We start from the raw sequence: 922,746 nt of genomic DNA, 5'->3' as shown, positions 1-922,746 counted from the left end.
GCTCGGGCGACCCGCTCCCTTCCGATTGAGCGACCCGCTCCCCTCCCCGATTGAGCGACCCGCTCCCCTCCCCGATTGAGCGACCCGCTCGGGGGTACCCGAAGGTGGAGTCGCGCCCGGCGCCGCGCCGGTCGCTGCGCCCGCGCGCCCTTCGACGTGAGGAGAGCCATGACCCAGGATGTGGAGAAACGTTGGAACGACCCCCGCACGGCCCGTAAGGCCACGATGTACGCCGGGGGCGTGATCGTCGCTGCACTCGTGGTGATGGGCGTCGCCATCCTCTGGGGCACGAACTCCGGACAGGACTGCAGCGACGCCGCATTCGCGGTGTGCACCGATCCCGCCCGCCAGATCCTCGTCTTCGGCCCCACACTCGTGCTCCTGCTCGGCGGTCTCGGTGCACTGTGGACGGCGTACCGCACATGGAAGCGCGGCGGTCGCTGGCCGATCTGGCAGGGCGCAGGATGGGCACTGCTGGTGCTGATGGTCGCCTACGCCACCATCTCCGCCCGCGCCATCATCTGATCCGGCGCCCGGTCGTCCCGGCCCGGGACGGCCGGAGCCACCGACCCGCACGAACGAACAGGCGGGACAGCAGCGTATTTCGGTTCGTACCGACGCGCCGTGACCGGTTTATCCCCCACCACACACGGGAATACCGCTGTGGTGAAGATCGCGATGGTTGCCGGACAAGTGAATCCCCTGCTCGGTCACGGCGCGCACGCAGGTGCAGCGCCGCAAGGACTGCACGTCCACCTGGCCGAACTGTCCTCCGCCCTCGCCGGGGCCGGCCACGAGGTGGTGGTCTACACCCGCCGCGAGGACCGCGACGGCCCCGACCGGATCTCCGCCCCTGGTGGATACGAAGTGGTGCAGGTACCGGCAGGACCGCCGTCCCCGCTGCGCCCCGACGAAACCGCCTCGGCAATGGGCGAATTCGGGAGCTTCCTGGATCGGGAGTGGCGTCAGCGACCACCGGACATCACCCACGCCCACTACTGGCTGTCCGGACTGGCCACCCAGCTCGCCACCCGCTCACTGGGCATCCCCACGGTCCAGACCTTCCACTCCCTCGGCACGGTCGAGCACCGCATCCGGGAGAAGACGGCGATGGACGCATCCGCGCGCGACCGAATCCGCTTGGAGCGACTCATCGCCCGGGGTGCGACGCGCATGATCGCGACGAGTTCCGACGAGGTGTTCGAGCTGGCGCGCATGGGACTCCCCCGCACGCGGACCACAGTGGTGCCGAGTGGAGTGGACGCCGCGCACTACAGCACCGCCGCCGCTCCCGACACCACGAGGACCCGCAAGCATCGCCTGCTCGCAGCCGGTCCTCTCGAACCGGGCTCCGGATTCGACATCGCCATCGAAGCGCTGGCGGGCATTCCCGACACCGAACTCGTCATCGCCGCGCATCCCGCTCCGCCGTACCTGTCGCGCCGAGCAGACGAGCAGGAGAAGTCCCGTCTGGTGAAGCTCGCACGCGTACGCGGTGTGCAGGGACGCGTCCGGATCCGCCGCGACGTCGGGCGGGACGAGATGCCCGGTCTGCTCCTGTCCGCCGACGCCGTGGCCTCCACCCCCTGGCACGATCCATCGGGGATGCTCGCCCTGCAGGCGATGTCGTGTGGTCGCCCGGTCATCGCAACCGCCTCGGGTGGAATGCTCGACACCGTGCTCGACGACGCCACAGGCCTTCTCGTGCCCACCCGCTCCCCCGAGGCCGTCGCGGCCGCCGCACGCCGGCTTCTCTCCGATGCGACGACACGCGCCACCTTCGGTATCGCCGGACGCGACCGCGTGCTCGCCCGGTACACCTGGGATCGCGTGGCGGAGGACACTCTTCGCGCCTACGAACGGTGCGTGCCGGTCAGGCGTACTGCACACCGGACCGCACGGACCGGTGTGCAGTAGCGCCCATCGAACTCGGCACATGCACTGGAACGATCAGCGACGGAAGTCCTGATCGTTCCGGTGCGCACCCGCCCCACCGACCTCGCCGATCCGGCCCTCGCCGCCGGGCACCGAGTTCGAGGTCGGCGAACCTGCCGTTCCCGGAGCCGATTCCCCGCGGTAGTCACCGCGATCGGCGCCTCCCGCCGCACGGGGATCCAGCTCTTCCGCGCGGCGACGACGTTCGTCGAGTTCGGCTCGGGCCGCTTCGGCGGTACGGCGTTCGTCCTCCGAGCGGGCACGCAGCCGCTCCGCCTCGGCCGCCTTGGCTTCGGCTTCCGCCGCGGCGCGGCGGGCCTCCGCTTCGGTGCGTTCGGCCGACGCAGCCCGTTGTTCGACTCCGGGCCTGTTCTCCTCGACGCTGCGACGCAGACGTTCGGCTTCGGCACGCCGTCGCTCGGCGCGCCGGTTGCGGAGCGTCCACACCAGCACCGCCAGCACCACCAACGCGACGACCACCGCTATCACCAGCAGAATCCAGTCGTTCGTGCTCATCTCGACCTCCTCGGGTTCATCAGCGGGTTCCCCCGGGTCGAAGTGACGAAACGGGCAGGTCGGGCCGGTCGGTGGATCGGAGGCGTCCCGAAACAGAACCGTTGCCGCCCGGGTGTCCCGAACGGCAACGGTATGGAGGGGCGTGGCGCATCGCGTGCCACGCCGTGTGGTCGACTCTCCTCTTACATCACAGGAGCGACCGCAGCGAGCGCTGCTTCACGTGTCCTGCAGGCCTTGGCGGCGATGGCGGCATCGGCGACCCGGAGCAACCGTTCCACCGGTCGCCCACTCAGAAGAGCCCAGCGGACGTTCAGGGCACGCGCGCGCTCGTCGAGATCGTCGAAGACCGACAATCCCGCCGCACCGAAGAATTCGACTGCCCCGAGGTCGACGACCATACGGATCGATTCTTCGAGCTGCCGATGGGTGAACGCGTGGAGAGCGTGTGCGTTACGGATGTCGATCTCGCCGCGCACATCGATCCAGACGAGGTCCGGCTCGATCCTCTGAGCACTGAATTCCGCACCGACGACCCGCTCTGCGGGGATATCGGACCTGATCGGCCGAGCCGACCATGCGGATGGGACGGAATCTACCTGTGCGGCAATTCGCTGAGGAACTGTCATAGCACTTCCCAACATCGAAAATTGCAGGAAGCACGACCTACGAGACAGGCACAACCGGTGACCGATCGGAACCCTCCCGAAACGGGGGTGCTTCCGTGTTCTCGGCTGTGTGCTCAACCTTCTGCCCCAACAGTAGTCCACGAACCATCGGCGCTCAACACATCGAACGTGCATTTCGGGCATGTTGCGGACCCCTGCCCAGGTCACGGCGGATGGATTGAGTTCGCGATATCTGGGTAATCTCTCCGACGACCAGACAGACACGACCCGCTCGTACCCCCACTCCCCGTACTGGAGACATCAGGCTCATGGCAAAATCCGCGTCGATCGAATCGGCACGCGACCACAATCCCCCGGTAGTCGAACTTCGAGTAGAGGCCCATCCCGATCAGCTCGCAGTGCTCCGAGCGGTAGCCGCCGCGATCGCGCTGCAGCACGACTTCGACCTCGATACCGTGGCGGACGTGAAGCTCGCCGTCGACGAAGCGGCCACGCGGCTGATCATGGGCGCTCCCGAGGACGCCGTTCTGGCATGCTCCTTCCGGGCGGCCCTTCCTCTGCTGCACATCAGCCTCTCGGCACCGACGAACGATGCCTCCGCAATCGGGCAGCCGCGCTCCTTCGGATGGCACGTGCTCAACTCGCTGACCGAGTCCATCTCGGTGACGAGCGACGACTCGCGCGCCACGATCGACATGTCCATCGCCGAAGGCAGCGCCGATCGGTGACGCGCAACACGGGTAGGTCGAGCGACGAGTACGCCGACGTCACCGAAACGCTGAGAACACTCCTCGCACTCGAGGAGGGCGACCCCGGTCGCATCCGCATCCGCGACGAAGTGGTCGAGCGGTGCCTTCCGCTCGCCGAGCACATCGCCCGGCGCTTCGACGGCCGTGGTGAGGCCTTCGAGGACCTGCTGCAGGTCGCGCGTCTGGGCCTGGTCAACGCGGTCGACCGGTTCGACCCCGAACGCGGCTCGGATTTCGTCTCCTTCGCGGTCCCCACGATCATGGGCGAGGTGCGCCGGCACTTCCGGGACGCCGGCTGGGCCGTTCGTGTGCCGAGGCGCATGAAGGAACTGCACCTGTCCCTGAGCAAGGCCACCTCCGAGCTCTCCCAGCAGCTCGGACGTGCGCCCACCGCTTCCGAGCTCGCCGAGGAACTCGGCATCGATCAGGAGGAGGTGTTGCAGGGTCTCGTGGCCGGTAACGCCTACCAGACGGTGTCGGTGGACCGATCGTCCCCGTCGGGCGACGACGGGCTCACCCTCGCCGACACGCTCGGCGACTACGACGCCGCGCTGGACGAGGTCGAGAACCACGAGGCACTGCGTCCGCTGCTCGAGGCCCTTCCTGCCCGCGAACGCACGGTCGTGCTGCTGCGCTTCTTCGGCAACATGACGCAGACGCAGATCGCCGAGCGCGTGGGTGTCTCGCAGATGCACGTGTCGCGTCTGCTCACGAAGACCCTCGCGCAGCTCCGCGATCAGCTCGGCGACAACTTCTGACGGGGTCGACGTCCCGGGTTCTCGTTACCCGGGACGTCGACACGGTCAGAACGTCGAGGCGTCGATCACGAAGCGATAGCGCACATCACTGGCGACCACACGGTCGTATGCCTCGTTGATCCGGTCTGCGGAGATCAGTTCGATCTCCGCACCGATACCGTGCTCTGCGCAGAAATCGAGCATCGCCTGCGTGTCGGGGATGCCGCCGACATTCGATCCGGCCATCGCACGATCGTTCATCGCGAGCGAGAACGCCCGCACCGACAGCGGCTTCTCGGGCAGGCCGAGGCCGACGAGGGTGCCGTGCAGCCGCAGCAGCGACAGGTAGCGGTCGAGGTCGAGGTTGACCGAGACGGTGTTGAGGATCAGGTCGAACTTCCCGCGCAGCTCCTTGAACGTCGACTCGTCCTCGGTGGACCGGTAGTCGACCGCACCGAATCGCAGGCCGTCGTCCCGCTTCGACAGCGAGTGGCCGAGCACCGTCACCTCCGCCCCCATGGCTGCCGCAATCTTCACGCCGACGTGCCCGAGGCCGCCCATGCCGATGATCGCGACCTTGCTCCCCGGCCCGGCATTCCATCGCTTCAGCGGCGAGTACAGGGTGATTCCCGCGCACAGCAGAGGTGCCGCGGCGGCCGGGTCGAGTCCGTCGGGAATCCTCAGGACGAAGTGTTCGGTGACGACGATGTGCGTCGAGTAGCCGCCCTGGGTGACGGTGCCGTCGCGGTCGACGGAGTTGTAGGTCCCCGTCACCCGATTGGTGCAATGCTGTTCGAATCCCGTTCGGCAGGGATCACATTCGCCACAGGAGTTCACGAAGCAGCCCACGCCGACACGGTCGCCGACGGCATGTCTCGTGACCTCGGACCCGACGGCGGCGACGGTACCGACGATCTCGTGACCCGGCACGATCGGGTACTTGGTTCCACCCCACTCGTTCCGGGCGGTGTGGATGTCGGAATGGCAGATGCCGGCGAACTCGATCTCGATGAGCACGTCGAGCGGGCCGAGGGCACGTCGTTCGACGGTGGTCTTCGACAGGGGCGCATCGGGCGCGGTGGCGGCGTAGGCGGCGACGGTGGTCGTACCGGTTGTGGACGTCATTCCTCCACAACTACTCCGCCTCACGACGACGTGCACCCGCGGGGGACTCCCGCGGGTGCGCGTCGTCGAGACGGTTCGGCTATCCGGCCTGGTCGGCCTGTTGTGCCGCCCGGCGGCGCAGTCGTCGCGCCGCGGCGACGAGGTTGCGCAACGACGGCTCGAGCTGCCAGTGATGACGGGTCTTGAGGCCACCGTCCGGATTGGCCCACAACCGGTCGAGTTCCACCGATTCCGCCGCCTCGGTGAGCAACTCGTCGAGCTCGTCGATGTCCGGGATCCGGGCCGACCGCGACTCGTAGACACCGGGACCGACACCGTGGGACAGCGCGCGGTCCTTGATCGCCTCGAGCACCCAGCGGATCGAGCGCGTCGCCACGATCGCCGTGACGTCGGCGTCGAGCCGCTCGATCGCGTCGACCACCGACGCCTGACCCGAATAGGTCAGGTGCGTGTGGATCTGCGTCTCCGGCTTCGCACCACCGGTGGCGAGACGGAAGGCGTCGACGGCCCAGTCGAGGTACTCGGCGCGTCCGTCCTGCCGCAGCGGCAGCAACTCACGGATGGCCGGTTCGTCGACCTGGATGATCGCGATGCCCGCCCGCTCGAGATCGGTGATCTCGTCGCGGATGGCCAGCGCGAGCTGGTCGGCCGTCTCGTGGAGCGGTTGATCCTGACGCACGTAGGAACGCGCCAGCATCGTCACCGGACCGGTGAGCATGCCCTTGACCGGCTTGTCGGTCAGCGACTGTGCGAACGAGATCCACTCGACCGTCATCGGCTTCGGGCGCACGATGTCGCCGTAGAGGATCGGCGGACGCGTGCAGCGCGAACCGTAGGCCTGCACCCAGCCGAAGTGCGTGGTGGCGAAGCCCTCCATCAGCTCTGCGAAGTACTGCACCATGTCGTTGCGTTCGTGCTCGCCGTGGACGAGGACGTCGAGACCGATGTCCTCCTGCAGACGGATGGTGGACTCGATCTCCTCCTGGATGCGCTTGACGTACTCGTCGTACGACATCCGGCCACGACCGAGTTCTGCTCGTGCCCTGCGGATCTCCGCGGTCTGCGGGAACGAGCCCAGGGTCGTCGCCGGCACCGGCGGCAGATCCAGGCGCTTCTGCTGCGCGACGCGGCGTTCCTCGTACGGCGCACGCACCCGATGGGCGGGCGTGATCGCGTTCAGACGTGCACGGACGGTGTGCTTCTGCTTGAAGTGCACCGACACGGGCGGCTTGCGCCACCGCTCCTCGGCACCGGTCGTCAGTGCCTTGGCGAGGGAGACCACCTCCCCCACCTTCTGCTTCGCGAACGCGAGACGATCGGCGACGTCGCCGGGGATGTCGTACTCGACGAGCACGTCGTAGGGCACGTGCAGCAGCGAGGACGAGGTCGACACGACGAGATCCGGTGCGACCGCGACGATCGACTTCAGGTACTCGAGGGTGCGGTGGCGGTCGACCTTCCACACGTTGCGGCCGTCGACGACACCGGCGTAGATGCGCTTGCGCTTGAGTCCGGGCACGGCGGCCAGTTCGTCCGCGCTGATGCGGCCGTCGACCAGGTCCAGGCCGATCGCCTCGATCTTCGACGCGGCCAGGATCGGCAACGCCTCGCCGAGATGCCCGTACGGGCCGGTCACGAGCAGACGCGGACGCAGCGGAGCGTGCGAGAGCACGTCGTAGGCACGCGCGAGGGCTGCGAGCTCCTCCTCGCTGCGGTCCTCGGTGAACGACGGCTCGTCGAGCTGCACGCAGGTCGCGCCGGCGCGGGCGAGCTGCTCGAAGAGCTTCTCGTACTCGGGGAGCAGCGCGTCGAGCAGGTCGAGGGTGCGGAAGCCCTCCTTCGTCGACGTCGGCGCGACCTTCGACAGCAGCAGCAGCGAGACCGGGCCGAGCACCACCGGCCGCAGCTCGACGCCCTCGGCCTTCGCACGCTCGAACTCGTCGAGCACAGTCGCCGAGTTCAGCTCGAAGACGGTGTTCTCGTCGAGTTCGGGCTGGCGGTAGTGGTAGTTGCTACCGAACCACCGCACCAGCTCGAGCGGCGGGAAGTCCTCGCGTCCACGGCACAGCGTGAAGTACAGATCGAGCGGGTCGAGCTCGTCGGCCAGCGGACGGAACCGCTCGGGCAGCGCTCCGAACAACAGGGCGTTGTCCAGGACGTGGTCGTAGTAGGAGAACGTGTTGCCGGGTACCTGGGTCAGACCCGTGGCTGCGAGCTCGCGCCAGGTGTTCTCCTGGAGCTCGCGAGCGACCGCGACGAGTTCGTCGCGCGTGCCCTCACCGTGCCAGTAGGCCTCGAGGGCGAACTTGAGCTCGCGGCGGGGCCCGATGCGCGGGTACCCGAGGATGCTCGATCCGTATCCGTCGGCGAGAGTTGCCATGTCGGCGTCGACCTTTCCCTCATGCACATCGCGCCCGTGCACCGGTGACCAGTGTTCGGAACACTGTCGCCGGGCACGGGCGCCGTGTGCGGTGGTGCTACCTGGCTAGCCGGCCTTCTTGACCGTGCGACCGTTGTCGGCGTACTCGTAGAAGCCGGCGCCCGACTTCTTGCCGACGAGTCCCGCCTCGACCATGCGCTGCAGCAGCGGCGGGGCCGAGTACAGGGGCTCCTTGAACTCCTCGTACATGGAGTCGGCGATCGACTTGACGGTGTCCAGACCGACGAGGTCGGTCAGGGCCAGCGGACCCATCGGGTGGGCGCAACCCAGGACCATCGTCTTGTCGATGTCCTCCTTGGTGGCGAAACCGGACTCGACCATCCGGATCGCCGAGAGCAGGTACGGCACCAGCAGTGCGTTGGCGATGAAACCTGCACGGTCGGAGGACCGCACGACCTGCTTGCCCAGTACGTCGGCGGCGAACGCCTCGGCGCGCTTGGTGACGGTGGGGCTGGTCTTCAGGGTGGTGACGAGCTCGACGAGCGGGAGCACCGGCACAGGGTTGAAGAAGTGCATGCCGATGACACGCTCGGGGGCACCGGTCGCGATACCGAGCTTCATGATCGGGATCGACGAGGTGTTCGATGCGAGCACCGCGTGGGGATCGGTGACGATCTTGTCGAGTTCGGCGAAGATCTCGCTCTTGATCTTCTCGTCCTCGACGACGGCCTCCACGACGAGCTGCCGATCGGCGAAGTCACCGAGATCGGAGGTGAAACGCAGACGCCATGCGGCCTGCTCACGCTCCCGTTCGGTGATCTTCCCGCTGCTCACACCCCGGTCCAGCGACCGGAGGATGCGGGCGCGTCCGGCAGCCGCGAGTTCGCGGGTCTGCTCGAACACCAGTACGTCGACATGAGCGCGTGCGCACACCTCGGCGATACCTGCGCCCATGATGCCGGCGCCGATCACGCCGACGCGCTGAATCTTTTCGCTGGTCACGTCAGCTCCTTCTCGTTGTGGGGGTCGTGGCCGAGGCCGGAAGTACAGGTGCGGACCCATCGGGTGCGCGGGTGCAGAACTGCCCCTGATACGCACGCACCCCGCGGCAGGACATGGGGACCTGTGGATCCCGCCGCGGGGTGGTGGCCTCTTCGGTGGCGCTTGTTCCTAGTGGAACTGGCCTTCCTCGGTGGAGCCCTTCAGGGCAGCCGTGGAGGTGTTGGGATCGACGGTGGTGGCGATGGTGTCGAAGTAGCCGGCACCGACCTCACGCTGGTGCTTGATGGCGGTGAAGCCGCGCTCCTTGGCCGCCTTGAACTCGCGCTCCTGCAGGTCGACGAAGGCCGTCATGCCCTCGCGGGCGTAGCCGTGCGCCAGGTCGAACATGCCGTAGTTGAGCGAGTGGAAGCCGGCGAGGGTGATGAACTGGAACTTGAAGCCCATCGCGCCGAGCTCCTTCTGGAACTTCGCGATGGTCGCGTCGTCCAGGTGCGCCTTCCAGTTGAAGGACGGCGAGCAGTTGTAGGCCAGCAGCTGGTCCGGGAACTCGCTGCGGACGCCCTCGGCGAACTTCTTGGCGACCTCGAGATCCGGCACACCGGTCTCCATCCAGATGAGGTCGGAGTACGGAGCGTAGGCCTTCGCACGGGCGATGCAGGGCTCGATGCCGTTCTTGACGTGGTAGAAGCCCTCGGCGGTGCGCTCACCGGTGATGAACGGGCGGTCGCGCTCGTCGACATCGGAGGTGATGAGGGTCGCGGCCTCGGCGTCGGTGCGGGCGATGACCACGGTCGGGACGTCCGCGACGTCGGCCGCGAGGCGAGCCGAGGTCAGGGTGCGGATGTGCTGCTGCGTGGGGATGAGCACCTTGCCACCGAGGTGACCGCACTTCTTCTCCGACGCGAGCTGGTCCTCCCAGTGCGAACCGGCGACGCCGGCCGCGATCATGGCCTTCTGCAGCTCGTAGACGTTGAGGGCGCCACCGAAGCCGGCCTCACCGTCGGCGACGATCGGAGCGAGCCAGTTGTCGACGGAGGTGTCGCCCTCGACCTTGGCGATCTCGTCGGCGCGCAGCAGCGCGTTGTTGATGCGGCGGACGACCTGCGGAACCGAGTTCGCCGGGTACAGCGACTGGTCCGGGTAGGTGTGGCCGGACAGGTTGGCGTCGCCGGCGACCTGCCAACCGGAGAGGTAGATGGCCTTCAGGCCGGCGCGGACCTGCTGGACCGCCTGGTTGCCGGTGAGGGCGCCCAGCGAGTTGATGTAGTCCTCGTTGTTGACGAGGTCCCACAGGATCTCGGAACCGCGGCGAGCGAGGGTGGCCTCCTCGACGACGTTGCCCTGCAGCTTGGCGACCTGCTCGGCGGTGTAGTTGCGGGTGATCCCCTTCCAGCGCGGATTGGTGTCCCAATCCTTCTGGATCTCTTCTGCAGTCCTCGGGGTGCCGGTGGTCGACATCAAATCTCCACTCTCTAGATCTGCCCCGCTCGGGATGAAGCAGTACGCGTGTACGACTTCACATCCTTTGCGTGCCGTTCGGATGTACAAGAACGACAATGACACAGTCCAAAAAACCCGTCTACCTGTTGCTAATGCCAATCTCGGTTATTTTCGTTGCAGGCATTGCGAAGATTGCTAATCGATGGTCGGTCCAACTACCCGAATCGGGCACGCGTTTATTACCCGCGAGTAGCAACTACCTCGGCTTTTGCCGCTGTCGTCCGGCCCACGCCGTCGGAACGACCCGTCCCGACGAATCACCCACCGCGGGACGGACCGGACACCTGTCTGTGACTGCCTTCACAAGCGTTGATCGCCGTTTGTGATCCCCATTGACCCCTGGAATCCCATCCGTAACATGTCTCGGGCCGGATCGGGGCCGGTGCGTCGTAGCGCCTTCGTGTCTCAGGGCCCCGGCCGAACAGCCCCCGAACACGAGGAGTCGACATTCTCTCGAGTACGTCGCGGTCGATCGTCGAAGCGACCCTGCCGGTGGTCGGCGCCGAGATCGGCACGATCTCACGTGTCTTCTACAACCGGCTCTTCCGGGCCGTCCCGTCCCTGCGGGACACCTTCAACCGCACCAACCAGGCCAACGGGGCCCAGCAGCGGGCACTCGCCGACTCGGTCGCCGCCTTCGCATCACTGCTGGTCACCCATGCACCGACCGATATCGACCCCATCATGGAGCGGATCGCCGCCAAGCACGCGTCCCTCGGTGTGCAGGCAGCGCACTACGGGATCGTGCGGACGCACCTGTTCGCCGCGATCGCCGAGGTCCTCGGTGACGCCGTCACACCGCAGGTCGCCGTGGCCTGGCACGAGGTGTACACGCTGATGGCGAACTCGCTCGTCGAGCAGGAGACGGAGCTGTACCGGCGGGCCGGTGTGGCGCCCGGCGACATCTGGCGTCGCGTGGTCGTCACCGAGCACGAGTACGACGGCGCGCACGCGGCCACCCTCCACCTCCGTTCCGTCGACGGTGAACCGCTGCCGGCCTTCCTTCCCGGCCAGTACATCTCGGTGCGGGTCGCGCTGTCCGACGGCTCCGAGCAGATCCGCCAGTACACCGTGTTCCCCGGCAGGGTGAGCGGCGAGTTGGCCGTCACCGTCAAGCGCGTGCCGGACGGACTCGTCTCCCCCGTGCTCTGCGACGGCCTGCGCGTCGGCGATCACCTCCTCGTGTCGCCGCCCTTCGGCAGCGTCGTGGTCGATCGGGGCAGCGAACCGCTGCTGCTCGTCTCGGCAGGCGTGGGCGTGACGATGACCGTCGCGGCGCTGCGCGACATGCAGTCCCGAGGCGACGGCCGGAGCGTCGACGTCGTCCACATCGACCGCACCCCTTACGAGCAACCGCACCGGACCGAGATCGGCATCCTGGTCGACTCGTTGCCGGACGCCCGGCTGCACGTGCGCTACACCGAGTACGACGAGATCCGCAGCGACGGGCGAACTCCCCTGTCCGGGCTGACGATTCCGGGCGACGCCCGCACCTACGTGTGCGGTCCGATCCCGTTCATGCGTGCGATCCGCTCCGATCTCGTCGCGTCGGGCCTGTCCCCGGGGTCGATCCACTTCGAAGCGTTCGCGCCGGGCTCGTGGTTCGGTCTCGAGGCTCCACCGGTGCCCGTCGATTAACACGCTGCGAACGCCACCTTGCGAAGGCTGCGAGGCAGTTCTACCCTGGGCGAATGGCCAAGACCTATGTAGGCGCCCGGTTGCGGCAGCTACGCACCGAGCGAGGACTCAGCCAGGCTGCGCTCGCCAAGACCCTCGAGATCTCGGCAAGTTATCTCAACCAGATCGAGCACGACGTCCGGCCCCTGACCGTGCCCGTCCTGCTGCGCATCAGCGAGGTCTTCGGGGTGGACGCCACCTTCTTCTCCTCGCAGGACGACACCCGTCTGATCGCGGAGATGCGGGAGGTCGCGCTCGACCAGGAGATGGGCATCGAGGCCGACGCGCAAGAGATCGCCGAGATGGTCGCAGCCCATCCCACTCTGGCGCGCGCAATGGTCAATCTCCACCGGCGCTTCCGCAACACCACCGCGCAGCTCGCCGTCGCGACCGAGGAGAGGTACAGCGACGGCAGTGGCAGCGGTGCGATCACCATGCCCCACGAAGAGGTGCGCGACTACTTCTACCAGCGGCAGAACTACCTGCACGATCTCGACACCGCGGCCGAGGAACTGGCCAACCGCATCCGGTTCCATCGCGGCGACGTCGGCGGCGAGATCGCCCGCCGCATGACCACGGTCCACGACGTGCAGATCGTCAAGCGCATCGATCTGGGCGAGAACATCCTGCACCGCTACGACCCCGAGACCCGTGTCCTCGAAGTCGCGCCGCAGCTGTCCGGCGGGCAGCAGGTCTTCAAGCTGGCCATCGAACTCGCGTACCTGGAGTGCGGGGAGCTCATCGACCGCCTCGTCGCGGAGGGTTCGTTCACGAGCGACGCCTCGCGCGCGCTGGCCCGGCTCGGGCTCGCCAACTACTGGGCGGCCGCACTGATCCTGCCGTACACACAGTTCCACGAGATCGCCGAGGACTTCCGCTACGACGTCGAGCGTCTGTCGGCCTTCTACGGCGTCAGCTACGAGACGATTGCGCACCGTTTGTCGACCCTGCAACGTCCGAAGCTGCGGGGCGTCCCGTTCTCGTTCGTGCGCGTCGACCGCGCGGGGAACATGTCGAAGCGACAGTCCGCCACCGGTTTCCACTTCTCCACCAGTGGCGGCACGTGCCCGCTGTGGAACGTCTACGAGACCTTCGCCTATCCCGGCAAGATCATGACGCAGATCGCGCAGATGCCCGACGGTCGTCGCTATCTGTGGGTCGCGCGCACGGTCGAGCGTCGCGCCGCACGCTACGGCCAGCCGTCGAAGACCTTCGCGATCGGTCTCGGCTGCGAACTGCGGCACGCGCATCGCCTCGTCTACGCCGACGGTCTCGATCTCGACGAGTCCAACCCAGGCACGCCGATCGGCTCGGGTTGTCGCGTGTGCGAGCGGATGAACTGCCCGCAGCGTGCCTTCCCGCCCCTGGGCAAGGAGATCGACATCAACGAGCACCGTTCGTCGGTCTCGCCGTATCTGGTGCGCTGAGCGTCGGTAGGCTCGTCGCATGGCACGCACCCCCGACGCGATCGGCGCGAAGGCACTCGAGTTCCTGTCCGAGTACCACCTCGCGACGCTCACGACCCTCCGCAAGGACGGCTCGCCGCACGTCGTCGCCGTCGGGTTCACGTGGGACGGCGAGGCCTGCCTCGCCCGCGTCATCACCTTCGAGGGTTCCCAGAAGACCCTCAACGTCGAGCGCGGGGGTTACGCGGTGGTGAGCCAGGTCGACGGCGGTCGCTGGCTCACCCTCGAGGGCCCGGCCCGCGTGACCCGCGAGCCGGCCGACGTCCGCGAGGGCGAGCGTCGCTACGCCGCCCGCTACCGCGAACCCCGCCCCAACCCCCGCCGCGTCGTCATCGAGATCGCCGTCGAGCGCGTGATGGGCTCGGTCCTCGACCCCGCCTGACGCATCCGCTACGGGATTCGCCATCCGCAGCGGAAGCAGCTGCGGCAAATAGCTGGGACGGTAGCGGTTACCGCCGCGCACGGGCGACGGCACGGTCGAAGCGAGCGCGAACGACGTCGAACCGGGACAGTTCGGGCCACGTCCACCTGACCACTTCGAAGCCGAGGTCGCGCAGGGCGTCCTCCCGTCGCTTCTCGTTCCGTAGGGCCTCGACGCCTCCCTCGTCGTACTTGCCCATCCCGTCGAACTCACCGACGACTCCTTCGTCCTCCCAGAGGAAGTCGACCCGGGCGACGAACTGCCCGTCGGGTGTTCGTATCTCCTTCTGGAGCGTCGGTGCGGGCATGCCGGCCTGATGCATCCGGATGCGACTCAGCGATTCCCCCGGACTCTCGCTGCGACCGTCGAGAAAGGCAGCCACGCGTCGCGCCGCGGCGATACCCCTACGCGGCCCGGACTCGTCGAGACAACAGAGCAACGCGGAGCCGAACTCCGCATCGCGTGCCGCAGCGCAATCACCCGCGATCACGGCTTCGTCGAAGTCGAGTGTGCAGGCGAGATCCACGACGGTCCGGGCGAGCGAGGTGCAGGGAACGCCGTCCACCTCCGATCGCTCGTCTGCGGGAAGTGGTGCGACGTGCAGGTGGCGACTTGCGGTCCTGCGTCCCCCACCCGACCTGTCGCGGGTGACGTGGACCCGCGTGAGGTCCGGCTTCCACAGGGCGAGCCCGTGCAGGACGGCGGCGGACTCGTGGCTGATCACCGTACCCGGCGCGAGCACCGCCCCGACGGATCGCACGCGCACGCGATAGCGATCGAGTTCGTCGAGGGCGTCGTCGCGGTGGAGGTAGACGCCGGGTTCGAGTCGCTCGAGTTCACCGGCGCGTACCGCACGACGGATCTCGGAGTCGGTCATCCCGGAAGCGAGAGCGGTGGTCCGCAGGAAAGGCGTCGGTCGCATGCGGACCACCGTGCCCGATCGTCGTGGTACAGAAGCGGTGCGAACATCGGTATTCGCGTCGCCTGTGGATGATCCCGCCCCCTGTGGACAAACAGTTCGCTACACCGTCAGCCATCCGCCGCAGCGACTGCCGTAGCGGATCGCGAAGGTCGTAGCGGATGCTTGTGCGCACTTTGTAACACACGCGAAATCTGTGTCACGAGAACGTGACCGGAAGATATTCCCGCGCAACAACTCCCTTCTACTGTGTGGCCTCACGGATACAGCGCTGTATACGCCTCCCGGATACACCGGGGTCTTCTCCGGCCACACCTTCGAAGGAAGGGCTCTACATGTCTGTTGTCAGGTCCAGGCTCGCCACCCGCGCCATCGCGGCCCCCGCAGCACTCGTCGCAGTCGGACTCGTGCTGTCCGCCTGCGGAAGCCGCGCGGGTGACGAGGGCAGCACGGCCGCCTCCGGTGCTGCGTCGTGCGTCGACACCTCGGGCGACACCATCAAGGTCGGCTCGCTCAACTCCCTGTCGGGCACGATGGCCATCTCCGAGGTCACCGTCCGCGACTCGATCGCGCTGGCCGTCGAGGAGATCAACGCCGACGGCGGTGTGCTCGGCAAGCAGATCGAGATCGTCTCCGAGGACGGCGCATCCGAGCCGACGGTGTTCGCGGAGAAGGCCGGGAAGCTCATCGGATCCGACTGCGTTGCAGCGGTGTTCGGCGGTTGGACGTCGTCGAGCCGCAAGGCGATGCTGCCGGTCTTCGAGGACCGCAACGCGCTGCTGTACTACCCCGTCCAGTACGAGGGCCTCGAGTCGTCGTCGAACATCTTCTACACCGGCGCGACCACCAACCAGCAGATCGTGCCCGCATTGGACTACCTGAAGGAACAGGGCGTGAAGTCGCTCTACCTCGTCGGTAGCGACTACGTCTTCCCGCAGACCGCCAACCGCATCATCAAGGCGTACGCCGAGGCCAACGGCATCGAGATCAAGGGCGAGGACTACACCCCGCTCGGCTCCACCGACTTCTCCACCATCGTCAACAAGGTGCGCACCGCCGACGCCGACGCGGTGTTCAACACCCTCAACGGCGACTCCAACGTCGCGTTCTTCCGCGAGTACACCAACGCCGGCCTCAACGCGAAGGACATGCCGGTCGTGTCGGTGTCCATCGCCGAGGAGGAGGTGGGCGGCCTCGGTGCGCAGAACATCGAGGGCCAGCTCACCGCGTGGAACTACTACCAGACCGTCGACTCCCCCCAGAACGCGTCCTTCGTCGAGGCGTACAAGGCGAAGTACGGTGCCAACAAGCCGACCTCCGATCCCATGGAGGCCGCCTACACCTCGGTCTACCTGTGGAAGAACACCGTCGAGAAGGCCGAGTCCTTCGAGGTCGACGACGTCATCGAAGCCGCCGACGGCGTGACCTTCGACGCCCCCGAGGGCACCGTCACCATCGACGGCGACAACCACCACATCACCAAGACCGCCCGCATCGGTGAGATCCGCGGCGACGGCCTGATCTACACCGTCTGGGAGTCCGACGGCGCCATCGAGCCCGACCCGTACCTCGAGTCCTACGACTGGGCGTTGAGCCTGTCCGGTAACTGAGCACGGAAGCCGAAGGGGGAGACGACATGGATGTCCTCGTAGGACAGCTCTTCACAGGATTGAGTATCGGATCGATCCTGTTGCTGGCAGCGCTGGGGCTGTCGCTGACGTTCGGCCAGATGGGCGTGATCAACATGGCCCACGGCGAATTCATCATGGCCGGCAGCTACACGGCGTTCGTCGTGCAGCAGGTGATCTCGTCGGCCGGGGTGTCCCTGTTCGTCTCCCTCCTCGTCGGCTTCCTGGTGGGCGGTGTGATGGGCGTGATCCTCGAGGTCACCCTCATCCGCCGCATGTACCACCGCCCGCTCGACACCCTGCTGGTCACCTTCGGTGTGGGCCTGCTGCTGCAGCAGGCCGCCCGCGACATCTTCGGCGCCCCCGCCGTCAACGTCGTCGCACCGTCCTGGCTCTCCGGTGGTGTGGAGATCTTCGGGGCCGTCGTCCCGAAGACCCGACTGTTCATCCTCGCCCTCGCCGTGGTCTGCGTGGTCGCCCTGATCGCGTCGATGAAGTACACGCCGATGGGACGACGGATCCGGGCCGTGGTGCAGAACCGCGATCTCGCCGAGACGGTGGGCATCTCGTCGCGCCGCACCGACATCACGACCTTCTTCCTCGGCTCCGGTCTCGCCGGCCTCGCCGGTGTGGCCCTGACGCTCATCGGCTCGACCAGTCCGACGATCGGCCAGTCGTACCTCATCGACGCCTTCCTCGTGGTCGTCATCGGCGGTCTCGGTCGTATCGAGGGCGCGGTGCTCGCGGCCGTCGCACTGGGCCTGCTCAATTCGTTCATCGAGTACTCCACGACCGCGTCGATCGCGAAGGTCATCGTGTTCGTGCTCATCGTGATCTTCCTGCAGGTCCGCCCGCAGGGCCTGTTCGCCGTCAAGACGAGGAGCCTGGTCTGATGTCGTCGACATTCTCGGTCCGCAGCTTCACGAAACCCGGACCCGTCCGCACAGCAAGCGGATTCGCGATCGCCGCGATCGTCCTGTTCGGTCTCGCACCCGCAGTACTCTCCGATTTCCGTCTCGGCCTGCTCGGCAAGTTCCTGTGCTTCGCGATCGTCGCCGTCGGCATCGGTCTCGCCTGGGGTCGCGGCGGCATGCTCACCCTCGGCCAGGGTGTCTTCTTCGGCCTGGGCGCCTACATCATGGCGATGCACCTGAAGATCTCCGACGCCGAACTCCGCGGCGATGCGGTCCCCGACTTCATGCAGATCGCGGGCATCCGGGAACTCCCCGCCTACTGGGTGCCGTTCGCCTCCCCCGCCGTCACCCTGCTGGCGATCCTGATCGTGCCGGCGCTCATCGCCGCACTGCTCGGCTTCGGTGTGTTCGCCCGCCGCGTCAAGGGCGCCTACTTCGCCATCCTGTCCCAGGCGCTGGCCGCGGCCTTCGCGATCCTGCTCGTCGGGCAGCAGTCCACCGGAGGATCCAACGGCCTCAACCGTTTCCGCACCTTCTTCGGTTACGACCTGTCCGACCCGGTCAACAAGCGGATGCTGTTCTTCATCGTCGCCGCGATCCTGCTGCTCGTCGTCGCCGCGACCCGCCAGCTCATGCAGTCCCGCTACGGCGAACTGCTCGTCGCGGTGCGCGACCAGGAGGAGCGGGTCCGGTTCCTGGGCTACGACCCCGCCCTGATCAAGGTGGCCGCCTACACCGTCGCCGCCTTCTTCGCCGGCATCGCCGGTGCGATGTTCGTGCCCATCGTCGGCATCATCTCCCCCGCCGACGTCGGCATCGTCCCGTCCATCGCATTCCTCATCGGTGTCGCCATCGGCGGACGCACCACCCTGCTCGGCCCGGTCCTCGGCGCGGTGGGCGTGGCGTGGGCACAGACCACCCTGTCGGAGAACTTCCCCTCCGCCTGGACCTACGCGCAGGGCCTGCTGTTCATCGTCGTCGTCGGCTTCTTCCCCGCCGGCCTCGCCGGGGTGATCACCCTGCTCCGCCGGCGCCGCCGCACCACCCCGACGGAACCCACACCGCCGGCCGAACCCGAGACCGCCGACCTTCCCGAGATGGAGCCCGTGCGATGAGCAAACCCGTCTACGGCGGCAACGCCGGAATGAGCAGCGACTACCTCGAGATCCGCGACCTGCGTGTCACCTTCGACGGCTTCACCGCCGTCGACGGCGTCGACCTCACTCTCCTCCAGGGCGACCTGCGGTTCCTCATCGGCCCCAACGGCGCCGGCAAGACGACCCTCGTCGACGCCGTCACCGGTCTGGTCCCGGCGACCGGCTCGATCACCAAGTCGGGCGTCGAACTGCTCGGCAAGAAGACCCACAAGATCGCGCGCCTCGGCGTCGGCCGTACCTTCCAGACCGCCTCGGTCTTCGAAGAACTGTCGGTTCTGCAGAACCTCGACATCGCCGCCGGCGCGGGCCGCTCCCCGTGGCAGTTGCTGCGGCGCCGCAAGGACGTGCTGCCCGAGATCGAGGAAGCGATCGAGACGATCGGCCTGACCGCTCACCGCGACACTCCCGCGGGCATCCTCGCCCACGGGCAGAAGCAGTGGCTCGAGATCGGCATGCTGCTCGTGCAGAACGCCGACGTGCTGCTCCTCGACGAACCCGTCGCCGGCATGAGCCACGACGAACGCGAGGAGACCGGGCAGCTGCTGCGCCGCATCGGTGCGCAGCGCACGGTGGTCGTCGTCGAGCACGACATGGACTTCATGCGCGCCTTCGCCACCTCGGTCACCGTCCTCGCCCGCGGCAAGGTCATCGCCGACGGCACCGTCGACCAGGTCCAGAACGACCCGCAGGTCCAGGAGGTCTACCTCGGGACCGCCACCGCTCCCCAGGAGGCATGATGCTCGAACTCGTCGACGTCCACGCCGGTTACGGTCGCACCGAGATCCTGCACGGCATCTCCCTCACCGTCCCGACCGGGAAGACCGTCGCGGTCATGGGCCACAACGGCGCCGGCAAGACCACACTGCTGCGCGCCGCCGTCGGTCTGCTGCCCGTCACGAAGGGCAAGATCCTCTTCGACGGTGACGACATCACGTCGCTGCGACCGTCCGCGCGGGTCGCCCGCGGCCTGGCCTACGTCCCACAGGGGCAGCAGTCCTTCGGTCAGCTCACCTGTCGTGAGAATCTGCAGGTCGTCGCCGACACACGACGCAACGGCCGGCAGCTGGTCGCCGACATGCTCGACCTGTTCCCCGCCCTCGTCCCGCTGCTGGACCGGCGGGCCGGTCTGCTCTCCGGCGGTCAGCGGCAGCAACTCGCCATCGCCCGCGCACTGATCACCGAGCCGCGCATGCTCATCCTCGACGAGCCCACCGAGGGCATCCAACCGTCGGTGGTCGCCGAGATCGAGAACACCATCGTCGAACTCGGTCGCAGCGGCGACCTCGGGGTGCTGCTCGTCGAACAGCACATCGGTTTCGCCCTCGACAACGCCCTGCACTACTACGTCCTCGAATCCGGGCGCATCACCTCGACGGGTGACGGCGGTGTCGACGCCGCCTCCACCGTCCGTGCGGCGATGGCGATCTGATGGCCGCCGACACACGGCGTGAACGGGTCTACAAGGCCCTGCGCGCCCGTCTGATGTCCGGGACACCCTCCCCCGACGAACGACTCAGTGAAGAACGCCTCGCCGAGCAGTACGGGGTGTCGCGTACTCCGGTGCGCGAGGCCCTCGCCCGGTTGGTCTCCGACGGGCTCGTCGAACGTCGCGACCAGGGTCTGTATCCCTACCGTCCGCGCTTCGACGACCTCGCCGATCTGTACGAGCTGCGGACCACCCTGGAACTGCGCGGTATCCGCCGCGCGCTCGACGGCGAGTCGGTGCGGCACGATCCCGACGTCCTCGGCCCCGAGCTCGACCGCTGGTACGAGATCCGCGAGGATCCACCCGAACCCGACCCCGGCTTCGTCACGCTCGACGAGCGCTTCCACATGACGTTGCTCGCCGCCTCCGGCAACCGCGCACTGTGCGATGCACTCGCCTCGGTGAACGCCAAGGTGCGCCCGGTGCGGATGTTCGACTACCTGACCCCCGACCGCATCGTCGCCACCGTCGACGAACACATCGAGGTCGCCGAGCTGGTCCTCGCCGACAAGCTCGACGACGCCCACGACCTGCTGCTCGCCCACATCGACACCTCGCGTTCGGTGGTCGTGCGTCGGGCCGAGGAGGCACGCGCCTTCGCCCGGATGGCCCGCGCCGTCCGAGACTGACCCTCCGGTCGTGTCACGTGACCGGACGGGTTCGTTCGGGCACACTGGCGCTCATGACACCCCGCATCCCGCCCGGACGTTTCAAGGAGCTCGGCCCGATCAACTGGGTGACATGGAAGGCCCTGTCCGCTGCCGGCGGTACCTCGGACGCCCACCTGTTCAGCACCCTCGGCCGCACCGGACGGCTGTTCCGCGGGTGGTTGCACTATGCCGGCATGCTCATGCCGTTCGGCCGCCTCGGCCGGTTCGAATCGGAGATGGTCATCCTGCGCGTCGCGCATCTGCGTGAGTGCGGTTACGAATTCGACCACCACACCCGCCTGGGCCGCCGTGCCGGGATCACCGACGAGATGCGCGAGCGTATCGTCGCCGGACCCGACGCTCCCGGCTGGCAGGCGAGGCATCGTGCGCTTCTCGCCGCCGTCGACGAACTCGTGGCGACGAAGGATCTGTCCGACGAGACGTGGGCGTCGCTCGCGCAGTTCTACGACGATCGCAGACTCATCGAATTCTGCCTGCTGGTCACGCAGTACGACGCCCTCGCCACGACCATCGGTGTGCTGCGGATCGAACGCGACTTCTGATCCGCCCACACCGGCCGGCACCCGTTCGGCGGCGCGATCCCTAACAAGGCTGTTACACAACGTCACAGCGGCGTCATTGCTGGTCCATAGCGTATACAGCCATGTCCACAAAGACGTATACAGAAGCGTCGGTCCCCTCGACCTTCGCCTTCGACACCCTGCTGGTCGCCAACCGCGGCGAGATCGCGTGCCGCATCATGCGGTCCGCGCACAAGCTGGGTCTGAAGACTGTTGCGGTCTACTCGGACGCCGACGCAACGGCCGCACATGTCGAACTCGCCGACATCGCGGTCCGGCTCGGCCCGGCTCCCGCAGCCGAGTCCTACCTGCGGGCCGATCTCGTCGTCGAGGCGGCCCTAGCCACCGGTGCGGGAGCGATCCATCCCGGTTACGGGTTCCTCTCGGAGAACGCCGAATTCGCTGCTGCCTGCGAGGCGGCGGGAATCGCCTTCGTCGGGCCGACCCCCGACCAACTGCGCGTCTTCGGCGACAAGCACACCGCCCGTGAGGCCGCCCTCGCGGTGGGCGCGCCCCTCGTCCCCGGAAGCGGACTGCTCGAGTCGCTCGACGACGCGCTCGCCGCGGCCGAGGACATCGGATATCCAGTGATGCTCAAGGCCGTCGGCGGCGGTGGTGGTATCGGCATGCAGGCCTGCCACAGCGCCGACGACCTGCGTGAGGCGTACGAACGCGTCATCCGGCTCGCCACGGCGAACTTCTCGTCCTCCGGTGTCTTCCTCGAACGGTTCGTCCCCCGCGCCCGGCACGTGGAGGTGCAGGTCTTCGGCGACGGGCACGGCCGGACGATCAGCCTCGGCACCCGCGACTGTTCGTTGCAGCGCCGGAACCAGAAGGTCGTCGAGGAGGCGCCCGCGCCGAACCTCCCCGACCACATCGTCGAGCGGATGCTCTCGTGTTCACGCGCTCTCGCGTCGTCGGTGCGGTACCGGTCGGCGGGCACGGTCGAGTTCGTGTACGACGTCGATCGCGGCGAGGTGTCCTTCCTCGAGATGAACACCCGGCTGCAGGTCGAACATCCGGTCACCGAGGAGGTCACGGGCGTCGACCTCGTCGAGTGGATGCTGCGCCTCCCGCGCGGCGACGACAGCATGCTCGACGGACTGCCCGATTCCGGACCCGAGATCACCGGGCACGCGGTGGAAGCCCGGGTGTACGCGGAGGATCCGGGCCGCGACCACCGGCCGAGCGCGGGTCTGCTCACCCACGTCGAGTTCCCCGCCCACACCCGCGTCGAGACGTGGGTGGACACGGGCACCGAGGTCGGCACCTTCTACGACCCGATGCTCGCGAAGGTGATCGTGCGCGGCGAGTCGCGGCGTACGGCCTTCGCCGGGTTGGCGGAGGCGCTCGACGACACCCGGATCCACGGCGTACAGACGAACCTGTCGAAGTTGCGCAGGATCTGCTCCGAGGCAACGGTTCTCGACGCGGAGCATGTCACCACGACGCTGGCGGACATCCCCCCTGCCGGACGTCGCATCGACGTGCTGCGCGCCGGCACGATGACGACCGTCCAGGACTTCCCGGGGCGGATCGGACTGTGGGAGGTCGGGATTCCGCCGTCCGGCCCGATGGACGATCTCTCCTTCCGCGCCGCGAACGTCGCCGTCGGCAACCCCGAGGGCGCACCCGGTCTCGAATGTACCCTGCTCGGCCCGCGCCTCGAGTTCTCCGATCCGACGATCGTGTGTGTCACGGGCGCCCCCGCCGAGGTCACCGTCGACGGTGTGCCGGTGCCGATGTGGGAGCCCGTCGAGGTCCCGGCCGGCTCCGTTCTCGAAGTCGCCGCCCCCGTCGACGCCGGTCTGCGCACCTATGTCGCGGTCCGCGGCGGACTCGACGTGCCGCTCTATCACGGCAGCGCATCGACGTTCACGCTCGGCGGCTTCGGTGGGCCGACCGGCAGGGCGCTCGCGACCGGCGACGTGCTCGGTCTCGCGTCCGGCGAGACACTCGCCGATCCGGCGCCGGTCCCCACCGGGATCCGCCCTGCCTTCGGGCACACCTGGCATCTCGCGGTGACCGAGGGCCCGCAGCCGGCCCCGGCCTACTTCACCGCCGACGACCTGCAGCAGTTCTACGACGCGACGTGGACGGTGCAGACGCACGCCAACCGCACCGGCATCCGGCTCGACGGCCCGAAGCCCACCTGGTCGCGCACCGACGGCGGCGACGCCGGTCTGCACCCGTCGAACCTGCACGACAATCCGTACAGCGTGGGCGCGCTCAACGTCTCCGGCGACACCCCGATCCTGCTCGGCCCGGACGGTCCGAGTCTCGGTGGTTTCGCGTGCCCGCTCACCGTGGTCTCCGGCCACCGCTGGAAGCTCGGCCAGATCCGCCCCGGCGACTCGCTGCGGTTCGTGCCGGTCACCGACGAGGGGGCCGTCGAACTGCGCAACAGTGCGGCCCGCGGCGCCGACCTCCCGCCGGTCGCCCGGCAGAGCGCACCCGACGGTGGGCGCCTCGGTCGCATCGAGCCGTTCCTGGACCATCCCGAGGTCGTGTACCTGCGCGGCGGCGACGACAACATCCTCGTCGAATACGGCGAGATGGTGCTCGATCTCGGTCTGCGTATGCGGGTGCACGCACTGTCGGAGGCGCTGGCCGCCACGCGTCTGCCCGGCATCGTCGACGTCACACCCGGGGTGCGTTCGCTGCACATCCACTTCGATCCCGGCGTGCTGCCGCAGTACCGCCTGCTCGGGGTGCTGCAGGATCTCGAGACGGAACTGCCCGCGACGCGCGATCTGGTGGTGCCGAGCCGCACCGTCCGGCTGCCGCTGTCGTTCGACGACCCGTCCATCGCGGAGGCCATCTCGCGCTACCGCAGCGGGGTGCGTGACGAGGCGCCCTGGCTGCCGTCGAACACCGAGTTCATCCGGCGCATCAACGGTTTCGACTCGGTCGAGCAGGTCCGCGACACCGTCTTCGACGCCGAATATCTGGTCCTCGGTCTCGGCGACGTCTATCTCGGTGCGCCCCTGGCCGTTCCGCTCGACCCGCGGCACCGGCTGGTCACGACGAAGTACAACCCGGCCCGCACGTGGACGCCGTCCGATGCGGTGGGCATCGGCGGCAAGTACCTGTGCGTCTACGGCATGGAATCGCCCGGTGGATACCAGCTGGTCGGGCGGACGATCCCCATCTGGTCGGGCTACCGGCAGACGGGGCCGTTCGAGGAGGACAAGCCGTGGCTGTTCCGGTTCTTCGACCGCATCGTCTGGGAGGCGGTGACGCCCGAGCAGTTGCTCGAACACCGGGCCGCAGCGAAGGCGGGCCGGTTCGACGCAGACATCTCCGACGGCACCTTCGCTCTCGCCGACCACCTGCGTTTCCTCGAGGACAACGTCGACTCCATCGACGCCTTCCATGCCGCGCAGTCCCGCGCGTTCGACGCGGAGAAGCAGGCCTGGCTCGAGGCCGGAGAGTTCGACCGTGTCGACAGCGAGCCGATCGAGGTGTCCGCCGGCGGTGAGCCCCTCGACGGGATGCCGGCCGGCGCCGTCGTCGTCGAGGCGCCGATGGTCGGCAACGTGTGGCGCGTGGAGGTCGCCGAGGGCGACACCGTCGCCGCCGGGGACACCGCGGTGATCCTCGAGGCGATGAAGCTCGAGATGCCCGTGCCGTCGGGGACCACCGGCACGGTCCTGAAAGTTCTCGTGAGCCCGGGCACGAAGGTTGCACCCGGGACCCCCTTCTCGTGATCGGAGCAGTCTGATGAGCATCGGCAGTACCCTCGACAACCCGGGTGTCGGATTCGCGGCGCCCGCCCCCTCGGTGAGGGTGTCCGCCACCGATCGCGTTCGTGCCGCACTGGGCCGCATCGACGAGGTGGATCGACCCGAGGTGTGGATCACGCTGCGCAGCGCCGACGACCTCCTCGCCGACGCCGCCGCCGTGGACGCGCGGGTCGCCGCCGGTGAGTCGCTTCCGCTCGCCGGTCTGGTCGTGGCGGTCAAGGACAACGTGGACGTCGCGGGAATCCCCACCACCGCGGCATGTCCCGAGTTCGCATACGTCCCGGACGAGACTGCCTCGGGTGTCGAGCGTCTGGTCGCCGCCGGTGCCGTCGTCCTGGGCAAGACCAATCTCGACCAGTTCGCGACCGGTCTCGTCGGCACCCGCAGCCCGTACGGGGCGGTGCGGTGCGCATGGGATCCCGAAAGGGTCTCGGGTGGTTCCAGTTCCGGTTCGGCGGCCGCGGTGGCGCTCGGCATCGCCGACATCGGGTTGGGCACCGACACGGCCGGTTCGGGACGCGTCCCCGCCGCGCTGCACGGAATCGTCGGCATCAAGGCAACTCTCGGGGTGATCCCGGCGCACGGTGTGGTCCCGGCCTGTGTCGACTACGACTGCCTCACGGTCTTCGCGACATCGCTCGAGTCGGCGGCGACCGCGGTCCGGATCATGGCCGGACCCGAACCCCGCGACCCGCGCAGCAGGGCCTGGCCCGCGGACGTGCGACTCGCCGCGCCGAACACTCTGCGCGTCGCGGTGCCGCGCGCCGAGGACCTCGAAGCGTTGTGTGAGGAGTACCGCGACGCCTTCACCCGCACGGTGACCGCGGCACGCGAATCCGGCATCGAGATCGCGGAGGTGGACATCTCACCGCTGCTCGATGCTGCCCTGCTCCTCTACGACGGTGCCGTGGTGGCCCAGCGCTACGCGGCCGTCGGCGAGTTCCTGTCGACGGCACCGGAGGGCGCCGATCCCACGGTCGCCGCGATCGTCGCCGGCGCGAAGAAGCCTGCCGCGTACGAACTCGTCGAGGATCTCGACACCCTCGTCCACGTGAAGGCGTTCGCGCGTGAACTGCTCGCCGGGTTCGACGGGTTGCTGCTCCCGACGACTACGGAACACCCGACGATCGCCGCGGTGCAGGCCGATCCGATCGCCATCAATCGTCGGATGGGCACCTACACGAACTTCTGCAACCTGCTGGACATGGCGGCGGTGGCGGTGCCCGGTGCGCCCACGGCGGCCGGCGAGCCGTTCGGGGTCATGGTCGTGGTCCCGGCCTTCGGCGACCAGGTGGCCGTGGACGTCGCGGCCGCGTTGAACGGTGTGGATGCACCGCGGGTCGTCGAGTCCGGCGTGGAACTCGCGGTCTTCGGAGCGCATCTGCGCGGCCAGCCGCTGCACTTCCAGCTCGAGGAACTCGGGGCGCGCTTCGTCGAGGAGGTGCACACCTCCGACGCGTACCGTCTCGCCGCACTGAACACGACGCCGCCGAAGCCGGGCCTGGTGCGTCACGCACCGGGCGAGGGCGCCGCGATCGTGGGCGAACTGTTCCGGCTGTCGGAGGCCGGTCTGGGCCGGTTCCTCGCCGCGCTGCCCGCCCCGATGACGTTGACGAGCGTCGAACTGGCGGACGGACGGTGGGTCGTCGGTTTCGGGTGCACGCAGGACGCAGCCGCCGACGCGGTGGACATCACCGGGTTCGGCGGCTGGAAGGCCTATCGGGCGTCCTGACCCCGGGCTCCGGAGTGCAGTTCTCGTCGGCGATCTCGCGCATCGTCGACGAGAACTGCACGCCGGATGACGGTCAGCGGGGCGGCGGATCGACCTTCACGCCGCCACCGGCGTGTTCCGGTCCGGCGTCGGGATGATCGGCCGGCAGGCGGTCGCGGAACCGTGCGGCCTCGCTGGGGACGGGACCGCCGGTGGGATCCTGCGAACGACGATACGGTCCGGGCTTGGGCCGGGCCTTGCCGCCGGGGAAGGCGAGCCGGGCGATGGTGCGGTGCACCATGTACCACTGCTTGCCCAATCTGCCCGAGTTGTAGGGCAGTTCGTAGCGCTCGCAGATGTCCTTGACCTTCGGCGCGACTTCCGCGTAGCGGGTGCTCGGCATGTCAGGGAACAGGTGGTGCTCCACCTGGTAGCCGAGATTGCCGCTGAGGATGTGGAACAGCGGGGTGCCTTCGATGTTCGCGGCACCGACGAGCTGCCGCACGTACCATCCTCCGCGCGACTCGTTCTCGACCTCCTTCTTGGAGAAGGTGTAGGTCTGGTCGGGGAAGTGCCCGCAGAAGATGATCGCGTGCGCCCACACATTGCGGATGATGTTGGCCGTGATGTCGGCGAGAACCGTCGCGAGGAAGGTCTTCTCGACGCCGGGCAGATATCGATCGGCGAGATGGGCTGCGGTGCGGAACTTTCCGGACCGCCCCTTGCCCATCGGTCCCTTACTCATCGACCGCAGTCGCCGGCCCAGACGCGACGTCTTCGGCTGGGGCAACCGGCCCTGCAGCGCGACCTGCGCGAGACCGAACAGCGCGGCACTCACCAGCGGCCAACCGACATAGTCCTTGACGAACTGCGCGCGGGCCTTGCCGAAGATGCCCTTCAGCTCCTCGATCACCTGCCCGGTCGACTTCTCGCCGGCCCACAACGCCTCGAGGTCGAGGTCGTGCAGCGCCACACCCCATTCGAAGAGCACGGTCAGCAGCGCGTTGTAGAGCGGTTGCGCCAGGTAGACGGGGTGCCACTTCTGGTGCGGGTCGATCCGCATGATCTCGTAGCCGAGATCCTTGTCGAGGCCGCGGATGTTCGTGAACGTGTGGTGGATGTAGTTGTGCGAGTGCTTCCACGCCTCTGCGGTGGAGGCGGTGTCCCAGTCCCACACCGACGAGTGGATGTCCGGATCGTTCATCCAGTCCCACTGGCCGTGCATGACGTTGTGGCCGATCTCCATGTTTTCGAGGATCTTCGCCACTCCGAGACAGGCCGTCCCGGCCACCCATGCGGGCTTGTACGACGACGCGAAGAGCAGTACCCGCCCCGCCACGACCAGCTGCCGCTGTGCGGCGATGACGTTCTTGATGTACTGCCGGTCCTTGTCGCCGAGACTCGAGTACACCTCGTCGTGGATGGCGTCGAATTCCTTGGCGATCTGCTCGAGATCGTCGTCGCTCAGATGCGCGAGCGGACTCTGTGGTTCCCGCGTTCCGGTGCCGGTCCTGTCGATGCTTCTCGTCACGACGCCCCCTGCTTCGAAGCCGGTTGCTTCACAGTTCTATTTCGATGTCACCCTCCGCGGTGTGGATGCAGGTACGCACCGCAGCCCCGGTGGGCTCGCTCACCTCGTCGGTCCGCAGGTCCCGGAGTTGCCCGCATTTCAGCGTTCCGACGCACGTGTGGCAGATGCCGATACGGCAGCCGTACGGCAACTTCAGGCCGGCGTTCTCGCCTGCGACCAGGATGGGTGTTCCCCCGTCGCACTCCACCTCTTTCTCACTGTCGAGGAAGTGGATGGTGCCGCCCTCGCCGCTCCCGGCATTCCCACCGATGATCGGCTGGAAACGTTCGAGATGGAATCTTTCGGGATCGCCGTGTTCGTCCCAGTGTTCTTCGAGGGCGTCGAGCAGGTCGCGCGGGCCCGAGCAGAAGGCGTCGCGTTCGCGCCAGTCGGGGCACAGAGCGTCGAGGTCGTCGGGGGTGATGCGGCCGCGGTCGCCGCTGAGCCACAGTTCGAGGCGCAGTCCGGGATGACGTTCGTCGAGGTCGCGCAGGGTCGAACCGAAGATCACCTCGTCCTCGGTGTGGGCGGAATGCACGACGACGACGTCGTCGATGCGGTCGCGGTGATCGAGGCTGCGCAGCATGCTCATGATCGGCGTGATCCCGCTGCCCGCGCTGATGAACAGCATCTTCGCGGGCAGCGGGTCGGGCAGGGTGAACACGCCCTCGACCTCGCCGAGCCGGACGATGTCGCCGGGCTCGAGTTTGCGGACCAGGTACGGCGAGACCACCCCGTTCTCGACGAGTTTGGGCGTGACGCTGATGAGCCCGTCGACCGGATCGGGATCGGAGGTGAGCGAGTACGCGCGCCAGTGGTAGACCCCGTCGATGATCACCCCGAGCCGCACGTACTGGCCCGGCTCGTGCCCGCGCCACTCGTAGGCCGGGCGGATGAGCACCGACGCGGCGTCGCCACCCTCGGGGACAATCCGCTCCACACGGCCGCGCAGTTCGCGGGTCGTCCAGAGCGGGTTGATCATCTCGAGATAGTCGTCGGGCCGCAGAGGTGTGAACAGGTGCCGCACCGTGCGCAGCAACCATCTCCGAATCGGGTGCACGTGTGGGCGAGCGCCGCGTTCCGCCATGGCGCAACAGTACGCGGGCGCGCACAGCTCACGTGCGAATTCGTCGCCGATGTGGGATCGGTGACAGGTCAGCGCAGGATCGTCAGTTGCACCACCGAATCGGCGTTCGCGACGAGGCGGTGCACGATGCCGGCGTCGACGTGGACGGCGGTACCCGGCACGAGCGAGACGGTCTCGTCGGCGGTGCCGAACGAGATGTCGCCGGTGACGGTCTGCACGAGGATCGGAGCGCCGGCCTTGTGGTCGTCCATCGTCTGCCCGGCGATGAAGGACAGCCGCACCACGGTGGCGCCGGTGACCGCCGCGAGCTTCTCGATGCGCGGCCCGCTCCCCTCCCCCGGGTGGAGCTCCGCGAGCCCCTCGATACGGGTGAGCTTGCCCTCGACCTGCTGTGTACTCATCACGCTTCCTTCTTCGTGGCGACGATCTCGATCGCGACCAGGTGCTTCTTGTACTTCGTGAACGTCGACCGCATCTGCAACACCCGGTTGCGGGCGTCGGAGTCGCGAAGGACGTTGCGGACGAATTTCAGGGTGCCGGGCAGGCCCTCGTCGGCGAGGATGCGCTTGGGTTCGAGCAGCGCCATGGGGGCGAAGCCGACCTTCTCGACCTCGAATCCGTTCTCCTCGAACAGGCTCCGCCATTCTGCCGCGGTGAGCGGGCGGGCGTTGACCTTGATCGAGCGCGCGAGCGACTTGCGGATCTCGGTCTTGACATCGTCGTCGACCTCGTCGGGTTCGATCGCGAGTTCGTGGATGGCGTACCGGCCGCCGGCGCGGAGCACCCGGCGGGCCTCCTGCACGATCTCCGCCTTGTGCCTGTCGGTCTGCATGGTGAGCATCGCTTCGCCGACCACGACGTCGGCGACCTCGTCGTCGAGTCCGGTCTTCGACGCCTCGCCGCTGACCACCCTGCCGCCACCGGCGATGGCCTTGCGCGTCAGTTCGGCTGCCGTCTCGTCGGATTCGACGCCGGTGTAGCTGCCGGGCGAGTACGCGAGGATCTCCTGCGCCGTACGGCCGAGGCCGGGCGCGAACTCGACGACGTCCGCGCCGCGCAACCGCGCGTCGGCGAGCACGCGTGCCGTCAGTTCCTTGCCGCCGGGCCGGAGCACACGCTTGCCGAGGCGGGCGAGCAGCCAGTGTCCCGGCAGGTGGGCGGTGTCCCTACCGGCAAGGGGCAGAGCATCTTCCGATGCGCGCTCATTCGTCATGTTCTGCACTCTTTCTCGCGAGGCCAAGGGTAGCCACAGTTCCGAGGCCTTCCGGACCGGTCGTAACGTGGACGGTGAGCCGGTCGTCGCCTCCATGACGCCGACTATAGAGGATTTTCCTCCTTTTAATAAGGTGACCCTCACCTAAGAGTCACCGCGGGCGCGACGGGAGAGCGGACTTGGCACGGCGGGTGAAGCAACGCGAGCGGATTCTGGGACTGCTGCGGGAGTCCCCGGGGCCGGTCGACGCCCATCACCTCGCCGCCACGCTCGACCTGCACGTCACGACCGTCCGCTTCCACCTCACAGGCCTCGAGGAGGAAGGTCTCGTCCGCACCCGGCAACTTCCGGCCGAGCGGGTCGGGCGCCCGCGTCTCGGCTACGTCGCGGTGAAGGAACCGTCCTACACCGATCTCGTCGCGCTGCTCGCCGCGCGGATCGGGGGCACCCCCACCGAGCGCGAGGACAAGGCGTTCGAGGTGGGCTCGGACTGGGCGGGCATGCTCGCCCTGGCACCCGCACCGACCGTCGACGCCGGCACGCTCGTCATCGACGCCCTGCAGCAGTTGGGGTTCGAGACACAGACCGCGACGAACGCCTTCGGCACCCACAGCCTCACGTTGTGCACGTGCCCGCTCGCGGAGATCGCCCGCACGAATCCCGAAGTGGTGCGCGGCATCCAACGCGGATTGATCCAGCGCGTCCTCGACGACCACGCCGACCTGCTGCGCAGCCGCTACGCCGTCGATGTCCGGCCCGACCCGCAGGACGGCAACTGTCTCGTCCAACTGGTGCTGCGCCCGGAGAAGGGCGGAACGACGTCAGCCCGCGACGACGGTCGAGTCGTCACGGGCTGAGCCGGTACATCCGAGCGGGGATCCGCCCACACGGAAGAAGGGTGAACGCGGGGCCTCGGGTCGGCCCCGCATCCTCAGAAGTTGATCATGTGTCCTGCGAGACCGTGGATGGCCTCCTGCAGCGCCTCGCTCAGAGTCGGGTGCGTGTGGACGTTGCGCGCGAGCTCGTTGACCGTGAGGTCCCACTTCTGGGCCAGGGTCAGCTCGGGCAGCAGCTCCGAGACGTCGGGGCCGATGAGGTGGCCGCCGATGAGCTCACCGTGGGTCTTGTCGGCGATGAGCTTGACGAAGCCGTTGGGATCGCCCAGACCGTGCGCCTTGCCGTTGGCGGTGAACGGGAAGGTCGCGACCTTCACGTCGTAGCCCTCGGCCTTCGCCTGCTCCTCGGTGAGACCGAAGGAGGCGACCTGCGGCTGGCAGAAGGTCGCGCGCGGCATCATGCGGTAGTCGCCGAGCTCGAGGGTCTCGGCACCGCCGATGGTCTCGGCCGCGACCACGGCCTGCGCCTCCGCGACGTGCGCGAGCTGCAGCTTCGCGGTGACGTCGCCGATGGCGTAGATGCCCTTGACGTTGGTGCGCATGCGCTCGTCGATCGCGATGGCGCCGCGGTCGGTGAGCTCGACGCCGGTGTTCTCGAGGCCGTAGCCCTCGACGCGCGGCGCGAAGCCGACCGACTGCAGCACCTTGTCGACCGTGACGGTCTCGACGTTGCCGGACTTGTTGTCCTTGATCTCGACGGTCACCTTCGAGCCGTCGTCGGAGATCTTCTGCACGGCGGCACCGGTCTTGATGGTGATGCCGAGCTTCTTGTACGCCTTGGCGATCTCCTTGGAGACGTCGGCGTCCTCGTTGGGCAGTGCGCGGTCGAGGAACTCGACGATGGTGACGTCGACCCCGTAGTTCTTCAGGACGTAGCCGAACTCCATGCCGATGGCGCCGGCACCGACGATGACGATGGACTCGGGGAGGTCGCGGGTGAGGATCTGCTCCTCGTAGGTGACGACATTGTCGCTGAGCTCGGTGCCCGGCAGCAGCTTGGTGACGGAGCCGGTGGCGATGATGACGTTGTCGAAGGTCACCTGTTCGGTGCCGCCCTTGGTGAGGGCCACCTCGATGGTCTTGGCGTCGACGAACGAGCCCTTACCGTCGTATTCGGTGATCTTGTTCTTCTTCATGAGGAAGTGCACGCCCTTGGTGCGCCCGTCCGCGACCTTGCGGCTGCGGTCGTAGGCGGCACCGAAGTCGAAGGACACGTCTCCCGAGATGCCGAAGGTCTTGGCCTCTTTGTTGAAGAGATGTGCCAGCTCGGCGTTGCGGAGAAGTGCCTTCGAGGGGATGCAGCCGACGTTCAGGCAGACACCACCCCAGTACTTCTGCTCGATGATGGCGGTGCTCAGTCCCAGCTGTGCCGCGCGGATAGCAGCGACGTACCCACCGGGACCGGCTCCGAGGACAACGACGTCATAGTGTGAGGTCACGGATATACAGGGTAGTCCCGCCCGATTCCGGTGTCTGCCGATGGTCCGGTTACCGGCCGGTAGCTACCGGATCCGGCGATCGGCCGTGTATCGGCGCACCGCGAGCGGGACCGTCACGGCGAGCAGTACGACGCACCAGCCGAACGCCGACCACACCGGATGGTGCAGCGGCCACGCCGCATCGGCGGGTACCGGCGCGGACGCCGAGAGCAGCTCGCGCAGCGCACCCACGACGGCACTGACGGGATTCCACTCGGCGATCTGCCGGACCACCACCGGCATCGTGTCGGTGGGCACGAAGATGTTCGAGAACATGATCGTGCCGAAGATCATCGGTGCGCACTGCTGCAGGACCTGCTCGTCGCGGATCGAGACCCCGAGCCACACGCCCATCCACGAGAGCGCGAACCGGAACAGCAGCAGCACCAGTGCGGCGAGCGCGATCTCCACGGCGCCCGCTTCGATCCGCCAGCCGACGAGATACCCGATGCCGACCATCGGCGCCAGCGTGACCGCACACGTCAGCGTCTCCGCGAAGGCGAGCCCGGCAGGTGCGGCCACCGGCGAGGTGGGCAGGGTCCGGAATCGATCCGACAGTCCGCTGCGCATGTCGGCGTTCGCGGTGGCGGCGGTGGTCGCGAGGCCCATGGCCGCCACGAGGACGAGCACACCCGGCATCAGATACGCGCGGTAGGCGGCACCCTCGCCACCGGACAGGGCGCCGGCGAAGACGAACCCGAAGAGCAGCATCATGCCCAGCGGTGCGGCGAGGGTGACGAACAGCAGGGCCGGCGAGTGCCGGTAGGTCAGCAGGACGCGATGCAGCAACGTCCGGGTGCCGGTGAGGGCAGAACTGCCGTGACCGGACTCGTGGATGGTGGTCATGCGGACTCCTCGATTCGCTCGCGTCCGGTCAGGGTCAGGAATGCCTCGTCGAGACCGACGCGGCGACGGCCGATGTCGTCGACGGGGACGCCCGCGTCGTCGAGGGCGCGCAGCACCGGCAGTAGCGGCACCGAGTGGGCGTCGGTCGTGAAGGACAGCCGGACCGAGCCGTTCTCGCCCGGCACCTGGATGCCGGTGTGGCGCAGGCCGAATGCGCCGATGACGGCGACGGCCTCGTCGAGGTGGGCGGCACCGGGCAGGACGAGGTCGAGTCCGGAGCCGACCGCTTCCTTGATCTCGGCGGGAGTGCCGGTCGCGATCGTCCGGCCCGCGTCGAGGATGGTGATGTCGTCGGCGAGCCGATCGGCCTCGTCGAGATACTGCGTGGTGAGCAGGACCGCGGTGCCCTCGGCGACCAGTTCGCCGACCATCCCGTAGATCTCGTTGCGGCTGCTCGGGTCGAGACCGGTGGTCGGTTCGTCGAGGAAGAGCACATCGGGTCGCACGAGCATCCCGGCGAGCAGATCGAGCCGCCGGCGCATCCCGCCGGAGTAGGTGCTCGCCTGCCGGTTCGCAGCATCGGCGAGGCCGAAGCGGTCGAGCAGTTCGACCGCGCGGGCGTGGGCGGCGCGGCCGCCCAGACCGTGCAGGCGAGCGACGATCATCAGGTTCTCGACACCGGTCAGTCGCAGATCCACCGCGTGGTACTGGCCGACGAAGCCGATGCAGCGCTTCACGCGGGCCGCGTCGCGCACCACGTCGAAGCCGCGTACGCGGGCCCGACCGGCCGTGGGCCGCAGCAGGGTGGCGAGCATCCGCACGGTGGTGGTCTTCCCCGATCCGTTCGGACCGAGGAGCGCATGGACGCGCCCCCGTGGGACGCGCAGGTGGACGTCGTCGACGACGGTGCGATCGCCGAACGCCCGGGTGAGGCCTTCCGCCTCGAGTGCCATCTCGGTCACGATCCACCTCTCGACTGGGAACAACGTTCGCAGTTCGAGGGTACGCATCTGCGAACATCGTTCGCAACCCGTTCGAGGAGGCATGCTGTCCTGCATGACGGTCTCCGACTCGATCTGGCTGCGGTCCGGCACCGGGCGCCCCGGCCCGCGACCGGCCTACACGCTCGACCAGCTCGCGGACGCGTGCGTGCGGATCGCCGACGAGGACGGCATCCGCGCCCTGTCCATGCGCAGGCTCGCCGACGCCCTCGGCACCGCCCCCGCGTCGCTCTACCGCTACGTCTCGGGCAAGACGGATCTCGTGGACCTCATGGTCGACCGGGCCGGCGCCGAATACCGGTTCGCTCCGCTGACCGGCGACGTGCGCGCCGACGTACTCGACGTCGCCGAACAGTCCCGCGCCATCCACCGCCGACACCCCTGGCTGAGCCAGGTCACGGCCACGACGCTCGGCCCGAACTCGATGCGGTATCTCGACCACCTCGTCGGCGCCCTCGCCCCTGCCGGACTCGACCCGACCGCGACGATGACCGGGGTCGCCCTGCTGTCGGGGTGGATCACCAACTTCGCCGCGCAGGAGGCGGCCGGGATGTCGGCAGGGGCGGCCGGTGGCGGAGCCGCGCACATCGCCGCGATGCTCGAGCACGGCGACTACCCGCATCTCACCGCCCTGATGACCGGCGCGTCGGCCGGAGGGCCTGCGGGCGGCGGCAGCGGTGCGGACGACGGATCCGATGCGAACGACCGTGCGTTCCGCGCCGGCATCGACGCGCTCCTGTTCGGCATCGCGCCGACCCGCTGACATCGCCTGCCGACTCTCTGCGAGCGCCGGAGTGATGATCGTGGACCGAGCGTGTGGAGACATTCTTGGTGACCACTTGGTGCGCGACGATCTCGGCGTCCGCTCGGCACCAAGTGGGTTCCAAGTCCGGCCGCGCACGCTACCGGCATGACTTCCGCATCCCTCACCCCGCGCCTCACCACCGACGACGACCTGCTCGGAATGCGTCTCGCGCACCGCGTGATCCTCCGCGACGTCACCTGGCTCCGCGAACTGGCCGACCGGATGCTCACAGATCCGTCGAGCTTCGACAGGGCCCGCTACGCGGCGACCGCCGACTACGTCGGAATGTTCGTCGCGAGTCTCCACCACCATCACAACGTGGAGGACCTCGCGCTCTGGCCGCTGATCACCGCGTCGGCCGGCCCCCACGTCGACTTCACCGAACTCACCGACGACCACGACGAACTCGACCCGCTCCTCGACGAGCTCGGCGAGTTCACCCGTGCGCTCCCCGACCCCGCAGCGGTGGCCGGCTTCGCGCGCACACTCCGAACACTGAGCGAGCACCTCCACGAGCACATCGCGGACGAGGAACGGACGGTCTTCCCGCTCATCACCGGGCATGTCTCCGCCGACGCGTGGCAGCGGTTCGAGAAGGACGCCCAGCGCGGTGGCCGGGCCGACTTCGACCTCACCCGCTTCTTCGCCGTGATGACCGAGGACGAGACCGAGCGGGTCCGCCGCGAACTGCCCCTTCCGGTGCGGGTGATGGTCGCGGTCTTCTCCCGCCGGCAGCGACGCCGCGAGCGCGCGGTGTTCGGCCGGCCCGACCGTCCTCCGATCGGATGATGGCGTGTGTCATCCGGTTCGGGCATGATGTCGCCGTGCGTGTTCCCCGTCGAGATCAACCCGCGCGGCGCGAGGCCGCTCGGGTGTTCGACACGGGAGAACCCACATGGAATACAACGCAATGATCGAAATCGACGCCGACCTCGATCTCCTGACCGACGACGAGACCGTCGACCTCATCGAACCGATCGTCCCGCACCACGGGGCGGTGGGGCGCAGCGACAACGGCCGCGCCCAGCTCATCATCACCGTCGATGCCGTCGACGCGATCCACGCCCTGCGGTTCGTGCGCGACCTGATGCAGGACTCGTACCCGTCGTACCGCGTGAACGCGGTGGACGTGTTGCCCACCAGCGCGTTCGACGCGATCTACGGCTTCGGCGACTACTTCGCCTGAGGTGACGGGCCGGTGAGGGTCCGCCCTGCGCGGACCCTCACGTCACTTCCGCCGCCCGAATCTCCGCATGCCGAGCAGGTAGCGCGGGATCGACCGGAACGGGACCCGCACCGGCCAGTCGTCGGGACGGAAGTACGCCTCGGTCCCGCCGTCGACCACCACGACGCTGCCCGTCATGAAGTCCGCCGCCGGGGACAGCATGAATTCGACCCACTGCGCGATCTCGTCGGGCTTCCCGAAACCCCCGAGCGGAACGGGAAAGCTCTCCACCGCCTTCTTGAGGGGGCTCTCGAGTTGCGCGTCGAGCAGCGGGGTGGAGATCGCTCCGGGCGCGAGGATGTTGAGGCGGATGCCGGCACCCGCCCATTCGGGGGTGACTGCCGCGCGCCGTGCCCATCGGGTCACGGCGATCTTCGACGCCGCGTAGGTGAACGGCGGACCCGCCTGCGGGATGCGGGTGGTGCGCGCGACGCCCTTGTCCATGTCCCCGGCGAGGAAGGCCTTCACCGCCGAGTTCGGCACGCCGGGAGTCGTGGTCGTCGAATTGGACCCGAAGACCACCACCTTGCTGTTCGCGGACGCGGCCAGAGCCGGTCGCCAGCCGACGAGCAGGTCGATCACGCCCCGTACGTTGACCTGCGCGATGATCTTCTCCTTGCCCGGGGTGGGGCCCAGACCCGCGGCGAGCACGGCACCGTCGAGACGGCTGCCTGCCAGCTCGAGCGTCGCCCGGACGGCGTGGGATCGACCCTCCGGAGTGGACAGGTCCGCCGTGACCTCGGTGTCCTTCAGGTCGATGCCGATCACCGTGTGCCCGGCGGCCCGCAACCGCTCCGCGCTCGCCCGGCCCATTCCCGACGCGGCACCCGTCACCGCATATACCGCCATGTGCCCCTCCATCGTTGGATTCGGGGCACGTTACAGCGAGGCGACCGCCGCGTGCAGCAGGGCGACGTACCGAGCGAGACCTGCCGCGTCGAGGACGTCCGGGGAGGTCGTCACCGACAGGGTCACGGTGCCACCGATCCCGTGTACGCCGTGGGTGAGCGCCTGCACGGGCGACAGGCCGGGGAAGCCTGAAGTGAACCGCACCCGTCCACCGCCGAGTTCGAGGTCTGCCGGTCCCCGGTCGACGCTCGACACGACGGTGTTGCCGGTGACGGTGGGCGGGACGACCGACAGGTCGAGTCGGCCGGTGCCGAACCGCAGCAGCGGCGCGGGGACGTGGTCGTCGGTGCGGGCCCGGATCGCCATGGCGGGGTGCCGCGCGCGGATCCGCTGCAACGCCAGGTCGGCGGTGATCGCCGCGGCACGTTCGTGCGGGTCGCGGATCGCGCAGTGCAGGTCGACGCCGACATTGCGGTAGCTGTTGCGGGCCGTGCCCGGCGCCACCGCGACCGGCACCTCTGCGGACAGTTCGTCGACGCCGAGGAACTCCGACAGGGCAGCGCCGATCGCCGTGAGCGCGCCGATCGTGACCGTGCCGACGCGACGCAGGTCGGCTGCGTCGAACACGAGGGTGCGGACCGTCCGGCGCGGCCCGGGCGCGGTGTTCACGGCGACCAGAGGTCGGCCCGGAGCGGGCTGCGGCACCGACGGATCGGCGAGCTGCCGCTGCGCCTCCACCGCCCGTCGCCCGTCGGCGATGACCCGCGGGATCGAGAACGGCAGTCGCAGTGCGGCACGCGTGAGCATCCCGGCCGGCGAGGGGGCACGCGGTGGTGTCGTGGGTGTCGCGGTGCCCGCCAGCAGGTCGCGGGCGAGCGCGGAGGTGCGCACCCCGTCGGCGAAGGCGTGCGACATCTGCAGGACGACGACGAGCGCGGGACCGTCCCCGCGCGGAGCACCGGTGACCTGTGGGAAGACGTGCAGTCGCCACGGCGAGACGGTGACGTCGACGCGAGTCGCGACGAGCCCGGACAGTGTGTCGAGCAGGTCGTCGTAGCTATCGGATACGTGGACGACGAACGGATCCTCGGTAGGGGCGTGTGCCGACCAGTAGGGATAGTCGAGACCCGCGGGGACCTCGACCATCCGCACCTGCAACTCCCCCATCACCGCCGCCCGCGACCGCAGCTCGTCGAGCACATCGGCGACGGGAGCCACGGGGGCGTCGAAACAGTAGAGGGCGAACAGGTCGCCCGGGATGCGGTCGCCGAGCCATTCCCGGCGCGCGTCCGACGGATGCATCTGCACGAGGTCACAGTCTGCCTGCCGCCCCCGGCACGTGCGGGGCGGGTATGAATGGATCATGAGCGACGACACGACCGATCCGTACCTGTGGCTCGAGGACGTCACCGGCGAGGAACAACTCGGCTGGGTGCGTGCCCGGAACGACCGAACGGTCGAGGAGTACACCCGCACCGAGAGCTTCACCGACCTCGAGTCCCGCATCCGCGAGATCCTCGACACCGACGCCCGCATCCCCTATGCGCGTCGGCGCGGCGAGTACCTCTACAACTACTGGCGGGACGCCGAGCACGTACGCGGCCTGTGGCGTCGCACGACGATGGAGCAGTACCTGCGCGACGAACCCGAATGGGACGTCCTCGTCGACCTCGACGCCGTCGCCGAGGAGGAGGGCGAGAACTGGGTGTGGTCGGGTGCCCAGGTGTTGCGGCCCGATCAGACGCGCGCGCTCATCAGCCTGTCGCGCGGTGGTGCCGACGCGAGCGTGATCCGCGAGTTCGATCTCGTCGAGCGACGGTTCGTCTCGGGCCCGGACAGTTTCGAACTGCCCGAGGCGAAGACGGACATCGGGTGGATCGACGCCGACACCGTCTACGTGGGAAGCGATTTCGGCGACGGATCGCTCACCGACTCGGGTTATCCGCGACTCGCGAAGAAATGGCGGCGCGGCACCCCGATCGAGGAGGCCGAGACGGTCTTCGAAGGTGAGCGCACCGATGTCGCCGTCTCCGCCTGGTACGACAACACCCCCGGCTACGAACGCAGCTTCGTCGACCGCGCGATCGACTTCTACCGGGCGCAGCGTTTCGAACTCACCGCGGACGGCGAACTCGTCGAACTGGATGTTCCCGACGACGCACGGGTGAGCGTCTACCGCGACCATCTGCTCGTGCGCACCCGCTCCGAATGGCTCGGCCATCCCGCCGGCACCCTGCTGGCCGCGAACTATCCGGCCTTCCTCGCCGGGTCGCGCGAGGTGACGGTGCTGTTCGGCCCCGACGAGCACACCTCGCTCGAACAGTACGCGTGGACGCAGAACCACCTGCTCGTCGTCACGTTGCAGGACGTGCAGACACGCGTGCGGGTGCTCACGCCGGGTGAGGACGGCTGGTCGGACGAGGAGCTGCCCGGCGTCCCCGATGCCACGTCGACCTCGATCATCGACGTCGATCCGCTCAACGGCGACGACTTCTTCCTCAACTCGAGTGGTTTCACGATCCCCGCGACCCTGCTGTCGGGGACGGTCGGCGGTCCGGTTGAGGCGATCAAGCAGGCCCCGTCGTTCTTCGACGCCGAGGGCATCACCGTCGAGCAGTTCTTCGCGACCTCCGACGACGGCACGCAGGTGCCCTATTTCGTGGTCGGCCGCAACACCGAAACCCCTTCGCCCACACTGCTGTACGGATACGGCGGGTTCGAGAACTCGATGGTGCCCGCCTACAGCGGCGGAGTCGGGCGGGCGTGGCTCGAGAAGGGCTACACCTACGTCATCGCCAACATCCGCGGCGGCGGCGAGTACGGACCCACCTGGCACACGCAGGCGCTGAAGGAGAACCGGCACAAGGTCTTCGAGGACTTCGCCGCGGTCGCGAAGGATCTCGTCGCGCGCGGGATCACGACGGCCGAGCAGCTCGGCACCCAGGGCGGCAGCAACGGCGGTCTGCTCATGGGCGTGATGCTCACCCGCTATCCCGAACTGTTCGGGGCGATCGTGTGCCAGGTGCCGCTGCTCGACATGAAGCGCTACCACCTGCTGCTCGCCGGCGCGTCGTGGATGGCCGAGTACGGCGACCCCGACAACCCCGCGGAGTGGGAGTTCCTGTCGAAGTACTCGCCCTACCAGAACACCGACCCGGACGCCGACTACCCGCCGATCCTCGTCACCACGTCGACGCGCGACGACCGGGTGCATCCCGGCCATGCACGGAAGATGGTGGCGCGGCTCGAGGAGCAGGGTCACGAAGTCCGGTACTACGAGAACATCGAGGGCGGCCACGGCGGCGCGGCCGACAACGCCCAGGCGGCGTTCAAGTCGGCGCTGACGTTCACCTTCCTGGCCGACAAGCTCGCGAACCGGTGAACTTCGGGGAGGCTGTGTGCGTTCTCGTCGAGAAAGACGCACACAACCTCCCTCATCTCGCCGGTCCGGTGGACTCGCGGACGACGAGCTGCGTCGGGAGCACGAGTTCGTCGGCCACCGCGACCCGCTCGTAGGCCTGCCGGGCGAGCATCTCGATGGCGCGCGCCCCGGCGTCCTCGGTGCGTTCGGCGAGCGTCGTGAGCGAAGGCTGGCACAGGTCGGAGCCGAAGATGTTGTCGAATCCGACCACGCTCACGTGTTCCGGCACGGACACCCCGCGTTCCCGCATCCGGCGCAGCACCCCGATGGCGAGCATGTCGTTGTGGCACACCACCGCGGTGGCACCGGCGGCCACGGCGGCGTCGGCCGCGGCGGCACCGCCACCGAGTGTCGGCGAGTAGGGACCGAAGCGACGTACCGCGATGTCGTGGGCCTGCGCCGCGACCTGCAGACCGGCCCAGCGCCGCGCTCCCGACCACGACTCGGGCGGACCGCCGAGGAACAGCAAGGAGCGGTGTCCGAGCGACGCGAGGTGGTCGACGATCTGCCGCGTGCCCGTCTCGTAATCGGCTACGACGCAGGATATTCCGCGGATCGCGCGATTCACGAGGGTTACGGCGTCGAGTTCCGCGACGCGGCGGAGCTCGTCGTCGGGCATGCGCGCGGCCGCCAGGACGAAGCCGTCGACGGCCGGCCCCAACCGCCGGATGATGTGCGCTTCGGTGGCCGCGCTCTCCTGCGTGTCGGCGAGGACGAGGGTCCGCCCGGAGGCGACGGCGGCGCGCTCGGCTCCTTTGATCACGCCGGAGAAGAAGGGGTTCGTGATGTCGGGGACGAGCAGCGCCAGGGTGTTGGTGCGTCCCGATTCGAGGGCGCGGGCCGCGGGGTTGGGGGCGTAGCCGAGCCGGTCGGCGACCTCGAGGACGTGGTCGCGGGTGGCGGCGTTGACGCGGCCGGGGTTGGTGAAGGTGCGCGAGACCGTGGACGCCGCCACCCCTGCCTCGCGGGCCACATCGGTGATGGTGGCGCGTTTGCGTGAACGCGGAGAGGCCGACATGCGGACAGTATGGCAAAAAATGGCAAACGATTGCCGTGGGCTGCGCCACACCCATAACGTCCGTGTATCCGATACTGAAGACCCACCCCCGAGGCATCCGATGACTGAAAACACCACGGTGCAGCGCACGCCCCGCAAGGCGGCCCTCGCCGCGTGGAGCGGCAGCGCACTGGAGTACTACGACCTGGCGATCTACGGCACCGCCGCCGCGCTCGTCTTCCCGAAGATCTTCTTCCCCGAGGGCAACCAGGCGGTTGCGACCGTCGCGTCGCTCGCCACCTTCGGCGTCGCCTACGTCGCGCGCCCCTTCGGTTCCGTCCTGATGGGACACATCGGCGACCGTTTCGGCCGCAAGCTGATCCTCGTGGGCACGCTGCTGCTCATGGGTGTCTCGACCTTCCTCATCGGCTGCCTGCCGACCTACGGACAGGTCGGCATGCTCGCGCCGATCCTGCTGGTCACCTTGAGACTCCTCCAGGGCCTGTCGGCCGCGGGTGAACAGGCCGGCGCGAACTCGATGTCGTTCGAACACGCCCCCGACGACAAGCGCGGTTTCTTCACCAGCTGGACGCTGAGCGGCACACAGGGCGGGCAGGTGCTCGCACCGCTGATGTTCCTGCCGGTGATCGCCCTGCTCTCCGAGGAGCAGTTGCAGTCGTGGGGCTGGCGCGTGCCCTTCTGGATCAGCGCCGTGATCGTGCTGATCGGCTTCCTCATCCGCCGCAGCCTCGACGAGACCCCCGAGTTCCACGCCGAGAAGGCGCACGACGAAGCACCCAAGGCACCGCTGGCCGTGCTCTTCCGCCACCACTGGACCGGCGTCCTGCGCGTCTTCTTCGCGGCCTTCATCGCCATGGTCAACACCGCATTCCAGGTGTTCGCCCTCAACTTCGCCACCGCCGACGAGTACGGCATCGGCATCAGCGACACCACGATGCTGTGGCTGGCGATCGTCGCCAACGTCATCGCCGTAGGCACCATCCCCATGTGGGCCCTGCTGTCCGACCGCATCGGCCGCAAGCCGGTCTTCGTCACCGGCCTGATCGGCAGCGCCGTCATGGTGACGGCCTTCCTGTGGTCGATCTCCCGGGGCGACGTGCCGCTCGTGCTCGTCACCGGCATCCTGCTCGCCGGCGTGGTCTACAGCATGCCGAACGCGGTGTGGCCCGCCACCTATGCCGAGTACTTCCCCACCAGCGTCCGCCTGTCGGGCATGGCGATCGGCACCCAGTTCGGCTTCGCGCTCGCCGGTTTCACCCCGGCCATCGCCGGCTCGCTCATGGACGGCAACGCCGACAACTGGTACCGCGTGGCCCTGTTCTGCGTCGGCGCGGTCGCCATCTCGCTGATCGCGGTGGCCACCGGACCCTCCGGAACCCACAAGGTCCCCACCCGTGAGATCGGCCTGCGCCCCCACGACCGGAACACCGCGCCGGTCCCCGCCGGGGCCGCATCGTGACCGCCCGTCCGACGATCGCCGTCCTCAACGGGCCCAATCTCAACCTGCTCGGCACGCGCGAACCCCATCTCTACGGCACCACGACGCTGGCGGACATCGAGAAGTCGTGCCGTCGCACCGCCGACGACCTGGGCTTCGACATCGACTTCCGGCAGAGCAACCACGAGGGCGCACTCATCGACACCGTCCACGAACTCCGCGAATCGGCCGCCGGTTTCGTGGTCAACGCCGCGGCCTACACGCACACCTCGGTCGCACTGCACGACGCGCTGGTCACCGTCGCGGCACCGATCGTGGAAGTGCACCTGACCAACGTCCACGCCCGCGAGGAGTTCCGGCACCGCTCGTTCGTCGCTCCCGTCGCGACGGCCGTGATCGCCGGATGCGGCCCCGACGGATACGGCTTCGCCGTCCGTCACCTGGCCGCACTCGCACTCGACACCGAGAAGAAGGAAAGTTCCCGATGACCTCCGCAGCGCCCGCACGTACGTCCTTCCTGCTGGGCCTGTTCGGCGCCGGGATCGGCGGTTCGCTCACCCCGGCCATGCAGGAACGGGAGGGCTTCGCCTCGGGACTGAACCTGACCTACCGCCTCGTCGACGCCGAGCGCCTCGGCTACGGCGCCGAGAACCTGGCCGAGATGCTCGACTGGGCACAGCGTTTCGGTTTCGACGGGCTCAACATCACGCACCCCTTCAAGCAGGTCGTCATCCCCCTGCTCGACGAGTTGTCCGACGACGCCCACGATCTCGGCGCGGTCAATACGGTGGTGTTCCGGGACGGTCGTGCGATCGGCCGCAACACCGACTGGTCCGGCTGGGGACGCGCGTTCCGCCGCCGGCTGCCCGAGGCCGTCTCCGACCGCGCCGTGCTGGTCGGGGCCGGTGGTGCCGGTTCGGCCGTCGGGTACGCACTGCTCGAACAGGGCTCCGCGCACGTGTCCATCGTCGACGTCGATACCGAGAAGGCGCAGGCCTGCGCGACCCGCCTGGCCAAGCGGTTCGGCGACGACCGGGTCCGCGCGACCACCGATCTCGCCGGGGCGCTGGCCTCGGCGCAGGGTCTGGTCAACGCGACCCCCACGGGCATGACCGGCCACCCCGGGCTGCCCGTCCCCGCCGAACTCGTCCGCGAGGACCTGTGGGTCTCCGACGTCGTGTACTTCCCGCTCGAGACCGAGCTGATCCACCTCGCCCGCTCCCGCGGATGCCGCGTGGTGCCCGGTGGGGGCATGGCCGTCTTCCAGGCCGTGGGTGCCTTCGAGTACTTCACGGGCGTCGAACCCGACGCCGAACGAATGGTCCGACACTTCGAGGAGCTGACCAGCTGATGCGCCGCGGAATCGCCACCGTCTCGCTCTCCGGTGTTCTCGCCGACAAACTCGACGCGATCGCCGCTGCAGGATTCGACGGGATCGAGATCTTCGACAACGACCTGATCGCGTCGCCGCTCTCACCCGCCGAGGTGGCCCGGCGCTGCGCCGATCTCGGTCTGTCGATCGACCTGTTCCAGCCGATCCGCGACATCGAGGGCGTCGACCCACGGCGGTTCCCCGACGTCCTGCACCGCGTCCGCCGCAAGCTCGAGGTGATGAACGAGCTCGGCGCAACGACCTTTCTGGCGTGCTCGAACGCGCTGCCGACCGCGATCGACGACCCGGAGCTGTCCGCCGAACAGCTGCGCGCCGTCGGCGATCTCGCCGCCTCGCACGGGGTCACCTTCGCCTACGAGGCCCTCGCCTGGGGACGTCACGTCAACCGGGTCGGGCAGGCGTGGAATCTCGTCGAACGCGCCGACCACCCGGCCGTGACGCTGGCCGTGGACACCTTCCACATGCTCGCGCGCGGTGACGACGGACGCGCCCTGGCCGGCATCCCCGGCGAGCGCATCGGCTTCCTCCAGGTCGCCGACGCCCCGGTGCTCGACATGAACGTCCTCGAATGGAGCCGCCACTTCCGGTGCTTCCCGGGGCAGGGCATGCTCGACGTCTCCGGGGTGGTCGCGGCCGTGCTCGACGCCGGCTACGACGGTCCGCTCTCGCTCGAGGTCTTCAGCGACGTGGTGCGCGAAGCGGATCCGCATGTGACCGCGCGCGACGCGATGCGGTCGCTGCTGTTCCTCGAGGACCGGCTCGGTGCGCGGGTCACCGGCCCCGCACGCGAGAAGGTGACGGTCGCACCGCCGCTTCCGGCGCGGACCGACGCGGCGTTCGTCGAACTCGCCGACCCCGACCGCACCGACTACCCGGCGCTGCTCACCGGACTCGGATTCCACATCGCCGGCCGGCACCGCAGCAAGCCCGTCGTGTGGTGGCGCAACGGCGGTGCGAACGTCGTCCTCAACGAAGAGCCCGCGCCGGGCCCCGCCGCGACCGCGCTGGGTCTCGTCGCCCCCGACGTCGCCGCGGTGGCCGAACGTGCCGCGAGCCTGCTGTGGCCCGCGGTCGACCGCACGCGCGGGGAGGGCGAGGCGGGTCTGCCGGGCATCACCTCCCCCTCCGGTCTGCACGTCTTCGTCAGCGCCGAGGCGGGACAGACCGACGACTGGCACAACGACTTCGTCACCGACGACGCCCCGGGCACTTTCGTGTCCGACGACGCCGCAGCCACTTCCATGGCCGACGAGGGATGGCTCGGTCTCGACCACGTCGATGTGACGGTCGCGGCGGACGACCTGAACCAGGAATTGTCGTTCTTCCGCACCTTGTTCGGACTGCGGCCGGAGGACCCGGAGGAGTACATCCAGCCGCAGGGCCGCCTGCGTATTCGCGCACTGCGCGCGGAGAAGGGTGACCTGCGGGTCGCGCTGAACGTCTCCGACACCGGTGCTGCGCCCCAACCGCACGGCGTGACCCAGTTGGCCTTCGCCACGGCCGATGTCGTCGACTCGGTACGGCATGCGCGTGCGCGCGGTGTGGAGTTCCTCCGACCGCCCGCGAACTACTACGCCGATCTCGACGCGCGGTTCGTGCTCGACCCCGGCCTGCTCGCAGTCCTGCAGGACAACGGGCTGCTCTACGACCGCAACGACGACGGCGGCGAGTTCCTGCACGCCTACACGCTCCCGGTGCAGGGCGGCTTCCAGGTCGAACTCCTCGAACGGCGCGGCGGCTACACCGGATACGGCTCCCCCAACGCCCACGTCCGGCTCGCCGCGGCCGCCCGCGCGGGATCAGCGGTCGCGTAGCCAGGCCACGATCTTCGCGACGGTGTCGTCGTTGTCGCGGATCCATCCGTTGTGGCCCAGTGCCCGCGGGTTGTGCCACCGGGCGACGTCGGCGGCGGGCAGTTTCTCGAGCAGGTGCTGCGCCGACGCGACCGGGGTGAGGTCGTCGCCCTCGATCGTGATCGACAGGACGGGCAGCGTGAGACGACCGACCCGTTCCTCGTAGTCGATGTCCGCACCGGCCGGTTCGAACCGGCCGGTGCGGGCCAGTCGCGCCCAGTCGGAGATCAGCACGCGCGACTGCCGGCCGAAACCGGCGACGTCGATGCGGTCGCCGGGCCAGAAACCGGCCACCGCCGCGGTCAGCGACATCGCGGTCGACCCGAGCCACAGCCCCGGTCCGCGGATGCCGCCGTGGTGGCGGTAGTAGGGCGTGCCCGAGGCGACGAGGATCAGCCCGCCGAGGCGGCCGCGGATGCGCGCGGCGTAGAGCACGCCGAGTTGCCCACCCATGGAGTGGCCGAGCAGGTAGGGCGTCGAGTCGGGGAAGCGCTCCCGCACCACCTCGGCGACGGCGGGGAAATGCGTCGCGACGATCTCGTGATAGCCGTAGGTGCTGTCGGGTCCGGGCCTCGGACGGCTGTCGCCCTGGCCGGCCAGTTCACAGATCGCCGCGTCGAATCCGTGCTCGGTGATCGCCTGCGCGAACGGCTCGTAGTAACCGGCCGGGATACCGAGCCCCGGCACGATCACCACGACGGCGCGGGAAGCATCGCGGCGGGTCTCGTGTTCGTGGTCGGGTCCCGCGAAGAGGCGCACCGGGGTCGTGGTGCCCCCGGGAAGCTGGATCGGTACGGTCTCCACCGGCCCAGACTAGGCCGATCCGGACGCGGCGGGTGCCGGTTTGCCTGTGAGTCTCCCTGCCACCCCGAGCCCGGAATTCAGGGTCGGGATGGGGGTCGTGCCCGGATGTGCTCGGGCCCGGTCGCGGCGGACGATCGAAATGTCCGGTCCAGCATCCTTTCGGAGGAACCCATGCGTACCCTTGCCATCCGCTCCCGTCTCGCGACCGCCACCGTCCTGTCGCTCGGCACCGCCGCAGTACTTCTCGGAACAGGAACTGCCGCAGCACAACCCGCGCCCGGTGTCGTGGGCATGAGCGAGCAGGCCGCGGTCGGCGTGCTCACCGCGGAGGGTGTGCCGTTCTCGATCGTCAACCGGTCCGGTTCCGCCGGCGGCGACTGCACCGTGACCGCTCAGCGCGACCGGGGATACCGGACCGAGGTCGAGTACGAATACGACAGCGACGACAACGAGTTCGACCGTGTCGAACGCCAGGTGTGGCGCGGGGTCGGCCTGACGGTCGTGTGCCGCTGACGCGTCCCTGCGGTCAGTCCAGACCGAAACCGCGCTCCCGCAGAGCTTCTCGCATCTGTTCCCTGCTCCCGAGCGCACCGGGCGACGCGAAGCGCCCGAGTACACGTTCGACCCAGCTCTCCGCCAGACCCTGATCGCGGTAGAAGCCGGCGATCTCCTCCTCGTACGCGGCGAGGCCGGCATCCCGCTCCTCGGTCGAGTACTGCTCGCGATGCAGCACCACATCCTGACCCAACCGCGGCTTGACCTCCGACTCCACCTCGGGATCGGGACGGCCCACCACCAGCCCGACCACAGCGAAACTGTGGTCGGGCAGAGCCAGTTCTGCGGCCACGTCACGCGGATGGTTGCGGATGGCCCCGATGTAGACGGTGCCGAGGCCGAGCGATTCCGCGGCGAGCACCGCGTTCTGTGCGGCGAGGGCGGCATCGACCACCCCGAGCAGCGCCGACTCCACGTAGTCGACGTTGACAAGGTCCTTGTCGTGCTGCTCGGCGACTCGCGCCGCACGGGCGAGGTCGGCCACCCATACGAGCAGCAGCGGAGCGTCACACACCGCCGGCTGGTTGCCGGCGAGCGTCGCGATCCGGGCGAGCCGGTCGCGGTCGGTGACGGCCACGACGCTCCACAACTGCAGGTTGCTCGAGCTCGCGGCGGACGAGGCCGCGGCCACGATCGCGCGCAGATCGTCCTCGGAGACGGCTTCGGGAAGGAACTTCCGCACGGAGCGATGCGCCAGCTGGAGAGCGATGACGTCGTTCCACGCGCCGGAACCACCGTGTCCGGCCACCTGCTCGGCGGCCCGGGTGCCGTACCTGCGGCGCAATGCGGCGAGCTGTTCGTCGAGGACGACGTCGGTCATGACGGGAGATCTCCTTCTGATCGGCAGTACCGACGGTCGAGTCTGCCTCCTCGCACCCCGGTCGCCGAGCATTGTCCTCAGCATGATTCCAGCGGCGCCCGGGCCGGTTCACTCGACCGACCCCGAGACGAAGATCAGGGTGAAGATCCGGGCCGTTCCCCGATGTGCCGGGATCGTCTCGGCGACAGGATGAATGCATGAACTTCGAGAACCAGGCTCCCCGCCCCTTCACTCGCTCCTCGTCCCAGCGCATGCTCGGTGGTGTGTGCGCCGGACTGGCCGAGTACTTCAACGTCGACCTCAACCTCGTGCGTGCAGGCGCAGTCCTCACAGCCTTCGTCACGGGTGGCACCGCCGTGTTGCTCTACCTCGCACTGTGGATGATCATCCCCGAGCACTGATCGGCCCCCGGCTGCAGAGAACACGCAACCCTCGGTGGACATCCACCGAGGGTTGCGTGCTTCGCTGCGGGTGGCAGCGGCGATTGCGAACTACTGCTGGACGCTGCCCAGCAGAGCACTGCCGGTATCGAGCAGAGTCTTCAGGAGCTCCGTGCCGCCGAGCAGGTCGAGGGCCGAGCCGATGAGTTCGATGACGTCCATGTGTATCTCCTTCGTCCGATCACATACCGGACGGGTCTCGTCCGATTGCTGTTCGCCTACCCGGAATTCCGATCGGAATTCCGTCGGGCTCGCATCAATTTTCAACACATTCGACGCGCCCGCGCGAGCCGAGAATACGCAAATCGGATGTGATGACATTCACACTCGCGGCGAAGGTCGTACGAGCTCACAAATGCCCAGTTCACGGCGTCAAGGAAAGAAAACGGAACGTCCGTACCCATTTATTTTCGTTTGAATTCGATATTTCCGTTCGACCCGATTCATCCTGTTCGGTGACCGTTTACGGCGAATCGACCGATCCGGCGAAGAAATATCGACCGAAAGAAGATGCCCGATTCGACCGCAATCGAATCGGGCATTTCCGGTGGATCCGGGACCGCTACAGTCCGACCGCCTGCGACAGAAGCGGCCACGAGTTGCGCAGATCGTCCTCCCAATAGTCCCAGGAGTGCGTACCCGCCGGCCGCAGGTCGATCTGGGCGGGGATGTCCAGTTCCTCGAGCCGCTGGGCCATCCGCTGCGTGCAGTGGTGGACCGCCGCCTCGATGCTGCCGCCGACGACCACCTGACCGACGAGCCCGATCGGGTCGTTGTTCACCGACCGCGACCCGAGCCGCTCGTACTGCCCGGGCAGACCCGAACCCGACGAGATGTACAGGTCGATACCGCGGAGCTTCTCGGCCTGGAGATAGGGATCGTTCTCGATCCAGGCCGGATCACCGACCGGGCCCCACATGTTCTCGGGGTCGCCGCCCTTGACGCGTACGACGGCCTGCACATAGGACTGCCCCAGCGGCGTGCTCGTCTCGGCGCATCCGCTGTAGGCCCCCACCGCCTCGTACAGCTCGGGAGCCGCGGTGGCGAGGCCGAGCACCGATGTCCCCGACATCGACAGGCCCGCAATGGCGTTGCGCCCCGAGGTCCCGAACTCGGTGTCGATGACCGGCGGGAGTTCGTGCGTCAGGAAGGTCGTCCACATGTTGCGGCCGAGCGCGGGATCGTCGTTGCGCCAGTCGGTGTAGTAGCTGTAGCCGCCGAGGAGAGGCGTGACGACGTTGACGTTCTTGTCCGAGAAGAAGTTCTCGACGTCGGTCTGCTTCTCCCAGGTGGCGATTCCCTGCCCGCCTCCCGAACCGTTGAGCAGGTAGAGGGTGGGGCGCGGTTCGCTCGTGTCGGCGGGCGTCCGGACCCGGAGGGGGATCACCTTGTCCATCGACGGCGAGTAGACGTTCGCGATGACGGTGCGGTCGCTCTCGCGCTCGACGGAGGTCAGCTCCCCCACCGGTCGCTGGTCGTCCGCCTCTGTCGGCTGCGCGAGAGCGCCCCCGGGGGCTGCGAGGACCATCGACGTTCCCACCGCCACCGTGAGCAGTACCCGCCGTAACCAGGACGACCGCATATTCTCTTCCCCTCGTCGATCCGTCTGTCTGCGCACCTCGGACCGGTTGCGGATCGGTACGAACCTCCGGAACCGGATGAAGTGACACTTTCGTGACATTCATCGTCCGCGGAGCGCGTTTCGTAACGAATATGTGATCGTTCGGTACGGGAGGCCGGAACGATCGGGGAAGAGCACGAGGCCCGACCCCACCGGAGTGGGATCGGGCCTCGTGTGGCTCAGCGGCGGATCGGAAGTCCTCTCCGCCCGCAGGGGCGGATCAGAAGTCCTCTCCGCCCGCAGGGGCGGATCAGAAGTCCATGCCGCCCATGCCGCCGGTCGGGTCGCCCGCGGGAGCGGCGGCCTTCTCCGGCTTGTCGGCGACGACGGCCTCGGTCGTCAGGAACAGAGCCGCGATCGACGCAGCGTTCTGCAGCGCCGAGCGGGTGACCTTGACCGGGTCGTTGATGCCCGCTTCGAGCAGGTCCTCGTAGTCGCCGGTCGCAGCGTTGAGGCCGTGGCCGGCCTCGAGGTTGCGGACCTTCTCGGCGACGACGCCGGGCTCGAGGCCGGCGTTGAAGGCGATCTGCTTCAGCGGCGCCTCGAGAGCGACCTTGACGATGTTGGCACCCGTGGCCTCGTCGCCCTCGAGCTTGAGGTCGTCGAGAACCGGAGCGGCCTGCAGCAGGGCCACGCCACCACCGGCGACGATGCCCTCTTCGACGGCAGCCTTCGCGTTGCGGACGGCGTCCTCGATGCGGTGCTTGCGCTCCTTGAGCTCGACCTCGGTCGCGGCACCGGCCTTGATGACGGCGACGCCGCCGGCCAGCTTCGCGAGGCGCTCCTGCAGCTTCTCACGGTCGTAGTCCGAATCCGACGCCTCGATCTCGGCGCGGATCTGGTTGACGCGACCGGCGATGGCGTCGGGATCGCCCGCGCCCTCGACGATGGTGGTCTCGTCCTTGGTGACGACGACCTTGCGGGCCTGGCCGAGCAGCTCGATGCCGGCGGTCTCGAGGGAGAGGCCGACCTCTTCGCTGACGACCTCGCCACCGGTGAGGATGGCGATGTCGGCGAGCTGGGCCTTGCGGCGGTCGCCGAAGCCCGGAGCCTTGACGGCAACCGACTTGAAGGTGCCGCGGATCTTGTTGAGGACCAGGGTGGACAGAGCCTCACCCTCGACGTCCTCGGCGATGATCAGCAGCGGCTTGCCCGACTGGATGACCTTCTCGAGCAGCGGCAGCAGGTCCTTGACCGTGGAGATCTTGGAGCTGACGAGCAGGATGTAGGGATCCTCGAGCACGGCCTCCTGACGCTCTGCGTCGGTGGCGAAGTAGAGGGAGATGTAGCCCTTGTCGAAGCGCATGCCCTCGGTCAGCTCGAGCTGGAGGCCGAAGGTGTTGGACTCCTCGACGGTGATGACGCCTTCCTTGCCCACCTTGTCGATGGCCTCGGCGATGAGCTCACCGATCGCGGGGTCGCCGGCGGAGATGCCTGCGGTGGCGGCGATCTGCTCCTTGGTCTCGACCTCCTTGGCGGTGTCGAGCAGCTTGGCGGTGACGGCCTCGACGGCCTTCTCGATGCCGCGCTTCAGGCCGAGGGGGTTGGCGCCCGCAGCAACGTTGCGCAGACCCTCGCGGACGAGCGCCTGGGCGAGCACGGTAGCGGTGGTGGTGCCGTCACCCGCGACGTCGTCGGTCTTCTTGGCAACTTCCTTGACCAGCTCGGCGCCGATCTTCTCGTACGGATCCTCGAGCTCGATCTCCTTGGCGATGGACACACCATCGTTGGTGATCGTGGGGGCGCCCCACTTCTTCTCGAGAACGACGTTGCGACCCTTGGGGCCCAACGTCACCTTGACTGCGTCGGCGAGGCTGTTGAGGCCCCGCTCGAGGCCGCGACGGGCCTCTTCGTCGAACGCGATGATCTTGGCCATTGCGAAGTGATCCTCCGGGTATGGGGGTGACACCGGAGCGATCGCTCGTCGGATCGCTCCATGTACGCCTTCGGCCGGAAGCAGTGCCCGCGACGGACGACCAGGGGTGTCGAAAACCCGGTCTCACCCTACCGACCTGGCACTCACGTGTTGCGAGTGCTAAGTGCATTCTTAGCACTCGGGGGTGGCGAGTGCAAGATTACCGGCACCTGCCACCCCCGTCACGAAATCCGCGAAAGACCGACTACCCGGTCGTCCGGATCATCGGTGCGGCGCTCGCTCAGCGCGGCGTCGAACCGACCCCCACGGCGCACCACTGCCCCGTCGCGGTGTTGACCGCGAACGACTGGGCTCCGACGCACGTGACGCCGGTGGTGTCGGCCGTGGCGCCCGACCCGTAGCCGGCCACCGACAGGGTCGTCGCCGGACCCTGCGCCCACGAGTGGCTCAGTCCGCCGCCGAGCGCGTAGGCGAACGAACGGCCGCCGTCACGGGCTGCACTGAGCGCCGTGCCGAAGCCCGTCGCGTGGGCTTCGGCGGCACCGGCCGACTCGGCGACCGACACCGCGGTGCCGCTGTCGGCCGCATACGCGCGAGCGAAGGCGTCCTCGGCGGTGGCACCGCAGCTGGCGGTATCGGACACCAGGATGTCGTTGGCAGAAGGAGGCGACACACAGGTCACCGGCGCCGCTGCGGCGGTACCCCCACCGAACAGCGCAGCCGAGGCCACACCGACGGCGACGAGCACACCGGCCCGGAACGAACGGCGCGCGGTGAGAACGGACCGGAAGGAACGAATGGACAAGAACGGGCTCCTCTGCACTGGAGTGCCTCTTCGCGAAAGGCTGCGTCTGCGCGAACTGGGGAACGAGCGCCCCGCGCGAACGGGGGGCCGGCGCCCCGGCGGTAGGGTACCGATCACATGCGTCTCACGCGAGACCACGTGTCACAGACTGTCGAGGAGCCCGGGGAGATCGGCGACGGAGTCGATGACGTGGTCGGGACGATCGACCGCCAGGTCCAGGACGGATTGCCGAAACTTTCCGGTACGCACCAGGATTCCCGTCATACCGAGGCGTTGCCCCGGGACGACCTCGCCAGCGATGTCGTCGCCGACGACCACCATCCGATCCGGTTCGACACCCATCCGCTCCGACGCGACGAGGAAGCCGCGCAGCGACGGCTTGCCCACCGCCACCACCGACCGGCCGGTGAGCTCCTCGAGTCCCGCCAGGTAGACCCCGGTATCGATGCGCAACCCGTCGACGGCCTGCCAGGCGAGCGCCCGGTGCATCGCGACCACCGGGACGTCCTCGAGCATCAACTCGGCGACGCGGCTCATCGCCCGGTGCGTGAAGGCATCCCCCGCGCCGCCGAGGATCACCACTTCCGGGTCGTCCTCGTCCAGCACGAGACCGTCGAGATCCGCTGCGATGTCGCCCTCGTTGAGGACCCAGCAGCGCAGACCCGGATAGGTCTGCCGGACATGGTCGACGGTGAGGGACACCGCCGTGACGATCTCGTCCGGCGCCACTTCCATCCCCAGATCCGTGAGCCGCTGCGCGATCTCGGCACACGTACGCGAGGTGGTGTTGGTGAGGAAGGCGCGGCGGACGCCGTCGGCACGCAAGCGTGCCAGGACGTCCGCCGCGCCCGGGACGGGCTGCCACTCGGTGACGAGCACACCCTCGATATCGAACAACACCCCGTCCACATGCGTCATGCGTCGAGCCTATCCGCGCGGTGACTCGCGGAGAAACGCTCGGCCTACACGCTGCCGGCGAGACGCTCGGCGAGCAGGCGGGTGAAGCGTGCCGGGTCCTCGACCTCGCCACCCTCGGCGATCAGCGCCATGCCGTGGAGCAGTTCGGCGACGTCGGCGAGGGTGGTGTCGTCCGGGCGTTGCTCCCGGGCGGTGCGCAGACCCGACACGAGCGGGTGATCGGGGTTGAGTTCGAGGATCCTCTTGACCCGCGGCACCGGCTGACCCGACGCCTTGTACATCCGCTCGAGCGCCGGCGACATGCTGAAGGTATCGCCGACGATGCACGCCGGGGAGGACGTCAGGCGCGACGAGAGCCGCACGTCCTTGACCTGCTCGTCGAGGGTCTCCTTCATCCACGACAGCAGGTCGCCGAACTCCTTCTCCTTCTCCTCGCGTTCGGCTTCGGCGGCCTTCTTCTCGTCCTCGGTACCGAGGTCGACATCGCCCTTGGCGATCGACTGGAAGCGCTTGCCCTCGAACTCCGGAACGGAGGTCACCCACATCTCGTCGACGGGGTCGGTCAGGAGCAGCACCTCGATGCCCTTGTCGCGGAACGCCTCCATGTGCGGGGAGCTCTCGAGCAACTGGCGCGACTCGCCGGTCAGGTAGTAGATGGCGTCCTGGCCGTCCTTCATGCGCTCGACGTAACCGGCGAGCGTGGTCTGCTCCTCCTCGCTCGCCGTCGAGTCGAACGACGAGATCGCCAGCAGCGTGTCGCGGTTGTCGGTGTCGGAGATCAGGCCTTCCTTGACGACCCGGCCGAACTCGCGCCAGAACTTCGTGTACTTCTCGGGTTCCTTCGCGGCCATGTCCTTGACGGTCGCGAGGACCTTCTTCGTCAGGCGGCGCCGGATGGCCCGGATCTGCCGGTCCTGTTGCAGGATCTCACGAGAGACGTTGAGCGACAGGTCCTGTGCGTCGACCACACCCTTGACGAAACGCAGGTACTCGGGAACGAGATCCTCGCAGTCGTCCATGATGAACACGCGCTTGACGTACAGCTGCACGCCGGTGCGCCGTTCGCGGGCGAACAGGTCGAACGGCGCGTGCTCCGGGATGAACAGCAGCGCCTGGTATTCGAAGGTGCCCTCGGCCTTGAGCGGGATGATCTCGAGCGGCTCGTCCCAGGCATGCGCGATGTGCTTGTAGAAGTCCTTGTACTCCTCCTCGGAGACCTCGTCCTTCGAGCGCGCCCACAACGCCTTCTGCGAGTTGAGGGTCTTGGTCTCGAAGGTCACCTCGTCGGCGCCGTCCTCCGACTTCGTGGTGCGCGAGACCTCCATGCGGATCGGCCACGCGATGAAATCCGAGTACTTCTTGACGATCTCCTCGAGCTTCCACTGCGAGGTGTAGTCGAACAGGTGGTCCTCGGCGTCCTCGGGCTTGAGGTGCAGGATCACCGAGGTGCCCTGGGGCGCGTCGTCCACCTCGGCGATCGTGTAGGTGGATTCGCCGCTGGACTCCCAGCGCGTACCGGTCTTCTCCCCGGCCTTGCGGGTGACCAGGGTGACCTTGTCGGCGACCATGAACGACGAGTAGAAGCCGATGCCGAACTGGCCGATCAACTCCTCGGATGCGGCGGCATCCTTGGCCTCGCGCAGCTTCTGGCGGAGTTCGCCCGTACCGGACTTCGCGAGGGTGCCGATGAGGTCGACGACCTCGTCGCGGTTCATGCCGATGCCGTTGTCGCGCACGGTCAGGGTGCGCGCGTCCTTGTCCACCTCGAGCTCGATGTGCAGGTCGGAGGTGTCGACGTCGAGATCCTTGTTTCGGAACGACTCCAGCCGGAGTTTGTCCAGGGCGTCCGACGCGTTGGAGATCAACTCGCGCAGGAAGGTGTCCTTGTTCGAGTAGATCGAGTGGATCATCAGATCCAGCAACTGCCGCGTCTCGGCCTGGAATTCACGCTGTTCGACGTTCGTACTCATTCCGGGTTCCCTTTCCACAAGCAGAACTTCCCCGGAAATAGTAAGCCGCCCGCGAACCCGGCCCGTTCGCGCTTCCGGGTCCATGATGGAGGTGCAGGCTTCGTCGTTCACAGGAGGTTGCGATGACGGTTCGTCGGACGGTGGTCGTCGGTGCGGGCATCGTGGGTCTGTCCACCGCGTGGTTCCTGCAGGAACGCGGTATCGAGGTCACGGTGCTCGATCGGGTCGGCGTGGCGGGCGACGCGTCGTGGGGCAACGCCGGATGGCTCGCGCCGGCTCTGACCCTGCCGCTGCCCGAGCCGGGGGTGCTGCGTTACGGCGTGCGCTCGATGTTCCGGCCGTCCTCGCCGGTGTACGTGCCGCCCACGACGGATGTGCGGTTGCTGCGTTTCCTCGCCGACTTCGCCCGGCACTGCACGAGGCGGAAGTGGACGTCGTCGATGGAGGTCTTCGCGCGCGCCAACCGCGTCGCTCTCGACGCCTACGACGACCTCGCCCGCGGGTCGGGCGACACGACCGTCACCGAGCCGACGCGGGTCGCCGATCCGTTCCTCGCGGCCTTCACCTCGGACGACGACCGGCGACTGCTGGTCGAGGAGTTCGAGCACGCACGTGCCGCCGGCAGCGAGATCGACTTCGACCTGCTCGACACCGACACACTGCATTCGCTCGAACCGCTGCTCGGGGACTCGGTGCGAGTGGGGCTCCGGATCCGGGGGCAGCGGTTCATCGACCCGCCGCGGTTCGTCGCCTCGCTGGCGCACGCCGTGCGCGCCCGGGGGGCGGAGATCGTCACAGGCGTCGACGTCGAGGAGGTGCGCGACACCGGTCGCGGGGTGGACGTCGTCGTGGCCGGTGGGGACTCGCGTTCGGCGGATGCGGTGGTGCTTGCGAACGGAGCGTGGCTCGGATCGCTCGCCCGGCCGTTCGGGGTGCGCACGCAGGTCCAGGCCGGTCGCGGCTACAGCTTCAGCGTGCGGCCGCCGAGCCTGCCGAAGAACCCGGTCTACTTCCCCGCCCAGCGGGTGGCGTGCACACCCCTCCAGGACCGCTTCCGGGTCGCGGGAATGATGGAGTTCCGCAGCCCCGACGCCCCGCTCGACCCGCGGCGCATCGAAGCGATCGTCGACGCGACCCGTCCGCTGCTGCGCGATGTCGACTGGGACGGGCGCAGCGAGGAGTGGGTGGGCTCGCGGCCGTGCACGGCGGACGGGCTTCCGCTGATCGGCCGCACCCGTTCGGAGCGGGTGTACGTCGCCGGCGGGCACGGGATGTGGGGTGTGGCGCTCGGTCCCCTCACCGGACGGCTGCTCGCCGGGGCGATGACCGGCGAGCCGGATCCGTTGCTCAGGTCGTTCGATCCGCTGCGCTGACCGGCCCGGGTTCGAGCCGGTCGCGCACGCGGTCGAACCAGTCGAGGACCGCTCGCTCGTAGAGGATGCCGAAGTCGAGGGTCGCCGCGGCGTGCGGCGGGAGGATGTCGGCCGCCGCCTGCTGTTCGTAGGCGGCGAGCTGCTCCTCGTGTCTGCGGCGATGGTCGGCGAGCATCTCGGCGAGGCGCTCGGGCGGGAGGTGATCGCCGAAGGCGACGGTCAGCAGCAGTGGGTGACGGATGTTCTCGTCGCCCGGTTCGCGGTCGATCCATTCGGCGAAGGCGGTGCGTCCGGCCTCGGTCAGCAGGTAGGGCTTGCGATCGCGCGGGCCCTTCTCCCCTGCCTCGATCAGTCCCTGCCGTTCCATCGCGGCCAGTTCCCGGTACACCTGGCTCGTCGTCAGCGACCAGAACTTGCCGATGCGCGTCTGCGCGGTGGACACCAGGTCCCAGCCCGTCTTGGGGCCTTCGTGGAGGAATCCGAGCAGCGACGCGGCGGTGGCGTTGAGCGGTCGTCCGGTCATTGCCGGTTCCTTTCTCGATTCGGGTACGGAAAACACTTGACATTCCACTGTGGCATATTCACCCTGGACTCAGGTGACATTCCATTGTGGAAGATCCCGGAGGGCACCATGGAACACACGTCCACTACCGGCCCCGGTACTGCGACACCCCCGCTGCGCATCTCCGATGCCGAGCGCGAAACGATCGTCGACGAGCTGGGGCGGCATCTCACCGCCGGACGGTTGACGATCGCCGAGTTCGACGAGCGTGTCGCCCGGGTCTACCGCGCCGCGACGCAGGACGACGCCGGCGCCGTCCTCGCCGACCTGCCGTCGACACCCGATCCCACCCCGCCCTCGCCGGCCCAGAACCCGCTTTCCCGTCTGCGCCTGCCGCTCCACCAACGCATCGAGTGGGGAGCCTGGGCCGCCGTGGGCTCGATCAATCTCGCGGTGTGGGCACTGGTCTCGATCGGAACGGCCTCACTGATCTACTTCTGGCCGATCTGGGTCATCGTTCCCTGGGGTCTCGTCCTGGTGGGACGCACCGCACTCGGACTCGAGGGCGGTCCGGCCCGCCGCAGGGCCGACGACCACATCCGCAACGCCCGGCGACTGCACCGCGAGCACATGCGCCACGCCGCCGTCGTCCACCGGCGTGCCGTCATGCACCGGCGTGGACCGAATCCGCACTGCGGGCGATCGAGTCGTACCTGGTACTGATGTTCCCGAGATAGTGCGGGTGCGTGAGGATGTAGGGGGCGTCGATCGAGATGCCGCGGACGACGATCTCCCCCGCCGTCTCCGGTGCCATACCGGCGTTCCCGCCCTTGATGTGGTCCACGCGCCGGACCTCGCCGCCGAGCCGGGCGGTGCTGTCGTCGAGTCCCGAACGCACCAGCCCCGGGCACAGGACCGACACCCCGACACCGTGCGGGGCGAGTTCGGCGCGTAGCGCTTCGGACATCGCGACGACGGCGGCCTTCGCTGCGCTGTACACACCGCGGCCCGGCACACCCGCGGTCAGTCCCATGACCGAGGCGGTGTTGACGATGTGCCCACGCCCGCGTGTCCGCAGGTCACCCGCGAAGGTCGAGACGCCGTTGAACACCCCGGTGACGTCGATGTCGATGACCGTGTCGAAGACCTGAGGATCGAGGTCGGCGAAATCCGTTCCGTTGAAACCGATCCCGGCGTTGTTGACGAGGATGTCGACCGGGCCGAAGGCGTCCTCCGCCTCCTGCTTGACGCTGCGCCAGCCCTCCCGGTCGCGTACGTCGAGGACGGCTCCGCGGACGAGCCGGAAGACTCCCGTCCGGTCGGCGAGCGTGGATTCGATTGCCGCATCGTCGATGTCCGCGATCGTCACGGCCACTCCACGGCGGGCCAGGGCGTCGGCGATACCGCGGCCGATGCCGCTCGCACCTCCGGTGACGAGCGCGTGGCGCGCCGAGGCGATGTTCATGGAGAAGACTCCGTTCGTCGAGGTCGTCGGTTCGGTGAGATCAGTGGTTCGACGAGATCAGCGCGACCGGCGGATCTTCCCGAAGTCCCAGCTGCGCACGCTGCGCGGAGTGACCCGCAGCCACGCGTGACGGCCGTCCGTCGTGAACTCGTCGCGACCGGCGTACTTGCGGGCGAAGGACAGTTCGACGCCGCGCAGCAGTTCGTCCTCGACGGTGCGCGCCACGACCTCGGGACGGGAACCGCGCGGCACGTCACCGACGCTCACCGCGGTTCCGCGCACCTCGACGCCGCGCAGATCCGTGAACTGCTCCCCACCATCGACGACGACCGCGATGCGCGGATCCTTCTGCAGGTCGGTCCAGCGGCGGCTGCGGACGACGGAGTTGAGCCACAGGAAGGCGCCGTCCCAGACGAACCACAACGGAGCGACGTGCGGGCTTCCGTCACCGCCGATCGTGGCGACGCGGCACGTCCGCTCGGTGGAGAGGAAGAGATCGATCTCCTCCTTCGTCATCGAGATCCCGGCGCCGCGCGTGCGCAGCGTGCCGTTTCCAGTCATCAGGCCTCCTACCTGCACGAATCCTCGTCAAGAATTTTATTCTCTTTGATGAGAGAGATGTTCTCACCCGCCGAGTGCGAACACAACAGTCCGATGGGTCCGACCGGTCTGCGATAGTCGGGACCAGCCGTGCCCAGCCCGGGCATCCCACACGCCGGAGACGGAGCTGCCGATGTTTCTTCTCGACGACAGGCTGGTCTTCGGCGCCGGAGATCTCACCCGCGCCGCCTCGTGCGAGTTCGCACTGCTCCGCAACCTCGACTCGACGCTCGGTCGCCTCCCGCGCCCCGACACCGAACCCGATGCGATGCTCGACCGCGTCGCGGCGCTCGGCGGCCGTCACGAGCAGCGCGTCCTCGACCGGTTCCGCGCGCAGGTGGGTGCCGAGAGGGTCGTCGAGATCGCCCGGCCCGAGTACACCGCGCAGGCGCTCACCGAGGCGGCGCAGGCCACCCTCGACGCCGTCCGGGCCGGCGCGCCCGTCGTCTATCAGGGCGCTTTCTTCGACACCGGCTCCTCGGACGCCGCCCCCGATCCGCTCGGCATGATCGGCTTCTCCGATTTCCTCGTCCTCGAAGATGACGGCTACGCCGTCTACGACAGCAAACTCTCCCGGCACGCGAAGGTCGAGGCCCTGCTGCAGCTCGCCGCCTACGCGGACGCACTCGCGCGCACCGGGACGGCAGTCTCGTCGCACGCGCATCTCGTCCTCGGGGACGGCTCGATCGCCTCCTACCCACTGGCGGAGATCCTGCCGGTCTACCGGCACCGACGCGCCTGTCTCGAAACCCTTCTGGCGTCGCACCGCGCTGCCCCCGAGCCGGTGCGGTGGGGAGCGGGTGGGCACACCGCCTGCGGTCGCTGCGACGACTGCACCCCGGAACTGGAACGTCACCGCGACCTGCTGCTGGTCGCGGGGATGCGCAGTACCCAGCGGCTGCGGCTGATCGAGGCGGGTGTGTCGACCATCGACGACCTCGCCGCATGCGCGGCACCCGTCGACGGGATGGCCCGCCGCACCTTCGAGGCCCTGCGCGCGCAGGCACGAGCGCAGCTCGAGGAGGAGAGACGGGGCAGTCCCTACGCGGAGGTCTACGACGCCACCCCGCTCGGCATCCTGCCCGCGCCCGACGAGGGCGACATCTTCTTCGACTTCGAGGGCGACCCGCTGTGGTCCGAGGGCGGCAGTTCCGAGTGGGGACTCGAGTACCTGTTCGGCGTCGTGGAGGGACCGGCCGACGCACCGGTCTTCCGGCCCTTCTGGGCACACGACCGCGAACAGGAACGGCAGGCGCTGCTGGACTTCCTCGACTACGTCACCGACCGCCGTCGTCGCCACCCGAGGATGCACGTCTACCACTACGCCCCGTACGAGAAGACGGCGCTGCTGCGGTTGGCCGGCCGCTACGGCGTCGGCGAGGAGATCGTCGACGACCTGCTGCGCGAGGGTGTGCTCGTCGACCTGTATCCCGTGGTGCGCAACTCGATCCGGGTGGGCGCCCGGGCGTACGGGCTGAAGAAGCTCGAACCGCTCTACACCGACGTCGACGAGGCGCGCGACGGCGATGTCGTGGACGCGGGCGCCTCGATCGTCGCGTACGCCGACTACTGCGCACTGCGCGACGCCGGGCACCTCGAGGAGGCGGACCGCGAACTCGCGTCGATCGCCTCCTACAACGAGGCCGACTGCATCTCCACTCTGCGTCTGCGCGACTGGCTGCTCACCCACGCCCGCGATCACGGCATCTCCCCCACCGAGACGACCCACGACGAGGCCGCTCCCGACGCGGAGGCGCACCCCGTCGAGACGAAACTCCTCGACTACGTCGGCGGTGCGCTGGCGGGCGACCGCACCCCGGAACAGCAGGCGGCCGCACTCGTCGCCGCGGCCATGGGCTATCACCGGCGCGAGCGGAAACCATTCTGGTGGGGGCACTTCGACCGTCTGTCCACGCCGCCGGACGAGTGGGCGGACGCCCGCGACACGCTGGTCGCGGCGACGTGCACGCTCGAGACCGACTGGCACAAGGCCACGCCCCGCCAGCGACTGCTCCGGCGCCGGCTGCGCCTCGCGGGCGAGTTCGAGCCGGGCAATACGTTGCGCGACGGCCAGGACGTCTTCCTGTTGTACGACGCTCCGGGACCGGACGGACTGCCCGACGGCGGCACCGGGACGCGCGCGTGGTCGCGCGGCGTGGTCGTCGAACGCACCACGGGGACGGACCATCCCGACGTGCTCGTCGTGGACGAATCGCTGCGGACGGACGAGGAGTACTCCGTGCTGCCGATCGCCGTCACACCCGGCGCGCCGATCTCGTCGAAGAACATCGAAGCGGCCATCGCCTCCGCCGCCGAGGCGATGTGCGACGAGTTGCCGGCTCTGCCGTCGACCGCGGCCGTGGACGTGCTGCGCCGCGTCCCGCCCCGACTGCGCTCCGGTGCCGCGCTGCCGGCGCTCGGCGACGACGCGGCCGGCACGATCGTCACGGCCGTTCTCACCCTGGAGAATTCGTACCTGGCGGTGCAGGGACCACCCGGCACCGGCAAGACGTACACCGGGGCCCGGGTGGTGGCGGCGCTCGTGAACGAGCACGGTTGGCGGGTCGGCGTGGTCGCGCAGTCGCATTCGGTGGTCGAGAACATGTTGGCCGGCACCGTCGCCGCGGGAGTGTCGCCGGAACGGGTCGCCAAGGCGAAATGCCAGAGCCCCGAACCGACGTGGACCGCCTTCCCGGACACGAAGACCCTTGCGGCCCATATCGGTACCTCCACCACCGGTTACGTGGTGGGTGGAACGGCCTGGGACTTCACGAATCCGAACTGCATCGAGCCCGGCAGCCTCGACCTGCTGGTGGTCGACGAGGCCGGTCAGTTCTGCCTCGCCAACACCATCGCCGTGGCCACGGCGGCGTCGAATCTGCTGCTGCTCGGCGATCCCCGCCAACTGCCGCAGGTCTCGCAGGGCACCCACCCCGAGCCCGTGGACGAGTCCGCCCTCGGATGGCTCGCCGAAGGGCACGGGGCGTTGCCCGCCGATCGTGGCTACTTCCTTCCGGTGACCTGGCGGATGCACCCGGATCTGTGCGCGCGGGTGTCCGAGCTGTCCTACGAGGGACGCCTGCGGTCGAAGTCCGAGATCACTACGCGTCGCGCGCTCGACGGCGTCCCGCCCGGCGTCCGGCTCGTGGAGGTCGCGCACGAGGGCAACGCGACCTGCTCGCCCGAGGAGAGCGCCGAGATCGTGCGCGCCGTCGCGGCCGTGCTCGGCTCGGCGTGGACGGACGACGCCGGCTCCCCGTCGCGGCCCCTCGGCGAGGAGGACGTCCTGGTGGTCGCGCCGTACAACGCTCAGGTCACCCGCCTGCGGCAGGATCTCGCCGCCGCAGGTCTGCACCGTGTCCAGGTGGGCACCGTCGATAAGTTCCAGGGCCGCCAGGCGGCGATGGTGTTCGTGTCGATGACGGCCTCCGCCGTCGAGGACGTGCCGCGGGGCGTGTCGTTCCTGTTGTCCCGCAACCGGTCGAACGTGGCCCTCTCACGCGGCAAGTGGTCGGCGGTGATCGTCCGGTCCGGCGCCCTGACCGATCACCTCCCGTCGACCCCGGACGGCCTGATCGAACTCGGGGCGTTCATGCGGCTGACCGGAGCCGACCCGACCAGGACGTGACCGCACTCACAGCGTCCGTTAGGATCGACGACGATCCTGTTACCTCAGGTATCAGATACACGGGACCCGGCCCCCGAGAAGACCCGGTCCCCCGAGCACAGGAGTACACGTGTCGAAGACCCTCGAGGCCACGATCGAGATCACCGCCTCCCCCGAGCAGGTGTGGCGCGTGGTGTCCGATCTGAAGCGGATGGGCGAGTGGAGCCCGCAGTGCCGTCGGATGATCGTGCGCGGTGGGCCGGTGTCTGCCGGCACCACCACGATCAACATCAACAAGAAGGGCCTGCTGGTGTGGCCCACGACGTCGAAGGTGATCGACTTCGAACCCGGCCGTCGCCTGAGCTTCCGGATCAACGAGAACCGGTCCATCTGGTCGTTCACCCTCGAACCCACCGCCACCGGCACGCGGGTCACCCAGCGGCGCGAGGCGCCCACCGGGACGAGCAAGGTATCGCAGACCCTGGTCAAGTATGTTCTCGGCGGCACCGAGGCGTTCGACGACGAACTGACGATGGGGATGAACGCGACTCTCGCCCGTCTCAAGAACGAGATCGAGGCGGGCGCGCGGGTCTGACCTTCCCTCCTCCGCTCACGTACGCTGGAGTGCCTGTGGACCGACAGGACCCGCCCGCGCGACGGGCGGGTCCACTGCGGTCCCGGATCACCGATCGCCAGCGATAAGAGGAGCCCGTGGCACGTAAGCCGACGCCCGCCGGAACACCCCCCACCAGCGGGGTAGCCCACATGGTCGACCTGGTCAGGCATGTCGTACCGCCCATGCATCCGGGCGGCATCCCCTTCGTAGCAGCTCCGCTCGCCGTGGCCACCCTCGGCCGCCGCAAGCCCTGGCTGCGCCGCGCCGGTCTCGCATCGGCACTGGCGTGCGCCACCTTCTTCCGGCACCCGCACCGCGTGCCGCCGAACCGCGCCGGGGTGGTCGTCGCTCCCGCCGACGGTGAGATCGCTCTCGTCGACCACGCCGTGCCACCCGCCGAACTCGGGCTCGGCAGCGAGGAGCGCCCTCGGGTCAGCATCTTCCTGTCCGTCCTCGACGTGCACGTGCAGCGCAGCCCCGTCGGCGGCACCGTCCGCTCGGTGGTCCACACCCCGGGCAAGTTCCTCTCCGCCGATCTCGCCGACGCGAGCGAGGTCAACGAGCGCACCAGCATGCTGATCGAGACGCGCGACGGCGCCGAGGTCGCCGTCGTCCAGATCGCCGGGCTGCTGGCACGGCGCATCGTCAACGACGCGCAGATCGGCGACACCCTGCCGATCGGCGACACCTACGGCCTGATCCGCTTCGGATCCCGGGTCGACACCTACCTGCCGGTCGGGAGCACCCTGCTGGTCGAACGCGGTCAGCGCACTATCGGTGCCGAGACCGTCCTCGCTCAGCTGCCCACGGTGTCGTGAGTCCGCACACGCAGGGTTCGCGTGCGGTCGCGACCGGGCGGTCCCGCAATCGGCCCAACGTCGTCCGCCTGCTGCCGAGCGTCATCACGATCCTGGCGTTCTCCGCCGGACTGTCGGCGGTGAAGTTCGCGCTCGACGGACAACTCGGCACCGCGCTCGGCATGATCGGCGCCGCGGCCGTCCTCGACTCGCTCGACGGCCGCATCGCCCGCATGCTCGACGCGACCAGCAAGATCGGCGCCGAACTCGACTCGCTGTCGGACGCCGTCGCGTTCGGTGTCGCCCCCGCGCTCGTGCTGTACGTGACGTTGCTCGACGGCAGCCCCTTCGGCTGGATCGTCGCCCTGCTCTACGCGGTGAGCCTCGTGCTGCGACTCGCGCGCTTCAACACCCTGCTCGAGGACGACAGCGTTCCCGCCTACGCACGCGAGTACTTCGTCGGTGTGCCCGCGCCGGCGGCCGCCCTCGTCGCACTGTCACCCGTCGCCGCCTACATCCAGTGGGGCGACGGCTGGTGGACCTCCTACGGGCTGGTCGCACTGTGGATCCTCGGGACGGCCGGGCTCGCGGTCAGCCGCATCCCGACCTTCGCGATGAAGTCGGCGTCCGTGCCCGCGCGACTCGCGGTGGTGCTGCTCGTGCTGGTCGCGGTGGCGGCGGCCGCGCTGGTCACCTATCCGTTCATCCTCATGCTCGTGCTGGTCGCGGTCTACCTCGCGCACATCCCCTTCGCGGTGCGTTCGCGGCGTTGGGTCGCGGCCCGGCCGGAGACCTGGGACATCAAGCCCTCGGAGCGACGCGCGCTGCGTGCCCGCAACCGCGCGCAGCGTCCGCGTCGTGTCGCGGCCCGGCGTGTCGCCACGTCGGCGAGATCTCAGGCGCGACTCGGGCTGCGCCGTCCGCGAGGGCGATGACATGCACGACCCGCGAGGACGCTAGTCACGTTCTAGGCTCGGCGGGGTGACGACCCCACAACTCTCACTCACCGTCCGGCTCAACACCTCCGCCGCCGACTCGCGGCGCGGTGTCGTGCGTCTGCACCCCGAGGCGCTGGCCGCGCTGGGCCTGCGGGAATGGGACGCGATCGCACTGGTGGGAGCGCGCCGCACGGCGGTCGTGGCGGGTCTCGCCCCGGCCGGCACCCCGACCGGCACGATCCTGCTCGACGACGTGGTGCTCTCGAACACGGGCCTGAAGGAGGACGCGACGGTCGTCGTCGCACCGGTGACGGTCTACGGCGCGCGCACGGTGACGGTCACCGGCTCCACGCTCGCGCGGCAGTCGATCCCGGAGACCACCCTGCGTCAGGCGCTGCTCGGGAAGGTCCTCACCGTCGGCGACGCGGTGTCGCTGCTCCCGCGCGATCTCGGGCCGGGCACGAGCAACGCCGAGACGACGCGGGCACTGTCGCGGACGTTCGCGATCGCGTGGACCACCGAACTGCTCACCGTCTCGTCGGTCGATCCGGCCGGACCGGTGAGCGTGCAGCCGAACACCGCCGTCGTCTGGGGCGGTGGCCCGGGCGCCCTGCCGTCCTCCGTGCCGTCCGCGTCCGGATTCGTCTCGTCGGGGTTCGTCGCCTCCTCCCCCGCGACCGACCGTCCCGAATCGGCCCCCGCCACGCCTCCGGCACCGCCGGTCGAGGATCTCGTGGGTGTGCAGGCCCAGGTCGCAAAGCTCTCCGAATGGCTCACCCTCTCGCTCGACGAACCCGAACTGCTGCGCATCCTCGGCGCGTCGCCGCATCTCGGGGTGCTCGTCACCGGTCCCGCCGGGGTCGGCAAGGCGACCTTCGTGCGCTCGGTCGTCGCGGACCGGCGTCTGGTCGAGGTCGACGGGCCGGGCGTGGGTGCACTCGCCGCCGACGAGCGGCTGCGCCGGATCTCCGCGGCGGCCGAAGCGGTGCGCGGCGGTGGCGTCCTGCTGCTCACCGACGTCGACGCCGTGCTGCCCGCCGACACCGAACCCGTCGCGACGTTGATCCTCGACGAGCTGCGGCGGGTCGTCGACACCGAAGGCACGGTGCTGATCGCGACCACCGCGCATCCCGACGACGTCGACTCCCGGCTGCGCGCCCCGGAGATCTGCGACCGCGAACTGTCCCTGCCGCTGCCCGACGGCGCGACCCGCCGGGCCCTGCTCGACGTGCTGCTGCGCTCGGTGCCGTCCACCGGTCTCGACCTCGCCGCCGTCGCGGGTCGCACCCCCGGTTTCGTCGTCGCCGACCTCGCGGCGCTGTGTCGCGAGGCGGCACTGCGCGCGGCGTCGCGGGCGAACCGTGACGACGACGAACCCTCGCTCGTCCAGGACGACCTGCTCGGCGCGCTCGAGGTGATCCGTCCGCTGTCGCGGTCGGGCTCCGAGGAGCTGGCGATCGGCAGTGTGAGCCTCGACGACGTCGGCGACATGGTCGAGACGAAGCAGGCCCTGACCGAAGCCGTTCTGTGGCCGCTGCAGCATCCCGATTCGTTCGAGCGTCTCGGCGTCGACCCGCCACGCGGTGTGCTGCTGTACGGCCCGCCCGGTTGCGGCAAGACCTATCTCGTCCGCGCTCTCGCCGGCACGGGGCGCCTGAGCGTCCACGCCGTCAAGGGCGCCGAACTGATGGACAAGTGGGTCGGTGCGTCGGAGAAGGCGGTGCGCGAGTTGTTCGAGCGTGCCCGCAATTCGGCACCGGCGTTGGTGTTCCTCGACGAGATCGATGCGCTCGCACCGCGCCGCGGGCAGAGCTCCGATTCCGGGGTGTCCGACCGGGTGGTCGCGTCGCTGCTCACCGAACTCGACGGTGTCGAGCCGCTGCGCGACGTCGTGGTGGTGGGAGCGACCAACCGGCCCGACCTCATCGATCCGGCGCTGCTGCGTCCCGGCCGGCTCGAACGTCTCGTGTTCGTGCCGCCGCCGGACGCCGAGGCCCGGGCCGCGATCCTGAAGACCGCGGGCCGATCGGTACCGCTCGACGACGACGTCGACCTCGACGAGCTGGCCGCCGGACTCGACGGCTACTCGGCCGCGGACTGCTCGGCGCTGCTGCGCGAGGCCGCGCTCGCGGCGATGCGGCGCAACGTCGACGCCGCCGTGGTGACCGCGGAGGACGTCGCGGTGGCCCGGGAGAAGGTGCGGCCCTCGCTCGATCCCGCGCAGGTCGCTCATCTGCAGGCCTACGCGGAGGGCCGTTGAGATGGCCGTGACCACCGCGGTCCGCGTCGCCGGACCGGCAGCCGTCCTCGCGGCCTTCCTCGCCGCCGGGGTCGCGATCCTCGTCCCGGCCGCGGGCGAATCCGTCCTTCCTGAGGGTGCGCGCAGCGAATGGGCGCCTGTGGTCACCGCCGCGCTCGCCGTTCTCTCGGCGGCCGGACTGCAGCGGACCGGCTCCCGACGTACCGCCTGGATGCTGGCCGCCGCCTCTATCGTGGTCCTCGGTTCGATCCGCTATCTCGTTCCCGCCGGCATCTCGGCCGACAGCCTGACGGTCGTCGGATGGATGATCGCCGCGATCACCGGTGTGCTGCTCGGGGCGGCGACCGCGGGCTCGTGGGGTTCGGCGACCGGCCAGTGGGCCCTGATCGCCGGTGGCTGGGCGGCCTTCCTCACCGCCGCGGCCGTCGGTTCCGAGGTCCCCGTCGCGGCCGTGCGCTGGACGGTTCCCCAGTGGGTGCTGGCCTTCGCACTCGTGGCAACGGTCGCCGCCGCGCTGACGGTGCCCGCCGGGATGCGCGTGCAGCGGGCCGATCCGCGGTTGCTCGCGATCATGGTGACCGCCGCGGTGGTGCTCTCGGTGGGCTACCGACTGCTGGGCGAGTTCGTGGGTTCCCGCGCGAGCGACACGGGTGTGCTCCCGTGGCTGGTCGCCGGTGGGGCACTCGCGGTCGCGGTCGTCGGCGCCGAGATCGTCGCGCGCCTCGTCCCACCCGGCGACGACCGGTTCGTCCTCGCGGTCACCGGAGCCGTGGCCGCGGCGTACCCGGTCCTCGTCGAGTTGTGGTCGGGTATGCAGTCGGCGACCGTGCCGTGGTGGGTGCTGCTCGTCGCGGTGGCCGCCGTGGTCGCCGGGGTGCGGCTCTCTCCCTACATGCCGTACGCGCTTCCCGGGTTGGTGCTCGCCGCGTCGATCTCGGCGGCGACGGTGTGGTGGCCGGCGGAGATCGGCGAGGGCATCCCTCTCGCGGTGCGGGTCGCGCTCGTCGCACTGGGCACCGGTCTCGCGCTCGGGGCATCGTTGCCGGGCTCCGCGTCGGTCGCGGCTCTCGGCCTGGCGCTGCCGGTGCCGGCGACGGCCGTCGTCGGGGCGGTGTGGATGCTCCCGGCGGACGCGCAGTGGTCGGCACTCGCACTGTTCGCCGTCGCCGTGATCTGTGCGTGGCAGGTGCGCTAGCGCTCTCACCTCCCCGATTCGCAAGCGTGCGAAGACAACCGTTAGGATAGGCACAATCCGTTTTGCCCGATGACGGCGAGCGGCGTGCATGTCGGGGCGATCCCCGTTTCGGCGGTGTGCCGTCCGCTGTGACGACAGCGAGTCCCACGGCCCGCAGTCAGTTTCACCCCGCCGACAGGCCCGACCCCGACGGAGTGCCTTTTGATCGCCATACTCGTTGCCCATGCGGTCGCTGCTCTTCTGGCGCCGTTTCTGGTCAGAGTCATGGGGAGAAATGCATTCCTGCCGCTCGCGCTGGTGCCCCTCACAAGTCTCGGCTGGGTCGTCACCAACTGGGGAACCGATCAGAAACTACAGATCGCGTGGGCCTCGACGCTGTCGATGAATTTCGACCTGCGTTTCGACACGCTTGCGGCGATCATGTGCGTGCTCGTCCTGGGCATCGGCTCGTTGATCCTGCTCTACTGCTCGCGCTATTTCGAGGACGACGAGCCCCGCCTGGGCGTGTTCGCCGCCGAGATGGTCGCCTTCGCGGGCGCCATGTTCGGTCTGGTGGTCAGCGACAACATGTTGCTGCTCTACATCTTCTGGGAACTGACGACCGTCCTGTCGTTCCTGCTCGTCGGGCATTACGCCGAACGCGCCTCGAGTCGGCGTGCCGCCACCCAGGCCCTGCTCGTCACCACGGCCGGTGGTCTGGCGATGCTGGTCGGCATCATCATCCTCGGCGAGATGGTCGGCAGCTACAACCTGTCCGACGTCGTCGCGGCGGCACCCCACGGCTGGCTCGCCGGTGTCGCCGTGGTGCTCGTACTCGTCGGCGCACTGTCGAAGTCCGCCGTGGTCCCGCTGCACTTCTGGCTGCCCGGTGCGATGGCCGCCCCCACCCCGGTGTCCGGATATCTCCACGCCGCGGCGATGGTCAAGGCCGGCATCTACCTCGTGGCCCGGCTCGCCCCCGGCTTCGCGGACAGCGCCGCGTGGCGGCCGATCGTCATCGGTCTCGGTCTCGCGTCGATGATCCTCGCCGGCTGGCGAGCGTTCCGCGCCTTCGACCTCAAACTCATCCTGGCCTTCGGCACCGTCAGTCAGCTCGGTTTCCTCACAGCGCTGGTGGGCACGGGCAGCCGGGAAGCAGCCCTGGCGGGCCTGGCGATGGTGATCGCCCACGCCCTGTTCAAGGCATGCCTGTTCATGGTGGTCGGCATCATCGACCACTCCACGGGCACCCGCGACATTCGCAAGCTCGCGCACCTCGGCTCCGCCGCGCCCTATCTGATGGTGATCGCGATACTCGCGGCGGCGAGCATGGCCGGTCTGCCGCCGTTCATCGGGTTCGTCGCGAAGGAAGCAGCACTCGAGTCGTCGCTGGTGGCCGAGGTGCTGCCCGAGTGGGCGCGGATCGCCATGACCGCGGGCATCGTGGTGGGGTCGATCCTCACCCTCGCGTACAGCATCCGGTTCATCTGGGGTGCGTTCGGTCGCAAGCAGCTCAAACGTCCGAGCCCCGCGGTGCAGAACCTGCACGCGCCCGGCCCGCTGCTGCTCACCGCCCCGAGCGTTCTCGCGTTCGCCGGTCTCGCCGCGGGCTTCGCGAGCTCGTGGATCGATCACCTGATCGCCCCCTACGCCGACGAGCTGCCCACCGAACTCGACAAGCCCTACCACCTGGCGTTGTGGCACGGATTCACTCTGCCGCTCGCTCTGACCGGCGTGGTGATCGTGGGCGGCACGGCCCTGTTCCTCGCGCACCGCACCATCGCGCGCCTGCGCTTCGAGCACCCGCCGCTCGGCAACGCCGACCGGATGTACGACGCGACCCTCCAGGGCATGGACACCCTGTCCCTGCGCCTGACCGGTTTTCTGCAGCGCGGTTCGCTCCCCCTGACCCAGGCGACGATCCTCATCACCCTGGTGGCGCTCCCGACGGTGCTGATGTTCTTCTTCGGGCTGAGCACGATGCCGTCGACGCGCGCATGGGACTCGATCTGGCAGCTCGGGGTGGGGCTGATCATGATGGCCGCCGCGGTCACCGCGACGGTCCTGCGCAATCGCCTCGGCGGTGTGCTGGTCGTGGGCGTGACGGGTTACGGGCTCGGTGTGCTGTTCGCCCTCCAGGGAGCTCCCGACCTCGCGCTCACCCAGTTCCTCGTCGAGACCGTCACCCTCGTGATGTTCGTGCTGGTCCTGCGCAAGCTGCCCGCCGAGACCGACCCGGCCGCGGTGATGGGCAGCAAGTTCGCCCGCGCGATGCTCGGCATCGCCGTGGGCGCGGTGGTCGTCGGGATCGGCGCCTACGCCGTCGCGGCACGCACCACCGATCCGATCTCGCTGCTACTGCCCGACGCCGCCTACTACGGCGGTGACGGCAAGAACATCGTCAACGTCCTGCTCGTCGACATCCGCGCCTGGGACACGATGGGCGAGATCTCGGTACTGCTGGTCGCTGCGACCGGCGTGGCCAGCCTGGTGTTCCGCACCCGCCGCTTCGGCACCGCCCCGCGTGTGGCGGATGCTCCCGCAGCGCAGCTCGACGCGGTCTCCGCCAGCAACGAGACGACCTGGCTGCTCGGCGGCGATCTCATCGATCCGCGCTACCGCTCGCTGGTCCTCGAGGTCACCACCCGGCTGGTCTTCCCCACCCTGATGATCCTGTCGGTGTACTTCTTCTTCTCCGGGCACAACGCGCCCGGTGGCGGCTTCGCGGGCGGTCTCGTCGCCGGTCTCGCGCTGGTGTTGAGGTACCTGGCCGGCGGACGCTACGAGCTCGGAGAGGCGGTTCCCATCGACGCCGGCAAGATCCTCGGCCTCGGACTCACCTTCGCCGCGGGCACCGCACTGGTGTCGATGTTCCTCGGCGCCCCGGCCCTGTCGTCGGCGACCCTCGAGCTCACGCTGCCGCTGCTCGGCGACATCAAGCTCGTGACCGCACTGTTCTTCGACCTCGGTGTGTACCTCATCGTGGTCGGCCTGATCCTGGACGTGCTGCGCAGCCTCGGTGCTCGCCTCGACGCCGAGACCGTGGGTGAGGGCCGATGACCGCGAACATCACGCTCCTCGCCGTCGTCGGCGTGCTCGTCGCGGCCGGTGTGTACCTGTTGCTCGAACGCAGCATCATCAAGATGCTGCTGGGGCTGTTGCTGGCCGGCAACGGCATCAACCTGTTGCTGCTGACCCTCGGCGGTCCCGCAGGTCATGCACCCATCGTCGGTGTGGAGAGCGACGTCGAGCCGGACATGGCCGATCCCCTCGCGCAGGCGATGATCCTCACCGCGATCGTCATCACGATGGGTGTGGCGGCGTTCGTGCTGGCACTGACCTACCGCTCCTACACCTACCGCGCACGGGACGAGATCGAGAACGACCCCGAGGACACCCTCGTGTCGCAGCGGCGCAGTCTCGCCGACCTGCCGTCGCGAGACCGCTCCGACGACCCGCTCACCGGTATCCCGAGCAAGAGCGGCGATGCCTTCGACGCCGCGGGCAACCCGATCCCGCTCGACCAGCTCAAGAACATCGAGGACCTCGAGGCGTACGAGGATCTGCACGACGGCGACTTCGACGATCCGACCGATTCGGCCTACACGCAGAACCAGGGCGGGACGGACGAGCCCGGTAGCGCCGACGCTGCCGAGGACGCCGACGAAGCCGTCCGTGCCGGTGAGGTCGACGAGGCCGTCCGTGCGGACGATCCCGACCCCGAGGCCCCCGACCCTGCCGAGGGCGAGCGGACCGGAGACGACGAGAAGAACGGGAAGGAGGATCGCCGATGAACCTGAGCGTCGCGAACCTCGTTCCCCTCCCCGTCCTCATCCCGTTGCTCGCCGCAGCCGCGACCCTGATCGTCGGCCGCCGTCCGCGCGTTCAGCGGTGGATCACCGTCTTCGCGCTGGTCGCCTCGCTCGTCGTGTGTGTGGCGCTGCTGTACTACGCAGACGCCGACGGCATCGCGGTACTGCAGATCGGTGGGTGGGAGGCGCCGATCGGCATCTCGCTGGTCGTCGACCGATTGTCGGCGTTGATGCTGGTCGTCTCGGCGATCGTGCTCCTGTCGGTGATGCTGTACGCGGTCGGTCAGGGTATCCACGACGGCAACGAGCAGCAGCCCGTCTCGATCTTCCTGCCGACCTATCTCGCGCTCACCGCGGGCGTCAACATCGCCTTCCTCGCGGGCGACCTGTTCAACCTCTTCGTCGGCTTCGAGGTGCTCCTCGCCGCCTCGTTCGTCCTGCTGACCCTGGGCGCGAGCGCCGACCGCGTCCGCGCGGGCGTCTCGTACGTCATGGTCTCGATGGTGTCCTCGCTGGTCTTCCTCGTGGGCATCGCCTTCGCCTACGCCGCCACGGGCACCTTGAACCTCGCCCAGATGGCACTGCGGATGGACGAGATCTCACCGGGCACCCGGGCCGCGATCTTCGGTGTGCTGCTCGTGGCCTTCGGTATCAAGGCCGCGGTCTTCCCGCTGTCGTCGTGGCTTCCCGACTCCTACCCCACCGCGCCCGCGCCGGTCACGGCCGTCTTCGCCGGCCTGCTGACCAAGGTCGGTGTGTACGCGATCATCCGGGCGCACACTCTGCTGTTCCCGGGCGGCGAACTCGACGACGTCCTGCTCGTCGCAGGTCTGCTCACGATGATCATCGGCATCCTCGGCGCGATCGCGCAGAACGACATCAAGCGTCTGCTGTCGTTCACGCTCGTCAGCCACATCGGCTACATGATCTTCGGCGTCGCGTTGTCGTCGCAGACCGGTCTCGCGGGCGCCGTCTACTACGTCGGCCACCACATCCTCGTGCAGACCACCCTGTTCCTCGTGGTGGGTCTCATCGAACGCCAGGCCGGGTCGGCCTCGCTGCGACGCCTCGGCAGCCTCGCGCTCATGTCCCCGCTGCTGGCGGTCCTGTTCCTCATCCCGGCGCTCAACCTGGGCGGTATCCCGCCGTTCTCCGGGTTCATCGGCAAGGTCGCCCTGCTGCAGGCCGGCGCGGAGGACGGTTCGGTCCTCGCCTGGGTCCTCGTCGCCGGTGGTGTCCTGACCAGCCTCCTGACGCTGTACGTCGTGGCGCGTATCTGGACGAAGGCATTCTGGCGGGCACGCGCCGACGCCCCCGAAGGCGACCTCGCCGACATCGGTCCCTCGGCGCTGATCGACGAATCCGCCACCGACATCTCCTTCGAGGAACGCCCGGACGTCGGCCGGATGCCGGCGGCGATGCTCGTCCCCACGGTCTGGCTCGTGGCGATCGGTGTGTCGTTGACGGTCTTCGCCGGTCCCCTGCTCGACATCAGCAACCGTGCCGCGGAGAACCTGCGCGACCGCACCGTGTACATCGAGGCCGTGCTGGGTGGTGAGCAGCAATGATGAAACGCGCCAACGTCCTGCGCATGTTCGTCGTGGGATGGACGACGCTGGTCTGGGTCCTGCTGTGGGGCACCTTCAGCATCGCCAACATCCTCGGCGGCGTGGTCGTCTCGCTCGTCGTCATGTTCGTGCTGCCGCTGCCGCGTGTGCCCGTCGAAGGGCGCGTGCACGTGTGGTCCGCGATGCGACTCGGTGCGGTGATCTTCGGCGAGACCATCCGCTCGACGATCAACGTGGCGTGGCTCGCGATCCGGCCTTCCCCGCCGCCGGTCACCGGCGTGCTGCGCTGCCGGCTCACCATCAAGTCCGACCTGGTGCTGACACTGTGGACGGACATCATGAACAACATCCCGGGCACCATGGTGCTCGAGATCGACCAGGTGCGGCGGATCATGTACGTGCACGTCCTCGACGTGAGTACCGACAAGGCCGTGGCCGACTTCTACCGTTCCGCCCGCCTCATCGAGCGCCTCCTCATCCGGACGTTCGAACGCGAGTCGGAATGGCAGGCCAGCCCCTGGCGCAGCGGAACGGAGGAACTGACGTGACCGTGACACTGGCGATCGCGGGGGCACTGTTGTTCGTCTCCGCGGTCCTGATCACCTACCGCGTGATCGCGGGTCCCAACTCCCTCGACCGGCTCGTCGGCGTGGATGCCCTGCTCGCGCTCGGCATCTGCGGCATCGCGATCTGGGCGGTGTACACACGCGACACATCGGTGCTGCCCGCCACCGTGGCGCTGGCCCTGGTCGGCTTCATCGGATCGGTGTCCGTGGCTCGATTCCGGGTGCGTGACGAAGGATGACGACGATCATCGACACCTTCGCCCACATCCTGATCCTCATCGGGGCGGTCATCTCGCTGACCGCCGCGATCGGCGTGGTGCGTTTCCGCGACACCCTGTCGCGCATGCACCCTGCCACGAAGCCCCAGGTGGTGGGTCTGTTGTTCGTGCTGGGCGGTTCCATGATCATCCTGCGTAGTTCGGTCGACATCTGGATGATGGCCCTGGCGGGCATGTTCATGGTGCTCACCGCCCCCGTGATCGCCCACCGGGTCGGCCGCGTCGCCTACCGGGAGCAGCTCGGTCGCGACGGTCTGCTCGACGAGGACGCTCCCGGCAGTGCCTGACAACCGATGAGGGCCTGACGGCCGGGACGTCCTCGGCCGATCACTCCTTCAGTTCCTGCACGAGCGAGTCCACCACCGCGACGAGATCGCCGTCCGTTCGTTCCGCGAGCCGCCGCTGACGCTGATAGGACGCTCCCCGCACCGGGATGTCCGCGACCCGCGCGAGTTCGTCGGCGCAGCCGAGCCGCACCGCGGTGGGCATGATCTGCTCGAGCAGATCGTTCAGGTCGTCGGTGACCAGCCGCTCGGTGCACACAGGATCGAGAATGACCTCCGCGTCGAGTCCGTAACGCGCCGCACGCCACTTGTTCTCCTTGACGTGCCACGGCTGCAGCACGGGCAGTTCCTCGCCCCGTTCGAGACATTCGTCGAAGTAGACGACGAGCGAATGCACGAACGCGACGAGGGCGGCCAGTTCCGCGCGGTTGGTGATGCCGTCGAAGACCCGGACCTCGAGGGTGCCCCATTTCGGCGCCGGCCGGATGTCCCAGTGCATGCCCCCGGGGTGGCTGATGACTCCGGACTCGAGCTGGTCGGCGATGAACTCCGCGTACTGCGGCCAGTCGGCGAAGTGGTAGGGCAGACCGGCGGTCGGCAACTGCTGGAACATCAGCGCGCGGTTGCTCGCGTAGCCCGTGTCGTAGCCCGCCCAGATCGGCGACGAGGCCGACAACGCGAGCATGTGGGGATACTTCACGAGCATGGCGTTGAGGATCGGGATGACCTTCTCCGCCGAAGAGATCCCCACATGGACGTGCACTCCCCAGATGAGCATCTGCCGTCCCCACCAGCGGGTACGGTTGATCATCTCGTCGTAGTCCGGGGAAGGCGTGACGGTCTGGTCGGTCCACTGCGCGAACGGGTGGGTACCGGCGCACATCAGGTCCACGCCGTTCGGGTCGGCGGCACGTCGCAGCAGCGACAGCGACTCGGACAGGTCGTCGACCGCCTCGGCGACCGTGTCGTGGACGCCGGTGACGAGTTCGACGGTGTTGCGCAGGAACTCCTTGGTCAACCGCGGGGTCTCCCCCGCGATCTCCTTCACCCTGTCGAAGACGACCGCCGCGCTGTTCGAGAGATCGCGGGTGGTCTTGTCCACCAGAGCAATCTCCCATTCCACGCCGATCGTGGGACGGGGTGATCCCGGAAACGCGACTGCCACGTCTCGATCCAACCACAGGGCCCCGCCGACGGATGTCCGTCTGCGGGGCCCTGTGTCGGGAATTACCTGCGATCGAGTCTCAGGAGATGCGGACTCCGGTCACTCGATGACGCCGCACGCGAGGCGTGCGCCGAGGTTGTCCTGGTGCACGACCACCGAGGCGCCGTCCTCACCCTCGAGGTCCTCGAGGCCGAAGGCCGAGGTGGTGACGGTGGCGGTGGCGGTGCCGTCCTCACGGACGACGAGCGAGACCAGATCGCCGCTCTCCGGAACGGAGGTGTTGCCACCGGCCTGCAAGTGGGCGCCGGCGGACAGGAACGCGCCGGGCTCGCCACCGTCCGGAGCGGTGGACTCGGCCTCGCAACGGCCGAACTCGTGGATGTGGACACCGTGGTAGCCGGGCTCGAGACCCTCGACGTCGACGGTCACCTCGATGTTGCCGCCGTTCTCGGCGAACGACACGGTGCCGGCCGACTCGCCGTCGACCGTGGTGAGCTCGGCGGTGAGCGCAGCAGCGGTGGCGGAGCCACCGGCGTGCGACTCGCTGCCGCCCTCGGTGCCGTGGTCGTCGCCGTGGGCCTCGGAAGCGGGTGCGGCGGATCCCGTCCACACCGGCGGCGTCGTCCCCGGCTCGGTGCTCGCCTCCTCGCTGTTCGAGCACGCAGTCAGGCCCACCGCGGCGATCGCGACGATCGGGGCCAGAGCACGCCAGGACATGCGACGGGTGGAACTGGAGACCATCAAACCGCTCCTTCGAAGTGCCGAAAAGTCACCCGATCATAACCGGGCGTCTCCGGCGCCCACCCGGTGGCGGACCGACACGGTTCCGGCGCTAACGCGAAGTGACGATGACGATCACTCCGGGGGCGGCGTCGCGGATGCCCTCGAAGCGCGGTTGCGCGGTCACACCGAGCGACTCGGCGACGGCTGTCGCGGTCTGCTGCTCTCCGGGAGACGACCCGTAGAACACCGAGGTCTGCGGGAGCAGGCCCTCGCTGTAGTTGCCCGTTTCACTGATGGTGTATCCCTCGTCCTCGAGGTAGGCCGCGGTCTGCGCGGCGAGGCCCGCGACCTCCGAGTTGTTGAACACGCGTATCGGAGCCGTCGCGGCCGGAGACGTGCCGGCGGCGAGCGAGGTTCCACTCGCCGCGGGCAGGGAGGGAACCGAGGTCGCGGCCGCGGTGGTGGTGGTGGTCGCGCCTGTTCCGGAGGCAGACGTGCCACCGTTCGCGGCAGCAGGCGCGGGCGCGGAGGGCACCGCGGCCGAGCGCGTGGACGGTGCGGCCGGCGCCGCGGCGGTCGTCGTCGTGGGTGCCGCCGCGGGAGCCGGTTCGTCGTCGGAATCACCGAGCGAGGCGAAACCCAGACCGGCGAACAGGATGCCCAAGGAGATCAGGACCATCGCGAACGCACGCAGAGGCGGTCCCGAGGGTGCGGGCGCGCGGCTGGGGATCTCGGGGGTTCTGCTCACGACCTCGACCATAGTTGCCCGAGCACACGCAGCGCTGCCGACCGGCCGCGCGTGTCGACATCGCAGTATCCGGCCCGGAAGCCGCCCGTCTAGCGGGTGTCGAAACCGAGCCGGCGGGCCGCGCGGGCCTTCTGACGGCTCGAACGCAACCGCCGCAGCCGCTTGACCAGCATCGGATCGGCGGCGAGCGCCTCGGGACGATCCACCAGAGCATTGAGCACCTGGTAGTAGCGGGTGGCGGAGAGACCGAAGAGTTCCTTGATGGCGTCCTCCTTGGCACCGGCGTACTTCCACCACTGCCGTTCGAACGCCAGGATGTCGAGATCGCGACGGCTCAGGCCGTTCGCCTCGTCGCCGGTGGGTTCCTGCGCGGATGCGCCGTCGCCCTGCGGGGACACGAGATCGGACCGGTCGTTGCCGTGCGCTGCTGCGCCGTCCATTTCCCTCCTCGACTGACTGGATCACACCGTGACGAAGAGTCCTTGCGTCTCGGCGGAAGTCATTCAATCACGGGGTGGGGACACATACCGGTTCGAGAACGCCGCGAGTCGATCCCATTATCCTGTGTCACCATGGCCATTCTTCCCATCGTCATCGTCGGCGACCCCGTCCTGCACAACCCGACCCGGCCGGTGACCGAGTCACCCGCCGAACTCGCTCAGCTGATCGCCGACATGTTCGAGACGATGGACGCGGCCAACGGCGTCGGCCTCGCCGCCAACCAGGTCGGTGTCGACAAGCGACTGTTCGTCTACGACTGCCCCGACCGCGACGAGTCCGGCAAGGTCGCGCGCCGGCGTGGCGTCGTCGTCAACCCGATCCTCGAGACCTCCGAGATCCCGGAGACGATGCCCGACCCCGAGGACGATCTCGAGGGCTGCCTGTCCGTGCCCGGCGAGAACTTCCCCACCGGTCGCGCCGACTGGGCGAAGGTCACCGGTACCGACGAGAACGGTGAGCCCGTCGAGATCGAGGGCCACGGATTCTTCGCTCGCATGCTGCAGCACGAGGTCGGGCACCTCGACGGCTTCCTGTACGTCGACGTGCTGATCGGGCGCAACGCCCGCGCCGCGAAGAAGACCATCAAGCGCGCCGGCTGGGGTGTCCCGGGCCTGACCTGGCTCCCGGGTTCGGTGGAGGACCCGTTCGGCCACGACGACGAGGACGACTGACGAGGCGACCGGCGAACCGTCGATGACGACCGACCGTCCGGCCCCGTCCGTACCCCTCGGCACCCGGGTGGTGCTGCGGTACCGCCTGCCCGCCGGCTACAGCCACCCGATGACCGACGTCATCGGTGAACTCGTCTCCGTCGAACCGGTGGTCTCGGTGCGCACCGCCGACGGTCGTGTCGTCCAGGTGTCCCCCACCTCGGTCGTCGCGCTCAAGCCGATCGCGGCGCGGCCGATCCGCGTCTCGGAGATCCGCGCGCTCGAGCACGCCGCCGCCGCGGGGTGGCCCGGTCTCGAATCGGCCTGGGTGGACGGCTGGCTCGTGCGCGCCGGGCACGGTTTCACCCGGCGCGCCAATTCGGCGACGCCGCTGGGTGAACGCGGCACCGTGGCCGACCCCGCCGATCCGGCCGTCCGCGCCCGGCTCCGCGAATGGTTCGCGGCGCGCGGACTGCCGCTGCGACTGCTGGTACCCGATCGCCTCGCCCGGGTCCCCGAGGGGTGGCCGACCTCGGAGCCGGTACTCGTGATGGGCGCCGACCTCGCGAACGTCCCCTTGCCGCCGGAGCCCTCCCCCGTCACGATCACCGACCGGCCGGACGCCGACTGGATGTCGCTCCACCGCGCCGACGCCGACCCGCTGCTCGCGCAGGACGTGCTCGGCTCGGTGGCCGCGGGGATCCTCAGGTTCGGCCGCATCGGAGCACCCGGGCAGCCGCCCCTCGCGATCTGCCGCGCGGCGATCACCGACGCGCCGGACCGACGCCGCTGGGTGGGTCTGTCGACCGTCGAGGTCGCTCCCGAACACCGGCGTCGCGGACTCGGCACACTCGTGTGCGGCGCCCTGCTGCGCTGGGCACGCGAGCAAGGCGCGACCCACGCATATCTGCAGGTCGAGGAGTCGAACACCGCGGCGCGCGCCCTGTATCGCGAACTCGGCTTCGTCGACCACCACCGCTACCGGTACGCCTCCGAACCCGTCGGATAGGTCGCCTACAGTGGGCGTGTGCGCCTTGCTACCTGGAATGTGAACTCCGTCCGTGCCCGTACCGACCGCATCCTCGACTGGTTGCAGCGAACCGACACGGATGTGCTCGCGATGCAGGAAACCAAGTGCAAGGACGAGCAGTTCCCGTACGAACGCTTCGAGGAACTCGGCTACCGCGTCGCGCACGTCGGACTGAGCCAGTGGAACGGTGTGGCCATCGCGTCGCGCGTGGGCCTCGACGACGTGCAGATCGGCTTCGAGGACCAGCCCGGTTTCTCCAAGGACCCGGAGGTCGATCCGGCGCTCGAAGCGCGGGCGATCGGCGCGACGTGCGCGGGTGTGCGCGTGTGGAGCCTGTACGTCCCCAACGGCCGCGATCTGAACGACCCGCACTACACCTACAAGCTCGACTGGCTCGCCAAGTTGCGCGCCGACGCGCACGCCTGGGCCACCGCAGCGCCCGAGCAGCCCATCGCGCTGGTCGGCGACTGGAACGTCGCCCCCACCGACGACGACGTGTGGGATCCGGCCTTCTTCGAGGGCAAGACGCACACCTCGCAGCCCGAGCGCGACGCCTTCCACGCGTTCGCCGAGGTCGGCTACACCGACGTCGTCCGTCCGTACGCGCCCGGCCCCGGGGTGTACACCTACTGGGACTACACCCAGCTGCGCTTCCCCAAGAAGCAGGGCATGCGGATCGACTTCGTCCTCGGATCACCGGCCTTCGCGGCACGGGTGACGGGCGCCGAGATCGACCGCAACGAACGCAAGGGCAAGGGCGCGAGCGACCACGCACCGGTCATCGTCGACCTCGACCTCTGAGCGGATTCGATCGCTGAGCGGATTCCTGGCCGGGTGAACCGCCCGCGCAAGCATCAGGCCTTGTGGGCGGGCACCTTGCGCTGCGGTTGCCTGCGCCGATTCTCCTTGCGCTGGGGTTCCGTGCGCTGAGCTTCCGTGCGCGGCGGCTCGAGAGCCACGACGACGTCGCGGTAGTTCTCGTGCGACGACAGGAACCGCTGCACATAGGTGCACACCGGTCGCACCCGCCAACCTCGGCTGCGCGCGAGATCGAGCGAACCACCGACGAGGACGGCCGCGAGACCCCGATGGCCGAAATCCTCGACGATCACGGTGTGCATGAAGTCGACGACCGGCGGGTTCGGCGCCGGAGCGCGTTCGAAGTCGTAGTACCCCAGGATGCCGACGAGATCGCCGTTGAGGCGCAGTTCGAACCGGTTCTGGTCGGCGTTGTCCGACACGGCGAGGTCCGGCGAACTCGTGTTCATGAGCGCCTCCAATGGGGGTGTTGCGTGATCGAACTGTGACCTATGCCACTATAGAGCAACGAGGCGGCCACCGGCGGCAACGCTGTCGTGTTTCGCAAAGTGCACCCGCCTCAGCGCCGCCCGGCCGTGATCGAACACACCCTCGGTAGGGTGTCCGCGTGGACCTTCTGCCCCTGTCGCCTCGAGGCGAGACCCCGGTTCGAGCCCTCACCATCGCCGGCACCGACTCCGGAGGCGGAGCCGGCATCCAGGCCGACTCCCGCACGATGGCGATGTGCGGTGTGCACGCATGCGTCGCGGTGGCCGCCGTGACCGTCCAGAACTCCGTCGGCGTCCGCGGATTCCATGAGATCCCCGCCGAGACCGTGGCCGACCAGGTGCGGTGCGTGGTCGAGGACATCGGGGTGTCCGCAGCGAAGACGGGCATGCTCGCCTCCACGCAGATCATCGAGGCCGTCGCGCAGGTGTGCTCCGAGGTGGGCATCGGCCGCGACATGGAGGTGCCGCTCGTCGTCGACCCGGTCTGCGCCTCGATGCACGGCGACCCGCTGCTGCACTCCGACGCGCTCGACGCGATCCGCGGGGTGCTCATCCCCCTCGCCACCGTCGTCACCCCGAATCTCGACGAGGTACGGCTGATCACGAGCATCGACGTCGTCGACGACGCGTCGGCACGGCGCGCCGCCGAAGCGCTCCATGCGCTCGGCGCCCAGTGGGTGATCGTCAAGGGCGGTCACCTGCGCAGCTCGGAGAAGAGCACCGACCTGCTGTTCGACGGCGACCGTTTCCTCGAGTTCAGCACGCCGCGCATCGAGACCGGTAACGACCACGGCGGCGGCGACACGCTCGCGGCCGCGATCGCGTCGGCCCTCGCGCACGGCCGGTCGGTGCCCGAGGCCGTCGAGTTCGCGAAGGAATGGATCACGAAGTGTCTCGAGTGGTCCTACGACCTCGGTCACGGCCACGGCCCGGTCAACCCGTTGTGGCGCCTGCACGAGCGCTGACCGCGCCCGCTCTCACTCGGTGAACTCGGCGCGCACCTCGGCCCGCTGGTCACCGGTGGGCACCCCGTCGGGTCCGTCGATCGAATTCGCGTAGACGGCCGTGCCGTAGGCGACGGCGGCGGCCGCCGCGGCGAACGCGTCTCGGTCGATGCCGGCCAGGGTGTCCTCGGGGGTGTGGTAGTTGGGGTCGAAGGGCCGGTCGGCGGTGCCACCCCACAGGTCGGCCTGTTCGGGGGTCTTGACGTCGTCGGCGCCGGTGAACACTCCGCCCGCGGGGATGCCGAAGGCGACGAACGGACCGTAATCGGAGCGGCCGTCGAAATCCGTTCCGCCGACCTCGATTCCGCGTTCGTCGAAGAACTGCGCGAAGGTCCGTTCGATACCCGCCGAGCCCTCCGGCCCGGGTCCTTCACCGACCGCGTCGGAGTCGTCGCCGTCGAACACCAGATATCCGGCGTTGGGCGAGCCGAGCATGTCGAAGTTCAGATACAGGGCGATGTCGAGTCGTTCCTCGTCGGACAGCGACTCGACGTACCTCGTGGAGCCGACCAGTCCGACCTCCTCGGCGCCCCAGAACGCGAACCGCACGGCGTTGGTCACGCCCGGCTCGCTGCCGAGTTGCAGCGCGGTCTCGAGGACGGCGGCGACGCCGGTTCCGTTGTCGTTGATCCCCGGTCCTTCGGGGACGCTGTCGAGGTGCGCGCCGACGACGACCACGTCGTCGGTCGAACCGGTGCGCGTCTGCGCGATCACGTTGCGCGACTTCCGGTCCTCGGTGCGAGTCTGGAGTGTCACCGTCACGGTGGTCGCGGCGGACAGACGCTCGGCGTCGGCCCCGGCCACCCCACCGACCGGGATGCGGGGGTTCGATTCCGCCCCGAGACCGGCGGCCGCGAGCGGGCCGTCCTCGTTGTTGGCGACGAGCAGCGCGGCCGCTCCCCGTTCGGCGGCGACCTGCTCCTTGACGGCGAAGGTGCACACGCCGCGATCGACGATCACCACCGCGCCGGTCGCGTCGATGCCGTCGTAGTCGGTGGCCTCGCAACCGGGGGTGTCGTCGGGGGCGATGCGCACGACACGCGCGGTGAGCCCCTCCGGTCCCGTCGACGGCGACATGCCGAGTGCGCTCACGCCCATCGACTCCCCGTCGACGGTGAGCTGCTCGTTCTCGACGGTGAACAGGGTCGTGTCGAACTCCGGTGTCTGCACGTCGAATCCGGCGTCGCGCAGGGCTCCGGCGACGTAGTCGACGCTCGCGTCGTAGCCGGGGGTCCCGAGCGAACGGTTTCCGTCGTTCTCACCGGCGATCCGTTCGAGTTCCGTCAGGTGCGTCATGACGGCATCGAGCTGCACGGCGTCGGCGAGCGCCGTCGGGTCGACGGGCGGCGCCTCCACCTCCGCCTCCGAGCATCCCGCCGCCAGCAGTACACCGGCGGCGATCAGCGCCGCTCCCCGCATGCCGTATCTCGTCTGCGCCCGCGCCATCGACCGAGCGTACAAAAAAGCACTGCGCCGCACGGGGAAACCGTGCGGCACAGTGCGTCGAAGCAGTACCTCGGGCGTGCCGAGGCGGAACCTCAGGCGTCGCGGCGGTTGACCACCACGAGCGAGGCCGCGAACACCAGGAACGAGAAGGCCGCGAAGTACACGAGCGAACCCCATGGACCCCAATGGAATTCGATGCCCTGCCCGATGCCCAGGAAATTGTTCGCGTTCGCGAACGGCAGGAACGGCTGGATCTCGCGCCCCACCGAACCGAACAACGCGAACAACGACTCGAGGAGCAGCGGCCACAGCATCAGCAGCGCGATCGTGCCGGCCGACTGCCGCAGCAGCGTGCCCACACCGATCGCGAGGAAGACGCACAGGAACGCGTAGATCGCGGTGCCGTAGACCGCACGCCACGCCGTGTCGCCGCTGAGGACGAGTTCGCGACCTGCGTCGGGCCCGGCCAGCGCCTTCGCGAGGTAGAAGGCACCGAACGAGACCGCGAGTGTCAGCACCGCGCCCAGCACGCCGATGAGCAGCGCCTTCATCGTCAGGAGCAGGGTGCGGTTCGGGGTGGCCTGGAAGGTCGTGCGGATGACCCCGAAGCGGTACTCGCTGGTGACCGACAGGGCCGCGAGGATCATGAGCACCAGCACGCCGAAGCCGGTGACGCCGCTGACCGCGACGTCCACGGTCGGATAGAACCGTCCCAGTTCGTCGTCCATCCCGGCCGATGCGCGGGAGACCGACCCGAGGATCGCGGCCAGACCCAGGCCGAGGGCGACGATGACGACGGTGCACCACAGCGGTGACTGCACCGACGTGAGCTTGATCCGTTCGGCCCGCAGTGTGTCGAGCGCCGTACTCATCACAATCCACCCTTCATGACGTCGTCGACTCCGGATCCGTGGTATTCGACCTCGCCACCGGTGAGTTTCATGAACGCTTCCTCGAGCGACGCGTTGCGTCCCGCGAGTTCGTGCAGCACGATCGACCGGGTCGCGGCGAGTTCGCCGATCTCCGCGGCCGGAGCGCCCGAGACGTGCAGGGCACCGTCGTCCTCCCGCACAGTGTGTCCGCGCTCGGTGAGCGCGATGCGCAGCTCGTCGAGCTGCGGGCTGCGCACGACGACGAACGAGTCGGAGGCGCGGTCTACGAACGCCTTCACCGAGGTGTCGGCGATGAGCCGTCCACGGCCGATGACGATGAGATGTTCGGCGGTCTGCGCCATCTCCGAGAGCAGGTGGCTGGACACGAGTACCGTGCGGCCTTCCGCGGCGAGCGCCTGCATGAACCGCCGGATCCACACGATGCCCTCGGGGTCGAGACCGTTGACCGGTTCGTCGAACAGCAGCACGCGCGGGTTGCCGAGCAGTGCGGCGGCGAGACCGAGTCGCTGCGACATGCCGAGCGAGAAGCCGCCGGCACGCTTGCCCGCGACCTCCGTCAGACCCACCTGGCGCAGCACTTCGTCGACGCGCGAGGCGGGCAGACCGTTCGACGCGGCCAGCCAGGCGAGATGCGCCCGCGCCGACCGGTTGGGATGCACCCACTTCGCGTCGAGCAGCGCCCCGACGGTGGTGAGCGGCCGTGTCAGCTCGCTGTACGGCTTCCCTTCGATCAGTGCGGTTCCCGAGGTCGGCCGGTCCAACCCCAGGATCATGCGCATCGTGGTGGACTTCCCCGCCCCGTTGGGGCCGAGGAAGCCGGTGACGATGCCGGGACGGACCGTGAACGTCAGGTCGTCGACCGCGGTCGTGGACCCGAAGGTCTTGGTCAAGCCGGTCACTTCGATCATGCGCACCACCCTACGTGCGGCTCCGGCGAGCGCATCCCGGAGCCGCAGGCGGGTGCGTCAGGGGACGAAGACCTCGGTCGTGACCGGGATGCTCGGTCGCTCGGTACGCATCGTCAGGACGACGCGGCCCGGCCCGGGGAACACGTGCATGAACAACGGCCGGGTGCTCGTGTGGAAGGCCGGCACGAAGCGGGTCTCCGTACCGCGGGCACCGGTGTCGAGGTTGTGCCAGTCGAAAGCGACGGTGACGTCGCAGTTCAGGATGCTCGGCGTCCACTCGCCGAGAAGCGAGTAGCCCTGCGTGATCCGCAGTTCGATCCCGTGGGTGGCACCCGCCACCGAGTAGATCGCGTAGGACTCGTCGAGCGGGCCGTCGAAGGCGGTTCCACCCGCGCGCACGATGCCGGCGCAGATGCCGTCGCCCAGTGTCAGCACGGGAGGCGTGGCCAGCTGCGTCATCTCGCACGTCCTCGGTCCGGTGTTCGACCGGCTCAGCTGGCACGGCTCCTGGGCGCCTGCCACGCCCGGTGCCGTGACGGCGACGGCGACACCCATGAGCCCGGCAGCCGCGGCGGAAAGGATTCGGTGTGCAATTGTCATGCCCGGGGATCGTACCGACCGCACGGTATCCCGTCACGCGATAATCGGAAAACCCCTGAACACGAAGATTCTCAAGGGTTTTCCGTAACGGTCACGGCTCCATCGGCGAAGATGCCTGAGCCCAGAAGCGTTTCGGGATCCGACCGGCGTGCCGGGCACGGAATCCCGCCTCGACGGCGTGGCGCATCGCCGACGCCATCAGCGCCGGATCCTTCGCGCGGGTGACGGCGGTCGCGAGCAGCACGGCGTCGCAACCGAGTTCCATCGCGAGCGCCGCGTCGGAGGCGGTTCCGATTCCCGCGTCGAGGATCACCGGCACACCCGCCGCCTCGACGATCATCTCGATGTGGTGCGGATTCGAGATGCCGAGGCCGGTCCCGATCGGCGAGCCGAGCGGCATCACCGCGGCACAACCGACATCCTCGAGCCGTCGCGCGAGGACGGGATCGTCGGTCGTGTACGGCAGGACGACGAAGCCGTCGTCGACGAGTTGTTCGGCCGCGGAGACGAGTTCGATGGCGTCGGGCAGCAGCGTCCGTTCGTCGGCGATGACCTCGAGTTTCACCCAGTCGGTCTCCAGCGCCTCCCGCCCGAGCTGGGCGGTCAGCACGGCCTCCTTCGCGCCGCGGCACCCGGCGGTGTTCGGCAGCGGTTCGATGCCGAGACGGCGCAGCAGGTCGAGGACACCTGTTCCGGAGGCCGCGTCGACGCGGCGCATCGCGACGGTGGTCAGCTCGGTACCCGACGCGACGAGTGCCTCCTCGAGCACGGCCAGGTTCGCCGCGCCACCGGTTCCGGTGATCAGCCGCGACCCGAAGGTGCGGCCGGCGATGGTCAGCTGCGGCAGGTCGGCGCCGGGATCGTGTGTGTCAGCCACCTTGGACCGCCGTGAGGATCTCGATGCTCGCTCCGCGCGTGACCGGCTCCGACCAGCGGCCGCGCGGGCACACGACACCGTCGACGGCGACCGCGATTCCCTTCTCGGGCAGACCGAGCTCGTTCAACAGCTGCGACACGGTCGGGGCCGCGTCGTAGTACTTGTCCTCACCGTTGACGGTGATGCCCACGGACACGTTCGTCATCCCACACTCGCTTCCGTAATTCGTCCAGGACAGGCGTATTGCGCGTCGGCCAGCGACCGCCCACCGAGTTCGGCGAGCACCGCGTCGACGGTGAGCGGCGTGAGCAGCACACCGTTGCGGCCGTGGCCGGTCGCGGCGACGACACGATCGGAGAGCCGGCCGATCAGCGGCAGATTGTCGGGGGTCATCGGGCGCAGGCCCGCACTCGCCTCGAACAGTTCGTACTCGCCGAGCGCCGGGAAGATCCGCTCGGCGTCGGCGATCAGATCGCGCACCCCGGCCACCGTGACCTGCGTGTCGGACGCCTCGTACTGCGTCGCGCCCACGACGAGACCGTCGTGGCGGGGCACCAGATAGGCGGGGCGACCGTGGACACTCGCGCGCACGGTGCGCTGCGGCGGCGGGGTCGCGGCGGGCCGCACCCGCAGGCGCAGGATCTCGCCCTTGACCGGACGGACCGGAAGTCCCGGCCACAGTCGCGCCGACGCCGAGCCGGCGGCGAGCACCACCTGGTCGTCCGAGAGATCGGCGAGGTCGTGCACGGCGGAGTCGGAGAAACGCACCCCGGCCCCGGTGGCCGCGACGCGCAGGGCGTCGACGAGCGCGCGGTTGTCGACCGACGACTCGGTGGGTGCGAGCAGTCCGAGACGCACCTTCGGACCGAGCGACGGTTCGAACTCCCGGATCTCGGCACGGGAGAGCAGACGCATCTCGTGCCCCCGCTCCCCGACCCATTCGGCGACGGTCCGCAGGTCGGCCGCGTCCGCCGCATCGAGCGCGACGGTCAGCGACGCCTCGGCGGTGAACACGTCGACGCCGGTCTCCGCGCGCAGTGCCTCCGCGAATCCCGGCCAGCGGTCGAGCGAGGCCGCACCCAGGGACAGCACGTGGTCCTCGCCGGGCCAGCCCTCGGACAGCGGGGCCAGCATTCCCCCGGCCACCCACGAGGCGCCGCTACCGGGATTCGGGTCGTGCACGGTCACGATGTGCCCCGAGCGGGCCGCGCGCCATGCGATCGACAGCCCGATCACTCCGCCACCCACGACGGCCACAGTTGCCATTGGTCCACCTCACTCCCTGCGCCGGCATGATCCGGGTCAGGTCATAACGGTCGGGGCCGGCAGGCCCCCTCTCAGCCCCGCGAACCTCGGGACTCCCGTGTCGTCACTTTCTGCCTAGAGGCTACCGTCTTGGTCGTGACCACCTATCGCGGCAACCATCCCGACCCGCGCGGCCGCCTCGCGACCGCCCGGTTGTACCTGTGCACCGACGCTCGCCGGGACACCGGCGACCTCGCACGGTTCGTCGAGGAGGCCCTCGCCGGTGGGGTCGACATCGTCCAGTTGCGCGACAAGGACTCGGCCGGCGAGAAGAAGTTCGGACGCCTCGAGGCACGCGAGGAACTCGCCGCCCTCGAGATCATCGGCGAGGCGTGTGCACGCCACGGTGCGCTCCTCGCCGTGAACGACCGCGCCGACATCGCGCTCGCGGCGGGCGCCGACATCCTGCATCTCGGTCAGGGCGACCTGCCGGTGCGGCACGCACGGCAGATCCTCGGCGACGAGATCGTCATCGGCCGCTCGACGTCGAGTCGGGCGCAGGCCGCGCTCGCCGACATCGAGGAGGGCGTCGACTACTTCGCGTCCGGGCCGGTGTGGGACACCCCGACCAAGCCGGGACGCACCGCGGCGGGGCTGGAGGTGACGCGCGAGGTCGCGCAGTCGCAGCCGGCACGGCCGTGGTTCGCGATCGGCGGCATCGATCTCGAGCGGCTCCCCGAGGTGCTCGACGCCGGGGCCACGCGGGTCGCGGTGGTCCGGGCGATCACGAAGGCCTCCGATCCGCGGGCAGCCGCGGCAGCACTGAAGGCCGCACTGCCGGCCTGAAAGGCGGCGGAAGACCGCACGCCGGCCTGAAAGGCGGGTAAGACCGCACGCCGGCCTGAAAGGCGGGTAAGACCGCACTTGCGGCTGGAGGCGTTACAGCCAGCCCAGCACGGCCGAGGGCGACATCGCGATCGTGCCCTCGGGCAACCGCGCGCGCAGGCCGCGATCCGCGGTGACCACGACCGTCACCCCCGGATCCACCACGGCCGTCGCGGTGGAGGCGAGCCGGGCCAGTTCGTCGTCGCCGCTGCCGTCCGCGCTGTGCACCGGGATCCGGACGTCGTCGATCGTCGCGTCGCGGGCATGCCCTTCGAGGACTGCTTCGACGCGGGGGACCCAACCGAACGTCCCGTCGGGAAATTCGACCGTGCGGGGCAGGACCGCGGCGAGGTCGGCGAGCAGGGCGCTCGTCGCGCCGGGGCGGTCGCGCCACCATCCGGTGGGGCCGCTCGCACCGAGCACGTTTGCGGTGTCGAGCAGCATGCGTACCGGTGAGGTGCGCAGCGACGGCCACGCCTCGGCGAAGCCGCTGTGCAGCGGCATCGCCTCGACCTCCGGTTCGGGCACCCAGCGCAGTTCGGTGCTCTCCTGGTTGAGGCTGGTCACGAGCGTTTCGGTGGCGTCGGCGACGACGGTGGTGTAGGTCCATCCGCCCGCGAGACCGGAGGTGACGCGTTCGGCGCGCACCGTCACGGCCGCGACATCGATGCCGGCCTCCTCGTGGGCCTCCCGCACGGCGGCGTCGACGGTGCTCTCGTGCGAGTCGCGGGCTCCGCCGGGAAGTGCCCAGGTGCCACCCTGGTGCGACCATGCCGCCCGATGCTGCAGGAGAACCGCGGGGCGACCGTCCGCGAGCGGAGCGCGCAGCAGCAGACCTGCGGCACCGTGTCGTCCCCAGCGCTTCTCACCGTCCGGTCCGACCGCCCAGCCGTCACCGTCTCCACGCATTGCGTCCGCCTCTCCGACCCGCCCTCGTCCGGGCCTGTGCCCGGTACCGGATCCCCGCCGTCCGTGGACGGCAACAATACCGCCGGGCTGCTTATATGCTCCCCTCAGACCGCTCGACACGAGGAAGGGAGTGCCCGGTGGACGTACGGATCACCCCTCCCTTCGCTCCTGTCGAGAGCCACATCCGCGACGACGCCGATACGGACACTCCGGACGCCCGGTTCGACGACGCCCGTGCCCTGCTGCGATCCACGCCGGTCCGGTTGGTGGTCCTGGGGGTGGTGCTCACCGTGCTGCTCGTCGCCTCGGCAGCGGTCTCCGCAACGATGGTGTCCGGCAGGCAGGCCACCCACGATCGTCTCCTCGCGTCCATCGAGCCGCTGGCCAGCGCGGCCCAGAATCTCTACAGCGCGCTGTCGGTGGCCGACGCCGCCGCCGTGACGGGCTTCATCTCGGGCGGACTCGAACCGGAGGCGGTGCGCAGTCGCTACATCCAGGCGACCGACGAAGCCGCGGAATATCTCGTCATCGCGGCGACCGGACTGACCGACGCCGACCGCGAGACCGCACACAATCTGACGGAGATCGGGCGGCTGCTGCCCGTCTACACGGGCCTCATCGAGACGGCCCGCACCAACAATCGCACCGGGCATCCGGTGGGCGCCGCATATCTCGGCGAGGCGTCGCACCTGATGCAGACCGAACTGCTCCCCGCCGCGCAGGAACTGCACACGCGCGGCGTCGCCGCCGTCGAGGACACCCAGCGCGACGCGGTGCGACCACCCTGGCTCGCGATCGGGCTGCTCCTCGTCACGGTCGCTGCCCTGTGCGTGGCGCACGTCGTCGTGAGCCGCCGCTCTCGTCGCACCCTCAATCCCGGAATCCTCGTCGCGATCGGCGCGACCGGCGCGCTGCTGTGCTGGTTGCTCGTCGCCGGCCTGGCCTCGTCGAGTGCCACCGAACGCGCCATCGAGCGCGGTGCGGCACCGCTCGCCGATCTCACCGAGGGACGGATCCTCGCCCAGCAGTCGCGTACCGCCGAGACCCTGCTGATCGCCCGGCGCGACACGACCGGCGCGTACGACGACACCTTCGGGACCAACATGTCGCGACTCGGCGACATTCTCGACGAGTACGCTCGCGATTCCGCCCTCGAGGCCGGCGCCGAGGCGGTGGAGACCGCCCGGTCGGCGCACGAGGCCTGGATCAACTCGCATGCACGCATGGTCGACGCCCTCGTCCGCGGCGACTACGCGGCGGCCTCGGTCCTCGCGGTCGGCGCAGGTCCCGGCGAGTCCACCGCGCGGTTCGTCGCTCTCGATGCCGCTCTGACGGAAGGAATCGACGACACCCGCACCGAACTGCGCGACAACGAGTTCCGCGCCTCCCGCACCCTCGCCGGCCTCGCACCGATGTCGGTGGTGCTGCTGACGGTGGCGCTGGTCGGCGTGTGGGTCGGTCTCCGGCCCCGGTTGAAGGAGTACCAGTGAGAAAGCGCGTTCTCGTTGCGAGCCTGTGCGTCGTCGCCGCACTCGCCGGCGGGTGCGCGACCGATCCCCCACCGCGCGCCCCCGGCCTCCAGGGGACGACGACCTCCCTCCCGCTCCCCGAGAACGCGCGGATGCTCGAGTCGTCGGTGGCCACACCTCCCGCCCCCGACTGCGGCGATCCCACCGCCTCGCTTCCCCCGGACCCGAATGCCACCGGACCTGCGATCGATCGGATCCGCACGCGCGGACGGCTGATCGTCGGTCTCGACACCGGCAGCAACCTCATGAGCTACCGCGACACCGCGACCGGGCGCATCACCGGTTTCGACGTCGACATCGCGCGCGAGATCGCCCGCGACCTCCTGGGCGACCCCGCTCTCGTCGACTACCGCATCCTGTCGTCGGCCGAGCGCGAGAAGGCGCTGCAGGACTCCACCGTCGACATCGTCGCGAAGACCATGAGCATCACGTGCGCCCGTCGCGAGAAGGTCGACTTCTCCACCGAGTACTTCCGGGCCCAGCAGCGTGTGCTCGTCGTCCGGGGATCCGACATCCGCTCCGCCGCTGATCTCGCCGGCCGGCGCGTGTGCATCGTCGAGGGCACGACCTCGCTGCTCCGGATGCGGGAGGTACAGCCGTCGGCGTCGATCCTCACCGTGCCGTCGTGGGCCGACTGCCTCGTCGTCCTCCAGCAACAGCAGGTCGACGCCGTGAGCACCGACGACACGATCCTCGCCGGACTCGCCTCGCAGGACCCCTATCTCGAACTCGTCGGCCCATCCCTGGGATCGGAGCCGTACGGAATCGGAATCCGGCTGGGCAGCGACGAGCTCGTACGTTTCGTCAACGCCACCCTCGAAAGGATCCGTTCCGACGGGACGTGGACGGCGCTGTACGAGAAGTACCTTCGGGTGCTCGGTCCCACTCCGTCACCCCCGACACCGAACTACCGGGAGTGACGGCCATGTCCGACGAACCCGAACCGGCCGAGACCCCGTCGGTCGATTCCGGCCCCGCCACGGAACGGGCAGTGGACTCCGGGCCCGCCACGGAACGGGCAGTGGACTCCGGGCCCGCCACCAGGCGTGCGGCGGATTCCGGGCCCGCGACCGAGCCGTCGACGAGCGACTCGGGACCGGCCACCGCCCGGGCCACCGGGGATGCCGGACCTGCCACCGAACGCGGCCCCGTCCCCACCACGCGGCCCGAATCCACCCAGCGCTCGTCGATCTGGTCCGGCTCGTCCTCCCAGCGCTCGTCGAGCCGCCGCGTCCGGCCGCGCGGCACCCAGCGTCGCCGCATCGCCGGCCTCGTCGACGTGCCGGTCCCCACCACGAAGGATCCGGTCGACGCCGTCCTCCGCGATCCCCACGTCTCCGAGGGCAAGAGGTTCTGCTCGAAGTGCGGACAACCGGTGGGACGCAGCACTCCGTCGGGGCCGGGCCCCACCGAAGGCGATTGTCCCCAGTGCGGAACACATTTCCAGTTCACTCCGGCTCTGCACCGCGGGGATCTCGTCGCCGGGCAGTACGCGGTGCAGGGTTGTCTCGCACACGGCGGACTCGGGTGGATCTATCTCGCGATCGACCGCAATGTGAGCGACCGCTGGGTGGTGTTGAAGGGCCTGCTGCAGGGTGGCGACGCCGAGGCGCAGGCGGTCGCGGTGGCCGAACGCCAGTTCCTGGCCGAGGTCAGCCATCCGAGCATCGTGCAGATCTACAACTTCGTCGAGCACCCCTCACCCGACGGCACCCCGATGGGGTACATCGTCATGGAGTACCTGGGTGGTCACACCCTGCGTACCGTGCTCGACAACTATCCTCCACCGAACCGCATCCCGGTCGAGCAGGCCATCGGGTACATGCTCGAAGTGCTTCCGGCACTGCAGTATCTGCACGACATCGGACTGGTCTACAACGATCTCAAGCCCGAGAACATCATGGTCACCGACGAGCAGATCGAACTCATCGACCTCGGTGCCGTCTCCGCGATCGAGGGATACGGCTATCTGTACGGGACGCCGGGATATCAGGCACCCGAGATCGTCCGGACCGGGCCGACGGTCGCGAGCGACATCTACACGGTCGGACGCACCCTCGCGGTCCTCACCCTCGACATGCCGTCGGACAAGGGCCGGTACCGCGACGGTCTGCCCACCCCCGAGCAGGCTCCCCTGCTCGACGAGTTCGACTCCTTCCACCGCCTGCTCCTGCGGGCCACGAATCCCGATCCGCAGCAGCGCTTCTCGTCCGCCGACGAACTGCAGGGACAGCTCACCGGTGTGCTGCGCGAGATCCTGTCGAAGAAACTCGGCACCGAACATCCCGGACTGTCCCGGCTGTTCAGCCCGCCCCGCACGACCTTCGGCACCGACGAGGCGCTCGTCCCCACCGACGTGTACGCCGACGGGATCGAGCGCGACCCCAAATTGCGGGGGCAGGATGTTGCGACGGCTCTGCCCGTCCCGCTGCTCGACCCCAACGATCCGAGTGCCGCGCTCCTCGCCGCAGCGGTGCACAGCGAACCGCAGCAGACCCTCGACTCGCTCCGGCACGCGCGCGAGAACGGGGTCGGCCGGGTCGTCGGGGCATCCGATGTGTCGTTCTCCAAGGAGATCACCCTCGCCGAGGTCCGCGCCCATCTCGATCTCGGGCAGGTCGACAGCGCGGTGGAGATCCTCACCCGCCTCGAGCGCGAGTTCGGCGACGACTGGCGCATGGACTGGTACGCCGGCATCGCCGAACTGCTGCAGGACGACTACGAGGCAGCGTTCGCCCGATTCGACAAGGTGCTGCAGGCTCTTCCGGGCGAGATCGCCCCGAAGATCGCGCTCGGGGCCACCGCCGAACTGACGCTGCAGCACTGGGAGAGCGACGACCCCGACGCGTGGCGACGCTTCTGTGAGCAGTCCTACCGGGTCGTGTGGCGCACCGATCACGCCGTCGTCAGCGCGGCCTTCGGGTTGGCACGCCAGCTCACCGCCCGCGACGAGATCCGTGCCGCCGTCGACGTGCTCGACGAGGTCCCCACGACCTCCCGGCACCACAGTGCAGCGACCATGACCGCCGCCCTGGTCCTGCTACGAGGTGGTCGCGTCGAGGAGATCTCCGAGGCGGACCTTCGGGAGGCCGCGCACCGGATCGCGTCGCTGCCTCCCGACGAGGGTCGCGCCCTGCAGATGCGCGCACTGGTCCTCGGGACCGCGCTCGAATGGGTGCGCAGCGGCCGGGCGTCGAGTCGCGAGTACGACCGCATCCTCGACGTACCGTTCACCGAGAAGGGACTACGTCTGGGCACCGAGGCAGCGCTGCGGCAATTGGCGCGCAACGCCCCCTCCCGCACCCACCGTTACACCCTCGTCGACCTCGCGAACGCGATCCGGCCGCGCAGTTTGACCTGATCGAAGATCAGGCACGTGTAGCTTGACCTGACGGCTCAGCGCCGGGCGAACTGCACGGCCGCGCGGGCGATGGCGAGTTCCTCGTTCGTGGGGATCACGAGCACCTCCACCTGCGACGAGTCGGCCGAGATCCGGCGTTCCCCGTCGTCGTCGGCAGTGTTGCGCGCGTCGTCGACGACGATGCCGAGCCGGTCGAGGCCGGAGAGGCTGTCGCGCCGGACGTCGACGTTGTTCTCCCCCACCCCACCGGTGAACACGATCGCGTCGACGCCGCCGAGTTCGAAGGTGTAGGCGCCCACGTACTTCCGGATGCGATGCACGTAGACCTCGTACGCGAGTCGCGCGTCCTCGTCGCCCTCGCCGACGAGCTTCAGCAGGGCCCGGAAGTCGTTGACACCCGACAACCCCTTCAGGCCCGAATGCCGGTTGAGCAGGTCGTCGATGGCGTCGACCTTCAACCCGGCCGCCCGGCTGAGGTGCATGACGACACCCGGATCGATGTCGCCGCTGCGCGTGCCCATGACGAGACCCTCGAGCGGAGTCAGTCCCATCGAGGTGTCGATCGGGATCCCGCCTGCGACCGCCGACGCCGACGCACCGTTACCCAGATGGAGCACAATCAGATTCAGGTCAGCGATGTCGCGTCCGAGGAACTCCGCGGCACGCCCCGACACGTATTCGTGTGAAGTACCGTGGAATCCGTACCGCCGGATGTCGTGCTTGTGCGCGATGTCGCGGTCGATCGCATAGGTCGCCGCGTGCGGCGGAAGACCGTGGAAGAAGGCGGTGTCGAAGACACCCACGTGGGGGATGTCGGGAAGTTCCTCCCGCGCGACCTCCATTCCCACGACGTTCGCCGGATTGTGGAGGGGCGCAAGGATCGACAGTTCGTCGACAGCGCGGACCACATCGTCGTCGATCAGGGTGGGTTCGTAGAAGACCTTGCCGCCGTGCACGAGTCGGTGTCCGACGGCGACGATGCCCACCTCGTGCAGCGGACGGCCCAGTCCTTCGAGCATCTCGAGCACCGCACGCAGACCCGTCCGGTGGTCGGCGATGGCGTCGTTGCGTTCGTCCACACCCGTCGTGTGGTGGAAGACGATCCGGCCCTCCGGCTCCCCGATCCGCTCGATCAGTCCGTGCGCCAGCGACTTTCCACTCTCCGGCTCGATCAGCTGGAACTTGATCGACGACGATCCGGAGTTGAGGACCAGTACGGTGCCTGCGGTGGCCGGGTTCGGGCTGCTCACGCGTCTTCCTCCTGCGCCTGGATCGCGGTGATGGCGATGGTGTTGACGATGTCCTGGATCAGGGCGCCTCGCGAGAGGTCGTTGACCGGCTTGTTCAGGCCTTGCAGGACCGGTCCGACGGCGACGGCACCGGCGCTGCGCTGCACGGCCTTGTAGGTGTTGTTGCCAGTGTTCAGGTCCGGGAAGATGAACACCGTGGCGCGACCGGCGACGTCGGAGTCGGGGAGCTTCGCGCTCGCGACCGTCGGTTCGATCGCCGCGTCGTACTGGATCGGCCCCTCCACGAGCAGGTCGGATCGTCGCTCCCGCACGAACGTCGTGGCCGAGCGGACCTTGTCGACGTCGGCGCCCGAACCGGATTCGCCGGTGGAGTACGACAGCATCGCGACCCGGGGATCGATACCGAACCGGGCGGCGGTCGCGGCGGACGAGATCGCGATGTCGGCGAGCTGATCTGCGGTCGGGTCGGGGACGACGGCGCAGTCACCGTACGCGAGCACGCGGTCGGCGAGGCACATGAGGAAGATGCTCGACACCGTGGAGACACCCGGTTCGGTCTTGATGATCTCGAGTGCGGGACGGATCGTGTGGGCGGTGGTGTGTGCCGCGCCCGACACCATGCCGTCGGCCAGCCCCAGATGCACCATCATCGTGCCGAAATACGAGATGTCGCGCATGATCTCGCGTGCACGATCGACGGTCATGCCCTTGTGGGCACGCAGCCGCGCGTACTCCTCCGCGAAACGGTCGGCGTGCTCGGAGGTGCGCGGGTCGAGGATCTGCGCTTCCGACAGGTCCACCCCGAGTTCCGACGCCCGTTGACGGACGGCTGCCTCGTCGCCGAGGATCGTGAGCTTCGCGATGCCGCGCTGGAGCACACGCCCGGCAGCTCTGAGGACGCGATCGTCCTCACCCTCGGGCAGCACGATGTGGCGCTGCTGGGCCCGCGCCCGGTCGATGAGCTGGTATTCGAACATCTGCGGGGTGGTCACGGACGGTCGCGGCAGTCGCAGCCGGTCGAGCAGGGAGTGCGCATCGACGTGCCGTTCCATGAGCGCGAGTGCCGTGTCGATCTTGCGCTGCGCACCGAGGGCCATGCGGCCGCGGGTGCGGTCGGCGGCCGAGGCGGTATCGAAGGTGCCGAGGTCGGTGGTGAGGATCGGCAGCGACGGTTTCAGAGCCGCAACAAGCTCCGCGATCATCGGATGCGGCAGCAGACCGCCGTTCATGATGATGCCGGCGAGCGTCGGGAACCCTTCGGCGGCATTGGCGTTGACCAGTGCGAGGATGACGTCGGAGCGGTCGGCGGGAGCGATCACGACGATGCCGTCGGTGAGGCGCTCCAGAATCCGTTCGGCGGTCATGCCACCGACCATGATCCGCAGCGCTTCCCGCTGCAGCAGGTCGGGGTCGCCGCTGTAGAGCTCGCCTCCGATCGCGGTCTGCAGCTCGGCCATCGTCGGCGCGACCAGCGCGGGTACCTCCGGGAGGGTCCACACCGGTTCGGTGCGGTCGCCGAGTGCCTGTGCGATCTCGTCGAGTGCGTCGGGGTCGCAGCGGTTCACCACGACCGCACCGAGATGCGCGTGCTGACCCGCGAGCTCGTTCGCACACACCCCGGCGAGCTGGGCGATCTCGGCGGGCGTGCGGCGGGAACCGCGCAGGACGAGCAGCACCGGAGCGTCGAGGTTCGCTGCGATGCGGGCGTTGTACGACAGTTCGCTGGGGTTGGCGATCTCGGTGTAGTCGCTGCCGACGATGACGACGGCGTCGCAGCGGTCGGCCACCGCGTGGTACTTGCCGACGATGTCGCTGAGCGCGGCGTCCGGATCCTCGTGGACGTCGTCGTAGGTGACACCGATGCAGTCCTCGTAGGAGAGGTCGACGGTGGTGTGTTCGAGCAACAGTTCGAGGATGTAGTCGATGTCGCTGTCGGAGCGCGCGATGGGCCGGAAGACACCGACGCGGGCGGTGGACGCGCACAGCGTCTGCAGCACCCCCAGGGCGACGGTCGATTTCCCGGTGTCCCCTTCCGGAGCTGCGATGTAGATGCTCGAGACGGACCCTGCAGCAGCACTCATGGATTCCACCCTAACCGCAAACTTTGCTCCGTCCGGTGTACCCGCGCACATGCCCGGCCGGAGGTGTCCGGCCGGGCATGTGGAGTCGCGGGAACTCAGGACAGGGTCTGCAGCACGCGCGGGGCGTCGGGTTGCTCGGCGTCCGCCACGACCTCCACCGGTTCGGCGTCGGCCGACAGTCCGAGCAGGTCGGTCGGGGTCTTCGCCGTCTCACGCAGCCCGAGGACCGCGACACCGGCGATGCCGCACGCGACCGCACCGAAGATCGCGACCGAAAGCCAGCCCGTCGCGCCGGGGAGCAGGATCAGCGCGGCGACCATCGGCGAGAAACCGGCCAGCAGGTTGCCGAGCTGATTGCTCACGGCCATGCCCGTGAAGCGGACGGTCGCGGGGAACTGTTCGGCGAAGAAGGACGTCCACACGCCGTTGTAGCAGCTGAAGAACAGCGACATGTTCACGAACGCCGTGACGGAGATCAGCAGGATGTTCGTCGTCGAGATCGCCCACAGATATCCGGCGAGGCTCACCGCGCAGCCGACGGAGGCGATCAGCATGGTCGGCTTGCGGCCGATGATGTCGGAGAGGTAGCCGGCCGCGGGGATCGTGAACATCGACAGCGCGATGGAGACGGAGATGACGGTGAGCATCACGCTGTGTTCGACACCCACCGAGGTGGCGTACGACAGGCTGAACACGGCGAAGAGGGTCTGCACCGATGCCATCAGGGACGCGCCGGCCACCCGGATCACCGAGCGCCAGTGGAACTTGAACACGTCGCCGAGGGGGAGCTTGCGGACGACGCTCTCCTCCTTCACCTCGGTGAAGGTCGGCGTCTCGTCCAGGTGGTTGCGGACGTAGTAGGTCACGACGACGACAACTGCGCTGAGCCAGAACGGGATCCGCCAGCCCCAGCTGTAGAGCGCGTCATCGGGAAGGAGCGAGACGGGCACGAAGACGACGGTCGCGAGTGAGCAGCCCACGGCGTAGCCGACCATCACGAAACTGGTGAAGAAACCACGGCGGCCCACCGGCGAATGTTCGACGGTCAACGTCGACGCCCCGGCCGATTCGGCGCCCGCCGAGAAGCCCTGCAGGACACGCATCGCCACGAGCAGGATCGGTGCGAGGACGCCCACCTGCTCGTAGGTGGGAAGACATCCGATGACGAAGGACGCGACGCCCATCAGGACGACGGTGGCGAGCATGACGCGTTTGCGGCCGAGCCGGTCACCGAAGTGACCCATGACGACGGCGCCCACCGGCCGTGCCACGTAACCCACGGCGAAGGTGGCGAAGGATGCGATGAGGGCGACGGTGGGGTTGCCGCCCGGGAAGAACAACACGTTGAAGACGAGCGCAGCGGCAGCACCGTAGACGAAGAAGTCGTAGTACTCCAGTGCCCCTCCGAGGAGCGCGGCGATCGATGCGCGGCGGGGGTTCATCTCCGGTTTCGCTTCTGACTGCGGCATGGTCGATGCAGATTTGTCGGTGATCACGGTGCCTCGTTGGGGTCGATTCGGATCGGGGTCGGCGTGTGCCTCGTCCGAGCTGTGATGTCCGGCGGTGGCGGGCAGAGTGTGTGACGGTTGCCACCGCGTCGGAACAAACGTAGGAGGGCACCGAGCCCCGTGGCTGTTCCGTTGTGAAACAACATCGACATCGCTCGTCGACCAGAAAAGGTGCCGCTCCTCCGTCGCGGAGAAGCGGCACCTTGTATGTCGGATGTCAGGCGAGTGCGCGGAGCCTCGGCGCGAGGTCGCGCTCGAACAGTTCCAGGAACCGCTTCTGATCATGACCCGGCGCATGGAACACCAGATGATTCAACCCGGCATCGACATACGACTTCACCTTCTCGACCGCCTCGTCCGGATCCGACGCCACGATCCACCGCTTGGCGACCTGCTCGATCGGCAACGCATCGGCCGCTGCTTCCATCTCCATCGGATCATCGATGGAATGCTTCTGCTCCGGCGTCAACGACAACGGCGCCCAGAACCGGGTGTTCTCCAGCGCCCTGTCCGGGTCGGTGTCGTACGAGATCTTGATCTCGATCATCTTGTCGATCCCGGCGACATCCCGCTCCGCCTTCTCCGCACCCTCCGCCACCGCCGGCAGCAGCTTGTCGGTGTAGAGCTCCATGCCCTTACCCGAAGTGCAGATGAACCCGTCCCCCGCCCGACCCGCATACCGGGCCACCACCGGGCCACCGGCAGCGACATAGACCGGAATCCCGCCCTCGGGCACGTCGTAGATCGACGCGCCCTTGGTGGTGTAGTACTCGCCCTCGAAATCCACCCGGTCCCCGCGCCACAGCTCGCGCATCAACCGCACCGACTCGCGCAGCCGCGCGAAGCGTTCCTTGAACTCCGGCCACTGGCCGGCATAGCCGGTGGCGATCTCGTTGAGCGCCTCGCCGGTGCCGACACCGAGGAAGATCCGCCCCGGATACAGGCATCCCATCGTGGCGAAGGCCTGCGCGATCACCGCCGGGTTGTACCGGAAGGTCGGGGTCAACACCGAGGTCCCGAGCTGCAGCCGTTCGGTGCGCTCGCCGACGGCGGTCATCCACGCCAACGAGAACGGGGCGTGCCCACCGTTGTGCCGCCACGGCTGGAAATGATCCGACACCGTCGCCGAATCCATCCCGTGCGCCTCGGCGAGCACGCCCAACTCGACCAGCTCGCGCGGACCGAACTGCTCCGCCGACGCCTTGTACCCCAACTTCACACCCTGAGCCACAGATTCCTCCGACCGTTCACGTTTCCGATGTCCCCGAGTATGCCCACCGCCCATGCGATCGAAGGGGAGGTTGTGTGCGTCATTCGGGGTTTCGACGCACACAACCGCCCCTTCGATTGACCTCCGGAGCCCTCGGTCCTGTGGATAACCAGGCGTGCGGGGGCGTTCGAGGACGCGGGACGATGCACCCTGACATCGTGATCGACTTCGAGCAGCCGTTCGTCGGCACGCAGGCCGTCGCTGTGGGACTCGTGACCAGACACGCGCTGCGGCACAAGTTCGTCCGCCTCCACCGAGACGTCTACGTCGATCCGGCGGTACGTCCCACCGCTCTCCTGCGTGCGAAAGCGGCGTGGCTGTGGTCGGGTTCGCGCGGCGCACTCGTCGGGATGTCCGCGGCGGCCGTGCACGGCACGCGATGGTTGGACTCCTCTGCCCCAGCCGAACTCGCGCGCTCCGACCACGTCCGCTCGGTGCCCGGGATCGTCGTGCGGAAGGCGGCCGATCTCGAGACGTGCGTGGTCGACGGGATGGTGGTCACCACCCCGGCCCGGACGGGATTCGACCTCGCGCGACGCAACGATAGACGGGTCGAGGTCCTCGACGCCCTGTGCAATGCCACCGGCCTGAAGGTCGCCGAGATCGAAGCAGTCGCGGCTCGCAACAAGGGTGCACGAGGACTCGCGTCCGTCCCCCGTCTCCTCGAGCTCGTCGACGGTGGCGCCGCGTCGCCGCCGGAAACCCATACGCGGTTGCTGCTGCTCCGATCCGGGCTGCCGCGACCCGAGACCCAGGTCGAGGTGTTCGACGGACTCGACTTCGTGGCGCGGGCTGATATGGGCTGGAAGGAATGGCGTGTGCTGGTGGAGTACGACGGCGTCCACCACTGGGCCGACGCCGACCAGCGCACTCGCGACATCGATCGCTACACGATCCTGGCCGAGTTGGGCTGGACGGTCATCCGTGTCGGCGCCGACCTGCTCTATCGACGACCGGACGTCCTCGTCGAACGGGTTCGACGCGCTCTCCGTCGCGCGGGAGCCCCTGCCTGACGATCGAAGGGGAGGTTGTGTGCGTCTCCGGCCAGGAAAACGCACACCACCTCCCCCTCGATGGACGATCACGCGGCGCGGACCCGCGCCAATCCCCATTCGCGGGCCAGGAGTTCGTAGGAACGCAGGCGGTCCTCGTGGCCGTGGGTGACCGAGGTTACGACGAGTTCGTCGGCGTCCGTCACTCGGCGGAGGGTGTCGAGGCGCTCCGCCACCGTGCTCGGCGACCCCACGAACTGGGTGACGATGCGGTCGTCGACGAGGGCGCGCTCCTCATCGGTCAGCGGCGGGGTGGTGTCCGGGTTCGGGTACGGGATCGCGCCGTGACCCGAGCGGATGCTGTGCGTCCAGTGCCCGTAGGTCGACGCCAACTCGCGTGCGGTGGCGTCGTCGTCGGCGACCACCGCGTCGGCCGAGACCACCACGTACGGCTTCCTCAGGATCGACGACGGACGGAACGCCGCCCGGTACGCCTCGACCGCCTCGACCGTCGTGCCCGGACTGACGTGGTAGTTCGCACCGAACGGCAACCCCAGGCGACCCGCGAGTTCCGCCGACGGTCCGGCACTCGAACCGAACACCCACAGTTCGAAGTCGGCGCCCTCCCCCGGGCTGGCGTGCAGATCCGTTCCGTCCGGCGCCGTGTAGGTGCCGTCCAGGAAGGCGAGGATGTCCTCGACCTGCTGCGCGAAGTCGGGCGACTGCGCGCCGGGTTGCTGCAGGATCCCGAAGCTCGCCGCCAACCGGGACGACGACAACAGCTTCGCCGGCGAGAAGGGCGGCGGGATGATCAGTCCGTCGCGGATCTCCGTCGCCCGCGGTGCGGGTTCGGGAGCCGCACCCGCCAACGTCTCCGCTCGCCGCTGCCCCGACCTGCCGAGACCGAGATCGATGCGTCCCGGGTACAGGGCGTCGAGGGTGCCGAAGGATTCGACGACGCCGATCGCGGTGTTGTGTCCGAGCTGAACCGCGGCGGCACCGACGCGGATGGTGCGGGTCGCGGCGGCGATCGCGCCGATGAGCACGTCGGGTGCCGACGAGGCGACGGCGACGAAGTGGTGCTCGGCGACCCAGTACCTCTTGTACCCCCACGCTTCGACGTGGCGCGCCAGGTCGACGGTGTTGCGCAGCGCCTCCGGCACCGAGGACCCCTCGCTGACGGGCGAGAGGTCCAGCACGGACAGCGGGACCGGATTCACCGCGTTCACGACGACTCCCCGACACGCGGAGTACGTTCACCGGCTTCGACGGCGAACGGAAGACGGTTCTGCGGCGGCGCGATCGGGCACGTCGCCGCGTCGGTGAACGCGCACGGCAGGTTCGCGGCGCGGGTGAAGTCGAGCGTGACCGTCCCGTCCTCGGCCGGCGCCTCGACCTGCAGGATCCGCGCCGCCGGATAGGTCGTCACCCCCGAAGTCGCGTCGGTGAACAGGATCCGCAACGGACCGCCGGCTTCACCGAAGGCGACGAGTTCGTGGTCGCCACCGTCGTATCCGAACCGGACCACACCCGCCGCCGGGTGGTGGTGTTCGAGTCCGTCGACGACGGCACCGGTCGTCACGACCTGCTGTTCGTCGAATGCCTCGAACCGGCCGGTCAGTACCCAGGACGCGTCGGGTTCATAGGCCGGGACACCGGTGAACGACGCGAGCGCCGGTGCCGTGCGGTCGTGGATGCGGATCCCGAATCGTCCGGTGCGCCGGATGATCTCGACGAAGCCGCGGTCGAACTCCGCTTCGAGACCGGGCGCACCCTCGACCGGCTCGTAGGTGGTTGTCTCACCGTCGAGTTCGTGGACCACCGATCCGCCGTCGACGTGCCACCGTCCCGGCGCTTCGTCGAAGGAGGTGGGGGTCTCGTCGAGCCAGTGCAGGGCGGTCAGGCTCAGCCAGCCGAGCGGCTGCCGCAGGCCGTCGTTGCGCTCGGCATGCCACCGCTGCCATTCGTCGACGAACTGATCGAGTGTTGCGGTCATGACGCGCGGGCTCCTTCGGTGACGGTGTGCGGGTCGCGCAGGCCGAGGTGGCCGCGCAGGGTGGTGCTGTCGTATTCGGTGCGGAAACTGCCGCGTTCCTGCAGCAGCGGGACGACCCTGTCGACGAATTCGTCGAGGCCGCCGGGGGTGAGGTGTGGGACGAGGATGAACCCGTCGCTGGCGTCGGTCTGCACGTACAGGTCGATCTCGTCGGCGACCTGCTGGGGCGTTCCGATGAACTGCTGGCGTGCGGTGACCTCGATGATGAGTTCGCGGATGCTCAGGTTCTCGGCGTCCGCCTTCTCCTTCCACTGCCGGGCGACGGCGAGCGGATCCTTGGCGTGGCGCACGCGTCCGCGCGTGATGGTGACGTTGTCCTCGGGGTCGACGTCCGGCAGCGGGCCGTCCGGGTCGTACGACGACAGGTCCTTGCCCCACACCTGTTCGAGGAAGGCGATGGCCGTCCGCGGACCGACCTGTTGCAGACGGATGTGCCGGGCCCGCTCGTGCGCTTCGGCTTCGGTGTCGCCGAGGACGAAGGTCGCGGCGGGCAGGATCTTCAGCTCGCCCCAACTGCGTCCGTACTTCGCGAGGCGGTTCTTGACGTCGGTGTAGAACGCGCGGCCCTCCTCGAGGGTGCCGTGCCGGCTGAAGATGGCGTCGGCCTTGGCAGCACCGAACTCACGACCCTCCTCGGAGTCGCCGGCCTGCAGGAGGACGGGATGCCCCTGGGGACTGCGCGGCACCTCGAAGCGACCCGCGATGTCGAACTGGGTGGTGTGGATGTCGAACGACGCGATGTCGCCGTCGGGAGCGAAGATCCCGGCCTCACGGTCGATCACGGGACCGCGGGCGGACCAGCCGTCCCACAGTTCCCGCACCACGTCGACGACCTCGGCGGCACGGACGTACCGCTGCGAGTGCTCGAGGAAACCACCACGACGGAAGTTCTCGCCGGTGAACGCATCCGACGAGGTGACGAGGTTCCATGCGGCGCGACCGTCCGAGAGGTGGTCGAGGGTCGCGAACTGCTTGGCCAGTTCGTACGGCTCGTTGAAGGTCGTGTTGATGGTGCCGGCCAGGCCGAGGTGGGTGGTGGCACCGGCGAGGGCCTCGAGCACCGTGAGGGTGTCGGGGCGCCCCACGACGTCGAGGTCGTGGATGCGGCCGCGGTGCTCACGCAGCCGGAGTCCTTCGGCGAGGAAGAAGAAGTCGAACCTGCCGCGTTCGGCGGTGCGGGCGAGGTGCAGGAACGACGAGAAGTCGATCTGGCTCTTCGACTCGGGGTCGGCCCACACCGTGGTGTTGTTGACACCGGGGAAGTGCGCGGCGAGATGAATCTGCTTGCGAACAGTGTTGCGAGACACGATGATCGTTCCTTCAGTGAGCAGCCGCGAAGCGGTTGGCGGGACGGGGCAGACCGAGCCGGTCGCGAAGGGTTCCGGTGGTGGGTGCGACCTCGGGGCGGACGACGGGCAGCACGTTCTCGACGAGGCGGCGGAGGGTGGACGGCAGAGCGAGCGGCCGCAGGGTCACCCCGTCCACACCCGTTGCGTCGCCGAGCAGTTCGATCAGGTACTCGGATGTACCGACATGGACGAGCGTGTCGGAGCGGTACGGCTCCCCCGCCCACGCCTCGAGCTGCGCGAGATCCGCGGCGGCGTCGTCGCCGAGCAGGACGTCGATGTCGAGCAGCACGAAGATTCGCCGGTCGCCCGCTTCCGCCCGGATGCGGCCTGCACGTTCGGAGGCTGCAGACAGGTCCGTGGCACGAATACGCACGAGATCCGCTCGATGCGCGGCGAATTCGAGGGATTCGTCACCGGTCACCGTCACCGCGACCAGCGGTTGTCCTTGTGGGGATCGCGGCACGATCGACGAGCCCTTGACGGAGAAGTACTCGCCGACGAAGTCGATGTAGTGGACCTTGTCGCGATCGATGAAGCGACCGGTGGCGACGTCGCGGATCTCGGCGTCGTCCTCCCAGCTGTCCCACAACCGTGCCGCGACCTCGGCGGCCTCGTGCGCTTCGGCCCACAGCGACGCGGTGTCCTGCTCGTCCTTGCAGCCGAACAACTCCACGGCGCCCGGTGTCACCGCGACCTCCCACCCGGCGCGACCGAGCGTGGTGTGGTCGATCGTCTGGATCGCCTTGGCGACATGGAACGGCTCTGTGTAGGTGACGGTGGCCGTCGGGATCAGACCGATGCGGGAGGTGGCGGTGGTCAGGCGCGCCGCGAGGCCGACGGCTTCGAGACGGCCCCGCACCGTGGTCGCGTCCGAGACGACACCGAAGGTGTCGGGGAAGAACGCGAAGTCGACGCCGGCACGATCTGCGGCACCCACGAGGTCGGCCCAATGGCGGGGGGTGAACAGTTCCTCGGCGCGCGAATCGTCACGTCGCCAGGACGAGGGATGGATGCCGGTGCCGGCGAAGTCGACGGCCAGCAACAATTCTGAACTATCGGACATGATGGACCTTCCCGGGGATGGCCTCGAGCAACGTCTGCGTGTACTCGTGTTGGGGGTTGTCGAAAATTTCTGCGGTGGAGCCGTATTCGACGACCCGGCCGGCGCGCATCACGGCGACAGTGTCGCTGATCTGCCGGACGACGGCGAGGTCGTGCGAGATGAACAGGTAACCGATCCCGAGTTCGCTCTGCAGCGAGGTGAGCAGGTCGAGGATCTGCGCCTGGACCGACACGTCGAGCGCCGAGACGGGTTCGTCGAGGACGAGCAGCTCGGGGTTCAGGGCGATGGCCCGTGCGATGGCCACGCGTTGCCGCTGCCCACCGGACAGTTCGGCGGGTCTGCGGTCCAGATGTGCCGTCGACAACGCCACCTGATCGAGGAGGCGGGCGACGTGCTCGGCACGTTCGGCTCTCGTGCCGACACCGAACGCCTCGAGGGGTTCGGCGACGATGTCGCGGATCCTCAGTTTCGGGTCGAGCGAGGCGTAGGGATTCTGGTGCACGATCTGTACACGACGCCGCAGTGCCCGCAGCGCACGGCCACCGAGCGCGGTGATGTCGTCACCGTCGAACCGGACCGTCCCGGCAGTGGGGGTCTCGAGCCGGATCGCGATGCGCGAGACCGTGGACTTGCCGGAACCCGACTCCCCCACCAGCGAGAGAGTGCCGCCGCGGGGAACATCGAAGGACACATCGCGCACGGCGTGCAGCGAGGACTTCCGGTCGATGCGGAAAGTCTTCGACACCTTCGACACCGACAGGATCGGAGCGGCATCTCGCAGCGCAGGTCGCACGGCCGGTTCCGCGAGGCTCGGCGCTGCCGCGATGAGCGAGCGCGTGTACTCGTGTTGCGGGTCGGTGAGGACCTGCGCCGCCGGTCCGGTCTCGACGACCCGGCCGCTCTGCATGACGACGATGCGGTCGGCGCGATCCGCCGCGACGCCCAGGTCGTGGGTGATGAGCAGTACTGCGGTGCCGGTCTCGGCGATCCGCGCGTCGAGGTGGTCGAGGATGCGGCGCTGCACCGTCACGTCGAGTGCGCTCGTCGGTTCGTCGGCGATGACGAGGTCGGGCCGGCAGGCGAGGGCGATACCGATGAGCACCCGTTGCCGCTGACCGCCGGACAGTTCCTGCGGGTACTGCTTCGCGCGCAGCTGCGGGTCGTCGAGCCCGGCCTCCTCGAGGATGCGCAGCGCCTCGATCCGCGCGGTGCGCCGGTCGGCGAGACCGTGGATGCGCAGCACCTCGGCGATCTGGTCGCCGATGCGGATGACGGGGTTGAGGGAGGTCGTCGGGTCCTGCGGCACGAATCCGATGCGGGCGCCGCGGAGGCGTTCGAACGCGCGCTCGGACAGGTCGTTCAACGATGTGCCGTCGAAGGTCACCGATCCGGCCGTGACGCGTCCGGTACCTGCGAGCAATCCGATGATCGCGTGCGCGGTGGTGGACTTGCCCGATCCCGACTCGCCGACCACCGCGACGACCTCGCCGCGACCGACGGTGAGATCGACACCGTTCACCGCGACGACCGGTTCGCGCGGCGATCCGTACGCGACCTGCAGGTCGCGCACTTCGAGGAGGCTCATCGTGCGCTCCTGTCCTCGAGGGCGTGGCCGATGCGGTGGGCCGAGAGCACGACGGCGACGATGACGAGGCCCGGAAGGGTCGTCATCCACCAGGCCGCGGCGAGATAGTTGCGGCCTTCCGAGATCAGCGACCCCCATTCGGGTGTCGGTGGCACGGCACCGAATCCGAGGAAGCTCAGCGACGACACGGCCAGCACGGCCATACCGAATTCGACGGCGGCGAGGGCCGCGACGGGCGCGTACGAGTTGCGCAGCACGTGCCGGCGCAGCACGGTGTGCCACCGGACGCCGCACGCGAACGCTGCTTCGACGTAGAGTGCCTTGCGTACCCGCAGCACTTCGGAGCGCATGACGCGCGCGAAGTTCGCCACGAGGCTCACACCGACGGCGATCGCGACGTTCATCGTGCCGAAGCCGAGGGCCGTGACCAGGGCGAGGGACAGGAGCAGCGCGGGGATGGAGAGCAGGACGTCGACGAGGCGCATGAGTGTCGCGTCGAGGGCACCGCCGACCGCGCCGGACAGCAACCCGATCAGCGAGCCGACCACGAGGGCGATGCCGACCGCGACGAGCGTCGCGGTGAGCGACAGGCCGGCTCCGTGCACGACCCGCGTGTACACGTCGCGGCCGAGATTGTCGGTGCCGAACCAGTGTGCGGCGCTCGGTCCCTGCAGCTTCTCGGCGGGCACCCCCTGCAGCGGGTCGCCCGACGCGAAAAGCGACGGGAACAGCGCGAAGCCCACCGCGAGGAGCAGCACGATCGACGACACGACGAGCACGGCGTTGCGTCGCACCCCTGTCGCTACGGACGCGATCCGGTTTCTTCTGCGCGAGCGTGATTCCGGCAACGACGTCGCCGGCAGCGCTTCGCGGACGAGGGTGTCAGACACGTGCCTCGGCCTCCAGGAGAGTGTCGTCGTGGGTCGGGTCGTCCTCGATCGACGCGGCGGCACCACCCCGGTCGATGCCGTGGGTGATCCGCGGGTCGATGAGGGGATAGAGCAGGTCGACGGCGAGGTTGACGAGCACGAAGACGGTGGACGAGAACACGACGATGCCGAGCACCACCGGAATGTCCTGCGCCATCACCGACATCTGGGTCAGACGTCCGATACCGGCCCGGGAGAAGACCGTCTCGACCACCACGGATCCCGCGAGCAGATTGCCGACGATGACACCGGCGATCGTGAAGGCGGGGATGCTCGACAGCTTCAGCGCGTGACGCGTCTGGATGCGCAGGCGGGACGCGCCTTTCGCGCGTGCCGCTTCGATGAACGGCTGCCGCCAGGTCGTCTGCAGGCTGGTCGCGAGGACCTGGGCGATCACCGCACCGGTCGGCAGTGCCAGGGTGATCGCGGGCAGGATCACGTGTTCGATGCCCTGATCCCCGAAGGCCGGGAACCACCGCAGCCGGAACGAAAACAGCTGCAACAGGATCAGTCCCACCCAGAAGGTCGGCACGGCCACCCCCAGCGGGGGTAGCGAGAACAGCAGGCTGCGGAACCAGTGGACCCGCGTGTAGGTCGCGAGGACGGCGACCGCCGTGCCGAACACCAGGGCGAACACCAGTGCGGTGCCCGCCAGGACGAGGGTGCTCGGCAGGGCCGCGGCGATCGCGTCGGTCACCTGCTGCCCGGTCGAGATGGACATGCCGAAATCACCTCGGACCGCGTTGCTCAGCGCGTTCCAGTACTGCACCGCGACCGGCTGGTCGAGTCCGTACCGCGCCTGGAGCTGTTCGATCGCGGCGGCGTCGACCGGTGTTCCGGCGTCGGCGCCGGCGGCGATGGAGACCGGATCGGAAGGCAACAGGAACAGGACCGCGAACGACACCGTGAACGCCGCCCACAGCACCCCGACGGCCTGGAGCACACGGAAACCGAGATAGCGCAGCATGGTCTACTCGCTCAGCCAGGTGTCGAAGAACTGCAGTCGCGCCGACGCCTCGAACTTCAGGTCGGCGACGTTCGGTCCGGCGCCGATCGCCTGCGACAGTTCGACCGTGGGGATCCACAGGCCGTTGTCGAGGACGAGCTGCTGTGCGCGACCGATGAGCTCGGCGCGTGCGGCGGGGTCGGTCGTGGACAGCTGCCGGTTCAGCACCTCGTCCAATTCGGGGAGAGGACCGCGCTGGTTGATGTTGCGGCCGTCCAGACCGAAAGCGGTGCGCAGGATGTCACCGTCGGCGCGGGTGCTGTTGTAGTAGGACGCCTCGTAGTCGCCGGCGTTCTGGCGTGCGGTGTTCTCCGGGGTGGAGACGAGGTCGAGCTGCAGGTCGATGCCCACCGCGCGTAGCTGCTGCTGCACCAGTTCGAGGATGGCCTGGTTGCCGGCGAACACCGAGCTGAACAGCACCGGGAAGCTCAGGCGCTGCCCGTCCTTGACGCGGATGCCGTCGGGTCCGGGCACCCAGCCGGCCTCGTCGAGGATCTGCTCGGCCTTCGCCGGGTCGTAGGTGACGTCGGCGAGTTCGACGTAACCGGGGGTCGCGGACGCGAGGGTGCTGGTCGCGGGGCGGAAGTCCGGTCCGAGGACCGTGTCGACCAGTTCCTGCCGGTTGATCGCCGGGACGATCGCGCTGCGCACGGCCGGGTCGATGAGGACGCCGCGGCTCACGTTGGGTTGGAAGCCGAACGGGATACCCGGGTTCGGGGTGGTCAGGATGCGGCCCCCGGCCCCTTCGATCTGCGGGGCGTCCTGCGGCAACGCGTCGGAGATGGCGTCGAGCTGACCGGAGGCGAGCGATCCGGTGCGGACACCGGATTCGGGGACGATCGTGAACTCGATCCGGTCGAGGTAGGCCTCACCGTCGTGGTCGAAGGCCTCCGATCCCCACGAGTAACCCGCGCGTTTGACGAGGGTGGCGGACCTGTCCTGCTGGTAGTCCTCGTAGACGAACGGGCCGGTGCCCGACAGATCACCGGCGCAGCGCTCCTCCGCGCTCTTCTCCGTGTCGGCTTCCGAGAGCAGGCCGAGCTGATGACTTGCGGTGGCCTGCAGGAACGGCGCGTTCGGCACGGAGAAGTTCACCTGTGCAGTGCGGTCGTCGACGACCGTGGTACCGGCATATCCCGCGAGATATCCGACGGCCTGCGGCGCCTTCACCCCGCCGAGGGTGTTCACGATCGCGTCGAAGTTCTTCCTCACGGACTCGGCGGTCAGCGAGGTGCCGTCGCTGAAGGTCACACCCTCCTTCAACCGGAAGGTGAACTGCGTGCCGTCGGCGTTCGATTCCCAGCTCTCCGCGAGCCAGGGCACGATCTCGCCGGTGGCAGGGTCCTGGTCGGTGAGCGAGTCGACGACCTGCCGGGCGACGTAGATGGTCTGGTTGCTGGCGGCCTGCGCGGGATCGGCGCAGGTCGGTGGGACCGACAACCCGTACCGCAGGGTGCCGCCGGGCTGCGGGTCGCCGGTGGGCTCCGAGTTCGTCGCGGCACCGGTTCCGCAGGCGGTCAGCGCTGCGCCCAGTACGGCGGTGGCGGCGGCCGTGACGACGAACCGGGACGCGGAGGAGGACGAGATGGACAACGACGGGCTCCGTGATCTGGACAGGGCGCCGGCAGCATCACCGTGCGGATGCCGCCGGGCAGGCGGGGGGTGGAATGTCGTCCCTGATGGGACGGGATGTCAGCGCGAATCTCGGCAGCTCTGGATGGTTCGTTTCCCGAGGTTACGGAGCCTCGAGGATCGGGCACACCGTTTTTTTCACTGCGATCGAAACGGTTCCCGGGGCAGTGGTCTCAGACGGTGACTGCATCGCGGTGCGGGATCGCCGCGCGCAATTCAGGCGCGACCTCCGCCTGGAACAGTTCGAGACTCGCACGTTGCTCGGCCACGGAGAACCCGCCGCGGTCGGCGGTCACGTGCATGACCTCGTGGCCTAAACGCTCGCGGTAGCGGAGCACCTTGTCGATCACCTGCTGCGGGCTGCCGACGAGTGCGGAACTGCGCTCGACGAAGTCCTCGATGGTCTCGAAGACGACGGGAAGTCCGTTCTCGCGAGCGAATTCGAGCCGTTGCTCGAACTGGGGACGGTAGGCGTCGATCGCTTCCTGCGAGGTGCGGGCGACGTACAGTCCCGCCGCCCCCGCTCCCACCCGCGCCTCGGCGGGATCGTGACCGTAGGCGGCCCACCGTTCCCGGTAGTGGTCGATGAGCTCGGCGTACGGCTCGATCGGGTTGGTGACGTTGGCAGAGAAGATCGGATCACCGTATCGGGCTGCGAGATCGACGGATTCGCGGCTGGTGGCGCTGCCGTGCCAGATGGTCAGGCTCTGCTGCAGCGGCCGGGGCACGGTGACGGCATCGGTGAGCGACGGCCGGAATCGCCCCTCCCAGGTGACCGTCTCGTTCTCCCACAGAGCCCGGAACAGTTCGTACCCTTCCCGGTTGCGGTCCCACTGGTCTTCGGGGGTGACGTGGAACAGGTCGGCCTGAGCAGTGCCGTTGCCCTTGCCGATCATGAGCTGCAGGCGCCCACCCGACAGATTGTCGAGCGTGGAGTAGTCCTCGAACGCGCGGACGGGGTCGAGCAGGCTCAGCGTCGTGACACCGGTCCACAATTCGAGCGCGCTGGTCCGCGCCGCGATGTTGGCCAGGACGACCGGAGGTGACGACGCGAGGAACGGCTTCTCGTGCCGCTCCCCCACCGCGAATCCTTCGAATCCGAGTTGTTCGGCGAGCACGGCGGTGTCGACGACTTCCCGGATGCGTTCGGACGGCGAGAGCCATTCTCCCGTCACGGGATCGGGATGGTGGGTGATGAGACTGAGCAGCAGGAACTTCATGCGGAGACCGCCTTTCCGACCAGGAACTTCTCGAAGGGATGCGGACCGATCTCCTCGGCGGGTCGCCGGGAGTCGAACAGGGCGGTGTATCCGGCCGCGAGATACAGCGCGACGGCCTCGGGTTGCCGCCACCCCGTGGTCAGGTAGATGCGGGTGTATCCGCGACGCAGCGCCTCGGCTTCGAGTTCGGCGACCACGATGCGGCCGAGACCGCGACGTCGATGGTCCTTCGACGTCCAGATCCGTTTGAGTTCGGCGGTGTTCTCGTCGTAGCGCTGGAAGGCACCACCCGCGACGGGTACTCCGTCCTCGACGAGGACGAGCAGGGCACCGTCGGGCGGCGCGAACCGATCCTCCGGGTAGCCGAGGAGACTCTCGTACTGTTCCTCGAAGGAATGCTCGTAGCGGGTGCTGTACTCGACCGCGAGTTCCTCGAGCAGCGGTGCTGCGAGAGGATCGTCCTGACGCACCGCCCTGACCTCGAGCCTTCGGGTCCCGCTCACGAGACCACCGCCGGTTGTCGCGCGCCGAATCGGAACGGTTCCGGGCTCGTGGCGGTGCCGTCGGCGAGATCGGCGACGAGTTCCCCGATGGTGGGCGCGAATTTGAATCCGTGACCGGAGAATCCGGCGGCGACGGTGACGGCGCCTGCTCGGTCGACGACGAAGTTCGAGTCCGGCGTCGTCGTGTACAGGCAGGTGTCCACCCGTACGCTCCCGGCGTCGACGCCCGGCAGCCACGTGCGCGCGTAGCCGACGAGCCGGCGCACACCGTCCGGATCCGCCACGAAACTGCGACTGTCCGGTTCGACCTGCGGACCGGTGCCGTGTTCGCCGATCTTGATGCCGTCGACGGAACCGAGACCGTAGATGCCCTCCCCGTCGAGTTCGGCGCCGCGATGGTGGACGAAGCTCGGCCACTGTGCGTCGGTGAGCGGGACGAAGTGCGCCGGTTGCTCCTGTGTCGTGCGCAGGGCAGGGAGGTGGGGTGCCGTACCTCCGGTCAACCCGTCGAGGACGGTGCGCGTCCACGCTCCCGCCGCAACGACGACGTGCCTCGCGGTGATCACCTCGGTGTCGAGCACGATCTCGACGCCGCGATCGGTCTCGCGGACGGTGCGGGCCGGGGTGGTGTGCCGGACGTCCGCGCCGGCCTGCGCGGCGGCCTGCTGCAGCGCCGCCACCGAACGGTCGGCATGCAACCGACCGGCGTCGGGGTGGTGCAGCACCGTGGTGTCGAATCTGATGCCGGGCCAACGGCGCTGCGCCTCGGCCGGTGTGAGGACACTGTGCGCGATACCGAGCTGATACAGCGCCGTCGCCTTGGCGTGGACGGCCGCGGGCAGCCCGTGGTCGACGGCGCCGGTGAGCTCGAGGACCCGGCTGCCCGTGGTCTCCTCGAGCCGCCGCCAGAGCGGTAGGGCACGAGCGGCGAGCGCGGTGTAGAACTGCCCGTCGTAGGCCTGCCGGTAGATGCGGGAGCTGCCGTGGGAGGCACCGCGGTGGTGCCCCTGCTCGAACTGTTCGAGCAGGACCACCGTGCGGCCACGTGCGGCGAGTCGCCACGCCGCTGCGGAACCGATGACACCGCCACCGACCACCACGACGTCGACGAGTCTGCTGACGCGAGTCATGCTGTCTTCCTGTCGTTTCGGGCCTAGGAGGTCTTGGGCAGGCCGGGCGGGTTGATCCGCGAGACCTCGATCGCTTCGCTGCTGATGCCCCACCGATCGAGAACCTGTGCGTACGTGCCGTTCTCGATGACGTGGTTGATCGCCTCGTTGATCGCCTGGATCAGGCCGTTGTCCTTCTTCGTCAGTACCGCGATCTCACCCTGCAGGTCGAGACCGGCTCCCGAGAACGTGCCGGCCACCTCGGTCTCACCGGACTGCAGCGCGTGGAAGGCAGACGTCGGATTCGGGCCGACGTACGCGTCGATACGGCCGGAACCGAGCGCGAGGTAGTAGTCGACGGCGTTCTGGTAGTACAGGATCTCGGCAGGTTCGAGTCCGGCGGCGACGTTCTGTTCGTTCCACTCGACGAGCAGTGCCTCCTGGTTCGTTCCGGAGCCGACGCCGATCGTCAGGCCTGCGATGTCCTCGGGTCCGTCGAAGGTGATGCCGCTGTCCTTGCCGACCTCGACGGCGAGGCTGTCGAGGCGGTAGGTGGCGAAGTCGTACTTCTCCTTGCGTTCCTCGGTGACGGTGACGTTGGAGATGAACACGTCGGCCTCACCCGAGTCGACGCGGACGAAGTTCTGGGCCCAGTCCGCGGCGGTGAGTTCGATGTCGAGGTCGAGAACATCGCCGATGAGATGGGCGAAGTCGGTCTCGGATCCGATGATCGTGGTGTCGTCGTCGGCGTAGAAGCGCAACGGCGGCACCGTACCGGCGTTGCCGGTGACGACGAGCGTGCCGCGGTCGCGGATCTCCTGGGGAACCTTCGCGGCGATCTCCTCCACCGGGTCGGTGGTGATGCGGTTCTGGTCCGCGGTGAGGTTGTAGCCGGCCGCCGTGGCGTCGGTGTCGGTACCGGCCTCTGCGTCGGAACTGCAGGCCGCGGCGCCCAGGAGAGCGACGGCGGTCAGGGCCGAGGTCAGCAGGCGGACCCGGGGGGAGGAAGCGAACATCGTTACCTTCTCGAATGCTGTGGTGGGGAGGGGGAATCAGAGAACGCGAGACAGGAACGACGCGGTGCGTTCCTGCTGCGGGTTGTCGAGGACCACGTGGGGTGGTCCCTGTTCGACGATGACGCCGCCGTCCATGAAGACGACGGTGTCGGCGACCTCACGGGCGAAACCGATCTCGTGCGTGACGATCACGAGGGTCGCGCCGTCGCCGGCGAGGTCGCGGATGACGGCGAGAACCTCGCCGACGAGTTCGGGGTCGAGAGCCGAGGTGGGTTCGTCGAAGAGGATCACGGCGGGTCGCAGGGCCAGGGCCCGCGCGATCGCGACGCGCTGCTGTTGGCCGCCGGACAACTGTTTCGGATAGTCGTGCAGTTTGTCGCCCACACCGACACGGTCGAGCAGGGCGCGAGCCTCGGCCTCGACCTCCGCCCGGTCGCGCCCCTGCGCCGATACCGGCGCCTCGACGACGTTCTCGAGTGCGGTCAGGTGCGGGAACAGGTTGAAGTTCTGGAAGACGAAGCCGATGCGGGAGCGCTGGCGGAGGATGTCGCGGGCACGCAACTCGTGCAGCTTGTTTCCGCGCCGTTTGTAGCCGATGAGTTCACCGTCGATGCGGACGGTGCCGCGGTCGACCTTCTCGAGGTGGTTGAGGGTGCGCAGGAGGGTGGATTTCCCGGAGCCGGACGGTCCGAGGATCACGGTGACCGTGCCCTTGCGCAGCTGCAGGTCGATGCCTTTGAGAACTTCGAGTGCGCCGAGCGACTTGTGGACTCCGCGCACGTCGACGACGTGGTCGACGTCGTCCCGGGTGGCGGTCACTTCGTCGCTCCTTCGGGGTGCACCGATGCCGCTGTCGCGAATCTCGCGGTATTTCGCGACCACGCGCTGCCACGGGGTGAGCGGCAGTGCGCGTGCCGAACCGCGGGCGTAGTGCCGTTCGACGTAGTACTGCCCGATCGACAGGATCGTGGTGAGGATGATGTACCAGACGGTCGCGACCATGAGCATCGGAACGACGCGTCCGGTGCGACCGAAGATCACCTGTACCTGGTAGAAGAGTTCGGCGATGGCCATGGTGGAGACGATCGAGGTGCCCTTGAACAGGCTGATCACCTCGTTGGCGGCGTTCGGAAGGATCGCCCGCATGGCCTGCGGGAGAACGATCTTCATGAACTGCCGGTAACGCGGGATGCCGAGCGCGTTGGCGGCCTCGATCTGACCGTGGTCGACGGAGATGATGCCGGCGCGGATGATCTCGGCGGAGTAGGCCGCCTGGTGGAGCGCCAGACCGATGACGGCGGCTGTGAATCCCGAGATCACCCCGGCCACACCGAACTCGAAGAAGGCAGGCCCGAAGGGGATGCCGATCGACAGCGTCTTGTACAGGTACGCGATGTTGAACCAGAACAGTAGCTGGACGATGAGCGGGATCGATCGGAACGCCCAGATGTACGTCCACGAGACCACTTGCAGAACAGGATTGTTCGACAACCGGCCGACCGCGAGGAGCACACCGAGAGCGAAGCCGAGGACCGTGCCCCACAGTGTCAGTTCGATCGTCATCCACAGTGCGGACAGCACGGACGACGCGGTGAAGTACTGCGCGAAGGTCGCCCAGTCCCAGCCGGGGTTGGTGACCAGGCCGTGCACGAACTGGGCGACGAGGATCAGCACGGCAGCGCTGATCACCCAGCGCCACGGATGCCGTTTCCGGGCGACGGCCAGGTCCTCGTCGTCGGTGCGGTCGGCCGGGGCGTCGGGGATGCGGAGATCGGTGGACGTGCTCACGGCGACGTCCTGGGGGCGGGAGCCATCGGGATGGGCCTTTCGGGAATGCGGGGGTGCGGGGGTGCAGACGTGGGTCCCGGCCCGTCCCCCTGCGGACGGGCCGGGACCCACGCGGCGAAGGACGACGGGCGGTCTACGTCAGCGACGACACCGGTGCGAAGTACCGCGGCACAGGTCGATGTGCAGGCGGCACCACGAGGCGCGCTCGGTCCAGCGGGTCATGCTCGTTCCTCCATCGATCCCGGCGGTAGCACCCGCACCCGCGCACGGGGGGTTGCTGCGACGTCGTGGAGCCAGGTCTCTCGGTCGCTCTGGATGGTCGCTGCTCAACCTACGGAGTGCGGCGCGTCGTGGACAGGCTTTCTCTCACCGTGGCGGAAATACCGTCCCTCGTCGAGACCGATGTAGATGTCGACGTGGTGCCCCGACATCGACAACAAGGCCGGTTTCGGCACGCCGTAGACTCGCCTCGGTGACCCCGCTCGAACTTTTCCTCGTCGCATTGGCCGGGCTCGGCGCCGGAGCGATCAACTCCCTCGTCGGATCCGGCACCCTCATCACCTTCCCGACGCTCGTCGCGTTCGGTGTACCCCCGGTGACCGCGACGATGTCCAACGCGATCGGTCTGGTCGCCGGGGGCGTATCGGGCACCTGGGGCTATCGGCGCGAGCTGCGTGGGCAGTGGGAGCGGTTGCGATGGCAGATCCCGGCGTCGTTCTGCGGGGCACTGGTCGGAGCATGGCTTCTGCTCCACCTACCGGAGAGCGTCTTCGAGACGGTCGTGCCGATCCTGCTCGTCCTGGCACTCACGCTCGTCGTGCTGCAACCGAAGATCCAGTCCTGGGTGGCGCGCAGAACGGGTGGCGACGCCGACGCCCGTCTCGGACCGATACGGATGACGCTGCTCGTCGTCGGCACCTTCGCCGTCGGCATCTACGGCGGCTACTTCACAGCAGCGCAGGGCATTCTGCTGATGGGTCTGTTCGGCGCGTTGCTGCACGATCACATCCAGCGGCAGAACGCCGCGAAGAACCTGCTGTCGCTGGTCGTGAACGTCGTGGCCGCCTGTGCGTACATCCTGGTGGCGTTCGACCGGATCGATTGGACCGTGGCCGCACTGATCGCCGTGGGTTCCTTGATCGGCGGTCACCTCGGTTCCCACTACGGTCGGCGCCTGTCGCCGGTCGCGTTGCGGATCGTCATCGTCGTCGTCGGCCTGATCGGGCTGTACCGGCTGTTGTTCTGACCCGGTCATTTCTTCCCGACGGTAACGAAATCGTCTCCTATCGCCCCAGGGGCAACACCCGTCACAGAAATACCAGATGGTTGGTATGGAGTCGATCACAACGGGTACCTGACGAAGGTCGGGAGCACGACCTTCGAGGGGAGCAATCGTATGAAGAAACAGACCAAAGGGGCCATCGCCGCAGGGGCCGGAGCCATCCTGCTCCTGGGCGGGCTGGGCAGTCTCGCGTTCTGGAACGATCAGACCGACGGTGACGCCGGTACCATCACATCCGGTCAGCTGACGCTCGGGGAGTGCGCCGGCGGCGGCACGTGGACCGATGTCGGCAATGGTGGAGCGACGATCGGCGACATTTCATCGTTCCGAATCGTCCCGGGCGACACGGTGCGCTACACCTGCGCCTCCACACTCACCGCTCAGGGCGACAATCTGGAAGCCACACTCACCGCGAATCTGGATGGCGTCACGGGAAATACCGACTTGCGAAACGCCCTGATCACCACCATCGACGGCGAGTACGCCGGCCAGTCGTTCACCGGTGGAGCCGACGGTGTTCAGGTCGTGGCAAACGGCGGTGCGCCTCAGGATATTTCGGTCGACATCACCATCACGTTCGATCCGGCCACATCGGGGACGACCGGACAGAACGAGACCGTCGATCTCGGCAATCTGAGCCTGAATCTGCAGCAGAACACGAACCCCGCTCCCGCGTGAGGACATGAAGCGGAGATGGGCCTGGATCGCCGCAGTCGCGTCGGTTCTGCTCGTGACCCTCTGGTCCACACAGCAGACCGGCGCACTGTGGCGCGACAGCACACAACTCAGGGGCGGCACGATCATCTCGGGGAGCCTGACCATCATGGCCCAGGGCTCCCAGGACTACACATGGACGAACTTCGGCGGTACCAACCTGGCGCAGGGATCCGTGGTGCAACAGCCGTTGACGGTCAGCATTCGGGGTGACGCCCACGCACGTTACCGATTGCAAGCGGTACGTCAGAGCTCGACCCGGCTGCCGATCGCGGTGACAGCGTGGATCGTCGGTTCCACCGACGCATGCCCGACGTCATCCGGTGCAGCAGTGGCTACACCGACGTCGACGATCGGCGGTCCTTGGACGGCCTTTCCGGCTCCAGGGGAAGGGCGGTCGGCCGCTCCGGGCACCACGGAGGTGTGGTGTCTCCGGGCGACCGTCGGAGCCGCGGCAGAACAAGGCAGGTCGACCACCCTTGCGCTCGAATTTCGAGTGGAGCAACAGATATGACCGAATCCCGGGAAGAAGACGACCGGACAGGGCCGCTCTGGTGGATGGGCTCGATGCTCACCTGGGCCCTGCTGTTCGCCATGCTCACCCTGCTGGCAGTCACCATCCTGATCCCGGCCGTGGCCGGCGGCGAACGCTTCACCGTGCTCACCGGATCGATGGACCCCACCTACCCACCCGGCACCCTCATCGTCGTCGAACCCGTCGAACCCGACGAACTCGCGATCGGAATGCCCGTGACGTACCAGTTGCGTTCGGGGGATCCCACTGTGGTGACGCATCGGATCATCGCGTCCGCCCAATCCGCGAAGGGGCGACGCACGTACATCACCCAGGGCGACGCCAACACTGTGCCCGACGAGAAACCGGTTCTCTACGAACAGATTCGGGGACGCGTCTGGTATTCGATCCCCTACCTGGGCTACGTGAACAACTGGCTGACGGGGCAACAGCGTTCGTGGACCGTCGGGATCATCGCGATCGCACTGTTCGGCTACGCCACCGTGCTGTTCACCAGCGGTATCCGGGATGGCAGACGTGAGCGGGACGCAGCACGAACCGGCGGAGGCAACGATGCGCGGCGATGAAGTCCTCGATCACCTTCGCAAGTACCTACGAAAAGCGCCTTCATTCTTCACCGTCCGGGTGCGCGCACTACTGTCGCTCGGAACGGTCCTCGCGCTCGGCGCGGTGGGAACCTTCGCCGCGTGGGCGAATTCGGCGGTAGCGACGGGGACGTTCAGCACCGGCACGGTCGATCTGCGAGCGAACGACGTGAAGTCCTATACGTTCTCCGACCTGACCTCGTCCTCCATGATGCCGGGCGAGAGTCGAGCGGCGAGTCTGCAGGTGCAGAACACACGCTCGACGATGGACGTCACGTACACGGTGAATGTCGCGACACCCGCCGGAAGTCCGGCCCTCGCGAACAACCTGCAACTCCGGGTCTTCAGCAACGGAACCCCGTCGAACCTCACTGCCGGCGGTCTCCGCAAGGGAACATGCACGGGAACACAGATCGGACAGACGAACCTGATCGCGGGAGGCGCTGCGCCGATCGTCACTTCTGCTCGCCCCTTGGCGGCCACGACCGGTAGGGAGACACTGTGCATGGTCGTCACGTTGCCCACGTCGACGCCGCTCCCCACACAGAACCAGAGCGTGTCCGCCCTCGTGTTCACCTTCACGGCGCAGACGACGGTGTGAGGCGACAATGACCGAACACGCACACCAGGCACGGCCCCCACGCAGAGGGCGGGACACCCTCCTGACGATCGGTGCAGTACTCGGCAGCCTGTGCATTCTCGTCGCGGCGGTATCGGCCCTGTTCGGCCTGACGCCGTTGATCTTCCGCTCGGGTTCCATGGCACCCGCGATTCCTTCGGGCTCCCTCGCGATAGCGCACACCGTCCCCGCAGCCGACCTTCGGTCCGGTGACGTGGTGAGTGTGATCAACGATCAAGGCAGTCGCATCACCCATCGGATCGTGGAAGTCCAGTCGTTCGCCGGAAACACGGCCCTCCTCCGGCTGCAAGGAGATGCGAATCCGGAACCCGATCCCCGCAGTTACGGAGTGAGCTCGGCCGAACGGGTGCTCTTCCATGTCGACGGCCTCGGCTACCTTGCCGCCTGGCTCCGGACCGTTCCCGGCCTCGTCGTGCTGGCGATACTCGCCGCCGCCCTCATCCGGATCGCGGTGCGTCCCGACGGATCGCCCCTCCGGAACGCCCAGGCCCCCGTGACTCCTCTGGCAGTCCTCGTCGTCGTGTCTGCGGTCGGCCTCTCACACACGCCGGGGACCGATGCGGCCTTCGTCGACAACGCGACCGCGCGAAGCGGAGCGTTCGCCTCGAAGAGCGAGTACGTACCCCGAATTGCAGGAACGGTCGGCTGCAACAGCAAACTCATTCTCGACCAACCCGATCCTGTCACGTTGAACTGGACGCATCTGGGGTCGCCCTATCAATACCGGATCATTCTGCGAGATCTGGACGGTCGTGTCTGGCGGACCGTCGACATCACCGACATCACCGCCGCGACGGGCGGCACCATCTCGTACGACCTGTACGGCACAGGTCTTCCTCGCCGCAGCCTCATCTGGCAGTACAACGCGGAAATACACACGATGTTGCCGGGAGGCACGGTGTCGGCAGCATGGAGGGGCCGCCTCGTCTCCCAACCCGTGTCCTTGATCAGCCACAACCAGGACCTCAACTGCAGCCCGAGCGGGGAACGTGACGGGACCCCGGCGTATGTGGCACCCCCGGCTTCCGTCGCATGCTCCACGACCGGCACAGGAAGTGCCACCGCAGCGACATTGACGTGGCCCCACGTCGGCACGGGTGTGACTTACCAGGTCACCGTTCGCAATCCGTCGGACGGAAATTTCGCTTACGTCACCACGGTGACCACCACCCCGACAGCCGCGGGGCAACCGGTGACCGCCAGGATCGCCCGGACCAACCTCGACACCGCTCTCATCACCGCGAATACCGCTGACGCCGAGATCCGCTCGATCCACGGAGATTCGTATTCCACAGGTTTCGTCGCGTACAGGCTCGACACGACGTCGACGACGGGCGTCACCTGCTCGGCGGCACCAGCGACAGGAGCACGCTCACTGCCGCAATCCTCTGCTTCCACCACCACGACGTCGACGACGTCCTCCCCGACCGCAAGTCCGGGGACATCGACCTCCCTCGGTCCGACGACCACCGAGGGGAGTCCCAGCACGTCCGGGTCACCGTCTGCACCGACAGAAACGGAAATTGTCTCCGCGCTCCGCTCACCGTCCGGCCTGTACTCCGCTCGGCTCGTCCGATCCGAGGCCGGAACGTACGCCGTCATCACTGCTGCGACGGGCAGCGAGGAGTACCGCACCGGCGCCTCGGAGGGTGATGTACTGGCCTGGGCCGCCGAGACGGACGAGCTACGCATCACCGGAAGTTCGGGGGAATGGGTGATCAGTAGGGCTTCGGGTTCGTGGGTGAGGAGCGCGGTGGTCGATCCGCTCCCGGCTCCCCCGCCTGCTCCTGCTCCTGAACCTGCACCGACCGGCGAGCCTGCTCCTTCACCGGTCCCCGAGGAGACGCCGCCCGAACCTGCGCCGACCCCGAGCGACGATGCTCCTGTGGGCGAGCCGGCCGACGACGAATCGGAAGGCTGATGCTTCGAAATCAATTCCGCTTCAACGGAACAGGAATTCCTGCCACCACGAGAGTCGCTGCTTCACTGGCCTCCGCGACCCGCGCATTGAGCCGGCCCAGCATGTCGCGGAACAATCGGCCCGAAGAGGTCGCGGGCACCACTCCGCTACCGACCTCGTTGCTCACGGCGACCACCGGCACCGCACATTTCCGCCACGCCGCGATCAACTCGTCCACATCGGAGTGGACAGGGTCGAGGTCACCGCCCTCCCAGACACCGTGGATATCGAGCCGTGCCGTCAACCACGTTCCGAGACAATCGATCAGCAGCGGTTCCGTAGCGGTGCACAGCACCTCGGCGACATCGACCGTCTCCACCGTCGACCATGAACCGGGACGTCTTTCCCGGTGCAGTGCAACACGTTCCGCCCACTCCGCGTCACCCTCTCGTGTCCCGCCGGTGGCGACGTAGGTGACGGACGGGCAGGACGCGAGCAACTCCTCGGCGTGCCGCGACTTGCCCGACCGCACTCCCCCGAGAACCAGCGTCCGATGCGGCACGACCGGAGTCCCTTCACCCACGTGGACCACCTCACCATCACGACCGGGACGAGCATCCACCTGCTGCAGACGTTTCCGAAGTATGTCGGCGGGTGGATTGTGGTGGCCCAGATGCACTGCGACCACATCGGTGTCCGGAGTGACGGCACCGGCACCGCGCAGGCCGTCCACCAGGGTGCCGAATTCCGGAAGGCCGAGGTGACCCTCGGACAGTTCGGAGCGGTCGCCGAAGGTCTCCTCGAGGAAGACCGCGTCGAACCGGGCGTCGCGCACGGCCTCGAACCACTCGGCGGGCCACATCCCGGTGTCGCAGGCCCACAGCAACCGCGACCCGCCGGGGCCCGACAGGTCGTACAGCACCGCATCGCCGTCGCGGAACACCTTGTGCCGTGCGGGAAGAACGCGCACCGAGTAGTCGCCGACGGTGAGCGAGTCCCCCGCCTCGACCGGCACGAAGCGCACCGGGTCGTCGGGAGCCACCCAGGGCCTGCAGGTGTCGAGCGCGTCGGCGGGACCGATCACGTCGAGCTCGACACCGGCAGCGACCCACGATCGGAACAACAGCGCCTGCGGGCCCAGATGGTCGGCATGGGCGTGCGTCAGGAGAATGTGCCGCACCTTCGCCAGCGACCTGCCGTGCCGCACGGCCGCGTGGGGCGCCTCGGGACCGCAGTCGAGCATCAGTACGTCGTCGACGAGTGCCGCGGTCTGCCCGCGGACCTCACCACGACGCACGGCGTCTGCGCAGGATGCACACGTGCAGAACGGATTCGGCCACCCGTCCGCCGCGCCGGTTCCCAGGAGCACGACCTCCATCAGCAGTCCTTCGTGCTGTCGCGGAGCGGGAGGACGGCGCGACCCGCCGGGCGGTCGAGGATCTCGACGCGGGCGCCGTAGACCTGCGCGATGCGGTCGGCGGTGAGGACGTCGTCGGGCGCTCCGTCGGCGACGACGTGTCCGTGATCGAGGAGCACGAGTCGTTCCCCGTACTGCGCGGCGGAGGTCAGATCGTGCATCGCGGCGATGACGGTGAGGTCGCCTTCGGTCCGCATCGAGTCGACGAGCTCGAGTACCTGCTGCTGGTGCCCGATGTCGAGTGCGCTGGTGGGTTCGTCGAGGAGCAGCACCCGCGGTTGCTGGGCGAGAGCGCGCGCGAGCACGACGCGCTGCAGCTCACCGCCGGACAGTTCGGTCGCGAGGCGTGGGGCGAACGCTTCGAGTTCGAGTCGTTCGACGACGCGGTCCACCACCTCGCGGTCGTGCGCGGTCTCGGAGCCGAAGCGTGGAATGTGCGGGGTGCGGCCGAGGTGGATCAGTTCCCGGACGGTCACGCCTTCCGGCACCACCGGTCGCTGCGGCATCAGTGCGACCGCGCGTGCCATGTCCCGACGTCCGGCGCGCCCGGGCGCCACGTCGGCGACCTGCAGATGACCGGTGGCCGGCACGAGACCGGCGAGGACGTGGAGAAGAGTGGTCTTGCCCGAACCGTTGGGTCCGACCAGCGACACCCACGATCCCGCGGTGACGTTCAGGTCGACCCCGTGCAGCACCTCGACACCACCGCGTTCGGCACTGAGCTGCCGGCACGAGACCGTCATGGTCGGGGTGGTGAGAACATCGCTTTTCATCGGACACCTCGGCTCCGTCTGAGCACGACGAGGAAGAAGGGCGCCCCGATCGCCGCGGTGACGACACCGATCGGCAGTTCGGCGGGCGACATGACGGTGCGGGCCAGGACGTCCGCGAGGACCAGGAAGGACGCACCCACCAGCAGCGACAGCGGCAACAGGAGGCGGTGACCCGGTCCGACGAGCAGCCGGACCGCGTGGGGAACGACGATGCCGACGAACCCGATGAGTCCGCTGGCCGAGACCACCGCGGCCGTCCCGAGGGTCGCGACGCACACGAGCAGCAGCCGCACGCGCGCCGGGTTGATTCCGAGGCTCGCGGCTTCGACGTCGCCGACCGCCATGACATCGAGTGTGCGCCGATGCAGCGCGATGATCGCGACGGTGACGACGACGTACGGCAGGACCACGACGACGTCGGACCAGCCGTCGGTGGACAGGCGGCCGAGCATCCACGAGTACACCTGCCGCAGCGTGTCGTCGTGCAGCTGCATGAAGAAGGTCTGGATCGCGTTGGCGAAGGCCGCGACGGCGACACCGGCGAGGATGATGACGACTTCCGAGCGGCTGCCGCCGACGGTACGGCCGAGCGAGTACGTCGCGCCGACGGCGAGCAGTCCCCCGGCGAAAGCCGCAATCGGGACACCGGCGAACCCGGCGGCGCCGCCCACGACGATGGCGAGGGTGGCACCGAGACCGGCGCCGCTGGAGACCCCGAGCAGATAGGGGTCGGCGAGCGGATTGCGGAAGACCCCCTGGTAGGCGGCACCGGCGATGGCCAGCATCGCCCCCACCAGCACCCCGAGCACGACGCGCGGCATCCGGATGTTCCACAGGATCGCCTGCTGACGCGTGCTCAGCCCGGAGTCCACGTCGACGAACGGCAGGCGGTCGGCGATGTCGAGCAGCACCCCGCCCGGGGTGAGGCCGGCGGGCCCGACGAGGATCCCGACCAGCATCGCGGCGAACAGGACGAGCACCGCGCCGGTCAGTACGAGCACGTTGCGCGGCACCACCCGCGCACCACCGGGTGGCAGTGCGCGGGTGTTGCCTCGCGACAGGGAGATCAAGGCGTGGGCTGGACCGCGGGGATGGCACCGACGATCCGGGCGACCTCACGCATCAGGTCCACGACGCGCGGCCCCCAGCGACTGGCGATGTCCTCGTCGAGGACGTAGACACGGCCGTCCCGGACGGCGGTGAGCTCACCCCACCCGGCACGCTCCGCGACGACCTCGGGTGTGACGCCGCAGCACTGCCCGTCGGCCAGGAAGATCACGTCGGGGTTCTGTTCGAGGACGTACTCGGCGGACAGTTGCGGGTAGCCGTTGCCGCCGGTCGCGATCGAGGTCAGACCCAGCATCGAGAAGATCTCGCCGATGTAGGTGTCGTCGGTGACGGAGTAGAAGGTGTTGTCGAGCTCGTGGTAGTAGGTCAGCGGGGTCTCCCGTTCGGGGAGGCCGGCGAGGATCTCGTCGATGTCCGTCTTCATCTGCGCGACGAGCTCGGCAGCGTCGCCGACGTGTCCGGTGACGGCTCCCAGCTGCTCGATCTGGGCGTAGGTGTCGTCCAGGTTCTCGGCGGCGGGAAGGATCAGCGTTTCGACACCGGCCTGTTCGAGCCCCGCGACGAGATCGGCGGTGTCGGCGTTGGCGACGACGAGATCGGGTTCGTAACCGAGGATCGCCTCGACGTTGGGGGTGTACCCCGACAGGTCGGTGACGGGTGCGTCGGCCGGGTAGTCGGACCGGTCGTCGACCGCGACGACCTGATCCCCGGCACCGACGGCGTAGAGCATCTCCGTGCTGGTGGGGCTCAGCGACACGATGGCCTGCGGGACGTCCGCGGAGGTGGTGTCGGTGTCACCGGACGGTGACGAATCGTCGCTGCTCGAGCACCCTGCGGCGAGAAGCGCGAAGGCGGTCAGTCCGGCGGCGAGCAGCCGTAGGTGATTGTCGAGGGGCACAGCCATCCTCCGTTGTTCGGAGGACGAAAACAGTACGGCTGCAACGGTGCGGTTGCGGCACGTCACCGTCCTTCGTCCGAGGACCAGTACGTACGGACCCTCCGCGCCGGCTGACCTGGCTCACCCGGAAGTCGGGCTCACAGTTGCGGGACAGCGCCGGATTCTCACCGGCTTCACCGAAAACGCTGCGGGTGCCCTACCGGATCGGCAGGACACCCGCAGCGTAGCTCACGGCGTCCCAGGTCAGGACAGCGCCTGCTGGAGATCCTCGAGCAGGTCCTCGGGATCCTCGAGGCCCACGGACAGTCGCACCACACCGTCGGACAGACCGATCGCGGCCCGGCCCTCCGGTCCCATCGCCCGGTGGGTGGTGGTCGCCGGGTGGGTGATGAGCGACTTGGAGTCGCCGAGATTGTTCGAGATATCGACGATGCGCAGCTTGTTCAGCAGCTCGAAGGCACGCTTCTTGCCCTCGCCCTCGGGGGCGTCGAGCTCGAACGTGATGATCGTGCCGCCGCCGCTCATCTGCGACTTCGCGAGTTCGTACTGGGGGTGCGATTCGAGGTACGGGTACTTGACCCAGCGCACGGCATCCTGCGTTTCGAGGAACTGCGCGATGCGCAGCGCCGAATCGACGGAGGCGCGCAGCCGCACCGGCATGGTCTCGAGGCCCTTGAGCAGCGTCCACGCGTTGAACGGGCTCAGCGACGGCCCGGTGTGGCGGATGAGCTGCTGCACGGGCCCGTCGATGTAGTCCTTGGGACCGAGGATCGCTCCGCCGAGCACGCGGCCTTGGCCGTCGATGTGCTTGGTGCCCGAGTAGACGACGATGTCGGCACCGAGATCGATGCTGCGCTGCAGCAGCGGGGTGGCGAAGACGTTGTCCAGCACCACCTTCGCGCCTGCCGCGTGCGCCATCTCCGAGACGCGTCGCACGTCGACGAGGGTCTGCATCGGGTTCGACGGGGTCTCGAAGAAGACCGCCGTGGTGGGCACCGACAGCGCCTTCTCCCACTGGTCGAGGTCCTCACCGTCGACGAACACCGTCTCGACGCCCCAGCGGGGCAGGATCTCGTTGCACACGACGAAGCACGAACCGAAGAGGCTGCGTGCCGCGACGAGACGGTCGCCCTTGCCGAGCAGCGCCGCGAGCGCGGTGAACACCGCGGACATGCCGGACGCGGTGGCGTAGGCACCCTCGGCACCGTCGAGCAGGCGCAGGCGCTCCTCGAACATCTTCACCGTGGGGTTGCCGTAGCGGGAGTAGACGAAGTGGTCGACGTCGCCGGTGAAGGCGGCTTCGGCGGCCTCGGCCGACTCGTAGACGAACCCGGAGTTGAGGTAGAGCGCCTCGGAGGTCTCCTCGAAGCCGGATCGGAGCAGGCCGCCGCGCACGCCGAGCGTGGCGGGGCGAACGGTGTCGGGCAGCGCCTTGTCGAACGCGCCGCCCTGGGGGATGGAACTCACGACTGCCTCCACGGCAGGCCCGCGGCCCGCCAGCCCTCGGCACCGCGATGGCCTTCGCCGTCGAGAGCGCCTTCGAATCCTTCGAGAACGTTGTAGGCGGGGGTCAGGCCCGCAGCGGTGGCGGCCGTGGCCGCTCCGATGGAGCGCTGCCCCGAGCGACACAGGAAGATCACCGGTCCGCCGCCGATACCCGCTGCCCTCAGGTCCTCGACGAAGCTCGGGTTGGGGGCGCCGTCGGGGTAACGAACCCACTCGACGAACACGGTCCGGCGACCGAGCGACGAGGTCTCGGGGACCCCGACGTATTTCCACTCGGCTTCGGTACGCACATCGACGAGCACGGCATCCGGATCACCTTGCAGCAGGTCCCATGCCTGCTGCGGCGTTATATCACCTGCGTAGCTCACCCGGACATGTTTTCACAGGTCGGGCTGTGACGTACACGCGGGCACCGCGTCGTATACGCACGGCGACGCGTCAGAACCGGCAGATCCGCCACACGTCGTCGATGCGGACGACCTGCCACGTCTCGGTTTGCGTCTCCCCGTCGAGGCCGGTCCGGACGTCGACGGTGGCCCGATCGCCGTCCACGGCAATGTTCTGCGTGGCCTGCAGCTCCACCCGTCCCTCGACGTCCGCGAGCGGCGCTTCTTCGGCGGGCAGATCGCTGCAGCGCAGCCGGTCGAGGATCGGTCCGTCGTTCTCGTTGTGCGCGGAGACGTAGTCGGTGACGGCACGACGGACCATCTCGTCCTCGGTGAGGTCGTCGCCCGCCGGGGAGAAGAGCTGTGCACCGAAGACGACGAGGACGAGAACCACCAGGACGGCGAGGGCTCCGAGGAAAGGCCCTATGCTGCTACTGGTGGGACCGTCGGGATCCGGGCCGGGATCGGGTTCGGGTTCGGGGGCTCCGCGCTTGGCCATGCGCCCGATCCTAATGGGCGCGAGGTCGCGGCTCGTCACGGCCGCATTTGCCCTAAAAACCCTCTCGAGGTAGGAATTGTGGCATGGCCACCACGCAGCTCGTTCGACGCCTCGCCGTCGACCTGTGTCGTATGGGTGCCCACATGTGTTGTCGCTGAAGCGATTCGCTCGACGGCTCGATTCATCCTCCTTCGCCGTCATCCCCGCGCGACCTGCGCCGAGCCCACTGAGGGCAGCCTTAATTTAAGCTGGATATGTCCGTCCGCACACCGAAGAGGTAGTTGATCCCCTGATGACCGATCAGACTCGTCCCCTTCGCGTCGCGATCGTCGGTGCCGGCCCTGCCGGTATCTACGCCGCCGACGCACTCATGAAGTCCGACACTGCGCAGGATCCCGGGGTCAGCATCGACCTGTTCGAGCGCATGCCGGCGCCGTTCGGTCTGATCCGCTACGGTGTCGCGCCCGACCACCCGCGCATCAAGGGCATCATCACCGCCCTGCACAAGGTGCTCGACAAGCCGCAGATCCGCCTGCTCGGCAATCTCGACTACGGCAGCGACTTCACCCTCGACGACCTGCAGCGTTTCTACGATGCGGTGATCTTCTCGACCGGCGCGAACGCGGACCGCGCGCTGAACATCCCCGGCATCGACCTCGACGGCAGCTACGGCGCCGCCGACTTCGTGTCCTGGTACGACGGGCACCCCGACGTGCCGCGCACCTGGCCGCTCGAGGCGGAGAAGGTCGCCGTCCTCGGTGTCGGCAACGTCGCGCTCGACGTCGCCCGCGTGCTCGCCAAGACCGGCGACGAGCTGCTGCCGACGGAGATCCCGCCGAACGTCTACGAGGGCCTGAAGAACAACAAGGCCGTCGAGGTGCACGTCTTCGGGCGCCGCGGTCCGGCGCAGGCCAAGTTCACCCCGCTCGAGCTGCGCGAACTCGACCACTCCCCGACCATCGAGGTCATCGTCGACCCGGAGGACATCGACTACGACGAGGGCTCCGAGCAGGCGCGGCGTAACTCCAAGCAGGTCGACATGGTCGCCAACACCCTGCAGGACTGGGCGATCCGCGATGTGGGCAACCGCCCGCACAAGCTGTTCCTGCACTTCTTCGAGTCTCCGCACGAGATCCTCGGTGAGGACGGCAAGGTCGTCGGTCTGCGCACCGAGCGCACCGAGCTCGACGGCACCGGCAACGTGCGCGGCACCGGCAAGTTCCGTGACTGGGAGGTCCAGGCGGTCTACCGCGCGGTCGGTTACCTGTCGCAGAACATCGCGAAGCTGCCCTTCGACGAGCAGGCCGGCACCGTGCCGAACGAGGCCGGGCGGGTGCTCGCCGACGAGAGCGCCGAGGGTCACGACCGGTTCATGCCGCACACCTACGTCACCGGCTGGATCAAGCGCGGCCCCGTGGGCCTGATCGGTCACACCAAGGGCGATGCGAACGAGACCGTCGCGAACCTGCTCGAGGACCGGGCCGCCGGTCGTCTGAACACCCCCGAGGATCCGTCCGAGGACGCGATCGTGAAGTTCCTCGAGGACAAGCAGCTGCCGTACACCACCTGGCAGGGCTGGTACCGCCTCGATGCGCACGAGCGCAGCCTCGGTGAGGCCGAGGGCCGCGAGCGCGTGAAGGTCGTCGAGCGCGAGGACATGTTCCGCGCGAGCGAGCCGCACAAGGCGTGACAGCAGCCTGAACTGCACGAACGACGAGGGACCCATCCGCACGGATGGGTCCCTCTCGCTTTCCGGGTGCGCTCAGGTGAACAGGACGGCGCCCAGCCACACCGAGGCCGCGACGAGTCCGCCGAACAGTTCGACGAGGATCGACAACGCCACGGCCTTGGTCGCCGCGACCGTCGAGACCCACGCATCACGGTGGGTGCGGTGCCGTTGCACCTCCGACAGGTACATGCCGAGCAGGAAGCCCAGGAACAGACCGACGACGGGGATCACGAAGAACCCGACGATGCCGAGCAGACCGGCAAGGATCAGCGACCGGTTCGGCACCCCGGCCTGCTGAAGCCGCTTGCCGGGCCAGGTGTACTTCACGATGCCGGTGACCAGCAGCGCCACCGTCGCCACGCCCAGCACGACCCACGCGGTGGTGCCTCCCGTGAGGAACGCCCACACGGCGATCGCACCGAAGATCAGCAGGACGCCGGGCAGGATCGGCAGCACGATCCCGAGCAGGCCGACGAGGATCGCCAGCCCGACGAGCAGTTCGCCGCCGGCACTCACGGCGCCACCGGGCGGGCCGAGCGGGCGGAAGACAGCGGAGTACCGGGACGCGGTGGCAGCATGGTGGGACTATATGTGCCACCGGTCCACGCCCCCGGGAGGACGCGATGAGCAGTACCAGGCCTCACAGCAGCCCGAAGAGTGCATCGGACGCCGCTTCCGCCGCGGTGCGCGGCGACGTCCGGTACTTCACGACGCCCGGTGTCGATCCCGCCGAGGCGGTGGAGTGGCAGCGACGCGACGCGCGGATCGTCCATCACGGCACCGGACGTGTCGTCTTCGAGCAGACGGACGTGGAGTTCCCTGCCTTCTGGTCGCAGAACGCCACCGACATCGTCACGCAGAAGTACTTCCGCGGGCAGCTCGGGCATCCCGATCGTGAGCACTCGCTGCGCGACGTGATCGCCCGCATCGTCGACACGATCACGGCGTGGGGGCACACCGACGGCCATCTCGACGATCCGGAGGCGTTCGCCGCCGAGTTGACTTATCTGCTGATCCACCAGCGGGCCTCGTTCAACAGTCCCGTCTGGTTCAACATCGGGGTGCCGAACACTCCGCAGCAGGCCAGCGCGTGTTTCATCCTGTCGGTCGACGACAGCATCGACTCGATCCTCGAGTGGTACCGGCAGGAAGCGGTGATCTTCAAGGGCGGGTCGGGTGCCGGGGTGAACCTCTCCCGGATCCGCTCGTCGGCCGAACCGCTGACCGGTGGCGGAAGCGCATCGGGTCCGGTCAGCTTCATGCGCGGCGCCGACGCCTCGGCCGGCACCATCAAGTCCGGCGGCAAGACCCGGCGGGCCGCGAAGATGGTGATCCTCGACGTCGACCATCCCGACATCGAGGAGTTCGTCGACTGCAAGGCGATCGAGGAACGCAAGGCGCGGGTGCTCGCCGAGGCCGGTTTCGACATGGGTCTCGACGGCACCGACATCCATTCGGTGCAGTACCAGAACGCGAACAACTCGGTGCGCGTGACCGACGAGTTCATGCACGCGGTGGTGGCCGACGCCGAGTGGCCGCTGCGTACCGTGACGACCGGCGAGACGGTCCGGACGGTCCGCGCACGAGAGTTGTTGCAGCGCATCGCCGCCGCCACCTGGGAGTGCGCCGACCCGGGCATCCAGTACGACACGACGATCAATGCCTGGCACACCGCCTCGGCGACCGGCCGGATCAACGCGTCGAATCCCTGCTCGGAGTACATGCATCTCGACGATTCGGCGTGCAACCTCGCGAGCCTGAATCTGCTCACCTTCCTGCGCGAGGACGGCACCTTCGATGTCGACGGTTTCCGTCACGCCGTGGCGGTGATGCTCACCGCGCAGGAGATCCTCGTCGGCCGCGCCGACTACCCCACCGAGCGGATCGGTGAGACGTCGCGGCGGTTCCGGCAGCTCGGGATCGGTTACGCCAATCTCGGTGCGCTGCTCATGGCTTCGGGTCTGCCCTACGACAGCGAGGCCGGACGCGCGACGGCTGCGGCGATCACCGCCCTGATGACCGGGCACGCCTACGCCGTGTCGGCGGACATGGCACGGCGCCTCGGCCCCTTCGAAGGGTTCGACGAGAACCGCGCGCCGATGCTCGACGTGTTGGGCAAGCACCGTGGTGCGCTCGACGACATCGACTCCGACCTCGCGCCGGCCGACGTGCTCGATGCGGCGCGACAGGCATGGGATCGCGCAGTGGCCGACGGCACCGCCCACGGTGTGCGCAACAGCCAGGTCAGTGTGCTCGCACCGACCGGCACGATCGGGCTCGCGATGGACTGCGACACCACCGGGATCGAACCGGATCTGGCGTTGGTGAAGACCAAGAAGCTCGTCGGCGGCGGTAGCCTCACGATCGTCAATCGCAGTGTGCCGCGTGCACTGTCGCGTCTGGGTTACGGCCCGTCGGAGGTCGCCGACATCGTGGCGCACCTCGATCTGCACCACGACCTCGCCGGTGCGCCGCACGTGCGCGACGAACACGCGCCGGTGTTCGCGACCTCGATGGGCGACAACGTCATCTCGCCGCGTGGCCACGTCGCGATGATGGCGGCAGTGCAGCCCTTCCTGTCGGGTGCGATCTCCAAGACGGTGAACCTGCCCGAGTCCGCGACCGTTGACGACATCGCCGACATGTACGTCGACGCGTGGCGCCTGGGAGTGAAGGCGCTCGCGATCTACCGTGACAACTGCAAACTGGGACAACCGTTGTCGACGTCGTCGCGTCCTGCCGTCGCAGACGCGGCGACCCCCTCCGCGGCGCCTCGTCGTGAGCGACTCCCGCGCACCCGCAACTCGCGGACGTTCGAGTTCCGGGTGGCCGACTGCAAGGGCTTCTTCACGATCGGCGAGTACGACGACGGGCGTCCCGGCGAGATGTTCCTGCGCGTGTCCAAGCAGGGCTCGACATTGGCCGGCATCATGGATGCCTTCTCGATGTCGGTCAGTTACGGTCTGCAGTACGGGGTTCCGCTGCGCACCTTCGTCCGGGCCTTCACGAGTACGCGTTTCGAACCGGCCGGGATCACCGACGATCCGGATCTGCGGATCGCCACGTCGATCCTCGACTACATCTTCCGGCGACTGGCGGTCGACTATCTCGAACCCGACGAACGAGCGGAGCTGGGCGTCCTCACCGTCGCCGAGCGTTCGGTGCCCGACACCCCGACGCTCACGCCGTACACGAGCACGCCGCCGGTGCGCGAGCCCGATCCGCCGGCGACAACGCCTCACAGCACACTCGGCACGAGCAGCGCGAGCACGTCCTCCCCGGGTGGGCTCGCCGCGCCGTCACCGTCGAATCCGGACGCGCCGTACTGCATGCAGTGCGGGGTGAAGATGCAGCGGGCCGGGTCGTGCCACGCGTGTCCGTCCTGTGGGAACACCAGCGGCTGCAGCTGAGGTGATGCGTCCATACTGGCGCGATGGTCCTGGGAGTCGACACCGAACTGACACTGACGGCCGCGGGTGCGGTCTTCCTCCTCGCGCTCGGTCTCGGCGTGTGGAAGTACCGGCAGATGGCCACGTCCGACGACCATCTCGCGCACCCGTACGTCGACATCGCCCACCGGTCGGCGCTGATGTACTCCTTCGCGACGCTGCTGGTCGCGGTGTTCGTCGAGCTCAGCGCGTGGCCCACCGCCGTGAACCTCGCGGCGGCCGCGGTGATCGTGGTGTTCTTCGTCGGTGCGATCGCGAGCTATGTCGTGCACGGCGCGCTGCGCGACACCACGAACCAGTTCGCGCATCCGGTGCGCGGGACGGGTCCGGCGATGGCCGCGCTGATCGTCGGTGAGATGGGTGGCTTCGCGGTGCTGTTCGCCGGCTTCCTGTGGGGTGCCTTCGCGAGCTGAGGCCGCGTCAGGTGCGGTGTTCGAGCAACGACAGGACGTTGCCGTGCGGGTCGCGGAACCACGCGACCCGCATGCCGTCGGGCGCGGTCCACGCGTCGTGGTCGTCCTGGTCCATGCCGTTGTAGCGGATGAACTCCACGCCGTGCTCGCGCAGTCGTTCGACGGTGCCGTCCAGATCGGATACCCGCCAGCCCAGCACGGTGTAGCCGGTCTCCTCGCGCGACTGCACGAGGGTCACCCGGACCGGTGCTCCGTCGCCTCCGTCGAGGACGAGCGCGAACGGGTCGCGGGAGAGCTTCCGGAAGCGCAGGGTGTCGACGTAGAACATCTCCGAGACGTCGAGGTCGGTGCTCGGGATGAAGCTCACGAGTTGGCCGGTGATCGTCATACATCCACTGTGCGCCGGAGCGCCCGAGCGCGACAGTGGATTCGGCGGATTCACGCCCCCACCTCCGCGATCCGGCGACTAGGCTCTCGATCATGAGCACCTCGGAGATCGCCACGGTCCTGGCCTGGCACGACGCCGTGAACAGCAACGACATCGACACGCTCGTGCAGTTGTCGAGCGACGACATCGTGCTGCCCACCCCCGACGACGATCCCGACCAAGGACTCGACGAGCTGCGCGAGTGGGCGACGACGGCGGGCGTCACATTGCAGCCGGGCCGCCTGTTCGTCCACCGGGGCATCGTGGTGGTCGAGGAGACGGCGACCTGGGCGTCCGATCCGGGTCCTCGCGAGGAGGCGATCGCCTTCCGGGTGGTCGACGACCAGGTGGTCACCGTCGTGCGGCACACCGATCTCGCGGAGGCCTTCGAGGCGACCGGGCTGAGCGAGGCGGACCTGTACGAGGAGTGATCCGCTCCGCGTGACCGGAACCATATTCTGAACGCTCGCTAAGGTACTCTCCGTTGCGACAGTCCCTACGTATCGGAGTGAGGTTCGTCGAGTGTCCGCTGAAGCTGTTGCGAAGAAGGGTCCGCTCGCGGGTGTCCGCGTCGTCGAGTTCAAGGGTCTCGGTCCCGGCCCGCACGCCGCGACCCTGCTCGCCGATCTCGGCGCCGATGTCGTCATCGTGCAGCGCCCCGGCGAGATCCCGCAGGAGGGACAGCGCGATCCGATTCAGCGCAACCGTCGCATCGTCGAGGCAAACCTCAAGGATCCCGCCGACATCGAGAAGGTCCTGACCCTGCTCGAGCGCGCCGACGTCCTCATCGAGGGCTTCCGTCCCGGCGTCACCGAACGGCTCGGCCTCGGACCGGACGTGGTCCTCGAGCGCAACCCGCGCATCGTCTACGGCCGCATGACCGGTTGGGGCCAGGAGGGCCCGCTCGCCAACGCCGCCGGTCACGACATCAACTACATCTCCCTCACCGGCGTCCTGCACGCCATCGGCCGCCAGGGCGAGCGTCCGGTGCCGCCGCTGAACATGGTCGGCGACTTCGGTGGCGGTTCGATGTTCCTCGTGTTCGGCATCCTCTCCGCCCTCGTCGAGCGTCAGACCTCCGGCAAGGGCCAGGTCGTGGACGCGGCGATGGTCGACGGCGCCCTCGCGCTGTCGCACATGATGTGGGCGTTCCGCGGTCGCGGCGCGTGGTCGGACGAGCGCGGCGTCAACATGCTCGACACCGGCGCACCGTTCTACGAGGTCTACGAGACCAAGGACGGCAAGTACATGGCCGTCGGTTCCATCGAGCCGCAGTTCTACGCGCTGCTGCTGCAGGGACTCGAGCTCGATCCGGCCGACCTGCCGCACCAGCTCGACACCTCCCGCTGGGCGGAGATGAAGAAGATCTTCACCGACAAGTTCCTGTCGAAGACCCGCGACGAGTGGACCGAGATCTTCCTCGGCACCGACGCCTGCGTCTCCCCGGTCCTCACCTGGGCCGAGGCGGAGAAGAACGAGCATCTCGTCGCACGCGGGTCGCTGATCGAGATCGACGGGGTCGTGCAGCACGCACCGGCGCCGCGCTTCTCCCGCACCCCCGCCGGCGAGCCGGTCGGTCCGGCGGCCGAGGCCACCGACATCGACACCCTCTGGGTCTGATCGTCCCGTTCGGGCCCGGGATCGTAACGGTGTTCTACCGATACGGTTCCGGGCCCGTCCCATCCGCGGGAAAGGCACCGATCGCGCCGGGATCGGTGTGCTATCAACACCGTCATGAGTGATGGGGTGGGAGCCGCGATCCATCGATCGACGGCCACGGCACGAGCACGAGTACGCACCGCGGTCCCGGGCCACGTCCCGGAGGTGCTCGGCGTCCGCAGCAAGGACGGCACCCGCATCCACACCGAGGCCTACGGGCCCGCCGACGCCCCGACGATCGTCCTCGCGCACGGCATCCTGTGCGAACTCGGCTTCTGGCGCAACCAGATTCGCGATCTGAGCGACGACTACCGGGTGGTCGCCTTCGATCACCGCGGTCACGGACGCAGCCAGGCCGCCCCCGCCCGGGCGTACACGATGGACCATCTCGCCGACGATCTCCACGCCGTGCTGGGCACGGCCGCACCCGACGGCCGACCCGTCGTGGTCGCCGGGCACTCCATGGGCGGCATCGCCGTGATGGCCTGGGCCGAGCGGTATCCGCGCGACATCGACGCACGGGTCTCGGCCGTCGGTCTGGTCAACACCACACCGGGCGAGATCTTCGACAACGTACAGTTCCTACGCGGACCGCAGAGTCTGACGAAGGTGCGACGCCGTGTCGCGCAGACCGTCGTTCCGCTGGCACGGATGCCGCTCCCCCAGCGGATGCCCTTGCGCAAGCACCTGCTCTCCCGCGTCGCCGTCGGGACGGGAGCGGCCGCGACGATCACCGCCGACGTCGACCGCATGCTCGGCCGCACCTCGGCACGCGGTCGCGGTGGCTACGGCCGGCTGCTGGTGAACATGATCGACACCGTCGATCCCTCCGCGATCACCGCACCCACGCTGGTGATCGCGGGCAGCCACGACCGGATCTCACCGCCGGGCCGGTCCGAGTGGATCGCCGAGCGCCTGCCGAACCTGCTCGAACTGCGCACCTTCGACAGCGGGCACTGCGGTCCTCTGGAACGACCCCGCGAGGTATCGGCGGCGCTGCGCGAGCTGATCGAGATGCCCTGAGAGGCAGGGTCAGACGACGAGCCGCGCCTCGTCGGGCGTGCGCCCGGAGGCGACCTGATCGTAGGCGGCGGCCATCGCCTCGACGGCGTCGGCGAGGACCTCGACGTCCTGTGTGTACGGCAGGCGCACGAAGTGCTCGAACGCGCCCTGCACACCGAAACGCGGGCCGGCGGAGAGCAGCACACCGTGGGACGGCGCGGCCGCGGCCAGCGAGGTGGACACCGGCTCGGGCATGCGCGCCCACAGCGACATCCCGCCCTGACCCGGCGTGTACTCCCACTCGGGCAACCGCCGGTCCAGGGCGTCGCACAGCGCACCACGTCGTTCCCTCAACGCGGCGCGCCGCCGTTCGAGCAGTTCGTCGACGTCCGAGAGCAGATGCGCCGCCGCGAGCTGTTCCATGACGGGCGTGCCCAGGTCGACCGCGGTCCGTGCCCCGGCCAGCCGGACGATCGTGTCGCGGTCGGCGCGGATCCATCCCACCCGCAGGCCACCCCACAGCGACTTCGCCGTCGAGCCCACCGTCACCACCGACGCACCGGCGGGCACGGCTGCGACGGGAGGCGGCGGCGGTGCGTCGAGCCACAGATCGACCATCGACTCGTCGACGACGAGCGTCGTCCGCGTGTCGCGCATGATGCGGGCCAGTTCGATGCGGCCGTCCTCGTCGAGGCACAGGCCCGTGGGGTTGTGGAAGTCGGGGACGAGAAAGGCGGTGCGGGCTGCGGTCTGCCGGACGGCACTGGCGACACCGTCGAGATCCCAGCCGCCGTGCGGGCCGTTCTCCGGACGCACCGGAACCGGCACCGGGCGCGCGCCGTACCGGCGGATCGCTTCGAGCGCATTGGGATAGGTGGGGTGGTCGACGACCACCCGGTCGCCGGGATCGTCGAGCACACCGAGCAGCAGGCGCATCGCATGCTGCGCCCCGGAGGTCACCATGATCTGGTCCGGCGAGGTGGGCAGTCCACGCTCGCGGTAGCGACGGGCGATGACCTCGCGCAGCACCGACACCCCGATCGGTTCCATGCCGTGCGAGTCGAGATAGGTCGACATCGACCGCAGCGCCGCCGCATACGCCGCCTCGATCTCCGCGGCCGGCGCGGGCAGTGAGGCGTTGCTCAGATCGATCGCCGGGCCGATCGGCATCCGGGAGCCGGTGTTCTCGGAGCCCCGGCGAGCGGGCACGGCGACCGTGCTGCGGGCGCCCTGGCGGCTGCGCAGATAACCCTCTTCCCGCAGCGCTGCATAGGCGGACGCGACGGTGGTGCGGCTCACCGACAGCGCGGCGGCGAGTTCCCGCTCGCTGGGCAGGGCGACACCGAGCGGGACGCGACCGTCGTGCACGAGCAGACGGATGCTGTCCGCGAGCGCCCGGTAGGCAGATCTGGAACCACCCGAGTCCTGCCAGTTGCCGAGATCGCGGACGAGCGAGGACGCCCCTATCGCGCGTGTGATCACCGGTCCAGTATCACGCAACCGGCCCGGGCCCCGATCGGGCCGGTGGGATCAGCGGATGACGTCGCGGCGGACGATCGTCTCGTCGCGGCCCGGTCCGACACCGATGCAGGAGATGTAGGCGCCGGAGAGCTCCTCGAGACGCAGCACGTAGTTCTGCGCGTTCTTCGGCAGTTCCTCGAAGGTGCGGGCGTGGGTGATGTCCTCCCACCAGCCCGGCATCTCCTCGTAGATCGGCTTGGCGTGGTGCACGTCGGTCTGCGTCATCGGCATCTCGTCGATACGCACACCGTCGACCTCGTAGCCGACGCAGATCGGCACGGTGTCGAGACCCGACAGCACGTCGAGCTTGGTGAGGAAGTAGTCGGTGATGCCGTTGACGCGGGTCGCGTAGCGGGCGATGACGGCGTCGAACCATCCCGTGCGGCGGGCGCGACCGGTGGTGACACCGACCTCGCCACCCTGCTTTGCCAGGTAGGCGCCGTGGTCGTCGAACAGCTCGGTCGGGAACGGGCCGGAGCCGACGCGGGTGGTGTAGGCCTTGAGGATGCCCAGCACCGTCGAGATCTTCGCCGGGCCGATACCCGAACCGACAGCGGCGCCGCCGGCGGTGGGGTTGGACGACGTCACGTACGGATAGGTGCCGTGGTCGACGTCGAGCAGCGTGCCCTGCGATCCCTCGAGGAGGATCGTGTCGCCGCGCTCGAGCGCCTTGTTCAGTTCGAGGCGCGTGTCGGTGATGCGGTGCTTGAAACCCTCGGCCTGGGTGAGGACCTCGTCGACCACCTGCTGCGGGTCGAGCGCCTTGCGGTTGTAGATCTTGACGAGCACCTGGTTCTTGAATTCCAGTGCGGCCTCGACCTTCTGGGTGAGGATCTTCTCGTCGAGCACGTCGGCGACCCGCACGCCCACGCGGGCGATCTTGTCCTGGTAGCAGGGGCCGATACCGCGTCCGGTGGTGCCGATCTTCTTCTTGCCGAGGAAGCGCTCGGTGACCTTGTCGATGGCCACGTGGTACGGCATGATCAGGTGCGCATCGGCCGAGAGCAGCAGACGGGACGTGTCGACGTCGCGCTTCTCGAGGCCTTCGAGCTCGGTGAGCAGCACACCCGGATCCACCACGACACCGTTGCCGATGACGTTGTTGACGCCGGGCGTCAGGATGCCCGACGGGATCAGGTGCAGGGCGAACTTGTCGCCGTTGGGCAGCACGACCGTGTGACCGGCGTTGTTGCCGCCCTGGTAGCGCACGACCCACTGCAGACGTCCGCCGAGTAGATCGGTAGCTTTGCCCTTGCCCTCGTCGCCCCACTGGGCTCCGATCAGGACGATTGCCGGCATGTCGCGCTCTCCTCAGGCAGGTGTCTACGTGCGGGCGGTCTCGCCTGCAGGGTCCTGCCCAACCGGGCAGCAGCCGGGACCACAGTGTAGTCCACCCTCCGACGAGCGCGAATGACGGGACTGCAGAAGCGCCGGAGCTGCGCCGCGCGGCGGCGGGTCGCCACCGCCCTCCCCCACCGCCTTCCCATTAGAGTGGACGCAGCCGAGAGCCCGACGAACCCGACCCCTCGAGGAGACCCGTTGACCCCGGTAGTGCTCAGATGCGGTGACGTGCCATTGCCGTTGGCGCTGACCCCCGTGACCGCACTGTCTGCGCCTGCCCTCCCCGAGAAGGACGACTTCGAGGACGTCTTCGCCCACCTGGAGTCGGTGGAGGACCCTCGTCTGGTCGTCGTCGGCGACGACGCGGCCTTCGCCGCGACCGTCACCCGGCTGATGCGCACCGAACGTCTCGACCTGGAGATCGCGTACGTCCCGGAGAAGCGCACCCCAGCCACGGAGGCGTACGGGCTGCGGACGGGGTCGAAGGCCGCCACCGTCGCCCTGCAGGGGGTCGCGAAGCCGTTGCCGCTCATCCGCGACGACGCCGGTATCGCCCTCGTCGGCCGTGCGCTGCTGTGCGGGGAGAACGGCGACGCGCTCGTCGGGGAGGCCTACGTCGACGACACCCGCCTGTTCTCCGGCACGGTGCCCGGCATCCGCGTCGAACCCACACCGGCGATGCCGGGTCTACGGGCCGCGATCGACCGCCCGCGCTGGTTCGGCGGCTACAAGTGGCTGACGGGCCGGGCCATGCAGTTGGGTTCCCCCGCCGCGGTCGTCACCCGCGACGGGGTCGCGAACCCCCGGGCTCTCAAGCGGTCGACCTTCTACCGGCACGACAAGAAGTGGAAGCTCGTCCGCTGACCCTGTCTCACACCCGTCGGCTCAGCCGACGTTCACGCCGTAGTCCCGTGCGATGCCCGCCAGGCCCGAGGCGTAGCCCTGGCCGATGGCGCGGAACTTCCACTCGCCGCCGTGGCGGTACAGCTCACCGAAGACCATCGCGGTCTCGGTGGATGCATCCTCGGTGAGGTCGTAGCGGGCGAGTTCCCGGCCGTCGGCGCGGTCGACGACGCGGATGAACGCGTTGCGCACCTGGCCGAACGACTGGCCGCGCGCGTCGGCGTCGTGGATCGACACCGGAAAGACGATCGACTTGACCTCCGCGGGAACGGCGACGAGGTCGACGTTCACGCTCTCGTCGTCGCCCTCGCCCTCACCCGTGAGGTTGTCGCCGGTGTGCTCGACGGAGCCGTCCGGCGAGCGCAGGTTGTTGTAGAAGACGAAATGCTGGTCGGACAGGACCTTGCCGTTCTCGCCCGTCAGCAGTGCGCTGGCGTCGAGATCGAAGTCCGCGCCGGTCGTCGCGCGCACGTCCCAGCCGAGACCCACCGTCACCGCCGTCAGGTTCGGAGCCTCCTTCGACAGCGAAACGTTGCCGCCCTTGGCCAAGCTCACACCCATACCGAATCCTCTCGCTCGATGATCGTTACCTACCGCCACCCTAGTGAAGACCGGACGAGTCGGGCAGGGACGTGTGAAGGCCGTCCCGCAGGGGTAGTCGCAGTGCACCGGACGATGGCCGGGGACGGCGTTCCCGGCCATTCGGTATGTACGCCGGATGTCGCGTGAGTGAGAAGAGGGTCGGCTGTGGTGATTCGAGTCGCGTCGGTTCCTGCGTCGCACGTCTACGTGAGGCACCTCGCGTGCCCGGAGGGCGACGACGTGATCCGGTTGACGGATCCGGTTCCCGCCGACGGCCGCAAGGTGCCCGGCGGCTGGTGGCCACCGTTGATGCTCGAACCGGGCTGGGTGAGCGACCACCACGAGGAATTCGACGTCTTCCACATCCATTTCGGTTTCGACGCGATCGGTGCGGAGCAACTGCAGGACGTCGTCGCCGAACTCGCCGAGCACGACAAGCCTCTCGTGTACACGGTGCACGACCTGCGGAACCCGCACCATCCCACGCCCGGTGAACACCACAAGCAACTCGACGTGCTGATTCCGGCCGCGGACGAACTGATCACCCTCACGCCGGGCGCTGCCGAGCGGATCCGTCTGCGCTGGGGACGGGAGGCGACGGTCCTGCCGCACCCACACGTCGTCGAACAGCACTGGCTCGAACGACCGCGTCGCGACGAGAACCCGTTCGTCGTGGGTGTCCACGCGAAGAGCTTGCGAGCGAACATGGATCTGTTCCCGGTGCTCGACACGCTGGCCGAGACCGTGCAGTCCCTTCCGGAGGCGGTGTTGCAGATCGACGTGCACGACGAGATCTTCGATCCCGACAATGCGTACTGGTACAACCCGGACGCCGGTTCCCGCATCCTGCAGTACGGGGAGCACCCCCGGGTGGACGTGCGGGTGCATCCGTACTTCTCCGACGACGAACTGTGGCAGTACCTCTCGGATCTGTCGGTGTCGGTGCTGCCCTATCGTTTCGGAACCCATTCGGGTTGGCTGGAGGCGTGTTTCGACCTCGGCACCGCCGTGATCGCGCCGAGTTGCGGCTTCTACGGTGAGCAACGCCGGTGCGGTGTGTACACCTACGACGAGGACACCTTCGACGCCGACTCGATCGACCGGTGTGTGCGAGAACTCTACGAGAGCAGGGATCTTCCGCGAGCCGACTGGTCGCAACGTATGGACGAACGTCGCGCGCTGGCCCGCGCCCATCGCAACATCTACCTGCGTGCGATGAGCGGCCGGAGCGGATCATGACGCCGTTGCGCATCGCGCTCATCGCGTCGAACAGGTATCCGATCCGCCAGCCCTTCGCCGGCGGACTCGAAGCACACGTGTGGCATCTCGCCCACGCGCTCGGCAGGGACGGCCACGAGGTGACGCTCTTCGCCGCACCGGGATCCGATCCGGACCTTCCGGCCTCGTTCCTCGAGGTGCCGCCCTTCGAGGCCGGCGAACTCGCACGCAGCGATGTGTCGATGCCCCCTGCGAACGGCTTCCTCGGCGACCACCACGCCTACCTGTCGCTGATGCTCGATCTCGCCGGACCGTCCGCCGATGCCTTCGACGTCGTGCACAACCACAGCCTGCACTACCTGCCGATCGCGATGGCCCGCATGTTGCGCACCCCGTTGCTCTGCACGCTGCACACGCCGCCGACGCCGTGGCTCGAGTCGGCGATGGCGACTCCGGGTGGGTGTCCGGGCACGTTCGTCGCGGTCAGCCGGCACACCGCGACGGCCTGGGAACATGCCACGCCCGGCCCGGTGGCGGTCGTGCCCAACGGTGTGGACCTCGGAGCGTGGCCTGTCGGTTCGGGTGGTGAGGACCTGATCTGGTTCGGCCGCCTCGTACCGGAGAAGGGCGCGCATCTCGCGATCGAGGCCGCGCGCCGAGCCGGTTACCGGCTGCGGATCGCGGGCCCGATCAGCAACCGCAGGTACTTCGCGGAACACGTCGAACCGTTCCTCGGTCCCGACGTGATCTATCTCGGTCACCTCTCCCAGCCGGATCTCGCTGCCGCGGTGGGACGTTCGGCAGCAGCACTCATCACCCCGCAATGGGACGAACCGTACGGGCTCGTCGTCGCCGAGTCCCTCGCATGCGGGACACCCGTGGTGGCCTTCGCGCGCGGCGGCATCCCGGAGATCGTCGACGAGAGCAGCGGATGCCTGGTCGCGCCGGACGACATCGACGGCCTGGCCGCGGCGGTACCCCGCGCGGTCGGCCTGTCCCGTTCCTCCGCCCGGGCCCGCGCGGAGCAGCGCTGTTCGGAACGCACGATGGTCGATGCCTACGTCTCGCTGTATCGAGAACTCGCGGGAGCGGCATGATCGGCTACTACATCCATCACCACGGGCACGGACACCGCGCCCGTGCGAGCAGCATCTGCGCGCATCTGCGGACGCCGGTGACAGCATTGTCGTCGGTGCCGCTGGGCACCGCCGCCGACGCCTTCGACGACGTGGTGCTTCTCCCCCGCGACGACCTCGCCGTCGACACCGCGCAGGACCCGACGGCTCACGATGTCCTCCATTGGGTACCCACCCACGACGACGGTCTCCGCGAGCGCATGCACGCACTGGGATCGTGGATCGCCGCGACGCGCCCGAGCGTGCTGGTGGTGGACGTGTCGGTGGAGGTGACGCTCCTCGCCCGGTTGTACGGCATCCCTGTGGTGGTGCTCGCGATGCCGGGTGACCGCACCGACACCGCGCACACGTTGGCCTACAGCGTCGCCGACCATCTCGTCGCACCGTGGTCGCAGGAGGTCTACGACCCGCACTGGCTGCGCCGGTATCCAACCTCGTACGTCGGCGGCATCAGCCGTTTCGACGGTCGCCCGTCCCCCACCCCTGTGGCCGGCGAGAAGCCGAAGGTCCTCGTCATGAGCGGCAGCGGCGGGTCGTCGATCACCGTCGACGACCTGCACCGGTTCTCGTCGCGCTTTCCCCAATACGAATGGGAGGGTCTCGGTGTCGCGGGCGGCCCGTGGATCGACGATCCGTGGCCCGTCCTCACCGGCGCCGACGTCGTGATCGGGCACGCGGGCCAGAACACCGTCGCCGACATCGCGGCCGCCTCGCGACCGGCAGTCGTCATCGCCGAGCCCCGACCGTTCGACGAACAGCACTCCACCGCAACGGCTCTGGACAAGGCCGGACTCGCGGTGGGTCTCGACGGCTGGCCCGACCCGGACCGCTGGCCCGAACTGATCGAGCGAGCACGCGACCTCGACCCCGTCGAATGGAAACGCTGGCAGGTGGACGGTGCCGCGGGGCGCGCGGCGGCGATTGTGGACGAACTTGCGGAGAGGTCATGACGGTCTCGGTCGTCACCGTCGCCGCGGGTCGCGGCACGCATCTGCGACGGCAACTGGACGGCGTCGCACGCAGCACCCGGACACCCGACGAGCACATCGTCGTCGCAATGGGCGATCCGGAGGTCGCGGAGGTGGTCGCCGCTGCGGGATCGTCTGCGCGGGTGGTGGAGATGGACGTCGACTCCGCGAAACTGCCGGTCGGGGAGGCGCGGAATCTGGGTGCGCGGAGGGCGTCGTCGGATCTGCTCGTCTTCCTCGACGTCGACTGCATCCCCGCTCCCGACCTCATCGAACGGTATGCCGAGGCGGCCGGCCGGCACCCGGCTGCGCTGCTCAACGGTCCGGTCACCTATCTGTCCGAACCGGACACCGGCGGCTACGATCTCGACCGGTTGGTCGACTCGATCGATCCGCATCCGGCACGTCCCATCCCCTCCTCGGGTGAGATCGTGCTGGACGACAGGCACGAGTTGTTCTGGTCGCTGTCGTTCGCGGCCCGGTCGCTCGTGTGGGACCGCGTCGGCGGGTTCTGCACCGCCTACAGCGGATACGGCGGCGAGGACACCGATTTCGGGCAGAAGGCCGCCCGTGCCGGAGTCCCGATGGCCTGGGTCGGCGGCGCCCACGCCTTCCACCAGTACCACCCGGTGTCGAACCCGCCGGTCGAGCATCTCGACGATATCCTCACCAACGCCGCGCTGTTCCACCAACGTTGGGGCTGGTGGCCGATGCGGGGGTGGCTCGACGAGTTCGAGCGTCTCGGTCTCGCCGCTTTCGACACCCGGGAGCGGCGATGGGTACGCACTCGACCGTGAACTGGTATCACGGCGTGTGCTAATTTCGGCACCGTCATTACGACGACGCCAGAGGAAGCCGGTGCGATTCCGGCGCGGTCCCGCCACTGTGACCGGAGAGCGATCTCCGGGAGCCAGATACTCCCGTCGCCGTACCTCCTTGCCCGGGGCGGACTTCCCCGAGAGAGGGCGTAATCGCCATGCGTGTACGCGCAGCCTTCCCGAAGCTCCTGGTCGCGCTGACCTCGGCGAGTCTTCTGCTCGCCGGGTGTTCGACGACCGCATCCGATACCGAGAACGACGCCTCGGACGGGTGTATCACCGACTTCGACCCCTCGGTCGACTATTTCCCCGACAAGTCCGAGATCGTCGACGCCGAGAACTTCTCGATCACCTACGAGAAGAGCTACCAGGTTCTCACCGTGAACGAACCGTTCTCCGCGGCACCACCGGAGTCGTACGTGCTGGTCAAGTGCGGTGCACCTGCTCCGGAGCTGTCGGGCGAGCTGGCCGCGGCCCAGCAGATTCAGGTGCCGATCACGAGCTTGTATTCCGGTTCGACCACCCACCTGCCACTGGTGACCGAACTCGATGCGCTCGACGTTCTCAGCGGCGTCTCGAACGGCTCCTATGTCTCCGACCCCGCCGTGATCGAACGCATCGAATCGGGCGCCGTCGCCGAGTATGCCGCGGGCGGCAACATCGACACCGAAGCCGTGGTGCTCGCTGCACCCGACGTTCTCATGACCGGCGGCACCGACGATCCCGCCTACGCCCAGCTGCGGGAGGCCGGAATCGGCGTGGTCGCCAATGCCGAGTGGCTCGAGGCATCTCCGCTGGGACGCGCAGAGTGGATCAAGGTGATGGCCGCGCTGACCGGCAAGGAGAAAGAGGCGGCACAGGTCTACGGCGATATCCGGAACCGTTATCTCGATGTGGCGGCGAAAGCCTCCGACGTGGAACCGGCTCCCGTTCTGCTGGGTGGGATGGCACAGGGCACGTGGTACATGTCCTCCGGCGGCAGCTTCATGGGCCGGTTGTTCAGCGACGCCGGTGCGCAGTGGCCGTGGCAGGACGTGACCACCGCCGGCTCGCTTCCCCTCGACTTCGAGGCTGTGGTCGCCGAAGCATCCGATGCGCCGACCTGGCTCGTGGTGAACAACTGGACGTCGATCGGTGACGCACTCGCCGACGACGAACGGTACCGCTCGCTGGCCGCTGTCGGCACCGGCCGGGTATGGAACGCGAACAAGGCTCTCGGCCCCAACGGGGGCAACGACTTCTACGAGCGGGGCGTCTTGCGACCCGATCTGATCCTCTCGGACCTCGTGGCAATTCTGCATCCCGACCTGTTGCCCGACCACGAGTTCACGTTCTACCAGCAGCTACCGGCATGACCGCCGTGCTCGGGGCGTCCCCTGCCGCGACCGAGTCCGCGCCCGATTCGCCGCCGGGGACCGGACGGGTCTCGCTCGTGTTCACGGCGCTGATCGTGGGACTGGCGGCGGCAACGATTCTGTCGGTGACACTGGGTTCGGTGACGGTGCCGCTCGGCGAGACCCTCCGGGTCCTGTTCGGCCAGGAAGCATCGGATCCGCGCTGGAGCATGGTGGTTCGTGACCTGCGGCTACCGCGAACGATCACCGCGATCGCGGTCGGGGCGGCGCTGGGGATCGCGGGTCTGCAGATGCAGACGCTGTTCCGGAACGCTCTGGCGGACCCGTTCATCCTCGGTGCCAGTTCCGGCGCGAGTCTCGGCGTGGCGATCGTCGTGGTGATCGGCGGCGGCGGAGCGAGTGGCTTCACCGCAGGCCTGGCGGGTCTCGGGCGTGCGGGTGTGGTGCTCGCCGCGGCGCTGGGGGCGGCTGCGGTTCTCCTGCTGATCGTATTGCTGTCGCGGTGGGTGCGGTCGGCCGTGACCCTGTTGCTCATCGGAGTGATGCTCGGATCGGCGACCACAGCCGTCGTCTCGGTACTGCTGGTGTATTCGGACCCGCAGCGCAGCCAGCAGTTCCTGGTGTGGGGACTCGGGAGCTTCACGGCCACGACGTGGTCGGATCTGAAGTTGCTCGTCCCTGTCGTGCTCGGCGGGATCGCCGTCGCACTGCTCACCGTGCGCGCGCTCAATGCGCTGCTGCTCGGTGAGGGCTACGCCCGGTCCATGGGCATCGATATTCGCGTCGTCCGCCTCACCACCGTGGTGTCGGCCGCTCTCCTGGCCGGGGCCACCACCGCGTTCTGCGGCCCGATCGGATTTCTCGGATTGATCGTCCCGCATCTGGCCCGCATGGCCTTCGGCACCTCGGACCATCGCATACTGCTTCCCGGTGTCGCGTTGCTCGGAGCCGTACTCGCCCTCGTCTGCGGGATCGTGAGCCAGATGCCCGGTACCGACACGGTGTTCCCCCTCAACGCCGTCACCGCCATCGTCGGCGCTCCCGTCGTGATCGCCGTTCTCATCCGCAGCCGACGCGGAGCACTGGGAGCAGCACTGTGACCCCGAATAGCACTGTGACCCCGGGTGTGGAACTGCACGACCTCACGATCGGTTACACCCGGCGTCGGGCACTGCGACGCGGAACGGTCACCGAGGTGGCGTCCGGTCTCTCGGCAGTGGCCCGACGCGGCGAACTCACCGCCCTCGTCGGGCCGAACGGTGCAGGAAAGTCGACGTTGCTCCGGACGTTGTGCGGCCTGCAACCGGCGCTGCGCGGTCGGGTGCTCATCGACGGTGAGGACGTGGCGACGGTGAAGCCCGCCGACCTCGCCACCCGCATCTCGGTGGTGCTCACCGAGCGCATCGACCCCGGCCTGCTCACGGTGCGCGAACTGGTCGCGCTCGGCCGCACACCCCACCTGCCCGCCAGTGCACGGCTGTCCCCCGAAGATCTGGCCGCGGTGGACCAGGCGCTCGAGGCGGTCGGCGCGACCCGCCTCGCATCCCGGCAGTTCTCCGAACTGTCCGACGGTCAACGGCAACGTTCTCTCACCGCCCGTGCCCTGGCTCAGGATCCGTCGCTGCTCGTCCTGGACGAACCCACGTCCTTCCTCGACGTTCCGTCGCGGGTCGAACTGGTGGACGTCCTCGGTCGTCTCGCTCGTGAACAGAACCTGGCGGTGGTGATGTCCACGCACGAACTCGAACTCGCCTTGCGCGTAGCCGACAGGATGTGGCTGCTGGGCACCGACCGGACCTTGACGTGCGATACGCCGGCGGCGCTGGCCGAGTCCGGACGGATCGGGGCGGCATTCGATCGGGGGCGGATGCGGTTCGATTCGCGCACGATGGTGTTCGATCTGAAACCGGAGGACAGCAGTGTCTGACCCAGCAGTATCCGGCGCGCGCGGGGTGCTCGAGCGAATCACCGCGTGGAGCCCGTACTTCCGTGTCGGTACCGGACCGGTGGACGCGGGCTGGCGCCCGACCTCCGAACTACGAGATGCCGCGACTCGCGATGCGCTGGTCCGTGCGATGTCGGAACGCATGAACACCGCAGAGCCGCGGGTCGCGGCGTCGACATTGTTCTTCGGTTTCGTCGCGCGACTGTGGTCGGTCGCGGTCGGCACCGTAACCACCTCCGGTCGCTGCGTTCGGCTCGACCCCGACAAGTTGCTGTGGCGCGACGATTCCGGTCTGCAGTTGCACATCGTCACCCCCGAATTCGGAAGCGACCCTGCAACGGAAGTGCTCGACACCCAGATCGAACCGCTGATCGACGCGTGGCGTGATGTTGTGGCGCCGGGCGCTCTGTGGGGCAACACCGCCTCCGCACTGATCGGTGCCCGACGAGTCATCGGCGACGAAGCCCGGCCGCTCGTCGACGCACTGCTGCAGGATCCGCGACTCGTTCACACCATCGACCGATCCACCGGTCGCCGGCGCAGTTGCTGCTTGTACTACCGGACACCGTCCGGCGGTGTGTGCAGCGACTGCGTCTTCCCCGCGCCACCCCGACACATACCGAAGGAGATTCCGTGACCGTCGTGTTCGATCCCGAGATCATCACCACCGAGGACGGTGGGCGTGAACAGCGCTGGCCGTTGCCCACCGACGAGGACAGCCTGCTGCGGCTGGTGACGTTGCTGTTCGAAAACTATTGGGACGACATGTGGTTCGGCCTGCTCATCGAGGGCTCGGCACTGGAGGTCGCGGCTCCGAACTCGCCGAGGAAGATCGGGATGTACGACGGGTACGTCACCGTCGATTTCGGCCGGTGGCATTTCCATCTGTGCATCGGCGAACACACCGCGAGCGGTCCCGAACTGGGCCGGATCCGCCGCTGTGGCCGAGCAGAGCTGTATCGCAGGATCGGCAAGGACGACACCGTCACCTCCTGGGGTCTGCGCATGTTCAACGGGCGGGACGAGCAGATGCTCACGATCATGCTGCCCACCCCGTTCCTCACCAACACCCAGCAGCTGACCGATGAACCGGTCTGGGAACACCTCGAGGCGTGGGACCGCATCCGCGCGGAGTTTCTGGGGCTGGAACCGGATCCACGGGACCGCACCGGCAAGGGCTTCCGTCACTCGTGACCATTTCGCACGGCAATCCTGCTACGTGTAGGACGAGGCGCGAATCCGGTGGTAACGGATGACGGGTGTCTCCCCTTCGTAGGAGACCGCGGCACGCACACCGTAGACCTGTCGGATCATCTGTTCCGTCAGTGCTTCGGCCGGAGCTCCGTGAGCGACGACCCGCCCTTTCTCGAGAACGATCACGCGGTCGCAGAACATCGCCGCGAGATTGAGATCGTGCAGGGCAACGTAACTCGTCACCGGCAACGCTACGACCCGTTCGAGGATGTCGAGCTGGTGTTGGATGTCGAGGTGATTGGTCGGCTCGTCGAGCAGGAGTTCTTCCGGCTCTTGGGCCAGCGCCCGCGCGATCTGTGCGCGCTGACGTTCACCACCCGACATCGCTCGCCACAACCGGTCGGCGTGTTCGGTCATCCCGGTCACCTCGAGCGCATGTGCGATCGCTGCGTCCCCGCCGTCGTCACGGCCGAGAACGTCGGCGTGCGGAATTCTTCCCAGCCGCACGACATCCCGTACCCGGATATCCACCTCGGTGTGGGCGTGCTGCCCGACCATCGCGACGCGGCAAGCCAGTGTTCGACGGCCGAGGCTGTGGATATCGGTGCCATCGAGCGTCACCGCACCCGAGTCCGGACGATCGACTCCGGCCAGCAGGCGGAGCAACGACGACTTGCCCGAGCCGTTCGGTCCGAGAAGCCCGATCGTCTCTCCGGGTACAGGATCGATCGTCACGTCGTCGACGACGAGATGTCCGCCGCGGCTCCACCGCAGCGACTTTGCGGACAGTGTCACGGAGTACTCCTCGTACGGAAGAGGATCAGCGCGAAGGCCGGCACGCCGATCAGTGCGGTCACCACACCGACGGGAACCTCTTGCGGCGCGAAGACGGTGCGGGCGACCGCATCGACCCACACCATGAAGACCGCCCCGACGACGGCGGTGACCGGCACGAGACGACTGTGCCGCGGGCCTACCAGGAAACGGGCCGCATGGGGCAGCACCAGCCCGACGAACCCGATCGCCCCTGCTGCACTGATCAGGACGGCGGTGATCAACGCCGTCACCATGAGGAACAGCAGACGGGTACGTCCGACCGCGATCCCGAGGGTCGCGGCGGTCGACGAACCGAATGTGAAGGCGTCCAGCGACGACGCCTTCACCAGGCACACCACGATTCCGGCGGTGCAGACCGCTCCGCAGAGCACGACGTCGGTCCACGTTGCTCCGCTCAGGGAACCGAGTAGCCAGAACAACACTCCCCGAGTGCGTTCCGCGTCGGCGGAGGAGATGACGATGAACGATGTCAGCGCCGAGAACAGTTGTGTTCCTGCCACTCCGGCCAGCACCACACGGGAGGTCCCGCCCCCTGCCCCGGTCGCCAGCAGCAGCACGAGTGCGAAGGAGACGAGTGCCCCGAGAAAGGCTCCGCCCGACAACGACACGGCACCCCCGCCGATGCCCAGCACTGCGATCATCACCGCGCCGGTCGAGGCGCCCGAGGAGATGCCGAGCACGAAGGGATCCGCCAACGGATTACGTAACAACGACTGCATGATCGCGCCACACACCGCGAGTCCGGCACCGCACACCGCCGCGAGCAAGGTGCGCGGGAGACGCAGTTCCCACACGATCCCTTCCCGGATCGCGGTGACGGAACTGTCGGCCAGGCCGAGACGGTCGAAGATCACCGCGTACACGTCGACGACGGACAACTCCGCCGGGCCGATCGTGACGGTCACCGCGATCGACAGTGCGAGAACGATCAGCCCCGCGACCACCACGACACCGGCCACCGGAGCCCGGCGCCCCTCCGAGGGTCGCCGGGCAGTGGACGTCACCATCAGCTGTCGAGATTCCACTCGCGCAGGGCGTCGGCGACCTTCTCGATCCCGTCGACCGTGCGGATGGACGGATTCAGGTCGGCACCGTTGACCACGATGTACCGCCGGTTCTGCACCGCACTCAGGCGCTGGGTGACCGGATTCGATTCCAGGAACTCGATCTTGCTGTCCAGAGCGTCGCCGGTGATACTGCGACGACTCAGATCGGCCATGACGAGCGCAGTCGGGTTGCGGTCGAGAATCGATTCCCAACTCACCTGGGGCCACTCGTTGGTGGTGTCGTCGAAGACGTTCTTCGCTCCGACCGAATCGGTGATGATTCCCGACGACCCGCAGCAACCCGCCACATAGGGCGTCTCGATGTCGGCGAACCAGTAGGCGAGCGACACGCCGGCCGCGTTCACCTGCCCCGACACGTTCTCATACCGCTGTTCGAGTTCGGCGACGAACTCCTCACCGCGCTCACGCACGTCGAAGATCGCGGCGAGGTCGCGGATCTCCTTGTACACCGCGCCCATGGTCAGCGGTTCGGTGCGGTTGCCGTCGGCGTTGACGCTGTTGTCGTCCTTGCCGTCGCAATCGGTGGGCGAGAGGTAGGCAGGCACCCCGAGTTGTTCGAACTGTGAAGGTTCGGCAACCCCACCGGCGCCGAGTGTGCCGCCGAAGGACGCCGAGACGAAATCCGGTTCCGTGTCGAGCACGACCTCGAAGGACGGCTTGTTGTCGGCCAGACGCGGAACCTTCGCGTTCTCGTCGGCGAGGTTCTCCCGAACGGGATCGGTCCAGGTCGCGGTGCCGACCATGCGGTCGGCGAGACCGAGCGACAGCAGGATCTCGGTGGACCCCTGATTCAGGGACACCGCCCGCTGTGGTGGCGCGTCGACGGTGAGCGTCCTGCCGCAGTTCTCGATGGTGAGCGGGTACGCCGACGCGGCTGTGTCCGGCTCGGGCGGAGTCGATTGTTCGTCGTTCGACGAGCATCCCGACACGGTCAGCGCCGCCGCCATCAATGCGACGCCGACGCGCACCACCGAATACCGCCTCGTACGGGCGGTGAATATCGAATTGTTCATGTCCATCCTCGTGGGTCCTGCTTCGGCGACGCAGGTGTCCTGGCTCCCGGATCGACGCTCGCCCCCGGCCTTCCAACCCGTGTGGGCCGTGACCATGCTGTTGGGGGATCACTCCTCGGTGACAGTTGCGGGACAGCCACGGATTCGCACCGTTGTTCCCTACGTCGCTACGAACAGTACAAGACCCGGCGTCAGTCCCGGAACCGCACAACCGGGCGTCCGCCACCCATCGACACCGGATGAGGCACCATGTCCGAATGGCATCCGGCCGAAGAACCCTCGTCGTCGCATGCGCGCCGAGGGCTACCGTTTCGTGACGGTGTCGGAACTGCTCGACATGCAGTCCTCGTGAACTCCGGAGCGCGAAATGGTCATCGGTACGCGCTGTTACGCGCTCCGATGACCATTTCGCGCTCTGATCCTCAGGTGAACGGGACCCCGCCGGTGACGGCGATGGTCTCCCCGGTGATGTAGCTCGACTCCTGGGAGGCGAGGAAGACGTAGGCCGGGGCGAGTTCGGCGGGCTGGCCGGGGCGACCGAGCGGGGTGTCCTTGCCGAACTGCTCGTACGCGTCCTTCGGCATGGTCGCGGGAATGAGGGGTGTCCAGATCGGGCCGGGTGCAACCGCATTGACGCGGATGCCCTTGCCCGCCACGTCGGAGGCGAGGCCCTTGGTGAAGTCGACGATGCCGGCCTTCGTGGTTGCGTAGTCGAGCAGACCCGGCGACGGGCTCACCGCCTGGATCGAGGTGGTGTTGACGATCGTCGAACCCGGCGCCATCGCGGCGACCGCGAACTTCGACAGCCAGAACAGGGCGTAGAGGTTCGTCTTCATCACGCGGTCGAACTGCTCGGTGGAGATGTCGCCGATGCCGCCGGGCTCGAGGTGCTGATAGGCGGCGTTGTTGACGAGGATGTCGATGCCGCCGAGTTCGGACACCGTCGTGTCGATCAATCGCCGGCAGAACTCCTCCACTCGGAGGTCGCCGGGCATGCGCACCGCGCGGCGTCCCGCCTGTTCGACGAGTTCGGCGGTCCGCTTGCCGTCCTCGTCCTCCTCATCGAGATAGGCCAGGACGACGTCGGCGCCCTCCCGCGCGAAGGCGACCGCCACCGCCCGTCCGATACCGGAATCACCGCCGGTGATCAGGGCGCGACGACCTTCGAGTCGTCCGCTCCCCCGGTACGTCGCCTCACCGTGGTCCGGGGCGGAGAGCAGATCGGCGGTCGCGCCGGGGTAGGCGATCTCCGGTTGCTCCTCGAGCGGTGGAACCGGGTGCTGCTCCCCCGGGTGCTGCATGCGGTACTGGTCCTGGTCCGGCATTCTCGCCCTCCCTCGATCGGGTTCGTAAGGGGCGATACCCGGTGCACCACGGCACCACACCGGCACCCGCCCCGACGGGTGTGCCGGAGCATCATTGCAGGTGGACGACATGAGCGAGGTCACATCGGCCTCCGGCGCATAATGGCCACCCATGTGTCGGAACGGAGAGGTCGAGGCATGAGCGCGGACGGTACGAGCGCAGACCTGTCGGCCTATCGGAACGACTTCGCCCGGATCGAGAAGAAGGTCGCCGGGGAGTTCGACGCCGGTCGCCGCGGACGGGTCCTGGCGATCTGCGTCGTCGTCCTGACGGTGTGCATGTTGCTTCCACAGACGTCGTCGGCATGGTCGTGGACGGTCTTCGGCAGTTGGTTCGGCGACACCGCACCCGTAGCGGTGCCGCTGCGGATCTTCGCAGTCCTGGCCCTCGTGTTCGGGGTGGTGATCTCGACGCTGGCGTTGTGGCTGCGACGGTGGAAGCTGGCGTCGCTCGCGATGCTCGGCTCGGGGCTGTCGTCGTTCTTCGGGCTGTTGGCGTACTGGTCGCAGGCGGGGATGATCACGAACGCTCCGCATCACCCGACCGTGGCGTTGATCGCCGAATGGCTGGTGATGATCGTGATGACGTCGCAGTGGTTGCCGATCGTGCTGAGCCGGTCGCCCACGGACGTCCCGCCCCGGCCGCATCCGCTGCGGACCGGTCGACGGTAGGTCAGCGCTCGACGAGCGAGCCCATCTTCTTCGCCAGGAACTCGATGCTGCGACGCGGCACGAGCCGGGCGAGCAGGTCGAGCATCATCGCGTCCTTGCCGATGCACACCCGGAAGGTGCCCTTCTCGATCGCGTCGGCGATCCTGCGTGCGGCCTCGGCGGACGAGGTGATCCTGACGGAGGCATCGGTTTTGCGTCCCGGGATCGCGGCACCGGAGTTTTCGGCGATGCCGGTGCGGACGGCGCCGGGGAACACCAGCGTCACCGCGACCTTCGTCGTGCGCAGTTCGGCGTACAGGCCCTCGGTGAGCAGCTTGACCGCCGCCTTGCTCGCGCCGTAGACCGACTGACCCGGCACCGGCACGAAGGCACCCATGCTCGACACGTTGAGCAGGCTCGCCTCGGGACGGCTCAGCAGCTCGGGGAGGAACGCCTTGCACATATGGACGACGCCCCAGTAGTTGACGTCGAGCACCTTGTTCATCTCGTCGTACGGCAGGTCTGCGAACGGGACGAACTTCTGGATGATGCCGGCGACGTTGGCGACCCCGTCGACCCGCCCGTGTGCTGCGGTCACCTCGCCCACCAGGGCTTCGACGGCGGCGCGATCGGAAACGTCGACCGTGTGGGTGGTCAGACGGTCGTCGTACGCGACCACCAGGGCACGGGTGCCGTCGAGAGCCTCGGCGCGGAGGTCGACCGCCGCGACCCGCGCCCCACGCACGAGGAGTTCGAGGACGACGTCGCGTCCGATCCCGTTGCCTCCACCGGTGACGACGAAAACCCTGTCACGGATCTGCATGCTGCCTCCTCGTGTCGTTGGGTCCAGTCAATCCGGTCCGGCGACCCGACGCCACCCGAAGTGTGCGCGTGCACGTCTGCGGGTATCCGCCCGGACACGAGTCGGCCCAGCGTACGGAGGTAGAAGTGACGACGTCGAAGAAGAAGGACGACGAGGTGCGCAAGGACCCGCCGGGTCCGGTCGATCACGGTCGCAACGGCGGTATGGCGACCCGGGAGAACGCCCCCGAGCTGGTCGAGCGTTCGGACGACGACGAGAAGTGACCCGATCCGGACGATGTGAACGGCCACGAGGCCACCGATCGGGCCGATAGGTTGAGTACATGCAGTTCGCCGGACCGGCCGAACAGTACAACCGCTTCATGGGCCGCTACGCAGCGACGCTCGCGCCCGCCCTGGCGGACGCGGGTGGGGTGAGGGGCGGGCATCGGGTCTGCGACGTGGGATGCGGACCGGGTGGGCTCACCCGTGAACTGGTCGCCCGGGTCGGCGCAGCGAACGTCGCGGCGATCGACCCGGCTCCCCAGTTCGCGGCGGCGTGTCGGAAGATCGCGTCGGAGATCGACGTCCGCGTCGGGGTGGCCGAAAATCTGCCGTGGCCGGACGGAACGTTCGACGTCACCCTGGCATCGCTGGTCCTCGGGTTCATGAACGATCCCGAACTGGGTGTGCGCGAGATGGTGCGGGTGACCCGTCCGGGCGGCACCGTCGCCGCGTGCATGTGGGACACCACGGCCGGCGGGATGACGATGCTCCGCGTCTTCTGGACCGCAGTGGGAACGGTCGAGCCCGGCACTCCGGGTGAGAGGACACTGCCCGGTACCAGCGAAGGCGACATCGCCGACCGGTTTCGGCGGGCGGGTCTGCACGAGGTGGTCGGCGGCGCCCTGTCCGCGCGCGCCGATTACGCCGATTTCTCCGACTTCTGGGAACCCTTCACGTTCGGTGTGGGACCGGCCGGTCGGCACCTGGTCTCGATGTCCGAAAGGCACCGCGTCGCAGTGCGTGATGCCTGCCGGGCTGCTCTTCCGTCCGGACCGTTCTCGCTCGACGCCCGCGCCTGGTATGCGCGGGGAACGGTTCCGGACGAACGGAACTCACCCTCCCCGCAGTAGATAGGTGTCCATTACCCAGCCGCGGGCCTGCTTGGCCCGGACACGGGCCTCACGGATCGCGGGAAGCACCTCGGCAAGCTTGCCCGCGACGAGTTCTTCGTCGTCGGTTCCCAGATTCGCACCCCACCAGATGCTCCACGTCCCCTCGAGGTCGGCGCAGGCAAGGCCGCCGTCGAGCATCACCACGATGTTCGACGCACCCTCTGCGACGTCCCGAAGCAACCGACGACCGGTCGTCACGGTGATCGGCCCGCCGATGGTGTTGAGCACGAGACGATGTCGGGCCGCGAGCAGTTGCACGCTGCTGATACCGGGAAGGACGTCGTAGTCGAACCGCGCCCTCCCACGTTCGAGGATGCGTTCGACGACGCGGATCGTGCTGTCGTACAGGCTCGGATCCCCCCAGACCAGGAAGCCGACCGTCTCGTCCTCCCGAACCTGTTCGAGCAGAACGGTCTCGTACGCCTCCGCGCGGGCGGCGTGCCAGTCGCGCACCTCGTCTCCGTAGCGCTCCGGGTTCCGGTCGCGGGGCGGGTCGGGCACCACGATCATCCGGTGGGAGCCGGAGGTGTGACGGCGCAGGATCTCTTCGCGGACCGCCACGAGATCGTCCACGCCCCGCTTCTTGTCGGGCACGAGGAAGACGTCGATGCTCTCGAGGGCGCGCACCGCCGCCACCGTGAGATCGTCCGGTCCCCCGGGGCCGATCCCGATGAGCCGAACCCTCACCCCCGGTCCTCGAGATCGCCCTCGACGTCGAGATAGGCCTGCTGCAGTCTGTTCATCGTCTCGGGATCCGGTTCGCCCCACAGCCCGCGATCGGCGGCCTCGGTGAGCCGTTCGACGATCCCGCGCAGCGCCCACGGATTCGCTTCGCGGAGGAACTGCTGGTTCTCCGGGTCGAGCGCATAGCTCTGTGCGAGCGACTCGTACATCCAGTCCTCGACGACACCGGCGGTGGCGTCGTAGCCGAACAGGTAGTCGACGGTCGCGGCGAGTTCGAATGCGCCCTTGTAGCCGTGCCGGCGCATCGCACCGATCCACCGCGGGTTGACGACCCGAGCGCGGAAGACCCGTGCGGTCTCCTCCGCCAGTGAGCGGGTGCGCACCGCATCGGGGGTGGTGGAATCGCCGATGTACGCCTTCGGGTCGGTGCCCGTCAGCGCCCGCACCGTCGCGACCATGCCGCCGTGGTACTGGAAGTAGTCGTCGGAGTCGGCGATGTCGTGTTCGCGGGTGTCGGTGTTCTTCGCCGCCACGGCGATCCGTCGGTAGTTCGTGCGCATGTCGTCGGCAGCAGCAACTCCGTGCACACCGCGCCCGTAGGCGAATCCGCCCCACGCGGTGTAGACCTCGGCGAGATCGGCGTCGGTGCGCCAGTTGCCGGAGTCGATGAGTTGCAGGATGCCGGCTCCGTACGAGCCGGGCTTCGATCCGAAGATGCGCCGCACCGCACGGTCGGCGTCGCCGTGTTCGGCTTCGTCCCGCCGAGCGTGGGCTCGCACGTAGTTCTGCTCGTCGGGTTCGTCGAGGGCGGCGACCATGCGGATCGCGTCGTCGAGCATCCCGATGACGTGTGGGAACGCGTCCCGGAAGAAGCCGGAGATCCGGACGGTGACGTCGATGCGGGGCCGGCCGAGTTCCTCGAGCGGGATCACGGTCAGTTCGCGCACCCGACGCGACTCGGCGTCCCATTCCGGCCGCACACCGATGAGTGAGAGCACTTCGGCGATGTCGTCGCCGGCGGTGCGCATCGCCGAGGTCCCCCACACCGACAGGCCGACCGACTGCGGGTACTCCCCGGTATCGGCGAGATACCGTCCGATCAGATTGTCCGCCAACGCGACACCGGTGTCGTAGGCGAGCCGGCTCGGGACGGCCTTCGGGTCGACGGTGTAGAAGTTGCGCCCGGTCGGCAGCACGTTGACCAGGCCGCGCAAGGGTGAGCCGGACGGACCGGCCGGGACGTATCCACCATCGAGTGCGTGCAGCACCGCGTCGAGTTCGGCCCTCGTGCCCGCGAGGCGGGGAACCACTTCGTCGGCAGCGAAGGTGAGCACCCTCGCGACCTCGGAATCAGGATGGCCGAGCACGGTTTCGACGATGCGTGCAGATGACCCGGCGTTCCAGCCGTCGTCCTCCATGGCCTGCACGAGCGACCGCGCGACGCTCTCGACGGCGTCGACCTCCTTCGACGGAGCATCGGACTTCAGCCCGAGTGCGGTGCGCAGACCCGGGACGGCGTTGCTCCTGCCGCCCCACACCTGCGCGGCCCGCAGTATCGACAACACGAGATTCACTCGCGCCTCGCCGGTCGGCGCGTCGCCGAGGACATGCAGGCCGTCGCGGATCTGCGCGTCCTTGACCTCGCACAACCACCCGTCGACGTGCAACAGGAAGTCGTCGAATTCGGCGTCGTGCGGGCGGTCGTCGAGTCCGAGATCGTGGTCCAGCTTCGCCGCTTGGATGAGCGTCCAGATCTGCGCCCGGATCGCGGGCAGTTTCGCCGGATCCATCGCGGCGATATTCGAGTACTCGTCGAGCAGCTGTTCGAGACGAGCGATGTCGCCGTAGGATTCGGCGCGCGCCATGGGCGGGATGAGGTGGTCGACGATCGTCGCGTGCGCGCGACGTTTGGCCTGCGCCCCTTCGCCCGGATCGTTGACGAGGAACGGGTAGATCAGCGGCAGGTTCCCGATCGCGGCGTCGGTCGCGCAGGCGGCGGACAGACCCGCGTTCTTGCCCGGCAGCCACTCCATCGACCCGTGTTTGCCGAGATGCACCACGGCGTCGGCACCGAATCCGTGCTCGACCCACTTGTAGGCGGCGAGATAGTGGTGCGAGGGTGCCATGTCGGGATCGTGGTAGATCGCCACCGGATTCTCGCCGAATCCGCGGGGCGGCTGGATCATCAGCACCACGTTGCCGGCTTGCAGGGTCGCCAGCACGATGGCGTCACCGTCGACGAACAACCGTCCCGGTGCCGGTCCCCACGCTTCGATCATGGCGTCGGTGAGCTCGGCCGGTAGACCGTCGGTCCACCGAAGGTAGTCGGAGGTGGTCACCCGCACCGGATTTCCGGCGAGTTGCTCGGCGGTGAGCCATTCCTCGTCCTGTCCGCCGGCATCGATCAGGGCGTGGATGAGGGCGTTTCCGGCCTCGGTGTCGTCCTCGACGTCCATGCCGGGGAAGCCGTCTCCCAGGTCGTATCCGGCATCGCGCAGCGCGCGCAGCATCCGGATCGCCGACACCGGCGTGTCGAGGCCGACGGCATTGCCGACCCGGGAATGCTTGGTCGGATAGGCGGACAACATGACCGCGATCCGGCGCTGTGCCGGAGGTGTATGCCGTAATCGTGCGTGCGCCACCGCGATACCGGCGACGCGTCGACACCGTTCCGGGTCGGTGACGTAGCGGGGCAGACCGTCGGCATCGAGTTCCTTGAACGAGAACGGCACCGTGATGATGCGTCCGTCGAATTCGGGGACGGCGATCTGCGTGGCCGAATCGAGCGGTGACACACCGTCGTCCGATTCCGCCCAGTCGTCGCGGCTCCACGTCAGGCACAGGGCCTGCAGGATCGGGATGTCGAGCGCGGCGAGCGCTCCGACGTCCCATGCCTCGTCCTCGCCTCCCGCGCTCACGGTGGCAGGTCTGGTGCCCCCGGCAGCCAGCACCGTCACGACCAGCGCGTCGAGGGTGCCGAGTTCGGCGAGCAGGTCGTCGGGCGCACCGCGCAGTGACGCGCAGTGGATCACCACACCACAAGCCGTGCCGGTCGCGTCGATCGCGTCGGCGAGGTCGTGTGCGAACTGGACGTTTCCGCTGGTGTGGTGGGCTCGGTAGAACAACACGCCGACGCGCGGCAACCGCGCACCGCCGGACGGTTCGGGACGGTCGAGCACACCCCATTCGGGCAGCTCGGCGGGCGGTTCGAAACCGTCACCGCCGAGCAACACGGTGTCGTTCAGAAAGGCGTGGAGCTGCCCGAGATTCACCGGGCCGCCGTGTGCGAGATAGCGGTGCGCTTCGGCAGCGATGCCGATCGGCACCGTCGAATGCTCCATGAGCTCGGCGTCCGGAGCCTGTTCGCCGCCGAGGACGATCACCGGGACACCCGCGGCGAGCACGGTGTCGAGCCCCGATCGCCAGCTGCGGGCTGAACCCAGGATCCGCACCACGACCAGGGCGGATCCGTCGAGCAGAGCGGGCAGTTCGGTGGACACGTCGAGGCGCGACGGGTTGCCGAGCACCCAGTCGGCACCGCTCGACCGCGCCGACAGCAGGTCGGTGTCGGACGTCGACAACAAAGTCAGGCGCGTCACGACGCAACCCGAAAACACAGGCGTACAGCCATGTTCAGTCTCCAAAACCCTCGTGGACCTCACGTGCCGTGGCCGGTCTCCTGGCTGACGGGTCGTCGCTGCTCCACCGACCTTCCCGGATTCCTCCAGTGGCCTCCGAACCGGCGGACCGGTACGGACGAGGGCGAGCAACTATCCGCTCACAGTGGCGAGGGCCGCGCCGGTTTCCCACCGGCTTCCCGAGCACCACGGCAAACCGAGAGTAGCGCACCTGTCCGGAAAGGTGTGCAACCATGTGCGTCCGTGGATGCTCTGCCACCTTCTCGCCCTCCCGATCGGTGCCCCGGAATCCTTCGCCCGCATGTCGCGGCGGACGGCGCGCTGGTGCGGCTTCGCGTGCCCGGAGGGCAGGTACCCGACGGGGCGCTCCGAGCACTGTCGGACGCGGCCATCGCCTACGCCGATGGCGACGTGCACCTGACGTCACGGGGAAACCTGCAGCTCAGAGGCATCGGACTCGACGAGTGCGGTGCCGTCCCCGCCGGACTGGCCGAAGTCGTCACGGCGGCCGGACTGCTGCCGTCGGCGAGCCACGAACGGGTGCGGAACATCGTCGCCTCGCCGCTGTCGGGACTCGCCGGTGGACTCACCGACGTCCGGCCTCTCGTCCGCGAACTCGACGCCGGACTGTGCGCCGATCCGGTCCTCGCCGATCTGCCCGGCCGGTTCCTGTTCGGCCTCGACGACGGCCGTGGCGACGTCGCGGCGCTGCGGTGCGATCTCACCGCCGTCGCGCTCGACGACGGGACCGCGCGGATCGTGGTGGGTGGACTCGCCGGCCCTACGGTACGGCTCACGCAGGTCCCGGAGACGCTCCTGTGCCGGGCCCGCCGCTTCGTCGAGATTCGCGAGTCGGTATGGCACGTGCGTCAACTTCCGCGTGCGGGAGCGGAACTCGGCGGTACCGTTTCCGCTCCGCGGCCACCGGCCTTCACCATGCCGTACGGCACGATCGGCGACGCGGTGTCGGTGATGGTGCCGCTGGGGATTCTCACCCCCACCATGGTCGCTGCATTGCCCGATAGCGGTGTGGTCGTCACGCCCTGGCGCGGCCTGATACTTCCGTCCGGATCGAATCTCGTCGCGCTGCGCGAGACCGGCTTCGAGACGATCCCCGATTCACCGTGGCAGCGGGTGACCGCATGCACAGGAGCGCCCGGGTGTAGCCTCGCCGGAGGTGACACCCGAGCGCTGGCTCGCCGGATCGTCGCCGGAGATACCACCGATTCCCGAATTCACGTCGCCGGATGCGAACGCGCCTGCGGCGCACCGCACTCGCCTCACCGCCTCGTTCTCGCCAGGAGCACCCCGTGACCCTTCGACCTCCCCCGCGTCGGTACGACTACGTCACCGACGGCGCCGAGATCTACGTCCGGTCGTTCGCGACGATCCGCGCCGAGTCGGAGCTGTCCGCGATTCCTGCGAGTGCGGAGAAGGTCGCGGTCCGGATGATCCATGCAAGCGGGCAGACCGATCTGGCACGAGATCTCGTGATCCACTCCGATCTTGTTCCGTCCGCCCGCACTGCCCTGAACGCAGGTGCTCCGATCCTCACCGACGCGAACATGGTGGCCTCCGGGGTCACCCGTACGCGCCTGCCCGCGGGCAACGACGTGGTGTGCCTGCTCGCCGACCCACGTGTCCCCGAACTCGCCGAGCGGTGGGGCACGACCCGCTCCGCAGCGGCGGTGTCGTTGTGGGCCGACCGCCTCGAAGGCTCCGTCGTCGCGATCGGCAATGCCCCGACGGCCCTGTTCCACCTGCTCGAGATGCTCGACGACGGCGCCCCGCGACCGGCCGCGATCGTCGGTGTTCCCGTCGGGTTCATCGGCGCCGCGGAGTCGAAGGAGGCGCTGCTCGACCATCCGCTGCAGATCCCCCATCTGGTGGTGCGGGGGCGCCGCGGCGGGTCGGCGATGGCGTCGTCCGCGATCAATGCACTTGCCCAGGAGAAGGAATGAGCGACACGATGCCAGGCAGGTTCTACGGCGTGGGCCTCGGTCCCGGTGATCCCGAACTCATCACACGCAAGGCCGCGCGGCTGATCGCCGAGGCCGACGTGCTCGCCTACTATTCCGGCACGCACGGCCGCTCCATCGCCCGGTCGATCGCCGCCGACCTGATCCCGGACGGGGTGATCGAGGAACTGCTCGTGTACCCGGTGACGACGGGCACCACCGATCACCCGGGCGGCTACGACGGTGCGATCGCCGATTTCTACGACGAGTCCGCCGCCCGGCTGGCCGTCCACCTCGACGCGGGACGCACCGTCGTCGTGCTCTGCGAAGGCGACCCTCTGTTCTACGGCTCGTACATGTACCTGCACGACCGCCTCGCTCCGCGATACCCGACGGAAGTGGTGCCGGGGGTGACGTCGGTGTCCGCCGCATCTGCTGCGGCCGCCGAACCGATGGTGCGCCGCACCGATGTCCTCACCATCCTGCCCGGCACGTTGCCCGCCCCGGAACTCGCACGGCGACTCGCCGACACCGACGGCGCGGCGATCATGAAGCTGGGCAGGACGTTTCCCGCCGTCCGGGAAGCTCTCGCCCAGTCCGGTCGCCTCGACGACGCCGTCTATGTCGAACGCGCGTCGATGGATCGGCAACGCATCCTGCCGGTCACCGAGGTCGACGCCGACGCGGTGCCGTACTTCTCGGTGATCCTCACGGCCGGTGACCGCTCGCCGAGGAATCGCGCCGTCGCCGACCGATCACGGCCCTCCGTAGCGGCCGAGGTGACACATCCGGAGGCGAACGAACTGTTCGTCGTCGGGTTGGGTCCCGCGGACGAGAAGTGGCTGACCGCCGAGGCCGCCGACGCACTCGCGAAGGTCGATCACGTCGTCGGATACGGACCGTATGTCGACCGCGTCCCGGTACGTCCCGGCCTGCACCGTCATTCGAGTGGTAACACCGTCGAGGTCGACCGTGCGCGATTCGCTCTCGACCTCGCCTTGGCGGGTGAGAAGGTCGCGGTGGTCTCCGGTGGTGACGCCGGGGTGTTCGGCATGGCGTCGGCGGTGTTCGAGGCCGCGCAGGACGATGCCTACGCGTCGGTGCCGATCCGCGTCCTGCCGGGTGTCTCCGCGGTGCAGGCCGTCGCGGCGCGTGCCGGCGCCCCGATCGGCGGCGACTTCGCGGTGATGAGCCTGTCGGATCGACTCAAGCCGTGGGACGTGATCGAGAAGCGGTTGGCTGCGGTGTCGGAGGCCGATCTCGTCCTGGGCATCTACAACCCGGCGTCCCGGTCTCGGACCACGCAGGTCGCGGATGCGAGAACGGTACTGCTGAAGCATCGTCCGGCCGACACCGTCGTCGTGATCGGGCGCGATGTGGGACGGCCCGGTGAGTCGCTCGAGGTCACGACACTCGAGAAACTGGATCCGGCGAACATCGACATGAAGTGCCTGCTCATCGTCGGCGCTGCGGGCACCTCCGTGACACCGACCGGCGCGGTGTGGACGAAACGGTCGGTGGACGGTCAGAGTGCGGGATCGTCGACGACCGACTGGACGAGCCGGCCGTAGGTCTCGATCAGCGACTCGCTGGGCATCTCGTCGCGCGGCAGCAACTCGAACGTCCTCAGGCTGCCCGCCAGTCCCAGCAGGAGGGTGACGACGATCTGCGAGCGCACCAGCCCTGCCGATTCGTCCCCGATCAGTGCCGCGATGCGGGCGACGACCCGCTCGTTCGTCCGTGCGCGGGCCACAGCCGGATCCGCTGCCTCACGGATCAGGAAGGGTGCCATCGCCCAGAAGTCGTAGTCGTCCGTATCTCGTCGCTCGACGACCGCACGCACCATCCGGTACCCGACCGGCTCGTCGTGACGCGTGGCTTCGGCGAGTCCGGGCGAGTCCGGAGCTGCCGCCTGGAAGAGCTCGGCCTTGCTGCCGGTCAGTTTCATCACGAGAGCCGGTGAGACACCGGCTGCTTCGGCGACGTCCCTGATCGTGGTGCCGTTGAATCCGCGCTCGGCGAACAGCGGTCGTGCGGCGTCGAGGATGACGTCGCGGGTGGTTCGCTCGGTCACCTACGCCTTCGCCTCCACGGATGCGTCCGCAACGCTCGTCGTCGACGGTCGCTGCCTCGGAAGGAACATGGCTGCCAGGCCAGCGGAGAACGTCGCGACGCCGGCGATCCCGAACATCGCCACGAAGGCGCTGTGGGCCGGGAAGACCGTCCCGGCGACTTCCATGGTGAGCCCGGCGACCAGTGCCGCGACCACCGCGCTCATGCTCGACGATCCGATCGTCCTCAGCAGGCTGTTGAGTCCGTTGGCCGCTGCGGTCTCCGAGAGCGGGACGGCACCCATGATCAACGCCGGCATGGTCGCGAAGGCCATCGCGTTACCGATGCTGACGAGGACGCTCCCGATGACGATGAGTGCGACGGTGTCGTCGAAGACCATGCGGAATCCGTAGGCCACGGTCATGAGCAGTCCTGCGGCCAACAGAGTGGTGCGGCCGCCGAATCGTGCGGTCATGCGCGCCGACAGCGGAGAGACGACAAGCATGGTGAGTCCACCCGGAACCATGCACAGACCCGCGGTCGCCGCACTGAGACCGAATCCGAAACCGGTGATCTCCGGAAGTTGCAGTTGCTGCGTCGTGGAGAGGGTGTTCGCATACGCCGCGAAGCCGACGAAGAGCCCGGCGATGTTGGTGAGCAGAACAGGGCGACGGGACGAGACCCGCAGATCCACCATCGGGACGGGAACGCGCAGTTCGTACGGGACCCAGATCGCGAGAACGACGGCGGCCGCCCCGAGGCTCACGAGGGTCTGCGGACTCGACCAGCCCCAGACCGGTCCCTTCGAGATCCCGAGCAGCAGCGCCACCAGAGCGAGCGACAACAGCACTGCGCCGACGAGGTCGAAGCGGCCCCGGGTACCCGAGGCGCCCGCCGGGACCGTGACGAGGATGCCGACCAGCAGGAGCACACCGGCAGCCGCCGAGACGTAGAAGACCGAGGCCCACCCCAGGGTGTCGTAGAGAACGCCCGCTGCCGGTAGACCCAGTGCGCCACCGATGCCCATCGTGGCACTGGTCAGCGCCACCGCGCTCGCGACCTTCTCGCGGGGCAGCAGGTCGCGCAGCACGGCCATGGCGACCGGGATGAGTGCCGAGGAGAAGCCCTGCAGCGCGCGGCCGACGAGGACGGCGATGTAGCTCCCGCCGAGCGCGGCGATCAACGACCCCACGACCATCATCGCCAGCGACAGCACCATCATCCGGCGCTTGCCGAACATGTCGGCCGACCGGGAGACGATGGGGGTCGCCACCGCTCCGGTCAGCAACGTGATGGTGACCAGCCAGGTCGCGGCGCCGGCCGAGACGTCGAGGATCTCCGGGAAGTCCGGGAGCAGCGGAATGACCAGCGTGGTCTGCAGAGCCGCGACGAGACCCGCCAGGCTCAGCAGCGTCGTGACCGTCGTGCTCGACGCCGATGTCGTTCGTCCCATGTCCCCATCTCCGTTGCCCCCCCTGCGGGGTGAACACCGTTCACCCAATGATCGAGTGAACGGTGTTCACCCCCGGATTGTCAACAGGTTCGCGCGGTGAACCGGGGTTCGCCGCTGCTGCAACCTGGGCAAACCCCGGTTCGGCACGCAAGGAGGGAACTATCCGAGACCGAGGCGCTCGCGAGCGGGGTCGTAGAGGTGCGAGCAGGCGATATCCGGCCGTTCACGCACGCCGAGAGCCTGTCCGACGACGATGACCGCGGTGTGCTTCAGGCCGGCCGCCTCGACACCGTCCGCGATGTCGGCGAGGGTGCCGCGCAGCACGACCTGGTTCGGCCGCGACGCGAACGCGACCACCGCGACGGGGCAGTCGGCGCCGTACTCCTCGACGAGTTCTTCGGCGAGGACGCGGATGCGGGTGATCGCCAGGTGCAGGACGAGACTCGCCCGGATCCCCGCGACCCGCGCCAAGGCCTCGGTGTCGGGCATCGCCGTCGATCGGGCTTGGGTGCGGGTGAGCACGACCGTCTGTACGAGTTCGGGGACGGTCAACTCGGTACCGAGTGCCGCGGCCGCCGCGGCGTAGGCGGGCACACCGGGCGTGACATCCCACGGCACGCCTGCGGCGTCGAGTCGTCGCGTCTGCTCGGTGAGCGCCGAGTACAGCGACGGGTCGCCGGAGCACAATCGCACGGCGTCGAGCCCGCGCCGGTGCGCGTCGACGAGATGCGCGGTGATCCCGTCGAGGTCCAGGTGCTGCGTGTCGATCAGTTCGGCGTCGTCACGGCAGTGCGAGAGGGTCTCGGCATCGAGATAGGTACCGGCGTACAGCACGACCGGGACCTCGCGCAGCAGGTTCACCGCTCGCAGCGTGAGCAGGTCGGCCGCTCCGGGTCCGGATCCGACGAAATGGACGGTCATCGTTCGCCTTTCACTGCGCTCCACTGCACGACCGGTCGCTGCGCACGCCAGCCGGTGAATGTTCCTATGGGATCTGCGTGTTCGACGGACAGACGGGTGAGTTCACCGCCGTGCGTCTTCCACCACTGCACGAGGACGGCCTCGGTCTCCAGCGTCACCGCGTGCGCGACGAGCCGACCGCCGGGAGGCAATGCGTCCCAACACGTGTCGAGCACACCCTCACGACTTCCTCCCCCGCCGACGAAGATCGCGTCGGGCACCGGGAGTCCGTCGAGCGCGGCGGGAGCGGCACCACGGACGACGCGCACGGTCGACGGCACTCCCAGAGCGGCGGCATTGCGCTCGATCGCGCCGGCGCGCCTCTCGTCCTTCTCGATCGCGAGAGTACGACAGCGCGGATCGGTTCGCGCCCATTCGATTCCGACGGACCCGGCTCCCGCACCGACGTCCCACAGCAACTCTCCCGGTCGCGGCGCGAGTGCGCCCACCGCCGCGACACGCACGGTCCGCTTGCTGAGCTGTCCGTCGTGCTCGAACAGGGAGTCGTCGAGACCGGGCACAGTCGACAGTCCTGCCGGTCCGTCGACCTCGACGCACATCAGACTCAGAGACCGGACGCCCGTATCGGTCAGATGGGCCGCCTTCGCATCGATCCGGGACTCGTCCGCAGCACCGAGATGCGACAACACCGCAACCCGTGAGTTCCCGAAACCGGCGGCCACCAGGAGCGTCGCAACATCCGCGACACGTGCACCGTCGACGAGGACGACGAGTTTGCGTCCGCGCGTCAGAACTCTGCGCAGGGCATCGATCTCGCGACCCACGACGGTGACCGTCTCGCACTCCTCCGCGGACCAGCCCATGCGTGCGCGGGCCAGCGCCACCGACGAGACCGCCGGGATCACCTCCACGGCGTCGCCTCCGAGACGCCGGATCAGTGTGGTACCGATCCCGGAGACCAGCGGATCACCGGATGCGAGCGCGACGACGTCCTTGCCGGCGTGCCGGTCGAAGAGGTCGTCGAGTCCGGACAGGAGCGGCGACGGCCACTCTTCGCGCACCGCTGCGCAGGCGGGCACCAGGTCGAGGTGGCGCCGGCCGCCCAGCAGGACCTCGGCTGTGAGTATCCGTTCCCGGACGGCTGACGGCACGCCCGCCCATCCGTCCGCCCCGATTCCGACAACGGTGATGCCTGTCGTCTGTCGCATCGGTCCCATGGCGGTGAACCATAGCCCACGCGCCATGGCCTAGACTCGGCCGCGGCAAGGCAATCGAAGGTGCCCCTCACGGGGATAATCGGGAAGCCGGTGAGAATCCGGCACAGGCCCGCTGCGGTGACCCGGGAGTCGTCGATCATGCGCATCCGCGCAGCCACTGGACCGTCCGGTCCGGGAAGGCGATCGCACGGCGTCCGACCGGGAAGTCCGAATACCGGCCTTCGAACAGCTTGCCGCGAAGAACATCCCAGCGGGAGCCTGTGGAGGTCGAAGTGCATGTGTATCCGTTCGGCGCGGTGGTCGGTTCCGACGACCTCGCGCTGGCCCTGACCCTGTGTGCGGTGTCGCCGTCGATCGGCGGTGTGCTCGTGCGCGGCGAGAAGGGCACCGCGAAATCGACGACCGTGCGTGCCCACGCCGCGCTGTTGCCGCAGATCACCGTCGTGGACGAGTGCCGGTTCTCGTGCGATCCGGACACCCCCGATCCGTCCTGCCCGGACGGCCCCCATCCGGCCGCTACGGGCTCGCATGTCCGGCCGGTGCGACTGGTGGAACTGCCCGTCGGCGCGGCGGAGGATCGCGTCACCGGAGCGTTGCACCTCGGCAAGGCACTGGCCGACCGCACGGCCGAATACGAACCCGGTCTTCTGGCCCTGGCCCACCGCGGTGTGCTGTACGTCGACGAGGTCAATCTCCTGCACGACCACCTGGTCGACCTGCTGCTCGACGCCGCGGCGATGGGTCGCTCGACCGTCGAACGCGATGGGGTCTCCGTCGAGCACGCCTCCCGATTCGTCCTGGTCGGAACGATGAATCCCGAGGAGGGTGAGCTTCGCCCGCAGTTGCTCGACCGCTTCGGACTCGCCGTGGATGTGGCCGCGCCCCGAGACCCGCACATGCGCGCCGAGATCGTGCGGCGGCGGATGGCCTTCGACGCCGATCCGGCCGGTTTCACCGCGCGATGGGCGGATCGGGATGCCGAGTGGTCGCGCCGCGTCGTCTCCGCACGCGAACTCGTCCCGCAGGTCGTGCTGAGCGACGACGCACTGGTCTCGATCGCCGAGGTGTGTGCGGCGTTCGACGTGGACGGCATGCGCGCCGACCTGGTCACCGCCCGCACAGCGATCGCGCACGCCGCCTGGCACGGCCGCCTCGAGGTGACACGCGAGGACATCGCGGCAGCGGCCCGGCTCGCGCTTCCGCACCGTCGGCGGCGCAACCCGTTCGACGCCCCCACCAGCAGCGACGACCTGCTCGACGACCTGCTCGGCGGAGACGACCCCGATCCCGGCCCCGACGACGATCCCGGTGGCGGCGAGAGCGCACCCGACGACTCGGCAGCGGAGACGTCCTCCGGCTCGGGCGACAGGTTGTCCACCAGCCTGGCGTCGGCATCGGATCCGTTTCGTGCCAGGGTGTTCTCCGTCGATCGGGTCGGGCGCGGGGCGGCCGGCCGTCGGTCGCGGGCGGTCACCACGATCGGCCGCACAGTGGGCAGTCGCCGCGGCGATTCCGGTCCGGTTCACCTTCCCGCCACGATCCGCGCGACCGTCCTCACCGATCAGGGTCTGCAGCTGCGCCGCAAGATCATCGAAGGCCGCGAGACCAATCTCGTCCTGTTCTGTGTCGACGCCTCCGGGTCGATGGCCGCACGCAACCGGATGGTGCAGGTCAAGACCGCTGTTCTGTCGCTGCTGCTCGACGCCTACCGCCGTCGCGACATCGTCGGCCTCGTGACCTTCCGCGGCACGGGCGCGACCCTCGCACTCCCGCCGACGAATTCGGTGGACGTGGCTGCCGCACGACTACGAGAACTCCCCGCCGGTGGGCGGACCCCGCTGGCCGAAGGTCTGATCGAAGCGGCCGAGACCGTTCGACGCCATTCGCTCCGGGATCCACGTCGGCGTGCCCTGCTCGTCGTGGTCACCGACGGTCGTGCCACCGCCGGGCGGGACGCTGTGCAGCGTTCGCTCGACGCCGCAGACGTCATTGCTGCACAGGGAATCTCCTCGGTGGTGGTGGATTCCGAGACGGGACGGTTCCGGATGGGTCTCGCGGCCCGTCTCGCCGAACGCCTCGGCGCCGACTACGTGCCCGTCGGTGAGGTCGATGCCGACGCCCTCGCCGGTATCGTTCGGGAGAGGGCCGCCTGATGCCGAAGGGACAGCCCACCGTCGTACCCGACGACGGTCTCACGACCCGCCAGCGCCGCAACCGGCCGCTGCTGATGGTCAACACCGGTGACGGAAAAGGTAAGTCCACGGCCGCATTCGGTCTCGCGCTGCGGGGCTGGAACCAGGGCTGGTCGGTCGCCGTCTTCCAGTTCGTCAAGTCCGCCAAGTGGCGCCTCGGCGAGCAGACCGCCTTCGAGACCCTCGCCGACCTGCACGACGAGCGCGGCACCGGCGGACCCATCGAGTGGCACAAGATGGGATCCGGATGGTCGTGGTCGCGCAAGGAGGGCACCGAGGAGGACCACGCTGCCGACGCCCTCGCCGGATGGCGCGAGATCCAGCGACGCCTCGCCGCGGAGGAGCACGGCCTGTACGTGCTGGACGAGTTCACCTATCCGATCGCGTGGGGATGGGTCGACATCGACGAGGTCGTCGATACGCTGACCTCTCGGCCGGGACGCCAGCACGTCATGATCACGGGGCGGCGGGCGCACCCGAAGCTCGTCGAGGTCGCCGACCTGGTGACGGAGATGACGAAGGTCAAGCATCCGATGGATGCGGGTCAGAAGGGCCAGCGAGGGATCGAGTGGTGAGAGTTCCACGTGTAGTCGTCGCCGCACCGGCATCCGGGCACGGGAAGACCACCGTCGCCACGGGTCTCATGGCGGCACTGCGCCGCGCCGGGCACGTCGTGTCGGGCCACAAGATCGGTCCCGACTACATCGATCCCGGCTACCACTCGCTCGCCACCGGCCGACCCGGCCGCAACCTCGACCCGCATCTCGTCGGCGAGGACCTCGTCGCTCCCCTCTTCCTGCACGGCGCCGCCGGTGCGGACATCGCCGTGATCGAAGGTGTCATGGGGTTGTACGACGGGATGATCGGCACCGACGGGTACGCGTCCACCGCCCACACCGCGGCCCTGCTGTCCGCACCGGTGATCCTCGTCGTCGACGTCTCGCACGCCTCCCGGTCGATCGCGGCGATCGTGCACGGCATGGCGTCCTACGACCGCGGCACGCGGATCGCCGGCGTGATCCTGAACAAGGCCGGATCGCAGCGACATTCGGACGAGGTGATCCGCGCACTCGAACCGACCGGCATCCCGGTGATCGGCGTGCTCGGTCGCGACGACGGCATCACCGTTCCGTCGCGCCATCTCGGCCTGGTGCCCGCCGAGGAACGCGACGAGGCGACCGCGCAGGTGGATCGGCTTGCCGCGCAGATCGCCGAACGCATCGACCTCGCCGACATCCTCGGTATCGCCTCGGCAGCACCCGACCTGCCGGCGACGCCGTGGTCACCGGGCACGTCCACCGAGGACGGTCCGGTGATCGCTGTCGCCGGAGGCCGTGCCTTCACCTTCCGCTACACCGAGACCGAGGAACTCCTGCGCGCACACGGATGCCGACCGGTGACCTTCGATCCCCTGCGCGACGAACGACTACCCGCCGGCACCGCAGGTATCTACCTCGGCGGCGGGTTCCCCGAGGTGCACGCCGCCGACCTCGCCGCGAACCTCCCCCTGCGCACGCACCTGCGCGCCGCGATCGCGGCGGGAGTTCCAACCGTCGCCGAGTGCGCCGGTCTGCTCTATCTGGGGCGCGAGGTCGACGGACACGAGATGGTCGGCGCCCTCGACACGTCGGCACGGATGACCTCGCGCCTGACCCTCGGCTACCGCACCGCGATCGCACCGCAGGACACCCTGCTCGCTCCCGCCGGCACCCGCGTCACCGGTCACGAATTCCACCGCACCGCGATCGACCCCGGCGCCTCTCCCGCGTGGCTGCTCGACGGCCGGCCGGACGGCGTCGCCACCGCGACGGTGCATGCGTCGTACCTGCACACGCACTGGGCCGGACATCCCGATCTCGCACGACGGTTCGCGGACGCCGCGCGGGCGGCGGAACCCGCACCCGAACCCACCTCGGCACCGGCACGTCGTCGAACACACGAACCCGATCTGCATCATCACGGCGACCGTGACGCGACCGAAGGGCTGGTCGACCTCGCCGTCAACGTCTCTCGTCGACCGCGACCGGCATGGCTCGACGACGCCCTGCGTGCCTCGCTGGACGATCTCGCCCGGTATCCCGACCCGAGCGATGCACGCGCCACCCTCGCCGATCGTCACGGCCGCAGCAACGACGAGGTCCTCCCGACGTCCGGGGGCGCAGAAGCGTTCACGCTGGTCGCCAGGGCCCGAGCGTGGCGGAAGCCGGTGGTGGTGCATCCGCAGTTCACCGAACCCGAGGCGGCACTGCTGGCCGCCGGGCATCGCGTCACGCGGGTCGTGTTGCGCCGCGACGACGGGTTCGTCCTCGATCCGGGTACGGTCCCGGAGGATGCCGACCTGGTGATCGTCGGCAATCCGACGAATCCCACCTCGGTCCTGCACCCGGCCGACACGCTCCTGGCGCTGACCCGGCCGGGACGGGTGGTCGTGGTCGACGAGGCGTTCATGGACGCCGTTGCCGGCGAAACCGAATCGTTGACGGGACGATTCGTCCCGGGACTGGTGGTGCTGCGGTCGCTCACCAAGACGTGGGCGATCCCGGGCCTACGAGCCGGATACGTGGTCGGCGACGCCGCAGTGCTCGTGGATCTCGCCGCGCAGCAACCGCCCTGGTCGGTGTCCACTCCCGCAGCGGCCGCGATGATCGCGTGTGCATCCGGTCGCGCAGTATGCGAGACCGACGTGATCGCGCGGAAGATCGCCACCGACAGGGCGGTTCTCGTCGACGCCCTCACCGGACTCGGGATCCGCCTGGTCTCCCCCGCGACGGCCCCGTTCGTGCTGGCGTCCGTTCCCGAAGGAACGCGGGAGAGATTGCAGGAGAAGGGCTTCGCACTGCGTCGCGGCGACACCTTTCCCGGTCTCGGTGACGACTGGGTGCGGATCGCGGTGCGCGACGCGGCGACCACGGCGGCACTCGTCGAGGCGTGGAGAACGATCCTGTGAAGCACAGGGCACTCGGACTGGCGCTCGGCTACGCCGCCGACCAACTCGTCGGCGACCCGCAGCGGTGGCATCCCGTGAGCGGCTTCGGGAAGTTGGCGCGCGCCGCCGAGGGCCGGTTGTATGCCGACCACCGCGCCGCCGGGGTGGTGTTCACCTCACTGCTGGTCGGCTCTGCCGGAGCGCTGGGATACGTCGCCGACCGCGCGACCCGCCGTCGCCCGGTACTGTCCATCGCGGTCACGGCGCTGACCACATGGACCGTGCTCGGCGGCCGCTCCCTCGGATTCGAGGCCCGGACGATCGACGCCCAACTCCGCGACGGTGATCTCGCCGCGGCGCGGCGGCAGGTGACCCACCTGGTGGGCCGTGACCCGTCTCGGCTCGACGAGAACGGGATCGCCCGCGCCACGATCGAGTCGGTCGCCGAGAACACCTCCGACGCCGTCGTCGCGCCGCTGTGGTGGGGTGCGATCCTCGGCCCCGCCGGTCTGCTCGGCTACCGCGCCGCGAACACCCTCGACGCGCGCGTCGGGCACCGCACCCCGCGGCTCGAACGGTTCGGCTGGGCTTCGGCCCGGTTCGACGACCTGCTCAATCTCGTCCCCGCTCGCCTCACCGCCGTGCTGGCTGTCGCACTCGGTGAGGACGGCCGGGGCGCGGTCCGGGCGTGGCGCCGGGACGCCCGTCAGCATCCGAGTCCGAATGCCGGTCCGGTCGAAGCGGCGTTCGCCGGTGCTCTCGGGGTCCGGCTCGGCGGCACGAACGTCTATCACGGTGTGGTCGAGGATCGCGGCACGCTCGGCGACGGACCCGTGCCGGCCCCGGAAGATATCGGGCGGACCGCCCGACTCGCCTCGAAGATCGGAATCGGAGCCGTGGTGGCGGCGGTGGCTGTCGCGCTCGTACCTCGTCGATAATCTGCTCGGCATTTCCCCTCTCTTGTGGACAATTCCCGTCCGAGGGTGAAATTTCGGGGTGAATCCACGTTCGTTCGGCCGAAAAAGGTAACTCCGGTTACTGTTCGGACGATTCGTAAATCGAAAAAGGAAATACACAGCCGTTGAGCAGGGGGAAGCCGACGTGGAGGTGTCGAGATTTTTCCTTACTGTCGCGGTCGCCTGTTCTCGGAATTGTCCGATGCCCCACGTCTGGTGATCCTTCGCGGTCACCGCTTCTCGGGGAAGACGACACTTCTGCGGACATGGCTCATGACCGATCCCGAACCCCGTCGCGTCATTGCGTACGTCGGTCCGTCCACGGCGAATTCTGCCGCCGACCGTTATTGGACCCGGATATTCGATTCCGTACGCCGTTGCATCGACACCGAAGCCTCGCGCACGAGCCGGGGATTCGACGCCCTCCGCACCGCCCTGTCGACCGCGGACACAGCCGTCACCCTCGTCCTCGACGGCACGCGACTCGACGAGGACGTCGCCGAGGGCATCGGCACTCTGCTCGCCGACGAACCGACCCTGCGCATCGTCGTCGCGACCCGCACCGCGAGTTCCGTCGGTGCGGACATGCCCTCCGACACGAGGATCCTCACCTCCGACGACCTCGCCTTCACCGTCGACGAAACAGCTGCCTACCTGCGTGATGCCGGTGTTCCGCAGGAGCGGTGGGTCGTGGAGCGGATCGTTCACCGCACCGGAGGGCTACCGGCCGTGATCGGCCGTCTCCCCACAGCCCTGTCCTCCGCACCGATCCCCGGAGCGACGGAGCTCGAGCACCTCGACCGCATCGTGGACGCGGTGATCGACTCGGTGACAGCACGGACGATCAAGAACGAACCGCTCCTCGCACACCTGCTGCGACCGGTTCTGATGTCAGCGATGACCGACTCGCTGACCTGCGCGTCCCTCGCAGAGTCGGGTGTGGACGCCCCGACCTTCGTCACCACCCTCGAGTCCCTCGGCCTGGTCGAATCCGTGCCCGGGAGCCCGGCCCGGGCGTACCCGGACGCCGTCCGCCGGTCGTTGTTGCGACGGGCCGTGGCCGACCTGCCGGCCGAACCGACGAGGACCTACCTCGTGGTGCCGGGGGCCGTCGATCGCGGCTCGGACAGCGCTGCGCTGCTCGGGCAGGTCGTCGCCCTGCGGAAGGAGGGACGGTTCGCCGAGGCGGCGTCGATCTGCGACGACCTCGCGTCGAGAGCGGTGTCCTCGTCGGGGACGCCCGAGACGACGGTCGTCTCCGACGCCGCTTTCTGCTTCCAGGCCGGCCTGACCTACTTCTTCGCGGTGCGTCCGCACGAGGCGATGGGCATGCTGCGCCGAGCCCGTTCCGCCGGGGCCGGGACCCCCGTCGGCGAGGACGCCGCTGCCGTACTCGGACTCATACATGCCCTGCGCGGAGAAGGGCCGGAGGCACGCGCGGCGCTCTCCACCGATCGGTCGCCTCGGCGGCACCACCGCAACAACGCACGACTCGCGCACACAGCCGAGCAGATCGCGGCGGCACTGCTCGCGATCGACCGACTCGAATCCGACGTCGCGCTCGACATCCTCGTCGACATCGAAGCGTCCACGGCTCCGAACGAGCTGTGGGCACTCACCCTCTACGCACAGGGCTCGCTCGCGCTGCTCACCCATACTCCGATGGACGGGCTGCGGCGCATCAAGGCCGAGATCCGGAAGCACCCGGAACTCCACGCCGGGTACAACGCGGTACTCGTGAACGCGATACGCGCCGATCTCGAACTGGCGCTCGGCGATTTCGACCGGGCGCGGAATCTCGTCGCCGACTCCACCCACCTGTTCACCGCACCCGTCCATGCCCGCATGCGTCTGCTGACGGGCGATCCGGCCGGCAGCGAAGCGCTCGTGCACCACTACGGAACCGATCCGAACTGCACGCCCCGCCAGGCGATGGAACTGGCCGTGCTCGGCGCCGCTGCCGCGTGCGCGCTCGGACGTGACAGCGAGGCCCGTCCTCACCTCGACCGGGCGATCGCGCTGTCGCAGCAGACCGGACTGTTGCGACCGTTCACCATGGTCTCGCCGTTGATGGCGCGTCATCTCGGCTCGCTGGGAGTCGCCCTGCCGACCGCCTCGGAGCCGACGGCGCTCGACACCGCCACCTATCCGAAGTCGAAACCGGTGGTGCGACTGACGCCGCGCGAACGTGCGGTCCTCGACGGGTTGATCGCGGGTCGCTCGGCACGCACCATCGCGAAGGCCGAATTCGTCAGCGTGAACACGGTGAAGACGCAATTGCGGTCGCTGTACCGGAAGCTCGGTGTGAACTCCGGGAAGGACGCGGTGATCGCCGCCCGGCACCTCGTGCTCGACTGACGCGGTACCCGAGCGACGGGTGAGCCCGGTCGGTCCGGCCGCCTCAGGGAGTGTGCTCGACCGTGGTCATGTGGTGGTGGCCGATGCGCACCAGCTCCGACAGCACGTCGGTGTCCACGGCCGACAGCTTCGTGACGTACAGGCACGCGGCACCGCGCTTGTGCGGACCGAGGGTCGCGAGGAGCTCTTCGGCACCGGGCGCGATCGTCAACCCGTACAGCGCGAGGTTGGTCTTGCGCGGCGAGAAACCGACGGCGAGGGCGTCGCCTTCGCGTCCGCTGGCGTATCGGTAGTGGTACCGGCCGAAACCGACCATCGACGGTCCCCACATCACCGCCGGCTGCCCGGTGACGTCGTGCATCAGGTCGTGCAGTGCCCATCCGTCGGCGCGGCGTACCGGATGATCGACGGCGTCGAGGAACTCCGACACCGGACGATCGGTGGGCAGGGTCTTGTTCTCGGCCATGATCGGCACTCTTCCAGCGAGTGCCGACAGATACCTGTCACGGCATGTCCCGCAGGTCCTCGATGCGGTGGTCGAACTCGCCCTCGGTGTCGTCGACCGCGTCCTCGAGCCGACCGTTCTCGAGCGGCCGGTACACGAAGACGGTGTTCAGGCCGACCTTGCGTGCGGCCCGCAGATCGTAGGGATGCGACGCGACCATCGCGGCCCGGGACGGATCGACCCCGAGATAGCGGCAGGTGCGTTCGTACAGGAACCGCTCGGGCTTGAAGGCACCGAACAGTTCGGCCGTGAGGATGGCGTCGGCTTCGAGCTGTTGGTCGCGGAAGAGCGTGATCATCGTGGCCATGTCCGTGTTCGACAGCGTCGACACCACCGCCTGCGAACGGAGTTCCTTCAGCCCGGGCCGCACGTCCGGCCACGCCTCGAGGCGCTGCCAGGCCCGCGCCGTCTCGACGCGCACGTCCTCGGGAAGATCGATCCCGAACTGCTCGCACACGTCGCCGAGTCCGTCGACGTAGGAGTCCTGCACGCGATACCACTTCTCCACCGACTGATCGAGACGGAGGATGCGCTCGTAGTAGTCGCTCCTCCAGGCCCGCACCAGGTCGCCCACGGTCGCCGGATCGGCATAGGTACCCAGTGCCTCGGCGACCGCCCGGGTGACCGGGGTGTAGAAGTCCATCAGCGTGCCCTGCACGTCGAAGATGTACGCGTCGTATCGGCTCACGCCTGGAGCATGCCCGCTCGCGCCTTCCTGAAACGGAGTGCAGAATCCGCACGCCGATGTGACCCGCGTCGCATACTGGGACCGAAGCGTCGCCGCGCTCCGGGGGTGCACTATGGACGACCTGGCGGAATTCCGTCACGATCTCGATCGGATCGAACACCGCGTCGCCGGTGAGGTGATCGTCGGCCGCTCGCGGGTCCGGATCCTGGCCGGGTGCGTCGCGTTGCTGGTCGTGGGTCTGCTGCTTCCCCAGGCCACTTCGGTGACGTCCCTGACGACCCTTCTGCGCTGGGACTCCGAGGCCGCCACGCTCCCCCTCCGTGTCTTCGATGTCTTCGTGGTGGTGTTCGGCATCCTCGTACCGCTCGTCGCGTTGCTCCGCAGGCGCTGGGGTGCCGCGACGATCGCGATGCTCGGTTCGGGTGCGGCGTCGATGGTGGGACTGTTCGCCGTCTGGTCGCAGGCCGGGATGGTCGCCCACACCTCTCACGCACCGCACGTCGGCCTGTATCTGTGCTGGGCCGCGGTGATGGCGTCCACGGCGGTGTGGCTACCCGTCGTGCTCTCCACCGCTCCCCTGCGTAGCGCTCCTCCCGTCACCTCCGGGGTTCTGACTCCCCGGGACGGTCACTGATCGCACCGTTCACCGATCGACAGTGGCGCGCGTCACGCTTGCAGTGCAACACTGTAATCAGTGCAACACGCACGGTTGATCGGTGCGACACGCACCGGGTCGCGTCCCGAGGAGGACATCATGCGACATTCACACATTCACGGATTCGGACGACCGGGCGGCTGGCAACAGGCCGACGTCCCCGACGCGAGCGATGCCTCCGAGTGGTTCGCCGGCAGGCTCCCCGACGACTGGTTCACCGGCCCGCCCGACATCGAGATCGACAGAGAGGAGATCTTCGTCGTCGGCCCGCTCGGGGTACCCGACGGCACGAGCGATACCGAGATCGACGGACGTATCGCTCGATTCCGCGAGACCACCCGCGCCGATCGGATGCGCATCGCCGACGAGGCCGAGGCCCGCTACGGCCGGAAGGTGGCCTGGGGCGTGAAGGTCGGCGACCGGACCGACCTGTTCACCCACCTCGCCGTCCCGGTCATGACTCGACTGCGCCAACCCGAACGGAAGGTGCTCGACACCCTCGTCGACGCGGGTGTCGCGCGGTCCCGTTCGGACGCACTGAAGTGGACCGTCAGGCTCGTGGGGCAGCACTCGGAGCAATGGCTCCGGGAACTGCGCGAGGCGATGAAGAAGGTCGACGATCTGCGTTCCGAAGGTCCGCAGGTCTGACCTCCGCGACCCGGAGGACCCACTCCCGCGCTGCCGCCACGGACGCCACCGTGGCGACACCGCGGGGTGCGGGCGGGCGACGCACGACGATCACGCGCACGCCCAGTTCGTCGGCGGCATCGAGTTTGCCGCGGGTGAGCGAGCCACCCGAGTCCTTCGTGACGAGTGTGTCGATCCTGTTGTCGAGCAGCAGCTTCCGTTCGCCACTCACGGTGTAGGGGCCGCGTCCCAACAGCACCGACCAGTTCCGTGGCAGTTCGATCGCCGACGGGTCGACGACGCGGACGAGCACGTCGTGCGCGGCGAGTGGCCCGACAAAGCGGTCGAGGGTCTGCCGTCCGGTGCTGAGGAAGATCCTCCGGCCGGTCGCGGCAGCGCGCGCGGCGCTGTCGTGGTCGTCGACCCACGTCCACCGGCCGTGCTCGTCTTGCCAACCGGGTCGTTGCAGGCGCACGAGCAGCACGTTCGCGGCAGCGCATGCCGCGGCGGCGTTCGCGCTGATGCCCGCGGCGAACGGATGGGTCGCGTCGACGACGGCTCGGATACCGCGCTCGGTCAGGTACCGGGCGAGACCGTCCGCGCCGCCGAACCCTCCGATGCGCACCGGGCCGACGGGCAGGCGTGGATTGCGGACCCGGCCTGCCAGGGAGGATTCGAATGCGATATCCGTGTCGTCCAATGCCGCGGCGAGCGAACGGGCTTCCCCCGTCCCACCGAGGATCAGGATCGTCACCCCAGGGTTCCCCTCAGCACGGGCAGGGTTCGCCCGTCGGAGAGCATGGCGAGCAGAGCGTCCATGTCGAGATGTTCGTCGACGAGATCCGCGAGCGCCTCGATGCGGGCCTCGCGTGCGGCCGGGAAACTCACTTCCCCGGTGCGGATCCCGCGACCCACCGCCGCAGCGACCTCGCGCAGCCATGCCCGTCGCAGGGGGTCCCCTTCGAGAGCTCCGTGCCACATCGTGCCGAACACCGATCCCTTGCGGGTGCCGCCGAGGAAGTCGGTGCCGCCGTCGACGGTGACACGCCCGTGGTGGATCTCGTATCCGGAGGCAGCCGCATCCAACGCCGACCCCCTGGGTAGCCGGAGAACCTTCTCGTGTCCGAACTCGGTGCGAACCGGGAGCAATCCGAGACCGGGCGCGCTTGCGCCGGACACACCCTCGACGCCGTGCGGGTCGTCGATGCGCGTGCCGAGCATCTGGAAGCCGCCGCAGATACCGAGGACCGGTCCACCTCGGCGGGCGTGGTCGACGATCGCGGTGTCGAGTCCTCGCGAGCGCAGCCACGCGAGATCCGCGAGCGTCGCGCGTGTTCCGGGCACGATCACCACATCGGCGCCGGCGAGCGCCCGCGGGTCGTCGATGAAGCGGACCCGCACGTCCGGTTCGAGGCACAGTGCGTCGACGTCGGTGAAATTGCTGACGCGCGGCAGCATCACGACGGCGATGCTCAGTGCGCCGTCACCGTCGTGCACGGGGCGGGAGGTGAGGGCGAGCGAATCCTCGGAGTCGAGCCACAGGTCGCGTTGCCACGGCAGCACGCCGAGTACCGGGCGGCCGGTGAGTCGTTCGAGCGAGTCGAGTCCGGATTTCAGGAGCGAGACGTCGCCGCGGAACTTGTTGATCACGAAGCCGCGGATCAACTGCTGATCCGCCGCGTCGAGCAGGGCCAGCGTCCCGTACATCGAGGCGAAGACACCTCCGCGGTCGATGTCGCCGACGACGACGGTCGGCATCGAACCGTGTTGCGCCAGCCCCATGTTCACATAGTCGTGGTCGCGCAGATTGATCTCGGCCGCACTGCCGGCACCTTCGCACACCACCACGTCGAATCTGCGGCAGAGGTCGTCGAAGGCGCCGAACGCCGCGTCGGCGAGATGCTGTCTTCCACCGGCGAACTCACCTGCCTCGAGGGCTCCGGCGGGTTGCCCGAGAACCACGACGTGACTGCGCCGGTCGCTGCCCGGCTTGAGCAGCACCGGGTTCATCGCGGCCTCGGGGGTCGCGTGTGCGGCCACCGCCTGGATCCACTGGGCGCGCCCGATCTCCGCGCCCTCACTCGTCACCATCGAATTGTTCGACATGTTCTGCGCCTTGAACGGCGCGACCTTCAGGCCGCGCCGCGACAAGGATCGGCAGATCCCGGTGACGACCACGGATTTCCCTGCATCCGAGGTCGTTCCGGCGACGAGCAGACCCGAACCCATGTCGTCAGGCCGGGATCGTCACGCGACGGGACGCGCGTTCGGTGAGGTACGCGAAGACCACACCGAGCACCGCCCACAGGGTGAGCTGCACGGTGAACGACGCGACCCGGAACTCCCACAGCAACGACGCAGGGAAGCCCTCCCCGACCTCGTCGATGCTCGGCAAGGCGAGATATCCGAGGCCCACCACGACGAGGAATGCGACCGTCGGTCCGGCGATGCGGAGGGTGTGCAGATCCTGGGCCGCCAACGCCTTCGCCACCGCGACGGCCACGGCGATCGCGACGAGTCCGAGAACGACCGAGGCGAGCCACAGCAGGGTGCGTTGGTCGATCGTGTCGGGATCACCCACGGCCGGCGGATTGGCCGGGTACTTCACGAACGGGACGGCCTCGACGGCGAGCCACGCTCCGGCCGCTCCGAACAATCCGAGCTTCCACCCCGGCATGTCGGTGAGGCGACGCGCGAAGTGCAGCACCGACGCGTAGAGGGCGCCGAGCGCGAGACCCGCGAGGGTCGTCGCGAGGAACAGTCCGGCCTTCTGACCGGTTCGGCCGACGAGCGCATCGTCGCCGTGACTGTGACCGTGGGATTCCCCGGTGGTCGCAGTGTGGTCGTGCGAATGCGCTTCGCCGGCAGCTTCTTCGAGCGCGATCGCCGATTCGATGTGGGGTTCGCCGACGACGAAGGCGACACCGCCGGCGAGCAGACCCGCGACGAGTCCGGCGAGCAGGCCCCGCAGCAGCAGGTGGAGATAGGTTCCGGGCATCGTGGTCCCCGTTCTCAATGGCACGGAAGACCGAGGAGGTGCCGGCCGTCGTGCATCAACTCGTGCATGAACATGCCGGTGCGCGAGATCGCGCCCTGATCGAATCCGACCAGGTAGAGAACGAGAAACGCCGCGACGATCACTGCGGCGAGAGCGACTGCGAGTGCGGCGGAGCCGAGCGACTCGTCGGGGGTGTGGACAACAGCCATGACAATCCTCCTGGGATTTCGCGTCCCATTCGATTCCGTCATGTGCCGCGGGAGTTTTCTGGCTTCCGGAGATTTCGACATCTCCGGTTACAGTGGCGCGACCGCTCCGGTTTCCCACCGGATTGCCTACACCTCGACACATCTTTACCGACGCACCTTCGCACCGCGCGGTCTGCGATGTCAAGCGGAGAGGACGTACCTGCCGTGACCCGATTGTTCTTCGTCGCACATGCTTCCACGCACGCGACGGAACAGGCCCGGTTTCCGTGCGACGAACCGATCTCCGAACGAGGCCGGCGCGAACTCGGACGCGTCGCGGTGCCGGTCGTCGACCGGTGGGTGTGTGCACCGGAGCGACGCGCGGTCGACACGGTCCATGCCTTCGGCGTCCTCGCCGAGATCGACCCGGCGCTGCGCGAGCTCGACTACGGCAGATGGTGTGGGGTGGGGTTGGACGAGCTGCCCGAGAGCGACCTGACGATGTGGCTGACCGAGCCGGCGGCGGCACCGCACGGCGGCGAGTCCGTCGAGGACCTCATCGACCGGATCGGCACCTGGCTGGCGACGCAGGACGGCGGCTACGAACGGGTCGGGGTGGTGACGCACCCCGCGGTCGTGCGAGCGGCAACGGTGTGCGCTCTCGATGCTCCGGCGTCGTCGTTCCGGAGGGTCGACGTGGGACCGCTCGACGTCGTCCGGCTCTACGGCGGGCCGGGCCGGTGGACGTTGCGTCCGAACCGGTTGACGCGGTGAGCTACCAGGTGACGTCCTTCTCGCACTGCTTGCCGTCGACCGTCGACTCCACCTGGACGGTGGCGTGCTCGAGTCCGTGCGACGACAGCGCGGTGCGCGCCGAGTCGAGGATCCACTGCGGGTCGTGGTCGCTGACGAGATGCACGGTCGCGACGTCCATGCCGGTGGTCAGCGTCCACACGTGCAGGTCGTGCACGCCGCACACGCCGGGCAGCGCGAGCAGGTCGGTGCGCAGGAGGTCGACGTCGAGATGTGCGGGCGAGGTCTGCGTGAGGATGCGCAGCGACTCGGCGGCCAGTCGCAGGGCGCGCGGCACGACCCACAGGGAGATGAGCACACCGACGACGACGTCGGCCAGGCTCCAGCCGAAGATCATGACGAGTGCGCCCGCGATGAGGACGCCGACGGATCCGACGGCGTCGGCGAGCACCTCCATGTAGGCGCCGCGCACCGCGATGCTGTCCTTCGCGTCCGCCCGCAGCATGAGCATCACGACGATGTTGGCGGCCAGTCCCGCGAGGGCGGTGACGATCATGGGCAGGCCGGGGAGTTCGGGGGCGTCGCCGATGCGGTCGATCGCCTCGTAGAAGACCCAGCCGGCGACGCCGAGCAGCAGCACCGCGTTGACCATCGCGGTGAGGACCTCGGCGCGGTGCCAGCCGAAGGTGCGCGACGCCGCGCTGCTCCCGCGCCGGGCCAGGATGAGGGCGACCATGCCCATGGACACCCCGACGACGTCGGTGAGCATGTGGCCCGCGTCGGCGAGCAGGGCGAGGGAGCCGATCAGGAGACCGACGAGCGCCTCGAGTACGAAGAACGCTCCGAGGATGCCCAGTGCGAAGGCCATGCGCCGGATGACGGCGCGCGTGGGACCGGCGCCCTGACCGTGACCGTGGCCGACGCCGTGTGAGTGCCCGTGACCCGAACCCATCGAACTCCCTCTCCGAACTTCGGGCCATCGTATGCACGAATGCGCATATGTTTCAACGGCTACGTGCCCGGCGGGGGCGGAGGCGCTTATTCGTCCGGGTCGTAGGCCGGATGTTCGACGGTGGGGGGAAGGGTCGCGATCGCGGTGATCCGCTTGAGTCCGGCGGTCTGCAGCAGGTCGACGATCAGCGACCTCATCTGCGCGAACACCACCGTCGCCGAGACCCCTGCCCCGGCGATGAGGTCGGGATCCATCTTCTTGGCGATGCTGCGCAGCACACGCGCAGCCTCGGCCTGGTCGGGCTGCTCCCCCGGCTCGGCGAGAACCATCTCGCGGAGCACGTCCACCGCATCGGCCACCTCGACGAACCGCTGCACGAGCCGCGGATCGAGGATCTCGTCGTCGCGGACGAGGGTCAGCGACCGGCGCGCGAGCACCCGGATGTTGCGCATCGCGTGGTCGATGGGGTCGGCCGCGGAGGTCAGTACCGCCAGCCGGCCCCGGCTGTTCCAGTAGAGCGGCGAGATCCGGCTGATCTCCCGACCGCCCTTGAGGTGGGTGCGCATCGAGTCGATCGCGGGCTGGGTGGCCCGCGCCTGCTTGAGGGCGTCCTCGATCGGTTTCGGGTTGTTCTCGACGAGCCCGGTCTCGACCTTCCTCAGGACCTCACTCGCCGTCGCGAGGATCTCGGCGGCGTTGCGCCGGGCACGTCGCACCGGATGGGTGGGGATCATGGCGACGACCGCGATCCCCGTGAGACCACCGACCAGGGCGTCGACCATGCGGTCGGGCCCACCGGTGCCACCGGGTGGCAGCAGCGTCGCCACGAGCACCGCGGAGTTCCCGGCCTGCATCGCGAAGATCGGTCCGCTGTTCAACGCGACCGCCGTACTCATCGCGATCGTCACGACGAGGGCGATCTGCCACGGTCCGCTGCCGATCAGCGAGACGAGCAGGTCGCCCACGCCGATCCCGACGGTCACACCGCAGACGAGTTCGACGGAACGCCGCAACCGGGCGCCGAGGCCGAGCCCGAGGGAGACGACTGCCGCGATGGGTGCGAAGAAGGGCTGTTGGTGCCCGACCAGATCCTTCGCGACCCACCACGCCAGACCCGCCGCCAGCGCGCACTGCACGATCGGCAGCGCCGATGAGCGCAGCCGTTCGAACGAGTCGGTCAGGCGTTTACGAGCTCCCTGACGGGTGGGTCGACGCCGGGTCGCCGCGGACAGTCTGTTCGATACAGACATGTACGGCGGCGGCTATTCGACGCCGAGTTCTTCCGCTGCCCGCGGGTCGCAGTCCTCGAGCAGGTCCAGGCAGCGGGCGTGCTCGTCCGACTCACCGATGGTCCGGGCGGCCCGGGCGAGCACGGCGACGCAGCGCAGGAAGCCGCGGTTGGGTTCGTGGCTGTAGGGCACGGGACCGAAACCCTTCCAGCCGTTGCGGCGCAGCTGGTCGAGGCCGCGGTGGTATCCGGTGCGTGCGTAGGCGTAGGCCTGGATCGTCCCGCCACTGTCGAGTGCGGCCTCGGCGAGGTACGCCCATGCGATCGAGGCGGTGGGATGGTCGGCTGCGACCTTCGCCGGGTCCTCGTTGTTCAGCAGAGCCGACTCCGCGTCGTCGTCGCCGGGGAGAAGGGTGGGCTGCGGTCCGAGAAGATCACCGAAAGACGTCATGGGGTCATTCTGCCCTTCCGTCGTGAAGGCTCGATAGAGTCCCCGGGTAACCGCAGGCCGTCGAGCGAGGTGCAGCACGTTGTCGGACCCGAAGAACGAAGAGTCACCCGAGCAGACTTCGACGACCCCTCCTGTCGAAACACCGGCCGAGGGTACGGAGAACGAACCCGCCGTCGAGCCGGCGACGGCCGAGGAAGCAGCGTCCGAGAATGCGGCGCCCGAGGAAGCAGCGTCCGAGAAAGCCGAGGAGGCCGACGAGCCGGCGGAGCAGGTCTCCGAGGAACCGGAGAAGCCGACCACCGAGGCGGCGTCCGCTGATGCCGACGCGAGCAGCGACAAAGCAGAGCAGGCCGACGAGCCGAAGCAGGCTACGGACGAGAGCATCACCACGGACGAAACCGTGGCGCTTCCCGTCGTCGAACCGGAGACCACCGAGTCCCGTCCGGCCACCGAACCGGAACCCACGCCCACACCCGGGCCCGAGGCCACCTCCGCCGCCGACGCGCCCACCGTGCAGATCCCGGTCCGCAGCCACGTGCCCAAGGCCCCGCCGCAGCGCATCTCACCGCGCGGTGAGGAACCGCCGGTGCAGCCCGAACCCGCCCGCGTCGCTGTCCAGCCCACGCCCACGCGCATCCCGCCGGCCCGCGACAGGAGCCGCGGACGCTGGCTGATCGCCGCCGGAGCTGCGGCCGTACTGGTGGTCGTGGCGATCGTCGCGGCCGGGGTGTTCGTGTTCCTGAAGGACCGCGCCGACAACTCCCCCGAGAGCCGGATCCGCTCGAGCATCGACACCTTCGTCGGAGCACTCGAATCGGGCGACCTCTCGGTCCTGCAGGAGTCGACCTGCGGAGCGCTCTCCGACTTCTACGAGACCGTCGATCCGGAGAACTTCCGCGACATCCACCGGCTCGCCGTCGAACAGGGCGAGATCCCGGTGATCACGAGCGTCGACCGCATCCAGATCACCGACGGCACCGCCATCGCGCAGGTCACCGCACATACGGTGAACAATCCCGCCGATGTCACCGACCGCACCTTCGACCTCACGCTCGACGGTGAGCAGTGGAAGGTCTGCAGCGAATAACGGGACGACAGCAACCACGAGTGTGCAGAAATCGTCGTTCGCCTTCGCGACGATTTCTGCACACCGCAGGGACGACGAAGGGCGCCGACGAGAACGTCGGCGCCCTTCGGGTATCGGTAGGTATTACTTGGCCGAGACCGAGCGTCCCGCCGACTTGAGGTCGTTGCAGGCCTCGATGACACGCTGCGTCATGGACGCCTCGGCCTTCTTGAGGTAGCTGCGCGGGTCGTAGGTCTTCTTGTTGCCGACCTCGCCGTCGATCTTGAGCACACCGTCGTAGTTGCTGAACATATGTGCCGCGATCGGGCGGGTGAACGCGTACTGCGTGTCGGTGTCGACGTTCATCTTCACGACGCCGTAGCTCAGCGCCTCGTCGATCTCCGACTTCAGCGAGCCCGAGCCGCCGTGGAAGACGAGGTCGAACGGCTTCGACCCCTCGGGCAGACCCAGCTTCTTCGACGCGGCGGCCTGGCCCTCGGCGAGGACGGACGGCTTGAGCTTGACGTTGCCCGGCTTGTAGACGCCGTGGACGTTGCCGAAGGTCGCAGCGAGCAGGTACTGGCCCTTGTCGGCGCCGAGCGCGTCGACGGTCTTCTCGAAGTCCTCGACCGTGGTGTAGAGCTTGTCGTTGATGGCGTTCTCGACGCCGTCCTCTTCACCGCCGACGACGCCGATCTCGATCTCGAGGATGATCTTCGCGGCCTTGGCGGCAGCGAGGAGCTCCTGCGCGATCTCGAGGTTCTCGTCGATCGGGATGGCCGAGCCGTCCCACATGTGCGACTGGAACAGCGGGTTCTGTCCGTTGTTCACGCGCTCCTGCGAGATCGCGATGAGCGGACGGACGAAGCCGTCGAGCTTGTCCTTCGGGCAGTGGTCGGTGTGCAGGGCGATCGTCACGTCGTACTTCTCGGCGACGACGTGAGCGAACTCGGCGAGTGCCACGGCACCGGTGACCATGTCCTTCACACCCAGGCCCGAGCCGAACTCGGCGCCACCGGTCGAGAACTGGATGATGCCGTCGCTGCCGGCGTCCGCAAAGCCCTTGATGGCGGCGTTGATCGTTTCGGACGACGTGCAGTTGATGGCCGGGAACGCAAAGGAGTGCTCCTTCGCGCGGGCGATCATCTCGGCGTAGACCTCGGGAGTCGCGATAGGCACAGCGGCTGTCCTCCAGATGAGAGTCGATCGGCATCCCACCGGGATGTGGTGGGTGCCCGGGTTGTCCCTGCAGTATGTCAAGTGACACGCCTCCTCGATACTCGGGCCGTCCCGCGCCCGATGCCGGGATTCGGGGACAGGTGGACCCCGCCGGTACCCTGGACCGCGTGACTGTGTTCGAAGCCTCGGAGTCCGTGACCAATCTGGCCCTGATGCCGGGGTTTCTGGATCCGGTCAATCTGCTCAATTCGTTCGGAACCTGGATGCTCATCGGGCTGCTGCTCGTGGTGTTCATCGAGTCCGGATTGCTGTTCCCGCTGCTCCCGGGCGACTCGCTGCTGTTCACCGCGGGTCTGATCGCGGCGGCCAAGTCGGCGGAGGTCGAGCCGTTCGCCCCGCTGTGGGTGCTGATGGTGACGATCCCGATCGCGGCCGTCCTCGGCGACCAGGTCGGTTACCTCATCGGCGCGAAGGGCGGCACCAGGCTGTTCAAGCCCGATGCGAAGCTCTTCAAGCAGGCCTACATCGACGAGGCGCACCAGTTCTTCCTGCGTCACGGTCCCGCGATGATCTTCCTGGCACGCTTCGTGCCGATCGTGCGCACCTACGCTCCGCTCGTCGCGGGCGCCGCGAAGATGCCCTACCGCGTGTTCATCGTCTACAACGTCCTCGGCGGCATCGTGTGGGGCGCGGGTGTGACGCTGCTCGGCTACCTGCTGGGCCAGATCACGTTCATCGCCGACAACATCGACATCATCTTCCTGGGCATCGTGTTCGTCTCGGTGATCCCGATCATCACCGAGGTCGGCAAGCGCGTGCTCAGCTCGCGTCGTGCGGCCAAGAACGGTGAGGCGCCGGCCGCCGAGGCCGAGCCCGCGACGATGCCGATCAACCGCATCGAGAGCAAGTAGGAACGGTCCTCACACCGCAGAAGGTGGATTCCGCCCGTCGAACGAACGGGCCGGGATCCACCTTCTTCCGTTTCAGGACCGCGAGGCGGCTGCAGATTCAGGACCGCGAGGCGGCTGCAGATTCAGGACCGCGAGGCGGCTGCAGATTCAGGACCGCGAGGCGGCGACGGCGTAGGCAGCCTCCATGAGCATCCACCCGCCGAGCTGCACCGACATGTCGCGTTCGGCGACCGCCGACTCGCGGACGGTGCCGCCCGCGAACCGCGCGACCGACGTGCCCAGGCCCGGCAGCCGCGCCTGCCGCGACCAGTCGCGACCGAAGACCGGCAACTCCTCGACCTGCAGCCGGTTCTCCCAGGCGGCCTCCGCCGACGCCAGCACGATCCGTGCCGCGACGTTGCGGGCGCGGATGTCGTCGCCGTCGACGACGGGCAGTGTCGTGGCGACCATCGCGAGATAGCGGGCCAGGATCCCGTTGAACAGTCCCCCGTCGCCGCCTCCCCCGCCGGTGACGACGCTGCGTTCGGTGAGATGGTCGTCGACCGCGGCGACGAGTGCATGGACCCTGCGACGATGCCGCGGGTCGTCGAGCTGCAGGGCGAGTTCGGTCTCGAGGCCGAGCGTCACCCCCTGGCAGTAGCTGTAGATCGCGCGTTCGTGCACGCCCTCGCGGATGCCGTCCAGGACGAGACCCGTTTCGGGGTCGAGCAGCACCTCGTGGATCCAGTCCGCCATCTCCTCGGCGCGGTAGACCTTGCCGGTGCGGGCGAGCAGCAGCGCTGCCGGACCGTTGGCGGGGGCATTGAAGAAGTTGTCCCGCCGACGCCACGGGATGCCGCCGCCGTGCTCGGGTTGCCAGGCGTCGACGAGCTCGTCGACGAGGGTCGCGATCGCGCCGCGGTGGTCGACGTAGAGATGCCGTTCGGCCCGTTCGAGCGACAGGCCGAGCCACGCCATGTCGTCGTAGTAGTTGTTGGTCCAGCCGGTGAGGTTGCGGATGCGGTGGGTGCGTGCAAGCCGCACGACACGGCGCCGGCGGCGCGGGGTGGCGTCGCGCTCGGCGGCGTCGACGGCGGTGTCGATCAGGTGCGCCTGCCACCAGTAGTTCCAGGAGAGGAACAGTCGCTCGCGTCGGACGGCGGGCCATCCGACCACCCCGAGCGCGGTGCCGGGCAGGGCCCAGAGACGACGGATGTGCCGCGACACGATCGCACCCTCTGCGGCGTCGGCCCGCTGCGACCACCGGGCGGCTTCGACTCCGTCCGAACGCTGTCCTGCTGCGGTGTTCATCACCCTCCACACTGCCCGACCGACGGCCGTCCCGACGACGGTCCGCGCGACTTTCATCCCGGAATGCGGGGCAGGTGTTACCAGGCGTCCGAGAAATCGGCGTGCTGCCGGATCCACGCGTGCATCGCGATCCCCGCGGCGACACCCGCGTTGATGGACCTCGTGGAGCCGAACTGGGCGATGGAGACCGTCATCGACGCGACGTTGCGGGCCGCTTCGGTGACGCCGGGTCCCTCCTGCCCGAACAGCAGCAGGCAGCGGCGCGGCAGGGTCGCCGTCTCCAACCGGACCGAGCCGGGGGTGTTGTCCACCGCGACGATCTCGAGGTCCTGCTCGGCCGCCCATGCGACGAGCGCGTCGACGTCGGGGTGGTGGAGCAGATGCTGGTAGCGGTCGGTGACCATCGCTCCGCGCCGGTTCCATCGGCGTCGTCCCACGATGTGCACGGTGCCCACGGCGAACGCGTTGGCGGTGCGGACGACCGTTCCGATGTTCGCGTCGTGCGCGAAGTTCTCGATGGCGACGTGCAGCGGGTGCCGGCGACGGTCGATGTCCGCGACGATCGCCTCACGGGTCCAGTAGCGGTAGGCGTCGACGACGTTGCGCCGGTCGCCGTGGGCGAGCAGTTCGGGATCGTAGCGCGGATCGGTCGGCGGCTCGGTGCCGAACTCCTCGATCCACGGTCCGACGCCGTGCGGGTGTTCACCCCACTCGGTGGGGCCTGCCACGTCCTCGACGGCCGGTTCGGAATGCGTGTCGGTCACCGTCAGAACGTCTCGTTCGAACCTGCGGCGACGCGGAAACCGTGACCGGTGGCGTCGTTGGTGCAGGTCACGTCGGCTGCGGTGGTGGCGCAGGTGTAGCCGAGCTGCGACAGCGGCGATCCCGGCGGCAGTGCGGGGCTCGCCCCGTCGGGTGAGAGGTAGACCGGTCCGCCGGAGCACACGAACTCCCCTTCACCGGAGTCCTGCACGCGGATGCCGAGTCCCCAGTTGACCATGCAGTCCTCGGGGCGCGGCGGGATCGGATCGGTCGGTCCCTCGCAGCCCGCCTCGGTGCGGGTGGGCAGCCGGACGATGCCGCATTCGAAGGTGCCGTCGGGGCTGCTGAAGTAGTACGACTCGTTGCGCTGGTACTCGACCTGCGCGAGCGGAGCGGGTTCCTCCGTGGAGGTCTCCGGCTCGGGAGCCGGTTCGGTCGTCGAGGGGGTCGTCTCCTCGGTGGTGCTCGGAGCGACCGTCGTGGACGCGGTCGTCGGGGCAGCCGCCGAGGTCGTCGTCGACGTCGCTCCGGAGTCGGCCTCCGGCCCGTCCGCGGAGCCTCCGCATCCTGCGACGAACAGTGCCGCACCCGCAACGACTGCGACCGGCCACATCCGAATTCTCACGCAACACCCTTCCCGACGACGTGCGGGTGTCACTCTATCGAGCGGTGTCAGTGGCCGGTCAGGCGCCGGTTGACCAGGCGATTCATCCATCCGGGCGACACCTGGGCGAGTGTGGCGAGCACGGTCGCCTGCCGGCCCACGGGCCGATGCACGCGTCCCGAGCGCCGCGTGGGGCGGGTCGCGTCGAACACCGCGCGGGCGACGTCGTCGGCGCCGAGGTTCACGCCCAGGGAGCGTCGCGAGCCGATGTCCATCCCGTCGACCATGTTCGTGTCGACGAACAGCGGCCACAGCGCCTGGACCTTGATGTCGTGGCGTGCCCACTCGAGTTCGAGTGCTTCGGTCAGGCCGCGCACCGCGAACTTGGTGGCGCTGTAGGTGGCGAGCTCGGGCTGTCCGTAGAGCGCCGACGCCGAGCACATGTTCACGATGTGCGCGCCGGGGGTGTCGCGGAGATACGGGAAGGCCGCGTGGCAACCGAGGACGACACCGGTGACGTTGACGTCGACGAGCTGACGGTGCCGAGTCGCCGGGGTGTCCTCGAACGGCCCGGACGACAGCAGCCCGGCGTTGTTGACGAGGACGTCGAGCCGGCCGTCGGTGCAGAACTCCTCGAGTGCGCGGGTCCACGCGGAGATGTCGGTGACGTCGAGGGCACCGGTGACGATCCGTCCCGCGGTGATCGAGGCGGCCTCCTCGGCGAGACTCGCGAGCCCCGCGGTGTCGATGTCGAAGGCACCGACGCGGTAACCATGACGGGCGAAGAGCAGGGCTGTGGAGCGGCCGATACCGGCGGCGGCTCCGGTGATCACCACGCTGGGAACGGACATGGGATCACCCTAATCGCGGGCGGGAGCCGACGGCGCACAGCGGGGATAGGCTGGGATCGGAGGAGCTGTGAATCGTCGTATCGTCGCCACCGTCGCATTCGTCACCGTGGGATATGTCGTCGTTCTCGCGTTGTGGATGAACCTGTTCCTGCCGATCTCCGAACCCGGCACCGAGGGCTTCCAGGTGGTTTTCCTCGTCAGCCTGTACGGCACCGTGCTCGGCCTGTCGGTGGCGCTCGCAGGTCGTCGCTCGGAGGTCATGCGCCGCATCGAACGTGAGGGCTACGAGGGATGGGCGACCATCCGTTCCGCGACACCGCTCGACATGACCTCGACCGGTCAACTGACGCGGCTCGACCTCGAGCTCACGGTGCCCGGATCGGAACCCTATCGCGGCACCGTCGTCTACGAGGTCGACCGCCGCGACCTGCACCGCTACGTGGCCGGTGAGGTCGTGAGCATCTGGGTGGATCCGCTCGACCGCGACCGGATCGTCCTCTACCCCTAGAGGTCCCGGCTCGTGAGAGCGAGAAGCCCTTCCACGAGCAGCAGCTGGGCCACGACGTAGGTGGCCAGCACGAATCCTTCCGCCGCCGCGCGCGTCTTCTCGTCCTTCAGCAGGGTGCGGCGCACCACGATCGATCCGTCGGACAGCGTGAAGATCAGGCCGCCGAGACCGAGCCAACTGCGCCGGTCGGCACCCGGCACGGGCAGACCCGCGCGCACTCGCGCACCGGGCGCGAGTGCGGGGTCTCCGGCGAGGGTCGCGGTGGTGGCGAGCAGGGCGCCGTATCCGGTCAGCGGCGCGGCCACCGAGCGGTTGCGGGCGGCGAGCAGACCGGCCGCACCGGCCAGAGCCCCGGCACGCTGCACCGCGACCGGCTTCGACACCCGCGCACCACGCCGGACGAGGATGCTCGAGTAGGCGGTCTGCATGACGCCGAAACAGGCTGCACCGCTCAGGATCCGACGGTCCTCGTCGGAGCGGATCATGGCGATGTCGCCGAGGGTGGCGGCCGCGAGACCCGCGACCAGCAGGGCGGTGTCGGCGCGATCGGTGTCGCGGGAGCGGCGCAGCACCCGCACGGCGAGCGCCGGTGCGATGAGCGGTTTGGCGACCCGCTGCAGCGTCTCGTTCCCCGACACTCCCCCGACGACGGTGGCGGCCGACACCGCCGCGAACACCGCGTGCTCGATACCCCACCTCGTGCGACTGAACCAACCCATGCGCGCACAGTACCCGGGAGGGGTCAGCAGCGGCGCGCACCGCCGGACGCCGTGGCGCGCAGGAAGGTCGGCGCCGGAAGATCGCGACGTGCAGCGGCGTGGGCGACGGCCTGTCGCACCGGGTCGACGCGGTCGTCCTCGCACAGCGCGATCGCCGACCCGCCGAAACCGCCGCCCACCATCCGGGCGCCGAGTGCACCGGCAGCGACGGCCGCGTCGACGGCGGTGTCGAGTTCGAGGCAGCTGACCTCGAAGTCGTCGCGCAACGAACGGTGCGACGCATCGAGCAGGGGTCCGAGATCCCGGATCCGCCCTGCCCGCAACAACTCCGCGGCCTCCTGAACTCGGGCGATCTCGTCGATCACGTGCCGGGCGCGGCGACGCAGGACGGGATCGTCGATCGGGTCCGCCGACGAGGCGTCGCGCAGGCTCTCCACACCGAGCAGTCGGGTGGCGTCCTCGACCTCACGGCGGCGCTGCCCGTACTGTCCGTCGGCGAGCTCGTGTCCGGTGCCGGTGTCGACGACCAGCACGGTCAGCCCACGGGCTTCCGCGTCGAACGGGATGTGTTCGCTGCTGCCGTCGGCGAAGTCGAGGAGCAGCGCGTGGCCGAGGCGGGCGTGGAGGGCGATCCGCTGGTCGAGCCCACCCGTGGGAGCACCGGCGTAGTCGTTCTCCGCGCGCACGCACGCCGCGGCGAGCCGGTCACGACCGTCGTCGTCGAGGGGCAACCCGGACAGGTCGGCGAGTGCCACCGCGACCGACGTCTCGAGCGCCGCGGACGACGAGAGTCCCGCTCCCACGGGCACGTCCGATGCGACCGCGATGTCCGCGCCGGTGAATCCCGGCGGGTCGAGCGTCCAGATCACGCCGGCGACGTAGGCGGCCCAGCCGTCGACGTGCCGGTCGCGCAGATCGAAGTCGACGCCGTCGAAACCGGAACTGCGCACGCGCAGCAGATGATCGGAGCGGCGACGTACCGCGACGACGGTGACCTGCGGGATCGCCATCGGCAGGCACAGACCCCCGGCATAGTCGACGTGCTCACCGATGAGATTGACACGCCCGGGAGCGCACCAGCAGCCCTCGGGTTCGGTGCCGAACTCGGCCGCGAACAGTGCGCGGGCGGTCGCTGCGAGTGTCATGGCGCCACCTCACGCAGACGTTCGGCGATCCGTTCGGGGGTGGTGTCGCTGATCCACGCGCCCATCGCGGATTCGGATCCGGCGAGATATTTCAGCTTGTCCGGGGCCCGCCGCAACGAAAAGATCTGGCAGAACAGCCGCACGTCCCCGCGAGGTGCACCGACCGGTGCCTGGTGCCAGGCGGCGATGTAGGGGGCGCGGTCGACACCGGGGAAGAACCGGTCGACGCGGCCGAGCAGGTCGCGCTGGACGGCGGCGAGTTCGTCGCGTTCGTGCTCGTCGAGGGCGGCGAGATCCGGGACGTCGCGGTGCGGGACGAGGTGCACCTCGACGGGCCAGCGCGCCGCGGCGGGAACATAGGCCGACCACGCGTCGCCGGAGACCACGAGCCGGGTGCCCGCGCGTCGTTCGGCGTCGAGAATATCGCCCTGCAACGACCTGCCGGTCCGCCCGCGATGCTCGCGGGCGCGGTCGAGCAGGGCCTGTGAGCGCGCCGGGACGAACGGATAGGCGTAGATCTGTCCGTGCGGATGCTGCAGTGTCACACCGATTTCCACACCCCGGTTCTCGAAACAGAAGACCTGCTCGACATCCGGCAGCTGCGACAGCGCGGCGGTGCGGGCGGCGAGCGCATCGATGACGGTGCGCGCCCGGGATACGGAAAGATCGGCGAACCGGGCGTCGTGGTCGGGGGTGAACGCGACGACCTCGCAGCGGCCGGTCGCCGGTCGTCGCGGCCACAGACCCTCGTCGTCGACGAGATCCCCACCGGCCGAGGGCGCCCCGAGCGACGGGAAACGGTTCTCGAACACCACGACGTCGTAGTCGTCGGCCGGGATCTCGGTGCACGCATCGGCCCTGCTCGGACACAGCGGGCAGTCGACGGCCGACGGCAGGAAGGTGCGGTCCATGCGGTGCGCCGCGAAGGTGACCCACTCCCCCGTCAGCGGGTCGCGGCGCATCTCGGAGGTCGCCGCGACCGGCGGCAGGTCGCGGCGGTCGTGGAGGTCGCGGGTCGCGGCACCGGAGACGAACGGCTCGGTGTCGTCGAAGTAGATCAGTTCCCGGCCGTCCGCGAGATGCGTGACGGTCTGCCGGACCCGCGCCTCCACGCGGCTACTTGTCGTCCAGACCCAGGTCGGCGAGGCCGAGCAGGGAACGGTACTCGACGCCCTCGGCGGCGATGACCTCGTCGGCGCCGGTCGCGCGGTCGACGACGGTCGCGACACCCACGACAATGGCGCCGGCCTCGCGCAGCGCCTTGACGGCGGTGAGCGGCGAGTTGCCGGTGGTGGTGGTGTCCTCGACGACGAGCACACGCTTGCCGGTGACATCCGGTCCCTCGATCTGCCGCTGCATGCCGTGGGCCTTGGCGGCCTTGCGGACGACGAAGGCGTCGATGGGCCGGCCGGGGGCGTGCATCACGGCGAGAGCGACGGGGTCGGCACCCATGGTCAGGCCACCGACGGCGTCGAAGTCCCAGTCGGAGACGAGTTCGCGCAGGAGCTTGCCGATGAGCGGGCCGGCCTTGTGGTGCAGGGTCGCGCGGCGCAGGTCGACGTAGTAGTCGGCTTCCTTACCGGACGACAGGGTCACGCGGCCGTGTACCACCGCCAGCTCGCGTACCAGTGCTGCCAGTTCGTCGCGGTCACTCATTGCGTCCTCACCCGTCGTTCGGCGGCGCGACGCCGGTGCGGTCGCGCTCGTGTCGGGGAACGAGCCTAGTCGCTGCGGATCGCAGGTCAGGCAGCGACGGTGTCGGAGGTCGCCTCGGACTCCGGCCGGACGTCGCTCTCGACGATCTCCGCCTCGACGGTATCGGGCTTCCGCGCCGGTTCGGATGCGGCGACGGGCGCGGGCGCCTCGAACAGCACGACCGGTCCGACGGCCGCGAGCTTCGCGAACAGCGAGGTGGGGAATCGGCCGACCGCGGTGTTCAGGACGCCGCCGAGGTCGTTGTGCACGCGGACGGCGCCGGCGATGCGCTGCTCGCGGGTCTGCAGTTCCCGGGCAACCCGGATGAACGGCCAATGGTTGACCCCTTCGAGTCCACCGATCAGCTCGTGGAGCGTCGCGGACAGCGCGTTCTCGGCGCCGGCGCGTTCGGTGAGCCCGAGACGCTGGTCGCGCATGCCGATGGCCAGCGACCGGGCGCCGACGACGGGCCGGATGCGCTCACGTTCGACACCGGCACCGGCCGACGCCGCGATGAGCGCGGGCACGAGATCGTAGCGGTCGTCGAGTTCGTGGAGGAGCAGGCGCAGGCTCTCCCGGTGGCGTTGCTGCAACGTCCGAACACGGCGCACGCCTGTACGCAACCACAGCACCACCGCAACCACGACAGCAACACAGAGCACCACAGCCACAGACGTCACGCGCAGAAATGTACCGAGCGCACGAATCGCGTCGAAGACTGCACCCGGCGTGTCCTACACGGTGTATCCGTACCGTGATCTGGCAACACCCGCCGTCAGTTCGTCCGGCGACGATCAGGTGCGGCCGCGACCGTTGCCGAAGGTGTTGGTCAGCTTCCGCACGAGGTTCTGCGGCACCAGTCGTCCCGCCGTGGCGAGCACCTTGTACTGCAGCCCGGGGATGCTGCGGACCTTGCCCTTGTCGAGGTCGGCGAGCGAGGTGCGCACCACCTGGTCGACGTCGAGCCACATCAGGTTCGGGGTGGACGACATGTCGATCCCGGCGCGCTGATGGAACTCGGTGCGTACGAAGCCGGGGCACAGTGCCTGCACCCGTACGCCCGTGCCGGCGAGACCGCCCGCCAGTCCTTCCGTGAACGACACGACATAGGCCTTGCTGCCGGAGTAGGTGGAACCGCGCCCGGGCAGCAGACCGGCCACGCTCGCGACGTTGACGATGTCGCCCCGGCCCGCCTCGATCATCGACGGGAGCGCGGCACGGGTGAACGCGACGACCGAGGTGACGTTGACGTCGAGCTGCGCCTGCAGCAGCGCCGGATCGGCGGTCCAGAACTCGCCGGTCGTGCCGAAGCCGGCGTTGTTGACGAGCATGTCGACGCCGCGACCGAGTCGCTCGACGACGAGATCGCGACCGTCGGCGCTCGCCAGGTCGGCGACGATGATCTCCGATGCCGCCCCGAACTTCTGCTTCAGCTCGGCGGCGAGTTCGTCGAGGGCGGGACGGGTGCGGGCGACGAGCACGAGGTCGTAACCGCGACTCGCGAGGGTGCGGGCGAAACCCGCACCGATTCCCGAGGTGGGGCCGGTCACGAGCGCGACGGGGCGGGCGGAAGTCATGGCCGCCACACTAACGACACGCGACGCGCGCGACCACCTCTCGAGGATCTACCTCAGTGACAATTCTCGGCGTTCCGCCTCAGTGACGGGCGGAGGGCCGTCCCGGATCCTGCGACCCCCGGTCGAGTTCCTCGGGTTCGACGACGGGCGGCAGCACGTGGAGGATGCCCGACAAACGCGCGACGGTCTCGATGGCCGAGTCCCATTCGCGTCCGGAGCTGCCGACGGGGATCGAGCCGAGCGTCCACTCGCCTTCGCTCCACAGCATCTGCACGTGGTCGGGGATGGACTCGGTGAACGCGACCATCCGCTGGTCGCACACGCGTCGCGCGATCTCGAGGTCGGTGGCGAAGACGATGCGCGGGCCGATCGAACCGAGCAGGTTCATGTCGGGGTCCTTCGGCGGCGGCGTCGACTTGAGCCGCAGATCGATGTCGACGTCGGAGCCGACCTTGCGCCGGACCGCGACGATCGTCGCGGTCTCCTCGATGTCGAACAGGACGAACTCCTCGCCGCGGCGAACCCCACGGACGATGTCGATCGCGCCGAGATATTCCTGCTTGGCGAGCGCCGCGCGGTGCCAGGTGGACGGCAGGTGGTCCTCGGCGGAGGTGTACTTGTAGCCCTGCGCCTTGGCCCAGATCTCCCGGATACGACCCGACTGCTCTCGCCGCGTCCGGTCGACGTAGAGCAGCGCGACCGCACCCAGCAGTGCGACCGCGGCCAGAGAGAACCACATGACAGTCATCGTCGAGTCAGCCTAGCGGGTCAGCGGCCCGAACCACCGAAGGATGGGAGGGACGCGCTGACGACGGTCTCGGCGGTCATCCGTCCCTGCTCGACGGCACTGCCGGTCGCCACGGCGGTCGCTCCGACCTCGAGGCTGTCGGCGGTGTTGCCGGTCAGGGTGATGATCTCGGTGTCGGGGGTGAGGACGACGGTGACCGTCGAACCACCGATGACGCCGAGGGTGATGCTGCCGCCGTCGTTCGCGGTGATCGTGCCCACGACCGCGCCCGCGTCGCCCATGACCTCGCCGAGTCCGCCGGGGATCCGGTCGAGCGGCAGTCCCGGTGTGGTCGGTTCGGGTGCCGGCGGGAGAGTCGCCGTCGGCGGGGGCGCGACGGTGGCCGGGGCGCGATCCGACGCGACCCGCGAGGTGGAGTCGTCGGGCCGGCTGAGCAGGAACCCGATGGTGCCGCCGAGCGCGATGAGGACCACCGCGGCGAGCGCGATCAGTCCCCAGCGCGGGCCGCGCGGCTTCCCGGCATCCGCGCCGGGTACCGGACCCGTGGGTGGCTGCCCGGGGATTCCGTGCCCCGGCGTTCCCGGTCCCGGGTTCATCGCCGTCTGCGGGTTACCGGGGTCGTATCCGGGGAGCACCTGTGTGGGCTGATAGCCGTGCGGGGGCGGGTAGCCCGGCCGAGGCGGATACGGCTGTTGCAACGAAGGACCCTGGGGGGAGGGATAGGCCTGGGTGGGCTGGTACTCGCTCCCCTGCGCGCCCCACTGCTCGTAGCGGGTGTACGCCACCGTCGGGTTGGTGACCGGCCGCCCGTACGCCTCGGTCGGGTCGTCGGTGTGCAGCACGCGGGTCGCGTCGTCGTCCGTCCCGTTCGACGACTCGTCGAGTGCGTAGGCCCGTTCCTGCGGGGTGCGCGGATCCTGGGGATTCGTCATAACGCCTTCCAGAGTAGGCGCGCGCGGCCCCGGCGGCTCCTGCCACCGAGACCGCGCACGGGTGCCGTCAGGCGCTGATCACGAGGTGATCGCCGTCCTCGCTGACGCCCACGTGGACGGTGTCTCCGTCCTTGATCTCACCGGCGAGCAGCTTCTTGGCGAGCTGGTCGCCGACCGCCTGCTGGATCAGGCGGCGCAACGGACGTGCACCGTACTGCGGGTCGTAGCCGCGTACCGCCAGCCAGAACCGCGCGGTGTTCGAGACGTCCAACGTCAGTCGCCGTGCCGACATGCGGTCGGCGAACTGGTCGAGCTGGATGTCGACGATCTTCTCGAGCTGCTCCTCCGAGAGCGGGTCGAAGATCACGACGTCGTCGAGCCGGTTGATGAACTCCGGCTTGAACGCCGCCCGCACCGCCGCCATGATGTGCTCCCGATCGCCACCCGCACCGAGGTTCGACGTGAGGATCAGGATGGTGTTGCGGAAGTCGACCGTGCGCCCCTGGCCGTCGGTGAGACGACCGTCGTCGAGCACCTGCAGCAGCGTGTCGAAGACGTCCGGGTGGGCCTTCTCGACCTCGTCGAACAGCACCACCGTGTAGGGGCGGCGCCGCACGGCCTCGGTCAGCTGACCGCCGGCCTCGTAGCCGACGTAGCCCGGAGGCGCACCGACGAGGCGTGCCACCGAGTGCTTCTCGCTGTACTCGGACATGTCGATCCGCACCATGGCGCGTTCGTCGTCGAACAGGAAGTCGGCGAGCGCCTTCGCCAGCTCCGTCTTGCCGACACCGGTCGGGCCGAGGAACAGGAAGGACCCTGTCGGACGGTTCGGGTCGGCGACACCGGCACGTGCACGACGCACCGCGTCGGAGACGGCCTGCACCGCGACGTCCTGGCCGACGACCCGCTTGCGCAGTTCGTCCTCCATCCGCAGCAACTTGGCGGTCTCGCCCTCGAGCATGCGGCCGGCGGGGATGCCGGTCCATGCCGCGACGACGTCGGCGACGTCGTCCGGGCCGACCTCCTCCTTGAGCATCAGGTCGCCACCGGCGGTGGTACCCGACGCGGCGGCTGCCGCCTCGAGCTTCTTCTCCAGCTCGGGGATGCGGCCGTAGCGCAGCTCGGCGGCCTTGCCGAGGTCGCCGTCGCGTTCGGCGCGTTCCTCCTCACCGCGCAGGGATTCGAGCTGTTCCTTGATCTCCCGCACGGAGTCGATCGCGGTCTTCTCGTTCTGCCAGCGCGTGGTGAGCTGGTTGAGCTTCTCCCGCTCGTCGGCGAGTTCGGCGCGCAGCTTCTCGAGGCGTTCCTTCGAGGCCTCGTCGCTCTCCTTCTGCAACGCCATCTCCTCGATCTCGAGGCGACGGACGATGCGTTCGACGGTGTCGATCTCCTCGGGACGCGAGTCGATCTCCATCCGCAGGCGCGAGGCCGCCTCGTCGACGAGGTCGATGGCCTTGTCGGGCAGGAAGCGCGAGGTGATGTACCGGTCGGACAGCGTCGCCGCCGCGACGAGCGCGGAGTCGGTGATGCGCACGCCGTGGTGCACCTCGTAGCGCTCCTTGAGGCCGCGCAGGATGCCGACGGTGTCCTCGACACTCGGCTCCCCCACCAGAACCTGCTGGAAGCGGCGTTCGAGGGCCGCGTCCTTCTCGATGTACTTGCGGTACTCGTCGAGGGTTGTGGCACCGACCAGCCGCAGCTCACCGCGGGCGAGCATCGGCTTGATCATGTTGCCGGCGTCCATCGCCGACTCGCCGGTCGCGCCGGCACCGACGATGGTGTGGAGCTCGTCGATGAAGGTGATGATCTGCCCGGCCGATTCCTTGATCTCGTCGAGCACGGCCTTGAGGCGTTCCTCGAACTCGCCGCGGTACTTCGCGCCCGCGACCATCGAGCCGAGGTCGAGGGAGATGACGGTCTTGCCGCGCAGCGACTCGGGGACGTCCCCGGCGACGATGCGCTGAGCGAGGCCCTCGACGATGGCGGTCTTGCCGACACCCGGCTCACCGATGAGGACCGGGTTGTTCTTGGTCCTGCGGGAGAGCACCTGGACGACACGGCGGATCTCGTTGTCGCGACCGATGACCGGGTCGAGCTTGCCTTCGCGCGCCCGCGCCGTCAGATCGGTGGAGTACTTCTCCAGGGCCTGATAGCTGGCCTCGGGATCGGCGGAGGTCACGCGGCGGTTGCCGCGGACGGTCGTGAAGGCGTCGCGCAGGGCGGCCGGCGTCGCGCCGTGCCCGGCGAGGAGCTTCGCGACGTCGGAGTCGCCACCGGCGAGGCCGACGAGGACATGCTCGGTGGAGACGAATTCGTCGGTGAGTTCGGTGGCGAGTTTCTGCGCCGCGGTCATGGCCGCAATCGCCTCACGCCCGAGCTGTGGCGTGGTGGTCGCACCACTGGTCTGCGGAAGGCGACGGACGAGGTCCTCGGCTTCCCTGCGGACCGCGGCCGGGTCGACGCCCACCGCTTCGAGCAGCGGGCCGGCGATGCCGTCGGTCTGGTCGAGCAGTGCCACGAGCAGGTGTGCCGGACGGATCTCCGGGTTGCCCGCAGCGGACGCCGACTGAAGTGCGGCGGTGAGTGCGGCCTGGGTCTTGGTCGTCGGATTGAACGAGTCCACTGCGCGCCCCTTTCTTTCTCGGTGCACTCCACGCGCAGGCGAGTGCCCCATGTCGATTCTGCAGCCGATTCCCTGCATCGGGCAGGTCTCGGTGATGTCGAATTCTTCAACGGATCGTAAGTTGAGTTTGTTCCACTCAACTTTCCTGAGTGTAGTGACTCTGATCACAAACCGCTCGCAGGTTGTGACGGACCCGGCGGTCAGTGGCCGGGCGCCCTGCAACCGACTACAGTGGCGGCGTTCGCGCAGCACGGATACAGGGAGGATGGCGTGGAGGCTTTCGCCATCGCCCGGGTTCAGCTCAGCTTCGCGTCGATCATCGCCACCCCCACCGGAGCCGAACGGTTCGCGACGGCGTTCTACACCGCCATGTGGAGCGAGTCCACCGGCATCCGCTCACTGTTCCCCGCCGGCATGGAGTCGATGCGGCAGCGTTTCGCGACCGCGGTCGGCTGGGTCGTCGCCCGCCTCCACGAGCCGGGCACCGTCGACAGGTTCCTCGCCCAGCTCGCGCGCGACCACCGGAAGTACGGGGTCGAGCCGCTGCACTACCGCGTCGCGGGCAACGCACTGCTCGCCGCGGTCCGCGAATGCACTCCCCTGATCCTGTGGACGGCCGCGCTCGAACGCACATGGGCCGAGGTCGTCGACGGGGTCGTCGAGACGATGGCGACCGCCGCGGCCACCGACGACCTGCCCGCCTCGTGGGGCGCCACCGTCGTCGGCCACGAACGCGTGCTCCCCGATCTGGCGATCATCCGGCTCGAGGCCGACAGCCCGATCCCCTACTACGCGGGCCAGTACATGAGCGTGCAGATCCCGCAGCGCCCGCACATGTGGCGGTACCTGTCCGCTGCGATTCCCCCGAATCCGTACGGGCAGATCGAATTCCATGTCCGCCGGGTCTCCACCGGATGGGTGAGCCCCGCGCTCGTCGGCGAGACCGCCGTCGGTGACCGATGGACGATCGGCCCACCGCTCGGCGGCCTGCACGTCGACCGTGAGAGCGGCCAGGACGTGCTGATGATCGCGTCCGGCACCGGCCTCGCGCCGATGCGCGCCCAGATCATGGAGATGGCGATGCGCGGCGACAACCCGCGCGTCCACCTGTTCTACGGCGGCAAGTATCCGTGCGATCTGTACGACCTCGAGACGCTGTGGCAGATCGCCACGACCAACCCATGGCTGACCATCGTGCCGGTGCTCGAGGAGAAGGAGAACCCTTGGTGGCACCCGGTTCCCGTGAAGGAACCGCCCACCGGCCTCAACCGGCCGATGTACGGCAAGCTCGGTAAGGTCGCCGGGCAGTTCGGCCCGTGGGCCGACCGTCAGATCCAGATCGCCGGGTCGCCGTCGATGATCCGCACGACGCTGTACGCGCTGTCGGCAGCGGGAACGCCGCGTCAGAACATCAGCTTCGACCCGCTCTGATCTGCTTGCGCAGCTTCCGTGCTGCGAGAACGTTCCGCGTCAGCGAGATGGGGTTCGGTGGCACCCATCCGGCCTGCTTCGCCATTCCGAGATCGTCGCGTACGGCCCAGTGCTCGACCACCTTGCCGTCGGCCACCCGCAGCCAATGGGTCTGCCGCACCGAGAACCGCTTCCCCGTGGGCGCGAACACCTGATCGACGCGCCCGTACTCGTCGTAGGTCACGAACGGACCTTCGTGCCGGGCCGACATGACGGAGTCGACGACGACGAGACCGTCCTCCTCCACGACGTGCCTCACCTCGAACCTCAGGTCCGCGAAGGCCTCGCGCAACCACAGTGCAGTCGCGAAGAAACCCTCGGGCCCCGGCGCTCTCGCGGCCGGCGGTTCGTCCTTCGCCTCGTGGTTGACCGCATCGGCGGACACCACCTCCTCGAAGACGCTGCGGTCACCGTCGACCATGATCATCATGGACCGCACGGCGAGAGCCCTCTTCTCCTCCGAACCGAGTTCCGAGGTGGACGCCGGAGTGGAATGTTCGATCTTCACGGCACTCTCCTGCCTGTGAAACGAGACGATCGACCCCCGGTTCGAGTATGAACCGGCCGGTCGGGAAGTCAACGCCGCAGGAGAAGGGAAACGGTGGCTACATCCGCTGCGCCGCGACCGCCCGCGCGAACTCCGGATGCGCCTGCGAGATGACGAGTTCCGAACCGTCCTCGGCCACGGACATTCCCAGCGACGCCCGCTTCGGTTCGAGCACCCGCAGGGCGACGTAGATCGGGAGGAACGACAGACCGAAGACACTGAGCAGCGCGAGACCGTAGATCTTGGGAGCGCCCTGCACGAGCGCGAACACCAGCGCGAGGAAGATGACGCCGAGGACCGTGCAGGTCGCGGCGGCGGCGATCTGCCACCGCGTGCGGACGGCGACGCAGCGAGCGCACACAGGCCAGTCCACCGCGGCGACCTGCACCGTGTAGGCGGCCTCGAGCGCCGAACCGAACCGGTTCGATCCCTGGCGGGGCTCCGACGCGTCGGCCGCGACCGTCACCCGGACACGTCCGGTCTCGGGCTCTCCGTGGCGCGGGCAGATCGGGGGGATGGGATCGATCGGTCGCATCGAACCGTCTCCGAGCGTGCTCGTCGCTCCCGAGCCCGGATACTCGACTGCCAACCGCACCTCGACCCGCTGGGCGTCCCCGTTCACCATGCGAGGGAGTATGTCAGGCCGCACTCCCCGGTGAAAGCCGAGGATCTATCGGCCGCGTCGCCTCTCCGTCTCGGCCACGAAATTCGGGTGGGCGTACGCGACAACGAGGGCCGACCCGTCGATCGGAGCCTCGAAACCCCACCAGCCCTGACGCATCTGTCTGACGAAGATCGCCGGGGTCGGAACGAGAATGGCACCGAACACCAGCAGTGTCGCCACGCCGGGATGTTCACGCCCCAACCCGATGATCGCCATATTCACCACGGCGAGCAGACAGAACAACCCGGCAAACAGGAACAACTTGATCGCCCATCGCGCCACCCGATCCACCCGCACACAGTGCGCACACATCGGCACGTCGAACGAGATGTGGCGCGGTACGTGCTGTGCGCGGGCGCGCCAGGTGCTCGCCTGAGCTCCGGCCTCGGTGCCGAGGATCCGAATTTGACCACGGGTGTGCCGAACCTTCCGGCTCGTGGTGACCCATGTCCTCACTCGTTCGATCTCCGGCACACCGTGCACGGGACACAAGGGCGGAAGTGGATCCTTCACGGTCAGCAGGGGGTTCGATGCTCCATCCGGCGCCGACTTCACGTCGTCGCGGCACTTCAACTCGAAACGCACATGTGCACGGTCCGATTTCGTGATCCCCCCATGTTTCACGCCGAGCACTGTAGCGGGCCGTCTGGAGGCGCGTCGCCATGCCCTACACTCTCGTCCGATCACGACAGGGGGGATGTCTTGACACAACCGTATCTACACGTGGATCCCGACGATCTGCGCACAGCGGCACGCGATCTGCAGGATCTGGCCGATCAGGCCGACAGCGCGCGCCGCTACGTAGACCGATGGCTGACGGCACCCGAGATCGGGGGGTTCGTCTTCCTCGACGTCGCCGAGCGTGTGCATACCGTCCGCTCCCGGCTGACCTCGCTCTACGGGGAACTGGGCGTGGCCACCGACCGGGCTGCGACGGCGATGACCGAATCCGCACGGACGTACGAGGACACCGAAGTCGCCACTTCGACACAGTTCGAGCGCACGAACCCGGACGTCGGCTGGTGAGCGCCCGTCCCGATGAAGCGCTTGTCGAACCCACCGCCTCCGATCCCATACCGGACCTGCTCGAACGCACCCTCGGCTTGTACTACCTCTCCCCGAGCTTCTACGTCGCCGAACTGTGCAAGTTCGTGGTGGGTACCGATCCGTGGGCATGGGCTGCCCAGTACTACGCCGGGGATTGGGCGACAGTGCTGCGCGCGAGCGATGCTGTCGACAGACTCGCCACCTTCCACCGCGAGTACGCGACCGCCGTCGAGGAGGTCCACGGCACGGTCGCCCCCTGGAGTGGGTCGGCCGCACACGCCGCAGGGTTGTACCTCACCGATCTCGCGGCCGTTCTCGACGAGCAGGCGCAGGCCGTCCACGGCATCGGTAGGCAACTCGAACAGGTAGCCCTGGCCATGTACGAACTGAACCAGGCCTTCGCCGAAATTCTCTCCGTCATAACGGATGCCGCAATCATCGCCCTCGTCAAGTGGGCCGCGGCGGGTGTCGTCGGCGCGACCGGGGTCGGCGCCATCGCCTCCGTGGTGGTGGCGGGCACCTCACTGCGGGAACTCAAGCTCATCGCCGATTCGTGGAGCCGAGCGATGAGCATCCACACCGCCGTATGGACGACCGTCCAGGGATCCATGGGATTGCTCGTCGGTCACCTCACACAGATCGAGAACATCGAGATCCCCACCCTCCCCGCAGTCTAAGCACCACGGTGCCGCACAGGAATCGAGAAGACATGGACGAACCCGAGATCGTCGTCGACGTCGCGCGCGGCGATGCCACCCTGTCCCGCGAGATCGTCACGTCATTGCGGTCGATCGCCGACGCCACGGGCGACCCGGCCTTCGCGAAGCTCGTCGAGCAGGTGACGTCGGGTGAGCTGGGGGTGCGGGAACTCGCCGGTACAGAAGTGTTCTCGTCGATGCTCGACCGTCTGGTCGCCCCGGTCCTCGAGTCGCTGAAGGAGACGACCTTCGAGGATCTCGTCGAGGAGCGTCCCGACCCTCATATGTAACGCAGATCACACTTCTTGCGATGATCCATCATCAGCCACACACAGAGGAACGGACATGAGCAGGATTCACGTGTGGCTCGCGATGATCGTCGTCATCGCGGGGATCGGGCTGACGGGCCCGACCGCGTCGGCCGCAACGCCCTCTTGCGGCATCCACTGGGGTTCGCTGGACAAGGTGAACCCGACGATGGTCGCCTCACCGTTCACCGCCGTGCGAGCGGGACGGCACGAGTGCTTCGACCGGATCGTCGTCGATCTCGCCGGACCGGCCGCGGGGTACCGCGTCGGCTACGTCCCCGCCGTCCACGAGGACGGATCCGGGTTCGAGGTTCCGCTGCGCGGAGGCGCCTACCTCCAGGTGGTCGTCCTCGCGCCCGCCTACTACGTACCGGCGAACCGGCGCGAGGTCGTCGACGTGAGCGGATACCGCACCCTGCGACAGGTGGCGTGGGCCAACAGTTTCGAAGGCCAGACCACCCTCGGTGTCGGGGTACGGGCCCGGCTGCCGTTCCGGGTGTTCACCCTCGACGGTCCCGGTAGCGGTTCGCGGGTGGTGCTGGACGTCGCGCACCAGTGGTGAGGCAGGACAGCGGCATTCCGAATCCACGAGTCCTGGTGACAAACAGCCGGCCCCGGCAACCACGACCGGTTGCCGGGACCGACTGCCACGCGAACGGGGTCAGCGATAGGACGCCCGCAGCGTCTTCTTGTCGAGCTTGCCCAGCGGCGTCAGCGGCAGCGCGTCGAGGAAGTCGACCGACTTGGGCGCGTGCACCGAACCCTTTGCGGCACGCACCTTCTCGATCAGTTCCTCGGCCGGCACCGACTGACCGTCGCGCAGCACGACACACGCCTTGACGGCCTCGCCCCACTTGGTATCCGGCACACCGACGACGGCCACCGACGCGACCGCCGGGTGCGACGAGATGACGTCCTCGATCTCGCGGGGGAAGACGTTGAAGCCTCCGGTGACGATCATGTCCTTCTTGCGGTCGACGATCGTCATGAAGCCGTTCTTGTCGGCGCGCGCGACGTCACCCGTGTGCAGCCATCCGCCGCGCAGCGCCTCGGCGGTCTCCTCCGGCTTGTTCAGATAGCCCTTCATCACCAGCGGGCCGCGCACACAGATCTCGCCGAGTTCGCCCTGCGGCACCTCGTTCAGGTCGTCGTCGAGCAGACGGACGTCGAGCCACGGCACGGGGCGACCACACGACGCGAGGCGGCTCGGATCGTCGGGGAGGTGTTCTTCCTTGCGCAGCACCGAGATGGTCATGCCGCATTCGGACTGGCCGTAGAACTGGAAGAAGACCGGGCCGAGCCGCTCGATCCCTTCGCGCAGGCGGGACGGCGACATCGCCGACGCACCGTAGAACAGGGTCTCGAGGCTCGACAGGTCGCGGCTGTCGAAATCGGGATGGTCGAGCAGCATGTAGATCATCGTCGGCACGAGCATGGTCGCGTTGATGCGATGCTTCTCGATCGCTTCGAGCACGAGCGCAGGATCGAAGTGCGGCAGCACGTAGAGGCATCCGCCGCGCAGGAGCGTGGGGACGAAGAACGCCGCACCCGCGTGCGAGAGCGGGGTGCACACGAGGAAGCGCGGCTGCTCGGGCCACTGCCACTCGGCCATCTGGATCTGATTCAGGGCCGCGCCCGAACGGAACGAGCCCATCACGCCCTTCGGCTTCCCGGTGGTGCCGCCGGTGTAGACGATGGACGAGGTGTCCTCGATGTCGACAGGCGCGGACACGAGGCGCTGCTCGGTGAACTCCTCGGACAGGGCGAGGATGTCGGTGCCCACCGAGGACGGGCCGAGGGAGAACAGGTTCTTCAGGGTCGGCACCTGCTCGCGCAGCTCCGCGGCGCGTTCCTCGAAGTGGCGGGGATCGAAGATCAGGGTCTCGATCTCGGCGTCGGTCGAGATGTACTGGTGGTCGGAGAGCGAGCCCATGGGGTTCAGGGCCGTGTTGCGGCAGCCGGCGACCATCGTGGCGCCCATCGAGATGAGCACCTCGGGCCGGTTCTTGGACAGCATCGCCACCGCCGATCCCTGCCCGACCCCGACGGACGCGAGTGCCTGCTGGAACCGGCTGATGGCAGCGCGCATCTCGGCTCCGGTGAGGACGACGTCACCGAGGTGCAGGGCGGGCCGGTCGGCGCTGCGGTCGAGCGCGGTGATGAGGAGATCGGGCGTGAATGCGGGGCGGTAGAGGTCGGCGTACTCCTCGGGCATGGTCGTCCTTCCGGTGTGCTGTGACGGTCCGTTGTGTGACGTCACCGGTCGGCGTTCTCCGCTGTGGTGACCATCACCTGCCGTTCGTCACGATAACCTCTCGATGCCGAAAACTGAAACACGTTCCACTCTGCCTTTTCGCCGATTTCTCGCCTAGAGTCTTGGGCACGTCACAGCACACCACCGGGGGATCACGCATGCAGTCGGCCACGCCGTCACCGAGCGAGACCGAAACGGCAGTCACCGCAACCGTCGTCGAACATCATCGGCTCCGGCACGACCTCGTCGTCGTGCGTCTCGAATGCGACGACGCGATCGTCGATTTCCGCCCCGGGCAGTACGTCGACGTGGCCGTGCCGCAACGTCCCACGCTGCCGCGTCGCCTCTCCCCCGCGCTGCCACCGTCGCTGGACGGCAAGCTCGAGTTCCACGTGCGCACGGTCCCGGGTGGCTGGGTGAGCGGCGCGATCGTCGCCGACACCCAACCGGGCGACATGTGGCAGATCGGCGCCGCCCGCGGCGGCGACCTCCACATCGACGACACCGGCCGCATCGTCATCATGGTGGCCGGCGGCACGGGCCTCGCGCCGCTGCGGTCGTTGATCCTCGACACGGCGCGTCGCCCGGATCCGCCCCGCACCTTCCTGTTCACGGGCGCCCGCAACCCGCGCGACCTGTACGCCGCCGACATGCTCATGCTCCTGTCGGAGGCGCTGCCGTGGCTGACGGTGGTGCCGGTCGTGGAGACCCTCGAGATCCCCGACATCCCCGACCCCTGGTTCGATCGCATCGCCCCGCGCATCGACGAGTTCGGACCCGACCCCGACGAACTGCTCGAGGGCAGCGTCGACGAGGTCGTCACGTCCTACGGTGCGTTCGGCGACCACCAGGTGCTCGTGTGCGGCCCGGCGGCCATGGTGCGCACCACCGCTCAGCGGCTGATCGAGACCGGTACCCCGGTCGAGAACATCCGCTACGACCCGTACTGAGTGCCCCGGCGCACCGGCCGGCGCTCTACGAAGCGGCCGCGGTCACCCAGGCACGGGCGACGACCGACCCGGACGAGTCCGTGCCGACGAGCGCGACGTCCTCGACGTTCTCGTGATCGGTGCGGTAACGCTGCAACACGGTCACCGACCAGGTCGGTGATCCGGGACCCGCGGAGTGCTCGTAGAAGCGCATCCGGAGCCGCCGCACATCGGCGAGGTCGAACCGTTCGACAACCGAATGCAGCAGTTCGTCGGCGTACGGGGTGGGCACACCGTGCTCACCGCCCGGACGCGCCGATCCGGACACGAAGACCTCGGCGACGACCCGCCCGATCTCATCGACGTATCCGAGTGTCCGGTCGAGCCGGCCGGACGCCTCGTCACGGTTGTCGCGGGCCCGGCAGGTCAGCGCGTCGGTGGTGGGTGGCGCGAAGAACACGACGTCCACTTCGTCCACCGGGCCGTCTTCGGGACGGGGCCCGGCTCCCCAGAGGGACAGCACGGTAGGGAGGGAACGGACGTCCCCGTTCGTGATCGTCACATGCCCTCCCTACCTCTCGGATCGTCCGCTCAGGCGACCGGTGCGTCCGACGATGCTGCGTCGCGTGCCGCGATGTACCCGAAGACCAGGCCCTGCCCGATGGTGGCGCCGGCACCGGGATAGCGGTGGCCGAACGCGTTGGCCGCGGTGTTGCCGATGGCGTAGAGACCGGCGATGGGGCTGCCGTCCTCGCGGAGGACCCGCGCCCGTTCGTCGGCGCGCACGCCACCGCACGTGCCGAGATCGCTCAGCGTCATCTTCACCGCGTAGAGCGGGCCGTGCGTGAGGGGTCGCAGGTTCGGGTTCGGCTGGACGGTCGGGTCACCGTAGTAGCGGTCGTAGGCACTGCCGCCACGTCCGAACTCGGAATCCGTTCCCGCCGCCGCGTCCTCGTTGAACTTGCCGAACGTCGCGGCGAAGGTGTCCACCGGCACGCCCATCGACGCCGCGAGTTCCGCAGCGGTGGTGCCGCGGTGGGCGATGCCCGCCTTGTACCAGGCCTCCGGGAGCGGCTGGCGCGGGAACACCCCGGCCGCGAAGACGTAGCTGTTGCGGTACTTCTGGTCGAAGACGATCCACATCGACTCGATCGGATCGCCGGCACGCTCGCGTTCGAGCACCAACTGTCCGAACGACATGTAGTCGGACGACTCGTTGGTGAACCGGCGTCCCGTCTGGTCGACGATGAACGAGCCGGGCAGCGAACGCTCGGCGAGCATGACCATCGGCGGCTTGCCCGGGCGGGTCGGCGCGACGGCGGGGAACCACCAGGCCTGGTCCATGAGGGCGAGATCGGCACCGACCTCCTGGGCCGCCTTGATCGCATCGCCGGTGTTGGTCTCCGCCCCGAGGCTCTCGTGGTCGAGCAGACGCTCGGACTGGAACTTGCGGCGCATCTCCATGTCGTGGTCGAACCCGCCGGCGGCGAGCACCACCCCGCGACGCGCGGTCACCGTCACCTCACGTCCGTTCTGCGCTACGACGGCACCGGTGACACGGTCGCCGTCGGTGAGCAGACGCACCAGCGACGTCTCGGTCCACACCGGCACACCGGCCTTCAGCACACCCGCGAACAGTCCGGCGGCGATCGCCTGTCCACCGGCGACGTATTCACGCTTGACGGCGAGACCGGCGACACCCTGGGCGAGCCGCTTGAAGATGCGCGGAAAACCCTTGTGCGGCACGCGCAGCATGAGGTTCATCCACTTGTAGTCGGCACCGGTGGTGGGCATCGGCAGGCTCGCCTCCATGAGGCCGGGACGCAGTCGACCGCGCTCCTCACCGAGGACCGACAGGTCCAGGGGCAGGCACTCGCAGCTGCGGCCGACCGCCGAACCACCCGCCAGTTCGGGGTGATAGTCGGAGTAGCCCTCTGCCCAGAACAGCTTCATGGGGGTGGTGCGCTGGAGCATCTCGACGGTGGCGACACCGTTGTCGACGAAGGCCTCGCCCCGCTCGACCGGCGCCGTGCCGTCGACGACCGTCCGCACGTAGGTGTGGCCGCGCTCGATGGTGTCGCCGCTTCCCGCCGCGTCGAGTACCGGATTGGCCGGCACCCAGAACGCACCGCCGGAACGGGCGGTCGATCCGCCGACGTAGGCCGATTTCTCCACGATGAGGGCGGACAGGCCCGCCTCGTGCGCGGTGAGCGCGGCGGCCATGCCGGTACCGGACCCGATCACGAGCAGGTCCACGGTCGTGTCGCGGGCTGTGGTCACGGCCGGTACAGGGGTCTTGGCCATCGACTGTCTCCTTCACATCGTTGTCTTCCGGACGGTATGGCAGCTCCGGGAGTCGTAACATGCGTGATCCCGATCACCGGGAGAACGCGAGGACGGACGATCGGTCTCCGACGGTCCGATCATTCCGGCGAGGCGAAGACGCCGGAGAGGTAGGCGACGATCTCGTGGAACAACTCCTCCGCAGCAGGTAGCACGGCTGTCATGGTCGCGAAACCGTGCATCATCCCGTCGTACCGCCGTAGTTCGACCGGCACACCGGATTCCTGCATACGCCGCGCGTACTCCTCGGTGCCGTCGCGCGTGGGGTCCACTTCGGCGGTGGCGACGAAGGCGGGCGGCAGGCCGACCAGGTCGCCGGCGAGGCCCGGAGATGCCTGCACAGAACGCCGGTCGGCGGGATCCGGCACGTACATGTCCCGGAACCAGTGACAATCCTCCGGGGACAGCAGTGCCGTGGCGTACTCGGGATTGGTCACTTCCATCACCGCAGTCCCGTACAGGGAGATCTGCGCGAGAGGACATGGAAGACCGGTCTCGTGGAGTTGCTGGGCCAACGCGAAGGTCAGAGTGCCACCGGCACTCTCGCCTGCGATCACTGCTCGCGTCACGTCGACGGGCCGAAGTTCATCGGGCGCAGAGGTGATCCATTCCCAAACACTCCGACAATCGTCGAGCGCCGCCGGACAGGGGTGTTCCGGCGCCAGCCGGTAGTCCACGGAGACGATGACGGACCGGGATGCGATGCTCAACTTCCGCAGGTACTCCTCGTTCTGGTCGAGATTTCCGACGGCGAATCCTCCACTGTGCATCCACTGCACCACCGGCAACCCCGGGTCGTCGGACGGCCGGTAGACGCGCACGGGAACGCCACCACCGGCAGAGGGAACGACGCTGTCCTGTCGATGATGAATGGGTGTCGTTGCCGGAATCGCGTGTGCAGCGAGAGCGGCACGCAGATCCTCCACAGGCGTCTCGTGCATGGGCTTCGCCATGCGTGTTGCAGATGCATCGACCACCCGCTGGGCTTCCGGTGAGAGCGGCATATGTTCTCGTTTCGTCGACGTCTCGTACGGGCCGGGACGGTTCCGATCGCGGTGGCGGCCGTTCGGATCAGAGAACTCGCGCGGACACCTCTGCGAAGTGATCGGCGTATCTCACCGAGTCCTGGGTATCGAGGACGACGTGGACAGCACTGAAGACCGGTCCCGCTTCGGTGGCCCGGATGCTGCCGCGCACGATGCCACTCGATACGTTGAACGGCCTACCGTCGACGATCTTGGTGACGAAGATGTAGGACGAGAACTCGACCTCTCCGTCCGCGACGCCGGTGACGAACACATTGGTGCCGTTGTGGCGCAGCGGATAAGGGCTGTTGCGCCGGTGGTCGTCCTTCCACGCCATCACATTGGCGGCGCCACGCACGTCGACGCGGATGAAGTCCTCGTAGTCGGTCTCACCCGTGTCGCTCGCGCAACTGAAGGCGATGTCGTCGGCCATGAGCGCCCGAAGTTCGATGGGATTCCATTCGTCGTAATGGAACCACCAGGCCGCGACGAGGGCGCTGACGGTGCCCGGATCCACGGTCGACTCGTTCATGGAACTCTCCTGGAAGTCGGGGCGGATGGTCGGGGAATCCGGAAGCTCTGTCACCGGTCGCGTCCGGCGGTGATACCCATTCGTGTGAGCATCGCCTGTGGGTCGGCCGGCGGCGCGAGATCGAGGAGCTGGTGCGCACGCCGATGTACTGCGGCGATGCACAGGTCGTCATCCGAGTGGATCCAGAACTCGCCGCGCGCGATCTGCTCGACCATGTGCTCGGCGGCGACGAGCGGATCGAGCCCTTTCTCGACGTTGTCGCGTTGCATGGCCGCGAACACCGCGTTCGCCGTCGGGTTGTCCGTGGGTGCCTCACGCTGCGCCGACAGGAAGATCTCGCTCCGGATCGAATGCGGGATCACGGCACTCACCTGGATCGGTGCACCGACGATGGCCAGGTCCTGGTGCAGACACTCCGTCATCGCGAGCACCGCATGCTTGCTCACGATGTACGGGGATTGCACCGCAACGGCATTCAGTCCACCGACAGACGACAGATTGGCGATGCACGACGGAGTTCCCGCTGCGATCATCCGCGGGACGAACGATCGCAGGCAATAGAAGACACCGTCGACGTTGATCTGCATCAGCCGTTGCCACCGCTCGCGGTCGATCTCCCACAGCAGGCCGGCCGACTCGACGCCGGCATTGTTCACCAGGAGTTCGACGCTGCCGTGACGCTCGAAGACCTCGCTCGCCATCGCCTCGACGGCGTCGGGGTCGGCGACGTCGACGGCATACGGTTCCGCCTTGCCCCCTGCGGCGACGATCTCGTCGACGACCTTCGCCGCTCGTCCGCCGTCGATATCCGAGACGACGACCGTCATCCCCAGTGACGAGAGATGCCGTGCCAGACCTTCACCGATGCCGGCGGCGGCGCCGGTCACCACGGCCACGCCCCGGGAGAACCGTTCCCGCGCACTGCTCGTCTGCATGCTCACGCCCTCAGTCCGTCGTCGGCGATGTTGGGATTGCACCAGGCAGGCGGCTCGCGACGAGGAAGTTCGTCCTTGCCGTCGAGACTCTTCACCGGGATCCCCTGAGACCACGGGAAATGCAGACTGAAGCCCACCAGACCGGTACGTTCGGCGGCGGGCAAGGTGCACATCTCCAGGACGGTCTGCGCCAGGTATTCCGGTGGTTCCGTCTCGTACCCCTCGGGCAGCAGTGCGGCAGCGCCCGGGGTCATGATCGCCGTGGACGGCCCGACCGCATTGACGGCGATGTTGTCGTCGACGAGTTCCGCGGCGAGGCCTTGGGTGAACCGGTGCAGAGCAGCTTTCGCCGACGCATAGATCACGTCACCGGAGGTCTTGTTGTACTCGCGGAACGGGCGGATCGGGCTCATACCGGTGGACGAGCCGATGTTGACGATCCACCCCGCACCGGACTTGCGCATGTGAGGGATGGCGGCCTGCGAGAGGAGGAAGGGAACCTTCAGGTAGTGCTCCAGAGACCTGTCGAACGTTTCTTCGCTCATCTTCTCGATCGACGAGTAGTCGGCGAATCCCGCATTGTTGACCAGGATGTCGAGCCCTCCGACGGCGTCCGCTGCTGCGTCGATCAGTCCCGCGCGCTGGTCGCGGTCCTCGAGATCCGCCGCGATCGGCACTGCGCGACCACCTGCCTGTTCGATCAGCTGCACCGTCTCGTCCAGAGTGCCCTCGAGTACGTGCTCCTGCCCGTCCCGGAGCGATCGGGACGGGGACATGGAACGAGCCGTGACCACTACGGTGGCACCTTCGGATGCGAGACGTCGCGCGATCGCCCGGCCGATCCCCCGGCTGCTTCCGGTCACGAGAGCGGTACGTCCGGTCAGTCGTTGTGTCATGTCGGTTCCTGCTGCCTGTTCGTCTGTGTGCTCGGACTTCTCGTCGAACCACTCCGAAGCTATGCCGCAGCCCGTACGGGCGGACCGTTCCCTCCCGTTGTGCGGGAGGTCACTCCGACTACTTCCCCGATCTGCGGAACCGGAGCAGATAGGACGGAAGCCCGCGAATCGGAACCGACCGGGGCCAGTCGTCGGCACGGAAGTACGCGTCGGAACCACCATCGACGAACACCACGCTGCCGCACAGGAAATCCGCAGCGTCCGACAGCATGAAGACCGCCCATGCAGCAAGCTGCCCGGCATCACCGAAGCCACCGACCGGTACGGGGAACGAGCGGATCGCCTTCGCTTCGGAAGGAGTGGACAACTGCTTCTCCAGCAGCGGTGTCATGATCGCTCCCGGCGCCAGAGCGTTCAGCCGGATACCGGCACCCGCCCACTCCGGCTGCACGGCGGTGCGGCGAACCCATCTGCTGACGGCGATCTTCGACGCCGCGTAGATGATTGCAGGCGCGACCTTGCCGAACAGCCGGACCGATCGCACCGCCTTGTCCGCGTCCCCTCGCAGAAAAGCCTTGACCGTCCGACCCGGTACAGCGGGCGTGGTGGTCGTCGAATTGCTCGAGAACACAACCACCCTGGCGTTGCCCGCTGCTTCGAGGGCCGCACGCCAACCCATCAGGAGGTCGACGACCCCGAAGTAGTTGACCTCCGCGATGAGCCGGGGGCGTTCCGGGCCGGGCGCCGGCCCGAGTCCCGCAGCGAGCACGGCGCCGTCCAGCCGGCCCTCGGCGGCCTCGAGCACCTTCTCGACGGCGCCCTTCCTGCCCTGCGGTGTCGACAGGTCCGCGACAACCTCCGCCTCTCCGATATCGACACCGATGACGGTGTGCCCGGCGGCGCGAAGTTGTTCTGCGACGGCGCGCCCCATGCCCGATGCAGATCCTGTCACCACATAGACGCCCACGTCGTCTCCTTCGTTCTCACGCACCGTTTCTCGGTGAAAGATATTTGACAGAGTAGGACAAAAATGGTGTTCTCGGAATGTGCGTCAGGAATCCTCCGATCCGCCGAAAGCATCCACCGAATCGGCGGGTGGACGCAGGCGTGGCCGACCATCGGTCATCGATACCGAAGCGATCGCCGAGGCTGCTTTCCGTCTCTGGTCCCGACAGGGATATGCCGACACCAGCTGGAACGACCTCGCCGAAGCGACCGGGATCAGTGCCCGCACCCTCATCAGGCACTTCTCCGTCAAGTCCGCGATCGCCTGGATCGGTGTGGTCCCCGCGACCGAACGTCTGCGCGCATCTCTCTCCGTCGCACCCGAGACCGCTCCACTGACCGATGCCGTACGCACGGCGATCGTCGAATCGATCTCGCACCGTCCGCACATCCAGCGCGTCGGACGCGATTGGCTCCGTCTCATCGCGGGCACACCCGAACTCGCCGCGATGTCGTCGGAGGCGTACCGGCCGTGGATCACCGAACTGGCCGATTACATCGGCCGACGCGTCCCCGAAGTCCCGGCAGCGATCGCGCGCGCGTTGGCGACCGCATACCAGGCCGCGGCGTTCGCGGCGTTGACGGAGTGGGCGGAAGAGGGTGCCCACGGGGATCCTGCCGACGCCGTCGACGCGATGCTGCGCTGGATGGACATCGTCCCCCGCTCCTCTGCACGTCCCGCCTGAATCAGCACTCTCCGCCTGGAAGTCCTCTCACAGCCCGAGAATACGGAGATCACCATGACGACAGTCGACCCCGAATCTGCTACCGCGCCCACGGTCGATCCGCTGGCGCCTGCGCGCCTCGGACCGATCACACTGCGCAACAGAATCATCAAGTCCGCAACCTTCGAGGGCGCCAGCCCGAACGCCCTGGTCAGCGACCGTCTCGTCGACTTCCATGTCAGGGTCGGTGAAGGAGGCGTCGGGATGACCACCGTTGCCTACCTGGCGGTGGCACCCGAAGGACGCACCGAGAAGGATCAGATCTACTGGCGTCCGGAGGCCCTCGACGGTCTTCGACGGCTCACCGATGCCGTGCACGCCACCGGTGCGAAGGTGTCCGCCCAGATCGGCCATGCCGGCCCCGTGGCCAACTCGCGATCGAACGGTCTCCCCTCGCTGGCGCCCTCCGCGCGCCCGAATCCCCTGTCGATGAGCATCGACCGGAAGGCGAGCGAGGACGACATCCGACGGATCATCGCCGCGCACGGTGAAGCGACACGCTACGCCCGGGAAGTCGGATTCGACGCGGTCGAGGTCCACCTCGGACACAACTACCTCGCCAGTTCGTTCCTGAGCCCGAAGGTGAACCGCCGCAAGGACCGTTGGGGCGGCTCCCTGACGAACCGTGCCGAGTTCGCCCGCCGTATCGTCGCCGCCGTTGCGGAGGCGGCGGACGGTGAGATCGCCGTGCTGGCCAAGATGAACATGGCCGACGGGGTGCCCGGCGGACTCTGGCTCGACGAATCCCTGCCGTTCGCGAAGATGCTCGAATCCGACGGTCACCTCGACGCACTCGAACTCACCGGCGGTTCGTCGCTGCTCAACCCCATGTATCTGTTCCGCGGAGACGTACCGCTGCGGGAGATGGCCGAGACACAGATTCCGATCCTGCAAGTCGGGATGAAGATGTTCGGCAATTTCGTCTTCCAGCATTATCCGTACGAGCCGCTGTACTTCCTCGAGTACGCCCGTCAGTTCCGCGACGAACTCGACCTGCCGCTCGTGCTGCTCGGCGGCATCACCGATCTCGACGGAATGCAGGTCGCGATGCGCGAGGGTTTCGAGTTCGTCGCGATGGCCCGGGCACTGCTGCGCGAACCGGACCTGATCGCGCAGATCCAGCGGGACAGGGACACCCGGTCGCTGTGTATCCACTGCAATCGCTGCGCGGCCAGCATCTTCACGGGAACGCGGTGCCCGCTGGTCGTCGAATCCCTTTCCTGACAGCAGCAGACGGGCCCCGCAGCACGGTTCTGCTGCGGGGCCCGTCGTCGCTCTCAGTGCAATCGGGGCAGCTTCTGCCCGACAGGCAGTTCGATGTGCGATTCGGTCAGCACGCGCTGCGCGACCGCACGGTCGATGCTGTCGCGCAGCGCGCTGCACTCCCGGCCGTGGTCACCGGGAGCCGAACCGCTCCGCGAGATGAGCGGGCACTCCGAGGTATCGGATTCCCACTGGATCGAGGTGTGGGCAGGGCTGAACTTCTCGACGAGCACACCGACTCCGCACTTCTCGCACGACAGTGCCTGCATCGTCATGCCGAAGTTCCCTCTGCTCCCGTGAGCGCCGGGTCGATGAACTCGAAGTGGTCGGGATGCGGTTCGCGGAGCAGGGTCCAGTAGTCGACGAGCCGCCACGGGCACGGTACGACGGCGCGTCCTTCGCTGTTCCGGTAGTAGCCGTTGGTCTCGGCACCGGGATGCACCCACACGGTCTTGTCCAGCGCCTCGTCCACCCTGCGGTTGTACTCGTCGAGCACATCCTGCCGCACATCCATCGCGTCGTGCCCGTTCTCCACGAGGTACTGCAGACACTCGACGATGTAGTGGACGTGCTCCTCGCTGAGGATGTTGTGGCCGGCACCGTGGTTGGGCGCGGAGTTCGGACCCGCGGTGACGAAGAGGTTCGGGAAACCGGACACCTGGATGCCCAGATACGCCCGCGGGTCGTCACCGCCCTTCCACTGCTCGGCGAGGGTGCGTCCTCCTGTCCCCACGATGTCGATCGAAGTCGTGAACTCCAGCTTGAAACCCGTTGCGAGAACGATGACATCGGCGGGTACGAACTCGCCCTCGGTCGTGACCACGCCTTCCGGTGTCACCTCCCGGAACGACGCGCGGTGCAAGGTCACGTGATCACGGGTGAGCGCCGCGTAGAAGCCCGGATCCTTGACGATCCGCTTGCTGTAGGGACGGAAGTCGGGTGTCAGTTTCTCGACGAGATCCGGACGGTCGGGGAAGTTGGCGTGCAGGTGGTTCAGTGCCGTCTGCAGCACCATCTCGTTCGCCGGTGAGGCCGAGAAGTGCGTCTTCGCCCATTCGGGGTCGATGCGCGGCATCACGTAGAGGTTGTCCGATGCGAACCAGTACGAGCGCAATCGGAACCACTCGTGGTATCGAGGAAGATGCGCCAACGCCCACTTCTCGCCGTCCGGAACCTCGTTCACGACGGCCTTCTCCGGGACGATCCAGTGCGGCGACCTCACCACGACGTCGAGCGATTCGACTCGGTCGACGATGCTCGCGACCACCTGGACGGACGTGCATCCGGTGCCCAGAACGACGACGCGCTTGCCGGCGAGGTCGAGGTTCTCGTCCCACTCGGCGGTGTGCACGATCGTGCCGCCGAAGGTGTCCATACCGTCGACGTCCGGGATGTTCGGTGAGTTGAGCATCCCGAGCGCTGTCACGACGGCCTTGGCGCGGTGCACCTCGCGGGTTCCGTCGACGGATTCGACGGTCACCTCCCAGGCGTGCTGATCGTCGAGCCACCGCGCGGACTGCACCCGCGTACGGAAGGAGATGTTCTCCGCAATTCCGTAGGTGTCGACGACCCCCTTCAGGTACTTCTGGTATTCGGTACCCGTCGGGTAGTACTTGGACCACCCGGGGTTCAGCTCGAACGAATACGAGTAGTAGTGGCTGGGTGTATCGACAGCGGCACCGGGATAGGTGTTGCGCGACCAGGTTCCGCCGATCTCGTCACGGGCTTCGAACACACGATAGGTGAAGCCGGCCTCACCGAGCTTGATCGCGGCATTGATGCCGACGATGCCGGCACCGATCACGATCACGGAGAATTCCGGCGCCGGTTTCCGTGTGACCGGGACGCAGCGTTCGGAAAGGACGAAGCCCGCTTGTTCCCGGAGGATCGGAACGAACTCCTCGTCGACACGCTCCGAGGTCGCGACCGTCGCCATCCGGAGGAACAGCTCCGGCTCGGGTACACCCAGCCGGTCCTCGGCATCCGGCGTGAGCAGTTCGTGGGCACGCGCCCGGATATCTGCGACCACGTCGTCCGGGTACTGCCCCGGCGGCGTCGTCGGACGCGTCCCGGTGCGGTAGTGGTTTCCCGGCTCGCCGATCGTCAGGCGTGGCGCGAACTCGTCGAGCAGAGTGGTGTCGCCGGTGGCGTGGACCAGGGACATGAGAAGCGGTGCCGGGTCGCATACGTCGATGGCGGCATGCAGCCGGCCTTCGCGGTCCTCCACGTCCTCGGCACCCGAGCCGAGGGAGATCGTCTCGGTCATCATCAGCCCTTCTTCGACGCGAGTTCGGTGGGTGTCCCGATCGCCGCTCGCCGGACGATCTCGAATCCCTTGTAACCGGCTGCCGCGATCTCGGCACAGATGTTGCCGTAGTTCGCGAATCCGCCGATGTACGGCATGAACACCCGTGGTTTGCTGGGAATGTTGGCGCCCATGTACCAGGAGTTCGCCGAGGGGAACAGGGTGCCGGCGGCCTTCTCGTTGCACTCGGCGACCCATTCCTCGACGGCCCGTTCGGTCGGTTCGATCGAGGCGGCATCGTGCTCGTCGAGATGGTCGAGGCAGTCGGAGATCCAGTCCACCTGTTGCTCCGCCATGAGCACCATGTTCGCCAGCACACTCGGGCTGCCCGCACCCACCATGAAGAACATGTTGGGGAACCCGTGGGACGCGAGCCCCAGATAGGTTCGCGGTCCTGCGGACCACTCCTCACGGAGGGTGCGTCCGCCGCGGCCTCGGATGTCGATCCGGGCCAGCGCACCCGTCATCGCATCGAATCCGGTCGCGAAGACGATCATGTCCAGCGCATGGTGATCCTCGCTCGTGCGCACGCCGCTCTCGGTGATCTCGACGATCGGAGTGGTGCGCAGGTTCACCAGGGTCACGTTGTCGCGGTTGAACGTCTCGAAGTACCCGTCGTCGGTGACGATGCGCTTCGTGCCGATGGGGTGGTCGTTCGGGATCAACTGGTTCGCGATCTCCGGGTCCTCGACCATCTCCCGGATCTTCGCCTCGACGTATTCGCGGGCCGTGTCGTTCGCCCGGCGGTCCATCATCTGATCGGGGAACGCCTTCGCGAAGAGGTAACCTCCACGCTGCCACCACTCGTCGTACACCCTGCGACGCTCGGCCTCGTCGACCTCCATCGCGCCCTTCGGGTACGGCGTGAACGGTGTGCCTCCGCCGCTCATCCGTGCCAGTCGCCGACGCTCCGGATACGTCGCCTTGACTTCGGCGATCTGCTCGGCGGTCAGCGGCCGGTTGCCGGCCGGGATCGAGTAGTTGGGGGTCCGCTGGAATACGAAGACGTGGTCCGCTTCCTTCGCGATCACAGGAATCGACTGGATGCCCGACGATCCCGTTCCGATCACGCCGACGCGCTTACCGGTGAATTCGACGGGCTCGTGGGGCCATTCACCGGTGTGGTAGGACTCGCCCGCGAACGTGTCGCAACCGGGAATGTCGGGTCGGTTCGTCGCCGACAGCACCCCGGTGGCCATGATGCAGAATCGCGCCCTGACCGATCGACCGGTGTCGGTGGTGACGGTCCACAGCGCAGACTCCTCGTCGTACACGGTCGACACCACCCGGGTGAGGAACTCGAAGGCGCTTCGCAGGTCGTGCCGGTCCGCCACGTGTTCGAGATACGCCAGGATCTCCTCCTGCGTGGCGAACCGCTCGGTCCACGTCCATTCCTGCTGCAGTTCCTCGTCGAAGGAGTACGAGTAGTCGATACTCTCGACATCGCAGCGGGCACCCGGATAGCGGTTGTGGAACCAGGTTCCTCCCACTCCTGCAGCGGATTCGAAACCGTGGACGGTCATCCCGCGCTTCCGGAGCTTGTACACGGCGTACAGCCCGGATATGCCCGCGCCGATCACGACCGCGTCCACATCGCTCGAGGTGGTCACGGGAATCATTCGGTCGCCTCCTGCAACTGCTTGGCCCACAGCCATTCGTGACCCCAGTAGCTGTCGGCGGTGATCTCCTCGGCCGTGTAATAGGTCTCGTCGACGAGCATGCCCTCGGTGCCGTATTCGATGTCCCATCCGCCGGGGACCTGGACGTAGAAGGACACCATCTTGTCGTTGGTGTGGCGACCCAGCGTGGACGACACCGGGAAGTCCCGGGCGGTCACCTGATCGAGGGCACGGCCGACTGCATCGAGCGAATCGACCTCCACCATCACGTGGACGAGGCCCGGGTCCCGATCCTCGGGGCTGGGCATGAGGGCCAGACTGTGATGGCGCTGGTTGGCACCGAGGAACCGGATCCGCATCGGGTCCATACCGGGAGGAGTCGGCAACCGGAACGCCCCTCGCGGAAGGAATTCGAGCACGTCCACGTAGAAATGGAACGATTCGTCGAAGGCGGTGGTGGGCATGACGACGTGCCCGAGGCCCTGTGGTCCCGTCACGAACTTCTGTCCGTAGCGTGTGACGACGGGACTGTGGTCGAGAGCCGGCCCGAAGAAGAATTCGAGCGGGGTGCCACCCGGATCCTTCATGATCAGGCCACCTTCGACGCGCCGCCGCTCGCACATCTCGAAAGGCATGGCCTCGAATTCGTATCCCGCGGTGGTCAGTCGGTCCGCGAGGGCCCGGAGGGCGGTACCGTCCCTGACTTCCCAGCCGACCGCGGTCACGCGGTCGGTGTCGCCCGGTTCGACGGTGATCCGGGCCGGACGTTCGTCCATGCGGAAGTGCAGTGCGTCGTCCTCCGGACCGGTACCCGGCGCGAAGCCGAGCACATCGAACCCGAGTTCGCGCCAACGCGCCATGTCGGTGGCCTGGACGCGAACGTAGCCGAGGCTCTTGATCTCAGTCACAGAATTCCTTTCGAGTGCGCAAGGGGTGTCAGATCATCACGCGGAGAGGTCCGTCCGGAACGTCGATTCCGAGGGAGGCCATGGCCGACGCGTGATAGGTGGTGCTGGTGACGTGGATGGCGTGGTGCAGGCCGGCGTGCGCATCCCGCCAGAAGCGCTGCAAGGGGTTGTCGACGCGGAGGGCGTTTCCGCCGCACCGGTCGAAGACTTCGTCCGCGGCGCGGACGGCACGCCATGCCGAGCGCACCTGGTTGCGGCGCGACGTCGCCCGGGTCTCGAAGTCGACCTCCTTACCGGCATCGACGAGATCCCAGATCCGGTCGACGTTCGCCAGGAGTTGCTGCCGGGCCGCGTCGATCTCGGCAGCGGCCTCACCGAGGGCGTGCAGGACGTACGGATCGTCCTTGATGGCAGTCCCTGCCGCACCCACGCGCCCGCGCTGATAGTCGACACCCGCCGCGAGTACGCCCTCGCAGATCCCGATGGTGGCGGAGGTGATACCGAGCGGGAACATCGTCGACCACGGCATCCGGTAGAGAGTCTCGGTGACGCCGTACTCCTTGGCCGCGGTCCCGTCGATCACCGCTCCGCCGTTCATCACCCGGTACTCGGGAATGAACGCGTCCTTGACGACGATGTCCTTGCTGCCGGTACCCCGCAGACCGACGACATCCCAGGAATCGTCGATGATCTCGTAATCGGAACGCGGAAGGATCACGTGCAGGCCGACGGGGGGCATGACCGGTGCGCCGTCCTCACCACCCACCAACGCGCCGAGGAAGATCCACTCGCAGTGATCGGTTCCCGACGAGAACTGCCACCGCCCGTTCAACCTGTACCCGCCGTCGACGGGAACCGCGACGCCACCGGGCATGTACGGGGACGCCTGCCAGGTATCGGAATTCGTGCCCAGCACTTCGTCCTGCACCTTGGGGTCGGCGAATGCGAGCTGCCACGGATGGACGCCGACGATCCCGCCGACCCATCCCGCGGAACCGTAGATGCTCGCCGTCTTCATCACCGTCTCGGCGAACTCCCGAGGATGTGCTTCGTACCCGTTGTACTTCTTCCGCTGCAGCAACCGGATGATCCCGGACTGCCGGAGACCGGCGGCCATGTCGTCCGTCAGCCGACCGAGCCGGTCGGAGTCGTCGGCCCCCGCTCGGATCTCGTCGGCCATCGCGACGATGTTGTCGAGCACTTCGTAACTCATGGTTTCTCCAGGAGGTATGTGATGATGCGGAATTGCGGGGTCAGGATCCCGATTCGGCGGAGGCTGCCTCACGAGCCCGGGTGAGGTTCGGGGCGAAGGCACTACGTCCGGCAGCGACGTTCTCGTCGACTTCGGCCTGCCAGCTCGTCAGGGCGCGCGTGGTGTCGATCTCGTACTCGAACCGGTTGACCATCTCGGGTCGGATGTCCTCGACGTCGACGTAGAACTGTTCGTACCACCGCCGCAGTTGGTAGACGGGACCGTCCTCCTCGCACAGCAGGGGGTTGTCGATCCGCGACTTGTTCTTCCAGATCTCGACGTCCTGTTCGAATCCGATCGCGACGCCCTGGGCGACGGCCTGGGCGATCTGTTCTGCCTGCTCCGGGGGCACTCCCTCGGGCCTTTCCACCATCACGCCGTACTGCAGGCGGAAGGAGGTCGGAGAGATGGGGTAGTGGCAGTTGATCAGGTAGATGTTCGGCGGCGACTCGGGATCACGGCCGGCGCTCCACAGCTTGTCGATCATGTACGAAGGACCGTAATACGTTGCATCGGATCTGCTCTCGGCACTGTAATTGGTGGTCTGGCTGACGCCTACGGCATCCGCCCGGGGCAAGGACCACATGACCTGGGTGGCGGTATGACCTTCGAACACGTTTCGGAAGTAGGTCGGCATTCCGTAGTGGACGTAGAAGAAGTGCGCCATGTCGACGACGTTGTCCACGATCTCGCGACAGTGGGATCCGGTCACCTCGATCGAGTTCCACACCCAGTCGGTCCACCCGGGATCGCCGTAGGTGGGAACCTCCGGAACGGCGAGCTCCGCCGGCGGCTTGCTGCCCTGCGGGTCGTGCCACACGAAGAGCTGACCGCTCACCTCCGCCACCGGCCACGTCCGCGTGCGGGCGAGCGGTGGAACACGACGCGCATAGGGGATCTCGGCGCACTTCCCGTCACCGCGCCAGCGCCAGTCGTGGAACGGACAGGCGATGGTGTTGCCCTTCACGGATCCCTGCGCCAGATTTCCACCCATGTGCCTGCAGTAGGCGTCCAGAACGTTGAGCTTTCCGTCCTCACCGGCGAACACCACGAGCGAGGTCCCGAACGCGTCGACCTGATGGGGCTTGCCGTCCGCGAAATCGCGTACGAGCCCCAAGCAGTGCCATCCTCGCGCGTAGCGCTCCGGCGGCGTGCCTACATCGATGGTTCGGACCTGATCTTCGGTGTCTGTGGAACCCACGATGCCTCCTGATCGACTGATCGCGACGACTCGCCCGTCGCACCAGGGACCAGGATCGAGAACCCGGACGTCGATGTGATGTCCGTCTCCCGAAGAGCGGGAGGGCAGTTTCGGTCACAGGGATCTACCTGGCACGGTCGGTTCCATGGTTGCCGTACGTGGCGCTTCGCGGATATGGTGACGCCCATCACACCTGGGGGGTGTTCAGGAGGAGAATGTGAGTACGTCACGCACCGATGGTCTGCCCGTGTCCGTCGTGGACCGGATTTCCCTGGTCCTGGAGGCCTTGAGCACGGGCCCGATGACGCTGGCCAAGGTCACGGCCCGCACCGGGCTCCCCCGCTCGTCGGCGCACCGCCTTCTGGAACAACTCGCCAACGCGGGCTGGTTGGCGAGGTCACCCGAGCAGACGTACGAGTTCGGGGTGAAGGCGTACGAATTGGGTCAGGCGGCGCTCAATCAGAACCGGCTCCTGCATCATGCGCGTCCCCTGATGCATGCCTTCGCGCATCGCTCGGGGTTCACGGTGCAATTGGGGGTTGTGGACCGCGGCGACACCGTCTACCTGGCCAAGGTGAACGGACGCACATCGGGCTCGACCCCGACGGCCGTCGGCCAACGCGTGCCGGCCCACTCGACCGCCCTCGGCAAGGTCATCATGGCGTACTCGGCGGTCTCGTCGCAGCACCGTCCGGACCGTGACCGGATTGCCTCCGGGACAGCACCTTCCGCACGGAGCCGCTTCGAGGACGAGCTGGCCCAGGTGCGTGATCGTGGCGCCGCATTCGACCGCGCCGAGGCGTTCCCCGGCATAGCCTGTGTCGGGGTGTCGATCGGTCCGCCCGATCACATGTACGGGAATCTCGCCGGGCTGTCCGTGTGCGCCCCCGTCAGCGTGCTGGATCACCACAAGATGATCGGACCGCTACGCGTTCTGGCCGGCGACATCTGGCAGCGCTGTGTCGCGTCGGACCTTTCGACGCACTAGCCGACGGGCGGTGGGCGCGGAACACATGTGTTCCGCGCCCACCGCTGTGATGTCGAGAGTATGGCGAGGGCCGAGGGTACGGATCAGCCTCGCTGCACGAACTCCACGAGATAGCCGTCCGGGTCGCGAACCGTGCCGATCACCATCCCGTAGGCCTCGAGTTCCGTTGCCGGTGCCTCCTCGACGCCACCGTGCCTACATGCGTCGGCCATCCTCTCCCTGACGTCGTCGGTGTTCAGCACGATCTTGACGAACATGTTGCCGTGTTCGTGTGGGGCCTCCCCCTCGATGCCGGTCGGCACGACGAGTTCGAGGCCCGCGGCACCGGCCCGGACGATCGACGCGCGGAATGTAGGGGTGTCCAGATCCTTGTCGTGCGCGAATCCGCATCCCCGGGTGTAGAACTCGGCAGATCTTTCCAGGTCGGCGACTCTCAGCGCAGTGAGCGAGAGCAACGTCGGCGCACCCGACTCCTGCACGGTCATCGCGTCTGGGACCCACCGTTGAAGTCCAGTGTCTGACCGGTGATTCCGCCCGCCTCGTTCGAGGCCAGGTAGGCGCAGAATGCGCCGACCTCGATGGGATCGCCCAGGCGGCCGATCGGGATCGTCCGGAGGATCTGCTCGATCATCTCCGGACTCATCTTCTCCTCGAGGTTCTTCTGATGCCCCAGTGCCACGATGTTCGCCGTCACGCCGTACTGCCCGGTCTCGGCCGCCAGGTGCCGGATGAACCCTTCGATTCCGCTCTTACCCGTTGCGTACATCGATTGATTGATGTTCTGACCCGTGCGTGCAGAACCCGACGAGATCTGGACGACCCGTCCCCAGCCGGCCTCGCACATCCCGTCGAGGGCGACCTTGATGCAGTTCATCGCGCCGTAGATGTTGAGATCGATCGGAGCGCGCCATTCCTCGGGCGACAACTCGCGGAACGGTTTGATGACGCGTCCTTCCGCGATGCCCGCATTGTTGACGACGATGTCGACGTGTCCGCCGAGTGTCTCCTCCGCCGCCCGTACACATTCGAGCGTGGCGTCGTAGTCGGTGACGTCGAAGGCCGCTGCGACCGCCGTGTTCCCCTCCTCGACGATCGCCGCGGCGACCTTCTCGGCGCGGTCCGGGAACAGATCGTTGACGATGACCGAGGCCCCCTGCCGCGCAAGGACCTTCGCGATTCCCTCACCGACACTCTGACCGGCACCGCTGACGAGCGCGATGCGTCCGGCAAGACTGAACACAGGTACTCCTTCCCGTCGAACATGATTCGACGAATCGTGATGTGAGCCAGTGCACAACAGAGAACCATTTATTGTCAACAGATATTGGATCCAATAATCGCTACGCATCTGTTACGGTCTCCGCATGACCCAGATCTCATCCGATCCTGAGCTGGGCGGCGGCCCGACGGAGCCGATTCTCTGTTCCGTCGCAGACGGTCTCGCCCGCATCACCTTGAACAATCCTCGTCGCAAGAACGCGATCACCCTGGACATGGCAGCCGAGATCTCGGCGTTCTGCGACCGCGTCGAACGGGATAGGACCATCGGTGCCGTGGTCGTCGACGCGAACGGAAGCTATTTCTGCAGCGGCGCCGACACTCGCGACCTCGCATCCTCGTCCACCGATCCCGCTTCTCCCGAAGCGGTACAACGCACGTCGGCGGTCTACAACGCCTTCGTACGCATCGGGTCGCTCCCGGTACCGACCGTCGCCGTGGTGACCGGTGGCGCTGTCGGGGCAGGTCTGAACCTCGCCATGGCCGCCGACATCATGGTGGTGACGCCCGAGACCGTCCTCGACAGCGGCTTCTCCGCTCGGAACATCCATCCGGGTGGCGGCCACATCTCCCTGCTGGGACGTGCGATGGGTTGGTCCGGCGCGATCGCCCTCGCAGCGTGCGGACAGTCCCTGAGCGGATCCGACGCCGTGGCACGAGGACTCGCCTACATCGCCGTGGCCGCCGAGGACATACCGGCGACCGTCGAGCAGCTCACCCGCACGGCCGCCGCCGATCCCGAACTGACGCGACGCATCATGACGAGCGCGCGCCTCGAACTCGGCCCACCCGCCGTGAGCTGGGAATCGGCGCTGGAGATCGAACGCGGCGTGCAGATGTGGTCGATGGCCCGGAAGGGCCACGCATCGTGGTCGTCGCGAGGACCGGGCCGCTCGTGACCGCCACTGGAACCGAGCACCTCGAGGACATCGACTCCGGGCTCGGGCACCTCCGCGCCGAGGTACGGGCCTTCTTGTCCCAGGAGATCAGCACGGGCCGGTTCGTTCCCGACACGGACAGCTGGATGACCGGGTTCGACCCCGACTTCAGCGCTCGTGTGGCCGGACGAGGCTGGCTCGGCATGACGGTCCCCACGGAGTACGGCGGGCACGGACGCAGTCCGCTCGAACGTTTCGTCGTCAGCGAGGAGATGCTCGCGCACGGCGCCCCCGTCGCGGCACACTGGATCGCCGACCGCCAGATGGCACCGAGCATCCTCGCCAACGGATCGGAAGAGCAGAAGCAGCGGTACCTTCCGGAAATCGCCTCGGGCCGAGCCTTCTTCGCCATCGGTATGAGCGAACCCGACGCAGGCTCGGATCTGGCCTCGGTTCGTACCCGCGCCGTCGACAACGGCGGTTCGTGGACGATCACCGGCACCAAGGTCTGGACCACCGGAGCCCATGTCGCGCACGCGATGGTGCTGCTCGCCCGCACCGACGGACAACCGGGCGACCGCCACAGCGGCCTGTCCCAGTTCGTCGTCGACCTCCCCCACCCCGACATCGAGATCCGTCCCCTGCGGAGTATCGACGGACAGGCACATTTCAACGAGGTCGTCTTCCACGGCGCGCAGGTGCCGGCATCGGCCCTCCTCGGCAAGCGCGGAAACGGCTGGACCCAGGTCATGGGTGAACTCGCGTTCGAGCGATCCGGTCCCGAGCGCTATCTGAGCACGATGCCCCTGCTGCGCGCATGGGCGGCCCACCTCGCGGAAACCGGGGCGACTCCCGCACAGAGACAGACCCTGGGCACTCTCACGGCCAGGGCGTGGGCTCTGCGCCGGATGTCCTTGCGGGTCGCGGCCGAGCTCACGGCCGGCCGCAGGCCCGACATCCTCGCAGCGATGGTGAAGGATCTCGGGTCGACCTTCGAGGGCGATCTGGTCGAAGCCGTGCGGGCTTCGAGCAACCTCGTCGCCCGGCGCGACGGGGCCGATCCGCTGGCGCGCATGCTGGCCCACAGTGTTCTGCACACACCCGTGTTCACCCTCAGGGGTGGCACCAACGAGATTCTGCGCGGGATCCTCGCGCGCGGATCGGGGGTTCGATGAGCGAGTTCACCACCGAGCTGGCGGAGACCACCGCGGCGATCATCGAGCACGTGGGGGTCGATCCGGCCACGCCTGCGGACGGCATGTCCGGTGCGCTCTGGACGCAGCTCGTGGACGGCGGCTTCGTCACCGTCGGCGTACCGGAAGCCGCCGGTGGGGGTGGCGCGACACTCGGCGACGCACTCGCAGTCGTGACGACCGCAGCGCGGCACGGCGCAGTGGTGCCCCTCGTCGAGCACGGCATCCTCGCAGCCTGGCTCGCCGCCACAGCCGGACACGAGTTGACCGCGGAGATCGCGACCGCGGCACGAGGTGACGAGCGATGCTCGATTCACCGCCGGGGCGACACCCTCCTGTTCGGCGGCACGGTGACGGATGTCCCCTACGCGGCCGACGCGGACACCCTCGTCGTGATCCTCCCTCCCGAGAACGGCACGGACGGTTCCTCGGTCGCCGTCGTGTCGATGTCCGGGGGCGGCGCCGACGTCTCGGCAGAAACCGACCTGACCGGTGTTTCCTACGCCGACATCGTCTTCCGGGACGCACCGGTCGTCTTCCACGGAAGTTCACCGGTTCCCCTCACCGAGTTCCGGCACCGTGGCGCTCTCGCCTACGCGGCCGCGACGGCGGCTGCAGCCACGGCAGTACGGGACCACACCGTTCGCTATGCATCCGAGCGCCTCCAGTTCGGGCGCCCGATCGCGAAATTCCAGGCCGTCCAGCAACAGCTGGCACAGCTCGCCGCCCGGACCACAATGATGGAGATCGCCGTCGACTCCGCGATCGCCACGCACGACGACCCGGAGATCGGCCCGCTCACGACAGCAGCCGCGAAAGTGGTGACCGCGATGTCCGCGCACTCCGTCGCTGCCGCCGGCCATCAGATCCACGGTGCCATCGGCACGACCTCCGAACACCACCTCGGCCGCTTCACCACCGCGTTGTGGAGCGGGCGCGACCGATTCGGCTCCGAGCAACTCTGGGCGGAGGACCTCGCGAGCCGGATCCTCGACGACGGCATCGACGTCTGGGACGTCGTCACCGGAACACGAACAGAGCACGACAGCGCATCGACGGCGTACAGGAGCCCGGCATGAACGTCTCCACCTCCCCCGGTCACACGCCCACATCGACGGCCGATTCCGCGATCGACGGTCGTGCCGCGTGGCGGGCGGCCGATCGCAGCACCGGAGTCGGCGCGCTCGCCGGACTCCGGGTACTCGACCTCAGCAGGGTCCTCGCCGGGCCGTACACGGCCCAGACCCTCGCCGACCACGGCGCCGAGGTGATCAAGGTGGAGGCGCCGTCCGGCGACGAGACACGCGGATGGGGACCACCTTTCGACGATTCCGGCGAGAGCAGTGCGTACTACGCGGGTCTCAACCACAGCAAGGACAACATCTGTCTCGATCTCCGGACCGACGCGGGCCGCGAAGTACTGTCGCATCTGCTGCGTGGCGCCGACGTGGTGATCGAGAACTTCAAGGCCGGCACCATGACTCGTTGGGGATTCGACTACGAGACCGTGCTCGCCGAGGAGAATCCCCGGCTCGTCTACTGCAGGGTGACCGGGTTCGGTGTGGACGGGCCGATGGGCGGACTACCCGGATACGACGCGGTGCTGCAGTCCTTCGGTGGCCTGATGAGCGTCAACGGCTATCCCGACGGCAATCCCTTGCGTGTCGGAGTTCCGATCGTCGACATCGTCGCGTCCCACATGGCGGTCAGCGGCATCCTGCTCGCGCTGAGGGAGCGAGACAGCAGCGGCCGCGGTCAAATCGTGGACATCACCCTGCTCGACTCGGTGATCTCGCTCCTGCACCCCCACGCATCGAACTGGGTCTCGAGCGGGAAGGTGCCCCAACGCACCGGCGACTACCACCCGACGGTCGTGCCGTATCAGGTCTTCGCTGCCCTCGACGGTGACTTCTTCATCAGTGCCGCCAACGACCGGCAGTTCCGCTCCCTGGTGACCGTCCTGGGCAGGCCGGATCTCGCCGACGACCCGCGATTCGTCTCCAACGGCGTGCGGTCGCAGAATCGCGACGAACTCGCGACCCTGCTCGGCGGTCTCGTCGCCGGATGGCGACGCGACGATCTCGCGGTCGAACTCGAACGCGCCGGTGTCGCGGCCAGCCCGGTCAACACCGTCGACCAGGCCCTCACTGCGCCCCAGACCGTTCACCGCGGGCTCTTCCTCGACACCGTCGACTATCGTGGCCTGGGTGTGCCGATAAAGCTCGGGCGGACGGCCACACGGACACCCAGGACGGCGGTTCCGCTCGGAACCGACACCGAAGCGGTGCTGTGTTCGATGGGATACAGCGCAGACACTGTCGCCGCTCTGCGGGCCACCGGCGCGCTGGGCCGTTCACGAACGACGCATGCGGGGACGACCCGGGAGGACGACGCAGGAGAGGACCGAGGTGAGCCCACGAGCGATGCGGACCGGTGACGACGTCACCGAGCCCGGTCCCCCAGCAACCGTTCGCGGCGCCGACTGGGTCGCCACCGAGATCGAGCGGATGATCGTCACCGGTGATCTGCTCCCCGGCCAACCGATCCGTCAGGAGCAGATGGCAGAACGGCTGGGAGTCAGCCGGCTCCCGATCCGGGAAGGACTACTCCAGCTCGCCTCGCAGGGGCTCATCGAACATCGCCGCAACGCCGGGTACACCGTCGTCCGGCTCGAGCAGTCCGAGTTCGACCAGATCTACCTGATGCGCGATGCCCTCGAACGGGAGGTCCTGGCCTCCCTCCCCGCCTTCGACGCCGCCGCGCTCGCCGAGATCCGCAGGCTGGGCGAGCGCGTCGCCGAGGCGGCACAACGTGGAGACCTGCTGGAGATGCGCCTGGCGAACCAGGATTTCCACTTCGCCATGTTCGACCGCTCGCCGCTCGGTCTGGTCGTCTCGGAGATCCGCCGGTTGTGGCGACTCGCGATGCCGTATCACGCGGCGTATCTCTTCGATGCCGAAGTGCGCCGACGTGTGATCGCGGAACACGATGCGATGATCGACGCGCTCGCCGACCACGACAACGAGCGTCTGATCGGCCTGATGAACGAGCATCGCCGCGGCGGTGAAGCCGGCACGAGCATGCTTCTGCGGAACACCGCTCGCGGAGGTTCGTGACTCGGCACCCCACGGGTGACGGCCGGCCCGGGGCAATCACGCCGGGCCGGCCGATCGGGTCACCTCATGCCGTTCGAACAGCCCCCAACAGCTTCTTCAACGGAACCGTCTCGTCCGAGAGCAGTTCCCGGGACGGCCGGTGCCCACGTGCGAGCGCGGACCGCAGTGCGACGAAGTCGGCGGGCGCGTTGACGCATTCGGCGGCGAGCAGGCGGTCGTCCTCGAAATAGAGCGCGACGCGGCGCCGAGGCTTGCTCGGATCGGTACGGACCAGCATCTCCGTGTGCCCGCCGATCATTCCGACGATCTGCAGTTTCCACGGTCCCTGGTCGGACCAGAACCACGGCACGGGCTGTTCGACTGCCTCACTTCCGAGCAACGTCGCAGCTGCCACGTTCGCCTGCTCGGTGGCGTTGTCGACGGATTCGAGACGTACCCGGGTTCCCTCACCCCTCGTCTGCACCGTGCAATCACCGATGGCGAGGATTCTCCCGTCCGAGGTCACACAACGCTCGTCGACCAGGACGCCACGATCGCAGGCGAGGCCGAGTTGTTCTGCGAGTTCGGTGCGCGGTTCCGCACCGACCCCTACGAGGACCGTCGCTGCGGCGATCTCGCGACCGTCGTCGAGACGGACCGCACGTACCCGATCACCGTCGAGTGGGATCTCGACGGGTTTCGCATCGAGGACGACGTCCACGCCCATCTCCCGGTGCGCCGCGAGCAGGAACTCGGCCGTTCCTGCTCCGACAGCACGACCCATCAGCTGCCGGCCCGCTTCCACCACCGTGACAGCGACACCCAGTCCCCGGAGTGTGGCGGCGACCTCGAGTCCGACGAAACCACCGCCGATGACCACGACCGGTCCGGCAGTGACACGTTCCGCCAGTCGGTGTGCATGGTCGAGTCCACGCAACACCAGGACATCCCGGTGGTCGGAACCGGGAATCGCCAATCGTCGTGCCCGAGCGCCGGTGGCGAGCACGAGCCGATCGAAGGCGCGCGTCCCGACGGACCCGTCGGAGCGCTCCAGGTGCAGCGTGACGCCGTCGGCGTCACGTTCGACCCGGCGGACGGTTGTACCCAGCAACACTTCGATCTCGTTGTCCGAGTAGTGACCTTCCGCACGTAGCATCAGCCGGTCCGGCGTCGACTCCCCCTTCAGCCATGCCTTCGACAAGGGCGGCCTGTGGTAGGGCGGATGCGTCTCGTCGCCGATCAACGTCAGAGGTCCGGTGTACCCGCCGGACCTGAGCCGATCGGCCAGTTGCACCGCCGCGTGCGAGGCACCGACGACCACCACACTGCGTGGTGGTGCGCCGGTGCCGGCCCGGTCGCCGGTCATCTCACGCCTGTTCATCGGGGATCGTCACGTGCAGGTCGACCCCCTCGCGGAGAATCAACTGGCACGACAGTCGTGACGAGTCCTCGCGATCACTCGCGGTGCAGTCCAGCATGTCGTCCTCGTCCTCCGAAGGAGCATCGAAATGATGCCGGTCCTCTTCGGCGAGGTAGACATGACAGGTCGCGCACGACAGCGAACCGCCGCACTGTCCGACGATCCCGGACACACCGTTGCGGACGGCTGTCGACATCACGGAATCGCCGGGCACACCGTCGATCACGCGTTCCGTCCCGTCCGGTTGGACATAGAACACCTTGGGCATGTCGGGTCCCTACCAGGTGACGGGGAGATCGACGATGGGCTGTGTGAGGTTGTCGTTGTCCACCACTGCCTCACCAGCGAGCCTGAGGCCCGGGAGCCGCTTGAACAACTCGGTGATCGCGACCTGCATCTCCATCCGCGCCAGTGGTGCTCCGAGGCAGTGGTGCAGGCCGTAACTCAACGTCAGGTGCGGGTTGTCCTTTCGACGTACGTCGAAGGTACCGGGGTCCGAGACTGCGACCGCGTCGTGATTGACCGAAGCGGGATCCACCAGCACGGCCTCCCCCTCGGCAATGACCTGGCCGTCGATCTCCACGTCCTCGGTGGCGACGAACGGAACGAGCCCCCCGCCTCCTGCAACGGTGTCGTAGATGGACATACGGCCGTTGCGGAGGATCTCCTCGACAGCAGTGGGTGCCACGGCATCGACATCCTCGAGGAGGACCGCCAGCTGGTCCGGGTTCTTCAGGAGCGACAGGACACCGGAGCAGATGAAATTCGCCGTGTTGTCGAAGCCTGCCACGATGAGGATCATCGCGATGGGAAGGATCTCCCCGTCGGTGAGCGAATCGTCCTTGTCCGGCGCGTTGGCCAGATCGCTGAGGAGGTCCTCCCGGGGATTCTTGCGCCGATCCTCGATCAGAGCACTCAGGTACATGAAGAGTTCGGTCATGTTCTGCACGACCTCGTCCTCGGGCATGTTCGCCACCGCGAGCGTGGCAGCGCTCCACTTCTGGAACTTCGGACGATCCTCCGGCGGAACGCCCAGCAGGTTGGACAGCATCTGGATCGGCAACGCCACGGCGTAGTCGCTGACCAGATTCGCCGGCGCACCCTTGTCCACCATCTCGTCGATGAGCTCGTTCGCGAACTCGACCGCAGATTCCCGCATGGCGCGCACGCGCTTCGGGGAGATGGACTTCTGTACGAGTTTGCGAAGTTTGGTGTGGTGCGGCGGATCCTCGAACTGGATCGTCGACTTCAGGAAGTCCGGGAACTCCACGAAGTAGGGCACGGCCCGCTCACCGGTCCGGAAGGGCTTCCGAACGAAGCGGGGATCGCTGAGCATGTCGCGGGCTGCAGCGTTCCGGTGGATGACCCAGACGTCACCGCCGATCGGCATCGTCATCTTCGTCATGGGCCGCTCGGCCGAGATGGCGACGTACCGCTGGACGGCATCCTGCGGAGGGACGGCCGCGAACGGGTAGGAGGTGTCGACCACCCGGCCGGTGGGAGTCGTGGACGTTTCCGTTGAGCTCACTGTAATTCTCCTGGGGCTGAACCGATGTCGGGAGATTCCGCTCAGGACGAAGCGGGAACCTCGGCGGGGGCGACGACCTGCGGCGCAGCGTCGGCGGTGATCGCCATGATCTCCTCGAACCGCTCGGCCACCGTCTCGACCGTCAGATCGGGGTCGTGGATGCCCACCGTGTTGACCAGAGCGAGACGGTTGACGATGCCGCCGGCGACGTTGAACACCTCACCGGTGACGGTGCAGTCCGGGTGGACCAGGTATGCAGCGACCGGAGCGACATGCTCGGGGCGCAACTGGGTGCGCATGTACTCCATCACCTCGGGCGACAGGGTGTCCGCAGACGCCTCGGCCATCCGGGTGCCCGCGCCGGGAGCGATGGCGTTGACCTTCACCCCCGAGGCGAGACCTTCGACCGCCAGGTTCCGGGTGAGGCCGAACAGTGCGCCCTTCGATCCGCCGTAGTGCGACATGTCCGGATTGCCGAGCATCGCTTGGGAAATGGTGTTGACCACGCGACCGGCCGGCGACTTCAGCAGGTGCGGCCAGGCCGCACGGCACAGCCGGAGCGCACCGAAATAGTGGACGTCGAGATGACGCTGGTACTCCTCGTAGGGAACCTCGTCGAACGGTGCGGTACGCACGATGCCCGCGTTGTTGATGACAGCGTCGAGCCGGCCGAATTCCGCCAGGGCGATGTCGACGAGTGCGTTGGCGCCTTCCTCCGTCGAGACGTCGGCGGCACATGCCACGGCACGTCCACCCGCCGCGGTGATCGCCGCGGCGACCTCCGCTGCCGGGTCGTCGCCGTCGACGCCGGAGCCGTCGATGGTGGCACCCAGGTCACCGACGACCACTGCGGCACCACGCGCGGCCAGCAGTTCGGCGTGGGCGCGGCCGATTCCGCGACCTGCTCCGGTGATGACGACCACGCGGTCGTTGAAATCCAATGTCATGATGTGTCCTCGGATGGTGGGAAGTGTCGGAGTCAGGGACGGGTGTCGCCGCCGCTCACGGAAACGTCGGCGGCCCAGATGGTTCCCAGTGCTTCCCGGGCGGACTTCTCGAAGTCGAAGACCTCGACACCGACGGTCATGTAGAGCGTGGTGCGGTCGGGGCCACCGAGCATGCAGGCCGAGGCGACGCCGTTCTCGAGCGGGACCGGAACGGCGTCGGTCATGCCGTCCTCGGTGAAGCGGGCCACGTAACCGCTGCCGGGCATCGCCGCCCACACGCCGCCCTCGGTGTCGAGTCCGATTCCGTCGGGAAGGAACGGGCAGGCGGCGAACGGACGAGGATTGGACAGTGATCCATCGGCGGCGCGGTCGATGACCGTCAGTCTCTGCGCCGTCACCTCTGCGGTGTAGACCTTCGTTCCGTCCGCGCTGATGGTAATGCCGTTGGCGCACATGAGCGGTCCGACCTCATCGGCCGTGGACACGGTCCCGTCGGGCTCGACGACGATGATCGGGGACGCCACCGGCTCGGCACCGGCGAACAGGTCGAATCCGAGCTGGGTGACGTATGCGCGGCCCTCCGCGTCGACGACCATGTCGTTGATGGGGGCCGGCGCGAGTGCGGAGACATCGGCGAGTACCTCGAGGTCGTCGGGCCCCTTCCCGCCGTGGACGAGGACGAGCTTCTCACGCATGGAGGTGACGATCAGCCGGCCGTCCGGGAGCCATCCGAAACCGCCGAGGTGGATCGGAACGTCGGTCCCTGCACGACGGCCCGACGCGTCCACGACGACCGTCGCGTTGCCGTCGGCGTCGAGGGTTTTCAGTGTCGAGGTGTACATGTCGGTGAACCAGAGGGCGCCGTCGTGCCAGCGCGGGCACTCGGGCCACGAGAACCCGCTCGCGATCGTGCGGGGTTCGACGATGCGCGCCTTCGCCTCTGCGACAGCGGCGGCGGTGTCGGCAACTACGTTGGTCATGTCGTGCCTTCCAGTGAGAGGGACCGGGCGCAGATGTCCACGGTGGTTCTGCCAACGCGACGAGGACGACCCGGGAGAGGGCCGTGAACTACGTCACAACTACGTTCACGAGGGACATTAGGTCCCGGAAAATCCCGCATACGGGGTGCATCCCGCTGAGCGGTCAGCTTCCTTTCGCGGGCGTGCCGAGCACGCTCTTCATCTGCCCGGCGACGAGATTCGTCGTCCACCGGGGCACAAGACGGACGAGTCGATCGAGGACGTTCGCGTCCTGGCCGATGACCACGCGGAAGCTGCCCTTCTCCATTCCGGAGACGATCAGCTCCGCCGTCCGCTCGGGTGTCGTGGCACGCACCTTGCGACCACCCGCGTCGATCATCTTCACGCCCGAGTTGCCGCTGAGATTCGTACTGATGTTGCCGGGGAAAACCGTCGTGACCACCACGCCGGTGCCCGAGAGTTCCTGGTACAGACCCTCGCTGAACTGTTTGACCGCTCCCTTGGAGGCGCCGTAGACCGTCTGGCCGGCGAACGGGACGAGACCGGCCAGACTGGCGATGTTCACCAGCGAGGCCTCCGGTCGCTGCCGGAGCTCGGGCACGAATGCCAGGCACATGTTGACCACGCCCCAGAGATTGACCTGCAGAACGCGTTCGATCTCGCTCCGTTCGAGTTCGAGGACCGGGACGAACCGGTGGATGATGCCGGCAACGTTGACGAGACCGTCTATCCGTCCATGTTCGGCGAGGACGGCTGCGGGCAACGCATCCACCGCCACCCGATCCGTGACGTCCACGACGTGCAGCGAGACCTTCGCGTTCCGGTCACCGGTGAGTGCCTGCGTCTCGCGCAACCACTCCTCTTTCAGATCGACGAGCGCGACCCGGGCTCCCCGTTCGAGCAACGTCAACGCTGTCTGCCGTCCGATACCGTTTCCGGCTCCCGTGACGACGACGACCTTCCCGTCCAACCGCATGCGACACCTCTCCCTGTCCGGTGGCGCACCGCGCGACACCACCCGTCTCTTCGTCTACCGGGCAGACGTCCTCGGATGTTCGGAGCCGACCGCACAGCGGGAGACCGAATGTGGTTCCTCCTCGGATCACGTGTCCGCGGTGGCCCGGCTCTCCTTGCCGTTGTGCTGCACGGAGCCGTTGTGCTCCACGGATCCGTTGTGCTGCACGGACCCCAGATAGGCGTGTTCGATCCGGCTGGGATCGGCGGCGAGCGATGCCGCGTCCTCCGACAGCACCACCGACCCGTGCACCAGTACGGCGGCACGGTCGGCGACATCGAGCGCAAGGCGCACATGCTGTTCGACGAGGAGCACGGACATCTCCCGCTCCTCCACCAACCGCCGTAGCACCGAAAGGATCTCGTCGACGATCACGGGGGCCAGGCCCATACTCAGTTCGTCGATCAGCAGCACCTTGGGCCGCTGGAGGATCGCCCGGGCGATCGCCAGCATCTGCTGCTCGCCACCCGACAGGCGACCCGCGGCGACACGGAGCCGCTTCTCCAATGCGGGGAAGTATTCGAGCATCTCGTCGACGGCACCGGAACGTCGACGGCGATCGTGTACCGCGAGCCGGACATTGTCGGTAGTGCTCAGTTCCCGGAAGAGTGCCCGGTCGTCGGGGACGAGGACCATTCCCGAACGCACGGCATCACGCGGCCGGCCCGGAACCACATCGAGTCCGTCCACGACCACGTCGCCACCGAACCGGGGTAGCAACCCGGCGAGGGAGAGCAAGAGCGTGGTCTTGCCGGCTCCGTTCGGTCCGAGCAGGCAGGTGATCGTTCCCTTGTCCACACGTAGGTCGACGCCCCGGACGCAGGGACGCTGCGGTAGGTAGCCCGTCGAGAGATTCCGAATCGTCAGTCCGCTCACGAGAGCGCCTCCTGGGGATCGAGGGCCGGTGCGGCCGCAGATGCGGGAACCGTGTCGTGCCCGGTCTCCGCCGGACCGGGTGGCAGGCCCAGATACGCGCTGATCACAGCTTCGTCGGCCCGGACTTCCTCCGGCGTACCGCATGCGATCACCCGTCCCAGATCCAGGACGACGACGCGGTCGCAGATCGTGAGGACGAGTTCCATGTCGTGATCGACGAGCAGGATCGACGTACCGGCGTCGCGAGCGGCGCGGAGCCGGTCGCCGAGCCAGCGGCTCTCGGAGCTGTCGAGGCCTGCGGCCGGTTCGTCGAGCAGCGCCACTGTCGGCGACGAGACCAGCACACGGGCCACCGACACCAACTGACGCCTGCCTTGGGACAGGGTCGACACCTCGGCATCCGCGACATCCCCGAGACCCACCGTGTCGAGGACCCTGCGCACCCGCTCCGAAACCGCTACCGCGGAGGACTCGTGTCCCCTCGCCGCGCCGACGGTCACGTTCTCGACGACCGACAGGTCGTCGTACAGTTCGACGTCCTGGAAACTGCGGCCGAGCCCTCTCCTGCTGAGGCGGTAGGGCCGCAGATCGCTGACGTCCTCCCCGTCCAGGACGACGGCACCGGTCGCCGGAGCGAAGCCGGTGACGGCGTCGATGACGGTGGTCTTTCCCGCACCGTTCGGCCCGATGAGCCCGACGATCTCTCCGGCACGGACATTGAAGGAGACCCCGGACACCGCGTGCACCGCACCGTATTTCACATCGAGGTTCTGCACGGACAGGAGCGGGCCACCCGTCTTCGACGCCGGCACCTGCGCGGCCACCGGTTCGACCTCGCGGGCGTCCGCTGCTCCGTCGAGGGACGTCCTCCGCCTCGACGGCCAGGGGATCCGTGGCAGCTTCCCGGCGATACCGTCCGGATTGACCATGATCGTGACGATGAGCAGAATTCCGCTGATCACCGCGTAGTAGTCACCGACGTGCAGGAACCGGTCGACGAGCAGGAACAGCAGTCCGCCGGGCGCGATGATCCCGGCCAGCACTGCACCCGTGATCGACGTGATGCCGGCGATGTACATGATCGCGAACAGGGTGATTCCGAGGAACACCGTGAAGGGTTCCGGTGTCGCCAACGTCTGTTGATACGCCATGAGCGATCCGGCGAGTCCGGCAAGAAAGGCGCCGATGGCGAATGCCGCCAACTTCGTTCGGGGGACGTCGATTCCGGATGCCGCGGCAGACCGCTCGTTCGCCCGGACCGCGAGCATGTCGGTCCCCAGGCGGCTGCGCCGTAGCCATGCCACCCCGAGTGCCGCTGCGACGAGCACCGCCAGGCACATCAGGGCGAAGGCGAGTCGTGGATAGCCCTCCCCCGCACCGATCCCCAGATCGAATCCGAACAACCGAGGGCTGTCGACGGGAGCACCCGCGACACCGCCGTTGAGTTGCGGGTTGCGGAACCAGAACGCTTCCAGGAAGACCGCCAGCGCCAACGTGACCTCCGTGAGGGGCAGACCGCGCACCCGAAGGGCCGGCAGCCCGATCACGATACCGATCACCATCGCGAACAGCGCACCGATGAGCGGCGCGAACGGGAACGGGATCCCGAGATGCGTGTTGAGGACACTGATCGAGTAGGCACCCACTCCTGCGAGCGTGAGCTGCGCCAGCGACACCTGCCCGGTATAGCCGGTGACCACCACCTGGGACAGTGCGATCACGGCGAAGATGATGCTGCTGATGATCGCGGCGCGATAACTGCCCCCAGTGACGAGCAGCGCGACGACGGCGATCGCGACGGCCACGAGCGCGGGAGCGAGGATCCGCTCGGGACGAGGCGCGTGACCGAGCCTTTGGCGGACGACACTGCCGCGATCGGGCAGCGGTCGTCCTTTGAAGACGAGGAAGACGAGGATCAGCAACAGCGGGATGGCCTCCGCCGCACCTGCTCGCGGGAACCAGTCGAAGGTGGCCTGCAGGTTCGTGGTCTCCGCTTGCAGCGCCCCGATCACGATTCCTGCAACCACGGTCAGCCAGATCGACCGGAAGTTCCCGACGAGGGTCGCCGCGAGGGCGGGAACGATGAACATCGAGTACGCAACGGGATTCAGGGCCACGATCGGCGCTATGAGGATGCCACCGAGGCCGGCCACCACGGACGACAGTGCCCAGTTGCTGAACGCGATCCGATCCGGTGAAAGACCCGTCAGGTAAGCACCCTTCTCCGACTCGGCCGCCGCCTCCGTCGCGATTCCGAAGCGACTGAACCGGAACACCAGTGTGGCCACCAGAGCTATCGCGATGATCGTGGCAGCCAGCCAGATCCGGTCGGTCGGCGCCTGCCGGGCGCCGATAGCGATGCTGTCGAGAGCGAAGATCGGTTCCACAGCCACGATCTCGGTCCCCACACGCAGGGCGATCAATGCCTGCAGCACGATCATCAGACCGATGGACGCCACGGCCTTGGCGATCACCGGTGCGTCACGGAGCGGCCGGAAGATCAGAGCATAGAAGATCAGGCCGAGCAGCGCCGCGATCACGAGCGACAGGGCCATCGCCGGGGCGACCCCGAGCGGTCCACCGAGATCGACCGTTCGGGGCAGCCCCGGAATCGGGACCATCAGCTCACCCGTACGCAACAACGCATACGTGTAGGCGGTGTAGAGGGCCACGGCACCGGTGGCGAAGTTGACGACGCCGGAACTCTTGAACGTCATCACGAGTGCCAGCCCGATGGCTGCGTACACGGCTCCGTTGCCGAGACCCAGTACGAGATAGGCGAGATGGTCGGTCATGTCGTGTCCTTGTGGGATTCGGCCGGTCCGTCAGCCCGTGACCGTGAGGTCGACGGGAATACCCTGATCGTCGATCTCACCGATCAGCATCTGCGACGAGCAGATCGACGGCATCATCGGGAATGCGGTTCCGTTGCAGGTGAAGGTGATTCCTCCGCCGGCGGGCATCTCGACGTTCTCACTGGTCCGAAGTGCCTCACGGATGGATGCCGCGTCGACCTCCCCGGTGATGCCGTCCGTTGCGCCGGCAAGAGCCATCACGGTCTGGTAGCCGGTCGAGCCGTATCCCGTCGGGGACAGGTCAGGGGCGTACTCGGCGAGAATCGACCGGAACAGTACGGTGTCCGGCCGGTCCGACAGCGCATCCGTCGCGGTGATTCCGATGTTGCCCTTGACGTTGTCGATACCGATCGCCTTGACCACGTTCTCGTCCAGGCAGGTCGGGATCAGCACCTTCTTCACGGTCGGCGCTGTCGTCTGCACGGCCTTCAGCACCGAAGTGCAGGTGGCGGCGTCGCCGATGAAGCTGACCCCATCGGGGTTGTCCGCCAGCCCGGCTGTCACCACGGGGGTCGGATCCGGAATGCCCAGAGCGACCGGAACCACGTCCAGCCGAACTCCGAAGCCCTCGAAGATCGGCTTGCCCATCTGGTCGATCATCGCCGCGATTCCACCGCCGTCACTGGCGAACATCGTGAACGTCGACATCCCTTCCTGCTGCGCTGCCGTCGCGGCCGCGGTCAGTGTTCCGGGAAGGCCTGCGGACAACGATGCAACCTCGGGTGAGGTCAGTTCGATCGGTGCGACACCGTTGAGCGTGACGTACGGGATACCTGCCCCGATGACGATCGGAACGATCGCCGGGCCCATCGATGTACCGGGCGACAGCACGGCCGCCACCTGCTGTTCGACGAACTGGTTCGCGCAGGCCGTCGCCGACGTGGGCTCCTCCTGCTGCTTGCAGACGACGAGATCGACCGGCCGGCCCGCGAGTCCGCCACCGTTGTTGTTGAGGTACTCGACCGCGGCCTCGGCTCCCTCACGCATCTCCGGCAGCGATACAGCGGCACCCCCTTCGGTCGAGACGAAACCGATCTTCACCGGTTCGCCGGTCGCCGGGTCGCTCGGCAGGGCGGAGGTGGACGAGACCGCCGCCGCTGTGTCGTCCTGCGGTTCGTCGCTTGCACATGCTGCGAGGCCGAACATTCCGGCGAGCAGCAATGCGCTCGTTCCCGCAACCGTCCGGAACTGTCGATTCCGACCGCTCGAATTCATAACGCGGACTCCTTCAGAGGATGGTGATGTCCGACCGGACGAGATGCCGGACACATTTCTTCTCGCCCAGTGATCTGCATCACCCCCGACGTGGGCGCTGAATTATGTGCGCACGCTCGAGGCCGGTGGACGGCGGTCTCCCGTTCAACGGGAGGAGCATCCGGGCGGTCCGTTCAGCGGGAGATGCGAGTTCTGTTGCCGACGTCTGCCGTCATTCTCCACTCGGGAGTTCCTCGCCCCGCTCGTCGCGTGCAACTTCTGCTTCATCACCGGGACCGGTCCGACAAGGAGATCTATGAGCAAGCCCCCGCGTTTCGCTTTCACGAAGATATTCGTCGACGACATCGAGACCGAAGCCGCTTTCTATACAGCAGTTTTCGGCATGAGGGAGAAGAACCGACTCACCGTGGGGCAAGGGAAGGACGCCGTGGAGGAGATCATCCTCACCAGCGACCGGGGTGATGACTCCTCACTGATCGTGTGGCGGTACGTCGAGCGAGCCACTCCCCCGGCGGGAGAGGCCGTGCTCGGATTCGACGTGGCCGACGTCGCCGCCACCGTGCGTACGGTCGAGGAGGCCGGCGGGACCGTCGACACACCGATCGAGAAGATGTCCGACCTCGGGTTCGCCGTCGCCTTCGTCAAGGATCCCGAGGGACACCTCATCGAGATCACCCAGAAGCTGTAGACAGCCGACCATCCGAGCCAGGGTGCATCCACGCTGCCGGCACGGCGACTCGGCAACGAACCCATGCCTCGGCGCCACTCTCCCGTGTCCAGCGCGGGCAGGACACGGGAGAGCGAGCTCTCATCGCACTTCGAGAGGAGCTTCCGCCGGATAGCGGCCGGGTGCCATCTTGTAGAACTCGGTCAATGCCGCCACGAACGCCATGTCGTTCATCGGATCGCCCGGCTCGTCGACGGCATGACCCTTGGCACGCATGTCGTCGATCAGGATGCCGAAGACCTTGTCGGGGGTCAGGTCGTCGGTATGGTCCTGGTAGCGGCGGACGTCGTCGATGTCGTCGAACAGCAGAGCCGTGTAGTGGACGAGCAGCCGCATGTCGGCCTCGCCGAAACGGCGGATCTCCTCGTCTCCGTTGCGGACCGACCACTCCGCGTCCCCGACGGCGTGCAATCGGGTGGTCATGTCCAACTCGGGATAGTCACGCTGATCCCTTGCCCCGTTGGATTCTCTGCGGTGGTACATCCGGGAGTTGTCCGTGAGGAATGCGGTGTTCCAGAACGGGGCCGCGATCCGAGCAGGGTCCTCGTCCGGTCCGTCCGGCCAGTACGTGAAACCCCCGTCGATATCGGACCGGTTGAAATACGTGAGGACCTGGGCCGACTTGACCTCCCACGAGTCGAAGAGGCCGGATTTCGACATGATCGCCAACAGCCAGATCGGCGTGTTGAACAAGCCCATGCCGCGGAACACAGCAGTGTCGAAGTGTCCCGGATCGTAGCTGTGCGACGGCCCGCACAGGTTGAAGAGCAGGTCGTGCACCATGCCGTACTTCGCTCCGTGGAGCGACCGTGCGGTGTCGAGAAGCTTACGCCCGAAGTAGATGTCGTGTAGTTCGGGATAGAAGACCACGCCGTCGTTGCCGAGGAATCCCCGGAACACCGGTGCGACGAAGTCCGACAGTGTCGCGTCCGCTTTACGATCCTTCCCACCGGAGATCGCGAGATACTCCTCGGTCGACGAGAAATGATGAGCAAGGATGAGACGCCACGGGCCGTTCTTCCGGATCACGGAGAAGATCGTCTCGATCTCCTCCGGTGTGTAGAAGTTCTCGATCACGGACGGTGGCGCCACGGGAATCATCGGATGACGCTCGAGGGTGGTCATTGGGGCTCCTCTCTGCCGCGGCATCAGCCCCGGCGGAACGGTGATCCGCGTGACAGTAAGCACTTTCGATCGCATCGAATCTGACGGATTCCGAAGAGCGGGAGGGTTTCCCGTCGAGATCGCCTGCCTTCTACCCACGTGCAGCGGCGGCACCTGCCCGACGGCCGAAGAAGCTGCCGTCGCCGAGACTGGCACCGCTCACGTAACCGCCGGCACAGACGCCTGCGGTGCACCGCCCGGCCGCGAAGAGACCCGGTATCGGCTCTCCCGAGATGTGCAGCACGCGGGAGTCCGTGTCCGTCTTCAATCCGCCCAGGGGGAACCCGCTCGTCATACCTCTCAGGTCGAATGCGGCGATCGGCGTTCCGATCGGCCGCACCCATTTCTCGTTCTTGGAGAACAGCGGGTCGGATCCGTCCTCGGCGTGCATGTTGTAGACACTCAGTGTCGAGGTCAGCGTTCCGGCAGGGAGGCCCATCTCCGCCTCGAGTTCTGCGGCCGTTTCACATACCCACGTCGGTTGCGGACCGGCCGACACCCCTCCCAGCACCTCGTCGTACGCGCGTTGATCGAGGATCAGGAAGGCTTCGTTGTTCTGATGGAAGAGCATCGCCTGCCCGATCCGCCCCGGATAGGTGTCTTCCGTGATGAACCGCTGTCCGTGCGCGTTGACGATGATTCCGCGCACCATGAGCTGAGGTGACGTGTGGACGGCGACCTCGGCAGCATCCATGTGCGCCGTCGCAGCACCGAGCGCTTGTCCGATCCGGATCGCCCGACCGTCGTGAGCGTCGATCGCAGATCCGGGCCGCCCGAGGAGGGCCGGCACGTGATCGCGCACCATCTCCTCGTCGAATGCGAAGCTCCCCATTGCGAGCACGACACCGCGGTGGGCGCGGATGGTGATCGTCGTGCCGTACCTGCGCGCGACCACACCCACGACCCGGCCGTCGTCGTTCACGACCACCGTCCGGACCCGAATGTCGTACTCTGCTTTCACACCCAGTTTCTCGGCTGTCTCGGCGAGGGGCTTCATCAGCATGTACCCGCCCCCGCGCTCACCGGTCTTCTTGTTGTCCATCTTCGGTAGATGTCCACGCGGAGCCGGAGGAATCACGCCCGCGAACGGTGCTGCGTTCTCGCCTCCGGAGTACATCAGCCCTTCGTCGTGCGCCGGCTCCCAGCCGGGCTCGCCCCAGAACTCCTCCTTGAACGGAACCCCGGCTTCGACCAGCCAGTTGTAGTGGTCGACACTGCCCTCGCAGTACGCGTCGACCTTTGCTTCGTCCACGGCGGGGCCCAGCGCAGCCTTCATGAATGCCTTCATGTTCTCGACCGTGTCGTCGAAGCCGCACGCCTTCTGCAACGGTGTTCCGCCGCCGAGGTAGATGAATCCACCTGCCATCGATGCTGCGCCGCCCCAACCGCCGGACCGCTCGAGGACGAGGACGTCGGCGCCGACACGCGCAGCCTCGACAGCAGCACTGACACCGGCAATTCCGTAGCCGGCGACAACGACGTCTGCGGAGAGATCCCACGTCGAGATCTCGGATTCGGGTACGGGACGCACGGAATCGTCGGACATCGTGTTCTCCTCGAAGTAGCGGAAGGGCACTCGGCCGCACGGTCCCACTCTTCCGGCGCAAATGGGACGAAGTCTCCCGCTCAGCGGTCGATGGGCGCCGCATCCACGGCGGTGCCGCCGACACTCGTCCCGAATCGGTTCGATCGGCGTGAACCGACGAAGAACGAACGTTTCACCGCATCGGGCGGTGAAACCACCCTCGTCTCAGGAGGACAACGGATGTCCGATCCCTCGACCCCGCCCGCCGATGATCGCCGCGACAGCGCAGTGGTGACCAGGTCCACGACCTTCGTCATCGCTGCCCTGGTCCTGGCGGAATGCGTGAGTGCCTTCGAAGCCGGGATGATCTTCATCGCCCTGCCACGGTTCGGCGAGATCTTCGATGCACCGGCCTCGACGACCGGATGGGCGGTGACCGCCTACATGCTCGTCGCCGCGACGACAGCGCTCGTGGGTGGCCGCCTCGGCGACATGTACGGCCGCAAGAAGGTCCTGATCATCGCGATGATGGTGTCGACACTCGGCTCCGTCATCAGCGTCTTCGGCGATTCGATGGGCGCGATCATCCTCGGCCGAGGTGTGCAGGGCGCCGCCGGCGCGATCCTGCCGCTCTGCTACGGGCTTGCACGAGAAGCACTCCCGCCGAGCAAGGTGGCCCTCGCTGTGGGATACATCAGCGGCGCGGCCCTGCTGGCCGGATCGGGTGGCTATTTCGTCGCGGGAGTACTGCTCGATGTGGCCGACTGGCACATGATCTTCGTCTTCGCCGCCGCGCTCGCCGTCGTGGCGTCCGTGGTCGCAGCGTTCGCCCTACCCGGCACCCACACGCGCACGGACCTCCCCCGGTTCGACTATCTGGGTGCTGCACTGCTGACCCCGGGCCTGGTGGCCCTCCTCTACGGCATCACGCAGGGACCGACCTGGGGTTGGGCCGGTTTCGGCGTTCTCGCCCTCATCATCGGGGGGCTCGTCGTCCTGAGTGTGTGGACCGTGTGGGAGTTGCGCCTGGCAGAGCCCCTCGTGAATCTCCGGGCACTGGCAACCAAGCGGATGACTCTCAATCTGATCGCCGTCGCGGTTCTGGCGCTCGGCCCGGTCGGAGCCGTCCAGATCGTCACTCCCCTGATCCTGCAGGCTCCGACCTCCATGCCCGTCGGACTCGGCATGTCGGCAACCGTGGCAGGTCTCATCGGCGGCATCGGGGCCATCGTCGGATTCGCGGCGTCCCCGATAGCGGGGATGGTCGCAGGGCGCTGGGGTGGCCGGACCGCGTTCTTCATCGGAGCAGCTCTGTTCGCCGTGGCCAACCTCCTGATTCTCGTGGGTCACAAGTCGCTGCCCGTCATGATCGCCGTCTTCGTCGTTGCCGCTGTGGCAACAGCGTTCGCCTACACCGGCTACCCGAAGATCGTCATCGAATCCGTGCCGGAGGACGTCACCAGCGTCACGACCGGAGTGCTGGCCACAGCCCGACAGGCGTTCTCCGCCATCAGCGTTGCGATCGTGTCGGTCATGCTCTCGCTGTGGACCGTGCCGGACACCACCATGCCGACATCGGCGTCGCTCGACCTGGCGGTCGGCTGGTTCGTGTTGTGCTCGCTGATCGTGGCGGCGATCTGTTTGTTCATCGGCCGGCCGCAACAGGCGCAGGCCGTCGACTCGCCTGTGAGCGACGGCCGGGACGACGCCGACATGTCCGGCGCCGCAGTCTGAAAGCGCACCCGGCGTGGGCCCGTTCGTTCCTCCGGGAAAACCCTCCCGCGAAGCGGGATACGGTCGTCCTGGGACTCCCCGACGACCGTAGGTTCTCGATATGGCAGACGAGAATATCTTCGTGGTCGACCGTGTGGTCACGAAACCGGGATGTGCACGTACGTTCGTCGACAGATACATCGCCGAATACGTACCGGGGGGACGTGGACGAGGAATGACACTCGACCGGATCCTCGTCAGTCCTCCGGTCTGGTCCGACGACGAAACCAACGTGGTCACCATCATGTGGTCGGTCGACGGCGTGAAGTCGTGGTGGAACATGACCCGACAGGGACGACGAGACCCCGAACTCGGACTGTGGTGGTCGGATATGGATCAGTACATCACCGAGCGCTCGCGGACGATGGCCGCCCAGGCCGCCGACATCGAAGGACTTGCCGATGTTTAACGTGGTCAGAGTTGTGCACTTCGACGAGTCCGCCAGCACTGCGGACTGCGCCGAATACGTCGACACCGTTCGGATCGCCGCCAAGGAACTCGACACGCTCGGACACTTCGTGGCTCCCACCCTGCCCGGCGTGATCAACGGTGGCAATGTCCTTGTGCACCTCCGTTTTCCTTCCGCAGAGATCGCCGCTCGCCACATCGGCGATTTCGACGTCACCCTCCGTACACCCCCCGCGATGTATGTGGACGGAGTCGGTTATCCGGCCTCCTCGGCGCACAGACGTCCGGACGAGCCGCACACGGTCTACCGCGCGCTTCTGGTGCGGGTCGACCCCGACGCCTCGGTCGAGGCCGTCGAGGAGTTCGAAGGTGACCTGTTGAAGATGCCGGGGTACATCCCCTCGATCGTCGCCTGGCGCCTGAGCCGGGTAGCGGATTCGGTGGGCCGTACCGAATGGACGCACGTGTGGGAGCAGGAGTTCACCGATCACGACGCTCTCATGGGCCAGTACCTGAATCATCCGGTCCACTGGAGCATCGTCGACCGCTGGTTCGACCCGGAGTGTCCGGAAGTGATTGTCCGCGAACGGGTGTGCCACACCTTCTGCTCCGTCGACGACATCGCCATCGAGTGAGAACGACGACGTCCTCGGACCATCGGTGATGGTCCGAGGACTCGTCTTCAGCAGGGTGCGGTCACTCGAACAGTGAGCGCATCATCTTCCAGATCTCCTGCCGTGCAGGCTCCGTCAGCGACAGCGACGGGAACGTCAGGAATCCGTGGAAGAGACCGTCGAATCGTCGATGCCGTACTTCCACACCGGCGTCCGCGAGTCGTTGCGCGTAATCGTCACCGGACGAGCACGGTGGATCGAGTTCGGCGGTGATCACGACAGCCTGCGGCAGTCCTGCAAGCGAATCGGCCCGCGTCGGGACCACTCGGGGATCGTCCCTGCCGTCCGGGGCGTACTGCTCCCAGTACCACTTCATCGCCTTGGTGGTGTTGTAGTACCCCGACCCGTACTTCCGGTACGACTCCGTGTCGAAGTCGTCGTCGATGACCGGATAGAACAGCGCCTGGCCGAACACTGCAGGCCCCCCACCGTCGCGCGCTGCGAGGGCGACGGTGGCGGCGAGGTTCCCCCCGGCACTGTCACCTGCGAGCACGATGCGCGTGGGATCTCCCCCGTACGTCGTGATGTTGCCGGCCGCCCATTCGAGTGCCGCGTACATGTCCTCGTGCGCTGCCGGCGCACGATGTTCCGGTGCGAGTCGGTAGTCGACGGACACGACGACGACGCCGACCCCCTCCGCCATCGAACGGCAGAACTCGTCGTGACTGTCGAGATCGCAGAACACGAAGCCACCACCGTGGGCGAAGACCACCACCGGAATCGCGCCCTCGGAACTCTCGGGCCGATAGACACGGAGCGCGAGGTCTCCACCGGGCCCGTCGATGGTGATGTCGTGGACATCCCGCATGGCGGGCAGGTGCTGAAGAGGTGCACGACGACTGCGGATCAGGTCACGGAGTTCCGGGGGCGGAACCGTGGTGACATCCGGAAAGCCCGCATCCAGGGCTTTCAGCATGGACTCGACTTCAGGATGCAATGACATGTGGGTCTCCTCGATGTGGTGCGTCCGGTCACGCTAAGACCGGGGGCGACAGGTCCGGAACCCGATCTCCCGACCAGCGGTCGACCGAAATACGTCACTTCAGTGGGACGAAGCCTTCGCTCGGACGGACCCGGCCACGAGGATGAGGAGCAGTCCACACCCGACGGTCACCGATCGACGGTGACCGGAGACCCGGAGGAAGCGACATCATGACCACCGCGCACGGTGCCACGTCCGCACCCGACGACGTCTACGACCCCGACGTGAGGAAGCTGGTCGAGGCGATCCGCGCGCGAGGCGTCGGTTCCTTGCGGGACACCGGGGTCGAAGCAGCCCGCCACTCCCTCGAGTCGATCGTCCGGCCCGCCGGCCCCGACATGCGCTCCGTGCAGTCCAGGGAACTCGCCGGACCCCACGGCACCGTTCCCGTGCGCATCTACCGCCCTCGTTCGGCGCCGGATCGACACGCACCCGCACTGGTCTGGTTCCACGGCGGCGGCATGATCATGGGCACCCTCGATTCGTTCGACCGGCTCGCGCGCGAGGTCGCCGAATCGACGCGGGCCGTGGTGATCAACGTCGACTACCGACTCGCCCCCGAACACCGCTATCCCGTGGCCCACGACGAAGCCTGGGCGGCACTCCGATGGGCACACGACAACGCTCACGATCTGGGTCTGGATCCGGACCGTATCGGGGTGGGCGGAGACAGCGCCGGCGGCGGGCTGGCCGCGGCCACAGCTCTCCGGGCCCGCAACGAAGGCGGGCCCCGGATCGCTCAGCAGGTACTGGTGTACCCCGGCCTCGAGCGCCGATGTGATCGACCGTCCATGCGCCACTTCGGCGACAGTCCCTTTCTCAGGGCCGAGGACATCGACTGGATGAAATCGCTGTATCTGGGCGATGATCCGGCAGAGGACGACGAGTACGGAACCCCGGTGCTGGCGACCGATCTGAGTGGGCTCCCTCCTGCGGTGGTGATCTGCGGCTATGCCGATCCCCTCCGGGACGGTGTGGAGGACTACGGACGACGCCTGCAGGAAGCGGGGGTGCCGACGGCCGTCATCCGCTATCCGGGGGTCGGGCACGGATTCTTCATGCAGACCCACGCACTGGCACGGGCCAGGGCCGCGATGACGGAGGTCGGTGCCCTGGTCGCCGCACGGTTCGCTCCGATCGCCTGATCCCGGAAACCCTCCCGGTGAGCAGACCATGACCGTCCCGGAGCCGTGAAACTCCTCGTATTTTGTCCGCGAGCGCGCAACCCGGTTCGCTCGTAGATGCCGAGGGAGGCAGCAATGTCCCGAGAACCCGGATCCCAGGTGGAACACGACGAGATCGAACACGCGGACGTCGTGGTGGTCGGGATGGGTGCCGCCGGTTGTGCCGCCGCTCTGGCCGCCCACGACGCGGGTGCCCGAGTGGTCGTACTGGAGAAGACCGGTCCCGGCGAGGCCGGCGGGAACACACGGGTATCGGGTGGCGGCTGGTTCCATCACGACGATCCCGAACGCGCTGCTGTGTATCTGCGCGCGCTGTGCGGCGACGATCGGCCCCTACCCGAGCCCGTCGTCCGAGCGTGGTCCCACGGAACCCGAGAGGTGTCCGCATGGGTCGAATCGCTCGGTGTCGAGGTGGGGCCGCACGGTCACTTCAACGCGGCCGGAGCGGAGTATCCCGAGCTGCCCGGGAGCGACTGCTACGGAGGATTGCGTTGTGTCGAGGGGACACTCGGCCAGGGTCGACTCTTCGCGGTCCTGGAGAAGGCATTGCACGATCGCGGCATCGACGTGCGGTACGAGACGCCCGTTGCGCGCCTGACGACCGACGCGCTCACAGGTTCGGTGACCGGCGTCGTCACCGCCGGCGGTGAACGGATCGACGCCGGGCGCGGCGTCGTGCTCGCCACCGGTGGCTTCGAAGGCGACCCCGAACTGGTACGCACTCACCTCGGACTCGAGGACGTGCCGGTGTGGGGAAGCACGGCCGCGACCGGTGACGGCCTCCGTATGGCACAGGAGGTCGGGGCGGATCTGTGGCACATGGACAACATGATGGCGGTCAACGGCATCACCGACCCGGCCTCCCGCCACGGCTACTTCGCGATGTTCGTCCATTCGCGTGGGGTGATCTGGGTCGACGACACGGGCCGTCGATTCGTGGACGAGTTCGTCCCGTCGGGGCACGGACAGGCGCTGATCGACGGGCGGTACGTTCTGCATCCGCATCGCCCCATGTGGGTCGTGTTCGACGAGAAGACGAGGTCGGCCGGTCCGATCAGCGGCTCGGCCGACATCCTCCCGGTCGGATGGAACGTGTTGATGAACGGTTATCGGTGGAGCTCCGACAACATGACGGAGATCGAAGCCGGCTGGATACGACGCGGCGACACGCTGGAAGAGCTTGCCGCGGTGACAGGACTGCCCGCAGATGCTCTCGCAGAAAGCGTCTCGGAGTACAACGCTGCATGCGCTGCGGGGGTGGACGAGCGCTTCGGGCGTTCCGCCGCCACGCTGGTGCCACTTCTCGACCCCCCCCTTCTACGCCTACCGCAGCGGACCGATGCTGGCGTGGACCAACGGTGGGCCTCGTCGTGACGAACACGCCCGTGTCCTCGCCACGAACGGCACGGTCATCGAGGGACTCTATGCCGCAGGCACGGTGAGCTCGACATTCAGTTGGGCCAAGGACGGCGGTTTCCACATTGCCGATGCGTTCGTGTTCGGCCGCATCGCCGGCGAACACGCCGCTCGTCGTATCGGTTGAGTCCGGAGACCGGGACGGTTCGTGCGTCCTGCGCCCGCCGCGCGCAGACTGCCCGGAGACGACGTTGCGAAGGAGTGTCCTGTCATGGCCCCTGTGCCGAACCGAGATCCGAAGGTGCGGATCGGAATCACCAGTCCGATCGTCACGCGACTTCCGGGTGCGTGCAACGAATGGGAAGCAACCGCCGGGATCGACGAACTGGCACGGATCGCGGTGACCGCCGACCGTTTGGGATTTCATCACCTCACCTGCAGCGAACACGTGGCCGTGCCGGTGCCTGTGGCCGAAGTCCGTGGCGGGACGTACTGGGATCCGTCGGTGACACTCGGCTACCTGGCGGGACGGACCGAACGGATCCGGCTCGCCACGCAGGTACTGGTGCTCGGCTATCACCATCCGTTGGAGATCGCGAAGCGCTACGGCACTATCGATACCGTCAGCGCAGGTCGGCTGATATTGGGCCTCGGCGTCGGCACGCTACGAGAGGAGTTCGATCTGCTCGATGCCCCCTTCACCGATCGTGGTGCGCGGGCGGACGATTCCCTGGCTGCGCTGCGTGCCGCACTCTCCGAGCGCGTACCGTCCTATCGCGGAAAGTATTTCGAGTTCTCCGACATGGTCGTGGAGCCCAACGCGGTACAACCGCGGGTGCCGCTGTGGATCGGCGGGCGTACACCACGCTCCTTGCGACGGGCGTGCGAACTGGCAGACGGCTGGGTTCCTTTCGGTCTGTCGTTCGACGACGTGCAGGCGATGCTGGCCGAGCGACAGGTGCAGTCCGGATTCGAGGTCGTGTTGCCGGCTGCGGGTCTGGATCCGCTCGGCGACCCGGACCGGACGAGAAGGAGGCTCGATCGCGCCGTGTCGGCAGGTGCGACGATCATCGGCGCCGGCGTGACCGCCGAGACGGTCGACCACTACTGCGAGCAGCTCGAGGCTCTCACGGAGCTGTACGGGGAGGCGTTCGGGAACGCCGCGGATCTCCCGCTGCGCGGGAGCGCGACCCCATATCCACCACGACGCGAATAACGTCGACGAAGTCGCCCCTTGACCATCATCAGATCCGAGGAACAGCTATGACCGTGTCCGAAGCAGACGCCCGCACCCAGCGCATCCGCACCACCGTGCACGCCTATCTCGATGCCGTGGCCGCGGGCGTGGCCGCCGATATCGCCGCCCTCTACGCCGACGACGCCACCCTCGAGGATCCCGTCGGCAGCGAACCGCGCGTGGGCCGGGCCGCGATCGCCGAGTTCTACAAGGGTGTCGAGGCCACCGAGAACACCACCGAACTGCTCACGCTCCGGATCGGCGGGTCGACCGCGGCCTTCCACTTCCGTGTGGTCACGAAGGCGGGCGAGCAGACCTACGAGATCGAACCCATCGACATCATGACGTTCGACGACGAGGGGCGAATCACCAGCATGCGGGCGGTCTGGGCACCGAGCGACATGCGTGTTCGCTGACCGGTGGACGGGGCACGGTTCGCCAGCCCCCGCCACGGTGACGGACACTGGAACGAACGCCGATCGATTGGAGCTTCGATGACAGCGGAACACGCGGTACTGGATCCCCGACGGATCCGCGACGTGATGGGCAACTTCTGCACGGGTGTCACGGTGATCACCGCGCTCGACGGCGACGAACCGCTGGGATTCGCATGCCAGTCGTTCGTGTCGGTCTCGCTGGACCCGCCGCTCATCTCGTTCTGTCCCGCCCGCACGTCGACGACCTGGCCCAAGATCCGCGAGGTCGGCACCCTGGCAGTCAACGTCCTGTCCGAGAGCCAGCGCACCCTGTGCGGCGCGTTCGCGGTGAGCGGCGGTAACAAGTTCCGCGGGGTGCGGTGGGAGCCGGGCGACAACGGCGCTCCGGCGCTCGAGGGAGCCCTTGCGCGGGTCGAGGCGACCGTGGAGACCGAGTACGAGGCCGGCGACCACACGATCGTGCTGGCCAGGGTCACGGGGCTGACGTCGCTGCACTCCCGCGGTCCGCTCCTGTTCTTCCAGGGCACGTACGGCGGTTTCGAACGGCGGTGACACCGAACGTCGGCGATGCGGAACGACGGGTGAGGGAATAGACGGTCACCGGTCGAGGTTGCTCCGAAGGTGTGCCCGGCGGCCGATACCGGGCCCCGACGCGAAGGATTACCGGTGACCGTTCCCCTCTCCATCCTCGACCTCGCACACATCGGCAAGGGTGAGACCGCCCGTGAGAGCTTCGACGCCAGCGTGAAGATGGCCCAGCTCGCCGAGCAGTGGGGTTACCGGCGAATCTGGTACGCCGAACACCACAACATGCCGACGATCGCCTCGTCGGCGACGAGTGTGCTCATCGCGCACGTCGCCGCGCACACCTCGTCGATCCGTCTCGGCGCCGGCGGCATCATGCTGCCGAACCACTCGCCGCTGACCATCGCCGAACAGTTCGGCACCCTCGCCACCCTGCATCCCGGCCGCATCGACCTCGGTCTCGGGCGCGCCCCCGGCAGCGACCAGAAGACCATGCGGGCGCTGCGCCGCGACCCGACCTCCGCCGACACCTTCCCGCAGGACGTCCTCGAACTGCAGGCCTACCTGAAGGGCGAGTCGCGGATCCCGGGAGTCGACGCGATCCCCGGTAAGGGCACCGACGTTCCGCTGTACATCCTGGGCTCGTCGCTGTTCGGCGCGAAACTCGCTGCCCTGCTCGGTCTTCCGTACGCCTTCGCGTCGCACTTCGCGCCGCAGGCCCTCGAGGACGCGGTGCGGCTCTACCGCCGCGAGTTCCAACCCTCCCCCGATCACCCGGAGCCGCACGTCATCGCGGGTGTCGGTGTGATCGCCGCCGATACCGCCGAGGAGGCGCAGTCGCTGTTCGAGGCGACCAAGCGGGCGCGGGTCGTCCAGATGGTCGGACGCGGGCGCACGTTCACCGAGGAGGAGATCGACATGCTGCTCGACTCCCCCGCCGGCATGCAGGTGCTCGAGATGCTCCGGTACACCGCCGTGGGTACGCCGCAGGAGGTGCGCGACTACCTCGACCGGTTCACCGAGCGCGCGCAGGCCGACGAGCTGATCGTCGTGTCGTCGGCTCCCGGACGCGACGCGTGGCTGCGCTCGCTGGAGCTTGTTGCGCAGGTCAGCGACCTCGTCCCGGCCTGATCGCCGAAGACCGACGGATCGGGCTACCGACGGGTACACTTCAGCGGCCGGCCAGGCACGGCTGAGAACCACGAGTCGTCAACCGCCAGGAGCACGATGAAGTACCGCACCCGCGCTGTCGCAGCGGCAGTTCTGACCGCTGCGGCGGCGATCACCGCACCGGCCACTGCGGCCGCCGATTCCCTGCCCACCGACGGGCCCACGATCACGCTGACGATCCACAACGACACCGACGCGCCGATGGTGCTCACGTCGACCGAGAACCCCTACGGCAGGTGGGTGGACGAGCCGGCCACCGTGGTGCCGGCCCGCTCCACCGAGACGGTCTCAGCGAGCAGCGCCGACCGGCGCGGGTTCGGCATCCAGATCGACTACACGATGCCCGGCGACGCGACCGTGGCGCTCATGGCCAACAACTACGGCACGGGCGTCGCGAACGGCGACGGCACCCACATCGCAGGTGCCAACCGGCACGGCTTCGAGGTCGCGACCACGGTGGAGGACGGATATCCGTTCATGACAGCGGACTTCGCCGTCACCCGACCCTGAGACGACGAACCGGGCCCGGAAGGATACCTGCGTATCCCTCCGGGCCCGGTTCGTATGTGCGTCGGCGTCGCGCCTCTGTGTCAGCGTCCCGCCGCGTCCATCACGGACAGGTGCGCGAACAGCGCGCTCGCGCCGATCGGGTTGCCGCCGCCGGGGTAGACGGTGCCGCTCGGTGCGGCCATCGTGTTGCCCGCCGCGTACAGGCCGGGGATCGGAGCGCCCTCGCTGTCGAGCACGCGCCCGACGGTGTCGGTCCGCAGACCGCCCTTGGTGCCGAGGTCGGAGATGCCGAACTGCGCCGCGTGGAAGGGTCCCTGTTCGATGGGGACCAGTGCGGAACCACCGCCGGTGAAGGCGAGATCGTAGGGTTCGTCCCCGCGACCGAAGTCCTCGTCGACTCCCTTCGCGGCCAACTCGTTCCACCGCGCAACGGTCGCCTTCAGGGCTTCGGCGGGCACACCGATCTGCTCGGCGAGTTCCTCGAGGGTGTCGGCGGTCTTCCACAGTCCCGCGTCGACGTACTTCTCGGTCTCGACGAGAGGCACGTTCGTCGCCCCGACCGGGGGGACCTCACCGTTCCGGTCGTCGTAGATCATCCAGAACGGCACTGTCATCTCGCCGCGCTCCATGCGGGCGATGACGTCGCGGCCCAGTCGGTCGTAGGGCGCGTACTCGTTGGTGAACCGCGCACCGTCCTGGTCGACGAAGATACCTCCGGTGAAGCACAGCGCGAACGCCGAGCGTCCGTCCGGGTGGGTCAATCCCGGCGACCACCAGGCCTGATCCATCAGATCCACGTCGGCGCCGACGGCGATGCCCGCCTCGTGTGCCTTGCCGAGATTCGACCACGGGCCCATCGAGTCCCGCGCGGCGCCGGGCACCCCGTACTTGCCGCGCATCTCGTCGTTCTGATCGAAGCCACCGGCGGCGAGGACGACGCCCTTGCGCGCGCGGATCGCCCGTCGCTCGCCGTCGTGCTCGACGATCGCGCCCACCACGGTTCCGTCCTCGACGATCAGTTCCTCGAGCGGGGTGTTCCGGTACAGGTTCACGTTCGGGTACTTGCGCAGGGCGATGAGGAATCGTCCGACGAGCGCGCGACCGCCGATGAGCATGTCGGGCAGGGGTTCGCCGTTGCGTTCGCGGCCGAGCGGGCCGCGGATCGACTCGTTGAGCTCGGGATCGGCGGCGATGGGCAGCGGCGACGGGACGATGTGACGTCCCTGGGCACGGGCCTTGGGCGCCTTGCCGAAGTAGTCGGGCCACGGGTAGACCATGAATTCGAGGTCGTCGTCGGACTCGAGATAGTCGATCAGCGGGGCGCCGCCGCGGACGTAGGCCTCCTGCAGTTCGCGCGGGGTGCGGTCGCCGACGACCGCGTGGTAGTAGGTCAGCGCGTCCTCGAGGGTGTCATCGTCACCGGCGCGCTGCAGGACCGCGTTGGTGGGGAACCAGACGCCCCCGCCCCCGGAATACGCCGTGGTGCCGCCGAAGTACTCGGACGCCTCGACGAGGATCACCGAGAGTCCCTCGCGGGCGGCGGTATACGCACCGCAGGCACCTCCGGCTCCCGACCCGACCACGAGGACGTCGCATTCTTCCGCCCACTCCGCCATGACTGTTGCCTTCCGTCGACCGTTCGTGTGGAACACGCCACACTAGGCAGATTGCGAAGGGTCGTGACACGAATATCTCGCTGTACGGGAGGAATTGTCCGCTCGGGCGCGCTCGACCGCGGTGCGGTCAGTCCCGCTCGACCGCGGTGCGGTCAGGCACGCTCGACCGCGGTGCGGTCAGTCCCGCTCGACCGCGGTGCGGTCAGTCGCGTCTGTTGCGCGGCTTCCACACCACGAGGGCGTTGCTGCGCGGAATGGGCACCAGATCGCCGCGTGTCGAACGCAACTGGGCGACCTCGGCGTGGAGTTCGGCGACACGCTGCTGCAGCGCCTCGACCTGGTTGGTCAGCTCTATGATCCGTTTGACCCCGGCGAGGTTGACACCTTCGTCCTGGGAGAGGCGCTGCACTTCGCGCAGCAGTTCGACGTCGCGCGGCGAGTACCGGCGGCCGCCGCCGCTGGTGCGGTGCGGGGTGACGAGTCCGAGCCGGTCGTAGTTACGCAGCGTCTGCGCATGCATCCCGGCGAGTTCTGCCGCCACCGAGATGACGTAGACGCGCGCATCGGGGTCCGGTGACAGATCCCGCGGCATTCTCGTCTCGCTCATCACGCACCTGCCCATCCCTCTCGAGGATCGAAACCGCTTGCCTCTTCTGCACGAAGATAGTTGTGCAGCGCTTCCGTCGCCTTCTCGTCGAGATTCTGCGGGATCGCGACCTTCACCGTGACGAGAAGATCACCGGCGCCACCCCCGCGCTTGGGGACGCCTCGTCCGCGGACCCGCAGGACCCGGCCGTCGGCCGTTCCCGGCGGGATCTTCAGCCCGACGCGGCCGTCGAGGGTCGGCACCGAGACGGTGCCACCGAGGACGAGTTCGCCGTAGCTGACGGGCAGCACGAGGGTCAGATCGTCGCCCTCACGACCGAACACGCGGTCGGGGCGCACGTGCACCGTCACGAACAGGTCGCCGGACGGGGCGCCGCGCAGACCGGCCTCGCCCTGACCGGCGAGACGGATACGCGAACCGTCCTTGATGCCCGCGGGAACCCGCACGGTGATGGTGCGGGTGCGGTTCTGCACGCCGGTACCGCGGCAGTCGCTGCAGGGGTTGTCGATGATCGATCCACTGCCCCGGCAGTCGTCGCACGGTTCCGAGAATCCGAACGCGCCCTGGTTGCGGGAGACCACACCGCTTCCGTTGCAGTTCGGGCAGACCCGCGGGCTCGTTCCCGGCTGGGCACCGCTGCCGTGGCAGGTGGTGCACGGCGCCGGGCTGGTCATCCGCAGGGGAACCGTGACGCCCTGGACGGCGTCGCGGAAGTCGAGCGTCGTCTCGGTCTCGACATCGGATCCGCGGCGTGGACGCGAACGGCCGGCGGTGGAAGCAGTGCCGCCACCGGCGCGGTTGAACAGGCCACCGAAGAGGTCGCCGAGCCCACCGTCGCCGCCGCCGCCGAACAGGTCGCCGATGTCGAAGGTCGCTCCGGTGCCACCGGAGAATCCGCCGGCGCCGGGACGGAAGCCACCCGGCATGCCGCCGGAGGCGAACAGGCGCCGGGTCTCGTCGTATTCCTTGCGCTTGGCGGGATCCGACAGGACGGCGTTGGCCTCGCTGACGGCCTTGAAGCGTTCCTCGGCCTTGGTGTCACCGGGGTTGGCGTCGGGATGCAGGTCCCGCGCCAGTTTCCGGTAGGCCTTCTTGATCTCGTCCTGCGTTGCGTCGGGGGAGACGCCCAGGTCCTTGTAGAAGTCCTTCTCGATCCACTCCCGCTGGCTCACCGGGCGTCTCCTCCTCTCGCGTTTTCTTGTTCTTACTCTGTGCCCGGCTCGGCCGACGGCGCGTCACCCGGCGTGTCCGCCGGATCGCCGTCGGTGACCGTCACCATCGCGTGCCGCAGGATGCGGTCGCCGAAGCGGTAACCCTTGCGGAGCACCGTCCCGAGCACCGGGTGGTGACCGTCGCCTTCCATCTGGACGGCCTCGTGCAGCTCGGGATCGAAGACGTCGCCTTCCTCGCCGAACGCGACGAGTCCGACACTGTCGAACACACCGGTCAGCTTGCCGGACAGTGCCTTCAGCGGACCCGTCTCCAGGTCGCCGTGGGCGCGTGCCCGGTCGAGGTCGTCGAGGACGTCGAGGAACTTCGCCGCGACGGAGGCCTTGGCCTCCTCCGCGATCGCCGTGCGCTGCGCCTCGGCGCGGCGACGGTAGTTGGCGTACTCCGCGCTCACGCGCTGTAGGTCGGCGGTGCGCTCGGCGAGTTCCTTCGCCTCCTGCGACTGTCCTTCGGTCCGCTCGGCCTTCTCGGCGTCGCCCTCCGCAGGAACCGACTCGATCACCTCGCCCTCCTCGGCGCGCGGCTCCTCGGCGGGGTCGCGCACCTCGAAGGTCTCAGGGTCGATCCGCCGCTTGTCGGTGACGGTCACCGGTTCCTGCTCGGGCTTGTCGGCACTCACTTCTTCTCCGAATCGTTCGGCTCGTCGACGACCTCGGCGTCGACGACGTCGTCGGCACCTGCGGCCGCGCCGTCACCGGCAGCGGCACCCTCGGCGCCCTGCGCCTCGTAGATGGCCTGGCCGAGGGCCTGCGACTCGGTCGCGAGCTTCTCGACGGCGGCCTTGACCGCGTTGATGTCGGAGCCGGCGAGGGCGTCGTTGGCTTCCTTGATCGCAGCCTCGACCTTCTCCTTGACGTCGGCCGGGACCTTGTCCTCGTTCTCCTTGATGAACTTCTCGGTCTGGTGCACGAGCGACTCGGCCTGGTTGCGGACCTCGGCCTCCTCGCGACGCTTGCGGTCCTCCTCGGCGTGCGCCTCGGCGTCCTTGACCATCCGGTCGATCTCCTCCTGGGACAGGCCGGAGCCTTCCTGGATCTTGATCGTGTTCTCCTTGCCGGTGCCCTTGTCGCGGGCGGTGACGTGGACGATGCCGTTGGCGTCGATGTCGAAGGTCACCTCGATCTGCGGGACGCCACGCGGAGCCGGCGCGATGCCGCCGAGCTCGAACGAGCCGAGCAGCTTGTTGTGCGCCGCGATCTCACGCTCGCCCTGGAAGACCTGGATCTGCACCGACGGCTGGTTGTCGTCGGCGGTGGTGAAGGTCTCCGACCGCTTGGTGGGGATCGTGGTGTTGCGCTCGATGAGCTTGGTCATCACGCCGCCCTTGGTCTCGATACCCAGCGACAGCGGGGTGACGTCGAGCAGCAGCACGTCCTTGACCTCGCCCTTGAGGACGCCGGCCTGCAGGGCTGCACCCACGGCGACGACCTCGTCGGGGTTCACGCCCTTGTTGGGCTCGCGGCCACCGGTGAGCTCGCGCACCAGGTCGGTGACGGCGGGCATACGGGTCGAGCCGCCGACCAGCACGACGTGGTCGATGTCGCCGACGGAAATGCCGGCGTCCTTGACGACCTGCTGGAAGGGAGCGCGGGTGCGCTCGAGGAGGTCGCCGGTGATCTTCTGGAACTCCGAGCGGGTGAGCTGCTCGTCGAGGAACAGCGGGTTCTTGTCCGCGTCGACGGTGATGTACGGCAGGTTGATCGAGGTCGACTGCGAGGACGACAGCTCGATCTTGGCCTTCTCGGCAGCCTCACGCAGACGCTGCATGGCCATCTTGTCCTTGGTCAGGTCGACGCCGTGCTGTGCCTTGAACTTGTCGACGAGCCAGTTGACGATGCGCTCGTCCCAGTCGTCGCCACCGAGGTGGTTGTCGCCGGAGGTCGCGCGGACCTCGACGACACCGTCACCGATCTCGAGGAGGGAGACGTCGAAGGTGCCGCCACCGAGGTCGAAGACCAGGATGGTCTGCTCCTTCTCGCCCTTGTCGAGGCCGTAGGCGAGGGCAGCCGCGGTGGGCTCGTTGACGATGCGCAGGACGTTGAGGCCGGCGATGGTGCCGGCTTCCTTCGTGGCCTGACGCTGGGCGTCGTTGAAGTACGCCGGGACGGTGATGACCGCGTCGGTGATGTCCTCACCGAGGTAGGCCTCGGCGTCGCGCTTGAGCTTCATCAGCGTGCGGGCGCTGATCTCCTGCGGCGTGTACTTCTTGTCGTCGATGGCCACGGTCCAGTCCGTGCCGATGTGGCGCTTGACCGAACGGATGGTGCGGTCGACGTTGGTGACCGCCTGGTTCTTGGCGGGCTGGCCCACCAGAACCTCACCGTTCTTCGCGAATGCGACGACGGACGGGGTGGTGCGGGACCCCTCGGCGTTGGCGACCACAACGGGCTCGCCGCCTTCCAGAACGGAAACGACCGAGTTGGTGGTTCCGAGGTCGATGCCGACCGCACGAGCCATAATTTTCCTCCAATGTTCCTGCCGCGACGCGTGCGCGCCGCGAAAACGTTCCATGCCCGACCTGAGCCCGTTCGACTCAGGTGAGCGCGGTCGACTCAAGCCTGCACCCGAGCGGTCCACGCCGTCAAGTGAAGTTGAGTCTCATGCGCTCAAGTTGTCTGACTCGTCCAACGGCAGGTCGTGGACTTTTGTTCCGAGCGTGACACAGATCACGTAGACGTCGGGATCGCGCTGTTCCGCTCGCTCCACCGCGTCCGCGGAAACGACCCGCTGGGCGGGAGAGACCGGTGCCCCGCCCGTTCCCGCAGCCCTAGCGTGAGGCCACTTCATGAACCTCCGTGTCCGTTCCGGGACCGGACCGTTCGCGCTCGTGGAAGGACTCCAAGTTGAACGGACAGCATTTCCGATCCGTCGTCACCGCACCCGAGGCCACCTCGTACGACGTCGTCGTGGTCGGGGCCGGCATCGCCGGTCTCTACGCGATCCACCGATTCCGCAGCCAGGGCCTGACGGTCCGCGCGTTCGAGGCCGCGTCGGGGGTGGGCGGGGTCTGGTACTGGAACCGCTACCCCGGCGCGCGCTGCGACGTCGAGTCGATCGACTACTCCTATTCCTTCTCCCCCGAACTCGAGCAGGAGTGGAACTGGAGCGAGAAGTACGCCACCCAGCCCGAGATCCTCGCCTATCTCGAGCACGTCGCCGACCGCTTCGACCTGCGCCGCGACATCCGGTTCGACACCCGCGTCACCTCCGCGGTCCTCGACGAGGACACCCTGCGCTGGACCGTGCGCACCGATCGCGGTGACGAGGTCTCGGCCCGCTTCCTCGTCGTGGCCGCGGGGCCGCTGTCGAACGCGAACACCCCGGCATTCGACGGCCTCGACCGCTTCACCGGCGAGATCGTCCACACGGCCCGCTGGCCCCACGACGGCGTCGATCTCACCGGCAAGCGCGTCGGCGTGATCGGCACCGGATCGTCGGGCATCCAGTCGATCCCGATCATCGCCGAGCAGGCCGAGCGGCTGTTCGTCTTCCAGCGCTCGGCGAACTACAGCATCCCCGCCGGCAACGTGCCGCTCGACGACGCCACCCGCGCCGAACAGAAGGCGAACTACGCCGAACGGCGCCGGCTGTCACGGGAATCCGGCGGCGGCTCCCCGCACCGGCCGCACCCGAAGTCGGCACTCGAGGTCTCCGAGGACGAACGACGCGCCGTCTACGAGGAACGCTGGAAGCTCGGCGGCGTCCTCTATTCCAAGGCGTTCCCCGATCAGCTCACCGATCCCGCCGCCAACGACACCGCCCGTGCGTTCTGGGAGGAGAAGATCCGCGCGGTCGTCGACGATCCTGCGGTCGCCGAGCTGCTGATCCCCAAGGACCACGCGATCGGCGCCAAGCGCATCGTCACCGACAGCGGGTACTACGAGACGTACAACCGTGACAACGTCGAACTCGTCGACCTGCGCAGCACGCCGCTCGTGGGCATGGACGAGACCGGCATCGTCACCACCGGCGCGCACTACGACCTCGACGTGATCGTCCTCGCGACCGGCTTCGACGCCATGACCGGTTCGCTCGACAAGCTCGAGATCGTCGGCCGCGGTGGCCGCACCCTGAAGGAGAAGTGGGCGGCCGGCCCGCAGACCTATCTCGGACTCGGCATCGACGGCTTCCCCAACTTCTTCAACCTCACCGGTCCCGGCAGTCCGTCGGTCCTCGCGAACATGGTGTTGCACTCCGAACTCCACGTCGACTGGGTCGCCGACGCGATCGCCTATCTCGATGCGCGCGGCGCCGCCGGTATCGAGGGCACACCGGAGGCCGTCGCCGACTGGGTGGAGGAATGCCGCAACCGGGCCGAGGCGTCGCTGCTGAACTCCGCGAACTCCTGGTACCTCGGTGCGAACATCCCGGGGCGGCCCCGTGTGTTCATGCCCTTCCTCGGCGGCTTCGGCGTCTACCGCGAGATCATCACGGAGGTGGCCGAATCCGGTTACAAGGGGTTTGCGATCCTCGAGGGCTGACGCCCCGGACGGAGGGTTCGGGATCGATCAGTTGCGTCCGTCGAACAGTGCGTCCGGGCGCAACCGATCGGTCAGCACCCGGGCCCGCTTGGCGGCGAGCCGGTCGAAGGACTCCGGGTGGGTGAGGATCCAGAAGTCGTCGCGCCCGATGCCGTCGAACAGCAGTCGCGCGGCGTCGTCGGGGGTCATCCCCTCCCGGATCTGTTCACGCCAGAACCCGGCGTCGGCGGCGGACGCCTCGTGGTCGGGAAGGTCGTCGAAGATGCGCGTGGCGACCTGCCCTGGACTGAACACCGACACGCCGATCTGCGGATACGCCTCGGCACATTCGAGATACAGGCATTCGGTGAGCGCCTGGACACCGTGCTTCGACGCCGCGTAGGCCGTCATCCGCGGGGTGATCGCGATGCCGCCCACCGAGCACGTGTTCACGATGTGCGACCGTCGCGGGTCGGCGCCCATCCTCGGGACGAACGACCGGATGCCGTGGTAGACGCCCAGCAGGTTCACGTCGATCACGCGCCGCCACTCGCCGACGGGCACCTCCCAGGTATATCCGAGCGATTCGAGGCCGGCATTGTTGAGCAGCACTGTCACCGAACCGAATTCGGCATACGCGGCATCGGCCAGAGCGTCCACCGCAGCGGCATCGCGCACGTCGGTGGGCACCGTGAGCGCTGCGCATCCGTCGGCCCGCAGGTCCGCGGCGACCGCGTCGAGGCGCTCGGCGGAGATGTCGGCGAGCACGACGTTCATGCCGAGGGCTGCGGCCCGCCGGGCGGCGCTCTCCCCGATCCCGCTGCCCGCTCCGGTCACGACGGCGGTACCGTCCTTCAGGTCTTCCGGTCGCACGATGTCTCCTGTTCGACGCAGCGATTACTTGACGCAGTGCCCGGCGTCGACGGGCAGGGTGACACCGGTGATGTACCGGGATTCCTCGGATGCGAGGAACAGGCTCGCGTTCGCGATGTCCTCGGGTTCGATCAACGGCACGGGGAGCAGGTGCATCGACTGCAGGGCCGTCTCGAACTGCTCCCGCGTCGGGTTCTCGACACCCGGGCAGAAGGTGCGCATCGTGGCCGGGTTCTCCACCATCGTGGTCCGGGTGTTGGCGGGGTGGATCGTGTTGACCCGCACCCGATGCGGGGCGAGTTCGTTGGCGAGCGACTTCATCAGCCCCACCACACCGTGCTTGGCGGCGGTGTAGTGCCCGACGCTCACGAGCCCGCGCAGACCGGCGATCGAACTGACGAGCACGATCGAGCCTCCGCGACCACCGGTCACGATGTGCGGGATCGCGGCCTTGCACGTGCGCCACACGCCGGTGAGGTTGACGTCGAGCATGGTCTGCCAGCGTTCGGAGTCCATCTCCGTCGCCCGGCCCGACGAGCTGATGCCCGCCGTCGCGCACACCACGTCGAGCCGGCCGAGCGCGGCGACCCCCTGCGCCACCGCGTCGTCGAGCGACGGCTGATCGCGCACGTCCACCTCGAAGGCGCAGATCTTCCGGCCGAGCGATTCCACCAGTCGCACGGTCTCGGCGAGATCGGCGGGTGAGGCGCCGGGAGTGGTCGCGTGGTCCACCGGGGCGCACACGTCGACGGCGACGATGTCGGCACCTTCCTGCGCGAACCGCACCGCCTGGGCACGCCCCATCCCCCGCGCCGCGCCGGTGATCAGCGCGACCTTCCCGTCCAGACGCCCGCTCATCACGCCACCTTCTGGGTCAGGCCGCCGTCGACGACCATGTGCAGCCCGGTGACGTACCGGGATTCGTCGGACGCCAGGAACAGCACCGCGTTGCTCACGTCGACCGGTTCGACCCACGGCACGCGCAGCAGCGTCTTCGTCGACAGCACCTCCGCGGCGTCGTCGGCGGTGGGCGCCTCGAGGTCGGGGCGCAGCCGCGCGAAGGTCGCAGGGTTGAGCGTCATCGGTGTCGCCGCCGCACCCGGATGAACGGTGTTGACGCGGATCGCCTGCGGTCCGAGTTCGTTCGCCAGGGTCTTGGCCAGACCTGTGACCGCGTGCTTCGCCGCCGAGTAGTGCGACGCTCCCGGTACCGCCTTGATCGCGGCGGTGGAACTGACGATGATCACCGAGCCGCCGGCAGGATCGAGTTCGGCGACACCGGCTTTGACGGTGTGCCACGTTCCGGTGAGGTTGACGTCGATCGACCGGTTCCAGATCTCGTCGTCGATCTCCCAGGACGGGCCCGGATTGTCGCTGATACCGGCGTTCGCGACGACGACGTCGAGCGGTCCGAGCTCGGACACTCCGGCCTGCACCGCCGCGATCACGGCGTCGACGTCGCGGACGTCCGCTGTCCCGATGACGATCCGGCGGCCCGTCGCACGGACGAGGCGGGCGGTCTCGTCCAGTTCGGCCTCTGCGCGACCGCCCGGCAGATCCAGCGCAACGATGTCGGCACCTTCCTCGGCCAGCCGCGTCGCGCACGCGCGCCCGAGCCCACCTGCGGCACCCGTGATCAGCGCGACCTTCCCGGTCATCCGTGTCATGGAACGTTCCTTTCGCCGTGACGTGTCGCGACGCTAACGACCGGTGACGCCGATCCGGGAGGTCTTCTCCCGTGTGACGGGAGGCCTGTTCTGCCCGCCGGTTCGTCGCATTCCATCCAGCGGGAGACACGCTTCACACGGCGAGTGGCCGACGAGTTCCATGAGGCGCATCACAAGTCTCTCCACCACTGACGGCACGGAGGAATTCATGTCCATCGACACCGCACGGTCCGGTTCGGACGACGACGTCGAGATCCGCGAGATCCAGGCTGCGGCCGCTCCCACCCGCTTCGCACGGGGCTGGCACTGCCTCGGCCTGCTCCGAGACTTCCAGGACGGCAAGCCGCACTCCATCGAGGCCTTCGGAACCAAGCTGGTCGTGTTCGCCGACAGCAAGGGGCAGCTCAACGTCCTCGATGCCTACTGCCGGCACATGGGTGGCGACCTGAGCCGCGGCGAGGTCAAGGGCGACTCGATCGCGTGCCCGTTCCACGACTGGCGCTGGAACGGCAAGGGCAAGTGCACCGACATCCCCTACGCCCGGCGCGTCCCGCCGATCGCGAAGACCCGCGCCTGGACGACCCTCGAACGCAACGGCCAGCTGTACGTCTGGAACGACCCGCAGGGCAACCCGCCGCCGGAGGACGTCACCATCCCGGAGATCGCCGGTTATGGCACCGACGAGTGGACGGACTGGAGCTGGAAGAGCCTGCGAATCAAGGGCTCCCACTGCCGTGAGATCGTCGACAACGTCGTCGACATGGCGCACTTCTTCTACATCCACTACTCGTTCCCGCGCTACTTCAAGAACGTCTTCGAGGGCCACACCGCCACGCAGTACATGCACTCGACCGGTCGCGAGGACGTCGTCAGCGGCACCAACTACGACGACCCCAACGCCGAACTGCGTTCGGAAGCGACCTATTTCGGTCCGTCGTACATGATCGACTGGCTCGAATCCGATGCCAACGGCCAGACCATCGAGACCATCCTCATCAACTGCCACTACCCGGTGAGCAACAACGAGTTCGTGCTGCAGTACGGCGCGATCGTCAAGAAGCTCCCGGGTGTGTCGGACGAGATGGCCGCCGGGATGGCCGCGCAGTTCGCCGAGGGTGTGCAGCTCGGTTTCGAGCAGGACGTCGAGATCTGGAAGAACAAGGCACCCATCGATAATCCGCTGCTGTCCGAGGAGGACGGCCCGGTCTACCAGCTGCGTCGCTGGTACCAGCAGTTCTACGTCGATGTCGAGGACATCACCGAGGACATGACCAAGCGCTTCGAGTTCGAGATCGACACCACCCGGGCGGTCGCGAGCTGGCAGAAGGAGGTCGCGGAGAACCTCGCGAAGCAGACCGAAGGCACGACCGCGACCCCCTAGAGCCCCCTCCTCGCATCCCCCACCCCACCAGAAGGAACACGATCATGAGCTACGAAGTCCTGGCCGGCATCGAGGCCGCGGCCGACGACATCTTCCTCGAAGGTGTCGAGGCCGAACGAATCGGCAAGGTCGCCGACGCGACCGTCAAGCGCATGAAGGAGTCCGGCTCCATCCGTATGCTGCAGCCCAAGGAGCACGGCGGTTTCGAGTCGCATCCGCGCGAGTTCGCCGAGACGGTCATGCGGATGGCGTCGCTCAACCCCTCGGCCGGCTGGGTCCACGGCATCGTGGGCGTGCATCCCTGGCAGCTCGCGTTCGCCGATCCCAGGGTCCAGCAGGAGGTCTGGGGCGAGGACCAGGACACGTGGCTCGCGTCGCCGTACATGCCGGGCGGCATGTGCGTTCCGGTCGACGGCGGCTACAAGTTCTCCGGCAGGTGGTCGTTCTCCTCGGGTACCGACCACTGCGACTGGGCGTTCCTCGGTGCGATGGCGTGCAACCCGGACGGCAGCGTGCAGATGCCGCCGCGCATGCTGCACGTGATCATCCCGCGGTCCGACTACCGGATCATCGACGACTCGTGGGACGTCGTGGGTCTGCGCGGAACGGGGTCGAAGGACGTCGTCGTCGAGGACGCGTTCGTGCCGGACTACCGCGTCATGGATTGCGACGAGGTCATCGACGGCACCGCCGTCCGCAAGTACGGCCGCACCGAGTCGCTGTACCTGATGCCGTGGTCGAACATGTTCCCGCTCGGAATCACCTCGGCCACCATCGGCATCTGCGAGGGCCTGCTGCACCACGCCAACGAGTACCAACGCGAGCGCATCAACCCGCAGGGCACGGCCGTCAAGGACGATCCCTACACCCTGTTCGCGATCGGCGAGGCCACGGCGAAACTGCGGTCGGCGCGGGATTCGTTGCTCGCCAACGTCGATCGCATGTGGGACATCGTCGACTCCGGGAAGACGCCGACCTTCGAGCAGCGTGCTCTCGGCCGCGAGACCCAGGTGAACGCCGCCTGGCAGGCCGTCACGGCCGTCGACCAGGTCTACGCCCGGTGCGGCGGCAACGCCCTGCGGATGGACAAGCCGATGCAGCGTTTCTGGCGCGACGCACACGCCGGTCTGCACCACGCGATCCACGTCCCGGGCACGGTCTACCACGCGGCGACGCTGAGCGGCCTCGGTGTGGACCCGCAGGGTCCGCTGCGGGCGATGATCTGACCTTCCCCCACATCCGAACCGACAACGGAGACAACAGTATGAGCAAGTTCGACGCCGGAAGTTTCGGCACCGACATCCGCGGTCTGGGATACGTGAAGATCCAGACGAACGACATGGAGCGCTGGCGGAAGTTCGCGTTCGAGGTCCTCGGCTTCGCCCAGGGGTCCGGGCCGGAGGAGAACGCGCTGTACCTGCGCATGGACGAGCGCAGCGCGCGCATCGTGGTGGTGCCGGGCGAGGACGACCGGGTCGTCACGATCGGTTGGGAGGTCCGCGACCGCGCGGCTCTGGCACGTGTCCAGGCAGCCGTCGAGGCGGCCGGAGTGGCGGTCAAGCCGCTGTCGGTCGAAGAAGCCGACCTGCGCCGGGTGGAGGAGGTCATCACCTTCCAGGATCCGAGCGGCGCGACCCTCGAGGTCTTCCACGGCGCGGTGCTCGACCACAGCCCGGTGGTCACGCCGTTCGGCGCGAAGTTCGTGACGGGCGCGCAGGGACTCGGCCACGTCGTCCTGCCGGTCACCGACATCAACGGCACCTTCGACTTCTACACCGAGGTTCTCGGCTTCCTGCCGCGCGGCGCCTTCCGGTTGCCGGCACCGCCGGAGTTCGGGCCGATCCGCCTGCGCTTCCTGGGGGTCAACCAGCGCCACCACAGCCTCGCGCTGATTCCCGCCCCGCACGGCGGCGCTCCGGGCCTGATCCACCTCATGGTCGAGGTCGACACCCTGGACGCGGTCGGCCAGGCTCTCGACCGGGTCGTCAAGGACGGTTTCTCGGTGTCGTCGACGCTGGGCCGCCACACCAACGACAAGATGGTGTCGTTCTACGTCCGCGCCCCCGGTGGCTGGGACATCGAGTTCGGTACCGACGGGCAGCTCGTGGACGAGACGTTCTACACGTCCGAGGAGATCACCGCCGACAGCTACTGGGGCCACGACTGGTCCGGTAGCGAGCCGCTCGCCGCCATGTAGCACCACCCTCTGCGCACCACCGCACAACCGCAGATCGCTCCCCGAAGAGGGGGAACCCCGTCCACGAGGACAGCGGGTTCCCCCCTCTTCGGTGTGCAATCTCGGTGATCCACTTCACAAACGCGCGCGCGTGTGTCACTATTTCTAATAGAAAGACCTACGTCAGTTGGGTTTCGTGGCGATTCTCGCCCCTGATCGAGGGAGATATCGGTGACCGCACCCGCGACTGCAGACTCCACCCCCACCGCGATCCTCGAACGGATCTCGCTCGTCCTGGACGCCTTCGACGGCCCCGGACGGCTCACGCTCGCCCAGGTCGTCAGGCGAACCGGGCTGCCCCGCTCGTCCGCCCATCGGATGCTCGAACGACTCGTCGAGATGCGGTGGCTGCGCCGCGAGGGCCGCGACTACGAGCTCGGCACCCGCCTCATGGAGCTCGGCTCGATCGCTGTCCACCAGAACCGCCTGCACAGCGCCGCCGCTCCGATCCTGCACGACCTGCACCGCGCCACCGGCTACGTCGTGCACCTCGGCGTACTCGACGGGCCCGACGTGCTCTATCTCGACAAGGTCGGTGGCCGGCTCGCCACGGAGCTGCCCACCCGCGTCGGCAGCCGCTATCCCGCACGCAATTCCGCGATCGGCAAGGCCCTGCTCGCCTACACCCCGCCCAGCACCGACGACCTCACCGAGCTCACCCCCGAACTGCGCAAGGTCCGCGAGACGGGCGTGGCGTACGAGGTGGCGCGGATCTCCGGCGGGATCGGCATCATCGCCGTCCCGATCGGCCCCGTCGGTGATGTCGTCGCCGCCCTGTCCATCTGCGGACCGACCAGCCACGTCAAGTTCGACCATCGCCACGCCGCCCCGGTCCGTATGGCAGCGAACGCGATCCACCGATCTCTCTCAGGACGCCCCCGCGCTGCGCAGGTCGTGCCGCGAGCGCACCACCCGGGCCTGTCCGCAGCGACGGCACAGCCCCGCCTGCAGTACGCCTGAGGGCGCTCCGCTCTGCCCGGACGGTCCCCGCACCGGGCGGAGCGGCCGACTCAGCTGCGCTCGCGCCGTTCGAGACCCAGCACGAAGTCCTCCACGTCGCGCCAGGACCCGGCGACCTCCGGAACAGGATTGCCCAGTTCGTCACGGGCCCGGACGGACGAGAAGGTCTCGGCCGCCTCGTCGATGTCGGCCAGTACCTGTTTCGCCAGATCGATCTCGGCCTGGAAGTAGCGTTCGGCCCAGATCAGGCTCATCCGGGAGAACGCCCATGCGGGTTCGCGGTTGGCGTGATCGCCGTGCAGCTTCGCCTGCTCCCGCATGGTCTCCATGTTCTCGATGTGCGACCGGACGAGCTTCTTCAGCTCGTCGGGCTCGTTGAGATGTCCCATCCACAGACGCAGCATGAGACCGTGCTTGAGGACCGGTTGTTCGACGGGCGCAGCCCGCGACCAGTTCCGCACGGCACGGGTGCCACGTTCGGTGATGCGGTAGACCCGCCGGCCACGCTCCCCCGGCTCGGAGATCATCTCCGACTCGGCCAGCCCCGCCGCCTCGAGCTTCTTGAGTTCGGCGTAGATCTGGCTGACGGACGGACTCCAGTAGAAGAAGCCGATGCTCCAGTCCGCCCACTTCTTCAGGTCGTAACCGGTGAGTCCCTCACCGAAGGTGAGCATGCCCAGAACGGCCCAACTCGTGGCGGGCAACGACGGGTAGCTGTCGTCGGAAGCGTCGGCGACAGGCTCGATCTCGGGCATGATCGAAGCCTAACAGCCCAGGTAGATGAGGGTGCACCGCGCTGGATACCGCCCGCTGAGCGGAACACGGTCTCCCGTTCCGTGGGAGAACGGGAGACTCGGCCGGTCGCCGCAACTACCGTCGCTGTCACAGCCCCCAGGAGGTCCGATCATGGAAAGCGTCACCTGCAACCACTGCAGCAATCGCGTCCTCGTCGAGAAGTACAGCGAGGCACACACCAGCATCCAGTGGCTCGACGACGCCGACAGCGTCTGCCCCGAGTTCGCGCGGGCCCGCACCGCCCAGGAAGGCCGTGCCTGGATCCCCACCTGCCACAAACTGCAGCAGACGATCGACGACCTGATCGTCTCCGGCCAGATCGGCCTGTCGCTGCGCAGCTATCCGGTACCCGGCCGCCTCGAATGACGCGGAGCGCGGCCGGGATCCGCCGGATCACATCCCCCGCGCCTCGTTCGCCTTCGTGATGAACTCGATCTGTTCACGACTCGGCCCGCAGAACTCCTGCTCGATCTGCTGCGCGTTGTCCTCGTGCATGCGGTAGAGGCTGTCGCGTAGGCCCTCGTCGCCGCCGTGGAACTGCTCGAGCAGACCCATCCATTGCCGTGCCATCTCCTGGGCCTCGGGAGAAGCCGGATCCATCCCCGCACTCAGTGCAGCGTCGACACGTGGGATGAGCTCCTGCCACGACGCCTCCGCCGCCGTGATGACGTCGTCGCCCAGCCTTGCGCGTCGTTCCGCGAGGTCTGCGATCTGTCCCTTGTCGAAATACTTCTCGAAGACGTCGTCCACTTCGATCACTCCTCGGATCACCTGAAGGAAGTCGGCGACCGATGCATCCGGCGACGTTCGGACCGTGCGGGAGAGCATCTCGACCTGGGCGCGCAGCGTGCGGGTTGCCGCGAGCTGATCGTCCAGGTAGGCACGGTGCGCATCGAGGATCTCCGACAGCGAGGTGTCACCGTCGGTGACCGTGGCGATCGCGTCCAGCGACAGCCCGAGCTGACGCAGCACCAGCACCTGGTACAGCCTCTCGACGTCCGGCTCCTCGTACAACCGGTGACCCGACGCCGTCCGGCCCGACGGCCGCACGAGGCCTATGTCGTCGTAGTGATGCAGGGTCCGCACGGTCAGGCCCGTCTCCGCTGCGAGACGCCCCACCTTCCATTGCTGTCCGGAACGTGTCTGCTGCATCGTCCACCCACTTCCACCGGCACTCCGTGTACCGGCACGATCGACGCTATGACCTCACGTTACGTGAGGTGCAAGCCGATCGTCCGGCTACAACTCGTCTACCGGCCGGCTCCCGCGACCAGCCCCTCCGCACTGCGCGCCGCCACCGCTGCGGCCTTCGCGGTGAACGGATCGAGCAGCGGATGCTCTGCGCGGGATCGCCAGTGCCGCACCGCGTCGACGGCTGCCGCGCGGATCTCGGCGGGCGACGCGTCGTCGGTGAGTCCGAGGCGCCGGGTGGCGCCGATCCCGGATCCACCGACCACACGCTGCAGCGCCAGGACCTCCTCGTCGGGCAACGACACCGACGCCGACCGCAGTCTGCCCAGCAGGCGGAGTTCGGCGAAGCCGTGGTCGTCGGCCAGTTCGCGTCGCACGGCTCCCAGCAGGTCGTGATCGCCGCACGCGTGCAACACCCGTTCGAGCGCCAGCAGCGCCGAATGGGTCTTGAGCTGATCGGCGCGCTGACCGAACTGCACGTCGATGACCTGACGCAGCTCGTCGAGCCCGCTGCGCGCGACGAGTTCGGCGGCGAGCGAAGGTGAATCGCGCGCGCCGAGCTGCACGAGCAGAACTGCGGTGCGGATGCCGAACAGACCGAACCGGTCGACGAGACGTGCCCGCATCCCGGGGTCGACGGGCAGGTCGACGTCGGGCCGCGCGAAGCGGTCGGCCGACAACATCGCGACCTGCAGTTGGTCCGACGGCACCCGGGCGAGCGCCTCGAAGGCCGCGAACTCGTTCTGCCGCAACGTTCGCGCGGCGAGCGCGAGCAACCCGGCGACCGGCACGACCGCCTGGCACAGTCCGGTGCGTTCGAGTTCGTCGGTGAACCTCGCCGCGACCTGCTTCGCCGACATCATCGCGTCGGCGCGACCGGCACCGACCTCGTCGGCACGCGAGACCACGCCGACGATGCCGAGCGGCCCCGATCCCCCGCCGACATGGCGGCCGATCCGTTCGAGGAACTCGACGTCGGCGGCGCCGAGCGAACGCATCAGGTAGACGGCGGCGTCGGCACCCGAGGCCGATTCCTCCGGGGTGAGCAGCGCCAGGGTCCGCGCCGACACGTCCTGCGACAGCGACGACGTGCCCGGGGTGTCGATGATGGTGGTCTGCGCCAGCGCGCTGGCGGGCCATTCGACGTCGATGAAGTCGACGCGATCGGCGGTGAGTTCGCCGAGGTCGAAGGTCAGACGCCCGTCGGGACGGTGCACGGGCACCGGCATGCGGCGCTCCCCGTCGTACCAGGCGTTCACCGACGGCACGGGCCCATTGCGGTACCAGGTGACGACGCGCGTGCACTCCGTCGCATCGGTGGGCGCGATGTCCTGCCCCACAAGCGCATTGAGCAGAGTCGACTTGCCGGCCTTGAGCGATCCGGCGAGCGCGACCCGCAGCGGCTGATCGAGTCGCGCGGCGCAGTGGTCGAGCCGGTCCGCGACGGCCGGGTTCCCGCCGTACGACGCGCGTGCCCGGTCGAGCAGGTCGCGGGCGCGCGCGAGGGCCGGGGTCACGCCGACACTCCCGCGAGTTCCGCGGCGCGCTCGCGCAATCGGCTCAGTTCCGCGACCTGCGTGTCGAGTTCGCCGATCCGACGCCGGCGTTCCTGTTCCTGCACGGTCGCGGCCTGACGGGTCGCTTCGAGCGACTCGTCGAGCGAACGCAGTGTCTGTTCGGCGATCTCGGTGAAGTGATCGCGCAACTGCCGCTGGATGAGGCGGAGCCGGTCCTTGGATTCCTTCCCGACCTGGAAGCTCACGTCGTCGGTGAAGGCGCGGATCGCGTTCTTCGCGTCGGCGCGGCGTCTGGCGAGCCGGACCTGCTTGTCGTCGCGATACGCCTTGGTGCCCAATACGACTCCGGCTCCCACCGAGATCGGGTTCACGAGCGCCATCCCCATCAGGGTGGTGACGAGACCGAACATCAGCACGCCACCGTAGGAACCCTTCATGCCGACGAGCACCTTCTGACCGATGCCGATCCGGCCGGACTCGAGATCGGACAGGTTCTCGACGGGATCGAGCAGCGTCGACAGGTCGCCGAGATGCAGCGACGGCAGGGATGCGTCGTCGAGCGCGAAGTGCTCCGCCACCCTGCCGGCGAGGATCCCGGCGCGTTCGTGCGCCCACACGAAGTTGTCGCCGACCGATTCGGCGACCTGCTCGGCGAGCCACTGCCCCAGCCGGGGCCATTCCTTGCCCGGATCACACTCGTCCACGGACGCTTCGGCGTCGCGGGTCACCGTGCGCAACCGGTCGCGCAGGTCGTGGTCGATGTCGGCCGCGAGATCGGCGATGCCGTCCGACAACGTGATCTGCCACCGCGCCGCCCGCGTCCGCAACGCCTCGGTCGCGGCGCGCGCCCGGCGCAGGTCCTCGATCGCGGCGTTCCCGGATTCGGGGTCGCGCAGCGCGGCGAGTTCGCTCTCGCAACCGAGCGCGAGATGGTCGACGACGGTCTTCACGTCGTGTGCCACCGACAGGCGCGCCGAGTCGGCGTTGCGCGCGACCACCTGGTCGCGCAGGAAGTCGTAGATCGCGTCGAAGCCGGATTCCTGCTGCAGCGACGCATCGTCGGTGCGCAGGGCGTATTCGCGCAGCAGGGACGAGACGGGCAGCAACGGCAGGTCGAGCCCGGCGCGCTGCAGGTGTTCGCGGTCGGCGTCGACGATCGCGCGCCAGTGCGGATACATGTCGGTCTTGGTTACGAGCACCGCCGACGCCGGGCACAGTGTCTGCACCTGCCGCAGGAACGCCATCTCCGGAGCGGTGAACTCCTGGCTCGCATCCGAGACGACGAAGACCGCGTCCGCGGTGGCGAGGAGCGTCAATGTGGCTGCGGTGTGCGGATTTCCGTGCCCGCCCACACCCGGGGTGTCGACGAACACGAGCCCGTCGGCGAGCAGTGGACTCGGCACGCTCACCTCCAGCCGTTCGACGTCCCGGCCGGCGCTGCGTGGCGCGACCTGCTGCAGGTCGCCGAAAGGCACGGCGATCCGCGGCGCCGAACCGGTCGGGACGAGTTCGGCGGACGGCTCCTGCCCGTGCTGCACGAGCGTGGGGACCGCGGTGGTCTCGTCGTCGCCGACGGAACACACCTCGAGGCCGAGCAGTGCGTTCACGAACCGGCTCTTGCCCTGGTTCAGACCCCCGACGACGACCACCCGCAGTCGCGGGTCGGTGACCTTCGTGCGGGCGGCCGTCAGCCGGTCGGTGAGATCGTTGCGTCCGGCGCTGCGGGAGCGCGCGATCGCGGAGTCGATCAGGTCGAGGAGCGCTCGACGTCTCGAGGGATCGGATGGATGCTGCGTATCCGGTGAATGCTGCATGGGCTGCGTCGACTCGCCTTCCGTCGGTGCGGGCTCCGGCCATTATGTCCCGGAGCCCGCACCGCTGCGGTCAGGGCACCAGTCCGTCGAGGTCGGTGGAGTCGGTGGCACCGAGCGAAGAGTCGCCGCCGGCTCCGAGCGAAGAGTCGCCGCCTGCGCCTGCGAACAGGCCACCGTCGAGACCGGAGGTCGCGGTAAGGCCGCCTTCGCCGAACAGTCCCGCAGCTCCCGAGGCGGAGCCGAAGACGTCCTCGCCGACCGATGCCCAGCTCTCCGCACCACCCGACAGAGCTGTATCCACTCCGCCCGTCAGGGCCGTCCCCACCTGCGTGGACAGTTCGGCACCGAGGTCGGCTGCGCTCTCCAGTCCGCCGGAGACACCGAGGTCGGCGGCAGTACCCGGATCTGCTGCACCACCGAGATCGAGCGCGTTCTCGAAGTCGGCTGCCGTACCCAGGTCGACCGACGTTCCCAGTCCACCGGCCGCGCCGATCCCCGAATCGATCGCGGCGCCGAGGTCCGCGCCCACGTTCACTCCGGCCCCGAGTTCCGCCGCCGCGTCCAGCGCTCCGTCGAGGGCGTAGCCGAGCTGACCGGTGGCTTCGGCACCGGCGCCGAGGCTGCCGCCGATCGTTGTCGCGAGCTGCGAGCCGAGATCCGCACCCGCATCGACGGGCACCGACCCCGCGGCCGTCTCGAGTGCACTGCCGAGCTGCAGGCCGAGCTCGGCGCCTGCCGCACCACCGGTCGCGAAGGTCGAGCCGAGGACGGACGACAGGTCCGTTCCGAGGCTCGTCCCCGCCTGCACGGTCGAATCGACGGTCGCGCCGATATCGGTGGTCGAGCCGATGGCGACGTTCAGCGCGGACGACAGTTCGGTGGTCGCGGTGGTCTCGAGGCCCAGCGCGCCGCCGAGCACCCCACCGACCACCGTGCCGAGGTCGATGCCCGCACCGGTCTCCGCATCGATCTCACCACCACCGGAGAGGACCGCGTCGAGGTCGACGCCGCCGAGCAGGCCACCGTGCGCACCGCTCTCGATGACGGTCCCCAGCGCGGCACCGAGATCGGCCGCAGCGCCGCCGCCCGCTCCGAGCAGGGCCGAGAGGGACGCACCGAGACCGAGGGTCGCGCCCACGCCGGCGTCGAGACCGGCGGCGAGGTCGGTTCCCAGGCCGGCACCGAGATCGGCCACACCACCGAGGACACCGCCCAGGCTCGTGCCGAGCGCACCGGTCAGTTCCGTGCCCACGCCGAGCACGCCCCCGAGTGTCGTGCCGAGCGCGACACCGAGTTCGGCGCCGCCGTCGAGGGCCGCGGTGAGCTCGGTCGAGAACGCGCCCCCGGCGTCGACGGCGGATTCCAGCAGGCCACCGAGGGCGAGGCCGATATCGGCACCGAGCGTGCCCCCGATACCCAGTGCTCCTTCGAGGGTGGTCGCGAGGTCGGCGCCGAGACCGCCCGAGGCCTCGACAGCCGCGTCGATCGCGGCGGCGAGATCGGCGGCGGCACCGACGCCCAGGCCCAGTCCGCCTTCGAGCGCTCCGGCCAGTGCCCCACCGACGTCCAGGGCACCCCCGAGGTCGAGGGCTCCACCGAGTTCGAGGCCCGCGCCGAGTGCACCACCGAGTGCCGCTCCCAGGGAAGCACCGAGCTCGCCACCGGCTTCGAGCGCCGCTCCGAGCTGTGCACCGAGATCGGCGACGATCCCGGTGTGCGCGCCGACGGTCCCGCCGAGGTCCAGTCCGCCGCCGAGCCCCAGACCGCCACCGAGTCCTGCTCCGACACCGAGGCCCAGGCCGGCGGCGCCACCGAGGCCCACTGCTCCACCGAGACCTGCCGCTCCGCCGAGGCCGGCCGCAGCGGTGCCGGCGATCGACGCTCCGACGTTCGCCGCACCGTTCAGCGCTGCGGTCAGTTCGGCGGCGGTCCCGGCGAACAGACCGCTGTCCGCGACCAGCGGGGCGACGGCGACGATGTCGGCGTGGCACACGTCGTCCAGTCCGGCTTCGGTGAGGACGGCCTCGGGGTTGCTGCAGTACCGGGCGAGTTCCTTCTCGTCGCGGAACAGGCCGAGGATGAAGTCGAGTACGGCGTTGGTGGCCATCGCGTGTCTCCTGAGTCGTGGGGATCTGGGAACGACGCTACGAATCCGCGGGTCACGGGCACAGGGGGTGCGGCCCCCTGTCTGCCGTCGACCGTTAGGGGATCGGGGTGCGGGGGCATCGGGGTCGTTAGGGGATCGTCCCCACGATCGGGCCGGTGGGCGGTGTGGGAGCTAACAGGTCACGGGGTGGGAACGACAGGCTCATCGAGACCGAACGGTGGAACGAGATCGCGGACCTGTGTCCGCCAGAACCCGGGAGCATGCATGTATTCAGGACTCGGCGTCACGATCGGGGCGGCCAATTCGGTGGCCCTCACCGTGCTCGACCAGCCCCGATCCGGCGATCCCAGCGTTCTGTCGGTCCCCACCGAACTCCATCTCCCCGAGGACGGAGCCCCCGTCCTCGGCGCCCCGACCCCCGGTGCGCAGGCGTTCTCCGGCTATGCGGCCCGGGTCGGCGATCCGGTCGGCATCCTCGCCGAGGACGGCTCCACCTACCTCGGTGAGGATCTCGTCGCGTCGACCGTGGCCTGTCTGCAGTACCGCACCGGCACCTCCGATGTGCCGACGATGCTGGCGCATCCCGCCGCGTGGTCGGCGCACACCGTCGAGGCCCTGCAGGCGGCGCTCGTCCGCGCCGGCGTGACCGCAGGGACGATCCCCGAACCGATCGCGGCGGTGCGCTGGCTCGACGCCACCCACGGTCCGCTGGGGGACGACGTGACGGTGGTCTACGACCTCGGTGCGCGCAGCCTCGACGTCGCCGTCGTGCAGGGCGGGACGCATCCGACGCTGTTGGGCCGACCGCTGAGCAGCGACGACGTCTCCGGCGACCACCTCGACCATCTCGTCACCACCTATCTGCTGGGAACGCTCGGCGAGGACGCGGCCGACCTCGACCCGTTCGATCCCGCGACCGTCGCGGCCCTCGCCGATTTCCGTGCTCGGTGCCGCGCGGCGAAGGAGGCACTGTCCAGCGACACCGAGACGGTCGTGCCGGTCGCGCTGCCGGGCCTGCACCGCGACCTGCGTCTGGTGCGCAGCGAGTTCGAGGAGTTCGCCCGGGAGCCGCTGGAGACGTCGCTCGCCGTGGTGCAGGATGCGATCCGCGGGGCCGGGCTCGACCGGTCGGACATCGCACACGTGCTGTTGATCGGTGGTGGCTCGTCCACCCCGCTCGTCGCCGAACTGATCTCGTCGCAGCTGGGTCTGCCGATCGTCTCGTCGGCTCGACCGGCCTACACCGCAGCGCACGGGGCCGCGCTTGCAGCGGCCGCGGTCGGTGCCCCGACCGTTGCGGTTCCGGTGCCGCCTCCCGCACCTGTCGTCGACGACGAACCCGAGACCGTCGCGCTGCCCGTGGTGCCCGTCGCTGAGGCACCGCCGGTCGCCGCCGCACATCGGCCGGCGGTCGTCGACACCGCGACCGGAACACCCGCCCGCACTCGTGCCCGCTCGTTCGCGCTGGTGGGTGCCGCTGTCGCCGCGGTCGTCGTCCTCGCCGGGGGCGGGCTGGCGATCGGCACCCTGTCGTCGGAGGCCGAGACGCCCGGTTCGGAGGTACGTCCGTCGAGCGGGGCGGTGGCGGGGAACCCGACGACCGCCACGAGCGTCCCCGGTATGACCGTGCCCGGCACGACCGGTGCGCAGCCGTCCGAGGTGGGAACCGTCGTCCCGGTCCGGGTGCAGGGCCCGGACGGGACCGTGACCGTTGTCCCGGCCGCCGCGACGCCCGTTCCCGGTGCCGCATCCACCGGCGCTGTACCTGCGCCGGACCCGACCGCACCCGCGCCGGTAGCACCCGGTCAAAGCCCGCAGGCACCTCAGCCCGCGCCGCAACCCGCTCCTGCCCCGGCGCCCGCGCCCGCCCCTCAGCCCGCGCCGCAACCGACCCCGCCGAGCACGGGTGGCAGCGGCGTCGGCGACGCCCTGTCCGGCGCAGGTCAGGGTGCCGGTGCCGTCGTCGAGGGTGTCGGTAACGGCGTCGGCGGAGTACTCGACGGCACCGGCAACGTGGTCGGTGGTGTGCTCGACGGCACGGGGCAGGTCGTCGGCGGACTGCTCGGAACCGGACGCTGACCGATCCGATGACGTCCGCTTCCGCCCCTCCGCGACGCGCGGTCCCCCGGGAGGTCACGCGTGCCCTGACCGCGGCCGCTCCCCCGCGACTGCTGCTCGTCGGCGGCACCGGAACCGGGAAGTCAGCCGTACTCGCTTCGCTCCGAACCGATCTCGCCGATGCCCGCATCGTCGACGACGCACACCGCTTGACCGCCGCGGAAGTACAGCAGCTCGTCGACCACATCCGGGATGCGCCGACGGGGATCGTCGTGGCCACCGAAGCTCGACCGCACCGCGCCGAGATGCGTTCGCTGACAGCAGCGTTCGCGGGACACGGAACGGTGGTGGAACTGGGGTCGTGGACGCCTCGTGAAATCGCCGGTCGCGCGGCGTCGTTCGAGCTCCGGCTCGCACCGCCCCAGGTCCGTGCCCTGCACCGCCTCACGGGCGGCGTACCGCATCTCGTCGACACCGCCTTCGAGGCCGTGCGAACGGAGGGTGATGTCCGGCGGGTCGTCGAGGAGGCGATCCGCCGGCAGCTCCTCGCGGATCTCGATCTCACCGCGGCCCTGGCGCTCGTCGATCTCGGTGCCGCGCTCGATCCCGGCGAACTCGCCGCCGTACTCGACATCCCTGTCGAGCGTGCCCTCGACCTCGTCGATGCCGCTCGTGCGAGTGGCCTGCTCGGCACGGATGCCGCGAGCCTCACCACCGGGGCGAGCGGTGTGCCCGCCGGCGTCCTGGGGAGGCACAACCTGTTCGCCGTCGCACGTCGTCTCCTCGCGACCCGCATCGATGCCGGAACGCTGACGCCGCAGCTCGCCCGCGGTCTCGCGACGATCGGTCTCACCGACCCGCACCTCGCCGATCGGCTCGTCGCCTTCGCGGCCGACGCGCCACCGCGCGAAGCCGCCGAACTCCTCGACGCCGCCGTACCCGCGGGAGCCGATCCAGCGACCCTTGCGGTGCGACGAGCCGAAGTCGCCTTCGCAGCAGGGGATCTCGAACGAGCCGAACGGATCACCGACCGGTTGCTCGACCGCGCCGACACGGCGGACGTCGACGACCTGCGCGCCGCTACCCGGATCTCCGCGAGCATCGCCGCACATCGTGGCATGCTCGACCGCAGTGCCGACCTGTTCGAATGGCTCGGCCCCGACCGGGTCGGTACGGACGCTCCCCTCGCCGCCACCGTGCTGCTCGCCGCCGGTCGCCCCTCGGCCGCAGAACATCTCCGCGGTGCCGCCACATCGGGTGCGCCGACCTCGTCGGCCTCCGCCGCGCGACTGCTCGAGGAGGGCCTGCGCGAATCCGTCGGCGGCGACGGCCGGATCGCAATGAACCGCCTCGCCCGCGCCCTGACGAGCCTCGGCTCCGACGGGTCGCTGCGCGCCTGGCCCGACACGGTCGACGCCGTCGCCGCACTGCTGTGTCTGCACTCGGGTGAACTCGGGCACGCACGCGCGATCCTCGACCGTCCGGAGACCCCCACCGTGCGCAATCGCATCCTGGTGGCGTGGACCGAGATGCTCGGCGGTGATCTCGCAGCCGCCGCGGCCACCGCCGACGCCGTTGCTCCCGAGGTGACCGGGCAGCGCGACCTCCTCTTCTTCCACGCCCTGCAGGTCGGGTTGGCGCGACGGAACGCCGACCTCGGAGCGTTGACGGTGCGGTGGCAGGCCGCGCAGTCGGTGGTGGCGGAGTATTCCGTCGACCTGTTCGGGCTGCTGCCCCTGGGGGAACTGTGGCTGGCCGCCGTCCGACTCGGAGAGTCCGCGCGGGTCGCGCATCTCGTCGCCGCTGCCCGCGCACTGCTCACCACCCTCGGTGAGCCACCGCTGTGGGGTGCGGCGCTGCACTGGTACGGGGTGCAGGCCGCGATCGCCGCGGACCGTCCGGCCGACCTCGTCCCGCACGCCCGCGCCCTCGCTCTGGCCGCGGAGACCACCGCCTACGCCGCGGTGCTCGCGCGGGCCGGGCACGCATGGCTCTCGGTGCTGCGCGGTGAGGTCGACGCGGTGCGCATCCGCGAGGCGGCCGAGTCCCTCGCGTCCGTGGGTCTTCCGTGGGACGGCGCGAAGCTCGCGGGAGAAGCAGCGCTGCGGACGGACGACACCACCGTCGCCACCGGATTACTGCAGGTCGCGCGGACGATCCGGCAGGACGGTCCGGCCGGTCGCGCCCCGGTCGACATCGCCCCCGATGCTCCCCCGGGCGGTCCGGACGAATCCCCCCTCGGTGCACGGGAGAAGCCGGGTGCACTGTCGGAGCGCGAGGCGCAGGTGGCCGACCTGGTTGTTTCGGGCCTCACCTACCGAGAGGTAGGAAACCACCTGTACATTTCCGCGAAGACCGTGGAACATCATGTCGCCCGTATCCGGCGCCGACTCGGTGCCGGTTCCCGCTCGGAGCTCCTGTCACTGCTCCGGGCCATGGGGCACGGCGCAGATGTACCCCGTCACACACACTCCGACCGGAATGGAGGCAAGCCGGCATGTCCGTAGGCGTAGGCCTGAGGGTGGGGACCACCGTGTCGTCGGTTGCGGTCACCTCACCGACGCCGGGACGGCCGGACCCCGCACCGATCGAGCGGTTCACCGCCGTCCACCTGCACTCCGACGGCACCGCAACGCTCGGAGACCACGACGTCGTCGACGGCCACACCAGTTCCTTCACCGGCTTCGTCGACCGCCTCGGCCACTCCGGTGGTGTCCGCGCCAACGACGGTTCGCTCTCCCGCGCCGAAGACCTCGTCGCCACGGCCATGGAATGCCTCCTCGCCGACGCGGCCTCCCTCATCGGCGACACCCCGTACACCGCAGTGGCGACGCACCCCACCGACTGGCCGAGCTCGACGGTCGCGGTGCTGCGCAACGCCCTCGACTACGTCGGATTGCGTCACGTCTCGCTCGTCTCCGACGCCGAGGCCGCCGCGGCATGGTTCGAATCGCAGGTCGCGCACCAGACCGGACGACTCGTCGCGGTCTATCACATCGACCCGCAGGGCTCGACCGTCACGCTCGTGCGCTCGGGAGTCGCGGCGGGTAAGGCATTCCGGTACCCCGAAGGCGACGCCCCGTCGGTCGCTGCGCAGCTCTCGTCGGCGCTCGGCGCGTTCGGCTGGCTCGTGAGCAACCTCGACGCCATCGTCGTCACGGTCGACGAAGCGGTCGACCCGAGCGCCGCGCAGCTCGTCGCGCAGTCGGTGAAGACCGGTCTCGGCGTGCGGTGCGCCCTGGCGCCCGAGCCGCACCAGACGATGGTGCGGGGCGCCGCTCTCGCCGCGGCCGCCGGCTCGGTCGACCTCCTCGGTTCGACGCAGATCCTGCCCACCGCCAAGCTCGCCGAACCGCGACGCAGCGAACTCGACCCCGAGATCACCGCGGTGATCTCGAAGATCACGGCGACTCCCCCTCCGGATGCCACGCCCGCTGCCGCCGCGACGCCCGCGGCGAAAGCGACGGTCGCCGCCGTCGCGGCCGGAGAAGTCGCCGACGAGAAGCCCTCAGGTCGTTCGTCGAAGGTCACGGCCATCGCGGCAGCTGCGGCGATCGCGCTGCTCGTGGGCGTCGGCGCACTGGTGTTCGGGCTGCGGGACTCTCCGACGGCAACCGCGGGCACGCAGGTCGCCGAGACCCCGACCGCCCCCACGACCACGACGACCTCGAAGTCGAGCAAACCGCCGGCTCCCCGCAGCACCGAGGAGACCACCACCGAGGAGTCGACCGAGCCGGCCACCGCCGAGCAGACGGTCCCGGTGGCTCCGCCGGTCGTGCAGCAGACCTGGGTCGATCCCGTCACCGGCACGAGCGAGCAGTCCACTTCTTCGTCTCCGGGCTCGACCACTTCGGGCACGTCGAGCACATCCTCGACCACATCGAGCACCGGCTGGTCGCGGCGGAACCAGCCCAGCGATTCGTCGGGTGGCGGACGCGGCAGTGGTGGGAGCAATGGCAGCGGTGGCAGCACCACCACGACGACGAACCCGCCGACGACCGACCCGACCGATACCGAGACCTCCGAGGAACCGACACCGCCGGAGACTTCGGAGCCGACAGAGACTGAGACCCCCACCTAGACAGTGCGGGTATCCGGGTGGTGACCTACGGCACTATCGGCGGTCGCCGGGTCGTCCCGTAGGCTGTCCCGCGGGTCGGCTCGCCGAATCCACGAAGCACCTGTTCAAGAGCACATCGAGCACACATGAAAGGCCTCCATGCGTCTCTCGTCGGCGTCGCGCGCCGCAGTCCGTTCCACCACCCGCCGCGTCGCAGTCGCAGCGGCATCCGCGGTTCTGCTGGCAGTGCCCCTGAGCTCCACAGCGAGCGCGGCGCCCGCCGAACAGTTGCCTGCTCCCGAGCTTCCCGCCGAGCTCGTCGAAGCGATCCAGCGCGACCTGGGTCTGACGCCCGAGGAATACCTCGATCGCGCCGCGCGGGCGCAGGAACTCGGTGACTACGCCCGCGACTTCCGCTCCGAGCGTCCCTCCGAGTTCGCAGGCGCCTGGCTCGGCGAGGACGGCAAGCCCGTCATCGCCGTCACGAACCCCGAGGCCGCAGAGAAGGCAGCCCAGGACGGCTACCGGGCGACGGTCGCGCCGGTCTCGGCCGACGGACTCGAGCAGGCCCTCGCCGAGCTGAACCGCTGGGTGGCGGGGCTCCCGCGTGAGGTGTCGTCGCAGATCAACTCCGCGTCGATCGATGTGCTCAACAACCAGATCGTCCTCGACATCGTGAACTCGCCGATCGGGCGCGCACTGAACCTGCCGTCGCTGGTGGCGAACGTGCAGGTCCAGTTGTCGCCGGGCATGCCGCCGAACGATCCGGCCCCGATGGGTGGCGACACCTACATCACCGCCGACGGCGACGTCCGCGCCACACCCATCGAGCGCATCGGCATCTGCTCGTTCGGCTTCAACGGTGTCGACGCCGACGGTAACGCCGTCAACCTCACCGCCGGTCACTGCGACGCGGTCGCCCGTGCCGACGGTGGTTCGACGGTCTACCTGCCCAACCGCGCGAACATCGACGAGAGCGTGCGGATCGGCAAGTTCACCGAGTCCACGGTGGGCACCGACAGCACCCTCGACTACGGCATCGTCTCGCTCGACGAAGCCGGCGTCGAGGCCGGCCTCGACCGCCCCTCGGTCCGCGGTGGCAACGGCTCGACCCTCACGGTCACCGGCACGGCCGTTCCGGTCGTCGGAGCGCCCGTCTGCAAGTCGGGCCAATCCTCGTCGTTCACGTGCGGCCTCGTCGTCGCCGACCGCATCGAGACCCAGCTGACCTACGACTCGGGCTTCTCGAGCACCATCCGCGGCTTCGCGACCTCCGCCTGCACCCTCGCGGGTGACAGCGGTGGCGCCATCGTCACCGGCACCCTCGCCCTCGGGGTGATCAGCGGATCGAACAGCGCCGGCGCACCGAACTGCGTCGAGGCGAACCTGGTACTCGCGCCCAACGGTGGCACCTCCAGCCTCGGCATTCCGATCCAGGAGATCGAGAACGCCACCGGCACCCGAGTCCGTACTGCGGCGAACCCGGCATAACGGCCGGACCCGTCCGGTCCGATCGTCACAACAGTCACACGAGTCACATCCGTAACCGGGAAGTACCTATGTACTTCCTCGCTCACCCCTTAGGATCGGACGGACGCCGATCCGCGGGGGAACGGCGCCTTCACGCGTGCACGCGTGAAGGAACGAGAAAGGTATCCATGCGACGCACCTTCGCACGTCGGACGGCCGTCATCGGTTCGGCCGCACTGCTGCTCCTCGGTCCTGCCGTTGCCATCGCGCAGGCCGAACCCGAGACCGAACCCGCGCAGACATCGTCTCTGCCGGCCGAGCTCGTCGAGGCGTTGCAGCGCGACCTGAAGATCGATGCCGAGCGCTTCCTCGCCGATGCGCAGCGCAGCCAGGAGCTTGCGGCGTTCGCCGAGAAGGCACGGGAGCAGTTCGACGCCGTCTTCGCCGGTGTGTGGCTGGACGATCGGGGCACCGCCACGGTCGGCCTCACCGAAGGTGACGGCTTCGACGAGGCCCGCACGGCCGCCGAGGACGCCGGATTCACCGTTGCCGAGACGCAGCGCAGCGAGGACGCCCTCGAAGAGCAGCTCGGCGCACTGGGCGACTGGCTCGAGACCCAGCCGCCCGCCGTCGCCGATGTCATACGCGGCATCGCCGTCGACGTGGTCAACAACGACGTCGTCGTGCGCACCGACAACGTCTCCGGCGTCGAGCTCCCCGACTTTCTCGACGGCGTGCGCGTGCTGTTCGCTCCCGCCGAACTGACCCCGGAGGGCGCAACCGACCTGCAGCCCATCGCCGGTGGTCTCGGCGCGCCCGACGCGCTCTTCGGCGGCGACGCCTATGCCGCGCTCGGTGCCGGCGAAGGGCTCCGTTGCTCGCTCGGCTTCAACGCCGAGGACGGCAGCGGACGTCCTGTGAACATCACCGCCGGTCACTGCGACCCCAACCGCGCCCAGGCCGGTACGCGATGGGCGTCCCAGGTCCACCAGCTCGTCGGCGACAACCTCGGTCAGCACCTCGGCTCGTTCGAGAAGACCGTGCTCGACCGCAGCGACTACGCGCTGATCCGTCCCTCCGCCGAGGCCGCAGCCCGCTTCGAGAACAACGGTGTGCGCGTTCCGTTCGCCGCTCCGCTGACCATCACGGGCGTCGCGGATCCCGTCGTCGGCACCCCGGTCTGCAAGTCGGGCCTGCGCACCGGCTACAGCTGCGGCGTCGTGACGGCCGCCAATCAGAACGTCGAGATCGGCCACCGCGTGCTCGAGAACGGCTTCTCCACCAACCTGTGCGCCCTGCAGGGCGACAGCGGCGGCACCCTCGTCACCGGCACGCTCGCCCTCGGCATCTCCAGCGCCTCGAACGTCGGCCAGTACGGCATGTGCGAGATCGCCGGGTTCGTCAGCGGCCTGCTCGGTGAGACGCCCGAACTGTTCGCTACGCCGATCAAGACGGTCCTGGCGGAGAACCCGGGCCTGAAGGTCCGCACCTGGTAATCGACCAGAACGTCACGAAGGTCCGTTCCCTACGGGGAGCGGACCTTCGTCGTTCGTGGGGGCGTTCGGAGGGGCGTACGGCCGTGCCGGTCGGCGCGGGCTCGGGGGCTGCTTCCGGAAGCCCCGGAAATGGCCCTGAATCCTGATCGTAAAACGTCTCCGAGCTGCGATTCCTAGGAAGCTAACCACGTCCGGGATGTTGCACCCCAATGTCCGTTTAGCGTGGGTTACGATCCTCGCACCCCGGCCGGTAGCGCCATCCCTCGAAAGGACTTCACTTGAGCAGCGAGATCTTGATGACCAGCCTCGAACTCGGCTTCGACATCTTCGGCTATGTCTGGGACATCATCCGCCACGGCAGCCGACTCATCGGGTCCATCTAAAGACACCGATTCGCGCTGAAGGCCCTGTCCGCACTTCCGGACAGGGCCTTTTGGGTCGAGCTCCGACGCCCGGACAGAGAACGGCCGCTGTAAGGAGCTCGTCCTTACAGCGGCCGTTCGAGTTCGAATGCCTACCCGACTGGAATCACTTGGCGTAGACAGTGGTGCCTGGAGGAGCCGTCAGCGTCTGGACCAGACCGATACCCGCGACAACTAGGGTCGGGCCGCCGGCAACAATGGTGCCGATAACGCTACCGATGCCCGCACCCGCGACACAGCCGGCCAGGGTGCCGGCGCCCGGCACGATCGAGCCCGGGATAGCGCCGACGATGCAACCGATGATCGTGCCGGTCAGGCCGCCTGCAGCAGTAGCGATCCCCAGCTGCGACGCGAAGTTCTGCTGAGCCTTCAGATTCTCGTCCGGCGAAGCCACATCGGTCAGCTTCAGGGCAACCGGCGTGACGCTCGGACCGACCTTGTCCTCGGGGGCGACCGGGGTGGCCTTCGACAGGTCGGTGACCGGGGTCAGCGTGAGGGTCTTGCCGTCCTCGCTGATCTCACGCTCGAAGGGGAGCTGCAGATCGCCGAGCTGGATGGCCAGCGGCAGGCTGAGAACCGTGTTGCCGGCGTTGTCCTGAAGTTCGACGCTCTCGCCGTCACCCGAGACCTGGAACTCACCGGCGTCGATGACGGTCACAACCGAGTCGCCCTCGACCTTGGACTCGTAGTTGATCTCATCCTGCGCAGCGGGCGCCGCGTACGAGGTACCGGCGGTGATGCCCATGGCGGCGATCGTCATCGTCGCCACAGCGGCAAGCTTCTTCAGCTTCATCTTTTTCCGTTCTGTGACATGGCGCACGCCTGTTAAGACGCCCCCATTCTGCTGTATTGACCTGGAGTTCTACGTCCCCCGACGTGTACAGCCCACATGCGAACCCCATGTACCGGGCGAATCATAACCGACATCACATCCGGAGTGTTATACCCATTTGCCCGAATGGAAACAGCATCGTGGCCGGTACAGGGGTGCCGTGATCTCCGTGTGACACATGCCTCTTTTCAGGCGAGTTAGGGCATCCTGCGTGACGGCGGTATCACGTTTGACCTCTAGCGTGTCCGGGCACACGGTCTCCGATTCGACGCAGTCATAGCTACTGGCGGGTAACTCCAGATCAGACCAAGTTACCGGTGGGTAACTTAGCTTGCGTTACGATGCGGTGACTCATACCAGGCGGCACGACGCCGCCCCCGACACGAAAGGCCACGTATGAATGCCCTGACGATTACGTTGGGCACGATCGGCGTGCTGCTGAGCCTCGTGTGTTGGTTCGCGTTCATCAGCGGTGCGCTGAAGATGGTCAACACGATCCGGGTCGGCCAGCCGGCCCCGGACCGCTGGCGGCCGTTCTTCCCGCGCTTCAAGCAGATGGTCGTCGAATTCCTCGCGCACACGAAGATGGTCAAGTTCCGGACCGTCGGCTGGGCTCACTGGCTGGTGATGGTCGGCTTCATGCTCGGCGCGATCGTCTGGTTCGAGGCCTACGGCCAGACGTTCGACCCGAAGTTCCACTGGCCGCTCATCGGCAATACCGCCGTCTACCACTTCATCGACGAGATCCTCGGTCTCGGCACGGTGATCGGCATCCTGACGCTGATCTACATCCGCCAGCGCAACCATCCGCGTCAGCCCGGCCGGATGTCGCGCTTCAGCGGCTCGAACTTCAAGGCCGCCTACTTCGTCGAAGCGGTCGTGCTGCTCGAGGGCCTGGGCATGATCCTGGTGAAGGCCGGAAAGATCGCCACATACGGCGGCGGCCACCTTTCGACCGACTTCTTCACGATGCAGGTCGCCCGGATCCTTCCGGAGAGCCCCGAGCTCGTGTCGGTGTTCGCGTTCATCAAGCTCATGTCGGGCATGGTGTGGCTCTACATCGTCGGCCGCAACATCACCTGGGGTGTCGCATGGCACCGCTTCTCGGCCTTCTTCAACATCTACTTCAAGCGTGAGGACGACGGCGGTCCCGCCCTCGGTGCCGCACGTCAGATGATGTCCGGCGGCAAGCCCGTCGACATGGAAGACGCCGATCCGGACAAGGACACCTTCGGTGCCGGTCGCATCGAGGACTTCACGTGGAAGGGCTGGCTGGACTTCACGACCTGCACCGAGTGCGGTCGTTGCCAGTCGCAGTGCCCCGCCTGGAACACCGGCAAGCCGCTGTCGCCGAAGCTGCTCATCACGTCGCTGCGCGACCACGGTTACGCCAAGGCTCCCTACCTGCTCGCCGGTGGCCGCACCGATCTCGGCGGCGACGAGGTCGGCCTGGTCGACGCCGAGGGCAACCCGAACGAGGCCAAGCTGGCGAAGATCCCGGCGTCGGCTCGCGAGGAGTCCGGCCGCAAGCTCGTCGGCGAGACCGAGGGGCTGCTGGAAGCAGGCGAACTCGCTCCCGTCATCGACACCGAGACCCTGTGGTCGTGCACCAACTGTGGTGCGTGCGTCGAGCAGTGCCCGGTGGACATCGAGCACGTCGACCACATCATCGACATGCGTCGCTACCAGGTGCTCATCGAGTCGGACTTCCCGTCCGAGCTCGCGGGTCTGTTCAAGAACCTCGAGAACAAGGGCAACCCCTGGGGCCAGAACGCCAAGGACCGTCTCAACTGGATCAACGAGATGGAGTTCGACATCCCGGTCTTCGGCCAGGATGCCGACAGCTTCGACGGCTACGAGTACCTCTTCTGGGTCGGCTGCGCCGGCGCTTACGAGGACCGCGCCAAGAAGACCACGAAGGCCGTCGCCGAGCTCCTCGCGACCGCCGGCACCAAGTTCATGGTGCTCGGCGCCGACGAGACCTGCACCGGCGACTCCGCTCGCCGCGCGGGCAACGAGTTCCTGTTCCAGCAGCTGGCGCAGCAGAACATCGAGGTCCTCAACGGTGTGTTCGAGGGCGTCGAGCAGAGCAAGCGCAAGATCGTCGTGACCTGTGCGCACTGCTTCAACGCGCTGAACAACGAGTACCCGCAGGTGGGTGGCAGCTACGAGGTCGTCCACCACACGCAGCTGCTCAACCGTCTCGTGCGGGCGAAGAAGCTGGTCCAGGTCAAGGCCGTCGGCCAGGACGTGACCTACCACGACCCGTGCTTCCTCGGACGGCACAACAAGGTCTACAACGCTCCGCGTGAGCTGATGGCGGCGTCGGGCGCGAAGCTTGTCGAGATGCCGCGTCACGGCGAGCGGTCCATGTGCTGTGGTGCCGGTGGTGCCCGCATGTGGATGGAGGAGAAGATCGGTAAGCGCATCAACATCGACCGTGTCGACGAAGCGCTCACCACGAATCCCGCCAAGATCGCGACGGGCTGCCCGTTCTGCCGCGTCATGCTCACCGACGGTGTGACGGCGCGTCAGGAAGAGGGCAAGGGCGAGGGCGTCGAGGTCATCGACGTCGCGCAGCTCATGCTCGAGTCCATCTCTCGCGTCGAGGCCGCGAAGCTCAGCGACAACCTCAAGGTCGTCCAGCAGCCGAAGACTCCGGTCGAGGTCGAGGAGACCGCGGAAGAGGTCGAGAAGGAGCGCGTCGAGGAGGTCGAGGTGGCAGCGGCAGCGCCGGCTGCTCCGAAGACCACCGGTGCTCCGAAGGCCGGCGGACTGCAGATGAAGGGCGGCCTGAAGGGTCCGGGCGCGAAGAAGGCTGCGGCTCCGGCTGCACCTGCCGCGTCGTCCGAGGCTTCTGCTGCTCCTGCGGCCGAGGCACCGGCAGCGCCGAAGGCCAAGCCGGGCGGACTGCAGATGAAGGGTGGCCTCAAGGCTCCGGGCGCGAAGGCCCCGGGTGCTGCGAAGCCGGCCGCACCTGCTGCCCCGGCCGAGTCCTCGGCGTCGTCGGAAGCTCCCGCAGCCGAGGCACCCGCGGTGCCGAAGGCGAAGCCGGGTGGTCTCCAGCTCAAGAGCGGCCTGAAGGGCCCCGGCGCCAAGAAGGCGGCTCCGGCAGCGAACTCTGCTCCCGCGGCTCCTGCCGAGGAAGCACCTGCTGCAGAGGCTCCCGCGGCGGAGGCTCCCGTTGCGGAAGCGCCTGCGGAGCAGGCGAAGGAGTCGGCGATCCCGAAGGCGAAGCCGGGCGGACTGCAGCTCAAGAGCGGTCTGAAGGGACCGGGCCCGAAGAAGGCTGCGCCTGCCGCTCCGGCTGCACCGGCGAAGGCTGAGCCGACGCCCGAGCCGACGCCGGAACCCGAGCCGGTCGCCGAGGCTCCTGCGGAGCCCGAGGCGCCCGCGACACCGGCGAAGCCGGAGGTCGAGGCACCGAAGGCGAAGCCGGGCGCGCTCGGCTTCAAGCCCGGCGCGAAGGCACCTGGCCGCAAGTAGGTACGCAACGCGAGGTTGAGGCTCGCAACGCTGGCAGTGACTGCTGGTGTTGCGAGCCTCACTTCTTTGTTGCGTACCTTCCCGTCGGCCCGCTCCCCCGCGCCGCCCGTGCGAACGCCTCCCGCACCTTCGTTGCGACGGCGCCGCGGGTCCCGAGGTCCTGCCACGTCCACCGCACCACCGTCCATCCCGCGTGACGCAGTGCGTCCTCCCGCAGCTTCTCGCGGTAGACGACGTCCTCCGCATCCCTGGTGGCGACCCCGTCGCGGCGGTACTTGATCCGACCGTCGAACTCGCCGATCACACTGTGCTCCGGCCACAGGAAGTCGACGCGAGCGAGCCACCTGCCGTCGGCGCAGAAGACGTCCACCTGCGAGAGCGGCATCGGGATCTGCTCGCGGACGAACAGAATCCTGCTCCGCGACTCGCCGGCGCTGTCGCTGCACCCGCTCGACAGCTGCACGGCACGACGCGCGTGCGCGATGCGGGGATGACTTCCCATCCGCTCCACGGCACGGGTCAGATCGTCGGAGGCAACCAACCCTGCTCGCAGCGCACTGTCGGCAAGTACGACGGCCTGCTCCACCGGCACCGTTGCGGCCACATCCGTGATCGTCCGTGCGACCGACAGCACCCGCGCTCCCCTCCGATCCACGACGTCCGCCTCACGGAAGAGCGCAGCGTGCATGACGCGGCCGGGTGTCCTCCGCGCTCCACTCGGCGCGTTCCGGGTGAGGTGCACATCGTCGAGCGGGATCTGCCAGACGTCGAGCCCGTGCAGAATCGCGGCCGATACGTGGCTCAGCGCCGAGGTCGGCCCGGCATTCGCAATGAACGCCCGCGCCCGCAGAGCATGTCGAGTGTGATCGTCGGCCGCCGCATACTGATCGGACGGGACGAAGACTCCCGACGCGAGCCGAGTCCACGTTCCGTTCCGCACCAATCGTCGGATCTCCGCATCGGTGACGCCGCGCGCATATGCCTCGCGCCGCAGAATCAACTCCCCCATGGCGTCCAGCATCACCCGTCGCCCGGAGCCTGCAGGTGCCTACAAGGACGAATCGACCGGATCTGTGGATGAACCGACCACCTGTGGAGAACTCGTCAGGACGCGCCGATCGCGGGGCCGAGGACGGGCCACGAGTTGTGCAGGTCGTCCTGCCAGTAGCCCCAGTTGTGGGTGCCATCGTCGTGGATGTCGATGGTGGCGGGGATGCCCAGTTCGTCGAGACGCGTCGCCATGTGTCGGGTGCAGTCGGCCGCTGCGGCTTCGATGAGTCCGCCCTTGATGACCACGTCGGCGAGGTCTTCCTCGTCCTTGATCCACTCGGATTCGAGATTGTCGTAACGGCCGGGCAGGCCGGTGCGCGACGACAGGTACAGGGTGGTGCCGCGCAGCTTCTCGGCGTTGACATAGGGGTCGTTGGCGACCCAGGTGGGGTCGTCGAACGACCCCCACATGTTGAGCGGGTTGCCGAAGAAGTTGACGACGGTGGTGGTGACGAAGGCCTGGCCGAGCGGGTCGCTTGTGCGCGCGCACCCGCTGAAGCTGCCCACCGCGTCGTACAGATCCGGTGCGGCAATCGCGAGATTGAGCGACGACGTGCCCGACATCGAGAAGCCGATCAAACCGTTGGTGCCAGTGGTCGCGTAGGTGACGTCGATGACGGGCGGCAGTTCCTCGGTGAGGAAGGTGGCCCACTTGTAGCGGCCGAGGTTCGGGTCGTCGTGCTTCCAGTCGGTGTAGTAGCTCGACTCGCCGCCCTTCGGGATGACGACGTTGACGTGCTTGTCGGAGAAGAAGTCGACGATGTCGGACTGGTCCATCCAGCTGTTGTTGTACGACCCGCCGTCGACGCCGCTCAGCACGTACAGCGTGGGGCTGGGAGTGACGGTGTCGGTGGGGCGCAGGATCCGCAGCTCGATGTTCTCGTCCATGGACGGCGAGTAGACCTCGATGTCGAGCTGCTGGTCGTCGACGACCGTGGTGCTCACGAGCCGGGCCTCATCGGGTTCTGCGGACGCCGTCGACGCTCCGAGTCCCCAGGTCGACGCCACGACGGTCGTCACGACCGCCAACGCGGATATCCGCCGCATAGATATACTCCGATTCCGTTCCCCTGCGCAGCCCCCGGAACACCTTATAGGGCCGCAGTGCACTTGCCGATAATCGTCACTGTTCGAAGGATGACCCGTGTTTGGCCGATCGCTCCTGCTGACCGTTCTCGCCGCGGGTCTTCTCGGATCCGGCACGGCGGCCGCCTCGCCCGCCACGCTGCCCGTGCCGTACGAACTTCCCGACACTGTGGGGCTGGAGCTCGAGAATCCGGGTGGTTCGGCTCCCGGCTCGAACGACCCGAATTGTCGCCCGACCGCCGACAAGCCCAATCCTGTTGTGCTGGTCCACAACACCAGCGGCAACCGGCAGGTCGCGTGGCAGACGTTCTCGCCTCTGCTCGCCAACGCCGGCTACTGCGTCTTCGCTCCGACCTTCGGCACGTTCCCCGGTCCGTGGCCCGTCAGCGCTCTGGGTGGAATGGCGCCGCTCGAGCCCAGCACACATCAACTCTCCGCATTCGTCGACGAGGTGCTCGCGCAGACCGGCGCCGAGAAGGTCGACATCGTCGGCCATTCGCAGGGCACGCTGGTCGCGGCGAAGTGGATCGGTGACGGCGGCGCCGACAAGGTCGATCAGCTCGTGTCGCTCGCTCCCCTGTGGGACGGGACGACCATCGTCACCAGTGACGGTGTGATGCGCGACTTCGAGTACGCGACGTGCCCCGCCTGCGCCGACATGCTTCCCGGTTCGCAGTTCCTCGAGGATCTCGCCGCGACCGGCCGTTTCGTCGAGCCAGTGGAGTACACGAACATCCTCACCACCCACGACGACGTGGTGCAGCCGTACACGAGCGGCCTGGGCGAGGACCCGAACGTCACCGACATCGTGCTGCAGGACGTGTGTGCCTCCGCGAAGACCACGCACCTGCAGATGCTTGCCGACCGGCTCACCGCGGAGCTCGTGCTCTCCACCCTCGACGGGCCCGTTCCGGCGCCCACCGGCTGCGTCGACTGACGGCACCTCAGCTCTCCCGCGCGGAGAGCACCGCGTCGAGCACGGGCACGATGACGTCGAGCGCGTCGGGTGAGGTCATCTGCCAGTGCGTCGCCGGCACCTGATGGTTGTCGACGGCACCCGTCACAGCCGCGTCCCATCCGGACGCGCCTCGGGTTCCGGTCGGGTCGTCGGCTGCCGCGGTGAAGTAGACGATGTCGCCGTCGTACGTCCCCGGCCGATGCTCAGTCATCAACTCGGAGTTCCGCTGCGCCGCCGCGACCAGCCTGGTCACCACGCGTCTCGTGTCGTCCTCGGTGTTGCCGGTGAGTGAAGCGACGGACGTGACGAGGTCGTCGACGTCCTCGGCACCGGCTGCGGCCGCGTCGTCGATTCCGAATCCGGCGAGCAGCTCTCTCATCGACACATCGCTCGACTCGCCGGTCCGTGCACCGTTGCCGGCGAAGCTGTCGAGCATCACCAACGTGTCGACCTGCTGTCCCTCCGCTTGCAGACGCACAGCCATCGCGTGGGCGATCACGCCGCCGAGCGACCAGCCGAACAACCGGTACGGCCCCTCGGGCTGCACGGTCCGCAATTCGTCGACGTAACGCGCCGCGAGTTCATCGAGGGTGGCGGGTTCGAAGTCGTCCTCGGTGACGGCCGGGGTCTGCAGACCGTAGACGGGCGCGTCGTGATCGAGCTGACGTGCGAGAGCGGTGTAGCACCACGACAATCCGACGATCGGGTGGACGAAGAACAACGGTGTCCCCGCGCCCTGCGTCCGGATCGGCAGGACCGGAGCCACGGACTCTTCGACGTCACCGGCACTTTCACGATCGATGAGTGCCGCGAGTCCTTCGACACCGGGTTCCCGGAACAGCCACTGCAGAGGTACTCGCGTGGGGAGCTCCGCGTTCAACCGGGAGACGAGCTTGGTGGCCACCAGCGAATTGCCACCGAGTCCGAAGAAGTCGTCGTCCAGGCCCACCTGCTCGACACCGAGCACCTCGGCGAGCACCGACGCCACGATCTGCTCGACATCGGTGACCGGAGCCCGGAACTCACGAGCCACGACGGCCGGTTCCGGCAGTGCCCGACGATCCAGCTTGCCGTTCGACGTCAACGGCAATTCATCGAGAACCATCACGATGTCCGGAACCATATATGCCGTCAGGAAACTGCCGACAGTATCTCTGATCGCCATCGGATCGATGGTCGCACCGGCTTGTGGGACCACATACGCGACAAGTCGTTCATCTCCCCAGGTACCGGCACGCACAACTGCAACTGCGTGCGCAACACCGTCACAGGAGGTGAGGGCAGCCTCGACCTCGCCGAGTTCGATACGGAATCCACGGAGCTGGACCTGGAAGTCGGAACGGCCCGCGTACTCGAGCAGACCCGAACTGTTCCACTTGGCCAGGTCTCCGGTGCGGTACATCCGACCTTCGCCGAACGGATCCGCAACGAAGCGTGAGGCGCTGAGGGACGCCTGACCGAGGTATCCCTGCGAGAGTTGTTCTCCGGCAACGTAGATCTCACCTTGGACGCCTACCGGGACCGGATGCAGTCGCTCGTCGAGCACGTACGTGCGCAGTCCCGGCAAGGGACGACCGATGACACTCGAACGGGCCTGCCGGGACATCTCTTCGGTCAGCGCCAGGAACGACACATGCACCGTGGTTTCGGTGATGCCGTACATGTTGACCAACTGCGGCACATCATCCGCGTGCCGGTCGTACCACCCCGTGAGCTTCCCGAGGTCCAGCGCTTCGCCACCGAAAATCACGTACCGGAGTCGGAGGTCGTCTGCGGACGTCGCGGCACGATCCGCCTCATCGAACTGGTAGAAAGCCGACGGTGTCTGGTTGAGGACAGTTACGCCGTACCGCGCAACCAGCGCCCGGAATTCATCCGGTGACCGCGATGTCATGTAATCGACTACCACCAGCGTCCCGCCGAACAGCAAGGGACCCCACAACTCCCATACGGAGAAGTCGAATGCGTAGGAATGGAACATCGTCCATACGTCGGACTCGTCGAATCCGAACTTCGTCTGCGCATTGGAGATGAGTTCGACGACGTTGCGATGGGTGACCGCAACTCCCTTGGGTCGTCCGGTGGACCCGGACGTGTAGATCACGTACGCAAGGTTCGACGACCGCAAAGGCGCCAACCGGTCCGCATTGGTAACCGGCGCGGACGAGAACTCATCGAGTATCAACCGATCGACGTGGAGGATCTCCACGCCCTCGACTCGGGGAAGCTGTTCGGCTTCGTCCGACGACGTCAGAACGACGGTGGGGTCGCTGTCCGTGAGAATGTATGCGAGTCGGTCCTTCGGTGACGTGACATCGACGGGCAGATACGCAGCTCCCGCCGTGACAACCGCGAGAATCGCCACAACGAGTGATTCGTCCCGGGGAAGCGCGACCGCCACGAGTGAGCCCGGCCCCACGCCGGATGCGATCAGCCTGCGCGCCAACTTGTTCGACCGAGCAGACAACTCCGCGTAATCCAGCACCGCATCACCCGCGACGGTTGCCGTGTTGGACGGCCAGTTCCGGACAACCCGAGTGAACAGCGCAGGGAGCGTCGACGACGTATCGATTTCGACGCCGGGCACAGCCCATGCAGAGACGAGTTCTGTGCTCTCGTCCTCGGTCACGAACGGGATGTCGCCGAGCGGCTTCGACGGGTCCTCGACCGCACCGGACAGCACACGCTCGAATCGCTTCGCGAAGCCGACCACCGTCGCCTCGTCGAACAGATCGGTCGCATACGTCATCGCGACCGCCATCCCCGCAGCTTCACCGCGGTCGTCGAACTGCTCCGACACCGTCACCTGCAGATCGAACTTTGCCAACGACACATCCGCATCGATCGCAGACAGTGACAGGCCCGGCAACTCGAACTGCGTCGGTCCCATGTTCTGCATCGTCAACATCACCTGGAACAGCGGATTCCACGCGGTGGACCGAACCGGATCGAGCACCTCGACCAACCGCTCGAACGGAACCTCGGCATGACCGAACGCACCTAGATCCACTTCACGCACCCGACCGAGGAGATCGCCGAACGACTCGGAGGAATCGATCTGCGTGCGCAACACCAACGTGTTGACGAACATGCCGATGAGATCGTCCAGGGCACGCTCGCCGCGACCCGCCACGGGTGTGCCGATCGCGATGTCCTCGGTGCCCGACAGCCGAGCCAGCAGGACGGCCAGAGCAGCGTGGACAACCATGAAGCGGGTGACGCCGTGTTCTGCGGTCAATGCATCGATGCCGGCCAGGAACGCCGGGTCGAGAACGAACTCGTGTGTTGCACCCCGATTCGAAGTCACTGCCGGACGCGGTCGGTCCGTCGGCAGAGCGAGTACGTCAGGAAGATCCGCCAGCTGTTCCGTCCAGTACGACAGCTGCCGCGAGATCAACGACTCCGGATCCGTCTCGGATCCGAGTAACTGGCGCTGCCAGAGCGTGTAGTCCGCGTACTGCACGTCCAACGGCTGCCACGACGGCATCTCACCCGCAGCACGGGCCGCATACGCCACCATCACATCCCGAGACAACGGTCCCATCGAGAAACCGTCCGCCGCGATGTGGTGCACCACCACGACCAGCACATGCTCGGTCTCCGAGACCTGCAGCAACTCGATCCGCAGCGGCGGCGCCACCGTCACGTCGAACCCGGTGCTTACCGATGCGACGACCTGATCGAACACCTCTGCCTCGGAAACGCGCGCCATCTGTAGCGCGACTCCGTCGTCCTCGATACCGAGCACGATCTGGCGCCCCGCACCGTCGACCTCCGGATACACCGTCCGCAGAATCTCGTGCCGCTCCACCAGGTCCGCGACAGCCGCCCGCAACGCCTCGACGTCCAGGACTCCGGACAGGCGGATGACCACGGGGATGTTGTTCACCGCCGACTCGGGATCGAAGCGGTTGAGGAACCACATCCGCTGCTGCGCCAAGGACAACGGAATTCGTTCAGGCCGCGCCTGCGGAACGAGTGGAGCGATACGTCTCGATCCACGCTGATCCGACACGGCGATTGCGAGTGCCTCGACTGTGGAGGCTTCGAACAACATTCGGACCGGGACCCGGCTGTCGAGGGCTTCCCCCAGCCGAGCGACCACACGCGTCGCCATCAGGGAGTTGCCACCGAGGCCGAAGAAATCGTCGTCCAGGCCGACCCGCTCGACGCCGAGCACGTCCTCGAACACCGATGCCACGGCACGCTCGCTGTCTGTCACCGGCGCCCGGAACTCCCGCGCCGCGAGTTCGGGCTCCGGCAATGCCCTGCGATCGAGCTTCCCGGACGCATTGAGCGGTAGCGCATCCAGAACGACGAACTGCGCCGGGACCATGTACCGGGGAAGGGATGCTCCCAGTGCGTCACGAACGCTGTCGAGTTCGACGGTTGTGCCCGCAGCAGGAACAACATAGGCCACCAGCTGCGGACCGAGTTCACTTTCGTGCACCACGACGGTTGCCTGTCCGATCTCGGGCAGGCCCGCCAGAGCCGTCTCGATCTCCCCGAGTTCGATCCGCAGACCGCGCACCTTGACCTGGAAGTCGGTGCGGCCGAGGTACTCCAGCATGCCGTCGGCGTTCCACCGCACCCTGTCACCGGTGCGGTAGAGCCGGCCACCTCCCGTCGTGAACGGGTCCGCGACGAAGCGCTCGGCGGTCAGGTCGGCTCGTCCGATGTACCCGCGCGCCACCTGGACGCCCGACAGGTACAACTCGCCCTGCACTCCGACCGGGACCGGGTTCAGACGTCCGTCGAGCACGTAGGCACGGACACCGCGGAGCGGTACACCGATCGGAACCGACACGGATTCCGTGCCCACACATCGGAACGCCGTAGACGTCACAGTCACCTCGGTCGGGCCGTAGGTGTTGTCCAGTACCGCATCCGAACGCGACCCGACACGTGCAACGAGATCCGGCGAGAGCGCCTCACCGCCCACCGACAGATACCGCAGCGACGACGGAAGCTCGAGTCCTTCGTCCGCGACGAACAACGCCAGCATGGACGGGACGAACTCCATGATGCACACATCCCACCGACGTGCGACCTGCACCAGATACTCCGGGTCCCGGTGGCCGCCGGGCTCCGCGATCACGAGACGCGCACCCACCTGCAGCGGGTAGAACAGCTCCCACACGCTGGCGTCGAAGGTGATCGGTGTCTTGTGCAGCGCAGTGTCTCCCGGACCGAGCCCGTACCGTTCCGCCATCCACGCGATCTGGTTGACAACCGACCTGTGCGTGATGGTGACACCCTTCGGTCGTCCCGTCGATCCCGACGTGAAGATGACGTACGCCGTGTTGTCCGGGTGCGGCGCAATCGGGTGAACCGAGCTCACGTCGTGCGCATCGAGATCGATCGTCTCGACGTCCACCGCGACTGCAGACGCCGGAAGCGCATCTCCATCCGTCGCTGTGGTGAGAGTCAGCAACGGTGCTGCGGTCTCGAGGACGTACGCCGTCCGGTCGAGCGGGTGTTCCGGATCGATCGGCAGATATCCCCCACCTGCCCGGAGGATCGCATATATCGCGACCAGCATGTTCGGCGACCGGCTCATGCAGACGCCGACCAACACTTCGGGCCCGACCCCACGTCCGATGAGGTACCCGGCGAGCGCGTCGACCCGACGATCGAACTCGCCGTAGTCGAGGACATCGTCGCCGAACACAACTGCCGGTGCGTGCGGTGTGCGCTGCGCCTGAGTGGTGAACCCGTCGAGCAGCAGAGCATCGGTTACCGGTACCGCGGTGTCGTTCCACTCTGTCAGGATGCGGTGCCGCTCGGCATCCTCCATTACGTCCACATCGCCGATGAAGAGATCCGGATCGGCGGTCGTCGTCGAGAGAAGCCGGACCAGGCGCTCCGCCATCAGATCGACGGTGTCTGCATCGAAAATGTCTGTGGCGTAGTCGATCTGACCGAGGTACCCGTCACCCCCCGGCGTCTCGACAAGGGTGACGGACAAATCGAACTGCGCGGACTTGCGATCGAATTCCAACGCCGAGAGGGAAAGTCCGGGGAGTTCGACTGCAGACTGGGTGTAGTTCTGGAAGGCCAGCATCACCTGGAACAATGGAGAGAACGACTGGGACCGTACCGGATTGATCCGATCCACCAACTTCTCGAACGGTACATCCGCATGCGCAAACGCATCGAGATCCGCCCGGGTCGTGGCCGTCATCAACTCACGGAAAGACGAGCTCGGGTCGACCTCGGTCCGCAACACCAGAGTGTTGACGAACATCCCGACCAGGTCGTCCAGCGCGCGCTCACCACGACCGGCCACCGGAGTGCCGATCGCAATGTCGGTGGTACCCGACAATCGGGCCAGCAACACCGCCAAGGCCGTGTGCACCACCATGAACGGAGTAGCGTGCTGCGCGGCGGCGAGCTGCCTGACGCGGGCCACGACTTCCGGCGGGACCGTGAAATCGACGCGTGCGCCCCACCCGTCCCGAGTCGCCGGGCGTGGCCGATCGGTAGGAAGATCCAATGCGTCCGGCAGATCCGCAAGGAACCCGGTCCAGTAATCGAGTTGTCGGGAGATCAACGAATCCGGATCGGATTCGTCACCGAGCACGGCACGTTGCCACAGTGCGAAGTCCGCATACTGCACCTCGAGCGGTGGCCATGCGGGAGCTTGCCCTGCGATGCGAGCGGAGTAGGCAATGACGACGTCCCGCGCCAACAGTCCGATCGAAACCCCATCGGCAGCGATGTGGTGCACAACCAGCGCAAGGACGTGTTCGCCCTCGTCGATCCGCAGTAGTGCACCACGAATCGGCGGCGCGTTCGTGACGTCGAAACCACCGGTGAGAAGCTCGGTGACACGGAGCCGTAGCTCGTCCTCATCAGCCACCCGAACAGGTTCGAGGCCGGCCGGTATCCAACCTGCAGGAAGCACCGTCTGGGTGCCCACCCCGTCCACTTCCGGATACTCCGTGCGCAGCACCTCGTGCCGGGAGATCACATCCCGCATCGCTGTCTCGAGGGCCTTGATGTCGAGGTCGCCGCTCAGGCGAATTGCAAACGGAATGTTGTACGCCGCCGACTCCGGATCGAACCGGCTCAGGAACCACATCCGCTGCTGAGCGAGCGAGAGCGGAATCTGATCGGGACGTTCTTGCGCCACCAGCGGAACCACAGCACCCGCACCGGCCTGTCCTTCGAGGCCCGCAGCGAGAGTTTCGACGGTCGGCGCATCGAACAAAGAACGCAACGGGACCCGCGCGTCGAGGGCCGCTCCGAGACGGGACACGACCTGCGTTGCCACAAGGGAGTTGCCGCCGAGGGCGAAGAAGTCGTCGTCCAGGCCGACCTGCTCGACACCGAGTACGTCAGCGAACACCGATGCGACAGCACGTTGGGTTTCTGTGACCGGGGCACGGAACTCCCGATCCTCGAGCTCCGGAGCCGGCAGTGCCTTCCGATCCAGCTTTCCGGACGCATTGAGGGGCAACGAATCCAACACGACGAACTGTGTCGGAACCATGTACGACGGCAGCACTTCGCCGACAGCGCCGCGCAGCTGTGTCGCGTCGACGTCACCCGCCGGAACGATGTAACCGACCAGCTGATCCGACCGGACGTCGACCGCTGCTGCAGCGATCCGATCCATGCCGCGCAGCACCGCTTCGATCTCGCCGATCTCGATGCGCTGGCCACGCAGTTTGACCTGCGAGTCGTTGCGGCCGACGTATTCGAGTTCACCGCCACGGTTCCACCGGACGAGATCGCCGGTGCGGTAGAGCCTCTCGCCGGTACCACCGGCGGGGTCGGCCACGAAACGTTCGGCAGTCAGTCCCGCGCGTCCCTCGTATCCACGCGCGACCTGGATGCCCGAGAGATACAGTTCGCCCATCACGCCGACGGGCACGGGGCGCAGTCGCGCGTCCAGCACACGCGCGTGCGTGTTCCATACAGGTGTACCAATGGGAACCACGAGGCCGTCGTCGGCGTTCACCTCACGGTGCGTCGCCTGAATCGTCACCTCGGTTGGGCCGTACAGATTGTGCACGTCCGCGCCGAACTTCGAGCGGGCACGCTGGGCGGTCGCCGACGACAATGCTTCTCCGCCGGCGAACACCGCTCGCAATGCCGGGGTCGGCACCGTCGACTCGTCGAGCACGGCGTCGAGCACGGTCGGTACGAACTGTGCGATCGTGATGTCAAAGTCCACCAGCGCCCGAGCGAGATAGGCGGGGTCGCGGTGTCCGTCGTGTGATGCGATCACGAGCCGGGCACCGGAGATCAACGGCAGCATGAACTCCCACACTGAAGCGTCGAAGGTCGCGGGAGTCTTGAGCAACACCACATCGGAGGGTCCGACATCGAACTGCTCTTGCATCCAGGCAAGTTGGTTGACCACAGCGGCGTGCGTGACCGCGACGCCCTTCGGCCGCCCTGTCGAGCCCGACGTGAACAGTACGTAGGCGACGTTCTCCGGCCGCAACTCTCCGCGACGTTCATCGCCCGCCAACGGCTCGGAACCGAAGCCGGAAAGATCGACGGTGTCGACCACAACCACTTCACGATCGGTACGGAACTCTGTTCCAGAAGTCGTCAGAACGACGGCCGGATCGGTGATGTCGAGAACGTAGCCGATACGCTCCGACGGCTGTTCGGGATCCACGGGCACGTAGGCGCCGCCGGCCGCGAGGACCGCGTAGATGCTCACCACGAGATCGACAGACCGCCCGATTGCGACCGCGACGGTGGAGTCCGGAGAAACTCCGACCGAAATCAGATACCGAGCAAGAGAATTGACTCGTCCCGAGAACTCGCGATAGGTGAGAGTCGTGTTCTGATCGGAGACCGCGGCAGCGTCGGGGGTTGCCGCTACGCTTTCGCTGAACCATTCGGGGACAGTTATCGGCCCCACGAGTTCACGTGTCGCAGACTCACCGAGTGCGCGTACTTTCTCCGTCTCCGCAGGTAGCATCCACGGCAAGTCACCGACCGCCACTGCTGCGTCGGTGACGACGGCGTCGAGTATTCGCAGGAAACGCTGCGCGATCGCGCCGACCGTCGCATCGTCGAACAGGTCGGTGGCATACGTCCACGCCATCGCGATACCTGCGGGCTCGTTGGCATCCGATATCGTTTCGTGCACTGTGACCTGAAGGTCGGTCATCGCATGACCGAGCGGCACTTCGACCGGCGACATGCGGACTCCACCGAGACGGAAGTCGGTGCGCTGTGCATTCTGCAGGGTCAGCATGACCTGGAACAGCGGGTTCCGAGACTGCGATCGAGTGGGCGCGAGCACGTCGACCAGCGACTCGAACGGGATGTCCGCGTGGGAGAACGCCTTCAGGTCGATACTCTTGACCGAGTCGAGCAACTCGAGGAACGGCACACTCGGTTCGATTTCGGTTCGCAGTACGAGAGTGTTCACGAACATGCCGACGAGATCGTCGAGCTCGGCGTGGTCACGTCCGGCGACAGGTGTGCCGATGACGATGTCGGTGCTGCCACTCAGTGCTGCAAGCTCCACTGCCAACACGGAGTGAAGCACCATGAAGACAGTTGCATTGCGTTCTCGCGCCAAGCGTGTCAGCCCGGCGTGGACCGTCCGGTCGACCGTGATGGCGTGTGTCGCGCCGCGGTGGGATGCGATCGCCGGCCGAGGCCGGTCCCACGGCAACTCCAACTGCTCGGGGGCACCCGTGAGCGTCTCGATCCAGAAGCGAATCTGACCGGCCATGACACTGCTCGCGTCATCGGCCGAACCCAACATCTCGCGTTGCCACAATGCGTAATCTGCGTACTGCACGGCCAGGGGCGACCACGTGGGTACGGTCCCTTGGGCCCGGGATGCGTACGCCAGCATGATATCCCGCGTCAGCGGCCCGGCAGAGAAGCCGTCACCTGCGATGTGATGCACGACGAATACGAGAACGAACTCGTTTTCTGCAGGTTTGTACAGTCGCGCGGCCAGCGGCACTTCGGACGTCACATCGAAACCGGTGGATACGAATTCGGCTAGGCGACCGAGGATCTCGTTCTCACTCACCGGTATGGGAGAGAGGTCCACGTCGACGTCCGATGCCGGCAGGATTTTCTGCACGCCGATTCCGTCGATCTCCGGATACACGGTGCGCAGGATCTCGTGACGGTCGAGAAGGTCCTCGACGGCGTGCTGGAGTGCCGGCACGTTCAGGTCACCGGACAACCGGATCGCCAGCGGAATGTTGTAGGTCGCGGACGCCGGATCGAAGCGGTTGAGGAACCACATCCGCCGCTGCGCGAGGGACAGCGGCACATGTTCGGGTCTGGTCCTCGCTGTGAGTGCAGGCCGGTTGCCGGACCCACTTCGCCTTTCCGCAGCAGCTGCGAGGTCGGAGACCTTCGAGAATTCGAACAACAGGCGCACTGGAATCTGCGCCTCGAATGCGTTGCCGAGACGGGCAGCGACACGTGTGGCGATGAGCGAGTTGCCACCGAGATCGAAGAAGTCGTCGTCGGCACCGACTCGTTCCAGGCCGAGGACCTCCGCAAATACGCCGGCAACAATCTCTTCTGCGACCGTACTCGGAGTGCGGAATTCGCCGCTACCGAATACGGGATCGGGGAGCGCGCGGCGGTCGATCTTTCCGGATGTGTTCAGCGGCATCCTCGGCAGCGCGATGATGCTCGAGGGCACCATGTAGCGGGGAACCTTCGATGCAACTGCCACGGCGAGGTAGTCCGTATCGATATCCGCGCCGTCTTCCGGCACGACATAGGCAACGAGATGGTCTCCGAGTGTTTGGTGGGAGTGCACGATGACCACGCACTGACGGACCGTCGCATCACCGAGAAGCGCCGACTCGATCTCGCCCAGTTCGATGCGAAGGCCCCGCAACTTCACCTGGAAGTCCGAGCGTCCGATGTACTCGAGTTCCGATGCTCGATTCCATCGAACGAGGTCACCGGTACGGTACATCCGACCGCCCTCGCCACCGAACGGATCGGCGACGAATCGCTCGACGGTCAGATCCGGGCGTTCCACATAGCCGCGGGCAAGCTGAACTCCGGCGAGGTACAGCTCCCCTGTCACACCGACGGGCACCGGACGGAGATGCGCGTCCAATACGTACATCCCGACTGGACCCTGCGCCGTCCCGATCGGAATCACATCCAGGTCGGTGGCGGAGACCGCGTGGCGGCTGACGGATACCGCCGCTTCGGTCGGACCGTACTCGTTCGACAGCGCCGTCGCGGCGTTGACAGCGCGGAAGGCCCCGGCGAGCTTGGGGGTGAAGACTTCTCCACCACAGAACACGTGGCGGAGGGAGGCGAGTTCGCCGGGCTTGGCGGACGCAACCACCTCGGTGAGCATCGACGGGACAAAGTGCGCAGATGTCACCTGGTTCTCGACAATTGCCTCGATGAGACGTCGAGGATCGCGGTGCGCGTCAGGTGCGGCGACGACAAGTCGGGCGCCCGATGTGAGGGGCCACCAGAACTCGCGGACCGACGCATCGAAAGTGAACGGTGTTTTCTGCAAAACTGTGTCCTCGGCGCCCAAGCCGTAGGCATTCTGTCGCCACGACAATGAAGCAACGACCGCACTGTGGGGAACTGCAACACCCTTCGGCCGCCCGGTCGAACCGGACGTGAAAATCACGTAGGCGATGTTCTCGAAATGCAGCGGCGCGTTCCTGTCGGCGTCCGAAACGGTCTGTTCGGAGTAGTTCCTGAGCTCGACGGTGTCGATCAGAACGGTCTCGAGATCATGGTCCGTGACGAAATCGTCGTCGGACGTCGAGAGGACCAGGAGTGGGTCGGCGGTCTCGAGGACGTAGTCGTTGCGGTCCTGCGGCAGATCGGGATCAACAGGAACGTATGCGCCGCCCGCCTTGATCACTGCGTACATACCGATCAACAGGTTCGCCGATCGACGCAGCGCCAGGGCGACCAAGGTGTCGGGACCGACCCCTCGGGACACCAGGTACCGGGCCATCGCATTGACCCGCGTATCGAACTGCGCGTACGACAGGGTCACGCCGTCGGCAGACAACGCCGGCGCGTCGGGGGTCCGCGCCACCTGACGGTCGAACAGATCGACGAGAGTCTCGCTGCGCAGAGGTTTGACGCCACGGTCCCACTGGACGAGCGCCCATTCGGCGGGTTCCAAGATGTCGATGTCACCGACCGCTACCTCGGGCTCGGCAGTGACGGCACCGAGTATCCGACGGAACCGATCTCCGAGTGCATCGATCGTGGAGCCGTCGAACAGATCTGTCGCGTAGGTGAACTCCGCTGTCAGACCGGCTGATTGTCCTGCAGCGTCGTAGGACTCTCCCACGGTCAGCTGCAGGTCGAACCGAGCTTCGGCGAAGTCCGTGTCGAGCGCGGAGATGGTCAGCTCCTCGAGTTCGAACACCGACTGCTGCATGTTCTGGAACACGAGCATGACCTGGAACAGCGGTGTCCGCGACTGGGAGCGCGGCGGATCGAGCACCTCGACGAGTCGCTCGAACGGCACGTCCGCGTTGCCGAAGGCGCCCAGGTCGGTGTCGCGCACCTGCGCGAGCAGGTCGGTGAACGGCAAGGCCGGGTCGATGTCGTTGCGCAACACGAGGGTGTTGACGAACATGCCGATGAGGTCGTCGAGTTCGGCCTCCCCGCGACCCGCGACGGGCGTGCCGATGGTGACGTCGCGTGTGCCGGCGAGTTTCGCGAGCAGGACGGCGAGCGCGGCGTGCACGACCATGAAGGTCGTCGCGTTGTGTTCGCGTGCGAGGCGTTGCAGCGCACCGACGGTGGTGGCGTCGATCTCGAAGGTGTGGCGCGCACCGCGGTTGGTGGCGACCGGCGGACGCGGATGGTCGAGCGGCAGTTCGAGCGGCTCGGGCAGGTCACCGAGTCGTTCGGTCCAGTAGGCCAGTTCGCGTGCGACGAGACTGTCCGGATCGTCCTCGGATCCGAGCAGTTCGCGTTGCCACAGCGCGTAATCCGCGTACTGCACGGCGAGCGGCGACCACGACGGCGCCTCCCCGCGGCGACGCGCGTCGTAGGCGACCATCACGTCGCGGGTCAGCGGTCCCATCGAGAAACCGTCCGCGGCTACGTGGTGCACGACGAAGACGAGCACGTATTCGTCGTCGCCGACCCGGTAGAGGCGGGTACGGACCGGCACCTCGGACGTGACGTCGAACCCGGCGTTCACGAATTCGACGACGGTGGGCAGGATGTCGGCCTCGTCGATCGGCACGGGCGTGACGTCCGGGCGTACCCGAGTGACGGGCAGCACGACCTGGTGCCCGACACCGTCGGCCTCCGGGTAGACGGTGCGCAGGATCTCGTGGCGCGCGAACAGATCCGAGACGGCCTCCGCCAGGGCCGTCAGATCCAGCGATCCGGTGAGGCGGATGGCGACCGGGATGTTGTACGCGGCCGAGTCGGGATCGAGGCGGTTGAGGAACCACATCCGCTGCTGAGCGAGCGACAGCGGCACCGAGTCGGGTCGCGGCTGCGCCTGCAGTGCGGGGCGGCCACCGGATCCGGTGTGTTCCTCGGCCCGCACAGCCAGTGCTGCCACGGTGGGTGCCTCGAACAGCACACGCAGCGGGACGCGCGCGTCGAGCGCGGTGGCGAGTCGCGCGATCACCTGGGTGGCGATCAGCGAGTTGCCGCCGAGTTCGAAGAAGTCGTCGTCCGCGCCGACGCGGTCGACGCCGAGAAGGTCGCGGTAGATGCCGGCGACGATCTCCTCGATCGGGGTGGACGGCGCACGGTACGGGCGGGTCGCGACCTCGGGTGCGGGCAGCGCCTTGCGGTCGATCTTGCCGTTCGCGTTGAGCGGCAGCGCATCGAGGATCATCACGACCGACGGCACCATGTAGCTCGGAAGACTCTGCGCGAGTGCGTCCTTCACCGCGTCCGCGTGCAGGACCTCGTCGCCGGTGAGGTAGGCGACGATCCGGTCGCCGGTGTGCGGGTCGCTGTGCACGACCGTCACGGCCTGCGCCACACCCGGCTGCGCCCGCAGCGCGGTGTCGATCTCACCGAGTTCGATGCGGAAGCCGCGGAGTTTGACCTGGAAGTCGGCGCGGCCGCGGTAGTCGAGGGTGCCGTCCTCGTTCCAGGCGACGACGTCACCGGTGCGGTACAGACGCGAACCGGATCCGAAGGGATCGGCGACGAACCGGTCGGCGGTGAGGTCGGGGCGTCCGGCGTAACCACGTGCAAGTTGGGCGCCCGCGAGATAGAGCTCGCCCGTCACACCCACCGGCACGGGACGGAGACGACCGTCGAGGACGTGGACGCGCGTGTTCCACTCCGGGCGACCGATCGGCACCGAGTCGGTGTCGTCCTCGGTCACCGCGTGCGCGGTCACCGAGACGGCGGCCTCGGTCGGCCCGTACAGGTTGACCAGGTCGACGTCGGGGTGGAGCGACCGGAACCGCTGGGCGAGCGCGGGTGGCAGCGCCTCACCGATCGCGAGGACGCGCCGCAACGACGAGCTCAGCGCACCGCCCGCCGTGTCCAGCAGTGCCTCGAGCATCGACGGCACGACGTGCAGCGTCGTCACAGCCGTCTGCCGCATGACCGCGTCGAGATAGGCCGGGTCGCGATGACCGTCGGGTGCAGTGACGACGAGTCGCCCGCCGGAGACGAGTGCCGACCAGAACTCCCACACCGACAGGTCGAACGTCGCGGCCGTCTCGAGCAGCGCAGCGTCGTCGGAGGACAGACCGAAATGCTCCGTCTTCCACAGCAACTGGTTGACGATCGCCGCGTGCGGAACCGCGACGCCCTTGGGCCGCCCGGTGGAACCCGACGTGAAGATGACGTAGGCGGGGTGCTGCGGGTCGAGCGGAAGGCGACGTTCGGTGTCGCGCACCGGGCTGTCGTCGAGCGCGTCGAGTTCGGGTGCGTCGACGTGCACCACTGCGCGACCGCCGGCATCGAAGTCGTCGTCGCGACCGGTCAGCACGCAGACGGGGTCTGCGACCGACAGGATGTAGTCGATTCGCTCGCGGGGGTGATCGGGGTCGAGGGGAACGTACGCGCCGCCGGCCTTCGCGACGGCGTACATGCCGATGAGCAGCTCGACGGAGCGGCGCATCCCCAGCGCAACGGCCGTCTCGGGACCCACGCCGAGGCCGATCAGATGCCGGGCGAGACGGTTGACCCGTCCGTCGAACTCCCGATAGGTGAGGGTGCCGCCCTCGTGGTCGAGCGCGACGGCGTCCGGCCGGGCCGCGACCTGCGCATCGAACAGCGACACCAGCGTCCCAGCGGGAACGTCGCGCCGAGTGTCGTTCCACTCCTGCAGGATCCGCGTGCGCTCGGTTGTGTCGAGGATGTCGAGATCACCGACGGGACGGTCGGGTTCGGCGACGATCCTGTCGAGCAACCGGACGAACCGATCGACGAACACGCGGGCGGTCGACTCGTCGAACAGGGCCGACGCATAGGTGAGGTACCCGACGATGCCGGTGGGTGTACCCGACTCGTCGTAGCGGTCCTGGACGATCCAGTGCAGGTCGAACTGCGAGGTGTCGTGTTCGAGGTCGACGAGGGCGACGTCGAGTCCGGGCAGCGCAAGGGTGCCCTGCTCGAAGTTCTGGAACGAGAAACCGACCTGGAACAGCGGGTGCCGCGCGGTGGAGCGCTGCGGGTTGAGCACCTCGACGAGCCGCTCGAACGGCACGTCGGCGTGCGCGAAGGCCCGCAGGTCGGATTCGCGGACGGCGGCGAGCAGGTCGTCGAAAGTGACGGCGCCGGACACCCGGGTGCGCAGCACGAGGGTGTTGACGAACATGCCGATCAGGTCGTCGAGTTCGCGTTCGCCGCGACCCGCGATGGGTGTGCCGACGGCGATGTCGTCGCTGTCGGACAGTCTCGCGAGCAGCACCGACAGGGCCGCGTGCACGGCCATGAACAGCGTGGCGTGACGGCTCTGGGCGAGGTCGACGAGCCGGGCGTGGAGGTCGGCATCGATGCGGATCTCGACGCGTCCACCCTCGTAGGACTGCACCGCGGGTCGCCGGCGGTCGGTCGGCAGCGACAGCTGGTCGGGCAGCCCGGCGAGGGCACCGCGCCAGTAGTCGAGTTGCTGCGACACCAGCGAGTCGGGATCGTCCTCGGAGCCGAGCACACGACGCTGCCACAGCGCGTAGTCGGCGTACTGCACCGGCAGGGGCGTCCACTCGGGCTCGGAGCCGGTGAGAGCCGAGGTGTAGGCAACGAGAAGGTCGCGCACCATCGGGGCGATCGAGAAGCCGTCGCCGGAGATGTGGTGAACGACCATCGCGAGCACGTAGTCGTCGGCGCCGAGTTCGAAGAGCCCGATCCGCAGCGGCACCTCGGTGGTGACGTCGAAGCGACCGGTCGCGAACGGCGCGACCGCCGCGAGCAGGGCGTCGTCCCCGCCGGTGACGGTGTGGACCTCGATGTCCGGGGCGGCGTCGGCGGCGGGCAGCACGACCTGCACCGGCCCGTCCGGAGTGTCGGGGTAGACGGTCCGCAGCGATTCGTGCCGTTCGACGACGTGGGCGACCGCGATGCGCAGCAGGTCGACGTCGACCGAGCCCGACAGGCGGATGGCCATCGGCAGGTTGTAGGCCGCCGAGTCGGGATCGAAGCGGTTGAGGAACCACATGCGCTGCTGGGCCAGCGACAGCGGCACCCGTTCGGGCCGCTCCCCCGCGACGAGTGCAGGTCGCGCGGCCTGTCCACCGTGCTCGGCGACCGCCGCGGCGAGCGCCTCGACGGTGGGGTGTTCGAACAGCGTGCGCAGCGGGATGTCGGCGCCGAGGGCCGCACCGATGCGGGCGATGACGCGGGTCGCGATCAGCGAGTTGCCGCCGAGCGCGAAGAAGTCGTCGTCGAGACCGACCCGCTCCACCTCGAGCACCTCGGCGATCGCGGCCGCGACCGCCTGTTCCGTGGCGGTGACCGGAGGACGGAATTCGCGGACCGCCGCGACGGGTTCGGGCAGGGCGCGACGGTCGAGCTTGCCGGATGCGTTGAGCGGTAGCGCGTCGAGCACCATGAGTACGTCGGGCACCATGTAGCGCGGCAGCGACCTGCCGACCGCCGCACGCGCCGCCTCGACGTCGACGGTCGCGCCCGAGGACGGGACGACGTAGCCGACGAGTTGCTGGCCGTGGTCGCCGTCGTGCACGACCATCACGGCCTGCGCGATCTCCGGCAGCGCGGTCAGGGCACTCTCGATCTCGCCGAGCTCGATGCGCAGACCGCGCACCTTGACCTGGAAGTCGGTGCGGCCCAGGAAGTCCAGCTCGCCGCTCGGCAGGATTCGGACGAGATCGCCGGTGCGATAGAGACGTTCACCGCCGGGTGCGGCGACGAAGCGTTCGGCGGTGAGGTCGGGGCGAGCGTGGTAGCCGCGCGCGACCTGCACTCCTCCGAGGTAGAGCTCACCGGGCACCCCGATCGGCGCCGGCCGCAGTCGCGCGTCGAGCACCTGCACGGTGGTGTTGCGGATCGGACGGCCGATCGGGACGCTGCCCGCATAGTTACCCTCGACCCGCAGGACCGTTGCGGTGACGGTGGTTTCGGTGGGACCGTAGGTGTTGTCGAGCGCTGCCGTCGACCGTGCGGCGAAGTCGGCGGCGAGATCGGCCGGCAGGGCTTCACCACCGACCGACAGGTAGCGCAGCGACTCGGGAAGCCGCAGCGCCGGATCGGCGAGGAACACCGCGAGCATCGACGGGACGAATTCGAGGATGCTCACGCGCTCTTCACGCGACACGCGTGCGAGATAGGCGGGGTCGCGGTGCCCACCCGGCACGGCGACGACGAGGCGAGCGCCGACCTGCAAGGGGTAGAACAGCTCCCACACCGACGCGTCGAACGTGATGGGTGTCTTGTGGAGCGTGGCGTCGCCGGCACCGAGGTCGTACCGTTCGCGCATCCACGCGATCTGGTTCGCGGCCGAACGATGGCTCACTGCAACGCCCTTGGGACGTCCGGTCGAGCCGGACGTGAAGATGACGTAGGCGGTGTTGTCGGGTCGCAGCGGTGCGACGCGGTCGGCGTCGGTGAGCGGCGCGTCGGAGACGTTCGACGGCGCATCGATCTCCAGCACCGGTGCCGCGGCGGGCAACGATCCCCGATCGGCTGCGGTGGTGAGCACGACGACGGGCCGCGCGAGGTCGAGCACGTACTCGGTGCGGTCGGCGGGATGTTCGGGGTCGAGCGGAACGTACGCTCCCCCGGCCTGCAGGATCGCGTAGATCGCGACCATCATGTCGATGGACCGGCCGGTGTACACGCCGACGAGACTCTCCGGACCCACCCCGAGTCCGACGAGGTGCCGCGCGAGACGGTTCACCCGCGACGCGAACTGCGCGTACGTCAGGGTCGTGTCCTCGAAGATCAGCGCCGGTGCGTCCGGGGTGCGGGCGACCTGCTCGTCGAAGCGGACGAGCAGGGTCTCGTCGACGGACCCCGCATCGGTCGCATTGATGTCGGTCAGCAGACGGATCTCGTCGTCGCCGCGCAGGTCGATGTCACCGACCGCGACCTCCGGCGCACTCACCGCGGCGTCGACGAGCGCGACGAGGCGCTGCGCGGCCTGCGTGACGGTGTGTTCGGTGAACAGGTCGGTGGCGTAGGTGATCGAGCCGTCGATGCCGAGGCGTCGGCCGTCGGCGTCGAAGATCTCCCCCAGGTGGATCTCGAGGTCGAGCTTGGCGCCGGTCGCGCCGGGTTCGACGGTGCTCAGCCGCAGCCCGGGCAGGTCGATCTCCGAGCGCGTGAAGTTGTGCACCACGAGCAGGGTCTGGAACAGCGCCGAGTAGGCCGTGGAGCGGACCGGGTCGAGCAGTTCGACGAGGCGCTCGACCGGCACGTCCGGATGCGAGAAGGCCGCGAGGTCGACGTCGCGCACCTGGTCGAGGATCTCGTCGAAGGTGGCGCCGGCGTCGATGCGGGTGCGCAGCACGAGAGTGTTGCCGAACATGCCGACGAGGTCGTCGAGGGCTTCCTCGCCGCGACCGGCGATCTGGGTGCCGATCGGGATGTCGCTGCTCCCCGACCAGCGGGCCAGCAGCACCGCGACGGCGGCGTGGGCGAGCATGAACAGCGTGATGCCGCGTTCGCGGGTGAACTGTTCGACGCGGTCGGCGAGTTCGGCGTCGAAGCTGATCGGGACGGTCGCGCCCCGCGACGACTGGACGGGCGGACGCGGCCGGTCGGTGGGCAGTTCCACCAGGTCGGGCAGGTCGGTGAGGGTGTCGGTCCAGTACGCGAGCTGACGGGCGAGCAGCGACTGCGGGTCGTCCTCGCTGCCGAGGAGCTTCTGCTGCCACAGTGCGTAGTCGGCGTACTGGACGCGCAGCGGCGACCAGCCGGGCTCGGCGCCTTCGCGACGCGCGAGGTAGGCGGTGACGACGTCGCGCGACAGCGGTGCCTGCGACCCGCCGTCGCTGGCGATGTGGTGGGCGACGACGGCGAGGACGTGCTCGTCGTCGGCGATGCAGAACAGCCGGGCACGCACGGGCACGTCGACGGTGAGGTCGAAACCGCGCGTCGCGAACTCGGTGAGGACACCGGTGATCTCGTCGGCCCCGACGACCTGCGGTCCGAGATCGGAGGCGGCCTCGCCGGCGGGCACGATCACCTGCGACGGTCCGGCGTCGCTGTCGGGAAAGACGGTGCGCAGCGCTTCGTGACGGTCGAGCACGTCGAGCAGAGCGGCCTGCAGCGCCGACACGTCGAGGTCGCCGCTCAGGCGCAGCACCATCGGGATGTTGAACGCGGCCGAGCCGGGATCGAAACGGTTGAAGAACCACATGCGCTGCTGCTGGAGCGACAGCGGGATGCGGGCGGGACGGTCGACGCCGACGAGGTCGGGACGGCCGCCGGAGCCGGCGGTGCGTGCGACGGCTGCAGCCAGCGCGGCGACCGTCGGAGCGTCGAACACCGTGCGCACGGGCACGGTGGTGTGCAGGGCGGTGCCGAGTCGCGCGACCAGTTGCGTTGCGTTGAGCGAGTTGCCGCCGAGCGCGAAGAAGTCGTCGTCGAGGCCCACGCGGTCGACACCGAGCAGGTCGGCGTAGACGGACGCGACCGTCTGCTCCACGGGTGTCTCGGGGGCGCGGAAGGCGCGTGCCTCGAAACCGGGGACGGGCAGAGCCTTCCGGTCGAGCTTGCCGTTGGCGGTGATGGGCAGCGCGTCGAGGACGAGGATCTGCGCGGGCACCATGTACGACGGCAGTTCGTCGGCGAGCCGGTCGCGCAGTGCCTGCGGGTCGGCCGTGGCGCCGGTCGTCGGGACGACGTAGCCGATGAGACGTTCACCGGTGCGCGGGTCGGTGTGCAGGACGACGACGGCCTGGGCAACCTCGTCGGCGCGGCTCAGGGCCGCTTCGATCTCGCCGAGTTCGATGCGCAGGCCGCGTACCTGCACCTGTGCGTCGCTGCGACCGACGAAGTCGAGTTCGCCGGTTGCGGTGCGGCGCACGAGATCGCCCGTGCGGTACATGAGCCCACCGGTGAACGGGTTCGCGACGAACCGTGCGGCCGTGAGTCCCGGCTGCGCGTTGTAGCCACGCGCGAGCCCGGCACCCGCCAGGTACAGCTCACCGATGACGCCGTCGGGCACGGGATGCAGACGCGTGTCGAGGACGACGGCACCGGCACCCTCGATGGGCGCACCGATGGTGATGCGGTCGCCCGGGGTGAGCCGCGCGGTCTCGGTGATGATGATGGTGGTCTCGGTGGGACCGTAGCTGTTGACGAAACGGCAGACAGGGCCGAACTTCTCGACGAGTTCCGGCGGGCACACGTCGCCGCCGATCACTACGGATTCGAGGTCGGGCAGGTCGTCGGGGGTGACGGTGCCGAGCGCGGCGGGCGCGGTGATGATGTGCGTGATGCGTTCGCGGCGCAGCAGGTCGGTCAGTTCGGCACCGGCGACGATGTGCGGCGGCACGACCACCACGGTGGCACCGGCGGAGAACGCCGAGATCTGCTCGAAGACCGACGCGTCGAAGCTCGAGGACGAGAACCGCAGCATCCGCGAGTCGGTGTCGATACCGAGTTCGGAGCGGTGGTCGGCAGTGAACGCGCTGAGGCCGCGGTGGGTGACGACGACGCCCTTCGGCGTGCCGGTGGAACCGGACGTGTAGATCATGTACGCCGCCGACTCCGCGTTCACTGCGGGAGTCACCGGTGCAGCAGAGTAGTCGTCGGCGTCGACGCTCAGCCATGGAACATGCGACTGTCCGTCACCGAGTCCGAGGATGGCCCGGGAGTCGGTGAGCAGGTAGGCGATACGCGCTGCGGGCAGCGCGGGGTCGACGGGCACGAACGCCGCGCCGGTCTTGACCACGGCCCACAGGGCGACGACGGCGTCGAGGCTGCGCGGGAACGACAGTGCGACCACGGTTTCCGTTCCGGCGCCGTGGTCGATGAGCTTGTGCGCGAGCCGGTTGGAGGCGTGGTCGAGTTCGGTGTAGGTGAGCTGCCGGTCGCCGTCCAGCACCGCGATGCCGTCCGGGTTCGCGGCGACACCGGTGGCCAAGATCTCGGGGAAGGTCCTCTGCGGCAGCGGCGCCGGCACCGAGTACGACAGTGCGCGATCGGTTTCGGCGTCCGACAGGAGCACGATGTCGCCGATGGAAGCCGTCGGGTCGGCCGTGCTCGTGTCGAGCAGCTGCACCCACCGCGCGGCGAGGTCGGCGGCGGTCGCCTCGTCGAACAGGTCGGTCGCGTAGGTGAGTTCGGCGATCAGCCCGCCGATCTCGTCCTCACGCAGCGCGATGTCGACGTCGAACTTGGCGATGGCGAGATCCGCTGCGAGCGGTTCGACCCGCAGCCCGGGCAGTTCAAGCTCGCCGATGCCCTGGTTCTGCAGCGACAACGCGACCTGGAACAGCGGCGAGTGACTCTGCGAGCGCACCGGATCGACGGCTTCGACCACCTGGTCGAACGGCACATCGGCGTGCGAGAAGGCCGCGAGGTCGGTGGTGCGGACCTGCTCGAGGAACTCCGCGAACGACGTCGCGGGATCGATGCGGGTGCGCAGGACGAGGGTGTTGACGAACATGCCGACGAGGTCGTCGAGGGCACGATCACCGCGACCGGCGACCGGCGTGCCCACCGACACGTCCTCGGTGCTGCCGAGACGCGCGAGCAGCACGGCGAGGGCGGCGTGCAGGACCATGAAGCGGGTCGCGCCGTGGGCGTGGGCGAGGCGGTCGATGCGGGCGAGGATCTCGGGGGCGATCCGGAAGCCGGTGTTGGCGCCCCGGTAGGACGCTGCTGCGGGTCGCGGGCGGTCGGCGGGCAGTTCGAGCACGGCCGGGGTGTCGGCGAGCACCGAGGTCCAGTAGTCGAGCTGTTGCGCGATCGGTGCCTGCGGATCCTGCGGATCGCCGAGCACGGTGCGCTGCCACAGCGCGAAGTCGGCGTACTGCACCGGCAGCGGTTCCCAGGCCGGCTGCGTGTCATCGAGGCGCGCGGAGTAGGCGACGAGGACGTCACGGGCGAGCGGCACGGTCGACGCGCCGTCGGCGCTGATGTGGTGCACGACCACCACGAGCACGTGGGTGCGGTCGTTCTCGCGGAACAACGCGCCGCGGATGGGGACCTCACGCGTGACGTCGAAGCCGCGTCCCACGACCCCGGCGATCGCGGTGTGCAGTGCGTCGGTGTCGGGTGTGTCGATCGGGGTGAGATCGAGCGGCACGTCGCCGGTGGCGAGCACGTGCTGCGACGGCCCGTCCTCGTGTTCCGGGAAGACCGTGCGCAGCGCTTCGTGCCGGTCGAGCACGTCGCGGACGGCGGCGGTGAGGGCGTCGACGTCGAGGTCGCCGCGCAGGCGCACCGCGAGCGGGATGTTGTAGAGCGGGGACGACGGGTCGAAGCGGTTGAGGAACCACATGCGCTGCTGCGCGTACGACAGCGGCACCCGCGCGGGGCGTTCCTGGGGCACGAGCGGCAACCGCTCGCCCGTGCCGATGTGCGAGCCGGCGGTCTCGGCGAGGGCCTGCACGGTGGATCCCTCGAACACCGCGCGCACCGGCACCGTGGTGCCGAGCGCTTCCCCGATCCGGGCCACCAGTCGGGTCGCGATGAGCGAGTTGCCGCCGAGCGCGAAGAAGTCGTCGTCGAGGCCCACGCGTTCGACGCCGAGCAGTTCGGCGACGATCTCGGCCACCGTCTCCTCGACGGGGTTGGTGGGGGCACGGAACTCGCGAGTGACCGGGTCGGGCGCGGGCAGCGCCTTGCGGTCGAGCTTGCCGTTGACCGTGACGGGCACCGTCTCGATCGGCACGATCTGCGAGGGCACCATGTACGACGGCAGGACGTCGGCGACGGCGCTGCGCAGCGCGTCGGCGTCGACCTCGGCGCCGTCGCGGGGCACGACGTAGCCGACGAGCCGTTCGCCGGTGTGGGCGTCGCGGTAGACGTCCACGACGGCGTGCGCGACGCTGTCCTGACGGCTCAGCACCGCCTCGATCTCGCCGAGTTCGATGCGCAGACCACGCAGTTTGACCTGCGCGTCGCTGCGGCCGACGAAGTCGAGTTCGCCCGACGCGCGCCGGCGCACGAGGTCGCCTGTGCGGTACATGAGCCCACCAATGAACGGGTTGGCGACGAACCGCGCGGCCGTCATCCCGGGCCGGTCGTGGTAGCCGCGGGCCAGCGCCTGACCGGCCAGATACAGCTCACCCAGCACACCGTCGGGCACGGGCTGCAGACGCGTGTCGAGGACGACGGCACCGGCACCCTCGATGGGCGCACCGATGGTGATGCGGTCGCCCGGGGTGAGCGGCGCGGTCTCGGTGATGATGATGGTGGTCTCGGTGGGACCGTAGCTGTTGACGAAACGGCAGACAGGGCCGAACTTCTCGACGAGTTCGGGCGGGCACACGTCGCCGCCGACCACGACGGCCTCGAGATCCGGCAGCCTCGCCGGCTCGACGCCACCGAGCGCGGCTGGTGCGGTGAGCACGTGGGTGACGTGGTGGCGCAGCAGGAACGCTTCGAGGTCGGCGCCGGCGACGACCTCGGGCGGCGCGACCACCATGGTGGCTCCGGCACCGAAGGCGGCGAGCATCTCGAACACCGATGCGTCGAAGCTCGCCGACGAGAACCGCAGCACCCGCGACTGCGCGGTGAGTCCGAGTTCGGTGCGGTATTCGGCGGTGAAGGCGTTGAGGCCACGGTGGGTGACGACGACGCCCTTCGGGGTACCGGTCGAGCCGGACGTGTAGATCATGTACGCCGCGACGTCGGGTGCGACGTCGACGTCGAGTGCGTCGGTCGCCATCCCGGCACACCGGTCGGCAATGTGATCGGAATCCAGCGTGAGCCAGCGGAAGTCGACTGCCGGTGCGATCTCGCTCATGGTCAGGCCGAAGGCGGCACCCGAGTCCGAGAGCATGAAACCGATGCGGTCGACGGGCAGCTTCACGTCGATCGGCACGAACGCTGCCCCGGTCTTCGCGACCGCCCACACCGCGACCAGCGACTCGATGGTCCGCTCGAAGGCCAGGGCCACCACGGTTTCCGGACCCGCCCCCTCGGCGAGGAGGACGCGAGCCAGAGCGTTGGAGCGTTCGTCGAGGTCGCGGTAGGTGAGCTGTCGCGTCTCGTCCACGGCGGCAACACCGTTCGGCGACGCGACGACACCGGCCGCGAGGATCTCCGGCAGCGTCCGGATCCGGATCGCATCCGCTCGGGCCGCGTCGAGTGCCCGGGCGGTCTCATCGGCGTCGAGATACGGCAGGTCGCCGACGGGGCTGCGCGGGTCGTCGAGCAGCTGCGCCAGCATGCGGTTCCAGCGCTCGGCGGTGCGGGCGGCGGTGGATGCGTCGAACAGGTCGGTGGCGTAGGTCAGGGTGCCGGCCAGGGCACCATGGTCGTCGCGGAGCGTGAATTCGAGGTCGAACTTGGCGATGCCGAAGTCGGGCACGATCGGTTCGACCCGCAGCCCGGGCAGTTCGAGATCGCTGGGGTGCGCTTCCTCGACCGACAGTGCGACCTGGAACAGCGGTGCGCTGTTCTGCGACCGCACCGGGTCGACGGCCTCGACGACCTGCTCGAACGGCACCTGGACGTGAGCGAAGGCGTCGAGATCGACGTCGCGGACGGTGGCGACGATGTCGTCGAAGCCCGCGGCCGGGTCGACAGGGGTTCGCAGCACGAGGGTGTTGACGAACATGCCGATGAGGTTGTCGAGGCGACGGTCGCCGCGACCGGCGACCGGCGTGCCCACGGACACGTCGTCGGTCGCACCGAGTCGGGCGAGCAGCACGACGAGCGCGGCGTGCAGCACCATGAACCGGCTCACGCCGTGGGCTTGCGCGTAGGCGTCGAGTCGGCGGACGGTGTCGGGATCGACGGTGAACGGCACCGCCGCGCCCCGGAACGACGAGCTCGCGGGTCGCGGCCGGTCGGTGGGCAGTTCGAGCAGCGCGGGTGCGCCGGCGAGTGTCGTGGTCCAGTGGTCGAGTTCGCGCGCGGCGGTCTCGGTGGGTTCGCCCGGTGCGCCGAGCACCTCGCGCATCCACAGCGCGTAGTCGGCGTACTGCAGCGGCAGCGGCTCCCAGAGTGGTGCCCCGCCTGTGGCGCGCGCGGAGTAGGCGAGCACGAGGTCGGTGGCGAGGACCTGGGTGGACCAGCCGTCGATGGCGATGTGGTGCACGACCATCACGACGACGTGGCTGCCGTCGGCGCACTCGAGCAACGTCAGTTCCAACGGCGGTTCGACGGTGATGTCGAATCCGCGTGCGGTCAGCTTCCGGATACGTTCGGAGAGGTCGGTTTCCGCGATCGTCTCGGTGTCGGCGACGAGCACGGGACGATCCCGCAGCGCGTCGTCGACGGACAGGATGTTCTGGTACGGCCCGGCATCGGAGTCCGGGTAGATCGTCCGGAGCGTCTCGTGTCGTTCGAGGATGTCGACGACCGCCGCGCGCAGGGCGTCGAGGTCGAGATCGCCGCGCAGTCGCAGGGCGGCGCCGACGTTGTAGGCGCCGGAGCCGGGGTCGAACCGGTTGACGAACCACATGCGGGTCTGCGCCGGCGACAACGGAATCCGATCGGGGCGCGGCCCGGACGTGGGAACGGTCGCCGCGGCACCGGTGCCGCGGGAACGGTCGACGGCGGCTGCGAGGCCTCCGACGGTGGGATCGTCGAACAGCGCGCGGATCCCGATGCCGGCGTCGAACGTCTCGTTGACGCGGGCGATCAATCGGGTTGCGCCGAGCGAGTTCCCGCCGAGCTGGAAGAAGTTCGACGACGCACCCACCTGTTCGACCTCGAGCAGTTCGCCCATGATGCGGGCGACGGCGGCCTCGGTGTCGGTGCGCGGTGCGACGTAGGCGGCGGAGGCGTCGAAGTCCGGTTCCGGCAGGGCCGCCCGGTCGATCTTGCCGTGCGCGGTGACGGGCAGGTCGTCGAGCAGCACGAGCACCGACGGCACCATGTGCCGGGGCACGCGGTCGGCGACGGTCGCGAGCACCGCGTTCTCGTCCGGCCGTTCACCGGTGGTGACGGCGTAGGCGGCGAGATAGTCGCCGTGCCGGCCGGTGCGCAGCGTGACGACGGCCTGCGTGATGCCGGGATGCGCCAGCAGCGCGCTCTCGATCTCGCCGAGTTCGACGCGCTGACCGTTGAGTTTGACCTGGAAGTCGGTGCGGCCGAGGTATTCGAGTTCGCCGTCGCGGTTCCACCGGACGCGGTCGCCGGTGCGGTACATCCGATCGCCGGAGTTCCCGAAGGCGTTGGCGACGAAACGGTCGGCGGTGACGGCGGGACCGGCCTGGTAGCCCCGCGCGACCTGCGAGCCCACCACGTACAGCTCACCCGGCACCCCGACGGGCACCGGACGCAGCGCGGCGTCGAGGACGAGGAAACGGGTGTTCCACACGGGCCGACCGAGCGGTACCTGTTCGAGGTCGTCGCGACGAGCGGTGCGGTGCGCGACCTGCACCGTCGTCTCCGTCGGGCCGTAGAGGTTGTGGACCTCGGCGCCGAGCACTTCGCGCACGCGGTCAGCGGTTGTGGCCCGGAGTGCTTCACCACCGGAGAACACCGCGCGCAGCGACGAGGCGTCGATGCCGGCGTGCTGGGCCTCGGCGACGAACAGGTCGAGCACCGACGGCACGAACTGCGCCATGGTGACGCGTTCGCGGTGGACGACGGACGCGAGGTAGGCGGGGTCGGCGTGCCCGTCGCGGTCGGCGATCACCAGCCGCGACCCGCTCTGCAACGGCAGGAACAACTCCCACACCGACGCGTCGAAGGTGAAGGGCGTCTTGTAGAGCACCGTGTCGGCGGCGTCCGGCGCGAAGGCCGCGCGCATCCAGGCGAGCTGGTTGTGCAGGGCGCCGTGCGTCACCGCGACACCCTTGGGCCGTCCCGTGGAGCCGGACGTGAACAGCACGTAGGCGAGGTTGCCGGGGCGGAGCTCGGGTCGTTCGTCGTCGGTCAGCGGGTCGCCGGAGTACCCGTCGACGTCGGACACATCGAGCACGCGCAGGTCGGCGGGCAGGCTGTCGCGGGTCTCGTCGGTCGCGAGCACGAGCTGCGGCGCCGCGGTGGTGAGGACGTGGGCGGTGCGCTGGGCGGGCTGGTCGGGATCGACCGGCACGTACACTCCACCAGCGGCGAGCACGGCGTAGATCGCGACCAGCTGCTCGTAGGAACGTGGGACAGCCACGGCGACGCGCGTTTCCGCAGCGACATCCTCGGCCAGAAGCCGCCGCGCGAGCCGATGTACATCGGAGGCGAACTCGGCGTAGGTCGACACCGATCGGTCGACGACGACGGCCGGTGCATCGGGCGTCCGCGCGACCTGCTGCTCGAACAGCGCGACGACGTCCCCGGCGGGCACCGGATGCGCGGTGTGGTTCCAGGAGCCGAGGACCCGTTCGCGTTCGCCGGGCAGGAACACGTCGACGGCGCCGACGGCCTCGTCGGGACGCTCGGCGACGAACTTCAGGATCTGTGTGAAGCGGCGGGCGAGTTCGCCGACGGTCGTGGCGTCGAAGACGTCGGTGCGGTAGCGCAGGCTCAGTCGCAGGTGTGGTTCGAGCAGCGCCATGAGCGAGAGCGGGTAGTGCGTGGCGTCGCGGGCGTCGACGTCGATGACGTGCATACCGGCGATGTCGGTGTTCTCGTCGAATCCGGCGCGGTCGACGGGATACGACTCGAAGACGGTCAGCGTGTCGAAGAGGGTGCCGGCGCCGATGCGGTCCTGGATGGCACCGAGGCCGACGAACTGCTGGTCGAGCAGGGCGGTCTGCTCGCCCTGCAGGCGCAGCACGAGGTCGGCGACGGTTTCGGTGTCGTCGATCCGCACCCGCACGGGCAGGGTGTTGATGAACAGGCCGAGCATGTTCTCGACGTCGGGCAGGTCGGCGGGCCGGCCGGAGACGGTCGCGCCGAACACCGCGTCGCGGGCGCCCCAGTGCCGGGCGAGCAGCAGCCCCCAGGCGGTCTGGACGATGGTGTTGAGGGTCGCGCCGGTGCGGCGCGACAGTCGTGCGAGGGCGTCGATGTCGTCGGCGTCGAGGTCGATGTCGATCTGGACGGGCGCGTCGTCGACGGCGTCGGTGGCCCCGGGTGCGACCAGCGTGGGTTCGTCGAGGTCGGCGAACGCCTCGGCCCACGCGTCGAGGGCGCGGTCGGTGTCCTGCCGGTCGAGCCAGGCCAGGTAGTCGCGGTAGGACGCGGGAGTGGGCAGTGCGGCCTGTCCGCCGGCGGCGTAGCCGACGAGGAGTTCGCGCACGAGCAGCGGCATCGACCAGCCGTCGAGCACGATGTGGTGGTTGGTGAGCGCGAGGACGGCGCGCTGCTCGGGGAGCCGGACGAGGACGGCGCGCAGCAGTGGCGGGCTCGCGAGGTCGAAGCGGGTGAAGCGTTCGGTGTCGAGGAGCGCCTGCAGGTCGCTGTGCGGGTCGGACGATCCGGTGAGATCGACCTCGCGCCACGGCATCTCGACGTGATCCAGCACGAGCTGGACCGGGGTGCCGGTGTCGTCGTGCACGAAGGCGGTGCGCAGGGCGGCATGCCGTGCGAGCAGCGACGCGAAGGCCGCCTGCCAGCGACCGGCATCGACGTCGTCGGCGAGATCGAGACGCAGCTGTGCCGTGTAGACGTCGACCGCGTCGACGGACAATGCGGCGTGGAAGGCCAGACCGGTCTGCAACGGCGAGAGCGGCCAGATGTCGGCGAGGCGCCCGAAGCGGTTCTCCCACTGCTCGATCTGCTGCTGGTGGGTGCGCACGAGCGGCACGTCGGACGGGGTGAGGCCACCGGCGTCGGGTCGCTGCGTGTGCGCGGCGAGGCCGACGAGTGCGTCCTTCCACCGCTCGGCGAGCGCGCCGACCGTCTCGGCGGAGATCACCCGCGGCACATAGGTGAACGACGCGGTGAGGTGCGCACCGTCGGGGCCGTCGACGACCATCGCGTTGATGTCGACGGCGACCGACGCGGCCATCTGCGACGTGCGGTTGGGGTCGAGGTCGAGATCGAGCGGCACCCAGCCGATCTCGCGGATCTCGTCGGCGATGTGGCCGGAGGTGAGGCGGCCGAGGTAGTTGAACGACACCTGCGCGGTGGGCAGGGCGGCGAGGACCGGTGCCGTCTGCGCGTCGAGGTGTCGCAGGATGCCGTATCCGGCACCGTTGTTCGGGACGGCGGCGAGTCGTTCCTTGACCGTCTTGATCGCGGTGGCGCTCGCGCGTCCTCCGGAGGTGGCGTCGGTGAGGTCGAGGTCGTCGGCGAGGTCGAGGCGCACGGGATACGCGCTGGTGAACCAGCCGACGGTGCGGGCGAGGTCGACGGTGCCGGTGGCGTCGAGGTCGCGGCCGTGCCCTTCGAGGGTGAGCAGCAGCGAGCGCTGGCCGCCCTGGGCTGCGGCGAGTGCGAGAGCGGTGAGCAATCCGTCGGCGGTGCCGCTGCCGTACAGCTCGGGCAGGCGGGTGAGCACCGCGTCGGTCGCGCTCGGGTCGAGATCGATGCGGACGGTCGCGGTGGTCGCGAGGGTGTCGATCTCCGGGTCGAGCGGTGCGACTCCGGCGAGCGGTGCTGCACCGCCGAGGGTTTCGGTCCAGTGGTCGAGTTCGCCCGCGTGGTCGCGGGCGGTGTCGTGCAGGACGTGTGCCCAGCGGCGGTAGGAGGTGCCCACCTCGGGAAGCGACGGCGTCTGTCCTGCCGCGACCTGCATCCACGCCTGACCGAGGTCGGGCAGCAGCACCCGCCACGACACACCGTCGACCACCAGGTGGTGTGCGACGAGCAGCAGGCGGCCCTGCTCGCCCGGTTCGGCGACGTCGAACCACACGGCGCGCAGCACGAGACCCGATTCCGGATCGAGATCGTGGGCGGCAGCGTCGCATTCGTCGTCGACGTAGGCGTCCGCCGACGCGGTGTCGGCGACCGGGACGCGGGTGATCCATGCGTCGAGGTCCGGCAGTTCGGCGTGCGTCCGCCACTGCCCGTCGCGCAGCGTGGACCGCAGGATGTCGTGCCGGGCGACGACGGCAGAGAGCGCGGCCCGCAGGTCGTCGTAGGTCAGATCCGCGGGGGTGGAGACGAGGACGGCCTGCGCGAAGGTGGAATAGTCGCCGCGCCCGAGCATCTCGTGCACGATCGGCGTGATCGGGATGTCGCCCACGCCTCCGCCGGGCAGTTCGTCGAGGACGAGGGCGGTGGGGACGGCGGTCGCGACGCGCGCGAGCGCCGCGATGGTCTTGTGTTCGAAGATCTGCCGGGCGGTGATGTGCAGTCCGGCGGTCTTGGCGCGGGCGGCGAACTGCATCGCGACGATGCTGTCGGCGCCGAGGGCGAACAGCGAGTCGTCGACGCCGATGCGTTCGACGTCGAGCAGTCCGGTGGCGACCTCGGCGAGGAGCCGTTCGGATTCGGTTTCGGGGGCACGGAATTCGGCGGTGGCGAACTGCGGTGCCGGGAGGGCGGCGCGGTCGAGTTTGCCGGCGGGGGTCACCGGGATCTCGGTGAGTTCGACGACGGCGGCGGGCACCATGTGCGACGGGAGGACGCGGGCGACACCGTCGAGCAGTGCCTGCATGTCGAAGGCTGCGCCGGATTCCATACGTACGTACGACACGGGCACGACGGAGCTGCCGCTGTCGTGCACGACGGTCGTCGCGAAGTCGACGCCGTCCTGGTCGAGCAGGGCGTTGTTGATCTCGCCCAGTTCGATGCGGAAGCCGCGGATCTTCACCTGGAAGTCGGAGCGGCCCACGAAGTCGAGCTGGTGATCGGGTGTCCACCGCACCTCGTCGCCGGTGCGGTACAGGCGCGTGCCGGGTTCGAGGGGGTTGGCCACGAACCGATCCGCGGTCTGACCGGGACGGCGATGGTAGCCGCGCGCCAGTGCCGGTCCGCCGAGATACAGCTCGCCGACGAAGCCGACGGGCACCGGTCGCAGGCGACGGTCGAGCACGACGGCGACGACACCGTCGAGGGGACGGCCGATGGTGATCGGATCGCCGAGAGCAAGCGGGTCGCCGGCGGTGACGACGATGGTGGTCTCGGTGGGGCCGTAGCTGTTGGTGAATCGGCAGGTGGGGGCGAAACGTTCGACGAGGTCGGCGGTGCACACGTCACCACCGACGACGACGGCCTCGAGATCCGGCAGACCCGCGGGGTCGACGGTGTTGAGGACGGTGGGCGCCGAGACGATGTGGGTGACCCGGTGGGTGCGCAGGACGTCGACGAGTTCGTCGCCGCCGAGGACGTGCGGCGGTGCCACGACCATGGCGGCCCCGGCGCTGAAGGCCTGCAGCATCTCGAAGATCGACGCGTCGAAGCTCGCCGACGAGAACCGGAGCATCCGCGAGTCGGTGCCGAGCGCGAGTTCGGGGCGGGCGTCGGCGGCGAAGGTCGCGAGCCCGAGATGGCTGACGACCACGCCCTTCGGGGTGCCGGTGGAGCCCGAGGTGTAGATCATGTACGCCGGGTTCTCCGGCACGGCCCGCGAGCGCACGACCTCGACGTCGGCATCCGAGGGGAGCGGGTCGTCCACGGCGATCCAGCGGGGTCCGGTCGGCAGCTCCGCCATCCGACTTCGCACGGTGAGTCCGAGCTGCGCACCGGAATCACCGACCATGTAGGCGATCCGGTCGGCCGGGAGCGCCGGGTCGATCGGGACGAAGGCCGCACCGGTCTTCGCGACCGCCCATACCGCGATCAGTGCGTCGGCGCCGCGGTCCATGCTCAGCGCCACGAAGGTCTCGGGGGCGGCCCCGGCCTCGACGAGCTGTGCGGCGAGGCGGTTCGAGAGGTCGTCGAGTTCGCGGTAGATGACCTGCCGGTCGCCGTCGACGATCGCGACGCCGTCGGGATTGCGGCGCACACCGTCGGCGAGGAAGTCGGCGAACAGGCGCACGGGCTGTGCGGGCAGTCCGCGATACGGGACGAGGCTCTCGTATTCGTCGTCGTGCAGGACGGGCAGGGTGCCGATGGTGCGGTCGGAGTCGGCGAACTCGCCGAGGTACTCGACGAATCGCGTGTGGTGCGAGCGCAATTCGTCGACCGTGTACAGGTGGGGGTTGGCCTCGAGGTCGATGTGGGCGGGCTGGCCCGGTGCGCTCGGGTAGATGTTGAGCGAGAGGTCGTCGACCGGTCCGGTGCTCAGCACGTGCCGGCGGCCGACCGAATCGCCGTAGCGGATCTCGTGGTCGAACATCATGACGTTGACGGCGGGTCCGAAGAATCCGCGGTCGGCGCTGCCGTAGCCGGTGTCGCGGCGCATGTCCTCGTGCCGGTACCGCTGGTGACGCAGCGCGCCGGTGAATTCGAGCTGCATCCGGTCGATCAGATCGTCGCGGCTGCCGTCCGGTTCGACGGCGACGCGGATCGGGACGACGTTGGAGACCATGCCGCCGGAACGACGCAGGCGGACGGTGGTGCGCGCCGAGACCGGGAGGCTGAGCACCACGTCGGTCTCACCGGTGACGCGGGCGAGGAAGGCCGCAAAGGCGGCGGCGACGACGGTCGCGAAGGTCGTGATCTTCTCGCGCTCGGCGATCATCCGGTCGACCGCGGCCTCGACACGCTCGGGCAGGGGCGCGCTGAACCGGACGGGGTGCGGGCCGACGGGCGCGGCGCGACCGGCGAGGCTGATGGGGTGCGGCAGGTCGCGGATGCGGTCGGCCCAGTAGTCGCGGTCGCTGACGAACCGGGCCGAGTCGCGGTAACGCTGTTCGTCCTCGACGATCTCAGGCAGCGGGCTCACGTCGAAGCGGGCGGGCTCGCGGTGCTGCACCGCGGCGCTGTAGCGCTCGGCGGTGCGGGTGTCGAAGGTCGTCGCCCCGTAACCGTCGAGGGCGATGTGGTGGATCCGGGTGTAGACGAAATGGCGGTCGTCGGCGATGCGCAGGACCGCGCACACGATCAAACGGTCCTCGAGCATGTCGAGAGGCGTGCGGTACTCGGCTCGCATCCAGGCGAGGGCCGCCGCTTCGGGATCGTCCTCGTCGCGCAGGTCGAGGATGGTGGCGCGGTCCTCGAGGGTGTGGTCGATGACCTGATGAGGGTGGCCGTCGACCTCGAAGATGCGGAGCATGCCGGTGCCCAACTCGCGGGCGGTGGCGGCGCCGGCGTCGGCGAAGATCTCGGGATCGAAGTGGCCTCGGACGTCGACGTACTGGGCGATGGTCAGTGGAATGTCACCGAGCAGATGCTGGGCGAACCAGATTCCGCGCTGTGCCGACGAGAGCGGAAAACCGGCGCCGGCCTCCCCTACCTGCGACGATGCAGGCGCATACTGCTGTTCCACTTATCTCCCCGGGCGCGCATGATCCGCACGGGTGTGCGCATCACAGAAACGGCGCAGTCTCCCCGACACGACGCCTAATTCCGACCACCGTATCGTGCCTGAATCGCCGTTCGTTTCTCAGGCCGCATGTTGATTCGCGACAGATCGTGTCCGTAGTGCTCGAGCAGTCGCGGGTCCATTATCCGCCGCCACAGGGGTGGGAACAGAGCCAGGATGATCAATACCGCGTAGCCGGCGGGCAGCTGCGGCGCCTGCGGCATCGAGCGCAGGGTTTGGTAGCGGCGCAGCGGGTTGGCGTGGTGGTCGCTGTGTCGCTGCAGGTTGTAGAGGAACAGGTTGGAGCACACGTGGTTGCTGTTCCAGCTGTGCTGGGGCTGCACCCGTTCGTAGCTGCCGTCCGGGCGCTTCTCGCGCAGCAGCCCGTAGTGCTCGAGATAGTTGGCACCTTCGAGGAACATGATCGCCATGACGGCCTGGACGACGAGCCACGGGGCGATCGACCAGCCGAACACCGCGATGAGCACGGCATAGAGGACGACGCTCAGCGCCCACGCGTTGAGGATGTCGTTGTGCCGCACGTTCCAGAACGACATGCCGCGACGCTCGAGCCGGCCCTTCTCGTAGCGGATGGCGGAGCGGAGGCTGCCGAACACCGAGCGGGGCAGGAAACGCCAGTAGCTCTCGCCCATGCGGGCGGTGGCCGGGTCCTCCGGGGTCGCGACGCGCGCGTGGTGTCCACGATTGTGTTCGACGTAGAAGTGGCCGTAGAACGACTGGGCGAGGGCGATCTTCGCGAGACGCCGCTCGATGGTGGTGCGCTTGTGCCCGAGTTCGTGTGCCGCGTTGATGCCCACACCGCCGACGATGCCGAGCGTGGCGGCCATCGCGAATCGTTCGGCGCCGCCCATGGGTTGCGACACCCACATCCAGCATCCGAAGGCCAGGCCCGCATATTGCAGCGGGAGATAGAGATAGGTGCAGTAGCGGTAGTACCGATCGTTCTCGAGCGTCCGCATCATGCTCTCGGGTGGATTGCTCGTGTCCAGTCTCGCGAACGCGTCGACCAGCGGGCAGACGACGGCGATGACCAGTGCACCGGTGGCCCAGAAGACGCCGAGGTGCAGGTATTCGACGAGGAAATAGGCGATGAACGGGCTCAGGGGGATGACGAGTCCGTACAGCCAGAGGCGCTTCTTGGGGTCGGTCCATCGATCGTGCGTCGCGCTGCGAGGAGTCGCCGAATCCACAAACACCAATCCCCCAGGAAGGAAAAACCGTCCGGTACGAATCCCCCCGTACCGGAGAAAACAAACTGTTACCCCACGACTCGGACACACCTTACAAGCAGTACTTACCGACCGGTAGGACCTTGCGCACTGTTTGTGGTGGAGAGCACACGACGACGGTGCCGCACCCGAAGATGCGACGCCGTCGAACGCGGAATTCTCGAAAGGGTGCGACCTAGATGGTGCGCACGCCCTGAGCCTGCGGGCCCTTCTGCCCCTGGCCGATCTCGAACTCGACTCGTGCTCCCTCGTCCAGGGTCTTGAAGCCCGAACCCTGGATTTCGGAGTAATGGACGAAAACGTCTGCTCCCCCACCATCCTGCTCGATGAAGCCGAAGCCCTTTTCCGCGTTGAACCACTTGACAGTGCCCTGCGCCATACCACTTGCTCCTTGCATTCCCCCACGTCACCCCGACGTGAGGCCTAGATGGACCTCGATCATCGCACTGATCCGGACATTCGTCGCGTCTTGTTTCCCGAGTCGTTACCACGACCTACAAAACGCGGATGAAATCGTGTTGCAGCACGGTGGCACCATGTAACCCGTGACTACCGAGGAGCAAGGCCAACTTCACCATCACATCAGCCGTCGGCTCGAGCAGTCGTCGAAGCTCCGGAACGTGCTCTACGAGATCCGCGGGCCGGTGCATGCCCACGCCGCGCGGCTCGAGGCCGAGGGGCATCGCATCCTCAAGCTCAACATCGGCAACCCCGCGCCGTTCGGGTTCGAGGCGCCCGACACGATCGTGCAGGACATGATCGCGGCGCTGCCCCACGCGCAGGGCTACTCGGAGTCCAAGGGCATCGCCTCGGCCCGTCGCGCGATCGTCACGCGCTACGAGCTCGTACCGCGCTTCCCCAAGTTCGACATCAACGACGTCTACCTGGGCAACGGCGTCTCCGAGCTCATCACCATCACCATGCAGGCCCTGCTCGACGACGGCGACGAGGTGCTCATCCCGGCACCCGACTATCCGTTGTGGACGGCGATGACCTCGCTCGCCGGTGGCACCCCCGTGCACTACCTGTGCGACGAGACCAACGACTGGAACCCGGACCTCGACGACATCGAGTCCCGGATCACCGAGCGCACCAAGGCGATCGTGGTGATCAACCCGAACAACCCGACGGGCGCCGTGTACTCGCAGGAGGTGCTCGAGGGGATCGTGCGCCTCGCGCGCAAGCACCAGCTGCTGCTGCTCGCCGACGAGATCTACGACAAGATCCTCTACGACGACACCAAGCACGTCTCCCTGGCCTCACTGGCCCCGGATCTGCTCTGCCTGACCTACAACGGCCTGTCGAAGGCGTACCGGGTCGCCGGCTACCGGTCGGGCTGGATGGTCATCACCGGCCCGAAGGATCACGCGGCAGGCTTCCTCGAGGGCGTGGATCTGCTCGCCTCGACCCGGTTGTGCCCCAACGTGCCGGCCCAGCACGCCATCCAGGTGGCGCTCGGCGGCTACCAGAGCATCGAGGACCTCGTGCTGCCCGGCGGGCGCCTGCTCGAGCAGCGCGACGTCGCGTGGGAGCGGCTCAACGCCATCCCGGGCGTGAGCTGCGTGAAGCCGCGCGGAGCGCTCTACGCCTTCCCGCGTCTGGATCCGGAGGTCTACGACATCCACGACGACGAGAAGCTCGTGCAGGATCTGCTGCTGCAGGAGCGCATCCTCGTCACCCAGGGCACGGGCTTCAACTGGCCGAACCACGACCATCTGCGCATCGTCACGCTGCCGTGGGCACGCGATCTGGCGGTCGCGATCGAGCGGATCGGCAACTTCCTGTCCTCCTACAAGCAGTAGGACAGAGCCTCCGACCCCGGACCGGTAATTGTTGCCGAACAGTTATCTTGGGGCTTTCGGGACCAAAGTCCCTGGATATGAGCATGCTCTACCTACCCGATCGGACGGTTTGTCGGGTTCGTGACCATCGCCACATGTCAACCCCTCCCCAAGCCGGGGTCGGAACCAGTAATTTGTCTTATGGCACTAAGCACTACGCACTGTGCCGGGCTCCCTGATCGATCGCCATCCCCCCTGTGCGAGATCAGGTGACGGTGGCGGGGACACCCCCCCCTGCTCCCCGCCACCACCAGCCCAAACCTTCTCGCCTCTTGGCTAGCCTGTCCGGGTGAATCACGGACACGGCCATTTCAGCCACGGACACGGTCACGGCCACGGGCAGGCCGAAAGTCCCATCCCCCTCGGACCCATCGCCGCGAAGATCGTCGTCGGCCTACTGGCTGCGATCGGTCTCCTGGTGCTCTTCGGCACCGCACTGCTGTGGCCGAGCAGCCGTTCCGTGGACATCCCCGCCCCCTTCCAGACCACCGGCGGCGGCGCCGTCGTCACCGAGGCCGGGACGGTCGTCGAACAGAACACCGGACCGTGCGGCAGCCCGTCCTTCGGGCGCGTCTTCACCGGTGAGCCGTCCCCTCCCTCGAGCAACACCTTCGACTGCGAACGCAGCATCGTCGCCATCGAATCCGGTCCCGACGACGGTGCGCGGACCCTCCTCGAGGTGATCCCCGGCCCGGGTCAGCCCGAACTGCAGGCCGGCGACGAGATCCGTCTCGTCCGCCAGACCGATCCGGCGGGCGCCACCCAGTACTCCTTCTACGACTACGCCCGCGGCTTCCCGCTCGCGCTGGTGGTCGCGGTGTTCGCCGTCGTAGTGGTCGCGATCGCCCGCTGGCGCGGTCTGCGGGCCCTGATCGGCCTGGGCGTCGCGTTCGGCGTGCTGGTGGTGTTCATGCTCCCTGCGCTCCTGGACGGCAAACCCGCCGTGCCGGTCGCACTGGTCGGCGGTGCACTCATCCTCTACGCGGTGCTGTATCTGGCGCACGGCGTGAATCTGAGGACCAGTTCGGCGCTGCTCGGCACGCTCGCGTCGATGGTCGTCGCGGCCCTGTTGTCCTACGTCGCGATCCGCATGACGCACCTGACCGGTCTGTCGGAGGAACAGAACACCGACGTGCAGCTGTACATCGGGCACGTGTCGATCTCTGGCCTACTGTTGGCGGGATTCATCATCGGCTCGCTCGGTGTGCTCAACGACGTCACCATCACGCAGGCGTCGTCGGCCTTCGAACTCGCCGGCCTCGATCCCGAGTCGTCGCGCCGGGAGATCTTCTCGGCGGCGATGCGCGTGGGCCGCGACCACATCGCCAGCACCGTCTACACACTCGTCCTCGCCTACGCGGGTGGCGCGCTGCCCCTACTGCTGCTGTTCTCGGTGGCCGGGCGCTCGATCACCGATGTGATCACCAGTGACGCCGTGGCGATCGAGCTGGTCCGCGCATGCGTCGGCGGCATCGCGCTCACGTTGTCGGTACCGCTCACCACCGCGATCGCCGCCGTGCTCGCGCGTACCGACGCACCCGGACAGCAGACGGGTGGCCGGCACGCGCGACGCGCGTGACTCAGGGAAGTCGGATCTGCGGCAGCGGCGGCAACTCGATCGTCGGCAGCGGCGGCAGCGTCGGCACCGGCACTCCCAGCCCCGGGATGGTCGGAGCCGGAGCGGGCGGAGGCTCGGGGGCCGGCGGAACCGGGCGCGGCGAATAGGTCGTCGGAGCCGGCTCCGGCTCGACCGTGGTGGTGGTCGTGGTGACCTGCGTGGGCGCCACCGCCGGCGCGGGGTTCTGCCGCGGCGCACCGGTCGTCGGGGGGGTGTACGACTGGGTCGGGCTCGTCTCGTCGGTCGACGAACTCGCGAAGCCGGTGCTCAGCGCCACCCCGATGACCGCGACGACCGCGAGGGCCGTGCCCGCGATACCGGCGCCGGAGATCTGCTTGCCGCTGACCGACGGACCGCGACCGGCCAGCGTCGACCACCACGGCTTCTTCGCGTCGGCGGACTCCGGCCCGGATGCGGCGGCTGCGGTCGTCTGCGCGGGGGCCGCAGCGGCGACGACCGGGATTTGTTCGGTCTCGGCGCTGGTCGACGACGGGCGGCCCGGCACGATGCGGGTGAGGGTGCTCGCCGGCTGCGAGTTCGCAGGCTTCGCGGCGGCCATCGCCCCGCCCTTGGCGAGGACGAGTTCGGGCTCGTGCGGCACCACCAGCGGCAGTCCGAGCCACGAGCGCAGCACCTCCTGCACGAGCGGGATGTGCGCGCCGCCGCCGAGCAGGACCACGGCCTCGGGGTTGCGACCGGCACGGGAGATCACCTGGTGCACGAACTGCGCCGACGACTCGACGCACTGCGCGATGAGCGGATCGAAGGTCTCGCGTGACATGAGCACGACCCCTGCCGCGCCCGGCACGGCCACGGTCTCGCTCTGCGAGAGCTTCTCCTTGGCCTCGCGGCACTGGGCCGACAGTTCGTCGTCGGTGGCGGGGTCGTCGGGGCGCCACACACCGTTGGTGTCGAGTTGGTGGTCGCGGATCACGTTGTCGAAGACGCGGCCGCCGATGCTGTCAGTGCGTTCGGCGAGCACCTCGCGGGAGACGAGGTCGACGACGGTGACGGTGAGCCCGGCGTCGCCGAGGTCGTAGAAGACGGCGGTGTTGCTCCCGAGTTCGCCGGTGGCCTGCAGATAGGTGACGGCGGCCTCGGGTTCGGAGACGAGCAGGTAGCGGTCGATGTGTTCGACGGTCATCGCCGCACGCAGGCGCTCGGCCTGGGCCTGGTCGCGGTAGACCAGTCCGACCCGCTCGACCGGATCGCCCGCGACACCGGTCTGGAAGAGCACCCCGAGGGTGCCTGCCGCCAGCCGCGCCGGATCGTCCTTACCGGTTTCGACCACCTGGAACTGGAACCCCGCCGTCGGGGTCGTTCGATCCACCGGCCGCACCACCCGAACGGCGCTCTCCCCCACGGTCACACCGAGAATAGAACTCATCAGCCGCCTTCGACGTTGGATGCGCCAGCCGCGTCAGCTTCCCCCGGCGCCCGAAATCACCGACGATGGTACAGAACGTTACCGATCGGTCACGAGGGCCGTTCGGATGACGTACACCGGGACCGAGCACTCCACAGATGTCTCCTGAGCGTCCGGAAGGCGTCTCCCATAGGATCGCCGAATGCGGATTCTCTATGTGTGTACCGGAAACATCTGCCGATCACCCACCGCAGAAAGGCTGACCACCGCCTACGCGGCCGAGGCCGGTCGCGACGACCTCTCGGCGCACAGCGCCGGCACCCGGGCGATGGTCGGCTACGGCATGGAACCCACCGCGGCACTCGTGTTGCAGCAGCTCGGAGGCGATCCGGACGGATTCGCCGCGCGTCGGATCACCCCGCAGATCGCGGAGGACTCCGACATGATCATCACGATGAGCGAGCGGCACCGCGCCAAGGTCGTCCAGCTCGCACCGCGCAGGATGCGCGTGACGTTCACGCTGCGCGAGGCCGCCAGGCTGCAGAACGCCACCGGTGCGCGGACCATCGCAGAACTGACGACGGCCCGGGCGCAGATGTCTGCGCCCGGGCCGGAGGACATCGTCGACCCGATCGGCCGTGACGAGGAGACGTTCGTCACGGTCGGATCCGAGATCGCCGATCTGTTGCTACCTCTCCTCGCCGCTCTCCGAGCCTGAGTCGTTCACCGGGCGCCGCGGTGCGTGCACCACGGGTCGCGACAGCGGCTCGGCGGCGGAGTACGCCTGCGGCGCCTGGTAGGGCTCGTTGCCGTACCGCTCCGATGCCGGCTGCGGCGCCGGCGGGAACTGCTCCGCAGCGCGGTAGTGGTAGGCGTCGTTGCTCGGCGCCGGGTAGGCCTGCGTGGCCGGCGGCTCGACGTGACGGTGACCGTTCTGCGGCCGGGCCGGTCCCTCGACGGGTGCCTGCGCCTGCGGAGCCGGCTGAGCGGCCGGTGCAGTCGGGGCCGGTGCACCGACACGCTGCGTCGCCGGCGTGCTCGTCTGAGCGGCTGCCGGGGTGGCACCGTCCTTGTCGGAGCTGTAGTAATACCGGTACTCGTAGGCACTGCCACGCCCCTTGGTGGGGGTCATGGACAGGATCGTGCCCAGCACGGGCGCATTGACCGCACGCAGGTTGCCGACTGCCCGACCGAACTGCTCACGGGTGGTCTTGCCGTAGCGCGCGATGAGCAGCGCACCGTCGGCGATGTTCGTGAGGATCGCCGCGTCGGTGACGGGCAGCAGCGGCGGCGCGTCGATGATGACGTAGTCGAAGCGCGACCGCAGGTCCTCGATGACCTCCCGCGCATGCGCGGAGCCGAGCAGCTCGGACGGGTTGGGCGGCAGACCGCCCGCAGCGAGCACCCACATGCCGTCGAAGCGGGTCGGCTGGAGCACGTCCTCGAGCGAGGCCGTGTGCGCGAGCACGTTCGACAGGCCGGCGTCGCCGAGCGTGGCGAGGTACTTGCTCACGCGCGGGCGGCGCAGGTCGGCTTCGACGAGCACCACGGAGTGTCCGGCTTCGGCGAGCACCAGGGCCAGGTTGACGGCCGTGGTGGTCTTTCCCTCGCTGGGAAGCGAGCTGGTGACGACAATCGCGCGCGGCGGGTTGTCGACCTCGAGGAACTGCAGGTTGGTCCGCATCTCGCGGTAGGCCTCGGCGTCGCCGCTGTTGGCGTCCGCGAAGACGATCGCCGGCTCTTCCTGGCGGGCCTTGTCGAGCGGGATCACACCCACCACACCGGTGCCGGCGAGATCCTCGACGGCGTTGCGGTCCTTGATGGTGTTGTCGAGGCGGTCACGCAGCACCGCGAGGGCGATACCGAGCAGCAGACCGACGGCCAGACCCAGCGCGACGTTCCGCGTGGTCTTCGGCGTCACCGGCGACGACGGCGTGGCCGCGTACTGCTCGACCACCACGCGGGCGGTGGGCGGGCCGCCGTCCTCGGGGGTCTCCAATTCGCGTGCCATGACGACGAACTCGTCCGACAGGGCATTGGCTAGGTCGCGGGCACGCTCGGGCGACTCGTCGGTGACGGCGGTGTCGATGAGCACCGTGTCGGGAGTCGACGAAGCGGTCACCTTGCCGGCCAGATCGACGGCCGACATGTCGCCGAGACCGAGCTTCTCGAGGGTGCGCTGCGCGAGGGTGGTGCCCTCGAGCAGTTCGGTGTAGGAGGTGACTCGCTGCTGCGAGAACAGGTTGCCCTGGTAGATCTCCTGCACCGATGCGCCCGACGAGGTCGACACGAACAGACGTGTCTTGGCTTCGTACTGCGGCGTGGTCAGCAGGGAGGCGCCGAGAGCGGCAAGAACCGCCACCACCGTCGTGACGGCGACGATCTTCCACCTCGCCTGCAGAATTCGCAGGTAATCATGTACTTCCATCAGGGCGTCTCCCTCGTTGCGGTAACACTGCGTGCGCACCCGGTGGGCGCGGTGTGGGGGTCGTCGTGGCGCTCGAGCACGCTGTCGAGCACCGGGCCGATCGCACGCACCGCGTCCGGATCGGCCAGTTCCGAGTGCGTGAACGGCACCGGATGTTCGACGACGAGACCGCGCACATACCGCTGCCAGGTGGCGGCGATATCTGGGTGCCGGTCGAGATCGGGTGCGGCGACCACCAGGACGATGTCGCCGTCGTATTCGCCGAGAGTGTGCTTGCGCACCGCATCTTCGACGGCCTGCGCGGCGGCGTCGGTGCGGCGCCGGACCTCGGCGACGAGTTCTTCGGGCAGCCCGGCGATGTCGGGTACGTTCTCTGCCGCAGGGTGGGGCTCGGCAGGCACAGTCTCGGGCGTGAGCGTGTCGAGCAGCACTACCGCACCGACCTGCTCTCCGTGCTCGCGGAGCTGCACGGCCATCTCGTGTGCGATGGTGCCGCCCACCGACCAGCCCAGCAGGTGGTAGGGACCATCGGGTCTCACCTTACGGATTTTGGCCACATACCGCGCGGCGAGTTCGCCGATGCTGTCCGGAATGTCGTCGAAGCCCGTTGCCTGGAGACCGTAGAGGGTGCGGCCGTCGAGATGCTGTGCGAGCCCGGCGTACATCCATGCGAGTCCGCTGATGGGGTGCACGCAGAACAGCGGCGGCTTCTCGTCACCGCGACCGGCAATCTCGACGATGCTGCCGAGCGGGTCGCGTTCGTCGTCGCTGCGCGGGTCGCGCTCGTCATTACTGCGGCCATGTTCGATGCGGTCGGCGAGCGACGCGAGATCCGGGCTGGTGAACAGCCATTCGACGGGAACGTCGGCGCCGAGCGCGTCGCGCAGCTCGCCGGCGACGGTGACGGCCGCGATGGAACTGCCACCGAGATCGAAGAAGCTTCGGTCGGCGGAGATCTCGTCGATCGGCACGTCGAGGTGGCGGGCGAACACCGCGGCGACGGTCTGTGCGATGTGCCCCTGCGGCGCCACATACGGTTCGTCGACCGCGGCGTCGGGGGCGGGCAGCGCCGCGCGGTCGACCTTGCCGGACGCCATCAGCGGCAGTGCGTCGACGACGGTGATGCTCGCCGGCCGCAGGTGCCGCGGCAGGTCGGCGACGAGCGCGCGACGCAACGCCGCCATGTCGGGTGCGGTGCCGGTCTCGGGCTGGATGTAGGAGACGAGCACGGTGTCACCGTCACGTCCGGGATGCGGAACGGTCACGGCCGCCGCGACTCCCGGACGGTTCAGCAGCGCGGCGTCGACCTCGGCGGGTTCGACGCGGATGCCGTGGATCTTCACCTGGTCGTCGATGCGGGCCACGTAGTCCAGTACCCCGCTCGGCAGGATCCGAACCAGGTCGCCCGTGCGGTACAGCCGCCACCCGCCGTCGCCGAACGGGTTCGCAACGAATCGCGTTGCGGTGAGGCCGGATTCGTAGCGGTAGCCGCGGGCGGTGCTGTCACCGGCCACGTAGAGCTCGCCGACGGTGCCGCGCGGCACGGGGTGCAGACGCGAGTCGAGCACGTAGGCGGTGGCTCCCGCGACAGGCGTGCCGATGCTCGGCTTCTCGTCATCGGTGAGCGGCGCGGAATACGAGACGGCGACGGTGAATTCGGTGGGTCCGTAGCCGTTGACGATCCGGTGCCGCGACCAGCGGCCCACCAGCGCACCGGGCAGGGTCTCACCGGCGGCGACGATCGTCGTCGGCTCGAGTGCCTCGGGGTCGAGGGTGCCGAGCACGGTGGGCGTGAGGTTGAGGTGCGTGACGCGCTCGTCGACGATCAGCTCCTGCAAGGGTTCCCCGGCGAAGGTGTGGTCGGGGGCGACCACGAGGGCACCGCCGTGCGCGTGGGCGGAGAGCAGTTCGAAGACCGCGGCGTCGAAGGTGTGCGAGGCGACCTGCAGCACGCGCGATTCCGGCCCGAGGTCGAGCAGGCCGGTCTGCACGTCGAGCAGCGCCGCGAGTCCGCGGTGGGTGACATCGACGCCCTTCGGGGTGCCCGTGGTGCCGGACGTGTAGATCGTGTAGGCGAGGTCGTCGGATGTCACTGCGGGACGCGGCGGTTCGACGGCGTCGAAGTCGATGCTGCGGTCAGCGGTGAGGTCGAGCCACGTCACGTGGCCGAGTTCGCGATAGCCGACGGTCAGGCCGATGCGAGCACCGGAGTCGGCGAGGATCGCAGCGCTGCGCGCGTCGGGCTGGGTGAGGTCGACAGACACCCATGCCGCACCGAGTTTCGTGATCGCCCAGACGGCGAGCGGCCAGTACTCGCTGCGCGGCACGGCGATCGCGACGAGGTCGCCGCGCCGCACCCCGTGGGAGGCGAGCACGGAGGCGATCTCGTCGGCGCGGGCGTCGAGTCCGCCGTACGTCCACGCGACGGTGCCGGAGCGCACCGCGATGCGTCCACGATGCTGCTCGACGGAAGTCTCCAGGATCTCGAGCAGCGTGCGCGGCGCGACGACGGGAGCCGACAGCGGCGCAGGCACCGGCACGGCGAGATCACCGACGGCGCGGTCGGGTTCGGCGAGCGCCGCGGCGAGCATCGCGACGAGGTCGGTGAGCATCGCGTCGCCGGTGGTGGCGTCGAACAGATCCGTCGCATAGACGAGGCGCAGGTCGAGTCCGTCCTCACGCTCGACGAGTTCGACGACCACGTCGAACTGCGCGGCCGGTTCCCCGGCGTCGGTCTCGGCGATCTGCACGTCCGGCAGCTGCGGCAGCACCTCGCCGGCCTCGACGCGGTGCGTGAGCAGCACCTGGAAGAGCGGGCTGTACGACGGGTCGCGCCGCGGCGCGAGGCGGGCGACCACCTCGTCGAACGGCACGTCGGCATGCGCGAGCGCGCCGAGATCGGTGGCCCGCACGTCGCGCAGCAGGTCGGTGAACGGCCGCGACGGGTCGACGGCGGTGCGCAGCACGACGGTGCCGACGAACATGCCGACGAGCCGGTCGAGGCGCGCATCGGTGCGACCCGCGATCGCGGTGCCGACGGCGATGTCGGTGCGTCCGCTGCGACGCGCGAGCATCGCGGCGAGCACCGCGTGGACGAGCATGAACACGGTGACGTCGTGGCTGCGCGCGACATCCCGGAGGCGTCGGTGGGTCTCGGCGTCGAGCTTGGAGACGATCTGCGCGCCACGGTGGGTCGGCTGCGCGGGGCGCGGCCGGTCGGTGGGCAGCGGCAGCGGGCTGTCGGGCAGGCCCGCGAGTGTGGTTGCCCAGTAGTCGAGTTGGCGGGCGGCGAGCGAAGACGAGTCTGCGGCGTCGCCGAGCAGTTCGTGCTGCCAGCGCGCGTAGTCGCCGTAGGTGACGGGCAGCGACTCGAAGAGCGGTGCTTCTCCCCCGCGACGCGCGGCGTAGGCCACAGCGAGATCGGTGAGCAGCGGACCGACGGATGCGCCGTCGAACGCGATGTGGTGCACGGCGGCGGCGAGTACCCAGCGGCCGGGTTCGACGTGGAACAACCGGATCCGCATCGGTGCCTGCGTCGTGATGTCGAAGGGCGTGGTGATCGTAGCGGTCACGGCCGCGGCGACGTCCTCCGGCGCGGAGTGTTCGAGCACCGGCGGGTCGACGGGTACCTGCACGTCGTCGGTGAAGGCGGTGCGCAGCACGCGGTGACGGTCGACGACATCGCTCACCGCGGCGGTGAGGGCGTCGACGTCGAGGTCGCCGCTCAGCGTCAGCACGACCGGCACGAGATAGCCGGCGGTGCCGGTCTCGGCCCGCGCGACGATGCCGAGGCGGCGCTGCGCGGGTGCGATCGGTGCCGGGGTGTCATCGTCGTAGTGCCGCAGCGCGACGCGCTGGTCGTCGCCGGATTCGATGCGGGCAGCGAGCGCGGCGAGCGTGGGGGCGGCGAGCACCTCGCGCACCGGCACGTCGGTGCCGAACGTCTCGCTCAGTCGCGCGGCGAACACGACGGCCGACAGCGAATCGCCGCCGGCGGTGAAGAACCCCCGGTGCGCGGCCGGGCGAGCACCGAGCACGTCCTCGGCGACGGTGACGACGAGATCCTCGGCATCGGTGAGCGGCCGGTCGAGGGCCGCGTCGTCGTCGAGTGCGGCGGCGTCGTGCAGTTCGAGCGCGGCGACGTCGAGCTTGCCGTTGGACGTGAGGGGCAGCTGGTCGAGCGCGTGCACGCGGGTCGGCATGCGGTGCGGCGGCACGACGAGCGCGAGTCGCGCGGTGATGTCGTCGGCCGACAGATCCGGTCCGGCCGCGAACGCGACGAGCGTGCCGCTCACCGCGACCACCGCTGCCTGCCGGATACCGGGCTGGGCGAGCAGCGTGGCTTCGAGTTCGCCGGGTTCGATGCGCACGCCGCGCACCTTGAGCTGGCGGTCGGTGCGGCCGAGGTAGCCGAGGGTGTCGTCGACGCGGCGGTGGACGCGGTCGCCCGTGCGGTACATGCGGGCACCGCCGGGGGCGGCGACGAAGCGTTCGGCGGTGCGGGCCGGGTCGTCGAGATACCCGGCGGCGAGGCCCTCACCCGCGAGGTACAGCTCGCCGACGGCGCCGGCCGGCACGGGACGCAGCCGGGCGTCGAGCACGTGGGCGACGGTGCCGGGCACGGGCTTGCCGATGCTCGGGCGGGTGCCGGGTTCGATGTCGACGAGGGTCGCGACGATCGTGGCCTCGGTCGGCCCGTAGGCGTCGAGCATCACGCGGCCGTCGGCCCAGCGCGCCGCGAGCGACGGCGACAGGGATTCGCCACCGGACGCGACGACCTTCAAATCCGGCAGTCCCTCGGGGTCGAGGGTGCCGAGCGCCGTGGGGGTCGACAGGTAATGAGTGATGCGCTGCTCGGCGAGGTAGCGGTGCAGGTCCTGCCCGGCATAGACGTCCGGGGGTGCGACGACGAGCGTCGCGCCGGTGGTGTGGGCGAGCAGCAGTTCGAGCAGCGCCGCGTCGAACTCGGGTGAATAGCCGTGCAGCACGCGGTCTCCGGGCTCGACCCGGTAGCGCTCGGCCACTTCGGCCGCGAGCGGGGCGAGTCCACGGTGCGTCACCGCGACCCGCTTCGGGGTGCCGGTGGACCCGGAAGTGGACACGACGTAGGCGGTGCCGGGCAGGCACGTCTCCCCTGCCTGCCGCGAATGTGTGAAGGCCGCACCGGTCTTGGTGATGGCCCACAGGGTGCGGATGTAGTCGACGCTGCGCGGTGCGTCGATGCGCACGATCCGGCCGTCCCGCGCGCCGTCGGCCCGCAGTTCGTCAGCAAGTGCGTCGGACTGTTCGTCGAGTTCGCGGTAGGTGAGCGATTCACCGTCGCCGCGCAGGGCCTCCCGGTCGGGATGGGCGGCGGCGGTGGCGCGCAGCATCTCGGCGAGGGTGCGTGCCGGGGCCGGTTCGCCGCCGTCGAGGGCGGGAGCCGGAGCGTCGACGGCCACTTCACCGATGGTCCTGCCGGGTGCGCTCGCCAGGCTGCCGAGCAGCGCGACGAAACGGGAAACGAGCAGTTCGGCGGTGCGGCCGGCGAAGCGGGCGGCGTCGAACACGAGCGTGCCGGTGTAGCCGTCGGGACGCGGGGCAAGGGTGAACTGCAGGTCGAATTTCGGTGTGTCGTCGAGGACTTCGCGCGCCTCGACGGTGAGCTCTCCCAGGCTGATCGGGTCGATGCCGAAGTCCTGCAACGCCAACGCGACCTGCGGTGCGCCGCTCTGCCGCTCCGACAGCAGCTGCTCGTACGGCACGGCGACGTGATCGAAGGCGGCGACGTCGAAGTCGCGGACCTGGCCGAGCAGTCCGGCGAACGACATGTCGGGGGCCACGCGGGCACGCAACACGAGAGTGTCGAGGAACGGGCCGACGAGGTCTTCGAGCTGCGCCCAGCGGCGTCCACCCACCACGGCGGCGACGGCAATGTCGTCGCTGCCGCCGAGTCGCGCGAGCAGCACCGACAGCGCGGCGTGCAACACCATGAACTCGGTGGCGCCGTGCGCGCGGGCGAGGTCAGCGAGCGCGTCGCGCACCTCGGCGGGCACCGTGAAGTCGACGCTGCGCGCACCGGTGTCGGTTCCGGTGGCGTCGGCGGGCAGTTCGGTGACGGTGAGTCCGTCGAGAGCGCGTCGCCAGTGCTCGAGGTCGCGTTCGGGGATGCCGCGTTCGGCTTCCCACAGGGCGTAGTCGGCGTACTGCAGCGGCAGCGGTTCCCACTGCGGTGCCGCGCCGTTCACGCGGGCGAGATAGGCGATGGTGAGGTCGCGCAGCAGCGGCCGCAGCGACGTGCCGTCGGCGATCGAATGGTCGACGTCGAGGTGCAGCACGTGCTGGTCGGGGCCGGTGCGTTCGAGTCGCACGCGCCACCGGTCGCTGCGCGGCGCTTCGTGCACCTGCTGGTACACGCCGTCGCCGTCGACGATGTAGTCGGTCCGTAGGATCTCGTGGCGCAGCGCGACGTCGCCGAGCGCGGCCTGCAGGGCACCGAGGTCGAGCGGTCCGCTCAGGTTCACCTCGCTGCGCAGCCGGTAGGCATCGGGGGCAAGCGAACTCAGTCCCCACAGGCGACGCTGGGCGCGACTGAGCGGGATCCGTTCCGGTCGCGGCGACACCGCGACGGGTCCGGCGTCGGTGTCGAAACCACCGGCGTCGAGAGCGGCGGCGAGCGCGTCGACGGTGGGGTTCGCGAAGACGGTGCGCAACGGCACGTCGGTGCCGGTCTCGTCGCGCAGGCGTCCGACGAGGACGGTGGCGAGCAGCGAGTTGCCACCGACAGCGAAGAAATCGTCGGTGCGTCCCACGGCGGTGCCGTCGCCGAGGACATCGCCGATGATGCGGGCGACGAGCGTTTCGGTCTCCGTGCGCGGTTCGCTGCCTTCGCCGGCGACGGGTTCGGGCAAGGCGGCGACGTCGACCTTGCCGTGGGAGGTGAGCGGGATCGCGGCCAGCGGCACGATCGCGGTGGGCACGAGGTGCGCGGGCAGGACGGTGCGCAGCTGGGCTCGCAGGTCTGCGTCGTCCAAATTACTGCCGTCGAGGTTCTCGCCGGTGACGTAGGAGATGAGGCGGCCGCTGCGCACGAGCGTCACAGCGCGGTCGACGCCGTCGAGTGCGGTGAGGGCGGTGTCGATCTCGCCGGGTTCGATGCGCACGCCGCGCAGCTTGATCTGGTTGTCGCTGCGGCCGACGAATTCGAGGGCGCCGGCACGGGTCCAGCGCACGAGGTCGCCGGTGCGGTAGCGGCGGCCGTCGGGTCCGGCGACGAACCGTGCGGCGGTGCGAGCAGCGGCGTGACGGTAGCCCGACGCGAGTCGCGGTCCCGAGACGTACAGTTCGCCGACCACGCCGGCGGGCACGGGACGCAGCCGCTCGTCGAGAACCTCGACGGTGACGCCGCGGACGGGAGTGCCGATGACGATGTCGTCGCCCGGTCGCAGGGGCTGCGAGTTGGTGACGAACATCGTGGCCTCGGCCGGGCCGTAGCTGTTGACGAGAGTGCGCCCGTCTCCCCAACGATCGACGATCTCGCGGGTGAGCCGGTCGCCGCCGAGCACGAGCGTGCGCAGGGCCGGCAGGTCGCGCACCGGCACGGTCGCGAGCGTCGACGGCGTCATCACCGCGTGGGTGATCGCGGCACTGTCGAGCAGGTCGCCGAGGGCAGCGCCACCGTAGCTGTCGGCGTCGGCCACCACGAGCGTCGCGCCGGAGATGCCGGCGGTGAGCATTTCGAGCATTGCGGCGTCGAACGACGGTGCCGCGACGTGCAGGACGCGATCGCCCGGGAAGGCTGCGAGGTATTCGCCGATGTCCTCGGCGAACGCGCTCGCGGCGCGCTGGGTGACGGTGACGGCCTTGGGGTGTCCGGTGGTGCCGGAGGTGAAGACGAAGTACGCGGGAGCGTCGGGTGCGGGGTCGACGACGTCGGCGAGCGGTTCCTCGTCGTCGGAGGTCACCTCGAGCCACCGCACGGTCGCCGGAAGTGCCGGCGCTTCACCGACTCCCACGTGCACGTCGGCGAGCATCTCCGCCAGGCGCGCGGTGGGGGCGGTGGGGTCGACGAGCATCGGTGCGGCGCCGGCGCCGATGATGCCCCACACGGCGACCACCGATTCGAGCGAGCGCGGGTAGGCGCACGCGACCGGGTCGCCCGGGCGCACCCCGGCGAGCTGCAGGCGCGCGGCGAGAGCGTCGGAGTAGTACAGCAGTTCGGGATACGACAGTTCGCGGTCGCCGTCGACGATCGCGAGTTCCTCGCCACCGGCGGCCGCGCCCCGCGCGAGCCACTGCCGCAGCGACCGGAATGCACCCGGCACAGCGCCGACGGTGGGCAGATCGGCGTTGCCGTGCAGGTCGATCTCGCCGACCCGCACACCCGGATCCGCGACGGCAGCGCTCAGGATCGTACGCAGACGGTCGGCGTAGGCGGCGACGGTGTCGGCGTCGTACAGGTCTGTGCTGTAGAAGAATTCGAGGTCGATGCCGTCCTGCTGCTCGGTGACGGTGACCTGCACGTCGACGTTGACCGTTTCGGTGTCGACGGGCGCGGCGGTGACGTTCAGGCCGGGCAACGCGAAGGTCGACGCGACGGGGCGTGCCTGCGACAGCGCGACCTGGAACAGCGGGTGCCGTGCTTCGCTGCGCGCGGGCTGCAGCTTCTCGACGAGCGTCTCGAACGGTGCGTCCGGGTTGCCGTAGGCGGCGAGGTCGCGGTGGTGCACCTGCGCGAGCAGTTCGGTGAAGGTGGCGTCGGGGTCGACGTCGGTGCGCAGCACGAGAGTGCCGGCGAACATGCCGACGACGTCGTCGAGCTGCGGGTCGCCGCGACCGGAGACGGCCGTGCCGATGGGGATGTCGCGACCGGCACCGTGCCGCGCGAGCAGTGCCGCGAGCGCGGCGTGCAGCACCATGAACACCGTCGCGCGACCCTCACGGGCCAGCTCGTGCAGTCCGCGGACGAGGTCGGCGTCGAGCGAGACGGTGTGGGCGGCACCGTGTCCGGTGGGTTGTGCGGGGCGCGGCCGGTCGCCGGGCAGGGTCACCTCGTCGGGCAGGTCGGCGAGTTCGCCCAGCCAGTACGGGATCTGCTCGTCGGCGACGCTGCGCTGCCACCGCGCGTAGTCGGTGTACTGGACGGGGAGTTCCGGCAGCTCGGGGGTCGCGCCGCTGAGGCGGGCGTCGTAGGCGACGGCGATATCGCGCAGCAGCGGCGTGAGCGACCATCCGTCGGCGGCGATGTGATGCAGGACGACGAGCAGCACGTGCCGGTCGGGTGCCGTCCGGTACAGGCGCATGCGGGCCGGGGGTTCGACGGTGAGGTCGAAGCCGGTGGTGGCGTAGTCGCGGACGAACTCGTCGAGGGCGTCCTCCGGCACGGCCACCGGGTCGAGATCGGGGCGCGCGGCGGGCAGCACGGTGTATTCGTCGGCGGCCGGGTAGACGGTGCGCAGTGTGCGGTGCCGTTCGAGCACGTCGGCCACGGCAGCGGCGAGGGCGTCGACGTCGAGGTTCCCGTCGAGCCGCACCGCGAAGGGCAGGTTGTAGCTCGGGGACGCCGGGTCGAAGCGGTTGATGAACCACAGGCGTTGCTGCGCCGCCGACAACGGAGCCGGTGCGTCGGGGTCGGCGACGAGAGGCACACGGCGCGAACGGTTCTCACCGTTCTCGTCGACGAAGGCGGCGAGCGCTGCGACGGTGCGGTTCTCGAAGACGTCGCGGACGGTGACGTCGGTGTCGAGCACGTCCGACAGGCGACCGGCGAGGCGCGTGGCGAGCAGCGAGTTGCCGCCGAGGTGGAAGAAGTCGTCGTCGGCGCCGAGGGTGCCGGGGGCGATGCCGAGCAGTTCGGCGCACACGTCTGCGACGAGTTCCTCGACCGGTCCATGCGGTGCCGCTCCCCCACCGGCGGTGACGTCGGGGGTGGGCAGTGCGGCGCGGTCGAGTTTGCCGTTGGCGGTGAGCGGCAGCGCGTCGAGGACCACGGCGGCCGACGGCACGAGGTAGTCGGGCAGGCTGCGGCGCAGGTCGCGCAGCGCCGCGGTGGCGTCGCCGCCGACGAGATAGGCGACGAGACGGTCGTCGCGCAGCAGCACGACGGCCTGGCGCACGCCTTCGCTGCGCAGCAGGGCGGCTTCGATCTCGCCGGGTTCGATGCGGTAGCCGCGCAGTTCGATCTGCTGGTCGGCGCGACCGAGATAGTGCAACGACCCGGTGTTGTCGCGGCGGCCGAGGTCGCCGGTGCGGTAGCGGCGGGTGCCGCCGGGAGCGGCGACGAAGCGGGTCGCGGTCTGGCCGGGGCGTCCGCGGTAGCCGCGCGCGAGTTGATCTCCGCGCACGTACAGTTCGCCGATCGCGCCGGGCAGTGCGGGTCGCAGCGAGGAGTCGAGCACGTCCACGGCGAGACCGGGCAGCGGTGCACCGATGCCGGTCGCGGTGGCGTCGCCGAAGGTCACGTGCACGGTGGTCTCGGTGATGCCGAACATGTTGACCGCCCGCACATGCGGATGACGTTCGGCCCACGGGCGCACGCGCGCGGGGTCGAGGGCTTCGCCGCCGAAGATCAGCAGCCGCAGGTCCTCGAGCGGCGCGTGATCGGTGGCGGCGAGCTGGTAGAAGGCCGTGGGGGTCTGGTTGAGCACGGTCACCCGGTTGCTCGTGAGCACGTCCACGAAGGCCGCCGGGTCGCGCACGGTGAGGTGGTCGACCACGACGACGGACGCGCCGGTGCCGAGCGGTGCCCACATCTCCCAGACGGAGAAGTCGAAGGCCGGCGAGTGGAACAGCGTCCACACGTCGTCGGCACGCAGTCCGAATTCGTCGACGGTCGCGGCGAGCAGCGACAGCACGTTGCGGTGCGTCACCTGCACGCCCTTGGGGGTTCCGGTGGAGCCGGAGGTGTAGACGATGTAGGCGCCGAGATCCGCGACGAGCGGGAAGTCGAACAGGGCTCCGTCGTCGAGGCAGCCGGCGACCTCCGGGTCGTCGAGTCGCAGCGTCGGCACGCGGACGTCGGTGAAGTCGCTGTCGGTGACGACCAGCGAGGGCTGCGCGTCGTCGAACAGGGCCTGCAGGCGCGTCGCGGGATGCGTGACGTCGACGGGCAGGTAGATGCCACCGGCGCGGGAGACGGCGAGGATCGCGACGACGAGGTCGGGGGTGCGCGGCAGCGCGACGGCGACGACGTCCTCGGCGGTGACGCCGTGTTCGCGGAGGAGTTTGGCGAGCGCGCCCGAGCGCGACCACAGCGCGCCGTAGCTGAGGGAGTACCCGTCCCCCACCACGGCGACGGCCGCCGGATCGTCGGCCACGCGTTGCGCGACCAGCTCGGGCAGCGACTCTGCCGAAAGTTGTTGCGCGACGCCGACGGGGGTGAGGTCGGCGTCGCCCAACTCGATACCACCGACCGACACAGCCGGGTCGGCGGTAACGGCATCGAGGATACGCACGAACCACGACTGCCACTGCACAATCGTGTGCGAATCCACAAGTTCGTCCGCGTACGTAAGGATCGTCTCCAAACCGGCGGGCACACCGGTCTCGGAACGGCGTTCGCGGACGGTCAGTTCGAGGTCGACGCGGGCCGTGCCCACCGGGATCTCGCGGATCGTCCTGGAGCTGCCGGGCAACGTGAACTCGTCGAGCGAGAACGACTCGTACGCCAGGATGACCTGGAACAACGGGTGGTGCGCGTCGGTGCCGGCACCCACCGCGTCGACGATGCGATCGAACGGCACGTCAGCGTGGGCGAAGGCGTCGAGGTCGGCGCGACGGGTGTCGGCGAGCAGGTCGGCGAAGGTGCGGCGCGGATGCACCCGCAACCGCAGCGGCACGGTGCCGACGAACATGCCCACCACGTCGTCGACCGCGGCGTCGCTGCGTCCGGAGACCGGTGTGCCGATGGTGACGTCGTCGGTGGCGGCGAGCGCCGAGAGCAGCGTCGCGAAGGCGGCGTGCATCACCATGAACGGCGTGACGTCGTGGGCGCGGGCGAGCTTGTCGATCGCGGCGTGCAGTTCGGCGGGGATCGTGAAGCTCGCGCGACCCGCGGTACCGCTCGTCGCCGCAGTGCGGGGACGGTCGGTGGGCAGCGCGAGCAGCGGCGACGCGTCGTCGAGGGTCTGCTTCCAGAAGGCGAGCTGCCGGGCCGCGAGGCTGTCGGGATCGTTCTCGTCGCCGAGCACGGCCCGGTGCCAGCGTGCGTAGTCGCGGTAGGTCACCGCCGGTGCCGGCGGCTCCGGCGTCTCCCCGTCGCGGTGGGCGCGGTAGGCGGCGACGGCGTCGCGTCCGAGCGGCAGCAGCGACAGGCCGTCGGCGGCGATGTGGTCGATCACCACGGCGAGCACGTAGCCGGAGTCCGTCCGGTACAGCCGGGTGCGGATCGGCGGGTCGACGGTGAGATCGAAACGCGCGCGAGCGAATTCGGCCAACTCCGCATCGAGGTCGGTGCCCGCGTCGACGGGCTCGAGGTCGAGCGTCACCGACGGCAGCACGTGCTGGCGCGGGCCCGACGGGCTGTCGGGGAAGACCGTGCGCAGCGAGTCGTGGCGGGTCAGCACGGTGGCGGCGGCCGCGCGCACGGCGTCGAGGTCGGTGTCGGCGTCGAGGTCGAGCGCGAAGGCGATGTGGTCGCCGCCGTCGATACCGTCGGCCACGTCGAACCGGTTGAGCAGCCACATGCGCTGCTGCGCGGGTGCGAGCGGCGCGTCGCTGTCGTCGTCGATGTGCACGAGCGGCAGGTGCTCGCCGGCGGGTTCCTCGGCGAGCAGGTTCGCGAGTTCGGCAACGGTGGGGTGCTCGAAGATGTCGCGCACACCCACCCGTCGACCTGCGACTCCCCGCAGACGGGCGGCGAGCTGGGTCGCGAGCAGCGAGTTGCCGCCGACGGCGAAGAAGTCGTCCGATCCGGCGACGTTCGGCAGGTCGAGCAGGTCGGCGACGACACCGGCGACGAGTTCTTCGGTGGCGCTGCGATATCCGTCGGTGCGGGTCGCGATGACCACCGGTTCGGGCAGCGCGGCGCGGTCGATCTTGCCGGTGCTGGTGAGCGGGAACGCGTCGAGCACGGTGACGGTCGCGGGCACCATGTGCCGGGGCAGACGCTCGGTGGCCCACTCGCGGATCTCGTGCGGGTCGAGGCGGCCGTTGCGACTGTGCACGTAGGTGGCGAGGGTGTCGCCGCGCACCACGGTCACGGCGGTGCCGATACCCGGGTGGGTCTGCAGGGTCGCGTCGATCTCGCCGAGTTCGATGCGGAAACCGCGGATCTTGACCTGATGGTCGCTGCGGCCGACGAATTCGAGGGCACGGTCGTCGTCGTGTCCCGTCCAGCGCACGAGATCGCCTGTGCGGTAGAGGCGTCCGGTGCCGAACGGGTTGGCGACGAATCGGTCGGCGGTGAGTGCGGGTGCGTCGAGGTATCCGCGGGCGACGCCCTGTCCCCCGAGATACAGCTCGCCGGTCACGCCTTCGGGTACGGGCCGCAGGCGTTCGCTGAGCACCACCGCTGTGACGCCGACGAGGCCGGTGCCGATGGTGAGCCGGTCGCCGGGTGCGAAGGGTTCGCTCGACGTGGCGAGCACCGTCGTCTCGGTGGGGCCGTAGACGTTGAGCAGGGTGCGTCCGGGTGCCCAGCGTTCGGCGGTCTCGACGGGCCATGCCTCGCCGCCGATCGCGATGGTGCGCAGGGCATCGAGACCGGTGGGGTCGAGCTGCGTGGGCACGGAGGGCGTCGAGAACCAGTGGGTGATGCCTTCGGTGCGAAGCAGTTCCACGAGTTCGTCGCCGCCGAACAGGTCGGCGGGCGCGACCACCAGCGTGCCACCGGAGGTGAGCGCCAGGACGTATTCGAGCACCGCGCCGTCGAAGGCAGGGGTAGCGAAGTGCAGCACCCGCGCTTCGGTGGCGGTGTCGGAGACGGCGGGCAGGTCGAAACGTTCGACGAACGACTGGGCGAGCGGGCCGAGTCCCCGGTGCGAGACCACCACGCCCTTGGGCCGGCCGGTGGAGCCGGAGGTGTAGACGACGTAGGCGGTGTTGTCGACGTGCAGCGGCCGCACACGATCCGCGTCGGTGATCGGGCGGGTGTCGCCCTCGACGGTGAAGGCGATCGGCTCGACCCCGTCGGGCAGCGCGACGTCGCCGTCGACGATCGCGTACCGCGCACCCGAGGCGCCGAGCAACTGGGCGATGCGCGCGGCGGGCTGGTTGGGGTCGACGGGAACGAAGGCCGCGCCGCTCAGCGCGACGGCCGCGGCGGCGAGCACCGAGCGCGTCGACCGCGAGAGCACGACCGCCACACGGTCTTCCGTGCCGATGCCACGCTCGATCAGCGTCCACGCGAGCGGGCGCGCCGCCGTGCGGATCTCGACGGCCTCTCCGCCGGGTTCGGTGACGCAGGCCGGCGACCGGTCGATGATCTCGGCGAAGGTCGCTTCCGGGCCGGGTTCGGCCGGTTCGACGGAGAGGGTGCCGAGGTCGAGGTCGCCGACGGGCAGCGAGGGATGCTGCGCGACCTGCTCGAGCACTCCGCTCAGGCGGGTCACCCAACGGGCGATGGTGTCGTCGTCGAACAGCTTCGTGTCGTAGACGAGACGGCCGGTGAGCGATCCGTCGCGCACTTCGCGCAGCGAGATCTCGAGGTCGAATCGCGCCTGCGACGAGGCGATCTCCTGCGGCCGCACCGTGAGGCCGGGCAGTTCGAGGTCGGGCACGTCCACGTTGTCGTAGGCGAGCATCACGTGGAAGGGCGAGAAACCCAGGGCGTCGACGACGTAGTCGAACGGCACGGTGGCGTGCGCGAAGGCGTCGAGGTCGGTGTCGCGGGCCTGCGCGAGCAGCGCCGTGAACGGCTGCGCCGGGTCGACATTGGTCCGCAGGGTGACGGTGCCGACGAACATGCCGACGAGCGCGTCGAGGTCGGGGTGGTCGCGACCGGCCGTTCCGGTGCCGATGGCGATGTCGTGCCCGGAGGTCCAGGCGGCGAGCCACACGGCGACGGCGGCGTGCACGGCCATGAAAGTGGTGGCGTCGTGCGCGGCGGCGACGGACCTCAGTGCCGCGACCTGCTCGGCGGGCACCGTGAAGTCCACGGCCGCAGCGGGACCGAAGCCGCCGTTGCGGGGGCGGTCGGTGGGCAGCGGCGCCGCGTCGGTGAGACCGTCGAGTGTGCGTGTCCAGTAGTCGATCTCGCGACCGGCGCGGGTGTCGGGCGCTGCCGGATCTCCGAGGCGATCGAGATGCCACTGCGCGTAGTGCCGGTAGTGCAGCGGCAGCGGCGTCCACGCGGGCGCCTCCCCTGCCGTCCGGGCGAGGTAGGCGGTGGCGACGTCGGCGGTGAGCGGCACGAACGACGCACCGTCGAGCGCGATGTGGTGGGCGACGACGGCGAGCACGTGCTTGTCGTCGGCGAGTCGCAGCAAGCGGATGCGGAACGGGATCTGCGCGGTGAGGTCGAACGGTTCGGCCGCCCACTCGGTGATGAGCGATTCGACGTCGCCCTCGGCCGATTCGGGTTCGAGAGCGAGACCGGCGACGGCGCGCTCCAGCGGCAGCACGTCCTGCACCGGGCCGTCGAGTTCGAGGCGGAACAGGGTGCGGAGGGTTTCGTGCCGGTCGAGGACGTCCACCACCGCGGCCTGCAGCGCCGGCAGGTCGAGGGCGCCGTCGAGGTGCAGCGCGAACGGCAGGTGGTAGGCGGCCGGGTCGCCGTGTGCCCGGGCGAGCAGGAACAGTCGGCGCTGCGCGGGGGCGAGCGGCGACGGTCCGGTGTCGGGGGTGGCGACGGGGCGCGATTCCGATTCGGGTCGCTTCGCCGCAGCGGCCGCCAGTCGGGCGACGGTCGGGTGGGCGAACACGTCGCGCAACTGCACGTCGCGCCCCAGCGCGGCACCGAGCCGGGCGGCGAGCTGGGCGGCACCGAGCGAGTGACCGCCGAGTGCGAAGAAGTCGTCGTCGGCTCCGATGTCGTCGATGCCGGTGAGTTCGGCGAACAGCTCGGCGACGATCTTCTCGGTCGGGCCGTTGGGCGGTCGCGAGCCGACGGCCACGGCACGCTCGGGTGCGGGCAGCGCGCGCCGGTCGACCTTGCCGCCCGGAGTGAGGGGCAGCGCCTCGAGCACGGTGATCGACGACGGATGCAGATAGGTGGGCAGTTCGTCGGCGAGGCGGACGGTGAGATCGGCGGGGTCGACGTCGCCCACGACATAGGCGGCGATGTGCTCGCCGTGGACGGTGACGGTCGCGGCCTGCACCTCGGCGAAGGAGACGAGCGCGGCTTCGATCTCACCGAGTTCGATGCGGTAGCCGCGGATCTTCACCTGCTGGTCGGCACGGCCGAGGAATTCGAGGTGACCGTCGGTGGTCCAGCGGGCGCGGTCGCCCGTGCGGTACATGCGCCCACCGAACGGCGAGGCGACGAAGCGTTCGGCGGTGAGGGCCGGGGCGCCGAGGTAGCCGCGCGCGACGCCCGGTCCCCCGAGATACAACTCGCCGATCACGCCGGCAGGCACGGGATGCAGTCGAGCGTCGAGGACGACGGCGGTCATGCCATCGATCGGCCGGCCGATCGGAACGCCCGCGCCGGGCTGCAGCGGATCGCTGAGCGTCGCGAGAATCGTGGTCTCGGTGGGCCCGTAGGCGTTGAGCATCGTGCGGCCGGTGGACCAACGGTCGGCCACGGCCTGCGGCAGCGCTTCGCCACCGGCGTCGAGAACTTGCAGGTCGGGCAGGCCGTCGTCGGGGGTGACGGCGAGGATCGCCGGTGCGGTGATCGCGTGAGTGACTGATTCGCTGCGCAGCAGGGTCGCCAGCGCCGGTCCGCCGACGGCGTCGGGCGGGCAGATCACTAAAGTGGCGCCGGCGTCGAAGGCGAGGAGCAGTTCCTGCAGCGATGCGTCGAAGGACGGCGACGCGAGGTGCAGCACGCGCGACGTCGCGTCGGCGCGGTAGCGATCGCGCAGCGTCGACACGAGCGCCGACACACCGCGATGGCCGACCGCGACGGCCTTCGGGGTGCCGGTGGAACCGGACGTGTGGATGACCCACGCCGTGTTGTCGACGTGCAGCACGCGCAGGCGATGCTCGGCGGTGAAAGTCTCAGCGGAACCGTCGGCAAGCGGCGCGATGCGGGTGACGTGCTTGGGCAGCACCGGGTGGTCGTGGGCGACGGCGATCCGCACGTCGCGCAGCACCTGCTCGAGGCGGCGGACGGGAAGTTCGGGATCGAGCGGGGTGTAGGCGGCACCGGTCTTGGCGACGGCCCACAGTGCGACCACCGAATCGATCGAGCGGGGCAGCAGCACCGCGACGCGCTCTTCGGGTTCGGCACCGGCCGCGACCAGCGCATGAGCGAGCGCATCGGAGCGGGCGTCGAGTTCGCGGTAGGTGATGCGGTCGTTTCCGTCCACGACGGCGACGGTGTCGCTCGCGGCGTGGCGGGTGAGGACGTCGGGCAGCAGTTCCGGCTCGGGCGCGGTGCGTCCGCAGGCGGGAGCCAGACCCTCGAGTTCGGCCGGGTCGGCGAGGGCGAGATCGCCCACCGCGACGCCCGCGTTCTGCACGAACTCCTTCAGGAATCCGCGGAAACGGCTGTGCAGCGACGAGAGGTGCTCGTCGCTGTAGAGATTGGGGTTGGCCTCGAAGTCGACGCGCATCGTGCGGCCGGCGACGCCCGGGTAGACGTTGACGGCGAGATCGTCGATCGGGCCGCTGGACTGGTGGTGGTACTCCCCCGTCACGTCGCCGAACGCGATCTCGGGATGGAACATCATCAGGTTGACGGTGGGGCCGAACGGGCTCGCCGCCTCGTCGCGGGAGCGGCCGAGGCTGCGCAGATCCGCGAGCATGTCTTCGTACCGGTACCGCTGGTGGCGAAGGGTACTGCTCAGTTCCACCTGCACGTCGCGGATGAGTTCGACGGGTGTGGTTGCCGGATTCACGCACAGGCGCAACGGCACGACATTGGCGAGAACGCCTGCGGACCGACGCAGCGCGGCGGTGGTGCGCGCGGAGACGGGCAGGCTGAGTACGACGTCGACCACGCTCGTCGTACGGGCGAGGAACGCGCCGAACGCCGCGAGGACGATCGGCACGTCGGTGGAGTTCGCGTCGTGGGCGAGCGCCGAGACCGCAGCAGCTGTGTCGGCGTCGAGTTCGGAGTTCGCCCGGCGCGCCGGCACCCCGAGAGGTGCTTCGTGATCGACGAACGACACGGATTCGGGCAGGTCGGCGAGGCGCTCGAGCCAGTGCTGACGGTCGGTGTCCTGACGCTTCGAGCCCACATAGGCGGCCTCGACTTCGAGAATGTCGGCAATCGGCATCGCCTTGAGCGGCGGCGCGTCGGAGCCCGAGACCCACGCCGAATACAACTCGGCGGCGCGGTTGAGCATGTTGACCGCACCCTGCCCGTCGAGGGCGATGTGGTGGACGAAGCTCGACAGGAAATAGCGGTTGTCCGCGATGCGCAGCACCGTGGTGGCGATGAGCCGGTCGCTCAGCAGGTCGAGAGGCTTCGTGTACTGCTCTGTCATCCAGCGATGAGCTGCAGCTTCCGGGTCCTTCTCGGACCGCAGGTCCAGATAACGCGGCGCGTCCTCGATATCGGGGACGACCTTCTGGAACGGCTTACCGTCCTGTTCGACGAGCACGAGAGTGCCCGACTCAACCTCGCGCGCAGCCTGATTACAGGCGTCCCGAACCAGGTCCGCGTCGAGCTCGCCACGGAACTCCACATATTGCGCCGTGGTGAACGGTATGTCGGGATTCAGTTGCTGCGCGAACCACAGGCCCCGCTGACTCGGGGACAGCGGAAGTAGATGCACCACGCTCCCCTCGTCCTCCCGACACAATTGAAGACACGGGAAGTGCAGAAGCCTCCCCTGTCATGCGATCGTGGACGGAGCCTCCCAACTCCACGGTCACGATCACCGTGCAGAAGTTTACTTACAGTCACTGTTACCCACCACTTGAACGGTCGGCCAGATCGAAATCGGGTTATCGTCTCGAGCGGAAACCACGAAGGGGGCACAAGCGGCGTGAACGATGTTACCGGTGAGTCAGTTTCGCCCGAACCGCGTCGACGCAAGGTGCGCAGACGCCTGTCGGACGAGGAGATCGCAGCTCAGCGCAGGAAGCGCCGGCGCGTGCAGATCGGCTGCGGCGTAGGCGCACTCGTTGTCGTCGGATTCATCGGCTGGCTGGGTTACGAAGGCCTGCAGGCGAAGTCGAATCTGGAAAAGGCACAGGACTTCGCGACGCAGGCGAAAGACGCACTGCTCGCAGGCGATACCGACAAGGCCCGCGTCGTCGCGGGCGACGCCGATCGTTACGCCCAGGACGCCCAGAGTTCGGTCGACTCGGTGCCGTGGCGTATTGCCGGCGCCGTTCCATTCTTGGGGAGCCCGTTCGATTCCACCCGCCAGATGACCACCATTGTGAGTGGTCTCACAGAGCAGGTTCTCCTCCCCGCCGTCGACGCAGGTAGTGCCGTGTCTCCCGATCAGTTGATTTTGGACGGCGCACGAATCAATCTGGCCGCTCTCCGCGATGCCGCGCCAGTCCTCGAGACGACCTCCGCCGCAATCACCGATCTCGACGAGCAGGCCCAGAACGTCGACAGCACGTGGCTCGGGCTGATCGACGACGCTCGGGTCGATCTGCAGGACCAGGTGTCCGAGTTGTCCGGCCTGCTGAACAACACCTCGCTCGCGGCACAGATCGCGCCGGCCATGCTGGGCGCAGACGGTGCGCGCAGTTACTTCGTAGGTTTCCAGACGAACGCAGAGGCACGCGGCACTGGTGGGCTGCTCGGCGGTTTCGCTGTCATCCGCGCAAACGATGGGGCAGTCTCCGTCGACGACGTCACGAGCAATCGAGAATTCCGGTTCGACTACGACCCGATCGACCTCGGCCCCGATTTTCAGCGTTCCTACGGTCACAGCCGGCCCACACAGGACTTCCGCAACAGCAATGTGAGTCCGCACTTCCCGTATGCGGGCCAGATCTGGCAGTCGATGTGGCAGCAGGAGACGGGCCAGCGCGTGGACGGTGCAATCGCGACCGATCCGGTGGCGTTGAGCTATGTCCTCGACGTGGTCGGTGACGTCACGCTCCCGGATGGAGAGAAGATCACCGCGGAGAACGTGGTGGAGTTGACCGAGTCCACCGCTTACTCGCGTTTCGGCGACGACCAGGCGGCGCGTAAGGCATATCTGGAAACGGTTGCGCAGACCGTGGTGAAGAAGCTGACCGGCAGCATTTCCAAGCCTCGGGCATTGCTCGAGGCGTTGGGGCGCGCCGCGGGTGAGGGCCGACTTGCCGTATGGAGCTCCGTCCCTGAAGAGCAGGACGTTCTGGCCACGACACCGCTGGGCCATGTGGTTCCCGATGACCCCGCTCCGTATGCGCACGTGGTGATCAACAACCTCGGCGGGAACAAGCTCGACTACTACTTGGAACGCGAGATCGAGTACTCGGCGGGGTCCTGTGACGGAGACACCCGGGAATCGCAGGTAACTGTCCGTCTGTCGAATGAGCTCCCACCTGGTGACTACACCAACTATGTCGCCAGCATGGTTGACAACCCTGTTGGAGCACCGCGTGGAACCAATCTCACCGATGTCGGACTGCTCGCGACACAGGGTTCCACTTTGAAAAGAGTCACCGTGGACGGCAGACCCAACTTCGCATATACGAACGAGGAGCGGGGGCACCCCTTGTTCAACGTTCAGGCACCGATTCCTCAAGGGGAAACCATTGAGATCGTCTTCGAACTCGAGGAACCATCCACCGCTGGCAACCCCCTCATCCCAGTTCAGCCGCTTATCGACACCCCCACTGTGATTAATAGCGCGCCGGTGTGCGGATAGCTCAATCACGAGCCCCCACAATCGATACCGAGTACTTCCTCGCGTGCGGCCGGGCACTCACGGTGCCCGGCCAAACGCGAGGAACAACGAATGCACGCTAATCGTGCTCTCGCGTCATCACAGAACCGTGACCGCATCCAACTCAATCTCGCCCGCACCAAAGGCGATTCAAGAGGGACACTCGACCAGGACACTCACGTCGACACCACGAAGCGGCTCCTGCAGCGATCAACCGATATGAATCAAAGCCCATATGGGGGCGCTGCCTGAACGCACTTGCATGCAAGCCTATACAGATACCAAATGCTGTTCGTTCAGCGGATAGTCCGCTCTTGACATCGCTCACGTCCGGACGACGTCGCCTTCAACCTTTGTCAAAGGATGTCACCGCTCGAATGCCCGACGACGCATGTTGCATGTTCGAACTCAGCTACAACGGCGAAATCCGCCACCGCGAAACGAGCGAAACAAGGGTTCACCGTTAGAGACATGGCGTCAGCGAAGCCGCTAGCTGGACCAAAGGTCAATCGGAAACGCGTCGAGCAACGGGTCGGGCGACCAGTCGAGCGGATCGCCGCCACCAAGGTCTAGCGCCTCTTCGACGGATGAAGCCGCAACGTACCCGGCGCGACCGCTCCCCAGGAAGTAGTCCTCGTACTTGAAGGCCGGCTCGTGCTCCGATACCAACAGACGTGCAGGCACACCGAACGACTCAGCAAGGACGATCGCGTGCAGTGAACTGCCGATCACGAACTCGCTGGTCGCGATCCGCGCAATGGTGTCGTCGACAGGACTGCAAGGGTGCCAGAATCCCTCATACCGGCTGAATTGCGGCGCATCGTGCAGGTTGGGAATCACCGTGACGCTTTGCGGCTGCATGCGACCGGAGAAGGTCGCTCTCGGCCATAAATGACCAATCAGCAAGCCCGGGTCACCGAAGACTTCAGGCACGTCGATTCCCCTATCGAGAAGGAACCGACGCGTCAGGGGACCACGTACCGCTCGCACATCCAGGTGATCGAAGGTGTACGGGGCGTCCAGACTCTTACCGTTCACGCCCGTTCCCCAAACAACGTCGCCCTCACGCGCCATCCGCATGATTGATCCCACTGAGAGCAAACGGCGGTTCCAAGGCGTTTCTGCTTCGTTAGACGAGACACCTGCTCGACGAAGTATCTCGCGAACGATTATTGGCCCAAGCAGGTCACCGAAATTGTTGGTGGGAGGCTTCTTTGGCAGCAGGCGGCCGATCGGCCCCTTCACCCGACGCTTGCGCGGATTCCAATGAACAATTTCAACAGGCATTATTTGCGCTCTCTTCCGAAAAGTACGATCCGATACTCATCGGGTGACACCTACTATCGCGCCACTTTCTTCAAGACTCGCTCCGAGAGCTCCTGAGAGCGCTTCCGATGCCTCAACGGTGATGTGGTGTCGGTCACGGTACATCAATACGTTGCCAAGTATCGCGTGACAGGTACCACCAGGACACAGCCAGGGAAGCGGGTCGACGAATATAGCGGGGGTATGCCGTACTGACTCTTCGATCGCTGCTGTCCACTCAGACCGAACAGCACCGTCCACCGTGCGCGCGCACTCACCAGCCGTAGACAGCGCCCCCGACAAACAGATCGGCGGTGATACGTCGTGCATAGGCGTATCACCCAGCACCACCGCCCGGACGCCCTCGGGCAGGGAGGTCAGCAACTTCGACACCCCCTGGGAAAATTCTGCGTCCGGACCATTCTCCGAACTAATCGGTTTCTGCCCTTGAAAATTTCCGATTACTACAAGTTCGGGCTTGCGCTCAGCGATCTCTTCCAGAGCATGCCGTCTCCATTCCTCACACTCCGTATATCGCCGGTTGAGCGCGTCGTTCCACACCGCCACTTCGGACGCGGGGCAGGATGATTTTGTCATCGGAATCAATGTGTAGCCACGCTCGACGGAGAGCTTTTCGAGCGCTGGAAACCACTGAGCCGCATGAGAGTCACCAAGCAGGACGATGCTTCTGCCCGCTTCCGGGACACCGTACAAACACTCCTCTACTCGGGGGGATCTCGCCGCCACGCTCCCATGACATCCGTCCTCGTAGATCACGGGAACGCTTGCATCTGCACCCTCGAGCGGCGGGAGCAAATTACTTGGGACACTCGCCGCCGGAACCACTGAGACCGGTGCTTCTCCAGGCTTCCAGGGTTGTGCAACGGATTGCGTCGCCAGAGTCGGCATCGTAGAAACGCTCAGGCATGCAACCAAAGTAATCAGCACTGCGCCGGCGGCCGCTCCATACGTGTGCTTGTTCGACCGCTTCAACCAATTCAAGTTTCTTGCCGGAGTTTCAACGAATCGTTCAGTGACCTCTCCTAGGACAACCGCGAGGGCAACGAGTCCTATAGCTTGGAAAGCGGATAGCCCACTACTCGAATAAAGCACCGGAACCACCAGTACCGGCCAGTGCCAGAGATATAGCGAATACGACGTTCTACCAAAGAACTGCGATACTTTATTCTCAGTAAGGAACGCCGGTAGATAGCGGGATGGGCGGATCCCACCAAGTATAAACAATCCGGAACCAAGAACTGGAAGGACAGCCCAATACCCCGGGAATACGGTGTCATGATCCAGAAGCACCGCAGAAACGGCGATGATCGCCAACCCTAGCCACTGACAGACCGCCCCCATACGGCTATTCAAACGCGCCAGCAACGGAGAGGCAGCTGCAATCAGTACTCCCGCACCGAGTTCCCAAGCCCTCGTAGGCAGCAAGAAGAACGCATACGGCTGATTGAGTTCAGTGACGACAACGCAGGCAACGAAGGACACCACGCTGATCAAGCCGATAGCCCATACCAGCCAAGTGCGATTGCGCCTAACAGCCGCGAATATAACGAGAATGGCGACAGGGAAAATCAGGTAAAACTGTTCTTCCACGCCTAGCGACCAGTAGTGTTGAAAAACAGAAGGAGCATCATTTGCCAGATAGTCCGTGCCCGTTGCCGCGTACCATAAATTCGCTCCGGCAACCGCAGCGAATAAACCGTCAGTGGAGACGTCGGCCCATCCAAGGGGGGGCATGAAGATCCGTACCAGCATCAGCGTCGACAAGATCACCAGCAGTGATGCGGGCAATAGCCGACGCATCCGACGTCCGTAGAACTCGACCAGGCGAATACCACCGGTTCGATCGAGCTCGTCGAGTATATGACCGCCGATCAAAAAACCGGAGATTACAAAGAAGACATCAACTCCTATGTACCCTCCATGCAACCAGGGAAGACCGGCGTGATACAGCACGACCAGCAGGACCGCGACAGCGCGCAAACCTTGGATATCGGCACGGAATCTACGCGTCTGCGGTACGGATTGACGCGCGCTCCGGGAATACGTCGGAGAAGTTATCGGATTTATCACGACTGTGCCGCCTTGACGGACTCGAATTCGCCCCGAATTCCAGGGTCTCCAACGTAATTCTTATAAGTAGCTCCTGCCGCCACTACTACGCCGATGATAAACCACAGGCCAACCGGAAGACCGCGATTTGTAAATACCGGAACCGTAAATGAAGAAACAAGAGCACACGACAACAGTACGCCCACGGGAAGCTGCCAACGCGACTGCACCGAACTCCAAGCCGAGCGCCCGATCAGCAGTAACGCGACGATAAGAGTCACACCAAGAATCCCGGCTACAAGCATTCCTGACGTCATTGCAGTTCCGAGCCATTGTGACTCAGGCGAACCCCAGACCAACCTCCTCGGACGATCGGCGGTCGAATATATATTCGAACCCCATCCTGTCCAGAGGCGCTCTTGGAGAACGGGGACTGTCTGTTCCGTCCATATTTTCCAGCGATAGGCGATTGTATTTGGAACCCAATCGGGAACGTATTCCTTTCGATACGCAGTCTGCTGCGTTACCCGCTCCCCCAGCAGAGATCCGAATTGCATGTAAACAACCAATGCCACGCCGGCCAGGATGAGAAGACGGCTCGGTTTCAACCCAATGACGAACATCGTCACAAGCGCAATTGCCACTGCGGTCATGATCGCTGACAGAGTTAGCGAAGAGACCGCTCCCAATACAGCGGCGCCCAAGCACCAATAAATAGAACGGGGAGGGCGACCGCCAAGGTTTCGCGCCAGCAGCAACGCAGCGCAACCCGCAGCCAACACGGAGCAGAAGTAGAAGCCCAACCCTGTCCAGTGCCCGACAAATCCGGTCGCCCGGATCAGTCGTCCATCAATAATTCGGCTTTGAAGTCCGGGCCCAGGGGCAATTCTCAACACAAGTTGAGAGAACGATACTGAACCTAACTGAGCGACTGATACGAGACCTGCGAGGATTGCCGGGATGCAATACATACGAAGAGCCTCATACGCCGAACTCCTACCTGTTACCGCGATTCGAGCCGCAAAGTATCCGACAAGAAAAAACGCAGGATTGATCGCGCCGATAAAATCGAAGTATCCAACCTCTGAGGAGTTTATGAACTCCGCGAGAAGTGATCCGACTGCAAAGAGACCGAACGCAAGATCGAGTAGGCCGAGCCGAAGAGACCGAACCGTTCCGGCTGGCGTAGACAGGATGGCGATTACCAGTGCCAGACCTGCGAAAATATGCCATGGGCGAACGCCGAACATCGGCAGAAACGAGACGACGCCGGTAGTAGCCGCCGCCAAGCCAAGAAGAAGACCCACCCACCTCGCTACAGGCGGTGCGGTAACTCCACCACGTGACTCGACGCTGCCACGATGGATCGGTCCGTTTCGAGACATACTCAGCTCCGTTCCCATAGCATCACGCGAGCGCCTGATCTATGCCCGCTACCTCGAGCACCTGGCGCGCTCGACCACGCCACGAATGGTCGGACACCACAGATTCTCTTGACATCTGGATGTCGTAGCTCGTGCGAAGAGGCTTACTGATTAGATCAGATAATGTCGCAACAAACTCGGTATCGTTCTCGAACTGATGGACATCGGCGCCGGATTCTGAGAGGATCCGTGCGTCCAACGATTTTGTACAAACAATACTTAAACCGAGAGCCGCATATTCATATAGTTTCAGCGGACTGTGATACATCGTCTCGCTAGAGGACTTTTGATGCCCTGCGAGTCCGATATCCCACCGCGTCATCAGCTCGAAAGCTTCAGTCTGCGGCAGCTTGCCATGGAAGGTAACCAAATCTTCCAGTCCACGCTGCTGAACAAATCTGCGGAGTGCACTAAGTTCAGCGCCGTCACCAACAAGTTCGAATCGGACATTTTCGCGAGCACTCTCCGCGACGTCGGCAACCATAGCGATGATATTCTCAAGGTTCTGCCACTTGACAACCGATCCTACAAATCCGACTACGCGACCTTCGTGAGCTTGGCGCTCGTATGTGAGAAGCGACTCGGAAACGCCGTTCGGAACTACCAGAATCCGATCCGCGTCTACTCCTGCAAATCGGACAATCTCGGTTTTCAGGCGCTCGCTTACCGCGACGACAAGATCAGCCTTTCGTAGGACATGTCGTTCGACGGCCGCCGCAAGCTTCTCTGCCCGGAGCACTTTTCGGTCCTGTGCAGTCTCTCTAGATAGAATCCCGTTAGCTTCGACCACACGGAAAGCTCGGTGTTTCTTAGCATGGAAGCTCGTCAGCGACTGCAGGACTGCGGCCCGTTCGTATATCAATACCGGTGCCGGTGAAGTAACTGTTTTGGCAAATACATTCATGCCACACCACAGCGCCGCCAGGATTCGTACGATATCCGCTACTATTACCTTACTCGAACCGGCACTGGAATAGTCGGATTGGCGGATTCTCGAAAATCGCCCCATAAAGGGGAAACTGGATGCGAGAAAAAGGCGGGTTTGGAGCTTGTTCCGGTGCAGACCCTCTATAAAGTTCACAATATGAGTTCGCGGCCCGGGAGTGTTCGAATCCGGTCCCAATGCGATCCGAAAACCGCCAACCAGATAATCTACCTGTGAGTTCTGCGAGCGAGCAAGATTGGTTTGATCCGATCGCGCCGGAAATTCTGCGGAGTTCTGGTTTTTCATAGGCCTTTCACCATCGCATCCAGCTGGCGTATCCGCTCTTGCGTCTCTACTAATTGCTTGAACAAACCGTCACGCTGACCCAACACTTTCGAGCCCCTCTCCGCGATCTGCTCTGAGGCCCAGCTACGAACATCCCAGCTGATGCGGTCAATGCCGGCAGCATCGAAGTGCTTGTGCACCTTGTTGTCTACGTGCTCCATCAGGCCTAGCGGAACGGCACCCTCGGTCATTGCCATTACAAGTACGTGCAAGCGGTCGCTGATCACACCGGCACACGTCCGGTAGGCCTCCCGCAAGCGCGCTTCCTGCTCGCTATGGTTCGCGTCGGTCCAATCAAGTACTTCGCACCCAAGGCGTGCTGCCATTTCGTGAGATCGCTCGGAATCCCGCTGCACCTGCACAAGGACAACCGGCTCCAAGCCGGACATCTGTGCCAGAGTGCGCACCGCAGTCAGCCATGTCTCCGTTGCCGCGCTACCGTCAGATCTCAACGACACTCCGAGCATGCCTCTTGGGTCTTCGCCTGTCGCATCCGGCGAACTGAGTCCATGCTCGTCGAACGCCCAGTCAGGCGCGACGGTGCCACTATCGAATCGAGCGCGAGATTCCGCGTCCCGCCATACATTTACCCCAGCCAAACGAACAGTCGCTTTGACGAAGACCTCCCACCGGCTGGAGTACTCGTGAATTCCAACACCGATCCGAATGCAGCGACGGCCTCTCGTATTGGAAATAAGCATCATAGGTATGAGCGCGGCATGCATAAGGCTCTGCCGCCGATTGCACTTGATCTCACCAGGATTGAATGCGAACTTCCAGTCCTTACGGAGGCAGTTCAGCATCGCGATCAGAACAAACGCCAAAAAGTTCGAATACACGACATCTCTGTCCTGCAATCCCAGGGCTCGAATGAAGTTCGGGCTGGCCCTGCCTACATAGACACGACACTCGTCAGCGCTTTGGAGGGAACGGAGCATCCTTCGCCGGAGGATCACATCCCCTATGTTGTCTTCCTGCCCGGAGCACCAATAGAAGATCATCTTGTGTCGCCCTTCCTTGGATGGCAATACGCCTGTAAGAGGCAGCGGCTATTTCGCACTCGATGATCCCCGTTTCGCGAGAAGTTTACCCAGCTCGCCAATCGCGAGTAAGTCGCGTCTATATGGCGCATACACGCTTGCGACGAGAAGGCATACGGCGATCATTGCGGCAGCACCGACAGCCAGCTCACCAAACGATCCAATGTCCATCCACTGTGCCGTAAATCGAGCAGTTGCCGCAGCGAAGCTGTAAACCAGCAGTGTTCGGAGACCGTTCCTGAATAACTTTCCCACGGGCGCGTCGGACGCCCTCTTGATCCAGACCATGCCCAGCGGCCAGGAAAGAGCGATGCCCATTGCATATGCAACAGCAACGCCCTCTACCCCGAAGAAAGCTCCCACGACGAGGAGTGAGATCGACAATGTACGAGCGACGATCGAATACCGCAACATCGATCCGGTTATACCTTTTGACAGAAAAACCCAGTAAGTCGCATAACCAGCGCCTTGGAATGCGGCGCCGATAGCGATCCACATGAAGATTTCTGCCGCGTCCGTCCAGGTAGGCCCCAGCAGAACTTCAATTACAGCACTTGATTCGGCCGCAGCGAAAAGAAATCCACCTACTACGAGGGTCATCAAGGCTGTCTGTCCACGGACAATGAACCGGTCATATCTGTCAGCGTCATCTTGAAGTCGTGACAGGATCGGCAGAGCCACAGTGGTTGCCGGCACGTTGATCTGGTTCAATGGCCCATTGACCACTTGCGCCGCGCGGTTATAAAAGCCGAGCCACGTAGCGCCGAACTGATGACCTACAATTACTGAATCGATATTCTTGCTTGCATATTGCAGTAACTGCGTGCCCATCAGATTCCAGCCGAAGGACAACAAGCCCCGCATCTCTTCATTGCGACGTGGCAGAGCCGGCAGCCATCGCCCTAATGCCGCAGCGCTGACAAGTGTGACTACGCTCTGCACGATTTGCTGCGCGACCAACGACCAATACCCTGCCCCTTCTATTGCAAAGAATATTGCGCTGAGCAATCCCATACCTTGGGCAGCAATATCCACAATCGCCAGGCGGCCAAATTTCATTTGGCGCGATAGGTTCGCACGGAACTGCGTGATCGCGCCATTAACAAGGAACGTTACAGAAAGGGCCTGGGCAACTGAGACCAATCGAGGATCGCCGTACAAGGAAGCGATCAACGGTGCACAGAGGTATGCCAGGACCGACAGCGCAAATCCGATGGAAGTATTGATCCAGAACAGGTTGGTTCGCTGTCCGTCGGTCAAATTCTTTGCCTGGATCGCTGCGGCGGAGAGTCCAAAATCTCGAAGAACCTCAGCTATTCCGAGAATCGCGGCCACCATTGCGACCAAACCGAAATCCTCGGGAAACAGCAGTCGCGCTAAGAGTATGATCCCACCGAATTGGATCGCAAACTTTGCTAATTGACCCAAGACCGTCACTGCTGCGCCCCGCGCAGCGATGGAAGCGAGACCGTTCCCGGGCGCTGACATGCCCGTACTCACCTGGCCAGCGCGTCGGACTCATGCAGACGAACGGGCTTGTTGACGGCGTCTACATATACGCGGTAGTGCTGCTCGCCTACTACATCCCAATCTCGCCCGCTCATCTGCGGTTGCGCCGAGCGTTCATCCGAAGTGACCGAGGTGAGGACCGCGCCGAGGGTCGCCGCGCTCATGCCGCCGCTGAAGAGGTACACCCACCCAGGGCCGACTTCCTGCTGGAGTGCGCGATTGACGTCCGTGTCCGGAACCAGTACCGGTCGATTCATCGAGAGCGCCAAGAGCACCGACCCAGAGTTGTGCATCTCGCGGTACGGCAACACGACGAGCCCCGCACCAGCAATCTCTTCTCCAAGATCCCGATCTGGTACGAACTCAAGACGAGAAGTGATCGAATTGCTCCGTCGACAGGTGTCCAGAATATGCTCTTTGAGAGCCTGATCCTGAGGCTTTCCAACGATGCGGAGATTAATGCTTGGATTAGACGTCCGAATTTCAGAGAACGCAGCGATAAGGTCTTCAACACCTTTATAAGGACGAATCAAACCAAAATACAACAGCCGATTGAGGTCTGGCTCGGTGGTTGTTTGATACTCCGGCCGGTTTCGATAGTGGCCGTGCAGAATCGTTCGTGCGGGCTTATCTCCCGGTATGGGCGTAACACTGTTCAGGGCAATAAAATAATCTGTGCGCACGTCCGCAAGTTTGAGAAGCTGCCGCTCCACCATCCCCCCTTGTTCATGCGGGTCGATGTTGTGGAGTGTTCGTACGACCGGGCGTCGGAGCAACCAAAGGCGCACGACCAGGAGTACGAACAGGATGCGTTTCGCATACGTCGAAGCACGCGATCGGCCTCGGATCAGGTTTTCCGGCCAGTGCACATGAAGCACATCGTAGGCCCCGAACAACGCTCGTTTCCATGAAAAGGTCTGAACCGTAAGGTTATTCGGCGCAGACTCGATCATGTGATTTACATATCTAGTGGTACCGGCCTCCGGTTCGGCCAAGACATGAAGGACCGTGATGTGTGGTTCGGATTGAGGTGCACTCACTGGTACTCCGTTGGTTCGTTCCCCGAACAACTGTGAATTGTTACTGGCATAGTCCGCCCGGGACGACACTTCCGCGTCACCCTGCATTGCCGACCGCAAGTCCGGATGCCGAGGCCACGAATGCTTCTCGCGACGGCGCATCGAGATTTAATTCAAACGCGAGACCGCGAGATGTCATTGCGTCGGCTATCTGCTGCTGATGGTTGTCGACGTGCTCGTCATGCTCCTTGCGCCTAACCAGGATTACGGGCGTAATTCCCGCATCAAGCAGTTCGAGGATGCTTCCCACTCCTGCATGTGTGACTACAACGTCCGAGTTCAACGCGAGGTCCCGGAACTTCTCCGGCGACGTTTCCTTGTAGACCTCGCCCGGTAGGTCATCTCGAGTAGTTGATCCGAGCTGCCACACGACATTGTCCTCGGGCCGAAGCACGGAACGAACTGCGTCGACAGCACGGTCGAAGCGATAAGGCTTGATCGTACCGAGAGTGACGAACACGTTGCGCGGTTCTCGGGTCTCGAGCCTGCGCTCGGGACGCCAACTATCCAGGATCGACCCTTTCCAGGTCCAGTCCTTGTCCGCCCAGTCACGGTGTTGTGTATATGTATTCACTCGTGGCACATGACGAAGGATGCGTCCGGTGAGAGACGGCCCTTCCACTCTGGAAATACTCTCTACATAGACCGTCGGGATACCGGACATCGCGGCGACCGGCTGAACCGCCAAAGCCAAGCCCGCGCCCGTACTGATGCAGAGGTCGTACCGCTCCCGCTTCAGATGCGTTCGCGCCCATTGAGCAGCCTTAGCGACGTTTTTGAAATCGCGCGGAGCAATGTAGTCGACAAAGTGCGCACGTCTTCCCTCCAGTGCCCCGCGCGTTTGTGGGGTATCGAAGGTCACCCAGTCCGAGTCCGGTGACGCCTGGCTCGCCGCGGCAATCCTCATCAGTTGCGCGAAATGCCCACCTGACGATGCCACCCACAACACGCGGGCCCCTCTAGGCACCAGATCTGCTAACGGGTGACTTTGTCTCACTTCTCGTCTCCTACGAATACCCTCGATAACCAAAAACGTGCGTGGAGTCGCCGATCGCACGGCTGTAGCCGAATCGTTTGTTGTTACCGGCCCACGCCGCGGTACTCCCAGCCTGCCGCTTGCCAATCCTTGGGCACGAGGCAATTTCGGCCATCGATAATGCTCTTGTTCCTAACCACGCCACCTAGCTGCCGTGGATCCAACTTCTTGAACTCACCCCATTCGGTGAGAACCAGCACCGCATCCACCCCTGCGCACGCCTCTCGTACACTCGTCATGTAGTTGAGAGTCGGGAAGAGTGCGCGTGAATTTTCCGATGCCTTGGGGTCATAGACGTTGACGGACGCACCCTGCAACTGCATCTGACCTGCGATGTTCAATGCGGGAGAATCCCGCACATCGTCAGAGTTCGGCTTGAAGGCAGCACCAAGCACCGCGACCCGCGTACCAAGGAACGATCCGCCCACAGCCTCACGCGCAATTTCCACCATGCGAGTACGACGACGCATGTTGATGTTGTCGACCTCACGCAGGAACGTCAGGGCCTCATCCGCACCAATTTCACCAGCACGAGCCATGAACGCACGGATGTCCTTTGGCAAGCACCCGCCGCCAAAGCCGACACCAGCATTGAGGAATTTTCGGCCGATTCGATCGTCGTGCCCAATAGCGTCTGCGAGGACAGTCACATCGGCGCCGGCGGCCTCGCAAACCTCTGCCATTGCGTTAATGAACGAAATCTTTGTCGCAAGGAAAGCGTTCGCGGCCGTCTTCACGAGCTCAGCGGTCGGAAGATCGGTGACGAGGAATGGAATTCCCTCATCTAGAAGATTCGCGTAGACCTCTCGTGCTACTTCCTCTGCCCTACCGGGGCGGTCCCGATCGAGACCCAACACCATGCGGTCAGGGTGCAGCGTATCTTCTACCGCGAATCCTTCGCGCAAAAACTCAGGGTTCCAGGCGACCTCTACATCGTTGCCGGCGGGAGCGAGTCGGCGTGCCAGATCCCCCAGGCGCTTCGCGGTCCCGACGGGGACCGTTGACTTTCCGAAAATCACAGCGGGACGGTTGAGAAGAGGTGCAAGAGTTTCAACCACTGCATTGACATAGGTTAAGTCAGCGGCAAACTCGCCCTTTTTCTGTGGTGTTCCGACTCCGATAAAATGAATGTCAGCAAATTCTGCGGCCTCTTGATACGAGGAGGTGAATCGAAGTCGACCGATTTCGACGTTTCTCTTCAGCACTTCGTCGAGGCCGGGTTCATAGAAAGGTACGTCGCCGGCCTCCAGCTTCGCGAGTTTGCTCTCATCGATGTCCACGCCGACAACTTCGTGTCCAAGTTCCGCCATGCACGCGGCATGTGTTGCACCCAGGTATCCGGTGCCGAACACAGAAATACGACTCATTCCGAGACTCCAACTCTCATAGCTTGTGGCTGATAGATTCAGTACGCGCCGTCAGACGCAACAACAGCTTTGGCGGTCTTGCCGATGATCAGTACATCGGAGACCATCGACCAGTTCTCCACGTACGACAGGTCCAGTCGCACCGACTCGTCCCACGACAGATCCGACCGACCCGACACCTGCCAGAGCCCGGTGACACCGGGGCGCACCAGCAGGCGACGCTGGACCCGACCGTCGTAGGCCTCGACCTCACGCCGCAGCGGCGGACGCGGACCCACCACGCTCATCTCGCCGCGGATGACGTTGAGGAACTGCGGGAGTTCGTCGATGCTGAACCGGCGCATCACCTTGCCGATACGGGTGACCCGCGGGTCGTCCTTCATCTTGAACAGCGGGCCGGCACCCTCGTTCTGCGCCAGCAACGTGTCGACCATTTTGTCGGCGTTGGTCACCATCGACCGGAACTTGATCATCCCGAACGGGGTGCCGTCGATGCCGATGCGCTCGGCCTTGTAGAAGATCGGACCCCGATCCTCGAGCTTGATGAGCAGCGCGATGACCGCGAACACCGGCGCCAACGCCACCAGTGCCGCACCGGCGAAGACGAGATCGAAGATCCGCTTTCCCGATCGCTTCGCACCGTGATAGCTCGGCTTCTCGACGTGAATCAGCGGCAGACCCGCCACCGGGCGCATCTCGATGCGCGGGCCGGCCACATCGACCACACCCGTCGCCACGACCAGGTCGGTGTCGAGCGGCTCGAGCTGCCAGACCAGATCGTGCAAACCGTCGCTACCGAGCGTCTCGGTGGCGGTGACCACCACCGTGTCCGCCCCCGACAACTTGAGCGCTTCGACGACGGAGTGCTCGTCTCCGTAGATGGTGATCTCCCGGCCGTCGACATCGATCACATCACCGGGTGCACCCGAATAGCGCGGCACGCAGACACCGACGACGCGGTAACCTTCGCCGTCCTTGCGGGCGAAGGTGCGGGTCATGTGCCGCACCGCCCGCGCCCCACCGACCACCAGCACCGAGGTGCGGAACTCACCGCGAGCACGCTTGCGCGCGATCACCTTCCGCCACACCCACCGCGACACCAGTAAACCGGCAAGACCCACCGGCAGTGCGATTGCCAGATATCCACGTGCCAGTTCCAATCGGAACACGAGGGCGACGATCGCAATGAACCCGAACAATCGTGCGGTGCTCGAAACGACGCGCTGATATTCGCTATGACCTGCGCCGATGACACGCCGCGACCGAGTGCGGAAGAGGGCAAGGGTGATCAACCAGAGACTGACGAGACCAGCCGAGATCAGCGTGTAGTTGAGCTCGGATACCGGTTCCGTCGTCAGTAGGTCGGCCTGTCCGAAACGGATGCTGTGCGCCAAGGCTACGGCCAGCACAACGACAATCATGTCGGACCAGATCAAGCGGCCGATATAGGACTGCTGCCAGTTTCTCCGGTTTGCCGATGGCGACGGCTTGTGCTGTCCACGAACAAAATTGGCGTAGTCCCCCACGAGTGCTTCGGGTACGCCGCGACTCGCCTCCCCGACGGCAGTCATAACCCAACCACCCTCATTGTTGTCTCCTCCCCGAGACATGTACCGCTCACGAACAAGCAACGCCGGGCCCGATCCGCGTACCCTCCCCGGTCGCGTAATCTGCCCGTTGCGTGCCCAGTCGGGCGCAGTTCCTCCAGTTGTGCGCGCGCATCGCCTCCATGCGAAAACGCTCTTTGAGACTGTAACGTTACTTACGAGATATGGCAGCTTGAACGGTCGTCCAGATTCGGACCCCACTTCAATGCGCTGCGTCGTTGCACTATCGCATACGTTTGCGTGCCTTGACGGCACGCAGGAGGCAATCACCCCTGCTGTCTTGCACTTTCAGTGCATTCTTCGATTCGCGAACCGAGAGACCGGCCCCTAGACTGCGCTTACCGACCCCCGCGTCATGTGGGATTGATGGCCGGAATGTTGACGGTGAGATCTATCTCACCGTTGTTCAACGTTTGGACCGTGTAATAGCGGGTATTCCCGCCCGGTCATGCGCTCGACAGGGGAGGCGAGGGTAGAACCATGCAAGAAGTAGGAGTGCACAAAGCTTTCCGCACCGCAGTGGTACCGGCGGCAGGGATGGGCACCAGATTCCTGCCGGCGACGAAGACTGTGCCGAAGGAGCTATTGCCGGTGGTCGATACGCCGGGCATCGAACTCGTAGCGACGGAAGCTGCCCATTCGGGGGCTCAACGACTTCTCATTGTTACATCTCCCGGAAAGGACGGCGTTGTCGCGCATTTCGTCGACGACTTCGATCTCGAGGAGCACCTCGAAGCAAAAGGCAAGCTCAAGTTGCTTGAGAAAGTGCGGCGCGCACCTAATCTGCTCTCGGTCGAATCGGTTGTCCAGGAGAAGCCGCTCGGTCTGGGCCATGCTGTCGGCTGCGCGGAAGTGGCTCTAGAGCCGGACGAGGACGCGATTGCAGTTCTTCTCCCGGACGACCTTGTGCAACCAAGCGGAATCCTGGAAACGATGGCTCGTGTCCGAGCCAAGCGCGGGGGCACGGTCTTGTGCGCTATCGACGTTCCGAAGAGCCAGGTGAGTTCATACGGCGTATTCGAGGTCGAAGAAGTGCCCAACGTCGCAAATCCGGATGTTCTGCGAGTCCGCGGAATGGTGGAGAAACCGGCGCTTGCCGATGCTCCCTCCACGCTTGCCGCCGCGGGACGGTACCTCTTAGACCGTGAGATTTTCGACGCCCTACGTCAGATCAAGCCCGGTGCTGGTGGAGAACTCCAACTGACCGATGCCATCGCGCTGCTGATCGCAGAGGGCCACCCGGTCCACGTGGTTGTGCATCGCGGGACCCGCCACGATCTCGGCAACCCCGGTGGATACCTCCGGGCAGCTGTCGACGCCGCACTCGACAGCGAGGAATACGGCGACGGACTCCGGAAGTGGCTCCATGAGCGCTTGAAGCGGGATACGTCCGACGCTAGTGGCTCGTCACGGATTGTTGACCGGGTAATCCGCGGCTGACCGACACGTCCACGGCAGACTGTCTCCGAGTCGAGACAAGGAGGTGGTCGTGGCACGTCAACCGAGCGTGTTCGTCCGATCGTTGACCATGGAGGAAGGGCGACGGCTGCAGAAGATCAGCCGCACCGCCAAGGACCCGATCAAACTCCGCCGAGCCATCGTGGTGCTCATGTCCGCGCAAGGCCAGACCGTCAAAGACATCACCTCGTTGATGCAGTTCAGCGACGATTACGTCCGCGATGTCATCCACGCGTTCAACGAGCAGGGATTCGAGGCGTTGCACCCAAAATGGAACGGGGGACGGCCGAAGACGATCGATGAGCAGACTCGCGAGAAGATCTGCTTGATCGCCCGGACGTCCCCCGCCGATTGGAAGATCACCGCGTTCTCCACCTGGAGTCTGGCCAAGCTGACCGAGCACCTGATCGCGCAGAAGATCGTGCCGACCATCAGCCGTGAGACGCTGCGCCGCATCCTGCGCGACGGGAAGGTCACCTGGCAGTCCACCACGACGTGGAAGGCCTCGACCGACCCGGATTTTTGTCGAAGATGCACGCGATCCTCGAGCTGTATGACACCCCGCCGCCCGATGGGCGGGTCGTCTGCGTCGACGAATTCGGGCCGCTGAACCTGCAACCCCGCAAAGGGAAATCGTGGCGGCCGGCGACGTCGCCGCTTCGGTTGCGGGCGACGTATCACCGCTACGACGGGGTGATGCACATGCTCGCCGCACTCGACTTATCCAGCGGCAGAATGTATTACCGAATCAGGCCTCGTAAACGAGCTGGCGAGTTCCTCGACCTTCTGAAGGTGTTGCGGGCCAGGTGGCCCGGGGAGAAGTTGTACGTGGTGCTCGACAACTTCTCCCCGCACCGGCACCTGTCCGTCCGCCGGTGGGCGGCGGACAACGACGTCGAGTTGGTGTTCTTGCCGACCTACGGGTCGTGGCTGAACTGGATCGAATCCGAGTTCGCGGCGTTGCGGTACTTCGCCCTGAACGGCACCGATCATCGCAGTCACACCGAGCAGAACACTGCGATCGCGGCGTATATGCGGTGGCGCAATGCCCGTGCCGAACCGAAAACCCGATTCGCCCCGGACTCGCCGATCCGATCGTGGACCGAGTACCCGTATTATCCGGCCAAGGTTGCGTGACGAGCCACTAGCTGACCCGGATAGAGCTGGATCGCGTCGATAGGACTTAGGTCCCATGCGCGACGTGCCGGATGGCACTGATTCTGGTTAAATCCTCAAGTGTGTTGCCTCCCCGCAACATGCCCCTTCCCCTCCCCGGGGAATCGGTGGCAATTGAGCCCCGCTGGTTCCTCCCCTTTGCCAGCGGGGCTCGCTCGACTTCGGCTCACGTCCCCGTACTGCCAGAAGTGGCCTGAGACCGCACGGTATGTGAATACAACGTGACGCGACCCGGTTGGTCCCCAATCTCGCGGATCTCCCCACCGAAACGTTGACGCCTCCCAGACGCGATGCCAAGATGATCAACCACGCGCTCGAACGTGCGTGCGAACAACTCAAAACAGATGGCCCGCCGCGACTGGCATCGCGACGGGCCGGATGTCCGACTAGTTGGGAGTCGAACATGTGTCAGCATACCCATGGGCAGGTGACCTCGTGAGTATCGAAGCGATCACCTGGGCGCTCGAACGCGCCGAAATTCCGAACCCAACGCCACCCGGGATGCCGTCAGCGCCGGCTCTGACAGTGGTGCTGCTCGGCCTGGCCAATCATGCGTCCCGACATGGTGCGGATGCGTATCCATCTGTGCGGAAGCTCGCCGGGTACGCCCGCATCAGCGAACGCCAGGTGCAGCGTTGTCTGAAGGCACTCGCCGCTCTCGGCCTCATCGCCAAAGGCGATCAAGAGCGGATAGCGGCGACGATTCCTCGCGAAGACCGCCGCCCCGTTCTGTACAACCTGTCGATGAAGCGGAGTGACACGCCGTCACCCCGCAGCTCTGAACGAGGTGACAAGGCGAAGCGCCACGGGGTGACAGGAACGACCGAGCGGGGTGACACCCCGGTCACCCGAACCGTCCTTGAACCAACAAATGAACCTGCTGCACTCTCCCACTCGACGAATCGCACCCGCGATGCAACACGCGAGCAGCAACCATCTCCCATCGACCGATTGGCCACGGCGTGTCGGCGGGCCGGCCTGTCTGCACGGTTCGACACCCTGACGCAGGCGAAGTGCACCCTCGTCGAGCAATCGATCGACACTCACGGCGTAGACGCTCTTGTCCGCGCCGCGCTCGAACGTCATCGACCATGGGACCCAGCTCGCTCCGCAGCAGCATGGATCCCGATCTGGCAGTCGCTGCAACCACCCCGCCCAAAACTCCCGCCGCGATGCGGTCGATGCGACGAATATGGCTGGTTGCCCGACGACGAACTCGGACGTGCAGTGCGATGCCCATGCCGTCAAGTGACGTCGCACAGGATTCCCACTTCACCTCAGGAGGCGATGCTCTTGGCAGCATGAGCACACTTGCCGCTGGCGGTAGTGCGCTGGCGCCTTAGTTGCCCTCGTAGCAACGCATTCCGATCCCTTGAGTGGTGCTGCGAGTGATACGACGACGTCGCGAATCAGACATCGCCGATTCCTTCTCTCGGTACCATGGCCCGTATTTCGTGGAAACGAGCGGCGGCATGCCGCAGAGGACGTGAGGCAACTGGCACCCGAAGAAATCGAACATCGTCCGATAGCAGTGTGCGTTGTCGGGACCGGTGCAATCGGACAGACGGTGATCGACGCCCTGCGCGACGACGTGGTGCCGCATGTAAGCGTCGCAGCCGTGTTGGACTCACGAAGCAGCCCTGAGGAGGCCTCCGCTGCATTCGACGTCGCCGACATCGTGGTGGAAGCTGCCACGGTCGACGCCGCTCGGACTCTGCTCCCCGAGGTGGTGAAACGCGGTAAGGACATCATCGTCTGTTCGTGCGGCGTCTTCGCCGAGCGCGGTTTCGATGTGGAACCGTTCGGCTCCGGACCAGGACGTGTACTGCTCCCGACGGGCGCTATCGGCGGCTTCGATGTTCTGGCCGCAGCGACACGTGCAGGAAGCCGCGATGCACGCCTCACCCACACCACGATCAAGCGGCCCGGCGCGCTCGGCATCGAAGAATGTCTGGACGCAGAACGCACCGTTTTCCGAGGATCGGCGCGAGAAGCCGCCCTGGCCTTTCCGCGAACCTCGAACTCGTCGGTGGCTCTCGCCCTCGCGACGCTCGGGCTGGATCGGGTCGAGGTGGTGGTCATTGCCGACCCCGCCGCTGCGAGTACGCGCCACGTCGTCGAGTGGGAGTCGCCGCTCGGCCGGTACGAGCTGACGTTCGAGAACACGATCGACCCGGCATCGAGCGGGCGCACATCTGCGATCACTGCCTGGTCGGTGATCGAGGTTCTTGCTGCGCTATCGCTCGGGATCGGCCCCGGCGCGGTCGTGCTCGGGCCTCCCCGTAGGTAGTAGCCAGCCCCGAGAGGCTCCGTACGCTGCCTGAGGGAGATTGCCGCTTTCGCGTGTTTGGAGCAGAATTTCGGGACGAAAGTCCCGAATGCGCGGGCGGAATCGTAACCACTTCCGTCACATTCGTGTTTCCTGATGACCGGTCGGGTAGCGGAGCGTGAACGGGTGCTGTACACAGTGTGAAACAACACATTTCGCAGGTGAAGGTGTAACTCCCTACCGGGAGTGGCAATTCGGTTTCACCTGACCTACTCGCACCCTGGAGCAGCCTGTGACGACATCATCGCTTTCGGACCGACCGGCACGGGTACTTTTTCTCGGCACCCCCTCCAACGCGGCAGCACTCGACCGGTGGGAAGAACTGCAGAAGCGCCTCACTCTCGCAGGCATCGAAACCACTACCGCCTTCGAAGGTGAAGTGCACTACGCGATCCTGACCGAGGACATTCTGGACGGCTACTGCACCGCTGCCGAGGCACTCACATTGCAGAAGCTCCGGACGCAAGGGATCACGTGTGCAAGCACATGCGCCGGCCCCGAGCAGATTCTCGCCGCGCTGGCGGAAACCTCGGCCGACGTTGCTTCTGTCGTGCCGATCTCGGCAGCCCGGGGAAGCACTTACCGGCACGCTGTATCCAGCGCAGTCTGAAACTCCAGAACGAATTGTGCGCGCCAGTGGAGATTCACTGGCGCGCACTACTCGTTGATGACGGTTCGTTCTACGGCGACGGCATCCCACCGTTGACGTGGATCGTCGCTCCTACCACGTAGCTCGATTCCGGCGACGCCAGGAACACGTAGGCCGGCGCCAGTTCGGTCGGCTGCCCCGCACGTCCGAGCGGAGTGTTCTGCCCGAACTCGGGCAGCTCTTCCTTCGGCTGACCGTCCGAGGGCTGCAATGGTGTCCAGATCGGTCCCGGCGCAACCGCGTTCACACGGATGCCCTTCTCCGCCAGCTGGGTCGCCATGTTCTTCGTGAAGTTGTTGATCGCGGCCTTCGTCGACGAGTAGTCGATCAGGGCCGGCGACGGCTGGTACGCCACGATCGACGTGGTGTTGATGATCGTCGAACCCGGCTGCAGGTGCTTCAAGGCAGCACGCGTGGTGCGGAACATCGCGAGGATGTTCACCTGAAAGGTCTGCTCGAGCTGATCGTCGGGCAGGTCGTCCAATCCCTCGACCGCAATCTGCTTGCCGGCATTGTTGACCAGGATGTCCAGTCCGCCGAGCTGTTCGACCGCCTGGTTCACGACCTCGGAGCAGAACGAGGCATCCGTCAGATCGCCCGGGAGAGTGACTGCCTTGCGACCGCTTTCGGTGATGATGCGTGCGACGTTCTTCGCGTCGGGTTCTTCGTCCGGCAGATATGAGATCGCCACGTCGGCACCCTCCCGCGCGAACGCGATGGCCGTGGCGGCGCCGATGCCCGAATCTCCACCGGTGATCAGTGCCTTACGTCCTTCGAGCCTGCCCGTCCCTCGATAAGAGAACTCACCTATATCGGCCTTGGGCACCATGTCGGCGTCGAGACCCGGCTCGGGCTGGTCCTGCTTCGGAGGCGAGATGGACGGGTAGCGAGTAGTCGGATCCTGAAACTTCAGTTGATCGGTCTTAGTGGTGTGCACGTCTTGCTCAGCCATGAGTACCGTCCTGTGAATCGATGGTTTTCCGAGTTGCGTGAAAGCTCGTCGCAAATCGGCTTCCCGTCACGGACCCGTCGCAAACTCGGTCATCTGCGGGACGAGCGGCTATCCGACGTCACGGATATCGTCCTCACCGTCCTCGTCGAGTGGCGGCGGGAGCTCGCGTTCGTCGCGGGCACGAACGACCAGACCGAAGACCACAGCGACGGCGACGGACAGCACCAGCCACGAGACGAGCAGCACAAAAACCCAGTTCACATGTCGAACAACGGTTCGCCGAACCGAAATGTTACCGGCGAGTAAGAACTCACCCGTGAATTCACCCCGCATCGGCAATCGAGATGCGTCCCGCCCACTGGGAAAGTCCGGAGACGCAGAGACCCCGCCGGAAGGCCATGCGAGTAACCTTCCGGCGGGGTTCGATGTCACCGTGCAGGGGACGGCGACAGCCTGAGACACTACCGTGAAGTTGATCTTGGGGCGAGAATCGCCCGATCGAAGGTCAGTACGCGCCTTCGCTGGCGACGACCGCCTTCACGGTCTTCATGATGATCAGCACGTCGGAGACCATGGACCAGTTCTCCACGTACGACAGGTCCAGACGCACCGACTCGTCCCACGACAGGTCCGAGCGGCCACTGACCTGCCAGAGGCCCGTGACACCGGGACGCACCAGCAGACGACGCTTTACCCGGCCGTCGTAGCTCTCCACCTCGCGACGCAGCGGCGGACGCGGACCCACGACGCTCATCTCGCCGCGCACGACGTTGATGAACTGCGGCAACTCGTCGATGCTGAACCGGCGCAGGACCCGGCCGACACGAGTGACGCGCGGGTCTTCCTTCATCTTGAAGAGCAGGCCGGCGCCCTCGTTCTGGTCGAGCAACTTGTCGACCAGCTTGTCGGCGTTCTGCACCATCGACCGGAACTTGATCATTCCGAACGGGGTTCCGTCGAGTCCGATGCGCTCGGCCTTGTAGAAGACCGGACCGCCGTCCTCGAGCTTGATCAACAGTGCAACGACAGCGAAGACCGGCGCTAGGCACAGCAACGCGGCGAGCGAGAACGCGAGGTCGAACAGACGCTTCCCGCTGCGCTTCGCACCGTGATAGCTCGGCTTCTCCACATGGATCAGCGGCAACCCGGCCACCGGGCGCATCTCGATGCGCGGACCGGCGACGTCGACGACGCCGGTCGCCACCACCAGATCGGCGCGCTCGGGTTCGAGCTGCCACAGCAGGTCGCGAATGCCCTCGTGACCAAGAGTCTCGGTGGCGGTCACCGCGACGGTGTCGGCACCCGAGGCGCGCAACGCTTCGACGACGGTGTTCTCGTCGCCGTGGATCGGGATCTGCCGTCCGTCCACGTCGATGCTCTCGCCCGGCACACCGGAATAGCGCGGCACGCACACACCCACCACGCGATAACCCTCGCCGCTGCGGCGCTGGAACGTGCTGGCCATGTGACGAACTGCGCGAGCGCCACCCACCACCAGCACCGAGGTCGTGAATTCACCCTTCCTGCGACGGCGTGCGACGACCCGTCGCCAGACCCACCGGAAGAACAGCAGTCCCGCGAGACCGGCGGGCAGAGCGATGGCGAGATAGCCGCGCGCGAGCTCCATCCGGAAGATGAGCGCCACGATGGCAACGAGGCCGAAAAGGTTGAGCGTCGCCGAAACGACGCGCTGATATTCCTCGAAGCCGGCGCCGATCACCCGCCTGGAACGTGTACGGAACAGGGAAAGAAATGCGATCCACGCCGCGCCGAACGCGACAGAGATCAGCGTGTAACTCAGTGTTCCGACGCCGTCCATGGTGACGAGCGAATCCTGTCCGAACCGCACCACATGCGCGAGCACGATAGCCAGCACGACGACCGCACTGTCGGTCAGGAACAAAGTGTTGACGTAGGACTTCTGCCAGCTCCACCTGTTGGATGGTCCACTGACGACCGACTCGCCGACACTGCTGTCGGCACCGGAAATACCTTGCACAGCATCGTCGTCCGTGTGACGAACCGTGGTCATGACGGAAGAACCCTCATAGTGTGTCTCCTCCCCGAGACGCTTCGACGTTCGAGCACCTCCCTGCACTCGGACGTCGATAACCCCGTATATCGAAGCCACGTCCTCCGTAGCGGCTCCGATACGTTATGCGATTGAGATCGTCTCACAGAATTGTTGCGTGCGCGCGGCAACAAAAGAGAAGTTATCGAGAAACTCACCCGTTGGTAGCGTGCTCGGGGTCGAGATCGAGGCGCCGGAGCGTCTGGGCATTTAGTGCAACGACGATCGTCGACGCCGACATCAGCACCGCGGCGAGGGCCGGCGAGATCGCGACACCGGCAAAGGCCAGCACACCGGCCGCCAACGGAACGGCGACGACGTTGTATCCGGTTGCCCACAGCAGGTTCTGCCACATCTTGCGGTAACTCGCGTGCGAGAGCTCGACGATCGACAGCACCGCTCGCGGATCGTTCGCCGCGAGGACGACGCCGGCCGACTCGATCGCGACGTCCGTGCCGGCTCCGATCGCGATACCGACGTCGGCTCGCGCGAGGGCAGGCGCGTCGTTGACGCCGTCGCCGACCATCGCGACGGTGTGTCCGCGCTTCTGCAGTTCGGCGACCTTCGCGTCCTTGTGTTCCGGAAGCACTTCCGCAAACACTTCGTCGATGCCGAGATCGGCAGCTACGGCGTCGGCCACCTGCTGGGCATCGCCGGTGATCATCGCGACCGTCACGCCGCGCGCATGCAGAGCGTCGACGGCCTGCCGCGATTCGTCGCGCACGGTGTCCTCGAGCTCCACCGCGCCGAGCACCCGACCGTCGGAGGCGACGTGCAGCACCGACGCACCGCGTTGTACCCATCCGTCGGTGACCGCGGCGACGTCGTCGGGCACCGACAGTTGCAGGGAGCTCAGCATGGACGGTCCGCCGATCGTCACCTCTGCCCCGTCGACCAGTCCGCGAACACCGCGGCCGGGCAACGAGCGGAAGTCCGTCACCGCCATCCGTTTCGCCGAGGGCACGCGGGCACCAGCGGCAGCCACGATGGCGCGCGCGACCGGGTGCTCGCTGTCGGCTTCGACCGCTGCTGCCAGGGCGAGCAGATGCTCCTCGTCGGTCCCCGCCGTCGCGACGACACCGGTGACCTCGTGCCTGCCCTGCGTGAGGGTGCCGGTCTTGTCGAACAGCACCGCGTCGACGGTGCGCATGCGTTCGAGCGCCAGCCGATCCTTGACGAGCACACCCGCGCGAGCCGCGCGCTCGGTCGAGATCGCGATCACCAACGGAATCGCCAGACCCAGCGCGTGCGGGCAGGCGATGACCAGGACGGTCACGGTGCGCACCACGGCTTCGTCGAGATTGCCGAGCAACGTCCACACGAGAAAGGTGAGAGCACCGGCAATCGCGGCGAAGTAGAAGAGGAAGGCCGCGGCGCGATCCGCCAACGCCTGCGCGCGGGAGGAGGATGCCTGGGCATCGGCGACCATGCGTTGGATGCCGGCCAACGCGGTGTCCTCCCCCACCGCCGTGATCCGCACCCGCAGCGCGCTGTCGGTGGCGACGGTGCCCGCGACCACCGTGTCGCCGACGTCGCGGGGGACCGTCTTGGATTCACCGGTGACCATCGACTCGTCGACCTCGGCGGTGCCGTCGATGACCGTGCCATCGGCGGGCACACGTGCTCCCGCGCGCACGAGCACCACGTCATCGAGAGCCACGTCGTGCAGCGGCACCTCGATCACACCGTCGTCGGTGACCTTCTCGGCGGTGTCGGGCAACATTGCGGCCAATGCTTCGAGTGCGCCCGAGGCCGAACCCAGCGCCCGCATCTCGAGCCAGTGACCGAGCAGCATGATGACGATCAGCAGCGCCAATTCCCACCAGAAGTCCAGGTCGAAACCGCCGACCTCGAGAGTCGTGGCCCACGACGCGACGAAGGCCACCGTGATGGCCATGGCGATCAGCAGCATCATCCCCGGTTGGCGGGAACGCAGTTCGGCCCAGCCTCCGGTCAGGAACGGCACGCCGCCATAGAAGAAGATGACGGTGCCCAGCACCGGTGGGATCCACTCGGTACCCGGAACATCCGGGAGGTGGTAGCCGAAGAGCTCGGCGACCATGTGGCTGAAGACCACGACCGGCACCGACAGGATCAGACTGACCCAGAACCGTCGCCGGAACATCTCGCCGTGGGCGCCGTGTCCCGCGTGACGATCGTGACCGGCGTGCTCGTGAGTGTGTTCGTGCACCTGCTGGGACATCGACAGCTCCTGACTCGGCCGGCGGGACGAACCCGCGACGCGGATCGGCTACAGAGTGGTCAACAACTGACGCATCGTGTCGATTTCCTTCTGCTGCGTGTCGGCGATGGTGCGGGCCAGCTCGACGGTATCGGGGTACTGCCCGTCCTCGATCTCGTCCTGTGCCATCTCGATCGCTCCCTCGTGGTGGGCGATCATCTGCTCCAGGAACAGGCGGGCCGCGTCGACGCCCTGCGCGTCGGACAGTGCCTGCATGTCCTGCTCGCTCATCATCCCGTCCATGTGCGGCATGTCGTCCATACCCGGCATGCCCGAGACAGACGGCATGCCGGACATGTGGCCGTTCATTCCAGGAGCGTCGTCACCGCGCATGGGCATGCCCCATTCCGCGAGCCATGCCTCGAACTGCTCGATCTCGGGTTGTTGCTCTGCCTTGATCTGCTCGGCCAGCGCCCTCACCGGCTCCGGGATGCCGTCCTTTGCCAGCAGCATGTCGCTCATCTCGATGGCCTGCGCATGGTGCGGGATCATCATGCGCGAGAACATCACATCGTCCTGGTCGAACCGCGCGGAGTTCGCCTCGGCGGATGTCGGAGCCGAAGTGGCGGTCGCCGTGGTTGCTTCGTTGCCACCGGAATCACTGCACGCAGACGTCGTGAATGCCACTGCCAGCGCGATCGCACCGGCAGCCAGAGCCTTCTTGTTCATGGCATCCACCCTCGCGTGTGCGCTCCCGGGTTCCGGTGGAGATCTCATGAAGATTTGCTCAAGAAGTGCGGGCACATCGTCAGCACCACGGCGGGTGGTGATGATGGATGCCATGCCTTCCTCTGTTCGCCCAACGGGACCATCCGGCGGATCCGCACCCGCCCCGAGCTCGACCGGCCGGATGCGAGCCATGGTCGTCGAGGACGAGGAGTCGTTGGCGAAGCTCGTGGGTTCGTATCTCGAACGCGACGGCTTCGACGTGACGATCACCGGCGACGGATCCGAGGCCGTGCCCCTCGCGCGGCAGGTCGACCCCGACATCCTGGTGCTCGACCTCGGCCTACCCGGACTCGACGGTGTCGAGGTGTGCCGGCAGCTGCGAACCTTCTCCGACGCGTACGTCGTGATGCTCACCGCCCGCACCGAGGAAGTCGACACCTTGATCGGTCTGTCCGTCGGAGCCGACGACTACCTGACGAAACCGTTCAGCCCGCGCGAACTCATGGCCCGCATCCAAGCGATGCTGCGTCGTCCCCGGACCACTGCACGGATCTCAGCCTCTACGGGCCGGCAGGACCGCGTGTTCGGCGATCTGTCCATCGACGTCGACGGACGGGAGGTCGCCGTGCGCGGCACACCGGTCGCACTTACCCGTACCGAGTTCGACATCCTCGCTGCCCTGGCGCAGGACCCGGGAGTCGTGTTCACCCGGGCGCAGCTCATCGCGGCCGTGTGGGGACAGAACTGGGTGGGCGACGAACACCTCGTGGACGTGCACATCGGCCATCTGCGCCGCAAACTCGGCGACGATGCGAACCAGGGACGTTTCGTGCGCACCGTCCGCGGCGTCGGCTACCGGATGGGTACAGGACGATGACGTCCCGCTCCCCCACCGCGACGAGCTTCGGCACCCGCCTGTTCCTCGCGCTCGTCGCCGTCGTCGTCGGATGTGCCGTCAGCGCATGGCTGGTCGCGTCCGCTCTCGCTCCCGGGATCTTCCACGACCATCTCGGACAAGCGGGCATCGATCACGATTCGAGCCAGGCCGCCCACGTCGAAGAAGCCTTCACCTGGGCCATCGTCCTCGCGTGGGGCCTGGCGGTCGCGATCGCGGTGCTGTTGGCCTCGGCAGTCAGTTGGTACATCGCGCGACGGATCCAGCGTTCGCTCGACACGGTGACCACCTCTACCGCACAGATCGCCGGAGGTCGCTACGACACCCGCGTCCCCAGCCCCGAGCTCGGCCACGAATTCGACGAACTGGCAACCAGTTTCAACGAGCTGGCACGACGCCTCGAAGCCACCGAAATCACAAGGCGCAGAATGCTCGCCGACCTCGGGCACGAAATGCGCACACCCATCGCCACACTCGACTCCTATCTGGAAGCACTCGAGGACGGCGTCCGCACTCTCGACGACGACACCCGGCAGATTCTGCGAGCCGCCACCCACCGGCTGAGCCGCCTGGCACAGGACATCACAGCGGTCTCCCGGGCAGAAGAGCACCTCACCCGCATCCATCGGGTGCCCACGACGACCGGCACCCTCGTCGCCACGGCGGTCGACGCGGTGCGCGAGCAGTACGACGGCAAAGGTGTGACGTTGCAGGCCGAGGTCGTCGAATCTGCGCCGGTGACGGTCGATCCCGACCGGCTCGGACAGGTGCTGGCGAACCTGCTGGACAACGCCCTACGGCACACACCGGCAGGAGGAAACGTCACCGTCGCCACTCGCATCCTCGGCGGCGACCGAACGGAGATCACCGTGACCGACACGGGTGTCGGCATCGCGCCCGATCACCTCGACCACCTCTTCGACCGGTTCTACCGCGCGGACACCGCCCGCGACCGGAATCACGGCGGCAGCGGCATCGGCCTGACGATCGCGCGGGCACTCGTCGAAGCCCACGCCGGTCGCATCCACGCGCACAGTGACGGACCGGGCTGCGGAGCCCGGTTCACTCTGGAACTTCCGACGGCGAGTCAGGCGTAATTGGACAGGACGAACTCGGTCAGCCCCTTCCGGACCGCTTCGACCGCATGCTTCTGCCCGCGCTTCAGCACGAAGCCGGGAACCGGGACCTCCGGTTCGAGCGACATGGTGACGTGCACACGGGTGCCGCGCTCGGTCGGCTCGAGTGCGTACTCCCCGTCCTGGCTGCGCTGCATGGAACTCTCGACGAGAGTCCACGACGTCGACGTCTCCGTCCACGAATGCTCGATGATCTGGGTGTCGGAGAAGCCGAGCAGCGACAGCGTCATGCGGATCCGGATCGGCCGGCCGTCGTCGTCCCTGGTGAGGACCTCGACGCTCTTGTGGGCCGACGACCACTCGGGGATGCGCTCGACATCCTCGAGGGCGCGCATCACCTGCTCGGGTGTGGCGTCGATGTCGAATCGATCGGAGACGGTGGCCGCCATGTCGGGTCCTCCTCGTCGGAAACGGGGTACATCGACCAGATGACCCCGGATGCCCTATGACGAAACCCCACCGACGGTGCCGGCGGGGTTCGGTCCGTGCTGTCGATCAGTTGTCGACCTGCACCTCGTCGTCGGTGATGAGGAAGGTCATCAGGTCGGTGCCGACGGTCAGCGGGCCGTCGTAGTTCTCCCGGGTGCGTTCGACGAGCGTCTCCTCGGAGATCCCGGGGACGCGGCCGGGGATGCCGTTGACGATGTGGCTGTACACGGCCATCTTCGGCTGGGTCTGCTCGAAGATGTCGCCTGCCTGCTGCGGGTTCGTGTGGTGCGCGTACACGCTGGGCAGCGCAGTCGGATCCTCGAAGTCGGCGACCTCGTGCACCAGCACGTCGACGCCGTCACCGAACTTCAGGACGTTCTCGGTGGGCACGGTGTCGCCGCTGATGAGCACCGACTTGCCCGCGTAATCGACGCGATAGCCGACCGCCGGCTGGATGGCACCGACCGGATCGTGCTCGACGGTGAACATCGTGACGGTGACGCCGTCCTGGTCGAAGACGACGCCGTCCTCCGCGAACTCGTGCGATTCGATCGGCGTGGTCGCGGGATCCACTTCCTTGTCCGCGACGCGCACGTCGATGTCGTTGCGGTAGGTGCTCTGCATTCCGTCGCCGATGTTCCGGACGCCGACGGGCCCGTAGAGCTGGAAGGCGCCCTCGCGCCCACCGAGCGCCGGGACGTAGCTGCTCATCCAGAGGTCGGACAGGCCGTTGATGTGGTCGGAGTGGAAGTGGGTGAGGAAGACGGCGTCGACCTGACCGACCGGAACGCCGGCCTGCGTCAGGCGGACCGTGGCTCCGCGTCCCGCATCGAAGACGAGGTTCAAGCCGTTGGCCTGGACCAGCGTGGACATGCCGTAGCGCTCGGTGCTCGGCACCGGGCTGCCCGTGCCGAGCAGCGTCACGCGCATCTCCCCCTCGGCGGGAGCTTCGGAGGCCGGGTGAGCGGAGTCCGTGGGCGAACCATCCGACGCCGTCGTTTCCTGGGCTGCGGGTGTCTCCTGAGCTGCAGATTCACCGGAGCTGCAGCCCGTGAGTGCGAGCGCGAGAACACCCGACACCACTACTGCCGCCGTGCGGATCCGGCCGAATTCGAATGAGCGTCGTGACACCGAAGGTTCCTTCCAAGGGAACGAGAGATTCTGTACGCACTGCGTACGTAGTGAACGCTGTGCGTACATACTGTGCGGGTCATCACAGCGGAAAGTCAAATCACGATTGGGTGTCGGAGATCGAGAACGGCCCCGGAGTCGAAACCCCGAGGCCGTTCCGATCGAGCTGCGGTCAGTTCTGCATGAGGACCTGCTGGCTCTTCACCAGCGGATACGACGCCAGTTCGCTCCCGTCGAGATCCTCTTTGTGCATGTCCACACCGGTGATCTGACTGTTCTCGTAGGTGCGGTAGTAGTAGATGCCCCTGTGGGTGTTGCAGCACGACGAGTAGATGGTGATCTCGTACTTGTCCTCGAGCCGAACACATCCCCGCTGCTGTTCCACGGAACCGAGGATGTGGAAGAACTGGCTGATCGCCTCGGACTCCGAGCCGCCCGATACCGAATTCACCTTGGTGAAGGCGGCCTTGACGAAACGCGACATCGAGGACAGGTCTCCCGGCAACCCCACCGCACCGAGGCCGCGACTGTAGGTATCGAAGGGGATCTCCTTCGAGAAGCGCGGCTCGGGTGGATCGACCGACAGACTCATGTAGTTGTTGATGTTGAACAACTGGATGTCGAAGGTCGGATTGTTCGTGAGGACCTGGATCGGGTTGTCGTGGACCTTCAAGCCCTCGGCGACGGATTCGACGGTAATGGACTCGTCCCGGTCGGAAATGATCCAGTGCAGCGGGGACGGCGGGAACTCCTCACTGAACGCAATGTCGACGATGCGCACGTCCGCAAGCGCGTCCCGCACCTGCGCGACGGTCTCGAACTGTCCGAGCACCCAGGGGATGAACTCGAACGACGCGACGTTCGTCCCGTCCTCCGAAACGGGCTTGTAGTCGGCATTGTCGGGGAAGTTCAGCCCCGCCATGCTCAAGCCCTTCTCGTTGGTCGCGTCGTAGTAGAGCGGATAACCCTCGGCTACCGTCGCCATGCCGATCATGGCGTGATGCGTCTTCAGTGGCGGCACCTTACGGAACTCGAACGGGAAGTTCCGCGGCGTGACCGTCACCGCTTCCCGGTAGGAGTATTCGAGGTCGAGATTCCGGCCGAAATAGTGGTCCTTGGCGGTGTAGTTGGCGGCTGTGCACATGCGGCTACCTCCGGACTGTTTCGTCCCACGGTATCGGCATATGCGTGGACGCATGGCGGTTCGACGCGGCCTTCTTGTCGGCCACCGAATGCCGCCGTTTCAATTCCTGGGCGGCGTGCCGGTACGACGACGGGCGCGCGGGCAGAAGCCACTGCAGGAATCGGGTACCCGGACCGACGTTCAGGCCGATCTCGTCGAGAACCTCGTCCACATGCCGAAGAGAGAACGGGATGATGTTCGTGCCCCGGGCCTGCTTGCCCTCGGTGCGCTCGATCATCCAGTTCAGCCTCGTACGGACGAACTCGCGACGCTCCTCCACCGGCGGAATCTCTCCACCGAGCAGATGATTGACGGTCCACAGCGCCGCCGCCTCTGCACTGAGCGGGCTGAACAACGACGACCCATAACCGACGAAGTACAGGTTGGCCACGTCGTTGGGCAGGATCTGCCGGTAGAGCAGGAAATTGCCGTCATCGTCCAGCAGGCGCTCCTGCACCGCCGCCGACAGGAAGGGCACCCGCTGCACGAACCCGGTCGCACAGACGATCACATCCGCCGGCAGCACCGATCCGTCGTCGAGTTCGGCGACCGGCCGACCGTCCTTCTCTCGCAGAACGGCGATCGATCGTCCCCGCCGCACCGAGATGGTGCCGGCCTCGACCTTCTCGTAGAATCCCTCGGTCGCGAGGCTGACGGCATGTCGCACGATCCGTTCGAACGAGCCTTCCGGAACCAGCCCGGTCCGATCGAACCGCAGTTGGCGTCGGGCGATCTTCTCGATGGAACCGAGTAGACCGTTGCGGACGAACTTCCCCGGCCCGGTCAGGAACCGTCCGAATCCTCGCTGCTCGATGTGCTCGAACAACCCCTCACTGAGACGCGTGAGCAGGATGTACTTGTAGTTGAGCACGTTCGCCAGCTTGCGCGGCATCTTCCACGTGACTTCGCGGGCCACGACGGTGGTGGACGCCGCCACCTCACTCAGCGCCTCTGCGACATCGCAGGACGACTTGCCGTACCCGACCACCAGCACGTCGCGGCCCGCCGCATCGGCGAGGTCGTGGAAATCCGACGCCGCACAGAGCCGTCCGCCCGCACCCTCGTACTCCTCCTTACCTTCGTAGGGAGGAATGAACGGGTCGCAGAAGATACCGTTCGCCACGACCAGGTAGTCGTACTCCTCGACCGCAGTCTCGTCCGAATCGAGACTCCTACTGGTGACCGTCCACCGTTCCGACTCCGGGTCCTGTTCCGCAGAGACCACTTCGGTTCCCAGACGCAGCAGGCGCCGGAGCCCGAAATGCTCGACGTAGTCGTCGAGATACCGCTGGACCTGTTCACCTGTGGGCCATTCCGGGTACTCGTCCGGCATCGGGAAGTCCGAGAACGCATACGTGCCCTTGTTGTTCTGAGTGGTGACACCGGGATACCGGCGAGTCACACTCCACACCCCGCCGACGTCCGGGGTCCGATCGTAGACATGAACGTCGAATCCGAACTCCGACAGGATGTTCGCCGAACACAGGCCGGCTATACCCGCACCGACCACCGCAACGCTTCGTCCCCGGCCGGTCATCCCTCGTTCGCCCCCGCGGAATCCTCGGCGAAGAACGTGCTGACGAGATGCTGGAAACGTGCGGCGTGTTCGATCTGCGTCCAGTGACCGCACTTACCGAAGATGTGCAGTTGCGAGTTGGGAATCAGGTCGAACATCTTCTGCGAAGCCGCGACCGGTACCACTCGATCCTCGCGTCCGTGCAGGATGAGTACCTCGTGCTCGATGGCGGCCAGGTCCTCGTCGGGCACGATCTGCGCGTCCAGCCACCGTTGCCGGGGTTCGGGGAAGACCTGCTCGAAGGCTTCCTGCGCACCCGGCCGAATGGTCGCCCGGTACCGCAGTTCGGCCAGTTCGTCGGTGACCAGGGACCGGTCGTAGGCCATGATGTCCATGATCTTCTTCATGTTCTCGACCGACGGCGTGTATCCCCAGAGCGCATCGAGTTCGGGCGTGAAGTCGAACTGCACACCGCCGGCTCCCATCAGCACGATTCGGCCGAGCCGCTGCGGGTGCCGGACTGCGAGGTGCAATGCGAGTCCACCACCGAACGAGTTGCCGACCACGTGCACCTTCGGGATCTCGAGGCCGTCGAGGAGAGCGAGGATCTGATCGATCCAGGTATCGAAGATCTCGAACCGGACCGGATCGGGAAGGGTGGTGTATCCGAAGCCGACCAGATCGGGAGCGATCACTCGACGCTGTTCTGCGAGGACCGGGATCAAACCTCGCCAGTTGGCCCACGCCGAGACGCCGGCGCCGGAACCGTGGAGGAGCAGCACCGGAATGCCGTCTCCCTCCCCCACGTCGTGATAGTTGGTCTCGAACCCGGAAGTGCGGATGGTTTGTGCGACTTCGGGATTGGTATCGACCTGCATCAGGACTCCTTGGAAGGGAAGACGGAAGCCACCGCGGCGAGCAGGTCGTCCTGCGGCCGTTCGGGAGAGGGGTAGGCCTGCTTGCTGTGCGACAGGCCGGTCTGCACGAGCATCTCGCACATCTTGTAGGCGACGACACCGGGATTGAGCACCGGCACGTCGAGGACGGTGGACAGGTGGGCGTGACTCTGGTGCATCGTCGTCGAACCCAGGATGATGACGTCGGCGCCGTCCTCCGCGATCGCGGTCTTCGCCTCGCGCTCGAGTGCCGCGAAGACGAAATCCTCCTTGCCCGCGAGCAGTTCGGCGGTATCGGGGCGGACACCGATGTCGCGCACGGAAGCAAGCCGGGACATGATGCCGTTCTCGCGAGCAGCCTTGTGGTACAGCTCGTGCCACTGCGGCCACATGGTGATCACCGAGAACTTCTTGCCGAGCATGCACGCCAGCAGCATGGTGGCCTGACTCGGTGCGACGACCGGGATGGACAGTCGCGAGCGCAGGGCGGCGAGCGCCGAATCGCTCATCGAGTTCACGCAGACCCCGACGTAACCCTGTTCTTCCGCACGACAACCCGCGTCGAGCACGAATGCGTCCGCGAGGGTCGTCTCGTAGGCGCTGTCGAGGGTGCCGCCGCCGTTGCGTGCCGAGACGAAGACGTTCTCGAACGCCGGGTGTACGAAGTCGCCGGAGAGCTGAGTGGCGAAGGCGTCCAACGCTTCCGGTGGAACCGGAACGGGGACGATGTTCAGTACGCGCTTCACAGGTCGAGTTCCTCTCGGGTACGGGTCAAGGTGTCGACGACTGCGAACGCGATGGCACGGGTTGCCATCATCACGTCGGTCACCGAGGCGACGCCCATGCCGCCGAGACCCTCGTTGAGTTCGGCCGGGGCACTCGCCGGCGGCCAGGGGTAACCGATTCGGGCACAGGGAACTCCGAGCCGACGGATCAGGGTGCCGTCGGTCTGCCCACCCAGCAGCGGGGTGGACTCGTAGGGCTTGCCCTCGACTTCCTCCCAACCGCGTCGGCAGCTCCGGATGATCCAGTTGTCGGGGTCGGTCATGCCACCCGGCAAGGATCCGTACATCTCCCAATCCAGTTCGATGTCCGGGTGCTGCGCGCGCAGGGCACGGATCATCTCGGCGAACTGGTGGCGCACCTCGCCGGGTGTGGTCCGCGGATTGACCCGCACGTCGAGGTAGATCTCGGTCGCGGCAGAAGGGAAGGCCGGTTTGTCCGGGTTGCCGGACCGGACCGCCGAGATCCAGCCCTCCGGCAGCGTCGACCCGGAGGTGTTGCGTGCGGTGTACTCCGGCAGCCACGCCTCGATCGCCTGGATCACCGTGGCTGCGGGCACGATCGACGACCGGAAGCCCTCGGTACCACGACTGATACCGGCATATCCGAAGGTGCCGCGCACGGTCACCTTGAACCAGCACATCCCGGGTTCCTCCGGGTACACCGCCCACCACGGCTTCAGCACGATCGCGTGGTCGGGCATCATGCCGTGGGTGAGCAGGTGGAACACGCCGGAGCTCATGCCGACCTGGTCGCGGTTGCTCATGCTCACCGGCATCCCGCCACCTGCGAACCCGATGGCCAGATCACCCAGCAACGGCAGGTCGGCGTCGGCGACCGCGTGCAGCACCTCGGTCAACCCTGCCACCATGCACTTCGGATTCGAGGCACCGAGTCCGATCACCAGGTCGCCGTCGACCTTCGCTTCGGGAACCATGTCGGGTCGCAACGACTTCCCCACCCACGGCACGTCCGCCTCCGGGTCGATGTGGGTGTCGATGGGCGCGTACAGGAGCAGCCGGCTACCGCCACCGCTGCCCGGCAGTTCCCCGATCGCGTTGCCTGTGTGCTCGGAGATCGGTTGGTACCGGGCACCGATCCCGACCTTGTCCTGCAGGTACGACGCCATGTACTCGGACGCGGGTCGCTCCCGGCCGGTCGGACTGTGGATGTTCACCAGGTCGACGAGCAGTTCCCGGAATCGATCCGGATCGAGCTTCGCCAGAACCTTCTCGTACATCTCCCGCCGAGCGGGATCGAGTGTCGCAGTGTCGGTTGTCTCGAGAGTGTCGGTCACGGTCGGCCCCCTTCGTCGTGAACCTCGAAGCGATGCGCCAATCCGACGCGGTCGGTCAGGCACGTTGCGATGCGGACCAGCCCCTGGTCTGCGTGGTGTGGAGCGATGATCTGGATGCCGAGGGGCAGCCCTCCGAACCCGCGGCCCGCGGGAAGCCCGACCGCAGGGCATCCGGCGATGCTGGCGAGCTTGTTGAACACCGGATCCCCGGTGCCGGACTCGATCGGCGGGGCCTCGCCCGGTGCCGCGAGCGTGACCAGCACGTCGACGTCGGCGAAAACCTGCCCGACGAACGTCCGGACATCCCGGAGCACCTCGCGTGCCCGCTGGACCTCGCTCGGAGCGGCGGTCCGTCCCTCGTTGAGGAATCGATGCAACTGCTCGGAGACCCGCTCGACGTGTGGACGAGCGATCCGGTCGGTGAGCGATGCGGACGCCTCCACGGCCATGATCAGGGTGTGTGCCCGGTCCAGAGCGTCCAACTCGTCGGGTACCGGCACATCCCGCACATCGGCGACGACCCCTTGCAGGTTCTCCGCGAACTCGTCGAGCAACGCCGCTGCGGCCGGAGTGGCCCGATCGGCCCACGGCGGCCGGAGAATCCCCACCCGCAGGTTCCGCAGCGCGGGAAGAACAGTGGTCCGTGGGGTGGCGGCCCCGTCGGTCGAGAGCGACTCGTCCACCGCCCCCAGCCACGCCGGATGGCGGGCGAACACGCCGACGGTGTCGAAGGTCAGCGCGACGGGCAGGACACCGTCGAACGGCCAGCGCCCGTAGGTCGGCTTCAGCGTGAACACACCGCAGAACGAACCCGGTCGCAGGACCGAGCCCGCGGTCTGGGTGCCGAGTGCGAGCGGCACCTGACCGTCGGCAACCGCGGCAGCGGAGCCACTCGACGACCCTCCCGGAGTCCGGTCGAGGCCGTGCGGATTGCGGGTCGCAGTGGGTCGGTAGGTGGCGAACTCCGTGGTGGTCGTCTTACCCAGGATGACCGCGCCGTCCCGCCGGAGCCGGCGGACGACCTCTGCATCCTGGGCCGGCTGCCATCCGGCCCACAGGCTCGAGCCGTAACCGGTCGGCTGGTCGCCGGTCTCGATGATGTCCTTGATTCCCACCGGGATACCGTGCAGCGGCGAGCGTCGCTGCTCTCCGTCCCGTGCTCGCGCCTGCTCGATCGCAAGATCCCGGTCGAGGTATGCCCACGCCCCGACGACGTGGTCACGCTTCGCGATCCGGTCCAGGCAGTGCTCGACGGCGGAGACACTCGGATGCTCGTCGGCAAGGATGTCCGCGATCGGCGAGACGGTATCGGAGCCGGTCACGGCACTCATCCGACCTTCTGCGGTTCGTGGCCCCACCGCGACGGCGAACGGAAGGTCTTGACCTCCCAGTCGTCGGAGTCGATCGTGTCGCCTCCGTAGCCGATCTCGATTGCGAAGCCGGACGGTGTGCGCATGTAGAAGGAGGTGACGCCGTCGTTGGTGTGCCGGCCGAAGGTCATCTGCAGTGCGATGCCTGCGCCGGTGACGAGATCGTAGGCGCGGCCCACGTCGTCGAGCGATGCCACCTCGATCATCAGATGGTTGAAGTCGCCGCCGGTGAAGCTGAAGCACTCGTTCATCAAGGCCAGGCTGTGGTGCCGCGGATTGCAATGCAGGAAGGTCGCATCCGCACCGTCCCACACGATGTAGTCGGTGAGCCGGAACCCGAGAACCCGGGTGTAGAAATCGACTGCGGCAGGGTAGTCCTTGCACATCAGGACCACATGGCCGAGACCGAGTTCGCCGGTGACGAACCCGCTGATCACCCCTCCGCCGGCCAGCGGGGTGTGATCGATGGTGGGTCCGAAGACCACCTCGTTGGGGAAACCGTCGGCGTCGGTGAACCGGAACGCTGCGACGGCCAGTCGCTCCTCCGGCGAACCGGTATCGACCCATTCGACGTCGATACCTTCGGCTGCCACTCGGTCCGCGACGTCGCGGAGCTCGTCGAGGCCGTCGACCTCCCATGTAATGGCCCGGATCCGATCCTCGTCCGCGGGATACAGCGCGATGCGGTGGTGATGGTCGTCGATCCGGATCAGCAGCGGATCGGTGTCATTGTGCCGAGGTCGTGCCTGCAATCCGAGCAGATCGACCAGAACCTGACGCCAGGTGTCGAGATCGGAGACGTCGACACTCAGAGCGCCCAAGCGGGTGATGCTCATATCGTCCTCTGTTTCGAAAGGGGCGCCGCGGGCAGGCGGCTAACTGGGAAGGAATTGCTCGGCGTGGATGCGCTCGGCAGGCAGGCCGAGTTCGACCAGCCGGTCGTGCGCGGCGGCGAGCATCGCGGGCGGTCCGCACAGATAGGCGGACGTACGCGGGTGACGAACGTCGTCCTCGGTGAGGACGCTGACCGGGTTTCCGGTGAGGACCCCGTCGATGGAAGTCGACTCATCGGACACCACCCGCACATCGAGGGTGCGCATGAAGCTCCGGCGGGCTTCGAGTTCATCGAGATGGAACAGATCCGCCTCCCGGGCGCATCCGAACACGAGACGAATCGGGTGGTCCTCACGGGCGGTCTGCAGGTTCTCGAGCATGGACAACATCGGCGCGAGACCGGTGCCGCCTGCGATCATCAACGTGGGACCGGGCTCGTCGGAGAGTCCGAAACCTCCGCTGGGTCCTTCGATTTCGATCGTGTCACCGACGGCTGCGACGTTGCGGAGATAGTCCGACATCGCCCCGGACGGCAGGACCCGGATCGTGAACGCGAGTTTCTTGCGGTCGCGCTCCCCCGATGCCATCGAGTACGAACGCCACTCCTCGGTGCCCGGCACCTGCATCCGGACGTACTGGCCGGCGCGGAACGCGAACCGGACGGACTTCGGCAGTTTGAGCACGAGCTCCACCACCGACTCTCCGAGCCAGGTGATCGCCCCGACCTTGGCGGTGGCGGCAACGAGTGGATACTCGTCCAACATCGAGGCCGGATAATCGAGTTCGACCTCACTGTCCGCGCACGCCACCGACTGGCACAACAGTCGCTGGCCCTCGCGGATCTCGTCCTGACGCAGGGAGAACACACGGTCCTGCGGCATCGCGAGGTCACCACGAACGACCTTGCCGACGCACGTCCCACACGTCCCGACAGTGCACTGACTGACCAGCCGAACCCCGGCGGCCGTGGCCGCCTCGAGGACCGTCGAACCGGCCGGCACGGACACCGTCTTGGTGCCGTCGGCGAAGGTCAGATCTACCGTGTGGACGACTCCGGCCTCGGACGCCGCCACCGCTTCGGTCGGGGTGATCGTCATGGGTCAGTCCTCGTCCAGGTACGGCGATTCGAAGAAGCCACGCGGGTGCCGGGCCGCCATCTTGCGCCAGGCGATGATGGAATAGTCCATGTCGCACAACATCTCGTTGTTCCAGCCGTCGAAGCGGGTGTAGTGCTCCTCGGTGGCCTCACGAGCGAAGACGTCGCTGTTGTTGAAGCCCTCCAGCGCCAGCGGCAGCATGAAGTTGTCGTACTTGAAGTTGAACTCCGCGATCTCCTCGTCGGTGCGGGCGCGGGTGGCGATGATCTCCCAGTACTCGTGATGGTGGTCGTCGATCGGGACGTAGAACTCGTACTGGACGTGGTCGGTGATGGGCCAGTGCTCGACCATCAGGACACCGGGGACCCACAACGAGGTGCGGAAGTAGTGCGGGACCGTGCCGCGGGCCTTCATGTTGACCTTGGGGTTGTCCAGAACCGGCTGGTACAGGTCGGGGCGGTCGTAGCGGTTCATCACGCCCTTGGGACCGTCCTCGATGTCGATCTCCTCCGTCGCCGAGTCGGTGAGTGCATTGACACCGAGAGGCAGGGCGCGGTCGAGAGCGACCAGGATCTGGTTGTCCCAGTGCACCAGCAGATGTCCCGGATCGAGGCCGTTCTCAGCAGCGAGGCGCCAGTTGCCGACGAGCTTGCGGTGGATGCCGCGGATCACGATGCCCTCGTCGAGCAGGTGCGGCACCGGAGAATCATTGGGGTCATTGGTGACCGGCGCAGGAAGGTCGCTGGCCAGCGGAGGCGGAGTCCCGAAGTCCTCCTCACCCACGAAGACGTAGATGATCCCGTTGACCTCTTCCACCGGGTACGTCCGGATGCCGGCCTTCCCGATCAGCGAGTCGTCGGGATTGCCGACGATCGTGGTCAGGCTGCCGTCCTCGAGTCCGTAGGTGAAGCCGTGGTACCAGCACGTGATCGTGCCCTCGGACAGGCACATCGGCTTCGCCGAGAGCTTCACGCCCCGGTGGATGCAGCGGTCGGATACTGCGTAGGTCTTACCCGAACTGCGACGCAGGGCGATGTCGTGTCCACCGATGGTGACGCCCTTGGCGGTGCCGTCCTCGAGTTCGCTGGACAGCAGCGCGGGATACCAGTGGTTGGCGAAACCCCAGTCTGCCTGGACATACGGGGCGTACTGGCGGGTGACTCCCGCCGAGGATCCGCTGTGCGAGATAGCGGTCATGGAATGACTCCCTGGAGGTGAGTGAGGGGTGGGGTAGGTCGCTGGATGGGCTGAGGTGCGACCGAGGTACGGACCCGAGAACCGGGTCTTCGAGAAGTGGGTGACACTCGCTGTGTCTGAAGCCACAGTATCGAAGTTCCGTGGAACGTCAATAGAAAATCCATGAAATTTACATTGATGACATGTGCGCAATCTTGATACCGTTGACCCGCGCGGCGCACCCCGCCGCGGGGCGATGAGCCCGGGCCTATCGCGGAAGACAGTGATGACCAGCGCAGACTCCGAGCCGACCAGCGAGACCGCACCCCTGCCCACCGGCAGACGTTGGCATCTCGCCGAGAACGCCTACGAGGACGCCCTGACGTCCTTCGAGTTCGCGATCCTCCAAGCCGAGGGCGGCTTCCAACGCTTCGCTATCCAGGCGATCCGGGCAGCCACAGACCTCGACCTGGCCTTCAACGAGATCGTCGCGTTGCACGTCGTGCGGATGCAGGAGCGTTCGAAGGACACCGCGACGATCGCCCAGCTGACCAACCGGGAGGATCTGCCCAATCTGCAGTACAACCTCCGCAAGCTCGTCAGCCTCGGCCTACTCGAACGACGGAAGGCCGGCACCTCCTCCGTCTTCACCGTCACCGAGAAGGGTCGGGCCGTCACCGATCGCTACGCCCAGCTCCGCCGCGAGACCCTGGTGTCCAACCTCGAGGAACTGAGCGACATCACCACGAAGATGCGGCACGCGTCGCGATCGATGCAGGTGCTGACCGGCCTGTACGAGGCCGCGAGCCGCGAACTCGCCACCATCAATACCGCTGAACTGTTCGAGCCGTTGGATAACGGGAGTCGGCCTCGCCGCTCGACGAAGCGCAAAGCCGACTGAACGGCACCGCTGCTGTCTACCGCATATGAAAGAACGGCCCCGGAGTGGGAACTCCGAGGCCGTTCTTGTCGAGCTTGTGTCAGTAGGCGCCGTCGCTGGCCAGCACGGCTTTGACGGTCTTGCCGATGATCAGCACATCGGACACCATCGACCAGTTCTCCACGTACGACAGGTCCAGCCGCACCGACTCGTCCCACGACAGATCCGACCGACCCGACACCTGCCACAGGCCGGTCACGCCGGGGCGCACCAGCAGGCGGCGCTTGACCCGACCGTCGTAGGCCTCCACCTCACGCCGCAACGGCGGACGCGGACCCACCACGCTCATCTCGCCACGGACGACGTTGAGGAACTGCGGCAACTCGTCGATGCTGAACCGCCGCATCACCTTGCCCACGCGGGTCACGCGAGGATCGTCCTTCATCTTGAACAGCGGGCCGGCGCCCTCGTTCTGCGCCAGCAACGTGTCGACCATCTTGTCGGCGTTGGTCACCATCGACCGGAACTTGATCATCCCGAACGGCGTGCCGTCGATGCCGATGCGCTCGGCCTTGTAGAAGACCGGACCCCGATCCTCGAGCTTGATCAACAGCGCGATGACCGCGAACACCGGCGCCAACGCCACCAGCGCCGCGCTCGCGAAGACGAGATCGAAGATCCGCTTCCCCGACCGCTTCGCCCCGTGATAGCTCGGCTTCTCGACGTGAATCAGCGGCAGACCCGCCACCGGACGCATCTCGATCCGCGGACCGGCCACATCGACCACACCCGTCGCCACGACCAAGTCGGTGTCGAGCGGCTCGAGCTGCCACACCAGATCGCGCAGACCCTCGCTACCCAGGGTCTCGGTGGCGGTGACCACCACCGTGTCCGCCCCCGACAACTCGAGTGCTTCGACGACCGAGTGCTCGTCGCCGTAGATGGTGATCTCCCGGCCGTCGACATCGATCACATCACCGGGCGCTCCCGAATAGCGGGGCACGCACACACCGACGACGCGGTAACCCTCCCCATCCTTACGGGAGAAGGTACGCGCCATGTGCCGCACCGCCCGCGCACCACCGACCACCAGCACCGAGGTCTGAAACTCGCCGCGAGCACGCTTGCGCGCGATGACCTTCCGCCACACCCACCGCGACAACAGCAAACCGGCAAGACCCACCGGCAACGCAATAGCAAGGAAGCCACGCGCGATCTGCTGGTTGGTGATGAGCGCGATGATGGCGATCGTGCCGAACATGGCGAGCGTCGCCGAGATGACCCGCTGATACTCGTCGTAGCCGGCGCCGATCACGCGACGCGACCGTGAACGGAACAAACTCAGCGCGCCCAGCCAGGCCACGATGAGGACGGCAGATACCACCGTGTAATCGAGCTGGCCGCCACCTCCGGCGAGGAGCAGATCCTCGTAGCCGAAGCGGACGGTCTGCGCCAGGATCACGGAGAGGACCACGGTGATCGCGTCCGTGAGGTACAGCCTCTTCACGTACACGTTCTGCCACTTCCACCGGTTGACACCGGTGCCGGGCGACGCATCAGCGGGGGCACGCTTCGGTGCACCCCGCTGAGCGTCGGACGGGTCGAGCCCTCGATCATCGACCGTCGTCATCCCGCAGTCCTCCCCATAAATGTGTCTCCTCCCCGAGACAAAACTTTCCCGACGAGTCCAGGCGCCGGCACTGGAACCGGACTCGAGCGAGCGTTACCCGAACTATCTCTGAGAAATAGCTGAGCGTTACCTGTTAATCGAAGTCTTCTCGCAGATCACGCGGGAAATTCACCCTCGGAGTCCGGGGCAACGCTGCGACCGTGTCGTGTGTTCGGTTGAATCCCTTGGGCTTCGAGTTCACCTACCTGCATGTAACCCGAACAACGGAACACTCCGAGTGACGATAATCACGTTTATGCAACATTGTTTCCCGCTCAGAACCCGATGAGTTTCCCGAGGCCGTCGAGATCACCGCGAGAACCAAGTGACGAATACCGTTACCGCGAGTTTCTGAAACCTCAAGCGCCCTCTGTCAGTTGGCGCGCGCATAACGCGGCCGGCACAGCCTGACCGCCCATCCATCGAAGGCGGGGCGGGCTGACGCGCCGAACCGGGGCTCGCACGGCGTGTTGCAGGGGTGAGCCCCGGTTCAGCGCGCGGGGGCCGGTCGACACCCAAGAAACTGCCCCTAGACACCCGCCACACATTCGCGCCGATAGCCGGAGATGTGGTCGAGATAGGCTTCGGTATCCCTAGCAAGAGCCCCGAGGAGAACCGTTGAGCACCCTCCAGACCCTTGATCGCGGTCTACGTGCGCTGGACATCGTGTCCCAGCGACCGGGGGGAATTTCGATCGCGGAACTCTCGGCCGAGTTGGAGGTCGCTCGGGCCATCGGTTATCGAATCGTCGCGACCCTCGAAGCGCATTCGCTCGTGGCCCGAACACAGGACGGCAGGATCAGACTTGCCGTCGGAGCCGCTCTTCTCGGTTCACGCTTCCGCCCCCGCTTGCGCGAAGTGGCGCAACCGCTCCTGCGAGACCTGGCTCAGCAGACATCGGCCACCGCCTTTCTGTCGACTCTCGAAGGCGACGAGTGCGTCGTGATTGCGGTGGCCGAACCCGATACGGGCATCCTCCGAGTGGGCTACCGAGTCGGTACGAGGCATCCGGTATCCAAGGGCGCGGCCGGTCTCGCGATCCTCGCCGGCCGCGCTGCATCGGATACGGACACCGACGCCGTCCGACGTGCACGCGAGGACGGTTTCAGCATCACCGCCGGCGAGCTCGAGCACGGCGCTGTCGGCGTGGCAGCCAGCGTGCGCTCCCCCCTCGACCATGAGGGCGCGGGATTCGAGGCGAGCGTCGGCGTTGTCGCGATCGAAGGTCTCGATACCGATGTTGCGGCAGCCGCCGTTGTGGCGACCGCCGCACGGATCAACAGCCTGCTCGATACCTGACCAGTACAGCCACGCTCGAGGACGCCCGCTGAGGGCGTCCTTTTTTGTGCCCTCAGCACAGAGATCCGACCCCGACATTGACGCCGAGTGTGACCGCCGTTACCGTTCTACTGTGCGTTCAACGAACATATGTGTTCGTTAAAAGTAAACTTGCAGTTCGCAGATGGAGAGCATCATGACGAGTCAGTCGATCGGCACCGTCCTCGACACCCCGAAACCCGCCGCGGAGAGCCGCTGCCCCGTCGACCACACCGCCTTCACTTCCCCGACCGGCTGCCCCGTCTCCCCGCGCGCTGCATCGTTCGATCCCTTCACCGGCCCGTACCAGGTGGACCCGGCCGCGTCTCTGCGTTGGTCACGCGACGAAGAACCCGTCTTCTACAGCCCCGAACTCGACTACTGGGTGGTCACCCGCTACGAGGACGTGAAGGCCGTCTTCCGCGACAACCAGTTGTTTTCCCCCTCGATTGCCCTGGAGAAGATCACCCCGACTTCCGACGAAGCGAACGCCGTCCTCGCTCGCTACGGCTATGCCATGAATCGCACCCTCGTCAACGAGGACGAACCTGCGCACATGCCGCGACGCCGTGCGCTGATGGAGCCGTTCACTCCCGCTGCGCTCGCTCACCACGAGCCGATGGTGCGTCGACTGACCCGGGAGTACGTGGATCGCTTCATCGATACCGGACACGTCGACCTCGTCGACGAGATGCTCTGGGAGGTTCCGCTCACCGTCGCGCTGCACTTCCTCGGCGTGCCCGAGGAAGACATGGACACCCTGCGCGAGTACTCGATCGCGCACACCGTCAACACGTGGGGACGTCCGGCTCCCGAACAGCAGGTCGCCGTCGCCGATGCTGTCGGTAAGTTCTGGCAGTTCGCCGGCACCGTTCTCGACAAGATGCGCAAGAACCCCGACGGGCACGGCTGGATGCCGTTCGGTATCCGCGTTCAGCAGGAACAGCCGGACGTCGTCACCGATTCCTACCTGCACTCGATGATGATGGCCGGCATCGTCGCCGCGCACGAGACGACTGCCAACGCCTCCGCCAATGCTTTGCGGCTGCTGCTCGAACACCGCGACGTGTGGGAAGAGATCTGCGCCGACCCGAGCCTGATCCCCAACGCGGTCGAAGAATGCCTGCGTCACTCCGGATCGGTAGCAGCGTGGCGGCGCCTCGTCACCGCGGACACCACGATCAACGGTGTCGCAATCCCCGCCGGGGCAAAGCTGCTGATCGTGAACTCGTCCGCGAACCACGACGAACGTCACTTCGACCAGGCCGACGACTTCGACATCCGACGCGACAACGCCAGCGACCATCTCACCTTCGGGTATGGCAGCCACCAGTGCATGGGAAAGAATCTCGCGCGCATGGAGATCCAGATCTTCCTCGAAGAGCTGACCCGCCGCCTGCCCCACATGGAGCTGGTCCCGGACCAGGAATTCACCTACCTCCCCAACACCTCGTTCCGCGGACCCGATCATGTGTGGGTTCGCTGGGATCCGTCGCGCAACCCTGAAAGGACCGATCCCACGGTGCTGTCCCGACAGCAGCCGGTCAAGATCGGCGAACCGTCGAAGAACACGATCGCTCGCACGATGGCCGTCTCCGGGCTGGAACGCGTCGCCGACGACATCCTGTTGATCACCCTGCGCGATACCTCCGGGCGCCCGCTTCCGAAATGGTCCGCCGGGTCGCACATCGACATCGACTGCGGCACCGTCTCACGCCAGTACTCACTGTGCGGTGATCCGAACGACCGCAACACCTTCCAGGTAGCCGTCCTGCACGACACCCAGAGCCGGGGTGGATCCCGGTGGATCCACACCGAACTGTCCGTCGGCGACACGCTCCGTGTGCGGGGTCCCCGCAATCACTTCAAACTCGACCCCGACGCGAAGCGATATGTCTTCGTCGCCGGCGGTATCGGCATCACGCCGGTGATCGCGATGGCCGATCAGGTCAAGGCTGCCGGTGGCGACTACGAGATCCATTACGCCGGCCGCTCACGCACGTCCATGGCATTTCTCGACCGTCTCGCACGCGACCACGGAGATCGTGTCCGGATCTATCCCGGCGACGAAGGCACCCGCATGGACCTTCCCACCCTCTTCGCCACCCCGGAAGAGGACACACAGGTGTACTCGTGCGGACCTGAACGTCTGCTCTCCGCGCTCGGTGAGGCCACTGCGCATTGGTCCGACGACACGCTGCACGTCGAACACTTCTCCTCCACGCTCGAAGAACTCGATCCGTCCAAGGAGCACGGCTTCGAGGTGGTGTTGAAGGATTCCGGCATCACCGTTCCGGTCGCAGCCGATCAGACAGTGCTCCAAGCACTTCGAGCGGCCAACATCGACGCGCAGAGCGACTGCGAAGAAGGTATCTGCGGCGCCTGCGAGGTACCCGTTCTCGACGGCGAGGTCGACCACCGCGACCTGGTCCTCACCAAGGCCGAGCGCGCCGCCGGAAGAACGATGATGACCTGCTGCTCCCGCGCATGCGGCAACAAGCTGACCCTCCAGTTGTGACACACCGCCCTACTCGAACCCGTTCGGAAAGGCACAACATGACCACCATCGAGCAGTCGGGTACGCCGTCCGTCCCACCGGATTCCGGCACACCGACCACCAGAACTCCGTTCAAGCGGGTTCTGGCCGGCAGCATGGCCGGCGCCGTCCTCGAGTGGTACGACTTCGCGGTCTACGGCATCCTGGCCGCGACCGTCCTCGGCCCTCTCTTCTTCCCCAGCGGGAATGCCGTCGCCTCCTTGTTGATGGCACTTGCGACACAGGGACTCGGTTTCGTCGCCCGTCCTCTCGGCGGCATCGTCTTCGGTCACCTCGGTGACAAGTTCGGACGCAAGCCCATCCTGGTGGCAACGTTCCTCATGCTCGGAGGCGCGACGGCCGCGATCGGACTGTTGCCGACCTACGGCCAGATCGGCATCTGGGCGACCGTCGCCCTGGTGGTCCTGCGCATGATCCAGGGCTTCGCTCTCGGTGGCGAGTTCGGCGCCGCAGTAATCCTGGTCAGCGAATACGGCGAACCCAAGCGTCGTGGATTCTGGGCGGCGTGGCCGCAGTCCGGAGCTCCGGCCGGTACCGTCCTGGCCACCGTCACGGTCGGCATCCTGGCGGTCGTCTTCCCCGGGGACGCATTCGACAACTGGGGCTGGCGCGTCGCCTTCCTGCTCGCCGTGCCCCTGCTCATCATCGGCTTCTTGATCCGACGGGGTGTCGAGGAATCTCCGGTCTACCAGGCCGCGCAGGCGAAGGCCGAGTCCGCCGAGGACAAGGCTGCACGCAAGGAATCGTCCAGCATCGTCGAGGCTCTGCGTAAGCCGCGCCCGCTGCTCCACGGCCTCGGCATGCGTCTCGGCGAGAACATCGCGTTCTACGTCTACACGATCTTCGTCATCGCTTACGCCACCACCTATTTCGACTACACGCGCGGCGCCATCGTCACCACCGTCGCCTTCGCGTCGGTCTGCCAGTTCCTCGGAATGATCGGTGGCGGCTGGTGGTCCGACCGGGTCGGACGCAAGATCGCGATGCTCGTCCCCTCGATCTCGCTCGTCATCTGGGCGCCCATCTTCTTCGCTCTGGTGCACACCGAGAACATGACTGCACTCGGGGTGGGTGTCTGCGTCGGCGCTCTGCTGCACGGCATGCTCGCCGGCCCCGAAGCCGCGTGGATCACGGAACTCTTCCCCACCAAGTACCGCTTCGCCGGTTCGTCGCTGGTGTTCCAGGGCTCGTCGATCATCGCTGGGGCTCCTGCCCCGTTCATCGCGGTGTGGCTGGTCGACCGCTTCAGTGCCACCGCAGTCATCGTCTATCTGGTGATCACCATGTCGATCACCGTGATCGCCGTGGCCACCAGTCGCGAGACGAAGGGTGTCGATCTCGACAAGCTCGAAAAGCTCTACTGAGAACACCTTGATGCGAAGCCCCACCGACACCGTCCCCGGCGCCGGTGGGGTTCGGCTTTTGCGAAACAACTTCGCGCGGTGAAACGGGGTTCGCCCGGCGTGTTGCAGGGGTGAACCCCGTTTCACCGCGTCAGCCCGTGTGGTCAGACGCCCTCGGGGGCGAGCACGATGTCGAACCGCGCCTTGGCCCAGGAGCTGTCCCCGAGGTCGCGTCCGTCCGGCGTCGGGGTGCCGGGCGCCTGCTGCGCGAACTCCTTGACGAGTGAGTCCTTCACACCGAAGACGCTGTCGCCGATCTCGAGCTGCGGGTCGCCGTCGACGAAGATGTGGGTGACCAGGGTCCGCAGCTCGTCGGCACTCACCATGAAGTGCAGGTGTGCGGCACGCACGGGTGAGCGGCCGGTGGCGTCGAGCATCTTCCCCACCGGACCGTCGTGCGGGATCGGATACGGGACGGGTGTCAGTGCCCAGAAGCGGTAGGTGCCCTGGTCGTCGGTGAACATATGCGCGCGACCCGCGATACGCCCGTCGGTGTACTGGACGTCGTAGAAGCCGTCCTCGTCGCACTCCCACACCTCGATGCGGGCGTTCGGCACGGGGTTGCCGTCGGTGTCGGTGACGGTGCCCTCGATCCAGCACGGCTGACCGGACGCGCCGCCGGCCATATCGCCGCCGAGCGGGATCTCCGGTGCGTCCTCGACGAAGAACGGGCCGAAGACGGTCGCGTCGGTCGCACCCTTGTACGCCTGGTTGTTCACAGCGATGGTCTGCATCGACGCGCCGAGAACGTCGGAGAGCAGGACGAATTCCTGACGCTTGTCGTCGGTGATGTGCCCGACGGCAGTGAGGAACTCGATGGCCTTGTTCCACTCGGCTTCGGTCAGGCGCACGTCGCGGATGAAGGCGTGCAGGTGCGTCGTCAACGATTGCATGATCTGCTTCAGCCGCGGGTCGGGGGTGTTCTCGAAGGACGCCAGCACCCTGCCGATCAGTTCTTCTTCGAGGGCCTGTTGGGCGGGGGTGGTGCGGGTACCGGGTTCGACGGTCATGTCCGCTGTCCTTTCTACGACGGGACGTTGTCGCCGGCGTGCGCGCTGCGGAGCAGATCGCGCAGGTCGTCGGCGGAGACGGAGCGGGGATTCGACGGGGGTACGACGGGCAGGACCAGCTCGACCGCTTCGTCGATATTCGACTCGTCGAATCCGTAGTCCTTCAGCGCGCGCGGAGCATTCAGCTCGGCGCGCAACGCGTTCAGGCCGGCGACGGCGGTATCGGCACCGAAGGCCGCAGCCATCCGGCGTTCGGCGTCGAGTGCTGCCGGCGCGTTGAACGCCAGCACGTAGGGCAGCACCGTGGCGTGCGTCTGGGCGTGTGGCAGGTCGTAGGCGCCGCCGAGGACGTGACAGATCTTGTGATGCAAGCCCGAACCGGCGGAGGCGAACGCCACCGCCGAAAGGTAGGCGCCATAGAGGGCCTGCTCGCGCCCCTCGAGATTCGACGGGTCGGCCTGGATCGCCGGCAGTCCTTCGGTGAGCGCCCGGATGCCTTCGGCGCCGAGTGCCCGGTTGATCGGGTCGGCGCGCGGCGCCCACATCGAGTCGACGCAGTGCGCGAGCGCATTGAGACCCGACGCCACCGACAGTTCCGTCGGCAGCGACAGGGTGAGCTGTGCGTCGTAGACGACGCTGACGGGCAGCACCGCCGCATCTACACCGGTGGTCTTCTGCGAGGCCTCCGTCAGACCCCATACGTTTGTTGCCTCGGATCCGGCGTAGGTGGTGGGCACCGCGACGATCGGGATGCCGGACGTGAGTGCGACGGCCTTGGCGAGTCCGGTGGTGGAGCCGCCTCCGACGCTCACGATCAGGTCGATTGCATGCTCTGCGGCGGCCTTTCGTGCAGCCTCGGCGCGCTCGATCGGCACGTGCGGGGCGACACCGTCGTGGAAGACGGCGACGTCGATGTCGCGGCACACCTGCTGCGCCACAGTCTCTTCAGCGGGCGATGCCACGACCATCACGCGGGTCGCGCCGAGGCGGGACACTTCTGCCGCGACGTTCTCGGACGCTCGTCCCGCCCCGAACAGCACGCGTTGGCCGAGGGTGACGTGGTGGAAATCCATAGCCATGGTCGATTTTCCTTTCACGCGGCCGGGGAGGTCACGTCGACGGTCAGGTGGAGGCCGGCAAGTATCGCGTCGAGCGAGGCCTGCAGCCCGGCAGTGTCCGATGCGGTGGCCGCGACGTAGAAGTCGGGACGCAGGATCACGAACTCTGCTCCGATCTCGTCAAGCCATGCGCTGTACGTTCCGTCGACGTCCGTCACGTCGCACTCCGCTTCTCCGATACGCACGCAGCGACCGTCGAGATCGGCCCACCGCCGCGACTGTTCGTCGGTCAGCAGATCGGCCGGTGAATCTCCACGTCCCAGGATGATCCACCCGCGCCCGACCACCTCGTCGAACCGTCCGGTTCGGCTGTTCGCCTCCACGATGCCCTGCACCGACAGTTCGCCTGCGTGCGCGGAGCCTTGCTGCCAGATGCCCGGTCCGAGGGAGGCGATGTCGGTGTCGACCGGGGCGCCGTCGGACGAGGCTGCCTCTGCGATCATGCGACGATCTCGCTCCGCCGCCTCCTCGGGGTCGGCGATGCAGATGACCTGCCCGAGACGCATCGAGAAGTCGATGTAGTGACGCACGTGCCCCTTGCGTTCGGTGCCGTACGAGTCGAGAACGGCGTCGTCCGCCCGGCCCGACAGCACCAGGTCGAGGCGCCACGCCAGAGCGACGGAGTCGCGCAGGCCCGCACACATACCCTCGCCCGCGAAGGGCGGCATGAGGTGTGCGGCGTCTCCCGCGATCAGTCCCCGTCCGCGACGCCATGTCTCGGCCCAGCGCGCCTGGAAGCGGTACACCGCGGAGCGTTCGAGCTCCGCATTGCCGGGGTTCACGCCCCACGGCTCGAGCAGCCGCCATGCGGATTCCTCCGACGCGATGTCGGTGGGGTCCTCGCCGGGCAGCACCATGTACTCCCAGCGGCGACGGCCGGGACCGCCGGGAACGATGGTCGTCGGTCGCGCCGGGTCGCACAGCTGCCAGTGGGTGGGACCCAGGTCGGGCAGGTCGCCCTTCGGGATCATGTCGAGGATCAGCCAATCGAAGAAGAAACCGTGGTCGGTGAAGTCCAGGTCGAGGGCTTCGCGGACGAAGCTGTTGGCACCGTCTGCTCCCACGACGTACTGCGCGCGAATCTGTTCCTGCACGGAGGTACCGGCGATGTCGGTCACGGTGCCGCTGACGGTGATGCCGTTCTCGTCCTGCTCGAGACCCACCGCGGTCCAGCCGCGCCGGATGGTCACCGTGGGCAGTTCGGCCGCGACCTCGCGCAGACGCTTCTCGAGCTCGGGTTGGGAGAACCAGTAGCGCGTACGCCACCCCGAGGCAGCGACGGACTTCCAGTCCACCTCGAGCAGGGTCTCGCCGGCAGCGCTGCGCCAGTAGTAGAGGTCGTCGTGGAATTCGATGGCCGGATCGTCGTCCGAATCGATGCCGAGAACGGCGAGGATGCGGGCGATCTCGTGGTCGAACGTCACGGCACGCGGCTGCTCGTAGGGGGTGGGCCACTTGTCGACGACGGTGACGCGGTGCCCCTGCCGGCCGAGAAGGACAGCCAGGAGGGTGCCGACCGGCCCGCATCCGACGACGGCGACATCGGTCTCGAGCTGTCGGACGTCGTCCGCGGGAAGAGTGTGGAGGTTCGTCATGGCGGGTGGCCTTTCGGGTGATCTACGTCATACCGACTGACACCATAGTGACACAGCACTCAATATTGAGCAATCCCTCAGTTCTGATTGCATGCTCATATCTGAGTTCGCATGGCGTACGGTACGGACGTGCCCACCACGTCGAACGAAGCCGCAGCGCCTGCCACGTCGCGCCACCAGCGTCGACGCGAGAAGACCCGCGCGCGCCTCATCGAGGCCGCGCGCACACTGGTCGCCGAACGCGGCGTGGACGCGGTCGGGCCGGCCGACATCACCGAAGCCGCCGACCTCGGCGTCGGCACGTTCTACAACTACTTCGCGTCCCGCGACGAGATCGTCGAAGCCGTCGCCGAAGAATCCATCGAATCCCTCGGCGCCCGAATGGATTCGATGACGGAAGACATGCCCGATACGGCGGAGAGATTCGCGTCGTCGCTGCGGCATCTCGTGCGGCACGCGATGAGCGACCCGCTGTGGGGATGGTTCGTCGTCCGGCTCGGTATCGCCCACCCGAAACTCATCGGCATTCTCGGCCCGCGCGCCTCCCGCGACCTGCGCTACGGCGTCGACGCCGGCCGGTTCACCATCACGGATATCGACATCGCGACGGCTTGTGTGTTCGGCTCTCTGCTGTCGACGCTGCACCACGTGGTGTCGACCGAGGCTCCCGAGAACATCGACGAGATCTACGCACGGGCGATGCTGTGCATGGTGGGGATGGATCCCGCGGAAGCGGAAGAAGTCGCCACGCGCCCGCTGCCGGAACTGCCCTGACGGGCGTCGTTCAGAGACGTTTCAGGAAGCTGAAGAAACCGGGGGTGTGCACCTCACGCAGACGCGTGAGTTTGCGGTAGGAGATCAGCCAGACACCGTCGACCTTGCGGTACTCCTCGTGGTAGTGCCCCCACCCGTGCAGCGACTCCTCGACGCCGTCGTTGTCCCACCACAGCTGATCTTCCATCGCCCAGATCCCGCGGGCGGTGGAGTCGGATTCGAGGACGATCTCCGGGCAGTGGCCGTGATGAGCCGAGGTGACCGGCACCGGACCGTCGAGGAGGTTGCTGATGGCGCGGGTCAGCGCCTCGCGACCCACCACGCGGCCCGCCTCCTCACCGGTGCGGGGTTGCTTGTCGCTGGGCAGTCCACCCCACGTTTCGCTCACGACGTCCTCGGTGTGCAGGGTCGGGTACAGATCCCACTGCTTGGTGTCCATCACCCGCAGACGTGCCGAGAAGACCTGCTGGATCTCGTGGATGGCGAGAAGCTGTTCGGCCGCAGACAGGTCGCTGGTCGGGCGGTCCGTGGTCTCGGTCATGGCGATCCTTCCGGAGCAGGCGGTCACCGGCCTGTCTACCGGCCGTCGGACGCAATCTCCTGCAACGTCCCGCTGATCGGAACAACAGCCGGCCCGCCGAAGGGGGCGGACCCCGTCCGTGTTGCCCGGATGTCCCGTTCAACGGAAACATCGGTGCGCGATCACATCACGGGCTGGGACTGTTCGATACGCCACACCTGCACAGCGCAGGTCGCTCCGTTACGCGGAACACCCCCTCCCACACAGTCCCGGCTCACAGCAGCCGATCCCAGGAAGAGTCACCGTCATGGGTCAGGTATTGGACAGGATCATGCAGCACGCGGACGAGATCCGCGCCGAGGGTGTCGAGGGCGACAAGCTCATGCGCCTCACCGACACCACCGCGAAGCGCCTGCGTGACTCCGGCATCATCCGCACCTTCCAGCCGAAAGAGTACGGCGGCTTCGAAGGCCACCCGCGTGAGGCGGCCGAGACCATCATGGCGCTCGGTGCACTCGACGGCGCGACGGGCTGGGTCGCCGGCATCGTCGGCGTTCATCCGTGGGAGCTCGCCTTCTTCGACCCCAAGGCCCAGGAGGAGATCTGGGGCGAGGACAACGACATGTGGATGGCCTCGCCGTACGCACCGATGGGTGTCGCGGTGCCCGTCGACGGCGGATACATCCTCAACGGCCGCTGGTCGTTCTCGTCCGGCACCGACCACTGCGGCTGGATCATGATCGGTGCCGCCGTCGGCGACAAGGACGGCAACCGCACCGGCCAGGTGCTGCACGTCGTGCTCCCCCGCTCCGATTACGAGATCGACCAGGACAGCTGGAACGTCATCGGCCTGCGCGGCACGGGTTCGAAGGACCTGATCATCAAGGACGCCTTCATCCCCGAGCACCGCACGATCGACGCCGACATCGTGCTCAGCGGCAACGGCTGGCGCCACGCGGGTCGCGACGAGACGCTGTACAAGTTCCCGTTCTCGTACATCTTCCCGCTGGGCATCACCTCGTCGCTGATCGGCATGACCGAGGGCGCACTCGCCTGCTACATCGCAGCGCAGAAGGAGCGCGTCCAGGTCACCGGTGTCCCCATCAAGGAGGACCCGTACGTCCTGTACGCCATCAGCGAGGCCGCTTCCGAGATCTCTGCGTCGCGACTCGCGCTGCTCGAGACCGTCGACCGCTTCTGGGACAAGACGGACCGCGGTGAGGAGATCAGCTTCGAGGAGCGCGCCATCGGACGTCGCACCCAGATCTCGGCCGCGTGGCGCGCCGTGCGGGCGATGGACGAGATCTTCGCGCGTGCCGGCGGTGCAGCGGTGCACCTGAAGACTCCGATGCAGCGTTTCTGGCGCGACGCACACGTCGGCCTGACGCACGCCATCCACGTGCCCGGCATGATCTACCACTCCGCAGCCCTGACGCAGCTCGGTGGCGACCCGCAGGGTCCCTACCGCGCGATGATCTGATTCCCCCCTTCACTTTCGAGGACGATGACATGACTGAACTGAGAGGTCTCGGCTACCTCCGCATCCAGACGCAGGACGTGCCGCGTTGGCGCGCCCTGCTCCTCGACGGGCTCGGCATGGCCGAGGGAACCGGCCCCGAGGCCGACGGCTTCTACGCCCGCATCGACGAGCGCCGCTCCCGCATCCAGGTGCTGCCCGGCGATTCCGACAAGGCCCTGGCCGTGGGCTGGGAGGTGCGTGACGAGTTCGCGCTCCAGCGAGTGCGCGAGGCCGTCGAGAAGTCGGGACGCACCGTCGAGGTGCTCTCGCACAAGGAAGCGACCTACATCGACGCCGAGGGCGCCATCGCGTTCGAGGATCCGGCCGGAACCCGCCTCGAAGTGTTCTTCGGGCCGGTTCTCGACCACAGCCCGGTCGTGACGCGGTTCGGCGGACGCTGGGTGACCGGCGGCCTCGGCCTGGGTCACGTCGTGCTGCCGACGGCGAACTTCGCCGAGACGTACGAGTTCTACACGCAGGTTCTCGGTTTCCTGCCGCGCGGCTCGATCCGTCTCGACGAGGACGGCCTCGTGCGGGTCCGCTTCCTCGGTATCAACGAACGCCACCACAGCCTTGCGCTGTGCCCGGCTCCGCCGAACGAGGAGCCCGGCCTGGTGCACCTGATGACCGAGGTCGACACTCTCGACGCGGTCGGCCAGGCCCTCGATCGGGTGAACAAGCTCGACTTCTCGATCTCGTCGACGCTCGGCCGGCACACGAACGACAAGATGATCTCGTTCTACGTCCGCGCACCCGGCGGCTGGGATCTCGAGTTCGGTACCGAAGGCATGCTCGTCGACGAGCGTCACTACACGTCCGAGGAGATCACGGCGGATGCGTACTGGGGCCACGACCAGTCGGGATCCGAGCCGCTGAAGGCGTTCCTGCCTCCCACTGCCTGATATCCCACGGGCCTGTCCGACGAATGCACCGCGACTTCCGGTCGCGGTGCATTTTTCGTCGGTCTTGAAATTCGTTCTTCCGCAGAGCTCCGAGTGGCACTACAGTCGTAGATACTCATTGATCGGTCGATCAATCAACGACACGCCACGGAGAAGACCATGTCCGAAGTCCTCCCCACCCCCTCGTCCGTCATGGACCGCGTCGGCCTTCTGCTCGAACCGTTCCGCGACACGGACGGACTGACCCTCACCGAACTGTGCCGACGAACGGGCTTCCCCCGCTCGTCGGCCCATCGCATGCTTCTCCAGCTCGTGTGGGTCGGATGGATGCGTCGCAGCGGCACCACCTATCACCTCGGCCCGAAGATCGTCGAGCTCGGCGCCCTCGCGCAGGCACACGACCGGATCCACAGCGCCGCCCTCCGCTCGATGTACGACCTGCACCGAGAGACCGGTCTCGCCGTCCACCTGACCGTTCTCGACGACGACCAGGTCGTCTACCTGGAGAAGGTGAGCGGCGCGCAGTTCACCGACACCACCTGGGCGGGCCAGCGGCGTCCCGCCGAGGACACCGTCGCCGGCCTGGCGCTGCTCGCCCGACGCGACGGGCACCATCCTGCGCTGAGCGGCCCCGACGGATACACGCTCGCCGGTGGTGTCGTGTACGGCGGTGAATGCTTCCGGCACGCCGTCGCCGCTTTCGCCGCAGGGGACGGGGAGATCGCCGCACTCTCACTTGCCGGCCCCGTCGAGGCGCTCGGCGAAGACGCGACCCGGCGGCTGCGTCGGGCAGCCGACCGCCTGGAAGCGACCCTGACCGCGTGACACCACGCCCTGTCCACAGCCCCGTTGATCAATCGATCAACGGACGGTTCCGGCACATCGTGAGGATGCCATGACACACACCGACGACTTCTCCAACGCCTTCATCGCCCGCGTGGCCGGGCTCCTGGACGAGTTCCACACCGGCGATCGCCTCACCCTCTCCGAACTGTCGACGCGCACGGGCCTGCCCCGCTCGTCCACCCACCGGCTGCTCACCCAGCTCGCCGAGCACGGCTGGGTGAGCAAGCGCGGCAAGACCTACGCGCTCGGACGCACACCGCTCGAGTGGGGCGCGCTGGCGAGGAACCACGACCGCCTGCACCGAGCGGCCCACCCCGTCCTGCACGACCTGCATTCGGCGACAGGTCTCGTCGTACACCTGGCGGTTCTCGAAGGTGGCGATGTGCGCTACGTCGACAAGGTCGGCCGCGGACCTGTCGCACTCCCCTCGCGCATCGGCGGACGGCAGCCGGCGCATCGCACCGCACTCGGAAAGGCCCTTCTGGCCCACACCCGGATGCACGCCGCCTATCCTGCGACCGGATGCACGTACGCCACTGCTCCGAGGGCTGAGAATTTGCTCTCCCGCAACGAGATCGCACGTATCCGCGAACGCCACGTCGCGCACGAGTGCGGGGAATCGTTGCCGGGTATCGCATGCGTGGCGGCGCCGATCGGAAACGGGCAGATGTGCGTGGGAGCGCTGTCCGTGACCGGACCCGTCGACATCGTCGACACCGTCAGCCTGGCCACCCCGGTCCGGCTCGCGGCACGGGCCGTCTGGCGCTCCCTGTCCCCGGCCGATTCCCAGCCACACCTCGGCCGGCCGATGGCTCAGCGCACCAGCGCCTGACCTCCGTCCACCGGAAGCGAATGGCCCGTGATGTAGCGGGCCGCCTCGCTGCACAGGAAGACGACAGCGGGCCCGATATCGGTCTCGGGATCACCGAGTCGACCGAGTGGGATCGAACTCGCGTATGCGGCGGCTTCGTCCGGCTCGCGTTCCGCCCACTCCTGCATGGCCACCGAATCGGCGAGCGGAAGAATCGAATTGACGCGGATCCCGTCCGCCGCCCACTCACAGGCGGCGGTGCGGGTGAGAACCCGGATCGCTTCCTTCGCGGCGGCGTATCCACCCGTGCCCGAGGGGTTCCACCGGATACCGGCCGCCGATCCGAGATTGACGATCGAACCACCGCCGCGCAGGTGCGGGTGGCACGCCCGCATCATCCGCCAGGTGGCGGTCGGGCCGGACTCCATCCCGTCGCGGTACACGGCCTCGTCGAGTTCGAGCAGCGTTCCCGGAGCGGGTGATTGCGCGTTGTTCACCAGAATGTTCAGGCCACCGAACTCCCTCACCACGTCCGCGACGGTCGCCTCCACGGCCGCCGCGTCGGTCACGTCGCACACGTACGGCACCGCACGGCCGCCCCGAGCTTCGATCTCGACCGCGGTGGCACCGATCGTCTCCGCGGTGCGCCCCACGACGGCCACCGAGGCGCCGGCCGCGGCGAGCGCAAGTGCGATCCCTCGCCCGATGCCCTGGCCGGCGCCGGTCACGAGGGCGGTGCCACCCGCGAGGGGGGTGGTGGGAACGATCGGGTCCATGCGGGTCACGGCCATGCATACTCCTGAAGACGTCGGGACGGGACTCCATTGATCGGTTGATCAATGAATGTGGCAGAATACGGTCCGGAACAGGCCTCACCCAGGCCTTACGAGAGGACGACGGTGGACCCGCAGGAGCGTAAGAGACAGATACTCGACAGGTCGGCGGAGATCTTCGCCCGCAAGGGTGTCACCGCCACCACCATCCGCGAGATCGCCGATGCGGTCGGTGTCTACTCCGGAGCGCTCTACCACTACTTCCCGTCCAAGGAAGCGATCGTCACCGAGCTCATCCGCGAGTACATCACCGACCTCAACGAACGGTGCCGCGAGGTGCTCGCCCGGTCGCTACCGCCGGTCGAACGACTCGAGGCCTTCACACAGATCGCGCTGGAGACCTCCGAGGACTATCACGGCGCCACCTCCATCTGGCGACGCGAAGGCGAGTACATGCGCGAGCGCGTCGTCGAGGCCGACATGGTCTCCTCTGCCGACGCCATGGAAGTCGCATGGCGCGAGGCCATCCGGGACGGCATCGCGGAAGGGGTCTTCCGCACCGACATCGATCCCGAAGCGTTCCGGGAACTGATCTACGACGCGGTCTGGCATGCCTCCCGCTGGTACCGGCCCGGACCGAACCGCACCCTCGCCGATCTCTCGCGCACCATCGTGTCGTTGTTCGTCGACGGCTTCCGCCGACGCGACACATGATCCGCCCCGCCGCGTACGGCGGGACGGATCATCGGATCACTCCGCCGAACCGCTGAGGTTCTCCTCGACCTCCTTGTGCCACGACTCGAGCGCACGGGAGGTGTCCACCTCGAACTCGAAACGCTGCGTCATGTCCGGCGTGACGTCCTCGAGGTCGACGTAGAACTGGTTGTACCAGCGACGCAACTGGTAGACCGGGCCGTCCTCCTCCGTGAGGAGCGGATTCTCGATGCGGGACTTGTGCTTCCAGATCTCGATGTCCTGGGCGAACTGCTCCTCGAGACCGTCGGTGAACATCTTCGCCATCTCGGCGGCCTGCTCCTCGGACATGCCCTCGATCTTCTTGACGATCGTGCCGAACTGCAGCACGAACGAGTTGTTCGTGACCGGGTAGTGGCAGTTGATCAGCTTCGACTCGATGGTCGTGCCCTCGGAGACCGTGTAGATCGTATCGAGCATGAAGGACGGGCCGTAGTAGAAGGCGTCCGAGATCGTCTGCGCCTCCGGCAGATCCATCTGCACACCGGTCTTGATGTCGTCGCGCCCGTAGGAGCGCATGTGCTGGCCGGCGATGTGCCCGTCGAAGACGTTCTTGAAGTACTCGGGCATCTGGAAGTGCACGTAGAAGAAGTGCGCCATATCGACGACGTTGTCGACGATCTCACGGCAGTGCGATCCCTCGACGTGGATGGTCGTCCACGTCCAGTCGCTCCACTGCCCGTCCTCGTAGCCCTCGATCTCGGGGATCGCGAGCTCGGGAGTGGGCTCACTACCCTGCGGGCAGTGCCAGACGAACAGAACCCCGTTGCGCTCCATCGTCGTCCACGCCTTGGTACGGCCGAGCTTCGGCGTGCGGCGCGCGTACGGCACCGCTTCGCAACGGCCCTGGCCGTTCCAGCGCCAGTCGTGGAACGGGCACGCGATGGTGTCGCCCTTGATCTCGCCGCGCGCGAGGTTGCCGCCCATGTGCCGGCAGAAGGCGTCGAGCACGTGCAGCTTTCCTGCCGTGTCGGCGAAGACCACCAGGTCGGTGCCGAACACCTTGACCTGATGCGGCTTTCCGTCACGGAAGTTCTTGGCGAGGCCGATGCAGTGCCATCCGCGCGCGAAGCGGGTGGGGTTGGTACCGGGATCGATGTTGCGGATCTCGATCCGCTCCTGGGGGACGGTCATGGTTTCTCCTGGGCTGGCAAGGGGTGAAGGCGAACGGCGGTCACCGGGCTGAGGTGACTGCCTCCGTGGAAGCGAGAGGAGCGATGGCGGGGTCGACTCGGTGGCCGGTCCGGATCACCCCGTCGGACACCGCCTCGTCCACCGTGCGGTCGAGTGCCTCACAGCGCATCACGTAGGCACCAGGACCGCACGCGGCGGCGGCCGCGATCTCGCGGCATGCCTGCCTGGCCTCGTCGGACCACTGGATACTGGTATGAGCGGGGCTGTACTTCGCGACGAGCACGCGAGCGTCACAGGTGTGACAGGCGAGCGACTGCATTGTTTCCGGTTCCCTTCCTCGGATGAGTCGAGAGTAGGAACCGCGATGTGGGCGGCGACACAGCTTTTCAGCCCAGCGGGACAATCGCTCTTCGACCGATCTCCCGGCGACTGCGTCAACGTGGGAGTAGGCGGGGGATGCGGACACGGAACGTCGAGCCGAGGCCCTTCTCCGATTCCACTTCCACCTTCCCGCCGTGCGCTGCGACCAGCGCGGCGACGATCGACAGGCCCAGCCCGCTCCCCCCTGATGCGCGGGTGCGGGAGGCGTCGGCGCGGTAGAAGCGTTCGAAGACGCGCTCCCGGTCGTCGGGGTCGAGGCCCGGGCCGGTGTCGGCGACTTCCAAGACAGCATCGGTGTCCGCGGTGCCCACCCGCACCGTGACGTCGGCGTCGGGTGGGGTGTGGGTCAACGCGTTGGTGACGAGATTGCTCAACACCTGACGCAGACGGGCGTCGTCGCCGAGAACCTCAGGAGTTCCCGGGCCGTCGATGATGTCGAGGGTGATGGTTCGTTCGGGCGCGACGGCACGCGCGTTGTGCACCGCGTCGGCAGCGACCGCGAGCAGATCCACCGGGGAACGGTCGAGCGGTCGTTGTTCGTCGAGTCGCGCGAGCATCAGCAGGTCTTCGACGAGCAGGCCCATACGACGGGCTTCGCGTTCGATGCGTTCCATGAGCATGCCGGTGTCGGTGCTCGCCCCCTGTCGGTACAACTCGGCGAAGCCACGGATTGTGGTCAGTGGGGTGCGAAGTTCGTGGCTGGCGTCGGCGACGAAACGACGCATCTTCTCCTCCGAAAGACGGGCCGACTCCTCCGATGCTGCGGTGGCCGCGAAGGCGGACTCGATCCTGCCGAGCATCGCGTTGAAGGTCACCGATAAGCGGCCGATCTCCGTTCGGGGATCACCCTCGGGCACCCGCTCGCTGAGGTCGCCCTCGGCGATCGCGGCAGCGGTGCGCTCGACCTCGTCCAACGGACGCAGACTCATACGCACGACGACACCGCCGGCCACCGCCAGCGCGACCAGCACTACCGCACCGATCACCGTCTGCAGCACGACGAGCCTGTCCACCGTCTCCTCGGCCTCGGCCAGGCTCATGCCGACCGTGGTCACGACACCCGATGCATTCTCGGTGCTCATCACCCGCCAGTGCGGACCGTCGTCGCCCACGGATCCGACGGTGACGGGCCTGCCCGTCGGCTCCTCCGGCACATCCGGTGCGGTCGACTCGTCGTTGACGACGAACAACACCTGACCGTCGGCGTCGACGACCTGCACGTAGAAAGGGCTCGGTGGTCGCCGGGAGTTGGGGGCATCCAGCGGCGGCGTCGGTGGTGGCCTTTCGGGTCGCGCCCAGGTGCGTGCGGCCTCCTCGAGGTCGCGATCGACCCGCGACAGCAGGGAATTCTGCAGAGCCGAGGTGACCGCGACCCCGGACGCGAGCAGACCGATGCCGGCCAGGAGCACCAGGGCGGCCACCAGCGTCCAACGGAGTGGCAGCGCCCGCAGGCGGTTCATGTGCGGGGTTCCCGCATCACGTAACCCACCCCGCGAACGGTGTGGATGAGGGGGACGTCGCCGGTGTCGACCTTGCGTCGCAGATACGACACGTACGACTCGACCACCCCGACCTCACCGCCGAAGTCGTAGTTCCACACGTGCTCGAGGATGCGGGGCTTGCTGAGCACCGTGCCGGCGTTGAGCATGAGATACCGCAGCAGCGTGAACTCGGTCGGCGACAGCGACACGGGCTTGCCCGCCTTGAACACCTCGTGGGTGTCCTCGTCGAGTTCGAGGTCGGCGAAGGTGATGCGGGAACTGCGTTCGGCCTCGGACACCTTGCCGGCGCGGCGCAGGATCGTGCGCAACCGGGCGATGACCTCTTCGAGGCTGAACGGTTTGGTGACGTAGTCGTCGGCGCCGAGCGTCAGGCCCGCGACCTTGTCCTCCACCGCGTCCTTCGCGGTCAGGAACAGCACGGGCGCATCGATGCCGTCGGCGCGCAGGCGGCGCAGCATGCCCATGCCGTCCATGCCGGGCATCATCACGTCGAGGATCACCGCGTCGGGTCGGAAGCGACGCGCCTTGTCGAGTCCTTCGGCGCCGTTGCTCGCCGTCTCCACCTCGAAGCCCTGGAACTTCAGGCTCACGGACAGCAGTTCGACGATGCTCGGTTCGTCGTCGACGACGAGCACGCGCGCTTCGGGAATCCGGTCGGTCACGCATCGATTGTCGCGGGTGAGGCTGACGCTCCGCTCGAGGAAGCCTGGCAGTTTCCTGTGAGTCTCCCGATTGCCAGCAAACTGCCAGGAAACCTCCAAGGCTCCTCGAGGTGACGGGTGTGTGCTGTTCCGGTGAACAACGGCTTCCAACAGACCGCGAGCAAACTGCACGCGTTCAACCGGTACGAGATCAAGTACTTCGTCGACGAGATGAAGGTGCCCGACCTGCGGCGCGAGCTCGCCGCCCGGATGGACACCGATCCGTACTCACCGCACGGTGGATATCCGGTGACGTCGCTGTACTACGACACCGCGGATCTGCGGTTCTACTGGGAGAAGATCGAGGGCCTGAAGTTCCGCCGCAAGGTGCGCATGCGGCTGTACGGGGACCCGGCCGCGTGCACCGACGACACTCCCGTGCAGGTCGAGATCAAGCAGCGCGTCAACCGGGTGACGCAGAAGCGTCGCACCGCACTCCCCTACGGCGTCGCTCTGCGATGGCTGAACGGGCGCGAGGACATCGAGTGCGACGACTCGCAGCGACCGTTCGTCAACGAGGTCTCCGGCCTCGTGGGGAATCTGGATCTGCGACCGATCGTGACCACCGGCTATCTGCGCGAGGCATTCGTCGGACGCGATGCCGATCTCGGCCTGCGCGTGACGATCGACCACAAGGTGCACGGCCGCGACCGCGACTTCCACTTCGCGTCCGGCGCCGAGAACCGCTTCATCATCCCGCCGAAGCTGGCCATCGTGGAGCTCAAGGCCAACGAGCGGGTGCCCTACTGGGCGACGGATCTGACGGCGCGGCTGGACATGTCGGTGATCCGGGTGTCGAAGTACTGCCAGTCGGTCGAGGCGTTCGGGCTCGCACCCCGGTCCCGTTTCGGCGCACCGGAACTGGTGCTGCCGGACGGCTTCGACGCGCGGGTGCCCGCCGACTTCCTTTCCACCGAGCCGATTCCGGTTCGCTGAATTTCCCTTTTCCGAAACAAGGACGGATATGAATTTCGATTTCCAGGATCTCAGCGGCACGTTCACGACCTTCGACATCGTGGTGTCGCTGGCGTTGTCGTTCGTACTGTCGAGCGTGATCGCGTGGGTCTACCGCTACACGCACAAGAACGTCTCCTACAGCCAGTCCTACGTGCAGACGCTGGTGCTGGTCGGCATGGTCATCGCGCTCATCATGCTGGTGGTCGGATCGAACATCGCCCGGGCGTTCGCTCTCGTCGGCGCGTTGTCAGTGGTGCGATTCCGCAACGCCATCAAGGAAACCCGTGATGTCGGGTTCATCTTCCTGGTGATGGCCATCGGCATGACCACCGGTACCCGCTTCTACGTGCTCGCCATCGCGGCGACCGTCGCGATCTGCCTCGTGCTGCTCATCATGAACAAGTTCAACTGGTTCAAGCTCGACGTGCAGCGTCAGGTGGTCAAGGTGCAGGTGCCGCCGGAGCCCGCCTACACCGCCACCGTCGAGGACGTTCTCATCAAGCACTGCAGTGAATACGAGTTGGTGTCCACCGAATCCGTCCGCGCCGGCGCCCTGGTGGAGCTGTACTACACGGCTCAGCTGAAGAAAGGCACGAGCTCGAACGACCTGATCGCCGCTCTGAGCGCCGTCAACGCCGGCCAGCGGGTGAGCGTCCTGACCGGCTACGACCAGACCGACCTGTGATGACGGCACCGACCCCGCGGCGCCGTCTGCGGCACCGGATACCGACCTCGCTGCGTCGGCACTGGAAACTGCCGGTGGCGTTCATCGCGTTCGTCGCGATCGTGGCCACGGCCTTCGGAGCGGCACGCGTGCGGCCCTACATCACGGGTGACCCGACGATCATCTCCTCGGAGATCACCGAGAATGTCGCCGGCACAGTCGACCTGTTCGACACCTCCGTCACACACGAGTTGTCGCTCGAGATCGGCGACTCCGAGTACGACGACATGATCTCCGCATACGAGAAGGACGGCGACAAGGAGTGGGTGGTCGCCGATGTGGTCATCGACGGCACCCGCATCGACGACGTGGGTGTGCGCCTGAAGGGCAACTCGACGCTGCGCGGCCTGCAGGGCGAGGGTTTCGATCAGGCGCAGGGCCCGCCCGGGATGGAAGGCATGACGCAGGTGGACCCGGAGGATCCGACCTCACTGCCCTTGCTGATCCGTTTCGACAAGTACGTCGACGGTCGCGCGTATCAGGGCATGACCGAACTGTCGGTGCGGCCGGGCTCGCCGGTGATCAACGAGGCGATGGCGTTGTCGCTCACCGCCGAGACCGATCAGCCGACCCAGCGGTACGCGTACACGGTGTACTCGGTCAACGACAGCGCCACCGCGACGCGACTGGTGCTCGAGCATCCCGACGAGCAGTACGCCAACTCGCTGTTCGACTCCCCTGGCTATCTCTACAAGGCCGATGCGTCGTCGCGGTTCGAGTACGTCGGAGACGACCAGTCGGACTACGCCGACCAGTTCAAGGAGATCAATGCCGCCGATTCCGGGACGTTGCAACCGATCATCAGCTTCCTGAAGTGGATGGACTCGGCCGACAATGCCGAGTTCGACGCGCACCTGGCCGACTGGGTCGACGTCGAGTCCTTCGCCCGGTACGTCGCCACCCAGAACCTGCTCGTCAACTTCGATGACATGGCCGGACCGGGTCAGAACTACTACCTCTGGTACGACCTCGACACGAAGAAGCTGTCGGTGGTCTCGTGGGATCTGAACATGGCCATGCAGGGCGATACGTCCGCCGGCCCGGACGACTCCATCTCGATCATGGGCGGCATGGGACCGGGCGGCTCCGGAGGAAACACGGAGGGCGCACCCGAGCCACCGGCGATGCAGCAGGGCGACGCACCGTCCATGCGGCTCGGGCGCGGTGGTCCTCCGCAGGGCATGCCGGGCGACGCGCCACCGGAGGGGATGCCCCAGGGCATGCCACCGGGAATGCCGGGAGGTGACGGGGAAGGTCGGGGCCCGATGGGTGGCAACACACTGAAGACCCGTTTCCTCGACTCCGACGCCTTCACGGAGATCTACCACCAGGCGTACCAGGAGTTGTCCGAGCAGATCTACGGCAGCGGTCTGGCGCTCGAGGTCCTCGACGAGGTGGCGGCGTCGGTGCCGACCTCCGATGGACTCACGGCCGAGGCGCTGCAGGAGAGCGTCGACTCGATGCGCTCGTGGATCGAAGAACGTGCGCAGGCACAGCTTCAGTGGATTCAGCCCCGCTGAGCGGGGTCGGATCCACCGAAGTTACGGATACTGTCTGGCCATGACTTCCGAAGAGATCCTGCTCGTCGAGCAGCGCGATTCCGTCCGCATCCTCACCTTCAACCGCCCGGAGGCGCGGAATGCGCTGAGCTCGGCGCTCATCGATGCCCTGCGCACCGAGATCGCCGCCGCAGAGGTGGACGACGAGACGCACGTCGTGGTCCTCACCGGTACCGACCCGGCCTTCTGCGCCGGACTCGACCTGCAGGAACTCGGGGAGAGCGGAGGCAACCTGTCGCTGGTGTCGGGCGGCGACCTCCCCATCGGTCATCCGTGGAAGCCCATCTCCAAGCCGATCATCGGTGCGGTGAACGGTGCCGCCATCACCGGTGGCCTCGAGATGGCGCTCGCCTGCGACTTCCTCATCGCGTCCGAGCGCGCCCGCTTCGCCGACACCCACGCGCGAGTCGGCGTCCTGCCGGGTTGGGGACTCACCCAGCGCCTGCCCGCGGCGGTGGGTCCGGGCTTCGCGCGTCGCATGAGCCTGTCCGGCAACTTCGTAGGTGCCGAGGAGGCGCTGCGTGCGGGTCTGGTGACGCAGGTCGTCGCGCATGACGAACTGCTCGGCACGGCCGTGGAGGTCGCGCGGACGATCGCCGGCAACGACCAATCCGGTATGCGGGCGTTGCTCGCGTCGTACCGCCGGGCCGAGGAGCATGTCGTCGAACCGGCCCTACGGGTGGAGCAGCAGACCTCGGAAGAGTGGATGCGGGAGTTCTCGCCGTCGCGGGTCGCCGAGCGACGGGCTGCGGTGATCGAACGCGGAAAGTCCCAGAACGCCGTGAATCCCAAGTCCTGAAACGCCCATGATCAAAGAGCATTTCGGTCTAATCGGACACTTTTATCACAGATATATAACAACTAGTGACGGCAGGTAACAGGCTTTGAGGCCTTCGCGAAGTATGGGACGGAAGTGAATCGATCTTGCGGATCCATTCACTTCCCGCGCCCGTTCGCGGGCGTGCCCATCCACAACAACATGGAGGTATTCCTATGCTGCTCGGATCTCTCGCACTGACCCTCGGTGGACTGCTCGCCGCCCTCGGCATCATTCTCTGACAGCCGGACCGATCGACTCCGCGCCCGCACCACCCCCTGCGTGCGGGCGCGGTTCGGTCCATTCGGACGGATCCACTTCCGGAGTCCGGAAAACTGTTTCCTCGTCACACTTTTCGGACATCTTCTTCTCGAGTTCGTCCTTCTCGCGCTGCGCCATCTCGGGGTCGACGTCCTCACCCGGGACGGGTCCGGGATCTGTAGCCGGCGCGCGCTGACCGGGATCGGCCGCGTCGATCTCGTTGGAGCCGGTGTGCTTGATCGGGAGAAACGGTTCCATGCTTGCCATGGATACGGATTCCCGACACCGATGCGCGCAAACAACTACGCCGGCAACGGAATGTTCTGTAGCCGCAGTTGACCACGAGCGAGGACCTTGCCGGTCTCGGTGTCAGTGATGATCACCAGCCACAGCTGCTGAGTCCTCCCCTGCTGCAACGGTTCTGCCGTGACCGACGCGCGGCATCCCGTCGTCGAACGCAGGAAGTGGCTTCCTCGACGACGAAGCCGCTCGCCTCGACGAATCGGCTCGGCGGCTTCTGCCCGTAGTCCTCGATCGTCGGACGAGCCTCGGTAGTTCCGGTCATCGCCCTGCTCCAGTGGGGGGGACAATTACTGTGCAGATCCCGACGGCCCGTCACTGCTCATCGAACACCGCGACTGTGGCGCTTCGGTCGAAGCGGTCGTGCAGTGCGCCCACGGCCACGGTCCGCTGAGGCCGAGCGAATCGCAGACCCGACCCGGCCCGACCGCGCGAAAACTCCCCGAGGGCACGAAGACATAACGAAATGAATTTTCGATCCTCGGCGGTGTTTGGCGCCGAGGCCACGGGTACTCCTGGCTCAGCGTCCCGGTGCGGACGCAGTCCGGATAACCGAACGACAGGAGGAACACATATGCACTTTGGATCTCTTGCGCTCCTCGGCGGACTGCCCGCGAAACCGGGCATCGCCCACTGAGCCAGCGCACGCCGCGTCCGCATCCATCAAGGGTGCGGACGCGGTCGTATGTGCGATGAATTTTGCGGGCACCGCGAGTCGGTATGGTCACCGACCCCGAAGGAGCCGACATGCCCGAACCCGTCACCCGCACGATCGACGTCCCCGGCGCGACTCTCGTCTACGACGTCCGCACCGCCCCCGGCGACACCACTCCTCTTCTGCTCGCCGGATCCCCGATGGACGCGAGCGGCTTCACCAGCCTCGTCTCCTACCTCGACGACCGGACGGTGATCACCTACGACCCGCGCGGCACGGGTCGCGGCACGCGCACCGACACGTCGATGCAGTCCACCCCGGCCCTGCACGCCGACGACCTGCACCGGATCCTCGCCGAGCTCGATCTCGGTCCCGTCGACGTCTTCGCCAGCAGCGGCGGCGCGGTCAACGCGCTCGAACTCGTCTCGCGGCATCCCGAGCAGGTGCGCACGCTGGTCGCGCACGAACCGCCGATCGTCGAGTTGTTGCCTGATCGCATCGGGGCCGAAGCGGTGCGCGACGACATCCGCGACACCTATCAGCGCAGCGGCCTCGGGCCGGCCATGGCGAAGTTCATCGCACTGGTCAGCTATGAAGGTGAGCTGACCTCCGACTATCTCGACCGGCCTGCTCCGAACCCGTCCGACTTCGGCCTGCCCACCGAGGACGACGGGACCCGCGACGACGTGCTGCTGGGCCAGAACTGGATGTCGTGCACGGGCTACCACCCCGATCTCGACGCTCTGGCGAACGCGTCCACGCACATCGTCGTCGCAGGTGGTCGCGAATCGGTACGCCAGCTGTGCGGCCGCGCCTCGGCAGCGCTCGCCGAGCGACTCGGCACCACTCCGACGCTGTTCCCCGGCGATCACGGTGGCTTCATGGGAGCCGCCGAGGGCATGCCCGGCGATCCGGAAGCGTTCGCCGCCGTGCTCCGCGACGTGCTCCAACCGAGCCGCGTGTAATCCGTCCGATCCGCTCCCGCGCGCGTCGCGGTTCCCGCTTTCCGGAGGTCACCATGACCGAACCGCATTCCAGCCGTCCACCCGTGGTCGACCTCGCGGCCTGGCAGGCCGCGCGCGACGAACTCCTCGTTCGGGAGAAGGCCCACACGAAGGAGGGCGATGCCATCGCCGCGGCCCGCCGACGACTCCCGATGGTGGAGTTCGACGGAACGGTCGAGGTGGTCGGGCCCGACGGCCCGGTCCCCTTCCTCGACCTCTTCCAGGGCCGCAACGAACTCGTCGTCTACAAGCACATGTGGTACGACGGCGCGCCTCCGCAGGGACAGTGCGAGGGGTGCACGACCACGGCCTGGCACGTCCGCGATGCCGTCTACCTCAATGCTCGCGGAGTGTCGCTCGCGTTCGTCACCACTGGTCCGTGGGAGGAGGTGGCGGCGTTCGTCGAGTTCATGGGATACACCCAGCCCTGGTATTCGGTGCGCGACGTCGCCGAACCCGTGGGCGGAGCGATGGGTTATCTCACCTCCTATCTCCGCGACGGTGACCGGACCTTCCTCACCTACTCCATGACGGGTCGCGGCACCGAAAGGGCCAACAGCTCGGCCGGCCTGCTCGACATGACCCCGTACGGACGCGGCGAGAGGTGGGAGGACAAACCCGAGGGGTGGCCGGAGGGAGACGACCCGTGCTGGTTCTGGCGCGCCGATGCCGACGGCAACGCGACATGGGATGAGACGAGCCGCCCGGTGCCGCAGTGGACCCGGCCCGGTGCGACTCCCGTCGAGACCCTCGGAAGGAAGAGCGACTGGCACTGATCACACCGACGGCGCCGCGCGCCTACCGTGGAACGAGGTGTTCCCGACGAAGGAGTGTGCGTGGCGGAATCGTCCGGGTCGAATCGTCCCGAGTCCGAATGGAACGGCCGGGATTGGTACGTGAACTTCGGTGAGCGCAGCCCGTCACGGAACTGGGACGACGGCCGCCGCTACGGTTTCCTCGCCGCCGGTGGCGGCCGCTGGTATTCGGATTCCTTGCAGGAGTTGCCTGTCGGTGGCCGCGTCTTCGTCTACATCCCGAAGAACGGGTACGTCGGCATCGGCGTCGTGACCGGGCCGGCGGCACCGGCCGACGAGGCGACGCTCGTCGTCGACGGCCGGCCGGTCCCGTTCCGCAGCCTCGAGCTGAAGGCGCCGTATGTCCACGAGAGCGAGGGCACGGACCCGCACGAGGACCACCGCGAGTGGATCGTGCCGGTGCAGTGGACGCACACCGTCGCGCGCGAGGATGCCTTCCGCATCCCGGGGCTGTTCGCGAACCAGAACTCTGCGTGCCGTCTGCGTCATCGCTTCACCGTCGACACCGTGACGTCGTTCTTCGAGAACAATCCGGATGAGTGACGGCAGAATCTCTTTCGCACGATCACTCCGTGTCGCGCAGCGCGCTCCTGCGTTCGACGCGGCGCCGATCGGCCAGGTGGGCGTCGCGCAGCACTTCGAGCAGACGCGGCGTGGCCCGCTCGCCGGGTTCGACGACCGCGACCCACCCCAGTGAACCGTAGAGCGGGTGTGGCATGAACACGTCGGCCTCGGCGAAGTCGATCGTCGAGGGGTCGACGGACCGGGGCGGGTAGCCGAGCAGTTCGATGAACAGCTGCGACCCCGCATGCACGTTCACTCGCCATCGGCCCGGTTCGTCGAGGCGTGAATCCTCGTCGTCCGGATAGTTCTTCGTCACGATCGTCGCGTAGGGCTGCCGGTTGTGCGGGACCTCTCCGTCCGAGGTGTAGTAGAAGAAGTGATCGCCCCACGAGATCTCGGGATGCCCACTCCCCTCCTGTGGTGCGAGCTCGAGGACACCGTCGAAACTCCTGATCTCTGCGAGGATCTGTTCCATCGTCATACTTCGAGTGTCGCCTTGAAGTGCGTATGGAGGGTTCGGCTGTGGAGCACACGATGACGACGGGGCGCCTGGCCGCAGCCGTCGGATACTCCGTGCAGCAGGTGCGCGACCTCGAACGTCTCGGGGTGATCCCTCCTGCCGTACGAATGCCCAACGGCTATCGCAGATTCGGACCCGAACACGTCGCGGCTCTGCGTGCGTACCGCGCACTGGCTGTCGCGGTCGGGCCCGTGGAGGCGCGCAGTGTCATGCACGATGTGCAGACACTCCCCTACGACGAGGCGCTCGCTCGTGTCGTCGAACTCCACAGTGGGCTCGCGCGTGCACGCGACGAGAGTCTCGCCGCGCTCCGCGCACTCGACACCATCGTCGACGAGGCCGCCCACGACGCGCCTCCGCTGCCCCGCGACGCCATGAGCATCACCGAGCTGGCGACGGCGATCGGGGTGCGGTCGTCCACGCTGAGGTTCTGGGAGAAGGAGGGATTGGTCGCGCCCGAACGGACCGACCGCAACAGTATTCGGAGCTACTCACCCGCCGCGGCGCGGGATGCGCGGATCGTCGCCGCACTACGCGCGGGTGGCTACCGGATCCCGGCGGTCCGGGCGGTGATGGCAGCGATCGGAACCGACGACGACACCGACACCGCTCGGGATGCACTCCACGAGCGACTACGCACCATCGCCGTGCAATCCGAAGTGTTGCTGCGGGCCGGTGCAGACATCGCGAACCTGATCGGGAACGGGACTCCGCGCTCGCCTAACTCGAGTCCGACGAGTGCAACCGCCACGGCACACTCGTCACCATCACCCCGGGCTGGAACAGCAGACGACTCTTGAGCCGCAGCGCGCTCTGATTGTGGAGCAGATTCTCCCACCAGTGCCCCACGACGTACTCGGGGATGAAGACGGTGACCACGTCGCGCGGTGAGTTGCCCCGCACCCGCCTGACGTAATCGAGCACCGGTCGCGTGATCTCCCGATACGGCGACTCCAGCACCTTCAACGGAATCGTGATGTCACTGGCCTCCCATTCGTGCACGAGAGCACGGGTGTCCTCCTCGTCGACGTCGACGGTGATCGCCTCGAGGGTGTCGGGATGGGTGGCCGAGGCGTACGCGAGCGCCCGGCGTGTCGGATGGTGCAGCTTGGCCACGAGCACGATCGAATACGTGCGGCTGGGCAGCAGACCGTCCCATTTGCCGATGTCGAGTTCGGACGCCACGCGTCGGTAGTGATGGTTGACGGCCCGCATCGTCACGAAGACGGTCATCATGGCGAGGATCGCTATCCATGCGCCGGCTACGAATTTCGTGATGAGCACGATGATCAGGACTGTCCCCGTCATCGCCAGGCCGACACCGTTGACGACGCGCGAGCGTTGCATCCTCCGCCGGTGACGGGTGTCCGTCTCGGTCGCCAACAGTCGGGTCCAGTGGCGCACCATGCCGGTCTGACTCAACGTGAAGGAGACGAACACCCCGACGATGTAGAGCTGGATGAGATGGGTGACCTCGGCATCGAACAGCCAGACGAACACGATGGCTGCGAGGGCCAGGAAGACGATGCCGTTGCTGAACGCGAGCCGGTCACCTCGGGTGCGCAGCTGCGTCGGCAGGTGTTTGTCCTGCGCGAGCACCGAGGCGAGAACCGGGAAACCGTTGAACGCGGTGTTGGCGGCAAGGACGAGGATCAACGCGGTCACAGCAGTCACCAGGTAGAAGCCGAGCGGGAAGCCGGCGAAGACCGTCTCGGCAACCTGTGCGACCAGCGTCTTCTGGTGGTATCCCTCCGGCGCCCCGAGCAGTTGCGTCGCGGGGTCTGCGGCGACGACGACGCCCAGTCGCTCGGCGAGCACGATGATGCCCATGAGCAGCGTGATCGCGATGGCGCCCAGCATGAGCAGGGTGGTGGCGGCGTTGTGCGATTTCGGTTTCCGGAAGGCCGGCACCCCGTTGCTGATGGCCTCTACTCCTGTCAGTGCCGCACACCCCGACGAGAACGCGCGGGCAAGAAGGAATGCGAAAGCCAGTCCGGTCAGGTGGGATTGTTCGGCGACGAGTTCGTAGTGCGACGACTCGGCGCGCAGAGGGGCGTCGAACACGACGAGACGTACGAAACCCCAGACCAGCATCACCCCGATGCAGAACATGAAGGCGTAGGTGGGGATGGCGAAAGCCGTGCCCGCTTCGCGGAGTCCCCGCAGGTTCACTGCGGTGAGAAGGGTGATCGCGGCGATCGCGAACAGCACCTTGTGGTGTTCGACGAAGGGGATCGCCGACCCGATGTTCTGGGCGGCCGACGAGATCGACACGGCGACCGTCAGCACGTAGTCGACGATCAACGCGCTGCCCACTGTCAGGCCGGCCATCGCACCGAGGTTCTTCGTCGCCACTTCGTAGTCGCCGCCCCCGGAGGGGTAGGCATGCACGTTCTGCCGGTAGCTCGCGACCACCACGACCAGGACGACGGCGACGGCGAGACCGATCCAGCCGGAGAACGCGTAGGCGGACAGGCCCGCCACCGACAGCACGAGGAAGATCTCCTCCGGCGCATAGGCGACGGACGACAGGGCGTCGGACGCGAACACCGGCAGGGCCACGCGTTTCGGCAACAGGGTGTGGCCGAGAGTGTCGCTGCGCAGCGGTCTTCCCAGCAGCACTCGTTTGGTGACGTTGTCACGGCCCTTGTGGATGGTTACGGCCACGACCATCGACTCCTGTCCGGCGCATACCCGCGCACGCAGAAGCGAACGGTACGCTTGAATTACGACGCTCGCCATAGGTGCAGATCGGGCAAATTCACCCCGTCGATCACCCCTCGATGAAGTTGGCAGGTGAAAGAATCGCGGGTAGCGTGGAGTCGTTGTTGCTCCTCGCAACAAAGCGTGCCGTGTCTCCTCCCCTTTGACATGGCACGGACGGACCCCGTCGGCCCCTCCCCTCGTTAAGCCGACGGGGTTCTCTCATTGGTTCCCGCCCGTGCCGGGGTTCACACGTTTTCGTACAGAACGGTCCGTTTTACGGATTTTGCGGCGATCCCGTACAGCGGCAGCAGAACTTGACTCGTTCACCATGCGCGCGGTCGACTATTTTCCTTCACCACGCTCACGATCCGGAGAACCCTGATGACCGATTCCATCCTCGAGCTCTACGTCAACGACGGATTGTCCGACGAGGAAATCGATCAGCAGAGGGCCGCCTACGGGCCGCTCACCGAGGACGTGCGCGAACTGATCCGGCTCGCACTGCAGACCCGCGTGGATGCCGACGACGTCGCGCGGGCGCGGGAACATCTCGCAGCTGCGCGCGAGATCCTCGAACGCGACCGGGAGGACGGTCCGTACGGCACCCGGTTCAACGATTCGGGCCGATTCCGCAATTGGGGCAATGCCGCAATAGGCCTGCGCAACGCCATCGCGCCGATCGGTGACATCCACGAGGACGACGACGGTCGCGTGTGGACGGACATCCACCTCGGTCCCGTCTACGAGGGGCCGGCCGGGCACGTGCACGGCGGAGTCTCCGCGCTGCTGCTCGACCAGATCCTCGGCGACGCCGCGCGCATCTCGGGATATCCAGGGATGACGGGCACGCTCACCATCCGCTACCGCAAGCGCACGCCCCTCGGCGCTCTGCGCGTGGAGGCGAAACTCGACCGTGTCGAAGGACGTAAGGCGTTCGTCGTCGGGCACATCGCCGACCCGGAGGGGATCTGCGTGGAAGCGGAAGGCATCTTCATCGCCCCGGTGTGGATGGTGCAGCAGCGCGACTCGTTCGCGGAGACACCGAGGCCCGAATAGGCTCACAACCGAGAAGTGAGGCTCACAACGCCCATGGTCGACCATCAGGGTTGCGAGCCTCACCTGTGCGTTGTGAACCTCCGAACGACGTAACCCTTCCGTCGTCGACCACAGAATGGCAATATCACTCTCATGAGCGAGAATGGCATTTCCGCAAGTCAGCGGCCGTCGGTGACGATGAGCCGGTACACCTTCACCGCCGACTTCGGCCTGACGTCGCTCCAGCTGAGCAAGGAACGCGCGGTCATGCGCGCCGACCTGCACGACAAGCTGCGCAACGACGCCAGCGCCGCAGCACTCGGGGTGCTCACCACCGTGGTGGACATCGTCACGTCCACCCCACCACTCGCCGTGTGCAGCCCGGACTGGGTCGCGACCCAGGACCTCTCCATCCACACGGCCGAACCACTCACCGAGGGGCCGGTCGTCGTCGACACCCGCCTGGTGCGCGTCGGCAAGAAGACCGTGCACGTCGCCGCGGAGATCTTCGACGGGTGCGGCATCACCGACATGGGCGAGCTCGTCGCCGCCCTCGACGACGACAGGCTACGACCGGCGGGGCGCGGTCTCGTCACCTTCGTGCGACTTCCTCGCACCGCTGCAGCCGGTTCGGACTACTACAACCCCGGCGAGTGGGTGGGCACCATCCGCGAATATCCCAGCGAGCACGTCGAGGGATCGATCTACTCCCGATTGGGGATGCGCACCCTCGACGCACACACCGGGGCACTCGAACTCGATCTCACTCCGTTCGTGGCCAACATGATCGGCACCATCCAGGGTGGCGCCCAGGCGCTGCTCGCCGAGCACGCGGCGCACACCGTCCTCCCGGGTTTCGTGGCCACCGATATCCAGGCCCACTACCTGTCGCAGGTGAAGGTGGGGCCGGCGCGGTCGCACGTCACGGTGGTCCGTGAGACGAAGGACCATGCGGTCGTCGACGTCCGCCTCGTGGACGCCGGAGCCGACGATCAGGTGCTCGCCCTGACGACGGTCACCCTGCAACGCCTGAGCTGATACCCATGTTGCGAGAGTCACGACTTGCGACTCGGTGGGCCCGACTCCTCCGCCAGTACAGTTGATCGATATCCGGCAGGAGCGAGAGGAGTCGACCGTGCAGAATGCCGTGTTCTACTCGCTCGTCGCGATGTGCTCGTTGTTCGCCGCGTCGACGTGGTGCCTCTCTCGCCCTCATCTGCTGTCGAGCGCGGCAGCGCTCGTGGCCTCCGGACTCTGGGTGCTGATGAACGGGCCTCTCGAGGGGCGCGTGCTGTACTCGGTGACGCCGAACCACGGATTGACCGAGGCCGACCTGCTCTCGGGAGTCGGCGTGTGCATCGCAGCCTGGGGTTTCTGGACGACGCGGAATCGTCGGCGCCGTCGGCGTTCGCAGCGGCAGACGTCGTACCGCAGGCATCCCGACGGGTCCCGAGCCATGCCGACCCCCGTCTTTCCGGCGGGAAGCGACGTCGAAGCGGGCCCCATCCGCCGCAAAGCAGGATGAACGTCCCGGTTCGACGCCGAGAAGATTTCTCAGGTCTCGTTTCAGTATCGGCTCTGGACGAGTGCCCAACTCTCACCTAAGCTCCAAAGCGGCCACGGCGTAGGTGGCCGTGTCTCCCTAGAGTCCTCCCCGACACAGGAGATACAGCGCGAGGCCCCGCCGGCTCCTCCCCTCGAATCGCCGGCGGGGCCCTTCCCTGTCGGCCTCCCCGACGTCAGGGGCAGATCGAATGGTAATCGGGTCCCGATGTCCGGTTCGTCCTGCGTTCGGACAAAACACTGGGTAACCCTTGTGACCTTCGTCTCTGCTGCGCTGTTCAGAGCATAGAGCAATTTGCTCACCCGCGTGCATAGATCTTTTTCGAGTTCACCCGAAAGATCAACTCGCAGAGTCCTTTTTGTCGCTTTCGCGCGGTCCGCATTCTTCCGTCAGGCACGGTCCGTCAGCTCGGTGTGCCCGGCCTGACGAGCACAGTGCGCGCAGCAGTAGACGGCATCCGTCGACTCCACGCCGTGCCCGAGGATGCAGCAGTGGCAGTGGGCGCACTGCGGTGCCATCGCGGTGATCGCGCACTCGAAACTGTCGAAGGTGACCGAGACATCCCCACGCGTGAGGGTGAAGGCCTTGTCGTAGTCGTTGCCGCACGTGTCGCAGGTGGCCATGACTCTCCTCCTCGGCGTCGCGACCGGACGGTGTCCGGTCTCCTTCCGGTCGGGTACCCGCAACCGCCGGAACACACGAGCCCGCCCGCACCGATTCGGTGCGGGCGGGCTCGTGGACGAGGGATCTATACCGGTTCGGGTTCCTTCGCTTCGTGCTTCGCAGCTTCCTGCTGCGCGGCCTCGAGCTTCAGGCGCTGTCCGAGCACCGACTTGCGGCGGCCGTAGACGAAGTAGATCGCCACGCCCAGGACCATCCAGACCGCGAATCGGATCCACGTCTCGACCGAGAGGTTGAGCATGAGCCAACCGCAGGCGAGCACCGCGAGGATCGGGACCAGCGGCACGAACGGCACTCGGAATCCGCGGGGCAGGTCGGGGCGGGTACGACGGAGCACCATCACGCCGACGCAGACCAGGACGAAGGCGAACAGGGTGCCGATGTTGACCATCTCCTCGAGCACACCCATCGGGAACACCGCGGCGAGGACGGCCACGACACCACCGACCATCAGGGTGATGCGCACGGGCACACCCTTGTGGTTCGTGACGGCGAGCTTGCGGGTGACGAGTCCGTCGCGGGACATCGCGAACAGCACGCGGGTCTGGCCGAGCATCATCACCATCACGACGGTGGTGAGGCCGGCGAGACCGCCGATGTTGATGGCCATCTGCGCCCAGGTGACGCCGTGCGCCTCGAACGCCGTGGCCAGCGTGGCGCTGCCGTCGCCGACCAGTTCGCTGCCGGTGCGCAGGTCGGTGTACCTCACCATGCCGGTGAGCACGAGGGTGACGCCGACGTAGAGGACGGTGACGATCGCCAGCGAACCGAAGATGCCGCGGGGCAGTGCCTTCTGCGGGTTCTTGGTCTCCTCGGCGGTGGTGGCGACGACGTCGAAGCCGATGAAGGCGAAGAAGACCAGGCTCGCCGCGGCGAGGAGGCCGTACCAGCCGTAGGTGCTACCACCCGCGCCGGTGAGGGCCGAGAACAGCGACTGGTGCATGCCGGCTGCGGCGCTCTGCGTCTCCTCGGCCGGCGGGACGTACGGGGAGTAGTTGGACTTGTCGATGTAGAAGATGCCGACGACGATGACGAGCAGGACCACCGCGACCTTGATGGCGGTGACGACGGCGGAAACCCGCGACGAGACCTTGGTGCCGATCGCGAGGATGATCGTGATGGCGCCGACGATGAGCAGCGACCCCCAGTCGACCGTGATCGGTCCGAGGTCGATCGACGCGTCCCCGCCGAACATGCCCCCGAGATACATCGACCATCCCTTGGCGACGACCGCGGAGGCGAGGGCGAACTCGAGGATCAGATCCCATCCGATGATCCAGGCGACGAATTCACCGAAGGTGGCATAGGAGAAGGTGTAGGCGCTGCCGGCGACCGGTACCGCGGAGGCGAACTCCGCGTAACACAGTGCGGCGAGACCGCACGCGATCGCGGCGAGGACGAACGCCAGCGAGATGGACGGTCCGGCGAGATTACCGGCGGTGCGGGCGGTGAGGGTGAAGATTCCGGCTCCGACCACGACGGCGACGCCGAACACGGTCAGATCCTTGGCGGTCAGTTCTCGTCGTAGCCGCGAACCGGGTTCATCGGTATCCGCGATCGACTGTTCGACGGATTTGGTCCGCCAGATGCCGACTCCGGGCATTGTGTGCTCCTCGGGGTGATTGCGGCGCCCGCCACGCCCGGTCCGGGCGAGGGGTAGGCATGTCGCTCACTTCGCGCGCATTACGTTGCAGCAAGCCGTGTTTGCGTGAGCATTTGATGCAGCAATCATGGCACTGGCTCGTGAAGTGTCAATATCTTTCTGATCAGTTGAGCATTATGCTCGAGTGGTGACGCGCATCACAACGGAAAGGGTGTCATCGTGTTCAGTCTCGACCGGCTCGACGCAGCTCTCCTCGGAGAGCTCACGCGCAACCCCCGGGCAGGAATCGTCGACCTGTCGGCGAAGCTCGGCGTCGCCCGCAACACCGTGCAGTCGCGCATCAGGAAACTCGAGGAGTCCGGCGCCGTCACCGGATACCGACCGGTCGTCGACCTGCCGAAGCTGGGCGTGCCGCTGCAGGCGTTCATCGGCGCCGAGCTCGTCCAGGCGCGGATGGGGCATGTGATCGCCCAATTGGGCCGATTCCCAGAGGTATTGGAGGTCCACGCGACAACGGGCCGGGAGGATCTCCTGATCCGGATGGCGGCGCAGTCCCAGGAGGACCTCCTGCTGGTCCTCGAACGGCTCCACGCCATCGAGGGCGTCGCGCACACCACCACGACGCTCGCGCTCACCACACCGATCGAGTACCGGACGCAGCCGCTCGTCGAGCACATCACCCGCGATGCTGGGCACGGCCGGTCGTCGTCGGCCGGAAGCTCCTGAGAACACGAGAAGGGGAGGCACCTCGCGGTGCCTCCCCTTGTTCCCCTGTGCGGATCAGTTTCCCTGTGCGGACCAGTTCCCTTGTGCGGATCAGACGGTATCGATGCGCCGCTCGGCGATGCGGTTGGCGGCCGCGCCCGGCGTGACGCCGAGAGTGCTCGAGACGTCGAAGATCTCGGCGGTGCGGTCGAAGATCGACTCCACCCGCTCGCGGACGACGTCGGCGGCGGATCCGTCGACCTCACCGGCGACCTGGATCAGTCCGCCCGCGTTCGCGACATAGTCGGGCACCCAGACGATTCCGCGCTTGCCCAGCAGTCCCTCCACCTCGGGCTGCGCGAGCTGGTTGTTGGCCGCACCGCACACGAGACGTGCGTCGAGGTGGGCAGCGGTGGTCGAGGTCAACGTGCCGCCGAGGGCGCACGGGGCGTAGACGTCGGCGGACGAGGCGACGACGTTGTCGGTGACCTGCGCCGGGAACTCGTCGACCACGCGGGCGATCGCCGCGGGGTTCACGTCGGAGACGATCACCTCGGCACCGTCGGCGACGAGCAGCTTCACCAGCTCGTATCCGACCTTGCCGAGACCCTCGACACCGACCGTGCGACCCGCGAGAGTCGTTTGTCCCCAGACGGTCCGGGCGCCGGCACGCATGGCCTGGAAGACACCGAGCGCGGTCAGCGGCGAGCTGTCGCCGGAGCCGCCGGCGGCGACGGTGCGCCCCACGGCGTGGGCGGTGTGCCGGCCCACCACGTCGAGGTCCTCCGCGCGGGTTCCCACGTCGGCGGCGGTGATGTAGCGACCACCGAGCGACTCGACGAATCGTCCGTAGGCGGCGAGCAGTTCGTCGTTCTTGTCCGTCTTCGGATCACCGATGATGACGGCCTTGCCGCCACCGAGGTTCACACCCGACACCGCGGCCTTGTAGGTCATGCCCCACGACAGTCGCAGCACGTCCTCGAGCGCCGACATCTCGTCCGCATAGGGGTAGAAGCGGGTGCCACCGAGGGCGGGTCCGAGTGCGGTGGAGTGGATCGCGACGATGGCGCGCAATCCGGTGGCCGCGTCGTGGTGGAAGACGACCTGCTCGTGCGGGCGGTCGGTCAGGCGGGCCGAGCGGCCGAACACTCCGTCGGACGTGGTGAACTCGGGGAGGTCGAGGGCAGAGGTGGTCATCGGTGGGTTCCTTTGCAGCAGAGGGTGTTCGTGCGTCAGAAGTCGGTGTCGGCTCAGAAGTCGGTGTCGATGCCGAGCTCGGCGAGGCGGGCCCGGTACTGCTCGACGGAGCGGAGCTTGACGTCCTCGTAGCCGCGCACCATGTCGGGCAGGGCCGCGATCTCGACGGCGCGGTCGTAGGAGTCGACATTCAGGTCGGCGGCGAGTCGCTGGACCGTGTCGGTGTAGTGGGCGAGCAGAGCACGCTCGACGCGGCGGACATGGGCGTAGCCGAAGGGATCGAGCTTCGTGCCACGCAGACGCTTCGCCTTGGCCAGAGCCTTCAGCGCGACATGCGATTTCGGTCCGAAGCCGACCTTCTTCTCACGGCCGAGTGCGCGCAGCGCCGGCGGGTGCAGGCGGTAGGTGAGCTTGTGGCCACCGGGAACCTGGCCCTGCACCTCGTCGAGGAAGGCCGGGTCGACGAGCATGCGGGCGACCTCGTACTCGTCCTTGTAGGCGGTGAACTTGAACAACCCGCGGGCGACGGCCTCGCTGAAGTCCGTGCGGTTCGTGACGCGACGCTCGGCCTCCCAGGCTGCCTGCACCTGCCCGATGTAGCGGGCGGCGAGGGCTTCGCTCTGGAAATCGATCAGCGACGCGGCGCGGATCCGCACGAGCCGCTCGACCTCACCGGTGAAGGTGGTGCCGGCGAACAGACGCTCGGGTGCGACGGTGGCGGCGCGCTCGGTGCGGGCCGGTTCGGTCGCGGCGGCGAAGGCCGCGGGATCCGCGACGGCCACCCGGCCCCAGCGGAAGGCGGCGATGTTGGTCGCGACGGCCACCCCGTTGATCTCGATGGCCTCCTCGATGGCGTCGGCGGGGATCTCGAGTCCGCCGAGCTGGTGGGCGGCGCCCACGACGAGGAAGTTCGCAGCCGAGGTCTCGCCGAACAGCGCCTGGGCTGCGGCGAGGGCGTCGAACGAGACGGTCGTGCGGGTCGCGGTGTCGAGGCGCGCGAGCAGGTCCTGCTCGTCGGGGTGCCGGACCGAGCGGTCGTAGACCATGTCGCCGGTGGGGACGCGGCTCGTCGACGCGACCGCCACGGTCTCCTCACGGTTCGCGTAGGCGAGGTTCTTCGGCTCGGTCGCGGTGAGCAGGTCGAGCGCGAGCAGAGCGGTGGCACCGCCCGGGCCGACGCGGTTGCCGGGCTCGAGTCCGTCGGCGGCGAAGCGCAGGTGGGAGACCACCGGGCCGGCCTTCTGGCTCATGCCGATCTGGTCGAGCGACTCGACCTCGAATCCGGCGCGCAGCGCGGCCGTGGCGAGCACCTGGTTGACGGTGACGATGCCGGTGCCGCCGATGCCCGCGAGGAAGACGTTGCGGGTGCCCTTCGGGGTGTCGATGGCGGCGTCCGGGATGCGCGGCGGGGTCGGAGCCTTGCGGCGCTTCGGCTTCTCCGGCGACGTCTCGACGGTCACGAAGGACGGGCAGTCGCCGTCGAGGCACGAGTAGTCGGTGTTGCAGGAGGTCTGGTCGATGCGGGTCTTCGAACCGAACTCGGTGTCGACCGGCTGCACCGACAGGCAGTTGCTCTTGACGCCGCAGTCGCCGCAGCCCTCGCACACCGCTTCGTTGATGACGACGCGGGTGGTGCGGGCGGGCAGGGTGCCGCGCTTGCGCTGACGGCGTGCGTCGGCGGCGCAGTGCTGGTCGTAGATGAGCACGGTGACGCCCTCGATCTCGCGCAGCAGCTTCTGTGCCTCGTCGAGCCGGTCGCGGTGCCAGACCTCGGTGCCGCGCGCGAGGGTGCGCTTGCGGAGGCGCTTCGGTTCGTCGGAGCAGATGATGATCTTGCGGACGCCCTCGGTGGTGAGCTTGTGGGTCAGCGCCGGGATCTTCAGGGCGCCTTCGGCGTCCTGCGCGCCGGTCATCGCGACGACGTCGTTGTAGAGCAGCTTGAAGGTGATGTTCACGCCGGCGGCGACGCACGCCTGCACGGCGAGCTGGCCGGAGTGGAAATAGGTTCCGTCGCCGAGGTTCTGGAACATGTGACCGATGTCGGTGAACGGCGCCTGGCCGATCCACTGCGCACCTTCGCCACCCATCTGGGTCAGGCCGGTGACGGCGCTGTCCTTGCGGCCGGACAGGGTGACGAGGGTGTGGCAGCCGATGCCGCCGCCGCCGATCGAACCCTCCGGCAGAGCGGTGGAGCGGTTGTGCGGGCAGCCGCTGCAGAAGTAGGGGGTGCGCTGGGTCGACAGCACCTCGAGCGACAACTGCGGCAGGGGTGCGGGGCCGAGTTCGACGTGGCCGCGCAGCACGCGACGCAGCGGGCCGCGCAGGCGACCGGCGGTGAGCTCACCGTCGACAGGCACGAGCGGGCGGCCGTCGGCGTCCTTCTTGCCGACGATCTGCGGGGCGTTCGCGGTGCCGTAGAGGATCTCGCGGATCTGGGTCTCGATGAAGGCGGTCTTGTCCTCGACCACGATCAGTTCGTCGAGGCCGCGGGCGAATTCGCGGACGATCTCGGGACCGATGGGGTACGGCATGCCGATGCGCAGCAGGCGGATGCCGGCGCGGTGCAGCGCGGCGTCGTCGACACCGAGGTCGAGCAGGGCCTGGCGCAGGGCGTCGAAGGTGGTGCCGGTGGCGGCGAGGCCGACGCGGGCCTGCGGCGGGTCGACCTCGATCACGTCGAGGCCGTTGAGGCGGCCGTATTCCTGGACGATCTTCCAGCGCGGGCCGTAGAGGTCGGCCTCGGCGATGACGCTGTCGCCGGGCGCGGCCATGGGGCGCTGCTTGTAGACGAATGGCCGTCCTTCCCATTCGATCTCGGGGACCGTGATGGGCAGGTCGGAGATGGAGCCGTCGACGGACCAGGCGCCGTCGGCGACGTCCGCGACGATCTTGAGGGCGACGAGGCATCCCGAGGCGCGCGACAGCGCGACGCCGTGCAGGCCCATCGTGACGATCTCGGCGGCGTTGCGCGGGAACAGGACCGGGATGCCGAGGGCGGCGAGGGATCGCTCGCTGACGGCGGGCACGGTCGACGACTTCGACGCGGGGTCGTCGCCCACCATGAGCAGCACGCCGCCGTTCGGGTTCACCCCGTACATGTTGGCGTGGCGCAGCGCGTCGGTGGCACGGTCGAGGCCGGGGCCCTTGCCGTACCAGACGCCGACGACGCCGTCGTGGGTCGGTGTGCCGGCACCGAGCTGTCCCTGGCTGCCCCACACGGCGGTGGCGGCGAGTTCCTCGTTGAATCCGGGGACGAAGGTGATGTCGTGCTCGGCGAGGACCTTCGGCATGCCGTGGAGCATCTTGTCGAGACCACCGAGGGGGCTGCCCTGGTATCCGGAGACGAAGGTCGCCACCCGGCGACCGTCCCGCATGGCCCGCACCTGCTGTTCGACGAACAGGCGGGCGATGGCCTGGACGCCGGTGAGGAGCACGGTGCCGGAGCCCGAGCGATATCGGTCGTCGAGGTCGTAGGGAAGTCGTTCGCTCTCCCGGATTACGGTCTCGGTCATTGCGTACCACCCGTCCTTCGTCGCGGCGTCCGATTGTGTCTGCGCCACTTCGATCGCGTCATTTGGTACAGCAATGGTTGATTGAGCTAGGCGATCACGTCAACAAAAGATTTTCGAGCGCATCATTTCGCTCAAATGTGACGCACCGCACACACATGAAGTGTGCACGGTGCTCAGAATCACCGCCCGCGGCGGGCACGGGCGGTTCCACCTCTCCCCGGTTCACGAACCCGTGGACCGGGTTGCCGTCGCCGCCGGGAGGGTATGGCCCTCGGTAGCCGGTATCGGTGTCCGGACGCCGCACCCGGTGAGGTGCTGCCGGTTCAGACATGCAGCCGGCAGCACCGTTCGGGTTACTGCATCCCGGGCTACTGCACCGTCAACGCGAACGGTCCATCAGGCCGGTTCCCATCGCAGCCGCGGCCACGCCCAGGACGAACACGATCGCACCCACGATGACGTGGGACCAGATCATGGACGTACTGGTGTCGACGCCGCTGACCAGCCACGGCGAGACGAACAACCACAGACCGAGCAGTGGCGCGACGAACGCCAGGCCGTGGGTGCGGCCGTAGGCCGAACCGAGCGCCATGGCGAGCAGTGCGACCGCGAGGCCGCAGATCAGATTGGTGGTGGCGAGTGCCGTCTGATCGGCGAAGCCGATGATCCAGGCGGATGCCGCCGCGTACAGACCGGCAACCATCATCAATCCGTCGGTGACCTGGACTGTGGGCTGTTCACCCATCCGGTCGTAGCGTTCGCGCATCTCGACGATGTCGGGATGGGTGTGCATTGCAGAATGAGCCGATGATGTCGACATTGTCCTCATCTCCTCGTGGGTGAGAAGTCCGAGGGGCCCTCCTGGGTCCGACACCATTATCGTCGTCCCGGGCGGGACGTTCCCGTAGGGCAGAAAGTCCCTACTTGGCGATCTCGGGCGTGATCGCCGGCGTCAGACGGGTGCCGCATCGGGCACGAGGACGGCAGCGCCGCGCACGCGGTCACCGGCGAGATCCGCCAACGCACGGTCGGCTTCGTCCAGCTCGTATCGCATCGTCGCGACCCTGATGCGGTGCTGCCCGGCGAACGCGAGGAACTCCCGGGAGTCCTCTCTCGTATTGGCGGTCACCGACCGGATCTCTCGCTCGTAGAACAGGTGCCGCTGGTAGTTCAGCTGCGGGACGTCGGTCAGATGGATGCCGGCGATCGAGAGGATACCGCCGCGGTCGAGCGCCTCGAGTGCGGGCGGCACGAGGTCGCCGACGGGCGCGAAGAGAATGGCAGCGTCGAGAGGCACCGGCGGTGCGTCGGCGGCAGCCTGCACCGACGCGGCCCCGAATTCGCGGGCGAGATTCCGCGCATCCTCGCTCCTCGTCATGACGTGCACCTCGGCACCTCGCGCCAGGGCGACCTGCGTCGCGATGTGGGCGCTGCCGCCGAAGCCGTAGATGCCGAGCCTGCCGCCGTCGGGGACCGAGGCGCGCTTCAGCGCGCGGTAGCCGATGATGCCGGCGCAGAGCAGCGGGGCGAGTTCGACGTCGTCGTATCCGTCGGGCAGCGACAGGGCGAAGGCCGCCGGTACGGCGACGAACTCGGCGTACCCGCCGTCCTCGTCCCATCCGGTGTATCTCGAATTCGGACAGAGGTTCTCGTCGCCCCGGCGACAGTAGCGGCACTGCCCGCAGGTCGAGCGCAGCCAGGCCACGCCCACGCGGTCGCCGACGGCAAAGCCCTCGACCGCCTCCCCCGCCCGATGGACCACACCGACCACCTCGTGCCCCGGGACGACACCCACCCGGTGGACGGGGAGATCACCCTCCGTGACGTGCAGGTCGGTGCGGCACACACCGCACGCCAGCACGCGCACCAGCAGATCGTTCGGTCCGATCTCCGGCAGCGGAACGGATTCGAATCGCAGGGGGTGGCCGACGACGGGGCCGGGTTCCACCACTCGCCACGCTCGCATCGATCGGGGTTCGTCCACGGCTCTCGCCTCCCGTGTGTTTGCCGATCTCGACACCGGTGAACCCCTTCTTACATGAGCAGCACAGAAGGTTCCGCCGATTCGCACGACACCGCTCAGGATGTCGTCACCATTCTCACCGAGGACCATCGGGAGATGCTCGAACTTCTGGGCCGAGCGGAGACCACGCTCGACGCGGAGGAGCGCCGCGACCTCACCGACTCCGTAATCGCCGAGGTGATGAGGCACTCCGTCGCCGAGGAGATGTTCGTCTATCCGGAGATGGAGAAGCACCTCCCCGGGGGCACGGAAGCCGTCGAGCACGACAAGAAGGAGCACGACGAGATCGTGCAGGTGATGAAGCAACTCGAGGGCGCCGACGCGTCGAGTGCGGAGTTCACGACCCTGGTGAAGAAGTTGCAGGAGCTTCTGAAGCACCACGCCGATGACGAAGAATCCGACCAGTTCCCGGCATTGAGGGCGCATCTCGGGCACGACACCCTCGTGGAGGTGGGCACCAAGGTGCAGGCCGCCAAGAAGCTGGCCCCGACCCGGCCGCATCCGTCCGCGCCGCATTCCGAACTGTTCCACAAGACCGTCGGCCCGGGAGTCGGCATGGTGGACCGACTGCGCGACGCCCTGACCGGACGCAATACCTGAGCGACCCGAACCCGACCCGGCGCGGCACCCCCGTCACGCCGGGTCGGGTTCGTCCGGTGCGCCGTCCCGAGCTCTCGTCCGGACGAAGAACGAGATCTTCCCGTTCGTCTCGAGCACCGCGAGATCGATGTCGGCGAACCGCCGGATTCCCTCCTGCCGCGCGGCGGCCATGAGGTCGTCGAGGGACAGACGTTCCCGTTTCAGGTTCTGCAGGTCGGGTTCGCCGTCCCGGACGATCACCACGGGGACCCCGTGGGTGATGCCGCGCATCCGCGGAAAGCGGGCGTTGATCATCGACAGGGCCAGGGTCAGCACCGCGAAGACACCGATGGTGAGGACCGCACTCGTCATGGACACGTCGTCCTGCGTGATCCCCTGCTGCACGAGATCTCCCATGGCCACGAACAGCACGAGCTGGAAGGTGCTCAGTTCGCCGACGCTCGACCGGCCGACGAGGCGGGTGATCCCCCACAGGAACAGGAACAGGACGAGCGCGCGGATCACGATTTCCATCAGGGCACCAACCAGGTATCGAAATAGATTGTCACTGCCGATTTCTCGCCGTCCATCACCGAGACGGAGCCCGATTCGCCCCGTTGTCGTCCGGACCGGATCCGCACGTCGAGCGCAAAGGTGAACTCGTCGCCGGGCGGCGGATCGAAGGTCAGGTAGGCCAGCCCGTCTCCCGCGGTCTCCGAGGACGGCTCGGGCAGCCGGCCCCGCATCTCGAGGATCTCGAAATAGGACGTGTCGATCGCCAGGACGATCTCCCTGTCGAAGCCACCGTCACGGTGCACCGTCACCGTCCACGGGACGTCGAGCCCGGCGCGCGCGATGCGCGGGTAGGTCAGGTCGACCCCGTACCCGCCGCCCTGTGCGGTGGCCGTCGAACTCCGCACGCCGAAAAAGCCCAGTACCCCGGCCACCAGCACGATCACGAGCAGGACCGCCGCGGTTGTCCGCAACCGCTCCACGCCCTTGCTGCGAGCCACCCTCCCGACGTCGTCGAGGGTGGAATCCGGCCAGTTCTCCATCTCTCCACGTTGACACAACACCGGTGACAAACGGTGGATATCGACAGGGCGTTTGAGCTGCACAGGCACGGGTAGTCGCACGCAGCACCACGGGCCAACCGAGGTGGCGTCGAGACCAGGCGCCACGAGGTGTCATCAATGAGCGCGTCCTCGCGCGCGCGCGCGTGTCCGCACGACAATCGGCATTCGAGGAGCAACATGTTTCGTCATACAGATCATCTGCAGTTCGACGTCAAGCCCGAAAAGCCCGATCCCGTCTACGCCCGCAAACTCCAGGAGTTGATCGGCGGCGCATACGGCGAGATGACCGTGACCATGCAGTACCTGTTCCAGGGCTGGAACTGTCGAATGCCCGGCAAGTACAAGGACATGATCATGGACGTCGCCACCGAGGAGATCGGGCACGTCGAAATGATCGCCACCATGGTGGCGCGTCTCCTCGAAGGCGCACCCGCCACGGAGTCGACCAAGAACGCCGCCGCCGACCCGGTGGTCGCAGCGGTACTCGGCGGCATGGATCCACAGCAGGCCATCGTCTCCGGTGGCGGACCCACCCTCTCCGACAGCAACGGTGTGCCGTGGAACGGGCGTTTCATCGTCGCCAGCGGTAACCTCCTCGCCGACTTCCGGGCCAACGTCGCCGCCGAAGCGCAGGGCAGGGTGCAGACCGCGCGGCTGTACCATATGACCGATGATCCGGGTGTCAAGGACATGCTCCGGTTCAACCTCGCGCGCGACACCTATCACCAGAACCTGTGGCTCGCAGCCATCGAGGAATTGCAGGCCGACGGCATCGAGCCCAGCCCGATCGCACCGAACGCGTTGTTCGACGAGGAACACTCCGAGCACGCGTCGAGCCTGTGGCACCTGTCCGACGGCGCGGCCTCCGATCAGGGACGCTGGGCGCACGGCACCGGCCCCGACGGCACGACGCCCATGTCGTTCCTCGCCGACCCGGTCCCGCTGGGCGACGTCTCGAGCGCACCGCCGCCGGACCCGAAGCTGTACGCGACCTACGACGGATCGCAGGGCAAGCCCCGCTCTGCCGCAATGGGAACGGAGAAGGGACTCGTGGGCAAGGTGAAGGACGCCCTCGACCCTGACAACCCCTGATCGATCGTTGCGACCCGACCGCCCCGGCTCCCCGCGAGCCGGGGCGGTTGCGCGTGAAAGTACCTTCCCGACGGTTTGTTTCGTTACCGGTTTGTTTTGTGACGCAAGAGAGCGGGAAGGCTCCATTCATGAGCACCAACATCTTCGTCCTCGGACTCACCGACATCCAGCGCAAGGAACTCGAGACCGTACGTGGCGCCGACCAGCTGAGCTTCCACGGCCTCCTCGACTACGAAACACTGGTCGAGCCCGACGAATACGTGTTCGACGATCTTCTCGACGCCTGCCGGCGCGAACTGGACGACTTCCCCGGCAGCGTGGACGGGATCATCGCCCACTGGGACTTCCCCACCAGCGTGCTCGCCCCGATCCTCGCCGCCGAACGCAACATCCCCTCGCCGTCGCTGCGCAGCATCGTGGCCACCGAGCACAAGTACTGGAGCCGACTCGCCCAGAAGGAATCGGTTCCCGAGTGCGTCCCGCAGTTCAACTCGTTCGATCCCTTCGACGACAACGCCCTCGACAGCATCGACCTCGAATTCCCGTTCTGGGTCAAGCCCGTGAAGTCGCATTCGTCGCAACTCGGATTCGAGATCCGCAACGAGCAGGAGTTCGCCGACGCTCTCGTCGAGATCCGGGAGAAGATCGGACTCGTCGGTAACGCCTTCGACGAGGTCCTGCGCCGCGTCGACCTTCCGGACGAGATCGGGAGGAGCTCGGGCACCACCTGTCTCGCCGAGCAGGTCGTCAGCGGTATCCAGGCTGCCCCTGAGGGCACGATGTTCCAGGGACAGTTCAACGTCCACGGTGTCTTCGACATGCGCAAGGACGCCGCCGGGCACAGCTTCGAACGCCTCGACTACCCGGCGAGCACCGTGCCCGAGGAGGTGCAGGCACGGATGATCGACATCACCGAGCGCTATCTGCGCCACGTCGGCTTCGACAACGGCTGCTTCAACTCCGAGTTCATGTGGGACGAGGAGAACGACAAGCTCTGGCTGATCGAGATCAACACCCGGATCTCCCAGTCGCACAGCGAATTGTTCGCCAAGGTCGACGGCAGCTCGAACCACGAGGTCGCCATCGACATCGCCCTCGGCCGGGAGCCCCGGATGCCGCACCGGCAGGGCGAGTCCGCCGTGGCGGCGAAGTGCATCATCCCGCGCTACGAGGACGGCATCGTCACGTCGGTGCCCTCGGAAGCCGACATCGCCCGCCTCCGCGAACGGATCCCCGGTGCCCTGGTGTGCATCGACGTCGCTCCCGGCGACCGGCTCGCCGACCTTCCCAACCAGGATGCCTACCGCTACGAACTGGGCACGATGTACATCGGCGCCGACAGCGTCGAACAGCTCGGACAGCGGTATCGCGAAGGCCTGGAAGCACTTCCGTTCACCTTCGATCCTGCACCCGAGAATCGGTAGGAGTTCTGCATGCACACGATCACCGATCTCCCCCACGAGGTCCGTGTCATCGAGAACGTCTTCATCACGATGCGCGACGGCGTACGGCTCGCCGCGCGGATCTGGCTGCCCGTCGACGCCGAAGCGCACCCGGTACCCGCTGTGCTCGAATACATTCCGTACCGCAAGCGGGATTCCACGCGCGGACGGGACGCGCTGAACCACCCCTACATGGCCGGTCACGGCTACGCCTGCGTGCGGGTGGACATGCGCGGCAGCGGCGACTCCGACGGAGTGCTGCGCGACGAGTACCTCGCCGACGAGCACGACGACGCCTGCGAGGTCATCGAATGGCTTGCCGCCCAGCCGTGGTGCGACGGTTCGGTGGGCATGATGGGCATCTCGTGGGGTGGCTTCAACAGCCTGCAGGTCGCGGCACGCCGGCCGCCGGCCCTGAAGGCGATCGTCAGCGCTTCCGCGACCGAGGACCTGTACGTCGACAACATGCACTACATGGGTGGTTGCCTGTTGTCCGACAACCTGTCCGAGGCGACGGTGATGTTCGCCTTCAACAGCCTGCCTCCCGATCCCGCCATCGTCGGTGAGCGCTGGCGCGAGATGTGGCACGAACGTCTCGAGGGCAGCGGCCTGTGGATCGAGAAATGGCTCGAACACCAGCACCGGGACGACTACTGGAAGCGCGCCTCCGTCAACGAGGACTACTCGTCCGTGCAGTGCCCGGTCCTCGCCGTGGGCGGCTGGGCCGACGGCTACACCAACGCCATCTTCCGGTTGATGGAACATCTCGACGTCCCCCGCAAGGGACTGATCGGACCGTGGGGCCACAAGTATCCGCATCTCGGGGTTCCCGGTCCGGAGATCGGCTTCCTCCAGGAGGTCGTGCGGTGGTGGGATCACTGGCTCAAGGGCATCGACACCGGAGTGATGGACGAGCCGATGGTGCGTGCCTGGATGCAGGAGTCCATCGAACCGAACCCGTCCTACGCGGAACGTCCGGGGCGGTGGGTGGCCGAACCGTCGTGGCCGTCGCCGAACATCGAGAACCGTCGCTACACCTTCGACCGGTATGCGCTGCATCCCGACGACGCCGGCACCCTCACCGTCGACGAACGGCCCCTGGCCCTCCGGTCCCCGCTGAGTGTCGGCATGTTCGCCGGTAAGTGGGCGTCCTACGCCGCGACGCCCGACCTGCCGTCGGACCAGCGCGAGGAGGACGGCGGTGCGCTCGTCTTCGAGACCGAGGCGCTCGACACGACGACGGAGATCCTCGGCCGTCCCGAGCTGGAACTCGAGGTCTCGTCCGACAGCCCCGCGGCGATGCTGGCCGCTCGGCTGTCCGACGTCGCGCCCAACGGTGAGGCGACACGCGTGACCTACGGGTTGCTCAATCTCACGCACCGCGACAGCAGCGAGAAGCCCGAACCCCTCGAGCCGGGGCGGCGCTACCGCATCCGGATCGAGCTCAACGGAATGGCCCACGTGTTCCCGGCAGGGCACCGTCTGCGGTTGTCGCTGTCCACCTCGTACTTCCCGCTGGCGTGGCCGTCCCCGACACCCGCCGAGGTGACGGTGTACACCGGCGGTGGTCTGCATCTGCCGGTGCGCCCGCCCCGGCCGGAGGACGCGCATCTGCGCGAGTTCGGCGAACCGGAAGCGGCTCCGGAACTCGGGATCACCCTGCTGCAGCCGGGTGAGCACCACTGGCGGACCACCCGCGACCTCGCGACCGGCGTGTCGACCCTCGACATCCTCGACGACCAGGGGTCGTTCCGGATCGACGAGACCGGCACGGTCATCCGACGTCGCACCCAGGAGTGGTTCAGTTTCGGAGGCAACGATCCCAACTCGGTGCGCGGTGAGACGCAGACCCTGCGCCGCTACGAGCGGGACGACTGGCGCACCGAGGTCCGTACCCGCACGATCCTCACGTCCACCCCGGAGGAGTTCGTGATCAACGCGGAGCTCGACGCCTTCGAGCTCGACGACGATCACGGCGATCGTCGTGTCCACTCGGAGAGCTGGCAGCGCCGGATACCGCGCGATCTGGTGTGACGCACACGCGAGATCCGATGTGACGAGCAGACGGAAGCCCACCCCGCGACATGCCGGGGTGGGCTTCCTGCGTTCTGCGCGAACGGTGTTCAGGCGCTCCTGCGCGAATCACCGCCGACGTCGAAGTGCTCCTCGTACCACCTCTCGGCCTCGTCGAGCACATTCCTGCCGAGCCGGGCATGGGGCCGGACGTCGACGAGCAACGGTTCGTGGCCGGGACCGCGCCCGACCATCCTGCCCGTGAGGACCCACGCGAATCGACCGTCCTCTTCGGCGAGCTCGGAGTACTTGCAGACACGCCGGGCAACCCAGTCCTTGACGGGGCGGCGCCACCACGGCTCGGGACCGAGGGTGGTGGCCGAGAGCCCCGGCAGGGTCACGTTCGCCTCGTAGTCGCGGCTCGGCCCGTCCTCGGCATCTGCGGCCGGGCCTTTCGAATACCTGAGGTAGAGTAGCGGATCCGTCGCCAGGTCGGCGAGCTGGTCGAGTGAGGTGATCAGCGGGATGTCGTCGGGATCGGGATGGAAACTTCGGACGGACGTGCTCACCTTCTCCTCCTCCTGCCGACACTCCAGGACGAATTCGAAGGGTTCCCCACTCCCCGGCCGCGAAACCCCGCGCCGGAAGCGGGTCAGTAGGCGCCGTCGCTCGCCAGCACCGCCCGCACCGTCTTCACGACGATGAGCAGATCCTGCACCATCGACCAGTTCGCCACATAGAACAGATCGAGCCGGATGCGGTCGGCCTCGGACAGATCGGACCGGCCGGAGACCTGCCACAGTCCCGTCATGCCGGGACGCACCAGGATGCGGCGCGGAACGAAGCCCGGGATCTTCTCTCCCTCACCGACCGCGAGGGGACGCGGCCCCACGAGGCTCATGTCGCGGGTGAGGACGTTGAACAGCTGCGGCAGTTCGTCGATGCTCGTGCGGCGAATGAACCGCCCCACGGGCGTGATCCGCGGGTCGCGGGCCGATTTGTAGAAGGTCGCGTCCTCCTGACCCGTCTGTGCGCGGATCGTATCGACCATCCGGTCGGCGTCGACGACCATGGATCGGAACTTCCACATCCGGAAGACGGTGCCGCCCAGTCCGACGCGTTCCTGTCGGTAGAAGACCGGGCCGCCGTCCTGGAGTTTGATCAGCGCGGCGACCACGAGCATGCCCGGCGCCGCCACGGTCAGGGCGAGGACCGCGCACACGAGATCGAAGGTCGTCTTGGCGAGCCGGTGCGATCCGCGGTACTGCGGCTCCTCGACATGCACGAACGGCAGCCCGCCCACGGGGTGCATCGACAGTCGCGGCAGGGCGATGTCGGTGACGCCGGGAGCCACCACGAGATCGACGCGATACGGCTCGAGTTCCCATGCGAGCTCGCCGATATCACCGTTCCCCCAGTGCGTTCCGGCAGCGATCGCGACGGTGTCGGCGCCGGAGAGCTTGACGGCGTTGATCACGTCGGTCTCCGCACCGAGTACCGGGATCTCCTGTCCGGCGACGGTGATGCTGCGCCCGCTCTCCCCCGTGTACCCGGTGGTGCACACACCGACGACGCGGTATCCGGCCGAGGTGTCGCGGACGAACGATCCGACCATCGCATCCACCGCGCGTTCGGAGCCGACGACGAGCACCGAGGTCCGGAACTCGCCCCGCACACGCCGGCGTTCGATCGAACGACGGCACCATCGGCGTCCGAGCGGCAGAACGACCAGGCCGACCGGCATGGCCAGCAACAGGTAGACCCGGATCGTGTCGAGGTCGGTGGCGAACGAGTCGACGAGGAACGAGGCGATCGCGAGCAGACCGAAGGTCTGCAGGGTCGCCCTCGTGACGAGCCGGTACTCCTCCTCGCCGCTGCCCACGATCGGCTTCTTACGAGTTCCGTTGAGCGCCAGAATCGCAAGCCACAGGCCGGCCACCACGATCGCCGAGGCGAGCCCCCGGGTCACCGAGGACCCCGGGTCGACCGGTCCACCGATCATCGTCCCGGCCCCCTGCGCCAGGACGACGGTCGTGACGACGATCGTCGTGTCGGTGATCGCCAGCGACCGGAGATAGGTGCGCTGCCATTGTCTGCGCGGGACACTTCCGTGACCATCGCTCGTGTCGTGGGTCGGCGCGTTGCGGCGCGCCAACTCGGGTCCGATCCCCATACTTCTCCTGCTTGCCTACTCCACGCGAAGTGGCCCCGACAGCCAGATGAACGATTCGGTGATTATGTCCGTTTTTTCGAAGGAACGCGAATCCTGTTCCAGTGCAACGGATCACAGTGACGCGGGTGATGCCACCCCTGAAGCGAAGGAGCTACGCGTAACTCGAATTACTTGTGCGCGTAGTTACTTCAGCAAAGAACACATTCGTGAAGCGGCGACGAACGCAGCTCGGTCGGCGGCAGTGAGCCATGACGATCCCCCATCGAACCCCATCAAACCCATCAGCAGGCTCCCGACCCGGGAGAAAGGTACAACAGGGACGAACCGGCGACAAGAGTTCGTCTACTCGTCGGTAGTATGACGTGAGTCACGCCGTTCCGATCTCCTCCCCGATCCAGTCGCGGATGTGCTGCCGGAAGTTCTCCGAGGACAGCGCGGCGACGGCCTCGTTACGGCCCTTCGGCACACCGTCGATCGCGGTGATGCACTCGGCGACCGCCTCCACCCTGTCCTCGCGGAAACACAACCCGTCGACCCCCTCGGCAACCGTCTCACCAGCACCTCCGAGCGCGTTGACGACGACACGCGCCCCTGCCGCACGTGCCTCGACGGGCATGATCCCGAAGTCCTCCACCGCAGGAAAGACATAGACGTGGGCCTGCTGGTAGAGCGCGTAGAGCAGGGCGTCCGACGGCCGAGCGAGCACGTGGACCGGCACAGTCGCCTCGTCGGCGAGCTGCCGCAGCCGGCTCTCCTCCGGTCCGGATCCCGCGATCACTGCCGGCACCCCGGCGAGGTCGGCGGCACGGATCACCCAATCCAGTCGCTTGTACGGTACGAACCTCGACGCCCCCAGCACGAAAACCTCCGGAAGCCCCTCCAACAGGGCGGATTCGGCTGCGGACAGTTCGTCACGCCAGTCGGGCACCGACGCGATGCGGGCCGTCTCCACCGGAGGAAAGATCACACGCGCCTCGACATCCCAGGCCCGCTCGATGCGGCTGCGCACGAAATCGCTGTTCGCGGCGAAGTGCGCGCCTTCCCGTGCACGACGCCGATCGAGGGCCCGCAACGGAGGTGCCGCGCACCGCACCGCGAGCGAGGCGCCCCGATCGTCGAGCTCCGGATTCCACAGGTAGCGCGCCGGAGTGTGCACGTAGACGAACTTCTCGAACCCGCTCGGTGCGCTGCGGAAGGTCACGTGATGGGCGAAGCAATGCGAGCTGACCAGGGCGAAGTCGTACGAGCCGGGTCGGCGACGCCAGACGTACGGCATGGCCGACAGCGCCAGCGCCTTGTTCCGGCGCAGGGGCGTGCGCGCCAGACCGCTCTCGTGCACCGTCCGCCCCGGATACCGGTCGGCGTCGTCCCACAGGCACAGGACGTCGGCGTCGGGAAAGGTGCGGACGAATTCGTCGAGCACCTTCTCCGAACCTCCGTCGCGCGCGATCCATTCGTGCACCAAGATTCCGGGCACAGCCATCCCTCCGAAGAACCCGAGCCGATCGGGGAGGTACCTTATGACCTTGCCGGCGCCGAGAGGTAACGGGTCGGCACAATCCATCGATACGAATGCGTCCGAACGACAAGAAGATTCAGGGTCCGAGACGGGGTCGGGAAATCACCCCCTCTTTCACCCCCTCGACAGTGGAGGTCACGGAGTGGATGTGCGACACGCGTCGTGGTTCGGCGATCCCGCGTCCCCTCTCCTCGGCCACGTCCACCTTCCCGCCGACCGCCGCGCACGCGGCGCGGTGGTGCTGTGCCCGCCCCTCGGCAAGGAACACCTCGACACCTATCGGGGGATCAAGGCGCTCGCCGAGCAACTCGCCGAGCGCGGCCTGGCGGCGTTGCGCTTCGACTACGCGGGCACCGGAGACTCCGCCGGCGATCAGGACTCGCCCGACGCGGTCGCGGCGTGGCAGCGAAGTGTCGTGACCGCGGTGGAGACGGCCCGCGCGAGCGGCGCCGAGCACATCACCGTCGTGGGACTGCGCGCCGGCGCACTGATCGCGGCGACGGCCCTGCCGGAGTGCGGGCCGGTCGATGCCGTCGTGCTGTGGGATCCGATCGTCTCGGGCCGAGCGATGCTGCGCGAACAACGCGCTCTCTACCGGCTCGCCCTCGGTGCCGACGATCCCGACGACCCCCGTGTGTCGATCGTCGGCGGCGTTCTCGCCCCCGAGGCCGCCGACGCCCTCGGCGCTCTGAAGATCGATCCGCGGTCGCTGACCGGCACACGGACCCTGCTCGCGACCCGACCCACGGCCCGCGAGACCGCCGCGGTGTCGGCGCTCGCCACTGCACTCGGCGGTGACGAGATCTCCCTCGAGGCCCACGAATCCTTCGTCACCCCCAGCACACTGCATTCCGCGATCCCCACCGAGCAGCTGATCCGGATCGCCGACCGAGTCGCTGCGGGCACGCCCGCGGCGACGCGCGAGGTCCACTTCCCCGGGCGCAAGCGCGCGGTCGTCGCGACCACCGACTCGGGGCTCCCGATCCACGAGAGCGTCGAGTATCTCGGTCCGAACGAGATGTTCGCGCTGCGTACGCACGGTGTCGGCACCGAGGGGTTCGGCGCACCGCGCCCGTCCGCCCCGACGGTGCTGTTCTTCGGCACTGCCTACGAGCACCGGCTCGGCCCGAGTCGTCTCTGGGTCGAGCTCGCGCGCGAGTTCGCCGCGCACGGGATCTCCACGATCCGGTTCGACCGGACCGGGGTCGGCGATACCGGCACGGCGCACGGGGCGACCCCCACACCGCTGTACTCCGACGACTCCGACCGCGACGCTCTCGATGCTGTCGCCGCGCTCGGCGTCGATCCTCAGGACCTCGTGGTGATCGGGTTGTGTTCGGGTGCGTGGTACTCGTCGTGGGTCGCCCTCCGGGGTGCAGCGCACTCCGCCGTGCTCGTAAACGTGATCCTGTGGTGCACCCACCGCCGGAAGTCGTTGCGCGCCGATCTCGGTCCGAACGCACCCGACGTTCCGGCGATCGCAGCCCCGGCGGAACCGCAGACGATCTCTTTGCGTGCCCGCATCAAGCCGTGGGCGCAGAAGTACCTGCCCTATCCGTTGTGGCTGTTGCTCGGCCGACTCGGCGTGACCCAGGTTCCCGAGGTCGGGTTGGAGGCACTGCGTCGCGCGGGTGTGCCGGCCACGGTCGTTCTGTCCGCCGAGGACCACCGGTGGTTCCTGACCCAGCGCGGAGAAGAAGGACTTCGCCGGGTACGCCGACGTGGCTTCACCGGGGACATCCTCACCAGCGAGGTCGGTGAGCACAGCGGTCGGCAGCGGGACGGGCGCGAGTTCCTCCGCACGGCGGTCACCTCGACCGTGCTCTCCCGTTTCGGGTCCCACACCGCGGATCCCGCTGCAGGCGAGTACGTCTCATGACTCCCCTGTTGATGCTCGCCGTTCCGGTCGTGCTCGTGCTGGGAGTGCTGCTCTGGCGGCGACCCCAACGCGGGTTGCTGGCGATCGCCGCGCTCACTCCGTTCCACGGCCTGCTCGCGATCGTCCCCGGCGGTGAAGCACTGTCGCCGTGGAAGGAGGGGCTGCTGCTCCTCACCCTCGGCGCGACCTTCGTCAGCCCCTACCGACGGCGGCTGCCGGCACCGTCCTATCCGTGGTGGCCGGCCGTGGTCGCGTGGGTGGCGATCGGAGTCCTGTCGGCGTTGCTCGTCTCGGGGCTCGCCGGCATCATCGCCATCAAGATCACCTACTTCTACCTCGTCATCCCGGTGATCCTGTGGCGTGCACCGTTCGACGCCCGCGACCGCGACCACCTGGTGTCGATCCTCATGGGCACGACGGCCATCACCGCCGTCGTCGGACTCGCGCAACAGGTGATCGGCGGTGAGCGACTCGCCGAACTCGGTTACCGCTGGGACGAGCATCTGCGCATCAGCGGCGGAATCCTGCGCAGTTTCAGCACGTTCACGACACCCTTCGCCTTCGGCCTGTTCGTGATGATCGGACTGATCGTGGGGTGCTCGGTCTCCTTCGCCGATCCGCACCGGCTCCGCAACAAACTGTTCCTGTGCGCGACACCGATCATGGTGCTCGGCATGGGTGTGACGATCGTGCGCGCCAGCTACATCGGTCTCGCCGTCGCACTGTTGTGGCTGGCGGTCCACCGCTACCGCGCCCTGTTCCTCGGCTTCGGCGCCGCCGCGGCGCTCGCACCGCTCGTCCTCTTCGCCGTGCCGAGTTCGATACTCGCTCCGTTGTTCTCCTCGTCGAGCCTCGGTGAGCGCGGGGATGGCTGGTCGCAGACCCTGTCGTCGCTGTGGGTGCACCCGTTCGGTCAGGGTCTCGGTGCAACCGGCTCGGCTGCCGCCGACACGGTGGCCCAGAGCAACCCGATGCTGTCCGAACTGTCGTACACGGCGGCCGTGCAGTTCGGGTTCATGCCCTATCAGCCCGACAACTACTACATGAAGCTCGCCGTGGAACTCGGCCCGATCGGCGTGTGGCTGTTCGTCCTCGTACTCGTCTGCGCCGCGGTTTCGACGCTGCGTGCGTCGCGGGTGCTGAGTGGACAGGACGCCGCACTCGCACTCGGGGTGAGCGGCACGATCGTCGCGGCGGCGGTCGCCTCCACGGTGGCGACCTATCTCGAGATCTTCCCTCTCGACGTCTATTTCTGGTTACTGTTAGGAACTGTCGGATGCGCACTGACGCAACACTGGTCACCTCGCCGAAGCTCGCTCACCGCATCGGGTTCGGCGCCCTCGCACTCCGACCGTCCGGCAGTGGAGTCCAGACCTACGTCCGCGAGCTGCTGACCGCGCTCGACCCCCTGCTCCCCTCGGCGGCGTTGCGGGCAACCGTGCAGTGCGACGCCACGGGAGAACTGCCCCCTCGCGTGACCCCGTCGGTACGACCGGTCGCCGACGGGGTGCGGCGGATGCTGTACGCGAAGGTGCCCGTCCGCGGGGTCGACCTGTTCCACAGCCTCGACGTCGACCTGCCCGTCCTGTGTTCCGGTGTCACCGTCTCGACGTTCCACGATCTCGCCGTCTTCGACACCCCGTGGGCGTTCAGCAGGCACCGGGCCGCCGGTGAGCGTGCACTGCTGCGCGATGCCATGCGACGGGCCGACGTACTCGTCGCGGTCTCCAACTTCACCGCCGAACGTCTCCTGGCGCTGTGCGGCCGAGAGGCCGTGGTCACTCCGCTCGCGCCCGCGGTGTGGGCGAAACCTCCGGCCCCCGAGGAGATGCGGGACATCCGCAGGGCGTACCGGCTGCCCGAACGGTTCGTCCTGCAGGTCGGCACCGTCGAACCCCGCAAGGACGTCGCGCTCGTCGCCGACGCGTGCCGTCTCCTCGACATCCCGCTGGTGCTGGCCGGAGCCGGATCCACCGGACCCCACGCACCGGCCGGTTCGATCGGTCTCGGTTACGTTCCCACCGCCCACCTCCCCTCGTTGTACGCCGCGGCGACCGCCGTCGCGTACGCCTCGCGCTACGAGGGCTTCGGGTTGCCGCCGCTCGAGGCGATGGCGTGCGGCGGGGCGGTGGTGACGAGCGCCGTCGGTGCACTGCCCGATGTCGTCGACGACGGAGCCCTGCTCGTCACCGAACACACCGTGACGTCGTGGACAGCGGCCCTGCGCGTCGTCGTCCACGACCGCGACACCGCGGAGGCGCTGCGCACCCGAGGACGGGAGGTCGCCGCGACCTCGACATGGACGCGCACCGCCGAACTCACGCGCGATGCCTACCGCACCGCAGGCCTGAGAATCTGACGAGGCCGTCGCGTGGGTAGACATTCGCTGGCCGACCGGATGGCCGAAACCGTCGTGATGGAGCGGATCGTCGCTGCCCACGACCCCGGTGGCACCCTCCACGAACCGCAGACGCCCGAACTCGACGGGCGGGCCGCGCGACGCAACACCGTCGTGATGCTCGGCAGCCGGCTGGCCGTCGCCTCGATGGGCTGGGCCGGTTCGATGATCATCGCCCGCGCCTTGGCACCGGACGACTTCGGCAAGTTCTCCTTCGTCTTCGGCCTGCTCGGGTTGCTGTCCGTCGTCACCGATCTCGGCGTAGGTCGAGTGGTGCTCGCCAAGCTCGTCGAGTGCAATCCGTGGGAGGTCTCCTACGTCACCACCGCGTTCATCGCGTTGCGCGGTGTACTCGGTCTGCTCGGGTACGCGCTGGCCGTCGGATACGTGATGCTGCTCGGATACTCGTCCGATGTCGTCTGGGCGACGGTGGTCGCCGGTCTCGTCGTGGTGATCGCGACGCCCAACAACGCCCTGTCGGTGATGTATCAGAGTCGCCTGCGCATGGCGTCGGTCGCGATCGCCGAGACCTTCGGCCAGCTCGCGCAGCTGATCGCGACCATCGCCGCAGTGCTGTGGAATCCGGTGCTGCTCGTGCTCGTCGTGCCGGCGGTGATCAACGAGATCGTCGGCGCGGGCATTCTCGTGCGCGGCGTGCGGGCGGGCAGGGCCGGACCTCTGCCCGCCGCGCGCGCCCAGTTGTGGCGGTGGCGCGAGATGCTCGTCGAGGCCGTCCCCCTCAGCATCGGTTTCGCCCTGCTCACCCTGCTGTCGAAGATCGACGTGCTGATGCTCGGGCGGATGGACACCTTCGACTCGGTGGGGCTCTACACCGTCGGATACAAGTTCGCCGACCTGCTGTCGATGGTGTCGTCGACCGTCGTGGGACCGGTGACCACGCTGCTGGTCGCGACCTGGCCGGCGCAGAGCGAGATGTTCCGGCAGCGCACACGGGAGGCGGCGATGCTTCTCGCGGTGTTGGGCGCGACCGCCACCGCGGTCTTCTGGTCGTCGGCGGACGGCGTGCTGTCCTTCCTCTACGGCGAGCGATTCGCCGAAGCGGCCGACGCGTCGCGCATGCTGGTGCTCGGTAGCGCTCTGTCGATGCTCACCGAACTCGGTCTCATGGTGCTCATCGCGACCGGACGCCACCGGGTCTACCCGTGGGTGGCGCTGGCCGCACTCGCCGGGAACATCGGGGCGAACCTCGTCCTCATCCCCCGCATGTCGTTCGACGGGGCGGCGCTGGCGACGGTGTTCACCGAGGCCGCGATGCTCGTCGCGATCTGGATCGTCGTCGCACGAACCGTCCGGATCGGGGGCCTGTTCCCCTTCACCCAGACCGTCTCGATCGCGATGCTGGGTGTTGCGGTGGCCGTGTGGATGTCGCTTCTCGCGGAGCGCTACGATCTTCCCTGGCCCGTCACCGCTGTCCTCTCGGCTGTCTGTGTTCTGGCCGGAACCCATGTCCTTCCCATCACCGGCGGGCTCGGCCTCGTCGGTCTCGTCAAGTCCCGTTGAGGTTGCAGTGTCCCTTTCGCGGTCGATGCCGCGTCGCGTGTCGCGGTCCATGCCGCTCCGCGCCGTTCTCACCCTTGTCGGTGTGTTCGCTCTGTCGTGTACCCAGAGCACCGAGCCACGCGACTGCCGAACCGATCTGACCGCCGACAGTCTCGGGGTCGCGACGGGAGCCGGCCTCGACTCCCTCGACTCCGCCGACCTCGACGCGTACATGTCGACGGTCGCCGACAGCGGCGCCGGCTGGATCCGGTTCGACATGGACTGGTCGACCATCGAACCTGCGCGCGGCCGCTTCGACTGGAGGGGCACCGACCGGGTCGTCGCCGCGGCCGACGCACACGACCTGCAGGTGCTTGGCCTGCTCACTCACACTCCGCGCTGGGCGCGGACGTCGGAGGCCGACGCCGACGACCCGCACGGGATGCCCTCCGAGCCCGGAGAATTCGGTCGCTTCGCAGGCGACGTCGCCGATCGCTACTCCGACAGCGTCACGCACTGGGAGATCTGGAACGAGCCGAACCTGACGGCCTTCTTCACCCCACAACCCGACGTCGGCGCGTACGCCGACCTGCTCGTGGCGGCGTCGGACGCGATCCGCAACGTCGACCCCGGGGCGGTGGTGGTCACCGGTGGCCTGTCCCCCGGCACCGACAACGGATCGGACATCGCCCCGACGACTTTCCTCACCGAGTTGTACGACCAGGGCGTGTCGTCGGCCTTCGACGTCGTGGGCATGCACCCCTACAGCTATCCCGCTCTGCCGTCCGATGCGTCGACGTCCGACTGGAACTCCTTCTACCGCATGCGCGAGATGCGCACCGTCATGGTCGAGCGGGGGGACTCCGACAAGCCTATCTGGGCAACGGAGTTCGGGGCGCCGACGGGCACGGACACCGACGCGGTGGGGCCCACGGAGCAGGCCGACATCCTGCGCGACGGGATCACCGAGCAACGCGCATTGGGATTCGTCGACAAGCTGTTCGTCTACAGCCTCTTCGACCGGGGCACCGAGGTGGCCGATCGCGAGCAGAACTTCGGGATCCTCGCGCACGACGGGGCACTCAAACCGGCCTGGGACGTGCTGCGCACGGCCGCGGTCACTCCGGGTTGCCTCTGATCAGCAGCGGTTCGAGGTGAGGGCGTCGCGCGCCGCCATGCGCAGGGGACGGACGAGGTCGGCTCCGAGATCTGCGGCGCGGAGGGTCCACCGGTGGTGCGGTCGCGAGGTGGGGACGGCGACGATCCGCCCGACCCGGTATTCACCGTTCGCCCACTGCTCCTTGAATTCCGTTGTGCCGAGCAGGTAGTCGAAGCGGTCGATGCCCAGTTCGTCCTGCCGGTCGGCGAGGTGGCGCTGCAGCAACTGGCCGGGCTGGTAGCGACGCACCTCGGGATGGAAGCGGCTCAGCCACATCTCGGCCGTGGTCCCGGTGCGGAACATGATCTCGTGGGCCGTCCATCGGTCGCCGACGAGCAGGCCCACGACGAGCAACCGGCCGGCACGGGCCTCGGCCTCGAGCAGCGGCCGGGTGAACGCGACGAACGGCGGTGCACAGAAGTTGTCGCGTCCGCCGTGTTCGTCGGCGGCCGCGGCGACCGCGTCGATGTCGGGCCACCTCTGCGCGAGATGGTCCGGATCGCGCACCACTTCGACGGAGACCGGGGTGCCTTCGCGTTCCAGTGCGCGTTCGAGCCGGGACAGCGTCTTCAGCGTGCGGCGACCACGCAACGATTCGGCGCCGGCACCGGTGGCGACATCGACGGTCAGGCACCGTTCGGTGCCGGCGATGTCGACGCTCCAGCGAGACGAGGCCTGCAGCATCTCCACGAGAGGATCGGTGAGATCGATGTGGTCGAGCTGCAGTGCCATGTTCCGACCGGCGATACCGTCGAGCAGATCGGCGAGCGCGGCCTCGTCGGTCGCGAGGAAGGTTCCTATCGTGGCGAGGCCGTGGGCCGGCAGCCGTAAGGCGGTGACCCCGAGCCGGGTACGGGCGTGCAGGGGCGCGAGTCCGACGAGGCGCCCGCCGCGCCGGACGGTGCACACGGCCGATCGACCGCGTCCCATCCGATTCCAGGCCAGTGCGTAGGAGGGGCGCGTCGCGACGCGCCCACCCGCCTCATGGGCGAGGTCGTCCCATTCCGCGGAGAGCCGAACGGCCGAGTCTTCGTCGTGGATCTCGAAACTCACGGTGCGCATGCACCGGAACCTTCGGTCCACAAATCCCGCACCTTCCGGCCCCCTGCTCGTTAGAGTGAATTCGCGGCGTCGGTCTGCCGCTCGCTCCACCGAAAGAATCGCAGGTCGGCGGCGCGGTGTTACGACCAATGCCTGAATTGTCCGGATTATACATCAGGAGAGTCGATGGGTCGTCTCGCACGTACCGCACTGGCCACAGCCCTCTCGTGCTCCCTCGCCGCACTCGCAGCGTGCGCCCCACCGACCCAACCGCCTCCCCCGACGACCTGCGCGACCGACGACATCGGTATCGCGGCCGGCGCACCGCTGATGTATCTGTCGGACTCCGAACTCGACCGCGAACTCGACGCGATCCGCGCGGTCGGCGCCCGGTGGCTGCGCGTGGACATCGACTGGTCGGTGATCGAACCGAACCGCGGACAACAGAACTGGTCGGTGCCCAACCGTGTGGTGGATCGCGCCCGTGCCCGCGGACTCGAGGTGGTCGGCATCATCGCGTACACGCCGGCCTGGGCGCGTGTCGCCGGCGGCTCCGACACCCATGGATATCCGGCCGACCCGGCGACGTTCGCCGCCTTCTCCCGTCAGGCCGCACAGCGCTATTCGACCCGTGTGACCCATTGGGAGATCTGGAACGAACCGAACCTGACCAGTTTCTTCCGGCCCCGGGCCGACGTCGGCAAGTATGTCGAGTTGCTCGCCGCCGCAGCACCGGCGATCAAGTCGGTGCAACCCGGCGCGCGCATTCTCAACGGCGGCCTCGCCCCCGCCGTGGACGACGGCACCAACATCTCACCGGTCACCTACGTGCAGCAGCTCTACGCCCGCGGCGCACAGCAGTACTTCGACATCCTGTCGATCCACCCCTACAGCTATCCGGCCCTGCCGAACGATGCGAGCACGCAGAGCTGGAACACCTTCTACCGCATGCGCCTGATGCGCGACACGATGGTGCAGTACGGCGACGCCGCGACACCGATGTGGGCCACCGAGTTCGGCGCCCCCACCGGAACCGCCTCGAACGCGGTGAGCACGCAACGCCAGGCCGACATCATCGCCGACGGCATCGCGGAGGCCCGACGACTCGGCTGGGTGCAGAAGGTGTTCGTCTACTCGATGCGCGACCGCGGGACGAACCGCGCCGACGTCGAGCAGAACTTCGGGCTGCTCTACCAGAACTTCTCGGCCAAACCCTCACGCGCCGTGGTCGCTTCGGCCGCCTCGGGATGCGCTGCCGCGAACGACACACTCGAGTCCACGAGCACCCCGGCCGACGCGGTGTGGTGACAGTGGTGCGCTGACGGTCAGGCGCCGAGCGCGTCGGTGACGCCGTCGAGGATCCGCTCGAGGATCGGCCCCGACGTCGCGAAGTTGATGCGCAGGAAGTTGCGTGCCCCCGACCCGAACCGCACCCCGCCGTCGGCGAGGACACGTCCCCGATCGCGGACGACCGACACCGGATCATCGATGCCGAGGGGTCCGGTGTTCGACCACGTCAGGTAGGTGCCCTGCGGCAGGTGGTGCCGCAGGGACGGGATCCGTTCGCGCAGAACCTCGTCCACTCGTCGACGATTCCGGTCGAGGACCTGCAGCAGGCCGCGCTGCCACGCGTCGCCCTCGCGCCACGCGGCGAGCGTCGCGATCACTCCCGGAACCGAGACCGTCCCGTACAGATCGAACGGCTCCGCGTCCCGGCGCACGAGCAGTGTTTCTGAGCCGTAGTGCACCACCGCGCACCGCATCCCTGCGAGGTTGAACGCCTTGCTGGCGGAAGTGAGCGTCACCGTACGGGCAGCGGTCTCCGGTCCGAGCGACGCGAACGGGATGTGCCGGTGCGGCTCGTAGATCAGCTCGGCATGGATCTCGTCGCTGACGACGAGCATGTCGAACCGTTCGGCGAGATCGGCGATCCGCTCGAGTTCCTCACGCGTGAGCACCCGCCCGGTGGGGTTGTGCGGGTTGACGAGCACCAGCACCCGCGGACGACGCCGTGCCACCAACGGCTCGAACGCATCGAAGTCGAGCACCCACCCGTCGCCTCGGTCGACGAACGGAAAGTCGATCTGCTGCAGCCCCATCCGTCGCAGCGACGCCAGGAACGGCGGGTAGTTCGGTGTCTGGATCGCCACCGCATCGCCGCGCGTGGTGCTCAGGTGCAGCACGAGCTGCAATGCCTGGATGAGATCCGTCTGCTCGCGGACGGCACCGGGATCGGGTTCCCAGCCGTAACGCGTGCGCATGCGTTGCGCGAACTCCTCGCGCAGCGGGGTGCCGTGGAACCAGTCGGGGTAACCGAGATCGTTGCGGTCGACCAGCTCGTGCAGCGCACGCGCGATCGGCGGTGCGACCGGAAAGTCCATGTCGGCGACCCATGCGGGGGCCAGCCCCTCGGCGGCCGCCCGTGCCCACTTGGCACCGGACCGCGCCGACAGGGCGTCGAAGTCGAGGTCGTCGAACCCGGGCACCCCAGGACCGCCGACCGAGAGGCGCTCGTCGCTGGTCATGTGGATGAGAATCGCACGGTTCGCGGCAGTGCGCGCGCCGAAGTCAGGCGGCCGGCCGCTGGCCCGTGACGAAGAAGATCAGCCGATCAGCGACGTCGACGGCCTGGTCGCCGAAACGCCCGTAGAAACGCGCGAGGAGTGCGGTGTCGACCGCGGTCCGGATGTCGCCGTCCCATTCGGGACTCTCGAGCAGGGAGAGCAGTCGCGAATGCACCGCATCGAGTTCGGTCTCGATGACGTGCGTGCCCTTGATCGTGTCGAGGTCGAAGTCGGTGAACGCGTCGCGCAGGATCGCGACGATCTGCGCCGCGAGATCGGCCATCCGGCGGAGATCGTCGCGGAGCAGGTCGGACACGAGTGACTCGGGATGGCGACGCCGTACGACCCGCGCGATGTGCAGGCTCAGTTCGCCCATCCTGGTGAGATCGCCCGTAATGCGCACGGCGGAGAACACCAACCGCAGGTCGGCGGCCACGGGACCCTGCAGGGCGAGGATCCGCACCGCTCGCTCGGAACAGTCGGTATCGAGTTCGGCGATCCGTGCGTCGAGATCGAGGGCGGCCTGGGCTGCGTCGAGGTCGGTGTCGAACAACGCACGAGTGGCCAGGTCGAGCCCCTCGGCCGCGACCGCTGCGAGCTCACCGAGGCGTCCGACCAGGTCGTCGAGCTGCCCTCGGAACAACTCCCTCATGTCTCGCTCCCTCCGTCGACCGGTTCACGGCACGTGTACCCGACCGGTCCTCGTTGCAGTCCCCGGGAGGAGCCTAACGACGCGCGTCGACGACGCGCTCTGCGGCGACGTCCTCGGAGGACGATACAGAGCCCGCGACGTCGTCCATGCGGGCGAGATGAGCCTTGATCCATTCGGTGCTTCCCGGCGTCGCGGTGCTGTGCTGCGGGGTGCCGGCAATGCAGATAGACAAATTGTTTTCCTCGTCGTGACGCCGATGTGCTCGGCTGCGCAGATCACACCCATCCCCTGGAGTGACCGCCATCACTATAGCCTGTCGGCGCCGAGCTTCAACTCGGGCGGGAACGCGGTCAGTAGCGCAACGTCTCCCGAGGTTCGCCGTAACCGTTCTGCTCGGGATGAGCGTGCCCGTCCCGGTAGCCCTGCTGGTCGGCGTATCCGTAGTCGTGCCCCTCGTCGTAGCGGTACTGCCGGTAGGCCGAATCCTGGGGCGGGACGAACAGCGACTCGGGTTGCGACGGCACCGGCTGCGACGGCACCGGCTGCGGAGCCCGGTGACGGTCGTCGGGCACCGGTCGCGGCGCAGGCGCCGCGGGTGCAGGTGCAGGTGCAGGTGCAGGTGCGGCGGCCGGGACGGGAGCTGGGGGTTCGGGAGCCGCCTCCACGGCCGTTTCGCGGCGCCGGGCCGGAAGCACGGGCACCAACTCGCGTCCTGCACCGAGCACGACGAGACGCGTGGGCACCTCGATCTCGGCCAGGGCACGCAATGTGTCCTCCGCCTGCGCTCGCTCCTCGGCCCCGGCCTGCAGCACGATCACGGCGAGCGCGAGCCCCTCGGTCTTCGCGCGGGTCCACCACTGCTCCCCGACTCCGCAGCACACGATCCGGTCGCGGGCATCGCCGAAGGCGTCGGTCTCGACGGTCACGCCCTCGCCGGTGAGGAGGAGGATGTGGTCGCCGAGGGAGGCGCGCTGCCCGAGCATGACGATCGTGTCGAGAGGAAGCGTCTCCCGATCGTCGCGCTCGATCTGCACAGCTGTCCGGTGGCGACGCGCGACCCGCCGGGCCCAGGCCGGGCTGTTCGACGCTCCGAAGCGTCCGTTCAGCGCGACCAGCAACTCCGCGACGAGGACGAACACGGCGAGGAAGGCGACCGCGGCCTCGGCACGCGGCATCGGGGACACCTTCGTCCCGGTACCGGCGGGCATCGACAGCACCTGGAGGTATTCGAGGCTCGCACCCGAACGCGCCTGCCGGAGCTGCTCGAGCCGCGCATCGAGTTCGGTCTGCACCACAGGGTCGGCTGTGCCCTCCGCGTTGCCCTCCTCGTCGGCCGCGATACTCGCGGCGAGGTCGGCGCGCAGACCGGCAACGACCGCGTCCAGTTCGGCGATGCGCGCGTCGAGGGCGACGCGATTGCGTTCGGTCTGCGCGCGGTCGAGCTGTGTGACGACCGTTTGTGCGAGCCGGTCGGCGTCGGCCTGCGAGTCGTCGCGGGCTGTCACGGTGAGCAGGGTGGGCGACGAGCCGTAGCCGACGTCGATCCTCGACGGCAGCTTCGCGGGGTCCTCGTTCGTCTCGGCTGCGATCGCGGCCACGACCGCCGAGTCCTGTGACAGCGCGACATAGGGGGCGATGAGCTGCCCGAGGGTCGCGTCGTTGCCGGACACGGATGCCGACGAGCGGATCTCCGCGACGAGCGACGACTCGTACACCCCGGGGCCGCTGTCGCGGACGAAGAAGACCGCGACCGCGGCGAGCGCGGCGACGAGTGCGGCGGGCACGGCCACGCGAGCGAGATCGCGGGCATGCCCCACAAGGTCGACGGTGGGAGGAACACCGAGCTCACGACGCAGTTCGGCGTCGCGGATGCTTCGTTCGGACACGATGCACAGGCCTTTCGCTGTCGCCCCGGGGAGTGGGCACGTCGCCAGTGTGTCGCGGCGAATCGGGCAAATGTTACCGACCCGTACGTCCGTCAGCTGCCGAGCAGCCAGCGCGGACGGGACCACATCTGCCAGGTCTCGGCGACGCGCGCTCCGGCTGCGAGGTAGAGCGGGGTGACACGCGGCCTGGTGAGTTCGCACATCGCGACCGGACCTCGCTGCGCGTGCGTGTGGGCGGCGCCGGCCCGGATCAGCCGGTTCGCGTATCCGCGACGTTGCCGGCCGGTCCGGGTTCCGAGCGACCACACCGTCCGGATCGGCCCGCTGTCGACGAGCAGGGTGCAGGACTGCAGAGCCGCAGCCCGGCCGTCTGCATCCTCGTCGTCCGAATCCCGATCGCCGACATCCTCGTCGTCGAAGATCCCGATCACCTCGACGCCGGCGGTGCGGGCGACGACGTCGGCGTAGGCGACCGCGGCGGTCCCGGGCGCGATCCCGAAGGTCGCGGCGGCGAGTTCGCGGGCATGCAGCATGTCGGCCTCGCCGAGAACCTGGAAACCCGGATCGAGGGGAGCATCGTGGGCGACGAGGTAGGTCAGGTCCAGCGAACCCGCACACACCCAGCCGCGGTCGGCGAGGACCTGGGCGGCGCCGAGCCCATCGCCGGCGAGCAGGACGATCGACGGATGACCGGCCTCCGTCAGCGTTTCGTAGACATGGTGGGCGTGGGCGGTCACGTCGCCGCCGTGGACGAGGGCGAGGTTGTAGTCGGGGTCGGGGGCCGCGGTGATACCGATCCACCAGCCGTCGCCCTCGGACCAGTGACCTCCGGACGTCAGCGGCCGCATGCTCGCGCCGTAGGCACGTCGCAGTTGCGTCGACGATGCGAGACCCGTCGCGATCGAGGCGGCGTCCACCCCTTCTCCTTCCCTGCCGCAGGAAATCGATCCCCCGGACCAGATCTACCCGGACCACATCTACAGGGTCGGTACGGAAACGGCATCGGCGGCACCCGCTGGAGGTGCCGCCGATGTCGCTACGTGCGGATTGGAGTGTGGACTCCGATCAGAGGTAGGCGCCGATCAGGTCGCGCAGGAACTTGATCACGAACTGGAGCGGGTCGACCGGCTCCGGCTGCGACTGGGGAGCCGGCGGAACATTGTCGGCCTGCGGCGCGGACTCGCCCTGCGGTGCGGGCGCGGACTCGGCCTGCGGCGCGGACTGTGCCTGCGGAGCCGACTCGCCCTGCGGTGCGGACTCACCGCCGCCGACCGTCACGTAGATGCCACCGGTGAAGGGGCGACCGGACGCGTCGAAGATGTTCTCGTACTGCGCACCCGAGGCGTCCTGGCAGCCCCAGAAGACGTTGTAGGTGCCGTCGGTGATCGACTCCGGACCGGCCTGCGAGGGTGCGCCGTCCTTGATGTACAGCGCGCTCGAGGTGCTCGTGTTGGTCACCGAGAACCTTGTGCCGGCGGGCTGCGCGTCGATGCGGCCCGACGGATCGGCCGTGTCGACGGTGCCCGGCTTCAGGACGTAGGTGACGCAGGTGACGCCGCGGTCGACGTCGGCGCGCGTCAGATCGAAGTCGACGACGATGGCGCCGTTCTCCGCCTTCGCCGAGACGCTCGGACCCGCAGCGGACGAGACACCCGGAACGACCAGTGCCAGCAGTGCGGCACCGGAGGCCGCGACTGCAGCCTTCTTCGCAACAGAATTCATCGATTTTCCTCCCCGTATTTCGATGTCGGCGACCACTTTCGTGAGCGGCACGCCGTCGACCGTGCCCGACGCGCGTAGAACGCGGGCACATATGCGAGAACGTTACCGCTAGATGTCGTTGCTGTCGCGATGAGGTGGGGCATCGGTCCGGGCGGCCCGATCCACATGCCCGAGATCACGATCCGGCTCCACGAGATCACGGACTCGCTGCTTGAGCGCGGCGATTTCGGGAAAACCCTTGTCCTCCTTGCGGTCCCACACGACCGTGTCGTCGACGACGATGCGGAACACCCCACCGGTCCCGGGAACGAGCGCGACCTCGCCGAGCGCGGTACCGAAGGTGTTCAGCAGTTCCTGCGCCATCCAACCGGCGCGCAGCAGCCATTTGCACTGCGTGCAGTAGGTGATCGCGACGCGGGGAGCCTGCTCGGTCATGAGCGACAGGATATCTCCGCCGGAAATAGGTGAAGCCCCGGCAATCGTGGTGGTGGATCGGCCGAGGCTTCTGCACGGACCGGTGATGGGGGGTAACCGACCCGTGCGGCCGTCCTCACATGGGGGGACAGGAGGACGACGCGGAACCGAGTCTAGACACGGGAAATTGTTACTCGCGAGTATCGCGCAGGCGGACGTCCGGCGTGTCAGGAAGCGACGGGAGGATTCGCAGAATCACGCTGCTCCCGCTGCATCTCGACGAGTTGTTCCTCCCTTTCGGAGACGAACAGGAACCGACCGACCGCGAGCGCGCCGAGAGCCGAGAGGCCCAGCCACGCCGCCAGCGCCGATGCGATCCACACCCACATGGCTCACAGTGTGCGCGAATCCGCCGAGAACACCAAACATCGGAGATCACAACATGGTTGCAAAAGCAATACTCGAGGACGCCTCACAATGTGACGCCCGTCGCCCACAAGGCGTTCACCATGGCCGGCAACGTCACCTCGATATCGTGGCACTCCTCCACCCGGCGACGCGCAGTGACGGCGAGTTCGTACCGCAGGTCGGGGTCGGACATCAATCGCCGCATCGTCTCTGCAAGAGCCTTCGTATCGCCGGGTGGAACGAGCAGTCCCGCGCCGTCCGCCAGGTACTCGGCGGTCCCTCCGTGATCGGTGCCGACGACGGGCACACCGTGCGCCATCGCCTCCAGTGCGACCAGCGGCCCCGCCTCCGGTGAGGTGCTCGCAGAGACCATCACGTCCCACACCGCGAAGACCTCGGCGGGATCGACCCGGCCCAGGAACGACACCCGTCCACGCAGGTCGGGGGCGTCTGCGCGACGCCGAAGCTCGTCGAGGAAGCCTTCGTCGCCGGGGAACGGCTCCCCCGCCACGTCGAGGTGGACGCCGGGCACCTCGGCCACCGCCTCGAGAAGGACGCGGTGTCCCTTCCATTCCGTCACCGACGCGAGGATGCCCACCCGCGTGGTCGAGCCGTCAGGAGTCGAGCCCTGGGGAGACGCCGGCCGGGACGGAGCAGGCGGGATCGGGACGCCGTGCGGTGCGACGACCACCGGATATCCGCATTCCCGGACCGGGACGGCCGAGGCCCGCGAGACGGCCACCGCTTCCCCCACGGCGCCTCTGCCCATCCGGGCGACGATGCGCTGCTTACGGGAGGACAGGGTGTCGTGCACCAGCCACCTGGCACGTTCCCGGTGGGACGTGCCGAGCACGGCGAGTCGCAGGGAAGGCAGTGCGAACAACGAATTGCACACCACCTGCGGCCGCTCCGCGGCGAGCACGCGACGGAGTCTGCGCGCTCCCACCAGCCACCGCACCGGAAGACCTGCCAGTCCCGCGATCCGCCCGACTCCGGTCTGTCCCCACATGCCCAGCCGGGGCAACCGGACACGGACGCATCCGACCGGAAGGGCTTCGGCGAGCGGCCCGTCGGGGCACGCCACGACGACCCGACGGCCCTGCGCGAGGGCGACGTCGACGAGCATCAGCATGATCTTCTCGGCACCCGACCGTTCACCGGTGTGCGCGACGAACAACAGCGGATCGCTCACGGATTCCGTCACGGAGCCTCCTGATTCGTCCGATTCGGGGTCGTCGGCTGAAATCGAGACCGGCGTGCGTTCCGTTACAACAGCGCAACGTCACACCGAATTATCGCCGCGTCTGCAATATTCTCGTGACCGGACGCAATACGCTGTTCGAGTGACATCCCCCCGAACCGGTCGCCGTTCCCGACGCACCCTCCTGCTGGCTCTTGCCGCCTCGATGACGTTGTGCGCGAATCCGATTACCGCTGCAGCGCAGGATCTCGAGCCGACGGAGCCGACGCCTCCGGGCGAGGTCGCATTCCCGACCCGCAATCTCGGACTCGGGTCGAACATCGAATTCCGCGGCAATTCCGATGTCGTCACGCTCACATTTCCTGTCCCGGCCGGAAATACTCCCGCTTTCCTCGACACCACCGCCGAACTGCCCACCAATGTCGCGCGCGGATGGATCGACGTCGTCTCGGACGGGCGCCTGCTCACGCGCGTGGAACTGCCGCCCGGTGGCGCCATCGTGCCGCTGTCGATCCCGCTCGCCGGGGCGAAGGTGGAGAACGACGCCGCGGTGATCTCGCTCGATCTGCACCTGGTCGCCGTCGACAACATCTGCCCCGACGACTGGACGCTGGGTTCGGTACGTCTGCGCGACGGTGTGGTCCGGTACGCGGGCACCCCCGCGGCGCCGCAGGCGGTCGCCGACTACCTCCCGCCGGTCCTCGATCGCCTCGAGCTGTATCTGGCCGAGGAACCCACGGACGCCGAGGCGAGCGTCGCCCTCGACCTCGCGGCGACCGTGAGCGCCCGCTACTCCGGCCGGCAGGTGCCCGTGGACGTACGTGAACTCCCGGCGAACGGCGTTCCTCCCGCCGCCGACACCCCGTTCGTCCGGCAGATCGTCGTCAGCGAGGGCGAGGAGACGGGTGCGGAGGTCGTGCCGGTGCCCGACGGGCCGCCCGCCCTGTACGTCCGCGGCGACGCGGAGACCCTCCTCGACCAGGGCCGCCTGATCACCAGCGCCCTGTCCGGCTTCGCCGTCGCCTCCGACGTCGCCGTCGGCGCGTTCGAGACCCGCCCCATCCTCCCGCCCGACTCGGCCACCCTGTACGACCTGCGGGTGTCCGACCTCGAGACGAGCAGCCTCGGCATCGCGGACGTGCACCTCTTCCTCGACCAGACCGAGTTCGGGCGGCCGGTGCGCGACGTGAGCATCGACCTGCAGGGCTCCTACACCCCGCTCCCCGCCACCCAGGGAGGGTCGATCACCGTCTCCGCCGGCGACATCACGCTCGACTCATGGGCGGCCGACGCGAGCGGCGTCATCGACCGTGTCGTCACGGTTCCGAACTCGGCCCTCGGGCGGCTCACCGACGTCAGTGTCGAACTCCGCACCACCGGCGCGCAGCAGCAGTGCGGTCTCCAGCAACCCGTCACCCTGCGCATCGACGGCGACAGTCGTGTCTCCAGCACACTCGCCGATCCCCCGCTCCCCGTCGGCTTCCCGTCGCTGCCCCAGACGCTGATGCCGAAGGTCGACGTCGCGACCTCCGACCGCAGTCTCGTCGACGTCTCCCGTGCCGTCGGAATCATTGCCGGACTCCAGTCGCTCACCAGCCGTCCACTGGACCCCGAATGGGTGACGATCGACGAAGCGCTCGCCTCGTCGGGACCGGCCGTGATCGTGGACGCGAACGGCCTCCTCCCCGAAGATCTGCAGTCGCAGCTGCCGCTCGTCCGCACCGAGGACCGCCGGTTCGAGGTCCGCAACGCCGACGGCGAGAGCACCAGCCTCACCTTCGGCACCGAGGTGGACTTCGCCTCGCTGCAGGTCGTGCGGGGTGACGGACGCACCGTGCTGGTCGCTACGTCGACCGGTGCTCCCGAGGAACTCGATCGGACACTCGACTGGCTCTCCGCCGAGCCCGGTCGCTGGTTCGAACTCGAGGGCAGCGTGCTGTTCACCGCACCCGACCGCGATCCGATCTCCCTCATCGATCCCCGGAGCCAGGACGACGACCTCGACGCACCGTCGTCGGAATCGGACAGCACGGTGACCGCGGTGGTCGTCGCGGGGGTCGTCCTGCTCGTCGCCGGGGCGGCAGGCGCCGCGGTGTGGGCGCTCTCCCGCCGGCGCCGCCCGCAGTCGCGGGGAACACGATGACCGCGACAGTGGAGCAACCGTCGTTCACCGAGCGGTTCTTCACGAACGCGATGCTGCACACCACCAATCGGTGGATCGTGATAGTCGCCGCAACCCTGATCGGTTTCCATTCCACCTGGCTGCAGCTGATCGACGAGATCCGCACCGGCACCACGGGGGGTTACGTCCTCATCGTGCCGCCTCTCGTCGCGATCGTCGCGATCGGAGTCACGCGGCAGCGGAAGAACGAACTGCCGATCCACGACCGGCAGACCGACATCATCACGTCGGTGCTCCTGCTGTTGATCGCGCTCGCGATCAAGGGGCTACTGATGCCGAGATACGCAACGACCTATCAGGTGATGCACCTCGACGTGCTCGCCGCGTGGGTGTTCGTGTGCGGGGCGTGCGTGGCGATGTTCGGTCTGCGCGTGACCGCGGCGTACTGGCAGGCGTGGATGATGCTCTTCCTGAGCTCACCCGTGCTCTACCGGATCGCGCTCGTCGAGTTCGGGGGCACGAAACTCGCCGCAGGACAGGTCACCCTCGTGCTCGCCGCCACCGCCATCGGACTCGCCACGCGCCGCACCCGGGCCCGCGGATTCTTCTACGGCTCCACGACATTCGTGACCGGCCTGATGGTGCTCATCCTGATCGACCAGCGGTGGCCGGATGCACCCATCGCCGTGTCCCAGTACGTGCCGGCGGTGATCGCGACGGTGGTCGTCGGGGCCGGTGCCTATCTGTGGACCTACCGCGGGCTCGCCCCGCGCACGCTGCCACCGAATCCGGTGTCGATTCCCCAGGCCGTGCGGGGAGCGCTGTGCATCGTGGTGGCCGCGCTCCTCGCGGCACTCGTGCCGCTGCCCGACCAACGGCTGACACCCGTATCGGAGGGGCCACCCTATTCGGGCACCGCCACGCAGATCGTCCCGGCCGGGTGGGTGCAGTTGTCGTCCGTCGACTACGACTGGCCCCGTGCCTATTTCCGTCAGGGATCGGTGCTGCGCCGGCAGATGATCCGCGCGGAGGAACCGGATCCGGACTGGGACCGTCTGCTGCGTCCGCGCACCGTCGCCGTGCAGACCCTGCAGGTACGCAGCCCGAACGCGTTCGCGGTCTACCCCACCCAGTCGATGTACGAACTCGGCATGTCGCGCGTGAGCCCCAAGGAGTACGTCGATCTGGGACGCGGGGTGACCGCCGAGTACTTCACCGTCGTCGACGACAAGCTGCTCCTCACGTGGAGTCTGCTCAGCTTCGTGTGGACCCGCAGCAACACCGTCGCCCAGCGGGTGAGCCTGTTGACGGTGGACAATCACGAACTCGACGCGCCGTTCCCGCAGCCCGAACCGAACACTGTCGCCAACGTGCGCACGCTGGTGCGGGTGTTGTTGCGAGGCAACGGCACCGTCGAGGACACCGAGCCCGAGTACAAGGACCGTTCCATGCTCATCGAGGTGGGTCGCGAGCTCGTGGAGGCACAGTGGCAGGACGAGTGAACGTCGGTTCCGGACACGATGTCCCAGCCGAGGGCACCCTCGAGTTCGACGCCTACCGGGAGGCAGCCCTGCATGAGGCCGTCCACGGACTCCGCGAACGCAGCCCCGTCTCGTCGGCGTCGGTCGCGTTCGTCCCGTGGCAGAAATATCTCGGATTCGCACTCGCCGCGGCCTTCGTGCTCTCCCTCGTCGTAGCGACGAAACCGACCCTGATCGTCTTCACCGTGCTGTGCACCTTCGGGTACATCGCGACCCTCGCCGACCGGCTGCTGCTGTTCACCCGCGGCATGGCGCGCGACGCGCAGTTCATCGTCGACGACGAGGAAGCACTCGCCCTCACCGACGATCAGCTGCCGCCGTACACGGTGCTCGTGCCCGCTTACAACGAACCCGAGGTGGTCGGCGACCTGCTCGCCGCGATGGCCGCGCTCGACTATCCGGCCGACAAGCTCCAGGTGCTGTTGCTGCTCGAGGAGGACGACACCGTCACCATCGAGGCCGCGGAGAAGGCCGGGCTCGGCGAGAGCGTCGAGATCCTGCTCGTCCCGGCCGCCGACCCGCGCACGAAACCGAAGGCGTGCAACTACGGTCTGCATTTCACGACCGGTGAGATCGTGACGATCTTCGACGCCGAGGATCTGCCCGAGCCGTTGCAGTTGCGCCGGGTGGTCGTCGTCTTCGACCGGCTCGGCGACGACGTGGCGTGCGTGCAGGCGAAACTGGCCTTCCACAACGGAACCCAGAACCTGCTGACCGGCTGGTTCACCGCCGACTACGCACTGTGGTTCAACTTCATCCTCCCCGGACTGATGAAGTCGCAGTCGCCGATCCCGCTGGGAGGCACGTCGAACCACATCCGCCGATCAGTGTTCGACGAGATCGGTGCGTGGGATCCGTACAACGTCACCGAGGACGCCGATCTCGGCGTGCGGATCGCCGAATCCGGCTATTCCACCGCGGTTCTCGACTCGACCACACTCGAGGAGGCGAACAGCGATCCGATCAACTGGGTGCGGCAGCGATCCCGTTGGTACAAGGGCTATCTGCAGACCTGGCTGGTCCACATGCGCAGGCCTGTCCGGTTGTGGCGGGTGATCGGCACTGCGGGGATGCTGCGTTTCACGACCCTGCTCGCGGGCACGCCGATCATCGCGTGCCTGAACATGGTGTTCTGGATGACGACGCTGGCGTGGCTGCTCGGGCAGGCGGAGCTGATCGAGGAGATCTTCCCCTGGTACGCCTATTTCCCCGCGTTGATCTCGCTCGTGTTCGGCAACGTCGCCGTGATGTACATGAACTTCGTGGCGTGCCGCGAGACCGGGCACGCGAACCTGTGGTGGCCGTGCCTGACCGTGCCGTTCTACTGGGTCCTCATGTCGATCGCGGCGATCAAAGGCACCTATCAGCTCATCCGTAATCCTTCCTACTGGGAGAAGACCTTCCACGGGTTGTCGTCGTGAGGGCGCGCAGTACGTGGGTGTTCTGGACCGCCTGCCTGATCTATCTGGTGGTGGGACTGTGGCTCGCGCTGGACGTGCAGTACTACCAGGGTGATGCGCTCAGCCGTGTCAGCGCTGCGCGGTCGGTGCTGCTCAGCCGCGACCCGCACCTCGCCGCCATCGGTTTCGTGTTCACACCCCTCACCGCGCTCGTCCAGGTGCCCCTCACGGGACTGTCGGCGTGGTTCCCGGGACTGTCCGCCTATGCCGTCACGGCGGTGCTCATGTCGGCGCCGTTCATGGCCGGCGCGGCGGTGCAGATCCACCGCATCGCGTGCGATCGCGGATGCCCGCCGTGGTTCGTGTGGACGGTGACGGCGGTGTTCGCCCTGAACCCTATGATCGTCTACTACGGCGCGAACGGGATGAGCGAGGCACCGTTCCTGTTCGCGTTGTGCTGGGCCGCACGTCGTCTGATCCGCTGGTGCAGCACCGACGACATCCACGACCTGGCGCTCGCCGGAATCGCCCTGGCGTTGGCGTATCTCGCGCGGTACGACGCGTTGGCCGTCGGTGGTGCGGTGACGGTCTTCGTCGCACTGCTCGTCCGGTACCGGTCGCGCCGCTACGCTCCCGGCTCGGGATGGCAGCCGGCGATCATGGACGCGATCCTCGTCGCCGCGCCCCTCGCCTTGGCCTTCGTCGCGTTCGTCGTGACGAGCTGGCTCGTCACCGGCGAATGGCTCGCGCAGTTCACCTCGACCTACGGCAATGCCGCCATCCTCGAGCAGAGCGGTGGCGGGTCGTCCGGTGGGCTCGGTGCGATCGCCCTCTCGCTCGCCGAGACCGTCGTGCTCGGACCGGCGCTTCCGCTGCTGATTCCGGTCGTGGCGGTGCTGGCTCGGCGGCGACGAGATCTCGAACCGCTCGTGCCGTTCGTCGTCTTCGGCGCGGTCCTGGGATTCGCGGCGCTGTCCTATGCACGCGGGATGACCTTCCCGTTCCTGCGTTTCTACATCTGCGCGATCCCGCTGCTCGCTGTGTGGGTCGTGCAACTGGCTCCGCGACGCGGACTGCTCACGGCACGACGTCCCGGACCGCACGCCGTTCCGAGAGCGGAGGACCGCAGCGGCGCGGCACCGTTGGGTGCGGTGCTCCTCGTGTGCAGTCTGCCCGTCACGTTCGTCGCGATGGGTTCACCCACCCTGTCGCAGGAACAGCACGCGCTGCGCACCGTGCTGTTCCCGAACAACGACGATCCGTCCGCGGTGCGCGAGCAGCAGCGACGGGTGATCGCGGCGTTCTCCACCGAACGACGCATCGCCGAATACCTCGACGCGATGGACCTGCCGCCGGGCTCGGTACTGATGGACACGGTCTACGGGTTCGCGATCTTCTCGGCCACCGAACGCCCCGAGACCTTCGTCATCCCCTCCGATGCCGACTTCACGGCCGTGCTCAACCGTCCCTCCGCCTCCGGCGTCGAGTACATCCTCACCGTCCCCAACGAGGGCCGGGGAACATCGGATGCCGTCAACCGCCGCTACCCCACCATCTACGAGACCGGCAGCGACATCGCGCTGCTCGAACTCGAGATCCCCAACGACGGTGCCGACCAACCCGACTGGCGACTCTTCCGGGTCCTCGACCGTGATTCACCCTGAGCGGTGGTGACGCCGTAGGACGTAGTGGACCGGGTCGTCCGGGCCGATGTCGTAGGTGCACTCGTCCGGTCGCGGGTCGGGGACGAACGACCACATCAGTGCGCCGTCCGCCCCGAGGTCGCGGTATTGCGTGAGCGTGCGGTCGACGATATCGGCACGCTCGCTCGCGGTGCGGCACGAACCGGCCCGGACACCGAGTTCTGCGACGAGCAACGGCTTCGACAACCCGTCGAGCCGCTGCTCGAGGAACTGCGCGTCGTCGTAGTCGTGATACTGCACGACGTCGAGCTGCTCGGAGCCGGTGACGATCGCGAAATCGTCTCCGGCCGAACCGCACTGGTCTCCTCCGATGGTGCCCACCGTGACCAGCCGGTCCGGGTCGTGCTCACGGACGATGGCGGCCGCGTCGTCGATCCAGGTGCGGAGCAGCCGGGCGCCACCGGGCAGGCACTCGCGTCGTTCGAGGGTGCACTCGTCGTCGGTGCAGGTCGCGGTCTCGGGTTCGCCGATCAGGTCCCACATCGCCACCGCCGGCGACGACCCCCACCGCTCGACGGCCGTCGCGACCCAGTCGTCGTAGGCGAGTACATGACCGGGTAGCGGGTCGCGCCAACCGGTGTCGTACCAGTCCGCCTGCTTGTATCCACCCGCGTCGCAATCGCTGTCCTGCGGGGCGAGAACCGGGATCAGATACACCCTGTGCCGCTCGGCGGCGTCGAAGACGGCATCGAGCGCCGTGAAGTCGAGCGTGCCGCCGATCCGGTGCACGGCGTGGGACTGGAAGGCGTCGAAACGCACGATCGAACGCGGCGCCAGCGCACCGAAGAATTCGTCGAGATCCACCTGGGCACCGCATCCCTGGTTGACCTCCCAGCGGGTGCCGAGCTGGTAGGCGTTGAGTCCGGCGGGCCACCACGTCCGTCCGTCGAGAACGAGACGGTCGCCGTCGGCACGCACCACCGGCAGATCCTCGGGAGGCGAGGGGCGCGACGAAGTGTCCTGCGCGCAGGCCGCGAGCAGGAGCAGCAGGGCGGTAGCGACCGCAGCGACGCGCACGTCCAGAGATTAACCCGGACGTGAGTGTGTCCGACCCGCACGGACGAGATTCACCCCTGGTGTTCGTCTGCGGCGTGCGCAGGAAGAACTAGCTGGGACGCGCGTCGGGGTGCTTGTGCACGAAATTCAGGTACGCCTTCGACGGCGTAGGCCCGCGCTGGCCCTGGTACTTGGACCCGACCTTCGCGCTGCCATAGGGGTGCTCGGCGGGGCTCGTCAGCCGGAACAGGCACAGCTGACCGATCTTCATGCCCGGCCACAGCGTGATCGGCAGGTTCGCGACGTTGGACAGCTCGAGGGTGATGTGCCCGTCGAAGCCCGGGTCGATGAACCCGGCCGTCGAGTGCGTGAGCAGACCGAGCCGGCCCAGCGACGACTTGCCTTCGAGGCGACCGGCGAGGTCGGCCGGCAGGGTGCACCGCTCCATCGTCGACCCGAGCACGAACTCGCCGGGGTGCAGCACGAACGGCTCACCCTCGGGCACCTGCACCAGCGACGTCAGTTCGTCCTGCTGCTTCGCCGGGTCGATGTGCGTGTAGCGCGTGTTGTTGAAGACGCGGAACAGGCTGTCGAGTTTGACGTCGACACTCGAGGGCTGCACGAGCTCCGGATCGAACGGGTCGATGCCCAGATGCCCGGAGGCGATCTGAGCGCGGATATCGCGATCGGAGAGCAGCACGAGTAGAGGTTAACAATCTCCCCGTCGAGGGTTTCTACGTGGCCGAGTCGCGCCGCAGTTGGCTGGACATCGTGAGCAGCAGTTCGGTGCACTCCTCGACGACGTCGTCGTGGCTCAGCGGCACGGTGCCGTCGAGCCAGGCCGTCAGCGCCTGGGCGAGTCCGCCGACGACGTAGTGCGCCGCAAGATCGAGCCTGGGGCTCGGGGTGATGGCGTAGATGTTCTCGGCCTGAGCGGTGACCAGGCCGGCGAACATGCGGGTCGAGTCGAGGCGCCGCTTCGCGAGCTGCGTGTTGGCCTGGCTGACGGAGAACAACATGCGGCCGAGCCGCGGGTCCTCGTCGATCTCGCGGACGATGTTCTCGACGCAGGCCCGCACGATCGCGCGGTCGTCGTCGGCGGGTGCCGCGGTCACGGCGGCGAGAGTGCTCTCGGCGATGCGCTGGACGACGTGGTCGTAGACGGCACCGGTGAGCTCGTCGCGGTCGGCGAAGCTCTCGTAGAAGTAGCGCGACGCCAGACCGGCGCGCTTGCAGACACCGCGCACCGACAGCGTAGCTTCGCCGTCGGCAGCTCCGAGGAGGTCGAGACCGGCCTCGATCAGCTGCGCTCGCCGACCGGCCTGTCGTTCCTCGCCTGCGCGTCCACCGTAGAGCCGTCCAGTTGCCATACCCCTATCTTCGCAGCGTCCGGTTTCCGTTCCGCGCAACCTCCGGTCTTTACCGTCGGCGCGCATCTGAGTACAGTCGTGGTCACTTCGAACGATGGAGGGACATCCGATGACGACGACCGTCGACAAGCCCGTCGGCCTGGACGACACGATGGACGGGCTCGGCCTGGCCGCCGGAGCAGCGAACATCATCATGCAGCTGTCGTGGCCCGGTGTCGGCTACGGCGTCTACGAGTCGCGCGTGGAGTCGGGACGGCTGTTCGACCACCCGATCAAGCGCACCCGCACCACCCTCACCTACCTGGCTGTCGCGGCGCGGGGCACCGACGACGAGAAGCGCCTGTTCCGTCGCGGCGTCAACAAAGCGCACGCGCAGGTGCGTTCCACCGAGTCGAGCCCGGTCGAATACAACGCGATGGACCCGGAACTGCAGCTGTGGGTGGCGTCGTGCATCTACCGCGGGTTCGAGGACGTGCACCGCGCGCTGTACGGGCCGATCCCCGACGACGCGATCGAGTACTTCTATCAGAACGGCGCGACCTTCGGCACGACACTGCAGGTGCCGCAGCACATGTGGCCGAAGGACCGCGCGGCGTTCGAGCAGTACTGGGAGGACAACCTCCACAAGGTGAAGATCGACGACACGATCCGCGAGCACCTGCTGTCGATCGCCCGGATCGAGTTCCTGCCCCAGCCCGTCCCTGCCCTGTTCGGCAAGCTCAACCTGTTCTTCACCGCCGGCTTCCTGCCGCAGCTGTTCCGCGAGCAGATGCTGCTGCCGTGGACGCCGCGCGACCAGCGTCGCTTCGACCGCGTCATGCGAGCTCTCGGTGTGGTGAACAAGAGGCTGCCGGTCGCGGTGCGGGAGCTGCCCTACCGCGTGCTGCTGGCCGACATGCGGTGGCGGATCCGGACGGGCCGATCCCTGGTCCAGGGGTCCCGCGATCGACCCTGAGAGTCTGCTACAGTTTGCTCCGAAAGCTCGGGCCGGAGTCGGTGAGAATCGGCAAAAGCCCAGCGTGCCGATGTAGTTCAATGGTAGAACATCAGCTTCCCAAGCTGAATACGCGGGTTCGATTCCCGTCATCGGCTCTCACACGAAGGCCCCGACCACACGGTCGGGGCCTTCGTCGTATCCGGGCCTCACCGGCCTTCGAGGTACGAGCGGGCGGTGTCGAGGAGTTCGGGGAGCGAGCGGGTCGCATCCAGGGTGACGCCGTGCTCGTCGGGTCCCAGCGGCTCGAGCGTCTCGAACTGCGAGGCCACCAGCGACTCGGAGAAGAAGTGGCCGCCGCGTCCGCGGACCCTGGACCGCACGACGTCGACGGGCACATCCAGATGCAGGAAGACGGCCGGGGTGCCGGCCCGCAGGATGTCGCGGTACGACCGCTTCAGTGCCGAGCACGCGACCACCGGGGTCTCGTCGCTGTCGGCTGCGGCCTCGGCGACCGCACGCAACCAGGGCTCACGATCGTCGTCGTCGAGCGCACGCCCCGAGCGCATCTTCTCGATCGACGCGTCGCTGTGATAGTCGTCCGCTTCGATGAAGGCTCCGCCGATCGCGTCCGCGAGCTGCCTCGCGAAAGTCGTTTTGCCACATCCACTGACGCCCATCACCACAACAGCCATGCCACATCGTAACTTCGGGGAGGTTGTGGTCGCTCTCGTCGAAATTCCCGGCCACAACCTCCCCGAAGTTCACTCCAGGTACGACGCGTAATCGGCGTAGGGCACCTGCTCGGTGGGGCTTGCCGCGGGTGAATTGGGGGAGAATGTGGGCGGTTTCCGCGAGATTCTCGGCAACGACCTCCCCCGACAAAGCAGCGTGGCCGCCACCCGGAAGGGTGACGGCCACGGGGCTGCAGTGACGCCTAGACGGTCGCAGCAACCGCTTCCTCGGCCTGGGCCGGGGCGCTCGTGCGGATGAGGTGGTCGAACGCGCCGAGCGCGGCCGTCGCACCCGCACCTGCGGAGACGATGATCTGCTTGTACGGGACGGTCGTGCAGTCGCCGGCGGCGAACACGCCGGGCACCGAGGTGCGACCGTGGTCGTCGACGACGATCTCGCCGCGCGGGCTGAGTTCGACGGTGCCGGAGAGCCACTCGGTGTTGGGCAGCAGACCGATCTGGACGAACACGCCGTCGAGCTCGAGGGTGCGCGACTCGTCGGTGGTGCGGTCGGTGTAGGTCAGGCCGGTGACCTTCGAACCGTCGCCGAGGACCTCGGTGGTCAGGGCGCTGACGACGATGTCGACGTTGGGCAGGCTGCGGAGCTTGCGCTGCAGCACCTCGTCGGCGCGCAGGACCGAGTCGAACTCGATGAGCGTCACGTGGGCGACGACGCCGGCGAGGTCGATCGCGGCCTCGACACCGGAGTTGCCGCCACCGATGACCGCGACGCGCTTGCCCTTGAACAGCGGGCCGTCGCAGTGCGGGCAGTAGGTGACGCCCTTGTTGCGGTACTCCTGCTCACCCGGCACGTTCATCGCGCGCCAACGGGCACCTGTCGCGAGAACGACGCTGCGCGAGAGCAACCGGGCACCGCTCTCGAGCTCGACCTCCACGAGACCACCCTCGGTGGGGGCCGGGGTGAGCTTCGAGGCCTTCTGGACGTTCATGATGTCGACGTCGTACTGGCGCACGTGGTTCTCGAGCTCGGCGGCGAACTTCGGGCCCTCCGTGTAGGGGACGGAGGAGAAGTTCTCGATGGCCATGGTGTCGAGCACCTGGCCGCCGAAACGCTCGGCGAGAACACCGGTGCGGATTCCCTTGCGGGAGGCGTAGATCGCGGCGGTCGCGCCGGCGGGGCCACCACCGACGACGAGGACGTCGAAGGGATCCTTCTCGCTGATCGCGGCGGCGGTGCGCTCGGCGGAGCCGCTGTCGAGCTTGCCGACGATCTGCTCGAGGTTCATGCGTCCGGAGCCGAACAGCTCACCGTTGAGGAAGACGGTCGGCACGGCCATGACCTGACGTGCGTCGACCTCGTCCTGGAAGAGGGAGCCTTCGATCGCGGTGTGCTTGATGCGCGAGTTGGTCACGCACATCACGTTCAGGGCCTGCACCACGTCGGGGCAGTTCTGGCACGACAGCGAGAAGTAGGTCTCGAAGTGGAAGTCGCCCTCGAGATCGCGCACCTGCTCGAGCAGTTCCACGGCCTCCTTCGAGGGGTGGCCGCCGACCTGCAGCAGGGCGAGCACGAGGGAGGTGAACTCGTGGCCGAGCGGGATACCCGCGAACTCGACCGCGATGTCGGTGCCGACCCGGCGGATCAGGAAGGAGGGGCGACGGGTGGCTTCACCGTCGCGCACATGGGTGACCAGATCGGACATGCCGGCGATCTGATCGAGGAGGTCGGCGAGTTCCTTCGACTTCGGCCGGTCGTCGAGGGACGACACGAGCTCGATCGGCTGGGTGACCTTTTCGAGAAGGGACTTCAGCTGGGCGGCAAGGGAGGCATCGAGCATGAGGATTCACTCCAGAGGTGGAAGAACTGTGACCGGAAGAGATGGGAGTCGGCGAACTTCTCAGCTCGAGCCGAGCGGACCCGGACGGTGCCCGGTGGCACGGGACGTTCGATCCCGTGCCACCGGAACGAATTTCCGTCGACGAATCAGATCTTGCCGACGAGCTCCAGCGACGGAGCGAGGGTGTCGTCGCCCTCTTCCCACTTGGCCGGGCAGACCTCACCCGGGTGGTTGCGGACGTACTGAGCGGCCTTGACCTTGCGGACGAGCTCGGCGGCGTTGCGGCCGATGCCCTCAGCGGTGACCTCGGTGAACTGGACGACGCCGTCCGGGTCGACCAGGAAGGTGCCGCGGTCGGCAAGGCCCTGGTCCTCACGGAGGACCTCGAAGTCGGTGCTGATCTGCAGGGTCGGGTCACCGATCATGGCGTACTTGATCTTGCCGATGGTCTCGGACGAGCCGTGCCATGCCTTGTGCGTGAAGTGCGTGTCGGTCGAGACGGAGAAGACCTCGACGCCGAGCTTCTGCAGCTCCTCGTAGTGGTCCGCGAGGTCGCCGAGCTCCGTCGGGCAGACGAACGTGAAGTCTGCGGGGTAGAAGAAGAAGATCGCCCACTTGTCCTTGATGTCCTCGTCGGACACGGTCACGAAGGCGCCGTCCTTGAAAGCCTCGGCCTTGAAGGGCTTGATCTTCTTGTTGATCAGCGACATGTAGAAACCTCACTCGTCTCGATGGGGTTGACGGCTTCGACGTTATCCGCGAACTATTAATTGTGCCAATCGATAGTTTCTAGAAATTCGATAAGCAAGGGCTATAACACGGCATTCGGCCAGGTCGTTGCTTTTCCTTCCTCACGAATGTGACAGAACACACAGCCTTTGCGACAGAGCACTCCGGCCCGTCCGGAAGGGAAAGATGGAACCGATGCACTCACGACTGAGCTACCGCCGCACCGGATCCGGTGACCCCCTACTCCTCCTGCACGGCATCGGCGCCACGATGGACGACTTCTCCACCCTCGTGCCGCGACTCGCCGAGCACTTCGACGTGCTGAACGCCGAACTACCCGGCTACGGTTCGTCGCCGAAGCAGAACGGTCGACCCACCGTCGGCGCCCTACTGTCGGTAGGACTCGACCTCGTCGACCGGCCGCGCCTGGGCGGCGTCCGGGTCGTCACCGAACTCGGCCTTCGCGCGGCGCTGTCGTAGCAGGTCCCAGCACTGGTCGAGTCTCTTCTCGACCGCGCGCAGGCGCTGCAGATCCTCGTCGCTCAGGCCGTCCGCGCCCGTCCGCGAGCGCAGCGTCTTCTCCTCGTCCACCAGCTTCTCGATGTGCTGGAAGAGATCGTTCTCGTCCATGTGTGGCTCCCTCGATGTGGTGTTCCGACGGCATAGCCTGATCGACCGGGAGTGAAACCGCCGACGGTTTCGCACCGGGCCGGCCGGGTATCTCCTCGACATGAGCATCGAAGACGGTCCCGGCGACACCCTCAGCCCCAGCGAAGGCCTCGACGCCGACGAAGTGCGGAACGACGACGGCGACGAGGTCGTCGACCCGCCCGAGGACTGGAGCGGCGCCGACAAGTTCGGAACGACCCAGCGTGAAGAGCAAGAAGGCGAGTCGCTGGACCAGCGCCTCGCCGAGGAGGAACCCGACGTCGAACCCGCTGAGCCGCTGGACAAGCCTGTCGCGGCGACACCGGAGGACGAGCTCACCGAGGACGTCGACGAGGTGATCGACGACGCCACCACCGGCGCCCCCGAGGACTCGAAACTCGCCGACGAGGTCGACGGGGTGATCGTGCAGGATTCGCGTGTCGACCGCGGTCAGATCAGCGGCGCCCCCGAGGACGGGGAGTCGATCTTCCCGATCGTCGAGTAGGAGTTCGGCGAACAGACGAAGGGGAGGTTGTGTGCGTGTCCGGTAGACGGACACGCACACAACCTCCCCTTACCCCGTGCTAGAGCTTCGCGCTAGAGCACCTTCGAGCCGTACATCTCGCCGAGCGGGTCGGCGATGAGTTCGAGGCGGGCCCCGTCGGGGTCGCGGAAGTACAGCGAGACGTCGCTGTGTTCGACGAGTTCGACACCCGCGTCGATCAGATTGTCGCGCAGGCGCTCCCAGGTGGGAAGGGCGACGCTGATCGCGATGTGGTGCAGACCGCCGAAGACCTCCCGGTAGGGGCCGACGTCGAGACCGGGGAAGTCGAAGAAGGCCAGCAGGTTGCCGTTGCCGATGTCGAAGAAGAAGTGTGACGACCCCGGATAGTCGCGGTTCTCGATCAACTCCGTCAGCGGGAACTCGAGGAGATCCTGGTAGAAGCGCACGGTCTGCTCGACGTCGCTGCTGATCAGCGCGGTGTGGTGCAGTCCCCGCGCCGAGGACTGCGGGCGCGCGTCGGCGGGCTTCAGGTGCGCGTCGCGGATGAGTGCACGCCGACGCTCGAATTCTTCGTAGCGCTGCTGCTCGTCGGCGATCATCGACCCACCTTCTTTCCGATGTGGTTGCTTTCTCAACCAGGATGATCCCAACTAGTTGCGTTGTCAACTAGTTGGGTCGAGGCGGTAGCTCTTCGTGACCCGGGGAGTCACGGACCGGGTACGACGATCTCGTCGCCGTCACGTCTTCTTCACGAACATCCGATTCGCCCGTTCCCCCGGATGTCGAGTGCGGACGATGAATATGTCGGGGACTCACCGCGGTTCCGAGGAGATCCCATGAACCATCGCAGGACCCTGCGTGCGACGGTCTCGTTGCTCGCACCGCTCGCACTGCTCGCCGGTTTCGCACCTGCCGCGAGCGCAGCGGCGGATACGGACACCCGAGGATTGTGGACGGTCAGCACCCGCGGAGACACCGTGCTGGTGAAGCTGATGTACACGTCCCCACCGGACGAGGACCACCCCTTCATCTGCGTCGCGGCGCTCGGCACCGGCGAGTCCGGAATCGCGGAGATCTTCGGAGCGAACTACCAGACCCTCGAGTTCACCGGGATCGCCGCAGGACTCAACATCGCGACCGCCAGTTGCGAAGACAACGACGGGGAGCTGCGGCCGGTGGGCGCGATCGAGTTCGAGTTGCCCGGCCCACCGACCCTCCACTACGTCGCGACCGAGTCGTTCTGGTTCGACGACGCAGACGACTGAGCGTCACATCTTCGCGTCGCGGGCCATGACGAAGCTGTAGAGGCCGTAGACCGCGATACCGAGTCCCATCAGGACGAGCAGCACCGTGCCGAAAGGCTGCGAGCCCAACGTCTTCAGAGCACCGTCGAGGCCCGCTGCCTTCTGCGGGTCGGCCTGGAAGACCGCGACGATCACCAGCACACCGACGAGACCGAGCGCGAGCCCCTTGGCGACGTAGCCGATGAGGCCGAGGCGTTTCACGAACGTGCTCGGGTGGCTCTTCAGATCGTCGACGAAGTTCTTCGACGCACCCTTGTAGACGTGGTAAGCGCCCACAGCGAGGATGACGAGTCCCGCGACGACGAGGACGAACTTGCCGGCGCCGGACTGCAGCAGCTTCGCCGTCAGTCCCGCGTTCTGTTCACCACTGGACTTGCCGCTGCCGCGGGCGAACCCGAACGCGGTGTACGCGAAGGCGAGGTAGACGACACCGACGCAGGCGGCCTTGAACCGGTCGAACGCCTTGTCCTTCATGTCGGCGTCGGGCTGCTCAGGCTCGGACGCCTTACCGAAGGCGGCCTCGGCGAACCGCCACAGGCCCATCATCACGAATACGACGACGGCGATCCACAACGCGATCTTCCCGCCGGGCTGCTCGCCCAGTTCCGCCATCGCACCGGACTGCGACGCCTCCTGCTCGCCGCGACCGAACGCGACCCTGATCGCGAGGTAGCCGATGAGCAGGTGCACGATGCCACTGCCGACGTAGCCGGCACGTGCGAACTTCTCGAATACACCGTTCTGCGCCATGCGCTCGGCGGATGACGCCGCGCCACGTGACGCGGGGGCCTGACGGTTCACTCTCGTCTCCTCATCGGTCGGGACTGTCCCCTTCGCGCTGTATTCCCGGCACCGCGGACCGCAAACGCGAACCGGCTCCGGTGGGTAGATTGGCGTCAGGTTCGAAACGCCGTCGATCGGAGGCGCATCGTGCGGATCGTCGAGGATGCTGTCGCTCTGGCCCGCCGGTGGGTGGAGGAATCGTCGAAGGTCGCACCCGACCGTGCGGCCCGCCACCTCGCCGACGTTCTGAAGGATCCCCACGGACTCGAGTTCACCGTGCGCTTCGTCGACGAGGTCATCCGCCCCGAGGATCCGGCGACCGCAGCGCATGCCCTTGCCGAATTGTCGCGGAACATACCGGATTTCCTTCCCGTCCACCTCCGCGCGGCCGTGCGGGCGGGCGGTGCGATCGGTCCCCGCTTCCCGCACCTCGTCGTCCCCGCCGCGCGTCGCGCGCTCCGGACGATGGTCGGGCACCTCGTCGTCGACACCGACGATGCCGCGCTGGGCCGGGCCATCGCACGATTGCAACGCCCCGGCATCCGGCTCAACCTCAACCTGCTGGGCGAAGCCGTCCTCGGCGAGGCCGAGGCGCGTCGCCGTTTCGAGGGCACCCATGCGTTGCTGGCACGTGACGACGTCGACTACGTCTCGCTCAAGGTCTCGGCGGCCGTCGCGCCGCACTCGCCATGGGCGTTCGACGAGACCGTCGCGGACATCGTCGAGCGGCTCACCCCGCTGTACCGTCTCGCCGCGACCTCGCCGACGCCGAAGTTCGTCAATCTCGACATGGAGGAGTACCACGACCTGGACGTGACGGTCGCGGCGTTCACGACGCTGCTCGACCGTCCCGAGTTCCTCCATCTCGAGGCCGGAATCGTGCTGCAGGCGTATCTGCCCGACGCCCTGACCGCCATGATCGAACTGCAGCGGTGGGCGGCGGCGCGACGCGCAGGCGGCGGCGCCGCGATCAAGATCCGGGTGGTCAAGGGCGCCAACCTGCCGATGGAACGGGTCGACGCGTCGCTGCACGGATGGCCGCTCGCGACGTGGAGCACCAAGCAGGAGACCGATACGAACTACAAGCGGCTGCTGCACTACGCGTTCACGCCCGAGCGGATCGAGAACGTGCGGATCGGGGTGGCCGGGCACAATCTCTTCGACATCGCCTACGCGTGGGATCTCGCCGGTCGCCGGCAGGTGCGCAACGGGATCGACTTCGAGATGCTCCTCGGCATGGCGCAGAGCCAGGCCGAGGTGATCCGTCGACACGTCGGCAGCCTGTTGCTCTACACACCCGTCGTCCGCCCCGACGAGTTCGACGTCGCGATCTCGTATCTGGTGCGTCGGCTCGACGAGGGTTCGGGGCAGGAGAATTTCATGTCGGCGGTGTTCGATCTGGCCGACGATCCCGCCCTGTTCGGACGCGAGGAGCAGCGGTTCCGTGCGTCGGTGGCGGCGCTCGACGACAGCGTCCCCTTCCCCAACCGCACGCAGAACCGGCAGGGTCCTCCCACCCCTGCGCCGCCGGTGTTCACGAACACGCCGGACACCGATCCGTCCCTGCCGCAGAACCGGGAGTGGGGGCGCCGCATCCTCGAGCGGGTGCCGTCGTCGAAACTCGGTATCGACACCGTGCGCGCCCACACCCTCTCCTCCGAGGACGACCTCGAGCGCGTGCTGGTCGACGCGAACGCGGCCGGTCGTGTCTGGGGTGCCCGCAGCGGTGCCGAACGCGCACGGATCCTCGAACAGGTGGCCGATGTGCTCGAGGCGCGGCGCGCCGATCTGCTCGAGGTGATGGCGGCCGAGGGCGGTAAGACGCTCGACCAGTCCGATCCGGAGGTCTCGGAAGCGATCGACTTCGCGCGGTACTACGCCGAGCGGGCCCGCGCGCTCGACGAGATCGACGGTGCGCGGTTCGTGCCGTCGACCCTCACGGTCGTGACGCCGCCGTGGAACTTCCCGGTCGCGATCCCGGCGGGATCGACGCTCGGGGCGCTGGCGTCCGGTTCGGCTGTGGTCCTCAAGCCCGCGACCCTCACGGCGCGATGCGGGTCGGTGCTCGCCGAGGCGATGTGGGATGCCGGTGTGCCCCGCGACGTCCTGCATCTCGTCCACGCCGACGAACGGTCGCTGGGCACGAAGCTCGTCTCCGATCCCCGCGTCGACCGGGTGGTGCTCACCGGTGCCTACGAGACCGCCGAGCTGTTCCGTTCGCTGCGTCCGGGGAGGCGGCTGCTGGCGGAGACGAGCGGCAAGAACGCGATCGTCGTGACGCCGAGCGCCGATCCGGATCTGGCGGTGCGCGACGTCGTGCAGTCGGCGTTCGGGCATGCCGGGCAGAAGTGCTCGGCGGCGTCGCTCGTGATCCTCGTCGGCTCCGTGGCGACCTCCCGCCGGTTCCGCGACCAACTCGTCGACGCGGTGCGGTCACTGCCGGTCGGTCCCGCGCACGATCCGCGAACCCGTATGGGGCCGTTGATCGAACCGGCGCAGGGCAAACTGCTCACCGCTCTCACCGAACTCGAGGACGGCGAGTCGTGGCTCGTCGAACCGCGCCGGCTCGACGAGGAGGGCCGGCTGTGGACACCCGGCGTGCGCACCGGGGTGCGACGCGGGTCGCGCACGCATCTCGTCGAGTTCTTCGGTCCGGTGCTGGGGGTGATGACCGCGGCCGACCTGGACGAGGCGATCGCGATCCAGAACGAGGTGGATTACGGACTCACGGCAGGTCTTCACTCGCTGGACCCCGACGAGATCGCCCGCTGGCTCGATCGGGTGCAGGCCGGGAATCTGTACGTCAACCGTGGTATCACCGGTGCCATTGTGCGACGGCAGCCCTTCGGTGGTTGGAAGAAGTCGTCGGTGGGCGCGGGCTTCAAGGCGGGTGGGCCGAACTACCTCTTCGGCTTCGGCTCCTGGGAACCGTGCACCTGGGACGAGGACGCGCTGCGCCGGGCGTTCGACGACGACGAGCGAGCGTGGACGTCGGAATTCGCTGTGGCACAAGATGTCACAGGACTCTCGGCAGAGCGGAACCTGTTCCGGTACCGGCCCGTTCGCACACACGTACGCCTCGGTGAGGCCGGGCGGCCCGACGAACTCGTGCGCGTGCTCGGTGCCGCGGCCCGGGCGGGCGCGCCGGTGGAAATCTCTTCGGCTTTCGCCGTCGATCTCGTAAGATGCTCGAATACAGCACGTTTCGGCGGTCGCGTGCGCGTGGAGAGTGATGTGGAATGGGAGGAACGGATCGTCGACACGACCCCGGCGCGTGTCCGCCTGATCGGCGCAGCGCCGCCCGCCGAATTCAACACCCGATGCGACATCGCGGTGTTCGACCATCCGGTGACCGGATCCGGACGAATCGAAATGCTGCCGTTCCTGGCCGAACAGTCCGTCACGATCACCGCTCATCGATTCGGCACACCGCACCGGCTCACCGACGAGATCATCTGAAAACAAACCCCGAAGCGGTTCTGCCGAAGCCCTGTGAACCCCGACACTGTGAGGTGGAATAGGAAAATGGATATCGCCACGACACCCCCTACCGAACGTCGCAAGCTCGCACTCGCCGCAGTGAAGGAACTCGGGCCCCAGCGCACCGAGAAGGCCGTCCTCAAGGTTCGTTGTCCCAAGGGCCACACCGTAGCGGCGGTGTACAACACCACCGAGGGTCAGGTCGTGGTCTCCCGCAGCGGTCCCGGCGGCCGCGGCAACCGCGACCGCGAAGCGACACCGCACAACGGCACATCACTCAATTCGGAGTATGTGGACACCCTCGAGGTGACGCAGTTCGAGGACGACGCCATTCCCTCGGGATGCGCGTGCGGTCCGCGTTCGCTGTCGCGGAAGAAGATGCAGGACGCCGTGGCGACGCACGCTCACGTCATCAACCTGACCTAATCTCCTACAGACCGAATCGCAACTGCACCCGGAACACATCGAGCACCTCGTCGAGCCATCCCAGGATCGACAGCGTCGAATCGATGTTCTGCGGTGGCGTACGCACAAGGGTGTCGTGCCGGATCAGACGATCGAAATCCACGGCGACAGGACCGTTTCGCACCGTTCCGTTCCGCGTCCGGAATTCGACGCCGGCACGCACCATCACGTCGATGATCTCCTGGGCGAGGATCCCGTAGGCGACCGTCGTCGGGTGCACACCGTCGAGGGAGAACAGTCCCCCACTGTCGCGGCCACCGTGACCGTCGGCCGACAAAAAGCGTGTGTCGGGCACCGGGTCGAGCGCGGCGAGCGCCGGAGGTAGCGGGTACGGCTGCCACCATGCCGGTCGCGCTTCGGGGTCGTCGACGTAGCGGCGGGCGGCCAGGCGGTCGAGGATGCCCGCGGTGTCGAGCAGGTACCAGTCCAGTCCCGCGCGACGCGCGTCGGCGACCGCCTCGGTGATCGTCTCGTCGAACAGATCGATCGCGGCGTCGACCATGCGGGCCTGCGCGCCGGTGATGTGTTCGTCGCGGCTCGCGTCGAAGCGACGTGCGTCCACCCACGGCCGGGTGTAATAGGGGAAGTACGGCGAGCCGTTCTTCGCCCCGATCCCCCGGGCGATGGGTGCGATGGTGACGTGCGGGACGGTGCACAGCACCACGTGCCGCGCGTCGATGTCGCGGAGCTTCGCGACGACCTCCGCGAACTCGCTGTCGAAATGCTCGGGCTGCCAGATCGTGTATGCCTGTTTCGCGTCGAGGTCGCGGAAGTCGTCGCCGCTCCACACGACCTGCAGTTCGGTGACGGTCTGCAGCGCGTTGTTCGAACCGAGGAAGACGACGAGTGTCTCGATGCCCGCGTCGGTGTCGTCGTCGTGCTCGGCACCGAGTTCGGTCGCGACGTCGAACAGTGTCATCTCGCGGCGCCGGTCGTCGGTGTTCGGATAGACGTACAACGCGGCCCGCTCCCCGTTGTTCTCGACGAGCTGCCGCACGAGATCGTCGCGGGGTCTTCCGATGCGTTCGGCGCAGACGCGTGCGGTCTTCTGCAGCGCGTCGCGCAGATCCCAGCCGAAGCACGACAGGTTGTGGAGATATCCGACGAGCGGCGGTGTCGCGCCGGGTCCGCGTTCCCAGTAGTCCTCGACCTCGTCCATGAAACCCCGCGCCGTGAAGAGCGCGGTCGGCAGCTCCCACGGTTCGAGCGTGGATCCGTGCCGCTCCTCGATCCGGCGCAACAGCACTTCGACGTTCAGCGGCAGTCCGCCCGGTCCACCGAAGCGCGGGTACCGCAGGTCGGCGCCGAGCTCGTGGGCGACGATCGCCGGGACGGAGACGTCGGTGTTGTAGATCGCGCCGCTCTGGAAGCCCTGCAGCAGGGAGTCGCCGAGCGCCACCAACCGGTGTGGCGGTGTGCCGCGGAAGGACCGGGGAACCTCGATGCCGAGGGTCGGGTCGGACACCGGCACCCGCGGCGGCCGAGCGGCACGCGCCGCCACCGTGTCGGGTGTGCCCTCCGGGATCTCGTCGGCCGTCATCACGCCCCCTCAGCCCCCTCATCGAGGGTAGGCAGACGGCACCCCCGGCGTGGCCGGATCCGACAGCTCGTCGACGGCGACCTTGTCCGGGCCGACGCGTACCTTCGGAGCATGAGCGACGCCGACTTCGCCCACACCGATCGCGCCGAGAAGAACCGGCGAGACAAGGCCGTGACCCTGGCCCGGTATGCATGGAACCGCGGCATCTCGGGAGCCGAACTGCTCGCCATGACCGACGAGACGCGACGCAAGCTGGCGCGGGCCGCGGATGCGCATCCACCGCGCACCATGGAGACCTGGGAACTCGCCGCGAGATTGATGGACGAGAAGACGGCGTGGGCGCAGAAGCACCCCGATCATCCCGCAGCGGTCCGCACCGACGAGGACGAGAAGATCATGTGGGTCAAACCGCCCGTGCGGTCCTGGTTCGAGTGACCGGGAGGAAATTGCCTTGCAGCAGAAGTTACCGGGTGCAACAATTTCCGATCGCCTCACTCCTGCGCAGGCCACCTTCACGTAACAGCTCGATATTCCTATTCCGACAGGAACACCGTGACCACCACTTCGGAACCTCTGGTTCTCACCCAGCGACGGATCTGGATCATCTTCTCCGCGCTCATCGCGGGCATGATGCTCGCCAGCCTGGACCAGACGATCGTCTCCACCGCCATGCCCACGATCGTCGGGCAGCTCGGCGGCGTCGAACACCAGGCGTGGATCACCACCGCCTACCTGCTCGCGGTGACCATCGTGATGCCGATCTACGGCAAGTTCGGCGACGTCTTCGGGCGCCGGTACCTGTTCCTCATCGCGATCGGCGTGTTCACCATCGCCTCCGCGGCGTGCTCGATGACCGACGACTTCTGGACCTTCGTGGTCTTCCGCGCGATCCAGGGCTTCGGCGGCGGCGGCCTGATGATCCTGTCGCAGGCGATCATCGCCGACATCGTGCCCGCGAGCGAACGCGGTAAGTACATGGGCCCGCTCGGCGCGATCTTCGGTCTGTCGGCCGTCGGTGGCCCGCTGATCGGCGGCTTCTTCGTCGACCACCTGACGTGGGAGTGGTGCTTCTACATCAACGTGCCGGTCGGCATCATCGCGTTCGTCATCACCTGGTTCGCGTTGCGCCTGCCGGTGAAGAAGCCGACGAAGCGGATCGACATCCTCGGTGTGCTCACGCTCTCGCTCGCCACGACCTGCCTGATCTTCTTCACGGACTTCGGTGGCGACGCCGACCGCGGCTGGACCGCTCCGCTCACGTGGATGTTCGGCGCCGGACTCGTGGTGTTCGTGTGCCTGTTCGTGCTCGTCGAGTCGCGGGCGCAGGATCCGATCATCCCGCTGTCGCTGTTCCGCAACTCGATCTTCGTCAACGCCACGGCCATCGGTTTCGTCCTCGGCCTCGGCATGTTCTCGGCGATCGCGTTCATGCCGACCTTCCTGCAGATGTCGTCGGGCACCTCGGCCGCGGTCTCGGGTCTGTTGCTGCTGCCGATGATGGCCGGTCTGATGATCACCTCGATCGGCTCGGGTCTGGCCATCACCAAGACCCAGCGCTACAAGATCTATCCGATCGTCGGTTCGCTCATCACCGCGGCGGGCATGCTGTGGTTGACCACGCTCGAGGGCGACACCCCGCTGTGGGTGATCTGCTCGATGCTGTTCGTCTTCGGTCTGGGTCTCGGCCTGATCATGCAGGTCGTCATCCTGATCGTGCAGAACGCGGTGCCCGCCGACGAGATCGGCACCGCGACGAGTTCGAACAACTACTTCCGTGAGGTCGGTGCAGCGCTCGGTGTCGCGATCTTCGGCACCATCTTCACCAACCGCCTCGCGGAGAAGCTCGTCGAGGTCTTCACCGCGGCCGGCGCCACACCGGAGCAGGCCGGCCAGGCCACCGCGACCGTCGATCCGGCAGCGATGAAGCTGCTGCCCGATCCCGTCCGCGAAGGCATCATCGACGCCTACGCCGACTCGCTGGCCCCGGTGTTCTGGTACCTCATCCCGTTCCTGCTCATCGCGTTCGTCCTCGCGTGCTTCATCAAGGAGATCCCGCTCTCCGACGAGGCGCTCATGGTCGCGCGGGGCGAGGCGATCGCCGACCCGGCGAAGTCGTCGAAGGACGACACCGTCGTGGTCGTCGAGGGAACCGAGGTCGGTGCGGACACTGCGGACACTGCGGACAGCGGGTCGAAGCGGCCGTGATCGAATAGGTCCGGCCATCGGACGAGGGAACGGAGACGGCACGTGGGACGAACGATCACACCGGTTCGCGTCAAGGACGTGGTGATCGGTGAAGGCGCACCCACGATCGTCGTCCCCGTCACCGGCCGCACCCCCGAGGCGCTGCGCGAGCAGATCGCGGCCGTCGCCGATCGGGCCGACGTCGTCGAATGGCGCGTGGACTTCTTCCACACCGTCGACGACGTCGCCTCGGTGGTCGCGCAGGCCGGCGCCCTCGCCGAGCAGTTGCGGGGCACTCCCCTGCTCGCGACCTGCCGCACCGCGAACGAGGGCGGGGAGATCGCGATCGCCGACGAGGCGTACGCAGATCTGACGGTCGCGCTCGCCGAGAGCGGCACGGTGGATCTGGTGGACGTCGAGTACCGCCGCGACCGTGCCGCCGTCGAGCGGATCGTCGCGGCGGCGCACGCCCGCGGTGTCGCGGTGGTGGCGTCGAACCACGACTTCGACGCCACGCCGCCGAAGGACGAGATCGTCGCGCGGCTGCGCGAAATGCAGGAACTCGGCGCCGACATCTGCAAGATCGCCGTCATGCCGCGGTCGACGGCCGACGTGCTCACGCTGCTCGATGCGACCCGCACCATGCACGAGGACCACGCCGACCGCCCGTTGATCACCATGTCGATGGGCGGTCTCGGCGTGGTGTCGCGGATCGCCGGTCAGGTCTTCGGATCGGCGGCGACGTTCGGGATGGTCGGCACCGCGTCGGCTCCCGGTCAGGTCGACGCCGGCGAACTGCGCTCGGCGCTCGACCTGATCGACCGCTCGCGCTGATCACCACACGGCGGCGAGACCGAGCCCGGCGGCTACCGCGACGAGCGTGATCGCCAGGGTGCCCAGCGCGATCGCGCAGGCGGCACCGTAGCGGCGCGCCACGATCAGGCGGACGGAGTCGACGCTGGTCGTGCTGAAGGTGGTGAACCCGCCGCAGAACCCCACCCCGACGACGGTGAGCAACTCCGCGGGGGCGTCGTGGAACAGCACCGCACCGGTGAGCAGCCCCAGCAGCAACGAACCGACGACGTTGATCAGCACCGTCGGCCACGGCAGGAACGACCCGGAGCGGGCACGCAGCGCACTGTCGACGACGAAGCGGACGACCGCGCCGAGGCTGCCCGCCAATGCCACCCCCACCACGATCACGACGTGCTCCGGCGTTCACCCAGGCGGGCGGCGAGCGCGATGCCGACGCCGGTCGCGAGCAATCCGGCGAGCACGGTGCCCAGCGCGTAGGTCGCCGCGGCGAGCAGGTACCCGTCGCGCAGCAGCAGGTCGGTGTCGACGGCGAGTGCGCTGTAGGTGGTGAACGAGCCCAGCGCACCGGTGCCCACTCCGAGCCGGACCACCTGCCGCCAGGAGGTGTCGGGTCCGATGCGGATCAGCGCCTCGAGCAGGAAGCCGAGCAGCAGCGCCCCGAGGACGTTGATCGCGAAGGTCGTGACCGGCCAGCCGCCGGACTCGACGGGGAACCACCGACCGAGGCCGTAACGGGCACTCGTCCCGAGCAGGCCGCCCACGGCGACCGCTGCCAACGCCGACGGTCGCAGGTGCAGCGCTCTCGGCAGCGGGCGTTCGCCCTCGCTCACTCCTGGTCCCACAACTCCAGAACAGTAGTGAGGATCTCCTCCGACGCACCGAGACCCCCGAGATGGCTCTCGCCGGGCAGGTGGTGGAACCGGGCGTCGGGCAGCAGGTCCACCATGTGCAGGCCGTGTTCGATCGGGATGATGTGGTCGGTGTCGCCGTGCCACCACCGCACGGGCACCTTCACGTCGGAGACGCGGAAACCCCAGTCGCGGGTGAACACGACGATGTCGGAGAACGGCGCGGAGATCTGGCGTCGGCTGCCGTTGAGCAGGTCGTCGAGGAACATCGCCTTGAACTCGGGACGGGCGAGCAGGCGGCGGTCGGCCTCGGGTGAGAGACGTCCGTACAGGTCGATGATCGGCGACGCGAACGGGCGCACTACGCGGATCGCCGCGCTCATCGCCACACCGATCGGGACACCCGCGGTCTGCAGTGCCGGCGCGACGAAGGCACCCAGTTTCATCAGGTTGCTGTCGATCGCCTCGGGACCGACCACCGGTGCCACACCGCCGAGGACCGCGGCCGCGACGACCCGTTCGCGCAGCGCATAGGCAGCGGCGAGGGTGTAGGGACCGCCGCCGGACAGTCCGACGAGGGCCATGCGGTCGACCCCGAGGGTGTCGGCGACGATGCGCAGGTCGTCGCTGAACGCGAGGACGTTCTCGTAGATGTGCGGCGTCGACGAACCGATCCCCGGACGGTCGACCCCGATGAGGCGGATGTGGTTCCGTTCGGCGAAGGCGCGGGCCTCGACGGGGACCTGGCGGCGGGCACCCGGCGTGCCGTGCAGCCAGAACACCGTGCGGCCCTGGGCCGACCCGAACTCGGCGAAACCGAGCCGGCGGCCCTCCCCGACCGCGACGGTGCCTTCGAGCTTGGGTCGTTCGACGTCCATGGCGCCAGCATGGCACGCACCCGCACGCCCGACCAGCGACCGTCCCGTGGGACGAATCGACGCAACCGAGATGTGATGCGCGCTACATTGGATCTGACTACAGCCAGCGTCAGATTCCGACCACCCGGAGATGCGCCCGTGACGAAGATGCTCGCTCCCCCGCCTCCAGGCCTCGCTCCCGTCCCCGGCGACAACGGCCTCCCCTATGTCGGTTACGCGCTGAAGTACATGCGCGATCCCGTTGCGGCGTATACGCATCGGTACCACGAGCACGGCCCGGTCTCGTGGTTCCGCTTCGCCGGGCATCCCTGGGTGGTGCTGCTCGGCCCCGACGCCGTCGGCGCGGCCCTGCAGAACCGCGACCGCGCGCTGCTGAACGGACCGGGCTGGCGCGCCCTGATCGGGCCGTTCTTCGACCGTGGGCTCATGCTGCTCGACGGCGACGAGCACACCGCGCACCGTCGCATCATGTCGCAGGCGTTCACCCGCGACCGACTGTCCCTCTACACCGACCGCATGCACCCGTCGATCGAACGGACCCTCGACGGGTGGACACCGCGCGACGATTTCCGCGTGTACCCGGCGCTCAAGGAACTGACCCTGGGCCTCGCGACGGAGATCTTCATGGGCGGCGCCGAGGGATCGTCCGCCCGCGAGATGGACGAGGTGAACCGGGCTTTCATCGGATGCGTGCAGGCGGCCACCGCCATCGTGCGCTATCCGCTGCCGGGCACGCGGTGGCGTCGCGGCATCGTCGGACGGGCACGCCTCGAGAAGTTCTTCCGGCACTATCTCCCCGCGCGTCGCGCAGGGGACGGCGACGACATCTTCTCGGTGTTCTGCCACGTCGAATCCGAAGAAGGCGAACGGTTCTCGGACGACGACGTGGTCAACCACATGATCTTCCTGATGATGGCCGCGCACGACACCTCGACGATCACACTGTCGACGGCGATGCAGTATCTCGGCCAGTTCCCCGAATGGCAGCAGCGGTGCCGCGACGAATCCGACGCGCTCGGCACCACCACGCCGAGTTTCGACCGGCTCGACGAACTGACCTCGCTGGATCTGGTGATCAAGGAATGCCAGCGACTGGTGACACCGGTGCCGGGTGTCGTGCGACGCGCGGCGAAGGACACCGAGATCCTCGGACACTTCGTCCCGAAGGGCACCCTCCTCAATCTCGGGATGCACTTCTCCCACCACATGCCCGAATTGTGGCCCGACCCGGAACGTTTCGATCCTGAGCGGTTCTCGCCGGAGCGCCGCGAGGACAAGGTGCACAAGTACGCCTGGGCACCCTTCGGCGGTGGCGCGCATCGGTGCCTCGGCATGCATTTCTCGGGAGCCGAGATCAAGACGGTGCTGCACCACCTGCTGTTGCGTTTCCGCTGGCACGTGCCGGCCGACTACGTCGCGCCGATGAACTTCACGTCGTTGCCGTTCCCGAACGACGGAGGTCCGATCCACCTCCTTCCGAGGTGATCGGGGCGTAGAAAGAAGGGGTGACCGCCGCCGACGAACTCGACGAACGTTTCGTCGCCGCGGTGCGCGCTCTGCCCGGGCACGCACCGCCGGAGCGGCCGGTCGACCGGCGGGTCGACGACGACCTGCTGGTGCGGTACTTCGACGCCCAAGTGCAGTCGCGGCACCTCGATTTCGCGGCCCGCACCCTGCAGGGACGCGGTGAGGGTTTCTACACCATCGCGTCGGCGGGCCACGAATCGAACGCCGCGCTGGGCCTGTGCACGCGGGTGACGGATCCTGCTCTGCTGCACTACCGTTCGGGCGGTTTCTACGCGGCTCGCGCGTCGCTCGTCGAGGGCAGCACCCCGATCCGCGACGTGCTCGCCGGATGCGCGGCGTCCACGCTCGATCCGATCTCGGCGGGCCGGCACAAGGTGTTCGGCAACGCCGACCTGAACATCCTGCCGCAGACGTCGACGATCGCCTCGCATCTGCCGCGAGCCGTCGGTCTCGCCCTCGCATTGCCTCGGATGCAGCGTCTCGGACTCGATGCGGCGTGGCCGTGGGATTCGGTGGTGGTGTGCAGTTTCGGCGACGCCTCGGCGAACCATTCGACGGCGGTCGGTGCCCTGAACGCGGCCGCCTACTGCCGTCACCGCGGGTTGCCGTTGCCGTTGCTGCTGGTGTGCGAGGACAACGGGCTCGGCATCAGCGTCCCCACCCCGCCCGGCTGGCTCGAGCGGTCGCTGTCGTCGTATCCGGGGATCGATTACCGGTCGGTGGACGGCGCCGATCCGGTGGAAATGCTCGCTGCCGCAACCGATGCCGCGGAGACGGCGCGCACGACCCGGGCGCCGATCCTGTTGCACGTGCGGGCGGTGCGTTTCCTCGGTCATGCCGGTTCCGACGTCGAGTCGGCCTACCGCAGCCCCTCGGATCTCGCCGCCGATCACGAACGGGACCCGCTGGTGGGCACCGCCCGCGAACTCGTTGCGCGTGAAGTGCTCGATGCTGCAGGGGTTCTCGACCGGTACGAGCGGATCCGAGCCGAGGTCGACTCCGTCGCGGACTCGATAGATGGGCCGCCGCGACTGGCGACCGCCGCCGAGGTGATGCGACCGCTGGAATCCGGGCTCGTGCACGTCGACGACGATCCGCATCCGGCCGACGAACCGCTCACGCTCGCCCGGGCCGTGACCCGCACGCTCGGGCAGCTGCTCGAGGAAGATCCCCACGCCTGTGTGTTCGGCGAGGACGTCGGCCTCAAGGGCGGGGTCTACGGCGTCACCCGAGGACTGCAGGAACGCTTCGGGCGCCTACGCGTGTTCGACACCCTGCTCGACGAGCAGACGATCCTCGGCACCGCGCTGGGTTTCGCCGTCGCAGGCATGCTGCCGATCCCGGAGATCCAGTACCTGGCCTATCTGCACAACGCCGAGGATCAACTGCGCGGCGAGGCGGCGAGCCTGGCGTTCTTCTCCGAGGGGCGCTACCGCAATCCGATGGTCGTGCGCATCGCGGGCCTGCCCTACCAGCGCGGCTTCGGCGGTCACTTCCACAACGACGATTCCGTCGGCGTGCTGCGCGACATCCCCGGTCTCGTGCTGGCCGTGCCGAGTTCACCCGCCACGGCCGGCGCCCTGCTGCGCACGTGCGTCGAACTGGCCCGTCAGGAGGGCCGGGTGTGCGTCTACCTGGAACCGATCGCGCTGTACCACCGGCGCGACCTCTACGACGAGGGCGACGGACTGTGGCAGCAGGTCCCCGACACCGCCGGGCTCCCACCGGGATCGGTGTGCACCTACGGCGACGGGCGCGACGTGCTGGTGGTGACCTTCGGCAACGGGGTGCCGATGAGTCTGCGTGCCGTCCGTCGCGCGGGAGTGGCGGCGACCGTCCTCGACCTGCAGTGGTTGTCGCCGCTGCCGACGACCGCGCTGCTCGAACACGTCCGCCGCTTCGAGCGCGTGGTGGTGGTCGACGAGACACGGCGCAGCGGAGGGGTCGCGGAATCGGTCGTCGCGACCCTCGTCGACGATGCGTGGCAGGGCCGGATCACGCGGGTCACCTCCCACGACAGCTACGTGCCCCTCGGGCCGGCCGCGGCGCACGTGCTGATGTCGGAGGACGACATCGTGCGGGCCCTGCTGGAGACGTGATCAGCAGGAAGCGAGGATGCGCGACATCGCGTCGTGTTCCGCCTGGGTGACCCACAGTTCGTAGGTGGTCTTCACCTCGATCTGCCGCACGACGTACTCGCAGTGGTAGGCGGTGTTCGGCGGCAACCATTCCGACGCGTCGGAGTCGCCCTTGCCCTGGTTGGTGGGGCCGTCGACGGCGATCAGGTTGCGCGGATCGTTCGCGAGGTTCCGCTTCTGTTGGTCATCGAGATAGCGGGCGCCCTTCTTCCACGCATCGGACAGGGCGACGACGTGGTCGATCTGCACGGCGGACGAGGTCTCGACCCCGCGACGGAAGGAGATCGTCTTCCCCGTGTACGGGTCCTCGAGCGTGCCGGCGACGACCGTGCACTGCTTCTTCCCGGACTCGAAGGAGACGTCGACGAGGTCGCGCCGCAGGATGTCGTTACGGGTGTCGCAGCCGTTGCGCCCCATCTCGACGGTCACCTCGTCGGTCCAGGCCGAACCGAACAGCGAGCGGTCGTAGCCGCTCTGCGATTCGGCGGGCCGGACGGGCAGGGCCGCCAGCGCCTCGAGCGCTTCGGAGGGGTTCTCGACCGTGCTCCCGCCGGGACCTGCCGGTTCGTCGTCCCCCACCGGTTCGAGGAGGACGACGACCACGCTGACCACGATGAAGCACAGGACCCAGACCCAACGGGGAATGGACGACGTGCGAGTGCTCGCCATATGTCGATACTGCTACGAAGTCGTACTGCTGCCGCTTCCTACTTCGCCAGCGGGGGCATCTTCACGACCTGACCCGCGTACGACAGGCCGGCACCGAACGCGAGGAGCAGCGCGGTGGATCCGGCCTCGACCTGGCCGGTGCGCAGCATCTTCTCCATCGCCAGCGGGATGGACGCCGCGGAGGTGTTGCCGGTCTCGATGATGTCGTCGGCGACCGCGACCGTCTCGGGCAGCTCGAGCTGCTTGACGATGACGTCGTTGATGCGCAGGTTGGCCTGGTGCGGGACGAAGGCGTCGAGGTCCTCGAGCGCCACGCCGGCCTTGTCGGCGATCTGCCGGGCGAACTTGCTCATCTCGAAGGCGGCCCAGCGGAAGACCGCGGTGCCCTCCATGATGATCCAGGGACGCTTCTGGTTCGGGTTGGTGGCGAAGTCGACCCAGTCGGGTTCCTGGCGGATCGCGTTGGCCTGCGAACCGTCGGAGCCCCAGACGGTGGGGCCGACACCGACCTCGTCGGACGGGCCGACGACCACGGCACCGGCACCGTCGCCGAAGATGAAGCGCACCGAGCGATCGGTGGGCTCGGTGGTGTCGCTCATGCGCTCGACACCGACGACGAGCACGTGCTCGGCCGTTCCGGCGCGCACGAGATCGGAGGCGACGCCGAGGGCGTAGCAGAAGCCTGCGCAGCCGGCCTGGATGTCGAGCGCGGCAGCACCACCGGTGCCGATGCGGTCGGCGACGAGAGCCGCGGCCTGCGGGGTCTGCAAGGGGTAGGTGGAGGTCGCGACGATCACGGTGTCGATCTGCGCACCCGTGAGGCCGGCGGCCGCGAGGGCCTGCTCGGCGGAGCTCGTCGCCATGTCGACGACCGACTCCTCAGGATGCTGCTTCGCGAAACGGCGCTCCTTGATGCCGGACCGCGACTGGATCCATTCGTCGCTCGAGTCGATCTGCCGGCAGATCTCGTCGTTGGTGACGATGCGCTCGGGGCGGTGCACACCCAGACCGAGCAGCGCGCTGTTCCTCAGCGGGGCAGGGACAGCGATCTGTGCACCCATCAGACGAACTCCTCCTCCTCGACGTACCGCGTGTCGGCACATCGCATCCGGTCAACGATATCGCAGGTCACGGTTTCGTCACAGCGCTACCCCGACGATGCGCTTCCGTGACCCGCACCGCAAGCGGCCGTCCCGTCCACCGGACGCGGGCTAGCGTCGCGGTATGGATGCACAGGACTGGAACGAGAAGTATGCGGCGTCGGAACTGATCTGGGGCGCGCCGCCCAATCCGGTGATCGTCGAACACGTGGCGTCGCTGCCGCATGGTCGCGCCCTCGATCTCGGGTGTGGTGAAGGTCGTCACTCCCTGTGGCTGGCGACGCGCGGATGGGAGGTCGTGGGCGTCGACTTCTCCGAGGTCGCCCTCGACAAGGCCCGCCGGATCGCGGCGCAGGCGCCGTCGCGCTCGCGAGACCGGCTCCGCTACGTCCTCGCAGATGTGACGGCCGACTCGTTCGAGGGTGAATATGACCTGATTCTCTCGGCCTTCCTGCATTTCCCTCCGCCACAGCGGAAGGCGCTTCTCGACCGCGCCATCAATTCGCTGAAACCTGAAGGAATCCTCATATTCCTGGGGCACGACACGATAAATGTCGACGAGGGCGTGGGCGGACCCCAGGACAAGGAGATCCTTTACACGCCAACCGATCTCGTCGAGGAAATCGACGGAAGATTGGAAATCGGGATTGCCGAACGGCGATATCGGGAAACCGACGCGGGAACGGCGATCGACGCGCTCGTCGTGGCGAGCAAACCACCTCTTGGCAGTTAGTTGCCCGACGAGTAACATGGAGATGTTACCGACGAGTAATAACTTGGGCGGTACTTGAAGCCAGCTGGACCGCACCACACTGGGAGACACCGACGACATGGGCCATTACAAGAGCAACCTCCGCGACCTCGAGTTCAACCTCTTCGAGTTCCTGAAGATTCAGAAGGTCCTCGAAGCCGGCAAGTTCGGCGATCTGGACGAGGACACCGCACGCGGCATCCTCGCCGAGGTCAAGGCACTGGCCGAGGGGCCGGCCGCCGAAGGCTTCGCCGACGCCGACCGCAATCCGCCGGTCTTCGACCCCGAGACCCATTCGGTGTCGCTTCCCGAGCCGTTCAAGAAGTCGTTCCGCGCCTGGTGGGACGCCGGTTACTGGTCGATGGGCATCCCCGAGGAGATCGGCGGCACCGACGCACCCCGCAGCCTCCTGTGGGCCGTCAACGAGATGATGCTCGGCGCCCAGCCCGCCGCGTTCATGTACGCGGCCGGCCCGGCCTTCGCGGGCGTGCTCTACGACAACGGCACCGATGAGCAGAAGCAGTGGGCCGCCACCTGCGTCGAGCGCGGCTGGGGCGCCACCATGGTCCTCACCGAGCCCGACGCCGGTTCCGACGTCGGCGCCGGTCGCACCAAGGCGATCAAGCAGGACGACGGCTCCTGGCACATCGAGGGCGTCAAGCGGTTCATCACCTCCGCCGACTCCGACGACCTGTTCGAGAACATCTTCCATCTCGTCCTCGCCCGCCCCGAGGGCGCCGGCCCCGGCACCAAGGGCCTGTCGCTGTTCTTCGTCCCGAAGTTCCATTTCGACTTCGAGAAGAACGAGATGGGCGAGCGCAACGGTGTGTTCGTCACCAACGTCGAGCACAAGATGGGCATCAAGGCCTCCGCGACCTGCGAGGTCACCTTCGGTGGCCACGGTGTTCCGGCCAAGGGCTGGCTCGTCGGTGAGGTCCACAACGGCATCGCGCAGATGTTCGACGTCATCGAGCACGCTCGCATGATGGTCGGCACCAAGGCCATCGCGACCCTGTCGACCGGCTACCTCAACGCCCTCGACTACGCCAAGGAGCGCATCCAGGGCGCCGACCTGACCAAGATGTCCGACAAGACCGCCCCGCGCGTGTCGATCATGCACCACCCGGACGTCCGTCGTTCGCTCGCGATGCAGAAGGCCTACTCCGAGGGCCTGCGCGCCGTGTACCTGTACACCGCCGCCCACCAGGACGACTCCGTCGCCGAGCAGGTCTCGGGCGCCGACGCCGGTCTCGCGCACCGCATCAACGACCTGCTGCTGCCGGTCGTCAAGGGTTGCGGCTCCGAGCGCGCCTACCAGTACCTGAAGGATTCGCTCCAGACCCTCGGCGGTTCGGGCTTCCTGCAGGACTACCCGATCGAGCAGTACATCCGCGACTCGAAGATCGACTCGCTGTACGAGGGCACCACCGCCATCCAGGCGCAGGACTTCTTCTTCCGGAAGATCGCCCGCGACCGCGGTGTGGCGCTCGCCCACGTCGCCGGTGAGATCAAGAAGTTCGTCGAGCGCGACGACGCCGACCAGCGTCTGAAGAAGGAGCGCACGCTCCTGGCCACCGCCCTCGGCGAGACCCAGACGATGGTCGCCACGCTCACCCAGTACCTCATGGGTGCGCAGGAGCAGCCCACCGAGCTGTACAAGGTCGGTCTCGGTTCGGTCCGCTTCCTCGAGGCGTTCGGCGACCTGATGATCGGCTGGCTGCTGCTCGAGCACGCCGAGATCGCGCTCTCCGCGCTCGACGCCGGCGTCGACGCCTCGGACAAGGCGTTCTACGAGGGCAAGGTCGCGGCCGCGTCCTTCTTCGCCAAGAACGTCCTGCCGGAGCTGAGCGTCGCGCGTCAGATCATCACCGACGTCGACCTCGACATCATGGAGCTCGACGAAGCGGCGTTCTGATCGAACCGCTCACGGCGGTAGCGCGATAGACGAGACCGACGTTGTGCGCGATTTCCCGACGGATTTCGCACACGACGTCGGTCTCGTCGTTTTTCGGGAGCAGCATTGACAACCTTTGTTGTCAGTAGCACTCTGAGCCCTGTGACCATCACCGGCACGTCGACGACGACTCGGTACATGCGCGACCGCGAGAAGGCCGCCCGCATCACCGCACCCCTGCGCCCCTTCGCGGGACGCGCTCCCGATGCCACACCCGAGGAGGCGGACGCCCTGCGCCGCGCCCTACTCGAGCGCGACGAACCCAGCGCCGAACTGGTGCGGGCCATCCGGCGCGACCGTACTGTCACCCTCGCGCAGTTCCGCACTGCACTGGCCGAGGACATCGACGCCGTCCCCGACGCCCCTCCCGTGCTCCGGAAGTACTTCGAGATGCTCGAGGACACCCCCGACTGGGTCGACCGCGACACGATCGCCCTCGGCGCACGCACGCTGCGCAGGGTCGGATCCGACGTCGGCGACGTCCTCGCCTACGGCTCGCTGCTCGGCGGATACAACAACTCCGGTCCACTACCGGTGCTGACGTCGTCCGGTCGCCTCACCGGTGAGCGCACCCGCCGGCGCATCGCCGAGACGGGGACGTGGTGGAACGGGTGCGTCGCCGACGGCGGTCTCGAACGCTTCGGCGAAGGCTTCACGCTCTCGGTGCACGTGCGACTGATGCACGCCTTCGTCGACTATCACCACGAGCACGACGGCGAGTGGGACACCGAGTTCCGCGGACTACCGGTCAACCAGTTCGACCAGGCCGGCACGCTGGGCCTGTTCTCGATCACCTTCCTGCTCCACACCCGCGTCCTGGGTGTGCGGTACACCCGGCGCGAGGCCGAAGCCGTCCTGCACCTGTGGGCGTACGTCGGGTGGTTGATGGGCGTCGACCCGAAGTGGCTCCGGTTCGAGGAGCGCTCTGGACTGCGGATGATGTACCAGATCGGGTCGTCCTCACCCGCCGCCGACGAGAACAGCCACATGCTCGCCCGGTCGCTCGTCGAACTCCCGCTCCACACCCGGTATCCGCGTTTCCAGGCACTGCGTCGACGGTACGAATACGAACGCGGACTGTCGCTCGCGACAACACTTCTCGGCCCGTCCGGCGTCCTCGCACTGAAGGTCCCGCTGCGTCCGCCGTGGTATCCGGTGGGTCGCTTCGCCGTGAACGTCGTCAAACACCATGTGATCGGCCGTTTCCCGGCCGGGAAGGCGTGGCTGCAGCGTCACGGCGAGAAGCAACTACGCGACGCGCAGCTCCGCATCCTCGACGGCGAGATCCCCGACGTGGTGCCGCTTCCGGAGTGACGAAACTACGGGAGGTTGTGTGCGAGTTCTTCGCCGGAACCGCACACAACCTCCCCGAAGTTTCGAGGACGTCGGTTACTCCTCCTCGGTTCCACCCTCTGCCGGCGCTTCTGCCGCAGGCGATTCCGGCGCGGGTGCGTCCTCGGCCTCAGCGTCCTCCGATCCGGTGTCGCCGGAGGTCGCGTCGTCGCCGCCACCGGAAGGCTCGTCGCTCGGTTCCGGTTCGGGGCTGATGCACTTCACGATCGGGACCGGGTCGTACCGGACTGTGCGCGTCGTGTTCGAGATCTGTGCGCCCGTCCGTGCGTCGGTGACGATGCGGGTGTCGGTGACGGTGAAGCCCTGCGCGCCGCTCGACGGGATGCAGGCCGACCCGGCGGGCAACGTGATCGTGTTGGGTGAGGTGAAGTTCGTGCGGTTGCCGGTGACCGACTGGACGTCGACGGTCTTGGTGCCCCAGATGCGCACCGTGATGTCCGAGCTCGTGCCGATCGTCTGGATCAGGACGCCCGTGTCGAACGGGTTGCGGAACTTCAGGTCGATGGCGCCGTCGTAGATCGTGGCCTCGCGGGCCGCCGGGTACCGGGAGATGTAGTAGCTGTGCTCGGTGTGCTCGACGTCCTCCATGCCGGCGAAGTAGGTCGCGTTGTAGAGGGTGGTCGCGAGCTGGCTGATGCCACCGCCCACGGCCTTACCGGGACGTCCGGACTCGATGATGCCCGACTCGATGTACCCCTGTGCCGCACCGCGCGGACCGGTGTAGTCGTTGAAGGAGAAGGTCTCCCCTGGCTTGACGATGGCGCCGTTGATCTCCTGGGCGGCGAGCCGGATGTTGACGCCGGACGCGTATTCGAAGCCGCTGGTGGTGAACTCCGAGACCACTTCCTCGATGCCGAGCTTCTCGGCGCCTTCGGTGGTGAGTTCGGGTTCGGCCTTCTTGTACACCGCGTCGGTGCTGCGGTCGCCCTCCTCCTTCAGCAGGTCGGGCAACTTCTCGAGGGTGACGGGCCAGTCGACCATCTCGCCGGTCTCACTGGGCACGATCGTCGGGCGACCACCGTCGAGGACGATCCGCGCATCCTTCGGTTCGGTCTCCGACGGCGCGAGCTGCGGCGCCAGGATGCCGATCGCGGCCTCGGTGTTGTACTGCGGTTCGAGTCCTCCCGAACCGTCCGGCACGAACGACAGGACGGCGCCCACCGCATCGCGCGGAAGCACACCGACGGCCCCGTCGAGCCCCCGGACGACCAGATCCTGCGCCACGGCCGGAACGGCGACCTCCGCCAGCGCCCGGTCGAGGCCCTCGCGGGTGACGGTGACGTCGACGCTCTCGACAGGCAGCGAGACGTCGCCGTACGGCCAGCGCTCGGCGAAGACGTCGCCCGCGACGGCCACGTCGAGTTGCTGGCCGGGCTGCGGCGTCACCGGAACGGGTGTGCCGTCCTCGAAGACGATGTTGCCCTCGCGCGGCTCGTGCGCGGCGGCAGTGGCGGCCTTCTCGATGGCTGCGGACAGGGCGACCTCGTCGCGCGTGGAGACCACACCGACCTCGTCGTTCCCGAAGAACGACGCGAGTCGCGTGAACGGATTGAGCGGCTGCGAACCCACCTGGTCGAGCGTCGCGGGCCAGTCGATCCCGATCCCGGCCTCGGACGGCACGATCTGTCCCTGGGTGTCGCCGGCGGTGACGTCGACGGGCATGTCGAGCCGCGGCGTCAGTTGTTCGGTGAGTTCGGCCTCGGCCGCATCGAGCGACATGCCGCCGATCTCGACACCCGCGACGGTGACACCGCGCGGCACCTTGCCCGACGACAACGCCAGATCGGCCACGTAGAACACGGCGAGCAGCGCGACGACACCACCGACGACGAGCGCGATCGTGCGCCGGGGCAGATTCGATCCGGACCTACCCGGTTCGTCGCCGTCTCCGCCGGAGCCTCCCGGGCCGCCGGTGGGCGGAGGGGTGACGGGAGGCGGCCCCTGCGGCGGCGGACCCGCCTGCATCTGGTGGGTCGGCTGGTCGCCCTGCGGCGGATGGGCGGCCGACGGCATCGCCGTCGACGTGGGTGGGACGGGAGCCCCCGGCTGTTCGGGACCGGGTTGTGCCGGACCGGGTTGCGCCGGGTCCGGTTCCCCCTGCGAACGGAGGAGCCGATGGGTGGCGGCGGACGATCCGTCCGGTGCGCGGTTCCCCGGCGCGACGACCGGGATGACCGCGGTGGGTGCCTCCGAAGGATGGACGTTCTCGGTCGGGGACCCGTCCGCGCCGGTGGGAGCCACCTGGTCCGTGCCATCGGATCGGGCCTCTGTGGGAGCCTGCGGGGCAGCCATGGCTTCCGTCTTCGGCTCGTCGACCTGCGGTTCCACCGCTCCGCTCGCCTCCGGCGTTTCGCCGGCGACCGGCTGCGGAGCCTCGGCGGCCGGCTGCGGCTCGGTGACGCTGCCCGCTCCAGGCTCGGTCGCTTCACCCGCTTGCGGCTCGGTGACACTGCCCGCCTCCGCCACCTCCCGGTGAGGATCGACCGCTTCGAAACGCTCGGTAGGAGCCGACGCACCCTCGGCCTCGCGAGCGGACTCCGCCGTCGAACCGACGTTCTCGGCTCGTGCGTCGTCGTGCTCGTGAGGGGACTCGTCGGTCCCGTTGCTGCCGCTCACCCGGATCCCTTCGCAAAGCTGGGCGCGCCGTCGAATTCGCGCGCCGACTACCTGGTTTCAAGGGTAGTGCCCCAGCTTCGGGCGGCTTCGCCCGGAATGCGAAGACCCCGCGTTGCTACCAGGTCGGGGGTCAGGCAGCAGCGCGGGGTCGCTGGGTCTATCGCTGTCCGTCGCGGAGCGTTACACACCGAACGGAACTTTTTTTCTCAACGACTTCCGAGGGATGTCGATCAGGCCTCGAGAATCGCCGTCACACCCTGTCCACCTGCGGCGCAGATGGAGATCAGGCCGCGGACGGGCTTGCCGGTCTCCTGCTTCTTCTCGTGCAGCATCTTGGCCAGCGAGGCCACGATCCGGCCGCCGGTCGCGGCGAACGGGTGGCCGGCCGCCAGCGACGAGCCGTTGACGTTGAGCTTGCTGCGGTCGATCGAGCCGAGCGGGGCATCGAGCCCCAGCTTGCCCTTGCAGTACTCCTCCGACTCGAACGCCTGGAGTGTGGCGAGCACCACGGAGGCGAACGCCTCGTGGATCTCGTAGAAGTCGAAGTCCTGCAGGGTCAGGCCGTTGCGCTGCAGCAGGCGCGGGATGGCGTAGGTGGGCGCCATGAGCAGCCCGTCGCCACCGTGGATGTAGTCGACCGCGGCGGTCTCGGAGTCGACGAGGTAGGCGAGCACGGGCAGCTTGCGCTCGGCGGCCCACTCCTCGCTCGACAGCAGCGCGGCCGACGCGCCGTCGGTGAGCGGCGTCGAGTTACCGGCGGTCATGGTGGCGTCGCCGAGCTTGGTGCCGAAGACCGGCTTCAGCGTCGACAGCTTCTCGACCGACGAATCGGGACGCAGGTTGTCGTCGCGGGTCAGCCCGAGGAACGGGGTGACGAGATCGTCGAAGAAGCCCCGGTCGTAGGCGGCGGCCATGTTGCGGTGGCTCGCGACGGCCAGTTCGTCCTGGGCCTCGCGGGAGACGCCGAACTCCTTGGCGGTGATCGCGGCGTGCTCACCCATCGACAGGCCGGTGCGCGGCTCGCCGTTGCGCGGGATCTCGATGCCGAGCATCGACGGGCGGACGTTGCCGAGCAGCTTGACCCGGTCGGCCGTGGTGCGGGCCCGGTTCAGGGAGAGCAGGAACTCGCGGAGCTGGTTGTTCACGGCGATCGGGGCGTCGGAAGTGGTGTCGACGCCGCCGCCGATACCCGCCTCGATCCGTCCGGCGGCGATGGCGTCGCCGACCGCGATGATCGACTGCAGGCCGGTGCCGCACGCCTGCTGCAGATCCCAGGCCGGGGTGTAGGGGCTCAGCGCGCTGCCGAGCACGCTCTCGCGGACGAGGTTGAAGTCGCGGGCGTGCTTGAGGACGGCACCGCCGACGACGGCGCCGAGGCGCTCACCCTGCAGGTTGAAGCGGCCGACGAGACCGTCGAGGGTGGCGGTGAACATGTCCTGGTTGGACGCGCGGGCGTACTTGCGGTCGGACCGGGCGAACGGGATCCGGTTGCCTCCGAGAACGGCGACACGGCGCTGCTGCGTGGAACGGGCTTTGGTGGTCACTGGTGTCTCCCGGTTTCGGACGGATTCGAATTCTGGCTACTATTCTTACTCACGGGTAAGTTTGTTGTCGAACACGCTTGCTGTCGAACACTGCACCGACGACCGAATCGAAGAAGGTGGAATCGTGGCCGAAGCCAAGGGCGCACCCAAGCTCTACGCCCAGCTCATCTCGTCCGCACCCGGAGCGTTCCTCGCCAAGCAGTTCGGTCTGCCACAGCCCGAGAAGCTCCGGCGCTACCAGCCCGGCGAGCCCCCGCTCCCCGGCCCCGTTCTGCTCGGCGGCAACGGCCGCCTGGTCGAACCGATCCGCAACCTCCTGAGCGACTACACGTTCGCCGAGCCGTCCGACACGAAGTTCGGCGCACTCGTCTTCGACGCTACCGGCATCACCGACCCCGCGGGCCTCGAACAGCTCTTCACGTTCTTCCAGCCCTCCCTGCGCAATCTCGCCCCGAGCGGCCGCGTCGTCGTCCTCGGCACCACGCCCGAGGAGGCCGGGTCGGTCGACGAGCGCATCGCCCAGCGCGCCCTCGAGGGCTTCACGCGCAGCGTCGGCAAGGAACTGCGTCGCGGTGCCACCGTGCAGCTCGTCTACGTCTCGCCGGAGGCCGCGACCGGCCTGTCCGGCGTGGAGTCGACGCTGCGCTTCCTGCTCTCGGCGAAGTCGGCCTTCGTCGACGCCCAGGTGATCCGCATCGGTGAGGGCGACGCCACCGCCCCCGAGTCGTGGGAGCGCCCGCTCGCCGGCAAGGTCGCGGTCGTCACCGGGGCGGCCCGCGGCATCGGCGCGACGATCGCCGAGGTGCTCGCCCGCGACGGCGCGACGGTCGTCGCTGCCGACGTCCCCGCGGCCGGCGACGCGCTGACCCAGACCGCCAACAAGGTCGGCGGCACCGCCTTCGCGCTCGACGTCACCGCACCCGACGCCGGCGAGAAGCTCGCCGCGCACCTGCTCGAGCGTCACGGCGGCGCCGACATCATCGTCCACAACGCCGGCATCACCCGCGACAAGCTGCTCGTCAACATGGACGCCGATCGCTGGAACGCCGTGATGGCCGTGAACCTGATCGCCCCGCGCAAGATCACGGACGTGCTCGTCGAGAAGGGCGCGCTGAAGGAGGGCGGCCGGGTCATCGACGTGTCGTCGATCGCCGGTATCGCCGGTAACCGCGGCCAGACCAACTACGGCGCCTCGAAGGCCGGTGTCATCGGTCTCGTCCAGGCGACCAGCGAGGCGCTCGCCGACAAGAAGATCACCGTCAACGCAGTCGCTCCGGGCTTCATCGAGACCGCCATGACGGCCGCGATCCCGGTCGCCACCCGCGAGGCCGGCCGCCTGATGAGCTCGCTGCAGCAGGGCGGCGAGACCGTCGACGTCGCCGAGACCGTCGCATGGTTCGCGAGCCCCGCGTCGAGCGCCGTGACCGGGCAGGTCGTGCGCGTGTGCGGCCAGTCCATGCTGGGGGCGTAGATGGCACGGATCGAACTGTCCTCGCTGCCGTCGACCTTCGACATCTACAGCCGGGCCGTGCTCGGGACGCTGCCCGTGGTGGGCGCGTCGGGCGACAGCCTGCCCGACGACGTCCTGGTCCTGCGGTCGCTGAAGGTCGATCCCGACGATCTCGCCGAGTACACCAAGGTGTGTGGGCTGCGGTTCGGCGACAGCCTGCCGCTGACCTATCCGTTCATCCTCACGTTCCCGCTCGTGATGAAACTGATGGTGTCGAAGGGCTTCCCGTTCGCTGCCGTCGGTTCGGTGCACGCCGAGAACGTGATCGAGCAGTTCCGGCCGATCTCGGTCACCGAGCCGCTCGACATCGCGGTGCACGCGGAGAACATGCGCGAACACCGCAAGGGGCTGCTGGTCGATCTCGTCAGCGAGGTCAACGTCGGACGCGAGTTGGTGTGGCGGCAGACGTCGACCTTCCTGCACCAGCAGCGCACGTCGCTGTCGGGTCAGCCCAAGCCGGAGCCGAAGGAGGAGGAGATTCCCCTGGTCCCCACCTCCACGTTGCGGGTCGACCAGAAGGTCATCGACCGCTACGCGGCGGTCTCCGGTGACCGCAACCCGATCCACGTCTCGACTTTGGGCGCCAAGGCTTTCGGATTCCCGAAGACCATCGCCCACGGCATGTGGAGCGCGGCGGCCACCCTGTCGGCGGTCGAGGGGCGGATCCCCGGCAAGGTGACCTACGCGGTGCGGTTCGGGAAGCCGGTGCTGCTGCCGTCGTCGCTGAGCCTGTATGCGCAGCACGTCGCCGACGGATGGGATCTGGCACTGCGGCATCCGAAGAAGCAGTACCCGCACCTGACCGCCACGCTGCGGTAGGGCGGGGAACCACCGAGACTTCGGGCGGGGCGGGACGCGATGGGGGCGTTCCGCCCCGCCCGAACCCTTGGGGGCGAATAGTTTTGTCGCCGTGGTGTTCCCGGCGAGAAGGATCAGTGCATCTGGTCGGAACGCTTGCGTCCCGCGAGACCGCGCCAGGCCAGGTTCTCGAGCAGATCCGCAGCCTGCTGCACGTCGATCTCACCGCCGGCGATGCGGTCGGCGACGGCCTCACCGGCACCGACGAGCGCGACCGCCATGATCGTGAAGTTCGTGTCGGGTTCCGGATCGCGCGTGCTCGATTCGAGCAGATGCGCGGTGAGTTCGATCAGCCGGTCGCGGCTGCCCTGCACCTGGGGCGCGAAGGCCTGCTGCGACAGCGCCTGACGGTAGAGGACCATCCACGACGGCCGGTGCTCGTCGACGAAGCCGAGGAACGACTCGAGCGCGACCCGCAGTTGTTCACGCGGGGCGAGGGTGGGGTCGCCCGCCGGTGTGAGCGCCTCCACGAACCGCTGCCCCTCGCGGGCGATGCACGCCGCGAACAACTCGTCCTTCGACCCGTAGTACAGGTAGAGCATCGGCTTCGAGATCGACGCCCGCGCCGCGATGGCGTCCATGGACGTGTTGTGGAAACCGTGCTCGGAGAACACTTCGACGGCGGCGTCCAGCATCTGTTGCTCGCGGACCGCACGCGGCAGTCGCTTGGTTCCGCCCGCCATGACTCCTCCCGGACTCCTCGAATGAAGTTCTTACTCTACGGTAGGAAGCCTACGGTCGAAGCAACCTGCGACATTTCAGCAGTCCAGAGCGCCCTTCGCGCGTGTCACGGTCCGCACCGACTCGTCGACCCATTCCGGTGAGAGCGTGCCCTCCGCGACGACCTGCTCGAGATGATCGAGCACGGCGGGCACCTCGTCGGTGGTCAGCCACAGTGCCTGGTTCACGCCCGCCACCATCGCGGCCTCGACGGCCTCGGTGATGCCGTAGGTGTCGGTGATCGCGCGCATCCCCGACAGGTCGTCGGTGAAGATCACGCCACCGAAGGCAGGGCCGCCGTAGGCACCCGAGCGGAGCAGATCCACCGCTGCCGGGCTGATGCTCGCGGGCAGCCCGCCGGTCAGGCCCGGAACGTCGAGGTGGCCGAGCATGACGCCCACCTCGGGCGAGACCAGGCTGCGGTACGGCACGAGATCGCTCTGCTGCAGCTGCTCGATCGGCGGGGTCGTCACGGCACCGGTGTGCGAATCACCGGAGGCCGAACCGTGGCCCGGAAAGTGCTTGAGTACCGGCATGATTCCCGCGTCGATCAGTCCCCGCGCATAGGCGCCGGCGTACTGCGTGACGACCTCGGGATCGTCGGAGAACGAACGGTCGCCGATGACGGAGTCGTCGGGCTGGCTGCTCACGTCGACGTCCGGTGCGAAGTCGACGGTGATGCCCAGCGACTTCAGTTCCTGTCCACGTTCGAACGCCATCCGGTAGGTCTCGTCGACCGTCATCGTCTGCGCCGTCACCCGCGCGGACGGATCGGGGCCGAACAGGTCGCCCACGCGCGACACGCGGCCGCCCTCCTCGTCGATCGTGACCATGAGCGGCAATGCGCTCTGCGCGGCCACCTGCGGCACGAGACCGTCGGTGAGCATCGACGCGTCGGTCCAGCTGCCGATGAAGATGCCGCCGATCTGCTCGGATTCGACGATGGCCTGCGCGTCTGCGGCGCTCGTGACCCCGACGTTGAGCAACTGGGCGAGCTTCTGCCGCAGCGTCAGCCGGGCGAGCAGATCGTCGCCGCAGGTCGCCGACGTCGCAGCTGCGGTCGCCTCGGTGGTCGTGGCGGTCGCGGTGGTGGTGGACGAGGCGGTCGCCGAGCTCGACGTCGCCTCGACCGGGTCGTCGCCGCCCGAATCGGACGAACCGCATCCCGCGGTGGTGAGGGCGACCGCGAGCACGGCGGCGACAGTGTGACGGATCCGCATGGTGCCGACGGTAGCGGACGAACCTCGGAGACCCACAGCTCGAACCTCCCCCAGGGACGCTCCGGCAGGTTAAGGTGCACCCGAGCATCCGAATCCGACCCAGGGGGTACGCGGTGGGCGCAGATCTGATCCTCATCGCCTACGACGGTTCCGAGAACTCGAAGCGTGCCGTGCAGTATGCGGGTCGTTTCCTCGAGTCGTGCCGCGCCGTCGTCGTCACCGCCTGGGAGCCGATGGTCCGGCAGGCCGCCCGCATGTCCGGCCTGTCCGGGGTCATGCAACCCGACTGGGTGCCCGACGAGGACAGCGAGGACGTCGCCCTGTCCGACGCGCGCATCACCAACGACGAGGGCCTCGAGCTGGCCCGCTCGACAGGTCTGCACGCCGAGGGCCGCACTGTCGAGGTCGTCAACGCGGTGTGGTCGGCGATCATCGAGGCCGCCGACGAGCTGGACGTCGACATCATCGTCACCGGCACCCGCGGCACCACCGGTCTGCGGTCGCTGCTGCAGTCGTCGGTGGCCGATCACGTGCTCCGGCACAGTCACCGGCCGGTCCTGATCGTGCCGCCGGGGCGCTGACGCCCCGTACCGGGTCACCGGCGCCGGGTGCGGGCAGGGATATTGTCGATCCACCATGGACGGATTCCTGCTCTCGCGCGCCGAACGCTCGGTGCACGCCACCGGCACCCGCCGGTTCTTCGACGACGTCCACTCCGCCACGCAGGCACTCCGCAGCGGCAAGGCGACGATCGTCGTCGGTGCACTGCCGTTCTCGCGGCACCGTCCGGTGGCCCTCGCGCAGCCCGACGACGTCGAGATCACCGACGGCCCGTGGCAGGCCCCGTCCGACCTGTCGGACCTGCCGCCGGTGCGGATCTCCGCCGAACTGCCGCTGCCCCGCGTGCACGTCGAGCGGGTGCGCCGGCTCGTGGAGCAGCTGTCCCTCGGGGAGATGGAGAAGGTCGTCGCCGCCCGGCGGGTCGCGCTCGAGGCCGACGAACCCCTCGACCCGCTCGCTCTCGCAGCCCGCATGATCGAACGCCATCCCGACGCGGCGACGTACGCGCTGGACCTGAGCGCGGCGGGCGAACGCTATTGGGGGCACACGCTGGTCGGCGCGACCCCCGAACTGCTCGTGAGCCGGCGCGGCGACACCGTCACGTGCCGTCCCCTCGCCGGGACCGCCGCCCGCCGGGCCGATCCGGACGAGGACCGCCGCGCCGGTGAGGACCTGCTGACCTCGGACAAGAACCTCACCGAGCACGGTTACGTCGTCGACTGGATCCGCACGCGGTTGGCCCCGCTGTGCAGCGACCTCGACATCCCCGACAAGCCCGAGCTCACCGCGACACCCGACGTCTGGCATCTCGCCACGCCGATCACCGGCACCCTCCGCGACGCCGGCACCGACGCGCTCACCCTCGCCCACGTCCTGCATCCCACCCCGGCCGTGGCGGGCACCCCCACGGAGGCCGCGCTGGACGCGATCGCCCGGGTCGAGGGCGACCGGCGCTTCTACGGCGGCGCGGTGGGCTGGTGCGACGAACAGGGCGACGGCGACTGGTTCGTCGCCATCCGGTGCGCGGAGCTCAGTTCCGACGGCCGACGCGCCGTGGCCTGGGCCGGAGGTGGCATCGTGGCCGATTCCGATCCCGTCGCCGAGCTCGACGAGACCACCGCGAAACTGCGCACGCTGCTCGGCGCGCTGGGCGTGTAGCGCACCGCCGCGACGGTGAAGATCGACTCGGAGGCTCGCACCGTCCGCCGACGCCTGCCGGGGTGATAGTTTGGCGCGGACCGATAGACAGCGTGGCGGCCGGCGATGACTGCCTGCGTCACTGGAGATGGGGAGACGGAATGGGGAAGTTCCTGGGACCGGGCCTGGGTAGCGTGGTCGTCGGTGCCGTACTCGGCGCCGTGGCGGTCTTCGGAGTGACGGCCGCTGTGCAGGAGAATTCGCGCCCTCAGATCGATCGCAGTGGCAACGCCGATTCGTCCCTCCTGAACCAGGTTGAGTACGGCAGCCGCTGACGGCGCCGGCAACGCTTCGAGTTCACGCACGTACCGAGGCGAGACGGAGCTCCCGTCCGCCGAACCGCTGTCCCGCCGGTGGCTGTACGCAGTCACCGCGGTGGCGGTGGTCCTGTCTTTCGCCCAGGTTCCGGGCCTGGTCGTCGCCGACACCAAGTACGACCTGACGCAGAACCCGATCGGCTTCCTCACGCGCGCCGCTCACCAGTGGAGCAGTGTGGCGCCGCTCGGGCAGGTGCAGAACCAGGCGTACGGCTACTTCTTCCCGCACGGCTCGTTCTTCGCCGCGGGACAACTGCTGCACATCCCCCCGTGGATCACCCAGCGGGTGTGGTGGGTGCTGCTGCTCGTCGCCGGATTCTGGGGCCTCGTCCGCCTCGCCGAAGCCCTCGGTATCGGGAGCCGTAGCTCCCGCCTGATCGCGGCGACGGTGTTCGTGCTGTCCCCGCGCGTCCTCACGACGCTCGGTTCCATCTCGTCGGAAGCACATCCGATGATGCTGGCGCCGTGGGTGCTGCTGCCGCTGGTGCGGTATCTGAACACGCAGAATCCCGGCTCGGCCCGCCGGCTCGCCGCGCAGTCCGCCGTGGCGGTGGCGCTCATGGGCGCGATCAACGCGGTCGCGACCGCCGCGGCCTGTCTCGTCGCGGCCCTGTGGTGGGCCGCGCACCGCCCGAACCGGCGCTGGTGGCGTTTCACGCTGTGGTGGCTGCCGCTGTGCGTCGTCGCGGTGACCTGGTGGATGGTGCCGCTGCTGCTGCTCGGGCGCGTCAGTCCGCCCTTCCTCGACTTCATCGAATCGTCCGGTGTCACCACCGAATGGACGTCGCTCGCCGAGGTGCTGCGCGGCACCAGCAGCTGGACGCCCTTCGTCTCCCCCGAACGCATCGCGGGCGCCGTGCTCGTCACGCAGCCCGCCGCCGTCCTCGTCACCGGCGCCCTGGCGGCGGCCGGCCTCGCCGGTCTCGCGATGCGGTCGATGCCCGCGCGCGGTCGCTTCACCCTGATCCTCGTGGTGGGTCTCGTCGGCATGGGCGTCGGTTACGTCGGCCAGCTGGACTCGCCGTTCGCCGAGCAGGTCCGGTTGTTCCTCGACACCGCCGGTGCGCCGCTGCGCAACGTCCACAAGCTCGAACCGCTCGTGCGACTGCCGATCGTGCTCGGGATCGCGCACCTGCTGCGTGCCGTGCCCCTGCCCGGATCGGTGCCGTGGACGCGTGCCCGGAACGCCTTCGCGCATCCCGAACGCAATCCGATGGTCGCGGTGACGACACTGATCCTCGTTGCGATGACGCTCGCGACGTCGCTCGCGTGGACCGGACGGCTCGCTCCGCGCGGCGCCTACGACGAGGTCCCCGATCACTGGCACGCCGCGGCGGCCTGGCTCGAGGACAACACGAGCGAGCGCGGCGAACGCGCCCTCATCGTTCCCGGCGCGCCGTTCGGCAGCCAGATGTGGGGGCTCACCCGCGACGAACCGCTGCAGGCACTCGCGTCGACGCCGTGGGCCGTGCGCGACGCCGTCCCGCTCGTGCCGCCCGGCGCCATCCGTGCCCTCGACGCCGTGCAACGCGACATCGCCGACGGCCGCCCGTCCGACGGTCTCGCTGCGACCCTGCGCGGCCAGGGCATCGGCTTCCTGGTGGTGCGCAACGACCTCGATCCCGACACCTCCCCCGCCGCGCGACCGGCACTCGTGCACCGCGCGCTCGACGGTTCGCCGGGCATCGAGCGGGTCGCCGAGTTCGGTGACGACATCGTCTTCGACAACCCCGAGGACTTCGTCACCGACGCCGACCTGCGACGGGTCTATCCGGCCGTGGAGATCTACCGCGTCGCCGAGCCGGCCGCGGCACCCGTCGGCCCCTATGTCGTGGAGGCCGCCGACGTGCCGGTCGTGCAGGGTGGCCCCGAGGCGCTGCTGCGCCGCAACACCGCGCAGCCCGAGTTCGTCGGTCCCACACTCCTCGCTGCCGACGCGGCCCGTGCGGGTCTGCCCGTCGACGAGGTGACGATCACCGACACCCCGACGGACCGCGAGACGGACTACGGACAGGTCGACCATCATTCGTCGACGATCCGCACGGCCGACGACCCGCGCCGCACCCACAACGCCGTCCCCGACTATCCGGTGCCCGACACCGAACTCGTCCGGGCCGAGTGGGAGGGCGCCCGCGTCAGCGTGTCGAGCGCGGCGTCGGATGCCACCCAGCTCGGCGGCACGTCGGTGGCGAGCAGCCCGGCCGCGGTGGTCGACGGCGACCCGACGACCGGTTGGCACAGCAACGGTCTCGAATCGGCGGTCGGCCAGTGGCTGCAGCTCGACCTCGACCAACCGATCGAGGCGGGTCTGCTGCACCTGACGACGAGTTCCGGTGCCCTCGGCGATCCGGTCAAGTGGCTCGAGGTGTCCACCGACCGGGGCAGCACGGCGGTGCGCGTCGACAAGCCGGGACGCGAACAGACGGTCGCGCTGCCGCTGGGCACCACCTCATGGATCCGCATCACATCGGTGCACACCGAACGCGGCACGGTCGGCAACCAGTTCGGTCTCACCGAGGTGGTCGTCGAGGACTTCACCGACCGGAACGAGCCGCGCCCGATCGACATCCGTCGCCGAATCGTGGTGCCGGGCCCGGCCGAGGACGCCGCGGTGCGCGGATGGCAGCTCGGACAGGAGTTCCCCGGTCGCGGCAGTTGTGTCGACACCGACGACCGCGTGCGCTGCGCGCGCGGACTTGCCACCTCCGCCGAGGAACCCGGCATGTTCACCCGCACCCTGGACGTGCCGCAGGAGACCTGGGTCCGCCCGGAACTGCTCCTGCGCGCGCGTCCCGGGCCGGCGCTCGAAGATCTCGTGGACCGCTCGGATCGGGTCGTCGCGCGCGGTGACGCCGACGTCGTCGACCTGCAGGGCTCGGCCTTCGCCCTCACCGACGGTGATCCGCGGACGTCGTGGACCGCGGAGGAGAGCTCGCTCGAAGCGGGTGCGCCGCGGCCGTCGCTCACGCTGGAGCTGCCCGAGGAACAGCGCGTCACGGGGCTGGACATCAGGGCGGCGCTGGGAGCGCTGCCGGTCGCGCCGTCGCGGGTCGCGGTGAATCTCGGCAACGGACCGCAGGTGCGCGAACTCGACGGTGACGACACGATCGTCGACCTGACCCCGCACGTCACGGACCGGATCGAACTCACCGTGGTGCGTTGGCGCGACACCCTCGACCGCACCGTGCTGGGTTTCTCGAAACTCAGCCCGCCCGGGCTCGCCGAGGTGTCGGTGCTCGGCGACGACGGGCCGATCGGAGCACAGGGATCCGTCTACGACGAGACGGTGACCGTCGACTGCGAGCGTGGACCCGTCGTGGAGATCGACGGGCGCACCTATCGCACATCGCTCACCGCGCGGGTCGCAGATCTCGCGGCGGGCGTGGAGGTTCCTGCGACGCTGTGCGACACCGACGTCGTCGGCATGAACCCGGGCCGGGTCGACATCGACGTCGATCCCGGTGCGGCCTTCGTCGTCTCGGGCCTGCGGCTCGACGTCCCCGGTTCCGGTGCGCCCGTCGCGGAGCCGACGGAACTCGACAAGGGCCGTTGGACGGAGAACCTGCGCGAAGTGACCGTTCCGGCGGGCGACGAGGACCGGCTCGTGGTGGTGCCCGAGAGCACCAACGTCGGCTGGGTGGCCCGCACCCCGGACGGTGCCGTGGCGACGCCGGTCGTCGTGGACGGCTGGCAGCAGGGCTGGATCGTGCCGGCCGGTCCGGAGCAGACGCTGACCCTCGAGTTCGCGACCGACCGCTGGTACCGGCTCGGGATCTTTGGCGGGTTGCTGTTGCTCGTCCCGTTGTTCGCGGCGGCCGTGTGGCCGCGGCGGCGCGTCGACGATCCGGGTCCGATGCCGCGCACCTGGGGTTCGTCGGTTCTCGCACTGGCGGGTGTGCTGGTCGCCGCGACGCTCCTCGCGGGATGGGTCGGTGCCGCCGTCGCGGTCGCCGGCGCGGCGGGGATCGGTGCGCTCGCGGTGCGCCGCGGCCCCGTCGTGGCGTCGCGCGTGCTCGTGGGCACCGCGGGCGGCGCGACGATGCTGGCGATGGCGCTGCTGTCCACCGGGCCGTGGCGATCACCCGACGGATATGTCGGGCACTCGTTCCTGATTCAGTTCGCGGCGCTCGTCGGCGTGGTCGCGGTGGGTCTGGCGGCGGTGCCGCGCCGGGCCTTGTCCCAGCGGTGGAAGGCGGCACGCGCCGGCTCCTCGACGAGGGCGTAGCTGACGGACGCGACGGCCAGGCTCAGCACGACCGTCACCGTCAGCACGAACCAGAAGTGCCCCGCGAAGGCCGGGATCCCGAAGACGGGGAAGACGATCGACAGCACCGCGAGGTGCCAGATGAACACGCCGTACGACCACCGTCCGACGGCCAGCGCGGCCGGGCTCGCGAGGACACGGTGCTGCCGGCGCGGCGCGAGCGTCAGCGGGGCGAGCAGCGCGAAGCTCATGATCGCGCCCAGGGCGATCTTGGCGAGGTATTCGGTGGGTGCGAGATCGGTGAGCGTCTCCGGTCCGGCCAGCGGGGTGGCCGCGGCCGCGAAGGCGGCGACGGCGATCGCTCCCATCACCGTGCGTCGCGCCGCGAGCCGGTGCATCCACGTCTCGGGTCCGGTGACGAGTTCGGCGAGGATCATGCCCGCCGCGAACCAGGGCAGGTAGCCGGGCAGCCAGTTGGTGTGGTTGATGTGGTCGGGGGTGCCGACCGGAACCCACGCCCACAGCAGCGACAGTCCGCTCACGGCGAGCAGCAGCGGGACGCGGTAGCGGGCGGCGTCCCCGCGCAGCCCGCTCGCCGCCAGGGCGAGCAGCGGCAGCACGAGATAGAAGGCCACCTCCACCGACAGGCTCCACATCTGGGTGAGCCCCTCGGTGAGGGTCAGTGGGACGAACACTTGCACGAGCGCGAGATTCGACCACCACACCGTCGCGCCGCCGCCCGCGCCGGGCAGCAACCACAGCACCAGGATCACGACGGTCCAGTAGGCGGGGAGGATGCGGGTCGCGCGGGAGAGGAAGTAGCGGGTCGTCGAGGGGGACGGCCCCAGCGCGCGGGCCGCGGCGGCGTGCGGACGCCACAGCAGGAAACCGGACAGGGCGAAGAACAGGGCGACGGCGAGGTCGAACCGCGCCCACACCCGGCCGATCAGCGGGTCGTGCACTGCGCCGGTCTGGAACGCGACGTGGGTGATCAACACGCCCACCGCGGCGAAGCCGCGCATCCCTTCGAGTGCCGGAAGGAATCCGCTCATGCTGCGGTTCCGGTCGGTGGTGGTGGTCATCGGGCACCAGTGTGCCGTGTCGCGGTAGCGGCGGACAGAGCAGGATCATCCGGAACGGGACGATCCCGGCAACGACGAAGATCGACTACGGATCCGTCCCAGCGGTGAGCGGGCGCGCATATTGCCATACCGGGCTGTTAGTGTCTGAGCTCACGTGGTGTTCGCGGGCCGGATGCCAGGCGATCCGTGCAGCCCTGCTGCTGCCGGTGGGGGTACTCGATGACGACCGTTGAGTGAGGAGAAAGCATGGCTGAGCGTTCGAGCTCCGGCCGGATACTGGCAATGATTCTGGTGGGCCTGGGGGCCTTCCTCCTGGTGATCGCGATTCTCGTGCCGACGTACACGCTCGGGAAGCTGAGGACGACACCGCTCGATCTCGAGGTGACCACGGTCGCCGAGGGCACGGGCGACATCCTCAACTCCCGCCAGCTGCTCGCCGGCAACGCGCAGGTCGATCGCGACGTGCCGATCGTCGCGCAGCGCTTCGTCACCGTCGAGGATCCCTCGGACGCCGAGGTCATGACGCTGCAGGCCGGCCAGACCGTGCGACGACTCGACATGCAGGGGGACACGGGCCTGGTCTCGGCCGTCGTCGACCGCGTCACGATCGACCGGAAGACCTCCATGCCCGTCTCGGAGGAGGAGTTCCCGGATCGCGTGAGCACGATCCAGGTGAACGCCGACAAGCCGCCGGTGGAGATCGACAACCGCGAGGGACTGCAGTACAAGTTCCCGTTCGACGTCCAGCAGGAGTCGTACCCGTACTACGACATCAACGCTCGCGACAACTTCCCCATCGACTTCGTCGGTGAGGAGGAGATCAACGGCATGAAGGTCTACCACTTCAGCCAGGAGATCGGCCCGATCGACCTGTCGAAGGCCGACCGCGAGGTCCCGACCTACAAGCTCAGCCTGCCCGCCTCCACCTGGGGTGTCGGTGAGGGCGACGAGCCCATCACGATGACCCGCTGGTACAACAACACCCGCGACCTGTGGGTCGATCCGGTTACCGGCGTCGTCGTCAAGGGCCAGGAGCAGCAGGACCAGTACTACGCCCGCGAGGCCGACAAGCCCGAGGTGACCGTTCTGAACGTGACGCTCCCGTTCAACGAGGAGACGATCGAGTACCAGATCGAGCAGGCCAAGGACGGCCAGGACACCATCTCGCTGTTCGGCCGCACCCTGCCGATCATCCTCGGCATCCTCGGCGTCATCCTGCTGATCGTCGGCTTCGTGCTCGGCCTGCGCGGCGGCGGCAACCGTCGTCCGGCCACCGCGACCGGCGGTCCCGCTCCGGCAGGCCCGGCCACGACCACGGTCGGCCCGGCGCATTCGGCCGGCGCGCAGCGCGATCACACCGACGACCGCACCGAGGTCATCCCGCGTCAGACCGATCCGAACGCGCAGCAGCGCGATTGGACGACGGATCAGACGCAGGAGATCCCGCGCACCGATCTGCGCAAGCCTCCGACGCAGGAGTGATCGTCCGGTAGACGAACCGAGCCGCCCCTCACCGATCCCGGTGGGGGGCGGTTTCGTTCGTGGGTCACTCGTCGGTGGACGGGGTCGCCGCCTCGTCCGTGGACGACCGGGTCGCGCCGGCACCGCGCAGAGCGAGCACCGCGACCACTGCGGCCGTCGCGGCGGCCACACCGACGGCGACCGCGATGAACTGCCGCAGGGTCGACGCCACCGTGAACATCAGCACCGCCTCGAAGGCGAGGCCCGCCCATGCGACGAGCGCGAGATGGGTGCGTTCCCCGGCGATCGCCGACAGCAACGCCCCCTGCAGGACGGCCAGACACGCGCCCTGCAGCGCGAACAGCCACAGCAGCGACTGCACCGGCCCGTAGGCATCGCCGACCAGCATCGGGACGATCGGTGCGCAGATCGCCGCACCGGCGACGAGCACCGCGCCGATCGCGACGAGGACGGTGAGCGCCGACCGCACTGCGGCCGCCGACTGGGCGGGATTCGCCATCCGCGGATAGAGCACCACACCGACCGCCTGCGGCAACCAGAAGGCGACCTTCGTCGCCACCGCCCCCAGCGCGTACAGGCCGGCCGAATCGGGGTCGAGCAGCATGCGGGCGAGCAACAGATCGAGCGACGTGAGCGCGATGAGGGCCAGCTGCACCTGGGAGGCACGCAGCACCGCCCCCGCGGTCGGGACCGGTTCCGTCCGTCCACCCGACGTCCGGCCCACGAGCACACTCGCGGCCAGCGCGACCGCACCCGTGCCGAGCGCCCCGGCGAACAGCGCGGCACCGGGGCCGCCCCCGACGGCGAGCACCGCGACGGCCGGCACCACCTTCGCGATGCCGGCTCCGGCCAGGACCACGCTGAGCGCCGCGAACCTGCCCCGGCCCTGCAGCAGACCCTGTTCGGCGGCGAGGAGGACGAGCAGCGGCGCGGTGACGAGCGATCCGAACGCTCCCCCGACACTCGTGTCGAGCGCCCACGCCACGACGGGCACGAGAAGCATCGCGACGACGAAGGCGAGCACGGCGCAGCGGTAACCGAGACGGCGCAGCGCCGCGGCGCCGGTGCCGTGCACGGCCTCCCGGGCGACGACCGTCTGCAACGCCAGCGCCGGCACGGCGAGGACGAGCTGCGCGGCGAGCAGGCTCGCGAACTCGCCGTATCCGGCGGGCCCGAGCCAGCGTCCCGCCGGCAGGTGCAACAGATAGGACGCGAGGTTCGCGGTCATCGCGCCGACCGTCACCAGTGTCATACCGGCGACGGCGGTTCCCGTCGTCGACCCACGAGTGGTCTCGGTGCCCGTCGTCGAACCACGAGTGGTCTCGGTGCCCGTCGTCGAACCACGAGTGGTCTCGGTGCCCTCCGACGCGGGTCGGGGTGTTCGCGGCATCCGCTCATCCTCCCATCCGGAACGACACCGTATTCTGCCGCCATGTCCCGCCCGGAGTCGTCCCGCATGTCCACGACGGCGGCTCTCCCGGCGGTCTGGTCCCTCGTCCTCACGGTCGCGGTGTTCGGCCCGTTCCTCGTCTCCCCCGGCTACCTGCTCTTCCGCGATGCGGTGAGCACTCCCCGATCGTTCCTCACCGACTCCGCCCTCGGTCTGTCCGACGCCGCCGCCCGTGCGGTGCCGCAGGACGCCCTGCTGGCGTGGGTGAGCACCGTCGTCGACGGTGGTGTCGCGGTCACGGCGCTGCTCGTCGCGTCGTTGTGGGCGGCGGGATGGGGCGCGGCACGGCTGGTCGCGGTGGTGCTGCCGACGAGCGGAACCGGCGCCCGGCTCGTCGCGGCGACGGTCGCGATCTGGAATCCCTATGTCGCCGAGCGGCTGCTGCAGGGGCACTGGAGTCTGCTCGCCGGATACGCCGCGCTGCCGTGGACGATCTGCGCGGCCGTCGCGATCCGGCGACGCAGGCGCGGTGGGTGGGCGTCGCTCGCGGTGTGCCTGGCCGCTGCGGGACCGACCCCGACCGGCGCCCTGCTGGCGATCGTGACGGCCTGCGCCGTCCTCGTCGCCCCCGGTGGACGGACGCGGGTGTCGCCGCGCGTGGGCGGCGCGCTCGCGCTGGGTGTCACGGTGTCGTTGCCGTGGCTGGTCGCGACGGCGCTCGCCGGTGGCGGCACCGAAGCGGACCCGGCCGGAGTGCGCGCGTTCGCCGCCCGGGCCGAACCGCTGCTCGGCACGATCGGTTCGGTGGCGGGACTCGGCGGGATCTGGAACGCCGAAGCCGTCCCCACCTCGCGCACCACGGCATGGGCGCTGATGGGCACCCTGCTGCTGCTGGCGGTGGTGGCGTGCGGGGTGCCGGCGTTGTGGCGGCGACGCAGGAATCCGGTGATCGTCGCGGTCGTGGTGCCCGCTGTCCTCGCGGTGCTCGCCATCGCCCTCGCCGCGACCGGCCCGGGCCTCGCCCTCGGCGAATGGGCGATGGTGAACGTGCCCGGCGCGGGACTGCTGCGCGACACCCAGAAGTGGGTCGCGTGGGCGATGCCCGCCTACGCGCTCGCCGCGGCGGCCGGCACGACCGTCCTCGCGCGGCGCTTCGCGGCGCCCGAACCGGTGTGGGCGACGGCCGCGATCGCCGCCGTGCTGGTTGCGCTGCCGGACCTGGTGTGGGGTGTGGGCGGGCAACTGCAACCCGTGCGCTATCCGTCGGGCTGGGAGAGGGTCTCGCAGATGGTCACGGCCGACGACGGCGACGTGGCGGTGCTGCCCGCGGGCATGTTCCGGGTCTTCGACTTCTCCGGGCCCGTACCGGTGCTCGATCCGTCCCCGCGCATGCTGCGCGCCGACGTCCTGCAGACCGGAACCCTGATCGTCGCCGAGGGCAGTGTCGCCGGGGAGGGTCGTCGCGCGGAGGACGTCGAAGCTCTGCTGTTGTCCGGCGCGGACCCGAGTGCGCTCGCCGCGCGCGGGGTGGGCTGGGTGCTCGTCGAGCACGGCACGCCGGGCGAACTCGGTGACGCGCAGAGCACACTCGACGCGCTCGAGACCGCTTATCAGGACGAGGATCTGAGCCTGTACCGGGTGGAAGGAGTCACCTCGACTCCGTCACCGAACCGCGCCCTGGCGATCGGGACGCACGTGGTGTGGCTACTGGTACTGGCCGGCGGCGCTGGCTGCGCGCTCGGGCAGCGGGTCGGCGAGCGTCGACGGCTCGTCGGCGCGCGGGAACAGTCCTGAGACGGTGTGCCCGAAGGTCGTGACGGACAGGACCTCGTGCACGCCCTCCCCCGTGGCCTCCCACGAGAACTCGCCGGCGCGGATGCGGGCCTTGTTGCCGAGCTGACGACGACGGTCGGCGTCGGCGAGCAGATCGGCGACGGCGGCGGTCAGTTCGGCGGGTGAGTCCACGAGCACACCGGTCACGCCGTCGATGATCGAGTCGGTCAGTCCCTTGGAGCTGCGGTAGCCGATGGTGGGCACACCGTGCTGGGCGGCCTCGACCACCGCGAGACCCCACCCCTCCTTGCGCGAGGGCATCACGTGAACCCAGGCGCGGGAGAGCAATTCGTGCTTGCGCTGCTCGTCGACGTGGCCGTGGTAGGTGACGGCGTCGCCGATGCCGAGTTCGGCGGCCGCATCGCGGAGGTTCTGCTCCCACCAGCCACCGCCGATGACGTCGAGATGCAGACCCGGGACGGTGCCGCGCAACGCCGCGACCGCGGCGAGGGCGTCCTCGATCTGCTTGTGCGGCACCAGCCTCGAGAGCACGCACACGCTCGGGTGGGCCGTGCGCGTGTCGTCGCCACCCACCGCGACACCGGCGGGGACGGCGTCGACACCGTTGCGGACCACGGCGATCCGCTCCCGGTCGACGCCGAGAGCGCGCAGCTCGTCGGCGGACGGAAGGGAGACGGTGAGGTACTGATTGCGGCGGTGCACACGCGGCGACAGCGACGACTCGATCCACCAGCCGAGCTTGGCCATCAGCCTGCCCGCGACCGGCCACTGCTCGCGGTGGCAGTGGTGCACGAGCACCGTGACAGGCGCGCCGGCGACGAGCCGGGCGAAGAACGGGATGCCGTTCTGGGTGTCGATGACGGCGTCGGGACGGATACCGGCGAGGGGGCCGACACCGAATCTGCCCGCGAGGATCGCGGCGAGCGCGCGGGGATAGACGGTGAGCCGTCCCCCGCCGCGGCTGACGGTGATGCCGTCGATCCGGTCGCGCTCGGGAGCTCCGGGATAGGAGGCGGTCCTCAGGACGACGCGGACGCCGCGCGCCGCGAGTTGTGCCCCGACCTGTTCGAGATACCGCTCGCTGCCACCACCCTGCGGATGCCCGCTATCGCGCCAGCAGAGCAGCAGAACCTCCCGCACGCGGTGACCCCCTGTATGTCGACTCGACCACCCGGCCGGGCAGATGTGACTCGAACGATGACAGGGACACAGTAGCGGGTGCCGGTCGGCGACAGGTGAGGGACGAGTGCGAGGCCCGCACTAAGGTGACTGGACGTGCCATCGACGACCCGACCCCGCACCGACGTGACCCGGCTGTTCGCCCGCCGCGCCACACTGCGCCGCTCCGTGGGGTTGCTCGGCAGCTTCCGGTTCGAGCAGACGGCACCCGAGAAGTTCTACGGCGGTCTCGCGCGCGACACCGTCGACCTCATCGGCGATCTCTACACGGGTCTGACCGGCGCCGATCTGACGGGCACCACGGTCGTCGACGTCGGCGGCGGACCGGGCTACTTCGCCGACGCGTTCACCGAGGTGGGTTCGCGCTACGTGCCGATCGAGCCCGACCCGTCGGAGATGCACGCCGCCGGCCTGCAGGTGGGCGGCGCGATCCGCGGCTCGGGCCTGGCACTGCCTCTGCGCACCGGATCGGTGGACGTGTGCTTCTCGTCGAACGTCGCCGAACACGTCCCGACGCCGTGGGTGATGGCCGACGAGATGCTGCGCGTCACGCGGCCCGGCGGACTGATGGTGTTGTCGTACACCCTGTGGTGGGGGCCGTTCGGAGGGCACGAGACCGGCCCGTGGCACGCCTTCGGCGGCGAGTACGCGGCCCGGCGTTACGCCCGCAAACACGGCAGGGAGCCGAAGAACCGGTACGGGGTGTCGCTGTTCGATGTCGGCGCGACCGACGGTCTGCGCTGGGCACGTTCGACACCCGACGGTGAACTGCTCGCGGCCTTCCCCCGCTACCACCCGAACTGGGCGTGGTGGCTCGTGAACGTGCCCGGCGTCCGGGAGTTCCTCGTCAGCAACCTGGTCCTGGTCCTGCGGCGACGCTGACCCGTCGCTTAGTGTCGTCGCCATGACCGCATTGGCCCTGGACGTCGGCGGCACCAAGCTCGCCGCGGCCGTCGCCGCCGACGACGGCACCCCGCTCGAAGCCCGATCCGTGCCGGTCCCCCGGAAGGACGTGTGGGGCGCGTGCGCGGGACTGCTCCGGGAGGTCGCCGAGATCGGTGAGGGACCGGTGACCGCCGTGGGGATCGCCGCGGCAGGACCGGTCGACACGAACGCCGGGACGATCTGCCCGATCAACATCTCCGAGTGGAGTTCCGGCTTCGCACTCGTCGACGCCGTGCGTTCGGTGTTCCCCGACGCCCGCGTCGATCTGGTGATGGACGGCGCGGCCGCGACCCTCGCCGAACAGCGCTTCGGAGCCGGCCGCGATGTCGCCGACCTGCTCGGGGTCGTGCTCGGCACCGGTATCGGCGGCGGTCTCGTGCTCGGCGGCCGGATCGTGCGCGGCCGCACCGGGAACGCCGGTCACATCGGGCACGTCGTCTCGCCCTACGGCACGACGGTGTGCGCGTGCGGCGGCGTCGGCTGCATCGAGACCGTGGCGAGCGGCCCGTCGGCGGTGCGCTGGGCCCGCGCCCACGGCTGGGAAGGCCCCGACGGTGTCGCGCTCGCCGCGGACGCTGAGGCCGGGGTCGGCGTCGCCGCCGCGGCACTCGAGCGGGCGGGAACGGCACTGGGCCAGGTCATCGCGTCGGCAGCAGCCCTTGTGGATGTGGGACGCGTGGTCGTCGGCGGTGGCTTCGCGCAGTCGGGCGGGCACCTGTGGCGGCCGATGCTGGCGTCGGCGGCCCGGCACGCCCGCCTGCGGTTCGTGCAGGACCTGCAGATCGTCCCCGCCGAACTCGGCGCCCTGGGCACCCTCACCGGCGCATCGATCGTCGCCGCAGGTCACGACTGGATAACCTGACCCGGCACACCGGGCTTTCCGGCCTACCCTGAGGACCACATCGGAGTCCCGGCGGAAACCGGTGGCGGGCCGCCGGGATGCTCTGCGAGCAGATCGGCGGTACCGGATGCGGATTGCTGACATTTTGCGGAACAAGGGTTCGGCGGTGCACACGGTCGGGCCCGACACCACGGTGTGCGAGCTCATCGGCGACTTCGCGCGGTTCAACATCGGCGCGATGGTGGTGTGCGAGGGCAAGACCGTCGCCGGGATCGTCACCGAACGCGACGTCGTACGCGCCCTCCACGAACGCGGACCGTCGATCCTCGCCGCCCCGGCACACGAACTGATGTCCCGGACGGTGACGACCTGCCTGCCCACCGACTCGGTCGACAGTCTCGCCGAGACGATGACCGAACAACGGATCCGGCACCTGCCGGTCGTGGTGGACGCTCAGCTGGTCGGGATCGTCAGTATCGGCGACGTGGTCAAGAGCCGCATCGACGAACTACAGACCGAACGCGACCAGCTCGCCTCGTACATCCACGATGGTGGATGACCTGTCGTTCCACGACGGCAGCTGAGAACTGATCAGTTCTCGCCGGTCGCGGCGTCGTCGGGAGCGGTGTCCCCGGGGGCACTCTCCTCGGTGGCGCTCGGGCGGTCGAGGATGCTCACGCTCATGCCGTAGGGCAGGAACCGCACCGAGCGTCGCGGGTCGGTGTTGCCCTTGAGCGTGCGCAGCGCGTCGAGTTCGGTGCGATGGACCTGGTCGACGTGGGCCACACCGTCGTCGTCGGTGGTGTAGACGACCCAGACGCCGTCGCCCTTCTCGCCGGTGGTCTCGGGCCGCGGCTGCGTGCGCGTCGGCGCCACCGGCGGCTCGAGGAACGAGAAGATGCGGTCCTTCAGTTCCCGCAGTTCCTCACCGGCTTCCCGCACCACGCGGTCGAGATCTTCGGGATCGAACCCGAACGGATTGTTCTCCGCCATGTCATGTCTCCTGACCGTTGGGCACCCTCCAGTGTGGTGACGGTCGCCGATTCGCGCCACCCGACTCCTCCCCCGCCCTACTGTGCAGCCGAGGGAGGAAGGAGACATCCATGGTGAACGACACGGATCTGCAACACCTGCGGCGGTGCGTCGAACTCGCGGAGGAGGCGGTCGCGGCCGGCGACGAGCCGTTCGGGTCGGTGCTCGTCGACGCGGACGGCACGGTCCTGGCCGAGGACCGCAACCGTATCGCCGGCGGCGACCGCACCCGGCACCCCGAGTTCGCACTCGCGCGATGGGCGGCCGAACATCTCGAACCCGACCGGCGTGCCACCGCCACCGTCTACACCTCCGGTGAGCACTGCCCGATGTGCGCGGCCGCGCACGGCTGGGTCGGCCTGGGGCGGATCGTCTACGCGGCGTCCTCCGAACAACTCGTCCGGTGGCTGGGTGAGATGGGCGTGCCGGCGGCACCGGTCCGTCCGCTGCCGATCCGCGAGGTCGTGCCGGATGCCGTCGTCGACGGGCCCGTTCCCGAACTCGAACAGGAGATCCGCCTGCTGCACCGGCGCTGCCACCTCGGGGAGTGAGGCCGTCCGGTCCCATTCGATCTGGTGACCCTCTGGCCTCAGGCTGTAACGTGTTCTAGTGTTCGGGGTCACAGCACCGCGGCGCGCTCGACGGCCGCGCGATCCGAGACGTGAGCACACAGCAACGGATGAGGAAGACATGACCGACTACGACAAGTTGTTCATCGGCGGCGAATGGGTGGCACCGTCGACCGACGAGAGACTCGAGGTGTTCTCCCCCGCCACCGAGGAGCGCGTCGGCTCCGTGCCGGTCGCGGGACCGAAGGACGTCGACGCCGCGGTCGCCGCCGCCCGGCGTGCCTTCGACGACGGGCCGTGGCCGCGCACGTCGCCGGCCGAACGCGCCCAGGTACTCGCCAAGGCCATATCGCTCATCGAGCAGCGCAACGACGAGATCGCCGGCGTCATCGCCTCCGAACTCGGACAGCCGGGCCCCTCCGTCCAGATGGTGCAGATGACCCCGGCCCTGGGCACGCTGAACTACTATGCCGGACTGGCGGACTCGTTCAACTGGGTCGAGGAACGGACCGGGTCCTTCGGCCGCACCCGAGTCACCCGCGAACCGGTCGGCGTCGTCGCCGCCGTCATCGCGTGGAACGTGCCACTGTTCCTGTGCGCCAACAAGATCGCACCCGCACTGCTCGCCGGATGCTCGGTGGTGCTCAAGCCCGCACCCGAGGCTCCGCTGGCCGTGAACCTCATCGCCGAGATCTTCACCGAGGCAGGCCTTCCCGAAGGTGTGCTGTCGGTGGTTCCGGGCGGCGCCGAGACCGGCGAGAACCTCGTGTCCCATCCCGACATCGACAAGATCACCTTCACCGGTTCGACCGCGGTGGGCAAGCACATCGGCGAGATCGCAGCACGCAACCTCAAGCGCTGCTCGCTCGAACTCGGCGGCAAGTCCGCGGCCATCGTCCTCGAGGACGCCGACCTCGACTCCACCATCGCCATGCTCGTGATGTCGGGGCTGATCAACACCGGTCAGGCATGTGTCGGCCAGACGCGCATCCTAGCTCCGCGCTCCCGCTACGACGAGGTCGTCGAGAAGGTCGCCGGTGCAACCGCATTCTTCCCCGTCGGCCCTCCCGGCGACGAGGCCGCGCAGATCGGTCCGCTGATCTCCGCCAAGCAGCGCGACCGCGTCGAGGGCTACATCGCCAAGGGCAAGGAAGAGGGTGCCCGCGTCGTGATCGGCGGCGGCCGTCCGGCGCACCTCGACAAGGGTTACTTCGTCGAGCCGACGATCTTCGCCGACGTCGACAACTCGATGACGATCGCCCGTGAGGAGATTTTCGGTCCCGTGCTGTGCGTGCTGCCCTACGACAGCGTCGACGAGGCCGTGAAGATCGCCAACGACTCCGACTACGGCCTCGCCGGTTCGGTGTACACCACCGACATCGAGAAGGGCCTCGAGATCGCGTCGCGTGTGCGCACCGGAACGTACGGAATCAACTGGTACGCATTCGATCCCGGTTCGCCGTTCGGCGGGTTCAAGAACTCGGGCATCGGGCGTGAGAACGGCCCCGAAGGACTCGAGGCGTTCTGCGAACTGAAGTCCGTGCTCTACCCGCCCGGCTACGAGGGCTGATCCCCGACGACGAGGGGGAGGATATGTGCGTTCTCGACGGAGAACTCGCACATATCCTCCCCCTCGTTCGTGTTTCGGGAGGACGCGACCTCAGATGTACATCGCGGGATCGATGTACGTCGTCGGATCCACGAGCGGTTCGTGCTTCTTGCGGGACCGGACGGTCGCGGGGATACCAGTGGCGATCGAATCCTCCGGCACGTCGTGGGTGACCACGGCGTTGGCGCCGATCGCGCTGTCGTCGCCGATCACCACCGGGCCGAGGACCTTCGCCCCCGCCCCGACGGTGACACGGTTGCCCAGCGTCGGATGACGCTTCTCCTTCGCCAGCGACCGGCCGCCGAGCGTCACGCCGTGGTAGAGCATCACGTCGTCGCCGATCTCGGCCGTCTCACCGATGACCACGCCCATGCCGTGGTCGATGAAGAAGCGCCGGCCGATGGTCGCGCCGGGGTGGATCTCGATGCCGGTGAGGAACCGGGTGAACTGCGCGAGGATCCGCGCGGGTCCCTTCAGGGCGGGCACCTGCCACATCCGGTGCGCGATGCGGTGCGACCAGATCGCGTGCAGCCCCGAATAGACGATGGCGTTCTCCGCGTCGCTGCGCGCGGCCGGGTCGTGGCCGCGCGCCGACTGCAGATCCTCCCGGAGAGTGTGCAGGATCCCCACGACGGCGATCAGTCCCGGATGTGCTCGAAGAGCGGGGTGGAGATGTAGCGCTCGCCGAAGTCGGGAACGACGACGACGATCAGCTTGCCGACGTTCTCCGGACGCTTCGCGATCTCGAGTGCGGCCCACACGTTGGCGCCGGCCGAGATGCCTCCGAGGATGCCCTCGTCGGTGCCCAGGCGGCGGGCGACCTCGATGGCGTCGTCGAACTTCACGTCGACGATCTCATCGTAGATCTCGCGGTCGAGGACCTCGGGCACGAAGTTCGCGCCGATGCCCTGGATCTTGTGGGGGCCGGGCTCACCGCCGGTGAGGATCGGCGAGTCGGCGGGCTCGACACCGACGACCTTCACGTCGGGCTTGCGGTCCTTGAGGGTGCGGCCGACACCGGTGAGCGTGCCACCCGTGCCGATGCCCGCGACGAAGATGTCGACGGCACCGTCGGTGTCGTTCCAGACCTCTTCACCGGTGGTGCGCTCGTGGATCTCCGGGTTGGCCGGGTTGCCGAACTGGCGGGCCAGGATGGCATTCTCGGTGTTCGCGACGATCTCCTCGGCCTTCGCGACGGCACCCTTCATGCCCTCGGAGCCGGGGGTGAGGACGATCTCGGCGCCGTAGGCGCGGAGCATCACGCGACGCTCGGTCGACATCGTCTCGGGCATCGTGAGGATGACCTTGTAGCCGCGCGCAGCGCCGACCATGGCGAGCGCGATACCGGTGTTGCCGGAGGTGCCCTCGACGATGGTGCCGCCGGGCTTCAGCTCACCGGACTTCTCGGCGGCGTCGACGATCGCGACACCGATGCGGTCCTTGACGCTGTTGGCCGGGTTGTAGAACTCGAGCTTCGCGGCGACGGTGGCGCCGGCTCCCTCGGTCAGACGGTTGAGCTTGACGATCGGGGTCCGTCCGACCAGCTCGGTGACGTTGTCGTAGATCCTGCTCATGCTCGATCCTCCTCATGGCCACACACGGCGGCTCGGGTCGCGGTCTCGGTCTATTGCACCATTTCGCCGTCATCGGACGACTCGGCGGGCCCATCGATGTACGAACGTATCCGTACGCCGTCGTTATTCCCCGGCGAGTCGGCGTGTCGTCGCCCGGCCCGGCCTCGACGGGTTCGTGCCCCGCGAGATTTCGGACCGGCTCGACCGGGTTTGCCCGGCCACCGAGCACGGGTAGCCGACCATATGAGTCGTCACGATCTTCCCGTCCCCGATTACAACGAACTGGCGCCGGGCACGCTCGCGCCGAGGATCCGTGCACTCGACGAAGCACAGTGGACGATCACCCCCCGCTACGGCACGGTGTCGCCGAACAGACGCCGAAACGCGGAAGACCCTGACTAGACCGAACACCGAACACCGAACACCGAACACCGAACACCGAACACCGACCCGAGCATCCGAGCATCCGAGCATCCGAGCATCCGAGCAAGGAGACGACCGTGGTCGACTTCAACAGAGTCGTGCAGAACGCGAGCCGAGTCGTGGAGAACGCGAACAGGGCGATCGACGACGCCGGTCGCTCGGTGGGCGGATTCGTCCGGCGCGCCGTCGACCGGCCCGTCGACGCTCGGAAACCGCAGACGGTGACCGTCGCGGCTCCGCGCGCACAGGTCATGCAGTTCTGGCGCGATCCCGAGAACCTGAGCAGAGTCTTCGGCGACCACGTCCGGGTGGAGACGGTCGAAGCGAACCGGCTGCGCTGGACCTGGGAGAGCCCCGGCAGGACGACGACCTGGGACACCCGCGTCGACGTCACCTCGGAAGGACTCGCGTTCGTCGGCGAGGACGCCGCGGACACCCCGGGTCCGCGCGTAGTGCTCGCGGTGTCCGACGCGCCCCGGGGCGGCACCGAGATGACCCTGCGCGCCGAGGTTCCCGTCCCCGATCTCGTCACCGGCGCCCTGACCTTCACTGCGCTCTACCGTGCGCGGGCTCTCATGCAGACCGGTGAGATCCCCACCCTGCAGGGCAGTCCGAGTGCCCGTGCATCGGAAGGAGACGCGTGATGCGAGCCCTGTGCTGGATAGGGGTGAACGAGTTGTCGGTGGAGACGGTCGACGATCCCGGCCTGGTCAACCCGCACGACGTGATCGTGGCGGTCCGCCTCACCACGACCTGCGGGTCCGATCTGCACTTCCTCGGCGGGTACCTGCCGGGGATGCGGGAGGGCGACGTGATCGGCCACGAGTTCATGGGCGAGATCGTCGACACCGGCCCGGAGGTGACGAACGTGCGGGTCGGCGACCGGGTGGTCGTGCCGTCGTTCATCGGATGCGGGAAGTGCCCGTACTGCGCCGACGGCCTGCACGCGGTGTGCGACACCACCAACCCGAACGCCGCGATGCAGCAACCCGTGCTGGGCTATCCCACCGGCGGAATCTACGGCTACACCCATCCCTTCGGCGGGTACCAAGGTTCGCACGCCGAGTACATCCGCGTGCCCTTCGGCGACGTCAACTGCTTCCAGATCCCCGACGGTGTCGGCGACGAACAGGCCCTGTTCCTGTCGGACGCGGTACCGACGGGCTACATGGGCGCCGACTTCTGCGACATCACCCCGGGCGACACCGTGGCGGTCTGGGGCGCCGGCGCCGTCGGTCTCATGGCCGCGGCAAGCGCGAAGATCATGGGCGCCGACAGGGTGATCGTGATCGACCGTTTCCGAGACCGCCTCGACCGCGCCGCGAAGAAGGTCGGCGCCGAAACCGTGGACTACGCCGAGGTCGACAGCGTCTACGAGACGCTCCGCGAGAGCACCGGCGGACGCGGACCGGACGCCTGCATCGACGCTGTGGGCATGGAGGGTCACGGAACCGGCGTCATGCAGGCCTACGACAAGGTCAAGCAGGCGCTGCGGATGGAGAGCGACCGCGCGACCTCCCTGCGCGAGGCGATCCTGTCCTGCGGCAAGGGCGGAGTCGTGTCGGTGCTCGGCATCTACGGTGTCACCGACAAGTTCCCGATGGCGGTGCTGACGAACAAGAGCTTGACCCTGCGGACGGCGCAGCAACACGGCCAGCGGTACGTGCCCACCCTGTTCGAACACGTCCTCGAGAGCAGGTTGGACCCGAGTTGGCTCATGACGCACGACCTTCCGCTCACCGACGCGGTACGCGGCTACGAGATGTTCAAGAACAAGGAGGACGACTGCCTGCGCGCGGTCTTCCGCCCCTAGGTCGTCACCGGTCGGATTTCTTCAATACGAGCGCACGGTCGGCGTCCGACACTGGCGCCATGACGAATTCGGTGAACCCCATCCCCGAGGGATACACCTCCCTCACCCCCTTCCTCGTCGTCGACGGTGCCTCCCGCGCGATCGACTTCTACTGCGACGCGTTCGGAGCGACCGTCGTCGAGCGGATGGACGGCCCCGACGGGACGGTGATGCACGCAGAGCTCGACTTCGACAACGGCCGACTGCAATTGAGCGATCCCCATCCCGGCATCGGCCTGCACGCGCCGAGCGGAACGAACGACGTCGACCATTCGTACGTGCTGTACTGCGCGGACGCCGACGCCGTGTTCGCGCGGGCCGTCGCCCTCGGTGCCCAGGTGTTCGAGGAACCGTCGACCTTCGTCACCGGCGACCGGTTCGCGTCGATCCTCGATCCGTTCGGTCATCGGTGGGCCGTGATGACGCGGGTCGAGAACGTGCCCGCGGAGGAAGCGAAGCGACGGCTCGACGAGTGGGCGGCAACGCAGAACGCGTGAGGTGTAAAGCAGTTGCCCACGGAGCACCCTTCGGTGCACGCTGACTAGGATCTTCCTCCCGGATGTTCCGTACGAGAGCCGGGGGGATCAGTGTTCGACAAGAGGCGTGCGCAGAAGCGATTCGACGACGGCGTGATGGCCCTGGGCTATTTCGTCAAGGGAAGGCGACAGCGCACGGACTTCGCCGTCGCCCGGCAATGCTTTCACGAAGCGCTGGCGATCGACCCCATGATGTGCGACGCATGGCTCGGCCTCGCAACGACCGGTCTCGTGAACGAAGCTGTGATCGAGAATCTCATGCGCACTGCGCACCAGAGTCTCTTCCGGGAACAAACGCGGGCGGGGTTGCGTCCCGGAACATTGTCCGGGTCCTTCCAGGCAGGCAGATTCGCGTCGCATCGTCTCTCGACAGGTCCCGAGATCTGGGCTGCCGCAGCCCAGGCACGTATGGACGCAGGCCACTTTCAGGACGCCTTCGCGCTGCTCGAAACCATGCAGCCTCCCTCACAACTCGCCACTTACATGATGGGGGCCCTGCACTACGAGACCCGCCGATGGACCGATGTGCTGTCCGTTCTGGGTCCTGTCGGAGAGTGGGCCGACGGATACCTCCGCGTCGGAGCGAACGTGATGGTCGGGGTCGCCTGTGCGTTTCTCGGACTCTTCGAAGAAGCCGACCGCCGCCTCCGGTTGGCCGAGAAGTCCGATACTCCGTGGCTCGTTGCGTACGCCATGTACATCCGGGCACTGATCGCACGCGAATCGGGGGACGAGCCGAGAGCACGCACCCTGCTGGAGCGCGTGTACGCCACGCGACCGAACGACGCCGCTTACGCCGAGGCACTACACAACCCCGATCACCGTCTCGCTCTGACCAGCGCGGAACGTATCTCACGACGTACCGACCCCTGGGATCCGGCCACCGAGCCCTCCGGCAGTCGAATCTCCGATGACACCGATCGATCGAAGCGCGCCGAGGCCTGTTCGAGAGCACGTCGCGCACTCGATGCCATGGTCGGCCTCCAGTCCGTCAAGCGGGAAATCGAAAAGCTCACTGCCTCGACTCTTCTCGCGAACGCTCAGAGCGATCACGCTACCGATGTCGTTCGTCCCTCCGCACGCTCACGCCACCTGGTGTTCACCGGGCCTCCCGGAGTCGGCAAGACCGTTGTAGCCCGCGCGCTGGCACAGATGTACTACGGACTCGGCATTCTCGCGACCGACACAGTCGTGGAAGTTGCGCCGAACGACTTCTTCGCGCCCGGATCGGGTTCCCCGGAACTGCTGGCGAGAGAGATCTTCGCAAGCGCAGTCGACGGCGTCCTGTTCATCGACGAGGCGTACTCGCTGTACCACGACGGCTGGATCGGTGGAGACGCAGCCGGAGGCAAGGTGATCGACGGATTACTCGCGACGATGGAGAACAATCGCGACCGCGTGGTGGTCATTGTGGCAGGCTATGAAGATGCCATGACCACTTTTCTGAACCGAAACGAGGGCCTGAAGAGCAGGTTCTCGCGACACATCAGGTTTCCTTCGTACTCTGCGACAGAGCTGGCAGAGATCGCGAACCGGATGGCCGGCGGCGTCTACGGCGCCGATCTGGATCCGTCCGCCGCCACAGAGATCGAACGTATCGCCGCAGTGCTGTGTACGGCGAACGAGACGTCGACCAAGGGCTCTACACGTTCTCTCATCGACCGCGAAGGCAACGCTCGGTTCATCCGCAACCTCCTGGAATCGGCCATCGAAGAGCGGGACCTACGCATCGTCTCGACCTACACCGACTTGAAGGCCCTTTCGGCACAGCAACTCGCACGCATCGAAGAATCGGATGTGAACCGCGCCGTTCGCGAACGCTTTCCCCACGTCATGGAACTCGTGTCGGATTGAACCAGCCGAGGTTGACGACGACCTGCACTGGACCTCTGCCTCGGCAGCGGTCTAGACGTCGAGGTCAGGGCACCACCGGCGCAGCGGCTCCGACGAAGGCCACCATCTCGGAGCCGCCGGGATTGGTCTGGATCGGGATCTGCTTCCAACTGTTCGCCACCCACACGTTCCCGGCCTGGTCGATCGTGATGCCGGTGTTGCGCACGAGGCCGTCGAGTCCGTAGCCGGTGACGGCCGGGGAGATCGGTGCGCCCGTGGCGGTTCCGGGACGGCAGGCGACTGCCCTGCTGCCGCAGAACTGGGAGACGGCCCGGCCGGCGAAGTTCGCAACCCAGATGTTGTCGTTGCCGTCGACGACCACACCCCACGGAACCCGGAGGCCGCCGCGCCTCGGCGGCGGGGCCGTTCGGGGAAGTTCCGAGTACCGGGGCAACTGCCAGCGCGTAAGCCGCTGCCACCGTGGTCTTCTCGCCAAGAACGACGTCCGCCGACGAAGTTGCTCTTCGCTCTGTGCGGTGGCGGGCGCCGCCAGAAGCGCCCAGGCCAGCGCCGTCGCCCCCACCAGTGCCGCACATTTCCGACCGATACGACCCGAACCACGCACGAGACGACCCTCTCGCCGACGGAAAGCAGTTGCAGTGCATCGTCGAACTGCGTCACCGGTCAGCGTGGCACAACCGAGATGTCCACTGTGGACGATTTCCCGGATTTCACCCCACAGACGGCGGATGCCGCCCCCGGGAAACCGGGAGCGGCATTCGTCGTGGTGTACGGACTCAGCCCAGGCGCTGCTTGAGGGCCTCGAACTCGTCGCGGATGCCCGAGGGCACCTTCTCACCGAGGAACTCGAACCACTCGGCGATGCCGTCGATCTCGGACTTCCACTCCTCGACGTCGACCTTGAGGGCCTCGTCGACGTCGGCGGGATCGACATCGAGACCGTCGAGCGTGAGGTCGGCGGCGCTGGGCACGTAGCCGATCGGCGTGGACTGCGCGCCGGCCTTGTGCTCGATACGGTCGACGATCCACTTGAGCACGCGCGAGTTCTCGCCGAAGCCGGGCCACAGGAAGCGGCCGTCGTCGCCGCGACGGAACCAGTTGACGTAGAAGATCTTCGGCAGCTTGTCCTCGTCGGCGTTCTTGCCGAGCGTGATCCAGTGGTTCAGGTAGTCGCCGGCGTTGTAGCCGAGGAAGGGCAGCATCGCCATCGGGTCGCGACGGACGCTACCGACCTTGCCCTCCGCCGCAGCCGTCTGCTCGGACGACAGGGTCGCGCCGAGGAAGGTGCCGTGCTGCCAGTCGAAGGACTCGCTGACGAGGGGCACCGTCGTCTTGCGGCGGCCACCGAACAGGATCGCGGAGATCGGCACACCCTGCGGGTCGTCCCACTCGGGGGCGAGGATCGGGCACTGCGACATCGGGGTGCAGTAGCGCGAGTTCGGGTGCGCGGCGTTGGTGCCGGACTCGGGGGTCCAGTCGTTGCCCAGCCAGTCGGTGAGGTGCGCCGGGGTCTGGCCGCCGATGCCCTCCCACCAGATGTCGCCGTCGTCGGTCTTCGCGACGTTGGTGTAGATGGTGTTGCCGGCCTCGATGGTCGCCATCGCGTTCGGGTTCGAGTCGGCGCTGGTGCCCGGGGCGACGCCGAAGAAGCCGAACTCGGGGTTGACGGCGTAGAGGCGGCCGTCCTTGCCGAAACGCATCCACGCGATGTCGTCGCCGAGGGTCTCGGCACGCCAGCCCGGGATGGTCGGCTGGATCATCGCGAGGTTGGTCTTGCCACAGGCCGACGGGAACGCCGCGGCGATGTAGTAGGCCTTCTCCTCGGGCGAGATCAGCTTGAGGATCAGCATGTGCTCGGCCAGCCAGCCCTCGTCGTGGGCCATGGCCGACGCGATGCGCAGCGAGTAGCACTTCTTGCCGAGCAGGGCGTTGCCGCCGTAGCCGGAACCGAAGCTCCAGATCTCACGGGTCTCGGGGAAGTGGGTGATGTACTTCGTCTCGTTGCACGGCCACGGGACATCCTGCTGGCCGGCCTCGAGCGGCGCACCCACGGAGTGCAGCGCCTTGACGAACGGACGGTCGGTGCCGAGCTTCTCGAGCGCCGCGCTCCCCATGCGGGTCATGATGCGCATCGAGACGACGACGTACTCCGAGTCGGTCAGCTCGACGCCGAGCTTCGGGTCCTCTGCACCGAGCGGGCCCATGCAGAAGGGCACGACGAAGAGGGTGCGTCCGCGCATGCTGCCGCGGTACAGCTCGGTCATCGTGGCGCGCATCTCGTCGGGGTCGACCCAGTTGTTGGTCGGGCCCGCGTCGATCTCGTTCTTCGAGCAGATGAAGGTGCGCGACTCGACGCGTGCGACGTCCGACGGATCGGAATTGGCCAGGAACGAGTTCGGCTTCTTCTCGTCGTTCAGACGCGTGAAGGTGCCGGCCTCGACCAGCTGAGAGGTCAGACGGTCCCATTCCTCATCGGATCCGTCGGCCCATACGACACGATCGGGCTGGGTGAGCTCGGCAATCTCCTGGACCCAGGCAAGCAACTCGGCATGCTGGGTCGGGAGCTTGTCGTCGGTACCGTTCAAACCGGGAATGGTCGCTGAGGTCATCAAAACTCTCCTGGGGTGTGCCCGGAACCGGATCCCACCTTCGACCTGCACGTTCTTCTGTGCGGACGATGGCAGATCCGGGCTTGCCCCTCTCGGCAGGGGTACCACCTACTTCGTCCGTGGCCGAACAGTCGAAGTAGGCGCCGGATGTCCTTTTCATAGAGGTTAACGTCGGAATGCCGACCGGCGTCACTCGGGGCCGGTCGGAAATCTCACAGAAACGATTCAGAACTTGCGCACAATACCGTCCCCTCCCCCTGCTGCGCAGCCGGATATGAATCACTTCGACTCTTCTCCGTGGTGTACGTCGTATCCAAGGCTACCTGTGTCCAGTCGGCTCCACCGACCCGATCCGTCGAGCTCGCGACAGTATTTCCACACGCCGTAGCGGCCGTCGGCCGCGATCACCGACAGGCGGTCGCTGCTGCCGTCGAGATCGGTGTCGGTGGCCACCACCAGGCCGTCACCCCAGTCGCCGCCGACTCCCCAGCGCTCGGTGTCGGCGACGACGGTCTCGGCGGCGCCGTCACCGTCGAGGTCGGTGGTCGGGTCGAGTTCGTCGGCCCAGGCGGCCACCTCGGACGGATCGAAGACCGACGGATCGAACGGATCGGTGAACGGCTGGGGTGCGCCACCCGAGCCGGCGAGTTCGGCCATCGTCTCCCTTTCCGACCCGGGCACGCGCCGGATCGCTCCTATCCGGTTGGACGCACGCGGGGGCCCTGCGGTTCCGGGATGTGGCCGAGTGCCGCCAGGTCGCGTTCGCACGCCGCGATACGGGCACGCCGCTCGCCACGGCGACGGGTGATCTCCGCGTCGATCGCGGCGACGCGTTCGCGCACGCGGGTCGCGTGCCGGTCGCGCGCGGCCACGGCGAGCGCGGTGGACTGCAGCTCCGTCTCGTGGATACGGGTGCGGATCCAGGTGTCGAGTTCCGCGCGCACGGTCGCGAGCTCGTCGGCGATCCACCGGCGCATCCGGTCCCGGTAGGCGATGCGCCTGCGGATCCGCATCAGCCATCCGGCCGCCGGGACCGCGCACGCGATCGCAACCACCAGCGACATCCAGCCCGGCAGGTCCCCGAACGGGGTGAGGAGCAGTCTGCCGAGACCGGCACCTGCCGACGCACCGAAGACCACCGTCAGCGTGTCCTCCATCGACCGCGCGGTCTGCGGTGGGCGGGCCGTGCGCGTGGGTTCCGGCGCCGGCGTGCCCGGTGCGATCCTGGCCGTCTCGTCGGTGAGCCGCGCGCACAGGTCGTCGACGTGGGCGTCGATCGTCGTGACCACCGCATCCGCGTCCGCGGTCTCGAGCACCTCGCCCGCAGCGGTGGACGCCGCCCGCACGCGCATCGCGACCTCCTGCAACAGCGTCACCTGCAGCCGGCGCAGGTCGGGACCGGAGGTCGCGGGTGGTGCTGCGGCGATGAGGCGGGAGCGCTCCGCACGCAGGTCGCCTTCCTCGTCCTCCGCGCTCAGTCGCTCGATCTCCTCCTCGATCATCGGCCGGGTGGCGGCGACGACCGCTGCCCGTGCGCGTCGCGGGTCGTGCGACGAGCGGACCGTGGCGGCCAGGACGTCCCGTAGTTCGACGAGTCCGGACGCGGTGAGCAGGGTCTGCCGGACCGCCTCGCTCGTGTCGTCCCGGAGTTCGTGTGCCCGCCGCGCGGCCGCGGCGCTCACGGGCAGGACCACGACCCGCGACAGCCAGGATGCGTGCCGCTGCAGGATCTCGACGTCGGCGTCGCGCACCGCACGCCAGTCGGGGAAGCGGTCGATACCCGTCAGCGCGCAGACCACCTCGATCGACTCGGCCGAAGCCGCGCGGACGAGGTCCAGTTCGGTGCGGCCGATCGTCGCCGACGGGTCGAGCACCACGAGAGTGACGGCGCGGCCCTCGTCCGTGATGTCCGGCCCGCCCAGATGTCGTAGCTCTGCTGCCAGCGTGCCGGCGCCGGAACCGGGCACTCCGACGACCCGCACGCCGGTCGCAGCCGGCCCGTGCAGTCCCATCCATCCGCGCGGATTCCATCGGCGCAGGACGTCGTCGGCCGGATCCACGAAACCGCTCGGCGGTGTCACTGCGGTCCTGCGGCGACGGACTCCATCGGGCCCAGCCCGATCAGGTCGAGGGTCTGTTCGACGAGTTCGCGCGCCTGCGGTGCAGCCGGGACACCCGCCACGACCCGGGCGAGCTCCTCGTCGCGTAGGCGGCGGACCACGGCCGCACGCGCGGCGAGCGGTTCCGCGAGCCGCGCGTCGTCGTGGACGGCGACCACCTGATGCGGCGGCACGCCCACTGCACACGCGACGGCGGCACACTCTGCGTCATCCGGCTCGCCGGACACCACGAGAACGACGCGGCGGGGATCGACGGCTGCCAGCGCGGCGCGGTCGGCCGGATGGGCGACGGCCGGGTCGAGACGACGGGGCACGACGTAGACGACGAGGTCGGCGTCGAGGACCGGATCGGGGCCGTCCGGCGTGTCCACTGCCACTCCGGCCACGGCCGCGTCTACTTCCCCACCCTCGATTTCGGCCCTCCGGAGCAGCAGTTCGCCAACCTGCGCCTCGATGCTCTCCCGGCCGGTCCCGGCCCGCCCCGCGACCTGCACCCGCAGCGCGGCCGTATGCTCGGCCAGCGCCCGGCGAATCAACCGCCCTGCCTGCGCATCCAGTTGTTCGACCTGCGCGGCGAGGTGGTGCCACAACTCCCCCGTCATGATCCCCCGATCGTCGGCGGAGATTGTCGCAGAGAGACCGCTGACAGGCAGCCGAACGAACGCTTCCCTGAGAAAACACTGTGGCCACTCAGGTCACTCCCGCCACACACTCTCGGAATACGCGACAATGGACGGGTGAACGAAGCCGATCAGCACACCACCGAGACGCTCGACGAGCGCCCGACCCGCGGGAACCGCCTGTACCCCAGGGTGACGAGTTTCCGGTCCCGCCGTGGATCGCTGACCGACCCCCAGCAGCAGTGCTGGGACCGTCGTTGGCCCGAACTCGGCAAGGAGGTCGGCGACGAGCCGCTCGACGTCGACGCCTGGTTCGGCCGCTCCGCGCCGCTCGTCCTCGAGATCGGATCCGGAACGGGAACCGCCGCGGTCGCCATGGCCGCGGCCGAGCCCGAGGTGAACCTCATCGCCGTGGAGGTCTACAAGCCCGGCATCGCCCAGACACTGCAGAACATCGAACGCACTTACGACACCGACGCGCCGATCCGGAACCTGCGGATCCTGCGCGGCGACGCCGTCGAGGTGCTCGAGAAGATGCTGACCACCGAGTCGCTCACCGGCGTGCGGGTCTTCTTCCCGGATCCGTGGCCCAAGGCCCGCCACCACAAGCGCCGGCTCCTGCAGGCCCCGACGTTCGCCCTGATCGCCGACCGGTTGAAGTCCGGTGGAGTGCTGCACGTGGCCACCGACCACGCCGAGTACGCCGAGGCCATCGCCGAGGTGGGCGATGCCGAACCGCGCCTCGCCCGCTTCACCGGCACCTCCCCGATCAGTCTCGAACGCCCCGTGACGAAGTTCGAGGACAAGGCACACCAGGTGGGTAGCGCGATCAACGAGTTCGTCTGGGGGAAGATCGGAGCATGAGTGTCCATGAAGAGCTTCCCGGCGTGACCGACTCCTCCGCGATCGACGGCGTCGAGCCGGTCCGTAAGGTCCTGCTCGTCTGGGACGCCCCCAACCTCGACATGGGCCTCGGCGCGATCCTCGGCGGCCGGCCCACCGCCGCCTACCGTCCGCGCTTCGACGCGCTCGGCCGGTGGCTGCTCGGGCGCACCGCCGAACTGTCGCGTCTGCACTCCGCGACCCTCGAACCCGAGGCCACGGTGTTCACCAACATCGCCCCCGGCAGCGCGGACGTCGTCCGCCCCTGGGTCGAGGCCCTGCGTAATGTGGGCTTCGCGGTGTTCGCCAAGCCGAAGATCGACGAGGACAGCGATGTCGACTCCGACATGCTGAACCACATCGAGCTGAGGCACCGGGAGGGTCTCGCCGGTGTGATGGTGGCCTCCGCCGACGGGCAGGCGTTCCGTGAACCCCTCGAGCGGCTCGCTCAGGAGGGCATCGCAACCCAGGTGCTCGGTTTCCGCGAGCACGCCAGCTGGGCGGTGACCTCCGAGATCATCGAGTTCCTCGATCTCGAGGACATTCCCGGTGTGTTCCGCGAACCGCTGCCCCGCGTCAGCCTGGAATCGCTGCCCGACGAGGGTGCCTGGCTGCAGCCGTTCCGACCGCTTTCTGCTCTCCTGGTGGGGCGCAAGAGCGTCGCCGAATAGGAGACTTACGTGTTCGACCGTTGGGGAGAGCTCGTCTACCGCGCGCGCTTCACCGTCATTGCGGTGATGGTCGCGGGGTTGCTCGCGCTCGCCGGGTACGGGCTGAGCCTGAACGATCACCTCAGCCAGAGCGGCTGGGACGATCCCGGTTCGGAGTCCGTCGCCGCTGCCAAGCTCGCCGACGGCACCTTCGGCCGCGACACCGCGGGCGACGTGTTGGTGCTGTACACGGCACCCGAGGGCAGCACGGTCGACGATCCCGCGTTCTCCGCGAAGGTCACCGACAGCCTGAACTCGCTGGTCGCCGAGCACCCCGACGAAATCCTCAAGATCAACGGTGCGTACTGGCCCACCGACAACGCACCGTCGCTGCCGACGCTGGCCGACCCGTCGCGCCAGCACGCGATCGCGTCGATCGCCATCGCCGGCGAGGACGACACGGAACTGACCGGCAACTTCCGCGAGGTCAAGGACGCGTTCTACATCGACGGTGTCGACGTGCAGCTCGCCGGTCTGCAGCCGATCTCCGGCGCGCTGAACGACACGATGGCCAACGACATCAAGCGCATGGAGATCCTCGCGATCCCGGCCGTCGGAATCCTGTTGTTCTTCGTCTTCGGCGGTGTCGTCGCGGCCGCGCTCCCGCTGATCACCGGTGGTCTCACGATCGTCGCGGCGAACGGCATCGTCCGGTTGATCACCAACTTCACCGAGGTCAACTCGTTCGTCGCGCCGGTCGTCTCGCTGATCGGTCTGGGTCTGGCGATCGACTACGGCCTGTTCATGGTGTCGCGTTTCCGTGAGGAACTCGCCGAGGGCTACGACACCCCGGCGGCGGTGCGACGCACCGTCGTCACCGCAGGTCGCACGGTGGTGTTCTCGGCGACGATGGTGGTCACCAGCCTCGGTGGCCTCGTGCTGTTCCCGCAGGGCTTCCTCAAGTCGGTCGCCTACGGCGCGATCTCGGCGGTCTCGCTGGCCGCCCTGCTGTCGATCACGATCCTGCCTGCCATCCTGAGCATCCTCGGCAGGCGCATCGACAGGTTCGGCATGAAGCGCTTCGGACAGATCCAGTCGAACGAGCAGGTCGAGAACAGTTTCCTCGGCCGTCTGTGCCGCTGGGTGATGGTCAACCCGATGAAGGTGACCATCCCGACGGTCATCGGTCTGTTGCTGCTCATCATGCCGCTGACCGGCATCAAGTTCGGCGGCATCAACGAGACCTACCTGCCGCCCGAGCACCCCACGCGCGTCGCGCAGGAGACCTTCGACGAACTGTTCCCCGGCCAGCGCGCCGAGCCGGTCAAGCTCGTCGTCCGCGGCGCCGAGGGCGGCGACCTCAACAAGATCATCACGACGGCCAGCGAAGCTCCCGGTCTCGTCGAGAAGTTCCAGATCACCGGCCCGGCGAAGGACGGCGTCCGCGTGCTCAAGGCCGGTCTGACCGACCGCAACGAGTCCTCCGACACCGTCGAGTACCTGCACGCGGCCGAATGGCCCGAGGGTGTCGAAGTGCTCGTCGGCGGCACCCCGGCGATCGAGCAGGACTCCATCGCGGCCCTGCTCGACACCCTGCCGTTGATGGTCTTGGTCGTCGTGCTGCTGACGACGCTGCTGATGTTCCTGGCGTTCGGCTCGCTCGTGCTGCCGGTCAAGGCCGTGTTGATGAGTGCCCTGGGTCTGGGTTCGACGCTGGGCATCCTCACCTGGATCTTCATCGACGGTCACGGCGCCGACCTGCTCAACTTCACCCCGGGGCCGATCATGTCGCCGGTGCTCGTGCTGATCATCGCGATCGTGTACGGCCTGTCGACCGACTACGAGGTGTTCCTGCTCTCCAGAATGGTCGAGGCGAGATCGATGGGGGCGAGCACCACCGAGTCGATCCGTATCGGTACCGCCCACACCGGTCGCATCATCACCGCGGCCGCCTTGATCCTCATCGTCGTCACCGGCGCCTTCGGGTTCTCCGAGCTGGTGATGATGAAGTACATCGCGTTCGGCATGATCGCCGCGCTGATCATCGACGCGACCGTCATCCGCATGTTCCTCGTGCCCGCCGTGATGAAGTTGCTCGGCGACGACTGCTGGTGGGCCCCGGCGTGGATGAAGCGGGTCCAGGAGAAGATCGGCCTGGGCGAGCCGATCCTCGCCGACGAACTGATGCCCGAGGACGTTCCCGAGCTCATCACCGTCGGCATGTTCGGTCCGGCGACGGTCGCGGCCACGGGCGCGCACCGCTTCCCGGCAGGCGCCTTCGAGGGCGGCTCCGACCTCACGCAGCCGTTGCCCAAGATCGCTCCGCCGAGGCCTGCCGCCGAACAGCGCAAGCTCCGCGATCTCACGCCGCCGCCGGTGCGACGGCAGGCCCCGGGCCGTCCTTCGGTCCGTCCGGCCGCGCCCGCATCCGGTCGTCCTCCTGCTGCTCCGCGGAACGGCGAACGGGTGCCGCCGGCAGCCGGGCGTCCGATGCCGGCGAGCCGTCCGGTGCAGCCCGGTACGGGTCCGGGGCGTCCGTCGCGTCCGGTCCCGGAGCCGCGTCGTCGCCCGGAGGATCGGCCGCCGGTGGACGAGCGCAACGGCTCGGCTCTTCCGGGGCGCGGTGTCCCGGAGAAGGGTGTCCCGGAGAAGTCCGAACGTCGTGCCCCCGAGATGCCGCAGCGCGATGTCACGCAGCGCGGTGCGCTCGATGCCACACAGCGCGGTGCGCTCGACCAGACACAGCGCGGTGCGTCCGACCCGTCGTCGCCGTCGTCGGTGCCTCCGCTCCCCCGCCGTCAGCGCGGGGAAGTTCCGCCGCCGCTGCCGCAGTCGTTCGTCCGGCCACCGGCCGTTCCGGGCGATGCGGAGCCTCTGCCCGGCGCCCAGGCGTCGCGTCCGAGCGAGCCCGGCACCGGTCGTGGACGGGATCCGCAGGCGATCGAGAACTGGTTGTCGCAGTTGCGCCGCACGTCGCCCGGCGGGGGGTCGTCCGCGCAGCGTCCGCGGCCCGCATCCGACACACCGCGGCCATCCACATCCGACGCACCGCGTCCGCCGGCCCCCGGAGCGCAGCGACCCTCGACGCCGGAGCCGCAGCGACCCTCGGCACCGGAGCCCCAGCGACCCTCGGCGCCGGAGCCCCAGCGACCCTCGGCGCCGAAGCCCCAGCGACCCGCAGCACCGGAATCGCAGCGTCCCCCGACTCCGGAGGCACCGCGACCTTCGGTGCAGGGACCTGCCCGGCCATCCGTGCCGGGTACGCAGCAGCCGCCCACGCAGGGCATGCAGCCTCCGGCTCAGGGCGGTCCTCGTCCGCCTCTGCCCTCGCGGTCCCGGGGGCAGGCGCAGCCGCCCCACCCGGCCGGCGAGCGAGAGGAAGCGCGAGCGGACGAATCGCAGCCGGAGCAGAACGACGCGGAGTCGCGGAGCCGTGGACGCCACGGTCCCGACAGCGGCCGTTCGATCAGCGTCAGTGAGCTGATCGCCCGGCAGCGTCGCGACTGACCTCCCGAACGAACCCGAGGCGACCCGCATGCGGGTCGCCTCGGGTGTTTCGAGGAGTCGGTCAGCTGCCGTTGAAGAACTTCCGCAGCCGCGTGGACAGCGGATGGGTGACGTTGAAGCTCCCGCCGCGGACCTTGCCCGTCACCACGACGTGCAGCGGCCCGTACGGCGCTCCGCCGCGCACCTTCGACGTCACGCTCGACGCGACGTTCTCGACGCCGTTGACATCGGCTGTGGCCTCGGCGGGGAGCACGATGTTGACCGAGCTGAGGTAGTCGCTGACGTCGATCCGCACGACCTGCGTCTGCATCACCGCTTCGGTGAAGTCGAGGGTCACGGAGGACGCGACGGTGTCGAGGACGATGGCGGGCGGCACGTGCCAGCGTCCCTTGCGTTCGATGCCGGAGACACGGCCCTTGATCACGAGAGGGGCGCCCTGGCCGGTCGCGGGATAGGCGCCTGCACTCGGCGTTGGGTAGCCGGCCGCGCTCGGCACGGGGTAGCCGGTCGCGCTCGGTGCGGGGTAGTGCGGCTGCGACATGCCCGGCAGGTTCTGGTCCTGGAACTCGGGCCGGATCTGGATGCCCGGCAGATCGACGAGCACCTGGTTCAGGTCGCCTCGGGTCTTGGCAGCGAGGACGGTGTCCATCCGTTCGGTGAACTCCCCGAGCGAGAGCATCCCCTGCCCGACCGCCCGCTGCAGAAGTTCGCCGACGTGCTCGCGCTCGGCGTCCGACACCCGCAGATCCCTCGGTTCCATGCCCCCGAGCTTAACGGGACGATCGGTACGGCTCACTCGCCGTGCGAGTGCTATTCGAGGCCCTGTTCGATGACGTAGCGGGTGAGTTCCACGCGGTTGGCGAGCTGCAGTTTGCGCAGCGTCGCCTGGACGTGGTTCTCCACGGTGCGGTGGCTGAGCGTCAGTCGTGCGGCGATCTGTTTCGCCGACAACCCTTTCGCGACGAGGCGCAACACTTCGGTCTCCCGTCCGGTCAGGGTCGGCGGGGGCCGGCGGTCTGCGACGTCGTTCGACATCCGGCGGTACTCGCCGAGCACGAGCCCGGCCAGTCCGGGGGTGAAGACGGCCTGTCCCCGCGCGGTCGCGAGGACGGCGTCGACGAGCTCGTGCACCGAGGCGCTCTTCACGAGATAACCGGACGCACCGGCCTTGACCGCGCCGAGGACGTCGTCGCGTTCGGAGGACGCCGACAGGACGAGTACCCGGCTGTCCGGGGAGACCTCGAGGACGGCGCGGGTCGCCTCGGTGCCGGTGCCGTCGGGCATCGCCATGTCCATGAGCACGACGTCGGGACGGACGACTGCGGCACGACGCGCGGCGCTCGCGACACCGTCGGCCTCGGCGACGACGGTGAACCCGGCCTCCTCGAGGTCACGTCCGACGGCGTTGCGCCAGATCGGGTGGTCGTCGACCACCATCACGCTGACGGTGCCGCGTTCCTCCGCGGTGTTCTCGTGTGCTTCCGCGTTGATCTCGGCCACTCATTCCCCCTTCGGTACCCGGATCTCCCATTCGGTTCCTTCGCCCACGTCACTGTCGAGCAGTGCGACGCCGCCGAGCCATTCCGCTCGCCCGACGATCGACTTGGACACCCCCATGCGTCCCTGTTCGCGAGCTTCGTCGAGTCTGCCCGGCGCGATCCCGACGCCGTCGTCCCGGATGCTGAGCACGATCTCGTCGCCGAGATCCTCGAGCAGGATGTAGGCGGCGGCCCCGGCGCCGGCATGCAGTTGCGTGTTCGACAGCGCCGCGGTCGTGAGCGCCGCGAGTTCCTCCGCTCGATCCCGCGGGATCATGATCGGATCGGCGGGCGCGGAGACCGTCGCGGTCGTCCCGGCGCGGGCCCGGACGAGTGCGGTGAGGTCGGCGTCCTGCCCACCGCGGTCGACGTCGGTGTCCTGTTCGGAGATCAGCTGCCGCAGCGCGGTCTCCTGTTCGCGGGCCAGCTCGGCGAGCTCCGTCGCACCACCACCCAGCTCGACTCCGCGCCGCTGCACGAGCGCGAGCACCTGGAGCACGCCGTCGTGCACCTGGCGGGCGAGCCGGTCCCGTTCCTCGGTGGCCGCTGCCACGCGCACGGCCTGCTCGAGTTGCCGGTGCGCACTGCGCGCGGTGGTGGTGGCGAACCCCATCGCCACACCGCACGCGACGAGCACGGGCGCCGTCGCGTCCCGCCACAGATCGAGGTTGATCTGGTCGCGCACCACCGCACTGACGACGGACATGAGCAGCGCCGAACCGATGCCGGTGAGCGGACCGCCGAGGATCGCGGCCGAGAGCACGGCGTTGGCGACCCACAGCGTGGTGGGCATGGTCTGGTGGTTGCTGTACCAGTCGTGGTCGGCGACCAGCCGGGTCGCCGCCATCAACGCGACGGCGAGGATCTGGTCGACCACGGTGACCGTGCGCCTCAGTCGTGCCTCGCGGGAGAGCAGCACCGCCGAGACGAGCGACCACGTCACGAGCACCCCGACGAAGAACCACGACAGGCCCGGACGGGTGTAGTTGACGACGGTCGAGAACTGCGATCCCACCGCATATGCGACGGTCACGAGCCGGAAGACCTGGGCGGCCCGCCACAGGGGCGCATCCGCGTCGGGACCGGTCGGAGACGGCCTCATGTGTACGTTTCGCACCTTTCGCCACGGTGGGTGGGGCGAGTGAATCCAACCACTCCTCGCCCCAACGGTGACCGCCCCATCCTGTGACCGTCCGCACAGTGGTTTGATTTGAAGTCGTGCTGAGGTCGTACCGAGCTGTCGCCGCCACCTTGCGGAGTCGTTGGCCGCTCTACATGGTCTCCATGGGCGCGTCGAACCTGTTCGGTGCGATGCTCGTGTTCGCCTTCGTCCGGTACGGCATCCCCATCGCCGAGACCGACGCCATCATCGCGGATCGGGTCCGCAACTTCGCGGTCTTCGCGGTGTACCTGGTCTTCGCCGGCATCGTGAGCCTCGGCGCCGCGGCGATCACGCTGCGCTCGGTCGTCCGGTGGCAGCTCCGCGGCGGACCGCCCACTCGTGCGGAGCAGATGGCGGCCCTGCACGCCCCGCTGCGACAGGCAATCGTGCATCTCGGCCTGTGGCTGCTCGGCGGCGTGCTCTTCGTCTTCCTCACCGCCGAGGAGATGCCGTCGCTCGCGGTGGCGGTGTCGGTCACCGTCGCGATGGCCGCGACCAGCACCTTCGGTTTCACCTACATGCTCGGTGAACGCATCCTGCGGCCGGTCGCCGCGCGGGCGCTGAGCGAGGGGAACTTCGACCGGACGATGGCTCCCGGCGTCGGTACGCGCCTGGCCATGACCTGGGGTCTGGGCACGCTCATGCCGGTCGCCGGGATCGTGCTGCTGTGCGTGACGCAGTTGAGCGCCAACACCGACTTCGACGCCGACGCGCTCGCCCTGTCCGTACTCGCGCTCGCGGTGACGTCGATCGGCCTCGCGCTCGTGTTGTCACTGCTGACGTCGGCGCAGATCTCCGACCCGATCAAGCAGTTGCGCTGGGCGATCGAACGCGTGCAGCGCGGCGCCTCGGGAGTGCAGGTCGAGGTGTTCGACGGCAGTGAGATCGGACGCCTGCAGGTCGGCTTCAACCGCATGATGGCCGAGTCCGACGAACGCCGACGTCTGCGGGAGTTGTTCGGTCAGCACGTCGGCGAGGACGTCGCGCGCCGGGCCCTGCAGTACGGCACCGAACTCGGTGGTGAGACGCGCTACGTCGCGGTGCTGTTCGTCGACATGGTGGGTTCGACGGCGACGGCCGCCGAGCGCCCGCCGAGCGAGGTCGTCGAACTGCTCAACGAGTTCTTCCGTGTCGTCGTCGAGGTGGTCGACCACCATCACGGCTTCGTCAACAAGTTCATGGGCGACGCGGCATTGGTGATCTTCGGCGCTCCCCTCGACCGGCCCGACGCCCCCACGGCGGCGCTCGCGGCGGCCCGCGAACTGCGTTTCGCTCTGGACGAGATCACCGGACTCGATGTCGGGATCGGCGTGTCGGCGGGACTCGCGGTGGCCGGCAACATCGGCGCGGCGGAGCGCTTCGAGTACACGGTGATCGGCGACCCGGTCAACGAGGCCTCGCGCCTGACCGAGCTCGCGAAAATGCGTCCGAGCAGGGTTCTCGCGTCATCGAGCGCGTTGTACTTCGCGGACGACGAGGAGCGCAGCCACTGGGAACTCGGCGACGAGGTGCAGCTGCGCGGCCGGCGGCGGATGACCCATCTCGCCTGGCCCGTGCGCTATCCCGGAGCCCCCGGAGAAGCGAACGGGACGGACGAATCGAACACTTCGACGGACGAGTGACGGCCCGTCCCGCAGGACCCGCGAACGACGCGGAACGGCCATAGCGCCCTCTTCGTGACCCGACGGTCGGTTACGGTGAACAGCGTGGCGCAGCCGCACGACGATCCTCCATGCCCCGACGCCACGCCGCGTCGGGGCTCGTTCCGGTGGATCAAGTGGGTCTCGGCGATCGCTCTTGTGGCCCTGCTGACGGTCGAGGCGATCTACCTGTGGCCGACGATGAGCGACTCGTGGCGCGCGGTCACGGAGATGCACTGGGGCTGGTTCGCGGCGGCCGTATTGGCGCAGATGATCTCCCTCAGCGGCTTCGCGGGAGTGCAGCAGCGACTGCTCCGCGCCGGCGGGGTGCGTGTCGGGCACTGGCGGTCGGCGTCGGTGATCTACGGCAGCACGGCGATGGCGGTGACCCTGCCCGCAGGACCGGTCTTCTCCACGGCCTTCACCTACAAGCAGACCCGCAAGTGGGGCGCGACTCCCGTGGTCGCCTCGTGGCAGCTCGCGGTCTCGGGCGTCATCGCGGCGGTGACCCTGGCGTCGGTGGGCATGATCGGCGCGTTCGCGGTCGGCAGCCGGATCAGTCCCGTCACGCTCGTGTTGTCGCTCGCCGGCGCGATCGCGTTGATCTTCGGCCTGCGATACGTCGCGAAGAACCCCACGTCGATCGAAGCGGCGGGCACCTGGGTGCTCCATCGGGTCAACCGCATCACGAGGAAGCCGAGGGACACTGGCTTCGACGTCTTCGAACGCACCCTCGCGCAGGTCGAGGCCGTCGAACTCGCGCGTCGCGACGGCGTGGCCGCCGTGGCGTGGTCGGCCGTGCACCGCGCAGCCGATGTCGCATGCCTCGGACTGGCGTGCTGGGCCGTCGGCGGCTCTCCGTCGGTGGCGGGGTTGTTCATCGCGTTCGCGGCGGCGAAGGCCGTGGGCAGTGTGCCGCTCGCGCCGGGCGGCCTCGGATTCGTGGACGGCACCCTCATCGCGACGCTCACCGCCGCCGGACTGAGCGCGTCGCAGTCGCTGGCAGCGGTCTTCGTGTACCGGATGGTGAGCTTCGCGTTCGTGGCCCTGGCGGGCTGGGCCACCGTCGCCGCGATGTACCGGGGCAACGGACCCGACGAGATCGATCCGATCGCCGAGCGCGCAGAACACGAGCGCAGCACCCTCGAACGGCGACGTCGTCCGGTCGAGAATCCCGAGCCGGCGTGATCCGCCCCACAATGTAGTTGCGCAAGCAACTATTTGGTGGCATGGTTGTCGACAAGCAGTTGAAAGTTTAATCATCGAGGAGGACCACCATGACCACCGCCACCACCACCTTCCCCGGCCTGACCACCGGCACCTGGGCCATCGACCCCGTCCACTCGAACGTGGGCTTCACCGTCCGGCACCTCGTCGTCAGCAAGGTTCGCGGCACCTTCGAGAACTTCTCCGGCGCCATCACCGTCGCCGAGGACGGCACCGCATCGGTGAACGCCGAGATCGACGTCAAGTCGATCAACACCAAGAACGCCGACCGCGACGCGCACATCCGCTCCGCCGACTTCTTCGACGCCGAGCAGTTCCCCGTCGCCACCTTCACCTCGACCGACGTGCGTGCCGACGGTGACGACTACATCGTCACGGGCGACTTCACGCTCCACGGTGTCACCCGCCCGGTCGACCTGAAGCTCGAGTTCAACGGCGTCAACCCCGGCATGGGCCAGGGTCCGGTCGCCGGCTTCGAGGCCACCACCGTCATCAACCGCAAGGATTTCGGCATCAGCATCGAGATGCCGCTCGAAGGCGGCGGAGCCGTCGTCGGCGACAAGATCACCATCACCCTCGAGATCGAGGCCGGCCTGCAGGCCTGACCCCTCTCGCAGACGACAGCGCCCCTGCTCCGGCAGGGGCGCTGTCGCGTTCCACCCGCTCCACCGGCCCGAATCGTGCTCGAGAGCACGCACCGGAGATTCCGACGCGCCCCGCGCCGCCGCTACTCTGGACCCGTGAAGAAGTACACCCCGGCGTTGGCGATCGACGTCGTTCTCGTCGTCGTATTCGCCGTGCTCGGTCGTTCCAGCCACGACGAAGTGCTCGATCTCGTGGGGCTCGCAGGAACGGCATGGCCGTTCCTCGGCGGCCTCACCGCCGGATGGTTCTTCACCGCGTGGCTCTACCGCGACAAGTTCGACGCCTTCGCAGCCGTCCCCACCGGACTACTCGTGTGGGTGAGCACCCTCGTCGTCGGGATGCTGCTGCGGGCCGTCACCGGTCAGGGCACCGCGACCGCCTTCATCATCGTTGCGACGATCTTCCTCGGCCTGTTCCTGGTGGGCTGGCGCGTCGTCGTCGGACTGCTCCAGCGCCGCAAGGTCGACGCGCACTGACCACCCCGCGGTCGACGCCCACTGACCGCCCCGCGGTCGACGCTCACCGACCTCTCGGTCTCGTTTCTCACACTCGCACCCGAAGTGTGATCTGCGACCGCGGGATACGCGAATTTTTCGCGCTCGCGCCCCGCGCGGTGGAACAGTGGGGATCATGTCCACGCTGGAACCACCTACTCTGACCGGGTCGCGATCCGACCATCGGTTCTTCGGCCAGCCACTACCCCTGGCCAACCTGTTCGGTGTCGAGATGTGGGAGCGATTCTCCTTCTACGGCATGCAGGGCATCCTGATCTACTACCTGTACTACTCGGCATCCGAGGGCGGGTTGGGGATCAGTCAGGGGGCTGCGACCTCCATCGTCGGCGCTTACGGCGGCACGGTCTACCTGTCGACGATTCTCGGGGCGTGGATCGCCGACCGGTTGCTGGGTTCCGAACGAACCCTGTTCTACAGTGCCGTGCTCATCATGTTCGGCCACATCGCGCTCGCGGTGCTTCCCGGTTTCGTGGGGGTCGGTGTCGGCCTGGTGCTGGTCGCGTTCGGTAGCGGTGGCCTGAAGGCCACGGCGACGTCGATCGTCGGCGATCTCTACGACGACCAGGACCCCCGACGCGACGCCGGTTTCTCCATCTTCTACATGGGCGTGAATCTCGGCGCGCTCGTCGGCCCGCTGCTCACCGGCTTCCTGCAGACGCGCTACGGCTTCCACTGGGGCTTCGGTCTCGCCGCGGTCGGCATGTTCCTCGGCCTGCTGCAGTACACGATCTACCGCAAGCATCTCGGCGACATCGGCAAGGTGCCGCCGCATCCCCTGCCCGCCGAGACCCGTACGAAAGCGGCCGGGATCGGTCTGGTCGCCGTGGTCCTCATCGCGGTCGCCGCGCTGACGGGCCTCGTCACGACGAGCAACATGTCCGACATCGTCGTCGCCCTGACCATCATCGCGACGATCACCTACTTCGTCATCATGCTGTCGAGCAAGCAGATCACCCCGGTCGAGCGCAGCCGGGTGCTGTCGTTCATCCCGATGTTCATCGCGAGCGCGGTGTTCTGGTCGCTCTTCCAGCAGCAGTTCACGATGGTCGCCGTCTACGCCGACACGCGCCTGAACCGCGACCTGTTCGGGTGGGAGTTCCCGCCGTCCTGGGTGCAGTCGATCAACCCGGTCTTCATCATCCTGTTCGCGGGTGTCTTCGCCGCCGTGTGGACCAAGCTCGGACCGCGTCAGCCGTCGTCGCCCATCAAGTTCGCCGCGGGCACGATCATCATGGGTATCGCCTTCCTGTGCTTCATCCCCATGGCCGGTGGTGGCCCCAACAGCGCTCCGCTGCTCGGACTCGTCTTCATCCTGCTGCTGTTCACCTTCGCCGAACTGTTCCTGTCCCCCGTCGGACTGTCGCTGTCGACGAAGCTCGCGCCGAAGAACTTCCACACGCAGATGGTCGCGTTGTTCTACCTGTCCGTCGCGTGCGGTACGGCCATGGCCGGCACCCTCGCCGGGTTCTACGACGAGAACAACGAGGTGCCGTACTACCTGTGGATCGGCGGAGCGTCGATCGCAGTGGGCATCGTGCTGGCCCTGTTCGCACCGCGCATCAAGAAGCTCATGCACGGCGTGCAGTGACCCCGGCTGCACAGAGTGCAGTGACACCGCTGCACAGAGACACCGCTCAGCGGAGAGCGAGCCATACCGCCAACCCGAACCCTGCAAGCGCGACACCCACGCGCAGCAGGTTCGGGGGTATGCGCCGCACGAGCGGCGGACCGCAGTAGCCACCGGCGAACGCGCCGACGGCCATCGCGGCCGCCGCTCCCCAGTGCACGGGTCCGAAGACGGCGAACCCGATCGCCGCGACCAGGTTGGCGACGCCGAGCAGGTAGCTCTTGAGGATGCTCGCGCGCCAGATCTGCTCGGACGTGCAGATCAGCACCAGCGCGTAGAAGACGACGCCCGCGCCGGCACCGAAGTATCCGCCGTAGACCGCAACGACGAAGACCGCCACGGAGAACACCCGCGGCAGGTCGCGGCCGCCGGCCAGGGTGCGGATGCGTGGCTGGAGCAGCAGCGCGAGAGCGGCGAGCGCAACGAATCCCGGAACGATCGCCTCGAACGAGTCGGGCGGGGCGACGAGCAGGACGGCCGCCCCCACCACACCGCCGAGCGCGGCGTAGAGCGTCCACCACCACACGCGGGGGCCGGTGTCGACGACCTCCCGCGCCGAATTGGTCAGCGCCCCGACACCGACACCGACCATCGCGACGGTGTTGGTGACGTTCGCCGCGACCGGCGGGAGGCCGACGGCGAGCAATGCCGGATACGAGACGATCGACGCCAGGCCGGTGACGAACCCGACGACACCCGCGAAGAATCCGGCAACCACGAGCAGGGCCAGATCGAGGACGGTCACGATCGCTCAACGTACCTGTGTGCCGTGGACCGTCCTCCGGCGGATCAGTGTGCCGTGGACCGGGCTCCGGCGGATCAGTGTGCCGTGGACCGGGCTCCGGCGGTCACTCCCCGAGCAGGGGTTCTCCGAGCTTGCGCAGGAAGGTGTCGGCCATCTTGATCGCGCGGTCGCCGCCGTCGGCATCGGCGACGAAGACCGCGAAGGCCAGGTCGCCGCCGGTGTAGCCGAAGAACCAGCGGTCCTCGCCGCTCGCCGCGGCGATACCCGCGAGACCGGCGTGTCCGCGGAGGAAGGACGCCGGGCCGTTCTGCACGTTGTCGATCATCATGCCGCGCAGCGCGTCGATCACCGAGCCGGGCAGCGCCTCGGGGGCGTCGTGGACGACCGTCTCCTGGCCCTGCACGATCGTCGGGACAGCGGCACTGCCTCGTGCGACCGAGGCGGCGAGCACCGCGGCGCCGAGCGGCGTGATCAGGTTCTCGTCGGAGTCCGATCCGGCGAACTGGACCACTCCGGACCGGTTGTAGCCGATCTGCGAGGTCTCGAACTCGAAGCCCGGCACGTCGTAGTCGACGCCGAGGCCGAGACGACGGGCGGTCGCGGCGACATCGTCGGACCCCACGTCGTTCGGATCGACACCGCGCTCGAGACCGGCCGCGAGCCGGACCGGATCGAGAACACCGCCGGCCGGGTAGAGGCCGTGGGTGATGACGGGACCGAGTTCCATGGCCCAGTTGTTGACGTCGGCGGCGAGGATGCCGCCGGTCGACGGCTGGATGGCGACCAGCGCGGCCGGGGTACCGGCGGTGACGACCGCTTCCTTCGCAGCGAGCTGCACCTGGGAGTCGACGGTCGCCTGCAGATCCGGGGGCGGCGGGCCCTGGAAGCCGGCCACCTGGATCGGGCCGTCCTCGGGATCCTCGAGGGTGACCGCCCAGCCCGCCGTCCGGTCGCGTTCGAGCTGCCAGGCCGAGCGCAGCGAGTCGAGCAGCGGCGTGGAGATCCGCCGATCGGCGCTGATCAGGGTGGGTGTCGTGAGCACCTCGACGCCGGGGATCGACACGATGCCGTCCTCGAGGAACTGGTAGTCCTGGTCGCGGAGCTTGACCGCGGTGATCCGGTTGCCGGGGTTCTCCGCCATCCGCTCCTGCATCAGCTGGGCGGTGATGACGGGCGCGACCGGCTCGAGGACCGCCGCGAGGCGATTCGTGGTGTCGACGGGATCGGGCATCGCCGCCGGGTCGAGCACCACGGCGTTGATGGTCTGTTCCTCCATGAGGAGGCGGCCCGTGCGGTCGAAGATCTTCGGCGGCGCGGCGTCGGTGCGCACGTGATGGACGGTGCGTCCGCCCGACAGATCGGGGACGACGACCTCCGGGTCCCAGGACACACGCCAGCCGACGGCGAGCTTCCGCACCGAACCGGTGACCTGATACGACCAGTCCTTGCCCTCACCGAAGTTCCAGCCGGCGGAGAGCGTGAAGTATCCCGAGTCGTCGTTGAGTTCGACGAGCTGGGTGACGTCGTAGTCGACGGTGCCGTCGGACAGACCGTCGTACATCTGCGAGATCGTTTCCTCCGCCGCGTTCGGGTAGGAGGTCAGGGCCGCCGCTGCGCCCGCATCACGATCGTCGAGGGCGGCGACGAAGTCGTCGACGAGGCGTTGCGCCTCGCTTCGAGAATCCGAGAACACAACCGTCGTCAGCGCGACGACAGCCACGACGAGGCACACGGCCAGCGCGACGATGCGCCCCCGCTTCCCCCGCCAATCACGAAATCTCATATGTAACAACCTTCACTTCAGTCACACGAGATACCAGCACGCGTTGTGCACGAACACATCACAATTGCGCCACGCGTCCCTACCCCCTCAGCCATCGCCCCGCCGCCTCGACGGCAGGGGCCGAGCCGTCCGCCCCCGACACGAACACCGCAAAGGCAAGATTATCCTGTGATCCGATAAACCAGCCGTGCGCCCCGACGTTGTCACCGTACTCCGCCGTCCCCGTCTTCCCCGTCAGATCGGGAATGTCGCGCAACGTGCCGGCTGTACCCTCGATCACAGTCTCGCGCATCATCTCTCGCAGTGCCGCGAGCACGTTCTCGGGCATCGGTTCGGCGTCCCGATCCGCGGTCGCCGGCTGCCCCTCGACAATCGCCGGAACCGGCGTTCGATCGTTCGCCACCGAGGCTGCGACCAGCGCCATCCCGAACGGCGACGCCGTCACCTGCCCCTGCCCGATCGCTGCCTCCACGCGGGCCGCATCGGTGTCGGCGACCGGCACGTCACCCGTGACCGTGACGAGACCGGGCGTGACGTAATCGATGCCGAGACCGAACCGTTCTGCAGTCGCGCGCAGGGCGTCGGGCGGCAGGTCCAGAGCGAGCTGCCCCATCGTCGTATTGCACGAGAACGCGAACGCGGTGTGCAGCGGCACCGGGCCGAGATCGAAGTTCTCGTCGTTGGGGATCGTGCGCGAACCGATCGAGGCGACGCCCGGGCACGGCAGCACGGTGTCGGGTTCGGCGAGCCCGGCATCGAGCGCCGCCGCCGTGGTCACCACCTTGAACGTCGACCCCGGCGGGTAGAGGCCGGTCGCGGCGATCGGCCCCTCGGCGTCGGCCTCGTCGTTCTGGGCCATCGTGCGGATCGCGCCCGTCGAGGGTTCGATCCCGACGATCACCGCGGGCGTGTCGAAACCGGCGAGGACCTCCTCGGCCCGTCGCTGCAGGTCGAGATCGATCGTGCTGGTCAGGTCGGGTGCCTCCGGTCCCGCTTCGCCGGCGACCTGGCTCGTCGTGCCGTCCGTCGCGACCCGCCGGATCACCCAGCCCGCCGAGGCATCCTGCCCCTCCTGCCAGAGTTCGGCGAGGCCGGACCACACGGGCGAGGCGAGATCGCGCTCGGTGGTGAGCAGACGGGTCTGCGGCACGAGCGTCACACCGGGCAGCGCGGCGAGGCGATCCTCGATCGGCGCGAGGTCCTCCTCACGCAGCGTGATCACTCCCGCAGTCCCGCCGGCGGCCGCCGCGACCTGCTCGGCGAGGCTCTCCGCCGTGATGGTCGGGACGACCGTGGCCAGCACGGGAGCGACCGCGGCGGGATCGGCGGTCGCATCCAGGTTCACGACGGTGACGACCTGCTCCCCCATGAGCGGCCGCCCGGCCCGGTCGAAGATCGTGGGCGGGGCGCCGACGGTGGTCAGGTACTCCAGCGACGCGCCACCCGCCAGCTCCGGCGACAGCACCGTGGGATCCCAGCGGACCCGCCACGCATCGGCCTCCGGATCCTCCGTCGCGCTGCCGGTGGTGCGGTACGACCAGTCGCGACCCTCCCCGAAGGTCCACGTCACGTCGAGCTCGAAGGTGTCGTCGTCGCCCGTCCCCGCGACACTCACGGTGGGATCGTCGTGGCCGAGCCCGGCGAAGAGGGCGTCGATCGCGGACTCCGCGGCCACCGGATCGGTGGTCGACGCCGCCGCGCCGGAGACGTCGCCGGCGTCGAGAGCGGCAGCGAACTCCTCCGCGATCGTCTCCGGCTGATCGGGGCCGGTCGCACACGCCGACAGCGACAGCACCGTGGCTGCCGCGACACCCATACCAATCAGTCGGATCCGCACGGTCCCGATCATGCCTGCACTTCCGAGCCCGTGCCTGTTATCGCAGGTAGGAGTCGGGGTGAAATATTCGGTTGCATACCGGACGGTGCGGGATCACCATGGTGTTCGCATCCCGTACCCGTCGATCGGAGAAGTCCGTTGCTCCTGTGAGAGGTCCCGTCCCCCGCGCACTCGCGCAATCGACCCTCACCCTTCGGGAGCCACCATGTCTTCATCCGGTATCACGCTGTCCGCACTCTCCTACGTCCATCCGGACGGCACCGTCGCCGTGCAGGATCTCGACGCCGTCGTCCCGGCCGGGCGGATCGGCCTGGTGGGCCGCAACGGAAGTGGGAAGACCACCCTGCTGCGGCTCATCGCGGGTGAACTCCGCCCGACCTCCGGTTCGTCGACGGTGCGCGGACGGGTCGCCTACCTTCCCCAGGACGTGACCCTCGATCCGACGGTGCCGGTCGATTCCGTCCTCGGTATCGGAGAGATCCGGAAGTCACTGCGACGCATCGAATCCGGATCGTTCGACGATCGGGACTTCGAGGTCGTCGCCGACCGGTGGGACATCGAGGACCGCGCCCTCGCGCTCATGCACCGAGTCGGCCTCGACCGGATCCTGCACGACGCCGGGGATTTCGATCGCACCGTCGGTCAGCTCTCCGGCGGGGAGACGGTGCTGCTCGCCTTCACCGCACGCCTGCTCGACGAGCCGGACGTGCTGCTGCTCGACGAGCCGACGAACAATCTCGACGCCGACGGTCGTGCGCGCCTGCAGGATGCACTCGACCGGTTCCCCGGCACGGTGCTCGTCGCCGGGCACGACCGGGAACTGCTCGACCGCACGGATGCGATCGCCGAACTGCGCAACGGTGCGTTGCGCCTGTTCGGCGGCGGGTTCGGCGAATACGAGCGGATCGTCGCGGAGGAACAGGAGGCGGCACGGGCTGCGGTGCGGGATGCCCGCAACGACGTGCGGCGCCAGGCACGCGAACTGGCGGCGGCGCACGTCACGATCGCCCGGCGGCAACGCTACGGGCAGAAGATGTACGAGCAGAAGCGCGAACCCAAGATCGTCATGGGCGCGCGCAAACGGCAGGCGCAGGAATCCGCCGGGCGTTTCCGCCGCGAGCACGAGGAGGATCTGACCACGGCACGGGAGAACCTGGACCGTGCGAAGGACGCGGTGCGCGACGATCCGGAGATCCGCATCGACCTGCCCGGGACCGCGGTTCCGCCCGGTCGGCGGGTGGCGGACGCACCGCTCGAGATCGTCGGGCCGGAGCGGATCGCGCTGCGCGGGCCCAACGGGTCGGGGAAGACGACCCTGCTGCACCGCATCGTCGAAGCGGAACCCCACGTTCCCTTCGCGTTGCTCCCGCAGCGGCTCGACATCTTCGACGACGATCGTTCGGTCGCGGAGAACGCCGAGGATCGGGCGCCGCACCTGACTCCGCAGCAGGTGCGGGCGCGTCTGGCGCGCTTCCTGTTCCGCGGCCGTCACGCCGAGGTCGCCGTGGGGGCGCTGTCGGGCGGGGAACGACTGCGGGCCGCGCTCGCGATCGTGCTCGCGGCCGATCCCGCTCCGCAGTTGCTGCTGTTGGACGAGCCCACCAACAACCTCGACCTGGCCGGTCTCGCGCACCTGACCCAGGCCCTGCGCGCCTACAGCGGTGCGCTCGTGGTGGTCTCGCACGACGAACGATTCCTCGAGGAGGTGGCGGTGGATCGGTCGGTCGAACTCGAAAGATGAGCCGTTCGGCGATACTGCTGGGATGAGCCATGCGACGAATCCCGCCGACGGCACCCGGATCCGGTTCACCACGGCAGGCCCCGAGGGGGCACCGGTCGTGCTGCTGGTCCACGGCAGTGCCCTGTCGTCGGCGGTGTGGCGGGCCTTCGGGTACGTGAAGGCGCTCGGCGGGGATTTCCGTCTGGTCATGCCCGATCTGCGTGGCCACGGCCGCAGCGACACCCCGCACGACGAGGATGCCTACGCGATGGACGCGATCGTCGGGGACCTGCTCGCCGTCCTGGACGCGGCGGGAGCCGACCGGGTGCACTACGTCGGCTATTCGTTCGGCGCCCGTGCAGGACTCGCGCTCGCCGTCGCCGCTCCGGAGCGGCTGGCGAGTCTGACCCTGCTCGGCGGGAGCGCACGCCCCCAGCAGGGAGCGATGGACGCGATGTTCTTCCCCGGCACCGTCGACGTGCTCGAGCGCGAGGGCATGGACGGTTTCATCCGTGCCTGGGAGGAAAGGCGTCGCACGCCGGTCGATCCCGCGACGCGTTCGGCCTTTTCTAAGAACGACGCGCAGGCTCTCGCCGCCTATTTCCGCCGGTCGGATCGGGAACCGGGAATCGGCGACGAGACACTCGCGGGCATCGACGTGCCCGTGCTCGCCGTCGTCGGGTCGGACGACCGCCTGCGTGTGGAGGACACCCGCGCGTTGTCGCGCACCGTCCCCGGTGCGCGACTCGCGATTCTGCGCGGGGTGGACCATGCCGAGACGGTCTCGGCCGCACTACCTGCGGTCGAGACCTTCCTCTCGGCACGCGCCGGCCGGAAACCGACCGACACGCGCTGATACTCGGTTCGGGCGCTCAGGCCGGGACGACGACCTGTTCCCGCGGTGTCATCGCCGGCACCGGCCGGGACTGCTGCGCCTTCCGGTGCGGTGCGACCACGGCCTTCTCCTGCGCAGCACGGGCAACCGCCTGCTGTCGGCCGACTCCGGATGCCTCCGCGAGCAGCGCCGATACCGACCGTTTCATGACCTCGACCGCCTCGGGCACCGACAGGCGCAGTACGTCCCGCAGCGATACCCAGGTAGGCCAGGTCGTCGACACTCCCAGCAGGTTCTCGATGTGGGTGCGGACGGTGTCGTCGACGCCCTCGAACTGGTCGGAGAACAACGCCCTGATCTCGTATCGCGCCCGGTCGAGATAGCGCAGGCGGTTGCGCTGCAATTCGCGCGAGAACGGCGCGCGGATCTCGGACGACCGCGCGAACGGCGCGATGTATTCGAGCAGTTCCGCCCGCTGCCTGCAGTAGGCGTCGATCCGTTCGTCGAGCGGCAGCGACGGATCGATCGGCTCGTAGGCGTCGTCCTGGCGCCGCATCAGTTCGGCACCGGTGGCGGCGAACAACGTCTCGAGATCGCCGAAGTGTCCCCACAACGATCGCAGGGACACTCCGGCCCGCGAGGCGATCTGCGCCCCTGTGGGTTTGAGCTCTCCCGCCCTGATGAGCGCGATATGAGCTTCTATGACGGCCTGCCGGGTGCGCTCTGCGCGAGCGCTCCTGCCGTCCGTCGTGACCGACGGCTTGTCGCCGTCCTTTCGTTCCGCGTACATCGCTCCCCCGATTTCCGCTCGGATTCCCCTCCGGACCGGTCACTCCCCTCGTCGGTGACCGGCATAACTTTTCTCATGGCGAACAATAGTCGACACAGCGGGGGAATTGTCATCCCCCATCCGAAAATTGTCCCGTTTGCGAATTTCGAGCGGCTGTACGCAGGGATTACTGTGTAAGCAATCCCTTCGCGATATGTGTTACTTGAATTTCGTTGCTACCCGCGTAGATCATCAGCGATTTCGCATCACGTGCAAGTTGTTCGACCCGATATTCGGCCATGTACCCGTTTCCCCCGAACAGTTGCACGGCCTCCATCGCCACCTCGGTCGCCGCCCGCGACGAGTACAGCTTCATCGCCGACGCCTCCGACAGGCTCACCGGCTTCCCCGCCTGCGCGCGCTCGATCGCGCTGAAGACCATGTTGCGGACGTTCACCCGCGCGATCTCCATCTCGGCGAGCTTGAGCTGGATCAACTGGAACTGGGCGATCTCCTTGCCCCACAGCTTCCGGGACTTCGCGTACTCCGTGCACAGCTTCAGGCACTGCTCGATGATGCCCAGGGCCAGATAGGCGATGCCGATCCGTTCGGTGGCGAAGGATTCGCGCGCGCTGTCCTTGCCGTCACTGCGACCGCCGTCCTCGGTCTCCCCGAGCAGCCGGTCGCGGGTCAGGCGCACGTTGTCGAAGAACAACTCGCCCGTCGGCGAGGAGTTCATGCCCATCTTCTTGAACGGTGGGCTCTGGGTGAGCCCTTCCATGCCCTTGTCCAGCACGAATGCAAGCACCTTGCGGTCGCGGCGATCCACCGAGGGATCCCCCTCGTCGAGCTTCGCGTACACGATGATCACGTCGGCGTACGGACCGTTGGTGATGAAGGTCTTCTGGCCGTTGAGGATGTAGTCCTCCCCGTCGCGGCGCACCGTCGTCTTCATCCCGCCGAAGGCGTCGGATCCCGAATCGGGTTCGGTGATCGCCCACGCACCGACCTTCTCGAAGGTCACCAGCTCGGGCAACCACCGCTTCTTCTGCGCGAGGGTGCCGCGGCTACGGATCGTGCCCGCCGTCAGACCCAGGCTGACGCCCAGCGAGGCGATGAGCCCGAGGCTCACCCCGGCGATCTCGATGTTGAGCAACGCCGCCATGCCCGGCGACCCGCCGGTACCTCCGGACGATCCCGAAGACTTCTCTCCGCGTTCCTCTTTCGCGAGGGCACGTTCGAGCGACTCGCGGGCCATCTCGTCGATGCCGAAAGTCGCGTACAACTTCCGGATGATGTCGTACGGCGGCAATTCTCCCGACTCGAGATTGTCGACGTGCGGACGGATTTCCTTCTCGATGAATCCGCGAAGTGCGTCGCGGAACATGAGGTCTGTGTCGGACCACTCGTACATGCACCGAACATAGAACAGGTGTCGATTCCCTCCCGCCCTTTCGTCCCACTGGGCAGTCGAAAACGCTCCACGTACAGCGTGCCGGTACTAGCCTTCGCCGCAGAGCACTCCGTCGGCGAGAGGGACATCGGAGATGGTCGATTCGAGTGGGTTTGCCGGCACGGACGTCCTCGCCCTGCACATGGGCGACGGTCTGATCGCCGACCGCGCATCCGCGTGGTTCTTCGTCATCGCCGTGATCGGGGTCAGCATCGCCGCCTGGTACGCACGCAGCGACCTGAACAAGAGGTCGGTGCCGACCGCGGCGGCGGTCTGCGCCCTGCTGTTCGCCCTGCAGGTGGTCGACGTACCGGTGCTGCCGGACGTCAGCGGCCACGTCGTGGGCGGCGCACTCGCGGCGATCCTGCTCGGCCCGTTCGTGGGTGCGGTCGCGTTGACGATCGTCCTGGTGGTGCAGGCCTTCGTCTTCGCCGACGGCGGCCTGTCGGCTCTGGGCGCCAACGTCACCAACATGGTGCTCGTCGCCATCGCCGCCGGTTTCCTCACCGCGACGGCACTGCGCGCACTGTGCGAACACCACGGGGTGCGGCGGTTCGTCATGCTCGGCCTGGTCTCGTTCGTCGCAGGGTTCGTCTCGGTCCTCGCGGCGGTGACGGGTTTCGTCGTCGAGTACGCCCTCGGCGGCACCTATGCGGTGCCGGTGTCGAACATCGGATTCCTCTACGCCACGCACATTCCCGTCGGGCTGGTCGAGGGTGTGGTGACGGCCGCCGTCGTCCTCGCCGTCGCGCGGATCTCCCCGGAATCCGTCCAACTCACCCGACTGCCGGTCAATCCTCTCGACGCGACCACCTCGCCGCCCCCGCCTCCGCGTCCGCGCGCTCGCGGGACGCTGTTCATCGGCCTGGCGTTCACTTCGCTCGTCGTCGCGGGGATCCTCGCACCGCTCGCCGTCGACACCCCCGGCGCTCTCGAGGTGGCCACCTCACGCGGCTGCGAGATCGACTCGCTCGCCGAGGATCTCACAGGCGATTGCATGGCGCGGGACGTCGAGGAACATCGGCTCGCCGACAGCGCACTGGCCGACTACACCATCGACGACCGTCCCGGTTCGACGGGTGTGGCCGCGGTGGTGGGGACGCTCGGCACCTTCGTCCTGGCCAGCGTGTGTTTCCGCGCTCTCGTGCCGCGGCCGGCGAAGACCACCACCGCCGAGCAGCGCTCACAGCAGCGGAGCAACTCTGCGGGCTGAGTCCGCAGGCTGCCGCGGCGGCACGGATCAGCGGGAGAGGTGCGCCTCGATGGTCGCCGCAGCCATGTCGCGACCGAACCGGATGGGCTCGACCGAGTGCTCGAACTTGCTGCCCGACAGGGCACCGTCGTAGATCAGCTGCACGCGCCGGGCCACGGCCTCGGGTTCGGACACCCCGGCGAGGTCGAGCAGTTCGACGAGCGTCGTCTTCAGCCATTCCCGGTGCGCGAGTACCGGTTCGAGTGGTTCCTGCGGAAATTCCGTCGCAGCGTTGGCGTACTGGCATCCCCGGAAGTTCTTTTTCGGCGCCGACTGCATCGCGAGATCGAAGAAGGTGAGGATCTTCGCGATCGGATCGTCGAGCGGTTCGACGGCGGCGTGCCATCGCTGCCGGTCGCGCCGGTCGAGGTCGTCCAGATAGGCGAGCACCAGTGCATCCTTCGACCCGTACGACGAGTAGAGGCTCGCGCGGGCGACGCCGGCCTCGGCGAGGATGCGGTCGATGCCCACCGCGCGGATGCCGTGCTCGGCGAAGAGCGCGCTCGCGGTGTCGAGCAGGCGTGTGGCGGGTGAGGGCTTGGACGGCGACCCCTCGGCTTTCCCCTTCGGACCGGCCGTGCCCTTCGGAGTGCCGGTTGATTCACTCTCGACGAACGTACGCACGTGCCCAGCGTAACGGACAGCGCGCGATAGACAGACCGTTCTATTCACAGTACGGTGGAGCACGTGACACACAGCCTTCTGACTCGCCGCCTGCACGTGGATCTCGTGCGGGTGTCGACTGCTGCGTGTTGTCGCTCCTCTCTCTGACCGGCCTCGTCTGCGTGCGCCGCATGCCGTAGTCGCCCCGTCCGAAGACGAAACGGCGCCCCGTCGTGCCCGGACCGGTCACAGTTCCAACCCGCTTTCCCGGAAGGTGACCTCATGTCGCTGTATCTCTACGAACTCGTCCCCACCGAAGGCCAGGCCGAGGCTGCCATCAAGGCCTTCGACGATGCTGTCGTCGCTGCCGGCGGCGAACTGATCGAATCCCAGGTCACCACCGGTGGCACGCGCGTCTTCGCGATTGCCGAGTTCGACGCGTGCCGCCCCGCGCAGCTCGAGTCGGCCTCCCTCGATGTCGCCGAGATCGTCGGCCCGAACGAGGTCCGTCTCGTCGGCGCCGAGCTCGACCAGATCAAGGCCACCCGCCCCGAGGCCGGTTACCTCGTCGAGTGGGACATCCCCGACACGATCGACATGGAGACCTACCTCGCGCGCAAGAAGGCGAACTCGCCGAAGTACGCCGATGTCCCCGAGGTGAGCTTCCTGCGCACCTACGTCCGCGAGGACATGGACAAGTGCCTGTGCTTCTACAACGCCCCCGACGAGGCCGCCGTCGTGCGTGCCCGCGAGGTCGTCAGCACGCCCATCGACCGTCTCCACTCCCTCGAAGGATAATCATCCGATGACCGCGGCCATTGACCGAACGAGCGAGCAACAGCGCGCGGCGATCGCAGAATTCGTACGCGACCGCGCCGCTGCTCTCGATCGCGGAGAAACCGACATCCGCACCGACATCGCCCGCACGGGTGAGCTCGGCCTGCTCCGCAAGGGGCTGGACGGGGAATGTCTCTCCGAGATGGTCGCGGTCATCGACGAGGTCGCCGCAGAGTCGCTCACCGTCGGCTTCTCGCTGTGGGCGCAGCGCATGGCGCTCGAATACATCGATCGCGCACCGCAGTTCCTGCGTGATCGCTACCGGGACGACCTCGCGTCCGGCCGCACGATCGGCGTCACCGCCATGGCCGCGGCCCTCAAGCATCTCGCCGGTCTCGGCGAACTCCCCCTCGTCGCCGAACGGACCGACGACGGCATCACCGTCACCGGACCGATCCACTGGGCGTCCAACGTCTTTCCCGACTCGGTGATCGTCTTCCCGGCCCGCACCGCCGACGGCGATCGTCTCGTCGCCGTGGTCCGCGCCGATGCCGAAGGCATCACCATCGCGGATTCACCCGAACTGCTCGCGCTCGGTGCCACGTCGTCGACCTCGCTGAAGTTCGACGGTGTGCGGATTCCGCAGTCGCACATCCTCACCGAGGATCTCACGAACTTCTGCGGTTCGATCCGTCCCACCTTCATGATGTTGCAGACCTCGTTCTGCGTCGGCATCGCACGCGCGTCGCTCACCGAGGCGGCCGGCCGCCTGCACGGACTCGGCGAACAGTTCACCGGTGAGTACGAAGAACTTTCGGCGCGCTACGAGTCGCTGCGCGAACGGCTGTACCGCTTCGCCACCGATCCCGCCTCGATCGCTCCTGCGGAATTCATCCGTCTGCGCCTCGACGGTTCGGTCGTCGCAGTCGCGGCGACCCGCCTCGAGGCGACACTGCGCGGCGGCGCCGGATACGCGACGGCCAGCGCCACCAACCGCCGATTCCGTGAGGCGGCCTTCCTGCCCATTCAATCGCCGTCGGAAGGACAGCTTCGGTGGGAACTGTCGCAGTACGAATAGCGAACGGATACAAGAGTTTCGCCGGTCGCCGTAGCCCGGTCCTCCAGGGGGTGGACCTGGATATCGCGACCGGCGAGTTCCTCGTCGTGCTCGGCAGCAGCGGTAGCGGCAAGTCGACGCTGCTGCGGATCGTCGCGGGTCTCGATCACCTCGATCGCGGTTCCGTCGACTGGCCCGACACCGAAGGCGACAACCGCCCGCACACCGGAATGGTCTTCCAACAACCCTTCCTGATGCCGTGGCTCACCGTGCGCGAGAACATCGCCTTCGGTGGACGTTTCGCCGCGCACCGCGAGCGGTTCGACACCGCCTACGCCGATTCGCTCCTCGAGCGGTTCGGCCTCTCCGCGCTCGCCGGCTACTACCCCGACCAACTGTCCGGCGGTCAGGCCCAGCGCATCGCCGTCATCCGCGCCGTCGCGGTGCGTCCGCGACTGCTGCTGCTCGACGAACCGTTCAGCGCTCTCGACCCGGCCACCCGTTCCGATCTGCGATCGTGGCTCGGCGAACTCGCGCGCGATCTCGGTTTCACGACGGTCCTCGTCACCCACGACATCGACGAGGCGCTCGAACTCGCCGACCGCATCGCACTGTTCGGGAGTTCGGGTGTGGTGCAGCAGGAATGGACGCTCGGCGGCATGTCGGCGCTCGACCGCGACGCGCTGCGTCCGGCCATCCTGGCGCACTACCGCGATTCGTCGCTGTCCGCGACATGACCGATCCGGGCCTGTTCAGTCGTCGCACCCTCATGCGCGGTGCACTCGGCCTCGCGGCTGCCGGGGGTATCGCCGGCACGATCGACCTCGCGCGCACCGCGACCACCGACCGCGCCAACCGCACGGGTCAGCTGCGCATCGGCTACCTGCCGATCACCGACGCCGCGCCGCTGCTCGTCGCGCACGGATCGAGTCTGTATCCCGCCGGCGTCGTCGATTCCGCGAAGCCGGTGCTCTTCCGCAGCTGGGCGTCGCTCGCCGAGGCCTTCATCAGCCGACGCGTCGACGTCGTGCACCTGCTCATGCCCATGGCAGTCCAGTTGCGGTACAGCCTCGGCAGTTCCGTGCGGATCCTCGGCTGGAACCACACCAACGGCTCGGCACTGACGGTCGCCCCGCACATCACCGACCTGAGCGATCTCGCCGGGCAGACGGTGGCGATCCCGTTCTGGTGGTCGATCCACAACATCGCCCTGCAGCAACTGTTGCGGGCGCACGGACTGACGCCGGTCGTGCGGGAGGCGCCGTCGAAGTCCGCCCGCACCGTGGGTCTCGTCGTCATGGGTCCGTCCGACATGATCCCGGCCCTGGCGAACGGCTCGATCGCCGCGTTCACCGTCGCCGATCCGTTCAATGCTGCCGCGGAGGTCCGCGGGGTGGGGCGGATCCACCGCTTCCTCGGTGATGTCTGGCGCGACCACGCGTGCTGCGCCCTGCTCGTGCACGAGGACCTGATCGAACGCGACCCCGTCGCGGTGCAGTCCCTCACCGACTCGGTGGTCTCCGCCCAGTTGCAGATCGGCGCCGACCGTCAGGCCGCGGCCGCGATGCTCTCCGCCGGTTACCTGCCGCAGCCGCTGCCCGCGATCACGAAGGCGCTGACCTATCCCGACCGCGAGGCCGGCACGGTGCACCCGCAGTGGCAGCCGCAGCGCATCGGCTACCAGCCGTTCCCCTTCCCGACCTTCACCGCGGCGCTGATCGAGGCGATGCACGACACCGTCGTCGACGGCGACACGCGGTTCCTGTCGCGCCTCGACCCTGCGACCGTGCACGACGACCTCGTCGACGACCGGTTCGTCCGCACGTCCCTCACCCGCGTCGACGGCACCGATGCCTTCGGCCTTCCCGCCGATCTCACCCGCACAGAGGAGGTCGATCCTTCGTGAGCGCCCCGACCAGCACGGCGCCGGAGACGGCCCGCACCGTCCGGCATCTGCCCCTCGTCCCCCAAGCCGTCGCCATCGTCATCGCGATCGCCCTGTGGTGGTTCGTGACGACGGTGCTCGTCGCGCCGGATTCGCTCGTGCGGGACTTCGCCCCGCAGTACGTCTTCCCCGCGATCGTCGACCTGTTCGCCCGCGGTGTCCTGCTGCCCGACACCCTCGCGAGTCTGTGGCGGCTGCTGGTGGGTCTGCTGATCGCCGCGACGCTCGGCATCCCGCTCGGGTTGCTGATCGGACTCAACCCGCTGGTCGAACGCGCGACGATGCCCATCATGCAGTTCTTGCGGATGATCTCGCCGCTGTCGTGGGCGCCGATCGCCGTGGCGCTGTTCGGCATCGGGCACCAGCCGGTCTTCTTCCTCATCGCCGCCGCCGCGATCTGGCCGATCGTCATCAATACGGCGGCCGGGGTGCACGGCATCGACCAGGGCTATCTGATGGTGGCCCGATCGTTCGGCGCGACGCGACTCGAACTGCTCACCACCGTCGTCCTGCCGGCCATCCGCGCGCAGGTGCAGACCGGTCTGCGGGTCGGCCTCGGTATCGCGTGGGTCGTGCTCGTGCCCGCCGAGATGCTCGGCGTGCGGTCGGGTCTGGGCTACCAGATCCTCAACGCCCGCGACCAGCTCGCCTACGACCAGGTCATGGCCGTGATCGTCGTGATCGGTTTCCTCGGGTTCTGGCTCGACTGGGCGGCGCGGCACCTGCTGCGCGAACGGCGCAGGCCGGTGAGCGTCGAGGAAGCCGACCGCCCGCTCTGACCTGCGATCAGGACTCGAGCGGCGTCAGTACGAAGACGGGAAGCACCCGGTCGGTGCGCTTCGCGTACAGCGCGTAGTTCGGCCACGTCTGCAGCAGCACGTGCCACAGCCGCTCGCGTTCGTCGCCCTCCGCGATCCGCACCGACACCGCGTACTCGTGCCCGTCGTACAGCACCTGCGCCCGGTCGGCCGCGCGCAGGTTGACGGCCCAGGACGGCGCCTTCGGGTGTCCCCAGTTCGAGCCCACCACGAGCCATCCCCCGTCGTGCGGCACGCACAGCAGCGGCGTGGACCGCGGCTCCCCGGTCTTGCGGCCCTTCACGGTGAGCACGAGCGACGGCAGTCCCGCGATCGCGAGCAGGGTGACCTTGCCGCGTGTGACACGTTGGATGGCCTTGTCCACCGCGATGATCGGCCGTGAGTACCGCGGCAACCACGGCAACGCTCCGATACGGACGGCGACCGGTCGGAGCGGATTCATGCGGCTATCTCCCCCAGGCTGCCAGCAGCGTCCGGGCTGCAGCGACGACGGCCAGCGGCTGATCGATCATCGGATGGTGGCCGGAAGCCGGAAGATCGATCAGCAACGCATCAGGGCCCAGATTATCGACGATCCGCCCGTAGAGCGCGTCGTCGATGATGCCGCGTTCGCAGCGGAAGTAGGCGACGGCGCATCCCGGATTCATCACCTCGAGGCTACGGCGCCCCTCACGTCCCATGCGGAGATTGTCGAATTTCCACGACCAGCCGCCGTCGACCTGCTTCAGCGACCCGCGGGCGATGTGCTCGAGCACGTAGGGTTCGGCGTCGTCCTGCGGCGGCACAAGGCGGAACCGTGCGACGGCGTCCTCCGCCGCGGCGTAGACCTTCGGCGGTCCGGCGTTCGCGACGGCCTTCGCGCGCATCTCGAGTTCCTCGGGCGTCATGTCGCGGATCGGCGAATCGATGATCACAACACCGGCAAGTTCGTCGCCGTGGAGATGGGAGGCCGCGAACGACACGATCCCGCCCATGCTGTGGCCGATGAGGACCGGCGGACCGCTGATACCGCCGACCCGGGCCGCGGCGAGAACCTCCGCGGACCACGCTTCCAGGGTGTAGTGCTCGCGGTGGTCGCTGTCGCCGTGACCGCTCAGGTCGAGAGCGACGACGCGACGTCCGGCGGCGAGCTGCGGGCCGATGTGGTCCCACCACCCCGAATGCGCCATGCCGCCGTGGACCAGCACGACGCCCGGCAGACCGGATTCGCCCCACGCCCGGAAGGCGATGGTCGCACCCGCTGCCTCGACCTTCCCGGTCTCGACGGGTGCGGCCAGGGCGTCGACGAACCACTGAGGAGCAGATCCGTTATTGCTCATCACCCGAACTTATGTCAGATGTGACGAGCGCCAACATCCGGGCCATCAGTTCGATCCGTCGCACGTCGAATTCCGGCTGCGGATGCACCGTCGACGCCAGCGCTTCGCCGTCGAACATGTGCACGAGCGACAGCAGCAGGGTGTCGAAGATGTCGGACGGGAACCGGGCCGCGACCGGCAGCGACCTGCCGAAATCGACGATCTGGGCGTGGTAGCGCTCGGCCATCGGCGCCAGATGCTCCCGCAGCGCCGGGTCGGTGCGCGCCGCGCCGAGCAGTTCGTACCAGGCGGCGTTCATCGGCGCCCGGCAGGCGGTGCGCAGCAGTTCGAGGCACACCCGCAGCGACTCGGAGATGTCCGCGTGCTCGTCACCGAGCGCCGCGAGGCCGGCCTCGAAGTTCGCGAACTGGCGTTCCCGGACCGCATCGGCCGCCGCGATCATCAGGTCGAGTCGCGTCGGGAAGTGCCGGAACACCCCACCCGACGACACCCCCGAGCGCCGGCACACCTCACCGATCGTCGTCGCGGTGTAGCCGAGCTCGGCGAGGGAGGTGATGGTCGCGTCGAGGATGCGACCGATCGTCTCCTCCCTGCGCTCCTGCTGGGTGCGGCGTACTGCGGGTGCGCTCACGCGACGGGCTCACCCGCCGGGGTGCGGATCGGCGCGGGTCCACGTTCCTCCACTCCCGCGCGCAGGAACCGGCCGGTGCCGACGGTGCGTCCGTAGCCGGGCACGAACTCACCCTCGCGGTAGACCACCCGGCCGGCGACCGCCGTCGCCGTGACGGCGCGATCGTTGCGGTCGACCATGCGGCGGATTCCGCCGAACTCCTCGAGCGGAGCCTCGTGGTAGGCGTCGACATCGGCGTTCAGCCCGGCAGGATCGACAACGACGAAGTCGGCGCGGTCGCCCACCCGCAGGTGGCCGGCGTCGATTCCGTAGAAGTCACCGAGTTCGCCGGTGAGCTTGTGGACGGCCTCGGGCAGCGTGAGGAACGGCTTGCCCGACTTCTCGGCGTCGTGGACGCGGCGCAGCAGGCAGATCGCGAAGTTGTAGAAGGCCATGTTCCGTAGGTGGGCGCCGGCATCCGAGAATCCCACGGTGACGCCGGGAGTGCGGATGAGCCGGTCGGCGACCTTGCTGCGGTCGTTGGCGATCACGGTGTGCCACCGGAACTTCCGGCCGTGCTCGACGACGAGGTCGAGGAAGGTGTCGACCGGGTGCAGTTTCCTCTCGCGCGCGACGTCACCGATCGACCGGCCGATGAGCGAGGCGTCGGGGCATTCGACGATCCGGGTGTCGTCGAAGTCGCGGTGCCACACGCGGGGTGAGAACTTCTTCTCGAAGTCCTGCCGGAACCAGCGACGGTAGGCCTCGTCGCGCAGCAGGTCGTTGCGGACGAGTTCGTCCTGCAGATGCAGTGCGGCACGACCCGATCCGAACTCCTCGAAGACGACGAGGTCGATGCCGTCGGAGTACACCTCGAAGGTCGTGGGCAGGTGCTGCCAGCGGAAGGCACCCTTGCCGATCCGATTGGCCGCAAACGCGATCGGACCGAAGATGCGGTTGACCCACCGTTCGGCCTTCGTGTCGGCCGCGGCGAGCACCGACGCCTTCATCGGCTTGCGTCCGATGCCCGTGCTGGCGAGGGCGAAGAACGCGACGTCGTACTTGGTGTTGAGGTTCGGCACGGCCTGCAGGATGCGACCGCGTCGGCGCAGGATCTTGTGCAGGCGGCGGAATTCCGACCACGACGCGTGGGTCGACGGCAGGGTGCGCGAGCGGTAACGGTCGCCGTCCATCTTGTCCCACGGGTTCGTCATCGTCGACACTCCGAGGAAGCCCGCGTCGAGGGCGTCCTCGACGCGCGCGTCGATGTCGGCGAGTTCGGCGCGGGTCGGGCGGTTCGCCGACTCCGTGGAGCGTCCGAGTCCCATCACCGACGCGCGGACGTCCGAATGCCCCACGAAGGCCGTCACATTCGGTCCGAGCGGCAGCTTGTTCAGCGCCTCGATGTATTCGCGCGGCGTGCTCCAGGTCTTGGACTTCTCGAGAGCCGAGAGGACGTGCTCTCGCGGAAGCGCCTCGACACGGCTGAACAGGTCGGCAGCGTCGACCGGCGGCACGAACACCGTCGAGATCGAGCAGTTGCCCATGAGCACGGTCGTGACGCCGTGCCGCACCGACTCGGACAGACCCGGACCCACGAGCACTTCGGCGTCGTAGTGGGTGTGGGTGTCGACGAAGCCGGGCATCACCCAGCGGCCGTGCGCGTCGACGACCTCGGTGTTCGGGCCGGCGGGAAGGCTGTCGGAGGTCGCGGTGACGACGACCCCGTCGCGGATGCCGAGGTTGCGGACGACGCCGGGCGCGCCCGTCCCGTCGAACCAGAGACCACCTCGGACGATGACGTCGAAATCCCCATGATTGTGATCCACACCACTCATGGCGCGAGGGTAACACGAAAAAGAGGTCGCGCACTCTCTAAATTTCCGGTCCCGACCGTCTACGGTTCGGCCATGGATCTCGACACCACTCCGGCACTGCTCGTCGACCGCGACATCCTCGATCGCAACATCGCGCGGATGGCGCAGTCCGCCGCCTCGCGAGGTCTGTCGCTCCGACCCCACGCGAAGACGCACAAGTGCTCCGAGATCGGACGACGGCAGCTCGACGCGGGAGCCCGCGGTCTCACAGTTGCGACCGTCTCCGAAGCCGAGGTCTTCGCCGACGAGGGCTTCGACGACCTGTTCGTCGCGTATCCGCTGTGGGTGGACGCCGCCCGCGGCGCTCGGCTGCGCGCGCTGGCCGGACGGGTGCGTCTCACGGTCGGGATCGATTCGGCGACCGGAGCCCGGCAACTCGTCGAGCACGCCGGCACCGCGATCGGGGTGCTCGTCGAGATCGACAGTGGGCACCACCGCACCGGCGTGCTGCCCGAGCAGGCCGGAACAGTGGCGTCGGCGGCGCGCGAAGCAGGCCTCGACGTGCGTGGTGTCTTCACCTTCCCCGGCCACTCGTACGCACCCGACGCGCCGGGCAGTGCCGCCCGGGAGGAAGCCGACGCGCTGGCGGTTGCAGCGGCGTCGCTACGAGCAGCGGGGATCGAGCCGTCCGTGATCAGTGGCGGCTCCTCCCCCACAGCTCTCCTCGAAGTACCTACGGTCGCAACCGAACTGCGACCCGGTGTGTACATCTTCGGTGACGCCCAGCAACTCGAACTCGGCGCGGTGAGCGAATCCGACATCGCACTGACCGCGCTGGCAACCGTCGTCTCCACTCGCGACCAGGTGGTCGTCCTCGATGCCGGTTCCAAGGTCCTCGGCGCCGACCGGGCCGCGTGGGCCACCGGGTACGGACGCATCCTCGGCGAACCGGACGCACGCATCACCGCACTGTCGGAACATCACGCGACGGTGCAGTGGCCGGAGGCGTCGACCCGCCCACGACTCGGCGACAAGGTGAGGGTGATCCCCAACCACGTGTGCAACGCCGTGAACCTCGCGGACGAACTGATCGTGCTTTCGAACGGTGAAGTGGTGGACACCTGGCGGGTGGTCGCGCGAGGATGTACGACGTGATGCGCAGACGTCTGGCCTGCCTGACCGCGGCGGTAGTACTGCCGCTGAGTGCGTGCGCGTCCGAATCGACCGCGCCGGACACCGAGACCACCGGACCGGCGACCACCGGGACCGTCACGGACGCAACCGCCTCCGCGGTCTCCGAGGTGAACGGAGTACCCCACGTGATCGGGACGGTGGCGTCCGGACTCGACACGCCGTGGGGCATCGCCTTCCTGCCCACCGGCTCCGCGTTGGTCACCGAACGCAACAGCGGCCGGATCGTCGAGATCACCGACGGTGAGGTCCGCGAGGTCGGTCGCGTCGGCGAGACCCTCGCGCAGGGCGAATCGGGGCTGCTGGGGATCGCGGTGTCGCCGACCTTCGACACCGACCGCTTCGTCTATCTCTACGTGACCACCGGCAGCGACAACCGGGTACTCAGAGCAGTTCTCGACGGCACCACGCTTGCCGAACCGGAGGTGATCCTCGACGGCATCCCGTCCGCCCGGATCCACGACGGTGGGCGGATGACCTTCGGTCCCGACGGGATGCTGTACGTCGCGACCGGCGAGGCGGGCCGCCGCGAACTGGCCCAGGATCCGAATTCGCTCGGCGGCAAGATCCTTCGCATCACGAGCGACGGCGAACCCGCACCCGGCAATCCCGATCCGGCATCGCCGGCGTACTCGCTCGGTCACCGCAACGTACAAGGACTCTCGTTCGACGACCGGGGACGGTTGTGGGCGTCGGAATTCGGGCAGAACGACGTCGACGAATTGAATCTCGTGACGGCAGGCGCAAACTACGGCTGGCCTGTGGTCGAAGGCGCCGGGGGTTCCGACGAATTCGTCGATCCGGTCCTCACGTGGCCGGTCTCGCAGGCGTCGCCGTCGGGCCTGGCGTGGTTCGACGGCAGCCTCTGGATGGCAGGCCTGCGCGGAGAACGCTTGTGGCGCATTGATGTTCAGGACACCGCAGCCACCGCAACCGATTTCTTCGTCGGCGAGTACGGAAGGCTGCGGACCGTCGTCGCCGCGCCGGACGGCTCGCTGTGGCTGACGACGTCCAACCGGGACGGTCGCGGCAGCCCGGCCGGCGACGACGATCGCATCCTCCGGATCGAGATCTCCTGACGATCAGGGGACGAGAACGACGACCGTCTCGGCGACCAGCGCCGGGCGCTCTCCACCCTCGATCTCGATGGTGTATCCGACGACGAGGTTCGCGCCCTTGGCGGTGCGCTCGAGCGACTTGAACTCGGCGCCGGCGCGGATCCGCGAGCCGACAGGGACCGGCGCGGGGTAACGAACCTTGTTGCTGCCGTAGTTGACCTTCATCTTCAGTCCCTCGAGGGAGAAGATCTGGGTGCCGAGGACCGGCAGCAACGACAGGGTGAGGTAACCGTGGGCGATGGTCTTGCCGTACGGGCCGTCCTTGGCGCGCTCGGGGTCGACGTGGATCCACTGGTGATCGCCGGTGGCCTCGGCGAACAGGTCGATGCGCTTCTGGTCGATCTCGAGCCAGTCGCTGTGGCCGAGGTGCTCGCCGACGGCCTTCTCGACCTCGTCGATTCCGTTGAAAACCCGCATTGTTGCTCCTGTCGATGTGCGGCGACGGTCAGAGACCGGCTCGCCTGAGGGTGACGCGATAGGTGTAGTGCTCGGGCAGAAAGTAACTCACCGACAACTCGGTGGGCACGCCGTCGTCGTTCGAGTACAACCGGTCGACGCGCAGCAGGGGATGTCCCACTTCGCAGTTCAGCTCGGTCGCCACCTGTTCGGTGGCGAGCGCGACCGTGATGGACTGTGCGGCTTCGACGATCGGGCTGTCGAGATGCGGTTCGAGCAGCCCGATCATCGTGTTGCGGCTCGACGCGCCCGCTTGGAGTTCCGGCGCGTCGAGCACGTGCGCGGCGACGGATTCGGGAAGGTGAACCGTGGTGAGCACGAACGGAATTCCGTCGTGCAGGCGCTTGAACACAGCCGTGTACAGCACGTCGGTGTCGAGACGCAGCCGGCTCGCGGCGTCGATGTCGACTCCGCGTCGCAGCGGCGAGACGATCTGCATGACCGTGTCGGCCGACAACGCGAGCAGATCCTCGATCGAGCCGAGCTGGCGCCGGTAGCGCCGGCCCGACTCGTTCGCGAAGGTGCCGCGGCCGGGAACGCGGTAGACGATGCCGTCGGCCACGAGATCCTGGAAAGCGCGGCGCACCGTCTGCCGGCTCACGCCGTGTTCCTCGGCGAGTTCGGCTTCGGTGGGCAGCCGCGTGCCGTCGCTGTACCGTCCCGCTTCGACGGCCTCCCGGAGCTGGCGCGCGAGTTGCGCGTAGGCCGGTTCCGTTTCCCGCACCTTGTAGTCCATGACGGACCGATCCTAGCGGCCGGTCGTCACAGTCCGCCGCGTGCTACGAGCTGGCTGGCGATGACGTTGCGCTGGATCTCGTTGGTGCCCTCGCCGACGATCATCAGCGGCGCGTCGCGGAAGTAGCGCTCGACGTCGTACTCGGTGGAGTAGCCGTAGCCGCCGTGGATGCGCACCGCATTGAGCGCGATCTCCATCGCGATCTCCGAGCAGTACAGCTTGGCCATGCCGGCCTCCATATCGCAGCGCTCGCCGCTGTCGTACTTCTCCGCCGCGTAGCGCGCCAGCTGCCGCGCGGCGGTGAGCTTGGTGGCCATCTCCGCCAGATAGTTGCCGATGGACTGGTGCTTCCAGATCGGCTGGCCGAAGCTCTCCCGCTGCTGCGCGTAGGCGAGGGAATCCTCGAGTGCGGCGGTCGCGACACCCAGAGCGCGGGAGGCGACCTGCAGGCGACCGGTCTCGAGGCCCTTCATCATGTGGGCGAAGCCCTTGCCGGGCTCGCCGCCGAGGATCGCGTCGGCGGAGATGCGGTAGCCATCGAAGCTCAGCTCGCACGACTCGACGCCCTTGTAACCCAGCTTGGGCAGGTCACGCGAGACGGTCAGGCCCGAGCCGTGCTCGACGAGCACGACGGAGATGCCCTTGTGGCGCGGCTGCGCGGTGGGGTCGGTCTTGCACAGCAGCGCGATCAGCCCGGAGCGACGCGCGTTGGTGATCCACGTCTTGGCACCGTTGATGACCAGCTCGTCGCCGTCGCGCTTGGCGGTCGTCGTCATCGCCTGCAGGTCGGAGCCGCCGCCGGGCTCGGTCAGCGCCATCGTCGCGCGGATCTCACCGGTGGCCAGCTTGGGCAGGTACTTGCTCTTCTGCTCCTCGGTGCCGAACAGGGTCAGCAGCTTGGCGACGACGGTGTGCCCGCCCATCGCACCCGACAGCGACATCCATCCGCGGGCGAGTTCCTCGGTGACCTGGACGTAGCAGGGCATCGACACCGGCGATCCGCCGTACTCTTCCGGCACGGCGAGCCCGTAGATGCCGATCTGCTTCATCTGCTCGATCCACTTCTCGGGGTACTCGTTGGCGTGCTCGACCTCCTGCACCGACGGCTTGACCTCCCGATCGATGAAGTCGCGGACGGTCTTGACCAGAAAAGTCTCTTCGTCGTTCAGGTAGGTCACGGGGCATCCTTCGTTGGGGACGGGCCACACGGACCCGGGAAACTTTGTACGGCCATTTTGTGGACCAAGTTCGGGCGTTGTCAACGCGAAGACACTCATTCGACGTCGTGATTGCAGAGTTTTAGCCGATACGAACGACTGCACCTTCCTATGGGCACACCTCTCCGTGGGGTGGCATACCGCCAACAATGGCCGTACATTTAGCGCCGTCATTGCCGACCGAACTCCCCGAGGTCCCCGTGTCTTCCGAGCAACACCTCCGCCGGCGCGCCGTTCTCGTCGCCCCCGGCTCCGACGAACGCAAAGCCGGTAAGGCCCTCGCCTCCGCCGCCGACGAGGTCGTCCTCGACCTCGAGGACGCCGTCACCGCCGCCCAGAAGGACGCCGCCCGCGAGCTCGTGGCTCCGCTGGTCCGCGAGCACGGCGCCACACGCACCGTCTCCGTGCGCATCAACGGACGCGGCACCCCCTGGTTCGAGGACGACCTGCGCGCGTGCGCCGCACTCGGCGACGCCCTCGCCTCGATCGTGATCCCCAAGGTCGAGAGCGCCGACGATCTCGTCGAGGCCGACCGCATCCTCGGTGAATCGACCGTCCCGGTGCAGGCCCTCATCGAGACCCCCGCCGGCGTGCAGCGCATCGACGAGATCGTCGCGGGCTCCCGGGTCGCCGGCGTGATCATCGGCTACGCCGACCTCGGCGCCTCCCTGGGCCGCGCCCGCACCGCCGCCCCCGAGCACTGGCTCTACGTGCAGGACCGCGTACTGCACGCCGCCCGCGCCGCCGGTGTCCAGGCGATCGACGGGCCGTTCCTCGGCATCGCCGACGACGACGCCTTCCGCCATTCGGCGCAGTGGGTGTCCGATCTCGGATTCGACGGCAAGTGGGTCATCCACCCCGCGCAGATCACCTCTGCCGCAGCAGCCTTCACACCCACCGACGATCAGGTCGACGCCGCCCGCAAGGTCCTCACCGCACTCGAGGAAGCCGAGAACCGCGGCGCCGGAGCCGCCCAGCTCGACGGCCAGATGCTCGACGAGGCCGTCGCTGTCGCCGCCCGCCGCACCCTGTCGAAGATCGGAGCCTGAAAGCCATGACCACCTCGTACGTCGGCGGACCCTACTTCGACGAACTGACCGTCGGCCAGGTCTTCGACACCGCCCCCGCCGTGACGCTCACCGACGGTCTCGCCGCCGCGCACCAGAGCATTCTCGGTGACCGCCTGCGCCTTCCGCTCGACAAGCACCTCTCGGCCGCCGTCGCGGGTGGGCCGGTTGCGCACGCCGGCTTCGTCACCGACATCGCGATCGGGCAGTCCACGCTCGTCACGCACCACGTCAAGGCCAATCTCTTCTACCGCGGCCTGCGTTTCCGCCGCTTCCCGCACATCGGCGACACCCTCTACACCACCACCGAAGTCGTGGGGTTGAAGGAGAATTCGGCGAAGCCCGGACGCAAGCCCACCGGTCTCGCGGCGTTGCGCATGAACACCGTCGACCAGGACGGCAACACCGTCCTCGACTTCTACCGCTGCGCGATGCTGCCGCTGAGCGAGAATCCCGATCCCGACCGCGTCGTGCACTCCGACGACCTCTCGGCCATCGGACCGCAGGACGAACCGCAGTGGTCCGCGCCCGCCGACTGGGATCTGGATGTCTACCGGTCGAAGGTGCCGGGCGAGCACTTCGACAAGTCCCTCGCCGGCGCCGTGCTGCAGTCCAGCGGCGACGTCGTCTCGAGCGCACCGGAACTCGCGCGCCTGAGCCTCAACATCGCAGCGACGCACCACGACGAGCGGGTCGGCGCTTCGGGTCGTCTCGTCTACGGCGGCCACACCATCGGCCTGGCCTTCTCACAGGCGACGCGCGCTCTGCCGAATCTCGTGACGGTGCTGGGCTGGAAGTCGTGCGACCACACCGGTCCGGTGCAGGAGGGCGACACCCTCACCAGCGACCTGCACGTCGAATCCGCCGAGCCCCTCGCCGAGGGCGGTGGCGTGCTGAACCTGCGGTCGCTCGTCTACGCGCACCGCGGCGGTGCCGCGAATGGCGACCGCGGAGATGCCGAGCCGACTCCCGTCCTGGATTGGCGGTTCACCGCACTCATGGCCTGACGGCCACTGCTGCCGAGACCGACGTCGTGTGCGAAATCCTCCGGGAAATCGCGCACGACGTCGGTTTCGCCGTTACGCGTCGACCCGCTTGACGAGGCGCTCGTAGCGTTGCCGGGCCGCCTGGGTGCTTCCCAGGCCGAGGCCGAAAGCGATCTCCTGCCAGGTCATCCCGCGTTCCCGTGCGATGCGGAGGATCAGCGCCTCGAGTTGGTCCATCTCGGCGCGTGCCTTCGGGACCAGACCGAGCGCGGCGATGACGTCGGCGTCGTCGACCTCGGGTTCGCCGGGGCCGGGACTGTGCACGCCACCCGCCAGAGCCGCGACGAGACGGATGGCGCCGAGCGGGTCGAGCATCTCCGGGTGCGACTGCCTGGCCCGCTGCTCGGGAGTGTTGCCGTGCCGTTCGGCGATCCGGAACAGCCCCGCGTACTCACGGTGCGCGCGTTCGCGACTCGGATTCGGTGGGGTGAAGCCTTCCTCGGACATGAACCCAGGATGGCGTGTGAACAACTCGTTGTCAACAGATTGTTCACATGTCGCGGATCTCGTCCACCAATCCCCAGTCGAGTGCGCGGGAGGCGTCGAGGGGCGCGGCCGTGACGAACAGGTGCAGCGACCGCCACCTGCCGATCCGCCGCGGGATGCTGACCGTCCCGCCGGCCCCGGGGATGAGACCCATCGAGACCTCCGGGAGCCGGAAGACCGTGTCGGGAGTCGCGGCCACCCACCCCGCGAAGGCCGGGATCTCGATACCCGCACCGATGCAGTGACCGTGCAACCGCACCTCGATACGACCGGCGAGTTGCGCGACGAGACGCCCCGCTCCCCCGCGCGTCCGGACGAAGTGCGCGAGCGTGATGTCGGGCGTGCGACCGAACTCGTCGAGATCACCGCCGGCGCAGAACGACGATCCCGCCCCGTCGAGCACGACCCGTTCGATGCTGTCGTCGAGGATCGCGAGTCGCAAGGCGTCGACGAGAGCGTCGCGCAGCACCGTTCCGTAGGCATTGCGACGCTCGGGCCGGTTGAGCGTGATGTGCAGGAGGTCGCCATCGCGGGCGATCAGCACCGGTTCGTCCGAGGGCGGCGGCAGTGGGCGCGGACCGCGTCCGGCGAGCCACGCGGCGAACTCCGGTCCGCCCTGCAACGTCGAGTAGCCGAGCGACTCCACGTCGATCGCTTCCGGGACCGCGAGCGTCTCGGATGCCCGCACGACCTGCCGTGCCACCAGCGCGGCCTGCGGGTTCGCGGCGACGGCCTCGGCGAACGCCGCGATGCTCGCGTCCGGATCCGGCGTCTCCACCACGCCGCGGGACTGCGCGACCGGCGCGTAGGTGAGGTCGAGCGCGTCGATCAACGGACGGACCTCGGAGGGAATCTCGCGGGTCGCGCGGCCGACGAGGATCCGGTCGGCCCGTGCCGCCTGTTCGACGGCACGCTCGAGCAGGGGAACGCCTCCGTCGAGATCGACGACGACCATCGGCCGGGACACGGCACCGCCCTCACAGAGAAGGGGCTCTCCCGCCGTTCCGTTCGCCAGGTCCGCAGCGGAGAGAAGCATCGTTCGTGCCGTATCCATGTGGTCCGTCCTTGTACTCCACCAGGCCCCATCCGGCACGAAATGTAACATCACGGTCGTGGCCCCCGACCTCGCCGCAGACCCGGTACGCGACTGGGCCGACAGCGGAATTGCCTCTCTGACCGGCAGAGTCGACGGTCCCCCACTGCTCCCATCCGGTCGCGCCGCCACCGTCGCCCGCGAACGCTCCGCGTGGATCTCCGCGGCGTCCGGTGGCGTCGTCGACGTCGACGGTGCGCGCCTGCTGTCCGAACGCGCCGCGTTCACCGGTCATCGTCGCAGTGGAGCGGTCTCCGCCGGAGGTGCATGTCGTCTGCTGCCGACGATCGACGGGTGGGCTGCGGTCTCCTGCGCACGTCCCGACGACCCACTCCTGCTCGGCGCCCTGATCGGCGAGGAGATCCCCGACGATCCGTGGCCTGCCGTCGCCGACTGGCTCGTCGAACACACCGGGGCGGAGCTGGCCGAGCGTGCCGAAATGCTCGGGATCGCGGCGGGCCCGGTCGTCCACGGTGTGGCCGCTCCCCTGATGCCGTCGGAGCCCCGCTCGGTCGACGGGTTGCTCGTCGTCGACTTCAGCGCACTGTGGGCCGGGCCGCTGTGTGCGCATCTGCTCGGTCTCGCCGGTGCGCGCGTCGTCAAGGTCGAGACGCCGTCGCGGCCGGACGGTGCGCGTCGCGGCAATGCCGAGTTCTACCGACTGCTGCACGGCGGGCACGAATCGGTCGTGCTCGACCCCGCCGACGACACGCAACGACGCGAACTCGCGGAACTGGTGGCAGCGGCCGACATCGTGATCGAGGCGTCGCGACCGCGGGCACTCGCCGGTTTCGGCCTCGACGCGGTGAAAGCCGTGGACGACTGCACCACATGGATCTCGATCACCGCGCACGGACGGGATTCGCACCGCGTGGGTTTCGGCGACGACATCGCCGCCTCCGCCGGACTGATCGCGTACGACGCGGAAGGTCCCGTCTTCGTCGGCGATGCGATCGCCGATCCTCTCACGGGTCTCACCGCCGCGGCGCTGGCCATGTCGGCACCACCCGACGGGCGCGGAAAACTCTGGGACATCTCGATGTCCGCCGTCGTCGCGGCGACTCTCGACGAACCCACGACCATCTCGCAACCCGCCATCCGTGACGGCGAACAGTGGGTGCTGCAGACAACGGACGGTGCCGTTGCCGTCGCCGAACCCCAGAGGCGTGAAATCTCCGGTGAGGTCGCCGAATCCGGGCGCGACACCCGGCGCGTACTCACCGATCTGGGCATCCGGCCGTGAGCGTCCTCGTCGTACGCGACGTCGAGGTCGACGGCATCGGCGGAACCGATGTCCTCATCCGTGACGGGGTCGTCGCAGTCCTCGGATCGGAAGTGCCGGTACCCGCGTCGGCCGACGTCGTCGACGGTCGTGGAGGCGCACTGCTTCCGGGCCTGCACGACCACCACATCCACCTGCACGCCCTCGCGGCCGACCGCACATCGGTTCGCTGCGGCCCACCTGCCGTCCACACCGCCGACGACCTCGCCCGCGCACTCGCAACCGCGGCCGGTAACGGATGGATACGGGGTGTCGGGTACTCGGAGGACGTTGCCGGCCTGTTGGATCTGGATTCTCTCGACATGCTGCACGCCGAGCGTCCCGTGCGCATCCAACACCGAAGCGGTGCAGTATGGTTCCTGAACTCCACCGCCGCCGCACTCACGGGACTCGCAACGGCCGATCACCCCGGCGTCGAACGCGACGAGAAGGGACGACCGACAGGACGCGTGTGGCGCGCCGACACATGGCTCCGCGACCGGCTACCCGACTCCGGCCCACCATCGCTCGCAGACGTGGGTGCCGAACTGGCGTCCTACGGCATCACCGGTCTCACCGACGCGACGCCCGACCTCACCCCCTCGACCCTGGAACACCTCCGCGCCTCCCACGTCGACGGGTCCGTCCCGCAGCGCATCCGACTTCTCGGTGCGCCACTCGATTTCGTCGGCTCCGAGACGTTCGCCGCGGGCCCCTACAAGATCGTGCTCGCCGACTCCGGGCTGCCCGACCTCGACGACCTCGCGACGACGATCCGCCGCACCCACCATGCGGGTCGCGGGGTGGCCGTGCACTGCGTCAGTCGCGAGGCGTTCGCGATCCTGCTCGCCGTCCTCACCGAGGTGGGCACCATCCCCGGCGACCGCATCGAGCACGGCGCCCTCATCCCGGCCGAGTCGATCGGCGACCTGCGGCGTCTCGGTCTGCAGGTGATCACCCAGCCCGGCTTCCTCGCCGACCGCGGCGACGCCTATCTCCGCGACGTGCCCACCGTCGACCTGCCCGACCTCTATCGCTGCAGAAGCCTCCTCGACGGCGACGTGCCGGTCGCGTTGTCCAGCGATGCCCCCTACGGCCCTGTCGATCCGTGGGCGGTGATCTCCGCCGCGGTCTCCCGTACGTGCCCGACCGGCGACGTCGTCGGGGCGGACGAACGCATTCCCGCTGCGACGGCGCTGGCCCGGTATCTGGCGCCGCTCGACGACCCCGGTAGCGCTGCTCGTCGCGTGCGGGTCGGCGCGCCGGCCGATCTCGTCCTGCTCGACCGTCCCCTGGTCGACGCCCTCGCGGCACCGACCGCAGACGCAGTCCGCGCGACCGTCATCGCTGGTCGCGTCGTCCGCCACACCTGATCCGCTACAACTTCGGCCATCCGCTACAGAAATTGCCGTAGCGGATGACCAGGACGGTAGCGGATGCCGGCATCAGGGCACCGTCCACGTGTTGTCGCCCCGCAGCAACTGCTGCAGGTCGGCGGTGCCGGACTCCTGCGCGGTCCGCACCCGGGCGCGTTCGGCGTCGTCGTAGGTCGTCCGCGCGACCTGCCGCACGATCCCCGTGACGACGTAACGCAGATCCTGGTCCGACAACCGCGACAGCGCGTACGCGTACTCGGGGTCGTCGGTGTGCGCGTCGTGCACGACGATGTCGGCGGCATCCACCTCGGAGCGCTGCGCCACCCGAAGGCCGAAACCCTTTCGGGTGACGCACAACTCGTCGTCGACTCCGAAGACGATCGGTTCGCCGTGCCGCAGCGGAATCAGGTGCGACGGCGCCTCGTCCTTGCGCAGCACGTCGAACGACCCGTCGTTGAAGATCGGGCAGTCCTGCAGGATTTCGACGAACGCCGCGCCGCGATGGTGTGCCGCCGCGCGCAGGACCTCCGTCAGCCCGGCGCGATCGGAGTCGAGGGCACGTGCGACGAAGGATGCCTCGGCGCCGAGCGCGAGCGACAGGGTATTGAACGGCGCGTCGACCGACCCGCCGGGTGACGACTTGGTGACCTTGCCGACCTCCGAAGTCGGCGAGTACTGCCCCTTGGTGAGACCGTAGATCCGGTTGTTGAACAACAGGATCCGCATGTTCACATTGCGGCGCAGAGCGTGGACGAGATGGTTGCCGCCGATCGACAGGGCGTCGCCATCGCCGGTGACGACCCACACCGACAGATCCGGGCGCGTCACCGCGAGACCGGTCGCGAGCGTCGGGGCGCGACCGTGGATCGAGTGCACACCGTAGGTGTCGAGATAGTAGGGGAACCGCGACGAGCATCCGATGCCGGAGACGAACACGAGATTCTCACGCCGGACACCCAATTCGGGCAGCAGGCTGCGGACCGTGGCGAGGATGACGTAGTCGCCGCAGCCCGGGCACCACCGCACCTCCTGGTCGGAGGTGAAGTCCTTCGCCTTCTGCGGGTCATCCGTGCGGGGCACACCGTCGAGTGCGTCGGTGTGCGGGCGGAGTCCGAGATCGTGGCCGAGGAGTCCGGTCATGCTCGTGCCCTCTCTGCTGTGGGGTCGAGTTTCGTCGACGAGGCGACCGCGGCCGGTGTCCGGGATCGTTCGGTGTCGGCGAGTGTCCCGGCGAACTCGGCCTCGATGGCGTCGTGGAGTTCGTCGGCGCGGAACGCCATGCCCGCCACCTTCGTCACCGGCTGGATGTCGGCGTCGAACCGCGACCGCAGAAGGAACGACAGCTGACCGAGGTTCATCTCCGGGACCAGCACGCGCCGGTAGCGTCCGAGCACGTCGCCGAGGTTCTTCGGCATCGGCGCCAGGTGACGCAGATGTGCTCGGGCCACCCGATGACCGGCGCGTCGAGCACGACGCACGGCCTCCCCGATCGGCCCGTACGACGACCCCCAGCCGAGCACGAGCACCTCGGCGTCACCGGTGGGATCGTCGACGTCGAGATTCGGGACGTCGATACCGGCCACCCGCGCGACCCGTAGTCGGGTCATCAGCTCGTGGTTGGTGTGGTGGTACGAGATGTCGCCTGTGCCGTCGGCCTTCTCGAGTCCGCCGATCCGATGCTCGCGACCTGCGGTTCCGGGTATCGCCCAGTCGCGCGCGAGGGTGTCGGCGTGGCGGGCGTAGGGCAGGTAGCCGGGGTCGTCGTCACCCGGCGACGCGGCGAAGCGCGGGTCGATGCGGGGCAGGTCGTCGATGTCGGGGATCCGCCACGGTTCGGATCCGTTGGCGATCGCGCCGTCGGACAACAGCATGACCGGGGTGCGGTAGGTGATCGCGATGCGCGCGGCTTCGAGTGCCGCGTCGAAGCAGTCGGCGGGCGACTGCGGAGCGACGATCGCGACGGGTGATTCGCCGTTGCGGCCGAACATCGCCTGCATCAGGTCGGCCTGTTCGGTCTTCGTCGGCAAGCCTGTGGACGGTCCGCCGCGCTGGACGTCGACGACGATCAGCGGCAGCTCGGTCATCACCGCCAGACCGATCGCCTCGGATTGCAGGGCGATCCCCGGGCCCGACGTGCTGGTGACGCCGAGCGCACCGCCATAGGATGCGCCGATCGCAGCGCCGATACCCGCGATCTCGTCCTCGGCCTGGAAGGTGTGCACGCCGAAGCGTTCGAGCCTGCTCAGTTCGTGGAGGATGTCGGAGGCCGGAGTGATCGGGTAGGTGCCGAGGAAGACGTCCATCCCCGCCGCACGACCCGCCGCGACGAGACCGTAGGCGAGGGCAGTGTTGCCGGTGATCTGCCGATACGTCCCGGGTGGCAGCGACGCGCGGGCCACCTCGTAGGTCGTGGCGAACGTCTCGGTGGTCTCCCCGTAGTTCCAGCCGGCGCGCAGGGCGAGGACGTTCGCGTGCGCGATGTCGGGCTTCGACGCGAACTTGCGCTCGAGGAACGTCTCGACCGGCGCGATCGGCCGCCCGTACATCCACGACAGGAGACCGAGCGCGAACATGTTCTTCGAGCGCTGCGCGTCCTTCTTGCCGACGCCGGCGGGTTCGACGGCCCCGGCGGTGAGCGTGCTCATCGGCAGGGCGTGGACGGTCAGATGCTCCACGGTGTCGGTGCCGAGCGGATCGGCGTCGTAACCCGCCTTGCTCAGGTTCCGTTTGGTGAACTCGTCGCTGTTGACGATGACGGTGCCGCCTCGGGGCAGGTCTCCGACGTTGGCCTTGAAGGCCGCCGGGTTCATCGCGACCAGCACGTCGGGCCGGTCGCCGGCGGTGAGGATGTCGTGGTCGGCGATCTGGATCTGGAAGCTCGAGACCCCGGGAAGAGTTCCCTGAGGTGCGCGGATCTCGGCGGGGAAGTTGGGTTGTGTGGCCAGGTCGTTGCCGAAGGCGGCCGCCTCGGCGGTGAACCTGTCACCGGCGAGTTGCATGCCGTCGCCGGAGTCGCCGGCGATGCGGATGACGACCTGTTCGAGTTTCGCGCTCGACGCCATGCGCTCCATCGTGGCCCTCACGCGCGCATGTGCAACCGTTTCTCCCGAAAATTTCTGCTCATCCGCTACAAGATCGGCTTTCCGCTACGGCAATTGCCAGCAATCACCGCAGCGGAAAGCCATTTCTGTAGCGAACGCGTCAGAACCTGACGGTGTCGCCGATGTCAGGACCTGACGGTGTCCCCGACGAAGCTCAGCGCCTGGGGCCACGACACGGCGTAGGCGTCGGCGTTGACGGGATTGCCGTGCCGGTCGCGGGAGGAGAAACCGTGTTCGGCGCCCGGGTAGACGTGGGTGATGGTCGCGCCGGTCTCGCGCTGCTGCAGCGTCGCCTGCAGGTTCGCGAAGGTCTCGGCGCTCATGATCGTGTCGGCGCCGGCGTGCAGCACCATGACGGGTGCCGCGACGCGACCTGCCTGCTCGACGGCGTCGATCGTGTGGTTCGGGGCGGGCGGCACCGCGATCGACGGGTGGTAGGCCACGACGTTCGCGACCCGCGTGTCGCGGGCGCCGAGGATCAGGGCGAGACGTCCGCCGAGGCACCACCCGATCACGCCGACCTTCTCCATGCGCAGTTCACCGAAGGCGTGGTCGAGCAGGACCGTCATCTCCGCGAGGGACTTCTCGTCGTCGAGGCCCCGCATCAACTCCACGAGTTCCTCGCGCGAGGTGTCGTCGGCGCTCGGTCCGTGCCAGGGGTCCCAGACGAGCGCGGTCACACCGGTTCCGGCGATGTCGTGCGCGTACTCGCGGACCTGGGCGTCGATGCCGGTGATCATGGGCAACAGCAGCATTCCTCCGGTGGCACCGCCGAGCGGCCTGGCCAGGTAGGCGCGCAGACCTGCGATGTGAACGAATTCTGCCTCGATGTCGGTCATCGACCGTCCTTCCACTTGCGTCGTTTGTTCGTCATGATCTTCGTACGAAGTCGTTCGGCAGGCAGCACATCCACCCGTCGCCGCAGCTCAGGGACCATCCGTCCCAACCACCGAAAAAAATGAGAACATCATTTCCGTTTTGCGGTATCGTTCCTCTCGTGCACCGGCGGACGATCGGAGCACGGCAGACGGCTCGCTCGAAAGGGATACAGGCAGATGGCTCGCACCGTATTGGTCAGTGGTGGCACCGGCGGCCTCGGCAGCGCCGTGACGAAACATCTCCTCGACACCGGATGGCGGGTCGTGGTGCCGTGGCTGGTCCGTGACGAGCTCGAGCGCGTGGGCACGCATCCGAACCTCCAGCTCGTCCAGGCCGACCTGTCCGACGAGCAGCAGCTCGAGGACGCCCTGAACCTGGCGTGCGACGACCCCGACGCTCCCCTCTTCGGCGTCGTCAACCTCGTCGGCGGCTTCACCTCCGGACCTCGGATGCACGAGACCCCGATCGAGGTGCTCGACTCCCAGCTCGACCTCAATCTGCGCACCGCCTATTCCGTCAGCCAGGCGGCGCTGCCCCACCTGATCCGCCGCGGTGGTGGATCGATCGTCTGCATCTCCACCGCCGCGACGCTCAACCCATTCCCGGGCGGCGCCTCCTACATCGCCTCCAAGGCGGCGGTGTCGGCGCTGGTCGAGACGATGGCGCTCGAGTACCGCGACGATCACATCCGCGTCAACGCGCTGCTACCGGTCGTCATCGACACCCCTGCCAACCGCGCCGCGATGCCCGACGCCGACACGAGCCGCTGGTCGAAGCCGGCCGACATCGCGAAGGTCATCGAGTTCCTGATCTCCGATGCGGGCGCCTCCATCACCGGCGGTCTGATCCCCGTCACCAACGTCGGCTGACCGCGTCAGGCCGACTGGAGGCGACCGAGTTTCATCGAGCGTTCGAACGCTCGCCGTTCGGCGTAGTTCATGCCGCCCCACACGCCGTGCGTCTCTCCGGTACGCAAGGCGTGCGCTCGACACGCGTCGATCACCGGGCAGGAGCGACAGACCTCCTTCGCCTGCCGCTCGGCCCGGAGCACCGCACCGCGGCCGTCCTCGGGCTGAGGGAAGAACATCGACGTGTCCACCCCGCGGCACCGCGCCGCGACCACCCAGTCACGGTCGCCGGATCCGTACATCGCCGCCTCCTTGCCCATCGGGCCATCGCGGACCCGCACTCGTCGAACGAGTATTTGTACGGCCATTTTTCGGTACCCGGCGGGGATCGTCAATCGCTGAGCAGCACGAATCCATCAGAATCGACGATGCCGGTCACTTCGGATACCTATAAGCACCGGACGCTATGGCCGCACATTTGATGAGCGGACGGAACAGGGCGGATCAGCTGACGATGCCGGCCTTCTTCAGGCCCGCGATCTGCTCGTCGGTGAGCCCGAGATCGGCGAGCACCGTGTCGGTGTGCTGACCGAGACCCGGAACCGCACCCATCGGCAGTTCGACGTCGCGGAAGTTCATCGGCGGCAGGATGCCAAGCACCGGGCCCGCCTCGGTCTGCACCTCACGCCAGCGGTCGCGGGTCGCGAGCTGGGGGTGTTCGATGAGTCCGCGCAGATCCCGCAGTTGCGCAGCCGGCACACCGGCGTCGGCGAGTTTCTCGTCGAGCTCTGCGCTCGTGAACTGCTTGGTGGCCTGCCCGACCAGCGCATCGACCTCCTCGCGGCGACGCACCCGCTCGAGATTGGTGGCGTAGCGCGGATCGTCGCCCAGTTCGGGCATGCCGAGCACATCGGTGAGCGTGCGCCAGCCCCGGTCGTTCTGCACGCCGATGAGAATCTCGCCGTCCGAGGTGGGGTACTTGTCGTACGGCGCGATCGAGGTGTGCGACAGACCCATCCGCGGCACCTGGCGTCCCTGGTACATCTGCAGGTACATCGGGTAGCCGAGCCATTCGGCGGTCGCGTCGAACATCGACACGTCGATCGTTGCGCCGACGCCGGTGCGGTGCCGGCGCAGCAGCGCCGCCTGGATCGAGGTGAGCGCGTACATGCCCGCGGCGATGTCCGAGGTGGGGATGCCCGTCTTCACCGCCGTCTCGGGCGTGCCGGTGATCGAGCACAGGCCGGTCTCGGACTGCACGAGCATGTCGTAGGCCTTGCGGTCGCGCATCGGTCCATCGGTTCCGTATCCCGACATGTTGACCACCACCAGTTCCGGGTGGTCGGCACGCAGGTCGTCGGCACCGAGTTCGAGACGCTCCACCGCGCCGGGTGCGAGATTCTGCAGGAAGACGTCGGCGCCGCGGATCAGCTTCTTCACCGCGTCGATGCCCTCGGGCGACTTGAGGTCCACGGCGAAGGATTCCTTGCCGCGGTTGAGCCACACGAAGTGGGCGGCCAGTCCCTGCACAGCGCTGTCGTAGGCGCGGGCGAAGTCGCCGTCTCCGACGCGTTCGACCTTGACGACCCGGGCACCGAGATCCGCGAGGTGGCGCGTCGCGAGGGGCGCGGCGACCGCCTGCTCGAGGCTCACCACGGTGGTGCCCTCCAACGGCAGGCCGGCAGAAACCTCCACCTCGCTCCGAGTGGTTCCGTCGCTCGTCACCCTGGTGTTCCTTTCGCGTTCGCGGTTCCCCATCCGGCGTCGCTGTATGTCTACCAGGCGAGGACTCCGCGACCGGATCGATGCTTCGGTGGGGTCGGACACGGCCGAGGTACGCCTTCGGTCGGTATCTCCCTGTGACCAGACGGATTGCTGTTACTGCGCTGTCAGGCCACCGTCCGCCGAGACGGTCGAACCCGTCATATACGAGGATTCGTCGGAAATGAGGAAACCGATGATCGTCGCCATCTCCTCGACCTCCGCGCGGCGCTTCAACGGTGTCTGTGCCAGAGCGGTACTCGTGACGCCACCTTCCTGGCGCGCTTTCCGAGCGAGCGGGGTGTCCACAACGCCCGGACACAATGCATTGGCCCGCACCCCGCGGTCGGCGTAACCGACTGCGATCGACCGCGTCAACCCGAGGACACCCGACTTCGACGCATCGTAGCTGCAGGTGTTGGTGTTCGCGGAGATGACGGAGGCAACGGATCCGATCGTCACCACAGACGACCGCGGAGCATTCAACATGTGCGGCAATGCAGCACGCACCGAGAGGAACGAGCCGGTGAGATTGACTCCCACGACCGCATGCCAGTCCTCCACGGTCATCTCGTGGACGAGCGCCGACTTCGCGATGCCGGCACATGTCACGACTCCGTCGAGGCCACCGAGCTGTGCCGCAGCGTCGTCGACGGCCGGTCCGACGGAATCGGGATCGGATACATCCGCGGCAACCCCGACCGCGACAGCTCCCGACCGGCGGAGTTCTCCGGCGAGGGCTTCGGCCGCAGCACCGTCCAGGTCGAGGATGGCGACCGCAGCACCTTCCTCGACGAGGCGGCGGACCGCTGCCGCACCGATACCGCCGGCACCACCGGTGACCAGAACCTTACGTCCCTCGTTGCGTGCACCCATACCTGTTTCCTTCCGGCTGATCAGCTGATACGGAGACCGCAGTCGACCGGAATCGAGATGCCCGTGACGTACCGGGCCTCCTCCGACGCCAGCCACAGCACTGCGTTGGTGATGTCCTCGGGTTCGACCCATGCCGTGTCCATGACGTTGCGGCCGCGGGCCCGCTCGCGCAGATCCTCGATGGTCGGGTTCTCCAGGTCCGGGCAGAAGACCCGCAGGGTCGATTCACTGAACAGCATGTCGGTCCCCACATTGCCGGGATGTACCGCGTTGACGCGGATACCCTGTCCGCCGTACTCCGCAGCGAGCGTCTGCATGAGACCGACAACACCGTGCTTGGATGCGTTGTAATGCCCCACATTACGTGAACCGTTGTACGTGACGACCGAACTCGTCAGCACGATGGACCCGCCGCCGGTGAGCAGCATCTGCGGAATGACCGCCTTGGTCGTCTTCCACACTCCGGTGAGGTTGACATCGATCATGTCCTGCCATTCGTCCTCCGTCAGTTCGACGGTGGGGCGACAGCCGCAGACACCCGCGTTCGCGCTGACGATGTCGATGCGGCCGAACTGCTCGACGCAGTCGGCGGCGGCAGCGTCCAGACCGGCCTGATCGCGGACGTCGACCTTGCGTGTGATGATGCGACGGCCGGTCTCCTCGACCAGCCGGGCGGTTTCGGCGAGATCTGCTTCGGTGGCCATGCCGTAGGTCAGCGACGCGATGTCCTCGCACGCGTCGGTGGCGTAGATGTCGGCGCCTTCCCGCGCGAGCCGTATTGCGTGCGAACGGCCTTGGCCACGTGCGGCACCGGTGATGAAGGCGACCTTTCCGGCCACCCGTCCTTGTGTGTCGGTCATCGGAGAGCTTCCTTCGTACGGTCGAAACTTGTCACGCCAGGCCCAATAGCCTCGCGGGGTTGTCGCACGTCATCACGCGCAGGTCGGTTTCCTCGATCCCCTCGTCCCACAGGGCGTTGACGTAGGAGTGCAGCCCTGCCGCGGGATGCGGGATCTTCGTGCTCCAGCCGTAGTCCGTGGACAGCACGACCCGGCCGGGGTCGAGTCGGCGCAGCGCCGAGATCACGTTCGAGAAGGTCGACGGCTCCCCCATGCACGTGTGCGCAGCGAATTCGATGCTCGCACCGAGGTCGGCGAGTTCGACGACCTCCTGCTCGGTCAGGCGCGGGCCGGTCGTGGCGTGCATGGCGTGCGTAACCAGCACGCGTCCGCGACTCGCGTAGGTGCGGGCCACGGCGAAGTGTTCGGCGGTGGAGATGTGACCGGTTGCCAGCACCGCGTCGTATTCGGAGATCAGGTCGAGAATCGTACGTACTTCCGGCACGAGTTCACCGTCTGCGTCGACGACGTGGATGCCCTCCTCCTTCTCCCCGAAGAAGGCCTTGACCTTGGCGGGAGCATCCTGTTGTGAAGACAGCGTGGGCAGCCACACCACCTTCGCTCCCGCACGCAGCGCACATTCGACGGCGTGCGGGTTCAATCCTCCCACCGGATGGTCGAGACAGATGCCGGCGATCGACTGCACTTCCGGCACAGCCGCGTTGGCGAGGTGCGCGGCCACGGTGGAGGGGAACTCGTGCGCCTTGAGCACCAGTCCACGCATTCCGTGTTGCGCGGCCTCCCGTGCAGCTTCGACGGGGTCGACGCTGTGGGGAGCCTTGGCGGCCATCTCCACGAGCGGTTCGGGCCCGAAGTGACAATGCATGTCGATGGCACCGTCGAGCGCGACAGGCGCTGTGCCCGAGTGGCGTTCGCTCATACGACTTCCTTCGGTCTCGGCTCGCGGATTCGGTCAGGACGGGCGGTACTGGAGGAAGATCTCCTCGTAGACCCGCTGGACGTACGGCTCGATGTCGAGCTTCTCGGGGCTGTACCAGTCGGCGAAGCCGTTGTAGTCGGTCTCGTTGGTGTATCCGAGTTCTTCGACGATGGCGCTCCACTTGTCCGCGCTCTCACGGATGGTGGTCACGAAGGCATCACCGTCGTCGATACCGGTGTTGCCGGCGATCGCATCGACGATTCGATTGTTGGCATCCTGCACCGACTTACGTGCGTCGTCGTCGAACGGCTTGATCGTGCCGCCGTACTGCTGGATCTCACGAACGGATTCGACGGTCACGGGCCAGATCTTGCCCTGGATGCTGCCGGTGACGAAGGCGTCGAGGCGATCCCACATCAGCTGCTGCGCGACGAGCGGCAGCGACTCCCACACGTCGAGGTTCATCACCATGTTGCCGGTCGGAACCGCAAGGCCCGCATCGGGATCGATGACCGTCTGTGGAGCAACCTCGATGATGCCACCGATCTGCGCTGCGGCAGGGCTGAGCATCGAGCAGTCGATGACGCCACGCTGGAGCGCTTCGTACGCCTCGGTGTATGCAACCGAGGTCGGGGTCGATCCCAGTGCCGACACCTGCTGGTTGCCTGCGGTGCTACCGACCGAGACGCTGCGGCCCGCGTAGTCGGGCAGCGACGTTCTGGGCTCGGAGCAGAACAGCGCGTTCATTCCGGCGTTGTAGGCGGGGAGCATGAGCTTGAGGCCCTTGTTCTCGAATTCCGAGACGATTTCCGGGGTCGAGAGGGCAACTTCTGCGGGCCACGCGTTGGACTGGAGCGCGCCGGTCACAACGCTCTGATCCGACAGGACGCTGGCGTCGAGCAGGGCGGACGTTGCCGGGAATTCCTGCGGCTCGTAGACCGCGAGAACCTGGCCGATATCGAGGCGACCGTCGACCACCGCATTGTCGATCTCGGTGGACTTCGCGATGGCGTCGGAATACGCGATGTCGAAGGTGATCTTGCCGCCGGACCATTCTTCGACGGCCTGGGTGTAGGCGTCGAGGAATGCTCCGCCGGTGGACCCCTTCGTGCTGGGCGACTGGGTGTTCAGGACGATGGGGTCCACGTCTTCGAATGCTGCCTGATACTGCTCCATGGTCGCGCCGTACTCGACGCCCTCGCCGCCGCCGTTGCCTCCGGCGCCGCCGGAGGACGATTCCGCGCAGCCGGCCAGCAGGAGCGCGCTCGCTGCTACGAGGACACCGGCGCGGGGGATCACGCGCGCCTTGGAGAATATTGTCACTGAGACTCCTTCATCGGGATGACCGCGAGAACGTGCCGCTGCCGATTGTCACCTCGGCCGGAGTGATTCACCTCACGGCTATATGCTAATCATGCGCCTGAATTATTGGCGTGTCAAGGCTCGGAGCCGACGACGAAAAGACCACCGCGCTGCGTTATCCCGCAGTGACTCCACCGTCTACGAGAATCGCCTGTCCGGTTACGTAGGACGCATCGGAAGACGCGAGGAATGCGACGACCGACGCGATCTCCTCGGGCTCCCCGTAGCGCCCCAGCGGAACGCTCAGCGGCTTCGACGGATTCCGCACCGTACCGGTCGTGGGAACGATCGCCGCCGTATTACTGCTCAGATTCGTACGCACCGCGCCCGGGCACACACTGTTGACCCGGATACCGTGCGGCGCATACTCCACCGCCAGGGTCTGGGTCAGCATCTTGACCCCGCCCTTGGACGCACGGTACGGAGCCAGACCGCCCTGAGTCGCGACGAACGACGAGGTCGACCCGCAGGTCACGATCGATCCACCACCGCGTCGCAGCAGGGACGGAAGAGCACTTCGAATGGTGAAGAACGTGCCCGAGAGATTGATGTCGAGCACGCCGTACCAATCCTCACGGGAGACCTCGTGGCTGTCGAGACGCGCACCGCTGACGCCGGCGGCCGTGAACACCACACCGATCTCACCGAGCTGCGACACCGCCTGCGCAACGATGTCGTCCATCGCCGCGTCGTCCCGTACGTCCGCGGCGAACGCGACGGCGCTACCACCGCTGTCGCGCACCGCCGCGGCCGTCGCCTCGGCCGCGTCCCCGTGCACGTCGATCACGGCGACCGCCGCACCCTCCTGAGCCAATCGCAGGACCGACGCCGCCCCGATCCCGGACCCTCCCCCGGTCACCAGAGCTACCTCACCGTCCAGGCGACGCATCGTTGTCGTCATCGTTCCGACTCCGTTCGAAATCTCAGATACCGACGACGTCGGCCAGCATCCTGTTGTGGTGCAACGCATTTCCGAAGAGCGGCTCTATCGCCTTCGCGCGGCGGAAGTACAGGTGCGGGTCGGCCTCCCACGTGAAGCCGATACCACCGTGCACCTGGATGTTCTGCGACGCGCACAGCGTGAGACATTCGGAGCCTTGCGCCTTGGCCATCAGAGCTGCTGCCCGCAGATCCGCGGAATCGTCGGCTGCGCACATCGACGCGTACATCACCGTCGCCTCGGCCGAATCGATCGCGATGGCCATGTCGGCGCACTTGTGCTTGATCGCCTGGAACGACCCGATCGGCCTGTTGAACTGCACGCGCTGTTTTGCGTACTCGACCGCCATGTCGAGGGTGGCCTGCGAAGCACCGACCGCCTCGTTGCCGAGAAGGATCCGAACGATGTCGACGACCCTCCCGATCCGGTCCCGATCAGCCCCGAGCGGCTGCGCAGCCACGTCCGAGAGCACGACGGTGGCGAGCGGCCGAGTCAGGTCCAGCGACTCGCGCACCTCGACCTCCACACCGGCCGCGGACGACTCGACCACGTACAGCCCGACGGCATCCCCATCGGGACCGAGCGCAGGCACCACGAGCAGGTCGGCGATGTGACCGAACGCCACGTAGTCGAGCCGGCCGGTGAGCCGCACGGCGCTACCGTCGCCCGATGCACGCACTGTCGCGGCATCGGCCTCGAGTTCCCGGTTACCGGGCAGGGCCAGAGCGCCGATGACGCTCCCGTTCGCCAGGCACGGAACGAGCCGCTCGCGCTGCTCGGCCGATCCGAGCCTGCAGATCGCCTCCATGGCTCCGATCACCGTGACGAACGGAACCGGCGTCAGTGCGCGCCCCAGTTCCTGTGCCACCAAGGCTGTTTCGAGGAAGCTGAAGCCGCCTCCGCCGAGGTCTTCGGAGATGTGGAGTCCGGGAACTCCCATGTCGCGGGTGAGCAACTGCCATGTCGCCTCGTCGTATCCGCGGACCGAAGCGATCTCCCGGACCCGGGTCATCGGTGCGCGTTCGGCCAGGAGCCGTCGCAACGACGCCCGGAATTCCTCTTGATCCTCGTCGAATTCGAAGTACACGTTGGTTCCGTTCTGCCGCCTGGCGGCGAGAGCTGAGGTCAGGCGCTCTTGCGACGCCCGATGTCCTGGAACGGCCCACTGTCGAGCCGTGGTTCCCGGGGAAGTCCCAGCAACTGTTCACCGATGATGTTGCGCTGGATCTGGGAGCTGCCGCCGTAGATCGTGGCTGCGCGCGCGTAGAGGGCGATGTCGTCCCAGCAACGCGATGAGTTCTCGGTGCCGGGTTGGGGGGTCACGAGAATGCCGTTGTTGCCCTGCCCCTCGGGGGTCAACGCCTCGAGTCCGAGGATCTCGAGTCCGATCTCGGTGTAACGCTGGAAGAATTCCGCCCAGTAGATCTTCGAGAACGAACCATCGGTGCCGGGCCGGCCCCCTTCGAGAAGTTTCGTCAGCGCCCGGTATCCCCGGAAGCGCATCGTCTGCACACGCTGCCAGCACCAGGCGAGTTCGCTGCGGATGTGCGGGTCGTCCGTCAATCCGCGCTCGCGCGCAAGTTCGATCAGGCGGTCCACCTCGCGACCGAAACGCACAGCGTCGGTCGTCGCCCGCACGCCCCGCTCGAATCCGAGAAGCGTGTTGGCCGTGTGCCATCCACCGTTCACCTCACCGAGGACGTTCTCGGCAGCGGTACGTGCATCGGTGAAGAACACCTCGTTGAAGGCGGTGTAACCGGCAGCATTGAGAATCGGGCGGACTTCGACGCCGGGCTGATCCATCGGAACGAGCAGGAACGACAGTCCCTTGTGCTTTGCGACGGTGGGGTCGGTACGGCAGATCGCGAAGATCCAGTTGGCGTTGCTGCCGGCGGATGTCCACGTCTTCTGGCCGTTGATGACCCACTCGTCACCGTCGAGCACGGCGCGCGTGCGCATGCCGGCGAGATCCGAGCCGGCTTCGGGTTCGGAGTACCCCTGGCACCAGACGATCTCCCCGGTCAGGGTGCGAGGGATGAAGTATGCCTTCTGTTCCTCGGTGCCCAGAACGGCCAGGGTGTTGCACAGCAGCTTGATACCGAGCGTGTCGTTCTCCGTGCCCTCAGGCACGCCGAGACGCATCAGTTCCTCGTTGAGCACGACCTGCTCGAGATCGGAGAGCCCACCACCACCGTATTCACGGGGCAGCGAGACTGCGAGGAGATCGTTGTCGTAGAGCACCTTTCGCCACGAGCGGAGAAACTCCTCCTGTTCGGCGTCGGGAAGCGATCCGATTCCCTTCCAATCGTCCGGGAGGTTCGACTCGAGGAGTGCCCGGAGGGATGTCCGATACTCCTCGGCTTCCTTCGGATAGGTGATGTCCATGATCAGTCTTCCTTCGCTGCGGCCGTGGGCAGCGCACACACGGACGCCATGAGTGCGTCGACCTCCTCGGGGCTGTACCCGAGTTCGGCCAGGATTCGGGCGGAGTGTTCACCGAGGGCGGGGCTACCGCCCTTGAAACGGCCGGGGGTGTCGGACAGGTGCATAACCATGCCGACCTCCCTGCACCAGCCGTACTCGGCGTGATGATGTTCGACGACGCGGCCCGATTCGAGAGCCCATTCCTCCCACAGCAGCTCCGGCATGATCGGGTAGTCGAGCGGGATTTCGGCAGGCACGTCGTTCTCGTCGAGCAGCTTGTAGGCGGCTGCACTGTCGAGCCCGGCGAATGCTTCCGACAGGATGTCGGTGAGCGCCTCCGCGTTGTCCTGGCGGTCGTGGTGGGTGCGGAATCTGGGGTCGGTGGCCAGCGCGGGCCGGTCGAGGGCCTCTGCCAGACGACGGAAGGCCGCGCCGCCGAACACGGCGATGGTGATCCAGCCGTCGGCGGTACGGTAGAGCCGGTAGAGGGGCGACCAGCCCGTCTGGTCGGTGTCGAGTTCGTGGGCAGGGACCGCCCGTCCGTCGAGGGTCGCGGAGTGTTCCCCGACCACGAACAGGCTCGAGTGCAGCTGGGGGCTCTCGACGTACTGCGCTTCGCCGGTGTTGAGATGGTGATGCAGCGCCAGCAGGACGGTCACGGCGCCGAGGAAGCCGTTGTAGAGGTCTTCGTTTCCGATGACGCGCCGGATCGGGGCATTGCCCTTGCCGGCGCCTTCGAAGTTGAGGCCGACCATGCCCGAGACGAGGGGCGCGAAGGACTTGAGTCCGGATTTCGGTCCGCTGGAACCGAATCCGGGCAGGTAGGCGTAGACGAGCTCGGGGTTGACCTGCTTGAGCTGCTCGTAGCCGAGGCCGATCTTCTCGGCTTTGCCCGGACGGTAGTTGTGCATCACGACATCGGCCTCGGCGACCAGCCGGTGCGCGATCTCCTGACCTTCGGGGGTCCGAAGGTCGAGGGCGATGTTGCGCTTGCCGCGGTTGGCGCCTTCGAAGAGGTCTCCGAGCGGACGCATCTGGTCGCCGATGAGCGGCTCGACCTTGATCACGTCTGCACCGAGGTCGGAGAGCAGCCGGGCACCGAATCCGGTGGCGAAGTACGAGCTGAAGTCGAGGATCTTCACACCCTGCAGGGGTGTCGACACGGCGGCGCCACGGTCGGGCTTCGGTGCCCACAGCGCGCTACGCGTGATCTCTCCGGCGCGGGCGGTGTGCTCACCAACCGTGGGAGCGGGCGTCGGCATTGCTGGTACGGACTTCTCGAAACGGATGACCGGGCCGATCTGGCGGATCGTTCCGTGGTCGGCGTCGGGCAGTTCGATGGCGATGCCGGCGTGACGGACCTGATCGTCCTCGAAGACGTCCTCGGGCCGGTTGAGGGGCAAGGCGGCGATGTCGGCGGCGTGCAGCAACTCGAGCCATTCGTCCCGCGTGCGTTGCTTGAAGGCTTCGGGCACCTGGTTGCGGGCGATGTCGAGTTCGACGTCGTCGAGCGGGATCGCCATCTCGGGTCCGTCGATCGTCCGGGTCTTGTCCCCGAAGCCGAGCAGGTCCATCATTCGCTTGTAAGCGCCGGGGCCTCCGGTGTGCGGGATCAGCCATTTGCCGTCGGCGCATTCGAACGGGTCGGTGATCAGCCGCTTGTTGCCGAATCCCTTCTGGGTGCCGCTGCGGGCCAGGTAGGAGATGTCCTTCTCGTTCCACCACCAGTTCATGGACGAGATGGCGAGCATGCCGTCGAGCAGGGACGTGTCGAGTTTCTGTCCGGTGCCGTTGAACTTGCGGGCACGCAGTGCAGACAGGATTCCGATTGTGGTGATGAAGGCGGTGCCGTACGAGACGGTGGGGTGACCCATGAAGATCGGGCCTTCACGGTGGCCGGTCTGTTCGGCCATCTGTCCGAGGCGGGCGTTGAGGAGCGCCTCGTATCCCGGTCGCGAGGCATGGGGGCCTGTGGTGCCGTATCCGGTCACCGACACGTAGACGAGTTCAGGGAATTCGGCGTGCAGCTCGTCGTAGCCGAGGCCGAGTGTCTCCACCCGGCCGGTTCCGAACGACTCGACGAACACGTCGGCGTGGGCGAGCAATCCACGAACGACGGCCCGGCCTTCTTCGGTGTGGACGTCGGCCTCGACGCTCCATTTGCCGCGGTCGGTGGTCTTGCGGACGTTGGACCGACCGTCGGGTCCTCCACCGGGGCGTTCGATCTTGACGACGCGCGCGCCGTAGTCCGCCAGCATCATCGTCGAGATGGCCGTGGGCATGCCCCAGCTCGCATCGATCACTACGAGTCCGTCGAGTGGACCAGCCATTGCACGCTCCTTCTGTCGCACGGTGCCGCGCCGTGCGCAGCTCTGTCTCGGTACGGCGGTTCGGCTCGGGCGAGCCGGTCACATGTCAGTCGGACGAAGGCAGCGGCTTCGCCGTGACGAGTTCCATGGGGGCACCGTGACAGGTGAACTGCCCCTCGCCCTTCTTCACGCAGATGATCTGGGTGTCGCAGGTGGTGCACGTGTAACGCTTGCCGACCTGGTTCATGTGGACTCCTGAAGTGATGGTGGGGTGGTGTGCCGGTCGGCCGTCATCCGCCGAAGGTGATCTCGAGGGGGACGCCGCAGCAGGTCAGGGCCGATCCCCCAGCTCGGGTGATGATGGCTTCCGATCCACAGGTGTTGCAGCGCAGCCGGTTTCCGGTTGCAGCTTCGGTGCCTTCGGTGACGTCGGAACTCATGTCCGCTCCTTCGAGGTGTGGCGAGCCCGGAACGTGAGCGATTGCCGCTCTTCGGGCTGAACGTTACATAGTTCACTATAATGATGTTCATAGATTAAGACAAGGGTTTTCCGCGTATCTATTTCTGGACCACGACCGCCTTCCCACGTACACGTCCCTCTGCCAGCGCAGACAGCGCAGCCGGAACCTCGGCCAGCTCGTAACTCTCCCCCACGCTCGGGCGCAACCCTCGCCGCACATGCTCCCGAAGGGAATCGTTCAGTCGGTGCAGTTCATCCGGACGTCCGCCGACCCACGCGCCGAATGCCACGCCCGCCACTGAGATGTTGCGCAGCAGCAGACGGTTCACCTTCACCGTCGGGATGCTCCCCGCTGCGAACCCGATCACCAGAAACCGGCCGCCGGGGGAGAGCACCCGAAGCGCCTCGTCGAACACCGGGCCGCCTACAGGGTCGACGACGACATCCACACCGACCCCGCCAGCACACTCGGCCACCCGATGTGTCCATCCCTCGCCGAGCGCCACCACGTGATCGGCGCCCAGAGTGTGCAGGTGCTGCTCCATGCCGGCGCGACGGACGACGGCGATCACGCGCGCACCCCCACTGCGAGCGATCTGGATGGCAGCGGCCCCGATTCCTCCGCCGGCACCGAGCACCACGACCGTCTCCCCCGCCCGCAGGACCGCGCGGGTGGACAGCGCGAACTCCGCCGTCAGGTAGTTCATGACCATGGCCGCCCCCTCGGCGAACGACAGCTCGGGCGGCAGCGGCAATACCCGTGACGGATCGATCGCCACCCGTTCCGCGAAGCCGCCCAGAGTGGTCACGGCCATCACCCGGTCCCCCACCGCACACGCCGCTCCACTCGGAGCCGCCAGGACGGTCCCGGCGACCTCCGCACCGGAGACGAACGGCAGTTCCGGGCGCAGCTGGTACTCACCTCGCGTCATCAGCAGGTCCGGGAACGACACCCCCGTCGCGGCCACATCGATCAGAACCTTCCCCGAATGGTCGGGCTCGGGAACCTCACGCAACTCCATACCCTCGGGCCCGTTCGTTTCGGACACCACGACAGCCTTCATCGACTCTCCTCTCGAATACGACAGCGGTCCCGAACCTGCAGAGAGGTTCGGGACCACCGGGGGAAGTGCTCACATTGCGCTGCGGCCACCGTCGACGGCGAAGATGCCACCCGTCGTCCAGTTCGATTCGTCACTGGCCAGATAGACCGCCATATTGGCGATGTCCTCAGGATTTCCAAGGCGTTTCAGCGGAAACCGCTGCGCCACTTCGCGGTTCTTCGCCTCGTGATCCTCGGGCGCGCCCTCGCGTTCGGTGCGGGACTGGTACACGAACGGGCCGGGGATCGTACCCGGGCAGATAGCGTTGACGCGGATGTTGTCCGGCCCGTACGCCACGGCCATCTGCTTGGTCATCGCCGTCACCCCACCCTTCGCGGCGGTGTACGGGAAGATGCCGTCGATACCGATCAGCGCCGCCATGCTGGCCTGGTTGATGATCGAACCGCCGCCCCGCTCGATCATGTGCGGCAGCACCGCGCGGGCGCACAACCACACGCTCTTCAGATTGACCGCGATGACGCGATCCCAGTGCTCTTCGGTAATCTCGGCGGCCGACCCGTTACCCGTGATACCGGCATTCGAGAACATCACGTCGACGTGCCCGAATTCCTCGATCGCCCGCGCCACCATCGCATCGCACTCGGACGCAGACGTGACGTCGACGCCGAGCGCGAGCGCCTGCCCTCCCTTCGCGGTGATCTCGTCGACGGAGTCGTGCGCAGCGATGCGATCCAGGTCGGCCACCAGCACCCGAGCACCTTCCTCCGCGAACCGGAGGGCACTGGCACGGCCGAGACCCGAACCGCCTCCCGTCACGATGGCCGTCTTCCCCGCGAGGCGTCCTGCTCCCGACATTTCCACTCCTGTTCTGTGCACCGGGCGCCGGGCGGCGCCGCGTCGAAACGTTCTTCTCATCCGAGGTTCAGGTAGCGCTCGACACCGGCATCGCGGTCCGGCACACCCCGGTTTCCATCTGGTCGATCGTGGCCTCGTCGTAGCCGAGTTCGGTGAGGATCTCCCGTGTGTGCTGTCCGAGGCTCGCGCTCGGTCCGCGAAACCGCACCGGGGTGTCCGACATCCGCACCGTGACGGCGACCTCGCGGCACCAGCCGTATTCCGGATGATGGTGCTCGACGACCCGGCCCGATTCCGCCGCCCACTCTTCCCAGAGGATCTCGGGCATGAGCGGATGCTCGGACGGAATCTCAACCGGCACACCCGCGTCGTCGAGTCTCCGGAACGCCTCCTGCGCGGACATCCGTGCGAAACGTTCCTCGAGCACGCCGGCGAGTTCGCCGGCGTGCGCGGTGCGGGCGGCCTCGGTCGCGAACCGCGGATCGACGGTGAGTTCGGGTGCATCGAGTGTGCAGGCGAGCGCGTCGAACTTCCGCTGCCCCTGCACGGCGATGATCACCCACCCGTCGCCGGCCGTCCGGTAGAAGCGGTACAGCGGCGACACACCCATCTGATCGGCGTCGAGCGTGTGTCCCCGGACGGGAGTGCCGTCGGCCGCCACGCCGAACTCACTGCGGACGAACAGACTCGAATGCAGCTGGGGGCTCTCGACGTACTGGCCTTCGCCAGTCGCCTCGCGGTGGGCCAAAGCGAGGAGAACGGCTGTCGCACCGAGGAATCCGTTGTAGAGGTCCTCATTGCCGAGAACTCGGCGGATCGGTTCGTTTCCTTCACCGGCACCGATGAACGGCAAACCGACCAGGGCCGATTGCAACGGCGCAAAGCTCTTGAGCGTCGACTTCGGCCCGGTCGAGCCGAAACCGGGCAGATACGCGTAGATCAGGTCGGGATTGATCTGCTTCAGCTGCTCGTAACCGAGGCCGATCTTCTCGGCCTTGCCCGGCCGGTAGTTGACCATGACGACGTCGGCCTCGGCGACCAGCCGACGCGCGACCTCCTGGCCTTCCGGGGTTCTCAGGTCGATGGAGATGTTGCGCTTGCCGCGCTGCGACGCTTCGTAGAGGTCTCCGAGCGGCCTCATCTGGTCGCCGACGAGGGGTTCGACCTTGATGACGTCGGCACCCTGATCGCACAGCAGACGCGCGCCGAATCCGGTCGCGAAGAAGGAGCTGAAATCGACGATGCGGATTCCGTTCAGCGCAGACCCGAGGACAGCTCCGGTTCCGGCTCCCGTCCAGCGGTCGTCCCGGCGGACCGAGGCCGCGGCCTCCCGGTGCTCACCGGGCTTCGGGGCGCGTGTCGGTGTGGCCGGCGGCGTCTTCTCGAAGCGGATGACGGGGCCGATCGCACGCACCGTTCCGTAGTCCTCGTCCTCGAGGTCGACGACCAGATCGGCGTGAGTGACCTGGGGATCGTCGAGGGTCTGCTCGGGCCGTAGAACGGGCAGGGCTGCGATGTCGGCCGCGTGCAGGAGATCGAGCCATTCCGCGCGGGGTTTCGTCGCGAACACCTCCGGCGCGCGGACCCGCGCGATCTCGTATTCCTCGTCGCTGAGCGGAACCGACATCTCCGGCCCGTCGATCGACGGGGTGATGTCGCCGAAGCCGAGGAGGTCCATGAGCCTCTTGTACGCGCCGGGGCCGCCGGTGTGGGGGACGATCCATTCGCCGTCGGCACAGCGGAACGGATCGGTGATCAGCCGGGTGCGACCGAAGCCCGCGTGTGGTCCGCTGCGCGCGAGATAGGAGATGTCCTTCTCGTTCCACCACCAGCTCATCGAGGAGATCGTCAGCATTCCGTCCAGCAGCGAGGTATCCACGTGCTGGCCCCGGCCGGTGCGCATGCGCGCCCGCAGTGCCGAGAGAATTCCGATGGTGGCCAGGAAGGCCGTGCCGTACGAGACGGTGGGGTGGCCCATGAAGATCGGACCGTCGCGGTGGCCGCGCTGTTCGGCGGTCTGGCCGAGGCGAGCGTTGAGAAGTGCCTCGTATCCGGGACGTTCGGCCAGCGGCCCGACATCGCCGTATCCGGTGACGGACGTGTAGATCAGTTCCGGGTAGCGGGCACCGACGATATCGAAGCCGATACCCATCGCGTCGGCGCGACCGGCACCGAAGGATTCGACGAACACGTCGGCGTTCCCGAGCAGAGCGAAAAGCGACTCGCGACCTTCATCGGTCGTGAGATCCAGTTCGACGCTCCACTTTCCGCGGTCGAGGAGCTTTCGAAGATCGGATTTGTCGCTCGAACCGGGACGCTCGACCTTGATGACGGTGGCTCCGTAATCGGACAGGAGCATCGTTGCGACGGCCGACGGCATCCCCCAACTCGCGTCGACGACCACCAAATCTTGGAGGGGACCACCCATGCCGGTCTTCCTTTCATGGAACGAATCGATCTCGATACACAGGCTTTGGAAAAAGACGCTGTAATTCGCTGTGATGCAATGCATTTCAAGATAGTTCCCGAATGGAACGATAGCCAGCCTTGCTAACGACTTTCCTCCGAGAACGCGCAAGGGCCCGCTGCATCGCATCACTTCCGACGCAGCGGGCCCGGGCGCCTGTCCGAACTCCTACCCTCCGCTGGCCCTGTCCGGCAGGAACGTCGAGATCTCCGGGAAGAAGATCAGGATCAGCACCACCACGATCGCCATCGGCAGGAACCATGCCGCAGCGACGAACACATCCTTGAGCGGAATGTTCTTACCCAGGTTCACCTGTGGGTCCTTGACGATCGAATGGACGATCATCGCGAGAATACCGACCGGGGGCGACAGAATCGCGAGTTCCCCCATGAACACCACGAAGGCACCGAACCACAGTAGCGAGATGTCCAGGCTTTCGAGCGTCGGAATCAGGATGGGGACGGTGAGCACCATCATCGGGAGCGGATCCATGAACGCCCCGAGCAACAGGTAGACCACCATCATCAGGAGCAGGAACTCGATACGTCCGAGATCCATCGACGTGATGAGATCCGCGAACCCGTTGCTGATTCCGGTCAGCGTCATCATCCGAGAGAGCGCTTCGACGCCGACGAGCAGCAGGAAGACAGCACCGACCGTCGATACAGTGCCGATGGAGCCGTCCAGAAGGGCGCGCCCGGCACCGCCGGTCTTACGCTTCCAGATCAACACGATGCCGACCGAACACAGCGCCGCGACCGCGCCCGCTTCCGTTGCGGTGAAGACACCCGAGAACATGCCGCCGATGATGACCAGCACCAGAACAGGAATCGGCCACACCGCTGCGAGACTCTTCAACCGCATACCCCACGAGACATCGGCGGCTGCGACGCGGCTTTCCTTAGGCCCTGCAAAGTCTTTGGCGAACACGGCGATCAGGATGATCGCGATCGAGAACATGATCGAGACCAGGATGCCCGGTCCGATGCCCGCGAGAAGGGCCTTGCCGACGGGAACCTCGGCGATGCCTGCGTACAGGACCAGGAGGATGCTCGGCGGAATCAGCTGCCCCGGCAGACCCGCGACCAGAACCGCACCGACGGCGAGGCGCCGATCGTAGCCTGCTTTGAGCATTTCGGGGATCCCGATACGCCCGAGCGCGTAGGTGGTACCGGTGGTCGATCCGCTGACCGCCGCAAGCCCGGAACCGGCAATGTTGGTACCGACGGCCAATCCCCCCGGAAGCCAGCCCAGCCACTGACGCGCAGCGGTGTAGAGCGTGTCGGTCATTCCGGAACGCCACAACAGCAGACCCATGAGCACGAACATCGGCACGACGCTGAGCGTCCAGCTCGCCACCTCGTCGTAAGGGAGCGTTGTCAGCGCACTGGTGACCGTCCGCTCACCGCGCATGGCGTACAGCCCCGCGAACGACGGGACGAGCATCGACAGCGCCACCGGCACCCGGAGGAAGAGCAGGGTCACCATCATGACGAGGGCCGCGCATCCGATCGCGACAGGCTTCAGCGGCATGAAGACCGCAGCCGTAGAACCCACGAGCATCAGCATCAAGACACCGAAGAGCGTCCAGGACCGAGTCGAGAACTTGTTGCTGGACCCCACCAGTGGTGGTTGAGGCGCGGAGTCGCGCGAGTCGACGGTCGTTGTGGTGGTCATCGGTTCTCCGAACTCGGCGCGGGTGAGGTAGTGGGGGGCAGACCCAACTCGTCGGCGACTTCCTCTTGAATACGGGCAACCTCGGCGTCGGCTTCCTTGACGGAGTCGACAGCGTCTTCTGCGCCGCGCAGTACTCGAATTCCGGCGAGAGCGAATTGAACTGTCAGAACACCGAAAGCGATCGGGACGAGGAAGTACACGGGCCACGCCACCACCGTGGAAACACCTGCAGTCTTGCCGATGTCACGCGCGTGAAGGGCTTCCTGCAGCCCGAACCATGCGAAGCCGAGGAACACCACGACACCGATCGCGTAACCGCCGGCGAGCACAGCGCGTCTGACGTTCTTGGGGAAGTACTGCGCCACAAGGTCAGCCACGATGTGCTCGCCCCTGCTCTGTGCGGCCATGAAGCCGAGCAGAGCGATGATCGGGACATAGATGTACTGGGTGATCTCGAGCGTGTTGGGGATAGGCGAGGAGGCGAACGCACGCGTGAGCGCGTTGGCGGTCACGTGGATCATCATGACGAACAGCACGACGATGGCAGGTATCTCGATGAGCAGCTGCAACGGGCTGGGCCGTTTCGAAGCGCTCGGGGATGCGCTCATGTCAACTCCGCTGGTGTGAGGGGAAGGTAGGCACGTGGGGGACGCCGATGTCAGGTGGTGAGCAGCTGGGCAAGCGCAGTGAGTACCGCACCGAGCCGGTCCGGGTCGACGTCCTCGATCCGGACCCCGGAATCGAGATTGCGATGCACCACTGCTCACCCCTCCGTCGTGATCTGCGTCACTTGGTTGAGTCATATCATTCGCCTGAATTGTCCCGGAGTCAAGAGTTCCTGCGAATGATTGACGTCTTCTCGACTTGACGTGCCGAGACCGGCGTCACACAATCACAATAGATGATCACCATTATCTGCAATAGATGTCAATCCCGAACGAGGTCCGATGACACCCCCCGACACTCCGCCGAAGCCCCTACCCCTCGCCGACGACACGACCGCCGCGTACTGGCAGGCCGCACGTAATAACCGTCTCGCGGTGCAATACTGCACTCCCTGCAGCCGTTACCTGCACCTTCCGGTGGAATCCTGCCCTACCTGCGGCACCGCCGAATTGACCTTCGAGGCGGTGTCGGGCCGCGGAACGCTGTACTCCTACACCGTCATGCACGACGCCCCTGCCCCTGGATTCGCCGACCGTCTCCCCTACGTCGTCGCCGTCGTCGAACTCGACGAACAGAGCGGCCTGCTCGTCACGACCAACCTCGTGGACACCGATCCGGTGGACGTGCACATCGGAATGTCCCTGGAGGCGACCTTCGAAGAGCTCGCTCCGGGCGACGTCGTACCCCAGTTCCGACCGAGGAAGGCGTAACCATGTGGGAATACCGTGACAAGGTCGCCATCGCCGGCGTCGGCTACACCGAACTCATCCGGCGCAACCCGCGCACCCTCCTGTCCTTGACCGTCGAAGCCACCGACGCCGCGCTCACCGACGCCGGACTCACCCGCGACGACGTCGACGGCCTCGCGACCACCCCCACCATGCCGGTCTACGGTGGAGAGAAGGGCACCCGCGACGGAATCGACGTCGTCACTCCCGGCCACCTGGCGGGCGCCCTGAAGATCCGTGACAACATCACGTGGCTCGGCAACACCATGCCCATGGTCACCCACGCGGCCATCGACGCGATCAACGCGCTCGTCGCCGGGGCATGCACCCACGTCGTGCTCTACCGCGCACTGCACATGCCGCAAGGCCGTTATTCGAACTTCGGCTCCGCGCGCGCGGCCGGAAAGGACCAGTTCTTCGCACCCTACGGATTCTCGATGCCGGCCGGCTGGGCCGCCACCGTCGCACAACGCTACCTCGACCTCGCCGGCGCAACACGAGAATCTTTGGCGCGCTTCGTCGTCGACAACCGCGAACGGGCGCACGCGAACCCGAACGCATACTTCCGCGGTAAGACACTGACCGTCGACGACTATCTGTCGTCGCGCATGATCGCCGACCCCATCACCATGCTGGACTGCGATCTACCGGTGGACGGCGCCGTGGCCGTCGTACTCACCCGCGCCGACCGGGCGCGCGACCTCCGCAACCCGCCCGCGCTGATCTCCGGGTACGCCACCAGCAACCACGTCGGCGCCACGGGCGTCCCGATGACGTTGGAGGACATCCTCGCCGGCGCCGAAACCACCGGCGACCGGCTGTGGAACGCCGCCGGGGTAGGCCGCGACGACATTGACATCGCGCAGCTCTACGACGGCTTCTCGATCTTCACCTACACCTGGCTCGAAGGCCTCGGCTTCTGCGGTCACGGCGAGGCCGCCGGTTTCATCGACGACGGCAACGCACGCCCTAGTGGCAAGCTCCCCCTCAACACCGGTGGTGGCTGTCTCGCCGAAGGCCGACTTCACGGCATGACCCAGCTGACCGAAGCGGCCTACCAGGTGACCGGTCGTGCCGGAGAGCGACAGATTCCGGACGCGAAGCGGTCCGTCGTCACCGTCTCCAACGGCCTGGCGGGGTCGACAGCCTTCGTGATCTCCGCCGACGGCTGAACGACCACGGGTGGGGCCGGAACACGTGGTTCCGGCCCCACCCGTGGAACGCACGTCAGTCTTCGAGACCCGCCAGCTGAGCAGCGAACTTGCGGCGCGCGAGGTCCTCCAGTCCTGGAAGGTGGTAGCTCGGGAACAGACCGTCGTGGGGTTCGGCGTCGCGCAACAGCTGACGGGCCAGACCCACCTTGTGAATTTCCGTTGCGCCGTCGGCCAGCCCCATGTGGTAGCTCTCGAACAGCCACTTGCCGAGGGGCAGCTCCTTGGACACACCGAGGGAGCCGTGCAGCTGCACCGCGCGGGAGGTGACGTCCAGCAACACCTTCGGCATCGCGGCCTTGACCGCGGCGATGTCCTTGATGACCTTGCGATAGTCCTTGTACCGATCGATACGCCACGCGGTCCGCAACACGAGCAGGCGGAACTGCTCGATCTGCAGCCACGAATCCGCGATCATCTCCTGGACCATCTGCTGGTCGCCGAGACGCTTGCCCCGCGTGGTGCGGGAGACCGCACGCTCGAGCATCATGTCCAGCGACGCCTGCACCAGGCCGACGGTGCGCATCGCGTGGTGGATACGGCCACCGCCCAGACGCGTCTGCGCCACCTCGAACCCCTGACCGACCTCTCCGAGGATGTGGTCCTTGGGGATTCGCACGTCCGTCCACCGGGTGTAGGCGTGGGTGCCGACCTCGTAGTCGTGACCCCACACGCCCGTGTTGCGGACGATCTCGAGGCCCGGTGTATCGGCCGGAACGATGAACTGCGACAGGCGACGATGAGGTGCGGCGTCCGGGTCGGTCACGGCCATGATGATGTAGAACGACGCGAACCGCGCGTTGCTGCCGAACCACTTCTCTCCGTTTATGACCCATTGGTCACCATCGAGAACTGCGCGGGTTTCGAACTCCACCGGGTTCGAGCCGCCCTGCGGTTCGGTCATCGCGTAGCACGAGACGATCTCGTTCTCGATGAGCGGCTTCAGGTAGCGTTCCTTGAGCTCGGGGGTGCCGTAGTGCGCAAGGATCTCGGTGTTGCCCGAATCCGGTGCCTGGGCACCGAAGACGATCGGTCCGGAGTGCGTGCGACCGACGATTTCGTTGAGCAGCGCCAGCTTCAACTGCCCGAATCCCTGACCACCGAGCTCGGGTCCGAGGTGGGTCGCCCACAGGCCCTTCTCGCGGACCTTGTCCTGCAATGGTGGAATCAGCTTCTGCCGCACGGGGTCCTGTAGATCCCAGGCATGGGTGATGACCTTGTCGACGGGTTCGACCTCGTCGGTCACGAACTCCTCGGCCCAGTCGAGCACCTTCTGATACTCGGGGTCGGTTTCGAATCCCCAGCTCATGTGGGTTCCTTTCTCGAAAATTGTTCGACGCGAGCGGTCAGCGCATCGCGGTGCGGCCGCCGTCGACCGGAATGATCGCGCCGGTGGTGAAGGTCGAACCGGGTCCCGCCAGGTAGAGCGCGGCACCGACGATCTCGTCAGGGTTGCCTGCTCGTTCGAGCGGAAGAGCTTTGAAACGTTCCGTGACGACGTCCATGTCCCAGGACTTGCTGATGTCGGTGAGGAACGGGCCTGCCATGATCGCGTTGACCCGCACCGCCGGGCCGTACTCCTGCGCGAAACCCTTGGTGATGACGTTCAAGCCGGCCTTCGCGGCGGCGTAGGGCAGGTCGCCTGGGGTAGGCCGCTCCGAGGCGATGGAACTGATGTTGACGATCGAACCGCCCCCGGCCTCGGCCATGCGCGGTGCCACGAGCGTCGTCAAACGGAACGCACCCTTGAGGTTGACGTCGAAGACCTTGTCGAACAACGCTTCCGTGACCGACTCGAGCGAGTCGTACAGCGGCGACATGCCTGCGTTGTTGATCAGGATGTCGATCCGACCGAATTCGGCGTAGACCCATTCGACGAGTGTCTCCTGGGCATCCCAGTCGCCGACGTGGCAGGCCACCGGCAGCGCCCTGCGCCCCGTGGTCTCGCGGACCTCGGCGGCGAGCTTCTCGCAACTGTCGATCTTGCGGCTGACGATGACGGTGTCGGCCCCCGCCGCGGCGAATGCGAGCACCATCTCGCGACCCAGCCCCCGGCTCCCGCCGGTGACGAGGGCGACCTTGCCTTCCAACGGAAGTGTGCGATCGGTCATCGTGTCCTCTCCTTCTCGGGCAGTCCGTTCCCGCCCGCTTCACGTGTGGCACCGGGATCGGTGGTGGCGACGAGCGGTACGACGGCCTTCCCGGTCGCCCGGCCGTCGAGCATCCCGAGGAAGGCGTCCCATGCGCCGTCGATCCCGCCCGGGAACTCGGTGTGTACGGGCCGGATCGCTCCGGATCGCAGCCATCCGGACATCTGTTCCTCGAAGGCGTCGCGCGCGTCGAGGTGGTCCCGGAGAAGGAAGCCTTCCATCCGGGCGCGTCTCCAGACGAGCTTGATGAGGTTGCGCGGTCCCGGTTGTGGTGTGGCCGAGTTGTAGATGCTGATCATGCCGCACAGCACGATGCGCGCATGATCGTCGATCACACGGATCGTGGCCTCGAGGTGTTCGCCGCCCACGTTGTCGTAGTAGACGTTCAACGCCGACGCGCCGACCTCTTCCATCGCCGTCCGCAGCAGGTCCTTCACCGGGCCGTCGTGGTAGTCGAAGGCGGCATCGGCACCGAGTGCGCGTACCGCGTCCGCCTTCTCGGGGCTGCCCACACTGGCGATCACGGTGGCACCGCGCAGTTTCGCGATCTGCACGACGACGGATCCGACGGCTCCGGCGGCCGAGGAGACGAACACGACGTCCCCGGTCTCGATCCGGGCGATGCGTTCGCATCCGATCCAGGCGGTCATCCCGGGTATCCCCATCGGACCGAGATGGTCGGCGGGACCGAGACCGTCGTCCCGGAGGATGCGGCACTGCTCGGCCGGCACCACGGCGTGGCTGCGCCATCCGTGTTCGTGCAGCACGAGGGCCCCCTCCGGCATCGCGGGATCGGTGGATTCGACGACCCGACCGACCGTGGGAGCGAGCATCGGTTCGTCGAGCGGGTACGGCTCGGCATAGGTGGCCTCACCACCGATCCTGCCGCGCATGTACGGCTCGACGGACATGATGAGGTTCTCCACCAGCACGGATCCGCGCGTGATCGGAGGCAGCGTGGCTTCGACCAGTTCGACGTCCTCCGCGCTCGGCCGACCTTTCGGACGAGAGCGAAGGACCCACTGGCGGGTGAGTTCGGACGACACGCGGGTCTCGATTCAGACCGGGCCGGCTGCGGTGATCTGCGTGATCAGATCCCGGCGAACCAGCTTTCCGGTGGGCGTCTTGGGCAGTTCGTCGACGAAGACCACGTCGTCGGGGGTACGCGAACCCCGCAGACGCTCACGGCACCAGGCCCGCACCTGCTCGGGTTGCGCGTGATCGTCGCCGACGGGAACGATCACGGCGCAGATCCGTTCTCCCCATTCGTCGTCCGGTACACCGACGACGGCGACCTCGCGCACGTCGTCGTGCCGGACGAGCACGTCCTCGATCTCGGCGGGTGCGATGTTCTCACCGCCGCGGATGATGGTGTCGTCGGCACGTCCTCCGATGTAGAGGAAACCGTCCTCGATGCGGGCGCGGTCACGGGTGGGGAACCAGCCGGCCTCGTCGAGCACCGACCCCTTCCCCATGTACTCGCCACTGACCTGCGCCCCCCGCACCCACAGCAGTCCGGTCTCGCCGTCGGCGAGGACGGTGATGTCGTCTTCCGCGCGGATCTGGGCCTCCATGCCGGGCACGATGCGTCCCACCGACGACAGCCGGTCCCTGATGGACTCGTCGGACAGCGCCTCGCGATGATCGTCGGGTCCGAGAACGGCGATGGTGGAACTGGTCTCGGTCAAGCCGTAGGCGTTGACGAACCCGGTCTCGGGGAAGGCGGCGAGTGCGCGCTCGAGCACGGGTTGCGAGATCCGTGCCCCACCGTAGGCGAGGGAAGCGAGGGTCGGGGTACGGGCGGGTTCACCGCCCAGGTGGTCGACGACGCGAGCGAGCATCGTGGGCACGACCATCGCGCTCGTGATGCCCTCGGTGCGCACGAGATCGAGCCAGCCCTGGGGCGTGAAGTCCGGCAGGTACACCATCCGGCGTCCCGCGTAGATGTTGCTCAGGACGGCACCCATGCCCGCGATGTGATACGGCGGGGTGCTGACCAGAGTCGCCTGTTCCTCACCGGCGGAACCGAATTCGACGGTGTTGAACAGATATGAGGTGAGGTGGTGGTGCCGGAGCAGCACTCCCTTGGGCGCGGAGGTCGTCCCCGAGGTGAACAACACCACCGCAGTTCCGTCGTCGGAGGACGGTTCGGGGCTGCCGGCGCCGGCGGCGCGGGCGGCTTCGAGGAACTCGTCGCCGGTGAGCACGACGTCGGCCGCTCCGCGCAGTGCGTCCCGGTAAGCGGGGTCGGCGACGATCAGCGGCCGATCGAGCTGTGCGACGAGGTCGTTCAACTGGCCTGCGGTGAGCCGGTAGTTCAGAGGCGCGATAGGGATGCCCGCCTTCGCCGCTGCGAACGTGAGCACAGGCAGGACGGGGCTGTTGACACCGACGAAGACCAGGTGGGCGGCGCCGTGTTTGCGAACGAACTCGGCACCTCCGGAGGTCAGTTCGTCGAGCTGCCGATAGGTCAGCCCCGATTCGAGGGGACCCACCGCCACTCGGTCCGGTACGACCGAGGTCGCCATGTCGAGAACCATTTCGATACCCATTGCACCACCTGGATGAGAGCGACCGGCTTGTCCACGACGCTGCTCTACCGGCGCGTGAACGGCCGCGCTTCGGAAGTTCGAGAGCTTCCCGCCGGTGCGCTGTCGAGCCGGCCGGGCGTCGTGAGGTGAACTCTAACAATCATGAGCCCTAATGTGAAGCTAATCATGACAATGGTTGGTATGGATGTGTAGAGTGCCCATCGAGTGTCCCCGGTCACTCGCCTGTACAACCCGTTCCTGGCCCGAGGTCCGGAACTCGACACGAAACACGAGGTGGCACCGATGAGCGACCGCGCCCACGTGGACGTCGCAGCCCTGATGTCCTGGCTGGACGACCGAGGTGTCGGCACCGGGCCGATCACCGACGTCGTAGGCCTCACCGGCGGAACCCAGAACATCCTGGTCCGCTTCACGCGGAACGGACACGACTACGTGTTCCGGCGGCCCCCGCTGCACAAACGCGCCAACAGCGACGAGACGATGCGGCGGGAGGCATGCATCCTCACCGCCCTCGCAGGCAGCACCGTGCCCCATCCCCGACTCGTCGCGTCCTGCGACGACACCGAAACGATGGGCTTCTGCTTCTTCGTCATGGAAGCGGTCTCCGGATTCACCGCGACCACCGAGGTTCCGGAACCACACGCATCGTCACCGCAGATGCAGCACGCCATGGGACTCGCCCTCGCCGACGCCGCGGCAGCCCTCGGGAGCATCGACCCCACCGTCCTCGGGCAACAACAGTTCGACCGCGCCGACGGATGGATCGAACGACAGGTGGGCCGTTGGCGTAAGCAACTGGACTCCTACCACGAACTCGACGGCTGGCCCGGTCCCGAACTCGACGGTGTCGACGAGATCGGCCGATGGCTCGACGAGCACCGGCCCGCCACCTGGAGCAAGGGAATCATCCACGGTGACTTCCACTTCGGCAACGTGATGTTCGAGCGCGAGTCACCTGCGGTCGCGGCGATCGTCGACTGGGAACTCGCCACCGTCGGCGACCCCCTCCTCGACCTCGGCCACCTGCTCGCGACCTGGCCCGACCCGAACGAGTCCCGCACGAAGGGACTCGCGCAGCAACTCGACGGACTGCCCTCCCGCGACGAACTCGTCGCCCGGTACGGACAAGCGAGCGGTCGCGACATGAGCAACTTCGACTGGTACCAGGTTCTCGCCTGCTACCGGCTCGCGATCATCCTCGAAGGCACCCACGCGCGCGCCTGTGCCGGAAAGACCGACGAAGCGCTCGGAGCGCGTTTCCACGCGGTCTCCCAGGCCCTGCTCGACCAAGCGCTGCGACTGGTCGCCACTACCTGCATTGCTCCGACCTCCCGTTCGTCTCACGTCGTCTGACATCTTCCGGAAGGAATCTTCGTGACCACCGACCCCCGTTCCGTCACCGAGTACAAGTACCTTCGTTACGAAACCCACGACGAAGGCACCATCGCCCGCATCGTGCTCGACCGCGTGAAGTACCGCAACGCCCAGAACCGGGGCCTGCTCGTCGAACTCACTGCGGCCTTCCTGCGAGCCGAGGCGGACGACGACGTGCGCGTGGTGATCCTGGCCGGCAACGGCCCGGTCTTCTCCTCCGGGCACGACCTCGGGAGCCCCGACTACCTGGCCGAGCGGAACCCCGGCCCCGACCAGCATTGGTCCTACGCGTGCACCGGCGGCACCAAGGACGCCGTCGAATCCCGCTTCCACCAGGAGTGGCACTACTTCTACGAGAACACCCGTCGCTGGCGCGATCTCCGGAAGATCACCATCGCCGAGGTGCACGGCAACGTCTTCTCCGCAGCGCTCATGCTCACCTGGGCGTGCGACCTCATCGTGGCCGCCGAAGGCACCCAGTTCGCAGACGTCGTCGCCACCCGGCTCGGCATGTGCGGCGTCGAATACTTCGGTCATCCCTGGGAATTCGGCCCCAGGAAGGCGAAAGAACTGCTTCTGACCGGAGACAGTCTCGACGCTGAGGACGCCCGCGCGCTCGGCATGGTGAGCAAGATCTTCCCGGCGGACGATCTCACGGAGAAGACCCTCGAGTTCGCGCGCCGCATCGCACGGGTACCGACGATGGCGGCGATGCTCGTCAAGGAATCGGTCAACCAGAGCCAGGACGCGATGGGTTTCAGCAACGCACTCGACGCGTGCTTCACGATCCACCAGCTCAACCATGCGCAGTGGACCCATCTCTCCGGTGGCAAGGCCGTGGTCGGCACGCCCGAGCTGGGACTACCCGACTGGAAGACCGCTCCCCCCATCACCAGGGCCGACCCCTACACCCCCTGATCCGGCGAGTACGGCGAACGGGCCCGGAAGCAACCTGCTTCCGGGCCCGTTTCGCTACGATCCGCGAGATCCGTCACGAAGGCCGATGTGCGACCATCACCTCGTCGAACAGCGCATCGACGAAGGCGGTCACGTCGAGTGCCTCGGGGCTGTACCACTCTGCGAAACCGCCGTAGTCGACGGTGTTCTCGTATCCGAGATCGGCCACGGTGGTGCGCCACGCCGCGGCACTCTCACGCACCCGCTCGACGAACTCCTCACCGCCCGGTGCGGTCGTCGCCAGGTTCGCGACGATCGACTCGTTCTTCGCCTTCAGTGCTTCGCGAGCATCGTCCGCGAAGGTCTGCGCGGAACCGCCGAACTGCGCGATCGTCGCGGATGCGTCCACTGTGCCGTCCCAGATCTTGTTCAGGCTTCCCTCGACGAACACGTCGAGCCGATCCCACAGCAGCTGTTGAGCGACCAGCGGAAGATCGTTCCAGACATCGGCGTTCATCGCGAGCGCGCCTGCGGTATTGGCGAATCCCGCCTCGGGATCGATCACGACGTGCGGGGCAACCTCCATGATCCCCGCAATCATGCCTGCGGTCAGCGTGGTCGCAGCACACGCAGCCACCCCGCGCTGCAGGCTCTCGTAGTACTCGGTGTATCCGATCGAGACCGGGTTTCCGCCGAGCGCGGTGACCTGGGTTCCGAGAGTCGCCGAACCGGACGCGATGGACTGACCTTTCAGCTCCCCGAGTTCGTTGCGGTCCTGGTTGCAGATCAACGCGATCGACCCCGAGTTGAACGACGGGAGCAGAAGTTTCAGTCCGTGATCGTCGTACTCGTCCATGATCTCCGGGGTCGAGAAGGCCACGTCGACCGGCCATGCATTGGACGACAGCGTTCCCACGATCACGCTGTTGTCCGACAGGACACTGGCGTTGTTCAGGGCGAAAGTGGCCGGATACTCCTGCGGTTCGTATGCCCCCATCACCTGCGCGAGATCGAGCCGGCCGTCGAGGACGGCGTCGTCGGCCTCGGTGGGTGAGGCAATGCCGTTCGAGTACACGATGTCGAACGTGATCTTGCCGCCGGACCATTCGGACACGGCGTTCGCGTAGTTCTCGATGTGCAGGCCACCCGATGCGTTCTTGGCGGCGGGCGATTGGGTGTGGATCACGATCGGCTCGACGTCCTCGAACGCGGACCGGTATTCCTCGATGCTCGCCCCGTACTCGACACCCGCACCGCCGCTCCGGTCACCGGTACCCGCAGAAGTGGATTCCGCGCACGCCGACAGGACCGTTGCACATATCGTGAGTCCGGCGACCGCACCCACGACGGATCGAGTTCTCATAGGGTTACACCTCGTTCTCTTCTCCGGCCGGCAGTCATGCCGACGCCGGGATCTTTCGGGACCCGGACGGCTCCCGCAGTCCCAGGTTCTCGAGTTCGGGCAGCACCCGCGACTCGAACAGTTCCAGGCAGCGCCAGCCGATCTCGGGAGGCATCCCGCCCATCAGCGGCTGGAACATCAGTTCCGTGTCGTTTCCGCGCTCCCGCGCATATTCGACGCACTGCTCCGGGGTGAGAACGACGAACTGCGGTTGCTTCTTCAGCTCCGCAATGTTCTCGACGAAGGTGTACCCGGTAGTACCCGTTCCGCGTTCCTTCGCCCACTGCGCATTCATGTTCGTCGTGTACATCAGGTGCGGTGCGAGCAGTTCCCAGTCGCGATCGGGATCGTCCGTCACGTGCAGGAACAAAGGCCCGGCCGGGGCGGGGCGCGGCGGGATCGGCAGCCCCAGGCGCGTGCGCTCCGCCTCGTACAACTCGTACAGCCGTTCCTTCTCGGAACCGGCCGGCATGTAGTTGTCGCCGAGGCTGGCCGCCCGCGCGGCGGAGGCGTCCGCCGACCCGCCGATGTAGATCGGCGGACGGTTCGGTCCCACGGGGGTGGGCCGCACCCGCACGGTCGTGCCGCGGAACTCGAACGGTTCCCCGGTCCATGCCTTGTCCAGCACCTCGACGATCTCTTCGAGGATCCGGACGCGCTTCTTCATCGGCACACCGAACATCTCGAATTCGTCCGGACGGTATCCGATACCCATCGTCATCTCGACCCGTCCACCTCCACCGATCAGGTCGAGTGTCGCAAGATCCTCCGCGAGTCGCAGCGGGTGGTGCAGCACGGCGACGAGCGCCGAGAAGTGCACGTGGATCCGCTCGGTGCGGCCGAGCATCGCGGCACCGAGAATCATCGGCGACGCGCAGTAGCCGTCCTCGGCGCCGTGATGCTCGGCGATGTAGGCGGTTTCGAAGCCGAGCGCGTCGGCCCATCCCACCTGTTCGACCGCTGCCCGGTAGAGCTCCACAGGCGCGGCACCGATCGACGGGGCGCGCATGTCGTAACGCAGTGAAAGTCTCATCGTCGTACACCTTCTCGTGAGTTCTGGCCCGGTGCGATCGTGAACGTCGGGAGGACGTGGGTGTCGAAGACGGTCGGCGAGAGGATCACACGATCACCGATCGACGGGGCAGCGGCTCCGTCACCGACGAGGTTCGTGACCAGACGCACACCCGGCGCATCGTCGAACTCGACGAGCACCACGATGTAGGGCGGATCGGACCCCTTCGGCAGGAATGCGCGCTCGACCCGCGTGAAGGAGAAGATCACGCCCTCTGCTCGCACCGGTTGCCATACGAAGTCCTCGTCGTGACCGCACCGGCAACCGGGACCCGGGTACCAGTGCCACCGCCCGCACTCGCGGCAACGCGGGAAGACGAGTTCGTCTCGCCCCAGAGCGGACCAGAACGGCTGCAGCTGCGGAACATCTTGCGGAGGAGGGAAGTTGGGCACACCCACCATGTCCACTGTTTCGGTCACGTGATCACCGGTCCTCGGTCAGGATCAACGTCGTGTGTTCGCCACCTGCGAGGGCCGCGACCACCGCCGTCGACGCGTTCTGGACCTGCGCTGCCCCGCGTTCGCGGCGAAGCTGACGAACGCCCTCGACGACGTGCACGATCCCGGGTACGTACGCGTAGGCGAGGTGCCCGCCGTGAGTGTTGACCGGCAGGGAACCGCCGGGGCGGGTATGCCCGTCCCGGTGGAAGGACAATGCCTCGCCGCGGCCGCACAACCCGAGGTCCTCCACCTGGATCGCCTGGGAGATCGAGAAACAGTCGTAGATCTCCGCGACGTCGACGTCCGCCGGGGTCAGTCCCGCCTCGGCGAAGGCACGTGGTCCCGACACCGCGGATCCGAACGAGCACATGTCCTCGGCCTGCGTGAAGTAGGACGTCATGGACGGCCCGACCGCGACGGTCGACGAGCCCGCCACGACCACCGGTATCCGGGCGAGATCCCGCGCGCGTTCCACGGTGGTGACCACGACGGCGCCCGCCCCGTCGGAGATCAGGCAGCAATCGGCCGCGCGCAGCGGCGACGCGATCATCGGTGAGGACAGGTAGTCCGCCTCGGTAAGAGGCTTCGGACGCTGCGCACCGGGTGTCATCGTCGCCCACATCCGGTTGGAGACGGCGATCGAGCCGAGTTCGTCGGTGTCGAGCCCGTACGTATGGCAGTAGCGCTGGGCCCAGGCCGCGAAGTAGACCGGTTGCCCGTACCAGCCGAACGGCATCTCCAGGCTCGCCTTGACCGGATCCTGGGCGTGGAAGCCGTACGGCCCTCCGGGTTTCGACCCGGCATAGCCGTAATACACCAGCACGGTGGACGCTCGGCCGGACTCGACGGCCGCGCGTGCGGTCTCGACGGCCGCGAGGGGTCCGGCACCGGCCGGGATGCCCGGGGACGCCGTGTACGTGCGGTCGATACCCAGGGCGACGGACACCTCGTCCGGGCCCGGATAGGCGCCCGCGGCAACCACGCCGTCGATCTCGGATGCAGTGAGCCCGGCGTCGTCGAGTGCGGCGCGGCACGCGTCGAGCACGAGACGGGCGAGCGGACGGTCCACTGACCGACCGAACTGCGATTCGCCGATACCTGTTATCGCCGCGGCGGTGAGCGCGGTCGTCATGACCGCAGTCCACGCCACGCCGTGGTACCACCGTCCACGGGCACGACGATGCCGGTCAGGAACGACGAATCATCCGACGCCAGGAAGGCGGCGACCTTCGCGATCTCGTCGCCCGTGCCGAACCGCGGAATGAGGTGCGCGCCGACCATCGCGCGCTGCCGTGCCTGTCGCATCTCGTCGTCCTCGGCGGCGTCGAGGTAGGCGCGGCTCATCGGGGTCTCGATCGATCCCGGTGCGAAGGCGTTGACCCGCACCTCCGGCGACAGCGCGATCGCCGAGGTCCGTGTGAGCTGGATGACCGCGGCCTTGCTCGACGGGTAGGCAGTGCTGACGTAGCCGACCATGCCGGCGACGGACGCGGCGTTGATCACCGATGGGCCGCGTGTCGAGGCCCGCAGGTGCGGTGCTGCCACCTTCGTGGCCAGCCAGACCGATTTCACGTTGATCGCATAAACCTTGTCCCACACGTCCTCCGGCAGTTCCTCGAACGAGGTGTTGTCCGTGAAGGCGTTCTCCATGACGCCGGCGTTGTTCACCAGCGTGTCGAGTCCGCCTGCTGCCGCCACCGCCGTCTCGATCATTCCACCGACGGCGGCGCCGTCCGACAGGTCGACCGGGATGGCACGCGAAGCGACACCCATCGCCTCGATCTCGGCGGCCACCTCCGCCGCACCGTCGGCGTTGACGTCCGCCACACCGACGAATTCCGCGCCACGGCGCGCGAACTCGAGGGCGATGTCGCGCCCCATTCCCTGTGCGGAACCGGTGACCAGCGTCCTCTTACCCGTCAACATCAGATGTACTCCTCGTTCGTTCGTTCGTTCGATCGTGTCGATGCGTGCGATCACGCACGTGTGGGTGTGCTTCCTGCGCGTCCGGCTTCGAGAAGAGTTGTCGGTTCCTCGTAGCGCCCGCTGGTGTAGGGGGAACGTCCGTGGATCCCGGTCATGCCCGCGTCGACGGGGAAGGTGGCTCCGGTGACGAATGCGGCGTCGTCGCTCGCCAGGAAGAGCACGCCTGCCGCGACGTCCTCCGGGGAGATCACCCGCCCCATCGGCGCGGACTCGCCGAGCGCGGCAGCCGCGCCGGTGAGATCGTTCGCACTGCCACCGACCACGGCGGCCGTCATGGGTGAGATCACGGCCCCGGGGATCACGGTGTTGACCCGGATCCCGAAGGGTCGCAGTTCGGCCGCCACCGAGTTCGACAGCCCCACCACCGCCGCCTTGGCGGCGCTGTATACGTGGGGTCCCACGCCACCGAGGACACCCGCGGGGCTGGAAGTGGAGATGACGACTCCGGATCTCTGGGGCTTCATCACGCGGGCGGCGTGTTTGAATCCGCACAGGACGCCGCGCAGGTTCACCGCGAGGGTGAGGTCCGCTTCGCCCATCGGGGTCCGGTCGATGGGGCCGAGAGTGCCCATCACACCGGCGTTGTTGAACATCACGTCGAGTCGGCCGAATGCCTCGACGGCGAGATCGATCGCACCGGCGACATCCGCCTCGACCGTTACGTCCGTGCGGGCGAAACGTGCACGCTCACCGAGTTCGGCGACGAGCGCGTCACCCGGAGTCCGCTGTATGTCGGCGACGACGACCGAGGCGCCCTCCGCGTGCAACTGCCGCACCACCGCTTCGCCTATACCGCTGGCTCCGCCGGTGACGACAGCGACTTTCCCTTCGAACCGATCCACGACGCACCTTCCCCGAATCCCGATCGAAAATAATTACGCTGCAATCTCTTTCGACAATCTCGTTCGATGCCGCCGACATCACCTATAGTCGCCCTACCCCCGAAACCTGATCGGAAAGGCTCGCAATGGAGACCGAATTACACTCTCTCATATATGATCTCGCTACACGTGTGGCGACCTTGGAGGCAGAGCGGGAAGCGTCCGGCCTGATGCACCGATACGCAGCGCTGCTCGATGCACCCGTACCGGAATCACTTGCTTCCCTGTTTGCTTCGGGCGGTGAACTGAGAACGAGCCGCGGGACGTACCGCGGTCGCGACGAGATCACCGGCTTCTTCCGGAACGCCCGCTCGATCGACCCGTCCGAGAAACGGCATTTCATCTGTCAGCCGCGTGTCACCACCGGCGAGTCCGGCCTGGTCGTCCTCGAGTGCTATTTCGGGTACACCTCGAGAACGGACCGGAGTTCGGGCATCGGCTGGGGCACCTACGCAGCCGAGATCCGGGCGACGAACGCCGATGCCCTGTTCGAGTCGCTCACCATCGACCTGCACATGGGAACCGATCTCGAACAGGGATGGCCTATCTGACCTAGCGCGCGAAGTGGATCGCCTGCTCCGGGCAGGCGCCCACCGCCGCCTCGGCCTGACCGATCAGTTCACCGTCGACCTCGAACTCCTGACCGGCCTGGGCTACGAAACCCTCCTCGTCGTCGGACAACAGATCGGGTGCCACCGAGTAACAACGGCCGTGCCCCATGCACTTGTCCCTGGTGATCGACATCGTCATCTCAGACATCCCATTCCAACTCGAGTTCTTTCAGGGTCAACTGGGAACCGCGCTCGACGAGAGTCGCGCCCTCCTTGATCCGGTAGTCCGGAATCAGCTTGTGCCATTCCTCGAGGACGACGGCCAGTTCGAGCCGGGCCAGGTGCATTCCCAGGCATCGGTGCGGACCGGCACCGAAGGCCAGATGCTGGTTCAGCCCGGGGCGTCCCAGCACGAACTTGTCCGGCTCGTCGTACTTACGCGGATCCCTGTTGGCCGAACCGATTCCGAGCCAGACGACGTCCTTTGCGGCCATCTCGAGCCCTTCGAACTCGCAGCTCTCCTGCACCTCCCGGCCGGCCTGGATCACCAGCGGGTACATCCGGATGAACTCCTCGACCGCGTCGCGGGTGAATTCCGGTTCCTCGACGAGCAGGCGGCGGTCCTCGTCGTGCTGGGCGAGGTGGGTGAAGATGTATCCGAGCGCCGAGCGCGTGGTGTCGAGTCCGGCGAGCATGATCGACAGACAGGTGGTCAGAATCGTGTCGTGCGAGAGCGGTTCGCCGTCGAGTTCGGCCTGCACGAGCCGAGTCACCATGTCCTCGGCCGGATCCAGGGGGTTGGCGCGTCTTTCCTCGATGGCGCGGGTGAAGTAGTCGAGGATCTTCTTCTTGGGTGCCTCCGCGCCCTCCAGGTCGCCCTGGAGCATGCAGTTGAACATCTCCTCGGTCCACGGCAGGAAGAAGTCACCGTCCTCGACCGGGAGTCCCATCAGGACCAGAAACAGGTCGGTGGGGTAGCGGATGGCGAATTCCGCGACGAAGTTGCAGCGTCCCTTGGGACGGAGTTCTTCGAGCAACTCGACGCACCGCGAGTGTGCCAGCTCTTCCATCCGTCGCACGGCGGCGGGCGCGAAGAACGGGTTGATGATGCGGCGGAACTTCTGGTGCTCTTCACCGTTGAGGTCCTGCGGGAGCAGCCGGATCGTGCTTCCGGGGAACAGTGCGGTCCGCACGGCGGTGGTCCAGTTCGTGTGGTTCTGAAAGCCGGCGAGGACGTCGTCGTACCGGGTGAGCATCCAGAATCCGCGCTCGGTGGTGTCGTTGAAATGGAACCTGGCAGCTTCCCTTTCGTCGTCGAGCAGGGTGTAGTGGCCGTAGATCTCCGATTCCTGCGTGTAATCGGTGTGGCTGACAGGGCAGCCCTCGGCGTGCGTCATCTGTCGAACTCCTGTCGGGTCAGGACGGGCGGTGGGGAAGGAAGATCTCCTCGTAGACCTTCGCGCTGTAATCTGCGAGATCGATCGCCCCGGGCTCGTAGGTCCGAGCGAACTCTTCGTAGGTGGTGCGTTCGTAGCCGAGCTCGTCGACTGTGGCGGCCCAGTCGGCCGTGGAGGATTCGATCCGGCCGACGAACGCGTCTCCGTCCTCGAAGGCTCCGTTGCTGCGCTGGGCGTCGAGCAGTCGCCGGTTCTCGGTGCGGAGGGCTTCACGCGCGTCCTCCTCGTACGGGAAGACGTTGCCTCCGGACTCGAGGAGCGCGTTCATCCCGTCGACGGTGTTGGGCAGGATCTTGTCCTCGATGTTGGATTCGAGGTAGACGGTGAGGCTGTCCCACATCAGTTGCTGCGCAACAAGGGGAAGCGAATCCCATGCCTGCTCGCTCATTGCGATTCCACCCCAGCCGACCGCAAGACCCACTTCCGGGTCGATCACGGCATATGGGGTCTGACCGAGGAAGCCACCGAGCATCCCGACGGTGAACGAGGTGACCGAGCAATCGGCGATGCCGCGTTCGAGGGCTTCGAACAGCTCGGTGTAGGCGATCGAGACCGGCGTGGCGCCGAGTGCGGCGACCTCGGCGTTGATGGACAGTCCGGACGCGGTCACCTGGGCGCCCCGCGTGGCGGCGAGATCTCGTCGCTCGGTAGCACAGAAGAGACCGTTTGCACCGGAGTTGTACATGGGCAGAAGAAGCTTCATGCCTTTGTCGGAGTACTCCGACAGCAACTCGGGTGTGTCGAATGCGACCTGGTTCGCCCAGGCATTGGATTGGAGCGCACCCTGCAGGGGAGTCTGCAGGGAAGCGAAGCTCGAGTCGATCAGGGCGGTGGTCGCCGGGTACTCCGACGGTTCGTATTGCGGAATGATGTGGGCGAGATCGAGACGTCCGTCCATGAGAGCGTTGTCGATCTCTGCCGGCGGCGCAACGGCATTCGAGTACGCGACGTCGAAGGTGATCTTGCCGCCCGACCATTCGGTGATCGTGTCGAGGTACTTCTCGACGGGCACTCCGGTCGCCGATCCCTTGGGAGCGGGTGACTGGGTGAACAAGCGGATCGGCTCGACATCCTCGAAGGCTGCGATGTAGTCCTCTTCGGTGGCGCCGTAGTCCACCCCGTCACTGCTTCCCGTGCCGGTTCCGGAAGCGCCCGAGTCGGCGCATCCTGCAACGAGGGTCGCAACGAGGGTGAGTGCCGCAGTCGTACCGCCGAGAGACTTCAATCGGGTCGTGCGTGAAATGGCCATGCACCGCTCTCCATTCGTGGGGCTGATGACAACTGCCCAGTGTTCGTGATGCAGATCACCAATATGATGCGCATCATTGGATCCATTGTCAACAGCGGGTCGAAGACCTGCAGAATCGCCCGGATTTCGAAACAGCGAAACAATAACGGCGGGGCAACCTTTCGGTTGCCCCGCCGTCCACGCAGGAGTCGTATCCGGCGATGTCAGCCCTGATTGCCCCATGCGATCGGTGTTTCGAGAGCCTCAGGATAGTGCTTCTGCTCATATCGCCAGATGCCCGCAATATGCTCTTCCATCGCGGTCAGCGCAGCTTCGGGATCACGGTCGGCGACCGCGTTGTAGATCTTCTCGTGGATATCGAGAGTCGCCTTTCGATGACGCTCGGAGTACTCCATTCCCATCGCTGTTCCATCGAGCATGTCGAGCAGCGCGTGGATGAGATAACCGAACAACGCGTTACCCGACCCCTTTGCCACGGTGTCGTGGAAGACCCGGCTCATCTCGAGGAAGATCTCGGAGTCGTCGAGATTCTCCCGCATGTGGTCCACCGAGTACTTCAGCGTGGCCAACTGCTCGTCGTTGATCCGTTCCGCAGCCAGCCGCGCCATCATCGGTTCGAGCGCGGTCCGCGCCTCGACGATCGTGCGAAAGGGCGCGTTCTCGAACTGCAACAACAGCGTGATCGACGTCGCCAGCCCCTCACTGTCGGGCTGCTGAACGATCGGCCCGCCGCCCGGACCCGGCTTGAGGGCGATCACGCCCTGAAGTTCCAGGAACCGTAGCGATTCACGGAGCGTCCCCCGCCCCACGTCGTACTCGTCGAGCATGACGCGTTCAGGAGGCAGGCGATCGCCCACCTTGTTCCCTCTGCGATCGATGTCCTGGACGATCCGCTGTGCCACCAACATCGCCGTCTTCTGCGGTCGCAGCCCCACCCGGCCCATAGAACACCTCCACCCGTCGGACTCCCCGGGTCCCCGGGCTTCATCATCCCCGATAATCTATGACAATCTTTACACCAACAAACCCGGGTTCCCAAGGATTTGCTTCCCCGAGACCTTCCGCCCCTCACCCCGAGCTCCGTCGGAGCCCGACCGGGACCGTCGGAGACGGCCGATCACGGTCGCGGTCCGAAGGAGGGCAATGCCTCCTCCGACAAGCGGAGAACTTCCGTCAGCGCAGCACTGGCGTCGTCCGATCGCCACACCAGGCGCACGTCGATCGGCCGGCAGCCGTCGAGCGGAACGAAGACGACGTCGTCGTTGACCACGTGTTCGGCCACCGACGAGACGGTCAGCGTGCAGCCGACCTCGGCGGAGACGAGAGCGACCAGCGACAGCGAATCCGGCGCGCTCTGCACGATCCTCGGCGAGAAGCCGGACTCGTCCGCCGTCCGGAGCAGCAGTTCACGAAGCATCGAACCGCGATCCGCCGGGAACATCACCCACGACTCCCCCGCCAGCTCCTCCATCCGAACGGTCCGCTTCTCGGCCAGTCGGTGACGGCGCGACAGCCCTACCACCAAGTCTTCGCGAGCAACCACCCGGGACGCTATCCCGGGAGGCGAGAAGAGCAACCGAACGAGACCGATATCCAGCGTTCGTTCGAGTAGGCCGTCGACCACGTCACCGGCATAGGCCGAACTGATGAGGACGAATTCGATCCCGGGGTGAGTCCGCCGGACGAGTTGGGCCCATCGTCCGACCAGATGATGCGACGACGATGCCGCGAAACCGATCCGCACTCTCCCCGTTCGGCCGCGACCTGCCGCCGTGACGGCCATCTCGGCCATCCGCACCGCCTCGAGGATCGCGCGAGCAGGCTCGACAAGGGCGCGTCCGGCTTCGGTCAAACGCACCCGCCGAGTGCTCCGTTCGAACAGCTCCGCCCCCAGATTCTTCTCCAGCCGGCGAATCGTGCGACTGAGGGAGGGCTGGGTGAGGTGCAGCCGCTGCGCCGCCCGGCCGAAGTGCAATTCCTCGGCGCAGACGAGGAAGGCGCTGATCTGAGGGAGGTCCACGGCTCCCGATTATTTCAGAATCCGCAATAATCCGATCACAATTTTGCACTGGACGCTCTTCGACGCCCGTGACAGAGTCGAAACACACTCACGTCGTCGGGAGATTTTCGTATGCCAGCAGACAAGATCATCACCATGCGCGAGGCCGTCGCGACCTACATCGAAGACGGGATGACCGTTGCGCTCGAAGGCTTTTCGCACCTGATCCCCTTCGCTGCCGCGCACGAGATCATTCGTCAGGGCAGGCGCGACCTGACCTTGTGCCGGATGACCCCCGACATCGTGTCCGACCAGCTCATCGCCGCCGACTGCGTGTCGAAGCTCGTCGCGTCGTTCTTCGCCAGCGGTTCCGCAGGAGGACTCTACGAGATCCGCCGGCGCATCGAGAACCACGACCCCGTCGCACTCGAGGTCGAGGAGTACAGCCACTACGGCATGGTCTGCCGCTACCAGGCCGGCGCGGCCGGGCTGCCCTTCTTCCCGCTGCGCTCGTACGCCGGCAGTGACCTGCCGAAGATCAACCCGAACATCCGCCTCGTCGACGATCCCTTCGGCGGCGGCAGCGTCTACGTCGTGCCTCCGCTGAACCCCGACGTGACGATCATCCACGCCCAGCGCGCCGACCGCTCGGGCAACGTCCAGATCTGGGGCATCGCCGGCGTCCAGCAGGAAGCGGTCTACGCCGCGAAGAAGGCCATCGTGGTGGTCGAGGAGATCGTCGACGACGACGTGATCCGCTCCGACCCCAGCCGCACCCTCGTCCCCTCGCACGCGGTGGACGCGGTGGTGCTGTGCCCGCGCGGAGCGCACCCCTCCTACGCGCAGGGCTACTACGACCGTGACTGCGCGTTCTACCGCCGCTGGACCGCGATCAGCAAGGACCCCCAGCAACTGCGCACCTGGCTGAAGGAATGGGTCCTCACCACCAGCGACCACGCCGAATACCTCGAGAAACTGGGCGAGGACTACTGGGCCGACCTCGAGGTCGCCCCGCGCCCCTCCGGGACCGTCGACTACGGGAGCCGAAAGTGACCACCGCCGAAACCTTCTCCACCACCGAACTGATCGTGTCCGTCGCCGCGCGGGAACTGGCCGGCAAGGCCCGGGTCTTCGCCGGGGTCGGTCTGCCCACCCTCGCCGTCGACCTCGCCGCCCGCACCTCGAACCCCGACGTCGAGTTGATCTACGAATCCGGCGTCTGCGGTGCGCATCCCGAGGCGATGGCCGAGGGCATCGCCGATTCCGTCGTGGTCTCCGGCGCCGAATCCGTCGTGTCCATGGCGTCGCTGTTCGGGTACGTGCTGCAGGGCGGCAACGTCGACGTCGGCTTCCTCGGTGCGGCGCAGATCGATCGCTACGGCAGCCTCAACACCAGCATCATCGGTGATTGGGACAAGCCCACCGTGCGCCTGCCCGGCGGCGGCGGAGCCGTCGAGATCATGCCCAACGCCGGCGAGGTGTTCGTGATCATGCGGCGCCACGATCCGAGCGCCTTCCCCGCCGAACTGGACTTCTGCACGACCCCGAGTCCGGTGCGCGCCCGCGAGGCGGGCGTGGGCATCATGCCGCGCGGGCGCGGGGTGACGAAGGTGTTCACCAGCCTCGGCGTGCTGTCTCGGCACGATCCCTTCGACGAACTCGAGCTGACCAGCATCCACCGCGGTGTCACCGTCGACCAGGTCCGCGCCGCGACCGGCTGGGATCTGAAGGTCTCCGACGAGCTGACACTGACCGAGGATCCCACCGCCGAGGAGATCGACCTGCTGCGCAACGAGATCGACAAGGTCCGCCTGTATCTGCGGTGATCGCCCGGACGAGCCCGCCGAAGGCCGTCGATGTCACCGACGCGGCGGCTGGCAGGATGTCCGCAGCGGACGACGCACCGGATCCTGCTCTCGGCGGTCCCTGTGCGCGTCCGTGTGATGCTCGGCGGACGGACCGCCGTGATGCGGGAAGGCGGCACGTGATGCACGCGAGCGCGATCCACGACCTCGTGGACGGCACGGTCGTCGCGACCGTGATGCCCTTGACCGCGGCTGATTCCGGCGCGGGTCGAGACGTCCCCGTCCTGATGCCGTTGTCCGGCCTCGCACACGGCACCGCAGAGAGTGCGGCCGGTCGCGCTGCCGTCGCGCTGGTCGACGAGCACGAGGTGTTCGCCGACCCTCCGACGGTCCTGCGCGGGATCGCCGCTGTGCGCGAGCGCGGATTCGCCGTGGCGGTCCGCATCGCGGAATCGACGTCCCGCGCCACGGTCGTCCTTGCCCTGGTGGAGCCCGAGGTGGTCGTCGTACCGGCCGAGGCGCTCGTCGCATCGGACCTACAAGCCGCCACGACCCTGCTGTCCTTGCGGGCCCACTGCGAGCGCACGAACTCCGTCGTTCTCGCCGAGGGTATCGACTCCGACCTGCATCGCCGGGCAGCCCTCGCCCACGGTATCGATTTCGGTTGCGGTGCAGCGCTACAGGGTGAGGCCGATCCTTCGTCGCCGCGCGGTGAGCTGTTCCGGCAACCCCCCTGGAGCGCACCGCTCGACGACGCGACCGCCACGCCCTTCCGCATCCTGTCGGCGGGGCGGGAACGCGTGCGGAGCGGCAAGGGGCTGCTGGTCTCCATGAGCGCCGATCTCGAGGCGCGGGCCGGGGAGGCAGGACCCGACACGGTGGCCCTCGGCACCTTCCAACACCACGACCACTTCACCGGAGCTGCGCGCAGGCGATGGATGTCGATGTCCGACACCCTCGCGCACGTGGCGGTCTTCGCGGTCGGTTTCGGCACGAGCGACTCGGGCCCGGACCTCGTCCCGATCGAACCGCACGATCCACTCGTCGAGGAGTGGAACGTCATCCTCCTGGGAGAGTCGTTCGCGTGCGCACTCTCGGCGCTCGACCTGCACCGTCGAACTGCCGGCGGTGAGCGGGAATTCGAGTACGTCGTCTCCTACGACCGGGAGGCCGTCGCCCGTGCGGCGCGCGCGACCCTGTCCCGTCCCCGATCGGTATCCCTGGAGATCCCGCCGTCGTCCTGAGCCGCTCCCCCGCGGGTCACCCTTCGAAACGCGCCAGGATGCTGTGGGCGCACCGGATGACGGTGCCGCGGTCGTAGGACAGCACGTAGTGGAATTCGCGGTCGAGATCCGCTGCGTCGGTGTGCATGTCGAGCGCGGCGAGCACGCACGCGAAGTGCGGGCCGAGGACGACGACGTTCCATTCGTCGACCATCGGATCGTCCGGGTCCAACGGCGCGTGGTGCACCGCGGAGTCGACGTAGGGATCGATTCCGACGCCGTAGACCCCGGTGTACGCGACCTGCTCGGCGAGCTGCGCCCATCGTGCCCGTGAAGTCGGCGTGAAGTGCTCGGCGCGCTGGAAGGTGCCGAGCACGATCGTCTCCGGTCCGGCTCCCACCGCATTGGTCTCGAGCAGCTTGCTCATCGACACCAGAAGCCGCTTGAAACTGCGCGTGCGCCTGCGCCCTTCGGACGCCAGGGCGAAGGGGGTGAGTTCGGGATCGTCCGGAACGGCAGGTCGCGGACGCAGCGACATAGGCTCGACGTCCGAATCCGATTGCGCGGCATCTCCGCTCGCAGCCACCGTCGGATACAGCGCGCCCATCCCGTATTCGGCGGCCAGCCCCAGGGCGCGGCGGCGATGCAGTTCCGAATCGACGCCCTGCGCGATGACGACCGCGCTGCTGGATTCGATGTACGCGGCGACGGCGTGCGCGATCCTCGCTGTCGAGGCGTCGGCCGCACGGGCGATCAGAGCCGGCGCCGTGATGATCACATCCGGTTCGACGAGCGGCAGCAGCGCGAGGGCCTGGGCACGCGCTCCCACACCGTCCACCGCGACGAGCATGCCGGCGGTGCGCGCCGCCGCGATGGTGCGCAGCGTCTTGGCGGGACTGGCGATCAGTGCCTGCTCGGTGATGAGAGCGACCGTCGTCGGGTTCCGGCGCTCGTCGAGCGCGCCGAGTTCGTCGAGGGAATCGAGATCGACGGTCACCAGGTGCGGGACCGCCGACCCGGCATGCAGGCCGGCCCTGCGCCACTTGATACGGTCCAGCTCCGACTTCTGGTGCATGGCCCGAGCGGCCTCACTCAGCGCAGTGGCGTCGTGCAACGATGATCCTTCCGGACCACGCAGTTGCAGTTCGACGGCGGACAACGCACCGCTGTCGAGCCGGTGGATCGGGGCAAGCTCCGTCTCCACGACGAGGCCGCCGAACGCGGCCTCCGCGTCGGCGGCAGCGTCGGCAGGAACAGCGCTCATGGATCCAGCATCCCATCTCCGGCCACCGATCGTCCGCTCGGGCCGACGGAGCCGGGAACATAGGATATTTCCGCAGCTCAGAACGCCTACGTTATAGAAACGTAATGTTTCGTTATCGTTCCGTTATGGGACAGGTCGTCGGGAAGCGACCTCCGTCGGACAGGCTCTGTGCAAGCCCGAGGCGAGTTCTCACCGCGACCCCGACGTTCTCACCACGACCCAGCAGGCCGACCATCTGTTCGTGATCCAGCCCGCACCGGACGGCACGAATCCACGCCGACAGGAGACCGCAATGAGCACACGTACGAGCACCACCCGCAGGATCGTCACCCACACCGGCGCACTCTCACGAGTCGGTGCAGCGACCGTCGCCCGAGCGCCGCGCTACCGTCTCGACGTCCACTCCCCCTCCCGTCGCTGCAGTGTCCTGCGGGTGAAGGGTGATCTCGACATGACCGCCCGAGCGGAGTTCGCATCCACTCTCGGCGACCTCGCACACTCGGGCGACCACGTCGTCGTCGACCTGTCCGAGGTGACCTTCATGTACTCCGAGGTCGCCTCGATGCTTGCCGATGCCGTTCACATCCGGCCCGGCCGTTTCCATGTCGTCGCACCCACGCGCCAGGTGCGCATGCTGCTCGACATCCTCGCTCCCGATCTCGACGTCACCGAGTGCGACACGGCCGGGAGCTCGTCCGCCGCCTGACGACGGCGACCGGCGGCGGTCAGCGCGCCGGGCCACCCGTGATCAACGCCCACACGTCCCCGGCCTCACCGGCCGCGGCGAGCAGTTCGGAATCCCACGACGCAACCGTGCCGAATTCGCTGCGCCACGACAGGATCCGGTTGGCGTGCCGATGCAACTCGTGTTCCATCGTGAAGCCGATCGCGCCGAGCGCCTGATGGGCGTTGCGGGCGACGACGGAGGCCGCATGTCCGGCACACGACGCGGCCGCTGCGATCGCGAAGCGGGTCGACGCGTCACCGAAACCTCCCGCGAGAACGGCATCGACCGCACCGTCCGCGGCGGCGTGCACGAGCGAGGCCTCGGTGGCGATGTCGGCGACGAGCGCCTGCACCGCCTGGAACTTGCCCAGCGGACGACCGAACTGCACGCGCGCGGTGGTGTGGTCGACGACGAGCTCGAGGATCCGATCCATCCCACCCGCGGTGGCCAGCGCACGGACGAGCGCGCCCCGGTAGCGGAACTCGTCGGCGGTGCCCGCCGGAACGTCATGTCCCGACACGGTCGACAGGTCGACGCGCACGTGATCGCGGGGCTCCGCCGCCAGATTCACGGCCTCGACGATCTCGACGTCGCCGCGTGCGAGCTCGGCGACCTGCCATCCCTGCGGCGACTCCCACAGAACAACGATCGAGTCCGCGAACCGGGCCCACGGCACGTGGCGCGCGCGGCCGTCGGCGTCGAGCACCGCGGCGGTACGCACGGCCGGTGCCGCCTCGAGGCCTGCCTGTTCGAGGAGCCAACCCGCGAGCAGGTCGTTCTCGGCCACCGGCACGGCAGCAGCGGCGCTGCCGGCGGCTTCGAGCAGCAGGGCGGCCTCGAGCCATCCCGCGCCGCTTCCGCCGCTCTCCTCCGAACCGGTGAGCCGATCGAGGCCGAGCTCGGTGAGGGTGCTCCACAGGGCACGATCGAGTTCGACGACCTCCCCGATGCGGTGGTCGTCACCCGAGGTGAACACCTCGGACAGCATCTGTGCGAAGTCGCGCAGTTCCGTCGACTGCAGTGCGTCCTGCCCGCTCATCTCATCCCCAATCCTCGTGCGATGACCCCGCGGAGGATCTCGCTCGTGCCGCCGCGCAGTGTGAAGCCCGGTCGTTGCATGACGCCTGCCCGGACGAGCTCGGCCAGATGTGCGTCGGCCGCGGTGTATCCCGCGATCTCGTCGGCGAGATCCGCCAGGTCGCCCTCGGTCTTCGTGCCGAGCACCTTCACGACCGACGCCGCGAGTTCGGCGTTCTCGCCACGTTCGAGGGACTCGGAGACCGCGGTGGACATGCGGTGCAGGCCCGCCATGCGTCCGATGGTCGCTCCGATGCGGGTGTCCGCTTCGACGCTGCCGTCGGCCACACCGTGCACGAGGGATTCGAGCACCCCGAAGGTCGACAGGAAACGTTCGGGACCGCTGCGCTCGTAGCCGAGCTCGCTCGTCACCTGCTCCCAGCCGGCGCCGATCTGCCCGAGCACCAGGTCGTCCGGGACGAAGACGTCGTCGAGCAGCACCTCGTTGAAGTGGTGGTCGCCGGACATCGACAGGATCGGGCGGATGGTCACGCCCGGGGAGTCGAGCAGCACGATGAACTGGCTCAGCCCGTCGTGGCGGTGCGCCGGATCGAGCGGTGCGGAGCGCGCGAGGCCGAAGAAGGCATCGGCGTGGTGCGCCCCGGACGTCCACAGCTTGGTGCCGGAGATCCGCCACCCGCCGTCCACCTGCGTGGCCTTCGTCTTGACGCTCGCGAGGTCGGATCCGGAGTCGGGCTCGGACATGCCGATGGCCCAGCAGATCTCACCGGCCGCGATGCCCGGCAGGAACCGCTTCTTCTGCTCCTCGGTGCCGTACTTCAACAGCGACGGTGCGGCCTGACGGTCGGCGACCCACTGGGCGGCGACCGGAGCGCCCACCGCGAGCAGCTCCTCGGTGACGACGAAGCGCTCCATGAAGGTCCGTCCGTGTCCGCCGTACTCGACGGGGATCGTCATACCCACCCAGCCGCGAGCGGCGAGCGCGCGGGTGAACTCGGGGTTCCATCGCGTCAGCCAGGTGTCGATGCCCGGGGTGAACACGCCCGCGTCGATCTGTTCCTTCAAGAACGCCCGTACCTCGGCACGGAGTTCCGTCAGTGCCGGGTCGGGAGTGCCCGCCCTCGGCACGAGTCGTGCACTCATCGTGAATCTCCTTCTCCACCGGTGATGGTGGGACACAGCAGCGCCAGCGACAGGTCCGCGTAGCGTTCGGCGATCTTGTCCGGGCCGTCCGGGCCCGCGGGGTCGTACCAGTTGGCGATCGCCGAGACCATCGCCAGGATCGACCGGCGGCAGTCGTCGGGGTACTTCGTGGTGAAGACACCCTGTGCGACACCGCGATCGATGATGTCGCGGATCCGTCTCCGGCCGGCACGCCGGCGTTCCTCGTACAGTCGCGCACCCTCGGGTTCGAGGTTGCGCACTTCCGTCGCGATCATGCGGCCCTGGTCGGGGAACTGCGTGCGGAAGATGACGTTCCCCCTGACGAACGCGCGGATCTGCTCGACGGGATCGTCGCCGGCGCGGGCGAGTTCGGCGTCGCAGACCGCGTCGTAGGTGTCGACACCGTCGAGCAGGATCGCCAGCAGCAGATCCTGTTTGTTCTTGTAGTGGTAGTACAGCGCGGACAGGCTCACGCCGGCTTCCTGCGCGATCGTCCGGATCGACGACGAGCCGTATCCGTTGCGCACGAATTCCTTCCGGCCCGCCTCGATGAAGACGCGCTGTTTCGGCGACAGCACTCTCACGACAACGCTCCCGTGTCGGCGTACTGCGCGATCAGCTCGCCGAGCCTGCCCTTGACCATCTTGCCCGTCGGCGTGCGCGGCAGTTCGTCGACGAACCGCACGTGCCGGGGGCACTTGAAACGCGAGAGGCGTTCCCGGCAGAACCCGATGATCTCGTCGTCGAGCTCGTCCGATCCCTCTGCGCCGGGGACGAGCTGCACGAACGCTTCGACGCGTTCACCGCGGTCCGCGTCCGGCACACCGACCACCGCGACGTCCGCGATCGACGGGTGCAGCGCGAGGACGTTCTCGATCTCCTGCGGGTAGATGTTCACCCCACCCGAGATGATCGTGAACTTGTCGCGCCCGGTGAGGAACAGGTAGTCGTCCTCGTCGAGATATCCGATGTCGCCGGTGGTGTACCAGTTGCCCTCGAAGGGGTGCCTCGTGGACGCCGTCTTCTCCGGATCCTTGTGGTATTCGAACGAGAAGTCGTCCCGTTCGAAGTAGACGGTGCCGATCTCACCGGTGGGCAGCCGGTTGCCGTTCTCGTCGCAGATGCGGGCCAGGCCGAGTGTGCCCGGGCCACCGGTCTTCCCGACGGTGCCCGGCTTGCGCAGCCATTCCTGCGGGGTGACGAGGGTGTTGCCGATCGCCTCGGTCGCGGAGTAGTACTCGTAGACGATCTCGCCCCACCACCGCATGAGTTCCTGCTTGACCTCGACCGGGCACGGAGCCGCCGAGTGCAGCGCGCACCGCATCGACGACAGGTCGTAGCGCTCGCGGACCTCGCGGGGAAGTTTCAGCAGGCGCACGAAATGCGTGGGCACCCACTGGCTGTGGGTGACGCGATAGCGCTCGATGCACGCGAGACTGAGCTCGGGATCGAACCGGTCCATGAGCACGACCGTGCCACCGAGGGCCTGCGTCGACACGCTGTACCGCAACGGCGCCGAATGGTAGATCGGTGCCGGCGACAGGTAGACGGTGTTCTCGTCGAAGCCGAAGCGGCGCACCTGCTTCAGCAGCGGAGAACCCGGCTCGTCCCCCACCTGCGCACCGGTGAGCGCGGGCTTGATGCCTTTGGGGCGCCCGGTGGTGCCGGAGGAGTACAGCATGTCGCTGCCGCGAGGCTGGTCCACCATGGGGGTGACGGGAAGACCCGCCACCTCCTCTTCGTACACGAGATGTCCGGGCACCCGACCTCCGAAGGCGATGCGGTGCGTCACCTTCGGGGTGAGCGGCGCGATCGCCTCGGCGAGTTCGGCGAGCGGCGCCGAGACGACGAGCACCTTCGCGTCGCAGTCGTCGACGATGTACGCGGCCTCGGCGGGTGCGAGGTGCCTGTTCACCAGCGTGATATAGACACCGGAACGCATTGCACCCCAGTACAGTTCGAACACCGTCAGGACGTTGACGGTGATCACCGCGATGTGGTCGCCCCTGCCGACGTCGTGCGCGCGCAGCCAGTGCGCGAACCGGACGGACGCGTCCTCGAGTTCCCGATAGGTGAGCGTCCGCCCGGTCGCGGCCTCGTGCACGGCGGGCCGGTCCGGGGCGACCGCGGCGTAACGGCCCGGGTACATGCCTACAGCCCCAGGTCCTTGGAGATGATCGTCTTCATGACCTCGCTGGTGCCACCGTAGATCCGGGTCACGCGGGTGTCGGCGTAGAGCCGGGCGATCGGGTACTCGGTGATGTAGCCGTAACCGCCGTGCAGCTGCAGGCACTTGTCGATGACGCGACCGGAGACCTCGGTGCAGAACAGCTTGGCGCGGGCCGCATCGGCGACCGTCAGTTCCTTGCGGTCGAGCAGTTCGAGGCAGTGGTCGACGTAGACACGCGCGGCCTGGGTCTCGGCCGAGCACTCGGCGAGCACGAACTTCGTGTTCTGGAACGAGGCGACGGGCTTGCCGAAGACCTTGCGCTCCTTGGTGTATGCGATTGCGTGTGCGATGGCAGCCTCGGCGAAGCCGACCTGGTTCAGGGCGATGCTCAGACGCTCCTGCGGCAGGTTGTGGGTGAGGTACCCGAAGCCCGCGCCTTCCTCGCCGAGGAGGTTCTCGACCGGCACCTTGACGTCGGTGTACGACAGTTCGGCGGTGTCCTGCTGGTGCAGACCGATCTTGTCGAGCTTGCGACCGACGGCGAAGCCCTCGCTGTCGGTGGGCACCGCGATGATCGACAGGCCGCCGCGGCGGTTCTCGGGATCGAACGGGCTCGTGCGGCAGACCGTCAGAATGAGGTCGGCGGTGACGCCGCCGGTGATGAAGGTCTTCGCGCCGTTGATGATGTAGTGCTTTCCGTCCTCGGACAGCTTCGCCGAGGTCGCGATGTTGGCGAGGTCGGAGCCGGTGCCGGGCTCGGTCATCGCGATCGCGGTCATGATCGAGCCGTCGGCGAAGCCGGGCAGCCAGCGCTGCTTCTGCTCCTCGGTCGCGTACTCGAGCAGGTAGGGCAGGATCAGGCAGGCGTGCACGGTGTAGGAGCCGAACGAGACTCCGGCGCGCGCAACCTCTTCGAAGACGATCGTGTTGAACTTGAAGCTCGACTCGCCGCCTCCGCCGTACTCCTCGGGGACCTGGATGCCCAGGATGCCGAGTTCGCCCAGCCGGCGGAAGAAGTCGCGGGGTGGACGACCCATCTCGTCCCATTCCTCGCGATGCGGCGCGACCTCACGTTCGATGAAGTCGCGCACCATCTTCCGGAACTGCTCGTGTTCTTCGGTGAAGATCGTCCGCTGCATGGTTTGCCCTCCGGGGGTGGGGGGAAGGAGAGGGAAAGGTCAGTTGCCGGTGAAGTCGCCGGTGCGTCGTTCGAGGAACGCCGAGAGGGCTTCGCGGTGGTCCTCGCTGTGGTGTGAGAGCGCCTGGAGGGAGGCCGACAGTTCGAGGAGCGTGTCGAGATCGACGCGCTGGCCCTCGCGCAGGAGCTTCTTCGTCATGCGCAGTGCGTTCGGGGGGTTGACGGCGACGCGAGCGGCGAGCGCGTTCGCGGCGTCGAGGAGCTGTTCGGGTTCGACGACCTGCGAGACCATGCCCCAGTCGAGGGCGGTCGCGGCGTCGACGCGGTCGCCGGTGAAGGCCATCTCGGCGGCGCGCGCCGCACCGACCGCGCGCGGCAGCAGCCAGGCGCCGCCGTCGCCGGGGATGATGCCGAGCTTGACGAAGCTCTCCGCGAAGAATGCCTTCGACGAGGCGATCCGCATGTCGCACATCATCGCGAGGTCGCAGCCGGCGCCCACGGCGGGTCCGTTGACGGCGGCGATGATCGGGACCTCGCAGTGGTAGATGGCCCGGGGCAGGCGCTGGATGCCGCGGCGGTAGCCCTCGCGCAGGGCGTGGGGTGCGCCGCCGAACATGCCGCGACGCTCGTCCATGTCCTTGACGTTGCCGCCGGCGGAGAAGGCCGATCCGGCGCCGGTGAGGATGACGACGCGGGTGTCGATGTCGCGGTTGGCCTCCTCGACGAGTTCGACGAGACGGTCGACGACGTCGTCACCCGAGATCGGGTTGCGCGCCCCCGGAAGGTTGATCGTCCAGGTCACGACGTTTCCGTCGCGCGTGCTCAGTACGACGTCCTGCGAAGTTGCCATTGCGGTCGCGGTCCTTCCGGTAGCCAGTGTGGCTCGCACCATAATTTGGTCGAACGATCGTTCAAATTACGGGGCGGGTCGCATCCTGTAAAGACCGAACAGGCTCGTGCCTCAGTCGGGCAGGCTCACGTTCGATTCGGCGATTCTTATGGCCACTTCCTCCGGGAAGATGTTCCGGAAGACGAAGGGATCGCGGCCGAGCACCCAACCCGGTGCCAGCGCGGTCGCGTAGCGCTCGAAATATCCGAGCTGCTTCCCGAACAACACGAGCTCCTCGGGAGTCGACGTGTTCCATTTGCGTCCGAGCGAGACGAGCGCGCCGATCAGTTCGCTGAGCCGCAACTCCCCCACGTCCTGACCGAGCAGCGGACCGAAGATCTCGGCAACCTGCCGGCCCACCGCCGCGTCGTCGACGTCGAGGTCGGCGGCGACACCGAGCGCCCGCACGCTCTGCGCGACCGCCGTGAAGTCGCCGTCGAGCAGGGCGGCACGGAACAGCGCCCGCAGCAGCGCGCGCCACTTCTCGGGCAGTTCGCCGACGATGCCGAAGTCGAGCAGCGCGACCCGTCCGTCGTCGAGCAGCCAGAGATTGCCCGCGTGCACGTCGCCGTGGAACGGGCCGTGACAGAGCACCGCCTCCATCCACACCTTCACCCCGCGGCGCACGAGCAGGGAGGTGTCGAGATCGTCCTGGCCCGGCACCACCCGGTCGACGGGCTTGCCCTGCAGGCGTTCCATGCAGATCACCCGCGGACCGCACCACTGCCAGTACACCTCGGGCACCGTGACGAAGGTGTTGTCACCGAAGGCGGAGATGTTGCGGCGGAAGCGATCCTGACGATCCGCTTCGACCGCCGCGTTGAGCTCGGTCATCGTCGCGTTGTAGAGATCGCGGATGATCCCCGGAGTGTTCGCGATGCGGAAGAACTCGAAGAGCTGCAGCAGCTTCGCGCCCATGTAGGCGGCGCGCAGATCGACGAGCATGCGGTGCGCGATCCCTGGCCGCTGCACCTTCACCACGGCCCGGCGGCCGTCGCGCAGCACGCACCCGTGCACCTGGGCGACGGACGCCGCGGCGAGCGGCACGTCGTCGAACGACTCGAACATCTCGTCGATGCGGTGTCCGAGATCCTCCTCGATCACCGCACGGGCCTGTTCGGAGGGGAAGGTCGGCACATCGTCGAGCATGCGCAGGCACGCGTCGGCGAGGGCCGCGGGGAACAGTCCGGGCGACGATGCGATGAGCTGTCCCAGCTTCACGAAGGTCGGCCCGAGATGCTCGAAGGCGTCGACGGTGCCGTGCGCGGCCGCTTCGACGACGCTGTGCTGCCGGGGCCGGACGGTCCACCGCAGCACCGCCCACACCACGAAAGCGATCAGGACGGCGGCGACGACCACGGCCCGTCCGAGCTCGGCCGGCCCGAACCGGTCGAGCGGAGGCCGCTCGACGTCCAGGGCACCGGGTGGAAGACCGTCGGCGAAGGGGCCGACGGGGCCGTTGCGCTCGGGCCTGCTGTGGCCCTGCGCTCCGGATACGCCTTCGCGCAGCGTGTACTCGTGCACGACCTGTCCCCACTCCGTCCACCACGCGCTCACCTCGGCGCGACTTCGTGCACGGTACCTGCATCCGGCGCCCCGATCGAGACCCGACGATCATCTGTCTTCTGTCGGTGCCCCCGACTACTCTCTGACGGGTAGCGGATTCGGGTCCGACCAGCCGGGGGTATCGCGCTCATGACCGAACAACTGCTCGAAGAATCTGCCGGTTCGACATCGACGTCGACCGATTTCATGGAACTCGCCGAGCCGTTCCGTCGCGAACTGCTCGCCCACTGTTATCGCATGAGCGGGTCGCTGCACGATGCGGAAGACCTGGTCCAGGAGACCTATCTGCGCGCCTGGCGCGGTTACGAGAACTTCGGGGGCCGCTCCTCACTGCGCACGTGGTTGCACCGTATCGCCACCAACGTGTGCCTGACGGCGCTCGAAGGTCGTAGCCGCCGGCCGTTGCCCACCGGGCTCGGCGCGCCCAGTTCCGATCCCACCGACGATCTGGTCACCCGCCCCGAGGTGCCGTGGCTCGAGCCGTTCCCCGTGGGGTATGCCACCGACGATCCGTCGGATCCCGCCACCATCGCGGCATCCCGCGATTCCGTCCGCCTCGCGTTCGTCGCTGCTCTGCAGCACCTGTCCGCACGCCAGCGCGCGGTCCTGCTGCTCCGCGAGGTCCTGCAGTGGCGCGCCACCGAGGTCGCGGCCGCACTCGACACGTCGACGGCGGCGGTCAACAGTCTTCTGCAACGGGCACGTGCGCAGTTGAAGGACGCCCAGGTCCGCGACGACGACCTCGCCGAACCCGACAGCGCCGAGACCAAGGCACTGCTGCAGCGCTGGGTCGACGGCTTCGAGAAGTACGACATCGATTCGCTCGTCGAGATGCTCACCCAGGACGCCGTCTGGGAGATGCCGCCCTTCGAGGGCTGGTACCAGGGCCCCGACGCGATCGTCTCCCTCATCAAGCACAAGTGCCCCGCGAAGGGCCCCGGCGACCAGGTACTGCTTCCCACCGTGGCCAACGGCCAGCCGGCATTCGGGCTGTACATGCGAGGGGAGGACGGCCGCCACCACCCTTTCCAACTGCAGGTGCTCGACATCGTCGACGGTAGGGTCACGCACGCCACCGTCTTCTTCTCCGACGACACCACAGCCTTGTTCGCCCGGTTCGGGCTGCCGGAGGACCCGGCAGCCCGCTGAACAACACGGTAGGGCCTACGCGGTGGTGTTCTCCTCGGCATCCTCCGGTGCCCACGCCTGCGACGCGGCAGCCATATCCATCCACATGACCTCCCAGACGTGGCCGTCGAGGTCGCGGAAGGCCCGTTGATGGGCGAAGTCCCCCATCTCCTCCTGCGCCTTCTGCGCGCCGGCCGTCACCCACTCGCTGCCACCGGCCGCGAGCGCGCCGTCGACGATCGCGTCGACACCCTCCCGGCTGTCGGCCGACACACACATCAGCGCCTCGCGGGCCTTCGTGGTGTCGCAGATGTCGTCGTTGATGAAGTCGCGGAATCGCGGCTTCTCGAGCAACATCACGTAGGTCTGCTCGTTGATCTCCAGGCACGCGGTGTTCTCGTCGCAGAACATCTCGTTGAAGGTGAATCCGAGCTTGTCGAAGAATGCACGGGAGGCGGCGACGTTCTCGACGGCGAGGTTGACGAACAGCATGCGCGACATGGTTTCTCCTGTGTTCGGCTCGTCCTGTACGGGACGCGGTCCGGATGTCACGGATACAGACCGGCCGCCCCGCGAGCACTCATCGCGCACCCGGAGATTTCTCGGAGCGATGTGGTCGTCACTGCTTGCCGAGCATCCAGACCGGGCCCGTGATCAGCCAGATCACCGTGATCGTGGCGAGGGTGGGGAAGATTCCGTACAGCGCCGAGGTCTGTTCGCCGTTCGCGACGGTCGACCCGAGTCCGAGTACGGCGGCCGCGCTGATCCCGGCCGCGAGCAGCCATCGCCCGAAGTCCGCACATTCCTTGCGGAAGGCCTCCGGGCCTTCCTTCGGAGCGCGTTCCGGTTTCGCACCACCCGCGAAGTGGTAGGCGAACCGCCGGTCGGCCCACCGGACGATGCTCGGTCCGAAGGCGACACTCACACCGAGATAGATGCCGGCCACACGGTGGATCCAGCCGACCTCCGCGCCGTTGTGCAGATCCACGGCGACGGCCGCGAGCAGGACGACATCGATCAGCGGGATCAGGGCGAGCAGCACCGCACCCGTCCTGCCGAGCCGGAGCAGGTACCGGAACACGAGTCCGGCCGCGAGCACGACCCAGAACGCGATCTCGCATCCGACGATGAAGGCGGCGATGTGGCTGAACATGACCTCAGAATCGCGCGCACATCCCTATGCGCGCGTCGCCCGATGGGCGACAGATGCCTCATCACTTCGGGTGACGCCGACCCTGATTCTCTCCCGGTTGTGGTCGAATCGTTCCCGTGGACAACCGTGAATCCGAGATTCGAGTGGGATTCGTGAACCCGCGCTACAACTCCCTGCTCGTCGCCCTCGCGTACTTTGCGGGTGGCGCACTGTTGTACGCCCTGGATCTCGGTGTGCTCGTCGAGGACCGCTCGCCGCAGCCGCTGTGGGTGTGGCTCGTTCTGCTCGCCTGCGTGTGTGCACCGATGACGATGCGCCGCACGCGACCGCTTCTCGCACTCCTGGTGGGCACGGTTCCGGTGCTGATCGACCTCGTCGTCGGCCCTTCTCTGCCGGTCTGGATCGCATACGGCGACCTGCTGTATGCCGCAGCGCTCTTCGGTTCGGCGCGGACCAGCCGATTCCTCGAACGCGCCCCGGTGGTCCCGATCGTCGTCGGCGCCGTCGCGCTCGGTGTGTACTTCCAGGACCTGCGCATCGCGGTGTGGGCCGTGTCGATCGCCGCGCTCGTGATCGTCGTCCCGATCTGGTGGGCCCGATCCGTCCGCACACATCGGGACGCCGCCGAGATCGAACGGGCACGCGCCGAGGCCCTCTCGCGGGTCGCGGAACTGGACCGTCGCGCCGCCATCACCACCGAGCGGCAGCGTCTGGCCCGCGACCTGCACGACGTGGTGGCGGGGCACCTGTCGTCGATCGCGATCCAGAGCGAGGCCGCGCTCCGTCTCCGCGAGTCCGATCCCGACAGAGCGCTGACCGTGCTCGAGTCCGTACGCTCCGGCAGCGTGGCCGCCCTGCAGGAGATGCAGTCGATGGTGCGCCTGCTGCGCAGCGACGACACCGACGACGAGATCACCACGGCGGGTCGCCTCGCCGACCTCGAACCGCTCACCGCATCCGCACGCGCCGCCGGCACCTCCGTCCGGATCGACGGTCGTCCTCCCGCAGACCTCGACGCGGAGGTCGATCTCACGGCCTACCGCATCGTCCAGGAGACTCTGACGAACGCGGTCAAGCATGCACCGGGACGGCCGGTGACCCTTCGTTTCGACGACACCGACGGCCGGCTCGGGATCGAGGTGGTGAACCCCATCGGAGACCCGGACATCGCAGGTCCGTCACCGGCCCGCGGCGCCGGGCACGGCCTGTGCAATATCGCCGAGCGCGCCGCCGCGGTGGGCGGGCACGCCCGCTCCGGTCGCGACGGGAACGAATGGAGGACATACGTGCAACTGCCGCTCGCGAACAGGAGTACGACGTGACGATCAGGGTGCTGCTCGCCGACGACCACAGCGCCATCCGCGCGGGCCTGCGACTCCTGCTCGACACGAGCGAGGACATCGAGGTGGTGGGCGAAGCCGCCGACGGCGCCGTCGCAGTGTCGCAGGCCCGCGCGCTCGCCGCGGATGTCGTCCTCATGGACATCCGCATGCCGCACGTCGACGGGATCGCCGCGACCCGCACCATCACCGAGGAGACGAGCGCCCGGGTGCTGGTGCTGACGAGTTTCGAGATCGACGAGTACGTCTTCGAGAGTCTTCGTGCCGGGGCGGCCGGATATCTCCTCAAGACCGCCTCGGCGGATGCCATGCTCGACGCGATCAGGGCGGTGCACTCCGGGGAGTCCGTGCTCTCACCGCAGGTCACGCGAACCGTCATCGACGCGTTCGTCTCGAAAACGACTCGGCGGGAGGATGTTCCGGACGGTCCGGATTTCGATGCCCTCACCGCACGCGAACAGGAGGTCTTCGCGTGTCTCGGAGAGGGACTGTCGAACCGCCAGATCGCCACCCGCCTCGGCATCGGTGAGAACACGGCGAAGACACACGTCGCCCGGGTGCTCCACAAACTCGGGCTGCAATCGCGGATCCAGGCGGCCATCCTCGCCCGGGACATGCCCGATCATCGGCTCTAGGATCGGGGCCCGATCATCGGCTCTAGGATCGGGGATGCACCAGGAATCGACAACCGACTCCGAAAGCGCGGGAAAAGAAATGACCGGCAATTCCGATCACGACGACCTGCTGCTCAGCGACGCCGAACGTATGCACGCGTTGAACGCACTCGGCGAACACTACGCCGCGGGCCGGCTCGACAGCGCCGAGTTCTACGAACGATCCGGGGAGATATCTTCGGCGCGAACGTTTTCGGCGTTGCTCCCGTCGTTCCGGGGACTGCCCGGCGGTGTTCCTCTCGAACAGGTCGACGGGCACATCCGGATGATCCCCGACTCCTCGGCACCGGCGGTCCGCCACGACAGCTCTCCTACGGCGGCACCCCAGTCCCCGGAGGACGAGCTGGCCTCGCTCCGCGAACGCGGCAGCATGGTCGAGACGCTGGACTGGATCATCATCGGCGTCACGCTCGTGACCTTCCTCGTCCTGCAGATCGCTCTCGACTGGAGCTACGCGTGGATCGTGTGGCCGTCGCTGATCGTCACGCTCAGCGTTCCGCGGTTGATCCTGAAGTACAGCGACGACGACGAGAAGGTCTACGAAGAGCTCAAGAAGTCGGAGGCCGCCGAGCGGAAGAAGCGGCTCGAGGAGGCGTCGAAGCGGATCCGGGAACTCGAGGGTCGTCGCGGTCCGGAGACGCCACGCAGCTGAAGCGACGGGTCACCGTGAACCTGGGTGAACCGCTCCCCGATTGCTCTTTCCTGCGCTGTTCCTGGTAGAAGCAAGGAATGGCAATCGAGACCGCTCAGTTCACCGTCGACCGTCCGGGTCGTTTCATGGGCGTCGGCATCGAGGTCGCCGACGACGCGTCGGTCTCGGTCACCCAGTCCGTCGGATCGCACCTGTTCGACCACCGCGGGCAGACCACGCTCGCCTCCATCGGAGTCTTCACCGACTTCGCGGCGGGTGTACCCGCCGGCATCGCCCGGTTCGCGGAGACCGGTGAGCGACCACAGAGCGTGCTGTCGCACCTGACGGCGACGCTCGCCCGCCCCTTCCCCACCTCGGGTGCCCTCGTCGGCCACGGCAGCAGCCTGTTCTTCGACGAGTCCACCGCCGTGTCGGGCACCGACGTGCGCGACGAGCAGGGTGCTCTCGTCGCGCACCTGGTCGGGCGCTCCATCGTCGTCGGGCGCACGCCGATGGAACTCGGCGCCGAGGCATCGGAGGCCGTGCCGGAGCGGGACGAGCCGGAACCGTGGTCCGATGCGGCGATCCTGACCGAACTGCCCGGCCTCGACATCGTCACGGGCATCTCCACCGGGACTCTTCCGCGCGGACCGCTCGCCGGACTGCTCGGACTCGAGGTGACGGTCGCCGAGCGCGGCGTCGTGCAGGCCCGGCTGTCGCCGCGCGAGTGGATGGCCAACGTGATCGGTTCGGTGCAAGGCGGTGTGCTCGTGTCGATGGCGGAGGCCGTCACCGGCCTGGCCGCGCAGACACTGACCGGCATCGATCAGGACTACCGCGTGCTGGAGATCGGTCTCGATTACCTCCGCTCCCCGGCAGTACCCGGGCCGGTCATCGAACTGCGGTCCGACGCGGTGCGGGCCGGACGGCGACTCGCGTCCTTCGAGACGACGCTGTGCGCCGCCGACGGCACCGTCTACGTGCGCGCGCACGCCAACGTCCAGCTGTTCCCCCGCGCGTAACGGGTTCGCAGGAATCTCCCAGCCTTCTCGCACCGTGTCTCGAGCGTCCGGACGGACGATGGTCGGAACGAGGACGCACGGAGGAGAGATCATGAACGAGGACGTCGAGGCGAGCCGCAGACGTGTCAGCCGCCGACGGGCGTTGGCGCTCGGCGGAACGATCGGCTTGGGTGGGCTGATCGCGGCGGCGTGCGGCACGGACGAATCGGCCACCACCGCGACGACCGGCACCGCATCGGCGGTGACCACCACGACACCCACCGCGACCGGCATCGACGCACAGCTCGTCGCGATGCTGGACGACGCACCGAGCTGTGTGATGAGTGCCGAGGTGACGCAGGGACCGTACTGGTTCGACGTCGACTCCATCCGCCGCGACATCGTCGAGGACCGGCCAGGCCTCCCCCTCACGCTGGCAGTGCGGGTGCAGGATCTCGCGAACTGCGATCCCGGTGGGTCCGCGGCTCCGATCTCGAACGCCGTTGTCGAGATCTGGCACTGCGACGCCGGGGGCGAGTACTCGGGCTTCGAATCGGGCACGGCCTTCCCCGGTGGACCGGTTCCGCCGGCCGGTGGGAGTCCACCCGAGGGGATGACACCGCCGGAGGGCATGCAGCCGCCCGCCGGGATGGGTCCGCCGCCCGGGGCGCCAGGAGCACCGGAGGCACCGGGTTCCGGGGAGACCTCCGACGGCTCGTACAGCTCGGGAGACGTGGAGGCCACGACCACCGACGACGGCACCTACCTGCGCGGCGCGCAGGTGACGAACGCCGACGGCATCGTCTTCTTCGACACGATCTATCCCGGCTGGTACCGCGGCCGCACCGTGCACATCCACCTGAAGGTGCACATCGACCGGTCGACGGTGCTCACCACGCAGCTGTACTTCGACGACGCGCTCACCGACGAGATCTTCTCCACCGTCGAGCCGTACACCGAGCACAGCGGCCGCGACACCCGCAACGACACCGACTCGATCCACGACCCGACGGGGACGACCGTCACCGCACGTCAGGGCGACCGGGTCCTCGCCGCGGTCAACGTGGGTGTCGACGTCTGATCACCCCGTTCGGCGCGCGGCCGTCACCGCCGCCGCGCCGAGTCTCGGGAACCGGCCGTCGGAGATCGTGGTGAAGGTGTTGCCCATGCGGTTGGTGACGAACGCGACCGACAGTCCGGTCTCCGGGTCGGCGAACGCTCCCGAGCCGCCGAACCCGTAGTGCCCGACCGACCGCAGCGGCTGCTGCCGCAGGGCGACCCAACCCGGGTGGTAACCCAGCCGCCAATTGGGCCGGATACCGAGGACGTAGTCGCGTCGCCGGGTCTGCACTTCGAGCAACTGGTCGACGGTGTCCTCCTTCAACAGGCGGGCACCGTCGATCGCTCCGCCGTTCGCGATCGCCGCATACATGCGGGCCAGGGCCCGCCCGGTGAACACACCGTTCCATCCCGGCATGACGGCGTCGTGCGCGGACGGACTGCGCATCAGCTCGTCGAAGCCCTCCGCCATGCCCGCCTCGGCGAGACCCCGCACGCCCGGCGCGCGCGACAGCACCGCCGACGCCGTCGTCCACGGTGCCGGCAGGAAGTTGACCTTGGGGAACACCCGGGCGATGCGGTGCCGCTGGTCCTCGGGCACGTGGTACCAGAATTCGTCCGTGCCGAGCGGCTCGGCGATCTCGGTGCGCACGAGTTCCTGGAAGGGCACCCCGGTCACGCGCGATGCGACCTCGGCGACGAGGTTGCCGTAGGTGACGGCGTGATAACCCGGCCCGTGGAAGCGTCGCGGATCGGGTGGGGAGGCGGCGAGCGCGGCGGCCACCGCCTCGGAATCGAGCAGCCCCTCCCGGCCGGGCACGAGCCCGCGCGACTTGTGCAGTCCGGCGCGGTGCGACATGAGCTGTCGCAGCGTGATCGTCTCCTTGCCGGCCGCGGCAAACTCCGGCCAGTACTCGGCCACGGCCGCGTCGTAGTCGAGCAGGCCACGCTCGGCGAGGCGATGCACCACCGTGCTGGCCACCCCCTTGCCGGTGGAGAACGACAGCACGACGGTGTCGCGGGTCCACCGTTTGTCGCGTGCGGCCCAGCCCGCCCAGATGTCGAGGACGGGTTCGCCGTGCAGGTAGCAGGCGAGAGCACCGCCGCCCTGGCTCGGCTTGTAGAACATCCGGAAGAACAGATCCGCGACAGGCATGAAGCGGGGATCGACCAGCATCTGTGTCGACGGGGTCGCCGCGGGCGGCTCCGTCGTGGAACCTTCGGTCATGAGGGCGATGTTAGGAGTATGTAAACGCTCCCGAGGGTGTTCTCCCACTTCCACGGCGGTCCGGTCCGCGGGCGACTGCACGACCTGCCCATCCGGTGTAAGGATGGGGAGCATGACCCTCGCGCAGAACTCGGAGATTCGCTCCGGCATCGATCTCGGACACGTCGACGAACGGGTCCGCCCCCAGGACGACCTCTTCGAACACGTGAACGGCCGATGGCTCGCCGAACACGAGATCCCCGCCGACCGCGCGCTCGACGGAGCCTTCCGCACGCTCGCCGACAAGGCCGAGGTCGACGTGCGGACCATCATCGAAGAAGCCGCGGCGTCCGGCGCCGAGCCGGGCACCGACGCCCAGAAGATCGGCGACCTGTACACCTCGTTCATGGACACCGCGACGATCGAGGCCGCCGGTCTCGATCCGATCCGCGAGGAACTCGGGGCGGTCTCCGGGGCTGCCGACCGTGCCGCGCTCGCGGCGGTGCTGGGCCGGTTGCAGCGCGCCGGCGTGACGGGTGCGCTCGCGCACTACGTCGACACCGATTCGAAGAACTCCGAGCGCTATCTCATGCACGTCTCGCAGGGCGGGCTCGGTCTGCCCGACGAGTCGTACTACCGCGAGGACCGCTACGCCGAGATCCGCGATCAGTACACCGCCCACATCGGCCGGATGTTCGCCCTCGCCGACCTGCCCTACGACGCGGCGACGGTGGTCGCGCTCGAGACGAAGCTGGCCGCCGGGCACTGGGACGTCGTCAAGCGTCGCGACGCCGACCTGAGTTACAACCTGCTCACCCTCGACTCGCTGCTCACCGACCTTCCGCAGTTCGACTGGACAGGATGGATCACCGCGACCGGTGCGACGACCGACCAGTGGGCCGAGATCGTCGTCCGTCAGCCGAGCTTCCTCGAGACGTTCGCGACGCTGTGGGCCGACGAGGACCTCGACGACTGGAAGGCCTGGGCGGTGTGGCGGGTGCTGCGCGCGCGGGCTCCGTATCTGTCCGAGGCGTTCGTCGACGAGAACTTCGCGTTCTACGGCCGCACGCTCACCGGCACGCAGGAGATCCGCGACCGCTGGAAGCGCGGCGTGTCGCTCGTGCAGGACCTGCTCGGCGAGGCCGTCGGCAAGCTCTACGTCGAACGGCACTTCCCCGCCGAGGCGAAGACGCGCATGCAGGTGCTCGTCGACAACCTCACCGAGGCGTACCGGCAGTCCATCACCGACCTCGAATGGATGAGCCCGGCCACGCGCGAAGCCGCGCTGCGCAAGCTCGAGAAGTTCACGCCCAAGGTCGGCTATCCCGACACCTGGCGCGACTACTCCGCCGTGACGATCACCGCGGACGACGTGGTGGGCAACTACCGCAGCGGCTACGCCGCCGAGTACGACCGAGATCTCGGCAAGCTCGGTGGTCCGGTCGATCGCGGCGAGTGGTTCATGACGCCGCAGACGGTCAACGCCTACTACAACCCGGGGATGAACGAGATCGTCTTCCCCGCCGCGATTCTCCAGCCTCCGTTCTTCGACCTGCACGCCGACGACGCCGCGAACTACGGCGGTATCGGCGCGGTCATCGGGCACGAGATCGGGCACGGCTTCGACGACCAGGGCGCGAAGTACGACGGCGACGGCAATCTGGAGAACTGGTGGACCGATTCGGACCGCGAAGAGTTCGGTAAGCGCACCGCCGCCCTCATCGCGCAGTACGACGCGTTCGAGCCGAAAGCCCTTCCCGGACAACGCGTCAACGGCAGCTTCACGATCGGCGAGAACATCGGTGACCTCGGCGGCCTGTCGATCGCGTTGAAGGCCTACGAGATCGCGCTCGACGGCAAGCCCGCGCCCGTCATCGACGGCCTGACCGGGCTGCAGCGCGTGTTCTTCGGATGGGCGCAGGTGTGGCGTACGAAGGTTCGTGACGAGGAGGCGTCACGCCGTCTCGCCGTCGACCCGCACTCGCCGCCGGAGTTCCGCTGCAACGGCGTGATCCGCAACATCGACGCGTTCTACGACGCGTTCGAGGTCAGCGAAGGTGACGGGCTGTATCTCGATCCTTCGGAGCGCGTGCGCATCTGGTAGCTCCACGCACGACACTGCCCCGACGCGGAATGCATCGGGGCAGTGGTCGTTTTCAGGTTTCGTTCTCGGGCTGTCGCCTACCGGATCAGCCGAGGTGCGAGCTCGGCACCGGAACGCCGCGCGCGTGGAACCACGGGATGGGGTCGACCTTGGCGCCGCCCGGCTGCCACACCTCGTAGTGCAGGTGCGGTCCGGTGGACTGGCCGCGGTTGCCCATCGTGGCGATCTGCTCGCCGGCGCGGACGTGCTGGCCGACCGAGACGAGGGACCGGTCGATGTGGCCGTAGACGCCGGTCGTGCCGTCGTCCTGCGCGATGCGCACCCACAGGCCGAAGCCCGAGGCCGGACCGGAGTCGATCACGACACCGTCGGTGACGGAGACGATAGGCGTGCCGATCAAGTTCGCGATGTCGACACCGTTGTGGTTGGTGCCCCAGCGCGGGCCGAAGCCCGAGGTCAGCGTTCCCGCAGCGGGGAAGGCGAGTGCGGGACGACGCGCGGCCTCCTCGCGAGCGGCCTGCTCGGCGGCCTCGCGAGCGATCCGCTCGGCCTCGGCACGCTGCGCCGCCTCCTGGGCAGCGATCGCCTCGGCGACACGCTGCGCTTCCCGCTCGGCGGCGCGGTTCAGCTTCTCGGTGTAGTGCGATGCGTCGACACCGGCGACCTTCAGCACCTGGGGTGCGGTCGAGAGGTTCTCCCCGGCGCCGGTCCATGCGGTGGCGGACTCGACGCGGACCCGGTCGCCTGCGGCGTTCGCGACCGTCGTTCCGCCGACGGTGACGGCGCTCGCGAGGACCGCGACTGCCATCCACCTGCCGGCGCGGGTTGCGCGCCGTCGCAGATCGGTGGCTTCTCGGGTGGGGGTGGATTCAGGATTTCGGATCACAGCAGTTTCCTCTGGGACAGGCCCTCGGTAACGAAAGGGTCACGATTCCATCACAGAGTACTTCGACCTTTGACGACCTGAGCGTGTCGCCTTGACTCCAAACCGACCGGTATCGGACAAAATGTGCCCGATTTGCCCTACTCGATTCACATCGACACCATCGACCTCACGCGTCGGACGCAAAACCGGGGTAAACAGTGAGTGACGTCACGCCATCGGATAACGGGGAAACGGTTTCCGATGGGGTAAAGAGGCCGTTCCGGGCAGTCCTACCGCACCGCGAAACGCAGACCGAAATTGTCGAACGTCGCGGGCAGCGGACGCGCCGGATCCGGCTTCATATCCGACACCACGGTGAACTCGGCGGACCGGAGCAGAGTCGCAAGGAAGGTGCTCGCTGCGAACAGCACGATGCTGCGCCCGGGGCACACCGTCGGTCCGGCGCTGAACGGCACGAGCGCGGGATAGCGCTCGGCGCGGCCGTCGAGCCAGATCTCGGGTTCGAAGGTGTCGGCGAACGGCAGGTCGTCGGAGCGGTGGAAGGCCGAGGACAGGATCACGAAGCCCGTACCGGCGGGAATCGTGGAGGTACCACTCGCACCGTCGCTCCACGTGGTCTCTTCCACGGAGTCCCGGAGGATCACCGGAGTGGTGGGCCACAGCCGGGTCGTGTCCAACACGCAGGCCCGCAGGTACTCGTAGACCTGCGGTGTCCCGGCTTCGGTTCCCGACAATTCCGACTCGACGCGCAGACGCTGCTCGGAATGGGTCGACAACACCGCCAGGGTTCGGGCGCTGACCATGCCTGCGGCGTCGAACGCGAACAACCAGTGCGGCATCTGCCCGATCGGGTCGACGGACGCCGGCGCTGCGAGGTCCCGGACCACCCCGGCCAGACTCTCGGACGGAGCCGCCGTGACATGACGGTGCAGGTCCTGGGTGAACCGATCGCGCAGGCGGTGCCGGAGCGGATGCGCGAACGACCAGTTCCCGTTCGAGCGCAGCGTCCACAACTGGTCGGTGATGCTCTCGTCGTCGCGGGCGGCGTCGCCGAACGCGAGTCGCCGAACGAGGCGCCACCAGGTCTTCACGAAATCAGGAGCGTCGAGTTCACCGCGCGACCTCGCGTGCTCGAGCAGATTCTGCGCCTCCTGCTCGATCACGGGAACCCACTCGGCCGCGAGACGGTGCAGGGCGTGTTCCGGTTCGAGGACCGACTCGTTGAACGCGCGTCGCTGGGCGCGGATGTCCCCTCGGGAGATGAGCACACCGTTGGGCTGGAACGGACTGAGTGCGGCCACCTTCTCCTTGTTGGCCGCAGTGAACGACGCCGTGTCGGTGCGCAGGATCCGGTCCACATCCTCGGGCGTCAGGACGATCGCGAGGGTGCGGCCGGGAATCGGCACGACCACCGGTCCGTCACCGTGCCGCTTCCGTAGATCGGCGACCAGGCGGACCACGCCGGCATCGGACTGGTTCTTCTCGAGCAACTTCATCGCCCAACGCCGACGAGCGATCGGTCCCACCGCCACGAACGGCACGGCCACCTGCCCGAGGAGCCGAGCGGCGTCGGTGGGCGAAACGGTCGCGGTCGATGCAGGCACAGGTGCTCCCGGCGTCGGGGGGACAGGACCTATGCAGGCTTCCCGCCGAGAGTGCATCCAAACGTCCGTCCGGACCCGCAGGGGGAGATCACCGCAACCCTGGAACGAGCAGGCGTGCACGGTTCGCGGACAGAAGCACGCCTTCGGACGGTATGCAACAGTCTTCAGGGCGCGCAAACGTTCGGCGCTGCAGTGACAACTACCCGTCCTGGTTTCCCTGTGCCCTATTTTCCGCGCGCCTGCTTGCCGCGCGAGAGCACCTTGTCGGCCGCTTCCCAGTGCGCATCGCCGATCCACAACCGCGCGAACGCGTCGACCGCTTCCTCCGGACTCGCGCCGTTCACGACATGCTTGATCGACGCGGAGGACGGATTGGCGAGGGCGCGGCCGAGAGTGCGCCACCCTTCGTCGAAGGTCTCCCGCGGGATCACCTTGTCGACGAGGCCGATGCGTTCGGCCTCCTCGGCTCGCAGGATGTCGCCGGTCCCGGCGAGCATGAGGGCACGCCCGCGTCCGACCAGCGACGCCAGCCGTTCGGCACCGCCCCAGGCGGGCATGATCGCCAGCGACACCTGGTTGAAGCCGATCTTGATGTCGTCCGCGGCGATGCGGATGTCGGCGGCGACGGCCACCTCGGCACCACCGCCGAGTGCGTGACCGTTGAGCGCGGCGACGACGGGCGCCGGAAAGCCGGCGATCCGGTCGCACACGGCGCGCATCTGCCGGGCCATGTCGGCGGCCTGCTCGTGGGTGCGGAGCTCGGCGAGTTCCTTCAGATCGCCACCGGAGACGAAGGCGCGGTCGCCACCACCGCGGATCACCAGGGCGCGCGCCTGCGCCTGCTCGGCCTCGTCGAGCACCTTCTCGAGCTGGTCCATCGTCTCGGGGGCGATGGCGTTGCGCGCGTGCGGGCGATCGATGGTGACGACGGCGAGTCCGTCGTCGAGCTCCAGCTCCACCATGGTCTGCTCTCCGAACTGATATTGGAATTCTACTTGTCGGAGAATAGCATCTCCACAACCGGCCAAGGCCGGTCTGCACCGGTCGCGCCGCGACGAACGGCGGCGTGACGCCACCCCGGACACTGGAGCTTTCAGATGCGGCAGATCCCCTCCGAACTGGTCGAACGCTACGAGAGCGAAGGGTGGTGGACTCGCGAGACGATCGGCGACATGCTGGCGCGCGGCCTGAAGGCCGCACCCGACACCGAGTTCCGCATCCACTCGACCATCCGACCGTGGGCGGGCACCGTGAGCGAGGTCGAACACGTCGCGCGGCGCCTCGCGGCCGGTCTGCACCGCCGCGGAGTCGGCCCCGGCGACGTCGTGGCCTTCCAGCTCCCCAACTGGATGGAGGCCGCGGCCGTCTTCTGGGCCTCGTCCCTCCTGGGCGCGACGGTCGTGCCGATCGTCCACTTCTACGGTCCCAAGGAACTCGGGTACATCCTGCGCGAGTCCGCTCCCAAGGTGTTCGTGTGCGCCGAGAAGTTCGGATACACCGAGTACCGGCCCGAACTGTGCGCCGACGTTCCCGTCGTCGGTGTCGTGGGACGCGACTTCGACGACCTGCTCGACGACGAGCCCTTCGAGGGCGTGCTCCCCGTCGATCCCTCGCAGCCGGCACTGCTGGCGTTCACCTCCGGCACCACGAGCGATCCCAAGGGCGTGATCCACACGCACCGGACGCTCGGCTTCGAGACGAGGCAGCTCTCCGAGCGCTATCCCGCCGACCGCGGCTCACAGCTCACGGGCGCGCCGGTGGGTCACTTCATCGGCATGGTCAACGCCTTCCTCATCCCGATCCTCGACCACACCCCCATCAACCTGCTCGATGTCTGGGATCCGGCCCGCGCGATCGAACTGATGGAGAGCGACGGACTCGTGATCGGCGGCGGTGCAACCTATTTCATCACCAGTCTGCTCGACCACCCGAACTTCGATCCGGACCGGCACCTGCAGTACATGAAGTACGCCGGCCTGGGCGGGTCGACCGTGCCCGCCGCCGTCACCCGTCGTCTCGACGATCTCGGCATCACGGTGTTCCGCGCCTACGGCAGCACCGAGCACCCGTCGATCACGAGTTCGCTCGTCACCGATCCGGTGGACAAGCGCCTGTTCACCGACGGCAACGCGTGCCCGGGAGTGGAGATCCGTATCGCCGACGACGGCGAGATCCTCAGCCGCGGACCGGATCTGTGCATGGGATACACGACCCCCGAACTCACGGCACGCGCATTCGACGAGGACGGCTGGTACCACACCGGAGACGTCGCGATCGTCGACGAGGACGGCTTCCTGACGATCACCGACCGCAAGGCCGACTTCATCATCCGCGGTGGGGAGAACATCAGCGCGCTCGAGGTCGAGGAGGTGCTCCTGACCCTGCCCTCGGTGGCCGAGGCCGCCGTCGTGTCGGCGCCGGACGAGCGCCTCGGAGAACATGCCGCCGCCGTGCTGCGCCTGCGGCCCGGGCACGAGATGCCGACGCTCGAGGACATCCGCACACACTTCCGGCAGGCGGGCATCGCCAAGCAGAAGTGGCCCGAGGAACTGCACCGCGTCGACGACTTCCCGCGCACGGCGAGCGGGAAGATCCAGAAGTTCCGGCTTCGTCAGGATATTGCGGCTGTGCACACATGAGAATAGTATTCTCTCAACAGGAGAAGGAGGATTTGATGACCGCGAACGATTTGCCGTACCAGCTGTTCGATGCGGACAACCATCTGTACGAGACCGAGGAGGCGCTGACGAAGTTCCTTCCGGAGAAGTACAAGGACGTGATCAAGTACGTGCAGGTCGACGGCCGCACGAAGATCGCGATCCGCGGTCAGATCAGCGATTACATCCCCAACCCGACCTTCGAGGTCGTCGCCCGGCCGGGCGCCATGGAGGACTACTTCAAGAACGGCAACCCCGAGGGCAAGAGCCGTCGGGAGATCTTCGGCAAGTCCATGAAGTCGATCCCGGCCTTCCGCGAGCCGGCGGCCCGTCTCGAGCTCATGGACGAACTCCGCATCGAACGCACGCTCATGTTCCCCACCCTCGCCAGCCTCGTCGAGGAGCGCATGCGTGACGATCCGGAGCTGATCCACGCCGTCGTGCACTCGCTCAACCAGTGGCTGTACGAGACGTGGTCCTTCAACTACAAGGACCGCATCTTCACCGTGCCGGTGATCAGCCTGCCGATCGTCGACAAGGCCATCGAGGAACTCGAGTGGTGCGTCGAACGCGGCGCGAAGGCGATCCTCGTGCGCCCGGCTCCGGTTCCCGGTTACCGCGGACCGCGTTCGTTCGCCCTGCCGGAGTTCGATCCCTTCTGGAAGCGTGTCGTCGAACTCGATGTGCTCGTCACCCAGCACTCGTCCGACAGCGGCTACGCCCGCCACACGGCGGAGTGGGACGGTGCCGACAAGGAGATGCTGCCGTTCGTCACCAACACCTTCCACATGGTCAACGAGTGGCGTCCGATCCAGGACGCGGTCGCGTCGTGGGTCTGCCACGGTGCACTCCTCCGCTTCCCGGAGCTGCGGATCGCGGTGATCGAGAACGGCGCGAGCTGGCTGCCCGGTCTGCTGCAGAACCTCGCCGACACCTTCAAGAAGGCCCCCGAGGGCTTCGGCATGAAGGACCCGGTGGAGGCGGTCAAGAACAGCATCCACGTCAGCCCCTTCTGGGAGGAGGACTTCAGCAAGCTCACCGCCCTCATCGGCGCCGAGCGCGTGCTGTTCGGTTCCGACTACCCGCACCCCGAGGGCCTGGCCGAGCCGACCACCTACATCCAGCACATCCAGCACCTGCCCTTCGAGGACCAGAAGCTGGTCATGGGCGGCAACCTCGCGAGGCTCCTGAAGGTATGAGCTGGCGGACCATCCCCGAGATGGTCCTCAGCGCCGGCGACCGCTTCGGTGATGCCGAAGCGGTCGTCGACGGGGACCTCCGGATCTCGTTCACCGATCTCACCGATCGAATCCGCCGCGCCGCCGGAGCATTCGCCGACGCAGGTGTCGGCAAGGGTGATCGGGTGGCGACCTGGGCCCCGAACTCCGCCGCGTGGATCGTCGCGGCCTTCGGCCTGCTCACCGCGGGTGGTGTGCTCGTCCCGGTGAACACCCGCTACCGCGAGGACGAGGCGGGCGACATCATCCGGCGCAGCGGAGCGAAGCTGACCCTCGTGCAGGACGGCTTCCTCGACCAGGAATACGCGGTGCCGACCGGCACCCCCCGGATCGACATCGCATCCGGTTTCCTGGACAGCGGAAGACCTTTCACCCGCGAGGTGGTCGGCGAGGACATCGCCGACATCATGTACACCTCGGGCACCACCGGACGCCCCAAGGGCGTGATGATGAACCACCTGCAGACCCTCCGGATGTTCTCCGAGTGGTGCGATCTGGCCGATCTGCGACGCGGCGACCGTTACCTGCTCGTCAACCCGTTCTTCCACATGTTCGGCTACAAGGCCGGCCTCGTCGCGTCGTTCATCCGCGGCGCCACGATGATTCCCGTCCCGGTCTTCGAGACGGACACCGTCCTCGACCTGATCGAGCGGGAACATGTGACCATGCTGCCCGGACCACCCACGCTCTACCACTCGCTCCTCGCAGCGCAGCAGGACCGGACCCACGACCTGTCGTCGCTGCGCGCGGCGGTGACCGGATCGGCCGACATCCCGGTCGATCTGATCCGGCGGATCCGGAGCGAACTGCCCTTCGAGACGATCATGACGGGATACGGCCTGAGCGAGGCCGGCACCGCGACGGCCTCCCGCCGCGGCGACACCTTCGAACAGATCGCCACGACCGTCGGAAAACCCTGTGACGGTGTGGAAGTGAGCATCGCCGACGACAGCGAGGTGCTCATCCGCGGATACAACGTGATGCAGGGTTATCTCGACGATCCGGAGGCCACCGCCGCAGCCGTCGATGCCGAAGGGTGGCTCCACACGGGTGATCTCGGCGAGATCGACGCCGACGGCCACCTCCGGATCATCGGACGCAAGAAGGACATGTTCGTCGTCGGCGGCTTCAACGCCTATCCCGCCGAGATCGAAGGTTTCCTGCTCGAACACCCGGCCGTCGACCAGGTGGCCGTGATCGGGATTCCCGACGACCGGCTCGGCCAGGTGGGCAAGGCGTTCGTCGTCTCGTCCGATCCCGTCCCCGCCGAGGACCTCATCGCCTGGAGCCGCACACGCATGGCGGGATTCAAGGTTCCGCGTGTCGTCGAGTACATCGACGCGCTCCCCTTCAACGCGACCGGCAAGGTCGTCAAAGAACTACTCCATTGACACATCCCCCATCAGACAGGAGTTCCGGCATGTCGGACGAAGCTGCGATGATCGCTTTCGCCGTGAAGTGGCGGCACTGGAACGGTGGGCCCGACGAGGACATCTGGGTCACCTTCGGGATCACCCCCGAGAACTACTTCCACCGCCTCCGCGGTCTGCTGACCAAGCATCGGTGGAACCGGTTGGAACCACACATCCTCGAGCAACTCGTGCGCATCTGCGACGAGCGGCTCGACACCGTCGACCTCGCCGCCGCGGCGGACCGACGTGATCGGGCACGGTACGTCTCGTCGGCGCATCCCCTCAGCAGACTGTCCGCCTGACCACGGCTTCGAGGAACTTCACGGGAATCGGTTTCGTCCTCCTCCGACTCGGGTATCCGCCGAGGCACCGAGCTCGATCGGAGGGGGCAATCGTGGAGAACGGTTCCGTCGACCCGACACCGGACGCTCACGAAGAGCGGCCGGAGACGGTACGGCGCGCCATCGGCGCGTCGGCCATGGGCAATTTCACCGAGTGGTTCGATTACGGCGTCTACGCCTACACGGCCACCTACATCGCCGATTCGTTCTTTCCCGGCGATCTCGAATCCGCGACACTGCTCACGCTGGGCGTCTTCGCAGTCTCCTTCATCATGCGGCCGCTGGGCGGTTTCGTGTGGGGTCCGCTCGGCGACCGGCTGGGTCGTCGTCAGATCCTGGCGCTCACCATCCTGCTGATGGGTGGTTCGACGGTGCTGCTCGGCGCTGTCCCCTCGTACGAATCGATCGGGTTCTGGGCGCCGCTGCTGCTCGTGCTGTTGCGCATGATCCAGGGCTTCTCCACCGGCGGTGAGTACGGCGGCGCGGCGACCTTCATGGCCGAGTACTCCCCCGACCGCAAGCGTGGTTTCTACGGCAGCTTCCTCGAGTTCGGCACGCTGGGCGGTTTCTCCGTCGGTGCGTTCCTCGTCCTGATGATCGATCTGCTGTCCACCGACGCCTTCATGGCGACCTGGGGCTGGCGACTGCCGTTCTTCGTCGCCGGCCCGCTCGCACTGGTGGGCCTCTACCTCCGTTCGAAACTCGACGAGACACCGGTCTTCAAGGAACTCGAGGAGGCGCACCAGGAGGAGGCCAGCGTCGGCGCCGAGTTCAAGGACCTGATCACCCGGTACTGGCGGCCGATCATCAAGATGATGGGTCTGGTCATCGCGCTGAACGTCTGCAACTACACGTTGCTGAGCTACATGCCGACCTATCTCGAGGATCGGATCGGTCTGACGACCACCTCGGCACTGATCCTGGTGTTGATCGGTCAGCTCGCGATGATGGCGGTCATCCCGTTCTCCGGGGCGTTGTCGGACCGGATCGGGCGCAAGCCCCTCTGGGCGGCGTCGCTGGTAGGTCTGTTCGTTCTCGCCGCGCCGATGTACATGTTGATGTCGGTGGGCTTCGGCTGGGCGATTCTGGGCTTCACCGTGCTCGGCCTGTTGTACGTGATGCAGCTGTCGACCATCTCGGCGACCTTCCCCGCGATGTTCCCCACGCAGGTCCGGTTCGCCGGGTTCGCGATCTCGTACAACCTGTCCACCTCGATCTTCGGTGGTACGGCCCCCGCGATCAACGAATGGCTCGTCGAGCGGACAGGCAACGATCTCATGCCGGCCTTCTACATGATGGGCGCGTGCGTGGTCGGGCTCGTCGCCCTCTACTTCGTGGCGGAGACCGCGGGGGCGTCGCTGCGTGGACGCGGCATCCCGGGTATCGACAACGAAGCACACCCCACCGCCCTGTCCCATCACTGACGGGAGACGGCCGGCGCAGCTTCTGTATCGGTCCGGTCCTCGGGTCGGACACGACGGATGGCCAGGGTCACGGCGGCGGCCAGCAGCGCGGACGCCGCCCCGATCAGCATGCCGGTGAGGAGTCCTCCCTCGGACGGGATCGATGTTCCGCGGAAGGCGACGGTCGTCTGCGCCAGCACGACCCCCGCGACCGCCGCCGACGCCGTGCCTCCGACCGAACGCAGCAGGGTGTTGACGCTGTTGGCCGACGAGATCTGCGTCGCCGGCACCGCCCCCATGATCAATGTGGGGATGGCCCCGTACGCCAGTCCGATCCCCGCCGCGACGCAGCAGGTGAGCGCCATGAGACCCCACGGCGATCGCATGAGGAGTCCCGCAAAGGCATAGGCCGCGGCGATCATCAGGCAGCCCGCGAACAAGGTCGTGCGGGGGCCGCGCAGGGTCGTCAGCCGCGCCCCCAGCGGGGAGATCGCCATCATCAGCAGACCGGCCGGTGCGCACCACAGCCCCATGGCCACCATCGACTGTCCCAGTCCGTATCCGGTCTCCGTGGGCAGCATGAGGATCTGGGGAACCAGCAGCGCCTGGAAGTACATCGAGAAACCGATCAGGGTCGCGACGATGTTGGTGACGAGGACCCGGTTCCCCTTCGAGACCCGGAGATCGACGAGCGGTGCCGGAGACCTCAGTTCCCACCGGCCCCACACCACGAACGCGACGATCGAGACCGCGAACAGGATCGGGATCGTCGCACCCGTCCAGCCCCAGTCGCCGCCCTTGGATATCGCCAGCAACCCGGCGACCAGTGCGACCGAGAGCCCGAGGGTGCCGACAAGGTCGAATCGGCCCGCCTCCGCCGGCACCGGGGTGTCCCGCACCAGCCGGGCGATGAGCACCGCGACGAGCACACCGGCGAGACCGGCTCCCCAGAACAGCATCCGCCAGTTCGTGTACTGGACGACGGCCGCAGCGAGCGGCAGGCCGAGTGCTCCCCCGATCCCCAGGGACGAACTCATCAGGGCGATAGCCGAGCCGAGACGAGCCGGTGGCACGAGGGAACGCAACGCACTGATGCCGAGAGGCACGATCCCGAAGCCCGCACCCTGGAGGGCACGGCCGACGAGCATCGGGGCCAGGGACGACGACAGTGCACACAGGAACGACCCGACGATGAGTGGGATCGTGCACACCAACAGCATCCGGCGCGCGCCGTACATGTCGCCCAGGCGTCCCGTCACGGGTGTCGCGACGGCACCCGCGAGCAGGGTCACCGTGACCACCCAGGACGCATTGGACGGGCTGGTCCCGAGCAGGGCGGGCAGTTCACCGAGCAGTGGGATGACGAGGGTCGACATCACCGTGGTGACGATGCCCGCGAAGACCAGTACCCGGATCGTGCGGCCCTTCGGTCGATCAGGCGTCCGCACCGGCACCGACGGCGGCGGGTTCGGGAAGATCGCGTCCGGTCACGGACGGCAGCGGGAAGTGGCAGGCCGCGTACTGGCCCGGACGGACCTCACGCATCTCGGGTTCCTCTTCGGCACAACGATCCTGGGCCATCGGGCAGCGGGTGCGGAACCGGCAACCCGTGGGAGGTGCCAGTGGCGACGGCACGTCGCCGGCCAGGGGTGGTCCGGCGAAACCCTTCTCCGGGTCGGTCAGCGGCACCGAATCGAGCAGCGCGCGCGTGTAGGGATGCGCCGGGTCGTCGTACATCTCGATGGAATCACCGAATTCGCAGACCTTGCCCAGGTACATGACCATGACCTTGTCGCTCACCGTGCGCACCACGCCGAGATCGTGGGCGATGAACACGACGGTGAGGTCGAACTCCGCCTTGAGTTCTTCGATCAGGTTGAGGATCTGGGCCTGCACCGACACATCGAGCGCCGAGACCGGTTCGTCGCAGATGAGCAGCCGGGGATTCAGGGCCAGCGCTCGCGCGATGGCGACGCGCTGCGCCTGGCCACCCGAGAGCTGGCGGGGCAACATGCCGGCGAAACGCTCGCCGGGCAGACCGACCTGTTCGAGGACCGACACCGATGTCGTCGCCCGTTCCTTCGCAGGTGTTTTCGCGACCGTCAGACCCTCGACGACGATGTCGGCGACCGACCGGCGCGGATTGAGCGAGGCGACCGGATCCTGGAAGATCATCTGCATGTCGCGCCGGAGGGAGCGCATGCGCTTCTCGCTCGCCTCCTCGATCCACTCGTCGCCGAACCGGATACGGCCGGAGGTGATGCGGTCCAGCCGCAGCACCGCACGACCGGTGGTCGACTTGCCGCACCCGGATTCGCCGACGATGCCGAGGGTTTCACCGGGGAGGATGTCGAAGCTGATCTTCGAGACCGCCTGCACCGTACCGTTGTCGGTGGGGTACTCGACCACCAGGTCCTGCACACTGAGCAGGGCCTCGTCGCCGCGCAGATGAGTGGCGCCACTACCCGCCATGGGATTCACCTCCGGAAACGGCCCCGACCGGAACGGTCACCGGGCTCAGACACGCAACGTGATGATCGACGCCCACCGACTCGAGCGGGGGCGGTGTGGTGTGGCATTCGTCCGACGCGTGGTTGCAGCGCGGCGCGAACCGGCAACCGTCCGGTGGCGACGTCGGGTCGGGCAGCGACCCGCCGATCACCCGCAACGGCGCATGCCGCACGTGGTCGATCGTCGGGGTCGCCCCGAGCAGTGCGTGGGTGTAGCGGTGCATCGGCTGCTCGAACACCTCACGGGTGGAACCGACCTCCGCGAGCCGACCGGCGTACATCACCGACACCCGGTCGGTGCGACCGGCGACCACCGCGAGGTCGTGACTGATGAGCATCATCGACATGCCCCGGTCGCGCTGGACGCGCCGCAGCAGGTCGAGGATCTGACGCTGGATCGTCACGTCCAGCGCGGTGGTCGGTTCGTCGGCGATGAGCAGATCCGGTTCGCATGCCAGCGCGATCGCGATCATCACGCGCTGGCGCATGCCACCGGACATCTCGTGGGGATAGTTGCGGAGGCGTCGTTCCGGGTCGGGGACGCCCACCTCCTCGAGGAGCTTCAGCGCCCGGGTGTGCGCCTCGGACCTGCTGACGCCGAGGTGCTTCCGCATCCCCTCGGTGAGCTGTCGCTCGACCCGGACGACCGGGTTGAGCGACCGGCCCGGATCCTGGAAGACCATCGCGATCTGCTTGCCCCAGATCTCGCGCTTCTCCTTCTTGGTCAGGGCCAGCAGGTCGCGGCCCTGGAAGGTCACCGATCCGGATCGGCCCGAGCGGGGCGGCATGAGCCCCATGATGGCCCGGGCCATCACCGACTTTCCGGAGCCCGACTCGCCGACGATACCCAGCGCCTGTCCGGAGTCCAGATCGAGCGACACGTCGTCCACTGCGCGGACGGTGCCTCGAGGCGTGCCGATGTAGGCACGGAGATTTCTCACTTCGAGAATGGGCTGAGTGGTCACGGCGAGCCGGTCCCTTCCGTCTTGTCGGCTGTATCGGCTAGTTGCTGAGCCAGAATTCGGCCGGCATCGGCGATCCGAGGGTGTAGAGCTGCACGCCCTGCAGATCCTTCGAGTAGGCGACCGAGGGGGTGGCCCGGACGTACCACAGACCCACCACCTGATCGGCGAGGCGCTGCTGGACGACGTCGTACGCCTCCTTGCGTTCCTCGACGGTCGTGCCGAACCGGCCACGCTCGAGAGCTGCGTCGAGCTCGGGGTCGTTGATCCCGGTGAAGTTGCCCGTCGAAGCAGAGTCGAACGCGATCGAGAGCGGGAAGTCGGGGTCCTGCGTGATCGCCGAGGAAATGATCATGTCGAAGTCGCGCGCACCCGCCCGCGCCGTGAGCGTCGGGTAGTCGAGCACCTCGACCTGCATGTCGACGTTCTCGAATGCGCCGAGCTGGGCCTGGATGGCTTCGCCGAGAGAGCGCGCCTCCGCTGTCGGGTAGGCCAGATAGGTGAACGAGACGGGCTTGCCTTCGGCAGCGAGTTCGTCGAACAGCTTCTGTGCTTCCTCGGCATTCGTCTCGGAGAGCGCGATGTCGGCGTGATAAGGCGAATCCTCGGGGAAGAAGGTGCGCGGTATTTCGCCCTCGCCGTTGTACACCACGGTGTTCGCGGCATCGAGATCGACAGCGAGAGACACCGCGCGACGTGCCCGCTCATCGTCGAAGGGAGCCCTGCGGAAGTTCATCGCGGCGAACTGTCCACCGCCGGTCGATGTCACCTGGGTGGCGAGGCCCGCGGACTCGGCACGCTCGAGGCTGGTCCAGCTCGATTCCATCGACAGGTCCGCAGCCCCCGTCGTGGCTGCGTTCAGTCGCTGGTTGTAGTCGGCCACCGTCCGGATCGTGAGTTCGTCGAGGTAGGGCTTCGGGGCGTCCCAGTACGATTCGTTCTTCTCGAGTCGGATCGAGTCCTGACGGGTCCAGTTCACGAGCGTGAACGGCCCTGCACCGATGGGGTTCTCGTCGAACGCCTGCTGCCCCAGTTCGAGGGCTGCCGGCGATGCGATCCAGTTCAGCGCACCGGCGACGATGGCCTGGGCGAACTGCGGGTTGGGCTCGACCATCGTCACGCGCAGGGTGGTCGGGTCGACGACCTCGGTGGACTCGATCTGCGACGCCTGACGGATCGTCGTCGAGGCCAGCGCCGGGTCCTCGAGACGGTCCCAGTTGAACTTCACCGCGGCGGCGTCGAGAGGGGTGCCGTCGCTGAACTTCAGGTCGGGCTGCAGTGCGAGCGTGAACGTCTTCCCGTTGTCCTCGGTCGAGAAGTCCGTCGCCATGCGGTATTCGACGTCGAACGTGTCGTTGTTCGTGATGATCAGCTCGCCGTAGAGAGCGTTGCCCAGCACCGGCTGATGGGCCCACGTGTTGGACAGCGCGGCGGGGTCGAGCGAACGGGGCTCACCGGCCTGGAGGACGGTCGCGGAACCACCCGCCACGGGGTCGCCGACCGCCGCGGTGTCCTGGGCCGAGGCGGTGTCGGAACCGCTCGATCCGCAGGCCCCGAGGACCAGTACGGCGGAACAGGCCACGGCGACCGCCGCGAACATTCTTCTACGTCGAATCATGGTCGACCTTTCTTCGGAAATTCTGAGTACGAGCGCTTTTCGGGATCTCAGTCGTGGAGCGTGCGGTCGTACCTGGTACGGAGGTGGTCGCCGACCTGATTGAGGGCGAACACCGTGAAGAAGATGACGAGTGCCGGTACGAACACCAGGTGCGGTGACGTGGCAATGGCGTCCTTGCCGTCGTTGATCATTCCGCCCCAGCTGGGCTGCGGCGGCGGGATGCCCAGGCCGAGGAAGCTCAACGATCCCTCCGCGACGATGAGCGCCGCGATCACGATGGGCATGTACGACGCGAGGGGCGCGAGGACGTTGGGCATGATCTCCCGGAACAGGATCCGCCCGCTGCCGGCACCCATGTTCTTCGCAGCCCTGACGAATTCACGCGACGACCAGGAGAGGGTGTTCGCTCGCGCCAGGCGGATGAACGACGGGATCGCCAGCAGGCCGAGACCGAAGAGGATGGTCCGCACGCTCGGGGTGAGGATCGAAGCGAGGGCCAGGAGCAGGATCAGGGGCGGGAAGGCGAGCATTGCGTCGGCCAACAGCGAGATCACCGCATCGACACGCTTGCCGAAGTAGCCGGCGAGCATGCCGAAGAACGATCCGATCAGGAAGCCCACGAGACCGGCGACAGCGCCGATGACGAGGGAGACCTGCGCACCGTAGACGACGCGGGACAGGATCGACCTGCCGAGGGTGTCGGTTCCCAGGAGGGTGTCGAGGGAATCGAGGTTCGGCGGGGTCCGTGGAGGGCCGATCGGAATGTTGTACGGCGCCATCGGAAGGACGCTCGCGAAGATCGCGGCACCGATGATGAGCACCAGCCACACGATCGACAGGTAGACCAGCACCGAGCGGGTCTTCTTGGCGGCGGGTACCTTCGGCAGATCCTGGGTGGCCGACTCGACCCGCTGTGCGTCGTCCTTCTTCTCGAGCGCGACCTGCGTCATGCTCCGACCACCTTCCTGACCCGCGGGTCGACGACTTGGTAGCTGAGGTCGACGAGGGTGTTGATGCCCACGTAGACGACGGCGATGAAGGCCACGATCCCCTGCACCATGATCACGTCGCGGGAGGTGATGGAGGAGGCGACGAGCTGGCCCAGACCCGGGAGGCCGAACAGGGTCTCGACGATCACCGTGCCGCCGATGAGGCGGCCGAGGTTGATGCCGGCAACGGTGATGAGCGAGAACGACGAGGGCCTCAGTGCGTGCCGGAACATCACGTACCAGGACGGCATCCCCTTGGCCCGGGCCGCGGCGATGAAATCCTCGCGCAGCGTGCCGATGAGGTCGGTACGGAGCAGGCGGTGGAAGGCCGCGATCTCGGTGAGGGCGATGGCGAGCGCCGGGAGCATCGCGCTGCGCAAGTTGTCGCCGAGACCTTCGCTGATCCGGGACCAGCCCATCACCGGGAAGATCTGGAGCTTGATCGCGAGGAAGTAGATGAGGACGGGGCCGGCGATGAAAGCGGGCACCGAGAGGAAGACGGCCGACAGGGCGTTCATGCCGCGGTCGACGGCGCTACCCGGGCGGGATGCGGAGATCACGCCCATGACGAGTGCGACCACCAGTGCGATCAGCAGACCCATCGCGGCGAGCTGGAGCGTGACCGGCAACCGTTCGGCGATGGCCTCGCTCACGGATTGACCCGTCAGCGGCGAGGTTCCGAGATCGCCCCGGACCGCGTCGGACAACCACCCGAAGTACTGGCTCCAGAAGGGCGCGTCGAGGCCGAGCTTGGCGTTCAGTTCGGCGACCGCCTGGGGAGTTGCGTTCTCCCCCAGGATGACCTGGGCGACGGAGCCGGGCGCGAGACCGAGCAGACCGACGACCGCGATGGTCACCAGCAGGACCACCAGCAGGCTGCGGCCCACCTTTTTCGAAACTGTGAGAAACATCCGGCTCAACTTTCGTCGTACTACCGAGGCCGTGGATCACGGCGACGCAGAACACGAGCAGAGTGCACTACCTGTGATGCCCCACACATTAGAGCCTGCGTGTGGCCGCGGCAATAAGGATTACAGAAAAGACGAATGGAGTTTCTAATTATTCAGAACGGCAATCTTGCAGTGCTGCAAGATATTCGAGATGCGAGACGGAAAGACGGTGACGGGCCGGCTCGTACGCACGGCGAGGACCCGTGCACCGGACGGGTGCACGGGTCCTCGCCGAACAGCGATGCCGGGTGGAAGTACGGGATCAGCCTCCGGGGCCCTCCAGGATCGTCACGGCCGCAACGGCCGTCGGGCCTCCGACATTGTGCGCGAGACCTGTTCGCGCTCCGTCGACCTGGTTGACCGCCTGTCCGCGGAGCTGCTCGAACAATTCCACGCACTGGGCGACACCGGTCGCGCCCGGCGGATGCCCCTTCGTGTTCAGACCGCCGCTGGGATTGACCGGCAGCGACCCACCGACCTCGGTGACTCCCGCCTCGAGAAGCTTGAAACCCTCGAAGCGCTCGGCGAATCCGAGATCCTCGTAGCTGATGATCTCGATTCCGGTGAAGTAGTCGTGGATCTCGGCAACGTCGATGTCCCCCGGTGACAGGCCCGCGGTGCCGAACGCCTGCTTCGCCGCGCGCCGCGTCGCCGCGAAGGAGGTGAGATCGCGCTTGTGCTGGTGCATCACGGCGTCGAAACCCAGACCGGTGCCGCGGATCCACACGGGCCTGTCGGTGTAGCGGTCGACGACGTCGTCCGCCACCAGGATCAGCGCGGCCGCACCGTCGCTCTGCGGCGCGCAATCGTAGACGCCGAACGGCGTCACCACCGTGTCGGCGGCCAGCACCTCCTCCACCGTCAGCTCGAATCGGCGGCACGCCTTGGGATTGTTCAACGCGTTGCGGTGGTTCTTCACCGCGACCATCGCCATGTGTTCACGGGTGGCCGGCGACTCGTACAGATAGCGGCGCATGTGCAACGCGAAACCCGCCTGCGCGAGGCCGAGCGGGAAATCCCACGCCATGTCGCGCGTCATGGATTCCCATTCCCAGAGCATGCCCTTCGAGGCCGTCTCCCGGAGTTTGTCGGCACCCATCACGAGCGCGACGTCGCATGCCCCCGACGCGATGCCGTAGACCGCGTTGCGGATCGCGTCGTGTCCGGTCGCGCAGGAGTTCTCGACCCGCGTCACCGGAACGTCGTGCAGCCCGAGGGTGTCGGCGAGGATCCCGGACGGGAAACCGTCCGTCGTCCCCATCGAGCCGAACCACGCCGCGTCGATGTCCGACTTCCTCACGCCCTTGTCGACGCTCGCCGCGCAGTCGGCGAAGGCCATCGGAAGCAGGTCCCGGATGCCCAGAGCGAAATGTTCGGCGAAGGGTGTCATTCCTGCGCCGACGATCGCGACCTTCCTCATGCCGCTTCCTCCTCGTCCACGGGATCCGAATCGGGTTCGAAGGCGTACCCGTAGTCGGGGACACCCGAGCGCACCGCGATGCGGCGGAGCACCAGCCGTCCCCGGTCTCCGATGTCGACACTGCCGGCGGCAGTGCCGGTGACCCGTACCAGCGCACGCACTCCGACACCGTCGAGGTCGACGACGACGAGCGAGTACGGGGTGCGCAGACCCGGCACCGGCACGTGCACGGTGACCTCGGTGTAGACCGTCCCGGTGCGCGGTAGTTCGACGAAGGTGTACTCGGTGTCGAGCGAGCCGTCCTCGTCCACCCGGTAGCGCGGCGGGAAGTCGACCTGGTCGCTGTCGAGGAAACGCCCGCCCTCCCATCGCACCTTGGCTTCGAAGGCCCGCTCGTAGGCCGCCAGCGAGATCGGGATCTCGCCGGGCAGGGTCTGCGCCGAATCGAGCACGGGCCGCGCAGGTCTCTCCCGGCGACGGACCTCGGCCGTCCCCTCCGCGACGGTCAGTCCCGACAGGCTGGCCTGTTCGACTCCGACGAGAGGTCCGGTGAGACCGGATTCCGCCATCGCGGCCAGGGCGAAGAGCGCCGAACTCGCGCCCGTCGTAGGCAGATCCGTGGTCTGCGTGGCCGCGAGCGAGGCGGCGTGCTGCGCCGGGACCCCAGCCACGACGGCCGGGGTGTCCACCCAGGCCGTCGCGAGCGAGGCGAGATATCCCCGCTTCCGGAGGAGTCTCGGGTCCCCGTAGTCGTGGATGTCGCCGGAGGCGTTCCGCGTACGTACGGGCAGGCTGCGCGACACGCGTGCGGCGGTACGCACCTGCAGCCCGTGATCGGAGGTGAGGGCTGCCGCCGCACCGGCCGAGTTCAGGTCGACCCCGATGACCAGTGTCCGTGGTCGCGCCGAGCCGAGGGCGTCCAGCGTCGCCGGCGCGCCCCCGAGTCGCTCGATCACCTCGAGTTCGGGATCGAGCCCGAGTCCCGCGAGCAGGACCGCGGCGTTGCTGCTCTCGGTCAGCGGCAGATCCCGGCCGACGAGGACGACGTACTCGACGGATCCACCCGCTTCGAGCGCGGCGCGGCCCGCCTCGACGGCGAGGGTGACGGCGTCCTCGTCGTCACCGGCGATCCTGGCGTCGGGAGTACCCCAGCACGGCAGGTACGTTCCGATCGATGCGATGTAAGGCATTGGCCCTCCCTGAACCGGGTGCAGCCCCCGACTAGGTGACTGCGCCCGCTGTCTTGAGCTCGATGATGCGCTCCCAGTCCAGACCGAGCTCCTGCAGGATCTCCTCGGTCTGGGCGGCGAACTCGGGTGCCGGTCCGGTCTGCGGCGGCGTCACGTCGAACTGCACCGGATTGGCGACGAGCTCGAGTTCCCCTGCCTTGACCAGATATTCGTTGTCGCGGACCTGCGGGTCGCTCACGACCTGCAGCGAGTCCTGGACCGGTGCCCACGGCCCGGCGAGCGTGCCGAACCGCTGGACCCATTCCGCGAGCGGGCGGCTGCCGATGACCTCGCGCAGGATCTCGACGGCCTCGACGGTGTTCGCAGCGATCGACTGTGCGTCCGCGAAACGCGGATCGTCGATGAGGTCGGGGCGGTCGATGTGCGTGCACACATCGGCCCAGAACCTCGCCGGCTGCAGCATCACGAACGAGATGTAGCGTCCGTCCGCGGTGCCGTAGACACCCGAGAGCGGGTTCGTCGGGGCGCCGTGGCCACCGGCCTTCGGTGCTTCCATGTGCTGCCCGAGATGCGCGGACAGTGCGATGGTGTGGCCCATCGCCCACACCCCGCTGCTGAGCAGCGAGACGTCGACCACCGAGGGTTCGCCCGTGCGTTCACGCTTGAACAACGCCGCCGCGATACCGCCGGCGAGGTTCGTGCCCGAGATCGTGTCGCCGAAGGCGGGTCCGGGAGGTGCGATCATCCCCTCGATGCCGGGCGGGGTGAGCGTCGCGGCGACACCGGCGCGCGCCCAGAAGGCCGTCATGTCGTATCCGCCCTTGCCGGACTCGACGCCGCGCGGGCCGAGCGCACTCCCCCGCGCGTAGACGATCTTCGGGTTGACCGCACGGATGTCGTCGACGTCGATCTGCAGCTTGGTCCGCACCTTGGGCAGGAAACTGGTGAGGAAGACGTCGGCGGTGCGCACGAGCTCGAGCAGCACCTCACGGCCCTCGGGAATCGAGATGTCCAGGCCGAGGCTGCGCTTGCCGCGATTGGCGTGCTCGACATTCGGATTCGGATCACCTTCGATACGAAGGGTTCCCGTCTGCCGCAGACCCCGCTGCGGGTCGCCCGTCACCGCGTGCTCGATCTTGACGACGTCGGCGCCCCACTCCGCGAGCACCGCACCCGCAGAGGGAACGAAACCGTACATCGCGACCTCGACGACGCGGACGCCGTCGAGTGGCTTCACGACGTCACCACCTTCGAGAACGCCTTGAGCTGCTGGAACTCCTCGAGTCCGGCCCTGCCCATCTCACGGCCGATGCCGGACTGCTTGTAACCGCCGAACGGGACGTCGGGGCTGAAGTAGTTGCCGCCGTTGACGGAGAAGGTGCCGGTGCGGATCCGGCGTCCGATCGCGATGCCGCGCTCCTCGTCGGCGGTGAGCACACCACCGGACAGGCCGTACTTGGAGTTGTTGGCGATCCGCACGGCATCGTCGTCGCCGTCGAACGGGATGACGGCGAGGACCGGTCCGAAGACCTCCTCCTGTGCGATCTCGCTGTCGGGGTCGACGTTCGCGAGCAGGGTGGGCTTGTAGAACCAGCCCGGATCGACCTTCTCGCCACCGGTGACGAGGGTCGCGCCGTCGGCCACGGCGCGCTCGACCATGCCGTGGATCTTCTCGCGTTGCTTCTCGCTGATGACCGGGCCCATGTAGATCTTCGGGTTCGACGGATCGCCGTAGGGCACGTTCTGCATCATCCCGGCGACCTGCGCGACGATCTCGTCGTGCTTGTCGCGGGGGACGAGCAGACGCGTCGTCAGCGCACATCCCTGTCCCGCGTGCGAGCAGATGCTGAAGGCGGCGAACTGTGCGGCGGTCGCGAAGTCGGCGTCCTCGAGCACGATGAGGGCCGACTTGCCTCCGAGCTCGAGGAAGACCTTCTTGAGCGAGTCGGCGGCGGCGGCCATGATCTTCTTGCCCACGGGGGTCGAACCGGTGAAGGTGACGACGTCGACGTCCGGATGGGTGGTCATGAGCTCGCCCGGTGCGACCTGCGACGACGAGATGATGTTGACGACACCGGCCGGGATGTCGGTGTGCTCGGCGATGATCTCGGCGAGCGCCTGGGTGACGAGCGGGGTGTCGGGTGCGCCCTTGAGCACCACCGTGCAGCCCGCGGCGAGCGCGGCCGGCAGCTTCGCCATGGCCAGCTGGGTCGGGTAGTTGTAGGCGACGATCGCGGCGACGACACCGGCCGCTTCCTTTTCCACCCAGCGGCGGTGCGGCTGTCCGCGGAACTCGACGTCGCCGAGGTCCTCCGTGAACTCGGTGTTCCGCAGCAGGTCGGCGTAGTACTCCACGATCTCGAGCGGCGCGTCGACCTGGTTGCCGTGGGTGAGGATGCGAGGGGCGCCGACCTCGGCGATCGTCAGCTCACGCAGTTCCTCGACGTTGTCGCGCAGGGCCTTGTAGAGCTGGTCGAGGCACTTGATCCGGAACTCGACGTCGGTGGACCAGGTGGTCGTGTCGAATGCGCGTCGCGCTGCACGGATGGCGGCTTCCGCCTCCTCGACACCCGCGTCGGGGGCGTAACCCACCAGTTCACCGGTCGCCGGATTGTAGGAAGCGAAGGTGCGCTCGGCGGTGACGAGCTTCCCGTCGATCAGCAGCCGCTTCGTCACTCCGGTGGTCGCGGCGTCGGCCACCGCGGTGGCTCCGTTCTCCTGCACTGACATCCCGTCTCCTCGCATCGTGGGGAAATACCATTCTCAGATCAGAGAATTAATATGTTCGACTTTCGAGAACTTTAGCAAGGAGCAGTCCGGCAGGATAGTCCTGAAAGTGATCCTGACTACTCGGCAGCGGTGCGCATGGGCGAATTCTCCGGGTCTTGCGGCTCCCAATCGCGCGAGAGTATGGTTCTCGCAACCGGAAGGGAGATTCTTGTGATCAGCACTACAGCCCTCAGCCCGTCACTCGGTGTGGAAGTCACCGGCCTGGACAGCCTCGACGACGACCGGGTAGTCGCCCAGCTGCTCGAAGCACTCAAATGGCGTGGCGTACTTCTCGTGCGCGGTATCCACCTCGACGACGAGGCCCAGGTCGCCTTCAGCCGCAAGCTCGGCAAGGTCGTCATGCCTGTCCCGGGCGAAGAGATCTTCACCGTCTCGCTCGACCCCGCCAAGACGCCGACGGCCGAATACCTCAAGGGCACGTTCCACTGGCACATCGACGACACCACCAACGAGGTGCCGGCGAAGGCCACCACGCTCACGGCCCGCCATGTCGCAATGGTCGGTGGCGGAACGGAATTCGCCAGCACCTACGCGGCCTACGAGAATCTTCCCGACCACGAGAAGAAGCGGTACGAAGATCTGCGCGTCGTGCACAGCTTCGAGGCCGCCCAGCGCCTGGTCTACCCCGATCCCACCGAGGAGCAGGTCGCGCGCTGGCGTGCACTTCCGCCCCGCGAGTCCTCCCTGGTCTGGGAGCGCCGCGACGGACGACGCTCCCTCGTCATCGGAGCCACGGCCGACCACATCGTCGGCATGCGTCCCGAGGAGAGCCGCGAACTCCTCGACGAACTGCTCGCGTGGACTACGCAGGAACGCTTCTGCTACTCGCACGAGTGGGCCGTCGGCGACCTCGTCGTCTGGGACAACACGGGCATGCTGCACCGTGCGCTTCCCTACGACCCGTCGTCCGAGCGCCTCATGCGCCGCACCACGATCGTCGGTGACGAACCGTGGCAGTGAAGACAGCGGTGGTCACGGGCGGAAGTTCCGGAATCGGCAAGGCGATCGCCGAACGCCTGCGCAAGGACGGCCACCAGGTCGCGGTGCTCGATCTCAACCCCTCCGGTGAGGAGCTCGAGTACAAGGTCGACGTCTCCGACCGCGCACAGGTCGACGACGCCTTCGCCCGGATCCGCGAGCAGCTCGGCCCCGTCACGATTCTCGTCAACGGCGCAGGACTCGAGCTCTACAAGCGCTTCCACAACATCGACTATGCGACCTGGCAGAAGGTCGTCGACGTCAACCTCGGCGGCGTCTTCCACTGCGTGCAGGCCGCCCTGCCCGACATGCTCGAGGCCGGCTGGGGACGCATCGTCAACATCTCGTCGTCGAGCGCGCAGTCGGGTCAGCAGTTCATGACCGCCTACGTCTCGTCCAAGGCCGGCGTCAACGGACTCACCAAATCACTTGCGCTGGAATATGGTCCGTCCGGCATCACCGTCAACGCCGTACCCCCCGGCTTCGTCGAGACCCCCATGCTGCACCGCTCCGCCGAGAAGGGTCTGCTCGGCGGCACCATCGAGGAACACGTCCAGCGCACCCCCGTCCGCCGAGTCGGACAACCCGAGGACATCGCCGCCGCCTGCTCCTTCCTGATCTCCGAGGAGGCCGGATACATCACCGGCCAGATCCTCGGGGTCAACGGCGGACGCAACACCTGATCCACCCTCTCGCCGAAACCCGATCGAAAGGACAATCCAGTGGGACGTGTCGAAGGCAAGGTCGCGTTCGTCACCGGTGCGGCGCGCGGCCAGGGCCGCAGCCACGCGGTCAAGCTCGCGTCCGAGGGCGCCGACATCATCGCTGTCGATATCTGCACGGACATCGACTCGATGGGGTACTCCATGGCCACGCCCGAGGACCTCGAGGAAACCGTACGGCTCGTCGAGAAGGAAGGCCGCCGGATCGTCGCGATCCAGGCCGACGTGCGCGACGCAGCACAGATGGAAGACGCTGTGGCGCGGGGCATCACCGAGTTCGGCAGGCTCGACGTCGTCGTCGCGCAGGCCGGTGTCGCCGGTATGAAGGGCGAGCCCCAGACCCAGGCCTGGACCGACGTGGTCAACACCAACCTCGTGGGCACGATGAACGCCGTCCACGCCGCCCTGCCGCATCTGAAGGCAGGCGCCTCCATCATCGCCACCGGTTCCACCGCGGCACTGATGGACGTGTCGAAGGTCGACCAGCCCGGCAAGGATCTCGGTGGCGTCGCCTACGTGTTCTCCAAGCGGGCCCTGTCCCAGTTCATCGACACGCTCGCAACCCATCTCGCGCCGCGCATGATCCGCGCGAACGTTCTGCACCCCACCAACTGCAACACCGACATGCTGCAGAGCGAACCGATGTACCGCTCCTTCCGCCCCGACCTCGAGCACCCCCGGCGTGAGGACGCGGAGCCCGCCTTCGGTGTGCAGCAGGCCATGCCGATCCCGTACATCGAGCCCGAGGACTCGAGCAACATGGTGCTCTTCCTCGCGTCCGACGAATCGCGCTACGTGACCGGCATGCAGATGCGCGTCGACGGTGGCGGCTACCTCAAGTGGTACGACTACCACATCTGACCGTCCGATCGTGGCGGGCGACCCACGCACGCGGCAGGACGTTGCCGGACCGGACCTGTACACATCATCGACCGGGAGGAACATCGTGAAGGTCAGAGTCGACCCCGACCGCTGCCAGGGCCACACCCTGTGTGCCATGGCCGCACCAGAAGTATTCGAACTGAGCGACATCGACGGCCACGCGACCGCCGTCGTGGAGGACGTGCCCGCGCATCTCGAGGAGAACGTGCGCGAAGCAGCCCGGTCCTGCCCCGAGCAGGCCATCGAGATCTCCTGACCACCAGCGTTTCGACAGCCCCGATCGAAGCGTCAGAGAGGACAGTCATGAGCGTCGACGACGTCGTTGCCGACACATCCCACCGCACTCCGGTCCACCAGTTCGACCGGCACGCACCCGACTACCGCGACAACTTCCTTTCGATCACGGAAGAGATGCAGTCGAAATGCCCGATGGCCTGGTCGGACACCCACGGCGGCCACTGGGTCGCCGCGGGCAGCGACGAGGTGTTCAACCTCGTCCGGTCCCCGAACGTCTCCAACGACCACGACATCAAGGGTGTCCGAAAAGGATACAAGGGCATCATGATTCCGACGGCCGAGCGCGCCTCCGGCGTGCGCGGCGGAATCCTCGAGATGGACGACCCCGAGCACCGGGAGTTCCGCGCCCTGCTCAACCCCTACCTCTCCCCCGCGGCGATCAAGAAGTGGATCCCCGTCATCGACGAGGTCGTGCGCGCGAGCCTCGACGAGAAGATCGAGAGCGGACGGATCGACTTCGTCGACGATCTCGCGAACATCGTTCCGGCCGTCATCACCCTGGCCATGCTCGGTGTCCCGATCAAGAAGTGGGAGGTGTACTGCGAACCGGTCCACGCCGCCATCTACACCCCGCCGGACTCCCCGGACGTCGCCCGCGTCAGCGAACTTCACCGCAACATGGGCATCGACCTGATCACGAATCTGTTCGAGATCCGTGAGAACCCCCGTCCCGGCCTGATCAACGCGATCGCCGACGTCGAGGTGCTCGGCGAGAAGCCCGACGACATGGAGCTTCTCGGCATCCTGAGCCTGCTGATCGGCGGTGGCTTCGACACCACCACTGCACTGACCTCGCACGCCCTCGAATGGCTGAGCCAGAACCCCGACGAGCGCGAGCGGCTCAGCCGGGAACGCGACAGCCTGCTCGACAGCGCCACCGAGGAGTTCCTGCGGTACTTCACCCCCTCGCCGGGTGACGGTCGTACCTTCTCCGCCGACTGCGAGTTCAAGGGCACGCAGTTCAAGGAGGGCGAGCGTCTGTGGCTGTCGTGGGCGATGGCCAACCGCGATCCCGCCCTGTTCGACGACCCGAACTCGATCGACCTCGAGCGGAAGGGCAACCGTCACTTCAGCTTCGGTCTGGGTGTCCACCGATGCATCGGATCGAACCTGGCGCGCACGGTGTTCAAGCGGATGCTGCTCGCCGTTCTCGACCGGATGCCCGACTACACGTGCGATCCGGAGACGACGGTGCACTACGACTCCATCGGCGTCATCCAGGGCATGCGGCACCTCCCGGCGACGTTCACACCGGGCAAGCGCCTCGGCGCCGGCCTCGACGAAACGCTCGAGAAGCTGCAGGTCCAGATCGACGAGCAGGAACTCGCGGCGCCCATCACGGCTGCCAAGTAACACCGCTCGGACGTAACCAGGAGTGACGTAACCAGGAGTGAGGAAGGCCGGTATCGGTGGCTGAGACGACAGTGGTCGAACGGGAGACGGGCGACGCCCCGGCGAAGGCGTCGGGACGTCCCCTCCCCCAACTGACCCTGCAGAACAAGTTCTTCTGGACCTCCGGCGAGGACGGCCGGTTGCGGATCCAGGAATGCGAGTCGTGCGCGGCTCTCATCCATCCGCCGCAACCGGTCTGCCGGTACTGCCGGGAGAAGAAGATGGGTGTGCGCGTGGTCTCCGGATACGCGACGCTCATCGGGTTCACCGTCAACCACCGTTTCGGGCTGCCCGGCCTTCCTCCTCCGTTCGTCATCGCGCAGGTCGCACTCGAGGAGGATTCGCGGGTGCGCCTGACCACCAACGCGGTCGACTGCGATGCCGAGCAGCTCGAACTCGGCATGCGTATGGAGGTCGTCTTCCATCGGGACGGCGACGTCTGGCTGCCGCTCTTCCGCCCGGCAGCGGAACAAGGCGCACCTGCCCCGCTGCCCGTGGACGAGATCGAACCCGAGCAGATCCGTTTCCACATCCGTCCGCCCGCGAGCCCGGACAAGTTCGAGGACAAGGTCGCCATCACCGGCATCGGTATGTCCGACATCGGGCGCCGCCTCATGGTCGATCCCGTCTCGCTCACCGTGCAGGCGTGCGAACGTGCCGTCGCCGACGCCGGACTGACGATGGACGACATCGACGGCCTGTCGACCTATCCCGGTGCCGGCCCGATCATCGGTTTCGGCGAAGGCGGTGTCGCCGCCGTCGAATCCGCTCTCGGACTGCACCCCACCTGGTTCAACGGCGGCATCGAGACCCCCGGGCCCAGCGGCTCGGTGATCGCCGCGATGCTCGCCGTCGCGAGCGGTCTCGCCCGGCACGTGCTCTGCTACCGCACCCTGTGGGAATCGAGTTACAACGAACTCGTCAAGGCCGGGCAGATCACGCCGCCCGGCGGACGCACCCCCAGCTGGATGGTGCCCTTCGGTGGTGTCTCCGCAGCTCACACCCTCGCCCAGAACGCCCAGCGGCACTTCCATCGATACGGCACCACCCGCGAGACGCTCGGCTGGATCGCGCTCAACCAACGCGCGAACGCCGCCGTCAATCCCGGCGCGATCTACCGCGACCCGCTGACGATGGACGATTACCTGTCGGCGCGACCGGTCACCACTCCCTTCGGCCTGTACGACTGCGACGTGCCCTGCGACGGCGCTGTGGCGGTGATCGTCTCCGCCGTCGACACCGTGAAGGACCTGCCCGGCCCGGCGATCCGCGTGGAGGCCGTCGGCACCCAGGTCGTCGAACGCATCGAGTGGGACCAGAGCACCCTCACCCACGAACCGCAGGTCCTCGGCCCGGCCGCGCACCTGTGGACCCGCACGTCGCTGCGACCCGACGACGTCGATGTCGCCCAGCTCTACGACGGCTTCACCTTCAACGCACTGTCGTGGATCGAGGCGCTCGGCTTCTGCGGGATCGGTGAGGCGAAGGACTTCCTCGACGGCGGGAAGAACATCGCACGCGACGGCATCCTCCCCCTCAACACCCACGGCGGCCAGCTCTCGCACGGACGCACCCACGGCATGGGTCTCGTGCACGAGGCGGTCACGCAGCTGCGCGGCACGGCCGGAGAACGCCAGGTGCGCGACGCCCGAGTGGCCGTGGTCAGCAGCGGCGGACTCACTCCCGGCAGCGCGATGCTGCTGCGGAGCGACGCATGAGCACCGTCCGCGCACAGTCCTCACCGATCGAGGAGGCTCACGTCGGCGGCGCGGGAGACGTCTCACCCGTAGCCCGCGTCGTCGATGTCGAGGGCATCCCGATGTCGGCGCTGGTCGCCGAGGCACCCGAGCCACGGGCCGTGATCGTGGCTCTGCACGGTGGTGCCGCCCGCGCCGCCTACTGGGACTGTCCCGGTCATCCCGAACTGTCGATGATGCGCGAGGCCGTCACGTACGGTTTCACCGTGATCGCCCCGGATCGTCCCGGCTACGGCGAGTCGCGGCCGCACCGCGACGAGCTCGGCGACCCCGAACGCCGCGTCGATCTGGCCTACCGCACCGTCGACGCGCTGCTCGGCACAGCTCCCCGTGGCGCCGGCCTGTTCCTGTGGGGGCATTCGGTCGGAAGCGAACTGACGACACGCATGGCCGTCGAGAACCGGCACGACGAGGTACTCGGCATCGAGCTGTCCGGCACGGGTCGCGAACACCATGCCCTGGCGGCCGGGATCCTCGGCACGCGCGAGCGGTACGCGAACGCCCGCGGGGTCGGCGAACTGCTGTGGACACCCGCCGAGCTCTACCCGCCCGACATCGTCGGTGGCGCCGTGATCGCCGCACGCACACCCGACTACGAGGCCGACGTGACGGCCGGCTGGCCGACCGCCGACTTCCCCGCTCTCGCCGCGCAGGTCCGTGTGCCCGTGCACTTCACCGCCGCCGAGCACGAGAAGGTCTGGCGCAACGATCCGCAGGCGCTCGAGGACGTCGCTGCGATGTTCACGGCAGCGCCGGGCGTGACCCTGCATCTCCATCCGGGCGGTGGACACAATCTCAGCATCGGTTTCGCCGGGCCGGCCTACCACCGGATGGTGTTCGCATTCGTCGACGGGTGCATCGCACACCAGGAGGCACCGGCCCTATGACGTCCCATCCCCGATCGGAGGCACTGTGATGCGTGTCGGATTCATCGGACTCGGAAGCCAGGGTGGGCCGATGGCCCACCGGATCGTCGAGTCGGGATACGAGACGACGCTCTGGGCCCGCCGCCCGGAATCTCTTGCTCCCTATGCCGATACGGCGGCGAAGTACGCGGAGTCCCCCGCCGAGCTCGCGGCGGTCAGCGACCTCGTCTGCCTGTGCGTGGTGAACGACGACGACGTGCGACAGGTGATCACCGGCGAGCACGGTGTCCTCGAAGGCATGAACGAGGGCGGCATCATCGCCGTGCACAGCACGATCCATCCGGACACCTGCCGCGAACTCGCCGCAGCCGCACGTGAACGCGGCGTCTCGCTCGTCGACGCGCCGGTCAGCGGCGGCGGAATGGGCGCCGCCGCGGGCACTCTGCTCGTGATGGTCGGTGGTGAGAGCAACGTCGTGGAGCGGTGCCGGCCGGTGTTCTCCACCTACGGCGACCCGGTGGTGCACCTCGGGGACCTCGGAGCGGGTCTGGTCGCCAAGCTCCTCAACAACCTGTTGTTCACGGCGAACCTGGCGCTGGCCGAGAACACTCTGGCGCTCGGTGCGGAACTCGGCGTCGATCCCGCGCGCCTCGGGGAGGTCGTCTCGCACGGCTCGGCGAACAGCTTCGCGCTCGGACGCGTGGTCTCGGCCGGGGGCAGTCTCGACCGGATCGGCGGGCACGCCGGCGCACTGTTGAACAAGGACGTGAGTCTCGTGGCCGGTCTGGCCGCGTCGGCCGGTGCCTCCGAAGGCATCACCTTCATCACGGCCGATGTGAGTCTCGAGCAGATGGGTCACCCGCGATGAGTCGCGTGCACTTCGTCGGCGCCGGACGTATGGGGCTGCCGATGGTCGAACGTCTGGTGGCCGACGGACACGACGTGCACGTGCTCGCGCGGCACGACGACGCCCGGGCGGCCGTGGAGAAGACCGGCGCGACCGCGGTCGGCGACATCACCGCTGTCGGCACCGACGCCGAGCTCGTCGTCGTCTGCGTGTTCACCGACGAGCAGGTACGCCAGGTGTGCCTCGACGACGGCGTGCTGGAGCGTATGCCGAAGGGGTCGACCCTCGTCGTCCACACCACGATCAGCCCGCGCACCGTGGAGACCCTGGCCTCCGCGGCCGAGCTGTTCGGGGTCGCGGTGATCGACGCCGCCGTGAGCGGTGCCCCGCACGACATCGCCGCCGGTGCCCTGACGCTGTTCCTCGGTGGAGCGGACGAAGCCGTCGCTGCCGTGACGCCCGTGCTGAAGAGCTACGGCGATCCCGTCCTGCACGTCGGCGCGCCCGGCGGCGGACAGAAGGTGAAGCTGGTCAACAACGCCCTGTTCGCCGCCGAGATCGGTCTGCTCGCCGAAGCGGCCGAACTGGGCCGGCAGCTCGGGGTCGACGAGGCGGCGCTGTTCTCCGCCCTCCCCCACGGCAGTTCGTCGTGCAAGGTCATGGGGAACATCGCGATGCGCGGATCGGTGTCGGAATTCCGCAGTGCCGTGGGTGAATTCCTCACCAAGGACGTGGCGGTGGTGCGCGCCGCCGTGTCGGAGCTCGGAGGAGACCTCGGGGTCCTCGACACGGCCATCGACGCACACACCCGGTAGAGGCGGTCCGGCGAGGCGTCCCGGGTGGTGGTCCTGCTCCACTGCACGGGACGCCGTCCGCACCGTCGCCTCCCGCGTTTGCACACCGGTGCGGACAGATGCACCTGGTGTACACCGAGTTTCCGTCCCCCGGGATACGCAAACGCTCACCTCGGGGCATCCCGTCGAAGCGAAAGGGCATTCCATGGAAGGTCTGAAGGACAAGATCGTGCTGGTAGCCGGTGCCGCAACGGGTCTCGGCGCCGATTCCGCCCGCCGCCTCGCCCGCGAGGGTGCCCGGGTGGTCGTCGGCGACCTCAACCACGCCGGGGCACAGAGCACCGCCGCGTCCATCACGGAGACCGGCGGCACTGCCGTCGCGGTCGAGTTCGACATCTCGGACGACGACTCCGTGCGGGCGCTCGTCGCGAAGGCGGTCGAAATGTACGGCGGGCTCGACGCCGTCCACATCAATGCCGGCGACATGGGGGCCGTCACGAAGGACACCGACGTCGTCGACATCGACCTCGAGATCTGGGACCGCACGGTCGCTGTGAATCTGCGCGGCCACATGCTCGTCACCCGCCACAGTGTCCCGAAGCTGCTCGAGCGCGGTGGCGGCGCGATCGTCTACACCTCGTCCATCGCCTCGTTCACCGGCGACCCGCAACGTCCGGCCTATTCGGCGACGAAGGCGGGCATCAATGCGCTCGCACGGCACGTCGCGTCACGATGGGGCCGGGAGGGTATCCGGGCCAACGCGGTGACCCCGGGACTGATCCTCACCGACGAGATCCGGAACGGAGCGGCACCGGAACTGCTGGCCGGCATGCTCGCGCGCACGCGCAGCACCCGACTCGGTGAGGCCGCGGACATCTCGAGCATGGTCGCCTACCTGATGTCCGACGACGGCTCGTGGATCAACGGCCAGGTGGTCAACGTGGACGGTGGCACCGTGCTGCGGTAATCGGAGATCCGCGGCACGTGCGGACAGATACCCGCCTTCAGCAAAGGTGTATCTGTCCGCACGTCTCGCATGTCGGCGCTCTACGTGCCGTCCAGCGAGACCCCGTGGACCTGCTCGAGATGGCGCACCACCGCCATCTGGTCCACACCCGGCTCCAGTGCCTCGACGGCGGCGTTCCACACCTGCCCGATCGCTTCCCCGAGCACGGGACTGATCCCCTGGTCGTGGGCGAGGTCGAGTGCGATCCCGACGTCCTTGCGCATCAGCGCCGCCGCGAACCCCGAATCGAACGTGCGTGAGAGCACGAACTTCTCGTACTTCGTCTCGGTGGCCTGGTTGCGGCCGCTGCCGGCGTTGAAGACCGAGAGCAGGGTCGCCGGGTCGATCCCGAACTTCTTCCCCACCAGCAGGGCTTCTGCCGCGACGAGCACGTTGTTCGCCGCGAGGAGATTGTTCAGCGCCTTGGCTGCATGACCCGATCCGACGGGTCCGATCCGGATGATCTCGCTGCCCGTCTCCTGCAGCAGCGGAGTCACCCCGTCGACCACGACGGCGTCACCACCGGCCATCACGGCGAGGGTGCCCTGCTCGGCGCGTGCGACACCGCCGCTCACGGGAGCGTCGACGACGCGCACGCCCTTCTCCGCTGCGATCTCGGCGAGGCGTTGCGTGCGGGTCGGCACGCTCGAGCCCATGTCGACGATGACCGAGCCGGGACGCAGGTGTTGCAGCAGACCGTCCTCGGACAGCACGACGGAGTCGACGATGTCGCTCGTGGGAAGCATCAGGACGACCACGTCGCAGTCGGCGAAGTCCTCGGTGCCACCGGCACCGACGGCGGTGGGGTGCTCGTCGACGAACCGCTGCTGGGCGGCAGGATCGGCGTCGCGCACGATCAGGCTCCGGCCGCCGCGGACGAAGTTCCGGGCGATGGGGCGTCCCATCGCGCCGAGACCGATATGGCCCACGGTCCCGAGAGTCACCTCGCTCATGCGTTCTCCTCCGTCGTCTCGTCGGCCTGCAGCGGGCCGAGTTCCTCGACGAGGACCTGCTGCACGACGCGCATCGCCGCGATGCCCGCGGGGCATCCGACATACGCCGTCGCGTGCACCACCGTCTCGGAGATCTCCCTCCGCGACAATCCGTTCCGGATCCCGGTACGGACGTGGGTGGCGAGCTCGGTGTGCTGACCGAGCGCGATCAGCAGCGAGATCGTCACGAGCGACCGGTCGCGGCGCTCGAGACCGTCCCGGGTCCACACGCCACCCCAGACGAATTCGCTGACGTACTCCTGCAGTCCCTCACCGTCGGTGCCGGCATTGCGCGACAGCGCGGCGTCGACGTACTCGTCGCCGAGGACCTCGCGGCGTACCGCGAGCCCGGAGTCGAGGACCGTTCGGTGTGCCGCCTGCACGGTGCCGTCGAGCGCGACCTGTGTTGTCATCGTTGCCCTTTCACATCCGCGACGAATCGAGCTTGACGGTCACGCATTTGACCTGACCGTAGTGGTGCAGCGCCTCGACGCCCTTCTCGCGTCCGTAGCCACTGTTCTTCCATCCCCCGAAAGGGGTCTGCACGGAACCGGTGGACCAGGTGTTGACGAACACCTGCCCGGTGCGCAGGCGCCCGCTCACGGCGAGTGCGCGGGAGACGTCGCGGGTCCACACCCCGGCGACGAGTCCGTATTCGGAATCGTTCGCGATCTCCACCGCGTCGTCGGTCGTGTCGAAGGAAACGACCACGAGCACCGGGCCGAAGATCTCCTCCCGCGCGATCCGCATCGAATTGTCCACCCCGGTGTAGACGGTGGGCTCGACGAAGAAGCCACCGGTCTCCTCGGCCACGGCGGAGACCTTCCCACCCGTCGCCAGGTGCACCCCTTCCGATTCGGCGATCCCGAAGTACTGCTGCACCTTCTCGAACTGGGCCCGGGTGATGATCGGTCCGATGTCGACGCCGACGCGCAGTTCCGACACGCGGTCGACGACCCGTCGGACGACTTCGTCGTGCACCTCCCGTTGCACGAGCAGTCGTGTCCCGGCCGAGCACACCTGGCCGGCGTTGGCGGTGAACGCCTGCACCGCACCGGCCACGGCAGCATCGAGATCCGCATCGGCGAACACGATGTTCGCCGACTTGCCCCCGAGTTCGAGGGTGACGGGCACGATCCGGTCGGCGGCGATCCCGCCGATGACCCGCCCTGTCGGCACCGATCCGGTGAACGCCACCTTGGCCACCTCGGGATGGTGGACGAGAGCGGCACCGACCTCCCCACCGGTGCCCAGCACGACGCCGAGGACGCCGGGTGGGAAGCCCACCGCACTCGCGAGTTCCGCGACGCGCACGCTCGATGCCGAGGTGTTCTCGGACGGCTTGAGCACCACGGTGTTCCCCGCCGCGAGCGCCGGTGCGCACGCCCGCGCCGACTGGTTGAGCGGCAGGTTCCACGGAGTGACCACGCCGATCACCCCGTAGGGCTCCCGCACCGTGTAGACGTGCTGGTCGGGAGCGATGTCGAGGGTCTCCCCCACGGGCATGCCCACGAGACCGCCGTAGAACTCGAAGTAGGTCGCCGAGTTCTCCACCTCGGCCAGCGCGACCTTCTCCGGTTTCCCGGTCTCGCTGACCTCGAGTGCGGCGAGCCTCGGTGCGTCGGCCCGGATCGCGCGTGCGAGGTCGACGAGCAGACGGCCACGGTCGAGTGCGGGGATCCGCAACCACTGCGGTCCGGCTGCGGAGGCGGCGCGCACGGCCGCACCGACGTCGATGGCATTGCCCCGGGCGATACGCCGGACGGGACGTCCGGTCGCGGGATCGGTGACGTCGAGGTAGTCGCCGCCGGACGGTGCCGTCGATGCCCCGTCGATCCAATGATCGAGTGTCTCCACGATGTCACCTCCCGCCGGTGCTCTGGAGAGCACCGGTCATCGACGGCAAGGCGTCCGGTTCGAACATGGCCCGGCGTTGGCTCAGGAAATCGTGCGGATATCCGGCCGAGATCGCCGAGGCCTCCTCCAGCCGCGCCAGCTGGTCGTCGCTCAACTGCAGGGACAACGCTCCGAGATTGTCGCGGAGCTGTTCGGCCGTGCGGGCACCGACCGACAGCAGCAGTCCCTGTCGACGCACCCAGGCGAGAGCCACCCGGGCGCTGGACGTGCCGAGTTCGTCGGCGATCTCCCGGGTCACCTTCACGATGCGTTGCATCCGGAGAGTGAGGGCGGCCAGGGATTCGTCCGTGTGGTCGCGGGCCAGCGCGCCCCGCGCGAGCGGACTCCACGCATACACCGGAAGTCCGAGATGCTCTGCCATCGGCAGCAGTTCGCGCTCGGGTGTACGGGCCAGGAGGGAGTACTCGACCTGCAATGCACAGAACGACGTCCAGCCACGCAGCTCGGCGATGGCGTTCGACCGGGAGATCACCCACGCCGGGGTGTTGGAGATCCCGATCGCGAGCACCGTGCCCGCCCGGACGAGATCGTCGAGCGCACGCAGAGTTTCGGCTTCCGGCGTGCAGCGGTCCCACGCGTGGACCCAGAGCACGTCGAGATAGTCGGTGCCGAGCCGTCGCAGGCTCGTCTCCACACTCCGGCGCAGACTCTTCCGGTTGCTGCCACCGGAGTTGACGTCGCGCGGGTCGGTGGGGAGCGTGTACTTGGTGCTCACCACCATCGCGTCGCGTTCGGAGGCGATGAACCGGCCGAGCATCTCCTCGCTCGCCCCGTTCGTGTAGTTGTTCGCGGTGTCGACGAAGTTGCCTCCGGCCGCGCGGTATTCGTCGTAGACCGTGCGGGATTCGGTCTCGTCGGCACCGAAGCCCCATTCGGTGCCGAAGGTCATTGCACCGAGGCACAATTCGCTCACGCGGATACCGGACGAGCCGAGCACGCGTTGCCCCATGATTCCGTCAGGCATCGTCGTCCACCACCCAGTTGACGAAGCGGTGCAGCGGGTACATGCCGTCGTGCGGGCTGCCCATGCTGCCCTTCAGCGCGCTGCCCAGTCGGACGATGCGCTGCACGCCGGCGGTGGCGAGCCGGTCGCGGATCTCCGCCTTGCGGTGGAACGGGTAGACACCGACGGTCTGGGTGGCCACGGTGGCGTAGGTGGCGGCCTCGTCGAGCGTCGAGATCGGCAGGACGTTGACGGTCTTGTTGGTCGGGTGGAAGTCGACCATCTCCGGCGAGCGCACCACGAGGCCGCTGCCGTCGGGCTTGCCCCACACCTTGTAATCCGGTTCGAGGAAGCGCATTCCCTCGACGGCGTCGCGGATCTCGGCGTCGGGCTTCGGTCCGACCGCCTCGGCGAAGTCGCGGTCCACGCCGAGTCGTTCGTGCAACAGGGCACAGAACCGGTCGATCCGGTCGTCGTCGCCCTCGACGCAGATGTGCCGCGCCGCCAGGCACGCGTCCTGGTTGAAGATCGTCGCATCGAGGGCCGCCAGTTCGGCGACCTCGCGCAGGGTCTCCTCGGATTCGAAGGCCTCGCGGCCGACGATCGACATCGACACCTTGGGATCGAAGGAGATCAGCTGGAAACCCGGTCCGGCATAGCGCGCGGCGTTCTCGATGGCCGAGCCACCACCCCACGCGACGAGCTTGTCGAAGTACTGGGAGCGGTAGAGGATGTTCTCGACCTTCTCGTCGCCGCCCCGCCAGTACACGGCGGACATCGACCGCAGTACCGGATGGTCGGGGGCGATGTCGGCCATGGTGCGCAGCACCGCCACGGTGGTGAACGGATCGGCCGAGGGCACCTTGAACAGGTTGACGCCCTTGGTGAGTGCGGCGTCGGCGATGGTCGTCATCGCGGCGCTCGGCGAGTTCCCGGCCATCATGTGGACCAGGCGCGGCGGGAAAGCTCGGACGCGGCTGACGTTGCCGTTCGGGTCGGTGCGCTCGGCCCAGCCGTCGAGCACGTCGAGGCCGCCGAAGGTGCGTTCGAGCCGGTATTCGAGGGCCTGCCGGGTGAGGAACTGACCGGGCCGCGCGAAGGTGTTCTCGATGATGCGGCGCGGCAGGGCGCTCACCTGGACGGTCATCTCGAGGGATTCCTGGAGGTATTCGTTCTTCTCCAGGGTCAGGTACTGCGCGGTCTCGACGAGGAAGTCGATGATCTCGGAGATCGGCACGTCGAATGCCGGCCCGACCTCCGAGCGCGGCGCGAACAGAGCGTTGTATTCGAGTTTCGGCGTGACGAAGGGGACGCCGAAGTCGCGGGAGAGGTATTCGCTGTCCTCACCCCAGACGATCTCGCCGCGGACGAAGTGCGGGACTTTGATGCGGGTACGGGCCGGTGCGGTGGTGGTCATGGCTCACTCTCCCGAGAGTCCGCGGACGTAGGCGTCCATCGTTCCGGCACAGGTGATCTTGTCGTCGTCGCCGAGATCGGAGTAGCGGACGATGTTCGGCAGCACGGTCTCGCCGGGCCGGCCGCACGGGCACGTTCCGAGATCGACGGTGATCCGGTCGCCGGAGATCGTTCCGCCCCACCGGCCGTCGACGGTGGTGTCGACGAAGGCCGCGCGTCCCTCGACGATGGCGCCGTCGGGTTCGGCGAGGGCGCTTCCGTCCTTGGTGAGGACGAACAGCACGATCTCGTCCGGCACGTGGTAGCGGCCCTCCTCGGGGCACTTGAACATGCGGTTGTTGAGTTCCTGCATCGAGTAGTAGTGCAGGAAGCGCTCCGGCACGATGTTGAGGAGCCGGTAGATCTGTTCCTGGTAGTCGGCGGGAAGGTTCGTGCCCTTCAGTCCGCCGCCGCTGGTGAGCGCGTTGTTGCCGGTGATGTCGCCGTCGCGGACGCCCTTCTCCCGCAGGATCTCGCAGAGCCGGAACAGTTGCGGGAACTGGGAACTGAAGAGGATGTCCTCGGACCTGTGCGCGATGATCTCGTCGGCGAAGTGGTGCAGTCGCCGATCCTGCTGGGCGGCGCGCTCGGCGGATTCGGCCTCGAAGCGTGCGATGTCGTCGGGGGCGGCGGTGCCGTCGGCCATCGCCCGGCGCATGGCCGACAACTTGGCCATGTAGCGGTGGAAGCCCTCGGCGGGCGCCCCCTCGAACAGCGGAAGGGCGTCCGGGCGGGAGAACTCGCGGATGATCAGGTCGCGGACACCGTTGTGCTGCGTCTGGCCGGTCTCGGGGCCGACCGGGATGACGTGCCAGCGCTTCTCCGGCGGCAGTCCGAGCGCGGTGAAGCAGTCGAGCAGATTCTGCTTGTTGACCTCGAGATCACGCTGGGACTTGTTGAGGAAGGAGCCCTTGCCGCTGGTCCCGCTCGAACTCGACACCATGTGGCCGGCCCTCTCGAGGGCGGCGATCCAGTCGTCGACGTCGGCGACCCCGGAGACGTCGACGTCGTCGACCGGGCGGCTCGACAGGGAACCGAGCCAGCGGTTCATCTGCTCCCACCGGCCCTTGGCGATGAGCATGTCGGGATAGCTCTTGTAGGTGGTGTGAGGGAAGAGCAGAGGGATCATGTCCTCGCGAGAGCGGATCTCCTCGATGCCCTGGTCGGCGGCGCGCTGCGCGAGCACGGGGACCCGGTCGCGCTGCTCTTGGAAGTACGCGTTCAGCGTCGCGACGACGTCTTTCTGCAGGGTTGTTTCTGTCATCTGGTGTCCTCCGGCCCTCTGGATGCGGAACGTCGATAACTTGACTTGGAGGTATAGATAAAGAATTGCTGCAACCATACCCACGGGGAAAGTTTTGTGTCCAGACCCGAATCGATTTGGCACACTTCCCTCATGACCCCGATCCGCAGCGAGCAGGACACACGACGCCGTGGTGGACGCCCCACCAGGGAGGAAGCGAGCCGGCTCGACGACGCGGTACGCGAGTCCGCCCTCCGACTGTTCCTCGAGAACGGTTACGAGGGCACGACGATGAACGCCATCGCCGCGGCGGCCGGCACCACGAAACCGTCTCTGTACGCGCGTTTCCCGACCAAGGAGGACGTCTTCCGGTACGTCCTCGGCTGGGCTATGCAGCGCACCGACTGGCCCGCACCCGAACCGGAGATCCCCGACTACGACGATCTCGGGGACTCACTGACCGCCATCGCGGAGGCCGCCGTCCGGCGCGCCCTGGACCCGTCGATGATCAAACTCCAGCAGGTCGCCATCGCCTACGCCTCGCGCTATCCGGACATCGCCCGCAAGGCTCTCGGCCCCGGTTACTGGCCGCGCAGGAAACAGGTCGCGGATCTGCTCCGCAGGCACGCCGCGACGGGGAGCATCGTCGCCGACGACCCCGACACGCTCGCCGAGTTGTTCCTGGCCATGGCATCGGGTGGTCACGCGCGCCTGGCCTCGTTCGGGATCGTGCGCGGGGCGGAGGACGTCGACGCGCACGTGCGGGCCGTCGTGGACCTGTTCCTGCGCGGCCTACGTCCGGACTGACGCGCGATCCGCCCCAGAGGTGAGCGAGGCGACCACACCGCCGTCGACGAGCACGTCGGTCCCGTTGACAAAGCTCGCCTCGTCGGACAACAGGAATGCGACGACGGCGGCGAGTTCCTCGGCACGGCCCGTGCGGCCGAGCGGCGTCGCTCGCACCATCTCGCCCATCGACTCGTTGTGGTCCGCTTCCTGCCGGCCCTGAGGAGTGTCGATGATGCCCGGAGACACAGAGCATGCGCGGGCCCCGACCGCCCCGAGCCGCACGGCTTCGTCGCGCGCGAACTGCTGCACACCGTATTTCGCCCATGCATAGGCGACGCCGGGATGTTCGATCGCCTCCCCCACGACCTCCCGGAGACGGTCGAGGAAGTCCTCGGCGAGCGGATCCGCGAGCACGGCGATCTCTTCCGGTGACGGCTGCATCCGCCCGATGTTCGGTGCCATCGAGGCGAAGTAGACCGACGCGGTGCCCGCGGTCGCGAGTGGACGGAGCGCCCGGGCGAGCCGTGCGGTCCCGACCAGGTCGACGGCGAAGATCCGTCGCCAGTCGGCCATGGTCGGCGAGATACCCGCCGCATGGGCGACCGATCGCAGCGTCCCGAGTTCCGTCACGCGCGCAGCCAGTCGTTCGAGTCCGTCGACGTCGGTGACGTCGAGGACGAACGGTTCGACCCGTGTCCGATCACCGTTCAACTCGTCGGCGGTGGCGCGGACGGTGTCGGCGTCCAGGTCGACGAGCAGCACGGTGTCGACCGTGCCGATCATGCGTTGCGCGCACGCGTATCCCATTCCGCGACCGGCTCCGGTCGCGATCCCCACCGTGGTCATGACATGCAGTCCTCTCGGGTCATCAGGATGTGGCCCAGCACCGTGACAGTCCGGATTCGGCGGTGCGGGTGACGAGTTCGACGAGCACGCCCCGTCGACTGCGGGCGAATGCGAAGAACATACCGCCGCCGGGCAGCGCGCGGGTGGCCTCGACGACGAATCCTTCCTTCTCGAGAAGACGGCAGTCCGACTCGACGTCGTCCGACCAGTAGCCGAGGTGGTGGATACCGGAGGTCGCGGCCCACAGGGGTGTGTCGGGCACGGCCGAGACGATCTCGATCCGCGGTTCGGTGACCGAATAGGAGCACTGCAGATCGACACTCCGGTCGCCGTCCGGCAGCGTCACGTCGACGGCTCCGCCCACCTGTGGTCCCCACGCGTAGCCGAGCAGCGTCGAGAATTCGTCCCGGGCGCCGCGTGGGTCGTCGGTGACGATCCCGAGGTGGAAGAGGTCTTCGGCCTTCATGTCTGCGCCTTTCTGATGTAGATGTTCCAATTGCTCTTCGGTCGTGCAAGAATGAGATTCTTGGTATCGAGATAGATATTCTCACCGATGGAAGGGAGGCGCAATGGCCTGGGACTTCGAAACCGAGCCCGAGTACCAGAAGAAGCTGGACTGGGCCGATGCGTTCGTGCGCGAGGAGGTCGAACCTCTCGACCTCGTGTGGGAACACGAACAGTTCGTCCCTCTCGACGGACTCCGCCGCAAGGCCATCGACCCTCTCAAAGAGAAGGTTCGCGCAGAAGGTCTGTGGGCCACTCATCTCGGCCCCGAACTCGGCGGTCAGGGATACGGACAGCTCAAGCTCGCACTGCTCAACGAGATCCTCGGGCGCTCGTCGTGGGCACCGATCGTATTCGGTTGCCAGGCACCCGATACCGGCAACGCCGAGATCATCGCGCACTTCGGCACGCCCGAACAGAAGGAGCGCTACCTGCAGCCACTGCTCGACGGCGAGGTGTTCTCCTCGTACTCGATGACCGAACCGCAGGGCGGTGCCGATCCCGCCCAGTTCCGGTGCCGCGCGGTCAAGGACGGCGACCACTGGGTCATCAACGGGTGGAAGTTCTTCTCCTCCAACGCCCGCACCGCCGAGTTCCTCATCGTCATGGTGGTGACGGATCCCGACGTCCCCGTGTACAAGGGCACGTCGATGTTCCTCGTCCCCACCGACACCCCGGGCGTGAACATCGTGCGCAACGTCGGCCTCTACGGCGAACCGCTGAACGAGGGCACCCACGCGCTGATCCACTACGACAACGTGCGTGTGCCCGCCGACGCGCTCCTCGGCGAGGAGGGCCAGGCGTTCGCGGCCGCGCAGGTGCGACTCGGAGGCGGTCGAATCCACCATGCGATGCGCACCATCGGCCTGGCCCATAAGGCCCTGGACATGATGTGCGAGCGTGCCCTCAGTCGCGAGACGGCCGGCAGCCGCCTCTCCGACAAGCAGGCCGTGCAGGGCTACATCGCCGACTCCTACGCGCAGCTCGCACAGTTCCGCCTATTCGTGCTCAACACCGCGTGGAAGATCGACAAGTACAACGACTACAAGAAGGTCCGCAAGGACATCGCGACAGCGAAGATCATCATGCCCACCGTGCTCCACGACATCGCCTGGCGCGCCATGCAGGTGCACGGGGCACTGGGCGTCACCAACGAGATGCCGTTCTTCAAGATGATCCACGGCGCAGCAGTGATGGGCCTGGCCGACGGGCCGACCGAGGTACACAAGACCACTGTCGCCAAGCAGGTCCTCCGCGACTACAGCCCGGTCGACGACATGTGGCCCTCGGAGTGGATCCCGAAGAAGCAGGAAGAAGCCCGGAAGAAGTACGCCGACTACATCGAACTCGAAGTGGGGAACCTGTGATCGACACCGAGCGTCTCGCCGAATGGATGGACGAGCAGGGCCTGCCCGGCAAGGGCGCGCCGCTCGACGCGAAGTATCTCTCCGGCGGTACACAGAACGAGATCTACAAGCTCACGCGCGACGACTTCACGTGCGTCATCCGCATCCCTCCGACCGGTGCACCGGCCGACCGCGACAGCGGGATCATGCGCGAGTGGCGGATCATCCAGGGACTGGCCGGAACCGACGTCCCGCACACGAAAGCCGTTGCCGCATGTGAGGACACGTCCGTCCTCGGACGCTCCTTCTACCTCATGGGCCACGTCGACGGATGGTCGCCGATGGACCACCGCGGCACCTGGCCCGCACCGTTCGACACCGATCTCGACGCTCGCGCCGGCCTGGCCTACCAGCTCGCCGAGGGCATCGCCCTGTTGTCGAAGGTGGACTGGAAGGCACAGGGCCTGGAGGATCTGGGACGTCCCGACGGTTTCCACGACCGGCAGGTGAGCCGGTGGACCCGCTTCTTCGAACGGATCAAGGCCCGCGAGATCGAGGGCATGGACGTCGCGACGAAGTGGCTCGAGACCCATCGTCCGCTCGACTACATCCCCGGTCTGATGCACGGCGACTACCAGTTCGCCAACGTGATGTTCGAGCACGGCGCCCCCGCGAAGCTCGCGGCGCTCGTCGACTGGGAGATGGGTACCGTCGGCGACCCGAAGCTGGATCTCGGCTGGATGCTCATGAACTGGCCCGAGGACACGAGCGCGAACGAGGACAGCGCGGTCAGCTACGTCGACCTGACCGGGATGCCCGGTCGCGCGCAGATGCTCGCGCACTACGCCGAGGTCTCGGGCCGCCAGGTCGACGACATCGACTACTACCTGATCCTCGCCAAGTGGAAGCTCGCCATCGTCCTCGAACAGGGCTTCCAGCGGGCCGGGGACGATCCCAAGCTGCAGTCCTACGGACCGGTCATCAGCAGTCTCATGAAGTCGGCGGCCGACCTCGCCGAGTCGACGGACTACAAGGGTTGAGGGGGTCTGCGATGACGACTGCCGTGGAAGGGCTGGTGGAGGAACGGCACGGACCGGTGCTCGTCCTCCGCATCGACCGGCCCGAGGCGCGTAATGCCCTCAACGGGGCCGTGATCCGGGGAATCGGCGCCGCGGCCCTCCGGGCGGAGGCGGATCCGGAGATCCGGGCGATCGTGCTCACCGGCACGGGCGACCGGGCGTTCTGTGCCGGCATGGACCTCCGTGCGTTCGCAGAAGGCGAGGACATCGGCACCGACTCCGACGAAGCCGCCGGATACGTACGGCTGTCCAAGGGCGAACTTTCCGTTCCGGTCATCGGCGCCGCCAACGGCAGTGCCGTGGGTGGCGGGCTCGAACTCCTCCTCGGCGCCGACATCATCGTGGCGTCCGCCGAGGCGAAGTTCGGCCTCCCCGAGGTGAAACGCGGGCTCTTCCCCGCCGGGGGCGGCACCGCCATCGGTACCCGCATCCCCGTCGGGGCGGCGCTCGAACTGACCTTGACGGGAGATCCGATCCCGGCGCAACGCGGCTACGAACTTGGGCTGATCAATGCCGTGGTGGCACCGGATCAGGTGATGAACACCGCGCTCGACTATGCCCGGCGGATCGCGGCGAACGCCCCGCTCGGCCTGTCGGCGGTGAAGGAACTCGTCCGGCTCGCGCAGGCCGATCCCGAGCGCGCCGGCGAACGACTCTCCCATTGGCAATCGGTCGTCTTCACCAGCAACGACGCCAAGGAAGGCGCCACCGCATTCATGGAGAAGCGGGCGCCGGTCTGGCAGGGGCAATGACCACCCCGGCAGAGCCGACGAGTACCGTTCGCGCCGTCGTCTGCACCGAATACGGGGAGCCCGAATCTCTCCGGATGGAGTCGCGCGCAGCGCAACCCCTCGCACCCGGCCAGGTCCGGGTGCGGGTGGGGGCAGCGGCGGTGAACTTCCCCGACGTCCTCCTCGTGGCGAACAAGTACCAGATCAGCGTGCCCCCGCCCTTCGTTCCGGGCAGCGAGTACGCGGGTACCGTCGTCGAGGTTGCGGACGACGCCGACGGACTCTCGGTCGGCGACCGCGTCACCGGCACCGGACTCGTCGGAGCATTCGCCGACGAGGTGGTCGCTCCCACGAAAGCCCTGAAGAAGACCCCGGACGGGATCGACGACCGGACCGCCGCGTCCTTCGGGGTGGCGCACCGGACGGCCTATCACACGCTCCGGTCGGTGGCGCGTCTGCAACCGGGGGAACGGCTCGTCGTACTCGGGGCCGGCGGGGGCGTCGGTGTGGCGGCCGTGCAACTCGGTGTGGCGCTGGGCGCTTCGGTCACCGCCGTCGCCTCGTCGGCCGACAAACTCGCGGTCGCGTCGTCCTACGGCGCCGCGCACACGATCGATCACCGCACGAGCGACCTGCGTTCGGCCCTGAAGGACGCGCTGCCGGAGGGAGCCGACGTCGTCGTCGATCCTGTCGGCGGCGAACTCTCGGAGCCGGCGCTCCGGTCGCTCGCCCGCGGTGGACGTTTCGTCACCATCGGGTACGCGTCCGGGTCGATCCCCCGGATCCCTCTGAATCTCGTTCTGGTCAAGGGCATCCGGATCATGGGCTTCCAGTTCCAGGATCTCGATCCGGAGGAGTACCGGCGGAACGAGGCCGAACTCGTGGAGCTGCTCGTCTCGGGCACGGCGGTTCCGCACATCGGCGCGGACTATCCGCTGGAGGACGCCGCGCGGGCGCTTCGTCACGTCGCCGACGGACGAGCGGTCGGGAAGGTCGTCCTCGACATGTCCCGCTGATCGTCCTCGCGCGACGAACCGATCCTTGCGCGCCCTACACGCCGGGCGAACCCCGATTCGGCGCGCAAGGATCGACCAGCGCAGCAATTCCCTTCCGGCACTACGACTGTGGCCCGGTCTCCGAGCAAGGAGGCCGGGCCACAGTCGTCGTGGTACTCAGGCCATGGAGACGAGGTTGCCGCGCATACGGAGCGTGTCGGCACCTCCGGTGAGGAACGATTCGGTGGCAGCGATCGCGGTCGCCGGTGCCGAGGCAGCGGCGAGGGCATGCGACTTGAAGACCTGGGCCGCGCGACTCAGGCGGTGCTGCAGCGGCACGATGCGCGAGTCGAGTTCGGAGGGAACGTTCTCGCCCCACAGCGCGATCGTGGTGGGGTTCTCCGCCAGGGCCTCGAGGACACCGCTGCGGATCCGCTCGTCGGAGGCGTAGAGATCGGCGGCGATGGCGACGGTGTCGGGCATGGGACCGTAGGTCGCGGAACTCAGGGCCGACTCGAGGTCGACGGCCTTGGTCGCACCGAGGATCTCGAACGGACGCAGATCGGAACTCTGCGGAACGACGACCACCACTTCCCAGCCTGCCGCAACCTGGTCGTAGAGCCAGCCGCCGGTGTACCGGACGGCGTCCGAGACCTTGGGGGCGAGAAGCGCGACCCTTCGCCTCAGGATGTGGCGGCGGGCATGAGCTGTTGCTCGAGCGACTGTATGTAGTCCTCGAATATTGCGGTCAGTGGGAGCGAACGATCGAGCAGCCATGAGGTTTCCATTCCATTCAGGAAAGCGACGATCTCCACCGCTTTGACGGCTGGGTCCACATCCGTTCGATATCGCCCGGCGTGTTGTCCACGCCGGATGCCGGCTTCGACCGCGTCGAGAGCCGCTTGATACCGCCCGAGTAGGCGATCGTGCAGAGGGGCATCCGGTTCCAGGTTCTCGATGAGAAGCACCGCATACATTCCGACCAGTTCGGGCGACTCCTCGAAACGCTTCGGGAGTTTCCTGAGCTGTTCGACGAGATCTCCCGTCCGATCCACACGAGCGTTGTCGTCGTTGTCGCGGGCGTCGAGCACCGCGTGCAACAACTGGTCCTTCGACTCGAAGTGATGCAACAACCCGGCCGGGGTCAATCCTGCTTCCCGGGCGATCTGGGCGAGGCTCGTGCTCCGCCACCCGTTCCGCGCCAGAAACCGCTGGGCAACGCTGAGAATCAGCTCCCGGCGATCCTCACCTCTGGCGAGGAGAGTGTCGTATGCACGTTGGGACAACATCCCTCACTTCGCTGAAGAAGAACAACCTACTGAACGCACATTAGGTCATTTATCCAAGTGTGACAAGGGTCTCATCACATATATGTTTCGGTCTCGATCACACCAGTTCGACGACGGTCGCATTGGCGGTCCCACCGCCCTCGCACATCGTCTGGAGACCGAAGCGAATGCTCTGATCACGCATGTGATGGATCATCCGGGTCATCAACACCGCACCCGAACCGCCGAGCGGATGACCGAGCGCGATCGCCCCGCCGAGCGGATTCAGCTTCTCCGGATCGGCACCCGTCTCGGCCAGCCATGCCAGCGGCACGGACGCGAAGGCCTCGTTGACCTCGAAGACCCCGACATCTCCCAGTGCGATGTCTGCCTTCGCGAGGGCCTTCTCCGTCGCGGGAATGGGTCCGGTGAGCATGAGGACGGGATCGGCGCCGGCGACGACACCCGCCCGGTACCGGACCAGCGGAGTGAGCCCGAGCTCGCGGGCCTTCTCCGGCGTCGTGACGAGCAACGCTGCCGCACCGTCGGAGATCTGCGACGAATTACCGGCGTGGATGACGCCGTCCTCGGCGAAGGCGGGCTTCAGACCGGCCAGCTTCTCGACGGTCGATCCCCGCCGCACTCCTTCGTCCACCGACAGCACGCCCGCCTCGGTGGTCACCGGGACGATCTGCGCGTCGAACGCACCGCGGTCCAGCGCAGCGGCGGCCCGCTCGTGCGAGAGCACCGAGAACTCGTCGAGACGGGTCCGGGAGAAACCCCACTTCTGAGCGATCTTCTCGGCAGAGATGCCCTGGTTGAACGAGAACCCGTCGTACCGGGCCAGCGCCTTCGGTCCGTACGGCTGACCCGACGCCCGCGCCGAACCCAGCGGCACACGGCTCATCACCTCGACACCACCGGCGACGACGACGTCCTGCTGACCGGACATCACCGCCTGCGCAGCGAAGTCGAGCGCCTGCTGGCTCGACCCGCACGCGCGGTTGATCGTCGTACCCGGGATCGATTCGGGCCAGCCGGCGGCGAGGACCGAGTACCGGCCGATATTGCTCGACTGGTCTCCCACCTGAGAGACACAGCCCCACACGACGTCGTCGACGACCGCCGGATCGATACCCGCGCGCTCGGCGAGTGCCTGCAGGACGTGCGCCGACAGATCTGCCGGATGCTCGCCCGCCAGTCCCCCGTTGCGCTTGCCGACCGGCGTGCGGACGGCCTCGACGATGACTGCTTCACGCATGTACTTCTTCTCCACTCGTTGTCTGTGGTTCCGGAGTCTGTGGTTCCGGATTCAGTGCCCACCGGCCGGTGAAGCGGACCTCGCGCTTCTCGCCGAAGGCCCGGAACGCCTCGGGGGCGTCGACGGTCCCGAAATTGACCGCCTGGGCGCGCGCTTCACCGGCGAGGGAATCCCGCAGGCCGCGGTCGACGGCTTCGTTGAGCAATGCCTTGGTCTGCGCCAGGGCGACGGGCGGCCCGGCCGACAGCCGAGCGCAGAGATCGTCGACGAACGCGTCGATGCCCTCCTCGGATTCGATCCACGTCACCAACCCCAGCCGGTGCGCCTCGTCGGCGTCGATGGCCTCGGCCAGCAACGCGAGCCGTTTCGCCTGTTGCAGACCGACGAGCCTCGGCAGCAGCCATGTACCGCCGAGATCGGGTGACAGTCCCCGCTTGGCGAAGATCTGCGAGAAGGTCGAGCGCGGTGTCGCGACCACCAGATCGCATCCGAGCGCCAGATTCCAACCGGCCCCGTAGGCGACGCCGTCGACCTTCGCGACGGTGGGAACAGGCAGTTCGTGGAGCAGCAACGCGACGTCCGTCAGTTTGCGCAGCTTGCGCAAGGGATGTGCGACACCGGGATCGGCGATGTCGGCACCGGAACAGAACGCGCCGGCCGCGCCGGTGATGACGAGGACACGCACGTCCGGGTCGTCGGCGGTGTCGACGAGCACGTCGTGCAGCGCCTGCCAGAGCGGACCGTCGATCGCGTTCTTGCGACGCGGCCGGTTCAATGTGAGGGTCCGGACCCCATCGCGGTCGTCGACGAGGAGGGAATCGGTGCTCATTCTGCCGCCTCCGTACCCGGTGCGCGGTATGCGGGGCCGATCGCGCCGGCCTCGCGCAGCCGCGCGATGTCGGTGCCGGTGATGCCGAAGTCCTGCAGCACCGCGTCGGTGTGCTCACCGAGCCCCGGCACCGCGCCCATGGACAGTTCGAATCCCGCGACGACCGGTGGGGGAAGCAACGCCTCGATCGGCCCGTTGGGGGTCGCGACCTCCCGCCAGCGATCGCGGGCCTGCAGCTGCGGATGTGCGATCACGTCGCTGGGCAGGTTGTACCGGGAGTTGCCGATACCGGCCTCGTCGGCGATCTTCTGGATGTGCGCGAGGGGGTGCCGGGCGCACCACTGCGCGATCGCCTCGTCGAGCACGGCGCGATGTTCGCAGCGACCGGCATTGGAACGGAAACGCTCGTCGTCGGCCAGATCGTCGCGTTCGATGATCTCCCGCGCGAGTCGCTGCCACTCCCGGTCGTTGGTGGTGCCGAGCACGACCACCTGATCGTCGGCGGTGCGGTACGACCCGTACGGCGAGACGGCCGGCGACGACATGCCCAGCGGTTGCTGGTTCACCCCGGAATATCGTGTGTAGGTCAGCGGATATCCCATGATCTCGGTCATCGTGTCGAACAGGCTCACCGAGACCTTCGACAGGCTGCCGCCGCGACCACGATGCCGTTCCTTGCCGCACAGCAGGGCGAGGATCGACACGGCCGAGTACAGGCCGGTGGTGATGTCGGCGACGGGCGGCCCGGGTTTCGCCGGCATGCCGGGATGGCCGGTGACCGCGCACGCCCCCGACTCCGCCTGGACGAGAAGGTCGTAGGCGCGTTTGTGCGAGAGCGGACCGCCGGGGCCGTAGCCGTCGATCTCGACCGAGATCAGTTCGGGATAGCGTTCCTCGAGCTGATCGGGCGACAGTCCGAGTCGCGCGGTCGCGCCCGGCGCCAGATTCGACACCAGCACGTCGGAGCGGGCGAGGATCCGGTGCAGCACCGCGATCCCGTCGTCCGACTTCAGGTCGAGTGTCACCGATTCCTTGCCGCGGTTGGCCCACACGAAATGTGCAGCCATGCCACCGACGACGTCGTCGTAGTCGCGCGCGAAGTCACCACCGCGGGGGTTCTCGATCTTGATGACCCGCGCACCGAAATCGGCGAGCGTCCGCGTGCACATCGGTGCCGACACGGCCTGCTCGAGGGTGACGACGGTGACGCCCGCGAGCGGGCCGTCCGAGCCCACAGAACCTGTTGTCACCGTCTCGGTCATCACATCACCATGCCACCGTCGACCGGCAGCACCTGCCCGGTGACGAACGATGCCGCGTCGGTCGCCAGGAAGACGAACGCTCCGGCGACCTCCTCCGGGGATGCCCAGCGACGCAGCGGAATACGATTGAGCATGTTGGCGGCGAACTTCTCGTTGGTGCGGATCGTCTCCGTCATGGGAGTCGCGGCGAGCGGGGCCAGCGCGTTGACGAGGATGTTCTTGCGGGCCAGCTCGCGGGCGAGCGACTTGGTGATGCCGATGATCCCCGCCTTGGCCGCGGAGTAGTTCACCTGCCCGAGCGTGCCGGTGATCCCCGCCGAGGAGGTCACGTTGACGATGCGTCCCTTGCCGTCGGTGGCGAGGAAGGGCAGCGCCGCCTGCGAGCAGTTGAAGGCACCGAGCACGTGGATATCGTGGATGCGCTGGAACGAGTCGACGGTGGTGTCGGCGAACATCGCCGGGTCGGTGACACCGGCGTTGTTGACGAGGATGTGGAGCACCCCCTCGGTCAGACCGGCGGCACGCGCCATCGCGGCGTCGGCCGCCTCCCGGTCGCGGACGTCGAGCGCGGCGCTGTCGGCCTTACCACCGTTCACCGAGATCCGTTCGGCGACAGCGGCTGCGGCGTCGCCGTTCACGTCGGTGACGAGCACGGCCGCACCGGCGGCCGCGAGGGCTTCGGCGACGGCCGAGCCGATACCGCCGGCCGCGCCGGTCACCACGGCCGACCGCCCGGTGAGATCGAAGAGAGAATTGTTCACGGCCATCAGTAGCTCCTCGGCAGTCCCAGAGTGTGTGAGCTCAGGAAATTCAGGATCATCTCCTGGCTGATCGGTGCAATGCGCATGACGCGCGCTTCGCGGAAGTACCGCGAGACGTTGTACTCCTCCGAGTAGCCCATGCCGCCGTGCGTCTGCAGCGCACGGTCGGCAGCGGTGAATCCCGCGTCGGCACAGAGGTATTTGGCGGTGTTGGCTTCCCGTCCGCACGGCTTGCCGTTGTCGTAGAGCCAGGTCGCCTTGCGCAGGACGAGTTCGGCGGCATCGAGGTGGGCGAGCGAATCGGCGAGGGGGAACTGGATTCCCTGGTTCATGCCGATCGGGCGGCCGAAGACTTCGCGTTCGTTGCCGTACCTGACCGCCTTGTCGAGCGCCACGCGACCGATGCCGAGGGCCTCGGCGGCGATGAGCATGCGTTCGGGGTTGAGGCCGTCGAGCAGGTACTCGAAACCCTTCCCCTCCTCACCCACGCGGTCCTCCACCGGCACCCGCAGGTCGTCGATGAACAGCTCGTTCGACGTGACGGCGTTGCGCCCCATCTTGCGGATGGGCCGGATGTCGACGCGGCTGCGGTCGAGATCGGTGAGGAACAACGTCATGCCGTCGGTCTTCTTCTGCACCTCGTCGTACCGCTGGGTACGGGTCAGCAGCAGGATCTTCTCGGATTCCTGCGCCTTCGAGATCCACACCTTGCGGCCGTTGACGACGTAGTGGTCGCCGTCCCGCCGGGCGAAGGTGGTGATCCGCGAGGTGTCGAGGCCTGCTCCGGGCTCGGTGACACCGAAGCAGACGTGCAGGTCGCCGCTGACGATGCGCGGCAGGGTGCGGGCCTTGAGCTCGTCGGAACCGTGCTTGACGACCGGCTGCATGCCGAAGATGTTGAGGTGGATCGAGCTCGCGGCGTTCATGCCGCCGCCCGAACGCGCGACCTCCTCGAGCAACAGGGTGGCCTCGGTGATGCCGTATCCGTGCCCGCCGTACTCCTCGGGCATGGTGATACCGAGCCAGCCACCGTCGGCCATGGCCTTGTAGAACTCCGAGGGGAACTCGTGGGCGAGGTCCTTCTCCATCCAGTACTGGTCGTCGAACCTCTTCGTCAGTTCGGCCACCGACTTGCGGATGAGCTCCTGATCCTCGCTGAGTTCGAAACTCATTCCGCTCATCGCCGGCACCGCCGGCCCTGCGGGCGGGGCTGCACGTCGTCGAGGTTCATGGTGGTCCCTTTCGTGTCGGTCAGTCGGAGGCGGGAAGCGGCTTCGCGGCCTTGAGAGTCATGGGGATACCGCCGTAGCCGAGTTCCCCGGGCCCCGAGGAGGTGCACAGCACCTCGACCGTGTCGTCCGCGTCGACGTAGCGCTTGCCGAGAACGGTGACGGCGTCGCCGGCCGACGGTTCGGGTCGGCCCGGCGGCGCCGGAATCATCGGGGCGCCACCGCATGTGAGTTCCTGTGCGTTCTCCGCAGGGGCGCGGACGACGACGACCCTCGTGGAGCCTTCGGCGGCGGCGAGCTGCACTCCTGGACGAAGTGGTGCGGGTGTGGTCACGGCGTACCTCTCTTTCGATCGCTCGACGGGCGAGCGCGACCCCGGGTGGCTCGTGCGATGAAAACTATCCTCTCTTTTGAGGAGAATCAACCTTCGCGACGCTCCGCCCACAAGAGGAGAAGGCTCGTAGATCTCATGCCTCCACCGGCAGCGTGGAGCGACAGCCGCTCCGCGCGCGAGCTTCCCACCAGCAGAAACGGGACATTTCTCGCGGAACGTTGACTATCCGGCGCGGACGTGGAAATCTATCGATCAGAAATGAGAATGCAATTCTCTCGAACAGGGAGGAGGTTGATGTGGCACTGCTATCCCCGCTGCCGGCGGAACTCTGGGACGAGGACGTCGACGCAGCACTGAAAGGTCTTATGCCCCGGCACATGAGGAATCCGGAGCAGGCCGGCACCGCGATGGCGACGCTCGTCCACCATCCGGAGTTGACCAAGGCGTTTCTCGGCTTCAGCGTGCATCTTCTGTTCCGATCCACACTCCCGGCCAGGTTGCGCGAACTCGTGATCCTGCGGGTCGCCGCACTGCACGACTGCTCGTACGAGCGGGAGCACCACATCGAGATCGCGCGCACCGAGGCCGGCCTCACGCCGGACGAGATCGCCGCGGCCGTCGACGGGTCGGCCGAGGATCCGTTCGAGCAGCGCCTGCTCGACTCCGTTCGGGAGTTGACCGAGACCTCGCGTCTGTCCGAGGAGACCTGGACAGCGCTCTCGGAGCATCTCACCACCAAACAACTGATGGACCTCATCTTCACCGTGGGTGGCTACAGCCTGATGGCCATGGCCTACAACACCTTCGGTATCGAGTTCGAAGACGAAAGGTAGAACCTTGCCCCACTTCACCAAGCCGGCCGAGGGAAGCTGGACCGAGCACTATCCCGAACTCGGCACCGCACCCGTCGACTACACCGACTCCATCGATCCCGCCTTCTTCGAGGCGGAGCGCGAGGCGATCTTCAAGCGCACGTGGCTCTACATGGGTCGCGTCGAGCAGCTGCCGCGCGTCGGCAGCTACTTCACCAAGGAGATCCCGTCGGCCGGGCCCGGCACCTCGCTGGTCATCGTCAAGGGCAACGACGGCGTCATCCGCGCGTTCCACAACGTGTGCCGCCACCGCGGAAACAAGTTGGTGTGGAACGACTTCCCCAACGAGGAGACCGCCGGTAGCTGCAAGCAGTTCACCTGCAAGTACCACGCCTGGCGCTACAGCCTCGAGGGCGATCTGACCTTCGTGCAGCAGGAGGGCGAGTTCTTCGATCTCGACAAGAAGGACTTCGGACTCAAGGCGGTTCGCTGCGAGACGTGGGAAGGGTTCATCTACATCAACCTCGACGACGACGCAGCTCCGCTCGTCGACTACCTCGGCGACTTCGCCAAGGGCCTCGAAGGCTACCCCTTCGACAAGATGACCGAGGTCTACAGCTACCGCTCTGAGATCAACGCGAACTGGAAACTGTTCATCGACGCCTTCGCGGAGTTCTACCACGCACCGATCCTGCACATGAAGCAGGCGGTCAAGGACGAGGCCGAGAAGCTCGCCGGCTACGGCTACGAGGCGCTGCACTACGAGATCAAGTCGCCGCACTCGATGATCTCCTCGTGGGGCGGCATGGCCCCGCCCAAGGACCCGAACATGGTCAAGCCCATCGAGCGCGTCCTGCGTTCGGGTCTCTTCGGCCCGTGGGACGTTCCGGACATCGAGGGCCTGGCCGAGGATCAGCTGCCTCCGGCGGTCAACCCCACCAAGTTCCACAGCTGGGGCCAGGACAGCTTCGAGTTCTTCCCGAACATGACGCTGCTCATCTGGAAGCCGGGCTGGTACCTCACCTACACCTACTGGCCCACCGCCGTCGACAAGCACATCTTCGAGACGAGCCTGTACTTCGTCCCGCCGAAGAACGCTCGCGACCGCCTCGCACAGGAACTCGCCGCGGTGACCTTCAAGGAGTACGCGCTCCAGGACGCGAACACCCTCGAAGCGACCCAGACCATGATCGGCACCCGCGCAGTGACCGATTTCCCGCTCAACGACCAGGAAATCCTCCTGCGCCACCTCCACAAGACCGTCGCCGATTACGTCAAGGAGTACCAGAAGTGACGACTCTGCCCACCGAATTCGCCGACCTCGAACCGTATGCCGACTGGGCTCTGGCCACCGAGCCCGAGCGCTACGCCAAGCGGCTGGCGTCGAGCATGCCCGAGATGCAGCAGTTCTACGACGCCGCCTTCGGCCGGCTCGAGGACGCCATCACCTACCTCGACAAGTTCGATCTGGACGACCTCGACGACGATGCCCGCGCGCTCATGCACCTGATGCAGTCGCTCGTGATGGTCTCGTTCCCCGTCGAGGTCTGGAAGCAACCCCGCGTGCCGGACAGTGGCGCCGCCTGGGTCACCATCACCAAGGAACCGGTGGTGTGATGCCACCCGTCGGGACACTCCGGCGATGAGCACACCTCGCGCCCGTACCCGAACCCTCCGGGGTTCGAGTACGGGCGCGTTGTGGTTTCTTCGGTTCCACGCCGTCCGTATTTCAAGATCGAACACAGTTGGTCGATTGTCGTCACGTGATCGATCACAAGTCCGATATGCACGAAAGATCCCCTCGCGCCGGACTTTCCGACCCATGGTTGGATGTGCGGGCGAGACACGGCTTCGAGCGCGGGACGGCCGCGGGGCGAGGTCGAACTCTGCACCAGCCCACAGCCCGCCCCGGGAGGAACCATGACCGACATCGAGACGAAGAACTTCTTCACCGATCCGGATCTCGTCGAGGACCCGTACCCCTATTACGACGCCCTGCGCGAGGGATGCCCGGTCAGGCGCGAACCCCACCACAACGTCATGATGGTCACCGGCTACGAGGAGGCGATCCAGGTCCTGAGCGACGAGCAGACCTTCTCGTCGTGCATCTCGGTGACCGGCCCGTTCTCCGGCCTTCCGGCCTGCCCCGAGAGCGACGACATCACCGACTTCATCGAGGAGCACCGCCCCTCGCTGCCGATGAACGACCAGCTCCCCACCATGGATCCCCCGCAGCACACCGACCATCGCGGCCTGCTGATGCGGCTCATCACTCCCAAGCGCCTCAAGGAGAACGAGGCCTTCATCGAGCGCATCGCCGACCGGCTCCTCGACGACCTGCTCGCCCGGGGCGAGGGCGACTACATCACCGGCTTCGCTGCGCCGTTCGCGATGCTCGTCATCGCCGACCTGCTGGGCGTGCCGGAGAGCGACCACCAGGAGTTCATCGAGGGCCTGAACATCCAGGTGGAGAAGGGCTTCTCGCTCGGCAGCACCGAGGGTGAGGCACTGAAGCTCAACCCGCTCGAGTTCCTGTACAAGAAGTTCGGCCAGTACATCGAGGACCGCCGCGCGAACCCCACCGACGACGTGCTGACGGGCCTCGCCACCGCGACCTTCCCCGACGGCACCCTGCCGCCCGTCGACGACGTCCTGCGCATCGCCGCGAACGTGTTCTCCGCCGGCCAGGAGACCACCGTGCGTCTGCTGAGCTCGGCGCTGCGGATCATCGCCGAGCAGCCCGAACTCCAGAAGACCCTGCGCAGCGAGCCCGATCGCATCCCGAACTTCATCGAGGAGACGCTGCGTTTCGAGAGCCCGATCAAGGGCGACTTCCGACTCGCGAAGACCCCCACCACCATCGGCGGGGTCGACGTCTCGGCCGGCACCATCATGATGCTGGTCAACGGTGCCGCCAACCGCGACCCGCGTCAGTTCTCCGATCCGAACGACTTCGACATCGACCGCCGCAACGCCCGCACCCACATCGCGTTCGGTCGCGGTGTGCACTCGTGCCCCGGCGCCCCGCTCGCCCGCACGGAGGGGCGCGTGGGCATCCAGCGTCTGCTCGAGCGCACCAGCGAGATCCGGATCTCCGAGAAGGTGCACGGCCCCGAGAACGACCGGAAGTTCGGTTACCTGCCGACCTTCATCCTGCGCGGCCTGCTCGCGCTGCACCTCGAGTACGCGCCGGCGGAAGGTGAGTCGAAGTGAAGGTCTTCGTCGACGACGACGCCTGTCGCGGACACGGAGTCTGCCTCGCCGCCTGCCCGGAGGTCTTCGACCTGAGCGACGGCGGGTACGCGGTCACGCTCGTCTCCGAGGTCCCGGCCGAGCACGAGGAATCCGTGCGGGAGGCCGCAGCGGGTTGTCCCGAAAGGGCGATCCGGCTCGACTGAGTCACGATCGAAGCCGAACACGGGCGTCGGTCCGGACCGAAAGGTCCGGGCCGACGCCCTTTTTCGTTTCTCCCATCGAGGGTCGATTGACGCCGTCCGGGGTTGTGTGAAAACCTCATAATCAAGATATGAGAGTGACATTCTCATGATGTGTCGCTCTCCGATGAAAGGACGAGCGATGCTGACCCTGAAGGCAGCCGGACTGCTCGACGTCGACACGGGCGAGATCGTCCGCCCGGGAATCATCCGCGTCGACGGCGAACGCATCGCCGGAGTGGGCGAAACCTACAGTGATAATTCGGGCGACACGCCCGAGGGTGACGTCATCGACCTCGGCGACCTGATCCTCATGCCCGGCCTGATGGACATGGAGGTCAACCTCCTCATGGGTGGACGCGGCGAGAAGCCCGTCTACTCGACGGTCCAGGACGACCCGCCCCTGCGCATGCTGCGTGCCGTCGGAAACGCCCGCCGCACCCTGCGCGCGGGATTCACCACCGTCCGCAATCTCGGACTGTTCGTCAAGACCGGCGGATACCTCCTCGACGTGGCCCTCGGAACGGCCATCGACAAGGGCTGGGTGGACGGCCCGCGCGTCGTCCCCGCCGGTCACGCCATCACCCCCACCGGCGGACACCTCGATCCGACGATGTTCGCGGCGTTCGCGCCCGGCGTCCTCGACCTCACGATCGAGGAGGGCATCGCCAACGGCGTCGACGAGGTCCGCAAGGCGGTGCGCTACCAGATCAAGCACGGCGCCCAGCTCATCAAGGTGTGCGTCTCGGGCGGCGTCATGTCGATGACCGGATCCGCAGGTGCCCAGCACTATTCGGACGAAGAGCTGCGCGCGATCGTCGACGAGGCACATCGTCGCGGGATGAAGGTCGCCTCGCACACGCACGGCGCCGAAGCCGTGCGACACGCGATCGAAGCCGGAATCGACTGCATCGAACACGGATTCCTCATCGACGACGACACCATCGACCTCATGGTCGAGCGCGGAACATGGCTCGTGCCCACCACCCGTCTCGCCGACGCGATGGACACCTCCCACGCGCCGCCGGAGCTGCAGGCCAAGGCCGCCGAGATGTTCCCCAAGGCACGCACCTCGGTGCTCGCCGCATACAAGGCCGGGGTGAAGATCGCGGTCGGCACCGACGCGCCGGCCATCCCCCACGGCAAGAACGCCGACGAGATCGTTGCCCTTGTCGACCGCGGAATCCCTCCCCTCGCGGTGATCCAGGCCGCCACGATCAATGCGGCAGAACTCATCGGCGTCGACGACCGCGGTCGCCTCGCCGAAGGTCTGCTCGCCGACATCATCGCCGTCCCCGGCGATCCCACCGAAGACATCACCGTCACCCAGAACGTGCGGTTCGTGATGAAAGGCGGAAAGGTCTATGTCCACAACTGACCGTTCGATCACCGACGACCTCGTCGAGATCAACCAGCTGCTCGCCCGCTACGCGGTGAACATGACGAAGAACGACGTCGAAGGCGTCGTCTCGGTGTTCACCCCCGACGGCACCTACAGTGCCTTCGGCGACGCGTTCCCCCTCGACCGGTTCCCCGAGCTCGTCGCGGCCGCACCGAAGGGCCTGTTCATGACGGGCACGGCCCTCATCGACATCGACGGCGACACCGCGACCGGCACCCAGCCGCTGTGCTTCGTCGAACATTCCACGCACGACATGCGGATCGGCTACTACAACGACACCTACGTCCGCACGGCCGACGGCTGGCGACTGCGCACCCGCGCGATGACCTTCATCCGCCGCAGCGGAACCCACGACTCCGGCATCCCCCACGCCTTCGAACCGGCATGAACGTCACCGAATTCAGGACCGCCGTCCGAACCTGGCTCGACGAGAACGATCTGACCCCCGGACCGGATCACTCGTTCGACGCGCAGGTCGAACAGCTCGCCCGCGTGCGGCGGGAACTCTACGACGCGGGTTGGATGCGCTACGGCTGGCCCGAGGAGGTCGGCGGACTCGGCGGCGAGGCCGTCCTCCGTGCCGTGCTCGGCGAGGAGGTCGCGACCCGCGACCTCGCCGAGCCGGGCATCTACTCGATGATCGAGGTGCTCGCGCCCACCATGATCTCCTACGCACGGCCCGAACTCGCCGCGGAGATGGTGCCGAAACTGCTCCGCGGCGAGGAACAGTGGTGCCAGGGCTTCTCGGAGCCCGGCTCGGGCAGCGACCTCGCGTCGCTGTCCACCCGGGCCGAGCAACGCGGCGACGAGTGGGTGATCAACGGACAGAAGGTGTGGACGTCGCTCGCCCAGTTCGCCTCCCGCTGCGTGCTGCTCACCCGTACCGCGCCGGGGCACAAGGGCATCACCGCCTTCTTCGTCGACATGGACACCCCGGGCGTCACCGTCCGGCCGCTGCGCACGATGCACGGCGTCGACGAGTTCGCCGAGGTGTACTTCGACGACGTCGTCGTGCCGGTCGACCGCATGCTGGGCAATCCCGGCGACGGCTGGAAGCTCGCGATGGATCTGCTGCCGCACGAACGGTCGACATGCTTCTGGCACCGCATCGCCTACCTGTTCACTCGGTTGGATCGCCTTGTGGACGAGACCGATTCGACGGCGGACGACGAACTCGGCGCGGCCTACCTCGCGCTGCACACCGTGCGGTGCCGGTCGCTCGCCACCCAGCAGCGACTCGCGTCGGGCGCCTCGCTCGGCCCCGAGACCTCCGTCGACAAGATCCTCCTCGCGACCGCCGAACAGCAGTTGTTCGACACCGCACGGGATCTGCTTCCCGGCGTGCTCGAACTGTCCGACACCGAATGGCGGACCGAATTCCTGTATTCCCGTGCGGCGACGATCTACGGCGGCACCGCCGAGATCCAACGCAACATCGTCGCGCGCCGACTTCTCGATCTGGGGGCGGAGTGACGACCTACAGCACTGCACCGGCGCCGGATTCGGACCTCGGCCTGCTCGAGGACGCACTGCGCAAGACCATGGAGAGCACGACCGGTGCCGCACTCGACGCGGCGCTGGTCGATCTGGGCTGGCACGACATGCTCACCGAGATGCCCGACGACACGATCCCCATGGTGTTCCGGCTGCTCGGCGAGACCGGCGCGCACGCCCCGGTGATCAACGACGTCGTGCTCGTCGACGCGGGTCGTGAGGCCGGTGGGGTCGTACCCCTCCCCTACGCCGGCGGACAGTGGATCGAGTGGGCACGCGAGGACCGGGACACCACCGCGCTCGACGCGGAACTTCCGATCGCGACGGTCGGATCCGGTGATCCGGTGCCGGTCGCAGCGGCACGTCGTGCGCTCGGCTGGTGGCTGGTCGGAACGAGCCGGGCGATGCTCGACCTGTCCCGCACCCACGCTCTCGACCGCACGCAGTTCGGCAAGCCGATCGCCGGCTTCCAGGCGGTGCGGCACCGGCTCGCGGAGACGTACGTCGCGGTCGAGGGCGCGGAGGCCACCCTGCGCGCCGCCACCGACGAACTCGGTTCCCTGCTGGCGAAGGCTGCCGCCGGTCGTGCGGCGATCAACGCGGCACGGCACTGCCAGCAGGTCCTCGGCGGCATCGGCTTCACCGCCGAGCACGATCTGCACCGGCACATCAAGCGGGCACTGGTGCTCGACGGCCTGCTCGGCAGCTCACGCGAGCTGACCCGCGAGGCCGGTGCCCTCATCCGCGCGGAGGGTTCGGCGCCGCGCCTGGTGCACCTCTGACTCGGTCGTCCGGTTCGGCGTCAGCCCTCGACGACCACACGGAACTCGTCGAGGGAGCTGTCGGTCGCGTCGGGCACGTTCATGCCGGCATCCACACCGCTGTGGAGGTAGTCGACGACCGCGCGGTCGAGCCGCTCACCCGGTACGACCGCGGGGATACCCGGCGGGTAGGGCGTGAGCTGTTCCGCCGCGATGCGGCCGACGGCGCGGTCGGCGGAGACCATCTCGGTCCTGCCGAAGAACGCGTCGCGCGGAGACATCACCGATTCGAGCTGCAGTTCGTCCGGACTCGGCAGGTCGATCCGGGGCGGCGGATCGAAGGACTCCGCCGCCCGGGACAGGGCTTCGAGCGCTGAGACGAGCCGATCGGCGGTGTCCTCGTCGTCGGACATGGACATCGTGGCGAGGATCCTGCGGTGATCGGTCATGCCGACGTCGAGACGACAGTTCTCCCGCAGCCAGTCGGCGCACTGGTATCCGGAGACGCCGAGTTCGTCGAGGTCCATGAGCACCTGGAGGCGGTCGAGATCGTGCGAGGCCTCGTCGCCGAGCAGCCGGTCGTCGAGGACGGAGATCCCGTCGATCCTCTCGATGCGTTCGCGCGTGGTCCGGGCGAGGTCGAGCGCTCTGCCGAGCAGTTCGGTCCCGTGCTCGACCATCTGCCGCCGCCATCCGTCGATCGCCGAGTAGATCAACACGTTCGGGCTGGTGGTCATGAGCAGGTCGGCGCAGTTCGACAGATGGGAGGCGTCGACCAGGTCTCCCTGCACGTGGTACACCGAGCCCTGCTCGAAACCGGCACCCATCTTGTGGACACTCACCACGCAGACATCGGCCCCGGCATCCATCGCCCAGGTCGGCAGGTCGTCGTGGAAGGGCAGGTGCGCGCCCCATGCCTCGTCGACGATGAGCGGCTTTCCGCGTTCGTGGCAGACGTCCGCGATGCCCGCGATGTCGGCGCACGTCCCGTACGGGCTGGGGCTGACGATCAGTGCACCGGCCGCATCGGGGTACTTGTCCCACATTTCTCGGACCTGCTGTGGTGACGGTGGATGGGAGAAGTGCATCTCCTCGTCCCACTGCGGGGTGACGCCACTGAAGATCAGGCCGGCGACGATCGACTTGTGCGAGTCGCGTCCGAGCAGCAGGCCGCCGGGATCGTTGCCGGCGACGGCCATCATCGCGGCCTTGACCGACAGGGAGCTTCCGCAGGTCGAGAAGAAGGCCTGCTCGGCTCCGACCGCCTCGGCCATGAGTTCTTCTGATCTGCTCAGATATCCGTTGCGCGTCAGACGGTCGTCGAGGCCACCGGAGGCGAGGACGTCCGCACGGAACGAGTCCCGCCCGAGCACTTCCGCGACGCGTTCGTCCACGCCGCGGCCCTGCCGGTGTCCCGGCGGGGAGAAGCCGTAGCGGTCGAGCCGGCGGTATTCCTCGAGAGCGCTGAGCAACGGGGTTTCCGACTGGTCCATGCCTGTCGGTTACCCGGGCTTCCGGTCTGCAATCAGCTCGATCGGTGCGTCCCGTTCTTCGACGGGTCGGGGTGGTTCGAGAACCACAGGCTCTCCTCGGTGAGGCGGCAGCTCTTCCAGCCCTCGGAGGTCCGCACGACCTCGTGGTGGTAGTTGCCCCCGCAATAGGTCAGGCCGTCGACGCCGGGGAGTTGCATGGGGTTGTAGAACATCGCCCGCACCGTCGCCCGGTCACCGTCGAGGTCGACCTCGACGTTGGTGACGAAGTGCTGCGACATCGGCAGGTACGACAACGCCTTCTGCAGCTGCGCGAGCACTTCGTCCCTCGGTCCGGGCCGGTATCCCACGGAGCTGTAGTCGAGATGGGCGTCCTCGGTGAAGACCGATTCCATCTTCTTCCAGTCCTTGGTGTCCACCGCCGTCGCATAGCGGTAGAGGAGTTCGGTGATGGCGTACTTGTCGCACAGCTCGTCGGGCGTCATGAGGCTCCTTCGACTTCGTCCGGAATTTCATTCTTTCAGAAGAGAACCCCCTTTCCAAGACCTTTGTTCTGAGGCATGATCCGTATATGGGACAACTTGACTCTCTTCACGATCTGAGCGGGAAAACTGCTGTCGTCACAGGTGGTTCACGCGGCATCGGCCGCGCCATCGCCCAGATCCTCGCCGAACACGGCGCCGACGTCGTCGTCGCCTCCCGCAAGCTCGACGCGTGCGAACTCGCCGCGAAGGAAATCGAGGCATCGACCGGCAGCAAGGTGCTGCCCGTCGCCTGCCATGTCGGACAGTGGGACGACTGCAATGCGCTCGTCGACACGACCCTCGACCATTTCGGGCGCCTCGACATCCTCGTCAACAACGCCGGAATGTCGCCGCTCTACCAGGATCTCGAATCCATCACCGAAGAGCTGTACGACAAGACCTTCGGCGTGAACCTCAAGGGACCGTTCCGGCTCGCGGTCCGCGCCGGCACGTACATGGCGGAGCACGACGGCGGGTCGATCGTCAACATCGGCACCGCCGGGTCGCTCACGGCGAGCGTGCGCGAACTCCCCTACGCATGCGCGAAGGCCGGCCTGAACGCCCTCACGGTGGGCCTGGCGGAGGCCTACGCACCGAAAGTGCGTGTCAATTCGATTCTTCCGGGTCCGTTCCGCACCGACCTGTCGAAGGCCTGGGCGCCGCCGGAAGGCGAGGAGGCGTCCTTCGTGCCGTTGCGTCGCATGGGCCGGCCGGAGGAGGTCGCGCCGCTCGCACTCCATCTGACCAGCGACGCGTCGAGTTTCACCACCGGTGCGATCATCCGCGTCGACGGTGGTGTCACCCGTAAGGTCTGAGACATACGTGTGGGGCCGGCTCCGGGATTCGGAGGCGGCCCCACACGTTTCCGCGTTGTCCATCGGCTACCGGAATCACCATGCGCTACAACAATTGTCGCGGCGGATAACGAGAACGGTAGCGAATGCCCCGTGCGCTAGCGGATGTTGTCCTTCATCTCGTCGAGATTCATCAGGACCGGCCATCCGCTGACGCTGAGGGCGTTGCCGTGGCCCGTCTGGTGGATGTCGAAAACCGACTGGATCGCGGCGTAGAAACCCTGCACGTCGAGGGTCTGGTTGACGGCCCGCTTGGCCTGCCGCAGTCCGAAGGGATGCATCTTCGCGATCTGCTCGGCGAGCGTGCGTACTTCGGAGTCGAGATCGGCGCGGGGCACGACGCGGTTCACCATGCCCGTCTGCTCCGCCTCCTCCGCGGTGACCGGCCTGCCGGTGAACAGGATCTCCTTGGCCTTGCGCGGGCCGAGTTCCCAGGTGTGCCCGTGATATTCGACGCCGCCGATACCCATGAGGACCACGGGATCGGAGAACGACGCGTCGTCGGCCGCGACGATGAGATCGCACGGCCAGCACAGCAGGAGACCACCGGAGATGCACCGGCCCTGCACCGCGGCGATGGACGGCTTCGGGATGTTGCGCCACCGCAGCGAATACTCGAGATAACGCCGGGACTCGTTGCGGTAGATCATCTCGAGGGTGATCTTGTCGGGGACCGGTTCCCCGCTGCGGAGATCGTGCCCGGCCGAGAAGTGCTTACCCTCGGCGCGGAGCACGATCACGGAGACCTCGGGATCGTCGCCGGCGCGGGTCCAAGCGGAGTCCAGTTCGTCCAGGAGGGCGCCGTTCTGCGCGTTGGCGACCTCCGGCCGGTTCAGCGTGATCGTTGCGATCCTGTCCGCGACCTCATAGAGGATGTAGTCCTCAGCCACGGGGCAACCCCAGGACGCGTTCGGCGATGATGTTTCTCTGGATCTCCGACGTGCCACCCGCGATGGTGCCGGCGAAGCTCCGGACGAACCTCTCGAACCAGCTCGACGAGAAGTTGTCGAGATTCCACGGCACATACGCTGATGTCGTCGCCGGATGGACGAGACCGTCCTGGCCGGACGCGTCGAGGGCGTGTTCGGCGGCGATCTGCACCGCCTCGGATCCGAGGAGCTTGAGTACCGACAGGGCGGGAACGTCCTGCGCTCCGCGGGATTCGCGGACGAGGGCGGCCGAGCCGAGCAGCTTCAGTGCCTGGTGGTCCATCACGAGTGTGGCGTAGCGGTCGCGGTCGAGCGCCGTGCGGGGGCGGAAGTCCTCGACGAAATCCTGCAGCCGGTCGGCGAAACTGAGCCACAGCAGGGTGCGTTCGTGCCCGAGCGATCCGTTCGCGACCGACCAGCCGCCGTTCAGCTCGCCGATGAGGTTTTCGGCGGGCACACGCACGTCGGTGAAGAACACCTCGTTGAAGTCGCGGTCGTCGCCGTCGGCGACCGACGGGAACGGTCTGCGGACGACGCCGGGCAGATCGGTGGGGATGAGCAGGACGCTGATTCCCTTGTGCTTCGGCGCATCCGGATCGGTACGGACGAAGGTCAGCAGCACGTCGGCGTCGTGGGCACCGGAGGTCCACACCTTCTGGCCGTTGACGACGAAGTGGTCGCCGTCGCGCACCGCCCGGGTGCGCAGGGAGGCGAGGTCGGATCCCGCGCCGGGCTCGCTCATCCCGAGGGCCGCGGTGATCTCCGCTCGGAGGATGGGCACCGCCCAGCGTTGCTTCTGTTCGTCCGTACCGAACGACAGCAGCGAGGCCGCGATGATCCCGAGCCCTTGCGGGTTGAAGCTGTGGTAGATCCGCCGCTTCGACAGTTCCTCGAGGTGGACGTACTGCTGCAGGATCGTCGCGTTGCGGCCACCGAACTCGGGTGGATTGCCGGGCAGCAGCCAGCCGTGGTCGAACTGGACCCGTTGCCAGCGGCGTGCCCATTCGGGGACGTCGGCGCTCGACCGGGCGCGGACGGTGGCCTCGGACGGATCGGGCAGGTGCTCGTCGAGAAAGGCCACGAACTCGGCGCGGAACTCCTCGACGTCGGAATCAAACGAGAGTTGCACGGTACTCCTCGGCGATCAGTGCGCGGTGCTCCGCGGCGGATCCGAGCATGTGCTCCCCCGCCCGGGCACGCTTGAGCGCGAACTGCAGGTCGTTCTCCCAGGTGAAGCCCATGGCGCCGAACAACTGCAGACCACTGCGGAAGACCGTCGACTGGCATTCTCCCGCAGCGGCTTTGGCCATGGAGGCGGCGAGGCGACGGCGCGGGTCGTCCTCCGCGATCGTCAGTGCCGCGAAATATGCGAGGGCGCCGGCACGTTCGACGGCGACGTGCATGTCGGCGGCGCGATGCTTGACGGCCTGGAACGACCCGATCGGCACACCGAACTGCTGCCGGTTGCGCACGTGGTCGAGTGCGAGATCCAGGATGCGGCGGCAGGCACCGACCATGGTGACGGCGAGTCCGGCGAGGGCGACGTGCCGTGCCTTCTCCACGTCGACGTCGGTGTCCGGGTCCGCTTCGGCCCGCACGTCGTCGAAGACGATGTCGGCCAGGTGCAGGACCGGGTCGAAGGCGGAGGTACGGCGGGCCGACACCTGATCGGCCCGAACGGTGAACACACCTGCCTCGGTGACGACGGCGATGTCGTCGGCACGGTCGCCGTCGAGCACGCGGTGCGCGGTGCCGCGGAGCAGCCAGCCGTCCGCGTCGCGTACGGCGGAGACACCTTCGTAGACGGCGGCGCCCGCACGATCCGGCTGCGTCCGGCCGGCGACGAGCGGGGCGAACTGGGTGGTGGTGGCGAGGAAGGGGGTGGGGTCGGTTGCCCGGCCGAGTTCCTCCAGGACGATCGCGAGCTCCACTGCGGCCTCGGACTCGACCAGTTCCGTCCATCCCAGGCCCACATAGGTCTTCCACAACGGGGCCGGATCGGCACCGTTGTCGACGACGGTGCGGACGAGTGTCGACGGGCATTCCTTCGCCGTCACTTCCCGGACGGTCTTCTGCCACAACTGCTGATCGGAGTCGAACTCGAAAAGCATTCCGACTTGCCTCCTTCCTGGCACTGAGCCTGGTATCGCGATGAGAATAACATTCTCTTTTCGAGATAGTAATAGTCTCGAATCAGTGCGGGAAACGGAAGGACAGTCCCGCAATGCGTCCCTACTCTCCGGTACAGTGCTCCTATGTCCACTCCACGCGACACAGGGCGATCCGGGCAGTGACGGGCGCCAGCGAAGAACCGGCCTGGAAGCAACGCGCAGTCGAGCGCTCCATCCGGACCGCCAAACTGCGCGCCGAGCAGCGCGTACAGCGCTTCCTCGACGCAGCACAGGCGATCATCACGGAAAAGGGCAGCACCGACTTCACGGTCCAGGAGGTCGTCGACCGTTCGAAGCAGTCGCTTCGCAGCTTCTACCTGCAGTTCGACGGTAAGCACGAGCTGTTGCTCGCGCTCTTCGAAGATGCTCTGAGCCGCTCTGCCGATCAGATCCGTGCGGCTGCCGCCGGCGAGAAGGCCCCTCTCGACCAGTTGCGCGTCGCGGTGGAACTGCTGTTCGAGTCGTCCCGGCCCGACCCGACGGCCCAGCGACCGCTGTTCACCGATTTCGCGCCGCAGCTGCTTCTCACCCACCCCGCCGAGGTGAAGGTCGCGCACGCACCGATGCTCGCGCTGTTCACGGAGTTGATGGAGAAGGTCGACGCCGAGGGCAGCCTCCGCGAGGGACTGAACCCGAAGCGGATGGCCGCCATGACGATGCAGACCGTGATGTTCATCGCTCAGTCGAGCGGAGGCGACGACAGCACGACCCGGCCCATCACGGCCGACGAGGTCTGGAACTTCTGCTCGCAGGGTTTCGCTGCCCACTGACGAGAACATCATTCTCAAATCGGAGTAGTTCACTTACACTCGGCTCGTGACCGAGTTGTGGAACGACCTCCTCGCCTGTCTCGATCTGCGCTCGTCTTTCGGGGACGAGGAGCGCCCCGAGCCGGTGGTGTTCGAGGGCAGCAATCAGCACCTCGAATACCACCGGCTCTTCGGAGGCCAGTTGCTCGGTCAGTTCGTGCGTGCCGCCGAGCTGACCTGCCCGGAGAAGAGCATCAAATCCCTGCACACCGTCTTCGCCCGTGAAGGACGCGCCGACGAGCCCGTCCGCTACGAGATCACCCGCCTGCACGAGGGCCGGACCTTCGCCACGTTGACGGCGGTCGCGCGCCAGTCGAAGGGCGTCCTCGCCACGGCATCGGTGTCCATGCACGCCGGCGAGGACGGCCCCGAGGTGCAGACCGTGCCGTCCGTACCCCAGGTGTTCGACGAGAGCACACGCACCCCGTTCTCGTTGATCCCGTGGGAGACCCGCACGACGACCGACCTCGAGGATCGCGGAGTCTCCGCACCCGAGTTCGAGATGTGGATGCGCACCCCCGAGGTCGACGAGGCGTATGCGCCGGCGCTCGCCGCCTACGCCACCGACCTCAACCTCATCGGTACCGCGCTTCTTGCCGTCGACGGCTTCGACCACACCGGCAACGGAACGGCGTTCACGTCTGCGGTCACCTCGCACAATCTGTGGTTCCACCGCCCGTTCCGCAGCGACGACTGGTTGCTTCTGCGACAGCACAGTCCCCTCGTCGCCCACGGACGGTGCTTCGGCCGCGGCGACCTGCTCACCGAGAAGGGTTCCCTCGTCGCCTCTTTCGCCCAGGAAGCCCTGCTACGTCTGCCCTGACGGTTCTTCCCACGAACACCGATCGAGATCGAGGTGTCATGCAACGACAGTCCGCCCCCGACAATGCCGTCGTCGAGACTCCGACACCCCGCCCTCTGCGCGTGGTGCAGTGGGCGACCGGAACGATCGGCGCCCGCGCGCTGCGCGCGGTGATCGACCATCCCTCCGTCGAACTCGTCGGCGTGTACGTGCACAGCGACGACAAGGCCGGTCGCGACGCGGGCGAGTTGTGCGGACGCGACCCGGTCGGCATACACGCCACGAACGACGCCGACGAGATCATCGATCTCGGGGCCGACTGCGTGCTGTACATGCCGCTGCTGTTCGACCTCGACGAAGTGTGCCGAATCCTCGCCTCCGGCACGAACATCGTCACCACCCGGGGAGAGTTCCACCGCCCGGCAGGTATGGATCCGGTGGTGCGTGAAGCCGTGGAGGCCGCGTGTGCACTCGGCGGTACGTCGATCCACAGCACCGGCAGCAGTCCCGGTTTCGTCACGGAGGCCGTGCCGCTCGTGCTGACCTCCATCCAGCGGAGGATGGACCACCTCGCCATCGACGAGTACGCCGACCTCTCCCAGCGGAACTCCCCCGGAATCCTGTTCGACGTCATGGGATTCGGTGGTGATGCAGGAGAATTCGCCGACGTCCGGCTCGCCCACGTGGAATCCAACTTCGGACCGTCGCTGGCCGCCCTGGCCGACGCGCTCGGCCTGACCCTCGACGCCATCCGGACCACGGGCGAACTCGCGACGGCACGTTCCACGGTCACCATCGCCGCCGGCACGATCGAAGCGGGAACGGTCGCCGCGCAACGCATCACGGTGTCGGGCATTCGCGACGGCCGCGAGCTGATGCGGTTCCGCCCCACCTGGTACTGCACCGATCAGCTCGACGCCGATTGGGACCTGCACGCGACCGGCTGGCACATCACCGTCGACGGCGACGCGCCCCTCGACATCGATATGCGTTTCCCCATCCCCCTCGAGCGGATGAGCGAGATCTCGCCGTCCTACACCGCCAACCGCGCGGTGAATTCGATCGCGGCGGTGTGCGCGGCGCGGCCGGGTATCCGGACGACGGTCGAACTTCCGCTCGTCGTCCCGGTTCTGGCCTGAGTCGACGAACGTTGACGCGGTGAAACGGGGTAGGCACCGGTTACAGCGGTGGCAAACCCCGTTTCACCGCGCGAACCTCACGACTGTGCGGATACGGCCGCTCCGTCGACGAGTCGTGCGGCCGCCGAGTACGGATCGTCGCGACCCTCTGCGACGGCCTCCGCCAGCGCCTCCAACTCCGCGTGGTTGCGCAGGAGAGTGTGTGCCAGCGACAGGATCTGACTGCGGGCCCGCGCCGTGCGGCGTTCTGCGGTGTCGGCCCGCTGGTGCGCCTCGATCGCGTCGACGAGGTCGTCGACACCCTGGCCGGTCGCGGCGACGAGCTTGAGGATCGGGACCTTCACGTCGCCGCGGAGGTCGCGCACCGTCTGATCCGCACCGTCGCGGTCGGCCTTGTTGACGACGACGAGATCGGCGACCTCGAGCAATCCGGCCTTGGCGGCCTGGACGGCGTCTCCCCCACCCGGATTGAGGATGACGACGGTGGGTTCGGCGACCGAGGCGATCTCGATCTCCGATTGACCCACGCCCACGGATTCGAGCAGGATCACGTCGTAACCCAAAGCTGCCAGCAATCGGATCGACGCAGGGACGGCGGCCGCGAGTCCGCCGAGATGTCCGCGGGAGGCCACCGACCGGACGAACACACCCGAGTCGCCGACGTGCGCGGCCATGCGGATGCGGTCGCCGAGCAGCGCACCGCCGCTGTAGGGGGACGACGGGTCGACGGCCAGCACCGCGATCCGCAGTCCCCGTTCGCGGTAGGCGGTGGTGAGCGCCCCGACGGTGGTGGACTTGCCGGCCCCGGGTGGGCCGGTGAATCCGACGACCCGTGCGCGGGCGGGTTCGAGCAGCTCGAGTACCTCGTCCCGGCGCGGTCCTTCGACGAGGGTCAGCAATCGACCCGCGGCACGCGGGGAGCCCCCGCGTGCCGCGTCGATCAGTTCACCGATGTTCACGGCGTATCCCGGTTCACGGTGCCGGCACCTCGATCACGACGGCCGAGCCCATGCCACCACCCGCGCACATCGACGCGACACCGATGCCACCGCCGCGGCGGCGCAGTTCGTAGGTGAGGGTGACGAGCATGCGGGCGCCGGTCGCGGCGACCGGATGGCCGAGGGAGCAGCCGCTGCCGTTGACGTTGACTTTCTCGGGGTCGATCTCGAGCAGCTTGATGCACGCGACGCACTGCGCGGCGAACGCTTCGTTGATCTCGAAGAGGTCGACGTCGCCGATGGACAGACCGGCGCGCTGGAGTGCCTTCGGGATCGCCTCGACCGGCGCGAGTCCGGTGATCGCGGGGTCGACACCCACCGACGCCCACGACAGCACCGTGCCGAGCGCGGGCAGACCCAGATCACTGCTCGCGATGGCCAGCGCGGCCGCCGCATCGTTGCCGCCGCAGGCGTTGCCGGCGGTGATGCTGAAGCCCTCGATCTCCGGGTGCAGCACCTTCAGGGACGCGAGCTTCTCGAGGCTCGTCTCCCGGCGCGGGTGTTCGTCGGTGTCGAACAGGCCGTGCGGGGTGTCGATCGGGACGATCTCCTCCTTGAAGCGGCCCTCGTCGATGGCGCGGATCGCGACCTGGTGCGAGCGCAGCGCCCAGGCGTCCATTTCCTCGCGGCTGATACCGGCCTTCACCGCGGCGTTCCAGCCGACGGTGATGGACATGTCGCGGTTGGGGGCCTCGGGGCTGTCGGGGTGGCTGGGCGACATCCACGGCACCCACTCCTCGCCCTTCCGGATGAGCGATCGAGGCGAGGTCGACGCGGAGTTGACGCCACCGGCGATCACGATGCGGTCCATGCCGGAGCGGATACTCGCCGCGGCGGACTGCACGGTCGACAGGCTCGCTGCGCAGTGCCGGTTCTGTGCGAGACCGGGCACATGGGTCAGGCCGGCGGTGAGGGCTGCGTGCCGGGCGATCACGCCGCCGCCGTACAGGCCCTCGCCGAGGATCACGTCGTCGATCAGGTTCTTGTCGAGGTCCTCGGTGGTCGCGGTGACGATGCGCTCCGCGAGGGCGAACGCGTCGGTGTCGCGGAGCGTGCCCTTGACGGCGGTGCCGACCGGGGTGCGCAGGGCGGAAACGATCACGGCATCAGGCATGGGTGGCCTCCAGTTCGGCGAGAAGGGTGCGACGCAAGAGTTTTCCGGTCTCGGTCTTGGGCAGTTCGTCCCGGAAGACGATGTTGTCGGGGGTCTTCGAGGAACGCAGACGTTCCTTGACCCACTGTCGGATCTCGTCCGGATCGCCGTCGCCGACGAGGACCGCGACGATGCGTTGTCCCCATTCGGTATCCGACACGCCGATGACGGCGGCCTCGGTGATGCCCGGATGGGCGAGCAGGACGTCCTCGATCTCGGCGGGGGCGATGTTCTCGCCACCGCGGATGATCGTGTCGTCGGAACGGCCCTCGACATACAGATATCCGTCGGTGTCGAGCCGGCCGAGATCGCGGGTGGAGAACCATCCCTCGGCGTCGAGGACGCTGCGGTTGCCGTATTCGCCCGAGATCTGTTCGCCGCGGACGAAGATCAGGCCGGTCTCGCCGGCCGGGACGGGTTCGCCCTCCTCGGAACGGATCTCGATCTCGATGCCGGGGAGCGGGCGACCCACCGAACCGAGGCGGTCGCGGACGGCCGGATCGGTGGAGTCGAAGGCGGTGCGGTGGTCGTCGGGTCCGAGAACCGCGACGGACGACGCGGTTTCGGTGAGACCGTAGGCGTTGACGAAGCCGGTGTCGGGGAAGGCGCGCAGCGCATGCTCGAGGACCGGGCGCGGCGTGCGCGACCCGCCGTAGGCGAGACTCGCCAGCGTGGGGGTGTCGGCCGTGTCGTCGCCGAGGGCGGTCACGATGCGGGCGAGCATGGTCGGGACGAGCATCGCGTGGGTGACGCGTTCGCACCGGACCGTCTCGAGCCAGACCTGCGGGTCGAAGGCCGGCAGGTACACCACGCGGCGGCCGGTGTAGAAGTTCGACAGCAGGTTGGTCAGGCCGGCGATGTGGTACGGCGGGACCGAGACGAGCGATGCGTCGGTCTCGGCGGCCGATCCGAACTCCATGGTGTTGAGCACGTAGGCGAGCAGGTGCCGGTGCCGCAGGATCGCGGGCTTCGGATCCGAGGTGGTGCCGCTGGTGTAGATGATCGCGGCGACCGTGTCGCCGTCCCACTGAGGTTCGAGTGGCGGTTCGGGGTCGCCTGTGGCGTAGGAGTCGTCGACGAGGGCGTCGAGGTCGTCCTGCTCGAGTACGAGCGCACCGGGGTGCTTGGCCTTCAGCGCACCGAGTTGTTGTTCGCCGAGCCGGTAGTTGAGCGGCACGAAAGGAACCCCGGCCAGTGCCGAACCGAACAGCGCCACCGGATACGCGAGGTGGTTGGACCCCAGGTAGAGCACCGCCGGATGATTCCGGAACTGCGCGGCGGCACGACGTGCGAGGGCGTCGAGACCGGCAGCGGTGAGGGTCCGGTTCCCGACGGTCGCAACTGCTCGCTCGCCGGTGCTTGCGGCCATTTCTAGAATCATGCTTAGGTTCATGAGAACATTATTCTCACAGACAGAGAGCTTTACTTTCAAGAGCTCGAATCTCGAAGGAGGCAGCATGCAGGTAGCAGGAAGCTCCGCGATCGTCGTCGGCGGCACGGGTGGCCTCGGGCAGGCCACCGTCCGGCGTCTCCACGAGGCGGGTGCGAAGGTCGTCGTCGCCGACGTCAACGACGAGAAGGGCAAGGAACTCGAGCAGGAACTCGGTGTGCGGTACGTGCGCACCGACGCCGGCAGCGAAGAATCCGTCTCGGCCGCCATCGCGGAAGCGGACTCGCTCGCGCCGCTGCGCATCTCCGTCGACTGCCACGGTGGCCCGGCCGGTGGCGGACGCCTCGTCGGCAAGGACGGCAGCGCCATGCCGCTCGAGAACTTCACCAAGACCATCGAGTCGTACCTGACGTCGTCGTTCAACGTCATGCGCCTGGCCGCCGCCGCCATCGCCAAGCAGGACCCCTTCGACGACGAGGGCTCCCGCGGCGTCATCGTGAACACCGCGTCCATCGCCGGTTACGAAGGCCAGATCGGGCAGCTCCCCTACGCGGCCGCGAAGGGCGGCGTCATCGGCATGACGCTGGTCGCCGCACGCGACCTGTCGCCGCTCGGCATCCGCGTCAACACCATCGCGCCGGGCACGATCCTCACCCCCGCCTACGGCAAGGCCGGCGACCAGCTCGAGGCCTACTGGGGCCCGCAGATCCCGCATCCCAAGCGCATGGGCCGCCCCGCCGAGTACGCGACGCTCGTCGCGTCCATCGTCGAGAACGACTACCTCAACGGCGAGGTCATCCGCCTCGACGGTGCACTGAGGTTCCCGCCGAAGTGACCCCCCTCGCAGGGAAGGTCGCGTTCGTCGCCGGTGCCAGTCGTGGCATCGGCGCGGCGATCGCCGTCGCTCTCGCCGAGGCGGGAGCCTCTGTGGCGGTCGCGGCACGCTCCGAGCAGGAGGGCAAGCTGCCCGGCACCATCGGCTCGGTCGCCGAGCGGATCACCGACGCCGGAGGCCGGGCCCTACCGGTGCCGTGCGACGTCACCGACGAACAGTCCGTCGACTCCGCGATCGCCGCGACGGTCGCCGAGTTCGGCGGGCTCGACATCCTCGTCGCGAACGCCGGGGTGCTGTGGATGGGGCCGATCGAGACGACCCCGGCGAAACGCTGGCAGTTGTGCCTCGACGTCAACCTCACCGGCGTATTCACCGTGACCAAGGCAGCGATCCCGCATCTGCGCGAGCGCGGCGGCGGGTCGATGATCGCGGTGACCACCAGCGGTGTGACGATGACCGACCGCGGCTCGAACGCCTACTGGGTGTCCAAGGCCGCGGTGGAACGCCTCTACGTCGGGCTCGCGGCCGACCTGCGGCAGGACAACATCGCGGTCAACTGCCTCGCGCCCTCACGGGTCGTCCTCACCGAGGGCTGGACCGCCGGCGGTGGCGGACGGGAGATCCCGCCCGAGATGGTGGAACCACCGGAGACGATGGGCGCCGCCGCGGTGCTGCTCGCGCAGCAGGACGCGAACGGGATCTCCGGCACCGTGCAGCGTTCGGAGAGCCTCGTGTCCGCGCGGAGATGAGGTTCCCGCACGAAGGGAGGCCCGGCACCGGGCCTCCCTTCGTGTTTCCGGGTGCGAATCCGCTTCGACGGTGACGGTTCAGCGGTCCGAGCGCGCGACGAGCCGTCCGGTCACCTCGTTGCGACGGAGGCGTTCCAATCCTTCGCCGATCTCCTCGAAGCCGATCTCGGTGTATGCGGGTTCGATCTCCCGTTTCACGAACAGGTCGTACACCTCCTCGATGTCCTCGACGGTCCCACCGAGGGAACCCACGAGCGTCCTGCCGAGGAGCGTCGGCGTCTTCACCGTGAACGTCGGCAGGCCCAGACCGACCTGCACCACGGTGCCGCCCCGGGCGACGGCGTCGATCGCCTTCTGTGTGGTGTCGAAGCCGGCGTAGTCGACCACGAGGTCGAATCCCCGGCCCGCCCATTCGGCCGCGTCCCGCACGACGTCCGTCGCGCCGGCCTGCCGGGCGAGATCCCATGCCGATTCCTTCGTCTCGGCCACGTGCACCTCCGCACCGGTCAGCACGGCCGCACGGGTTCCGATCTGCCCCAGACCGCCGTAGCCGATCACGCCGACCTTCATCCCCGCCGACGCACCACCGACCTTGATGATGGCGTGGTACGAGGTCATTCCCGCATCCGTCGCGAGGGCGGCCAGCGACAGATCCAGCCCTTCGGGCACCCGGGCGAGATCGCGGGCATCGGCGACCAGTTTGTCGGCGAACCCACCGTGGGAGAACATGCCGAGCGGCGGACGCACGCCCGACGAGCAGACGCCGACGACGTCACCGATGCTCCAGCCCTCGACCCCGTCGCCCAGTGCGCTGATGACGCCGGCGTTCTCGTGTCCCTGCGTCATGGGCAGGAACGGCATCGTCGCCTCTCCGACCTCCATGTACATCAGGTCGCTGTGACACAGTCCGGCCGCCGCGACGTCGATCACCACCTCGCCCGGGCCGGGTTCCGGTTCCGGAACCTCGTTCAACGAGATCGGTCGCCCGCCTCCTTCGAACTGCCATGCCCTCATATCCGCACCGTCCTCATGCTCTGCTTCTTCGATCGCACCCCTTGCAGGTCGACACCTGTGACATTACTGTTCTCGCTAACCGGAACGGCATTCTTGAAACAGAGATCGTGAAAATGTGCACAGGGAACATGGATCGAGTCGCGGTGCAGTTCCGAGCCGACTGCAGGACAACAGAATCGCCGACGATCGGAGAACGTCATGAAGGTGGAAGTCGATCCTCACCGCTGCCAGGGACACACACTGTGCGCCATGGCCGCGCCCACGCTCTTCGAACTGAGCGACATCGACGGGCACGCCACAGCGGTCGACACCGAGGTACCCGCCGAACTCGCCGAGTCCGCCCGCGAGGCCCATCGCAGTTGCCCCGAACAGGCGATCTCCGTCCTGTGACCACACCCGACCCCACCATCCACCGGACCTACGAGAGGGCGACACCGTGAGCATCGACGAGGCCTCGGTCGACACCGACCACCGCACCCCCGTCTACCAGTTCGACAGGCACGCACCGGATTACCGCGACCGTTTCTCGGAGATCACCACGGAGATGCACTCGAAGTGCCCCGTGGCCTGGTCCGATACCCACGGAGGTCACTGGGTCGCCGCCGGCAGTGAGGCGGTGTTCACCCTCGCACGCTCGGCGAACATCTCCAACGATCACGACATCAAGGGAGTACGGCGGGGTTACAAGGGGATCATGATCCCCACCGCCGTCCGGGCATCCGGTGTGCGCGGCGGGATCCTCGAGATGGACGACCCCGAACATCGGGAGTTCCGTGCGGTACTCAATCCGTATCTGTCCCCCGCCGCCGTGAAGAAGTGGGTTCCCCTCATCGACGAGGTGATCCGCGCATGCCTCGACGAAAAGATCGAGACCGGCAGCATCGATTTCATCGACGACCTGGTGAACATCGTTCCCGCCGTCATCACGCTCGCGATGCTCGGTATCCCGGTCGCCAAGTGGAACGTCTACTGCGAACCGGTCCACGCCGCGATGTACACATCACCGGACTCACCCGACGTCCACCGCGTCGCGGAACTGCACCGCGTCATGGGAATGGACCTTCTCGCCAGCCTGCACGAGATCAGGGAGAATCCCCGCCCCGGCATGGTCGACGCCGTCGCCCGGGCCACCATCGACGGAGAGACGCCCGACGACCTCGAACTGCTCGGCGTGCTGAGCCTGCTCATCGGCGGCGGTTTCGATACGACGACCGCCCTGACGTCGCACGCCCTCGAATGGCTGTCGCAGAATCCCGACCAGCGCGAGATCCTCAGCGACCAGCGCGACACGCTGCTGGATTCCGCCACCGAGGAATTCCTGCGCTTCTTCTGTCCCTCGGCCGGCGACGGCCGCACCTTCTCCGCCGACACCGAGCTCGACGGCGTCGAGTTCAAGGAGGGGGAACGCATCTGGCTCTCGTGGGCGATGGCGAACCGCGATCCCGAATTGTTCACGGATCCGAACGAGATCGACCTCGAACGCAAGGGCAACCGGCACTTCAGCTTCGGACTCGGAGTGCACCGCTGCATCGGATCCAACCTGGCACGCACGATGTTCAAGCGGATGCTCGTCGCAGTGCTCGACCGCATGCCCGACTTCCGGTGCGATCCGGACGGCACGGTCCACTACGACTCCATCGGAGTCATCCAGGGCATGCGGCAGCTTCCGGCCACCTTCACGCCCGGTCCGCGGCTCGGCGACGGACTCGACGAGACCCTCGCCCGGATCCAGAAAATCGTCGACGAGCAGGGAATCGCAGCGCCGGTGACGGCACAGAAGTAACCGGCACCGGCCGCGGAAAGGGATCCTCATGAAGACCGAAGACATGGTGATGATCAGCATCGACGACCACGTCGTCGAACCCGCGGACATCTTCGAGAAGCACTTCTCCAAGAGCCTGATGGACCAGGCTCCCAAACTCACCGCCCATCCACGCAATCCGAGGGTGCAGGCCTGGCAGTTCCAGGGCACCGTCGTCGGCAGCTCCGGCCTCAACGCCGTCGTCTCCTGGCCCAAGCACGAATGGGGCATGGACCCCACCGGCTACGCCGAGATGCGACCCGCCGTGTACGACATGGACCTGCGCGTGCGCGACATGGACGCCAACGGCACCCTCGCCGCGACCCTGTTCGCCACCTTCCCCGGCTTCGCCGGCACCCACCTGGCGAGCCTGCCCGACAAGAAACTCTCCCTCGCCGCACTGAAAGCGTTCAACGACTGGGTCGTCGGCGAGGTCCCGGACGCCCACCCGGGCCGGTTCATCCCCATCGGCATCATCCCGTTCTACGATGCCGAAGAATCGGTGAAGGAGATCGAGCGCATCGCCGCCATGGGATGCCGGTCGATCAGCATCCCGGAGACGCCCTACGGCGTCGGCGAGGGTTATCCCGACTTCAAGTCCGGGCACTGGGATCCGATCTTCAAGGCATGCGTCGAGCACAACATCGTGCTGTCCCTGCACATCGGCGGCGGCATCAACCTCGTCAAGCGCCCGGCCGGTTTCAACATCGACGACATGATGATCCTCACGCCGCTCATCTCCACCATCGCGGCGACCGACATCATGCTCAGCGGCGCCTTCCAGAAGTTCCCCGATCTGAAGGTCGCGATGAGCGAGGGCGGGGTCGGATGGGTCGCCCCGTGGCTCGACCGCCTCGACCGGCACATCGTCAACCAGTCCTGGACCGGCACCAGCTTCCTGCCGGCCGGGATGAGCCCGACGGACGTGTGGCGCAAGAACTTCCTCGCCTGCTACATCACCGAGCCGAGCGGACTGAACAACCGTCACAGGCTCGGCGTCGACACCATCGCGTGGGAATGCGACTACCCCCACTCCGACTCCACCTGGCCTCGATCGCCGGAGACTCTGAAGAGCGAGTTGGATGCCGCACGGTGCACGGACGAGGAGGTCGACAAGATCACCTTCGCGAACGCCGCAAAGTTCTTCGACTGGGATCCCTTCGAGCACATCCCTCGCGAGGAGGCCACCGTCGGCGCCCTGCGCGCCCGCGCCGGCGACGTCGACATCAGCGAGACCTCGAAAGAGGAGTACCGCCGCCGCTACGAGCTCACCCACTCCTGAGCCGCCCGGAACACCACCACCGACCCGCTTCGACCGACAAGGAAAACCCATGACAGACACTCCCCAGCTGGCCGGCAAGGTCGCCATCGTCACCGGCGCCGGTGGCGGGATCGGCCGGGCCTACTCCCGCGGCCTCGCCGAGGCCGGAGCGGCAGTCGTCCTCGCGGACGTCAACCTCGCATCCGCTCAGGCCGCGGCGGACGAACTCGCGGCGGACGGTCATCGTGTCCTGGCCGTCGGAGTCGACGTCAGCGACGAGGTCAGCACCACCGAGATGGCCGCGACCGCGGCCGAGCACTTCGGATCGGTCGACATCCTGGTCAACAATGCGGGACTGATGGCCGAGGTCGTCGGCGAGGGATCCCTCACGACGATGGAACTCGACCTGTGGAACCGCACCCTCGCCGTCAACCTGACCGGCCCCCTCCTGTGCACCCGTGCCGTGGTGCCGTACATGAAGGAGCGCGGCTACGGGAAGATCGTGAACCAGTCGTCGAGCGGCGCGTTCATGGCCGCGCAGGCCTACGGCATCACCAAGCTCGGTCTCGTGAGCATGACGGTCTCGTTGTCACGCGAGTTGGCGCCGTTCGGTATCCGCGTGAACGCGATCGCGCCCGGGATGGTCAACACCGAGGCCGGTTCGATCGCGTCGCCGCCCGAGCTCAAGGAGATGGTCAAGCACGCCATCCCGTTCCCGTTCGGTGAGCCTGAGGAACTGATCCCCGGCCTGCTGTATCTCGTGTCGTCCGGCAGCGACTGGGTCACCGGCCATACCCTCAACATCGACGGCGGCTGGGTCGTCCGGGTCTGAAATTCCAGTACACCAACCCTTCTCACAGACAGGACCACGCATGAAGCACTACTTGCTCGTCGAGTCGTACCCGTCGCATCCCGAGCGGCTGGAAGAGTTCAACACGTGGTACGACGAGGTGCACATTCCCGAAGTGGTAGCCCTCGACGGATTCGTCGGTGCCACACGACTGTCCCCCGCCGACGCGGACGGCGGCCCGTCGGTCACCTTGTACGAACTCGAGGGTGATCCCGCGGCGGCCAAGGCCAACGTCCACGCCGCGGCAGCGGCGAAGCAGCTGAACATGTCGGACTCGCTCAGCTACGGCCCGATCCCGAAGATGCGGATCATGGACGTGAGGTCGGAGTACGTCAAGCCCCGTTCGTGAACGGAGCACGGAAGTCGTAGGGCCGCTGCCGGGATCCGGCAGCGGCCCTACGAACGTTCCAGGGAGAGCGGATTTTCCAGGGCGGCACACTGTTCGCCGAAGAATCCGCGCGCGACCCCCGTGCGAGATGCCACCGAATCGAAGCCGTGGAACGCCCCGTCTACGATGTGCAGAGTGCACGGGACACCCGCGGCCCGTAGCCGTTCCGCGTACGCGCGGTCCTCGTCGAGGAACAGATCGTGCGTGCCCACCCCGATCCAGGCCGGCGGTAGACCCGACAGATCGGTGCGACGCGCCGGCGCCGCGTCCTCCGGATCGGCCGAACCCAGGTAACTCGTCCAGCCGAACCGGTTGCTGAAGGCATCCCACATCCGAGTGTGCGCGGGACCGGCGCCGGTGCGGTCGTCCAGCATCGGATAGGCCAGCAGTTGGAAGGCCGGTGCCGGCAGTTCCCTGTCCCGGAGCAGAAGTGCCAGTGCCGCAGCCAGACCCGCCCCGGCGCTCGCACCTCCGATCGCGATATGCGCCGGATCGACCTCCGGCCGGCTCCGCAACCACTCGTAGGCGCGCAGACAGTCCTCGAGCGGTGTCGGATAGGGATGTTCGGGTGCCAATCGGTAGTCGACCGAGGCGACGGCGATACCGAGACGGTCGGCGAACCGCCGGCACAGCGCGTCGTCCTGAGCGGCCCGACCGAAGACGTACCCGCCACCGTGGATCCACAACAGGGCCGCACCGGGTTCGGTGCCTGCGCGGTCCGGAGCACCGAACCAGCGGACCGACACTCCCGGTTCGAAGACGTACACGTCCGGGTCGGTGCCCCGGATCGCGCGGGTGAGCATGCGCATCACCGGCAACGATCGCGGGGTCACCGCACGACGTGGGGCGAGCAGCGCCACGGTCCGCAGATCGGGATGGAAGCTCGACAGCGAACGCAACCGTCCGATCACGCGGTCTCTCCGATCACGATTTTCCTGCGGTCATCCTCGCGATGTTCGCACGGAAGTCGTCGCTCTGGAAGGTCATCTCCTCCGCGCTCATCGCGTAGTCGAGGCTCGCGAGCACCGCCCGTTCGAGGTGGATGTTCAGCAGACGCTTGGTGGCCTCCACGGCCTTCTGCGGTTGCTCCACGAGGCGCTTGGCGCACGCGAGTGCCTCGGCGAGCGGATCGGCCACCACGTGGTTCGCCAGTCCGAGTTCGCGAGCCCGCTCGGCGGGGATCCGCTCCCCGAAGAAGGCGAACTCCTTCGCATGCAACAGGCTGATCTGCAACGGCCAGGTCAGCGGACCGCCGTCGGCCGCGACCAGCCCGACCTGCACGTGGGGATCGGCGAGATAGGTGCCCTCTCCCATGTAGACGACGTCGCTGAGGGCGACCAGGCTGCACCCGAGTCCCACCGCCGGGCCGTTGACCGCGGCGACCACCGGCACACGGCAGCGGGCCATGCCCAGGACGATCTCGCGTCCGTCGGCGATGGTCTTCGCCCGCAGTTCGGCGTCCTGCCCCAGTTCGGCGAGATAGTCGAGATCCCCGCCGGCGGAGAACGCCTTACCGGCACCGGTGAGCACCACGGCACGGACCTCGCGGTCGGCGCTCAATTGCGGCCACAGCCGGGCCAGTCCCGCGTGCAGCGGGTCGTTGACCGCGTTGTACTTCGACGGCCGGTCGAGTGTGACGATCCGCAGCGGCCCCTCGGCGCGGACCTCGATCTCGTCGGGCATGCCGTACATGTCAGACCCCCAATCCGAGGATGCGCGAAGCGATGATGTTCTTCTGGATCTGCGACGTGCCGCCCATGACGGACTGGGCGCGGCTGTACATGTACGAGCCGAGGAGTTCCTCGTCGCGGCTGCCCGCGACCGCCAGAGCCGCGTGCCCGACCGACTGGTCCACCCACGTCATGAGGAGCTTGTCGAGCGACCCCTCGGAGCCGTGCGAGACACCGTCGAGCTGCTCGGACAGTCGCCGCCGCACGTGCAGACGCAGCATCTCCGATTGCACCGCCGCCCAGGCCAGATCCTGCGGGGGCGGACCGTCGACGCGCTTGGCGAGCTGACGCACGAGTTTGCCGTAGCGAGCGGCGAATCCGAGGGTGGACGGTTCGCGCTCGTGGCCGACGACGGTCATCGCGACCCGCCAGCCTTCCCCGGGCGCTCCGACCATGCGGCTTGCCGGCACGCGGGCGCCGTCGAACAGCACCTGGCCGAACTCCTTGGTGACGCCGCTGATCATCTTCAGCGGTCGCTGCTCGATGCCGTCCTGGTGCATCGAGACGATGAACGCCGAGATACCGCGGTGCCGCGGCGCATCCGGATCGGTGCGGGCGAGCAGCAGGCACCAGTCGGCGACGTCGGAGTAACTCGTCCAGACCTTGTGGCCGTGGATGACGTACTCGTCGCCGTCGCGGGTCGCGGTGGTGGTGAGCGACGCGAGGTCGGAACCGGCACCGGGCTCGCTGAATCCCTGGCACCACCGTTCGGTGCCGTCGATCATGCCGGGCAGGAACCGTTCGCACAGTTCGTCACTGGCATGGTGGCCGAGGCCGACCACCAGATATCCCAGACTCGGGCGCGGCGGGCAACCGGCGACGGCGAGTTCCTCGTCGAGGATCACGTCGAAGACGGGCGGAAGATCCTGCCCGCCGTACTTCTTCGGCCACGACAGCCCGAAGAACCCCGCGCTGTAGAGCGCCTGATGCCATTCACCCTGCCGAGCCCAGTACTCGTCACCCGAGGTGGGGAACTTTCCGGCCTGATCGGCGAGCCAGGTCCGCAGCCGGGCGCGGAATGCGGCTTCTTCCGGCGAGTCACGAAAGTCCAAGGTCGATCTCCTCCAGGCTCACGGGGAACAGTTCGGTGGACGTCAGGGCCCGCCGCAGGTACACGTGCTCGATGCACTCCCAGGTGTTGCCGATCCCGCCGTGCACCTGGACGGCGGTCTCGCAGACGGTGCGCGCGGCGCGCGCGGTGTAGATCTCGGCGATGCGCGCGGCGCGGATCGCTTCCTCGGGCGTCAGTTCGTCGACGGCCCATGCCGCGTGCCGCAGCACGCTGATCGAGCCTTCGATGAGGGCTTCGCTCTCGGCCAGCATGTGCGCGACCGCCTGGTACGACCCGATCGTGTTTCCGTACTGCTCACGGATCTTCGCGTAGTCGACGGCCACCGCCTGCGCACCTCGCGACACACCGACGAGGTCGGCGCACGTGACGACGAGCGCGAGAGCATATGCGCGGTCGGCGTTCTCGGCGGAGAGTTCACCGAGTGTCTCGTCCGGTTCGGCGAACGTGGCGAACGAACGGGTCAGGTCCGCGCCGGGGGCCGGTTCACCGACGGCCGCGGTCGACACCGTCCGGTCCCGGAGGACGAGGACGCGATCGAGGCCGTGCGCGTCGAAGGCGTCGGCACCAACGGCGATGGCGCGCGTCGGCTGGTCGTCGGAGAAGTGCCGGTGCAGGTCGTCGGCGAGCACCGGACCGAAGAACGGCACGTCGACGAGCCCTCGCCCGAATTCCTCTGCCACGATGGCGACTTCGACTCCCGACGCACCGTCGGAGCGCAGGGAGCGCCAGCCCGTCGAGGCGACGGTCTTCTCCAGCCGTGCCCGGCGCGCCGCGTCGTCCAGATCCGACACCGAGCGGGCACCCAGATCGTCGGCCAGTTTGGCGGCGGCGTCGCGCAACTGCTGTTGTTCAATGGTCAGACGTACGTCCATGGCGCTCCTCGAGTTGTCGGCGCAAGACCTTGCCGGACGGCAGGCGGGGAATGTCGGGCACGAAGATCACGCGTCGCGGTCGCTTGTACGACGCGAGTCGTTCGGCCACATAGGTGGAGATGTCGTCGGGATCGAGGGTCGCGGTGGTGGCGATCGCCGCGACGACCGTCTCCCCCGCCGCACCGTCCTTCGTTCCGAAGACGGCGCAGTCGGCGATGTCGGGGTGGCCGTGCAGGACCGCTTCGACCTCGGCGGGGGCGACCTGGAAGCCGTTGACCTTGATCATGTCCTTGGCGCGGTCGGTGATCCGCAACCGGCCGTCGGCGTCGACCCACCCGACGTCGCCGGTGCGGTACCAGCCGTCGCAGAACGCCTCGGCGGTCGCGTCGTCGGGCAGGTATCCGGCCATGGCCGAGGCCGACCGCACCTGGATCTCACCGGTCTCGCCGGCCGGAACCTCGCGGTCGGTCCCGAGCTCGACGACCCGCAGTTCGACGCCGGGCGCGGGTACGCCGACGCTGTCGAGGCGGGCGTCGCCCACCGGATTGCAGGTGATGACGGGGACCTCGCTGGCTCCGTAGGCCGGTAGCCACGTCACGCCGGTGCGCCGGGTGACGGTCTCCGCGACACTCGCGGTGACGGGTGTGGCGCCCCACATGATGTAGCGCAGCGACGACAGATCGAACGATTCGAGATCCGGATGCGAGGCGATCGCGAGGGCGATCGGTGCGACGGCCATCTCGACGGTGATCCGGTCGCGCTCGATGGATTCGAGCATCACGTCGAGGTCGAATCGCCGGTGCAGCCGCATCCACCCGCCGGCATCGAGCACGGTGGCGATGTTGAGCAGACCGAGGATGTGCGAGGGCGGCGTGACGATCTGGAGCCGGTCGTCGGCGGTGAGCCCGAGGACCTGCCGCCAGTGCGCCACGGCCGCGGCGAACGACGAGCGGGTGTGCCGCACGGCCTTCGGCAGGCCCGTCGTACCGGAACTGAAGACGAGCAGGGCATCGGCGTCGGGGTCCACGGGGGCTGCGGTGAAGTCGCCGTGATCGGGTTCGATCGGGTCGTCGAGGTCGAGCATCGGCATCGCGGCGGCGAGGACGGGGGTGTCGCCGATGGCGAAGGCCGGTTCGGTGAGCCGGAGGGCGTGCTCGACCTCGCCGCTCCTCCACGCCGGGCTCAGCAGGACGACGACCGCGCCGAGCCTGTCGATGGCCCGGTAGGCCACGACGAATTCGGGGCGATTGGACGACATGAGTGCCACGCGGTCGCCGGGACCGACGCCGCGATCGGCCAGGACACGAGCGAGTCCGCAGGTGAGCGCCTCGAGTTCCGCGAGGGTGTACTCGCGGTCTTCGAAGGCCAACACGGTGGGCTCTGTCATGGTGCTCTCTCGCGTCGCAGCAATACCTGTCGAGAGGTCTTGCTCTCCTGAATGAGAATAGTACTCTCGTTCTTGCAGAACATTGATACCAGGAGGAGACGGTCCATGGCGAGACCACCTTTGTTTCAGCGCGCGACCGTGACCCGGATCGTGAAGGAGACCGACGACGCCCGCACCTACGTGCTCGCTCCCCTCGACGGGCCCTTCACCTACAAGTCAGGGCAGTTCTGCACCTTCAAGGTGAAGGTCGACGGCACCGACCTGTACCGCTCGTACTCGATGTCGAGCGCGCCCGAGACCGACACCGAGATGATGACCACCGTCAAGCGGGTCACCGGCGGAGCCGTCTCGAACTGGCTGCACGACAACATCGCGGAAGGAGACGAGGTCGAGATCACCCGACCCGCAGGCACTTTCCTTCTCCGCGACGCAACCGGTCCGGTGCTCGGCTTCGCCGGCGGAAGCGGCATCACGCCGATCCTGTCGCTCGCCAAGAGCGCACTCGCGACGACCGACCGGCCGGTGCGCCTGCTGATCGCCGACCGCGACCGCGCGTCCGCCATCTTCGCGAGCCTCACCGACGAGCTCGTCGACCGGTACGCCGGTCGCCTCGAGGTGGTGCGGCACTTCGACGACGAGAGCGGACTGCTCACCCCCGACGCCGTGCGCGCCTTCGTCGGATCCGACGGCGGCGCCGACAGCTACCTGTGCGGCCCGGAAGCGTTCATGGACATGGTCGAGGCCGCACTCCCCGGCCCCGGCAACATCTACAGCGAACGGTTCGGCAGCGCAGCCGAACCCATCAAGGCCGAGGACGCCCAGGAGTCGGAGTCCGCTCCGAGCGGGGAGGTGAAGGGCACCGTCTCGATCCGGCTCGGCAACCAGCGCGTCTCCGTGCCCCGGCACGCCGGTGAGACACTGCTCGAGAGCGCGCGTCGCGCGGGCCTGGCGCCGCCGTTCTCGTGCGAGGCCGGCAACTGCGCGACCTGCATCGCCAAGGTCACCCACGGCAGCGCGACGATGCGCGTCAACGACGCACTGTCCGAGGAGGAGATCGCCGACGGTTACATCCTCACCTGCCAGGGTGTGCCCGACAGCGAGAACATCAAGGTCAAGTACGTCTGATGCCGATTCGGTTGTTTCGACGGCGTCATACGCGGTCGAAACAACCGGATTTTCACTGGTAGGTCAGGGCGGCCGAATGCGCCACCCTGCGACCCACCTCGATCGGTGACGACGGCCGGCCGCGCAGGAAGCCCGCGAGGGCTCCGTTGTAGGCGGTGAGCACGTCGTCGGCGAGATCCTGCGCGTTCGACCCGGCCACCGGTTTCGCAAGGTGCAGGAGTCGCTCGGCGAGCAGGTCGCTGTCCGCCGCGAGCATCTCGCCGATCTCGTCGGTGGGGTCGGGGAACTCCGTCGCGGTCGCGAGGAAAGCGCACCAGCGGGCAGGGGATTCCGAGTCGTCGCGGTACGCAGCGAGGGCGTCGAAGATCGCCAGCAGACGTCCGATGTCGTCGTCGGCATCGACCACGTGCCGGTCCCACACCGCGCGCCATTCCGCCAACCGGACCCGCAGCGCCTCGGCGACCAGGGATTCCTTGCTGCCGAAGTGCGTGTACAGGGACGCTGCGGAGGCTTCGGCCCGGCGCAGCAGATCGTCGACGGGCGTCGCCCTGATTCCCCGGTCGAAGAGCATCTCCTCGGCGGCCCGGAGCAGACGGGTACGTGCAGCAGGACGAGCCGTGGACATGACCACACTGTAACGCTCGCTCTGCTGAAACGATCGTTTCAGCGTAGAGTAACGATCGTTCTGGTCATCGATCCGTTCGGGGGACACGATGCATCCACTCGTCATCGCCGGCACAGTCCTGATCGCGACCACCTACGGGCTGGCGCGGTTCGGCTACGGACTCTTCCTGCCCCAGTTCACCGACTCGTTCGGGATGGGCTCGACGGTCGCCGGTGCCGTCCAGGCCGGCAGTTTCCTCTCGTACTGTCTCGCGGCGATCGTCGCGTCGAGGACGAGCGGACGCCCACGTCTCGTCGTGGCCTGCGCCGGAGCCACGGCGGCGATCGGTGCGCTGGGGGTGGCGGCGTCGACGCACACGGTCGTCTTCGCGCTGAGCGTGATTGTCGCCGGAGCCGGGGCCGGTTTCGCCACTCCCGGGCTGGTGACGCTCGTCGAACGCAATGTCGCTCCCGACCGGCAGGAGAACGCGCAGACGATCGTCAATTCGGGAACGGGGGTAGGTCTCGTCGCCGCCGGAGCTCTGGTGCTCGCCACCGCAGGCCAGTGGCGTGTGGGATGGGTCGTCATCGCGATCCTCACCGCCGGGGTCGCTCTCACCGTCCTCCGCACCGACCGACGTTCCGACGATCGACGGGATCGTTCACACACCACGCCTGTGCGGATCGGCGAACTGTCCCCGCTGATCCGTCCCCTCCTCGCCGCAGCACTGGCCGGTGCGTCGAGCGCGGCGATCTGGACGTTCGGCCGGTCCGTCATGAGCGACGGGCCCGGCGGGGAGACCTACTCGGTGCTCGCGTGGATGGCCCTGGGCGCCTTCGGGGTGCTGGGGGCGACCGCGGGCCGGATCGTGCAGACCTGGAACCTGCCGGTCGCGTGGACGCTCACCACCACAGCCATGTCGGTGGCCACCGTTCTGCTGGGCCTGCTGCCCGGAACACCGATCCCCGCCTACCTCTCCGTCGCCTTGTTCGGCGCGAGCTACATCGCGATGAGCGGGGTGCTCATCGTGTGGGCCGTGCGTTCGGTCGCCGAACGCGCAGCCGAGGGCACCGTGGCGTTGTTCATCGCCCTGGCCGTGGGCCAGGCCGCCGGATCGGTCGTGTTCGGAGCCCTGCTGGGTTCGACGTCGACCGCGACCGCCTTCGTGGTGGCGGGCATCGTCGGTCTTCTCGCGGTGGTGCCGGCCGTGTCGCTCCCCCGGTCCCGCACTCTCACACCTGTCGGTCGGTGATCACGAGAAGCCAATCCTCATCTCCGTCCGTATTCGGCCCAGGTGTGGAGATGTCGCCGTTCTCGTCGGGAGTCGCCGGCTGCCGAGGCCCGGTCGCGTCGGCGGGGTCGATCCACTCGAGGGTCGCCGACTCCGGTACCAGAGCAGGATCGAGCCGGATCGTGCGCTGCGTCGGAACATAGACGACGGCGAGTGAACCGTCCGGTGTCCGGGCTGCGGTGACGTACTCGTCGTCGAGGACGTCGATCATCTCGTCGCTCGTCCACGGGGTGCCTCGACCTGCGACGACGAGCGGTTCGTCGACATCCGGCACGAGTTCCCACCACGGCCACGACTGCCACAGCTCGCGTATCGCCCGCAGTTGCGCGACGGCGGAGGTGTCCAGTCGGGATTCCCACCCGTCCGGGAACTCCCAATCGTCGGAACCCCGGAACTCGCCGGGTGAACCGGAGGTCAGTGCCCACAACGCCTGACGTCGGAGCGTCTCGTCGGTGGTCGGCGCCGTGTCCTCCTGGTTGTTCTCGCCTTCGTAGTTGCCCTCCGAGAACAGTGCGGGTCGCGGGTCGCGGGTTCCGTCGGCACGCTCGTAGGCCTGCAGGACCGCCTGATAAGTCGGCGCGTAGGTGTAGACGAAGTTCCAGTCCACGATCGGCTCCCAGAACGGATGATCCGTCGAGAGCAGCTTGTCCCAGCCCAGCTGGATCGTGAACGGTGCGTCGGAGCCTGCATCACGGATCCCGTCGAGCATCGCGCGCAGCACGAGGTCCGACTCGGCACCGGCCGCGAGATCCTCCGCCTCCGGCGAGTAGTCCCCACCGGTCATCCAGACGATGTTCGGGAACTCCGCGTACCGCTGCGCGAATCTCCGCCCGTATTCGAAGGCTTCCTCGGGTGTGGTCGAGGCGAACACGTGGGTGAGATTCCATCCGTCCATCGGATACAGGAACACCGTGTTCCCGTGGCGGCACGCGATCCGGAGATAGTCGTCGACGCGCGACCAGTACGCCTCGTTCCACTGCGTGATGTCGCCGTCGACGAACGGTTCGATGCCGTCGAAGGTGGCGCCTTCATAGCTCGGCCCGCCGTTCACCGGCACGACGATCGCCGACATGATCGACGCGTTGAACCCGTTGCTCTCGCGGTCGGTGAAGTACAGCTCGGCCTGTTCGGGTGACCAGTCGGCCATCCCGGACCACGGCGAGTCGCCGCGGACGAGGACGGGATCGCCGTACTGATCCTCGAAATAACGACCGTCGGCGCTGACGGACGAGACGAAGCGATGGTCGGCGGCGTCGCATTCCGCATCCACCGCCGGGACGTTCGTCGGCTGCTGGTCTCCGGCATCGGAACAGGCCGCGACCAGGATCAACACCATCGCCAGGACTGCCCGTTTCATCGCCACCCCCACCGTGCCCGTGGTACGTCCAGGCTACGGAGGGGACGTCGGTCGCGAGTGCGTTCAGTGAACCCGCCGAGGGATCAGGCAGGTCCCACCGTCACCGTTGCATCGGTGTGCTCGCCCAGCTTCGGGGGCGGTCCGTACTGCGGTTCGTAGCCGAGCACCCGGATCGGGCTGCCCACCAGGCGGAAATCACCGGCGGTGACGACCATCTCGGGAGTCGCATCGAGAGCGTCGGGCAGCGAACGGACCGCGGCCGCCGGCACCCCGAGCGGGCGGAGACGGGCCTCCCAGCCGGCAGCGGTGTCGCGCGAGAGCGCCTCGGTGACCACCGCGAGCACCTCGTCGCGTCGCTGTGCGCGTTCGGCCATGGTCGGGAACCCGTCGATCCCGGCCTCGGCCGCGAAGATCCGCCAGAAGCCGTCGTGCGTGACGAACAGCGCGAGCGTGCCCTCGGCGGTCGGGAACAATTGCGCGGGAACGTAGTACGAGTGTGCCCCGTTCGGCATGCGTCGCGGTTCGGTGTCCTCGTTCAGATATGCCGAGGCGCGGTAGTTGAGCTGCGACAGCATGACATCGCGCAGCGACACGTCGACCTGGCCCCCGCGACCGGACACGATCTGCGCGAGCAGACCGAGCGCGGCGGTCATGCCCGTGGAGTTGTCGGCCGCCGAATAACCGGGCAGCATCGGCGGGCCGTCGGGATCACCGGTCAGCGACGCGACACCGGTCTGGGCCTGGACGACGTAGTCGAAGGCCGGATCGTCGCCGCCGTCGAGCCCGTATCCCGTGATCGCGACGCAGACGATCTTGTCGTTCCATCTGCGCAGCGCGTCGTAGGTCAGACCGAACTTCCGGATGGCCGACGGCTTGAGATTTACGAGCAGCGCATGGGATTCGGCAGCGAGCTCGCCGAGGCGGCGCATGCCGTCGTCGGTCGTCAGGTCGAGGCAGATGCTGCGTTTACCCCGGTTGAGGCTCGCGAAGTAGGCGTCGCTCACCTGGCGGGAGAGGTCCCCGGTGGGTGGCTCGATCTTCGTCACCTCGGCCCCGAGATCGGCCAGCAGCATCGTCGCGTACGGGCCCGCGAGGATGTGGCCGACCTCGAGGATCCTGATTCCCGCGAGCGGACCTGCCGTCACCGCAGTTCCTTCACGAGTTCGGCGACGACCTCGCGGGTGCGGTACTTCGACGCGACCAGCTCGTCGCGGGTGTTGCCGATGGGCAGCAGCCGCATCGACAGGTCGGTGACGCCGGCCTCCTCGTAGCGGCGGAAACCGGCGAGGATCGCATCCTCGTCGCCGACGATCGCCATGTCGCCGATGTCCTTCGCCTGCCCGTGTTCGAGGAGCCGCTGGTAGTTGGGCGAAATCTCCGCCTCGGCGAGAATGCGATTGGCGCGCTCGCGGGCGACGTCGACCTCCGACGGTGCACACAGGCAGACCGGCACACCGGCAACGATCCGCGGCTTCGGCTTGCCCGCCTCCTCCGCGGCCTCGGTGATGCGCGGCGCGATGTGTTCGGCGATGGCGCGTTCGTCGGCCATCCACAGCACGGTGCCGTCGGCGAGTTCGCCGGCGATCTTCAGCATGACCGGGCCGAGCGCCGCGACGAGCACCGGCATGGGCGCGACCGGCGCGATGTCGAGGGGATTGTGGACCTTGAAGGTGTCGTTCTCGACGTCGATCGAACCCGGCAGGTCGCGCGCGGCGTTCAGCACCTCGAGATAGTCGCGCGTGTACTTCGCGGGCTTGTCGTAGGGCAGGCCGAGCATGTCCTGCACGATCCAATGGTGCGACGGGCCGACGCCGAGGGCGAGGCGACCGCCGAGTGCGGCGTGCGTCGACAGCGACTGCCGCACCAGGTGCACCGGGTGTTGCGCCTGCAGCGGCACCACAGCCGTACCGATCTCGATGCGCGAGGTCCGCGTGCCCATCAGGGCGACGGCCGTCAACGCGTCGAAGTCGGTGGGGATCTGCGGCACCCACACGGTGTCGAGGTCGGCCGACTCGGCCCACTCGACGTCCTTCAGCATGCGGTCGACCTTGCGGTTGGTGTCGCCCTGTTCCGGGCCGACCATCACTCCGATACGCACGATTCCTCCAGGTTCCCGAACTCGATGATGTGGGTGTGTACCGGGCTCAGGACGCCTCGGACGTCCCGGTGAGCTTGCGAATCTCGGTGACGAGCACGTCCAGCGGTGTGCTCGTGGGGAACACCGCCGCGGCACCGGCGTCGAGCAGTTTCGGCACGTCGCCCTGCGGGATCGTTCCGCCGACGATGACGTCGATGTCGCCGGCGTCCGCCGCTCGCAGGCCTTCGACGACCTTCGTGGTGAGTGCGATGTGGGCACCCGACAGGATGCTCAGACCGACCACCGCGACGTCCTCCTGCACGGCGATCGAGACGATGTCCTCGACCTTCTGGCGGATGCCGGTGTAGACGACCTCGAAACCGGCGTTGCGCAGGGCACGGGCGACGATCTTCGCTCCGCGGTCGTGTCCGTCGAGTCCGGGCTTGGCGACGAGGATGCGGGCGGTCATCAGAACACCACCGGCTGCCGGAACTCGCCCCACACGTTCTTCAGTGCGGAGACCATCTCTCCCACCGTGCAATACGCGTTGGCGCAATCGATCAGGGCATGCATGAGGTTGTCGGTTCCTTCCGCTGCGCGGGACAGGGCCGCGAGTGTGGTGCGCACCGCGTCGGGGTCGCGTTCGGCCTTGACCTTCGCGAGTCGCTTCAACTGCATCTCGCGGCCTTCGGCGTCGAGTTCGTAGGTGGAGATCTCGGGCTGCGGCTCGTCGGAGACGAACTTGTTCACACCGACCACCGGCCGGTCGCCGTTCTCGATCTCCTGGTGGATCTTGTAGGCCTCGTCGGCGATGAGGCCCTGCAGGTAGCCGTCCTCGATCGCACGGACCATACCGCCGTGCTTCTCGAGATCGGCCATGATCTCGACGATGCGCTCCTCGGTCGCGTCGGTGAGCGCCTCGACGAAGTACGACCCACCGAGCGGGTCGGCGACGCGGGTCACGCCGGTCTCGTAGGCGAGGATCTGTTGCGTGCGCAGCGCGAGGGTCGCCGATTCCTCACTGGGCAGGGCGAACGGTTCGTCCCAGGCGGCGGTGAACATCGACTGCACGCCGCCGAGCACCGACGCCATGGACTCGTAGGCGACGCGCACGAGATTGTTCTGCGCCTGCGGCGCATACAGCGACGCGCCACCGGCGACGCATCCGAATCGGAACATCGACGCCTTGTCGGTGGTGGCGCCGTAACGCTCGCGCACGATCGTCGCCCAACGGCGGCGTCCGGCACGATATTTGGCGATCTCCTCGAAGAAATCGCCGTGGGTGTAGAAGAAGAACGAGATCTGCGGGGCGAACTGGTCGATGGTCATCCGCCCGCGCTCGACCACCGTGTCGCAGTAGGTGACACCGTCGGCGAGGGTGAACGCCATCTCCTGCACCGCGTTCGCGCCGGCATCACGGAAGTGGGCGCCGGCCACCGAGATCGCGTTGAAGCGCGGCACTTCCGCGGCGCAGAACTCGATGGTGTCGGCGATGAGACGGAGCGACGGTTCGGGCGGCCAGATCCACGTGCCGCGGGAGGCGTACTCCTTGAGGATGTCGTTCTGGATGGTGCCGGTGAGCTTCTCGCGCGGCACCCCCTTCTTCTCCGCGGCGGCGACGTAGAAGGCGAGCAGGATCGCGGCGGTGCCGTTGATGGTGAAACTCGTGCTGATCTTGTCGAGCGGGATGCCGTCGAACAGCACCTCCGCATCGGCGAGCGTGTCGACGGCGACGCCGACGCGGCCCACCTCCTCACCGACCTCGGGGTCGTCGGAGTCGTAGCCGCACTGGGTCGGTAGATCCAGCGCGACCGACAGTCCGGTTCCGCCCTGCTCGAGCAGGTAGCGGTAGCGGCGGTTGGACTCCTCCGCAGTACCGAACCCGGAGTACTGACGAAACGTCCACAACCGGCCCCGATAGCCGTTGGGGAAGTTCCCGCGCGTGAAGGGGAAGCTTCCCGGCGCCGGCGGTTCGGCAGCGCGGTCGCCCGGCCCGTAGACAGGCTCGAGCGGGATACCCGACGAGGTTTCTGCGAAGTCGTTCACGCCGGATACATTACTTGCAGAAAAAGAGAATGCCAATATCATTGCGGAGAACAGAGCTGGACAATCGAAGGCGACCAGGGAGAACGATGTCGAGTCAGAATGCCCTCAGCGACCGCACCATGGTCATCTCCGGCGCGAGCCGCGGTATCGGACTGGCCATCGCGGTCGCCGCCGCCCGTCGGGGCGCGAACGTGGTGCTCCTGGCGAAGACCGCCGAACCCCACCCGAAACTGAAGGGGACGGTGCACACCGCCGTCGCCGACATCGAGGCCGCCGGTGGCAAGGCCGTCGCGGTGGTGGGCGACGTCCGGAAGGAGGACGACGTCCAGCGGGCCGTCGACACGGCGGTCGAGCGGTTCGGCGGCGTGGACATCTGCGTCAACAACGCCAGTGCCATCGCCACCGAACCCACCGAATCCCTCTCGGTGAAGAAGTACGACCTGATGCAGGAGATCAACTGCCGCGGAACGTTCCTGCTCTCCAAGGCGGCACTGCCGCACCTGCGGGAGTCGTCCGATCCGCACATCCTCACCATCGCCCCGCCGGTCAACATGAACCCGCACTGGCTCGGCGTACACCCCTCGTACACACTGTCGAAGTACGGAATGTCGCTGCTCACCCTGGGATTCGCGGCCGAATACGCCGACGCCGGCGTCGCGGCGAACTGCCTGTGGCCCGAGACCTACATCGCGACCTCCGCTGTGGCCAACACCCCCGACGGTGAAGCGCTGCTCGCCGCCTCCCGCAGCCCGGAGATCATGGCCGACGCCGCCGTCGAGATCCTCTCGCGACCGGCGAGGACGACCACCGGGCGGTGCTTCGTCGACGCCGACGTCCTCGCTGAGGCCGGGGTGACGGACCTGTCGCGTTACGGCGGCGGCGACCACCCGCGCTGGGACTTCTTCCTCGACAAGGAGTGACGTTCAGTTCCGACGGACGCGGACGGCGGTGCCGGCACACAGCACGACGACGGCACCGCCCGCCACCACCGCCCAGGTCAACGGTTCACCCAGCAGCCAGGCCGCCCACCCGACCGTCATGATCGGCTGGGTCAGTTGCACCTGCCCGACCCGAGCCATCGGCCCGATGGCCAGACCTCGGTACCACGCGAAGAACCCGAGGAACATGCTGACGATGCCGAGATAGGCGAACGACGCCCAGTGCGTCACCCCACCCTGCGGCACTCCGTCGGCGAGCGAGACCAGGGTGAGGGTCACCATCAGCGGCGACCCCAGCACCAGCGCCCACGAGATCGTCTGCCACGCACCGATCTCCCGTGACAGCAGTCCGCCCTCCGCGTAGCCGAGGGCCGCGGCGACCACCGCGCCGAGCAACAGCAGATCAGCTCGCCCGAATCCCGCGACACCTCCGCCACGCAGGCCCGCGAAGGCCATGACGGCGACCGTCCCTGCACCCGCCGCGACCCAGAACGGGATCGGCGGCCGTTCGTGGGCCCGCAACACCGCGACCACCGCGGTCGCGGCCGGAAGGATCGCGATGACGATCGCGCTGTGGTTCGCCGGTGCCGTGGTCAGGGCGTACGAGGTGAGCATGGGAAATCCGATCACCACCCCACCCGTGACGACGGCGATCCTGCGCCACTGATGCGTGTTCGGGAGTCGTTGTCTCGTGAGCGCGAGTGCCGGAGCGGCGAGAACCGCCGCGACGACCGCGCGGCCGGCGGCGACGAACAGCGGTGACATCGCTCCACTTTCGACGGCGATGCGGGTGAGCGGCACGGTCAGGGAGAAGCCTGCGACGCCGAGCAGACCCCAGGCGAGCCCGCGAGGATCGGGCGATAGCACTGGCCGATCGGATACGATAGCGCTACTCTTTGCTCTCATGTCGAACAGTAGCAGTTCCCAACTCGTTGCGGAACTGACCCGGTGGATCGCCACCGCCGCACCCGGCGCCCGGTTGCCGTCGACGAGATCGCTCGTCGCGCAGTACGGCATCAGCCCCGTCACGGTGCAGAAGGCACTGAAGACACTCCAGACCCGGGGGCTTGTCGAGAGCCGCACAGGAGTCGGCACCTTCGTCCGGCAGATCCGCACGTCGAACACGATCGACCACAGCTGGCAGACGGAAGCGCTCGGAACGGCACCGCCGCTCCCCCGCGCCTCCGCCGCCCTGCGCACCGTGCCCAACGACGTGATCACGCTCCACTCCGGCTATCCCGACCGCACATTGCTTCCCGAACGCCTTGTCCGCGGAGCGTATTCACGCGCATCCCGCAGCGATGCCGCCGTCGGACGAACACCGGCGGCGGGACTTCCCGAACTGCAGGCGTGGTTCGCCGCGGAACTGACGGAAGCGACGGATGCACGCACCGCCCCGCCGTCCGCGGGCGACGTGATCATCACCCCCGGCAGCCAGAGCGGACTCGGATCGATCTTCCGCGCGCTCGTCGGCGCCGGCAATCCCCTCGTCGTGGAGTCACCGACCTATTGGGGTGCGATCCTCGCGGCCACGAAGGCGGGTGTGCAGCTCGTCCCGGTTTCCAGCGGACCCAACGGACCCGATCCCGGCGAACTGGCCCGCGCCTTCGACCGGACCCGGGCGCGCGCCTTCTACGCGCAACCGAACTTCGCGAATCCCACCGGGGCGCAATGGTCGTCGTCGACCGGTGATCGGGTCCTCGACGTCGTGCGCGATGCGGGAGCATTCGTCATCGAGGACGACTGGGCCCACGACTTCGGGATCTCGACCGAGTCCGTTCCGCTCTTCGCACGCGACGATTCCGGGCACGTCGTCTACGTCCGCTCACTGACCAAGAGTGTCGCGCCGTCGGTGCGGGTCGCGGCGATCGTCGCGCGAGGACCCGCTCGCGAACGCATCCTCGCCGACGTGCAGGCCGAATCCGTCTATGTGAGCGGCGTTCTCCAGACGGTCGCGCTCGACGTCGTCACCCAGCCGGCATGGCAGACCCATCTGCGGGCCGTTCGTCGCGAGCTCGAATCGCGCCGCAACCTCCTCGCGAGCGAACTTCGCGAGCTTGCACCGGATGTGGATGTCGACGGACTGCCGTCCGGTGGGCTCAACCTGTGGGGCAGGCTCCCGGACGACGTCGACGCCGAGGTCGTCGCCCGCGAGTGCGAGGCAGCCGGGGTGCTTGTCGCGGCGGGCGGCGAATGGTTCCCGGCGGAGCCCACCGGTCAGTACCTCCGGCTCAACTTCGCCGGACCGAATCCGGCGGCCTTCCGGGAGGCCGCCCGGGTCATCGGGCGAGTCGTCTCCGGCGGGTGAGGACGGGCGGTCATCACCGGCTCGTGCGGCGCCGGCGGGTCCTCCTCACCCGAGTGCGTTCGTCCTCCGTGAGCCCGCCCCAGATCCCGTAGCGTTCACCCGAATCGAGGGCGTACTGCAGGCACTTCTCCCGCACCGGACAACGAGCGCAGACCTTCTTGGCCGAGGCCATGCGGTTCTCCCTCGCGTCGCCCCGCTCGTTGTCCGGGTGGAAGAACAACGATCCGTCCGCGTCGCGACAAGCCGCGTCCATCTGCCAATCCCATTCCTCGGCAACGGGAGGCGGCAGATAGAGCAACTTCAGCGCGGGCATGTCCTACCTCCCTCCGTCGCGGAGGTTGCGGTAGACCTCGATCAGATGGTCGGTGGACGCGTCCCCGGTATCGGGGGTCTCCTGGCCGGCGAGCACCGCCTGCAGGGCGGTGGCCTGGGTCTTGCCGAGCTCGACACCCCACTGATCGAACGAATCGATCCCCCACACAATGCCCTGGACGAAGGTCTGGTGCTCGTAGAACGCGATGATCTGCCCGACCACCGACGGGGTCAGTTCCGGGGCGAGGATCGTCGTCGACGGCCGATCGCCGGGCATCACCTTGTGCGCCACCACCGCCTCGTCGACGCCTTCGGCACGCACCTCGTCGGCATCACGGCCGAAGGCCAATACTTTGGCCTGGGCGAACATGTTCGCCAGCACCAGCACCTGCATGCTGGTCTGCCCGTCGCGGGCCGGCAGATCGTCGCCGCAACGGGCCAGGCCGAGGAAGTCGACGGGGACGATCTCGGTGCCCTGGTGCAGCAACTGGAAGAAGGCATGCTGACCGTTGGTACCGGGTTCGCCCCAGAACACCTCCCCGGTCGGACACGAGACGGCGGTGCCGTCGGCGCGCACGGACTTGCCGTTCGATTCCATGGTCAGCTGCTGCAGATAGGCCGGCAACCGCGCCAGATCCTGCGCATACGGCACCACCGCCCGGGAGCGGTGGCCGAGGACGCTCGCGTTCCACACCCCGATCAACCCCGCCAGCAGCGGCGCGTTCTGCGCCGGCTGCGCGGTGGCGAAGTGGGTGTCGATGGCGTGCATGCCGGCGAGGAACTCGCCGAACCGCTCGCGGCCGATGGCGCACATCACCGCCAGCCCGATCGCCGAACCGACCGAATAGCGCCCACCGACCCAGTCCCAGAACTCGAACATGTTCGCCGGGTCGATGCCGAACTCGACCACCCGCTCCGTATGGGTCGAGACAGCGACGAAATGTTTCGCGACCGCGTCTTCGCCGAGGGCGTCGACGAGCCAGCGGCGGGCGGCGGTGGCGTTGGAGAGGGTTTCGAGGGTGGAGAAGGTCTTCGACGCGACGATGAACAAGGTGGTGGCCGGGTCCAGATCGGCCAGTGCCGCGGTCAGATCCGCCGGGTCGACGTTGGAGACGAACCGCGCCGCCGGCCCGTCGTGGAAGCGCCGTAGTGCGCGGGTGACCATGGCCGGACCCAGATCGGAACCACCGATGCCGATGTTGACCACCGTGGCGATCGGCTGCCCGGTGGCGCCGCGCCAGTCGCCGCTGCGGAGGCGGTCGGTGAATTCGCCCATCCGGTCGAGCACGGCATGAACGTCGGCGACGACATCGACCCCGTCGACCACCAGCGCCGCGTCGCGCGGCAGGCGCAGGGCGGTGTGCAGCACCGCGCGGTCCTCGGTGACGTTGATGTGCGCACCGGAGAGCATCGCCTCCCGGGCCGCGGCCACACCCGTCTGCTCCGCCAGCTGGAGGAGCAATTCGAGAGTGCGACCGGTGAGGCGTTGTTTGCTGAAGTCGACCACCAGATCCCCGGCGTGCGCGGTCAACGCCTGCGCCCGCTGCGGTTCGATCGCGAACAGCTCCCGCAAGGACACCGCGGCGATCTCGTCCCGGTGGGTTTCGAGGGCCCGCCAGGCCTCCGTGGTCGTCACATCCCGTGTTTCCGTATCCATGTTTCTGCCAACGTCTTTCGTCACGCCAGTGCGCGCAGGCGCGGGGCGAGGTCGCGTTCGAACAGTTCCAGGAACCGCTTCTGATCATGACCCGGCGCATGGAACACCAGATGATTCAACCCGGCATCGACATACGACTTCACCTTCTCGACCGCCTCGTCCGGATCCGACGCCACGATCCACCGCTTGGCGACCTGCTCGATCGGCAACGCATCGGCCGCTGCTTCCATCTCCATCGGATCATCGATGGAATGCTTCTGCTCCGGCGTCAACGACAACGGCGCCCAGAACCGGGTGTTCTCCAGCGCCTTGTCCGGGTCGGTGTCGTACGAGATCTTGATCTCGATCATCTTGTCGATCCCGGCGACATCCCGCTCCGCCTTCTCCGCGCCCTCCGCCACCGCGGGCAACAGCTTGTCGGTGTAGAGCTCCATGCCCTTACCCGAGGTGCAGATGAACCCGTCTCCCGCGCGTCCGGCATAGCGGGCCACCACCGGACCGCCGGCGGCGACATAGACCGGGATGCCACCCTCGGGCACGTCGTAGATCGACGCCCCCTTGGTCGTGTAGTACTCGCCCTCGAAATCCACCCGGTCCCCGCGCCACAGCTCGCGCATCAACCGCACCGACTCGCGCAGCCGCGCGAAGCGTTCCTTGAACTCCGGCCACTGGCCGGCATAGCCGGTGGCGATCTCGTTGAGCGCCTCGCCGGTGCCGACACCGAGGAAGATCCGCCCCGGATACAGGCATCCCATCGTGGCGAAGGCCTGCGCGATCACCGCCGGGTTGTACCGGAAGGTCGGGGTCAGCACCGAGGTCCCGAGCTGCAGCCGTTCGGTGCGCTCGCCGACGGCGGTCATCCACGCCAACGAGAACGGGGCGTGCCCACCGTTGTGCCGCCACGGCTGGAAATGATCCGACACCGTCGCCGAATCCATCCCGTGCGCCTCGGCCAGCACGCCCAACTCGACCAGCTCGCGCGGACCGAACTGCTCCGCCGACGCCTTGTATCCCAACTTCAGCATTACCGTGCAACCTCCGAACAACGTGGTGCCAGCGAAACGATCACGCACAATCGCGCAAATCCTGCACGAAATCATGCACACTGAGCGCAGACAGTGTCAATATCCACGCAGAGGTGTGTCGCTCCGTGCGTTATGGTCGTGCACCGACCCCGACCACGGCGTCCGAGTACCCAGAAAATCGAGTGCCCAGAGCCCTAGGAGCAATCGTGTCAGCGACCGCACGGCGACGTGAGATCTTCCACCGAATCCTCGCCGACGGATATGTCGATGCGAAGACCCTCTCGGCCGATCTCCGTGTCGATGCATCCACGATCCGCCGCGACCTCGATTCGCTCGCCCGCGAAGGGAAGGTCGAGCGCACGCACGGGGGTGCCCGAGCGGTCGAGGGCGCAGGTCTCGAGGTGCCGTACGCCCTCAAGAAGGACGTGCGCCGCGAGGAGAAGGTGGCGATCGCGGCAGTAGCGGCCGCCATGGTGTCCGACGGGGACAGCGTGGTGCTCGACAGTGGATCCACGACCTACGAGGTGGCCGTGGCACTGCGGCACAAGGCGTCGCTGACGGTCCTCACCAACGACCTACGTATCGCGAAATACGTTGCGGCATTTCCCGACGTCCGGCTCCTCGTGTCCGGAGGCGAGCTCCTCGGTTCGGTCTACACCCTGGTCGGCGACCATGCCGTGCAGTTCCTCTCGGACTACTCCGCCGACTGGGCGTTCCTCGGTGCCGACGCCGTGCACCCCACCGCCGGCATCACCAACACCAACACGCTGGAGATCCCGATCAAGCGGGCGATGATCCGATCGGCCGAGAAGACGATCGTCGTGACGGATCATTCGAAGTTCGGAGAGCGCGCACTCGCCCGCGTGGCGACTCTCGACGAGATCACCTCCATCGTCACCGACGACGGTCTCGACGAGGAGCATCGCGCAGCCTACGGCGACCGGCTCGTCATCGCTCCGAAGTCTTGACATACAACCATTCGGTTGTACATTTGGAGATGTGAGCGGAGACGACGAGGACCGGGCCGACGCCCTGTTCCACGCGCTCTCCGACCGGACCCGGCGCGACATCATGCGACGCGTCCTGGCCGGGGAACACTCGGTGTCCGCTCTCGCAGCGAACTACGACATGTCCTTCGCTGCAGTGCAGAAACACGTCGCCGTGCTGGAGAAGGCCGGCCTGCTCGTGAAGCGACGCAGCGGTCGCGAACAGTTGGCCAGTGGTGACGTGACGGCAGTGCGGTCGGTGGCGTCCATGCTCACCGAGCTGGAGCAGGTCTGGCGCGGACGCATCGCGCGCATCGACGAACTCATCGCATCCGAATCCTTCGAGGAAGGCTGAGAAATGCCTGTAACCGACGTCCGGCACGACCCCGACAAGCTGACTCTGACCATCACAGCCGAGTTCGCCGCCCCGGTGGCCCGCATCTGGCAGGTCTACGCCGATCCCCGTCAGCTGGGGAAGGTCTGGGGACCCCCGACCTTCCCCGCGACGGTGGTCGACCACAATCTGAAGCCCGGCACCCGTACCACCTACTTCATGACCGGTCCCGATGGCGAGAAGTACGCCGGCTACTGGGACATCACGGCCGTCGACGAACCGGCGAGTTTCTCGTTCCTCGACGGTTTCGCAGAGCCGGACTTCACCCCGAAACCGGAACTGCCCGTCTCCGACAACGTCTTCACCTTCGCCGAGCACGAAGGCGGCACGCGCGCAACCTATGTCAGTACCTACCAGAGCGCCGAGGCGCTCCAGCAGGTACTGGACATGGGGGCGGTCGAGGGCGCCTCGTCCGCCATCAACCAGATCGACGAACTGGTGGCTGCCTAGCAGCACCGAAAGGCCGACGCCCCCTGCTCTTCCGGACGAGACGAACCGGAGAGCAGGGGGCGTCGGAAAGCTTACTGTCGGTGTGACGGAGATCGGGTCGTGCGACGGAGATCAGAGATTCAGTCGCCCAACGGAATCAGAGATTCCAGTCGCCGAGACCGTCCCAGCCGTTGAGGGTTCCGCCGGCGGTGTTCTGCACGATCACCGGGTCGCCCTTCTTGGCGTTCTCGTAGAACCACTTGCCGTCCTCGGTGCTCACATTGAGGCAACCGTGGCTGACGTTGGTGTTGCCCTGCGCGCCGACCGACCACGGAGCGGCGTGGAGGAAGATGCCGCTGTTGGACATCCGCGTCGCGTACTCGACGTAGGTGCGGTACCCCTCGGGGCTGTCGACCGGAACTCCGTAGGTCGATGAATCCATGTACATGTCGCGGTACTTCTCACCGACGATGTACGTGCCGTTGGGAGTGTCGTGGCCGGGCTTACCGAAGGACGTCGGCATGGTGCGGACGACCTCCCCGTTGCGGGTGACGGTGATGGTCTTGGTGTTGTTGTCGGCGACCGTCACCAGAGCGTCGCCGATGGTGAACGACGACTGTGTGTCGCCGGCCTTCACGGTCACCGCGGTGTTCGCGGGCCAGAACTCGAACGGCTTCCAGCGGACCTGCGTGTTCGACGCCCAGTAGAAGTGCCCGTCGACGGGCGGCTGCGTGGTGATGCGGATGGCGCGTTCGGCGGCTGCATGATCTCCGACGGCCTCGTTGAAGCGGATGATGATCGGCTGCGCGACACCCACCGTCTCCCCGTTCGACGGATTGACGGACGGAGCGGAGAACGGGGCAGCCGGCTCGGGAGCGAGCTGGGGCGGAAGCTGCGGCGGCGTCACTCCGGGCGGCGTGAGGCCTTCGATCAGCTCCTGGACGCTCGGCACCTCCGGCCCACCGGGCCACAACGGTGCCGCGCTCGCAGGACCGGCGGTGGCGAGTGCCACGGCGGCTGCGCCCACAAGAGCAGCACCGACCCGCGCAGATCGGCGGCCCGTGCGGCGACGGTTCGACAAAGCTCGCTTTTCGAACATTCCACAACCCATCGTTCAGCGGTGCGCCGCGCCTTATTTCCCCTGCGCGGCGTGCTCGTACCCGTTCATTAGATACAGGACGGTTACGGACGGGCAATTCGAATGCGGGCCGTCCCGGAGTTTTCCCAGGTCAGCGAACCGAATGGTCTATTACGAATGCAGACGGTCACGGCGCGGGTGAACGGATTTCACCCGCGCCGCGAACCGACGGTCACACCATTTCCGGGACGTCCAGGTGGGCGATGGCGAGCTCGAACTCACCGGTATCGAGGACCCTGGCGCCTGCCGCCCGAGTCACCTCGGAGCGGATACCGTCGACATGCGCTCTGGTGCGGTCCATCGCTTCGGCGCTGTCGAACGTCAACGACGTCACTCCGCGACCGCCGGCGCGGTCCAGCATCAGGCTGGCGCTGCAGAAACCCTCGAGTTCCTCCATCCTGGGCAGCGCGGCCATCTTCCACATGTCCACACCGCGATCCACCTGGGCGGGATCGATCTCGACCCAGGTGACACTGCAGCAGGACCCGCGGGTCGCGTGGTGGTCGCGGTGCATGACCGCGATCTCCCAATTGGCGACGTCCGTGGTGGCGTGGAACATCCGGGCCGCCTCGTCCCGGAGCATGCGTGCCATGCCTTCGCTGGAGCGCAGCACGTCCCCGTCCCGCCAGGAGCTGGTGGCGATGCATCGGCCCGAGCCGCGGTCGATCAGCAGGGACAGCCCCATGCAACCGTCGGTGTCCGCCAGGGCAGGCATCACGATGTCGCGTACGTGCTTGATCCCGGCGTCGATGTACGACGGATGCGCATGAATGGTGGTGGAGCGTGCAAACACGATCGGCACCCCTCTCCTCAGGGCGGCGCCGACACGGCGTCGCCGGTCGTTTCGGCGCGACCCCCCACCCGAAACCACCCGTGTTCACACTGCTCCCCTACTCGGCCGTAGGCAATAGACGGCCGGTCTGCATCTGCCATCCTCGAAGGGTGGCGGCGTCGAGCGGTATCGACCGCATCGGTCCCGGCGACCTGACCGAACTCGTCTCGGACGTGGGACGGGCACCTCTGAATGTCGGTGCTGCGATCTTCTTCGCCGGTGAGAACCTGCGTGATCCGACGACACCGATGGTGGTGCTCACCGAACGACTCGTCGGGATCCGCCGGCTGCGGCAAAGCCTGATCGAGCCGGCGTGCGGGCTCGGACGTCCCTACTGGATCGACGACGACCACTTCGATGTCGATGCCCACTTCTCACAGGTGCGATGTCCCGACCCCGGCGACAGGGACGCAGCACTGGCCCTCGCCGTGGACGCGGTCACCCGCCCGTTGCCTCGATCCCGACCGTTGTGGCGCGCGCTGCTCGTCACCGACATCGCGGACCCGAACGGGCACACGGCGTTGGTGATGGTGTTGCACCACGTCCTGGCCGACGGGATCGGTGGTCTGGCGATCCTGGCGCATCTCGTCGACGGCATGGACAGCTCACCGCCCCTGCGCGAACAGCGCACATCCGGGCAACCGAGTGCGCGAGAACTTCTCTACGACAATTTGATCGGTCGTCTGCACACGCTCCGCCGGGCACCGCGGGCCGTCACACGTATTCCTGCCGCGTGGGCGGAACTCGGGCGAGGCGCAGGCGGGCGCGCCCCGCGCTGCTCGCTCAACGCCCCCACCGGTGCTCGTCGTGCGATCGGGACCGTGGAGGTGGATCTGGATACGGTCCGCAGAGCGGGACGACGGTGGGATGCGACGGTCAACGACGTACTGCTGGTCGCGGTCGGTGGTGCCCTCGGCACGATTCTGCACAGGCGCGGCGAGTTCCCGCCCGAGCTGGTGATCTCGGTACCGGTCTCCGCCCGCATCGTCGACGCCAGTGGGCAGCTGGGTAATCGCGTCGGTGTCATGCCCGTCCGGGTACCGCTGGACGGAACACCGGAGGACCGGCTGGCATCCGTCTCCCGCACCACCCGATTGCAGAAGACGAACGTGCGAGGGCTGTCCGCCGAGCTGCTGGGCCCGGTCTCCCGAGCGCTCGCGGCCGTCGGGATGTTCGGTCGATTCGTGAACCGGCAGCGCCGGGTCAATTCTTTCCTGTCCGACCTGCTGGGACCGTCGTCGACGATCACCGTTGCCGGCACACCCGTCACATCGATCGTGCCGTTGATCGTCAGCACGGGGAACGTCGCTGTCGCCTTCGCCGCACTGTCGTATGCCGGCACGCTGACGGTCGCGGTCGTCGTCGATCCCGACGTCGCCCCCGAGGTCCGCGACCTCACGGAGGCCGTGCGCGAACAGTTCCGCTCGATCGTCGCCTCCGCACAGTGACCGTCGGCCGCTCCGATGTGGCGGTCGGGAACCGAGGAGCGGAGTACCTTGCTGTGCATGTCGGAGGAGATCGCCGAGATCCGTACCCTCGCCGATGCCCGGGAGGTGTTGGCATCGCAGCCGTTCAGCGTCCTGATCGGAGCCCGCCTGACCGAATACGAGCGCGGGCGGGCCGTACTGGAGATACCGCTCAGGGAGGAACTGCTCCAGCAGTTCGGTTTCGCGCACGGCGGGGTTCTGGCCTACGCGGCCGACAATGCGCTCACGTTCGCCGCAGGCACGGCCCTCGGACCCTCGATCGTGACGACCGGCATGAGCCTCGACTACCTGCGGCCTGCCGGGGGCACGCTTCTACGCGCGGTCGCCACCGTCGTCAGCACCAGTCGCAGGCAGTCGTTGTGTCGTTGCGAGATCTACGCCCTCGCGGAGGACGGCGTGGAGAAACTGTGTGCCGCCGCGCAAGGAAGCGCTCGCGTGATCGACCTGAACGGATGAGCGACGGAACCACCGCATGAAGGTCAGTCGGTTTGTGGTCCGAGTTCGACGATGCGCGCGGCGATCGTCGCCACCGGCACATTCGATTCCTGCGACAAGGCGACCATCATCGCGAAAGCACGATCGGCGTCCACGGCGAAACGTTCCATGAGCATGCCCTTGGCCTGGCCTATGAGATCCCGGGATGCGATTGCCGAGTGCAACTGCATCTGCCGACGACCCGAGACGAAAGCGATGGCGGCGTGGGCTGCGAGCACCTCCCCGATGTGAATTGCCGCCTCGTCGAAGGCATTCGCTTCGGCGGAGAACAGGTTCAGCGCTCCGGCCTGCATGTCGTGGGTATAGAGCCGGAACGACACGACGCTGCGTACCCCGGCTTCGACGGCCGCAGCCGTGAACATGGGCCAGCGCGACTCCGTGGCCAGATCGTCACTGCGGGTGAACACCGTGTCGACAGCGGAATCGACGCACGGTCCTTCCCCGACCCGAGCCTGCAATGCATCGATCTGTGGCGGCAACTGTGACGTCGCTGCGTGCGATTCGAACTTTCCGCGACCGGTGATGACGAGGACGTCGGCACTGTCGGTGCCGGGAATCAGTTCCACCGCTGCGGTCGTGATCCGCCGCAGGGTCGTGTCGAGGTCCGTACCCGCACCGTCGAAGGACCGCGCGAGCTCGGCCATCGTGCGGCTCAGGCGGTCGGGGTCCAGGTCGGCCATGAGGCGCACCTTCCGAAAGGTCGGTGCGCTCGTGGGAGGCACCGACGGCAGCAGGAGCATCGGCACCGTCACAGCGACACCGAGGTCCGGGAACACCAGCCTATCCGCGTGATCGGTCCGGACAAGGGCCTAGCGGCAGATGCAGAGACGCTCGAGACCTCGGCGGCGTTCAGGCGAGTCCGAAGATCCTCGCCAGGCGCGCATCGGAGTCGTACAGGGCGTCGGTGTCGAAGGTGGATGCGGAGCTCAGCACCTCGTTCGCCCCGGTGGAAGCGATCAGCTTCTCGAGCCCCTCGGCCACCTGATCCTCGGTTCCGGCCAGCGAGCCCTTCGCGGTCTCGTCGACGATGCGGCGCCGCCGCTCGGTCATCGGCTGCCGGCGGATCTCCTCGATCGGGGACAGCGGCGGGAACGCACCCGCCTCGCGCGAGACGGCCATTGCCCAGGCCTCCGGAAGCTGCAGCTCCCGAGCCTCGGCTTCGGTGTCGGCGACGAGGATGTCCGATCCGACGACCACGTAGGGCTCCGCATCGGGTGTGGCCGGGCGGAAGTCGGCGCGATAACGGTCGAACGGTTCCGATCCCTGCCGCAGAAGCGGTCCGGCGACGACGACGGGCAGGCCCAGACGCGCCGCCAGCCGCATACCCTGCCCCGTGCCGAGGACGAAGATCGGAGGCGGCTCGGGCAGTCGAGGACGCACCGTCACTTCGGCGGTGCCGTGCAGATACCCGCGCAGTTCCTCGATGTCGGCGGCGAAGTCGTCCGCGTCGGCCTTGTGGGTCCGCAGCGCATCGCGCACAGGCGCGGTGAATCCGAGGGAACGACCGACACCCAGATCGATCCGTCCCGGGTGCATCGCTTCGAGCATCGAGAACTGTTCGGCGACGACGATCGGTTGGTGGTTGGGCAGCATCACCCCACCGGATCCCACCCGGATCCGGCTCGTCCGATCCGCGATCGCGCCGATGAGCAACGGCGGAGCACCCGACGCGATGCCCGGGACGGCGTGGTGTTCGGCCACCCAGAAGCGGTGGTAACCGGCCGCCTCGGCGAGCTCGGCGCGACGCAGGGTCTGCTGCAATGCGGCAGCGTCCGGCTGCCCCTCCCGGGTCCGGGAGCGGTCCAGCAACGACAACGCCACCTGCACGGTCGTCTCAACACCGCAGCCGTTCCGGATCTTCCCTGCAGGTCAGGGATCCTCGGGGCCCCAAGCGCGTCCGGCTGCGATCCAGTCCCCGTGGAAGTGGAGTTGCCCGTGCTCCGAGGCCTTCTGCGCCGCGGCGACACCGTGCGCATCGGCGACGTACAGCAGGAGATCGGCGATCGCGTTTCCGACCGCGACGACCTGGTCGCGGGCATCACCCGCTCGGAACGCCATCTCGGCGAGTGCGCGCCCGGCACCGATCGCCCCGGTCAGGGACCGGTGGTGGAGCTGGATGCAGCCGGCACGACCGCAGGACAGACACAGGTCCGATACGTGATCACCCGTCGGAGTCCTCATGTCATTTCCTGCCGAAACATAAAACCAATTATGTCCGATTTCGTTTCGGCACCGAATGGGAGGTGCCGACGTACTCGACAATGCCACTCCGAGCGGCAGGGTCGAACTGTTCACGGCCGCGGGTTCTTCCGGGTCCACCGCGGCCGGTCGCTGCGGGTGGCCGCCGTGCAGCGACGACACGGGACGACTCCGTGCTCGCCCAGTTCCGCCAGGTACAGCGCGTCGCTCCACGGCACGTGCGGAAAGCGATCGAGGCGGGCGCGGGAGAGCGGCACCCCGCACAGGGTCTGATTGGTGCCGGGCGTCCATGCGTGGGTGTCGCCGGACGGGTAACGGATCCCGTCGGTATCGGTCCATCGGCCCGACGCAGCGACCGCCGGGCTGGTGTGCTGAGCCATGGGTCCGGGTTCCCGCTACCGGGTGGGATTACTCGATACGGGATGCTGCGAGCATCTCCTCGATCGACACGAACTTCAGGCGTGAGCGTCCCGCCGCCGAACCGCGGGCCTTCTCCTGCTTGTCGATCTGCAACCAGCCCCGGTAATCGATGTGCTCCGGGCGCCGCTCGGCCACCAAGGCGGCGAGCTTCTCCCGATCGGCGACCGGCTCGGGCAGCCTGCCGGCGACGAAATCGTCGAGGATCTTCTCCACGGTTTCGGCCGAGCACTGCTTGTTGGTGCCGATCACCCCGCTCGGGCCCCGCTTGATCCAACCCGCGGTGTACACACCGGGCACCGGCGCCCCGGTCTCGGCGTCGATCACCCGACCACAATCGTTCGGGATCACCCCGCGCCGCTCGTCGAAGGGCAGCCCGGCCAACGCGGTGCCGCGGTAACCGATCGAACGCAACACCAATCCCGCCTCGAGGGTTTCGGTCTGCCCCGTCGGGCGGGCCTCGAGACGACCATCGACCTCGACGAGTTCGTTGCCTTCGAGGGTGATCGACTCCACCACGCCGTCGCCGGAGATCTCCACGGGCGAGGCGAGAAAACGCAGCACGATCCGCTTGTTGCCCTCGGTGGGGGTGCGGCGGGCGAATCCCTCGACCTGCCGCACCTTCAGCGCCAGGCGGGGTTCGACCTCCGGATCGTCGATCAGCGTGCGGCTGACCGGATCGAGTTCGACCTCGACCGGATCGACGACCACGTCGACGCCGGGCAGCGAGCCGAGCGCGAGCAGTTCGGGGTTGGTGTAGGCGGCCTGCGCCGGGCCGCGCCGGCCCACCACCACGACCTCACGGATGTTGGACTTGCGCAACGCCTCGAGCGCATGCTCGGCGATGTCGGTGTGGGCCAGATCGTCCGGGTCCATCACCAGCGCCCGCGCCACATCCAGGGCGACGTTGCCGTTGCCGATGATCACCGCCCGCTCGGCCGACAGATCGAAGGTGCGGTCGGCGAAATCCGGGTGCCCGTTGTACCAGGCCACGAACTCGGTGGCGGCGTGGCTACCCGCCAGATCCTCGCCGGGGATGTTCAGCCTGCGGTCGCCCGCCGCGCCGACGGCGTAGATCACCGCGTGATGGTGGGCGAGCAGTTCCTCGTGGGTGATGTGGGTGCCGACCTCGACGTTGAAATAGCACTGGGTGTTCTTGTGGCCGATGGCGCTGCGGAAGACGTCGCCGACCCCCTTGGTGCTCTGGTGATCGGGGGCCACACCGGCACGCACGAGCCCGTAGGGGGTGGGCAGACGATCGAAGATGTCGACCTGCACCGCCGAGTGTGTCACCAGATCCATCGCCGCATAACACGCGGCCGGACCGGACCCGACGATCGCGACCCGCAAGGTGCCCAGCTCGGCGGGCAGCTTACGGCGCGTGCGCAACTCCGGCCAGTCCGGTCCGATCGGGTACCGCCGGTAGTACTCGGCGTTGATCTCGAGGTACGGCTCCTGCGCCGGGGTCAGTTCGTTGTCGGCAGCGATCGCGTCGACCGGGCACTCGTCGACACAGGCCCCGCAGTCGATGCACGTGTCCGGATCGATGTACAGCATCTCCGTCGTGGCGAAGGGTGCTTCGTCGGGCGTCGGGTGGATGCAGTTGACCGGGCAGACCTCGACACAGGAGACGTCGTTGCAACACGCCTGGGTGATTACATAAGCCACAGTTGTACCTGCCTACAGTGCCGATTCCGGACAACGAACAGGCCTCAGACTAGTACACGTTCCAGTTTCGGTCGAGAACCACGTTCTCGAAATAATATCATCGGATTTCCGACTACCGAAGCGCGTCAGATGTCCGTTTCGGTGCTCGACTCGATACGGAAACCGATCTTGAGCGTGACCTGCGTGTGGGCCACCCGGCCGTCGTCGATGTGACCCCGGATGTTGACCGTCTCGAACCACTCGAGATGCCGCGTGGTCTCCGCTGCTCGGGCCACCGCTTTCGCGATCGCGTCGTCGACTCCCGTCGTCGACGATCCGACGACCTCGATCACCCGGTAGACATGGTTCATGGCTGAACTCCTCGAATCGGCGATGCTCCGATTCGGATCGTCCCGCCCCCGAGCGACCCCCGTCCCCGGAACCACGAAAATGACAGGAAGATTCAGGCACGACGCGCAAGCGACCGGGCGAGTTCGCCCAGACGCGCCAGACGCAGGTCCCCGAGCGGGATCGCGCCGGCACCGAGCCGGTTGGTGACGAAGGCGAGCGACAGGCCGGTGTCGAGATCGGCGTACGCCCCCGAACCGCCCACTCCGTAGTGCCCGAGCGCACCGCGCGGGCGCTGGATGCTGGCGAAGATGGGCTGGTGGTAGCCGAGCCGCCACGCCATCGGCACCCCGAGCACGTAGTCCCGGCTGCGCACCCGCACGCGCGACATCTCGTCGATCGTGGTCGCGTCGAGGAACTTCACGCCGTCGATCGTCCCGCCGGCGGCGATCGCCCCGTACATACGCGCGAGCGAGCGGGCGGTGAACACACCGTTCCAGCCCGGCATCACCGAGTCGTGCACGGCCGGGTCGCCGACGAGCCGGTCGAAGCCGTCGGGCATTGCAGCTTCGGCGAGACCGCGGGTCGGTTCGAGTCGCGACAGCACCGCGGCGCTCGCACCCCAGTGCAGTCCGACCGGAGCGAGTCGTGGGAACAGCTTCGCGATGCGGCCCCGCTCGTCGTGCGGCACGCGGTACCAGAAGTCGGGATCGCCGAGGGGCCGAGCGATCTCCCGCTCCACGACCTCCACGAAGGGCAGGCCGGTCACCCGCTGCACGAGTTCGGCGACGAGCCATCCGTAGGTGACGGCGTGGTAACCCGATCCGCGCCGACGCCGGCGATCCGGCGCCGCCTGCTCGAGAGCCGCGACGGTCGCCTCGTAGTCGAGGATCCCGCGCATCCCCGGAACCAGGCCGCGCACCCGGTGCAGACCGGATCGGTGGGTCATGACGTCCGCGACGGTGATGCCTTCCTTGCCGTTCGCGGCGAACTCCGGCCAGTACTGCGCGACGGGCGCGAAATAGTCGACCATTCCGCGCTCGGCCAGGCGGTGTACGACGGTCGACGCCACGCCCTTGCCCGTCGAGAACGACAACGCCATGGTGTCGCGGCTCCACCGGCGATCGGGGGCCGACCAGCCGGACCAGATGTCGAGAACCTTCTCGCCGTGGAGATAGGCAGTGAGTGCGCCGCCGCCGTCCCGGGGACGCTTGTACAGCGAGAAGAACGCGTCGGCCAGGCGCAGGAACCGCGGATCGACGACCATCTCGGTGGGCGCCGCCGGGCCCGGCCGGGCGTCGATCTGCCCGGGGACGTGCACCGGCGCGAACGACGCTGTCGCCCCGGCAGGTTCGAAGACTGCTCCGGTCGTCATGTGCGACAGGCTACGACGACGCGGAACGTAAAGGAAGGGTTTACGTACAGTCTGTTTGTCGACGATCCCGGCGAGACGCGCCGAATCTACGGCAGGAGCGACGGCAGCGTCTGCGCGCCGGGCGTGAAGTACCGGAAGTCACCCAGCACGACGCACCCGCGTACGGCCTCGAGATCGAACGCGGCGGCCGCGGTGCCCTCGCACAACACCGGATCGTCGGCGTCGCCCACATAGGCCTGCGATTGCGGACCCGCAGCGACGACCGCCGTGCCCGGACTTTCGAGGACACCGAGCGCCAGGGCCTGCGCGCCCACACCGATCGCGAACAGCCGTCCCGACGTGCTCTCGCCGGCGCCGACACCACCGTCGAATCCGGCGGCCACCACCTGTGCGGCGCCGCGGGCGTCGGCGAATCCCACGCCCCGCTCGCCGTAGCTCCATGCCTCGGCGGTGCCGTCGGTGGACGCGCCGCACGCTTCGTCGCCGTCGATCTGCACGATCTCGGCCGGGGCGCCCGGCGGTGCCGTGCACGTCGTGGCCGCGGACGCGGTCTGAGGAAGCAGGAATCCGGCACCGATGGCAGCAGCGAACGCTGCCCCGACGCCGAGAACCCGACCGGACGCCCACGAGCGAATCACGACATCGACCTTTCCGAGCCTCACGCGACTGTTTTCTCGGACAGTTTATGGACTCGCGCTTCGGGAGGTCTCATAGACGAGGTCACGACAGGGACGCGATTCCCCGAACGTTCCGGTTCACGCGTCCTTCGCCCGGTCGGTGTCGCGCGACGGTTGGACGCGCTTCGGCTCCCCCGGCATCTTCGGGTGATTGGGCGGATACGGCAGGTCGCCGAGACCGTCCGCCGCGTCCCGTTCGGCCATCTCGAGCAGGACGTCCAGCGAGTGTGCGTGCGCGTCGAGATCCGCCATCGGGTCGCCGCGCTTCGCCAGCAGATCCGGCACGGTGGCGATCGTGAAGTCGTCGGGTTCGGCGTCGACCAGTTCGTCCCAGGTCAGCGGAGTCGAGACGGTCGCGATCGGGGTGCGGCGGACCGAGTAGGCCGAGGCGATCGTCTTGTCGCGCGCGTTCTGGTTGTAGTCGAGGAAGAGCCGCTCTCCGCGTTCCTCCTTCCACCACGCCGTCGTCGCCCGCTCGTCGCTGCGCCGCTCGATCTCACGCATGAGCGCGATCCCGGCGCGACGGACTCCGACGAAATCCCATTCGGGCACGATCCGCAGATAGATGTGGAGCCCCCGCCCACCGGACGTCTTGGGGTATCCGGTGAGGCCCAGTTCGTCGAGGAGCGGTCGCACGACCTCCAGCGCCACGGCCCGCGCGTCGCCGAAGTCGGTTCCCGGTTGCGGGTCGAGGTCGATGCGCAGTTCGTCGGGGCGGTCGGTGTCGCCGCAGCGCACCGGCCACGGATGGAAGGTCACGCACCCGAGATTCGCCGCCCACACCACGTCGGCGGCCGAACACACACGCAGCGCATCGGCGGTGCGCCCCGACGGGAAGGTGATCTCGCAGGTCGCCACGTGGTCGGGTCGCTTGACCGGTGCCCGCTTCTGATAGATCTCCTCCCCCTCGATGCCGTCGGGGAAGCGCTGCAGATGCGTCGGCCGGTCGCGCAGGGCCGTCAGGATCGGGGCGTCGAACTCGGTGGCGACCCTGCGGTAGTACTCCACGAGGTGCCGCTTCGTGCCCCCCTCGGCGCCGAGCTGCGGGAAGTAGATCTTGTCAGGGTTCGACAACCGCACGGGCGTGCCGTCGACGTCCAGCTCCTCCGCGGGCGAACGCTTCGTGGCCATGTCAGTCCTCCGTCCGGTCGAGCACATCCGACAGGTCGTAACGCACCGGCACCTCCAGCTGGTCGAACGTGCAACTCTCGGGGTCGCGGTCGGGGCGCCACCGCAGGAACTTGGCTGCGTGCCGGAACCGCATCCCCGCTCCCGACACGCCTTCCATCTGGTCGTACGCGACCTCCACGACACGTTCGGGCCGCAACGGCACCCAGCTGCGGTCCACCGCCGAACGCCACCGCGTCGGTTCGCCCTGCTCGACGACGTCGTCCCCGAGTCGCAGCGGTTGCAGTTCGGCGAGCAGTTCCTCGCGTCGCTCCCGCGTGAACGCCGAGGCTCCGCCGACCATGGCGAGTTCACCGTCGTGGTAGAGCCCGAGCAGCAGCGACCCGACGCCCTCGACGCTCTTGTGCATGCGATAGCCCATGAGGACGCAGTCGGCGGTGCGGGCGTGCTTGAGTTTGAGCATCTCCCGCTTGTCGGGCACATAGAACCCGTCGAGTCGCTTGGCGATCACGCCGTCGAGGCCGGCGCCTTCGAACTCCTCGAACCAGCGGCGGGCGGTATCGGTGTCGGTCGTGGCCACCGTGACATGACAGCTCTTGCCCCCGCCGATCTCTGATCGCAACCGCGCGCGCCGCTCGGCGAACGGAGTCTCCATGAGGTTCTCGTCGCCGAGCGCGAGCAGATCGAAACCGACGAACACGGCCGGTGTCTGCTCGGCGAGCATCGTGACCCGGCTGGCGGCCGGATGGATCCGCTCGGACAACGCCTGCCAGTCGAGTCGGGTACGGCCGTCGTGTTCGCGCGGGACGACGATCTCCCCGTCGACCACGCACCTGCGGGGCAGTTCGGCGCGCGCGGCGTCGGCGAGTTCAGGGAAGTAGCGCACGAGGTCCTTGCCTCCGCGCGAGCCGAGAACCACCTCGTCGCCGTCTCGGAAGACGATCGCCCGGAAGCCGTCCCATTTGGGTTCGTAGGACCACTCGTCGGGGCCGTTCTCGGGTTGGGAGGGGACGGTGGAGGAGACCTTGGCGAGCATCGGGGCGAGCGGCGGCACCACAGGCAGGTCCATGCGGCACATCGTTCCACCCCGTACGGGTGCCGGCAGCACTTCCGTAGGCTCTTCGACCATGAACATTCTCCGAGGGGCGGCCGGTGCCGCGATGGCGTTGGCGGCAGCAGGGGTGCTCGGAGGATGCGCGACCCAGGTCGAAGGGCAGGCCGTGCCCGCCGCGAACGCCCTGGACACGTCCACGGCGCCGTCCTTCTCCCTACCCACCACGACCCCGTCCGCGTCGTCGTCGACCGAATTGAGCGTCGACGTCACAGCCGGCGAATGCGTCGCGCTCGGCGGCACGGTCGACGACGCGACCATCGACTACGCGGTGTGCGGCAGCCCGAGCTCGAATTACAAGGTCGTCGACGTCGTCGATGCCAGTGCCATGTGCCCCGGCGACATCGACCAGACCTACTACGAGTCCTTCGGCGGCATCGAGGTCGGCGCATTGTGTCTCGACATCGACTGGGTGGTGGGCGACTGCATCGACCTCGGCGGCGAGGATCCGCAACGCATCGACTGCGGTGAGCCCGCGGTCCAGGGCGAGGAGGTCACCGAGATCCTGCTCGACACCTCCGACGTGAACGACTGCTCGACGTCCGAGGGTGGCTTCGTGTACCGGGAACGCAACTTCGTGGTCTGCACCGACACCATCTGAGGTTCCCTCCTCGTGCGGATGCCCGTCGCCGCCGCGACGGAGCATGTCGGTGCCTCCCGCAACAATGCGTTCGACAGATCATCATCCGACGGACGCGAGGACGGAACATGACGCACTGGCCGGACAGACCGATCTGCGCGTTCGATCTCGAGACCACCGACCGGGATCCCCGCAACGCCCGCATCGTCACGGCCTGCGTCGCGACCTTCGACGGCGACCGCATCGACACACGCTCGTGGCTGCTCGACCCGGGTATCGCGATACCCGAGGAGACCACCGCGATCCACGGCATCACCACCGCCCACGCCCGCGCCGAAGGACTCGACTATCTCGAGGGATACAAGCAGATCCGGCAGGCCGTGAGCGACGCGTGGGCACGCGGCCACATCGTCGTCGCGTTCAACGCCAGCTACGACCTGACGGTCCTCGACTCCGAAGGACGCCGGCTCGGCCTCACGGGACTCGACATCGGCACGGTCGTCGACCCGTACGTCATCGACCGGGAGATGGACCGCAGCCGGCCCGGCAGGCGCACACTGCAGGCGGTGTGCGAGGCGTACGGGGTGTCGCTGCCGAATCCGCACGAGGCCGAGGCCGACGCGCTCGCCGCCGGCCACCTGACCCGCGCGCTCGTGGCGAGATTCCCCGAACTCGCCGAACTCGACATCATGGCCGATCAGGCCGCCTGGCACGCCGAACGGCAACGCAGCTTCGCCGAGTACCTGCGCGGGCTCGGGCGCGAGGTCGTCGACGTCGACGACAGCTGGCCCGTCCGGCTCCCCACGCCGGTGGGCACCGACGTCCTCGAGCGTCCCGCGACCGAGACCAGGTTCCGACGCGCGCTGCGCGCGATCCGCGAGTTCTTCCGGCGACTGCGCCGCCGCTGATCAGGAGAGCAGTCGATCATGGCAGCAGTCCCTGCCGCCGCGCCTCGACGACCGCCTCGTGCCGACTGCGCACATCGAGTTTGTCCATGGCGTTGCGCAGATAGGTTTTCACCGTCTCCACGCTCAGCGACAACCTGTCGGCGATCTCCGCGTTGCGGCAGCCCAGCGCCACATGACTCAGCACGTCGTGCTCGCGCGCGGTCAGATGTGTCCGCGGGTGCGATGCGCCGTCGCGCGCCCGGGTCAAGGTCTCCTCGACCGTCCGTACCTGTTCCCTGATCGACGGATCATCGGTCCGGGCCGCGATCGCCCGCAACGCGACGAGACTTTCCGTCAGCGCTTCGGAGACGGAGGCAGGCACGGTGGCGCCGTGCGCGGCCCGCGTGTTCCCGATCAGCGACACGCGGCGATCGACCTCGTCGCGGATCTCGATCTCCCGCGCGAGTTCCGCGGCCGACCGCACGACCTTCTCCGCGACCACGTCACCGATGGTCCGGTTGACCCTCAGCCCGCCGTAGATCGCCGCCCGGGTGCGTCCGCGCACTACGACCGGCACGGCGAGCAACGACTCGATTCCCTCACCGGCGACCTGCCGGTCGTAGTGGTGGGTGATGTGCGGGGAGGTGAAGTAGTCGGCGACCGCGCCGGGTCGTTGTTCGACGACCACTCGCCCGCCGAGTCCGCGTTCGGCGGCGATCACCAGATTGCGCAGGACACGACCGCGCGTGCCGACGAATCCGGACAGGACCACGTCCGAGCCCTGCACCGCGCCACCGAAGAGCACCGGTAGTTCCGTCGTCGCCTTGAGGTCGCGCAGGGTGGCGCGGAGGGTGTCGAGATCGTCGGGACGCAGCACACCCGGCACGGCGACATCCATCGATTGCTCCTGCTCTTCTCTCCGAACACCCACTTTCGAGGGTAGAGGGGGCAGTTCCACGATTCGTAACCTGCACATCGCCCGGTGTTGCGACGATCACAGAAGACGCCGGAATCCGAGTAGGCCACCCCCGGAGGTACCCGTGTCCATCGCTCCCGCCCGTCCCGGCTCGACCGGAGCCGCGAACTACAGCCAGATGAGCCCGCTGCGCTTCCTGGAACGGTCCGCGGCGGTGTTCCCGGATCGCACCGCGATCATCCACGGCGACCGCACGTACACCTACGCGGAGTTCGCCGACGAGGCGCAGCGGCTCGCGCGCGTGCTGCGCAGCCGTATCGAGCCGGGCGACAAGATCGCGTACCTGACCCCGAACGTGCCCGAGATGCTCATCGCGCATTTCGCGGTTCCGCTCGCGGGCGGTGTGCTGGTCGCGCTGAACTCGCGGCTGGCCGGGCCGGAACTCGAGTACATCCTCGACCACTCCGAGACGAAGCTGTTGTTCGTCGACTCCGAACTGCTCGGATCGGTCGAGAACGTCCGCGACAACGTTCCGAGCGTCGCCGAGATCATCGAGGTCCCCGATTCCACCGTGCCGGCTCCCGACGTCCCCGCCGGGGTGGCCACCGCCCGGTACGACGAGTTCCTCGCGCAGGCCGACTCGCTCGATGCGACGCCGCTGCCGTGGAGCGTCGACGACGAACTCGGTGTCATCACCCTCAACTACACCTCGGGCACGACGGGCAAGCCCAAGGGCGTGATGTACACCCACCGGGGCGCGTACCTGAACTCGCTGGGCGAGACCTTCCACAACAGCTTCGACGGGCAGAGCAAGTACCTGTGGACGCTGCCGATGTTCCACTGCAACGGCTGGTGCACGCCGTGGGCAGTGACTGCCGCGGCGGGCACCCACATCTGCCTGCGGGCGGTGCGGGCCGACGCGATCTGGGATGCCATCGACAACCTCGGCGTCACCAACCTGTGCGGTGCGCCCGCGGTGTGCTCGACCATCGCGAACGCCGAACAGGCCCATCCCCTCGACCGTCCGTTGCGGATCACTACGGCCGGCGCGCCGCCGTCGCCGACGGTGATCGCCCAGCTCGAGCAGATCGGCATCACGGTCGTTCACGTCTACGGACTCACCGAGGTGTACGGCCCGTACACGATCTGCGAGTACCAGGACAGCTGGGACGACAAGCCCGCCGACGAACGTGCCGCACTGCTCTCCCGTCAGGGCGTGGGCATGTTGCAGGCCGAGACCGCGCGGGTCGTCGACGAGGACATGAACGACGTGCCTGCCGACGGCGAGACCATGGGCGAGATCGTGCTGCGCGGCAACAACGTCATGCTCGGCTACTACAAGGACCCGGACGCGACCGAGGAGGCGTTCCGTGGCGGCTGGTTCCACACCGGCGACCTCGGCGTGATGTACCCGGACGGATACATCCAGCTCAAGGACCGCGCGAAGGACATCATCATCTCCGGCGGCGAGAACATCTCGACGGTGGAGGTCGAGCAGGCGATCGTCAGCCACCCTGCGGTGCTCGACGTCGCGGTCGTCGGTGTTCCGGACGAGAAGTGGGGTGAGCGTCCCAAGGCGTTCGTGATCCTGAAGAAGGGCGAATCGGTCACGGCCGAGGAGATCATCGACTACACCCGCACGCTGCTCGCCGGCTACAAGGTGCCGCGCGACATCGTCTTCCCGCTGGAGCTGCCCCGCACCTCGACCGGGAAGATCCTGAAGTTCGAGCTGCGATCGGCCGAAGCCGCCGAGGGGTGAGCCGACCCCTCACGACTGCATTGGATACTCGACGCCATGACATCCGGTACCGGTAACAGCACCCGTCGCCTCGACTCGACGGGACCCGATCCCGCCCAGTTCCGGGTGCATGTCGTCACGCAGGCGATCCGCCTGTTCTCCGAGTTCGGCTACGAGTCGACCACCGTCGAGCAGATCGCCGCGGCCGCCGGGGTGTCGCGGCGGACCTTCTTCCGGCAGTTCCGGTCGAAGGAGGACGTGATCTTCGCCGATCACGAGTCGCTGCTCGAGCAGGTCGCCGAGTACCTCTCGCAGGATTTCGAGGATCCGTGGGCGGCAGCCTGCGACGGGGCCAAGCTCGTCTTCGGTCACTTCCGTGACCGGCGCGAGCTGGCGGTGTGGCGGTATCGGGTGGTGCAGCGGGTGCCGGCGCTGCGGGAGCGCGAACTCGTCACCACCTACCGCTACGAGCGGTTGTTCACCGACTTCCTGCGCGCCGCCGTCCCGACGGAGAAGCCGGTGCGCACCGTCAGCTTCGCGGCGGCGATGACCGCCACGCACAACTTCGTGCTGCGCGCGATGATCCGCGGCGACGAGACCGCCACCGCCGAACGCCTCGAGCAGGAGCTGCTCGAGCTCCGCCGCACGTACGGGGTGGTTCCGGCGCCGGAAGGCACGACGAACGGGAAGACCGCACCGGCCCCGCCGGAGGTCGCGGTGGTGACCTATGCGGCTCATCTGACACCCGCAGAGATCGCCGAGCAGGTTCGGCTCCAGCTCGAAGGCGCACGTCAGCACCATTGACCTGGCACTGAGTGCCGTGGTTACAATCGACTCATTCCGTCACGTCGCGAACCCTCGCCTCGCTAAGCTCGAGGGAGCAACGCTCGCAAATCTGGCACCGCGTGCCGTTAGGAGTCCGCCGTCATGGCCCTCAATCCCGACTTCGATCTGTTCAAGCTCTCCGAGGAGCACGACGCGCTGCGCGAGGCGATCCGCGCACTTGCCGAGAAGGAGATCGCGCCCTACGCCAAGGACGTCGACGAGAACTCCCGCTTCCCGCAGGAAGCCCTCGACGCCCTCAACAAGTCGGGCTTCAACGCCATCCACGTGCCCGAGCAGTTCGAGGGCCAGGGCGCCGACTCGATCGCCGCCTGCATCGTCATCGAAGAGGTCGCCCGAGTATGCGGCTCCTCCTCGCTGATCCCCGCCGTCAACAAGCTCGGCACCATGGGCCTGATCCTCCGCGGCTCCGACGAGCTCAAGGCCAAGGTCCTCCCCGACATCGTCAACGGCGCGATGGCCTCCTACGCGCTGTCCGAGCGCGAGGCCGGCTCCGACGCCGCCTCGATGCGCACCCGCGCCAAGGCCGACGGCGACGACTGGATCCTCAACGGCTCCAAGTGCTGGATCACCAACGGTGGTAAGTCCACCTGGTACACCGTCATGGCCGTCACCGACCCCGAGAAGGGCGCCAACGGCATCTCCTCCTTCATGGTCCACAAGGACGACGAGGGCTTCGTCGTCGGACCGAAGGAGAAGAAGCTCGGCATCAAGGGCTCCCCCACCGCCGAGCTGTACTTCGAGAACTGCCGCATCCCCGGCGACCGCATCGTCGGCGAGCCCGGCACCGGCTTCAAGACCGCTCTCGCGACCCTCGACCACACCCGTCCCACCATCGGTGCGCAGGCCGTCGGCCTCGCCCAGGGCGCCCTCGACGCAGCGATCGCCTACGTCAAGGATCGCAAGCAGTTCGGCCGCCCGATCTCCGACAACCAGGGTGTGCAGTTCATGCTCGCCGACATGGCCATGAAGGTCGAGGCCGCTCGCCTGATGGTGTACACCTCCGCGGCCCGCGCCGAGCGCGGTGAAGGCAACCTCGGTTTCATCTCCGCCGCCGCGAAGTGCTTCGCGTCGGACGTCGCGATGGAGGTCACCACCGACGCCGTGCAGCTGTTCGGTGGCGCCGGTTACACCACCGACTTCCCGGTCGAGCGCATGATGCGCGACGCCAAGATCACGCAGATCTACGAGGGCACCAACCAGATCCAGCGCGTCGTCATGTCGCGCGCTCTGCTGCGCTGACACCGGTCGCGTAGGTTACCCCCCGGAACATCAAGCGATCAGGAGTTACCGCAGTGGCAGTGGAAAAGGTAGGCGTGATCGGCGGCGGCACCATGGGTGCCGGTATCGCCGAGGTGTGCGCGAAGGCCGGTAGCGACGTCCTCGTCAAGGAGACCACCGAGGAGTTCGCCGCCGCAGCACGCGAGCGTCTGAAGAAGTCGATCGGACGCGGCGTCAAGTCCGGCAAGATCACGCAGGAGGACGCCGACGCGGTGCTCGGACGGATCCGCGTCACCCTCGACCTGAACGAGTTCGCCGACCGCGACCTCGTCGTCGAGGCCGCCCCCGAGATCGAGTCGCTCAAGGCGGAGATCTTCTCCGAGCTCGACAAGATCGTGAAGCCCGAAGGCATCCTCGCCACCAACACGTCGTCGATCCCCGTCATCAAGATGGCGCAGGCGACGCAACGGCCCGGCAAGGTCGTGGGCGTGCACTTCTTCAACCCGGTGCCGGTGATGCCGCTCGTCGAGATCATCTCGGCACTCACCACCGACGAGGCCACCGCCGACACCGTGTTCGACTACGCGAAGAACACCCTCGGCAAGACGGCCGTGCGCGCGGGCGACCGTGCGGGCTTCATCGTCAACGCCCTGCTCATCCCGTACCTGTGCGATGCGGTACGGATGCTCGAATCAGGTTACGCGACAAAGGAAGACATCGACGCCGCGATGAAGGGCGGCTGCGGCTACCCGATGGGTCCGCTGACCCTCATCGACACTGTCGGCCTCGACATCACCCTCAACGCCGCGCAGTCGCTGTACGACGAGTTCGCCGAGCCGCACTACGCTCCCCCGGCACTGCTGCGTCGCATGGTCGACGCGGGTCGCCTGGGTCGCAAGACCGGCGAGGGCTTCTACAGCTACAAGTAGGCCTCACAGCCTGTGAAGGCGCCCCTACGGTCCGCTCCGGATCCGTGGGGGCGCCTTCTGCTATCGTCCCGACCCGGACGTATCGGGGGATTCTGTCGGGGGCAGTCGTGACGTTGCACGTAGATCCTGAAGCACTGCGCACATTCGCAGCCTTCGTGGCGGACACCGCCGACGCGATCGACGACTGGGACGTCGGCGAACCGTATACCGTGTCGCAATCATCCCTTCCCGGAACAGGATTCGCGGCCGTCTGCGCACGAGCCTTCACCGCCACCGATCAGGCACTGAACAACGTGTGCAGTCGCCTGCGCGAGATCGTCGACATCACCGACGGCGCCAAGAACGACTACGCCGTCGCCGAGACGGACTTCGTGGCTGCACTCTCCGCAATGGATCCGCACGAATGCGACCGGGAGTCGCTGCGGTCCGGTCGTGGAATCCCGACGCTCTGCGAGTCACTGCCGACAACCTCGACGTGCTCGTCGACAAACTCGACGACCGCATGAAAGGTCTGCTCACCGAGCAGGATGTGCTCGCCGAGCGATGGTCCGGCGACGCCGCACGTGCCGCCGCCACGGGAGTGGTCCGCGAACGCTCGCTGGGCAGCGCCATCGCCGAAGCACTACTGCAGGTCGCGGAGGCGTACCGCACCGGCGCGTGGCTCGTCGAAGGCGCCCGCCTGCACCTCGTGTCGGTGGTGACCAGCGCCGAACAGTCCAGGTTCACCGTGCACGACGACGGCACCGTCGACCCCTCCGACCAGATCCGCATCCTCTCGGCGATGCTGCCGGCCGAAGCCGTCGCCGAGGCTCGCGTTCGCCTCGAACACGAAGCAGCGGAACTGACCCACGCGGTCACCGGCGCTCTCGAACAGGCGTCGCGAGCCGCGACGGAAACTGCCGATCGCATCACCGCTGCCGTTGCGGTACTCGAAGCAGCCCGGGATGCCGCGGTGCCGGGGAAGGTCGTGCAGACGGAGGACGGTGAGTTCTCCTGGTGGCCTGACTGGGCAGCTACGACGGCAGCCTCCACCATCGGCGTGATGGCCGACGGAACCAAAGAGGGTCTTACAGCGGCAGCAACAGCGTCCGGTGACGACCTCGCCCGTGGAGTCGCGCAAAAGCTCGGGCCGGCTGGGGCGGCACTCGGAGTGGTCCCAGCGATAGTCAACGACATCGAAGGTGGGATGCATCCTGCCGAGGCAGTCGTAACAGAAGGCGCCGGCGCTGCGCTCGGCTACTGGGGCGGCCTGAAGGCCGGAGCTTTTGTCGGATCCCTTGTCGCGCCGGGGATCGGAACCGCAGTCGGACTGGTGGCGGGCGCGGTGGCCGGCGCTTCCATTTCCTGGTTGACCTCCAAGGTTCTACAAGCAGCACTGTATTGATTCGAGTCGTCCACCACGTTGAAAGGAACAGGGCCAGACTTATGCAACACCAGCACCCGACGATGCCCGTCGGCTTTCCGGACGACAACCAGGCATGGCCTCAGCGCCTTCGCTGCACAGATGCCGTTTTCTCCGTCGCCATGTTCAGTCTTGCAATCCTTCTCGCATACTCGTCTTTCCAGGGCGCCGAGCGTGGGGACGCTACCTACTTCGTCGGCTTCGCAGGTGGAACAGCACTAGCAATTTCGCTCTTCATCATCGGCATCCGTGATGCCGGAATCCGATATCTCGGGTTATCCCGGTCGATTACGGTTCATGAGGATCCCGTGCGAGGACTCGGCTTGGCGATCCCGGTTCGAAAATCGAACACCCGGATCCTCTCGGGAATCCTTTTCGGCACCGCCGCATATGGTGCTTCCGCTTCACTTGGATGGTTCCTGGGATTCGGCGAGTCTCTGATGCCTTCCGGTCGCGACACACTCCCCGGTGCCGTGCTTCTACTCGCCGGTGCAATCGTCATGACCGGTCTTGCGCTCTTTGTCTTCGCCTTCCGCGCAACAACCGAATTGAGGATCTTTCCGTCCGGGGTGGAGCGACTTCGGAGGCGACGATCATTCCTCTCTGTACGAGATGATTCGACTTTCCTACCCTGGGACGATATCGGTCGCATAGAACCCAGGGAACTACCACCACGTACAGGATCCGCGGGTCGGCCGATCATCCACCTTTACAGCGCAACTGGAGCCGACACTTCGAGCACCGGGCATGATTCGACCCACCCCGTAAGCATTACAGCGCATCAACTGGTGGCGGAGCCGAACACACTCTTTGCGCTTCTCGAACACCTACGGACGAATCCGGATCAGCGGAGCTATGTAGGACAAAGGGGGGCAGTCGAACTGCTCCGCCCTCCCCCGCTTCGAAAACGGCTTCGTGAAGCCAGAATTGCTCACACGACGCCGTGAGGAAACACGTAGGTTGCGCGCGGACGCGTCAGAGAATCCACCGGCCGGAGTCCCAGGTCATTTCGCGGTTTCAGGTCTTGGCCAGTAGGCGTGGAAATGATCTCATCCCTCACGTACGAGCGAGGTGCTTGTTGAAGCGAGGAGAAAAAGTTCGGACACCTGACGAACTCGTCGACGACATCCGATCGACGCCATCCGAAGCGCCCTGGCCACAACCGCTCAGGATAGTGCCACTAGTTCTGTCGATTGCGCTGCTTATCGCAGCTTGCGTGAGCTTCGCATTCGTCCAGGACACGATCCGAACGAAGGACTTCCAAGTCACACTCGGTGCGGCAGGCGGCTCGATTGCGCTGTTCGTCATCGCCCGATCCTCGTTTCGGCGTGCGGGTCTTCGGGACCTGCGACCGCACTGGGACATCAGATTTCGTCACGATCGCGACCGCGGTCCGGGTATCAGCATCCCAACACGAAGAACCGAAGTGTGGACAACAGTCGCAGTCATGCTGGGGTTGGCCGCCTATGGTTCCGCAGCAGCATTCGCATGGCACAGCGGCCTCGGCGAAGCACTGTTGCCGATCAGCCGAGACAACAGTGAGAGTGCCCTCTTCATAGCGGTATGCGCCGCCGGCATGGGCCTGATCGCGGTCCTGATCGTCTCCATCCGTTTCGAGACGACCCTGTACATCTGCCAACGAGGTGTACGCCGCTACGTACGTCGTCGAGTCTTCTTCAAGAAACAGGTATTCGACATCTCCCTGTCCTGGGAAGGTATTGCCCGGATTGGGGTAGGTAGCCTCGGAGTCGGTGGTGGAACTACGGTCCACCCAGTAATCGATCTTCATACGAACGAACCGATTCCACCAGAAGCTCGGACTCGACATGATTCGGAGTGTCGAGTGGCGGTCATGGCCCACCAGCTCGTGACGGAGCCGAACACTCTGTTCGCGCTTTTGGAACGGTTGGCAGAGAACCCGCGCGATCGCGAACTTCTCACGAAATCCGATGCAGTCGAACTCTTGTGCCCTCCGCCGCTGCGGGAACGATTCCGCGCAGCACGCAAGCCGTCGCGTCAGCACGGGAACAACCGGTAGGTACGCAACAGCAACATCGGGTTCGCAACGCGGCCAGTAACTGACGGCGTTGCGAACCCTCACTGCATGTTGCGTACCTCGATCCCCTGCCGCAGCAAGTGACGACCGGTCCGTCACCCCAGAGACAGCGCCGCCACGCCGTACACATTCAAAATGATTCAGGGAGTTGTAGTGACAGCCGGACACAACCGACCTTCTGGGACCGACTTTGCGAGAACGATTCCGGATGGCACGCCACCAGGAGGCGTCTCGATGAACGCTTCGATTCAGACGACTACAAGTAGGCCTCACTCGGACACCCCTGCCGTTCCTTCTCGGAACGGCGGGGGCGTCTGTGTATCCGCACCCTCGATCTCGTACCGGCGCCCGATACCGACGGTCAGCCGTCCCCACTCACTGCGGGCCACCCGCGTTCGATGCATCTCGAACGCGGTGACGTCGACGAAGGTTTCCTCGACGCGCCACACCATAGGGTCGTCGGTCGGCAGGACTTCGAACGAGACACAACCGGGTTCGGCGCGCGTCAGGTCAATATGACACTGCAGATGGCCGAGCATGATCTCACGCTCGGCCTCGCTGTGGCACAGCAGTTCTCCCCCGAGACGGACGTAGGACATCTCGGCTCCTTCCACGGCACCCCGACCGATCTCTGCTACCGTCACGCGCGGCGTATCGGAGAATTCAGTCGGAGGGTAGACGATTTTCGCGCAGCACGCACCTCGTCACGCCAGCGCGCACACAACCGGTAGGTACGCAACAACAGTTCCGGGTTCGCAACGCGGCCAGTAACTGCCGGCGTTGCGAACCTTCACTACGTGTTGCGTACCTCGGGTACGACCGATGCCCCGTTCGAAGTCGCCCGACGGTCCGCTCCGGCTCCGTGAGGGCGCCGTCTGCTATCGTCCCCACCCGGACGTATCGGGGGATTCTGTCGGGGGGCAGTGGTGACATTGCACGTAGATCCTGAAGCGCTGCGCACATTCGCAGCCTTCGTGGCGGACACCGCCGACGCGATGAACGACTGGGACGTCGGCGAACCGTATGCCGTGTCGCAATCAGCACTTCCCGGAACAGAATTCGCGGCCGTCTGCGCACGAGCCTTCACCGCCACCGATCAAGCACTCGGCAACGTGTGCAGTCGCCTGCGCGAGATCGTCGACATCACCGACGGCGCCGCGAACGATTACGTCGTCGCAGAGACGGACTTCGTGGCTGCACTCTCGGCGATGGATCGACACGGATGAGACCGGGAGTCGCTGCGGTCCGGTCCTGGAATCCCGACGCGCTGCGAATCACCGCCGACCACCTCGACGTGCTCGTCGACACACTCGACGACCGCATGAAAGGTCTGCTCACCGAGCAGGATGTGCTCGCCGAGCGATGGTCCGGCGACGCCGCGCGTGCCGCCGCCGCGCGAGTGGTCCGCGAACGCTCATTGGGCAGCGCCATCGCCGAAGCCCTCCTGCAGGTCGCGGAGGCGTACCGCACCGGCGCGTGGCTCGTCGAAGGCACCCGCCTGCACCTCCTGTCGGTCGTGGGCGGCGCCGAACAGTCCGGGTTCACCGTGCACGACGACGGCACCGTCGACCCCTCCGACCAGATCCACATCCTCTCGGCGACGCTGCCGAGCGAAGCCGTCGCAGAGACCCGTGCACGTCTCGAACACGAAGCAACGGAACTGACACACGCCGTCACCGGCGCTCTCGAACAAGCGTCGCGAGCCGCAACCGAAACAGCCGATCGCATCACCGCTGCCGTTGCGGTACTCGAAGCAGCCAGGGATGCCGCGGTGCCGGGGAAGGTCGTGCAGAACGAGAACGGTGAGTTCTCCTGGTGGCCTGACTGGGCGGCGACGACCGCAGCTTCGACTATCGGAATCATGGCCGATACCACCAAGGAAGGTCTGAAAGAAGCCGCCATCTCATCCGGTGACGATCTGGCCCGAAACATCAGCCGAGGAATGAACCCTGCCGCTATCGCTCTCGGTACGGTGCCCGCCATCGTCAACGACATCGAGTCGGGCATAAATCCCACCAAGGCGATCGTCACGGAATCCACGGCTTCGGCCTTGGGAGGCGTAGCAGCATGGGCAGGAGCAAAAGGGGGCGCCGCCCTCGGAACGATGATCGCTCCGGGTGTAGGCACGGCAGTGGGACTCGCCGTAGGCGCACTGGCGGGTGGATTGACCACTTATATTTCGTCGAAGGGCTTCCAAGCGCTCTGGGACTGACACATGACGAAACCCTCCATCAGCGCAACCAGTGCGGAGACACATGAGATGAGTTCGAAAATCGAGCCCCAAAGCTTCGGGACGTACCCTCGCAACGACCAGCGCCCCTACTGGCCACAAGCTTTCCGACCGGTGATCTTTCTGATGGCGGTCGCATTCGCATTGTCGGCAATGGTCATGATTACTCTCGCCGTCCGAGCCGGAAATGCCCATCACGCACTGGAATTCACAGGTTACGTAGGTGGCCTGTCGATGATGGCACTGTTGTCGCTTACGGCACTTCGTGAATCGGGTTTCCGACACGTTCGACGGTCCTCGCGAATTCATCGGATACACGATCCACGACACGGGGACGGAATCATCGTTCCGATGCGCCGTGGTCTCACCGCTCCGGTGATGATCGTTCTGCTGGGGGGAGCTGTATACGGAGTTGCCGCCTCGGCCCTCTGGATCGTTGCCGGAAGTACATCGCTCCTTCCCGAGGGACGGGACACTCCTCGAAACGCGCTCCTGGTCGCAGTTCTCGCCGCCGTTGCGCTCCTCCTGTCATCGATACTGCTTGCCATCCGGATCGAGATTGCGGTGAGGATCTTCCGGGAAGGAATCGAACGGCATACGCGTAGGAGAATATTCCTCAGCAACATAGAATTTCGGATCTTCCTTCCGTGGGCGGACATCACAAGTGTCGATGCCGAGATCAATGCCGACCTGGGTCGGCACCCCTTGATCGGGTTGCGGACCACAGGTCCGATTCCTGAAGGCCAACGAACCCCTCATGACTCGGACGACAGGATTGCGGTGCTGGCGCATGCTCTGGCCGCGGAGCCCAACACTCTCGTACGACTACTACAGGACATGAAAGAGGATCCAGAGAAGCGCCCCGACGTCGAAAGGCCCGATTCCGCAGATCTTCTTCGTCCCCCACCGCTGCGCGAACGGTTCCGCACAGCACGCCGCCGGAAGGCGTCTCGATGACCGCTTCGATTCCGATGACACTCTCCGACTACCTTGCAATACACGAAGTCGAATTGAACCCCTGCGACCCGGACGACCCGCGGCATCCGCAACCGGAACTCCAGGCGCCGGAAGGCTGGATCACACTCCCCCGCGATATTTTTCCGCACGCACATACGGTTTTCGTAATTCCCGAGCACGCCGCGGACGATTGGGCACCCAACGCCGTACTCCTCCATGGTGCACTGGCGAAGTGGCGGCCGACGGACGAACTGCTGGAGGTCTCGGGGAATGAAGCTCGCGAACTACCCGAGTGGAGGGAGACGCTCCGCGACACATCCGATTTCCGCGGGCACCGATCGGTGATCATCCGAGGTTCCTATCGAGTGGACGACGTCGAGTACACCGCCGTGACGCGATATCTCGTGATCGACCACGAGTACGACCGCTACCTGACGCAACTGACGGCAACTGCACGCTCCGACAGTCTCGGGTCGCTCGACGTTCACATTCACACAATCCACGAAAGTCTGATCATGCGGCAGGAGGGAAGGCTACATGAGTGACTATGCTGGAAACTCGTCTGTACAGCGCCAATTCGATCCTGTATGGCCACAACGCTTCCGGCCGTTCTTGTTTGCCCTCGGTGCCATTCCGGCCTGGCTCACCGTCACGGTGCTGGCCTGGGGCGCCGGTGAGGATCATTCGACCTCGATGATCGACTCCTTGTTCATCGCCGCAGTGGTCATGCTGCCCGCAGCACACATGTTCCACATGGCAGGATTCCAGCGGATCGGATTGCACCCCGGGATCCGGCACTGTCACGACGACACCCATGGACGTGGAATCAAAATTCCCTATCAACGGTTGCTTTACGCGCACGCGGCCTTCTGGCTGTCCTTCTTCACTGTGATAGTGGCGATCGGCATCCGTTCAGCCGACGAGCGACGAGGGATGAACGAGCTTTCCGACCCTCACCCTCCGGACGGTTCTTTCTGGATGTGGACGACCTTGGCCGTGGTCCTCGCGGGTGCCCTTCCGTTCCTGTTGCGACCACGTGGAGGTCTGTACCTCTATACAGAAGGCATTCAGCGTCGCACGAGTTGGCTCTACCGTCGCGCAGTGTCGGATGTATTCGTCCGGTGGGAGGACATCGAGCAGATCGTGCCCGACGTCTACACAGTGACGTCTCGTGGTGCGGAGATACACCATCCGCTCATGAGGTTCCGTGTTCCGGGATTCCGTGTGACACGTCCGCGCGTGCCTCACGACCAGTCGGGTGCCTTCACCGTGATGGCGTACGTTCTCGTCAGCGAACCCAACGCGCTGGTCGGACTCATCGACCGTCTCCATCGGTGTCCCGAAGATCGCCATCTCGTCACCACACCCGAGGCCCCAGAACTCCTCCGTCCCCTCCCTGTGCGTGAACGCTTACGTATCGCGCGGAAGATTCCGCGTCAACAGTGGGAATGGTGATGGGCACGCAACACCGGTGGTGGGTTCGCAACGCCGACAGTGACCGACCACGTTGCGAGCCTTCACCCCACGTTGCGTACCTCGGTCAGTTCCCGTTGTTCGGGCCGTGGACGCGGCGGTGCAGTGCTTCCATCCGCAGGTCCAGATCGCGCGCAGTTTCCGCGGCGAGGCGGAGCTCCTCGCGCAGTTCGTCCGGTACCTCGCGGTCGTGCTTGTAGTAGATCTTGTGTTCCAGGCTCGCCCAGAAGTCCATGGCGACCGTGCGGATCTGCAGTTCGACGTAGACGCGCTCGACCCGGTCGGACATGTACACCGGGATCTGGACGATCACGTGCACGCTGCTGTACCCGTTGGGTTTCGGGCGGGCGATGTAGTCCTCGATCTCGACGACCGTCACGTCGAGCTGGCTCGTGATCATGTCGATGATCCGGTAGACGTCCGACGTGAAGCTGCACGTGATACGGATGCCGGCGATGTCGCGGACGGCCTCGCGGATGCCGTCGAGCGAGGCGGGCGCACCCTTCCGTTCCGCCTTGGCGAGGATCGACTCGGGGCTCTTCAACCGCGACTTCACATGCTCGATCGGGTTGTACTCGCGGGCGTAGGTGAACTCCTCGCGCAGGATGTTGATCTTCGTCATCATCTCGTCGATGCCGAACTTGTACACCATGAGTGCGCGTCGCAGATCCTGCGCGAGATGCTCCACTGCCACCAGGGCTGCCGGCACCTCGTCCGGTGCCGGCAGCCCTGGTTCGGGTTCGCCCACCGTCGTCTTCACTCGATTCCTCCTCGACTGCTTCCGGGATCGAGTCTGCCAGTCCGACCACGACAGGCGGTTCTCACCTCCACGACCTGCAGTGATGCCGGACGGTCCACCCGAACAGGACTCCCGCCGCTCGTCGATCGAGACATCCGGACGCCTCGCCGCCCAGGGCTTGCCCAACCGCGTTCAGCGCTTACCCCGGCCGAACCGCTCGACCACGACCGCCCGCAGCGAGCGGGCTTCGATGCCGGCCTCGCGGCGGGCGCGCCCTCGGGTCACGAGCACCCCGATAAGCGCGATCACCCAGATCGGGTACTGCGCGAACCACGCGACGCGGAAGGCGTCGAAGGTGTAGCCGCCGAGCCGGTCGAGCACGATGCCCATCGTCTGCACGACCAGCAGTGTCGCGAGGAAGCCACCGATGTTGACGATGCCGTTGGCCGTGCCGAGCGCGGTCCCGGGATTGAAGGTGCGGGCGTAGTCGAAGCCGATCATCGATCCCGGCCCGCCCACCGAGATGACGACGACGAGCACCACGAGCAGCCACAGCGGTGCGGGTCCGGACAGGGCGAGCACCGCCGACCACGTCACTGCGCTGGCGAGGATGATCATGAGCACGAGCCACGAGCGTCTGGTCGGGAAGCGTCCCGACAGCACGCCGAGGATGGGTCCGGCGGAGATGGCGGTGACCACCGAGACGGTCAGCATCGAACCGGCCGCCGCGGGTGACAGACCCTGCGCGGAGACCAGATACGGCACGCCCCACATGAGCGCGAAGGTCGTCACCGAGAATTGCGTGCCCATGTGGGTGAAGAAGCCGAGCTTGGTGCCGGGGCGCCGCCACACCGTGCCGAGTCCGCCGATCACCTCGCGCAGCCCCGACGCGGTGACCTCCCGCGCCTCACCGGGCGGGGTGTCGCGCACGATCGCGAACACGAGGACGCACGCGAACAGGCCGAGCGCCGCAGCGCTGCCGTAGGCGGCCGTCCATCCGGTGCCGGTGAGCAGCAGGACGAACGGCACCGCCGACAGCACCTGGCCGAGCTGACCGAAGATGCCCGTCAACTGCGAGACCACAGGAACCCGACGCGGAGCGAACCACACCGGCACGAGCCGCAGCACCGAGATGAACGTCAGGGCGTCACCCACACCGACCAGCACACGAGCCAGATACGCGACCGGCAGCGACTCGGTGACGGCGAGGATCGCCTGGCCGACAGCGAGGATCACGGCGCCGGTCGCGATCATCCGCCGCGAACCGAACCTGTCGAGCAGTACACCGGCCGGGATCTGCATCCCCGCATAGACGATGAGCTGCAGGACGACGAAGCCGGACAGCACCGACGGCGAGATCTCGAAGCGTTCGGTGGCGGCGAGTCCGGAGACACCGAACGCCGTCCGATGAAGGACGGCGACGATGTAGGCGAAGACTCCGATACCCCAGACCAGCCATGCCCTCATGTCACAAGGACGATACGCGCCGGTCTGTTAACGGTGCTAATTACTCACGGCCGAGCGACACCCACGTCGGGTCGGCCGCACGCGGACCGGCGACCTTGTCGGCGAGACGATCCAGCCGCGCGACCTGCTCGTCGGTGAGCGTCACATCGAGCGCACCGGCGTTCTCCGTCACGCGACTCGCGTAACGGGTGCCGGGGATCGACACCGACGGCAATCCGAACTCGCGACCCTTCGCATCCAGCCATGCCAAAGCGATCTGCGCGATGGTCGCGTCCGCCTCCTTCGCGACCGCTCGCACCTCCTCGCGCACCGCGAGGTTGGTCGGCAGGGCATCGGCGCCGAAGCGCGGGAAACGCTTGCGCAGGTCGTTCCGGGCGACCTGGCCGGGATCGAAGGCGTCGGTCAGCAGTCCGCGGCTCACCGGCGAGTAGGGCACGAAGCCGATGCCGAGTTCGGCGGCAGTGGGCACCACGTGCCGTTCGACGTCGCGCGAGACGATGCTCCACTCCGACTGGATCGCCGCGATCGGGTGGACGGCGTGCGCGCGGCGCAGCTCGTCGCCCGTGGCCTCCGACAGTCCGATGTGCCGCACCTTGCCGGCCTGCACGAGTTCGGCGAGGGCACCGACCGTCTCCTCCACCGGCACCTCGGGATCGACACGGTGCAGGTAGTACAGGTCGACGTGGTCGACGCCGAGACGCCCGAGCGACTCGTCGATGGCCTGCTTCGCGTATTCGGGACGGCCGTTGATGCGACGGTTGGCGGTGCCCGTGCCGCCGACCGCGCCGACGAGACCGAACTTCGTCGCCAGCTGGACCTCGTCCCGCCGCTCGGCGAGCAGCTTGCCGACCACCTTCTCGCTGGTGCCGTCGCCGTAGACGTTGGCGGTGTCGATGAATGTGACGCCCAGATCCACGGCGTGGTGCAGGGTCGCGAGTGCCTCGTCGAGATTCACCTCGCCGTAGGCGGGGGCGACGGACATCGCGCCGTAACCCTGGGCGCTGACGACGAGACCGGGCGCGAGCTGGACGGTGGGGACAGGCATGTACTTCTCCTCGACGACGACACGGTGCGACTCCCGATCGTCCCGCATCCCGCGCATGATCGCAGGAGTTGAAATCGCCGTGATCCGAGCAGCCCGCGCCCTAGGCTGAGATCCATGGCGACCGACTGGCTCTCCCTGCAACGAACCGCACGTCGCGAGTTCGACGACCGTGTCGCGCAGATCCGCGACTGGCACGCACCCACCCCGGACACCGAGTGGGACGTCACCGACCTGGTGTGGCACATGGTCGACGAACAGCGCTGGATCCAGCCGCTGCTCTCCGGCCGTTCCCTCGACGACGCGAAGGCCGCACTCGAACCGATCGGGGACGACCTCGCCGCCGAATGGGCACGCTTCGCCGAGCAGGCGACCGCCGCGTGGGCGATGGCGTCACCGGCTCAGGAGGTCCACCTGTCCTACGGCACCGTCCCGTGCCTCGACTACATGAAGCAGCAGATCGCGGACATCACCGTGCACACCTGGGATCTCGCCCGGGCCATCGGAGCCGACGAGACCCTCGACGCCGAACTCGTCGACGCCGTGCTCGCCGATGTCGAACCGCAGAAGGACATGCTCGCCTCGAGCGGTCTGTTCGCCGATCCCGTCCCGGTCCCCGACGACGCGTCCCCACAGGACCGACTCATCGCCCTCACCGGCCGCGACCCCAGGAAGACGTCATGACGGACCGACCCGACATCAAGCCCCGCAGCCGCGACGTCACCGACGGCATGGAGAAGGCCGCCTCGCGCGGCATGCTCCGCGCAGTGGGCATGGGCGACGACGACTGGGGCAAGCCGCAGATCGGCGTGGCATCGTCGTGGAACGAGATCACGCCCTGCAACCTCCCGCTCGAACGCCTCGCGCGGTCGGTGAAGGAGGGCGTACACGCCGCGGGCGGTTATCCGCTCGAGTTCGGCACCATCTCCGTGTCCGACGGGATCTCGATGGGACACGAGGGCATGCACTTCTCGCTGGTGTCGCGGGAGGTCATCGCCGACAGCGTCGAGACGGTGATGCAGGCCGAGCGACTCGACGGCTCCGTGCTGCTCGCGGGGTGCGACAAGTCCCTGCCCGGGATGCTCATGGCCGCGGCCCGCCTCGATCTCGCCGCCGTCTTCCTGTATGCCGGGTCGATCCTGCCGGGCATCGCGAAACTGTCCGACGGCACCGAACGCGACGTGACGATCATCGACGCCTTCGAGGCGGTCGGGGCGTGCGCGCGCGGCCTGATGTCCGAGACCGACCTCGACGCGATCGAACGCGCCATCTGCCCCGGCGAGGGTGCCTGCGGCGGCATGTACACCGCCAACACGATGGCCGCCTCGGCCGAAGCGCTCGGCATGTCGCTGCCGGGGAGCGCGTCACCACCCGCGACGGATCGTCGCCGCGACGGTTTCGCGCGGCGCAGCGGGCAGGCGGTGGTCGAGATGCTGAAGCGCGGCATCACCGCGTCCGACATCCTCACCAAGGAAGCATTCGAGAACGCCATCTCGGTGGTCATGGCCTTCGGTGGGTCCACGAACGCCGTGCTCCACCTGCTCGCGATCGCGCACGAGGCGCAGGTGGATCTGAGCCTCGACGACTTCGTCCGGGTGGGCGCGCGGGTGCCGCACCTCGCCGACGTCAAACCGTTCGGCCGGCACGTGATGAAGGACGTCGACCACATCGGCGGCGTCCCGGTCATCATGAAGGCACTGCTCGACGCGGGTCTGCTGCACGGCGACTGCCTCACCGTCACGGGGAAGACCGTCGCGGAGAACCTCTCCGGCATCGCTCCCCCGGACCCCGACGGCAAGGTGCTGCGCGCCCTGAGCGATCCCATCCATCCCACCGGCGGCATCACGATCCTCCGCGGCAGCCTCGCTCCCGGTGGAGCGGTCGTGAAGTCCGCGGGCTTCGACGAGTCGGTCTTCGAGGGAACGGCGCGGGTCTTCGAACGCGAACGGGCCGCGATGGATGCGCTCGAGGACGGCACCATCACCGCCGGCGACGTGGTGGTCATCCGCTACGAGGGCCCCAAAGGCGGTCCGGGCATGCGCGAGATGCTCGCGATCACGGGCGCGATCAAGGGCGCCGGTCTCGGCAAGGACGTCCTGCTGCTCACCGACGGACGGTTCTCCGGTGGCACCACCGGGTTGTGTGTCGGGCACGTCGCCCCGGAGGCCGTCGACGGCGGTCCCATCGCGTTCGTCCGCGACGGCGACCGCATCCGTCTCGACGTCTCGAACGGCCTGCTCGACGTGCTGGTCGACGAGAAGGACATGGAAACGCGGCGGCAGGGCTGGGAGCCACTGCCGCCGCGCTACACCCGAGGTGTACTGGCGAAGTACACGAAGCTGGTCGGTTCCGCATCGAACGGTGCGGTGTGCGGATGAAGGTCGGGTGAACCCTCGCGCTCCGGGGGTGCTGCTAGATCGGACGGAAACCTGCGCCCGGCCCGCCCCGACCGTTGATGTCGGCCATGATCACGTCGATGTTCGTTCCGACCTCGGGACCGACGCACGGCGCGAGCAGGTAGGCGTTGACCATCGCGACGAGCGTCGTGCCCACCACGAGCGGTGCGCCCGAGTCGCCTTCGATGACGCACACCTGGGTCCAGGTCTCCTGCGAGCCGAACACGTCGCCCCAGACGATGCCGCAGGTGTTGCCCGTCGTGCGACCTTCCTTGCAGGCGATGTTCGGGAAGCCCGCGGGGGCGCCGAGGCCCGTGATCGTCACGTCGCCGACGCGGTTGACGGGAACCACCTTGCCCCGGTCGAACTCGATGACGGCGTAGTCGAGCCGCTCGTTGGTCGACACGATGCGACCCACCGAACCGGCAGCGAGGTCGTATTCGGCCTTCACCGTCATGCCCGGAGAGCCGCAGTGCGCGGCGGTGAGACCCACCAGGCGACCGGCGGCGTCGTTGCCGATCGTGGTGAGTGTGCAGTCGAAGATGTCCTGCCCGTTGTCTCCGAGCGTGATTCCCGAACCGCCACCGAGGGTGACCGGAGGAGCCGCGACGGCCACCCCGGAACCCGCGCCGACCAGCGCGACCGCGCTCGCGATTGCAACAACCAGTTTTCTGAACATGGAGGCCCTCCTGCGCTGCGCCGTCCGGCAGCCGTCGGGCTGAGCGTACTAGAGGTTTCCGCCGGATTTCCGGGTTGCGCCCAAGCTTTCCAGAGCTTGACGGGCCTCCTCGAGCTCGCGGCTGAGCTGCGCGACCCGCTCCTCGGCCGCGCGACGCGCCTCCTCGATCACCGACTGGACGGCCTCGGTGGCCGTGGGATCGCCGAGTTCCTTCACCGCACGTTCGACGGCGTCGGGTGCGACCGGCGCGGGCTTGCCGACCTTGCGGGTGCCGTGCGCGACCCCCACCGTCCACTCGTTCTCCGGGTCGATCGTGACGGTGATCGTGATCGACGGCGCCTTCTTCGCCTTGCGGGCCGGGGCCTTCGGCTTCGCCGGTGCCGGCGGCCGGGAGGCGGGAGTGTCGGACGAAGCGGAGGTCGTCTGGGTCACGGGCTTCTTCTCCTGGGCGCGGGGAACCGCAGCGGCTGCTGGGCTCTCGGACTTCTGGGGAGCGGGCTTCGGTGCAGCAGGCCTGGATGCGGCAGCCCGTGGGGTCGCGGGTTGCACAGGTGCCGCCTTCGTGGGAGCTGCCTTCGCCGGAGCGGGCTTCGCACCACCGGACGTGCGCGTGGTCTTCGCCGGCGCGCGCTTCGTTCCGGCCGGCTCGCGGGTGGCGCGCAGTTCGTCGGTCTCGAACGGCAACTCGTCGTCGACGCCCTTCGGCCGCACCATCACGGTGCTGCCGCTGATCGACACCACCCGCGCCGACGTCCCCGGGTCGATGCCGAGACTCGGAATGCCCTCGACGAGGTAGACGGTCGCGCGGCGCCCCTCGGCGAGAGCAGCACCGAGCTCTCCGAGTTGTTCCTCCGTCAGGTGGTCCGCGCGTCTGCGGGGCGACATGCGACGTCCTTTCTCGGTTCGCCGACGGGTCGGCAGGGCTTCGATGACGGTCACTGTCGCACATCCGTACGACACGCCTGCACACCTGTTCGACATGGCCTGCCGCGCACACGGGCCCCGCGCACGGTAAGGATGGATGCGTGACCCCGTCCGATCCGGCACCCGCATCAGGAACCGACGTGCTGTCCGTGATCCAGTCACAGCTGGAGAACGCGCTGCTCGGTGGTCCTCTTCGCTACACCCTGAACGAGGTGGCGGAGTTGTGCGGGCTCGCACCTGCGCGCGTGCGACGGCTGTGGCAGGCGCTCGGTCTGACCGTCGATCCCGATCCCGACGTCGTGATGTTCACCGACGGCGACGTCGAGGCCCTGCGCGCGACGGCCGCCATCATCGCGAGCGGCGCGGTCGACGAACGCCTCGAGGTGCCCGCGGCCCGGTCGATCGGGCAGTCGATGTCACGGCTGACCGAGTGGCAGCTGAATCTGCTCAACACCCACGTCTTCACGCAACTGGCCTCCGCCTACGAGGAAGCGGAGACTCCCCCGCAGGAAGAGGAGATCCGCGCGCTGGTCGACCACATCGTCGATCGCACGACCGAGCTCGCGGTGAGCCTGCAGAGCCACATGTGGCGTCGGCACCTGGTGGCCACGACCGCCCGGGCCGCCGCGCGCCCGCAGGATTCCGGGGAGCTGCACGAGCTGGTCGTCGGCTTCGCCGACATGGTCGGCTACACCCGGCTGACCCGGCAGATCGACGCGGCCGCGCTGAGCGAGCTGCTCGACTACTTCGAATCGGAGGTCTCCGACGTCATTGCCCGGCACAACGGCTGGGTGATCAAGACCGTCGGCGACGAGGTGATGTTCGCGGCCGAACGTCCGGTCGACGCCGCGCGCATCGCCCTCGAACTGCAGGATTCGTTCGGGTCCCAGAAGGACTATCCGGACCTGCGGATCGGACTGGCGTGGGGTCAGGCGTTGCCGCGCTTCGGCGACCTGTTCGGTTCGGTCGTCAACATCGCGGCCCGCCTCACCGGCGCGGCACGACCGGGCACGATCCTCGTCGACGAGAACCTCGCCGACGCGCTCGCCGACTGCGAGGAGTTCCACTTCCAGACCGTGCGGACCCTGCGGCTGCGGGACTTCCAGCATTCGCGGCTGTACGTCCTGCGTCGTCCGCGCGAGGAGAAGAAGGCGGCCGTGGGCGCGGATGGTCTCGGCGACGAGGACATGGGTCTGTGACCGGCCTGTCCTAACGATCCGTCCGGCGGGCTCTGCGCGCCGCGATGAAGTCGTCGACGATGTGCTCGCACGCGCGTCGGTCGATGGGCGCGAGCGTCGCGAGGCGGTTGAAGACGATCGGTCCGAGCAACTGGACCAGCACCAGGTCGTAGTCGAAGTCGCCGAGTTCGCGGCGGGCCTCCGAGGTGGCGAGCACACGGTCGAACGACGACCGGTAGCGGTCGACGAGGATCTCGCGCAGCGACTGCAGTTCGGGCCGCTCGCTGCGCCCCGGTTCCTTCGGGAGTTCGCCGAGGCCCGGCCCGAGTCCCATCCAGCACATCGCCGTCAACGGGATGGGCGCCTCCTCGATGATGCGTGCCTGTGCGGCGAGCAATTCGACGAGGCGGCTGCGGAGATCGCCGTCTTCCGGGACCGGGGGCGCCGGTGGAAGGAGCCGCGCGAAGGCCGCGGCGACCAGCTCGGTTCCATTCGCGAAGTGCCGGTAGAGGGTGGCCCGCGCGACGCCGGCAGAGGCGGTGACCGCATCGATCGTCACGGCGTCGGCACCGCCGGTCGCGAGGAGGGTGGTGGCGGCGTCGAGCAGTCGGGCGCGCGAACGCACGCGGCGCGGATCCTCGTCGCGCGGTGAGGCGGGCCGGGTCTCGACGTCGCGGCGGGGTTCTGCTTCGGGTTCGACGCTCACGCTTCCAGTTGTAGTCGCTGAGAGCGAAGCATGTGTGAGACCGGTGGTTCAGTTACGATACCGACAGTCTCGTTTCTGGTCCCGGCATTCCCCTCCCTCCGGAAGGCTCCCGTGTCAGACAGCACCGCGACCACCACCGCACCCCCTCGCATGACGCGAGCCCAGATCCGGCTGCTCGCCGTCGCGTGCTCGGCCGTCGCCGTGGTCATCGCGGCGATGGCCTCGCTCAACACGGCCCTGCCCGACATCGCGGTCGACACCGGCGCGACGCAGTCCCAGCTGACGTGGATCGTCGACGGCTACACCCTCGCACTGGCGGCACTGCTCCTCCCGGCCGGCGCGCTGGGCGATCGGCTCGGTCGCCGCGGCGTCATGATCGTCGGCCTGATCGTCTTCGCCGCCGGTTCGCTGTTGCCACTGGTCGCCGATGCACCGTTGTGGATCATCGGGGCGCGCGCAGTTGCAGGTGTCGGCGCGGCGTTGGTCATGCCGTCGACGTTGTCGCTGATCACCGCAGGTTTCGCCGAGGCTCATCGGGCACGTGTCATCGGCATCTGGGCCGGTGTGGCCGGATCGGGTGCCGTGCTCGGCATGATTCTGTCGGGACTGGTGCTCGAGTACGCGTCGTGGCGGGTGATCTTCGGGGGTTCCGCCGCCATCGCGCTCCTGCTGGTCGCTCTGTCGTTCACCATCGACTCGTCGCGCTCGACGCAGCCGTTGCCGTTCGACTTCGGGGGCGGCATCCTCGTGGTCCTCGCCGTGGGCCTGTTCGTGCTCGGCGTGATGGAGGGTCCGCATCGCGGATGGACCGACGTGGTGACGCTCGGATCGATGATCGCAGGCTTGGCGGCGGCAGCCGGATTCGTGCTCGTGGAACTCCGGTCGAAGGCGCCGCTCCTGGACGTGCGGTTGTTCCGCCAGCGGGCGTTCGGTGTGGGCGCGGCCGGGTTGTCGTTCCAGTATCTCGCGGGTTTCGGTCTGTTCTTCCTCATCGTGCAGTACCTGCAGCTCGTGCTGGGCTACTCGCCGCTGCGGGCCTCCCTGGCACTGACGCCGATCTTCCTCGTCGTCATGGGCCTGTCGCTCGCCGTGCCCGCGCTGCTGGCGCGGGTGGGCATCCGCATCCTGCTCAGCGTCGGCTTGGCGCTGATCGGCGTCGCACTGATCCTCATGGGCCTGCTCGACGCCGACTCCACCTACGTCGAGGTGGCGTTCGCGTTGAGCATCGCGGGTGTCGGCGTCGGTATCTGTACCGCTCCCGCGACCCACGCGATCGTCACCAACACCCCTGAGGACCAGTTGGGCGTGGCGTCGGCGGTCAACGACGCGACCCGCGAGATCGGTGCGGCGATCGGTGTCGCGATCACGGGCAGCGTCCTCGCCGCGGCCTACGGGCACGGCATCGATCCGGTGGCGCCGATGATCCCCGAGCCGGCCCGGTCCGCCGTGCAGGACTCGCTCGCCGCCGCGATACAGGTCGCCGAGCAAGCCGGCCCGCAGGGCGAGCAACTCGCCGAACTCGCACAGAACGCCTTCCTCGACGGCTTGCAGCAGGCCTCGTGGGCGGTCGCCGCGATCCTCCTGGTCGGAGCGGTGATCTCCGCCTTCTGGGCACCCCGGCGCTCGTAGCCCTCCCCTCTTCCTTCCTTCCCGATGCCCGCGACGCAGGTTGCGGGCATTGTGCTGTGCGCACGATCACGCTAACCTGGATAACAGTTACCAGTCGTCACACTAAAAAGGTGGAGACATGACCGCATCGCTCACCCGCGAGACCAGCAAGGGCTTCATTCCCGGCGTCGCACTGTCCGATCGCGAGGAAACCGCCGGACGACTGCTCGCCTCGTCCGCACGCAAGTCGTACGACCCGGTCGTCGAGGTGGACTGGGAGGCCCCCGTCCCCGACGACAAGTTCGGCATGACCCCCGAATGGAGCACGCTCTACGGCACCGCGCTGTGGGACGAGCTCACCGACGAACAGCGCATCGAGTTGACCAAGCACGAGGCCGCGAGCGTTTCGAGCGTCGGCCTGTGGTTCGAGATCCTGCTCATGCAGATGCTCCTGCGCGACGTCTACGACCGCGACAAGCATTCGCGTCACGTCCAGTTCGCCCTCACCGAGGTCGCCGACGAGTGCCGCCACTCGGTGATGTTCGCGCGCGCCGGCGAACGGCTGAACATGCCGGGCTACGGTCCGGCCCGCTACATCCACCAGCTCGGTCGCCTGTGGGGCCATTTCTTCAAGGGCGCCAACGCCTATGCATCGGTCATGGCTGCCGAGGAGATCCTCGACATGATGCAGCGCGACTTCATGCGCGACGAGCGGGTCCAGCCTGTCACCCGCGCGGTGTCGAAGATCCACGTCCTCGAGGAGGCGCGCCACATCCGCTTCGCCCGCGAGGAGGTCGCACGCCGACTCGCCGGTGCGAGCCGCGCACGACTGGCGATAGAGCGCTTCAACACCGCGCTCGTGGTCTTCTTCGTCGTCAAGAGCATGATCCACCCCGACGTCTACGCCAATGCAGGCCTCGACCGCGAGCGCGCTCTGCGAGAGGCGAAGGGCAACAAGCACTATCACGATCGCGTGCGCAAGTCCGGCGCGAAGCTGATGACCTTCCTCGACAACGTCGGCCTCATCGGCGGACCCTCGAAGATCCTCTACAAGAAGGTCCACCTGCTCTGACACGGCCTACGGGCCCATAACGAACTGTGCGCAGTTCTCGTCGATCTCCCCGAAGGGATCCGAACGAGAACTGCGCACAGCCGTTCGTGGCGAAAACCGAAGGGCGTCAGCCCACCTTCTCGGTGGCCTGCAGGCTGTCGTCGCGCTCCTGCTCCGGGAACAGCGTGCGCGTGATCTTCCGAGCGGTATCGGCGACGATCGGCGCCACCCACTCCAGGCGGGTCGAACGGGCGTCCGCTGCCAGCGACAGGGCGGCAACCGGGCCGTCGACGCCGCGGAGCGCGACACCCACGCATCCGATGCCCCGCGCGGCCTCCTCACGTTCGAATGCGACGCCACGACGCTTGCGGATGCGGTTGAGTTCCTGGTGCAGTGCGACGTGATCGCGGATGGTGCGCTCCGTGCACGGCACGAGTTGCGTGCCGTACAGCGCGTCGATACGTTCGGGCTCGAGCCACGCGAGGATGGACTTGCCGGCCGCAGTGGCGTAGGCGGGGAATCGCCCGCCTACCCGCGACGGCACGCTCGACGCGAGCTGCCCACCGACCTTGTCGAGGTAGAGCACCTCGTTGCCCTCGAGGACCGTCAGATGGACGACGGCGCCGGTCTGCATCGCAAGGTCGTGGAGGTGCGGAGCGGCGGCCTCCCTGATGCGACGGTGACCGGTGTCGCTGCCACCGAGGCCGAGGGCACGCGGGCCGAGGCAGTAGCCGAAGGAGGCGTGCTCGATCCACTCGCGGCGCACGAGGTGGTCGAGGATGCGGTGGACGGTCGAGCGGGGCAGCCCCGAGCGGCAGGTGACCTCTTCGAGAGTGAGGGCGCCTCGACTGTCGAAGGCCTCGAGGATGAGCGTCATCCGATCGACCATCGATGGAGGAAGTTCTCGCTTGGACGAGGTACCGACGGGCTCGAGCGCGGAGTCGACGGCAGTCAACTGCACCTCCAAAAGTCCTGGCCACGACCCTGCGCGCCTCATGAAACTGGAATCTGTTCCAGAACGTTAGCAGTAACAGCGGTCACACCGGAAGGGGTACACACAGACTGTAGGTACTCCGGAGTCGGTTTCCCGACGAGAGTGAATTCCTATGAGTCTGGTCGGAATCGTGCGGACAGGTTATTGTCGGGACCGTGAGCAAGACGTACGAGCGCGCGAGCCGGTCGCCGCACCGTCGTGCCCCCCTGTCGTGTATCCGCGGGTGCCGGGCCCGCTGACCGCCGCACCCGTTCCCGCCCCCTCGATGCTGCCCGACGGCGTCGTGTCCGGGGTCCGAAGGTCAGCATGTCGACGATCAGAACACATCCCGAACCCGGAGCAGAGCCATGAGCGACACCACCCCTGAAGCAACCGATCCCAGCGCGAACTGGAGCTTCGAGACCAAGCAGATCCACGTGGGCCAGCCCGCCGGTGGCGACACGAAGGCCCGGGCCCTGCCCATCTACCAGACCACCAGCTACACCTTCGACAACACCGATCACGCCGCTGCGCTGTTCGGCCTCGCCGAGCCCGGCAACATCTACACCCGCATCATGAACCCGACGCAGGACGCGGTCGAACAGCGCATCGCCGCCCTCGAAGGTGGCGTCGCCGCCCTCCTGCTCGCCTCCGGTCAGGCCGCCGAGACCTTCGCGATCCTCAACCTGGCGCAGGCCGGCGACCACATCGTGTCGAGCCCGTATCTCTACGGCGGCACCTACAACCTGTTCCACTACACGCTGCCGAAGCTCGGCATCGAGGTCACCTTCGTCGAGGATCCCGACAACCTCGATCACTGGCGCGAGGCCATCCGCGACAACACCCGCGCGTTCTTCGGTGAGACGATCGCCAACCCGAAGAACCACATCCTCGACCTGCCCGGCATCTCGGGCGTGGCCCACGAGAACGGGCTGCCGCTGATCGTCGACAACACGGTCGCCACCCCCTACCTGCTCCGCCCGCTCGAGCACGGCGCCGACATCGTCGTGCACTCGGCCACCAAGTACCTCGGCGGCCACGGCACGGCCATTGCCGGTGTCATCGTCGACGGCGGCACGTTCGACTGGACGCAGGGCCGCCACGCCGGTTTCACCACCCCGGACCCGAGTTACCACGGCGTCGTCTTCGCCGACCTCGGCGCCCCGGCCTACGCGCTCAAGGCGCGTGTGCAGCTGCTGCGCGACATGGGCGCGGCGGTCTCCCCGTTCAACGCCTTCCTCATCTCGCAGGGCCTCGAGACGCTGAGCCTGCGGATCGAGCGGCACGTGGAGAACGCGCAGAAGGTCGCCGAGTTCCTCGAGGGGCGTCCGGAGATCACCTCCGTCGCCTACGCCGGCCTGAAGTCGTCGCCCTGGTACGACCGCGCCCGGCAACTCACCCCGCGCGGTGCCGGCGCGATCGTGGTGTTCGAGCTCTCCGGGGGCATCGACGCCGGCAAGCGGTTCGTCAACGCGTTGACCCTGCACAGTCACGTCGCGAACATCGGCGACGTCCGCTCGCTGGTCATCCACCCCGCGTCGACGACCCACTCGCAGCTCACCGGCGAGGAGCAGATCGCTGCGGGTGTCACTCCGGGTCTCGTGCGACTCGCCGTGGGCATCGAGAACATCGACGACATCCTCGCCGACATCACCACCGGACTCGAGGCTGCGGGTAGCTGACCCCGAAGGATTCGAAAGACGCGACGGCCCACCCCCTTTCGGGATGGGCCGTCGCCGCGTTCGGCGTATGCGCGATCAGTCGTTGCGTGCGAGCGCCTGTGCGATCCGCTCGGCCTGCGTGCTGCTCTCGAGCAACTGCCTGACCAGCCACAGACGCAGGACACGGGTGACCGCGGCGGCGAGATAGACCGCCACACCGACCAGGGTGACGGCCACGAAGCCGAGGGCGAGCAACTGATAGGACAGGAGATCGCGGGTGTCGGAGAGAGTGAGCGACGCAATGTAGACGACGAAGACCGCGACGGCGCCGATCACCATCAGGGCCAGACCGACGAGTCGGGCTCTCCCCCCCGAATCCGAACGGGGAGCGTCGAGACCCAGCGCTGCGACATCCTTCTTGAACTGTTCACGTCGCTCGTCGACGAGTGCGGTCATGGTCATCCTCCTAGATAGGTGGTGGAAAGTTCTTCTTCGATCTCCGCCGGATCGCCTGTGCGCACCACCCGGCCCTGCAACATCAGCGCGGCACTGGTGGCGATCGGGAGCACCGCTCGCGCGAACTGTTCGGCTACGAGGATCGACACACCCTCGGCGGCGAGCTCGCCGACGATCTCGTAGATCTGGGAGACGATGCGCGGTGCCAGGCCCATCGACAGTTCGTCGAGCAACAGCACCGTGGGATGGGTACCGAGCGCCCGCGACAACGCGAGCATCTGCTGTTCACCGCCGGACATCGAACCGGCCAGCTGCGACCGGCGCTCACCGAGAACCGGGAATCGCGTGTACGCCACCTCTTCGAGGTCTGCGAGCGAAACACCGGTGCCGGTTCCGATCCACAGGTTCTCGCGCACGGTGAGGTTGGGGAAGATGCCGCGCCCCTCGGGAATCGAGCACACCCCCAGACGCGCGAGTTCCGCTGCGGACACACCGTTGACGACCCGGCCGGCCAACCGGAACTCACCCGACGAGATCGGATGGATCCCCGAGCACACGCGCAGGGTCGTCGTCTTACCTCCGCCATTCGGCCCGAGCAGGGCGACCACCGCGCCCGGTTCGAGTACGAGGTCCACGCTGCGCAGCACCTCGATCGCGCCGTATCCGGCCCGGACACCCGACAGTTCGAGCAACGGTTCGACGCTCATACCGCTTCCTCCTCGGTGCCGATGTAGGCGTTGATCACTGCCGGATCGTTCTTGATCTCGTCCGGAACACCACTTGCCAGCACCGCACCGTAGTCGAGCACGTGGATCCGCGAACAGATCTTCATCACCAGCGGGATGTCGTGTTCGACGAGGCAGATCGCGAGGCCGTCCTTCGCCAGGTCACCGAGCAGCGCGGCGAAGGCCTCGGTTTCCTGCTCGGTCTGCCCGGACGCGGGCTCGTCGAGCAGCAGCACGCGCGGAGACGTCATCAACGCGCGGGCGACCTCCACGACGCGGGCACGTCCGGTGGGTACGTCCGAGACATCGGTGCTCGCGATATCGGCCAGGCCGGTCAACTCGAGGAGCCTGTCGACCTCCTCGTCCACGTCGATCTTGTTGCGTCCGTTGACATTGTGGATGTCCCCGGCCACTCGGAGGTTGTCGCGCACGGACAGCGACACGAACAACTCGAGACGCTGGAACGTGCGGGCCATGCCCCTGCGGGCCCGTTTGTAGGGCGGCAGTGAGGTGATGTCACGACCGTCGAGGAAGACCGTGCCGGCCGTCGGCCGTTGCAGGCCGGTGATCGTGTTGAACAGCGTCGTCTTCCCGGCCCCGTTGGGTCCGATCAGGCCCGTCACCGTTCCCGGTTCGATTCCGATGCTCACGTCCTTGACCGCGACGTGACCGCCGAATCGGACTGTGATACCGCGCGTTTCCAGAATGGGTGCCTCAACCATGAGGAATCAGTTCCTTCTCCGATCCGGTGGCACGTGCGGCCAGAAGTTCGTCGATGCCGAGCTCTCGATCGATCTCGTCCCGCGCCTGCTCGGTGTAGGGCTCGTCGATTCCGACCCGCTCGGGAACCAGCGGCGCGCGACGTTGCGCTTCCTCCGCGCCGAGCACCGCCTCGGGCATCAGCCACTGCCCCATCACCGGCAGCATGAACACCGTGGCGATGGTGATCGACGCGAACCACCAGTTGTCGAGCACGCCGACGAGCGCGAGCAGGTACGACGCGAGGACCACCGCAGCTCCGCCGACCAGCACGGGCTTCGCGTTCTTCAGGTGACGGTAGCCTTCCACCATCTGGTGGACGCTGCCGCTCGGGTTCGCCGCGACGCCGATACCGATGAGAGCGGGACTCACTGCGGCGACGTGACCGAGGAAGGTCCACAAACCGGCCAGTTCCGGTTGTCCCGCGGAGAGATTGGAGAACGAGACCATAATGACGGCGAAACCGACACCCGACAGCAGACCGCCGAACAGCGCACCGGAGACGTAACCGATACCGGCCACGACGGTGAGCATCAGCAGCGACAGACTCACCATGATCGAGAAGCTCTCGTTCGACACCGAGCCCATCGCACTCGACATGAACAGTCCGCCCAGGCCGGCGATGCCCGCCGACAGGGTGAAGACGCCGAGTTTGAGGCGCACCAGGCTCTGGCCGAGCATTGCCGCCGCGGCGGGGCTGTCCTTCATCGCGGCGAGCCGGCGCCCGTAGCCGCTGTTGCGCAGGGCGATGATGCCTACGCCGAGAACGGCGAAGATCACCGTCACCGTCATGAGGAAGGTCGTCTCGTTCCGCAGGTCGAGAGGGCCGACCTTCAATGGCGGGATCGCGATGTTGCCATCGGTGAACAGCGAGAACCTGATGCCGAACAGCTCGTGCTGGGTCGTGTCGCGCAGCACCATGTTCGACAGGAACACACCGAACGCCATCGTGGCCAGGGCGAGATAGAGGCCGCGCAACCGCAGGGCCGGCAGCGCGATGAGCCCGCCGATCACGGCCGTGACGGCGACGCCGAGCGCCACGCCCCACAGGTTCAGGTGGGCGGCCAGTCCGCTCCCGGAGATACCGAAGTGGAACGCCACGATCGTCGCGATGGCACCGAAGGATACCGGCGCGAGGTTCATCTCGCCCGCGTATCCGGTCAGCAGGGTCAGCGACAACGCGATGATCGCGAAGGTCATGCCGATCGTGAGGGTCGTGACCGCCGACGTCACCATGAGCAGGCGGATGGCATAGACGATGACGACGAGCGCGACCGCCCAGGCGATCGCCTTGCGCACCGACGGCACGTGGTAGCGCTCCCGGGTCCGGGTGACGGCACCGCGCAACCGATCCTGCGGCAGTACGACGAGAACCACGAACAGCGCGATCATCGGCAGGGACACTCGCAGATTCGACGTCCATGTCCACGCGGTCGGGAAGTAGGCGAGCACGTATGTGGCTGCCAGGCCGAGGAACAGCGCACCGGCGAAGGTACGCGGAATGCTGCGCAGCCGGCCGAACATCGCCGCCGCGAACGCGTCGATGACGAGCAAGGTCAGCATGTTCGCTTCGAGGGTGCCACCGTTGATCGGTGTCACGAGAACACCCGCCAGGACCGCGAGAGTCGAGCCCATCATCCAGGACAGTGCGGCGAGCCGGTCGGGGTCGTGCCCGTTCAGGCGCAGCAGATCGGGATCGTCGACCACACCTCGCATCGCCACTCCGACGCGGGTGCGCACGAACATGATTCGTAGTCCGACGGCGATGAGTACCGCGGCGGCGAGGCAGATCAGTTCGTGGTAGCGGATGGTGACACCGAAGAGCTCGATCCTCGCCTGGTCGCCGAAGAACATCGTCATGGTGCGTGCAGTCTCGGGATGCCAGAACCAGTGCGACACCGAGACCATGCCGAGCAGGATCGACACCGTGACGACGATCTTGGTGACCTCGGCGGTGTCACGCATCCCGCGCATGATCACGACGTAGAGCAGCAGGCCCATCATCGGACCGAGGACGCCCAGCACGAGAAGCAGCGCGATGGGCGTGGGCAGGCCCCAGCCGTAACGCAGTTGCCAGTAGGCGAACGCACCGAGCATCGCCTGCGCGCCGTGCGCGAAGTTGAAGATGCCGGACGTGTTGTAGGTGAGAACGAGGCCCGATGCAGCGATCGCGTAAACCGATCCGAGCACCAACCCCACGATCGTGAAGGTCAGAAAGGTGTCCATACGAGTACCTCTGGTCGGGGTGCCGGCGAGCGCGTGTCACGCCTCGCCGGCACCGGGCGCTCGGATCAGACGGTCGGTCTGATGACGTTGGGGTTCAGATATTTCGTCGCGATGCGGTCGGGTCCGAGTTCGGTGCCCCACGTACTCGGATCGGTCGCGACGCGATAGCGGTCGTCGCACTCGAAGGTGCCCGCCTCCGCGGGGAACGCCTGGGTGTATTCGGCGCCTTCGAGTTTCACGACGAGCCCGCAGGTCGCGGGCATGTTGTTCCCGGGGTCGGTGACCGCGTGCAGACCACCGCCGTCCCACTCGTGGATCCGGGACAATTCGTCGATGACGCACTGCCGGGACAGGTCCGATCCGCAGGCGTCCGCAGCGGTAGCCCACAACAGGAACGAAGAAGTGGCCTGCATGCCGAGCAGCGCGGTCTTGCCGTCCTGCTCGGTGACGAGCTCGACGTACTTCTTCACGGCCGGCACAGCATCGGCGTTCTCGATCATCTGGAAGGTCATGCCGGCGTGGAGGTTGTCGAGCAGACCGTTCTCACCGTTCCATGCCTGAGCGGCATTGCCGTACCAGGTGGCCTCACCGAGCAGGATCGGGTCGATGCCGGCCTGGTCGAGCGCCTTCACGAAGTTGAATTCGGCCGGCACCGGAGAACGGGAGGTCCACAGGCCCTTGACGCCGCACTGCTTGAACTTCTCGGCGAAGGGCGCGTAACTCGACTCGCCCTCGTAGTTGAGCGTGACACCGCAGTTCTTCAGCGTGAAACCGGCTGCCTCGGCGACGGACCGGATCTTGGTGCTGGCCGAGATGATCGTGGGCATCGTGCTGTCGATGACGTCGAACTCGCCGAGCAGGTCCGGGTACATCTCGGCGATCTGGAACCACTGCGAACCGTTCGCATAGTCGACCGGGAACGGGACGCCCTGGTAGGTCATCGGGCCGTTGGCCGCGTCGGGGGACACGGTGAAGGCGGGGACAGCGGCGAGGTTGCACGCGACCCGGGTCTGCTCCGAGGTCTGGTCCATGGCGAAGCCGTGACCGACCATCATGAACTCGCTCGCACATGCATTCTGCATGACGGCGTTGGCCTGCGTCATCGCAGCGTCGTAGTGGGTACCGACGATCGTGCGGCCGTTGATGCCACCCTGGGCGTTGCACCAATCGATCATGGCGGAGACGGCGTCACCGATCTCCTTGTTGAGTCCGGGGCTCTTCGAATAGCCCCGGTCGTCGCCGTAACCGATCCGGATCTCGGAATCGGACACTCCTTGGTCGGTACTTCCTGCCGCTTCGCCCGGCCCGCATGGAGACGAAAGGGTTCCGAACGACTCCTCGACCGACAGGGACGCTCCAGTTCCGGCGGCTGCCGCCGGAGCGAGGGCGCCCGCCGACGAGTCGGCGCCGCGATCCGACGCACAAGCGGACGTCGCCACTACGATGGCGAACAGACCCGCCATCGATTTCGAGGCAGCACTGAGTTTCACGACGATGGACTCCTTGGTCTCGGTCCGGGCCGAAGCGCGATCCGGGGGGCGCCGGACGGTGGGCCGGGTGTCGCGAAGGTAGCCACCCGGCCGAGTGAGACCTGCGCCACTCCCACTCACCGGGACCGATTTGTGACAGTCGACACAGGGTTTAGGGTGTGATGCTCCACGTCACCAGCAACAGTTCTCCGATCCTTCCGTGTACGCGCTGCGCGACGACGAACGTGCGGGCCGAGAAAGGCGAATCCTTGACAGCACAAGCCGATCTGCAGCAGATGCTTCAGCAGGTCGTTTCCCAGCTCACCGGCCCCGGTGGCCGCTTCGAAATCGTCGAAGAGGACGTGCGCGGAAACCGGATGCAGGTCATGCGCAACCGCGACCGGCGCATCGGCGACCTCGTCGCCGCGTCCCGGAAATGGGGCGACCGCGACTACCTCGTGACGGCCGATCGCCGCCTGTCGTTCACCGAGCACGCCGACGCTGTAGCTGCCCTGGCGACCGCCCTGCGCGACGAGCACGGCGTGGAGAAGGGCGACCGGGTCGCGATCCTTGCGGCCAACTCACCCGAATGGATCATCACCTTCTGGGCCGCCCAATGCCTGGGCGCAATCGCCGTGGGGCTGAACTCCTGGTGGACGCCGTCCGAAATCGCCTACGGCGTGAACATGGTGCGACCCAAGGTGATCGTCGCCGACGCCAAGCGCGCCGATCTGCTGGCCGGAGCAGAGGTCTCCGGCTTCGAACTGCTCACCACCGAACACGACGTGCCTCGGATCGTGGCCGCCGCGTCCGGCACCGAACTGCCGTCGGCCGACGTGGAGGAGGACGATCCCGCGGTCATCCTGTTCACGAGCGGCACCAGTGGACGTCCCAAGGGGGCGTTGCACTCCCACCGCAACGTGCTCGCCGTCGTCGACTACCACCGGTACTCCGATGCTCTGGTGGCCGCGATGCAGCGGCGCTCCTACGACGACTCGGTGCCCAACGACAACCGGTACCTCCTGACCTCGCCGTTGTTCCACATCGCAAGCCTGCACAACCTGGCGGTGCCACGCCTCGCGACGGGAAGCGCCGCCGTTCTGACGGAAGGCGGGTTCGACGTCGACAAGGTCTTCGCGCTCATCGAGCGTGAGAGGGTCACCAACTGGGGCGCGGTGCCGACGATGGCGTCGCGCATGCTCGAGCACGAGAACACCGACAAGTACGACCTCAGCTCGCTCACCGCGTTCGCGCTGGCCTCGGCACCGTCCTCCCTTGAGTTCAAGAAGCGTCTGCAGGCGAAGTTCCCCTTTGCGCAGCAGGCCCTGGTGGACAGCTACGGACTGACCGAGTGCAGCACTGCGATCGCCATGGCGACGGCCCCGGAGATCGAGGCGTTCCCGGGCACGCTCGGCTCCCCCATCATCACGGTGAGCATGGAGATCCGCGACCCGTTCGGTGAGCGGGTTCCCGACGGCACCGAGGGCGAGATCTGCGTCCGCAGTCCCTATGTGATGCTCGGGTACTGGGAGGACCCGGCTGCGACGGACGCGGCTGTCACCTCGGACGGATGGCTACGTACCGGCGACTACGGAACGCTCGAGAACGGCCGCCTGCGGCTCACGGGCCGGCGATCCGATCTCATCCTGCGCGGCGGCGAGAACGTCTATCCCACGGAGATCGAACAGCGCCTCGACGAGCACCCCGACGTCGTCGAGAGCGCCGTGATCGGCGTGGACCACGAGGATCTGGGGCAGGAGGTCGCGGCCGTCGTCGTGCTGCGACCCGGCAGCGCGATCACCGAGGACGAGTTGCGAGCCTTCTGCGCCGAGCGACTGGCCTACTACAAGGTGCCCACAGTTTGGCGGATCACGCGGGATCTACTCCCCCGCAACGCGACCGGCAAGATCATCCGACGCTCGATCACCGTCTGATCGGCGAGCACACCGGTCACCCGTCCAGCCCGAACAGCGACGTGGCATTCTCGCGGCACACCGCGCGGATCCACTCGCTGTCGGGCGCGACGCGTTCGAGCACCTGGAGCTGATGGAGGTAGCTGTACGGGATGTTCGGAAAATCCGTGCCGAGCAAGATCTTCCGTCGTAATGCGTCCAGACGCGGAAGCTGATCTTCCGGGAAGGGTGTGTCCTCCTCGACGAAATCGGTGAACGCCATAGTCGTGTCGAGATACACCCGCTCGTATTGCTCGGCGAGGTCGAGGAACTCGCGGTACTCGGGCAGACCCATGTGCGCGACGATCACCGTCAGCTGCGGGTACCGGCGCATGAGCTCCTGCATCGGGGCGGGACCGGTGTACGTGCCGGGCGCCGGGCCCGACCCGCAGTGCACGACGATCGGCACGCCCGAGTCCTCGAGCAGGCCCCACACGTCGTCGAGGAGCGGGTCGAGCGGCGAGTAGTCGCCGACCTGGATGTGGGATTTGAACACACGCGCGCCCGCCTCGATCGCCGACGCGACGTACTTCTTCGCCTCGGCCTCCGGATAGAAGGTGGCGGTGTGGAGGCAGTCGGGGGTCCGGGCCGCGAAGTCGGCGGCCCACGAGTTGAGCCACGCCGCCATCTCCGGCTTGTGCGGGTACAGCATGGCGGTGAACCTGTGCACCCCGAAGTCGCGGAGACGCGCGACGCGTTCCTCCTCGTCGTGCCGGTAGGTGATCGGCCAGGGCCGTCCGACGAGCGGACCTGCGGAGTCGAAATACGCCCAGACCTTGTCCATGACCTGGCGGGGCATGAAGTGGGTGTGAACATCGATGAGGTCGTCGACGCCGTGACGGCGCCGGAACTGCGCTACCTGTTCGATTTCGTTCACGGTGCGACCGTACCGAAGTGACGCCGACCGAGGGGACCCGGCAGAAAAATACCAGGTCACAGGTGACATCCGACCCAGCACCGGACATTCCCCGAGGTTAGGTTAACCTAACCATCACATAGGGTGTCCTAAATGCCTTATCCATTCCCTGTGATCGAACCCAAGGAACATCGATGAACGCATCCCGCCTGTACCGAGGTGCCGTACTCGGCACCCTGGCTGCCCTCGCCCTGACGGCATGCTCGAGCGACCCGGCCACCGAGTCGTCCGACACCGCCGCCGCCACCGTCACGGTCGAGGACAACTTCGGTACGCAGACCGTCACCGTGCCGCCCAAGTCCGTGGTCGCCACCGACAACGGCACGTTCGAGACGCTCGATACGTGGGGCGTTCCCCTCGCCGCAGGCGCGGTCTCGCTGATGCCGAAGACGATCTCCTACACCGAGGACGACAGCATCGTCGATCTGGGATCGCATCGTGAACCCAATCTCGAAGCCGTCGTCGCGGTCGAGCCGGATCTGATCATCAACGGCGGGCGCTACGCGCAGTTCAGGGAGCAGTTCGAGGAGCTCGCACCGGACGCCACCATCGTCGAGGTCGCGCCGCGCGACGGCGAGGACTTCGCCGAGGAACTCAAGCGCGGCACCACTGTCCTCGGTGAGATCTTCGCCAAGGAAGCGGAGGCACAGGAACTCAACGACGCGTTGGACGCGTCGATTGCCCGCGTCCAGGCCGCATACTCTCCGGATCAGTCGGTGATGGGTCTGATCGTCTCCGGCGGCGAGATCGGTTACGTCGCCCCGAGCACCGGGCGCACCATCGGCCCCATGTTCGACATCTTCGGCCTCACCCCGGCTCTCGAGGTTCCCGAAGGCACCGACAACCACCAGGGTGATGACATCTCCGTCGAAGCTATCGCCGCATCCAACCCGGGCCTGATCATCGTCATGGACCGTGACGCGGGTACCTCGACCGGTGGCGGCCCCGACTACGTGCCGGCGACCACGGTCATCAACGACTCGCAGGCACTGCAGAACGTGAAGGCAGTCCAGGAGGGCAACATCATCTACCTGCCCGCCGACACCTACACCAACGAGAGCATCCAGACCTACACGGAGTTCTTCAACTCCCTGGCGGACCTGCTCGAGAAGAACGCGCAGACCGCAGAGAACAAGTGACCTCCGCGCAGAGCGCAACGAAGTACTGAATTCACAGTGTCGACCGCCGTGGACTCGGCCGCGAGCCGGGTCCACGGCCGACGTGCTTCCGGAGCAGAGCTGCCGAAATGACGACCCAAGCCCTACCGTCCCGAACGCGGGAAAGACTTTTCGACCGGAAACTGCTGCTGGGTTTCCTCGGCGTCGGCGCCCTGCTGATCGCCTCACTGTTCACCGGGGTGTTCGACATCTTCGGCGGTGACTTCGGCTGGGAGATGTTCAACATCACCCGCGTCCCTCGCACGATCGCCCTGGTGCTGGCCGGGGCTGCGATGGCGATGTCCGGACTCGTCATGCAGTTGCTCACCCAGAACCGCTTCGTCGAACCGACGACCACCGGCACGACGGAGTGGGCAGGATTGGGGTTGCTGATCATGATGATCGTCGTCCCGACCGCAGGTCTTCTGCCCAGAATGATCGGCGCCGTCGTGGCGGCCTTCATCGGAACGATGATCTTCTTCCTGTTCCTCCGGCGAGTGCAACTGTCCTCGTCGCTGATCGTGCCCATCGTCGGCATCATGCTGGGCGCCGTCGTCGGCTCCATCACCACCTACATCGCTCTCGCCACCGACAAACTCCAGAGCCTGGGCATCTGGTTCGCGGGGAGTTTCACGTCGATCATCAAGGGCCAGTACGAGGTTCTCTGGATCGTCGCGGTCGTCGCGGTCCTGGTGTTCATCGCCGCCGACCGATTCACCGTCGCCGGTCTCGGTGAGGACGTCGCGACCAACGTCGGCCTGAACTACAACCGCATCATCCTGCTGGGAACCGGCCTCATCGCGATTGCCACCGGAGTGGTCACCGTCGTGGTCGGTTCGCTTCCCTTCCTCGGGCTCATCGTCCCCAACATCGTGTCGATGTTCCGCGGCGACGATCTGCGCAGCAATCTCCCCTGGGTCTGCCTGCTCGGTATCGCCATCGTGACCGTCTGCGACCTGATCGGCCGGACGATCATCATGCCGTTCGAGATCCCGGTATCACTCATCCTCGGCGTCATCGGCTCCGTCGTCTTCATCGCCATGCTTCTGCGGAGTCGCCGCAATGTCTGACATCACCGAGTCGATCTCCCCGGCAGAATCGATCCCCACGGCATCGATCCCCACAGCTCCGCCGACCGCCGCGACGGCAACAAGGGCCGAGCGCACAGGCTCCGGCGCATTCGCGACCGCGCGACAGCTACGCCGCTACTGGATTCTCGTGGGGACTCTCACGCTCCTCTCGGTCGTCATCGCCGTGGGCATCGTGACCTGGGACAATCCGATGCCCTTCGGGACCGCAGGCTTCTGGCGGATCACGCAGATGCGCGCGACCAACCTGGTCGTGATCGCGATCGTCGTCGTCTGCCAGGCCGTTGCGACGGTCTCGTTCCAATCTGCGACGAACAACCGCATCATCACCCCGTCGATCATGGGATTCGAGGCCCTCTACGTCGCGATCCAGACCGCCGCCGTCTTCTTCCTGGGCGCGGTCGGAGTCACGGCGCTCACGGGGGTGCCGCAGTTCGCACTCATGGTCGTATTGATGGTCGGCTTCTCGCTGATGCTCTACGGATGGCTGCTCTCCGGCAAGTACGGGAACATGCAGGTGATGCTCCTCGTCGGCATCGTCCTGGGTGGCGGTCTCGGATCCGTGGCGACCTTCATGCAGCGCATGCTCACCCCCAGCGAGTTCGACATCCTCACCGCCAAGCTGTTCGGGTCGGTCTCCAATGCGGATGCCTCCTACCTACCGCTGGCGATCCCGCTCTGTATCGGGGCGGCAGGAACACTGTGGTGGCGTTCCCGCAGACTCAACATCATTGCGCTGGGCAAGGACGTCACCACGAATCTCGGCCTGGACCACCGCCGAGAGATCATGCTCGTACTGTTTCTCGTGTCGGTCCTCATGGCCACCACCACCGCGCTCGTCGGCCCGCTGACGTTCCTCGGCTTCCTCGTCGCGACGTTGGCCTACCAGTTCGCGACCACACACGATCACCGCTTCGTGTTCCCGGTGGCGATCCTGACCGGGTTCGTCATCCTCGGGGGCGCCTACTTCGTTCTGAAGAACATCTTCTACGCAGAGGGTGCCGTGTCCATCATCATCGAGGCCGTCGGCGGCACGGCCTTCCTCTACGTGATCCTTCGGAAGGGCAGACTGTGATCGAGATCAAGGGTCTCCGTAAGGAATACAGCAAGACGGTCACGATCGGTGAGATCGATCTGACCATTCCCGCAGGCGGCATCACGGCCCTGGTCGGACCGAACGGTGCGGGCAAGTCGACGATGCTGACCATCGTGGGCCGCTTGCTCGGGGCCGACGCCGGCACCATCGAGATCGCCGGCTACGACGTGTCGAGCACTGCCTCGAAGGACCTCGCGAAGATCGTCTCGATCCTCCGCCAGGAGAACCACTTCGTCACCCGCCTGACGGTGCGGCAACTCGTCGGGTTCGGCCGATACCCGCACTCGAAGGGCCGACTCACCCGCAAGGACGAGGAGGCCATCAGCAACGCCATCGAGTTCTTCGACCTCACCGACCTCGAACACCGCTACCTTGACCAACTGTCCGGAGGACAACGCCAGCGAGCCTATGTGGCCATGGTGCTGTGCCAGGACACCGACTACATCCTCCTGGACGAACCGCTGAACAACCTGGACATGAAGCATTCGGTCCAGATGATGAAGCATCTTCACAAGGTGGCCGTCGAATTGGGGCGCACGGTCGTCATCGTGCTGCACGACATCAATTTCGCAGGCCACTACGCGGACCGGATCTGCGCGATGAAGGACGGCAAGGTCGTCGAGTTCGGAACCCCGGAAGAGATCTTGGTGGACGAGACCTTGACGCGCGTCTTCGATACTCCGGTGACGTGCGTCGAAGGACCCAACGGCCGCCTCGCCGTCTACTACTGACTCAGAACAAGGTCAGTTCGGCGTCGTCGGCGCGCTTCGGCGGCTTGTGCGCGACCACGGGCGTGCTGGGCACCTCGATCGGTCCGGGCTTCGCCGCGATCTCGCGGGCGGCCTGGCCGGCGAGCGTGTCGGCCATCTCGTTGAAGTGGTTGCCGACGTGCCCGCGCACCCAGCGGAACCGCACCGGACCGGTGCGGTCGGTGAGCTCGCGGTCGATGGCGCGCACAAGTTCGAGGTTCTTCACCGGCGCGCCGGTGGCCGTCTTCCAGCCCTTGCGCTTCCATCCGGGCAGCCATTCGGAGGCGCACTTGATCGCGTACTGCGAATCGGATTCGATGATCATCGGCTCGGCGCCGGGATGCGCCCGCAGCGCCTCGAGCACCGCCCGGAGCTCGGCGATCTGGTTCGTGCCCGAACGCTCACCGCCCGACGCGCTGGGCCCCTCGTGATTGACCCACGCCCACCCGATGGCGCCACCGGGATTGCGAAGGCAGGATCCGTCGGTGCTCACGATGATCATGCGCCCGACCATAGCCGCACCCTCCGACACCACGAAAGTCGGCTCCAGCGCCCGGAGTACGGTAGGACGGTGACCGTGTCCGACGAGCGAGGCCGTCGCATCGCGAGCGTGGCGGACGAAGCACCTCTCGACACCCGCGTGCGCGTGCCGTGGCCCGTCGATGTTGTGCGCACCCTGCGCCCGCTGCAGCGCGGGCCGTGGGATCCGTGTCATCGCGTCGTCGCAGGCGCCGTCTGGCGCACCTCCCGCATGGACACCGGTGCCGTGACGTATCGGCTCACCCAGGACGGCCCGCACGGTGCGCGGTGCCTGGCGTGGGGCCCGGGCGCATCCGAGCTGGGCGATCAGCTTCCGGCGCTGCTCGGCGCCGACGACGACCCGTCCGGCTTCGTACCCGAGCATCCCCTGCTCGTCGAGGCGCACCGACGCATGCCCGCCCTGCGCATCACCCGCACGGGCCGGGTGCTCGAATCCCTGGTGCCGGCCGTCCTGGAACAGCGGGTGCACGGGGTGGCGGCGTTCGCGTCCTGGCGTCGTCTCGTCACGTGGTTCGGCGATCCGGCGCCCGGCCCGGCCCCGGAGGGCATGCGCGTGCCGCCCTCCGCGGAGACCTGGCGGACCGTACCGTCCTGGGAGTTCCACCGGGCGAACGTCGACCCCGGCCGCGCACGCACCGTGGTGCGGTGCGCGCAGGTCGCCGACTCGCTCGAACGTCTCGTCCACGAACCGTCCGCCGACGCCCGGCGGAAGCTGCGGGTCGTTCCGGGAGTGGGCGTGTGGACGGCCGCGGAGGTCGCCCAGCGCGCGTTCGGCGACACCGATGCGCTCTCCGTCGGCGACTACCACCTCGCGAAGGTCGTCGGATGGGCACTGCTCGGCCGTCCCCTCGACGACCCCGGCATGATCGAATATCTCGAACCGCTACGCCCGCAACGTTATCGGGCCGTTCGATTGATCGTGGAGTCCGGTGGGTACGCGCGGGTTCCGAAGCGCGGGCCTCGCACCCCGATCACCGACCATCGTCGGCGGTGACGGGGTCTCGATCCGGCGCGCCCGTCCTCGTAGACTCGGTCACATGTCCGCCACCCACGACGCGGCCGGCCCCGATCGGCTCGGACACCTCCCGAGCTATCTGATGACCCAGGCGGCGCGACACGTGCATCGCGTCGTGTTCGATCGCCTCGACTCCGCCGATGCCCGCGGTCACCACTACCGGATCCTGGCCGCCCTCGAGGAATACGGTCCGTCCAGTCAGATCGACCTCGCCCGTCGCTGCGGCCTCGATCGCAGCGACGTCGCCGCCGCCGTCGACGCACTCGTCGACCGTCGTTTCGTCGTACGCGCCGCCGACCCCACCGATCGGCGACGCAACATCATCACCCTCCCCCAGCGCGGGCGCCGACGACTGTTCGATCTCGACCGGATGCTCACCGCGGCGCAGGACGAGGCGTTCGCTCCCCTCGACGCAGCCGAACGCGCACAGCTCACCGCGATGCTGACCAGGATTGTCGAGTATCACACCAGGCCTGCGCCGATTTCCGCGCAGCAGTCGTAGGCTTGTAGAGGTGCATCCGACGGAGATCCCGCCGCGAGCACGATCTACGAAAGGACCTTCGGCGTGCAGGCCAAACCTTGCCGAGAATCACGAGTCGTCAAGACCAGCAGGGTGTTTCCCAACGACGTCAACGACCACAACACGTTGTTCGGCGGGAAGCTGATGAGCGACATCGACATGACCGCGTCGATCTCGGCGACACGTCACAGTCGCGCGTCGGTTGTGACGGCGTCGACCGACTCCGTGGCCTTCCTCGAACCCGTTCGCCCGTCCGATTCGGTGTGCCTCGAATCGTTCGTGACCTGGACCGGACGCAGCTCGATGGAGGTCTTCGTCAAGGTCACCGCCGAGGATCTGCGCAGCGGTGAGCGACGCATCGCCGCGACCGCCTTCCTCACCTTCGTCGCGGTCGACGACGGCGGTCGCCCCATGCAGGTGCCACCGGTGCTGCCCGAGTCCGACGAGGAACGCAAGCTCAACGAGTCCGGTGACGAGCGAGCGGAACACCGCCGCATGCACCGCGCGCAGAGTCAGGAGATGGCGAAGTTCCTCACCACCAGCCGCCCGTGGTGAGGTAGGGCCGCACGCACCCGCCGTCGAGTCGCGATCAACCGTCAGTGCTCGAAAAGTGCTCTGTCAGGACATCATTCGGGTTGACTGCTGCCGAAGGACGGCGATTGTTGTACGGGTACGGCGGGTGTCTCAGCGGGAACTGTGACGACCGTGGCTCCCTGCTCGACCGCGAAGGACGTGAGCGGGAACAGCGCGAGGATTTCTTCGATACCGGGATAGTCCGAGGCCCACATCGCGGTGGAATCAGCGTTCCCGCACGACGCCAACGCGACATAGGAGCCGGCAGGTACGTCCGCAATGACCTGCGTGCTGGTTCCCGGCGCTACCGGCCCCTGCTCGTAGAGGGACTGTCCGGCTCCGACGACTTCCCAGACCGGGGGCAGTATCCCGTCCGGTGCGTTGCCGAGAGAAGTCGAGCAGATCAACTCCTCGCCGGTGTTGTTGACGATGGTGTTGGTCACGCTCGTGCCGTCGACGGAGAACGAGTACCGAACGTCCTCGGCCTCCGCTGCTCCTGCTACTCCTGGGATCACTACAGCCGCAGGGACAACAAAGGTGGTGATCACTGCAGCACGGGCGCGATGTCGCATCGGTGGTCCTTACTGTCGTCAGATAACGGAATTCATGTGATCTTGACGTACCCCCGGTTTCTGCGGGCGGATTTCACCGAAAGCGATCCCGGCTGAAGAAGTTCTATTCGACGAATATGTCTGCCGGATGCGCGAAATCCCGGCGAGCGGCGCGGAGCTGTGGAAACATCTCGACCACTCGACGCGAAGGGGGATCGCGTGTTCGACATCGGGCTTTCGGCAGGGACGATCGAGTACGAGGACACCGGCGGTACCGGACCGGTTCTCGTGTTCATCCACGGCCTTCTGATGGACGGAACCGGGTGGCGGCACGTCGTCGAACAACTCCGCGGCACCTACCGCTGCATCGTGCCGACCTGGCCTCTCGGCTCGCACCGCATACCGATGCGTCCGGAGGCAGACCTCACCCTCGTCGGAATGGGCCATCTCATCGGGGAGTTCCTCGATGCCCTCGACCTGCGTGACGTCACGCTGATCCAGAACGATTGGGGCGGTGCCCAGGCCTTCCTCGCCGTGTCGAATCCCGAACGGGTCTCGCGACTCGTGCTCGCCGCGTGCGAGGCATTCGACAATTACCCACCCGGCCCGGTCAAACCGCTCCTGCCGCTGGTCAGGATTCCGGGCGGGGTACGCGTGCTCATGGCCGTGCTCGGCACGAAACTCGGACGGCGAGGCCCCGGAACCTGGGGCTGGATGAGCAAACGTCCGGTACCCGGACCCGTCATGGACGCCTGGTTCCGTCCGGCCACCGTCGACCGGAACATCCGGCGTGATCTGGCCAAGTACGCACCCTCTGCGCCGCCCAAGCAACAACTGCTCGAGATCGCTGCGAAAGCGGCGCAGTTCTCCGGGCCGGTGCTCGTCGTGTGGGCCACCGAGGACCGCATGATGCCCCGCGCTCACGGACGACGCCTCGCCGAGGCCTTCCCCGACGCGCGACTGGTCGAAATCGACGACAGCTACACCTTGCTGGCCGAAGACCAGCCCGAGAAACTCACCGCCGCGATCGAAGAGTTCCTGACCACCACGGCCGGCTGAGACATCCCACATCCGGAAACGAACAGTTACAGCGCCCGCGCGATGATCTGCTTCATGACCTCGTTCGCGCCGGCGTAGATCCGCTGGACGCGCGCGTCCTCGTACATCCGCGCGATGAGGTATTCGCGCATGTAGCCGTAGCCACCGTGCAGCTGCACGCACCGGTCGATGACCTCGCACTGCTTGTCGGTCAGCCAGTACTTGACCATCGCAGCATCGGACGGATCGAGTCGGCCCTTCAGGTGCTGCTCGATGCAGTGGTCGAGGAAGATGCGGCAGGTGCGGGCGATGGTCTGGCACTCGGCGAGTTCGAAGGCCGTGTTCTGGAACTCGAACAGGCTGTGCCCGAAGGCCTGTCGCGCCTTGGTGTAGCGGACGGTCTCCTCGACGGCCCGGTCCATCGCGCCGGCGGCCTGCGCACCGATGATCAGCCTTTCCTGCACGAGCTGTGCCATGAGCTGACCGAAACCGAGGCCTTCGGATTCGCCGAGCAGGTTGGTCACGGGCACACGCACGTCGACGAACGACAGTTCGGATGTGTCGGCGGCGTGCTGGCCGACCTTGTCGAGCACACGGCCCACCGAAAAACCCGGGGTGTCACGGAGATCCACGATGAGCAGCGACACTCCCTTGGCGCCGGCCTTCGGGTCGGTCTTGACGGCGAGGACGATGACGTCGGCCGAGGAACCGTTGGTGATGAAGGTCTTCGAGCCGTTGACGACGTAGTGGTCGCCGTCGCGCACCGCGGTGGTCTTGATCGCCTTGAGGTCCGAGCCCGCGCCGGGTTCGGTCATCCCGATGGCGCCGAGGATCTCGCCGGTGGCCATGCCCGGCAGCCACGTCTTCTTCTGCTCCTCGTTGCCGTATTCGAGGATGTAGTGCGCGACGATGCCGCTGTGCACGGAGTTGCCGAACGCGAGATCGCCCGAGTAGCCCTGCGCGTCGAACACCGCGAGGTCGTGCGCGAAGGTGCCGCCGCCTCCGCCGTATTCCTCGGGGATCGAGCAGCACAGCAGACCGAGCTTGCCGGCCTCGAGCCACACCTCACGATCGATACGACGCTGCGAATCCCACTTCTCGGCCTTGCCCATGACCTCGCGATCGAAGAACTCGCGCGCGAGATCGTAGACGGCAGAGACCTCGTCGTCGTACCAGGAGGCGACGTGCTTCTTCGGCATCGGGTTCAGATTTCCTTTTCGCAGTGTTCAGGTTCGGAGTGGTCAGGATCCGCGCAGTTCGCGCTTGAGGAGCTTGCCGCTCTGGTTACGCGGCAGGACGTCGACGAAGCGAACGGCCTTGGGCACCTTGAACGGTGCGAGGCGCTGCTTGACGTGGTCGATCAAGGTGGGCTCGTCGAGCTCGTGACCGTCCTTGAGGACGACCACCGCGGTCACCGCTTCGATCCACTTCTCGTCCGGAGTACCGATCACCGCGACCTCCGCGACGGCCGGGTGCGTGTAGATCGCGTCCTCGACCTCCCGTGAGGCGACGAGGATGCCGCCGGTGTTGATGACGTCCTTGATGCGGTCGACGACGGTGATGAAACCTTCGGCGTCGCGGGTGACGAGATCGCCGGAGTGGAACCAGCCGTCGCGGAATGCCTCCTCCGTCGCGGCGGGGTTCTCCCAGTAGCCGAGGCACAACTGCGGTGAGCGGTACAGGATCTCACCGGGTTCGCCGTCGGGGACGTCGTTGCCGTCGGCGTCGACGACGCGGGTCTCGACGAACAGCACGGCCCGGCCGCACGAGGCGGGGCGTGCGTCGTGTTCCTCGGGGCGGAGGACGGTGGCGAGCGGTCCGATCTCGGACTGCCCGAAGCAGTTGTAGAAGCCGAGCTCGGGGTAGCGGCCACGGAGTCGCTCGAGGACGGTGACCGGCATGATCGACGCGCCGTACTGCGCCTTGCGCAGCGACGACAGGTCGCGCTTGTCGAGGTCGGGATGGTTGGTCAGCGGCACCCACACCGTCGGGGCGAGGAACAGCGATCCGATGCGCTCCTCCTCCACCAGCCGCAGGATCTCGGCGACGTCGGGTGCGGGCAGCAGCCGCACGGTCGCGCCGACCGCGAAGTACGGGATGAGGAAGACGTGCATCGCCGCGGAGTGGTAGAGCGGCATGCACACGAGCGGGTCGTCGCCGGCCGACAGATCGAGCGCCTCGATCGACGACATGTATTCGAAGGTGAGCGCCCGGTGGGTCATCATGGCGCCCTTGGGCTTCGACGTCGTGCCCGAGGTGTAGAGGAGCTGGACGAGGTCGGTGTCGGCCACCGCGACGTCGAGCGTCGGCACGTCGCCGGTCTGCGCGACCGTCACCAGGGAGTCGTCGGCGTCGCGGAGCGGGACGACGGTCTCGGCCGGCACGTCGGCCAGGACGGCGTCGAGGTTGTCGCGCAACACGGGGTCGACGAGCACTGCCTTCGCGCCCGACTGACCGAGCAGGTACGACAGTTCCTCGCCGCGCAGCGCGTAGTTGATCGGCACGTGCACCAGGCCGGCGCGGGCAGCGGCGAGATATCCGATCGCGTAGCCGTCGGAGTTGGTGCCGTAGGCGGCCACGCGGTCGCCCTTGGTCAGGCCCAAGGAGAGCAGGTGCGCAGCGGCACGGGTGACGGCGTCGTCGAGTTCCCGGTAGGTGAACTGCCGGTCGCCGAAGCGGAGCGCGACGCGGGCGGGGTAGCGCGCGGCGGTGCGGTGGAGGATGCCGTCGACGGTGCTCTGACGCGGATCGGGGGTCATGCAGCGAACTTTATAGGACGTCCAACCAACTAGTCCAGACTTAGCGATCGCTCGGGATCAGCGCCCTTTCCAGACCGGCGCGCGCTTCTCGAGGAAGGCCGTCATCCCTTCCTGCGCGTCGTCGATCATCGCGTTCGACGCCATCGTCTCGGCCATCGCGGCATAGGCGGTCTCCTGCGGCAGATCGATCTGCCGGTAGAACGCCTCCTTGCCGATCCGCATCGTCGCGGGGGACGACGTGGCGATCTTCAGGGCGAGCTCGGTGGTCGCGGTCTCGAGCGTCTCCGGTTCGACGACGTAGTTCACCAGGCCCCAGTCGGCGGCGGTCTGCGCGTCGATGGTGTCGCCGGTCAGCAGCATCTGCAGCGCCCTCTTGCGTCCGATCGCGCGGCTGACCGCGACCATCGGCGTGGAGCAGAACAACCCGATCCGCACACCCGGGGTGCCGAAGCGGGCGTCGCCGGCAGCGACGGCGAGATCGCACGACGCGACGAGTTGGCATCCCGCCGCGAGCGCCGTGCCCTGCACCGATGCGATCACCGGTTGAGGGATCGACTGCACGGTCCGCATCATCTCGTTGCACGTCTCGAAGATCGCGCGTTCCTCGTCGAGCGTGCGTCCGATCATCTGCCGCAGGTCGTGCCCGGCCGAGAACACCGGGCCCTCGGCGCGGACCACGATCACCTTCGAGTCGGCCGCGAGCGCCGTCAGACCGGCGATGACCTCGCGCATCGTCTCCACCGACAGCGGGTTGCGCTGCTTCGGGCGGTCGAGGGTGAGCACCCCGATACCGCTGGCCTCGTCGACAGCGATGAGCACGGGCGGGGGCAGGGTGTCGACGGCGTCGGGGCCGTCCGCAGAGCGATCCGTCACGTTCCCTTTCCTACACCACCGGCGGGTTACCGGCGCGGCATCGACGAGACGAGATCCGCGACGCGGGCGGGCTCCCGACCGAGCAGCGCTGCCGTCACGGCGCTTCCCGCGACGAAGCCGTGAGCGTCGTAGAAGTCGAACATCGCGGCCAGACGTCCGCGGGCATCTGTGGGCAGGTCGCGGCCGTGGCGCTCCATCCACACCGGGACGGACACCTGCTCGAGCTCCACCGATCGCCCGGCGACCGCGCACAGCTGCCGCACACTCACCGAGTCCGGTCCCCCGAGCTCGTAGGTGGCGCCGTGGTGGATGTCCGCACCCTCGACGAGGACACGGGCCGCCACCGTCGCGACGTCCGACAGGGCGACGAACGAGAACGGCGCGTCGGGGTCGTAGGGGACGTCGAGTGCATCGACCGAGCCGTCGAGGACGGGTGCGAAGTTCTCCGTGTACGCGCAGGGCTGCAGAACGGTCCACCGCACCCCGGAGGCGTGCAGGAGGTCCTCGCAACGCGCCTTGTCGAGGTGGTGCGGCATCGCCGGCGTGTACGGCCAGGCGACGGAGTGGTAGACGACGTGATCGACACCTGCCTCGGCCACCGCCGCGAGGAACCGTTCGAACAGCGCCGGTTCGTCGGGGTGCATGTTCGGGGCGATGAAATAGATGCCGCGGCAACCCGCCAGCGCGTCGACGAGCCCGGCACCCGTCTCGAGGTCGACAGCACGATCCCCCGCCTGCCGAGCGGTGTGCACCACTCGGCGGACGGGGGTCGTGTCTGCTGTCTCCAGCGCCGAGACGACAGCCGTTCCGGTCTTCCCCGCGGCACCGATCACTGCGAGATCGGTGCCGCGGGAGAGAGTGGCCGTCGTCGACATCAGTTGCCGATGAAGTCGTACTCGGCGAACTCGGCACCACCCGACAGGCGGGCGTAACCGGGACCGCGGTCGAAGAAGGGCTCTTCCTCGCCGCGCTCGGCGCGCATCTGCGCACGCAGCGCCTCGGTGGCCTCGACGTCGGCGACGGGCTCGTCGGCCGAGGTGTCCTTCAGGATCACGCCGTAGTCGTCGCGGGCACCCTCGACGGACACCTTGCGCCACAGCACGTCCCGGACCACCTCGTCGATCGGACGATCGAGCGGGTCGCCCCAGCCACCGCCACCGGTGGTGCGGATGCGCACGACCTCGCCGGCCTTGATCGGCTCGGCGTCCGTGAGAGCGTCGAACTCGCGCTCGTTCGGGCCGCCGGGATCGAGGGTGACGGAGAACGGCTTGCCGGCCTTGCCGCCCTTGACACCCCAGCACGCGAGGATCGAACGGTCCGCGATGGACATGAAGTTCGCGTCCTTGAGCATGCGGATGTGCTTCTCGTAGCCGAGACCACCGCGGTAGCGACCGGCTCCACCGGAATCGATTGCCAGACCCAGCTTCTCGACGATGAACGGGAAGCGGCTCTCGGTGAACTCCGTGGGCAGGTTCCGCGAGTCGGGCACCACGTGGATGGTGTCCTCACCGTCGGCGTAGTGCCGGCCACCCGAGCCGCCACCGAGCACCTCACGCATGAGGTAGGAGTGGCCGTCGAAGTCCTCGCCGTACACACCGGTGTAGCGGATGGTCTCCTGGTCGGCGGGCATGTTGCCGTCGACCGCCTTGGCGACCACACCGGAGAGCACACCGAGCAGACGCAGGATCACGAACGTGCGAGCGTTGGTGGGGGCGGGGAAGATCGGCGTGATGAGCGTGCCCGGCTCCGGGAACTTCATCTCGATCAGCGGCACGACACCTTCGTTGACGTCCAGCTCCGCCATGCGGTCCGGGGTGTCGGCCAGGTTGCGGAGGATCGGCGCCAGCCACTTGATGAGGAAGTTGCCGTCGGCGTAGTCACCGCAGTGGTTGATCGGACCCTTCGCCTGCGGACCGGTGCCGTTGAAGTCCAGGATCAGACGCTCGCCGCCCTCGTCCTCCGGGGAGGTCTTGGTGAGGGTGATGCGCTGCACGTGCAGCATGGGCTCGTCCACACCGTCGTGCTCGGCGTAGTCCTCCCAGGTGTACGTGCCCACCGGGATCTTGCTGAGGATCTCGCGGCGGTACGTCTCCGTGGTGGCGTCGAGGATCGCGTCGAAGCAGGCCTCGACGGTCTCGACACCGTAGCGCTCGAACAGCTCCGACAGCCGGCGCGCGCCCATGAGGCACGCCGAGCACTCGGCGTCGAGGTCGGCGGCGAGCGAGTCGGGCATGCGGGAGTTGCGGGTCATGATCCGCAGCGCCGCCTCGTTCGGAACGCCCTGGTCCCACAGCTTGATCGGCGGGACCATCAGTCCCTCCTCGTACACCGTGGTCGCACCCGACGGCATGGAGCCGGGGCAGCAACCGCCGATGTCGTCGTGGTGGCCGAAGGCCTGCACGAACGCGACCACCGAGGGCTCGGTGTCGCCGGGGCGGGTCGCGAAGACCGGCACGGTGACGCACAGGTCGGGGAGGTGGCCGATGCCGCCTTCGGAGAGGTAGACGTCGTTGTGGAAGAAGACGTCGCCGGGCTTCATCGTCTCGAGCGGGAAGTCCCGCGCCACCGGATGCACGAGCGCCGAGTACGACCGACCGGTGAGCTTGCGCAGGTTGCGGTCATGGATGCCGGCACGGAAGTCGTGGGCGTCGCGGATCATCGGCGAGCGTGAGGTCCGGGAGATGGAGGTCTCCACCTCCATCTCGACGCTGGCGAGGTAACCGGCGACGATCTCGACGAGCACCGGATCGGGAGCGGTGCCCGAAGCGTCGGTCAGCCGGAAGGGCTTGCGCGTCGTGGCCGCGGCGGGTTCGAGAGTCGCAGTCATCGGGTGGCTCCGTTCGAGTCGGATGTCTTGGTGAGGCGGATGTTGCCGAAAGAGTCGATGCGAGCGCGGAATCCGGGGTGGACCGGGATGGTCGAGCTGAATTCCTCGATCACGGCGGGACCTTCGAGTTCGTCGCCGGCGCCGAGGCGGGCGCGGTCGTACACGCGGGTGGTGACCCACTCGTCGAAGTACGCCTCGCGGGTGCCGGTGAGGGCGGCGTCCGCACCCGTGCCCGGGGCGATCTCGGAGAGTTCCGGTCGCTTGATGGGTCCGATGCCGCTGACGCGGAGGTTGACCCATTCCACGTGCTGGTGGGGATCGTTGCGGAAGTCGTAGCCGTAGAGCTCGCGGTGTGCCTGGTGGAAGCGTTCGGCTGCCTCGTCCATCAGTTCCTGGGTGATGGGGCCGTCGCCGACCGGCACGCGCACCTCGAAGGCCTGGCCGAAGTAGCGCAGGTCCGCCGAGCGGGCGTACTGCCGCTGGTCGGGACCGAATCCCTCGTCCTCCAGAGCACGTTCGGCCTCGGCCGCGAGAGCGTCGAGTCCGGCCTGCAGCTCGTCGATCTTCAACCGGTCGTGGCGGCTGACGTGCGTCTGCACGTAGTCGTTGCGGACGTCGACGGTGAGCAGACCGAAGGCCGAGACGTTGCCGGGGTTGAGCGGCACGAGGACGTCCTTGAGACCGAGGATGTCGACGAGGCGGCAGGCCAGCAGCGAGCCGGAGCCACCGAAGGTCACCAGGGTGAAGTCGCGGACGTCGAGACCACGCTTGACGGTGATCTGGCGCAGCGCGTTGGCCTGGTTCCAGGCCGACACCTCGAGGATGCCCGTGGCACACGCCTCGAACTCGAGGCCGAGACTGTGCGCGAGCTCCTCGACGCCCTTGCGGGCGAGCTCGGTGTCGAGCGGGATCTCACCGCCGAGCAGATGGGGAGGGATGCGGCCGAGCAGGACGTGGGCGTCGGTGATGGTCGGCTCGTTGCCGCCCTTGCCGTAGCACAGGGGTCCGGGATCGGCGCCGGCCGACTGCGGGCCGACACGCAGGGTGCCCTCGGGGGTCATCCATGCGATGGAGCCGCCACCGGCGCCGACGGTCACCACGTCGATCATCGGGATCTTGGACGGGTAGACACCCACGCGACCTTCCGTGGTGAGTGCCGGCTCGCCGCCGACGACCACGGTGACGTCCGTGGAGGTGCCGCCACCGTCGCAGGTCAGCACCTGGTCGACACCGGCGACACCGGCGATCAGGGCCGCGCCCAGTGCACCGGCCGCGGGGCCGGAGAGCACGGTGGTGATCGGCTGGTGCACGACCTCCTTGGCCGAGAGCACACCGCCGTTGGACTTCATCACGTAGAACGGGATGTCGCGCTGCTCGCCCTCGGCGGAGGAGAACTCGCGCAGACGGTTCGCGATGTTGTTGACGTAGTTGCGGATGTTGGGCTTGACCGCGGCGTCGACGAGGGTCGTGATGGACCGCTCGTACTCGCGGTACTCGCGCAGCACCTCGCTCGAGATGCTCACGGTCGCCTCCGGGTACTCCTCCATGAGGATGTCGCGGACGCGGCGCTCGTGCTCGGGGTTGGCGTAGGAGTGCATCAGGCACACGCCGACGGTGAGGATCTCGCGGTCCTTGAAGAAGCGGGCGGCGGCGCGGACGTCGTCCTCGTTCAGGGGACGGATCTCGCTGCCGTCGTAGGCGAGACGGCCACGGATGGTGCGGACGCGGTCGGCCGGCACGATGCGGTCGGGCTTGACCCAGAAGTAGGAGTTGCCGTAGCCGTCGGGGACCGACTGGCGGGCGATCTCGAGGACGTGTTCGTAGCCCTCGGTGGTGATGAAACCGAGGGTGCCGACCTTGCCCTCGAGGAGCTTGTTGGTCGCGACGGTGGTGCCGTGGCTGACGGCGTCGATCGCGTCGCCGGTCTCGCCGAGCTGCGCGAGGACCTTCTCGATGCCGGCGAGGAAGCCGATGGCCGGATCCTGCGGTGTCGACGGAGTCTTCGTGGTGACGATGGCACCGGACTCGTCGTCCACCGCGACCACGTCCGTGAATGTTCCGCCGGTATCGATGCCGACCCGAATCTTCCTGGATCCCATGTTTCCTCCTGGGTTCGTCTCGCCGGTGTCCCACCTGACGTCTGATGACATTCCACCCCCTGAGCGGCGGTGTTTCTTTGTCACATCTCGCCGAACTCGTCGCCCGGAGTTCGGGGTTCGTGCACCTGCCACCTGCAGACGACGGCACCCCCGGGCCGTGGTGGCCCGGGGGTGCCGTGGATATTCGACGAGAAGGTCAGCGTCGGGCGAGGATCGCTCCCAGGGCGACGCCCGCCAGGGCGATACCTGCACCCACTCCTGCCGACAGCAGAACCGTTGCTGCCGAGGGAGTTCCGGCCGGTACCGGTGCAGCTGCTGCGGCGGCCACGGGCAGCGCGGTGGTCTTCACGCCCGCACCCTCCGCAACCTCGGCCACCTCGACTCCGTTCACGCCTGCGACGGCTGCTGCTTCGGCGGCACTCGGTGCCGCCGGCAGACCGTTGGCGATCACACCGTCGATGCCGTTGAAGAACACGCCGGCCATCTTCTTCGCGACACCGGTGATCATTCGCTGTCCGACGCCCCCGACCATGCCGCCGACGACCGCGTCCGCGTCGTAGGTGAGCACGGTGCCGCCGTCACGTTCTTCGAGACGCACCGCCACGTCGGCCTTGACCGTTCCCGGAGCGCCGGAGCCCGATGCCGTCATGACGAACGATTCGGGACGATTCTGCTGCGACAGAACCACTTCCCCGTCGTAGGTGCCCTTGATGGAGGCCACCCCGGCGGTGATGGAGAGCTTGTAGTGGTTGTCGCTGATCTGCTCGAGCGACTGCACGCCCGGGATCGTCGCCGCGAGAACACGGCCGTCCTGCAGGCTGTCGTACACCACGTCGGGGGGTGCCTGCAGTTGCGCGGTACCGGCGATTCTCATTCGTTCTCCTTGTTTCGGGACGCAGCGTGGGTCAGACGCAGCTCGAACAACTCCGAGGGGGAAATCGGCATGCTGGTGATCGGGATGCCCTCCGCGTCCTCGACGGCCGCGGCGATCACCGCCGAGGTCGGGATGACACCGGCCTCGCCGGCGCCCTTCATTCCGAGAGGATTGAGCGCGGACGGGGTGACGGTGTGGTCCATCTCGAGCGAGTCGGGCATCTCCGTCACGAAGGGCATGAGGAAGTCCATGTACGACGCGTTGAGCATCTGCCCGTGCTCGTCGTAGACGATCTTCTCGTAGAGCGCGCCGCCGATGCCCTGTGCGACCGCGCCCTGCACCTGGCCCTCGACGATGCGCGGGTTGATGACGTTGCCGCAATCATGTACCACCGCGTACCGGAGCACCCGGATCTCGGCGGTGACGGGATCGGTCTCGACGATCGCCGCGTGGATGCCCGACGCGAACGTCGACGTGGGCGGCGAGTAGTAGCCGGTCGCTTCCAGGCCGGGCTGCTCACCCTCTAGGACGGGCGGCACCGACATATCGGTCTCGGCGTTCGCGAATCCCGTTGCGCGACGGGACGCATCGTCGAAGGCGTAGCGGAGCGGGTTCGACAGCACGGCCACCACGCCGAGCGGGATCGAGGTGCCCTCCGCGCCGGGTTCGGTGCCCACCACGCACACGTGCCCCTCGCGCAGTTCGAGATCGGCGACGTCGGCGTGGAGGTGGTCCGCGGCGATCTTCTTCGCCTTCTCCGCCACCATCTGCGCGGCGACATGGAAGGCGGATCCGGACATCACGGCACCGCGCGAGGCGAACGTGCCGACCGCGTACCCGAATCGGCGGGTGTCGCCGGTGACGATCTCGACGTCGGAGACCGGCACACCGAGATCGTCCGCGACGATCTGCGCGAAGGAGGTCTGGTGCCCCTGGCCCTGGGTGGTCAGGCCCGTAGCGGCCTTGACCTTGCCCGAGGTCTCGATGAGCACGTGCGCGCCCTCGTACGGGCCCGGTCCCGTGCCCTCGACGTACGCTCCCACGCCGATGCCGACGCGACGCCCCTCGGCGCGGGCACGTTCCTTGTATTCCGCGAACTCGTCCCAGCCGATCAGCTTCCTGAGCTTGTCCATCCCCGCCTGGTAGTCGCCGCTGTCGTAGATGAGCGGACGACCGTCCTGGAAGATCAGGTGGAAGTCGTAGGGCATCTCCTCGGGGCGGATGAAGTTGGTCTCGCGGACCTCGAGGACGTCCTTACCGAGATGCTTGGCGATGGCATCCATCGCCCGTTCCATCGCGAACACCGCCTGGGGTCGTCCCGCACCGCGGTAGGGCGTGACGATGACCGTGTTGGTGTACAGCGAGTAGGCGTCCACCCGGAAGGCGCGCGGCTTGTAGGGGCCGAGCACCTGCGTGGAGGTGTTGAGCAGCACGATGATTCCGTACGGCAGGTACGCACCGTTGTCGTGCCAGATCGAGAAGTCGAAGGCCAGCAGCCGGCCGTCGTCGTCGAACCCGACGGTGACCTCGTGGATCTGCCCGCGCTCGTGGGCGCTGGAGACGAAATGCTCGCGCCGGTCCTCGACCCACTTGACCTCGTTGGAGATCCCGGCCTGCCCCAGCTTGCGCGCGGCCCAGGTGACCATGACCTCCTCGGGCCACGGGTGGACGATCTTCACACCGAAACCACCACCGACGTCGGGGGCGATGCAGTGGACCTTGTTGTGCGCCATGCCCAGTCGCGCTGCGATCGCGGCACGGGCGGACGTCGAGGTCTGGGTGGACGTCCAGAAGGTCAGCGCCTTCTCGTCGTCGTCCCAGCGGGCGTAGACGCCCTTGCCCTCCATGGGCATCGACGCCGAACGTTCGATCTCGAGGTCGAGGGTGAGCGTGTGCGGTGCCGCGGCGAGCTCCGCCTCGATGTCACCGAAACCGTGCTGGAGGTGCGCCGCGACGTTGTCGGGCACATCCGGGTGGACGACGTGCTCGGCGTTGCGCGCGGTGTCGACACCGACCACGGCCGGAAGAGCCTCGTAGGTGATGTCGATCAGCGCGCACGCGTCCTCGGCGATGTACCGGTTGTCGGCGACGACCATCACGATCGCCTCGCCGACGTGGTTCACCTCGTCCTTCGCGAGCGGATATCCGTTGCGCGGAGCGGTGATCGCGGGGTGCGGGATCAGCAGCGGGAGATTCTCGGCCATCTCGGGCGAGTCCGCCTCGAGATCGTCGTAGGTGTAGATGGCGTGCACGCCCGGCAGTTCCAGCGCCGCATCGACGGCGATGTCGAGGATGCGAGCGTGGGCGTGCGGCGACCGGACGAAGGCCGCGGCGAGCGCGCCGTGCCCGAGATCGTCGAGATAGCGACCGTTGCCGCTGACGAGCCGGTTGTCCTCGACACGCGGGATGGGCTTGCCGAACGACTTGCCCGATTCGGTGGCACCGCCGATGTCGGCGGGGGCGAGGTCGGTCGTGCTCGTCGAGACGGAGTTCGAGACGGGCGAATCGGAGACACTGGTCATGCTCGTCCTGCCTTTCCTCCGACCGGAGCGGTGGTGCCGCGGACCTTGGCGTCGAGCGAGGCGCGTGCCGCCTCGTTGTCGGGGCCGAGCGGTGAGCCTCCGGACCGTTCACGCTTGATCTCGGCGGCGCGCAGCACGGCCGCCCGGATGTTCTGGTAACCCGTGCACCGGCACAGATTGCCGGCGATCGCATCGGTCGCCTCCTCGTGGGTGGGCGACGGGTTCTCCTCGAGGAAGGCCGCGATCGTGGTGACGAATCCCGGTGTGCAGAAACCGCATTGCAGACCGTGGCAGTCGACGAATGCCTCCTGCACAGGGTGCAGGGTGCCGTCCGGTTCGACGAGCCCTTCGACCGTCGTCACCGAGCGGCCCTCGAGGCTCGCGGCGAGCACGAGGCACGACCGCACCGGCTTGCCGTCGAGCAGCACCGTGCACGCGCCGCACACACCGTGCTCGCATCCCACGTGGGTGCCGGTCTGACGGAGGTGGTGACGGATCGCGTCCGATGCCAACGTGCGCGAGGGCAGCACCACCGTCTGCGTCACGCCGTTGAGGGTGAAGGTCACGGCGACGTGGTGCTCGCCGGTCTCCGCCTGCAGCTCGTCGACCTGTTCGGCGACGGTCCGCCGCGAGGCGTCGCGACCACCCTTGTGGATCGAGCTCGTCATCGACTTCCTCCCGTGTGCATCGGTACCCGTGTGTCGTCGCGGATCGCGTCCTGCGCGGCCGCGAAGCCGACACGGCCGGTCAGTGCCGCTACCAGCTGCGACCGGTAGCGGTCGGTGGCATGGATGTCCGCCTCCGTCTCGACGGTCTCGCGTGCCTTCTCCGCGACCTGCTGCCAGAGCGGGTCGCGCTCGTCGTGCGCCGACGCCCCGCGCAGGATGTCGGTGTAGTCGACGACCTGCCCGAGTTCTCCCGCGGAGACGTAGGTCATCCGGGCGGACGTCACCGCTCCGTCCTCGACCTCCACCTGCGCGACCACGCCGACGAGGGCGTAGTCGCCGTGGCGTCGTGCGATCTCGTCGACGGCGGTCCCGGTGCCCGGACGTGCTGACGGCACGGTCACGCTGGTCGCGATCTCGTCGGCTTCGAGGGTCGATTCGAGCGGGCCGGCGAACAGCTCCGAGGCGGGGATCTGCCGGACTCCGCGTACGGAGCGGACGGTGAGCGTTCCGCCGAGCAGCGACAGCACGGCCGGCATCTCCGCGGACGGATCGGCGTGGACGATCGAGCCGACGGTCGTTCCGCGATTGCGGATGGTCGGGTGTGCGACCAACCGGAGCGCGCGGCCCAGCAGGGGCTGGACCTGCGCGACCGTCGGATCGGATTCGAGCGCTGCGTGGGTGGTGAGCGCGTCGAAGGTGACGCCGAGTTCCGGTGACGCGGAGATCGCGTCGAGGCGCGGGATCGAGCCGATGTCGACGAGGTGAGCCGGTGCCGCCAGGCGCATCGACAGCAGCGGAATCAGTGACTGGCCGCCGGCGAGCACTTTGCCCTCGTGCGCGACCCCCGCGAGGATCTCGCAGGCTTCATCGATCGACCGCGGTCGGTGATAGGTGAGTGGCGACGGTTTCATTGAACAGATCCTGCCCGCATAGTGCGATCGACGTTTCGTGGAGAAGTGACAAAGCTCACCGGTCGACAATGTCAGATGTAATAGAGGTCACGCGAACTCCTTCACCCTCCCGGCGCCGCTCTCGCCGTCCGGATCGGGCTCCGTCCTGACCGGTTCTCCCTGTTCGGAGGGGGTATCGGGATCCTCGGGGGCGATGTCCTTGGGCGCGATGACCCGGCACAGGTGATAGAGACCGATCACGACGATGGTGCCCAGCGCGATACCGCTCAGCGAGAACGTGTCGGTGAACTGGAGGCTGGTGTCGCCGATCGCGATGATCAGACCGGCAGCGACGGGCATGAGGTTGCGCGGGTCGCCGAAGTCGACGCCGTTCTCCTTCCAGATCTTGGCGCCGAGCAGGCCGATGATGCCGTAGAGGACCACGGTGATGCCGCCGAGCACGCCGCCCGGAGTCGCGGAGATGACCGCGCCGAACTTCGGGGAGAAACCGAGGAGCATCGCGATGACACCGGCCGAGGCATAGGCGGCCGTCGAGTACACGCGGGTCGCGGCCATGACGCCGATGTTCTCCGCGTAGGTCGTCGTCGGGGAGCCGCCGACGCTCGTGGCGAGGGCCGTGGCGAGACCGTCACCGGCCAACGCGCGTCCCATCATCGGATCGAGGTCGGTCTTGGTGATCTCGGCGACCGCCTTGACGTGTCCGGCGTTCTCCGCGATCAGGGCGATGACACCGGGCAGTACGAGCACGATGAAGGTGAGGCTGAACGACGGGGCATGGATGCCGACGACACCGGCCGCCTCGTCCGTGAACGGCGGCAGGCCGAACCACGGAGCGGAGACAACGCCGTCCCAGTTCACGCGGAAGTGTTCGGTGACAGCGTCCGCACCGGCGTCGTAGGAGGTGATCGGTCCGCTGATGCGATCGAGAACCCAGGACAGTACGTAACCGAACAGCAGTGCCAGGAAGATGGCGACACGGCCGAGGAAGCCGCGCAGCACGACGCTACCCACGATCAGCGCGATCATCACCGTCAGCGCGACCCACTGGTCCTGCGGCCAGTAGGTGCCGGCCACGACCGGCGCCAGGTTGAAGCCGATGAGCATGACCACCGCGCCGGTGACGACCGGCGGCAGGATCTTGAACACCAGCGAACCGCCGAGGAAGTGGATCACCACACCGATCGCGGCGAGCACGAGCCCGGAGACCATGATCGCGCCGGTGACCTCGGAGGGCGAACCGCCCTGGGCGTAGATCGCGGCGATGCCGCCGACGAAGGCCGCGGAGGTCCCCAGGTAGCTGGGGATCCGGCCCTTCACGACGGCGAGGAAGAAGAGGGTGCAGAAGCCCGAGAGCATCACTGCGAGTTGCGGGTTGAGACCCATGATGATCGGGAAGACGAAGGTGGCGCCGAACATCGACACCACGTGCTGGCCGCCCAGGCCGATCGTGCGGCCCCAACTCAGGCGCTCCATCGGCGCCACGACCTGACCCGGTTCTATGTTCTTGCCGTCTCCGTGCACTGTCCAGATGGGCATATCGGACCTTTCAGCAGAGTGTGGGTGCCGATAGAGTTCACGTGGATTGTTACGCCTGTGTTGCCGATCACACGTGTACTTCGGTAGCCGCAAACGCTAACGGAGCAGCTGAGGCCCGGCGTGGGAGGAATCTGCCAGGAGCGGCCCTCCGAAATTGGCAAGATCGGTGGTTGATCGTCAGGAATCGATCCCGCGCATCGCGATGATCTTGAGCGCGAGCGAAAGATCCAACCGCAGTTCGGGCTGCTCGGTGAAGGGACCGAGGATCTTTTCGAGTTTCGCCACACGATAGCGCAGAGTGTTGTAATGAAAATGTAACTGGCGCGCGGCTTCTGCGATGTTGATGTTGGTGGCGAGGAGCACCTCGAGGGTACGGCACATGTCCTGCGCCTCGGCCGTGCCGTCGGTCAGCTCCTTGAGCGTCTCGCGCGCGAACGACTCGAGTTCCTCGGCGTCCTCGACGAGGCTCAGCAACCGGTACACACCCAGATCGTCGAAATGGGTGACCGCCCACGGACCGGAGATCCTGCGTCCCACTTCGAGTGCCGTGCGCGCCTGCGCGTAGAGCGTCGGCAGGTCGTCGGTGGACGACGACGCACGCGAGACCCCCACACCGAACGGACGACGCCCTCCCCCACCGGCCCCGCGCACCTGGGCGACGAGTTCACGCACGAGGGCCATCGTGTCGCTGCCCTCCCCCATGAGCACGACGGTCTCGGTCGCCAGGGCCGTGACGGACGCCCCGGAATCGCGGCCGGCCAGCGCACCTGCGAACGCGCGGGCCTGCCGTTCCACCACGGGAAGTCGCGCCGGCGCCGCCGAGGAATCGTCGTCCACGCGATCGGGTTCGACGGCGACCACCACCACCGGGCGGTCGAGATTCCAGCCGAACATCTGGGCGTGCACGATCACCTGTTCGGGTTCACCGGCACGGCCGCGCAACAGGTCTCGGACGAAGTTGGCCCGGTGCTTCTCCTCGACCGCGGACACCGCGAGTTCGCGACTGACGACGAGCGCGCACACCGTCGCCGCCTGCTCCACGAGATACAGGTCCGGCGCGGAGAGATCACGTGCAGGACAGAAGAATACGAGCCGACCGTGGTCGATCCCGTTGGCGGAGATCGCGGCGATGGCCACGTACTCGTCGCCGAAGCGGTGCAGGCCGAGTCCGCCCTCGATCGAGTCGGTCCGCACCCGGCCCGTCGGATCGACCGCTGCCGTCGAGGAGAGCCAGGCGAAATCGGATTCCTTTCCGGCCCTGTACGTCTGGCGCCCGTCGGGGGTGGTGATGAGGACCGCCCCGCCGAGCCGGCGCGAGATGCCTTCGGCCAGCGCCCTGTGCCCACCGCCCGCCATGACGATCTCGAGCAGCCCGCGACGGAGGTGGTCCGCCTCGAAGACCGCTTCCACCTGAGCGGCGGCCATGTCGCTGAGACCCCACGCGAGACGGTGATCCGCGACGACCTCCTCCGGCGTCGTCAACACCGGGAGGGGAACGTCGTTCGTGAGACCCTGCGGCAGCGGATGTCCGGTGTCGAGCCGGACCACGAGTGCCGATACCTCGCTCCGGTCCAGCCGCGCCAGGAAATCGGCGATCGGCACGGCGAGTCGCGCGAGCACGGTGGTGGAGGTGACGAGCAGCAGTCCCGAACGCAGCCAGGGACCGATCTCCGGGAGCATCATCACCGCGACCGCGGTGACGGGCCGCGCCGTGGAGACGTCGCCGGCGAGCACCGTCGGCGTGACGAGGAGACCCGAGGAGACGACGTCTGCGAGCGGGCAGGGTTCGAACACGACCGCTGCGCTGTCCTCCGGTTCGGCTGCGCTGCGTCCCGGTTCGGCTGCGCTGGGCCCCGGATTCTCAGCCTTGCGCACCGTCACAGCAATACCCGTCCACCTGCCAGTCGTTCACCCCCGCATGGGAGACACGTGACATTAGAGGGCTGCGGCAACACCGTCAATCGCAGGCGGACAATCCGCAGGTCGGGCAGCACGTCCCGCCGGGACCCGGTGGATGGGTCCGCGCAGTGTCGCGAGACTGCGCCCGGTGGCGCCGCGCGTGCTCACGAGGATCTCGGCGAGGATCGACACGGCCGTCTCCTCCGGGGTCCGCGCACCGAGGTCGAGTCCGATCGGCGAGTGCAGGCGTCCCAGTTCGTCGGCCGACAGCCCGGCCTCGCGCAACAGGGCGACCCGGCGCTCGTGCGTGGAGCGGCTGCCCATCGCCCCGATGTATCCGGCCTCGCAGCGGAGAGCACGTTCGAGCAACGGGATGTCGAACTTCTCGTCGTGGGTGAGGACCGCGACGACGGTGGTGGGGTCGATCGGCGCCGACTCGAGGAAGACGTGCGGCCACGCCACCACGATCTCGTCGGCGTCGGGGAACCGGGCGGGCGTGGCGAAGACGGGCCGGGCGTCGATCACCGTCACGCGATAACCGGCGAACTTCCCCAGCGTGCAGAGAGCGGACGCGAAGTCGATGGCGCCGAAGACGTACATCCGCGGTCGCGGCGCGAAGATCTCCACGATCTGCCCGCGCACCTCGTCGACGTAGACCTCCGAATCGCCGTAGGACAGGCGCAGGCGCACCTCGGCTTCGGGATCGGTGCCGTCGTCCCCGTCGAGGGTGACCACACGATGGCCGGCGGACTCGCGGTCAGTGACGACGGCGACCGGCTCTCCTGCCCCGATCCGCCGTGCCACCTCGGTGAACTCGGGGTAGGTGGCGGCATCGACCCGCTGCACGAAGACCTCGATGGTGCCGCCGCAGGTCAGGCCCACGCCGAAGGCGTCGTCGTCGGTGACACGGAAGACCTCGGTGCGGGCGTTCCCGTCGGCGAGCACGTCACCCGCGATGTCGTACAGGGCGCCTTCGATGCACCCTCCCGACACGCTGCCCACCACTTCACCCGACTGCGAGACGGCCATCGCGGCACCGGGTTCGCGCGGCGACGACTTCCAGGTGCGCACGACGGTCGCCAGCGCGAACGTCTCACCGTCGTCGAACCATCGCGACAGCTCGTCGAGAATGTCCCGCACGGCGACCTCCTTGCAGTCGTGTCACAGACGCGCGGCGACGGCCAGCGCGACGTGGTCGTGGAAGGGGCGCGCGACGATCTGCACGCCGATGGGCATGCCGTCGCTCGTCCGCCCGACGGGGACGACGACGGACGGGAAGCCGGTGACACTGATCGTGCGGCAGCTCGCCAGCGCCTCCTGCCAGGTGAGCAGCCGGTCGCCGACACCGAAACGGTCGAGCCCGAGCGGAGGCGCACCGATGGACGCGACCGGCAGCACCAGCACGTCGCCCATCTCGTCGAGCAGCCGATGGACCAGCGCGGTGCGCCACGCCCAGAGGCGCTCCACCTCACGATGCTCGGAGCGACCGGCCGTGGCCAGCAGGTCGCGGATGACAGCACCGAACCGGTCGGGGCTCGCCAGCGCATCGATGTCGGCGTGGGTCTGGGTGGCCCGCAATCGCCCGAACAACTCGTTCCCCTCGACCAGAGCCGACCCGCGGTATTCACGGGCACCGAGGCGCCGCGCGCTCTCCCGGACGACGTCCACGATCTCGTCGTCGACAGGCACGGTGCCCTCTCCGGGCGCCCAGGTGATCGTCAGCGCGTCGACGTCGACGGTCGCCGGGTCGGTCCACGCGACGTGCGGTTCGGAGATAACGCGCAGGGCGAGGACGAGGTCGTCGAGGTTCCGTGTCATGGGCCCGACGGTCTGCAGCGCGCCGTGCACCGTCGTCGGGTCGGCCCGTACGTGGCCGCCGACGAGCACCCCGGGGTACTGGCCGTCCGCGGACACCCGGCCGACGGTGGGGCGGATGGAGCACAGCCCGGTGCAGTGCGCGGGCCAGCGCACCGAGCCGCCGAAGTCGGTGCCGAGCCCGAGGACGCTCATGCCCGACGCGATGGACGCGGCTTCGCCGCCGCTGGAGCCCCCGGGTGAACGCGGCGACTCGGGGCTGCCGAGCGGGTTCACGGCCGGTCCGAACATCTCGTTGTCGGTGAGCCCGGACGTCCCGAATTCGGGCGTGTTGGTCTTGCCGACGAGGATCGCACCGGCCGCCTTCATCGCGGCGACGGCCGGCGCGTCGACGACGGGGACGTTGTCGGCCAGTGCGCGTGAAGCTGCGGTCGTGCGCACGCCTGCGGTGGCGATGAGGTCCTTGACGGTGAACGGCACCCCGGCGAGCGGACCGGCCGCCTCGCCCCGGTCGAGGCGGTGGTCGAGGGCGTCGGCCTCGGCGAGGGCGCTGTCCGCCGCGACGGTGACGATCGCGTTGAGGCACGGGTTCTGCTCGGCGATCAGGGCGAGGTGGTCCTCGACGACCCGACGGGCGGTGACCTCGCGGTTGCGGACCACGGCGGCGATCGACCGCGCGTCGGCGCCGGTCCACGTTCCGGTGCGCTCGGTGTCGAGCGTCGGGGATCGACCTTCTACCGCCACTGGCCCTCCTCGGTCTGCGTTCGACGAGAACGCTATGGCCGGCTCCGGGCCTCTCCTACGTCCACACTCCACAGGAAGCCGGTCGCCGCGGTGTGAAGAGTTGATACTTTCCCGCCGGAGCGGGCCTGAGAGGATCGGGGAATGATTCCGTCCTGGGCTCGTCTTGCGTTCGCCGTGTTCGCGGTGAGCTGGGGCGCCAATCAGTTCGCTCCGATGCAGCTCGTCTACCGCGACCACCTGGGACTCGGCAGCGACTCGTTCACCGCCATGCTCGGCTCCTACATCGTCGGGTTGATCCCCGCGCTGCTCTACTTCGGGCGCGTGGCCGATCGGATCGGCCGTCGTCCGGTGATCCGGGCGATGATCCCGGTGAGCATCGTGTCGTCGATCGTCCTGTTGCTGGGCGCCGACGTCCCCGCGCTGCTGTATCTCGGCCGGGTGCTCGCCGGATTGGCGTCCGGCATGGCGTTCGGAGCCGGCACCGCCTGGATGAAGGAGCTGAGCGAAGGTCCGGGTGTGGGAGCGCGCCGGGCCGCCGTCTCGTTGTCTGCGGGATTCGGCAGCGGTGCCCTGTTCGCCGGTCTCATCGCGCAGTGGCTGCCCGCCCCCGACCGTCTGCCCTATCTCGTGCACATCGCTCTGATGGTGGTCGCGGTGGTGCTGGTGTGGGCCGTCCCCGACGCGCACCGGCCCCGCACCGTGCAGGGCTCGTGGCGCCTGTCCACCCTGTCGTCCCCGCGTTTCCGGTGGGGTGTCGTGCCGTGGGCCCCGTGGGTCTTCGGATGCGCGACCGTCTCGTTCGCCACGATGCCACCCATCGTGTCGGATCGCGTGGACAGCGTGGCCGTCGCGTTCACCGGCGTGGTCGCCGCCCTGACCCTGCTCACCGGTGCGTTGATCCAGCCCGTGGCCCGGCGCATCACCCGGCACGGCGAGGATCGCGGCGTGTGGACCGGGGTGGGCCTCGGTGTGCTGGGCTTCGTGTCGGCCGCCGTCGCGGTGCTCGTCGACGGCCCGGTATCGGTGCTCGCCGTCCTCGTCACCGCCGTCCTCCTCGGCGGGGGTTACGGCATGCTGCTCGTCTCGGGTCTCGTCACCGTCGAGCACATCGCTCCTCCCGAGGAGCTCGCGCAGACCGTCGCCGTCTTCTACTGCCTGATCTATCTGGGCTTCGCGGTGCCCTTCGTCATCTCGCTCGCCGCACCCCACGTCGGGTTCGTCGCGTGCTTCGCGGTCGCCGCGGCGCTGCTCGTGCTCGCGCTCGTCCCCCGGAAGTTGCTCGCCGATCAGGAAGCGACCCTCGTCGATTCGCACTGAGCAAGAGCAGTGGAGCCCTGGGTGCGAACCTGCCTCAGCAGATCCGACAGCGCCCGGGCGACCTCCTCGGGACGGTCGGCGAGCACACGGTGGCCGGCACCGGCGAACCGCACCAGGTTCGCGTGCGGCAGTCGCGCCGCCATCGCCTCCGACAACGACAGGGGTACGAAGACGTCCTCCGTGCCCGCCGCGACGACCACCGGCACTCTCGCGAGCACGTCGAGGGCGGCGGACTCGTCGAGCACCGCGAAGTCGGCCAGCAGCCGCGACCAGGTGACGACGGAGGTCTCGTTCGACAGCGCCGATCCGACCACCCGCAGCCACGATTCCTCCGTGCGTCTGCGGGCGGCGACGATGCACACACGGCCCCCGGCGCGCTTCGACAACTCCATGACGCGCGGTGCACGCGACACCGCCCGGTGCACGATGGACGCCGCCGGATGACGCAGATAGCGCCCGATACCGCCGTCCGCGAGTCCCGATGCGGCGGTGGCGATCAGACCGACACCCACGATGCGGTCGCCGACTGCGTCGGGGCGACGACGGGCGTAGGACAGTGCGACCATGCCGCCCATCGAATAGCCCGCCAGCACCACCGGTCCGTCCGGCGCGAGGGTCCGGAGCACTGCGTCGAGGTCGTCGGACATCCCGGAGACCGTGCACGCGGTGGCGTCGCCGGTCCCGGAACGACCGTGTCCGCGCTGGTCGTAGCGGACGATTCGCAGACCGGGCAGGTCCACCGACCCGCAGACGGCATCCCAGCTCGTGGCGTCCTGGCAGTGCCCGTGCAGGCACACGAGGGTCAGATCCGCATCCCTCGGTCCGGTGACCGTGGCGGCCAACGGCACTCCGTCGTCGGCAACCACGGTCACACGAGCGATCGTGTTCGGGTCCGTGTTCGACGTCGGCTCGGCCATCTCGCCTCCTGCACAGCGCATCTGCAGGAGTTGTCGCGTCACCCTCGGGTGCCGTTAACCACCGACATCGAATCGTGACGTCCGGCGGTCAGCGCGGAGCGAGCGCCCGGATCATCGGCGCGGGATCGCCCGAGGGCACCAGAGCGATGGCCGGGGTGGTAACGCCCGCCTCGACGTAGCGCTCCACATGCTCGCGGCACGCCTCCGGTTCGCCGTGGATCACGAGGGCGTCCACCACGTGGTCCGGGATCGCTTCGAGGGCGGCCTTGCGGTCGCCTTCCGCCCATGCCTTCCACATGCCGGCGAAATCGTCCGAACGGCCGAGGAATTCGTGGAAGGCCCGGTAGACGGGGACGTTCATGTAGGCGGCGATCATGCGTCGGCCGATGGCGCGGGCGGTCTCGGTGTCGAAGCCGGGGAGCACGAAGATCCGCGCGACGATCTCCTTGTTCTCACCGCCCTCGTGGACGTAGGGCGCCACGGTGCGGACGTCGTCGGCGGACAGCCAGTTGATGATGGCCCCGTCGGCCTCACGTCCGGCCAGACGCAGCATGCCCGGCCGCAGCGCCGCCAGCAGCACCGGCGGCGTCTGGTCGGGTACGACGCCGGCCCGGAAGCCGTCCACGGCGAAGGTGTCGTACTTCTCGGAGACCTTCTCCCCCGACAGGGCAGCCCGCAGGAACCGCAGGGTGTCGCGGGCACGCTTGAACGGTTCCTCGAAGGGGATGCCGTTCCACTTCTCCACGATGACGTCGGAGGAGGTGCCCACCCCGAGCACGAAGCGGCCGGGTGCGGCGGCGGCGAGGCTCGCGGCCGACATGGCCAGCGTCGCGGGGCCGCGGGTGTAGACGGGGACGATCGCGGTACCCAGGCGCAGGCTGGGCGCCCACACGCTCGCGAGCGTCAGCGGGGTGAACGCATCGGCGGCGCCGGCCTCGGACGACCACACGTCCGTGTACCCGAGGTCGGGGAGCTCTTCGATGATGCGTCGCTGGTCGGCCAGGGGGATGCCGTCGAGCGGGACGGTCAGGCCCCATCGTCGTGTCGTGTTCTCCGTCATGACCGTCACCCTAGCCACACTGTGGTTCAGGTCATACCCGGGCGTGTTTCGACCCGACCGATCGGCCCCGCCCCGCGGTCGCTCCGGTCCCCGTATGCTCGCGAGTCGTGCGTATCGATCAGTTGTGGCGTTATCCGGTGAAGTCGTTCGGGGGTGAACGGATCGACGCCGCAGCGATCGAAGCGGACGGTGTGCGCGGCGATCATCTGTGGGCGCTGGTCGACGCCGAATCCGGAAACATCGCGAGTGCGAAGCGTTTCCGCCGCTACGGGTTGCTGTTGACCTGCTCGGCGCGACTTCTGAGCGACGACGATCCCCGCGACCCGGCGGCACTCGAACTGACGCTGGCCGACGGCACGGTGGTGCGCGGCGACGATCCCGAGGTCGACGACCTGCTGTCGAAGCTGGTCGGTCACGACGTGCGGCTCGAACCGCGCGACCGCACCTACGACGAGGCGCCGCTGCATCTCGTCTCCCGTTCCGCGGTGGAGGCGCTCGGCACCGGCGACCCGACCGATGTGGCATTGCGTCGGTTTCGGCCGCAGCTGGTCGTCGACACTCCGGACACGACCGGTTTCGTGGAGGACGAGTGGATCGGCCGGCGGGTGTCGGTGGGCTCGGTGGTCCTCGAACCGCACAAGCGCACCGCGCGGTGCGTCATGGTGACGCTCCCCCATCAGGAGGTTCCCGCGCGGCGCGACATGCTGCGTGAGGTGATGACCACGCATCAGGTGCCCAATGTGCCGGAGGGCAAGCCGATGCCGTGCATCGGTGTCTACGCGACCGTCACGACTCCCGGCGACATCACCGTCGGCGACGAGGTCGGGATCGGGTAGACCGGGTCACTTCCCGGCGAGGTGGTCCTCGACGAGAACCTTCTTCTGCACCTTGCCCATGGCGTTGCGCGGAAGTGCGTCGACGGTACGGATCTCGCGGGGACGCTTGTGGATCGAGAGGGTCTGCGCGACGAAATCCGAGAGTTCGCTCGGATCACGGAGATCCCCGACGACGTAGGCGACGATCCGCTGTCCGAGATCGTCGTCCGGCACACCCACCACCGCGGCCTCCTGCACGCCGGGATGGTTCAGCAGCGCATGCTCCACCTCGCCGGCGCCGATCCGGTAACCACCGGACTTGATCATGTCGACCGATTCGCGGCCGACGATGCGGTGGAAGCCCTGATCGTCGATCACGGCGATGTCGCCGGTCTTGAACCAGCCGTCCTCGGTCATCGACTCGGCGGTCTTCTCGGGATTGTTCAGGTAGCCGTCGAACAGGGTGGCGCCGGAAACCTCGAGCTGGCCGAGGGTTTCGCCGTCGTGTGCCACGAGGTTGCCGGCCTGGTCGCGCAGGCGGGTGGAGACCCCGGTGATCGGCAGTCCCACCCAGCCGGGCCGGCGCTCACCGTCATGGCGGGTGCTGATCGTGATGATCGTTTCGCTCATCCCGTACCGCTCGATCGGCGCGGAGCCGGTGAGGGCGAGCATGCGCTCGAAGACCGGCACGGGCAGGGGTGCACTGCCCGACACGAGGAGGCGCGCGGACGACAGTGCGCGAGCGGAGGATTCGTCGGCGACGACCCGCGACCACACGGTGGGAACACCGAAGTACAGCGAACCGCCTGCTGCCGCATAGGCTTCGGGCTTGGGCCGCACGGTGTGCACGAGCGGCGAGCCCTGCCGGAGCGCGCCGACGACGCCGAGGATGAGTCCGTGGACGTGGAACAGCGGAAGCCCGTGGACGAGAGTGTCGTCGGACGTCCAGTTCCACGCTTCGGCGAGGCCGTCGAGACCGGCCGCCACGGCAGATCGGGAGAGCACGACTCCCTTGGGGGCACCGGTGGTTCCCGAGGTGTACATGATCATCGCGGCGCTGCCCGGGTCCGCCTCGGCGTGCGAGGACGACGAGCGCGCGTTCGCGTCGACCGGGATCGCGGGCAGGGTGACGTCCTCGGGGGCGGTGCCGAGCCACACTTGTGCACCCGAGTCCTTCAGGATGTGCGCGCGTTCGGCCGGGCCGGAATCCGGCGGCACCGGCACGGCGGCCACACCGGCCATGAGGCATCCGGTCGTGGCGATCACCGTCTCGATGCTCGCGGTGGCGTCGATGGCGACCCGCGAGGAACCGGCGACCTCGTCGGCCACCGCGGCGGCGGCCGCGATCAGTTCGGATCGGGTGAGCGAGACGTCTCCGACGCGGACGGCGCTGCGGTCGTCACCTGCCCCGGACTCGGTGAGCGAGGTCAGCAACGGCACGGGCGTTGTGGTGGTCATCGGTGGGTCCCTTCTCGACGTCCTGCCGGACGGTGTCGCGCAGCGCCTGGTCCACATTGTGGACCGCCGTGCTACGATGCGGTCCGACTCAACCTATAACCCGTGACGCCTGCCGTCAACGACGCGCGAAAGGTTCCGATGAACAGCGTTCTCACCGCACTCCGCGTGTTCGAGGAGGTCGCGACCACGCAACCGGTCGGGCTCTCGGAGTTGAGCAAGCGCCTCGACGTCCCCAAGAGCACCGTGCAGCGGTGCCTCAGGACCCTCGCCGAAGCCGGCTGGCTGCGCCCCTCGACAGCGAACGCCGGGCAGTGGGTCATCACCGGCCGCGCGTTCAGCCTGGGCAGTGCGATGTCGTCCGGCGACGACCTGCGCGAGGTCGCACTTCCCGAACTGAACCGCCTGCAGGCGGAGACAGGTGAGACGATCCATCTCGCCGTGCCGGACGGGAACGAACTGGTCCTGATCGAGCGACTCGACAGCGCCCATCAACTGCGCGCCTTCCTTGCGCTCGGCACGCGCCTGCCCCTGCACGCCGCGTCCACCGGTAAGGCCTATCTCGCGTCGCTGCCCGACGCGCGGATCGAGGACTTCCTCGCGACCGAGCTTCCTTCGCTGACCGAGCACACCGTCACCGACCCGGCGGCGCTGCGCGAGGAGATCGCCGAGATCCGCGCCCGCGGGTACGCCGTGACCGAGCAAGGGCTGCACGACGGCATCGCCGCCGTCGCCGTCGCGCTGCGCGGGCGCGGTGGCGCCGTGCGTGGCTGCTTCAGCATCTCGGGTCCGGCCTCGCGGCTGACGCCCGACCTCTTCCCCGACTACGGCGCGAAGGCGCTGGCAGCGCGAGACGTGATCGAGCGTCGCCTGCCCTGATCCGCTCCGAGCGGCACCGGCGGAGCCTGCCGCCTCTGGACATATCGCTTGTCGATAGGTATAACGATTATCGATGGTATCGACAATCGATAAGTCCGCCGTCCGGCGAGTTCGGAGACGACCATGAATTCCACCCACGACACCGACCGCCCCCAGGGCCCGGGCGCCGAACCCGACACGCTCTCCCCCACCGAGACGTCGAAGAAGGACCGCACCGACCTGTGGGCGTCCCTCACGGTCTTCGCGCTGACCTCGTTGATCGTGCTCTTCACCTACGTCCGCGACCTCGTGCGCTCGCTCGGCGACGGCATCGTGACCGCGCGGGTCCGGTTCGACGACGCGGCAGCGGCGCCGGTGCTGTCCACCCCCAACGGCGTCGACCTGCAGACCGCCTCGACGACGGTGATCGACGTTCCGACCGACGCCCTCTCACCCGTCAGCGTCGGCTTCCTCCGCGCCGGGGAAGCGTTGCAGACCCTCGGCTATCTCGCAGCCCTGGCCCTGCTGAGCTGGATCGTCGTGCGATTCGCTCGGGGCCGGTTGTTCGACCGGGGTGTCATCCGGCTCGTGTGGATCACCTCGATCGTGGCGATCGCGACCATCTTCGTCCCCACGATCCCCCGCACCCTGGGTACCAACATGCTGATCCGGGACGTGGACATGAACGAGGTCCTCTCGAACGCGCCCCTCGGGCCGGAGTTCTGGTACGCCTACGTCTTCTGCATGGTGATCTCGGCCGTGGGTGTGGTGCTGCGGATCGGGAGCCGCATGGCGCGCGACAACGAAGGACTCGTCTGATGCCTCCGGAAACCGAGCATGCTGTCCGGTGTCATCTCGACGAGCTGCTGGCCGATCGGGGCATGACCCTCACCGAATTGGCCGACAAGGTCGGCGTCAGCGTGGTGAACCTGTCTGTACTCAAGAACGGACGCGCCCGCGCGATCCGCTTCTCGACCCTCACCGCCCTGTGCCGCGTACTGGATTGCTCTGTGGGCGACATTCTTTCGGTCGACTGACCGACCCTGGAAAACGGCGATGCCCGGAACCTCGTGGGTTCCGGGCATCGCCGATCGGTCCGGCCGGTGGCGCTCCGGCTGACGCACGGACCTGTTTCCTCTATTCCCCGATCGCGGGAAGAATGCGGGTGCGGACCTCACCGAAGCCGATGCGGGTCCCGTTCGGGCCGGGGGCGGTGGCCGTGATGGCGATCTCGTCGCCGTCCTCGATGAAAGTGCGGGTCTCGTCGCCGACCTGCACGGGTTCTGCTCCGCCCCAGGTGAGTTCGATGAATGCACCGCGCTGGTCCTTCTCCGGGCCCGAGATGGTGCCGGAGCCGAACAGATCACCGGTGCGGGTCGCGGCACCGTTGACCGAGGTGTGGGCGAGCATCTGCGCCGGCGACCAGTACATCTGCGCGTACGGCGGACGCGACACGACGTGCCCGTTCCACTCGACCTCGAGATCGATGTCCAGGCCCCACTTCTCGGTGCCCTTCAGGTACGGCAGCGGTTCCGGGTCCTGCACCGGGGTGTCGATGCGGGCCGCCTCGAGCGCGGCGAGCGGAACGACCCACGGCGAGATCGACGTCGCGAAGGACTTGCCGAGATTCGGGCCCAGCGGCACGTACTCCCACGCCTGGATGTCGCGAGCCGACCAGTCGTTGAGAATGACGGCACCGAAGCAGTGGTCGGCGAACTCGTCGGGGGTGATCTGCGAACCCATCGGGGAGCCGACACCGACGATGAAGCCCATCTCGGCCTCGATGTCGAGGCGGATCGACGGACCGAAGACCGGCGCAGGATCGTTGGGGCCCTTGCGCTGCCCGCACGGCCGCACGATGTCGACGCCCGAGGTCACGACGGTGCTCGACCGGCCGTGGTAGCCGACGGGCAGGTGCTTCCAGTTCGGCATCAGCGGGTCGGGGTTCTGCGGGCGGAACAACCGGCCGAGGTTCGACGCGTGGTTCTCCGACGCATAGAAGTCGACGTAGTCGGCCACCTCGATCGGCAGGTGCATCGTCACGTCGGTGACGGCGAAGACGGCCTCGTCGGCGACATCACCGGCGACGAGTTCCTTGATCGCAGCGCGGACTTCGTCCCACCGGGCGCGGCCCTGGGCCATGAACGCGTTGAGTGACGGCTCGGCGAAGACGACGTCGTCCTCGAACACACGGCTCAGGTCGAGGACCGAATCTCCGACGCGGACACCGACGCGGGGTTCGCTGTCGGCCGTGGAGAAGATGCCGTACGGCAGGTTGTCGAGACCGAAGAGCGAGCCCTCCGGAATGGCGATGGTGGTCATGCGTTCGTTCCTTCGGTGATCGGGGAAACGGTCGAGGGCACCAGACCGAGGCCGAGCAGATCCTCGAGCGGTTCGGCGATGCTGCAGGTGCCGTACGACAGGAAACGGCGCCGGACCTCTGCGGCCCGGTCGTCGGACAGGGCGCCGAGGCGGGCGGAGAGCACTGCCTCGTCGCGTTCGGCGAGCACGGAAGCGACCTCGTCGGTGTCTGCTCCGGACAGCACCGCGTCCACCGCGGCCAGCAGGTTCACGAACCCGTGCTGCTCGAAGCCCGTCTTCGGGTCGGTGTTGCGCACCGCATGGTGCAGACCGGCGGTTGCCTTGAACGGAACACCCGTGGTGACGACCGTGCCGACCGCCGCGGCGAGTTCGGCTTCGTCGGGATAAGCCTCGGCGACGACGCCGCCGGTGCGGAACTTGGCCGCGTAGGGCGTGCCGACCATGCGGGCGAGGATCTCGGCGCGACGCTCGTCGCGCGGAACCTCCACGAAGATATCGACATCCGGGAGGTCCGCGGAGATCTCGGCGAGCGCTGCGAACAGCTCGTCGACGGATTGCTCTGCGGGGACCGCGATCTCGAGTGCCACCACGGACACCGAGTCCATCGCGTCGACCTGCTCCAGGGCAGGCCGGACGGCGGCGGTGCCGGTCGGTGCGGTCAGGCTCAGGGCCAGCTCACCGGGATACGGGTGCTGCGCGAGGTGGTCTGCGAGTTCACCGAGGCGACCCGCCGGGAAGACGAACGCTCCGACGAGCGGTGCGTGCGCGGACGAGCGGTGCCCGGCGTGGGCGGGGACGGCGACGGGCAGCGGGGCGTTGCCCGGAGGGAACAGCGCCGCGTCGTCGCACAGTCCGGTCAAAAGAGGTCCGAAAGTCACTTGGCTGCTCCTGCATTGCGGTTCCAGCTGCCGGCGTAGGCGGCGTCCTCGCACGCGAGCGCACCCTCACCGAGTTCGAGGGGGCGGAAGGTGTCGACCATGACGGCGAGCTCGTCGAAGAACTCCACACCGATGCTGCGCTCGTAGGCACCGGGCTGCGGGCCGTGCGCGTGACCACCGGGGTGCACCGAGATCGAACCCTGGCCGATACCCGATCCCTTGCGGGCCTCGTAGTCGCCGCCGCAGTAGAACATGACCTCGTCGGAGTCGACGTTCGAGTGGTAGTACGGCACCGGCACGGCCAGCGGGTGGTAGTCCACCTTGCGGGGCACGAAGTTGCAGATGACGAAGTTGTTGCCCTCGAACGCCTGGTGCGCCGGCGGCGGCTGGTGGACACGGCCGGTGATGGGCTCGTAGTCGTGGATCGAGAAGGTGTACGGGTACAGGCAGCCGTCCCAGCCGACCACGTCGAAGGGGTGGTGCGGCATCAGGTAGCGGGTGCCGACGACGCCGTGCGAGGTGCGGTGCTTGACGAGCACCTCGACGTTCTCCTCCTCGACCTGCATCAGTTCGGTCGGGCCGTGCAGGTCGCGCTCGCAGAACGGCGCGTGCTCGAGGAACTGCCCGAACTTCGACAGGTAGCGCTTCGGCGGCACGATGTGGCTGTTGGCCTCGATCGTGTAGGCGCGCAGCGGTGCGTCGCCCTTGGGCACCCAGCGGTGGGTGGTGGCCATCGGCAGCAGGACGTAGTCGCCGGCCTTCGCCTCGAGCGGACCGAAGACCGTCTCGACGGTGGCCTCACCGGACTCGACGTAGACCATCTCGTCGCCGACGACGTTGCGGTACAGCGGCGAGGGCTTGGACGACACGACGTACGAGATGCGCACGTCGGCGTTACCCAGGACCAGACGACGACCGGTCACGACGTCCGTCTCGGCCCAGATCGTCTCGGGGAACAGATCGTGCAGCTTCAGGTGCCGCGGCTTGAGCGGGTGGTTGGGCGTGGTGGTCTGATCGGGCAGCTTCCACTCGGTCGCGTCGACGATCGCCGACGGGATGTACCGGTGGTAGAGCAGCGCCGAGTCGGACGAGAAGCCCTCCTCGCCCATGAGCTCTTCGTAGTACAGGTTGCCGTTCTCGTCACGGTGCTGGGTGTGACGCTTCGGCGGGATGACGCCGAGCTGTCGGTAGAACGCCATGATCTGACTCCTCGCGGATCTCGGGCGTGCGGGGAAGGTCGCTCGCCTGGAATTAGTAAATACGTTAACTAACCGGAGGGCGTGAGCGCAACCACAGGGAGGTCACGAGGCTGTGTCAGTTGCGTCCGCGCACGTCGAACTGGCTGCGGTTGGTGATCAGCTTGTTCAGGAGCATCACGAGAATCTGCTGCTCGGTGGGGGTGAGCACCTCCACCCAGGCCTCCTCGCGCTCGTTCTGCGCGCGGAAGCTGTCGCGGATCTCCTTCTCCCCCGCTTCGGTGAGCGACAACTGCACCGAACGCGCGTCGTGGCTGACCGGAGTCTTCTCCAGGATTCCCGCTTCGACCAGCGGTTTCGCCAGATTCGACACGGCAGCACGACTCATCCCGGTGAGCCGCGCGGCAACGTTCGGCTCGATGGGGCCCGCGAGCCAGATGACGAACATGAGCCGGTAGGCCGACCACGACCGGCCACGCGGACGGTGAACGGCGGCCTCGAGGTCGTAGGTGACGATGTCCGACGCCCGGTTGAGCGTGAGCAGGACTTCGGTCGCACTGCGGTGATGTTCGCCGAACTTGCTGTTCAGACGCTCCTGCGCGAGTTCGACGAAGGACCAGTAGTCGAGGTCGCGGGGTCCGGACATGCGGTCACAGTACCGCAGATCCGGGATAATTCATCCATTTACTATCTGGTGATCAGAAGAGCGGATACACGAAGTGCCCGACGCCTCCGCCGGGTGCGCTCGACCCCGTCACGTTGGGCAGGTTCGCGGGCAGACGCTGAAGCTTGTGTGGCCGGCCTTCGAGGTCGGCCTGCCAGCAGTCGGTCGTCACGCCGTGGAAGCCCTGACACACGATGCGGGTGTTCGTGCCGAACGGTGAGGTCAGCCGCGGCTCGTTCACCAGCGGGTTCCAGTAGGCGAGTTCGTCGGGGGTGAGCCAGTTGGCGGGGTCCACGTCGTACACGTAGATCGGACTGTTGGGTTGCTGGACCGGCCATTCGTCCTGCGCCGACGCCACGCCGGCGCCCCCGAGGACGATCCCTCCTGTCACTGCAGCGACCGATCCGGCTCGCAGTACCCGTCGAAATCCGTTCGCCATCGTTCCCCTCCACCCCGTGTCTCGAGGACCCGTGCCTCCCGGACATCGAAACACGGACCACGCGGTCCGGATATGGGAATGCCGGAATTGTCGGCCCCCGACGGGCTCCGACAATTCCGGCTGCACCACAGGACTAGTCGGTGCGGAGTTCGATGCCCTTCGTCTCCTCGATGAAGAAGACCGCACCGAGGGTGAGCAGCGCACAGAACACGAAGTACCCCGCCGGTGCCAGCGAATTCCCGGTGACGTCGATCAGCCACGTCGCGATGAACGGTGCGGTGCCACCGAGGCACATGTTCGTCACGTTGTTCCCGAGAGCGATACCGCTGTATCGCACGGACGCCTTGAGCATCTCGACATAGGTGACGAAGGAGGCACCGTTGACCACCGACACGCAGATGAACAGCACGGACTGGCCGACGACGGCCTGCCAGACGGTGCCGCCGGACATCAGCATGAACATCGGAACACCGACGATCGCGGATGCGGCACTACCGGCGAACAGCACCGGCTTGCGCCCGTACTTGTCGGCGAGATAACCGGCGATGGGCAGCGTGATCACACCGAGTACGAGAGCGAGGCAGGTCGACAGGAACGCGACGGAGGACGACAGCCCACCCGTGGTCTGGAGGTAGGTCGCGGCATACACGGAGGCGATGTAGTAGCCACCGATGATGAGCGCACCGAGCAGGATGATCTTGACGACGCTTCCGCCCGACGTCTTCAGCAGCTCGGCGATGGGCAGCTTCTTCGTCTCACCCTTTTCCTCGAGTTCCTCGAACTGCGGGGTGTCCTCGAGATGGTTACGGATCCAGATGCCGACGACACCGATGACCACGCTGAGCAGGAACGGGATGCGCCATGCCCATTCGAGGATCTGTTCCTCCGAGAAAGTGGACGTGATGCCGAGCGCCACGAGAGACGCCACCAACGACCCCAGGTAGGTACCCGAGTTGACCATGGACGTCTGCGTCGCGCGCCAGCGTGCCGGTGCGGATTCGGAGACGAATGCGTTCGCGCCGCCGAGTTCACCGCCGGCCGCGAAGCCCTGAAGGCAGCGGGCGAGCACGAGCAGAACCGTCGCCCACACACCGAGAGTTGCGTAGGTGGGCATCAGACCCATGGCCGCGGTCGCCACGACCATGAGCAGAATCGTCCACGACAGTGCGTTCTTCCGGCCGTACTTGTCACCGATGTGCCCGAAGAAGATGCCGCCGGGCACCCGGAGGAAGAACGCCACGGCGAAGGCCGCGAACGTACCGAGCAGAGCAGCTGTCTCGTCTTCGGAGACGAAGAACAGGGTGGCGACCATCGTCGCCATGTAGCCGTAGATACCGAAGTCGTAGTACTCGACGATGGTGCCCACGACGGCAGCACGAATGACCTTCGTCGTCGACTGCTTCGGCTGCGGAGTGCCGACCTGGGGTGGACTCACTGCGGGGGATGCCGCGTCCGATCCGAGCATGTTCGTGTCCTTTTCGAATGTGAGGGGAGGAGGCGCTACACGCCGGCAGCGCCGAGTGCGGTGCGTGGAGCGGCGCCGGATGCAGCCGACCGGGCCGCGTTGAGGCCGGCGATGCGGCCCATGGTCAATGCGTTGGCGACGGCGTTGCCGCCGCCCACATAGCGGAGGCCGAGGATGCCGGCGCCTGCTTCTCCGGCCGCGTACAGGCCGGGAACGACGTTCCCGATGGTGTCGAGAACTTCCGCGTTCGGGTTGATCTCGAGCCCGGCGTGGGTGCAGACCAGTTCGGCGGGCAGCATACGTGCCGCGTAGAACGGTCCCTCCACGATGGGGTCGGGGTTCGAGGTCGATCCCTTGTTGGCGAGGGTGCGATGCCGCAGGAACTCGGGATCGATCCCGTTGGGCAGCTGGGTGTTCCAACGGTCGATCGTGGTGACCAACGCATCGACCGGTACGCCGATGAGGTCGGCGAGTTCGGGGAGGCTGTCGGCACGCAGGGTACGACCGGCGTCGGCTTCCTCTGCGATCCGGTCGGCGTCCCAGTCGGTGTAACCGGCGGGGAGCCCGGTGCGTGCCTTCTCGTCGAAGATCGCCCACACCGGCCCGTCCTGACGATCCATGAGACCACCGGAGACCGCGTACGAGGCGTCCTCGTCCATGAACCGCCGGCCGGACTTGTTCACATACACCCGCGACTTGGGCGGGAAGCCTGCCTGCCAGTGGTGGTAACGCTGGAAGTAGGCGGTGGGCATGGTCAGCCCCCAGTCCTTGCCGGCGATCGCCGAGTCGACCTGTTCGCCGAAGCGGAAGTGGTCGCCACGGCTACCCGGGGCGGCGACGACGAAGAGCGACTCGCCGGCTCCGAGCGGATACGGGTAGTACTGCTCGAGCAGGTCGCGGTTCTGCGCGAAGCCACCGGACGCGACCACGACGGCGTGGGCACGGACCTCGATGTCGTCGGCGACGACACCGACCACACGTCCGTCCTCGACGAGCAGCCGCTGGACCCGGGTGCCGAGCACGGCTTCCACACCGTGTGCGCGACGTGCACGGTCGAGGGTCTGCACGAGTCCGTAACCCTGGTCCTTCGGCACGTGCCCGCGCCACACGTCTTCGACGCCGGCCTGGCACAGACCGGGCATGTGCGCGTTCGACGATTCCCGGGCGGGGATCTCCACACCGAGACCGATCAGCCACTCGAGGGTGGGGCCCGCATTCTCGCAGAACGCACGGACCAACCCGGGTGTGAGGACCCAGTGGTTCAGATCCATGTAGTGCTGGAAGAACTTCTCGGCGGAGTCCTCGATACCGAGACCGCGCTGCACACTGGTGCCTGCCGCAGTGAACAGTCCCGCGGAGAGTTGCGTCGACCCACCCAGTTCGGTTTCGGATTCGAACAGCAGGACGCTCGCGCCGGATTCGGCAGCGGACACTGCGGCCGCGAGACCGGCACCGCCACCACCGATCACCACGACGTCGATGATGTCGTCATTCATGAGAGTTGATCTCCCGTCTCCGCGATGATGCGGTGATAGAGGCCGTTGGACGTCATGCCGCCGTCGACGGTCACTTCGCTGCCGGTCATGTAGCTCGAACGATCCGACAGCAGGAAGAGCACAGCGTCGGTGATCTCGTCGACGGTGGCCATCCGGCCGGCCGGAACGCTGTTCAATGCGGCACCGACGAACGCGTCGGCGCCGCCGAGCAGGGCCGTGCCCACGAGGCCGGGGTGAACCGAATTGACGCGGATACCCCAGCGCGCGAAGTTCCCCGCCGCGGATTTGGACAGGCCCCGCAGGCCCCACTTGCTCGACGAATAGGCCGGAGAGAAGTAGCCGATCTGCCCCGAGATCGACGAGATGTTGACGATCGAGCCGCCGCCGCTGTCGCGCATGAGCGGAGCCACCGCCTTCATCCCGTAGAACGGGCCGAACAGGTTGATCCGCATGGTCTTCTCCCAGACGTCGTCCGGGGTGTCCATGAATTCGAGACGTCGGGAGATGCCGGCGTTGTTGACGAGTCCGCCGAGTTCACCTCGCTGGGAGCGGATCTCGTCGACGACTCGCTCCCATGCCGCGGCGTCGGACACGTCGAGCGTATGCGCCGATGCGGAACCACCGGCCGCCTCGATCTGTTCGACGACCTCGGACGGGTCGTGGATATCCGCAAGGCACACATGCGTTCCCCGCGCAGCAAGCGCACGGGCATGATTGGCGCCCATTCCCCCGGCCGCGCCCGTGACGAGCACGACCGAGGGGTACGACACGGATTCGACGACGCTGTCAGACATGACGCGATCCACCGTCGACGGCGATCGAATGTCCGGTGACGTAGCGGGCGCTGTCGGAGAGCAGGAACAGCAACGGTCCGAAGACCTCCTCGGGGGCACCGAGCCGGTGCAGCGGGACGACGTCGAGCGCGTGCTTCAGTGCGGCCGGGTCTTCCTGGACCCACCGGGTCATCTCGGTATCGATATAACCCGGAGCGATCGAGTTGACACGGATTCCCTTGTCGCCGAACTCGACTGCCAGCGATTCGGTCAGATGGGCGACGGCGGCCTTGGAGGCGCAGTATGCACCGCGGCCCTTGCGCACACGCAGCGCCGAGACCGACGACATGTTCACGATCGCGCTACCGGGCTCCATGTGCCGCGCCGCGGCCTGCGAACCGAAGAGCACGCCTTCGACGTTGACGTCCAGGGTCGCCGCGATCTGATCCTTCGAGATCTCCTCGGCGAGGGCGAACGGGAAGATGCCGGCGTTGTTGATCCAGAAGTCGATGCGACCGAACTCCTGCAGCGCGACCTGCGCGAGCGCCTCGTGCTCCGCCGGATCGGTCACGTCGACACGTGCTCCGATCATCGTGCCGGGTGTCTCGACGAGGGCTTCGACGGCGAGATCGGTGTTGATCTGCTCCGCGGTCTCCTTCATCTGCACGTCGTTGATGTCGCCGCCGACCACGTGCACGCCGCGCGTGGCCAGACCGCGCGCGAACTGGGCACCCATGCCGCGGGCCGCGCCGGTGACGACGGCAACCTTGCCGGCCATCTCCGGGTAGAGGGCGACGATCTGGGCGGTGACGGTACGGCCCGGGTTCTGGGCGTCGACGGTCATGGGTGATTCCTCCGAAATGTGGAACGAATAGGAAAGAGATGCGACGGTCAGCTGTCGTCGCGGGAGACGACGCGGCGGGCTATGCGCCATTCGCCGCCGGTGCGCACGACGCGGTCCTCGATGGTGGTGAACCGGACGAGCCTGGATTCGCCGCCACGAACGGTGGCCACGATCTGCAGATAGGCCCGCACACGAAGGACGTCCTCGTCGACGCGATAGGTGGCCAGGTTGGTGACGACGTGCCGATGCACTTCCCCTGCTGCCCGCGCGCCGGCGTGGAAACGCTCGGCGAAGGCCGCGAGATCGTCGGTGCCTGTCACGGGGGCGGGGTAGCTGGGCGAGCAGAACTCACCGTCGGCGGTGAACGTCTCGGCCCACTCGCGCGCAGCGCCCTCGTCGATGAGGTGGCTCTGCCGCCCGTAGAGCTGGTGGATGTGGGCGAGAACCGCCGCGTCCACGTAGTCGGTCCGTGTCATGTCGTACGAAAACCATCCGTGTGTGCGATAATCGCACTTAGTGTGCGATTAACGGAAATACTAGGTGTTACAGTTCACAGACGTCAAGGGAGGTAACGGGGGTCATGACACAAATGCGGGATGCACCTGCACAAGCGGGGGATCTGGATCTGCCGCGGATCGAGCCGGATGCCGGCATGTCCAAGACGCTCCACAACGGTCTCGAGATCCTGGAACTGCTCGCGCGGAACCCTCATGGTCTGTCAGTCAGCGAGATCGCCGAGAGCCTCGACGTACACCGCACGGTCGCCCACCGTCTCGTCCGGACACTCGAGGCGCACCGACTGTGCCGCCGCGACGACCACAAGCGCATCTCGCTGGGCACCGGCCTGGTGACACTGGCCGAATCCGTCGAGCAGGACCTACGGACTCTGGCCCGGCCGATCCTCGAGGATCTCGCCGACGGCGTCGAGGCCACCGCCCACCTCGTCGTCCGCGAATCCGACACCGTGGTGCGCGCGATCATGGTGATCGAACCCCGGCGATCCGATGTCCACATCGCCTTCCGCCCGGGCCAGGTCCATCCGTTGGATCGAGGCTCGGCCGGTCTGGCGATCCTCGGATCCATGCCGCCACGCCCCGACGAGCGCCCGGAAGTGACCCGAGCGCGACAGACGGGCTATGCGGTCTCTGCCGGCGAGGTCGTATCGACCACTATCGGAATCTCGGCAGCAGTGCCGACTCGTCCCGGGGGTACGCAGGCGGCGATAGGTGTCTCGGTCTTCGACGCCACCGATGAAGCCCGACTCGCGGCGGCCGTGGTCTCTGCGGCGGCGGCTCTCGGCGAGTTGCTCCGGTGACCGATGGCATGGTGAGCGGGTCGGAGTGACAGATCACGCAGCCCGACTTCGCGTGCGTTCGAGCACTCGAGCCCTCCGACAGCACACACCTGTGTGCACAATCGACAGGTGAGTTCAACCCAGTCGACCACCGATCCGCACCACGGCACCCTTCGCAGCCCGCGCTTCTGGCTCGCGCCCTTCGCTGTCGTCGCAGCGATGATGAGTGCCCTGGCCTACTTCTATCTCGGCGCACTCCTCGATCCGAGCGAGAACCTGAGACAGTTCCCGATGGCCATCGTCAATCAGGACGTCGGCGATGTGCTGCCCGGATCGGACGAGCGACAGAACTTCGGCGACCAGATCACCGAGGGCATCCTCGACGGCATCGATCCCGAGGAGATCGACCTCCGACGGATGGGAATCTCGGCCGCCAACCAGGGCCTCGACGACGGCAGCCTGTACGGCGCGATCGTCATCCCGAGCGACTTCACCAAACGCATCTCGATCCTCGCGCAGGCCTCGGTCGTTCCCGGTGACATCGAGAAGCCGATCATCACCCTCTACACGAATCCCCGGACGGGCGCGTTCGCGACGGGCATCGTCACGACGATCGGCGACCGCGCGCTGACCCAGGTGAACGACACGGTCGGGCAGCAGCTGACCGAGACCGTCACCGCGACGCTCGCAGAGTCGGCACCCGACCTGCAATTGTCCGGAGCATCCAGCCTCGTCCTGACCCAGCCGATCGATGCACTCACCGTCGAGCACAAGCCGCTGCCCGACGGGACGGGCGCCGGCCTGTCCGCCTTCTTCTACACCCTGCTGCTGATCCTGGCCGGCTTCACCGGCGCCACGATCATCAACGCGGTCGTCGACAGCGCCCTCGGTTTCGTGCCCACCGAATACGGCCCCCTCTACATCGCGCGGGAGACCACCCGGATGTCGCGCCTGCAGGTGCTGGCACTCAAGTGGGGCATCACGGTGGTCATGTCGTTGATCGTCTCGGCGTTGTATGTGTGGATCGCCACCGCACTCGGCATGCCGGCGCCGCGCGCGCTGCTGCTGTGGGAGTACGGGGCGCTCGCGATCTCGGCCGTGGGCATCACGTCCCTCGCGGTGATGTCGATCTTCGGCGCGGCGGGCCTGCTGGTGAACCTGATCGTGTTCATCGTGCTCGGCCTGCCGTCGTCCGGTGGCACCATTCCGATCGAGGCCACCCCGCGGATGTTCGAATGGTTGTCGACCTTCGAGCCGATGCACCAGATCTATCTCGCGGTGCGGTCCATCCTCTACTTCGACGGACGACCCGACGCCGGGCTCGGCCACGGCGTGACGATGACGATCGTCGGCGTCGTGTTCGGTCTCGTCGTCGGCGCCCTGGTGACGTGGATCTACGACCGTGTCGGTTTCCACCGGGCCGCGGACGCACCCGTGCGTCTGCCCTGGCGGCCGTCGCGACAGCACGATCGGAATTCGGCGGTCGCGACCGACACGGTTCGTTCGGACGACAGCGTGGACACGCGTGAGGACGATCGGGACGATACGGGCGAATCCTCCGGCAGCTCCGAGCATTCGGGCGACAGCGAGGGGCCCGCGAACGAAATGGGGGACCCCGCCGCGCGTCGGGGGTAGCGGCGGAGTCCCTCCACTACCACGGTAGTGGCGGTTCTCTCGGGGATCGCTCTCGGTACGGGTGAATTCCAGGGTGAATCGAGGGGTTGCCGCGCGTCGGGGTCTGTCGCCGTGATGGAGCACACTGTATGGGTGCGCACGGTCGTCGTTCCTCATCCTGCGGACGGCCGGGGCCGTCGCGGTGCAAGCATCGTCGAGGTCGACGCATCCGGTGCGCCGCTCGGTCCGGTGCGGGAGTACCCCGAATTCGCGGATGCCGTCGCAGCGATCGAAGCCGAATCGCGACCGCGGTGGGTGTGGACCTCGACAGCAACGGTCTATCCCGAGTTGCTCCGCGCCGGCGTCCGGGTGCAGCGATGCCACGATCTCGCCACCACCGGCGCCATCCTCGCCGTGCGGGAGGGACTGCCCCCGCCCACTGCGGAGGAGCCGGTCGACGAGCGGCCCGGTCTCTTCGATGCGGCACCCGCCATCGACGTCGAGTCGGTGGTCGCGCAGTTCGCCGATCAGCGTCGCCGCATCTCCGGCGACGCCCGCCTCGAGCTGCTCACCGCCGCCGAATCGGCCGGCACGCTCGCAGCGGCCGAGATGGGTTTCGACGGGTTGCCGTTCTCGGCGCAGGCGCATCGTCGCCTCCTCGAGGACACCCTCGGGCCGCGCCCGACCGGATACGACCTGCCGAGCCGCATCGCCGAGGTGGTCGAGGAGGTCAGCGCCGCCTTCGGCCGCCCCGTGAATCCCGCCTCGCACAGCGAGGTGCTCGAGGCGTTCCGCCGCGAGGGCATTACCGTCGAGTCCACCCGCAAGCACGTGCTGCAGCGGATCGACCATCCCGCGGTGCCGCTGTTGCTGCGGCACCGTGAGCTGTCGAAGTTGTACAGCACGAACGGCTGGCACTGGCTCGACACCTGGGTCCGCGACGATCGGTTCCGCCCGGTGTACGTTCCCAGCGCCGTCGTGTCGGGCCGATGGGCGAGTCGCGGCGGTGGCGCTCTGCAGATCCCCAAGGCGCTGCGATCGAGCGTGATCGCCGATCCGGGACGGTCGTTCGTCGTCGCCGACGCGGGTCAGCTCGAACCGCGCATCCTGGCGGCGATGTCGGGTGATCGGCGCATGGTGGCGGCCGCCGGTTCGGACGATCTGTACGCCCCGGTCGCCGCAGCGTCCTTCGGCGGCGACCGCGCGAAGGCGAAGGTCGCGGTGCTCGGCGTGCTCTACGGCGCGACATCCGGCGACGCGCGTGCCCTGCTCACGGTGCTGCGTCGCAGCTTCCCGACCGCCGTCGACTTCGTCGAACGTGCCGCCCGTGCGGGTGAACGTGGCGAGGTGGTGCATTCGTGGCTGGGCCGTGCGTGCCCACCCGCTCCGGAGGGATTCCACTCGCACGGTGATGCGCATGCGCGCGGGCGTTTTACGCGGAACTTCGTCGTGCAGGCCACCGCGGCCGAGTGGGCGCTGTGCGTGCTCGCCGAACTGCGACGGCGACTGACCACCGATCCCGACCCGACCGTCGGCGATCTCGTGTTCTTCCAGCACGACGAGGTGGTGGTGCACACCGGCAATCCGGAACTCGCGTCGTCGCACATCACCGCGTCGGTCGAGGTGGCGACGCGCCTGATGTTCGGCGACACGCAGGTTCGTTTCCCGATGGACACCGCCGTGCGCAACGTCTACGCCGAGGATGCGGGCGGCGAGTAGGTGGCATGCGTCCACAGGTGGGTGACGGCGTAGGCCCGCCACGGCCGCCATTGTTCGGCGCGCTCGGCGGCTTCGCGCGCGCTCTCCACCTGCAGGGCTCGCCGGAGAACGAGATCGCCGGACGGATAGGCATCGCGGTCGCCGAGCCGTAGGGCCAGATAGTCGACGGTCCACGGTCCGATCCCGGGGAGCGCGAGGAGGTCTGCCGCGAACGAGGGTTGCTCCGGCGCCACCCCGTCGGCCGCGGCCCGGGCCAGTTCGGAGACAGTGCGGGCACGCGACTGCGTCGTGCCGATGACGGCACGCAGGTCGCTCTGCTCGACCGTCGCGAGTCGGTGCGGCGCAGGAAAACACCGCAACCCACCGGGTGCGTCGTCGCCGAAGGCAGCGACGAGACGTCCCGCGAATGTGCATGCCGCAGCGACACTCACCTGCTGCCCGAGCACCGTCGACACAGCGGTGGCGAACCAGTCGGTGGTGCCGACCACGCGCAGACCGGGATGGGTCTGCACGAGAGGTCCGAGCACGGGATCGGGCTCGAATGCCGCATCGACGACGGACGGGTCGACGCCGAGATCCAGCCACTGACGGACCCTCTCTTCGATTTCCTCGACATCCACGCGGGCGGCCGCCTCGACGTGAACCTCGAGATGCCGCACCTCCCCGCGTTTCCCGTCGTCGGGTGTCGCCGTGTCGTCGAAGCGGACGGTGATGTGCGCGGCACCGCCGTTCGTGCGGATCGCGCGGTGATGGGTGCCGGTGGCGCTGTCGTGGTGTTCGTATCCGGGGACGGTGTGGCTTCGCAGCGACGCCAGCATCGGCCCCACCGCAACGGGTTCGGTCACCGGAATCCGGAGGGTCGTGATCATGCCACTGACTCGAGTTGCAGCAGCGCCCTCTTCGCCTCGACTCCCCCGACGTACTGCCCCATGCTGCCGTCGCTGCGCACCACCCGATGGCACGGCACCACCACGGGCAGCGGGTTCTTCGCGCATGCCGTACCGACCGCCCGCACCGCGCGCGGGCTCCCGGCAGCGGCGGCGATCTCGGCATAGCTCGCCGTGCGCCCGTATTCGATCTCGGGCAGACGCGTGATCACTTCACGACGGAATCCGTCGGCGAGACGCAGATCGAGCGGAACGTCGAAATGTGTCCTCGTACCGGCGAAGTACTCGTCGAGCTGCCGGACCACCGGGTCGAGTCGGCGCGGCGCGTCGAGCACGCGCGGGCTGATCCGGCGGGAGAGTTCGTCGAGCACGGCGTCGGATCCGTCGGCGACGTAGGCGACCCGCACGAGTCCGACGGTGGTGGTGGCCAGCAGGAGCGGACCGACGGGGGTGTCGACGACGCGGAAAGCGACATCGAGCAACCCGGCCGCTTCGGCGTCGAGTACGAGCTTCTCCCGCAACCACGCGAGATCGGCCGATCCGACCGAGGGTTGTGGAAAGTTCATGAGCGACATCCTGTTCCGTGTTCGATCCGACGACGCAACGCAGCCCGACCGTCGGCCGCTGCGCGACGTGCCGCGGCCGGACTGTTGCCGAGGATCGTGCCGATCTCCGCGTAGGGCAAGCCCCCGACGTAGTGGTAGACCAGCGCCGCGCGCTGCGTGAAGGGAAGCTCGGCGACCGCGCTCCACAGTTCGTCGTCGCCCTCACCGGGGTTTCCCGTGGCCGACGCGGGTTCGGGGAGGTTCTCAGTGGGGACCGGCGTCCGCCCGCGCACCCGGTGGATGTCGACGGCCTTGCGGTGCGCGATGGTCACGAGCCACGCTTCGACGTTGCTGCCCGGAGGCAGATCGGGATAGGCGCGCAACGCCGCGAGGAAGGTCTCGGACCAGGCGTCGTCGGCGTCGACGGCTCCGAGCAGTGCGCGGCAGACCCGGAGGACCGTCGCGCCGTGGCGGCCGACCACCTCCTCGAAAGGAGGCAGGCTCGCCCGCGGTAGGTGATCAGGCAGGGACATGGGTATCGCCGGCGACACCGGGCTCGGCGGAACTCAGCACCCGTGCCTCCTGGTCGAGCAGGAAGCGTTTGCGCTCGAGGCCACCGGCGTAACCGGTGAGCTTGCCGCTGCTGCCGATGACGCGATGGCACGGCACGATGATGCAGAGCGGGTTACGGGCATTGGCCGCAGCGACCGCCCGTACCGCGGTGGGCCGGCCGAGGGCGAGAGCGATCTCCGAGTAGGTGCGCGTGGTGCCGTACTCGATCGTCGTCAGCGCCTCCCACACCTCGCGTTGGAACGGGGTCCCGACGGGAGCGATGGGGACGGTGAACCGGGTACGGCGACCCGCGAAGTACTCGTCGAACTGGGTGATCGCCTCGTCGAACCCCTCGGTGACCTGCTCGCCGAAACCGGTGCGGTCGGGCGCGGGGTGATGCTCGGCCATGTACACGCCGCTCAGGACGCCGTCGGTGTTCACCAACGTCAGCTCGCCGATCGGTGTGTCGATGACGGTGTGGGTGCGCAATGCGGTCACGGCCTCGATCCTTCCATCCGGTGTGTGCTCTGTACCGGGTAGACGAACGGGACGCCGAAAATGTGAGGTCCGTGATCACGACGATCGGACGTACTGCACTATGACGACATGATCTCGCTGCCTGTGCCCGCGCTCGGACTCTCGGTCGCCGGTTCCATCGTCGACGTCACCCGGACCGTGCTCGGACGCACCCGCGAGACCGCCGAGTTCGCGCTGTCGATCCCGGCGCGGGTGGAAAGCCTGCTCGGCGAGGCCGAATCGCTCATCGACTCGGTCGAATCGCTGATCCGCCGCATCGACAGCGTGGTCACCGACGCCACCGACATCGTCGAGGGAGCATCGGTCGCCGTCGCGCAGGCCACGCAGGTGATCGCCTCGACCATCGGCGTGGTGGAGGAAGCCGCCGACGCGGTCACGCGCGCCACGGAGATCATCGACTCGACGGGCGGGGTCGTGCGCGACGCGACGGCGGTCGCGGCGGACGCGCGGGTCGTCGTCGAATCCGCGGGCCGCAGCTCCGACGCCGCCGGGGAACTGCTCGAGACCTACAAGCCCCTCGCCGACCGGGCCGCTCCCCTGGCCACCCAGTTCGTCGAGGAGTTCTCACCGGAAGAACTGCGCGCGGCGATCAAGCTCATCGACCGGCTCCCCGAGATCACCGAGCGGGTCGACTCGGTCCTGCCCATCATGGCGACGCTCGACACCGTCTCCCCCGAGATCCACGAACTGCTCCTCGTCGCGAAGGACGTCCGACAGGCCATCGTGGGCGTGCCCGGCTTCAACTTCCTGCGCCGACGCGGCGAGGAGAAGGAGATCCAAGGTGATGACTGACCGCACCGCGGTCGGCGACGACTGACAGACCCCCGGAAGGCTCTACCGGTGGGCCGTCGAGAGGAACTGGTGCGTCGCCGCGTCGACGATCTCGTCGGGCGAGATGGTGATCTCGTCGTTCAACCACGCGGTGACCAGTTCGGCCAGACCCCCGACGAACAGCAGTCCGTTGATCTCACCCCGCTCCGGCGGCCACGCCCGGTCGCCGTACATGCGGGTCGCTTCGTCGGCGACCATCTGGGCGAAACTCCGTAGCGACGCTCGTCTGTGGGTGCGCAGGGGTTCGAAGCCGGCGGACTCGATGAGCGAGACCCGGCCCTTGCGCGGGTCGTCGGTGAGGATCGCGACGAACGACGCGATGGCGTTCCGCACGAGGTCTTCGAGTGTGCCCGTGCCGGCGCGGAGGACGGCGAGCACGGCCTCGCGCACCTCGTCGGCGATCTTGTCGAGGACCTGCTGCAGCAGATCGTCCCTGCTGGTGAAACTCTCGTAGAAGTACCGCTCCGTCAGCTTGGCGTGTGCGCAGATGGCGGTCATGGTGGCGCCGCTCTTCCCCGAGGCCGCGAACAGTTCCAGTCCTGCTTCGAGCAGGGCTTCGCGCCGCAGCGCGACACGCTGTTCGCCGCTCAGACCGGCGTAGCGGCGGGGCGCGGGGGAAGTCATGGGACCGATCTTGACAGACGCGATCGATGTGACGCAGACTACACCCCAATCTGACAGGGTCTCCTGTCAGATGTCCGCAGAACTGGAGGTTCGTCGTGACCCGGATCCTGGCGGCTCCCCCCGCCCACTCCCAGCTGCGCCCGGTCCCGGGACGATCGGGAATACCCGGTATCGGGCACGTCCTCGAATACATCCGCGATCCCCTCGCGATGATGCAGAAGCACTGGGACCGCTACGGCGAGGTCTCCTGCTTCTCGGCGGCCGGTCGACGCTGGATCTCGGTCCTCGGACCCGACGCCTGCCAGGAGGTGCTGCAGAACAAGGACCGGGCCTTCGCCAACGGCGACGGTTGGTCGGCACTGATCGGGCCGTTCTTCCACGGCGGCCTCATGCTCCTCGACTCGGAGGAACATCACCGGCACCGCCGCATCATGCAGCAGGCGTTCACCCGATCACGCCTCGAGAAGACCGTCGACGCCATGAACCCGTCGATCGCCGAGAAACTCGACAAGTGGGTTCCCACCGACGGATTCCGCGCCTACACGGCACTGAAGACACTCACGCTCGATCTCGCCACCGACATCTTCATGGGCGGCGCCGAGGACTCCACACCGGCCGAGATCGAAGCGGTGAAGAAGGCATTCATCGACTGCGTGCAGGCCGCGACCTCGATCGTCCGGTATCCCGTCCCCGGCACCAGATGGAAGCGCGGACTCGACGGGCGCCGGGTGCTCGAGGATTTCTTCCGGCACTATCTCCCGGCACGACGCTCGCGCGAGACGGACGACCTCTTCTCGGTGCTGTGTCACATCGAATCCGAAGCGGGACAACGGTTCAGCGACGACGAGATCGTCGATCACATGATCTTCCTGCTGATGGCCGCGCACGACACGTCGACCATCACGATCTCCACGATGATGCAGTATCTCGGGCAACACCCGCAGTGGCAGGACCGGTGCCGGGCCGAGTCGCTCGCGCTGGGCACCGCCGCACCGAGTCACGCCGATCTCGACGCGCTCGGCAGCCTCGATCTGGTGATGAAGGAATGCCTCCGGCTGGTCTCCCCGGTCCCGGTCCTGGCGCGACGGGCCGTGCGCGACACCGAGGTCCGGGGACACTTCGTGCCGGCCGGTACGTATGCCTCCGTGGCACCGCACTTCACGCACCACATGCCGGAGTACTGGCCGGAGCCCGAACGTTTCGACCCCGAACGCTTCGCGGAGCATCGACGCGAGGACAAGGTCCACCGCTACGCGTGGGAGCCGTTCGGTGGGGGCGTCCACAAGTGCCTCGGCATGCACTTCGCCGGGGTCGAGGTCAAAGCGATCGTCCACCAACTGCTGCTGCGCTTCGACTGGCACGTCGACCCCGGCTACGTCGCCCCGCTCGACTTCACGTCGTTGCCGTTCCCGTCCGACGGGCAGCCGGTCGACCTGCGACTGCGGTCGACCGACTCCGAACGTCAGGCCGTGTAGAGCATCAGGCGGTGTAGAGACCTGCGCCCGCGCGGCTGAGCACGAGCTTGGGCACCACGGCCCGCGACGACAGCTTGAGCAGCGCGTCGACGATCTCGACGACGTCGTTCACCTCGATCATGGACTCGGCCGGGATCTTGTCCTTGATCCAGTCGGACATGTCGGTGTCGACGTAGGCGGGTGCGAGCGCCGACGCCGAGATGCCGTTACCGGACTCCTCGGCGTTGAGCGTCTCCACCAGCGAGATCAACGCGGCCTTCGTCGCACCGTAGGCGGCGAGACCGGCCTCGGCGTAGACACCCGTGATCGACGAGAGCGCAACGATCTTCGATCCGCGGGCCGGATCGCTCTCCGCCTCGGCGCGCAGCAACGGCAGCGACGCCTGGATGAGCGCGAACGGAGCATTGAGGTTCACAGCGACCGTCTTGTCGAACCGCCGGGCCGGGAACTCGGCGATCGGGCCTGCCGTGCCGACACCGGCATTGAGGATCAGCGCCTTCATCGAACCGAACGCCTCGCGATGCGTCTCCACGACGCGGGCGGTGGCTTCCGGATCGGCGAGATCGGCTGCGACGGCACGTACCTCCTTGGCACCCGCCTCCCGCAGACGCTCGGCGACGCTCTCGAGGCGTTCCGCGCCGCGAGCGCTGATCGTCAGCGCGTAGCCGCGTTCGGCGAGGCGGGTTGCGATACCGAGGCCGATTCCTCTCGAGGCTCCGGTCACGAGCGCGCTGGTCACGCGTGTGCTCCCTTCAGTGCTGCGAGTCCTGCTGCCACCAGATCCGGCACGGCTTCACCGGCACGGTCGAAACCGTCGCCGACGGTCGCTCCGGCACGCCACCGATGGTTGATGCCCTCGGCGATGACGGCGAGCTTGAGGTAGGCCAGACCCATGTAGAAGTTCCAGTTGGCGATGTCGCGACCCGACGCCGTGGCGTAGCGCTGCACCAGATCGTCCGCCGCCGGCAGGCGGTCGCTCGACCATGCCGCCGGGAAGCCCAGGATGTCGTCGAGCGCCGGATGCCGGTACACGCACATCATGGCGAGATCGGTGAGCGGGTCGCCGAGGGTGGACAGTTCCCAGTCCACCACGGCGACGACGCGTGCCGGGTCGGTCGGGTCCAGGATGGTGTTGTCGATGCGGTAGTCGCCGTGGACGATCGACGGGGCGGGCGACTCCGGGATCGACTCGGCGAGCGCGGCGTGCAGCCGTTCGAGATCCGGCAGTTCGCGGGTCTTGACCCGGCCCCACTGGCTCGCCCACAGCTTCACCTGCCGGGTCACGTAGCCGTCCGGCCGGCCCAGTCCCCCGAGACCGACGGCCTCGAAGTCGACGTTGTGCAGTTCGGCGATGATGCGCACGAGTTCACCGACGCAGCGGTCGATCTCGTCGTCGCCGAGCGCGTCGAGGTCGGCTTTGCTGCGCACCACACGTCCGTCGACGAACTCGACGACGGTGAACGGCGCGCCCATCACCGAGTCGTCCTCGCACTGGACGACGGTGGGCGCGACCGGCACACCGGCGCCCTTCAGTGCCGACGTGATGCGGAACTCGCGGGCGACGTCGTGCGCCGACGGCGTCAGACCCGTGGTCGGAGGGCGACGCAGCACCCAGTGGGACCTGTCGTCGCGCAGCCCGTAGGTGAGGTTGGACTTGCCGCCCGAGATGAGCTCCGCCCGGAGTTCACCGTGGACGGTCACACCGGAGTCGGCGAGGAAACGCTCGAGAACGGCGAGGTCGAGTCCCTCGTGCACGGCGGTCATTTCGCGGCCTCGCGGGCCGCCTTGCGGACGGCGCCGACGGCACGCTTGGCGATGGCCCAGCGGTGCACCTCGGACGGGCCGTCGTACACGCGGAACGGCCGGACCTCGCGGGTGAGGCGTGCGATCGGAAGGTCTTCGGAGACACCGAGACCGCCGCACATCTGAGCGGAGCGGTCGACGATGCGGAAGATCGCTTCGGCGGCGAAGGTCTTGGCGATCGACGTGGCGTTCGAGGCGTGCGAACCCTGGTCGAGTTCCCAGCACGCCTGCACGAGCAGCGCACGGGTCGCGGCGATGTCGATCTCGTTGTCGGCGATCATCTTCTGGATCATGCCGAGATCGCCGAGGCGGGAGCCGAATCCTTCACGTTCCGCGACGTAGCGGACGGCGGTGTCGTGACCGCGGCGGGCGGCACCGAGCCAGCGCATCACGTGCGTCATGCGGGCAGGGCCGAGGCGCACCTGCGCGTAGGCGAAGCCCTGGTCGACCTCGCCGAGCACGGCGGAGTCGGGGACGAACAGGTCCTCGAAGTCGACCTCGCAGTGACCGCCGATCATGGAGCGGTCGAGGGTGTTGATATGGCGGCCGACCTTCAGGCCCGCGGTGTCGGCGGGGGCGAGGAACATGGTCGCGCCGCCGCGCTGGCCGGGCTCGCCCGAGGTGCGGGCCATGATGATGAAGAATCCGGCACCGTCGGCGCCGGTGATGAAGTGCTTGCGGCCGTTGATCTTCCAGCCACCGGAGACCTTCTCGGCGCGTGTATTCAGCGCGTTGGGATCGGCGCCGGCGCCGGGGGCGGGCTCGGTCATCGCGAAGGCCGAGCGCACGTCGCCGGCGGCGAGGGGCGCGAGGAACTGCTGCTTCTGCTCGTCGCTGGCGATGTGCGCGAGCATGTGCACGTTGCCCTCGTCGGGGGCGGCGATGTTGAGCGCGGTGGGACCGAAGAGCGAGTAACCCGCGGCCTCGAAGACCGGGGCGCGGTCGGACATGTTCAGGCCGTGGCCGCCGTATTCGACGGGTGCGTGCGGGGCGAAGACACCGGCAACCTTGGCGGCCTTCTGCAGATCCGCCCGGATCGCGTCGCCACCGGCCGCGGTGATGTCGCCACCGTGGGCGTCCTCGACGGGAAGCACCTCGTCGCGGATGAACTGTTCGGTCCGCGCGATGAGGTCCCGGACGTGGTCCGAGTAGGACAGGTCGACCGCCATGCTGAGCTCCTTCCGTACCGACCGATCGATCGCTCGGTCGAGTTCACGGTGGCATATCCCCGCCATCGGGTCAAGCCCGGAAGGCGCGCTCGGCTACTTCGCTCCGACCGCGCTCCGCGCGACCTGCAGGTAGCGGTGCACGATCTCGTCGGGCGACAGCGAGCCGTCCGGTCGGTACCAGCTCGCCACCGCGACGCACATCGTCGTCACGGCGCGACTGGCGTCCTGTGGGTAGGGGGTGGAGAAGGTGCCGTCGGCGACACCGGCCTCGACGATCTCGTCGATCATGCGCTGCTGCTCGTCCCGCAGGGCAACGAACGCGCGGCGGGCCTCGGGTTCCATGCTGCGCATCTCGGTCGACGCCACGAACGCCTGGTCGCGGCGGAACATGTGGAAGCGCAGCAGTGACTCGACGACGGCGTCGAACTTCTCGGAGGGGGTGGGTCCGGCTTCATCGATCGCCTGCCGGCTGCGCGCGAGCAGGTCGTGCAGCACGGTGGTCGTGAGCGAGACGAGCAGCGCCTGCTTCGACGGGTAGTGGTGGTACAGCCCGGGCACCGACAGACCGGATCGCGACGCGACCTCGCGGATGGACGTGCCGTCGTAGCCGCGTTCGGCGAACGCCTCGAGTGCAGCGGCGAGCGGCTTGGGCAGGTCGGTCGGACCGTAGTCCCGCCAAGAGCCGACGTCGCCGGAAACCGAATCCTCACGCGTGTCCATGCTCAACACCGTAAGGGACGGTTCCGGCGACGTCGGCGCTCGCAGGATCGAGAGCCGCTCGCAGGATCAGTAATCGTCCTCGCCGTAGAGGACGAGGCCGCGGAGGTTCTTGCCGGCGTGCATGTCGGCGTAGCCCTCGTTGATGTCCTCGAGCTTGTAGGTCTTGGTGACGAGGTTGTCGAGGTCGAGCTGCCCGTTGCGATACAGCTCGAGCAGCTTGGGGATCTGCGAGCGCGGGCCGGTGCCACCGAAGATGGCCCCTTGCAGGCGCTTCTGCAGCAGCGTCAGTTCGAACAGGCTCATCGTCACCTGCGAGTCGGTGGCGTGGCCCATGCCGACGACCACGACCTGTCCGCCCTTGGCGGTGAGACCGAGTGCGGGGCCGATGATGTCGCCGGTGATCTCACCGACGGTGATGACGGTGACGTTGGCCATCTGGCCCCAGGTGATCTCGCCGATCACCGGTGCGGCCTCCTCGATCGATGCGAAGACGTGCGTCGCGCCGAACGCCTTGGCCTTCTGCCGCTTGAACTCGACCGGGTCGATCGCGACGACGAACCGCGCCCCGGCGTGTGCCGCGCCCTGGACGGAGTTGATGCCGACACCGCCGACACCGATGACGACCACGGTGTCGCCGAGCTTGGTGCCGCCGATTTCGGTGGCCGAACCCCAGCCGGTCGCGACACCGCAGCCGAGCAGTGCCGCTTTCTCGAGCGGGATGTCCTTCTCGATCTTGATGACCGACGCCTCGTTGACCGTGACGTACGGCGCGAACGTGCCCAGCAGGCACATCTGCAGCACCGGGTCGCCGTTCAGCGTCGCGCGGTAGGTCTTGTCGGAGATCGCCTGGCCGGTGAGCAGGCCGGCGCCCTCGTCGCAGATGTTCTGCATGCCTTTGGCGCAGGCCCGACAGCGGCCGCAGGCGGGGATGAACGCGAGGACGACGTGGTCGCCCTCCTCGAGACCCCGTACTCCCGGGCCCACCTTGGTGACCACGCCCGCGCCCTCGTGACCACCGAGGACCGGGAAGGACGGAAGCGGTGTCGCCCCCGAGCGCAGATGCTCGTCGGAATGGCACAGACCCGAGGCCGCGAGGCGGATCTGCACCTCACCTGCGACGGGATCGCCGAGATCGATCTCCTCGATCTCCCACGGCTGGTTGATTCCCTTGACGACTGCTGCCTTCGTCTTCACCCGAGCCTCCTGAGCCGAAAGTGTGTGTGACGTGCGTCACGGCATTCAAACACTTATCGGACGTTAGAGCAACGGGTTCGGAACTCTTCCGCAGCAGCCATTTACCCGCTACATTCGGTAACAGACAACTTCTCGTGAAGGGCTCCAGCCATGATTCACGTCCGCCACAGCGCCGTCGCAGACATCCCCATCGACCTCGCGTTCTCCTACGTCGACGACTACCGGAACGTCCCCGACTGGATGTTCGGAGTGGCCCGCTTCCAACCCGTGAGCGAACAGGTCTCCGGCCTCGGTGCCGTCTACGACTCGACCATGCGCATCGGCCCCAAGGATCTCGACTCGCGCGTGGAAGTCGTCGAATGGGAACGCAATCGCGTGATCGTCCTCGACTCGATCGCCGGATTCCGCGCCGCGTCGTCGTGGACCTTCACGGACCTCGGCGACGCGACGCGGCTCGACGTCGACTTCGGTTACCGGCTGCCCGGCGGGATCGCCGGCCGCACACTCGGCATGCTCATCGAACCGATTGTGGGAACGGCGATCCGGCAGACCGAGCACGCGTTGCGCACGCGGCTCGGTCAGCTCGTCTAGGACCGGAATCAGAAGTTGCCGCGCGCGGCCTGCTCCCGCTCGATCGCCTCGAACAGCGCCTTGAAGTTGCCCTTGCCGAAGCCGAGCGAGCCGTGGCGCTCGATCAGCTCGAAGAACACTGTCGGGCGGTCGCCGACGGGCTTGGTGAAGATCTGCAGCAGGTAGCCGTCCTCGTCGCGGTCGACCAGGATGCCCCGCTTCTTCAGTTCGTCGATCGGCACCCGGACCTCACCGATACGGGCGCGTAGCCCCGGATCGTCGTAGTACGCATCGGGAGTCGCGAGGAACTCGACGCCCTCCTCGCGCAACTGGTCGACCGCAGTGAGGATGTCGTTGGTCGCCAGGGCGAGATGCTGTGCGCCCGGTCCGCGGTAGAAGTCGAGGTACTCGTCGATCTGCGAACGCTTCTTCGCGATGGCGGGCTCGTTGAGCGGGAACTTCACGCGGTGGTTGCCGTTGCACACCACCTTGCTCATGAGCGCCGAGTAGTCGGTCGCGATGTCGTCGCCGATGAACTCCGCCATGTTCGTGAAACCCATGACGCGGTTGTAGAAGTCGACCCACTCGTCCATGCGTCCGAGTTCGACGTTGCCGACGACATGGTCGAGCGCCTGGAAGATGCGCTTGGGCGCACCCTCGCGCTTGCGGTAGGTCGAGGTGCGCTCGACGTAGCCGGGCAGGTACGGACCGTTGTAGCGCGACCGGTCGACGAGCGTGTGCCGCGTGTCGCCGTAGGTCGCGATGGCGCCGATGCGGACGACACCGTTCTCGTCGCTGATCTCGTAGGGCTCCTCGAGGACGGTCGCCCCCTGCTTCCGGGCGTGCTCGATGCACTTGTCGACATCCGGGACCTGCAGGGCGATGTCGACCACGCCGTCACCGTGGAGGCGGTGGTGCTCGATCAGCGGGCTGTCCGGATCCACCGCACCCTTGATCACGAATCGCACGGCGCCGCTGCGCAGTACGTAGGCGTGGTGGTCGCGGTTGCCGGTGGTGGGTCCGGAATAGGCGATGAGTTCCATGCCGTAGGCGGACTGGTAGTAGTGCGCCGTCTGCGTGGCGTTTCCGACCACCCACACCACGGCGTCCCAGCCGCTGACGGGGAAGGGATCCCGTTCGCTGTCGTACTCCACGAGACCGACCAGGCGCCGGAGCTCCTCGGCGTCGAGCTGAGCGAGTCGTTCGCTGTCGGTCAGGGTGTATTCCAGAGTCATCGCTGCAACCTCCTGCCGCTCACTGCGGCACAGTCGTTGTGTCGTGTGTCACCAGGAGAAACCCACCTGTCGGTGCGACGCAACGTCGCCTTCGGGAACTGGTCCGACTGACTGGAATCCGCCGGAATCCGCACGCTCACCTATACAATCGGACTAGTTTTCGGCGCTCGATGGGAAGGAACCGCGATGCGCGAGCCCGTGCAGCTGGACGAATTGGATTTCGCTCTCCTCGAGGCCCTGCACGCCGACCCGAAGATCGGCGCGCTCGAGCTGTCCCGTCGGTTGAAGGTCGCGCGCGCCACCGTCTCGGCCCGCCTGCGACGCCTCGAGGACACCGGGGTGATCGCCGGCTACGAACCCCGGATCAACCTCGCCGCAGCAGGTTTCGATGTACAGGCGTTCGTGACGATGGAGATCGTGCAGGGCGCGCTCGAAGACGTCACCGAGGTCCTCGAAGGCATCCCCGGTGTCCTCGAGGCGTTCGCCACCACCGGCGCGGGCGACGTCCTGTGCCGGATCGGAGCCGAATCACACCTCGGTCTCCAGCAGACCCTCATCGAGCTGAACCGCTCCTCGATCGTCGCGCGGTCCACGAGTGTGATGGTGCTGTCGGAAGTGGTGCACTACCGGGCGATGCCGCTGCTGCGCACCCTCGAGCCGGAACGATCCGCGAAGGCACCGGCCTACCGCCGCTGAACCGATCACGTCCACAATCCGTCTCCGACTAGCCGGATTGCACAGAAAAAAGCGCTCCGGGCATCCGGACCCTCCGCACGCTGCACAGTTCGATGAAGCACAGTTGCGCAGCATTTGTTACTGCCGTCACAGTCTTTCGCCATGAAGAACCTGCTGACGCGATTCGAAGAAAAAGCCCCCGAGATCGTCTTCGAGTGGCACGACACCGAGACCACCGCCCGGGGCTGGGTCGTCATCAACTCGCTGCGGGGCGGCGCGGCCGGCGGCGGCACCCGCATGCGCCGCGGCCTCGACCGGCGCGAGGTCGAGTCGCTGGCGAAGACCATGGAGATCAAGTTCACCGTCTCCGGACCTGCGATCGGCGGTGCCAAGTCCGGCATCGATTTCGATCCGTCCGACCCCCGCAAGGAAGGCGTGCTGCGCCGCTGGTTCGCGGCCGTCACTCCCCTGCTGCGTGCCTACTACGGCACCGGCGGCGACCTCAACGTCGACGAGATGAACGAGGTCGTTCCCCTCACCGAGTCCAACGGCTTGTGGCACCCGCAGGAAGGTGTCGTCAACGGACACTTCGGCAAGGACGAGCGCCAGCGCATCCAGCGGGTGGGCCAGCTGCGACTCGGCGTCGCGAAGGTTGTCGAGGACGCGCGGTTCACCCCTGCCACCAGCACGAAATACACTGTCGCCGATCTGATCACCGGTTACGGCGTCGCCGAGTCGGTCCGTCACCACCAGCTCGTCTATCGGGGCACCGACCTCGCCGGCAAACGCGTCGTGGTGCAGGGCTGGGGCAACGTCGGCGCCGCTGCTACCTACTATCTCGCTCAGGCCGGCGCCTCGATCGTGGGCATCATCGACCGCGACGGCGGCATCCTCGCACCCGAGGGTCTCTCCTTCGACGAGGTCCGTACCCTGCTGCTCGAGCGCGACGGCAACGCCCTGCGCAGCGACCGCATGATCCCCTTCGACGAGGTGAACGACCGCATCTGGGATCTCGGAGCCGAGATCTTCCTCCCCTGCGCCGCGAGCCGCCTCGTCACCCGCGAGCAGGTCGACCGCATGGTCGCCGCGGGACTCGAGTCGATCGCTTCCGGCGCCAACGTTCCGTTCGCCGACGACGAGATCTTCTACGGCCCCACCTACGAGCACGCCGACAAGTCCGTCGCCGTGATCCCCGACTTCATCGCCAACTGCGGTATGGCCCGGGCTTTCGCCCAGCTCATGGAGGGCGACGTGGAGGTCTCTGACGCCGCCATCTTCGGCGATGTGTCCACCACCATCGAGACGGCACTGCGCCGCTGCCACGACCGGTCGACCGAGCTCACCGGGCTCGCCGCGACCGCCTTCGAGATCGCACTGGACCAGCTGGTCCCGGCCGGGGAGCGCATTGATGACTGACACCCTGGCCACGGCGACGACCAGCGCCCAGAGCACGGCCGGGACGACGACCGGCGCCCAGAGCACCGCCGGCCTGCATCGTGCCATGCGGCCCCGCCAGCTCGTCATGATGAGTCTCGGTGGCGCCATCGGGGCCGGCCTGTTCGTCGGGTCGGGGGCGGGTATCGCCGTCGCCGGCCCGGCGATCCTGATCTCGTTCCTGGTGGCGGCCGTTCTCGTCGTGTTCGTGATGCGCATGATGGGCGAGATGGCCGCGGCCAACCCCGCCAGCGGTGCGTTCTCCGAGCACACCGAGAACGCGCTGGGCCCTGTCGCGGGGCGGACCATCGGGTGGTTGTACTGGGTGCAGGTCATCATCGTGATCGCCGCGGAGGCCACCGGCGCCGCCGCGATCACCGCGGTGGCGCTGCCCGGCATCCCCCAGTGGGCGTCCGCGCTGTTCTACATGGTCGTGCTGACGGGCGTGAACCTGGTCGGCGTCCGCCGCTTCGGTGAGGTCGAATTCTGGTTCGCCGCAATCAAGATCGTCGCGATCGTCGGCTTCCTGGTGATCGGCATCGCGATGATCGCCGGGTGGATGCCCACCTTCGAGACGACCGGCTTCTCCAACCTCACGGCGCACGGCGGGTTCGCCCCCACCGGTATCGCCGGTATCGCCGCCGGCCTGCTCATCGTGGTCTTCGCGTTCGGTGGCACCGAGATCATCGCGATCGCCGCCGCGGAGACCGCCGATCCCCGTCGCAACGTGGGCCGCGCGGTGCGCACCCTGGTGTGGCGCATCCTCGTGTTCTACATCGGGTCGGTGCTCGTGATGGTGACGATCCTGCCGTGGACCTCCGAGGATCTCGCGACCGGTCCGTTCGTCGCCGTGCTGCAGGCCGGGGCCGTCCCGGGCGCCGCCGCGGGGATGACCGTGATCGTCGTGGTCGCGCTGCTCTCGTCGCTCAACGCGATGCTGTTCAGCGCTTCCCGGATGATCTTCTCGCTGTCGCACCGCGGATCCGCACATCCCGCCTTCGGGCGACTGTCGTCCAACGGCGTTCCCCGCAATGCGGTGCTCGCCTCGGTGGCGTTCGGCTTCGTCACGGTCGGACTGAACTATCTCTACCCCGACCGGGTGCTGCCGCTGCTGCTCAACGCCGTCGGCTCCACGATCCTGGTGCTGTGGACGTTCGTCGCGGTCTCACACCTCGTGCTCCGTCGTCGCGCACGCCGCAACGGCACCGAGGATGCACTGCCGCTGAAGATGTGGGGCTTCCCGTACCTGTCGTACGCGACGCTCGGTCTGCTCGCCGGCATCGCGGTGCTCGCCCTGTTCGACGCCGCCGCCCGCACGCAGCTGCTCGCGACCGGCGCGTTGACCGCAGCGATCGCCGGTACCTGCACGGTGCTGGCACGGCGACGCGCTGCGGCCGAGACGGCTCGCGTGGAGACGGTTCAGGAACGCCAACCGTAGGGACGCGTGATTATCTCCATGAAGTGACCGGCGGGGTCGAGGAAGTAGGTTCCTCGACCCCCGTCGTTTCTGTTGATGCCGTGCGCCGACTGCCGGGGGTCGGCCCAGTGTTCGATCTCCTGCTCGAGGATCCGGGCATAGATCTCGTCGAACTCCTCCTCCGACACCAGGAATGCGTAGTGCTGCGGCGGATACTCCACGTCCGGTGGCGGTTCGGCGAAATCGAGAGTGACACCGTTGGCGAGTTCGACGGCGAGGAAGTGCCCGGCGGGCACCGGATCGGGCAGCCCGAACAGGGTGGTGAGGAAGTAGGCCGAATGCTGCTTGTCGTCGGCCGCGACGATGGTGTGGTTGAACGCAATACTCAAGGAGAACTCCTTGTGGTCCCGCGCCTCCATGCCTGACGCAGTCCGTCATCGACACGCGACGCTGCGTCCAGAGATACCTTCCGTGCCCGAGGGATGCAAGCGATGAGTTCTCCGCGCTCCCCGGGTCTGTACTCGGCGACAACCTTCGAAAGGGGACGACGATGAAGCTCACGGTGACGACCTTCGTATCGGCCGACGGGGTGGCCCAGGGACCGGGCGGCCCCGACGAGGACCGCAGCGACGGCTTCGACCGCGGCGGTTGGGTGGTGCCGCTGTTCGACGAGGGCACCGGCAAGTTCATCGACGAGGTGTTCTCGAAGGTCGACGCATTCCTGCTGGGCCGGAACACCTACGACGTCTTCGCTGCGTCGTGGCCGAACTCGACCGATCCCGACGACCCGGTCGCCCGGGCACTCAACACCCTCCCGAAGTACGTCGCCTCCACGACGCTCACCGACCCGAAGTGGCAGAACACCACCGTCCTCGAGGGCGACGTGCCCACCTCGGTCGCGGAACTGAAGAAACAGCCGGGACGCGAACTGCAGGTGCACGGCAGCATCCGTCTCGTCCACACCCTCTTCGAACACGATCTCGTCGACGAGTACCGCCTCATCACGTTCCCGGTCGTCCTCGGTCAGGGGCGGCGGTTGTTCCCCACCGGGGGTCGCGATACGAAGTTCGATCTCGTCGAATCGCGCACCACCTCGTCCGGTATCGCCATCACCGTGTACCGGCCGGCCGGACGACCCGAGTACGGACTCGCCGAAGTCGAGTGACACGACACCAGGGCGCGGTCAGGAGTCCTGGCCGCGCTCCTCGCGTTGCGTGGCCTCGTAACCCGGTGTCCGATGAATCCCGTTACGTCACCGGCCTCACTCTCACCGTTGACGCCGGTAGTACGCTGAGCAATCGGGCGAGTGGCCGAGCGGGTTCTGTCGGGGAATCCGCTCGGCCACTCCGTTATTCCTCGTCGGGTACGAAGATGTCCTCGATTAGACGTCCGAACAGGCGCGCGATGCGGAACGCCAGCGGAAGGGAAGGGTCGAATCGTCCCTTCTCGATCGAGATGATCGTCTGTCGCGAGACGCCGAGTTCGTCGGCGAGCCTCTGCTGCGACCATCCGTTCTTCGCGCGCAGGGCCGCGAGCGAGTTGCGCACCCTCAGCCTTTCCGACGCTGCACGGCGTAGCGCACACCGAACGACGCGAAGGCCACGAGAATGACCGCCATCAGCGCGTGCAGACCCGCGACCTCGATCGGAGCGAACGCCAGAGCGGTACATCCCAGCCCCGTGACGAGAAGGATGTCGGTGAAAGCGCCCGAGGCGGCTTTCTCGTACCAGGACGCCTCGACCGAATCCTCCGGCCGGTCCGCGGCGCCTTCGAGGGTCGACCGATCGACGAGGAGCACCCACGACAGGCCGACCAACGGAGACACTGTCGCCAACGCCACGGCGATACCCGAGACGACAGGATGCTCCGGCACCAGTTCGAGTGCTGCCCCCACCACTCCGAGTGCCCCCGCCGCCACCATGCCGAGGGCGATGGCCGGCGGTACGGCGGCGATCCACCGCGACCCCACCCGCACCTTGCCCCACTTGCTCCGCGCCACCGCCGAGCCGGCACTCCCGCCGTCCATCACCGCTCCCTTCACAGTAAAGCACGCTTTACATGTAAAGGTAACTTAACAGCGTTCTCGGCGCAGCGGAAACGAGGGGTTCCGTTCGGCCGGGCAGGTGTCATGATGGATCGAGCAGATCGAGACGCCACGAGGCGAAGGGACTGCCATGGGCCTCTACAACGATCACGTCGTACCGCGACTGGTGAACATCGCCTGCGCGCCGTCGTTCACCGAAGCGAACCGGAAACGAGTGTGCGCCGGCCTGAGCGGCCGCGTCGTCGAGATCGGATTCGGATCCGGTCTCAACGTTCCCTACTACCCCACCACCGTCGAGTCGGTCAGCGCCGTCGAACCCGCGGACCTCGGATGGAAGCTCGCACGTCCGCGCATCGAGGACTCCCCCGTGCACATCGAACGATCGGGTCTGGACGGTCAGTCACTCCCGTTCGAGGACAACACCTTCGACAGCGCACTGTCGACGTGGACCCTGTGCACCATCCCCGATGCCGACGCGGCTCTGCGCGAGGTACGTCGCGTCCTCGCACCGGGTGGCACCCTGCACTTCGTCGAACACGGACTCGCTCCGGACGAGAACGTCCGGCGGTGGCAGCACCGGCTCGAACCGGTCCAGAAGCGCGTCGCGGGTGGCTGCCATCTGACACGACAAATCGCCGACCTCGTCCGCGGTGCTGGGTTCGACATCCGCGAACTCGACACCTTCTACGAGGAGAAGACACCGAAGTTCCTCGGTGCCCTGTCTCTCGGAGTGGCGACACCGGCCACGTAGAGGTTGACAGCTACTACAGCGATCTTTGCATACCTCGGCGGACAGATGCGCGGTGTCGACATCGAGTATGTGTCCGCTATATCCGCGAAGATTGCATGCATGCCCTCGGACATTCTGCCACTCACCATACGCACGCTGCTGAAGCAACTCGACCTGGTCTGGCTCTTCACGGAACAACACGTGCTGCCACGGATCGACGAGGCTGCCGTGCACTGGGAGCCGTCGTCGAACTGCGTGGGCGTTCGACGGGTCGACGGGCGTCTCGTCGCCGACTGGCCGGACGAAACGGCCGAGGCCCTTCCCGAGCCCACGATTGCGTGGCTGCTCTGGCACATCGAGTGGTGGTGGACGAACACCGTGGCGGTCTGCAGTGGGGGAACTGCGGTCGGGCCGGACGCCTACGAGTGGTCCGGCTCGACCGACCGCATCCGGACTCTTCGCACTGAATGGGTGACGCTTCTCGAGAGTGCCGACATCGAGAAGACGATCGTCGGACTCATGCCCGAACCTTCACCTCTGTGGGAAGTAGCCGGGTGGGTCAACTTCGAACTGGCGAAGAATGTTTCGGAGATCAGTCAGGTGCTGACGCGGAAGGCGAATACGCCGGGTTGATACTTCCGGCGCTCACGCTGCGACGATGCCCGCGACCGGAATGCGCGCGTCGACCGCCTGCCGGAAGTTGATCATCGCGCGTTCGAGGTGGTCACGGTTCGTCACGAGCACAGCGCCCGTGGCTCGCCGTTCGAGCAGAACATCGTTGGTGAAGCGCGCGTTCTCGACGGTGGAGGTCGACTGCGATTCCTCGGTGATGCGCTCCGGCGGAATGCCTCGCGCGACCAGCCAGTCCTTCATGGCCTGCGCTTCGGTGATGCCGTTGCGCGGGACGCCACCGGTGACGACAATCGGCGATTCCGGATAGCTTTGCGCTGCACGGAGAGCCGCTTCGAGTCGTTCTTCGAGCACCGGCCGGATCTTGCCGTCCTCAGTGAGTCCCGCCCCGAGTACGACGAGATGCGTACCCCTTGGGTTCAGGTCGAGCATCAACGGGAAGTGTGGTGTCAGCTTCTCGAGCTCGGTGCACGCGATGATCAGCGCGTCGATGGTTCCCTGGCACAACGGGGTGACGGATAGTGCACCGTTCACAACGGTGTCGATTGCAGGAGTCGCCGCTGCCTGCCCCGTCGATACACCTACCGCGGCTGTGGCCGCGACTGCGGTCGCCACCACCGTGCGTCGCACAGCTCCCACGCGAGTCCCCTTCTTCCCGGATGTCGGCCGTGCCGCACTGTGCCATCTCGACGCGCACTTGTGGGAAGTTGGGGCTCGACGCGAAGAAGTCTCACCATATGCCGCGTCGGATTCGATGACGGCTGACAATCGGTTTTACATCCGCGCCACCGTTCTATCCATGAACAAGCGCGACAATCGTTGCAAGGAGCGCTATTCGGACGTATCGCTGCGTGCGGGTGTGGTGTGGGTCAGGACGCATCGCCACTTGCCGTCTCGCCTGACGAGCACGTCGGTGGTCCATTCGTCCGCGTCGAACTGCTCGCCGGCAAAGTGAGCAGTGTTCGTCACCCGGGACGTCAGGATCGCGGTGTCCCCGTGGACACGCACTCGAATCTCCCCGACCGTGTCCATCGCGGAAGGGGTCAGTTCACCGGACGCGACCAATGACAGAAAGCGGCGGCCCGATTCCGTGCCGGATTCGGAGACCATCACCCAGTCATCATCCGCGAACTCGGCGATCCGCTCGGCGTCGTTGGACACGATGGCCTCGGCCCAGACGCGGGCGAACGCGATCAGTTCGGCTTCGACATCGTCCTGAATCGGATCGGACACGGCGTCCCCTTCGTGCGCGCTTCCCATGATCCAGGGCAGGCAAGAGCAGAACGTGTGTTCGAGTTGACGACTTCGCACACCCGTGCGACCATCCCTCCACCGACCTGAAAACAGGTCGACCCCGGCAGGTGCGCCAACACCGAACCGGGGTCTGGGCACACGACAGAAAGCGCTGTCATGCACCGTAGGGTGGAGTCTATCCACACGCCTTCGAGAGGCGTACTCCAGCAACGAGCCGCGAGCGCGTTCTTCCGCGCCGGCCGACACACACCCGCTCCCCCGGGTTCACACCCGACGTCCTGACTTCCCAGCCCTCCGATCCGACCGTGATCGGAGGGCTCGAGGCGTTTCACCTGCATCGTCGCGCACGAGGGCCGTTCCGGTAACCGAGGCGCGTCGACGCAGCTCGTCGCTCGTCTCCCACAGTCCGACGTCAGCGCACCGACGCTGCGAGCCGGGGCCGTTCCCTGTCTCGAAACCGACTGGGCACCAGTATCCCTCGTCTCCACAGCTGGTGGTGGAGCACCCGATCGTGCGGGTCGACACGAACGACCGGGTCCAGTGCGAGCCGCACGTCCTCCGCGACGTGGGGCTATCCGTGCTGGCCGAGACGGTCTATCGGGGCATGGCGACCGGGCAGCCTTGGGGAAGGGGACGACGACTCAGGGACCCGAAGGGTCTCCGATCGGTTGGGGCAGTCGCCCGCAGGGCGCCCGCTTCGTTCCTGATCGAATTCATCCTCGTTGCGCGAACCCGGGTGGAGTGCTGTGATCGAAGCACGGGTCTACGGGAGGGGCCGACGTGACCGGCGTCGAAGAGTTCGAGAACCTGCGTCCACTGTTGTTCGCCATCGCCTACCGCATCCTCGGCAGCGTGACCGAAGCCGAGGACGCGGTCCAGGAGACCTGGGTGCGATACGAAACCTCCGGCGTCGAACCGGATTCGGCCCGAGCATTCCTGTCCACCGTCGTCACCCGGGTATCGATCAACATGCTCGAATCGGCGCGGGCGCGGCGCGAACGATATGTGGGCGAGTGGCTACCGGAACCGATACTCGAGGAGCCGTACGACGATCCGCCGCGCTCGGCCGAACTGCGCGAATCGATCTCGACGGCGGCGCTCGTGCTGCTCGAACGTCTCAGTCCGCTCGAACGCGCCGTCTTCGTGTTGCGCGAGGCATTCGGATTCGGCTTCTCCGAGATCGCCGAGATCGTCGACCGCTCCGAAGCGGCGTGCCGGCAGCTCGCGGTGCGGGCACGGCGCCACGTCGATCAAGGTTCGGCGCGGTTCGACACCGATCCGCAGGCGCACGAACAGCTCACCGCTCGATTCCTCACGGCCTTCCAGGACGGCGACGTCGACGCCCTGCGCGACCTGCTGGCCGCCGATGTGCAGCTCGTCGCCGACAGCGGTGGCAAGGCACCCGCTATCCGTAAGGTCGTGGTCGGGGGCGAGAAGGTCATGCGGTTGCTGGCCTCGTTCATCTCGCCCATGGGTCAGCTCGGCATGTCGCTCGAACTCCGCGAGATCAACAGGCTCCCCGGCCTGATCGTGCGGGATGCCGACGGCGCCATCGTGCAGGTCATGACATTCGACGTCGCGGGCGGGAAGATCGGCGCGGTCCGGGTGATGATCAACCCGGACAAGCTCGCTCATCTGGGGCGAGTGGCCGATGTGCGCGTGCTCGCCCAGAAGCTCCGCGACCTGCAACGACCCTGAATCCTCCCGATTGTTCGGCGCGGCATGTCACAAACGACATGGCTGTCCGGTCCTAGATGACGAGGGCTCCCCACAGAGCCAACGAACGGATCGGAGAGAAGCCATGTTGAACACACGCCCCCGTGTCGTCGTCATCGGCGGTGGATACGCCGGAACGGTCGCCGCCAACCGCATGAGCAGGAAGGCTGCGGTCACCGTCATCAATCCCCGGCCGCATTTCGTCCAGCGAACCCGGTTGCACCAGTTCGCGGTCGGCAACCACCATGCGTCCGGCGACTACCGCAAACTTCTGGCGAAGGGAGTCGACCTTCTGGTCGATACCGTGACCCGCATCGAACCCGGCACGCGCACCGTTCATCTCGCATCCAGCGGAACGGTCGGCTACGACTACCTCGTCTACGCCGTCGGAAGTACCGCCACGAGACGGTCCACCGTTCCCGGCGTCGAGGAATTCGCGTTCCCGGTGGCCGAATTCGAGTATGCCGAGCGCCTGCAGTACGCGCTGAACAGCCTCGAACCCGAAGCCGTCGTCACGGTCGTCGGGGCCGGGCTCACCGGGCTCGAAACAGCCGGCGAGCTCGCCGAACAGGGACGTCGTGTGCGTCTCGTGTGCAGCGGTGTCATCGGTCCGATGCTGTCCGAGAAGGCCCGTGCCGCAACCTACGAACGGCTCGCGGACCTGCAGGTCGAGATCATCGAGAACGCGCGCGTCACCCGCGTCGGACCCGACGGCTTCACGCTCGACGACGACACCGTCCTCGAGAGTGCGATCACCGTGTGGACCGCCGGATTCGGCGTTCCCGAACTGGCTCGCTCCAGCGGCTTCAGGACGGATGAACTCGGCCGGATCCTCACCGACGAAACGATGACCAGCATCGACGACGATCGCGTCATTGCCGCCGGTGACTGCGCAGCACCGTCGGGAGAGCCGGTGCGGATGGCATGCCAGTCCGCCCTGCCCACCGGCCTGGCTGCGGCCGACACGGTTCTCAGCCGCATCGCCGGTGAAGAGCCTGCGAACCTCGATTTCGGGTTCAACGGTGTCGGTGTGAGCCTGGGCCGACACGTCGGCGTCGTCCAGTTCCACGAGCGGGACGACACCCCGAAGGAACAGGCATACTCCGGTCGAATCGCCTCGACCATCAAGGATCTCGGGCTGAAGGCCGCGATGGCGGGCCTGCGGGTCGAGGCCCTACGGCCGGGAACGATGGGATTCCTCAGGGGCGGCCGGCATCCGTCGAACACCGCCACTACCGAGGATCTCTCCCGCACGGAGCAGCCGATGGCCTAACACCCGCTGAATTCGTCCTCTTTCAGAACCGACAGCACTGGGTCGCCTTCACCGATCGATGCTCCCACCGAGGGAGTCTGGTCGACGACGACCCAGTTCCTGTCCCATACCTGCGCGCGTCCCTGACCGGTCGCGTCGATGCTCGTGGAGTAGAACACGCCGGCGGCCTGGATGGTGTCCTGTGCCGCTTGGAGATCCATGCACACGACGTTCGGCATCACCGCAGTGGAGGCGACAGCCGCCACCTGCGTGGTGGAGATCCTCGTCGCGGGAGTGGTTTCCGGAGCGACGGTCCGCGCCGTGGTGGCAGCCGACGTTGTGGACGGCGTGGTGGTCGTCGGTGCGGCAGCGCGAGGAGTCGTACTCGCGTCGTCCTTCGTCGGCGAGTCGAGCCCGTCCGAAATGTCGCCGATGATTCCCATGAGGACGAACAGTCCGGCGACGGCAGCGGCGATGACCACCCCGCGACGGATCCTCGGAGGCTTCGGCGGCTCGGGCGGCGGCGCCATCGCCGCCCGCACATCCCCGGCAAGGAACGCGCGGTGGCCGGCTTCGGCTCGTGCGGCGATCGCGTCCTGCTCGGCCTTGATGCGCTTGCGGCGGTCGCGCAGAGGCTTGCCGATCGCGAGATATCCCAGGCCGGCCGCGAATGCCACGAACAGGATCGCGTCGGCCCCGTTGCCGTTGACTACTTCCACGATCGCCAGCCACAGCGTGATGGCGGCGAACATCCCCGCTACGACGCGCAGGTAGGGGACGACGAACTTCATGTTTCTCCTTCAACCCGACACCAGGCCCCGTGCGCCGCTGCTTTCCCGACCGCACACGCGCTGAATGCCCTCCTGAACTGGTGTCGGAGCGTCACCCCTCGTCGTTACCACGCCCAGTTGTCGATTTCGGTGGGTTGAGCCCCGGAATCCGGGGGCAGATCCACCCAAGTCGGCGAAGCGTCCCTGTGACGGTTGACACACCCTGTTCGTGAATGTAGATTCATGAAAAATGAATAGTCATTCACCCGCAGGGAATGGCTGTTCGATCAGGCTCCTACCTGCAGCGATGAAGGGGAACCCATGACCGACTTCGAAGACATCACCTACGAGATCGACGGCGCAGCCGGCATCATCACCATCAACCGGCCCGAGCGCTACAACGCCTTCCGGGGCAAGACCGTCGAGGAACTGATCAAGGCGTTCCGATCGGCCTGGGCCGACAGCCGCGTCTCGGCCATCATCCTCACCGGCGCCGGTGAGAAGGCCTTCTGCACCGGCGGCGACGTCAAGCAGCGCGCCGAGACCGGCGACTACGGGCCCACCGAGAGCGGCATGTTCGAGATCGGCTACCTCCACAAGCTCATCCGCGACATCCCCAAGCCGGTCATCGCAGCCGTCAACGGCGTCGCCGTCGGCGGCGGACACGTTCTCCACGTCCTGTGCGACCTCTCGATCGCGTCGGAAAACGCCCGGTTCGGCCAGGCCGGACCCAAGGTCGGCTCGTTCGACGCCGGATTCGGCTCTGCCTTCCTCGCCCGCGTCGTCGGAGAGAAGCGCGCGAGAGAAATCTGGTACCTGTGCCGCCAGTACGACGCCGCCACCGCCGAACGCTGGGGACTGGTGAACTGGGTTGTCCCGCAAGACAAACTGCTCGACGAGGCGAAGGCGGTCGTTGCCGAGATCGCCGAGAAGAGCCCCACCGCGATCAAGTTCCTCAAGCAGTCGTTCAATGCCGACACCGACCACCAGGCCGGCCTGAGCAATCTCGCGATGTCGGCCCTCGACCTGTTCGGCAAGTCCGAGGAGGGACTCGAAGGAGCCAAGGCGTTCGCGGAGAAGCGACCCGCCGATTTCGCGAAGTACGTCAAGGCCTGATCCGAACTTCCCAGACCCGTAAGGATCTCCCATGAGCAACATCGCACTGGTCACCGGCGCCGGTTCCGGAATCGGCAAGGCCATCGCTCTCGCCTTCGCCGCGCAGGGTGATCGCGTCGTCGCCGCCGATCTCGACCTGGCGGCTGCCGAAGCCACGGCCAAGGAGTACCCCCAGCTGATCACGGCACTGCCGGTCGACATCGCCGACCGCGCCCAGGTCGACGAACTCCGCGACCGCACCCACGCAGAAGTGGGCGTGCCCAACGTGATCGTCAACGCTGCCGGCTGGGACCGCACCGATCAGTTCCTCAACGCCACACCGGAGTTCGCCGAGAAGGTCGTCGCGATCAACTATCTCGGCCCGGTGAACATCTGCAGCGCCTTCCTGCCCGGCATCATCGATGCCGGAAACGGCGGTCGCGTGATCAACCTCGCCAGCGATGCAGGTCGTGTCGGCAGCTCCGGCGAATCCATCTATGCGGGCGCGAAGGGTGGCGTCATCGCCCTCACCAAGTCGCTCGCCCGCGAGATGGCCCGGCACAACATCAACGTCAACTGCGTGTGCCCCGGCCCCACCGACACACCGCTGTTCCAGGCCCAGGAGGAGAAGCTCAAAGCTGCTCTAATCAAGGCCATTCCGTTCCGGCGACTCGCGCGACCCGAGGAGGTCGCCGCACCCGTCCTGTTCCTCGCATCCGAGGCCGCATCGTTCATCACGGGCCAGGTGATCAGCGTCAGCGGCGGCCTCACCATGGCCGGCTGATCGACATCGTCAGGGGAGATCGAATCATGAGCGCGTCGTACAACGCCCGGGCCTACCGGGAGTACTTCGAGAACGACTTCACGTATCTCAACGGCTTCCGGCGCAACCTGGGACGGTACGGGAACCGCGTTGCCATCACCGATCCCGAGACCGGAACCCGGTTGACCTACGCCGAACTCGGCGAACGCGTCGACCGAGTCGCCACTGGTCTGGCCGATGCAGGCGTGCAGGCCGGGGATGTCGTCGCCTATCAGCTGTTCAACAGTGTCGAGTTCGCTGAGCTGTATCTCGCCACCCAGGCGGTGGGCGCGGTGGGTTCGCCGATCAACTTCCGGCTCGCAGCCGGCGAGACCGCGTTCGTCCTCGACAAGTCCGCACCCACGGTCTTCGTCTACGACACCGAGCTCACCCCGATGGTGACGGAGGCGCTGGAACGCTCGGCGCACACCCCGAAGGTGATCGTCGCGGTGGGCGACGGCGATCCGGTCTCCGTTCCCGGTGCCACCGTTGTGCGGTACCGGCACCTGGTGGCCGATCGGGTCGCGCTCCCGCCGCTGCACCGGACGGTGTGGGACGAGACCACTCGCCTCTACACCTCGGGCACCACCGGCATGCCGAAGGGTGTGCCGCTCAACAGCATGATCGAGATCTTCAGCGCGCACGACGTCATCATGCATTTCCCGTTGAGCCCCGAGGACAAGACGCTCAACATGACGCCGTGGTTCCACCGCGGCGGCCTATACTCCGGAGGACCCAACCCGGTCTTCTACATCGGTGGAGAAGTGGTGCCGCTGCGTACCTTCGACGCCGACCGCGTCCTCGACCTCGTCGCCGAGCACGGCCTCACCTTCCTCATCGGAGCACCCACCAACCTCGCGATGCTCGCGACCGCGCAGGAGGCCCGTCCGCGCGACCTGTCGTCGCTGCGCGGCATCGTCACGATGGGTGCGCCGCTCGAACGCGAAGCGGCACTGCGCTACCAGCAGGTCCTCAACCCGCGGATCTTCAACGGCTACGGCAGCACCGAAGGGTTCTGGAACACCTTCCTGCGCCCCACCGATCTGCCCGAACATGCCGGCACCGCGGGCCGGGCCTGCACCGACGACGACGTGCGCGTGGTCCACATCTACGAGGACCGACTCGCCCACCACGACGACGTCGTCGCCAAGGACGGCGAAGAGGTCGGAGAGGTGATCGTCCGCTCCCCCAAGGGTTCGAACGCCTACTTCGACTCCCCCGACCAGGAGAAGGCCAAGTTCAACAACGGGTGGCTGCACATCGGCGACCTCGCCACGTGGGACGCCGGGGAGTTCGTCACGATCGTCGGACGCAAGGACGACATGCTCGTCTGCGGTGGTGAGAACGTCCATCCGGTGCAGGTCGAGGAGGCGCTCAACTCACATCCGGGTGTGTCCGACTGCCTCGTCGTCGGCGTGCCCGACGACCGGTGGGGACGCATCGTCGTCGCGTACATCGTCGCCGGCAGCCCGGACGTCACGGCCGACGTCCTCGACGCGCACTGCCGCGAGCACCCGATGTTGTCCACCTTCAAGCGACCCCGGGCGTATCGGTTCGTCGAGTCGCTGCCGGTCTCGGCCACCGGAAAGAAACTGCACTACAAGGCAACCCGAACGGCAGCCGACGAGTTCGCCGCAGGGTTGTTCACCGCCCCCACCGACTCGAGGATCACCCGATGAATGCACGCCTCGAATACGAGACCGAGCACCAGCAGTTCCGGGAGGTCGCTCGCGACTTCGTCCGCGACAAGATCACGCCCGTACACGAGGACTGGGAGCACGCGAGCTGCCTCGACCGGTCGTTGTTCACCGAAGCCGGCAAGCTCGGACTGCTCGCCTTCTCCGTCGACGAGAAGTACGGCGGACCCGGAGTCGACGACTTCCGCTACAACGCCATCCTCATCGAGGAGGTCAACCGCGCCGGCAACGCCGCAGCAGGCATCGCGTTCTCCCTGCAGAACGACGTGGTGCTGCCCTACCTCACCGAGCTGACCGACGACGAACAGAAGGCACGCTGGCTGCCCGGCGTCGTCAGTGGCGAGACCGTGCTGGGTATCGCCATGACCGAACCCGGCACCGGCAGCGACCTCACCGGCATCCGCACCTCCGCGGTGCGCGACGGCGACCACTACGTCGTCAACGGTGCCAAGACGTTCATCTCCAACGGTCAGAACGGCGACCTGTTCGTCGTCGCGACCCGCACCTCCGACGACCCGCACAAGGGACTGACGCTGCTGGTCGTCGAGGCCGACACCCCCGGTTTCTCCCGCGGGCGCAATCTCGAGAAGATCGGTCTGCACGCCCAGGACACCAGCGAGCTGACGTTCACCGACATGCGGGTGCCGGTCGCGAACCGGCTCGGCGACGAAGGCCGCGGCTTCTACCAGCTGGTGCACAACCTCCCGCAGGAACGGTTGTCGCTGTCGATCGGTGCGGTCGCCGCGGCCGAGGGCGTCCTCGCGCAGACCCTCGACTACGTCCGTGAACGGAAGGCTTTCGGGAAGCCGGTGTCGAGCTTCCAGAACACCCAGTTCGTGCTCGCCGAGCTGGCGACCGAGCTCGACATCGCCCGCACCTATCTCGACGACTGCATCGCCGAGCACGTGGCCGGGCAGCTCACTGCCGCCCGCGCCGCGCGTCTGAAGTGGTGGGCCACCGAACTGCAGGTGCGTGTCGCCGACCGGTGCCTGCAATTGCACGGCGGCTACGGCTACATGCGCGAATACGGCGTCGCGCGCGCTTTCGTCGACGCCCGCATCCAGACGATCTACGGCGGAACCACCGAGATCATGAAGACGATCGTCGCGAAGGATCTCGGGATCTGACGACCGTCCCAGCTGCACGATTCACACCGCTGAGCACTCGGTACTGTGAATCGGACCGAAAAGCGACGAGGAGCCCCTATGACCACCGACCACGATGCACTTCCCGTGGAAGAGGCCGTGCGGGCAGTTCGCACCAGTTCCCGCCGCAAGCAGGTCCTCGACGCCGCTGTGCAGGTCATGCAGCGCACCGGTTTCCACCAGATGTCCATGCAGGCGCTGGCCGACGAGGCCGGCGTCAGTGTCGGACTGATCTACAAGTACTTCGGCGGCAAGGAAGAGATCCTTCTCGCCACCATCGTCTCGATCCTCGACACCTTCCGCGACCAGATCGAACCTGCGATGGAGGCCGCCGGCGACGACCCCGTCGAACGGCTCGCCGCCGGCATCCGCCGCTACATCGAGATCGTCGACGAGAACCTCGACGCCACCGTCCTCACCTACCGGGAGAGCCGCACGCTCGACGCTGCCGGTCGTGCCCGGATCAAGGAACTGGAGGTCGAGACGTCGGCGCCGCTGCGCTCCGCCCTCGACGACGGCATCTCCGCCGGAATCATGGAGCCCATCGACGTCGACCTGATGGTGTTCGACATCCTGCTCCTCGCCCACGGATGGGCGCTCAAGCACTGGCACTTCGGATCCATCTACACCCTCGACGACTACATCCGCCTCCAGACCAGGCTCGTGCTCAACACGACACTGAAGGCGGAGCGGCGCGGGGACTACGCGCACTTCCTCCGGTAACCACCGGCCTCGACCGAGGGCAGCGAAGCGCGGAGTGGTCACCGGTGCGCGTTATTGCGCGCACCCATGACCGATTCCCGCTCCGCTGTCGATGTCGGGGTCGGTGAGTGCGGGGTCCCGCGAGGTGTCCTTCAACGCGACGCCCGACGCCCCCAACTGCCGCGCCCCGTTCACGAGGGCCGCTACGACGCGCGCCGCGTGCTCGTAGGTCATCCCGCCGGGCGGATGGATGTTCGACACGCAGTTGCGTTCGGCGTCACTGCGTCCCGGCCTCGGGTGGTGCGTCAGGTACACGCCGACACTGTCGGCCACCGACAGGCCGGGACGTTCGCCGATGATCACGAGCATCGTCGTGACGCCGAGCCGCTCACCGATACGGTCGCCCAGCGCGACGCGGGCCTGCGTCGCGATCACCGGTGACGCCACGGTCAGCCCCGGCAGGGCAGCGACGATCGCCGCGAGCAGATCGGGTCCGTGGGCGTCGAGAGCGGTGGACGACAACCCGTCGCACAGCGCGATACCGAGATCGGCCTCCATGCGCGGCAGCATGGTTCCCTCGGCGAGCTGCCGGCCGAGGTCGGGGCGACGCAGATACGTACTGCGATCTCCTGCTGCGCTTTCCACGATCAACTGCTCACCGAGCCCGAGATCACGAACCCGCTGAGCCAAGGAATGCACATCGAGCGGGACGTGCACGGCGTCGCGCGCCTCGGCATGGGCCGCCACGAATTCCAGATGACGGCGCGTCGGGATGCTGTTCCCGGTGCGTCCCAGGCCGATCCGTGCCTGGGTGTTCCGGCGCAATTCGTCCCACAGGTCGCTCACAAGGCACCTCCGAGTGCGCGCAGAGGGGACGTGCCGACGTCCACCGGCAGGATGCGACCGATATCGTCCGCCATACCCTGCCTGCGTAGCCAGTCCTCGAACTCCGGTGCCGGTCGCAGATCGGCGGCCTCCCGGACGTACAGCGCGTCGTGGAACGACAGCGACTGGTAGCCGAGCATCACGTCGTCGGCACCGGGCACCGTGATGACGAATGCTGTTCCGGCAACGGCCAACAGGGTGAGCAGGGTGTCCATGTCGTCCTGGTCGGCCTCGGCATGGTTGGTGTAGCAGACGTCGACGCCCATCGGCAGGCCGAGAAGTTTGCCGCAGAACTGGTCTTCGAGCCCGGCGCGGATGATCTGCTTGCCGTCGTACAGATATTCCGGTCCGATGAACCCGACGACCGTGTTGACGAGCAGCGGTTCGAACTCGCGCGCAACGGCATACGCGCGCGCTTCGAGAGTCTGCTGATCCACCGGCCTGCCCCCGGTGCCGAGATGGGTTCCCGACGACAACGCCGAACCCTGCCCCGTCTCGAAGTACATGACGTTGTTGCCGACGGTCCCCCGTCGCAGCGACCTGCCGGCCTCGTTGCCCTCCCGCAGCACTGCGAGGTCCACACCGAAGCTGCGGTTGGCGCCCTCGGTGCCGGCGACGGACTGGAACACCAGGTCGACCGGCGCGTCCTTCTCGATCAGATCGATGGTGGTGGTGACGTGGGTCAGCACGCACGACTGGGTGGGGATCTCGAATCGTTGCCGGATCTCGTCGAGCAGGTGCAGCAGGTCGGACACCGCGTGCGGTGAGTCGCTTGCCGGATTGATGCCGACCACCGCGTCGCCGCAGCCCATCAGCAGACCGTCGAGGACGGACGCGGCGACCCCACGAGGATCGTCGACGGGATGGTTCGGTTGCAGGCGCGTCGCGAGCCGGCCGGGCAACCCGATGGTCGTGCGGAACGCGCTGGTCACCGTCGCAGCGCGGGAGACCGCGATGAGGTCCTGGTTGCGCATGATCTTGCTGGTCGCTGCGACCATCTCCGGGGTGAGTCCCGGCGAGAGTGCCGCGAGCACGTCGGCGGAGTCCGGTCGGGCCGCGACCTCCAGCAGGTGGTCGCGCAGCTCCCCGACGGTCATGTGCGAGACCGGGGCGAAGGCCGTCGCGTCGTGGGTATCGACGATCAGCCTGGTGACCTCGTCGGTCTCGTACGGCACGACCGCCTCGGTGAGGAAGATGGTCAGCGGGAGGTCGGCGAGGGCCAGCTGTGCCGCGGCACGTTCGGCATCCGAAGTGGCAGCGCATCCGGCGAGTTCATCGCCCGAGCGGCGGGGGGAGGCCTTCCCGAGCAGATCGACGAGGCCGTCGAACTCGTAACCGGTTCCGCCGAGCTGTTGTCGGTAGATCGTCATCGAGGCCTCCCGCGCAGGACCGGTTCGACGGATGTGAGCACGCAGTGGAGTGCAGCATTCCACTTTTTCGCCGTCGTGTCCGGCGAGTGTCGCGAACGAAACGCCGCTGGTCGTCGGTTTCTGGGTCCACAACGCAGAAGTGAGGCTCACAACCCTGGTGGTCGACCATGAGGGTTGTGAGCCTCACTTTTCGGTTGTCTACCTAGCCCCGCTGGTACCAGACGTTCGTCACCCGCTGCGCCATGTGCCGCATCCCCGCAGCGGTGGGATGCAGAGCCTTCGCCAGCGACAGCGACTGCCGTCCCTCGTACCAGCGCTGCTCGGAGGGTGCACACGCATCGTGTCCTTCCGAGCCGGACATGACGTCCACGAACTCGGCACCGGCCTCACCGGCAGACCGGGCGAGTACTCGGTTCATCCGCACGAAGAAGTTCGTCACGAAGGAGGCGTCGGCATCGCTGGTGGGGATGTTGGGCCAGCAGCCCCGGTTGCCGAAGACACCGCCGTGCCCGACCAGCAGAACCCGTGCGCGCGGTGCGCGTTGCTGGACGGCGGTCAGTGTCGCGGTGACCTTCGGTCCGAGTGCACTCAGGGCGGCGTCCATGCGCGACGTGGTGCCCGGATCGGTGCGGCAGTGCGCGTCGCCGCCCGGAAGCTCGGTGTAGCAGGCCGAGACGAGCCCCGACCAGCCGACATCGTTGCCGCCGATACTCAGCGTGACGAGATTCGTGTCCGGCGGGAGCGAATCGATCTGCGGCGGGACCGATCCGGTCGACGTCTGTTGCGGGACGGACGTGATGTGCTCGGTGCGCGCACCCGAACACGCGACGTTGACGAAGCTGACGGTCTGCAGCGAACCTGCGACGAGGTTCGGATAGCCCGCGTCCGCGCGGGCGCATCCGCTGAGCATCGCCGCTGCGTCGAGGTAGGGTCCGGCGGCGCGCGAGTCGCCGAGCGCGACGTATCGGATGCCCTGCTCGTTACCCGGGTCGCTCATCGCGGACACCGGCCACACCATCGATGCAGCTGCCATGCCGGCGACGATCCCGGCTCGCACAATCGTCTTCATCCAGACCTCCGGCAGCGTGGTTCTCCCCGGGCATGAGATCGGCACGAATTACAAACGCGTTACGAGCAGCGGGTGAAGATCACGGATGAAGCTCGCATGCACGTCCTCTCACCAGCGCATTTTGTTTACTTCCCCCTCCGAACGGCTACCGTCCCCCTGTGACCGTCCACAAAGTTCTCGACGGCCGCTACGAGCTGAGCGGTCTGCTCGGCGTCGGCGGCAGCGGCGAGATCCACGACGGTCGGGACACCCGCCTCCACCGGCCCGTCGCGGTCAAACTGCTCGGACGGGAGGTCGGCAGCAGACCGGACGTACGACGTCGTTTCGAGGTCGAGGCCCGGGCCGCCGCGGCCCTGAACCACCCTCGCATCGTCGCCGTGTACGACACGGGTGAACACGACGGACGTCCCTACATCGTTATGGAACGGCTCCCCGGGCGGACCCTCGCCGACGACATCGCCCGCGGTCCCCTACCCGACGATCGGGTGCGTACGGTGCTCACCGGAATTCTCGAGGCCCTCGTCGCCGCACACGGGGCGGGGATCCTCCACCGGGACATCAAGCCGGCGAACGTGCTCATCGCAGAGAACGGCGAGATCAAGGTCGCCGACTTCGGTATCGCGAAGAGCGTCGGCGACGACCTCACCCACACCGGTGAACTCGTGGGGACCGTCGCCTATCTGAGCCCGGACCGCATCACCGGTCACCCCGCGTCCGTGACGGACGATCTGTACGCGGTCGGGGTCGTCGGCTACGAGTCCCTGTGCGGGCGGAGGCCGTTCGCCGAGGACAACATCCTCGCGCTGGCACGGGCCATCACGCACGACCGTCCGCGGCCACTCGCCGATCTCCGCCCGGATGCCCATCCGGGGCTCGTCGCAGTGATCGAACGGGCCATGGCACGAGAGCCTTCCGACCGGTTCCGCAGTGCGCACGAGATGCTCGCGGCATTGCAGAATTCCGACGGATACCGCGCCGCGACAGCCCTCCTGCCGGCGAGTGAGATCGGCGGGCCGACGGCCACCGCGGGCACGGACCGTTCCCGTGGAGTTCTCGTCGCGGCGAGTCTGACGCTGGTCGGGGCGCTCGCCGTGGGCGGTCTCGCGCTCGGATTCGGGCGGGGCGATTCCCCGCCGGCGGCCACACCCGAGACCCGGACGCCGGGCATGTCGGCATCGACGCCCGAGCGGGTACCGGCCACCACCGAGCTTCCTGCGACCCCCGAATCGACGATCGTCCCGGCGCGCACAGCGGACGAGACCGCCGTGGTTCCGCCCGTCGTGCCCGCTCCGGAGACCGCTCCCGTCGCACCGCCTGCGGATGCCGGGCCCACGAGGTCCGAATCCGAGTCCCGCGGGAACAGCGGACCCGGCAACAACAACGGGAACGGCAATTCGCGGGGGAACAGCGGCAACCACGACGACAACAACGGAAACGGGAACGGGAACAGCGGCAACGGGAACAGCGGCCGCGGTAACGGGTGAGGTCGCTCAGCTCGAGGCGCGCACCACGAGTTCGACGGGAAGTCGCGTCGATTCCGTTTCTCCGTTTTGCACGAGTTCGAGGAGCCGCTCGATGGCGGTCACCCCGATGTCGTGCGCGGGCGACCGCACGGTGGTGAGCGGAACCGGCAGCTGCGCCACGACGGGGATGTCGTTGTAACCGACCACGGCGAGATCGTCCGGGATGGACAGACCCAGGTCGCGGGCGACACCGAGGATGCCGATGGCGATGGTGTCGCTGACCGCGAAGATCGCTCGGGGACGATCGGGGCGATCCAGCAGCGCACGCGCGGCCTCCACACCCCCGGCGACGTCGAAGCTCGACCGCACGATCCGTTCGGGCGGCAGTGCCACCGATGCTTCCTTCAGGGTGTCGACGAAGCCGTCACGCCGGTCGCGGGCGGTGCTGGCATGGTCGGGGCCGGCGATGATCGCCAGGTCGTCGTAGCTGCGGTCGAGCAGGTGTCGGGCGGCCAGTGCTCCACCCCGGTAGTCGTCGCCCACCACGAACGGCAAGCCTGCGTCGGCGTGCCGGGTGACCGCGAGGATGGGCAGCGATCCGAGCGCCAGCGACTCGACGAACGGGCGACCCGGGAGGTGCATGCTGCTCAGCAGCAGACCGTCGACCTGCCGGCCCACGAGCAGCGCGATGGCGCGACGTTGCGCCTCGAGGTCGTCGGGTGGGCTCGACAGCAGTACCGAGTAGCCCGCTTTCGTGGCGGCTTCCTCGATGCCCTGGTAGGTCGTGGCGACCACGCCGTCGGTGAGTCGCGGCATGACGACACCGAGGGTCGTGGTCTTGCGGGTCCGCAGGCTCGCCGCCCACAGGTTGGGGCGATATCCCAGTTGGGCCGCGACCTCCCGCACCCGCAGGGCCGAGTCCGACCAGCCGTCGACCGGTTCGGGCTGGCGCAGCACGCGGGATGCCGTCGAGACGTGGACACCGGCGCGCTCGGCGATCTCCTTGAGCGTCGGGGCGCGGTCGGGACGGGGCATGCGGCTCTCCTGCTTGTGCGGCATCGAGTTCGTGTTCCGGGTTGACGTGCCCGGAGCATGCCTTTAGCGTAGGCCATGCAATCGATCGTGCAAACGTTCTCGCAATCGTTCTGACAAACGTTTCCTCGACCACCGGAGAAGGCCATGTCCAACGCTCAGTCGCTCACCCAGCTGTTCGCCCTCGACTCCCTGCTCGAGCAGGAGGAGATCGACATCCGCGACACCGTCCGCAAGTTCGGTAACGAGCGCATCCGCCCGCACGTGGCCCAGTGGTTCGAGGAAGCGAAGCTCCCGGCACGCGAGCTCGCCAAGGAACTCGGACAGCTGGGCGTGCTCGGCATGCACCTCGACGGCTACGGCTGCGCCGGCATGAGCGCCACCGCCTACGGCCTGGCCTGTCTCGAACTCGAGGCCGTCGACTCCGGCATCCGCAGCCTCGTGTCCGTGCAGGGCTCGCTGGCGATGTTCTCCATCCACCACTGGGGCAGCGAGGAGCAGAAGCAGGAATGGCTCCCCCGCATGGCTGCCGGCGAGGCGATCGGCTGCTTCGGCCTGACCGAGCCCGACTTCGGCTCCAACCCCGCCGGGATGCGCACCAACGCCAAGCGCGACGGTGACGACTGGATCCTCAACGGCACCAAGATGTGGATCACCAACGGCTCGATCGCCGACGTCGCCGTCGTCTGGGCGCAGACCGACCTCGAAGAAGGCGCCAAGGGCATCCGCGGCTTCGTTGTCCCCACCGACACCCCCGGTTTCTCCGCACCGGAGATCCACTCCAAGATGTCGCTGCGCGCCTCGGTCACCTCGGAGCTCGTCCTCGACGGCGTGCGCCTGCCCGCCTCGGCGATGATGCCGAAGGCCAAGGGGCTGCGCGGACCGCTCACCTCCCTCGGCGAGGCCCGATTCGGCATCGTCTTCGGTGCCATCGGCGCCGCCCGCGACTGCCTCGAGACCGCCATCGAGTACTCGCAGTCCCGCGAGGTGTTCGACAAGCCGCTCGCCGGCTACCAGCTCACCCAGGCCAAGATCGCCGACATGGCGCTCGAGGTCGGCAAGGGCCACCTGCTCGCCTACCACCTCGGCCGCATCAAGGACCGCGGCGAGATCGCCCCGGAGCAGGTCAGCCTCGGCAAGCTCAACAACGTGCGCGAGGCCATCGCGATCGCCCGCGAATGCCGGACCATCCTCGGCGCCAACGGAATCACGCTCGAGTACCCTGTCATCCGTCACGCCAACAACCTCGAATCGGTGCTGACCTACGAGGGCACCTCCGAGGTCCACCAGCTGACCATCGGCAAGGCCCTGACCGGTGAGGCGGCCTTCCGGTGACCACTCTTCCCGGTGCGCTCGAGGGGCTGGTGATCGCCGACTTCGGTCGCGTGCTCGCCGGCCCCTACGCCACCATGCTGCTCGCCGACCTCGGGGCGGAGGTCGTCAAGATCGAACGACCCGGCTTCGGGGACGACACCCGGCACTGGGGACCTCCCTGGGTCGGCGACGAGTCGACCTACTTCCTCGGTGTGAACCGCAACAAGAAGTCGGTGGCCATCGACCTGACCACCGACGAAGGACTCGAGCAGGCACGCGATCTCGTCGCCCGCGCCGATGTCGTCGTCGAGAACTTCCTGCCCGGTACGATGACTCGGCTCGGGCTCGGATACGAGCAGGTCCGGGACCTCAACCCCGGGATCGTCTACACCTCGATCACCGGCTTCGGCGGACACAACAACCTGCCCGGCTACGACCTGCTCATCCAGGCCGTCGGCGGTCTGATGAGCATCACCGGTCCCGACCCGGCGACACCCACCAAGGTCGGTGTCGCCGTGGTCGACATCATCACCGGAATGCACGCTGCACTCGGCATACTCGCCGCGCTGCGGCACCGCGACCGCACCGGCGAGGGCCAGCGCGTCGAGGTGAACCTGCTGTCGTCGCTGTTGTCGGCGCTGGCGAACCAGTCGTCCGGCTACGTCGCGGCGGGAGTGGTGCCGAAGGCGATGGGCAATCGTCATCCGAGCATCGCGCCCTACGAGGTGTTCCACACCGCCGACCGGCCGTTCGTCCTCGCCGTGGGCAATGACCGTCAATTCGCTTCGCTGGTCGAGGTTCTCGGCGCACCCGAACTCGCCACCGACGAGCGGTTCACCACGAACACCGCCCGCGTCGCGAACCGGGAGGAACTGACGAAGATCATCGACGAACTGTTGTCGACGAACACCGCCGACGCGTGGTTCGACGCTCTGACCGCAGCCCGGGTGCCGTGCGGACCGCTCAACGACATCGCCGACGCGGTCGCGCTCGCCGAACGACTCGGCCTGTCGCCGGTGGTGTCGATCGACGATCCCGACCGGGACGCTCCGCTTCGTCAGATCGCCAATCCGATCCGGCTCAGCGCCACCCCCGCGACCTACCGCACCGCACCCCCGCGGCTGGCGTAGTCGGACGCTCTCATCAGTCGGACTTCTGTTCCTTCAGAGTGTGGGCGACGAGAGCATTGGCGTGCCCGTGACCCATCCCGTGTTCCTGCTTCAGCCAGTTCACGAGCTCCATGTGCTTGGCGAGATCCGACGCGCGGATCATGTTCTTCCACTCCTCGATCGGGCGTCCGTACTTCTGCTCGATCGACGGAAAATACGACTCCGGTCCCTTGACCTTCTCGCTCATAGCGGAGAGATTAACCGCGGCGACCGACACGGTCGGGCCGTTCCGTTCGATCCGCAGAAAAACGACCGCGGCGCCGCCGTCCCGGATGGGACGCGGCGCCGCGGACGTAGGGAAGAGGATCAGGCCTTCGGGCCACCCGCCACGTAGATGACCTGACCGGACACGAAGCCCGCGCCCTCGGATGCGAGGAACGATGCGGTGTGGGCGATGTCGTCGACCTCGCCGATACGGCCGACCGGGATGTTCGACGCGATGTTCGACTTGAAGTCGTCGAACGACAGGCCGAGGCGCTCGGCGGTCGCGGCGGTCATCTCGGTGGCGATGAAGCCCGGGGCGATGGCGTTGGCGGTGACACCGAACTTGCCCAGCTCGATCGCGAGGGTCTTCGTGAAGCCCTGCATGCCGGCCTTCGCAGCGGAGTAGTTGACCTGGCCGCGGTTGCCGAGGGCCGAGGTGCTCGAGAGGTTGACGATGCGACCGAACTTGGCGTCGACCATGTAGCTCTGGACGGCACGCGTCATGAGGAAGGCGCCGCGCAGGTGCACGTTCATGACGGCGTCCCAGTCCTCGACCGTCATCTTGAACAGCAGGTTGTCGCGCGTGATACCGGCGTTGTTGATCAGGACGGTGGGCTCGCCGAGTTCGGTGGCGACCTTCTCGACGGCAGCGGCGACGGACTTCTCGTCGGAGACGTCGGCACCCACGGCGAGCGCCTTGCCACCGGCGGACTCGATGGCCGAAACGGTGTCCTTGCAGGCGGATTCGTCGAGGTCGAGGACGGCGACCTGGTAGCCGTCGCCGGCGAGCCGCTTGGCGACGGCTGCGCCGATGCCGCGTGCGGCTCCGGTGACGATGGCAGTGCGGGGCTGTGTGCTCATAGCGTTCCTCCGTAGGGGGATGGGTGGTGCCGTCAGGTGATGGTGAGTCCGCCGTCCACGGCGATGGTCTGACCGGTGACGTAGGCGGAGGCGTCGGACGCCAGCCAGACCGCAGTGGCTGCGATCTCCTCGGCATCCCCGGTCCGGCCGAGGATGATTCGCGGCTTCATCGAGTCGAGGTAGCCGGGCTGGTACTCGTCCGTCATCTCGGTGTGGAAGAAGCCGGGGGCGATGGCGTTGACGCGGATCCCCTTGCGCGCTCCCCACTGCTGGGCCAGGTCGCGCGTGAGGCCGATGACGCCCGCCTTGCTGGCCGAGTACGCGGCCTGCGGCAGGCCGGCCGTGGTGAGGCCGAGGACCGACGAGATGTTGACGATCGAGCTACCGGGCTGCATCACACGGCCGACGGCCTGTGCCGCCCAATAGGATCCGTTCAGGTTGATGTCGATGACCTGCCGGAACTGCTCGGGGGTCTCCTTCGTCGCGGGGACGGCGGTGCCGATACCGGCATTGTTGATGAGGATGTCCACCCGGCCGAGCTGCTCGACCGCATGGTCGACCATGCGCTGCGCCTGTTCGGGATCGGCGATGTCGGTCTCGACCGTGAGGGCCTGCCGTCCGGCCTCCCGGACCAGCTCGGCGGTCTTCTCGAGGCGGTCGACGCGGCGTGCGGCGAGCACGACGTCGGCTCCTGCTTCGGCCAGCCCTCGGGCGAATGCGACACCGAGGCCCGAAGAGGCACCGGTGACGATGGCAACGCGGCCGTCGAGACGGAAACGGTCGAGCACGGACATACGTCATCTCCTCGCTGTGACGGGGCCTACAGGAACTGTATAGCCGACCGCCTTCTCATCCACCAAACAGCCTGTATCCAATTTGATTGGACAGCACTGCCTTTCAGAGCCAGGTCCTATTCTTCTCTTCGGCGGATCCTATGTTGCCGCAGGCGTGGCAGCGCGGAGAGGACCCCGCGTCGCACCCACCGTTACCAAGTCGATAAGCACTGGCTTATTTCTAAGCGCTCGCTTATCGTGCGATGCCGTAGCGGGCTTGTCAACACCAACCGGACAGAACGGAAGCGCCCTCGTGAGTGATGCATGGGACGACGTCGTCGGCGGATCCAAGGCCGCTGCTCGCATCCGCACGGCCGCGATAGAAGAGTTCGCGGAGCACGGCTACGGCGGCACCACGACCCGCCGGATCGCGGCGCGACTCGGTATGAGTCCCGCCGCGATGTATCCGCACTACGCGTCCAAGGAAGAGCTGCTCTTCGCCATCGCCTACGAGGGCCACGCCCTCGCCCTGCAGGTCCTCGAGAACGCCGACCGCCCCGACGCCGAGCCGTCCGACCGGCTCGCCTCCGTCATCGGGCGCTTCGCCGCCTGGCAGGCGGAGAACCACCAGTGGAGCCGGGTGATCCAGTACGAACTGGCCGCGCTCGACCGCGAGCACTACCGCACGATCGTCGGACTACGACGGCAGACCACGCAGGTCGTGCGGAGTGTCGTGGACGCCGGCCACGTCTCGGGCGAGTTCACCCTCCCGGACGCCGAAGGTGTCACCCTCGCGCTGATGTCGCTCTGCGTCGACGTCTGTCGCTGGTATCCCTCGGGCCGCTACGACGACGCCGCGACGATCAGCGACCTGTATGCCGATCTTGCCCTGCGTCTGGTCGGTGCCGTGCGTTAGCATCGTCGCCACCATCGGATCGGGGGGGATCTACGTGGGCAGGGGGATATCGCGCCGCCGTCGACTCCTCGAGACGCGAGAGCATCGAGGGGGAGCTGTCGTCCATGTCCACGAATGACAACGTCGTCGACCGACTACTGGTGTCGCTCGGGGTCGACGCCCCGGTCCCCGATTCCGTCTCCCGACGGCAGTCCAACTACGACACGCTCGCCGCGCGCATCGACGCGGGAGTCGATCCCGAATACATCGCAGCGTTCGAGAACTTCCACGGCATGGAGCATGCCGACATCCACCGGCTCGCCCAGAGCATCAACCCCGTCGCGATGACCACCCTGGCCACCGAATGGGCCGAACTCGGAAAGGGTTTCAGCCTCACCGTCGCGTGGGGAACGCTGATGATCCGCAAGCTCATCGGCCGGCACTGGGAGGGTCCGGCGGCCGAGGCCGCGATGGACGCGACGGTGCGATTCGGCGAATCCGCACAACAGTTGTCCGATGCCGCACGCGCGACGTCCGAGAAACTCCGCATCGCCGCCGACGTCGGCGAACGGGTGCGAGCGTCCGTGCCTCCCCCCACGGTGAACACGTCGTCGGTCCTGTACGCGCTCGATCCCGTCGCGGGTGCTGCCGCCGCCCGGCAGGAAGAGGCCGTTCGCGCCCAGGCCGTGCGGGTGATGGAAGCCCTCTACAAGCCGTACTACCGCGATTCCGGCACGGCGGTTCCGGTCCTGCCCTCCCCGTATGCCGCCACCACGAGTCGCGCCACCGAAGCATTCGTTCCCCAGGGCTACGGCACACCAGGTGTCGGCGGCGCCCGGACCGCCGGCGACCCGACGGGAATCCCGGCCGGGGACGGAGAACGTCCGGGTGGGCAGACCGCCACGGAAGTGGAGAACCGTACGGACGCATCGACGTCCGGTGAAGGTACGGACGGCCGGTCGGAAGGTTCGGATTCGGCAGGCAGGGCGGGCTCGAACGATCCTGCGGCGACCACCCCTGCATCCACCACCCCGTCAGCGAGCGGCGCCCTGGGAAGCCCGACCGGTCAGTCGTATGGCTCACCGTCCTCCGGATCGGGTGCAGGTGTCGGAGGTGGGCTACCGGGCGCCGGTGGCGTCGGGTCGGCCGGTGGCGCATCGCCCGCGGGTTCGGCTCCGCTCGTCGCGGGAGCCGCACCCACCGGCGGTACTGCGGCTCAACCCGGTGCCGCCGCGACTCGCGGTGCCGGTGTGCGCCCGTTCGGCATGATGCCCGGCATGGCACCCGCCTCGTCCCGCGGAGACGAGCAGGACAAACGCGCGGCCGGTTATCTCGTCACCGGGGAGAACGGGAACGAACTGATCGGGTCGCTGCCCGACACCGCTCCGCCGGTTCTGGGGGCCTGAGCGCTGTGGACCGGTATCTGACACCCGATCGATTCCTGGCGTCGTGGACCGCTGCGGGTGGCGACGAGTTCCCCTTCCCCCTGCGCTATCGCACCTCGGCGATGTGGGAGGACGAGCACGCCGCAAACATGCAGGCCGCTCGCGCGTGGCTGCACGAGACTCCCGACCCTGCCCTCGACGACGCGATGCGGATCCTGCTGACCGGGGAGGTCGCGGTGGAGGTCTACGGCCGCTCCACCGATCCGAGCTGCGAGGTCTTCGTCCGCGCCGCCGCGACCGACGAGCAGACCGTCCTCGCCTGCCAGGCTCCCGCCGCGGGCGACATCCGCATCACCACGACCACCGATCTCGCGGGTGCGATCGTCGGACACCTGCCGGTCGTGGCGCCGGGCCGCGAACCGGCACGCACCGCGCCGAGCCGGGATGTGCTCGAGCCGTCCGAATTCGGCGCTGTCCGTCGTCCGGCGGGTGGCACGCACGCAGAGTCGTTGCGCCGGTTGCTGCGTCGCGAACGCTCGGCCACCGGTAGCATCCGCATCCTGCGGTACTCGAATCCGGGGTACACCCCCGTCGCCGACATCGGCTGGTTCGACGTCGTGGGCGACGGCCGGTACCTCTTCCTCCCCGGCCCCGACCTCCGCGTCGCGCCGGGCACCGTCGACACATTCGTCCGGGAACTGTCGATGCAGCTGTCCCGGGCGTGCAGGTCGTCGCACGAGGGTCGGAGCGGCGTCCTGCGACGGCAGTGATCCCTTCCCGAACCGGCCGTTCGTCTAGGCTGGCGACATGACGGACCGGGACCGCACACCCGACGGCAGGCCGCAGAACGCGCGTCCGCGCGACGCCCTGGGGCGTCCGCTGCCGCCGGGCGAAGAAGGCGTCGAACGTGTTCCCGAAGACATCGATCTGGATGTCGAGGAGACCATCGCCGAAGGTCAGCGCCTCCTCGACCACGGCTTTCCGTTCCACGCCCACGAGGTCTTCGAAGCGATGTGGAAGAAGGCGCCGCCCGAGGAACGTCCCCTCTGGCAGGGCCTCGCCCAGCTCGCCGTGGGGCTGACGCATCTGCTCCGGGGCAACCCCACCGGCGCGGCGTCGCTGCTGAAGCAGGGACAGGCGCGGGTGCGGCACTACGAGGACGAACCGCCCTACCGGCTCGATATCGACGGCCTCGCGAGTTGGGCCGATCATCTGCTCACCGAGATCGCTCGCGACGAACCGATCCCCGCTCCCCCGACCCCGCGCCTGAGGATGCCCTGATGCCGATACTTCCCATGTTCCCGCTCGGCACCGCGTTGCTTCCCGGGTCCGACCTTCCATTGCGCATCTTCGAGCCGAGATATCAGCAGCTCGTCCAGGACTGCACGGCATCACCGGACGGCCCCCGTTTCGGGGTCGTCCTCATCGCCCGAGGACACGAAGTGGGCGGAGGCGAGCAGCGACACGACGTCGGCACCATTGCGCGGATCATGGTCGACACCGAGGTCGGTGCGGGTCGCCGCGAACTCGAATGCATTGCGGAGGAGCGTATTCGCGTCACCCGATGGCTCCCCGACGATCCCTATCCCCTCGCCGAGGTGGAGCCCTGGCCCGACACCGATTCGGGGCCGGTGGATTTCGCCGCGATCACCGGACCGATGGGCCGGCTGTACGGGGTGCTCGACCGCCTCACGGGTGGCCAGGCCCCGCTGCCTCCCGCCACCACCGAACTACCGGAGGATCCGGGGGCGCGACTGTTCGCGCTCGCCCGGTACGTGCCCATGGGGGAAGCGGACCGCTATGCGGTTCTCGCCGCGCCGGGTCCGGCCGAACGTATGGCCGTGCTGCTCGAAGCGATCTCCACCGCAGTCGATCTCGCGGAATGGAAGCTGAAGGGCTGAGACGCGTGCGCCCGCCCGGTGAGTGGGAGTATCGCTCTTCCGGTCTCATGGTTGCGGGCTAGGGTCCGGGACACCGTTCGTCCCCGACCGGAAGGCACCCCGATGGACACCGTCGAACAACGGTTGGCCCGGCTCGAAGCCCTCGAAGAGATCAGGATGCTCAAGCATCGCTACTTCCGGGCGTGCGACGCCAAGGACCCGGAGGCGATGCGCAGGTGCTTCGTCGAGCACGGAGCCGACATCTACTACGGACCGGCGCTGGGTAGTTTCGACGACGCCGACGCCCTGGTCGACATCTATTCCCGAATCGCTCTCGAACGGATCGACGACCGCTACGTCGTGCTCGACATGCATCACGGCATGCATCCGAGCATCCACCTGACCGGGCCCGACACCGCGACCGGCGCCTGGACGCTGCGATTCCGGCAGGTGGATCTGCGTGCCCGCACCGAACGGGTCACCGCGCTCGACTACGACGACGACTACGTGGTCGAGAACGGCGAATGGAAGATCTCCCGCTGCCACGTGAAGGTGCTGTGGTCGATCCAGCGGGCTCTCACCGACGACGTGGAAGTGGTGCAGTGATGACAGAAGCAAAGGTCGCGCTGGTCACCGGCGCGAGTCGCAGCGTCGGCAAGGGCATCGCGTGCGCCCTCGGCTCCGACGGCTGGACCGTCTACGTCACCGCCCGCGGCCCCGTCGGCGTCGACGGACCACTCGACCGCACCGCCGCGGAGGTCACCGAACGCGGCGGACGGGGTATCGCGGTGCAGTGCGATCACCGCGACGACGCGCAGATCCACGACCTGTTCGGCCGGATCGCCGACGAGCAGGACTCCCGACTCGATCTGCTCGTCAACAACGTGTGGGCATCGCCGCCGGGGTTCGCGGGGTTCTCCGAGCCGTTCTGGAAGCGTCCGATCGGCGACTGGGACAGCCTGATCGGCGTCGGTCTCCGCGCACACTATGTGGCCTCCGTCGAGGCCGCGCAGCTGATGGTGCCGCGCGGCGACGGGATGATCGTCAACATCTCGTCGTTCGGTACGCGCGGGTACCTGCATTCGGTGCTGTACGGCATCTCGAAGGCCGGCCTGGACAAGATGGCCGCCGACATGGCCGTCGAACTCCGGGGCACCGGGGTGACCACCCTGTCGCTGTGGCCGGGACTGGTGAAGAACGAAGCCATGCTCGCCCGCGGCATCGACAACTTCGAGGGCTTCTCGCTGGCCAACGCCGAGACACCGGAGTTCGTCGGACGGGTGATCGTCGCGCTGGCGGCCGATCCCGAGGTGAACGCGCGCAGCGGTCGCACCGTCATCACCGCAGAGACCGCGCTCGACTACGGCATCGTGGACGTCGAAGGCAACCAACCCGATTCACACCGGGACATCTTCGGAGGCGGGCCGTTGTTCTGATGAGTGCAAGTGGCAGGCGACCTGTCCCCCTCCTGCCACTTCTGTGACCTCCGGTCGACTCTCCCGGCACACCGGCATGACCAGTGGGCAACGGGTGCTGAAGGCGCACCCTGTCGGCGGGTTCGCCGGATCGGGCAGTTCTCCACTCAGGCGAATGCGCTCTCGGCGGCGTTGCCGTGCCGGGTCCGGGACGGGGACCGCGGACAGCAATGCTTGCGTGTACGGATGCGCCGGTTCGGTGAACAGACGTTCCGTCGGTCCCCATTCGACGATTCGCCCGAGATACATCACGGCCGTGGTGTGGGCGATGTGACGCACCACCGCCAGATCGTGCGCTATGAACAGGTAGGCGATGCCCAGTTCCGCAGAGAGCTGTTCGAGCAGCGCGATGACCTGATTCTGCGTCGAGACGTCGAGCGCGCTGACGGCCTCGTCCGCGATCACCAACTTCGGTTCCACGGCGATGGCACGCGCGATGGCGATGCGCTGGCGCTGTCCACCGGAGAACTCGTAGGGATACCGATCGGCGTGCTCCGCGCGCAAACCGACCTGCTCGAGCAGCCGACCGACCTTGCGGCGTCGGTCCTCATCGGAGAGATCGGTATGTACCTGCAGGGGCTCGGCGATCGCATCCCCGACCGTGTGCGAGGGATCCAACGAGGAATAGGGATCCTGGAAGACCATCTGCATATGGCGTCTGGCGGTGCGGAGTTCACTTCTGCTCAGTGCGGTCACGTCTACACCGTCGAGCACGACGGATCCCTGAGCGACATCGACGAGCCGCAGGATTCCACGGGCCGTCGTCGACTTGCCCGAACCCGACTCACCGACCAAGGCGAACGTCTCACCGGGGAAGATGTCGAAATCGACCTCATCCACGGCGCGCACCATCTGCTTCCGGCGCGCCGTTCGGCGACCGACGGGGAACTCCACGCGCAGCCCACGCACCGTCAGCAATGGTTGCTTCGTCTCGACGTCGGCGAGTTCGACGGTCATCGGTTTCCCTCCAGCATCAGATCGGTCACCCGTGCACAGCGAGACATGCGCTCGTTCTCCAGCGCGTGGAGCGGTATCACGGCATCGCATTCGTCGCGGCGATGCGCACAGCGCGGTCCGAAGCGGCACCCCCTCGGCATCGATCCGGGTGCGGGCGGAGCACCGGGGATGGTGTGCAGGTCGCTGCGACCGTCGATGGTCGGGACCGACCGCAGCAGGCCTTGTGTGTACGGGTGCTTCGGCGCCGCGAACAGTTCTTCTGTGCGGGCCTTCTCGACCACCTGTCCGGCATACATGACTACCACCTCGGTGCACAGATCGGCCACCACCCCGAGGTCGTGTGTCACGAACAGCACGCCCATCTCGAACCGTTCTGCCATGTCCCTGATCAGGTCGAGCACCTGAGCCTGGATGGTGACGTCGAGTGCCGTCGTGGGTTCGTCCGCGATGAGAAGGGACGGTTCACACGCGAGCGCCATCGCGATCATGACCCTCTGGCGCATACCACCCGAGAACTCGTGCGGGTACTGACGCACTCGGCGGGTCGCATTCGGGATACCGACGAGGTCGAGCACCTCTACGGCGCGCGCCAGTGCCACCTTCCGGTTCACGCCTCGGTGTCGCCGCACCACTTCGGAGATCTGGTCCCCGACCGTGAAGACCGGATTCAGACTCGTCATCGGTTCCTGGAAGATCATCGCGATGTCGTTGCCGCGTACGTCCGCGAGTTCGCGATCCGGCATCGTCAGCAGATCACGTCCGCGGAACCGGATACCTCCGGAGACGATACGGGACTGATTCGCCGGCAACAGTCGTAGGACGGACGAGCAGGTGACGGATTTGCCGGAGCCGGATTCACCGACGAGCCCGACGAGTTCGCCGGCCGCCACATCGAAGGAGACGTCCTGCAGGACCGATGTCCAGCCGGAACCGGTCGCAAACTCGACGCCGAGACCGTCGACGCGCAGCAATGGTTCGGTCATCGTTCACTCCGGTTCTCGCGGCCCACCGAGTCACGGATGCCGTCACCGAGGGTGTTGCAGGCCAGAACGGCCAGGATGATCATCAGGGCTGGAATCACCACCGGCCAGGCCGTGTAGTTCCACGCTTCGCGCCCTTCTGCGAGCATGCGACCCCAACTCGCCTCGGGCGGCTGGACACCCAGCCCGAGAAAACTGAGCGACGACTCGGCGAGCAACGCGAACCCGCACGCCAGGCTGATCTGGACGATCAAAGGGGACAGCGTGTGCGGGAGTACATGCATGCGCACGATCCGCGCGGTCGGAGTGCCGATACTGCGGGAGGCCTCGATGAAGGTGCTCTCGCGTACTCCGATCACAGCCCCGCGTACCACGCGGAAGAATCTGGGACCGAACACAATTCCGATCGCGATCATCGCGTTGGTGAGGTTGGTGCCCATCACGCCGACGATGGCCATCGCCAGCAGCAATGGGGGGAAGCTGAGAAATGCATCGGCGACCCGAGAGAGGATCGTGTCCCACCAGCCGCCGAGGAACCCGGCGATCAGGGCAGGCACGACACCGATGAGCAGTCCGACCGACACCGAGATGAGCGCCGCCGAGACTGCGACACGCGCACCGTAGAGCAACCGGGACAGCGTGTCACGACCCAGATTGTCGGTGCCGAGCAGATATCCGTCGGACAACGGAGGCAGCCGACGTGCGGTCAGCTCCTGCACGATCGGGTCGTGCGGAGCAATCAGGGGCGCAAGTAGTCCGAGAACCGCGACGAGGACGAGAAAGACGGCAGCGACCACGGCTCCCGGACGGTTCCGGAATCGGCGAAAGAACCTGTGACGTGGGGATTCGCCGACGGCTACGATCCTGTCGTCTGCCGGCTTCGTCGAGACGGTGATGTCGCTCATGCGGCGCTCCTTGTTCTCGGATTGAGGTAGCCGTAGGAGATGTCGACGAGCAGACTCATGATCACAGTGGCGAACACGCCGAAGATCACGACTCCTTGGATGGCGGGAAGGTCTCCCGAGAGCACCGATTGCACCGCGAAATCCCCGAGACCTTTCAGGCCGAAGACGGACTCGATGACGGCCGTGCCGCCGAGCAGGAACGCGATCTGCATGCCCAGGACCGTCGCCGTCGGAATGAAGGCATTCTTCAAGGCATGCTTCCACAGGACACTGCGACGACTCAGGCCCTTGGCGGTGGCGGTGCGAACGTAGTCCTGCTGCATCACTTCGATCATGGAACTGCGTAGCTGGCGTGCGATCTCGGCGGCCGCGGCCAACCCCAGGGCGATCGCCGGCAACAGCAGGTGGCTGAGCCACGGCCACAACCCCTTCGCGAGCGGGGTGTATCCGGTGGCGGGAAGAACCCGCAGCGTCAGGGAGAAGACGAGCACGAGGAGCAGACCCAGGACGAAGTTGGGTGTAGCGACGCCGAGTGTCGACCCCACGCCGGTGGCACGGTCCTGCCAACTTCCGGGCCTGCTTCCTCCGATGATTCCTGCCGGAATACCCACGAGAAGCGCCACGACCACGGCCACCATCGCCAACGAGAACGTCACGGGGAGACGATCGACGATCATCTCCAGCACCGGGGCCTGGTACGTGAAACTCGTACCGAGATCGCCGCGCACCAGTCCGAACAGGAAGTCGAAGTACTGCACGAGGACCGGCTGGTCGAGGCCGAGCTCCTCACGGACCGTCTCGATCTGCTGAGGTGTCGCCGACTCCCCGGCGATCCGGTGTGCCGGATCGCCGGGAATCAGGAAGATCAGACCGAAGGTGATGGCCGTGGCGATCATCAGCAACGGGACGACCGCCAGCAGCCGCTGTCCGATGAGTCGAAACATTCTGTGCTCCTTCGATTCACGATCCGTGTGTGATCACGGCCGCGAGGCTGTCCGTCGGGCGGTACGTCACGGGGCGGCCACGCCGACACCACGCCATTCGTCGACCACCCGATTGGGCTCGTAACCCACCAACCGGTCCGAGGCAACGGCACCGAGTTCGGCGAAGGCGATCGGCAGCATCGCCGCGTGGTTCATCACCACGGCGTTCACCTCGCCGAGCAGCACAGCGCGTTCCTCCGGGTCGGTAGCGCGGTTGGCCGCTTCCATGGCTTCCCGGAAGCCGGGGATCGCGTCGCGGGAGGGGTTCTGGGGAGATTCCTGACCGTAGAACGAGGTCAGGAGCAGGGAGGGGTCCGCACGACCGACGAGCGTGGTGAGGATGGCATCGAGTTCACCGCGATTGAACGCGGGATTGAGATCCGTCGGTGTCATGGAGCGGATCTCCATGGTGATGCCGACACGTGCGAGCTGTTCCTGCAGGATCTGACCGATCATCTGGTTTTCGGGGAGGTTGGAAACGCCTGCGACGAAGGAGAATCCGCCCGGTACTCCTGCGTCACCGAGCAGTTGCTTCGCTTTGTCGGGATCGAAGGCGTACTGACCGTCGAGGGCCTCGTTGTGGGCGAAGTATCCCACCGGGAAGTTCTGGCTCGCGGGCTCACCGTGCCCCTCGAGTGCCGTCTCCACCACCGATTCGCGGTCCACTGCGTGAGCGAGCGCCTGTCGTACTTCGAGCTTGCCGAACTCGCTCCGGGTTCGGTTCAGATTGAGGACGTAGTTGTTGAGGCTCGTCTGGACGTACGTCTGCAGGCCCTGCTGGTCGGCGGGGTCGAGTGACATCGGCGTCGCCATCGCGGCATCGAGCTGGTCGGAGGCGACGGCGTTCACACGCGTCTGAGGATCTGTCATGACTACCCATTCGAACCCCTCGGCCTGTACCGCTTCCGGGTCCCAGTAGTCGTCGCGCGCAGCGAAACGGTACTGAGCCCCCGGTTGAGATTCGACCACCGTGTACCGGCCGGCCCCTGCCGGGTCGAGTACGAGCGCAGCGTCCTTGTCCGGATCTCCGAAAGCGTTGGGGTTGACGATCATTCCCGGAAGATCCGACAACGTGAGGACGAGTTGCCCGCCGGGGCCGTTCAGGCGGAGCACCACGGTGTGTGCGTCGGTCGCCTCCACGGACTCGACACCCGCGAGCATCGCAGCCGTGATCGAGTCGGGTTCGAGTGCGCGGCGGAGGTTCGCCACCACGGCGGATGCGTCGAGCGGCGTGCCGTCCGAGAAGGTGACATCCTGGCGCAAGTTCAACGTCAGAGTCGATCCGTCCTCGGAGAACCCCCAGGATTCGGCAAGCCCGGGCACCGGATCTGCATTCCGGTCGCGATGTACCAGTCGGTCGTAGACGAGATTCAGCATCGTCGAGTCGCTGGTGATCCGAGTCTTGTGGGGATCGAAGGACGACGCGCCATACGTCGTGGCATAACGCACGGTCGCCTGGGGGTCGATCTCTGCGGTGGCGTCGGTTGCAGCCGACGTTCCGCAGCCGGCGAGAAGCAGTGCGGTCGCGAAGGCAGCGGCGACCGAGGTCAACGACTTACGGGACATGGAATTCCTTAGTTTCTGGAGCGGTCGTCCGGTCAGGAAGCGGCGATGCCGACGCCGCGCCATTCATCGATCAACAGGTTCGTCTCGTATCCGACGACCTGGTCGGTGAGCGTCGAGCCGAGTTCGAAGAACACCAAGGGCACGGCGAGGACGTTGTCCATGGCGGTTTTCGAGACCTCTCCGAGCTTGTCCCCACGGGTCTGCAGGTCGGTCTCGCGGTTCGCGGAGTCGAGCGCCTCCTGGAATCCCGGCGCAGTGGTACGGGAGGGGTTCTGGGGTGAATTCTCTCCGTAGAGAGCGGACAGCAACAGCGCCGGATCGGAGCGGCCGGTGAAGGTCGTGAGGAATGCGTCGGCGTCCCCCCGGTAGAAGGTCGGTGACGCATCCGACGGAGGCAACGGTTCGAGTTTCATCTCGATGCCGACCTGCGCGAGTTGTTGTTGCACGATCTGCGCCACCTGCACGTTCTCGGGCAGATTCAGCAGGATGGCCGTGAACGAGAATCCTTCCGGCAGGCCCGCATCGGACAGCAGCTGTCGTGCCCGGTCGGGATCGTACGGATAGTCGTCGGCGAGATCCGGGTCGTACGCGAAGTAGTCCTCCGGAAAATTCTGCGTGGCCGCTTCGGCGTGACCCTCCATCGCTGTGTCCGCGATGGCCCGGCGGTCGATCGCGTGAGCGATGGCTTTGCGCACCTCGAGGTTGCCGAACTCGCTGCGGTTCCGGTTGAAGTTGAGCGCCATGTGGTCGAGCCGAAGTGCTGTCTCCACCCGAAGACCCTGCTGTTCGGCTGCGTCGATCGTCAACGGCGTGGTGATTGCGACATCGATGTCCCCTGCCGACACGGCGCTCAGACGCGCCTGCGGATCGGTCATCACGGTCCAGACGAAGGTTTCGGTGCCGATCGCGTCGGGGTCCCAATAATCCGCTCTGGCGGTGAACTCGTACTCGGCACCCGGTCGGGACTCCGCGAGGACGTAGCGCCCTGCACCGGCGGGTGTGAGCGCGAGTTGGGTGTCCTTCTCCGGACTTCCGAATGCGTCCGGGTCGACGATCATCCCAGCAAGGTCGGACAACGCCAGCACGTACTGCGCGCCCGGACCGTCGAAGGTCAGCACGACCGTGCGGTCGTCCGTTGCGTCGACCCCGACCACGCCGGCCAGCATGGGTGCCGTGATCGAGTCGGGCTCGAGAGCACGTCGGAGGTTGGCGACCACAGCATCGGCGCCGAGGGCGGCGCCACTGGAGAAAGTCAGACCGTCACGCAGGTGGAGTGTCAGCGTGGTCTCGTCGATCTCCCACGACTCGGCGAGCCCTGGGATCGGTTGGCCGGCTGCGTCACGGTGGACGAGGCGGTCGTAGACCATGTTGAGCATGGTGGCGTCACTCGTGATCCGCGTCTTGTGCGGATCGAACGACGAGACGCCGAAGACGGTGGCGTAGTGCAGCGGAAGCGCAGGATCACCGACTCCGGAGTTCTCGGTGGTGGTCGACCCACATGCGGTGAGCAGCACCGCACAGGTCCCGATCACTGCTCCCAATACACGGATCGGCGACCTCCTCGACCCAGCAGGCATGCCGCCCCTCTCTCGAAATTGTTCGTGCGGACCGGTTTCGAGGCAGCCGTGACACGGCGACCTGATTACGGACCGAAACTATGGGCCTGTGACGCGGCACACTCCGCAGGTCCCGCTGATCGAGATCGACGAACCGGAGGGGTGGCTTCGAAGTCGAAACGAGGGGGAGGTTGTGTGCGTCGGAACTGCGAAAAACGCGCATATCCTCCCCCTCGTTTGTACGGCTCGATGGGCGCGCCGAAGGCTTGGCGATGCGGCCCGGACGAGGGGTGGTCAGAGCACCCTCGGAAGTCGTGTATGGTGGACATGCAACGCGGGGTGGAGCAGCTCGGTAGCTCGCTGGGCTCATAACCCAGAGGTCGCAGGTTCGAATCCTGTCCCCGCTACCACCGACCGGCCCGGACTCACACGAGTCCGGGCCGGTTCTTTTGTGAATGCTCCTCGGTCTCGGTACGGCTTCCCCGGCCGCGCTCACCGAGTAGATTTCGCGGCAGAGTCTCTGCAGAGCGGGAGGGTGTGATGGCCAAGCGCGCAATCGTCGCCGATCGACCACGAACTCCCCGCTGGCTCCGGCCCACGATCGTCGGTGTTCTGCTGGCCGTCGCCTTCTATCAGATGTCGGGCTGGCTCTTCCACAATCTGAAGGGTTTCCTCGGCCTGTTGTTCCTGGCGTGGTTGTTCAGCATCACGATCGAACCGATCGTCGACCGCCTCGAGCGGTTCGGGATGCGTCGCGGTGCCGGGACCGGCCTCGTGCTGTTCTCCCTGATCCTGCTCACCGTAGGGTTCTTCGCGGTGTTCGGGACGCTCCTGTTCGACCAGATCGCCCAGTTGCTCACCACACTTCCGGATGCGCTCACGCGCATCACCGATTGGGCGAACCGCACCTTCGACACCAACTTCAAGACCGGGGACGAGCTGTTCAAGATCACCCCGGACACGGTTCGTGATCTCGCGCAACGGTTCACGCCCGGTGTCCTCGGCGTCCTCAGCACTCTGGTCGGTGCCCTGTTCCAGATCCTGACGATGCTGCTGTTCGTCTTCTACATGTCGGCCGAAGGGCCGAAGATGCGCCGGACGATCGCGAGCTGGTTCCCGGCCCGGCAGCAGCAGCTGATCGCGAACGTGTGGGAGACCTCGGTGGAGAAGGCCGGCGGTTACGTCGTCTCCCGGTTGATCCTCGCCGCCGCCGCGTCGATCTTCACCGGAATCTTCTTCCTGATCATCGGAGTTCCGTACTGGCTGCCCCTCGCGATCTGGACCGGGGTGGTCTCGCAGTTCATCCCGACCCTCGGTACCTATCTGGCGATCGGCCTCCCCGCGCTCATCGCCGCGGTGCAGCACCCGCTCGACGGCGTGTGGGTGATCGCCTTCGGCACGATCTACCAGCAGGTCGAGAACTACGTGCTGCACCCACGCATCACGGCCCGCACGGTGTCGATCCACCCAGCGGTGGCGTTCGGTTCGGTGATCGTCGGCGCCACGCTGTTCGGCCCGGTGGGGGCGCTGGTGTCCGTGCCGGTGGTGGCGATCCTGCAGGCGCTCGCCGAGTCGTTCGGGCACCGCTACGAACTGATCCCGGAGGTGGGCGGGGACGAACCGGACCCCGATGCCCCGGAGCTCACGGCCGACAATGACGACTACGACTGAGAGGGCCGGGCACGAGATTCCCTCGTGCCCGGCCCGTCATTGTCCGATGATCAGACGATCAGCTTCGCCGCCGTCGCAGCGACGACGTCCTCGGTGGTCACACCGGGTGCCGTCTCGACGAGCTTCAGACCCTCGTCGGTGACGTCGATGACCGCGAGGTCGGTGATGATGCGCTGCACGCATCCACGACCGGTGAGCGGCAGCGCGCACTCCTCGAGGATCTTCGGATCACCCTTCTTGGTGACGTGATCCATCATCACGATGACGCGCTTGGCGCCGTGGACGAGGTCCATCGCGCCGCCCATGCCCTTGACCATCGCGCCGGGCACCATCCAGTTGGCGATGTCGCCCTTGGCGGAGACCTGCATCGCGCCGAGCACGGCGACGTCGATCTGGCCGCCGCGGATCATGCCGAACGACTGCGCCGAGTCGAAGTACGACGCACCGGGGATCGCGGTGATCGTTTCCTTGCCGGCGTTGATGAGCTCGGGGTCGAGTTCGTCCTCGGTCGGGTACGGGCCGACGCCGAGCACACCGTTCTCGGAGTGCAGGATGACCTCGACGCCGGGCTCGAGGTAGTTCGGCACGAGGGTGGGCATGCCGATTCCGAGGTTGACGTACTGGCCGTCCTCGAGTTCCTTGGCGACGCGTGCCGCCATCTCCTCGCGGGTCAGCCCCTTCTTCGTTGCCTGTGTCATGAGCGCACCGTCCGGTTCTCGATGCCGACCTCGACGGGGCCGACGTGTACGACACGCTGCACGTGGATGCCGGGCGTGTGGATTTCGTTGGGGTCGAGTTCGCCGGGTTCGACGAGGTGCTCTACCTGCGCGATCGTGATGCGACCCGAGGCGGCGGCCGGCGGGTTGAAGTTGCGGGCGCTCGCGCGGTAGACGAGGTTGCCGTGGCGGTCGCCCTTCCAGGCGTGCACGAGCGCGTAGTCGGCGACGATGCCGCGTTCGAGCACGTAGGTCTCGCCGTCGAACTCCCGGGTCTCCTTGGGCTGCGACGCGAGGGCGATGCCGCCGTGACCGTCGTAGCGCAGCGGGAGTCCACCCTCCTCGACGGCCGTGCCGACGCCGGCCGGGGTGAAGAAGGCGGGGATGCCTGCGCCACCGGCGCGCAGGCGCTCGGCGAGCGTGCCCTGCGGGGTGAGCTCGACTTCGAGTTCGCCGGCGAGGTACTGGCGCGCGAACTCCTTGTTGGAGCCGACGTACGACGAGATGGTGCGGCGGATGCGGCCCTTCTCGAGCAGCAGACCGAGCCCGAAGCCGTCGGTACCGCAGTTGTTGCTGACGGTCTCGATGTCGGTGGCGCCCTGTTCGAGCAACGCGTTGATGAGGATCTCGGGGATGCCGACCAGGCCGAACCCTCCGACGGCGATCGTGACGCCGTCGGGGATGTCGGCTACGGCCTCGGCGGCGGAGGCAACGACTTTGTCCATGTGTGCCACGATACCCTCAGGTGTACGTCATGTGAACTCCCGTCCGCAATGCGAACAAATCCGCGTAGGATCGTTGCGAGCGCAGAACGGCCGCACTAGCCTGTTCGCATAGCGTCCATCCGTCCACATAGCGAACGTTTCGGATCGGAGGTCCGTGTCTCCCTCATCCCCCGACGCCGGACATCGGGGCCCGCTGTTCGATCCCGTCTTCGGCGCGGACGAACTCGGCGTCGCCCTGTCGGATCGCGCGTGGATCGGTGCCCTGCTCGACGTGGAGGTCGCGCTGACCCGCGCAGCCGCCGCACTCGGCCGCGTCGAGAACACCCACGCCGACGCCGTCGCGACAGCCGCGACTTCCCTCGCCGAGGAACTCGATCCCGCCGACCTCGGTCGACGGTCCGCGGCGGGCGGCAACGGCGTCATCCCCCTGGTCTCCCTGCTGCGCGAGCGCGCCGACGCTCCCGCGCGCGCCGTGCACGTCGGCGCGACCAGCCAGGACGTGCTCGACACCGCGCTGATGCTGCTCGCCCGCCGCGCAGGAGGGATCGCCCTGGCGAACCTGCGCTCCGCAGCCGACGGCGCAGCGCGTCTCGCCGCCGCCCATCGCGAGACACCGATGGTCGCGCGCACGCTCGGCCAGCAGGCGCTGCCCACCACCTTCGGCGCACTCGCGGCCGGCTGGCTCCTGTCCCTGGACGACGCCGCCACCGAACTCGACCGTATCCTGTCCACCCTGCCCGCCCAGTACGGCGGGGCCGCCGGCACGCTTGCCGCCGTCCATCCCGACGGCTTGGCGTTCGCCGACACCGTCGCCGACCTGCTCGGACTCGCGCGTCCCGTCGCCCCGTGGCACACCGCACGCACCCCGATCACGACACTCGCGGGCACACTCGGTGTCGCCGCAGGTGCGGTCGCGAAGCCCGCCACCGACGTCGTACTCATGGCGAGCACCGAGTTCGGTGAGGTGAGCGAGGATGCGCCCGGCGGGTCGTCGGCCATGCCGCACAAGCGCAATCCCGTCGCGGCGATCACCGCGCGTGCCGCCGCCCGGCGCGTTCCCGGTCTCGTCTCGACGATCCTGTCGTCGACCGATCACGAGTTCCAGCGCGCTGCCGGTGCCTGGCACGCCGAATGGGAGACGCTCGCCGACATCCTGCGCCTCACCGGCGGTGCCGCGCACCAGCTCTCGACGAGCCTGAACGGCCTGCACGTCCACACCGACGCGCTCGACCGCAATCTCGCGCTCACCGGAGGGGCGATCCTCGCCGAGAAGGTCACGGCCGCACTCGCCGAACACACCGACGACGCACGCTCGATCGTCACCGATGCGGCGGTCGCCGGCAGGTCGCTCGACGAGGATCCCGCCATCACCGCACATCTCGACCCGCAGGACGTGCGCGAACTTCTCGATCCCACGCGCTATCTCGGCCATGCCACCGACATCGTCGACCGCGTTCTCGCCCGTCACGACAGCACGAACCGAACCACAGGAGATGCCCGATGACCGTCACGCTCAACTACGAACAGTACGGCGACCCCACGAAGCCGACCGTCCTGTTCCTCGGTTCGCTCGGTTCGGACCTGTCGATGTGGGGACCGCAGATCCACGCCCTGGCGACCGACTGGAACGTCGTCGCGGCCGACCATCGTGGGCACGGCGCGTCGCCCGCGCCGTCCGGTCCCTACACGATCGAGGAACTCACCGGCGACGTCGTCGCACTGCTCGATTCGCTCGAACTCGACGCCGTGCACTACGTCGGCCTGTCGCTCGGCGGTGCCGTCGGACAGTGGCTCGCGGCGCGCCACCCCGAGCGCGTGCGCACGCTGACGCTGCTGTGCACCTCGCCGGCCTTCCAGCCCGCCCAGCCCTGGTACGACCGGGCCGCATCGGTCCGCAACGACGGGCTCGCCTCTATCGCCGATTCGATCGTATCGCGCTGGTTCACTCCCGAACTGGCCGAACACGATCCGGAGCTCGTCGCCCGCCACGTCGAGATGGTGAAGGGCACCACCGACGAGGGGTACGCCGCGTGCTGCGAGGCACTGGCGACCTGGGACGGCCGTCCCGACCTGGCCCGGATCGTCGCGCCCACGCTGGTGATCGCCGGGGAGCAGGATCCGGCCACCCCGCCGTCGACGATGCAGCAGCTGGCCGACGGGATCGCCGACTCGGACTTCCACGTCCTCTCTCCCGGCGCACACCTCGTCAATGTGGAGCAGGCGGGACGGGTCACGAAGCTGATCCGCGAACACATCTCGTCGCGTGCCACGCCGTCCGCCGCGCACCGCACCGCGGCGTTCGAGGAAGGCCTGCGGGTGCGTCGTTCCGTCCTCGGCGACGCGCACGTCGACCGGTCCATCGAGTCGGCCACCGAATTCACCCGGCCCTTCCAGGATTTCATCACCCGCACCGCGTGGGGCGATATCTGGGCGCGCCCGGGTCTGGACCATCGCACCCGCCGGCTGCTGACCCTCGCGATCCTCACCGCGGTCGGCAACGAGCACGAACTCGACATGCACATCCGCGCCGCCCTGCGCGCCGGGATCGACCCCGACGATCTTGTCGAGGTCTTCCTGCACACCGCGGTCTACGCGGGTGTCCCCAACAGCAACCGGGCGTTCGCGCTCGGCAAGCAGGCACTCGCCGACACCGAGGGAGGTGCGGGATCGTGAGCACTCCCGACGTCACCGCCCCCGAGGTCGCTCGCGAAAACCCCGGAGCGTCACCCGACTACGTGCAGTCGCTGGCTCGTGGCCTGTCGGTCATCAAGGCCTTCGGCGCACACGCCCAGCGGCAGTCGCTCTCCGACGTCGCCCGCGCGACCGGTCTCACCCGCGCCACCGCGCGCCGATTCCTGCTGACACTCATCGAACTCGGTTACGTCCGCACCGACGGATCCCAGTTCTGGCTCACCCCACGGGTGCTCGAACTCGGCTACAGCTACCTGTCGGCGCTGACGCTGCCCGAAGTCGCGCGACCGCATCTCGAGGCGCTCGCCGAGAAGGTCAAGGAATCGACCTCGGTCTCGGTGCTCGACGGCACCGACGTCGTCTACGTCGCACGAGTTCCGGTCAGCCGCATCATGACCGTCACCATCACCCTCGGTACCCGTTTCCCCGCCTACGCGACCTCCATGGGACGCGTGTTGCTCGCCGGCCTGAACGACGACGAACTCGACGCCTACCTCGCGCGCGCCGAGTTCGCGCCCATCACCGGCAACACCGTCACCACCGCCGACGAACTGCGCGCCGAGATCGCCACGGTGCGACGCAACGGGTACTGCGTCGTCGACCAGGAACTCGAAGAGGGCCTGCGCTCGCTCGCCGCACCCATCCGCGACGCATCGGGAACCGTTGTGGCGTCGGTGAATCTCTCGACCCACGCGGCCCGCTACCGGATGGAGACCGTGCACGACGAGCTCGTCCCGGCGGTGCTCGCCACCGCCGGTGCGATCTCCACGGATCTCGCCCGCACCCAGACCCACCAGTGAACAATCCCGATCGAGGTACATCATGACCGACGTAGTGATCTGCGAACCCCTGCGCACCCCGGTGGGCAGGTTCGGCGGCGTCCTGAAGGACATCGCCCCCGAGGATCTCGCGGCCACCGTCATCCGCGAACTCGTCGCACGCACCGGCATCACCGGTTCCGACATCGACGACGTCTTCCTCGGCCAGGCCTCCCCCAACGGTGAGGCCCCCGCCCTCGGCCGCGTCGCCGCCCTCAACGCCGGTCTCGGCGTGGACGTTCCGGGCCTGCAGGTCGACCGCCGCTGCGGCTCGGGTCTGCAGGCGATCGTGCAGGCCGTCATGCAGGTGCAGACCGGCGCCAGCGACCTGATCCTCGCCGGCGGCGCAGAGTCGATGAGCCAGGCCGAGTTCTACGCCACCGGAATGCGCTGGGGCGTCAAGGGTGAAGCCGTCGCCCTGTCCGATCGGCTCGCCCGTGCCCGCGTCACCGCCGGTGGCCGCGACTTCCCCGTGCCCGGCGGCATGATCGAGACCGCCGAGAACCTGCGCGCCGAGTTCTCCATCAGCCGTGAGGACCAGGACGCCCTGGCCGTGCAGTCGCACCAGCGGGCCGTCGCCGCGCAGAAGAACGGCGTGTTCGCGCAGGAGATCGTGCCCGTGAGCGTGCCGCAGCGCAAGGGTGATCCGCTCGTCGTCGACACCGACGAACACCCCCGCGCCGACACCTCGATGGAAACCCTCGCCAAGCTGCGCCCGATCCGCGGCAAGGTCGATCCCGATTCGACCGTCACCGCCGGCAACGCCAGCGGCCAGAACGACGGTGCCGCCCTCGCGATCGTCACCACCGCCGAGAAGGCGGCGAAGCTCGGTCTGCGTCCGCTCGCCCGCCTCGCCAGCTGGGCGGTGGCCGGTGTGCCGCCGCGCACCATGGGTATCGGCCCGGTGCCCGCCAGCGAGAAGGCCTTCGGCCGCCTCGGACTGACGCTCGCCGACATGGACGTCATCGAACTCAACGAGGCGTTCGCCGCCCAGGCCCTCGCTGTCACCCGCTCGTGGGGCATCGAGGCCGACGACCCGCGCCTGAATCCCAACGGCTCCGGCATCTCCCTCGGACACCCGGTCGGCGCGACCGGCGGACGCATCCTCGCCACCCTGCTGCGCGAACTCGACCGCCGTGAGGGTCGCTACGGACTCGAGACGATGTGCATCGGCGGCGGCCAGGGACTCGCCGCTGTGTTCGAGCGCATCGCCTGACGGCGAATGACGGCGTTCGAGCGCATCGCCTGACGGCGAATGACGGCATTCGAACGCCTCGCCTGATGTGACCTACGGTGCTCGCGACGCGATCCCCGTCGCGAGCACCGTACAGTCCGTACGCTCGTGATCATGAGCGATGTACAGATAACTCCACCCACCGAAGCCCCTGCTCCGCCCACGACACGAGCCCGGACCCTCGCGCGTTATCTGCTGGCCGCCTCACTCGTCTTCGCCGGGCTGAGCCATCTCTTCTGGGCCCGCAAGGACTTCCAGGCCCAGGTCCCCGATTGGGTGCCGATGGACAAGGACGGCGTGGTCATGGCATCCGGCGGTGTCGAGATCATGCTCGGCGCCGGACTCGCCGTGGCGAACCGCGACCGCGTCCGCGTCGGCCGCTTCACCGCACTGTTCTTCGCCGCCGTCTTCCCGGGCAACATCGCCCAGTATCTCGGCAAGCGCAGCGCCTTCGGTCTCGACACCGACCGTAAGCGACTGATCCGCTTGTTCTTCCAGCCCGTGCTCATCCTGTGGGCCCTGTGGTCCACCGGAACCCCCCGACGCTGACGCGGCCGGCGCCGGAGGGCGGACCGGTGTCCGTCACTCCGGCGCGACCCGCACGAGCATCTTTCCGAAGTTCTTTCCTTCGAGCATGCCGATGAACGCCTCCGGGGCGTTCTCGAGTCCGTCGACGATGTCCTCGCGGTACGCGAGCTTTCCGTCGCGGACCCATGCCGAGGCCTCACGCAGGAAGTCGCCGTACATCTCCTTCACGAACTCGCTCTGGATGAAGCCGCGGATCGTGAGGCTCTTGGTGAGGATCGAATTGAACAGTCCCGGAAGGCGGTCCTTACGGTCCAGATCCGCGCCGTTGTACTGCGCGACCAGACCGCACACCGGGATCCGCGCATAGGTGTTGAGCAACGGCCACACCGCTTCCTGCACGGGGCCGCCGACGTTCTCGAAGTACACGTCGATGCCGTCGGGAACCGCCTCGGCCAGCTTGTCGGCGAAGTTCGGGTCGCGATGGTCGATCGCCGCGTCGAAACCGAACTCCTCGATCAGTGCGCGGCACTTCTCCGGGCCACCGGCGATTCCCACCGCGCGGGCGCCTTTCAGCTTCGCAATCTGCCCCACCGCCGATCCCACCGGCCCGGTGGCGGCAGCGACGACGACGGTCTCGCCCTCCTTCGGCTGCCCGATCTTCAGGAGCCCGGAATAGGCTGTGAAGCCGGGCATTCCGAGCACGCCCACCGCGGTGGAGATCGGTGCGGCCTGCGGATCGAGCTTGCGGACGGTGGAACCGTCGAGGACGGCGTGCGACTGCCAGCCGGCTCCGGCCAGCACGTAGTCGCCCGGCTCGAGACCCTCGTACCGCGATTCGACGACCTGGCCCACCGTTCCGGCGACCATCACGTCCCCGAGTTCGACGTGCGCGGCATACGACTTCGCGGTGCTCATCCGACCGCGCATGTACGGGTCGAGGGACAGGTAGACGACGCGCAGGAGGATCTGGCCGTCGCCGACCTCCGGCAGCTCCACGGTCTCGAATCGGAAGTTGTCGGCGGTGGGCGCCCCCTCCGGGCGCGACGCGAGAACGATGCGGGTGCTCTGACTCGTCGTGGCTTCACTCATGCCGACAGTGTGCCGCACGCGCAGGTGTCCTAAACGCTGCGCGCGGGCACCCCGGCAGGCACGATATCGGGCCGGAGACGCTCCCGGTCAGGCGCTGCGCTGTACCTGTCCGCGAGGCACCTGGTAGTTCGAGAACAGCTGCGAGTGGATGACCTCGGTGAAGGACGGTCCGTCCTGCTCCACGCGGGCAGGACGGCGAGTGGACGAAGCGGTGCGCGAGGCACCCATCTGCGACGTGGAGCGGATCGCCATGTCGATCTCCTCTCGGAAGGCGGGGAGAGGTGGCCACCGGCACCGTACAGAAGGTGCAAATCGGGTGAGCGACCCCTTGGGAGATACATATACCCCGTCGATGCCCGATATGCACCTGTCGATTTCGGCGCGCCGCACACCGCCGTGTCGGGAGCCTCGGGAAGCTACCCGTCGATCTCGTGACCGTCGGAGGCGGGAAGCACCCGGATGGGCGCGCTCGTGGCCGAGTTCGATGCCTCCACCCGACCGCTCAACGTCGCGGCCGGATCACAGGCCCGCACGGCGATCGTGCGAGAACCTCCGGGAGGCAGGTGGAACCAGGAATCCTGCAGGTCACCGCCGGTGACGTCGAGGTGCACGTACTGCGCCACACCCTCGGTCCGCACCTCCACGCTCCACCCGTCCGGGACGGGTCGAGCGGTCGCCGCGAGACCGATTCCGCGCTCGACGGGCCGTGCCGGACCACCCACGAGATGCACCGACTCCGCCAGCACCGCACCGGTGGGATCCACCAGCCGGGCGGTCGCGGTGTCGAAGGCGCGCGGCCCGAATCGATACGCAAAATTGACATCGGAGAAACCGCCCGTCACCGACGCCCAGGAGAACACCCGGCTCTCGTGTGGGGCGAGATGCAGCGGCACGGACGCGTCCACCGGCACCGCACCCGAGGGGGTGTGGGCCTGCAACTGCAAAGTCACGTCGAGAACGTCGGCGGTGTCGTTGATGGCGTCCACCCGCAGGCCGTCGAGGCCGTCGTCGGTGAGGAGGACGGTGACGGGCGCG

The 922,746-nt window shown here is 67.6% G+C and carries 818 protein-coding genes, 2 tRNA genes, 4 pseudogenes and 8 riboswitches (2 of these 832 running past the window's edge); of the genes and pseudogenes, 369 read left to right on the top strand and 455 right to left on the bottom strand.

The window, feature by feature from the left end:
- From ACPCXD_RS04970 to ACPCXD_RS04960, 3 genes are all read left to right on the top strand, one after another.
- Positions 1-29: the 3' end of an ANTAR domain-containing protein gene (locus tag ACPCXD_RS04970; RefSeq protein ID WP_423658666.1), read on the top strand. 355 nt of this gene lie to the left of the window's left edge; the window shows 29 of its 384 coding nt (coding positions 356-384); the start codon falls outside the window, past its left edge; it ends in the stop codon at positions 27-29.
- 139 nt (positions 30-168) lie between these two features.
- The gene (locus tag ACPCXD_RS04965; protein WP_033096139.1) at positions 169-525 is read left to right on the top strand and encodes a hypothetical protein; all 357 of its coding nucleotides are present in this window, start codon (positions 169-171) and stop codon (positions 523-525) included.
- Between the two features lie 99 nt (positions 526-624).
- Positions 625-1,917, top strand: a complete 1,293-nt coding sequence (locus ACPCXD_RS04960) for a glycosyltransferase (RefSeq protein WP_514132884.1) — start codon at positions 625-627, stop codon at positions 1,915-1,917.
- A 33-nt stretch (positions 1,918-1,950) separates the two neighbouring features.
- Here ACPCXD_RS04960 and ACPCXD_RS04955 read toward each other — a convergent pair whose 3' ends face one another.
- Together ACPCXD_RS04955 and ACPCXD_RS04950 are read right to left on the bottom strand one after the other, a co-directional pair.
- A complete protein-coding gene (locus tag ACPCXD_RS04955; RefSeq protein ID WP_423658664.1) occupies positions 1,951-2,451 on the bottom strand; it encodes a hypothetical protein in 501 nt (166 codons plus the stop codon).
- 182 nt (positions 2,452-2,633) lie between these two features.
- Positions 2,634-3,077, bottom strand: a complete 444-nt coding sequence (locus ACPCXD_RS04950; protein ID WP_033096142.1) for an STAS domain-containing protein — start codon at positions 3,075-3,077, stop codon at positions 2,634-2,636.
- 308 nt (positions 3,078-3,385) lie between these two features.
- Here ACPCXD_RS04950 and ACPCXD_RS04945 point away from each other — a divergent pair, with 308 nt between their 5' ends.
- Both ACPCXD_RS04945 and ACPCXD_RS04940 read left to right on the top strand, forming a co-directional pair.
- Positions 3,386-3,805, top strand: a complete 420-nt coding sequence (locus ACPCXD_RS04945) for an ATP-binding protein (RefSeq protein WP_026061321.1) — start codon at positions 3,386-3,388, stop codon at positions 3,803-3,805.
- Positions 3,802-4,584 (top strand): SigB/SigF/SigG family RNA polymerase sigma factor, encoded by a 783-nt coding sequence (locus tag ACPCXD_RS04940; RefSeq protein WP_016693083.1) that lies wholly within the window; start codon positions 3,802-3,804, stop codon positions 4,582-4,584. Before ACPCXD_RS04945 ends, ACPCXD_RS04940 begins: the two co-directional genes overlap by 4 nt.
- A 45-nt stretch (positions 4,585-4,629) precedes the next feature.
- On the opposite strand, the gene ACPCXD_RS04935 is transcribed toward ACPCXD_RS04940, so the two are convergent.
- From ACPCXD_RS04935 to aceA, 4 genes are all read right to left on the bottom strand, one after another.
- Positions 4,630-5,688, bottom strand: coding sequence for an NAD(P)-dependent alcohol dehydrogenase (locus ACPCXD_RS04935; RefSeq protein ID WP_016693082.1), 1,059 nt, complete (start codon positions 5,686-5,688; stop codon positions 4,630-4,632).
- Between the two features lie 79 nt (positions 5,689-5,767).
- Positions 5,768-8,068, bottom strand: coding sequence for a 5-methyltetrahydropteroyltriglutamate--homocysteine S-methyltransferase (gene metE / locus ACPCXD_RS04930; RefSeq protein WP_033096358.1), 2,301 nt, complete (start codon positions 8,066-8,068; stop codon positions 5,768-5,770).
- 105 nt (positions 8,069-8,173) lie between these two features.
- Complete coding sequence (locus ACPCXD_RS04925; RefSeq protein WP_016693080.1) at positions 8,174-9,070, bottom strand: 3-hydroxybutyryl-CoA dehydrogenase; 897 nt, start codon at positions 9,068-9,070, stop codon at positions 8,174-8,176.
- 168 nt (positions 9,071-9,238) lie between these two features.
- Positions 9,239-10,528 (bottom strand): isocitrate lyase, encoded by a 1,290-nt coding sequence (gene aceA / locus ACPCXD_RS04920; protein WP_006553580.1) that lies wholly within the window; start codon positions 10,526-10,528, stop codon positions 9,239-9,241.
- Positions 10,529-11,062: 534 nt separating this feature from the next.
- On the opposite strand from aceA, the gene ACPCXD_RS04915 reads away from it, so the two are divergent.
- The 3 genes from ACPCXD_RS04915 to ACPCXD_RS04905 are packed head-to-tail and all read left to right on the top strand — an operon-like array spanning position 11,063 to position 14,095.
- Positions 11,063-12,208: a globin domain-containing protein gene (locus tag ACPCXD_RS04915; protein ID WP_253249981.1), complete on the top strand. Its 1,146-nt coding sequence runs from the start codon at positions 11,063-11,065 to the stop codon at positions 12,206-12,208.
- 53 nt (positions 12,209-12,261) lie between these two features.
- Entirely contained in the window at positions 12,262-13,674 is a 1,413-nt protein-coding gene (gene ramB / locus ACPCXD_RS04910) for an acetate metabolism transcriptional regulator RamB (RefSeq protein ID WP_088897027.1), read from the top strand.
- Between the two features lie 19 nt (positions 13,675-13,693).
- Positions 13,694-14,095, top strand: a complete 402-nt coding sequence (locus ACPCXD_RS04905) for a PPOX class F420-dependent oxidoreductase (protein WP_423658659.1) — start codon at positions 13,694-13,696, stop codon at positions 14,093-14,095.
- Positions 14,096-14,162: 67 nt separating this feature from the next.
- On the opposite strand, the gene ACPCXD_RS04900 is transcribed toward ACPCXD_RS04905, so the two are convergent.
- Positions 14,163-15,056: a type IV toxin-antitoxin system AbiEi family antitoxin domain-containing protein gene (locus ACPCXD_RS04900; protein ID WP_237451320.1), complete on the bottom strand. Its 894-nt coding sequence runs from the start codon at positions 15,054-15,056 to the stop codon at positions 14,163-14,165.
- Positions 15,057-15,388: 332 nt separating this feature from the next.
- Here ACPCXD_RS04900 and urtA point away from each other — a divergent pair, with 332 nt between their 5' ends.
- The 9 genes from urtA (at position 15,389) to atzF (ending at position 26,947) form a co-directional block, all read left to right on the top strand.
- On the top strand, positions 15,389-16,663 hold the full coding sequence (gene urtA / locus ACPCXD_RS04895; RefSeq protein WP_423658657.1) for an urea ABC transporter substrate-binding protein: 1,275 nt from the start codon (positions 15,389-15,391) through the stop codon (positions 16,661-16,663).
- A gap of 26 nt (positions 16,664-16,689) precedes the next feature.
- Positions 16,690-17,574 (top strand): urea ABC transporter permease subunit UrtB, encoded by an 885-nt coding sequence (gene urtB, locus ACPCXD_RS04890; protein WP_016693074.1) that lies wholly within the window; start codon positions 16,690-16,692, stop codon positions 17,572-17,574.
- Positions 17,574-18,710, top strand: a complete 1,137-nt coding sequence (gene urtC, locus ACPCXD_RS04885; protein ID WP_423658654.1) for an urea ABC transporter permease subunit UrtC — start codon at positions 17,574-17,576, stop codon at positions 18,708-18,710. Before urtB ends, urtC begins: the two co-directional genes overlap by 1 nt.
- Positions 18,707-19,489 carry an urea ABC transporter ATP-binding protein UrtD gene (gene urtD, locus ACPCXD_RS04880; protein ID WP_423658653.1) on the top strand — a complete coding sequence of 261 codons (783 nt, stop codon included), beginning with the start codon at positions 18,707-18,709 and terminating at the stop codon, positions 19,487-19,489. Before urtC ends, urtD begins: the two co-directional genes overlap by 4 nt.
- Positions 19,489-20,181: an urea ABC transporter ATP-binding subunit UrtE gene (gene urtE, locus ACPCXD_RS04875; protein ID WP_059384730.1), complete on the top strand. Its 693-nt coding sequence runs from the start codon at positions 19,489-19,491 to the stop codon at positions 20,179-20,181. The genes urtD and urtE overlap by 1 nt, the downstream gene beginning before the upstream one ends.
- The gene (locus ACPCXD_RS04870; protein WP_423658651.1) at positions 20,181-20,867 is read left to right on the top strand and encodes a GntR family transcriptional regulator; all 687 of its coding nucleotides are present in this window, start codon (positions 20,181-20,183) and stop codon (positions 20,865-20,867) included. The genes urtE and ACPCXD_RS04870 overlap by 1 nt, the downstream gene beginning before the upstream one ends.
- 53 nt (positions 20,868-20,920) lie before the next feature.
- A complete protein-coding gene (locus ACPCXD_RS04865; protein ID WP_423658649.1) occupies positions 20,921-21,451 on the top strand; it encodes a carboxymuconolactone decarboxylase family protein in 531 nt (176 codons plus the stop codon).
- Between the two features lie 101 nt (positions 21,452-21,552).
- On the top strand, positions 21,553-25,179 hold the full coding sequence (gene uca / locus ACPCXD_RS04860) for an urea carboxylase (RefSeq protein WP_423658647.1): 3,627 nt from the start codon (positions 21,553-21,555) through the stop codon (positions 25,177-25,179).
- Positions 25,180-25,192: 13 nt separating this feature from the next.
- Positions 25,193-26,947, top strand: coding sequence for an allophanate hydrolase (atzF, locus tag ACPCXD_RS04855; protein WP_423658645.1), 1,755 nt, complete (start codon positions 25,193-25,195; stop codon positions 26,945-26,947).
- A 73-nt stretch (positions 26,948-27,020) separates the two neighbouring features.
- Here atzF and ACPCXD_RS04850 read toward each other — a convergent pair whose 3' ends face one another.
- The 4 genes from ACPCXD_RS04850 to ACPCXD_RS04835 form a co-directional block, all read right to left on the bottom strand.
- Positions 27,021-28,457, bottom strand: coding sequence for a fatty acid desaturase family protein (locus ACPCXD_RS04850; protein ID WP_423658643.1), 1,437 nt, complete (start codon positions 28,455-28,457; stop codon positions 27,021-27,023).
- A 28-nt stretch (positions 28,458-28,485) separates the two neighbouring features.
- Positions 28,486-29,583, bottom strand: coding sequence for a 2Fe-2S iron-sulfur cluster-binding protein (locus tag ACPCXD_RS04845; protein ID WP_160876703.1), 1,098 nt, complete (start codon positions 29,581-29,583; stop codon positions 28,486-28,488).
- 68 nt (positions 29,584-29,651) lie between these two features.
- Positions 29,652-29,984 (bottom strand): cupin domain-containing protein, encoded by a 333-nt coding sequence (locus ACPCXD_RS04840; RefSeq protein WP_088897016.1) that lies wholly within the window; start codon positions 29,982-29,984, stop codon positions 29,652-29,654.
- On the bottom strand, positions 29,984-30,796 hold the full coding sequence (locus ACPCXD_RS04835) for a methyltransferase domain-containing protein (RefSeq protein WP_202400213.1): 813 nt from the start codon (positions 30,794-30,796) through the stop codon (positions 29,984-29,986). The genes ACPCXD_RS04840 and ACPCXD_RS04835 overlap by 1 nt, the downstream gene beginning before the upstream one ends.
- Positions 30,797-30,975: 179 nt before the next feature.
- Here ACPCXD_RS04835 and ACPCXD_RS04830 point away from each other — a divergent pair, with 179 nt between their 5' ends.
- The gene (locus tag ACPCXD_RS04830; RefSeq protein WP_253249976.1) at positions 30,976-31,653 is read left to right on the top strand and encodes a helix-turn-helix transcriptional regulator; all 678 of its coding nucleotides are present in this window, start codon (positions 30,976-30,978) and stop codon (positions 31,651-31,653) included.
- Positions 31,654-31,727: 74 nt separating this feature from the next.
- Here ACPCXD_RS04830 and lpdA read toward each other — a convergent pair whose 3' ends face one another.
- The 3 genes from lpdA to ACPCXD_RS04815 form a co-directional block, all read right to left on the bottom strand.
- Positions 31,728-33,131 carry a dihydrolipoyl dehydrogenase gene (gene lpdA, locus ACPCXD_RS04825; RefSeq protein ID WP_059384716.1) on the bottom strand — a complete coding sequence of 468 codons (1,404 nt, stop codon included), beginning with the start codon at positions 33,129-33,131 and terminating at the stop codon, positions 31,728-31,730.
- Positions 33,132-33,194: 63 nt separating this feature from the next.
- Complete coding sequence (locus tag ACPCXD_RS04820; protein WP_423658639.1) at positions 33,195-34,016, bottom strand: ABC transporter permease; 822 nt, start codon at positions 34,014-34,016, stop codon at positions 33,195-33,197.
- A complete protein-coding gene (locus tag ACPCXD_RS04815; protein ID WP_253249990.1) occupies positions 34,013-34,969 on the bottom strand; it encodes an ABC transporter ATP-binding protein in 957 nt (318 codons plus the stop codon). Before ACPCXD_RS04815 ends, ACPCXD_RS04820 begins: the two co-directional genes overlap by 4 nt.
- 103 nt (positions 34,970-35,072) lie before the next feature.
- On the opposite strand from ACPCXD_RS04815, the gene ACPCXD_RS04810 reads away from it, so the two are divergent.
- The 3 genes from ACPCXD_RS04810 (at position 35,073) to ACPCXD_RS04800 (ending at position 37,008) form a co-directional block, all read left to right on the top strand.
- The gene (locus tag ACPCXD_RS04810; protein WP_237451319.1) at positions 35,073-35,780 is read left to right on the top strand and encodes a TetR/AcrR family transcriptional regulator; all 708 of its coding nucleotides are present in this window, start codon (positions 35,073-35,075) and stop codon (positions 35,778-35,780) included.
- A gap of 147 nt (positions 35,781-35,927) precedes the next feature.
- Positions 35,928-36,611, top strand: a complete 684-nt coding sequence (locus ACPCXD_RS04805) for a hemerythrin domain-containing protein (RefSeq protein ID WP_088897011.1) — start codon at positions 35,928-35,930, stop codon at positions 36,609-36,611.
- A 106-nt stretch (positions 36,612-36,717) separates the two neighbouring features.
- A complete protein-coding gene (locus ACPCXD_RS04800) occupies positions 36,718-37,008 on the top strand; it encodes a hypothetical protein (protein WP_016693056.1) in 291 nt (96 codons plus the stop codon).
- 42 nt (positions 37,009-37,050) lie between these two features.
- Here the strand turns inward: ACPCXD_RS04800 and ACPCXD_RS04795 are convergent, their stop codons facing one another.
- A complete protein-coding gene (locus ACPCXD_RS04795; protein ID WP_026061310.1) occupies positions 37,051-37,896 on the bottom strand; it encodes an SDR family oxidoreductase in 846 nt (281 codons plus the stop codon).
- Between the two features lie 30 nt (positions 37,897-37,926).
- Positions 37,927-39,261, bottom strand: a complete 1,335-nt coding sequence (locus tag ACPCXD_RS04790; protein ID WP_088897010.1) for a wax ester/triacylglycerol synthase domain-containing protein — start codon at positions 39,259-39,261, stop codon at positions 37,927-37,929.
- Here ACPCXD_RS04790 and ACPCXD_RS04785 point away from each other — a divergent pair.
- Positions 39,260-41,278 (top strand): prolyl oligopeptidase family serine peptidase, encoded by a 2,019-nt coding sequence (locus ACPCXD_RS04785; protein ID WP_423658635.1) that lies wholly within the window; start codon positions 39,260-39,262, stop codon positions 41,276-41,278. The genes ACPCXD_RS04790 and ACPCXD_RS04785 overlap by 2 nt on opposite strands.
- Before the next feature lie 52 nt (positions 41,279-41,330).
- Here the strand turns inward: ACPCXD_RS04785 and ACPCXD_RS04780 are convergent, their stop codons facing one another.
- The gene (locus tag ACPCXD_RS04780) at positions 41,331-42,335 is read right to left on the bottom strand and encodes a LacI family DNA-binding transcriptional regulator (RefSeq protein WP_088897008.1); all 1,005 of its coding nucleotides are present in this window, start codon (positions 42,333-42,335) and stop codon (positions 41,331-41,333) included.
- A gap of 100 nt (positions 42,336-42,435) precedes the next feature.
- On the opposite strand from ACPCXD_RS04780, the gene ACPCXD_RS04775 reads away from it, so the two are divergent.
- Genes ACPCXD_RS04775 through ACPCXD_RS04760 form a run of 4 tightly spaced genes read left to right on the top strand, consistent with a single transcriptional unit; the run spans position 42,436 to position 46,980 of the window.
- Positions 42,436-43,794 carry an MFS transporter gene (locus ACPCXD_RS04775; RefSeq protein ID WP_088897007.1) on the top strand — a complete coding sequence of 453 codons (1,359 nt, stop codon included), beginning with the start codon at positions 42,436-42,438 and terminating at the stop codon, positions 43,792-43,794.
- Positions 43,791-44,261, top strand: coding sequence for a type II 3-dehydroquinate dehydratase (gene aroQ, locus ACPCXD_RS04770; protein WP_088897006.1), 471 nt, complete (start codon positions 43,791-43,793; stop codon positions 44,259-44,261). Before ACPCXD_RS04775 ends, aroQ begins: the two co-directional genes overlap by 4 nt.
- Positions 44,258-45,124 carry a shikimate dehydrogenase gene (locus ACPCXD_RS04765; RefSeq protein ID WP_088897005.1) on the top strand — a complete coding sequence of 289 codons (867 nt, stop codon included), beginning with the start codon at positions 44,258-44,260 and terminating at the stop codon, positions 45,122-45,124. Before aroQ ends, ACPCXD_RS04765 begins: the two co-directional genes overlap by 4 nt.
- Positions 45,124-46,980, top strand: a complete 1,857-nt coding sequence (locus ACPCXD_RS04760; protein WP_145693237.1) for a sugar phosphate isomerase/epimerase and 4-hydroxyphenylpyruvate domain-containing protein — start codon at positions 45,124-45,126, stop codon at positions 46,978-46,980. Before ACPCXD_RS04765 ends, ACPCXD_RS04760 begins: the two co-directional genes overlap by 1 nt.
- Here the strand turns inward: ACPCXD_RS04760 and ACPCXD_RS04755 are convergent.
- Positions 46,966-47,823 (bottom strand): alpha/beta hydrolase family protein, encoded by an 858-nt coding sequence (locus tag ACPCXD_RS04755; RefSeq protein ID WP_016693047.1) that lies wholly within the window; start codon positions 47,821-47,823, stop codon positions 46,966-46,968. The two genes, ACPCXD_RS04760 and ACPCXD_RS04755, sit on opposite strands and share 15 nt — an antisense overlap.
- A gap of 171 nt (positions 47,824-47,994) precedes the next feature.
- Between ACPCXD_RS04755 and ACPCXD_RS04750 the strand changes: the two genes are divergently transcribed.
- On the top strand, positions 47,995-48,336 hold the full coding sequence (locus tag ACPCXD_RS04750; RefSeq protein ID WP_088897003.1) for a hypothetical protein: 342 nt from the start codon (positions 47,995-47,997) through the stop codon (positions 48,334-48,336).
- A gap of 13 nt (positions 48,337-48,349) precedes the next feature.
- Here ACPCXD_RS04750 and ACPCXD_RS04745 read toward each other — a convergent pair whose 3' ends face one another.
- Positions 48,350-49,198 (bottom strand): NADPH-dependent oxidoreductase, encoded by an 849-nt coding sequence (locus ACPCXD_RS04745; protein ID WP_033096165.1) that lies wholly within the window; start codon positions 49,196-49,198, stop codon positions 48,350-48,352.
- 197 nt (positions 49,199-49,395) lie between these two features.
- On the opposite strand from ACPCXD_RS04745, the gene ACPCXD_RS04740 reads away from it, so the two are divergent.
- Entirely contained in the window at positions 49,396-49,599 is a 204-nt protein-coding gene (locus ACPCXD_RS04740; protein WP_088897002.1) for a PspC domain-containing protein, read from the top strand.
- Positions 49,600-50,200: 601 nt separating this feature from the next.
- Here ACPCXD_RS04740 and ACPCXD_RS04735 read toward each other — a convergent pair.
- The 5 genes from ACPCXD_RS04735 to htpG form a co-directional block, all read right to left on the bottom strand.
- Positions 50,201-51,220 (bottom strand): alpha/beta hydrolase, encoded by a 1,020-nt coding sequence (locus ACPCXD_RS04735; protein ID WP_016691627.1) that lies wholly within the window; start codon positions 51,218-51,220, stop codon positions 50,201-50,203.
- Between the two features lie 289 nt (positions 51,221-51,509).
- A complete protein-coding gene (groL, locus tag ACPCXD_RS04730) occupies positions 51,510-53,135 on the bottom strand; it encodes a chaperonin GroEL (RefSeq protein ID WP_016932760.1) in 1,626 nt (541 codons plus the stop codon).
- A 280-nt stretch (positions 53,136-53,415) separates the two neighbouring features.
- Complete coding sequence (locus tag ACPCXD_RS04725) at positions 53,416-53,940, bottom strand: DUF6764 family protein (RefSeq protein WP_016691625.1); 525 nt, start codon at positions 53,938-53,940, stop codon at positions 53,416-53,418.
- A 141-nt stretch (positions 53,941-54,081) separates the two neighbouring features.
- Entirely contained in the window at positions 54,082-54,858 is a 777-nt protein-coding gene (locus tag ACPCXD_RS04720) for an HAD-IIA family hydrolase (protein ID WP_423658629.1), read from the bottom strand.
- Between the two features lie 44 nt (positions 54,859-54,902).
- Positions 54,903-56,828 (bottom strand): molecular chaperone HtpG, encoded by a 1,926-nt coding sequence (gene htpG, locus ACPCXD_RS04715; protein WP_423658627.1) that lies wholly within the window; start codon positions 56,826-56,828, stop codon positions 54,903-54,905.
- Between the two features lie 122 nt (positions 56,829-56,950).
- On the opposite strand from htpG, the gene ACPCXD_RS04710 reads away from it, so the two are divergent.
- Complete coding sequence (locus tag ACPCXD_RS04710) at positions 56,951-58,201, top strand: NAD(P)/FAD-dependent oxidoreductase (protein ID WP_145693232.1); 1,251 nt, start codon at positions 56,951-56,953, stop codon at positions 58,199-58,201.
- Here the strand turns inward: ACPCXD_RS04710 and ACPCXD_RS04705 are convergent.
- The gene (locus ACPCXD_RS04705) at positions 58,176-58,724 is read right to left on the bottom strand and encodes a PadR family transcriptional regulator (protein ID WP_016691621.1); all 549 of its coding nucleotides are present in this window, start codon (positions 58,722-58,724) and stop codon (positions 58,176-58,178) included. The two genes, ACPCXD_RS04710 and ACPCXD_RS04705, sit on opposite strands and share 26 nt — an antisense overlap.
- Positions 58,725-58,832: 108 nt before the next feature.
- On the opposite strand from ACPCXD_RS04705, the gene ACPCXD_RS04700 reads away from it, so the two are divergent.
- Positions 58,833-59,426 carry a DUF1707 SHOCT-like domain-containing protein gene (locus tag ACPCXD_RS04700; RefSeq protein WP_145693231.1) on the top strand — a complete coding sequence of 198 codons (594 nt, stop codon included), beginning with the start codon at positions 58,833-58,835 and terminating at the stop codon, positions 59,424-59,426.
- Here the strand turns inward: ACPCXD_RS04700 and ACPCXD_RS04695 are convergent.
- Together ACPCXD_RS04695 and ACPCXD_RS04690 are read right to left on the bottom strand one after the other, a co-directional pair.
- Positions 59,368-60,168 (bottom strand): SDR family NAD(P)-dependent oxidoreductase, encoded by an 801-nt coding sequence (locus ACPCXD_RS04695; protein WP_120283604.1) that lies wholly within the window; start codon positions 60,166-60,168, stop codon positions 59,368-59,370. The two genes, ACPCXD_RS04700 and ACPCXD_RS04695, sit on opposite strands and share 59 nt — an antisense overlap.
- A gap of 57 nt (positions 60,169-60,225) precedes the next feature.
- Positions 60,226-60,729: a pyridoxamine 5'-phosphate oxidase family protein gene (locus ACPCXD_RS04690; RefSeq protein ID WP_145693230.1), complete on the bottom strand. Its 504-nt coding sequence runs from the start codon at positions 60,727-60,729 to the stop codon at positions 60,226-60,228.
- Positions 60,730-60,901: 172 nt separating this feature from the next.
- On the opposite strand from ACPCXD_RS04690, the gene ACPCXD_RS04685 reads away from it, so the two are divergent.
- From ACPCXD_RS04685 to mnhG, 12 genes and pseudogenes are all read left to right on the top strand, one after another.
- On the top strand, positions 60,902-64,396 hold the full coding sequence (locus ACPCXD_RS04685) for a TM0106 family RecB-like putative nuclease (protein WP_423658624.1): 3,495 nt from the start codon (positions 60,902-60,904) through the stop codon (positions 64,394-64,396).
- Between the two features lie 109 nt (positions 64,397-64,505).
- Positions 64,506-64,970 (top strand): SRPBCC family protein, encoded by a 465-nt coding sequence (locus tag ACPCXD_RS04680; protein ID WP_085469694.1) that lies wholly within the window; start codon positions 64,506-64,508, stop codon positions 64,968-64,970.
- Between the two features lie 116 nt (positions 64,971-65,086).
- The gene (locus tag ACPCXD_RS04675; protein WP_024101805.1) at positions 65,087-65,809 is read left to right on the top strand and encodes a phosphatidylserine decarboxylase; all 723 of its coding nucleotides are present in this window, start codon (positions 65,087-65,089) and stop codon (positions 65,807-65,809) included.
- Positions 65,806-66,723 (top strand): CDP-alcohol phosphatidyltransferase family protein, encoded by a 918-nt coding sequence (locus ACPCXD_RS04670; protein ID WP_423658621.1) that lies wholly within the window; start codon positions 65,806-65,808, stop codon positions 66,721-66,723. The genes ACPCXD_RS04675 and ACPCXD_RS04670 overlap by 4 nt, the downstream gene beginning before the upstream one ends.
- A 46-nt stretch (positions 66,724-66,769) precedes the next feature.
- A complete protein-coding gene (locus tag ACPCXD_RS04665; RefSeq protein WP_423658619.1) occupies positions 66,770-68,986 on the top strand; it encodes an AAA family ATPase in 2,217 nt (738 codons plus the stop codon).
- 1 nt (position 68,987) lies between these two features.
- Positions 68,988-70,181, top strand: coding sequence for a hypothetical protein (locus ACPCXD_RS04660; protein WP_423658617.1), 1,194 nt, complete (start codon positions 68,988-68,990; stop codon positions 70,179-70,181).
- 201 nt (positions 70,182-70,382) lie between these two features.
- Positions 70,383-73,220 carry a Na+/H+ antiporter subunit A gene (locus ACPCXD_RS04655; protein WP_160876687.1) on the top strand — a complete coding sequence of 946 codons (2,838 nt, stop codon included), beginning with the start codon at positions 70,383-70,385 and terminating at the stop codon, positions 73,218-73,220.
- A pseudogene (locus ACPCXD_RS04650) lies at positions 73,217-73,759 on the top strand (Na(+)/H(+) antiporter subunit C); the annotation flags it as partial. The gene ACPCXD_RS04655 and the pseudogene ACPCXD_RS04650, both read left to right, overlap by 4 nt.
- Positions 73,760-73,950: 191 nt before the next feature.
- On the top strand, positions 73,951-75,540 hold the full coding sequence (locus ACPCXD_RS04645; RefSeq protein WP_423658615.1) for a Na+/H+ antiporter subunit D: 1,590 nt from the start codon (positions 73,951-73,953) through the stop codon (positions 75,538-75,540).
- A complete protein-coding gene (locus ACPCXD_RS04640; protein ID WP_423658873.1) occupies positions 75,540-76,088 on the top strand; it encodes a Na+/H+ antiporter subunit E in 549 nt (182 codons plus the stop codon). Before ACPCXD_RS04645 ends, ACPCXD_RS04640 begins: the two co-directional genes overlap by 1 nt.
- A complete protein-coding gene (locus ACPCXD_RS04635; RefSeq protein ID WP_060650582.1) occupies positions 76,085-76,345 on the top strand; it encodes a monovalent cation/H+ antiporter complex subunit F in 261 nt (86 codons plus the stop codon). Before ACPCXD_RS04640 ends, ACPCXD_RS04635 begins: the two co-directional genes overlap by 4 nt.
- Positions 76,342-76,671 carry a monovalent cation/H(+) antiporter subunit G gene (gene mnhG / locus ACPCXD_RS04630; protein WP_160876683.1) on the top strand — a complete coding sequence of 110 codons (330 nt, stop codon included), beginning with the start codon at positions 76,342-76,344 and terminating at the stop codon, positions 76,669-76,671. Before ACPCXD_RS04635 ends, mnhG begins: the two co-directional genes overlap by 4 nt.
- 40 nt (positions 76,672-76,711) lie before the next feature.
- On the opposite strand, the gene ACPCXD_RS04625 is transcribed toward mnhG, so the two are convergent.
- From ACPCXD_RS04625 to napA, 4 genes are all read right to left on the bottom strand, one after another.
- A complete protein-coding gene (locus tag ACPCXD_RS04625) occupies positions 76,712-77,833 on the bottom strand; it encodes a glutamate--cysteine ligase (RefSeq protein ID WP_160876681.1) in 1,122 nt (373 codons plus the stop codon).
- Positions 77,834-77,932: 99 nt separating this feature from the next.
- Entirely contained in the window at positions 77,933-78,574 is a 642-nt protein-coding gene (locus tag ACPCXD_RS04620; RefSeq protein ID WP_160876679.1) for a superoxide dismutase family protein, read from the bottom strand.
- Between the two features lie 91 nt (positions 78,575-78,665).
- Positions 78,666-79,316, bottom strand: a complete 651-nt coding sequence (locus ACPCXD_RS04615; RefSeq protein WP_423658612.1) for a LytR C-terminal domain-containing protein — start codon at positions 79,314-79,316, stop codon at positions 78,666-78,668.
- A 77-nt stretch (positions 79,317-79,393) separates the two neighbouring features.
- Entirely contained in the window at positions 79,394-79,744 is a 351-nt protein-coding gene (gene napA, locus ACPCXD_RS04610; RefSeq protein ID WP_160876675.1) for a nucleoid-associated protein NapA, read from the bottom strand.
- Positions 79,745-79,876: 132 nt separating this feature from the next.
- On the opposite strand from napA, the gene ACPCXD_RS04605 reads away from it, so the two are divergent.
- Genes ACPCXD_RS04605 through ACPCXD_RS04595 form a run of 3 tightly spaced genes read left to right on the top strand, consistent with a single transcriptional unit; the run spans position 79,877 to position 82,286 of the window.
- Positions 79,877-80,476 (top strand): peptide deformylase, encoded by a 600-nt coding sequence (locus ACPCXD_RS04605; protein WP_120280157.1) that lies wholly within the window; start codon positions 79,877-79,879, stop codon positions 80,474-80,476.
- A gap of 22 nt (positions 80,477-80,498) precedes the next feature.
- The gene (locus tag ACPCXD_RS04600) at positions 80,499-81,464 is read left to right on the top strand and encodes an N-acetylglutamate synthase, CG3035 family (RefSeq protein WP_160876673.1); all 966 of its coding nucleotides are present in this window, start codon (positions 80,499-80,501) and stop codon (positions 81,462-81,464) included.
- A gap of 18 nt (positions 81,465-81,482) precedes the next feature.
- A complete protein-coding gene (locus tag ACPCXD_RS04595; protein WP_120280159.1) occupies positions 81,483-82,286 on the top strand; it encodes an exodeoxyribonuclease III in 804 nt (267 codons plus the stop codon).
- A 53-nt stretch (positions 82,287-82,339) separates the two neighbouring features.
- On the opposite strand, the gene ACPCXD_RS04590 is transcribed toward ACPCXD_RS04595, so the two are convergent.
- On the bottom strand, positions 82,340-82,753 hold the full coding sequence (locus tag ACPCXD_RS04590) for a GNAT family N-acetyltransferase (RefSeq protein ID WP_160876671.1): 414 nt from the start codon (positions 82,751-82,753) through the stop codon (positions 82,340-82,342).
- 158 nt (positions 82,754-82,911) lie between these two features.
- Here ACPCXD_RS04590 and thiD point away from each other — a divergent pair, with 158 nt between their 5' ends.
- Entirely contained in the window at positions 82,912-83,757 is an 846-nt protein-coding gene (gene thiD / locus ACPCXD_RS04585; protein WP_120280161.1) for a bifunctional hydroxymethylpyrimidine kinase/phosphomethylpyrimidine kinase, read from the top strand.
- 12 nt (positions 83,758-83,769) lie between these two features.
- Here the strand turns inward: thiD and ACPCXD_RS04580 are convergent, their stop codons facing one another.
- The 7 genes from ACPCXD_RS04580 to thiO form a co-directional block, all read right to left on the bottom strand.
- Positions 83,770-85,242: a M20/M25/M40 family metallo-hydrolase gene (locus tag ACPCXD_RS04580; protein WP_237451318.1), complete on the bottom strand. Its 1,473-nt coding sequence runs from the start codon at positions 85,240-85,242 to the stop codon at positions 83,770-83,772.
- 92 nt (positions 85,243-85,334) lie between these two features.
- Positions 85,335-86,114, bottom strand: a complete 780-nt coding sequence (locus ACPCXD_RS04575) for an ABC transporter permease (RefSeq protein WP_120280162.1) — start codon at positions 86,112-86,114, stop codon at positions 85,335-85,337.
- Entirely contained in the window at positions 86,114-87,043 is a 930-nt protein-coding gene (locus ACPCXD_RS04570; protein ID WP_160876669.1) for an ABC transporter ATP-binding protein, read from the bottom strand. The genes ACPCXD_RS04575 and ACPCXD_RS04570 overlap by 1 nt, the downstream gene beginning before the upstream one ends.
- A gap of 57 nt (positions 87,044-87,100) precedes the next feature.
- Complete coding sequence (locus tag ACPCXD_RS04565) at positions 87,101-87,643, bottom strand: hypothetical protein (RefSeq protein ID WP_237451317.1); 543 nt, start codon at positions 87,641-87,643, stop codon at positions 87,101-87,103.
- Positions 87,644-87,734: 91 nt separating this feature from the next.
- On the bottom strand, positions 87,735-88,520 hold the full coding sequence (locus ACPCXD_RS04560; protein ID WP_006553655.1) for a thiazole synthase: 786 nt from the start codon (positions 88,518-88,520) through the stop codon (positions 87,735-87,737).
- On the bottom strand, positions 88,513-88,725 hold the full coding sequence (gene thiS / locus ACPCXD_RS04555; protein WP_006553656.1) for a sulfur carrier protein ThiS: 213 nt from the start codon (positions 88,723-88,725) through the stop codon (positions 88,513-88,515). The genes ACPCXD_RS04560 and thiS overlap by 8 nt, the downstream gene beginning before the upstream one ends.
- The gene (thiO, locus tag ACPCXD_RS04550; RefSeq protein WP_202400209.1) at positions 88,722-89,786 is read right to left on the bottom strand and encodes a glycine oxidase ThiO; all 1,065 of its coding nucleotides are present in this window, start codon (positions 89,784-89,786) and stop codon (positions 88,722-88,724) included. The genes thiS and thiO overlap by 4 nt, the downstream gene beginning before the upstream one ends.
- Positions 89,783-89,895, bottom strand: a riboswitch (TPP riboswitch). Its footprint overlaps the gene before it by 4 nt.
- Positions 89,896-89,921: 26 nt before the next feature.
- Between thiO and thiE the strand changes: the two genes are divergently transcribed.
- Positions 89,922-90,611 carry a thiamine phosphate synthase gene (thiE, locus tag ACPCXD_RS04545; RefSeq protein WP_016691589.1) on the top strand — a complete coding sequence of 230 codons (690 nt, stop codon included), beginning with the start codon at positions 89,922-89,924 and terminating at the stop codon, positions 90,609-90,611.
- A 93-nt stretch (positions 90,612-90,704) separates the two neighbouring features.
- Here the strand turns inward: thiE and ACPCXD_RS04540 are convergent, their stop codons facing one another.
- The gene (locus ACPCXD_RS04540) at positions 90,705-91,559 is read right to left on the bottom strand and encodes an NUDIX hydrolase (RefSeq protein ID WP_145693216.1); all 855 of its coding nucleotides are present in this window, start codon (positions 91,557-91,559) and stop codon (positions 90,705-90,707) included.
- A gap of 137 nt (positions 91,560-91,696) precedes the next feature.
- Between ACPCXD_RS04540 and ACPCXD_RS04535 the strand changes: the two genes are divergently transcribed.
- The 3 genes from ACPCXD_RS04535 to ACPCXD_RS04525 are packed head-to-tail and all read left to right on the top strand — an operon-like array spanning position 91,697 to position 96,449.
- Positions 91,697-93,049: a GlnX family signal transduction membrane protein gene (locus ACPCXD_RS04535; RefSeq protein WP_120280165.1), complete on the top strand. Its 1,353-nt coding sequence runs from the start codon at positions 91,697-91,699 to the stop codon at positions 93,047-93,049.
- Positions 93,046-94,008: a glutamate ABC transporter substrate-binding protein gene (locus ACPCXD_RS04530; RefSeq protein ID WP_120280166.1), complete on the top strand. Its 963-nt coding sequence runs from the start codon at positions 93,046-93,048 to the stop codon at positions 94,006-94,008. The genes ACPCXD_RS04535 and ACPCXD_RS04530 overlap by 4 nt, the downstream gene beginning before the upstream one ends.
- Positions 94,005-96,449, top strand: coding sequence for a serine/threonine-protein kinase (locus ACPCXD_RS04525; RefSeq protein ID WP_423658605.1), 2,445 nt, complete (start codon positions 94,005-94,007; stop codon positions 96,447-96,449). Before ACPCXD_RS04530 ends, ACPCXD_RS04525 begins: the two co-directional genes overlap by 4 nt.
- A gap of 35 nt (positions 96,450-96,484) precedes the next feature.
- Here ACPCXD_RS04525 and ACPCXD_RS04520 read toward each other — a convergent pair whose 3' ends face one another.
- The 4 genes from ACPCXD_RS04520 to fgd (ACPCXD_RS04505) form a co-directional block, all read right to left on the bottom strand.
- Positions 96,485-97,699 (bottom strand): acetate/propionate family kinase, encoded by a 1,215-nt coding sequence (locus tag ACPCXD_RS04520; protein ID WP_423658603.1) that lies wholly within the window; start codon positions 97,697-97,699, stop codon positions 96,485-96,487.
- Positions 97,696-99,780 (bottom strand): phosphate acetyltransferase, encoded by a 2,085-nt coding sequence (pta, locus tag ACPCXD_RS04515; RefSeq protein WP_423658601.1) that lies wholly within the window; start codon positions 99,778-99,780, stop codon positions 97,696-97,698. The genes ACPCXD_RS04520 and pta overlap by 4 nt, the downstream gene beginning before the upstream one ends.
- A gap of 95 nt (positions 99,781-99,875) precedes the next feature.
- Positions 99,876-101,249, bottom strand: coding sequence for an MFS transporter (locus tag ACPCXD_RS04510; protein ID WP_423658599.1), 1,374 nt, complete (start codon positions 101,247-101,249; stop codon positions 99,876-99,878).
- Positions 101,250-101,505: 256 nt separating this feature from the next.
- Positions 101,506-102,519, bottom strand: coding sequence for a glucose-6-phosphate dehydrogenase (coenzyme-F420) (gene fgd / locus ACPCXD_RS04505; protein WP_423658598.1), 1,014 nt, complete (start codon positions 102,517-102,519; stop codon positions 101,506-101,508).
- Positions 102,520-102,716: 197 nt separating this feature from the next.
- Between fgd (ACPCXD_RS04505) and ACPCXD_RS04500 the strand changes: the two genes are divergently transcribed.
- On the top strand, positions 102,717-103,571 hold the full coding sequence (locus ACPCXD_RS04500) for an endonuclease domain-containing protein (protein WP_423658871.1): 855 nt from the start codon (positions 102,717-102,719) through the stop codon (positions 103,569-103,571).
- A 68-nt stretch (positions 103,572-103,639) separates the two neighbouring features.
- On the opposite strand, the gene ACPCXD_RS04495 is transcribed toward ACPCXD_RS04500, so the two are convergent.
- The 14 genes and pseudogenes from ACPCXD_RS04495 to ACPCXD_RS04430 form a co-directional block, all read right to left on the bottom strand.
- Positions 103,640-104,779, bottom strand: a complete 1,140-nt coding sequence (locus tag ACPCXD_RS04495) for an LLM class flavin-dependent oxidoreductase (protein ID WP_326599764.1) — start codon at positions 104,777-104,779, stop codon at positions 103,640-103,642.
- A complete protein-coding gene (locus ACPCXD_RS04490) occupies positions 104,776-105,546 on the bottom strand; it encodes a DUF1684 domain-containing protein (protein WP_230823238.1) in 771 nt (256 codons plus the stop codon). Before ACPCXD_RS04490 ends, ACPCXD_RS04495 begins: the two co-directional genes overlap by 4 nt.
- A complete protein-coding gene (locus ACPCXD_RS04485) occupies positions 105,543-106,913 on the bottom strand; it encodes an NtaA/DmoA family FMN-dependent monooxygenase (RefSeq protein WP_106201411.1) in 1,371 nt (456 codons plus the stop codon). Before ACPCXD_RS04485 ends, ACPCXD_RS04490 begins: the two co-directional genes overlap by 4 nt.
- A 13-nt stretch (positions 106,914-106,926) precedes the next feature.
- Positions 106,927-108,018, bottom strand: a complete 1,092-nt coding sequence (locus ACPCXD_RS04480) for an LLM class flavin-dependent oxidoreductase (protein WP_423658596.1) — start codon at positions 108,016-108,018, stop codon at positions 106,927-106,929.
- Positions 108,008-109,603, bottom strand: a complete 1,596-nt coding sequence (locus ACPCXD_RS04475; RefSeq protein WP_423658594.1) for a dipeptide ABC transporter ATP-binding protein — start codon at positions 109,601-109,603, stop codon at positions 108,008-108,010. The genes ACPCXD_RS04480 and ACPCXD_RS04475 overlap by 11 nt, the downstream gene beginning before the upstream one ends.
- Positions 109,600-110,493 carry an ABC transporter permease gene (locus ACPCXD_RS04470; RefSeq protein WP_419957101.1) on the bottom strand — a complete coding sequence of 298 codons (894 nt, stop codon included), beginning with the start codon at positions 110,491-110,493 and terminating at the stop codon, positions 109,600-109,602. The genes ACPCXD_RS04475 and ACPCXD_RS04470 overlap by 4 nt, the downstream gene beginning before the upstream one ends.
- On the bottom strand, positions 110,486-111,499 hold the full coding sequence (locus ACPCXD_RS04465; protein WP_160876757.1) for an ABC transporter permease subunit: 1,014 nt from the start codon (positions 111,497-111,499) through the stop codon (positions 110,486-110,488). Before ACPCXD_RS04465 ends, ACPCXD_RS04470 begins: the two co-directional genes overlap by 8 nt.
- A 3-nt stretch (positions 111,500-111,502) precedes the next feature.
- Positions 111,503-113,131, bottom strand: a complete 1,629-nt coding sequence (locus ACPCXD_RS04460; protein WP_160876759.1) for an ABC transporter substrate-binding protein — start codon at positions 113,129-113,131, stop codon at positions 111,503-111,505.
- 212 nt (positions 113,132-113,343) lie between these two features.
- Positions 113,344-114,390 (bottom strand): LLM class flavin-dependent oxidoreductase, encoded by a 1,047-nt coding sequence (locus ACPCXD_RS04455; protein ID WP_423658591.1) that lies wholly within the window; start codon positions 114,388-114,390, stop codon positions 113,344-113,346.
- On the bottom strand, positions 114,387-114,893 hold the full coding sequence (locus ACPCXD_RS04450; RefSeq protein ID WP_160876763.1) for a GNAT family N-acetyltransferase: 507 nt from the start codon (positions 114,891-114,893) through the stop codon (positions 114,387-114,389). Before ACPCXD_RS04450 ends, ACPCXD_RS04455 begins: the two co-directional genes overlap by 4 nt.
- Positions 114,890-116,023: an FAD-dependent oxidoreductase gene (locus tag ACPCXD_RS04445; RefSeq protein WP_423658589.1), complete on the bottom strand. Its 1,134-nt coding sequence runs from the start codon at positions 116,021-116,023 to the stop codon at positions 114,890-114,892. The genes ACPCXD_RS04450 and ACPCXD_RS04445 overlap by 4 nt, the downstream gene beginning before the upstream one ends.
- Before the next feature lie 23 nt (positions 116,024-116,046).
- Positions 116,047-117,018 carry a transporter substrate-binding domain-containing protein gene (locus tag ACPCXD_RS04440; RefSeq protein ID WP_160876767.1) on the bottom strand — a complete coding sequence of 324 codons (972 nt, stop codon included), beginning with the start codon at positions 117,016-117,018 and terminating at the stop codon, positions 116,047-116,049.
- A 36-nt stretch (positions 117,019-117,054) separates the two neighbouring features.
- A complete protein-coding gene (locus ACPCXD_RS04435; protein ID WP_423658869.1) occupies positions 117,055-117,837 on the bottom strand; it encodes an amino acid ABC transporter ATP-binding protein in 783 nt (260 codons plus the stop codon).
- Positions 117,838-117,849: 12 nt separating this feature from the next.
- Positions 117,850-118,806 (bottom strand): annotated as a pseudogene (locus tag ACPCXD_RS04430) (amino acid ABC transporter permease); the annotation flags it as partial.
- A 229-nt stretch (positions 118,807-119,035) separates the two neighbouring features.
- Positions 119,036-119,128: riboswitch (SAM riboswitch) on the bottom strand.
- A gap of 150 nt (positions 119,129-119,278) precedes the next feature.
- Here ACPCXD_RS04430 and ACPCXD_RS04425 point away from each other — a divergent pair.
- From ACPCXD_RS04425 to ACPCXD_RS04400, 6 genes are all read left to right on the top strand, one after another.
- Complete coding sequence (locus tag ACPCXD_RS04425) at positions 119,279-120,052, top strand: sulfite exporter TauE/SafE family protein (protein ID WP_423658587.1); 774 nt, start codon at positions 119,279-119,281, stop codon at positions 120,050-120,052.
- Positions 120,053-120,202: 150 nt separating this feature from the next.
- A complete protein-coding gene (locus ACPCXD_RS04420; RefSeq protein ID WP_064062683.1) occupies positions 120,203-120,766 on the top strand; it encodes an alternate-type signal peptide domain-containing protein in 564 nt (187 codons plus the stop codon).
- A 52-nt stretch (positions 120,767-120,818) separates the two neighbouring features.
- Complete coding sequence (locus tag ACPCXD_RS04415) at positions 120,819-121,316, top strand: hypothetical protein (protein WP_423658585.1); 498 nt, start codon at positions 120,819-120,821, stop codon at positions 121,314-121,316.
- Positions 121,313-121,903, top strand: a complete 591-nt coding sequence (locus ACPCXD_RS04410) for a signal peptidase I (RefSeq protein ID WP_160876773.1) — start codon at positions 121,313-121,315, stop codon at positions 121,901-121,903. The genes ACPCXD_RS04415 and ACPCXD_RS04410 overlap by 4 nt, the downstream gene beginning before the upstream one ends.
- The gene (locus ACPCXD_RS04405) at positions 121,890-122,522 is read left to right on the top strand and encodes a SipW-dependent-type signal peptide-containing protein (protein ID WP_129977593.1); all 633 of its coding nucleotides are present in this window, start codon (positions 121,890-121,892) and stop codon (positions 122,520-122,522) included. The genes ACPCXD_RS04410 and ACPCXD_RS04405 overlap by 14 nt, the downstream gene beginning before the upstream one ends.
- A gap of 7 nt (positions 122,523-122,529) precedes the next feature.
- Complete coding sequence (locus tag ACPCXD_RS04400) at positions 122,530-124,482, top strand: signal peptidase I (protein ID WP_423658583.1); 1,953 nt, start codon at positions 122,530-122,532, stop codon at positions 124,480-124,482.
- A 10-nt stretch (positions 124,483-124,492) separates the two neighbouring features.
- Here the strand turns inward: ACPCXD_RS04400 and ACPCXD_RS04395 are convergent, their stop codons facing one another.
- The 7 genes from ACPCXD_RS04395 to ACPCXD_RS04365 form a co-directional block, all read right to left on the bottom strand.
- Positions 124,493-125,839 (bottom strand): bifunctional adenosylcobinamide kinase/adenosylcobinamide-phosphate guanylyltransferase, encoded by a 1,347-nt coding sequence (locus tag ACPCXD_RS04395; protein ID WP_423658581.1) that lies wholly within the window; start codon positions 125,837-125,839, stop codon positions 124,493-124,495.
- Positions 125,839-126,651, bottom strand: a complete 813-nt coding sequence (locus ACPCXD_RS04390) for an ABC transporter ATP-binding protein (RefSeq protein WP_145692382.1) — start codon at positions 126,649-126,651, stop codon at positions 125,839-125,841. The genes ACPCXD_RS04395 and ACPCXD_RS04390 overlap by 1 nt, the downstream gene beginning before the upstream one ends.
- On the bottom strand, positions 126,648-127,610 hold the full coding sequence (locus ACPCXD_RS04385) for a FecCD family ABC transporter permease (RefSeq protein ID WP_230823337.1): 963 nt from the start codon (positions 127,608-127,610) through the stop codon (positions 126,648-126,650). Before ACPCXD_RS04385 ends, ACPCXD_RS04390 begins: the two co-directional genes overlap by 4 nt.
- A 107-nt stretch (positions 127,611-127,717) precedes the next feature.
- Positions 127,718-128,623 (bottom strand): ABC transporter substrate-binding protein, encoded by a 906-nt coding sequence (locus ACPCXD_RS04380; RefSeq protein ID WP_423658579.1) that lies wholly within the window; start codon positions 128,621-128,623, stop codon positions 127,718-127,720.
- A gap of 85 nt (positions 128,624-128,708) precedes the next feature.
- A riboswitch (cobalamin riboswitch) is annotated at positions 128,709-128,852 on the bottom strand.
- Between the two features lie 8 nt (positions 128,853-128,860).
- Positions 128,861-130,084 (bottom strand): O-succinylhomoserine sulfhydrylase, encoded by a 1,224-nt coding sequence (locus ACPCXD_RS04375; RefSeq protein WP_088899401.1) that lies wholly within the window; start codon positions 130,082-130,084, stop codon positions 128,861-128,863.
- Positions 130,081-130,491 (bottom strand): rhodanese-like domain-containing protein, encoded by a 411-nt coding sequence (locus ACPCXD_RS04370; RefSeq protein WP_172415055.1) that lies wholly within the window; start codon positions 130,489-130,491, stop codon positions 130,081-130,083. Before ACPCXD_RS04370 ends, ACPCXD_RS04375 begins: the two co-directional genes overlap by 4 nt.
- A 70-nt stretch (positions 130,492-130,561) precedes the next feature.
- The gene (locus ACPCXD_RS04365) at positions 130,562-131,008 is read right to left on the bottom strand and encodes an Rv0361 family membrane protein (protein ID WP_006552930.1); all 447 of its coding nucleotides are present in this window, start codon (positions 131,006-131,008) and stop codon (positions 130,562-130,564) included.
- 292 nt (positions 131,009-131,300) lie between these two features.
- On the opposite strand from ACPCXD_RS04365, the gene ACPCXD_RS04360 reads away from it, so the two are divergent.
- Positions 131,301-132,698 carry an FAD-dependent oxidoreductase gene (locus ACPCXD_RS04360; RefSeq protein ID WP_230823263.1) on the top strand — a complete coding sequence of 466 codons (1,398 nt, stop codon included), beginning with the start codon at positions 131,301-131,303 and terminating at the stop codon, positions 132,696-132,698.
- A gap of 72 nt (positions 132,699-132,770) precedes the next feature.
- Here ACPCXD_RS04360 and ACPCXD_RS04355 read toward each other — a convergent pair whose 3' ends face one another.
- Entirely contained in the window at positions 132,771-133,253 is a 483-nt protein-coding gene (locus tag ACPCXD_RS04355; RefSeq protein ID WP_088899378.1) for a DUF456 domain-containing protein, read from the bottom strand.
- 107 nt (positions 133,254-133,360) lie between these two features.
- On the opposite strand from ACPCXD_RS04355, the gene ACPCXD_RS04350 reads away from it, so the two are divergent.
- Entirely contained in the window at positions 133,361-136,147 is a 2,787-nt protein-coding gene (locus tag ACPCXD_RS04350; protein ID WP_423658575.1) for a vitamin B12-dependent ribonucleotide reductase, read from the top strand.
- A 23-nt stretch (positions 136,148-136,170) separates the two neighbouring features.
- The gene (locus ACPCXD_RS04345) at positions 136,171-136,599 is read left to right on the top strand and encodes a hypothetical protein (RefSeq protein WP_145692380.1); all 429 of its coding nucleotides are present in this window, start codon (positions 136,171-136,173) and stop codon (positions 136,597-136,599) included.
- A 7-nt stretch (positions 136,600-136,606) separates the two neighbouring features.
- Here the strand turns inward: ACPCXD_RS04345 and ACPCXD_RS04340 are convergent, their stop codons facing one another.
- Positions 136,607-136,987: a VOC family protein gene (locus ACPCXD_RS04340; RefSeq protein ID WP_088899375.1), complete on the bottom strand. Its 381-nt coding sequence runs from the start codon at positions 136,985-136,987 to the stop codon at positions 136,607-136,609.
- 92 nt (positions 136,988-137,079) lie between these two features.
- Between ACPCXD_RS04340 and ACPCXD_RS04335 the strand changes: the two genes are divergently transcribed.
- The 3 genes from ACPCXD_RS04335 to ACPCXD_RS04325 all read left to right on the top strand — a co-directional run bounded on the left by ACPCXD_RS04335 (position 137,080) and on the right by ACPCXD_RS04325 (position 139,708).
- On the top strand, positions 137,080-137,457 hold the full coding sequence (locus tag ACPCXD_RS04335; protein WP_016691542.1) for a nuclear transport factor 2 family protein: 378 nt from the start codon (positions 137,080-137,082) through the stop codon (positions 137,455-137,457).
- Between the two features lie 91 nt (positions 137,458-137,548).
- Positions 137,549-138,646 carry a CoA transferase gene (locus tag ACPCXD_RS04330; protein WP_160876781.1) on the top strand — a complete coding sequence of 366 codons (1,098 nt, stop codon included), beginning with the start codon at positions 137,549-137,551 and terminating at the stop codon, positions 138,644-138,646.
- Positions 138,647-138,760: 114 nt separating this feature from the next.
- The gene (locus ACPCXD_RS04325) at positions 138,761-139,708 is read left to right on the top strand and encodes an alpha/beta fold hydrolase (RefSeq protein WP_423658571.1); all 948 of its coding nucleotides are present in this window, start codon (positions 138,761-138,763) and stop codon (positions 139,706-139,708) included.
- A 9-nt stretch (positions 139,709-139,717) separates the two neighbouring features.
- Here the strand turns inward: ACPCXD_RS04325 and yczR are convergent, their stop codons facing one another.
- Both yczR and ACPCXD_RS04315 read right to left on the bottom strand, forming a co-directional pair.
- The gene (gene yczR, locus ACPCXD_RS04320; protein WP_423658569.1) at positions 139,718-141,169 is read right to left on the bottom strand and encodes a MocR-like transcription factor YczR; all 1,452 of its coding nucleotides are present in this window, start codon (positions 141,167-141,169) and stop codon (positions 139,718-139,720) included.
- Between the two features lie 48 nt (positions 141,170-141,217).
- Positions 141,218-142,507, bottom strand: a complete 1,290-nt coding sequence (locus ACPCXD_RS04315) for an adenylosuccinate synthase (protein ID WP_006552940.1) — start codon at positions 142,505-142,507, stop codon at positions 141,218-141,220.
- Positions 142,508-142,759: 252 nt separating this feature from the next.
- Here ACPCXD_RS04315 and ACPCXD_RS04310 point away from each other — a divergent pair, with 252 nt between their 5' ends.
- A complete protein-coding gene (locus tag ACPCXD_RS04310) occupies positions 142,760-143,413 on the top strand; it encodes a hypothetical protein (RefSeq protein WP_026061007.1) in 654 nt (217 codons plus the stop codon).
- Positions 143,414-143,434: 21 nt separating this feature from the next.
- Here the strand turns inward: ACPCXD_RS04310 and ACPCXD_RS04305 are convergent, their stop codons facing one another.
- Positions 143,435-144,013: a TerD family protein gene (locus ACPCXD_RS04305; protein WP_016691538.1), complete on the bottom strand. Its 579-nt coding sequence runs from the start codon at positions 144,011-144,013 to the stop codon at positions 143,435-143,437.
- Between the two features lie 189 nt (positions 144,014-144,202).
- Here ACPCXD_RS04305 and ACPCXD_RS04300 point away from each other — a divergent pair, with 189 nt between their 5' ends.
- From ACPCXD_RS04300 to ACPCXD_RS04260, 9 genes are all read left to right on the top strand, one after another.
- Positions 144,203-145,273: a glycosyltransferase family protein gene (locus tag ACPCXD_RS04300; protein WP_423658866.1), complete on the top strand. Its 1,071-nt coding sequence runs from the start codon at positions 144,203-144,205 to the stop codon at positions 145,271-145,273.
- Positions 145,270-146,349: a glycosyltransferase gene (locus ACPCXD_RS04295; RefSeq protein ID WP_230823268.1), complete on the top strand. Its 1,080-nt coding sequence runs from the start codon at positions 145,270-145,272 to the stop codon at positions 146,347-146,349. Before ACPCXD_RS04300 ends, ACPCXD_RS04295 begins: the two co-directional genes overlap by 4 nt.
- Positions 146,346-147,338 carry a glycosyltransferase gene (locus ACPCXD_RS04290; RefSeq protein WP_423658566.1) on the top strand — a complete coding sequence of 331 codons (993 nt, stop codon included), beginning with the start codon at positions 146,346-146,348 and terminating at the stop codon, positions 147,336-147,338. Before ACPCXD_RS04295 ends, ACPCXD_RS04290 begins: the two co-directional genes overlap by 4 nt.
- Positions 147,335-148,153 carry a glycosyltransferase family 2 protein gene (locus tag ACPCXD_RS04285; protein WP_423658564.1) on the top strand — a complete coding sequence of 273 codons (819 nt, stop codon included), beginning with the start codon at positions 147,335-147,337 and terminating at the stop codon, positions 148,151-148,153. The genes ACPCXD_RS04290 and ACPCXD_RS04285 overlap by 4 nt, the downstream gene beginning before the upstream one ends.
- A gap of 18 nt (positions 148,154-148,171) precedes the next feature.
- Positions 148,172-148,292: riboswitch (cobalamin riboswitch) on the top strand.
- Positions 148,293-148,332: 40 nt separating this feature from the next.
- On the top strand, positions 148,333-149,529 hold the full coding sequence (locus tag ACPCXD_RS04280; RefSeq protein ID WP_145692374.1) for an ABC transporter substrate-binding protein: 1,197 nt from the start codon (positions 148,333-148,335) through the stop codon (positions 149,527-149,529).
- Complete coding sequence (locus ACPCXD_RS04275; RefSeq protein ID WP_145692373.1) at positions 149,526-150,629, top strand: FecCD family ABC transporter permease; 1,104 nt, start codon at positions 149,526-149,528, stop codon at positions 150,627-150,629. The genes ACPCXD_RS04280 and ACPCXD_RS04275 overlap by 4 nt, the downstream gene beginning before the upstream one ends.
- Positions 150,626-151,456 (top strand): ABC transporter ATP-binding protein, encoded by an 831-nt coding sequence (locus ACPCXD_RS04270; protein WP_261379984.1) that lies wholly within the window; start codon positions 150,626-150,628, stop codon positions 151,454-151,456. The genes ACPCXD_RS04275 and ACPCXD_RS04270 overlap by 4 nt, the downstream gene beginning before the upstream one ends.
- Positions 151,449-152,111: a (2Fe-2S)-binding protein gene (locus ACPCXD_RS04265; protein ID WP_423658561.1), complete on the top strand. Its 663-nt coding sequence runs from the start codon at positions 151,449-151,451 to the stop codon at positions 152,109-152,111. The genes ACPCXD_RS04270 and ACPCXD_RS04265 overlap by 8 nt, the downstream gene beginning before the upstream one ends.
- Positions 152,108-152,668 (top strand): DUF7676 family protein, encoded by a 561-nt coding sequence (locus ACPCXD_RS04260; RefSeq protein ID WP_423658559.1) that lies wholly within the window; start codon positions 152,108-152,110, stop codon positions 152,666-152,668. The genes ACPCXD_RS04265 and ACPCXD_RS04260 overlap by 4 nt, the downstream gene beginning before the upstream one ends.
- 21 nt (positions 152,669-152,689) lie before the next feature.
- Here the strand turns inward: ACPCXD_RS04260 and ACPCXD_RS04255 are convergent, their stop codons facing one another.
- From ACPCXD_RS04255 to ACPCXD_RS04240, 4 genes are all read right to left on the bottom strand, one after another.
- On the bottom strand, positions 152,690-153,463 hold the full coding sequence (locus tag ACPCXD_RS04255) for an ABC transporter ATP-binding protein (protein WP_145692370.1): 774 nt from the start codon (positions 153,461-153,463) through the stop codon (positions 152,690-152,692).
- On the bottom strand, positions 153,460-154,512 hold the full coding sequence (locus ACPCXD_RS04250) for a FecCD family ABC transporter permease (protein WP_423658557.1): 1,053 nt from the start codon (positions 154,510-154,512) through the stop codon (positions 153,460-153,462). Before ACPCXD_RS04250 ends, ACPCXD_RS04255 begins: the two co-directional genes overlap by 4 nt.
- On the bottom strand, positions 154,512-155,519 hold the full coding sequence (locus tag ACPCXD_RS04245) for an ABC transporter substrate-binding protein (RefSeq protein ID WP_423658864.1): 1,008 nt from the start codon (positions 155,517-155,519) through the stop codon (positions 154,512-154,514). The genes ACPCXD_RS04250 and ACPCXD_RS04245 overlap by 1 nt, the downstream gene beginning before the upstream one ends.
- Positions 155,520-155,597: 78 nt before the next feature.
- Positions 155,598-155,779, bottom strand: a riboswitch (cobalamin riboswitch).
- 228 nt (positions 155,780-156,007) lie between these two features.
- Positions 156,008-156,910 carry an SDR family oxidoreductase gene (locus tag ACPCXD_RS04240; RefSeq protein WP_423658555.1) on the bottom strand — a complete coding sequence of 301 codons (903 nt, stop codon included), beginning with the start codon at positions 156,908-156,910 and terminating at the stop codon, positions 156,008-156,010.
- A gap of 177 nt (positions 156,911-157,087) precedes the next feature.
- Between ACPCXD_RS04240 and ACPCXD_RS04235 the strand changes: the two genes are divergently transcribed.
- Positions 157,088-157,621 (top strand): Rv2732c family membrane protein, encoded by a 534-nt coding sequence (locus ACPCXD_RS04235; RefSeq protein WP_016691528.1) that lies wholly within the window; start codon positions 157,088-157,090, stop codon positions 157,619-157,621.
- 1 nt (position 157,622) lies between these two features.
- Here the strand turns inward: ACPCXD_RS04235 and ACPCXD_RS04230 are convergent, their stop codons facing one another.
- Entirely contained in the window at positions 157,623-158,423 is an 801-nt protein-coding gene (locus ACPCXD_RS04230) for an SDR family NAD(P)-dependent oxidoreductase (RefSeq protein WP_277370190.1), read from the bottom strand.
- 125 nt (positions 158,424-158,548) lie between these two features.
- On the opposite strand from ACPCXD_RS04230, the gene ACPCXD_RS04225 reads away from it, so the two are divergent.
- Entirely contained in the window at positions 158,549-158,686 is a 138-nt protein-coding gene (locus ACPCXD_RS04225) for a hypothetical protein (protein WP_423658552.1), read from the top strand.
- 59 nt (positions 158,687-158,745) lie between these two features.
- Complete coding sequence (locus ACPCXD_RS04220; RefSeq protein ID WP_423658550.1) at positions 158,746-159,537, top strand: class I SAM-dependent methyltransferase; 792 nt, start codon at positions 158,746-158,748, stop codon at positions 159,535-159,537.
- Here ACPCXD_RS04220 and cobF read toward each other — a convergent pair.
- Together cobF and cobN are read right to left on the bottom strand one after the other, a co-directional pair.
- Positions 159,520-160,266 (bottom strand): precorrin-6A synthase (deacetylating), encoded by a 747-nt coding sequence (gene cobF / locus ACPCXD_RS04215; RefSeq protein WP_423658548.1) that lies wholly within the window; start codon positions 160,264-160,266, stop codon positions 159,520-159,522. The genes ACPCXD_RS04220 and cobF overlap by 18 nt on opposite strands.
- Positions 160,263-163,862 (bottom strand): cobaltochelatase subunit CobN, encoded by a 3,600-nt coding sequence (gene cobN / locus ACPCXD_RS04210; protein WP_423658547.1) that lies wholly within the window; start codon positions 163,860-163,862, stop codon positions 160,263-160,265. Before cobN ends, cobF begins: the two co-directional genes overlap by 4 nt.
- 53 nt (positions 163,863-163,915) lie before the next feature.
- Positions 163,916-164,107, bottom strand: a riboswitch (cobalamin riboswitch).
- Between the two features lie 118 nt (positions 164,108-164,225).
- Here cobN and ACPCXD_RS04205 point away from each other — a divergent pair.
- Genes ACPCXD_RS04205 through ACPCXD_RS04195 form a run of 3 tightly spaced genes read left to right on the top strand, consistent with a single transcriptional unit; the run spans position 164,226 to position 167,430 of the window.
- Positions 164,226-165,215: a ferredoxin-like domain-containing protein gene (locus tag ACPCXD_RS04205; protein WP_337201365.1), complete on the top strand. Its 990-nt coding sequence runs from the start codon at positions 164,226-164,228 to the stop codon at positions 165,213-165,215.
- On the top strand, positions 165,212-165,862 hold the full coding sequence (locus ACPCXD_RS04200; RefSeq protein WP_016691521.1) for a precorrin-8X methylmutase: 651 nt from the start codon (positions 165,212-165,214) through the stop codon (positions 165,860-165,862). Before ACPCXD_RS04205 ends, ACPCXD_RS04200 begins: the two co-directional genes overlap by 4 nt.
- Entirely contained in the window at positions 165,859-167,430 is a 1,572-nt protein-coding gene (locus ACPCXD_RS04195) for a precorrin-2 C(20)-methyltransferase (RefSeq protein ID WP_088899551.1), read from the top strand. Before ACPCXD_RS04200 ends, ACPCXD_RS04195 begins: the two co-directional genes overlap by 4 nt.
- Here the strand turns inward: ACPCXD_RS04195 and ACPCXD_RS04190 are convergent.
- The 4 genes from ACPCXD_RS04190 to cbiE all read right to left on the bottom strand — a co-directional run bounded on the left by ACPCXD_RS04190 (position 167,385) and on the right by cbiE (position 171,502).
- On the bottom strand, positions 167,385-167,933 hold the full coding sequence (locus ACPCXD_RS04190; protein WP_160876805.1) for a TetR/AcrR family transcriptional regulator: 549 nt from the start codon (positions 167,931-167,933) through the stop codon (positions 167,385-167,387). The two genes, ACPCXD_RS04195 and ACPCXD_RS04190, sit on opposite strands and share 46 nt — an antisense overlap.
- Positions 167,934-169,364 carry an MFS transporter gene (locus tag ACPCXD_RS04185; RefSeq protein ID WP_160876807.1) on the bottom strand — a complete coding sequence of 477 codons (1,431 nt, stop codon included), beginning with the start codon at positions 169,362-169,364 and terminating at the stop codon, positions 167,934-167,936.
- A gap of 159 nt (positions 169,365-169,523) precedes the next feature.
- The gene (locus tag ACPCXD_RS04180; RefSeq protein WP_160876809.1) at positions 169,524-170,285 is read right to left on the bottom strand and encodes an SAM-dependent methyltransferase; all 762 of its coding nucleotides are present in this window, start codon (positions 170,283-170,285) and stop codon (positions 169,524-169,526) included.
- On the bottom strand, positions 170,282-171,502 hold the full coding sequence (gene cbiE / locus ACPCXD_RS04175) for a precorrin-6y C5,15-methyltransferase (decarboxylating) subunit CbiE (RefSeq protein ID WP_423658543.1): 1,221 nt from the start codon (positions 171,500-171,502) through the stop codon (positions 170,282-170,284). Before cbiE ends, ACPCXD_RS04180 begins: the two co-directional genes overlap by 4 nt.
- Positions 171,503-171,543: 41 nt before the next feature.
- Positions 171,544-171,739, top strand: a riboswitch (cobalamin riboswitch).
- Between the two features lie 35 nt (positions 171,740-171,774).
- On the opposite strand from cbiE, the gene ACPCXD_RS04170 reads away from it, so the two are divergent.
- The 5 genes from ACPCXD_RS04170 (at position 171,775) to ACPCXD_RS04150 (ending at position 179,934) form a co-directional block, all read left to right on the top strand.
- Complete coding sequence (locus tag ACPCXD_RS04170; protein ID WP_186455209.1) at positions 171,775-173,655, top strand: VWA domain-containing protein; 1,881 nt, start codon at positions 171,775-171,777, stop codon at positions 173,653-173,655.
- Positions 173,655-174,269: a cob(I)yrinic acid a,c-diamide adenosyltransferase gene (gene cobO / locus ACPCXD_RS04165; RefSeq protein ID WP_059384580.1), complete on the top strand. Its 615-nt coding sequence runs from the start codon at positions 173,655-173,657 to the stop codon at positions 174,267-174,269. The genes ACPCXD_RS04170 and cobO overlap by 1 nt, the downstream gene beginning before the upstream one ends.
- Positions 174,266-176,641: a bifunctional hydrogenobyrinic acid a,c-diamide synthase/histidinol phosphate aminotransferase CobBC gene (gene cobBC, locus ACPCXD_RS04160; protein WP_423658541.1), complete on the top strand. Its 2,376-nt coding sequence runs from the start codon at positions 174,266-174,268 to the stop codon at positions 176,639-176,641. Before cobO ends, cobBC begins: the two co-directional genes overlap by 4 nt.
- A complete protein-coding gene (locus ACPCXD_RS04155) occupies positions 176,638-177,558 on the top strand; it encodes a cobalamin biosynthesis protein (RefSeq protein WP_423658539.1) in 921 nt (306 codons plus the stop codon). Before cobBC ends, ACPCXD_RS04155 begins: the two co-directional genes overlap by 4 nt.
- 291 nt (positions 177,559-177,849) lie before the next feature.
- Entirely contained in the window at positions 177,850-179,934 is a 2,085-nt protein-coding gene (locus ACPCXD_RS04150; RefSeq protein ID WP_423658538.1) for a LuxR C-terminal-related transcriptional regulator, read from the top strand.
- Between the two features lie 43 nt (positions 179,935-179,977).
- Here the strand turns inward: ACPCXD_RS04150 and ACPCXD_RS04145 are convergent, their stop codons facing one another.
- Positions 179,978-180,400, bottom strand: coding sequence for a DUF1801 domain-containing protein (locus ACPCXD_RS04145; protein ID WP_423658536.1), 423 nt, complete (start codon positions 180,398-180,400; stop codon positions 179,978-179,980).
- 37 nt (positions 180,401-180,437) lie between these two features.
- Entirely contained in the window at positions 180,438-181,127 is a 690-nt protein-coding gene (locus ACPCXD_RS04140; RefSeq protein ID WP_423658534.1) for a haloacid dehalogenase type II, read from the bottom strand.
- A 112-nt stretch (positions 181,128-181,239) separates the two neighbouring features.
- Here ACPCXD_RS04140 and ACPCXD_RS04135 point away from each other — a divergent pair, with 112 nt between their 5' ends.
- Positions 181,240-181,761: an Rv2732c family membrane protein gene (locus tag ACPCXD_RS04135; protein WP_423658532.1), complete on the top strand. Its 522-nt coding sequence runs from the start codon at positions 181,240-181,242 to the stop codon at positions 181,759-181,761.
- 120 nt (positions 181,762-181,881) lie between these two features.
- Positions 181,882-182,430 (top strand): ATP-binding transcription factor AbmR, encoded by a 549-nt coding sequence (abmR, locus tag ACPCXD_RS04130; RefSeq protein WP_059384660.1) that lies wholly within the window; start codon positions 181,882-181,884, stop codon positions 182,428-182,430.
- Here abmR and ACPCXD_RS04125 read toward each other — a convergent pair.
- From ACPCXD_RS04125 to ACPCXD_RS04110, 4 genes are read right to left on the bottom strand one after another with little or no spacing between them, the layout of a single operon-like run.
- Positions 182,333-183,163, bottom strand: coding sequence for a cobalt-precorrin-6A reductase (locus ACPCXD_RS04125; protein WP_423658530.1), 831 nt, complete (start codon positions 183,161-183,163; stop codon positions 182,333-182,335). The two genes, abmR and ACPCXD_RS04125, sit on opposite strands and share 98 nt — an antisense overlap.
- On the bottom strand, positions 183,160-184,638 hold the full coding sequence (locus ACPCXD_RS04120) for a cobyric acid synthase (protein WP_145692347.1): 1,479 nt from the start codon (positions 184,636-184,638) through the stop codon (positions 183,160-183,162). Before ACPCXD_RS04120 ends, ACPCXD_RS04125 begins: the two co-directional genes overlap by 4 nt.
- A gap of 4 nt (positions 184,639-184,642) precedes the next feature.
- Positions 184,643-185,407, bottom strand: coding sequence for a CbtA family protein (locus ACPCXD_RS04115; RefSeq protein ID WP_145692346.1), 765 nt, complete (start codon positions 185,405-185,407; stop codon positions 184,643-184,645).
- Between the two features lie 14 nt (positions 185,408-185,421).
- Positions 185,422-185,616 (bottom strand): CbtB domain-containing protein, encoded by a 195-nt coding sequence (locus ACPCXD_RS04110; RefSeq protein ID WP_006552982.1) that lies wholly within the window; start codon positions 185,614-185,616, stop codon positions 185,422-185,424.
- 32 nt (positions 185,617-185,648) lie between these two features.
- Positions 185,649-185,767: riboswitch (cobalamin riboswitch) on the bottom strand.
- Positions 185,768-185,820: 53 nt separating this feature from the next.
- Here ACPCXD_RS04110 and ACPCXD_RS04105 point away from each other — a divergent pair.
- A complete protein-coding gene (locus ACPCXD_RS04105) occupies positions 185,821-186,369 on the top strand; it encodes a histidine phosphatase family protein (protein ID WP_145692345.1) in 549 nt (182 codons plus the stop codon).
- Between the two features lies 1 nt (position 186,370).
- Here ACPCXD_RS04105 and ACPCXD_RS04100 read toward each other — a convergent pair whose 3' ends face one another.
- The 3 genes from ACPCXD_RS04100 to ACPCXD_RS04090 all read right to left on the bottom strand — a co-directional run bounded on the left by ACPCXD_RS04100 (position 186,371) and on the right by ACPCXD_RS04090 (position 188,979).
- On the bottom strand, positions 186,371-187,300 hold the full coding sequence (locus ACPCXD_RS04100) for a cation diffusion facilitator family transporter (protein ID WP_016691502.1): 930 nt from the start codon (positions 187,298-187,300) through the stop codon (positions 186,371-186,373).
- Between the two features lie 86 nt (positions 187,301-187,386).
- A complete protein-coding gene (locus ACPCXD_RS04095; RefSeq protein WP_016691501.1) occupies positions 187,387-188,550 on the bottom strand; it encodes an FUSC family protein in 1,164 nt (387 codons plus the stop codon).
- Between the two features lie 12 nt (positions 188,551-188,562).
- Complete coding sequence (locus tag ACPCXD_RS04090; protein WP_145692344.1) at positions 188,563-188,979, bottom strand: DUF3151 domain-containing protein; 417 nt, start codon at positions 188,977-188,979, stop codon at positions 188,563-188,565.
- A gap of 79 nt (positions 188,980-189,058) precedes the next feature.
- Here ACPCXD_RS04090 and ACPCXD_RS04085 point away from each other — a divergent pair, with 79 nt between their 5' ends.
- A complete protein-coding gene (locus tag ACPCXD_RS04085) occupies positions 189,059-190,066 on the top strand; it encodes an Rv0361 family membrane protein (protein ID WP_423658525.1) in 1,008 nt (335 codons plus the stop codon).
- Positions 190,067-190,189: 123 nt separating this feature from the next.
- On the opposite strand, the gene fbaA is transcribed toward ACPCXD_RS04085, so the two are convergent.
- Complete coding sequence (fbaA, locus tag ACPCXD_RS04080; RefSeq protein ID WP_016691499.1) at positions 190,190-191,224, bottom strand: class II fructose-bisphosphate aldolase; 1,035 nt, start codon at positions 191,222-191,224, stop codon at positions 190,190-190,192.
- A 212-nt stretch (positions 191,225-191,436) separates the two neighbouring features.
- Between fbaA and ACPCXD_RS04075 the strand changes: the two genes are divergently transcribed.
- On the top strand, positions 191,437-192,135 hold the full coding sequence (locus ACPCXD_RS04075; protein ID WP_160876857.1) for a VTT domain-containing protein: 699 nt from the start codon (positions 191,437-191,439) through the stop codon (positions 192,133-192,135).
- 147 nt (positions 192,136-192,282) lie between these two features.
- Here ACPCXD_RS04075 and ACPCXD_RS04070 read toward each other — a convergent pair whose 3' ends face one another.
- The 4 genes from ACPCXD_RS04070 to ACPCXD_RS04055 form a co-directional block, all read right to left on the bottom strand.
- Positions 192,283-193,425, bottom strand: a complete 1,143-nt coding sequence (locus ACPCXD_RS04070) for a glycoside hydrolase family 76 protein (RefSeq protein WP_423658523.1) — start codon at positions 193,423-193,425, stop codon at positions 192,283-192,285.
- 77 nt (positions 193,426-193,502) lie between these two features.
- Positions 193,503-194,189, bottom strand: coding sequence for a TrmH family RNA methyltransferase (locus ACPCXD_RS04065; RefSeq protein ID WP_016691496.1), 687 nt, complete (start codon positions 194,187-194,189; stop codon positions 193,503-193,505).
- Between the two features lie 2 nt (positions 194,190-194,191).
- Complete coding sequence (locus ACPCXD_RS04060; RefSeq protein ID WP_160876859.1) at positions 194,192-194,800, bottom strand: hypothetical protein; 609 nt, start codon at positions 194,798-194,800, stop codon at positions 194,192-194,194.
- Positions 194,801-194,859: 59 nt separating this feature from the next.
- Positions 194,860-195,642 carry an SDR family oxidoreductase gene (locus ACPCXD_RS04055; protein WP_160876831.1) on the bottom strand — a complete coding sequence of 261 codons (783 nt, stop codon included), beginning with the start codon at positions 195,640-195,642 and terminating at the stop codon, positions 194,860-194,862.
- Positions 195,643-195,709: 67 nt separating this feature from the next.
- Here ACPCXD_RS04055 and ACPCXD_RS04050 point away from each other — a divergent pair, with 67 nt between their 5' ends.
- Positions 195,710-196,150: a hypothetical protein gene (locus ACPCXD_RS04050; RefSeq protein WP_016691493.1), complete on the top strand. Its 441-nt coding sequence runs from the start codon at positions 195,710-195,712 to the stop codon at positions 196,148-196,150.
- On the opposite strand, the gene ACPCXD_RS04045 is transcribed toward ACPCXD_RS04050, so the two are convergent.
- From ACPCXD_RS04045 to clpB, 9 genes are all read right to left on the bottom strand, one after another.
- On the bottom strand, positions 196,147-196,869 hold the full coding sequence (locus ACPCXD_RS04045; RefSeq protein ID WP_088898895.1) for a lysoplasmalogenase family protein: 723 nt from the start codon (positions 196,867-196,869) through the stop codon (positions 196,147-196,149). The genes ACPCXD_RS04050 and ACPCXD_RS04045 overlap by 4 nt on opposite strands.
- Positions 196,870-196,892: 23 nt before the next feature.
- On the bottom strand, positions 196,893-198,014 hold the full coding sequence (galK, locus tag ACPCXD_RS04040) for a galactokinase (protein ID WP_160876835.1): 1,122 nt from the start codon (positions 198,012-198,014) through the stop codon (positions 196,893-196,895).
- A complete protein-coding gene (gene galT / locus ACPCXD_RS04035; protein ID WP_160876837.1) occupies positions 198,011-199,126 on the bottom strand; it encodes a galactose-1-phosphate uridylyltransferase in 1,116 nt (371 codons plus the stop codon). The genes galK and galT overlap by 4 nt, the downstream gene beginning before the upstream one ends.
- A 4-nt stretch (positions 199,127-199,130) precedes the next feature.
- On the bottom strand, positions 199,131-199,670 hold the full coding sequence (pyrE, locus tag ACPCXD_RS04030; RefSeq protein WP_016691489.1) for an orotate phosphoribosyltransferase: 540 nt from the start codon (positions 199,668-199,670) through the stop codon (positions 199,131-199,133).
- 86 nt (positions 199,671-199,756) lie between these two features.
- On the bottom strand, positions 199,757-200,344 hold the full coding sequence (locus ACPCXD_RS04025; protein WP_423658861.1) for a LemA family protein: 588 nt from the start codon (positions 200,342-200,344) through the stop codon (positions 199,757-199,759).
- Between the two features lie 159 nt (positions 200,345-200,503).
- The gene (locus ACPCXD_RS04020) at positions 200,504-201,286 is read right to left on the bottom strand and encodes an SDR family NAD(P)-dependent oxidoreductase (protein WP_016691487.1); all 783 of its coding nucleotides are present in this window, start codon (positions 201,284-201,286) and stop codon (positions 200,504-200,506) included.
- A 79-nt stretch (positions 201,287-201,365) separates the two neighbouring features.
- Positions 201,366-202,025, bottom strand: coding sequence for a TtfA family protein (locus ACPCXD_RS04015; protein ID WP_145692341.1), 660 nt, complete (start codon positions 202,023-202,025; stop codon positions 201,366-201,368).
- A gap of 29 nt (positions 202,026-202,054) precedes the next feature.
- Positions 202,055-202,966 (bottom strand): hypothetical protein, encoded by a 912-nt coding sequence (locus ACPCXD_RS04010; RefSeq protein ID WP_088898891.1) that lies wholly within the window; start codon positions 202,964-202,966, stop codon positions 202,055-202,057.
- Between the two features lie 67 nt (positions 202,967-203,033).
- Entirely contained in the window at positions 203,034-205,589 is a 2,556-nt protein-coding gene (gene clpB, locus ACPCXD_RS04005; protein ID WP_088898890.1) for an ATP-dependent chaperone ClpB, read from the bottom strand.
- Positions 205,590-205,859: 270 nt separating this feature from the next.
- On the opposite strand from clpB, the gene ACPCXD_RS04000 reads away from it, so the two are divergent.
- Complete coding sequence (locus ACPCXD_RS04000; protein ID WP_088898907.1) at positions 205,860-207,020, top strand: FAD-binding oxidoreductase; 1,161 nt, start codon at positions 205,860-205,862, stop codon at positions 207,018-207,020.
- On the opposite strand, the gene ACPCXD_RS03995 is transcribed toward ACPCXD_RS04000, so the two are convergent.
- The 3 genes from ACPCXD_RS03995 to ACPCXD_RS03985 form a co-directional block, all read right to left on the bottom strand.
- Positions 207,001-207,567, bottom strand: coding sequence for an ester cyclase (locus ACPCXD_RS03995; protein ID WP_039585569.1), 567 nt, complete (start codon positions 207,565-207,567; stop codon positions 207,001-207,003). The two genes, ACPCXD_RS04000 and ACPCXD_RS03995, sit on opposite strands and share 20 nt — an antisense overlap.
- Before the next feature lie 97 nt (positions 207,568-207,664).
- Positions 207,665-208,231 carry a hypothetical protein gene (locus ACPCXD_RS03990; protein WP_006553007.1) on the bottom strand — a complete coding sequence of 189 codons (567 nt, stop codon included), beginning with the start codon at positions 208,229-208,231 and terminating at the stop codon, positions 207,665-207,667.
- Positions 208,232-208,276: 45 nt separating this feature from the next.
- On the bottom strand, positions 208,277-208,726 hold the full coding sequence (locus tag ACPCXD_RS03985) for a hypothetical protein (protein ID WP_230823317.1): 450 nt from the start codon (positions 208,724-208,726) through the stop codon (positions 208,277-208,279).
- Positions 208,727-208,993: 267 nt separating this feature from the next.
- Between ACPCXD_RS03985 and ACPCXD_RS03980 the strand changes: the two genes are divergently transcribed.
- Genes ACPCXD_RS03980 through ACPCXD_RS03965 form a run of 4 tightly spaced genes read left to right on the top strand, consistent with a single transcriptional unit; the run spans position 208,994 to position 210,885 of the window.
- Complete coding sequence (locus tag ACPCXD_RS03980; protein ID WP_006553010.1) at positions 208,994-209,296, top strand: hypothetical protein; 303 nt, start codon at positions 208,994-208,996, stop codon at positions 209,294-209,296.
- A complete protein-coding gene (locus ACPCXD_RS03975; RefSeq protein ID WP_006553011.1) occupies positions 209,293-209,994 on the top strand; it encodes a hypothetical protein in 702 nt (233 codons plus the stop codon). The genes ACPCXD_RS03980 and ACPCXD_RS03975 overlap by 4 nt, the downstream gene beginning before the upstream one ends.
- Before the next feature lie 32 nt (positions 209,995-210,026).
- Positions 210,027-210,305 (top strand): hypothetical protein, encoded by a 279-nt coding sequence (locus tag ACPCXD_RS03970; RefSeq protein WP_059384651.1) that lies wholly within the window; start codon positions 210,027-210,029, stop codon positions 210,303-210,305.
- Between the two features lie 55 nt (positions 210,306-210,360).
- Entirely contained in the window at positions 210,361-210,885 is a 525-nt protein-coding gene (locus ACPCXD_RS03965; RefSeq protein ID WP_423658515.1) for an AMIN-like domain-containing (lipo)protein, read from the top strand.
- A 99-nt stretch (positions 210,886-210,984) separates the two neighbouring features.
- Here the strand turns inward: ACPCXD_RS03965 and ACPCXD_RS03960 are convergent, their stop codons facing one another.
- Positions 210,985-212,538: an AMP-binding protein gene (locus ACPCXD_RS03960; protein WP_059384652.1), complete on the bottom strand. Its 1,554-nt coding sequence runs from the start codon at positions 212,536-212,538 to the stop codon at positions 210,985-210,987.
- A gap of 197 nt (positions 212,539-212,735) precedes the next feature.
- Here ACPCXD_RS03960 and ACPCXD_RS03955 point away from each other — a divergent pair, with 197 nt between their 5' ends.
- The gene (locus ACPCXD_RS03955) at positions 212,736-213,527 is read left to right on the top strand and encodes an FAD-binding oxidoreductase (RefSeq protein WP_423658513.1); all 792 of its coding nucleotides are present in this window, start codon (positions 212,736-212,738) and stop codon (positions 213,525-213,527) included.
- A gap of 25 nt (positions 213,528-213,552) precedes the next feature.
- Here the strand turns inward: ACPCXD_RS03955 and ACPCXD_RS03950 are convergent, their stop codons facing one another.
- From ACPCXD_RS03950 to ACPCXD_RS03920, 7 genes are all read right to left on the bottom strand, one after another.
- Positions 213,553-214,068, bottom strand: a complete 516-nt coding sequence (locus ACPCXD_RS03950) for a hypothetical protein (protein WP_059384654.1) — start codon at positions 214,066-214,068, stop codon at positions 213,553-213,555.
- A gap of 29 nt (positions 214,069-214,097) precedes the next feature.
- The gene (locus ACPCXD_RS03945; RefSeq protein WP_059384655.1) at positions 214,098-215,810 is read right to left on the bottom strand and encodes a 3-ketosteroid-delta-1-dehydrogenase; all 1,713 of its coding nucleotides are present in this window, start codon (positions 215,808-215,810) and stop codon (positions 214,098-214,100) included.
- A 119-nt stretch (positions 215,811-215,929) separates the two neighbouring features.
- A complete protein-coding gene (locus tag ACPCXD_RS03940) occupies positions 215,930-216,853 on the bottom strand; it encodes an alpha/beta hydrolase (protein WP_423658510.1) in 924 nt (307 codons plus the stop codon).
- A gap of 67 nt (positions 216,854-216,920) precedes the next feature.
- Positions 216,921-217,406 carry a hypothetical protein gene (locus ACPCXD_RS03935; protein ID WP_225623617.1) on the bottom strand — a complete coding sequence of 162 codons (486 nt, stop codon included), beginning with the start codon at positions 217,404-217,406 and terminating at the stop codon, positions 216,921-216,923.
- Between the two features lie 50 nt (positions 217,407-217,456).
- On the bottom strand, positions 217,457-218,341 hold the full coding sequence (locus ACPCXD_RS03930; RefSeq protein WP_088898888.1) for an SDR family NAD(P)-dependent oxidoreductase: 885 nt from the start codon (positions 218,339-218,341) through the stop codon (positions 217,457-217,459).
- Between the two features lie 2 nt (positions 218,342-218,343).
- On the bottom strand, positions 218,344-219,237 hold the full coding sequence (locus tag ACPCXD_RS03925; protein WP_423658508.1) for an SDR family NAD(P)-dependent oxidoreductase: 894 nt from the start codon (positions 219,235-219,237) through the stop codon (positions 218,344-218,346).
- A 118-nt stretch (positions 219,238-219,355) separates the two neighbouring features.
- Positions 219,356-220,204, bottom strand: coding sequence for an SDR family oxidoreductase (locus ACPCXD_RS03920; RefSeq protein WP_088898906.1), 849 nt, complete (start codon positions 220,202-220,204; stop codon positions 219,356-219,358).
- 79 nt (positions 220,205-220,283) lie between these two features.
- On the opposite strand from ACPCXD_RS03920, the gene ACPCXD_RS03915 reads away from it, so the two are divergent.
- Together ACPCXD_RS03915 and ACPCXD_RS03910 are read left to right on the top strand one after the other, a co-directional pair.
- Positions 220,284-220,928 carry a TetR/AcrR family transcriptional regulator gene (locus ACPCXD_RS03915; protein WP_088898887.1) on the top strand — a complete coding sequence of 215 codons (645 nt, stop codon included), beginning with the start codon at positions 220,284-220,286 and terminating at the stop codon, positions 220,926-220,928.
- Positions 220,929-220,982: 54 nt separating this feature from the next.
- A complete protein-coding gene (locus ACPCXD_RS03910) occupies positions 220,983-222,191 on the top strand; it encodes an NADH:flavin oxidoreductase (RefSeq protein ID WP_016692883.1) in 1,209 nt (402 codons plus the stop codon).
- Positions 222,192-222,244: 53 nt separating this feature from the next.
- Here the strand turns inward: ACPCXD_RS03910 and ACPCXD_RS03905 are convergent, their stop codons facing one another.
- From ACPCXD_RS03905 to ACPCXD_RS03880, 6 genes are read right to left on the bottom strand one after another with little or no spacing between them, the layout of a single operon-like run.
- A complete protein-coding gene (locus tag ACPCXD_RS03905) occupies positions 222,245-222,505 on the bottom strand; it encodes a hypothetical protein (RefSeq protein WP_016692882.1) in 261 nt (86 codons plus the stop codon).
- Positions 222,502-224,499, bottom strand: coding sequence for a flavin-containing monooxygenase (locus ACPCXD_RS03900; RefSeq protein ID WP_423658504.1), 1,998 nt, complete (start codon positions 224,497-224,499; stop codon positions 222,502-222,504). Before ACPCXD_RS03900 ends, ACPCXD_RS03905 begins: the two co-directional genes overlap by 4 nt.
- Complete coding sequence (locus tag ACPCXD_RS03895) at positions 224,499-226,154, bottom strand: flavin-containing monooxygenase (RefSeq protein ID WP_145692335.1); 1,656 nt, start codon at positions 226,152-226,154, stop codon at positions 224,499-224,501. The genes ACPCXD_RS03900 and ACPCXD_RS03895 overlap by 1 nt, the downstream gene beginning before the upstream one ends.
- Positions 226,151-227,062 carry a VOC family protein gene (locus ACPCXD_RS03890; protein ID WP_016692879.1) on the bottom strand — a complete coding sequence of 304 codons (912 nt, stop codon included), beginning with the start codon at positions 227,060-227,062 and terminating at the stop codon, positions 226,151-226,153. The genes ACPCXD_RS03895 and ACPCXD_RS03890 overlap by 4 nt, the downstream gene beginning before the upstream one ends.
- 28 nt (positions 227,063-227,090) lie before the next feature.
- Positions 227,091-228,275 carry an acyl-CoA dehydrogenase family protein gene (locus ACPCXD_RS03885; RefSeq protein WP_145692334.1) on the bottom strand — a complete coding sequence of 395 codons (1,185 nt, stop codon included), beginning with the start codon at positions 228,273-228,275 and terminating at the stop codon, positions 227,091-227,093.
- Positions 228,276-228,315: 40 nt separating this feature from the next.
- Positions 228,316-229,515 (bottom strand): 3-ketosteroid-9-alpha-monooxygenase, oxygenase component, encoded by a 1,200-nt coding sequence (locus ACPCXD_RS03880; protein ID WP_016692877.1) that lies wholly within the window; start codon positions 229,513-229,515, stop codon positions 228,316-228,318.
- Between the two features lie 217 nt (positions 229,516-229,732).
- Here ACPCXD_RS03880 and ACPCXD_RS03875 point away from each other — a divergent pair, with 217 nt between their 5' ends.
- Positions 229,733-230,503 carry an IclR family transcriptional regulator gene (locus tag ACPCXD_RS03875; RefSeq protein WP_253250125.1) on the top strand — a complete coding sequence of 257 codons (771 nt, stop codon included), beginning with the start codon at positions 229,733-229,735 and terminating at the stop codon, positions 230,501-230,503.
- A gap of 83 nt (positions 230,504-230,586) precedes the next feature.
- Here the strand turns inward: ACPCXD_RS03875 and ACPCXD_RS03870 are convergent, their stop codons facing one another.
- Together ACPCXD_RS03870 and ACPCXD_RS03865 are read right to left on the bottom strand one after the other, a co-directional pair.
- A complete protein-coding gene (locus ACPCXD_RS03870) occupies positions 230,587-230,988 on the bottom strand; it encodes a VOC family protein (RefSeq protein ID WP_423658501.1) in 402 nt (133 codons plus the stop codon).
- The gene (locus tag ACPCXD_RS03865; protein WP_423658499.1) at positions 230,985-231,743 is read right to left on the bottom strand and encodes an SDR family NAD(P)-dependent oxidoreductase; all 759 of its coding nucleotides are present in this window, start codon (positions 231,741-231,743) and stop codon (positions 230,985-230,987) included. The genes ACPCXD_RS03870 and ACPCXD_RS03865 overlap by 4 nt, the downstream gene beginning before the upstream one ends.
- Before the next feature lie 124 nt (positions 231,744-231,867).
- On the opposite strand from ACPCXD_RS03865, the gene ACPCXD_RS03860 reads away from it, so the two are divergent.
- From ACPCXD_RS03860 to ACPCXD_RS03840, 5 genes are read left to right on the top strand one after another with little or no spacing between them, the layout of a single operon-like run.
- Positions 231,868-232,680 carry an enoyl-CoA hydratase/isomerase family protein gene (locus tag ACPCXD_RS03860; RefSeq protein WP_423658497.1) on the top strand — a complete coding sequence of 271 codons (813 nt, stop codon included), beginning with the start codon at positions 231,868-231,870 and terminating at the stop codon, positions 232,678-232,680.
- Positions 232,677-233,834, top strand: coding sequence for an acyl-CoA dehydrogenase family protein (locus ACPCXD_RS03855; protein WP_423658495.1), 1,158 nt, complete (start codon positions 232,677-232,679; stop codon positions 233,832-233,834). Before ACPCXD_RS03860 ends, ACPCXD_RS03855 begins: the two co-directional genes overlap by 4 nt.
- A complete protein-coding gene (locus ACPCXD_RS03850) occupies positions 233,831-234,931 on the top strand; it encodes an acyl-CoA dehydrogenase family protein (protein WP_423658493.1) in 1,101 nt (366 codons plus the stop codon). Before ACPCXD_RS03855 ends, ACPCXD_RS03850 begins: the two co-directional genes overlap by 4 nt.
- Entirely contained in the window at positions 234,928-236,289 is a 1,362-nt protein-coding gene (locus ACPCXD_RS03845; protein WP_423658491.1) for a CaiB/BaiF CoA transferase family protein, read from the top strand. The genes ACPCXD_RS03850 and ACPCXD_RS03845 overlap by 4 nt, the downstream gene beginning before the upstream one ends.
- Positions 236,276-236,968 (top strand): GntR family transcriptional regulator, encoded by a 693-nt coding sequence (locus ACPCXD_RS03840; RefSeq protein WP_423658859.1) that lies wholly within the window; start codon positions 236,276-236,278, stop codon positions 236,966-236,968. Before ACPCXD_RS03845 ends, ACPCXD_RS03840 begins: the two co-directional genes overlap by 14 nt.
- Positions 236,969-237,032: 64 nt before the next feature.
- Here the strand turns inward: ACPCXD_RS03840 and ACPCXD_RS03835 are convergent, their stop codons facing one another.
- The 9 genes from ACPCXD_RS03835 to ACPCXD_RS03795 form a co-directional block, all read right to left on the bottom strand.
- The gene (locus tag ACPCXD_RS03835; protein ID WP_423658489.1) at positions 237,033-238,328 is read right to left on the bottom strand and encodes an NAD(P)/FAD-dependent oxidoreductase; all 1,296 of its coding nucleotides are present in this window, start codon (positions 238,326-238,328) and stop codon (positions 237,033-237,035) included.
- The gene (locus ACPCXD_RS03830; protein WP_016695983.1) at positions 238,315-238,635 is read right to left on the bottom strand and encodes a 2Fe-2S iron-sulfur cluster-binding protein; all 321 of its coding nucleotides are present in this window, start codon (positions 238,633-238,635) and stop codon (positions 238,315-238,317) included. The genes ACPCXD_RS03835 and ACPCXD_RS03830 overlap by 14 nt, the downstream gene beginning before the upstream one ends.
- 9 nt (positions 238,636-238,644) lie before the next feature.
- Positions 238,645-239,895, bottom strand: a complete 1,251-nt coding sequence (locus ACPCXD_RS03825) for a cytochrome P450 (protein WP_225623619.1) — start codon at positions 239,893-239,895, stop codon at positions 238,645-238,647.
- 41 nt (positions 239,896-239,936) lie between these two features.
- Positions 239,937-240,842, bottom strand: coding sequence for an SDR family NAD(P)-dependent oxidoreductase (locus ACPCXD_RS03820; RefSeq protein WP_423658487.1), 906 nt, complete (start codon positions 240,840-240,842; stop codon positions 239,937-239,939).
- 32 nt (positions 240,843-240,874) lie between these two features.
- Positions 240,875-241,822: an SMP-30/gluconolactonase/LRE family protein gene (locus ACPCXD_RS03815; protein ID WP_423658485.1), complete on the bottom strand. Its 948-nt coding sequence runs from the start codon at positions 241,820-241,822 to the stop codon at positions 240,875-240,877.
- 163 nt (positions 241,823-241,985) lie between these two features.
- A complete protein-coding gene (locus ACPCXD_RS03810; protein ID WP_423658483.1) occupies positions 241,986-242,798 on the bottom strand; it encodes an SDR family NAD(P)-dependent oxidoreductase in 813 nt (270 codons plus the stop codon).
- A 126-nt stretch (positions 242,799-242,924) separates the two neighbouring features.
- Positions 242,925-243,713 (bottom strand): ABC transporter ATP-binding protein, encoded by a 789-nt coding sequence (locus ACPCXD_RS03805; protein WP_423658481.1) that lies wholly within the window; start codon positions 243,711-243,713, stop codon positions 242,925-242,927.
- On the bottom strand, positions 243,710-246,508 hold the full coding sequence (locus tag ACPCXD_RS03800) for an ABC transporter permease subunit (protein WP_423658479.1): 2,799 nt from the start codon (positions 246,506-246,508) through the stop codon (positions 243,710-243,712). The genes ACPCXD_RS03805 and ACPCXD_RS03800 overlap by 4 nt, the downstream gene beginning before the upstream one ends.
- Before the next feature lie 30 nt (positions 246,509-246,538).
- Positions 246,539-247,783: an ABC transporter substrate-binding protein gene (locus ACPCXD_RS03795; protein ID WP_088898868.1), complete on the bottom strand. Its 1,245-nt coding sequence runs from the start codon at positions 247,781-247,783 to the stop codon at positions 246,539-246,541.
- Positions 247,784-248,078: 295 nt separating this feature from the next.
- Here ACPCXD_RS03795 and ACPCXD_RS03790 point away from each other — a divergent pair, with 295 nt between their 5' ends.
- Complete coding sequence (locus ACPCXD_RS03790) at positions 248,079-248,471, top strand: VOC family protein (RefSeq protein ID WP_088898867.1); 393 nt, start codon at positions 248,079-248,081, stop codon at positions 248,469-248,471.
- 120 nt (positions 248,472-248,591) lie between these two features.
- Here the strand turns inward: ACPCXD_RS03790 and ACPCXD_RS03785 are convergent, their stop codons facing one another.
- Entirely contained in the window at positions 248,592-249,635 is a 1,044-nt protein-coding gene (locus tag ACPCXD_RS03785; RefSeq protein ID WP_088898866.1) for a hypothetical protein, read from the bottom strand.
- 130 nt (positions 249,636-249,765) lie between these two features.
- Complete coding sequence (locus tag ACPCXD_RS03780) at positions 249,766-251,220, bottom strand: FAD-dependent oxidoreductase (RefSeq protein ID WP_423658476.1); 1,455 nt, start codon at positions 251,218-251,220, stop codon at positions 249,766-249,768.
- A gap of 219 nt (positions 251,221-251,439) precedes the next feature.
- Between ACPCXD_RS03780 and ACPCXD_RS03775 the strand changes: the two genes are divergently transcribed.
- The 3 genes from ACPCXD_RS03775 to ACPCXD_RS03765 all read left to right on the top strand — a co-directional run bounded on the left by ACPCXD_RS03775 (position 251,440) and on the right by ACPCXD_RS03765 (position 254,015).
- A complete protein-coding gene (locus tag ACPCXD_RS03775) occupies positions 251,440-252,933 on the top strand; it encodes an MFS transporter (RefSeq protein ID WP_423658474.1) in 1,494 nt (497 codons plus the stop codon).
- A gap of 100 nt (positions 252,934-253,033) precedes the next feature.
- Positions 253,034-253,381: a hypothetical protein gene (locus ACPCXD_RS03770; RefSeq protein WP_088898864.1), complete on the top strand. Its 348-nt coding sequence runs from the start codon at positions 253,034-253,036 to the stop codon at positions 253,379-253,381.
- Entirely contained in the window at positions 253,374-254,015 is a 642-nt protein-coding gene (locus ACPCXD_RS03765) for a Dabb family protein (RefSeq protein WP_253250122.1), read from the top strand. The genes ACPCXD_RS03770 and ACPCXD_RS03765 overlap by 8 nt, the downstream gene beginning before the upstream one ends.
- Positions 254,016-254,076: 61 nt before the next feature.
- Here the strand turns inward: ACPCXD_RS03765 and ACPCXD_RS03760 are convergent, their stop codons facing one another.
- Positions 254,077-254,997 carry an alpha/beta hydrolase gene (locus ACPCXD_RS03760; protein WP_230825786.1) on the bottom strand — a complete coding sequence of 307 codons (921 nt, stop codon included), beginning with the start codon at positions 254,995-254,997 and terminating at the stop codon, positions 254,077-254,079.
- Positions 254,998-255,206: 209 nt separating this feature from the next.
- On the opposite strand from ACPCXD_RS03760, the gene ACPCXD_RS03755 reads away from it, so the two are divergent.
- The 8 genes and pseudogenes from ACPCXD_RS03755 (at position 255,207) to ACPCXD_RS03720 (ending at position 261,455) form a co-directional block, all read left to right on the top strand.
- Positions 255,207-256,181, top strand: a complete 975-nt coding sequence (locus ACPCXD_RS03755; RefSeq protein WP_088898861.1) for an alpha/beta hydrolase — start codon at positions 255,207-255,209, stop codon at positions 256,179-256,181.
- Between the two features lie 114 nt (positions 256,182-256,295).
- On the top strand, positions 256,296-257,594 hold the full coding sequence (locus ACPCXD_RS03750) for an FAD-dependent oxidoreductase (protein ID WP_423658471.1): 1,299 nt from the start codon (positions 256,296-256,298) through the stop codon (positions 257,592-257,594).
- A pseudogene (locus tag ACPCXD_RS03745) lies at positions 257,560-257,631 on the top strand (hypothetical protein); the annotation flags it as partial. The gene ACPCXD_RS03750 and the pseudogene ACPCXD_RS03745, both read left to right, overlap by 35 nt.
- A gap of 246 nt (positions 257,632-257,877) precedes the next feature.
- Entirely contained in the window at positions 257,878-258,792 is a 915-nt protein-coding gene (locus tag ACPCXD_RS03740) for an LLM class F420-dependent oxidoreductase (RefSeq protein ID WP_423658857.1), read from the top strand.
- A gap of 47 nt (positions 258,793-258,839) precedes the next feature.
- Entirely contained in the window at positions 258,840-259,229 is a 390-nt protein-coding gene (locus tag ACPCXD_RS03735) for a nuclear transport factor 2 family protein (RefSeq protein ID WP_016695964.1), read from the top strand.
- A gap of 78 nt (positions 259,230-259,307) precedes the next feature.
- A complete protein-coding gene (locus ACPCXD_RS03730) occupies positions 259,308-259,802 on the top strand; it encodes a flavin reductase family protein (RefSeq protein WP_016695963.1) in 495 nt (164 codons plus the stop codon).
- Between the two features lie 114 nt (positions 259,803-259,916).
- Positions 259,917-260,906: an LLM class flavin-dependent oxidoreductase gene (locus ACPCXD_RS03725; protein ID WP_423658469.1), complete on the top strand. Its 990-nt coding sequence runs from the start codon at positions 259,917-259,919 to the stop codon at positions 260,904-260,906.
- Between the two features lie 96 nt (positions 260,907-261,002).
- Positions 261,003-261,455: a hypothetical protein gene (locus ACPCXD_RS03720; protein ID WP_016695961.1), complete on the top strand. Its 453-nt coding sequence runs from the start codon at positions 261,003-261,005 to the stop codon at positions 261,453-261,455.
- Positions 261,456-261,535: 80 nt separating this feature from the next.
- Here the strand turns inward: ACPCXD_RS03720 and ACPCXD_RS03715 are convergent, their stop codons facing one another.
- From ACPCXD_RS03715 to dnaK, 5 genes are all read right to left on the bottom strand, one after another.
- Positions 261,536-263,071, bottom strand: a complete 1,536-nt coding sequence (locus ACPCXD_RS03715) for an FAD-binding protein (RefSeq protein WP_423658467.1) — start codon at positions 263,069-263,071, stop codon at positions 261,536-261,538.
- Between the two features lie 202 nt (positions 263,072-263,273).
- Entirely contained in the window at positions 263,274-263,678 is a 405-nt protein-coding gene (locus tag ACPCXD_RS03710; RefSeq protein ID WP_423658465.1) for a heat shock protein transcriptional repressor HspR, read from the bottom strand.
- The gene (gene dnaJ / locus ACPCXD_RS03705) at positions 263,678-264,850 is read right to left on the bottom strand and encodes a molecular chaperone DnaJ (protein ID WP_088898853.1); all 1,173 of its coding nucleotides are present in this window, start codon (positions 264,848-264,850) and stop codon (positions 263,678-263,680) included. Before dnaJ ends, ACPCXD_RS03710 begins: the two co-directional genes overlap by 1 nt.
- A 32-nt stretch (positions 264,851-264,882) precedes the next feature.
- A complete protein-coding gene (grpE, locus tag ACPCXD_RS03700; protein WP_423658462.1) occupies positions 264,883-265,527 on the bottom strand; it encodes a nucleotide exchange factor GrpE in 645 nt (214 codons plus the stop codon).
- Entirely contained in the window at positions 265,524-267,365 is a 1,842-nt protein-coding gene (gene dnaK, locus ACPCXD_RS03695) for a molecular chaperone DnaK (RefSeq protein WP_024101921.1), read from the bottom strand. Before dnaK ends, grpE begins: the two co-directional genes overlap by 4 nt.
- A gap of 386 nt (positions 267,366-267,751) precedes the next feature.
- Here dnaK and ACPCXD_RS03690 point away from each other — a divergent pair, with 386 nt between their 5' ends.
- Positions 267,752-269,389: a flavin-containing monooxygenase gene (locus ACPCXD_RS03690; protein ID WP_423658460.1), complete on the top strand. Its 1,638-nt coding sequence runs from the start codon at positions 267,752-267,754 to the stop codon at positions 269,387-269,389.
- A 27-nt stretch (positions 269,390-269,416) separates the two neighbouring features.
- Here the strand turns inward: ACPCXD_RS03690 and ACPCXD_RS03685 are convergent, their stop codons facing one another.
- From ACPCXD_RS03685 to ACPCXD_RS03675, 3 genes are read right to left on the bottom strand one after another with little or no spacing between them, the layout of a single operon-like run.
- A complete protein-coding gene (locus ACPCXD_RS03685) occupies positions 269,417-270,241 on the bottom strand; it encodes an SDR family NAD(P)-dependent oxidoreductase (RefSeq protein WP_059384610.1) in 825 nt (274 codons plus the stop codon).
- A gap of 24 nt (positions 270,242-270,265) precedes the next feature.
- Complete coding sequence (locus tag ACPCXD_RS03680) at positions 270,266-271,099, bottom strand: mycofactocin-coupled SDR family oxidoreductase (RefSeq protein ID WP_258259041.1); 834 nt, start codon at positions 271,097-271,099, stop codon at positions 270,266-270,268.
- A complete protein-coding gene (locus tag ACPCXD_RS03675; protein ID WP_202400510.1) occupies positions 271,099-271,908 on the bottom strand; it encodes a mycofactocin-coupled SDR family oxidoreductase in 810 nt (269 codons plus the stop codon). Before ACPCXD_RS03675 ends, ACPCXD_RS03680 begins: the two co-directional genes overlap by 1 nt.
- A 208-nt stretch (positions 271,909-272,116) precedes the next feature.
- On the opposite strand from ACPCXD_RS03675, the gene ACPCXD_RS03670 reads away from it, so the two are divergent.
- The 4 genes from ACPCXD_RS03670 (at position 272,117) to ACPCXD_RS03655 (ending at position 276,485) form a co-directional block, all read left to right on the top strand.
- Positions 272,117-273,289, top strand: a complete 1,173-nt coding sequence (locus ACPCXD_RS03670) for a 3-ketosteroid-9-alpha-monooxygenase, oxygenase component (protein ID WP_106201671.1) — start codon at positions 272,117-272,119, stop codon at positions 273,287-273,289.
- A gap of 44 nt (positions 273,290-273,333) precedes the next feature.
- Positions 273,334-274,515: an acyl-CoA dehydrogenase family protein gene (locus tag ACPCXD_RS03665; RefSeq protein WP_106201337.1), complete on the top strand. Its 1,182-nt coding sequence runs from the start codon at positions 273,334-273,336 to the stop codon at positions 274,513-274,515.
- Between the two features lie 38 nt (positions 274,516-274,553).
- Complete coding sequence (bphC, locus tag ACPCXD_RS03660) at positions 274,554-275,486, top strand: biphenyl-2,3-diol 1,2-dioxygenase (RefSeq protein ID WP_106201336.1); 933 nt, start codon at positions 274,554-274,556, stop codon at positions 275,484-275,486.
- Between the two features lie 210 nt (positions 275,487-275,696).
- Positions 275,697-276,485 carry an IclR family transcriptional regulator gene (locus tag ACPCXD_RS03655; RefSeq protein ID WP_059384615.1) on the top strand — a complete coding sequence of 263 codons (789 nt, stop codon included), beginning with the start codon at positions 275,697-275,699 and terminating at the stop codon, positions 276,483-276,485.
- A gap of 50 nt (positions 276,486-276,535) precedes the next feature.
- On the opposite strand, the gene ACPCXD_RS03650 is transcribed toward ACPCXD_RS03655, so the two are convergent.
- Positions 276,536-277,240 (bottom strand): PadR family transcriptional regulator, encoded by a 705-nt coding sequence (locus ACPCXD_RS03650; RefSeq protein ID WP_059384616.1) that lies wholly within the window; start codon positions 277,238-277,240, stop codon positions 276,536-276,538.
- Positions 277,241-277,391: 151 nt separating this feature from the next.
- Between ACPCXD_RS03650 and ACPCXD_RS03645 the strand changes: the two genes are divergently transcribed.
- On the top strand, positions 277,392-277,646 hold the full coding sequence (locus ACPCXD_RS03645; RefSeq protein WP_016695946.1) for a hypothetical protein: 255 nt from the start codon (positions 277,392-277,394) through the stop codon (positions 277,644-277,646).
- Positions 277,647-277,673: 27 nt separating this feature from the next.
- Here the strand turns inward: ACPCXD_RS03645 and ACPCXD_RS03640 are convergent, their stop codons facing one another.
- The 4 genes from ACPCXD_RS03640 to ACPCXD_RS03625 all read right to left on the bottom strand — a co-directional run bounded on the left by ACPCXD_RS03640 (position 277,674) and on the right by ACPCXD_RS03625 (position 283,909).
- Complete coding sequence (locus ACPCXD_RS03640) at positions 277,674-278,432, bottom strand: MerR family transcriptional regulator (RefSeq protein WP_016695945.1); 759 nt, start codon at positions 278,430-278,432, stop codon at positions 277,674-277,676.
- Between the two features lie 98 nt (positions 278,433-278,530).
- A complete protein-coding gene (locus tag ACPCXD_RS03635; protein ID WP_423658454.1) occupies positions 278,531-279,988 on the bottom strand; it encodes a dynamin family protein in 1,458 nt (485 codons plus the stop codon).
- Entirely contained in the window at positions 279,985-281,802 is a 1,818-nt protein-coding gene (locus ACPCXD_RS03630) for a dynamin family protein (RefSeq protein ID WP_423658452.1), read from the bottom strand. The genes ACPCXD_RS03635 and ACPCXD_RS03630 overlap by 4 nt, the downstream gene beginning before the upstream one ends.
- A gap of 70 nt (positions 281,803-281,872) precedes the next feature.
- Entirely contained in the window at positions 281,873-283,909 is a 2,037-nt protein-coding gene (locus tag ACPCXD_RS03625; RefSeq protein WP_423658450.1) for an IniB N-terminal domain-containing protein, read from the bottom strand.
- A gap of 264 nt (positions 283,910-284,173) precedes the next feature.
- Here ACPCXD_RS03625 and ACPCXD_RS03620 point away from each other — a divergent pair, with 264 nt between their 5' ends.
- The 5 genes from ACPCXD_RS03620 to ACPCXD_RS03600 all read left to right on the top strand — a co-directional run bounded on the left by ACPCXD_RS03620 (position 284,174) and on the right by ACPCXD_RS03600 (position 292,993).
- The gene (locus ACPCXD_RS03620) at positions 284,174-285,988 is read left to right on the top strand and encodes an Hsp70 family protein (protein ID WP_423658448.1); all 1,815 of its coding nucleotides are present in this window, start codon (positions 284,174-284,176) and stop codon (positions 285,986-285,988) included.
- A gap of 8 nt (positions 285,989-285,996) precedes the next feature.
- Positions 285,997-288,474 (top strand): LuxR C-terminal-related transcriptional regulator, encoded by a 2,478-nt coding sequence (locus ACPCXD_RS03615; protein ID WP_423658446.1) that lies wholly within the window; start codon positions 285,997-285,999, stop codon positions 288,472-288,474.
- Positions 288,465-290,048 carry a DUF7159 family protein gene (locus ACPCXD_RS03610; RefSeq protein ID WP_226949981.1) on the top strand — a complete coding sequence of 528 codons (1,584 nt, stop codon included), beginning with the start codon at positions 288,465-288,467 and terminating at the stop codon, positions 290,046-290,048. Before ACPCXD_RS03615 ends, ACPCXD_RS03610 begins: the two co-directional genes overlap by 10 nt.
- Before the next feature lie 138 nt (positions 290,049-290,186).
- The gene (locus ACPCXD_RS03605; RefSeq protein WP_423658444.1) at positions 290,187-291,518 is read left to right on the top strand and encodes a S1 family peptidase; all 1,332 of its coding nucleotides are present in this window, start codon (positions 290,187-290,189) and stop codon (positions 291,516-291,518) included.
- Between the two features lie 167 nt (positions 291,519-291,685).
- Positions 291,686-292,993, top strand: a complete 1,308-nt coding sequence (locus tag ACPCXD_RS03600; protein ID WP_423658442.1) for a S1 family peptidase — start codon at positions 291,686-291,688, stop codon at positions 292,991-292,993.
- 528 nt (positions 292,994-293,521) lie between these two features.
- Here the strand turns inward: ACPCXD_RS03600 and ACPCXD_RS03595 are convergent.
- Positions 293,522-294,208, bottom strand: a complete 687-nt coding sequence (locus ACPCXD_RS03595; RefSeq protein WP_423658440.1) for a DUF8020 domain-containing protein — start codon at positions 294,206-294,208, stop codon at positions 293,522-293,524.
- A gap of 435 nt (positions 294,209-294,643) precedes the next feature.
- On the opposite strand from ACPCXD_RS03595, the gene ACPCXD_RS03590 reads away from it, so the two are divergent.
- Complete coding sequence (locus tag ACPCXD_RS03590) at positions 294,644-297,733, top strand: (Fe-S)-binding protein (protein WP_423658438.1); 3,090 nt, start codon at positions 294,644-294,646, stop codon at positions 297,731-297,733.
- Positions 297,734-297,791: 58 nt separating this feature from the next.
- Here ACPCXD_RS03590 and ACPCXD_RS03585 read toward each other — a convergent pair whose 3' ends face one another.
- On the bottom strand, positions 297,792-298,742 hold the full coding sequence (locus tag ACPCXD_RS03585; RefSeq protein ID WP_423658436.1) for a hypothetical protein: 951 nt from the start codon (positions 298,740-298,742) through the stop codon (positions 297,792-297,794).
- Positions 298,743-298,837: 95 nt separating this feature from the next.
- The gene (locus ACPCXD_RS03580) at positions 298,838-299,830 is read right to left on the bottom strand and encodes an alpha/beta hydrolase (RefSeq protein WP_261379560.1); all 993 of its coding nucleotides are present in this window, start codon (positions 299,828-299,830) and stop codon (positions 298,838-298,840) included.
- A 97-nt stretch (positions 299,831-299,927) separates the two neighbouring features.
- Between ACPCXD_RS03580 and ACPCXD_RS03575 the strand changes: the two genes are divergently transcribed.
- Complete coding sequence (locus tag ACPCXD_RS03575; protein WP_423658434.1) at positions 299,928-300,806, top strand: esterase/lipase family protein; 879 nt, start codon at positions 299,928-299,930, stop codon at positions 300,804-300,806.
- Between the two features lie 7 nt (positions 300,807-300,813).
- Here the strand turns inward: ACPCXD_RS03575 and ACPCXD_RS03570 are convergent, their stop codons facing one another.
- The 3 genes from ACPCXD_RS03570 to ACPCXD_RS03560 all read right to left on the bottom strand — a co-directional run bounded on the left by ACPCXD_RS03570 (position 300,814) and on the right by ACPCXD_RS03560 (position 336,225).
- Positions 300,814-334,560, bottom strand: coding sequence for a non-ribosomal peptide synthase/polyketide synthase (locus ACPCXD_RS03570; protein WP_423658432.1), 33,747 nt, complete (start codon positions 334,558-334,560; stop codon positions 300,814-300,816).
- Positions 334,561-334,634: 74 nt separating this feature from the next.
- Complete coding sequence (locus ACPCXD_RS03565; protein ID WP_423658855.1) at positions 334,635-335,807, bottom strand: alkane 1-monooxygenase; 1,173 nt, start codon at positions 335,805-335,807, stop codon at positions 334,635-334,637.
- Between the two features lie 214 nt (positions 335,808-336,021).
- The gene (locus tag ACPCXD_RS03560) at positions 336,022-336,225 is read right to left on the bottom strand and encodes a cold-shock protein (RefSeq protein ID WP_016695928.1); all 204 of its coding nucleotides are present in this window, start codon (positions 336,223-336,225) and stop codon (positions 336,022-336,024) included.
- 166 nt (positions 336,226-336,391) lie between these two features.
- Here ACPCXD_RS03560 and ACPCXD_RS03555 point away from each other — a divergent pair, with 166 nt between their 5' ends.
- Both ACPCXD_RS03555 and ACPCXD_RS03550 read left to right on the top strand, forming a co-directional pair.
- Positions 336,392-337,648, top strand: coding sequence for a pyridoxal phosphate-dependent aminotransferase (locus ACPCXD_RS03555; RefSeq protein WP_229565645.1), 1,257 nt, complete (start codon positions 336,392-336,394; stop codon positions 337,646-337,648).
- 328 nt (positions 337,649-337,976) lie between these two features.
- Positions 337,977-339,266: a YibE/F family protein gene (locus tag ACPCXD_RS03550; protein WP_016695926.1), complete on the top strand. Its 1,290-nt coding sequence runs from the start codon at positions 337,977-337,979 to the stop codon at positions 339,264-339,266.
- 1 nt (position 339,267) lies between these two features.
- Here ACPCXD_RS03550 and ACPCXD_RS03545 read toward each other — a convergent pair whose 3' ends face one another.
- A complete protein-coding gene (locus tag ACPCXD_RS03545) occupies positions 339,268-340,692 on the bottom strand; it encodes a DUF7159 family protein (RefSeq protein ID WP_229565648.1) in 1,425 nt (474 codons plus the stop codon).
- A gap of 181 nt (positions 340,693-340,873) precedes the next feature.
- Between ACPCXD_RS03545 and ACPCXD_RS03540 the strand changes: the two genes are divergently transcribed.
- Entirely contained in the window at positions 340,874-341,389 is a 516-nt protein-coding gene (locus ACPCXD_RS03540) for an arsenate reductase/protein-tyrosine-phosphatase family protein (RefSeq protein WP_120280268.1), read from the top strand.
- Here the strand turns inward: ACPCXD_RS03540 and ACPCXD_RS03535 are convergent.
- Together ACPCXD_RS03535 and ACPCXD_RS03530 are read right to left on the bottom strand one after the other, a co-directional pair.
- Positions 341,360-343,099, bottom strand: coding sequence for a tyrosine-protein kinase domain-containing protein (locus tag ACPCXD_RS03535; protein ID WP_423658429.1), 1,740 nt, complete (start codon positions 343,097-343,099; stop codon positions 341,360-341,362). The genes ACPCXD_RS03540 and ACPCXD_RS03535 overlap by 30 nt on opposite strands.
- Complete coding sequence (locus ACPCXD_RS03530; RefSeq protein ID WP_514132886.1) at positions 343,099-361,902, bottom strand: amino acid adenylation domain-containing protein; 18,804 nt, start codon at positions 361,900-361,902, stop codon at positions 343,099-343,101. Before ACPCXD_RS03530 ends, ACPCXD_RS03535 begins: the two co-directional genes overlap by 1 nt.
- 213 nt (positions 361,903-362,115) lie before the next feature.
- Between ACPCXD_RS03530 and ACPCXD_RS03525 the strand changes: the two genes are divergently transcribed.
- Positions 362,116-363,948, top strand: coding sequence for a DUF4012 domain-containing protein (locus ACPCXD_RS03525; protein WP_423658425.1), 1,833 nt, complete (start codon positions 362,116-362,118; stop codon positions 363,946-363,948).
- A gap of 507 nt (positions 363,949-364,455) precedes the next feature.
- Here the strand turns inward: ACPCXD_RS03525 and ACPCXD_RS03520 are convergent.
- The 10 genes from ACPCXD_RS03520 to ACPCXD_RS03475 all read right to left on the bottom strand — a co-directional run bounded on the left by ACPCXD_RS03520 (position 364,456) and on the right by ACPCXD_RS03475 (position 377,487).
- Positions 364,456-365,253 (bottom strand): polysaccharide pyruvyl transferase family protein, encoded by a 798-nt coding sequence (locus tag ACPCXD_RS03520; RefSeq protein ID WP_423658423.1) that lies wholly within the window; start codon positions 365,251-365,253, stop codon positions 364,456-364,458.
- Between the two features lie 36 nt (positions 365,254-365,289).
- Complete coding sequence (locus tag ACPCXD_RS03515; protein WP_423658421.1) at positions 365,290-367,362, bottom strand: acyltransferase family protein; 2,073 nt, start codon at positions 367,360-367,362, stop codon at positions 365,290-365,292.
- Entirely contained in the window at positions 367,359-368,648 is a 1,290-nt protein-coding gene (locus ACPCXD_RS03510; protein ID WP_423658419.1) for an O-antigen ligase family protein, read from the bottom strand. Before ACPCXD_RS03510 ends, ACPCXD_RS03515 begins: the two co-directional genes overlap by 4 nt.
- A gap of 100 nt (positions 368,649-368,748) precedes the next feature.
- Complete coding sequence (locus ACPCXD_RS03505; protein ID WP_423658417.1) at positions 368,749-369,996, bottom strand: glycosyltransferase; 1,248 nt, start codon at positions 369,994-369,996, stop codon at positions 368,749-368,751.
- The gene (locus ACPCXD_RS03500) at positions 369,993-371,036 is read right to left on the bottom strand and encodes a hypothetical protein (protein WP_423658415.1); all 1,044 of its coding nucleotides are present in this window, start codon (positions 371,034-371,036) and stop codon (positions 369,993-369,995) included. The genes ACPCXD_RS03505 and ACPCXD_RS03500 overlap by 4 nt, the downstream gene beginning before the upstream one ends.
- Positions 371,037-371,084: 48 nt before the next feature.
- A complete protein-coding gene (locus tag ACPCXD_RS03495; RefSeq protein WP_423658413.1) occupies positions 371,085-372,563 on the bottom strand; it encodes a lipopolysaccharide biosynthesis protein in 1,479 nt (492 codons plus the stop codon).
- A gap of 8 nt (positions 372,564-372,571) precedes the next feature.
- Positions 372,572-373,537, bottom strand: a complete 966-nt coding sequence (locus ACPCXD_RS03490; protein ID WP_423658411.1) for a glycosyltransferase — start codon at positions 373,535-373,537, stop codon at positions 372,572-372,574.
- A gap of 163 nt (positions 373,538-373,700) precedes the next feature.
- Positions 373,701-374,612 (bottom strand): glycosyltransferase, encoded by a 912-nt coding sequence (locus ACPCXD_RS03485; RefSeq protein WP_423658409.1) that lies wholly within the window; start codon positions 374,610-374,612, stop codon positions 373,701-373,703.
- A gap of 131 nt (positions 374,613-374,743) precedes the next feature.
- Positions 374,744-376,066, bottom strand: a complete 1,323-nt coding sequence (locus ACPCXD_RS03480) for a UDP-glucose dehydrogenase family protein (protein WP_423658407.1) — start codon at positions 376,064-376,066, stop codon at positions 374,744-374,746.
- Positions 376,067-376,104: 38 nt separating this feature from the next.
- Positions 376,105-377,487, bottom strand: coding sequence for a sugar transferase (locus tag ACPCXD_RS03475; protein WP_423658405.1), 1,383 nt, complete (start codon positions 377,485-377,487; stop codon positions 376,105-376,107).
- A gap of 666 nt (positions 377,488-378,153) precedes the next feature.
- Here ACPCXD_RS03475 and ACPCXD_RS03470 point away from each other — a divergent pair.
- The 6 genes from ACPCXD_RS03470 (at position 378,154) to ACPCXD_RS03445 (ending at position 383,246) form a co-directional block, all read left to right on the top strand.
- The gene (locus tag ACPCXD_RS03470) at positions 378,154-379,113 is read left to right on the top strand and encodes a UTP--glucose-1-phosphate uridylyltransferase (protein ID WP_423658404.1); all 960 of its coding nucleotides are present in this window, start codon (positions 378,154-378,156) and stop codon (positions 379,111-379,113) included.
- A 49-nt stretch (positions 379,114-379,162) separates the two neighbouring features.
- Positions 379,163-379,741, top strand: a complete 579-nt coding sequence (locus ACPCXD_RS03465) for a helix-turn-helix domain-containing protein (protein ID WP_423658402.1) — start codon at positions 379,163-379,165, stop codon at positions 379,739-379,741.
- On the top strand, positions 379,663-380,268 hold the full coding sequence (locus ACPCXD_RS03460; RefSeq protein ID WP_423658400.1) for an IS630 family transposase: 606 nt from the start codon (positions 379,663-379,665) through the stop codon (positions 380,266-380,268). The genes ACPCXD_RS03465 and ACPCXD_RS03460 overlap by 79 nt, the downstream gene beginning before the upstream one ends.
- A gap of 474 nt (positions 380,269-380,742) precedes the next feature.
- Positions 380,743-381,612, top strand: a complete 870-nt coding sequence (locus ACPCXD_RS03455; protein ID WP_423658398.1) for a helix-turn-helix domain-containing protein — start codon at positions 380,743-380,745, stop codon at positions 381,610-381,612.
- Positions 381,613-381,679: 67 nt separating this feature from the next.
- Entirely contained in the window at positions 381,680-382,597 is a 918-nt protein-coding gene (locus ACPCXD_RS03450; RefSeq protein WP_423658396.1) for an aspartate dehydrogenase domain-containing protein, read from the top strand.
- A 271-nt stretch (positions 382,598-382,868) separates the two neighbouring features.
- The gene (locus tag ACPCXD_RS03445; RefSeq protein ID WP_261379971.1) at positions 382,869-383,246 is read left to right on the top strand and encodes a hypothetical protein; all 378 of its coding nucleotides are present in this window, start codon (positions 382,869-382,871) and stop codon (positions 383,244-383,246) included.
- A 70-nt stretch (positions 383,247-383,316) separates the two neighbouring features.
- On the opposite strand, the gene ACPCXD_RS03440 is transcribed toward ACPCXD_RS03445, so the two are convergent.
- The 5 genes from ACPCXD_RS03440 to ACPCXD_RS03420 all read right to left on the bottom strand — a co-directional run bounded on the left by ACPCXD_RS03440 (position 383,317) and on the right by ACPCXD_RS03420 (position 389,219).
- On the bottom strand, positions 383,317-384,237 hold the full coding sequence (locus ACPCXD_RS03440; RefSeq protein ID WP_106201301.1) for an SDR family oxidoreductase: 921 nt from the start codon (positions 384,235-384,237) through the stop codon (positions 383,317-383,319).
- 108 nt (positions 384,238-384,345) lie between these two features.
- A complete protein-coding gene (locus ACPCXD_RS03435; RefSeq protein ID WP_162836411.1) occupies positions 384,346-384,498 on the bottom strand; it encodes a hypothetical protein in 153 nt (50 codons plus the stop codon).
- A gap of 244 nt (positions 384,499-384,742) precedes the next feature.
- On the bottom strand, positions 384,743-386,269 hold the full coding sequence (locus ACPCXD_RS03430) for a sugar transferase (protein ID WP_423658393.1): 1,527 nt from the start codon (positions 386,267-386,269) through the stop codon (positions 384,743-384,745).
- A 193-nt stretch (positions 386,270-386,462) separates the two neighbouring features.
- Entirely contained in the window at positions 386,463-388,511 is a 2,049-nt protein-coding gene (locus ACPCXD_RS03425; RefSeq protein ID WP_423658391.1) for a heavy metal translocating P-type ATPase, read from the bottom strand.
- Between the two features lie 48 nt (positions 388,512-388,559).
- Positions 388,560-389,219: a DUF305 domain-containing protein gene (locus tag ACPCXD_RS03420; protein ID WP_423658853.1), complete on the bottom strand. Its 660-nt coding sequence runs from the start codon at positions 389,217-389,219 to the stop codon at positions 388,560-388,562.
- Positions 389,220-389,409: 190 nt separating this feature from the next.
- On the opposite strand from ACPCXD_RS03420, the gene ACPCXD_RS03415 reads away from it, so the two are divergent.
- Complete coding sequence (locus tag ACPCXD_RS03415; protein ID WP_309137491.1) at positions 389,410-390,096, top strand: winged helix-turn-helix domain-containing protein; 687 nt, start codon at positions 389,410-389,412, stop codon at positions 390,094-390,096.
- Positions 390,093-391,211, top strand: a complete 1,119-nt coding sequence (locus ACPCXD_RS03410; RefSeq protein WP_160873982.1) for an ATP-binding protein — start codon at positions 390,093-390,095, stop codon at positions 391,209-391,211. Before ACPCXD_RS03415 ends, ACPCXD_RS03410 begins: the two co-directional genes overlap by 4 nt.
- Here ACPCXD_RS03410 and ACPCXD_RS03405 read toward each other — a convergent pair.
- From ACPCXD_RS03405 to ACPCXD_RS03355, 11 genes are all read right to left on the bottom strand, one after another.
- Positions 391,202-391,639: an SRPBCC family protein gene (locus ACPCXD_RS03405; RefSeq protein WP_423658388.1), complete on the bottom strand. Its 438-nt coding sequence runs from the start codon at positions 391,637-391,639 to the stop codon at positions 391,202-391,204. The genes ACPCXD_RS03410 and ACPCXD_RS03405 overlap by 10 nt on opposite strands.
- 106 nt (positions 391,640-391,745) lie before the next feature.
- Entirely contained in the window at positions 391,746-392,810 is a 1,065-nt protein-coding gene (locus tag ACPCXD_RS03400; protein ID WP_423658386.1) for an MBL fold metallo-hydrolase, read from the bottom strand.
- A gap of 172 nt (positions 392,811-392,982) precedes the next feature.
- Entirely contained in the window at positions 392,983-393,954 is a 972-nt protein-coding gene (gene bsh / locus ACPCXD_RS03395) for a choloylglycine hydrolase (protein WP_258259071.1), read from the bottom strand.
- A 4-nt stretch (positions 393,955-393,958) separates the two neighbouring features.
- Positions 393,959-395,530: a flavin-containing monooxygenase gene (locus ACPCXD_RS03390; RefSeq protein WP_423658383.1), complete on the bottom strand. Its 1,572-nt coding sequence runs from the start codon at positions 395,528-395,530 to the stop codon at positions 393,959-393,961.
- Positions 395,527-396,387 carry an alpha/beta fold hydrolase gene (locus ACPCXD_RS03385; RefSeq protein WP_085469800.1) on the bottom strand — a complete coding sequence of 287 codons (861 nt, stop codon included), beginning with the start codon at positions 396,385-396,387 and terminating at the stop codon, positions 395,527-395,529. Before ACPCXD_RS03385 ends, ACPCXD_RS03390 begins: the two co-directional genes overlap by 4 nt.
- Positions 396,387-397,151 (bottom strand): aspartate/glutamate racemase family protein, encoded by a 765-nt coding sequence (locus ACPCXD_RS03380; protein ID WP_229579576.1) that lies wholly within the window; start codon positions 397,149-397,151, stop codon positions 396,387-396,389. Before ACPCXD_RS03380 ends, ACPCXD_RS03385 begins: the two co-directional genes overlap by 1 nt.
- Positions 397,148-398,485, bottom strand: coding sequence for a M20 family metallopeptidase (locus tag ACPCXD_RS03375; RefSeq protein WP_423658381.1), 1,338 nt, complete (start codon positions 398,483-398,485; stop codon positions 397,148-397,150). Before ACPCXD_RS03375 ends, ACPCXD_RS03380 begins: the two co-directional genes overlap by 4 nt.
- Positions 398,482-399,816, bottom strand: coding sequence for an amidase (locus ACPCXD_RS03370; protein ID WP_085469797.1), 1,335 nt, complete (start codon positions 399,814-399,816; stop codon positions 398,482-398,484). Before ACPCXD_RS03370 ends, ACPCXD_RS03375 begins: the two co-directional genes overlap by 4 nt.
- Complete coding sequence (locus tag ACPCXD_RS03365) at positions 399,813-400,691, bottom strand: VOC family protein (protein ID WP_423658379.1); 879 nt, start codon at positions 400,689-400,691, stop codon at positions 399,813-399,815. Before ACPCXD_RS03365 ends, ACPCXD_RS03370 begins: the two co-directional genes overlap by 4 nt.
- A gap of 39 nt (positions 400,692-400,730) precedes the next feature.
- The gene (locus ACPCXD_RS03360; protein WP_423658377.1) at positions 400,731-401,786 is read right to left on the bottom strand and encodes an FAD-binding oxidoreductase; all 1,056 of its coding nucleotides are present in this window, start codon (positions 401,784-401,786) and stop codon (positions 400,731-400,733) included.
- Positions 401,787-401,789: 3 nt separating this feature from the next.
- The gene (locus ACPCXD_RS03355) at positions 401,790-402,983 is read right to left on the bottom strand and encodes a Rieske 2Fe-2S domain-containing protein (RefSeq protein WP_085469794.1); all 1,194 of its coding nucleotides are present in this window, start codon (positions 402,981-402,983) and stop codon (positions 401,790-401,792) included.
- Positions 402,984-403,248: 265 nt separating this feature from the next.
- On the opposite strand from ACPCXD_RS03355, the gene ACPCXD_RS03350 reads away from it, so the two are divergent.
- The gene (locus ACPCXD_RS03350) at positions 403,249-403,863 is read left to right on the top strand and encodes a helix-turn-helix domain-containing protein (RefSeq protein WP_258259075.1); all 615 of its coding nucleotides are present in this window, start codon (positions 403,249-403,251) and stop codon (positions 403,861-403,863) included.
- A gap of 79 nt (positions 403,864-403,942) precedes the next feature.
- Here ACPCXD_RS03350 and ACPCXD_RS03345 read toward each other — a convergent pair whose 3' ends face one another.
- Complete coding sequence (locus ACPCXD_RS03345) at positions 403,943-405,472, bottom strand: sugar transferase (RefSeq protein ID WP_423658374.1); 1,530 nt, start codon at positions 405,470-405,472, stop codon at positions 403,943-403,945.
- A gap of 657 nt (positions 405,473-406,129) precedes the next feature.
- Between ACPCXD_RS03345 and ACPCXD_RS03340 the strand changes: the two genes are divergently transcribed.
- The 3 genes from ACPCXD_RS03340 to ACPCXD_RS03330 all read left to right on the top strand — a co-directional run bounded on the left by ACPCXD_RS03340 (position 406,130) and on the right by ACPCXD_RS03330 (position 410,749).
- A complete protein-coding gene (locus ACPCXD_RS03340) occupies positions 406,130-406,810 on the top strand; it encodes an IclR family transcriptional regulator (protein ID WP_301844473.1) in 681 nt (226 codons plus the stop codon).
- Between the two features lie 175 nt (positions 406,811-406,985).
- A complete protein-coding gene (locus ACPCXD_RS03335; protein ID WP_106201664.1) occupies positions 406,986-409,346 on the top strand; it encodes a cytochrome P450/oxidoreductase in 2,361 nt (786 codons plus the stop codon).
- 38 nt (positions 409,347-409,384) lie between these two features.
- The gene (locus ACPCXD_RS03330) at positions 409,385-410,749 is read left to right on the top strand and encodes an MFS transporter (protein WP_423658372.1); all 1,365 of its coding nucleotides are present in this window, start codon (positions 409,385-409,387) and stop codon (positions 410,747-410,749) included.
- Positions 410,750-410,892: 143 nt separating this feature from the next.
- Here the strand turns inward: ACPCXD_RS03330 and ACPCXD_RS03325 are convergent, their stop codons facing one another.
- From ACPCXD_RS03325 to mhpA, 3 genes are read right to left on the bottom strand one after another with little or no spacing between them, the layout of a single operon-like run.
- Positions 410,893-411,798 (bottom strand): hydroxyquinol 1,2-dioxygenase, encoded by a 906-nt coding sequence (locus tag ACPCXD_RS03325; RefSeq protein WP_160874000.1) that lies wholly within the window; start codon positions 411,796-411,798, stop codon positions 410,893-410,895.
- A gap of 14 nt (positions 411,799-411,812) precedes the next feature.
- Complete coding sequence (locus tag ACPCXD_RS03320) at positions 411,813-412,877, bottom strand: iron-containing alcohol dehydrogenase (protein ID WP_160874002.1); 1,065 nt, start codon at positions 412,875-412,877, stop codon at positions 411,813-411,815.
- A 14-nt stretch (positions 412,878-412,891) separates the two neighbouring features.
- A complete protein-coding gene (mhpA, locus tag ACPCXD_RS03315) occupies positions 412,892-414,511 on the bottom strand; it encodes a bifunctional 3-(3-hydroxy-phenyl)propionate/3-hydroxycinnamic acid hydroxylase MhpA (protein ID WP_423658369.1) in 1,620 nt (539 codons plus the stop codon).
- Positions 414,512-414,640: 129 nt separating this feature from the next.
- Between mhpA and ACPCXD_RS03310 the strand changes: the two genes are divergently transcribed.
- Complete coding sequence (locus ACPCXD_RS03310; protein ID WP_160874006.1) at positions 414,641-415,285, top strand: TetR family transcriptional regulator; 645 nt, start codon at positions 414,641-414,643, stop codon at positions 415,283-415,285.
- A gap of 10 nt (positions 415,286-415,295) precedes the next feature.
- On the opposite strand, the gene ACPCXD_RS03305 is transcribed toward ACPCXD_RS03310, so the two are convergent.
- The gene (locus tag ACPCXD_RS03305) at positions 415,296-415,826 is read right to left on the bottom strand and encodes a nuclear transport factor 2 family protein (RefSeq protein ID WP_160874008.1); all 531 of its coding nucleotides are present in this window, start codon (positions 415,824-415,826) and stop codon (positions 415,296-415,298) included.
- A gap of 286 nt (positions 415,827-416,112) precedes the next feature.
- On the opposite strand from ACPCXD_RS03305, the gene ACPCXD_RS03300 reads away from it, so the two are divergent.
- From ACPCXD_RS03300 to ACPCXD_RS03285, 4 genes are all read left to right on the top strand, one after another.
- Positions 416,113-417,285 (top strand): acyl-CoA dehydrogenase family protein, encoded by a 1,173-nt coding sequence (locus tag ACPCXD_RS03300; protein WP_160874010.1) that lies wholly within the window; start codon positions 416,113-416,115, stop codon positions 417,283-417,285.
- A 29-nt stretch (positions 417,286-417,314) separates the two neighbouring features.
- A complete protein-coding gene (gene bphC, locus ACPCXD_RS03295; RefSeq protein WP_016694848.1) occupies positions 417,315-418,226 on the top strand; it encodes a biphenyl-2,3-diol 1,2-dioxygenase in 912 nt (303 codons plus the stop codon).
- A 159-nt stretch (positions 418,227-418,385) separates the two neighbouring features.
- The gene (locus tag ACPCXD_RS03290; RefSeq protein ID WP_423658366.1) at positions 418,386-419,051 is read left to right on the top strand and encodes an IclR family transcriptional regulator; all 666 of its coding nucleotides are present in this window, start codon (positions 418,386-418,388) and stop codon (positions 419,049-419,051) included.
- Between the two features lie 70 nt (positions 419,052-419,121).
- A complete protein-coding gene (locus ACPCXD_RS03285) occupies positions 419,122-419,904 on the top strand; it encodes an IclR family transcriptional regulator (protein ID WP_088897946.1) in 783 nt (260 codons plus the stop codon).
- Here the strand turns inward: ACPCXD_RS03285 and ACPCXD_RS03280 are convergent.
- Entirely contained in the window at positions 419,886-420,674 is a 789-nt protein-coding gene (locus ACPCXD_RS03280; protein ID WP_160874014.1) for an SDR family oxidoreductase, read from the bottom strand. The two genes, ACPCXD_RS03285 and ACPCXD_RS03280, sit on opposite strands and share 19 nt — an antisense overlap.
- Positions 420,675-420,782: 108 nt before the next feature.
- On the opposite strand from ACPCXD_RS03280, the gene ACPCXD_RS03275 reads away from it, so the two are divergent.
- Positions 420,783-421,370 carry a TetR/AcrR family transcriptional regulator gene (locus tag ACPCXD_RS03275; protein WP_088897944.1) on the top strand — a complete coding sequence of 196 codons (588 nt, stop codon included), beginning with the start codon at positions 420,783-420,785 and terminating at the stop codon, positions 421,368-421,370.
- Between the two features lie 36 nt (positions 421,371-421,406).
- On the opposite strand, the gene ACPCXD_RS03270 is transcribed toward ACPCXD_RS03275, so the two are convergent.
- The 3 genes from ACPCXD_RS03270 to ACPCXD_RS03260 form a co-directional block, all read right to left on the bottom strand.
- Positions 421,407-422,543, bottom strand: coding sequence for a 3-ketosteroid-9-alpha-monooxygenase, oxygenase component (locus tag ACPCXD_RS03270; RefSeq protein WP_088897943.1), 1,137 nt, complete (start codon positions 422,541-422,543; stop codon positions 421,407-421,409).
- Between the two features lie 434 nt (positions 422,544-422,977).
- Entirely contained in the window at positions 422,978-424,384 is a 1,407-nt protein-coding gene (locus ACPCXD_RS03265) for a sensor histidine kinase (RefSeq protein WP_423658362.1), read from the bottom strand.
- Positions 424,381-425,088, bottom strand: coding sequence for a response regulator transcription factor (locus ACPCXD_RS03260; protein WP_016694841.1), 708 nt, complete (start codon positions 425,086-425,088; stop codon positions 424,381-424,383). The genes ACPCXD_RS03265 and ACPCXD_RS03260 overlap by 4 nt, the downstream gene beginning before the upstream one ends.
- A gap of 117 nt (positions 425,089-425,205) precedes the next feature.
- On the opposite strand from ACPCXD_RS03260, the gene ACPCXD_RS03255 reads away from it, so the two are divergent.
- From ACPCXD_RS03255 to ACPCXD_RS03240, 4 genes are read left to right on the top strand one after another with little or no spacing between them, the layout of a single operon-like run.
- A complete protein-coding gene (locus tag ACPCXD_RS03255; protein ID WP_423658360.1) occupies positions 425,206-426,063 on the top strand; it encodes a polyphosphate polymerase domain-containing protein in 858 nt (285 codons plus the stop codon).
- A 28-nt stretch (positions 426,064-426,091) separates the two neighbouring features.
- A complete protein-coding gene (locus tag ACPCXD_RS03250; protein ID WP_145692256.1) occupies positions 426,092-426,769 on the top strand; it encodes a DUF4956 domain-containing protein in 678 nt (225 codons plus the stop codon).
- Positions 426,769-428,328 (top strand): CotH kinase family protein, encoded by a 1,560-nt coding sequence (locus ACPCXD_RS03245; RefSeq protein ID WP_423658357.1) that lies wholly within the window; start codon positions 426,769-426,771, stop codon positions 428,326-428,328. The genes ACPCXD_RS03250 and ACPCXD_RS03245 overlap by 1 nt, the downstream gene beginning before the upstream one ends.
- 40 nt (positions 428,329-428,368) lie before the next feature.
- Positions 428,369-429,166, top strand: coding sequence for an enoyl-CoA hydratase (locus tag ACPCXD_RS03240; RefSeq protein ID WP_423658356.1), 798 nt, complete (start codon positions 428,369-428,371; stop codon positions 429,164-429,166).
- Between the two features lie 249 nt (positions 429,167-429,415).
- On the opposite strand, the gene ACPCXD_RS03235 is transcribed toward ACPCXD_RS03240, so the two are convergent.
- Both ACPCXD_RS03235 and ACPCXD_RS03230 read right to left on the bottom strand, forming a co-directional pair.
- Positions 429,416-429,703 (bottom strand): hypothetical protein, encoded by a 288-nt coding sequence (locus tag ACPCXD_RS03235; protein ID WP_423658354.1) that lies wholly within the window; start codon positions 429,701-429,703, stop codon positions 429,416-429,418.
- Between the two features lie 44 nt (positions 429,704-429,747).
- Positions 429,748-429,909: pseudogene (locus tag ACPCXD_RS03230) on the bottom strand (hotdog fold domain-containing protein); the annotation flags it as partial.
- A 583-nt stretch (positions 429,910-430,492) separates the two neighbouring features.
- On the opposite strand from ACPCXD_RS03230, the gene ACPCXD_RS03225 reads away from it, so the two are divergent.
- Genes ACPCXD_RS03225 through ACPCXD_RS03215 form a run of 3 tightly spaced genes read left to right on the top strand, consistent with a single transcriptional unit; the run spans position 430,493 to position 432,762 of the window.
- Positions 430,493-431,365 carry an alpha/beta fold hydrolase gene (locus tag ACPCXD_RS03225; protein ID WP_145692253.1) on the top strand — a complete coding sequence of 291 codons (873 nt, stop codon included), beginning with the start codon at positions 430,493-430,495 and terminating at the stop codon, positions 431,363-431,365.
- A gap of 53 nt (positions 431,366-431,418) precedes the next feature.
- Positions 431,419-432,180: a DUF899 family protein gene (locus ACPCXD_RS03220; protein ID WP_423658352.1), complete on the top strand. Its 762-nt coding sequence runs from the start codon at positions 431,419-431,421 to the stop codon at positions 432,178-432,180.
- Between the two features lie 60 nt (positions 432,181-432,240).
- Positions 432,241-432,762: a DUF8606 domain-containing protein gene (locus ACPCXD_RS03215; protein ID WP_261379964.1), complete on the top strand. Its 522-nt coding sequence runs from the start codon at positions 432,241-432,243 to the stop codon at positions 432,760-432,762.
- Positions 432,763-432,784: 22 nt separating this feature from the next.
- Here the strand turns inward: ACPCXD_RS03215 and ACPCXD_RS03210 are convergent, their stop codons facing one another.
- A complete protein-coding gene (locus ACPCXD_RS03210) occupies positions 432,785-433,264 on the bottom strand; it encodes a DUF6194 family protein (protein WP_088897933.1) in 480 nt (159 codons plus the stop codon).
- A 53-nt stretch (positions 433,265-433,317) separates the two neighbouring features.
- Between ACPCXD_RS03210 and ACPCXD_RS03205 the strand changes: the two genes are divergently transcribed.
- Complete coding sequence (locus ACPCXD_RS03205; RefSeq protein WP_160874040.1) at positions 433,318-434,103, top strand: MerR family transcriptional regulator; 786 nt, start codon at positions 433,318-433,320, stop codon at positions 434,101-434,103.
- On the opposite strand, the gene ACPCXD_RS03200 is transcribed toward ACPCXD_RS03205, so the two are convergent.
- The gene (locus ACPCXD_RS03200; protein ID WP_186455198.1) at positions 434,024-435,976 is read right to left on the bottom strand and encodes an APC family permease; all 1,953 of its coding nucleotides are present in this window, start codon (positions 435,974-435,976) and stop codon (positions 434,024-434,026) included. The two genes, ACPCXD_RS03205 and ACPCXD_RS03200, sit on opposite strands and share 80 nt — an antisense overlap.
- 414 nt (positions 435,977-436,390) lie before the next feature.
- Here ACPCXD_RS03200 and ACPCXD_RS03195 point away from each other — a divergent pair, with 414 nt between their 5' ends.
- The 3 genes from ACPCXD_RS03195 to ACPCXD_RS03185 all read left to right on the top strand — a co-directional run bounded on the left by ACPCXD_RS03195 (position 436,391) and on the right by ACPCXD_RS03185 (position 438,569).
- Positions 436,391-437,065 (top strand): PaaI family thioesterase, encoded by a 675-nt coding sequence (locus ACPCXD_RS03195; protein WP_088897931.1) that lies wholly within the window; start codon positions 436,391-436,393, stop codon positions 437,063-437,065.
- Positions 437,066-437,197: 132 nt separating this feature from the next.
- Positions 437,198-438,082 carry an acyl-CoA thioesterase domain-containing protein gene (locus ACPCXD_RS03190; protein ID WP_237451097.1) on the top strand — a complete coding sequence of 295 codons (885 nt, stop codon included), beginning with the start codon at positions 437,198-437,200 and terminating at the stop codon, positions 438,080-438,082.
- Positions 438,083-438,179: 97 nt separating this feature from the next.
- Entirely contained in the window at positions 438,180-438,569 is a 390-nt protein-coding gene (locus ACPCXD_RS03185; protein WP_088897991.1) for a hypothetical protein, read from the top strand.
- Between the two features lie 428 nt (positions 438,570-438,997).
- Here ACPCXD_RS03185 and ACPCXD_RS03180 read toward each other — a convergent pair whose 3' ends face one another.
- Both ACPCXD_RS03180 and ACPCXD_RS03175 read right to left on the bottom strand, forming a co-directional pair.
- Positions 438,998-439,231 carry a metallothionein gene (locus ACPCXD_RS03180; RefSeq protein WP_423658348.1) on the bottom strand — a complete coding sequence of 78 codons (234 nt, stop codon included), beginning with the start codon at positions 439,229-439,231 and terminating at the stop codon, positions 438,998-439,000.
- 125 nt (positions 439,232-439,356) lie between these two features.
- Entirely contained in the window at positions 439,357-440,892 is a 1,536-nt protein-coding gene (locus ACPCXD_RS03175) for an amino acid permease (RefSeq protein WP_088897928.1), read from the bottom strand.
- Positions 440,893-441,111: 219 nt separating this feature from the next.
- Between ACPCXD_RS03175 and ACPCXD_RS03170 the strand changes: the two genes are divergently transcribed.
- A complete protein-coding gene (locus ACPCXD_RS03170; RefSeq protein WP_016694965.1) occupies positions 441,112-441,618 on the top strand; it encodes an Lrp/AsnC family transcriptional regulator in 507 nt (168 codons plus the stop codon).
- Positions 441,619-441,708: 90 nt separating this feature from the next.
- Here ACPCXD_RS03170 and ACPCXD_RS03165 read toward each other — a convergent pair whose 3' ends face one another.
- The 4 genes from ACPCXD_RS03165 to ACPCXD_RS03150 all read right to left on the bottom strand — a co-directional run bounded on the left by ACPCXD_RS03165 (position 441,709) and on the right by ACPCXD_RS03150 (position 448,272).
- Entirely contained in the window at positions 441,709-442,794 is a 1,086-nt protein-coding gene (locus tag ACPCXD_RS03165; protein ID WP_160874044.1) for a Glu/Leu/Phe/Val family dehydrogenase, read from the bottom strand.
- A gap of 53 nt (positions 442,795-442,847) precedes the next feature.
- Complete coding sequence (locus tag ACPCXD_RS03160) at positions 442,848-446,306, bottom strand: indolepyruvate ferredoxin oxidoreductase family protein (RefSeq protein WP_423658345.1); 3,459 nt, start codon at positions 446,304-446,306, stop codon at positions 442,848-442,850.
- Positions 446,307-446,685: 379 nt separating this feature from the next.
- On the bottom strand, positions 446,686-447,099 hold the full coding sequence (locus tag ACPCXD_RS03155) for an SPW repeat protein (protein ID WP_024101985.1): 414 nt from the start codon (positions 447,097-447,099) through the stop codon (positions 446,686-446,688).
- A gap of 159 nt (positions 447,100-447,258) precedes the next feature.
- Positions 447,259-448,272 carry a zinc-binding alcohol dehydrogenase family protein gene (locus tag ACPCXD_RS03150; RefSeq protein WP_423658851.1) on the bottom strand — a complete coding sequence of 338 codons (1,014 nt, stop codon included), beginning with the start codon at positions 448,270-448,272 and terminating at the stop codon, positions 447,259-447,261.
- Positions 448,273-448,344: 72 nt separating this feature from the next.
- Here ACPCXD_RS03150 and ACPCXD_RS03145 point away from each other — a divergent pair, with 72 nt between their 5' ends.
- Positions 448,345-448,929 carry a hemerythrin domain-containing protein gene (locus tag ACPCXD_RS03145; RefSeq protein ID WP_085469773.1) on the top strand — a complete coding sequence of 195 codons (585 nt, stop codon included), beginning with the start codon at positions 448,345-448,347 and terminating at the stop codon, positions 448,927-448,929.
- A gap of 33 nt (positions 448,930-448,962) precedes the next feature.
- Here ACPCXD_RS03145 and ACPCXD_RS03140 read toward each other — a convergent pair whose 3' ends face one another.
- Positions 448,963-449,442: a DUF421 domain-containing protein gene (locus ACPCXD_RS03140; RefSeq protein ID WP_174479666.1), complete on the bottom strand. Its 480-nt coding sequence runs from the start codon at positions 449,440-449,442 to the stop codon at positions 448,963-448,965.
- Positions 449,442-449,963 carry a hypothetical protein gene (locus ACPCXD_RS03135; RefSeq protein WP_160874197.1) on the bottom strand — a complete coding sequence of 174 codons (522 nt, stop codon included), beginning with the start codon at positions 449,961-449,963 and terminating at the stop codon, positions 449,442-449,444. Before ACPCXD_RS03135 ends, ACPCXD_RS03140 begins: the two co-directional genes overlap by 1 nt.
- Positions 449,964-450,161: 198 nt before the next feature.
- Between ACPCXD_RS03135 and ACPCXD_RS03130 the strand changes: the two genes are divergently transcribed.
- The 3 genes from ACPCXD_RS03130 to ACPCXD_RS03120 all read left to right on the top strand — a co-directional run bounded on the left by ACPCXD_RS03130 (position 450,162) and on the right by ACPCXD_RS03120 (position 454,552).
- A complete protein-coding gene (locus ACPCXD_RS03130) occupies positions 450,162-451,076 on the top strand; it encodes a manganese catalase (RefSeq protein WP_423658342.1) in 915 nt (304 codons plus the stop codon).
- A 128-nt stretch (positions 451,077-451,204) separates the two neighbouring features.
- The gene (locus tag ACPCXD_RS03125) at positions 451,205-452,500 is read left to right on the top strand and encodes an ATP-grasp domain-containing protein (RefSeq protein ID WP_085469771.1); all 1,296 of its coding nucleotides are present in this window, start codon (positions 451,205-451,207) and stop codon (positions 452,498-452,500) included.
- A gap of 9 nt (positions 452,501-452,509) precedes the next feature.
- Positions 452,510-454,552 (top strand): CocE/NonD family hydrolase, encoded by a 2,043-nt coding sequence (locus ACPCXD_RS03120; RefSeq protein ID WP_085469770.1) that lies wholly within the window; start codon positions 452,510-452,512, stop codon positions 454,550-454,552.
- Between the two features lie 89 nt (positions 454,553-454,641).
- Here ACPCXD_RS03120 and ACPCXD_RS03115 read toward each other — a convergent pair whose 3' ends face one another.
- From ACPCXD_RS03115 to ACPCXD_RS03105, 3 genes are all read right to left on the bottom strand, one after another.
- A complete protein-coding gene (locus ACPCXD_RS03115) occupies positions 454,642-455,100 on the bottom strand; it encodes a DUF6098 family protein (protein ID WP_423658339.1) in 459 nt (152 codons plus the stop codon).
- A gap of 83 nt (positions 455,101-455,183) precedes the next feature.
- Positions 455,184-456,704, bottom strand: coding sequence for a sugar transferase (locus ACPCXD_RS03110; protein ID WP_423658337.1), 1,521 nt, complete (start codon positions 456,702-456,704; stop codon positions 455,184-455,186).
- Positions 456,705-457,071: 367 nt separating this feature from the next.
- Complete coding sequence (locus ACPCXD_RS03105) at positions 457,072-458,187, bottom strand: glycosyltransferase (RefSeq protein WP_423658335.1); 1,116 nt, start codon at positions 458,185-458,187, stop codon at positions 457,072-457,074.
- A gap of 178 nt (positions 458,188-458,365) precedes the next feature.
- On the opposite strand from ACPCXD_RS03105, the gene ACPCXD_RS03100 reads away from it, so the two are divergent.
- From ACPCXD_RS03100 to ACPCXD_RS03080, 5 genes are all read left to right on the top strand, one after another.
- Complete coding sequence (locus tag ACPCXD_RS03100; RefSeq protein WP_423658333.1) at positions 458,366-460,102, top strand: alpha/beta fold hydrolase; 1,737 nt, start codon at positions 458,366-458,368, stop codon at positions 460,100-460,102.
- Positions 460,099-461,496 carry an O-antigen ligase family protein gene (locus ACPCXD_RS03095; RefSeq protein WP_423658331.1) on the top strand — a complete coding sequence of 466 codons (1,398 nt, stop codon included), beginning with the start codon at positions 460,099-460,101 and terminating at the stop codon, positions 461,494-461,496. The genes ACPCXD_RS03100 and ACPCXD_RS03095 overlap by 4 nt, the downstream gene beginning before the upstream one ends.
- Complete coding sequence (locus ACPCXD_RS03090) at positions 461,379-462,461, top strand: glycosyltransferase family 4 protein (protein WP_423658329.1); 1,083 nt, start codon at positions 461,379-461,381, stop codon at positions 462,459-462,461. Before ACPCXD_RS03095 ends, ACPCXD_RS03090 begins: the two co-directional genes overlap by 118 nt.
- Before the next feature lie 12 nt (positions 462,462-462,473).
- Positions 462,474-464,021, top strand: a complete 1,548-nt coding sequence (locus tag ACPCXD_RS03085; protein WP_423658327.1) for a flippase — start codon at positions 462,474-462,476, stop codon at positions 464,019-464,021.
- A gap of 82 nt (positions 464,022-464,103) precedes the next feature.
- Entirely contained in the window at positions 464,104-465,138 is a 1,035-nt protein-coding gene (locus ACPCXD_RS03080) for a cellulase family glycosylhydrolase (protein WP_423658325.1), read from the top strand.
- Here ACPCXD_RS03080 and ACPCXD_RS03075 read toward each other — a convergent pair whose 3' ends face one another.
- Complete coding sequence (locus tag ACPCXD_RS03075) at positions 465,139-466,221, bottom strand: GNAT family N-acetyltransferase (protein ID WP_423658324.1); 1,083 nt, start codon at positions 466,219-466,221, stop codon at positions 465,139-465,141.
- A gap of 165 nt (positions 466,222-466,386) precedes the next feature.
- Here ACPCXD_RS03075 and ACPCXD_RS03070 point away from each other — a divergent pair, with 165 nt between their 5' ends.
- On the top strand, positions 466,387-467,508 hold the full coding sequence (locus ACPCXD_RS03070) for a GH39 family glycosyl hydrolase (RefSeq protein WP_423658322.1): 1,122 nt from the start codon (positions 466,387-466,389) through the stop codon (positions 467,506-467,508).
- 17 nt (positions 467,509-467,525) lie between these two features.
- Here ACPCXD_RS03070 and ACPCXD_RS03065 read toward each other — a convergent pair whose 3' ends face one another.
- The 9 genes from ACPCXD_RS03065 to ACPCXD_RS03025 form a co-directional block, all read right to left on the bottom strand.
- Positions 467,526-468,725, bottom strand: coding sequence for a MalY/PatB family protein (locus ACPCXD_RS03065; protein WP_423658320.1), 1,200 nt, complete (start codon positions 468,723-468,725; stop codon positions 467,526-467,528).
- A 43-nt stretch (positions 468,726-468,768) separates the two neighbouring features.
- A complete protein-coding gene (locus tag ACPCXD_RS03060; RefSeq protein WP_016696207.1) occupies positions 468,769-469,416 on the bottom strand; it encodes a phosphate signaling complex PhoU family protein in 648 nt (215 codons plus the stop codon).
- Positions 469,417-469,489: 73 nt separating this feature from the next.
- On the bottom strand, positions 469,490-469,648 hold the full coding sequence (locus ACPCXD_RS03055) for a hypothetical protein (protein WP_157788930.1): 159 nt from the start codon (positions 469,646-469,648) through the stop codon (positions 469,490-469,492).
- 118 nt (positions 469,649-469,766) lie between these two features.
- The gene (locus ACPCXD_RS03050; protein ID WP_423658318.1) at positions 469,767-471,302 is read right to left on the bottom strand and encodes a hypothetical protein; all 1,536 of its coding nucleotides are present in this window, start codon (positions 471,300-471,302) and stop codon (positions 469,767-469,769) included.
- 92 nt (positions 471,303-471,394) lie between these two features.
- Entirely contained in the window at positions 471,395-472,219 is an 825-nt protein-coding gene (locus tag ACPCXD_RS03045) for an N-acetyltransferase (protein WP_423658316.1), read from the bottom strand.
- A gap of 148 nt (positions 472,220-472,367) precedes the next feature.
- Positions 472,368-473,024: a hypothetical protein gene (locus tag ACPCXD_RS03040; protein ID WP_423658314.1), complete on the bottom strand. Its 657-nt coding sequence runs from the start codon at positions 473,022-473,024 to the stop codon at positions 472,368-472,370.
- A 108-nt stretch (positions 473,025-473,132) separates the two neighbouring features.
- Complete coding sequence (locus tag ACPCXD_RS03035; RefSeq protein ID WP_088897910.1) at positions 473,133-473,459, bottom strand: Rdx family protein; 327 nt, start codon at positions 473,457-473,459, stop codon at positions 473,133-473,135.
- A 206-nt stretch (positions 473,460-473,665) separates the two neighbouring features.
- On the bottom strand, positions 473,666-473,827 hold the full coding sequence (locus ACPCXD_RS03030) for a hypothetical protein (protein ID WP_016696211.1): 162 nt from the start codon (positions 473,825-473,827) through the stop codon (positions 473,666-473,668).
- A gap of 83 nt (positions 473,828-473,910) precedes the next feature.
- Entirely contained in the window at positions 473,911-475,038 is a 1,128-nt protein-coding gene (locus ACPCXD_RS03025) for a glycosyltransferase family 4 protein (protein ID WP_423658849.1), read from the bottom strand.
- Between the two features lie 151 nt (positions 475,039-475,189).
- On the opposite strand from ACPCXD_RS03025, the gene ACPCXD_RS03020 reads away from it, so the two are divergent.
- The 4 genes from ACPCXD_RS03020 to ACPCXD_RS03005 are packed head-to-tail and all read left to right on the top strand — an operon-like array spanning position 475,190 to position 481,774.
- Complete coding sequence (locus ACPCXD_RS03020) at positions 475,190-477,190, top strand: hypothetical protein (RefSeq protein WP_423658312.1); 2,001 nt, start codon at positions 475,190-475,192, stop codon at positions 477,188-477,190.
- On the top strand, positions 477,187-478,671 hold the full coding sequence (locus ACPCXD_RS03015; protein ID WP_423658310.1) for an archaeosortase/exosortase family protein: 1,485 nt from the start codon (positions 477,187-477,189) through the stop codon (positions 478,669-478,671). The genes ACPCXD_RS03020 and ACPCXD_RS03015 overlap by 4 nt, the downstream gene beginning before the upstream one ends.
- A complete protein-coding gene (locus tag ACPCXD_RS03010) occupies positions 478,668-480,131 on the top strand; it encodes a glycosyltransferase (protein WP_423658847.1) in 1,464 nt (487 codons plus the stop codon). Before ACPCXD_RS03015 ends, ACPCXD_RS03010 begins: the two co-directional genes overlap by 4 nt.
- Positions 480,128-481,774, top strand: a complete 1,647-nt coding sequence (locus ACPCXD_RS03005; protein WP_423658309.1) for an ABC transporter — start codon at positions 480,128-480,130, stop codon at positions 481,772-481,774. The genes ACPCXD_RS03010 and ACPCXD_RS03005 overlap by 4 nt, the downstream gene beginning before the upstream one ends.
- Here ACPCXD_RS03005 and ACPCXD_RS03000 read toward each other — a convergent pair.
- From ACPCXD_RS03000 to ACPCXD_RS02990, 3 genes are all read right to left on the bottom strand, one after another.
- Entirely contained in the window at positions 481,766-482,830 is a 1,065-nt protein-coding gene (locus ACPCXD_RS03000) for a beta-mannosidase (protein WP_423658307.1), read from the bottom strand. The two genes, ACPCXD_RS03005 and ACPCXD_RS03000, sit on opposite strands and share 9 nt — an antisense overlap.
- An 88-nt stretch (positions 482,831-482,918) precedes the next feature.
- Positions 482,919-483,509, bottom strand: a complete 591-nt coding sequence (dcd, locus tag ACPCXD_RS02995) for a dCTP deaminase (RefSeq protein ID WP_016696219.1) — start codon at positions 483,507-483,509, stop codon at positions 482,919-482,921.
- Between the two features lie 34 nt (positions 483,510-483,543).
- Entirely contained in the window at positions 483,544-484,179 is a 636-nt protein-coding gene (locus ACPCXD_RS02990; protein ID WP_258259130.1) for a TetR/AcrR family transcriptional regulator, read from the bottom strand.
- Positions 484,180-484,288: 109 nt separating this feature from the next.
- Here ACPCXD_RS02990 and ACPCXD_RS02985 point away from each other — a divergent pair, with 109 nt between their 5' ends.
- Together ACPCXD_RS02985 and ACPCXD_RS02980 are read left to right on the top strand one after the other, a co-directional pair.
- Entirely contained in the window at positions 484,289-485,134 is an 846-nt protein-coding gene (locus ACPCXD_RS02985) for an oxygenase MpaB family protein (protein ID WP_423658304.1), read from the top strand.
- Between the two features lie 66 nt (positions 485,135-485,200).
- Positions 485,201-485,271, top strand: a tRNA-Gly gene (locus tag ACPCXD_RS02980).
- A gap of 51 nt (positions 485,272-485,322) precedes the next feature.
- Here the strand turns inward: ACPCXD_RS02980 and ACPCXD_RS02975 are convergent.
- The 3 genes from ACPCXD_RS02975 to ahpC form a co-directional block, all read right to left on the bottom strand.
- Complete coding sequence (locus ACPCXD_RS02975) at positions 485,323-485,808, bottom strand: gluconokinase (protein ID WP_423658302.1); 486 nt, start codon at positions 485,806-485,808, stop codon at positions 485,323-485,325.
- A gap of 242 nt (positions 485,809-486,050) precedes the next feature.
- Complete coding sequence (gene ahpF, locus ACPCXD_RS02970; RefSeq protein WP_160874076.1) at positions 486,051-487,646, bottom strand: alkyl hydroperoxide reductase subunit F; 1,596 nt, start codon at positions 487,644-487,646, stop codon at positions 486,051-486,053.
- Between the two features lie 146 nt (positions 487,647-487,792).
- The gene (gene ahpC, locus ACPCXD_RS02965; protein ID WP_229565839.1) at positions 487,793-488,356 is read right to left on the bottom strand and encodes an alkyl hydroperoxide reductase subunit C; all 564 of its coding nucleotides are present in this window, start codon (positions 488,354-488,356) and stop codon (positions 487,793-487,795) included.
- A 205-nt stretch (positions 488,357-488,561) separates the two neighbouring features.
- Here ahpC and ACPCXD_RS02960 point away from each other — a divergent pair, with 205 nt between their 5' ends.
- A complete protein-coding gene (locus ACPCXD_RS02960) occupies positions 488,562-488,855 on the top strand; it encodes an alpha/beta fold hydrolase (protein WP_423658300.1) in 294 nt (97 codons plus the stop codon).
- On the opposite strand, the gene ACPCXD_RS02955 is transcribed toward ACPCXD_RS02960, so the two are convergent.
- The gene (locus ACPCXD_RS02955) at positions 488,763-489,005 is read right to left on the bottom strand and encodes a DUF2630 family protein (RefSeq protein WP_059383810.1); all 243 of its coding nucleotides are present in this window, start codon (positions 489,003-489,005) and stop codon (positions 488,763-488,765) included. The two genes, ACPCXD_RS02960 and ACPCXD_RS02955, sit on opposite strands and share 93 nt — an antisense overlap.
- Positions 489,006-489,105: 100 nt before the next feature.
- Between ACPCXD_RS02955 and ACPCXD_RS02950 the strand changes: the two genes are divergently transcribed.
- Positions 489,106-489,528, top strand: coding sequence for a hypothetical protein (locus tag ACPCXD_RS02950; RefSeq protein WP_064851718.1), 423 nt, complete (start codon positions 489,106-489,108; stop codon positions 489,526-489,528).
- Between the two features lie 92 nt (positions 489,529-489,620).
- On the opposite strand, the gene ACPCXD_RS02945 is transcribed toward ACPCXD_RS02950, so the two are convergent.
- Positions 489,621-490,127: a VOC family protein gene (locus ACPCXD_RS02945; RefSeq protein WP_229565841.1), complete on the bottom strand. Its 507-nt coding sequence runs from the start codon at positions 490,125-490,127 to the stop codon at positions 489,621-489,623.
- Between the two features lie 237 nt (positions 490,128-490,364).
- On the opposite strand from ACPCXD_RS02945, the gene ACPCXD_RS02940 reads away from it, so the two are divergent.
- On the top strand, positions 490,365-490,793 hold the full coding sequence (locus tag ACPCXD_RS02940; RefSeq protein WP_006552647.1) for a hypothetical protein: 429 nt from the start codon (positions 490,365-490,367) through the stop codon (positions 490,791-490,793).
- A gap of 3 nt (positions 490,794-490,796) precedes the next feature.
- On the opposite strand, the gene ACPCXD_RS02935 is transcribed toward ACPCXD_RS02940, so the two are convergent.
- Positions 490,797-491,582: a DUF1206 domain-containing protein gene (locus tag ACPCXD_RS02935; protein ID WP_423658845.1), complete on the bottom strand. Its 786-nt coding sequence runs from the start codon at positions 491,580-491,582 to the stop codon at positions 490,797-490,799.
- Between the two features lie 180 nt (positions 491,583-491,762).
- On the opposite strand from ACPCXD_RS02935, the gene ACPCXD_RS02930 reads away from it, so the two are divergent.
- Both ACPCXD_RS02930 and ACPCXD_RS02925 read left to right on the top strand, forming a co-directional pair.
- Entirely contained in the window at positions 491,763-495,074 is a 3,312-nt protein-coding gene (locus ACPCXD_RS02930) for a bifunctional proline dehydrogenase/L-glutamate gamma-semialdehyde dehydrogenase (RefSeq protein ID WP_423658297.1), read from the top strand.
- Positions 495,075-495,140: 66 nt separating this feature from the next.
- Positions 495,141-495,521, top strand: a complete 381-nt coding sequence (locus ACPCXD_RS02925; protein WP_016696235.1) for a hypothetical protein — start codon at positions 495,141-495,143, stop codon at positions 495,519-495,521.
- 4 nt (positions 495,522-495,525) lie between these two features.
- Here ACPCXD_RS02925 and ACPCXD_RS02920 read toward each other — a convergent pair whose 3' ends face one another.
- A complete protein-coding gene (locus tag ACPCXD_RS02920; RefSeq protein ID WP_423658295.1) occupies positions 495,526-497,100 on the bottom strand; it encodes an SGNH/GDSL hydrolase family protein in 1,575 nt (524 codons plus the stop codon).
- Positions 497,101-497,211: 111 nt separating this feature from the next.
- On the opposite strand from ACPCXD_RS02920, the gene ACPCXD_RS02915 reads away from it, so the two are divergent.
- The 3 genes from ACPCXD_RS02915 to aroD all read left to right on the top strand — a co-directional run bounded on the left by ACPCXD_RS02915 (position 497,212) and on the right by aroD (position 500,118).
- Positions 497,212-497,535 carry a hypothetical protein gene (locus ACPCXD_RS02915; protein WP_024102029.1) on the top strand — a complete coding sequence of 108 codons (324 nt, stop codon included), beginning with the start codon at positions 497,212-497,214 and terminating at the stop codon, positions 497,533-497,535.
- Positions 497,536-497,652: 117 nt separating this feature from the next.
- Positions 497,653-499,305 carry an MDR family MFS transporter gene (locus ACPCXD_RS02910; protein ID WP_423658293.1) on the top strand — a complete coding sequence of 551 codons (1,653 nt, stop codon included), beginning with the start codon at positions 497,653-497,655 and terminating at the stop codon, positions 499,303-499,305.
- 42 nt (positions 499,306-499,347) lie between these two features.
- Entirely contained in the window at positions 499,348-500,118 is a 771-nt protein-coding gene (gene aroD, locus ACPCXD_RS02905; protein WP_423658291.1) for a type I 3-dehydroquinate dehydratase, read from the top strand.
- On the opposite strand, the gene ACPCXD_RS02900 is transcribed toward aroD, so the two are convergent.
- From ACPCXD_RS02900 to ACPCXD_RS02890, 3 genes are read right to left on the bottom strand one after another with little or no spacing between them, the layout of a single operon-like run.
- On the bottom strand, positions 500,119-500,487 hold the full coding sequence (locus ACPCXD_RS02900; protein WP_423658289.1) for a fluoride efflux transporter FluC: 369 nt from the start codon (positions 500,485-500,487) through the stop codon (positions 500,119-500,121). It lies immediately after the preceding gene.
- Positions 500,484-500,942, bottom strand: a complete 459-nt coding sequence (locus tag ACPCXD_RS02895; RefSeq protein ID WP_059383798.1) for a fluoride efflux transporter FluC — start codon at positions 500,940-500,942, stop codon at positions 500,484-500,486. The genes ACPCXD_RS02900 and ACPCXD_RS02895 overlap by 4 nt, the downstream gene beginning before the upstream one ends.
- Positions 500,927-501,826 (bottom strand): alpha/beta fold hydrolase, encoded by a 900-nt coding sequence (locus ACPCXD_RS02890; protein WP_423658286.1) that lies wholly within the window; start codon positions 501,824-501,826, stop codon positions 500,927-500,929. The genes ACPCXD_RS02895 and ACPCXD_RS02890 overlap by 16 nt, the downstream gene beginning before the upstream one ends.
- A 138-nt stretch (positions 501,827-501,964) precedes the next feature.
- Here ACPCXD_RS02890 and ACPCXD_RS02885 point away from each other — a divergent pair, with 138 nt between their 5' ends.
- A complete protein-coding gene (locus ACPCXD_RS02885; RefSeq protein ID WP_423658284.1) occupies positions 501,965-503,311 on the top strand; it encodes a cytochrome P450 in 1,347 nt (448 codons plus the stop codon).
- 20 nt (positions 503,312-503,331) lie between these two features.
- Complete coding sequence (locus ACPCXD_RS02880) at positions 503,332-505,452, top strand: thiamine pyrophosphate-dependent enzyme (protein WP_423658282.1); 2,121 nt, start codon at positions 503,332-503,334, stop codon at positions 505,450-505,452.
- Here the strand turns inward: ACPCXD_RS02880 and ACPCXD_RS02875 are convergent, their stop codons facing one another.
- Both ACPCXD_RS02875 and ACPCXD_RS02870 read right to left on the bottom strand, forming a co-directional pair.
- Positions 505,453-506,160, bottom strand: a complete 708-nt coding sequence (locus tag ACPCXD_RS02875) for an HNH endonuclease family protein (protein WP_145692221.1) — start codon at positions 506,158-506,160, stop codon at positions 505,453-505,455.
- Positions 506,161-506,198: 38 nt separating this feature from the next.
- Entirely contained in the window at positions 506,199-507,221 is a 1,023-nt protein-coding gene (locus ACPCXD_RS02870) for a beta-ketoacyl-ACP synthase III (protein ID WP_423658280.1), read from the bottom strand.
- A gap of 163 nt (positions 507,222-507,384) precedes the next feature.
- Between ACPCXD_RS02870 and ACPCXD_RS02865 the strand changes: the two genes are divergently transcribed.
- The 3 genes from ACPCXD_RS02865 (at position 507,385) to ACPCXD_RS02855 (ending at position 511,279) form a co-directional block, all read left to right on the top strand.
- A complete protein-coding gene (locus ACPCXD_RS02865) occupies positions 507,385-507,993 on the top strand; it encodes an SAM-dependent methyltransferase (RefSeq protein WP_145692219.1) in 609 nt (202 codons plus the stop codon).
- A 97-nt stretch (positions 507,994-508,090) separates the two neighbouring features.
- The gene (locus ACPCXD_RS02860; protein WP_085469746.1) at positions 508,091-509,926 is read left to right on the top strand and encodes an acyl-CoA dehydrogenase; all 1,836 of its coding nucleotides are present in this window, start codon (positions 508,091-508,093) and stop codon (positions 509,924-509,926) included.
- A gap of 141 nt (positions 509,927-510,067) precedes the next feature.
- The gene (locus ACPCXD_RS02855) at positions 510,068-511,279 is read left to right on the top strand and encodes an oxygenase MpaB family protein (protein WP_423658278.1); all 1,212 of its coding nucleotides are present in this window, start codon (positions 510,068-510,070) and stop codon (positions 511,277-511,279) included.
- 75 nt (positions 511,280-511,354) lie between these two features.
- Here ACPCXD_RS02855 and ACPCXD_RS02850 read toward each other — a convergent pair whose 3' ends face one another.
- Both ACPCXD_RS02850 and ACPCXD_RS02845 read right to left on the bottom strand, forming a co-directional pair.
- On the bottom strand, positions 511,355-513,934 hold the full coding sequence (locus tag ACPCXD_RS02850) for a VanW family protein (RefSeq protein ID WP_423658276.1): 2,580 nt from the start codon (positions 513,932-513,934) through the stop codon (positions 511,355-511,357).
- A gap of 230 nt (positions 513,935-514,164) precedes the next feature.
- Positions 514,165-515,478, bottom strand: a complete 1,314-nt coding sequence (locus ACPCXD_RS02845; RefSeq protein WP_016695526.1) for an acetyl-CoA C-acetyltransferase — start codon at positions 515,476-515,478, stop codon at positions 514,165-514,167.
- Between the two features lie 124 nt (positions 515,479-515,602).
- On the opposite strand from ACPCXD_RS02845, the gene ACPCXD_RS02840 reads away from it, so the two are divergent.
- Together ACPCXD_RS02840 and ACPCXD_RS02835 are read left to right on the top strand one after the other, a co-directional pair.
- On the top strand, positions 515,603-516,949 hold the full coding sequence (locus ACPCXD_RS02840; RefSeq protein WP_160874094.1) for a 3-oxoacyl-ACP reductase: 1,347 nt from the start codon (positions 515,603-515,605) through the stop codon (positions 516,947-516,949).
- Positions 516,950-517,807, top strand: coding sequence for a MaoC/PaaZ C-terminal domain-containing protein (locus ACPCXD_RS02835; RefSeq protein ID WP_423658274.1), 858 nt, complete (start codon positions 516,950-516,952; stop codon positions 517,805-517,807).
- A 113-nt stretch (positions 517,808-517,920) separates the two neighbouring features.
- Here the strand turns inward: ACPCXD_RS02835 and ACPCXD_RS02830 are convergent, their stop codons facing one another.
- A complete protein-coding gene (locus ACPCXD_RS02830) occupies positions 517,921-518,529 on the bottom strand; it encodes a TetR/AcrR family transcriptional regulator (RefSeq protein ID WP_006552668.1) in 609 nt (202 codons plus the stop codon).
- A 75-nt stretch (positions 518,530-518,604) separates the two neighbouring features.
- Entirely contained in the window at positions 518,605-519,786 is a 1,182-nt protein-coding gene (locus ACPCXD_RS02825; RefSeq protein ID WP_229565866.1) for a glycoside hydrolase family 3 N-terminal domain-containing protein, read from the bottom strand.
- Positions 519,787-519,899: 113 nt separating this feature from the next.
- On the opposite strand from ACPCXD_RS02825, the gene ACPCXD_RS02820 reads away from it, so the two are divergent.
- From ACPCXD_RS02820 to ACPCXD_RS02805, 4 genes are all read left to right on the top strand, one after another.
- Positions 519,900-520,367, top strand: a complete 468-nt coding sequence (locus ACPCXD_RS02820; RefSeq protein ID WP_016695522.1) for a universal stress protein — start codon at positions 519,900-519,902, stop codon at positions 520,365-520,367.
- Positions 520,368-520,422: 55 nt separating this feature from the next.
- Positions 520,423-521,505 carry an isochorismate synthase gene (locus ACPCXD_RS02815; RefSeq protein WP_160874098.1) on the top strand — a complete coding sequence of 361 codons (1,083 nt, stop codon included), beginning with the start codon at positions 520,423-520,425 and terminating at the stop codon, positions 521,503-521,505.
- Between the two features lie 140 nt (positions 521,506-521,645).
- On the top strand, positions 521,646-521,819 hold the full coding sequence (locus ACPCXD_RS02810; RefSeq protein WP_006552672.1) for a DUF2613 domain-containing protein: 174 nt from the start codon (positions 521,646-521,648) through the stop codon (positions 521,817-521,819).
- A complete protein-coding gene (locus ACPCXD_RS02805) occupies positions 521,800-526,086 on the top strand; it encodes an alpha-(1->3)-arabinofuranosyltransferase domain-containing protein (RefSeq protein WP_423658270.1) in 4,287 nt (1,428 codons plus the stop codon). Before ACPCXD_RS02810 ends, ACPCXD_RS02805 begins: the two co-directional genes overlap by 20 nt.
- Here the strand turns inward: ACPCXD_RS02805 and ACPCXD_RS02800 are convergent.
- Entirely contained in the window at positions 525,975-527,147 is a 1,173-nt protein-coding gene (locus ACPCXD_RS02800) for an acyltransferase family protein (RefSeq protein WP_088899657.1), read from the bottom strand. The genes ACPCXD_RS02805 and ACPCXD_RS02800 overlap by 112 nt on opposite strands.
- Positions 527,148-527,393: 246 nt before the next feature.
- Between ACPCXD_RS02800 and pgfA the strand changes: the two genes are divergently transcribed.
- On the top strand, positions 527,394-528,629 hold the full coding sequence (pgfA, locus tag ACPCXD_RS02795) for a cell envelope lipid trafficking protein PgfA (protein ID WP_423658268.1): 1,236 nt from the start codon (positions 527,394-527,396) through the stop codon (positions 528,627-528,629).
- Positions 528,630-528,693: 64 nt separating this feature from the next.
- Here pgfA and ACPCXD_RS02790 read toward each other — a convergent pair whose 3' ends face one another.
- Positions 528,694-529,881 carry a polysaccharide biosynthesis protein gene (locus ACPCXD_RS02790; protein ID WP_145690948.1) on the bottom strand — a complete coding sequence of 396 codons (1,188 nt, stop codon included), beginning with the start codon at positions 529,879-529,881 and terminating at the stop codon, positions 528,694-528,696.
- Positions 529,882-530,061: 180 nt separating this feature from the next.
- On the opposite strand from ACPCXD_RS02790, the gene ACPCXD_RS02785 reads away from it, so the two are divergent.
- The gene (locus tag ACPCXD_RS02785; protein ID WP_423658266.1) at positions 530,062-531,813 is read left to right on the top strand and encodes an MmpA family trehalose lipid delivery protein; all 1,752 of its coding nucleotides are present in this window, start codon (positions 530,062-530,064) and stop codon (positions 531,811-531,813) included.
- On the opposite strand, the gene ACPCXD_RS02780 is transcribed toward ACPCXD_RS02785, so the two are convergent.
- On the bottom strand, positions 531,724-532,953 hold the full coding sequence (locus ACPCXD_RS02780) for a glycosyltransferase family 4 protein (RefSeq protein ID WP_229565874.1): 1,230 nt from the start codon (positions 532,951-532,953) through the stop codon (positions 531,724-531,726). The two genes, ACPCXD_RS02785 and ACPCXD_RS02780, sit on opposite strands and share 90 nt — an antisense overlap.
- Positions 532,954-533,118: 165 nt before the next feature.
- On the opposite strand from ACPCXD_RS02780, the gene ACPCXD_RS02775 reads away from it, so the two are divergent.
- The 3 genes from ACPCXD_RS02775 (at position 533,119) to ACPCXD_RS02765 (ending at position 535,337) form a co-directional block, all read left to right on the top strand.
- Positions 533,119-533,874, top strand: a complete 756-nt coding sequence (locus tag ACPCXD_RS02775; protein ID WP_160874215.1) for a class I SAM-dependent methyltransferase — start codon at positions 533,119-533,121, stop codon at positions 533,872-533,874.
- A gap of 22 nt (positions 533,875-533,896) precedes the next feature.
- Entirely contained in the window at positions 533,897-534,799 is a 903-nt protein-coding gene (locus ACPCXD_RS02770; protein WP_088899660.1) for an ROK family protein, read from the top strand.
- Between the two features lie 106 nt (positions 534,800-534,905).
- On the top strand, positions 534,906-535,337 hold the full coding sequence (locus ACPCXD_RS02765; protein ID WP_172415080.1) for a CBS domain-containing protein: 432 nt from the start codon (positions 534,906-534,908) through the stop codon (positions 535,335-535,337).
- A 32-nt stretch (positions 535,338-535,369) separates the two neighbouring features.
- On the opposite strand, the gene ACPCXD_RS02760 is transcribed toward ACPCXD_RS02765, so the two are convergent.
- Positions 535,370-535,771 (bottom strand): Rv0313 family protein, encoded by a 402-nt coding sequence (locus tag ACPCXD_RS02760; RefSeq protein WP_423658263.1) that lies wholly within the window; start codon positions 535,769-535,771, stop codon positions 535,370-535,372.
- Between the two features lie 110 nt (positions 535,772-535,881).
- On the opposite strand from ACPCXD_RS02760, the gene ACPCXD_RS02755 reads away from it, so the two are divergent.
- Positions 535,882-536,361, top strand: coding sequence for a nucleoside deaminase (locus tag ACPCXD_RS02755; protein WP_423658261.1), 480 nt, complete (start codon positions 535,882-535,884; stop codon positions 536,359-536,361).
- Positions 536,362-536,500: 139 nt separating this feature from the next.
- Positions 536,501-537,949, top strand: coding sequence for an aldehyde dehydrogenase (locus ACPCXD_RS02750; protein WP_059383777.1), 1,449 nt, complete (start codon positions 536,501-536,503; stop codon positions 537,947-537,949).
- Between the two features lie 90 nt (positions 537,950-538,039).
- On the opposite strand, the gene epsC is transcribed toward ACPCXD_RS02750, so the two are convergent.
- Positions 538,040-538,618 (bottom strand): serine O-acetyltransferase EpsC, encoded by a 579-nt coding sequence (gene epsC / locus ACPCXD_RS02745; protein WP_085469736.1) that lies wholly within the window; start codon positions 538,616-538,618, stop codon positions 538,040-538,042.
- An 8-nt stretch (positions 538,619-538,626) separates the two neighbouring features.
- Positions 538,627-539,562 carry a cysteine synthase A gene (cysK, locus tag ACPCXD_RS02740; RefSeq protein ID WP_024102055.1) on the bottom strand — a complete coding sequence of 312 codons (936 nt, stop codon included), beginning with the start codon at positions 539,560-539,562 and terminating at the stop codon, positions 538,627-538,629.
- A gap of 500 nt (positions 539,563-540,062) precedes the next feature.
- Here cysK and ACPCXD_RS02735 point away from each other — a divergent pair, with 500 nt between their 5' ends.
- The 4 genes from ACPCXD_RS02735 to ACPCXD_RS02720 all read left to right on the top strand — a co-directional run bounded on the left by ACPCXD_RS02735 (position 540,063) and on the right by ACPCXD_RS02720 (position 544,227).
- Positions 540,063-540,629: an SRPBCC family protein gene (locus ACPCXD_RS02735; protein ID WP_160874113.1), complete on the top strand. Its 567-nt coding sequence runs from the start codon at positions 540,063-540,065 to the stop codon at positions 540,627-540,629.
- Positions 540,629-541,798 carry a zinc-dependent alcohol dehydrogenase gene (locus tag ACPCXD_RS02730; protein WP_039585081.1) on the top strand — a complete coding sequence of 390 codons (1,170 nt, stop codon included), beginning with the start codon at positions 540,629-540,631 and terminating at the stop codon, positions 541,796-541,798. The genes ACPCXD_RS02735 and ACPCXD_RS02730 overlap by 1 nt, the downstream gene beginning before the upstream one ends.
- Positions 541,799-541,857: 59 nt before the next feature.
- A complete protein-coding gene (locus ACPCXD_RS02725; protein ID WP_106201231.1) occupies positions 541,858-542,334 on the top strand; it encodes a VOC family protein in 477 nt (158 codons plus the stop codon).
- 90 nt (positions 542,335-542,424) lie between these two features.
- A complete protein-coding gene (locus ACPCXD_RS02720; protein WP_106201230.1) occupies positions 542,425-544,227 on the top strand; it encodes an AAA family ATPase in 1,803 nt (600 codons plus the stop codon).
- A gap of 64 nt (positions 544,228-544,291) precedes the next feature.
- Here the strand turns inward: ACPCXD_RS02720 and ACPCXD_RS02715 are convergent, their stop codons facing one another.
- The 5 genes from ACPCXD_RS02715 to ACPCXD_RS02695 all read right to left on the bottom strand — a co-directional run bounded on the left by ACPCXD_RS02715 (position 544,292) and on the right by ACPCXD_RS02695 (position 549,558).
- Positions 544,292-544,588: an NHL repeat-containing protein gene (locus ACPCXD_RS02715; RefSeq protein WP_106201229.1), complete on the bottom strand. Its 297-nt coding sequence runs from the start codon at positions 544,586-544,588 to the stop codon at positions 544,292-544,294.
- A gap of 415 nt (positions 544,589-545,003) precedes the next feature.
- Positions 545,004-546,836, bottom strand: a complete 1,833-nt coding sequence (locus ACPCXD_RS02710; protein WP_160874115.1) for a phosphoenolpyruvate carboxykinase (GTP) — start codon at positions 546,834-546,836, stop codon at positions 545,004-545,006.
- Between the two features lie 279 nt (positions 546,837-547,115).
- Complete coding sequence (locus ACPCXD_RS02705; RefSeq protein WP_337199616.1) at positions 547,116-547,517, bottom strand: DUF6802 family protein; 402 nt, start codon at positions 547,515-547,517, stop codon at positions 547,116-547,118.
- Between the two features lie 14 nt (positions 547,518-547,531).
- Complete coding sequence (locus ACPCXD_RS02700; protein WP_423658256.1) at positions 547,532-548,917, bottom strand: hypothetical protein; 1,386 nt, start codon at positions 548,915-548,917, stop codon at positions 547,532-547,534.
- Positions 548,914-549,558 (bottom strand): hypothetical protein, encoded by a 645-nt coding sequence (locus tag ACPCXD_RS02695; RefSeq protein WP_423658254.1) that lies wholly within the window; start codon positions 549,556-549,558, stop codon positions 548,914-548,916. The genes ACPCXD_RS02700 and ACPCXD_RS02695 overlap by 4 nt, the downstream gene beginning before the upstream one ends.
- Before the next feature lie 135 nt (positions 549,559-549,693).
- Here ACPCXD_RS02695 and trmB point away from each other — a divergent pair, with 135 nt between their 5' ends.
- From trmB to ACPCXD_RS02680, 3 genes are read left to right on the top strand one after another with little or no spacing between them, the layout of a single operon-like run.
- Positions 549,694-550,440 carry a tRNA (guanosine(46)-N7)-methyltransferase TrmB gene (gene trmB / locus ACPCXD_RS02690; RefSeq protein WP_088898263.1) on the top strand — a complete coding sequence of 249 codons (747 nt, stop codon included), beginning with the start codon at positions 549,694-549,696 and terminating at the stop codon, positions 550,438-550,440.
- Positions 550,437-551,129, top strand: coding sequence for an NYN domain-containing protein (locus ACPCXD_RS02685; protein WP_026061641.1), 693 nt, complete (start codon positions 550,437-550,439; stop codon positions 551,127-551,129). Before trmB ends, ACPCXD_RS02685 begins: the two co-directional genes overlap by 4 nt.
- Before the next feature lie 9 nt (positions 551,130-551,138).
- Positions 551,139-554,615 carry an MMPL family transporter gene (locus ACPCXD_RS02680; protein WP_423658252.1) on the top strand — a complete coding sequence of 1,159 codons (3,477 nt, stop codon included), beginning with the start codon at positions 551,139-551,141 and terminating at the stop codon, positions 554,613-554,615.
- Between the two features lie 61 nt (positions 554,616-554,676).
- On the opposite strand, the gene ACPCXD_RS02675 is transcribed toward ACPCXD_RS02680, so the two are convergent.
- The 3 genes from ACPCXD_RS02675 to macS all read right to left on the bottom strand — a co-directional run bounded on the left by ACPCXD_RS02675 (position 554,677) and on the right by macS (position 557,255).
- Positions 554,677-555,375, bottom strand: coding sequence for a DUF1707 SHOCT-like domain-containing protein (locus ACPCXD_RS02675; protein WP_016694529.1), 699 nt, complete (start codon positions 555,373-555,375; stop codon positions 554,677-554,679).
- A 50-nt stretch (positions 555,376-555,425) separates the two neighbouring features.
- Positions 555,426-556,052 carry a response regulator gene (locus ACPCXD_RS02670; protein WP_060650815.1) on the bottom strand — a complete coding sequence of 209 codons (627 nt, stop codon included), beginning with the start codon at positions 556,050-556,052 and terminating at the stop codon, positions 555,426-555,428.
- Positions 556,053-556,115: 63 nt separating this feature from the next.
- A complete protein-coding gene (macS, locus tag ACPCXD_RS02665) occupies positions 556,116-557,255 on the bottom strand; it encodes a MacS family sensor histidine kinase (RefSeq protein ID WP_016694527.1) in 1,140 nt (379 codons plus the stop codon).
- 173 nt (positions 557,256-557,428) lie between these two features.
- On the opposite strand from macS, the gene ACPCXD_RS02660 reads away from it, so the two are divergent.
- The 5 genes from ACPCXD_RS02660 (at position 557,429) to ACPCXD_RS02640 (ending at position 562,930) form a co-directional block, all read left to right on the top strand.
- Entirely contained in the window at positions 557,429-558,937 is a 1,509-nt protein-coding gene (locus tag ACPCXD_RS02660; RefSeq protein ID WP_423658841.1) for an adenylate/guanylate cyclase domain-containing protein, read from the top strand.
- 84 nt (positions 558,938-559,021) lie between these two features.
- The gene (locus ACPCXD_RS02655) at positions 559,022-560,143 is read left to right on the top strand and encodes a lysylphosphatidylglycerol synthase transmembrane domain-containing protein (protein WP_423658250.1); all 1,122 of its coding nucleotides are present in this window, start codon (positions 559,022-559,024) and stop codon (positions 560,141-560,143) included.
- Between the two features lie 89 nt (positions 560,144-560,232).
- Positions 560,233-560,787, top strand: a complete 555-nt coding sequence (locus ACPCXD_RS02650) for a YceI family protein (protein ID WP_120280414.1) — start codon at positions 560,233-560,235, stop codon at positions 560,785-560,787.
- 135 nt (positions 560,788-560,922) lie between these two features.
- Entirely contained in the window at positions 560,923-561,303 is a 381-nt protein-coding gene (locus ACPCXD_RS02645) for a DUF3054 domain-containing protein (protein ID WP_423658248.1), read from the top strand.
- 154 nt (positions 561,304-561,457) lie between these two features.
- Positions 561,458-562,930 carry an oligopeptide:H+ symporter gene (locus ACPCXD_RS02640; protein WP_160874129.1) on the top strand — a complete coding sequence of 491 codons (1,473 nt, stop codon included), beginning with the start codon at positions 561,458-561,460 and terminating at the stop codon, positions 562,928-562,930.
- 46 nt (positions 562,931-562,976) lie between these two features.
- On the opposite strand, the gene ACPCXD_RS02635 is transcribed toward ACPCXD_RS02640, so the two are convergent.
- The 3 genes from ACPCXD_RS02635 to ACPCXD_RS02625 form a co-directional block, all read right to left on the bottom strand.
- Positions 562,977-563,714 (bottom strand): sulfite exporter TauE/SafE family protein, encoded by a 738-nt coding sequence (locus ACPCXD_RS02635; protein WP_006552709.1) that lies wholly within the window; start codon positions 563,712-563,714, stop codon positions 562,977-562,979.
- Positions 563,715-563,817: 103 nt separating this feature from the next.
- Entirely contained in the window at positions 563,818-565,497 is a 1,680-nt protein-coding gene (locus ACPCXD_RS02630; protein ID WP_423658245.1) for an NTF2-like N-terminal transpeptidase domain-containing protein, read from the bottom strand.
- A gap of 79 nt (positions 565,498-565,576) precedes the next feature.
- Positions 565,577-567,346 (bottom strand): penicillin-binding transpeptidase domain-containing protein, encoded by a 1,770-nt coding sequence (locus ACPCXD_RS02625; protein WP_423658244.1) that lies wholly within the window; start codon positions 567,344-567,346, stop codon positions 565,577-565,579.
- A gap of 193 nt (positions 567,347-567,539) precedes the next feature.
- On the opposite strand from ACPCXD_RS02625, the gene ACPCXD_RS02620 reads away from it, so the two are divergent.
- A complete protein-coding gene (locus ACPCXD_RS02620) occupies positions 567,540-569,075 on the top strand; it encodes an ABC-F family ATP-binding cassette domain-containing protein (RefSeq protein ID WP_160874133.1) in 1,536 nt (511 codons plus the stop codon).
- 22 nt (positions 569,076-569,097) lie between these two features.
- Positions 569,098-569,910: an alpha/beta fold hydrolase gene (locus ACPCXD_RS02615; RefSeq protein WP_160874135.1), complete on the top strand. Its 813-nt coding sequence runs from the start codon at positions 569,098-569,100 to the stop codon at positions 569,908-569,910.
- A 16-nt stretch (positions 569,911-569,926) separates the two neighbouring features.
- Here the strand turns inward: ACPCXD_RS02615 and ACPCXD_RS02610 are convergent, their stop codons facing one another.
- Both ACPCXD_RS02610 and ACPCXD_RS02605 read right to left on the bottom strand, forming a co-directional pair.
- Positions 569,927-570,517 carry a TetR family transcriptional regulator gene (locus ACPCXD_RS02610; protein ID WP_120283693.1) on the bottom strand — a complete coding sequence of 197 codons (591 nt, stop codon included), beginning with the start codon at positions 570,515-570,517 and terminating at the stop codon, positions 569,927-569,929.
- Positions 570,518-570,845: 328 nt separating this feature from the next.
- Positions 570,846-572,072, bottom strand: coding sequence for an acyl-CoA dehydrogenase family protein (locus ACPCXD_RS02605; protein WP_423658241.1), 1,227 nt, complete (start codon positions 572,070-572,072; stop codon positions 570,846-570,848).
- Between the two features lie 133 nt (positions 572,073-572,205).
- Between ACPCXD_RS02605 and ACPCXD_RS02600 the strand changes: the two genes are divergently transcribed.
- Positions 572,206-573,324, top strand: a complete 1,119-nt coding sequence (locus tag ACPCXD_RS02600; protein ID WP_088898272.1) for an energy-coupling factor ABC transporter permease — start codon at positions 572,206-572,208, stop codon at positions 573,322-573,324.
- A gap of 27 nt (positions 573,325-573,351) precedes the next feature.
- On the opposite strand, the gene ACPCXD_RS02595 is transcribed toward ACPCXD_RS02600, so the two are convergent.
- Positions 573,352-573,882: a TetR/AcrR family transcriptional regulator gene (locus ACPCXD_RS02595; protein ID WP_253250082.1), complete on the bottom strand. Its 531-nt coding sequence runs from the start codon at positions 573,880-573,882 to the stop codon at positions 573,352-573,354.
- Positions 573,883-574,041: 159 nt separating this feature from the next.
- Between ACPCXD_RS02595 and ACPCXD_RS02590 the strand changes: the two genes are divergently transcribed.
- The 6 genes from ACPCXD_RS02590 (at position 574,042) to ACPCXD_RS02565 (ending at position 578,524) form a co-directional block, all read left to right on the top strand.
- A complete protein-coding gene (locus tag ACPCXD_RS02590) occupies positions 574,042-574,134 on the top strand; it encodes a putative leader peptide (protein WP_363890111.1) in 93 nt (30 codons plus the stop codon).
- 114 nt (positions 574,135-574,248) lie between these two features.
- Positions 574,249-574,764: a DUF4242 domain-containing protein gene (locus ACPCXD_RS02585; protein ID WP_016694511.1), complete on the top strand. Its 516-nt coding sequence runs from the start codon at positions 574,249-574,251 to the stop codon at positions 574,762-574,764.
- A 7-nt stretch (positions 574,765-574,771) separates the two neighbouring features.
- Positions 574,772-575,821, top strand: coding sequence for an acyl-CoA dehydrogenase family protein (locus ACPCXD_RS02580; RefSeq protein ID WP_423658238.1), 1,050 nt, complete (start codon positions 574,772-574,774; stop codon positions 575,819-575,821).
- Complete coding sequence (locus ACPCXD_RS02575; RefSeq protein ID WP_024102074.1) at positions 575,797-576,537, top strand: ABC transporter ATP-binding protein; 741 nt, start codon at positions 575,797-575,799, stop codon at positions 576,535-576,537. Before ACPCXD_RS02580 ends, ACPCXD_RS02575 begins: the two co-directional genes overlap by 25 nt.
- Positions 576,534-577,706: an ABC transporter substrate-binding protein gene (locus ACPCXD_RS02570; protein WP_423658236.1), complete on the top strand. Its 1,173-nt coding sequence runs from the start codon at positions 576,534-576,536 to the stop codon at positions 577,704-577,706. The genes ACPCXD_RS02575 and ACPCXD_RS02570 overlap by 4 nt, the downstream gene beginning before the upstream one ends.
- Before the next feature lie 47 nt (positions 577,707-577,753).
- Entirely contained in the window at positions 577,754-578,524 is a 771-nt protein-coding gene (locus tag ACPCXD_RS02565) for an ABC transporter permease (protein ID WP_423658838.1), read from the top strand.
- A 7-nt stretch (positions 578,525-578,531) separates the two neighbouring features.
- On the opposite strand, the gene ACPCXD_RS02560 is transcribed toward ACPCXD_RS02565, so the two are convergent.
- The 4 genes from ACPCXD_RS02560 to ACPCXD_RS02545 are packed head-to-tail and all read right to left on the bottom strand — an operon-like array spanning position 578,532 to position 582,330.
- Positions 578,532-579,005: a nitroreductase family deazaflavin-dependent oxidoreductase gene (locus tag ACPCXD_RS02560; protein ID WP_423658234.1), complete on the bottom strand. Its 474-nt coding sequence runs from the start codon at positions 579,003-579,005 to the stop codon at positions 578,532-578,534.
- Positions 579,006-579,009: 4 nt separating this feature from the next.
- The gene (locus ACPCXD_RS02555) at positions 579,010-579,882 is read right to left on the bottom strand and encodes an alpha/beta fold hydrolase (protein ID WP_172414957.1); all 873 of its coding nucleotides are present in this window, start codon (positions 579,880-579,882) and stop codon (positions 579,010-579,012) included.
- A complete protein-coding gene (locus ACPCXD_RS02550) occupies positions 579,872-580,513 on the bottom strand; it encodes a TetR/AcrR family transcriptional regulator (RefSeq protein WP_423658232.1) in 642 nt (213 codons plus the stop codon). Before ACPCXD_RS02550 ends, ACPCXD_RS02555 begins: the two co-directional genes overlap by 11 nt.
- A complete protein-coding gene (locus ACPCXD_RS02545) occupies positions 580,510-582,330 on the bottom strand; it encodes an N-acyl-D-amino-acid deacylase family protein (protein WP_423658230.1) in 1,821 nt (606 codons plus the stop codon). The genes ACPCXD_RS02550 and ACPCXD_RS02545 overlap by 4 nt, the downstream gene beginning before the upstream one ends.
- A gap of 72 nt (positions 582,331-582,402) precedes the next feature.
- Here ACPCXD_RS02545 and ACPCXD_RS02540 point away from each other — a divergent pair, with 72 nt between their 5' ends.
- Both ACPCXD_RS02540 and ACPCXD_RS02535 read left to right on the top strand, forming a co-directional pair.
- Complete coding sequence (locus tag ACPCXD_RS02540) at positions 582,403-583,464, top strand: D-TA family PLP-dependent enzyme (RefSeq protein WP_088898281.1); 1,062 nt, start codon at positions 582,403-582,405, stop codon at positions 583,462-583,464.
- Positions 583,464-584,579 carry a PQQ-dependent sugar dehydrogenase gene (locus ACPCXD_RS02535; RefSeq protein ID WP_160874219.1) on the top strand — a complete coding sequence of 372 codons (1,116 nt, stop codon included), beginning with the start codon at positions 583,464-583,466 and terminating at the stop codon, positions 584,577-584,579. The genes ACPCXD_RS02540 and ACPCXD_RS02535 overlap by 1 nt, the downstream gene beginning before the upstream one ends.
- Before the next feature lie 3 nt (positions 584,580-584,582).
- Here ACPCXD_RS02535 and ACPCXD_RS02530 read toward each other — a convergent pair whose 3' ends face one another.
- The 3 genes from ACPCXD_RS02530 to ACPCXD_RS02520 are packed head-to-tail and all read right to left on the bottom strand — an operon-like array spanning position 584,583 to position 586,988.
- Positions 584,583-585,035, bottom strand: a complete 453-nt coding sequence (locus tag ACPCXD_RS02530) for a MaoC family dehydratase (protein ID WP_016694499.1) — start codon at positions 585,033-585,035, stop codon at positions 584,583-584,585.
- Between the two features lie 28 nt (positions 585,036-585,063).
- Entirely contained in the window at positions 585,064-585,810 is a 747-nt protein-coding gene (locus tag ACPCXD_RS02525; RefSeq protein WP_016694498.1) for a GntR family transcriptional regulator, read from the bottom strand.
- A 26-nt stretch (positions 585,811-585,836) separates the two neighbouring features.
- Positions 585,837-586,988 (bottom strand): acyl-CoA dehydrogenase family protein, encoded by a 1,152-nt coding sequence (locus ACPCXD_RS02520; protein WP_423658227.1) that lies wholly within the window; start codon positions 586,986-586,988, stop codon positions 585,837-585,839.
- Between the two features lie 212 nt (positions 586,989-587,200).
- Here ACPCXD_RS02520 and ACPCXD_RS02515 point away from each other — a divergent pair, with 212 nt between their 5' ends.
- Both ACPCXD_RS02515 and ACPCXD_RS02510 read left to right on the top strand, forming a co-directional pair.
- Entirely contained in the window at positions 587,201-588,076 is an 876-nt protein-coding gene (locus tag ACPCXD_RS02515; RefSeq protein WP_059383736.1) for an HpcH/HpaI aldolase/citrate lyase family protein, read from the top strand.
- Between the two features lie 5 nt (positions 588,077-588,081).
- The gene (locus ACPCXD_RS02510; RefSeq protein ID WP_423658225.1) at positions 588,082-589,101 is read left to right on the top strand and encodes a MaoC family dehydratase; all 1,020 of its coding nucleotides are present in this window, start codon (positions 588,082-588,084) and stop codon (positions 589,099-589,101) included.
- A gap of 72 nt (positions 589,102-589,173) precedes the next feature.
- Here the strand turns inward: ACPCXD_RS02510 and ACPCXD_RS02505 are convergent, their stop codons facing one another.
- Positions 589,174-589,587: a hypothetical protein gene (locus ACPCXD_RS02505; protein WP_059383734.1), complete on the bottom strand. Its 414-nt coding sequence runs from the start codon at positions 589,585-589,587 to the stop codon at positions 589,174-589,176.
- 43 nt (positions 589,588-589,630) lie between these two features.
- Complete coding sequence (locus ACPCXD_RS02500; protein WP_106201211.1) at positions 589,631-590,680, bottom strand: enoyl-CoA hydratase/isomerase family protein; 1,050 nt, start codon at positions 590,678-590,680, stop codon at positions 589,631-589,633.
- Positions 590,681-590,738: 58 nt separating this feature from the next.
- On the opposite strand from ACPCXD_RS02500, the gene ACPCXD_RS02495 reads away from it, so the two are divergent.
- Positions 590,739-591,962, top strand: a complete 1,224-nt coding sequence (locus tag ACPCXD_RS02495) for a CoA transferase (protein ID WP_106201210.1) — start codon at positions 590,739-590,741, stop codon at positions 591,960-591,962.
- The gene (locus ACPCXD_RS02490) at positions 591,959-593,353 is read left to right on the top strand and encodes an amidohydrolase family protein (protein WP_423658222.1); all 1,395 of its coding nucleotides are present in this window, start codon (positions 591,959-591,961) and stop codon (positions 593,351-593,353) included. Before ACPCXD_RS02495 ends, ACPCXD_RS02490 begins: the two co-directional genes overlap by 4 nt.
- Before the next feature lie 72 nt (positions 593,354-593,425).
- Here ACPCXD_RS02490 and ACPCXD_RS02485 read toward each other — a convergent pair whose 3' ends face one another.
- The 3 genes from ACPCXD_RS02485 to ACPCXD_RS02475 all read right to left on the bottom strand — a co-directional run bounded on the left by ACPCXD_RS02485 (position 593,426) and on the right by ACPCXD_RS02475 (position 597,296).
- A complete protein-coding gene (locus tag ACPCXD_RS02485; RefSeq protein ID WP_423658220.1) occupies positions 593,426-594,496 on the bottom strand; it encodes a 2-oxoacid:ferredoxin oxidoreductase subunit beta in 1,071 nt (356 codons plus the stop codon).
- Positions 594,493-596,427 carry a 2-oxoacid:acceptor oxidoreductase subunit alpha gene (locus tag ACPCXD_RS02480; protein ID WP_423658836.1) on the bottom strand — a complete coding sequence of 645 codons (1,935 nt, stop codon included), beginning with the start codon at positions 596,425-596,427 and terminating at the stop codon, positions 594,493-594,495. Before ACPCXD_RS02480 ends, ACPCXD_RS02485 begins: the two co-directional genes overlap by 4 nt.
- A gap of 155 nt (positions 596,428-596,582) precedes the next feature.
- Positions 596,583-597,296 (bottom strand): dienelactone hydrolase family protein, encoded by a 714-nt coding sequence (locus ACPCXD_RS02475; protein WP_423658218.1) that lies wholly within the window; start codon positions 597,294-597,296, stop codon positions 596,583-596,585.
- Positions 597,297-597,512: 216 nt separating this feature from the next.
- Between ACPCXD_RS02475 and ACPCXD_RS02470 the strand changes: the two genes are divergently transcribed.
- Positions 597,513-598,205, top strand: a complete 693-nt coding sequence (locus ACPCXD_RS02470; protein ID WP_060650293.1) for an SDR family NAD(P)-dependent oxidoreductase — start codon at positions 597,513-597,515, stop codon at positions 598,203-598,205.
- 5 nt (positions 598,206-598,210) lie between these two features.
- Here ACPCXD_RS02470 and ACPCXD_RS02465 read toward each other — a convergent pair whose 3' ends face one another.
- The 16 genes from ACPCXD_RS02465 to ACPCXD_RS02390 all read right to left on the bottom strand — a co-directional run bounded on the left by ACPCXD_RS02465 (position 598,211) and on the right by ACPCXD_RS02390 (position 615,927).
- A complete protein-coding gene (locus ACPCXD_RS02465) occupies positions 598,211-598,486 on the bottom strand; it encodes a WhiB family transcriptional regulator (protein ID WP_271039183.1) in 276 nt (91 codons plus the stop codon).
- 202 nt (positions 598,487-598,688) lie between these two features.
- Positions 598,689-599,909: a CaiB/BaiF CoA transferase family protein gene (locus ACPCXD_RS02460; RefSeq protein ID WP_423658215.1), complete on the bottom strand. Its 1,221-nt coding sequence runs from the start codon at positions 599,907-599,909 to the stop codon at positions 598,689-598,691.
- A gap of 153 nt (positions 599,910-600,062) precedes the next feature.
- Entirely contained in the window at positions 600,063-600,821 is a 759-nt protein-coding gene (locus ACPCXD_RS02455) for an SDR family NAD(P)-dependent oxidoreductase (RefSeq protein ID WP_423658213.1), read from the bottom strand.
- Between the two features lie 20 nt (positions 600,822-600,841).
- A complete protein-coding gene (locus tag ACPCXD_RS02450; RefSeq protein WP_106201203.1) occupies positions 600,842-601,681 on the bottom strand; it encodes a mycofactocin-coupled SDR family oxidoreductase in 840 nt (279 codons plus the stop codon).
- 31 nt (positions 601,682-601,712) lie between these two features.
- Entirely contained in the window at positions 601,713-602,600 is an 888-nt protein-coding gene (locus ACPCXD_RS02445; RefSeq protein ID WP_106201202.1) for a DUF6282 family protein, read from the bottom strand.
- A gap of 33 nt (positions 602,601-602,633) precedes the next feature.
- Complete coding sequence (gene dctP, locus ACPCXD_RS02440) at positions 602,634-603,923, bottom strand: TRAP transporter substrate-binding protein DctP (RefSeq protein ID WP_106201201.1); 1,290 nt, start codon at positions 603,921-603,923, stop codon at positions 602,634-602,636.
- 154 nt (positions 603,924-604,077) lie between these two features.
- Positions 604,078-604,863 carry an SDR family NAD(P)-dependent oxidoreductase gene (locus ACPCXD_RS02435; protein WP_026002752.1) on the bottom strand — a complete coding sequence of 262 codons (786 nt, stop codon included), beginning with the start codon at positions 604,861-604,863 and terminating at the stop codon, positions 604,078-604,080.
- Positions 604,864-604,885: 22 nt separating this feature from the next.
- Positions 604,886-605,989: an acyl-CoA dehydrogenase family protein gene (locus ACPCXD_RS02430; protein ID WP_277370353.1), complete on the bottom strand. Its 1,104-nt coding sequence runs from the start codon at positions 605,987-605,989 to the stop codon at positions 604,886-604,888.
- A gap of 38 nt (positions 605,990-606,027) precedes the next feature.
- Positions 606,028-607,287 (bottom strand): acyl-CoA dehydrogenase family protein, encoded by a 1,260-nt coding sequence (locus tag ACPCXD_RS02425; protein WP_037221872.1) that lies wholly within the window; start codon positions 607,285-607,287, stop codon positions 606,028-606,030.
- Between the two features lie 2 nt (positions 607,288-607,289).
- Positions 607,290-609,656, bottom strand: a complete 2,367-nt coding sequence (locus ACPCXD_RS02420; RefSeq protein WP_423658209.1) for a CaiB/BaiF CoA transferase family protein — start codon at positions 609,654-609,656, stop codon at positions 607,290-607,292.
- Between the two features lie 85 nt (positions 609,657-609,741).
- Positions 609,742-609,882, bottom strand: coding sequence for a hypothetical protein (locus ACPCXD_RS02415; protein WP_016933969.1), 141 nt, complete (start codon positions 609,880-609,882; stop codon positions 609,742-609,744).
- 43 nt (positions 609,883-609,925) lie between these two features.
- Complete coding sequence (locus ACPCXD_RS02410; RefSeq protein ID WP_016933968.1) at positions 609,926-610,075, bottom strand: hypothetical protein; 150 nt, start codon at positions 610,073-610,075, stop codon at positions 609,926-609,928.
- 118 nt (positions 610,076-610,193) lie between these two features.
- The gene (locus ACPCXD_RS02405) at positions 610,194-611,159 is read right to left on the bottom strand and encodes an NADPH:quinone oxidoreductase family protein (protein WP_277370355.1); all 966 of its coding nucleotides are present in this window, start codon (positions 611,157-611,159) and stop codon (positions 610,194-610,196) included.
- Positions 611,160-611,228: 69 nt separating this feature from the next.
- Entirely contained in the window at positions 611,229-612,014 is a 786-nt protein-coding gene (locus ACPCXD_RS02400) for an SDR family NAD(P)-dependent oxidoreductase (RefSeq protein WP_016933966.1), read from the bottom strand.
- Between the two features lie 67 nt (positions 612,015-612,081).
- A complete protein-coding gene (locus ACPCXD_RS02395) occupies positions 612,082-614,442 on the bottom strand; it encodes a CaiB/BaiF CoA transferase family protein (protein ID WP_423658206.1) in 2,361 nt (786 codons plus the stop codon).
- Positions 614,443-614,649: 207 nt separating this feature from the next.
- On the bottom strand, positions 614,650-615,927 hold the full coding sequence (locus ACPCXD_RS02390) for a TRAP transporter large permease (RefSeq protein WP_277371857.1): 1,278 nt from the start codon (positions 615,925-615,927) through the stop codon (positions 614,650-614,652).
- Here ACPCXD_RS02390 and ACPCXD_RS02385 point away from each other — a divergent pair.
- Positions 615,872-616,117 carry a hypothetical protein gene (locus ACPCXD_RS02385; protein WP_277371881.1) on the top strand — a complete coding sequence of 82 codons (246 nt, stop codon included), beginning with the start codon at positions 615,872-615,874 and terminating at the stop codon, positions 616,115-616,117. The genes ACPCXD_RS02390 and ACPCXD_RS02385 overlap by 56 nt on opposite strands.
- Positions 616,118-616,154: 37 nt before the next feature.
- On the opposite strand, the gene ACPCXD_RS02380 is transcribed toward ACPCXD_RS02385, so the two are convergent.
- Positions 616,155-616,766, bottom strand: a complete 612-nt coding sequence (locus tag ACPCXD_RS02380) for a TRAP transporter small permease (protein WP_106201194.1) — start codon at positions 616,764-616,766, stop codon at positions 616,155-616,157.
- A gap of 339 nt (positions 616,767-617,105) precedes the next feature.
- On the opposite strand from ACPCXD_RS02380, the gene ACPCXD_RS02375 reads away from it, so the two are divergent.
- Complete coding sequence (locus tag ACPCXD_RS02375; protein WP_016933045.1) at positions 617,106-617,534, top strand: Zn-ribbon domain-containing OB-fold protein; 429 nt, start codon at positions 617,106-617,108, stop codon at positions 617,532-617,534.
- Between the two features lie 2 nt (positions 617,535-617,536).
- A complete protein-coding gene (locus ACPCXD_RS02370) occupies positions 617,537-618,724 on the top strand; it encodes a thiolase C-terminal domain-containing protein (protein WP_277370359.1) in 1,188 nt (395 codons plus the stop codon).
- Positions 618,725-618,779: 55 nt separating this feature from the next.
- On the opposite strand, the gene ACPCXD_RS02365 is transcribed toward ACPCXD_RS02370, so the two are convergent.
- The 4 genes from ACPCXD_RS02365 to ACPCXD_RS02350 are packed head-to-tail and all read right to left on the bottom strand — an operon-like array spanning position 618,780 to position 623,465.
- A complete protein-coding gene (locus ACPCXD_RS02365; RefSeq protein ID WP_423658203.1) occupies positions 618,780-620,072 on the bottom strand; it encodes an acyl-CoA dehydrogenase family protein in 1,293 nt (430 codons plus the stop codon).
- 37 nt (positions 620,073-620,109) lie between these two features.
- Positions 620,110-620,874, bottom strand: a complete 765-nt coding sequence (locus tag ACPCXD_RS02360) for an SDR family NAD(P)-dependent oxidoreductase (RefSeq protein WP_423658201.1) — start codon at positions 620,872-620,874, stop codon at positions 620,110-620,112.
- Positions 620,871-621,959, bottom strand: a complete 1,089-nt coding sequence (locus ACPCXD_RS02355; protein ID WP_423658199.1) for an NADP-dependent oxidoreductase — start codon at positions 621,957-621,959, stop codon at positions 620,871-620,873. Before ACPCXD_RS02355 ends, ACPCXD_RS02360 begins: the two co-directional genes overlap by 4 nt.
- A 12-nt stretch (positions 621,960-621,971) precedes the next feature.
- Entirely contained in the window at positions 621,972-623,465 is a 1,494-nt protein-coding gene (locus tag ACPCXD_RS02350; RefSeq protein ID WP_106201188.1) for a class I adenylate-forming enzyme family protein, read from the bottom strand.
- 282 nt (positions 623,466-623,747) lie between these two features.
- Between ACPCXD_RS02350 and ACPCXD_RS02345 the strand changes: the two genes are divergently transcribed.
- Positions 623,748-624,818 carry a phosphotransferase family protein gene (locus ACPCXD_RS02345; RefSeq protein ID WP_423658196.1) on the top strand — a complete coding sequence of 357 codons (1,071 nt, stop codon included), beginning with the start codon at positions 623,748-623,750 and terminating at the stop codon, positions 624,816-624,818.
- A 21-nt stretch (positions 624,819-624,839) separates the two neighbouring features.
- Positions 624,840-625,757: an enoyl-CoA hydratase gene (locus tag ACPCXD_RS02340; RefSeq protein ID WP_016933052.1), complete on the top strand. Its 918-nt coding sequence runs from the start codon at positions 624,840-624,842 to the stop codon at positions 625,755-625,757.
- Positions 625,758-625,830: 73 nt separating this feature from the next.
- Here the strand turns inward: ACPCXD_RS02340 and dctP (ACPCXD_RS02335) are convergent, their stop codons facing one another.
- Genes dctP (ACPCXD_RS02335) through ACPCXD_RS02310 form a run of 6 tightly spaced genes read right to left on the bottom strand, consistent with a single transcriptional unit; the run spans position 625,831 to position 631,478 of the window.
- Positions 625,831-627,099, bottom strand: a complete 1,269-nt coding sequence (gene dctP / locus ACPCXD_RS02335; RefSeq protein WP_277370363.1) for a TRAP transporter substrate-binding protein DctP — start codon at positions 627,097-627,099, stop codon at positions 625,831-625,833.
- 34 nt (positions 627,100-627,133) lie between these two features.
- Positions 627,134-628,171: an LLM class flavin-dependent oxidoreductase gene (locus ACPCXD_RS02330; protein ID WP_423658193.1), complete on the bottom strand. Its 1,038-nt coding sequence runs from the start codon at positions 628,169-628,171 to the stop codon at positions 627,134-627,136.
- A complete protein-coding gene (locus tag ACPCXD_RS02325; RefSeq protein ID WP_145964780.1) occupies positions 628,168-628,629 on the bottom strand; it encodes a Zn-ribbon domain-containing OB-fold protein in 462 nt (153 codons plus the stop codon). Before ACPCXD_RS02325 ends, ACPCXD_RS02330 begins: the two co-directional genes overlap by 4 nt.
- A 4-nt stretch (positions 628,630-628,633) precedes the next feature.
- A complete protein-coding gene (locus ACPCXD_RS02320) occupies positions 628,634-629,782 on the bottom strand; it encodes a thiolase family protein (protein WP_145964781.1) in 1,149 nt (382 codons plus the stop codon).
- The gene (locus tag ACPCXD_RS02315; RefSeq protein ID WP_277370365.1) at positions 629,779-630,576 is read right to left on the bottom strand and encodes an SDR family NAD(P)-dependent oxidoreductase; all 798 of its coding nucleotides are present in this window, start codon (positions 630,574-630,576) and stop codon (positions 629,779-629,781) included. Before ACPCXD_RS02315 ends, ACPCXD_RS02320 begins: the two co-directional genes overlap by 4 nt.
- A gap of 50 nt (positions 630,577-630,626) precedes the next feature.
- Positions 630,627-631,478 carry an SDR family NAD(P)-dependent oxidoreductase gene (locus tag ACPCXD_RS02310; protein ID WP_277370366.1) on the bottom strand — a complete coding sequence of 284 codons (852 nt, stop codon included), beginning with the start codon at positions 631,476-631,478 and terminating at the stop codon, positions 630,627-630,629.
- Positions 631,479-631,603: 125 nt separating this feature from the next.
- On the opposite strand from ACPCXD_RS02310, the gene ACPCXD_RS02305 reads away from it, so the two are divergent.
- The gene (locus ACPCXD_RS02305; protein WP_423658190.1) at positions 631,604-632,068 is read left to right on the top strand and encodes a nuclear transport factor 2 family protein; all 465 of its coding nucleotides are present in this window, start codon (positions 631,604-631,606) and stop codon (positions 632,066-632,068) included.
- A 1-nt stretch (position 632,069) separates the two neighbouring features.
- On the opposite strand, the gene ACPCXD_RS02300 is transcribed toward ACPCXD_RS02305, so the two are convergent.
- The 5 genes from ACPCXD_RS02300 to ACPCXD_RS02280 all read right to left on the bottom strand — a co-directional run bounded on the left by ACPCXD_RS02300 (position 632,070) and on the right by ACPCXD_RS02280 (position 636,794).
- Positions 632,070-632,276: a ferredoxin gene (locus ACPCXD_RS02300; RefSeq protein ID WP_016931702.1), complete on the bottom strand. Its 207-nt coding sequence runs from the start codon at positions 632,274-632,276 to the stop codon at positions 632,070-632,072.
- The gene (locus ACPCXD_RS02295) at positions 632,269-633,465 is read right to left on the bottom strand and encodes a cytochrome P450 (protein ID WP_106201182.1); all 1,197 of its coding nucleotides are present in this window, start codon (positions 633,463-633,465) and stop codon (positions 632,269-632,271) included. Before ACPCXD_RS02295 ends, ACPCXD_RS02300 begins: the two co-directional genes overlap by 8 nt.
- A gap of 19 nt (positions 633,466-633,484) precedes the next feature.
- Positions 633,485-634,774 carry a type 2 periplasmic-binding domain-containing protein gene (locus ACPCXD_RS02290; RefSeq protein WP_423658187.1) on the bottom strand — a complete coding sequence of 430 codons (1,290 nt, stop codon included), beginning with the start codon at positions 634,772-634,774 and terminating at the stop codon, positions 633,485-633,487.
- Positions 634,775-634,977: 203 nt separating this feature from the next.
- Complete coding sequence (locus tag ACPCXD_RS02285) at positions 634,978-635,682, bottom strand: FadR/GntR family transcriptional regulator (RefSeq protein WP_423658833.1); 705 nt, start codon at positions 635,680-635,682, stop codon at positions 634,978-634,980.
- 209 nt (positions 635,683-635,891) lie between these two features.
- Entirely contained in the window at positions 635,892-636,794 is a 903-nt protein-coding gene (locus ACPCXD_RS02280; RefSeq protein ID WP_277370368.1) for a LysR family transcriptional regulator, read from the bottom strand.
- Between the two features lie 111 nt (positions 636,795-636,905).
- Between ACPCXD_RS02280 and ACPCXD_RS02275 the strand changes: the two genes are divergently transcribed.
- The 3 genes from ACPCXD_RS02275 to ACPCXD_RS02265 all read left to right on the top strand — a co-directional run bounded on the left by ACPCXD_RS02275 (position 636,906) and on the right by ACPCXD_RS02265 (position 639,822).
- Positions 636,906-637,826 carry a CoA transferase subunit A gene (locus ACPCXD_RS02275; RefSeq protein WP_106201178.1) on the top strand — a complete coding sequence of 307 codons (921 nt, stop codon included), beginning with the start codon at positions 636,906-636,908 and terminating at the stop codon, positions 637,824-637,826.
- A complete protein-coding gene (locus ACPCXD_RS02270) occupies positions 637,823-638,599 on the top strand; it encodes a CoA-transferase subunit beta (RefSeq protein ID WP_106201177.1) in 777 nt (258 codons plus the stop codon). The genes ACPCXD_RS02275 and ACPCXD_RS02270 overlap by 4 nt, the downstream gene beginning before the upstream one ends.
- 161 nt (positions 638,600-638,760) lie before the next feature.
- Complete coding sequence (locus tag ACPCXD_RS02265; RefSeq protein ID WP_423658831.1) at positions 638,761-639,822, top strand: DICT sensory domain-containing protein; 1,062 nt, start codon at positions 638,761-638,763, stop codon at positions 639,820-639,822.
- Between the two features lie 16 nt (positions 639,823-639,838).
- On the opposite strand, the gene ACPCXD_RS02260 is transcribed toward ACPCXD_RS02265, so the two are convergent.
- Positions 639,839-641,065 carry a DICT sensory domain-containing protein gene (locus ACPCXD_RS02260; RefSeq protein ID WP_160877357.1) on the bottom strand — a complete coding sequence of 409 codons (1,227 nt, stop codon included), beginning with the start codon at positions 641,063-641,065 and terminating at the stop codon, positions 639,839-639,841.
- 292 nt (positions 641,066-641,357) lie between these two features.
- Between ACPCXD_RS02260 and ACPCXD_RS02255 the strand changes: the two genes are divergently transcribed.
- On the top strand, positions 641,358-641,771 hold the full coding sequence (locus ACPCXD_RS02255; protein WP_145690882.1) for an STAS domain-containing protein: 414 nt from the start codon (positions 641,358-641,360) through the stop codon (positions 641,769-641,771).
- A 19-nt stretch (positions 641,772-641,790) separates the two neighbouring features.
- Here ACPCXD_RS02255 and ACPCXD_RS02250 read toward each other — a convergent pair whose 3' ends face one another.
- From ACPCXD_RS02250 to ACPCXD_RS02220, 7 genes are all read right to left on the bottom strand, one after another.
- A complete protein-coding gene (locus tag ACPCXD_RS02250) occupies positions 641,791-642,831 on the bottom strand; it encodes an acyl-CoA dehydrogenase family protein (protein ID WP_145690881.1) in 1,041 nt (346 codons plus the stop codon).
- Positions 642,828-643,973: an acyl-CoA dehydrogenase family protein gene (locus ACPCXD_RS02245; RefSeq protein WP_016692356.1), complete on the bottom strand. Its 1,146-nt coding sequence runs from the start codon at positions 643,971-643,973 to the stop codon at positions 642,828-642,830. The genes ACPCXD_RS02250 and ACPCXD_RS02245 overlap by 4 nt, the downstream gene beginning before the upstream one ends.
- Positions 643,970-644,578: a TetR/AcrR family transcriptional regulator gene (locus ACPCXD_RS02240; protein ID WP_423658183.1), complete on the bottom strand. Its 609-nt coding sequence runs from the start codon at positions 644,576-644,578 to the stop codon at positions 643,970-643,972. The genes ACPCXD_RS02245 and ACPCXD_RS02240 overlap by 4 nt, the downstream gene beginning before the upstream one ends.
- Entirely contained in the window at positions 644,575-646,143 is a 1,569-nt protein-coding gene (locus ACPCXD_RS02235; RefSeq protein ID WP_145690879.1) for an acyl-CoA synthetase, read from the bottom strand. The genes ACPCXD_RS02240 and ACPCXD_RS02235 overlap by 4 nt, the downstream gene beginning before the upstream one ends.
- Before the next feature lie 2 nt (positions 646,144-646,145).
- The gene (locus ACPCXD_RS02230; protein WP_016692353.1) at positions 646,146-647,303 is read right to left on the bottom strand and encodes an acyl-CoA dehydrogenase family protein; all 1,158 of its coding nucleotides are present in this window, start codon (positions 647,301-647,303) and stop codon (positions 646,146-646,148) included.
- A 39-nt stretch (positions 647,304-647,342) separates the two neighbouring features.
- A complete protein-coding gene (locus ACPCXD_RS02225; protein ID WP_145690877.1) occupies positions 647,343-648,152 on the bottom strand; it encodes a crotonase/enoyl-CoA hydratase family protein in 810 nt (269 codons plus the stop codon).
- Positions 648,153-648,263: 111 nt separating this feature from the next.
- Complete coding sequence (locus ACPCXD_RS02220) at positions 648,264-649,700, bottom strand: ABC1 kinase family protein (protein ID WP_051032991.1); 1,437 nt, start codon at positions 649,698-649,700, stop codon at positions 648,264-648,266.
- Positions 649,701-649,886: 186 nt separating this feature from the next.
- Between ACPCXD_RS02220 and ACPCXD_RS02215 the strand changes: the two genes are divergently transcribed.
- A complete protein-coding gene (locus ACPCXD_RS02215; RefSeq protein ID WP_059384084.1) occupies positions 649,887-650,906 on the top strand; it encodes a sigma-70 family RNA polymerase sigma factor in 1,020 nt (339 codons plus the stop codon).
- 15 nt (positions 650,907-650,921) lie between these two features.
- Here ACPCXD_RS02215 and ACPCXD_RS02210 read toward each other — a convergent pair whose 3' ends face one another.
- Entirely contained in the window at positions 650,922-651,386 is a 465-nt protein-coding gene (locus tag ACPCXD_RS02210; protein ID WP_059384083.1) for a VOC family protein, read from the bottom strand.
- Between the two features lie 118 nt (positions 651,387-651,504).
- The gene (locus tag ACPCXD_RS02205) at positions 651,505-652,038 is read right to left on the bottom strand and encodes a hypothetical protein (protein WP_145690875.1); all 534 of its coding nucleotides are present in this window, start codon (positions 652,036-652,038) and stop codon (positions 651,505-651,507) included.
- 152 nt (positions 652,039-652,190) lie between these two features.
- Between ACPCXD_RS02205 and ACPCXD_RS02200 the strand changes: the two genes are divergently transcribed.
- The 5 genes from ACPCXD_RS02200 (at position 652,191) to ACPCXD_RS02180 (ending at position 656,765) form a co-directional block, all read left to right on the top strand.
- Positions 652,191-653,360, top strand: a complete 1,170-nt coding sequence (locus tag ACPCXD_RS02200; protein WP_423658180.1) for a sensor histidine kinase — start codon at positions 652,191-652,193, stop codon at positions 653,358-653,360.
- Complete coding sequence (locus tag ACPCXD_RS02195; RefSeq protein WP_145690873.1) at positions 653,357-654,013, top strand: response regulator; 657 nt, start codon at positions 653,357-653,359, stop codon at positions 654,011-654,013. The genes ACPCXD_RS02200 and ACPCXD_RS02195 overlap by 4 nt, the downstream gene beginning before the upstream one ends.
- 79 nt (positions 654,014-654,092) lie before the next feature.
- Positions 654,093-654,704 (top strand): DUF1707 SHOCT-like domain-containing protein, encoded by a 612-nt coding sequence (locus ACPCXD_RS02190; RefSeq protein WP_145690872.1) that lies wholly within the window; start codon positions 654,093-654,095, stop codon positions 654,702-654,704.
- 77 nt (positions 654,705-654,781) lie between these two features.
- Entirely contained in the window at positions 654,782-655,705 is a 924-nt protein-coding gene (locus ACPCXD_RS02185) for a PaaI family thioesterase (RefSeq protein WP_423658177.1), read from the top strand.
- A 91-nt stretch (positions 655,706-655,796) separates the two neighbouring features.
- On the top strand, positions 655,797-656,765 hold the full coding sequence (locus tag ACPCXD_RS02180) for a peptidase associated/transthyretin-like domain-containing protein (RefSeq protein WP_088898375.1): 969 nt from the start codon (positions 655,797-655,799) through the stop codon (positions 656,763-656,765).
- Here ACPCXD_RS02180 and ACPCXD_RS02175 read toward each other — a convergent pair whose 3' ends face one another.
- The gene (locus tag ACPCXD_RS02175; protein ID WP_088898308.1) at positions 656,766-657,971 is read right to left on the bottom strand and encodes a serine hydrolase domain-containing protein; all 1,206 of its coding nucleotides are present in this window, start codon (positions 657,969-657,971) and stop codon (positions 656,766-656,768) included.
- A 112-nt stretch (positions 657,972-658,083) separates the two neighbouring features.
- On the opposite strand from ACPCXD_RS02175, the gene ACPCXD_RS02170 reads away from it, so the two are divergent.
- Complete coding sequence (locus tag ACPCXD_RS02170) at positions 658,084-660,054, top strand: M13 family metallopeptidase (protein ID WP_088898309.1); 1,971 nt, start codon at positions 658,084-658,086, stop codon at positions 660,052-660,054.
- An 85-nt stretch (positions 660,055-660,139) separates the two neighbouring features.
- On the opposite strand, the gene ACPCXD_RS02165 is transcribed toward ACPCXD_RS02170, so the two are convergent.
- The 3 genes from ACPCXD_RS02165 to ACPCXD_RS02155 all read right to left on the bottom strand — a co-directional run bounded on the left by ACPCXD_RS02165 (position 660,140) and on the right by ACPCXD_RS02155 (position 663,506).
- Entirely contained in the window at positions 660,140-660,862 is a 723-nt protein-coding gene (locus ACPCXD_RS02165) for a M23 family metallopeptidase (protein ID WP_423658829.1), read from the bottom strand.
- Positions 660,863-661,209: 347 nt separating this feature from the next.
- The gene (locus ACPCXD_RS02160; RefSeq protein WP_423658174.1) at positions 661,210-662,544 is read right to left on the bottom strand and encodes a cytochrome P450; all 1,335 of its coding nucleotides are present in this window, start codon (positions 662,542-662,544) and stop codon (positions 661,210-661,212) included.
- A 224-nt stretch (positions 662,545-662,768) separates the two neighbouring features.
- On the bottom strand, positions 662,769-663,506 hold the full coding sequence (locus ACPCXD_RS02155; RefSeq protein WP_423658172.1) for an enoyl-CoA hydratase/isomerase family protein: 738 nt from the start codon (positions 663,504-663,506) through the stop codon (positions 662,769-662,771).
- A 135-nt stretch (positions 663,507-663,641) separates the two neighbouring features.
- Between ACPCXD_RS02155 and ACPCXD_RS02150 the strand changes: the two genes are divergently transcribed.
- From ACPCXD_RS02150 to ACPCXD_RS02130, 5 genes are all read left to right on the top strand, one after another.
- On the top strand, positions 663,642-665,183 hold the full coding sequence (locus ACPCXD_RS02150) for an AMP-binding protein (RefSeq protein ID WP_423658170.1): 1,542 nt from the start codon (positions 663,642-663,644) through the stop codon (positions 665,181-665,183).
- A gap of 35 nt (positions 665,184-665,218) precedes the next feature.
- On the top strand, positions 665,219-666,400 hold the full coding sequence (locus ACPCXD_RS02145; protein ID WP_059384071.1) for an amidohydrolase family protein: 1,182 nt from the start codon (positions 665,219-665,221) through the stop codon (positions 666,398-666,400).
- Positions 666,397-667,830, top strand: coding sequence for a FadD3 family acyl-CoA ligase (locus tag ACPCXD_RS02140; RefSeq protein ID WP_423658168.1), 1,434 nt, complete (start codon positions 666,397-666,399; stop codon positions 667,828-667,830). Before ACPCXD_RS02145 ends, ACPCXD_RS02140 begins: the two co-directional genes overlap by 4 nt.
- A gap of 29 nt (positions 667,831-667,859) precedes the next feature.
- Positions 667,860-668,153: a DUF3263 domain-containing protein gene (locus ACPCXD_RS02135; protein ID WP_423658166.1), complete on the top strand. Its 294-nt coding sequence runs from the start codon at positions 667,860-667,862 to the stop codon at positions 668,151-668,153.
- 176 nt (positions 668,154-668,329) lie between these two features.
- Positions 668,330-669,616: an MFS transporter gene (locus ACPCXD_RS02130; protein ID WP_423658827.1), complete on the top strand. Its 1,287-nt coding sequence runs from the start codon at positions 668,330-668,332 to the stop codon at positions 669,614-669,616.
- Here the strand turns inward: ACPCXD_RS02130 and ACPCXD_RS02125 are convergent.
- The 10 genes from ACPCXD_RS02125 to ACPCXD_RS02080 all read right to left on the bottom strand — a co-directional run bounded on the left by ACPCXD_RS02125 (position 669,610) and on the right by ACPCXD_RS02080 (position 681,964).
- Complete coding sequence (locus ACPCXD_RS02125) at positions 669,610-671,049, bottom strand: MFS transporter (RefSeq protein ID WP_423658164.1); 1,440 nt, start codon at positions 671,047-671,049, stop codon at positions 669,610-669,612. The two genes, ACPCXD_RS02130 and ACPCXD_RS02125, sit on opposite strands and share 7 nt — an antisense overlap.
- Positions 671,030-672,067, bottom strand: coding sequence for an ABC transporter ATP-binding protein (locus ACPCXD_RS02120; protein ID WP_059384067.1), 1,038 nt, complete (start codon positions 672,065-672,067; stop codon positions 671,030-671,032). The genes ACPCXD_RS02125 and ACPCXD_RS02120 overlap by 20 nt, the downstream gene beginning before the upstream one ends.
- Positions 672,057-672,995, bottom strand: coding sequence for an ABC transporter ATP-binding protein (locus ACPCXD_RS02115; RefSeq protein WP_423658162.1), 939 nt, complete (start codon positions 672,993-672,995; stop codon positions 672,057-672,059). Before ACPCXD_RS02115 ends, ACPCXD_RS02120 begins: the two co-directional genes overlap by 11 nt.
- A gap of 112 nt (positions 672,996-673,107) precedes the next feature.
- On the bottom strand, positions 673,108-674,685 hold the full coding sequence (locus tag ACPCXD_RS02110) for an ABC transporter substrate-binding protein (RefSeq protein ID WP_423658160.1): 1,578 nt from the start codon (positions 674,683-674,685) through the stop codon (positions 673,108-673,110).
- A gap of 47 nt (positions 674,686-674,732) precedes the next feature.
- On the bottom strand, positions 674,733-675,635 hold the full coding sequence (locus ACPCXD_RS02105) for an ABC transporter permease (protein WP_016692324.1): 903 nt from the start codon (positions 675,633-675,635) through the stop codon (positions 674,733-674,735).
- Positions 675,632-676,585: an ABC transporter permease gene (locus ACPCXD_RS02100; RefSeq protein ID WP_423658157.1), complete on the bottom strand. Its 954-nt coding sequence runs from the start codon at positions 676,583-676,585 to the stop codon at positions 675,632-675,634. The genes ACPCXD_RS02105 and ACPCXD_RS02100 overlap by 4 nt, the downstream gene beginning before the upstream one ends.
- 301 nt (positions 676,586-676,886) lie before the next feature.
- Positions 676,887-678,044 (bottom strand): thiolase family protein, encoded by a 1,158-nt coding sequence (locus ACPCXD_RS02095; RefSeq protein WP_085470185.1) that lies wholly within the window; start codon positions 678,042-678,044, stop codon positions 676,887-676,889.
- Positions 678,041-679,234: an OB-fold domain-containing protein gene (locus ACPCXD_RS02090; RefSeq protein WP_423658155.1), complete on the bottom strand. Its 1,194-nt coding sequence runs from the start codon at positions 679,232-679,234 to the stop codon at positions 678,041-678,043. The genes ACPCXD_RS02095 and ACPCXD_RS02090 overlap by 4 nt, the downstream gene beginning before the upstream one ends.
- A gap of 31 nt (positions 679,235-679,265) precedes the next feature.
- On the bottom strand, positions 679,266-680,471 hold the full coding sequence (locus ACPCXD_RS02085) for a CaiB/BaiF CoA transferase family protein (protein ID WP_423658153.1): 1,206 nt from the start codon (positions 680,469-680,471) through the stop codon (positions 679,266-679,268).
- Complete coding sequence (locus ACPCXD_RS02080; protein ID WP_423658151.1) at positions 680,468-681,964, bottom strand: aldehyde dehydrogenase family protein; 1,497 nt, start codon at positions 681,962-681,964, stop codon at positions 680,468-680,470. Before ACPCXD_RS02080 ends, ACPCXD_RS02085 begins: the two co-directional genes overlap by 4 nt.
- Before the next feature lie 210 nt (positions 681,965-682,174).
- On the opposite strand from ACPCXD_RS02080, the gene ACPCXD_RS02075 reads away from it, so the two are divergent.
- The 10 genes from ACPCXD_RS02075 (at position 682,175) to ACPCXD_RS02030 (ending at position 691,526) form a co-directional block, all read left to right on the top strand.
- Positions 682,175-682,984 (top strand): TauD/TfdA dioxygenase family protein, encoded by an 810-nt coding sequence (locus ACPCXD_RS02075; protein ID WP_423658150.1) that lies wholly within the window; start codon positions 682,175-682,177, stop codon positions 682,982-682,984.
- The gene (locus ACPCXD_RS02070) at positions 682,981-683,685 is read left to right on the top strand and encodes an SDR family NAD(P)-dependent oxidoreductase (protein WP_016692316.1); all 705 of its coding nucleotides are present in this window, start codon (positions 682,981-682,983) and stop codon (positions 683,683-683,685) included. Before ACPCXD_RS02075 ends, ACPCXD_RS02070 begins: the two co-directional genes overlap by 4 nt.
- A 39-nt stretch (positions 683,686-683,724) precedes the next feature.
- On the top strand, positions 683,725-684,585 hold the full coding sequence (locus ACPCXD_RS02065; RefSeq protein WP_423658148.1) for a mycofactocin-coupled SDR family oxidoreductase: 861 nt from the start codon (positions 683,725-683,727) through the stop codon (positions 684,583-684,585).
- An 85-nt stretch (positions 684,586-684,670) separates the two neighbouring features.
- Positions 684,671-684,862, top strand: a complete 192-nt coding sequence (locus tag ACPCXD_RS02060; RefSeq protein WP_016692314.1) for a ferredoxin — start codon at positions 684,671-684,673, stop codon at positions 684,860-684,862.
- A 47-nt stretch (positions 684,863-684,909) separates the two neighbouring features.
- A complete protein-coding gene (locus ACPCXD_RS02055) occupies positions 684,910-686,256 on the top strand; it encodes a cytochrome P450 (protein ID WP_145707408.1) in 1,347 nt (448 codons plus the stop codon).
- Between the two features lie 71 nt (positions 686,257-686,327).
- The gene (locus ACPCXD_RS02050; protein ID WP_423658825.1) at positions 686,328-688,013 is read left to right on the top strand and encodes a thiolase C-terminal domain-containing protein; all 1,686 of its coding nucleotides are present in this window, start codon (positions 686,328-686,330) and stop codon (positions 688,011-688,013) included.
- Positions 688,010-688,939 (top strand): alpha/beta hydrolase, encoded by a 930-nt coding sequence (locus tag ACPCXD_RS02045; RefSeq protein ID WP_423658145.1) that lies wholly within the window; start codon positions 688,010-688,012, stop codon positions 688,937-688,939. The genes ACPCXD_RS02050 and ACPCXD_RS02045 overlap by 4 nt, the downstream gene beginning before the upstream one ends.
- 28 nt (positions 688,940-688,967) lie before the next feature.
- Positions 688,968-689,786 carry an NAD(P)-dependent oxidoreductase gene (locus ACPCXD_RS02040; protein WP_423658143.1) on the top strand — a complete coding sequence of 273 codons (819 nt, stop codon included), beginning with the start codon at positions 688,968-688,970 and terminating at the stop codon, positions 689,784-689,786.
- Positions 689,783-690,580: an NAD(P)-dependent oxidoreductase gene (locus ACPCXD_RS02035; protein WP_423658141.1), complete on the top strand. Its 798-nt coding sequence runs from the start codon at positions 689,783-689,785 to the stop codon at positions 690,578-690,580. Before ACPCXD_RS02040 ends, ACPCXD_RS02035 begins: the two co-directional genes overlap by 4 nt.
- A 184-nt stretch (positions 690,581-690,764) precedes the next feature.
- Positions 690,765-691,526: an SDR family NAD(P)-dependent oxidoreductase gene (locus ACPCXD_RS02030; protein WP_088898334.1), complete on the top strand. Its 762-nt coding sequence runs from the start codon at positions 690,765-690,767 to the stop codon at positions 691,524-691,526.
- A gap of 80 nt (positions 691,527-691,606) precedes the next feature.
- On the opposite strand, the gene ACPCXD_RS02025 is transcribed toward ACPCXD_RS02030, so the two are convergent.
- The 6 genes from ACPCXD_RS02025 to ACPCXD_RS02000 are packed head-to-tail and all read right to left on the bottom strand — an operon-like array spanning position 691,607 to position 698,136.
- Entirely contained in the window at positions 691,607-692,518 is a 912-nt protein-coding gene (locus ACPCXD_RS02025; protein ID WP_423658138.1) for an NAD(P)-dependent oxidoreductase, read from the bottom strand.
- A complete protein-coding gene (locus ACPCXD_RS02020) occupies positions 692,515-692,970 on the bottom strand; it encodes a carboxymuconolactone decarboxylase family protein (RefSeq protein WP_423658137.1) in 456 nt (151 codons plus the stop codon). Before ACPCXD_RS02020 ends, ACPCXD_RS02025 begins: the two co-directional genes overlap by 4 nt.
- 10 nt (positions 692,971-692,980) lie before the next feature.
- On the bottom strand, positions 692,981-694,417 hold the full coding sequence (locus ACPCXD_RS02015; protein ID WP_423658823.1) for an aldehyde dehydrogenase family protein: 1,437 nt from the start codon (positions 694,415-694,417) through the stop codon (positions 692,981-692,983).
- 1 nt (position 694,418) lies between these two features.
- On the bottom strand, positions 694,419-695,438 hold the full coding sequence (locus tag ACPCXD_RS02010) for an aldo/keto reductase (RefSeq protein ID WP_253250078.1): 1,020 nt from the start codon (positions 695,436-695,438) through the stop codon (positions 694,419-694,421).
- Entirely contained in the window at positions 695,431-696,834 is a 1,404-nt protein-coding gene (locus ACPCXD_RS02005) for an acyl-CoA reductase (protein ID WP_088898339.1), read from the bottom strand. The genes ACPCXD_RS02010 and ACPCXD_RS02005 overlap by 8 nt, the downstream gene beginning before the upstream one ends.
- A 3-nt stretch (positions 696,835-696,837) precedes the next feature.
- Positions 696,838-698,136, bottom strand: a complete 1,299-nt coding sequence (locus tag ACPCXD_RS02000; protein WP_423658134.1) for a hypothetical protein — start codon at positions 698,134-698,136, stop codon at positions 696,838-696,840.
- 132 nt (positions 698,137-698,268) lie between these two features.
- Between ACPCXD_RS02000 and ACPCXD_RS01995 the strand changes: the two genes are divergently transcribed.
- Positions 698,269-698,922: a TetR/AcrR family transcriptional regulator gene (locus ACPCXD_RS01995; protein WP_423658132.1), complete on the top strand. Its 654-nt coding sequence runs from the start codon at positions 698,269-698,271 to the stop codon at positions 698,920-698,922.
- On the opposite strand, the gene ACPCXD_RS01990 is transcribed toward ACPCXD_RS01995, so the two are convergent.
- Positions 698,908-699,750, bottom strand: a complete 843-nt coding sequence (locus ACPCXD_RS01990; RefSeq protein ID WP_423658130.1) for an SDR family oxidoreductase — start codon at positions 699,748-699,750, stop codon at positions 698,908-698,910. The genes ACPCXD_RS01995 and ACPCXD_RS01990 overlap by 15 nt on opposite strands.
- Before the next feature lie 22 nt (positions 699,751-699,772).
- Positions 699,773-700,216, bottom strand: a complete 444-nt coding sequence (locus tag ACPCXD_RS01985; RefSeq protein WP_423658128.1) for a VOC family protein — start codon at positions 700,214-700,216, stop codon at positions 699,773-699,775.
- Positions 700,217-700,319: 103 nt separating this feature from the next.
- Between ACPCXD_RS01985 and ACPCXD_RS01980 the strand changes: the two genes are divergently transcribed.
- The 4 genes from ACPCXD_RS01980 to ACPCXD_RS01965 are packed head-to-tail and all read left to right on the top strand — an operon-like array spanning position 700,320 to position 704,426.
- Positions 700,320-701,621, top strand: a complete 1,302-nt coding sequence (locus ACPCXD_RS01980; protein ID WP_423658126.1) for an acyl-CoA dehydrogenase family protein — start codon at positions 700,320-700,322, stop codon at positions 701,619-701,621.
- The gene (locus tag ACPCXD_RS01975) at positions 701,618-702,640 is read left to right on the top strand and encodes a phosphotransferase family protein (protein WP_423658124.1); all 1,023 of its coding nucleotides are present in this window, start codon (positions 701,618-701,620) and stop codon (positions 702,638-702,640) included. The genes ACPCXD_RS01980 and ACPCXD_RS01975 overlap by 4 nt, the downstream gene beginning before the upstream one ends.
- Positions 702,641-702,651: 11 nt before the next feature.
- Positions 702,652-703,431, top strand: coding sequence for an enoyl-CoA hydratase-related protein (locus tag ACPCXD_RS01970; protein ID WP_423658122.1), 780 nt, complete (start codon positions 702,652-702,654; stop codon positions 703,429-703,431).
- Positions 703,428-704,426: an NADPH:quinone oxidoreductase family protein gene (locus tag ACPCXD_RS01965; protein WP_423658120.1), complete on the top strand. Its 999-nt coding sequence runs from the start codon at positions 703,428-703,430 to the stop codon at positions 704,424-704,426. The genes ACPCXD_RS01970 and ACPCXD_RS01965 overlap by 4 nt, the downstream gene beginning before the upstream one ends.
- Before the next feature lie 156 nt (positions 704,427-704,582).
- Here ACPCXD_RS01965 and ACPCXD_RS01960 read toward each other — a convergent pair whose 3' ends face one another.
- From ACPCXD_RS01960 to ACPCXD_RS01925, 8 genes are all read right to left on the bottom strand, one after another.
- On the bottom strand, positions 704,583-704,993 hold the full coding sequence (locus ACPCXD_RS01960) for a hypothetical protein (RefSeq protein ID WP_315899237.1): 411 nt from the start codon (positions 704,991-704,993) through the stop codon (positions 704,583-704,585).
- 95 nt (positions 704,994-705,088) lie between these two features.
- Positions 705,089-705,694: a TetR/AcrR family transcriptional regulator gene (locus ACPCXD_RS01955; protein WP_059384042.1), complete on the bottom strand. Its 606-nt coding sequence runs from the start codon at positions 705,692-705,694 to the stop codon at positions 705,089-705,091.
- Between the two features lie 97 nt (positions 705,695-705,791).
- Complete coding sequence (locus ACPCXD_RS01950) at positions 705,792-706,934, bottom strand: thiolase family protein (RefSeq protein WP_423658118.1); 1,143 nt, start codon at positions 706,932-706,934, stop codon at positions 705,792-705,794.
- Positions 706,927-707,763 (bottom strand): enoyl-CoA hydratase/isomerase family protein, encoded by an 837-nt coding sequence (locus ACPCXD_RS01945; protein ID WP_145690846.1) that lies wholly within the window; start codon positions 707,761-707,763, stop codon positions 706,927-706,929. The genes ACPCXD_RS01950 and ACPCXD_RS01945 overlap by 8 nt, the downstream gene beginning before the upstream one ends.
- Positions 707,760-709,025: a CaiB/BaiF CoA transferase family protein gene (locus ACPCXD_RS01940; protein ID WP_423658116.1), complete on the bottom strand. Its 1,266-nt coding sequence runs from the start codon at positions 709,023-709,025 to the stop codon at positions 707,760-707,762. Before ACPCXD_RS01940 ends, ACPCXD_RS01945 begins: the two co-directional genes overlap by 4 nt.
- The gene (locus ACPCXD_RS01935; protein WP_423658114.1) at positions 709,025-709,792 is read right to left on the bottom strand and encodes an SDR family NAD(P)-dependent oxidoreductase; all 768 of its coding nucleotides are present in this window, start codon (positions 709,790-709,792) and stop codon (positions 709,025-709,027) included. Before ACPCXD_RS01935 ends, ACPCXD_RS01940 begins: the two co-directional genes overlap by 1 nt.
- Positions 709,792-710,958, bottom strand: a complete 1,167-nt coding sequence (locus ACPCXD_RS01930) for an acyl-CoA dehydrogenase family protein (protein WP_085470198.1) — start codon at positions 710,956-710,958, stop codon at positions 709,792-709,794. The genes ACPCXD_RS01935 and ACPCXD_RS01930 overlap by 1 nt, the downstream gene beginning before the upstream one ends.
- A gap of 79 nt (positions 710,959-711,037) precedes the next feature.
- Entirely contained in the window at positions 711,038-711,349 is a 312-nt protein-coding gene (locus ACPCXD_RS01925) for a hypothetical protein (RefSeq protein ID WP_059384038.1), read from the bottom strand.
- A 296-nt stretch (positions 711,350-711,645) separates the two neighbouring features.
- On the opposite strand from ACPCXD_RS01925, the gene ACPCXD_RS01920 reads away from it, so the two are divergent.
- The 9 genes from ACPCXD_RS01920 (at position 711,646) to ACPCXD_RS01880 (ending at position 719,273) form a co-directional block, all read left to right on the top strand.
- On the top strand, positions 711,646-712,182 hold the full coding sequence (locus tag ACPCXD_RS01920; protein ID WP_016695495.1) for a carboxymuconolactone decarboxylase family protein: 537 nt from the start codon (positions 711,646-711,648) through the stop codon (positions 712,180-712,182).
- Positions 712,183-712,186: 4 nt separating this feature from the next.
- Positions 712,187-713,455, top strand: a complete 1,269-nt coding sequence (locus tag ACPCXD_RS01915; protein WP_120280520.1) for an aromatic ring-hydroxylating oxygenase subunit alpha — start codon at positions 712,187-712,189, stop codon at positions 713,453-713,455.
- Positions 713,452-713,778 (top strand): hypothetical protein, encoded by a 327-nt coding sequence (locus tag ACPCXD_RS01910; protein WP_059384037.1) that lies wholly within the window; start codon positions 713,452-713,454, stop codon positions 713,776-713,778. Before ACPCXD_RS01915 ends, ACPCXD_RS01910 begins: the two co-directional genes overlap by 4 nt.
- A gap of 303 nt (positions 713,779-714,081) precedes the next feature.
- Entirely contained in the window at positions 714,082-715,374 is a 1,293-nt protein-coding gene (locus ACPCXD_RS01905) for a cytochrome P450 (protein ID WP_085470199.1), read from the top strand.
- Complete coding sequence (locus ACPCXD_RS01900; protein ID WP_059384035.1) at positions 715,371-715,559, top strand: ferredoxin; 189 nt, start codon at positions 715,371-715,373, stop codon at positions 715,557-715,559. Before ACPCXD_RS01905 ends, ACPCXD_RS01900 begins: the two co-directional genes overlap by 4 nt.
- A 178-nt stretch (positions 715,560-715,737) precedes the next feature.
- Positions 715,738-716,973: a metal-dependent hydrolase family protein gene (locus ACPCXD_RS01895; RefSeq protein WP_423658110.1), complete on the top strand. Its 1,236-nt coding sequence runs from the start codon at positions 715,738-715,740 to the stop codon at positions 716,971-716,973.
- Complete coding sequence (locus ACPCXD_RS01890; protein WP_060650211.1) at positions 716,960-717,385, top strand: nuclear transport factor 2 family protein; 426 nt, start codon at positions 716,960-716,962, stop codon at positions 717,383-717,385. The genes ACPCXD_RS01895 and ACPCXD_RS01890 overlap by 14 nt, the downstream gene beginning before the upstream one ends.
- Complete coding sequence (locus tag ACPCXD_RS01885) at positions 717,382-718,470, top strand: acyl-CoA dehydrogenase family protein (RefSeq protein ID WP_423658108.1); 1,089 nt, start codon at positions 717,382-717,384, stop codon at positions 718,468-718,470. Before ACPCXD_RS01890 ends, ACPCXD_RS01885 begins: the two co-directional genes overlap by 4 nt.
- Entirely contained in the window at positions 718,467-719,273 is an 807-nt protein-coding gene (locus ACPCXD_RS01880; RefSeq protein WP_423658106.1) for an acyl-CoA dehydrogenase family protein, read from the top strand. The genes ACPCXD_RS01885 and ACPCXD_RS01880 overlap by 4 nt, the downstream gene beginning before the upstream one ends.
- A 20-nt stretch (positions 719,274-719,293) precedes the next feature.
- Here the strand turns inward: ACPCXD_RS01880 and ACPCXD_RS01875 are convergent, their stop codons facing one another.
- Positions 719,294-720,745 carry an aminotransferase class I/II-fold pyridoxal phosphate-dependent enzyme gene (locus ACPCXD_RS01875; RefSeq protein ID WP_423658104.1) on the bottom strand — a complete coding sequence of 484 codons (1,452 nt, stop codon included), beginning with the start codon at positions 720,743-720,745 and terminating at the stop codon, positions 719,294-719,296.
- Between the two features lie 32 nt (positions 720,746-720,777).
- Positions 720,778-721,227 carry a nuclear transport factor 2 family protein gene (locus ACPCXD_RS01870; RefSeq protein WP_423658103.1) on the bottom strand — a complete coding sequence of 150 codons (450 nt, stop codon included), beginning with the start codon at positions 721,225-721,227 and terminating at the stop codon, positions 720,778-720,780.
- Positions 721,228-721,313: 86 nt separating this feature from the next.
- Here ACPCXD_RS01870 and ACPCXD_RS01865 point away from each other — a divergent pair, with 86 nt between their 5' ends.
- Entirely contained in the window at positions 721,314-722,081 is a 768-nt protein-coding gene (locus tag ACPCXD_RS01865) for an SDR family NAD(P)-dependent oxidoreductase (RefSeq protein ID WP_088898350.1), read from the top strand.
- 137 nt (positions 722,082-722,218) lie between these two features.
- On the opposite strand, the gene ACPCXD_RS01860 is transcribed toward ACPCXD_RS01865, so the two are convergent.
- Genes ACPCXD_RS01860 through ACPCXD_RS01850 form a run of 3 tightly spaced genes read right to left on the bottom strand, consistent with a single transcriptional unit; the run spans position 722,219 to position 725,160 of the window.
- The gene (locus ACPCXD_RS01860; protein WP_088898351.1) at positions 722,219-723,010 is read right to left on the bottom strand and encodes an enoyl-CoA hydratase; all 792 of its coding nucleotides are present in this window, start codon (positions 723,008-723,010) and stop codon (positions 722,219-722,221) included.
- Positions 723,003-724,178, bottom strand: coding sequence for an acyl-CoA dehydrogenase family protein (locus ACPCXD_RS01855; protein ID WP_423658100.1), 1,176 nt, complete (start codon positions 724,176-724,178; stop codon positions 723,003-723,005). The genes ACPCXD_RS01860 and ACPCXD_RS01855 overlap by 8 nt, the downstream gene beginning before the upstream one ends.
- Positions 724,162-725,160, bottom strand: coding sequence for an acyl-CoA dehydrogenase family protein (locus tag ACPCXD_RS01850; RefSeq protein ID WP_423658098.1), 999 nt, complete (start codon positions 725,158-725,160; stop codon positions 724,162-724,164). Before ACPCXD_RS01850 ends, ACPCXD_RS01855 begins: the two co-directional genes overlap by 17 nt.
- Positions 725,161-725,339: 179 nt before the next feature.
- Between ACPCXD_RS01850 and ACPCXD_RS01845 the strand changes: the two genes are divergently transcribed.
- Genes ACPCXD_RS01845 through ACPCXD_RS01835 form a run of 3 tightly spaced genes read left to right on the top strand, consistent with a single transcriptional unit; the run spans position 725,340 to position 727,970 of the window.
- The gene (locus ACPCXD_RS01845) at positions 725,340-725,990 is read left to right on the top strand and encodes a TetR/AcrR family transcriptional regulator (protein ID WP_016695480.1); all 651 of its coding nucleotides are present in this window, start codon (positions 725,340-725,342) and stop codon (positions 725,988-725,990) included.
- 46 nt (positions 725,991-726,036) lie between these two features.
- On the top strand, positions 726,037-726,852 hold the full coding sequence (locus ACPCXD_RS01840) for an acyl-CoA thioesterase (protein WP_423658096.1): 816 nt from the start codon (positions 726,037-726,039) through the stop codon (positions 726,850-726,852).
- 38 nt (positions 726,853-726,890) lie between these two features.
- Positions 726,891-727,970: an NAD(P)H-dependent amine dehydrogenase family protein gene (locus tag ACPCXD_RS01835; RefSeq protein WP_423658094.1), complete on the top strand. Its 1,080-nt coding sequence runs from the start codon at positions 726,891-726,893 to the stop codon at positions 727,968-727,970.
- 77 nt (positions 727,971-728,047) lie between these two features.
- Here ACPCXD_RS01835 and meaB read toward each other — a convergent pair whose 3' ends face one another.
- From meaB to ACPCXD_RS01820, 3 genes are read right to left on the bottom strand one after another with little or no spacing between them, the layout of a single operon-like run.
- On the bottom strand, positions 728,048-728,929 hold the full coding sequence (gene meaB / locus ACPCXD_RS01830; protein ID WP_423658092.1) for a methylmalonyl Co-A mutase-associated GTPase MeaB: 882 nt from the start codon (positions 728,927-728,929) through the stop codon (positions 728,048-728,050).
- Between the two features lie 13 nt (positions 728,930-728,942).
- Entirely contained in the window at positions 728,943-730,082 is a 1,140-nt protein-coding gene (locus tag ACPCXD_RS01825) for a thiolase family protein (protein WP_085470211.1), read from the bottom strand.
- Positions 730,075-731,514 carry a class I adenylate-forming enzyme family protein gene (locus ACPCXD_RS01820; protein ID WP_230790431.1) on the bottom strand — a complete coding sequence of 480 codons (1,440 nt, stop codon included), beginning with the start codon at positions 731,512-731,514 and terminating at the stop codon, positions 730,075-730,077. The genes ACPCXD_RS01825 and ACPCXD_RS01820 overlap by 8 nt, the downstream gene beginning before the upstream one ends.
- 64 nt (positions 731,515-731,578) lie before the next feature.
- Here ACPCXD_RS01820 and ACPCXD_RS01815 point away from each other — a divergent pair, with 64 nt between their 5' ends.
- Both ACPCXD_RS01815 and ACPCXD_RS01810 read left to right on the top strand, forming a co-directional pair.
- Positions 731,579-732,346, top strand: coding sequence for an SDR family oxidoreductase (locus ACPCXD_RS01815; protein WP_059384022.1), 768 nt, complete (start codon positions 731,579-731,581; stop codon positions 732,344-732,346).
- On the top strand, positions 732,343-733,095 hold the full coding sequence (locus ACPCXD_RS01810; protein WP_423658089.1) for an SDR family NAD(P)-dependent oxidoreductase: 753 nt from the start codon (positions 732,343-732,345) through the stop codon (positions 733,093-733,095). The genes ACPCXD_RS01815 and ACPCXD_RS01810 overlap by 4 nt, the downstream gene beginning before the upstream one ends.
- Before the next feature lie 78 nt (positions 733,096-733,173).
- On the opposite strand, the gene ACPCXD_RS01805 is transcribed toward ACPCXD_RS01810, so the two are convergent.
- Complete coding sequence (locus tag ACPCXD_RS01805) at positions 733,174-734,109, bottom strand: zinc-binding dehydrogenase (RefSeq protein WP_423658087.1); 936 nt, start codon at positions 734,107-734,109, stop codon at positions 733,174-733,176.
- A 198-nt stretch (positions 734,110-734,307) separates the two neighbouring features.
- On the opposite strand from ACPCXD_RS01805, the gene ACPCXD_RS01800 reads away from it, so the two are divergent.
- The 5 genes from ACPCXD_RS01800 to ACPCXD_RS01780 are packed head-to-tail and all read left to right on the top strand — an operon-like array spanning position 734,308 to position 738,370.
- On the top strand, positions 734,308-734,499 hold the full coding sequence (locus ACPCXD_RS01800) for a ferredoxin (protein ID WP_026061764.1): 192 nt from the start codon (positions 734,308-734,310) through the stop codon (positions 734,497-734,499).
- Positions 734,500-734,545: 46 nt separating this feature from the next.
- Positions 734,546-735,892 carry a cytochrome P450 gene (locus ACPCXD_RS01795; protein ID WP_423658085.1) on the top strand — a complete coding sequence of 449 codons (1,347 nt, stop codon included), beginning with the start codon at positions 734,546-734,548 and terminating at the stop codon, positions 735,890-735,892.
- A 28-nt stretch (positions 735,893-735,920) separates the two neighbouring features.
- Positions 735,921-737,192 (top strand): amidohydrolase family protein, encoded by a 1,272-nt coding sequence (locus tag ACPCXD_RS01790; protein WP_423658083.1) that lies wholly within the window; start codon positions 735,921-735,923, stop codon positions 737,190-737,192.
- A 49-nt stretch (positions 737,193-737,241) separates the two neighbouring features.
- Positions 737,242-738,003 carry an SDR family oxidoreductase gene (locus ACPCXD_RS01785; protein ID WP_016696160.1) on the top strand — a complete coding sequence of 254 codons (762 nt, stop codon included), beginning with the start codon at positions 737,242-737,244 and terminating at the stop codon, positions 738,001-738,003.
- Between the two features lie 40 nt (positions 738,004-738,043).
- Positions 738,044-738,370 (top strand): hypothetical protein, encoded by a 327-nt coding sequence (locus ACPCXD_RS01780; protein WP_423658081.1) that lies wholly within the window; start codon positions 738,044-738,046, stop codon positions 738,368-738,370.
- A 47-nt stretch (positions 738,371-738,417) separates the two neighbouring features.
- Here the strand turns inward: ACPCXD_RS01780 and ACPCXD_RS01775 are convergent, their stop codons facing one another.
- From ACPCXD_RS01775 to ACPCXD_RS01755, 5 genes are read right to left on the bottom strand one after another with little or no spacing between them, the layout of a single operon-like run.
- Positions 738,418-739,320 carry an alpha/beta hydrolase gene (locus ACPCXD_RS01775; protein ID WP_423658079.1) on the bottom strand — a complete coding sequence of 301 codons (903 nt, stop codon included), beginning with the start codon at positions 739,318-739,320 and terminating at the stop codon, positions 738,418-738,420.
- 13 nt (positions 739,321-739,333) lie between these two features.
- The gene (locus ACPCXD_RS01770) at positions 739,334-740,101 is read right to left on the bottom strand and encodes an enoyl-CoA hydratase/isomerase family protein (protein ID WP_016696163.1); all 768 of its coding nucleotides are present in this window, start codon (positions 740,099-740,101) and stop codon (positions 739,334-739,336) included.
- A 1-nt stretch (position 740,102) separates the two neighbouring features.
- Positions 740,103-741,191, bottom strand: a complete 1,089-nt coding sequence (locus ACPCXD_RS01765; RefSeq protein ID WP_016696164.1) for an acyl-CoA dehydrogenase family protein — start codon at positions 741,189-741,191, stop codon at positions 740,103-740,105.
- Positions 741,178-742,083 carry an acyl-CoA dehydrogenase family protein gene (locus ACPCXD_RS01760; RefSeq protein WP_016696165.1) on the bottom strand — a complete coding sequence of 302 codons (906 nt, stop codon included), beginning with the start codon at positions 742,081-742,083 and terminating at the stop codon, positions 741,178-741,180. Before ACPCXD_RS01760 ends, ACPCXD_RS01765 begins: the two co-directional genes overlap by 14 nt.
- Complete coding sequence (locus ACPCXD_RS01755; protein ID WP_423658076.1) at positions 742,061-743,470, bottom strand: class I adenylate-forming enzyme family protein; 1,410 nt, start codon at positions 743,468-743,470, stop codon at positions 742,061-742,063. The genes ACPCXD_RS01760 and ACPCXD_RS01755 overlap by 23 nt, the downstream gene beginning before the upstream one ends.
- Before the next feature lie 105 nt (positions 743,471-743,575).
- On the opposite strand from ACPCXD_RS01755, the gene ACPCXD_RS01750 reads away from it, so the two are divergent.
- Entirely contained in the window at positions 743,576-744,595 is a 1,020-nt protein-coding gene (locus tag ACPCXD_RS01750) for a 2Fe-2S iron-sulfur cluster-binding protein (protein WP_423658074.1), read from the top strand.
- 52 nt (positions 744,596-744,647) lie between these two features.
- On the opposite strand, the gene ACPCXD_RS01745 is transcribed toward ACPCXD_RS01750, so the two are convergent.
- Complete coding sequence (locus ACPCXD_RS01745; RefSeq protein ID WP_268654690.1) at positions 744,648-745,220, bottom strand: TetR/AcrR family transcriptional regulator; 573 nt, start codon at positions 745,218-745,220, stop codon at positions 744,648-744,650.
- An 88-nt stretch (positions 745,221-745,308) separates the two neighbouring features.
- On the opposite strand from ACPCXD_RS01745, the gene ACPCXD_RS01740 reads away from it, so the two are divergent.
- Positions 745,309-746,451 carry an MFS transporter gene (locus ACPCXD_RS01740; protein WP_268654691.1) on the top strand — a complete coding sequence of 381 codons (1,143 nt, stop codon included), beginning with the start codon at positions 745,309-745,311 and terminating at the stop codon, positions 746,449-746,451.
- Here ACPCXD_RS01740 and ACPCXD_RS01735 read toward each other — a convergent pair.
- The 5 genes from ACPCXD_RS01735 to ACPCXD_RS01715 form a co-directional block, all read right to left on the bottom strand.
- Positions 746,432-747,847 (bottom strand): glycoside hydrolase family 140 protein, encoded by a 1,416-nt coding sequence (locus ACPCXD_RS01735; protein ID WP_423658072.1) that lies wholly within the window; start codon positions 747,845-747,847, stop codon positions 746,432-746,434. The genes ACPCXD_RS01740 and ACPCXD_RS01735 overlap by 20 nt on opposite strands.
- 83 nt (positions 747,848-747,930) lie before the next feature.
- Positions 747,931-748,992, bottom strand: a complete 1,062-nt coding sequence (locus ACPCXD_RS01730) for a CaiB/BaiF CoA transferase family protein (RefSeq protein ID WP_088898367.1) — start codon at positions 748,990-748,992, stop codon at positions 747,931-747,933.
- On the bottom strand, positions 748,989-749,945 hold the full coding sequence (locus tag ACPCXD_RS01725; RefSeq protein WP_088898368.1) for an LLM class F420-dependent oxidoreductase: 957 nt from the start codon (positions 749,943-749,945) through the stop codon (positions 748,989-748,991). The genes ACPCXD_RS01730 and ACPCXD_RS01725 overlap by 4 nt, the downstream gene beginning before the upstream one ends.
- A 46-nt stretch (positions 749,946-749,991) precedes the next feature.
- Complete coding sequence (locus ACPCXD_RS01720) at positions 749,992-750,393, bottom strand: cobalamin B12-binding domain-containing protein (protein ID WP_088898369.1); 402 nt, start codon at positions 750,391-750,393, stop codon at positions 749,992-749,994.
- Complete coding sequence (locus tag ACPCXD_RS01715) at positions 750,393-752,012, bottom strand: methylmalonyl-CoA mutase family protein (RefSeq protein ID WP_080597805.1); 1,620 nt, start codon at positions 752,010-752,012, stop codon at positions 750,393-750,395. Before ACPCXD_RS01715 ends, ACPCXD_RS01720 begins: the two co-directional genes overlap by 1 nt.
- A 44-nt stretch (positions 752,013-752,056) precedes the next feature.
- Here ACPCXD_RS01715 and ACPCXD_RS01710 point away from each other — a divergent pair, with 44 nt between their 5' ends.
- Entirely contained in the window at positions 752,057-752,890 is an 834-nt protein-coding gene (locus ACPCXD_RS01710; protein ID WP_088898370.1) for an SDR family oxidoreductase, read from the top strand.
- 3 nt (positions 752,891-752,893) lie between these two features.
- On the opposite strand, the gene ACPCXD_RS01705 is transcribed toward ACPCXD_RS01710, so the two are convergent.
- The gene (locus ACPCXD_RS01705; RefSeq protein WP_423658068.1) at positions 752,894-753,775 is read right to left on the bottom strand and encodes a DMT family transporter; all 882 of its coding nucleotides are present in this window, start codon (positions 753,773-753,775) and stop codon (positions 752,894-752,896) included.
- 37 nt (positions 753,776-753,812) lie between these two features.
- Between ACPCXD_RS01705 and ACPCXD_RS01700 the strand changes: the two genes are divergently transcribed.
- Positions 753,813-755,216 carry an aminotransferase-like domain-containing protein gene (locus tag ACPCXD_RS01700; RefSeq protein ID WP_423658066.1) on the top strand — a complete coding sequence of 468 codons (1,404 nt, stop codon included), beginning with the start codon at positions 753,813-753,815 and terminating at the stop codon, positions 755,214-755,216.
- 13 nt (positions 755,217-755,229) lie between these two features.
- Here ACPCXD_RS01700 and ACPCXD_RS01695 read toward each other — a convergent pair whose 3' ends face one another.
- Genes ACPCXD_RS01695 through fgd (ACPCXD_RS01685) form a run of 3 tightly spaced genes read right to left on the bottom strand, consistent with a single transcriptional unit; the run spans position 755,230 to position 758,210 of the window.
- Complete coding sequence (locus ACPCXD_RS01695) at positions 755,230-755,529, bottom strand: WhiB family transcriptional regulator (RefSeq protein WP_059384003.1); 300 nt, start codon at positions 755,527-755,529, stop codon at positions 755,230-755,232.
- A 3-nt stretch (positions 755,530-755,532) separates the two neighbouring features.
- Complete coding sequence (gene pgi, locus ACPCXD_RS01690) at positions 755,533-757,185, bottom strand: glucose-6-phosphate isomerase (RefSeq protein ID WP_423658063.1); 1,653 nt, start codon at positions 757,183-757,185, stop codon at positions 755,533-755,535.
- 20 nt (positions 757,186-757,205) lie between these two features.
- Positions 757,206-758,210 carry a glucose-6-phosphate dehydrogenase (coenzyme-F420) gene (gene fgd, locus ACPCXD_RS01685; protein ID WP_423658062.1) on the bottom strand — a complete coding sequence of 335 codons (1,005 nt, stop codon included), beginning with the start codon at positions 758,208-758,210 and terminating at the stop codon, positions 757,206-757,208.
- Between the two features lie 206 nt (positions 758,211-758,416).
- Between fgd (ACPCXD_RS01685) and ACPCXD_RS01680 the strand changes: the two genes are divergently transcribed.
- The 3 genes from ACPCXD_RS01680 to ACPCXD_RS01670 are packed head-to-tail and all read left to right on the top strand — an operon-like array spanning position 758,417 to position 760,040.
- A complete protein-coding gene (locus tag ACPCXD_RS01680) occupies positions 758,417-759,178 on the top strand; it encodes a DeoR/GlpR family DNA-binding transcription regulator (protein WP_423658060.1) in 762 nt (253 codons plus the stop codon).
- Positions 759,179-759,209: 31 nt separating this feature from the next.
- Complete coding sequence (locus ACPCXD_RS01675) at positions 759,210-759,551, top strand: ArsR/SmtB family transcription factor (protein ID WP_060650177.1); 342 nt, start codon at positions 759,210-759,212, stop codon at positions 759,549-759,551.
- A gap of 3 nt (positions 759,552-759,554) precedes the next feature.
- Positions 759,555-760,040 (top strand): SRPBCC family protein, encoded by a 486-nt coding sequence (locus ACPCXD_RS01670; protein WP_230790377.1) that lies wholly within the window; start codon positions 759,555-759,557, stop codon positions 760,038-760,040.
- A 136-nt stretch (positions 760,041-760,176) separates the two neighbouring features.
- Here the strand turns inward: ACPCXD_RS01670 and ACPCXD_RS01665 are convergent, their stop codons facing one another.
- Positions 760,177-761,118 carry a L,D-transpeptidase gene (locus ACPCXD_RS01665; RefSeq protein WP_230790374.1) on the bottom strand — a complete coding sequence of 314 codons (942 nt, stop codon included), beginning with the start codon at positions 761,116-761,118 and terminating at the stop codon, positions 760,177-760,179.
- A 211-nt stretch (positions 761,119-761,329) separates the two neighbouring features.
- Entirely contained in the window at positions 761,330-761,959 is a 630-nt protein-coding gene (locus ACPCXD_RS01660) for a hypothetical protein (protein ID WP_160874447.1), read from the bottom strand.
- Between the two features lie 140 nt (positions 761,960-762,099).
- On the opposite strand from ACPCXD_RS01660, the gene ACPCXD_RS01655 reads away from it, so the two are divergent.
- Both ACPCXD_RS01655 and ACPCXD_RS01650 read left to right on the top strand, forming a co-directional pair.
- Positions 762,100-763,437 (top strand): wax ester/triacylglycerol synthase domain-containing protein, encoded by a 1,338-nt coding sequence (locus ACPCXD_RS01655; protein WP_423658056.1) that lies wholly within the window; start codon positions 762,100-762,102, stop codon positions 763,435-763,437.
- 57 nt (positions 763,438-763,494) lie between these two features.
- The gene (locus ACPCXD_RS01650) at positions 763,495-763,932 is read left to right on the top strand and encodes a hotdog fold thioesterase (RefSeq protein ID WP_160874451.1); all 438 of its coding nucleotides are present in this window, start codon (positions 763,495-763,497) and stop codon (positions 763,930-763,932) included.
- A gap of 23 nt (positions 763,933-763,955) precedes the next feature.
- Here ACPCXD_RS01650 and ACPCXD_RS01645 read toward each other — a convergent pair whose 3' ends face one another.
- From ACPCXD_RS01645 to ACPCXD_RS01600, 10 genes are all read right to left on the bottom strand, one after another.
- Positions 763,956-764,651, bottom strand: coding sequence for an ANTAR domain-containing protein (locus ACPCXD_RS01645; protein WP_160874453.1), 696 nt, complete (start codon positions 764,649-764,651; stop codon positions 763,956-763,958).
- Between the two features lie 169 nt (positions 764,652-764,820).
- Entirely contained in the window at positions 764,821-765,792 is a 972-nt protein-coding gene (locus tag ACPCXD_RS01640) for an MsnO8 family LLM class oxidoreductase (RefSeq protein WP_160874455.1), read from the bottom strand.
- A 48-nt stretch (positions 765,793-765,840) separates the two neighbouring features.
- The gene (locus ACPCXD_RS01635; protein WP_423658055.1) at positions 765,841-766,152 is read right to left on the bottom strand and encodes a hypothetical protein; all 312 of its coding nucleotides are present in this window, start codon (positions 766,150-766,152) and stop codon (positions 765,841-765,843) included.
- A gap of 110 nt (positions 766,153-766,262) precedes the next feature.
- Positions 766,263-766,550, bottom strand: a complete 288-nt coding sequence (locus tag ACPCXD_RS01630; RefSeq protein ID WP_016693660.1) for a hypothetical protein — start codon at positions 766,548-766,550, stop codon at positions 766,263-766,265.
- Between the two features lie 28 nt (positions 766,551-766,578).
- The gene (locus ACPCXD_RS01625; protein WP_145690764.1) at positions 766,579-768,255 is read right to left on the bottom strand and encodes an FAD-dependent oxidoreductase; all 1,677 of its coding nucleotides are present in this window, start codon (positions 768,253-768,255) and stop codon (positions 766,579-766,581) included.
- A gap of 125 nt (positions 768,256-768,380) precedes the next feature.
- Entirely contained in the window at positions 768,381-768,605 is a 225-nt protein-coding gene (locus tag ACPCXD_RS01620; protein ID WP_016694754.1) for a dodecin, read from the bottom strand.
- 92 nt (positions 768,606-768,697) lie between these two features.
- Complete coding sequence (locus ACPCXD_RS01615; RefSeq protein ID WP_145690763.1) at positions 768,698-769,957, bottom strand: serine hydrolase domain-containing protein; 1,260 nt, start codon at positions 769,955-769,957, stop codon at positions 768,698-768,700.
- Positions 769,958-770,043: 86 nt separating this feature from the next.
- Positions 770,044-770,595, bottom strand: a complete 552-nt coding sequence (locus ACPCXD_RS01610; RefSeq protein WP_423658052.1) for a DUF6764 family protein — start codon at positions 770,593-770,595, stop codon at positions 770,044-770,046.
- Between the two features lie 117 nt (positions 770,596-770,712).
- Positions 770,713-771,765 (bottom strand): DNA polymerase domain-containing protein, encoded by a 1,053-nt coding sequence (locus ACPCXD_RS01605; RefSeq protein WP_423658050.1) that lies wholly within the window; start codon positions 771,763-771,765, stop codon positions 770,713-770,715.
- Between the two features lies 1 nt (position 771,766).
- The gene (locus ACPCXD_RS01600) at positions 771,767-772,831 is read right to left on the bottom strand and encodes an ATP-dependent DNA ligase (RefSeq protein ID WP_106201139.1); all 1,065 of its coding nucleotides are present in this window, start codon (positions 772,829-772,831) and stop codon (positions 771,767-771,769) included.
- A gap of 58 nt (positions 772,832-772,889) precedes the next feature.
- Between ACPCXD_RS01600 and lppU the strand changes: the two genes are divergently transcribed.
- Together lppU and ACPCXD_RS01590 are read left to right on the top strand one after the other, a co-directional pair.
- Positions 772,890-773,474 (top strand): LppU family putative lipoprotein, encoded by a 585-nt coding sequence (gene lppU, locus ACPCXD_RS01595; RefSeq protein WP_423658047.1) that lies wholly within the window; start codon positions 772,890-772,892, stop codon positions 773,472-773,474.
- A gap of 107 nt (positions 773,475-773,581) precedes the next feature.
- Positions 773,582-774,361, top strand: coding sequence for a 3'-5' exonuclease (locus ACPCXD_RS01590; protein WP_423658045.1), 780 nt, complete (start codon positions 773,582-773,584; stop codon positions 774,359-774,361).
- A gap of 16 nt (positions 774,362-774,377) precedes the next feature.
- Here ACPCXD_RS01590 and ACPCXD_RS01585 read toward each other — a convergent pair whose 3' ends face one another.
- The gene (locus ACPCXD_RS01585; protein WP_088898700.1) at positions 774,378-775,238 is read right to left on the bottom strand and encodes a response regulator transcription factor; all 861 of its coding nucleotides are present in this window, start codon (positions 775,236-775,238) and stop codon (positions 774,378-774,380) included.
- Positions 775,239-775,380: 142 nt separating this feature from the next.
- Here ACPCXD_RS01585 and ACPCXD_RS01580 point away from each other — a divergent pair, with 142 nt between their 5' ends.
- From ACPCXD_RS01580 to ACPCXD_RS01550, 7 genes are all read left to right on the top strand, one after another.
- Positions 775,381-777,015: an acyl--CoA ligase family protein gene (locus ACPCXD_RS01580; RefSeq protein WP_423658043.1), complete on the top strand. Its 1,635-nt coding sequence runs from the start codon at positions 775,381-775,383 to the stop codon at positions 777,013-777,015.
- A gap of 36 nt (positions 777,016-777,051) precedes the next feature.
- Positions 777,052-777,798, top strand: a complete 747-nt coding sequence (locus ACPCXD_RS01575; RefSeq protein WP_106201134.1) for a TetR family transcriptional regulator — start codon at positions 777,052-777,054, stop codon at positions 777,796-777,798.
- A 123-nt stretch (positions 777,799-777,921) separates the two neighbouring features.
- Complete coding sequence (locus tag ACPCXD_RS01570; RefSeq protein WP_064065225.1) at positions 777,922-779,079, top strand: acyl-CoA dehydrogenase; 1,158 nt, start codon at positions 777,922-777,924, stop codon at positions 779,077-779,079.
- Positions 779,080-779,138: 59 nt separating this feature from the next.
- Positions 779,139-779,987, top strand: a complete 849-nt coding sequence (locus tag ACPCXD_RS01565; RefSeq protein ID WP_423658821.1) for a 3-hydroxybutyryl-CoA dehydrogenase — start codon at positions 779,139-779,141, stop codon at positions 779,985-779,987.
- Positions 779,988-780,094: 107 nt separating this feature from the next.
- Complete coding sequence (locus ACPCXD_RS01560; protein WP_423658040.1) at positions 780,095-780,493, top strand: hypothetical protein; 399 nt, start codon at positions 780,095-780,097, stop codon at positions 780,491-780,493.
- Positions 780,391-781,371: a hypothetical protein gene (locus ACPCXD_RS01555; RefSeq protein ID WP_423658038.1), complete on the top strand. Its 981-nt coding sequence runs from the start codon at positions 780,391-780,393 to the stop codon at positions 781,369-781,371. The genes ACPCXD_RS01560 and ACPCXD_RS01555 overlap by 103 nt, the downstream gene beginning before the upstream one ends.
- A 1,234-nt stretch (positions 781,372-782,605) precedes the next feature.
- The gene (locus tag ACPCXD_RS01550; RefSeq protein ID WP_160874471.1) at positions 782,606-783,427 is read left to right on the top strand and encodes a hypothetical protein; all 822 of its coding nucleotides are present in this window, start codon (positions 782,606-782,608) and stop codon (positions 783,425-783,427) included.
- A 287-nt stretch (positions 783,428-783,714) separates the two neighbouring features.
- Here the strand turns inward: ACPCXD_RS01550 and ACPCXD_RS01545 are convergent, their stop codons facing one another.
- Positions 783,715-784,044, bottom strand: a complete 330-nt coding sequence (locus ACPCXD_RS01545) for a putative quinol monooxygenase (protein ID WP_423658036.1) — start codon at positions 784,042-784,044, stop codon at positions 783,715-783,717.
- Between the two features lie 327 nt (positions 784,045-784,371).
- On the opposite strand from ACPCXD_RS01545, the gene ACPCXD_RS01540 reads away from it, so the two are divergent.
- The 5 genes from ACPCXD_RS01540 to ACPCXD_RS01520 all read left to right on the top strand — a co-directional run bounded on the left by ACPCXD_RS01540 (position 784,372) and on the right by ACPCXD_RS01520 (position 788,087).
- A complete protein-coding gene (locus tag ACPCXD_RS01540; RefSeq protein ID WP_226950015.1) occupies positions 784,372-784,671 on the top strand; it encodes a hypothetical protein in 300 nt (99 codons plus the stop codon).
- Positions 784,668-785,657: a hypothetical protein gene (locus tag ACPCXD_RS01535; RefSeq protein WP_423658034.1), complete on the top strand. Its 990-nt coding sequence runs from the start codon at positions 784,668-784,670 to the stop codon at positions 785,655-785,657. The genes ACPCXD_RS01540 and ACPCXD_RS01535 overlap by 4 nt, the downstream gene beginning before the upstream one ends.
- Before the next feature lie 396 nt (positions 785,658-786,053).
- Positions 786,054-786,632: a hypothetical protein gene (locus tag ACPCXD_RS01530; protein WP_145964783.1), complete on the top strand. Its 579-nt coding sequence runs from the start codon at positions 786,054-786,056 to the stop codon at positions 786,630-786,632.
- On the top strand, positions 786,629-787,177 hold the full coding sequence (locus ACPCXD_RS01525) for an LpqN/LpqT family lipoprotein (RefSeq protein ID WP_106201130.1): 549 nt from the start codon (positions 786,629-786,631) through the stop codon (positions 787,175-787,177). The genes ACPCXD_RS01530 and ACPCXD_RS01525 overlap by 4 nt, the downstream gene beginning before the upstream one ends.
- Positions 787,170-788,087: a hypothetical protein gene (locus tag ACPCXD_RS01520; protein WP_423658032.1), complete on the top strand. Its 918-nt coding sequence runs from the start codon at positions 787,170-787,172 to the stop codon at positions 788,085-788,087. The genes ACPCXD_RS01525 and ACPCXD_RS01520 overlap by 8 nt, the downstream gene beginning before the upstream one ends.
- A gap of 85 nt (positions 788,088-788,172) precedes the next feature.
- Here the strand turns inward: ACPCXD_RS01520 and ACPCXD_RS01515 are convergent, their stop codons facing one another.
- The 3 genes from ACPCXD_RS01515 to ACPCXD_RS01505 form a co-directional block, all read right to left on the bottom strand.
- Positions 788,173-788,865 carry a GTP pyrophosphokinase gene (locus ACPCXD_RS01515; protein ID WP_193902686.1) on the bottom strand — a complete coding sequence of 231 codons (693 nt, stop codon included), beginning with the start codon at positions 788,863-788,865 and terminating at the stop codon, positions 788,173-788,175.
- Positions 788,866-789,036: 171 nt separating this feature from the next.
- The gene (locus ACPCXD_RS01510; protein WP_423658029.1) at positions 789,037-790,311 is read right to left on the bottom strand and encodes an MFS transporter; all 1,275 of its coding nucleotides are present in this window, start codon (positions 790,309-790,311) and stop codon (positions 789,037-789,039) included.
- Between the two features lie 40 nt (positions 790,312-790,351).
- On the bottom strand, positions 790,352-791,356 hold the full coding sequence (locus ACPCXD_RS01505) for an aldo/keto reductase (RefSeq protein ID WP_059382866.1): 1,005 nt from the start codon (positions 791,354-791,356) through the stop codon (positions 790,352-790,354).
- Positions 791,357-791,470: 114 nt separating this feature from the next.
- On the opposite strand from ACPCXD_RS01505, the gene ACPCXD_RS01500 reads away from it, so the two are divergent.
- Entirely contained in the window at positions 791,471-792,037 is a 567-nt protein-coding gene (locus ACPCXD_RS01500) for a TIGR03086 family metal-binding protein (RefSeq protein ID WP_059382852.1), read from the top strand.
- Positions 792,034-793,731 (top strand): dihydroxy-acid dehydratase, encoded by a 1,698-nt coding sequence (ilvD, locus tag ACPCXD_RS01495; protein ID WP_016692427.1) that lies wholly within the window; start codon positions 792,034-792,036, stop codon positions 793,729-793,731. The genes ACPCXD_RS01500 and ilvD overlap by 4 nt, the downstream gene beginning before the upstream one ends.
- A 34-nt stretch (positions 793,732-793,765) precedes the next feature.
- Here the strand turns inward: ilvD and ACPCXD_RS01490 are convergent, their stop codons facing one another.
- Positions 793,766-794,428 (bottom strand): chymotrypsin family serine protease, encoded by a 663-nt coding sequence (locus ACPCXD_RS01490; protein ID WP_172414987.1) that lies wholly within the window; start codon positions 794,426-794,428, stop codon positions 793,766-793,768.
- A 48-nt stretch (positions 794,429-794,476) separates the two neighbouring features.
- On the bottom strand, positions 794,477-795,313 hold the full coding sequence (locus ACPCXD_RS01485; RefSeq protein ID WP_179161829.1) for a DUF6319 family protein: 837 nt from the start codon (positions 795,311-795,313) through the stop codon (positions 794,477-794,479).
- Positions 795,314-795,453: 140 nt separating this feature from the next.
- On the opposite strand from ACPCXD_RS01485, the gene ACPCXD_RS01480 reads away from it, so the two are divergent.
- Positions 795,454-796,551 (top strand): adenylate/guanylate cyclase domain-containing protein, encoded by a 1,098-nt coding sequence (locus ACPCXD_RS01480; RefSeq protein ID WP_026061565.1) that lies wholly within the window; start codon positions 795,454-795,456, stop codon positions 796,549-796,551.
- Between the two features lie 10 nt (positions 796,552-796,561).
- On the opposite strand, the gene ACPCXD_RS01475 is transcribed toward ACPCXD_RS01480, so the two are convergent.
- Positions 796,562-797,236 (bottom strand): TetR/AcrR family transcriptional regulator, encoded by a 675-nt coding sequence (locus ACPCXD_RS01475; protein WP_016694184.1) that lies wholly within the window; start codon positions 797,234-797,236, stop codon positions 796,562-796,564.
- A gap of 150 nt (positions 797,237-797,386) precedes the next feature.
- Here ACPCXD_RS01475 and ACPCXD_RS01470 point away from each other — a divergent pair, with 150 nt between their 5' ends.
- Entirely contained in the window at positions 797,387-798,865 is a 1,479-nt protein-coding gene (locus tag ACPCXD_RS01470) for an MFS transporter (protein ID WP_423658818.1), read from the top strand.
- A gap of 118 nt (positions 798,866-798,983) precedes the next feature.
- Positions 798,984-799,916, top strand: a complete 933-nt coding sequence (locus ACPCXD_RS01465) for an AurF N-oxygenase family protein (protein WP_120280576.1) — start codon at positions 798,984-798,986, stop codon at positions 799,914-799,916.
- 106 nt (positions 799,917-800,022) lie between these two features.
- Here the strand turns inward: ACPCXD_RS01465 and ACPCXD_RS01460 are convergent, their stop codons facing one another.
- Positions 800,023-800,850, bottom strand: a complete 828-nt coding sequence (locus tag ACPCXD_RS01460) for an IclR family transcriptional regulator (protein WP_423658816.1) — start codon at positions 800,848-800,850, stop codon at positions 800,023-800,025.
- Between the two features lie 386 nt (positions 800,851-801,236).
- Between ACPCXD_RS01460 and ACPCXD_RS01455 the strand changes: the two genes are divergently transcribed.
- Positions 801,237-802,550 (top strand): bifunctional o-acetylhomoserine/o-acetylserine sulfhydrylase, encoded by a 1,314-nt coding sequence (locus tag ACPCXD_RS01455; RefSeq protein WP_423658025.1) that lies wholly within the window; start codon positions 801,237-801,239, stop codon positions 802,548-802,550.
- 75 nt (positions 802,551-802,625) lie between these two features.
- Here the strand turns inward: ACPCXD_RS01455 and ACPCXD_RS01450 are convergent, their stop codons facing one another.
- The 5 genes from ACPCXD_RS01450 to ACPCXD_RS01430 all read right to left on the bottom strand — a co-directional run bounded on the left by ACPCXD_RS01450 (position 802,626) and on the right by ACPCXD_RS01430 (position 808,158).
- Positions 802,626-802,991 carry a hypothetical protein gene (locus ACPCXD_RS01450; protein WP_145690745.1) on the bottom strand — a complete coding sequence of 122 codons (366 nt, stop codon included), beginning with the start codon at positions 802,989-802,991 and terminating at the stop codon, positions 802,626-802,628.
- Positions 802,988-803,692 (bottom strand): ABC transporter ATP-binding protein, encoded by a 705-nt coding sequence (locus ACPCXD_RS01445; RefSeq protein WP_088898685.1) that lies wholly within the window; start codon positions 803,690-803,692, stop codon positions 802,988-802,990. The genes ACPCXD_RS01450 and ACPCXD_RS01445 overlap by 4 nt, the downstream gene beginning before the upstream one ends.
- Positions 803,689-804,432, bottom strand: coding sequence for an ABC transporter ATP-binding protein (locus ACPCXD_RS01440; protein ID WP_423658022.1), 744 nt, complete (start codon positions 804,430-804,432; stop codon positions 803,689-803,691). The genes ACPCXD_RS01445 and ACPCXD_RS01440 overlap by 4 nt, the downstream gene beginning before the upstream one ends.
- Positions 804,425-806,695, bottom strand: a complete 2,271-nt coding sequence (locus tag ACPCXD_RS01435) for an ABC transporter permease (protein WP_085470126.1) — start codon at positions 806,693-806,695, stop codon at positions 804,425-804,427. Before ACPCXD_RS01435 ends, ACPCXD_RS01440 begins: the two co-directional genes overlap by 8 nt.
- Before the next feature lie 65 nt (positions 806,696-806,760).
- A complete protein-coding gene (locus ACPCXD_RS01430; protein WP_172414989.1) occupies positions 806,761-808,158 on the bottom strand; it encodes an ABC transporter substrate-binding protein in 1,398 nt (465 codons plus the stop codon).
- 275 nt (positions 808,159-808,433) lie between these two features.
- Here ACPCXD_RS01430 and casG point away from each other — a divergent pair, with 275 nt between their 5' ends.
- On the top strand, positions 808,434-810,098 hold the full coding sequence (gene casG / locus ACPCXD_RS01425; RefSeq protein ID WP_060650775.1) for a steroid-24-oyl-CoA synthetase: 1,665 nt from the start codon (positions 808,434-808,436) through the stop codon (positions 810,096-810,098).
- Between the two features lie 16 nt (positions 810,099-810,114).
- Here casG and ACPCXD_RS01420 read toward each other — a convergent pair whose 3' ends face one another.
- The gene (locus ACPCXD_RS01420; RefSeq protein ID WP_230825021.1) at positions 810,115-810,993 is read right to left on the bottom strand and encodes an amidohydrolase family protein; all 879 of its coding nucleotides are present in this window, start codon (positions 810,991-810,993) and stop codon (positions 810,115-810,117) included.
- 173 nt (positions 810,994-811,166) lie between these two features.
- Here ACPCXD_RS01420 and ACPCXD_RS01415 point away from each other — a divergent pair, with 173 nt between their 5' ends.
- The 4 genes from ACPCXD_RS01415 to ACPCXD_RS01400 all read left to right on the top strand — a co-directional run bounded on the left by ACPCXD_RS01415 (position 811,167) and on the right by ACPCXD_RS01400 (position 815,104).
- Positions 811,167-812,171, top strand: coding sequence for a siderophore ABC transporter substrate-binding protein (locus ACPCXD_RS01415; RefSeq protein WP_024102165.1), 1,005 nt, complete (start codon positions 811,167-811,169; stop codon positions 812,169-812,171).
- Positions 812,172-812,278: 107 nt separating this feature from the next.
- Complete coding sequence (locus tag ACPCXD_RS01410) at positions 812,279-813,259, top strand: ABC transporter permease (protein WP_085470122.1); 981 nt, start codon at positions 812,279-812,281, stop codon at positions 813,257-813,259.
- On the top strand, positions 813,252-814,352 hold the full coding sequence (locus tag ACPCXD_RS01405; protein ID WP_085470121.1) for an iron chelate uptake ABC transporter family permease subunit: 1,101 nt from the start codon (positions 813,252-813,254) through the stop codon (positions 814,350-814,352). The genes ACPCXD_RS01410 and ACPCXD_RS01405 overlap by 8 nt, the downstream gene beginning before the upstream one ends.
- On the top strand, positions 814,349-815,104 hold the full coding sequence (locus ACPCXD_RS01400; protein ID WP_024102168.1) for an iron ABC transporter ATP-binding protein: 756 nt from the start codon (positions 814,349-814,351) through the stop codon (positions 815,102-815,104). Before ACPCXD_RS01405 ends, ACPCXD_RS01400 begins: the two co-directional genes overlap by 4 nt.
- Position 815,105: 1 nt before the next feature.
- Here the strand turns inward: ACPCXD_RS01400 and ACPCXD_RS01395 are convergent, their stop codons facing one another.
- On the bottom strand, positions 815,106-815,624 hold the full coding sequence (locus tag ACPCXD_RS01395; protein WP_026061190.1) for a ribonuclease H family protein: 519 nt from the start codon (positions 815,622-815,624) through the stop codon (positions 815,106-815,108).
- A 69-nt stretch (positions 815,625-815,693) separates the two neighbouring features.
- Between ACPCXD_RS01395 and ACPCXD_RS01390 the strand changes: the two genes are divergently transcribed.
- From ACPCXD_RS01390 to ACPCXD_RS01380, 3 genes are all read left to right on the top strand, one after another.
- Positions 815,694-816,656, top strand: a complete 963-nt coding sequence (locus ACPCXD_RS01390) for a DNA-3-methyladenine glycosylase family protein (RefSeq protein ID WP_088898682.1) — start codon at positions 815,694-815,696, stop codon at positions 816,654-816,656.
- Positions 816,657-816,699: 43 nt separating this feature from the next.
- The gene (locus ACPCXD_RS01385) at positions 816,700-817,179 is read left to right on the top strand and encodes a MarR family winged helix-turn-helix transcriptional regulator (protein WP_060650103.1); all 480 of its coding nucleotides are present in this window, start codon (positions 816,700-816,702) and stop codon (positions 817,177-817,179) included.
- 63 nt (positions 817,180-817,242) lie between these two features.
- Positions 817,243-817,752, top strand: a complete 510-nt coding sequence (locus tag ACPCXD_RS01380; protein WP_088898681.1) for an acyl-CoA thioesterase — start codon at positions 817,243-817,245, stop codon at positions 817,750-817,752.
- 71 nt (positions 817,753-817,823) lie between these two features.
- On the opposite strand, the gene ACPCXD_RS01375 is transcribed toward ACPCXD_RS01380, so the two are convergent.
- The gene (locus tag ACPCXD_RS01375) at positions 817,824-818,213 is read right to left on the bottom strand and encodes a hypothetical protein (RefSeq protein ID WP_088898680.1); all 390 of its coding nucleotides are present in this window, start codon (positions 818,211-818,213) and stop codon (positions 817,824-817,826) included.
- Between the two features lie 327 nt (positions 818,214-818,540).
- Between ACPCXD_RS01375 and ACPCXD_RS01370 the strand changes: the two genes are divergently transcribed.
- Positions 818,541-819,380 (top strand): alpha/beta fold hydrolase, encoded by an 840-nt coding sequence (locus ACPCXD_RS01370; protein ID WP_423658015.1) that lies wholly within the window; start codon positions 818,541-818,543, stop codon positions 819,378-819,380.
- A gap of 26 nt (positions 819,381-819,406) precedes the next feature.
- Here the strand turns inward: ACPCXD_RS01370 and ACPCXD_RS01365 are convergent, their stop codons facing one another.
- From ACPCXD_RS01365 to ACPCXD_RS01300, 14 genes are all read right to left on the bottom strand, one after another.
- Positions 819,407-820,558 (bottom strand): acyl-CoA dehydrogenase family protein, encoded by a 1,152-nt coding sequence (locus tag ACPCXD_RS01365; protein WP_423658013.1) that lies wholly within the window; start codon positions 820,556-820,558, stop codon positions 819,407-819,409.
- Between the two features lie 42 nt (positions 820,559-820,600).
- Positions 820,601-822,118: an acyl-CoA synthetase gene (locus ACPCXD_RS01360; protein WP_423658011.1), complete on the bottom strand. Its 1,518-nt coding sequence runs from the start codon at positions 822,116-822,118 to the stop codon at positions 820,601-820,603.
- Between the two features lie 57 nt (positions 822,119-822,175).
- A complete protein-coding gene (locus tag ACPCXD_RS01355; RefSeq protein ID WP_016692488.1) occupies positions 822,176-822,991 on the bottom strand; it encodes an enoyl-CoA hydratase in 816 nt (271 codons plus the stop codon).
- 26 nt (positions 822,992-823,017) lie between these two features.
- Positions 823,018-823,866 carry an SDR family oxidoreductase gene (locus ACPCXD_RS01350; protein WP_059382834.1) on the bottom strand — a complete coding sequence of 283 codons (849 nt, stop codon included), beginning with the start codon at positions 823,864-823,866 and terminating at the stop codon, positions 823,018-823,020.
- Entirely contained in the window at positions 823,866-825,818 is a 1,953-nt protein-coding gene (locus ACPCXD_RS01345; protein ID WP_059382833.1) for a hydantoinase B/oxoprolinase family protein, read from the bottom strand. The genes ACPCXD_RS01350 and ACPCXD_RS01345 overlap by 1 nt, the downstream gene beginning before the upstream one ends.
- Entirely contained in the window at positions 825,815-827,917 is a 2,103-nt protein-coding gene (locus ACPCXD_RS01340) for a hydantoinase/oxoprolinase family protein (RefSeq protein ID WP_258260136.1), read from the bottom strand. The genes ACPCXD_RS01345 and ACPCXD_RS01340 overlap by 4 nt, the downstream gene beginning before the upstream one ends.
- A gap of 196 nt (positions 827,918-828,113) precedes the next feature.
- Positions 828,114-828,791, bottom strand: a complete 678-nt coding sequence (locus ACPCXD_RS01335; protein ID WP_258260135.1) for an SRPBCC family protein — start codon at positions 828,789-828,791, stop codon at positions 828,114-828,116.
- Complete coding sequence (gene cutA, locus ACPCXD_RS01330) at positions 828,788-831,313, bottom strand: aerobic carbon-monoxide dehydrogenase large subunit (RefSeq protein ID WP_423658007.1); 2,526 nt, start codon at positions 831,311-831,313, stop codon at positions 828,788-828,790. Before cutA ends, ACPCXD_RS01335 begins: the two co-directional genes overlap by 4 nt.
- Positions 831,310-831,981 carry a (2Fe-2S)-binding protein gene (locus ACPCXD_RS01325; RefSeq protein ID WP_059382829.1) on the bottom strand — a complete coding sequence of 224 codons (672 nt, stop codon included), beginning with the start codon at positions 831,979-831,981 and terminating at the stop codon, positions 831,310-831,312. The genes cutA and ACPCXD_RS01325 overlap by 4 nt, the downstream gene beginning before the upstream one ends.
- Positions 831,978-832,892, bottom strand: coding sequence for an FAD binding domain-containing protein (locus tag ACPCXD_RS01320; RefSeq protein WP_423658005.1), 915 nt, complete (start codon positions 832,890-832,892; stop codon positions 831,978-831,980). Before ACPCXD_RS01320 ends, ACPCXD_RS01325 begins: the two co-directional genes overlap by 4 nt.
- A gap of 87 nt (positions 832,893-832,979) precedes the next feature.
- Positions 832,980-834,428 (bottom strand): uracil-xanthine permease family protein, encoded by a 1,449-nt coding sequence (locus ACPCXD_RS01315; protein ID WP_423658003.1) that lies wholly within the window; start codon positions 834,426-834,428, stop codon positions 832,980-832,982.
- A 177-nt stretch (positions 834,429-834,605) separates the two neighbouring features.
- On the bottom strand, positions 834,606-836,309 hold the full coding sequence (locus ACPCXD_RS01310) for a helix-turn-helix domain-containing protein (RefSeq protein WP_174479636.1): 1,704 nt from the start codon (positions 836,307-836,309) through the stop codon (positions 834,606-834,608).
- 54 nt (positions 836,310-836,363) lie between these two features.
- Positions 836,364-837,467 (bottom strand): XdhC family protein, encoded by a 1,104-nt coding sequence (locus tag ACPCXD_RS01305; RefSeq protein WP_160874505.1) that lies wholly within the window; start codon positions 837,465-837,467, stop codon positions 836,364-836,366.
- A gap of 21 nt (positions 837,468-837,488) precedes the next feature.
- On the bottom strand, positions 837,489-838,886 hold the full coding sequence (locus tag ACPCXD_RS01300; RefSeq protein ID WP_085470108.1) for an amidase: 1,398 nt from the start codon (positions 838,884-838,886) through the stop codon (positions 837,489-837,491).
- 141 nt (positions 838,887-839,027) lie between these two features.
- Here ACPCXD_RS01300 and ACPCXD_RS01295 point away from each other — a divergent pair, with 141 nt between their 5' ends.
- A complete protein-coding gene (locus tag ACPCXD_RS01295; RefSeq protein WP_106201115.1) occupies positions 839,028-840,203 on the top strand; it encodes an MFS transporter in 1,176 nt (391 codons plus the stop codon).
- On the opposite strand, the gene ACPCXD_RS01290 is transcribed toward ACPCXD_RS01295, so the two are convergent.
- Complete coding sequence (locus ACPCXD_RS01290) at positions 840,173-841,075, bottom strand: alpha/beta fold hydrolase (RefSeq protein ID WP_423658000.1); 903 nt, start codon at positions 841,073-841,075, stop codon at positions 840,173-840,175. The genes ACPCXD_RS01295 and ACPCXD_RS01290 overlap by 31 nt on opposite strands.
- A 133-nt stretch (positions 841,076-841,208) precedes the next feature.
- Positions 841,209-842,180, bottom strand: a complete 972-nt coding sequence (locus ACPCXD_RS01285; RefSeq protein WP_423657998.1) for an LLM class F420-dependent oxidoreductase — start codon at positions 842,178-842,180, stop codon at positions 841,209-841,211.
- Between the two features lie 107 nt (positions 842,181-842,287).
- On the opposite strand from ACPCXD_RS01285, the gene ACPCXD_RS01280 reads away from it, so the two are divergent.
- Positions 842,288-843,016, top strand: coding sequence for an MOSC domain-containing protein (locus ACPCXD_RS01280; protein WP_423657996.1), 729 nt, complete (start codon positions 842,288-842,290; stop codon positions 843,014-843,016).
- Positions 843,017-843,022: 6 nt separating this feature from the next.
- Here ACPCXD_RS01280 and ACPCXD_RS01275 read toward each other — a convergent pair whose 3' ends face one another.
- Entirely contained in the window at positions 843,023-844,453 is a 1,431-nt protein-coding gene (locus ACPCXD_RS01275) for an acyl-CoA synthetase (protein ID WP_423657994.1), read from the bottom strand.
- Between the two features lie 138 nt (positions 844,454-844,591).
- Here ACPCXD_RS01275 and ACPCXD_RS01270 point away from each other — a divergent pair, with 138 nt between their 5' ends.
- The 3 genes from ACPCXD_RS01270 to ACPCXD_RS01260 all read left to right on the top strand — a co-directional run bounded on the left by ACPCXD_RS01270 (position 844,592) and on the right by ACPCXD_RS01260 (position 846,345).
- A complete protein-coding gene (locus tag ACPCXD_RS01270) occupies positions 844,592-845,329 on the top strand; it encodes an IclR family transcriptional regulator (RefSeq protein ID WP_106201641.1) in 738 nt (245 codons plus the stop codon).
- A 123-nt stretch (positions 845,330-845,452) separates the two neighbouring features.
- Complete coding sequence (locus ACPCXD_RS01265; RefSeq protein ID WP_423657992.1) at positions 845,453-846,127, top strand: hypothetical protein; 675 nt, start codon at positions 845,453-845,455, stop codon at positions 846,125-846,127.
- Positions 846,127-846,345: a helix-turn-helix domain-containing protein gene (locus ACPCXD_RS01260; RefSeq protein WP_064256486.1), complete on the top strand. Its 219-nt coding sequence runs from the start codon at positions 846,127-846,129 to the stop codon at positions 846,343-846,345. The genes ACPCXD_RS01265 and ACPCXD_RS01260 overlap by 1 nt, the downstream gene beginning before the upstream one ends.
- A gap of 100 nt (positions 846,346-846,445) precedes the next feature.
- On the opposite strand, the gene fahA is transcribed toward ACPCXD_RS01260, so the two are convergent.
- From fahA to ACPCXD_RS01210, 10 genes are all read right to left on the bottom strand, one after another.
- On the bottom strand, positions 846,446-847,630 hold the full coding sequence (fahA, locus tag ACPCXD_RS01255) for a fumarylacetoacetase (RefSeq protein ID WP_159417326.1): 1,185 nt from the start codon (positions 847,628-847,630) through the stop codon (positions 846,446-846,448).
- Positions 847,627-848,508: a hypothetical protein gene (locus tag ACPCXD_RS01250; RefSeq protein WP_423657989.1), complete on the bottom strand. Its 882-nt coding sequence runs from the start codon at positions 848,506-848,508 to the stop codon at positions 847,627-847,629. Before ACPCXD_RS01250 ends, fahA begins: the two co-directional genes overlap by 4 nt.
- Positions 848,505-849,707, bottom strand: coding sequence for a homogentisate 1,2-dioxygenase (locus ACPCXD_RS01245; RefSeq protein ID WP_016692511.1), 1,203 nt, complete (start codon positions 849,705-849,707; stop codon positions 848,505-848,507). Before ACPCXD_RS01245 ends, ACPCXD_RS01250 begins: the two co-directional genes overlap by 4 nt.
- 115 nt (positions 849,708-849,822) lie before the next feature.
- Positions 849,823-850,350, bottom strand: a complete 528-nt coding sequence (locus ACPCXD_RS01240; protein WP_016692512.1) for a MarR family winged helix-turn-helix transcriptional regulator — start codon at positions 850,348-850,350, stop codon at positions 849,823-849,825.
- A gap of 52 nt (positions 850,351-850,402) precedes the next feature.
- Positions 850,403-850,807 (bottom strand): hypothetical protein, encoded by a 405-nt coding sequence (locus ACPCXD_RS01235; protein WP_423657986.1) that lies wholly within the window; start codon positions 850,805-850,807, stop codon positions 850,403-850,405.
- A 133-nt stretch (positions 850,808-850,940) separates the two neighbouring features.
- Positions 850,941-852,272, bottom strand: coding sequence for an MFS transporter (locus tag ACPCXD_RS01230; protein WP_016692514.1), 1,332 nt, complete (start codon positions 852,270-852,272; stop codon positions 850,941-850,943).
- Between the two features lie 35 nt (positions 852,273-852,307).
- Positions 852,308-853,768: an FAD-dependent oxidoreductase gene (locus ACPCXD_RS01225; RefSeq protein WP_106201105.1), complete on the bottom strand. Its 1,461-nt coding sequence runs from the start codon at positions 853,766-853,768 to the stop codon at positions 852,308-852,310.
- Positions 853,765-854,562 carry an SDR family NAD(P)-dependent oxidoreductase gene (locus tag ACPCXD_RS01220; protein WP_026061203.1) on the bottom strand — a complete coding sequence of 266 codons (798 nt, stop codon included), beginning with the start codon at positions 854,560-854,562 and terminating at the stop codon, positions 853,765-853,767. Before ACPCXD_RS01220 ends, ACPCXD_RS01225 begins: the two co-directional genes overlap by 4 nt.
- Positions 854,555-855,385: an SDR family NAD(P)-dependent oxidoreductase gene (locus ACPCXD_RS01215; RefSeq protein WP_106201104.1), complete on the bottom strand. Its 831-nt coding sequence runs from the start codon at positions 855,383-855,385 to the stop codon at positions 854,555-854,557. The genes ACPCXD_RS01220 and ACPCXD_RS01215 overlap by 8 nt, the downstream gene beginning before the upstream one ends.
- 47 nt (positions 855,386-855,432) lie before the next feature.
- The gene (locus ACPCXD_RS01210) at positions 855,433-855,861 is read right to left on the bottom strand and encodes a nuclear transport factor 2 family protein (RefSeq protein WP_106201103.1); all 429 of its coding nucleotides are present in this window, start codon (positions 855,859-855,861) and stop codon (positions 855,433-855,435) included.
- A gap of 176 nt (positions 855,862-856,037) precedes the next feature.
- Here ACPCXD_RS01210 and ACPCXD_RS01205 point away from each other — a divergent pair, with 176 nt between their 5' ends.
- The 3 genes from ACPCXD_RS01205 (at position 856,038) to ACPCXD_RS01195 (ending at position 860,012) form a co-directional block, all read left to right on the top strand.
- Entirely contained in the window at positions 856,038-856,700 is a 663-nt protein-coding gene (locus ACPCXD_RS01205; RefSeq protein ID WP_189637522.1) for an IclR family transcriptional regulator, read from the top strand.
- Between the two features lie 108 nt (positions 856,701-856,808).
- Positions 856,809-858,314, top strand: a complete 1,506-nt coding sequence (locus tag ACPCXD_RS01200) for a YhgE/Pip domain-containing protein (protein WP_423657982.1) — start codon at positions 856,809-856,811, stop codon at positions 858,312-858,314.
- A 132-nt stretch (positions 858,315-858,446) separates the two neighbouring features.
- Positions 858,447-860,012, top strand: coding sequence for a bifunctional 3'-5' exonuclease/DNA polymerase (locus ACPCXD_RS01195; protein ID WP_423657980.1), 1,566 nt, complete (start codon positions 858,447-858,449; stop codon positions 860,010-860,012).
- Here ACPCXD_RS01195 and ACPCXD_RS01190 read toward each other — a convergent pair.
- Genes ACPCXD_RS01190 through ACPCXD_RS01175 form a run of 4 tightly spaced genes read right to left on the bottom strand, consistent with a single transcriptional unit; the run spans position 859,985 to position 862,494 of the window.
- Positions 859,985-860,881, bottom strand: a complete 897-nt coding sequence (locus ACPCXD_RS01190) for a DNA-3-methyladenine glycosylase family protein (RefSeq protein WP_423657978.1) — start codon at positions 860,879-860,881, stop codon at positions 859,985-859,987. The two genes, ACPCXD_RS01195 and ACPCXD_RS01190, sit on opposite strands and share 28 nt — an antisense overlap.
- Positions 860,878-861,474, bottom strand: coding sequence for a methylated-DNA--[protein]-cysteine S-methyltransferase (locus ACPCXD_RS01185; protein WP_016692523.1), 597 nt, complete (start codon positions 861,472-861,474; stop codon positions 860,878-860,880). Before ACPCXD_RS01185 ends, ACPCXD_RS01190 begins: the two co-directional genes overlap by 4 nt.
- On the bottom strand, positions 861,462-861,977 hold the full coding sequence (locus ACPCXD_RS01180) for an RNA polymerase sigma factor (protein WP_202399568.1): 516 nt from the start codon (positions 861,975-861,977) through the stop codon (positions 861,462-861,464). Before ACPCXD_RS01180 ends, ACPCXD_RS01185 begins: the two co-directional genes overlap by 13 nt.
- The gene (locus ACPCXD_RS01175) at positions 861,964-862,494 is read right to left on the bottom strand and encodes a methylated-DNA--[protein]-cysteine S-methyltransferase (protein ID WP_160874521.1); all 531 of its coding nucleotides are present in this window, start codon (positions 862,492-862,494) and stop codon (positions 861,964-861,966) included. Before ACPCXD_RS01175 ends, ACPCXD_RS01180 begins: the two co-directional genes overlap by 14 nt.
- Positions 862,495-862,602: 108 nt before the next feature.
- Here ACPCXD_RS01175 and ACPCXD_RS01170 point away from each other — a divergent pair, with 108 nt between their 5' ends.
- Complete coding sequence (locus ACPCXD_RS01170) at positions 862,603-863,325, top strand: ribulose 1,5-bisphosphate carboxylase large subunit (protein WP_088898650.1); 723 nt, start codon at positions 862,603-862,605, stop codon at positions 863,323-863,325.
- 42 nt (positions 863,326-863,367) lie between these two features.
- Here the strand turns inward: ACPCXD_RS01170 and ACPCXD_RS01165 are convergent, their stop codons facing one another.
- Entirely contained in the window at positions 863,368-863,988 is a 621-nt protein-coding gene (locus ACPCXD_RS01165) for a TetR/AcrR family transcriptional regulator (protein WP_016692527.1), read from the bottom strand.
- A 95-nt stretch (positions 863,989-864,083) separates the two neighbouring features.
- Here ACPCXD_RS01165 and ACPCXD_RS01160 point away from each other — a divergent pair, with 95 nt between their 5' ends.
- On the top strand, positions 864,084-865,463 hold the full coding sequence (locus ACPCXD_RS01160) for a cytochrome P450 (protein ID WP_230824983.1): 1,380 nt from the start codon (positions 864,084-864,086) through the stop codon (positions 865,461-865,463).
- 4 nt (positions 865,464-865,467) lie between these two features.
- Here ACPCXD_RS01160 and ACPCXD_RS01155 read toward each other — a convergent pair whose 3' ends face one another.
- From ACPCXD_RS01155 to ACPCXD_RS01135, 5 genes are all read right to left on the bottom strand, one after another.
- Positions 865,468-866,202 (bottom strand): SDR family NAD(P)-dependent oxidoreductase, encoded by a 735-nt coding sequence (locus ACPCXD_RS01155; RefSeq protein ID WP_230824981.1) that lies wholly within the window; start codon positions 866,200-866,202, stop codon positions 865,468-865,470.
- Entirely contained in the window at positions 866,199-867,227 is a 1,029-nt protein-coding gene (locus ACPCXD_RS01150) for a phosphotransferase family protein (protein WP_423657973.1), read from the bottom strand. The genes ACPCXD_RS01155 and ACPCXD_RS01150 overlap by 4 nt, the downstream gene beginning before the upstream one ends.
- Positions 867,224-868,435, bottom strand: coding sequence for an acyl-CoA dehydrogenase family protein (locus ACPCXD_RS01145; RefSeq protein WP_088898706.1), 1,212 nt, complete (start codon positions 868,433-868,435; stop codon positions 867,224-867,226). The genes ACPCXD_RS01150 and ACPCXD_RS01145 overlap by 4 nt, the downstream gene beginning before the upstream one ends.
- A gap of 93 nt (positions 868,436-868,528) precedes the next feature.
- A complete protein-coding gene (locus tag ACPCXD_RS01140) occupies positions 868,529-869,155 on the bottom strand; it encodes a TetR/AcrR family transcriptional regulator (RefSeq protein WP_088898646.1) in 627 nt (208 codons plus the stop codon).
- Between the two features lie 66 nt (positions 869,156-869,221).
- The gene (locus tag ACPCXD_RS01135) at positions 869,222-870,349 is read right to left on the bottom strand and encodes an NDMA-dependent alcohol dehydrogenase (RefSeq protein ID WP_423657970.1); all 1,128 of its coding nucleotides are present in this window, start codon (positions 870,347-870,349) and stop codon (positions 869,222-869,224) included.
- 150 nt (positions 870,350-870,499) lie between these two features.
- Between ACPCXD_RS01135 and ACPCXD_RS01130 the strand changes: the two genes are divergently transcribed.
- Positions 870,500-870,940, top strand: coding sequence for an SRPBCC family protein (locus ACPCXD_RS01130; RefSeq protein WP_160874525.1), 441 nt, complete (start codon positions 870,500-870,502; stop codon positions 870,938-870,940).
- Between the two features lie 8 nt (positions 870,941-870,948).
- Here ACPCXD_RS01130 and hppD read toward each other — a convergent pair whose 3' ends face one another.
- On the bottom strand, positions 870,949-872,154 hold the full coding sequence (hppD, locus tag ACPCXD_RS01125; RefSeq protein ID WP_160874527.1) for a 4-hydroxyphenylpyruvate dioxygenase: 1,206 nt from the start codon (positions 872,152-872,154) through the stop codon (positions 870,949-870,951).
- A gap of 186 nt (positions 872,155-872,340) precedes the next feature.
- Here hppD and ACPCXD_RS01120 point away from each other — a divergent pair, with 186 nt between their 5' ends.
- The 3 genes from ACPCXD_RS01120 (at position 872,341) to ACPCXD_RS01110 (ending at position 875,701) form a co-directional block, all read left to right on the top strand.
- A complete protein-coding gene (locus tag ACPCXD_RS01120) occupies positions 872,341-872,850 on the top strand; it encodes an Lrp/AsnC family transcriptional regulator (RefSeq protein ID WP_059382783.1) in 510 nt (169 codons plus the stop codon).
- Positions 872,851-872,991: 141 nt separating this feature from the next.
- On the top strand, positions 872,992-874,245 hold the full coding sequence (locus tag ACPCXD_RS01115) for a Glu/Leu/Phe/Val dehydrogenase dimerization domain-containing protein (RefSeq protein ID WP_423657967.1): 1,254 nt from the start codon (positions 872,992-872,994) through the stop codon (positions 874,243-874,245).
- Positions 874,238-875,701 (top strand): amino acid permease, encoded by a 1,464-nt coding sequence (locus ACPCXD_RS01110; protein WP_160874529.1) that lies wholly within the window; start codon positions 874,238-874,240, stop codon positions 875,699-875,701. Before ACPCXD_RS01115 ends, ACPCXD_RS01110 begins: the two co-directional genes overlap by 8 nt.
- Here ACPCXD_RS01110 and ACPCXD_RS01105 read toward each other — a convergent pair.
- Positions 875,683-876,099: a VOC family protein gene (locus ACPCXD_RS01105; protein ID WP_160874531.1), complete on the bottom strand. Its 417-nt coding sequence runs from the start codon at positions 876,097-876,099 to the stop codon at positions 875,683-875,685. The two genes, ACPCXD_RS01110 and ACPCXD_RS01105, sit on opposite strands and share 19 nt — an antisense overlap.
- Positions 876,100-876,230: 131 nt before the next feature.
- On the opposite strand from ACPCXD_RS01105, the gene ACPCXD_RS01100 reads away from it, so the two are divergent.
- A complete protein-coding gene (locus tag ACPCXD_RS01100) occupies positions 876,231-876,845 on the top strand; it encodes a dihydrofolate reductase family protein (protein WP_423657964.1) in 615 nt (204 codons plus the stop codon).
- Positions 876,846-877,029: 184 nt separating this feature from the next.
- Here ACPCXD_RS01100 and ACPCXD_RS01095 read toward each other — a convergent pair whose 3' ends face one another.
- Both ACPCXD_RS01095 and ACPCXD_RS01090 read right to left on the bottom strand, forming a co-directional pair.
- Positions 877,030-877,227, bottom strand: a complete 198-nt coding sequence (locus tag ACPCXD_RS01095) for a helix-turn-helix transcriptional regulator (protein ID WP_085470075.1) — start codon at positions 877,225-877,227, stop codon at positions 877,030-877,032.
- Positions 877,228-877,229: 2 nt separating this feature from the next.
- Positions 877,230-877,706, bottom strand: coding sequence for a hypothetical protein (locus tag ACPCXD_RS01090; RefSeq protein WP_423657962.1), 477 nt, complete (start codon positions 877,704-877,706; stop codon positions 877,230-877,232).
- Between the two features lie 148 nt (positions 877,707-877,854).
- On the opposite strand from ACPCXD_RS01090, the gene ACPCXD_RS01085 reads away from it, so the two are divergent.
- Both ACPCXD_RS01085 and ACPCXD_RS01080 read left to right on the top strand, forming a co-directional pair.
- On the top strand, positions 877,855-878,475 hold the full coding sequence (locus ACPCXD_RS01085; protein ID WP_230824964.1) for a class I SAM-dependent methyltransferase: 621 nt from the start codon (positions 877,855-877,857) through the stop codon (positions 878,473-878,475).
- 99 nt (positions 878,476-878,574) lie between these two features.
- On the top strand, positions 878,575-879,087 hold the full coding sequence (locus ACPCXD_RS01080; protein ID WP_423657960.1) for a DinB family protein: 513 nt from the start codon (positions 878,575-878,577) through the stop codon (positions 879,085-879,087).
- Positions 879,088-879,099: 12 nt separating this feature from the next.
- Here ACPCXD_RS01080 and ACPCXD_RS01075 read toward each other — a convergent pair whose 3' ends face one another.
- On the bottom strand, positions 879,100-879,714 hold the full coding sequence (locus ACPCXD_RS01075; RefSeq protein ID WP_423658814.1) for a YdcF family protein: 615 nt from the start codon (positions 879,712-879,714) through the stop codon (positions 879,100-879,102).
- 201 nt (positions 879,715-879,915) lie between these two features.
- Entirely contained in the window at positions 879,916-880,500 is a 585-nt protein-coding gene (locus ACPCXD_RS01070) for a nuclear transport factor 2 family protein (protein WP_423657958.1), read from the bottom strand.
- A gap of 618 nt (positions 880,501-881,118) precedes the next feature.
- On the opposite strand from ACPCXD_RS01070, the gene ACPCXD_RS01065 reads away from it, so the two are divergent.
- Both ACPCXD_RS01065 and ACPCXD_RS01060 read left to right on the top strand, forming a co-directional pair.
- Positions 881,119-882,036, top strand: a complete 918-nt coding sequence (locus tag ACPCXD_RS01065; protein ID WP_423657956.1) for an RNA polymerase sigma-70 factor — start codon at positions 881,119-881,121, stop codon at positions 882,034-882,036.
- A gap of 103 nt (positions 882,037-882,139) precedes the next feature.
- A complete protein-coding gene (locus tag ACPCXD_RS01060; protein ID WP_106201077.1) occupies positions 882,140-883,327 on the top strand; it encodes an NAD(P)/FAD-dependent oxidoreductase in 1,188 nt (395 codons plus the stop codon).
- Here the strand turns inward: ACPCXD_RS01060 and ACPCXD_RS01055 are convergent.
- Positions 883,324-884,097 (bottom strand): PASTA domain-containing protein, encoded by a 774-nt coding sequence (locus ACPCXD_RS01055; RefSeq protein ID WP_423657953.1) that lies wholly within the window; start codon positions 884,095-884,097, stop codon positions 883,324-883,326. The genes ACPCXD_RS01060 and ACPCXD_RS01055 overlap by 4 nt on opposite strands.
- Before the next feature lie 300 nt (positions 884,098-884,397).
- On the opposite strand from ACPCXD_RS01055, the gene ACPCXD_RS01050 reads away from it, so the two are divergent.
- From ACPCXD_RS01050 to ACPCXD_RS01030, 5 genes are all read left to right on the top strand, one after another.
- The gene (locus ACPCXD_RS01050; protein ID WP_088898000.1) at positions 884,398-885,192 is read left to right on the top strand and encodes an enoyl-CoA hydratase-related protein; all 795 of its coding nucleotides are present in this window, start codon (positions 884,398-884,400) and stop codon (positions 885,190-885,192) included.
- A gap of 31 nt (positions 885,193-885,223) precedes the next feature.
- On the top strand, positions 885,224-885,955 hold the full coding sequence (locus ACPCXD_RS01045) for an SDR family NAD(P)-dependent oxidoreductase (protein WP_423657951.1): 732 nt from the start codon (positions 885,224-885,226) through the stop codon (positions 885,953-885,955).
- A gap of 26 nt (positions 885,956-885,981) precedes the next feature.
- Positions 885,982-887,652, top strand: coding sequence for a class I adenylate-forming enzyme family protein (locus tag ACPCXD_RS01040; RefSeq protein ID WP_423657949.1), 1,671 nt, complete (start codon positions 885,982-885,984; stop codon positions 887,650-887,652).
- Positions 887,649-888,797 (top strand): acyl-CoA dehydrogenase family protein, encoded by a 1,149-nt coding sequence (locus ACPCXD_RS01035; protein WP_160874547.1) that lies wholly within the window; start codon positions 887,649-887,651, stop codon positions 888,795-888,797. The genes ACPCXD_RS01040 and ACPCXD_RS01035 overlap by 4 nt, the downstream gene beginning before the upstream one ends.
- A gap of 78 nt (positions 888,798-888,875) precedes the next feature.
- Positions 888,876-889,538, top strand: coding sequence for a TetR/AcrR family transcriptional regulator (locus tag ACPCXD_RS01030; RefSeq protein WP_059382752.1), 663 nt, complete (start codon positions 888,876-888,878; stop codon positions 889,536-889,538).
- A gap of 51 nt (positions 889,539-889,589) precedes the next feature.
- Here ACPCXD_RS01030 and eutC read toward each other — a convergent pair whose 3' ends face one another.
- From eutC to ACPCXD_RS01015, 3 genes are all read right to left on the bottom strand, one after another.
- On the bottom strand, positions 889,590-890,363 hold the full coding sequence (eutC, locus tag ACPCXD_RS01025; protein WP_423657946.1) for an ethanolamine ammonia-lyase subunit EutC: 774 nt from the start codon (positions 890,361-890,363) through the stop codon (positions 889,590-889,592).
- Complete coding sequence (locus ACPCXD_RS01020) at positions 890,360-891,772, bottom strand: ethanolamine ammonia-lyase subunit EutB (protein ID WP_423657944.1); 1,413 nt, start codon at positions 891,770-891,772, stop codon at positions 890,360-890,362. Before ACPCXD_RS01020 ends, eutC begins: the two co-directional genes overlap by 4 nt.
- 202 nt (positions 891,773-891,974) lie before the next feature.
- Positions 891,975-892,841 (bottom strand): SGNH/GDSL hydrolase family protein, encoded by an 867-nt coding sequence (locus ACPCXD_RS01015; RefSeq protein WP_230824734.1) that lies wholly within the window; start codon positions 892,839-892,841, stop codon positions 891,975-891,977.
- A gap of 158 nt (positions 892,842-892,999) precedes the next feature.
- Here ACPCXD_RS01015 and ACPCXD_RS01010 point away from each other — a divergent pair, with 158 nt between their 5' ends.
- The gene (locus ACPCXD_RS01010; protein WP_423657941.1) at positions 893,000-894,325 is read left to right on the top strand and encodes a serine/threonine-protein kinase; all 1,326 of its coding nucleotides are present in this window, start codon (positions 893,000-893,002) and stop codon (positions 894,323-894,325) included.
- A 6-nt stretch (positions 894,326-894,331) separates the two neighbouring features.
- Here ACPCXD_RS01010 and ACPCXD_RS01005 read toward each other — a convergent pair whose 3' ends face one another.
- A complete protein-coding gene (locus ACPCXD_RS01005; protein ID WP_419957082.1) occupies positions 894,332-895,339 on the bottom strand; it encodes a LacI family DNA-binding transcriptional regulator in 1,008 nt (335 codons plus the stop codon).
- A 144-nt stretch (positions 895,340-895,483) separates the two neighbouring features.
- Here ACPCXD_RS01005 and ACPCXD_RS01000 point away from each other — a divergent pair, with 144 nt between their 5' ends.
- Both ACPCXD_RS01000 and ACPCXD_RS00995 read left to right on the top strand, forming a co-directional pair.
- Positions 895,484-896,671 (top strand): acyl-CoA dehydrogenase family protein, encoded by a 1,188-nt coding sequence (locus ACPCXD_RS01000; protein ID WP_423657939.1) that lies wholly within the window; start codon positions 895,484-895,486, stop codon positions 896,669-896,671.
- On the top strand, positions 896,668-897,780 hold the full coding sequence (locus tag ACPCXD_RS00995; RefSeq protein ID WP_423657937.1) for a CaiB/BaiF CoA transferase family protein: 1,113 nt from the start codon (positions 896,668-896,670) through the stop codon (positions 897,778-897,780). Before ACPCXD_RS01000 ends, ACPCXD_RS00995 begins: the two co-directional genes overlap by 4 nt.
- A gap of 13 nt (positions 897,781-897,793) precedes the next feature.
- Here the strand turns inward: ACPCXD_RS00995 and ACPCXD_RS00990 are convergent, their stop codons facing one another.
- The 3 genes from ACPCXD_RS00990 to ACPCXD_RS00980 form a co-directional block, all read right to left on the bottom strand.
- Positions 897,794-898,006, bottom strand: a complete 213-nt coding sequence (locus ACPCXD_RS00990) for a DUF4287 domain-containing protein (protein ID WP_059382719.1) — start codon at positions 898,004-898,006, stop codon at positions 897,794-897,796.
- A 119-nt stretch (positions 898,007-898,125) separates the two neighbouring features.
- Positions 898,126-898,884 carry a 3-oxoacyl-ACP reductase FabG gene (gene fabG / locus ACPCXD_RS00985; RefSeq protein WP_016695855.1) on the bottom strand — a complete coding sequence of 253 codons (759 nt, stop codon included), beginning with the start codon at positions 898,882-898,884 and terminating at the stop codon, positions 898,126-898,128.
- Between the two features lie 32 nt (positions 898,885-898,916).
- Positions 898,917-899,678 carry an SDR family NAD(P)-dependent oxidoreductase gene (locus ACPCXD_RS00980; protein ID WP_106201066.1) on the bottom strand — a complete coding sequence of 254 codons (762 nt, stop codon included), beginning with the start codon at positions 899,676-899,678 and terminating at the stop codon, positions 898,917-898,919.
- Between the two features lie 292 nt (positions 899,679-899,970).
- On the opposite strand from ACPCXD_RS00980, the gene ACPCXD_RS00975 reads away from it, so the two are divergent.
- From ACPCXD_RS00975 to ACPCXD_RS00945, 7 genes are all read left to right on the top strand, one after another.
- Positions 899,971-900,573, top strand: a complete 603-nt coding sequence (locus ACPCXD_RS00975; RefSeq protein WP_088898013.1) for a TetR/AcrR family transcriptional regulator — start codon at positions 899,971-899,973, stop codon at positions 900,571-900,573.
- Between the two features lie 104 nt (positions 900,574-900,677).
- Entirely contained in the window at positions 900,678-901,958 is a 1,281-nt protein-coding gene (locus tag ACPCXD_RS00970) for a PPE domain-containing protein (RefSeq protein WP_106201065.1), read from the top strand.
- Positions 901,959-901,963: 5 nt separating this feature from the next.
- Positions 901,964-902,707, top strand: coding sequence for an ESX secretion-associated protein EspG (locus tag ACPCXD_RS00965; RefSeq protein ID WP_106201064.1), 744 nt, complete (start codon positions 901,964-901,966; stop codon positions 902,705-902,707).
- 37 nt (positions 902,708-902,744) lie between these two features.
- Positions 902,745-903,218 carry a DUF309 domain-containing protein gene (locus ACPCXD_RS00960; protein WP_059382714.1) on the top strand — a complete coding sequence of 158 codons (474 nt, stop codon included), beginning with the start codon at positions 902,745-902,747 and terminating at the stop codon, positions 903,216-903,218.
- On the top strand, positions 903,218-903,838 hold the full coding sequence (locus tag ACPCXD_RS00955) for an LON peptidase substrate-binding domain-containing protein (RefSeq protein WP_059382713.1): 621 nt from the start codon (positions 903,218-903,220) through the stop codon (positions 903,836-903,838). Before ACPCXD_RS00960 ends, ACPCXD_RS00955 begins: the two co-directional genes overlap by 1 nt.
- A gap of 102 nt (positions 903,839-903,940) precedes the next feature.
- Entirely contained in the window at positions 903,941-904,423 is a 483-nt protein-coding gene (locus ACPCXD_RS00950) for a nuclear transport factor 2 family protein (RefSeq protein WP_106201063.1), read from the top strand.
- The gene (locus ACPCXD_RS00945) at positions 904,423-905,253 is read left to right on the top strand and encodes an SDR family NAD(P)-dependent oxidoreductase (protein WP_423657933.1); all 831 of its coding nucleotides are present in this window, start codon (positions 904,423-904,425) and stop codon (positions 905,251-905,253) included. Before ACPCXD_RS00950 ends, ACPCXD_RS00945 begins: the two co-directional genes overlap by 1 nt.
- Here the strand turns inward: ACPCXD_RS00945 and ACPCXD_RS00940 are convergent.
- From ACPCXD_RS00940 to ACPCXD_RS00915, 6 genes are all read right to left on the bottom strand, one after another.
- On the bottom strand, positions 905,215-906,249 hold the full coding sequence (locus ACPCXD_RS00940) for an ABC transporter ATP-binding protein (RefSeq protein WP_423657931.1): 1,035 nt from the start codon (positions 906,247-906,249) through the stop codon (positions 905,215-905,217). The two genes, ACPCXD_RS00945 and ACPCXD_RS00940, sit on opposite strands and share 39 nt — an antisense overlap.
- On the bottom strand, positions 906,246-907,232 hold the full coding sequence (locus ACPCXD_RS00935; RefSeq protein ID WP_085470420.1) for an ABC transporter ATP-binding protein: 987 nt from the start codon (positions 907,230-907,232) through the stop codon (positions 906,246-906,248). The genes ACPCXD_RS00940 and ACPCXD_RS00935 overlap by 4 nt, the downstream gene beginning before the upstream one ends.
- On the bottom strand, positions 907,229-908,134 hold the full coding sequence (locus tag ACPCXD_RS00930; RefSeq protein WP_088898022.1) for an ABC transporter permease: 906 nt from the start codon (positions 908,132-908,134) through the stop codon (positions 907,229-907,231). The genes ACPCXD_RS00935 and ACPCXD_RS00930 overlap by 4 nt, the downstream gene beginning before the upstream one ends.
- A complete protein-coding gene (locus ACPCXD_RS00925; RefSeq protein ID WP_060652660.1) occupies positions 908,131-909,078 on the bottom strand; it encodes an ABC transporter permease in 948 nt (315 codons plus the stop codon). The genes ACPCXD_RS00930 and ACPCXD_RS00925 overlap by 4 nt, the downstream gene beginning before the upstream one ends.
- A gap of 66 nt (positions 909,079-909,144) precedes the next feature.
- The gene (locus ACPCXD_RS00920) at positions 909,145-910,683 is read right to left on the bottom strand and encodes an ABC transporter substrate-binding protein (RefSeq protein ID WP_423657927.1); all 1,539 of its coding nucleotides are present in this window, start codon (positions 910,681-910,683) and stop codon (positions 909,145-909,147) included.
- Between the two features lie 32 nt (positions 910,684-910,715).
- Complete coding sequence (locus tag ACPCXD_RS00915) at positions 910,716-912,260, bottom strand: ABC transporter substrate-binding protein (protein ID WP_088898025.1); 1,545 nt, start codon at positions 912,258-912,260, stop codon at positions 910,716-910,718.
- 312 nt (positions 912,261-912,572) lie between these two features.
- Between ACPCXD_RS00915 and ACPCXD_RS00910 the strand changes: the two genes are divergently transcribed.
- Positions 912,573-912,649, top strand: a tRNA-Met gene (locus ACPCXD_RS00910).
- Positions 912,650-912,779: 130 nt separating this feature from the next.
- A complete protein-coding gene (locus ACPCXD_RS00905) occupies positions 912,780-913,910 on the top strand; it encodes an AI-2E family transporter (protein WP_160874667.1) in 1,131 nt (376 codons plus the stop codon).
- A 50-nt stretch (positions 913,911-913,960) separates the two neighbouring features.
- Here ACPCXD_RS00905 and ACPCXD_RS00900 read toward each other — a convergent pair whose 3' ends face one another.
- Both ACPCXD_RS00900 and ACPCXD_RS00895 read right to left on the bottom strand, forming a co-directional pair.
- Entirely contained in the window at positions 913,961-914,608 is a 648-nt protein-coding gene (locus tag ACPCXD_RS00900) for a CoA transferase subunit B (protein WP_059382709.1), read from the bottom strand.
- Entirely contained in the window at positions 914,605-915,351 is a 747-nt protein-coding gene (locus tag ACPCXD_RS00895; protein ID WP_059382708.1) for a CoA transferase subunit A, read from the bottom strand. The genes ACPCXD_RS00900 and ACPCXD_RS00895 overlap by 4 nt, the downstream gene beginning before the upstream one ends.
- 154 nt (positions 915,352-915,505) lie before the next feature.
- Here ACPCXD_RS00895 and pcaB point away from each other — a divergent pair, with 154 nt between their 5' ends.
- The 5 genes from pcaB to ACPCXD_RS00870 all read left to right on the top strand — a co-directional run bounded on the left by pcaB (position 915,506) and on the right by ACPCXD_RS00870 (position 920,643).
- A complete protein-coding gene (pcaB, locus tag ACPCXD_RS00890; RefSeq protein WP_423657924.1) occupies positions 915,506-916,855 on the top strand; it encodes a 3-carboxy-cis,cis-muconate cycloisomerase in 1,350 nt (449 codons plus the stop codon).
- Positions 916,852-918,024, top strand: coding sequence for a bifunctional 3-oxoadipate enol-lactonase/4-carboxymuconolactone decarboxylase PcaDC (pcaDC, locus tag ACPCXD_RS00885; RefSeq protein ID WP_423657922.1), 1,173 nt, complete (start codon positions 916,852-916,854; stop codon positions 918,022-918,024). The genes pcaB and pcaDC overlap by 4 nt, the downstream gene beginning before the upstream one ends.
- Positions 918,021-918,842 (top strand): IclR family transcriptional regulator domain-containing protein, encoded by an 822-nt coding sequence (locus ACPCXD_RS00880; RefSeq protein WP_088898030.1) that lies wholly within the window; start codon positions 918,021-918,023, stop codon positions 918,840-918,842. Before pcaDC ends, ACPCXD_RS00880 begins: the two co-directional genes overlap by 4 nt.
- 22 nt (positions 918,843-918,864) lie before the next feature.
- Positions 918,865-920,076: an acetyl-CoA C-acetyltransferase gene (locus ACPCXD_RS00875; RefSeq protein WP_088898031.1), complete on the top strand. Its 1,212-nt coding sequence runs from the start codon at positions 918,865-918,867 to the stop codon at positions 920,074-920,076.
- 132 nt (positions 920,077-920,208) lie between these two features.
- On the top strand, positions 920,209-920,643 hold the full coding sequence (locus ACPCXD_RS00870) for a DoxX family protein (protein ID WP_172414935.1): 435 nt from the start codon (positions 920,209-920,211) through the stop codon (positions 920,641-920,643).
- A 33-nt stretch (positions 920,644-920,676) separates the two neighbouring features.
- Here the strand turns inward: ACPCXD_RS00870 and curA are convergent, their stop codons facing one another.
- The 3 genes from curA to ACPCXD_RS00855 form a co-directional block, all read right to left on the bottom strand.
- Positions 920,677-921,711, bottom strand: a complete 1,035-nt coding sequence (curA, locus tag ACPCXD_RS00865) for an NADPH-dependent curcumin/dihydrocurcumin reductase (RefSeq protein ID WP_016695878.1) — start codon at positions 921,709-921,711, stop codon at positions 920,677-920,679.
- A gap of 87 nt (positions 921,712-921,798) precedes the next feature.
- Positions 921,799-921,963 (bottom strand): hypothetical protein, encoded by a 165-nt coding sequence (locus tag ACPCXD_RS00860; RefSeq protein WP_016695879.1) that lies wholly within the window; start codon positions 921,961-921,963, stop codon positions 921,799-921,801.
- A gap of 164 nt (positions 921,964-922,127) precedes the next feature.
- Positions 922,128-922,746, bottom strand: the 3' portion of a protein-coding gene (locus tag ACPCXD_RS00855; RefSeq protein WP_423657918.1) for a glycosyl hydrolase 2 galactose-binding domain-containing protein. Its footprint extends 1,868 nt past the window's final position; the window shows 619 of its 2,487 coding nt (coding positions 1,869-2,487); its start codon lies beyond the right edge, outside the window; it ends in the stop codon at positions 922,128-922,130.

It is taken from the genome of Rhodococcus sp. AB351, assembly GCF_049538275.1.
GTDB lineage: Bacteria > Actinomycetota > Actinomycetes > Mycobacteriales > Mycobacteriaceae > Rhodococcus.
The sequence above is the reverse complement of the archived record's forward strand: the minus strand, read 5'-3'. Positions and strand labels throughout refer to the sequence as shown.

Bases quoted from the DNA above. Each gene is read 5' to 3' on its own strand.
- ACPCXD_RS03155 (WP_024101985.1), bottom strand. From the start codon at position 447,099: ATGCACACCCATCCCGACATCGTCGAGATGCGCGAACGCTACGACCGG.
- ACPCXD_RS02750 (WP_059383777.1), top strand. From the start codon at position 536,501: ATGACCGACTACGACAAGTTGTTCATCGGCGGCGAATGGGTGGCACCG.
- ACPCXD_RS01630 (WP_016693660.1), bottom strand. From the start codon at position 766,550: ATGGCTCAGCACACCAGCCCGGCGGTCGCTGCGTCGGGCCGATGGACC.
- ACPCXD_RS01190 (WP_423657978.1), bottom strand. From the start codon at position 860,881: ATGATCACGACCCTCCGGATTCCGGTGACCGAACCCGTTGCGGTGGGG.
- ACPCXD_RS02405 (WP_277370355.1), bottom strand. From the start codon at position 611,159: ATGAAGGCTGTCGTGGTGTCCGAAACGAACGGGCCCGAGGGTATGGAG.
- ACPCXD_RS04615 (WP_423658612.1), bottom strand. From the start codon at position 79,316: ATGGTCGAGGTCGTGAGCAGAACCCCCGAGATCCCCAGCCGCGCGCCC.
- urtD (WP_423658653.1), top strand. From the start codon at position 18,707: ATGAGCAAACCCGTCTACGGCGGCAACGCCGGAATGAGCAGCGACTAC.
- ACPCXD_RS01350 (WP_059382834.1), bottom strand. From the start codon at position 823,866: ATGTCGACGACGGCCACTCTCTCCCGCGGCACCGATCTCGCAGTGATC.
- ACPCXD_RS03490 (WP_423658411.1), bottom strand. From the start codon at position 373,537: ATGATCGAGTCTGCGCCGAATAACCTTACGGTTCAGACCTTTTCATGG.
- ACPCXD_RS02130 (WP_423658827.1), top strand. From the start codon at position 668,330: ATGGGCAATTTCACCGAGTGGTTCGATTACGGCGTCTACGCCTACACG.
- ACPCXD_RS03330 (WP_423658372.1), top strand. From the start codon at position 409,385: ATGACCACCATCGAGCAGTCGGGTACGCCGTCCGTCCCACCGGATTCC.
- ACPCXD_RS02185 (WP_423658177.1), top strand. From the start codon at position 654,782: ATGGCAATCGAGACCGCTCAGTTCACCGTCGACCGTCCGGGTCGTTTC.
- ACPCXD_RS01635 (WP_423658055.1), bottom strand. From the start codon at position 766,152: ATGAGGACTCCGACGGGTGATCACGTATCGGACCTGTGTCTGTCCTGC.
- ACPCXD_RS01520 (WP_423658032.1), top strand. From the start codon at position 787,170: ATGAGTGACTATGCTGGAAACTCGTCTGTACAGCGCCAATTCGATCCT.
- ACPCXD_RS01905 (WP_085470199.1), top strand. From the start codon at position 714,082: ATGACCGACATCGAGACGAAGAACTTCTTCACCGATCCGGATCTCGTC.
- ACPCXD_RS00935 (WP_085470420.1), bottom strand. From the start codon at position 907,232: ATGACCGAACCATTGCTGCGCGTCGACGGTCTCGGCGTCGAGTTTGCG.
- ACPCXD_RS03750 (WP_423658471.1), top strand. From the start codon at position 256,296: ATGTCCCGAGAACCCGGATCCCAGGTGGAACACGACGAGATCGAACAC.
- ACPCXD_RS02445 (WP_106201202.1), bottom strand. From the start codon at position 602,600: ATGAGCGAACGCCACTCGGGCACAGCGCCTGTCGCGCTCGACGGTGCC.
- ACPCXD_RS01235 (WP_423657986.1), bottom strand. From the start codon at position 850,807: ATGGCGAACGGATTTCGACGGGTACTGCGAGCCGGATCGGTCGCTGCA.
- ACPCXD_RS02235 (WP_145690879.1), bottom strand. From the start codon at position 646,143: ATGTACCCGGGCCGTTACGCCGCGGTCGCCCCGGACCGGCCCGCCGTG.
- ACPCXD_RS01835 (WP_423658094.1), top strand. From the start codon at position 726,891: ATGCAACGACAGTCCGCCCCCGACAATGCCGTCGTCGAGACTCCGACA.
- ACPCXD_RS04230 (WP_277370190.1), bottom strand. From the start codon at position 158,423: ATGCAGATCCGTGACAGGGTTTTCGTCGTCACCGGTGGAGGCAACGGG.
- ACPCXD_RS01315 (WP_423658003.1), bottom strand. From the start codon at position 834,428: ATGCCCATCTGGACAGTGCACGGAGACGGCAAGAACATAGAACCGGGT.
- ACPCXD_RS02170 (WP_088898309.1), top strand. From the start codon at position 658,084: ATGACCCTCGCGCAGAACTCGGAGATTCGCTCCGGCATCGATCTCGGA.
- ACPCXD_RS04620 (WP_160876679.1), bottom strand. From the start codon at position 78,574: ATGGTCTCCAGTTCCACCCGTCGCATGTCCTGGCGTGCTCTGGCCCCG.
- ACPCXD_RS03840 (WP_423658859.1), top strand. From the start codon at position 236,276: ATGCGGACCGGTGACGACGTCACCGAGCCCGGTCCCCCAGCAACCGTT.
- ACPCXD_RS04775 (WP_088897007.1), top strand. From the start codon at position 42,436: ATGACTGAAAACACCACGGTGCAGCGCACGCCCCGCAAGGCGGCCCTC.
- ACPCXD_RS04705 (WP_016691621.1), bottom strand. From the start codon at position 58,724: ATGACCGGACGACCGCTCAACGCCACCGCCGCGTCGCTGCTCGGATTC.
- ACPCXD_RS03800 (WP_423658479.1), bottom strand. From the start codon at position 246,508: ATGACCGACCATCTCGCCTATCTCGTACTGGGTCTCGGCAACGGAGCC.
- ACPCXD_RS01245 (WP_016692511.1), bottom strand. From the start codon at position 849,707: ATGGCGTTCTACCGACAGCTCGGCGTCATCCCGCCGAAGCGTCACACC.
- ACPCXD_RS04870 (WP_423658651.1), top strand. From the start codon at position 20,181: ATGGCCGCCGACACACGGCGTGAACGGGTCTACAAGGCCCTGCGCGCC.
- ACPCXD_RS03480 (WP_423658407.1), bottom strand. From the start codon at position 376,066: ATGAGTCGTATTTCTGTGTTCGGCACCGGATACCTGGGTGCAACACAT.
- ACPCXD_RS01205 (WP_189637522.1), top strand. From the start codon at position 856,038: ATGTCCAAGACGCTCCACAACGGTCTCGAGATCCTGGAACTGCTCGCG.
- ACPCXD_RS02650 (WP_120280414.1), top strand. From the start codon at position 560,233: ATGACCACCGCCACCACCACCTTCCCCGGCCTGACCACCGGCACCTGG.
- ACPCXD_RS01805 (WP_423658087.1), bottom strand. From the start codon at position 734,109: ATGAGGGCATGGCAGTTCGAAGGAGGCGGGCGACCGATCTCGTTGAAC.
- ACPCXD_RS02005 (WP_088898339.1), bottom strand. From the start codon at position 696,834: ATGACCACCACCGCACCGGCCCGTACCCGCATCAAAGTCCCGCACTTC.
- ACPCXD_RS03730 (WP_016695963.1), top strand. From the start codon at position 259,308: ATGACAGCGGAACACGCGGTACTGGATCCCCGACGGATCCGCGACGTG.
- ACPCXD_RS01130 (WP_160874525.1), top strand. From the start codon at position 870,500: ATGATTCACGTCCGCCACAGCGCCGTCGCAGACATCCCCATCGACCTC.
- ACPCXD_RS01365 (WP_423658013.1), bottom strand. From the start codon at position 820,558: ATGCCGAAGAAGCACGTCGCCTCCTGGTACGACGACGAGGTCTCTGCC.
- ACPCXD_RS02915 (WP_024102029.1), top strand. From the start codon at position 497,212: ATGAGCGACGCCGACTTCGCCCACACCGATCGCGCCGAGAAGAACCGG.
- ACPCXD_RS03350 (WP_258259075.1), top strand. From the start codon at position 403,249: ATGACCAGCGCAGACTCCGAGCCGACCAGCGAGACCGCACCCCTGCCC.
- ACPCXD_RS01150 (WP_423657973.1), bottom strand. From the start codon at position 867,227: ATGACCGCCGTGCACGAGGGACTCGACCTCGCCGTTCTCGAGCGTTTC.
- ACPCXD_RS02480 (WP_423658836.1), bottom strand. From the start codon at position 596,427: ATGGAGCGCATGGCGTCGAGCGCGAAACTCGAACAGGTCGTCATCCGC.
- ACPCXD_RS04575 (WP_120280162.1), bottom strand. From the start codon at position 86,114: ATGAGTACGGCGCTCGACACACTGCGGGCCGAACGGATCAAGCTCACG.
- ACPCXD_RS03075 (WP_423658324.1), bottom strand. From the start codon at position 466,221: ATGCGCACCGTGAGTTTCGAGATCCACGACGAAGACTCGGCCGTTCGG.
- ACPCXD_RS03065 (WP_423658320.1), bottom strand. From the start codon at position 468,725: ATGACCAGCGACGAGCGCCTCTCGGTCGGCGGTCCTGGGGTGCCCGGG.
- ACPCXD_RS04695 (WP_120283604.1), bottom strand. From the start codon at position 60,168: ATGAACATCGCCTCGGCGCGCCACGCGCTCGTCACCGGAGGTGCGAGC.
- cysK (WP_024102055.1), bottom strand. From the start codon at position 539,562: ATGAGCAGGATCTACGACAACGTCACCGAGCTGGTCGGACGGACCCCG.
- ACPCXD_RS03795 (WP_088898868.1), bottom strand. From the start codon at position 247,783: ATGAATTCGAGCGGTCGGAATCGACAGTTCCGGACGGTTGCGGGAACG.
- ACPCXD_RS02640 (WP_160874129.1), top strand. From the start codon at position 561,458: ATGTCCACGCTGGAACCACCTACTCTGACCGGGTCGCGATCCGACCAT.
- cobO (WP_059384580.1), top strand. From the start codon at position 173,655: ATGCCGAAGGGACAGCCCACCGTCGTACCCGACGACGGTCTCACGACC.
- ACPCXD_RS01165 (WP_016692527.1), bottom strand. From the start codon at position 863,988: ATGACTTCCCCCGCGCCCCGCCGCTACGCCGGTCTGAGCGGCGAACAG.
- ACPCXD_RS04360 (WP_230823263.1), top strand. From the start codon at position 131,301: ATGACCGATCAGACTCGTCCCCTTCGCGTCGCGATCGTCGGTGCCGGC.
- ACPCXD_RS02770 (WP_088899660.1), top strand. From the start codon at position 533,897: ATGACCGCATTGGCCCTGGACGTCGGCGGCACCAAGCTCGCCGCGGCC.
- ACPCXD_RS00860 (WP_016695879.1), bottom strand. From the start codon at position 921,963: ATGGCGATCCGCTCCACGTCGCAGATGGGTGCCTCGCGCACCGCTTCG.
- ACPCXD_RS02320 (WP_145964781.1), bottom strand. From the start codon at position 629,782: ATGACGACCGCGCTCACCGCCGCGGCGATAACAGGTATCGGCGAATCG.
- ACPCXD_RS00960 (WP_059382714.1), top strand. From the start codon at position 902,745: ATGACGGACCGGGACCGCACACCCGACGGCAGGCCGCAGAACGCGCGT.
- ACPCXD_RS03715 (WP_423658467.1), bottom strand. From the start codon at position 263,071: ATGGCGGAGTGGGCGGAAGAATGCGACGTCCTCGTGGTCGGGTCGGGA.
- urtE (WP_059384730.1), top strand. From the start codon at position 19,489: ATGCTCGAACTCGTCGACGTCCACGCCGGTTACGGTCGCACCGAGATC.
- ACPCXD_RS02410 (WP_016933968.1), bottom strand. From the start codon at position 610,075: ATGAGTTCCGACGTCACCGAAGGCACCGAAGCTGCAACCGGAAACCGG.
- ACPCXD_RS02145 (WP_059384071.1), top strand. From the start codon at position 665,219: ATGACCGCGAACGATTTGCCGTACCAGCTGTTCGATGCGGACAACCAT.
- ACPCXD_RS01700 (WP_423658066.1), top strand. From the start codon at position 753,813: ATGTCGAACAGTAGCAGTTCCCAACTCGTTGCGGAACTGACCCGGTGG.
- pgfA (WP_423658268.1), top strand. From the start codon at position 527,394: ATGGCTGAGCGTTCGAGCTCCGGCCGGATACTGGCAATGATTCTGGTG.
- ACPCXD_RS04335 (WP_016691542.1), top strand. From the start codon at position 137,080: ATGAGCACCTCGGAGATCGCCACGGTCCTGGCCTGGCACGACGCCGTG.
- ACPCXD_RS02395 (WP_423658206.1), bottom strand. From the start codon at position 614,442: ATGGGTGGTCCCCTCCAAGATTTGGTGGTCGTCGACGCGAGTTGGGGG.
- ACPCXD_RS00950 (WP_106201063.1), top strand. From the start codon at position 903,941: ATGGACACCGTCGAACAACGGTTGGCCCGGCTCGAAGCCCTCGAAGAG.
- ACPCXD_RS01895 (WP_423658110.1), top strand. From the start codon at position 715,738: ATGCTGACCCTGAAGGCAGCCGGACTGCTCGACGTCGACACGGGCGAG.
- ACPCXD_RS04110 (WP_006552982.1), bottom strand. From the start codon at position 185,616: ATGGCTGTTGTCCACACCCCCGACGAGTCGCTCGGCTCCGCCGCACTC.
- ACPCXD_RS04510 (WP_423658599.1), bottom strand. From the start codon at position 101,249: ATGCCGCAGTCAGAAGCGAAACCGGAGATGAACCCCCGCCGCGCATCG.
- ACPCXD_RS02800 (WP_088899657.1), bottom strand. From the start codon at position 527,147: ATGACCACCACCACCGACCGGAACCGCAGCATGAGCGGATTCCTTCCG.
- ACPCXD_RS04015 (WP_145692341.1), bottom strand. From the start codon at position 202,025: ATGTGGTTCTCTCTGGCCGCGGTCGCACTGCTGGGTGCGGTCGCGCTG.
- ACPCXD_RS01890 (WP_060650211.1), top strand. From the start codon at position 716,960: ATGTCCACAACTGACCGTTCGATCACCGACGACCTCGTCGAGATCAAC.
- ACPCXD_RS01000 (WP_423657939.1), top strand. From the start codon at position 895,484: ATGTCCAACGCTCAGTCGCTCACCCAGCTGTTCGCCCTCGACTCCCTG.
- ACPCXD_RS03060 (WP_016696207.1), bottom strand. From the start codon at position 469,416: ATGAGGGAGTTGTTCCGAGGGCAGCTCGACGACCTGGTCGGACGCCTC.
- cutA (WP_423658007.1), bottom strand. From the start codon at position 831,313: ATGACCAGTGTCTCCGATTCGCCCGTCTCGAACTCCGTCTCGACGAGC.
- ACPCXD_RS03955 (WP_423658513.1), top strand. From the start codon at position 212,736: ATGCAGTCGGCCACGCCGTCACCGAGCGAGACCGAAACGGCAGTCACC.
- ACPCXD_RS00895 (WP_059382708.1), bottom strand. From the start codon at position 915,351: ATGGACAAAGTCGTTGCCTCCGCCGCCGAGGCCGTAGCCGACATCCCC.
- ACPCXD_RS02525 (WP_016694498.1), bottom strand. From the start codon at position 585,810: ATGGACTACAAGGTGCGGGAAACGGAACCGGCCTACGCGCAACTCGCG.
- ACPCXD_RS04820 (WP_423658639.1), bottom strand. From the start codon at position 34,016: ATGACCACCATCCACGAGTCCGGTCACGGCAGTTCTGCCCTCACCGGC.
- ACPCXD_RS04745 (WP_033096165.1), bottom strand. From the start codon at position 49,198: ATGACCGACGTCGTCCTCGACGAACAGCTCGCCGCATTGCGCCGCAGG.
- ACPCXD_RS04605 (WP_120280157.1), top strand. From the start codon at position 79,877: ATGGCCATTCTTCCCATCGTCATCGTCGGCGACCCCGTCCTGCACAAC.
- ACPCXD_RS02925 (WP_016696235.1), top strand. From the start codon at position 495,141: ATGGATATCGCCACGACACCCCCTACCGAACGTCGCAAGCTCGCACTC.
- ACPCXD_RS01990 (WP_423658130.1), bottom strand. From the start codon at position 699,750: ATGACCACGGTGGGGATCGCGACCGGAGCCGGTCGCGGAATGGGATAC.
- ACPCXD_RS02360 (WP_423658201.1), bottom strand. From the start codon at position 620,874: ATGACCGATCGCACACTTCCGTTGGAAGGCAAGGTCGCCCTCGTCACC.
- ACPCXD_RS04465 (WP_160876757.1), bottom strand. From the start codon at position 111,499: ATGCTGCGCTATCTCGGTTTCCGTGTGCTCCAGGCCGTCGGGGTGCTG.
- ACPCXD_RS02865 (WP_145692219.1), top strand. From the start codon at position 507,385: ATGGATGCACAGGACTGGAACGAGAAGTATGCGGCGTCGGAACTGATC.
- ACPCXD_RS04250 (WP_423658557.1), bottom strand. From the start codon at position 154,512: ATGGTGACGTCCACTGCCCGGCGACCCTCGGAGGGGCGCCGGGCTCCG.
- ACPCXD_RS01505 (WP_059382866.1), bottom strand. From the start codon at position 791,356: ATGCCTGTCCCCACCGTCCAGCTCGCGCCCGGTCTCGTCGTCAGCGCC.
- ACPCXD_RS04735 (WP_016691627.1), bottom strand. From the start codon at position 51,220: ATGCGGTCGTCCTGGTTACGGCGGGTACTGCTCACGGTGGCGGTGGGA.
- aceA (WP_006553580.1), bottom strand. From the start codon at position 10,528: ATGTCGACCACCGGCACCCCGAGGACTGCAGAAGAGATCCAGAAGGAT.
- ACPCXD_RS03360 (WP_423658377.1), bottom strand. From the start codon at position 401,786: ATGACGATCACCCCGACCGAAGCGGTGGCGGCGTCCGAGGCCGGAGTC.
- bsh (WP_258259071.1), bottom strand. From the start codon at position 393,954: ATGTGCACAGCCGCCAACTACACCGCCAAGGACCACTATTTCGGCCGG.
- ACPCXD_RS03785 (WP_088898866.1), bottom strand. From the start codon at position 249,635: ATGACCACCCTCGAGCGTCATCCGATGATTCCCGTGGCGCCACCGTCC.
- ACPCXD_RS02175 (WP_088898308.1), bottom strand. From the start codon at position 657,971: ATGACCGAAGGTTCCACGACGGAGCCGCCCGCGGCGACCCCGTCGACA.
- ACPCXD_RS02275 (WP_106201178.1), top strand. From the start codon at position 636,906: ATGCCAGCAGACAAGATCATCACCATGCGCGAGGCCGTCGCGACCTAC.
- ACPCXD_RS03365 (WP_423658379.1), bottom strand. From the start codon at position 400,691: ATGAGCATCACCCGCTTGGGCGCTCTGAGTGTCGACGTCTCCGATCTC.
- curA (WP_016695878.1), bottom strand. From the start codon at position 921,711: ATGAGTGAAGCCACGACGAGTCAGAGCACCCGCATCGTTCTCGCGTCG.
- ACPCXD_RS03175 (WP_088897928.1), bottom strand. From the start codon at position 440,892: ATGCCCGGAGTCGGCATCTGGCGGACCAAATCCGTCGAACAGTCGATC.
- ACPCXD_RS04240 (WP_423658555.1), bottom strand. From the start codon at position 156,910: ATGCCGGACCAGGACCAGTACCGCATGCAGCACCCGGGGGAGCAGCAC.
- ACPCXD_RS01100 (WP_423657964.1), top strand. From the start codon at position 876,231: ATGAAGCTCACGGTGACGACCTTCGTATCGGCCGACGGGGTGGCCCAG.
- ACPCXD_RS02530 (WP_016694499.1), bottom strand. From the start codon at position 585,035: ATGCGGGTTTTCAACGGAATCGACGAGGTCGAGAAGGCCGTCGGCGAG.
- ACPCXD_RS02245 (WP_016692356.1), bottom strand. From the start codon at position 643,973: ATGAGTGCACGACTCGTGCCGAGGGCGGGCACTCCCGACCCGGCACTG.
- ACPCXD_RS03160 (WP_423658345.1), bottom strand. From the start codon at position 446,306: ATGACCGAGACCGTAATCCGGGAGAGCGAACGACTTCCCTACGACCTC.
- ACPCXD_RS01405 (WP_085470121.1), top strand. From the start codon at position 813,252: ATGTCTGACATCACCGAGTCGATCTCCCCGGCAGAATCGATCCCCACG.
- mnhG (WP_160876683.1), top strand. From the start codon at position 76,342: ATGACGACGATCATCGACACCTTCGCCCACATCCTGATCCTCATCGGG.
- ACPCXD_RS03220 (WP_423658352.1), top strand. From the start codon at position 431,419: ATGACCGAACCGCATTCCAGCCGTCCACCCGTGGTCGACCTCGCGGCC.
- ACPCXD_RS00955 (WP_059382713.1), top strand. From the start codon at position 903,218: ATGCCGATACTTCCCATGTTCCCGCTCGGCACCGCGTTGCTTCCCGGG.
- ACPCXD_RS01995 (WP_423658132.1), top strand. From the start codon at position 698,269: ATGACCCCGATCCGCAGCGAGCAGGACACACGACGCCGTGGTGGACGC.
- ACPCXD_RS03935 (WP_225623617.1), bottom strand. From the start codon at position 217,406: ATGAACGAGTCGACCGTGGATCCGGGCACCGTCAGCGCCCTCGTCGCG.
- ACPCXD_RS04565 (WP_237451317.1), bottom strand. From the start codon at position 87,643: ATGACAATTGCACACCGAATCCTTTCCGCCGCGGCTGCCGGGCTCATG.
- ACPCXD_RS02035 (WP_423658141.1), top strand. From the start codon at position 689,783: ATGAGTCGCGTGCACTTCGTCGGCGCCGGACGTATGGGGCTGCCGATG.
- ACPCXD_RS02370 (WP_277370359.1), top strand. From the start codon at position 617,537: ATGTGGGAATACCGTGACAAGGTCGCCATCGCCGGCGTCGGCTACACC.
- ACPCXD_RS01500 (WP_059382852.1), top strand. From the start codon at position 791,471: ATGGCGACCGACTGGCTCTCCCTGCAACGAACCGCACGTCGCGAGTTC.
- ACPCXD_RS01800 (WP_026061764.1), top strand. From the start codon at position 734,308: ATGAAGGTGGAAGTCGATCCTCACCGCTGCCAGGGACACACACTGTGC.
- ACPCXD_RS04570 (WP_160876669.1), bottom strand. From the start codon at position 87,043: ATGATCGAAGTGACCGGCTTGACCAAGACCTTCGGGTCCACGACCGCG.
- ACPCXD_RS03910 (WP_016692883.1), top strand. From the start codon at position 220,983: ATGACGACAGTCGACCCCGAATCTGCTACCGCGCCCACGGTCGATCCG.
- ACPCXD_RS02725 (WP_106201231.1), top strand. From the start codon at position 541,858: ATGACGAATTCGGTGAACCCCATCCCCGAGGGATACACCTCCCTCACC.
- ACPCXD_RS01865 (WP_088898350.1), top strand. From the start codon at position 721,314: ATGGGACAACTTGACTCTCTTCACGATCTGAGCGGGAAAACTGCTGTC.
- ACPCXD_RS04095 (WP_016691501.1), bottom strand. From the start codon at position 188,550: ATGTCTGTATCGAACAGACTGTCCGCGGCGACCCGGCGTCGACCCACC.
- ACPCXD_RS02615 (WP_160874135.1), top strand. From the start codon at position 569,098: ATGAGCCATGCGACGAATCCCGCCGACGGCACCCGGATCCGGTTCACC.
- ACPCXD_RS02250 (WP_145690881.1), bottom strand. From the start codon at position 642,831: ATGAGCGGGCAGGACGCACTGCAGTCGACGGAACTGCGCGACTTCGCA.
- ACPCXD_RS02365 (WP_423658203.1), bottom strand. From the start codon at position 620,072: ATGAGCTGGGGATTCGAAACCGACCCCGAGTATCAGAAGGTGCTCGAC.
- ACPCXD_RS04645 (WP_423658615.1), top strand. From the start codon at position 73,951: ATGAACCTGAGCGTCGCGAACCTCGTTCCCCTCCCCGTCCTCATCCCG.
- ACPCXD_RS00915 (WP_088898025.1), bottom strand. From the start codon at position 912,260: ATGCCTGCTGGGTCGAGGAGGTCGCCGATCCGTGTATTGGGAGCAGTG.
- ACPCXD_RS01220 (WP_026061203.1), bottom strand. From the start codon at position 854,562: ATGTCTGACAGCGTCGTCGAATCCGTGTCGTACCCCTCGGTCGTGCTC.
- ACPCXD_RS03960 (WP_059384652.1), bottom strand. From the start codon at position 212,538: ATGCCCGAGGAGTACGCCGACCTCTACCGCCCCGCATTCACGCCCGAT.
- ACPCXD_RS02920 (WP_423658295.1), bottom strand. From the start codon at position 497,100: ATGACGGCCGACGAGATCCCGGAGGGCACACCCGACACGGTGGCGGCG.
- ACPCXD_RS04045 (WP_088898895.1), bottom strand. From the start codon at position 196,869: ATGGGTTGGTTCAGTCGCACGAGGTGGGGTATCGAGCACGCGGTGTTC.
- ACPCXD_RS04180 (WP_160876809.1), bottom strand. From the start codon at position 170,285: ATGACCGTCCATTTCGTCGGATCCGGACCCGGAGCGGCCGACCTGCTC.
- ACPCXD_RS03625 (WP_423658450.1), bottom strand. From the start codon at position 283,909: ATGGCCACCAACGCCGTACTCGACTTCATCCTCGGCCTGTTCCGCGAC.
- ACPCXD_RS03030 (WP_016696211.1), bottom strand. From the start codon at position 473,827: ATGTGGGTGTGGATCGCATCGGCGCTGGCGGCGTGGCTGGGCCTCTCG.
- ACPCXD_RS01750 (WP_423658074.1), top strand. From the start codon at position 743,576: ATGGCGAGACCACCTTTGTTTCAGCGCGCGACCGTGACCCGGATCGTG.
- urtA (WP_423658657.1), top strand. From the start codon at position 15,389: ATGTCTGTTGTCAGGTCCAGGCTCGCCACCCGCGCCATCGCGGCCCCC.
- ACPCXD_RS03600 (WP_423658442.1), top strand. From the start codon at position 291,686: ATGCGACGCACCTTCGCACGTCGGACGGCCGTCATCGGTTCGGCCGCA.
- ACPCXD_RS04765 (WP_088897005.1), top strand. From the start codon at position 44,258: ATGACCTCCGCAGCGCCCGCACGTACGTCCTTCCTGCTGGGCCTGTTC.
- ACPCXD_RS03390 (WP_423658383.1), bottom strand. From the start codon at position 395,530: ATGACCGGCCGGGGACGAAGCGTTGCGGTGGTCGGTGCGGGTATAGCC.
- ACPCXD_RS01695 (WP_059384003.1), bottom strand. From the start codon at position 755,529: ATGCCCGCGCTGAAGTTGCTCTATCTGCCGCCTCCCGTTGCCGAGGAA.
- ACPCXD_RS02300 (WP_016931702.1), bottom strand. From the start codon at position 632,276: ATGTCTGAGATGACGATGTCGATCACCAGGGACAAGTGCATGGGGCAC.
- ACPCXD_RS02875 (WP_145692221.1), bottom strand. From the start codon at position 506,160: ATGGCGAGCACTCGCACGTCGTCCATTCCCCGTTGGGTCTGGGTCCTG.
- ACPCXD_RS01650 (WP_160874451.1), top strand. From the start codon at position 763,495: ATGTCGGAGGAGATCGCCGAGATCCGTACCCTCGCCGATGCCCGGGAG.
- ACPCXD_RS02180 (WP_088898375.1), top strand. From the start codon at position 655,797: ATGAACGAGGACGTCGAGGCGAGCCGCAGACGTGTCAGCCGCCGACGG.
- ACPCXD_RS02305 (WP_423658190.1), top strand. From the start codon at position 631,604: ATGGAGACCGAATTACACTCTCTCATATATGATCTCGCTACACGTGTG.
- ACPCXD_RS01790 (WP_423658083.1), top strand. From the start codon at position 735,921: ATGAAGACCGAAGACATGGTGATGATCAGCATCGACGACCACGTCGTC.
- ACPCXD_RS01040 (WP_423657949.1), top strand. From the start codon at position 885,982: ATGAGCGCGTCGTACAACGCCCGGGCCTACCGGGAGTACTTCGAGAAC.
- ACPCXD_RS01320 (WP_423658005.1), bottom strand. From the start codon at position 832,892: ATGAAACCGTCGCCACTCACCTATCACCGACCGCGGTCGATCGATGAA.
- ACPCXD_RS04405 (WP_129977593.1), top strand. From the start codon at position 121,890: ATGCGCGGCGATGAAGTCCTCGATCACCTTCGCAAGTACCTACGAAAA.
- ACPCXD_RS02140 (WP_423658168.1), top strand. From the start codon at position 666,397: ATGAGCTGGCGGACCATCCCCGAGATGGTCCTCAGCGCCGGCGACCGC.
- ACPCXD_RS03070 (WP_423658322.1), top strand. From the start codon at position 466,387: ATGGGTCGTCTCGCACGTACCGCACTGGCCACAGCCCTCTCGTGCTCC.
- ACPCXD_RS03270 (WP_088897943.1), bottom strand. From the start codon at position 422,543: ATGACCGTCCCCCAGGAGCGGATCGAGATCCGCAACATCGATCCCGGT.
- ACPCXD_RS01050 (WP_088898000.1), top strand. From the start codon at position 884,398: ATGACCGACTTCGAAGACATCACCTACGAGATCGACGGCGCAGCCGGC.
- ACPCXD_RS02295 (WP_106201182.1), bottom strand. From the start codon at position 633,465: ATGACGCACGCCGAGGGCTGCCCTGTCAGCCACACCGATTACACGCAG.
- thiS (WP_006553656.1), bottom strand. From the start codon at position 88,725: ATGACGAACGTGTCCGTGGGCATCACCGTCAACGGTGAGGACAAGTAC.
- ACPCXD_RS02000 (WP_423658134.1), bottom strand. From the start codon at position 698,136: ATGACAGAAACAACCCTGCAGAAAGACGTCGTCGCGACGCTGAACGCG.
- ACPCXD_RS00925 (WP_060652660.1), bottom strand. From the start codon at position 909,078: ATGTTTCGACTCATCGGACAGCGGCTGCTGGCGGTCGTCCCGTTGCTG.
- ACPCXD_RS01035 (WP_160874547.1), top strand. From the start codon at position 887,649: ATGAATGCACGCCTCGAATACGAGACCGAGCACCAGCAGTTCCGGGAG.
- ACPCXD_RS01360 (WP_423658011.1), bottom strand. From the start codon at position 822,118: ATGACCCCCGATCCGCGTCAGAGCACCGTCGACGGCATCCTCCACCGC.
- ACPCXD_RS03670 (WP_106201671.1), top strand. From the start codon at position 272,117: ATGTCCATCGACACCGCACGGTCCGGTTCGGACGACGACGTCGAGATC.
- ACPCXD_RS00875 (WP_088898031.1), top strand. From the start codon at position 918,865: ATGACCGACGTAGTGATCTGCGAACCCCTGCGCACCCCGGTGGGCAGG.
- ACPCXD_RS03990 (WP_006553007.1), bottom strand. From the start codon at position 208,231: ATGGTGAACGGGGACGCCCAGCGGGTCGAGGTGCGGTTGGCAGTCGAG.
- ACPCXD_RS01605 (WP_423658050.1), bottom strand. From the start codon at position 771,765: ATGGCCACGAAGCGTTCGCCCGCGGAGGAGCTGGACGTCGACGGCACG.
- ACPCXD_RS03610 (WP_226949981.1), top strand. From the start codon at position 288,465: ATGTCCGTAGGCGTAGGCCTGAGGGTGGGGACCACCGTGTCGTCGGTT.
- ACPCXD_RS02470 (WP_060650293.1), top strand. From the start codon at position 597,513: ATGGCTCGCACCGTATTGGTCAGTGGTGGCACCGGCGGCCTCGGCAGC.
- ACPCXD_RS02390 (WP_277371857.1), bottom strand. From the start codon at position 615,927: ATGCTCGTCCCGTCGTTCGCGGGGCTGTACGCCATGCGCGGTGAGCGG.
- ACPCXD_RS01005 (WP_419957082.1), bottom strand. From the start codon at position 895,339: ATGCCCCGTCCCGACCGCGCCCCGACGCTCAAGGAGATCGCCGAGCGC.
- ACPCXD_RS01930 (WP_085470198.1), bottom strand. From the start codon at position 710,958: ATGAGTTTCGAACTCAGCGAGGATCAGGAGCTCATCCGCAAGTCGGTG.
- ACPCXD_RS02110 (WP_423658160.1), bottom strand. From the start codon at position 674,685: ATGATTCGACGTAGAAGAATGTTCGCGGCGGTCGCCGTGGCCTGTTCC.
- ACPCXD_RS04440 (WP_160876767.1), bottom strand. From the start codon at position 117,018: ATGTTCGCTTCCTCCCCCCGGGTCCGCCTGCTGACCTCGGCCCTGACC.
- ACPCXD_RS01850 (WP_423658098.1), bottom strand. From the start codon at position 725,160: ATGCTTTTCGAGTTCGACTCCGATCAGCAGTTGTGGCAGAAGACCGTC.
- pyrE (WP_016691489.1), bottom strand. From the start codon at position 199,670: ATGAGTGACCGCGACGAACTGGCAGCACTGGTACGCGAGCTGGCGGTG.
- ilvD (WP_016692427.1), top strand. From the start codon at position 792,034: ATGACGGACCGACCCGACATCAAGCCCCGCAGCCGCGACGTCACCGAC.
- ACPCXD_RS01385 (WP_060650103.1), top strand. From the start codon at position 816,700: ATGTCCGCCACCCACGACGCGGCCGGCCCCGATCGGCTCGGACACCTC.
- ACPCXD_RS02455 (WP_423658213.1), bottom strand. From the start codon at position 600,821: ATGGGTGCACGCAACGAGGGACGTAAGGTTCTGGTCACCGGTGGTGCC.
- galK (WP_160876835.1), bottom strand. From the start codon at position 198,014: ATGACACTCGCAGCGACCGCCCGCGCACTGTTCGCGGCCGAGTTCGGC.
- ACPCXD_RS03735 (WP_016695964.1), top strand. From the start codon at position 258,840: ATGACCGTGTCCGAAGCAGACGCCCGCACCCAGCGCATCCGCACCACC.
- ACPCXD_RS01260 (WP_064256486.1), top strand. From the start codon at position 846,127: ATGCCTCCGGAAACCGAGCATGCTGTCCGGTGTCATCTCGACGAGCTG.
- ACPCXD_RS04955 (WP_423658664.1), bottom strand. From the start codon at position 2,451: ATGAGCACGAACGACTGGATTCTGCTGGTGATAGCGGTGGTCGTCGCG.
- ACPCXD_RS04185 (WP_160876807.1), bottom strand. From the start codon at position 169,364: ATGGGACGAACGACATCGGCGTCGAGCACGACGGTCACGACGCTGCTG.
- ACPCXD_RS03905 (WP_016692882.1), bottom strand. From the start codon at position 222,505: ATGACGATGCAGGCACTGTCGTGCGAGAAGTGCGGAGTCGGTGTGCTC.
- ACPCXD_RS04395 (WP_423658581.1), bottom strand. From the start codon at position 125,839: ATGGAGGTCGTGCTCCTGGGAACCGGCGCGGCGGACGGGTGGCCGAAT.
- ACPCXD_RS01665 (WP_230790374.1), bottom strand. From the start codon at position 761,118: ATGTTCGAAAAGCGAGCTTTGTCGAACCGTCGCCGCACGGGCCGCCGA.
- ACPCXD_RS01295 (WP_106201115.1), top strand. From the start codon at position 839,028: ATGATTCCGTCCTGGGCTCGTCTTGCGTTCGCCGTGTTCGCGGTGAGC.
- ACPCXD_RS02265 (WP_423658831.1), top strand. From the start codon at position 638,761: ATGCACGCGAGCGCGATCCACGACCTCGTGGACGGCACGGTCGTCGCG.
- ACPCXD_RS02420 (WP_423658209.1), bottom strand. From the start codon at position 609,656: ATGGCTGGTCCACTCGACGGACTCGTAGTGATCGATGCGAGCTGGGGC.
- ACPCXD_RS02225 (WP_145690877.1), bottom strand. From the start codon at position 648,152: ATGGCAACTTCGCAGGACGTCGTACTGAGCACGCGCGACGGAAACGTC.
- ACPCXD_RS02945 (WP_229565841.1), bottom strand. From the start codon at position 490,127: ATGATCGCCGACGAGCAGCAGCGCTACGAAGAATTCGAGCGTCGGCGT.
- ACPCXD_RS01225 (WP_106201105.1), bottom strand. From the start codon at position 853,768: ATGAATGACGACATCATCGACGTCGTGGTGATCGGTGGTGGCGGTGCC.
- ACPCXD_RS03640 (WP_016695945.1), bottom strand. From the start codon at position 278,432: ATGCAGCAGACACGTTCCGGACAGCAATGGAAGGTGGGGCGTCTCGCA.
- ACPCXD_RS03345 (WP_423658374.1), bottom strand. From the start codon at position 405,472: ATGACGACGGTCGATGATCGAGGGCTCGACCCGTCCGACGCTCAGCGG.
- ACPCXD_RS03790 (WP_088898867.1), top strand. From the start codon at position 248,079: ATGAGCAAGCCCCCGCGTTTCGCTTTCACGAAGATATTCGTCGACGAC.
- ACPCXD_RS03885 (WP_145692334.1), bottom strand. From the start codon at position 228,275: ATGAGTTACGAAGTGCTCGACAACATCGTCGCGATGGCCGACGAGATC.
- ACPCXD_RS01645 (WP_160874453.1), bottom strand. From the start codon at position 764,651: ATGGCCGACCTGGACCCCGACCGCCTGAGCCGCACGATGGCCGAGCTC.
- ACPCXD_RS02330 (WP_423658193.1), bottom strand. From the start codon at position 628,171: ATGAGACTTTCACTGCGTTACGACATGCGCGCCCCGTCGATCGGTGCC.
- ACPCXD_RS03015 (WP_423658310.1), top strand. From the start codon at position 477,187: ATGACCGCGACAGTGGAGCAACCGTCGTTCACCGAGCGGTTCTTCACG.
- ACPCXD_RS01965 (WP_423658120.1), top strand. From the start codon at position 703,428: ATGACCACCCCGGCAGAGCCGACGAGTACCGTTCGCGCCGTCGTCTGC.
- ramB (WP_088897027.1), top strand. From the start codon at position 12,262: ATGGCCAAGACCTATGTAGGCGCCCGGTTGCGGCAGCTACGCACCGAG.
- thiO (WP_202400209.1), bottom strand. From the start codon at position 89,786: ATGGCAACTGTGGCCGTCGTGGGTGGCGGAGTGATCGGGCTGTCGATC.
- ACPCXD_RS02810 (WP_006552672.1), top strand. From the start codon at position 521,646: ATGGGGAAGTTCCTGGGACCGGGCCTGGGTAGCGTGGTCGTCGGTGCC.
- ACPCXD_RS02785 (WP_423658266.1), top strand. From the start codon at position 530,062: ATGTCCCGCCCGGAGTCGTCCCGCATGTCCACGACGGCGGCTCTCCCG.
- ACPCXD_RS02010 (WP_253250078.1), bottom strand. From the start codon at position 695,438: ATGCCTGACGGAATCATGGGGCAACGCGTGCTCGGCTCGTCCGGTATC.
- ACPCXD_RS04865 (WP_423658649.1), top strand. From the start codon at position 20,921: ATGACACCCCGCATCCCGCCCGGACGTTTCAAGGAGCTCGGCCCGATC.
- ACPCXD_RS01525 (WP_106201130.1), top strand. From the start codon at position 786,629: ATGACCGCTTCGATTCCGATGACACTCTCCGACTACCTTGCAATACAC.
- ACPCXD_RS04150 (WP_423658538.1), top strand. From the start codon at position 177,850: ATGACCGATCCCGAACCCCGTCGCGTCATTGCGTACGTCGGTCCGTCC.
- ACPCXD_RS04115 (WP_145692346.1), bottom strand. From the start codon at position 185,407: ATGCCCGGAACCTATCTCCACCTGCTGCTGCGGGGCCTGCTCGCCGGA.
- ACPCXD_RS01090 (WP_423657962.1), bottom strand. From the start codon at position 877,706: ATGGACGGCGGGAGTGCCGGCTCGGCGGTGGCGCGGAGCAAGTGGGGC.
- ACPCXD_RS01755 (WP_423658076.1), bottom strand. From the start codon at position 743,470: ATGACAGAGCCCACCGTGTTGGCCTTCGAAGACCGCGAGTACACCCTC.
- ACPCXD_RS02960 (WP_423658300.1), top strand. From the start codon at position 488,562: ATGGAACCGATGCACTCACGACTGAGCTACCGCCGCACCGGATCCGGT.
- ACPCXD_RS02935 (WP_423658845.1), bottom strand. From the start codon at position 491,582: ATGGCGCAGAACGGTGTATTCGAGAAGTTCGCACGTGCCGGCTACGTC.
- ACPCXD_RS03040 (WP_423658314.1), bottom strand. From the start codon at position 473,024: ATGAATTCTGTTGCGAAGAAGGCTGCAGTCGCGGCCTCCGGTGCCGCA.
- ACPCXD_RS01060 (WP_106201077.1), top strand. From the start codon at position 882,140: ATGTTGAACACACGCCCCCGTGTCGTCGTCATCGGCGGTGGATACGCC.
- ACPCXD_RS01450 (WP_145690745.1), bottom strand. From the start codon at position 802,991: ATGACCATGACCGCACTCGTCGACGAGCGACGTGAACAGTTCAAGAAG.
- ACPCXD_RS03195 (WP_088897931.1), top strand. From the start codon at position 436,391: ATGACCGATTCCATCCTCGAGCTCTACGTCAACGACGGATTGTCCGAC.
- ACPCXD_RS04120 (WP_145692347.1), bottom strand. From the start codon at position 184,638: ATGGGTTCGGGTCTGCTCGTCGCCGGAACGACCTCGGATGCAGGGAAA.
- ACPCXD_RS01395 (WP_026061190.1), bottom strand. From the start codon at position 815,624: ATGATCATCGTGAGCACCGACGGATCCTGCCTTCGCAATCCCGGTGGC.
- ACPCXD_RS02500 (WP_106201211.1), bottom strand. From the start codon at position 590,680: ATGGATACGGCACGAACGATGCTTCTCTCCGCTGCGGACCTGGCGAAC.
- ACPCXD_RS01115 (WP_423657967.1), top strand. From the start codon at position 872,992: ATGAAGAACCTGCTGACGCGATTCGAAGAAAAAGCCCCCGAGATCGTC.
- ACPCXD_RS03205 (WP_160874040.1), top strand. From the start codon at position 433,318: ATGACGACGGGGCGCCTGGCCGCAGCCGTCGGATACTCCGTGCAGCAG.
- ACPCXD_RS03290 (WP_423658366.1), top strand. From the start codon at position 418,386: ATGTCCGAAGTCCTCCCCACCCCCTCGTCCGTCATGGACCGCGTCGGC.
- ACPCXD_RS01180 (WP_202399568.1), bottom strand. From the start codon at position 861,977: ATGTCCCTGCCTGATCACCTACCGCGGGCGAGCCTGCCTCCTTTCGAG.
- ACPCXD_RS01760 (WP_016696165.1), bottom strand. From the start codon at position 742,083: ATGGACGTACGTCTGACCATTGAACAACAGCAGTTGCGCGACGCCGCC.
- ACPCXD_RS02730 (WP_039585081.1), top strand. From the start codon at position 540,629: ATGCGAGCCCTGTGCTGGATAGGGGTGAACGAGTTGTCGGTGGAGACG.
- ACPCXD_RS03090 (WP_423658329.1), top strand. From the start codon at position 461,379: ATGCGCACTGACGCAACACTGGTCACCTCGCCGAAGCTCGCTCACCGC.
- ACPCXD_RS02450 (WP_106201203.1), bottom strand. From the start codon at position 601,681: ATGACCGACACACAAGGACGGGTGGCCGGAAAGGTCGCCTTCATCACC.
- ACPCXD_RS03250 (WP_145692256.1), top strand. From the start codon at position 426,092: ATGAATTTCGATTTCCAGGATCTCAGCGGCACGTTCACGACCTTCGAC.
- ACPCXD_RS02835 (WP_423658274.1), top strand. From the start codon at position 516,950: ATGGCACGGATCGAACTGTCCTCGCTGCCGTCGACCTTCGACATCTAC.
- ACPCXD_RS03760 (WP_230825786.1), bottom strand. From the start codon at position 254,997: ATGTCATTGCATCCTGAAGTCGAGTCCATGCTGAAAGCCCTGGATGCG.
- ahpF (WP_160874076.1), bottom strand. From the start codon at position 487,646: ATGCTCGATGCCTCCCTTGCCGCCCAGCTGAAGTCCCTTCTCGAAAAG.
- ACPCXD_RS01825 (WP_085470211.1), bottom strand. From the start codon at position 730,082: ATGCCTGATGCCGTGATCGTTTCCGCCCTGCGCACCCCGGTCGGCACC.
- ACPCXD_RS01340 (WP_258260136.1), bottom strand. From the start codon at position 827,917: ATGGGATCCAGGAAGATTCGGGTCGGCATCGATACCGGCGGAACATTC.
- fabG (WP_016695855.1), bottom strand. From the start codon at position 898,884: ATGAGCACACAGCCCCGCACTGCCATCGTCACCGGAGCCGCACGCGGC.
- htpG (WP_423658627.1), bottom strand. From the start codon at position 56,828: ATGAGTACGAACGTCGAACAGCGTGAATTCCAGGCCGAGACGCGGCAG.
- ACPCXD_RS01435 (WP_085470126.1), bottom strand. From the start codon at position 806,695: ATGGACACCTTTCTGACCTTCACGATCGTGGGGTTGGTGCTCGGATCG.
- ACPCXD_RS03145 (WP_085469773.1), top strand. From the start codon at position 448,345: ATGAGCAGCACAGAAGGTTCCGCCGATTCGCACGACACCGCTCAGGAT.
- ACPCXD_RS04365 (WP_006552930.1), bottom strand. From the start codon at position 131,008: ATGGCCAAGCGCGGAGCCCCCGAACCCGAACCCGATCCCGGCCCGGAT.
- ACPCXD_RS03180 (WP_423658348.1), bottom strand. From the start codon at position 439,231: ATGGCCACCTGCGACACGTGCGGCAACGACTACGACAAGGCCTTCACC.
- ACPCXD_RS02055 (WP_145707408.1), top strand. From the start codon at position 684,910: ATGAGCGTCGACGACGTCGTTGCCGACACATCCCACCGCACTCCGGTC.
- ACPCXD_RS01275 (WP_423657994.1), bottom strand. From the start codon at position 844,453: ATGACCACCACAACGCCCGTGCCGTTGCTGACCTCGCTCACCGAGTCC.
- ACPCXD_RS03665 (WP_106201337.1), top strand. From the start codon at position 273,334: ATGAGCTACGAAGTCCTGGCCGGCATCGAGGCCGCGGCCGACGACATC.
- ACPCXD_RS02210 (WP_059384083.1), bottom strand. From the start codon at position 651,386: ATGTCGCGCATGCTGTTCGTCAACCTCGCCGTCGAGAACGTCGCCGCC.
- pta (WP_423658601.1), bottom strand. From the start codon at position 99,780: ATGAGTGCTGCTGCAGGGTCCGTCTCGAGCATCTACATCGCAGCTCCG.
- ACPCXD_RS01285 (WP_423657998.1), bottom strand. From the start codon at position 842,180: ATGACGGAGAACACGACACGACGATGGGGCCTGACCGTCCCGCTCGAC.
- ACPCXD_RS04815 (WP_253249990.1), bottom strand. From the start codon at position 34,969: ATGGCACTCGAGGCGGAAGGCCTCACCCGGGCGTTCGGCGATCGCACC.
- ACPCXD_RS02940 (WP_006552647.1), top strand. From the start codon at position 490,365: ATGAACCATCGCAGGACCCTGCGTGCGACGGTCTCGTTGCTCGCACCG.
- ACPCXD_RS03810 (WP_423658483.1), bottom strand. From the start codon at position 242,798: ATGCGGTTGGACGGGAAGGTCGTCGTCGTCACGGGAGCCGGAAACGGT.
- ACPCXD_RS01735 (WP_423658072.1), bottom strand. From the start codon at position 747,847: ATGAAACGGGCAGTCCTGGCGATGGTGTTGATCCTGGTCGCGGCCTGT.
- ACPCXD_RS03710 (WP_423658465.1), bottom strand. From the start codon at position 263,678: ATGAGCGAGACGAGAATGCCGCGGGATCTGTCACCGGACCCCGATGCG.
- ACPCXD_RS02675 (WP_016694529.1), bottom strand. From the start codon at position 555,375: ATGGAACCGAGGGATCTGCGGGTGTCGGACGCCGAGCGCGAGCACGTC.
- ACPCXD_RS04690 (WP_145693230.1), bottom strand. From the start codon at position 60,729: ATGACTGGAAACGGCACGCTGCGCACGCGCGGCGCCGGGATCTCGATG.
- ACPCXD_RS01530 (WP_145964783.1), top strand. From the start codon at position 786,054: ATGATCGTTCTGCTGGGGGGAGCTGTATACGGAGTTGCCGCCTCGGCC.
- ACPCXD_RS04685 (WP_423658624.1), top strand. From the start codon at position 60,902: ATGTTTCTTCTCGACGACAGGCTGGTCTTCGGCGCCGGAGATCTCACC.
- ACPCXD_RS04275 (WP_145692373.1), top strand. From the start codon at position 149,526: ATGACCGCCGTGCTCGGGGCGTCCCCTGCCGCGACCGAGTCCGCGCCC.
- ACPCXD_RS04055 (WP_160876831.1), bottom strand. From the start codon at position 195,642: ATGTCCGTTCCCAGCGTGGTGATCACCGGAGCCGCCGCCGGTATCGGC.
- ACPCXD_RS03245 (WP_423658357.1), top strand. From the start codon at position 426,769: ATGACGGCACCGACCCCGCGGCGCCGTCTGCGGCACCGGATACCGACC.
- ACPCXD_RS01485 (WP_179161829.1), bottom strand. From the start codon at position 795,313: ATGTCGCCCCGCAGACGCGCGGACCACCTGACGGAGGAACAACTCGGA.
- ACPCXD_RS04475 (WP_423658594.1), bottom strand. From the start codon at position 109,603: ATGAGCCTCCTCGAAGTGCGCGACCTGCAGGTCGCGTACGGATCGCCG.
- ACPCXD_RS03590 (WP_423658438.1), top strand. From the start codon at position 294,644: ATGAATGCCCTGACGATTACGTTGGGCACGATCGGCGTGCTGCTGAGC.
- ACPCXD_RS01870 (WP_423658103.1), bottom strand. From the start codon at position 721,227: ATGACGCCCGACGAGCTGTGCGACAAGTACGCCATCACCGAACTCCTC.
- urtC (WP_423658654.1), top strand. From the start codon at position 17,574: ATGTCGTCGACATTCTCGGTCCGCAGCTTCACGAAACCCGGACCCGTC.
- ACPCXD_RS01820 (WP_230790431.1), bottom strand. From the start codon at position 731,514: ATGAACCTAAGCATGATTCTAGAAATGGCCGCAAGCACCGGCGAGCGA.
- ACPCXD_RS04720 (WP_423658629.1), bottom strand. From the start codon at position 54,858: ATGACGCATGTGGACGGGGTGTTGTTCGATATCGAGGGTGTGCTCGTC.
- ACPCXD_RS02670 (WP_060650815.1), bottom strand. From the start codon at position 556,052: ATGGTGGTCGACGACCACCCGATCTGGCGCAACGCCGTCGGACGTGAC.
- lppU (WP_423658047.1), top strand. From the start codon at position 772,890: ATGAACATTCTCCGAGGGGCGGCCGGTGCCGCGATGGCGTTGGCGGCA.
- ACPCXD_RS02570 (WP_423658236.1), top strand. From the start codon at position 576,534: ATGACCGATCCGGGCCTGTTCAGTCGTCGCACCCTCATGCGCGGTGCA.
- ACPCXD_RS04710 (WP_145693232.1), top strand. From the start codon at position 56,951: ATGACGGTTCGTCGGACGGTGGTCGTCGGTGCGGGCATCGTGGGTCTG.
- ACPCXD_RS01620 (WP_016694754.1), bottom strand. From the start codon at position 768,605: ATGAACCATGTCTACCGGGTGATCGAGGTCGTCGGATCGTCGACGACG.
- ACPCXD_RS03105 (WP_423658335.1), bottom strand. From the start codon at position 458,187: ATGGCTGTGCCCGGAATCTTGGTGCACGAATGGATCGCGCGCGACGGA.
- ACPCXD_RS01345 (WP_059382833.1), bottom strand. From the start codon at position 825,818: ATGACTGCGACTCTCGAACCCGCCGCGGCCACGACGCGCAAGCCCTTC.
- ACPCXD_RS03475 (WP_423658405.1), bottom strand. From the start codon at position 377,487: ATGATTGTCGTTGTGCTGGCCGTAGCCTTGGCGCACAGCATCCGTTTC.
- ACPCXD_RS04420 (WP_064062683.1), top strand. From the start codon at position 120,203: ATGAAGAAACAGACCAAAGGGGCCATCGCCGCAGGGGCCGGAGCCATC.
- ACPCXD_RS03680 (WP_258259041.1), bottom strand. From the start codon at position 271,099: ATGAGCGGGCGTCTGGACGGGAAGGTCGCGCTGATCACCGGCGCGGCG.
- ACPCXD_RS04075 (WP_160876857.1), top strand. From the start codon at position 191,437: ATGCCGGGGTTTCTGGATCCGGTCAATCTGCTCAATTCGTTCGGAACC.
- ACPCXD_RS04790 (WP_088897010.1), bottom strand. From the start codon at position 39,261: ATGATCCATTCATACCCGCCCCGCACGTGCCGGGGGCGGCAGGCAGAC.
- ACPCXD_RS03305 (WP_160874008.1), bottom strand. From the start codon at position 415,826: ATGACCGAGACCACGGACCGCCCGACCAGCGACCTGTCTGCGGCCGAA.
- ACPCXD_RS04580 (WP_237451318.1), bottom strand. From the start codon at position 85,242: ATGGCGCGGGCGCAGACGAGATACGGCATGCGGGGAGCGGCGCTGATC.
- ACPCXD_RS03820 (WP_423658487.1), bottom strand. From the start codon at position 240,842: ATGACATTGGATTTCAACGACCGCGTGGTCGTCATCACCGGAGCAGGT.
- ACPCXD_RS01570 (WP_064065225.1), top strand. From the start codon at position 777,922: ATGGCCCTCAATCCCGACTTCGATCTGTTCAAGCTCTCCGAGGAGCAC.
- ACPCXD_RS01080 (WP_423657960.1), top strand. From the start codon at position 878,575: ATGCCCTCGGACATTCTGCCACTCACCATACGCACGCTGCTGAAGCAA.
- ACPCXD_RS04810 (WP_237451319.1), top strand. From the start codon at position 35,073: ATGACGGTCTCCGACTCGATCTGGCTGCGGTCCGGCACCGGGCGCCCC.
- ACPCXD_RS04490 (WP_230823238.1), bottom strand. From the start codon at position 105,546: ATGACCGCAACACTCGATCAGTTCGTCGACGAATGGCAGCGGTGGCAT.
- ahpC (WP_229565839.1), bottom strand. From the start codon at position 488,356: ATGTCGCTGATCAACAAGAAGATCAAGCCCTTCAAGGCCGAGGCTTTC.
- ACPCXD_RS03200 (WP_186455198.1), bottom strand. From the start codon at position 435,976: ATGGTCGTGGCCGTAACCATCCACAAGGGCCGTGACAACGTCACCAAA.
- ACPCXD_RS01985 (WP_423658128.1), bottom strand. From the start codon at position 700,216: ATGAAGGCCGAAGACCTCTTCCACCTCGGGATCGTCACCGACGACCCA.
- ACPCXD_RS02760 (WP_423658263.1), bottom strand. From the start codon at position 535,771: ATGGCGGAGAACAATCCGTTCGGGTTCGATCCCGAAGATCTCGACCGC.
- ACPCXD_RS04390 (WP_145692382.1), bottom strand. From the start codon at position 126,651: ATGAAAAGCGATGTTCTCACCACCCCGACCATGACGGTCTCGTGCCGG.
- ACPCXD_RS04290 (WP_423658566.1), top strand. From the start codon at position 146,346: ATGATCGGCTACTACATCCATCACCACGGGCACGGACACCGCGCCCGT.
- ACPCXD_RS03495 (WP_423658413.1), bottom strand. From the start codon at position 372,563: ATGTCAGCGCCCGGGAACGGTCTCGCTTCCATCGCTGCGCGGGGCGCA.
- ACPCXD_RS01970 (WP_423658122.1), top strand. From the start codon at position 702,652: ATGACGACTGCCGTGGAAGGGCTGGTGGAGGAACGGCACGGACCGGTG.
- ACPCXD_RS02990 (WP_258259130.1), bottom strand. From the start codon at position 484,179: ATGGCAACTGGACGGCTCTACGGTGGACGCGCAGGCGAGGAACGACAG.
- metE (WP_033096358.1), bottom strand. From the start codon at position 8,068: ATGGCAACTCTCGCCGACGGATACGGATCGAGCATCCTCGGGTACCCG.
- ACPCXD_RS02105 (WP_016692324.1), bottom strand. From the start codon at position 675,635: ATGACGCAGGTCGCGCTCGAGAAGAAGGACGACGCACAGCGGGTCGAG.
- ACPCXD_RS01455 (WP_423658025.1), top strand. From the start codon at position 801,237: ATGAGCGACACCACCCCTGAAGCAACCGATCCCAGCGCGAACTGGAGC.
- ACPCXD_RS04905 (WP_423658659.1), top strand. From the start codon at position 13,694: ATGGCACGCACCCCCGACGCGATCGGCGCGAAGGCACTCGAGTTCCTG.
- ACPCXD_RS02630 (WP_423658245.1), bottom strand. From the start codon at position 565,497: ATGAGATTTCGTGATTGGCGGGGGAAGCGGGGGCGCATCGTCGCGCTG.
- ACPCXD_RS04010 (WP_088898891.1), bottom strand. From the start codon at position 202,966: ATGACGAATCCCCAGGATCCGCGCACCCCGCAGGAACGGGCCTACGCA.
- ACPCXD_RS02465 (WP_271039183.1), bottom strand. From the start codon at position 598,486: ATGTACGGATCCGGCGACCGTGACTGGGTGGTCGCGGCGCGGTGCCGC.
- ACPCXD_RS03540 (WP_120280268.1), top strand. From the start codon at position 340,874: ATGCGGATTCTCTATGTGTGTACCGGAAACATCTGCCGATCACCCACC.
- dnaK (WP_024101921.1), bottom strand. From the start codon at position 267,365: ATGGCTCGTGCGGTCGGCATCGACCTCGGAACCACCAACTCGGTCGTT.
- ACPCXD_RS02435 (WP_026002752.1), bottom strand. From the start codon at position 604,863: ATGACGACAACGATGCGTCGCCTGGACGGTGAGGTAGCTCTGGTGACC.
- ACPCXD_RS03620 (WP_423658448.1), top strand. From the start codon at position 284,174: ATGTATTCAGGACTCGGCGTCACGATCGGGGCGGCCAATTCGGTGGCC.
- ACPCXD_RS03370 (WP_085469797.1), bottom strand. From the start codon at position 399,816: ATGAGTGCCGTGACCGGCTCCGATACCGTCTCGCCGATCGCGGACATC.
- ACPCXD_RS04315 (WP_006552940.1), bottom strand. From the start codon at position 142,507: ATGCCGGCAATCGTCCTGATCGGAGCCCAGTGGGGCGACGAGGGCAAG.
- ACPCXD_RS03150 (WP_423658851.1), bottom strand. From the start codon at position 448,272: ATGCGAGCGTGGCGAGTGGTGGAACCCGGCCCCGTCGTCGGCCACCCC.
- ACPCXD_RS04455 (WP_423658591.1), bottom strand. From the start codon at position 114,390: ATGAAGTTCCTGCTGCTCAGTCTCATCACCCACCATCCCGATCCCGTG.
- ACPCXD_RS01230 (WP_016692514.1), bottom strand. From the start codon at position 852,272: ATGCTCGGATCGGACGCGGCATCCCCCGCAGTGAGTCCACCCCAGGTC.
- ACPCXD_RS02585 (WP_016694511.1), top strand. From the start codon at position 574,249: ATGTCGCTGTATCTCTACGAACTCGTCCCCACCGAAGGCCAGGCCGAG.
- ACPCXD_RS01110 (WP_160874529.1), top strand. From the start codon at position 874,238: ATGACTGACACCCTGGCCACGGCGACGACCAGCGCCCAGAGCACGGCC.
- ACPCXD_RS04480 (WP_423658596.1), bottom strand. From the start codon at position 108,018: ATGTCCGATAGTTCAGAATTGTTGCTGGCCGTCGACTTCGCCGGCACC.
- ACPCXD_RS03925 (WP_423658508.1), bottom strand. From the start codon at position 219,237: ATGACACAACGACTGACCGGACGTACCGCTCTCGTGACCGGAAGCAGC.
- ACPCXD_RS01510 (WP_423658029.1), bottom strand. From the start codon at position 790,311: ATGAGGGCATGGCTGGTCTGGGGTATCGGAGTCTTCGCCTACATCGTC.
- ACPCXD_RS04220 (WP_423658550.1), top strand. From the start codon at position 158,746: ATGCAGTTCGCCGGACCGGCCGAACAGTACAACCGCTTCATGGGCCGC.
- ACPCXD_RS01770 (WP_016696163.1), bottom strand. From the start codon at position 740,101: ATGTACGGCATGCCCGACGAGATCGAGGTCCGCGCCGAGGGGCCGCTG.
- cbiE (WP_423658543.1), bottom strand. From the start codon at position 171,502: ATGGGACCGATGCGACAGACGACAGGCATCACCGTTGTCGGAATCGGG.
- ACPCXD_RS04750 (WP_088897003.1), top strand. From the start codon at position 47,995: ATGCGTACCCTTGCCATCCGCTCCCGTCTCGCGACCGCCACCGTCCTG.
- ACPCXD_RS04325 (WP_423658571.1), top strand. From the start codon at position 138,761: ATGAGTGATGGGGTGGGAGCCGCGATCCATCGATCGACGGCCACGGCA.
- ACPCXD_RS03900 (WP_423658504.1), bottom strand. From the start codon at position 224,499: ATGATGACCGAGACGATCTCCCTCGGCTCGGGTGCCGAGGACGTGGAG.
- ACPCXD_RS03780 (WP_423658476.1), bottom strand. From the start codon at position 251,220: ATGTCCGACGATTCCGTGCGTCCCGTACCCGAATCCGAGATCTCGACG.
- ACPCXD_RS04445 (WP_423658589.1), bottom strand. From the start codon at position 116,023: ATGACTCGCGTCAGCAGACTCGTCGACGTCGTGGTGGTCGGTGGCGGT.
- ACPCXD_RS02950 (WP_064851718.1), top strand. From the start codon at position 489,106: ATGAGCATCGAAGACGGTCCCGGCGACACCCTCAGCCCCAGCGAAGGC.
- ACPCXD_RS02400 (WP_016933966.1), bottom strand. From the start codon at position 612,014: ATGTCGGGAGCAGGACGCCTCGCGGGGAAGACGGCCATCGTGACGGGA.
- ACPCXD_RS02765 (WP_172415080.1), top strand. From the start codon at position 534,906: ATGCGGATTGCTGACATTTTGCGGAACAAGGGTTCGGCGGTGCACACG.
- ACPCXD_RS04020 (WP_016691487.1), bottom strand. From the start codon at position 201,286: ATGACTTCCGCCCGCCCCGTCGCGCTCGTGACCGGCCCCACCTCGGGA.
- ACPCXD_RS00940 (WP_423657931.1), bottom strand. From the start codon at position 906,249: ATGACCGTCGAACTCGCCGACGTCGAGACGAAGCAACCATTGCTGACG.
- ACPCXD_RS04590 (WP_160876671.1), bottom strand. From the start codon at position 82,753: ATGAACACGAGTTCGCCGGACCTCGCCGTGTCGGACAACGCCGACCAG.
- urtB (WP_016693074.1), top strand. From the start codon at position 16,690: ATGGATGTCCTCGTAGGACAGCTCTTCACAGGATTGAGTATCGGATCG.
- ACPCXD_RS03675 (WP_202400510.1), bottom strand. From the start codon at position 271,908: ATGACACGGATGACCGGGAAGGTCGCGCTGATCACGGGTGCCGCAGGT.
- ACPCXD_RS03845 (WP_423658491.1), top strand. From the start codon at position 234,928: ATGAACGTCTCCACCTCCCCCGGTCACACGCCCACATCGACGGCCGAT.
- ACPCXD_RS04760 (WP_145693237.1), top strand. From the start codon at position 45,124: ATGCGCCGCGGAATCGCCACCGTCTCGCTCTCCGGTGTTCTCGCCGAC.
- ACPCXD_RS02510 (WP_423658225.1), top strand. From the start codon at position 588,082: ATGACCACCTCGTACGTCGGCGGACCCTACTTCGACGAACTGACCGTC.
- ACPCXD_RS04660 (WP_423658617.1), top strand. From the start codon at position 68,988: ATGGCCGTGACCACCGCGGTCCGCGTCGCCGGACCGGCAGCCGTCCTC.
- ACPCXD_RS04410 (WP_160876773.1), top strand. From the start codon at position 121,313: ATGACCGAATCCCGGGAAGAAGACGACCGGACAGGGCCGCTCTGGTGG.
- ACPCXD_RS03325 (WP_160874000.1), bottom strand. From the start codon at position 411,798: ATGACCGTCGAACCCGGTACCCGCACCACCCCCGCCCAACAGGCCCTC.
- ACPCXD_RS03650 (WP_059384616.1), bottom strand. From the start codon at position 277,240: ATGCCCGAGATCGAGCCTGTCGCCGACGCTTCCGACGACAGCTACCCG.
- ACPCXD_RS01210 (WP_106201103.1), bottom strand. From the start codon at position 855,861: ATGACACGGACCGACTACGTGGACGCGGCGGTTCTCGCCCACATCCAC.
- ACPCXD_RS02890 (WP_423658286.1), bottom strand. From the start codon at position 501,826: ATGGACGTCGAACGACCCAAGCTCGAAGGCACCGTCGCGGTCGGGGAG.
- ACPCXD_RS03830 (WP_016695983.1), bottom strand. From the start codon at position 238,635: ATGCCCAAGGTGTTCTATGTCCAACCGGACGGGACGGAACGCGTGATC.
- atzF (WP_423658645.1), top strand. From the start codon at position 25,193: ATGAGCATCGGCAGTACCCTCGACAACCCGGGTGTCGGATTCGCGGCG.
- ACPCXD_RS04740 (WP_088897002.1), top strand. From the start codon at position 49,396: ATGAACTTCGAGAACCAGGCTCCCCGCCCCTTCACTCGCTCCTCGTCC.
- ACPCXD_RS04385 (WP_230823337.1), bottom strand. From the start codon at position 127,610: ATGCTGGTCGGGATCCTCGTCGGGCCCGCCGGCCTCACCCCGGGCGGG.
- ACPCXD_RS02485 (WP_423658220.1), bottom strand. From the start codon at position 594,496: ATGACCGGACTCCTCGGCCACGATCTCGGACTCCGCCCGCACACCGAC.
- ACPCXD_RS03190 (WP_237451097.1), top strand. From the start codon at position 437,198: ATGAGCGAGAATGGCATTTCCGCAAGTCAGCGGCCGTCGGTGACGATG.
- ACPCXD_RS01490 (WP_172414987.1), bottom strand. From the start codon at position 794,428: ATGTTCAGAAAACTGGTTGTTGCAATCGCGAGCGCGGTCGCGCTGGTC.
- ACPCXD_RS01325 (WP_059382829.1), bottom strand. From the start codon at position 831,981: ATGACGAGCTCGATCCACAAGGGTGGTCGCGACGCCTCGCGGCGGACC.
- ACPCXD_RS02345 (WP_423658196.1), top strand. From the start codon at position 623,748: ATGAGCGACCGCGCCCACGTGGACGTCGCAGCCCTGATGTCCTGGCTG.
- ACPCXD_RS00990 (WP_059382719.1), bottom strand. From the start codon at position 898,006: ATGAGCGAGAAGGTCAAGGGACCGGAGTCGTATTTTCCGTCGATCGAG.
- ACPCXD_RS03440 (WP_106201301.1), bottom strand. From the start codon at position 384,237: ATGGCTGAGCAAGACGTGCACACCACTAAGACCGATCAACTGAAGTTT.
- ACPCXD_RS01105 (WP_160874531.1), bottom strand. From the start codon at position 876,099: ATGGAGGCGCGGGACCACAAGGAGTTCTCCTTGAGTATTGCGTTCAAC.
- ACPCXD_RS03970 (WP_059384651.1), top strand. From the start codon at position 210,027: ATGGACGAACCCGAGATCGTCGTCGACGTCGCGCGCGGCGATGCCACC.
- ACPCXD_RS03535 (WP_423658429.1), bottom strand. From the start codon at position 343,099: ATGGAAGTACATGATTACCTGCGAATTCTGCAGGCGAGGTGGAAGATC.
- ACPCXD_RS01085 (WP_230824964.1), top strand. From the start codon at position 877,855: ATGGGCCTCTACAACGATCACGTCGTACCGCGACTGGTGAACATCGCC.
- ACPCXD_RS01145 (WP_088898706.1), bottom strand. From the start codon at position 868,435: ATGGCGGTCGACCTGTCCTACTCGGACCACGTCCGGGACCTCATCGCG.
- groL (WP_016932760.1), bottom strand. From the start codon at position 53,135: ATGGCCAAGATCATCGCGTTCGACGAAGAGGCCCGTCGCGGCCTCGAG.
- ACPCXD_RS01955 (WP_059384042.1), bottom strand. From the start codon at position 705,694: ATGTTGTCCCAACGTGCATACGACACTCTCCTCGCCAGAGGTGAGGAT.
- ACPCXD_RS03430 (WP_423658393.1), bottom strand. From the start codon at position 386,269: ATGACCACGGTTCGTCACACGGACGACGATGCTGTGCAAGGTATTTCC.
- ACPCXD_RS03720 (WP_016695961.1), top strand. From the start codon at position 261,003: ATGAAGTACCGCACCCGCGCTGTCGCAGCGGCAGTTCTGACCGCTGCG.
- ACPCXD_RS03500 (WP_423658415.1), bottom strand. From the start codon at position 371,036: ATGATCTTCTATTGGTGCTCCGGGCAGGAAGACAACATAGGGGATGTG.
- ACPCXD_RS03355 (WP_085469794.1), bottom strand. From the start codon at position 402,983: ATGACCGCTATCTCGCACAGCGGATCCTCGGCGGGAGTCACCCGCCAG.
- ACPCXD_RS00920 (WP_423657927.1), bottom strand. From the start codon at position 910,683: ATGTCCCGTAAGTCGTTGACCTCGGTCGCCGCTGCCTTCGCGACCGCA.
- ACPCXD_RS02380 (WP_106201194.1), bottom strand. From the start codon at position 616,766: ATGAGCGCATCCCCGAGCGCTTCGAAACGGCCCAGCCCGTTGCAGCTG.
- ACPCXD_RS02040 (WP_423658143.1), top strand. From the start codon at position 688,968: ATGCGTGTCGGATTCATCGGACTCGGAAGCCAGGGTGGGCCGATGGCC.
- ACPCXD_RS04780 (WP_088897008.1), bottom strand. From the start codon at position 42,335: ATGTCGGCCTCTCCGCGTTCACGCAAACGCGCCACCATCACCGATGTG.
- uca (WP_423658647.1), top strand. From the start codon at position 21,553: ATGTCCACAAAGACGTATACAGAAGCGTCGGTCCCCTCGACCTTCGCC.
- ACPCXD_RS04840 (WP_088897016.1), bottom strand. From the start codon at position 29,984: ATGAGTACACAGCAGGTCGAGGGCAAGCTCACCCGTATCGAGGGGCTC.
- ACPCXD_RS03130 (WP_423658342.1), top strand. From the start codon at position 450,162: ATGTTTCGTCATACAGATCATCTGCAGTTCGACGTCAAGCCCGAAAAG.
- ACPCXD_RS04845 (WP_160876703.1), bottom strand. From the start codon at position 29,583: ATGGCGGAACGCGGCGCTCGCCCACACGTGCACCCGATTCGGAGATGG.
- ACPCXD_RS02535 (WP_160874219.1), top strand. From the start codon at position 583,464: ATGCGCAGACGTCTGGCCTGCCTGACCGCGGCGGTAGTACTGCCGCTG.
- ACPCXD_RS01445 (WP_088898685.1), bottom strand. From the start codon at position 803,692: ATGAGCGTCGAACCGTTGCTCGAACTGTCGGGTGTCCGGGCCGGATAC.
- pcaDC (WP_423657922.1), top strand. From the start codon at position 916,852: ATGACCGTCACGCTCAACTACGAACAGTACGGCGACCCCACGAAGCCG.
- ACPCXD_RS03335 (WP_106201664.1), top strand. From the start codon at position 406,986: ATGACGAGTCAGTCGATCGGCACCGTCCTCGACACCCCGAAACCCGCC.
- ACPCXD_RS03265 (WP_423658362.1), bottom strand. From the start codon at position 424,384: ATGAACCGCCTGCGGGCGCTGCCACTCCGTTGGACGCTGGTGGCCGCC.
- ACPCXD_RS03850 (WP_423658493.1), top strand. From the start codon at position 233,831: ATGAGCGAGTTCACCACCGAGCTGGCGGAGACCACCGCGGCGATCATC.
- ACPCXD_RS03240 (WP_423658356.1), top strand. From the start codon at position 428,369: ATGACTTCCGAAGAGATCCTGCTCGTCGAGCAGCGCGATTCCGTCCGC.
- ACPCXD_RS01885 (WP_423658108.1), top strand. From the start codon at position 717,382: ATGAACGTCACCGAATTCAGGACCGCCGTCCGAACCTGGCTCGACGAG.
- ACPCXD_RS01980 (WP_423658126.1), top strand. From the start codon at position 700,320: ATGGCCTGGGACTTCGAAACCGAGCCCGAGTACCAGAAGAAGCTGGAC.
- ACPCXD_RS01555 (WP_423658038.1), top strand. From the start codon at position 780,391: ATGCGACCGGGAGTCGCTGCGGTCCGGTCGTGGAATCCCGACGCTCTG.
- ACPCXD_RS03285 (WP_088897946.1), top strand. From the start codon at position 419,122: ATGACACACACCGACGACTTCTCCAACGCCTTCATCGCCCGCGTGGCC.
- ACPCXD_RS03945 (WP_059384655.1), bottom strand. From the start codon at position 215,810: ATGGCCAAGACCCCTGTACCGGCCGTGACCACAGCCCGCGACACGACC.
- ACPCXD_RS01265 (WP_423657992.1), top strand. From the start codon at position 845,453: ATGAATTCCACCCACGACACCGACCGCCCCCAGGGCCCGGGCGCCGAA.
- ACPCXD_RS03470 (WP_423658404.1), top strand. From the start codon at position 378,154: ATGCAAGAAGTAGGAGTGCACAAAGCTTTCCGCACCGCAGTGGTACCG.
- napA (WP_160876675.1), bottom strand. From the start codon at position 79,744: ATGGACGGCGCAGCAGCGCACGGCAACGACCGGTCCGATCTCGTGTCC.
- ACPCXD_RS01585 (WP_088898700.1), bottom strand. From the start codon at position 775,238: ATGGATGTCGCCGTGCCGGGTGTGCTGCGTCCCGACGATCTCGACACC.
- ACPCXD_RS03280 (WP_160874014.1), bottom strand. From the start codon at position 420,674: ATGGCCGTGACCCGCATGGACCCGATCGTTCCCACCACCCCCCTCGCG.
- ACPCXD_RS01170 (WP_088898650.1), top strand. From the start codon at position 862,603: ATGATCTCGCTGCCTGTGCCCGCGCTCGGACTCTCGGTCGCCGGTTCC.
- ACPCXD_RS04835 (WP_202400213.1), bottom strand. From the start codon at position 30,796: ATGACGAATGAGCGCGCATCGGAAGATGCTCTGCCCCTTGCCGGTAGG.
- ACPCXD_RS04245 (WP_423658864.1), bottom strand. From the start codon at position 155,519: ATGGCGGCGGCGCTGACCGTGTCGGGATGCTCGTCGAACGACGAACAA.
- ACPCXD_RS00905 (WP_160874667.1), top strand. From the start codon at position 912,780: ATGGCCAAGCGCGCAATCGTCGCCGATCGACCACGAACTCCCCGCTGG.
- ACPCXD_RS03595 (WP_423658440.1), bottom strand. From the start codon at position 294,208: ATGAAGCTGAAGAAGCTTGCCGCTGTGGCGACGATGACGATCGCCGCC.
- ACPCXD_RS03320 (WP_160874002.1), bottom strand. From the start codon at position 412,877: ATGGCTATGGATTTCCACCACGTCACCCTCGGCCAACGCGTGCTGTTC.
- pgi (WP_423658063.1), bottom strand. From the start codon at position 757,185: ATGGATACGGAAACACGGGATGTGACGACCACGGAGGCCTGGCGGGCC.
- ACPCXD_RS01720 (WP_088898369.1), bottom strand. From the start codon at position 750,393: ATGACCGCCCGCATCCTCGTCGCCAAGCCCGGACTCGACGGACACGAC.
- ACPCXD_RS02825 (WP_229565866.1), bottom strand. From the start codon at position 519,786: ATGCGGATCCGTCACACTGTCGCCGCCGTGCTCGCGGTCGCCCTCACC.
- ACPCXD_RS02625 (WP_423658244.1), bottom strand. From the start codon at position 567,346: ATGATCGGGACCGTGCGGATCCGACTGATTGGTATGGGTGTCGCGGCA.
- ACPCXD_RS01240 (WP_016692512.1), bottom strand. From the start codon at position 850,350: ATGTCCGGACCCCGCGACCTCGACTACTGGTCCTTCGTCGAACTCGCG.
- ACPCXD_RS03755 (WP_088898861.1), top strand. From the start codon at position 255,207: ATGACCACCGCGCACGGTGCCACGTCCGCACCCGACGACGTCTACGAC.
- ACPCXD_RS02755 (WP_423658261.1), top strand. From the start codon at position 535,882: ATGGTGAACGACACGGATCTGCAACACCTGCGGCGGTGCGTCGAACTC.
- ACPCXD_RS01430 (WP_172414989.1), bottom strand. From the start codon at position 808,158: ATGGCGGGTCTGTTCGCCATCGTAGTGGCGACGTCCGCTTGTGCGTCG.
- ACPCXD_RS04795 (WP_026061310.1), bottom strand. From the start codon at position 37,896: ATGGCGGTATATGCGGTGACGGGTGCCGCGTCGGGAATGGGCCGGGCG.
- ACPCXD_RS02080 (WP_423658151.1), bottom strand. From the start codon at position 681,964: ATGTCAGTGCAGGAGAACGGAGCCACCGCGGTGGCCGACGCCGCGACC.
- ACPCXD_RS03165 (WP_160874044.1), bottom strand. From the start codon at position 442,794: ATGACCACCTCTGCCCTCGACCTCCCCGAGTTCACCACGTCCGACGGA.
- ACPCXD_RS01185 (WP_016692523.1), bottom strand. From the start codon at position 861,474: ATGTCGCTCATGAACTTTCCACAACCCTCGGTCGGATCGGCCGATCTC.
- ACPCXD_RS02120 (WP_059384067.1), bottom strand. From the start codon at position 672,067: ATGGCGGGTAGTGGCGCCACTCATCTGCGCGGCGACGAGGCCCTGCTC.
- ACPCXD_RS04950 (WP_033096142.1), bottom strand. From the start codon at position 3,077: ATGACAGTTCCTCAGCGAATTGCCGCACAGGTAGATTCCGTCCCATCC.
- ACPCXD_RS02415 (WP_016933969.1), bottom strand. From the start codon at position 609,882: ATGAACCAGGTCGGCAAGCGTTACACGTGCACCACCTGCGACACCCAG.
- ACPCXD_RS00945 (WP_423657933.1), top strand. From the start codon at position 904,423: ATGACAGAAGCAAAGGTCGCGCTGGTCACCGGCGCGAGTCGCAGCGTC.
- ACPCXD_RS01670 (WP_230790377.1), top strand. From the start codon at position 759,555: ATGCCTGTAACCGACGTCCGGCACGACCCCGACAAGCTGACTCTGACC.
- ACPCXD_RS02290 (WP_423658187.1), bottom strand. From the start codon at position 634,774: ATGGCCATTTCACGCACGACCCGATTGAAGTCTCTCGGCGGTACGACT.
- ACPCXD_RS01470 (WP_423658818.1), top strand. From the start codon at position 797,387: ATGACGCGAGCCCAGATCCGGCTGCTCGCCGTCGCGTGCTCGGCCGTC.
- ACPCXD_RS02540 (WP_088898281.1), top strand. From the start codon at position 582,403: ATGGATCTCGACACCACTCCGGCACTGCTCGTCGACCGCGACATCCTC.
- ACPCXD_RS04965 (WP_033096139.1), top strand. From the start codon at position 169: ATGACCCAGGATGTGGAGAAACGTTGGAACGACCCCCGCACGGCCCGT.
- ACPCXD_RS02600 (WP_088898272.1), top strand. From the start codon at position 572,206: ATGGTCGATTCGAGTGGGTTTGCCGGCACGGACGTCCTCGCCCTGCAC.
- ACPCXD_RS01715 (WP_080597805.1), bottom strand. From the start codon at position 752,012: ATGATATTGGCATTCTCTTTTTCTGCAAGTAATGTATCCGGCGTGAAC.
- ACPCXD_RS04640 (WP_423658873.1), top strand. From the start codon at position 75,540: ATGAAACGCGCCAACGTCCTGCGCATGTTCGTCGTGGGATGGACGACG.
- ACPCXD_RS04805 (WP_088897011.1), top strand. From the start codon at position 35,928: ATGACTTCCGCATCCCTCACCCCGCGCCTCACCACCGACGACGACCTG.
- ACPCXD_RS04285 (WP_423658564.1), top strand. From the start codon at position 147,335: ATGACGGTCTCGGTCGTCACCGTCGCCGCGGGTCGCGGCACGCATCTG.
- ACPCXD_RS01740 (WP_268654691.1), top strand. From the start codon at position 745,309: ATGCATCCACTCGTCATCGCCGGCACAGTCCTGATCGCGACCACCTAC.
- ACPCXD_RS02285 (WP_423658833.1), bottom strand. From the start codon at position 635,682: ATGTTGGTGGCACAGCGGATCGTCCAGGACATCGATCGCAGAGGGAAC.
- ACPCXD_RS02695 (WP_423658254.1), bottom strand. From the start codon at position 549,558: ATGACGGGGGAGTTGTGGCACCACCTCGCCGCGCAGGTCGAACAACTG.
- ACPCXD_RS02045 (WP_423658145.1), top strand. From the start codon at position 688,010: ATGAGCACCGTCCGCGCACAGTCCTCACCGATCGAGGAGGCTCACGTC.
- ACPCXD_RS01030 (WP_059382752.1), top strand. From the start codon at position 888,876: ATGACCACCGACCACGATGCACTTCCCGTGGAAGAGGCCGTGCGGGCA.
- ACPCXD_RS02975 (WP_423658302.1), bottom strand. From the start codon at position 485,808: ATGGCTGTTGTGGTGATGGGCGTCAGTGGATGTGGCAAAACGACTTTC.
- ACPCXD_RS04700 (WP_145693231.1), top strand. From the start codon at position 58,833: ATGGAACACACGTCCACTACCGGCCCCGGTACTGCGACACCCCCGCTG.
- ACPCXD_RS02580 (WP_423658238.1), top strand. From the start codon at position 574,772: ATGACCGCGGCCATTGACCGAACGAGCGAGCAACAGCGCGCGGCGATC.
- ACPCXD_RS02605 (WP_423658241.1), bottom strand. From the start codon at position 572,072: ATGTACGAGTGGTCCGACACAGACCTCATGTTCCGCGACGCACTTCGC.
- ACPCXD_RS03420 (WP_423658853.1), bottom strand. From the start codon at position 389,219: ATGAACAAGAAGGCTCTGGCTGCCGGTGCGATCGCGCTGGCAGTGGCA.
- ACPCXD_RS03775 (WP_423658474.1), top strand. From the start codon at position 251,440: ATGTCCGATCCCTCGACCCCGCCCGCCGATGATCGCCGCGACAGCGCA.
- ACPCXD_RS01545 (WP_423658036.1), bottom strand. From the start codon at position 784,044: ATGTCCTACGTCCGTCTCGGGGGAGAACTGCTGTGCCACAGCGAGGCC.
- ACPCXD_RS03135 (WP_160874197.1), bottom strand. From the start codon at position 449,963: ATGGAGAACTGGCCGGATTCCACCCTCGACGACGTCGGGAGGGTGGCT.
- ACPCXD_RS04305 (WP_016691538.1), bottom strand. From the start codon at position 144,013: ATGGGTGTGAGCTTGGCCAAGGGCGGCAACGTTTCGCTGTCGAAGGAG.
- ACPCXD_RS04345 (WP_145692380.1), top strand. From the start codon at position 136,171: ATGGTCCTGGGAGTCGACACCGAACTGACACTGACGGCCGCGGGTGCG.
- ACPCXD_RS01785 (WP_016696160.1), top strand. From the start codon at position 737,242: ATGACAGACACTCCCCAGCTGGCCGGCAAGGTCGCCATCGTCACCGGC.
- ACPCXD_RS03870 (WP_423658501.1), bottom strand. From the start codon at position 230,988: ATGACCGTGCAGGAGTCGGGTGCGCCGACGTTGCTCTCGCTCACTGCG.
- ACPCXD_RS02685 (WP_026061641.1), top strand. From the start codon at position 550,437: ATGAGTGTCCATGAAGAGCTTCCCGGCGTGACCGACTCCTCCGCGATC.
- ACPCXD_RS02260 (WP_160877357.1), bottom strand. From the start codon at position 641,065: ATGAGCGCTGTTCCTGCCGACGCTGCCGCCGACGCGGAGGCCGCGTTC.
- ACPCXD_RS02150 (WP_423658170.1), top strand. From the start codon at position 663,642: ATGCGGCAGATCCCCTCCGAACTGGTCGAACGCTACGAGAGCGAAGGG.
- ACPCXD_RS03940 (WP_423658510.1), bottom strand. From the start codon at position 216,853: ATGCCGCTCTCACCGGAAGCCCAGCGGGTGGTCGATGCATCTGCAACA.
- ACPCXD_RS03965 (WP_423658515.1), top strand. From the start codon at position 210,361: ATGAGCAGGATTCACGTGTGGCTCGCGATGATCGTCGTCATCGCGGGG.
- ACPCXD_RS03615 (WP_423658446.1), top strand. From the start codon at position 285,997: ATGACGTCCGCTTCCGCCCCTCCGCGACGCGCGGTCCCCCGGGAGGTC.
- ACPCXD_RS03545 (WP_229565648.1), bottom strand. From the start codon at position 340,692: ATGAGTTCTATTCTCGGTGTGACCGTGGGGGAGAGCGCCGTTCGGGTG.
- ACPCXD_RS01875 (WP_423658104.1), bottom strand. From the start codon at position 720,745: ATGGACCAGTCGGAAACCCCGTTGCTCAGCGCTCTCGAGGAATACCGC.
- ACPCXD_RS00970 (WP_106201065.1), top strand. From the start codon at position 900,678: ATGTCCACGAATGACAACGTCGTCGACCGACTACTGGTGTCGCTCGGG.
- ACPCXD_RS01045 (WP_423657951.1), top strand. From the start codon at position 885,224: ATGAGCAACATCGCACTGGTCACCGGCGCCGGTTCCGGAATCGGCAAG.
- ACPCXD_RS03460 (WP_423658400.1), top strand. From the start codon at position 379,663: ATGCACGCGATCCTCGAGCTGTATGACACCCCGCCGCCCGATGGGCGG.
- ACPCXD_RS03860 (WP_423658497.1), top strand. From the start codon at position 231,868: ATGACCCAGATCTCATCCGATCCTGAGCTGGGCGGCGGCCCGACGGAG.
- ACPCXD_RS01055 (WP_423657953.1), bottom strand. From the start codon at position 884,097: ATGAAGTTCGTCGTCCCCTACCTGCGCGTCGTAGCGGGGATGTTCGCC.
- dctP (WP_277370363.1), bottom strand. From the start codon at position 627,099: ATGAGAACTCGATCCGTCGTGGGTGCGGTCGCCGGACTCACGATATGT.
- ACPCXD_RS03630 (WP_423658452.1), bottom strand. From the start codon at position 281,802: ATGCAGCATTCACCGGATACGCAGCATCCATCCGATCCCTCGAGACGT.
- ACPCXD_RS01815 (WP_059384022.1), top strand. From the start codon at position 731,579: ATGCAGGTAGCAGGAAGCTCCGCGATCGTCGTCGGCGGCACGGGTGGC.
- ACPCXD_RS04100 (WP_016691502.1), bottom strand. From the start codon at position 187,300: ATGGGTTCGGGTCACGGGCACTCACACGGCGTCGGCCACGGTCACGGT.
- ACPCXD_RS03835 (WP_423658489.1), bottom strand. From the start codon at position 238,328: ATGAACAGGCGTGAGATGACCGGCGACCGGGCCGGCACCGGCGCACCA.
- ACPCXD_RS02090 (WP_423658155.1), bottom strand. From the start codon at position 679,234: ATGCCTTACATCGCATCGATCGGAACGTACCTGCCGTGCTGGGGTACT.
- ACPCXD_RS02350 (WP_106201188.1), bottom strand. From the start codon at position 623,465: ATGGGTATCGAAATGGTTCTCGACATGGCGACCTCGGTCGTACCGGAC.
- ACPCXD_RS04350 (WP_423658575.1), top strand. From the start codon at position 133,361: ATGAGCAGTACCAGGCCTCACAGCAGCCCGAAGAGTGCATCGGACGCC.
- ACPCXD_RS03125 (WP_085469771.1), top strand. From the start codon at position 451,205: ATGAGCACCAACATCTTCGTCCTCGGACTCACCGACATCCAGCGCAAG.
- ACPCXD_RS02560 (WP_423658234.1), bottom strand. From the start codon at position 579,005: ATGAATCCGCTCCGACCGGTCGCCGTCCGTATCGGAGCGTTGCCGTGG.
- ACPCXD_RS03765 (WP_253250122.1), top strand. From the start codon at position 253,374: ATGTTTAACGTGGTCAGAGTTGTGCACTTCGACGAGTCCGCCAGCACT.
- ACPCXD_RS04070 (WP_423658523.1), bottom strand. From the start codon at position 193,425: ATGAACACCGCAGCAGGACAGCGTTCGGACGGAGTCGAAGCCGCCCGG.
- ACPCXD_RS02375 (WP_016933045.1), top strand. From the start codon at position 617,106: ATGACACCCCCCGACACTCCGCCGAAGCCCCTACCCCTCGCCGACGAC.
- ACPCXD_RS03770 (WP_088898864.1), top strand. From the start codon at position 253,034: ATGGCAGACGAGAATATCTTCGTGGTCGACCGTGTGGTCACGAAACCG.
- ACPCXD_RS02315 (WP_277370365.1), bottom strand. From the start codon at position 630,576: ATGTTGACGGGTAAGAGGACGCTGGTCACCGGTTCCGCACAGGGAATG.
- ACPCXD_RS03035 (WP_088897910.1), bottom strand. From the start codon at position 473,459: ATGACCGAGCAGGCTCCCCGCGTCGCGATCACCTACTGCACGCAGTGC.
- bphC (WP_106201336.1), top strand. From the start codon at position 274,554: ATGAGCAAGTTCGACGCCGGAAGTTTCGGCACCGACATCCGCGGTCTG.
- ACPCXD_RS01440 (WP_423658022.1), bottom strand. From the start codon at position 804,432: ATGGTTGAGGCACCCATTCTGGAAACGCGCGGTATCACAGTCCGATTC.
- ACPCXD_RS03120 (WP_085469770.1), top strand. From the start codon at position 452,510: ATGCACACGATCACCGATCTCCCCCACGAGGTCCGTGTCATCGAGAAC.
- ACPCXD_RS00900 (WP_059382709.1), bottom strand. From the start codon at position 914,608: ATGACACAGGCAACGAAGAAGGGGCTGACCCGCGAGGAGATGGCGGCA.
- ACPCXD_RS03110 (WP_423658337.1), bottom strand. From the start codon at position 456,704: ATGGGGATCGGACCCGAGTTGGCGCGCCGCAACGCGCCGACCCACGAC.
- ACPCXD_RS03585 (WP_423658436.1), bottom strand. From the start codon at position 298,742: ATGGGGGAGTTGATTCTGCGGCGCGAGGCATATGCGCGCGGCGTCACC.
- ACPCXD_RS01745 (WP_268654690.1), bottom strand. From the start codon at position 745,220: ATGTCCACGGCTCGTCCTGCTGCACGTACCCGTCTGCTCCGGGCCGCC.
- ACPCXD_RS01140 (WP_088898646.1), bottom strand. From the start codon at position 869,155: ATGGACACGCGTGAGGATTCGGTTTCCGGCGACGTCGGCTCTTGGCGG.
- ACPCXD_RS03505 (WP_423658417.1), bottom strand. From the start codon at position 369,996: ATGAAAAACCAGAACTCCGCAGAATTTCCGGCGCGATCGGATCAAACC.
- ACPCXD_RS02870 (WP_423658280.1), bottom strand. From the start codon at position 507,221: ATGGGTGCACAGATCGCTGTCCCTGCCCCGCTGAGGAACAGCGCGCTG.
- ACPCXD_RS04900 (WP_237451320.1), bottom strand. From the start codon at position 15,056: ATGCGACCGACGCCTTTCCTGCGGACCACCGCTCTCGCTTCCGGGATG.
- fahA (WP_159417326.1), bottom strand. From the start codon at position 847,630: ATGACCACCATCGCCATTCCGGAGGGCTCGCTCTTCGGTCTCGACAAC.
- ACPCXD_RS04195 (WP_088899551.1), top strand. From the start codon at position 165,859: ATGAGCGACACGATGCCAGGCAGGTTCTACGGCGTGGGCCTCGGTCCC.
- ACPCXD_RS01015 (WP_230824734.1), bottom strand. From the start codon at position 892,841: ATGAAGACGATTGTGCGAGCCGGGATCGTCGCCGGCATGGCAGCTGCA.
- ACPCXD_RS04785 (WP_423658635.1), top strand. From the start codon at position 39,260: ATGAGCGACGACACGACCGATCCGTACCTGTGGCTCGAGGACGTCACC.
- ACPCXD_RS04135 (WP_423658532.1), top strand. From the start codon at position 181,240: ATGGACGACCTGGCGGAATTCCGTCACGATCTCGATCGGATCGAACAC.
- ACPCXD_RS03235 (WP_423658354.1), bottom strand. From the start codon at position 429,703: ATGGAACCGTTTCTCCCGATCAAGCACACCGGCTCCAACGAGATCGAC.
- ACPCXD_RS04090 (WP_145692344.1), bottom strand. From the start codon at position 188,979: ATGACGTCTTTCGGTGATCTTCTCGGACCGCAGCCCACCCTTCTCCCC.
- ACPCXD_RS04295 (WP_230823268.1), top strand. From the start codon at position 145,270: ATGACGCCGTTGCGCATCGCGCTCATCGCGTCGAACAGGTATCCGATC.
- ACPCXD_RS01020 (WP_423657944.1), bottom strand. From the start codon at position 891,772: ATGACGATCTACCGACAACAGCTCGGCGGAACCGGTTACGAGTTCGAC.
- ACPCXD_RS01945 (WP_145690846.1), bottom strand. From the start codon at position 707,763: ATGAGCACCGATTCCCTCCTCGTCGACGACCGCGATGGGGTCCGGACC.
- ACPCXD_RS02620 (WP_160874133.1), top strand. From the start codon at position 567,540: ATGTCTTCATCCGGTATCACGCTGTCCGCACTCTCCTACGTCCATCCG.
- fgd (WP_423658062.1), bottom strand. From the start codon at position 758,210: ATGCTGAAGTTGGGATACAAGGCGTCGGCGGAGCAGTTCGGTCCGCGC.
- ACPCXD_RS03410 (WP_160873982.1), top strand. From the start codon at position 390,093: ATGACGTCCCGCTCCCCCACCGCGACGAGCTTCGGCACCCGCCTGTTC.
- ACPCXD_RS03425 (WP_423658391.1), bottom strand. From the start codon at position 388,511: ATGTCCCAGCAGGTGCACGAACACACTCACGAGCACGCCGGTCACGAT.
- ACPCXD_RS02205 (WP_145690875.1), bottom strand. From the start codon at position 652,038: ATGTTCAGCCACATCGCCGCCTTCATCGTCGGATGCGAGATCGCGTTC.
- ACPCXD_RS01935 (WP_423658114.1), bottom strand. From the start codon at position 709,792: ATGGCCGTGAACAATTCTCTCTTCGATCTCACCGGGCGGTCGGCCGTG.
- ACPCXD_RS02505 (WP_059383734.1), bottom strand. From the start codon at position 589,587: ATGTCCGAGGAAGGCTTCACCCCACCGAATCCGAGTCGCGAACGCGCG.
- hppD (WP_160874527.1), bottom strand. From the start codon at position 872,154: ATGACTCTGGAATACACCCTGACCGACAGCGAACGACTCGCTCAGCTC.
- ACPCXD_RS01535 (WP_423658034.1), top strand. From the start codon at position 784,668: ATGAGACCGGGAGTCGCTGCGGTCCGGTCCTGGAATCCCGACGCGCTG.
- ACPCXD_RS02710 (WP_160874115.1), bottom strand. From the start codon at position 546,836: ATGACCTCAGCGACCATTCCCGGTTTGAACGGTACCGACGACAAGCTC.
- ACPCXD_RS01950 (WP_423658118.1), bottom strand. From the start codon at position 706,934: ATGCGTGAAGCAGTCATCGTCGAGGCCGTCCGCACGCCGGTCGGCAAG.
- ACPCXD_RS04060 (WP_160876859.1), bottom strand. From the start codon at position 194,800: ATGTGGCCGGTCGCAGTCGTTGCGGGTGCGGCACTGTTCGTCGCAGGA.
- abmR (WP_059384660.1), top strand. From the start codon at position 181,882: ATGCGACATTCACACATTCACGGATTCGGACGACCGGGCGGCTGGCAA.
- macS (WP_016694527.1), bottom strand. From the start codon at position 557,255: ATGAGGCCGTCTCCGACCGGTCCCGACGCGGATGCGCCCCTGTGGCGG.
- ACPCXD_RS02155 (WP_423658172.1), bottom strand. From the start codon at position 663,506: ATGGTGGAGCTGGAGCTCGACGACGGACTCGCCGTCGTCACCATCGAT.
- ACPCXD_RS02025 (WP_423658138.1), bottom strand. From the start codon at position 692,518: ATGAGCGAGGTGACTCTCGGGACCGTGGGCCATATCGGTCTCGGCGCG.
- ACPCXD_RS02815 (WP_160874098.1), top strand. From the start codon at position 520,423: ATGGACGGATTCCTGCTCTCGCGCGCCGAACGCTCGGTGCACGCCACC.
- ACPCXD_RS00980 (WP_106201066.1), bottom strand. From the start codon at position 899,678: ATGTCCGTGCTCGACCGTTTCCGTCTCGACGGCCGCGTTGCCATCGTC.
- ACPCXD_RS01410 (WP_085470122.1), top strand. From the start codon at position 812,279: ATGACGACCCAAGCCCTACCGTCCCGAACGCGGGAAAGACTTTTCGAC.
- ACPCXD_RS01600 (WP_106201139.1), bottom strand. From the start codon at position 772,831: ATGGACCTGCCTGTGGTGCCGCCGCTCGCCCCGATGCTCGCCAAGGTC.
- ACPCXD_RS04400 (WP_423658583.1), top strand. From the start codon at position 122,530: ATGACCGAACACGCACACCAGGCACGGCCCCCACGCAGAGGGCGGGAC.
- ACPCXD_RS03580 (WP_261379560.1), bottom strand. From the start codon at position 299,830: ATGCGGCGGATATCCGCGTTGGCGGTCGTGACGACCGTCGTGGCGTCG.
- ACPCXD_RS01575 (WP_106201134.1), top strand. From the start codon at position 777,052: ATGACATCCGGTACCGGTAACAGCACCCGTCGCCTCGACTCGACGGGA.
- bphC (WP_016694848.1), top strand. From the start codon at position 417,315: ATGACTGAACTGAGAGGTCTCGGCTACCTCCGCATCCAGACGCAGGAC.
- ACPCXD_RS02135 (WP_423658166.1), top strand. From the start codon at position 667,860: ATGTCGGACGAAGCTGCGATGATCGCTTTCGCCGTGAAGTGGCGGCAC.
- ACPCXD_RS04540 (WP_145693216.1), bottom strand. From the start codon at position 91,559: ATGCGTGGAGACGGTGACGGCTGGGCGGTCGGACCGGACGGTGAGAAG.
- ACPCXD_RS02475 (WP_423658218.1), bottom strand. From the start codon at position 597,296: ATGACCGACATCGAGGCAGAATTCGTTCACATCGCAGGTCTGCGCGCC.
- ACPCXD_RS04235 (WP_016691528.1), top strand. From the start codon at position 157,088: ATGAGCGCGGACGGTACGAGCGCAGACCTGTCGGCCTATCGGAACGAC.
- ACPCXD_RS03415 (WP_309137491.1), top strand. From the start codon at position 389,410: ATGGTCGTCGAGGACGAGGAGTCGTTGGCGAAGCTCGTGGGTTCGTAT.
- ACPCXD_RS02425 (WP_037221872.1), bottom strand. From the start codon at position 607,287: ATGGACATCACCTATCCGAAGGAAGCCGAGGAGTATCGGACATCCCTC.
- ACPCXD_RS03385 (WP_085469800.1), bottom strand. From the start codon at position 396,387: ATGCAGGTCGATACCAATCCCGAAGTCGCACAAACCATCCGCACTTCC.
- ACPCXD_RS03405 (WP_423658388.1), bottom strand. From the start codon at position 391,639: ATGGCGGCCACCGTCTCCGATCGATTCGACATCGACGCCACACCCGAG.
- ACPCXD_RS02555 (WP_172414957.1), bottom strand. From the start codon at position 579,882: ATGAGCAATAACGGATCTGCTCCTCAGTGGTTCGTCGACGCCCTGGCC.
- mhpA (WP_423658369.1), bottom strand. From the start codon at position 414,511: ATGACGAACCTCCACACTCTTCCCGCGGACGACGTCCGACAGCTCGAG.
- ACPCXD_RS03095 (WP_423658331.1), top strand. From the start codon at position 460,099: ATGACTCCCCTGTTGATGCTCGCCGTTCCGGTCGTGCTCGTGCTGGGA.
- ACPCXD_RS01780 (WP_423658081.1), top strand. From the start codon at position 738,044: ATGAAGCACTACTTGCTCGTCGAGTCGTACCCGTCGCATCCCGAGCGG.
- ACPCXD_RS02190 (WP_145690872.1), top strand. From the start codon at position 654,093: ATGACCGGCAATTCCGATCACGACGACCTGCTGCTCAGCGACGCCGAA.
- ACPCXD_RS02660 (WP_423658841.1), top strand. From the start codon at position 557,429: ATGGTCTCCATGGGCGCGTCGAACCTGTTCGGTGCGATGCTCGTGTTC.
- ACPCXD_RS03225 (WP_145692253.1), top strand. From the start codon at position 430,493: ATGCCCGAACCCGTCACCCGCACGATCGACGTCCCCGGCGCGACTCTC.
- ACPCXD_RS02100 (WP_423658157.1), bottom strand. From the start codon at position 676,585: ATGTTTCTCACAGTTTCGAAAAAGGTGGGCCGCAGCCTGCTGGTGGTC.
- ACPCXD_RS01335 (WP_258260135.1), bottom strand. From the start codon at position 828,791: ATGAGAATCGCCGGTACCGCGCAACTGCAGGCACCCCCCGACGTGGTG.
- ACPCXD_RS03560 (WP_016695928.1), bottom strand. From the start codon at position 336,225: ATGGCGCAGGGCACTGTCAAGTGGTTCAACGCGGAAAAGGGCTTCGGC.
- ACPCXD_RS03815 (WP_423658485.1), bottom strand. From the start codon at position 241,822: ATGACCAACGTAGTTGCCGACACCGCCGCCGCTGTCGCAGAGGCGAAG.
- ACPCXD_RS01615 (WP_145690763.1), bottom strand. From the start codon at position 769,957: ATGACGACCGGAGCAGTCTTCGAACCTGCCGGGGCGACAGCGTCGTTC.
- ACPCXD_RS04280 (WP_145692374.1), top strand. From the start codon at position 148,333: ATGCGTGTACGCGCAGCCTTCCCGAAGCTCCTGGTCGCGCTGACCTCG.
- ACPCXD_RS04340 (WP_088899375.1), bottom strand. From the start codon at position 136,987: ATGACGATCACCGGCCAACTCGTGAGCTTCATCCCGAGCACCGACCTC.
- ACPCXD_RS03605 (WP_423658444.1), top strand. From the start codon at position 290,187: ATGCGTCTCTCGTCGGCGTCGCGCGCCGCAGTCCGTTCCACCACCCGC.
- ACPCXD_RS01465 (WP_120280576.1), top strand. From the start codon at position 798,984: ATGACCGCATCGCTCACCCGCGAGACCAGCAAGGGCTTCATTCCCGGC.
- ACPCXD_RS00870 (WP_172414935.1), top strand. From the start codon at position 920,209: ATGAGCGATGTACAGATAACTCCACCCACCGAAGCCCCTGCTCCGCCC.
- ACPCXD_RS04800 (WP_016693056.1), top strand. From the start codon at position 36,718: ATGGAATACAACGCAATGATCGAAATCGACGCCGACCTCGATCTCCTG.
- ACPCXD_RS03930 (WP_088898888.1), bottom strand. From the start codon at position 218,341: ATGCAGACGAGCAGTGCGCGGGAACGGTTCTCCCGGGGCGTGGCCGTG.
- ACPCXD_RS02955 (WP_059383810.1), bottom strand. From the start codon at position 489,005: ATGGACGAGAACGATCTCTTCCAGCACATCGAGAAGCTGGTGGACGAG.
- ACPCXD_RS04935 (WP_016693082.1), bottom strand. From the start codon at position 5,688: ATGACGTCCACAACCGGTACGACCACCGTCGCCGCCTACGCCGCCACC.
- ACPCXD_RS04600 (WP_160876673.1), top strand. From the start codon at position 80,499: ATGACGACCGACCGTCCGGCCCCGTCCGTACCCCTCGGCACCCGGGTG.
- ACPCXD_RS01415 (WP_024102165.1), top strand. From the start codon at position 811,167: ATGAACGCATCCCGCCTGTACCGAGGTGCCGTACTCGGCACCCTGGCT.
- ACPCXD_RS02030 (WP_088898334.1), top strand. From the start codon at position 690,765: ATGGAAGGTCTGAAGGACAAGATCGTGCTGGTAGCCGGTGCCGCAACG.
- ACPCXD_RS04145 (WP_423658536.1), bottom strand. From the start codon at position 180,400: ATGGCCGAGAACAAGACCCTGCCCACCGATCGTCCGGTGTCGGAGTTC.
- ACPCXD_RS02830 (WP_006552668.1), bottom strand. From the start codon at position 518,529: ATGGCGGGCGGAACCAAGCGACTGCCGCGTGCGGTCCGCGAGCAACAG.
- ACPCXD_RS01120 (WP_059382783.1), top strand. From the start codon at position 872,341: ATGCGCGAGCCCGTGCAGCTGGACGAATTGGATTTCGCTCTCCTCGAG.
- ACPCXD_RS02790 (WP_145690948.1), bottom strand. From the start codon at position 529,881: ATGACACTGGTGACGGTCGGCGCGATGACCGCGAACCTCGCGTCCTAT.
- ACPCXD_RS02215 (WP_059384084.1), top strand. From the start codon at position 649,887: ATGACCGAACAACTGCTCGAAGAATCTGCCGGTTCGACATCGACGTCG.
- ACPCXD_RS01270 (WP_106201641.1), top strand. From the start codon at position 844,592: ATGAACAGCGTTCTCACCGCACTCCGCGTGTTCGAGGAGGTCGCGACC.
- ACPCXD_RS02020 (WP_423658137.1), bottom strand. From the start codon at position 692,970: ATGACAACACAGGTCGCGCTCGACGGCACCGTGCAGGCGGCACACCGA.
- ACPCXD_RS03520 (WP_423658423.1), bottom strand. From the start codon at position 365,253: ATGCCTGTTGAAATTGTTCATTGGAATCCGCGCAAGCGTCGGGTGAAG.
- ACPCXD_RS02165 (WP_423658829.1), bottom strand. From the start codon at position 660,862: ATGGCAGTCGCGGTCCTCGCGAGCGCCGTCACCGTCGGCGGAACGACG.
- ACPCXD_RS02095 (WP_085470185.1), bottom strand. From the start codon at position 678,044: ATGAGGAAGGTCGCGATCGTCGGCGCAGGAATGACACCCTTCGCCGAA.
- ACPCXD_RS03300 (WP_160874010.1), top strand. From the start codon at position 416,113: ATGGGTCAGGTATTGGACAGGATCATGCAGCACGCGGACGAGATCCGC.
- ACPCXD_RS02545 (WP_423658230.1), bottom strand. From the start codon at position 582,330: ATGAGTGGTGTGGATCACAATCATGGGGATTTCGACGTCATCGTCCGA.
- ACPCXD_RS01940 (WP_423658116.1), bottom strand. From the start codon at position 709,025: ATGACCGAGACGGTGACAACAGGTTCTGTGGGCTCGGACGGCCCGCTC.
- ACPCXD_RS02230 (WP_016692353.1), bottom strand. From the start codon at position 647,303: ATGCAGCGGACGATCTTCACCGAAGAACACGAGCAGTTCCGGAAGATG.
- ACPCXD_RS03895 (WP_145692335.1), bottom strand. From the start codon at position 226,154: ATGATTCCCGTGACCACCTCGAGCGATGTGGACGCGGTCGTGATCGGC.
- ACPCXD_RS01215 (WP_106201104.1), bottom strand. From the start codon at position 855,385: ATGACCGTCGACGCCCAGAACCCGGGCCGTACCGTCACCGCCCAGATC.
- ACPCXD_RS00930 (WP_088898022.1), bottom strand. From the start codon at position 908,134: ATGAGCGACATCACCGTCTCGACGAAGCCGGCAGACGACAGGATCGTA.
- ACPCXD_RS03645 (WP_016695946.1), top strand. From the start codon at position 277,392: ATGGAAAGCGTCACCTGCAACCACTGCAGCAATCGCGTCCTCGTCGAG.
- ACPCXD_RS02985 (WP_423658304.1), top strand. From the start codon at position 484,289: ATGACGACGACCGTCGACAAGCCCGTCGGCCTGGACGACACGATGGAC.
- ACPCXD_RS03210 (WP_088897933.1), bottom strand. From the start codon at position 433,264: ATGACGATGGAACAGATCCTCGCAGAGATCAGGAGTTTCGACGGTGTC.
- ACPCXD_RS03140 (WP_174479666.1), bottom strand. From the start codon at position 449,442: ATGGAAATCGTGATCCGCGCGCTCGTCCTGTTCCTGTTCCTGTGGGGG.
- ACPCXD_RS01590 (WP_423658045.1), top strand. From the start codon at position 773,582: ATGACGCACTGGCCGGACAGACCGATCTGCGCGTTCGATCTCGAGACC.
- ACPCXD_RS01710 (WP_088898370.1), top strand. From the start codon at position 752,057: ATGTCGAGTCAGAATGCCCTCAGCGACCGCACCATGGTCATCTCCGGC.
- ACPCXD_RS04945 (WP_026061321.1), top strand. From the start codon at position 3,386: ATGGCAAAATCCGCGTCGATCGAATCGGCACGCGACCACAATCCCCCG.
- ACPCXD_RS04380 (WP_423658579.1), bottom strand. From the start codon at position 128,623: ATGGCTGTGCCCCTCGACAATCACCTACGGCTGCTCGCCGCCGGACTG.
- ACPCXD_RS02255 (WP_145690882.1), top strand. From the start codon at position 641,358: ATGAGCACACGTACGAGCACCACCCGCAGGATCGTCACCCACACCGGC.
- ACPCXD_RS02860 (WP_085469746.1), top strand. From the start codon at position 508,091: ATGGGCCATTACAAGAGCAACCTCCGCGACCTCGAGTTCAACCTCTTC.